The organism is Cupriavidus nantongensis (assembly GCF_041726985.1).
GTDB lineage: Bacteria > Pseudomonadota > Gammaproteobacteria > Burkholderiales > Burkholderiaceae > Cupriavidus > Cupriavidus nantongensis_A.
In genome coordinates this window covers 1,083,787-1,991,482 of record NZ_CP168302.1, presented here as the reverse complement: position 1 = coordinate 1,991,482, position 907,696 = coordinate 1,083,787, and the positions used below count along the sequence as shown (strand labels likewise).

The 907,696-nt window shown below is 67.4% G+C and carries 819 protein-coding genes, 2 tRNA genes, 3 rRNA genes, 13 pseudogenes and 1 riboswitch (2 of these 838 running past the window's edge); of the genes and pseudogenes, 387 read left to right on the top strand and 450 right to left on the bottom strand.

Features of this window, described 5'->3' with window-relative positions:
* From ACEI37_RS08735 to ACEI37_RS08725, 3 genes are all read right to left on the bottom strand, one after another.
* Positions 1-733, bottom strand: the 5' portion of a protein-coding gene (locus ACEI37_RS08735) for an SDR family oxidoreductase (RefSeq protein ID WP_373376341.1). The gene continues 59 nt to the left of window position 1, outside the view; only the first 733 of its 792 coding nucleotides appear in the window; the start codon lies at positions 731-733; the stop codon falls past the left edge of the window.
* A 402-nt stretch (positions 734-1,135) separates the two neighbouring features.
* Entirely contained in the window at positions 1,136-2,314 is a 1,179-nt protein-coding gene (locus tag ACEI37_RS08730; protein ID WP_373376340.1) for a sulfotransferase, read from the bottom strand.
* The gene (locus ACEI37_RS08725) at positions 2,311-3,420 is read right to left on the bottom strand and encodes a DUF1214 domain-containing protein (RefSeq protein ID WP_373376339.1); all 1,110 of its coding nucleotides are present in this window, start codon (positions 3,418-3,420) and stop codon (positions 2,311-2,313) included. The genes ACEI37_RS08730 and ACEI37_RS08725 overlap by 4 nt, the downstream gene beginning before the upstream one ends.
* A 212-nt stretch (positions 3,421-3,632) precedes the next feature.
* Here ACEI37_RS08725 and cysD point away from each other — a divergent pair, with 212 nt between their 5' ends.
* From cysD to ACEI37_RS08710, 3 genes are all read left to right on the top strand, one after another.
* On the top strand, positions 3,633-4,529 hold the full coding sequence (gene cysD, locus ACEI37_RS08720; protein WP_373376338.1) for a sulfate adenylyltransferase subunit CysD: 897 nt from the start codon (positions 3,633-3,635) through the stop codon (positions 4,527-4,529).
* A complete protein-coding gene (cysN, locus tag ACEI37_RS08715) occupies positions 4,529-6,451 on the top strand; it encodes a sulfate adenylyltransferase subunit CysN (RefSeq protein ID WP_373376337.1) in 1,923 nt (640 codons plus the stop codon). Before cysD ends, cysN begins: the two co-directional genes overlap by 1 nt.
* A 227-nt stretch (positions 6,452-6,678) precedes the next feature.
* The gene (locus ACEI37_RS08710) at positions 6,679-7,818 is read left to right on the top strand and encodes a helix-turn-helix transcriptional regulator (RefSeq protein ID WP_373376336.1); all 1,140 of its coding nucleotides are present in this window, start codon (positions 6,679-6,681) and stop codon (positions 7,816-7,818) included.
* A 75-nt stretch (positions 7,819-7,893) separates the two neighbouring features.
* On the opposite strand, the gene ACEI37_RS08705 is transcribed toward ACEI37_RS08710, so the two are convergent.
* Positions 7,894-8,796, bottom strand: a complete 903-nt coding sequence (locus ACEI37_RS08705) for a LysR substrate-binding domain-containing protein (protein ID WP_373376335.1) — start codon at positions 8,794-8,796, stop codon at positions 7,894-7,896.
* Positions 8,797-8,927: 131 nt separating this feature from the next.
* Here ACEI37_RS08705 and ACEI37_RS08700 point away from each other — a divergent pair, with 131 nt between their 5' ends.
* The 3 genes from ACEI37_RS08700 (at position 8,928) to ACEI37_RS08690 (ending at position 10,970) form a co-directional block, all read left to right on the top strand.
* Positions 8,928-9,752 (top strand): substrate-binding domain-containing protein, encoded by an 825-nt coding sequence (locus tag ACEI37_RS08700; RefSeq protein ID WP_373376334.1) that lies wholly within the window; start codon positions 8,928-8,930, stop codon positions 9,750-9,752.
* 330 nt (positions 9,753-10,082) lie between these two features.
* Positions 10,083-10,328, top strand: a complete 246-nt coding sequence (locus ACEI37_RS08695) for a hypothetical protein (RefSeq protein WP_373376333.1) — start codon at positions 10,083-10,085, stop codon at positions 10,326-10,328.
* A 78-nt stretch (positions 10,329-10,406) separates the two neighbouring features.
* Positions 10,407-10,970 carry a J domain-containing protein gene (locus tag ACEI37_RS08690; protein WP_373376332.1) on the top strand — a complete coding sequence of 188 codons (564 nt, stop codon included), beginning with the start codon at positions 10,407-10,409 and terminating at the stop codon, positions 10,968-10,970.
* A 62-nt stretch (positions 10,971-11,032) separates the two neighbouring features.
* On the opposite strand, the gene ACEI37_RS08685 is transcribed toward ACEI37_RS08690, so the two are convergent.
* From ACEI37_RS08685 to ACEI37_RS08665, 5 genes are all read right to left on the bottom strand, one after another.
* On the bottom strand, positions 11,033-11,455 hold the full coding sequence (locus tag ACEI37_RS08685) for a hypothetical protein (protein ID WP_373376331.1): 423 nt from the start codon (positions 11,453-11,455) through the stop codon (positions 11,033-11,035).
* 29 nt (positions 11,456-11,484) lie between these two features.
* A complete protein-coding gene (locus ACEI37_RS08680; RefSeq protein WP_373376330.1) occupies positions 11,485-12,072 on the bottom strand; it encodes a hypothetical protein in 588 nt (195 codons plus the stop codon).
* A 1,323-nt stretch (positions 12,073-13,395) separates the two neighbouring features.
* Complete coding sequence (locus ACEI37_RS08675; protein ID WP_373376329.1) at positions 13,396-14,244, bottom strand: SDR family oxidoreductase; 849 nt, start codon at positions 14,242-14,244, stop codon at positions 13,396-13,398.
* 53 nt (positions 14,245-14,297) lie between these two features.
* Positions 14,298-15,059 carry an SDR family NAD(P)-dependent oxidoreductase gene (locus ACEI37_RS08670; protein ID WP_373376328.1) on the bottom strand — a complete coding sequence of 254 codons (762 nt, stop codon included), beginning with the start codon at positions 15,057-15,059 and terminating at the stop codon, positions 14,298-14,300.
* Positions 15,060-15,101: 42 nt separating this feature from the next.
* Positions 15,102-15,842, bottom strand: coding sequence for an SDR family oxidoreductase (locus ACEI37_RS08665; RefSeq protein WP_373376327.1), 741 nt, complete (start codon positions 15,840-15,842; stop codon positions 15,102-15,104).
* 283 nt (positions 15,843-16,125) lie between these two features.
* Here ACEI37_RS08665 and ACEI37_RS08660 point away from each other — a divergent pair, with 283 nt between their 5' ends.
* Complete coding sequence (locus tag ACEI37_RS08660) at positions 16,126-17,019, top strand: AraC family transcriptional regulator N-terminal domain-containing protein (RefSeq protein ID WP_373377742.1); 894 nt, start codon at positions 16,126-16,128, stop codon at positions 17,017-17,019.
* A 7-nt stretch (positions 17,020-17,026) separates the two neighbouring features.
* Here the strand turns inward: ACEI37_RS08660 and ACEI37_RS08655 are convergent, their stop codons facing one another.
* The 3 genes from ACEI37_RS08655 to ACEI37_RS08645 are packed head-to-tail and all read right to left on the bottom strand — an operon-like array spanning position 17,027 to position 18,838.
* The gene (locus ACEI37_RS08655) at positions 17,027-17,953 is read right to left on the bottom strand and encodes an NADP-dependent oxidoreductase (protein WP_373376326.1); all 927 of its coding nucleotides are present in this window, start codon (positions 17,951-17,953) and stop codon (positions 17,027-17,029) included.
* The gene (locus tag ACEI37_RS08650) at positions 17,953-18,381 is read right to left on the bottom strand and encodes a nuclear transport factor 2 family protein (RefSeq protein WP_373376325.1); all 429 of its coding nucleotides are present in this window, start codon (positions 18,379-18,381) and stop codon (positions 17,953-17,955) included. The genes ACEI37_RS08655 and ACEI37_RS08650 overlap by 1 nt, the downstream gene beginning before the upstream one ends.
* A 25-nt stretch (positions 18,382-18,406) precedes the next feature.
* Positions 18,407-18,838 carry a DoxX family protein gene (locus ACEI37_RS08645; RefSeq protein WP_373376324.1) on the bottom strand — a complete coding sequence of 144 codons (432 nt, stop codon included), beginning with the start codon at positions 18,836-18,838 and terminating at the stop codon, positions 18,407-18,409.
* 102 nt (positions 18,839-18,940) lie between these two features.
* On the opposite strand from ACEI37_RS08645, the gene ACEI37_RS08640 reads away from it, so the two are divergent.
* From ACEI37_RS08640 to ACEI37_RS08625, 4 genes are all read left to right on the top strand, one after another.
* Positions 18,941-19,843 (top strand): LysR family transcriptional regulator, encoded by a 903-nt coding sequence (locus tag ACEI37_RS08640; protein ID WP_373376323.1) that lies wholly within the window; start codon positions 18,941-18,943, stop codon positions 19,841-19,843.
* 59 nt (positions 19,844-19,902) lie between these two features.
* The gene (locus ACEI37_RS08635) at positions 19,903-20,382 is read left to right on the top strand and encodes a GFA family protein (RefSeq protein ID WP_373376322.1); all 480 of its coding nucleotides are present in this window, start codon (positions 19,903-19,905) and stop codon (positions 20,380-20,382) included.
* Positions 20,383-20,575: 193 nt separating this feature from the next.
* Positions 20,576-21,112 (top strand): hypothetical protein, encoded by a 537-nt coding sequence (locus ACEI37_RS08630; protein WP_373376321.1) that lies wholly within the window; start codon positions 20,576-20,578, stop codon positions 21,110-21,112.
* Positions 21,113-21,232: 120 nt separating this feature from the next.
* Positions 21,233-21,685 (top strand): hypothetical protein, encoded by a 453-nt coding sequence (locus ACEI37_RS08625; RefSeq protein WP_373376320.1) that lies wholly within the window; start codon positions 21,233-21,235, stop codon positions 21,683-21,685.
* 65 nt (positions 21,686-21,750) lie between these two features.
* Here ACEI37_RS08625 and ACEI37_RS08620 read toward each other — a convergent pair whose 3' ends face one another.
* Positions 21,751-22,491 (bottom strand): FadR/GntR family transcriptional regulator, encoded by a 741-nt coding sequence (locus tag ACEI37_RS08620; protein ID WP_373376319.1) that lies wholly within the window; start codon positions 22,489-22,491, stop codon positions 21,751-21,753.
* 261 nt (positions 22,492-22,752) lie between these two features.
* On the opposite strand from ACEI37_RS08620, the gene uxuA reads away from it, so the two are divergent.
* Both uxuA and ACEI37_RS08610 read left to right on the top strand, forming a co-directional pair.
* The gene (gene uxuA, locus ACEI37_RS08615; protein WP_373376318.1) at positions 22,753-23,793 is read left to right on the top strand and encodes a mannonate dehydratase; all 1,041 of its coding nucleotides are present in this window, start codon (positions 22,753-22,755) and stop codon (positions 23,791-23,793) included.
* Positions 23,794-23,839: 46 nt separating this feature from the next.
* On the top strand, positions 23,840-24,859 hold the full coding sequence (locus tag ACEI37_RS08610; RefSeq protein ID WP_373376317.1) for a Bug family tripartite tricarboxylate transporter substrate binding protein: 1,020 nt from the start codon (positions 23,840-23,842) through the stop codon (positions 24,857-24,859).
* A 142-nt stretch (positions 24,860-25,001) separates the two neighbouring features.
* Here the strand turns inward: ACEI37_RS08610 and ACEI37_RS08605 are convergent, their stop codons facing one another.
* The 5 genes from ACEI37_RS08605 to ACEI37_RS08585 form a co-directional block, all read right to left on the bottom strand.
* A complete protein-coding gene (locus tag ACEI37_RS08605; RefSeq protein ID WP_373376316.1) occupies positions 25,002-26,558 on the bottom strand; it encodes an MFS transporter in 1,557 nt (518 codons plus the stop codon).
* A 580-nt stretch (positions 26,559-27,138) separates the two neighbouring features.
* Positions 27,139-28,014, bottom strand: coding sequence for an enoyl-CoA hydratase/isomerase family protein (locus ACEI37_RS08600; protein WP_373376315.1), 876 nt, complete (start codon positions 28,012-28,014; stop codon positions 27,139-27,141).
* A 2-nt stretch (positions 28,015-28,016) separates the two neighbouring features.
* Positions 28,017-28,898: a MaoC/PaaZ C-terminal domain-containing protein gene (locus ACEI37_RS08595; protein ID WP_373376314.1), complete on the bottom strand. Its 882-nt coding sequence runs from the start codon at positions 28,896-28,898 to the stop codon at positions 28,017-28,019.
* Positions 28,895-30,079: a CaiB/BaiF CoA transferase family protein gene (locus tag ACEI37_RS08590; RefSeq protein WP_373376313.1), complete on the bottom strand. Its 1,185-nt coding sequence runs from the start codon at positions 30,077-30,079 to the stop codon at positions 28,895-28,897. The genes ACEI37_RS08595 and ACEI37_RS08590 overlap by 4 nt, the downstream gene beginning before the upstream one ends.
* 29 nt (positions 30,080-30,108) lie before the next feature.
* Entirely contained in the window at positions 30,109-31,296 is a 1,188-nt protein-coding gene (locus ACEI37_RS08585; protein WP_373376312.1) for an acyl-CoA dehydrogenase family protein, read from the bottom strand.
* A gap of 174 nt (positions 31,297-31,470) precedes the next feature.
* Between ACEI37_RS08585 and ACEI37_RS08580 the strand changes: the two genes are divergently transcribed.
* From ACEI37_RS08580 to ACEI37_RS08555, 6 genes are all read left to right on the top strand, one after another.
* Positions 31,471-32,607, top strand: coding sequence for a CaiB/BaiF CoA transferase family protein (locus ACEI37_RS08580; RefSeq protein ID WP_373376311.1), 1,137 nt, complete (start codon positions 31,471-31,473; stop codon positions 32,605-32,607).
* A 30-nt stretch (positions 32,608-32,637) separates the two neighbouring features.
* Entirely contained in the window at positions 32,638-33,396 is a 759-nt protein-coding gene (locus ACEI37_RS08575; RefSeq protein WP_373376310.1) for a crotonase/enoyl-CoA hydratase family protein, read from the top strand.
* Positions 33,393-34,400 (top strand): NADPH:quinone oxidoreductase family protein, encoded by a 1,008-nt coding sequence (locus ACEI37_RS08570; RefSeq protein WP_373376309.1) that lies wholly within the window; start codon positions 33,393-33,395, stop codon positions 34,398-34,400. The genes ACEI37_RS08575 and ACEI37_RS08570 overlap by 4 nt, the downstream gene beginning before the upstream one ends.
* 27 nt (positions 34,401-34,427) lie before the next feature.
* Entirely contained in the window at positions 34,428-35,393 is a 966-nt protein-coding gene (locus ACEI37_RS08565) for a Bug family tripartite tricarboxylate transporter substrate binding protein (RefSeq protein ID WP_373376308.1), read from the top strand.
* 105 nt (positions 35,394-35,498) lie between these two features.
* A complete protein-coding gene (locus tag ACEI37_RS08560) occupies positions 35,499-36,131 on the top strand; it encodes a TetR family transcriptional regulator (protein ID WP_373376307.1) in 633 nt (210 codons plus the stop codon).
* A 233-nt stretch (positions 36,132-36,364) separates the two neighbouring features.
* The gene (locus ACEI37_RS08555; protein ID WP_373376306.1) at positions 36,365-36,829 is read left to right on the top strand and encodes a YaiI/YqxD family protein; all 465 of its coding nucleotides are present in this window, start codon (positions 36,365-36,367) and stop codon (positions 36,827-36,829) included.
* A 446-nt stretch (positions 36,830-37,275) separates the two neighbouring features.
* On the opposite strand, the gene ACEI37_RS08550 is transcribed toward ACEI37_RS08555, so the two are convergent.
* The 4 genes from ACEI37_RS08550 to ACEI37_RS08535 all read right to left on the bottom strand — a co-directional run bounded on the left by ACEI37_RS08550 (position 37,276) and on the right by ACEI37_RS08535 (position 42,019).
* Complete coding sequence (locus tag ACEI37_RS08550; protein WP_373377741.1) at positions 37,276-38,337, bottom strand: VWA domain-containing protein; 1,062 nt, start codon at positions 38,335-38,337, stop codon at positions 37,276-37,278.
* 430 nt (positions 38,338-38,767) lie between these two features.
* Complete coding sequence (locus ACEI37_RS08545; protein ID WP_373376305.1) at positions 38,768-39,967, bottom strand: porin; 1,200 nt, start codon at positions 39,965-39,967, stop codon at positions 38,768-38,770.
* Between the two features lie 102 nt (positions 39,968-40,069).
* On the bottom strand, positions 40,070-41,494 hold the full coding sequence (locus ACEI37_RS08540; RefSeq protein ID WP_373376304.1) for a DUF1254 domain-containing protein: 1,425 nt from the start codon (positions 41,492-41,494) through the stop codon (positions 40,070-40,072).
* Positions 41,495-41,542: 48 nt separating this feature from the next.
* The gene (locus ACEI37_RS08535; protein ID WP_252676360.1) at positions 41,543-42,019 is read right to left on the bottom strand and encodes a 2,4'-dihydroxyacetophenone dioxygenase family protein; all 477 of its coding nucleotides are present in this window, start codon (positions 42,017-42,019) and stop codon (positions 41,543-41,545) included.
* Between the two features lie 165 nt (positions 42,020-42,184).
* On the opposite strand from ACEI37_RS08535, the gene ACEI37_RS08530 reads away from it, so the two are divergent.
* The gene (locus ACEI37_RS08530) at positions 42,185-43,222 is read left to right on the top strand and encodes an AraC family transcriptional regulator ligand-binding domain-containing protein (RefSeq protein ID WP_373376303.1); all 1,038 of its coding nucleotides are present in this window, start codon (positions 42,185-42,187) and stop codon (positions 43,220-43,222) included.
* 254 nt (positions 43,223-43,476) lie between these two features.
* Here the strand turns inward: ACEI37_RS08530 and ACEI37_RS08525 are convergent, their stop codons facing one another.
* From ACEI37_RS08525 to ACEI37_RS08515, 3 genes are all read right to left on the bottom strand, one after another.
* Positions 43,477-44,349 (bottom strand): Bug family tripartite tricarboxylate transporter substrate binding protein, encoded by an 873-nt coding sequence (locus tag ACEI37_RS08525; RefSeq protein ID WP_373376302.1) that lies wholly within the window; start codon positions 44,347-44,349, stop codon positions 43,477-43,479.
* Between the two features lie 220 nt (positions 44,350-44,569).
* Positions 44,570-45,343, bottom strand: coding sequence for an SDR family oxidoreductase (locus ACEI37_RS08520; protein ID WP_373376301.1), 774 nt, complete (start codon positions 45,341-45,343; stop codon positions 44,570-44,572).
* 42 nt (positions 45,344-45,385) lie between these two features.
* Positions 45,386-46,459, bottom strand: a complete 1,074-nt coding sequence (locus ACEI37_RS08515) for a TauD/TfdA family dioxygenase (RefSeq protein WP_373376300.1) — start codon at positions 46,457-46,459, stop codon at positions 45,386-45,388.
* Between the two features lie 184 nt (positions 46,460-46,643).
* On the opposite strand from ACEI37_RS08515, the gene ACEI37_RS08510 reads away from it, so the two are divergent.
* Positions 46,644-47,570, top strand: a complete 927-nt coding sequence (locus ACEI37_RS08510) for a LysR substrate-binding domain-containing protein (RefSeq protein WP_373376299.1) — start codon at positions 46,644-46,646, stop codon at positions 47,568-47,570.
* A 31-nt stretch (positions 47,571-47,601) separates the two neighbouring features.
* On the opposite strand, the gene ACEI37_RS08505 is transcribed toward ACEI37_RS08510, so the two are convergent.
* Together ACEI37_RS08505 and ACEI37_RS08500 are read right to left on the bottom strand one after the other, a co-directional pair.
* On the bottom strand, positions 47,602-48,600 hold the full coding sequence (locus tag ACEI37_RS08505) for a Bug family tripartite tricarboxylate transporter substrate binding protein (protein ID WP_373376298.1): 999 nt from the start codon (positions 48,598-48,600) through the stop codon (positions 47,602-47,604).
* A gap of 183 nt (positions 48,601-48,783) precedes the next feature.
* Entirely contained in the window at positions 48,784-49,818 is a 1,035-nt protein-coding gene (locus tag ACEI37_RS08500; protein WP_373376297.1) for an AraC family transcriptional regulator ligand-binding domain-containing protein, read from the bottom strand.
* 130 nt (positions 49,819-49,948) lie between these two features.
* Between ACEI37_RS08500 and ACEI37_RS08495 the strand changes: the two genes are divergently transcribed.
* The 5 genes from ACEI37_RS08495 (at position 49,949) to ACEI37_RS08475 (ending at position 54,759) form a co-directional block, all read left to right on the top strand.
* Positions 49,949-51,004 carry a 3-keto-5-aminohexanoate cleavage protein gene (locus ACEI37_RS08495; protein WP_373376296.1) on the top strand — a complete coding sequence of 352 codons (1,056 nt, stop codon included), beginning with the start codon at positions 49,949-49,951 and terminating at the stop codon, positions 51,002-51,004.
* Between the two features lie 84 nt (positions 51,005-51,088).
* A complete protein-coding gene (locus ACEI37_RS08490; RefSeq protein ID WP_373376295.1) occupies positions 51,089-51,913 on the top strand; it encodes an SDR family NAD(P)-dependent oxidoreductase in 825 nt (274 codons plus the stop codon).
* A gap of 25 nt (positions 51,914-51,938) precedes the next feature.
* Positions 51,939-52,679 (top strand): carboxymuconolactone decarboxylase family protein, encoded by a 741-nt coding sequence (locus tag ACEI37_RS08485; protein WP_373376294.1) that lies wholly within the window; start codon positions 51,939-51,941, stop codon positions 52,677-52,679.
* A gap of 54 nt (positions 52,680-52,733) precedes the next feature.
* Positions 52,734-54,110: an MFS transporter gene (locus ACEI37_RS08480; protein ID WP_373376293.1), complete on the top strand. Its 1,377-nt coding sequence runs from the start codon at positions 52,734-52,736 to the stop codon at positions 54,108-54,110.
* A gap of 418 nt (positions 54,111-54,528) precedes the next feature.
* The gene (locus ACEI37_RS08475; protein WP_373376292.1) at positions 54,529-54,759 is read left to right on the top strand and encodes a hypothetical protein; all 231 of its coding nucleotides are present in this window, start codon (positions 54,529-54,531) and stop codon (positions 54,757-54,759) included.
* On the opposite strand, the gene ACEI37_RS08470 is transcribed toward ACEI37_RS08475, so the two are convergent.
* Positions 54,754-54,957: an ATP-binding protein gene (locus ACEI37_RS08470; protein ID WP_373377740.1), complete on the bottom strand. Its 204-nt coding sequence runs from the start codon at positions 54,955-54,957 to the stop codon at positions 54,754-54,756. The genes ACEI37_RS08475 and ACEI37_RS08470 overlap by 6 nt on opposite strands.
* Before the next feature lie 145 nt (positions 54,958-55,102).
* Here ACEI37_RS08470 and ACEI37_RS08465 point away from each other — a divergent pair, with 145 nt between their 5' ends.
* The 3 genes from ACEI37_RS08465 (at position 55,103) to ACEI37_RS08455 (ending at position 58,446) form a co-directional block, all read left to right on the top strand.
* Complete coding sequence (locus tag ACEI37_RS08465; protein WP_373376291.1) at positions 55,103-56,065, top strand: chromate resistance protein ChrB domain-containing protein; 963 nt, start codon at positions 55,103-55,105, stop codon at positions 56,063-56,065.
* Between the two features lie 12 nt (positions 56,066-56,077).
* Positions 56,078-57,256: a chromate transporter gene (locus ACEI37_RS08460; protein WP_373376290.1), complete on the top strand. Its 1,179-nt coding sequence runs from the start codon at positions 56,078-56,080 to the stop codon at positions 57,254-57,256.
* 257 nt (positions 57,257-57,513) lie between these two features.
* Positions 57,514-58,446 (top strand): MBL fold metallo-hydrolase, encoded by a 933-nt coding sequence (locus tag ACEI37_RS08455; RefSeq protein WP_373376289.1) that lies wholly within the window; start codon positions 57,514-57,516, stop codon positions 58,444-58,446.
* A 68-nt stretch (positions 58,447-58,514) separates the two neighbouring features.
* Here ACEI37_RS08455 and ACEI37_RS08450 read toward each other — a convergent pair whose 3' ends face one another.
* The 3 genes and pseudogenes from ACEI37_RS08450 to ACEI37_RS08440 all read right to left on the bottom strand — a co-directional run bounded on the left by ACEI37_RS08450 (position 58,515) and on the right by ACEI37_RS08440 (position 60,922).
* Positions 58,515-59,036 carry a cytochrome c gene (locus tag ACEI37_RS08450; protein WP_373376288.1) on the bottom strand — a complete coding sequence of 174 codons (522 nt, stop codon included), beginning with the start codon at positions 59,034-59,036 and terminating at the stop codon, positions 58,515-58,517.
* Positions 59,037-59,120: 84 nt separating this feature from the next.
* Positions 59,121-59,574, bottom strand: a pseudogene (locus ACEI37_RS08445) (copper-transporting ATPase); the annotation flags it as partial.
* A gap of 130 nt (positions 59,575-59,704) precedes the next feature.
* Entirely contained in the window at positions 59,705-60,922 is a 1,218-nt protein-coding gene (locus tag ACEI37_RS08440) for a zinc-dependent alcohol dehydrogenase (protein ID WP_373376287.1), read from the bottom strand.
* A 325-nt stretch (positions 60,923-61,247) separates the two neighbouring features.
* Between ACEI37_RS08440 and gstA the strand changes: the two genes are divergently transcribed.
* Positions 61,248-61,856, top strand: coding sequence for a glutathione transferase GstA (gstA, locus tag ACEI37_RS08435; RefSeq protein WP_373376286.1), 609 nt, complete (start codon positions 61,248-61,250; stop codon positions 61,854-61,856).
* 91 nt (positions 61,857-61,947) lie between these two features.
* Here the strand turns inward: gstA and ACEI37_RS08430 are convergent, their stop codons facing one another.
* The 4 genes from ACEI37_RS08430 to ACEI37_RS08415 form a co-directional block, all read right to left on the bottom strand.
* Positions 61,948-62,697, bottom strand: a complete 750-nt coding sequence (locus tag ACEI37_RS08430) for an SDR family NAD(P)-dependent oxidoreductase (protein ID WP_373376285.1) — start codon at positions 62,695-62,697, stop codon at positions 61,948-61,950.
* Between the two features lie 168 nt (positions 62,698-62,865).
* Complete coding sequence (locus ACEI37_RS08425; protein WP_373377739.1) at positions 62,866-63,366, bottom strand: Ohr family peroxiredoxin; 501 nt, start codon at positions 63,364-63,366, stop codon at positions 62,866-62,868.
* Between the two features lie 13 nt (positions 63,367-63,379).
* Complete coding sequence (locus tag ACEI37_RS08420) at positions 63,380-64,132, bottom strand: SDR family oxidoreductase (protein ID WP_373376284.1); 753 nt, start codon at positions 64,130-64,132, stop codon at positions 63,380-63,382.
* Positions 64,133-64,289: 157 nt separating this feature from the next.
* Entirely contained in the window at positions 64,290-65,306 is a 1,017-nt protein-coding gene (locus ACEI37_RS08415) for a GlxA family transcriptional regulator (RefSeq protein WP_373376283.1), read from the bottom strand.
* A gap of 411 nt (positions 65,307-65,717) precedes the next feature.
* On the opposite strand from ACEI37_RS08415, the gene ACEI37_RS08410 reads away from it, so the two are divergent.
* Positions 65,718-66,779 carry a LysR family transcriptional regulator gene (locus ACEI37_RS08410; RefSeq protein WP_373377738.1) on the top strand — a complete coding sequence of 354 codons (1,062 nt, stop codon included), beginning with the start codon at positions 65,718-65,720 and terminating at the stop codon, positions 66,777-66,779.
* Positions 66,780-66,908: 129 nt separating this feature from the next.
* Here the strand turns inward: ACEI37_RS08410 and ACEI37_RS08405 are convergent, their stop codons facing one another.
* From ACEI37_RS08405 to ACEI37_RS08395, 3 genes are all read right to left on the bottom strand, one after another.
* Positions 66,909-67,739: an alpha/beta fold hydrolase gene (locus ACEI37_RS08405; RefSeq protein WP_373376282.1), complete on the bottom strand. Its 831-nt coding sequence runs from the start codon at positions 67,737-67,739 to the stop codon at positions 66,909-66,911.
* A 349-nt stretch (positions 67,740-68,088) separates the two neighbouring features.
* The gene (locus tag ACEI37_RS08400; protein WP_373376281.1) at positions 68,089-68,553 is read right to left on the bottom strand and encodes a hypothetical protein; all 465 of its coding nucleotides are present in this window, start codon (positions 68,551-68,553) and stop codon (positions 68,089-68,091) included.
* Between the two features lie 13 nt (positions 68,554-68,566).
* Positions 68,567-69,061 carry a DUF6152 family protein gene (locus tag ACEI37_RS08395; RefSeq protein ID WP_373376280.1) on the bottom strand — a complete coding sequence of 165 codons (495 nt, stop codon included), beginning with the start codon at positions 69,059-69,061 and terminating at the stop codon, positions 68,567-68,569.
* A gap of 108 nt (positions 69,062-69,169) precedes the next feature.
* Here ACEI37_RS08395 and ACEI37_RS08390 point away from each other — a divergent pair, with 108 nt between their 5' ends.
* The 3 genes from ACEI37_RS08390 (at position 69,170) to ACEI37_RS08380 (ending at position 70,909) form a co-directional block, all read left to right on the top strand.
* Entirely contained in the window at positions 69,170-70,075 is a 906-nt protein-coding gene (locus ACEI37_RS08390) for a LysR family transcriptional regulator (RefSeq protein ID WP_373376279.1), read from the top strand.
* Between the two features lie 91 nt (positions 70,076-70,166).
* Positions 70,167-70,547 carry a helix-turn-helix domain-containing protein gene (locus tag ACEI37_RS08385; protein ID WP_373376278.1) on the top strand — a complete coding sequence of 127 codons (381 nt, stop codon included), beginning with the start codon at positions 70,167-70,169 and terminating at the stop codon, positions 70,545-70,547.
* Positions 70,548-70,549: 2 nt separating this feature from the next.
* Complete coding sequence (locus ACEI37_RS08380; RefSeq protein WP_373376277.1) at positions 70,550-70,909, top strand: hypothetical protein; 360 nt, start codon at positions 70,550-70,552, stop codon at positions 70,907-70,909.
* A gap of 132 nt (positions 70,910-71,041) precedes the next feature.
* On the opposite strand, the gene ACEI37_RS08375 is transcribed toward ACEI37_RS08380, so the two are convergent.
* Positions 71,042-71,758: a TetR/AcrR family transcriptional regulator C-terminal domain-containing protein gene (locus tag ACEI37_RS08375; protein WP_373376276.1), complete on the bottom strand. Its 717-nt coding sequence runs from the start codon at positions 71,756-71,758 to the stop codon at positions 71,042-71,044.
* A 147-nt stretch (positions 71,759-71,905) separates the two neighbouring features.
* Here ACEI37_RS08375 and ACEI37_RS08370 point away from each other — a divergent pair, with 147 nt between their 5' ends.
* The 4 genes from ACEI37_RS08370 (at position 71,906) to ACEI37_RS08355 (ending at position 76,225) form a co-directional block, all read left to right on the top strand.
* A complete protein-coding gene (locus tag ACEI37_RS08370; RefSeq protein WP_373376275.1) occupies positions 71,906-72,691 on the top strand; it encodes an aldolase in 786 nt (261 codons plus the stop codon).
* Positions 72,692-72,807: 116 nt separating this feature from the next.
* Entirely contained in the window at positions 72,808-74,346 is a 1,539-nt protein-coding gene (locus ACEI37_RS08365) for an FAD-dependent monooxygenase (protein ID WP_373376274.1), read from the top strand.
* Positions 74,346-75,821: an aldehyde dehydrogenase family protein gene (locus tag ACEI37_RS08360; protein ID WP_373376273.1), complete on the top strand. Its 1,476-nt coding sequence runs from the start codon at positions 74,346-74,348 to the stop codon at positions 75,819-75,821. The genes ACEI37_RS08365 and ACEI37_RS08360 overlap by 1 nt, the downstream gene beginning before the upstream one ends.
* Positions 75,821-76,225, top strand: a complete 405-nt coding sequence (locus ACEI37_RS08355; protein ID WP_373376272.1) for a RidA family protein — start codon at positions 75,821-75,823, stop codon at positions 76,223-76,225. Before ACEI37_RS08360 ends, ACEI37_RS08355 begins: the two co-directional genes overlap by 1 nt.
* Before the next feature lie 182 nt (positions 76,226-76,407).
* Here the strand turns inward: ACEI37_RS08355 and argC are convergent, their stop codons facing one another.
* Positions 76,408-77,334: an N-acetyl-gamma-glutamyl-phosphate reductase gene (gene argC / locus ACEI37_RS08350; RefSeq protein ID WP_373376271.1), complete on the bottom strand. Its 927-nt coding sequence runs from the start codon at positions 77,332-77,334 to the stop codon at positions 76,408-76,410.
* Positions 77,335-77,464: 130 nt separating this feature from the next.
* On the opposite strand from argC, the gene ACEI37_RS08345 reads away from it, so the two are divergent.
* Entirely contained in the window at positions 77,465-78,349 is an 885-nt protein-coding gene (locus ACEI37_RS08345; RefSeq protein ID WP_373376270.1) for a LysR family transcriptional regulator, read from the top strand.
* A 79-nt stretch (positions 78,350-78,428) separates the two neighbouring features.
* Here ACEI37_RS08345 and ACEI37_RS08340 read toward each other — a convergent pair whose 3' ends face one another.
* Positions 78,429-79,715, bottom strand: a complete 1,287-nt coding sequence (locus ACEI37_RS08340; protein ID WP_373376269.1) for a hypothetical protein — start codon at positions 79,713-79,715, stop codon at positions 78,429-78,431.
* 351 nt (positions 79,716-80,066) lie between these two features.
* On the opposite strand from ACEI37_RS08340, the gene ACEI37_RS08335 reads away from it, so the two are divergent.
* The 3 genes from ACEI37_RS08335 to ACEI37_RS08325 all read left to right on the top strand — a co-directional run bounded on the left by ACEI37_RS08335 (position 80,067) and on the right by ACEI37_RS08325 (position 83,217).
* A complete protein-coding gene (locus ACEI37_RS08335; RefSeq protein ID WP_373376268.1) occupies positions 80,067-81,176 on the top strand; it encodes an alkene reductase in 1,110 nt (369 codons plus the stop codon).
* A gap of 13 nt (positions 81,177-81,189) precedes the next feature.
* The gene (locus ACEI37_RS08330) at positions 81,190-82,350 is read left to right on the top strand and encodes an MFS transporter (protein ID WP_373377737.1); all 1,161 of its coding nucleotides are present in this window, start codon (positions 81,190-81,192) and stop codon (positions 82,348-82,350) included.
* A 387-nt stretch (positions 82,351-82,737) separates the two neighbouring features.
* A complete protein-coding gene (locus ACEI37_RS08325) occupies positions 82,738-83,217 on the top strand; it encodes an SRPBCC domain-containing protein (protein WP_373376267.1) in 480 nt (159 codons plus the stop codon).
* 51 nt (positions 83,218-83,268) lie between these two features.
* Here the strand turns inward: ACEI37_RS08325 and ACEI37_RS08320 are convergent, their stop codons facing one another.
* From ACEI37_RS08320 to ACEI37_RS08300, 5 genes are all read right to left on the bottom strand, one after another.
* Complete coding sequence (locus ACEI37_RS08320; protein ID WP_373376266.1) at positions 83,269-83,484, bottom strand: hypothetical protein; 216 nt, start codon at positions 83,482-83,484, stop codon at positions 83,269-83,271.
* A 105-nt stretch (positions 83,485-83,589) separates the two neighbouring features.
* Positions 83,590-84,207 carry a TetR family transcriptional regulator gene (locus ACEI37_RS08315; RefSeq protein WP_373376265.1) on the bottom strand — a complete coding sequence of 206 codons (618 nt, stop codon included), beginning with the start codon at positions 84,205-84,207 and terminating at the stop codon, positions 83,590-83,592.
* A 13-nt stretch (positions 84,208-84,220) separates the two neighbouring features.
* Positions 84,221-84,619 (bottom strand): nuclear transport factor 2 family protein, encoded by a 399-nt coding sequence (locus ACEI37_RS08310; RefSeq protein ID WP_373376264.1) that lies wholly within the window; start codon positions 84,617-84,619, stop codon positions 84,221-84,223.
* 24 nt (positions 84,620-84,643) lie between these two features.
* The gene (locus ACEI37_RS08305; protein WP_373376263.1) at positions 84,644-85,429 is read right to left on the bottom strand and encodes an SDR family NAD(P)-dependent oxidoreductase; all 786 of its coding nucleotides are present in this window, start codon (positions 85,427-85,429) and stop codon (positions 84,644-84,646) included.
* Between the two features lie 37 nt (positions 85,430-85,466).
* A complete protein-coding gene (locus ACEI37_RS08300) occupies positions 85,467-86,369 on the bottom strand; it encodes an alpha/beta fold hydrolase (RefSeq protein ID WP_373376262.1) in 903 nt (300 codons plus the stop codon).
* 127 nt (positions 86,370-86,496) lie between these two features.
* Here ACEI37_RS08300 and ACEI37_RS08295 point away from each other — a divergent pair, with 127 nt between their 5' ends.
* The 7 genes from ACEI37_RS08295 to ACEI37_RS08265 all read left to right on the top strand — a co-directional run bounded on the left by ACEI37_RS08295 (position 86,497) and on the right by ACEI37_RS08265 (position 93,663).
* Complete coding sequence (locus tag ACEI37_RS08295; RefSeq protein WP_373376261.1) at positions 86,497-87,285, top strand: SDR family oxidoreductase; 789 nt, start codon at positions 86,497-86,499, stop codon at positions 87,283-87,285.
* 170 nt (positions 87,286-87,455) lie between these two features.
* Positions 87,456-89,027: a DUF1302 domain-containing protein gene (locus ACEI37_RS08290; RefSeq protein WP_373376260.1), complete on the top strand. Its 1,572-nt coding sequence runs from the start codon at positions 87,456-87,458 to the stop codon at positions 89,025-89,027.
* Positions 89,028-89,095: 68 nt separating this feature from the next.
* Positions 89,096-89,878, top strand: coding sequence for a 2-oxopent-4-enoate hydratase (gene dmpE, locus ACEI37_RS08285; RefSeq protein WP_373376259.1), 783 nt, complete (start codon positions 89,096-89,098; stop codon positions 89,876-89,878).
* Between the two features lie 27 nt (positions 89,879-89,905).
* Positions 89,906-90,811 (top strand): acetaldehyde dehydrogenase (acetylating), encoded by a 906-nt coding sequence (locus ACEI37_RS08280; RefSeq protein WP_373376258.1) that lies wholly within the window; start codon positions 89,906-89,908, stop codon positions 90,809-90,811.
* A gap of 11 nt (positions 90,812-90,822) precedes the next feature.
* Positions 90,823-91,848 (top strand): 4-hydroxy-2-oxovalerate aldolase, encoded by a 1,026-nt coding sequence (gene dmpG, locus ACEI37_RS08275; protein WP_373376257.1) that lies wholly within the window; start codon positions 90,823-90,825, stop codon positions 91,846-91,848.
* 142 nt (positions 91,849-91,990) lie between these two features.
* Positions 91,991-92,977 (top strand): 5'/3'-nucleotidase SurE, encoded by a 987-nt coding sequence (gene surE, locus ACEI37_RS08270; protein WP_373376256.1) that lies wholly within the window; start codon positions 91,991-91,993, stop codon positions 92,975-92,977.
* Complete coding sequence (locus ACEI37_RS08265) at positions 92,974-93,663, top strand: hypothetical protein (protein ID WP_373376255.1); 690 nt, start codon at positions 92,974-92,976, stop codon at positions 93,661-93,663. Before surE ends, ACEI37_RS08265 begins: the two co-directional genes overlap by 4 nt.
* A 59-nt stretch (positions 93,664-93,722) precedes the next feature.
* Here the strand turns inward: ACEI37_RS08265 and ACEI37_RS08260 are convergent, their stop codons facing one another.
* Together ACEI37_RS08260 and ACEI37_RS08255 are read right to left on the bottom strand one after the other, a co-directional pair.
* Positions 93,723-98,909, bottom strand: a complete 5,187-nt coding sequence (locus ACEI37_RS08260; RefSeq protein ID WP_373376254.1) for an AAA family ATPase — start codon at positions 98,907-98,909, stop codon at positions 93,723-93,725.
* A gap of 39 nt (positions 98,910-98,948) precedes the next feature.
* Positions 98,949-99,608: a response regulator transcription factor gene (locus tag ACEI37_RS08255; protein WP_373376253.1), complete on the bottom strand. Its 660-nt coding sequence runs from the start codon at positions 99,606-99,608 to the stop codon at positions 98,949-98,951.
* 362 nt (positions 99,609-99,970) lie between these two features.
* Here ACEI37_RS08255 and ACEI37_RS08250 point away from each other — a divergent pair, with 362 nt between their 5' ends.
* The 9 genes from ACEI37_RS08250 to ACEI37_RS08210 all read left to right on the top strand — a co-directional run bounded on the left by ACEI37_RS08250 (position 99,971) and on the right by ACEI37_RS08210 (position 107,987).
* Positions 99,971-100,657 carry a hydrolase gene (locus tag ACEI37_RS08250; protein ID WP_373376252.1) on the top strand — a complete coding sequence of 229 codons (687 nt, stop codon included), beginning with the start codon at positions 99,971-99,973 and terminating at the stop codon, positions 100,655-100,657.
* 52 nt (positions 100,658-100,709) lie between these two features.
* Positions 100,710-101,531 carry an alpha/beta fold hydrolase gene (locus ACEI37_RS08245; RefSeq protein ID WP_373376251.1) on the top strand — a complete coding sequence of 274 codons (822 nt, stop codon included), beginning with the start codon at positions 100,710-100,712 and terminating at the stop codon, positions 101,529-101,531.
* 79 nt (positions 101,532-101,610) lie between these two features.
* Positions 101,611-103,473 (top strand): amidohydrolase, encoded by a 1,863-nt coding sequence (locus ACEI37_RS08240; RefSeq protein WP_373376250.1) that lies wholly within the window; start codon positions 101,611-101,613, stop codon positions 103,471-103,473.
* A 50-nt stretch (positions 103,474-103,523) separates the two neighbouring features.
* Positions 103,524-103,988 carry a DoxX family protein gene (locus ACEI37_RS08235; protein WP_373376249.1) on the top strand — a complete coding sequence of 155 codons (465 nt, stop codon included), beginning with the start codon at positions 103,524-103,526 and terminating at the stop codon, positions 103,986-103,988.
* Between the two features lie 5 nt (positions 103,989-103,993).
* Positions 103,994-105,625: an MFS transporter gene (locus tag ACEI37_RS08230; protein ID WP_373376248.1), complete on the top strand. Its 1,632-nt coding sequence runs from the start codon at positions 103,994-103,996 to the stop codon at positions 105,623-105,625.
* Between the two features lie 25 nt (positions 105,626-105,650).
* Positions 105,651-105,929, top strand: a complete 279-nt coding sequence (locus tag ACEI37_RS08225; RefSeq protein WP_373376247.1) for a XapX domain-containing protein — start codon at positions 105,651-105,653, stop codon at positions 105,927-105,929.
* Positions 105,916-107,022 carry a porin gene (locus ACEI37_RS08220; RefSeq protein WP_373376246.1) on the top strand — a complete coding sequence of 369 codons (1,107 nt, stop codon included), beginning with the start codon at positions 105,916-105,918 and terminating at the stop codon, positions 107,020-107,022. Before ACEI37_RS08225 ends, ACEI37_RS08220 begins: the two co-directional genes overlap by 14 nt.
* A gap of 67 nt (positions 107,023-107,089) precedes the next feature.
* Positions 107,090-107,473, top strand: a complete 384-nt coding sequence (locus ACEI37_RS08215; protein ID WP_373376245.1) for a response regulator transcription factor — start codon at positions 107,090-107,092, stop codon at positions 107,471-107,473.
* Positions 107,474-107,576: 103 nt separating this feature from the next.
* A complete protein-coding gene (locus ACEI37_RS08210; RefSeq protein ID WP_373376244.1) occupies positions 107,577-107,987 on the top strand; it encodes a hypothetical protein in 411 nt (136 codons plus the stop codon).
* A gap of 65 nt (positions 107,988-108,052) precedes the next feature.
* On the opposite strand, the gene ACEI37_RS08205 is transcribed toward ACEI37_RS08210, so the two are convergent.
* The 8 genes from ACEI37_RS08205 to ACEI37_RS08170 form a co-directional block, all read right to left on the bottom strand.
* The gene (locus tag ACEI37_RS08205; RefSeq protein WP_373377736.1) at positions 108,053-109,597 is read right to left on the bottom strand and encodes an acetolactate synthase large subunit; all 1,545 of its coding nucleotides are present in this window, start codon (positions 109,595-109,597) and stop codon (positions 108,053-108,055) included.
* Between the two features lie 71 nt (positions 109,598-109,668).
* Positions 109,669-110,454, bottom strand: coding sequence for a GntR family transcriptional regulator (locus ACEI37_RS08200; protein ID WP_373376243.1), 786 nt, complete (start codon positions 110,452-110,454; stop codon positions 109,669-109,671).
* A 221-nt stretch (positions 110,455-110,675) separates the two neighbouring features.
* Positions 110,676-110,879 carry a CsbD family protein gene (locus ACEI37_RS08195; protein WP_115665425.1) on the bottom strand — a complete coding sequence of 68 codons (204 nt, stop codon included), beginning with the start codon at positions 110,877-110,879 and terminating at the stop codon, positions 110,676-110,678.
* 99 nt (positions 110,880-110,978) lie between these two features.
* Positions 110,979-111,593 (bottom strand): hypothetical protein, encoded by a 615-nt coding sequence (locus ACEI37_RS08190; RefSeq protein WP_373376242.1) that lies wholly within the window; start codon positions 111,591-111,593, stop codon positions 110,979-110,981.
* 309 nt (positions 111,594-111,902) lie between these two features.
* Positions 111,903-115,025 (bottom strand): efflux RND transporter permease subunit, encoded by a 3,123-nt coding sequence (locus ACEI37_RS08185; protein ID WP_373376241.1) that lies wholly within the window; start codon positions 115,023-115,025, stop codon positions 111,903-111,905.
* A gap of 13 nt (positions 115,026-115,038) precedes the next feature.
* Complete coding sequence (locus ACEI37_RS08180) at positions 115,039-116,232, bottom strand: efflux RND transporter periplasmic adaptor subunit (RefSeq protein ID WP_373376240.1); 1,194 nt, start codon at positions 116,230-116,232, stop codon at positions 115,039-115,041.
* Between the two features lie 54 nt (positions 116,233-116,286).
* Entirely contained in the window at positions 116,287-117,690 is a 1,404-nt protein-coding gene (locus tag ACEI37_RS08175; RefSeq protein ID WP_373376239.1) for a TolC family protein, read from the bottom strand.
* 330 nt (positions 117,691-118,020) lie between these two features.
* Entirely contained in the window at positions 118,021-119,178 is a 1,158-nt protein-coding gene (locus ACEI37_RS08170) for an acyl-CoA dehydrogenase family protein (RefSeq protein ID WP_373376238.1), read from the bottom strand.
* Positions 119,179-119,406: 228 nt separating this feature from the next.
* On the opposite strand from ACEI37_RS08170, the gene ACEI37_RS08165 reads away from it, so the two are divergent.
* A complete protein-coding gene (locus ACEI37_RS08165) occupies positions 119,407-119,652 on the top strand; it encodes a hypothetical protein (RefSeq protein WP_373376237.1) in 246 nt (81 codons plus the stop codon).
* Positions 119,653-119,676: 24 nt separating this feature from the next.
* Here ACEI37_RS08165 and ACEI37_RS08160 read toward each other — a convergent pair whose 3' ends face one another.
* On the bottom strand, positions 119,677-120,537 hold the full coding sequence (locus tag ACEI37_RS08160; protein ID WP_373376236.1) for a LysR family transcriptional regulator: 861 nt from the start codon (positions 120,535-120,537) through the stop codon (positions 119,677-119,679).
* A gap of 126 nt (positions 120,538-120,663) precedes the next feature.
* On the opposite strand from ACEI37_RS08160, the gene ACEI37_RS08155 reads away from it, so the two are divergent.
* Both ACEI37_RS08155 and ACEI37_RS08150 read left to right on the top strand, forming a co-directional pair.
* On the top strand, positions 120,664-120,909 hold the full coding sequence (locus ACEI37_RS08155; protein ID WP_373376235.1) for an antitoxin: 246 nt from the start codon (positions 120,664-120,666) through the stop codon (positions 120,907-120,909).
* Positions 120,909-121,331, top strand: a complete 423-nt coding sequence (locus ACEI37_RS08150) for a type II toxin-antitoxin system VapC family toxin (protein WP_373376234.1) — start codon at positions 120,909-120,911, stop codon at positions 121,329-121,331. The genes ACEI37_RS08155 and ACEI37_RS08150 overlap by 1 nt, the downstream gene beginning before the upstream one ends.
* Before the next feature lie 61 nt (positions 121,332-121,392).
* Here the strand turns inward: ACEI37_RS08150 and ACEI37_RS08145 are convergent, their stop codons facing one another.
* The 6 genes from ACEI37_RS08145 to acnB all read right to left on the bottom strand — a co-directional run bounded on the left by ACEI37_RS08145 (position 121,393) and on the right by acnB (position 128,864).
* Positions 121,393-121,791: a hypothetical protein gene (locus ACEI37_RS08145; protein WP_373376233.1), complete on the bottom strand. Its 399-nt coding sequence runs from the start codon at positions 121,789-121,791 to the stop codon at positions 121,393-121,395.
* Positions 121,792-121,996: 205 nt separating this feature from the next.
* A complete protein-coding gene (locus ACEI37_RS08140; RefSeq protein ID WP_373376232.1) occupies positions 121,997-122,821 on the bottom strand; it encodes a class I SAM-dependent methyltransferase in 825 nt (274 codons plus the stop codon).
* A 172-nt stretch (positions 122,822-122,993) separates the two neighbouring features.
* Positions 122,994-123,842 carry an EamA family transporter gene (locus ACEI37_RS08135; protein WP_373376231.1) on the bottom strand — a complete coding sequence of 283 codons (849 nt, stop codon included), beginning with the start codon at positions 123,840-123,842 and terminating at the stop codon, positions 122,994-122,996.
* An 81-nt stretch (positions 123,843-123,923) separates the two neighbouring features.
* Complete coding sequence (locus ACEI37_RS08130) at positions 123,924-125,264, bottom strand: sorbosone dehydrogenase family protein (RefSeq protein WP_373376230.1); 1,341 nt, start codon at positions 125,262-125,264, stop codon at positions 123,924-123,926.
* Positions 125,265-125,407: 143 nt separating this feature from the next.
* The gene (locus ACEI37_RS08125) at positions 125,408-126,112 is read right to left on the bottom strand and encodes a glutathione S-transferase N-terminal domain-containing protein (protein ID WP_373376229.1); all 705 of its coding nucleotides are present in this window, start codon (positions 126,110-126,112) and stop codon (positions 125,408-125,410) included.
* A 160-nt stretch (positions 126,113-126,272) separates the two neighbouring features.
* Positions 126,273-128,864: a bifunctional aconitate hydratase 2/2-methylisocitrate dehydratase gene (gene acnB, locus ACEI37_RS08120; protein WP_373376228.1), complete on the bottom strand. Its 2,592-nt coding sequence runs from the start codon at positions 128,862-128,864 to the stop codon at positions 126,273-126,275.
* A gap of 478 nt (positions 128,865-129,342) precedes the next feature.
* On the opposite strand from acnB, the gene fliL reads away from it, so the two are divergent.
* The 8 genes from fliL (at position 129,343) to nadC (ending at position 134,796) form a co-directional block, all read left to right on the top strand.
* The gene (gene fliL / locus ACEI37_RS08115; RefSeq protein ID WP_252676214.1) at positions 129,343-129,834 is read left to right on the top strand and encodes a flagellar basal body-associated protein FliL; all 492 of its coding nucleotides are present in this window, start codon (positions 129,343-129,345) and stop codon (positions 129,832-129,834) included.
* Between the two features lie 57 nt (positions 129,835-129,891).
* Complete coding sequence (gene fliM, locus ACEI37_RS08110; RefSeq protein ID WP_012355214.1) at positions 129,892-130,911, top strand: flagellar motor switch protein FliM; 1,020 nt, start codon at positions 129,892-129,894, stop codon at positions 130,909-130,911.
* Positions 130,904-131,350: a flagellar motor switch protein FliN gene (fliN, locus tag ACEI37_RS08105; RefSeq protein ID WP_111520041.1), complete on the top strand. Its 447-nt coding sequence runs from the start codon at positions 130,904-130,906 to the stop codon at positions 131,348-131,350. Before fliM ends, fliN begins: the two co-directional genes overlap by 8 nt.
* On the top strand, positions 131,347-131,802 hold the full coding sequence (gene fliO, locus ACEI37_RS08100; protein WP_373376227.1) for a flagellar biosynthetic protein FliO: 456 nt from the start codon (positions 131,347-131,349) through the stop codon (positions 131,800-131,802). Before fliN ends, fliO begins: the two co-directional genes overlap by 4 nt.
* A 29-nt stretch (positions 131,803-131,831) precedes the next feature.
* Positions 131,832-132,647 (top strand): flagellar type III secretion system pore protein FliP, encoded by an 816-nt coding sequence (gene fliP / locus ACEI37_RS08095; RefSeq protein WP_373377735.1) that lies wholly within the window; start codon positions 131,832-131,834, stop codon positions 132,645-132,647.
* 38 nt (positions 132,648-132,685) lie between these two features.
* Positions 132,686-132,955 (top strand): flagellar biosynthesis protein FliQ, encoded by a 270-nt coding sequence (gene fliQ / locus ACEI37_RS08090; RefSeq protein WP_012355210.1) that lies wholly within the window; start codon positions 132,686-132,688, stop codon positions 132,953-132,955.
* Between the two features lie 77 nt (positions 132,956-133,032).
* On the top strand, positions 133,033-133,818 hold the full coding sequence (gene fliR / locus ACEI37_RS08085) for a flagellar biosynthetic protein FliR (protein WP_373376226.1): 786 nt from the start codon (positions 133,033-133,035) through the stop codon (positions 133,816-133,818).
* A 144-nt stretch (positions 133,819-133,962) separates the two neighbouring features.
* Positions 133,963-134,796, top strand: a complete 834-nt coding sequence (nadC, locus tag ACEI37_RS08080) for a carboxylating nicotinate-nucleotide diphosphorylase (RefSeq protein ID WP_373376225.1) — start codon at positions 133,963-133,965, stop codon at positions 134,794-134,796.
* A gap of 131 nt (positions 134,797-134,927) precedes the next feature.
* Here nadC and ACEI37_RS08075 read toward each other — a convergent pair whose 3' ends face one another.
* Positions 134,928-135,473 (bottom strand): MarR family winged helix-turn-helix transcriptional regulator, encoded by a 546-nt coding sequence (locus tag ACEI37_RS08075; protein ID WP_012355207.1) that lies wholly within the window; start codon positions 135,471-135,473, stop codon positions 134,928-134,930.
* Between the two features lie 353 nt (positions 135,474-135,826).
* Between ACEI37_RS08075 and phnN the strand changes: the two genes are divergently transcribed.
* Together phnN and ACEI37_RS08065 are read left to right on the top strand one after the other, a co-directional pair.
* Positions 135,827-137,632 carry a phosphonate metabolism protein/1,5-bisphosphokinase (PRPP-forming) PhnN gene (phnN, locus tag ACEI37_RS08070; RefSeq protein ID WP_373376224.1) on the top strand — a complete coding sequence of 602 codons (1,806 nt, stop codon included), beginning with the start codon at positions 135,827-135,829 and terminating at the stop codon, positions 137,630-137,632.
* Between the two features lie 44 nt (positions 137,633-137,676).
* The gene (locus tag ACEI37_RS08065; RefSeq protein WP_373376223.1) at positions 137,677-138,669 is read left to right on the top strand and encodes a tripartite tricarboxylate transporter substrate binding protein; all 993 of its coding nucleotides are present in this window, start codon (positions 137,677-137,679) and stop codon (positions 138,667-138,669) included.
* 27 nt (positions 138,670-138,696) lie between these two features.
* Here the strand turns inward: ACEI37_RS08065 and ACEI37_RS08060 are convergent, their stop codons facing one another.
* From ACEI37_RS08060 to ACEI37_RS08035, 6 genes are all read right to left on the bottom strand, one after another.
* On the bottom strand, positions 138,697-139,926 hold the full coding sequence (locus tag ACEI37_RS08060) for an RtcB family protein (protein WP_373376222.1): 1,230 nt from the start codon (positions 139,924-139,926) through the stop codon (positions 138,697-138,699).
* Positions 139,927-140,002: 76 nt separating this feature from the next.
* Positions 140,003-140,971 (bottom strand): threo-3-hydroxy-L-aspartate ammonia-lyase, encoded by a 969-nt coding sequence (locus tag ACEI37_RS08055; RefSeq protein WP_373376221.1) that lies wholly within the window; start codon positions 140,969-140,971, stop codon positions 140,003-140,005.
* A gap of 81 nt (positions 140,972-141,052) precedes the next feature.
* Complete coding sequence (locus ACEI37_RS08050) at positions 141,053-142,690, bottom strand: methyl-accepting chemotaxis protein (RefSeq protein WP_373376220.1); 1,638 nt, start codon at positions 142,688-142,690, stop codon at positions 141,053-141,055.
* A gap of 231 nt (positions 142,691-142,921) precedes the next feature.
* Positions 142,922-143,680, bottom strand: coding sequence for an enoyl-CoA hydratase/isomerase family protein (locus ACEI37_RS08045; RefSeq protein ID WP_373376219.1), 759 nt, complete (start codon positions 143,678-143,680; stop codon positions 142,922-142,924).
* A 33-nt stretch (positions 143,681-143,713) separates the two neighbouring features.
* A complete protein-coding gene (locus ACEI37_RS08040) occupies positions 143,714-144,469 on the bottom strand; it encodes a glutathione S-transferase family protein (protein WP_373376218.1) in 756 nt (251 codons plus the stop codon).
* Positions 144,470-144,485: 16 nt separating this feature from the next.
* The gene (locus tag ACEI37_RS08035; protein WP_373376217.1) at positions 144,486-145,466 is read right to left on the bottom strand and encodes a quinone oxidoreductase; all 981 of its coding nucleotides are present in this window, start codon (positions 145,464-145,466) and stop codon (positions 144,486-144,488) included.
* Between the two features lie 232 nt (positions 145,467-145,698).
* Here ACEI37_RS08035 and ACEI37_RS08030 point away from each other — a divergent pair, with 232 nt between their 5' ends.
* Together ACEI37_RS08030 and ACEI37_RS08025 are read left to right on the top strand one after the other, a co-directional pair.
* On the top strand, positions 145,699-146,934 hold the full coding sequence (locus ACEI37_RS08030; protein WP_373376216.1) for a CaiB/BaiF CoA transferase family protein: 1,236 nt from the start codon (positions 145,699-145,701) through the stop codon (positions 146,932-146,934).
* Positions 146,935-146,981: 47 nt separating this feature from the next.
* The gene (locus ACEI37_RS08025; RefSeq protein WP_373376215.1) at positions 146,982-147,959 is read left to right on the top strand and encodes a Bug family tripartite tricarboxylate transporter substrate binding protein; all 978 of its coding nucleotides are present in this window, start codon (positions 146,982-146,984) and stop codon (positions 147,957-147,959) included.
* 18 nt (positions 147,960-147,977) lie between these two features.
* Here ACEI37_RS08025 and ACEI37_RS08020 read toward each other — a convergent pair whose 3' ends face one another.
* Both ACEI37_RS08020 and ACEI37_RS08015 read right to left on the bottom strand, forming a co-directional pair.
* The gene (locus ACEI37_RS08020; protein ID WP_373376214.1) at positions 147,978-148,664 is read right to left on the bottom strand and encodes a GntR family transcriptional regulator; all 687 of its coding nucleotides are present in this window, start codon (positions 148,662-148,664) and stop codon (positions 147,978-147,980) included.
* A 115-nt stretch (positions 148,665-148,779) separates the two neighbouring features.
* Complete coding sequence (locus tag ACEI37_RS08015; protein ID WP_373376213.1) at positions 148,780-150,912, bottom strand: catalase; 2,133 nt, start codon at positions 150,910-150,912, stop codon at positions 148,780-148,782.
* A 318-nt stretch (positions 150,913-151,230) separates the two neighbouring features.
* Here ACEI37_RS08015 and ACEI37_RS08010 point away from each other — a divergent pair, with 318 nt between their 5' ends.
* Positions 151,231-151,437: a hypothetical protein gene (locus tag ACEI37_RS08010; RefSeq protein ID WP_373376212.1), complete on the top strand. Its 207-nt coding sequence runs from the start codon at positions 151,231-151,233 to the stop codon at positions 151,435-151,437.
* Between the two features lie 57 nt (positions 151,438-151,494).
* Positions 151,495-153,699 carry a phosphocholine-specific phospholipase C gene (locus ACEI37_RS08005; RefSeq protein ID WP_373376211.1) on the top strand — a complete coding sequence of 735 codons (2,205 nt, stop codon included), beginning with the start codon at positions 151,495-151,497 and terminating at the stop codon, positions 153,697-153,699.
* Between the two features lie 129 nt (positions 153,700-153,828).
* Here ACEI37_RS08005 and ACEI37_RS08000 read toward each other — a convergent pair whose 3' ends face one another.
* The 3 genes from ACEI37_RS08000 to ACEI37_RS07990 all read right to left on the bottom strand — a co-directional run bounded on the left by ACEI37_RS08000 (position 153,829) and on the right by ACEI37_RS07990 (position 157,092).
* Positions 153,829-155,331, bottom strand: a complete 1,503-nt coding sequence (locus tag ACEI37_RS08000; RefSeq protein ID WP_112774725.1) for a tripartite tricarboxylate transporter permease — start codon at positions 155,329-155,331, stop codon at positions 153,829-153,831.
* A gap of 10 nt (positions 155,332-155,341) precedes the next feature.
* Positions 155,342-155,803 (bottom strand): tripartite tricarboxylate transporter TctB family protein, encoded by a 462-nt coding sequence (locus ACEI37_RS07995; RefSeq protein ID WP_373376210.1) that lies wholly within the window; start codon positions 155,801-155,803, stop codon positions 155,342-155,344.
* A 320-nt stretch (positions 155,804-156,123) separates the two neighbouring features.
* Positions 156,124-157,092 carry an aliphatic sulfonate ABC transporter substrate-binding protein gene (locus tag ACEI37_RS07990; protein WP_373376209.1) on the bottom strand — a complete coding sequence of 323 codons (969 nt, stop codon included), beginning with the start codon at positions 157,090-157,092 and terminating at the stop codon, positions 156,124-156,126.
* A 131-nt stretch (positions 157,093-157,223) separates the two neighbouring features.
* Between ACEI37_RS07990 and ACEI37_RS07985 the strand changes: the two genes are divergently transcribed.
* Positions 157,224-157,349 (top strand): hypothetical protein, encoded by a 126-nt coding sequence (locus tag ACEI37_RS07985; RefSeq protein ID WP_373376208.1) that lies wholly within the window; start codon positions 157,224-157,226, stop codon positions 157,347-157,349.
* Here ACEI37_RS07985 and ACEI37_RS07980 read toward each other — a convergent pair.
* The 3 genes from ACEI37_RS07980 to ACEI37_RS07970 form a co-directional block, all read right to left on the bottom strand.
* The gene (locus ACEI37_RS07980; RefSeq protein WP_373376207.1) at positions 157,342-158,388 is read right to left on the bottom strand and encodes a DUF1254 domain-containing protein; all 1,047 of its coding nucleotides are present in this window, start codon (positions 158,386-158,388) and stop codon (positions 157,342-157,344) included. The two genes, ACEI37_RS07985 and ACEI37_RS07980, sit on opposite strands and share 8 nt — an antisense overlap.
* 77 nt (positions 158,389-158,465) lie before the next feature.
* The gene (locus ACEI37_RS07975; RefSeq protein WP_373376206.1) at positions 158,466-159,821 is read right to left on the bottom strand and encodes a DUF1214 domain-containing protein; all 1,356 of its coding nucleotides are present in this window, start codon (positions 159,819-159,821) and stop codon (positions 158,466-158,468) included.
* A gap of 114 nt (positions 159,822-159,935) precedes the next feature.
* Positions 159,936-160,358 (bottom strand): PaaI family thioesterase, encoded by a 423-nt coding sequence (locus ACEI37_RS07970; RefSeq protein WP_373376205.1) that lies wholly within the window; start codon positions 160,356-160,358, stop codon positions 159,936-159,938.
* Positions 160,359-160,514: 156 nt separating this feature from the next.
* Here ACEI37_RS07970 and ACEI37_RS07965 point away from each other — a divergent pair, with 156 nt between their 5' ends.
* The 4 genes from ACEI37_RS07965 to ACEI37_RS07950 are packed head-to-tail and all read left to right on the top strand — an operon-like array spanning position 160,515 to position 165,465.
* Positions 160,515-161,258: a DUF3348 domain-containing protein gene (locus tag ACEI37_RS07965; RefSeq protein WP_373376204.1), complete on the top strand. Its 744-nt coding sequence runs from the start codon at positions 160,515-160,517 to the stop codon at positions 161,256-161,258.
* Positions 161,259-161,268: 10 nt separating this feature from the next.
* Positions 161,269-164,157: a DUF802 domain-containing protein gene (locus ACEI37_RS07960; RefSeq protein ID WP_373376203.1), complete on the top strand. Its 2,889-nt coding sequence runs from the start codon at positions 161,269-161,271 to the stop codon at positions 164,155-164,157.
* On the top strand, positions 164,154-164,801 hold the full coding sequence (locus ACEI37_RS07955; protein WP_092312022.1) for an OmpA family protein: 648 nt from the start codon (positions 164,154-164,156) through the stop codon (positions 164,799-164,801). Before ACEI37_RS07960 ends, ACEI37_RS07955 begins: the two co-directional genes overlap by 4 nt.
* On the top strand, positions 164,794-165,465 hold the full coding sequence (locus ACEI37_RS07950; RefSeq protein ID WP_373376202.1) for a DUF2894 domain-containing protein: 672 nt from the start codon (positions 164,794-164,796) through the stop codon (positions 165,463-165,465). Before ACEI37_RS07955 ends, ACEI37_RS07950 begins: the two co-directional genes overlap by 8 nt.
* Positions 165,466-165,478: 13 nt before the next feature.
* Here the strand turns inward: ACEI37_RS07950 and ACEI37_RS07945 are convergent, their stop codons facing one another.
* A complete protein-coding gene (locus ACEI37_RS07945; protein ID WP_373376201.1) occupies positions 165,479-166,492 on the bottom strand; it encodes an NAD(P)-dependent alcohol dehydrogenase in 1,014 nt (337 codons plus the stop codon).
* Between the two features lie 93 nt (positions 166,493-166,585).
* Here ACEI37_RS07945 and ACEI37_RS07940 point away from each other — a divergent pair, with 93 nt between their 5' ends.
* Positions 166,586-167,506 carry a LysR substrate-binding domain-containing protein gene (locus tag ACEI37_RS07940; RefSeq protein WP_373376200.1) on the top strand — a complete coding sequence of 307 codons (921 nt, stop codon included), beginning with the start codon at positions 166,586-166,588 and terminating at the stop codon, positions 167,504-167,506.
* A gap of 28 nt (positions 167,507-167,534) precedes the next feature.
* Here ACEI37_RS07940 and ACEI37_RS07935 read toward each other — a convergent pair whose 3' ends face one another.
* Positions 167,535-168,380: an amidohydrolase gene (locus tag ACEI37_RS07935; protein ID WP_373376199.1), complete on the bottom strand. Its 846-nt coding sequence runs from the start codon at positions 168,378-168,380 to the stop codon at positions 167,535-167,537.
* Between the two features lie 108 nt (positions 168,381-168,488).
* On the opposite strand from ACEI37_RS07935, the gene ACEI37_RS07930 reads away from it, so the two are divergent.
* The 3 genes from ACEI37_RS07930 to ACEI37_RS07920 are packed head-to-tail and all read left to right on the top strand — an operon-like array spanning position 168,489 to position 171,301.
* Positions 168,489-169,238 (top strand): GntR family transcriptional regulator, encoded by a 750-nt coding sequence (locus tag ACEI37_RS07930; RefSeq protein ID WP_373376198.1) that lies wholly within the window; start codon positions 168,489-168,491, stop codon positions 169,236-169,238.
* 34 nt (positions 169,239-169,272) lie between these two features.
* Complete coding sequence (locus ACEI37_RS07925; protein ID WP_373376197.1) at positions 169,273-170,253, top strand: tripartite tricarboxylate transporter substrate binding protein; 981 nt, start codon at positions 169,273-169,275, stop codon at positions 170,251-170,253.
* A 58-nt stretch (positions 170,254-170,311) separates the two neighbouring features.
* Positions 170,312-171,301, top strand: coding sequence for a Bug family tripartite tricarboxylate transporter substrate binding protein (locus ACEI37_RS07920; RefSeq protein ID WP_373376196.1), 990 nt, complete (start codon positions 170,312-170,314; stop codon positions 171,299-171,301).
* A 23-nt stretch (positions 171,302-171,324) separates the two neighbouring features.
* Here ACEI37_RS07920 and ACEI37_RS07915 read toward each other — a convergent pair whose 3' ends face one another.
* Both ACEI37_RS07915 and ACEI37_RS07910 read right to left on the bottom strand, forming a co-directional pair.
* Entirely contained in the window at positions 171,325-172,359 is a 1,035-nt protein-coding gene (locus ACEI37_RS07915) for an MBL fold metallo-hydrolase (protein ID WP_373376195.1), read from the bottom strand.
* Between the two features lie 32 nt (positions 172,360-172,391).
* Positions 172,392-173,483 (bottom strand): porin, encoded by a 1,092-nt coding sequence (locus ACEI37_RS07910; RefSeq protein WP_373376194.1) that lies wholly within the window; start codon positions 173,481-173,483, stop codon positions 172,392-172,394.
* A 338-nt stretch (positions 173,484-173,821) separates the two neighbouring features.
* Here ACEI37_RS07910 and ACEI37_RS07905 point away from each other — a divergent pair, with 338 nt between their 5' ends.
* The gene (locus ACEI37_RS07905; RefSeq protein ID WP_373376193.1) at positions 173,822-174,307 is read left to right on the top strand and encodes a DUF3597 domain-containing protein; all 486 of its coding nucleotides are present in this window, start codon (positions 173,822-173,824) and stop codon (positions 174,305-174,307) included.
* A gap of 43 nt (positions 174,308-174,350) precedes the next feature.
* On the opposite strand, the gene ACEI37_RS07900 is transcribed toward ACEI37_RS07905, so the two are convergent.
* The 3 genes from ACEI37_RS07900 to ACEI37_RS07890 are packed head-to-tail and all read right to left on the bottom strand — an operon-like array spanning position 174,351 to position 178,385.
* A complete protein-coding gene (locus ACEI37_RS07900) occupies positions 174,351-174,860 on the bottom strand; it encodes a TlpA family protein disulfide reductase (protein ID WP_373376192.1) in 510 nt (169 codons plus the stop codon).
* Positions 174,857-176,104: a sialidase family protein gene (locus tag ACEI37_RS07895; RefSeq protein WP_373376191.1), complete on the bottom strand. Its 1,248-nt coding sequence runs from the start codon at positions 176,102-176,104 to the stop codon at positions 174,857-174,859. Before ACEI37_RS07895 ends, ACEI37_RS07900 begins: the two co-directional genes overlap by 4 nt.
* Positions 176,105-176,108: 4 nt before the next feature.
* The gene (locus ACEI37_RS07890; RefSeq protein WP_373376190.1) at positions 176,109-178,385 is read right to left on the bottom strand and encodes a TonB-dependent receptor; all 2,277 of its coding nucleotides are present in this window, start codon (positions 178,383-178,385) and stop codon (positions 176,109-176,111) included.
* Positions 178,386-178,609: 224 nt separating this feature from the next.
* A riboswitch (glycine riboswitch) is annotated at positions 178,610-178,708 on the top strand.
* A 171-nt stretch (positions 178,709-178,879) separates the two neighbouring features.
* On the opposite strand from ACEI37_RS07890, the gene ACEI37_RS07885 reads away from it, so the two are divergent.
* Positions 178,880-180,148, top strand: coding sequence for a D-amino acid dehydrogenase (locus tag ACEI37_RS07885; RefSeq protein ID WP_373376189.1), 1,269 nt, complete (start codon positions 178,880-178,882; stop codon positions 180,146-180,148).
* 23 nt (positions 180,149-180,171) lie between these two features.
* Here ACEI37_RS07885 and ACEI37_RS07880 read toward each other — a convergent pair whose 3' ends face one another.
* Entirely contained in the window at positions 180,172-180,603 is a 432-nt protein-coding gene (locus tag ACEI37_RS07880; protein ID WP_373376188.1) for an Rrf2 family transcriptional regulator, read from the bottom strand.
* A gap of 82 nt (positions 180,604-180,685) precedes the next feature.
* On the opposite strand from ACEI37_RS07880, the gene ACEI37_RS07875 reads away from it, so the two are divergent.
* Complete coding sequence (locus ACEI37_RS07875) at positions 180,686-181,660, top strand: alpha/beta fold hydrolase (RefSeq protein ID WP_373376187.1); 975 nt, start codon at positions 180,686-180,688, stop codon at positions 181,658-181,660.
* 10 nt (positions 181,661-181,670) lie between these two features.
* On the opposite strand, the gene ACEI37_RS07870 is transcribed toward ACEI37_RS07875, so the two are convergent.
* Positions 181,671-182,546, bottom strand: a complete 876-nt coding sequence (locus ACEI37_RS07870) for a LysR family transcriptional regulator (protein ID WP_373376186.1) — start codon at positions 182,544-182,546, stop codon at positions 181,671-181,673.
* A gap of 132 nt (positions 182,547-182,678) precedes the next feature.
* On the opposite strand from ACEI37_RS07870, the gene argH reads away from it, so the two are divergent.
* Together argH and ACEI37_RS07860 are read left to right on the top strand one after the other, a co-directional pair.
* Positions 182,679-184,184 (top strand): argininosuccinate lyase, encoded by a 1,506-nt coding sequence (argH, locus tag ACEI37_RS07865; protein ID WP_373376185.1) that lies wholly within the window; start codon positions 182,679-182,681, stop codon positions 184,182-184,184.
* 60 nt (positions 184,185-184,244) lie between these two features.
* The gene (locus tag ACEI37_RS07860) at positions 184,245-185,219 is read left to right on the top strand and encodes a Bug family tripartite tricarboxylate transporter substrate binding protein (RefSeq protein ID WP_373376184.1); all 975 of its coding nucleotides are present in this window, start codon (positions 184,245-184,247) and stop codon (positions 185,217-185,219) included.
* Positions 185,220-185,251: 32 nt separating this feature from the next.
* Here the strand turns inward: ACEI37_RS07860 and ACEI37_RS07855 are convergent, their stop codons facing one another.
* Positions 185,252-186,487 (bottom strand): CaiB/BaiF CoA transferase family protein, encoded by a 1,236-nt coding sequence (locus ACEI37_RS07855; RefSeq protein WP_373376183.1) that lies wholly within the window; start codon positions 186,485-186,487, stop codon positions 185,252-185,254.
* Between the two features lie 124 nt (positions 186,488-186,611).
* On the opposite strand from ACEI37_RS07855, the gene ACEI37_RS07850 reads away from it, so the two are divergent.
* From ACEI37_RS07850 to ACEI37_RS07830, 5 genes are all read left to right on the top strand, one after another.
* Positions 186,612-187,457: an IclR family transcriptional regulator gene (locus ACEI37_RS07850; protein ID WP_373376182.1), complete on the top strand. Its 846-nt coding sequence runs from the start codon at positions 186,612-186,614 to the stop codon at positions 187,455-187,457.
* Between the two features lie 140 nt (positions 187,458-187,597).
* Positions 187,598-188,593, top strand: coding sequence for a tripartite tricarboxylate transporter substrate binding protein (locus tag ACEI37_RS07845; RefSeq protein WP_373376181.1), 996 nt, complete (start codon positions 187,598-187,600; stop codon positions 188,591-188,593).
* A gap of 41 nt (positions 188,594-188,634) precedes the next feature.
* Positions 188,635-189,813 (top strand): acyl-CoA dehydrogenase family protein, encoded by a 1,179-nt coding sequence (locus ACEI37_RS07840; RefSeq protein ID WP_373376180.1) that lies wholly within the window; start codon positions 188,635-188,637, stop codon positions 189,811-189,813.
* Between the two features lie 474 nt (positions 189,814-190,287).
* Positions 190,288-191,538, top strand: coding sequence for an alpha-hydroxyketone-type quorum-sensing autoinducer synthase (gene cqsA, locus ACEI37_RS07835; RefSeq protein WP_373376179.1), 1,251 nt, complete (start codon positions 190,288-190,290; stop codon positions 191,536-191,538).
* Between the two features lie 51 nt (positions 191,539-191,589).
* Positions 191,590-192,927, top strand: a complete 1,338-nt coding sequence (locus ACEI37_RS07830; RefSeq protein ID WP_373376178.1) for a sensor histidine kinase — start codon at positions 191,590-191,592, stop codon at positions 192,925-192,927.
* Positions 192,928-192,966: 39 nt separating this feature from the next.
* Here the strand turns inward: ACEI37_RS07830 and ACEI37_RS07825 are convergent, their stop codons facing one another.
* Complete coding sequence (locus ACEI37_RS07825; RefSeq protein WP_373376177.1) at positions 192,967-194,181, bottom strand: CaiB/BaiF CoA transferase family protein; 1,215 nt, start codon at positions 194,179-194,181, stop codon at positions 192,967-192,969.
* Positions 194,182-194,587: 406 nt separating this feature from the next.
* Between ACEI37_RS07825 and ACEI37_RS07820 the strand changes: the two genes are divergently transcribed.
* The 5 genes and pseudogenes from ACEI37_RS07820 (at position 194,588) to ACEI37_RS07800 (ending at position 199,160) form a co-directional block, all read left to right on the top strand.
* Entirely contained in the window at positions 194,588-195,613 is a 1,026-nt protein-coding gene (locus ACEI37_RS07820) for an acetamidase/formamidase family protein (protein ID WP_373376176.1), read from the top strand.
* Between the two features lie 26 nt (positions 195,614-195,639).
* Positions 195,640-195,849 carry a XapX domain-containing protein gene (locus ACEI37_RS07815; protein WP_012355165.1) on the top strand — a complete coding sequence of 70 codons (210 nt, stop codon included), beginning with the start codon at positions 195,640-195,642 and terminating at the stop codon, positions 195,847-195,849.
* Between the two features lie 31 nt (positions 195,850-195,880).
* Entirely contained in the window at positions 195,881-196,072 is a 192-nt protein-coding gene (locus ACEI37_RS07810) for a DUF1427 family protein (RefSeq protein ID WP_012355164.1), read from the top strand.
* Positions 196,073-196,121: 49 nt separating this feature from the next.
* Positions 196,122-198,592 (top strand): annotated as a pseudogene (locus ACEI37_RS07805) (acetamidase/formamidase family protein).
* 70 nt (positions 198,593-198,662) lie between these two features.
* Entirely contained in the window at positions 198,663-199,160 is a 498-nt protein-coding gene (locus ACEI37_RS07800) for a hypothetical protein (protein WP_373376175.1), read from the top strand.
* Between the two features lie 9 nt (positions 199,161-199,169).
* Here ACEI37_RS07800 and ACEI37_RS07795 read toward each other — a convergent pair whose 3' ends face one another.
* Positions 199,170-199,601, bottom strand: coding sequence for a hypothetical protein (locus ACEI37_RS07795; RefSeq protein WP_373376174.1), 432 nt, complete (start codon positions 199,599-199,601; stop codon positions 199,170-199,172).
* Positions 199,602-199,734: 133 nt separating this feature from the next.
* On the opposite strand from ACEI37_RS07795, the gene ACEI37_RS07790 reads away from it, so the two are divergent.
* The 6 genes from ACEI37_RS07790 (at position 199,735) to ACEI37_RS07765 (ending at position 206,495) form a co-directional block, all read left to right on the top strand.
* On the top strand, positions 199,735-200,064 hold the full coding sequence (locus ACEI37_RS07790; RefSeq protein ID WP_373376173.1) for an ArsR/SmtB family transcription factor: 330 nt from the start codon (positions 199,735-199,737) through the stop codon (positions 200,062-200,064).
* A gap of 19 nt (positions 200,065-200,083) precedes the next feature.
* Positions 200,084-200,578, top strand: coding sequence for an arsenate reductase ArsC (locus ACEI37_RS07785; RefSeq protein WP_373376172.1), 495 nt, complete (start codon positions 200,084-200,086; stop codon positions 200,576-200,578).
* 3 nt (positions 200,579-200,581) lie between these two features.
* On the top strand, positions 200,582-201,655 hold the full coding sequence (arsB, locus tag ACEI37_RS07780; RefSeq protein WP_373376171.1) for an ACR3 family arsenite efflux transporter: 1,074 nt from the start codon (positions 200,582-200,584) through the stop codon (positions 201,653-201,655).
* Between the two features lie 197 nt (positions 201,656-201,852).
* Positions 201,853-204,948 (top strand): acetoacetate--CoA ligase, encoded by a 3,096-nt coding sequence (locus tag ACEI37_RS07775; protein ID WP_373376170.1) that lies wholly within the window; start codon positions 201,853-201,855, stop codon positions 204,946-204,948.
* 20 nt (positions 204,949-204,968) lie between these two features.
* Positions 204,969-205,748, top strand: a complete 780-nt coding sequence (locus ACEI37_RS07770) for a 4'-phosphopantetheinyl transferase superfamily protein (RefSeq protein ID WP_373376169.1) — start codon at positions 204,969-204,971, stop codon at positions 205,746-205,748.
* Between the two features lie 252 nt (positions 205,749-206,000).
* A complete protein-coding gene (locus tag ACEI37_RS07765; RefSeq protein ID WP_373376168.1) occupies positions 206,001-206,495 on the top strand; it encodes a DNA-binding response regulator in 495 nt (164 codons plus the stop codon).
* 17 nt (positions 206,496-206,512) lie between these two features.
* Here the strand turns inward: ACEI37_RS07765 and ACEI37_RS07760 are convergent, their stop codons facing one another.
* On the bottom strand, positions 206,513-207,580 hold the full coding sequence (locus tag ACEI37_RS07760) for a CBASS cGAMP-activated phospholipase (protein WP_373376167.1): 1,068 nt from the start codon (positions 207,578-207,580) through the stop codon (positions 206,513-206,515).
* A gap of 202 nt (positions 207,581-207,782) precedes the next feature.
* Positions 207,783-208,988, bottom strand: coding sequence for an MFS transporter (locus ACEI37_RS07755; RefSeq protein WP_373376166.1), 1,206 nt, complete (start codon positions 208,986-208,988; stop codon positions 207,783-207,785).
* Between the two features lie 200 nt (positions 208,989-209,188).
* Between ACEI37_RS07755 and ACEI37_RS07750 the strand changes: the two genes are divergently transcribed.
* The 5 genes from ACEI37_RS07750 to ACEI37_RS07730 all read left to right on the top strand — a co-directional run bounded on the left by ACEI37_RS07750 (position 209,189) and on the right by ACEI37_RS07730 (position 216,277).
* Positions 209,189-210,142: a GlxA family transcriptional regulator gene (locus ACEI37_RS07750; protein WP_373376165.1), complete on the top strand. Its 954-nt coding sequence runs from the start codon at positions 209,189-209,191 to the stop codon at positions 210,140-210,142.
* A 252-nt stretch (positions 210,143-210,394) separates the two neighbouring features.
* Positions 210,395-212,050: a mechanosensitive ion channel family protein gene (locus ACEI37_RS07745; protein ID WP_373376164.1), complete on the top strand. Its 1,656-nt coding sequence runs from the start codon at positions 210,395-210,397 to the stop codon at positions 212,048-212,050.
* A gap of 84 nt (positions 212,051-212,134) precedes the next feature.
* Positions 212,135-213,337 carry a hypothetical protein gene (locus ACEI37_RS07740; RefSeq protein WP_373376163.1) on the top strand — a complete coding sequence of 401 codons (1,203 nt, stop codon included), beginning with the start codon at positions 212,135-212,137 and terminating at the stop codon, positions 213,335-213,337.
* Between the two features lie 177 nt (positions 213,338-213,514).
* Positions 213,515-213,985: a (2Fe-2S)-binding protein gene (locus ACEI37_RS07735; protein WP_373376162.1), complete on the top strand. Its 471-nt coding sequence runs from the start codon at positions 213,515-213,517 to the stop codon at positions 213,983-213,985.
* Positions 213,986-216,277, top strand: a complete 2,292-nt coding sequence (locus ACEI37_RS07730) for a molybdopterin cofactor-binding domain-containing protein (RefSeq protein WP_373376161.1) — start codon at positions 213,986-213,988, stop codon at positions 216,275-216,277.
* Positions 216,278-216,324: 47 nt separating this feature from the next.
* Here the strand turns inward: ACEI37_RS07730 and ACEI37_RS07725 are convergent, their stop codons facing one another.
* A complete protein-coding gene (locus ACEI37_RS07725) occupies positions 216,325-217,548 on the bottom strand; it encodes an MFS transporter (RefSeq protein WP_373376160.1) in 1,224 nt (407 codons plus the stop codon).
* A 231-nt stretch (positions 217,549-217,779) separates the two neighbouring features.
* Between ACEI37_RS07725 and ACEI37_RS07720 the strand changes: the two genes are divergently transcribed.
* The gene (locus ACEI37_RS07720) at positions 217,780-218,667 is read left to right on the top strand and encodes a LysR family transcriptional regulator (protein WP_373377734.1); all 888 of its coding nucleotides are present in this window, start codon (positions 217,780-217,782) and stop codon (positions 218,665-218,667) included.
* A gap of 1,395 nt (positions 218,668-220,062) precedes the next feature.
* On the opposite strand, the pseudogene ACEI37_RS07715 reads toward ACEI37_RS07720, so the two are convergent.
* The 5 genes and pseudogenes from ACEI37_RS07715 to ilvD form a co-directional block, all read right to left on the bottom strand.
* A pseudogene (locus tag ACEI37_RS07715) lies at positions 220,063-220,758 on the bottom strand (DUF2235 domain-containing protein); the annotation flags it as partial.
* A gap of 534 nt (positions 220,759-221,292) precedes the next feature.
* Positions 221,293-221,853, bottom strand: coding sequence for a DUF3304 domain-containing protein (locus ACEI37_RS07710; RefSeq protein WP_373376159.1), 561 nt, complete (start codon positions 221,851-221,853; stop codon positions 221,293-221,295).
* Positions 221,854-221,947: 94 nt separating this feature from the next.
* Positions 221,948-222,829, bottom strand: a complete 882-nt coding sequence (locus ACEI37_RS07705) for a DUF4123 domain-containing protein (RefSeq protein WP_373376158.1) — start codon at positions 222,827-222,829, stop codon at positions 221,948-221,950.
* 11 nt (positions 222,830-222,840) lie between these two features.
* Complete coding sequence (locus tag ACEI37_RS07700) at positions 222,841-225,750, bottom strand: type VI secretion system Vgr family protein (protein WP_373376157.1); 2,910 nt, start codon at positions 225,748-225,750, stop codon at positions 222,841-222,843.
* A 220-nt stretch (positions 225,751-225,970) separates the two neighbouring features.
* A complete protein-coding gene (ilvD, locus tag ACEI37_RS07695; RefSeq protein ID WP_115682310.1) occupies positions 225,971-227,830 on the bottom strand; it encodes a dihydroxy-acid dehydratase in 1,860 nt (619 codons plus the stop codon).
* 283 nt (positions 227,831-228,113) lie between these two features.
* Here ilvD and ACEI37_RS07690 point away from each other — a divergent pair, with 283 nt between their 5' ends.
* Positions 228,114-229,136: a class I fructose-bisphosphate aldolase gene (locus ACEI37_RS07690; protein WP_373376156.1), complete on the top strand. Its 1,023-nt coding sequence runs from the start codon at positions 228,114-228,116 to the stop codon at positions 229,134-229,136.
* A 74-nt stretch (positions 229,137-229,210) separates the two neighbouring features.
* On the opposite strand, the gene ACEI37_RS07685 is transcribed toward ACEI37_RS07690, so the two are convergent.
* The 4 genes and pseudogenes from ACEI37_RS07685 to ACEI37_RS07670 all read right to left on the bottom strand — a co-directional run bounded on the left by ACEI37_RS07685 (position 229,211) and on the right by ACEI37_RS07670 (position 232,235).
* The gene (locus ACEI37_RS07685) at positions 229,211-229,444 is read right to left on the bottom strand and encodes a DUF2945 domain-containing protein (RefSeq protein ID WP_373377733.1); all 234 of its coding nucleotides are present in this window, start codon (positions 229,442-229,444) and stop codon (positions 229,211-229,213) included.
* A gap of 21 nt (positions 229,445-229,465) precedes the next feature.
* Positions 229,466-230,263, bottom strand: a pseudogene (aac(3), locus tag ACEI37_RS07680) (aminoglycoside 3-N-acetyltransferase); the annotation flags it as partial.
* A gap of 77 nt (positions 230,264-230,340) precedes the next feature.
* Positions 230,341-231,327 (bottom strand): PAS domain-containing protein, encoded by a 987-nt coding sequence (locus ACEI37_RS07675; RefSeq protein WP_373376155.1) that lies wholly within the window; start codon positions 231,325-231,327, stop codon positions 230,341-230,343.
* The gene (locus tag ACEI37_RS07670; protein WP_373376154.1) at positions 231,324-232,235 is read right to left on the bottom strand and encodes a LysR substrate-binding domain-containing protein; all 912 of its coding nucleotides are present in this window, start codon (positions 232,233-232,235) and stop codon (positions 231,324-231,326) included. The genes ACEI37_RS07675 and ACEI37_RS07670 overlap by 4 nt, the downstream gene beginning before the upstream one ends.
* Before the next feature lie 100 nt (positions 232,236-232,335).
* On the opposite strand from ACEI37_RS07670, the gene ACEI37_RS07665 reads away from it, so the two are divergent.
* From ACEI37_RS07665 to ACEI37_RS07635, 7 genes are all read left to right on the top strand, one after another.
* The gene (locus ACEI37_RS07665; protein WP_373376153.1) at positions 232,336-233,436 is read left to right on the top strand and encodes a tartrate dehydrogenase; all 1,101 of its coding nucleotides are present in this window, start codon (positions 232,336-232,338) and stop codon (positions 233,434-233,436) included.
* A 272-nt stretch (positions 233,437-233,708) separates the two neighbouring features.
* Positions 233,709-235,304: a BCCT family transporter gene (locus tag ACEI37_RS07660; protein WP_373376152.1), complete on the top strand. Its 1,596-nt coding sequence runs from the start codon at positions 233,709-233,711 to the stop codon at positions 235,302-235,304.
* Between the two features lie 130 nt (positions 235,305-235,434).
* Positions 235,435-236,571 carry an aromatic ring-hydroxylating dioxygenase subunit alpha gene (locus ACEI37_RS07655; RefSeq protein WP_373376151.1) on the top strand — a complete coding sequence of 379 codons (1,137 nt, stop codon included), beginning with the start codon at positions 235,435-235,437 and terminating at the stop codon, positions 236,569-236,571.
* A gap of 11 nt (positions 236,572-236,582) precedes the next feature.
* The gene (locus tag ACEI37_RS07650) at positions 236,583-238,052 is read left to right on the top strand and encodes an NAD-dependent succinate-semialdehyde dehydrogenase (protein WP_373377732.1); all 1,470 of its coding nucleotides are present in this window, start codon (positions 236,583-236,585) and stop codon (positions 238,050-238,052) included.
* A 30-nt stretch (positions 238,053-238,082) separates the two neighbouring features.
* A complete protein-coding gene (locus ACEI37_RS07645) occupies positions 238,083-239,060 on the top strand; it encodes a 2Fe-2S iron-sulfur cluster-binding protein (RefSeq protein WP_373376150.1) in 978 nt (325 codons plus the stop codon).
* Positions 239,061-239,113: 53 nt separating this feature from the next.
* Entirely contained in the window at positions 239,114-240,208 is a 1,095-nt protein-coding gene (locus tag ACEI37_RS07640) for a porin (protein ID WP_373376149.1), read from the top strand.
* A 362-nt stretch (positions 240,209-240,570) separates the two neighbouring features.
* Complete coding sequence (locus tag ACEI37_RS07635) at positions 240,571-241,836, top strand: MFS transporter (RefSeq protein WP_373376148.1); 1,266 nt, start codon at positions 240,571-240,573, stop codon at positions 241,834-241,836.
* 17 nt (positions 241,837-241,853) lie between these two features.
* On the opposite strand, the gene ACEI37_RS07630 is transcribed toward ACEI37_RS07635, so the two are convergent.
* Positions 241,854-242,858, bottom strand: coding sequence for a LysR family transcriptional regulator (locus ACEI37_RS07630; protein WP_373376147.1), 1,005 nt, complete (start codon positions 242,856-242,858; stop codon positions 241,854-241,856).
* Positions 242,859-243,022: 164 nt separating this feature from the next.
* Here ACEI37_RS07630 and ACEI37_RS07625 point away from each other — a divergent pair, with 164 nt between their 5' ends.
* The 5 genes from ACEI37_RS07625 to paaY all read left to right on the top strand — a co-directional run bounded on the left by ACEI37_RS07625 (position 243,023) and on the right by paaY (position 248,311).
* Positions 243,023-244,012 carry a Bug family tripartite tricarboxylate transporter substrate binding protein gene (locus ACEI37_RS07625; protein ID WP_373376146.1) on the top strand — a complete coding sequence of 330 codons (990 nt, stop codon included), beginning with the start codon at positions 243,023-243,025 and terminating at the stop codon, positions 244,010-244,012.
* Positions 244,013-244,018: 6 nt separating this feature from the next.
* Positions 244,019-245,452 carry an amidohydrolase gene (locus ACEI37_RS07620; protein ID WP_373376145.1) on the top strand — a complete coding sequence of 478 codons (1,434 nt, stop codon included), beginning with the start codon at positions 244,019-244,021 and terminating at the stop codon, positions 245,450-245,452.
* 188 nt (positions 245,453-245,640) lie between these two features.
* Positions 245,641-246,816, top strand: coding sequence for a helix-turn-helix transcriptional regulator (locus ACEI37_RS07615; RefSeq protein ID WP_373376144.1), 1,176 nt, complete (start codon positions 245,641-245,643; stop codon positions 246,814-246,816).
* 82 nt (positions 246,817-246,898) lie between these two features.
* Positions 246,899-247,708: an SDR family NAD(P)-dependent oxidoreductase gene (locus tag ACEI37_RS07610; protein WP_373376143.1), complete on the top strand. Its 810-nt coding sequence runs from the start codon at positions 246,899-246,901 to the stop codon at positions 247,706-247,708.
* A 6-nt stretch (positions 247,709-247,714) separates the two neighbouring features.
* Positions 247,715-248,311, top strand: a complete 597-nt coding sequence (gene paaY, locus ACEI37_RS07605; RefSeq protein ID WP_373376142.1) for a phenylacetic acid degradation protein PaaY — start codon at positions 247,715-247,717, stop codon at positions 248,309-248,311.
* A 23-nt stretch (positions 248,312-248,334) separates the two neighbouring features.
* On the opposite strand, the gene ACEI37_RS07600 is transcribed toward paaY, so the two are convergent.
* From ACEI37_RS07600 to ACEI37_RS07550, 11 genes are all read right to left on the bottom strand, one after another.
* Positions 248,335-249,195: a LysR family transcriptional regulator gene (locus ACEI37_RS07600; RefSeq protein WP_373376141.1), complete on the bottom strand. Its 861-nt coding sequence runs from the start codon at positions 249,193-249,195 to the stop codon at positions 248,335-248,337.
* Positions 249,196-249,305: 110 nt separating this feature from the next.
* The gene (gene fghA, locus ACEI37_RS07595) at positions 249,306-250,151 is read right to left on the bottom strand and encodes an S-formylglutathione hydrolase (RefSeq protein ID WP_373376140.1); all 846 of its coding nucleotides are present in this window, start codon (positions 250,149-250,151) and stop codon (positions 249,306-249,308) included.
* A gap of 55 nt (positions 250,152-250,206) precedes the next feature.
* Positions 250,207-251,313: an S-(hydroxymethyl)glutathione dehydrogenase/class III alcohol dehydrogenase gene (locus ACEI37_RS07590; protein ID WP_373376139.1), complete on the bottom strand. Its 1,107-nt coding sequence runs from the start codon at positions 251,311-251,313 to the stop codon at positions 250,207-250,209.
* Positions 251,314-251,361: 48 nt separating this feature from the next.
* Complete coding sequence (locus tag ACEI37_RS07585) at positions 251,362-252,447, bottom strand: porin (protein WP_373376138.1); 1,086 nt, start codon at positions 252,445-252,447, stop codon at positions 251,362-251,364.
* A gap of 108 nt (positions 252,448-252,555) precedes the next feature.
* On the bottom strand, positions 252,556-253,935 hold the full coding sequence (locus ACEI37_RS07580; RefSeq protein ID WP_373376137.1) for a nucleobase:cation symporter-2 family protein: 1,380 nt from the start codon (positions 253,933-253,935) through the stop codon (positions 252,556-252,558).
* Between the two features lie 60 nt (positions 253,936-253,995).
* A complete protein-coding gene (locus ACEI37_RS07575) occupies positions 253,996-254,619 on the bottom strand; it encodes a glutathione S-transferase family protein (protein ID WP_373376136.1) in 624 nt (207 codons plus the stop codon).
* Positions 254,620-254,630: 11 nt separating this feature from the next.
* Positions 254,631-256,304 carry a Rieske 2Fe-2S domain-containing protein gene (locus ACEI37_RS07570; protein WP_373376135.1) on the bottom strand — a complete coding sequence of 558 codons (1,674 nt, stop codon included), beginning with the start codon at positions 256,302-256,304 and terminating at the stop codon, positions 254,631-254,633.
* Positions 256,305-256,340: 36 nt separating this feature from the next.
* On the bottom strand, positions 256,341-257,195 hold the full coding sequence (locus tag ACEI37_RS07565; protein ID WP_373376134.1) for an aromatic ring-hydroxylating dioxygenase subunit alpha: 855 nt from the start codon (positions 257,193-257,195) through the stop codon (positions 256,341-256,343).
* Between the two features lie 168 nt (positions 257,196-257,363).
* A complete protein-coding gene (locus tag ACEI37_RS07560; protein WP_373376133.1) occupies positions 257,364-258,362 on the bottom strand; it encodes a xylose isomerase in 999 nt (332 codons plus the stop codon).
* Entirely contained in the window at positions 258,347-259,426 is a 1,080-nt protein-coding gene (locus tag ACEI37_RS07555; RefSeq protein ID WP_373376132.1) for a Rieske 2Fe-2S domain-containing protein, read from the bottom strand. The genes ACEI37_RS07560 and ACEI37_RS07555 overlap by 16 nt, the downstream gene beginning before the upstream one ends.
* Positions 259,427-259,434: 8 nt before the next feature.
* Positions 259,435-260,400, bottom strand: a complete 966-nt coding sequence (locus tag ACEI37_RS07550) for a 2Fe-2S iron-sulfur cluster-binding protein (protein ID WP_373376131.1) — start codon at positions 260,398-260,400, stop codon at positions 259,435-259,437.
* Between the two features lie 432 nt (positions 260,401-260,832).
* Between ACEI37_RS07550 and ACEI37_RS07545 the strand changes: the two genes are divergently transcribed.
* From ACEI37_RS07545 to ACEI37_RS07535, 3 genes are all read left to right on the top strand, one after another.
* Entirely contained in the window at positions 260,833-262,170 is a 1,338-nt protein-coding gene (locus tag ACEI37_RS07545; protein ID WP_373376130.1) for a nucleobase:cation symporter-2 family protein, read from the top strand.
* A gap of 82 nt (positions 262,171-262,252) precedes the next feature.
* The gene (locus ACEI37_RS07540; RefSeq protein ID WP_373376129.1) at positions 262,253-263,170 is read left to right on the top strand and encodes a LysR family transcriptional regulator; all 918 of its coding nucleotides are present in this window, start codon (positions 262,253-262,255) and stop codon (positions 263,168-263,170) included.
* A 16-nt stretch (positions 263,171-263,186) separates the two neighbouring features.
* Positions 263,187-264,209 (top strand): porin, encoded by a 1,023-nt coding sequence (locus tag ACEI37_RS07535; RefSeq protein WP_373376128.1) that lies wholly within the window; start codon positions 263,187-263,189, stop codon positions 264,207-264,209.
* A gap of 15 nt (positions 264,210-264,224) precedes the next feature.
* Here ACEI37_RS07535 and ACEI37_RS07530 read toward each other — a convergent pair whose 3' ends face one another.
* Positions 264,225-265,223 carry a LysR substrate-binding domain-containing protein gene (locus ACEI37_RS07530; protein ID WP_373376127.1) on the bottom strand — a complete coding sequence of 333 codons (999 nt, stop codon included), beginning with the start codon at positions 265,221-265,223 and terminating at the stop codon, positions 264,225-264,227.
* A gap of 92 nt (positions 265,224-265,315) precedes the next feature.
* On the opposite strand from ACEI37_RS07530, the gene pcaH reads away from it, so the two are divergent.
* The 4 genes from pcaH to pcaD all read left to right on the top strand — a co-directional run bounded on the left by pcaH (position 265,316) and on the right by pcaD (position 269,271).
* Positions 265,316-266,017 (top strand): protocatechuate 3,4-dioxygenase subunit beta, encoded by a 702-nt coding sequence (pcaH, locus tag ACEI37_RS07525; RefSeq protein ID WP_373376126.1) that lies wholly within the window; start codon positions 265,316-265,318, stop codon positions 266,015-266,017.
* A gap of 4 nt (positions 266,018-266,021) precedes the next feature.
* The gene (gene pcaG / locus ACEI37_RS07520; protein WP_373376125.1) at positions 266,022-266,591 is read left to right on the top strand and encodes a protocatechuate 3,4-dioxygenase subunit alpha; all 570 of its coding nucleotides are present in this window, start codon (positions 266,022-266,024) and stop codon (positions 266,589-266,591) included.
* Between the two features lie 123 nt (positions 266,592-266,714).
* Complete coding sequence (locus ACEI37_RS07515) at positions 266,715-268,073, top strand: 3-carboxy-cis,cis-muconate cycloisomerase (protein WP_373377731.1); 1,359 nt, start codon at positions 266,715-266,717, stop codon at positions 268,071-268,073.
* 25 nt (positions 268,074-268,098) lie between these two features.
* The gene (pcaD, locus tag ACEI37_RS07510) at positions 268,099-269,271 is read left to right on the top strand and encodes a 3-oxoadipate enol-lactonase (protein WP_373376124.1); all 1,173 of its coding nucleotides are present in this window, start codon (positions 268,099-268,101) and stop codon (positions 269,269-269,271) included.
* 1 nt (position 269,272) lies between these two features.
* Here pcaD and ACEI37_RS07505 read toward each other — a convergent pair whose 3' ends face one another.
* A complete protein-coding gene (locus ACEI37_RS07505) occupies positions 269,273-270,244 on the bottom strand; it encodes a helix-turn-helix domain-containing protein (protein WP_373376123.1) in 972 nt (323 codons plus the stop codon).
* A 65-nt stretch (positions 270,245-270,309) separates the two neighbouring features.
* On the opposite strand from ACEI37_RS07505, the gene pobA reads away from it, so the two are divergent.
* Entirely contained in the window at positions 270,310-271,536 is a 1,227-nt protein-coding gene (gene pobA, locus ACEI37_RS07500; RefSeq protein WP_373376122.1) for a 4-hydroxybenzoate 3-monooxygenase, read from the top strand.
* Between the two features lie 76 nt (positions 271,537-271,612).
* On the opposite strand, the gene ACEI37_RS07495 is transcribed toward pobA, so the two are convergent.
* The 5 genes from ACEI37_RS07495 to ACEI37_RS07475 form a co-directional block, all read right to left on the bottom strand.
* A complete protein-coding gene (locus tag ACEI37_RS07495) occupies positions 271,613-272,569 on the bottom strand; it encodes a 2Fe-2S iron-sulfur cluster-binding protein (RefSeq protein WP_373376121.1) in 957 nt (318 codons plus the stop codon).
* Entirely contained in the window at positions 272,566-273,639 is a 1,074-nt protein-coding gene (locus tag ACEI37_RS07490; RefSeq protein ID WP_373376120.1) for a Rieske 2Fe-2S domain-containing protein, read from the bottom strand. The genes ACEI37_RS07495 and ACEI37_RS07490 overlap by 4 nt, the downstream gene beginning before the upstream one ends.
* Positions 273,640-273,789: 150 nt before the next feature.
* Positions 273,790-274,365 carry a nucleoside deaminase gene (locus tag ACEI37_RS07485; RefSeq protein WP_373376119.1) on the bottom strand — a complete coding sequence of 192 codons (576 nt, stop codon included), beginning with the start codon at positions 274,363-274,365 and terminating at the stop codon, positions 273,790-273,792.
* Positions 274,366-274,655: 290 nt separating this feature from the next.
* Positions 274,656-275,894, bottom strand: coding sequence for an MFS transporter (locus ACEI37_RS07480; protein WP_373376118.1), 1,239 nt, complete (start codon positions 275,892-275,894; stop codon positions 274,656-274,658).
* Positions 275,895-275,946: 52 nt separating this feature from the next.
* Positions 275,947-276,678, bottom strand: a complete 732-nt coding sequence (locus ACEI37_RS07475; protein ID WP_373376117.1) for a cysteine hydrolase family protein — start codon at positions 276,676-276,678, stop codon at positions 275,947-275,949.
* 402 nt (positions 276,679-277,080) lie between these two features.
* Here ACEI37_RS07475 and ACEI37_RS07470 point away from each other — a divergent pair, with 402 nt between their 5' ends.
* Together ACEI37_RS07470 and ACEI37_RS07465 are read left to right on the top strand one after the other, a co-directional pair.
* On the top strand, positions 277,081-277,806 hold the full coding sequence (locus ACEI37_RS07470) for an isochorismatase family protein (protein ID WP_373376116.1): 726 nt from the start codon (positions 277,081-277,083) through the stop codon (positions 277,804-277,806).
* 24 nt (positions 277,807-277,830) lie between these two features.
* Positions 277,831-278,715, top strand: coding sequence for a polysaccharide deacetylase family protein (locus tag ACEI37_RS07465; RefSeq protein ID WP_373376115.1), 885 nt, complete (start codon positions 277,831-277,833; stop codon positions 278,713-278,715).
* A gap of 69 nt (positions 278,716-278,784) precedes the next feature.
* Here the strand turns inward: ACEI37_RS07465 and ACEI37_RS07460 are convergent, their stop codons facing one another.
* Positions 278,785-280,026, bottom strand: a complete 1,242-nt coding sequence (locus ACEI37_RS07460; protein ID WP_373376114.1) for a PucR family transcriptional regulator — start codon at positions 280,024-280,026, stop codon at positions 278,785-278,787.
* 191 nt (positions 280,027-280,217) lie between these two features.
* Here ACEI37_RS07460 and ACEI37_RS07455 point away from each other — a divergent pair, with 191 nt between their 5' ends.
* The gene (locus tag ACEI37_RS07455; RefSeq protein WP_373376113.1) at positions 280,218-281,114 is read left to right on the top strand and encodes a LysR family transcriptional regulator; all 897 of its coding nucleotides are present in this window, start codon (positions 280,218-280,220) and stop codon (positions 281,112-281,114) included.
* 11 nt (positions 281,115-281,125) lie between these two features.
* On the opposite strand, the gene ACEI37_RS07450 is transcribed toward ACEI37_RS07455, so the two are convergent.
* Genes ACEI37_RS07450 through ACEI37_RS07435 form a run of 4 tightly spaced genes read right to left on the bottom strand, consistent with a single transcriptional unit; the run spans position 281,126 to position 284,666 of the window.
* Positions 281,126-282,160, bottom strand: a complete 1,035-nt coding sequence (locus ACEI37_RS07450; protein WP_373376112.1) for a porin — start codon at positions 282,158-282,160, stop codon at positions 281,126-281,128.
* 43 nt (positions 282,161-282,203) lie between these two features.
* Complete coding sequence (locus ACEI37_RS07445) at positions 282,204-282,929, bottom strand: glutathione S-transferase family protein (protein WP_373376111.1); 726 nt, start codon at positions 282,927-282,929, stop codon at positions 282,204-282,206.
* Between the two features lie 4 nt (positions 282,930-282,933).
* Positions 282,934-283,695: a hypothetical protein gene (locus ACEI37_RS07440; protein WP_373376110.1), complete on the bottom strand. Its 762-nt coding sequence runs from the start codon at positions 283,693-283,695 to the stop codon at positions 282,934-282,936.
* 50 nt (positions 283,696-283,745) lie between these two features.
* Positions 283,746-284,666, bottom strand: a complete 921-nt coding sequence (locus tag ACEI37_RS07435) for a fumarylacetoacetate hydrolase family protein (RefSeq protein WP_373376109.1) — start codon at positions 284,664-284,666, stop codon at positions 283,746-283,748.
* A 168-nt stretch (positions 284,667-284,834) separates the two neighbouring features.
* Between ACEI37_RS07435 and ACEI37_RS07430 the strand changes: the two genes are divergently transcribed.
* The 5 genes from ACEI37_RS07430 (at position 284,835) to ACEI37_RS07410 (ending at position 294,244) form a co-directional block, all read left to right on the top strand.
* A complete protein-coding gene (locus ACEI37_RS07430; protein ID WP_373376108.1) occupies positions 284,835-285,371 on the top strand; it encodes a dihydrofolate reductase family protein in 537 nt (178 codons plus the stop codon).
* Between the two features lie 480 nt (positions 285,372-285,851).
* On the top strand, positions 285,852-286,436 hold the full coding sequence (locus tag ACEI37_RS07425; RefSeq protein ID WP_373376107.1) for a hypothetical protein: 585 nt from the start codon (positions 285,852-285,854) through the stop codon (positions 286,434-286,436).
* Between the two features lie 107 nt (positions 286,437-286,543).
* Complete coding sequence (locus ACEI37_RS07420) at positions 286,544-292,912, top strand: hypothetical protein (RefSeq protein WP_373376106.1); 6,369 nt, start codon at positions 286,544-286,546, stop codon at positions 292,910-292,912.
* An 88-nt stretch (positions 292,913-293,000) separates the two neighbouring features.
* Positions 293,001-293,432 (top strand): outer membrane protein assembly factor BamE, encoded by a 432-nt coding sequence (locus ACEI37_RS07415; protein WP_373376105.1) that lies wholly within the window; start codon positions 293,001-293,003, stop codon positions 293,430-293,432.
* Between the two features lie 347 nt (positions 293,433-293,779).
* Positions 293,780-294,244 carry an Lrp/AsnC family transcriptional regulator gene (locus tag ACEI37_RS07410; protein ID WP_373376104.1) on the top strand — a complete coding sequence of 155 codons (465 nt, stop codon included), beginning with the start codon at positions 293,780-293,782 and terminating at the stop codon, positions 294,242-294,244.
* A gap of 39 nt (positions 294,245-294,283) precedes the next feature.
* Here ACEI37_RS07410 and ACEI37_RS07405 read toward each other — a convergent pair whose 3' ends face one another.
* From ACEI37_RS07405 to ACEI37_RS07385, 5 genes are all read right to left on the bottom strand, one after another.
* Positions 294,284-295,507 carry a diaminopropionate ammonia-lyase gene (locus ACEI37_RS07405; RefSeq protein ID WP_373376103.1) on the bottom strand — a complete coding sequence of 408 codons (1,224 nt, stop codon included), beginning with the start codon at positions 295,505-295,507 and terminating at the stop codon, positions 294,284-294,286.
* Positions 295,508-295,536: 29 nt separating this feature from the next.
* The gene (locus ACEI37_RS07400; protein ID WP_373376102.1) at positions 295,537-296,808 is read right to left on the bottom strand and encodes a Zn-dependent hydrolase; all 1,272 of its coding nucleotides are present in this window, start codon (positions 296,806-296,808) and stop codon (positions 295,537-295,539) included.
* A 189-nt stretch (positions 296,809-296,997) separates the two neighbouring features.
* Complete coding sequence (locus tag ACEI37_RS07395) at positions 296,998-297,210, bottom strand: hypothetical protein (RefSeq protein WP_373376101.1); 213 nt, start codon at positions 297,208-297,210, stop codon at positions 296,998-297,000.
* A gap of 7 nt (positions 297,211-297,217) precedes the next feature.
* Positions 297,218-298,642, bottom strand: coding sequence for an amino acid permease (locus ACEI37_RS07390; protein ID WP_373376100.1), 1,425 nt, complete (start codon positions 298,640-298,642; stop codon positions 297,218-297,220).
* 138 nt (positions 298,643-298,780) lie between these two features.
* Positions 298,781-300,028 carry a MalY/PatB family protein gene (locus ACEI37_RS07385; RefSeq protein WP_373376099.1) on the bottom strand — a complete coding sequence of 416 codons (1,248 nt, stop codon included), beginning with the start codon at positions 300,026-300,028 and terminating at the stop codon, positions 298,781-298,783.
* A 127-nt stretch (positions 300,029-300,155) separates the two neighbouring features.
* Between ACEI37_RS07385 and ACEI37_RS07380 the strand changes: the two genes are divergently transcribed.
* A complete protein-coding gene (locus tag ACEI37_RS07380; protein ID WP_373376098.1) occupies positions 300,156-301,043 on the top strand; it encodes a LysR family transcriptional regulator in 888 nt (295 codons plus the stop codon).
* 93 nt (positions 301,044-301,136) lie between these two features.
* Here the strand turns inward: ACEI37_RS07380 and ACEI37_RS07375 are convergent, their stop codons facing one another.
* From ACEI37_RS07375 to ACEI37_RS07355, 5 genes and pseudogenes are all read right to left on the bottom strand, one after another.
* Positions 301,137-302,378 carry an MFS transporter gene (locus ACEI37_RS07375; RefSeq protein WP_373376097.1) on the bottom strand — a complete coding sequence of 414 codons (1,242 nt, stop codon included), beginning with the start codon at positions 302,376-302,378 and terminating at the stop codon, positions 301,137-301,139.
* A 38-nt stretch (positions 302,379-302,416) separates the two neighbouring features.
* Positions 302,417-303,445, bottom strand: coding sequence for an alcohol dehydrogenase (locus ACEI37_RS07370; protein ID WP_373376096.1), 1,029 nt, complete (start codon positions 303,443-303,445; stop codon positions 302,417-302,419).
* Positions 303,446-303,732: 287 nt separating this feature from the next.
* Positions 303,733-303,870 (bottom strand): annotated as a pseudogene (locus ACEI37_RS07365) (FAD-dependent oxidoreductase); the annotation flags it as partial.
* On the bottom strand, positions 303,864-304,544 hold the full coding sequence (locus ACEI37_RS07360) for a cupin domain-containing protein (RefSeq protein WP_373376095.1): 681 nt from the start codon (positions 304,542-304,544) through the stop codon (positions 303,864-303,866). The gene ACEI37_RS07360 and the pseudogene ACEI37_RS07365, both read right to left, overlap by 7 nt.
* Before the next feature lie 113 nt (positions 304,545-304,657).
* Positions 304,658-305,431 carry an SDR family NAD(P)-dependent oxidoreductase gene (locus ACEI37_RS07355; protein WP_373376094.1) on the bottom strand — a complete coding sequence of 258 codons (774 nt, stop codon included), beginning with the start codon at positions 305,429-305,431 and terminating at the stop codon, positions 304,658-304,660.
* A gap of 299 nt (positions 305,432-305,730) precedes the next feature.
* Between ACEI37_RS07355 and gcvA the strand changes: the two genes are divergently transcribed.
* Positions 305,731-306,642 (top strand): transcriptional regulator GcvA, encoded by a 912-nt coding sequence (gene gcvA / locus ACEI37_RS07350; RefSeq protein ID WP_373376093.1) that lies wholly within the window; start codon positions 305,731-305,733, stop codon positions 306,640-306,642.
* 102 nt (positions 306,643-306,744) lie between these two features.
* Here gcvA and ACEI37_RS07345 read toward each other — a convergent pair whose 3' ends face one another.
* The 9 genes from ACEI37_RS07345 to ACEI37_RS07305 form a co-directional block, all read right to left on the bottom strand.
* Positions 306,745-307,299, bottom strand: coding sequence for a cysteine dioxygenase (locus tag ACEI37_RS07345; RefSeq protein ID WP_373377730.1), 555 nt, complete (start codon positions 307,297-307,299; stop codon positions 306,745-306,747).
* Between the two features lie 52 nt (positions 307,300-307,351).
* Complete coding sequence (locus ACEI37_RS07340) at positions 307,352-308,332, bottom strand: Bug family tripartite tricarboxylate transporter substrate binding protein (protein ID WP_373376092.1); 981 nt, start codon at positions 308,330-308,332, stop codon at positions 307,352-307,354.
* Between the two features lie 33 nt (positions 308,333-308,365).
* Positions 308,366-309,553: a 3-sulfinopropanoyl-CoA desulfinase gene (gene acdA, locus ACEI37_RS07335; RefSeq protein WP_373376091.1), complete on the bottom strand. Its 1,188-nt coding sequence runs from the start codon at positions 309,551-309,553 to the stop codon at positions 308,366-308,368.
* A 19-nt stretch (positions 309,554-309,572) separates the two neighbouring features.
* A complete protein-coding gene (locus tag ACEI37_RS07330; protein WP_373376090.1) occupies positions 309,573-310,763 on the bottom strand; it encodes a CaiB/BaiF CoA transferase family protein in 1,191 nt (396 codons plus the stop codon).
* 191 nt (positions 310,764-310,954) lie between these two features.
* Positions 310,955-311,422, bottom strand: coding sequence for a PaaI family thioesterase (locus ACEI37_RS07325; RefSeq protein ID WP_373376089.1), 468 nt, complete (start codon positions 311,420-311,422; stop codon positions 310,955-310,957).
* A 136-nt stretch (positions 311,423-311,558) separates the two neighbouring features.
* The gene (locus ACEI37_RS07320) at positions 311,559-312,461 is read right to left on the bottom strand and encodes a LysR family transcriptional regulator (protein ID WP_373376088.1); all 903 of its coding nucleotides are present in this window, start codon (positions 312,459-312,461) and stop codon (positions 311,559-311,561) included.
* A 132-nt stretch (positions 312,462-312,593) separates the two neighbouring features.
* Complete coding sequence (locus ACEI37_RS07315; RefSeq protein WP_373376087.1) at positions 312,594-313,817, bottom strand: MalY/PatB family protein; 1,224 nt, start codon at positions 313,815-313,817, stop codon at positions 312,594-312,596.
* Positions 313,818-313,824: 7 nt separating this feature from the next.
* Complete coding sequence (locus ACEI37_RS07310; RefSeq protein WP_373376086.1) at positions 313,825-315,102, bottom strand: transporter; 1,278 nt, start codon at positions 315,100-315,102, stop codon at positions 313,825-313,827.
* A gap of 62 nt (positions 315,103-315,164) precedes the next feature.
* Positions 315,165-315,821, bottom strand: a complete 657-nt coding sequence (locus ACEI37_RS07305; RefSeq protein ID WP_373376085.1) for a carboxymuconolactone decarboxylase family protein — start codon at positions 315,819-315,821, stop codon at positions 315,165-315,167.
* Between the two features lie 363 nt (positions 315,822-316,184).
* Between ACEI37_RS07305 and ligD (ACEI37_RS07300) the strand changes: the two genes are divergently transcribed.
* The 3 genes from ligD (ACEI37_RS07300) to ACEI37_RS07290 are packed head-to-tail and all read left to right on the top strand — an operon-like array spanning position 316,185 to position 320,464.
* Positions 316,185-318,722: a DNA ligase D gene (ligD, locus tag ACEI37_RS07300; RefSeq protein ID WP_373377729.1), complete on the top strand. Its 2,538-nt coding sequence runs from the start codon at positions 316,185-316,187 to the stop codon at positions 318,720-318,722.
* A gap of 30 nt (positions 318,723-318,752) precedes the next feature.
* Complete coding sequence (locus ACEI37_RS07295; RefSeq protein WP_373376084.1) at positions 318,753-319,646, top strand: Ku protein; 894 nt, start codon at positions 318,753-318,755, stop codon at positions 319,644-319,646.
* Positions 319,643-320,464, top strand: a complete 822-nt coding sequence (locus ACEI37_RS07290; protein WP_373376083.1) for a tetratricopeptide repeat protein — start codon at positions 319,643-319,645, stop codon at positions 320,462-320,464. Before ACEI37_RS07295 ends, ACEI37_RS07290 begins: the two co-directional genes overlap by 4 nt.
* A 30-nt stretch (positions 320,465-320,494) precedes the next feature.
* Here the strand turns inward: ACEI37_RS07290 and flgL are convergent, their stop codons facing one another.
* From flgL to flgB, 11 genes are all read right to left on the bottom strand, one after another.
* Complete coding sequence (gene flgL / locus ACEI37_RS07285; protein ID WP_373376082.1) at positions 320,495-321,724, bottom strand: flagellar hook-associated protein FlgL; 1,230 nt, start codon at positions 321,722-321,724, stop codon at positions 320,495-320,497.
* A gap of 37 nt (positions 321,725-321,761) precedes the next feature.
* Positions 321,762-323,681 (bottom strand): flagellar hook-associated protein FlgK, encoded by a 1,920-nt coding sequence (gene flgK, locus ACEI37_RS07280; protein ID WP_373376081.1) that lies wholly within the window; start codon positions 323,679-323,681, stop codon positions 321,762-321,764.
* 313 nt (positions 323,682-323,994) lie between these two features.
* Positions 323,995-325,053, bottom strand: coding sequence for a flagellar assembly peptidoglycan hydrolase FlgJ (gene flgJ / locus ACEI37_RS07275; RefSeq protein ID WP_373376080.1), 1,059 nt, complete (start codon positions 325,051-325,053; stop codon positions 323,995-323,997).
* 2 nt (positions 325,054-325,055) lie between these two features.
* Positions 325,056-326,225: a flagellar basal body P-ring protein FlgI gene (locus ACEI37_RS07270; RefSeq protein WP_373376079.1), complete on the bottom strand. Its 1,170-nt coding sequence runs from the start codon at positions 326,223-326,225 to the stop codon at positions 325,056-325,058.
* Positions 326,209-326,907, bottom strand: coding sequence for a flagellar basal body L-ring protein FlgH (gene flgH, locus ACEI37_RS07265; protein ID WP_373376078.1), 699 nt, complete (start codon positions 326,905-326,907; stop codon positions 326,209-326,211). Before flgH ends, ACEI37_RS07270 begins: the two co-directional genes overlap by 17 nt.
* Positions 326,908-326,918: 11 nt before the next feature.
* Entirely contained in the window at positions 326,919-327,704 is a 786-nt protein-coding gene (flgG, locus tag ACEI37_RS07260) for a flagellar basal-body rod protein FlgG (protein WP_252678916.1), read from the bottom strand.
* A 61-nt stretch (positions 327,705-327,765) separates the two neighbouring features.
* The gene (locus tag ACEI37_RS07255) at positions 327,766-328,509 is read right to left on the bottom strand and encodes a flagellar basal body rod protein FlgF (protein ID WP_373376077.1); all 744 of its coding nucleotides are present in this window, start codon (positions 328,507-328,509) and stop codon (positions 327,766-327,768) included.
* A 26-nt stretch (positions 328,510-328,535) separates the two neighbouring features.
* Positions 328,536-329,762 carry a flagellar hook protein FlgE gene (gene flgE / locus ACEI37_RS07250; RefSeq protein ID WP_373376076.1) on the bottom strand — a complete coding sequence of 409 codons (1,227 nt, stop codon included), beginning with the start codon at positions 329,760-329,762 and terminating at the stop codon, positions 328,536-328,538.
* 83 nt (positions 329,763-329,845) lie between these two features.
* Positions 329,846-330,511: a flagellar hook assembly protein FlgD gene (gene flgD, locus ACEI37_RS07245; RefSeq protein WP_373376075.1), complete on the bottom strand. Its 666-nt coding sequence runs from the start codon at positions 330,509-330,511 to the stop codon at positions 329,846-329,848.
* Positions 330,512-330,569: 58 nt separating this feature from the next.
* Positions 330,570-330,977, bottom strand: coding sequence for a flagellar basal body rod protein FlgC (gene flgC / locus ACEI37_RS07240; protein WP_018006607.1), 408 nt, complete (start codon positions 330,975-330,977; stop codon positions 330,570-330,572).
* 12 nt (positions 330,978-330,989) lie between these two features.
* The gene (gene flgB / locus ACEI37_RS07235; RefSeq protein WP_092316051.1) at positions 330,990-331,397 is read right to left on the bottom strand and encodes a flagellar basal body rod protein FlgB; all 408 of its coding nucleotides are present in this window, start codon (positions 331,395-331,397) and stop codon (positions 330,990-330,992) included.
* Positions 331,398-331,631: 234 nt separating this feature from the next.
* Between flgB and flgA the strand changes: the two genes are divergently transcribed.
* From flgA to ACEI37_RS07220, 3 genes are all read left to right on the top strand, one after another.
* Positions 331,632-332,408: a flagellar basal body P-ring formation chaperone FlgA gene (gene flgA, locus ACEI37_RS07230; protein ID WP_373376074.1), complete on the top strand. Its 777-nt coding sequence runs from the start codon at positions 331,632-331,634 to the stop codon at positions 332,406-332,408.
* A gap of 163 nt (positions 332,409-332,571) precedes the next feature.
* Entirely contained in the window at positions 332,572-332,892 is a 321-nt protein-coding gene (flgM, locus tag ACEI37_RS07225) for a flagellar biosynthesis anti-sigma factor FlgM (protein WP_111519911.1), read from the top strand.
* A gap of 6 nt (positions 332,893-332,898) precedes the next feature.
* Positions 332,899-333,360, top strand: a complete 462-nt coding sequence (locus ACEI37_RS07220; protein ID WP_373376073.1) for a flagellar protein FlgN — start codon at positions 332,899-332,901, stop codon at positions 333,358-333,360.
* A gap of 295 nt (positions 333,361-333,655) precedes the next feature.
* Here ACEI37_RS07220 and ACEI37_RS07215 read toward each other — a convergent pair whose 3' ends face one another.
* The 6 genes from ACEI37_RS07215 to flhB form a co-directional block, all read right to left on the bottom strand.
* Complete coding sequence (locus tag ACEI37_RS07215) at positions 333,656-334,093, bottom strand: flagellar protein FlhE (RefSeq protein WP_373376072.1); 438 nt, start codon at positions 334,091-334,093, stop codon at positions 333,656-333,658.
* A complete protein-coding gene (locus ACEI37_RS07210; RefSeq protein ID WP_373376071.1) occupies positions 334,093-334,809 on the bottom strand; it encodes an RNA polymerase sigma factor FliA in 717 nt (238 codons plus the stop codon). Before ACEI37_RS07210 ends, ACEI37_RS07215 begins: the two co-directional genes overlap by 1 nt.
* Positions 334,810-334,910: 101 nt before the next feature.
* Positions 334,911-335,699 (bottom strand): MinD/ParA family protein, encoded by a 789-nt coding sequence (locus tag ACEI37_RS07205; RefSeq protein WP_373377728.1) that lies wholly within the window; start codon positions 335,697-335,699, stop codon positions 334,911-334,913.
* A gap of 11 nt (positions 335,700-335,710) precedes the next feature.
* Positions 335,711-338,059, bottom strand: a complete 2,349-nt coding sequence (gene flhF, locus ACEI37_RS07200; protein ID WP_373376070.1) for a flagellar biosynthesis protein FlhF — start codon at positions 338,057-338,059, stop codon at positions 335,711-335,713.
* Positions 338,060-338,069: 10 nt separating this feature from the next.
* Positions 338,070-340,151, bottom strand: a complete 2,082-nt coding sequence (gene flhA / locus ACEI37_RS07195) for a flagellar biosynthesis protein FlhA (RefSeq protein WP_373376069.1) — start codon at positions 340,149-340,151, stop codon at positions 338,070-338,072.
* Positions 340,148-341,290, bottom strand: coding sequence for a flagellar biosynthesis protein FlhB (flhB, locus tag ACEI37_RS07190; RefSeq protein ID WP_373376068.1), 1,143 nt, complete (start codon positions 341,288-341,290; stop codon positions 340,148-340,150). The genes flhA and flhB overlap by 4 nt, the downstream gene beginning before the upstream one ends.
* 471 nt (positions 341,291-341,761) lie before the next feature.
* Between flhB and ACEI37_RS07185 the strand changes: the two genes are divergently transcribed.
* Positions 341,762-343,342, top strand: coding sequence for an isocitrate lyase (locus tag ACEI37_RS07185; protein ID WP_373376067.1), 1,581 nt, complete (start codon positions 341,762-341,764; stop codon positions 343,340-343,342).
* A 102-nt stretch (positions 343,343-343,444) separates the two neighbouring features.
* The gene (locus ACEI37_RS07180; protein WP_373376066.1) at positions 343,445-343,645 is read left to right on the top strand and encodes a hypothetical protein; all 201 of its coding nucleotides are present in this window, start codon (positions 343,445-343,447) and stop codon (positions 343,643-343,645) included.
* A gap of 441 nt (positions 343,646-344,086) precedes the next feature.
* Here the strand turns inward: ACEI37_RS07180 and ACEI37_RS07175 are convergent, their stop codons facing one another.
* Both ACEI37_RS07175 and ACEI37_RS07170 read right to left on the bottom strand, forming a co-directional pair.
* Complete coding sequence (locus ACEI37_RS07175) at positions 344,087-345,787, bottom strand: AIPR family protein (protein WP_373376065.1); 1,701 nt, start codon at positions 345,785-345,787, stop codon at positions 344,087-344,089.
* 119 nt (positions 345,788-345,906) lie between these two features.
* Positions 345,907-346,275, bottom strand: a complete 369-nt coding sequence (locus ACEI37_RS07170; RefSeq protein ID WP_373376064.1) for a hypothetical protein — start codon at positions 346,273-346,275, stop codon at positions 345,907-345,909.
* A 435-nt stretch (positions 346,276-346,710) separates the two neighbouring features.
* On the opposite strand from ACEI37_RS07170, the gene ACEI37_RS07165 reads away from it, so the two are divergent.
* Positions 346,711-346,980, top strand: a complete 270-nt coding sequence (locus tag ACEI37_RS07165) for a hypothetical protein (protein WP_373376063.1) — start codon at positions 346,711-346,713, stop codon at positions 346,978-346,980.
* A gap of 418 nt (positions 346,981-347,398) precedes the next feature.
* Here ACEI37_RS07165 and ACEI37_RS07160 read toward each other — a convergent pair whose 3' ends face one another.
* The 20 genes from ACEI37_RS07160 to ACEI37_RS07065 all read right to left on the bottom strand — a co-directional run bounded on the left by ACEI37_RS07160 (position 347,399) and on the right by ACEI37_RS07065 (position 369,381).
* The gene (locus ACEI37_RS07160) at positions 347,399-348,895 is read right to left on the bottom strand and encodes a P-loop ATPase, Sll1717 family (RefSeq protein ID WP_373376062.1); all 1,497 of its coding nucleotides are present in this window, start codon (positions 348,893-348,895) and stop codon (positions 347,399-347,401) included.
* A gap of 193 nt (positions 348,896-349,088) precedes the next feature.
* Entirely contained in the window at positions 349,089-349,379 is a 291-nt protein-coding gene (locus ACEI37_RS07155; protein WP_373376061.1) for a hypothetical protein, read from the bottom strand.
* A 544-nt stretch (positions 349,380-349,923) separates the two neighbouring features.
* Positions 349,924-350,559, bottom strand: a complete 636-nt coding sequence (gene cheZ, locus ACEI37_RS07150) for a protein phosphatase CheZ (RefSeq protein WP_012355109.1) — start codon at positions 350,557-350,559, stop codon at positions 349,924-349,926.
* 18 nt (positions 350,560-350,577) lie between these two features.
* Entirely contained in the window at positions 350,578-350,964 is a 387-nt protein-coding gene (gene cheY, locus ACEI37_RS07145) for a chemotaxis response regulator CheY (protein ID WP_018004712.1), read from the bottom strand.
* Positions 350,965-351,033: 69 nt separating this feature from the next.
* Positions 351,034-352,116: a chemotaxis response regulator protein-glutamate methylesterase gene (locus ACEI37_RS07140; RefSeq protein ID WP_265922849.1), complete on the bottom strand. Its 1,083-nt coding sequence runs from the start codon at positions 352,114-352,116 to the stop codon at positions 351,034-351,036.
* A gap of 22 nt (positions 352,117-352,138) precedes the next feature.
* Positions 352,139-352,789, bottom strand: coding sequence for a chemoreceptor glutamine deamidase CheD (gene cheD, locus ACEI37_RS07135; RefSeq protein WP_373376060.1), 651 nt, complete (start codon positions 352,787-352,789; stop codon positions 352,139-352,141).
* Entirely contained in the window at positions 352,789-353,703 is a 915-nt protein-coding gene (locus ACEI37_RS07130) for a CheR family methyltransferase (RefSeq protein ID WP_373376059.1), read from the bottom strand. The genes cheD and ACEI37_RS07130 overlap by 1 nt, the downstream gene beginning before the upstream one ends.
* Positions 353,704-353,727: 24 nt before the next feature.
* Positions 353,728-354,222 carry a chemotaxis protein CheW gene (locus ACEI37_RS07125; RefSeq protein ID WP_252678884.1) on the bottom strand — a complete coding sequence of 165 codons (495 nt, stop codon included), beginning with the start codon at positions 354,220-354,222 and terminating at the stop codon, positions 353,728-353,730.
* 24 nt (positions 354,223-354,246) lie between these two features.
* Positions 354,247-356,250, bottom strand: coding sequence for a chemotaxis protein CheA (gene cheA, locus ACEI37_RS07120; RefSeq protein WP_373376058.1), 2,004 nt, complete (start codon positions 356,248-356,250; stop codon positions 354,247-354,249).
* Between the two features lie 199 nt (positions 356,251-356,449).
* On the bottom strand, positions 356,450-357,415 hold the full coding sequence (gene motB / locus ACEI37_RS07115) for a flagellar motor protein MotB (protein ID WP_373376057.1): 966 nt from the start codon (positions 357,413-357,415) through the stop codon (positions 356,450-356,452).
* Positions 357,416-357,448: 33 nt separating this feature from the next.
* Complete coding sequence (gene motA / locus ACEI37_RS07110) at positions 357,449-358,312, bottom strand: flagellar motor stator protein MotA (RefSeq protein WP_012355101.1); 864 nt, start codon at positions 358,310-358,312, stop codon at positions 357,449-357,451.
* Positions 358,313-358,431: 119 nt separating this feature from the next.
* Positions 358,432-359,037 carry a flagellar transcriptional regulator FlhC gene (gene flhC, locus ACEI37_RS07105; RefSeq protein WP_373376056.1) on the bottom strand — a complete coding sequence of 202 codons (606 nt, stop codon included), beginning with the start codon at positions 359,035-359,037 and terminating at the stop codon, positions 358,432-358,434.
* Positions 359,034-359,351: a flagellar transcriptional regulator FlhD gene (flhD, locus tag ACEI37_RS07100; protein WP_010812713.1), complete on the bottom strand. Its 318-nt coding sequence runs from the start codon at positions 359,349-359,351 to the stop codon at positions 359,034-359,036. Before flhD ends, flhC begins: the two co-directional genes overlap by 4 nt.
* Positions 359,352-359,833: 482 nt before the next feature.
* Complete coding sequence (locus ACEI37_RS07095) at positions 359,834-360,568, bottom strand: DUF4088 family protein (RefSeq protein ID WP_111521526.1); 735 nt, start codon at positions 360,566-360,568, stop codon at positions 359,834-359,836.
* A gap of 8 nt (positions 360,569-360,576) precedes the next feature.
* Positions 360,577-362,415 (bottom strand): methyl-accepting chemotaxis protein, encoded by a 1,839-nt coding sequence (locus tag ACEI37_RS07090; RefSeq protein WP_373376055.1) that lies wholly within the window; start codon positions 362,413-362,415, stop codon positions 360,577-360,579.
* A gap of 116 nt (positions 362,416-362,531) precedes the next feature.
* A complete protein-coding gene (locus tag ACEI37_RS07085; protein WP_373376054.1) occupies positions 362,532-364,175 on the bottom strand; it encodes a methyl-accepting chemotaxis protein in 1,644 nt (547 codons plus the stop codon).
* Between the two features lie 118 nt (positions 364,176-364,293).
* Positions 364,294-364,770, bottom strand: coding sequence for a chemotaxis protein CheW (locus ACEI37_RS07080; protein WP_373376053.1), 477 nt, complete (start codon positions 364,768-364,770; stop codon positions 364,294-364,296).
* 141 nt (positions 364,771-364,911) lie between these two features.
* Positions 364,912-365,304 (bottom strand): response regulator, encoded by a 393-nt coding sequence (locus tag ACEI37_RS07075; RefSeq protein ID WP_373376052.1) that lies wholly within the window; start codon positions 365,302-365,304, stop codon positions 364,912-364,914.
* A gap of 165 nt (positions 365,305-365,469) precedes the next feature.
* A complete protein-coding gene (locus tag ACEI37_RS07070; protein WP_373376051.1) occupies positions 365,470-367,443 on the bottom strand; it encodes a putative bifunctional diguanylate cyclase/phosphodiesterase in 1,974 nt (657 codons plus the stop codon).
* 114 nt (positions 367,444-367,557) lie between these two features.
* Entirely contained in the window at positions 367,558-369,381 is a 1,824-nt protein-coding gene (locus ACEI37_RS07065; protein WP_373376050.1) for a methyl-accepting chemotaxis protein, read from the bottom strand.
* 549 nt (positions 369,382-369,930) lie between these two features.
* Between ACEI37_RS07065 and ACEI37_RS07060 the strand changes: the two genes are divergently transcribed.
* On the top strand, positions 369,931-370,239 hold the full coding sequence (locus ACEI37_RS07060; protein WP_018004726.1) for an H-NS family nucleoid-associated regulatory protein: 309 nt from the start codon (positions 369,931-369,933) through the stop codon (positions 370,237-370,239).
* Positions 370,240-370,320: 81 nt separating this feature from the next.
* Here ACEI37_RS07060 and galE read toward each other — a convergent pair whose 3' ends face one another.
* Both galE and ACEI37_RS07050 read right to left on the bottom strand, forming a co-directional pair.
* Positions 370,321-371,340: a UDP-glucose 4-epimerase GalE gene (gene galE / locus ACEI37_RS07055; RefSeq protein WP_373376049.1), complete on the bottom strand. Its 1,020-nt coding sequence runs from the start codon at positions 371,338-371,340 to the stop codon at positions 370,321-370,323.
* Between the two features lie 159 nt (positions 371,341-371,499).
* Complete coding sequence (locus ACEI37_RS07050) at positions 371,500-372,519, bottom strand: tyrosine-type recombinase/integrase (protein WP_373376048.1); 1,020 nt, start codon at positions 372,517-372,519, stop codon at positions 371,500-371,502.
* Between the two features lie 213 nt (positions 372,520-372,732).
* On the opposite strand from ACEI37_RS07050, the gene ACEI37_RS07045 reads away from it, so the two are divergent.
* Together ACEI37_RS07045 and ACEI37_RS07040 are read left to right on the top strand one after the other, a co-directional pair.
* Entirely contained in the window at positions 372,733-373,164 is a 432-nt protein-coding gene (locus tag ACEI37_RS07045) for a nuclear transport factor 2 family protein (protein WP_373376047.1), read from the top strand.
* A gap of 69 nt (positions 373,165-373,233) precedes the next feature.
* Positions 373,234-374,229: an NAD(P)H-dependent flavin oxidoreductase gene (locus ACEI37_RS07040; RefSeq protein WP_373376046.1), complete on the top strand. Its 996-nt coding sequence runs from the start codon at positions 373,234-373,236 to the stop codon at positions 374,227-374,229.
* Between the two features lie 29 nt (positions 374,230-374,258).
* Here the strand turns inward: ACEI37_RS07040 and ACEI37_RS07035 are convergent, their stop codons facing one another.
* A complete protein-coding gene (locus tag ACEI37_RS07035; protein ID WP_373376045.1) occupies positions 374,259-374,804 on the bottom strand; it encodes a PadR family transcriptional regulator in 546 nt (181 codons plus the stop codon).
* A 313-nt stretch (positions 374,805-375,117) separates the two neighbouring features.
* Between ACEI37_RS07035 and ACEI37_RS07030 the strand changes: the two genes are divergently transcribed.
* Entirely contained in the window at positions 375,118-375,339 is a 222-nt protein-coding gene (locus ACEI37_RS07030) for a hypothetical protein (RefSeq protein ID WP_018004733.1), read from the top strand.
* Between the two features lie 119 nt (positions 375,340-375,458).
* Here ACEI37_RS07030 and ACEI37_RS07025 read toward each other — a convergent pair whose 3' ends face one another.
* Positions 375,459-376,601 (bottom strand): hypothetical protein, encoded by a 1,143-nt coding sequence (locus ACEI37_RS07025; protein ID WP_373376044.1) that lies wholly within the window; start codon positions 376,599-376,601, stop codon positions 375,459-375,461.
* Between the two features lie 84 nt (positions 376,602-376,685).
* A complete protein-coding gene (locus tag ACEI37_RS07020) occupies positions 376,686-377,231 on the bottom strand; it encodes an N-acetyltransferase family protein (RefSeq protein WP_373376043.1) in 546 nt (181 codons plus the stop codon).
* 206 nt (positions 377,232-377,437) lie between these two features.
* Here ACEI37_RS07020 and ACEI37_RS07015 point away from each other — a divergent pair, with 206 nt between their 5' ends.
* Positions 377,438-377,674: a hypothetical protein gene (locus ACEI37_RS07015; protein ID WP_018004736.1), complete on the top strand. Its 237-nt coding sequence runs from the start codon at positions 377,438-377,440 to the stop codon at positions 377,672-377,674.
* A gap of 29 nt (positions 377,675-377,703) precedes the next feature.
* Here the strand turns inward: ACEI37_RS07015 and ACEI37_RS07010 are convergent, their stop codons facing one another.
* Together ACEI37_RS07010 and ACEI37_RS07005 are read right to left on the bottom strand one after the other, a co-directional pair.
* Complete coding sequence (locus tag ACEI37_RS07010; protein ID WP_373376042.1) at positions 377,704-379,047, bottom strand: MFS transporter; 1,344 nt, start codon at positions 379,045-379,047, stop codon at positions 377,704-377,706.
* Positions 379,048-379,114: 67 nt separating this feature from the next.
* Complete coding sequence (locus ACEI37_RS07005) at positions 379,115-380,860, bottom strand: IlvD/Edd family dehydratase (RefSeq protein ID WP_373376041.1); 1,746 nt, start codon at positions 380,858-380,860, stop codon at positions 379,115-379,117.
* A 257-nt stretch (positions 380,861-381,117) separates the two neighbouring features.
* On the opposite strand from ACEI37_RS07005, the gene ACEI37_RS07000 reads away from it, so the two are divergent.
* Complete coding sequence (locus ACEI37_RS07000) at positions 381,118-382,059, top strand: LysR substrate-binding domain-containing protein (RefSeq protein ID WP_373376040.1); 942 nt, start codon at positions 381,118-381,120, stop codon at positions 382,057-382,059.
* A gap of 150 nt (positions 382,060-382,209) precedes the next feature.
* Here ACEI37_RS07000 and ACEI37_RS06995 read toward each other — a convergent pair whose 3' ends face one another.
* The 4 genes from ACEI37_RS06995 to ACEI37_RS06980 all read right to left on the bottom strand — a co-directional run bounded on the left by ACEI37_RS06995 (position 382,210) and on the right by ACEI37_RS06980 (position 386,556).
* On the bottom strand, positions 382,210-383,385 hold the full coding sequence (locus ACEI37_RS06995; RefSeq protein ID WP_373376039.1) for an L-rhamnonate dehydratase: 1,176 nt from the start codon (positions 383,383-383,385) through the stop codon (positions 382,210-382,212).
* Between the two features lie 91 nt (positions 383,386-383,476).
* A complete protein-coding gene (locus ACEI37_RS06990; protein WP_373376038.1) occupies positions 383,477-384,505 on the bottom strand; it encodes a 4-hydroxythreonine-4-phosphate dehydrogenase PdxA in 1,029 nt (342 codons plus the stop codon).
* Positions 384,506-384,520: 15 nt separating this feature from the next.
* Positions 384,521-385,489, bottom strand: a complete 969-nt coding sequence (locus ACEI37_RS06985) for a Bug family tripartite tricarboxylate transporter substrate binding protein (RefSeq protein WP_373376037.1) — start codon at positions 385,487-385,489, stop codon at positions 384,521-384,523.
* Between the two features lie 110 nt (positions 385,490-385,599).
* Positions 385,600-386,556: a LysR substrate-binding domain-containing protein gene (locus ACEI37_RS06980; RefSeq protein ID WP_373376036.1), complete on the bottom strand. Its 957-nt coding sequence runs from the start codon at positions 386,554-386,556 to the stop codon at positions 385,600-385,602.
* 113 nt (positions 386,557-386,669) lie between these two features.
* On the opposite strand from ACEI37_RS06980, the gene ACEI37_RS06975 reads away from it, so the two are divergent.
* On the top strand, positions 386,670-387,602 hold the full coding sequence (locus ACEI37_RS06975) for a dihydrodipicolinate synthase family protein (protein WP_373376035.1): 933 nt from the start codon (positions 386,670-386,672) through the stop codon (positions 387,600-387,602).
* A 255-nt stretch (positions 387,603-387,857) separates the two neighbouring features.
* Positions 387,858-389,441 (top strand): aldehyde dehydrogenase (NADP(+)), encoded by a 1,584-nt coding sequence (locus ACEI37_RS06970; RefSeq protein ID WP_373376034.1) that lies wholly within the window; start codon positions 387,858-387,860, stop codon positions 389,439-389,441.
* Here the strand turns inward: ACEI37_RS06970 and ACEI37_RS06965 are convergent.
* The gene (locus ACEI37_RS06965; protein ID WP_373376033.1) at positions 389,438-390,379 is read right to left on the bottom strand and encodes a LysR family transcriptional regulator; all 942 of its coding nucleotides are present in this window, start codon (positions 390,377-390,379) and stop codon (positions 389,438-389,440) included. The genes ACEI37_RS06970 and ACEI37_RS06965 overlap by 4 nt on opposite strands.
* Before the next feature lie 457 nt (positions 390,380-390,836).
* On the opposite strand from ACEI37_RS06965, the gene ACEI37_RS06960 reads away from it, so the two are divergent.
* Positions 390,837-391,883: a phytoene/squalene synthase family protein gene (locus tag ACEI37_RS06960; protein ID WP_373376032.1), complete on the top strand. Its 1,047-nt coding sequence runs from the start codon at positions 390,837-390,839 to the stop codon at positions 391,881-391,883.
* A gap of 4 nt (positions 391,884-391,887) precedes the next feature.
* Here ACEI37_RS06960 and ACEI37_RS06955 read toward each other — a convergent pair.
* The 6 genes and pseudogenes from ACEI37_RS06955 to ACEI37_RS06930 form a co-directional block, all read right to left on the bottom strand.
* Positions 391,888-392,065: pseudogene (locus ACEI37_RS06955) on the bottom strand (GNA1162 family protein); the annotation flags it as partial.
* A gap of 95 nt (positions 392,066-392,160) precedes the next feature.
* Entirely contained in the window at positions 392,161-393,168 is a 1,008-nt protein-coding gene (locus tag ACEI37_RS06950; protein WP_373376031.1) for a Bug family tripartite tricarboxylate transporter substrate binding protein, read from the bottom strand.
* Between the two features lie 198 nt (positions 393,169-393,366).
* Complete coding sequence (locus ACEI37_RS06945; RefSeq protein ID WP_373376030.1) at positions 393,367-394,098, bottom strand: SDR family NAD(P)-dependent oxidoreductase; 732 nt, start codon at positions 394,096-394,098, stop codon at positions 393,367-393,369.
* 191 nt (positions 394,099-394,289) lie between these two features.
* A complete protein-coding gene (gene pcaF / locus ACEI37_RS06940; protein ID WP_373376029.1) occupies positions 394,290-395,492 on the bottom strand; it encodes a 3-oxoadipyl-CoA thiolase in 1,203 nt (400 codons plus the stop codon).
* 42 nt (positions 395,493-395,534) lie between these two features.
* The gene (locus tag ACEI37_RS06935) at positions 395,535-396,173 is read right to left on the bottom strand and encodes a 3-oxoacid CoA-transferase subunit B (protein ID WP_373376028.1); all 639 of its coding nucleotides are present in this window, start codon (positions 396,171-396,173) and stop codon (positions 395,535-395,537) included.
* 22 nt (positions 396,174-396,195) lie between these two features.
* The gene (locus tag ACEI37_RS06930) at positions 396,196-396,858 is read right to left on the bottom strand and encodes a 3-oxoacid CoA-transferase subunit A (protein ID WP_092316195.1); all 663 of its coding nucleotides are present in this window, start codon (positions 396,856-396,858) and stop codon (positions 396,196-396,198) included.
* Between the two features lie 524 nt (positions 396,859-397,382).
* Here ACEI37_RS06930 and ACEI37_RS06925 point away from each other — a divergent pair.
* Positions 397,383-397,601, top strand: a complete 219-nt coding sequence (locus tag ACEI37_RS06925; protein WP_373376027.1) for a hypothetical protein — start codon at positions 397,383-397,385, stop codon at positions 397,599-397,601.
* Between the two features lie 16 nt (positions 397,602-397,617).
* Here the strand turns inward: ACEI37_RS06925 and ACEI37_RS06920 are convergent, their stop codons facing one another.
* The 16 genes from ACEI37_RS06920 to ACEI37_RS06845 form a co-directional block, all read right to left on the bottom strand.
* The gene (locus ACEI37_RS06920; RefSeq protein WP_373376026.1) at positions 397,618-400,680 is read right to left on the bottom strand and encodes an AAA family ATPase; all 3,063 of its coding nucleotides are present in this window, start codon (positions 400,678-400,680) and stop codon (positions 397,618-397,620) included.
* Positions 400,677-401,825, bottom strand: a complete 1,149-nt coding sequence (locus ACEI37_RS06915; protein ID WP_373376025.1) for an exonuclease SbcCD subunit D — start codon at positions 401,823-401,825, stop codon at positions 400,677-400,679. Before ACEI37_RS06915 ends, ACEI37_RS06920 begins: the two co-directional genes overlap by 4 nt.
* A gap of 271 nt (positions 401,826-402,096) precedes the next feature.
* Positions 402,097-403,461 (bottom strand): sigma 54-interacting transcriptional regulator, encoded by a 1,365-nt coding sequence (locus ACEI37_RS06910; protein WP_373376024.1) that lies wholly within the window; start codon positions 403,459-403,461, stop codon positions 402,097-402,099.
* Between the two features lie 38 nt (positions 403,462-403,499).
* Complete coding sequence (locus tag ACEI37_RS06905; protein ID WP_373376023.1) at positions 403,500-405,188, bottom strand: TadG family pilus assembly protein; 1,689 nt, start codon at positions 405,186-405,188, stop codon at positions 403,500-403,502.
* Entirely contained in the window at positions 405,185-405,544 is a 360-nt protein-coding gene (locus ACEI37_RS06900; protein ID WP_373376022.1) for a DUF3613 domain-containing protein, read from the bottom strand. Before ACEI37_RS06900 ends, ACEI37_RS06905 begins: the two co-directional genes overlap by 4 nt.
* Positions 405,541-406,374 (bottom strand): tetratricopeptide repeat protein, encoded by an 834-nt coding sequence (locus ACEI37_RS06895; protein WP_373376021.1) that lies wholly within the window; start codon positions 406,372-406,374, stop codon positions 405,541-405,543. The genes ACEI37_RS06900 and ACEI37_RS06895 overlap by 4 nt, the downstream gene beginning before the upstream one ends.
* Positions 406,375-406,382: 8 nt before the next feature.
* Positions 406,383-407,459, bottom strand: coding sequence for a type II secretion system F family protein (locus tag ACEI37_RS06890; RefSeq protein ID WP_373376020.1), 1,077 nt, complete (start codon positions 407,457-407,459; stop codon positions 406,383-406,385).
* Between the two features lie 22 nt (positions 407,460-407,481).
* Positions 407,482-408,408 carry a type II secretion system F family protein gene (locus ACEI37_RS06885; protein ID WP_373376019.1) on the bottom strand — a complete coding sequence of 309 codons (927 nt, stop codon included), beginning with the start codon at positions 408,406-408,408 and terminating at the stop codon, positions 407,482-407,484.
* Entirely contained in the window at positions 408,401-409,717 is a 1,317-nt protein-coding gene (locus ACEI37_RS06880) for a CpaF family protein (protein WP_373376018.1), read from the bottom strand. The genes ACEI37_RS06885 and ACEI37_RS06880 overlap by 8 nt, the downstream gene beginning before the upstream one ends.
* Position 409,718: 1 nt before the next feature.
* Positions 409,719-410,978 carry a CpaE family protein gene (locus ACEI37_RS06875; protein WP_373376017.1) on the bottom strand — a complete coding sequence of 420 codons (1,260 nt, stop codon included), beginning with the start codon at positions 410,976-410,978 and terminating at the stop codon, positions 409,719-409,721.
* 47 nt (positions 410,979-411,025) lie between these two features.
* A complete protein-coding gene (locus ACEI37_RS06870; protein WP_373376016.1) occupies positions 411,026-412,438 on the bottom strand; it encodes a type II and III secretion system protein family protein in 1,413 nt (470 codons plus the stop codon).
* Positions 412,439-412,457: 19 nt separating this feature from the next.
* Positions 412,458-413,408, bottom strand: coding sequence for a Flp pilus assembly protein CpaB (cpaB, locus tag ACEI37_RS06865; protein ID WP_373376015.1), 951 nt, complete (start codon positions 413,406-413,408; stop codon positions 412,458-412,460).
* 43 nt (positions 413,409-413,451) lie between these two features.
* Entirely contained in the window at positions 413,452-413,928 is a 477-nt protein-coding gene (locus ACEI37_RS06860) for a TadE/TadG family type IV pilus assembly protein (RefSeq protein WP_373376014.1), read from the bottom strand.
* A 72-nt stretch (positions 413,929-414,000) separates the two neighbouring features.
* Positions 414,001-414,474 carry a prepilin peptidase gene (locus tag ACEI37_RS06855; RefSeq protein WP_373376013.1) on the bottom strand — a complete coding sequence of 158 codons (474 nt, stop codon included), beginning with the start codon at positions 414,472-414,474 and terminating at the stop codon, positions 414,001-414,003.
* Positions 414,475-414,489: 15 nt separating this feature from the next.
* Positions 414,490-414,678 (bottom strand): Flp family type IVb pilin, encoded by a 189-nt coding sequence (locus tag ACEI37_RS06850; RefSeq protein ID WP_373376012.1) that lies wholly within the window; start codon positions 414,676-414,678, stop codon positions 414,490-414,492.
* A 374-nt stretch (positions 414,679-415,052) separates the two neighbouring features.
* The gene (locus tag ACEI37_RS06845; protein WP_373376011.1) at positions 415,053-416,240 is read right to left on the bottom strand and encodes a collagen-like triple helix repeat-containing protein; all 1,188 of its coding nucleotides are present in this window, start codon (positions 416,238-416,240) and stop codon (positions 415,053-415,055) included.
* Positions 416,241-416,929: 689 nt separating this feature from the next.
* Between ACEI37_RS06845 and ACEI37_RS06840 the strand changes: the two genes are divergently transcribed.
* From ACEI37_RS06840 to ACEI37_RS06825, 4 genes are all read left to right on the top strand, one after another.
* Positions 416,930-418,537: a collagen-like triple helix repeat-containing protein gene (locus tag ACEI37_RS06840; RefSeq protein ID WP_373376010.1), complete on the top strand. Its 1,608-nt coding sequence runs from the start codon at positions 416,930-416,932 to the stop codon at positions 418,535-418,537.
* Positions 418,538-418,727: 190 nt separating this feature from the next.
* Positions 418,728-420,395, top strand: coding sequence for a ShlB/FhaC/HecB family hemolysin secretion/activation protein (locus ACEI37_RS06835; protein WP_373376009.1), 1,668 nt, complete (start codon positions 418,728-418,730; stop codon positions 420,393-420,395).
* A gap of 284 nt (positions 420,396-420,679) precedes the next feature.
* Positions 420,680-422,887: a TonB-dependent receptor gene (locus ACEI37_RS06830; RefSeq protein WP_373376008.1), complete on the top strand. Its 2,208-nt coding sequence runs from the start codon at positions 420,680-420,682 to the stop codon at positions 422,885-422,887.
* Positions 422,888-422,972: 85 nt separating this feature from the next.
* Positions 422,973-423,758 carry a tetratricopeptide repeat protein gene (locus tag ACEI37_RS06825; RefSeq protein WP_373376007.1) on the top strand — a complete coding sequence of 262 codons (786 nt, stop codon included), beginning with the start codon at positions 422,973-422,975 and terminating at the stop codon, positions 423,756-423,758.
* A 13-nt stretch (positions 423,759-423,771) separates the two neighbouring features.
* On the opposite strand, the gene ACEI37_RS06820 is transcribed toward ACEI37_RS06825, so the two are convergent.
* Positions 423,772-423,978, bottom strand: coding sequence for a dodecin (locus ACEI37_RS06820; protein WP_018004776.1), 207 nt, complete (start codon positions 423,976-423,978; stop codon positions 423,772-423,774).
* A gap of 218 nt (positions 423,979-424,196) precedes the next feature.
* Here ACEI37_RS06820 and ACEI37_RS06815 point away from each other — a divergent pair, with 218 nt between their 5' ends.
* The 3 genes from ACEI37_RS06815 (at position 424,197) to ACEI37_RS06805 (ending at position 427,379) form a co-directional block, all read left to right on the top strand.
* Positions 424,197-424,913: a phospholipase D family protein gene (locus tag ACEI37_RS06815; RefSeq protein WP_373376006.1), complete on the top strand. Its 717-nt coding sequence runs from the start codon at positions 424,197-424,199 to the stop codon at positions 424,911-424,913.
* Positions 424,914-425,018: 105 nt separating this feature from the next.
* Positions 425,019-425,729, top strand: a complete 711-nt coding sequence (locus ACEI37_RS06810; RefSeq protein ID WP_373376005.1) for a dienelactone hydrolase family protein — start codon at positions 425,019-425,021, stop codon at positions 425,727-425,729.
* A 102-nt stretch (positions 425,730-425,831) separates the two neighbouring features.
* Positions 425,832-427,379, top strand: coding sequence for an acyl-CoA synthetase (locus ACEI37_RS06805; protein ID WP_373376004.1), 1,548 nt, complete (start codon positions 425,832-425,834; stop codon positions 427,377-427,379).
* Positions 427,380-427,384: 5 nt separating this feature from the next.
* Here the strand turns inward: ACEI37_RS06805 and ACEI37_RS06800 are convergent, their stop codons facing one another.
* Complete coding sequence (locus ACEI37_RS06800; protein WP_373376003.1) at positions 427,385-428,056, bottom strand: glycine zipper 2TM domain-containing protein; 672 nt, start codon at positions 428,054-428,056, stop codon at positions 427,385-427,387.
* Positions 428,057-428,197: 141 nt separating this feature from the next.
* Positions 428,198-428,656, bottom strand: a complete 459-nt coding sequence (locus tag ACEI37_RS06795) for a MarR family winged helix-turn-helix transcriptional regulator (RefSeq protein WP_373376002.1) — start codon at positions 428,654-428,656, stop codon at positions 428,198-428,200.
* Positions 428,657-428,844: 188 nt separating this feature from the next.
* Between ACEI37_RS06795 and ACEI37_RS06790 the strand changes: the two genes are divergently transcribed.
* Positions 428,845-429,405: a YggT family protein gene (locus ACEI37_RS06790; RefSeq protein WP_373376001.1), complete on the top strand. Its 561-nt coding sequence runs from the start codon at positions 428,845-428,847 to the stop codon at positions 429,403-429,405.
* Positions 429,406-429,450: 45 nt separating this feature from the next.
* Here ACEI37_RS06790 and ACEI37_RS06785 read toward each other — a convergent pair whose 3' ends face one another.
* Positions 429,451-430,437: a LysR family transcriptional regulator gene (locus ACEI37_RS06785; protein WP_373376000.1), complete on the bottom strand. Its 987-nt coding sequence runs from the start codon at positions 430,435-430,437 to the stop codon at positions 429,451-429,453.
* Positions 430,438-430,498: 61 nt separating this feature from the next.
* On the opposite strand from ACEI37_RS06785, the gene ACEI37_RS06780 reads away from it, so the two are divergent.
* Both ACEI37_RS06780 and ACEI37_RS06775 read left to right on the top strand, forming a co-directional pair.
* A complete protein-coding gene (locus tag ACEI37_RS06780) occupies positions 430,499-432,109 on the top strand; it encodes an MFS transporter (RefSeq protein ID WP_373375999.1) in 1,611 nt (536 codons plus the stop codon).
* Between the two features lie 113 nt (positions 432,110-432,222).
* On the top strand, positions 432,223-433,062 hold the full coding sequence (locus ACEI37_RS06775) for an IclR family transcriptional regulator (RefSeq protein ID WP_373375998.1): 840 nt from the start codon (positions 432,223-432,225) through the stop codon (positions 433,060-433,062).
* A gap of 16 nt (positions 433,063-433,078) precedes the next feature.
* Here ACEI37_RS06775 and ACEI37_RS06770 read toward each other — a convergent pair whose 3' ends face one another.
* Complete coding sequence (locus tag ACEI37_RS06770; protein WP_373375997.1) at positions 433,079-433,900, bottom strand: phytanoyl-CoA dioxygenase family protein; 822 nt, start codon at positions 433,898-433,900, stop codon at positions 433,079-433,081.
* A 264-nt stretch (positions 433,901-434,164) separates the two neighbouring features.
* Between ACEI37_RS06770 and ACEI37_RS06765 the strand changes: the two genes are divergently transcribed.
* Genes ACEI37_RS06765 through ACEI37_RS06755 form a run of 3 tightly spaced genes read left to right on the top strand, consistent with a single transcriptional unit; the run spans position 434,165 to position 438,095 of the window.
* Positions 434,165-435,091 (top strand): AAA family ATPase, encoded by a 927-nt coding sequence (locus tag ACEI37_RS06765; protein ID WP_373375996.1) that lies wholly within the window; start codon positions 434,165-434,167, stop codon positions 435,089-435,091.
* Positions 435,092-435,096: 5 nt separating this feature from the next.
* Complete coding sequence (locus tag ACEI37_RS06760; protein ID WP_373375995.1) at positions 435,097-436,128, top strand: DUF58 domain-containing protein; 1,032 nt, start codon at positions 435,097-435,099, stop codon at positions 436,126-436,128.
* A complete protein-coding gene (locus ACEI37_RS06755) occupies positions 436,125-438,095 on the top strand; it encodes a DUF3488 and DUF4129 domain-containing transglutaminase family protein (protein WP_373375994.1) in 1,971 nt (656 codons plus the stop codon). The genes ACEI37_RS06760 and ACEI37_RS06755 overlap by 4 nt, the downstream gene beginning before the upstream one ends.
* 230 nt (positions 438,096-438,325) lie before the next feature.
* Here the strand turns inward: ACEI37_RS06755 and ACEI37_RS06750 are convergent, their stop codons facing one another.
* Positions 438,326-438,658 carry a hypothetical protein gene (locus tag ACEI37_RS06750; protein ID WP_018004792.1) on the bottom strand — a complete coding sequence of 111 codons (333 nt, stop codon included), beginning with the start codon at positions 438,656-438,658 and terminating at the stop codon, positions 438,326-438,328.
* A 271-nt stretch (positions 438,659-438,929) separates the two neighbouring features.
* Complete coding sequence (locus tag ACEI37_RS06745; RefSeq protein ID WP_373375993.1) at positions 438,930-440,396, bottom strand: DegQ family serine endoprotease; 1,467 nt, start codon at positions 440,394-440,396, stop codon at positions 438,930-438,932.
* Between the two features lie 172 nt (positions 440,397-440,568).
* Here ACEI37_RS06745 and ACEI37_RS06740 point away from each other — a divergent pair, with 172 nt between their 5' ends.
* A complete protein-coding gene (locus ACEI37_RS06740; RefSeq protein ID WP_373375992.1) occupies positions 440,569-441,045 on the top strand; it encodes a MarR family winged helix-turn-helix transcriptional regulator in 477 nt (158 codons plus the stop codon).
* Positions 441,046-441,097: 52 nt separating this feature from the next.
* Positions 441,098-441,520 carry an organic hydroperoxide resistance protein gene (locus ACEI37_RS06735; RefSeq protein WP_012355022.1) on the top strand — a complete coding sequence of 141 codons (423 nt, stop codon included), beginning with the start codon at positions 441,098-441,100 and terminating at the stop codon, positions 441,518-441,520.
* Positions 441,521-441,585: 65 nt separating this feature from the next.
* Here ACEI37_RS06735 and ACEI37_RS06730 read toward each other — a convergent pair whose 3' ends face one another.
* The 6 genes from ACEI37_RS06730 to ACEI37_RS06705 all read right to left on the bottom strand — a co-directional run bounded on the left by ACEI37_RS06730 (position 441,586) and on the right by ACEI37_RS06705 (position 447,150).
* On the bottom strand, positions 441,586-441,873 hold the full coding sequence (locus tag ACEI37_RS06730) for a GIY-YIG nuclease family protein (RefSeq protein WP_373375991.1): 288 nt from the start codon (positions 441,871-441,873) through the stop codon (positions 441,586-441,588).
* A 126-nt stretch (positions 441,874-441,999) separates the two neighbouring features.
* A 5S ribosomal RNA gene (gene rrf / locus ACEI37_RS06725) occupies positions 442,000-442,112 on the bottom strand.
* A gap of 115 nt (positions 442,113-442,227) precedes the next feature.
* A 23S ribosomal RNA gene (locus tag ACEI37_RS06720) occupies positions 442,228-445,106 on the bottom strand.
* 286 nt (positions 445,107-445,392) lie between these two features.
* A tRNA-Ala gene (locus ACEI37_RS06715) sits at positions 445,393-445,468 on the bottom strand.
* A gap of 11 nt (positions 445,469-445,479) precedes the next feature.
* Positions 445,480-445,556 (bottom strand) — tRNA-Ile (locus tag ACEI37_RS06710).
* Positions 445,557-445,618: 62 nt separating this feature from the next.
* Positions 445,619-447,150 (bottom strand): 16S ribosomal RNA (locus tag ACEI37_RS06705).
* The 16S, 23S and 5S rRNA genes sit together here with 2 tRNA genes alongside, the layout of an rRNA operon.
* A gap of 562 nt (positions 447,151-447,712) precedes the next feature.
* On the opposite strand from ACEI37_RS06705, the gene ACEI37_RS06700 reads away from it, so the two are divergent.
* The 3 genes from ACEI37_RS06700 to ACEI37_RS06690 all read left to right on the top strand — a co-directional run bounded on the left by ACEI37_RS06700 (position 447,713) and on the right by ACEI37_RS06690 (position 450,270).
* Positions 447,713-448,102 carry an OsmC family protein gene (locus ACEI37_RS06700; RefSeq protein ID WP_092314663.1) on the top strand — a complete coding sequence of 130 codons (390 nt, stop codon included), beginning with the start codon at positions 447,713-447,715 and terminating at the stop codon, positions 448,100-448,102.
* Between the two features lie 366 nt (positions 448,103-448,468).
* Positions 448,469-449,290, top strand: a complete 822-nt coding sequence (locus ACEI37_RS06695) for a hypothetical protein (protein ID WP_373375990.1) — start codon at positions 448,469-448,471, stop codon at positions 449,288-449,290.
* Between the two features lie 230 nt (positions 449,291-449,520).
* Complete coding sequence (locus ACEI37_RS06690) at positions 449,521-450,270, top strand: DUF3047 domain-containing protein (protein WP_373375989.1); 750 nt, start codon at positions 449,521-449,523, stop codon at positions 450,268-450,270.
* Here ACEI37_RS06690 and ACEI37_RS06685 read toward each other — a convergent pair.
* The 8 genes from ACEI37_RS06685 to ACEI37_RS06650 form a co-directional block, all read right to left on the bottom strand.
* Positions 450,267-451,034: a lipoate--protein ligase family protein gene (locus tag ACEI37_RS06685; RefSeq protein WP_373375988.1), complete on the bottom strand. Its 768-nt coding sequence runs from the start codon at positions 451,032-451,034 to the stop codon at positions 450,267-450,269. The genes ACEI37_RS06690 and ACEI37_RS06685 overlap by 4 nt on opposite strands.
* A 47-nt stretch (positions 451,035-451,081) precedes the next feature.
* Positions 451,082-451,423 carry a carboxymuconolactone decarboxylase family protein gene (locus ACEI37_RS06680; RefSeq protein WP_373375987.1) on the bottom strand — a complete coding sequence of 114 codons (342 nt, stop codon included), beginning with the start codon at positions 451,421-451,423 and terminating at the stop codon, positions 451,082-451,084.
* Positions 451,424-451,503: 80 nt separating this feature from the next.
* Complete coding sequence (locus ACEI37_RS06675) at positions 451,504-452,619, bottom strand: acetoin dehydrogenase dihydrolipoyllysine-residue acetyltransferase subunit (protein WP_373375986.1); 1,116 nt, start codon at positions 452,617-452,619, stop codon at positions 451,504-451,506.
* Positions 452,619-453,635, bottom strand: a complete 1,017-nt coding sequence (locus tag ACEI37_RS06670; RefSeq protein WP_373375985.1) for an alpha-ketoacid dehydrogenase subunit beta — start codon at positions 453,633-453,635, stop codon at positions 452,619-452,621. Before ACEI37_RS06670 ends, ACEI37_RS06675 begins: the two co-directional genes overlap by 1 nt.
* Positions 453,636-453,670: 35 nt before the next feature.
* Complete coding sequence (locus ACEI37_RS06665; protein WP_373375984.1) at positions 453,671-454,672, bottom strand: thiamine pyrophosphate-dependent dehydrogenase E1 component subunit alpha; 1,002 nt, start codon at positions 454,670-454,672, stop codon at positions 453,671-453,673.
* A 56-nt stretch (positions 454,673-454,728) separates the two neighbouring features.
* Positions 454,729-455,796, bottom strand: a complete 1,068-nt coding sequence (locus ACEI37_RS06660; protein WP_116297255.1) for an ATP-NAD kinase family protein — start codon at positions 455,794-455,796, stop codon at positions 454,729-454,731.
* A gap of 363 nt (positions 455,797-456,159) precedes the next feature.
* On the bottom strand, positions 456,160-458,166 hold the full coding sequence (locus tag ACEI37_RS06655; RefSeq protein ID WP_373375983.1) for a sigma-54-dependent Fis family transcriptional regulator: 2,007 nt from the start codon (positions 458,164-458,166) through the stop codon (positions 456,160-456,162).
* Between the two features lie 234 nt (positions 458,167-458,400).
* A complete protein-coding gene (locus ACEI37_RS06650) occupies positions 458,401-459,441 on the bottom strand; it encodes an LLM class flavin-dependent oxidoreductase (RefSeq protein WP_373375982.1) in 1,041 nt (346 codons plus the stop codon).
* 219 nt (positions 459,442-459,660) lie between these two features.
* On the opposite strand from ACEI37_RS06650, the gene ACEI37_RS06645 reads away from it, so the two are divergent.
* The gene (locus ACEI37_RS06645; RefSeq protein WP_116297252.1) at positions 459,661-460,416 is read left to right on the top strand and encodes an IclR family transcriptional regulator; all 756 of its coding nucleotides are present in this window, start codon (positions 459,661-459,663) and stop codon (positions 460,414-460,416) included.
* An 18-nt stretch (positions 460,417-460,434) separates the two neighbouring features.
* Here the strand turns inward: ACEI37_RS06645 and ACEI37_RS06640 are convergent, their stop codons facing one another.
* Positions 460,435-463,218 (bottom strand): hypothetical protein, encoded by a 2,784-nt coding sequence (locus tag ACEI37_RS06640; RefSeq protein ID WP_373375981.1) that lies wholly within the window; start codon positions 463,216-463,218, stop codon positions 460,435-460,437.
* Between the two features lie 190 nt (positions 463,219-463,408).
* On the opposite strand from ACEI37_RS06640, the gene ACEI37_RS06635 reads away from it, so the two are divergent.
* The 6 genes from ACEI37_RS06635 to ACEI37_RS06610 all read left to right on the top strand — a co-directional run bounded on the left by ACEI37_RS06635 (position 463,409) and on the right by ACEI37_RS06610 (position 470,116).
* On the top strand, positions 463,409-464,122 hold the full coding sequence (locus ACEI37_RS06635) for an IclR family transcriptional regulator (protein WP_373375980.1): 714 nt from the start codon (positions 463,409-463,411) through the stop codon (positions 464,120-464,122).
* Positions 464,123-464,186: 64 nt separating this feature from the next.
* The gene (locus ACEI37_RS06630) at positions 464,187-465,791 is read left to right on the top strand and encodes an OPT/YSL family transporter (RefSeq protein ID WP_373375979.1); all 1,605 of its coding nucleotides are present in this window, start codon (positions 464,187-464,189) and stop codon (positions 465,789-465,791) included.
* Positions 465,792-465,845: 54 nt separating this feature from the next.
* Positions 465,846-467,030 carry an aminotransferase class V-fold PLP-dependent enzyme gene (locus ACEI37_RS06625; protein WP_373375978.1) on the top strand — a complete coding sequence of 395 codons (1,185 nt, stop codon included), beginning with the start codon at positions 465,846-465,848 and terminating at the stop codon, positions 467,028-467,030.
* 31 nt (positions 467,031-467,061) lie between these two features.
* A complete protein-coding gene (gene pepE / locus ACEI37_RS06620; RefSeq protein ID WP_373375977.1) occupies positions 467,062-467,817 on the top strand; it encodes a dipeptidase PepE in 756 nt (251 codons plus the stop codon).
* 123 nt (positions 467,818-467,940) lie between these two features.
* Positions 467,941-469,101, top strand: coding sequence for a porin (locus tag ACEI37_RS06615; protein ID WP_373375976.1), 1,161 nt, complete (start codon positions 467,941-467,943; stop codon positions 469,099-469,101).
* Between the two features lie 58 nt (positions 469,102-469,159).
* The gene (locus tag ACEI37_RS06610) at positions 469,160-470,116 is read left to right on the top strand and encodes a DUF1177 domain-containing protein (protein ID WP_373375975.1); all 957 of its coding nucleotides are present in this window, start codon (positions 469,160-469,162) and stop codon (positions 470,114-470,116) included.
* 10 nt (positions 470,117-470,126) lie between these two features.
* On the opposite strand, the gene ACEI37_RS06605 is transcribed toward ACEI37_RS06610, so the two are convergent.
* Complete coding sequence (locus tag ACEI37_RS06605; protein ID WP_373375974.1) at positions 470,127-471,107, bottom strand: DedA family protein/thiosulfate sulfurtransferase GlpE; 981 nt, start codon at positions 471,105-471,107, stop codon at positions 470,127-470,129.
* 400 nt (positions 471,108-471,507) lie between these two features.
* On the opposite strand from ACEI37_RS06605, the gene kdgD reads away from it, so the two are divergent.
* Both kdgD and ACEI37_RS06595 read left to right on the top strand, forming a co-directional pair.
* Positions 471,508-472,422, top strand: a complete 915-nt coding sequence (gene kdgD, locus ACEI37_RS06600) for a 5-dehydro-4-deoxyglucarate dehydratase (protein ID WP_373375973.1) — start codon at positions 471,508-471,510, stop codon at positions 472,420-472,422.
* Between the two features lie 110 nt (positions 472,423-472,532).
* The gene (locus tag ACEI37_RS06595) at positions 472,533-474,059 is read left to right on the top strand and encodes an aldehyde dehydrogenase (NADP(+)) (protein WP_373375972.1); all 1,527 of its coding nucleotides are present in this window, start codon (positions 472,533-472,535) and stop codon (positions 474,057-474,059) included.
* A 315-nt stretch (positions 474,060-474,374) separates the two neighbouring features.
* On the opposite strand, the gene ACEI37_RS06590 is transcribed toward ACEI37_RS06595, so the two are convergent.
* From ACEI37_RS06590 to gudD, 3 genes are all read right to left on the bottom strand, one after another.
* Positions 474,375-475,370 (bottom strand): Bug family tripartite tricarboxylate transporter substrate binding protein, encoded by a 996-nt coding sequence (locus ACEI37_RS06590; RefSeq protein ID WP_373375971.1) that lies wholly within the window; start codon positions 475,368-475,370, stop codon positions 474,375-474,377.
* 97 nt (positions 475,371-475,467) lie between these two features.
* On the bottom strand, positions 475,468-476,490 hold the full coding sequence (locus ACEI37_RS06585) for a Bug family tripartite tricarboxylate transporter substrate binding protein (protein ID WP_373375970.1): 1,023 nt from the start codon (positions 476,488-476,490) through the stop codon (positions 475,468-475,470).
* A gap of 85 nt (positions 476,491-476,575) precedes the next feature.
* Positions 476,576-477,931, bottom strand: a complete 1,356-nt coding sequence (gene gudD / locus ACEI37_RS06580) for a glucarate dehydratase (protein ID WP_373375969.1) — start codon at positions 477,929-477,931, stop codon at positions 476,576-476,578.
* 180 nt (positions 477,932-478,111) lie between these two features.
* Here gudD and ACEI37_RS06575 point away from each other — a divergent pair, with 180 nt between their 5' ends.
* The gene (locus tag ACEI37_RS06575; RefSeq protein WP_373375968.1) at positions 478,112-478,879 is read left to right on the top strand and encodes a FadR/GntR family transcriptional regulator; all 768 of its coding nucleotides are present in this window, start codon (positions 478,112-478,114) and stop codon (positions 478,877-478,879) included.
* Between the two features lie 76 nt (positions 478,880-478,955).
* Here the strand turns inward: ACEI37_RS06575 and ACEI37_RS06570 are convergent, their stop codons facing one another.
* Entirely contained in the window at positions 478,956-479,585 is a 630-nt protein-coding gene (locus tag ACEI37_RS06570; RefSeq protein ID WP_026164172.1) for a response regulator transcription factor, read from the bottom strand.
* Between the two features lie 293 nt (positions 479,586-479,878).
* Here ACEI37_RS06570 and fusA point away from each other — a divergent pair, with 293 nt between their 5' ends.
* Both fusA and ACEI37_RS06560 read left to right on the top strand, forming a co-directional pair.
* Positions 479,879-481,987 carry an elongation factor G gene (fusA, locus tag ACEI37_RS06565; protein WP_373375967.1) on the top strand — a complete coding sequence of 703 codons (2,109 nt, stop codon included), beginning with the start codon at positions 479,879-479,881 and terminating at the stop codon, positions 481,985-481,987.
* 252 nt (positions 481,988-482,239) lie between these two features.
* Positions 482,240-482,665 carry a PRC-barrel domain-containing protein gene (locus ACEI37_RS06560; protein ID WP_373375966.1) on the top strand — a complete coding sequence of 142 codons (426 nt, stop codon included), beginning with the start codon at positions 482,240-482,242 and terminating at the stop codon, positions 482,663-482,665.
* A gap of 127 nt (positions 482,666-482,792) precedes the next feature.
* On the opposite strand, the gene ACEI37_RS06555 is transcribed toward ACEI37_RS06560, so the two are convergent.
* Complete coding sequence (locus ACEI37_RS06555) at positions 482,793-483,743, bottom strand: AraC family transcriptional regulator N-terminal domain-containing protein (protein WP_373375965.1); 951 nt, start codon at positions 483,741-483,743, stop codon at positions 482,793-482,795.
* A gap of 168 nt (positions 483,744-483,911) precedes the next feature.
* Here ACEI37_RS06555 and ACEI37_RS06550 point away from each other — a divergent pair, with 168 nt between their 5' ends.
* Positions 483,912-484,667, top strand: a complete 756-nt coding sequence (locus ACEI37_RS06550) for an SDR family NAD(P)-dependent oxidoreductase (RefSeq protein WP_373375964.1) — start codon at positions 483,912-483,914, stop codon at positions 484,665-484,667.
* Positions 484,668-484,757: 90 nt separating this feature from the next.
* Here ACEI37_RS06550 and ACEI37_RS06545 read toward each other — a convergent pair whose 3' ends face one another.
* Genes ACEI37_RS06545 through ACEI37_RS06520 form a run of 6 tightly spaced genes read right to left on the bottom strand, consistent with a single transcriptional unit; the run spans position 484,758 to position 491,233 of the window.
* Positions 484,758-485,942, bottom strand: coding sequence for an NADH:flavin oxidoreductase/NADH oxidase (locus tag ACEI37_RS06545; RefSeq protein WP_373375963.1), 1,185 nt, complete (start codon positions 485,940-485,942; stop codon positions 484,758-484,760).
* 29 nt (positions 485,943-485,971) lie between these two features.
* Complete coding sequence (locus tag ACEI37_RS06540) at positions 485,972-486,385, bottom strand: cupin (protein WP_373375962.1); 414 nt, start codon at positions 486,383-486,385, stop codon at positions 485,972-485,974.
* A gap of 16 nt (positions 486,386-486,401) precedes the next feature.
* Positions 486,402-487,583 carry a CaiB/BaiF CoA transferase family protein gene (locus ACEI37_RS06535; RefSeq protein ID WP_373377727.1) on the bottom strand — a complete coding sequence of 394 codons (1,182 nt, stop codon included), beginning with the start codon at positions 487,581-487,583 and terminating at the stop codon, positions 486,402-486,404.
* Between the two features lie 17 nt (positions 487,584-487,600).
* Entirely contained in the window at positions 487,601-488,422 is an 822-nt protein-coding gene (locus ACEI37_RS06530; RefSeq protein ID WP_373375961.1) for an enoyl-CoA hydratase/isomerase family protein, read from the bottom strand.
* Between the two features lie 26 nt (positions 488,423-488,448).
* On the bottom strand, positions 488,449-489,234 hold the full coding sequence (locus ACEI37_RS06525; protein ID WP_373375960.1) for an SDR family oxidoreductase: 786 nt from the start codon (positions 489,232-489,234) through the stop codon (positions 488,449-488,451).
* A gap of 46 nt (positions 489,235-489,280) precedes the next feature.
* A complete protein-coding gene (locus ACEI37_RS06520) occupies positions 489,281-491,233 on the bottom strand; it encodes an AMP-binding protein (RefSeq protein ID WP_373375959.1) in 1,953 nt (650 codons plus the stop codon).
* Positions 491,234-491,618: 385 nt separating this feature from the next.
* On the opposite strand from ACEI37_RS06520, the gene ACEI37_RS06515 reads away from it, so the two are divergent.
* A complete protein-coding gene (locus ACEI37_RS06515; RefSeq protein WP_373375958.1) occupies positions 491,619-493,286 on the top strand; it encodes an MFS transporter in 1,668 nt (555 codons plus the stop codon).
* Here the strand turns inward: ACEI37_RS06515 and ACEI37_RS06510 are convergent.
* From ACEI37_RS06510 to ACEI37_RS06475, 8 genes are all read right to left on the bottom strand, one after another.
* Entirely contained in the window at positions 493,283-494,107 is an 825-nt protein-coding gene (locus ACEI37_RS06510) for an IclR family transcriptional regulator (protein ID WP_373375957.1), read from the bottom strand. The two genes, ACEI37_RS06515 and ACEI37_RS06510, sit on opposite strands and share 4 nt — an antisense overlap.
* A complete protein-coding gene (locus ACEI37_RS06505) occupies positions 494,104-494,967 on the bottom strand; it encodes an IclR family transcriptional regulator (RefSeq protein WP_373375956.1) in 864 nt (287 codons plus the stop codon). Before ACEI37_RS06505 ends, ACEI37_RS06510 begins: the two co-directional genes overlap by 4 nt.
* A gap of 347 nt (positions 494,968-495,314) precedes the next feature.
* Positions 495,315-497,504, bottom strand: coding sequence for a molybdopterin cofactor-binding domain-containing protein (locus ACEI37_RS06500; RefSeq protein ID WP_373375955.1), 2,190 nt, complete (start codon positions 497,502-497,504; stop codon positions 495,315-495,317).
* A gap of 1 nt (position 497,505) precedes the next feature.
* The gene (locus ACEI37_RS06495; RefSeq protein WP_373375954.1) at positions 497,506-497,964 is read right to left on the bottom strand and encodes a (2Fe-2S)-binding protein; all 459 of its coding nucleotides are present in this window, start codon (positions 497,962-497,964) and stop codon (positions 497,506-497,508) included.
* 138 nt (positions 497,965-498,102) lie between these two features.
* The gene (locus tag ACEI37_RS06490; protein ID WP_373375953.1) at positions 498,103-499,062 is read right to left on the bottom strand and encodes a LysR substrate-binding domain-containing protein; all 960 of its coding nucleotides are present in this window, start codon (positions 499,060-499,062) and stop codon (positions 498,103-498,105) included.
* A 96-nt stretch (positions 499,063-499,158) separates the two neighbouring features.
* Positions 499,159-499,509 carry a DUF3325 domain-containing protein gene (locus tag ACEI37_RS06485; protein WP_373375952.1) on the bottom strand — a complete coding sequence of 117 codons (351 nt, stop codon included), beginning with the start codon at positions 499,507-499,509 and terminating at the stop codon, positions 499,159-499,161.
* Entirely contained in the window at positions 499,506-501,146 is a 1,641-nt protein-coding gene (locus ACEI37_RS06480) for a PepSY-associated TM helix domain-containing protein (protein ID WP_373375951.1), read from the bottom strand. Before ACEI37_RS06480 ends, ACEI37_RS06485 begins: the two co-directional genes overlap by 4 nt.
* Positions 501,146-501,442: a DUF3649 domain-containing protein gene (locus tag ACEI37_RS06475; protein WP_373375950.1), complete on the bottom strand. Its 297-nt coding sequence runs from the start codon at positions 501,440-501,442 to the stop codon at positions 501,146-501,148. The genes ACEI37_RS06480 and ACEI37_RS06475 overlap by 1 nt, the downstream gene beginning before the upstream one ends.
* 349 nt (positions 501,443-501,791) lie before the next feature.
* Here ACEI37_RS06475 and ACEI37_RS06470 point away from each other — a divergent pair, with 349 nt between their 5' ends.
* Both ACEI37_RS06470 and ACEI37_RS06465 read left to right on the top strand, forming a co-directional pair.
* A complete protein-coding gene (locus ACEI37_RS06470) occupies positions 501,792-502,490 on the top strand; it encodes a hydrolase (protein WP_252669026.1) in 699 nt (232 codons plus the stop codon).
* A gap of 361 nt (positions 502,491-502,851) precedes the next feature.
* Positions 502,852-503,316 (top strand): RidA family protein, encoded by a 465-nt coding sequence (locus tag ACEI37_RS06465; RefSeq protein WP_373375949.1) that lies wholly within the window; start codon positions 502,852-502,854, stop codon positions 503,314-503,316.
* A gap of 9 nt (positions 503,317-503,325) precedes the next feature.
* Here the strand turns inward: ACEI37_RS06465 and ACEI37_RS06460 are convergent, their stop codons facing one another.
* Entirely contained in the window at positions 503,326-504,237 is a 912-nt protein-coding gene (locus ACEI37_RS06460; RefSeq protein WP_373375948.1) for a LysR substrate-binding domain-containing protein, read from the bottom strand.
* A 229-nt stretch (positions 504,238-504,466) separates the two neighbouring features.
* Between ACEI37_RS06460 and ACEI37_RS06455 the strand changes: the two genes are divergently transcribed.
* Positions 504,467-505,177, top strand: coding sequence for an SDR family NAD(P)-dependent oxidoreductase (locus tag ACEI37_RS06455; protein WP_373375947.1), 711 nt, complete (start codon positions 504,467-504,469; stop codon positions 505,175-505,177).
* Between the two features lie 88 nt (positions 505,178-505,265).
* Here ACEI37_RS06455 and ACEI37_RS06450 read toward each other — a convergent pair whose 3' ends face one another.
* From ACEI37_RS06450 to ACEI37_RS06440, 3 genes are all read right to left on the bottom strand, one after another.
* Positions 505,266-505,685, bottom strand: coding sequence for an organic hydroperoxide resistance protein (locus ACEI37_RS06450; RefSeq protein WP_373375946.1), 420 nt, complete (start codon positions 505,683-505,685; stop codon positions 505,266-505,268).
* A 63-nt stretch (positions 505,686-505,748) separates the two neighbouring features.
* On the bottom strand, positions 505,749-506,099 hold the full coding sequence (locus tag ACEI37_RS06445) for a hydroxyquinol 1,2-dioxygenase (RefSeq protein ID WP_373375945.1): 351 nt from the start codon (positions 506,097-506,099) through the stop codon (positions 505,749-505,751).
* Between the two features lie 202 nt (positions 506,100-506,301).
* A complete protein-coding gene (locus ACEI37_RS06440) occupies positions 506,302-507,267 on the bottom strand; it encodes a LysR family transcriptional regulator (protein ID WP_373375944.1) in 966 nt (321 codons plus the stop codon).
* Positions 507,268-507,388: 121 nt separating this feature from the next.
* Between ACEI37_RS06440 and ACEI37_RS06435 the strand changes: the two genes are divergently transcribed.
* The 4 genes from ACEI37_RS06435 to ACEI37_RS06420 all read left to right on the top strand — a co-directional run bounded on the left by ACEI37_RS06435 (position 507,389) and on the right by ACEI37_RS06420 (position 511,320).
* Positions 507,389-508,372, top strand: a complete 984-nt coding sequence (locus ACEI37_RS06435) for a Bug family tripartite tricarboxylate transporter substrate binding protein (protein WP_373375943.1) — start codon at positions 507,389-507,391, stop codon at positions 508,370-508,372.
* A 43-nt stretch (positions 508,373-508,415) separates the two neighbouring features.
* Complete coding sequence (ggt, locus tag ACEI37_RS06430) at positions 508,416-510,023, top strand: gamma-glutamyltransferase (protein ID WP_373377726.1); 1,608 nt, start codon at positions 508,416-508,418, stop codon at positions 510,021-510,023.
* A 506-nt stretch (positions 510,024-510,529) separates the two neighbouring features.
* Positions 510,530-511,018: a ferric iron uptake transcriptional regulator gene (gene fur / locus ACEI37_RS06425; RefSeq protein ID WP_373375942.1), complete on the top strand. Its 489-nt coding sequence runs from the start codon at positions 510,530-510,532 to the stop codon at positions 511,016-511,018.
* Positions 511,019-511,062: 44 nt separating this feature from the next.
* Positions 511,063-511,320 (top strand): hypothetical protein, encoded by a 258-nt coding sequence (locus tag ACEI37_RS06420; protein WP_062804044.1) that lies wholly within the window; start codon positions 511,063-511,065, stop codon positions 511,318-511,320.
* 14 nt (positions 511,321-511,334) lie between these two features.
* Here ACEI37_RS06420 and ACEI37_RS06415 read toward each other — a convergent pair whose 3' ends face one another.
* The 3 genes and pseudogenes from ACEI37_RS06415 to ACEI37_RS06405 all read right to left on the bottom strand — a co-directional run bounded on the left by ACEI37_RS06415 (position 511,335) and on the right by ACEI37_RS06405 (position 512,902).
* Positions 511,335-511,664: a helix-turn-helix domain-containing protein gene (locus tag ACEI37_RS06415; RefSeq protein ID WP_373375941.1), complete on the bottom strand. Its 330-nt coding sequence runs from the start codon at positions 511,662-511,664 to the stop codon at positions 511,335-511,337.
* Positions 511,648-511,900: pseudogene (locus tag ACEI37_RS06410) on the bottom strand (type II toxin-antitoxin system RelE/ParE family toxin). Before ACEI37_RS06410 ends, ACEI37_RS06415 begins: the two are co-directional and overlap by 17 nt.
* 72 nt (positions 511,901-511,972) lie before the next feature.
* On the bottom strand, positions 511,973-512,902 hold the full coding sequence (locus tag ACEI37_RS06405) for a DMT family transporter (RefSeq protein WP_373375940.1): 930 nt from the start codon (positions 512,900-512,902) through the stop codon (positions 511,973-511,975).
* A 507-nt stretch (positions 512,903-513,409) separates the two neighbouring features.
* Here ACEI37_RS06405 and ACEI37_RS06400 point away from each other — a divergent pair.
* The gene (locus tag ACEI37_RS06400; RefSeq protein WP_373375939.1) at positions 513,410-513,733 is read left to right on the top strand and encodes a PadR family transcriptional regulator; all 324 of its coding nucleotides are present in this window, start codon (positions 513,410-513,412) and stop codon (positions 513,731-513,733) included.
* A gap of 87 nt (positions 513,734-513,820) precedes the next feature.
* On the opposite strand, the gene ACEI37_RS06395 is transcribed toward ACEI37_RS06400, so the two are convergent.
* From ACEI37_RS06395 to ACEI37_RS06380, 4 genes are all read right to left on the bottom strand, one after another.
* Positions 513,821-514,855, bottom strand: coding sequence for a putative 2-aminoethylphosphonate ABC transporter substrate-binding protein (locus tag ACEI37_RS06395; protein WP_373375938.1), 1,035 nt, complete (start codon positions 514,853-514,855; stop codon positions 513,821-513,823).
* Positions 514,856-514,918: 63 nt separating this feature from the next.
* Positions 514,919-516,646 carry a putative 2-aminoethylphosphonate ABC transporter permease subunit gene (locus ACEI37_RS06390; protein ID WP_373375937.1) on the bottom strand — a complete coding sequence of 576 codons (1,728 nt, stop codon included), beginning with the start codon at positions 516,644-516,646 and terminating at the stop codon, positions 514,919-514,921.
* On the bottom strand, positions 516,643-517,746 hold the full coding sequence (locus tag ACEI37_RS06385) for a putative 2-aminoethylphosphonate ABC transporter ATP-binding protein (RefSeq protein ID WP_373377725.1): 1,104 nt from the start codon (positions 517,744-517,746) through the stop codon (positions 516,643-516,645). The genes ACEI37_RS06390 and ACEI37_RS06385 overlap by 4 nt, the downstream gene beginning before the upstream one ends.
* 132 nt (positions 517,747-517,878) lie before the next feature.
* On the bottom strand, positions 517,879-521,094 hold the full coding sequence (locus ACEI37_RS06380) for an EAL domain-containing protein (RefSeq protein ID WP_373375936.1): 3,216 nt from the start codon (positions 521,092-521,094) through the stop codon (positions 517,879-517,881).
* A gap of 271 nt (positions 521,095-521,365) precedes the next feature.
* Here ACEI37_RS06380 and ACEI37_RS06375 point away from each other — a divergent pair, with 271 nt between their 5' ends.
* Positions 521,366-523,381 carry a diguanylate cyclase domain-containing protein gene (locus ACEI37_RS06375; RefSeq protein WP_373375935.1) on the top strand — a complete coding sequence of 672 codons (2,016 nt, stop codon included), beginning with the start codon at positions 521,366-521,368 and terminating at the stop codon, positions 523,379-523,381.
* On the opposite strand, the gene ACEI37_RS06370 is transcribed toward ACEI37_RS06375, so the two are convergent.
* Positions 523,375-523,749: a hypothetical protein gene (locus ACEI37_RS06370; RefSeq protein ID WP_373375934.1), complete on the bottom strand. Its 375-nt coding sequence runs from the start codon at positions 523,747-523,749 to the stop codon at positions 523,375-523,377. The genes ACEI37_RS06375 and ACEI37_RS06370 overlap by 7 nt on opposite strands.
* A gap of 324 nt (positions 523,750-524,073) precedes the next feature.
* Between ACEI37_RS06370 and ACEI37_RS06365 the strand changes: the two genes are divergently transcribed.
* Positions 524,074-524,424 carry a four-helix bundle copper-binding protein gene (locus tag ACEI37_RS06365; RefSeq protein WP_373375933.1) on the top strand — a complete coding sequence of 117 codons (351 nt, stop codon included), beginning with the start codon at positions 524,074-524,076 and terminating at the stop codon, positions 524,422-524,424.
* A gap of 11 nt (positions 524,425-524,435) precedes the next feature.
* Here ACEI37_RS06365 and ACEI37_RS06360 read toward each other — a convergent pair whose 3' ends face one another.
* Entirely contained in the window at positions 524,436-525,347 is a 912-nt protein-coding gene (locus tag ACEI37_RS06360) for a LysR family transcriptional regulator (RefSeq protein ID WP_373375932.1), read from the bottom strand.
* Between the two features lie 139 nt (positions 525,348-525,486).
* Here ACEI37_RS06360 and fumC point away from each other — a divergent pair, with 139 nt between their 5' ends.
* Positions 525,487-526,890, top strand: a complete 1,404-nt coding sequence (gene fumC, locus ACEI37_RS06355; RefSeq protein ID WP_373375931.1) for a class II fumarate hydratase — start codon at positions 525,487-525,489, stop codon at positions 526,888-526,890.
* A gap of 68 nt (positions 526,891-526,958) precedes the next feature.
* On the opposite strand, the gene ACEI37_RS06350 is transcribed toward fumC, so the two are convergent.
* Entirely contained in the window at positions 526,959-527,729 is a 771-nt protein-coding gene (locus ACEI37_RS06350) for a ferredoxin--NADP reductase (RefSeq protein WP_373375930.1), read from the bottom strand.
* A gap of 259 nt (positions 527,730-527,988) precedes the next feature.
* Here ACEI37_RS06350 and ACEI37_RS06345 point away from each other — a divergent pair, with 259 nt between their 5' ends.
* Positions 527,989-528,738, top strand: coding sequence for an SDR family oxidoreductase (locus tag ACEI37_RS06345; protein WP_373375929.1), 750 nt, complete (start codon positions 527,989-527,991; stop codon positions 528,736-528,738).
* Positions 528,739-528,756: 18 nt separating this feature from the next.
* On the opposite strand, the gene ACEI37_RS06340 is transcribed toward ACEI37_RS06345, so the two are convergent.
* Complete coding sequence (locus tag ACEI37_RS06340; protein ID WP_373375928.1) at positions 528,757-529,098, bottom strand: hypothetical protein; 342 nt, start codon at positions 529,096-529,098, stop codon at positions 528,757-528,759.
* Between the two features lie 227 nt (positions 529,099-529,325).
* On the opposite strand from ACEI37_RS06340, the gene ACEI37_RS06335 reads away from it, so the two are divergent.
* Together ACEI37_RS06335 and ACEI37_RS06330 are read left to right on the top strand one after the other, a co-directional pair.
* A complete protein-coding gene (locus ACEI37_RS06335) occupies positions 529,326-530,249 on the top strand; it encodes a LysR family transcriptional regulator (protein WP_373375927.1) in 924 nt (307 codons plus the stop codon).
* Positions 530,250-530,332: 83 nt separating this feature from the next.
* Positions 530,333-530,806 carry an aminoacyl-tRNA deacylase gene (locus ACEI37_RS06330; protein WP_111520884.1) on the top strand — a complete coding sequence of 158 codons (474 nt, stop codon included), beginning with the start codon at positions 530,333-530,335 and terminating at the stop codon, positions 530,804-530,806.
* Positions 530,807-530,868: 62 nt separating this feature from the next.
* Here the strand turns inward: ACEI37_RS06330 and eutC are convergent, their stop codons facing one another.
* Positions 530,869-531,696, bottom strand: coding sequence for an ethanolamine ammonia-lyase subunit EutC (gene eutC / locus ACEI37_RS06325; protein WP_373375926.1), 828 nt, complete (start codon positions 531,694-531,696; stop codon positions 530,869-530,871).
* Positions 531,697-531,705: 9 nt separating this feature from the next.
* Entirely contained in the window at positions 531,706-533,088 is a 1,383-nt protein-coding gene (locus ACEI37_RS06320; protein WP_373375925.1) for an ethanolamine ammonia-lyase subunit EutB, read from the bottom strand.
* A gap of 235 nt (positions 533,089-533,323) precedes the next feature.
* Between ACEI37_RS06320 and ACEI37_RS06315 the strand changes: the two genes are divergently transcribed.
* Positions 533,324-534,361, top strand: coding sequence for an AI-2E family transporter (locus ACEI37_RS06315; RefSeq protein ID WP_373375924.1), 1,038 nt, complete (start codon positions 533,324-533,326; stop codon positions 534,359-534,361).
* 61 nt (positions 534,362-534,422) lie between these two features.
* On the opposite strand, the gene ACEI37_RS06310 is transcribed toward ACEI37_RS06315, so the two are convergent.
* Positions 534,423-535,142 (bottom strand): FadR/GntR family transcriptional regulator, encoded by a 720-nt coding sequence (locus tag ACEI37_RS06310; protein WP_373375923.1) that lies wholly within the window; start codon positions 535,140-535,142, stop codon positions 534,423-534,425.
* Between the two features lie 123 nt (positions 535,143-535,265).
* Between ACEI37_RS06310 and ACEI37_RS06305 the strand changes: the two genes are divergently transcribed.
* The 4 genes from ACEI37_RS06305 to ACEI37_RS06290 all read left to right on the top strand — a co-directional run bounded on the left by ACEI37_RS06305 (position 535,266) and on the right by ACEI37_RS06290 (position 540,189).
* Positions 535,266-536,048 (top strand): (Fe-S)-binding protein, encoded by a 783-nt coding sequence (locus ACEI37_RS06305; RefSeq protein WP_373375922.1) that lies wholly within the window; start codon positions 535,266-535,268, stop codon positions 536,046-536,048.
* Positions 536,045-536,743 carry a lactate utilization protein C gene (locus tag ACEI37_RS06300; protein ID WP_373375921.1) on the top strand — a complete coding sequence of 233 codons (699 nt, stop codon included), beginning with the start codon at positions 536,045-536,047 and terminating at the stop codon, positions 536,741-536,743. Before ACEI37_RS06305 ends, ACEI37_RS06300 begins: the two co-directional genes overlap by 4 nt.
* On the top strand, positions 536,743-538,188 hold the full coding sequence (locus tag ACEI37_RS06295) for a LutB/LldF family L-lactate oxidation iron-sulfur protein (RefSeq protein WP_373375920.1): 1,446 nt from the start codon (positions 536,743-536,745) through the stop codon (positions 538,186-538,188). Before ACEI37_RS06300 ends, ACEI37_RS06295 begins: the two co-directional genes overlap by 1 nt.
* Positions 538,189-538,455: 267 nt before the next feature.
* Positions 538,456-540,189, top strand: a complete 1,734-nt coding sequence (locus ACEI37_RS06290) for a lactate permease LctP family transporter (protein ID WP_373375919.1) — start codon at positions 538,456-538,458, stop codon at positions 540,187-540,189.
* A gap of 72 nt (positions 540,190-540,261) precedes the next feature.
* Here ACEI37_RS06290 and ACEI37_RS06285 read toward each other — a convergent pair whose 3' ends face one another.
* The 3 genes from ACEI37_RS06285 to ACEI37_RS06275 all read right to left on the bottom strand — a co-directional run bounded on the left by ACEI37_RS06285 (position 540,262) and on the right by ACEI37_RS06275 (position 544,333).
* The gene (locus ACEI37_RS06285) at positions 540,262-541,404 is read right to left on the bottom strand and encodes a CaiB/BaiF CoA transferase family protein (RefSeq protein WP_373375918.1); all 1,143 of its coding nucleotides are present in this window, start codon (positions 541,402-541,404) and stop codon (positions 540,262-540,264) included.
* Between the two features lie 22 nt (positions 541,405-541,426).
* Positions 541,427-542,401 carry a Bug family tripartite tricarboxylate transporter substrate binding protein gene (locus ACEI37_RS06280; RefSeq protein ID WP_373375917.1) on the bottom strand — a complete coding sequence of 325 codons (975 nt, stop codon included), beginning with the start codon at positions 542,399-542,401 and terminating at the stop codon, positions 541,427-541,429.
* Positions 542,402-542,530: 129 nt separating this feature from the next.
* Positions 542,531-544,333, bottom strand: coding sequence for an acyl-CoA dehydrogenase family protein (locus tag ACEI37_RS06275; protein ID WP_373375916.1), 1,803 nt, complete (start codon positions 544,331-544,333; stop codon positions 542,531-542,533).
* Positions 544,334-544,453: 120 nt separating this feature from the next.
* Here ACEI37_RS06275 and ACEI37_RS06270 point away from each other — a divergent pair, with 120 nt between their 5' ends.
* The 4 genes from ACEI37_RS06270 (at position 544,454) to ACEI37_RS06255 (ending at position 548,292) form a co-directional block, all read left to right on the top strand.
* A complete protein-coding gene (locus ACEI37_RS06270) occupies positions 544,454-545,401 on the top strand; it encodes a LysR substrate-binding domain-containing protein (protein WP_373375915.1) in 948 nt (315 codons plus the stop codon).
* Between the two features lie 382 nt (positions 545,402-545,783).
* Entirely contained in the window at positions 545,784-546,095 is a 312-nt protein-coding gene (locus ACEI37_RS06265) for a ferrous iron transport protein A (RefSeq protein WP_373377724.1), read from the top strand.
* Positions 546,096-546,109: 14 nt separating this feature from the next.
* On the top strand, positions 546,110-547,966 hold the full coding sequence (gene feoB, locus ACEI37_RS06260; protein ID WP_373375914.1) for a ferrous iron transport protein B: 1,857 nt from the start codon (positions 546,110-546,112) through the stop codon (positions 547,964-547,966).
* 14 nt (positions 547,967-547,980) lie between these two features.
* Positions 547,981-548,292 carry a DUF6587 family protein gene (locus tag ACEI37_RS06255; protein ID WP_373375913.1) on the top strand — a complete coding sequence of 104 codons (312 nt, stop codon included), beginning with the start codon at positions 547,981-547,983 and terminating at the stop codon, positions 548,290-548,292.
* Positions 548,293-548,751: 459 nt separating this feature from the next.
* Here ACEI37_RS06255 and ACEI37_RS06250 read toward each other — a convergent pair whose 3' ends face one another.
* Entirely contained in the window at positions 548,752-550,101 is a 1,350-nt protein-coding gene (locus tag ACEI37_RS06250; RefSeq protein ID WP_373375912.1) for a hypothetical protein, read from the bottom strand.
* A 614-nt stretch (positions 550,102-550,715) separates the two neighbouring features.
* On the opposite strand from ACEI37_RS06250, the gene leuA reads away from it, so the two are divergent.
* Positions 550,716-552,410, top strand: coding sequence for a 2-isopropylmalate synthase (gene leuA / locus ACEI37_RS06245; protein ID WP_373375911.1), 1,695 nt, complete (start codon positions 550,716-550,718; stop codon positions 552,408-552,410).
* Between the two features lie 345 nt (positions 552,411-552,755).
* Complete coding sequence (locus tag ACEI37_RS06240; protein ID WP_373375910.1) at positions 552,756-553,397, top strand: OmpW family protein; 642 nt, start codon at positions 552,756-552,758, stop codon at positions 553,395-553,397.
* Between the two features lie 76 nt (positions 553,398-553,473).
* Here the strand turns inward: ACEI37_RS06240 and ACEI37_RS06235 are convergent, their stop codons facing one another.
* Positions 553,474-554,973: an AMP nucleosidase gene (locus ACEI37_RS06235; RefSeq protein ID WP_373375909.1), complete on the bottom strand. Its 1,500-nt coding sequence runs from the start codon at positions 554,971-554,973 to the stop codon at positions 553,474-553,476.
* Between the two features lie 187 nt (positions 554,974-555,160).
* Here ACEI37_RS06235 and ACEI37_RS06230 point away from each other — a divergent pair, with 187 nt between their 5' ends.
* Positions 555,161-555,550, top strand: coding sequence for a GNAT family N-acetyltransferase (locus tag ACEI37_RS06230; protein WP_012354928.1), 390 nt, complete (start codon positions 555,161-555,163; stop codon positions 555,548-555,550).
* Positions 555,551-555,584: 34 nt separating this feature from the next.
* Here ACEI37_RS06230 and ACEI37_RS06225 read toward each other — a convergent pair whose 3' ends face one another.
* The 5 genes from ACEI37_RS06225 to ACEI37_RS06205 form a co-directional block, all read right to left on the bottom strand.
* Positions 555,585-556,334 (bottom strand): NADPH-dependent F420 reductase, encoded by a 750-nt coding sequence (locus ACEI37_RS06225; RefSeq protein WP_373375908.1) that lies wholly within the window; start codon positions 556,332-556,334, stop codon positions 555,585-555,587.
* An 85-nt stretch (positions 556,335-556,419) separates the two neighbouring features.
* Complete coding sequence (locus ACEI37_RS06220; protein ID WP_373375907.1) at positions 556,420-557,481, bottom strand: MBL fold metallo-hydrolase; 1,062 nt, start codon at positions 557,479-557,481, stop codon at positions 556,420-556,422.
* 197 nt (positions 557,482-557,678) lie between these two features.
* The gene (locus ACEI37_RS06215) at positions 557,679-558,644 is read right to left on the bottom strand and encodes a Bug family tripartite tricarboxylate transporter substrate binding protein (RefSeq protein WP_373375906.1); all 966 of its coding nucleotides are present in this window, start codon (positions 558,642-558,644) and stop codon (positions 557,679-557,681) included.
* A gap of 55 nt (positions 558,645-558,699) precedes the next feature.
* Positions 558,700-559,053: a hypothetical protein gene (locus tag ACEI37_RS06210; protein WP_373375905.1), complete on the bottom strand. Its 354-nt coding sequence runs from the start codon at positions 559,051-559,053 to the stop codon at positions 558,700-558,702.
* A gap of 10 nt (positions 559,054-559,063) precedes the next feature.
* Positions 559,064-560,425 (bottom strand): acyclic terpene utilization AtuA family protein, encoded by a 1,362-nt coding sequence (locus tag ACEI37_RS06205; RefSeq protein WP_373375904.1) that lies wholly within the window; start codon positions 560,423-560,425, stop codon positions 559,064-559,066.
* A gap of 112 nt (positions 560,426-560,537) precedes the next feature.
* Between ACEI37_RS06205 and ACEI37_RS06200 the strand changes: the two genes are divergently transcribed.
* On the top strand, positions 560,538-561,443 hold the full coding sequence (locus tag ACEI37_RS06200) for a LysR substrate-binding domain-containing protein (protein ID WP_373375903.1): 906 nt from the start codon (positions 560,538-560,540) through the stop codon (positions 561,441-561,443).
* A gap of 63 nt (positions 561,444-561,506) precedes the next feature.
* Here ACEI37_RS06200 and ACEI37_RS06195 read toward each other — a convergent pair whose 3' ends face one another.
* The 8 genes from ACEI37_RS06195 to ACEI37_RS06160 all read right to left on the bottom strand — a co-directional run bounded on the left by ACEI37_RS06195 (position 561,507) and on the right by ACEI37_RS06160 (position 569,754).
* Complete coding sequence (locus tag ACEI37_RS06195) at positions 561,507-562,298, bottom strand: SDR family oxidoreductase (RefSeq protein ID WP_373375902.1); 792 nt, start codon at positions 562,296-562,298, stop codon at positions 561,507-561,509.
* Positions 562,299-562,348: 50 nt separating this feature from the next.
* A complete protein-coding gene (locus ACEI37_RS06190; RefSeq protein ID WP_373375901.1) occupies positions 562,349-563,485 on the bottom strand; it encodes an ABC transporter substrate-binding protein in 1,137 nt (378 codons plus the stop codon).
* A gap of 269 nt (positions 563,486-563,754) precedes the next feature.
* Positions 563,755-564,267 carry a hypothetical protein gene (locus ACEI37_RS06185; protein WP_018006049.1) on the bottom strand — a complete coding sequence of 171 codons (513 nt, stop codon included), beginning with the start codon at positions 564,265-564,267 and terminating at the stop codon, positions 563,755-563,757.
* A gap of 203 nt (positions 564,268-564,470) precedes the next feature.
* Positions 564,471-565,901 carry an acetate kinase gene (locus ACEI37_RS06180; RefSeq protein WP_373375900.1) on the bottom strand — a complete coding sequence of 477 codons (1,431 nt, stop codon included), beginning with the start codon at positions 565,899-565,901 and terminating at the stop codon, positions 564,471-564,473.
* Positions 565,902-565,976: 75 nt separating this feature from the next.
* Positions 565,977-566,858: a flagellin gene (locus tag ACEI37_RS06175; RefSeq protein WP_373375899.1), complete on the bottom strand. Its 882-nt coding sequence runs from the start codon at positions 566,856-566,858 to the stop codon at positions 565,977-565,979.
* Positions 566,859-566,868: 10 nt separating this feature from the next.
* Positions 566,869-567,567 carry a C39 family peptidase gene (locus tag ACEI37_RS06170; RefSeq protein WP_373377723.1) on the bottom strand — a complete coding sequence of 233 codons (699 nt, stop codon included), beginning with the start codon at positions 567,565-567,567 and terminating at the stop codon, positions 566,869-566,871.
* The gene (locus tag ACEI37_RS06165; RefSeq protein WP_373375898.1) at positions 567,567-568,001 is read right to left on the bottom strand and encodes a hypothetical protein; all 435 of its coding nucleotides are present in this window, start codon (positions 567,999-568,001) and stop codon (positions 567,567-567,569) included. The genes ACEI37_RS06170 and ACEI37_RS06165 overlap by 1 nt, the downstream gene beginning before the upstream one ends.
* Before the next feature lie 181 nt (positions 568,002-568,182).
* Positions 568,183-569,754, bottom strand: a complete 1,572-nt coding sequence (locus ACEI37_RS06160) for a hypothetical protein (protein WP_373375897.1) — start codon at positions 569,752-569,754, stop codon at positions 568,183-568,185.
* A gap of 704 nt (positions 569,755-570,458) precedes the next feature.
* Between ACEI37_RS06160 and ACEI37_RS06155 the strand changes: the two genes are divergently transcribed.
* The 4 genes from ACEI37_RS06155 (at position 570,459) to ACEI37_RS06140 (ending at position 574,282) form a co-directional block, all read left to right on the top strand.
* Positions 570,459-571,244, top strand: a complete 786-nt coding sequence (locus tag ACEI37_RS06155; protein ID WP_373375896.1) for a GntR family transcriptional regulator — start codon at positions 570,459-570,461, stop codon at positions 571,242-571,244.
* Positions 571,245-571,367: 123 nt separating this feature from the next.
* Positions 571,368-572,417, top strand: a complete 1,050-nt coding sequence (locus tag ACEI37_RS06150) for a tripartite tricarboxylate transporter substrate binding protein (RefSeq protein WP_373375895.1) — start codon at positions 571,368-571,370, stop codon at positions 572,415-572,417.
* A complete protein-coding gene (locus tag ACEI37_RS06145; protein WP_373375894.1) occupies positions 572,414-573,700 on the top strand; it encodes a 3-isopropylmalate dehydratase large subunit in 1,287 nt (428 codons plus the stop codon). Before ACEI37_RS06150 ends, ACEI37_RS06145 begins: the two co-directional genes overlap by 4 nt.
* Before the next feature lie 48 nt (positions 573,701-573,748).
* Positions 573,749-574,282, top strand: a complete 534-nt coding sequence (locus ACEI37_RS06140; protein ID WP_373375893.1) for a 3-isopropylmalate dehydratase — start codon at positions 573,749-573,751, stop codon at positions 574,280-574,282.
* 15 nt (positions 574,283-574,297) lie between these two features.
* Here ACEI37_RS06140 and ACEI37_RS06135 read toward each other — a convergent pair whose 3' ends face one another.
* The gene (locus ACEI37_RS06135) at positions 574,298-574,984 is read right to left on the bottom strand and encodes a phosphoribosyltransferase (protein WP_373375892.1); all 687 of its coding nucleotides are present in this window, start codon (positions 574,982-574,984) and stop codon (positions 574,298-574,300) included.
* A gap of 275 nt (positions 574,985-575,259) precedes the next feature.
* On the opposite strand from ACEI37_RS06135, the gene ACEI37_RS06130 reads away from it, so the two are divergent.
* Positions 575,260-575,457 (top strand): hypothetical protein, encoded by a 198-nt coding sequence (locus ACEI37_RS06130; protein ID WP_373375891.1) that lies wholly within the window; start codon positions 575,260-575,262, stop codon positions 575,455-575,457.
* Here ACEI37_RS06130 and ACEI37_RS06125 read toward each other — a convergent pair.
* On the bottom strand, positions 575,436-576,335 hold the full coding sequence (locus tag ACEI37_RS06125) for a LysR family transcriptional regulator (protein WP_373375890.1): 900 nt from the start codon (positions 576,333-576,335) through the stop codon (positions 575,436-575,438). The genes ACEI37_RS06130 and ACEI37_RS06125 overlap by 22 nt on opposite strands.
* A gap of 177 nt (positions 576,336-576,512) precedes the next feature.
* Here ACEI37_RS06125 and ACEI37_RS06120 point away from each other — a divergent pair, with 177 nt between their 5' ends.
* The gene (locus ACEI37_RS06120) at positions 576,513-576,971 is read left to right on the top strand and encodes a nucleoside deaminase (RefSeq protein WP_373375889.1); all 459 of its coding nucleotides are present in this window, start codon (positions 576,513-576,515) and stop codon (positions 576,969-576,971) included.
* Positions 576,964-578,229 carry a cyanate transporter gene (locus ACEI37_RS06115; RefSeq protein ID WP_373375888.1) on the top strand — a complete coding sequence of 422 codons (1,266 nt, stop codon included), beginning with the start codon at positions 576,964-576,966 and terminating at the stop codon, positions 578,227-578,229. The genes ACEI37_RS06120 and ACEI37_RS06115 overlap by 8 nt, the downstream gene beginning before the upstream one ends.
* A gap of 37 nt (positions 578,230-578,266) precedes the next feature.
* Here the strand turns inward: ACEI37_RS06115 and ACEI37_RS06110 are convergent, their stop codons facing one another.
* Positions 578,267-578,404, bottom strand: coding sequence for a hypothetical protein (locus ACEI37_RS06110; RefSeq protein WP_167354408.1), 138 nt, complete (start codon positions 578,402-578,404; stop codon positions 578,267-578,269).
* A gap of 434 nt (positions 578,405-578,838) precedes the next feature.
* Here ACEI37_RS06110 and ACEI37_RS06105 point away from each other — a divergent pair, with 434 nt between their 5' ends.
* From ACEI37_RS06105 to ACEI37_RS06070, 8 genes are all read left to right on the top strand, one after another.
* Complete coding sequence (locus ACEI37_RS06105) at positions 578,839-578,961, top strand: hypothetical protein (RefSeq protein ID WP_255638404.1); 123 nt, start codon at positions 578,839-578,841, stop codon at positions 578,959-578,961.
* A 25-nt stretch (positions 578,962-578,986) separates the two neighbouring features.
* The gene (locus ACEI37_RS06100; protein ID WP_092314860.1) at positions 578,987-579,304 is read left to right on the top strand and encodes a YXWGXW repeat-containing protein; all 318 of its coding nucleotides are present in this window, start codon (positions 578,987-578,989) and stop codon (positions 579,302-579,304) included.
* Between the two features lie 721 nt (positions 579,305-580,025).
* Entirely contained in the window at positions 580,026-581,006 is a 981-nt protein-coding gene (locus ACEI37_RS06095) for a response regulator transcription factor (RefSeq protein ID WP_373375887.1), read from the top strand.
* A gap of 84 nt (positions 581,007-581,090) precedes the next feature.
* Positions 581,091-582,044, top strand: a complete 954-nt coding sequence (locus ACEI37_RS06090; RefSeq protein WP_373375886.1) for a glycosyltransferase family 2 protein — start codon at positions 581,091-581,093, stop codon at positions 582,042-582,044.
* Positions 582,045-582,151: 107 nt separating this feature from the next.
* Entirely contained in the window at positions 582,152-583,363 is a 1,212-nt protein-coding gene (gene gmd / locus ACEI37_RS06085) for a GDP-mannose 4,6-dehydratase (protein ID WP_373375885.1), read from the top strand.
* Between the two features lie 28 nt (positions 583,364-583,391).
* Positions 583,392-584,384, top strand: coding sequence for a GDP-L-fucose synthase family protein (locus ACEI37_RS06080; RefSeq protein WP_373375884.1), 993 nt, complete (start codon positions 583,392-583,394; stop codon positions 584,382-584,384).
* Positions 584,385-584,407: 23 nt separating this feature from the next.
* The gene (locus ACEI37_RS06075; protein ID WP_373375883.1) at positions 584,408-585,658 is read left to right on the top strand and encodes a glycosyltransferase WbuB; all 1,251 of its coding nucleotides are present in this window, start codon (positions 584,408-584,410) and stop codon (positions 585,656-585,658) included.
* A 40-nt stretch (positions 585,659-585,698) separates the two neighbouring features.
* On the top strand, positions 585,699-586,478 hold the full coding sequence (locus ACEI37_RS06070) for a class I SAM-dependent methyltransferase (RefSeq protein ID WP_373375882.1): 780 nt from the start codon (positions 585,699-585,701) through the stop codon (positions 586,476-586,478).
* Positions 586,479-586,545: 67 nt separating this feature from the next.
* On the opposite strand, the gene ACEI37_RS06065 is transcribed toward ACEI37_RS06070, so the two are convergent.
* The 5 genes from ACEI37_RS06065 to ACEI37_RS06045 all read right to left on the bottom strand — a co-directional run bounded on the left by ACEI37_RS06065 (position 586,546) and on the right by ACEI37_RS06045 (position 592,869).
* The gene (locus tag ACEI37_RS06065; protein ID WP_373375881.1) at positions 586,546-587,769 is read right to left on the bottom strand and encodes a glycosyltransferase; all 1,224 of its coding nucleotides are present in this window, start codon (positions 587,767-587,769) and stop codon (positions 586,546-586,548) included.
* 72 nt (positions 587,770-587,841) lie between these two features.
* Positions 587,842-589,218, bottom strand: a complete 1,377-nt coding sequence (locus ACEI37_RS06060) for a hypothetical protein (protein ID WP_373375880.1) — start codon at positions 589,216-589,218, stop codon at positions 587,842-587,844.
* Positions 589,212-590,402 carry a glycosyltransferase family 4 protein gene (locus ACEI37_RS06055; RefSeq protein WP_115682089.1) on the bottom strand — a complete coding sequence of 397 codons (1,191 nt, stop codon included), beginning with the start codon at positions 590,400-590,402 and terminating at the stop codon, positions 589,212-589,214. The genes ACEI37_RS06060 and ACEI37_RS06055 overlap by 7 nt, the downstream gene beginning before the upstream one ends.
* The gene (locus tag ACEI37_RS06050) at positions 590,399-591,664 is read right to left on the bottom strand and encodes a hypothetical protein (RefSeq protein ID WP_373375879.1); all 1,266 of its coding nucleotides are present in this window, start codon (positions 591,662-591,664) and stop codon (positions 590,399-590,401) included. Before ACEI37_RS06050 ends, ACEI37_RS06055 begins: the two co-directional genes overlap by 4 nt.
* Positions 591,661-592,869: a glycosyltransferase gene (locus ACEI37_RS06045; protein WP_373375878.1), complete on the bottom strand. Its 1,209-nt coding sequence runs from the start codon at positions 592,867-592,869 to the stop codon at positions 591,661-591,663. Before ACEI37_RS06045 ends, ACEI37_RS06050 begins: the two co-directional genes overlap by 4 nt.
* Before the next feature lie 271 nt (positions 592,870-593,140).
* Here ACEI37_RS06045 and ACEI37_RS06040 point away from each other — a divergent pair, with 271 nt between their 5' ends.
* Positions 593,141-593,866: a polysaccharide deacetylase family protein gene (locus ACEI37_RS06040; protein WP_373375877.1), complete on the top strand. Its 726-nt coding sequence runs from the start codon at positions 593,141-593,143 to the stop codon at positions 593,864-593,866.
* Here the strand turns inward: ACEI37_RS06040 and ACEI37_RS06035 are convergent.
* Positions 593,863-594,987, bottom strand: a complete 1,125-nt coding sequence (locus tag ACEI37_RS06035) for a glycosyltransferase family 4 protein (protein ID WP_373375876.1) — start codon at positions 594,985-594,987, stop codon at positions 593,863-593,865. The two genes, ACEI37_RS06040 and ACEI37_RS06035, sit on opposite strands and share 4 nt — an antisense overlap.
* Positions 594,988-595,223: 236 nt before the next feature.
* On the opposite strand from ACEI37_RS06035, the gene ACEI37_RS06030 reads away from it, so the two are divergent.
* The 4 genes from ACEI37_RS06030 to ACEI37_RS06015 all read left to right on the top strand — a co-directional run bounded on the left by ACEI37_RS06030 (position 595,224) and on the right by ACEI37_RS06015 (position 599,882).
* Positions 595,224-595,778, top strand: coding sequence for a putative colanic acid biosynthesis acetyltransferase (locus ACEI37_RS06030; protein ID WP_373375875.1), 555 nt, complete (start codon positions 595,224-595,226; stop codon positions 595,776-595,778).
* A gap of 307 nt (positions 595,779-596,085) precedes the next feature.
* Positions 596,086-597,129 carry a polysaccharide biosynthesis/export family protein gene (locus ACEI37_RS06025; RefSeq protein WP_373377722.1) on the top strand — a complete coding sequence of 348 codons (1,044 nt, stop codon included), beginning with the start codon at positions 596,086-596,088 and terminating at the stop codon, positions 597,127-597,129.
* 3 nt (positions 597,130-597,132) lie between these two features.
* Complete coding sequence (locus ACEI37_RS06020) at positions 597,133-597,636, top strand: low molecular weight protein-tyrosine-phosphatase (RefSeq protein WP_373375874.1); 504 nt, start codon at positions 597,133-597,135, stop codon at positions 597,634-597,636.
* Complete coding sequence (locus tag ACEI37_RS06015) at positions 597,633-599,882, top strand: polysaccharide biosynthesis tyrosine autokinase (protein WP_373375873.1); 2,250 nt, start codon at positions 597,633-597,635, stop codon at positions 599,880-599,882. The genes ACEI37_RS06020 and ACEI37_RS06015 overlap by 4 nt, the downstream gene beginning before the upstream one ends.
* A 912-nt stretch (positions 599,883-600,794) precedes the next feature.
* Here the strand turns inward: ACEI37_RS06015 and ACEI37_RS06010 are convergent.
* The 3 genes from ACEI37_RS06010 to ACEI37_RS06000 form a co-directional block, all read right to left on the bottom strand.
* Entirely contained in the window at positions 600,795-602,597 is a 1,803-nt protein-coding gene (locus ACEI37_RS06010) for an alpha/beta hydrolase (protein ID WP_373375872.1), read from the bottom strand.
* A gap of 119 nt (positions 602,598-602,716) precedes the next feature.
* A complete protein-coding gene (locus ACEI37_RS06005; RefSeq protein WP_373377721.1) occupies positions 602,717-605,059 on the bottom strand; it encodes a polysaccharide biosynthesis tyrosine autokinase in 2,343 nt (780 codons plus the stop codon).
* A gap of 112 nt (positions 605,060-605,171) precedes the next feature.
* Positions 605,172-606,746 carry a mannose-1-phosphate guanylyltransferase/mannose-6-phosphate isomerase gene (locus tag ACEI37_RS06000; protein WP_373375871.1) on the bottom strand — a complete coding sequence of 525 codons (1,575 nt, stop codon included), beginning with the start codon at positions 606,744-606,746 and terminating at the stop codon, positions 605,172-605,174.
* A 422-nt stretch (positions 606,747-607,168) separates the two neighbouring features.
* Between ACEI37_RS06000 and ACEI37_RS05995 the strand changes: the two genes are divergently transcribed.
* Entirely contained in the window at positions 607,169-608,221 is a 1,053-nt protein-coding gene (locus tag ACEI37_RS05995) for a DUF1839 family protein (RefSeq protein ID WP_373375870.1), read from the top strand.
* A gap of 67 nt (positions 608,222-608,288) precedes the next feature.
* Here ACEI37_RS05995 and ACEI37_RS05990 read toward each other — a convergent pair whose 3' ends face one another.
* The 11 genes from ACEI37_RS05990 to ACEI37_RS05940 form a co-directional block, all read right to left on the bottom strand.
* Positions 608,289-609,011, bottom strand: a complete 723-nt coding sequence (locus tag ACEI37_RS05990) for a Crp/Fnr family transcriptional regulator (RefSeq protein WP_012354880.1) — start codon at positions 609,009-609,011, stop codon at positions 608,289-608,291.
* A 434-nt stretch (positions 609,012-609,445) separates the two neighbouring features.
* A complete protein-coding gene (locus ACEI37_RS05985; protein WP_373375869.1) occupies positions 609,446-612,109 on the bottom strand; it encodes a glycoside hydrolase family 2 protein in 2,664 nt (887 codons plus the stop codon).
* Positions 612,106-613,086, bottom strand: a complete 981-nt coding sequence (locus ACEI37_RS05980) for a DUF1839 family protein (protein WP_111520823.1) — start codon at positions 613,084-613,086, stop codon at positions 612,106-612,108. The genes ACEI37_RS05985 and ACEI37_RS05980 overlap by 4 nt, the downstream gene beginning before the upstream one ends.
* Positions 613,087-614,088, bottom strand: coding sequence for an amino acid--[acyl-carrier-protein] ligase (locus ACEI37_RS05975; RefSeq protein ID WP_373375868.1), 1,002 nt, complete (start codon positions 614,086-614,088; stop codon positions 613,087-613,089). It abuts the gene before it with no gap.
* A 10-nt stretch (positions 614,089-614,098) separates the two neighbouring features.
* The gene (locus ACEI37_RS05970) at positions 614,099-615,304 is read right to left on the bottom strand and encodes an acyl-CoA dehydrogenase family protein (protein ID WP_373375867.1); all 1,206 of its coding nucleotides are present in this window, start codon (positions 615,302-615,304) and stop codon (positions 614,099-614,101) included.
* Entirely contained in the window at positions 615,301-615,552 is a 252-nt protein-coding gene (locus ACEI37_RS05965) for an acyl carrier protein (RefSeq protein ID WP_373375866.1), read from the bottom strand. The genes ACEI37_RS05970 and ACEI37_RS05965 overlap by 4 nt, the downstream gene beginning before the upstream one ends.
* A 110-nt stretch (positions 615,553-615,662) precedes the next feature.
* Positions 615,663-617,066: an undecaprenyl-phosphate glucose phosphotransferase gene (locus ACEI37_RS05960; RefSeq protein ID WP_373375865.1), complete on the bottom strand. Its 1,404-nt coding sequence runs from the start codon at positions 617,064-617,066 to the stop codon at positions 615,663-615,665.
* Positions 617,067-617,181: 115 nt separating this feature from the next.
* Positions 617,182-617,847: a phosphatase PAP2 family protein gene (locus ACEI37_RS05955; protein ID WP_373375864.1), complete on the bottom strand. Its 666-nt coding sequence runs from the start codon at positions 617,845-617,847 to the stop codon at positions 617,182-617,184.
* A gap of 480 nt (positions 617,848-618,327) precedes the next feature.
* On the bottom strand, positions 618,328-618,642 hold the full coding sequence (locus ACEI37_RS05950; RefSeq protein WP_373375863.1) for a hypothetical protein: 315 nt from the start codon (positions 618,640-618,642) through the stop codon (positions 618,328-618,330).
* Between the two features lie 95 nt (positions 618,643-618,737).
* Positions 618,738-619,283 (bottom strand): DNA-binding response regulator, encoded by a 546-nt coding sequence (locus ACEI37_RS05945; RefSeq protein WP_373375862.1) that lies wholly within the window; start codon positions 619,281-619,283, stop codon positions 618,738-618,740.
* A 248-nt stretch (positions 619,284-619,531) separates the two neighbouring features.
* Positions 619,532-620,371, bottom strand: coding sequence for a response regulator transcription factor (locus ACEI37_RS05940; protein ID WP_373375861.1), 840 nt, complete (start codon positions 620,369-620,371; stop codon positions 619,532-619,534).
* A 528-nt stretch (positions 620,372-620,899) separates the two neighbouring features.
* Between ACEI37_RS05940 and ACEI37_RS05935 the strand changes: the two genes are divergently transcribed.
* Positions 620,900-622,504 (top strand): phage integrase family protein, encoded by a 1,605-nt coding sequence (locus ACEI37_RS05935; protein ID WP_373375860.1) that lies wholly within the window; start codon positions 620,900-620,902, stop codon positions 622,502-622,504.
* 101 nt (positions 622,505-622,605) lie between these two features.
* Here ACEI37_RS05935 and ACEI37_RS05930 read toward each other — a convergent pair whose 3' ends face one another.
* On the bottom strand, positions 622,606-623,622 hold the full coding sequence (locus ACEI37_RS05930) for a ParB/RepB/Spo0J family partition protein (RefSeq protein WP_373375859.1): 1,017 nt from the start codon (positions 623,620-623,622) through the stop codon (positions 622,606-622,608).
* 2 nt (positions 623,623-623,624) lie between these two features.
* Positions 623,625-624,284 (bottom strand): AAA family ATPase, encoded by a 660-nt coding sequence (locus ACEI37_RS05925; RefSeq protein ID WP_012354867.1) that lies wholly within the window; start codon positions 624,282-624,284, stop codon positions 623,625-623,627.
* A 377-nt stretch (positions 624,285-624,661) separates the two neighbouring features.
* Between ACEI37_RS05925 and ACEI37_RS05920 the strand changes: the two genes are divergently transcribed.
* Positions 624,662-624,865, top strand: a complete 204-nt coding sequence (locus ACEI37_RS05920) for a cold-shock protein (RefSeq protein ID WP_006159056.1) — start codon at positions 624,662-624,664, stop codon at positions 624,863-624,865.
* 114 nt (positions 624,866-624,979) lie between these two features.
* Here the strand turns inward: ACEI37_RS05920 and ACEI37_RS05915 are convergent, their stop codons facing one another.
* Both ACEI37_RS05915 and ACEI37_RS05910 read right to left on the bottom strand, forming a co-directional pair.
* The gene (locus ACEI37_RS05915) at positions 624,980-626,074 is read right to left on the bottom strand and encodes a replication protein RepA (protein WP_012354866.1); all 1,095 of its coding nucleotides are present in this window, start codon (positions 626,072-626,074) and stop codon (positions 624,980-624,982) included.
* A 1,548-nt stretch (positions 626,075-627,622) separates the two neighbouring features.
* Positions 627,623-627,826, bottom strand: a complete 204-nt coding sequence (locus tag ACEI37_RS05910) for a cold-shock protein (RefSeq protein ID WP_115699322.1) — start codon at positions 627,824-627,826, stop codon at positions 627,623-627,625.
* Positions 627,827-628,255: 429 nt separating this feature from the next.
* On the opposite strand from ACEI37_RS05910, the gene ACEI37_RS05905 reads away from it, so the two are divergent.
* The 3 genes from ACEI37_RS05905 to ACEI37_RS05895 all read left to right on the top strand — a co-directional run bounded on the left by ACEI37_RS05905 (position 628,256) and on the right by ACEI37_RS05895 (position 632,264).
* Positions 628,256-629,620: an NCS2 family permease gene (locus tag ACEI37_RS05905; RefSeq protein ID WP_373375858.1), complete on the top strand. Its 1,365-nt coding sequence runs from the start codon at positions 628,256-628,258 to the stop codon at positions 629,618-629,620.
* Positions 629,621-630,300: 680 nt separating this feature from the next.
* Positions 630,301-630,771: a hypothetical protein gene (locus ACEI37_RS05900; protein ID WP_373375857.1), complete on the top strand. Its 471-nt coding sequence runs from the start codon at positions 630,301-630,303 to the stop codon at positions 630,769-630,771.
* 125 nt (positions 630,772-630,896) lie between these two features.
* On the top strand, positions 630,897-632,264 hold the full coding sequence (locus ACEI37_RS05895; protein WP_373375856.1) for a sigma 54-interacting transcriptional regulator: 1,368 nt from the start codon (positions 630,897-630,899) through the stop codon (positions 632,262-632,264).
* 135 nt (positions 632,265-632,399) lie between these two features.
* Here the strand turns inward: ACEI37_RS05895 and ACEI37_RS05890 are convergent, their stop codons facing one another.
* The 3 genes from ACEI37_RS05890 to ACEI37_RS05880 form a co-directional block, all read right to left on the bottom strand.
* Positions 632,400-632,810 (bottom strand): hypothetical protein, encoded by a 411-nt coding sequence (locus tag ACEI37_RS05890; RefSeq protein ID WP_373375855.1) that lies wholly within the window; start codon positions 632,808-632,810, stop codon positions 632,400-632,402.
* 99 nt (positions 632,811-632,909) lie between these two features.
* Positions 632,910-633,131 carry a hypothetical protein gene (locus tag ACEI37_RS05885; protein ID WP_373375854.1) on the bottom strand — a complete coding sequence of 74 codons (222 nt, stop codon included), beginning with the start codon at positions 633,129-633,131 and terminating at the stop codon, positions 632,910-632,912.
* Between the two features lie 427 nt (positions 633,132-633,558).
* On the bottom strand, positions 633,559-633,756 hold the full coding sequence (locus tag ACEI37_RS05880; protein WP_240988866.1) for a hypothetical protein: 198 nt from the start codon (positions 633,754-633,756) through the stop codon (positions 633,559-633,561).
* A gap of 204 nt (positions 633,757-633,960) precedes the next feature.
* Between ACEI37_RS05880 and ACEI37_RS05875 the strand changes: the two genes are divergently transcribed.
* Both ACEI37_RS05875 and ACEI37_RS05870 read left to right on the top strand, forming a co-directional pair.
* Complete coding sequence (locus ACEI37_RS05875) at positions 633,961-634,929, top strand: YihY/virulence factor BrkB family protein (protein ID WP_373375853.1); 969 nt, start codon at positions 633,961-633,963, stop codon at positions 634,927-634,929.
* A 207-nt stretch (positions 634,930-635,136) separates the two neighbouring features.
* The gene (locus tag ACEI37_RS05870; protein ID WP_373375852.1) at positions 635,137-636,738 is read left to right on the top strand and encodes a peptide chain release factor 3; all 1,602 of its coding nucleotides are present in this window, start codon (positions 635,137-635,139) and stop codon (positions 636,736-636,738) included.
* 85 nt (positions 636,739-636,823) lie between these two features.
* Here the strand turns inward: ACEI37_RS05870 and ACEI37_RS05865 are convergent, their stop codons facing one another.
* Positions 636,824-639,019: a TonB-dependent receptor family protein gene (locus ACEI37_RS05865; protein WP_373375851.1), complete on the bottom strand. Its 2,196-nt coding sequence runs from the start codon at positions 639,017-639,019 to the stop codon at positions 636,824-636,826.
* A 322-nt stretch (positions 639,020-639,341) separates the two neighbouring features.
* Between ACEI37_RS05865 and ACEI37_RS05860 the strand changes: the two genes are divergently transcribed.
* The 3 genes from ACEI37_RS05860 (at position 639,342) to ACEI37_RS05850 (ending at position 642,904) form a co-directional block, all read left to right on the top strand.
* On the top strand, positions 639,342-640,589 hold the full coding sequence (locus ACEI37_RS05860; protein WP_115682062.1) for an MFS transporter: 1,248 nt from the start codon (positions 639,342-639,344) through the stop codon (positions 640,587-640,589).
* Between the two features lie 169 nt (positions 640,590-640,758).
* Positions 640,759-641,637 carry a helix-turn-helix domain-containing protein gene (locus ACEI37_RS05855; protein ID WP_373375850.1) on the top strand — a complete coding sequence of 293 codons (879 nt, stop codon included), beginning with the start codon at positions 640,759-640,761 and terminating at the stop codon, positions 641,635-641,637.
* Between the two features lie 319 nt (positions 641,638-641,956).
* Complete coding sequence (locus ACEI37_RS05850) at positions 641,957-642,904, top strand: mechanosensitive ion channel family protein (protein ID WP_373375849.1); 948 nt, start codon at positions 641,957-641,959, stop codon at positions 642,902-642,904.
* On the opposite strand, the gene edd is transcribed toward ACEI37_RS05850, so the two are convergent.
* On the bottom strand, positions 642,901-644,748 hold the full coding sequence (gene edd / locus ACEI37_RS05845) for a phosphogluconate dehydratase (protein WP_373375848.1): 1,848 nt from the start codon (positions 644,746-644,748) through the stop codon (positions 642,901-642,903). The two genes, ACEI37_RS05850 and edd, sit on opposite strands and share 4 nt — an antisense overlap.
* A 218-nt stretch (positions 644,749-644,966) precedes the next feature.
* On the opposite strand from edd, the gene zwf reads away from it, so the two are divergent.
* The 6 genes from zwf (at position 644,967) to ACEI37_RS05815 (ending at position 651,053) form a co-directional block, all read left to right on the top strand.
* A complete protein-coding gene (zwf, locus tag ACEI37_RS05840; RefSeq protein WP_373375847.1) occupies positions 644,967-646,424 on the top strand; it encodes a glucose-6-phosphate dehydrogenase in 1,458 nt (485 codons plus the stop codon).
* Between the two features lie 34 nt (positions 646,425-646,458).
* Positions 646,459-647,139 carry a 6-phosphogluconolactonase gene (pgl, locus tag ACEI37_RS05835; RefSeq protein WP_373375846.1) on the top strand — a complete coding sequence of 227 codons (681 nt, stop codon included), beginning with the start codon at positions 646,459-646,461 and terminating at the stop codon, positions 647,137-647,139.
* 45 nt (positions 647,140-647,184) lie between these two features.
* The gene (glk, locus tag ACEI37_RS05830; RefSeq protein ID WP_373375845.1) at positions 647,185-648,198 is read left to right on the top strand and encodes a glucokinase; all 1,014 of its coding nucleotides are present in this window, start codon (positions 647,185-647,187) and stop codon (positions 648,196-648,198) included.
* Positions 648,199-648,200: 2 nt separating this feature from the next.
* Positions 648,201-648,914: a response regulator gene (locus ACEI37_RS05825; RefSeq protein WP_373375844.1), complete on the top strand. Its 714-nt coding sequence runs from the start codon at positions 648,201-648,203 to the stop codon at positions 648,912-648,914.
* The gene (locus tag ACEI37_RS05820; RefSeq protein WP_373375843.1) at positions 648,914-650,239 is read left to right on the top strand and encodes a sensor histidine kinase; all 1,326 of its coding nucleotides are present in this window, start codon (positions 648,914-648,916) and stop codon (positions 650,237-650,239) included. The genes ACEI37_RS05825 and ACEI37_RS05820 overlap by 1 nt, the downstream gene beginning before the upstream one ends.
* A 358-nt stretch (positions 650,240-650,597) precedes the next feature.
* Entirely contained in the window at positions 650,598-651,053 is a 456-nt protein-coding gene (locus ACEI37_RS05815; protein WP_373375842.1) for a YccF domain-containing protein, read from the top strand.
* 4 nt (positions 651,054-651,057) lie between these two features.
* Here the strand turns inward: ACEI37_RS05815 and ACEI37_RS05810 are convergent, their stop codons facing one another.
* The 3 genes from ACEI37_RS05810 to ACEI37_RS05800 are packed head-to-tail and all read right to left on the bottom strand — an operon-like array spanning position 651,058 to position 653,433.
* A complete protein-coding gene (locus ACEI37_RS05810) occupies positions 651,058-651,531 on the bottom strand; it encodes a MarR family winged helix-turn-helix transcriptional regulator (protein WP_373375841.1) in 474 nt (157 codons plus the stop codon).
* On the bottom strand, positions 651,528-651,755 hold the full coding sequence (locus tag ACEI37_RS05805; RefSeq protein ID WP_373375840.1) for a hypothetical protein: 228 nt from the start codon (positions 651,753-651,755) through the stop codon (positions 651,528-651,530). Before ACEI37_RS05805 ends, ACEI37_RS05810 begins: the two co-directional genes overlap by 4 nt.
* Positions 651,745-653,433, bottom strand: coding sequence for an FAD-dependent oxidoreductase (locus ACEI37_RS05800; protein WP_373375839.1), 1,689 nt, complete (start codon positions 653,431-653,433; stop codon positions 651,745-651,747). Before ACEI37_RS05800 ends, ACEI37_RS05805 begins: the two co-directional genes overlap by 11 nt.
* Positions 653,434-653,630: 197 nt before the next feature.
* On the opposite strand from ACEI37_RS05800, the gene ACEI37_RS05795 reads away from it, so the two are divergent.
* The 3 genes from ACEI37_RS05795 (at position 653,631) to ACEI37_RS05785 (ending at position 657,273) form a co-directional block, all read left to right on the top strand.
* Positions 653,631-655,412, top strand: a complete 1,782-nt coding sequence (locus tag ACEI37_RS05795) for an OPT/YSL family transporter (protein WP_373375838.1) — start codon at positions 653,631-653,633, stop codon at positions 655,410-655,412.
* A 128-nt stretch (positions 655,413-655,540) separates the two neighbouring features.
* On the top strand, positions 655,541-656,698 hold the full coding sequence (locus tag ACEI37_RS05790) for an acyl-CoA dehydrogenase family protein (RefSeq protein WP_373375837.1): 1,158 nt from the start codon (positions 655,541-655,543) through the stop codon (positions 656,696-656,698).
* 29 nt (positions 656,699-656,727) lie between these two features.
* On the top strand, positions 656,728-657,273 hold the full coding sequence (locus tag ACEI37_RS05785) for a hypothetical protein (RefSeq protein ID WP_373375836.1): 546 nt from the start codon (positions 656,728-656,730) through the stop codon (positions 657,271-657,273).
* A gap of 111 nt (positions 657,274-657,384) precedes the next feature.
* Here the strand turns inward: ACEI37_RS05785 and ACEI37_RS05780 are convergent, their stop codons facing one another.
* Both ACEI37_RS05780 and ACEI37_RS05775 read right to left on the bottom strand, forming a co-directional pair.
* Positions 657,385-657,759 (bottom strand): hypothetical protein, encoded by a 375-nt coding sequence (locus ACEI37_RS05780; protein WP_012357073.1) that lies wholly within the window; start codon positions 657,757-657,759, stop codon positions 657,385-657,387.
* 139 nt (positions 657,760-657,898) lie between these two features.
* Positions 657,899-660,736, bottom strand: coding sequence for a M16 family metallopeptidase (locus ACEI37_RS05775; protein ID WP_373375835.1), 2,838 nt, complete (start codon positions 660,734-660,736; stop codon positions 657,899-657,901).
* A 117-nt stretch (positions 660,737-660,853) separates the two neighbouring features.
* Between ACEI37_RS05775 and ACEI37_RS05770 the strand changes: the two genes are divergently transcribed.
* The 3 genes from ACEI37_RS05770 to thpR are packed head-to-tail and all read left to right on the top strand — an operon-like array spanning position 660,854 to position 663,430.
* Positions 660,854-662,335: an AlkA N-terminal domain-containing protein gene (locus tag ACEI37_RS05770; RefSeq protein WP_373375834.1), complete on the top strand. Its 1,482-nt coding sequence runs from the start codon at positions 660,854-660,856 to the stop codon at positions 662,333-662,335.
* The gene (locus tag ACEI37_RS05765; RefSeq protein ID WP_373375833.1) at positions 662,332-662,832 is read left to right on the top strand and encodes a methylated-DNA--[protein]-cysteine S-methyltransferase; all 501 of its coding nucleotides are present in this window, start codon (positions 662,332-662,334) and stop codon (positions 662,830-662,832) included. Before ACEI37_RS05770 ends, ACEI37_RS05765 begins: the two co-directional genes overlap by 4 nt.
* Before the next feature lie 16 nt (positions 662,833-662,848).
* On the top strand, positions 662,849-663,430 hold the full coding sequence (gene thpR / locus ACEI37_RS05760; RefSeq protein ID WP_373375832.1) for an RNA 2',3'-cyclic phosphodiesterase: 582 nt from the start codon (positions 662,849-662,851) through the stop codon (positions 663,428-663,430).
* Here the strand turns inward: thpR and ACEI37_RS05755 are convergent.
* Positions 663,414-664,037, bottom strand: coding sequence for a LysE family translocator (locus tag ACEI37_RS05755; protein WP_373375831.1), 624 nt, complete (start codon positions 664,035-664,037; stop codon positions 663,414-663,416). The genes thpR and ACEI37_RS05755 overlap by 17 nt on opposite strands.
* Before the next feature lie 132 nt (positions 664,038-664,169).
* On the opposite strand from ACEI37_RS05755, the gene ACEI37_RS05750 reads away from it, so the two are divergent.
* From ACEI37_RS05750 to ACEI37_RS05740, 3 genes are all read left to right on the top strand, one after another.
* Entirely contained in the window at positions 664,170-665,051 is an 882-nt protein-coding gene (locus tag ACEI37_RS05750; RefSeq protein WP_373375830.1) for a LysR family transcriptional regulator, read from the top strand.
* 208 nt (positions 665,052-665,259) lie between these two features.
* A complete protein-coding gene (locus tag ACEI37_RS05745) occupies positions 665,260-666,012 on the top strand; it encodes a flagellar brake protein (RefSeq protein ID WP_373375829.1) in 753 nt (250 codons plus the stop codon).
* Positions 666,013-666,105: 93 nt separating this feature from the next.
* Positions 666,106-667,281, top strand: coding sequence for an NAD(P)/FAD-dependent oxidoreductase (locus ACEI37_RS05740; protein ID WP_373375828.1), 1,176 nt, complete (start codon positions 666,106-666,108; stop codon positions 667,279-667,281).
* 24 nt (positions 667,282-667,305) lie between these two features.
* Here ACEI37_RS05740 and ACEI37_RS05735 read toward each other — a convergent pair whose 3' ends face one another.
* The 4 genes from ACEI37_RS05735 to ACEI37_RS05720 form a co-directional block, all read right to left on the bottom strand.
* A complete protein-coding gene (locus tag ACEI37_RS05735) occupies positions 667,306-668,154 on the bottom strand; it encodes an IclR family transcriptional regulator C-terminal domain-containing protein (RefSeq protein WP_062803923.1) in 849 nt (282 codons plus the stop codon).
* A 94-nt stretch (positions 668,155-668,248) separates the two neighbouring features.
* Positions 668,249-668,674: a DUF6691 family protein gene (locus ACEI37_RS05730; protein WP_373375827.1), complete on the bottom strand. Its 426-nt coding sequence runs from the start codon at positions 668,672-668,674 to the stop codon at positions 668,249-668,251.
* 3 nt (positions 668,675-668,677) lie between these two features.
* The gene (locus ACEI37_RS05725) at positions 668,678-669,112 is read right to left on the bottom strand and encodes a YeeE/YedE family protein (protein ID WP_373375826.1); all 435 of its coding nucleotides are present in this window, start codon (positions 669,110-669,112) and stop codon (positions 668,678-668,680) included.
* 238 nt (positions 669,113-669,350) lie between these two features.
* Positions 669,351-671,645: a patatin-like phospholipase family protein gene (locus tag ACEI37_RS05720; protein WP_373375825.1), complete on the bottom strand. Its 2,295-nt coding sequence runs from the start codon at positions 671,643-671,645 to the stop codon at positions 669,351-669,353.
* A 238-nt stretch (positions 671,646-671,883) separates the two neighbouring features.
* Here ACEI37_RS05720 and ACEI37_RS05715 point away from each other — a divergent pair, with 238 nt between their 5' ends.
* The 3 genes from ACEI37_RS05715 (at position 671,884) to ACEI37_RS05705 (ending at position 674,278) form a co-directional block, all read left to right on the top strand.
* Positions 671,884-672,108: an oxidoreductase-like domain-containing protein gene (locus tag ACEI37_RS05715; RefSeq protein WP_373375824.1), complete on the top strand. Its 225-nt coding sequence runs from the start codon at positions 671,884-671,886 to the stop codon at positions 672,106-672,108.
* Positions 672,109-672,131: 23 nt separating this feature from the next.
* Positions 672,132-672,989, top strand: coding sequence for an NAD-dependent protein deacetylase (locus tag ACEI37_RS05710; RefSeq protein WP_373377720.1), 858 nt, complete (start codon positions 672,132-672,134; stop codon positions 672,987-672,989).
* A 380-nt stretch (positions 672,990-673,369) separates the two neighbouring features.
* Positions 673,370-674,278 carry a DMT family transporter gene (locus ACEI37_RS05705; protein ID WP_373375823.1) on the top strand — a complete coding sequence of 303 codons (909 nt, stop codon included), beginning with the start codon at positions 673,370-673,372 and terminating at the stop codon, positions 674,276-674,278.
* A gap of 49 nt (positions 674,279-674,327) precedes the next feature.
* On the opposite strand, the gene ACEI37_RS05700 is transcribed toward ACEI37_RS05705, so the two are convergent.
* The 3 genes from ACEI37_RS05700 to ACEI37_RS05690 all read right to left on the bottom strand — a co-directional run bounded on the left by ACEI37_RS05700 (position 674,328) and on the right by ACEI37_RS05690 (position 675,704).
* The gene (locus tag ACEI37_RS05700; protein WP_373375822.1) at positions 674,328-674,882 is read right to left on the bottom strand and encodes a DUF1439 domain-containing protein; all 555 of its coding nucleotides are present in this window, start codon (positions 674,880-674,882) and stop codon (positions 674,328-674,330) included.
* A 101-nt stretch (positions 674,883-674,983) separates the two neighbouring features.
* Entirely contained in the window at positions 674,984-675,187 is a 204-nt protein-coding gene (locus tag ACEI37_RS05695) for a SlyX family protein (protein ID WP_373375821.1), read from the bottom strand.
* 91 nt (positions 675,188-675,278) lie between these two features.
* Positions 675,279-675,704 carry a VOC family protein gene (locus ACEI37_RS05690; RefSeq protein ID WP_111520773.1) on the bottom strand — a complete coding sequence of 142 codons (426 nt, stop codon included), beginning with the start codon at positions 675,702-675,704 and terminating at the stop codon, positions 675,279-675,281.
* Positions 675,705-675,939: 235 nt separating this feature from the next.
* Here ACEI37_RS05690 and ACEI37_RS05685 point away from each other — a divergent pair, with 235 nt between their 5' ends.
* Positions 675,940-676,887: a LysR family transcriptional regulator gene (locus tag ACEI37_RS05685; protein WP_373375820.1), complete on the top strand. Its 948-nt coding sequence runs from the start codon at positions 675,940-675,942 to the stop codon at positions 676,885-676,887.
* A gap of 15 nt (positions 676,888-676,902) precedes the next feature.
* Here the strand turns inward: ACEI37_RS05685 and ACEI37_RS05680 are convergent, their stop codons facing one another.
* From ACEI37_RS05680 to ACEI37_RS05670, 3 genes are read right to left on the bottom strand one after another with little or no spacing between them, the layout of a single operon-like run.
* Positions 676,903-677,679, bottom strand: coding sequence for an enoyl-CoA hydratase (locus ACEI37_RS05680; RefSeq protein WP_373375819.1), 777 nt, complete (start codon positions 677,677-677,679; stop codon positions 676,903-676,905).
* A gap of 15 nt (positions 677,680-677,694) precedes the next feature.
* A complete protein-coding gene (locus ACEI37_RS05675; RefSeq protein WP_373375818.1) occupies positions 677,695-678,654 on the bottom strand; it encodes a Bug family tripartite tricarboxylate transporter substrate binding protein in 960 nt (319 codons plus the stop codon).
* 43 nt (positions 678,655-678,697) lie between these two features.
* Entirely contained in the window at positions 678,698-679,861 is a 1,164-nt protein-coding gene (locus ACEI37_RS05670; protein ID WP_373375817.1) for a CaiB/BaiF CoA transferase family protein, read from the bottom strand.
* Positions 679,862-680,196: 335 nt separating this feature from the next.
* On the opposite strand from ACEI37_RS05670, the gene argG reads away from it, so the two are divergent.
* From argG to ACEI37_RS05650, 4 genes are all read left to right on the top strand, one after another.
* Positions 680,197-681,522, top strand: coding sequence for an argininosuccinate synthase (gene argG / locus ACEI37_RS05665; protein WP_012357049.1), 1,326 nt, complete (start codon positions 680,197-680,199; stop codon positions 681,520-681,522).
* Between the two features lie 231 nt (positions 681,523-681,753).
* The gene (locus ACEI37_RS05660; RefSeq protein ID WP_373375816.1) at positions 681,754-683,112 is read left to right on the top strand and encodes an MFS transporter; all 1,359 of its coding nucleotides are present in this window, start codon (positions 681,754-681,756) and stop codon (positions 683,110-683,112) included.
* An 18-nt stretch (positions 683,113-683,130) separates the two neighbouring features.
* Positions 683,131-683,724: an RBBP9/YdeN family alpha/beta hydrolase gene (locus ACEI37_RS05655; RefSeq protein ID WP_373375815.1), complete on the top strand. Its 594-nt coding sequence runs from the start codon at positions 683,131-683,133 to the stop codon at positions 683,722-683,724.
* A 68-nt stretch (positions 683,725-683,792) separates the two neighbouring features.
* On the top strand, positions 683,793-684,956 hold the full coding sequence (locus ACEI37_RS05650) for a porin (protein ID WP_373375814.1): 1,164 nt from the start codon (positions 683,793-683,795) through the stop codon (positions 684,954-684,956).
* A 67-nt stretch (positions 684,957-685,023) separates the two neighbouring features.
* On the opposite strand, the gene ACEI37_RS05645 is transcribed toward ACEI37_RS05650, so the two are convergent.
* Positions 685,024-686,028, bottom strand: a complete 1,005-nt coding sequence (locus ACEI37_RS05645; protein WP_373375813.1) for an AraC family transcriptional regulator — start codon at positions 686,026-686,028, stop codon at positions 685,024-685,026.
* Positions 686,029-686,146: 118 nt separating this feature from the next.
* Here ACEI37_RS05645 and ACEI37_RS05640 point away from each other — a divergent pair, with 118 nt between their 5' ends.
* Genes ACEI37_RS05640 through ACEI37_RS05630 form a run of 3 tightly spaced genes read left to right on the top strand, consistent with a single transcriptional unit; the run spans position 686,147 to position 688,439 of the window.
* Positions 686,147-687,205: a 3-keto-5-aminohexanoate cleavage protein gene (locus tag ACEI37_RS05640; protein ID WP_373375812.1), complete on the top strand. Its 1,059-nt coding sequence runs from the start codon at positions 686,147-686,149 to the stop codon at positions 687,203-687,205.
* A 57-nt stretch (positions 687,206-687,262) separates the two neighbouring features.
* On the top strand, positions 687,263-687,454 hold the full coding sequence (locus tag ACEI37_RS05635; RefSeq protein ID WP_373375811.1) for a DUF1289 domain-containing protein: 192 nt from the start codon (positions 687,263-687,265) through the stop codon (positions 687,452-687,454).
* A gap of 10 nt (positions 687,455-687,464) precedes the next feature.
* Positions 687,465-688,439 carry a tripartite tricarboxylate transporter substrate binding protein gene (locus ACEI37_RS05630; protein ID WP_373375810.1) on the top strand — a complete coding sequence of 325 codons (975 nt, stop codon included), beginning with the start codon at positions 687,465-687,467 and terminating at the stop codon, positions 688,437-688,439.
* A 70-nt stretch (positions 688,440-688,509) separates the two neighbouring features.
* Here the strand turns inward: ACEI37_RS05630 and ACEI37_RS05625 are convergent, their stop codons facing one another.
* Positions 688,510-689,358: a TauD/TfdA dioxygenase family protein gene (locus ACEI37_RS05625; RefSeq protein WP_373375809.1), complete on the bottom strand. Its 849-nt coding sequence runs from the start codon at positions 689,356-689,358 to the stop codon at positions 688,510-688,512.
* A gap of 25 nt (positions 689,359-689,383) precedes the next feature.
* Positions 689,384-690,364, bottom strand: coding sequence for a quinone oxidoreductase (locus ACEI37_RS05620; protein WP_373375808.1), 981 nt, complete (start codon positions 690,362-690,364; stop codon positions 689,384-689,386).
* A 201-nt stretch (positions 690,365-690,565) separates the two neighbouring features.
* On the opposite strand from ACEI37_RS05620, the gene ACEI37_RS05615 reads away from it, so the two are divergent.
* On the top strand, positions 690,566-691,564 hold the full coding sequence (locus tag ACEI37_RS05615; protein ID WP_373375807.1) for an AraC family transcriptional regulator: 999 nt from the start codon (positions 690,566-690,568) through the stop codon (positions 691,562-691,564).
* Positions 691,565-691,568: 4 nt separating this feature from the next.
* Here ACEI37_RS05615 and ACEI37_RS05610 read toward each other — a convergent pair whose 3' ends face one another.
* Entirely contained in the window at positions 691,569-692,699 is a 1,131-nt protein-coding gene (locus ACEI37_RS05610; protein WP_373375806.1) for an NADH:flavin oxidoreductase, read from the bottom strand.
* The gene (locus ACEI37_RS05605) at positions 692,696-693,094 is read right to left on the bottom strand and encodes a RidA family protein (RefSeq protein ID WP_116297100.1); all 399 of its coding nucleotides are present in this window, start codon (positions 693,092-693,094) and stop codon (positions 692,696-692,698) included. The genes ACEI37_RS05610 and ACEI37_RS05605 overlap by 4 nt, the downstream gene beginning before the upstream one ends.
* A gap of 154 nt (positions 693,095-693,248) precedes the next feature.
* Here ACEI37_RS05605 and ACEI37_RS05600 point away from each other — a divergent pair, with 154 nt between their 5' ends.
* The 4 genes from ACEI37_RS05600 (at position 693,249) to pip (ending at position 695,837) form a co-directional block, all read left to right on the top strand.
* Positions 693,249-694,136: a LysR substrate-binding domain-containing protein gene (locus ACEI37_RS05600; RefSeq protein ID WP_373375805.1), complete on the top strand. Its 888-nt coding sequence runs from the start codon at positions 693,249-693,251 to the stop codon at positions 694,134-694,136.
* Between the two features lie 108 nt (positions 694,137-694,244).
* Positions 694,245-694,427, top strand: coding sequence for a type II toxin-antitoxin system HicA family toxin (locus ACEI37_RS05595; RefSeq protein ID WP_373377719.1), 183 nt, complete (start codon positions 694,245-694,247; stop codon positions 694,425-694,427).
* A gap of 22 nt (positions 694,428-694,449) precedes the next feature.
* Complete coding sequence (locus ACEI37_RS05590) at positions 694,450-694,839, top strand: type II toxin-antitoxin system HicB family antitoxin (protein ID WP_373375804.1); 390 nt, start codon at positions 694,450-694,452, stop codon at positions 694,837-694,839.
* Between the two features lie 41 nt (positions 694,840-694,880).
* Positions 694,881-695,837: a prolyl aminopeptidase gene (pip, locus tag ACEI37_RS05585; RefSeq protein ID WP_373375803.1), complete on the top strand. Its 957-nt coding sequence runs from the start codon at positions 694,881-694,883 to the stop codon at positions 695,835-695,837.
* A gap of 18 nt (positions 695,838-695,855) precedes the next feature.
* Here pip and ACEI37_RS05580 read toward each other — a convergent pair whose 3' ends face one another.
* Entirely contained in the window at positions 695,856-697,163 is a 1,308-nt protein-coding gene (locus ACEI37_RS05580) for an SGNH/GDSL hydrolase family protein (RefSeq protein ID WP_373375802.1), read from the bottom strand.
* Positions 697,164-697,297: 134 nt separating this feature from the next.
* On the opposite strand from ACEI37_RS05580, the gene ACEI37_RS05575 reads away from it, so the two are divergent.
* Entirely contained in the window at positions 697,298-698,203 is a 906-nt protein-coding gene (locus ACEI37_RS05575) for a LysR substrate-binding domain-containing protein (protein WP_373375801.1), read from the top strand.
* A 25-nt stretch (positions 698,204-698,228) separates the two neighbouring features.
* On the opposite strand, the gene ACEI37_RS05570 is transcribed toward ACEI37_RS05575, so the two are convergent.
* From ACEI37_RS05570 to ACEI37_RS05470, 21 genes are all read right to left on the bottom strand, one after another.
* Entirely contained in the window at positions 698,229-699,446 is a 1,218-nt protein-coding gene (locus ACEI37_RS05570) for a cation:proton antiporter (protein ID WP_373375800.1), read from the bottom strand.
* A complete protein-coding gene (locus ACEI37_RS05565; protein ID WP_373375799.1) occupies positions 699,446-700,207 on the bottom strand; it encodes a 4'-phosphopantetheinyl transferase superfamily protein in 762 nt (253 codons plus the stop codon). Before ACEI37_RS05565 ends, ACEI37_RS05570 begins: the two co-directional genes overlap by 1 nt.
* Positions 700,207-700,656 (bottom strand): excinuclease ATPase subunit, encoded by a 450-nt coding sequence (locus tag ACEI37_RS05560; RefSeq protein ID WP_373375798.1) that lies wholly within the window; start codon positions 700,654-700,656, stop codon positions 700,207-700,209. The genes ACEI37_RS05565 and ACEI37_RS05560 overlap by 1 nt, the downstream gene beginning before the upstream one ends.
* A 62-nt stretch (positions 700,657-700,718) precedes the next feature.
* Positions 700,719-701,948 (bottom strand): beta-ketoacyl-ACP synthase, encoded by a 1,230-nt coding sequence (locus ACEI37_RS05555; protein WP_373375797.1) that lies wholly within the window; start codon positions 701,946-701,948, stop codon positions 700,719-700,721.
* The gene (fabG, locus tag ACEI37_RS05550) at positions 701,945-702,676 is read right to left on the bottom strand and encodes a 3-oxoacyl-ACP reductase FabG (protein WP_373375796.1); all 732 of its coding nucleotides are present in this window, start codon (positions 702,674-702,676) and stop codon (positions 701,945-701,947) included. The genes ACEI37_RS05555 and fabG overlap by 4 nt, the downstream gene beginning before the upstream one ends.
* Positions 702,673-703,137 carry a hypothetical protein gene (locus ACEI37_RS05545; RefSeq protein WP_373375795.1) on the bottom strand — a complete coding sequence of 155 codons (465 nt, stop codon included), beginning with the start codon at positions 703,135-703,137 and terminating at the stop codon, positions 702,673-702,675. The genes fabG and ACEI37_RS05545 overlap by 4 nt, the downstream gene beginning before the upstream one ends.
* A 2-nt stretch (positions 703,138-703,139) precedes the next feature.
* Positions 703,140-704,327: a beta-ketoacyl-ACP synthase gene (locus ACEI37_RS05540; protein ID WP_373375794.1), complete on the bottom strand. Its 1,188-nt coding sequence runs from the start codon at positions 704,325-704,327 to the stop codon at positions 703,140-703,142.
* Complete coding sequence (locus ACEI37_RS05535; protein ID WP_373375793.1) at positions 704,324-704,932, bottom strand: DUF3261 domain-containing protein; 609 nt, start codon at positions 704,930-704,932, stop codon at positions 704,324-704,326. Before ACEI37_RS05535 ends, ACEI37_RS05540 begins: the two co-directional genes overlap by 4 nt.
* Positions 704,932-706,161, bottom strand: coding sequence for an NAD(P)/FAD-dependent oxidoreductase (locus ACEI37_RS05530; RefSeq protein ID WP_373375792.1), 1,230 nt, complete (start codon positions 706,159-706,161; stop codon positions 704,932-704,934). The genes ACEI37_RS05535 and ACEI37_RS05530 overlap by 1 nt, the downstream gene beginning before the upstream one ends.
* Positions 706,162-706,218: 57 nt before the next feature.
* Positions 706,219-708,621 (bottom strand): MMPL family transporter, encoded by a 2,403-nt coding sequence (locus ACEI37_RS05525; protein WP_373375791.1) that lies wholly within the window; start codon positions 708,619-708,621, stop codon positions 706,219-706,221.
* On the bottom strand, positions 708,614-709,255 hold the full coding sequence (locus ACEI37_RS05520; protein ID WP_373375790.1) for an outer membrane lipoprotein carrier protein LolA: 642 nt from the start codon (positions 709,253-709,255) through the stop codon (positions 708,614-708,616). The genes ACEI37_RS05525 and ACEI37_RS05520 overlap by 8 nt, the downstream gene beginning before the upstream one ends.
* Complete coding sequence (locus tag ACEI37_RS05515) at positions 709,252-709,668, bottom strand: acyl-CoA thioesterase (protein ID WP_373377718.1); 417 nt, start codon at positions 709,666-709,668, stop codon at positions 709,252-709,254. The genes ACEI37_RS05520 and ACEI37_RS05515 overlap by 4 nt, the downstream gene beginning before the upstream one ends.
* Before the next feature lie 25 nt (positions 709,669-709,693).
* Complete coding sequence (locus ACEI37_RS05510) at positions 709,694-710,680, bottom strand: acyltransferase (RefSeq protein WP_373375789.1); 987 nt, start codon at positions 710,678-710,680, stop codon at positions 709,694-709,696.
* The gene (locus tag ACEI37_RS05505) at positions 710,677-711,426 is read right to left on the bottom strand and encodes a glycosyltransferase family 2 protein (RefSeq protein WP_373375788.1); all 750 of its coding nucleotides are present in this window, start codon (positions 711,424-711,426) and stop codon (positions 710,677-710,679) included. Before ACEI37_RS05505 ends, ACEI37_RS05510 begins: the two co-directional genes overlap by 4 nt.
* Positions 711,419-711,781 (bottom strand): 3-hydroxyacyl-ACP dehydratase FabZ family protein, encoded by a 363-nt coding sequence (locus ACEI37_RS05500; RefSeq protein ID WP_373375787.1) that lies wholly within the window; start codon positions 711,779-711,781, stop codon positions 711,419-711,421. The genes ACEI37_RS05505 and ACEI37_RS05500 overlap by 8 nt, the downstream gene beginning before the upstream one ends.
* Positions 711,778-712,323, bottom strand: coding sequence for a hypothetical protein (locus tag ACEI37_RS05495; protein ID WP_373375786.1), 546 nt, complete (start codon positions 712,321-712,323; stop codon positions 711,778-711,780). Before ACEI37_RS05495 ends, ACEI37_RS05500 begins: the two co-directional genes overlap by 4 nt.
* A complete protein-coding gene (locus ACEI37_RS05490; protein ID WP_373375785.1) occupies positions 712,323-712,586 on the bottom strand; it encodes an acyl carrier protein in 264 nt (87 codons plus the stop codon). The genes ACEI37_RS05495 and ACEI37_RS05490 overlap by 1 nt, the downstream gene beginning before the upstream one ends.
* 66 nt (positions 712,587-712,652) lie before the next feature.
* The gene (locus ACEI37_RS05485) at positions 712,653-712,925 is read right to left on the bottom strand and encodes a phosphopantetheine-binding protein (RefSeq protein WP_373375784.1); all 273 of its coding nucleotides are present in this window, start codon (positions 712,923-712,925) and stop codon (positions 712,653-712,655) included.
* Entirely contained in the window at positions 712,912-713,688 is a 777-nt protein-coding gene (locus ACEI37_RS05480; protein ID WP_373375783.1) for a lysophospholipid acyltransferase family protein, read from the bottom strand. Before ACEI37_RS05480 ends, ACEI37_RS05485 begins: the two co-directional genes overlap by 14 nt.
* On the bottom strand, positions 713,681-714,463 hold the full coding sequence (locus ACEI37_RS05475) for a beta-ketoacyl synthase chain length factor (protein ID WP_373375782.1): 783 nt from the start codon (positions 714,461-714,463) through the stop codon (positions 713,681-713,683). Before ACEI37_RS05475 ends, ACEI37_RS05480 begins: the two co-directional genes overlap by 8 nt.
* Before the next feature lie 338 nt (positions 714,464-714,801).
* Positions 714,802-716,118 carry an MFS transporter gene (locus ACEI37_RS05470; RefSeq protein ID WP_373375781.1) on the bottom strand — a complete coding sequence of 439 codons (1,317 nt, stop codon included), beginning with the start codon at positions 716,116-716,118 and terminating at the stop codon, positions 714,802-714,804.
* A gap of 175 nt (positions 716,119-716,293) precedes the next feature.
* On the opposite strand from ACEI37_RS05470, the gene cyoA reads away from it, so the two are divergent.
* The 7 genes from cyoA to ACEI37_RS05435 all read left to right on the top strand — a co-directional run bounded on the left by cyoA (position 716,294) and on the right by ACEI37_RS05435 (position 725,923).
* The gene (gene cyoA, locus ACEI37_RS05465) at positions 716,294-717,298 is read left to right on the top strand and encodes a ubiquinol oxidase subunit II (RefSeq protein WP_373375780.1); all 1,005 of its coding nucleotides are present in this window, start codon (positions 716,294-716,296) and stop codon (positions 717,296-717,298) included.
* Positions 717,299-717,393: 95 nt separating this feature from the next.
* A complete protein-coding gene (gene cyoB, locus ACEI37_RS05460) occupies positions 717,394-719,397 on the top strand; it encodes a cytochrome o ubiquinol oxidase subunit I (RefSeq protein WP_373375779.1) in 2,004 nt (667 codons plus the stop codon).
* Entirely contained in the window at positions 719,390-720,070 is a 681-nt protein-coding gene (cyoC, locus tag ACEI37_RS05455; protein WP_373375778.1) for a cytochrome o ubiquinol oxidase subunit III, read from the top strand. The genes cyoB and cyoC overlap by 8 nt, the downstream gene beginning before the upstream one ends.
* Positions 720,067-720,474, top strand: a complete 408-nt coding sequence (cyoD, locus tag ACEI37_RS05450) for a cytochrome o ubiquinol oxidase subunit IV (protein ID WP_373375777.1) — start codon at positions 720,067-720,069, stop codon at positions 720,472-720,474. The genes cyoC and cyoD overlap by 4 nt, the downstream gene beginning before the upstream one ends.
* Entirely contained in the window at positions 720,471-721,319 is an 849-nt protein-coding gene (locus ACEI37_RS05445) for an SURF1 family protein (RefSeq protein WP_373375776.1), read from the top strand. The genes cyoD and ACEI37_RS05445 overlap by 4 nt, the downstream gene beginning before the upstream one ends.
* A 64-nt stretch (positions 721,320-721,383) precedes the next feature.
* Complete coding sequence (locus tag ACEI37_RS05440) at positions 721,384-722,421, top strand: aldo/keto reductase (protein ID WP_373375775.1); 1,038 nt, start codon at positions 721,384-721,386, stop codon at positions 722,419-722,421.
* A gap of 226 nt (positions 722,422-722,647) precedes the next feature.
* On the top strand, positions 722,648-725,923 hold the full coding sequence (locus ACEI37_RS05435; protein ID WP_373375774.1) for a transglycosylase domain-containing protein: 3,276 nt from the start codon (positions 722,648-722,650) through the stop codon (positions 725,921-725,923).
* On the opposite strand, the gene ACEI37_RS05430 is transcribed toward ACEI37_RS05435, so the two are convergent.
* Together ACEI37_RS05430 and ACEI37_RS05425 are read right to left on the bottom strand one after the other, a co-directional pair.
* Positions 725,896-726,147 carry a GlsB/YeaQ/YmgE family stress response membrane protein gene (locus ACEI37_RS05430; RefSeq protein WP_092315066.1) on the bottom strand — a complete coding sequence of 84 codons (252 nt, stop codon included), beginning with the start codon at positions 726,145-726,147 and terminating at the stop codon, positions 725,896-725,898. The two genes, ACEI37_RS05435 and ACEI37_RS05430, sit on opposite strands and share 28 nt — an antisense overlap.
* A gap of 138 nt (positions 726,148-726,285) precedes the next feature.
* Positions 726,286-727,839, bottom strand: a complete 1,554-nt coding sequence (locus ACEI37_RS05425) for a methyl-accepting chemotaxis protein (protein ID WP_373375773.1) — start codon at positions 727,837-727,839, stop codon at positions 726,286-726,288.
* A 365-nt stretch (positions 727,840-728,204) separates the two neighbouring features.
* Between ACEI37_RS05425 and chrA the strand changes: the two genes are divergently transcribed.
* The 7 genes from chrA to ACEI37_RS05390 all read left to right on the top strand — a co-directional run bounded on the left by chrA (position 728,205) and on the right by ACEI37_RS05390 (position 736,940).
* A complete protein-coding gene (chrA, locus tag ACEI37_RS05420; RefSeq protein WP_373375772.1) occupies positions 728,205-729,428 on the top strand; it encodes a chromate efflux transporter in 1,224 nt (407 codons plus the stop codon).
* Between the two features lie 228 nt (positions 729,429-729,656).
* Entirely contained in the window at positions 729,657-730,313 is a 657-nt protein-coding gene (locus tag ACEI37_RS05415; protein WP_373375771.1) for a PepSY-associated TM helix domain-containing protein, read from the top strand.
* A gap of 56 nt (positions 730,314-730,369) precedes the next feature.
* On the top strand, positions 730,370-730,894 hold the full coding sequence (locus ACEI37_RS05410) for a DUF2271 domain-containing protein (RefSeq protein WP_115699249.1): 525 nt from the start codon (positions 730,370-730,372) through the stop codon (positions 730,892-730,894).
* 18 nt (positions 730,895-730,912) lie between these two features.
* Complete coding sequence (locus ACEI37_RS05405; protein WP_373375770.1) at positions 730,913-731,752, top strand: DUF4198 domain-containing protein; 840 nt, start codon at positions 730,913-730,915, stop codon at positions 731,750-731,752.
* Positions 731,753-731,766: 14 nt separating this feature from the next.
* Complete coding sequence (locus tag ACEI37_RS05400) at positions 731,767-732,774, top strand: FAD:protein FMN transferase (RefSeq protein ID WP_373375769.1); 1,008 nt, start codon at positions 731,767-731,769, stop codon at positions 732,772-732,774.
* Positions 732,771-734,381 carry a sulfite reductase subunit alpha gene (locus ACEI37_RS05395; RefSeq protein WP_373375768.1) on the top strand — a complete coding sequence of 537 codons (1,611 nt, stop codon included), beginning with the start codon at positions 732,771-732,773 and terminating at the stop codon, positions 734,379-734,381. The genes ACEI37_RS05400 and ACEI37_RS05395 overlap by 4 nt, the downstream gene beginning before the upstream one ends.
* Before the next feature lie 135 nt (positions 734,382-734,516).
* Positions 734,517-736,940 carry a penicillin acylase family protein gene (locus tag ACEI37_RS05390; protein ID WP_373377688.1) on the top strand — a complete coding sequence of 808 codons (2,424 nt, stop codon included), beginning with the start codon at positions 734,517-734,519 and terminating at the stop codon, positions 736,938-736,940.
* 195 nt (positions 736,941-737,135) lie between these two features.
* Here ACEI37_RS05390 and ACEI37_RS05385 read toward each other — a convergent pair whose 3' ends face one another.
* Complete coding sequence (locus ACEI37_RS05385; protein ID WP_373377687.1) at positions 737,136-737,813, bottom strand: type 1 glutamine amidotransferase domain-containing protein; 678 nt, start codon at positions 737,811-737,813, stop codon at positions 737,136-737,138.
* A gap of 98 nt (positions 737,814-737,911) precedes the next feature.
* On the opposite strand from ACEI37_RS05385, the gene ACEI37_RS05380 reads away from it, so the two are divergent.
* Positions 737,912-738,895, top strand: a complete 984-nt coding sequence (locus ACEI37_RS05380) for a LysR family transcriptional regulator (RefSeq protein WP_373377686.1) — start codon at positions 737,912-737,914, stop codon at positions 738,893-738,895.
* Here the strand turns inward: ACEI37_RS05380 and ACEI37_RS05375 are convergent.
* Together ACEI37_RS05375 and ACEI37_RS05370 are read right to left on the bottom strand one after the other, a co-directional pair.
* Positions 738,882-739,574 (bottom strand): SDR family NAD(P)-dependent oxidoreductase, encoded by a 693-nt coding sequence (locus ACEI37_RS05375; protein ID WP_373377685.1) that lies wholly within the window; start codon positions 739,572-739,574, stop codon positions 738,882-738,884. The two genes, ACEI37_RS05380 and ACEI37_RS05375, sit on opposite strands and share 14 nt — an antisense overlap.
* A gap of 182 nt (positions 739,575-739,756) precedes the next feature.
* Positions 739,757-740,707, bottom strand: a complete 951-nt coding sequence (locus tag ACEI37_RS05370; RefSeq protein WP_373377684.1) for a LysR family transcriptional regulator — start codon at positions 740,705-740,707, stop codon at positions 739,757-739,759.
* Positions 740,708-740,924: 217 nt separating this feature from the next.
* Here ACEI37_RS05370 and ACEI37_RS05365 point away from each other — a divergent pair, with 217 nt between their 5' ends.
* From ACEI37_RS05365 to ACEI37_RS05350, 4 genes are all read left to right on the top strand, one after another.
* On the top strand, positions 740,925-741,872 hold the full coding sequence (locus ACEI37_RS05365) for a hydroxymethylglutaryl-CoA lyase (protein ID WP_373377683.1): 948 nt from the start codon (positions 740,925-740,927) through the stop codon (positions 741,870-741,872).
* Between the two features lie 8 nt (positions 741,873-741,880).
* Positions 741,881-743,044, top strand: a complete 1,164-nt coding sequence (locus ACEI37_RS05360; RefSeq protein ID WP_373377682.1) for a CaiB/BaiF CoA transferase family protein — start codon at positions 741,881-741,883, stop codon at positions 743,042-743,044.
* Between the two features lie 54 nt (positions 743,045-743,098).
* Entirely contained in the window at positions 743,099-744,088 is a 990-nt protein-coding gene (locus ACEI37_RS05355; protein ID WP_373377681.1) for a Bug family tripartite tricarboxylate transporter substrate binding protein, read from the top strand.
* 76 nt (positions 744,089-744,164) lie between these two features.
* Entirely contained in the window at positions 744,165-744,545 is a 381-nt protein-coding gene (locus ACEI37_RS05350; protein ID WP_373377680.1) for a DUF427 domain-containing protein, read from the top strand.
* Here the strand turns inward: ACEI37_RS05350 and ACEI37_RS05345 are convergent.
* The 7 genes from ACEI37_RS05345 to ACEI37_RS05315 all read right to left on the bottom strand — a co-directional run bounded on the left by ACEI37_RS05345 (position 744,542) and on the right by ACEI37_RS05315 (position 752,138).
* Positions 744,542-744,919, bottom strand: coding sequence for a hypothetical protein (locus ACEI37_RS05345; RefSeq protein WP_373377679.1), 378 nt, complete (start codon positions 744,917-744,919; stop codon positions 744,542-744,544). The two genes, ACEI37_RS05350 and ACEI37_RS05345, sit on opposite strands and share 4 nt — an antisense overlap.
* 44 nt (positions 744,920-744,963) lie before the next feature.
* Positions 744,964-745,782 (bottom strand): GntR family transcriptional regulator, encoded by an 819-nt coding sequence (locus tag ACEI37_RS05340; protein ID WP_373377678.1) that lies wholly within the window; start codon positions 745,780-745,782, stop codon positions 744,964-744,966.
* 90 nt (positions 745,783-745,872) lie between these two features.
* On the bottom strand, positions 745,873-746,862 hold the full coding sequence (gene puuE, locus ACEI37_RS05335; protein WP_373377717.1) for an allantoinase PuuE: 990 nt from the start codon (positions 746,860-746,862) through the stop codon (positions 745,873-745,875).
* Between the two features lie 38 nt (positions 746,863-746,900).
* Positions 746,901-747,635 (bottom strand): aspartate/glutamate racemase family protein, encoded by a 735-nt coding sequence (locus ACEI37_RS05330; RefSeq protein ID WP_373377677.1) that lies wholly within the window; start codon positions 747,633-747,635, stop codon positions 746,901-746,903.
* Between the two features lie 57 nt (positions 747,636-747,692).
* Positions 747,693-749,216: an NCS1 family nucleobase:cation symporter-1 gene (locus ACEI37_RS05325; protein WP_373377676.1), complete on the bottom strand. Its 1,524-nt coding sequence runs from the start codon at positions 749,214-749,216 to the stop codon at positions 747,693-747,695.
* Between the two features lie 490 nt (positions 749,217-749,706).
* On the bottom strand, positions 749,707-749,979 hold the full coding sequence (locus ACEI37_RS05320) for a hypothetical protein (RefSeq protein ID WP_373377675.1): 273 nt from the start codon (positions 749,977-749,979) through the stop codon (positions 749,707-749,709).
* Positions 749,976-752,138: a TonB-dependent siderophore receptor gene (locus ACEI37_RS05315; protein ID WP_373377674.1), complete on the bottom strand. Its 2,163-nt coding sequence runs from the start codon at positions 752,136-752,138 to the stop codon at positions 749,976-749,978. Before ACEI37_RS05315 ends, ACEI37_RS05320 begins: the two co-directional genes overlap by 4 nt.
* 380 nt (positions 752,139-752,518) lie before the next feature.
* Between ACEI37_RS05315 and ACEI37_RS05310 the strand changes: the two genes are divergently transcribed.
* Together ACEI37_RS05310 and ACEI37_RS05305 are read left to right on the top strand one after the other, a co-directional pair.
* Positions 752,519-753,073, top strand: coding sequence for a cupin (locus ACEI37_RS05310; RefSeq protein WP_373377673.1), 555 nt, complete (start codon positions 752,519-752,521; stop codon positions 753,071-753,073).
* Between the two features lie 126 nt (positions 753,074-753,199).
* Positions 753,200-754,120, top strand: coding sequence for a dioxygenase (locus tag ACEI37_RS05305; protein ID WP_373377672.1), 921 nt, complete (start codon positions 753,200-753,202; stop codon positions 754,118-754,120).
* A gap of 124 nt (positions 754,121-754,244) precedes the next feature.
* Here the strand turns inward: ACEI37_RS05305 and ACEI37_RS05300 are convergent, their stop codons facing one another.
* Together ACEI37_RS05300 and ACEI37_RS05295 are read right to left on the bottom strand one after the other, a co-directional pair.
* Positions 754,245-754,922: a hydrolase gene (locus tag ACEI37_RS05300; RefSeq protein WP_265920024.1), complete on the bottom strand. Its 678-nt coding sequence runs from the start codon at positions 754,920-754,922 to the stop codon at positions 754,245-754,247.
* 329 nt (positions 754,923-755,251) lie between these two features.
* A complete protein-coding gene (locus tag ACEI37_RS05295) occupies positions 755,252-756,652 on the bottom strand; it encodes an alginate export family protein (RefSeq protein WP_373377671.1) in 1,401 nt (466 codons plus the stop codon).
* Between the two features lie 222 nt (positions 756,653-756,874).
* On the opposite strand from ACEI37_RS05295, the gene ACEI37_RS05290 reads away from it, so the two are divergent.
* Positions 756,875-757,702, top strand: a complete 828-nt coding sequence (locus ACEI37_RS05290) for an AraC family transcriptional regulator (protein ID WP_373377670.1) — start codon at positions 756,875-756,877, stop codon at positions 757,700-757,702.
* Between the two features lie 78 nt (positions 757,703-757,780).
* Positions 757,781-758,206, top strand: a complete 426-nt coding sequence (locus tag ACEI37_RS05285) for a cupin domain-containing protein (protein WP_373377669.1) — start codon at positions 757,781-757,783, stop codon at positions 758,204-758,206.
* A 122-nt stretch (positions 758,207-758,328) separates the two neighbouring features.
* On the opposite strand, the gene ACEI37_RS05280 is transcribed toward ACEI37_RS05285, so the two are convergent.
* The 11 genes from ACEI37_RS05280 to ACEI37_RS05230 all read right to left on the bottom strand — a co-directional run bounded on the left by ACEI37_RS05280 (position 758,329) and on the right by ACEI37_RS05230 (position 769,220).
* A complete protein-coding gene (locus tag ACEI37_RS05280; RefSeq protein ID WP_373377668.1) occupies positions 758,329-758,631 on the bottom strand; it encodes a hypothetical protein in 303 nt (100 codons plus the stop codon).
* Positions 758,632-758,826: 195 nt separating this feature from the next.
* On the bottom strand, positions 758,827-759,588 hold the full coding sequence (locus ACEI37_RS05275; protein WP_373377667.1) for a GntR family transcriptional regulator: 762 nt from the start codon (positions 759,586-759,588) through the stop codon (positions 758,827-758,829).
* A gap of 99 nt (positions 759,589-759,687) precedes the next feature.
* Positions 759,688-760,746, bottom strand: coding sequence for a branched-chain amino acid ABC transporter permease (locus tag ACEI37_RS05270; protein WP_373377666.1), 1,059 nt, complete (start codon positions 760,744-760,746; stop codon positions 759,688-759,690).
* Between the two features lie 4 nt (positions 760,747-760,750).
* Positions 760,751-761,617 (bottom strand): branched-chain amino acid ABC transporter permease, encoded by an 867-nt coding sequence (locus tag ACEI37_RS05265; protein WP_373377665.1) that lies wholly within the window; start codon positions 761,615-761,617, stop codon positions 760,751-760,753.
* 8 nt (positions 761,618-761,625) lie between these two features.
* Positions 761,626-762,327: an ABC transporter ATP-binding protein gene (locus ACEI37_RS05260; protein WP_373377664.1), complete on the bottom strand. Its 702-nt coding sequence runs from the start codon at positions 762,325-762,327 to the stop codon at positions 761,626-761,628.
* On the bottom strand, positions 762,324-763,052 hold the full coding sequence (locus tag ACEI37_RS05255; protein ID WP_373377663.1) for an ABC transporter ATP-binding protein: 729 nt from the start codon (positions 763,050-763,052) through the stop codon (positions 762,324-762,326). The genes ACEI37_RS05260 and ACEI37_RS05255 overlap by 4 nt, the downstream gene beginning before the upstream one ends.
* 7 nt (positions 763,053-763,059) lie before the next feature.
* A complete protein-coding gene (locus ACEI37_RS05250; protein WP_373377662.1) occupies positions 763,060-763,965 on the bottom strand; it encodes a transporter in 906 nt (301 codons plus the stop codon).
* Between the two features lie 52 nt (positions 763,966-764,017).
* On the bottom strand, positions 764,018-765,274 hold the full coding sequence (locus ACEI37_RS05245) for an ABC transporter substrate-binding protein (protein ID WP_373377661.1): 1,257 nt from the start codon (positions 765,272-765,274) through the stop codon (positions 764,018-764,020).
* A gap of 162 nt (positions 765,275-765,436) precedes the next feature.
* Positions 765,437-767,215 (bottom strand): FAD-dependent oxidoreductase, encoded by a 1,779-nt coding sequence (locus ACEI37_RS05240; protein WP_373377660.1) that lies wholly within the window; start codon positions 767,213-767,215, stop codon positions 765,437-765,439.
* 34 nt (positions 767,216-767,249) lie between these two features.
* A complete protein-coding gene (locus tag ACEI37_RS05235) occupies positions 767,250-768,104 on the bottom strand; it encodes a fumarylacetoacetate hydrolase family protein (RefSeq protein WP_373377659.1) in 855 nt (284 codons plus the stop codon).
* Between the two features lie 153 nt (positions 768,105-768,257).
* Complete coding sequence (locus tag ACEI37_RS05230) at positions 768,258-769,220, bottom strand: VOC family protein (protein WP_373377658.1); 963 nt, start codon at positions 769,218-769,220, stop codon at positions 768,258-768,260.
* Between the two features lie 622 nt (positions 769,221-769,842).
* On the opposite strand from ACEI37_RS05230, the gene ACEI37_RS05225 reads away from it, so the two are divergent.
* The 26 genes and pseudogenes from ACEI37_RS05225 to ACEI37_RS05100 all read left to right on the top strand — a co-directional run bounded on the left by ACEI37_RS05225 (position 769,843) and on the right by ACEI37_RS05100 (position 793,799).
* Entirely contained in the window at positions 769,843-770,808 is a 966-nt protein-coding gene (locus ACEI37_RS05225) for a WD40/YVTN/BNR-like repeat-containing protein (protein WP_373377657.1), read from the top strand.
* A 32-nt stretch (positions 770,809-770,840) separates the two neighbouring features.
* A complete protein-coding gene (locus tag ACEI37_RS05220; RefSeq protein WP_373377656.1) occupies positions 770,841-773,228 on the top strand; it encodes an RND family transporter in 2,388 nt (795 codons plus the stop codon).
* A gap of 149 nt (positions 773,229-773,377) precedes the next feature.
* Positions 773,378-774,943: a DUF1302 family protein gene (locus ACEI37_RS05215; RefSeq protein WP_373377655.1), complete on the top strand. Its 1,566-nt coding sequence runs from the start codon at positions 773,378-773,380 to the stop codon at positions 774,941-774,943.
* A gap of 200 nt (positions 774,944-775,143) precedes the next feature.
* A pseudogene (locus tag ACEI37_RS05210) lies at positions 775,144-775,431 on the top strand (DUF1329 domain-containing protein); the annotation flags it as partial.
* 37 nt (positions 775,432-775,468) lie between these two features.
* Positions 775,469-776,230: a DUF1329 domain-containing protein gene (locus ACEI37_RS05205; protein ID WP_373377654.1), complete on the top strand. Its 762-nt coding sequence runs from the start codon at positions 775,469-775,471 to the stop codon at positions 776,228-776,230.
* A gap of 85 nt (positions 776,231-776,315) precedes the next feature.
* A pseudogene (locus ACEI37_RS05200) lies at positions 776,316-776,588 on the top strand (FAD-dependent oxidoreductase); the annotation flags it as partial.
* A 13-nt stretch (positions 776,589-776,601) separates the two neighbouring features.
* Complete coding sequence (locus tag ACEI37_RS05195; RefSeq protein WP_373377653.1) at positions 776,602-778,089, top strand: FAD-binding protein; 1,488 nt, start codon at positions 776,602-776,604, stop codon at positions 778,087-778,089.
* A gap of 22 nt (positions 778,090-778,111) precedes the next feature.
* Complete coding sequence (locus ACEI37_RS05190; RefSeq protein WP_373377652.1) at positions 778,112-778,771, top strand: alpha/beta hydrolase; 660 nt, start codon at positions 778,112-778,114, stop codon at positions 778,769-778,771.
* A gap of 12 nt (positions 778,772-778,783) precedes the next feature.
* Positions 778,784-779,188, top strand: coding sequence for a hypothetical protein (locus ACEI37_RS05185; protein WP_373377651.1), 405 nt, complete (start codon positions 778,784-778,786; stop codon positions 779,186-779,188).
* 100 nt (positions 779,189-779,288) lie between these two features.
* Positions 779,289-779,732 carry a nuclear transport factor 2 family protein gene (locus ACEI37_RS05180; RefSeq protein WP_373377650.1) on the top strand — a complete coding sequence of 148 codons (444 nt, stop codon included), beginning with the start codon at positions 779,289-779,291 and terminating at the stop codon, positions 779,730-779,732.
* 167 nt (positions 779,733-779,899) lie between these two features.
* Positions 779,900-780,037 (top strand): annotated as a pseudogene (locus tag ACEI37_RS05175) (LysR family transcriptional regulator); the annotation flags it as partial.
* Positions 780,038-780,119: 82 nt separating this feature from the next.
* Positions 780,120-780,995, top strand: a complete 876-nt coding sequence (locus tag ACEI37_RS05170; RefSeq protein ID WP_373377649.1) for a LysR substrate-binding domain-containing protein — start codon at positions 780,120-780,122, stop codon at positions 780,993-780,995.
* Positions 780,992-781,921, top strand: a complete 930-nt coding sequence (locus tag ACEI37_RS05165; RefSeq protein ID WP_373377648.1) for a LysR substrate-binding domain-containing protein — start codon at positions 780,992-780,994, stop codon at positions 781,919-781,921. Before ACEI37_RS05170 ends, ACEI37_RS05165 begins: the two co-directional genes overlap by 4 nt.
* A 117-nt stretch (positions 781,922-782,038) precedes the next feature.
* Positions 782,039-782,524 carry a hydroxyquinol 1,2-dioxygenase gene (locus tag ACEI37_RS05160; protein WP_373377647.1) on the top strand — a complete coding sequence of 162 codons (486 nt, stop codon included), beginning with the start codon at positions 782,039-782,041 and terminating at the stop codon, positions 782,522-782,524.
* A gap of 45 nt (positions 782,525-782,569) precedes the next feature.
* On the top strand, positions 782,570-783,598 hold the full coding sequence (locus tag ACEI37_RS05155; protein ID WP_373377646.1) for a hydroxyquinol 1,2-dioxygenase: 1,029 nt from the start codon (positions 782,570-782,572) through the stop codon (positions 783,596-783,598).
* 46 nt (positions 783,599-783,644) lie between these two features.
* Positions 783,645-785,109, top strand: a pseudogene (locus ACEI37_RS05150) (aldehyde dehydrogenase family protein).
* Positions 785,110-785,117: 8 nt separating this feature from the next.
* Positions 785,118-786,185 (top strand): maleylacetate reductase, encoded by a 1,068-nt coding sequence (locus tag ACEI37_RS05145; RefSeq protein WP_373377645.1) that lies wholly within the window; start codon positions 785,118-785,120, stop codon positions 786,183-786,185.
* Between the two features lie 32 nt (positions 786,186-786,217).
* On the top strand, positions 786,218-787,090 hold the full coding sequence (locus ACEI37_RS05140) for an intradiol ring-cleavage dioxygenase (protein ID WP_373377644.1): 873 nt from the start codon (positions 786,218-786,220) through the stop codon (positions 787,088-787,090).
* 14 nt (positions 787,091-787,104) lie between these two features.
* Positions 787,105-787,416: a YciI family protein gene (locus ACEI37_RS05135; protein ID WP_373377643.1), complete on the top strand. Its 312-nt coding sequence runs from the start codon at positions 787,105-787,107 to the stop codon at positions 787,414-787,416.
* Between the two features lie 9 nt (positions 787,417-787,425).
* Positions 787,426-787,755, top strand: a complete 330-nt coding sequence (locus tag ACEI37_RS05130) for a Rieske (2Fe-2S) protein (RefSeq protein WP_373377642.1) — start codon at positions 787,426-787,428, stop codon at positions 787,753-787,755.
* A gap of 134 nt (positions 787,756-787,889) precedes the next feature.
* Positions 787,890-789,179, top strand: a complete 1,290-nt coding sequence (locus ACEI37_RS05125; RefSeq protein WP_373377641.1) for an ABC transporter substrate-binding protein — start codon at positions 787,890-787,892, stop codon at positions 789,177-789,179.
* 25 nt (positions 789,180-789,204) lie between these two features.
* Positions 789,205-789,927, top strand: coding sequence for an ABC transporter ATP-binding protein (locus tag ACEI37_RS05120; RefSeq protein ID WP_373377640.1), 723 nt, complete (start codon positions 789,205-789,207; stop codon positions 789,925-789,927).
* Between the two features lie 61 nt (positions 789,928-789,988).
* Positions 789,989-790,639, top strand: a complete 651-nt coding sequence (locus ACEI37_RS05115; protein WP_373377639.1) for an ABC transporter ATP-binding protein — start codon at positions 789,989-789,991, stop codon at positions 790,637-790,639.
* Positions 790,636-791,502: a branched-chain amino acid ABC transporter permease gene (locus ACEI37_RS05110; protein WP_373377638.1), complete on the top strand. Its 867-nt coding sequence runs from the start codon at positions 790,636-790,638 to the stop codon at positions 791,500-791,502. Before ACEI37_RS05115 ends, ACEI37_RS05110 begins: the two co-directional genes overlap by 4 nt.
* Positions 791,503-791,535: 33 nt before the next feature.
* On the top strand, positions 791,536-792,636 hold the full coding sequence (locus tag ACEI37_RS05105) for a branched-chain amino acid ABC transporter permease (protein WP_373377637.1): 1,101 nt from the start codon (positions 791,536-791,538) through the stop codon (positions 792,634-792,636).
* A gap of 53 nt (positions 792,637-792,689) precedes the next feature.
* Positions 792,690-793,799: a porin gene (locus tag ACEI37_RS05100; protein ID WP_373377636.1), complete on the top strand. Its 1,110-nt coding sequence runs from the start codon at positions 792,690-792,692 to the stop codon at positions 793,797-793,799.
* Between the two features lie 105 nt (positions 793,800-793,904).
* On the opposite strand, the pseudogene ACEI37_RS05095 reads toward ACEI37_RS05100, so the two are convergent.
* Positions 793,905-795,580: pseudogene (locus tag ACEI37_RS05095) on the bottom strand (amidohydrolase).
* 68 nt (positions 795,581-795,648) lie between these two features.
* Positions 795,649-797,181: an amino acid permease gene (locus tag ACEI37_RS05090; protein WP_373377635.1), complete on the bottom strand. Its 1,533-nt coding sequence runs from the start codon at positions 797,179-797,181 to the stop codon at positions 795,649-795,651.
* A 476-nt stretch (positions 797,182-797,657) separates the two neighbouring features.
* On the opposite strand from ACEI37_RS05090, the gene ACEI37_RS05085 reads away from it, so the two are divergent.
* Complete coding sequence (locus ACEI37_RS05085) at positions 797,658-799,334, top strand: phospholipase D family protein (protein WP_373377634.1); 1,677 nt, start codon at positions 797,658-797,660, stop codon at positions 799,332-799,334.
* Between the two features lie 89 nt (positions 799,335-799,423).
* A pseudogene (locus tag ACEI37_RS05080) lies at positions 799,424-800,510 on the top strand (Zn-dependent alcohol dehydrogenase).
* Positions 800,511-800,555: 45 nt separating this feature from the next.
* Here the strand turns inward: ACEI37_RS05080 and ACEI37_RS05075 are convergent.
* Both ACEI37_RS05075 and ACEI37_RS05070 read right to left on the bottom strand, forming a co-directional pair.
* Positions 800,556-801,062, bottom strand: coding sequence for a hypothetical protein (locus ACEI37_RS05075; protein WP_373377633.1), 507 nt, complete (start codon positions 801,060-801,062; stop codon positions 800,556-800,558).
* A 26-nt stretch (positions 801,063-801,088) separates the two neighbouring features.
* Complete coding sequence (locus tag ACEI37_RS05070; RefSeq protein WP_115681967.1) at positions 801,089-801,778, bottom strand: helix-turn-helix transcriptional regulator; 690 nt, start codon at positions 801,776-801,778, stop codon at positions 801,089-801,091.
* 84 nt (positions 801,779-801,862) lie between these two features.
* On the opposite strand from ACEI37_RS05070, the gene ACEI37_RS05065 reads away from it, so the two are divergent.
* From ACEI37_RS05065 to ACEI37_RS05035, 7 genes are all read left to right on the top strand, one after another.
* Positions 801,863-802,315, top strand: coding sequence for a hypothetical protein (locus tag ACEI37_RS05065; protein WP_373377632.1), 453 nt, complete (start codon positions 801,863-801,865; stop codon positions 802,313-802,315).
* An 873-nt stretch (positions 802,316-803,188) separates the two neighbouring features.
* Entirely contained in the window at positions 803,189-804,652 is a 1,464-nt protein-coding gene (locus ACEI37_RS05060) for a DUF3375 domain-containing protein (protein WP_373377631.1), read from the top strand.
* Complete coding sequence (locus ACEI37_RS05055) at positions 804,636-805,325, top strand: DUF4194 domain-containing protein (RefSeq protein ID WP_373377630.1); 690 nt, start codon at positions 804,636-804,638, stop codon at positions 805,323-805,325. Before ACEI37_RS05060 ends, ACEI37_RS05055 begins: the two co-directional genes overlap by 17 nt.
* 11 nt (positions 805,326-805,336) lie before the next feature.
* Positions 805,337-808,750: an ATP-binding protein gene (locus tag ACEI37_RS05050; RefSeq protein ID WP_373377629.1), complete on the top strand. Its 3,414-nt coding sequence runs from the start codon at positions 805,337-805,339 to the stop codon at positions 808,748-808,750.
* Between the two features lie 2 nt (positions 808,751-808,752).
* Positions 808,753-809,961 (top strand): Wadjet anti-phage system protein JetD domain-containing protein, encoded by a 1,209-nt coding sequence (locus tag ACEI37_RS05045; RefSeq protein ID WP_373377628.1) that lies wholly within the window; start codon positions 808,753-808,755, stop codon positions 809,959-809,961.
* Between the two features lie 144 nt (positions 809,962-810,105).
* Positions 810,106-810,420, top strand: a complete 315-nt coding sequence (locus tag ACEI37_RS05040) for an H-NS histone family protein (RefSeq protein WP_373377627.1) — start codon at positions 810,106-810,108, stop codon at positions 810,418-810,420.
* A 589-nt stretch (positions 810,421-811,009) separates the two neighbouring features.
* Positions 811,010-811,504, top strand: a complete 495-nt coding sequence (locus tag ACEI37_RS05035) for a hypothetical protein (protein WP_373377626.1) — start codon at positions 811,010-811,012, stop codon at positions 811,502-811,504.
* A gap of 89 nt (positions 811,505-811,593) precedes the next feature.
* Here ACEI37_RS05035 and ACEI37_RS05030 read toward each other — a convergent pair whose 3' ends face one another.
* Positions 811,594-811,932 carry a hypothetical protein gene (locus ACEI37_RS05030; protein WP_373377625.1) on the bottom strand — a complete coding sequence of 113 codons (339 nt, stop codon included), beginning with the start codon at positions 811,930-811,932 and terminating at the stop codon, positions 811,594-811,596.
* Positions 811,933-811,977: 45 nt separating this feature from the next.
* Positions 811,978-812,412: a hypothetical protein gene (locus tag ACEI37_RS05025; protein ID WP_373377624.1), complete on the bottom strand. Its 435-nt coding sequence runs from the start codon at positions 812,410-812,412 to the stop codon at positions 811,978-811,980.
* 215 nt (positions 812,413-812,627) lie between these two features.
* Between ACEI37_RS05025 and ACEI37_RS05020 the strand changes: the two genes are divergently transcribed.
* Positions 812,628-813,119 (top strand): hypothetical protein, encoded by a 492-nt coding sequence (locus ACEI37_RS05020; protein ID WP_373377623.1) that lies wholly within the window; start codon positions 812,628-812,630, stop codon positions 813,117-813,119.
* Between the two features lie 4 nt (positions 813,120-813,123).
* On the opposite strand, the gene ACEI37_RS05015 is transcribed toward ACEI37_RS05020, so the two are convergent.
* A complete protein-coding gene (locus ACEI37_RS05015) occupies positions 813,124-814,302 on the bottom strand; it encodes a glycosyltransferase family 9 protein (protein WP_373377622.1) in 1,179 nt (392 codons plus the stop codon).
* Between the two features lie 472 nt (positions 814,303-814,774).
* Here ACEI37_RS05015 and ACEI37_RS05010 point away from each other — a divergent pair, with 472 nt between their 5' ends.
* From ACEI37_RS05010 to ACEI37_RS04995, 4 genes are all read left to right on the top strand, one after another.
* A complete protein-coding gene (locus ACEI37_RS05010) occupies positions 814,775-815,452 on the top strand; it encodes an alpha/beta hydrolase (RefSeq protein WP_373377621.1) in 678 nt (225 codons plus the stop codon).
* 50 nt (positions 815,453-815,502) lie between these two features.
* Positions 815,503-817,125 carry an AAA family ATPase gene (locus tag ACEI37_RS05005; RefSeq protein ID WP_373377620.1) on the top strand — a complete coding sequence of 541 codons (1,623 nt, stop codon included), beginning with the start codon at positions 815,503-815,505 and terminating at the stop codon, positions 817,123-817,125.
* A 75-nt stretch (positions 817,126-817,200) separates the two neighbouring features.
* Positions 817,201-817,794 carry a sigma-70 family RNA polymerase sigma factor gene (locus ACEI37_RS05000; RefSeq protein ID WP_373377619.1) on the top strand — a complete coding sequence of 198 codons (594 nt, stop codon included), beginning with the start codon at positions 817,201-817,203 and terminating at the stop codon, positions 817,792-817,794.
* Between the two features lie 40 nt (positions 817,795-817,834).
* Positions 817,835-818,050 carry a zf-HC2 domain-containing protein gene (locus tag ACEI37_RS04995; protein WP_373377618.1) on the top strand — a complete coding sequence of 72 codons (216 nt, stop codon included), beginning with the start codon at positions 817,835-817,837 and terminating at the stop codon, positions 818,048-818,050.
* A 162-nt stretch (positions 818,051-818,212) separates the two neighbouring features.
* Here the strand turns inward: ACEI37_RS04995 and ACEI37_RS04990 are convergent, their stop codons facing one another.
* Positions 818,213-818,593, bottom strand: a complete 381-nt coding sequence (locus ACEI37_RS04990) for a hypothetical protein (protein WP_373377617.1) — start codon at positions 818,591-818,593, stop codon at positions 818,213-818,215.
* A 279-nt stretch (positions 818,594-818,872) separates the two neighbouring features.
* Between ACEI37_RS04990 and czcI the strand changes: the two genes are divergently transcribed.
* From czcI to ACEI37_RS04970, 4 genes are all read left to right on the top strand, one after another.
* Entirely contained in the window at positions 818,873-819,247 is a 375-nt protein-coding gene (gene czcI, locus ACEI37_RS04985; RefSeq protein WP_373377616.1) for a cation efflux protein, CzcI family, read from the top strand.
* A gap of 116 nt (positions 819,248-819,363) precedes the next feature.
* Positions 819,364-820,581: a TolC family protein gene (locus ACEI37_RS04980; protein WP_373377615.1), complete on the top strand. Its 1,218-nt coding sequence runs from the start codon at positions 819,364-819,366 to the stop codon at positions 820,579-820,581.
* Positions 820,582-820,597: 16 nt separating this feature from the next.
* Positions 820,598-821,881, top strand: coding sequence for an efflux RND transporter periplasmic adaptor subunit (locus tag ACEI37_RS04975; RefSeq protein ID WP_373377614.1), 1,284 nt, complete (start codon positions 820,598-820,600; stop codon positions 821,879-821,881).
* 13 nt (positions 821,882-821,894) lie between these two features.
* Positions 821,895-825,065 carry a CusA/CzcA family heavy metal efflux RND transporter gene (locus ACEI37_RS04970; RefSeq protein ID WP_373377613.1) on the top strand — a complete coding sequence of 1,057 codons (3,171 nt, stop codon included), beginning with the start codon at positions 821,895-821,897 and terminating at the stop codon, positions 825,063-825,065.
* A 17-nt stretch (positions 825,066-825,082) separates the two neighbouring features.
* Here the strand turns inward: ACEI37_RS04970 and ACEI37_RS04965 are convergent, their stop codons facing one another.
* A complete protein-coding gene (locus tag ACEI37_RS04965; protein WP_373377612.1) occupies positions 825,083-825,490 on the bottom strand; it encodes a hypothetical protein in 408 nt (135 codons plus the stop codon).
* Positions 825,491-825,694: 204 nt separating this feature from the next.
* Between ACEI37_RS04965 and ACEI37_RS04960 the strand changes: the two genes are divergently transcribed.
* Genes ACEI37_RS04960 through ACEI37_RS04950 form a run of 3 tightly spaced genes read left to right on the top strand, consistent with a single transcriptional unit; the run spans position 825,695 to position 827,988 of the window.
* A complete protein-coding gene (locus ACEI37_RS04960) occupies positions 825,695-826,849 on the top strand; it encodes a cytochrome P450 (RefSeq protein ID WP_373377611.1) in 1,155 nt (384 codons plus the stop codon).
* Between the two features lie 16 nt (positions 826,850-826,865).
* Positions 826,866-827,222: an antibiotic biosynthesis monooxygenase gene (locus ACEI37_RS04955; RefSeq protein ID WP_111516572.1), complete on the top strand. Its 357-nt coding sequence runs from the start codon at positions 826,866-826,868 to the stop codon at positions 827,220-827,222.
* Positions 827,223-827,232: 10 nt separating this feature from the next.
* Positions 827,233-827,988, top strand: a complete 756-nt coding sequence (locus tag ACEI37_RS04950; RefSeq protein ID WP_373377610.1) for a sulfite exporter TauE/SafE family protein — start codon at positions 827,233-827,235, stop codon at positions 827,986-827,988.
* A 115-nt stretch (positions 827,989-828,103) separates the two neighbouring features.
* On the opposite strand, the gene ACEI37_RS04945 is transcribed toward ACEI37_RS04950, so the two are convergent.
* Complete coding sequence (locus ACEI37_RS04945) at positions 828,104-828,853, bottom strand: carbonic anhydrase (RefSeq protein WP_373377609.1); 750 nt, start codon at positions 828,851-828,853, stop codon at positions 828,104-828,106.
* A 287-nt stretch (positions 828,854-829,140) separates the two neighbouring features.
* Between ACEI37_RS04945 and ACEI37_RS04940 the strand changes: the two genes are divergently transcribed.
* Entirely contained in the window at positions 829,141-831,660 is a 2,520-nt protein-coding gene (locus ACEI37_RS04940) for an esterase-like activity of phytase family protein (protein ID WP_373377608.1), read from the top strand.
* A 54-nt stretch (positions 831,661-831,714) separates the two neighbouring features.
* Here the strand turns inward: ACEI37_RS04940 and ACEI37_RS04935 are convergent, their stop codons facing one another.
* Positions 831,715-831,912 (bottom strand): DUF3606 domain-containing protein, encoded by a 198-nt coding sequence (locus ACEI37_RS04935; RefSeq protein ID WP_373377607.1) that lies wholly within the window; start codon positions 831,910-831,912, stop codon positions 831,715-831,717.
* 132 nt (positions 831,913-832,044) lie between these two features.
* Here ACEI37_RS04935 and ACEI37_RS04930 point away from each other — a divergent pair, with 132 nt between their 5' ends.
* The 3 genes from ACEI37_RS04930 to ACEI37_RS04920 all read left to right on the top strand — a co-directional run bounded on the left by ACEI37_RS04930 (position 832,045) and on the right by ACEI37_RS04920 (position 833,838).
* Positions 832,045-833,142: a PHB depolymerase family esterase gene (locus tag ACEI37_RS04930; protein ID WP_373377606.1), complete on the top strand. Its 1,098-nt coding sequence runs from the start codon at positions 832,045-832,047 to the stop codon at positions 833,140-833,142.
* Between the two features lie 67 nt (positions 833,143-833,209).
* Positions 833,210-833,455 (top strand): type II toxin-antitoxin system Phd/YefM family antitoxin, encoded by a 246-nt coding sequence (locus ACEI37_RS04925; protein WP_373377605.1) that lies wholly within the window; start codon positions 833,210-833,212, stop codon positions 833,453-833,455.
* Complete coding sequence (locus ACEI37_RS04920) at positions 833,452-833,838, top strand: type II toxin-antitoxin system VapC family toxin (protein WP_373377604.1); 387 nt, start codon at positions 833,452-833,454, stop codon at positions 833,836-833,838. The genes ACEI37_RS04925 and ACEI37_RS04920 overlap by 4 nt, the downstream gene beginning before the upstream one ends.
* 6 nt (positions 833,839-833,844) lie before the next feature.
* On the opposite strand, the gene ACEI37_RS04915 is transcribed toward ACEI37_RS04920, so the two are convergent.
* Together ACEI37_RS04915 and ACEI37_RS04910 are read right to left on the bottom strand one after the other, a co-directional pair.
* Positions 833,845-834,153 carry a 2Fe-2S iron-sulfur cluster-binding protein gene (locus tag ACEI37_RS04915; protein ID WP_373377603.1) on the bottom strand — a complete coding sequence of 103 codons (309 nt, stop codon included), beginning with the start codon at positions 834,151-834,153 and terminating at the stop codon, positions 833,845-833,847.
* Positions 834,146-834,763: a YigZ family protein gene (locus tag ACEI37_RS04910; protein ID WP_373377602.1), complete on the bottom strand. Its 618-nt coding sequence runs from the start codon at positions 834,761-834,763 to the stop codon at positions 834,146-834,148. The genes ACEI37_RS04915 and ACEI37_RS04910 overlap by 8 nt, the downstream gene beginning before the upstream one ends.
* 271 nt (positions 834,764-835,034) lie before the next feature.
* Here ACEI37_RS04910 and ACEI37_RS04905 point away from each other — a divergent pair, with 271 nt between their 5' ends.
* The 3 genes from ACEI37_RS04905 (at position 835,035) to ACEI37_RS04895 (ending at position 839,487) form a co-directional block, all read left to right on the top strand.
* Positions 835,035-837,029, top strand: a complete 1,995-nt coding sequence (locus tag ACEI37_RS04905; protein WP_373377601.1) for a PhoX family phosphatase — start codon at positions 835,035-835,037, stop codon at positions 837,027-837,029.
* A 283-nt stretch (positions 837,030-837,312) separates the two neighbouring features.
* On the top strand, positions 837,313-838,773 hold the full coding sequence (locus ACEI37_RS04900) for an alpha/beta hydrolase family protein (protein WP_373377600.1): 1,461 nt from the start codon (positions 837,313-837,315) through the stop codon (positions 838,771-838,773).
* Positions 838,774-838,869: 96 nt separating this feature from the next.
* Entirely contained in the window at positions 838,870-839,487 is a 618-nt protein-coding gene (locus ACEI37_RS04895; protein WP_115681941.1) for a DUF938 domain-containing protein, read from the top strand.
* Between the two features lie 35 nt (positions 839,488-839,522).
* Here the strand turns inward: ACEI37_RS04895 and ACEI37_RS04890 are convergent, their stop codons facing one another.
* Positions 839,523-840,287, bottom strand: a complete 765-nt coding sequence (locus tag ACEI37_RS04890; RefSeq protein ID WP_373377599.1) for a sulfite exporter TauE/SafE family protein — start codon at positions 840,285-840,287, stop codon at positions 839,523-839,525.
* 183 nt (positions 840,288-840,470) lie between these two features.
* Between ACEI37_RS04890 and cysK the strand changes: the two genes are divergently transcribed.
* Positions 840,471-841,388: a cysteine synthase A gene (gene cysK / locus ACEI37_RS04885; RefSeq protein WP_373377598.1), complete on the top strand. Its 918-nt coding sequence runs from the start codon at positions 840,471-840,473 to the stop codon at positions 841,386-841,388.
* A 61-nt stretch (positions 841,389-841,449) separates the two neighbouring features.
* On the opposite strand, the gene ACEI37_RS04880 is transcribed toward cysK, so the two are convergent.
* From ACEI37_RS04880 to fliF, 9 genes are all read right to left on the bottom strand, one after another.
* Entirely contained in the window at positions 841,450-841,938 is a 489-nt protein-coding gene (locus ACEI37_RS04880) for a GFA family protein (protein WP_062803763.1), read from the bottom strand.
* Between the two features lie 85 nt (positions 841,939-842,023).
* Entirely contained in the window at positions 842,024-842,686 is a 663-nt protein-coding gene (gene alkB, locus ACEI37_RS04875) for a DNA oxidative demethylase AlkB (RefSeq protein WP_373377597.1), read from the bottom strand.
* 31 nt (positions 842,687-842,717) lie between these two features.
* Positions 842,718-843,134 carry a type II toxin-antitoxin system HicB family antitoxin gene (locus tag ACEI37_RS04870; RefSeq protein ID WP_373377596.1) on the bottom strand — a complete coding sequence of 139 codons (417 nt, stop codon included), beginning with the start codon at positions 843,132-843,134 and terminating at the stop codon, positions 842,718-842,720.
* 245 nt (positions 843,135-843,379) lie between these two features.
* The gene (locus ACEI37_RS04865) at positions 843,380-844,855 is read right to left on the bottom strand and encodes a flagellar hook-length control protein FliK (RefSeq protein ID WP_373377595.1); all 1,476 of its coding nucleotides are present in this window, start codon (positions 844,853-844,855) and stop codon (positions 843,380-843,382) included.
* A gap of 50 nt (positions 844,856-844,905) precedes the next feature.
* Positions 844,906-845,364 carry a flagellar export protein FliJ gene (fliJ, locus tag ACEI37_RS04860; RefSeq protein ID WP_373377594.1) on the bottom strand — a complete coding sequence of 153 codons (459 nt, stop codon included), beginning with the start codon at positions 845,362-845,364 and terminating at the stop codon, positions 844,906-844,908.
* Complete coding sequence (gene fliI, locus ACEI37_RS04855; protein WP_373377593.1) at positions 845,330-846,826, bottom strand: flagellar protein export ATPase FliI; 1,497 nt, start codon at positions 846,824-846,826, stop codon at positions 845,330-845,332. The genes fliJ and fliI overlap by 35 nt, the downstream gene beginning before the upstream one ends.
* Positions 846,819-847,634 carry a flagellar assembly protein FliH gene (gene fliH, locus ACEI37_RS04850; protein ID WP_373377592.1) on the bottom strand — a complete coding sequence of 272 codons (816 nt, stop codon included), beginning with the start codon at positions 847,632-847,634 and terminating at the stop codon, positions 846,819-846,821. Before fliH ends, fliI begins: the two co-directional genes overlap by 8 nt.
* A complete protein-coding gene (gene fliG, locus ACEI37_RS04845) occupies positions 847,621-848,631 on the bottom strand; it encodes a flagellar motor switch protein FliG (protein WP_373377591.1) in 1,011 nt (336 codons plus the stop codon). The genes fliH and fliG overlap by 14 nt, the downstream gene beginning before the upstream one ends.
* Positions 848,618-850,330 carry a flagellar basal-body MS-ring/collar protein FliF gene (gene fliF / locus ACEI37_RS04840; protein ID WP_373377590.1) on the bottom strand — a complete coding sequence of 571 codons (1,713 nt, stop codon included), beginning with the start codon at positions 850,328-850,330 and terminating at the stop codon, positions 848,618-848,620. Before fliF ends, fliG begins: the two co-directional genes overlap by 14 nt.
* Before the next feature lie 425 nt (positions 850,331-850,755).
* On the opposite strand from fliF, the gene fliE reads away from it, so the two are divergent.
* Positions 850,756-851,079, top strand: a complete 324-nt coding sequence (gene fliE / locus ACEI37_RS04835) for a flagellar hook-basal body complex protein FliE (protein ID WP_265920074.1) — start codon at positions 850,756-850,758, stop codon at positions 851,077-851,079.
* A 76-nt stretch (positions 851,080-851,155) separates the two neighbouring features.
* Here fliE and ACEI37_RS04830 read toward each other — a convergent pair whose 3' ends face one another.
* From ACEI37_RS04830 to ACEI37_RS04790, 9 genes are all read right to left on the bottom strand, one after another.
* Entirely contained in the window at positions 851,156-851,449 is a 294-nt protein-coding gene (locus tag ACEI37_RS04830; protein WP_373377589.1) for an EscU/YscU/HrcU family type III secretion system export apparatus switch protein, read from the bottom strand.
* Positions 851,446-852,759 carry a flagellar hook-length control protein FliK gene (locus ACEI37_RS04825; protein WP_373377588.1) on the bottom strand — a complete coding sequence of 438 codons (1,314 nt, stop codon included), beginning with the start codon at positions 852,757-852,759 and terminating at the stop codon, positions 851,446-851,448. Before ACEI37_RS04825 ends, ACEI37_RS04830 begins: the two co-directional genes overlap by 4 nt.
* A gap of 71 nt (positions 852,760-852,830) precedes the next feature.
* A complete protein-coding gene (locus ACEI37_RS04820; RefSeq protein WP_373377587.1) occupies positions 852,831-853,184 on the bottom strand; it encodes a flagellar protein FliT in 354 nt (117 codons plus the stop codon).
* 1 nt (position 853,185) lies between these two features.
* Entirely contained in the window at positions 853,186-853,611 is a 426-nt protein-coding gene (gene fliS, locus ACEI37_RS04815) for a flagellar export chaperone FliS (protein ID WP_373377586.1), read from the bottom strand.
* 32 nt (positions 853,612-853,643) lie between these two features.
* On the bottom strand, positions 853,644-855,050 hold the full coding sequence (gene fliD, locus ACEI37_RS04810; RefSeq protein ID WP_373377585.1) for a flagellar filament capping protein FliD: 1,407 nt from the start codon (positions 855,048-855,050) through the stop codon (positions 853,644-853,646).
* Positions 855,051-855,084: 34 nt separating this feature from the next.
* The gene (locus ACEI37_RS04805; protein WP_373377584.1) at positions 855,085-855,441 is read right to left on the bottom strand and encodes a flagellar protein FlaG; all 357 of its coding nucleotides are present in this window, start codon (positions 855,439-855,441) and stop codon (positions 855,085-855,087) included.
* 147 nt (positions 855,442-855,588) lie between these two features.
* The gene (locus tag ACEI37_RS04800; protein WP_116297019.1) at positions 855,589-856,878 is read right to left on the bottom strand and encodes a FliC/FljB family flagellin; all 1,290 of its coding nucleotides are present in this window, start codon (positions 856,876-856,878) and stop codon (positions 855,589-855,591) included.
* A gap of 234 nt (positions 856,879-857,112) precedes the next feature.
* Positions 857,113-857,439 carry an RNA chaperone Hfq gene (locus ACEI37_RS04795; protein WP_373377583.1) on the bottom strand — a complete coding sequence of 109 codons (327 nt, stop codon included), beginning with the start codon at positions 857,437-857,439 and terminating at the stop codon, positions 857,113-857,115.
* 844 nt (positions 857,440-858,283) lie between these two features.
* Positions 858,284-859,240 (bottom strand): oxygenase MpaB family protein, encoded by a 957-nt coding sequence (locus ACEI37_RS04790; RefSeq protein ID WP_373377582.1) that lies wholly within the window; start codon positions 859,238-859,240, stop codon positions 858,284-858,286.
* A 240-nt stretch (positions 859,241-859,480) separates the two neighbouring features.
* On the opposite strand from ACEI37_RS04790, the gene ACEI37_RS04785 reads away from it, so the two are divergent.
* Positions 859,481-859,759 (top strand): hypothetical protein, encoded by a 279-nt coding sequence (locus tag ACEI37_RS04785; RefSeq protein WP_373377581.1) that lies wholly within the window; start codon positions 859,481-859,483, stop codon positions 859,757-859,759.
* Between the two features lie 279 nt (positions 859,760-860,038).
* The gene (locus tag ACEI37_RS04780; RefSeq protein ID WP_373377580.1) at positions 860,039-860,473 is read left to right on the top strand and encodes a BON domain-containing protein; all 435 of its coding nucleotides are present in this window, start codon (positions 860,039-860,041) and stop codon (positions 860,471-860,473) included.
* A 119-nt stretch (positions 860,474-860,592) separates the two neighbouring features.
* Here ACEI37_RS04780 and ACEI37_RS04775 read toward each other — a convergent pair whose 3' ends face one another.
* The 4 genes from ACEI37_RS04775 to ligD (ACEI37_RS04760) form a co-directional block, all read right to left on the bottom strand.
* Positions 860,593-861,654 (bottom strand): Ku protein, encoded by a 1,062-nt coding sequence (locus ACEI37_RS04775; RefSeq protein ID WP_373377579.1) that lies wholly within the window; start codon positions 861,652-861,654, stop codon positions 860,593-860,595.
* Positions 861,655-861,870: 216 nt separating this feature from the next.
* Positions 861,871-863,907, bottom strand: coding sequence for a response regulator (locus tag ACEI37_RS04770; protein WP_373377578.1), 2,037 nt, complete (start codon positions 863,905-863,907; stop codon positions 861,871-861,873).
* Between the two features lie 299 nt (positions 863,908-864,206).
* Positions 864,207-864,611: a hypothetical protein gene (locus ACEI37_RS04765; RefSeq protein WP_373377577.1), complete on the bottom strand. Its 405-nt coding sequence runs from the start codon at positions 864,609-864,611 to the stop codon at positions 864,207-864,209.
* A gap of 127 nt (positions 864,612-864,738) precedes the next feature.
* Positions 864,739-867,525, bottom strand: coding sequence for a DNA ligase D (gene ligD / locus ACEI37_RS04760; RefSeq protein ID WP_373377576.1), 2,787 nt, complete (start codon positions 867,523-867,525; stop codon positions 864,739-864,741).
* A gap of 267 nt (positions 867,526-867,792) precedes the next feature.
* On the opposite strand from ligD (ACEI37_RS04760), the gene ACEI37_RS04755 reads away from it, so the two are divergent.
* Both ACEI37_RS04755 and ACEI37_RS04750 read left to right on the top strand, forming a co-directional pair.
* Positions 867,793-868,797 (top strand): SDR family oxidoreductase, encoded by a 1,005-nt coding sequence (locus ACEI37_RS04755; RefSeq protein ID WP_373377575.1) that lies wholly within the window; start codon positions 867,793-867,795, stop codon positions 868,795-868,797.
* Positions 868,798-869,072: 275 nt separating this feature from the next.
* Positions 869,073-871,088, top strand: coding sequence for an ATP-binding protein (locus ACEI37_RS04750; RefSeq protein ID WP_373377574.1), 2,016 nt, complete (start codon positions 869,073-869,075; stop codon positions 871,086-871,088).
* On the opposite strand, the gene ACEI37_RS04745 is transcribed toward ACEI37_RS04750, so the two are convergent.
* Positions 871,073-872,122: a sigma-54 interaction domain-containing protein gene (locus ACEI37_RS04745; RefSeq protein WP_373377573.1), complete on the bottom strand. Its 1,050-nt coding sequence runs from the start codon at positions 872,120-872,122 to the stop codon at positions 871,073-871,075. The two genes, ACEI37_RS04750 and ACEI37_RS04745, sit on opposite strands and share 16 nt — an antisense overlap.
* Before the next feature lie 381 nt (positions 872,123-872,503).
* On the opposite strand from ACEI37_RS04745, the gene ACEI37_RS04740 reads away from it, so the two are divergent.
* The 5 genes from ACEI37_RS04740 to ACEI37_RS04720 all read left to right on the top strand — a co-directional run bounded on the left by ACEI37_RS04740 (position 872,504) and on the right by ACEI37_RS04720 (position 877,149).
* The gene (locus ACEI37_RS04740) at positions 872,504-873,904 is read left to right on the top strand and encodes a sigma-54 dependent transcriptional regulator (protein ID WP_092314495.1); all 1,401 of its coding nucleotides are present in this window, start codon (positions 872,504-872,506) and stop codon (positions 873,902-873,904) included.
* Between the two features lie 159 nt (positions 873,905-874,063).
* Positions 874,064-874,987 (top strand): sensor histidine kinase, encoded by a 924-nt coding sequence (locus ACEI37_RS04735; protein WP_373377572.1) that lies wholly within the window; start codon positions 874,064-874,066, stop codon positions 874,985-874,987.
* A 216-nt stretch (positions 874,988-875,203) separates the two neighbouring features.
* Positions 875,204-875,929, top strand: a complete 726-nt coding sequence (locus tag ACEI37_RS04730; RefSeq protein ID WP_373377571.1) for a hypothetical protein — start codon at positions 875,204-875,206, stop codon at positions 875,927-875,929.
* A 108-nt stretch (positions 875,930-876,037) separates the two neighbouring features.
* Complete coding sequence (locus ACEI37_RS04725; RefSeq protein WP_373377570.1) at positions 876,038-876,628, top strand: hypothetical protein; 591 nt, start codon at positions 876,038-876,040, stop codon at positions 876,626-876,628.
* Positions 876,629-876,687: 59 nt separating this feature from the next.
* Complete coding sequence (locus ACEI37_RS04720) at positions 876,688-877,149, top strand: PRC-barrel domain-containing protein (protein ID WP_018005539.1); 462 nt, start codon at positions 876,688-876,690, stop codon at positions 877,147-877,149.
* Between the two features lie 82 nt (positions 877,150-877,231).
* Here the strand turns inward: ACEI37_RS04720 and ACEI37_RS04715 are convergent, their stop codons facing one another.
* Together ACEI37_RS04715 and ACEI37_RS04710 are read right to left on the bottom strand one after the other, a co-directional pair.
* Positions 877,232-877,558, bottom strand: a complete 327-nt coding sequence (locus ACEI37_RS04715) for a BON domain-containing protein (RefSeq protein WP_062803728.1) — start codon at positions 877,556-877,558, stop codon at positions 877,232-877,234.
* A 23-nt stretch (positions 877,559-877,581) separates the two neighbouring features.
* Positions 877,582-878,049 (bottom strand): CBS domain-containing protein, encoded by a 468-nt coding sequence (locus tag ACEI37_RS04710; protein ID WP_373377569.1) that lies wholly within the window; start codon positions 878,047-878,049, stop codon positions 877,582-877,584.
* Between the two features lie 383 nt (positions 878,050-878,432).
* Here ACEI37_RS04710 and ACEI37_RS04705 point away from each other — a divergent pair, with 383 nt between their 5' ends.
* From ACEI37_RS04705 to ACEI37_RS04690, 4 genes are all read left to right on the top strand, one after another.
* A complete protein-coding gene (locus ACEI37_RS04705; RefSeq protein WP_373377568.1) occupies positions 878,433-879,002 on the top strand; it encodes a low affinity iron permease family protein in 570 nt (189 codons plus the stop codon).
* A gap of 62 nt (positions 879,003-879,064) precedes the next feature.
* A complete protein-coding gene (locus ACEI37_RS04700; protein WP_373377567.1) occupies positions 879,065-880,270 on the top strand; it encodes a DUF3182 family protein in 1,206 nt (401 codons plus the stop codon).
* The gene (locus ACEI37_RS04695; protein ID WP_373377566.1) at positions 880,257-881,114 is read left to right on the top strand and encodes an alpha/beta hydrolase family protein; all 858 of its coding nucleotides are present in this window, start codon (positions 880,257-880,259) and stop codon (positions 881,112-881,114) included. The genes ACEI37_RS04700 and ACEI37_RS04695 overlap by 14 nt, the downstream gene beginning before the upstream one ends.
* A 14-nt stretch (positions 881,115-881,128) precedes the next feature.
* Positions 881,129-882,214, top strand: a complete 1,086-nt coding sequence (locus tag ACEI37_RS04690) for a DNA topoisomerase IB (RefSeq protein WP_373377565.1) — start codon at positions 881,129-881,131, stop codon at positions 882,212-882,214.
* 18 nt (positions 882,215-882,232) lie between these two features.
* Here the strand turns inward: ACEI37_RS04690 and ACEI37_RS04685 are convergent, their stop codons facing one another.
* Both ACEI37_RS04685 and ACEI37_RS04680 read right to left on the bottom strand, forming a co-directional pair.
* Positions 882,233-882,826: a ParB-like protein gene (locus tag ACEI37_RS04685; RefSeq protein WP_373377716.1), complete on the bottom strand. Its 594-nt coding sequence runs from the start codon at positions 882,824-882,826 to the stop codon at positions 882,233-882,235.
* A gap of 84 nt (positions 882,827-882,910) precedes the next feature.
* Positions 882,911-884,152, bottom strand: coding sequence for a BON domain-containing protein (locus ACEI37_RS04680; RefSeq protein WP_373377564.1), 1,242 nt, complete (start codon positions 884,150-884,152; stop codon positions 882,911-882,913).
* Positions 884,153-884,502: 350 nt separating this feature from the next.
* On the opposite strand from ACEI37_RS04680, the gene ACEI37_RS04675 reads away from it, so the two are divergent.
* From ACEI37_RS04675 to ACEI37_RS04665, 3 genes are all read left to right on the top strand, one after another.
* Positions 884,503-885,360 (top strand): SDR family oxidoreductase, encoded by an 858-nt coding sequence (locus ACEI37_RS04675; protein WP_373377563.1) that lies wholly within the window; start codon positions 884,503-884,505, stop codon positions 885,358-885,360.
* Between the two features lie 164 nt (positions 885,361-885,524).
* The gene (locus ACEI37_RS04670; RefSeq protein WP_373377562.1) at positions 885,525-885,977 is read left to right on the top strand and encodes a hypothetical protein; all 453 of its coding nucleotides are present in this window, start codon (positions 885,525-885,527) and stop codon (positions 885,975-885,977) included.
* A complete protein-coding gene (locus ACEI37_RS04665) occupies positions 885,961-886,734 on the top strand; it encodes a ParB-like protein (protein WP_373377561.1) in 774 nt (257 codons plus the stop codon). Before ACEI37_RS04670 ends, ACEI37_RS04665 begins: the two co-directional genes overlap by 17 nt.
* Before the next feature lie 111 nt (positions 886,735-886,845).
* Here ACEI37_RS04665 and ACEI37_RS04660 read toward each other — a convergent pair whose 3' ends face one another.
* The 4 genes from ACEI37_RS04660 to ACEI37_RS04645 form a co-directional block, all read right to left on the bottom strand.
* A complete protein-coding gene (locus ACEI37_RS04660; RefSeq protein WP_012356890.1) occupies positions 886,846-887,034 on the bottom strand; it encodes a DUF3008 family protein in 189 nt (62 codons plus the stop codon).
* Between the two features lie 161 nt (positions 887,035-887,195).
* Positions 887,196-887,354, bottom strand: coding sequence for a DUF3309 family protein (locus tag ACEI37_RS04655; protein WP_012356889.1), 159 nt, complete (start codon positions 887,352-887,354; stop codon positions 887,196-887,198).
* Positions 887,355-887,550: 196 nt separating this feature from the next.
* Positions 887,551-888,204, bottom strand: a complete 654-nt coding sequence (locus tag ACEI37_RS04650; RefSeq protein ID WP_373377560.1) for a response regulator — start codon at positions 888,202-888,204, stop codon at positions 887,551-887,553.
* Positions 888,201-890,219: a type IV pili methyl-accepting chemotaxis transducer N-terminal domain-containing protein gene (locus tag ACEI37_RS04645; protein WP_373377559.1), complete on the bottom strand. Its 2,019-nt coding sequence runs from the start codon at positions 890,217-890,219 to the stop codon at positions 888,201-888,203. The genes ACEI37_RS04650 and ACEI37_RS04645 overlap by 4 nt, the downstream gene beginning before the upstream one ends.
* Positions 890,220-890,553: 334 nt before the next feature.
* Between ACEI37_RS04645 and ACEI37_RS04640 the strand changes: the two genes are divergently transcribed.
* Positions 890,554-891,921, top strand: a complete 1,368-nt coding sequence (locus ACEI37_RS04640; RefSeq protein ID WP_373377558.1) for a hypothetical protein — start codon at positions 890,554-890,556, stop codon at positions 891,919-891,921.
* Positions 891,922-892,006: 85 nt separating this feature from the next.
* On the opposite strand, the gene ACEI37_RS04635 is transcribed toward ACEI37_RS04640, so the two are convergent.
* Entirely contained in the window at positions 892,007-893,170 is a 1,164-nt protein-coding gene (locus ACEI37_RS04635) for an NAD(P)H-dependent flavin oxidoreductase (RefSeq protein WP_373377557.1), read from the bottom strand.
* Between the two features lie 272 nt (positions 893,171-893,442).
* On the opposite strand from ACEI37_RS04635, the gene ACEI37_RS04630 reads away from it, so the two are divergent.
* From ACEI37_RS04630 to ACEI37_RS04620, 3 genes are all read left to right on the top strand, one after another.
* On the top strand, positions 893,443-894,501 hold the full coding sequence (locus tag ACEI37_RS04630; RefSeq protein ID WP_373377556.1) for a peptidase U32 family protein: 1,059 nt from the start codon (positions 893,443-893,445) through the stop codon (positions 894,499-894,501).
* A gap of 64 nt (positions 894,502-894,565) precedes the next feature.
* A complete protein-coding gene (locus ACEI37_RS04625; protein WP_373377555.1) occupies positions 894,566-895,498 on the top strand; it encodes a U32 family peptidase in 933 nt (310 codons plus the stop codon).
* Positions 895,495-895,959 (top strand): SCP2 domain-containing protein, encoded by a 465-nt coding sequence (locus tag ACEI37_RS04620; protein ID WP_373377554.1) that lies wholly within the window; start codon positions 895,495-895,497, stop codon positions 895,957-895,959. Before ACEI37_RS04625 ends, ACEI37_RS04620 begins: the two co-directional genes overlap by 4 nt.
* 21 nt (positions 895,960-895,980) lie before the next feature.
* Here the strand turns inward: ACEI37_RS04620 and ACEI37_RS04615 are convergent, their stop codons facing one another.
* From ACEI37_RS04615 to norR, 3 genes are all read right to left on the bottom strand, one after another.
* A complete protein-coding gene (locus ACEI37_RS04615; RefSeq protein WP_373377553.1) occupies positions 895,981-897,567 on the bottom strand; it encodes a histidine kinase N-terminal 7TM domain-containing protein in 1,587 nt (528 codons plus the stop codon).
* 193 nt (positions 897,568-897,760) lie between these two features.
* Positions 897,761-898,186, bottom strand: a complete 426-nt coding sequence (locus tag ACEI37_RS04610) for a polyhydroxyalkanoate granule-associated phasin (RefSeq protein ID WP_373377552.1) — start codon at positions 898,184-898,186, stop codon at positions 897,761-897,763.
* 147 nt (positions 898,187-898,333) lie between these two features.
* Positions 898,334-899,896, bottom strand: coding sequence for a nitric oxide reductase transcriptional regulator NorR (norR, locus tag ACEI37_RS04605; protein ID WP_373377551.1), 1,563 nt, complete (start codon positions 899,894-899,896; stop codon positions 898,334-898,336).
* A gap of 152 nt (positions 899,897-900,048) precedes the next feature.
* Between norR and ytfE the strand changes: the two genes are divergently transcribed.
* Complete coding sequence (ytfE, locus tag ACEI37_RS04600) at positions 900,049-900,783, top strand: iron-sulfur cluster repair protein YtfE (protein ID WP_373377550.1); 735 nt, start codon at positions 900,049-900,051, stop codon at positions 900,781-900,783.
* Positions 900,784-900,817: 34 nt separating this feature from the next.
* Positions 900,818-903,106 (top strand): nitric-oxide reductase large subunit, encoded by a 2,289-nt coding sequence (locus tag ACEI37_RS04595; protein ID WP_373377549.1) that lies wholly within the window; start codon positions 900,818-900,820, stop codon positions 903,104-903,106.
* 77 nt (positions 903,107-903,183) lie between these two features.
* Here ACEI37_RS04595 and ACEI37_RS04590 read toward each other — a convergent pair whose 3' ends face one another.
* Both ACEI37_RS04590 and ACEI37_RS04585 read right to left on the bottom strand, forming a co-directional pair.
* A complete protein-coding gene (locus ACEI37_RS04590; protein ID WP_373377548.1) occupies positions 903,184-903,840 on the bottom strand; it encodes a DsbA family oxidoreductase in 657 nt (218 codons plus the stop codon).
* 144 nt (positions 903,841-903,984) lie between these two features.
* Positions 903,985-904,404, bottom strand: coding sequence for a hypothetical protein (locus tag ACEI37_RS04585; protein WP_373377547.1), 420 nt, complete (start codon positions 904,402-904,404; stop codon positions 903,985-903,987).
* A gap of 175 nt (positions 904,405-904,579) precedes the next feature.
* On the opposite strand from ACEI37_RS04585, the gene ACEI37_RS04580 reads away from it, so the two are divergent.
* Positions 904,580-904,954 carry a cytochrome c family protein gene (locus tag ACEI37_RS04580; protein WP_373377546.1) on the top strand — a complete coding sequence of 125 codons (375 nt, stop codon included), beginning with the start codon at positions 904,580-904,582 and terminating at the stop codon, positions 904,952-904,954.
* Between the two features lie 26 nt (positions 904,955-904,980).
* Here the strand turns inward: ACEI37_RS04580 and soxR are convergent, their stop codons facing one another.
* Entirely contained in the window at positions 904,981-905,463 is a 483-nt protein-coding gene (gene soxR / locus ACEI37_RS04575) for a redox-sensitive transcriptional activator SoxR (protein WP_373377545.1), read from the bottom strand.
* A gap of 178 nt (positions 905,464-905,641) precedes the next feature.
* Here soxR and ACEI37_RS04570 point away from each other — a divergent pair, with 178 nt between their 5' ends.
* The gene (locus ACEI37_RS04570; RefSeq protein WP_373377715.1) at positions 905,642-906,094 is read left to right on the top strand and encodes a RidA family protein; all 453 of its coding nucleotides are present in this window, start codon (positions 905,642-905,644) and stop codon (positions 906,092-906,094) included.
* Positions 906,095-906,124: 30 nt separating this feature from the next.
* On the opposite strand, the gene ACEI37_RS04565 is transcribed toward ACEI37_RS04570, so the two are convergent.
* Together ACEI37_RS04565 and ACEI37_RS04560 are read right to left on the bottom strand one after the other, a co-directional pair.
* A complete protein-coding gene (locus tag ACEI37_RS04565) occupies positions 906,125-906,511 on the bottom strand; it encodes a nuclear transport factor 2 family protein (RefSeq protein WP_012356871.1) in 387 nt (128 codons plus the stop codon).
* 111 nt (positions 906,512-906,622) lie between these two features.
* Entirely contained in the window at positions 906,623-907,528 is a 906-nt protein-coding gene (locus ACEI37_RS04560) for a LysR family transcriptional regulator (protein ID WP_373377544.1), read from the bottom strand.
* An 87-nt stretch (positions 907,529-907,615) separates the two neighbouring features.
* On the opposite strand from ACEI37_RS04560, the gene ACEI37_RS04555 reads away from it, so the two are divergent.
* Positions 907,616-907,696, top strand: the 5' end (the start) of a protein-coding gene (locus ACEI37_RS04555) for an NAD(P)H-dependent oxidoreductase (RefSeq protein ID WP_373377543.1). 708 nt of this gene lie beyond the right edge of the window; the window shows 81 of its 789 coding nt (coding positions 1-81); the start codon lies at positions 907,616-907,618; its stop codon lies beyond the right edge, outside the window.

The window sequence follows — 907,696 nt, the reverse complement described above, 5'->3', positions numbered from 1 at the left end:
AGTCTGACACGAGAAACAGCGCAGCGCGCGCGCAGTCGTCGTCGGTCGGCATCCGGCCCAGCGCGATCTGCGCGGTCACCGGCGCGATCACCGCGTCTTCGCTCACACCCTGTTCGGCGGCGGCGTGGCGCACATAGCCCTGCACCGGCGCGCCCCACATCCAGCCCATGAAGATGCTGTTGGCACGGATGCCATGCGGCCCCAGCTCGCGCGCCAGGTACTTGACCGCCACCGCCAGCGCCCCCTTGGACGCGGCGTAGCCGGATTCGCCCGGCATCGGCTTGCGCGTGGCCTGGGTGTTGATCATCACGATGGCGCCGCCGCCCTGCGGCTTCATCAGCGCCGCCACCTCCTGCGTCAGCGTCATGGTGCCGAAGACATTGGTGTCGAACACCTGACGCCACACGTCCAGGTCGGCCGCTTCCACCGGCTCGGGGAAATTGCCGTGCTGGAAGGCACTGTTGACCAGCGCATCGATGCGGCCGAAGCGGCGCAGGGTCTCGCCGGCGAGATGGCGCGACTGGGCGCGGTCGGTGATGTCGGTCACCACCTTCAGCACTTCGCAATCGGCGCCGAGGGCATCGATGCGGGCCTGCGCTTCGTCCAGTTTCGCTTCGGTGCGCGCGGCGATGGCCACGGCGCGGGCGCCTTCGCGCGCCGCTTCCACCGCCAGCTTGATGCCCAGTCCGGGGCCGATGCCGGATACGATGACGATCTTGTCTTTCAGCAGCATGTTGGTGTCTCCTGTTTTGGTGGTCTTGAGTGGCTGTCAGATAGGCCGCGTGTTTTCTCCCCTCTCCCGCTTGCGGGAGAGGGGCGGGGGTGAGGGCAGGCGCTGGCATACCGCAGGCGCGACTTCGTCTGACGCTCCCGCCCTCACCCCAACCCTCTCCCGCAAGCGGGAGAGGGAGTACACCATTGGGATTTGAAAAGTCCGCGGCATTTCGCTGTGCCACGTGTTTTCTCCCCTCTCCCGCTTGCGGGAGAGGGGCCGGGGGAGAGGGCAGGCGCGTGCAATAGCGACGGCCTGCACTTCGTTGACGCTCCCGCCCTCTCCCCAACCCTCTCCCGCAAGCGGGAGAGGGAGTACGCAAGCGGGAGTTGGAAGGCCCGAGGCGAGTGCTGGCGTTGCGGGTCATTCGTTTGCGTTGCGGCTCAGGATGTGCCGCGCACGGTAACTGGCGAAATCACGTTCCAGTTGCGCCTCGCTCAGCCCAAACCGTTCCGGCGTATACGCATGCGCCGCGCGCTGGTTGCGCGGGTTGCTTTCCATCCAGCCCCACATGCCGGCGCGCGCGGCCTCGGTCAGCGGCATGCCGGCGAAGCGGTAGACCGCCTGCGCCACGCCGAAGGGATCGCGCACCGTGTCTTCGAAGCGCACGTCGAGGAAGCGCTCGGCGGGCATGGCGTCGCGCACGGCCATGGCGTGGTCGGTGCCGCGCCGCATCTGTTCGCTCCACTGGCGGCCGGCCGTGACGGGATTCGGATCGTCGGCGTACAGCTTCCACAGCGTATGCGCCATGCTCGCCATAGACGGAATGGTCTGCAGCGGATCGCGGTGGGTGAGCACCACCTGCGCGCCCGGGAACACCCGGAACAGCACCTCCAGCGTATGCAGGTGCTGCGGGGTCTTCAGCACCCAGCGCTGTGCCGGCGCCTCGCCGCGCTGGCGCTTCTGCCACTGCAGGAACTGCAGCATGGTCTTCAGGCAGGCATAGACTTCCGTGTGGTCCTGCTGCGCCAGCCAGCCGGTGTAGGCGGGCACGTTGACGTAGGAATCCATCGCGCACAGGAACGAATGCTCCATCAGCATGAATTCCTCGTCCGCGGCCATCGCGTCGAGCGGGTGGATGGCAAGGATGTCCGGGATGAACCGGATCATCTTCCCGACTTCCTCGCGCGCCGCGGCGATGCGCCGGCTCGGATCGCGCACGTCCTCGCCCGGCAGCGGGGCCGGATAGCGGGTCTCCCACCACGCCGCCGAGCTGAAGCGCGCGTCGGTGGCCAGCATGCGCTGCAGCAGCGTGGTGCCGGTGCGCGGCAGGCCGACGATGACCAGCGGGTCTTCCACGCGCTCCTGCAGGATCTCCGGATGGCGCCGGCAGTAGTCCTGGATCACCAGCCGGTTGACCAGCTGGGCCTGCAGCTTGCCTTGCAGCATGTGCGTGCCTTGCGGCGACAGGTTGGCCTCGCGTGCCAGCGAATCCGACAGCACCCGCAGCGCCTCGCGATAGTTGCCCGGACCGAAGTCGTCCAGGCCGCCGGCCTGCTCGCTCGCCTGTGCCAGCAGGCGTTCCACGTTGATGGCGTTCATGCCTTGTTCTCCCTGAGCGATGCAAGCTTGACCACGCGCGTGCGCGGATGCGCTGGCTGCGCCGCGCCGACCCAGCGCCAGCACATGGTGCCGTGGTGATGGCCGGCGGTTTCCAGCCAGTTGGGCAGGCCGGGATCGCGCGCGCTGAGGATCACGGTGACGCCGCCATTGGCGTTGAGCCGGGCACCGTGTTTGTTGAGGCAGATGTCGTGGTAGCGGTAGTCGAGCGATTCCATCCAGTAGTTGTTGATCTGGAAGTTCCAGAACTCGCACTCGGGCACCCGCTCGACCTCGACCACCAGCGCCTCGTCATCGGCCAGTTGCCAGCACGAGTGGTAGTAAAAGATATTGGGATCGCCGCCCGCCGCCTGGCACACCGCCTGGTCCGCGGGCGGCAGCGCGTTGACATGGCCGCCATAACCCTCGGCCCAGTCGGCAAAGATGCGCGCGGTGCCCTCGACGAAACCCGCGGCGCGCAGCAGGCCAGCGTGCAAGCGCTCCGCGCTCAGCGCGGGCGGCTTGCCGTTGGCGTCGATGCGCTCGATCTGCAATTCGGCGGGCGTCTCCGCCTTGCGGTCGAGAAAGGTCTGGCGCACCACCAGCGCGTTGGTCGCTGGCTCCATGCGCACCCAGTTTCCCGGTTGCGGCTGGGCGCTGAGCACGATCTCGAAACTCCCGTCCGCCGCCACCGCCAGATTGTTGCTGTCGATAAAACCGGTCTGGACCATGCGTCCGTCGGTTTCGTAGCCGCCCTTCTGCGTGCCGAAGCTCAGATACGCCACCGTGCCGCGCCGGCCGCGGATGCGGTACGCCGCGCTGCCGTCCAGCCGCGCGTAGCGGTACAGGTTGTCCGGATTGTCGGCGCCGATCTTGGCGGTTTCGTGCGACGGCGAGAACAAGCCGGGGAACGCCGGATCGGCAAATTCCACATGCATTTCCAGCGCAATGCGCAGCAAGCGGCTCAGGTAGCGGAAGCCCTCGGCGCGCGTGAGCGCATCCGTCGGCGCTTCCGGGCGCAGGATCTGCTGCCCGCTGCGCTTGAGCACGTCGCAAAACTCGGCCCAGGTCTGGCCGCTCAGCAATTGGTCTTCGGCGTTGGTCGCCATCTGCCTGCTCCCGTGGTTCGTCGGCGCAGCAACGATACCCAGCGCAGCACGCCCCGTTCCTCGTCCGGGTGGACTAGGAAATGCGCGCCGCGCCCCGCAATTTCTTAGTCCGCCCGGACGAAGTGGCGCAGGCCCCCGGCTCGCTACCTTGTGGCCATGCCAGACGGCCGCGACAACCCTGCGCGGCGCCGGCAAATCAATAGGAGACCCCGATGTTGACCCACCTGGAGCAACTGGAGGCCGAGAGCATCCACATCATGCGGGAGGTGGTGGCGGAGTGCGAGAACCCCGTCATGCTCTATTCGATCGGCAAGGACAGCGCGGTGATGCTGCACCTGGCGATGAAGGCCTTCCATCCCGCACGGCCGCCGTTCCCGCTGCTGCATGTCGATACCACGTGGAAGTTCCGCGAGATGATCGCGTTCCGCGACCAGACCGCGGCCCGGCTAGGGCTGGACCTGCGCGTGCACATCAACCCCGAAGGGCTGGCGCGCAATATCAGCCCGCACGAGCACGGCTCGGCCGTCCACACCGACGTGTGGAAAACGCAGGGGCTGAAGCAGGCGCTGGACCACTACGGCTTCGACGCGGCATTCGGCGGCGCGCGCCGCGATGAAGAGAAATCCCGCGCCAAGGAGCGCGTGTTCTCGGTCCGCACCGAGCAGCACCGGTGGGACCCCAAGATGCAGCGTCCCGAACTCTGGCGCCAGTACAACACGCGCAAGCGCAAGGGCGAGAGCCTGCGCGTGTTTCCGCTGTCGAACTGGACCGAGCTCGACATCTGGCAATACATCTACCTGAACCAGATCCCGATCGTGCCGCTGTACTTCGCCAGGGAACGGCCGGTGGTCGAACGCGACGGCACGCTGATCATGGTCGACGACGAGCGCCTGCCGCTGCGCCCCGGTGAAACCCCGCAACTGCGCAAGGTGCGCTTCCGCACGCTGGGCTGCTACCCGCTCACCGGCGCGATCGAGAGCGACGCCGACACGCTCGGCGGCATCATCCAGGAAATGCTGCGGGCGACCACGTCGGAGCGCCAGGGACGGCTGATCGACAGCGATTCGGCCGGTTCGATGGAGAAGAAAAAGCAGGAGGGATACTTCTGATGGAAACCCTGATCGACAACGCGCCGGCGATGGCGCAACCCGCGGGCGCGCAGAGCGAGATTGCCCAATACCTGCGCGCCCAGCAACACAAGAGCCTGCTGCGCTTCATCACCTGCGGCAGCGTCGACGACGGCAAGAGCACGCTGATCGGCCGGCTGCTGTATGAATCGAAGATGCTGTTCGAAGACCAGCTGGCGCAGCTCGAAGCCGATTCGAAGAAGATGGGCACGCAGGGCGAGAACCTGGACTTCGCGCTGCTGGTGGACGGCCTGGCCGCTGAGCGCGAACAGGGCATCACCATCGACGTGGCCTACCGCTTCTTCGCCACCGACAAGCGCAAGTTCATCGTCGCAGACACCCCGGGTCATGAGCAGTACACCCGCAACATGGTCACCGGTGCCTCCACCGCCGACCTGGCCATCCTGCTGGTCGATGCGCGCCGCGGCGTGCAGACGCAGACGCGGCGCCACAGCTTCCTGGTCGCCACGCTCGGCATCCGGCGCGTGGTGCTGGCCGTCAACAAGCTGGACATGGTGGACTACTCGCGCGAGGTCCATACGCGCATCGAAAAGGAATACCGCGAGTTCGCGCGGCAGATCGGCCTGACCGATATCGCCTGCATCCCCATGTCCGCGCTGCGCGGCGACAACATCACCGCGCCCAGCGCCAATACGCCGTGGTACCAGGGCCCGACGCTGATGGACCACCTGGAGAGCGTGCCGATCGACCACGTTCCCCCGCAGGACGAGTCGTTCCGGCTGCCGGTGCAGTGGGTCAACCGCCCCAACCTGGACTTCCGCGGCTTTGCCGGCACCGTCAGCGCCGGCGTGATCCGGCGTGGCGACCGCGTGCGCGCACTGCCCTCCGGCCGCGAAAGCCGCGTGACCGGCATCGTCGGCGCCGGCGGCGAATGCGAGCAGGCCATGCGCGGGCAGGCGGTGACGCTGACCCTGGCCGACGAGATCGATGTCAGCCGCGGTGATGTGCTGGCGTGCGCCGAAGACCCGCCCGCGGTGGCCGACCAGTTCGAGGCCACGCTGGTGTGGATGAACGAAGACGCCATGCTGCCCGGGCGCCCCTACCTGCTCAAGCTCGGCACGCGCACCGTGGGCGTGACCGTGGCGCAGCCCAAGTACAAGGTCAACGTCAACACGCTCGAGCACCTGGCCGCGCGCACGCTGGAGCTGAACGAGATCGGCGTCTGCAACCTGCACCTGGACCAGCCGGTAGCGTTCGACCCCTACGCGCGCAACCGCGAGCTGGGCGGCTTTATCCTGATCGACCGCCTGACCAACAACACGGTCGGCGCCGGCATGCTGCACTTCGCGCTGCGCCGCGCGCAGAACGTCCACTGGCAGGCCATCGACGTCGACCGCCGCGCGCATGCCGCGCTGAAGCACCAGTCGCCACGCATCGTCTGGTTCACCGGGCTTTCCGGCGCGGGCAAGTCCACTATCGCCAACCTGGTGGAAAAGCGCCTGCACGCGCTGGGGCATCACACCTATCTGCTCGACGGCGACAACGTGCGCCACGGACTGAACAAGGACCTGGGCTTTGCCGAGGCGGACCGTGTCGAGAATATCCGGCGCGTGGCGGAAGTGGCCAGGCTGATGCTGGATGCGGGGCTGATCGTGCTGGTGTCGTTCATCTCGCCGTTCCGCTCGGAACGCGAAATGGCGCGCGCCCTGGCCGGCGACGGCGAGTTCATCGAAGTCTTCATCGACACGCCGCTGGCCGTCGCCGAGCAGCGCGACCCCAAGGGCCTGTACCGCAAGGCACGCCGCGGCGAACTGAAGAACTTCACCGGCATCGACTCGCCCTACGAGCCACCCCAACAGCCGGAGATCCGCATCGACACCACCGGCGACAGCGCCGAGCAGGCGGCGGAGCGGATCGTGGCGTGGCTAAGGGACAGGCCCTAGGCTGAACGGACGATGAGGCGGTGTTGGGGGTGGGTACGATGGGCAAAACCTGAACCGATGCGCTTGCAACGAACCGCCTGGGTGCTCCCTCTCCCGCTTGCGGGAGAGGGCTGGGGTGAGGGCGGGCGCCTCGACGAAGTGCAGGTCGTCGGCATTGCCAGCGCCTGCCCTCACCCCCTGCCCCTCTCCCGCAAGCGGGAGAGGGGAGCAAACCGCCTCTCTGCCACATGCCGCCAGCCCCGTTGCCCGCCGCCGAACTCAGCGCCCTCCTCGCCCAACTCTATCAAGGCCCCACCGAATCCGTCCCCTGGGCCGCCTTCCTCGAAAGCCTCCGCCAGCGACTGGCCGCCGCCTTCGTCACGCTGGTGCTGCGCCACCCCGCCACCGACCGTCCCGGCCTGATCGTCAACGCCTCCGACTACGGCCCCCACCTGCCCGGCGAGCCTTCATACAGCGAGCAATACTATGCGCTGTGCCCCTTCCTGGACCTGCACCCCGACCGCCTCTTCAGTGCCGACGAACTGTTCGGCGAAGCCGGCTGGCTGTCGCATCCGTTCCATGTGCAATACCTGCAGCCGCTCGGCCTGCGCTACATCCTGGCCGCCAACCTGGTCACGCCGGATGGCGTCGAATGCGCGCTGTTCATCAGCCGCACCCCGGCGGGACAAGACTTCACCGCCGCCGACAAGGCGCTGCTGCAAGACCTGCTGCCGCACCTGAAACGCGCCGTCGACCTGCATGCCGCGCTCGACGTGCTGGCCTCCGAACGGTCGCTCTACGCCGATGCGGTCGACCGCATGCAGGTGGGCACGGTCATCCTCGACGAGCACGGCCGCTGCATCCGCAGCAACGACGTCGCCGGCCGCCTGCTGCGCGCCCGCGACGGCCTCTACCTGGCAGACGGCGCGCTGCACGCGCACTGCCCGATGGAAAACCGCAGGTTCCGCAAGATCCTGGAGAGCGCCGCACAGGCCCACGCGCTGGCCACGCCCCGCAGCGAAGTCACCACGCTTAGCCGGCCCGCCGCGCCCACGCCGCTAAGTGTGCTGGTGCGACCCATCCCGCTCAGCTACCGCAGCGAGGACAAGGCCTGCCGCCCCGCGGTGGCCGTCTTCATCCGCGATCCCGCCGGTTCGCCGCGTAACACCCACGCCAGCCTGCGCAAGCTGTTCCACCTGACCCCTACCGAGATCGAACTGGCCCTGCTGATGGTCGACGGACTGACCCTCGATGAGGCCGCAGCGCGGCTGGGCGTGAAGAAGAACACCGCGCGGGCGCATTTGCGGGGGATCTTTGCGAAGACGGGGGCGACGCGGCAGGCGGTGTTGGTGAAGATGTTGTTGTCCAGTGTGGTGGGGATGGGGTGAGGCTGGTGCGGGCCTTGAGCGCGCGTCCACGGCACAGTGCCGCCGTCAGCGGGATCGCCTCCTGCCCTTGCGAGCTCACGTCGCCGGCGCCGCCCCCGCCATCAGGGTGCCATACAACGCCTGCGCGGCAGGCTGCAAGGGCCGGTCATGGCGCCGTATCAGGCCAAGGACTCGGTCTACGGAAGGATCCACCAGTGGCACGCCGCAAAGCCGGGGATGATCGTGCGTCAGCGCCATACCGGGCAGCACGGCCATGCCCAGGCCGGCCTCCACCAGGCCCAGCACCCCGACCACGTGGTTGGCTTCGTAGTGGATGGTCGGGCGTTGCCTGAGGTGGGCGATGGCATTCTCGATCAAGGCGCGGTTGCCGCTTTGCTTTGAGACGCTCACCATCCGCTGGCCGGCAAGCTCATCCCAGGCGATGGCATCCCGCCCCGACCAGGGATGGTCGCGCCGCATCACCAGCCGGTAGGGCTCTGCGCGGATTGCACGAAATTCGATGTTGGCCTCCTGCGCCCCCATGAAATTGAGCCCGAAATCGGACTCGCCGGACATCACGCTGGCCAGCACGTCGTTGGCGTTTTCGTCAATCACCCGCACGCGCACGCCGGGGTGCCGGCAGCCGAACTCATGAATCGCGTCGGGCAGGAAATGCAGCACCGCCGACGGTATCGCGGCCACGGTCACCAGGCCGCGCTGCAGCGTGACCTCGTCACCGAGCCGCAGCACCGCGCTGTCGAGAATCGCCAGCGCAGCGCGGGCCTCCTCCAGGAACTGCCGGCCAATGTTGGTCAGCTGCACGCGTCGCGTGGTCCGCTCGAGCAGGCGGGAGCCAAGCGTCCGTTCGAGTTTGTCGATGCGCCGGCTCAGCGCAGGCTGGGAAATGTGGAGGGCCTCCGCGGCCATGCGGAAGCTGCCTTGTTCCGCAGTGGCGACAAAGGCCTGTAGGTCTTCCAGCCCGAAATTAATGCGCGGCATGCATCAGCTCTTGAATAAGTTGCAATTCACAGATTAATACGCCGCGCATTAAGCTGGCAATGCGTCCACACGGCGCCATAACGTGCAGTGAAGCGCATAAATACAGGCCAGCATTCCCCAAGGGAGACAATATGAAGTCCGCCACTTCTGCCGCCCGGCATACCGTTCTGATCTTGCTGTTGGGGCTGATAAGTCCAGCCTGGGCCGATGACATCCGTGTCATTACCTCGGGCGGCTTCACGGCGGCCTACCAGAAACTCGTCCCGCTTTACGAGGCCGCCACGCAGGATCGCGTCATCACCGCCTACGGCGCATCGATGGGCAATGCACCGGATTCCATTCCCAGCCGGCTGGCGCGCGGCGAGACCTTCGACGTGGTCATCCTGGCGGACTCCGGACTGGAGAAACTGGCCGCCGAAGGCAAGGTCCTGGCGGGCAGCCGCGTCGACCTCGCGCGCTCGCTGATCGGCATGTCGGTGCGCAAGGGCACGCCCAAGCCGGATATCAGCAACACCGACGCCCTCAGGCAGACGCTGCTCAACGCGCGCTCGATCGCCTACTCCGCCAGCGCCAGCGGCACCTATTTGTCCAACGAACTGTTTCCCCGGCTCGGTGTCGCGGACCAGATCAAGGACAAGGCCCGCAAGATCTACAGCGAGCGCGTCGGCGCCGTGGTCGCACGCGGCGATGCGGAAATCGGCTTCCAGCAGGTCAGCGAACTGCTGCCATTCAAGGAACTGGATTACGTCGGCCCCTTGCCCGACGAGCTGCAGCAAAAGGTCTTCTTCTCGGCCGGAACGATCGCGGGCCGGCAGACGGTGGCCACCTCGCGCTTCGTTGGCTTCCTGGCCTCGCCGGCCGCGGCTGCAATCGTGAGCAGCACCGGACTGGAACCGGTGGCGACGCCGCTGCCGCCACCGGCACCGCCGAAGCTGGGGCAACCGGCGAAGCCTTGATGCCGGGCATTGATTACGACTTTGCAACGATCTTGATGGAGACTTGGATGACCGACCGGTCGGGCTAACAACCCATTGGGGGGATGGGGTTCTGCCAATTCGTCCGGGCACCGCATCAGAGGCCAAGGGACCAACGCAGAAAATATTCGAGACCATCGACAAGGACATTGAAGCCTCGGTGATGGCCACCTAAGATGGAGCTTCTGGCGCGAGCGGCAAGCCTGCCATCGCCAGAATGTGGTCTGCGATGACTGGACCCTCCGATCCAGGCGGACCTGCGGTGTAGTGTAGTCCCGTAGCAAGAATAGACCTATAGCTTGGGAGACAACTGTGCTGAGTCATCATGAAATCGCCACGCTGGTCCTGGTAAACGACCACTCCGACGCCACCGAGCTGGACGACGCAGACATGCAGGCGCTGCTTGAAAAGCAGTTCATTACGCTCGAACGCCTCGGGCCGACCCTTGCCCACCCGCAAGTCACGATTCAAGGCTACGCCTTTCTCAAAGCGGTCGGTCGTGTACGCGCAAGCGGCGGCAAGGCACGCCAGCAAACCGCCTGCAGGGCATTCCTTTAGCCCTTCGGGAGCTGTCGACTCCGGGGCCGGCGCCGCGTGCTAGCATGAACGCCTTCGTTCTCCTCCGCCCCGCTTCCCATGACCACGCTCTACGCGACGCTTGGCGTACAGGCCGATGCCACCCTGGACGAGATCAAGCTTGCCTATCGCCGCGCGGCAATGAAATGGCATCCGGACCGCAATCCCGGTCGCGAAGCCGAAAGCCATGCCGCCTTCCAGCAGATTCGCGATGCCTACGCGATTCTGTCCGATGCCGAGCAGCGCCAGGTCTACGACGACGTCTTCGAACGTGAAATGCGCCGGTGGGAAGCCGAGCACGCAGCACAAGAGGCCGAAGAACGCCAGGCACAGGAGCAGGCGAGGCGCGTCGCGCAGGAGCTTTACGAGAAGATGGTGGCCATCGCGATGCGCTATGCCGACGAAGGGCATTCGCGCGACGTCCTGTTCGGCATCCTGCTGGGCAAGGACTGCGAGACGGAGCTCGCCGGACAGATTGCCGATAGCGTTGATGCCCTGCATCAGTCGCGCAAGGCGTTCGCCGAGGACGAGGCCGTAGTGCCGGCGGATGCCGGCACGGCGCGTACCGAAATACCCATCAGCCCGTTCGAGGCATTCTGGCAAGGGCTGTTCAGGTTTCGCTAGCTGCCGATGGCGGATTCGGGCGTCACTGCTCACCACGCAACAGCATCCGACGCCAGGAATCCTCATGGGGGTATTGCGCTGCGCCTGCCGGTGTATCGCAGGGCCCTGAACCTGGATTCCATGGAGGCGCGCCGGGTGTCAGGTGATTGTGAATGCGCGGCTGGGCCGCGCATTTTTTTAGCTGGGCGGCAGGCCTGATCGTCCGGTATTTTTCCGTCGAACCTCGGAGAGGAGGCGAACACGCGCATATAGTCCAGGTCTTCGTGATGGCTCGTCATGCGGCCTGGCTGCAGTTCTCCGCACAGCGAGGTGGCTTCACGCAGCAATGCCGGGTCGGTGGCGGTCGCGAGCAGCACGTCGTTGGTCTGCAGGACCAGGTCATCGGCGGACGGGTGGTTGTGGTGGGCGCGACGGCAATCGCTACCCCGCCCGGCAGGACGCGCTACCGCCTCCCATGGCAGGTCCTTTCTGATGCCTGCAAGCATGGCTGGCGGACCTGGCCGGTTCTGGGGCGCTACCTGGCCGCAGCCGGCTGTACGGACACTGCAACGGCCTCGGTATAGACCGCTTCGACACGGTCGCCCTTCTGGATGCCGTTGAGGCGTGTCGGATCCCCTACCAGCAGGACCATGGTGCGTCCCTTTGGCCCCTTCAGGGTGACGGACCTGGCGCTGGTGTCGAAAGCGACGACCTCTGCCGTGACGGTCACTTCCCGGCCGACGGTGCCGCCCGGCTTTGCTCCCGGCGCAGCGCGCTCCGAGATCTGGCGCTCATGCATGGCAAGCGGACCACTGCTCTTCTTGAGGCTCATGGTCAGCGCTTCCCTGTACTCGACCGTGACAGTGTCGCCGACCTTGAGCTGCTCGAAGTTCCTGGCCTCCGGCCCCACCACGAGATCCCTGGTCTTGCCGTCGCTGGATTTCAGCCGGACCGTCCGCGTCGGCGCATCGATCTTGGTGATCGTGGCGGTGAGCTTGGCGGTGCCGGTCGCAGTCGCCCCTTCAGGGGACCGCGTGACGTCCACGCGGGTTTCGGGTTGCGCCCATGTTGCCGTGGTTGCCACCAGCATTGCCGCCGCGGTCAGTAGTGTCTTGCTTTTCATGCCATCCTCCGTTTGCTTGTCTCGGGTACCGTCGCTTCCGGCGCAAGCGCGGTAGCCAGGCCCCGATGTGCGTCTTGTCCCGAACTCTAACGTTAGCCCCGGACGCAACAGAACTGAATCTTTTCGGATGACGAGATAAGAAAAATTTCCCCCACGGAGCGCGGGAGCCGATTCAGAATTTTGACTAACGCGGCGGGCGCAATCGGACCATGATTTTCGTCCGGGGCCATCGGTGCGAAGCGCGTAGCAGCGCCGGCCAACGGATACGTCCGCCGTAACTAACCTGACGTCACGGTGGACATGTCTCCTGTGCGCGGCTTTTACTGAGGCAGTTCACTTGAAACGCAAAGTGAGTCCTTCAATTGCACGGCGTACCTGGGAGAGAGATTCCATCAATGGTTTTTCCACGACAGAAATCACTGGGAGTAGCGGCAATGCCCTCCAAGTCCAGCTCTCGGTCGAGGGGCAGTTTGCCGATTTTGGTGCAGCAAGAGCGAAACTCAGTCGAAAGTGCTGGAGTATTCGTCATAGCGGGAGAATCCACGGCGGGTTGCTGAGGTATCGGGCCACTTTTGGCCACCGAGGGCTGGGCGGGTGGTTCAGATGCCGGGCCAATCTTTCTCGCTGGAGCAGTCTTCGCTGGCTGTCCGGCTGCCGGGACATTCCCCGTCGCCGGACGAACCCTTGCAGGTGGCTCGGGTGTCGGGACGATTTTTGTCGCAGGAGATGGTGGGACAGGTCGTTCTGCGTTCGGGCCTGTCGACGCAGGAGAGACGCATTGGCCCAGTTGGCAAATGCGCTCGCCTTTGCACTGCATGTCATGTTCGCATCCAACTGCACCGGCGTGCGGCGCAGTCCCCATGGCGAGTGACAGGGCGAGGAGCAAGCCTGGCGTTTTCATCTTCAGCTTCGCCTCCTTCCTCTACGTTCGGTGATTGGCAGGCTGCTCGGCCCTGGCGCAAGCCAGACTTGACCTTTTCGTAGTCCTAGGGGGCCATGTAAGGTGATGGCGTCCTATATCGCAAGACGATGCGACCCACGAAGGCTCATTCCGACGGAGGGCGACACCCCTAGTATGGAATGTTCAAACAGTGAGCGCCACCCGCGCTGCTCGGCTCCATTTCCGGAACGAGAGCAAGCATGCCGCTGCGTGCAGTACGCCGGGCTTCCGGCCGGACCATGGTGGCGCCATACCGAGAAGTTCCTCGCGAGCGGGCGAGTCGCGGCAACGCTCGCCGTCAGACAGCCCGCGCCAGTGCAACGGCATCGGCACCCGCCGGGAAATGCAGCCGGTCAGAGGTGTCGTTGACGGCATCCCGTCAATCAGTCCGCGAAATCCGTGGCTTCAGACGAGCCCCTCCAGGCCTCGAGATCCCTTGAGACAGCGCTCGCCTTCGCGGCCGCCAGTTCATTGGCAATCTTGCCGGCGAACAGATGCAGCGGGGCCGATTCAACACTCGCGGCCTGGATGATCAGCAGCGCCAGCTTGTCAGGATCCCCCGCCTGATGGCCATGCAGGGTGTCGAGATGCAGGTCCAACGAAGCCTTGGCCTCCGCGTAGTCGTCGATCTGCCGCTTTGCCACCGCCAGCGCACCGTTCGACAGGAAGTCGGTGCGCACGGGGCCCGGGTACACCACCGTCGCACGAATCCCCAGCTCCGCGACTTCTGCCGCGAGCGATTCCGTCAGGCCCGACAGCGCGAACTTGCTCGCAACGTAGCTGCCCCATCCCGCATACCCGCCCTGAAAGCCGACGATGGACGAGATGTTGATGATGTGCCCGCTGCGCTGGCGGCGAAGCTGCGGCAGCGCATGGCGCACGACGGCCATCGGCGCGAAGAAGTTGACCTCGAAATTGCTGCGAACCTCGTCGTCCGACAATGCCTCGACGGTGCCTTGCTGGGCGTAGCCGGCATTGTTCACGACCACGTCGAGAACGCCGAACCATTGCACGGTCTTCTCGATGGCTTCTTGGACGCTGCGATCGTTGGTCAGGTCGACCTCCAGCGGCAGAAAGCGGTCGGACGCCGCACCGAATGCCTGCGTCAGCGATGCGGCCGTGCGGGAGGTTGCCGCCACCCGGTGGCCTTGCTCCAGCAGGCGGGTAGCGAGTTTTTGGCCGACGCCCTTCGATGCGCCGGTAATGAACCAGGTACGGGATGCTTGTTTCATGATCTGAATTCCTTGAGTAAGCAAAAAAATCTGGCTTCGGACTGGCTATGTCTTCAGGGCAGCGCCACGCTCATGCCCCCGTCCGCCATGACGACGGCACCGACCATGAAGCTGGCCTTTTCCGAGGCGAGGAAGGCGATCACCTCGGCAATTTCCTTCGGCTGGGCAGCGCGGCGGATGGGTGCCTTCTTGCCGTGCTCGGCAAGGAATGCTTGGCCGTCGGCATGGATGTGGTTGGTAATGTTGGTGATGACATCGCCAGAGCCGACCGCATTGACGCGAATGCCGTGTTCGATGGCTTCCAGCGAGAGCGCCCGCGTCAGCTGCGCAAGCGCGCCCTTGGACGCCGCATAGGCCGCGATCAGCGGAAACGCCTGATAACAGGCGTAGGACCCCACGTTGACGATGGCGCCAGTCTTTGCCGGCATCATCGCGCGCATGGCTTCCCGCGAGAACAGGAACGCGCCCGTGGCGTTGACGGCCTGGATGCCGTTCCAGTCCTCAAGCGACATATCCACCAGCGGTTTGTTGATGATGACCGCGGCGTTGTTGACCAGGATGTCGAGCTTGCCAAACCGGTCGATCGCTGTGGCCACGGCCTGAATGGCGCTTTCCTCGCGCGCCACATCGGCGACGACCGGAACGATGCCGGGACGAGCCAGCGCTTCCACGTTGCTGCTGCGCCCGACGGCAATCACATTCGCGCCCTCGGCGTGGAGCAGTTCCGTCGTGGCCAGGCCAATGCCACTGGCTGCACCGGTAACGATGGCGACCTTGCCTGCGAAGGCGCCGCTGGCTGTGTTGCGTGATGTCATGATGTTCTCCTTGATCGGGTTGCGTAGTACCTATCGGTTGGATCAGAACGGGCTGGCGGTGGGGCGTACGACGATCTCGCTGACGTCGACTTCGGCGGGCTGCTCTACCGCGTAAGCAATGGCGCGGGCGATGGCGTCTGGCGTCATGGCGATGCGGCGGAACGCCTGCATGGCCGTGCGCGCGGTGTCGTCGGAGATCGTGTCGGCCAGTTCGGATTCCACAACGCCCGGGCAGATCACCGTCACGCGGATCTTGTCGGTTTCCTGGCGCAGCCCATCCGAGATGGCGCGAACGGCAAACTTGGTGGCGCAGTAGACCGCGGCAGTCGGCGACACGGAAAGGCCGCCAATCGAAGAAATATTGATGATCTGGCCGTGACCTTGCGCTTCCATCGCCGGCAGCACCGCGGCAATGCCGTGCAGTACGCCGCGGATGTTCACATCGATCATCCGGTTCCACTCGCCTACCTTCAGGGCGTTGAGCGGCGAAAGCGGCATCACGCCCGCGTTGTTGACCAGCACGTCGATGCGGCCGAAAGCGTCGAGCGCGAAGCGGGCGAATGCCGCCACGTCATCGGCCGACGTCACGTCGAGTTCGCGATAGCGAACGATGCCGCCGGACGCTTCAATCGATTGCGTCAGCTCGGCGAGCCTGTCGGTGCGGCGCGCGCCAATCACGAGGCGGTGTCCTTGCGCGGCGAGCAAACGGGCCGCGCCCTCGCCAATGCCGCTGCTGGCGCCGGTGATCAGGATGACTTTCGATTCGGTGGAAGTGTTTGCCATCTTGCATACTCCTATTTTTGCTTCGGATCGGGGCGCCGGTATCCTCGCTTTTCCGCGAAACCATATCTGCCCGGTTACGGCCTTCAATAAAGCGAAATGGTTCGTCGGCCGGTGAGTGAATGATAGGGATGGCGGCTCTTCCGGCGAAGACACGGACCTATGCCGTTATTGCCTATTCCTATCACGTGCGCTGGCGGCTCCGGCTAGGCACGGCTAGAATGGCGCCTGTAGCGAACAACAGGAGACTGCGGTGTCGAAGGTCCGCTCCCCCGCTTCGGTCAGCATGGTCCGCCTGATCGAGAAGCTGGCGCCTAACGAGGGATACACCCAGTCGGGGCTGGAAAGTGTCCGGCTGATGCGTTCCGATCGGCCCCTTGGGCGCACGCCGGTGCTGTACGAGCCGAGCATCGTGATCGTTTGCCAGGGCCGCAAGCTGGGCTTTCTGGGCAATGAGGTCTATGTCTACGACGCACAGCACTATCTGGTGCTGTCCGTACCGCTGCCTTTTTCAACGGAAACCCAGGCCTCGCCAGAGGAACCCATGCTCGCGGTGTCCATCCGCCTCGACCTCATCGAGCTCAGCGAGCTGATCACGCAGATCGGTGCAGCGGGCCATCTTCCTGACGAGCCGCCGAATGGCATGGTGTCTACCCGGCTGGACGAGAACCTGGCCGGCGCAACAGTGCGGCTGCTGGAGGCCTTGACGGTGCCAATGGATGCGCAAATCCTTGGTCCCAGCCTGGTGCGGGAGATCTGCTACCGCGTCCTGACGGGAGCGCAGGGCGGCGCGATGCGTGCCGCGCTTGCCCACCACGGTCGCTTCGGTCGCGTCGCGAAGGCACTGAAGCGGATCCACACCGACTATGCGACGCCCCTCAATGTGACGTGCCTGGCCGAAGAAGCCGGCATGAGCGTGCCGGCATTTCACGCAAACTTCCGCACGGTGACGCAGACTTCGCCGATCCAGTACATCAAATCCACCCGCCTGCACCAGGCGCGGCTGATGATGATTCGCGACGGCGTCACCGCCGCGGCGGCAGCAGGCCGCGTCGGCTACGAAAGCACCTCGCAGTTCAGCCGCGAGTTCAAGCGCCTGTTCGGCAGGACGCCCATCGAGGAGGCGCGCGACATGCGCGAGTCGTTCACTCTTTCGCCGGCGGTTCGCTTCGGTGCCTAAGCAATTCCTACCGGGCCATGTCCACAACGACCTTGCCTCTCACGTGGCCGCCCATGCTGTGGCCAAGCGCCTGGCCAGCGGCTGAAAGAGAAAAGACTGAGTCGATGTGGGTGCGAAGATCGCCCGAGGCGTGGAGCGCTGCCAGCTTCTCAAGCAGCGGGCCATCGCTACGGGTCGCAAAATGCCTGCCGATCGCCTGCGCATCCCGGGCGCGTGCCGCATCAGGCCGGGCGACGGTCGAAACCAGCGTGCCGCCGGGTTTCAGTACTGACCATGACCTCTGCTGGGTTTCGCCACCGATCAGGTCTAGCACGAGGTCTACCCTCGGGACACGCCTGGTGAAATCCTCGGCACGGTAATCAATGAACGCGTCCGCGCCAAGGCTTCCCACATAGTCGCGATTGCCGGCCGAGCCGGTGCCGGTCACGCGCGCACCGGCCAGTTTGGCAAGCTGCACGGCTGCACTGCCCACGCCGCCCGCCGCACCGTGGATCAGCACGGATTGACCGGCTTGCAGGACTCCATGCTCGTGCAGCGCCTGCCATGCCGTCAGTGACGCCGCGGGAATCGCAGCGGCTTGGGCGAACGTCAAGCTCGCAGGCTTGCGCGCCAGACGGGCCGCTTCCACGACAGCGCGGGTGGCGAAGGCTCCGACGATGCCGATGAAGCCCATGACTTCATCCCCCGGCTTCAGTGAGGTGACGTTGCGCCCCACCGCGATGACAGTCCCTGCGGCATCCACACCCGGCGTAAATGGCAAGGGAAGCGGAATAAAGGCCTGCATGGCGCCGCTGACGATCTTCCAGTCGATGGGATTTACCGAGGCCGCCGCAACATCGATCAATACCTCATTGTCGTCGGGCACCGGGTCGTCCATCTCGACCAGGGGCAGGCGGTCGGGGCTGCCATAGGCAGTAACTCGAATAGCTTTCATCAAATGCTCCTGGAAGAGACGCCCACCACCGGGGCATCGAGGGCAAGGGCGGCCTGTACGGGGTCGAAATACTCGCGCAGATGCACGATGCGGCCGTCATGGGCGGTCAAAAACACGACGTACTCCTGGCGGTAGGTGCGGCCAGTCGCTGCAATCAAGCCCTCGCCACGCACCCGTGCGATCGCATGCTGGGGGTCATCCGTCGCCGTCACGATGGCATCGAAGAAGCGAAAGTCCCTGACAGCACCCGCGAACCAGCTTGCGTGCCGCACCACGGATTCGCGGCCTTCGAGCCTTAGCGGATGGCCCAGGCTGGGGGCGTAGGGCAAGTCCCATACGATGTTCTCGGCGATCAATTCCTGCCATTGCTGCGGCTCGTCCACCAGCCATTGGAGGTGTTGCTGAAGAAGCGTTGTTGCGATGGTCATGATGTTGTCTCCAGGTATGCAATGGTCAGGCGACCGCACGCCCGGCCGGCGCGCGACGGTTGTCAAGGCTGAAGGCCCCCGCGCCAAATGCGACCACCTGCAAGAGGCCACCAGCCATTGCCAGGTTCTTCAGGAAATGGAACATCTGGTTCTGGTCGGCGCGAGCATGGTGAAAAATCAGCGCGGTTGCGACAGCGTAGACAGCAAGCAGGAGAGCAACCAGGCGCGTCTTGTAGCCAACGACCAGCAGCGTGGCGCCCGCCAGTTCCAGCGTCAGTGCGCCAATCAGTCCGAGTGCTGGTGCGGGGAGCCCAAGCGATCCGATATAGGTCATCGTCGCGCCCGGGGCCAGGAGCTTGCCGATGCCGCTGATGAAGAAGATGGCTGCAATGAGCGTGCGGCCAGCGGCAGGAAGCGCCGAGTTTGCGTTCAGTGAAACATTGAGGTTCGGGTTCATGGTGATCATCCTTTCAAGAGAGTGGATGACCGAAGATTAGGGCCTTGACACGTATCAAGGAAGTCTATATTTCTAGATGCAATCCATCTATCCTATAGATACATGCTCGACGCCGTCTCACTGGATCAGCTTCGCACCTTCATCGCCGCCGCCGACGAAGGCAGCTTCTCCGCCGCTGGCCGCAAACTGCGGCGCGCGCAGTCCGTGGTCAGCCATACGCTGGCTAACCTAGAGAGCCAGATCGGCGTACAGCTCTTCGATCGGGCCGGGCGCTACCCCCGGCTGACGGACGAAGGCGCCGCCTTGCTCGCGCAGGCGCGCCTGGTGGTCAGCGGCATGGACGGTTTCAAGGCCAAGGCGCGCGTGATATCCGACGGACTCGAACCCGAACTGTCCGTCGTGGTGGACGTGATGTATCCGATGGCGTCGTTGACCGACGCCGTAGGCGCGTTCCGAAACGAATTTCCGCACACGCCATTGCGGCTTTACGTCGAGGCGCTTGGCGCCGTCATGCAGCCTGTACTTGCCCAGGCGTGCCGGCTCGGCATCAGCGGCTCGATGCCATCGGTGCCTGAGATTCTCGATGCCGAGAAATTGCTGGATGTGCCAATGATCACGGTCACCGCGCCGTCACACCCGCTGGCGTCAAAGCAGGGAATAATCCGGCTGGCGGATCTCAAGGGACATGTGCAACTGGTGCTGACCGACCGCACGGCACTGACGGAGGGCAAGACGTTCGGCGTCTTCTCTCCACAGATATGGCGACTTGCCGATCTGGGCGCCAAACATGCATTTCTACGCGCCGGATTCGGATGGGGCCATATGCCGGTTGCAATGGTTCAAGATGACCTCGACTCCGGAACCCTCGTGCCCTTGCGGCTTGAAGCCTTTCATCCGTACACGCCCCCTATCGCCATGTTCGCTGTGTATCGGAAAGACACGCCGCCGGGCCCCGCCGGGCGTTGGTTTCTTAAACGGCTTAAAGCCACGCGTGGTGGCGAATAGCGTTGGCTATCTGACAAGATGCGCGGACCCACTAATCATGTAAGTCTTCGACACTCCAAATGAATCAGCGCGCGTCGTCGTATAAAGGGGCCTGCCTTTGCGGGCAAGTGGCGTTTGAACTTGCTGGTGAGCCTCTAACCTTCTATGTATGCCACTGCACCGTCTGCCAGCGGCGAACCGGGGGTGCGGCACTCCCTGTCATGCTGGTCCGCAGGACTCATCTGCATGTTCTGTCGGGCGACGCTCCGCTAGTAGAGTTCCAAGTCAACGAAAAGCATCGACGGCGTAGCCGAATATGTCCGCGCTGTGACACGCGACTTTGGGCAGAACCCTTGGACAAGCCCAACATCTCGATACTCAGGCCGGGTAACCTGTACGATCAACGGAGCTTCGAACCGGTTGCTCACGTCTACACGCGTAGTAAGCAATCCTGGTTTCTCATTCCAGACTCCGTGGCTCAATTCGAGACTTATCCTGCGGATCCGGAAATGCTAATTTCGCTGTGGCGGCAAGCACGCGGGAGTGGCGCGGGTGATTAGAGGCTGCGCGTTACGCGGCCGGCACGGGTCCAACACCCTTGACTTTCCGCTCAATAAGAGAAGCCCGAGTCAAGTCCGACTGGCTGTCCGCAGCGTGCCGGTCCAATTCCGCCCGCACTGGCCCAATCGTTCTATCACTCAACCCCTAACATGGGGGCCGGTCGCTTGATTGTTACCCTTTGTTACAGGTAACATGCGCCCCGCCAACAACCACAACAGGGAAAAAAAGATGAGGAGGACGCTTGCAGCCGGCGTAGTAGCACTGGCACTGAGCGGTTGCGCCAGCATCATGAGCGGCGGCACGCAGCCCGTGACCATCAAGAGCGTACCGGAGGGGGCTTCAGTCACGGTCACCAACCGTGCTGGCGAAAAGGTTCATAATGGCACCACCCCGGTAACGCTGACACTCAACCGGGGCGCCGGTTACTTCAAGTCGGAAACGTATAAGGCCGAGGTCAAGAAGGAAGGTTACGAGCCGAGGCAATTGGACATCGTCAGCACAGTCAACGGCTGGTACATCGGGAACATTCTGTTTGGCGGCGTAATTGGCTTGCTGGCCGTTGACCCGGCTACAGGTGCTATGTATTCGTTCCCGGATTCCGTCAACGCGACGTTGAATGTTTCGGAGAAGACCGTCGCTGGTTCAGCACAAGCCTTGACCATCGTCTCGACGGAAAGCATGACGCGCGAAGCTATGAAGAATGCCCGCGAGGTCGTGGCGCCGAAGTAAATCGCTTCGCACTGTTGTCCGGAAATGCCGGCCCAGGTGGCCGGTTTTTTTTGGAAGTGAGGAGCATCACCGGCCGAGGCCCGCTGCACGGGGACATAAGTGCAGAAGCGCTCCGCCCGAATGCCAGTCAAATTGTTTTGCCACAAGGTGCCATCGTCGCTCCTTATCGTCGATGGCCAGGCCTTCGACGCGCCGACTGTCGGATGGATGGCGCCCGACCTGATGTTCCACATCGTTGCAGAGCGAGCAGCAAGCTGGCTGACCTTGGCGATTTCTGCACCGTTGGTGATGCGCTGGGTCCACACTCATGCCGACGAGTTCGACGCGACGCTGCTATCCAACAACCTGGTGTGCACCAGGTGCCGGGGCGTGATTGCACTACTGACGACGATATGGCGAATCATGCGTGTCGAGCGCGATGATCCCGCCCAATTGCGCTATCCGGGCGTCGAGCTCGCTGCGCGAACCGAACTGGTCGACCTGGTGTTTCGCGCCGTGCTTACGATCGATGAAGACGCGGCCAGTATCCGGCAAAAGCCGCGCCATCGGCAGATTCTCAGCCGCGCACGCTAAGGGCTCGCCGCGCATCGGCGAGAGCATGACTGCCGCAATAAATTCCCAATTGGCCCAACGGGCTATCAACGCCACGCCTGAGTGAACTCGCTGATCACCCTCTCCAGGTGGTTACGCATTGCCGCCCGCGCCGCTGGTGCGTCGCGCGCCATCACCGCCGCGAAGATCTGCTGATGGTCTTCCTGCGATGCCTCCCGCAGCCGCGTGGTATGGAAGTGTTCCTCGATCTTGCCCCATAGCGGATCGCTGCGCCCGCTGTCCCACAGTGCGGTGACCATATGCAGCAGGACCCTGTTGCCGGTCGATTCGGCCAGGTACAGATGGAACTGCCGGTCCGCCGCCTCGTTGGCCTGCTTGTCGTCCATGTGCTCGCGCATCAGGCTCAGGGCCGCGAACATTCGGTCAAGGTCGCTGTCCTTGCGCTCGATGGCGGCCAGGCCGGCGATTTCCGATTCGATCAGCGCCCGGGCGCGCAGCGATTCTATCGGCCCCGGCCGCCAGGGCATCTCGAACGGCTCGCGACCGGGCGCGGGCGCTTCTGCGCAGACGTAGATCCCGGAGCCGCCGCGCACTTCGACCAGCCCCTGCACCTCCAGCGCGATGATGGCCTCGCGCACCAGGGTACGGCTGACACTGAACCGCTCGGCCAGCGTGCGTTCGGACGGCAATCGCATGCCGGCGGAGAACTCTCCGGATGCGATCAATGCCTGCACCTGGCTGGCCAGGCTCAGGTACGAACGGTCGCTGGCCGCTGGTGGGTTCTCGAGTATCGGACGGGTTGCAAGATCGCTGGGGGAATGTGGCATCGCAGGTAAGGCGGCGGCTGCCTGATGTGATCACCGGTTGACCATTCGCCACAAGGAAGGCATGGCCGGGCAGCGCCTGATGTACACCATGGTAAACCATGACGGCAAAATTGGGCAACCTGTTCATAATTGGTGAACCAAACTGCCCGATCCGGTACACCAGTGCCGCGTGGCCTACCGGCCATGACGCGCGCCGGTTCAGGCCGGATTTCTTTTCCGTTCTCTTCTGCAGCATCAGAGTCGCCCCAAGGAAGCCCACCCATGAAGATGTCGTTCCGCTGGTTTGGCCCGACCGACCCCGTCCCTCTCGAATACATCCGGCAGATCCCGGGCATGACCCACATCGTCTCGGCCATCTACGACGAACCGGTTGGCGAGGTATGGCCGCTGGACAAGATCCTGGCGCTCAAGTCCACCATCGAGGGGGCGGGGCTGCAATTCAAGGTGGTGGAGTCGGTTCCGGTCCATGAGGACATCAAGCTCGGCAAGCCGACGCGCGAGCGGCTGATCGCGAACTACCAGCAGAACATCAGGAACCTGGCCGCCGCGGGCATCGAGGTCATCTGCTACAACTTCATGCCGGTGTTCGACTGGACCCGTACGGAACTGGCAAAAAAGCTCGATGACGGCTCGACCTGCCTTGCCTTCAGCACCCGCGAGGTCGAACAGGTCGACGTCAGCCAGGGTATCGCCCTGCCCGGCTGGGATTCGAGCTACGCGCCAGGAGAACTGCAGTCACTGCTGGCCGAATATCGTGGCATCGACGAAGGCACGCTATGGGAGCACCTGGAGCATTTCCTGCGCGCGATCATTCCGGTGGCCCAGGAGTGCGGCATCAAGATGGCCATTCATCCGGACGATCCGCCGCGCCCCATCTTCGGACTGCCGCGCATCGTCAAGAACCGCGACGACCTGGCACGCATCCTGGCGATCATCGACACGCCGGCAAACGGCCTGACGCTGTGCTCCGGCTCGCTTGGCGCCGGCCCGCAGAACAACGTCGAGGCGCTGGTGCGCGAGTTCGGCGCCATGGGACGCATCCACTTCGCCCATATCCGCAACGTCAAGATCACGCCGGAAGGCGATTTCGAGGAGACCGCCCACCTGTCGAGTTGCGGATCGCTGGATATTGCCGCGATCGTCAAGGCGTACCACGAGGTCGGCTTCCAGGGCTATTACCGCCCCGACCACGGCCGCATGATCTGGGGCGAGACCGGCAGGCCGGGATACGGCCTCTATGACCGGGCACTCGGCGCGGTCTATATCAACGGGATGTGGGAAGCGATGGAAAAGTCGGCCTGAAGCGCCATGGACTGCGGTCCATTCAAAACATAATCGGAGACCTGTCATGACAATCACCAAGAAATCGCCCGTGAACTCGCGCCGTTCCGCGTTGATACTGAGCGTCGCTGCGCTCGGACTTGGCGCGCTGACGACGAACGCCGCGTGGGCGCAGACCTCCTGGCCAACCAAGCCGGTGACACTGCTGGTCGGCTTTCCGCCCGGTGGCCAGACCGACTTCGCGGGACGTGCGCTGCTTAACGGCCTGCAGAGTTCGCTCGGCCAGTCGTTTGTCATCGACAACAAGGCCGGCGTGAACGGCAATATCGCCTCCATTGAGGTCATGCGCGCGGCGCCCGACGGGAACAAGCTGCTGATCGGCAACGGCTCGATGACGATCATGCCGCATGTCTACACCAAGCTTGGCATCGTCGATCCGCAGAAGCTGACGCCGATAGGCGTGATGCTGCAGTCGCCGCTGGTCCTGGTCGTGCCCGCCAGTTCGCCTATCAAGACTTACGCGCAGTTCGTCGAGGAGGTCAAGGCGCGTGACAAGTCGGGCAAGACCATCGACTATGGCTCTGGCGGTACCGGCGCATTGCCGCATGTCACCATGGAACTGCTGCGCGAGCGCATGGGCGGCCCCAGGATGAACCATGTGCCCTACAAGGGCAGCAGCCCGGCCATGGTCGACCTGATGGCCGGACGCCTGGATGCGATGTTCGATGCCACCTCGGTCGTCGCGCCTTTCATCAAGTCGGGCCAGTTGCGGCCGCTGATGGTCACGGGACCCAAGCGCGTGGCCATGATCCCGGACGTGCCAACGGCCACCGAGGGCGGCATCAAGGACTTCACCATCATCTCGTTCATCGGCCTGTACGGACCGCCGGGCCTGAGCCCTGATATCGTCAAGAAAGCCAACGCCGCATTGAATACGGCGCTGAAGGACCCGGCCGTCGTCAAGAGCATCGTCGACCGCGGCGACGAGCCCGGTGGCGGCACCTCGGAGCAACTCGCTACCCTAACCCGCACCCACTACAAGATGTGGGGCGAGGTGGTGAAGGCCAACAACATCACGGCTGATTAAGGCTGCGCAGGCCCGTGAATGCCCGGCCTGTCGCAACCTGATGCCCGGCAAAACGCGCGTATTCATCGGCCTCGTTGTGAAAGCTTTCCGCCGCGACGGGCTGGCAGAGCGGTTAGCGGATAGCCTTGGGATTTCAGGTTGACTAGCCACCGTTATCCACTGCAGGTGCCTGGCGATGTGCGCGCGTGCCAGCGTCGAACACTGCAACACTTAGCAGGGCGAAAGCCCACGCACCGATCGCCCCGTACATCATCACGAACCCGAAGCCGTGTACGAGAGCTGCATGAAGGGTCACGCCCTGCGGGTCGACAGCCGCAATTTCAGCGCCGCTCTGCGTGAGATGCCCGATATTGCCTCCGGCTACCTGTGCCGCGAGCAAACGAAGCGACGAGGTTTCTGGAAAGCTGGAAAATGCGCGCGTGAGATAAGCATGCACGCCCTCGAGAAGAATAAGGCCCATCAGCGCGATATTGACGGCCAGGCTGATCAGTCTCGCGCTCATATCGATACCCGACGCCATGCCTGCGCGATTTGGCGAGACCGAACCCATGGCTGTATTTGTGACCGGTGTATTGGTCAGGCCCAGCCCCGTTCCGCACAACAGGCAACCCGGCAGCATTGTGAGCCAACTAGCGTGCTCCGCGCCAGCGCCAAACATCATCAGCAGGAAGCCAAGGCCGATGGTGAACATGCCGAGCGGAATGACCCTGCGCGCCTCAAACCTGAGTGCCAGTCGTTCTGCAACCGGTGGCACGATCAGCGTCGGTACCGTATAGGCGAGCAGCGACAGCCCGGCGGTCACGCTCGTGTAGCCAAGAGCGCCCTGAAAATAGATCGGCAGGTAGATCATGAACGGCCAGTAGCTGAAGTTCATGCCGATTGATCCGAACAGCGCGCCCGAGAACGAGCGGATCCGGAACACCGAAAAGTCGAACATGGGTCGAGAGCTGCGCTTCTCGACAAAGATAAATGCAACGAAGCTCAATACCGTCGCGGCAATGAGACTCAATGCGGTGGGACTGGAATATCCGAGATCCGAGCCTTGCGTGATGAAGTAGACGAGCCCGAAACACGACGCGGAAAGAGTGAGGATGCCGGGAACGTCCAGACGTTGCGCATTTGGGTCCCGGGATTCCTGTACGCCGGCCAGCACCAGAGCCAGTGCGACGATAGCGACCGGCGAATGCACGAGGAAGACCCACTGCCAGTTGGCAACTGCGACGATCAGGCCTCCGATAATCGGCCCAAAACCAAGGCCGATGCCGAAGATGATTCCCCAGGCGCCGAATGCCTTGCTGCGTTGTTTCCCTTCCGGGAATTGATGCGAAAGCACTGCCACTTGGCAGATCAGCATGGCTCCTCCGGCGATTCCTTGAAGAAACCGACTGGCGATCAGAACCGGGGCGCTTTGCGCGAGCCCGCAGCCCAGGGACGTGAGCCCGAACAGCACGATGCTGGCCACATAGATGCGCTTGCGTCCGAAGCGGTCCGCCAGCGCCCCAGTCGCCATCAGCACCGTGGTGCAGGCAAGTGTATAGGCGTTCATGATCCATTGAATCTGGCTGAAATCGGCGTTCAGCACATTCTCAATGGTCGGGAGGACCGTCGGGACACTGGATATTTCGAGACCGAACATCAGCGAGGTCAGGCAGACCGCAGCTAGCGCAAGTACGTTTTTTGGAAGGCGGACGAAAGTCATGGAATGTGCGGGTGAAAGGAGCAGTCGCATGTTCACATCGGATGTAGACGATGCAGAGGTCTGCTAGGGACCGGCCGGACGCCTCCACTCCGCTTGTCTGATCCATCGGTTGGCAAGCTTACGAAACGTCGTCAGATTTGGCGCGCCGTTTCCGGTCATCTCCTTTCCAGACCGAGTGGCAAAAACGGGGCGATCTCAGTCGGTCGCAACCACATCAACGGCAACGACCAAGTTCACCTGCAGCCTTGACCGACCTGCCCGACGGTCGCGCAACCAATGAGGCCCGTCGCGCCGGCAACGGGCCATTTGTTCGTCGGACCTGTACCCGACCGGAACGAGCGTTACGGTCAGCGGGGGCAGAGGGGGATGGACAGAGATTACGAATGGTGTCGGAATCTGGACAAGATGCCGGCCCCGGCGGCGGCGCATTGCGCAGGCAGGATCGCAGCGTGGCTTCCTTGCAGCGGGTTTCCTGCTTGTTCACTATCCTAATCAAGACCATGCGTTTTGCCCAGAATGCTGGACATGTGTCAGCCTTTACCGATACTAGCGGCAAAGAACAGCGTAGGCGAAGGGCGCCTTACATTGATGCATTTCGCGCGCCATCAACCCGGCCTACAAAGAAGCGTTCGGCAAGGTTCTTGTGCTCTGCGGTTTCTACGCATCGCATGAACGCCTCGTGTTCGGCTTTGATGCCGTCAGCCAAAGGTAACTTGGTCGCCGCGGAAACCAGACTGAGAATGAACTCGTGAGCTGGACCGATTTCCCCCTCGTCGATGAGTTGCGCGCGCGCCGCGGCTACCAAGTCTTCCAGTCCCTCTCGCGCATCCGCCCTTAATCTCCCCGTCCGGCGAAGTTGGACATTGCTTCCTGCAAGCATTCTCGCCATGGTGAATGCCTCCGAAAGGAGTGCTTCGTCTTCAACCACTTTGTCTACGAGGCCCACTTCAAAGGCGTATCCGGAGGCGATTTCACGTCCCGACAGGATCATGTCCACCGCATTCTCCACCCCTATCAATCTCGGAAGCCTTTGGGTGCCTCCCCCGCCCGGGAGCAAACCAAGCTTGACCTCAGGGAGAGCGAATCTCGCTGATTTCGCAGCCACGCGAGCATGCGTCCCTAGCGCAAGCTCCAGTCCTCCTCCCAGCGCGTATCCCGACAGGGCGGCGACGGCCGGCTTTTTCCCCTCTTCGATCGAGCCCGCGACTTCGCTAGTGAATGGCGAGCGCCGCGTTCCATTGAACTCGCGTATATCGGCACCGGCCGAGAATCGGGCTCTACAACCATAGATCACCATCGCGTGGACAGCGTCATCCGACTGTGCGGTTGCGACGTGGTCAAAGAGAGCTTGTCTGACCCGATTGTTTAGCGCGTTCACCGGTGGATTGTCGATGCCAAGCATCAGGATGCCGTGCCGGATCTCCGCTTTCACTACGGCTGCTTCGACCGCCTCCATCCTCATGTCTCCTCCGTGGCATTTGTCGCGCGAAAGAACGTCGCCACGCCGTCGTCCAAGACCGTCCGCCGGGTCCGATCAGAGGTGCAGCGAAATACGGCTTCTCCGTTCTCGTGCCACACCTCCGTCTTCAACATATCGCCCGGATAGAACACATCGGTGTACCGCGCGCCGATACTACGCAGCAGCGGTAGTCCTCCCGGCCAATCCCGGGCCACAGCGATGGACGCAATCCCGAGATTGCACAGTCCGTGAAGAATTGGGCGCTCCAGGCCAGCTTCGACAGCCACTGCAGGATCGGCATGGAGCGGATTGAAGTCTCCGCACAGTCGATACAGCAGCGCCTGATCTGGCTGGGTCGTCCATTCGATCAGGTAGTCGGCGTGACGGCGTGGAAAGCCCGGATGGCTTCTACGCACCGGAGGTGCGCCGCCAAAACCACCATTGCCGCGCGCGAGGGCCTGCGCCGTAAGGGTTCCAAACTCTTTGCCGCTAGCCTCATCAATGACTGCGCGCCGCCAGTTGATGATCGCACCTCGCTCCGCGCCTCGGTCATGGACACTGTCCACTGTCGTTCTGCCCAGCACGCTTCCTGATGTGGGTAGGGGCGCAGACAGGCAGATGTCATGCGATAGCGCCACCAACTGTTCCCACCGGATACCGGTTTCAGGATCGCGCATCCAGTCTGAGGAGGAAGCAAGTACCGCCAGCAGCGTAGGGACGGCTTGAAGGTTCTCCTCATAGACGTATCGCAAGTCTGGACCCGATGCCTGACTACCCAGACCAAGTCCCAGCGCATAGAGGATGCAGTCTTTCGCGCCATAGACGTGTCGGATGTCTGCAATCTCACGGTCCACCAGTTTGCGAAGATCCGGCGTCGTCATGACGGGTCTCCGTGCATGCGACGGCCGTCTCGGTCAACTTCGTTCAGTACTTCCGCGGTGTGTTGACCGAGCCGCGGAGGACCGCAACGCAGCGACGACGGCGTAGACATCAGGTGCATGGCATTCCTCGGCATGAGCAGTTCGCCTTCGGACTCGTGCTGGAACACCTGAAAAAAATCGGTGTCTGCCAGATGCTCATCTGCGCGGATATCTGCAAGCTCGTTGGCCGGACCCGCCGGGATGTCCGCCGCAGCGAAGGCCGCAAGCCATTCCGTTCGGGTTCGACCCTGAAGTGCGCCTTCGACGAGGTCGTATAGCTGCACGACGTTGGCCATCCGCTGACCGATAGTCTTGAAGCGATCATCGTCGCGCAATTCCCCTTTCCCAATCAGCTCGAAAAGGCGGTGCCACTGCGCGTCGGTGTTGGCGATGAGGCAAATCGGCCCATCGCGCGTCATGAGGGGCCGGTGCACCTTGCTGAATACCCGACCGTAGCCAATGGGCGCAGCTTGTGTGTCAGGTTCTGGGACAAGGACATGGTCGGCCATGTGTTCAAGCAGGTTGAACCCGACCATGGTCTCGAACATGGGAAGTTGTACCTCCTGCCCCCTTCCCGTTCGTTCCCGGTGCAACAGGGCGGTCATGACGGCACCGTACAGGTACACGCCGCAGAGCTTGTCGGCCAGCAACATGGGGATGTAGCCGGTCTGACCCGTCATGCGCCGGTTCAGCCCCGGCACACCGCTCAGGCCCTGGATGACGTCATCATAGGCCGGACGGTCGAAATAGCGGCCGCCTTTGCCGAAACCCAGCGCCGTGGCATGCACCAGCCTCGGATGTGTAACCGACAGGCTCTCAAAGTCGATGCCAAGCCGTTTCGCCGCGCCGCTGCGCATGTTGTGAACGAGGACATCTGCTCCATCGATCAACGACCGGAGCGAGGCACGCCCCTCCTGATGCTTCAGGTCGAGCACCACGCTTCGCTTGTTCCTGTTCAGATTCAGAAAAAAGGAACCCATGCCGGGGGAGCGCATCTGTCCGATGCCCCGCGTCGGGTCGCCTTCCGGTGCTTCCACCTTGATCACGTCCGCCCCCATGTCCCCCAGCATTTGAGTTGCAACCGGTCCCAGCACGAAAGTACTGATATCGACCACGCGTATGCCTTCCAGAGCGCCTGCCATTGTTCGTCTCCTGTGTCGTGTCTTGTGGTTCAGGCCCGGCAGGCCTTGACGATGCCGCTGCCGATGATCAGGCGCTGCACCTCGCTGGCACCTTCATAGATGCGGAGCGCGCGCACGTCGCGATACAGCGCTTCCACTTCTTCTCCTACCCTCACGCCCGCGCCGCCCCATATCTGCACGGCAGAATCCACAACTCGCTGTGCGGATTCGGTCGACACCAACTTGGCCATCGCAGCCTCGCGAGCGGTCGTCCTCCCTTGATCCCTCATCCACGCCGCCCGGTAGACATGGAGTGCCGATGACTCGACGGCAGTGGCCATGTCGGCGAGCGTCGCCTGCGTCAACTGCATGTCCGCAAGGAACGTACCGAACATTTCGCGTGTCATTGAGCGCTGTATCCCCAGCTTGAGAGCTTTCCTGGCAAATCCCAACGCGGCGGCGCCAACCGATGTGCGGAAGATCTCAAGCGTACGCATGGCGAGCTTGAAACCTTCGCCCTCGCCTCCCACGCGCATGCGCTCATCCACATGGCAGTCCCTGAATCGCAGTCGTGCCAGGGGGTGGGGTGAAATGACGTCGATGCGTTCGGCGATTTCCAGGCCGGGGTTGTCTGCGTCGACAATGAAAGCCGAGATGCCCGCGGATCGCGTGGTATGCGGCTCGCGCGCGAATACGACGTAGAAGTCTGCGATGCCGCCGTTGGAGATCCACATCTTCTCGCCATTCAACACATAGCCACTCTGGGAGCGTACAGCTTCACAGCGCAGCCCTCCGACGTCAGATCCAGCCTCGGGCTCGGATAGCGCGAATGCGGCGATCTTTCTGCCGTGCGCCACCTCGCCCAGATAGGCTGCCTTTTGTTCGTCCGAGCCGGCCAGCGAAATCGCACCCGAGCCGAGACCCTGCATCGCAAAGCTGAAGTCGGCCAGCGGACTGATTTGTGCCAGCAGTTCGCGCGCCAGGCACAGTGACCGCGAGTCAATACTGGCATTGCCGAAACGACAAGTCCGAGGCACGCAGAGCGACAGAATGCCGGCCTTGCCCAGGCTGTCAACAAGCGACCGGCACTGTTGGTCGACCTCGTCCCTGGTTGGCTGGACGGAGAGCTGCACGTCGGCACTTTCCGCCCACGCTACGATTTGCTCGGCCGCATGCCGATGCGCACCGTCAAAAAAAGGAAGATCGAGGTGATCCAAGGCTTGCAATGAGAGCTTCATGACGAGACAGGTGACTAATCAGGCGGCGTACGAGCGCCTCCGTGCTGGAACCGAACACAACAGCGTGAATCGGGCTTGACCAAAAACATACTACTGCGTAGCATTATTTTCAAGTTTGCTGTGCACAGTGCGCCAACTCGCCGCGCGGCAAGGGAAACTCAACATGGAGATACCATGGCACTGCCTTTGGAAGGAATTCTGGTCGTGGCGGTTGAACAGGCTGCGGCCGCGCCGTATGCCTCGTCCCGGCTCGCCGACGCCGGCGCCCGTGTGATCAAGATCGAACGCGCCGAGGGGGACTTTGCCCGCGGATACGATTCGGCCGTCAACGGAGACAGCACCTATTTCGTCTGGCTCAATCGCGGCAAGGAGTCCGTAGTCCTCGACTTCTCCGTAGCCGAGGACGCTGCTTTGTTGCAGCGCATGATCGGGCAAGCGGATGTCCTCATCCAGAACCTTGGACCGGGTGCGGCGAAGCGTGCCGGATTCGGGTGGGAGGAAATGCGGGCGCGGCATCCCCGACTCATCACGTGCGATATCACGGGATACGGCGAGGAAGGGCCCTACGCAGGCATGCGTGCCTACGATCTACTCGTCCAGGCGGAAAGCGGCATCGCATCTGTCACCGGCACGCCCGAGGCACCTGGGCGTATCGGCGTCTCCGCTTGCGACGTTGCCACGGGCATGTACGCCCACGCGGCCATTCTGGAAGCATTGCTGCAGCGCGAACGAACCGGCGCCGGCATCGCCATTCACGTCTCTTTATTCGACGCGATGAGCGACTGGATGACTGTGCCGCTGTTGCACTACGAGTACGCCGGCATGGTCTGGCCTCGCGTGGGACTGTCCCATCCCACCATCGCGCCATATGGCGCCTTCCCGGTCGGCGGAGCCATCGGCGATCCGGAAACAGTCCTGGTCGGCGTACAGAATGACGGGGAATGGAAGCGGTTCGCCTCCGACGTCCTCCAGCAACCGGCGCTGCTCGACAGGCCCCAGTTCTCGACCAATCTTGCACGGGTCGAGCACCGGGCAGAGCTGGATCAGGCAATCGTTGAAATCCTCTCGACTAAGTCCAAGGCGGAAGTCATCGAGGCGCTGAAGGCCTCCAGGATCGCATTCGCGTCAGTGAACGACGTGACCCAACTCTCCACGCACCCCCAACTGCGGCGCGTCACGGTGCCTACGCCGCATGGTGAGGCCAACCTCGTGGCACCGCCTGCCGTATTCCGCAACGAGCCGCGCACGTTGCGCGATGTTCCCGGCATCGGCGAACACTCAAGCGCTATTCGCGACGAGTTCGCGCAGTGAGCTTCAACACAATCGACCGGTAGCACAGCCATGAACCCAAAGATACTGACCGAGAAAAGCGGTCCCGTCACCACCATCATCATCAACCGGCCTGAGGTCAGGAACGCACTGGATCGCGAGGCAACGGCGGCGCTCGGCGCTGCGATCCGGGCGTTCGAGGAAGATGACGAAGCCCGGGTTGCCGTACTGTTCGGCGCGGGCGGTGCCTTTTGTGCCGGAGCGGATTTGAAGGAATTGGCCGACGGTGCGGAATACGACGCCTGGGCCGGGTGCGACGGCCCGCTGTCGAGACCGGCGCGCAAGCCCATCATTGCTGCCGTCGCGGGCCACGCGTGCGCTGGCGGCCTGGGTCTGGCGCTCTGGTGCGACATCCGCATTGCCGAAGACTCTGCGTCTTTCGCAGTCCTGTCGCGCCGATGGGGGGTTCCCATGAGCGACGGCACGACGGTTCGGCTGCCACGACTGATCGGCACGAGCCTTGCACTAGACATGCTGCTGACAGCCCGCATGGTATCCGCCACAGAGGCCCTTCAGATGGGCTTGGCCTCCCGCGTCGTACCCGATGGTTCCGTGCGCGCCGCCGCCGAAGCATTGGCCGCCACCATGGCGGCGTTCCCCCAGATCGCGATGAATTCGGATCGCGAGTCCGTCTATCGGCAGGATGGCGCGTCCATGGGCGATGCGCTCGAAATCGAGGCAGAGCTGGCGGAGCGCGCCAAGCGCATCGAAGCCAAGGCCGGTGCCACCCGCTTTGCTTCGGGCATGGGCCGACACGGAGCCGTTGCATGAAAGCCGTCGTCTGCCGTCAGCTTGGCCTCCACAACACGGCGTTGGCCGATGTCGATCCCCAACCCCTCCGCTCCGACGGCGTCCGGATTCGCGTCCACGCCGCTGGCGTGAGTTTCGCCAACCTGCTCGTGCTGGAAGGCAAGCATCAGAATCGCTGGGAGCCGCCATTTACCCCGGGCACCGAGGTCGCGGGCGTCGTCGTCGAATGCGGGGACCAGGCCACCCTTTTCAAGGCAGGAGATCGCGTGGTCGCAGCCGTGCGTATCGGCGGCTTTGCCGAAGAGATCGTCGCCCCGGAATCCACGGTGTTCGCCCTGCCGGACCCCGTGAGCTTCGATGCGGCTGTGCAGTTCCCAACGATCTACGCGACCGCTTACGGTGCCCTGAAGTGGCGCGCCAACCTCGCCCAGGGTGAGACGCTCCTCGTTCATGGTGCAGCTGGCGGCAGCGGACTGGCAGCCATTGAGATCGGGAAAATCCTGGGCGCCCGCGTCATCGCAACGGCTGGCGACGCCACCAAACTCGAGGCCGCGCGGCGTCACGGTGCCGACCTCGCCATCAACTACCGCGCCGAGAACTTCCGCGACGTGGTGCTACGCGAGACCGGCGGGCGTGGAGCCGATGTCATCTTCGATCCAGTCGGCGGCGAGACCTTCAACGAATCGCTCCGGTGCATCGCCCCGGATGGAAGGATTATCCCGGTGGGATTCGCCGGCGGCACGATTCCGCAGATTCCGGCCAATCTGGTGCTCGTCAAGAACGTCTCGGTGATCGGCATCTACTGGGGCTACTACATGGGCTGGGGCAAGCAACTGCCGCCACCAGATATGAAGGATCGCGTACGCAATGCGTTCACCGAGATGCTTGGCTGGGCGGCAGCCGGAAAACTCAATCCGGAGACCTACGCAACCTTTCCCCTTGCAGCGTTCAGAGACGCCCTGAACGCGATTTCCGAACGCAAGGTCATCGGGCGAGTCGTTCTGCATCCATCAACGGCTTCCTGAAAAACACAACCCGAAGAGGAGACACACATGAAACAGTATCTGGCAATCATGGCCCTGGCCGTCATCCCGCTGCTTCCGCAGACTGCCCTCGCCCAAGGCGGCTATCCGGACCGGCCGATCAAGCTCGTTGTGCCCTATCCTCCTGGGTCCGGCACGGACACGATGGCTCGCTATGCCGCCAAGCGGATGGAGACTGCCTTGGGCAAACCCGTCGTCATCGAAAACAAGCCGGGAGGCAATGCGATCATCGCGGCGCAAACGGTGGTCAACGCACCCGCAGACGGCTATACCCTGCTCTGGGCGGCGAATGGTCCGGTGACAACCAATGTCGCCTTGTACGAAAAACTGCCGTACAACCCGCTCACGGATCTCGAACCCGTGGCGCGTCTGGCGTACTCCCCAATGGGGCTGTATGTCCCTGCCGAGTCGCCCTACAAGACCGCTGCCGATTTGTTCGCTGACGCGAAGAAGCGACCCGGCAAGCTCAACTATGGTAGCGGCAGTGCCACCTACAATATCGCCACCGAATGGCTGATGTCATTGGTAGGCGCAAAAGCGAACGCCATCTCCTACAAGGGAAGCAGCCCCACGCTGACGGATCTGGCGGGCAAGCAGGTCGATTTCGCCATCGCAGAATACAGTGCCGGACTGCCGCTCGTGAAAGGCGGAAAGATCCGCCTGTTGGCTATGACGTCGGACCGTCGCATGAAATCCGAGTCCGAAACCCCGACACTTCAGGAACTCGGCTACAAGGAGTATTTCCAGGTCGCGTGGTGGGGCGTTTTCGCCCCAAAGGGCACGCCCAAAACTGTCGTTACTCGACTGGAAACTACGCTTATTGCCGTCTTCAAGGATGCGGAAACGGCGCAGTATCTGGAGCAAAACAACTTCAGCGCGTTCACCGGAACGGCCGAGCAGCTTCGCGCGTTCCAGAAGGCCGAGATCGAAAGAGAATCCTCGCTGGTCAAGCGATTCAACATTCCAAAGCTGTAATTCCGTCAAAGGCGGCGCCGCGCCGAGAGGCGCCGCCAGTGCGAATCTGATATCTTTGCTCCCCTCGATACCAACCGAACCAGAAAGAATAAAGCAGACGGAAATATGGGGCGAAAACGTCAAATCGGAACGCCGGAAGGCGATGAAAAGCAACTGGCCATACTGGATGCAGCCGCTTCAGTCTTCATGAAGCTCGGCTTCGCTGCCACGTCACTCGATGACATCAGCGACAGCTATGGCGCGACCAAGGGCATCATCTACTACCACTTCCGCAGCAAGACGATTCTGTTCTTTGCCGTCCAACGTCGCGCGATGGAACTGACCCGGGCAGCCATCGAGCCAGCGGCAAATGCCGATGCGCCAGCTCGCGAACGCCTGGAGGCGATGGCCTTCGCTCACTCGCTACTAATGATGGAGCATCTGGACTATCTGAGAGTCGCCGCCCAGGGGCTGGAGCTGCAATTGGGCGGCCGCACGACGGAGGAAGAGCGTGCGGAGATCAAGCGAATCACGGCCCTGCGCGACAGCAACGAGCGACTCTACCTTCAAGTTCTGGAGGATGGCATGGCCAAGGGGGAATTCCGCGAAATGGACGTTCGCATCGTCGTCAAAGCCATGCTTGGCGCACTGAACTGGACTTCACGCTGGTATCAACCCCGAAAATCCGAAACGAAGAAGGATCGTGAGGCCATCGCGGCGGAGATTGCCCGCTATGCTGTGCAAGGCCTGACGCGATAGAAACCAGTGGTCAGCCCAATGATTGCCGTACGCGGTCAAGCAAGCAACCATGACGTCCGCTGTCCGCTGTCCGCTGTCCGCTGTCCGCTGTCCGCTTTGCTTGCGGTAGCGGACGTTTCTGCTTGGCGGGGCGACCGTCCGTAATTGGTCGACTACAGCCGGACTAAGCGGTTTCCGGAGACACAGTGCAGGCAGTAATATGAGCATTCCCTCCCCGAATTGGAAATACCGCGATGCAAGTATTGGTTGACGCAGACGCCTGCCCGGTTGTCGTCAAGGAAATGTTATATCGCGCCGCGCAGCGTGTCGAAGTGTGCGTCACGCTGGTGGCGAACCAGTATATGCGCACGCCGCCTTCCCGCTTCATCAAGGCACTGCAAGTGCCGGCGGGCTTCGACGCGGCGGATGAACGTATCGTCGAACTGGTCAACGGCGGTGACCTCGTGATTACGGCGGACATCCCCCTTGCTGCTGCTGCCCTCGATAAGGGCGCTCACGTGCTCGACCCACGAGGAATCTGGTTTAGTCGTGAGAATATTCAGGAGCGCCTAACCATGCGTGAGGTGATGGACCAGCTCCGCGGCTCGGGTGTCAATACTGGCGGTCCCGCACCGTATGCCCCACAGGATAGCAAAGCGTTCGCTGGCCAATTAGACCGATTCCTGGCACGCCATGCGCCTCCAGGTGCGGTCGCCTGAATCAGGGCTAGGCTACAGCAACGCGTAGTGGACCGGCTCTGACGCGCCAGCCCGTTCGCTAGCAACGCCTTCCATGGGCCTTCCATAGTTTCGTCATCATGAAATTACCGGATGGGCACCACCCAGACGGCTTGAGTCTGCCAGGCAAGGACAGATCATGGTGCCCGACTTACACCGGATACCGGCCATCCAGCGGCCCCACGGGCTGTTCGCCGTCTTCAGGAACCACAGAGCGCGAAATCGACATCTTCACTCCCGATGACTCCGCCCGATCGGCCCGGCGCCCGTTGATTGCTCCGGTATAGATGTGTGCCTGGCCACAGCATCCGGCGGTGGCGCGCCCCTTTGCCTCCTGAATTGAGTCGCGCCCAATACAGTGTTTACCGCCTCCCTTCGGCTCCCCTACCCGCTCCAAAAATACGCGCGACGACTGACTTTCGCTATGGTCACCGTCGGAACCACAGCAATGACAGACTACAAGCAGCGATCAGCAGCACAACTGAGGTCCCGGCCAGCAAAGAACTGATTTCGGTCTCCCTGCGTTCCAACGCGAAACGGGCGCTAAGCTGCCGATATACCCGTGTCAGATCCGCGGCCGAGCCGGCCAGGAAGTACTCGCCAGCAGTCAGCGTCGCGACCGCGCGCAAAGTCGGCTCATCCAGTTGTGTGAAGGAGGACTGGCTCGACTCTGCTTGGCCGTGCGGGGTACCGTAGCCTACGGTATAGACGCGAACCCCACGCTGTGCAGCCATGCGCGCGGCGTCTAGCGGATCTGGCCCAGTGGTCCGGCGACCATCGCTGAGCAGGATTACCACTCCGTGCCGATAAGAGCCGGGCATCGTCGGTGGCTGTTCCAGTTCGCGCTTGCGAACGGCGTCCGCCGCAGCAGCTTCAGACTGCGTTCTTCCACCAGGTCCCGGAGCTAAGGTCTCGCCGCGGAAAAGGATAGCTTCGAGGTCGATGCCATCATCGTCGGGAAACAATACCGCCAGGGCCTGGATCAGTCCGCTGCCTGTCGCCGTGCCGTGTTGGAGTTGGAAGCGATCGATCGCATCTAGCATATCCTGACGGTTGTCGGTTGGAGGCTGCACTACGGTGGCCGTGGCGGCAAACGAGACAATGCCCAGGCGCACGCTTGCCGGCAGTCCGATGATCAAATCTCGTGCGGCCTGCTGCGCGGCGCTGATCCGAGTGGGCGCCACGTCGGTTGAATTCATGCTGAGGGAGGTATCGACAGCCAGCACCACTGTGATGATGTCTGACGGCAGGGTGATGGTCGCGGCAGGACGAGCGCATGCCAGGAGGGCCGCGCCCAACGCCAAGAGAAAAAGCAGCGGCGGGATGTGACGCCGAAGGCGTAGGCTGTGCCCCAACGCGGCGCGCGGCAGAGCAAGACTGGCATACAACAGAGCAGCTTTCTTGCGTCGTGCTATCAGGTAGAGGTAAGCACCTGCTAGCAAAGGGAGAAAGCACAACAGCCAGAGCAATTGCGGCCAGAGAAACTGCATGCCGTACTCCATGGCGCGTTGATAAAGCGATGATACTGCAGGCTTGTGCGCCAGGTACATGAGCATGTTTGCCGATCGGCAACGGTAAAATGCGCACGAAAAGAAACTTACCGCACACGGAGTCCCGGCCTCTTCCCTACGGCCGTCATCACTCCTGCCGCCATCGGCCTAGCTGTACGCGCCAGGCAATTCGGGAGTAACGTCCTTGTGTATCCTCTGTGGAGCACGGCGCAGCCGCCGTCAAGCGCCCCCTGTAGCTGGTTGGCGCGCAGGAGGAGCAGGCGCAGGCGGTGGATCTCCCATAGCAACTCGCGCACCTCTGCAGACGGGTTGCGTTCGTAGATGGCACGTAACTAGACGCAGTCAGCCGGGGGGTACTGGTATTTCATAACCAGGCCCGGCGCCGCACGCCACCTGTGACAGGGTCCGCCTAAAACTTGTGCCGGAGCCCCACCGCGGCGCCAACCATCGCGCTTTGGCCATTGGCAAGGGCGTAGCTGTTCCCCAGTGAAAGGCTGCTTGCAAAGAAGAATCCGGCCGACTCCATCCCGACACCTGCGTGCCTGGCATAAGCCGTGGTCAGATAGAGATCCGTCCGTTTGGATAACGCATAGTTCGCGAGCAAGGAAATTTGCCAGGGATTGGCAGCGTTGGCATTGCCAAACTGGTTTCTGACGTTGTCGTAGTTGTACTCCAGCGTCAATGCGATGGACGGCGTCACCTGGTAGTTGCCGCCGATCCAGTAGAAGTCGTCGCGAAAGAACACGGCCCCGTTCTGGTTCTTGTTCTGTCCCCAGCGGTAGCCCGCCATGATTTTCGCCGGTCCCACCGTGTAGCTGGCGGCGACGGCAACCTTCCTGATGGTGCCGTTGCCGGCATTGCCAGGTGCCGCTGCGGGCGCGATGGTGGGATTGAACTGGTCATAGGCAATCGCCGAACTGAAACCGCCCCCGTTGTAGACCAAGCCGGCGCCATAGGCGGTGTCGCGCCGGAAGCTGCCGGGCACTTCACCATTGCCGCCGAGGATGATGGGCGCGCCGACGGTAGGCGGCAAGGCGACGCCCGTGCCGAACGACCAGTGCGCCAGCATGGCCACCGGCCCGAATGCCGCGCTGTACTTGACGGCGTTGTCCTCGCGAAAATTTGGCCCCGCCATCGCCACGACGGGCTCATATTGGGTCGAATAGGATGCCGGCACGAAATTGGCCATGGCCTCGAACAAGGCCGTATATTGGCGGCCAAGCGAAAGCTGCCCGTACTGGCTCTGTAGCCCGACATAGGCCTGCCGCCCGAAAAACCGGTTCTGCTGCGTGGTGCCGGTGTCGAGGTTGAAGCCGCTCTCCAGCACGAACATCGCCTTCATGCCGCCACCGATTGCCTCCGCGCCGCGCAGGCCCCAGCGCGATCCGGATACGCCGCCCGAATTCATGCGGTAAGCGTGCTTCGCCGGCCCCGGGTCGAACCCGTTGGCCGCCGTCGGCACTGCGCCAAGATGGTTGACGAATTCCACGTTCATGTCCGCGACCCCATACAGGGTGACGCCGGATTGCGCGTGGGAATTGCCGGATACCAAGGCGCCCGCAGTAGCCAGCACGAGCTGTCGCCCTTTGCGCCTGGCAAAGTCCTTCATGGATGTCTCCTCAATTTGTTTGGTAAGGGCCGGCCGTTCCGGCTCGCGCAAGCGGGTCTTGCGAATCGTTCCGGTGGCGGCCGTGTTGCGCGGATCCGGAACCTAATCAGCGACGCGCCGGATCACCGGCGGCTTCCATGTGCCATCCAGTGCCGCGGGGCCGGGCAGGTAAAGGCGCAGGTTCATGGAAAAATTGCCCGTTGCCGGCGTGGGCAACCAGTTGGTCTCGGCGCCCTTGGGCGGGTCGCGCTGGATCAGCAGGTCCAGCGAGCCATCGGCGTTGTACTTGAGCGGGTCTCGATCGCCGATGGCGAAGCGGTGGATCGGATTGGCGGCAAAGAACTGGCGATCGGTGTACATCGTCAGGGACCAGAAGCTGCGCGCGGGCGGCAGCTGCGCCTTGTCGAAGTGGATCACGTACCTTTCCGCACTGTCCAGGGGCTTGCCATCGGCGTCCGCCATCGCAAGCGGGTAAACGGCGTCTTCGACCGTGTTGGCCCCGAGGCCGGCAAAGGCAATCACCGCACGGCGCAGGTAGTCGGTACCGTAGGTGCCAATCGGATTGCCGATCATCCTCCAGCCGTTGCTGACGGAACCGGAGCGCGGCAGCGCCTGCGCCATTTGCTGGCGTGCCTGCGCCGGAGCGGCCTGAAGCGCCGCCTGCACGTCCAGGGCCAGGCGGTTCATATCGAAGTCCTGACCTGGCACCAATCCCAGCCTCGCCATGCGATCGAGAATGGGATAGTCGTTCGCATGCGGCGGGTTGCGCTTCATCAGTTCGGCGAACATGCCGAAGTAGCGCGCGGCGTCCATCCTCGCCACCTGTTCCACCGGTGCGCTCATGTCCTGCCGCGGGTTCGTCCCGCCCTTCGGTGGCTCGTAGCCGCGCCGGCCCCAGGCACTGAGCGGCCTGGCATGGAGGCCGGCCTGGAATTTGTGCACGGCGGCGTAGTCGGCGCTGCCATTGGTCTGCGTCCGGCCGATCATCCAGCCTACGGCCGTCGGCGAGATATAGGCCGGCATGCCCGCGGGCAGCTTGCCATGCCAGCGCGGGCCGACAATGGCAAACTGCCGCGGGCCGTTACCGGTGGTGCGTGATCCGGGAGAAGTAAAGACATCCGTCCACATGTCGAGGATCGGCAGCAGATAGTAGCGGCCACCGGAGTCCGGCACGGAAATGATGAGCGGCTCGCGAGAGACGTCATACCAGAGCGACGAGTAGAGCGTGTCCGCATTCGGGCGCACCACGGCGTCGAACTTGTCGTCCGGGAAGGCGGGCACATGCGCGAACTGGTTCATGGGCGCGCGGATGCCGCCCCGGGGATCCGGCGCCGCGACGTTGGTCGAGACCCGTCGCGTCACTTCCATCAGCACCATCGGATAAGCATAAAGATAGGCCTCGATGGCAATCTCCTGTGCCTCGGCCAGGTCGTGCGGTGCAGCGCCTGCGCTGCCCTGGAGCGCGGCCATGCCAAGCAGCGCGGCCAGGGCGCGTCGCAACCAGGCAATATGAGTCAGGGTCGGCATGTCTCCTCCTGTTTGAGCCGGGACGATGTGTTGTTGTCAGCGCGCGGATCAGCCCTCGAAGGTGGACAAGTCCCTGGGCTGGATGTCGTTGGCCTTGCAATAGCCGAGGTAGCGGTCCATCGATGTCTTCCAGTTCTCGACCGCGATAATGTTGTCCTTGTCGTCGAGGTACAGCAGCTCGCCCGAGACGATATTGAAGGTGATGATGTCCGGGCCCTCGGCATACGCCGCCTGAGGCGTGTGCCGCGTGGAGGCGGTCTCATAAACCACGCTGCCGGGGTGGGCGGTCCAGTCGTGCTCCTTGTAGCGCCAGCTTCCCTGAACGGTGTAGACAATGACCGTGCCGGTATGGTGGTGGCGCGGCATCTCCATGCCGGCAGGCGCCTTCAGCAGCGTAATGGTTTCCCCCCGTACCGGATCGATCTTGAAGTACTTGATCATCACGTCGTTGCTATACGGCGCAAACGGCATCCACGGCGTATCGTTGCCGTCCAGGCAACCGGTATTGATGGATTCGAACAGCATGGCCTGTCTCCTGTGGTTGCCGCATCCGGGACGGATCCGGCTGGTTCAGGCTCCCATTCTGGGGAGGCAGACCCGCTGCTGACTTGTCATTTCCAGACAGGGATCTATCATTTTCAGACACAGCATTGCGCCGATCTCAGATCGTTTCTCCTCTGCCTCTCGAAGATGAAAGCCGCTGCCCGCCCTCTGCTACCGGCACGCTATTTCTTGCTGCTGGGTGACTACTTCAAGTCCGCCGGCACCTCGCTGGACGAACTGGCACGCGCAGCGGATATTGACCCGGACCGCTTCCGCGACACGGACTTCGGCCTCAACTCGCAACAGATCGACCGCCTGCTGGCAGAAGCGGTACGCGCGACCGGACGTAGCGACCTCGGCTTTGAGTGGGGGTGCCGCCTGAAGCTGAACTCGCACGATATCCTCGGCTACGCCATGCTCTCGTGCACCACGCTGGACCAGGTGCTGCGGCTGTGCTCGCGCTACTACCAGCTCCTGACGCGGATGTTCAGGATGAGCTACGAGCGCAGCGGCGACCGCGCGGAAGTCGTCTTCCGGCCGGCCCTGCCAATGGGCCGGGACACGCTGAACCTGATCCAGGAGGCGATCGCCGTATCGGTGCACATGCAATGCAAGTCCTTGCTGCGCAACCCGTCCGCGGTCTACGACATCTACATGGCAATGGAAGCGCCACCGCATGCGGCACGCTATCGCGAACTGGCCCCGGCGCGGGTGCATTTTGGCGCGTCGCCGCTGCCCGGGATCCGCATGGTGGCCGATACCTGGAGCCTGGACGCACCGCTACCGATGGCCGACGCCCACGCGGTGCGCATGGCGGAGCAGCGCTGCCGCACGCTGCTGCAGCGGTATAGCGAGCAGGGCAACTGGACCGGATGGGTGGTCATGATGCTGACCGAAGCCGAGGACAGCCAGCCGACCCTGGAGGAACTTGCCGGCCTGCTCGGCATCTCGGCGCGCACGCTGGACCGCTACCTGAAGAAAGAGGACAGCAGCTTCCGCGACCTCGCCATCGACGTCCGTAACGGACGCGCACAAAAGCTGCTGCGCGAGGGGCAGTTGCCGATTTCACAGATTGCCTACCGCCTCGGATTCACCGACGTGGCTAACTTCAGCCGGGCCTTTCGGCGGGCCAATGGGGTCAGTCCGTCGGATTTTCGTGGCGGCGGCGGAGGCGGGCGGTCGTAGTGAGCGCGTCGACAGGCGGTGCCACCGCGGCGACGCAATCCGAGAGTGGTTCGAAAGTTTCGACGATGGCAGTTCGACATGGCGACTGTCGTCGAAGCGATAAGAAGCCGGCCCCGGGTGGCCAGCCCCGAGCTTCGGCGTGCCAGGGAGGACCGTTGCCGGCCAGTATCTGCCGTCCCGCTCGACACCGCCGGACGGCCGAACTTGACAGAAAAGCAGTCGTCCGTGGCTCTTGACGTGCGTTGGTATGTTGCTCAGTCAGCGCGGATCTGAGCGGCGGCAGCCACCGATCTCCACGCCCGGATGTCGTTTTGGATCACCCGCGCAAACTGCTCCGGCGAATTCTTCTCGACCCACAGCAGACCCTGCTGCGCGAAGCTAGCTTGTAGCGCCGGCGCCACCATCACCCTGGCAATCTCGTCGTTAAGCCGCAGCACGATCCCGGCAGGCGTATGCGCGGGCACGAACACGCCGTACCAGCCATCGAGATCCAGGTCGAATCCCTGCTGCTTCAGCGTCCGCACCTCCGGCAGCATCGGCGAACGCCGCGTGCCGGTCATGGCGACCGGCACCAGCTTGCCGGCCTGGATCAGCGACAGCGGCGAACGTGCGTCGACGAACGCGATGCTGACGACCCCGCCCTGCAGGTCGGTGAGCAATTGCCCCATGGTCTTGTAGGGGATATGTCGTATGGGCAGGCCGCGCGCGCGGGCGATGGCTTCCATCGCCAGGTGGCCGGTCGAGCCGACGCCCCAGGTGCCATAGGCAATATTGGGATGCGCGCGGACGTAGTCGACAAAGCTGGCGAGGTCGCGCACCTGAGTCTCGGCCGTTGCCACCAGCAGCACGCCCCCGGCGCTGACCTGGATCACCGGCGTGAGGTCCCTGAGGGTGTCGTAAGGCATGCCGTCACGCAGGGCCGCGTTGACCGCAATGGCGGAGGCGTTGCTGAACAGGATGGTATAGCCGTCGGGTGCCGCCTTGGCCGCCAGATTGTTGCCGACGATGCCATTGGCGCCGGGCCGGTTTTCCACCACCACCGGCTGCCGCAGCGCGCGCGAGAGCGGTTCCGCGAACACCCTGGCGATAAGGTCGGTACCCGAGCCCGCGCCGCCCGGCACGATCATTCGCAATTGGCGCGATGGCCACGCCGAGGGCGCAGGCGCTTGCGCGAGTACCCTTGGCGCGAGGCAAGCCGCCATGGCGGCGGGAATCAGGTGCTGCAGCCAGCTGCGTCGGTTCATGTTGTCTTCCTCCGGATTTGTGCTGCCATGCATTGACCGGGCGCGCCGCTGCCTGGTGCTGGATCGCCACCGCGGCAGCGGCCCTGTCGGTCGCCGGTGCTGCTCAGCCGCGTCTGGGCGGCGGCTGGAAGCCAACGAAGGCGCGATTCCACGTGGGGCTGATGACCAGCTCGTTCACCGTGGCGCGCGCCGGCAGCGACACCACGAACGCCACCGCCGCGGCCACGTCTTCGGGCTGCAGCATGCGGGCGAGGTCTTCCGCGGCGGGCGGCGTGGGCCGGTTGATCAGGATCGGCGTAGCAGTCTCGCCCGGATAGATGGCGCAGGCACGGATGCCGTTGGCGCACTCTTCCATGGCCACCGACGTCGTCATGGCCGCCATGGCGTGCTTGCTGGCGCCGTAGGCGGCACCGGTCAACGCCGAGGCGTAGCGCCCGGCCCACGACGAGATATTGACGATCGTGCCCTCACCCTGGTCGCGCATGCCCGGCAGCACCGCATGCATGCAGTAGAACGCGCCGTTGAGGTTGATGTCGATGACCTGGTCCCAGTCGGCCGGCGTCAGCCTGGACAGCTTGCGGTTGGCCACGTTGATGCCCGCGGCATTGACGAGGATATCGACGGCGCCGACGCGCTCGTGCAACTGCCGGCCGGCGGACGCCACGGCCTCGCGGTCGGAGACGTCCAGCGGCAGCGCGATCACACGCTCGTTGCGGCATTCGGCAACCAGGCTGGCGATCGCCGCTTCGCTGCGTGCGGAGATCACGACCGTCGCGCCCGCTTGCCACAGCGAAAGCGCGCAGGCGCGGCCAATGCCGCTGGAGCCGCCGGTGATCCAGGCGGTCTTGCCGTGAAGGGAGATGATGGGGGCGTTCATTGCGGAGGTTCCTTGTCTGGGATAGCGGAAAAGAGGGACGCTTCAATGCGTGGTCACGCCCATGATCTGGTTGACGTCATAGATCGGCGGACGCGGGTTCTTGGCCCAGGCGTCGGTCAGCAGGTAGCGCAGCCGGAAGCTCTCTGGCACGTCGGCCAGGCCCGGGGTGAACAGCCACAGCCGCAGCAGGTGGCGCTTGCGGTCGAGCTCGGGATAGTCCTCGTAGCTGGTGCGCGAGTGCAGCACGACGTAGTTGTTCAGGAACTGCATGTCGCCGGGCGCCAGCTCCATGTCGATGCGGAAGCGCGGGTCCTGCGTGTATGCGTCGAACCTGTCGAGCGCGGCAATATCCTCGGGCGCCAGCCGCGGCGCGTCGGGGAAGCGCTGCGCAGTATTGATGAAGCTGCGGATATAGCGGTTGAACAACCGGCCGTTGTGCCAGCTGAAGACATGGGTCATCGTGAACGGCGCCTGGCCTGGTGCCTCTTCGTGCCGGCGGTCGAACGCAAACGGCTGGTACAGCCGTGCCAGCAGTTCGGGGTGCTCGCGCAGCATGGCGTTGTGGATCGCCATCGAACTGGCGATGCTGCTCATGCCGCCGCGGCGCGCCGTGCGCAGGCACAGCAACCCGACCACGTCGGCGCCGTCAGTATGGAACGGCAGGCGATGCCGCGACTGGTAGCCGCGCGCCGTCATGTCTTCCTTGGGGTCCTTGCCGAGGTCCCAGACATGGCCCAGCACGTCGCCAAACGCGTTCTGAGCGACGGCGCGGCCCAGGTGCATGCCGATACCCCAGTAGATCGTGCCGGCATCCATCTTGGTATAGCGCTCCACCGGCAGTCCGCGCAGCAGCACCACGCCCAGTCCCCGCTCCAGCCGATGGCGCAGGTCTTCCAGCTTCGCGGCAAGGCTGCCGAGCGGGAACGTCTCCTTGCCGATGGCTGGCACGGCGAGGCCAAGCGCTTTCGTATGCGCCAGCGCTGTGTCGAGTTGCGCGATCTCGTCCGCGCTCAGCCTGACCACCCATTCGCCCTCCTTCGCGGCAATGTCGCTGGCCTCCCATGCCGCCGGGGTGTCCACTGCCTTCAGTGTCGCTGCCGCCTGTGCTGCTTCCATTGCTGTCTCCTTGTTGTCCGGGCCATTGCCGGGCCGGTACAGCCATTGTGCGAAGGCAGCGCGCGCATGACTAATGAAAGTTGATGCGTCTGACCAAACCAAAAGGTAATATCACGCGGCGAGGAGTGTGACCACTGCCGGCCGCGCCGCAATGAATCAAGCTTTGTTTCTAGGGGTTTTCACCATGAACGCGATCGGTTTCCTGCGCAGCGGACTAAAGCTGCGCCATCTCCGTCTGGTCATAGCACTGGAGGAGTACCGGCAGGTCGCGCGCGTCGCCAACGCCATGAACCTCACCCAGCCAGCGGTATCGAAGACCTTGGCCGAGGTCGAGGAAGGCCTGGGCTACCCGTTGTTTGTGCGCCGGCCACGCGGCATCGAGCCCACGCCGCACGGCATGATCTTTGTCCGCTATGCCCAATCGATCCTGGACGAGCTGGACCGCGCCGGCGACGAGCTGCTGGCGTTGGGGCAAGGCGCATGCGCATCGATCGCCGTCGGCGCCATGCCGGGTTCGACGCTCGCGCTCGCGCCGCGCATCATCGCGCTGGCCAAGGCGCGGATGCCGACGCTGAACATCGCGGTCTACGAGGCGCCGATGGACGTGCTGATGGGCCAGCTGCGCACGGGCCGGCTGGACATCGTGCTGGGAGCGCTGTCGGAGCGGGCCACGGCCGCGGATATCGAGCAGCGCCACCTGTATGAGGAAGTGCTGCGCGTGGCGGTCCACCCGGAGCATCCTCTGGCGGCACGCGCCAAGGTGGGCTGGCCCGACCTGGCGCCGTACCCGTGGGTCGTGCCGCCGCGCACCGCCAGGCTGCGCCAGAGCCTGGACGCGTCGTTGCGGCGCATGAAGGTGGAAGTGCCGGCCAATCACGTCGAATCCGTATCGGCCGGCCTGGTGCTGGGTCTGCTGGAGGCGATGCAGGCGGTGGCGACGATGACCGGGCGCCTGGCGCGCACCTATGAAGACCGCGGCCTGGCCCATGTGCTGCCGCTGGAGATACCCGGCGTGCTGCTGCCAGTGTCCACCTTCACGCTGGCTGGCAAGGCCCCCTCGCCGGCCGTCGAACTGTTCCAGCATTGCGCGGAACAGGCTGCGGCCGGCTGACTGGCCTGCGCTTCACCTGCAATGCGCCCCGCTATTCCGGCCTGATGCCGTTGACCTTCACCACGTTGGCCCATGTGGCATAGTCGTTGCGCACCGTGCGCGCGAATTCTTCCGGCGTGGTCAGCGGCGGATCGGCCATCATGTTTAGCTGCTGGAAGCGCGTGGTGAGCGCCGGCGAGCGCAGCGCCTTGTTGATCTCCCGGTTCAGCGTCACGACGATCTCGCGCGGCGTGCCTTTGGGCACGAACAGCCCATACCAGCCCTCGTTGGTCATCGGGAAGCCTTGCTCGGCCATGGTCGGCACATCGGGGAACGCGGGCGCGCGGTGCTTGCCGGTGATGCCCAGGGGGCGAATCTTGCCGCTCTTCACCAGCGGCATCGAGGTGGTGATGTCGACGAAGGCGATCTTCAGCACGCCGCCCTGCAGGTCGGTCAGGATCGGCGGCACGCCCTTGTAGGGGACATGGGTGAGCTCGATGCCCGCCAGCGTATGCAGCTGCGCCATGGCGAGATGTCCGCCCGAGCCGATCCCCCAGCTGCCGTAGTCATACTTGCCGGGCTGCGTCTTGACCGTTGCCACGAACGACTTCATGTCCTTTGCCGGAAAGTCCGGCGTGACCACCAGCAGCACCCCGCCCGAACCGATCTGCGCGACCGGCACCAGGTCATCGACGATGTTGAACGGCAGCTTCGGCTGGATCGCCTGGTTCATCACGGTGGCAGAAGCGCTCGCCAGCAGTACGGTATAGCCGTCCGGCTGCGCGCGCACGACGGCATCGACCGACAGTTGCCCGTTGGCGCCGGGCTTGTTGTCGACCACCACGGGCTGCTTCAGCGCCTTCGAGATCTGTTCGGCGAACACGCGCGCCAGCACATCGGGACCGCTGCCGCCGGGGCTCGGCACGACCATGCGGATGGGGCGCGAGGGCCACGTGTCCTGCGCGAGGACGGGGGCCGCAGCCAGCGCGGCGGCAGTCAGTACTGCGAGATGCCATGCGCGCGTGCGGCGCGAGGTCTGGCGTGATTTCATATTGTCTCCGTAAGCCCACGCCGTTTCTGTGGATGGCGATGCCCGAGGTCAATGGCGCCGAGGGCATCGGTGGCGTGTGTGCACCGGGATTTTGCGCACGATCCGGCCGTGAAAACCAATGAAATAAAACCGCAGAAGCATAAGCGATTGGTCATGCCAGCGCAGCGCAAACCCCGAAGCGGCTTAATCGCGGTGCAAGGTAAGCCGCGGCCGCCGCCGTTTGCCCGCGCGCATGGCGCCAGGCGCGACCCCCTGCCAGCGGTGGAAGGCCTTGTTGAATCCCGCCTGCGTCTTGAAGCCCAGCGCCCGCGCGACATCGCCAAGCGGCATATCGGTATGGCCCAGCAGCCTTCGCGCCAGCGCTTCGCGCTCTTCATCCAGCAGTTGCGCGAACGAGGTGCCGTGGTCTTGCAGGTGGCGATGCAGCGTAAAGCGATGCACCGCGAACAGCGAGGCCAGCCGTGGCGCGGTGCACTCGCCCAGCAGCATCAGGTCGCGCAGCGCCTGCCGGGCCTGGCCGAGGAAATCCGGCGCCACATGCGATTCCAGCTCGCTCAGGTAGCGCACCACCGAGGACTCCACTGCCTCGTCCGCCACGCCACAGCGCTGCTCCAGCGTGCCGGCCGGGAACGCGAACTCATCGCGCGGCTGGCCGAAGCGCACATCGGGGCCGAAGTGCGCGACGAACGGCGCCAACTCGGGAGGTGGCGGTCGCGACAGGGAGACCGCCGCGGGCAACCAATGCTTGCCCAGCATCAGCCGGAACATCTGCAGGTTGGCCGCGAGGTAGGCAGTCAGCAGTTCGTCGCGGCCCGCGAAGGCACCGTCGATCTCGATAGAGAACGCGGCATAGCCTTCGCGCACGGTCAGCGCCGTGTCTATGCCCTGGTACCAGATGCGCCCGTAGCGCAGCAGCCCCTCCACCGCGTCGCGCACATTGCGCGACGACAGCAGCAACAGGCGCAGCGGCCCGGCGTTCTCCATATTGGCGCGCGCGCCCACCTGCACCGCGAAATGGGGCCGGCCGGAGGCGTCGGCCGCATCGGCCAGGATGCGGCCGCAGAGTGTCAGCGCCAGCGGCGCCATGGGCTCTTCCAGCGAGGCCGGGCCGATGCCGTGGCGGCGCAGCAGCGGCCAGGGATCGGCGCCCTGCGCCCGTAGCACCTCGACCACCCGTGCAAGCGTGCCGACCGGGACCGAACGGCTCTCCGGCTTCATGGTTCGGGTTTTCACCAGCTGTGACAAAAGAATAGGAAATAGTGACAGCAGGATAAACGCAGCACACGGCCGGCGTCCAGAATACCTGCACCGCCCCCATGTCAGGGGCTTCACCATCAGGAGACTATCCATGCATTTTCTCGACGACAGCCTGCTTCCCGAAAACCAGGAAAAACTGGTGATCCAGGTCGCACCTTACGGGCCGCAGTGGCTGCCCACCGACTCGGACGACATCCCCGTCAGCATGGATGCCCAGATCCAGAAGGCCGTCGATTGCTACAACGCCGGCGCTACCGTGCTGCACGTGCATGTGCGCGAGTCGGACGGCAAGGGCTCCAAGCGCCTGTCGATGTTCAACGAAATGCTGGCGCGCCTGCGTGAAGCCGTGCCCGACATGGTGCTGCAGGTGGGCGGCTCGATTTCGTTCGCACCCGAAGGGGAAGGCAAGGCCGCCGAGTGGCTGGACTATGACACGCGCCACATGCTGGCCGAACTCGACCCGAAGCCTGACCAGGTCACGATCGCGATCAACACCAGCCAGATGAATATCTGCGAGATGCTGACCGCCGACGACGTGCAGGGCACCATCCTCGAAAAGCCTGAGTACCTGAAGGCGTACAGCGAGATGGTGGTCGACTCCAAGCCGTCATTCTTCATCGAGCATTTGGAGCGCCTGAGCAAGGCCGGCATCCAGCCGCACTTCATGCTGGGCCACGTGGCGCAGCTGGAGACGGTCGAGCGCCTGATCCGCAAGGGCCTGTACCGCGGTCCGCTGATCCTGAACTACGTCGCCATCGGCGGCGGCGCGGCGGGCCTGCACCCGGCCGACATGATTGAGTTCGCGCGCCGCACCCCGGACGGCGCGGTGCTGACCATCGAAAGCGCGATGCGCGCGGTGCTCCCGATGAATGCGATGGCGATCGCACTGGGCCTGCATGTGCGCGTGGGCATCGAGGACAACCTGTGGGGCCGCAAGGGCGAACGCATGACCTCGGTGCAGCAGATCGAGCAGACCGTGCGCCTGGCGCGCGAACTGGGCCGCGACGTCGCCAACGGCAAGGAAGCGCGCCGCATCTACAAGATCGACGAGTGGTACGACAGCGCCGACGAGACCATCCGCCAGCTCGGCATGGCGCCGAACCGCCAGCCTGGGCAGCGCGGCTTCACGGTGCCGGGAAGCGTCTGAACGCAGCCATCCGCCACGGCGCGCGATGCCTCGGCAGCGCGTGCCGTGGGCTCCTGAGCACAGCTTCCTCTGCAGCAACCGATCATGAAACTGACCAACAAGATCGCCCTCGTGACCGGCGTTGGCCCGGGCCTGGGCCAGGGCATCGCCGTGGCACTGGCACGCGCCGGTGCCGACCTGGTGATATGCGATATCAATCCGGCATCGCTGGCCGCGGCGCGCGAGGCGGTCCTCGCCGAAGGCCGACGCTGCCTGTCCGTCGTCTGCGACGTATCGTCCAGCCAGCAAGTGGCCGATATGTTCGCGCAGGCGCGCGAGACCTTCGGCACGGTGCATATCCTCGTCAACAACGCCGCGCTGACCCCGAACCGACCGGTGGACACCGAGCGCCGCAACCAATTGTATGCGTACCTGCAGACTCCGGTTCCGCGCGCGTCCCTCGGCTTCACCAGCGAGATCACCGATGAGGAATGGCTGCGCTACTGGGGCGTGAATGTGCATGGCACGTTCTACTGCACCCGCGAGGCGCTGCGGCTGATGCAGCCACAACGCTACGGCCGCATCGTCAATATCGCCTCGATCGCCGGGATCTCGTCGCGCAGCGCACACAGCCCGCACTACAGCGCAACCAAGGGCGCGGTGATTGCCTTCACCCGTTCCGTGGCAATGGAAGTGGCCGGCGCGAACATCTACGTCAACGCGATGGCACCTGGCGGCGTCGCGACGCCCGCCTTCAACGATTACCTGGAAAAAATCGGCGAAGACGGTCGCAACCGGCTCTGGCAAAGCTGCCCGGCGGGACGCTTCGGCACCGTCGAGGAATACGCCGCCACCGTGCTGCACCTCGCCAGCGACGAGCACTACCTCGTCGGACAGATCATCAGCCCCAATGGCGGCTCGGCTATCTGAGCCAGCCCCGGATTTTTCTACAGCCATGCAACACAACCTCTTTCCCAACTACAAGTCGCTGCGCGACACCGGCGTGCTTGGCAGCGAACTCGATCCGCTGACCGAATGGGATCCCAGGTGGATCGCCAGTTGGGTCGCGCTGGCGCGCGATGCGCATGCCGAAGGCGTGCTCGATCCCAAGCTCGTCGCACTGATCCGACTGAATATCGACGTCACTGCCACGCATCTGTACAAACCGGGCGTGTCGCGCCACGTGCGCGAGGCGATCCGGCTGGGCGCCACGCGCGCCGAGATCCTGGAAGTCTTCAAGCTGGCCAGCGTGGTCGGCATCCATGCCTGTGCGGTCGGCGTGCCGGCGCTGGCCGAGGAACTGGCGCGCGCCGGCATCCCGGATGAACCGGTGGCGCCGGGCGCGACGCCGGTGTGCGACGCGGTGCGTGCCAACGGCATGTTCAACCCGCTGTGGGAAACACTGTACCGCTGGGATCCGCAATACCTGGAGAAATTCCTGGCGATGGGCTTCGGCCTGTGGCAGGACCACATCCTGCCGCCGCTGTGGATCGAGTTCCTCTGCATCGCCGGCGATGCCGCGATCACGCACATGTACGGCCACGGCACCCAGCGGCACATCGAAGCCGCGCTGCGCCTGGGTGCCACGCGCGCGCAGATCCTGGCGGTGCTGAAGATCGTCAGCCTGCAAGGCATCGAGGCCTGCGAACTCGCGGTACCGATGCTGGACCGCGCCATGCGGGAAACCGCAGCCTGACCCCCGGGGGCCGGCTCTTGCCGGCCCCATCGCGCAAGTTCCCAGGAGTACGTAGTGCAACCACTCGCCCCCGCCTCAGCCGTCACCTCGGCGCCATCGCAGGATGCCAGCTCGCTTGCCGCGCTGTATCGCAAGATCACCTGGCGGCTGCTGCCGTTCCTGTTTGCGGCCTATGTGCTGAACACGATCGACCGCATCAACATCTCGTTCGCCAAGCTGCGCATGGCCAGCGACCTGGGCCTTTCGGATGCGGCCTACGGCATCGGCGCGGCGGCCTTCTTCGCCGGTTACATCCTGTTCGAGGTACCCAGCAACCTGTATATGCAGAAGACCGGCGCGCGCCGGACCATCACCCGCATCCTGCTGCTGTGGGGCCTGGCAACCGTCGCCACCAGCCAGGTCAATTCGCCCGAAGCGCTCTACGCCGCGCGCTTCCTGCTGGGCGTGGCCGAGGCCGGCTTCTTCCCGGGCGTCATCCTGTACCTGACCTACTGGTTCCCGGCGCAGCGCCGCGGTCAGATCACGTCGCTGTTCCTGATGTCGGGCACCTTCGCCGGGATGATCAGCGGCCCGCTGGCGGCAGCAATCATGCTGCACCTGGACGGGTGGCTGGGGCTGCGCGACTGGCAGGCCTTGTTCGTGGTCGAAGGTCTTCCCGCGATGCTGCTGGGCCTGGTGGCCTGGCGCTACCTTGATGACGGCCCCGCGCAGGCAACGTGGCTCACGCCGGCGGAGAAGGCCATGCTCGCAGGCGACCTCGGCAGGGAAGTCCACGCGCGCCAGCACGGCGGCATCGTGGCGCTGCTGAAGGACCCCCGCATCTATGTCATCGGACTGGCCTTCCTTTCTATCTATGCCTGCACCAACACCATCGCCTACTGGATGCCGACGCTGATCCAGGACTTCGGTGAAGCCCGGGTGGCGCGCATCGGCTGGATCTCTACCCTGCCCTATGTCCTTGGGCTCGCGACCATGTACCTGCTCGCGCGCAGCTCGGACCGCCGTCTGGAACGGCGCTGGCACGTGGCAGGATGCCTGCTGGTGGCGGCCGCCAGCTTCCTGCTGATGGGCATGCTGCGCGGCTATCTGGTGCCGGCAGTGGCGTGCATGACAGTCGGTGCTGCGGCGTGCCTGGCCGCGCTGCCGGTTTTCTGGACGATTCCGCCGGCGTACCTGGGCGGAACGCAGGCCCCCGCCGGGATCGCGCTGATCAGCAGCCTGGGCGGCGTGGCGGCCTTGCTCAGCCCGATCGCCGTGGGAGCGATCAAGACCCGTACCGGCGAGCTTTACCTCGCGTTCGACCTGCTTGCCGCGCTGCTGGCGGTGGGAGCGTTCGCGCTGTTGCTGGCGCTGCCGGCCCGGCTGCTTTGGCATGGTGGCCAATCTCTCGATGGGCCTCGCGACAAATCCAAAGCAGTCCACGCAGCATAGCCGATTGACGAAGAGGCATCAGGTGTCGCCCGGCGTGCCCCGATTGACCGAAATGGAGCAGGTTCGCCGTTCAGCCTGGCACTGCTAAACGACCGAGAAGGTCGATCTCAGCCAGTCGCCAGACACATGAATTGCGAATCATCTGATCGCCATCCCCCACCGAAAAAGCAAAACTATGCCCATCACCGAAACAACGGTGATCGGGCGTCGAAACCCGCTTCTCGTGGACGGATGGTCGCTCAGGCGACCATCTCCAAACGCACGCGCGCGTCGCTTCACCATGGCGGGCCGGGCGGGGCAGCCAATTAGGCTGGCCGGTTGTTCGTCTGCGAGCCGGTTTTTCGACCCCCGCTGCCAGGCCCGCCACCCTCTACTGTTTGCATCAGGCGGGTCTCCCAACCCTCTATAGGAGAACGCAATGCAAGAGAAACCCCATCCGCAGCACGAAACCATCTTCGTCGGCATTCCGGCGGAAACCCTGGAATCGCTCGACCGAATCCAGGCCGGTTTGGGTAGCGTCCTGTCGCTGCTGGAAGTGGAAAGCGAACGGTCCGAGGGATGCCACGGCGTCCATTGCCTGCTGGCGATGATCAAGATGCAGGTGGATCAGATGGCAGAGGCGTTGCAGCCTGAGGCTGAGTCGTTATGACCACCGGTCATCCGGCTCTGCCGCTGCCGCGGCCACGTCTTCGCGCAACCAGACGATAAACTCCGCGCCCTGCCCGACTGTGTTTTCCACGGCAATACGGCCGCCATAGCGCTCGACCAGCGCGTAGCTGATGGACAGGCCGAGCCCGGTCCCCCATCTGCTACTTGGTGGTGAAAACGGATTGAACGGACTGGGCAGGTCCTTCCCGCTTGGGAGCTGACCGCAATTTTCCGCACCAGTCGTGTGACAAGCACTTAGCCAATATCCGATGTGACCGGAAAGACTTTTTTGTAGAGACCTCTACAACATTGAAATACCCGTTATAGGCTTCTAACATGCGCCCATGACCGGAACCACACCACCCTGGGCGCTGCTGATCGTGACGCTTCCCACGTCCGGCGCCACCGCGCGCATGCGCATCTGGCGCGCGATCAAGAGTATGGGTTGCGCCGCCCTGCGTGACGGTGCCTATCTTTTGCCCGGGGGCGTGGAGCAGGTCGGCCAGTTGCGCCAGCTGGCTGACGAAACGCGGCAGGAAAACGGCCAGGCCTGGCTCCTGCAAGTCAATGCCGAAAATCCGGATGAAGAGGGCGCGTTCCGCGCCTTGTTCGACCGGGGCGCTGATTATGACGAGCTGCAGGCTGCGTTGACCGAAGCGCTTGAGGTGCTCTCCGATCAGAACGGCGCTGAACTGAATCGACTGCTGCGCCGCCACGAGCGCGCCTATGAAGCGATCCGCCGGATCGACTTCTTTCCGAATGAGGCATCGCGCCGCGCAGAAGCCGGATGGAATGATTTCAGCCGGGCCATCGAGGCAATTCAGTCGCCCGGCGAGCCCCGGCCGCTCACACGTGCGATCCCGCGCCGGGATGCCGCGCAATATCAGGGGCGGCGCTGGGCCACGCGCCGCCACCTGTGGGTGGACCGCGTGGCCAGCGCCTGGCTGATCCGGCGCTTCATCGATCCCCATGCCCAGTTCCTCTGGCTGGAAAGCCCCGCCGATTGCCCGGACGATGCATTGGGCTTCGACTTCGACGGAGCGACCTTCACGCATGTGGGCGAGCGCGTTTCGTTCGAAGTGCTGCTGGCGAGTTTTGGACTCGAGGCTGACCGGGGACTCAGCCGGCTTGCCAGAATGGTCCATGCACTGGACATCGGCGGTATCTCGGTGCCGGAGGCCAGCGGCTTCGAAGCCGTGCTGGCCGGCGCGCGAGCGCGGCTGCAGGATGACGACGCGTTGCTGGCGGAAATCATCTCGGTGCTGGATTCTCTCTACGCGCATTTTTCAGCCAACAAAAGACCCTGAACAGATTCCACCATGGCACCACAGCAACGCCCTGATCATCCCGCCTATACCCTCTGGCAGTTGGTGGTTTATTTCCTTCGCTTGGGTACCTTGGGCTTCGGCGGCCCGGTAGCACTGGCCGGCTATATGCACCGCGACCTGGTGGAGCGGCGCGGCTGGATCACCGATGGCGATTACAAGGAAGGCCTCGCGCTGGCGCAACTGGCACCAGGCCCGCTGGCCGCGCAATTGGCAATTTATCTCGGCTACGTGCATTACCGCATTCGCGGCGCCACGCTGGTTGGTCTGGCATTCGTGCTGCCGTCCTTTCTCATGGTGCTGGGATTGGGCTGGGCCTATGTCCGCTTTGGCGGACTGACCTGGATGCAGTCAGTGTTCTATGGCGTGGGCGCCGCCGTCATCGGCATCATTGCCATCAGCGCCTATAAGCTGACCACCAAGAGCGTGGGCCGCGACAAATTGTTGTGGGCGATCTACCTGACGCTGGCTGCCGTGACCGTCATCACGGAATCCGAGATCGCCTGGCTGTTCCTCGCCGCCGGCGTACTGGTCTGGTTCTGGCGCGCACCCCCGAAGTGGCTGCGCCAAAGCGGCGCCAATGCGCTGGCGGCCACGCAGATGCCAGCCGCAAGCGGCCTGTTCAGCGCACTCGACTGGCCGCTGCTGTCGCAGCTCGGGATGTTCTTTGCCAAGGCGGGCGCCTTTGTATTCGGCTCGGGTCTTGCGATCGTGCCGTTTCTCTACGGCGGCGTGGTAACGGAATACCACTGGCTCAACGAAAAGCAATTCGTCGATGCGGTAGCCGTCGCCATGATCACTCCCGGCCCGGTGGTCATCACGGTCGGATTCATCGGCTACCTGGTGGCCGGACTGCCCGGGGCCTGTGTGGCGGCATTGGCTACCTTCCTGCCGTGCTACCTGTTCACGGTACTGCCCGCGCCCTACTTCAAGAAATACGGGAAGCTTCCCGCCATCCTCGCCTTTGTCGACGGCGTCACGGCGGCGGCGATTGGCGCGATTACCGGCGCCGTCATCGTGCTGGCCAAACGCTCGATCATTGATGGCCCCACCCTTCTGCTGGCGCTGGTTACGGTCGCACTACTGCTGAAGTTCAAAAAGCTGCCTGAGCCGGTCATCATTACCGGTGCCGCATTGATCGGCCTGGCCGTTTATCCGATGCTGCACCACTGAGCCCCTGACAAGGCAACCTGGCTGTAAACCCTGTCACTCACGCCCCCGCTCGTCGCCCGTCCAGCGCCAATTGTTGCGGCCCGCTCAACATACTGAAGGCCTCCGCGACGCTACTGGCAATCGCTCCCGCTGCCTAGAATCGGTTGCAACGATGGTCGCACGGAACCCGCGACGGTCGAGAAGGATGTCCGCGCAACGCCGCGGAACACGCCTGCCGCCCAGTGCGGCTTTCCCACCCATTGACAGGACTCCCGATGATGAGCGAAACAACTCGCAATGTGCAGCCGGTTACCGCCAACCTTGGCAAGGATGGTGCCGGCGAACTCGTGCCCTCCCGCTACGCCGTGCGCGTGGGTGACGTCGATGTCGTGCTGATCAGCGATGGCATCCTGCCGTTGCCGACCTCGACCATGTCCACCAACGTAAGCCAGGCCGACCGCAACGCCTGGTTCGATGGCCGCTTCCTGCAACGCGACACCTTCGACTGGGCGCTGAACATCGCGCTCGTGCGCAGCGGCGAACGTCTGATCCTGATCGACTCGGGCGTGGGCGACGGCTTCGAGTACTTCACGCGCGCCGGTCGGTCGGTAATGCGCCTGGAATCGGCGGGCATCGACCTGGCCGCGATCACCGATATCGTGATCACGCATATGCATATGGACCACGTCGGCGGGCTGAACGTCGATGGCGTCAAGGCCAAGCTGCGGCCGGACGTGCGCATTCACGTAGCGGCCGCGGAAGTGGAGTTCTGGAAAAATCCGGACTTCAGCAAGACGGTAATGCCGGAAGCGGTGCCTCCCGCGCTCCGCAAGGCGGCGGCAATGTTTGCGCAGACCTACAGCGAGAACATCGTGCAGTTCGACCAGACCGTGGAGATCGCAGCGGGCGTGTCGGCGCGCGTGACGGGCGGGCACACGCCGGGGCATTGTGTCGTCGACGTGGCATCGAACGGCGAGAAACTGACATTCGTCGGCGACGCGATCTTCGAAGTCGGCTTCGAGCGGCCCGACTGGCAGAATGGCTTCGAGCATGATCCCGAAGTGGCCACGGACGTGCGTATCGCGCTGCTCAACGAAGCCGCTGCAACCGGCGCCCTGCTGGCCGCGGCGCATGTTGCGTTCCCGTCGATCGGGCATGTTGCGAAGCACGGCGAACAGTTCCGGTTCGTGCCGGTGCAATGGGACTATTGATTGAGGGTCCAATAACAACCATAGTCGTATTGCACTGGACGGCCCGTCGCCCTGCTGCCGACGGGCCGTCAACGATCTTGCGCTTCCGTCGCCTCCCGCTGCGCCGCAGCCATTTTCCGTGGCCAGGTACTTTTGATATACGCCAGCACGGCGACGATGTCGTCGTCGGACAGCGATTGCCCGAACGCCGGCATATCGCTGACATACCCCTCCGGAGCCGTCACGCCGGGTACGAGCCCGTTCTTGGTAATCGCGAACAACACGGCGTCGGGATGATGCCAGGTATGACCGGACGCATCATGCGGAGGCGCCGGCATCCGGCCGTTCGGTAGCCGCTCGCGCCAGTTGGGCTGGCCCTCCAGGTTGGCGCCATGGCATGCGGCGCATTGCTGCGCGTAGATCTTGCGACCCTGCGCGACGCTGGCCGCATCGGTGGCATCGATGCGCAACTGCCGCATATCGCGTGGCTTGCCGGCGTCGGAGGGCGTATCAAGGTAACGCCTGGTCTGCAGTGCAACGGCGGTGGCAATCGTCCCACCGAGCACAAGCAGCACCACGATTCGCCAGCGTGGTTTGCCTGATTTGTTCATGTCGCGCCTGCACCAATAAGCTTCATCACTACACCTGACTCCTGACAAATAAGTAGGATCACCCCGTATCCACCCGCATCCGCCTTACGAAGCAGCGTTCCTGAGACGCAGCGCATTGGCGATGACCGAGGCGGAACTCAGGCTCATCGCCAGCGCCGCGATCATCGGTGACAACAACAGGCCCGTCGCGGGATACAACACGCCGGCCGCCAGCGGCACGCCGAGGGCGTTGTAGATGAACGCAAAACCGAGATTCTGCTTCATGTTTCGAATGGTCGCGTGCGAGAGTTGCCGTGCACGGGCGATGCCGCGCAAATCGCCCTTGACCAGCGTGACCTGGGCGCTGTTCATCGCGACGTCGGTACCGGTTCCCATGGCGATACCCACATCCGCCTTCGCCGGCCATGGCAACCACCGCGCCGGCCTGCTGCAGGGAATTGACAAGTTCGAGCTTGTCGGCTGGCTTGACCTCGCCGTGGAATTCGTCCAATCCAATGGTATGAATCCAACTCGCACCAAAACCTTGCGCGAGCATGACATCCCGGTAAGCTGCGACGGAAGTTGTCGGTCAGGCCATCGACGGCATGCCGGATCAGGTGCGCTATCGCCCCTGGACGGCAAGTCAGTGAGCTCCGCCGCTCCCGCGGCGGAGCACCTGGCCCCCCAGGTTAGTGCACCGACCCAGGCTGCAGCTCTACCTTGATCCACCCAGGCTGCCGCTGGTCAAACGCCTGATAAGCCTCGATCGCCGAGGTCATCGGCTCGCGCCGCGTCAGGATGGCGGCCGGGTCGACCGCACCGGTGCGCACCAGCTCGACCAGCCGCGGGATATAGGCGCGGTGGTTGCAGTTGCCCATGCGCACCGTCAGGTTCTTGTTCATCGCCGCGCCGATCGGGAAACTGCGGTCGGTGGGCGGATACACGCCGATGATCGACAGCGTGCCGGCCTTGGCCAGCGCGCGGATGGCCCAATCCAGTGCCTGCGCCGGCGCGTCGCCGGGGACCCAGTTGCCCTGCTCCGTGGGGTGGGCGTGCGGCGCCAGGCGGGCGGCCTCCTGCTCGCTTTCGGGGATGGACGGATCCTGCGCCGCCGGACCGTGGTGCGCGTGCATGGCATCGACGCCGACGGCATCGATGGCCCGGTCCACGCCGATGCCGCCGGTCAGCTCCACGATGGTCTGCACCGGGTCTTCGGCATCAAAGTTCACCACCTCTGCGCCCTGCGCGCGCGCCATGTCGAGCCGGTCGGCCACCGTATCCACGGCAAAGATGCGGCCAGCGCCCATCAGCTTCGCCGACGCGATCACGAACTGCCCCACCGGGCCGCAGCCGAACACCGCCACCGTGTGGCCGGGATGTATGCTGGCGAGGTCGGCGCCGAAATAGCCGGTCGGGAAGATGTCGGAGAGCATGATCGCCTGCTCGTCGCTGATGTTGTCCGGCAGCTTGACCAGGTTGACATGGGCAAACGGCACGCGTGCCTTCTCTGCCTGCAGCCCCTGGAACGGTCCGGTCTGCTCGGGCCCGCCATAGAAGGCGGTGCCGGCCTGCTTGCCGTGCGGGTTGGCGTTGTCGCACTGGGCGTAGTAGCCGGCGCGACAGTACGAGCAATAGCCGCAGGCAATGGTGGACGGGATCACGACCCGGTCGCCCACGCTGAGGTTGCGCACGCCGTCGCCGAGGGCCTCGACCACGCCCACGCCTTCGTGGCCCAGCACCGTGCCCGGCGCCAGCCCTTCCATGGTGCCGCGCACGAAGTGCAGGTCGGTGCCGCAAATGGCACTGGCGGTCAGGCGCACGATCGCGTCGGTATCCTGCTCGATCACCGGCTCCGGCACGTCATCCAGCCGGATGTCACCGATGCCGTGAAATACAACCGCTTTCATGGTGTCCTCCACATGAAGCCGGAGCCACCTCCGGCGAGGTCAGTCGGAGTACCGCCGCTGCAAGGAACATTCCCAACGGCTTCCCCTGCGCCGGCGCAGGGAACCGAGGCCGGAAACGCCCGCCTGGCAATTTCTGCTACGCGCCTTGCAATCCATTCCGGCGCGACCAGGCGCTGGCTGCCGAGGCCACGCGACACACTGGGCCGCCGGGATTGCACGCTTCCGGCTTCGGCAACCGGGCGGAGAGAAGCGGCTTGGGCATGTCGATTGCTAAATTCCCCCTGACGTCCCCACGCTGGCGCACATTACCAAGGAGGCACCCATCATGAAGCTCTACTACGCTCCCGGCGCATGTTCCCTGGCGGCACATATCACCCTCATCGAGGCCGGCCTTCCCTTCTCCACCGAGCGCGTCGACCTGCGCGCCGAGCCGCACAAAACCGAGAGTGGCACCGACTACAAAGACATCAATGCCAAGGGCTATGTGCCGACGCTGGAACTCGAGCAGGGCGACCGGCTGACCGAGGCGGCCGTGGTAGTCCAGTACATCGCCGACCAGGCCCCGGATAAAGGACTTGCTCCGGCGTGCAACACGCTGGAGCGCTATCGGCTGCAGGAATGGCTGAACTTCATTTCGTCCGAACTGCACAAGGGCTTCGGGCCCTTCTGGAAACCCGGCACGCCGCAGGAGCAGAAAGAGGCGACGTGGTCACGCCTGTCACAGCGGTTCGACTGGCTGGCTCCGCAGCTGGCGGACAAGGATTACCTGATGGGTGATTTCAGTGTTGCGGACGCCTACTTGTTCACCATCCTGAGATGGCCGGATCATTTCAAGCTGTCGCTTGACCGGTGGCCTGCGCTGCAGGCGTATCGGGCCAGGGTTGGCGAGCGGCCGGCGGTGCAGCAGGCGTTGAAGGATGAAGGGATTGGTTGACCTGGGACGGCGCCACTGCCTCCAACTGAACCTCTACATAGATTGACAGATCCCGGCCAGCCAAAAGCCGGGGCAATGGCAGCCAGCAAGGTCAGGTGAGTGCAATCCCGCCATCGACGCGCAGGTTCACCCCGGTAATGAAGCTGCCTTCCCCGCTGGCAAGCATCAGTGCCGCAGATGCAATCTCCTCGGCGCGACCAAGGCGGCCCAGTGGAATGGCGCTTGCCATGGCCGCCTCGAAAGCTGGCCTGTCATCCTCGGCAACGCCGAGCTTGGACAGGATCGGCGTATCGACAGGACCTGGGCTGATGACGTTCACCCGAATGCCACGCGCCTTGAACTCGAGCGCCCAGTTCTGCGCAAACGCTTCAATGGCTGCTTTCGTCCCCGCATAGACGGCGTGTCCATCGAGTACCTTGGCGCTGGCAATCGAACTGACGAGGAGAATGGCGCCGCCGTCGCGTAATACCGGTACGATCTTCTGCACGCCAAAGAACACACCTCGGGTGTTGGTGTCGAACTGTGCGTCGTATTCATCGACGCTTACCTGGGAGGAAGGCGTGATCTGGTTCATGCCGGCGTTGGCCACATAGATGTCGGCCCCGCCAAACCGCTCGGTGACCGCCTTCGCCACACGCTCATGCGTGGCGAGGTCGGCGATATCGCCCGTCAGGCCAATCGCCCGCGGCCCCAGTTCGGCTACCGTCGCATCGACGGCGTCGGCACGCCGGCCAACGATGAGCACCTGCCCACCCTCGTTGACGAAGCGCCTCGCTATTTCCAATCCGATACCGCTGTTCCCGCCGGTAATGACTGCCACCTTTCCTTCGAGCTTGTTCATCGTGTACCTCGACATTCCTGTTGGAAGAGGTTCCCTCTCGCCACGGGGAACCGCTTGGAGGTCATCGTAGTGCGCAGTGCTGCGTGCCGGTAGTGTCGTCACGGCGCCCACACTGTTGCCGCGCCAACACCAATCGCTTACCGCCCGGCACGACGACCCTGAACGCGATCAGTCAATCACTCTCACAATGCTGTGAATGCCCACGCGGGCCATCTTGGCGTAGGGGCAAAGGCGCTCGGTGTCGCGCACCAGCTCTTCGGCCTGATGCCGGGCCACGCCGGGCATGCGCACGCGGACCTCGGCGTTCAGCCCGTATCCGCCGTCGACGGGATCGCGGCCGAAGGACACCTCGACCGCAACCGTCGCCTGCTCAATGTCCACCTGCGCACGCTGGGCAAGAAGACTCAGCGCCCCGTGAAAGCAGGCGGCGTAGCCGGCGGCGAAAAGCTGCTCTGGATTGGTGCCATTTCCCGGACCACCCATCGCCTCAGGCAACCGCAGGTCGAGGACGAGATTGCCATCGTCGGACCTGGCAGTTCCGGAAGCCCTGCCGTGCGCGGCCTCCCCTCCGGTCACCGTAACGGTTGTCGTATAAAGCGCGGTGAATCCCTGCCCCCGGTATCTGTCGAGCAGTGTCAATGGCGGAGGCTTCAAGCTCTCGCGATCCATCATCGTCTCCGGCTCATTTTTGTCTTTGTTGACCAATCCATTCCCCGAAGTGGATGTGTCCGAGGCGAGCCTCGCCTTCCGGGACCAGCGTGCCCTCCCGGAGCTCGGCGCCAAAGTAGCGCGCTGCCGGATCGGCCACGACGGTGCGCGTGTCGCCGATCGCCTGCAGATAACGCTGCACAAGGTCGCTCATGCGGAAGCGTTCGGGACCGGCAATTTCGACGATGCCGTTGACCGGGGCGGCCAGCGCTGCGTCGGCCACCGCCTGCCCCACGTCATCCGAGGCAATGGGCTGGATAAACGCCGGCGTCAGGCTGATCGTGTCGGCCTGCCCCGCCGATTGGGCAATGGCGCCAACGAATTCCATGAACTGCGTGGCGCGCACGATCGTATACGGAATGCCTGCACCGCGGATCAGCGCTTCCTGCGCCATCTTGGCGCGGAAGTAGCCGCTCTGCTCGAGTTTGTCGGTGCCCACCACGGACAGCGCGACGTGGTGGGCCACGCCAGCCGCATTTTCGGCAGCAGCGAGGTTGCGGCCCGAGGACTCGAAGAACTGCAGCACCGCCTGGTCTTCGAATGACGGCGAGTTCGCAACGTCCACCACCACCTGCGCGCCGGACATTGCCTGGGCCAGGCCTTCACCTGTGACGGCGTTGACCCCGGTGCCCGGCGAGGCAGCCAGTACGTCGTGACCCTGCGCGGCCAGCCGTGCCACTACCTTCTTGCCGATCAGGCCGGTGCCGCCAATGACAACAATCTTCATGATGTACCTCCCCTGGTAAGTGACGCTCGTTCACATTCAAGCATGCTAGGCGCGGCCGTGGCCTGGCACCAGACCGGTGCCAGGCCCACGGTGTTTCCTGTTTTGCATCAATCGGATTTGAGGGCGGGCCGGACCAACCCGGTGCGCCGGGGCGCCCCTAGCGGTTGACTTTCAGCCGGTATTCGCTGGGCGACAGTCCGAAGTGGCGCTGGAACGTCACGCGCATGCGCTCTTCGCTGCCGAAGCCGCACTCGCGCGCGATCACGTCGATGGGCCGGCCCGCGTCCTGCAACTGCCGCCGTGCCGCTTCGAGCCTGAAATGTTCCACGCCCTTGGCGGGCGTGCGACCGGTCTTTTCCTTGTACACGCGCGCGAAGTTGCGGGGGCTCATGCCGACATACCCGGCAAGCTGCTCGACGGACAGCTCCTGCATGGACAGGTTCTGCACGATCCACAAGTGCAGCGACTCGAACATGGGCATCTGCCGGCTCTGGGAAATCAGGATCTCGCTCAACTGCGGCTGGGCCCCGGGGCGCTTCATGTAGACCGCCAGCTCCTTGGCGGATTTAAGCGCCACTTCATGTCCATAGTCGGCTTCCACCATGGCCAGGGCCAGGTCGATGCCGGTGGTCACGCCGGCCGACGTCCAGAGATTCTGCTGCTGCACGAAGATCGCGTCGGGATCGAGATCTACAGTGGGGAACAGTTCGCGGAACCGGTCAACCATGGCCCAGTGCGTGGTGGCCCGCTTGCCGTCCAGCAAGCCGGCGAACGCCAACAGGAACGCGCCGCTGCACACTGAGGCCGTGCGGCGGAACTTGCCCGACGCGTTGCCCAGCCAGTCGATCAGCGCCGTCTCTTTCTTCGCCACTTCGAGGATCGTGGGCGATCCTGGCACGATCACCGTATCGACCACCCGCAGGTCGAACGACGCCAGGGACACCGAACTCAACGTGGTGCCTTCCACTGTTGCCACCATGCCGCCCGAAAGGCTGGTGGTGTGGCATCGGTAGCCCGCCATCCCGCGTGCCCGTGCGTAGTTCGAGGCCGCCCAGAACACGGTCTGAGGCCCGGCGAGATCGAGCAGGCTGACATTGGGATACGCCACGAACAGGATGTTGCGGGGCATGTCTTCAATGTCTTCCGAAGCAGCGGTGGGCTGGTGTTGAAGCATAAGAGAAATTGCGGGAACCGCGCGATGCTATGTCAACGGGGCGATCCCGCGCAAGTATGCGCTCCGGGCGTGGGCGGTACCGGCAGGAAGCGCTGCTGCACTGCGGAAAAACCCCGGGTGCATGCCTGTCGCTCTACCAGCTCACGCATTGTCAGTGCTGTCATCGCAAGACGGTCCGAACCGCGACACCGTTTCCGTGAATGCACCAATCCCGGACGCATTTCCGGTGAGGTGAGCCGGGAGGCTCGCAGGCTGGCAGAAAATATGGGCAGGTTGTCATTTACGGTCTATTAGGCCCTCGTTAACATCCAGTCGAGGTCGGCCATGGCGGTCGAGGACATGACAGGCGACCCATCGAACGCCGCAGCAATACCGACACAATGCAGCGGCATGCATTGGGGGAAAGAAAGCATGGAATCGACGCAACAGGCGGATGTCGCGGACCGCAATATCCGGATCAGCCTGCCGAATCGCCCTGACGCGCTGTCGACAAGCTTTGCAGCGAGCTACGCGGGGATCATGGCATTCCTGGCCGTGGCCAGCGAAGGCAGCTTTGCCAAAGCCGGTGAGCGCCTGGGCATCGGGCGATCAGCCGTGAGCCGCAACGTGCAAAAGCTGGAAGCACAGTTGAGCACCAGGCTCTTCTTGCGCACCACGCGTGTGACACAACTCACGCGCGAGGGTCAGCGCTTCTTCGAGAACTGCCACCCGGGCGTCACGCATATCGTGGAAGCGATGAACGACATGCTGGAGTTGCGCCAGGGCCCCCCGCGTGGTCTGCTGCGCATCAGTGCCACCGTGGGATTCGGCCGGAAGGTCGTGGCGCCGTTGCTCGAAAGCTTCGTCAAGGCCTATCCGGACATTGCCATCGACCTGCTGCTCGATGACCGGCCGACGGACTTCGCTTCGGAACAGATCGATGTCGCGTTTCGCAATGGACGCATCGAGGACTCCAGCATCATCGCCAAGCAACTGATGCCGATGCAGATGGCACTCTGCGCGGCGCCGTCGTATGTGGCCCGGCACGGACTGCCGGAAACACTGGACGACCTCGCGCACCACGAATGCATCAACTTCCGCTTATCCAGCGGGCGTATCTTCGAATGGGAGTTCAAGGTCGACGGTATCGTACGCAAATACCTTCCCAGGGCGCGTATGACATTCAACGATGCGGACCTGGTGCTGCACGCAGTACGGGAAGGATGGGGGATCGCACAAATGGCCGGCTACCAGATCCGGGATCATGTCGCAAACAATGAACTCCGAATCGCGCTGGCACGGCACGCGCCAGATGATCGCGGCCACTACATCTGCTACCTGAGTCGCCAGCACCTTCCCACGCGTATCCGCGTGTTTATCGACTTCATGACCGAACAGATCCGCGCACTCGGTATCGATTTCATGACGAATTTCAACCCGGAAAAGAGTGAGGCGCTCAAGCGCCATCACCCGCAACTCGTATGGCGGGAGTAGCGGCATAGGCATGATGGCTGGATGCGCGCGACCGGTGCGATCCAGCTGCATCGCGTGCGCGCCGGCCCAAGGGGCATGCTGCCGGTCCGCCAAGAAGCAGACCAGGCAGTTATCTCCGGCCTCGGTCGATCAGGCCTGGAGGAAATCCAGGAGATCAGCGTTGATAACCTCCGCCTGCGTCGTCGGCATTCCATGCGGGAAGCCCTTGTACGTCTTCAGAATGCCATGCTTCAAGAGCTTGGCCGACAAGGGTCCGGATTCCGAGTAGGGCACGATTTGATCGTCATCGCCGTGCATCACCAGCACGGGTAAATTGATCTTCTTCAGATCCTCGGTAAAGTCGGTTTGCGAGAACGCCACGATACCGTCGTAATGAGCCTTCGCGCTCCCCATCATTGCTTGCCGCCACCAGTTCTGGATCATGCCTTCCTGTGCCTTTGCGCCCGGCCGATTGAAACCATAGAACGGCCCCGCGGGAAGGTCCCGGAAAAACTGCGCCCGATTCGTGGCCGTCTGCAGCTGCAGGCCATCAAACACCTCCTTCGGCAGGCCCCCTGGATGGGATGAAGTCTTGACCATGAGAGGCGGAACCGCCGCAATCAGGCAGGCTTTCGAGGCTCGCTTCTCGCCGTGTCGCGCCAGGTAGCGTACAACTTCACCGCCGCCCGTGGAGTGGCCCACGTGGATGGCTTCCTTGAGGTCAAGATGCGTGACCACTGCCGCCAAGTCGTCGGCGTAGTGATCCATATCGTGTCCTTCCCAGACCTGCGACGAGCGGCCATGGCCTCGCCGATCATGGGCAATGACGCGATAGCCCTTGGCTAGAAAGAACATCATCTGCGCATCCCAATCGTCAGAGCTCAGCGGCCATCCGTGAGAGAAGACGATCGGCGTTGCACTGACAGGCCCCCAGTCCTTGTAGAAGATTTGGACACCGTCCTTGGTAGTGACATAGTTCATGGCGAAATTCCCTTGTAAGGTTGCCGCGCGGTCAGGTGCGGTTGACTTCCCGTTGGACAGCCGTAGCTGTGATGGGCAAGGATGCAGCTACTGAGGCACTCGTTCCAAGACTGGAGCACAGATGAACCAGTTTGGCGGGTACCAAAAAAATGGGCTGGCATCACACACATCGCCATCGCAAAGGAGCGATGTATCGATACTTGTGTTGCGTTGAATCCTAGCCATAGGTTTTGGTGGACACTAGGCTAGCGTGACGAAACAGCAAGTTGTTCGCCCGGCACCAATCCGCTCGCCTGATTGCGGAACTCGTCGAATGCAAATGATGGCTCGCCTCTTTGCAGCACGGCCTCTATCCGAATGCCAGCATTCGCCCCGCCAGCATCACCGTAGCCCACAGTCCAATGGACAGCAGCCCGGCGACTCGGGCATGGTGTCCATTCGACTGTCGGAACGACGCTAACTGCAAGACTATCGCATTAAGAGCGGCCACACCCATCAACGCCAACTTGGCCGCAAACCATGGATTCGACTGATACTCGCGCGCCGCTGGAGCAAACAGCAGCATGCCTGTGAGTGCGGCGAGCACGAAGCCGCCAAGCGATAGCGGCACCAGCGTCTCGCGCACTGTTGCCTCCTCGAGCCGCCGCAAGCCACCGGCCAGCCGCAGATCGACGACCGCGACGGTTCCGAACAGAAGGCCAATTCCGAGCAGATGCAGCCAGCTGACCAACGGATAGGCCCACGTCGATGCACGTAGCGCCACCACCGGTTGCCATGTCTCGATGGCTGCGAACAGAGCGTCCCACGTTTCCATTTCGTCTTTCCGCTCAGCCGCGCGGCGTACCGCTGCATCCCGCCGGCAGCGCGACCGATTGCTGGCGCACGCCAACGCCGTCCAGAACGATCAATGCTGGTCGCGCGATATGGCGGTCGTTGCAGGAAGGAAACCCGATGGCCTCGAGCCGGTCGCCGGGTCGCGGCTCGCGCGGCATGCCCCATCGTTCAAGCCGGTTGATCGGCGCCAGGTCGAGGGTCCAACGGCCGGGCGAAGCCGATGCGCGCACTGCCGCCAGCGTTCTGGCAAAGTCCAGTTCGGCAAGTTCTGGCGGAATGGGCAGCGCATTCCAGTCAGGCGGCAAGGTATTGGCTTCGACTTCGATTGTCACCTGCGGATGCGGGTTGCGCCATGTCACCGTCACCACGCGTCCCGAGAAATAGAGCGGCGTGGCAGTGTCGTAATAACCCCAACCGTGATGCGCCAGTGCAGGCCATCCGAGCGTCATCGCGACGCCCGCGACCGCTATTGCCACCCATCGTGTCATGGTTCGCCTCATTCGATACCTCCTCAACTCGTTGTGGTGACGATAGCCCTCGCCAATTCATGCATCAATAACCGAGAATGGCATCATTCGATACGATGCGAGGTATCAATGGAATTCCAGCAGCTGAAGCTTTTCCTGGCCGTTGCCGAAGCCCTGCATTTCGGCCGGGCTGCGCAGCAGGTCGGCATGGCACAACCGCATCTGAGCCGCGCGATTGTCAGGCTGGAAGAGGAAATCGGCGTGCGCCTGTTCGACCGAACCAGCCGCCGTGTCGCCCTGACGGCCGCCGGCGAGTGCTTGCGCGAGGAAGCCATCGCCCTGTTACAGGCGCAACGGCGTGCGCAAGAGACTGCCCGCACTGTGGGACAGCAACGGCGGTGCCTGCGTATTGCTTATGTGTCGGCCGCGCTGTATCAGGCGTTGCCTGCGGCGCTGCGGACGCTGTCAGGCGGGCAGGAACGGGTCGAGTTTGCGCTGCAGGAAGCGACTACCAATGAACAGTTGTCCCTGCTCGCGGCCGGCGAGATCGATCTGGGCATTGGGCACCCGCCCTTCGAGACGCATGCGCGCCTGGACAGTGTTCTGCTCTCGAATGACCACTTCGAGGCCGTGCTGCCCGCTGACCACCGCCTCGCCAACCAGGCCACCATCTCTTTTGCCGATCTGGCCAGCGAGCCTCTGGTCTTGTTTCCGGAGGCGCAGGGGCCGGCATTGTATGCAGCGATACGCGATCGTTGCCGTCTCGCGGGCCATGCGATGCGGGTGGCAGCGACCGCGCCTCGTTTGCACGGGCAGTTATCGCTGGTTGCCGCGGGCCTGGGCATTGGGCTCGCCCCAACACAGTCGCGCAGCCTGTCAGTGGCAGGCACGGTCCGCATGCCGATCAAGCCTTACCCCGCCGCGCTGGTGCTGACACTGACGGCGCTCTACGATCCGCGATCGCGTCATCCGGCATTGCCGCTCGCGCTGACGGCCTTGCGGCGCGGCGTTGCGGCAGGTAAGCGGTCTCGTTGATACGGTGCCGGGCCATTGTTGACTGCTCGTTCAAAAACCTTCACACTGGTGTTATTGAACAATCGTTCCATAACTGGCGAATGGGTGTCGCATGGCTAGGCCAAGGACGTTCGATGAAGACGTTGTAATCGCCCGCGCGGCGGAGGTTTTCGGTCGTATTGGCTACAACGCCTGCTCGGTCGACGACCTGGTGGAGGCGACGGCGTTGCATCGAGGCAGCCTGTACAAGGCATTCGGTTCCAAGCGCGGTCTATTCGAAAAGGTGCTGGAGCAAGTTCTTGTCGGCGAGTGGTACCGGGACCCGGCCGTGCTCGACCTGCTCATCACCGCCCTGCGCGAACTCGCGCCAACAGATCTGCCGATCGCTGCCCGTTGCCGCGACGCCTTGCAGGCTTATGGAGAAGACGCTGCCGAACTACTTGGCGCGCGTCTGCTCGATCATCTGCCCACTCACGATTCCAACAAGGAATAGCGATGCCTCGACTCGAATTAACCGACCGCGAACTCGTTGTCCACCTGACACCGTGGGAATCGATCTGGTCGCTGCGCCGCGGCTTTCGCGTGCCGCTTGCGCAGGTTCGCGGTGCTACCGAAGACAATGGCTTCGATGGCAAAGCGCTCGGCCTGCGCCTTCCAGGCACCTACTTTCCGGGCCTGATCGCCGCAGGCACCTTTATCAAAGGTGGCGACAAGCAGTTCGTCTACACCTCGCGCAAGCTGCAGACCATCGTGATCGAACTGGCCCGAAATGACTGGGCCCGCCTGGTGATCGGAGTGCCCGACGCGCGCGCCGAGGCAGCGCGCATCAATGCGGCCGTCGCTAGGCGCCGCTAGCATCAGCATCAAGTTCGTCTTCCGTGACGACCCGAACCGCAAAACCAAAGGCTCTGCTAAGCGTAGCCAGCAATGGTCGAAGCATGATCACGGAGCCGGGATTAGGTCGTCTGGTCCCCGGACAGGCTTCGATTATCCGCGTCGTTCAGATCGCTTTTTTGCCGAACCGGCGACCCCCTGTCTTGCCTTCAGGGACGGAGCGGCCTTACTCGCGCTCTCACTCGCCTGTTGCTTGACGCCAGCGATAATCAGTTCCAGCCCCGTACTGAACCGTGCGTCGAAATCGGTCGAAAAGATGGCCTCCCGAGCAGCCAAATTCCTCGGGTAGCTGCGCTTCGCCAGCTCCTCGAAGGCAGTCTTGCGTGACGTGACATCGAACTCGTTGTGGGGTCCGAGTGCCTGTTCTTCCATCACGAACCCCAGGATGTAGTAGAGAACGCTGAAGGAATACGTCGAAGCACGGGACACATCGACGCCAGCCAGCGCGAATGCTTCCAGCATCGACTCGTTAATGCGCAGCACGTTGTCCGAGACTACGTACGTGCCCGCAAAGACACGCGCACCATCGCGGCGCTGCAATAGCGCCTGCCGCAGCGCCGCGGCAATTTGCCTGAGCCGGCTGTCCCACGGCTGATCCGGGCTCTGGGGCAAGACAACATTCATGACGAGTGCGTCCGCCACAGCATCAATAAGTGCTTGTTTCCCGCTGAAATGCCAATAGAGCGACGGGGCCTGTATGTCGAGGGCCAGCGCCAGCTTGCGCAGCGTCAATCCATCAAGACCCTCCTGATCCAAAAGGTCTAACGCAGCTTGAATGACCTGATCACGTCGAATTTTTGGAGCCTTCATTCACATCTGTGTTTGCAATCTAACACCGTTAGTGTACCATCGATCGCGACTATCTAACATCGTTAGGTTTCGAACCGCGCTGAGCCACTTCGCACAGACCAGCGCCCGCTGAGCGAGAGTTGGCCGTAAAGCCAAAGGAGGCAATAGATGAAACATGAGGACCGGAAGAGCTTCACGGATAACCAGGTCAAACGGTTGGCCGGCGGCCTTCAGCTCGGCACCTGGACGGAGGAGGAGAAGATCGCGCTTGCATGTCGCATGCTGGCGCTCGAAGGACACTCGCGCACACTCGCGGGGCAAATCACGGTAAGAAGCGCCGAGGGCACTTTCCTGACAACTCCACTGGCGGTGGGTTTCGACGAGGTCGACACCGACCAGATCATTCGCATCGATGAATCTATCAACGTCATCGAAGGCCGGGGGGCGGCCAATCCGGCGATTCGGTTTCACCTTTGGATATACCGCGAGCGTCCGGACGTCAATTGCATCATCCATACACACCCGCCATCCGTATCGGCCCTGTCCATGACCGGGACGCGCTTGCGCGTGGCCCACATGGATGCAACACCGTTTGCCGATGACTGCGGCTTTCTCGCCGAGTGGCCCGGACTGCCGATCGCCGACAGCGAAGGAAAGACCATTTCCACAGCCCTCGGAAAAAACAGAAGCGTGCTGCTCGCCCATCACGGCTTTCTCTGCGCCACCGCGTCCATAGAGGAGTCGGCTTATCTGTCGATGCTGATTGAGAACGCTGCACAGCTACAACTGATGGCTGAGTCGACCGGTTCGATTGCCGAACTCAATCCTGACCTTGCAAGGGAGTCGCATGATTTTCTGCTGCGCCCGGAAATCGTCCAGGCGAGCTTTGCAATGTTTGCCCGACGGGCACTCCGCGCCGGTTTGCCAACGCCATGGGGCAGCGGTGCTTCCTGAATGTCCGTCGGGGACTGACCCCGGACCGATGTCCCTGGGGAAAACACGTCGGAAATCGCTACGGACAACGACCTCCAACCCAAGAACCAATATCTTCGAGCGTAAAAAGGATGCTTATGAAATATCAAGTCGTCATTTCCGGTGCTGGTCCAGTAGGGTGCTGGCTCGCGGGCGAATTGCAACTCGCCGGAGTCTCGACACTAGTGGTGGAACAAAGCGAATCGATTGATCCTCAGTCGCGCGCTTTGACAGTGCACCCACGCACTATCGAGACCTTTGCATCGCGAGGCGTAGAAGAGGCGTTTCTCGAAGAGGGTGTTGCAATCCCCGCCGGACATTTTGGGCTTCTGGACTATCGACTCAACTTCCGTCCGCTTGAGTCGCCCTATGCCTTTACGCTGGCCATTCTTCAAGCGCGGACAACCGAGCTGCTGCAACAGCGCGCACGCGATCTCGGGGCCGAGATCCGACGCGGGCACAAAGTGCAGTCATTTGCGGAAACCGACTCGACGGTGACCGTCGCAGTACAAGGTCCAGGCGAGCCCTACTACGTGGACACTGAGTACCTCGTAGGCTGCGATGGCGTGCGAAGCACGGTACGGAACTGCGCGGGGATTCCCTTCCCCGGTACCGATGCCACCGTCTACGGGTGGCTGGGTGACGTCATTCTGGAATCCCCACCCGACGACGTTGCCATCAACAAATGGACGTCCGCTGGAGCGATTGCGGTAGTCAAGCTCCCAGGAGAGCGTCATCGGCTTGTCGGCATTTCGCCTGACGACGTCCGAACGGATCGTCCAGGGGAGTTCACGCTGGAGGAACTGCGGGCAAAAACTGTCGCCATCATGGGGACTGATTATGGCATGCATAGTCCGTCGTGGCTGTCGCGTTATAGCAATGCAGCCCGGCAGGCGCAGGCTTACCGGAAGGGACGCATCCTGCTGGCCGGCGACGCTGCGCACCAGCATATGCCGGCCGGTGGCGTCGGCCTGAACGTCGGCATCCAGGACGCCATGAACCTTGGATGGAAGCTCGCAGCAACGATCAATGGCTGGGCGCCGGCAGGACTACTCGACAGCTACCACACCGAACGCCATCCGGTCGGTCAGAACCTTCTCGAGCACACTCAGGCGCAGACGCTTCTGATGAGTGTCTTCACCAATGAATGCCGGGATCTGCGTTCATTGCTCCAAAAGCTGATCTTGGAAAACCCGGCGCTCGAGATAAGTCTTGTCAAGCGGCTGACTGGGCTGTCGGTTTCCTACCCGTCCGCCGATCCAGCTCATGCTCTCGTTGGCGAGCGTGTTCCCAACCTGATGTTCCAACGTTCAAGCGAGGGCATGTTCCAGAAGCTTCACAACGGGCGGTATGTCCTGCTTGATCTGCGAGCCAATACGGCGTTGTCCACCCCACTCAGCGGCGATGACCTTGGTCCCCACGCTGGCTCCTGCGTGGATATGCATTTCACTGCGTTGGCACCCGATGCGCCCGCCCCCTGGGCCGGTCTCACCGCCATGCTGGTGCGTCCTGATGGATATCTTGCCTGGGCGAGCGAGGACCACGAAACCGCCGCACTAAAAGCCGAGCTAGGCAGGGTAGGCATCGCAACGTTTGCGCCAGCCTCAGCACCATCGATTGCCGCGGAGGTCCACTGATGACCTCGTACCCGGTGCAACAACTCAAGACTAACGAGGGCTCAACAGTCTTGCCCGACGGTATGCTGATTGACGGTGTCTTGGTTAAAGGCGCCGCCACAATGGAGGTAGTGAATCCGGCCACTGGCATGGCCCTCGGTGTCGCGCCGCGCGCATCAGCCAACCAGGTAGAACAGGCCATAGCAAGCGCAAAAGCAGCGCTGGAGAAGTGGTCGCGCAGCGATCTAACGCACCGACGCAGTTTGCTACGTGACATTGCCGACGTCGTCGATGCGAATGCCAGCCAGCTTGCATGCCTGCTCACGCAGGAACAAGGTAAACCCATTGCCGATGCGATGATGGAAGTCCAAGGCACAGCCACGTTCTTTCGGCATGTCGCCGACGCCGAACTAAGGCCGGTTTCCCTCGAACACAGTGGGGTCCGCCAGGTTGAACTGCATCGACGTCCGCTGGGTGTGGTCGCGGTGATCGTGCCTTGGAATTTCCCGTTGCTGCTGATGGCCTTCAAGGTTCCTGGCGCGCTCCTGACCGGTAACACTGTCGTGATCAAGCCCGCCGCGACGACCCCGCTGACGACACTGATGTTCGCCCGGCTGGTTGCTTCCATCGTTCCAGCCGGTGTTCTCAATGTGATAACCGACAGGAACGATCTGGGCAGCATTCTGACCTCGCATCCGGATGTATCAAAGGTGTCGTTTACCGGGTCGACGGCAACCGGATACTCGGTAATGGCTAATGCGGCGAAGACGCTGAAGCGTGTCACCCTCGAGCTAGGCGGAAACGACCCGGCCATCGTGCTTGATGACGCCGTTCCTGCAGACATCGCGCAGGGCATCTTTCGTGCCGCCTTCTTCAATGCAGGTCAGGCGTGCATTGCCATCAAGCGCCTATACATCCACTCATCCATCTATGACGAACTCTGCGATGAGCTGGTCAGTCTTGCCACAGGTGTCACCGTTGGCGACGGATTGGACAGCCGGACGACCATGGGACCACTTCAGAACCGTGCCCAGTTTGAAAAGGTCAAGGGCATTCTGGCGGACGCCGCTACCAGGGGACGGATTGTAACTGGCGGCCAAATTCACGATGGCGAAGGCTACTTCATCCGTCCGACCATTGTCGCTGACATCGAGGAGGGTGCCAGATTGGTCGACGAGGAGCAGTTTGGCCCGGTGCTCCCGCTAATTCGTTATACCGATCTCGACGACGCCATTCGGCGCGCAAACGCCAGCGAATACGGTCTCGGTGCTTCGGTGTGGTCCTCGGACGTCAGCCGGGCCCGGGATGTGGCGAAACGACTGGAATGCGGCAGCGTCTGGATCAACCAGCATCTGGATCTGGCACCGCATATTCCTCAGGCGGGCGCAAAGCAGTCTGGATTCGGCGTCGAGCTCGGCGGCGAAGGTCTTCTGGAGTTCACCCAAATTCAAGTCGTCAACATCAGGGGCGACAAGGTACAAGAGGAGCTGAGTTGATGCGAAACAGTTTACGCAGGATAAACCCCCCAGGACTTCCGCAACTTGAGAGCGTGATCTCTCATGCGATCATCGCGGAGCCGGCGGGCTTGGTCTATACCTCCGGCCAGCTTTCATGGGATGAGAGCGGTGCATTGGTCGAGGGAACAATGATCGAGCAGCTTCGCCGAGCCTATGCCAACATAGACCTCGTACTTCAGGCCGCAGGTTCTTCGCGGGAAAAGATCGTGAACGAGGTCATCTACCTGGTCGACTATTCACCTGATACCGCCGGTGAACTGGTTGCAGCGCTCGCATCGGAACGGCCCCCAGGGTCGGTTCCGCCCACGAGTACCGTCGTCGGGGTCCAAACGCTCTTCGCACCTGGCTTCCTTGTCGAGGTGCAAGTCGTTGCAACGACCTGACCAGGTCACGCGCCGGCGTCTCGCACGTGGACCGGGGCAGGCGTTGGCTAGCGTCGGCGGTACGCATGCCGAACGCCTTCCCAGGCAGCCACTTGAAACGTGGCAAACCAACGTCGCAGGAGGGTCGTTTTGAGGCGCCCCTTCGGGGCGGCCGAAATTTTGCGCGACTCACCCTGCCCCTATCACTGCCTGAGCATCAAATCCAGGTTCTGCACCGCAGCCCCGGAAGCCCCCTTTCCAAGGTTATCGAACACCGCGGCCAGCAGCACATGCCCGTTTTCGACGTTATGAAAGACGCCCAACTGCATATCGTTCGTACCGTTCAGCGCTTGCGGATCCAGGTGTGTCAGGGCGCCCGATTCGTGCAGCGGCAAGACTTTCACGTGAGTTGCCTCCGCATAGTGGCGCGCAAGGCAGTCGTGTAAGGTCGCGCCATCCACGCCGGGTGGCAGCTGCCGCAACGCCAGCGGCACCGTCAGCACGATGCCCTGGCGGAACGCCCCGTACGCCGGGATAAAAATGGGACGCTGCGCGAGGCAGGCGTGCAGCTGGATCTCGGGCGCGTGCTTGTGCGCGAGTTCCAGGCCATAGACCTGGTATGAAGGCGCATTCGCGGCGCCCGGCCCCTCATATTCCTCCACGCCGGCACGCCCGCGTCCGGAGTAGCCGGATACCGCATGGATGCTGATCGGGTAATCGGCCGGTATCAGCCCGGCCTGTGCCAGCGGACGCAGCAGGCCAACGGCACCGGTCGGGTAGCAACCGGGATTGGTGACCCGAGATGCGTTCGCAATGTGCTCCGCCTGCTCCGGCGCCATTTCCGGGAAACCGTAGGTCCAGCCCGGCTGTGTGCGGTGGGCGGAGCTGGCGTCGATCACCCGGACGGCGGGATTGACGACCGCACTCACTGCCTCGCGCGCGGCGGCGTCCGGCAAGCAGAGGATGGCGATGTCGCAGGCGTTGATGGCTTCCGCGCGGCGCAGCGGATCCTTGCGCTCCGCGGCGGGAAGTGTGAACAACCGGATGTCGGTGCGGTGGCGCAGCCGCTCGTGGATTTGCAGCCCGGTGGTGCCTTGGTCGCCGTCGATGAAAACTACGGGAGAGCTCATAGGTGGATAACTCCGCTGACTGTGGGGGTGAACAGGTGAAACGGAGTCGCTATGTTGCGCGGGCGACTAGAATAGGGAAAGTTGAATTTCATAACGAAAACATTCAGCTTTCCTGAATCCGGACTTCGCCATGCGAGAGATCAGCCTGGACCGCCTGCGCACCCTGGTCGCAGTTACCGACCGTGGTTCCTTTGCCGATGCGGCGCGCGCCTTGCACCTGGCGCCACCGACGGTCAGTCTTCACATCGCCGAACTCGAAGACCGCATCGGGGCGCCACTGCTGATTCGCAAGCGCGGCCAGGTGGGACCGACGCCTGTCGGCGCGGTGCTGGTGGAGCGCGCACGCCGGTTGCTGGCCGACGCGGAGCAGGCGCTGGACGATATCCAACGCCAGGTAGATGGGCTCGAAGGGCGTGCGCGGCTCGGCGCGTCCACGGGCGTGATCGCGCACCTGCTGCCGCAGGCGCTTGAGGTCCTGCGCGAGCACCATCCCGCCATCGACATCCAGATTGCCGTGCATACTTCGGAAGAAACCCTGTCCCGGCTGGTGGATGGAACGCTGGATATCGGCGTGGTCGCGCTGCCTCAGCCTCCGGTGGCCGGGCTGGTGATAAAGCCGTGGCGCCGCGACCCGGTGATGGCCTTTGTGCCGGCGCACTGGCGGTGCCCGACCCGCGTTACCCCGGAATGGCTGGCCGCTCAACCGCTCATCCTCAATGACGCGACCACGCGCCTGTCGCGCCTGACTACGGAGTGGTTCGCGACCGCTGGGCACCATCCCGCGCCGCGCATTCAGCTGAACTACAACGACGCGATCAAGAGCCTGGTGGCGGCAGGTTACGGCGCCGCGCTGTTGCCCCATGAGGCCACTACGCCATTGCCCGACAGCCGCATTGTCATGCGTCCGCTGCGCCCGGCGTTGTGGCGACGGCTCGGTATTGCCTGTCGTGCGGGTTACGTTGAGCGCTCCACGCAACACGTACTGGATGTGTTGTGGGAATTGCGATTGCCGTAGGCGTTGCACCGGCTTCGCGCCGCCCGCCGTCTGCGCAGGAGATGGCGGCGGGAGACCGTGCCCCCGCCGCCGGTCCCGCCTACTTGATGCAGGCGAGGTTCACGGCAAGGCCGCCCCAGTCGGTAGCCTGGTTGTTGTCGACCTGTACCTGGAGCTTGTCGCCATGGGTGACCGTCCCGGCCAACACCTCCTTGCTGCAGTTCTGCAGGCCATTGGTGATCTTGCAGCTCAGGTTGCTGACCTGTGCGAGCACGACCGAAGCCCCGGAACCAGTCACCTTGTGCACCGAGATGTCGAGCGTGCCCTGCACCTTGCCCAGCGTGCTCGCCGTAAGCGTGACGCGCGTGCAATCGTAGGGGATCACGACCCCGAAGTCGGACGGCAACGGCACCGCCCCGCCGGCGCCGGTCATGGCATAGCGGCCACGGCTGAGCGAATCCGGCACGTTGAAGTTGCCGTTGTAGACGGTGCCGTTGGCCATGGTCACACCCGTGGTCGGCCACTTGCCGTCCTGCTTGGGCCCGTACATGGTCCACGTGGTGGTGTCGAAATAGAAGTCACCGTTCACGCCGATGTCGTCGGTCGGCGCGCCGCTGCCGTACAGGACATGGCCGCCATTGCCGACCGTGGTGCCACCGGTACCGCCCGTGCCGCCGCTGCCGCCTGGCTGGGTGACCAGCGAGACCCCTGCCGGCCATACGCCGTCTGCCTTCGGCCCGTATAGCGTCCAGGTGCTGGTGTCGAGGTAGTAGTCGCCGTTGTTGCCGAGGCTATTCGCCGGCGCGCCGGTTCCTGACAACACCGTGCCGCCGCTGGGGGGCGGCGTGCCGGTGGCGCTGCCGAGCGGCACACCCGCCGGCCACGTGCCGTTGGCCTTGGGGCCGAACAGCGTCGAGGTCGCGGTGTTGATGTAGTAATCGCCGTCGTTGCCGACGCTGTCGGTCGGATCGACCGAGCCGGACAGGATGGTGCTGCCCGCCGCACCGGTATTGCCGCCGGGACCCGCCAGCGAGACCCCTGCTGGCCACACGCCATTGGCCTTGGGCCCGAACATCATCCACGTCACGGTGTTCAGGTAGTAGTCCCCGTCTTTGCCGATCTCGGGCCCGGGATCGGTGGTGCCGGACAGCATGGCACTGGTGGTCGCCGCGGCCGGAGCGGGCGTAGTCGGCGTGGTAGTTGTGCCTGGCGAGGTGCCTGTCGAAGTGCCAGGCGACGTGCCAGGCGAGGTGCCTGTCGAAGTGCCCGGGCTCGCGGCGGCGCTGGTAGACGGGGAGTCGCCCCCTCCGCCACCGCCGCAGCCGGCGAGCGTGATGACAAGGCAGGCGAATGGCACGGCGGCCATTCTGATGTGGGCGTTTTTCATGGGCTCCCCTTCCTCGGACTCTGCGGTCGTAAAGGTCGACGGCTGCGAAGGCGCCATCGATGAACCCAATCTAGTTGGCGGGAATGGAATGGAACATCGGCTCGATGGATGACCGAGGTATGTGTCCGCGATGAAACGCCGCTGGCGATGCGCGCGGGTGCCTCGATGCCGACGTGCCCTCCCCGGCTCCGCCTGACCGGGCTCTTACTCTTGAAACAAACTCAAAAGTATTTGACCGATACAAGGCTTACTCAACAAATATAAACCGCGCAAACTTCGGTCCATTGAAGCAAGCCTGCACCCCGCGGCCACGCAGCCGACGGCGGTGCTCTTCCTGATCGAGGCCCTCAAATGACTCTGCTGTTCAAGCCCTTCGCCCTGGGCGAGCGCCAGCTCGCCAACCGCATCGCCATGGCGCCGCTGACCCGTTCCCGCAATCCGGACGGGGTGCCCAACGATCTCAACGCGCTCTATTACAGCCAACGCGCCGACGCCGGACTGATCGTGACCGAAGGTACGGTGATCTCTCCCAGCGCACAGGGCTTCCTGTTCAACCCCGGCCTTTACACGCCGCAACAGGTGCAAGGCTGGCGCAAGGTCACGGACGCCGTCCATGCGAAGGGCGGCACTATCTTCACACAGCTCTGGCATGTCGGCCGCGTCAGCCATGTGTCGATCCAGCCCGGCGGCATCCAGCCGGTCAGTGCCACCAGCCAGGTCGCGAAGGACACCAAGGCCTGGGGCTATACCGCCGACGGCACGCCGGGTGCGGTCGATGCCTCCCCGCCCCGTGCACTGACGACCGGCGAGGTCTATGGGGTGATCGCCGATTTTGCTGAAGCGGCGGCCAATGCGGTCGAGGCCGGCTTCGACGGCGTCGAGTTGCATGGCGCCAATGGCTACCTGATCGAGCAGTTCCTGAACCCGACCGTGAACGACCGCACCGATGAATTCCGCGGCGACACGCTGGCAAGCCGCACCCGTTTCGCCCTGGCCGCCATCGATGCGGTGGCGGCGCGCATCGGTGCGCATCGCACGGCCATCCGGCTGTCTCCCTATGGCGGCCTCGGCGACATGGGCCACTACGCTGATCTCGAGGAGACCTACCTCCATCTCGCCGATGAGCTCTCGCGGCGCAAGATTGCGTACGTGCACCTGATGGACCAGAGCACGCGCGGCAGCTCGGCAATGCCGGATGATTTCCTCGCCAAATTCCGTAGCCGCTTCCAGGGCGTGCTGATCCTTGCGGGTGGCATGACGCGCGCGCGCGCCGAGAACTTGATCGCCGCTGGCCGCATCGACATGGCGGCATTCGGCGAGCCGTTCATTGCCAACCCCGACCTCGTCGCACGACTGCAGAACGACTGGCCCCTGGCCGCGTCGAACCGCGCGCTCCACTACGGCGGCGGCGCCGAGGGCTACACCGACTATCCCGCCTACGACGGCCGGGCCGCGGCCTGATCGGGTTGCCATGATGAAATCCAATACCGCACTGCTTGCGCTGGCCATCGGTGCTTTCGGCATCGGCACCACCGAGTTCGCGCCGATGGGCTTGCTGCCCGTGATCGCCGAAGGCGTCGACGTCAGCATTCCCACGGCGGGGATGCTGATTACCGCGTATGCGATTGGCGTGATGGTCGGCGCGCCGGTGATGACGTTGCTGTTCAGCCGCTTCGGCAAGCGCGCCGCACTGATGGCGTTGATGGCCATCTTCACCATCGGCAACCTGCTGTCGGCGCTTGCGCCGGGATACGCGACGCTGCTTGCCTCGCGCCTCGTCACCAGCCTGAACCACGGCGCCTTCTTCGGCCTCGGTGCCGTGGTGGCGGCAAGCGTGGTGCCGAAGGACAAGCAGGCCAGCGCCGTGGCCACCATGTTCATGGGCCTGACCATCGCCAATATCGGCGGCGTGCCGGCGGCAACCTGGATCGGCCAGCAGGTCGGCTGGCGCCTGGCGTTCGCCGGCACCGCCGTGCTGGGGCTGGTCGCCATCGTCGCGCTCTGGCTGGCGCTGCCGCAAGGCGAGCGTGGCACGCCGCCGGATGTGCGCCGGGAACTGGCCGTGCTCACCCGTCCCAATGTGTTGCTGGCGCTGGCGACGACGGTGCTGGGCGCGGGCGCGATGTTCACGCTCTACACCTATATCGCGCCGGTGCTGGCGGAGTTGACTGGCGCTTCCGGCAGCTTTGTCACCTTCGCGCTGGTGCTGATCGGGGTTGGCTTCACCATCGGCAACCATGTGGGCGGCCGGCTCGCGGACTGGTCGCTCGATGGCGCGAGCAGGATCGTGCTGTCGGCGCTGGCTGTCATCATGCTGGTGCTGCCGTTCGCCTTCGCCCACCACGTCACCGCGGCGCTTGGGCTGTTGCTGTGGGGCGCCGCGACCTTCGCCGTGGTGCCGCCGGTGCAGATGCGGGTGATGGAAGCCGCCGCGGAAGCGCCGGGGCTGGCCTCGTCGATCAACGTCGGCGCCTTCAATCTCGGCAATGCCCTCGGCGCCGCGCTGGGGGGCGGGGTCATCAGCCTGGGACTCGGCTATCGCGCCGTGCCGGTTGCCGGTGGCCTTCTGGCCGCGGCCGGATTGCTGCTGGTGTGGCGCGGCAGGGCAAGCCGGCGCGCGCTTGCTGCTTCGTAAAGGCCGCTGCTCGCAAACCCGCAGCGTCATCAACGGAGTCGGGCTTTCCAACTCCAGCTTGCGTACTCCCTCTCCCGCTTGCGGGAGAGGGCCGGGGTGAGGGCCGGAGCATCAACGAAGTCCCGAAAATACACAGCAAAGACAACGCGCAAAAAAAAATGCCGGCCATCCCCAGATGGCCGGCACCAAGCTCACAGCAGATGGAGAAATGCGGCCCCGCCGCGCAGCGCCGCCGCCGGACAGCGCGAGCGCGGGGCCGAGGCTCAATTTGCATCAGCGCGGTGGCGCCGCCTTCGTCCACCCGGACTCGTCCGTTCGGGGTATGCGGAGCGCTGGCGGGTGGCTCTAGTGTTTCCCTTCCCAATGACTTTGATGAAGGAGGAGACCATGGCCAAGGCCGAGAATCTGGTGACGTCGATCCAGGTAGAAATCGAGGCGCCGGCAGCGCTGGTGTGGGAGGTACTGACCGACTTTGCGCGCTACGGCGAATGGAACACGTTCTGTCCCGGGCTGGAGACCACCGGGCGGCTCGGCGACATGGTGCACATGCAGGTGCGAATTCCGGGCACTGACCAGCTGATCCCGGTCAACGAGTACCTGGTGGCGTGGGAACCGGAGCGGCTGCTGTCGTGGGAGCAGCGCCCGACCGACGACAACAAGGACGCCGCGCGGCGCGACCAGTACCTGGAAGCGATCGGCCCGGGACGCACCCGCTACTTCACCACCGATCTGTTCCTGGGCCTGAATGCCGAGACCATCATGCGCGAGCACGGCGCCTGGGTGAAGCAGGGCTTCGACCAGGTGGCACGCGACGTCAAGGCGCGCGCGGAAGCGCTGCAGGCACAGCGGCAGGCCAGCCGCAACTGAGCAAGCGGCGCGTGACCGGCCCGGAGCCCGGGCCGGCCGATCCTTACAGCGTTACTGCGGCGGGCGCTGGCTCAGCACCACCAGCGCCGCGGCGCCGCGGCTGCGCACGCAGGCGTCATCGCAGCGCTCCAGGACGGCTTCGGCGGAGTGCCTTGTCACCGTGGGCCGATCCTCCTGGCCGGCATCCATCGCCAGCCCCCAGGCCACGCCCATGGCGGCACCGGCCCCCACCAGGCCTGCCGCCCAACGAAATCCGAGCCGCTTCATCGCTGTCTCCTCCGCTTGCCCTGCATTTTTTCCGGGCTATGGAAAGCATCGTAGTCAGCGGCGGGCCGGAGCTCTTCGTCCGAGCAGACTAAGGGGTATCCCGCATCAGCGCGGGAAGGAAGTGGCGTCGGATCGACAAGACGCGCGCGCGGCGGGCAGCGCCGCATGGCCCTGGTACAGCCGCGCCAGCGCCGCGGCGCTGCCGGACAGGCCGGAAGGCGCCAGGTGCATGGCATGCGCGCCCAGCAGGCCCCACAGGTGCGCCACCAGCAGGCCGGCGAGGCCCGGGTTGGGCAGCAGCATCGCGAACGTGACGCGCAGCGATTCGATGCCGCGCAGCACGCGCTCGCGCAGCGGACACAGTTCGCAGGCGTCGCTGCACTTGTGCTGCAGCAGCGCTGCGATCAGGCTGACATGGCGCGCGAGTTCGTCGCCGTGCAGAAGGGCCTGCAACGCCTGCGCCAATGCGTCCGGACCGGCGCCACCCTGCGCCAGCGGCGCGAGCCGCGCGGCGAAGTCGGCTTCGGCGCAGGACAGCAGCGCGCCCAGCAGTTCGGCACGGGAACGGAAGTGCCCGTAGACGGCACCGCGCGTCATGCCGATGGCGCGCGCCACGTCGTCGACGGTAACGCAGTGCAGGCCGCGGTGGCGGATCAGCTGCTGCGCGCTGGCGAGGATGCGCGCGCGCGTGACGGCGGCATCCTCGCGGGTGTGGCGGGCCATCGGCGCGGCGCGCTTACACGAAATGGACGTCGTCCGGGCCCCAGTGGGCGCGCATGCTGCGGATGCGGCCGTCGTCGCCGAAGCTCATGATGTCGGTCACGTCGATGCGCGCCGGCCGCCCTTCCAGCCGCGCATGCACGGCGAAGGTCAGTGCGGCGGCGTTGCCGTGCGAGCCGCGCGGCGGCGCCACCACCTCCAGTCGCGCGCCCAGCGCGGTGGCGTGCTGGTAGAACGCGAGGATGGCGGGCTTGCCAGCGATGGGCTGCGCGCCGACCGGATCTTCCACGGTGGCGTCGTCCGCGTAGAGCGCGGCAACGCCCTGCGCGTCGCCGGCGTTGAAGCGCTCGACATAGGCGAGCAGTGCCGCCTTCATCGCGGCGCTGTCGGGATGGGGATTGGGGCCCTGGGACATGGGATGCTCCTGGTCGGGGGGGTTTCAGCGTGCGGTGTAGCCGCCGTCGATCACCAGTTCGGCGCCGGTGACGTAGCGTCCCGCGTCGGACACCAGGTACAGGATGCCTGCCGCAATGTCGCGCGGCTGTCCCACCTTGCCCGCGGGCGTAAGGCCGCCCAGGTAGTCGAACAGCCCCTCGCCCTGCCCCGAGGCCTGGGCCACGTGTTCCAGCATCGGCGTGCGGATAAAGCCCGGATGAATCGAATTGGCGCGGATGTTCTTGCCGGCGTACAGCAGCGCGTCGGTCTTGGCCATCATCCGCACCGCCGCCTTCGACGCGTGGTAAGGCGGCACGTCCGGCCCGCCGGCGATGCCGTACATCGACGACACATTGACGATGGCGCCGCCGCCGGCACGTTCCATATGCGCGATGGCGTGCTTGGTGCACAGGAAGGTGCCGGTTACGTTCACCGCCATCACCTGCTGCCATTGCTCCAGCGCCAGTTCATGGGTGGGCGCATTGGGCCCCTCGATACCAGCGTTGTTCACCAGGATGCCGAGGCCACCGAAGCGCTCGGCGATCTCGGTGAATACGCGCGCCACCTCGTCTTCGCGGGTGACGTCGAGCTTCCAGAAGGCGGCTTCGCCGCCGGCCGCGCAGATCGCTTCGGCCGTGGCCTTGCCGTCTGCTTCCAGCACGTCGAGCACGGCCACCCTGGCACCAGCGGCCGCGAGCACACGCGCGGTCTCGGCGCCGATGCCGCGCGCGGCCCCGGTGATGGCCGCTACCTTGCCTTGCAGGCCGAACAGGTCATACGGGTATTCCATGATGTCTCCTTGGTATTTGTCTTTTGGGTGGAGGACATTATGCCGTGCCGCCCGGTGCGGTATCGGCCAGGAAGCCCAGGCATTCGCGGTTGAAATACGCCGCGTGCTCGACCATCACCCAGTGGCCGCAGCGGTTGATCATGACAAAGCGCGCATCGGCGCAGCCGCTCAGGAACTTCGCCGCGCCCGAGGCGGGATTGAACTGGTCCTCGGTGCCCCAGAAGCCCAGCACCGGGCAGCGGATCTCGCCCAGGCGTTCGGTCAGGTTGGGCACCTTCATGGTGGCCAGCACCTCGCGCGGCTGCTCGCGGCATACCGCCATGCGCTCGTCGACCAGCGCGTCCGTGACCAGGCCGGCGTCGTGCACAAGCAATTGCAGCAGCTGGCGCATGGTGTCGGGGTTCATGTGGCCGCCGGTGAACAGCGACACCATGCGCTGGATCCCGGCCATCTGGAAATAAGTCTCGCGCTCTTCCACGCCGCCGGGCGCCATCATCACCAGGCGGCTGACATGCTCGGGATAATCGAGTGCGTACTGCAGCGCGATGGCGCCACCCAGCGAATTTCCCACCAGCACGCAGCGCGGCAGTTCCAGCGCCAACAGCTGCTCGCGCAACGCGGCGACGAAGAAGTCCAGCGTGTATTCGACATCGTCCGGCTTGGACGACAGCCCGTAGCCCGGCAGGTCCACCACCACGGTGCGGAAGCCCGCCGCGGCAAACGCCGGCACGTTGTGGCGGAAGTTGCTGTGCCCGCTCGCGCCCGGTCCGCTGCCGTGGATAAAGACCACCGGCTCGCCGGCGCCGGCATCCAGGCAGTGCAGGCGCAGGCCCGTGGCGGTGGTGATGAAGCGTCCCACCGGCAGGTTGGGGTGGAGCGAAGCTGGCTTGGTGGAGGTGGACGGAGGTGTCGAGGGCGTGTGCTGCGAGGTAGCGGACATGAGGGCGTCTCCCTTGGTTTGCCAGCATCTTGCGCAGCGCCACCGCCGTGGGCATCGTTCATTCGGACTACGAGCCCCCGCGCCACTTCTCCTACGATGGGCGCTCCATGCAAAACGGGGCAAGCCCATGACAGGATTCGAATACACCGGCCAGACCGTGCTGGTCACCGGCGGCATGCGCGGCATCGGCCGCGCCATCAGCGAGGCCTTCCTGCGCGCCGGCGCGCAGGTGTTCGTGTGCGGCCGCACCGCGCCCGCCGACGACAGCGAACTGCCGGCCGCGGACGGCCGCTGCGCCCGCTTCATTGCCGCGGACATCCGCGACCTGGAACAGGCCGACGCCATGCTGGCGCAGATCGCGCAGGCAAGCCCGACGCTGGACGTGGTGGTACACAACGCCGGCGGCGCGCCGTTCGCGCTGGTCGCCGATGCCTCGCCGCGGCTGCTCGAGTCGGTGATCCGGCTCAACCTGGTGGCGCCGCTGCAGCTGGCCCAGCGCTGCAATGCGCGCATGCAGCAACAGGCCGGCGGCGGCACCCAGCTGTTCGTCGGCAGCGTCAGTGCGCTGCGCCCGTCGCCCGGCACCGCGGCCTACGGCGCCGCCAAGGCGGGCATCCTCAACGCGGTGCGCACGCTCGCGGTGGAATGGGCGCCGCGCGTGCGCGTGGCCGCGGTGAGCCCGGGCATGGTGCTGACCGATACCTCGCAGCAGCAGCACTACGGCGATCCGGCGGCCTTGCGCAGCATGGCGGCGACGGTGCCGCTGGGCCGGCTGGCGCTGCCGGACGACATCGCCGCCGCCTGCCTGTTCCTGGCGTCGCCCCAGGCCTCGTACGTGAGCGGCGCCAATCTCGTCATCGATGGCGGCGGCGAACGGCCGGCCTTTCTCGACGCGGCCTCGATCAATCGCACCTGAGTCGCACCCGGGTCGCACCTGAGTCGCACCCGAGCCGCTGCCCGTAGGGTAAGCGCCTAGTCCGTTCTGCCGATTTGTGCATGGCTCCCCCTCTCTACGCTTCTCGTCCAGGCGAGGGCCGATCGAAGTGCCAGGCAATGAACCAACACCGATTTCACGGGGAGACCACCATGCACCAACCACCACGCGGGCCACAGCAGCGCCGCAACCGGCTGCGGCCCATCGCCGCGGCAGCGGCCCTGATGGCGCTGGCCGCGCTGCTTGCGCAGCCCGCGCAAGCCGGCGACACCATCGACTTCGGCAACGACACCACGCTCGACTACAGCGTCACCGCGTCCTACGGCGCGGCGCTGCGCACCGGCCGCCAGAGCGACGCGCTGCTGAGCCCGGCCAATATCAATGGCGACGACGGCGACCGCAACTTCAAGCGCGGCGACATGACCGCGAACCGCGTCTCGCTGCTGGGCGAAGCGCACCTGAAGCGCGGCGAATTCGGTGCGCTGCTGCGCGGCAGCGTGTTCTACGACTGGGCCTACAGCGGTACCAACTCCAACAACGCGCCGTTCACGGTCAACCACAGCGGGCCGTTCAACCAGTTCACCGAGTCGGCGAAGGACTACCACGAGCACCGCGCACAGCTGCTCGATGCCTATGTCTACGGCGCCACGCCGATCGGCGGCACGAAGCTGAGCTTCAAGCTGGGCAACCAGGTGGTGGCCTGGGGCGAGAGCCTGTTCTTCGCCAACATCGCCGGCGCGCAAGGGCCCGCCGATGCGACCAAGGCCTTCGTGCCCGGCGCCGAGGTCAAGGACATCCTGCTGCCAGTGCCACAGGCCTCGCTGCAGCTGCAGGTGACGCCGACATTCAGCCTGATGGGCTATTACCAGTTCACCTACAAGCCGAACCAGATGTTCGCGCCGGGCAGCTATTTCAGCACCACCGACGTGGTCGGGCCCGGCGCCGAGTTCATCATCGGGCCCGGCTTCAACATCCCGCGTGGCCCGGATATCCGCCCGTCCGACTGGGGCCAATGGGGTGTCGGCGCGCGCTTCCGCGTGTTCGAGGACACCGAGATCGGCATCTACCAGCTGCGCTACCACGACAAGAACCCGAGCGTGGTCACTTCGCTGTTCCCCACGCTGCAGTACCAGCAGAAGTTCTACGGCGGCATCAACCTGACCGGCGCCAGCTTCTCGACGCAGCTGCTCGGCGCCAACGTCGCCGGCGAAGTCAGCTACAAGGACGGCGTGCCGATGCTGGTGGACGTGGCGGGGTCGCCCACCGCCTCGCGCGGCAAGGCGCTGCAGGGCCAGCTGTCGGCGATCTATTCGGTGGGGCCGACCTTCCTCGCCGACTCGCAGTCGCTGCTGGGCGAAGTCTCGTACCTGCACGTGCTGGACGTGGACCCCGTGATGGGCTTCAGCAAGCTGGCGAACACGCGCAACTCGGCGGCGTTCCAGGTGGGCTGGTCGCTGACCTACAACAACGTGTTCGACGGCTGGGACATGACCGTGCCGCTGACCTATGCGCAGCAGTTCAGCGGCAAGTCGGCGGTGGCCGGCGCCTTCGGCACGCTGATGGGCTATGGCGACAAGCGCGCCAGCGTCGGGCTGACCTTCAAGTACCTGAACAACCTGGAGCTCAACCTGACCTACGCCGCGTTCATCGGCGGCGCCAATATCGTCAACCGCCCGCTGGCCGACCGCGACTACGTGGCCTTCAACGCCAAGTATTCGTTCTGACCCGCGCCCCGGTCCGCACCGCCTGCACGGCCGCGCGGACCGCCCTGCTTTCTGCCCTGCTCCCTGCCATGAACGCCGACCTGATCACCACGCTCAGCAACGAACTCCACCAGGCGCTGGTCACGCGCACGCCGGTGCCGCCGCTCAGCGGCCGCGGCCTGGCGCTGGATGTCGGCGCTGCCTACCGCATCCAGCAGGGCTTTGTCGCCCACCGGCTGGCGGCCGGCGACCGCGTCACCGGCAAGAAGATCGGCGTGACCAGCGCCGCCGTGCAGCAGATGCTGGACGTGCACCAGCCCGACTTCGGCATCCTGCTGCAGAGCATGCACTACGCCGCCGGCCAGCCCATTCCCACCGCGTCGCTGATCCAGCCGCGCGCCGAGGGCGAGATCGCCTTCTTCCTGCGGCGCGACCTGCGCGGCCCGGGCGTGACGCGCGACGACGTGCTCGACGCCACCGAGGCGGTGGCAGCCTGCTTCGAGATTGTCGATTCGCGCATCCGCGACTGGCGCATCCGCATCGAGGACACCGTTGCCGACAACGCCTCGTGCGGCGTCTATGTGCTCGGCGACGAGCGCGTGAGCCCGCTAGCGGTGGACCTGGCCGCCTGTGCGATGACGCTCGACAAGAACGGCGAATGCGTCGCCACCGGCCTGGGCAGCGCCGCACTGGGCCACCCCGCCGACGCGGTGGCGTGGCTGGCCAACACCCTGGGCAGCTACGGCATTCCCCTGCTCGCCGGCGAGACCATCCTGTCGGGCTCGCTGGCGGCGCTGATTCCCGTGCAGGCGGGCGACCGCCTGTCCATGCATATCACTGGCATCGGCGGCTGCGCCGCCGTGTTCTCCTGACTGTCTGACCTTGCGATCCCAAACACCATGAACAAGATCCGATGCGCCCTGATCGGTCCCGGCAATATCGGCACCGACCTGCTCTACAAGCTGCGCCGCAGCGACATCCTGGAACCGGTCTGGATGGTCGGCGTCGAGCCGGGCTCCGAAGGCCTGGCGCGTGCGCGCGAGGTGGGGCTGAAGACCACCAGCGACGGCATCGATGGCCTGCTGCCGCACCTGGAGGCCGACGATATCCGCATCGCCTTCGATGCCACCTCGGCCTATGTCCATGCCGAGCACTCGGCCAGGCTGACCGCGCGCGGCGTGCGCGTGATCGACCTGACGCCGGCGGCGATCGGGCCGTTCTGCGTGCCGCCGGTCAACCTCGAGGCCCATATCGGCAGCAACGAGATGAACGTCAACATGGTCACCTGCGGCGGGCAGGCCACCATCCCGATGGTCTATGCGGTATCGCGCGTGCAGCCGGTGGCGTATGGCGAGATCGTGGCGACGGTGTCGTCGCGCTCGGTCGGGCCCGGCACGCGCCGCAATATCGACGAGTTCACGCGCACCACCGCGGGCGCGATCGAGGCCGTGGGCGGCGCGCGCCAGGGCAAGGCGATCATCGTGATCAACCCGGCCGAGCCGCCGCTGATCATGCGCGACACCATCCACTGCCTGACCGAAGACGCGCCGGACGTTGCCGCCATCACCGCGTCCGTGCACGACATGATCGCCGAGGTGCGCAAGTACGTGCCCGGCTACACGCTGAAGAACGGCCCCGTGTTCGACGGCAAGCGCGTCTCGATCTTCCTTGAGGTGGAAGGACTGGGCGACTACCTGCCCAAGTACGCCGGCAACCTCGACATCATGACCGCCTCGGCCGCCAGGACCGCCGAATGCATCGCCGCCGCCATGCGCGCCGGCAACCCCGAAACCGCCACTGCCTGAGGAGCCCGGCCATGGCCCAACGCATCACCCTGCACGACATGACCCTGCGCGACGGCATGCATCCGAAGCGCCACCAGATCTCGCTGGAGCAGATGAAAGGCATCGCCCGCGGGCTCGATGCCGCCGGCGTGCCGCTGATCGAAGTCACCCACGGCGATGGCCTGGGCGGCGCCTCGGTCAACTACGGCTTCCCCGCGCACAGCGACGAGGAATACCTGCGCGCGGTGCTGGGCGAGCTGAAGCAGGCGCGCGTGTCGGCGCTGCTGCTGCCCGGCATCGGCACCGTCGACCACCTGCGCATGGCGCACGAGATCGGCGTGCAGACCATCCGCGTTGCCACGCACTGCACCGAGGCCGATGTCTCGGAACAGCATATCGGCATGGCGCGCAAGCTCGGCATGGACACCGTCGGCTTCCTGATGATGGCGCACATGGCACCGGTGCAGACGCTGGTGCAGCAGGCGCTGCTGATGGAAAGCTACGGCGCCAACTGCCTGTACATCACCGACTCCGCCGGCCACATGCTGCCGCACGATGTCACCGAGAAGCTCACCGCGGTGCGGCAGGCGCTGCGCCCGGAGACAGAGCTGGGCTTCCACGGCCACCACAACCTGGCCATGGGCGTGGCCAATTCGCTCGCCGCGATCGCATGCGGCGCGACCCGCATCGATGCCGCGGCGGCGGGCCTGGGCGCCGGCGCCGGCAACACGCCGATGGAAGTGCTGGTGGCCGTGTGCGAGCGCATGGGCATCGAGACCGGCGTCGACGTATTCCGCATCGCCGACGTGGCCGAGGAGCTGGTGGTGCCGATCATGGACCACCCCATCCGCATCGACCGCGATGCGCTCACGCTGGGCTATGCCGGGGTGTATTCGTCGTTCCTGCTGTTTGCCAAGCGCGCCGAGGCCAAGTACCGCATTCCCGCGCGCGAGATCCTGGTGGAGCTCGGCCGGCAGCGGCTGGTAGGCGGCCAGGAAGACATGATCGAGGACACGGCGATCACGCTGGCGCGCGCGCGTGGCCTGCCGGTCGCGTAAGGACCGCACCGCTTTCCCTCCCGCGCGGCCCACCGGTAATGCCGTTCCGTTAACCACAGTCGTTCCCGCGAAGGCGGGAACCCAGTGACTTTATCCCCGAAGGGGAATGACAGTCCCACAAAGAAAGAGGAGACAGGTACCCATGCTCAGACTTCGTGCCCGCCCGCGGCTTGCCGGCTTCGCCTTTGCTGCCATGGCACTGGCCGTCGCGTCCAGCCCGGCCCACGCCCTCAATGTCCTGCTGACCAATGACGACGGCTGCGCCGCGCCAGGCATCACCGCGGTGCGCAAGGCCCTGCAGGACGCCGGCCACCGCGTGATCACGGTCGGCCCCGCCACCAACCAGAGCGGCTCGGGCGCCGCCTATGCCCCGCCAGATGGCCGTACCCGGCTGGTGCTGGACCCGCTCGCCGGCAGCGCCGATACCTTCTGCGTGCACCGGGTCAAGCCCACCTTTGTCGCGGGCAGCGCGCTCAACAGCACCAATCCGGACTATATCGGCACCGGTTCGCCGGTCGACGCCACCGCCATGGGCCTGAAGATCGTCGCGCCGGAAAGCGGCTTCACGCCGGACCTGGTGGTATCGGGCGCCAACTTCGGCGAGAACCTGTCGGATTCCATCCCGCATTCGGGCACGGTGATGAACGTGCTGTTCGCCGCGCGCCGCGGCGTGCCCGCCATCGCGCTGAGCGTGGGCGTGGACTTTGCCGAGGCACGCTCGGGCTTCCCGGCTACCATCGCCGCGTTCCCGAAGGCCGGCGCCTTCCTGGCCCGCGTGGTCGCGACCCTGGAGGCCAGCCGCCCCGCCGGCCAGCCGCTGCTGCCCGTGGCCCACCCGCTCAGCATCAACTATCCGGTCGGCGGCACCCCCGCCGGCGTGCGCCTGACCGTGCCCGGCACCGTGGATTCCTTTACCACGGCCTACAAGCGCAATCCCGACAACACCGTCTCGATCGACGTGGGCGCGGCGGAGACCGAACTGGCCGCGCTGGCGAAGACCGCCGAGACGCCCGCCTTCCTGGCGAAGTACATCACCATCTCGCCGCTCGACGTCGACTTCCGCCCGACGCCGCTGGCGCGCGGCTTGTTCAACCGCTCGCGCCGCGAGCTGGCCAACCTGGCTCCGTGAGCACCGATACCATGGGCAAGCAACTTCGACACTGGCGCCACCTCGTGCTCGCATGCGGGGTCGCGGCCGTCGCGGCATGCGGGGATGAGCCCGCGCAGGAGGTGAGCGGCACCGCGGCTGTCGGTGCAGCGCTGGCCGGCGCCACCGTGCAGGTGCGCGACACGCAAGGGCAGGTGCGGCACACCACGGCCGATGCCAGCGGCGCGTTCCGCCTGTCCGGCGTGCCGAACGGCGCGCTGATGGTCCGCTGCGAGGGCGGGCTCGTAAGCGGGCTCACACAGGGCGAACCGAATCGGCAACGCCTGCACGGCCTGGTGCTGGGCGGGCGCACGGTGAATTGCACGCCGCTGACCGAGCTGGCGCTATGGAAGCTGACGGGCGGCCCGCCGGCCCAGGCCTTCGACGTCTTCGGCTCGGCAAGCACCAAGGGCCTGTCAGCCGAAGCGCTGGCCGAAGCGGAGAGCGCCGTGCTGGCGGCACTCGCCGCGGGGGCCGGGGTCGATGTCGATCCCGCCGCGATCCCGCGGCGCTGGCACGACACCCCGCTGCAGGCGGGCAATGCCGGCGATCCCCACGATGCCGCGCTGGACGCGCTGCGCGAAGCCATCGCCGACCAGGCCTCGATGGATTTCATGGGCGAGATGGTGGTGCACGGGCTGTGCGTGGCGGACGGGAACTGCGGGTGATGCAAGGAATGCGGGGCGCGAGAGAACCACCGCCCCGCAACGCCGCGGCGGTGGCTCTTTCAGGGTTCCGCCGCCGGCAACATCTCGCATACCGGCAGCCGGAACATGAATTCGCTGCCGCCACTGCGCCGGTTGCGCACTTCCAGCGTGCCGCCATGCGCCTCGATGATGGAGCGGCTGATGGCGAGGCCCATGCCCATGCCGTCTTCCTTGGTGGTGAAGAACGGATCGAACACCTGGCCCAGCACGTCATCGGGGATGCCCGCACCGTGGTCCTGCACGCTGACGACGACGGTGTCCTGCTCGCGGTACGAGGTCACGATCAGCTCGCGCTGCGCGGGCGGGGTCTGCGCCATGGCGTCGAGCGCGTTGGTGATCAGGTTCAGCACTACCTGCTGCAGCTGGACCCGATCGGCTTCGACCACGGCGGCTCCCGCCGCCAGCCGTGCGACGACCCGGACCTCACGCGCGTCGATGTCCAGTCGCGCCATCTCCAGTACTTCACGCAGGACATCGTCCGGATGCAGCGGCGCCAGAACCGCCGGCACTTGCCTGGCCAATGCGCGCAGCGCACGGATGATATCGGCGGCGCGCAGCGCGTACTGCTTGATGTCGGTAAAGCCGTCGAGCGCCTCGGCCACCTCCGGCCTGGGCCGGTTCAGCCAGCGCAGGCTGGCGTCGACGGTGGCGACGATGGCGGTCAGCGGCTGGTTCACTTCATGCGCGATCGATGCGGCCAGGCCGCCCATCACGGTCAGGTGCGAGGTGCGCGCCAGTGCCGAGCTGGCGCTGCGCAGCCGCATTTCGGCGGCGACGCGGCGGTTGCTTTCGTCGATCAGCTGCTGGTACAGGCGCGCGGTCTCGAGCGAGATCGCCACCTGCGGCGCCAGCACCTCGAGCTCCGCGATCCGGGTGGCGTCGAACACCGCCGGCGCCAGGCTGTTTTCCAGGTAGAACACGCCGACCAGGCTGCCGCCGCGCAGCAGCGGCAGGCACAGCACCGAGCGCGGGCCGCCGGCAATCGCGCCCCTGGTGCGGATCGACGGGGCATCGACCATGGCGTCGTCCAGCGCCAGCGTCTGCCGGGTGCGCAGCACGCTGTTGAGCACCGCCAGCGGCAGTGCCTGCTCGCTCGGCATCGCGCTGCCGAGCGTCACCGCCACCTTGCCATCGAGCACGCGTGCCGAGGCCTCGATCATCGGCTGCTCGCCGCGCATCCGCAGCAGCAAGCCGTATTGCGCGCCGGCATGGACCACCACATGGGTCATCAGCGTTTGGATCAGCCGGTCCATCACGATCTCGCTGGACAACGCCCTGGCCGTCTTCATGCCGAGCTCCCAGCGGCCCGCGCTGAGCTTGCCGTCGGCGCCGCCGTGGTCTTGCCCCGCCACATTGCGTTGCGGATGGCGCGCCTCCAGCAGCATCGCCTTGTGGTCGGCGCCCCAGCGGCGGTAGCCGGCATGGGCCAGGCGCCAGTGCTGCGCGGCCGCGGTCGGCAGGCCGCGCGCTTCGCACAGCATGCCGGCCAGCTCGTGCGCGAGCGCCGCCTCATGAACGAATCCGGCCGCGGCGGCATCCGCCGCTGCCTGCTCGTAGCCGGCCAGCGCCTGGAGCGAATCACCGCGCATGCGCGCCAGCTCTGCATCGACCAGCGCCAGCTTGCCGCGGAAGGTGAGCGGGTTCAGCGCGGCCCAGCGGGCAAAGCAATCGCGATGCGCGGTTACCTCGGTCATGACGTCGTCCGACGCCGCTCCGGTAGTCGCGTGCGACAGCGCAAGGGCCAGATACAGCCGGCAATCCGCGACGTTGATATGGGCCGGCGCCGACCAGATCAGCGTCTCGGCCTCGCGCAGGCTGCGCACCGCGTAGTCCCATTCCTGCCGGAACACCGCCGCCATGCCGTCGTAGAGCCAGATCCAGAACCGGGTCGGCAGCGAGTTGGCGCGCGCCAGCCGCTGCGCCGCGCTCATCTGCTGCACGGCCTCGCCTTGCGGCTGCGCTTCGTCGCCGCTGCGCAGCCGGCGCAGGAAATGGTGCTGCGAATACAGGATCAGCTCGATATCCCGGTACTGCACCAGCCGCGTCAGCGCCAGCCCGCGGCCGATCTCTTCCTCCACCAGCCGCAGGTGCTCGCCCATGGCGAGCAGGTCGGACGCGATATGGTTGCAGGCATAGCAGGCCATGCCGATATCGCCGGAAGCGCGGCCCAGCGTGACCGCGCGCTGCGCATGCGCCAGCGCGTAGGACAGCGGCCGGGTCCAGGCGCTGACCTGGTCGATCGCCACCAGCGTGGCGATGCGCTCGGCCTCGTAGCCATGGCGGTCGGCCAGGTCCATCGCCGCCAGCCCGTAGGCCAGGCCGTCCTCGTATTCCTCGTACAGGCTGGCGATAAAGACGCCGAACCACGACAACCCGTATGGCGACTCCGCGGTGGCGCCGTGCGCAAGCGTCAGCTCCACCATCTTGGCCACGTGCAGGAAGCTGATGCCGTCGCGCACGAACAGCGACGAGATCAGCGTCGACAGCAGCCCCATGATGGTCTGGATGCGGCTGTCTTCGGTGGCCGGCAGGCTCCCCAGGCTGTCGATCGCGCGCCCGCCCAGCGCCTGCTTCACCGCGTCATAGGCCTCGCGCATACGCGCGGGGCCGGGCCTGCGCTCCAGGTGGATATCGAGCAGCGCCAGCCCCGACAGCGCGGCGTTGATCGCGCCCTCGTAGTCGGATCGCACGGTCTGCAGGCTGGCCTTGAGCCGATGCACGGCAGCCTTGTCCACGGCCGGCAGGTCGCGCGCGAGCAGCGCGTCGATCTCCTGCGAGGCCGGCTCCAGCCGCGCCTGCGCCAGCAGGCATTCGCAGTGCAGCACGCTGGCGGCGTAGGCCAGCGCGCAGTGCGTGGTCCACCATGATGGCTGCATCAGCGCGAACGCCGCGTCGGTGTAGCGCGTCGCCTGCGCCATCGCCGCGCTGCGCCGGGCGCGCCTGGCCGCCACCAGCAGCACCTGCACGAAGGCCACGCGTTGCGGCTCCGGCAGCGGCTGGCCGGCGGCGCGCTCGATCTGGTTGCCGATCTCGAAGGCATGCGCGGCCAGCTCGCCCTGCCAGTGCCCGATCATGATGGCTGCGATGCGCGCGTGCGCGGCCGGGCGCGCGCGGGGTTCGATCATGGCGTACGCGGCTTCCAGCACGCGGTCGTGCTGGAACGCATAGCCGTCCTCGCTCCGTACCAGCAGGCCGGCATCGACGAAGGGGCGCAGCCGCTCGCCGAGCTGCGCCGCGCCGAGTTGCGCCACGCACGCGAGCAGGTCTTGCTCGCAGCGTATGCCCACGCAAGCCAGCTGCCGGAGCAGCTCCGTGCCTTCCTCCGGCAGCCGCGCGAAGCGGCGGGTCATCAGGTCGGTCACGCTGTCGGTGTAGCGATGCTGCGCGGCATCGGCCTCGTCCCAGTGCCAGCCGGCGCGGCTGTCGCGGTCATCGCGGTAGGCCAGCACGGCGTCGTCGACCAGCGCACGCAACAGCTGGTACGAGAAGAAGGGATTGCCGCCGGTCTTCGCATGCACCAACTGCGCCAGCGCTTGCACGCGCGGCGCCGGCTCGTTGAGGGCGGCCGCCACCAGTTCGGTCAGCTCCCACACGGCCAGGGGCCGCACGGCGATGCGCGTGACCGGCAGCGCGCCGGCACGGCTGGCGTGCAGCAGCCACGAGAAGCGCTGCTCGACCTCGTTGCCGTGGTCCCGATAGGCGGCGATCAGCAGCAGGTTGCCCGGGCGCTGCGTGGTGAAGGCCTCGAGCAGCGCAATGGTCGACGCATCGGCCCATTGCAGGTCATCGAAGCACAGCACCAGCGGCGCGCCCTGGTCGGCAAAGGTGGCGAAGGTGGCAAGGATGGCCTGCTGCGCGCGCGCCTGCGCCTGCCGGGCCGGCACGTCGGCCAGCGGTGCGGTGCGTCCCAGCACCTGCTCCGCCTCGGGCACCAGCACGGCAACGGCCCGGCCCTGGCCCGCGAGCGCGCCCAGCCAGCGCTCGCGCACCGGCGCCAGCGCGGCTTCCGGCTCGCCCAGCAGCGGCAGCGTCAGCGCGCGGATCATCTGCGCGACCGGCGCGTACGGAATGTCGAGCTGCAACTGGTCGCTCTTGCCGCTGGCAAAGCGCATGCCCTGCTGCCCCGCCTGGCACGACAGCCACGCCGCCAGCGCCGACTTGCCGGTGCCGGCGGCGCCGGCGATCAGCACCAGCTCGGACTGGCCGCTATGGCGCACGCGCGCCAGCGCATCGGCGAGCTGCGCGGTTTCGCGCGCGCGACCAAAGAGCTCGCCGGACACGTTCAGCGTCGAGGTTGCACCGGCGGCATCGAGCCTGAACGGCGCGATCTCGCCGCGTTCGCGCCAGTCCGCCTGGCAGCGCAGCAGGTCGGCGAGCAGCGACATGGCGCCGGCATAGCGGTCAGCCGGGTCCTTGGCCAGCAGCCTGAGCACGATCGCCCCCAGCAACGGCGCGATGCCGGGGGCGCACACGTGCGGCGGCACGGGTTCGACGGCGAGATGGGCGTGCTGCCACGCCGCGGGCGAATCGGCCGTGAACGGCAGCGTTCCGGTCAGCATCCGGTAGAAGGTGACGCCGAGCGAATACAGGTCAGAGCGGGCACTGGTGCGCGCCTGGTCGGCGCGAGCCACTTCGGGCGACTGGTATGGCCACGATGCGGGGCCGGGGCGCGGCACCACGGAAGGCATGGCGTCCAGCGCGGTGGCATGGTCGAAGCCGGTCAGGCGCACGCCGGCGCTGTCGTCGGCGCTGTCATCGGCGCTATCGTCGATGAGCAGGTTGTATGGCCGGATATCGCCATGCAGCAGGCCGTGCGCATGCGCGCCCGCCAGGGCGCGCGCGCTGCCGATGGCCAGTTCGAGGAAGCGGGCGACCGGGAGCCTGGCATCGCCAAGCGTCGCGGCGAGGGTCGATACGGGCGCGCCGCCATACACCACCACCATCTGTTCTGCGCTGCGCAGCGTGGCAACCGGCACCGCGGCCCAGTCCGCCTGCAAGCGCCCCGCCAGCCGGGCTTCTTCCTGCAGTGGCCCGCTGTCGGCCAGCGGCGCACGCCTGGCGAAATAGCGCAGCCCGGTGTCCGGGTCCGACAGTTGCAGGTAATCGATGCCGTCCGACACGTGCAGCACGGTCTGCGCGGCCCGCGCCAGCCAGGCGTCGTCAAAGACCGGTGCGGGGCTTCGATGCGCGGGTATGCCAGGCGTCATGGGGGCGGGAATGATGACAGGCTGGGCGCCACGGCGCGCTCAGCCGCCGACCTTGCACAGGCCCAGCTGCTGCGCCATCAGCACCAGCTCGGCAAAGGTGCGCGCCTTCATCTTGCGCATGGCCTGGCCGCGGTGGATCTTCACCGTCACCTCGCTGATGCCGATCTGCGCGGCGATCTGCTTGTTGAGCAGCCCCGCCACCGCCAGGCCCATGACCTCGCCTTCGCGCGGCGTCAGCGACTGGTAGCTGGCGCGCAACGCGTCGAGCTGGCGCACTCCAGCGCGCCGCAGCCGGTCTTTCTCCAGCGCGGCGGCGACCGCATCGAGCAGGTCCTGGTCGCGGAACGGCTTGGGCATGAAGTCTTCGGCGCCGGCCTTCATGGCGGCGACCGTCATGGCGATGTCGCCGTAGCCGGTCATGAAGATGATGGGGATATGGACGCCCAGCTGGCCCAGCCGCGCCTGCAGGTCAAGCCCGCTCTGCCCCCGCAGCCTGACATCGAGCAGCAGGCAGCATGGCGTATCGGGCAAGCGCGTTGCCAGCAGTTCGGCGGCCGAGGCGAACAATGCCACGTTCAGGCCGACCGAGCGGAACAGGTTGCCCAGCGCCCGGCGCAGCGCGGCATCGTCGTCGACCACCAGCACCGTCGCGTCATCGTTCGCACTGGTGTCGGCTGGCTCCAGGCTCGGTGATGTCACGGTCAGGTCTCCAGTGCGCTCGGAAAGGTGTTGCGGATTATAACCAGCGGGCATGTCATCGCAAGGACCGTCATCGGTTCACGGCAGTGATGCACCGGGCACCCATACCATGGTGTTAGTTGCGGGCGCGTGCGGCGACAGCGCGTACGCCGCGCACCGCGCACCATGCCTGGGCACGGGGCGCCGCCGCCGGGTAATACGAACATACGATTTGCGTTGGCGCCAGCACCGACTAGTCTTCCTTCCGGCAGCGCTGCGGCCACGCGACCACGCCGCCCTGCTCCGCCCCCCTCCCGCGTTACGGCCTTGCGTTGAAGCAAGGACCGCACCCGGGCTCAACCCTGTTCCCAAGGAACGACACCATGTCCAACCCGAAGCTCGAAGTCCTCACCCCGCAGAACAGCCAGCTGATCATCATCGACCATCAGCCGCAGATGGCCTTCGGCGTGCAGTCGATGGACCGGCAGGCCATGAAGAACAACGTGGTCGGCCTGGCCAAGGCCGCCAGGATCTTCAATATCCCGACGACCATCACCACCGTCGAGAGCGAGTCGTTCTCGGGCTTCACCTATCCGGAACTGCTGGACGTGTTCCCGGAGCAGAAGACGCTGGAGCGCACCTCGATGAACTCGTGGGACGACCAGAAGGTGCGCGACGCGCTCAAGGCCAACGGCCGCAACAAGGTGATCGTCGCCGGTCTGTGGACGGAGGTCTGCAATACCACCTTCGCGCTGTGCGCGATGCTGGAAGGCAACTACGAGATCTACATGGTGGCCGATGCCTCGGGCGGCACCAGCAAGGAAGCGCACGACTACGCCATGCAGCGCATGGTGCAGGCCGGCGCCGTGCCGGTGACCTGGCAGCAGGTGCTGCTGGAATGGCAGCGCGACTGGGCCCAGCGCGACACTTATGACGCCGTGATGAAACTGGTCAAGGAGCATTCCGGTGCCTACGGCATGGGCGTCGACTACGCTTACACCATGGTCCACAAGGCCCCGCAACGCACCGCCACGCCGCACGAGTCGATCGCGCCGGTGCCGGCCCGCTAAGCCTGGCGATCTCGCCGCCTCCTGTCGTCCTCCTCCATCGCAAAGGTGAACCATGAGCTTTATTACCAGCAAAGACGGTACCCGGATTTTCTACAAGGACTGGGGCTCGGGCCGCCCGGTCGTGCTCTCGCACGGCTGGCCGCTCAATGCCGATGCCTGGGATGCGCAGATGCTGTTCCTGGTGCAGCAGGGCTTCCGCGTGATCGCCCATGACCGCCGCGGCCACGGCCGCTCGGACCAGCCCGCGCAGGGCAACGACATGGACACCTATGCCGACGACCTGGCGGCGCTGCTGGACGCGCTGGACCTGAAGGATGCGACGCTGGTGGGCCACTCCACCGGCGGCGGCGAGGTCGCGCACTACATCGGCCGCCATGGCACCAGGCGCGTGGCCAGGACGGTGCTGATCGGCGCGGTGCCGCCGGTGATGCTGAAGACCACGGCCTACCCCAACGGCCTGCCGATGGCGGTATTCGACGGCATCCGCAAGGGCGTCGCCGACAACCGCTCGCAGTTCTACCGGGACCTGGCGGTGCCGTTCTTCGGCTTCAACCGCGACGGCGCCCAGGTCTCGCAGGGCACCATCGATGCGTTCTGGGCGCAGGGCATGGCCGGCGGCATCGTTGGCCAGTACGCCTGCATCCGGGAGTTCTCGGAGGTGGACTACACCGAGGACCTGAAGAAGATCGACGTGCCGACGCTGATCCTGCATGGCGACGACGACCAGATCGTGCCGATCGGCAATTCGGCGCGCCTGTCGGCCGAGATCGTGAAAGACGCCACGCTGAAGGTCTACCCGGGTGCTTCGCACGGCATGTGCGTGATCAACGCCGACCAGGTCAATGCCGACCTGCTGGCCTTCCTGAACGCCTGAGCTTATGTCAGTTACCCGCCGGCAATTCATCGCCTCCGCCGCCGCACTCGGCGCGAGCGCCTCTTCGGAGATCTTCGCCATGTCACCAGGCACCCCCGACCTCATCCTCGTCAACGGCAAGTTCGCCACGCTCGACAAGTCCAACCCGCAGGCCGATGCCGTGGCCGTGCGTGACGGCCGCTTTGTCGGCGTCGGCACGCGCCAGGACATCATGAAGCTGGCCGGGGCGCAGACGAAGGTCATCGACCTGAATGGCCGGCGGGCCATTCCCGGGCTGATCGACAGCCACATGCATATCATCCGCGGCGGCCTGAACTACAACATGGAGCTGCGCTGGGACGGCGTGCGCTCGCTGGCCGATGCGATGCGGATGCTGAAGGACCAGGTCGCGCGTACCCCTGCGCCGCAATGGGTGCGCGTGGTGGGCGGCTTTACCGAGCACCAGTTCGTCGAAAAGCGCCTGCCGACCATCGAGGAACTGAACGCCGTGGCGCCCGATACGCCGGTGTTCATCCTGCACCTGTACGACCGCGCCATCCTGAACGGCGCCGCGCTGCGCGCCGTGGGCTACACCAAGGACACGCCGAATCCGCCGGGCGGCGAGATCGTGCGCGATGCGCGCGGCAACCCGACCGGCCTGCTGCTGGCCAAGCCCAACGCCACCATCCTTTACGCGACGCTGGCCAAGGGCCCGAAGCTGCCGCCGGAGTACCAGAAGAACTCGACCCGCCATTTCATGCGCGAGGTGAACCGGCTGGGCGTCACCGGCGTGATCGATGCGGGCGGCGGCTACCAGAACTACCCCGAGGACTACAGCATCATCGAGGAACTGCACAAGGAAGGGCAGCTGACGGTGCGGCTCGCCTACAACCTGTTTACGCAGAAGCCCAAGGAAGAGCTCAACGACTTCAAGACCTGGACCTCGAAGGTCAGGCCCGGCCAGGGCGACGACCTCTACCGCCACAACGGCGCCGGCGAGATGCTGGTCTACACCGCGGCCGACTTCGAAGACTTCCGCGTCGAGCGCCCCGAGATGGCGCCGTCGATGGAAGCCGACCTGGAGCCGGTGATCCGCTTGCTGGCGGAAAAGCGCTGGCCGTGGCGGCTCCATGCCACCTATGACCAGACCATCTCGCGCGCGCTCGACGTCTACGAGAAGGTCGCCAAGGACATTCCGTTCGATGGCCTGAACTGGTTCTTCGACCATGCCGAGACCATCACCGACCGCAATATCGACCGCATTGCCGCGCTCGGCGGTGGCATCGCCGTACAGCACCGCATGGCGTACCAGGGCGAGTATTTCGTCGAGCGCTACGGCGCGCGCGCGGCCGAAGCGACGCCGCCGGTGAAGAAGATGCTGGAGAAAGGCGTCAAGGTCGGCGCCGGCACCGATGCCACGCGCGTGGCCTCGTACAACCCGTGGGTGTCGCTGTACTGGCTGACCACCGGCAAGACCGTGGGCGGCATGGCGATGTACCCGCAGGCCAACCTGCTCGACCGCGAGACCGCGCTGCGGCTGTGGACCGAGGCCAATACCTGGTTCTCGTCCGAGGTGGGCAAGAAAGGGCAGATCAAGGTGGGCCAGCTCGCCGACCTGGCGGTGCTGTCGGCGGATTACTTCAGCGTGCCGGGCGACGAGATCCAGGACATCGCCTCGGTGCTGACCGTGCTCGGCGGCAAGGTGGTCTATGGCGACGGCGACTTCAGCAAGCTGTCGCCGCAGATTCCGCCGCCGATGCCGGACTGGTCACCGGTGCGGCATGTGGGCGGCTATCAGCCGCGGCCGCAGGCACGCAAGCTGGCGATGAACACCGCGTGCGGCTGCGCCAGCAGCTGCGGCGTGCACGGCCACGCGCATGCCAGGGCCTGGACTTCCAGCGTGCCGACCTCGGACGAAAGCACCTTCTGGGGCGCGCTCGGCTGCTCGTGCTGGGCGTTCTGATCCCGGGCACCACACCCATACTCACCACGCCCCCAACCCGGAGACCGGCCATGCCTGAACCGACCACCACGCTGACGCCGCCCTCCGCCGGCGCGGCAACGCCCCTGCTGCCGCGCTGGCTGCACTGGCTGGCGCTGTTGCTGCTGTGCGCGGCCTACCTGCAGGGCGGCCTGGTCAAGCTGGCCGACTTCGGCGGCGCGGTCGCGGAGATGCAGCACTTCGGCCTGTCGCCGGCGGTGCCGATGGCGATCGCCACCATCGTGCTGGAGCTGGGCGCCTGCGCCATGATCCTGCTCGGCTGGCGCCGCTGGCTGGGCGCGCTGGCGCTGGCGGCGTTCACGCTGGCCGCGACCTTCGTCGCCAACCGCTTCTGGCAGGCACCGCCCGACGCGCGGTTCATGATGGCCAATGCCTTCTTCGAGCACCTGGGACTGGTGGGCGGCTTCCTGCTGGTGGCCTGGCATGACCTGCGCGAACGCGCGCTGCGCACGCAGCTTGCGCAAACGGACCGGTAACCAGCATGGCCGAACAAGCACTCCGTCCCGCGCCCTCGCCCGCCAACGGCGGCACCTTCGCGCCGCTGGCGCAGGCCACCTTCGCGGTGCTGTGGGCCGCAACCATCCTCGGCAATATCGGCAGCTTCATGCGCGACGTGGCCAGCGCCTGGCTGGCCACGGACCTGTCCACCTCTCCCGCCGCGGTCGCCACGATCCAGGCCGCGGCCACGCTGCCGGTGTTCCTGCTGGCAATCCCCGCCGGCGTGCTGTCCGACATCCTCGACCGCCGGCGCTTCCTGATCGCGGTGCAGGTGGGTCTGGCCATGGTCAGCGGCACGCTGATGGTGCTGGCCTGGCGCCAGGCGCTGACGATCGAGATCCTGATCGGCATGGCCTTTCTCGGCGGCATCGGCGCGGCGATGATGGGCCCGACCTGGCAATCGATCGTGCCCGAGCTGGTGCCGCAGCAAGAGCTCAAGCGCGCGGTCGCGCTCAATGCGCTGGGCGTCAATATCGCGCGCGCGATCGGTCCCGCCGCCGGCGGCCTGCTGCTGGCGGCGTTCGGCGCGGCCACGACCTATGGCGTGGACCTGGTCAGCTATATCTTCGTGATCGCCGCGCTGCTGTGGTGGAAGCGGCCGCAGCGCGCCGCCGACCCGCTGCGCGAGCATTTCCTGGGCGCGTTCCGCGCGGGGCTGCGCTTTACCCGCGCGCACAGCAAGCTGCATATCGTGCTGGCGCGCGCGGCCGTGCATTTCGCCTTCGGCAGCAGCATCTGGGCCTTGTTGCCGCTGGTGGCGAAGCAACTGCTAAAGGGCGGCGCCAGCCTCTATGGCGTGCTGCTGGGCGCGGTGGGCCTGGGCGCGATCCTCGGCGCGCTGGTGATGCCGCGGCTGCAGCGGCGCCTCGATGCCGACGGCATGGTGCTGCTGTCGGCCATCGTCACCGCTGTGGTGATGGCGGCGCTGTGCGTCGCGCCGCCGGTGTGGCTGGCGCTGCCGCTGCTGCTGTTCCTCGGCGCGGCGTGGATCACGGCGCTGACCACGCTGGGCGGCGTGGCGCAGGCGATCCTGCCCAACTGGGTGCGCGGACGCGCGCTGGCGGTCTACCAGATGGTGTTCAACGGCGCGATGGCGGCAGGCAGCCTGGTGTGGGGCTTCGTCGCGCAGGCGCTGGGCATCTCCGGCGGGCTGCTGGTGGCCGCCGGTGGCTTGCTGGTCGCGGCGCTGCTGCTGCACCGGCTGCGGCTGCCGCGCGGCGAAGAAGATCTCGCCCCCGCCCAGCACTGGCCCGAGCCGGAAGGCGCCGACGAGATCGCGCACGACCGCGGACCGGTGATGATCCTGATCGAATACTGCGTGCGCGCGGAGGACCGCGATGCCTTCCTCCGTGCGGTGCACAAGCTCTCGGAAGAGAGGCTGCGCGACGGCGCCTTCAACTGGGGCGTGATGGAAGACCCCGCCGATCCGGAACTGCTGACCGAATGGTTCCTGGTCGAGTCCTGGGCCGAGCACCTGCGCCAGCACCGCCGCGTGCCGCACGCCGATGCCGACCTGCAGCGCGAAATCACGCGCTTCCATGCGCGCGAGACGCCGCCGCGCGTGCGGCACCTGCTGGGCGTCGGGCTGCCGGCAGCGCCGACGGCGCCGCACTGACCTGCCAACCTCACCGGAAATCCCCATGAAGCTCTACCTTGTCTCCCTGGCCGCCGGCATCCTGGTCGGCATCATCTACGCGCTGATGCAGGTCCGCTCACCGGCGCCACCGGTGGTGGCGCTGATCGGCCTGCTCGGCATGCTGATCGGCGAACAGGTGGTGCCGCCAATCAAGCGCATGCTGGCCGGCGAACCGGTGACCGCCGCATGGTTCCATGCCGAGTGCATGCCCAAGATCACGGGTACCCCCGGCCCGACGCTGAACGCCTCCAGCAAGACCCCCGCCGACGATGCCACGCACTAGCCCGGCAGTCCGCGCGCTGCTGGGCACGTGCTGCGCACTGCTGTGCGCGCCTGCGCTGGCGGCGGGCAGCGTCACCGTCTACGGCCGCCTGAACACGTCGCTCGAGTTCAGCCACGCCAGCACCGCGACCGACGGCACCGGGCTGGGCAGTATCGTGCGCCTGAACAACAACCGCTCGGTATTCGGCCTGCGCGGCGAAGAAGACCTGGGCGGCGCGCTCAAAGCCGTGTGGCAGATCGAAAGCGCACTGTCGCTCGATTCCGGCCAGGGCCAGATCGCCAGCCGCAATTCGCGCATCGGCCTGCGGGGCAGTTATGGCCTGCTGTTCCTGGGCCACTGGCACACGCCCTATACCGAGGCGACCATGGGCTACGACCCGTACTACCCGACCACCGCCGGCTATATGGCGCTGATGGGCAACGGCTCCGCCTCGAGCACGGACAACGTCGAGAACACCAGCTCGTTCGACCGGCGCCAGAAGAACATCGTGCAGTACCGCACGCCGCGCTGGGCCGGCGTCAGCCTGTGGCTGGGCTGGGGCTTGCCCGAGGAGAAGACCACCGTCGCGCGCAATCCCGCGCTGTACTCGGTGGCGGCGGTCTATGAGCGCGGCCCGCTCAACGCGACGCTGGCCTGGGAGCGCCACCAGCACTACCAGGCCGCCGGCCGCAACGACGACGCGCTCAAGGCCGGCATGGCGTGGCAGCTGCTGCCCGGCACGCGCCTGGCCGCGGTGGTCGAACACCTGCACTACCGTACCGATACCGGCGACCTGCAGCGCAACGCCTACTATGCCTCGCTGGTGCAGCAGGTCGGGACCGGCAGCGTGCGCATTGGCGTGGCGTACGCGGCCAACGGCACCGGATCGTCGGCGGATACCATCGGCTTCTTCCGCAGCGGCGCGCAGACCCATGCCACGCAGTTCACGGTGGGCTACGACTATCCGCTGTCGCGCCGCACCGCGCTGTATGCCTACTACAGCCGCATCGACAATGCCGCCAACGCGATCTACGACTTCGCCATCAACGACCTTGGCATCCGCGCCGGCGCCGATCCGCAGACGTTTGCGCTGGGGCTGCGGCACACCTTCTAGTGCCGCCCACGCAGCAAGGGGGCGTGCGTGACCCCTGCCACCGCGCACGCCTGTTCGAGGAGTTCGCGTGAATGCCACGCCCGTGATTGCCATCGTCGACGACGACGCTGCCGTGCGGCACGCGATGGGGCGGCTGCTGCGCGCCTTCGACCTGGCCGTGGAGCTCTACCCCGGCGCGGGGCAGCTGCTCGCGTCGCCGTCGCTCGACGGCATTGCCTGCGTGATCGCGGACGTGCAGATGCCGGGCATGGACGGCTTTGCGCTCATCGATACGCTGCGCGCGCGCGGCCTGCGCATGCCGGTGATCTGCATGACGGCCTTCGACAAGCAGGGATATGAAGGGCGCGCGCAGGCGGCGGGGGCGGCGTGCTTTATCGGCAAGCCGTTCGAGGATACCGAAATCATCCGGTGCATCGAACGGGCGCTGGGGTTGGCGGGCGACACGCGGTAGGATGGCCCTCCCCTGGAGCAGTCGGACCGGCGCAGGCATGCGCTCACCGCTAGAATGCAGCAACGACGCCGCGTCGCGCGTCGGTTCGCCCCCCGGAGCCGGCATGGAACCCCTCTCTTTTGAATTCGTCACCGTCGAGGAAGCCAAGAAGATCCTGGACGGCGCGCCGCCGGTGCAGGCCGCGCCGGACTGGAGCGAACAGCGGCGTGCGCCGTCGCCGGAAGATGCGGCGCTGTCGGACGTTGCCATGCGCTGGCTGGTGTCGCTGCCGGCCGGGGCGCGCCCGCTGGTGCTGTGCCGGCGCTATCCGCGCATCGGCAACCAGCTGGCGGCGCTGGCCGCCAATCCCGCCGCGCTGCATGCCTTCCTGGTCGAGTTGCTGATCGACAAGCGCGGTGGGCGGCAGGGGTTTCCGGATGGCATCGCGCTGGAGCTGTCGCGCTTGCATGAATACGTGGTGCAGCAACTGCCCGGCGCCAACGAGGCGCCGGGGTGGCCCGACCTGACCGACTGAAACGCCGGCAGGTTGCGCGGCTTGCCGGGCGGCGCGACAGACGCGCTTGCCCGCCGCGCCCGCGCTCAGATCACCAGTTCGATCAGGAACGGTCCCTTGCGCGCGTTGGCCATGCGGAACAGGTCGGCAAAGCCTTCCATGTCGGTGGCCTGCGCCCCCTCCACGCCCATGCCGTTGGCCAGCTTGACCCAGTCCAGGTCCGGGTTGCCGATATCGAGCATGTCGAGCGCGGTCTTGCCGGGATTGGCGCCGACGCCGGCCAGTTCGCCCAGCAGGATGGCGTACTTGCGGTTGGCCAGCAGCACCACGGTGACGTCCAGCTGTTCGCGCGCCATGGTCCACAGCGATTGCAGCGTGTACATGGCCGAACCGTCGGCCTGCAGTGCCACCACGCGCCGGCCGGGCTCGGCCACGGCCGCGCCGAGCGCCAGCGGCAGGCCCGCGCCGATGGCGCCCCCGGTCAGCTGCAGCCAGTCGTGCGGCGCGGCGTGGACGGTGCCGGGATAGAAGGCGCGGCCGAAGCTGACGCTCTCTTCCACCACGATGGCCTGCTCGGGCAGCAGCGCGGTGAGCGTGCGCGCCACCGCCTCGGAGGTGACCGCGCCGCGTGCGGGTTCCACCGGCGCGGGGATGGCGGCGGCGGGCAGTTGCGCGTGGCGTGCGCCGAGTTCATCGGCCAGCCGGGCCAGCGCTTCGGCCAGGTCTTGTTCCGGGCGCGCCAGCACATGGACCGCGGCATCCTCCGGATACGGGCGCGGCGACTTGCCCGGGTAGGCAAAGAACGTTACCGGCGCCGGCGCGCCCACCAGGATCACGTTGCGGATGCCGGCCAGCTTGTCGCGCGCGGCATCGCCGGAATACGGCACGCGGTCCACCGCCAGGCGGCCGCGCCCACGCGCCACGCGCGCATTGGACATCGGCGAGATCAGCCGCGCGCCGGTGGCCGCGGCGATGCGGTGCGCGTCGGCCAGCGGCGCCTCGCGCAGCGCGCTGCCGGCCAGCACGATCAAGGTCGGCTGGCCCGAGCGCAGCACGCGCGCGGCCTGCTGAACGGCATCGGGCGACACCTTGGGCACCGGCAGCGCCGGCAGCGGCGCGGCCACCGCGCCGCCCGCATCCCAGCACACGTCAGACGGCAGGATCAGGCTGGCGACGCCGCCCGGCGCGGCGCAGGCGGCCTGCACCGCGGCCGACGCATCGGCCCCGACCGAAGCCGCCTGCGTGGCGGTGCGCGTCCACACCGAGACCGGCCGGGCCCAGCCTTCGGTGTCGGCCGTCAGCGGCGCGTCCAGCGGACGGTGGTAGGTGGCCTGGTCGCCGATGATATTGACCACGGGCGTCTGCGCACGGCGCGCGTTGTGCAGGTTGGCCAGGCCGTTGGCCAGCCCCGGGCCGCAATGCAGCAGCGTGGCGGCGGGCTTGCCGGCCATGCGCGCATAGCCGTCGGCAGCGCCGGTGACCACGCCCTCGAACAGTCCCAGCACGCAACGCATGCCGGGAATGCGGTCCAGCGCCGCGACGAAATGCATTTCGCTGGTGCCGGGGTTGGCAAAGCAGGTGTCCACGCCATTGGCCAGCAGGGTCTTGACCAGGCTCTCGGCGCCGTTCATCGGTTGTGCGTTGTCCATCTGGGGTCCGTTGGTTGGAAAGTTGGCTGGAGGGTTGGCTCGGGGCCGGTCAGTCATGCCGGATGCGGGCGCGCGGCCAGCAGGTCGAAATCGAGGCAGACGAACTCGGTTGGGAATTCGATGCGGGCGAAATAGACGATGCGCTCGGCGCCCGCCGCCGTGGCCGACGGCACGCAGGCAAAGCGGCGCAGCTCCGCCACCGGCGCGCCGACCGCCAGCGCCAGCGCGGCCGCCGATTCCGCGCCGGCCGCGACGATCGACAGCCGCTGCCGCGCGCTGCTGACCGACAGGCCGGGAAAGCGGTCGAGCACCGGCACCGACGCGCCCTGGCGGAAGCCGTCAGGATCGCGCGCGAACACATCGGCCTCGATATAGACCTCGCCCACGGCGAAGGGGCGCCCGTCGAGGCGGTGCAGCCGGCGCAGGAAGTGGTAGGCGGGCGCGCGCTCGCCGCTGCACGGCATGCCCAGGTCGTCCGGCAGCGGCACATTACCGGCCAATTCGACCATGGCTTCGGTATCGAGCTGCGCGCCGACGGCGACGGCCTCGTCCCAGTGGGTCGACAGCGATACCTGCCGCCGCGCCTGGCATGGCGCCTTGACGAAGGTGCCGCGGCCGCGGGAGCGCTCCAGCAGTCCTTCCTCGTCGAGCATCGACAGCGCATGGTGCATGGTCATGCGCGCCACGCCGTACTGGCGGCACAGCTGCTCCAGCGACGGGATGCGTGCGCCCTGCCGCCAGGCGCCGCTTTCGATCTGGCGGCGAAAGATGGTGGCCAGCTGGAGGTAGACCGGCTGGCGGCTGCGGGACAGCAGTTCGCTGGAAAGAGGATCCGGCATGGGTGGGTGCCCGGTGCCGGGCGAATTGAGGCGCCGGCGGATGCCGGCGGGTAGTGAGGGACAGTATAAAAAGTCTATATAAGTAGACTACTAGGGTTTACCTTGGTGGGGCCCGAAGTGACTCTGCGGCTACGCCAGTCGAGCACGACAAACCCGACCCCAGCGGACGCACAAAAAAAAAAGCGCCCCGGGGGCGCTTTGCAAGACCGTTGTGCAGCGTCTTACCACCGCACATCCCGTTCCCACTCCTTCATCTCTTCCTCGGCGCGTTCCTTGGTATAGCCATAGCGCTCCTGGATGCGGCCGGCGAGCTGGTCGCGCTTGCCGTTGATCTGCGCGATATCGTCATCGGTCAGCTTGCCCCACTTCTCCTTGACCTTGCCCTTGGCCTGTTCCCACTTGCCTTCGATCTGATCCCAGTTCATGTCGTGCTCCTTGCGGTCATGGCAAGGGGGCGCCGGCAGCGTCCCCTTGCGTGTGGTGCGATGGACGGCCCGCCCCGGCGGGGCAGGACCGGTCGCGTCTTACTTGCCGTACTTGGCCTTCACGTCGGCCTGGCACTTGTCCTTGGAATCACCGGACATCGCGTCGCAGCGTTCCTTGTCAGCCTTGTAGGCGGCGTCCATGGTGTCCTTCTTCGCATCGGCGCGGGCTTCCGCCACGTCGCTGCGCGAACCGGTCGCCGCGGCCTTGTCGACCTTGGCGGCGGTCAGGGCTTTTTCATGTGCAGCCTTGGCGTCCTTCTTGCAGACGTCCTTGTCGTTGCCGGTCTTGTCGTCGCACATTTCCTTGGCGACGTCATAGTCGCGGTCGGCCTTGGTCTTCTCGGCCTTGGCCATCGACTTTTGCGTGCCGTCGCGGCGCGCTTCGGCCTGGGCCTTGGCCACGTCGCGGTCGCGCTTGGCCTCGGCCTTGCAGACGTCCTTGGCGTTGTCCTTCATGCCATCGCACTTGGCAGAGGCAGCCTTGTAGTCCGCGTCGGCCTGCTTCACCGCGGCGTCATAGTCTGCCCTTGCGCCGGTTGCAGCGGTTCCGGCCGTCGTTGCCGGTGCCGGTGCCGTCGTCTGCGCCAGGGCCATGCCTGCCGGGGCGGCAACCATCATCGAACACACTGCTGCGGTCAGCCATTTCTTCATCATGTCGAGCTCCTTTCCGGGTGATTGCGTAAGGGTACGCATGAGAGGCCGGCGGCTATGCTGCTGGCCATGCCGTATGTACAGAGTAGGCCCGGGGGGATGGGGTCAGCAGGCGTCCGGCTCCGAAAGGAACGTCAGACTATTCCGACATAGATTCGCGCGCAGCACATGCCTGGCTGCATCGGGTTGCGCAAGGCTTGTGGATTGCGCCTGCGCATGGAAAACGCCCCCCACGATGGGGCGGCGCCAGGCATCGCCATGTCTGCGATGCCAGACAGCCCGCGCCGGGACTAGCCCCGCGCGGCGCTGTCATCAGCCTGAAATCGCAGGCGTGATCCGGTTTCCGTCAGGCGCGGCGCCCTCCTCGTCCGGCCAGTTGCGGCCCACCATCCATTCATAGAGCGTCGGCAGCACGATCAGCGTCAGCACGGTCGCGGTGATCAGCCCGCCGATGATGACGATGGCCAGTGGCCGCTGCGTCTCGGAACCGATGGCGCGCGAGATGGCCATCGGGAACAGCCCGAGCATGGCCAGCAGCGCGGTCATCAGCACCGTGCGCAGCCGGTCCATCGAGCCGGTCAGCACGGCCTGGCGCACCGGCATGCCCTCTTCGCGCAGCTGGTTGAAGTAGGTCACCATCACCACGCCGTTCAGCACCGCCTGGCCGAACAGCGCGATAAAGCCGATCGCCGCCGACACCGACAGCGGGATGCCGGTCAGCAGCAGCGCGAACACGCCGCCGATCAGCGCGAACGGGATGTTCGAGATGATCAGCGTGGCGCTCTTGAACGACTTGAACGCATTGAACAGCAGCAGGAAGATCACCAGCACAGACAGCGGCACCACGATCGACAGCCGCGCCATGGCGCGCTCCTGGTTCTCAAACTCGCCCGACCAGCTGATCTTGACGTCGTCGGCCCTGACGTTCTTCGCCACCAGCTTCTGCATGTCCTTGACCACGCTGCCCATGTCGCGGTCGCGGATGAAGATGCCGATCGAGGTGGTGCGCTGGCCGTTCTCGCGGCTGATGTTCATCGCGCCGGAGGCGGCGCGGAAGGTTACCAGCTGCGACAGCGGCACCTGCGCGCCGTCGGCGGTCTGCATGAAGATATTGGGCAGGTTGGGCAGCGCGCGTTCCGAGGGCTTCAGGCGCACGGCCACGCTGAAGTGCTTCTCGCCTTCCCACAGCTCGGTCGCGGCCTTGCCGGCCAGCGCGGTTTCCATCAGCTCCTGCACGTCGGCCACGTTGATACCGTAGCGCGCAGCCTGGGCGCGGTCGAATTCCAGCACGTATTGCGGCAGCTCGCCGTCGCGGTCGATAAAGGCGCGCATCACGCCCTTGACCGACTGCACGTTGGCGAGGATCTGGTCGGCCACCTTCTTGTTCTGCTCGAGGCTGTCGCTCTGCACCTTGATCACGATCTGGCCCTTGATCTGCGAGATGCTCTCGAGGATGTTGTCGCGCACCGGCTGCGAGAAATTCGGCTCGATGCCGGGCAACTGGCGCAGATGCTTGTCGATCTCGCCGATGATGGCGCGCTTGTCGAGGCCGGCGCGCCATTGCTGCTCGGGCTTGAGGTCGACCAGGATCTCGACGGTGTTGATCAGCTTGGGATCGGTGCCGTCATCCGGGCGGCCGACCTTGGAGATGGTGGTGTTGACCTCCGGCGTGCGGCGGATCACGCTGCGCAGCAGCCGCGCCTGCTCGCGCGCCTCGTCGATCGAGACCGATGCCGGCAGGTCGAAGCTGACCCACATCGAGCCTTCGTCCAGTTCGGGCAGGAACTCGCTGCCGAGGAACTTGCCCGCGCCCACGGTCGCCACCAGCAGGCCCACGGCCGTGCCCACCACCAACTTCTTGTGGTCGAGCGCCCAGGCCAGCATCGGTTCGTAGAGCCGCTTGCAGTGGCGCACCAGGAAGTTGTCGTCGTGCGCGATATTCTTCTTCAGCAGCAGGTGGCACAGCAACGGCACCAGCGTCAGCGACAGGATCAGCGAACCGATCAGCGCGCCCGTCACCGTGTATGCCATAGGCGCGAAGATCTTGCCCTCGTGCCGCTGCAGCGTAAAGATCGGGATGTGCGCCGCGATGATGATGACCATCGAGAACACGGTCGGGCGGCCCACCTCGGTGGTGGCCTGCAGGATCGCATGCAGGCGCGCCCGGCTGTCCTGGATCTGCTGCGCCTTGAGCTCGCCCAGCCGCTTGAAGATGTTCTCGACCACGATCACCGCGCCGTCGACGATGATGCCGAAGTCCATCGCGCCCAGCGACAGCAGGTTGGCCGGAATCCCGACCCAGGTCAGGCCGATGAAGGTGGACAGCAGCGCCAGCGGAATGATCAGCGCGACGATCGCCGCGGCGCGCACGTTGGCCAGGAACAGGTACAGTACCGCCATCACCAGCAACGCGCCCTCGACCAGGTTGCCGAACACCGTATGCAGGGTCTTGTCGATCAGCGTGGAGCGGTCGTAATACGGCACGATCTTCACGCCCTTGGGCAGGATCTGGTCGTCGAGCAGTTCGATCTTCTGCTTCAGCGCTTCCAGCACCAGCGACGGGTTCTCGCCCTTGCGCATCACCACGATGCCCGAGACGATATCCTCTTCGTCGTCCTGGCCCATCAGGCCCTGCGGCGGCGCACTGCCGACGCGCACGTCGGCGATGTCCTTGACCAGGATCGGGGTGCCGTTGTTCTCCGCCACTACCACGTTGGCGATATCGGCCGAGGTGCGGAAGCTGCCCAGCGAGCGCAGCAGGAACTGCTGGCGCCCGTGCGCCACCGCGCCGCCGCCGGCGTTGGCGTTGGCGCGCTGCAGCGCGGTGAACAGCTGCGACAGCGAGATCCGCGCGTCGCGCATGCGCGCCAGGTTGGGGTTGACCTCGTACTGCTTGATGGTGCCGCCGATGGTGACCAGGTCGGCCACGCCCGGCACCTGGCGCAGGTTCTTCTCGACCACCCAGTCCTGCAGCGTGCGCAGCTCCTGCGGCGTATAGCCCTTGCCGGTCAGGCGGAAGCGGTAGATCTCGCCGATCGCGGTGGACAGCGGCGCCAGGTCCGGATGCACGCCGTCGGGCAGGTCGACGCTGCGCAGCCGCTCCAGGATCTGCTGGCGCGCGGCGACGTCGGTGGCCTTGTCATTGAAGGTCACCATCATGAACGACAGGCCGAACTGCGTATGCGAGAACACCCGCACCGCGTTGGGCGTACCCGCCAGCGCGGTCTCGATCGGGATCGTTACCTGGCGCTCGACTTCTTCAGCGGCGCGCCCCGGGTACAGCGTGATGACGTTGACCTGGATGTCGGACACATCCGGGAAGGCTTCGATCGGCAGGTTCTTGAACGCGGCGATGCCGCCGCCGACGAAGAGGATCAGGCCCAGCCAGACAAAGAGCTTCTGGTGCAGGGCAAAGCTGACGATGCGCGAAATCATGGGGCGATCGTCCTCAACGTTTTTCCGCCGCGCGCGCCGCGTTCACCGCGGTGGCATCGCGCAGGATGTCCTGCAGGTAGAGGTTGCCTTCGCTGACCACGGTCTCGCCGTCCTTCACGCCTTCGAGCAGCTCGGTGGTGCCGGGCAGCGTCACGCCCACGCGAACCTGGCGGCGCTCGAACGTATTGGGCGCGGTGCGCACGAACACATAGTTGCGGTTGTCGGCCAGGAACACTGCCTTGGACGGCACCGCAATGCCCTTGAACGAGGCGGCCGGCAGCTTTGCGGTGACGAACATCTCCGCCTTCAGGCGGCGTTCGGGATTGGGCACGCTCAGCCGCACCTTGATGCTGCGCGCGGTCGGATCGACATAGTCGGCAATCTTGACCACGGTGCCGGCAAAGGTTTCGCCGGGCCAGGCGGCGGTGGTCAGCTGCACATCGACACCGGGCCTGAACAGCTTCAGGTCAGCCTCGCCCGCGTCGACCTGCGCCCAAAGCGTGGTCGGGTCGGTGACGAGGAACAGCGGCGCGGCGGGGGGCTGGTCGGGGCGCAGTTCCATGCCTAGGTTGATATTGCGCTCGACCACCAGGCCGTCGATCGGGCTGCGCAGCGCGAAGCGCTGGTTGACACCACCCGGCCCTGCCGGGGCCGCGCCGTACTGGCTCAGCGCCGCCCGGGTGCGCTGCAGGTCCGCCGCGGCGCGCGCGGCATCGGCCTGGGCCTGCTCCAGTTCCTTCTGCGCGATGATGCCGGCGCCATACAGCTCGCGCTGCCGCGCCAGCGCCTTGGCCGCCACCGCACTGTCGGCGGCTGCCTTGCGTGCATCGGCCTGGGCCACGCCGAAATCCGGTGAGGTCAGCATCGCCAGCGGCTGGCCGGCCTTGACGGTGGCACCGGGCTGCACCAGCACCTCGGTCACGCGCCCGGCAAACGGCGTCGCCACGCGCACGGTCTTGTCTTCGTTCCACACCAGCCGGCCGGGCAGGCTCAGCATGCGCTCGCCGCCCGTGGTGGCGGCCTCGCCGGCGATGCCGGGCAGCGTCTTCACGCTGGCCGGAAACTGGATGGTGTTGCCGCTGACCTTGGGATCGTCATCGGCCTTGGGGGCTTCGGACTTGCCGCACGCGGCCAGCGCGAGCGCGCACAACGACATCGCCAACAGGGCGGAAATGCGGGCCGGCACGGCGGCGCTGGGAGATGACATGCGGCGGGACATGCGTGACAGGAAAGACATGAGGGGGATCGCGGGAACGGCGGTTCAGGGACGCGCGGGCGTGGCGGCAGTGCGGGCCGGCGCCGCGGTGGTCGAGGTTTGCAGCGCGGCGCGGTACGCCGACAGCGCCTTGGCGTATTCGCCCTGCGCCGCCACCGCATCGAGCCGGGTCTGGCGCAGCGCGCGGCGTGCATCGAGCAAATCGAGCACACCGCTTGCGCCCTTGCTGTAGGCGAACTCGGCGTTGCCGGCGACGCTTTCGGCGGCAGGCAGCACCTCGTCGCGCATCTGCCGCAGCGACTGGCGCGCGGTCTCGAGCTGGCTGCGCAGCCGGTCGATCTCGTTGCCGGCCTCCAGCATCACGCGGTTGCGGTCGTCGAGCGCCGCGTAGTAATCGACCTCGGCGCGGCGCGCCTCGCCGCCGTTGCTGTGGCGCACCGGCAGCGGGATCGACAGGAACACGCCGAAGCTGTTGCCGGAGCCGGAGCTGTTGGATGGCGAGGTCGGATAGTGCTCGGCCTGCGCGCCGATGGTCACGTCGGGGACACGGCCGGCACGGGCCAGATCGCGCGATGCCGCGGCGGCGGCCAGGCGTGCTTCGGCGGCGGTCACGTCGGGGCGGCGCTGGAGCGTGTCAGGGTCCGGCGGCGGCACGGCGGCATCGAGCCCCGGCCAGTCGGCCACCAGCCGGTTACCGGCAAGCGTGCCGGGCACGCCCATCGCCTGCGCCAGCAGGGCCTTGTCGCGGTAGTGGTCGGTGATGGCCTGGCGCATATCGTTCTGCGCACGCAAGGCGTCGAGCTGCAGCTTGGTCACGTCGGCGCGCGCCACGTCGCCGGCCCGGAGGCGCGTCTCGCTGGCCTGGCGGGTGCGCTCGTACAGCGCCAGCGTCTCGCGCAGCACGGCCACGCGTTCCTGGCTGGCCAGGGCATCGAAGTAGGCCTGCTCCACCATGCCGGCCTGTTGCGCCACCACGGCCTGCACCACTTCGCCTGCGGCGGCGCTGGCCTTGCGCGCGGCGTCGACGCGCAGATTGCCCTTGTTGGCCGTCTCGAACAGCTGGTCCACGCGTACGGTGGAATCCACGGTCTTGCTGCGCAGGTTGCCCGCGCCGACGCCGGCATGCGGGTTGATGTTCTCCACGCCCAGGCTCAGCACGGGATTGGGCCGCTGCGACGCGATCTGGACATCGGCCTGGCTGGCTTCCACGCCCCGGCGCGCGGCGATGATGGTGCGGTTGCAACGCAATGCGTCAAGGCGCGCCTGGGCCAGCGTCAGCGCAGCGCCCGCGGGCGGCGGCGTGCACGGGCCATCGGCCTGTGCAGCTTGGGCGACTTGCACGGAATCCGCGGCAGGCAGCGGATCGGTGAGACGTTCGGCAGCCAGGCTGGCTGCGGCCGCCAATACCAGCAGGGAAGCTGCGGCAACACGGGTTAAGACAAAAGGCACGGTCAGTCAGGCTCGGTTCGAAAACGGTCTGCGGTTAAACGACCGTGCCCGCCAAACGGTTCACCGGCAGCGCAAAAGAATCATCCTGCGCCACCGTCCGCGATGCGGTTGCGCGGCGTGGCTGTCTTGGTGCGCCCTCGCCCGCTGTCCTGATGCTGTCTACGCCATCCGGACACGATCTCCCGCCCGCATTCAAACCGAACCGCTTTACAAACGGCTTTCATTCGCCTGACAAAAACCTTTAACCCCGCGAATTTACTGAACCGTCGGAAAAAACGACAAACGGCACGGCCGTTGCCAGCCGTGCCGTCGGCGCTTTCCTGACTGCGCTTATGCCTTCACCCGGTCATCCAGCCCCAGGCTGCGGCCGATGATCTCCTTCATGATCTCGCTGCTGCCGGCATAGATGCGCGAGATGCGCGCATCGGCATACATGCGGCAGATGCGGTACTCCTCCATATAGCCGGCGCCGCCGTGCAGCTGCACGCCCTCGTCGACCATGCGCCCCTGCAGCTCGGAGGTCAGCAGCTTGGCCGACGCCGCGGTCTCCACCGTCAGCGTGCCGGCATTGTGTTGCAGCACGCACTGGTCGACAAAGGTCTGCAGCGCATCCAGCTGCGCGCGCAGTTCGGCCAGCTTGAAGCGCGAGTTCTGGAACGTGCCGATGGTGCGCCCGAAGGCCTTGCGCTCGCGCACGTAGTCCAGCGTGATGTCGAAGGCCACCTGCGCCGATGCCATGTAGCCGCAGGCGCCGATCAGGCGCTCTTCGGCCAGATGGCGCGTCAGGTAGCGGAAGGCCTGGCCGGGCTCGCCCAGCACGTTGGCCTTGGGCACCTTGACGTTGTCGAAGAACAGCTCCGAGGTGTCCTGCGAATGCAGGCCGAGCTTGCGCAGCTTGCGCCCGCGCTCGAAGCCGGGCATGCCGCGTTCGACGATGAAGAGCGTCAGGCCATGGCTGCGCTCCGGGTCGGTGCGGGCCACCACGACCACCACGTCGGCCAGTTGGCCATTCGAGATATAGGTCTTGGCGCCGTTCAGCACCCAGTGGTCGCCATGGTCCTCGGCGCGGGTGCGAATGCCAGCCAGGTCTGAACCGGTCTGCGGCTCGGTCATGGCCACGGCGAAGATCGACTCGCCGCGCGCCGCCGGCGGCAGCAGGCGCTGGCGCTGCTCTTCATTGCCGATGCGGCCGATGTAGGGTGCCACCAGGCGCGAGTGCAGCGTGCCGAAGAAGCCAGAGTCGCCGTGGCGCGCATTTTCCTCGATCAGGATCTGCTCGTAGCGGAAGTCCTGCACGCCGGCGCCGCCGTATTGCTCGTCGGCCCACATCAGCAGGTAGCCCTGCTCGCCGGCCTTGCGGAACACCTCGCGGTCCACGCAGCCCTGCTCGCGCCAGCGCTCGCCGTGCGGGCCGACCTCGCGCTGGTAGAAGCGTCGGGCGGATTCGCGGAAGGCGTCGTGTTCGGCTTCGAAGATCAGGCGTTGCATCGGGGTCTCCAGGTGTTTTGATCGACCAGGCCAGTGTCGGCCGCGCGACGTCTATGAGATTCGTCGGAACAGATGATTTTTCTTACCCCGGGGAACAGCCTTCGGCCGCACTGGAAAGCCGGTTCAATGCAATTTTATTGATATGAAGCACAAATAACTTTCATTTACCCGCCGGCACGCTTTGTGCCAATACTGGAACCACAGATAACGATTCGATGGAGCGGGAACATGGAAGCCATCCTCTGGATTGGGCTTGCGCTGGCACTGGTGGCGTTGGGGGGCTGCGTCACCTGGCTGATCGGCACGCGGGTGCCGGAACCTATCTTTGCGCGCGCGCAGTTGCATGGGCGCTTTGCCGGCCTGGAACCACGCCCGCCGCGCCGCGGCGGCGGCGGCCGGGCGCGGCGCGTGCAGCAATGGCGCCTGGTGGCCGTGCCCGCGCCTTCGGCTCGACTGGTACCGGTGCGAATCTGACTGCCAGGCGGCAACGCCTGGTCACTATTGCGGGAAGTCCCAGCGCTGCGACCAGTCGGATTCTTCCCGCACGATCTCGCGCAGGATATCCACGGCTTCACGCGCCGGTCCCGCGGGCGCCTCGGCGCAAACCAGGAACACGGGATACGAAAACTCCGGCGCGCCGGTCACGCGCGCCAGGGTCCCGTTGTCCAGGTAACTCTGCGCCACGCGCGTGCGGAAATAGCCGCTGCCGCCGTACTGCAGGATGTACTGCAACGCCAGCGGCCCCAGGTTGAAGTACAGCGACGCGCGCGCATGCTCCGGCAACGCGCTGTCATGCTGGCGGCGGAACTCCGGTCCCCAGTCGACATAGACATAGCCGCCGTCGCGCTGCGTCGAGCGGATCAGCACCAGCTTCTCTTCCATCAGCGCTTCCACGTGCATGCCCGGCGCGTACTCCGGCTGGTACACCAGCGCGGCATCGAGCGCGCCCGACTGCAGCCTGCGCTGCAGCTCCGCGCCCTCACCCACTTCCGCGCGCACCGCCTGCGCCGGCATGCGCTGGCGCAGGCGTGTCGCCCATAGCAGCACCAGCGGATTGCCAAGGCTGATCTCGGTGCCATAGCGGAACAGGCTGGCCAGCCCCGCCGGCAACGGCAACTCGCGGCACGCCGCCTCCCAGGTCTGCACCAGCTGGCTGGCATAGCCGAGGAAACGCTGCCCGTCCGGCGTCAGGCGCGCCCCGGCCTTGTTGCGTTCGAACAGGCGGCAGTTCAACTGCGCCTCCAGGCTCTTGATGCGCGCGGTGACGGCGGTCTGGGTGACATGCAGCTTGTCGGCGGCGGCCAGCAGGCTGCCGTCGCGCACGACTTGCAGGAAGGTGCGGGCGAGTTCGATGTCCATGGTGGCAAAGGATCCGGGACGACGTGGCGCATTGTAGTCAACAGTAGCCGATCGAGAATCGACCCATACACACCCGGATGTACTTCTGCTGTCATGGTGCTATGCTTTGTACCTACAGGGATGTACATGGAACTCTCGATGCCTTTCACCCGTATCTTCCGCAACGGAAATTCCCAGGCGGTGCGCATTCCCGCGGAACTGGCCTATCCCGACACCGACATGCAGTTTGAAATCGAGCGCATCGGCGATGAGTTGCGCATCCGGCCCGCGCGACGCCGCCTGACCGGACTGCTCGATGTGTTCGCCGCCTTCCCGGACGACTTCATGGCGCCAGGCCGAGACCAGGCGCAGTCCGAGCGGGAGGGGTTCTGATGGCCAGGTATATGTTCGACACCAATATGTGCATCTACCTGATGAAGAACCAGCCGCCCCAGGTCGCCGAGCGTTTTAGCCGGTGCTTCGAGGGGGACGTGGTGCTGTCCGCCATCAGCCTGGCCGAACTGGAATTCGGCGTCACCGTGTCGCGCGATCCGCACGGAGCCCGGCGCGCCTTGCAGGCGCTGATCGGGCGCGTGCCGGTGCTGCCGCTGAATGCGGCAGCGGCGCGCGCTTACGGTCCGGTCCGTGCCGCCACGCGCGAACGCAAGGCCGATGCGCTGGACGAGCTGATCGCGGCGCATGCCATTGCCGAAGGGCTGATCGTGGTCACGCGCAACGTCCGCGACTTTGCCGCATATCCCGGCCTGCGCGTGGAAGACTGGACCGAGGGCGAGGTGGCAGTGCCGGGCAGATAATGTGTTGTCATTCCCGCGCAGGCGGGAATCCAGCGTCTTTCACACTCCTTCGGAAATAAAGTCACTGGGTTCCCGCCTTCGCGGGAACGACGGTGGTCAACTGAACGGCATTGCCGATTCTCCGCGCCAATTCCTGATCCTTCTCGGCTCGCGCCGACACGCTGCGCGCCTCGCGTGGCGGCCGCAACGGTGCGATGCCTTCCGGCTCCTGCCAGGCCAGGCCATTGTCATAGCCGGTGGCGGCCGCCTCGAGGTAGCCGGGCGCAAACTTGCGCTCCGGTGTCACCGCCTGCACGGCGGGCGCCGTGGCGGCCTGCGGCGCCTCGGACTGTGCGCAGGCGACGCTGTTGAGGCATAAGCCCAGCACACGCAGCAGCACCATGGCTTGGCGCGAACGGCGTCGGATAGCGGACGGGCGCGACGCGGCCTGCCCGTTCTGGCATGGGGATCGGGTATTCATCGGGATTCTCCGGGAAGCCATTGCTGGCAGGTGGCACAACGAGCGGCGCGCCGCGCTCGCTGTCCATTGCGCAATGACTGTGCCACCGGGCTAATGCCGGCTAATGCGGGCTAGGGCCGGGATTGCGGCACATTCCGAGCGTGGAGTGGTGGGACCGGGCCGACGCTGGCAATGCAGGTGTCGGCCGGCGTCCAACATGCTTGCCTCAGGGCTTGACCGCCGCCGCCAGCACCGCCGGCATTGGCACCTCGAAGCCACTGCCGCGCATATAGCCGGCAACGGTGCCGCGCAGCACGGCGCGGATTTCGTCGCGGGCCTTGGGGGTCTGCGCGCGCAGCGTGGCGGCGGCGCGCACGGTGCCCTGGGCCAGTGCGTCGAACAGCTGGTCGGGCGTGGAGAAGCGCCAGACCTGGGGCACGCTGCGGCAAGTGGGCATGACAAAGCCGGCCTGCTGCAAGGCGCTGCGGCAATGGCTGGGATCGCTGAACAGGAAGAAATTCGGCCCGACCGGGATATCGACGTCCATCGAGCCATAGGCGCGGATCGCGGCATAGACCGCGCCGAAGCCGACCGCACGCTCGGGCGTATCCCATACCGTAAAGGCGATCCGCCCACCCGGGCGCAACACGCGAAAGGACTCGGCCAGCGCCGCGTCCGGGTCGGACATATGGCACAGGCCAAAGCCGTTGACCACGGCGTCGAAGCTGGCATCGTCGAACGGCAATGCCTGCGCGTCGGCCTGCTGGTACTGGACCTCGGGATGCAGCTTGCGCGCCAGTTGCACCTGCGCCTGCGCGAAATCGATGCCGACCGACTCGGCCCCGCGCTGCACCGCCCCGGCCGCGACGTAGCCGGAGCCGGACGCGACGTCGAGCACGCGCTGCCCGCCGGCCACATGCGCGGCGTCCAGCAAGGCCTCGACCGATTGCCGGGTCACGTGCGACAGGTGCTCCTGGTACCGGCTGACGACTTCCGGGTCTTCCCAGCCAGCCAGCTCAAAGGCGCGAAACGAATCTGCGGTGTGGTCCATGCCTACTCCTCGGCGACGATGTCCAGACGGGCGGGCGTGTATTGGTGATGTTGGTGTGCGGACGCAGCGCAGATGCGTCCAGAGAACCCGGTCAAGCCAAGTATAGACAGCGCCGCGCACAATCAGCGGCCGGGCGCTCGGGCGAGCACCCCGGCCGCCGGGCTTCACCCGTTCAGGCGAAGCGCAGCGTCGCCACGCCGGCGGCGATCAGGCAGGCCGCGCCCAGCCGCGCGGCGCCGACCCGTTCCTTGAGCAGCAGCGCGGAGATCAGCGCGCCGAACAGGATCGACGATTCTCGCAAGGCGGCCACCGGTGCCACTGGCGCGCGTGTCATCGCCCACAGCGACAGCCCGTAGGACGCCAGCGTGCCGCCCCCGCCCACCAGCGCGAACAACAGGTTGCGCCGCACGTAACCGGCCAGTTGCGGCCGGCGCGTCGCCAGTGCCCACGCCGCCAGCGGCACCGCGGTCAGCACGAAAATCCAGAAGGCATAGGCTACCGGCGCGCCGGAGCGGCGCACGCCGGTGCCGTCGATCAGGGTATAGGTGGCGATCACCAGCGCGTTCAGCAGCGCCAGCCACACGCCCTCGCGGCTGCCCGGGAGGCCACGGTGGCCACGTGCGCCGCCGGCCATGGCCAGGATGCCGAGGCTGATCACGGCGATGCCGCCCCATGCCAGTGCCGACAGGTGCTCGCCCAGCCAGCCCACGCTGGCCAGCGCCACCAGCAACGGCGCGCAGCCGCGCATCAGCGGGTAGGTCAGGCTCATGTCGGCGCTGCGGTAGATGCGCGCCACCAGCGCAAAGTACACCACGTGCACGCCCACCGACGCGGCGATGAAGGGCCAGCTTGCGGCCGCCGGCTGCGGCAGCGCCGGCAGCGCCACCGCGGCCATCAGGCCAGCCGTGACCGCCACCATCACGGTGGACAGCAGCTTGTCGCCGCCGCCCTTGACCACGGCATTCCACGCGGCATGCAGGAAGGCGGCAAGCAGGACGACGGCGAAGACGGTGAGCGACATGGGCGGCAGCGAAGTCGGCGCCGGCAGGCAGCGCGGGATCGCGCCATTCTAGCCGCGCCGGCATGCCGCGCCGCGGCCCGGCTATCTGGCGCCGCTGACCCGCCAGACCGTATTGCCGACATCGTCGGCCACCAGCAGGCCGCCGCGCTGGTCGATCGCCACGCCCACCGGGCGCCCGCGCGCCTTGCCGTCGTCGTCGACAAACCCGGTCAGCACGTCGAACGGCGCACCCTGCGGCCGGCCCTGGCTGAACGGCACGAAGATCACCTTGTAGCCCGCCAGCGGGCGCCGGTTCCAGGAACCATGCAGGCCGACGAACATACCTTCGCTGAAGCGCGCCGGCAGGCTGTTGCCGCCAGCCGCGGCCAGGCCGAGCGCGGCGGTGTGCGCGCCCACGGCATAGTCGGGCACGATGGCCTTGGCCACCAGGTCCGGTGCCGGCGGCTTCACGCGCTGGTCCACGTGCTGGCCGTAGTAGCTGTAGGGCCAGCCGTAGAAGCCGCCGTCGCGTACGGAGGTGATGTAGTCCGGCACCAGGTCGCTGCCGATCTCGTCGCGCTCGTTGACGGCGGTCCACAGCATGCCGGTGACCGGCTCCCACGCCATGCCGTTGGGATTGCGCAGGCCGCTGGCAAAGATGCGGTGCGCACCGGTCCTGCGATCGACCTCCCAGATCGCGGCGCGGCCGACTTCCTTGTCCATGCCGTTCTCGCCCACGTTGCTGTTCGAGCCCACGGTCACGTACAGCTTGCTGCCATCGCGGCTGGCGATCAGGCTCTTGGTCCAGTGATGGTTCAGCGGGCCGCCGGGCAGGTCGACCACCTTTTGCGGCGCGGCGCTGATTTCGGTCTGGCCGGGCTGGTACGGGAAGCGCAGCAGCGCGTCGGTGGCGGCCACGTAGAAGTCATTGCCGACCAGCGCCATGCCGAAGGGTGAATTCACGTCTTTCAGGAACACCGAGCGCTGGTCGGCAACGCCGTCGCCGTTGCTGTCGCGCAGCAGCGTGATGCGGTTGGCGCTGGGCGTGCCGGCGCCGGCGCGCTTCATCACCATCTTCATGATCCAGCCCTTGATGCCCTTGCCGTCGTCGGGCTTGGGCGGGGCATTGCTCTCGGCTACCAGCACGTCGCCGTTGGGCAGCACATAGACCCAGCGCGGATGGTCAAGCTTGTCGGCGAAGGCCGTCACCGCCATGCCTTTGGCCGGCACCGGGCGCTGGCCCGCGGCCCAGCCGATGGCCGGCGCGATCTTGACGGTGGGGATGGCGGTCTCGTGGGGCGGCGGCAGCTGCGGCGTGGGTCCGAAGCCGGCTTCGGACGGCAGCTTGGCGGATTCGCCGCAACCGGCGAACGCTGCGACCAGGGGCACGGCTCCGGCTAGCATGGCGGTGCGCAACAGGCGCAAGGGGGTGGGCATCGGCATGGTCCAGGCTCCTCAGGCAGCGCAGGGCGGCGCACCTGTGTGCTTGGACTATAGGACGCGCGGCGCGCGGCGCTCTGTAGGCGTCGCGGAAGGCACCGGGTAGGACGATGCCGACGCCCGCGTCGCGCCCTGCCCCGGCGCGCTCAGCCCCGGTGCGGCGTATCCAGCCCCTTCACCACCGCCGGTCGCTGCACGAACGCATCCAGCACGCGCCGCACATTGGCGAAGTCCTTGAAGCCGACCAGGTCGCCCGCCTCGTAGAAGCCGACCAGGTTGCGCACCCAGGGCAAGGTCGCGATGTCGGCAATGGTGTACTCGTCGCCCATGATCCAGGCGCGGCCTTCCAGGCGCTGCTCCAGCACCTTGAGCAGGCGCCGGCTCTCCGCCACGTAGCGGTCGCGCGGGCGCTTGTCCTCGTAGTCCTTGCCGGCGAACTTGTGGAAGAAACCCAGCTGGCCGAACATCGGGCCGATGCCGCCCATCTGGAACATCACCCACTGGATGGTCTCGTAGCGGCGCGCCGGATCGGAAGGGATCAGCTTGCCGGACTTGTCGGCCAGGTACAGCAGGATCGCGCCCGATTCGAACAGCGCCAGCGGCTTGCCGCCCGGGCCGTTGGGGTCGAGGATCGCGGGAATCTTGTTGTTCGGGTTCAGCGACAGGAATTCCGGCGACAGCTGGTCGTCGGTATCGAAGCGCACCAGGTGCGGCTCGTACGGCAGGCCGGCCTCTTCCAGCATGATCGACACCTTGACGCCGTTGGGCGTGGGCAGCGAATAGAGCTGGATGCGGTCGGGATGCTGCGCCGGCCATTTGCGGGTGATGGGGAAAGCGGACAGATCGGGCACACGGGCTCCTTGGTTCGGGCGCTTCCTCATCGTGGGGAAGCTGCCGGACAACGAAAGAGCCCGATCATAAACCGGTGTTGGCGGGCTTGCAGGGCGGCGCCCTGCACAAACAGAAGGGGCCCCGCGGGGCCCCTTCCTCATGCCAATCGGCTACGGCAACTTACACCGTCACGCCGTCGGCCACTTCCTTGAAGTCCTCGATCTGGTCGAAGTTCATGTACTTGTAGATCTTGTCGCCATTCTGGTTGATGACGCCAATATCGGCCATGTACTCTTCCTTGGTCGGGATCCGGCCCAGGCGCGAGCAGATCGCGGCCAGTTCCGCCGAGCCCAGATACACGTTGGTGTTCTTGCCCAGGCGGTTCGGGAAGTTGCGGGTCGAGGTCGACATCACGGTCGCGCCTTCGCGCACCTGGGCCTGGTTGCCCATGCACAGCGAGCAGCCCGGCATTTCGGTGCGGGCACCGGCGGTGCCGAACACGCCGTAGTGGCCTTCCTCGGTCAGCTGCTTCTGGTCCATCTTGGTCGGCGGGGCGACCCACAGCTTGACCGGGATGTCGCGCTTGCCTTCCAGCAGCTTGGACGCCGCGCGGAAGTGGCCGATGTTGGTCATGCACGAACCGATGAAGACTTCGTCGATCTTGGCGCCGGCCACGTCCGACAGGGTCTTGACGTCGTCCGGGTCGTTCGGGCAGGCCACGATCGGCTCGTGCACGTCGGCCAGGTCGATCTCGATCACGGCGGCGTATTCGGCGTCGGCATCCGGCTCCAGCAGCTTCGGATCGGCCAGCCAGGCTTCCATGGCCTTGATGCGGCGCTGCAGGCTGCGCGGATCTTGATAACCCTGGGCGATCATCCACTTCAGCAGCGTGATGTTGCTGTTGATGTATTCGATGATCGGGTCCTTGTTCAGGCGCACCGTGCAACCGGCGGCCGAACGCTCTGCCGATGCATCCGACAGCTCGAACGCTTGCTCGACCTTCAGGTCGGGCAGGCCTTCGATTTCAAGGATGCGGCCGGAGAAGATGTTCTTCTTGCCTTGCTTGGCCACGGTCAGCAGGCCTTGCTTGATCGCGTACAGCGGGATCGCGTTGACCAGATCGCGCAGGGTCACGCCCGGCTGCATCTGGCCCTTGAAGCGCACCAGCACCGATTCCGGCATGTCCAGCGGCATCACGCCGGTGGCGGCGGCAAAGGCGACCAGGCCCGAACCTGCGGGGAAGCTGATGCCGATCGGGAAGCGGGTGTGCGAGTCGCCGCCGGTGCCGACGGTGTCAGGCAGAAGCATGCGGTTCAGCCACGAGTGGATCACGCCGTCGCCCGGGCGCAGCGAGATGCCGCCGCGGGTGCTGATGAACTCGGGCAGGGTGTGGTGGGTCTTGACGTCGACCGGCTTCGGATAGGCGGCGGTGTGGCAGAACGACTGCATCACCAGGTCGGCCGAGAAGCCCAGGCAGGCCAGGTCCTTCAGCTCGTCGCGGGTCATCGGGCCGGTGGTGTCCTGCGAGCCCACCGAGGTCAGCTTCGGTTCGCAGTAGGTGCCCGGGCGGATGCCCTTGCCTTCTTCCAGGCCGCAGGCGCGGCCAACCATCTTCTGCGCCAGCGTGAAGCCCTTGCCGGTATCGGCCGGGTTCTGCGGCAGGCGGAACAGCGTCGACGGGGCCAGGCCCAGGGCCTCGCGCGCCTTGGCGGTCAGGCCGCGGCCGACGATCAGCGGGATGCGGCCGCCGGCGCGGACTTCGTCGAACAGCACGTCGGACTTGACCTTGAACTCGGCGATCACTTCACCGTTCTTCAGGGCCTTGCCTTCGTACGGGCGCAGCTCGACCACGTCGCCCATTTCCATCTTCGACACGTCCAGCTCGATCGGCAGCGCGCCGGCGTCTTCCATGGTGTTGTAGAAGATCGGGGCGATCTTGTTGCCCAGGCACACGCCGCCGAAGCGCTTGTTCGGGATGAAGGGGATATCTTCACCGGTGAACCACAGCACCGAGTTGGTGGCGGACTTGCGCGAGGAACCGGTACCGACCACGTCGCCGACGTAGGCGACCAGGTGGCCCTTTTCCTTCAGCGATTCGATGAACTTAACCGGGCCGCGCTTGCCGTCTTCTTCGGGCTGGAAGGCCGCGCCTTCGCGCTTGTTCTTCAGCATCGCCAGCGCGTGCATCGGGATGTCCGGGCGGGTGGTGGCGTCCGGGGCCGGCGACAGGTCGTCGGTGTTGGTTTCGCCCGGCACCTTGAACACGGTGATGGTCAGGCTTTGCGGCACTTCCGGACGGCTGGTGAACCATTCGGCGTCGGCCCAGCTTTGCAGCACGGCCTTGGCGTTGGCATTGCCCTTGTCGGCCTTCTCCTTCACGTCATGGAAGGCGTCGAACATCAGCAGGGTCTTCTTCAGCGCGTCGGCGGCGACGGTGCCGACTTCGGCGTCGTCCAGCAGCTCGATCAGCGGCGAGATGTTGTAGCCGCCCAGCATGGTGCCCAGCAGCTCGGTGGCCTTCGCACGCGAGATCAGCGCGCACTGTTCCTTGCCCAGCGCCACGGCGGCCAGGTACGAGGCCTTGACCTTGGCGGCGTCGTCAACGCCGGCCGGTACGCGGTGGGAAATCAGCTCCACCAGGTTCTGTTCTTCGCCGGCGGGCGGGTTCTTCAGCAGTTCGATCAGCTCGGCCGTCTGCTTGGCGGTCAGGGGCAGAGGGGGGATGCCAAGCGCGGCGCGCTCGGCCACATGTGCGCGATAGTTTTCAAGCATGGGAACCTGCTGAGTAATTAGGTTTAGAAAGACTCGGTACGTCGCGATTGTAGTCGGAAGCGGCTCCTGGGTCAAATGTCTTATATCTTATATAAGAGTGTTTTGGTGAAATTCCATGTTAAACAACGACTTGGTGAATGGATGAGTTTCCGTTTTGCATGGATTGCTACCCGAGTAGCGTAGTAGGGAATGCGAAAAACTGGCTACCGCCCGGCCGCGACCGGGCCGACCATAACGTCCATCCCAGCCGGCCATGTCGAGCGTCATCCCGCCATCCCCTGCCCCGCCGCCCTCAAGTTCCCCGACCAAGCAGCGTTAACCAGCCTGCAGGCGCGCAACACAAAGGCGCCCGCTCGCGTAGCCGTGCCTGCTCCCTTTCCGCTCAAATGGCCAAGCTGAAAGGGTTTCCCCCTTTTTTTCGGCCCTTTGCTGGCCTGCGATTCCGGAAGAATGGCAGGCATTCCGATACAGGCTTCTCATGGCGAACACGGCTTCCCCTCCCCGGACTGGCAACACAGGCAAGCGCGGCCGGCTGCTGCTGATCGGCGCCGGCGTGCTGGTTGTGGCACTGGGTGCCGGAGGCTTCGTGCTGGGCAGCGTGCTGAGCAACCGCCAGCCGGCGGCGCCCGCAGTGCCCGCCGCTCCGGTTGTCCCGCCGCCGATCTTCGTGCCGCTGGACGCGTTCACCGTCAACCTGCGCAGCGAGGACGGCGACCGCTTCCTGCATACCGGGCTGTCGCTGAAGGTGGCTGACGCCGCCACCCAGGCGCGCCTGGCCCAGTACCTGCCCGAGGCGCGCAGCCGCATCCTGCTGTTGCTGTCCGCGCGGCAGCCGGCCGAGCTGGCCACCGTCGACGGCAAGCGCAAGCTGGCCGACGACATCCGCGACACCATCAGCAAGCCGTTTGCCAGCGGCCTGCCGGCGCAACACGTGCTGGACGTGCTGTTCACCTCGTTCGTGGTGCAGTAAGCGCAAGCCAGGGCAGCACGTTTCATCCATAACGCCGCACAAGGGGCAGGACACTAGATGGCCTACGACAAGTTCCTCTCGCAAGACGAGGTAGACGAGCTGCTCAAGGGCGTATCCGGCGAGGCCGATACGCCCAAGGCCAGCGAGACTGCGCCCGACGAGGGCGGGGTACGCCCCTACAACCTGGCGACGCAGGAACGCATCATCCGCGGCCGCCTGCATACGCTGGAAATCATCAACGAGCGCTTTGCGCGCTCGCTGCGCACGGCGCTGTTCAACTTTATCCGCCGCGGCGCGGATATCTCCGTGGGCAGTGTCAGGATCGAGAAGTTCGGCGATTTCGCGCGCAACCTGCCGATGCCGACCAACCTCAACCTGGTCCACCTGAAGCCGCTGCGCGGCACGGCGCTGTTCGTCTACGACCCCAACCTGGTCTTCCTGGTGGTCGATAACCTGTTCGGCGGCGACGGCCGCTTCCACACCCGCGTGGAAGGCCGCGACTTTACCCAGACCGAGCAACGCATCATCCAGCGCATGCTGGAGCTGACGCTGACCAGCTACGGCAATGCCTGGCGCACCGTGCATCCGATCGAGACCGAGTACATCCGCTCGGAGATGCACCCCAAGTTTGCCAACGTCGCCACGCACAACGAAGCCGTGGTGACCACCGCCTTCCACATCGAGCTGGGCGCCGTCGGCGGCCAGCTGCACGTATGCCTGCCGTACGCGATGATCGAGCCCCTCAAGGACCTGCTGATGAATCCGCTGCAGGACGAGAAGGAGGTCGACAAGGGCTGGGTCACGCAACTGTCGACGCAGCTGCGCGCGGCCGAGGTCGAGCTGGTGGCCGAGTTCGCGCACCTGCAGAGCACGGTGGCCGAGGTGCTGGCGATGCGCGCCGGCGACGTGCTGCCGATCGAACTGCCCGAGAAGGTGTTCGGCAAGGTGGACGGCGTGCCCGTGATGCAATGCGGCTTCGGCACCATGAACGGCCAGTACGCGCTGCGGGTAGAACGAATGATCAATCACCAGGACGGCGATTCCCACCTGGATACCGAGGACACCGATTATGACTGACGGCATCGAGGACAAGCCGGTCGACCCGATGGACGACTGGGCCAGCGCGCTGGCCGAGCAGACCAGCGCCACTTCCGCCGAAATCCCCGCCGCTGCCGCGCCGGCGTCGGCAGCCGCCACGCCCGCGGCCGCCACGGTCTTCCCGCCGCTGGCCAAGGAAGCGCCGAGTGGCTTCCGCAACGATATCGAGATGATCCTCGATATCCCGGTGCAACTGACGGTAGAACTGGGCCGCACCAAGGTGCCGATCAAGAACCTGCTGCAGCTGGCGCAGGGCTCGGTGGTGGAACTCGACGGCCTGGCCGGCGAGCCGATGGACGTGCTGGTCAACGGCTACCTGATCGCCCAGGGCGAAGTGGTGGTGGTCAACGACAAGTTCGGCATCCGCCTGACCGACATCATCACGCCGTCCGAACGCATCCGGAAGCTGAACAAATGACAGCCGCAACCCGCGCCCTGCTGGCTGCGCTTGCCGCGCTTCCCGGCGCCGCAATTGCCGCCGAAGGCACGCCGGCGCCCGCCATCAGCGGCGCGGCCAGCCTGGCGCAGGCCGGGCTGGGGCTGTTCGTCATCATCGCGCTGATCCTGGGCCTGGCCTGGATGGCACGGCGTGCCGGCCTGGTGCGCCACGCCACCGGCGGCACGATGAAGGTGGTCGGCAGCACCATGCTGGGCGCACGCCAGCGCCTGGTGCTGGTCGAGGTCGGCGATACCTGGCTGGTGCTGGGCGTCAGCCCCGGCGAGATCCGGCCGCTGCATACCATGGCGGCAGGCTCGCCGGCCGCCGGCCAGACCGGCGCGCACATCGCCGCCGGACCGTCGCAACCGCCTTCCGGCGGCAGCTTTGCCGAGAAGCTGCTGCGCTCGATGCAGGCCCAATTCAAATCATGACTTACCCCCTCGCCACGCCATGGCAACTGCTGCCGCGCGCAGGCCGCGCCGCGCGCCCGGCCTCGCAGCTTTCCGCGTTGCTGCCCTCGCCGCTGTTGTCCCGGTTGTCCGTGCTGGCGCTGTTGCTGGCCCTGGCCGCGCTGGCGCCCGCGCAAGCGTGGGCCCAGGCGGCGCTGCCCGGCGTGATCAGCAAGCCCGCCCCCGGCGGCGGCCAGATCTGGTCGCTGCCGGTGCAGACGCTGGTGCTGCTGACCTCGCTGTCGTTCCTGCCCGCGGCGATGCTGATGATGACCGGCTTCACCCGCGTCATCATCGTGCTGGGGCTGCTGCGCAACGCGCTGGGCACGGCCACCTCGCCCCCCAACCAGGTGCTGGTGGGCCTGTCGCTGTTCCTGACCTTCTTCGTGATGGCGCCGGTGTTCGACCGCGTCTACAACGACGCCTACAAGCCGCTGTCCGAGAACAAGCTCAGCCTCGAAGCCGCCGCAGCCAAGGCAGCCGAGCCGCTCAAGGCCTTCATGCTGCGCCAGACCCGCGAGAAGGACCTGGCCATGTTCGCGCAGATGGCCAAGGCGCCGGAGATGCAGGGTCCGGAGGAAGTGCCGCTCAGCATCCTGGTGCCGGCCTTCGTCACCAGCGAGCTGAAGACCGCGTTCCAGATCGGCTTCACCATCTTCATCCCGTTCCTGATCATCGACCTGGTGGTAGCCAGCGTGCTGATGGCGATGGGCATGATGATGGTGCCGCCGGCCACCATCTCGCTGCCGTTCAAGCTGATGCTGTTCGTGCTGGTCGACGGCTGGCAGCTGCTGCTGGGCTCGCTGGCGCAGAGCTTCATGAGCTGACGCCGGGCGCCCGCGCCAGCCATTTCTTCGCAAGAGCCATGACCCCAGAGACCGTAATGACCATCGCCACCCAGGCGATGAAGATGACCCTGCTGCTGGCCGCCCCGCTGCTGCTGGTGGCGCTGGCCGCCGGCCTGGTGGTCAGCCTGTTCCAGGCCGCGACCCAGATCAACGAGATGACGCTGAGCTTCATCCCCAAGCTGATCGCCCTGTTCGCCACCATGGTGCTGGCCGGCCCGTGGATGATCAACGCGATGGTCGACTACATGCGCGAGGTGTTCCAGAGCATCCCCGCGCTGGCGCACTGACGGCGGCCGACGCCGCCATCCGCCGCTGTCCGCCACCGTTGCCGTCCCTCCTCCTGCCTGCCCGCTGACCCGCCGCCGTGATCGAGTTCACCTCAGCCCAGCTCTACGGCTGGCTCGCGGCTTTCCTGTGGCCGTTTTTCCGCATCCTGGCGCTGATCGGCACCGCGCCGCTGTTCGGTGAATCGACCATCCCGCGGCGCGCCAAGATCGCGCTGTCGGCGATGATCGCGATGGTGGTCTCGCCCACCATCGCCCAGCTGCCGGTGGTGCCGGTGTACTCCTTCGACGGGCTGCTGATCATCCTCAATGAAGTCGGCATCGGCCTGGCCACGGGCTTCGTCATGCGTCTGGTCTTTGCCACGGTGCAGCAGGCCGGCGAGATCATCGGGCTGCAGATGGGCCTGTCGTTCGCGTCCTTCTTCGACCGCGCCGCCGGCGGCCAGACCATGGTGCTGTCGCGCTTCCTGAACCTGATCGCGGTGCTGCTGTTCCTGGCGCTGGACGGCCACTTGCTGATGCTGGGCGCGCTGGTCGACAGCTTCAACACCCTGCCCATCGGCGGCACCCCGCTGTCTGCAGGCGGCGCCCTGGCCGTGGCCCGCGCCGGCGGCATGGTGTTCGCCTCCGGGCTGCTGCTGGCGCTGCCGATGATCGCCGCCTTGCTGATCCTGAACCTGGCCATGGGCATCCTCAACCGCGCCTCGCCGCAACTGTCGATCTTCGCGGTGGGCTTTCCGGTGACGCTGTCGGGCGGGCTGCTGGTGCTGATGCTGGTGATGCCGCAGATGGGCAGCTATATGCAGCACATGATCGAGGCGGGGCTGGAGGCGGTGGGGACGGTGCTGGGGCAATTTGGGCGCTAGTGAGTCTGGCGTGGCGCTTCCGACGGGCATAAACTTAGACGTCGAATATTCCTTGACAGGGCCCCGCAAGGCGCTAGTATTACGCCATGTACTTCGATCTCTAAGATTATTGAGGTACGACACCCACCGTTCAGGAGCCCTCACATGTACGACCTCTATGCCACCGACAAGCTGATTGACCTCTGGCTGACCGAAGACATCGGTATCTGCGACCTGACCGTCCAGACCATGATCGAACCGGGTGAAACCGGCACCTTCTGCATGAACGCCCGCGAGTCGATGATCGTTGCCGGTATCGACGTCGCGGCACGCATCTTCGCCCGCTACGATCCAACGCTGTCCATCGACGTGCGCGTGGCCGACGGCGACAAGGTCGGCAAAGGCGCGGTGCTGCTGAACGTGAGCGGCAATGCACGCAGCGTGCTGACGGCGGAACGCACCGCACTGAACATCCTTCAGCGCCTGTGCGGCATCGCCAACCTGACCGCCACCTATGCGCAGGCCATTGCGCATACCAGGGCCCGCCTGATCGACAGCCGCAAGACCACCCCCGGTCTGCGCGCGCTGGAGAAGCACGCGGTCACCTGCGGCGGTGGCCTGAACCACCGGCTGAGCCTGGACAACGGCGTGATGATCAAGGACAACCACATTGCCGTTTGCGGCAGCATCGCCGCCGCGGTGGAACGCGTGCGCCGCAAGCTGCCGGTGCTGACCAAGCTGGAAGTGGAATGCGACCGGCTCGAACAAGTGCACGAGGCACTGGCCGCCGGCGTCGACGTGATCATGCTGGACAACATGTCGGTGCCCGACATGAAGGAGGCGGTGCAGATCATCAATGGCCGCACCAGGGTCGAGGCCTCGGGCGGCATCCGGCTGGAGACTATCCGGGCGGTGGCGGAAACCGGCGTCGACTACATCTCGACCAGCCGGATTACGCAGTCCGCTCCGGCCGTGGATATCGGACTGGACGAAGCCTGACCCCCTGAATCCGGGCCCCTGCGCGCGGCGGGGGCCGCACACCGGTTTCACGCCTTCTACCCGAGGCATTCACCCTCGCCGGCCGCGCCGGCGGGGGCCTTTTCATTGGCAGTGGCCGTCTCGGTCTCGGGCTACAGGTCCGACAGCAGCCGCCCGACTTCCTGCGTCGACGGCACGCGCCGCCCGTTTTCCGCCGAGGCGATCTCGTCGGCGACCAGGCGCTTGGCGATGGTGATCAGGACCCGGCGCGTGGTCGCAACGTCCTGTTCGCTCACTCCCTCCACACTCAGCGCATTGACCTCGGTTGCCAGCGGCTCGAGCTTGCGGCGCAACGCGCGCCCGGTCTTGCTGAGGAACACATGCACCTTCTTCTTGTTGCCGGGCAGGTGCGTGCGTTCAACGTAGCCAAGCGCCTCCAGCGCCTTGACCGCCGCAAAGGTGGTGGGCTCGGTCACGCCGGCGCGCTCGCTTAGTTCGCGCTGCGACAGGCCGTCATGGCGCCACAGGATGCGCAGGATGGTCCAGTGGCCGTACGACACCGAATGTTCCGCCAGGCGCAGTTGCAACGCCCGGATATAGGCGCGCGCGGCGTCTTTCACCAGGTGGGCAAGCCGCTCTTCATCGGCTTCTTCCGGGGGCGTGATCGTGACCGGGGCATCCGGCTTTCTTGTGGCCATAGTGGTAAGCGGAAAGTGAAACGCATCCATGCGGCACCGGATCCACGGTGCCCGCAACAGCGCACATGATAGCGCCTCCACCATGCGCGCGGCGGCGTCGGACTGCGTCGCCGCGCCCTCCAATGTAGCGTTCACTCCATCGGTGCGCGATGCGCGCAACCGAAGCACCAGGCACCGCGAACGCGCACGCCGCGCCCCCGTGTTTTCCCCTACAAACACTCGCATCCCGCGTAACCGCTGGATTTGCGGGCGCTGGTCCGTTGCTTGCATAACCTTAGACATCGAACTTTCCTTGACAGTCGCGAGGCCGGTGCTAGCATTGCCAAACAACTTCGACATCTAAGGTATTAGTCATGAACGCGAGCGGCACCTTCTTCTTTGTGGTGGGCCCCAGTGGCGCGGGCAAGGATGCGCTGATGGACGGGGCGAGGGTGGCGCTCGATGACAACTATGTATTCGCCCGGCGTGTCATCACGCGGCCGGAGGGTGCGGCCGGCGAGGCCCATGAAGCCGTGTCGGAAGCCGAGTTCGCACGGCGCCAGCGCGGCGGCGAATTCCTGGTGACCTGGGATGCGCACGACCTGCGCTATGGCTTGCCGCGATCGCTACTGTCGGAGCTGGAACGCGGGCGCAACGTCGTCGCCAACGGCTCGCGCACCGTGATCGCGGAACTTGCCGCGCGCCTGCCGCGCTTCGTGGTGGTCCTGGTGACGGCGCCGCAAGAGGTGCTGGCCCGGCGCATTGCCGCGCGCGGGCGTGAATCGGGTGAGCAGGTAGCCCGGCGTGTGGCACGGACCGGCGCCGCGCTGCCTGCGGAAGTCCGGTGCATCACCGTGTCGAACGACAGCACACTGGAGGTGGGCAGGGCCCGCTTCGTCGAGGCGCTGCGGCACGGCACGCGTGCATCCGGTGACGGAGCGCCTGCGAGCCGCACCAACCTGATGGCCAAGCTGCGCGGCGAGCCGCTCGACCAGGCCGCCTACGTCGCGATACTGCAGGACGCCATGTCGGGCCGCTACACCGAGGCCGAGCTGACCGAATTCCTGGTCGCCGCGACCCGCTCGCTGGGCGACCAGGAGGTGGTGGCACTGGCACGTGCACGTACGGCATTCACGCCCCGCATCGAATGGGACGAGCCGATCGTGGTCGACAAGCACTCCATCGGCGGCGTGCCCGGCAGCCGCATCACGCTGATCGTGGTGCCGATCGTCGCGGCGTATGGCCTGGCCATGCCCAAGACTTCGTCGCGCGCGATCACTTCCGCTGCCGGCACGGCCGACGCCATGGAAACCGTGGCGCGCGTCGACCTGGCGCACGACGACGTACGCCGCTGCGTGGCGCAGGCGCGCGCCTGCATTGCATGGAACGGCCGCCTGAACCACTCGGTGGTCGACGAAGTGATGAACGCGATCACGCGCCCGCTGCGGCTGGACTCGCGGCGCTGGTCGGTGGCGTCGATCCTGTCGAAGAAATACACAGCCGGGGCTACCCACGTCATCGTCGACCTTCCCTATGGGCCGCAGACCAAGCTGGCTACGCGCGCCGACGCCGAGGCGCTGGGCGCGATGTTCGAGCATGTCGGCAAGGGGCTCGGCCTGCATGTGCGTGCGCTGGTGACCGACGGTGGCCGGCCCATCGGGCGTGGCATCGGGCCCGCACTGGAAGTGCGCGATGTGCGCCAGGTGCTCGCCAACGATCCGCTTGCTCCCGCTGATCTGCGCGACAAGGCCTTGCGCTTTGCCGGCGAGATCATCGCCTTCGATGCGCGCGTGGGCTCGCAAGCGGAGGGCCTGCGCATTGCCACCGCGCTACTCAGCGAAGGCAAGGCCAAGGCCGCCTTTGACCGCATTGCCGCCGCGCAGGGCGCGCGAACCGAGCCCGTGGCGCCCGGTGCGCATACCTGCGTGGTAAGCGCGGCCATGCAGGGCCGCGTGGCCGCCATCGATGGACTGCGCATCTCTGGGGTCGCACGCGCCGCCGGGGCGCCGCGCGAGCTCGGCGCGGGAGTCGATCTGCTGTGCACGATCGGGGCAAAGGTTGCGTCAGGGCAACCCCTCTACCGCATCCATGCGGGTAGCGAGGCGGCACTTGCGGCGGCCGCGGCACTGGCACGCGCGGGCGGCGAGTGCAGCGAGGCGGTGCGTATAGATCCCGATTGACCGGCTTCCCCCTTCCCTTCACCCTAAACCGACGAGGCAAATCAATGAGACTCCTATCCGTCGTCCGCAGTCTGGCATCCCTGCTCCTTGTCGCAAGCAGCCTGGCAACCGTGCCGGGGCGCGCCGAGGCGAACCTGGCGAGTACCTTCCCGCAGAAGCCCATCCGTATGGTGGTGACGTTCCCGGCCGGAGGAGGAACCGATTCGCTGGCGCGCCTGATCGGGACCGACCTCAGCAAATCGCTCGGGCAGCCGGTGGTGGTCGATAACCGCCCTGGCGACAGTGGCAATATTGGCGCGGAGTTTGTCGCCAAGAGCCCGGGTGACGGCTACACCCTGCTGATCGTCAACAGCAGCTTCGCCATCAACCCGAGCGTCTTCAAGAAGCTGCAGTTCAATCCGAAGTCGGATTTCAGCGCGGTCATCACCTTCGCTTCGGTGCCCTCGGTGATCGCCGTGCCGGCGCACTCGAAGCTGCGCACGCTCAACGACCTGCTCACGGCCGGCAAGAGCGGCACGCCGCCCAGCTACGCGTCATGCGGCAACGGTACGCCGCAGCACCTGGCCGGCGAGTTGCTGAAACTCTCGGCGAAGATCGACATGTTGCACGTGCCGTACAAGGGCTGCGCTCCCGCCATCGCCGACGTGCTGGGCAACCAGGCCGACGTCAGCGTCAATACGCTGACCAACACCATTCCCTACCTGAAGAGCAACAAGCTGCGCGCGCTGGCCGTCACGTCGAAGACCCGCTCGCCGTTCCTGCCCGACGTCCCTACGGTGAGCGAGCTGGGCGTGGCCGGCTACGACGTCGACCAGTGGTTCGGCATCCTCGCCCCGGCCAATACGCCTCCCGAGATCGTACAGAAGCTGAACGCCGAGATCGCCAGGGCCATCGCCAAACCCGAGATCAAGGCATCGCTGACGCAGCTCGGCTTTGCCACGACGACCAGCACACCCGCTGAATTCCAGAAGCTGGTGAACGCCGACATCGACCGCTGGCAGAAATTCACCGCCAAAATGAGCCTGGTCGTCGATTGAACGACCCGGGCACCGACCACGGCGGCCTTATCCCTTCACGCACACCACCTGCCGCAGCGTATGCACCACCTCCACCAGGTCTGACTGCGCAGCCATCACCGCGTCGATGTCCTTGTACGCCATCGGGATCTCGTCGATCACGGCGGCGTCCTTACGGCACTCCACCCCTTCGGTGGCCTGCTTCTGGTCGGCCACGGTGAAGCGGCGCTTGGCTTCGCTGCGGCTCATGGTGCGGCCCGCGCCGTGGCTGCAGGAACAAAATGACTCCGGATTGCCCTTGCCGCGCACGATGAACGAGCGCGCGCCCATCGAGCCCGGGATGATGCCCAGCTCGCCGGCGCGCGCGCTGACCGCGCCCTTGCGCGTGACCAGCACGTCGGCGCCAAAGTGATGTTCCTTCTGCACGTAGTTGTGGTGGCAATTCACGGCCTCGAGTTGCGCCTGGAACGGCTTGCGCAGCACTCGCTGCGCCGCGGCCAGCACCGCCTCCATCATCAGCTCGCGATTGCGGCGGGCGTACGCCTGTGCCCATGACACCGCGTAGATGTAGTCCTCGTAGTGCGAGGAGCCTTCCACCAGGTAAGCCAGGTCGCGGTCCGGCAGGTTGGCCAGGTGCTGGCGCATGTCCTGCTGCGCCAGCGTGATGAAGGTGGTGCCGATCGCATTGCCGATGCCGCGCGAGCCGCTGTGCAGCATGAACCAGACCGACTGCGCCTCGTCCAGGCACACCTCGATGAAGTGGTTGCCGGTGCCCAGCGTACCCAGGTGATTGCGATGGTTGGCACGCGCCAGGTGCGGGTATTTGTCGGTGATGCGGCGAAATCCCGGCGCCATCTCGGCCCAGGCGGCGTCGACATGCGCCGGCGCATTGCCCCACGCACCCTGGTCGCGCCGCCCGCCCTGCGCACTGCGGCCATGCGGCACGGCATGCTCGATCGCGCTGCGCAGCTGGCCCAGGTTATCGGGCAGATCGGAGGCGGTCAGCGAAGTCTTCACCGCCATCATGCCGCAGCCGATATCGACGCCTACCGCGGCCGGAATGACGGCGCCGACGGTCGGGATCACCGAGCCGATGGTCGACCCCTTGCCCAGATGTACGTCCGGCATCACCGCCAGATGGCGGAAGATAAACGGCATCCGGGCGGTGTTCACCAGTTGCTCGCGCGCGGCGCCCTCCACCGGCACGCCGCGCGTCCACAGCTTGACCGGCTTGCCGGCGCCGGTGTCGAGTACGTCGTATTGGGTATCGCCTGACATGTTTGCCCAAACCCCTGTGGTATCGGTCTGGAGCTTAGAGAGCCCGCGCCGGCAAGGATTCCCGGCGGCGGGCCTGTCAGCTGGCTCCGACAAACCCCGCAAACGTCCGCAGGTCCACATTCCCGCCCGACACGATAATGCCCACGCGCTTGCCCTTCACATCGAGCTTGCCATGCAGCACCGCGGCTGCGGCCAGGCAGCCGGTGGGCTCGGCGACGATCTTCATGCGGCCGGCGAAGAACTTCATGGTCTCGACCAGTTCGGCGTCAGACACCGTGGCGATATCCGTCACCAGCTCGCGGATCACGGCGAAGGTGTGGTTGCCCAGGTACGGCGTCTGCGCCCCGTCGGCAATGGTGCGCGGGGTATCGATGCGGACGATCTCGCCGCTGCGCAGGCTGCGCTGGCCGTCGTTGCCGGCCTCCGGCTCGACACCGTACACGGCGCAGCCGGGCGACATTGCCTGCGCCGCAACCGCGCAGCCGGATAGCAGCCCGCCGCCGCCCAGGCACACCACCAGCATGTCCAGCGGGCCGGTTTCCTCGAACAGTTCCTTGGCCGCGGTGCCTTGCCCGGCCATCACGTGTGGGTGGTCGTAGGGCGGAATCAGCGTCATGCCGCGCTCGCCGGCGATGCGACGGCCCAGGGCCTCGCGGTCGTCGCGGTAGCGGTCGTACAGCACCACCTCGGCGCCATAGCCGCGCGTGGCCTCGATCTTGATCGCGGGGGCGTCCTGCGGCATCACGATCACCGCCTGCACGCCCAGCAGGCGCGCCGACAGCGCAATCGCCTGCGCGTGGTTGCCGGAAGAAAACGCCAGCACGCCGCCCGCCTTCTGCTGCGGCGTGAACTGGGCAATGGCGTTGTAGGCGCCGCGAAACTTGAAGGCGCCGATGCGCTGGAAGTTCTCGCACTTGAAGAACAGCTGCGCCCCGGTGGCCGCGTCTGCGGTAGCGGAGGTCAGCACCGGGGTGCGATGCGCGGCCACGCGGATGCGCTCGTGCGCGGCGGCAACGTCGTCGAAGGAGATCGGCAGGGCGGTCATGGCGGTGGCAAGGGAGGTGGGAGCGGCCCAGTTTACCCGCCCCGCCGCCGCCTTGCAGCCGCGCCGCCCTCCAGCCTGCCGCTAGGCAGCGGCCATCTGGTGCGCCACGCGCCGCGGCGCGGCCGGCGTACCGGCGCCCGCCGCCATGGTCCCCGCTTCACCCGGCAGGCGGAAGAACGCCACCACCTCGCTCAGTTCGCGGCCCTGCTCTTCCAGCGCGCGCGAGGCGTTGGCCGCCTCGCTCACCAGCGACGCGTTCTGCTGCGTGACCTGGTCGATCTGCACGATGGCCTGGTTGACCTGCTCGATGCCACGGGTCTGCTCGGCCGATGCCGTCGCGATCTCCTCGACGATGCCGGTCACGCGCGCCACCGCCTGGGTCACCTCGGCCATGGTCTGGCCGGCCTCGCTGGCCAGCGACGAGCCATCCTGCACCTGCCGTCCCGAGGCCTCGATCAGCTCCTTGATCTCCTTGGCCGCGCTCGACGAGCGCTGGGCCAGCCCACGTACCTCGCTCGCCACCACGGCAAAGCCGCGGCCCTGCTCGCCGGCGCGTGCCGCTTCCACTGCGGCATTCAACGCCAGGATATTGGTCTGGAACGCAATGCCCTCGATGATGCCGGTGATCTCCGCGATCTTGCTCGAGCTGGCGCTGATGTCCTGCATCGTGCCGACCACGCGCTCCACCGTGGTGCTGCCGCGTTGCGCCACATCGGCGGCGCTGCGCGCGAGTTCGCTGGCCTGGCGCGCGTTCTCGGTGTTCTGGCGCACGGTCTCGGTCAGCTCCTCCATGCTGGCCGCGGTCTGCTCCAGCGAGGCCGCCTGCTCCTCGGTGCGGCTGCTGAGGTCGGCATTGCCGCGGGCGATCGCGCTGGTGCTGATGGCGATATTGCCGCTGCTGGCGCGCACGCGGGTGACGGTGGCGGTCAGGCGTTCGTTCATGTCGCGCAATGCCGCCAGCAGCCGGCCGGTCTCGTCATGGCGGTCCACTTCGATGCGCGCGCCCAGGTCGCCGCCGGCAACGGTGCCGGCCACCTCCACGGCTCGCTGGATCGGGCGCGTGATGGCACGCGTGATCAGCACGCCGCCGGCCAGCGCAATGACCGCGGACACCAGCGAGATCAGCACCAGCAGGTTGCGCTGGCGCTCGTAGTCCGCCTCGAGCCTGCGCTCCATTTCCTTCTGGCGGGTCTTGGTGAATTCGGCGTAGGCATCGGTCGACTTGATCAGCGCCGCCAGCAACGGACGGCATTGCTTGTCGATCCGGCCGATGGCTTCCTCGATCTTGCGTTCGATCGCCAGCCCGACAATGCCGGTGGCAACCGGGCCATACTGCGCCTCGACCTTGGCGACCTCCTCGACCAACTTGCGGGCCTCGTCGCTGACGCCAGGCTGGCGCACCATCTCGTTGAGGCGCGCCAGCCGGGTCTGCACGTCTGCGTGCGCGCGCAGGGCGTCGGCCTTCTCGCGCTCCAGCTCCGCCGCATCCGTCACCAGCACCAGGTTGCGCGCCGCGATGGCACGCCGGTCCACCGCGCTGCGCACCTGCGCCGCCATTTCCGCCCGGGCGTTCAACCCGTTCAGGTAGTCATTGAAACCCGCCGTCGCGTCGCCAAGCGCATGCAGCGAATACGCCGACACCACCAGCACCACGCCCGCCAGCGTGCCGAACCCGGCCAGCAGCCGCGTACGGATAGACAGACTCCTGAAAACACTCATGATCACTCCCCTTACCGTCCAAGAAGACGTATGCGCTTCCGTTGTTATGGTTCTACCCGTGTTGCATGCCCGACTGCGGCATGCCACTGCGCGCCCGTTCCTGTGGTCGGCACGGTGTCTCTGTCCGCATGGCGCGTGTTGCCCCGCCGGCCCGGATCCGTGCTCTGGTTGCGGTGGCTAACGGCGGGGATAAGGAGAACTGGTCCCCACGGGAGTGGGGAGTCGGCTGTGTCAGGCGCCGGTAAACCGCGGCTTGCGTTTTTCCTGCCAGGCCAGCGCGCCTTCGCGGATGTCTTGCGACTGGTTGGCGGCGCCGATGTCGACGGCCAGGGCCGCGGCATCCAGCGTGCCGTGACTGATGGCGTTCAGGTGCCGCTTCATGCCTTGCACCGCCAGCGGCGCCAACCCCGCAACGGTATCGCTGAGTTGGTCCGCACGCTCGCGCAGGCGTTCAGCGGGCAGCAATTCGGTCAGGAAACCGCAGCGGAACATCTCGTCGGCATCGATGCGCTCGGCGGTCAGGAACAGGCGCTTGGCATGGTTCAACCCCAGCCGGCTGATATAGCGCTCCATGCCGCGCTGGTAGAAATGCAAACCCAGCCGCGCCGCGGGCATGAACATGTCGACCGCGGCGGTGCCGAGCCGGAAATCGCATGCCAGCGCCAGGTCGGTGCCGCCGCCATAGACGCCCCCGTGGATCTCGGCAATGGTCACCGCGCGGCAGTCTTCCACCGCGTTGACCAGGGTTTCGAAGCCGGCGCCGCGTTGTCCGGCCGCCAGGCGGCCGATATCGAAGCCGCTGCAGAAGTATTTGCCGGTGCTGCGCAGCCGCAGCACCCGCACATCGCTGGCATTTACGGCTTCGACATGGCGCTGCAATTCAGCCAGGTCATCCGGCCCGAGGCGGTTGGCCACTTCCGGGCGGCGCAAGGTGATGGTGGCGACATGACCGGCAATGTCGAGCGAAGGAAGAGAACCGTCAGTTTGCATGGGCAAATAACTCCAAGAGGGAACTTCAGGGAATCAATGGGCCTCGGCGGCTTGCACGCCGCGGCGTGCCAGCGCGATGTCGAAGCGTTCCAGCCGCGCCTGCGCAAACGCGGGCCGGGCTTGCACGCACTGCCACCAGGCCGCTACGGCCGGCGCTGACGACAACGCGCCGGGCGCCAGTTCGGCAATGCGGGCGATAAACGGCGCCGCCGCGATATCGGCCAACGTATAGCGGGCGCCGCAGAGCCAGTTGCCATCGGCCAGCATGGCTTCCATTTTCGGCACCAGCAACAGCAATGCGTCGAGCGCGCGGCGCTTCTCTTCATTCGTGTAGGGCTGGCGCGCGATGCGCAGCCAGGCCTCGCGGCGCTCCGCGGTCGGGATGCGCGCCAGCCGCTCGGCCAGCATGGCATCGCTCCATCGGGTCGCAACCGGCTGCAGCGCGAGGCTCCAGTTCAGCACCAGCAGGTTTGGCAGCGCTTTCTCGTCGGTCCAGCGCACGAAGTTGCGCATCACCGCGCGCTGGTACGGGTCGTCGGGCCGCAATGGCGGCAACGGCCAGGCCTCGTCAAGGTATTCGCAAATAGTGCCGCTTTCATGGAGAAAGCGGCCATCGTCCAGCACCAGCGCCGGCACCACGCCGTTGGGGTTCATCGCCAGGAAGGCGGCCGTATGCTGCTCTTGTGCCGCCAGGTCGACCGGCACGCTGTCATAGTCGATGCCTTTCTCGGCCAGGCACAACCGCACCCGCCGCGACGCACTCGACAACCAGCCATGGAATAGCTTCATGTTGCGCTCGCCGGGCTCAGGGGATCAGCACGGCCGAGCCCGTGGTGGCACGGCCCTCCAGGTCGCGGTGCGCCTCGCGCACGGCAGCCAGCGGGTATCTGTGATGGACTTCCAGCCGCAATTGCCCTTCCGCCACCGCGCCGAACAAGGTAGCCGCGGCGCCGGCCAGTGCCGGCGGGGTGGCGATGTAGGTGCGCAGCGTGGGCCGCGACACGATCAGCGAACGCGCGTGCAGCAGCTGCAGGTCGAAGGCTTCGACATCGCCCGACGCGGTGCCGTAGTTGATCGCCATGCCGCACGGTCGCAGGCATTGCAGCGACGGCACGAATACGTCCTTGCCGACGGCGTCGTAGACCACGGCAACGCCCTCGCCGCCGGTCAGCGCCAGCACCGCGTCGGGAAAATGGTCCTCACGGTAGTTGATGACGTGGTGGCAACCGTGTGCCAGCGCTACCGCCCGCTTGGCCTCGCTGCCCACGGTACCGATCACGGTTGCACCCAGCGCGCGCGCCCACTGCGACAGCAACACGCCCATGCCCCCGGCCGCGGCATGCACCAGCACCGCGTCGCCCGGCTGCACCGCATAGAGTCGGCGCAGCAGATACTCGGCGGTCAGGCCGCGCAACAGCGTGGCGCCCGCCACCTCTTCGGAAACGCCGTCCGGCAACGGCACCAGCCTTCCGGCCGGCACATTGCGGGTCACCTGATAGGCGCCCGGGTGCATGCAGGCAACCCGCTGGCCGATCTGGAACCCCGTCACGCCGGGCCCGATCGCGATGACCTCGCCGGCGCCGACCGAGCCCAGCGTGACAGGAAACGGCACCGCCGCGTGGGGACCATGCGCGCCCTTGCGCTGATAGACGTCTGCGAAGTTGAGGCCAATGGCCGACTGGCGCAGCCGGACTTCGCCTTGCGCCGGCGGTGGCACCGATACCTCGCATGCCTCCAGAACGTCGGGGCCGCCGGTTTTGTTTATACAGAAGGCTTCGGAAAGCATACAAATCCTGTAGCGTTGTTCAGAAGGAGACCAGTTCCGCTCAAATGCCCGGGGTGTAGCGCTTTTCAGTGGTGCCACCCGTTTCCAAGGGGCCCCGAGGGCGACTCGGAGGCGCGATCTGCGCACAGGCTACGCGCATTCCCCGGTCTTCAGCATCATGGAAAATCCGTATACGTATTTTTATGCATGTTATTTGTATACTCAATCCGATCTCCATTGCCAAGGATTTGCCATGACGTCCCTGCCTCCGGGTGCCGAAGCCGGCGGGTTTTCCGCCAAGTGCGGCGACCAGCCGCTGTCGGGCATCACCGTGCTTGACCTGTCCATCGCGCGCGCCGGCCCGGCCGCCGTACGCCTGCTGTCGGATTGGGGTGCCGACGTGATCCGCGTGGAACCGCCCCCGCCGCAGGACCGCGGCTCGGTGACCGGGCGGCGGCGTGGCTCGGACGAGCAGAACCTGCACCGCAACAAGCGCAGCCTGTGCCTGGACCTGAAGACGCCACAGGGCGCCGAGGTGCTGGCGCGCCTGGTGCGGCGCTCCGACGTGGTGGTGGAAAACTTCCGCTCGGTGGTCAAGGAGCGGCTGGGACTGACCTACGAGCGCCTGAGCGCGCTCAATCCGCGCGTGATCCTGGCCAGCATCTCGGGATTCGGGCAGGACGGGCCGTATTGCGAACGCCCGGGCCTTGACCAGATCGTGCAGGGGATGTCGGGACTGAGTTCAGTCACCGGCGAACCCGGGCAGGGGCCGCTGCGGGTCGGCATCGCCATTTCCGATACCACGGCCGGCATGTTCCTGGGGCAGGGCATCTTGCTGGCGCTGCTGCACCGCACACGTAGCGGCCGCGGGCAATGGGTGCATACCTCGCTGATCGAGGGCATGCTCAACAAGCTGGATTTCCAGGCCACCCGCTATACGGTCGACGGCGACGTGCCGACGCAGCAGGGCAATGCGCACCCGACGCTGGTGCCGATGGGCACGTACCGCTGTCGCGACGGCGTGGTCAATATCGCCGCCAGCACCGACCGCATGTGGGCCAACTTCTGCCGCACCGTCGAGGCCGGCTGGCTGCTGGACGATCCCGCCTTCCAGACCGCCGCGGGCCGCGCCGCCGAGCGCCATCGGCTGGACGCCGCCATCAACCAGTGCACCGCCGCATTCACCGCCGCCGAGCTGACCTCGCGCCTGAATGCGGCCGGCGTGCCGTGCGGTCCGGTACTGGATATCGGCCAGGCCTTCGAGGACGCCCAAGTGCGCCACCTGCGCATGACCCGCCCCGCCGAACACCCGGTACTGGGGCCACTTGCGCTGCTGCGCTCGCCGATCAACCTGTCGGCCGCGCCGCACCCCGAACGCTTTGCCCGCGCCGCGCCCGATCCGGGCGAGCACACCGATGAGATCCTGCGCGGGCTGGGCTACGACGACGCTGGCATCGCCGCCTTGCGCGAAGCCAGCGTGGCGTCCTGAACACCGCCCGACACCGCAGCGGCAGCGACTACAACAAGGAGACAACCATGAACCATGCTCTCGGGCGCATTGCCATCGGCGCGACCCTCGCCACCCTGGCGGCCTTGCCGGGCCTCGCCGGCGCGCAGGAATATCCGGCCCGGCCGATCCGGCTGCTGGTGGGCTACACGCCGGCCGGCGCGGCCGACTTCGTCGCCCGGGTGTTCGGCGAAGCGCTGTCCAGGGAACTGGGCCAGACCGTGGTGGTCGAGAACAAGCCCGGCGCCGGCAGCACGCTCGCCTCCGCGGCGCTGGCACAGGCCGCCCCGGACGGCTACACGCTGGGACTGGCCACGGCCACGCTGTATGGCATCGACCAGCAGCTGTACAAGGCCCGCTACAAGGCGACCGATTTCACCCCGGTGACGCGGCTGACGGTGTCGCCGCTGATCCTGGCCGTCAACAAGAACCTGAACGTCAGTGACGTCAAGACACTGGTAGCCAAGGCGCGCGCTCAGCAGGGCAAATTCAACTACTCGTCGTCCGGCATCGGCGGCTCGCCGCATATCGCCGCGCTGCAGTTTGAAAAGGCCACGGGGGCCAAGATGACGCATGTCCCCTATAAGGGCGGCGCCCCGGCGCTGCAGGCCGTGGCCGCTGGCGAGGTGGAATTGTCGTTCGGCACCGCGGCGTCGGTGCTGCCGCTGGGCACGCAAGGCGTGGTGAAGATGATCGGCGTGACCACGCCCAAGCCGTCGGCGGTGGCGCCGGGCCTGCCCGCGCTGGCGGAGATGGGCCTGCCGGGCTTTGACTTTACTTTTTGGTTCGGACTGTTCGGGCCGGCCGGACTGCCCGACGCCATCCGCGACAAGCTCTTCGCCGCCGCAACCAGGGTGATGGCCGACCCGCAATTGCGCGCCAAGCTCGCCGGCAACGGCAGCGAGGTGTCGACTTCGGCGTCGCCCGCGGAGTTCGGCAAATGGGCGGCAGCCGACGGCAAGTCGGCAGTCATGCGTATCGAGCAGGCAGGCGTCAAGCTGGACTAATCCGCCGGTCGGCCGGGACTAGCGGCGGCCGCGGCGGCCGCCGGCTTCGTCGTCGGGCATGGCCGCGATCATGTCCGCATAGACGTCGCCGCCGGTGGCGATATGGCGAACCATGGCGGCCGCGGCGTCTTCCTCGTTGCCCCGCACGATGGCGTCCTTTACGTTCTCATGCTCCGCCAGCGAGGCCAGGATACGCGCCGGCTTCTCGAAGCGCAGATCGCGCATGCCGCGCATGCGCGCGCGCATGGTGCGGATCTGCCGCGACAGGATGTCATTGCAGCACGCCGCGTAGATGACGTCATGGAAGGCATCGTTGGCTTCGCGGTAGCGATCGGAATCGGCTCGCTCCGCTGCCGCGCGGCATGCATCGAACGCCTGCTGCAGCGCCGTGCGCTGCGCCGCGGAAATACGCCGCGCCGCCAGCCGGGCCGCCAGCGCCTCCAGCTGGACCAGGATCTCGTTCATCGCCACGTACTCGCGCAGCGTGATCGACGACACGATCGCGCCCTGGCGCGGCACCAGGTCCACCAGGCCGGCCGACTCCAGCTGGATCAGCGCCTCGCGCACCGGCGTGCGCGACACGCCGAAACGCGCCAGCAACTGCTGCTCCTCCAGCTGGGTACCGCTGGGAAGTTTTCCGGAAAGAATCTCCTGCTCGATTGCGGCGCGGATGGTTTCGGACAGGCTCTTCTTTTCTTCGGACATGGACTGCGGCAAGCAGGAACAGGGATAAGGGATTCTAACCCGCCCTGCGTATTCACAGGCTTGCTTTGTGTGCACACGGCTGGCTGCCCGAGGCCGGGCAGCAGCCGCCTGAGCCCTACGCCAACACGCGCACCTGTGGCTCCCTATCCCAGTGCCGCGTCTTCGCCGCGGCGATAAAGCGGGCGGTGTCGTTGGCTGGCACGATGCCCTGGTCCGGCTGTACTCGGGCCTGGGCCAGCAACTGCTCGCCGCCCGCATCCGCGGCGATCGCCTTCAGATGGGCATAGGCAAAGCAGACAAAATCCAGCGCCGCGCTCTCCTGCGCCAGCATCGCGGCACCGTCGGCCGACAGCACCACGGCCACCGCATCGAACATCACCGAAGGCGTCCCGGCCAACTGTCCATCCGCTGGCAGCTTGGTGCCATCGGCCAGCACCGCGCCGCCGACCTTGGGCGCGACGATCTTCACCGTGGCGCCGGCGGCGCTGGCCGCCTGCCGGATCGCCTCGACGGTGGCACCGTCGGAGCCGTCGGCGACCAGGATGCCGATCTCGCGCCCCTGTAGCGTGTCTTTCATCTTGCCGATGATCTGCAGCGCCGGCGAAGGCGGCAGGTCCTGCACCGGCGCGGCGGTGGGCAGCGGTTCGGGCACCTGGTCCAGCGCCAGGCCGTCGGCAACGCGCCGGCCCAGGTCCGGGTCGATATTGAGCAGGTGGGCCACCATGCGCTCGCGCACATGCACGTGCTCGACCTTCGACAGCTCGAACACCAGCGCCGAGGCGATATGCGCCTGCTCGGCACGGGTCTGGCTGCGGTAGAAGAGGCGCGCCTGGCTGTAGTGGTCGGCAAAGGTCTCGGGGCGGATGCGGCCCTTGTCGCCCTGCTCGGGCACCAGCGCGTGGCGGAAGCCCAGGTCGGGCGCCTCGCGCGGGGAGTCGTCGGACAGCGAGTTGGGCTCGTAGGCGACGCGTCCCTTGGGCCGCTGCATCTGCATATGGCCGTCGCGCTGGTGGTTGGCGAACGGGCACTTGGGCGCGTTCACCGGAATCTGGTTGAAGTTGGGTCCGCCCAGGCGCAGCAGCTGCGTGTCGAGGTACGAGAACAGCCGGCCCAGCAGCAGGGGATCGTTGGAGAAATCGATGCCGCGCACGATATTGGCGGGGCAGAACGCCACCTGCTCGGTCTCGGCAAAGAAGTTGTCGGGCCAGCGGTCCAGCACCATGCGGCCGATGATCTTCAGCGGCACGGTCTCTTCCGGGATGATCTTGGTCGCATCGAGATGGTCGAACGGGAACTTCGCGGCATCGTCCTCCGTGAACAACTGCACGCCCAACTCCCATTCCGGGAAGTTGCCGGACTGGATCGCATTGAACATGTCGCGGCGATGGAAGTCCGGATCGGCGCCGGCGATCTTGACGGCTTCGTCCCACACGGTGGACTGCAGCCCCAGCTTCGGGCGCCAGTGGAACTTGACGAAGGTGGACCGGCCCTGCTCGTCGAGCAGGCGGAAGCTGTGCACGCCGAAGCCTTCGATCATGCGCAGCGAACGCGGGATGGTCCGGTCCGACATGATCCACATGACCATGTGCATCGACTCCGGCGTCAGCGAGATGAAGTCCCAGAACGTATCGTGCGCGGTGGCCGATTGCGGGAAGCCGCGGTCAGGCTCCATCTTGACCGCGTGGACCACGTCAGGGAACTTCATCGCGTCCTGGATGAAAAACACCGGGATGTTGTTGCCGACCAGGTCCCAGTTGCCTTCCTTCGTATAGAACTTGACCGCAAAGCCACGCACGTCGCGCGGCGTGTCGACCGAACCTGCGCCACCAGCCACGGTGGAAAAGCGCGCGAACACCGGCGTCTTGACGCCGACCTCGGTCAGGATGCGGGCGGTGGTGAATTGCGCCAGCGAATCGGTCAGCTCGAAATAGCCGTGCGCCGCGGTGCCGCGCGCATGGACGATCCGCTCGGGAATGCGCTCATGGTCGAAGTGTGTAATTTTTTCACGCAGGATGAAATCTTCGAGCAGGGTTGGGCCGCGCGGATTGGCCTTGAGCGAGTTCTGGTTGTCCGCGATGGGCGCGCCCTGGTTGGTGGTCAGCGGCGCATGGGTGCCGCCGGCAACCTGGTGCAACTCACCGCCAGTGCCGCGCTGGGCATCGCCATAACCGGCCGGAGCGCCCTGGGCAGTGGTGGCAGGTGTGGAGTTTGACGTGGGCTTGGCCTGGGCGTCGGACGTGTCGGGCATATCGGTCTCCTGTGTCGGGTTGACGGTTGAAGGGATTGCAATCCGGCAAGGCTTGCAATTGCCACGCCCGCTTTCGGACACTTTTGGTTACAAAGGCGAAATGCCGGAAGTGCGGTCTGTCAAACATCTGACATTTGATCCGTCAACAATCGCCCGCTGTCGCGGCAAGCCATGGCCATTTCACTGACCGGCCCGATCTGCGCTTGCCATCTGCCCTCGGGCGGAAGTCCATCGCGTGCAGCCCGCTGTCGGCGCATGGGCGCGGCCACCGTTATTCCCTTAACCAAAACGAAAGGCCCTGCACCAATGAGACCAATCTTGCTGTCGCATTCCGTCCGGCCATGGCTGGCCGCCGGCACGATCACCCTGGCATTGATGCTTGCCGCTTGCGGCGGCGACGATTCGCCGGGCGCGGGAGGCGGCACGCTGCAGCCCAGCGCCGCCAACGGCAACGCGCTTGACGCAGCCGGCAAGCCCGGACACACCGGCAAGCCCGGCAACTGCAGCACGCGTTGCGCCCCCTGACGTGCGCCTGAAGCGCGCCGCTTTCCGATCCAGCGACAGAACGACCTCACCTACGCCATGACCTTCAATCCGTCCAAGCGACAGTTCCTCAAGACCAGCCTCGGCACCGGCGCCGCCGCCGCGGTGCTGGCCAGCTTTCCGCCCAGCATCCGCCGCGCGCTGGCGATCGAGGCCAACAACGCCACCGGCACCATCCAGGACGTCAAGCACGTCGTGATGGTGATGCTGGAAAACCGCTCGTTCGACAATTACTTCGGCACCTTCAAGGGCGTGCGCGGCTACGGCGACCGCTTTGCGATCCCGCTGCCGAATGGCAAGAACGCGTTCTACCAGACCGATGCCAACGGCAATACGCTGACGCCTTACCACCTCGACGAAACCCAGGGCAATGCGCAGCGCGCCGGCGGCACGCCGCACACCTGGCCCGATGCGCAGGCCGCCTGGGACCACGGCCGCATGGACCGCTGGCCGGTGGCCAAGAAGGCGCTGTCGATGGGCTACTACGACAACGCCGAGATCCCGTTCCAGCGCGCGCTGGCAGACGCCTTCACGCTGTGCGACGCGTACCACTGCGCGATGCACACCGGCACCATCCCCAACCGCCTGTTCTACTGGACCGGCAGCAACGGTCCGACCGGCGACAACGTCGCGGTGATGATCAATGAGTTCAACGCCGGCGCCGACGTGGGCCCGTCCACCGAGGGCTGGACCTGGAAGACCTACGCCGACCGCCTGCAAGGTGCGGGCGTGAGCTGGAAGGTCTACCAGAACGTGCCGGACAACTACGGCTGCAACCAGATGATGAGCTTCCGGCACTGGCGCGCCGAGATGGAAAAGATGCCCGAGGGACGCAAGCTGTCCAACACTGCCGGCACGGGCGTCAATCCGCCCTACAACCCGGATATCGACGACCAGTACAGCGCGCTGGCCAAGGGCTTCTGCAACACCATGCCCGACGGCGGCTTCCTGCAGTCGCTGCGCGACGACGTGCTCAACGGCCGGCTGCCCGAGGTGTCATGGATCATCCCGCCGGCCGAGTTCAGCGAGCACCCCGGCCCGTCCAGCCCGGCCAAGGGTGGCTGGTACGTGCAGGCCATCCTCGATGCGCTGACGGCATCGCCGGAGGTCTGGAGCAAGACCGTGCTGCTGATCAACTTCGACGAGAACGACGGGTTCTTCGACCACAGCCCGCCGCCGACGGCGCCGTCGCGCAACCCGGACGGCACGCTGGCCGGCAAGTCGACGCTGGACGATGCGCAGATGGCCTACGAGTACTTCAACTACCCGCCCGCCACGCCCAGGCAGCCGCCGCAGGATGGCAAGCCGTTCGGGCCGGGGCCGCGCGTGCCATTGTGGGTGGTGTCGCCTTGGAGCCGCGGCGGCTGGGTCAACTCCGAGGTGTTCGACCATACCTCGGTGCTGCGCTTCCTGGAAGCGCGCTTCGGCGTGATGGAGCCGCAGATCAGCGCCTACCGCCGCGCCGTTTGCGGCGACCTGACCAGCGCCTTTAACTTCGCCACGCCCAACACCGAGACGCTGCCCGTGCTGGCGGGGCGCACCACGCGCGCCGACGCCATCAGCCTGACCGCCTGGCAGCAGACGCAGCCCGCCATCCCGGTGCCAGCCTCGCCGGCGCTGCCGGCGCAGGCCACCGGCTCGCGCCCGTCGCGCAAGCTGCCGTATGAACTGCATACCAGCGCGCGCGTCGATGCCGCGTCGCGCACCGTGCGCCTGCTGTTCGCCAACGGCAGCGCGCACGAGGCGGGCGCGGTGTTCCATGTCTACGACAAGCTGCACCTGGACCGCATCCCGCGCCGCTACGTGGTCGAGGCCGGCAAGGCGCTGGACGATGCGTGGGACGTCAATGCGGACGGCGGCAAGTACGACCTGTGGGTGCTCGGCCCCAACGGCTACCACCGCGCCTTCACCGGCGACCTCAACGAGACTGCGACTACCTCAACCGAAATCCAGGTCTGCTACAACCCCTGCAAGAAACCGACGATCCAGGTCAAGCTGCACAACGACAGCGATGCCGACGTGACCTTTACGGTCAAGGCACTGGCCTATCGCGACGACGGCCCGTGGACGCAGCGGGTCAAGCGGGGCAAGGTGGAAACGCTGGAATGGCCGGTGGCCGAAAGCGGCAACTGGTACGACTTCGTCGTTACCTGCGAGGCCAGCCCGGCATTCACGCGCCGCTTTGCCGGCCGCATGGAGACCGGCGAGGATACCGTCAGCGATCCGGCGATGGGCGTGATCTGACGCTCGAACGTACGGGGCGCCGGGCGCCGGAACGCACTACGGCGCAAGGCCAGGGCTGTTTCGTCCGCAAGGGACGAAACAGCCCGTCGTTCTCGTTGCTGCGAGACTGCCTTGCCCCCCGCCCCCTCGTTATTCCTCCTGGAACGCCTCTTCGCGCTTGGCCTTGATCGACGGCAGCGCCACCACCGCCACCAGTGCCGCCGCGGCCACCAGCAGCCCCAGCGACAGCGGACGCGTGGTGAACACCGAGAAGTCCCCGCGCGACAGCAGCAAGGTGCGGCGGAAGTTCTCTTCCATCATCGGCCCCAGCACGAACCCTAGCAGCAGCGGCGCCGGCTCGCAGCGCAGCTTGTGGAAGACATAGCCGATCAGGCCACAGCTGGCCGCGGCAAAGACGTCGAACACCGTGTTGTTGACCGAGTAGACGCCGATGCTGCAGAACACCAGGATGGCCGGGTACAGGAAGCGGTAAGGCACCGTCAGCAGCTTCACCCACACGCCGATCAGCGGCAGGTTCAGCACCACCAGCATCAGGTTGCCGATCCACATCGACGCGATCAGGCCCCAGAACAGCGCGGGATTGCTGCTCATGACCTGCGGGCCGGGCTGGATGTTGTGGATCGTCATCGCCCCCACCATCAGCGCCATCACCGCATTGGGCGGGATGCCCAGCGTCAGCAGCGGAATGAACGAGGTCTGCGCCGCGGCGTTGTTGGCCGATTCCGGACCGGCCACGCCTTCGATCGCGCCCTTGCCGAATTCTTCCGGGTATTTCGACGCCTTCTTCTCCAGCGAATAAGCCGCGAACGAAGCCAGCGAGGCGCCGCCGCCCGGCAGGATGCCCAGCGACGAACCCAGTGCGGTGCCGCGCAGCACCGCCGGGATCATGCGCCGGAAGTCTTCCCGGGTCGGGAACAGGTTGGTGACGCGGTCGGTGAAGGTCTCGCGATGTTCCTTCTGCTCCAGGTTGGCGATGATCTCGGCAAAGCCGAACAGGCCCATCGCCAGCGCGGTAATGCTGATGCCGTCGGTCAGCTCCGGCACGTCGAACGAGAAGCGCGCGGCGCCCGAGTTCACATCGGTGCCCACCAGCCCCAGCAACAGCCCCAGCACGATCATCGCCACCGCCTTGACCAGCGAGCCAGAGGCCAGCACCACCGCGCCGATCAGGCCCAGCACCATCAGCGAGAAATACTCGGCGGGGCCGAACTTGAACGCCAGCTCCGACAGCGGCGTGGCAAACGCGGCCAGGATCAGCGTGGCCACGCTGCCGGCGAAGAACGAGCCCAGTCCCGCGGTGGCCAGCGCCACCCCGGCGCGTCCGCGCCGTGCCATCTGGTAGCCGTCCAGCGTGGTCACCACCGCCGACGATTCACCGGGCAGGTTCACCAGGATGGCGGTGGTAGAGCCGCCGTACTGCGCGCCGTAGTAGATGCCCGCCAGCATGATCAGCGCGGCCACCGGCGGCAACGTGTAGGTGATCGGCAGCAGCATGGCGATGGTGGCCAGCGGCCCCAGGCCCGGCAACACGCCAATCAGCGTGCCCAGCACACAGCCCAGGAAGGCATAGGCCAGGTTCTGCAGCGACAGCGCCGTGGAAAACCCCAGCGCAAGATGACTCAGCAACTCCATCCGATATCCCCTAGTTGACGAAAGCGGCCGGCCACACCGGCATCTGCAGGTTGATGCCATAGACAAAGGCCACGGTGCTGATAAGCACCAGGATCGCGGCGTTGAGAATGGCGCCCTTCCAGGTGAACTCATGGCTGGCCATCGACGACACCAGCACCAGCGCCAGCACCGACAGCACCATGCCGAGCGGCTTGAGCACCAGCCCGAACAGCACCACCGATCCCAGGATCCACAGCAGCGTCTTGATGTCCCAGCGCGCCATGCGGTCTTCTTCGCTCTTGTGCGACAGGGATCCGGCGGCGACCACGGCGCCCAGCAGCGCCAGCACGATGCCAAGCCAAAACGGGAAATAGCCCGGTCCCATCCTGGCGGCAGTGCCCATTGAATAGCCGCGGGCAACGAAGGAAAAGCTGAGGCCAAGGATGATGAACATCAGGCCGGAACAAAAGTCGGTTTGCTTGCGTATGCGCATGCAGGCTCCTTGAAGCGGGGGGCGACGCGACAACACCATCGGGTGGTGCCGGCTTCGGGAGTCCCGAACAATACATCATGTTGTGATATATTTTTCGGTCCGCAAGGGTTATTCCCTATAAATCGGTCGCAGGTTCAGGGCGCGCGTTGGCCATGGCGGCTGGCTTGCCGCTGGCGCCAGCAATGGCGTGCAGGGTAGAGGCAGGGAGCGAAAGGCGGTGTGCGAGGTCGGCGCTGCGACCGGGCGATGGGATGCGGTTCAGGACCTACAGGGCGCTAGCTGCGCCCCGCTGGACAAGCGGATGACCGGCCTGCCTCGGTTTATGCCTTGCGCCAGACCGGCGATGCCGACACCGCCACCTTGCGCGGCAGGATGCCCTGCGCGGCAAAGGCATCGGCAATGCGCTGCTGCTCGGCCAGCGCGGCCGCGTCGACCGTGCGCACGGCATAACTGCGCCGCGCGTTAGCGGCTTCCACGGTGGCGGCATCCAGGCCGATCAGCGGCGCGTGCCAGCGCGCGGCCTCGGCGGGATTGCGCTTGACCCAGTCGCCGGCGTCGCGCAGCGAGTCGAACACCACCTCGAGCACCTCGGCATGCGTGCGCGCGAACGGCGTGGCCGCCAGGTAGAAGCGGCGATAGCTCGACAGCCCTTCGCCGTCGCGCAGCACGCGCGCATTGGACTGGCGCTGCACCGCCGCCAGGAACGGGTCCCAGATCACCCACGCCGCCACGCTGCCGCGCTCGAACGCCGCGCGCGCATCGGCGGGACTCAGGTAGGCCGGCTCGATGTCGCGGATCGACAGTCCCGCGCGCGCCAGCGCTTCGAGCACCAGGTAGTGCGCGCCGGCGCCCTTGGCAAACGCCACGCGCCGGCCCTTGAGCTGGGCCACCTCGCGGATCGGCGAATCGGCGCGCACCACGATCGCCTGAGCCTGTGGCGACGGAGTCTCGGTCGCGTAATACGTGAGCGACGCGCCCGCAGCCAGCGCGAACGGCGGCACCGCATCGGCCACGTCGGCACTGAGGTCGATGTTGCCGAGGTTCAGCGCCTCCAGCAGCGGCAGGCCGGAGGTGAACTCATACCACTGCACCGCCACGCCTTTTGGCGCCAGCGCCTGTTCCAGCGTCTGCCTCGATTTCAGCAGGATCATCAGCGTGGAGGACTTCTGGTAGCCGATGCGCAATGTTGTCGGGCCCTGGCCCAGGCTGATGCCGGGCAGCGCACTGGCCGCGGCCGCGCCCGCTGCGGCCAGAAGCCAGCGGCGACGGGAATTGTGGGTCGGGGTCATGGCGGTGCTCCGGGTAGGCAAATCGGAGCGCCAGCTTAGTCGCGGAACCGGGCCGAGCCAACGAAGATTGTCGCCGATGCTTATGCGGCGGCAATCATCAGGGTTCCCGCGCCACTCCCCCACCAAATTCCATGAACCTGTCCGCCGGCATTCCCATCCTCCGCATCGTCTCGGTCGACAAGGCCATGGAGTTCTACCTGGTAGGGCTGGGCTTCCCGTTGTGTCGGGAAGCCGGTGCCGGCACGCCGCTCAGTTGACCGGCTGCGGCTGCGGGAAATTCCAGGCGCCGCTCAGCACCTCGGCGCGGGGCCGATAGAGCCGCACTGTGTAGTTCCAGCCCTCGACCACCGGCAGGCAGTTGGGTACCTGGCCGTCGCAGCCGCCAAACTGGATGGCGATGGCGCCATCGCTGCCCTTCTTTGCGGTCAGGTTGTTGACCGTGTAGGCATTGGCGGGATTTTTCTGGAAGTAGCCGGCGGCGTTGTAGACGCTGACCGACCAGAACGCATCGACGGGCACGTCCTTCACATTGAGGCGATACACCGTCTTGCCGTCGTTCTTCGCGGGCGTGATGTTGAGGTAGACGGCATCCTTGTCAGGATTGCCGCCCCATGCCGCGGCAGTGCCGATCAGGCGCCGTACCGGGTCGACGGTATCCGGGGTGCCGAACGCCTTCCTGAAGTCCGGCATGGTCGAGGCCAGCACCAGCAGCGCATCGCGGACCTTCTTCTGGCTGGCGGCATCCCACGCGGGCGTCTCGAATTTCCCCGGCGTCTTCTGGCTTACCTTGATCGCATCCTGCAGCGCATGGACCTGCCGGATGTCGTCCGGACTGTTCGGGTCCACCAGCGTGCGGATTGCCGTGGCCACGTAGCGCGTGCCGACGTTCTCGCGCGTCAGCGTATGCGTGCCCTTGCCGTAGAACACATTGGGCACATAGTGGTCTTCGTTGATCACCTGCAAGGCCATGAAGCGCTTGCCCGGGTCCGGCATCGTAATGGTCACCGGTCCGGCATCGAGGTCGAACACGCCGGACGAATACAGCGTATCGCGGTTAAGGCGGATCACGGTCTGGTGGTCAATCGATGCCGGCTCGCGGCGATGCAGCAGCTTGCCGATGCCGCCCTGCTTGGCCAGCCCGCCCATAAACATGTCGGTCTCTGCCCGAATGAAGTTGTCGACGGTAACGGGAACGGGTGTGCCGGCCGGCGGCGTTGTTGCCGGTTGGGCGTGGACGGTGCCAAGCATGGCGAACGCAATGCCAGTCGTGCAGGCGGCGGTCAGTTTCATCTTCATGCTGAATTCCATGTGTTTGGATGGATTGGAAGCGGGCCCTGCCCCAAGGGCATGGCGCCGGGGCCAGGCTTGGCTGATCAGTTACGCCTGACCAGCGGCGCGGGGAACCACTGCCCCGACAGGATTTGCTGGTCCGGCCCATACAGGCGGAAGGTCAGATTGTAGTTCTGCCCCCTGGGCGTCGGCAGCCAGTTGCCATCGGGCACACCCTTAGGCCTGGCAGGCGCGAAGAACAGCGTCAGCGAACCGTCCTTGCCATAGCTCAGCCTGGACTGCTTGTTGATCAGGAACCGGTTGTTCGCATTGGGGATCACGCGGAAGTCCCTGGAATCCACTGCGATCACCGACCAGAAGTACTTGACGTGTCGGGCGGGCAGTTCCTCTTTGGGGAAGGTGATGGTGTAGACGTTGCCGCCGTCCAGCTTGGCGCCTGCGCCGTCCGTATCCGTCTTGAAATAGACCACCTCGTCAGTGCTGTTGGCCCAGATCCCGGCCAGGTTCACGAGGGTACGGGTCTGGTAGTCGCTGCCGTACTTGCCGATGGTCGCTGGCCGGTTCCAGCCGTTCTTGAACGTCCCAGCCGTGGAGAACGACCTGAAGAACGCGGGCAGGGCCTTCTCGCGGATGACCTTGTCCACCCGCGCGCGTTCGGCGGGCCCGCTGGCCACCGCGGCGCTGACGGCTCGCACCTTGGCCTGCAAGGCGTCCATGCCCGGATTGATGTCCGGCTCCGAACCGAGCGCAAGGGCCGCCGAATCAAAGGCTTCCGCGCCGGGCAGCTTGTCATTGCTGAAGGCGGGCGTGGCAGGCACCGGGGCGATCGTTGGCGTGCCGGTGGTCCGCATCGTAATCCGATGCTGCAGCGCGACCGCCTGCTTCTTGTCGGCGCCGATTTCCACGCGAGCCAGTACCCGTGCGGTCTTGCCCGGCAGATCGATGCGCCGCGCAGAAGGCGGGAGTGCCACGCTGGCCCCCTTCAGGCAGACCGCGAAGTCGCCGCCCGGATGGTCCGGATAGTTGCGCTCGTTGATATTGGCAACGGTTTCGCCCCAGCCGTTCAGGAACTGGATGGTGTAGTAGCGCCCCTTGATGGCCGGCACGCTGAAGATCGTGCAGCTCTTTTCATCGACGGCGACCCAGGCCTCACTATAGGCAACGTCCAGGTTCGGATTGGCCCAGGACACTCCGCCGACGTCGCGATGGATGATCTGGTTCCAGCGGAAGCCTTCCTTCTGGAAGTCGGCCTGCTCCTGGCGCAAGACCAACAGCCGGCCCAGCAGGTAGAGGTAGGCATCATGGATGTCCTGTTCCGACACCGCACCCGCCGGGGTGCCCGTGGCCGCAGCCTGCGGGTGGCTGCTGCATCCGGACAGGCCCGCCAGCATGGAAACGGCCAGCAGGGCCACACCAGCCGCTCGCTTTGGGAAGTACATGGGTTCCTCGTTCCAGTAGGGTGGCTGCAAAGACCAAACTGTCGCAGAGGGGTAGCGAAAAGTGAATTAAGTTTATTGCTCAGGTGATCTAAACCAAATCAGCCGGCCAGACCATCAGTCCTGCTGCGCGCCCACCACCAGAAACACCGCGGTGGTACTGGCCACCGGCTTGCCGCCGGCGCTGATCAGCGCCTTCGCGAACGCCAGCCGAGAGCCTGCCTTGATGACCTCGACCTGCGACTCGATCCAGTCGCCCAGCTTCGCCGTGCCGACGTAGTCGATGCTCAGGTTGGCCGTGGTCATGCGCAACGGCGGCTGCTGCGAGGTCGCGGTGACATAGCCGAGCGAGACATCGGCCAGCGTGGCAACCAGCCCGCCGTGCACGGTGCCCGAGGCATTGGTGTGCTTCTCTTCCACTCTGAGCGCCACCGTGAAGCCCTGTGCCAGCGGCTTGTAGAAATAAGGCCCGGTAGCGTCCAGGAACGGGCTGGTGCGGAACAGCGGTTGATAGCCTTCGGGCAGGCCTTCAGGTTGCATGGCGTGGCTCCGGGTCGGGTTGGGCAGGATCGGGGCGGTACCGGTCGCGACCGGTCGGGACCAGTCGAAAGCGGATTCCCGCCATCATCCACCAGCCCCGCCGGTCGCGCCACTGCCCGGGGCGTGTAAACTGCTGCCTTTTTCGAATCCAGCGGAATGTTACAAGTGCCCCGGCGCACAGGCCTGAGCGGACCCACGCTGGTCCGCCTGCTGGCCCGCCTGGCTGACGCCGACGCCCCCGCCCCTGCAAGCTCGCTTTCCAGCCAGCTGAGCCAATGGCTTGGCTGGGCGGATGCGATCGCGCTGTCATCTGCGCTGAAGGCCCATGCGCCCGCCATGCCAGCGACTGCAAGTGCCGGCGGCAGCACCGAAGCGCAGGAATGCGCGCGCGTGCGCGCCCGGCTGGCGGATGCGATTGCCGAAGACACGGCGCCGGCAGCCCGGCGGCGCGGGCCGGCGCGACCGTCGGCGCTGCCCGACCCGGTCGATGCGCAGGTCGACTACGCGGTCCATCGCCAGCGTTACCAGACGCTGCAGCAGACCATGGAAACCGCCATCGGCAGCGCGCGCGCGCGCCTGCGCGCCGCACTGTCGGCCCGCACGCCGGCGCTGGCCAAGCTGGCGATGGTCGACGCGGTGATGGAGCGCGTGCTCGGCACGCGCGAGCAAAGCCTGCTGGGCGCGGTGCCGAACCTGCTGGAGCCGCACTTCCAGCGCCTGCGCCAGGCCGAAGCCGCGGCACTGGAGGCGCAGGGGCAGGGGCAAGAACAACCCGCGGCGGTGCGGCCCGGCACATGGCTTGGGGCGTTCCGCAAGGATATGCAGAGCGTGCTGCTCGCCGAACTCGAAATCCGCTGGCAGCCCGTCGAAGGCCTTCTGGCGGCGCTGCAAGACAGCTAACCCGGACATCATGACCCGATACCTATCCCATATTGTTGCGTTCCTGGCGGGCCTGGCGGTCGTCTGCTGGATTGGCGCGGGCTATGCCGGCACCAATTTCCTCGCGCTCGTCGTCACCCTGCTGATCGGCGGTTTCTACATCGGCGGCGCGCTGGAACTGCTGCGCTACCGGCAGGCCACCGCCACGCTGGCGCAGGCACTGGCCGGCCTGGCCGAAGCACCGGCAAGCCTGGGCGGCTGGCTGGAACGCCTGCACCCCAGCCTGCGCGACAGCGTGCGGCTGCGCGTCGAAGGCGAACGCGTGGGCCTGCCCGGCCCCGCGCTGACGCCGTACCTGGTCGGGCTGCTGGTGCTGCTGGGCATGCTGGGCACGTTCCTCGGCATGGTGGCCACGTTGCGCGGCACCGGCATCGCGCTGGAAGGCGCGACCGACCTGCAGGCGATTCGCGCTTCGCTGGCGGCGCCGGTCAAGGGCCTCGGCTTTGCCTTCGGCACCTCGGTCGCCGGCGTGGCCACCTCTGCCATGCTGGGCCTGCTGTCCGCGCTGTGCCGGCGCGAACGCATCCAGGCAGCGCAGACGCTCGACGCCCGCATCGCCACCACGCTGCGCAGCTACTCGCGCGGCCATCAGCGCGACCACCAGCGCGACCAGGCCCTGCAGCTGCTGCAGCGCCAGGCCGACGTGATGCCGGCACTGGCCGAACAGATGCAGGCCATGATGCGCGCCATGGCGCAACAGCACGAGGCCCTGGCCGAGCGGCTGGTGGCAAGCCAGGACGCCTTCCACGGCAAGACCGAGGCGGTCTATGCGCGCCTGGCGTCATCGGTTGAGCAATCGCTGAAGGACAGCATCGCCGACAGCGCCCGCGCCGCGGGCGCCGCGATCCAGCCCGCGGTGGACGCGACCATGGCCGGCCTGGCGCGCGAGACCACGGCCCTGCGCGAAACCGTCACGCAAGCGGTGCAACAGCATCTGGACGGCGTTTCGAGCCGGTTCGAGCGCGCCACCGCCGGTGTCGCCGATACCTGGAACCAGGCGCTCGCCGGCCATCAGCGCACCAGCGAGGCGCTGGCGGTGGACCTGCGCACATCGCTCGATGGCTTCAGCCAGACCTTCGAACAACGCTCGGCCAGCCTGCTGGATGGCGTCGCCAGCCGCTTCGATGCGGTCGCGGCCAGCACCGCCGGGGCCTGGCGCGAGGCGCTGTCGCAACAGCAGCAAGCCGGCGAAAAACTGGCCGGCGACAACCAGCAGGCGCTGGCCGCCGCCGCGGCAACGTTCGGCGAGCACGCCGCGGCGCTGGTGCGCAGCGTCGACGCCTCGCATGCCGGCCTGCAGGCACAGCTGGCCGCGCAGGACGCGCAGCGCCTGTCGGCCTGGGCCGACACGCTCGACGGCATGACCGCGACCCTGCGCCAGCAACTGGAACAACTGAACGCCCACACCGTCAGCCGCCACGACGAAATCAGTGCCACGCTGGCGCAGAACGTGCGCGAGGTCTCGGCGCAGACGCAGGCGCATGCCAGCAGCACGCTCGCCGAGATCAACCGCCTGGTGCAAGCCGCTGCCGAAGCGCCAAAGGCCGCTGTCGCGCTGCAGGCCGAACTGGCGTCGCGCGATGAAGCGCGCTTTGCCGCATGGACCGATACGCTCGGCAGCATCACGGCAACGCTGCGCCAGGAATGGCAGCAGCTGAACGCGCACACGGTCGCGCGCCAGGACGAAATCAGCGCGACGCTGGCGCAGCACGTGCAAGAGATCTCCGCGCAGACGCAGGCGCATGCCAGCCGCACGCTCGCCGAAATCGACCGCCTGGTGCAGGCCGCCTCGGAAGCGCCGAAGGCCGCGGTCGCGCTGCAGGCGGAACTGGCCGAGCGCGATGCAGCGCGCTTCGCCGGCTGGACCGAAACCCTCGGCGGCATCGCCGCGACGCTGCGCCAGCAGTGGGAGCAGTCCAGCACGCATGCCGCCGCGCGCCAGCAGGAAGTCTGCGAGGCGCTGGCACAGACTGCGCGCGCGATTTCGACCGAAACGCAGGCGCACACCAGCACCACCCTGGCCGAGATCGATCGCCTGGTGCAGGCCGCGGCCGAGGCACCCAAGGCCGCCACCGCCCTGCAGGCCGAACTGGTGGCGCAGGACGCGCAACGCCTGGCCACGTGGACCGAAACGCTGGGCACCATGGCAGCTTCGCTGCGCGGCGAATGGGAGCAGGCCAGCACGCACGCCACCGCGCGCCAGCAAGAGATCTGCGAAACGCTGGCCGTCACCGCGCGCGACATGGCGGCGCAGGCCCAGGCCCAGGCCACCGATACCGTCGCCGAAGTCTCGCGCCTGCTGCAGGCCGCGAGCGAAGCGCCCCGCGCCGCCGCCGAGGTCATTGCGGAGCTGCGCGAGAAGCTGACCGAGGGCATGGCGCGCGACCACGCCATGCTGGAAGAACGCAGCCGCATGATGGAAACGCTGGGCACGCTGCTCGACGCCGTCAACCACGCCTCCACCGAGCAGCGCACCGCGGTCGATACGCTGGTCGCTACCACCGCCGACCTGCTCGAGCGCGTCGGCGGCCGCTTCACCGACAAGGTCGAGGCCGAGACCGGCAAGCTTGCCGACATCGCCGCGCAGGTCACCGGCAGCGCGGTCGAGGTGGCCAGCCTGGGCGAAGCCTTCGGCGTGGCGGTGCAGCTGTTCAGCGATTCGAATGGCAAGCTGATCGAACACCTGCAGCGCATCGAGGCCGCGCTGGACAAGTCGATGACGCGCAGCGACGAGCAACTGGCCTACTACGTGGCGCAGGCGCGCGAGGTGGTCGACCTGAGCATGCTGTCGCAGAAGCAGATCCTGGAAGACCTGCAGCAGCGCGCAGACCGGCAGGCGCCCAGCGCAGAGGCGGCATGAGAGAAGAACTCGACGCCGGCGTTGAGCCGACGGTGCCGGCCTGGGCGGTCTTTGGCGACCTGATGTCGGTGCTGCTGGGCGCGTTCGTGCTGGTGCTGCTGGGGGTCATCGGCGTGCAGATGGAGCTGTCGGCACGGCTCGAAGCCGAGGTGAAGCAGCGGCAAGAGGAAGCCCAGCGCCGCGAAACGCTGGAAAAGGCGCTGGCCGGGCCGCTCGCCGCCGGCCGGGTGACGCTGGTGAACGGGCGTATCGGCATCAGCGGCAGCGTGCTGTTTGCGCTGAATTCCGCCGAGCTGCAGCCCGAAGGCCGTGACCTGCTCAGGAGCCTGGCCCAACCGCTGTCGGCCTACTTGCGCAGCCGCGACGAGATCCTGATGGTCAGCGGCTTTACCGACGACCAGCAGGTACGCGAGGGCAACCGGCGCTTTGCCGACAACTGGGAACTGTCGGCGCAGCGCGCCCTGACCGTGACCCGCACGCTGATCGATGCGGGCATCCCACCGTCGTCGGTGTTCTCGGCCGCGTTCGGCTCGCAGCAGCCGGTCACGCCGAATGCCGATGCCGCCGGCCGCGCGAAAAACCGGCGCGTGGAAATCTCGCCGGTGCCGCGCGTGACCACCGGCACGGTGAAGGCGCATGGCTGAGCTCGACGCGGCGGCCGGTGCCCGCGCGCAACTCGACGCCTGGCAGGCCAGCGGCGCCGATCGCGCCGACCCCGTGCGCTTTCGGCTGATGCAGGCCCTGGCCGCCCGTGCGGCCGGACACGGCGGCGCGGCGCGGCACTTGCTGGAGGCGCGCCTGCAGGAACTGGTTGCCGCTTATGCCGCCATCGTGCCGGGCAACGCCGATAAGGCTGGCGACACCGCTTGCGAGCCGCCGCCGACGCCAGCCGTGAGCGCGCTGGGGGCACTGGTCCACGACCTCTCCGCGCGCGCCAGGCCTACCATCGCGGCGGCTTCGAACGATGCCCGTCCGCGGCCGCCGGCACCGGCGCAAGCGGTGGACACGCCGCTGGTCGACACCCTCGCCGACTACTTCCGCGAGACCTGGGCCAGGGTCAGCGTCGAGCAGCAGTTCCGCCAGTCGCTGGAGCGCGTGCCGGAGAACGCCGGGCCTCTCAATACTGACCATCTCGTGCATCGCGCGCTATCGCTGATGCGGGAGACCTCGCCGGAATACCTGCGGCATTTCCTGTCGTATGTCGAGGGCATGGCGTGGCTGGAACAGTCAAGCGCGGCCGCAGCGGCGCAAAAGGAAGCGGCCCGCGCCGCCGCCAGGAAAAATACGCGCGCCAAGGCCCGCAAGTAGCAGCCGGGCCGCCTCAGTCCAGCCGCACCACCACCTTGCCGAAGGCGCCCCGCTCGAGGTGATCGAGCGCCGCCGGCAATTCGCCGAAACCATACGCGCGCTCGACCACGGGGCGCAGCTCCAGCCAGTCGACAGCGCGCACCAGGTCCTGCAACGCGCGTCGGTGCGACACCCCGATGCCCTGCACGGTTACGCGGCCATGCAGCACCGGATAGACGTTGGCGCGCAGTTCGTCGCCCTGCAGGTTGCCGATCACCGAGATCCGGCCGCCCTGTGCCAGCGCAGCCAGCGAGCGGCCAAAGTTGTCGCCGCCAGCCAGTTCCAGCACATGATCGGCGCCATGGCCGCCGGTCAGCTCGCGCACCGCGGCGGGCCAGTCCGGCGTGCGGCCGCGATGGATGCCGTGCGCCGCGCCGAGCGCCTGCGCGCGCGCCAGCTTGTCGTCGCTGCCCGACACCACGATCACGCGCGCGCCCTGGGCACGGGCGATCTGCACCGCGAACAAGGCCACGCCGCCAGTGCCAATCACGACCACGGTATCCCCGGGCCGCGTCACCGTGGCCTCGGCCAGCGCCTGCCATGCCGTCAGGCCGGCGCAGGTCAGCGTGCTGGCGTGCGCGGCGTCGAGCGTGCGCGGCGCCGCCACCAGCGCGTCCTCGGCCAGCACCACGTATTCGGACAGCATGCCCGGGCCCGGCACGCCCAGCGGCTTGCTGCGGCGCGGCTGCACGCCATCGAGCCAGCCGGTGAAGAAGGTGCTGATCACCGCGTCGCCCACGGCAAAGTCGGCAACGCCATCGCCGACGGCCACGACTTCGCCGCGCATGTCCGACCCCGGCACCAGCGGCGGCTGCACCGGCATGCCCATGCCGTCGTGGATGATCATCAGGTCGCGGTAGTTCAGGGCCACCGCATGCACGCGCACCAGCACTTCGCCATGCCCCGGCGTGGGTATCGGCGCATCGACGCGATGCAGGTGGTTGCGGCCGAATGCCGAAAGTTGCCAGCGTTGCATGGAGGAAGTCATGGGTGCAGTCCTGTGTGTGGAAAACGGTGAACCCACTATACTGATTCCCCTTTAGATCCATTGGGCAATTGAAGTCCTTCCTGTGTATCCATCGTGGAACCAATCACCCATGACCGGCTGGCCGGCATCACGGCCTTCGTGGCCGCGGCGGAAGCCGGCAGCTTTGCCCAGGCGGCGGCGCGCCTGGGCCTGACGCGCTCCGCCATCGGCAAGGCCATTGCCCGGCTGGAGGCGCGCGTCGGGGCGCGCCTGTTCGTGCGCACCACGCGCAGCCTGGCGCTGACCGACGACGGCCAGGCGTTCTACGAGCGCTGCGCCCAGGCGCTGGAGGAACTGGATGCCGCGCAGCACATGCTGGAAGCCGGGCGCGGCGCCGTCGCGGGCCGCGTACGCGTGAGCGCGCCGGTAGTGTTCGGCCGCCATCATGTGGCGCCGCTGCTGCTGCAACTGGCGGAGCGTCATCCGCAACTGCGGCTGGAAGGGAATTTCACCGACCGGCTGGTGGACTTTGCCGACGACGGCATCGACCTGGCGATCCGCAGCGGCCGCCTGCCGGACAGCGACACGCTGGTGGCACGGCCGCTGGGCACACAGGCCATGGTGCTGTGCGCGGCGCCCGACTACCTGCGCCGTCACGGCACACCTGCCAGCGCTGCCGGACTCCTGTCGCACCAATGCCTGGTCTACCTGCGCGGCAGCCAGCCCGTACCCTGGTCGCTGGCCGACACCGACGGCGATCCGGTGCGGCCGGAGCTGTCGCACCGGCTCGCCTTCGACGACATCGACACCCTCGCCATGGCCGCGATCCACGGCGCCGGCGTGGCCAACCTGCCGCTGTGGCTGGTGCGCGCGCCGCTGCACCAGGGCACGCTGGTGCGCTTGCTGCCGCAGGCCTCGCTCAGCCGCACGCCGTTGCACCTGGTATGGCCACGCACGCGTTTCCTGCCGCACAAGCTGCGGGTGACCATCGATTTGCTGGTGGCCGCGCTGCCGGCGGTGCTGACGGTGGATTGAAGGCTCGCCGGGCGACGCCGCGATACCGCTACGCCGCCATAGCAAACCCGTAAAGCGCCGCGGCGTTGCGCCAGCGCAGCGCGGCGGACAACGCCGCGTCGTCACCATCCTGCCCCCGCCACGCGGCCAGCTCGCGGCACTCGTCCAGCCGCTGCGGCCCCTCGTGATTGGTCCACGGCCAGTCGCTGCCCCACAGCAGACGGTCATCGCCGACGGTGTCGCGCCAGCGCTGCGCCAGCAGCGGCCAGTCGTGCGGCGATGCCAGCCGGTAGGGCGCGCTGATTTTCACCCACACCTGGCGGCGCGCGCGCACTGCCCTGGCGGCATCGAAGAGCGCATCCGCGATCCCTGCCGTGCCGGGGCGGCCGAAGTGGTCAAGCACGACCGGCGCGCCGGCATCGCCAAGCGCCGCATCGAGCTGCGCCAGCACCATGGCGCCCTGCCCGTTGCCCGTATGCAGCTCGACGTGCCAGCCCAGCGCGGCAATCCTGTGGAACAGCGCACGCCATGGCGGGGTGCCGATGCGTTGCCATTCGGGATCGCCGTACAGGTTCAGGCGGATGCCGCGCACGCCGGCGGCCTGCAGCGCCGTCAGTTGCGCGTCCGTGATCGCCGGGTCGATCACCGCCACGCCGCGCAGGCGGCCGGGGAGCGCCTGCAGCGCGGCCAGCAGCGCCGTATTGTCGGTGCCGAGAAAGCTGGTCTGCACCACCACCCCATACAGGTCGCCCTGGCCGTCCAGGCTGCCGAGCGCTGCCTGCCAGTCGTGCAGCCCGGCGGCATAGGCCGGCCGGTAGCGTGCCGAAGCCGTGGCCACGCCGTTTTCGAACACGTGGAAATGGGTATCCACCAGCGGCGAAGCGCGCCTGCTCATCATAAGCCTCCGTGGGGCGGGTATATCCGGATATGGCATCCAGAACCGCGTCAGTATTCTAGTCCTCTAGAGGACATAAGCATTCAATCAATTTAGCACGGCTTCGGCATGCCAGACAACGCACCGCTCCAGACCCCCACCGCCACCGCGGGGCTGAGCCGATACGGCCAGATCGCGGCGGCACTACAGGACAGGATCGTTTCCGGCGCCTGGGCCCCGGGCGATGCCATCCCGGCCGAAGGTGCATTGGCCAGGGAGTTCGGCATCGCACTGGGCACCATCCGCCAGGCCATCGCCGTGCTGGTCCAGCAAGGCCTGCTCGAGCGCGTGCAGGGCAAGGGCACCTTCGTTCGCAAGGGACTGAGCGGCGCAAGCCTGATGCGTTTCTTCCGCTTCGGCGGCGCCGACGGCGCGCCCGCGGTGCCCCGCTCTGAAATCCTGTCGTGCCGCGCCGTCCGTCTGGACAAGGCCATGGCGGCGCGCTTCGGGCTGGACAGCGGCACGCGCGGGCTGGCGATCTCGCGCCGCCGCTGGCTGGAGCAGACGCCACGGCTGCTGGAGTCGATCTGGCTGCCGCTGCCGCGCTGCGAAGCCCTGCAGCAGTTGCCGCCGGCGCAGTGGGGCGACCTGCTCTACCCGTTGCTGGGCAGCGCCTGCGGCGTCACGGTCCATCGCGCCGTCGACGAGGTGACCTTCCGCACGCTGGCGGCGGACGAGGCCGCGTTGCTGGCGCTGCCCGATGCGCATCCCTGCGCGGTGGTCACGCGCCACGCCTATGACCTGGCTGGCCACTGCGTCGAGTACCGCCTGACGCGCGGCGACGCCTTTGCTTTTCGCTATACCGCGGACGTCCGCTGACCTCCGCTAGAGAACGCCCCAGGGAGACAGACTCATGCACGCACGCCATGCGATCACCGCCGCGGTCGCGGCCATGATCGCCACCACCACGCAGGCTCAGGCCGCGGACACCGCGGCAAGCTGGCCGGCACGCCCCATCACCATCGTAGTGACATACCCGCCGGGCGGCGGCGCCGACCTGATGGCACGGCTGATCGCGCCCGGCCTGGGGCGCGAGCTGGGGCAGACCGTGGTGGTCGAGAACCGGCCGGGTGCCGGCGGGCAGATCGGCGCGGCCTATGTCGCCAAGGCCGCGCCCGACGGCTACACGCTGATGGTCGATGCCTCGTCCTATGCGGTAAATCCCAGCCTCTATCCGCGCCTGCCCTACGATCCGGACAAGGCGTTCCGGCCGGTCGGCGTGCTGGCACGCTATCCCAATGTGCTGGTCGCCACCGCCAGCTTTGCGGCGGGCAAGGTCAGCGATGTCGTCGCCATGGCCAGGCAGAAGCCGGGCTCGGTGGCCTTTGCGTCTTCGGGCAACGGCTCGGCGCAGCATCTGGCCGGCGTGCTGTTCGAGCAGCGCGCCGGCGTCGACCTGCTGCACGTGCCCTACAAGGGCGGCGGCCCGGCCATGACCGATGTCATTGCCGGACAGGTGCCGCTGTTCTTTGCCAACGTGGCCTCAAGCCTGCAACACATCCGGGCCGGCAAGCTCAAGCCGCTGGCCGTGACCAGCCGGTCGCGCTCCCCGGCGCTGCCGGCGGTGCCGACCATGCAGGAAGCCGGCGTGGCCAGCTACGAGGTGTATGAATGGAACGCGGCCTTCATCCCCGCCGCAACGCCGGAGCCGATCGCCGCGAAGCTTGCCGACGCGCTGCAGAAGGTCATGACAAGCGCGGAGATCCGCCAACGCGTGGCCGAGCTCGGCGGCGAAGTGGTGGCGGCGCCCCCGGCCGAGGCGCGACAGTTCATCGACGGACAAGCGCGGCTCTGGGCCAAGGTCATCCGCGACGGCAACATCAAACCCGAATAACCACCCGTATCGCCCCGGCCATGCCATGGCCCGGCTACCGCAATCCCAGGAGACATGCATGACCGCAGCCAATCCCTTCCGCCGCCAACTACTCAAGGCCAGCGCCGCGCTGGGTGCGTGCGCGCTGGCACCCACGCTCGCCCGCGCCCAGGCCTGGCCAGCCAAGCCGGTCCGGCTGGTGGTGCCGTTCGCACCGGGCGGCAGCTCGGAGATCGTCGCGCGCTCGACTGCGGCGGAGCTGACCAAACTGCTCGGCGTGTCCGTGTTCGTCGAGAACAAGCCGGGCGCCGCCGGCAATATCGCGATGGGTGAAGTCGCGCGCGCCGATGACAACCACACGCTGATCCTGGGCCATATCGGCACGCTGGCGGTCAATCCCTTCATCTTTCCGAAGCTGCCGTATGACCCGGTCAAGGACTTCCGCGCGATCTCGCTGCTGTCCAAGGTGCCGAGCCTGTACGTGGTCCATCCCGACGTGCCCGCGAAGAACCTGAAGGAATTCGTGGCGCTCGCCAAGAGCAAGCCCGGCAAGCTCAACTATGGTTCGGCCGGCAACGGCAGCGCCGGCCACCTGGCCTTCGAATACCTGAAGGCCGCCTCCGGCACCTTCATCACCCACGTGCCATACCGCGGCAGCGGCCCGCAGATCACCGACCTGCTGTCCGGCCGCCTCGACGCCGCCGCGGTCGGCGCGCCCGCGATCCTCCAGTTCATCAAGGCCGGCAAGGTGCGCTGCATCGCCACCGGCACGACCCAGCGCATCGCACAGCTGCCCGACGTGCCCACGGTGGCCGAGCAAGGCTATCCCGGCTTCGAAATGACGCAGTGGTACGGCCTGCTGGCGCCGGCATCGCTGCCCCAGGCGGCCGCCGACAAGCTGGCCGACGCCACCATGAAAGCCGTCAAGAGCCAGAGCTCGGTCGAACGCCTGAGCGCGGACGCGGCCATCGTGGTGGGCGGCACGCCGGCGGATTTCTCGCGCTTCATCGCGCAGGAACAGCAGCGCTGGCGGCCGATCATCGCGCGCGCCGGCATCAAGCCGGACTGATATCGGCCAGCGGGGCCGGCGGCTTATTGCTTCTCCTGCCACACCGCAATGCCGCCCGGGGCCCCGGTGCGGCCATCCAGGCTGATGTCCACGCGGGTCAGGTCTTCGCCAACCAGCAGTTCACCGGCGTAGGTCTTGCGCACCCGCTCGACGATCTGCCCGACGGTGGCATCGCCGTTCAGGCCGATGTGGCTGAACACGGCCAGCTTCGGCGCCGCGGCCTGGAACACGCGCGCGGCATCTTCCGGCGAGGACAGATGGTCGTAGATGGCGCGGTACGCCGGGTTGGATGCCAGCAGCGCATCGGGGATCAGCGTGACGCAATGCACCAGCAGGTCCGCGTTCCTGGCCTGCGCCACCACGGCGGGACTGAAACGGGTATCGCCCGACAGCACCACCACCCGGCCGCGATAGTCGATGCGGTAGCCATACGACGGGCGGATGTGGTCGCCGTGATCGTTCTCGAAGGCGGTTACGCGCACGCCGTCTTTCTCATAGACCACGCCCGGCGCCACGTCATGCGCATCGATGGTGATGCCGGTAAGCGCGCTGCCCTCGTCCTTGTGCCGGGTCGCGATGTCCGCGGCAAAAGCCTGGCGCAGGCCGTCCGCCAGCGCGCGCGTGCCCGCCGGGCCGTACAGTGCCATGGGCTTGTCACGGCGGCCGTAGGGCGGCCGCAGCCAGCCGGTCAGCCACAGGTCGGGCAGGCCCACCAGGTGATCGGAATGGAAGTGCGTGAGGAAGTGCGCATCGACGCTGCCCAGCGGAATCCGCAGCTGCCACAGCCGCACCGATACGTTGCGGCCGAAATCGAACACCAGCTTCTGGCCACCGGCTTCCACCAGCGTGCTGTAGCCGGCGCGGGCGGGCGAAGGCACCGGCGTGCCGGTGCCAAGCAGCGTCACGCGGAAATGGTCGGTGCGGGCAGTGCCGGTTGCGGCGCCGGAGGTGGGCGCGGCAGCGGTGGCGGTGGCCGTGGCCGGTGCGGCGACGGAAAGCGCCGAGGCGCAGATCAGGACGATGCCGGTCAGCATCGACAGCAAGCGGGAAGGTTTCATCGTTCTACCTCTGGAAAGAATGCTGCAACGGCTCAGAAGATCTGCTTGAGGCCCAGCATGACGCCGGCCTGGTTGCCGCCGGGCGCGGGATTGCCGCCCGGGCTGCCGCCGCTGACCGACAGCGCCGACTGGCCGCGATTGTCGAGATAGCCCGCGGTGGCATAGACAGAGGTGCGCTTCGAGAACGCATAGGTGCCCCGGATGGCGCCCAGCCAGGCCCTGTTGGCGCTGTGCCGGTAACGCAGGTAATAGATTTCGCCGGCAAGGTTGAACGCGGGCGTGATGTCGTGCGAGGCGCCGGCAAACCACAGGTCGCTGCGCGGGGTGGCGCTCGCCTGGTTATTGCGCGACAGGAGGCCGAGGCCCAGCTTGGTCCGCACTAGCAGCAGGTAGCCGCCCAGCGAGAAGCGGTCGTCCTTCAGGCTGCTGCGGGTCAGGCCGCCAAACGCGCCCGGGCCGCCGCGCAGCGAATCGTAGGCCGCGCTCACGCCCCACCCGCCGGTCTCGTACATCAGCATGGCGGACCATTCGCGGCACGCGCGTGCATCCGCCGGGTTCTCGCCCGCGCAGTTTGTGCCGGCGGGTCCGGGCCCGGCATTCACCGCATCGCGGCCCAGGCTGTATGTCGCGCCGACGGTGACGCCACCGAACTTGCCCTTGTACGACACCGCGTTGTCGGCGCGCGTGTTGGGGATATAGCTGTCGATCGAGCCGACGCCATAGACGTTGGAGGTCAGGATGTCGGTATCCAGCCGGGCCCAGAACAGCATGGTGTACTGGCGGCCGAAGCCGACCTGTCCCCACGGCCCGCTCAGCCCGACGAAGGCCTGGCGCCCGAACAGGCGTGCGCCCTGGTTGGACACGCCGGAGTCAGGCGCAAACCCCGATTCCAGCACGAAGACGCTTTTCAGCCCGCTGCCGAGATCCTCCGAGCCGCGCAGCCCCCAGCGCGACGGCACGGTCGCCGCCAACGACGGCTGGCGCACCAGCGCATGCCCGCCCACGCCAACGTGGTTCAGGTATTCCACCCCCGTATCGACCACGCCGTAGAGCGTCACCGACTGCGCAGCCGCCACGAGCGGCATGGCCGCGGCGAGCCCGCACGCGAATATGCGCAATTTCATCATGCCTCCTCCGTGCCTGCCCACGACCCGCCCGAATCGCGAGTCGCCGTTGTGTGTTCATATTTGAACATCTGTTTCTTTAATGAACCATCGAGCTCGAATCATAATCTCTGCCGACGACACAGGAAGAGTGGGGAAACTACTGACCCAAGGAGTAATGAAGGGCATATCGGTGGCGAGATACGTCGCCTATGCCAGCGCTGCCGGCGGGAAGCCGATCCCGCTACATGCAGCATTTACAAAACGGTGCGGCCTGCGCGCGCCATGGCACCGCGTCCCCGCGGTGGCGCGGAACCTGCAAGGGTTTCCTGCCCCGATCCCTCATTCAGGAGCCCGCCATGAGCATCTTCAAGGACATCCTCAACAAGCTGCTGGGCAAGGAAAAGCCCGCGGCTACCACCACCGCGACCACCGGCACCCCGCCCGCCGCCGGAACGCCGACTTCAGCAGGCGCGCCGGCCGGCACCGCGCCCACCGCCGGCACCGGCGCGGCGCCCGCGGGCAACGTGCAGGGCACCACCGGTGCGCCGGCCGGGGCGCCGGCCGGGTCTCAGGCAACGCCGCTGTCGGGCGTCGATGTCGAGGCCATCATGGACCGGATGGCGCAGCAGAGCGGGCAGACGCTGAACTGGCGCACCTCCATCGTCGATACGATGAAGGCGCTCGGCATTGACAGCAGCCTGGAACACCGCAAGGAACTCGCGCGCGAGCTGCACTACAGCGGCGACATGAACGATTCCGCGGCGATGAATGTGTGGCTGCACAAGCGGCTGATGCAGGAGCTGGCCGCCAACGGCGGCAAGCTGCCAAAGGAACTGTCCTGAGTGAGGCCGTGAAAGGCGGCGCCGGGCCGGCGCCGCCGCGGCCTCAGCTCGCGATGCCGGCCCAGCGCAGGTGCCTGGCCCAGTCGCCTTCGCTGATGACGCCGGACACGCCCTGCCGCTGGCCGTCGGCGCGATAGAAGTAGGTGCGCGGCATTTCCCCCACCCAGTCCGGGTCGACCGCATAGCGCAGCCGCTCCTGCGGCTCGTGCCCGAATACCCACGCATTGCGCGTGAGCCGGACGCGTTCGAGCATCTTTTGCACCTGCGGCGAGGCCTCTGCACTGTCGGTCGCCAGCGTGACGACGCGCAAGTCCGGATGCCGCGCGCGCAGCTTGCCAAGCGCGTCGAAGTTGCGCTTGCAATAGACGCAATCCAGCGACCAAACCACCAGCACGAAAGGCTTGCCCTGCTGGCTGGCGGCGATGCGCGCGGCGCTGGCGGATTCGAACACGGCAAGGCGGTCGGCTGCATTGGCGGTGCCGAGCATCAGCGCGCATGTGGCAACGGCGGCGGTAATAACGGCGGCGAACAGTTGGCGGCGCGATCGCATCATGCGCCCTCCTGCCCGAGCGCGAACACCTGGAAACCCTCGGCCTCGGTGCGCCACAGCACGTAGGCGCGGCCGGCGTGCTGCAGCAGGTGTGGCTGGTCGGAGTCGCGTTCGGTGCCGGCCAGCTTGCGCGTCTGCCAGGTCTTGCCGCCATCGTGCGACAGCATGGCGGAGAGCCGCGTCTGCTGGCCGTCGAACGATTTCCACACCACCGCGATGTCGTTGTCGTTCAGCGCGACGATATCGGCATGCTGTGCACGCGCGTCATCGAGCGGGCGTTGCGCCTGCAGCTTGCCGTCGCGCCAGCGCCCCACTGACACCGTCGGCTTGCCGTCGCGCATGCTGAACCAGACCATGTGCAGCGTGCCGTCAGGTGCCATCGAAGCGCCGGGGCCATGGTGCGGGCACGCGTCGATGCGCCAGTCGTCGAAGGTGGCGCGCTGCATCGGCGTGGCCTTGCCGTCGGCGCCCAGCAGAGCCAGTGCGTGGTCGCGCGCGTTGGGCGGGAACACATGGCGCCACAGCGCCAGCATCCTGCCGTCGGGCGTGGGCGTCAGCGCGATGCGGCAGCATTCGCATGACTGGTCGGCGATCTTGTAGTCGCCCTGGAAGGTCTTGCCTTGGTCGGCCGAGACAGCGTAGTAGATCGCCGCACCGGCATACGGCTGCTTGCGCGCCTCGGCGGCGGCGACGTCGCGCTTGTCGATCCAGCTGACGAAGACGCGCCCGGCCGGGTCCACCGCGATGGCGTCGAAGCGGTGCGCGATCTGGTCGCGATTGGCATGCACCGTCAGCGGTTCGGCAAAGGTCTTGCCGCCGTCAGTGGAGCGCGCAAAGCGGATAAAGCCGGTCCATGGCTTGGGCAGCGGCTGGGTCCAGGTGATGTAGACCTGCCCGTCGGCGCCGGCAGCCACCTTGGGGCGGCTTTCATGATCGGCGGCGACGGGCTCCGGGGTGGCGTTGACGTGCCGCGCTTCGCTGAAGCTGCGACCGTAGTCCGTCGACGAACGCACCGCGACATGCTGGCCGTCCTTGTAGGCAATCCACAGCTTGCCGTCGCGGTCGAAGGCGGCGCCGGTGCCCAGCTCGCTCATTTTCGGCCTGGCCTGGCCGCCATGTCCGGCGTGGCTGCCGTGCGTCTGCGCGGTCGCGATGGCCGACGCCAGCGTGGCACAGGCCATCAGTCCGGCAGCGATCAGGCGGACAGCGCGGCGGGCGCCTGGCAGGGTTGGGGTCAGCGTGTTCACGTGCTCAGAAGGAAAGTTTCGCCTCGGCGTAGAACGTCCGGCCCGGGTACGGGTGGTAGACGTAATAGCGCTGGTCGGTGAGGTTGTCGATGCCAAGCCCGAGGCGAACGTTCTTTGCGGGCTTGTACGTCACCTTGACGTCGAAGGTCAGGAAGCTGCTGGTGCCGCCGAAGGTGTCGGGGTTGCTGTCCGAATTGTCGAGCGTATTGTACTGCCGGCCCGAATAGGTCATCGCCAGCGTGCCGGCCCACGCCGGCGTGAAGCGATAGGTGCCCACCAGGTTGGCGCGCCACTTCGGGATGCGGTAGAAATACTTGCCCACCGAGGCCGGGTTGCTGGCGTTCTCCAGCGTCTTCGAATGGTTGTAGGCGCCGCTGGCCGACAGGTCGAAGCCGCGCACCAGCACGTCGCGCCCGTCATAGGCCAGCTCGATGCCGCGCGTGCGCACCCGGTCAACGTTCTGGAAACTGGTGACGGTGGGGAATACCGTGGTGTTGGTCTGGCTGACCAGCGCATCGCGGATATCGTCCTCGTACAGCGAGAAGCGGAAGTTCGACGCCTCCACCGTGCGTTCGAAGGTCAGGTCCTTCGAGAACGAGCGCTCCGGCCGCAGGTTGGGATCGTTGTTGATCAGCGCGGTGCCGGTGATGCGGCCCTGGAACAGCTCGCTGACGGTGGGATAGCGATAGGCCTGGCCCAGCGACAGCCGGCCCAGCCAGTCCTGCCCGAACGCCTTCTCCAGCGCCAGCTTGGGCGACCAGTTGGATTCGCTGCGCACCGGATAGCCGATGTCCACGCCGGGCTGGCTGCGGCTGCCGTCATAGGCGCGCCAGTGCTCGTAGCGCACGCCGGGGATCAGCTTCCAGTCCTCGGCAAAGTACCAGGCGTCCTGCGCGTAGAGCGCCTGGGTCTCGGTCTTGCCGGTGAAGGCATTGTTGAACGCGGTGATGGTGGCCGCGCGCCAGTCCGAGGTGTTGTAGGTGGTGTTGCTCAGCCGGTAGTTGTCATAGTGGTAGCCGAAGGTGACCCAGTGCCCGCCCTGAAGGCGCTCGGGGCGGTAGTCGGCCTTCAGGTCGAGCGTGCGCCAGCCGGTGCCGTCGCCATAGGTGACCGTGCCCGGTCCGTTGCCGACGGAATTGGCGCTGCGGCTTACGTCCTTGCTGACATCGAACAGCGACGCCACGCCGGAAAAGTTCCACCCCGCCTGGTTGCGCGTGCGCAGCGACAGGCCGTAGAGCCAGCGCGCATCCTCGCCATTGCCGGGCGCAAAGGCGTTGGCCGGAATCACGTACTGGTAGCCGCCGATGTTCACCGGGCCGCCGGACACCACGTTGCCATTGGCATCGCGCAGGTAGCTGCCGGTGGTGTTGGAGCGGTCCTGCTGCCAGTAGGCGGCGGTGAACTGCGCCTGCAGCGTGCTGGTGATGTCGTAGCCGAGCTTGAGCTTGAGCTGGTCCTGCACGGTGTGCGTAACGCCCTCGCTGTTCACGCCCATCACCACGCGGTCGCGCCCGCTCTGGTCCTGGTCGAAATAGGCGCCCGATACCGGCGTGTCCGCCGCGCCCGCGGGCCGCGTCGAGCGCGACGCGGTATAGAAGCTCAGCGGCTGGCTCTTGCTGTCCTGCCGGTCCACGCTGACCAGCCACGAGAACGCGCCGACGCGATCACCCACATAGGCGTTGGCATGCACCCCGTTGAAGTTATCGTGGGTGCCATACAGGTTGAAGCGCTGGGTGAACAGCTGCACGCTGGCATCGCCCTCGAACTTCTCCGGCGTGCGCGTGGTGATCAGCACCGTCGCGCCCAGCGAATTGCCGGGATACAGCGCCGAATAAGGGCCGTACAGCACGTCCATGCGCTCGATCTCGGCGGCATTGACCAGCGACCAGCGCGGCGGGAAGCTGAAGTCCGAGCCCAGCAGGTTGGACAGCAGCAGGCCGTCCGCATAGACCAGCCCGCGCGCCGACTGGCGCGAACTGGTGCTACGCACCGAGATGATCGAATTCATATCGCCGATAAAGCGCTTGCGCACGGCGAGGTTGGGCGCGTATTTCAGCGCATCCTCGGTGTTGACCACGTTGAAGTCGGCCATGCGCGTGCTGCCGATGCCGTAGGCCGGCGCCGGCGTGTTGGGCGGGATAGCGGGCATCTCGCCGCGTTCGGGGCGGGCCGATACCACCACCTCCTGCAGCGGCGCGGGCGCCTCCACCGCTTGGGCGGCGGCCACGGCGGGGCCCATCAGCACTGCCGAAACGGCCAGTGCAATGCGATTCTTCTTCACTGAATACCTTGTTTTTGTCTTGTTCTGGCTCGCTGGCCTGCGCGGCAGCAGGCGCACCTCCCGCATCTCTCCGAGAGCGAGCGCTGACATTTTATGGGGTCTGGCGGCGCCGGCCGATGCGACATAGCGACGCGGCAAGCGGCGCCAATTCCGCCTGCATCCGTGTTAACCCGCATATCCAATGCACGGCCTTGTCACTACATTGCCCCGACTGGCGTCAAGCCAGCGTGATGCAGGGAGAGACTGTCGCGGCGCCCGCCGCGCACGGCGCCGAAGGAGCAACCGCCCCGGAAACTCTCAGGCAAAAGGACCGGCATCACCCGTCAGCACTCTGAAGAATGCCGGACGCCATCGTCCGCCCGGCATACCGAAGGAGCAAACGCGCCCGCCCCGCGGCAAGGCGTCGTGAATCTCTCAGGTCCAGAACAGAGGGGGCGTCCTCCACGCATGTTGCGTGCGGACTCCCCCCCCGACGTTCCCGGAACCTGCAGATCATGAAGACAATCGCTGTCATTGGCGGTGGCATCACCGGTGTCACCACGGCCTACGCGCTGGCCCGGCGCGGATTCTCCGTCACCCTGTTCGAACGGCACCGCTATGCCGCCATGGAGACCTCGTTCGCCAACGGCGGGCAGCTCTCCGCCTCCAACGCCGAGGTCTGGACCCACTGGTCCACCATCGTCAAGGGGATGAAGTGGATGCTGCGCAACGATGCGCCGCTGCTGGTCAATCCCCGGCCCAGCTGGCACAAGCTGTCGTGGTTCGCCGAGTTCATCGCGTCGATTCCCCACTACCGCCGCAATACCATCGAGACCGCGCGCCTGGCCATCGCCGCGCGCGAGCACCTGTTTGCGTGGGCGGCGCAGGAAGGCATCGACTTCGACCTGAAGCGCGCCGGCATCCTCCACATCTACCGCGACCGCGCCGGCTTCGAGCATGCTGGCCGGGTCTCCGCGCTGCTGGCCCAAGGCGGGCTCGAGCGGCGCGCGGTGACCCCGCAGGAGATGCGCGCGATCGAGCCGACACTGGCGGGCTCCTACTACGGTGGCTACTTCACTGAAAGCGATTCGACCGGCGACATTCACAAGTTCACCAGCGGCCTGGCCGCCGCCGCCGCGCGCCTGGGCGTGTGCTGCCTGTATGGTCAAGATGTGCGTGCAGTGAAGACCGACGGCCGGCGCGCCACCATCACCGTGCAGGACGGCAACGACAGCACCAGCGCCACCTTCGACGGCGCCGTGATCTGCGCCGGCACCGCCAGCCGCGCACTGGCCGCCGCGCTGGGCGACCGCGTCAACATCTATCCGGTCAAGGGCTATTCGATCACCGTCAACCTGACCGACGATGCCAGCCGCGCCTCGGCACCGACGGTCAGCCTGCTCGACGACGAAACCAAGCTGGTCACCAGCCGCCTCGGCGACGACCGCTTCCGCGTTGCAGGCACCGCCGAGTTCAACGGCACCAACCGCGATATCCGCGCCGACCGCATCCGCCCGCTGGTGGACTGGGTGCAGCAGTGCTTCCCCGGCATCAGCACGCGCAGCGTGGTGCCATGGGCCGGTCTGCGGCCGATGCTGCCCGACATGCTGCCGCGCGTGGGGCGAGGACGTGCGGCCTGCATCTTTTACAACACTGGCCACGGGCATTTGGGGTGGACCTTGTCGGCGGTGACGGCGGACATGGTGGCGGGGGTTGTGGGCCAGGCATTGGGAAGCGCTCCGGCGATGGTGCCTGGCGCTGCCCTGACGCCTGCTCAAGCCTGAGCCTGCACTCGCATTTTCGCGAGTCAGCGATTTCTGAATCCGTACGAGGTTGCCTCTTGGGCCATCTCCGAGAGTCGCTTTTCGCCGAACAATTGAAGCAACGTTCCTTCTGCTGAACCCAACGCTTCGGCGATGTGCCGATTTACCACTGCCTCCACCGGACAAGCGCGATTCTCGTCGGTCAGGCCAACCACAAACGGTGCGGTATGTCCAATGGCCTCGTAGACATCTCTCACCGTCAGATCGTTGAGATTGCAGGCGAGCGCCCATCCTCCACCAGGACCACCGGTCGACTTTACATACCCCGATTCGCGTAGCGCGGCCATCGTTCGGCGAACAACGACGGGATTGGTATGCAGCATCAGCGCAATCGTCTCAGAGGTGGTGGTGCCTCCGCGAAGATGCATGTGGATGAGGACGTGCAGAAGTCGAGCCAGACGGGTATCGCGTTGCATGTTCAGAAACTTGATAATGCGCAACTTTTGATGTTACGCTGCTTCCGGATTTTTGTGTGCAACCGTCTGTGCCAGAGCAATCATGACCGCAATCCGTCAGGCCTTTATTGAAGCAAACGGAATACGCCTCCACGTCGCTGAGCAGGGCGACGGTCCGTTGGTACTTCTTTGTCACGGCTTTCCCGAGACTTCTCACGCCTGGCGCCATCAACTGGCGGCACTTGCATGCGCTGGTTTTCGCGCAGTGGCGCCGGATCTGCGAGGCTACGGGTCAAGCGAATGTCCAACGGCAATCGGCCCGTACACAACGTTAGACGTTGTCGGAGACCTGGTGGCGCTGGTTGACGTTCTCGGAGAACGAGACGCAGTTGTTGTCGGAAACGATTGGGGTGCAACGATCGCCTGGCAAGCCGCTTTGCTTCGGCCGGACCGCTTTCGTGCTGTCGCTGCGCTCGGGGTGCCAATGATGGGCCGTGCACCGATGGCGCCGAGCAAGTTGTTTCCGCAGAACGCCCACACATGGTTTTATACGCACTACTTTTCCGAACCTGGGTTGGCCGAAGCCGAACTTGAGCGCGACGTTGCCACAACATTGCGCAAGATCTATTTTTCCGCATCGGGCGACGTCGGGGCCCGTGACGCTAGTACGCCCAATCCTTTCGGACTCGTGCCGCGGAATGGTGGACTCCTTGACTCCTTGATTGATCCCCCTGTATTGCCCGCCTGGCTCGCACCCGCCGACTTCGACAAGTTTGTGCGAGCCTTCAATGCGACTGGCTTTCGCGGGGGATTGAATTACTACCGCAACCTCGACCGCAATTGGGAATTGCAAGCTGCTTTGGAAGGCCTGCTCGTCGACGTTCCCGCCCTGTACCTTGTTGGCGAGCGAGACACAGGTCTGGCAATGCCAGGCATGCACGACATCATTGCCGGCATGCCACGGATCGTGCCGAGACTGTCAGCCTCCCGAGTCGTTCCGCGGGCAGGGCATTGGCTACAACAGGAGGCGCCGGACTTCGTCAACTCGGCATTGATCGAGTTTCTCCGCGATCTTTGATGTTTTCCACTTAGCCGGTCACCTTCCGCAGACACTCCAGAAACCACTGCGCCAGCGCCGGCACCGGCCGCTGCGGATTGAACAGGATGTGGCTCTCGAAAGCGATGACCGGCTCGAACGGAATCGCCTTGACGCCCGCCGGCTTCAGGCTGCGCACCACCAGCGGGTTGACCACGCTGACCCCCAACCCCATGCCCACCATCGTGCAGATGGTGGCCGCATAGGGCGTCTCCAGCGTCAGCACGCGCCGGTCATCCGGCATGAACGCGGCGTCGACCGTGGCGCGGGTGCCGTCGCCATGCGTGAGCGAGATAAAGCGCTCGCCATCGAGGTCGCTGGCGTGGAGGCGGCGCTTGCGTGCCAGCCGGTGCGTCGCCGGCACGATGCACACGCCGTCCTCGCGGCGCAGCAACTTGCTGCGGGTGCCGGTGGTATCGGCCAGGTACGACACCAGCCCGATATCGCAGAAGCGCGCCGCGGTCCATTTGGCGACCGTGGGCGAATCGTTCGTATGCACGGCGATCGGCACGTCCGGATAGCGCTCGCGGAAGGCCAGGATTGCCTGCGGCATCACGCTCATCGCGATCGACGGCACGGTGCCGATGCGCAGCGTGCCCACGCCCGATTCACGGATCGACCGGGCCGACTCGCGCAGGCTGTCGAGGCCGACGAAGGAGCGCTCCACATCGAAAAACAAGGCCTCGGCTTCGTCGGTCGGCGCGAGCCGGTTGCCGACGCGCTCGAACAGCCGGAAGCCCGCCTCGCGCTCCAGTTGCCCGATCACGCGGCTGATGTTGGGCTGCGAGGTATGGAGCTGCGCGGCGGCTTCGGTCATCGAGCGCGTCAGCATGACTGCGCGGAACGCTTCGATCTGCTTGTAGTTCATGGGTGGTGGCGGTTGGGGTCGGCGGGGTCCCCCGCAGCATATCAAATCCGCATAGCTCCGAGAGAAATGCTGATTTGACGATATATCCAGCGGATTTCCATACTTGCTCCATCGTTTCGGAGATCACACAGCATGGAATCCAAAGTCAGCCGACGCCTGACCCAGCCCACCGCCGCCGAGGTATGCGAGCACATCTACCTGCCGCGCCTGATGCGTGAATTCGGCAGCGGCTTTCGCTACCTGACCGATATCAATCAGGCCCACCTGCTGATGCTGCATGGCACCGGACTGGTCCCGGCGGACGTGGCCGCGGTGCTGGCGCAGTCACTGCTGCGCATCGAAGCCGAGGGTCCTGCCAACGTACCGCTGGATCCTGCGCGCGAGGACGCCTACTTCAACTACGAAGCGCACCTGATGCAGATGGCCGGCGCCGATGCCGGCGGCAGGTTGCATGTCGCGCGCAGCCGCAACGACATCCTGGCCACGCATGACCGGCTGCGTGCACGCGACCTGGCGCTCGATATCCTGGAAGCGATGCTGGCGGTGCGCACCGTGGCGCTGGAGCAGGCCGACGCCCATGCCGCAGTGGTGATGCCGGGCTATACGCACCTGCAGGCCGCTCAGCCGATCACTTATGGCTACTACCTCGCCGGCTTTGCCGAGTCGCTCGGCCGCGATATCGCGCGCATGGAGCAGGCGCTGGCGCGTCTGGATGCCTGCCCGCTCGGCGCCGGCGCGCTGGCCGGCACCGCCTTTGCGATCGACCGCGCGGCCACGGCACGCTGGCTGGGGTTTTCCACCCATGCGCCGAATTCGCTCGACGCGGTAGCCTCGCGCGACTTTGCCTGGGAGATGCTGGCGGCGATCACCATCGGCGCGGTGAGCTGGGGCCGCGTGGCGCAGGACCTGTACGTCTGGGCCACGCCCGAGTTCGGCCTGATCGACTTCCCGGACAGCGTGGCGGGCACTTCCAGCATCATGCCGCAGAAGAAGAACCCGGTCGTGCTGGAATACCTGAAGGGCAAGGGCGGCCACATGATCGGCCTGCTGACCGGCGCGCTGGCGGCGCTCAAGGGCAGCCATTTCACGCACTCGGGCGACGGCAACCGCGAGAGCATGCGCGGCTTCTGGGAGGCCGGCGACGAATGCCTGCGCTGCCTGTCGCTGCTGCGGCTGGTGATCGCCAACGCCACGCCGCTACGCGCCGGCATGCTGGCGCGCGCGCGCCGCGATTTCTCCACCGCGACCGACCTGGCCGATGCGCTGGTGCGCGAGGCCGACATGTCGTTTCGCCAGGCGCATCACATCGTCGGTGCCGTGGTGCGCGACGCGCTCGACCAGCACTTGCCCGCCGACGAGATCAGCGCCGACATGGTCGATGCCGCCGCGATGCGCGTCGCGGGCCGCGCGGCCGGGCTGGATGCCGCCGCGGTCGCCCGCTGCCTCGATCCCGAACAGGGCGTCGCCGCGCGCATGGCCGCCGGCGGACCCGCGCCGGTACTGGTGCGCGACAACGTCGCCGCGCAGCGCGCCGCCACCCGCCGCGCGCGCGAAGGCCTCGACGCCACCCGGGCCCGCCTCGACGCCGCGCGCGCGGCGCTGAAGCGCTCGGTCAACCACCTTGCATCACAAAGCTGAGCCGCGCGCGCATCGCAGCCGGCATTGCCCTTATCCTTGTCCCACGGAGACCCTGCCCCCATGAAAACCATTGCACATGCCCTGGCTGCCACCTGTCTGACGCTGGCGACGAGTCTCGCCATGGCCGGCCCCTACCCCGACAAGCCCATCCGCATGGTGGTGCCCTTTCCGCCCGGCGGCACCACCGACCTGCTTGGCCGCGTGCTGGCCACGCGCTTGTCCGAAACCCTCGGCCAGCAGGTGGTGGTGGACAACCGGCCGGGCGCCGGCGGCACCATCGGCTCCGACCTTGTGGCCAAGGCGCCGGCCGACGGCTACACGCTGATGTTCGGCACGGTGGGGACGCAAGCGATCAACGCCACCCTCTACAAGAAGCTGCCGTTCGATCCGCAGAAGGATTTCTCGGCGGTGGCCTTGTTCGCCGGCGTGCCCAACATCCTGGTGGTCAATCCGAATGTGCCGCCGAAAAACGTGCGCGAGTTGGTCAGCTATGCCAAGGCCAATCCCGGCAAGCTAAATATGGGCTCGGCCGGCAACGGCACCACCAACCACCTGTCCGGCGAGTTGTTCAAGTCGATGGCGGGCGTCGAGATCGTGCACGTGCCTTACAAGGGCAGCGGCCCGGCGATGGCCGACCTGCTTGCCAACCAGGTGCAACTGATGTTCGACAACCTGCCCGGCTCGCTGCCGCATGTGAAGGCTGGCAGGCTGCGCGCACTGGCCGTGACCAGCGCCACGCGCTCGCCGGCACTGCCCGACGTGCCGACCATGGCCGAGGCGGGCATTGCGGGCTATGAGGCCGATGTCTGGTTCGGCGTGGTGGGTCCGCGCGGATTGCCGCCCGAGGTATCCAGCCGCTTGTCGCAGGAAATCACGCGCATCGCGCAGGACAAGGCGATGCGGGACAAGCTGGTGCAGGCCGGGGCCGGGGCCGCGCCACTGACCGCGACGCCGGAGCAGTTCTCGGCGCTGATCCGCCGCGATACGGACAAGTGGGCGAAGCTGGTACGGGAATCGGGGGCGAGTATTGACTGAGGGGGTGTGGGGGGGCGAGTCGGCGCGATATCTCAAACCACCCCCTCCCCCCGCAACCGCTCCAACTCTTCCGCCCCAATCCCCACCTCCCCATACACCTCCGCATTGTGCTCCCCCACATCCGGCCCGGTCCGCGGTAACACCGGCGCATAACCCGAAAACCGCGGCACCACGCACGGCGCCGGCACCGTGCCAAGGTCCGCATCGGGCAGCCGCACGATGGCCTGGCGCGCCACCATCTGCGGATCCTCGACGATATCGGCGATGCTGAAGACCTTGCTGAACGGCACCTGGCATTGTTCCAGCCGCGCCGCCGCGGCGTCGTACGGCTGTGCTGCGAACCACTCGGCGATGCAGCCGTCGAGGGCGTCGATATGGCGCACGCGGCCGGCGTTGGTGGCGTACTCCGGGGCCTGGGCCAGTTGCGGCGCGTCCATGGCCTCGGCCAGGCGGCGGAAGGTGGCGTCGGACGAGGCCACCACGGTGACCCAGGTATCGTCAGCGGTGCGGTACATATTCGAAGGCGCGGCGTAGGTGGTGCGGTTGCCGGCGCGCTGGCGCACGTGGCCGAGCTGTTCGTATTCGATGGCTAGCGGGTCCAGCAGGCGGAACAGCGCCTCGGTGGCGGCCAGGTCGATCTCGCGGCCGGGCTGGGCCGGTCTGGCGCGCTGCTCGGCCACCGCGGTGGCGATGGCGAAGGCGCCGAACAGGCCGGCGATCATGTCGCCCACCGGGTAGTTCATATGCATCGGCCCGCTCTGCGCCGTGCCGGCCAGGTTGGTGAAGCCGCTCCTGGCTTCGAAGATGCGGGCAAACCCCGGGCGCGCCGCATCGGGCCCGGTCTGGCCGAAGCCGGTCAGCCGCAGCACGGTCAGCCTGGGGTTGGCCGCGTGCAGCGTTTCAAGATCGAGCCCCCAGCGCGCCAGCGTGCCGGTGCGGAAATTCTCCACCAGCACGTCGAAGCGCGGCAGCAGGCGCAGGAAGATCTCGCGCCCGCGCGGCGTTCGCACGTCCAGTGAAATGCCGCGCTTGCCGCGGTTGGTGACCTTCCAGTACAGGGCGTGCTCTTCGGTGACCGGTTCGAGTCCGCGCAGCGGATCGCTGCCATCGGGCAATTCCAGCTTGACCACCTCTGCACCCATGTCGGCGCACAACGTGGCGGAAAACGGTGCCGCCACCACGGTGGCCATGTCGAGGATGCGCAAGCCGGCGAGCGGTCCGGCGGCGGGTGCTTCGGGCGATACAGGCTGGGCGTGGGGGTCTGGCATGCGGGTCTCCGGCGGCAAGGTTGTCCGCTGCAAGGTGGCAGGCAGCCCGCCCGGGCGCAAGTACGGTTTCGCTGTGCGGAACGGTCGTGCTACAACATTGACGCCCTCTTTTCCGGATCCCAGCATGGAACCCAAGCAACCACCGCACAGCATGGACCGCAACCCGGAAGCCCTGCCCCTGCCCGGCCTAGCCAGCGAGGACGCCCTCGCCACGGACCGCCAGTTCGCCATCAACCTGTCGCGCGGGCTGGAGGTGTTACGCGCCTTTACGCCGTCCAGCCCAGTGCTGGGCAATCAGGACATCGTGGCGCGCACCGGGCTGCCCAAGGCGACGGTGTCGCGGCTGACGTACACGCTGGGGCTGCTGGGCTTCCTCAGCCGCGTGCCCGGCAACCAGAAGTACCGGCTCGGCGCCGGCGTGCTGGCGCTGGCTTATCCGATGCTGGCCGGGCTGGCGATCCGCCAGGTGGCCCGGCCCTATATGGAGGCCATCGCGCGCGAAACCGGCTGTACCGTGAACCTCGGCATGCGCGAGCGCCTGTCGGTGGTCTACGTGGACAGTTGCCGGCTGGACCCCGGCAACTTCTACCAGCCAGACATCGGCAGCACGCGCCCCTTGCTGGCCAGCGCGATCGGCCGCGCGGTGCTGCTGGCCTGCAGCGCGGACGAGCGCACCGCGCTGCTGAACCGGCTGCGGGTGGAGGACCCACAGCGCTTCAGCCAGGAGCGCCAGATGTGGACGGAGGACCAGAAGCATTACCGCGCGCACGGCTATTGCCTGAGCCGCGGCGAGTGGCGGCCCGAGATCCACGCGATCGCGGCGCCGTTGCGCCAGTCGCTGCACGAGGACCCGTTCGCGCTGAACTGCACCATCGCGGCATCGCGCAATCGCGACAACCTGCTCGAGCGCGAGGTGGCGCCCCGGTTGCGCGAAGCGGTGCGGCAGATCGAACTGAGCTGCGCGCGCTGACCCGCTACGGGACAGTGGCGTGCCAGCGCAGCCTGCCGGCAATGTCGCCGGCAGGGCCATGACAGCGGCCCGGCAGAGGCCTGCATGAGACCGACCTCGCGCCTGGCAACGTCCCGGGCGCAGGCAACCAAGGAGACAAGATGGATGCCTTTTACCCATGGCGCCGGCTCGCTGCCGGCCTGCTGGCCTGCGCCGCGCTGGCGCCTGCCGCTCTGGCCGCCGCCGACGACGCGGCGCGCTTCCCGGACCGCCCGGTGCGGATCATCGTACCGTTCTCGGCCGGCGGCGTGGTCGATTCGGTCACCCGCATCGCCGCCGAGAACATGGCCAAGGTGCTGCAGCAACCGGTGATCGTCGAGAACAAGACCGGCGCCGGCGGTGCCATTGGCGCCGACCTCGTCGCCAAGGCGCCCGCCGACGGCTATACGCTGCTGGCGGTCAGCCCCAGCTTCGTGGTCGGGCCGCTGCTCAATCCGTCGATCCAGGGCAAGGGCGGCAAGGACTTCCGCGCCGTGGCCGGCATCGGCGCCGTGCCCAACGTGATCGTGGTGCCGGCCTCGTCGCCGCTGCGTACTTTGCCGCAACTGCTCGATGCCGCGCGCAAGCAGCCGGGCACGCTGACCTACGCCAGCGCGGGTATCGGCACCTCGAACCACCTGTCGGCGGAATTGCTGGCGCAGATGACCCGCGTCAAGCTGACCCACGTCCCCTACAAGGGCCAGCCCGAGGCCCTGAGCGACCTGCTCGGCGCGCGCGTCTCGATGATGGCACTGACCTCCGCCATTGCGCGCCAGCAGGTGCAGAGCGGCAAGCTGCGCGCGCTGGCAGTGACCTCGGCCAAACGCACGGCGGTGCTGCCGGACGTGCCGACGGTGGCCGAGGCAGCGCAGCTGCCTGGCTATGCAGTGGGCGGCTGGTTCGGGCTGGTGGCGCCGCAGGGCACGCCGGACGCAGTGGTGCGCAAGCTGGCCGACGCCGCCGCGCGCGCCACCGCCGACCCGGCCACCGCACGCCGCCTGGCCGAACTCGGCATGGACCTGGCCCCGCAACCCGCGGCCGAGTTCGACCGCTTCCTCGATGCCGAAACCAAGAAATGGACCGGCGTGCTGAAGACCGCCGGCATCACGGCACAGTAGCCGCGTCCCTACCACCTTCAACCCACCACCGGAACCCCTTCATGATCCGCGACTCCGCCCGCCAGCAAGCGCTGCTTGCCGAACTCCGCCGCTTCGTGCTGGAAACCTGCATCCCGCTCGAGGTGCAGATCGACCGCACCGATGTCATCCCCGAGCCCGTGGTCGAGCAGATGCGCCGCCTCGGCCTGTTCGGTCACAGCATTCCGGAAGCCTACGGCGGCGCCGGCCTGACCACCGAAGAGCTGGCGCAGGTGAACATCGAGGTGTCGCAGGCGGCCACGGTGTTCCGCGCCCGCTTCGGCGGCAATACGGGCATCGCCTCCGAATCGCTGGTGGCCGACGGCACCGAGGCGCAGCGCCAGCGCTACCTGCCGCAGCTGGCCTCCGGCCAGATGACCGGCTGCTTCGCGCTGACCGAACCGGGGGCCGGCTCCGATGCCACCGCGCTGCAGACCACGGCCAGGCAGGACGGCGACCACTACGTCCTGAACGGCAGCAAGTGCTTTATCACCAATGCGCCGATCGCCGACCTGTTCACCGTGTTCGCCCGCACCGACCCCGGCACGCCGGGCGCGCACGGCATCAGCGCCTTCCTGGTCGAGCGCGGCACGCCGGGCCTGAGCACCAGCGAGCCGGAACGCAAGATGGGCCAGCACGGTTCTCCCGTAGGCGACGTCTACCTGAAGAATTGCCGCGTGCCGGCCAGCGCCATCGTCGGCGGCAAACCCAATGTCGGCTTCAAGACCGCGATGAAGGCGCTGAACAAGCAGCGCATCAACCTGGCCGGCCTGTGCGTGGGCCCGGCGATCCGGCTGGTCGACGAGATGGTCCGCTACGCAGCGCAGCGCCGCCAGTTCGGCAAGCCGATTGCCGACTATCAGCTGGTGCAGCAGATGATTGCCGACAGCAACACGGAACTGCACGCGGCGCGCGCGCTTGTGCTCGAAACCGCGCGCAAGCGCGATGCCGGCGAGGACGTGACCATGGAGGCGTCGATGTGCAAGCTGTTCGCCTCGGAAATGGCCGGCCGCGTGGCGGACCGCGCGGTCCAGGTGTTCGGCGGCAGCGGGTATATGGCCCGCACCGTCGCGGAACGCTTCTATCGCGATGTGCGGCTGTTCCGGCTGTATGAAGGCACCACGCAGATCCACCAGCTCAATATTGCGCGCCGCACCCTGGAAGCGCGCGGCGCGGCGCTGGAGGGCGCCGGCGCGGGCTGATTGCCGGATCGATGCACTACGGCGGGTCAGCGGTGCGTGTGCATAGCCGCCCCGCACCCGCTGCGCGGCCGCCAGTGCCGCACCGCGGCAAACCACCCAGACCTTCCATCGCAGCGCACCGGGCCATCCCGCGTCCGGTTCGCGCCCGCTCAGCACAAGTGCTCAATCGAGCATGTTTTGTGCAAAAAATCCCTCTGAATACCCGCAGCCTTGCGCTGCCGCGTGACCGATTTACCTGGCCAACCTAGTCTGCAAGCAGACATTGGGATTGGTGGAAGTCCCGTCACAATCCTTGGCTAACACTGGCACAGTGGTCGCTACATGAACCGGGCCCCTATGGCATGCCGGCACACGGCGCGCCATGGGAAGACGTTGCGCGCGGCACCCCCCACGCATGGGCGGCTGGCTTTGGCGCAGGCGCCATGCAAGCCTAGCCAATTCCCCTCCGATTTTCATCCTGTTGAAGGACTACCGATGTTCGCCGAAGCCCAGCCTGTGCAATCCCGCCACCATGCCTGCCGCAACAAAGCCCCGAACCTGCCGCCCTGGATCACCACGCGCATGGCGCAGCATTTCGAAGAGCGCATGGGCAAGCTCTGGGGCGGGGACCACCTGCTGCACGGGCTTGCGCCCGGCCCCGATGCGCTGCACCTGAGCAGCAACGACTACCTGTGCCTGCTGGGCGAGGCCTCGCTGGTGCAGGCGCAGATGCGGGCCTTTGTCGATGACGCGCCGGAGCTGCTGATGTCGTCCGTGTTCATGCACGGCGATACGCCGCAGCGCCGGGTCGAGCGCAAGATCGCCGACCTGATGCAGGCCGAGGACGGGCTGATCGCGCAGTCCGGCTGGGCCGCCAACGTGGGCCTGGTGCAGTGCATCGCCGGCCCCGGCATTCCGGTCTATATCGACATGAACGGACATGCCTCGCTGTGGGAAGGCATCATCGCCGCGGGCGCGCAGGCGGTGCCGGTGCGCCACAACGATTGCGATCATGTGCGCCGCCAGCTGCAGCGCTTCGGCCCGGGCGTGATCATGGTGGATTCGGTCTACAGCACCACCGGCAGCGTGGCGCCGCTGGTGGATTATGTCGAACTGGCCGAAGCGTCCGGCTGCGTGCTGGTGGTGGACGAGTCGCACTCGCTCGGTACGCACGGCCCGCGCGGCGGCGGCCTGGTGCCGGCCCTGGGGCTGTCGGAGCGCGTGCACTTCCGCACCGCGTCGCTGGCCAAGGCCTTTGCCGGGCGCGCCGGCTATGTGGCCTGCTCGACTGCCTTCAAGGACTTTTACGCGGTGGAATCGCGGCCGGCCATCTTCAGCTCCGGGCTGCTGCGCCACGAGATCGCGTGGTTCGACGCGGTCACGGACTTCATTGCCGCAGCGGACGAGCGCCGCGCACGGCTGCATGCGATCACCCGCGAGACCCGCGGCGCGATCGCCGCATTGGGCTACAACATCAGTGAGGGCTCGGAGCAGATCATCGGGCTGGAGGCGGGCTCCGAGCCGCAGGTAAAGGTGCTGCGCGATGCGCTGCAGCGGCGCGGCATCTTCGGCGCGGTATTCTGTGCGCCGGCGACGCCGAAGAACCGGGCATTGATGCGACTTACGCTGCATGCGAAACTTGGCGCCACCGAAATCGACCGCCTGGTCGGCGTGCTCGCCAGCATCCGCGATGAAGTCCGGCTGGAAGAGTGGTCCTCGACGCGCCGGGCCCGGCGCAAGTCCTGAAAATCCCACAAGCGGGCCGATCGCAGGCATCCGCGAGGAGTAGTCCTGGAGATGGATGCAAAGGTAGCGCAAGCGGAGGACGGCCGCACCACGCTTGCCGGGCTGGCGCGCAAGGCGTGGCAGGCCGTGTTCGAGACCGCCGCGCGGGCCACGCTGCTGGACGAGGAGAGCGTCATCCGCCTGCGCCGGATCCAGATGGTGGGCGCGCTGGGCGTGGTGGGCCACCCGCTGTACTACGTGATCTGGTCCTATGTGTTCCCGCAGCCCTATGAAAACCTGTGGCTGCGGCTGGCCTGCACCGCGTTGTTCGTGCCGCTGCTGTTCGCCTCGGCATTCTCGGGCCGGCGCTGGCTGCCGCCCTATGCGCTCTTTGCCATCACGGTAGGCCTGCCGTTCGCCTTCATCTTCTTCTACCTGGAGAACGGTGGCTCGATGGTGTGGGCCGAGTCGGTCATCATCGCGGTGGTGATCCTGTATCACTTCAACACCGCGTTCGCCACCATCGCCCTGTTCGCGGGCGGCGCGGCGGCGATTGCGCTGTTCGTGCTGGCGGGCAATTCCATGGGCGGCATCCCGTGGGAGCCTATCCTGCTGCAGTTGCCGGTGATCGGCTTCGTGATCGCGGTGCTGGTGGTGATCAAGATGGACCGCCAGCTGCTGGCCGAGCAGAAGCGGCGCGGCATGGCCGCCGCGCTGGCGACCGTCGCGCATGAACTGCGCACGCCGCTGACCAGCCTGGCCATGACCGCGCGCGGCCTGAAGGCCCGGCTGCCCGCGGCGCTGGACCAGGACACGCCGCAGCGCGACGGCCTGATGCAGGCCGTGGCCCGGATGGAATCAGACCTTGCCCATATCAGCAACAGCATCGAGCTGCTGGTGGCCAACTCCAAGAACCCGGAAAACGCCACCCAGGCACTGTTCGAAGTGGGCGAGGTGATCCGCGACGCCGTGGGCCGCTTTCCGTTCGAGCCGGGCGACATGGAGCGGGTTACGGTCGACCTGCCGGGCCGTGCCTACGTGATGGGCAACGCCCAGCTGTTCGGCCTGGTGACGACCAACCTGCTGAAGAACGCGCTGGAAGCGATCCGGCGCGCCGGCAAGGGCACCATCCATATCCGCTGCGAGGTCGAGTCCGACGCGGTCCACGTGGTGTTCCGCGACACCGCTACCGGCGTGCCGCCGCAGGTGCTGGCGCGGATGTTCCAGCCCTTCTTCTCCTACCCCGCGCACCGCGGCACCGGCATCGGGCTGGCGTTCTGCCAGAAGGTGCTGGGCAGCTGGGGCGCGGGCATCAGCTGCCGGTCCGAGGAACACGTGTTCACCGAGTTCGACATGCGCTTCCCGCGCAAGGGCAAGTGGCCGGAGCCGCAGCAGCCTGACGCGTCTTAGCCCGCGCCGGCCAGCCACCGGCCCGGCTTGCGCCGGCCCTTACACCACCCCCGCAGCCTTCAGCGTGGCCACCCGCCCGGCGTCCATGCCGAGCAGGTCGCCCAGCACGCGCTCCGTGTCCTGCGACAGCAGCGGCGGCGCGGCGCGCACCGGCACGCGCTCGCCATCGAGCCGGTACGGCGGCGCCAGCACCTCGACCCGGCCGGTTTCCGGATTGGGCAGCTCGGCCAGCAGGCCGGCTTCGGCCGAGCGCCGCGAGCGCAGCGCCTCGAGCAGCCCCAGCACCTCGCCGCACGGAATGCCGGCGGCGCTCAGCCGCGCCAGCAGCAGCTCGCGCGGTCGGCGCGCCAGTTCGGCACGCAGTTCCGGCAGCAGCGCCTGGCGGTTGGCCGAGCGGCCGGTGTTAGTGGCAAAGCGCTCGTCGGCGGCAAGGTCGGGACGCTCGATCACGTCGGTGCAGAAGCGCTGGAACTGCGCGTTGTTGCCGACCGTGATCACCAGCGGGCCATCGGCCGCGTCGAACACGCCGTAGGGAACGATCGACGGATGGGCGTTGCCGTACTTGGGCGGGTCCTCGCCCATCAGCAGCGCCTCCAGGCCGTAGTAGGCCGTGACCATCAGGCCGCAGTCGTACAGCGCCATTTCCACGTGGCGGCCCTGGCCGGTGCGCTGGCGGTCGTACAGCGCGGCCAGCACCGCCTGCGCCGAATACATGCCGGTGAACATGTCCACCACCGCGGTGCCGAACTTGAGCGGCCCCTGCCCTTCCTCGCCATTCAGCGCCATCAGGCCGGCCTCGCCCTGCACCACCAGGTCGTAGCCCGGGCGGGTCGCCTCGGGGCCGTTGCTGCGGTAGCCGGTGATGGAGCAATAGACCAGCCCCGGGTTGATCGCCTTCAGCGCCTCGTAGCCCAGCCCCATCTTGTCGATGCCGCCGAACTTGAAGTTTTGCACCAGCACGTCGCACTTGGCCGCCAGCTCGCGCACGATGCGCTGCCCTTCGGGCTGCTGCAGATCGATGCCGATGGACTGCTTGTTGCGGTTGGCGCTGTTGAAGTAAGCGGTGTTGCGCGTGCCCACGCGCAGGCCCCAGTCGCGCGTATCGTCGCCGCGGCCGGGGTGCTCGACCTTGATCACCTCCGCGCCCAGGTCGCCCAGCGCCTGCGTGCACATGGGTCCGGCCAGCACGCGGGACAGGTCCAGCACGCGCACGCCGGCCAGCGGCAGGCGCGGGGAATTGTTGGTATCAGCCATCAGGCGATCTCCTTTTTGTGTGTCGTTCGGGCGCGCGGTGCATCGGCCCGGGCTTCGCCCGGATTTTGCACTGTCAAGGCGGGGTCGACAATTCCATGGATCGTTGACACGGTGTCAATCAAAAATTAACACTCCGCCGATCCTGGACTGATGGCTGTCGGCGACAGCGGGTTTACCTTAGTGCGCGGCTACACAAGAGTTTGGGGGGAATCGCCCTACTGCCCGTGCACGCCCGCTCCCTAGTATTGACTCACCGCGGCGACGCCAGCTCGCCAGCGGAAGCAGGCCAAAACCCCTGCGACACATCGCCAGTTTCCAGACCGATTCGACCACGCCAGCCGATCACCCGCTGAACGGCTGTGGATGCGGTCGTGGATACGGCGGCAAAAAAACCAAGGAGACAACCATGCTGCACGACCTGCCCGCCCGCCCCGAGACCATCCACTGGGGCTACTTCGATGCCACCCAGGCGCCCGCGCTGACCGTGAAGAGCGGCGACCTGATCCGCGCCGAAGCCGTGACCCACCACGCCGGCGACGCCCCCGACCTGATGATGGACGACGCCATCCGCGAGATCTACCGCAAGATTCCGCACGACGACCGCCACCCCGGCGTGCACATCATGACCGGGCCGATCTATGTCGACGATGCGAAGCCGGGCGACGTGCTCGAGGTGCGCTACCTGCAGATGATTCCGCGCTTCCGCTTCGGCGCCAATGTCGCCGCCAACTGGGGCCAGCTGTACAAGGAGTTCGAGAAGGAACGCGTCACCATCTACGAGCTGGACCAGGCCTCCAACACCGCGCATGCGCTCTACGCCTATGACTATCCCGGCAAGCTGACCATCCCCGGCAAGGTGGTCGACGAGCGCGAATGCTGCCGCCAGCCGGCGCTGGCAGGCGTGCGCGTTCCGGTGCGCCCGCACCTTGGCACCGCCGGCGTCGCGCCCGACGCGCGCGGGCGCGTCACCACGGTCGAGCCGGGGCTGCACGGCGGCAATATCGACAACTGGCGCATCGGCGCGGGCGCCACCATGTACTACCCGGTGCAGGTCGACGGCGCGCTGTTCTCGATCGGCGACCCGCATATCTCGCAGGGCGACGGCGAAGTCAGCGGCACCGCGATCGAGGCCTCGCTCAACGTGCTGTTCCAGATCGTGCTGCGCAAGGACTTCCATTTCCCCTCGCCGCTGCTGGAAACGCCGGACTGCTGGGTGGTGCACGGCTTCCACGAAGACCTCGATGAAGCTGGCAGGAACGCGGCCCGCGACATGATCCACCTGCTGACCGAGCAACAAGGGCTGTCGCGCGACGATGCCTATTCGCTGATGAGCGTGTCGGCGGACTTCGGCGTGACCCAGGTGGTCGATGGCACCCAGGGCATCCACTGCACCATGCCGCGCACCATCTTCCCACCCAAGGCCAAGGGCTGAGCCCGCGGCTGCCACGGAGAACGCGCATGCAATACGTCTACATAGGCCGCAACGAACTGGTGGCGCTGGTGGTCGGGCTGGTCACCGGCACCCTGTATTCCTGGCTCAACCTGCCGATTCCCGCGCCGAATGTCACCGGCGGGATCTGCGCGATCCTGTTCACGTACATCGGCTACCTGATCGTCCACGCGTGGCGCCGGACCATCGCCTTCGGGCGACCGCCGGCCAGCCGCTGAATCATCGCAACTCATGCGTTGGGGGAATGACATGGTTGAAATTGCATTGGGCAGTACCGAACTGCAGGCCGCGGCCGTTGGCCTGGTGACGGGTCTTCTTTACACTGCGGTACGGGCGCCGATACCGGCCCCGAACGTGCTGGGCGGCATCTTCGCCATCTTCGGCACCTTCGCCGGCTTTGTCCTGGTAGCCGCGATGCGGGGGCAGCTGCTGATCGGCTAAGGCATCGCCGGGCCTTCGCCAGCAACGTTGCGCAGCGCGGCGGACCGCCATGTCCGCCGCGCCTGCGCTGTGGCAGCCAGACCCCAGGGAGGCACCATTGCATCTGCAGCGTTTTTCCACCGAAGCGTATCCGCGCAACCGGCGCGGCGCCGCATGGCGCGACGAGCTCAGGGCCGCGCGCCTGCAGTGCGAAAGCCTGTGCGCCGACCACACCCTGCACGGCACGATCCAGTCGCGCACCACCCCTGCCGGCATCGAACTGACCTGCGTCGGTGCCGCAGACGCTGGCGATCACCGCCGGCGACGGCCGCGGCCTGATGCTGCTGATGCTGACCGAGGGCGAAGCACACCTCGCCAGCCCGGACCTGCGCGAGCCGCTGCGTCCCGGCCAGGTGGTCTGTGTGCCCGAGCACGCGGCGCGCAAGGTGGCGCTGACCACCGGTTTCCGCCTGTTGATCGTGCATATCGGCCAGGCCTTGCTGCACGCGCGCATCACCGCGCCGTTGCCGCGCTCCGCGCTGGTGCTGGGCGGGGATGCGGCGGAACTGTTCGCGCGCCTGCTGCAATCGATGGCGGCCAGCATCGACACCCTGGTGTGCGCCGACGACCGTGCGGTGCAGCCCTTCGACAGCACCATCGTCGCCTGCCTGGGCGCGGCCCTGGCGGACAACCAGCCGAGCGCGCCGGCGGACATGACGCCGTCGCGAGCGGCGGTGTTCGCCCGGGTCTGCAGCCGCATCGACGCACGCCTGGCCGAGCCCGAGCTGAGCCTCGCCGCCATCGCCGCGGACGAACACATGTCGGCCCGCTACCTGCAGAAGCTGTTCGAGAAATCCGGCAGCAGCTTTTCCGCCTACCTGCGTACCAGCCGGCTGGAGCGATGCCGCGCCGACCTGGCCAATGCGCAGTACGACAAGCTGTCGGTCTCCGACATCTGCTATCGCTGGGGCTTCAACGATGCTTCGCACTTCAGCCATGCGTTTCGCGAGCAGTTCGGGATCTCGCCGCGCGCGTACCGCGAGCAGGCCGCGGGCACGCCCGCGCAGCGCCCGCCGCTGAACGTGTCGCGCGGGCTGCCGGCCGATGCCAAACGCGGTCCCGCGCAACAGCGCGCCCCGTCCCACGACGGTTGGCGCGCACGCGTGCAGCCCGCGCCGTCCGTGGTACCCATCACCCAGGCCCGCTCGCACGCGGCCCGTCCCGAAGGCCGCCACCACTGGCTGCAGGCCACCGACAAGACCGTGCACTGGGGCTACCTGAGCCACGAGCTGCCGCCCGTGCTGGAAGTGATGTCGGGCGACACCATCACCATCGAGACGCTGACCCAGCACGCCTCGGACGACCGCGAGCGCATGATCGACGGCGACCCCGGCGCCGAAAGCGTGTTCCACTGGACCGCCGAGCAGAAGAACGTCGACCGCCGCGGCGCCGGCCCGATCGACGCCTCGGTCTACGGGCGCGGTGCCGGCGAGGGTTTCGGCGTGCATATCTGCACCGGCCCGGTCGCCGTGCGCGGCGCCATGCCCGGCGACGTGCTGGAGGTGCGCATCCTCGACGTGCGCCTGCGCCCGTGCGCCAACCCGCGCTTTGCCGGCCGCGCCTTCGGCAGCAACGCCGCGACGTGGTGGGGCTTTCACTACCGCGACATGCTGACCGAGCCGCGCGAGCGCGAAGTGGTGACAGTGTTCGAGATCGACTGCGAACGCGCCGACGGCTGCGCCCGCGCGGTCTACAGCTTCCGCTGGACGCCGCAGCGCGATCCGTTCGGCGTGCTGCATCCCACCATCGACTATCCCGGCGTTCCGGTCGACCACGACACCATCGTCAAGAACCACGACGTGCTGCGCGATATCGAGATCCCGATCCGCCCGCACTTCGGCGTGATCGCGGTGGCGCCGGCGCAGGACGGGCTGATCGACTCGATCCCGCCCTCCAGCTTCGCCGGCAACCTCGACAATTGGCGCGTCACGCGCGGTGCCAGCGTCTACCTGAAGGTGGCGGTGCCGGGCGCGCTGCTGTCGATCGGCGACCCGCATGCGTCGCAGGGCGATTCCGAGCTGTGCGGCACCGCGATCGAATGCTCGCTGACCGGTGACTTCCAGCTGATCCTGCACAAGAGCACCATGATCGAACGCAACGCGCCATTCGCGGATCTGAGCTACCCGCTGGTGGAAACTGCCAACGAATGGATCCTGCATGGCTTCAGCTCGCCCAATCATCTGACCGAGCTGGGCCAGATGGCGCAGAGCCACATCTACCTGAAGTCCACGCTGGACGATGCCATGCGCGATGCCTTCCGCAAGACGCGGCGCTTCCTGATGACGGTCAAGGGGGGCGAGGACGAGCGGGCTGATCTCTGGCCCCCCCCCCCCCCCCCCCCCTGTGACGGTCAAGGGGCTGAGCGAGGACGAGGCGGTGACGCTGATCTCGGTGGCGGTGGATTTCGGCATCACGCAGGTGGTCAACGGCAACTGGGGCGTTCACGCCATCATCAGGAAGGCGTTGTTTACGCGGTCGTGAGGGTGGGCCGGGGCCTGCTGCCGGCCCCTATAGTATTCTCGCGGGTTCCCCGACCCGTACCACGAGATTGATGCCACACACTGAAGACGCGCTGCCCGAGCACGAAGCCTCAGCCATCCACGAACCGCGCCTGTGGCGCGACAAGGGCTGGACCGCCCGCGTGATCAAGAACGAGGATGGCGAAGGCTGGGCGGTGGAGATGATCCGCGACGGCAGCGCCGAGCCGGCGCTGGTCGGCCCCTGGACCATGGGGCGCAACAAGGTCGACCCCAAGCCGCTCGATGCCACCGCGCACCAGACCCTGGTCAAGACCGCGTCGGAAGTGATCCGGCGCCACGAGCAGCAGCTGCACGCGCAGCTGAACAAGCAGGTCAGCATCGAAGCCGAAGCAGGCAGCGTGACCGTGAAGCTGGCGATCACGCCGGATGAGTTCGAGCCCTTCGGCACGCTGACCGCCGAGGATGGCTTCGGCGAAGTGCTGGCCAGCATCAAGGTGCGGCCCGACTTCCGGCTGACGCGCGACAGCGCCGAGCGCTGGGCCGCCAGCGGCTTCGACAAGATCCGCTAGCCGGGACGGTTACTTGCGCAGCCGCAACAGCTCGGCGTAGGAGACCAGCTTGCTTTTCTCCCTGGCCAGCGTTTTGGTCTTGGCAGCCGGGCGCTTCGGCTGGCCACGCTCGAATTTGGCGGCGGCGCGTTCGTCTTCGCGCGCGTAAGTCCGTTCGGACCGGGCTTCCGCCTTCAGCCGTTCCGCTTCCAGCCGCGCGGCGCTGCGTTCCTCGCGCGCGATATCCTGCGCGGCCGACATGATCTCGGCCCTCAGCAGGTTGCGCCTCTGCCTGGCGGCGGCACGGGCCGCCTGCAATTCTTCCTTGCGCTGCCGCAGCCAGTCCCTGCGGTTGACCGGCGCGGGCCTGGCTTCCGCCGGCACGCTCAGGCGCAAGGCACGGCTGAGCGAGACCTGGTCGGTCCGCCGTGCACGCCGCCGCTCTTCCTTCCCTTTACTCACGCTGCATGACTCTCCTGACACCGCACGGGTGGCGCCTGCATCTCGTCCATGGATGTCGTTGAACCCTTCACCAACCTTACCACAGCAACAAAAGCTGCTTGCCCGGTTTCCATGTTTCGAATATATTCGAAACATGGAAACCGATGACGCCCTTACCGCGCTGGCAGCGCTCGCCCACTCGATCCGCCTGGCCGTGTTCAGGCTGCTGGTACAGGCAGGCCCGGGCGGCCTGCCCGCCGGCCGGATCGCCGAACTGATCGAGATCCCGGCATCCTCGCTGTCGTTCCACCTGAAGGAGCTGCACCGCGCCGGCTTGCTGACCAGCCGCCAGGACGGCCGCTCGATCATCTACATGGCGCATTTCGACACCATGAATGGCCTGCTGGCCTACCTGACGCAGAACTGCTGCGGTGGCAATCCTTGCTCGCCGGTGTCGCCCTGCTCGGTAGCCTCGTCGTCCTGAAATTTGTTGACCCGCTCCCGTGACCAACAACGTACTGATCCTTTGTACCCACAACTCGGCGCGCAGCGTGCTGGGCGAAGGGATGCTGAACCACCTGGCGCGGCGCGCCGGCCGCGATGTCCGCGCCTATAGCGCGGGCAGCGCGCCCAGCGGCCGGGTCAACCCGTTCGCCATCGAAGTTCTCGGCAACGCAGGCGTCGATGTAAGCGACTTGCGCAGCAAGAGTTGGGACGAATTCGCGGGCGAAAACGCCCCGCCCATGCGCATCGTGATCACGGTGTGCGACAGCGCGGCGGAAGAAGCCTGCCCGTACTGGCCAGGCAGCCCGGTGAAAGTGCATTGGGGCTATCCCGATCCGTCCCGCACGGAAGGCAGTGACGACAACAAGCGCCAGGCCTTCGAGCTGACCCGACAGGCCATCGCCTACCGCATGCAGCAACTGCTGCTGCTCCCGCTCGACGACATGAGCAACGCCGAACTCGAGAGGGCGCTGCAGCGCCTGGCGCGGAGCTGATCCATGACCAGCCAGCACGTCGTCACATCGACCCCGGCCGCCCCGCCTGCCATCGGCTTTTTCGAGCGCTACCTGACGATCTGGGTGGCGCTGTGCATCGTCGCCGGCATCGCGCTGGGGCAGATACTGCCCGGCGTATTCCAGGCCATCGGGCGGATGGAATATGCGCAGGTCAACCTGCCGGTGGGACTGCTGATCTGGGTGATGATCATCCCGATGCTCGTCAAGATCGATTTCGGCGCGCTGGCGCAGGTGAAATCGCACTGGCGCGGCATCGGCGTAACGTTGTTCATTAACTGGGCGGTCAAGCCGTTCTCGATGGCGCTGCTCGGCTGGGTCTTCGTGCGTCATCTGTTCGCGCCGCTATTGCCGGCCGACCAGATCGACAGCTATGTGGCCGGCCTGATCCTGCTCGCCGCCGCTCCATGCACGGCGATGGTGTTCGTCTGGAGCCAGCTGTGCAAGGGCGACCCGTACTTCACGCTGTCGCAGGTGGCGCTGAACGACGCCATCATGGTGGTCGCCTTCGCGCCGGTGGTGGCGCTGCTGCTGGGCCTGTCCGCGATCACGGTGCCGTGGGATACGCTGCTCACGTCAGTGGCACTGTACATCGTCGTGCCGGTGATCTTCTCGCAGGCGCTGCGCAAGCTGTTGCTGCGCCGCGGCGCTGGGCATTTCCAGCGCGTGGTCCGGCGCCTGGGGCCGTACTCGATCACCGCGCTGCTGCTGACGCTGGTGCTGCTGTTTGCGTTCCAGGGCAAGGCCATCCTCGAGCAGCCGCTGGTGATCGCGCTGCTGGCGGTGCCGATCCTGATCCAGGTGTTTTTCAACTCGGGGCTGGCTTACCTGCTGAATCGCAAGCTCGGCGTTGCGCATTGCGTCGCCGGTCCATCCAGCCTGATCGGCGCCAGCAACTTCTTCGAGCTGGCCGTGGCCACCGCCATCAGCCTGTTCGGCTTCCAGTCCGGCGCGGCGCTTGCCACCGTGGTGGGGGTGCTGATCGAGGTGCCGGTGATGCTGCTGGTGGTCGCCATCGTCAACCGGTCGCAGCGTTGGTATGAGGCCGGGGCACGCTAGGCAGCCGACCGCATAGTGGCGCGGCGTGCGGACATGGCCTGCGCCGGTTTCATCACGCCGCAGCGCACCCGTATCGACGACGGTCCACCGAACATGCGTGCGATGACGCACAGACCAGAATCTGCCAGCCATTAATCTCGATGCCATGAACACGCCATCACTTCGAATGGCGTGCGCCGGTCTCTCAGGAGCATCGGATGGATCGATTTTATTTGTTGGACGCCTCGTTCTGCCCGAGCGTCAACCAGGGTCGCACTCCCATTTACGTCAGCTCGCCGGAGCGCGCCGTGGCGTCGCAGATGACCGCGTTTACCGCGGCGCTGCAGGCGTACACCGGTCAGTCGTTCCACCGCTACGGCGCGTTGCACGATTTCTCGGTACGGGAATACCGGACCTTCTGGCGCTGCTTCCTGCAGTGGTCGCAAGGGCTGGCGTGGTCGGGCGACCCCGAGCCGGTCTGCGTCGGCGACGATTGCGAGCATGCCCGCTTCTTCCCGAACCTGCTGCTGAACTATGCGGACAACCTGCTTGGGCTGGAAATCGCTGGGCCCGATGCACCGGCGCTGACCGCCTGCCACGCCGATGGCCGGCGTGAACGCCTGACCCGGGGCGAACTGCGCGAGCGTGTCGCGCGCGCGGCACATGCGTTGTCACAGCTCGGCTTGCGCGAAGGGGACCGTGTGGTGGGCGTGATGCGCAACGACGCCGAGGCCATCATCGCCGCGCTGGCGGTGACCGCGCTCGGCGCCACGCTGTCCACCGCCGCGGCCGAGATGAGCGTCGAGACCCTGCTCGATCGCTTCGCGCCGCTGGCGCCGCGACTGCTGCTCGCGCACACCGCGCAGCGCGCCTTCGACACCGGCATCCCGCTGGCGGACAACGTCGCCGGCGTGGCTGCCGCGCTCCCTTCGCTACAGGGCATCGTCCAGCTCGACGACGGCACCTTGCCGGCCACGGTCAGACAGCCGGTCCATGCGCTGGCCGACCTGATCCACCGCGGCGACGCGGAACGCTTCGTGTTCCAGCGCTTCCCGTTCAACCATCCGCTCTTCATCATGTTTTCGTCGGGCACCACCGGCAAGCCCAAATGCATCGTGCACGGCGCCGGCGGCAGCCTGCTGGAGCACCTGAAGGAGCACCGGCTGCACTCCGACCTTCGCACCGGCGACCGCATGTACTTCCACACCACCTGCGCGTGGATGATGTGGAACTGGCAGCTGTCGGCGCTGGCGTCCGGGACCGAGATCGTCACCTATGACGGCCCGATCGCCACGGTCGACGCGTTGTGGCGCCTGGTCGCGGACGAGCGCGTCACGGTGTTCGGCACCAGTCCCGCCTACCTGAAGATGTGCGAGGACGCCGGCCTGGTGCCCGGCCAGCAGTTCGACCTGGGCGCGCTGCGCGCAGTGATGTCGACCGGTTCGGTGCTGTTCGATGCGCAGTTCGAATGGGTGCGCGATCACGTCAAGCCGCTGCCGCTGCAGTCTATTTCCGGCGGCACCGACATCCTGGGCTGCTTCGTGCTGGGCAATCCGAACCTGCCGGTCTATGCGGGCGAAGCGCAGTGCAAGAGCCTGGCGCTCGATGTGCAGGCGTGGGAACACGGCGCGCCCACCAGCGGCATCGGCGAGCTGGTGTGCGCCAACCCGTTCCCGTCGCGGCCGCTGGGCTTCTATGGCGACGTCGACGGCCAGGGCTTCCACAAGGCCTATTTTTCGGCCAACGCGGGGGTCTGGACCCACGGCGACCGGATCGAATTTCCGCCCGAAGGCACGGCGCGCCTGCATGGCCGTTCCGACGGCGTGCTCAATGTGCGCGGCATCAATGTCGGGCCGGGCGAGATCTATCGGGTGCTGCGCGATATCTCCGAGATCCGCGAGGCGATGGTGGTCGAGCAGCGCGCGCGCACGGCACCGCCGGACCGCACACATGCGGAGCGGTACGACCAACGCATGGTGCTGCTGCTGGTGTTGCAGGACGGCGTTGCGCTGACCGGCGCGCTGGCCGCGCGCGTGCGCCGCGACCTGGCGCGCCGCGCCTCGCCAACCCATGTGCCCGACCGCATCCTGGCCGTGCCGGCGCTGCCGGTCACGCACAACGGCAAGTTCTCCGAAGCGGCGGCGCGCAACGCGGTCAACGGCCTGCCGGTGGGCAACGCCGCGGCGTTGCGCAATCCGGACTGCCTCGACGCCATCCGCCATCATCCGGCCCTGAACCTCGCGGCGCGCGAACTGCCCGCCCCCGGCACGTCGCGCGAGCAACTCGAGCGTCATTTGCAGGCGCTGTGGGAGCGCTTGTTCGATTTCGCCCCGATCGGCCGCGACGACAATTTCTTCGACCTCGGCGGACATTCGCTGCTGGCCGCGCGGCTGCTGGCGGACGTGCACCAGTCGACCGGCCGCACGATTCCGCTGGCGACGCTGCTGTTCGCGCCCACCATCGCCGGCCTGGCTGCGGCGATCGACGAAGCCGCATCCCCGCGGCCCTCGCCCAACCTGGTGCCCGTGCGCAGCGGCACCGGCTCGCCGCTGTTCCTGGTGCACGGCGCGAGCGGCTCGGTGATGGAGTGCTGGGGCATGGTCAACGCGCTGCGCACTTCGCGCCCGGTCTACGGGCTGCAGGCACGCGGCCTTGACGGCGAACAGCCGACGCAGCGGCGCGTCGAAGACATGGCGGCCAGCTATATCGAGCAGATCCGCAGCCTGCAGCCGCGCGGTCCCTATGCGCTGGCCGGCTACTCGTTCGGCGGGCTGGTGGTGTTCGAGATGGCGCAACAACTGACCCGCGCCGGCGAGCAGGTCGAACTGCTGTGCCTGCTCGACACCTATGTCTGCGAGCATTTCCTGCCATGGCGCACCTGGATGCGCTACTGCTGGAACTATCCCGGCTGGCAGTTGCGCAAGCTGCGCGCGGTGCCGGCGGCACAGCGCGTGCGCTACCTGAAGTACGCGCTGCGCCGGGCCGCGGAAGGGGTCGGCATGCGCCGCGGCGGCATCACCTGCAAGCCCGACGCGTTGAGCGAATCGCTGCCGCCGGCACTGCGGCAGGTGCGCGAGACCATGGTGCGTGCCATGACCACGTATCGACCGCGGCCGTACCACGGCGGCCCGGTGCTCTATCTGCGCGCCGCAGTCAGGCAGCAGCAGCGCGGGGATCCGCTGTCGTTGTGGCGGCGCGTCGCGCTGGGCGGCCTGACCATCGCCGAGGTGCCCTGCAGCCACTTCGAGCTGGTCGTCGAACCCAACCTGCTGGCGGTGGCGGCGATCCTCGACGAAGGGCTGGCAGGCGCGTGACGCCGCGGACATGGCACAGCATGCAGCATGACGGCCTTGCCGCGCAGGGCGCGGCAGCTCCCGCGCCGCTCGCGCCGTTCCTGCTGCCGCAACCGGAGCGCCTCGCATTGCCGGACGGCGCGGTACAGGTATGGAGGCTGGATGACGCGCAGGTCGATCCGGCATGCACGCGGCTGGCCCATACGCTTGCGGCGGATGAGCGCGCACGTGCCCTGGCCTACCGGCACGCCAGGCACCGCAATGGCTATATCGCCCGGCGCGGGCTGCTGCGCTGGCTGGTCGGCGGCTATCTGCACTGCCGGCCCGAGGCGCTGCGCTTCATTGTGTCGGCCTACGGCAAGCCGGTGCTGCAATGGCCGCAGGCGCGGCTCGCTTTCAGCGTGTCCCACACCGACGGCCTGGCGCTGCTGGCCTTCGCCCGGGATTGCCGCCTCGGCGTGGACGTGGAGCGGCGTGCCGGTGGCGTGAAGGTAGCGGACGTCCCCGGATTTGGACGCGGCATATTTTCCGCGCAGGAAGCGCAGGTCCTCGCGCGCGCTCGGCTTTCGGCCGAGGCGCTGCTAAGCATCTGGACGCGCAAGGAAGCGCTGCTGAAAGCGCTCGGCACCGGCCTGTCGGCCGATCCCACCGCGTACACGACGGAAGACGACTGGCGGCGCGGCGCGGGCCATTGGCAGGCTTCGCGTGATGGCATACCCATGTCCGGCTGGACCTGCCTGGACCTGGATGCCGGTGCCGGGTTCCGGGCGGCGCTGGCCGTATCGCTGCCGGACGCAAGCGTCACGTGGCACCGCTGCTGACCGGTCCCGCGGCTCGGCAAGGGTCGGGCCACGTAACACGTTACGTTACACGTAACGCCTGCCGCCCTGACACCAGCCATGCACGCGGGCCGGTCCACATGGGCCGACCTGCCGCAAACCCGCGACCCGCCTGGGTCGTGGCGCTGACCGGGCGCGCAGGCCCGGGCCCTGCCGGAGTTGGCATCGCCTTTGCTGATTGCGGTGAAATGCGTTGGCCACCAAGCCAATGCCGGATACAAAGCGGAGCAAGGAATGAGCTGGACTAACCGTGGAGCGCCGGCCCCGGCGCAGGTGCTGGAATGCGGCGGCGAGGCCCATGCCGTGGTCATCGACGACATGCCGATGTACCGGCACGGCATTACGCGCCTGCTTGGCGAGATGCCAGGCATCGGCCGGGTAGAACCCGTGGAGACCGAGGCCCTGGCGGCGCGCAACCTGCGCTTGCCGGCGCCGGCGCTGCTGGTGTTCGGCATGCCGCCGGACCTGGCCGAAGGCTGGAACCAGCTGCGGCTGGCCAGCCTGGCGCTGCGGCCGCGGCGCCTGCTGCTGATCTCGGACAATATGTGGCTGCGCCTGCCGCCCGGCCTGGACGCCCGCTTTGCGCGCACCCTGTGCCGCTCGGCGTCGCTGGCAACGATCGAACGGGACGTGCGCGCGCTGCTGGACCTGCCGCTCGCCGCGCCGGCCCGGCCCGAGCCGGAGGCCATGCCGGCTGGCTTCCGGCGTCCCTTCCACGCGTTCGCGTAAGACGCGGCTATCCGGGCCTATCGCGCCGGCGAGATCCTGTGCACCTGCGCCGTGGCGCCGAAGCCGCGGCGCGCGAACGCGCCTGCGTTCTCGTTCTCGCCGTAAAAGAATGTCGGAGCGGGGGCGAGATGCCTCAGGAACGGCTGGACTTCCCGGCTGCCGATGCAGATCTTGGACCGCTCCGAGGCCGCGCCCAGCAGCACCTCCCTGGCCGCATGGTCGGCTCTGTCCATGCCGACAGCGCGTGCGCGCTGGTCGGTCAGGTCATCGTCAATCAGCACATAGCGCCCCGGCAGCAGGTGCGACAGCATGAAATCGCTCAACGCTTCCTGGACCGATATCGACAGTCCGAACAAGCGCCGGGGCATGTTCGCGGGATTGATACCGCCCCAGTCATAAGTGCCGCCCTCGCGATTGCGGCGCGGGTTCACGGTGAACTTCGACGACATCGTTCCGATCGCCATGACGTGCACCTCGGCGGGCGAGCGCAGCAGGGAATACTGCGCTTCATGCACGGCCAGCAGGCCGGGCGCATTGGCATAAAGACCGCCGTCGACGAACTGGTTGTGGTTGAACGTGTAGCGCGCGAAGTAGGCCGGCGCGGCACTGGTGGCCATCGCTATATCCGCGATGCGGAACTTGTAGTCGCGCTTGAAATTGACATGGTGCGGCGTCTTGAATATCTGCGGCCGCCCGGTGGAGTAATTGATCGCGGGTATGACGACCCGGTGCGCGCAGGCGCCGAGCAGGCGTTCGCCGAACAGATGCTCGGCGCAGAGCAGTTCCAGCAGCCGGCGCGATCCGAACGGCGCGCGCCAGATGCCGGCAAGCGACCAGCGCCGCTGGAAGATCTGCTCGCCGTGCCGCGTCAGCAGGTCGACGATGCGGCTTGCCGGCAGCTCCAGCGCCAGGGCAAGCGCAATGACCCCGCCGATCGAAGTCCCGGCGATCAGGTCGAACCGGGTCGCGATCGGGGCCCCGATTTCCTCCTCGAAATCGGCAAGCAGCCTGGCGGTGTACAGCCCGCGAAAGCCGCCGCCCGAGAGCGCAAGGATCTGAAACCGGTCCGGAGCCGACTCGTCCAAGGATTCCCCCTGCTGCCGTATGAACTGTCGTCGCACGGCTGCCAACCCATGTCGGGGTCGCATCGCAATGCAGTCCCCCGAGTGCCATGCGCATCCATACTAGGCGACGGCTGGGTGTTTTTACAGAAAACGCCGTGAGCGATGTAGCCCGATCATGCAGGCAATTAGATGGCATTTCATTCTGATTTGCACGACGGCACTGTCATGCGCCACAGGCCCCGCGACCGTCCGCTGCCAGCGCGGCCATTGACGCCTGGCCAGCAGCGGGTCGTTGCGTACGGCGATGCGCCGCCACGGTAAAGCCGAATGCCAGTGCAATGAGCAAGGCCGCGACCAAGCCAAGGTACTGCGCGTCGGTAGTCCGGAGCACGAGCCCGCCAAGCACGCCCGAGCACGCAAGGCCGAGATACGTGGCGGTATTGTTCAGCGCGAGCAGCAGCGGCGCCACCTGCGGCGACAGTTCCACCAGCCAGTGCTGTTGCGGCACGATGAGCCCCCATCCGCACAGCCCCCAGACCACCAGCGCGATGACGGCACTGAGCGGATGCGCCGAGGTCCATGGCAGCGCGCAGAAATTGACAATGGCCATCCACAGCATCGCGCTGACGATATGGCGACTGTCGAACCGGTCCACCAGGCGGCCGGCCAGAAGATTGCCCACGGTGGCGGCGACGCCCCACAGCAGCAACAGACCCGCGAGCATGCGGCCATCGCCGCGCGTCACCGGTTCCAGGACCACGCCCGCATACGTATAGACCATCAGGAAGCCGCCGAACGCGAACAGCGAGGTCATCAACGTCAGCGCGATGCGCCCGTCGCGTAACGGGGCAAGCCGCTCACGCAGCCGGATCGATGCCGGCGGTGCGATGGATGGCAGCAGCGCCCAGACCCCAATCATCGCCGCGGCTCCCAGCGCGGTGACGAACCATAGCGTCGTCCGCCAGCCGCCCAAGCCGCCGATCAGCGTGCCGATCGGCGAACCTAACGCGGTGGCACCCGTCAGGCCGGCGGTCACGGTCGCCAGCGCGCGCCCCCGCTTGTTCGGATCGGCAAGTACCGAGGCCACGCCCAACGCGGTCGGCGCGAACAGTGCTGCGCCGAATCCCGCCAGGGCGCGGCTCATCAGCACCCATTGCATGTCCGTGGCGAGGGCGCTAACGGCATTGCCGACCACGAAGACGCCAAGCGCCGCCACCAACAGCAGCTTGCGCGGCAAGCCGCCTGCGACGGCTGCCATCACGGGAGCGGCCAGCGCGTAGGTCAGCGCGTAGAACGTCACCATCAGGCCAGCCGCGCTGACCGAGGTATGCAGCGACGCCGCCACGCTCGGAAGAATGCCGGCGATGACGAAGTTGTCGGTGCCCAATGCGAACATGCCCAGCGCGAGGATCAAGAGTCGACGGTCCATACGAAAACCCGCTGCGAAATGCGGTGAAGGTCAGGGTCTGAGGCGGCGCACGCGCCGTGAGATTGTTGTGCGGTTTCCGCCACGGGCGGCCGGTGGAGAAGACTGCCAGTCGATCATAGCCAACGTTGACCGCGTCTCAAATGTCATATATACGGTCAATTCAGGACATGACTTTGCGGCGCATCTGCCAGGGGACTTCCATGCACACGATCGGCTTTGTCGTATCTCCAAACTTTTATGTGATGGGCCTGGCGGCGATCACCGCATTCGAGCTGGCCAACGGCGTACTGGAAGAACAGGCCTATGTGGTGACCGTCCTGTCCGAGAAGGGCGGACTGGTGACGTCCTCGGCAGGCATACGCGTCGAATCGGAGCCCTTCGGCGACCGCACCTTCGATACGGTGATGTTCGGCTCCGGCGTCGAAATCGACCTGGTTTCCGGCACGCTGACAGCGTTTGTCAGACGGGCAATCGAGACGTCGAGACGGGTTGCCGCCCCTTGCACTGGCGCCTTTGTCCTGGCGCACGCGGGCGTGCTGGATGGCCGGCGGGCAACGACCCATTGGCGCTTCGCGCACGACCTGCAGCGGCACTTTCCCGAGGTCACCGTCGAGGAAGACCAGATTTTCATCGTGGACGGCCCGATCTGGACTTCGGCCGGGATGACGGCGACCATCGACATGGCGCTGGCCATGATTGAAAAGGACCACGGCGCCGAAGTCTCGCGCGCGGTCGCGCGCAAGCTGGTGATCTACCACCGGCGCGCGGGCGGGCAATCGCAGTTCTCCACCTTGCTCGATCTCGATCCGAAATCCGACCGGATCCAGAAGGCCATCGATTACGCCAGCGCCAACTTGCGCAACGCATTGACCGTCGATGAACTCGCCGGCATCGCGGGGCTGAGCCCGCGCCAGTTCAGTCGGGCGTTCAGCGCCGAGACCGGGCAGTCGCCGGCCAAGGCCATCGAACTTCTACGCGTGGAGGCCGCCCGGCTGATGCTGGAGAAGGGACGGCTCTCGCTAGACGTGATCGCGCGAGAAGTAGGATTTGTCGACCGGGACAGGATGCGCCGCGCATTCCTGCGTACGACTGGTCAGCCACCTCAGGCGGTCCGCCGCATCGGCAGGGAAACGCGCGGGCGGGTACCTGGTTGAACGCAACAGCGCCCGTGCAGAATGGCTGCGCATAGAAGCGCTCGCGCCGTGCACGGACAGCTCGACCGCCAGACAGGTGATGCACGCGTCGCAGTGCAACACGCCGATTTTTCTAAGCTCGCCGCCCAAAAAGTTTCACTTCCGCTGCAAATCGCAAGCTGTAACCATGCACCCAACTCTGTCCCCGGCCCGCATGGATGGGGAACGCGCGCGGCGGTGGCACCGCCGTTTCCCAAATCACGCGAGCGACGGATGACCATGGTGTTCTTGCTGATGCGGCGGCTTTCCGTGCTGGCCATCCTGCTGTGGCCTGGCATCGCCACAGTCCAGGCCGCGCCGGACCCCGTCGCCGAAGCCAGGGCCGCGCCGGTCGAAGTCCGCCTGATGAACCGCCCGATCGTGGTGCTGCGTGCAACGCTGGCCGGCGTCACGCCCGAAGCGCGCGTCCGGCGCGCGCGCGACCGCTTCGAAGCGCTGACCCCGGCCGACCTGCGCCAGCCCGTGCGCACCAGCCCTGGCGAGCTTGCCGGCCAGCATGGCGAAGCCATCTATGTCGGCGACCGGCTGCTGCTGGCCGTGGTCGAAGGCGACCTCGATCCCGAGGACAAGGCCGCCTCGCTCGAGACGCTGGTCCGCCAGACCGTCGACAATGTCGGCCAGGCCGTTGCCGCGCGCCGACAGCAACAGCACTGGCCCACGCTGATTCGCGGCGCCCTGCGCACGGGCGGCGCGCTGGCGGTCGCGGTGTTGCTGGTGTGGGGGCTGACCCGGACCCGGCGCTTGCTGGGGCGCGTGGTGGACGCCTCGCTGCAGCGGCACCTGAAGGCACGCACCGCCAACGGCTTCGACTGGACCGCCGCGCTCTACCAGCTGACCGACCGTATCGTGCGCATCCTGGCGGTGGCGCTGTTCGCGCTGGTCGCCTTTGTCTGGCTGGAATTCTCGCTGCTGCAGTTTCCGCTGACGCACCCGCTCGGCGCGCGCATGGGTGCCTACCTGTGGCGGCTGCTGGAAGGCATCGGCGACGCCGTGGTCCGCGCCATCCCGGGCCTGCTGGTGGTCGCCATCATCCTGTTCATCACGCGTGGCGTGCAGGCCGTGGTCTCGAGCGTGTTCACCGCCACCGAGCGCGGCAACCTCACGGTGCCCGGCCTGCATCCGGAGACGGTGCCGGCGACGCGCCGCCTGGCCACGGTGCTGGTGTGGGCGCTGGGCTTCACCTTTGCCTATCCCTACATTCCCGGCTCGCAGAGCGATGTGTTCAAGGGCGTGTCGGTGCTGCTCGGCTTCATGCTGACGCTGGGCTCGGCCAATGTCGTCAACCAGCTGATGAGCGGCATGGTGCTGGTCTATGCGCGCGCGCTGCGCGTGGGCGACATGGTCAGCATCGGCGATACGGTGGGATGGGTTGAGAGCCTGGGTCCGCTGTCGGTCAGGCTGGTCAACCTGCGGCAGGAGCAGGTCACGCTGCCGAACGCGGTGGTGGTCGGCAGCGCCGTGCACAACTATTCGCGCTCCGGGGACATCAACCAGGGCAGCGCCGCGCTGCTGTCATCAGCGGTGACGATCGGCTATGACACACCCTGGCGCCAGGTCCATGCGATGCTGCTCAATGCCGCCCGCCAGGTGCCCGGGCTGGATACGGCCACGGCACCCTTCGTGCTGCAGCGCGGGCTGTCGGACTTCTACGTCGAATACGAACTGTTCTTCGCCATCGAAGACCCGCGCCGCCGCTTCTTCGCCCTGTCCACGCTGCATGCCGCGATCCAGGATGAGTTCAACCGCCACAACGTCCAGATCATGTCGCCGCATTTCGTGCTGCAGCCGAAGGAGCCGGTGATGGTGCCGACCGAACAATGGCATGCGCCCCCCGCCACGCCCCCCGCGCAACAGCGCAGCGACGGTTGAGTCGTCCGCACGGCGCGGCGATCACGCATCGGTGCACGCCATGCCGGCCTGCCCGGCCCCGCGGGTCTTCACCAAGGAGCGGACATGAACACGGCATACCGCAATGCAGAGCGTCCTGACTCCGGTCGCGAGATCCTCGCTGATACCTTCTCGCTGGTGCGGGACGACGTGCTGTACCGGCTGCAACGGCGCATCGGGCTGATCCCCGCCGAGGGCCTTGGCGTGGCCAGGCGCGCGCTGTTCTACAGCATGCTCGCGTGGCTGCCGCTGGTGGTTTGGGCCGTGATCCATGGCCGCGTGACCGGGCAGGATGGCGAATCGCTGTTCGGGCACTACGCCATTCATGTCCGTTGCCTCATCGGCATTCCGCTGCTGATCTGCGCCGAAGCCATCGCGCACAGCGTGATCCCGCTATGCCTGCAGCAGTTTGCGCGCAGCGGCCTGGTCGACGAGGGGCTGGCGCCGCGCTTCCGCGAGATCGTCGAAGGCGCCGCCCGCCTGCGCGACCGCACCTATCCGTGGGTCATCATCGGCGGGCTGGTGCTGGGCTGGACCATCGCGGTCTCGGTGGCGCCCAGCCGCGACGAGATCGGCTGGGGCGATCTTGATGGTGCCGCGGGCTTTGCGACGTGGTGGTTCCTGCTGGTGTCGCGGCCGGTCTTCAACGTGCTGCTGCTGGCCTGGCTGTGGCGGCTGCTGCTGACCACCATCGTGCTGATGCGCATTGCCCGGCTGCCGCTGCGGCTGGTGCCCAGCCATCCCGACCGGGTCGGCGGGCTGTCGTTCCTGAACCGGGTCCAGTTCATCTTCGCGCCGTTCTCGTTTGCGGTGTCCGCGGTGATGGCCGCGGCGTGGGCGCACGAAGTGATGTACCACGGCGTCGCCATTCCGTCGCTTTACCCGCAGATGGGCACGCTGGTGGTGGTGCTGACGCTGCTCACGCTGCTGCCCATGTTCGGCTTCGTGCCACTGCTGGCCAGCACGCGCAAATGGGCCCTGCTCGACTATGGCGCGCTGCTGGCCGACCATAACCGCAAGGTGGACCGACGCTGGATCCACGGCGAACCGGGGCAGGCCGACGATCCGCTGCTGGATGCGCCAGAGCTGGGGCCGGTCGCGGACACGCATGCCATCTACAACGCCGTGGCCGGCATGCGCAGCTCGCTGGTCGACAAGCGCGTGCTGCTGGCCACCGCCCTGCCCGCGGCGCTGCCGATGCTGATGCTGGCATCCACGCAGCTGCCGCTGAAGTCCACGCTGGCCAAGCTGCTCATGACGTTGCTGTAGACGGGGTGAGGATTTCTGCTGTCGCCTTGAGAATCACGCAGGCTTAAAGAGCTTATAAGCTGTACTAATCAATCCGGCACGGCAATCTTGACGACAATGATGGCCTTATGACACCAGCGCGTGCGTCCGCGCGCCTTGGCATGGCACCGTGCCATTGTCTTCACAAGGAGTTCCCCCATGACAAGATTCCAGGTCAATGGCCAGCCCAGGGACGTCGACGTTCCCGACGAGATGCCGCTGCTGTGGGCATTGCGCGATGAGCTCGGCATGACCGGCACCAAGTTCGGCTGCGGCATGGCGCTGTGCGGCGCCTGCACCGTGCACGTCGATGGCACCGCGATCCGCGCCTGCGTGACGCCGGTCTCTGCCGTCGCGGGCCGCTCCGTCGCCACCATCGAAGGCATGGAAGGCGACCGCGTGGGCCAGGCGGTGCAGCAGGCGTGGATCCAGCATAACGTGGCCCAGTGCGGCTACTGCCAGGCCGGGCAGATCATGACCGCTGTCAGCTTGCTCAAGACCACTCCGGCACCGACCGACCGGCAGATCGACGAGGCCATGAGCGGCAACATCTGCCGCTGCGGCACCTATCCGCGCATTCGTGCCGCGATCCGGCAGGCGGCCAGCCGCCTGGCGCAGGGAGGCAAGTAAATGGACAACATCGCTCGACTCTCCCGGCGCGGATTCCTGCGCGGCAGCCTGGGCCTGATGACGCTGGCCGTGACCAGCGGCGGCCTGGTGAGTGTGGCCCATGCTGCGGACGCCACGCCAAAGAAGTTCGGTGCCGACTCCATGCCCGGCGGCACCGTCGACGACCCACTGGCGTTCGTCTCGATCGCCGCCGACGGTACCGTCACCATCGTGGCCCATCGCGCCGAGATGGGCACCGGCGTGCGCACCAGCCTGCCGATGGTGGTGGCCGACGAGATGGAGGCCCGCTGGGAGCGCGTCAAGGTGGTCCAGGCCGAGGCCGACGAGACCCGCTACGGCAACCAGAACGTCGACGGCTCGCGCAGCGTGCGGCATTTCCTGATGCCGATGCGGCGCGTCGGCGCGGCCGCCCGTCAGATGCTGGAAGCTGCTGCCGCCGCCCGCTGGTCGGTGCCGGTGTCCGAGGTCCGGGCTGTCAATCACGAAGTGCTGCACCAGCCTACCGGGCGCCGCCTGGGCTTTGGCGAGCTGGCGACCGACGCGGCGCGCCAACCGGTGCCGAAGGGCGATGCACTCCGGCTCAAGCCCCGCACCAGGTTCCGCTATATCGGCAAGAACGCGGTGCGGCCAGTCGACCAGGAAGCCATCGGCTCGGGCCGCGCCGTCTATGGCATGGACCTGCGCCTGCCCGGCATGGTGTATGCCGTGGTGGCGCGCCCGCCCGTGGTGGGCGGCAAGCTGCGCCGCGTCGACAGCCGCAAGGCGCTGGCGGTGCCGGGCGTATTGAAGGTGGTGGAGATTCCCGCCTTCCAGGGCGCGCCGGCGTTCCAGCCGCTGGGCGGCGTGGCGGTGGTCGCCCGCAACACCTGGGCTGCGATGCAGGGCCGTGCTGCGCTGGAGATCGAATGGGACGACGGCCCGAACGGCAGCTATGAGTCCGACGCGTATCGCCGCACGCTCGAGGCGGCTTCGCGCGCGCCGGGCAAGGCGATGCGCAACCAGGGCAATGCGCAGCAGGCCTGGGAGCAAGCGCCGCCCGCCGAGCGCATTGCCGCCGACTACTACGTGCCGCACCTGGCCCATGCGTCGATGGAGCCGCCGGTGGCCACGGTGCGCATCCGCGGCGGCAGCGCCGAGGTCTGGACCTCGATCCAGAATCCGGTTGCCGCGCAGACTGCCGTAGCCAAGCGGCTCGAGCTCAAGCCCGGCAACGTCAGGGTCAACGTGCTGCTGCTGGGCGGCGGCTTTGGCCGCAAGTCCAAGCCGGATTTTGTCGACGAGGCCGCCATCGTCGCGCAGGCGATGCCCGAGGGCACGCCGGTCAAGCTGGTGTGGACGCGTGACGACGACATCCACCACGACTACCTGCACACCGTCTCGGCCGAGCGGCTGGAGGCCGTCATCGACAGGCAGGGGCAGGTAAAGTCCTGGCTGCACCGCAGCGCCGCGCCCACTATCGCCTCGCTCTTCACCGGGGGCGCCAAAGGCCAGCAGTTGTTCGAGTCGGCCATGTCGGCGATCAACATGCCCTACCGCATCGACAACGTGCGCGTGGAAACCGCCGAAGTGCCCGCGCATGCGCGCATCGGCTGGTTCCGCTCGGTGGCCAATATTCCGCATGCGTTCGCGGCGCAGTGCTTTATCGCCGAGCTGGCGCACCGCGCCGGCAAGGACCACCGGCAGTTTGCGCTAGACCTGATCGGACCCCCGCGCAAGATCGACCCCGGCACGCTGGCCGACACCTGGAATTACACCGAATCGCCCGAACGCTATCCGTATGACACGGGCCGCCTGCGCGGAGTGATCGAGGCCGCCACCCGCGGCGCGGGCTGGGGCCGCAAGCTGCCCAAGGGCCACGGTCTGGGCCTGGCGTTCTGCTACAGCTTCATGAGCTATACCGCCACCGTGGTCGAGGTGGCCGTCGATGCGAAGGGCGAGGTGCGTGTTGTGTCAGTGGACATGGCGATGGACTGCGGCCCGCAGATCCACCCCGACCGCATCCGCGCACAGATGGAAGGCGGCGCCATCATGGGCCTGAGCCTGGCGCTCGCCAGCGAGATCACCTTCGACAAGGGCCGCGTGATGCAGAGCAACTTCCACGACTACGAAGTGCTGCGCCACCATGCCTCGCCGCGCGTGATCCGCACCCACCTGGTCAACGACAACCATGACCTGCCGCCGGGCGGCGTGGGCGAGCCGCCGGTGCCGCCGGTCGCGCCCGCGCTGTGCAACGCGATCTTCGCCGCCACCGGCAAGCGCATGCGCAGCCTGCCGGTGCGCAAGGTGGCATAAGGGAAGACGCCGCGACCCTGGTCGCGGCGCCGTTCGAGCAAAGCGCTTCAGGCGACCCGCGCCGCTTCGGCGCGACCCGTCAGCCAGGTAAGCAGAGCCGCGATACCCAACAGCGCCGCGCTGGCTGCGAAGGTGCTTTCATAACCGCTGCGGTCAAACAGCAGGCCACCGACCGTGGAACCCAGCGCGATGGCAAGCTGGACCACCGCCACCATCAGGCCGCCGCCGGCCTCGGCATCGTTCGGGAAGGTCCTGGCGATCCAGGCCCACCAGCCGACTGGCGCCGCGGTGGCAACAAGGCCCCACACGCCCAGCAACGCGACCGTCGCGGCAGCCTGGCTGCCGAATGCCATCAGCCCCAGCGCAATCCCGGCCATCACCGCCGGTATGGCGATCATCGTCGCGTAGAAGCCGCGCCGGAGCGCCGCACCAATGGTCATGGTGCCGATAAGGCCCATGACACCGATCACCAGCAGGATCAGCGACAGCGACGACACATCCACCCGCGTCACCGTCTCGAGGAACGGCCGCACATAGGTGAACAGCGTGAACTGACCCATGAAGAAAACGCTGGCGCCGAGCATGCCCAGCACCACCAGCGGCTGGCGCAACAGCCGCAAGCCGTTGCGGGAACCGGTGCTGCGCGCTGCCACCGGCATCGCAGGCAAGGTCGCCCACTGCCACGCGAAAGCGATCAGCGCCACCGGCACCAGGCAGAAGAACGCGCCGCGCCAGCCGATCACCGCGCCCAGGTAGCTGCCCAGCGGCGCCGCCACCACCGTGGCCAGCGCGTTGCCGCCGTTGAAGATCGCCAGCGCGCGCGGCACGTGGCCGGGCGGAACCAGCCGCATCGCCGTTGCCGCCGACATCGACCAGAAACCGCCGACCACCACGCCGATCAACGCACGGCCCGCCATGTAGGCCAGGTAGTTGGGCGCCATTGCAATCACCGCGCCGGAGACCGCCATCAGCGCCGTCAGCCCCAGCAGCAGCGTCTTGCGGTTCATGCTGCCGGCCAGCGTGGCGATGAACAGGCTGGTCACCACGGCAAAGGCGCCGGAGATCGCAATGCCCTGGCCCGCCAGGCCTTCGGTGACATGCAGGTCGGCGGCCATCGGCGTCAGCAAGCTGACCGGCATGAATTCCGAGGCAATCAGCGCAAACACGCACAGCGTCATCGCAAACACGCCGCCCCAGTAGGCGGGCTGGCGTTCGGCATCGTGCGCAGGCAGGGTCGCGCCCACGGGGGCGTCACAGAGTTGGGTTGTCATGCAGTTCGGGAGATGTATTGCGCGCACGACGCCGCGTCGCTCCGTTAGGGTCGGGAGCGGCGGGGCTGCGCGCGCTGTGCGGAGAAAATGTGCCGGAAGCGGCAATGGCGAAGCCGGATCCCGGCCTCTTCGTCCCACTCATCTTCGCGCGTGGACGCTCCCATGACTAGCTAATGAATGCTTAAAGAGGTTATAAGCAACACTAATCAATATGACGATGGAGACCGACGCATGGTCCGACGCAATCTGAACGACCTGCTGGCATTCGTGACCGTGGCACGCGAAGGCAGCTTTACGCGGGCCGCCGCGTCGCTGGGCGTGACGCAGTCCGCGCTGAGCCAGGCCGTGCGCGGCCTCGAGGAACGGCTGCGGATCCGGCTGCTGACGCGCACCACGCGCAGCGTCTCGCCCACCGCGGCGGGCGAACGGCTGATGCAGGCCATCGGCCACCGCTTCGACGAAATCGAGGCCGAGCTCGACGCCCTGACCGCCTTGCGCGACAAGCCCGCCGGCACGGTCCGCATCACCTGCGGCGACAACGTGCTGCACACCATCCTGCTGCCCAGGCTCACGCCGCTGCTGCACGAATACCCGGACATCAAGCTGGAGTTCGACGTCAACTACGGCTTCCGCGACATCGTGGCCGACCGCTTCGACGCCGGCGTGCGCCTGGGCAGCACCATCGACAAGGACATGATCGCCGTGCCCATCGGCCCACCGCTGCGCATGGCGGTGGTGGCATCGCCCGCCTACTTCGCCGCCAATCCGCCGCCGAAGACACCGCAAGACCTGATGGCGCACCGCTGCATCAACCAGCGCATGCCCACGTCCGGCGGGCTCTACGTCTGGGACTTCGAGCGGCGCGGCCGCCAAGTGAACGTGCGCGTCGACGGGCCGCTGATCTTCAATACCACCCAACCCCAGGTGGTCGCCGCCCTGGCCGGGCTGGGCATCACGCTGCTGCCCGAGGATGAACTGATGCACCATATCGAAGCCGGCCGGCTGGTGCGCGTGCTGGAGGACTGGTGCCCGAAATTCAATGGCTACCATTTGTACTACCCCAGCAGGCGGCAGCCGTCGCCGGCGTTTGCGTTGGTGGTGCAGGTGTTGCGGGGGTAGGAGCGGGAGCGGAGACAATCGATCGCCGCGGCCAGGCCCGTGGCCTGCGCCTATTTCTCCTGCTCCTCCATGAACACAGTAATCGCCGCCATTTCCGCTTCCGTCGCGTTCATGACACGCCACAGCTCGACGTTCTCGAGATAGAGATCCTGCGGTATCGATCCGGTTGGCGTAATTGCTCAGCGCCTTTCCAACCGCCTCGGAACGGGCGCGGGTCTGCTTGAATTTTTGATCCAGTTCCTTCATCCGCTTTTTCAATGCGCTGGCGTCCAATCCGGCCAGTTGCGGGAAGCTGGCGCGATAGTCCATGTACTTGTCGTCGTAGACCGTCCGCCACCGCAGATAGCCCCACATCTGCCAGAACTCGCGCCCACTGGCCTGCTGCGGCAGTTGGTCGGTGTAGGAGGGATCCTTCAGGGCTTCGTCGACCGACTGGCCCTTGGCTTCGCGTTGTCGTTTGAGGCGGGCCTGTGTCTCCAGCATCGCCTTTTCCTGTGCGCTCAATGGCGGAGGCGGCAGGACGCCGACCTTGGCCGTCATGGGCGAGATCGTGGCCAGCGCTGCTTCGTTGCGGGCGGCGGCTTTTGCAGCAGCCGCATCGAGCTTGTCCTGCTGTTTGCGGTACCAGACATCGTCGTCGTCACCCATGGGCTTGAACCAGGCGCGGGAGTCGTGCACATGGCGCGAGAAGAAGACGTCGATAGCCGGCGGAACATCGGTGTTGTCCCAGGCCCGCTTGACCTCCTTCCACATGCCGAACTTGATGCCGATCGCCCTCTTGGCCTGATAGAACATGGTGGCGCCCTGCACGGCACCGACGGCCGGCATCCAGGCGATCGGCCCACCGGGTGCTTCGGGCACCGCGGCCTGCACGGCCGGGCGCACGGCTGATCCGGCGATTGCCGCGGTTGCCGCGCCGAGGTTGGTGACCTGGGTTTCGGCGACCCATTTCGCGCCTTCCATCAGCCAGCCGGTGTAATGGCCCCGGGCCCAACTCGGTACCAGGTTCTCGTAACTGTCCTGGTGCCTGATCCACTTCCATTCCTCGGCCAGTTCAGCATCGGCGTTGATCAGGTCCGTGCGGTCGTTCCTGGGCGCGCGTTGGACGCTGGGCATGGTTGCCACCTTGCCCAACCAGCGACGGCGCCAGCGCAGAAAGTAGCCGTAATGGTGTCGGATCAGGTTCGCGGTAGTGTCGGGCTGTGAGCCTGAGGTAGCTGTAGCGTCTCGGTAGGCGTTGAAGGCTGCGATGAGATCAGGATCGACCTTGAACTGATCTTGCAACTCGCTTGGCGCGCTCGACGGACTCCTCAGCGGCACACCTGCAATGACAGCCTCCCGGTACATGTGCGCCAGCGGAACCTGTGACAGCTTGGCGCTGTCGTCAGGTGTCCCGTCGGCGCGGCAGCCGCGGCCCTGTTCGCCGGGCTCATAGCCACCGCCGAGGTCGGAATGGACGCCCGGATAGACGAACTCCTCCACGTTGCCGCCTTGCGCACTGTCCAGCGGAAAGGAGCCGCGTACCTCATGGCTCGATACCAGATGCACGCAGCGCTTGACCAGGTCAGGGCCGGGGATTCGCAGCCACCGCTTCTGCGCCCACGCGCCATGCCCGGAAACCATAGTCTCCATCATGCTCTGCGCAATGCCAGCGGAGGCGACGGTATCGAACAGCCCAAGGAAATCGACCTGGACGGGTATTCCGCACAGGCTGAGCTTGTCCCCATTGGTATCGCACGCATCACGCAGCCAGTTGCAGAAGACGCGCGCTTGTGCTGCGCCGCGCGAGAAGCCAAATACATGCAGGCGAATGCGCTTGATGATCGGCTTGCGGTCACGCGGAAGGTTGCCCAGAACCCTCGCCAGTTCTGCCTTGCGTTCGTTGAGCACGCGCCGGCGGCCCTTGGTATTGACCTCACGCCAGTTGGTGCGGGCCACCGCAGTCAGGGAGGCGAGGGGCCCAACGCCTGAGCGCAACTTCCGATCGAGTTCCCCCTTGGCGCGGTACTTGCGCTTTAGTTCGCGCTCGATATCGCTGCTGTTCCCGAGGTTCGGGATCCGGATTTCGGGGGCGTTCAGGTCGGCGCTCATCTGCTTGACGAGGTCTCGGTCCTTGGATGCCCCTGTCATGGCGTGACTATGGTAGTGGGCGTGAAGATGATTGTGTAGCTGCAACAAGGCCCAGTTAATGCGCGCCTCGCCGCCCCAGCCCGCTGCGGCGCCGGCGACTGCCTGAATGCCAATGCCTACATCTCCCACTTCCCTGTAAAAGGGCGTACCGACGCCCGCCGCGTAGCTACGAAACCTGTATCGCTTCAACTCGGATTGCTTTGGTTCAATATCGAACAAGTCAAAGAGTCTCGCGACGTTGCTCTGAGCACTGCGCGGCCGGTCATTGTCCGCGTTGTTACGGGTGCCGTCGAAGAAGAAGCCGAAGTGAAGTTCCTCTTCGCATGGAAGCGGTCTTTTGAGACAGATATTGAGTCCGGTGTATTGGCGATACTTTTCTTGCGGCGAGAGTTCAAACGGCTTGACGGAGCATGGCGGCGCGAACTGAACGACAGTCATAGATTCTGCGGTCTAGCGGAATGGTCGGTACGAGAATCAAAGCAGCCAAGTGGCCACCTATCGGCTTGTCCCAGGGAGTTCAGGGGGATCTCGCTTTTCAGGGCTGTAGCACAGACGCCGGTCTTGCGGGGCGCGGCGCTTCAGGCACGCTTCCTTGGGGTCCTCAAGTTTCGCGGGATCGTCCTTGGCACCCGGCAGCCATTTGGTCAAGAACAGTTTGACCTGTTGGTTCGGAAAGACGGCCACATAAAAGTAGGCCGCATCCTCCGTCGAGTACTTTTCAATTGGAACCTCCTTGGTGTACAGCGCCTTCTTGTCCCTTGCGTACAACTCGTCGTCGCTCCACTTGATCGTGACCTTGAAGTTCGGATCCCAGTGTTTGGGTACGGAAATTCCGCCGGTCCAACTGGTGCCCCCAGCGTTCGCGACCATTCCTCCCGCCCATTGGCCATCGACGTACACAACGCCGATCGGCACGTCGGTGTAATTGAGCACGCCGATCTGGCCGCCGAGCGTATCGTCCTCTTCGACAGTGGCCTGCGGTGGCTCCGCCTTACCGCAACCGGCCATCCCGAACAAGGCCGCGGCCAGAATTAAAACAAGCGAACCTCGGATCATTCTTATTGCCATCATTGGTTATCCGTTATGCGCCTGGATGATGCCATGACGCCAGTCCAGCAAAAGGCCAATGCCGTCGTCGAGGCCTTCACTATCATGCCTCCGCGAGCAAATACTCGCGCAACGCTTCCGGGGAGTGGTGTGATTCACGCAAGCATTGCTGAAGCTCGGGCGCCTGCAGGCCGGGCTCGCCTGTTGCCAAAGCATACGAAGCCAGCAGGAGCATGTCCGGTATGGCCTCAATGCGATGCTGCCTGGCCAGCGCAAAGGCCCGAGCGACGAGCTGATGCGTTCGCACTCGTTCTGTTGTGGGCAGGATGCCGGGAGATTGCCGGTACAGCGAGTCCAGCAAAGCATCCGGCATCGCTGCGTCCACCATCCGATCGAGTTCTTCCTGGGAGAGCATCAGCGGGCCGGATGGCTGCGCTCCAGGTCCGGTCCGACGCTCGCTAAGCGGCACCGACTCGATTAGGCCTTCCCGGTTCACAAGGTGCCACTGCGCGACAGGGGCTGTGAGCTGCGCCCACGCGGCTGGTCCAAGGGCAAGAGGCAGAGCGGAAAGCACGCGTGTGTCGGCAAAGCGCAGCAGGAAACGCGTGTCATCGCCCTCGACTACCGGCTGCAGGCAGGGTTGCCATAGCTGCGCCAGACGCTCCGGGGATTCGCATGACGCCACAAAGCTCAGCATCGGCCTGCCCTGGCAGTGCTTGCAAAGCGCCAGGATCATGGCGCGCCGTTCATCGCCGGCCAGGCCGTCCAAGGGCAACAGGTAAGGGGAGACCGACAGCAGGTCGCGAAGCACGCCCGCCTCGCTGTACAAAGGGTAGCGCGGGACAGGTGACGCGAAGGGTCTCGCGCCGTGATCGAACGCAGCATCAACGAGGGCAGACCAGTGCAGGCCCTCGGTACTGTCAAGGCGTGGCAACAAGCCATCAAGCCATATTTCGGGATCGCACGACTCGACTGCGACGTACATAGGCGCCTCTTCTATACGGTAGCCAGCGGCATGCCGGCGGCGGCCGCATTGAGCAGGCAGTCGAGACACGCTGTCTGCGGAAACTGTGGCAGCGCATACGGTGTGCTCTCCGCCCCCTCGAACGTCCTCTTCGCGGCCTTGTAGGTGATTGGTCCCGGGCACTCGACGGTGATGTTGCCATCCTCCATCGTGATGGCGGCGCCGCCTGCGGTCGCGATGCGGATGCGCTTGGCCGCAGCAAAGTCCACGGTCATGTTGGCCGAGACGATCGTCAGGTCATCGCGCGCGGCGAGCTTCAGCAGATCATGCTGCGCCTGGAGATCGATGTCGTCCTGCCCCGCCGTCAGCTGCAGGCCGACGTTGCCTTCGCCGGCAACGGACAGGCCGGCCGCAATGCCGATGGCCTGGCCCGCCTGTACGCGCGCCTGTCCGGCCACCGCGATGTTGTTGTCCTGCCCGCTGGCCAGCACCACACTCTCGCCATTGGCAAGCTGCAGGTCCTGTCCCGCCACCATCGCCACCCCGGCCCTGCCGTTCAGGTGGACCATCGGCTCGCCTTGATGCGGGACCTTGCCGGACGTACCGGTATTACCGCTGGCCGCATCGCCTCTCGCAGCCGCGAGCGACAGCCCATCGACCATGCCCGCAGCGGCTTTGGCCTGTCTCGTCAGCGGCGCTTCGTCGTCCTTCCCGGTCGACAGACCCTGGCTCTGGTGCGTGGTCGCACCCTGGTCCAGCGTCCTGACCAGGTCCCCGGCCTGGCGTAGCAGCGCGATACCGGCCGCATTGTCGCCCGTGGGCAGCGCTCGGCCCGTCTTCGCATCGCGGTAGGTCGTCAGCAGTAGCCCGGCCCGGCCCCGCACGGCAACGTGGCCGTCGGTGCGCAGCTCGAACCCCTGGCCGCGGAAGCTGCCCCGGCGATTGTCCTGCTGGTGGATCACATGGCCAAGGTTGAGCTGGGTGGCTTTCTCCGTGGTAGCCAGCTGTGTGCGCAACTGCCCGTCGCTGTCGTCCAGCACTAGCTGGTTGTAGCCCTTGCCGCCATGTTCCTGGCTCTTGAACCCCGTCAGCGCGGCGGGGTTGCGATGGCCATCTGCAGCCGCGCCCATGCCGTGCCACGCTGGGCTGTTGCCACCGGTCAGGTTGCCCTGGGCGCTCGGCTGGCTGTCGGAGCCCATCGCATAGATGCCGCTCGGGTCATAGGGCTGGGCGAAGGTCGTGCTGTTCACGGACTTTCCGCCCGGCGCGGGCGCGATGCCGGCTTCACCCTGGCCGTTGTACAGCGCACCGATTACGAACGGCTGGTCGATGTCGTCATCCGCAAACTTGACCAGCACCTCCTGGCCGATACGGGGCAGCCATTGCCAGCCCATGCCGGCGCCGGCCTGTCGCTGTGCCACGCGCACCCAGCGACTGCTGCGGTCGTCGGCGCGCTCGCCGCGCTGCCAGGGAAAGCGCACGCGAATCTGCCCGCGCGGGCTGGTGTGATGTTCGGCATTGCCGTCCGGCTGCGTCTGCCCGTCGGGGCCGACCACGATCGCCGTATGAACGCCGAGCGGGGTAGCGCGGCTGTAAAGGCGCGGACAATCAGCGCCCAGGACACGCGCGCGCCATGGCCGCCGCGCGTCGTAGGCGCGGAACAGGCATGCGTAGCCCTGTTGTTGCGCTGCCGCTTTCAGCGCTGAGGTAGGGCTGAGCCGATCAGCCTCGCAAAACGGAAAGGGGGTCGGCAAGCCAAGCGTGAGTTCGGCAATATCGGGGGCCGGTAGCGGTGTGTCGAAGCACAGTGCCGCGTCCAGCGGCCCCAACCGGTCTGCCAGCGCCGCACGCGTGTCGGCGGCGAGGTTGTTGATGCCGCAGTGCTCGACGGCGTCGACCAGCAGCGGATAGCCGATGGCATCGTCATCCAGCGGCGGCAGGTACGGGCAGCCATTGACGGTCAGCCGGGTGCCGCTACGCAGCGAGCGCACCGAGGCGCGTCCGGTGAAGCGCAGCGACCGGACTTCGATCGCTTCCATGACTTGCTCGGCGACTCGCTGGGCGCTGGCCGCGTCCGGCGCGAGCGACAGACTCACCGACAGATAGGGATCCGGGCTCGCGGCGCGGTTCACATGGCCAGCGAAGCGGGCCGGTGCGTGAGCCCGGATCGTGCGCTTGGATTCTGCGTCCCACGCGGACACGGCGACGCCTCCCACGCCCAGCGAGGTTTCGCAAGCCAGGTGCTGGATCGCGTCCCGGGCTTCCTGGCTATGCGCACGGTGGAAACGGATGCCGCCGCCATCCGCCGACTCGGCGTCTTCGGGCAGTTGCGCGCTGTCGGCAAAGATCACCACCGCGTGCCCACCGGCGGCTTCGTCGTCTTCCACCACGGTGTAGCCCAAACCGGCCTCGGCCAGGAGGCGCGACAGGAACTGGTAGTCGGTCTCGCGGAACTGCGCGATGTGGGCGCGCGCGCCGATCGCCGTGATGCGGGCCTCGGCGCCGGCGGCATAGCGCCACTGCGCGTAGGGCGAATATGGCTGCAGGATCGCCTCGATGATGCTGTCGAGGCGACAGTTCTGAAAGACCTGGCTGTTGCGCTGCTGCGTGGTCAGCCACAGCCACGGCACTACGGTCAGCCGATAGCGCGCCAGGCTGCCATCCGCGCCGAGCTTCTCGGCTTGCCGGATCAGGCCGGTACGGCGCGACTGCCCGCCACCCGCCAGCGCGGTAAGCAGCGTGACTCGCTGTCCAAGCAAGCTGTCGAGCGGGATGTCGGCATTGGCGCTGAGCGCGATGATGCGTGATTCCGCAAGCATCGAAACACCTTCGCGGCCGATCCATGCTTCAACGGCAAGTTCCTGGAGCGGCGAGCTGCCGTCCAGCCTGTACAGGCGGTGGTGCGATGAAAAAAGGTGCTGATAGAGCGTGGCACGGTCCATTTTCCGAACAACCAGGGCAGCGCAATCGCCGGGAGGCGAACACCCGAATTTGCCCCGAAACCTTGCGGAAGTCCATCAGAAATGTATCAAATGATATTTATATCTATTTTTATCAGATTAAAGAAACCGTCATGCCTCTTTGCGGCTTCGCTAAACAAAAAAAGCCGCTCCAAAGAGCGGCTTCCCCTTGACGCAAAGCAGGCCCCAGCCCGCCCCCGCATCAATCATCCAACAGCGACAAATCCCGCACCGCGCCCTTGTCCGCCGACATCACCAGCTTGGCATATGCCTTCAGCGCTGCCGACACCTTGCGCGGGCGCGGCTTGGCCGGTTTCCAGCCCTTGGCGTTCTGCGCTTCGCGGCGGCGTGCCAGTTCCTCGTCGGACACCAGCACGTTGATGGTGCGGTTGGGGATGTCGATGCGGATCTTGTCGCCGTCCTGCACCAGACCGATGGCGCCGCCGGCTGCGGCCTCGGGCGAGCAGTGGCCGATGGACAGGCCCGAGGTGCCGCCGGAGAAGCGGCCGTCGGTCAGCAGTGCGCAAGCCTTGCCCAGCCCCTTGGACTTGATGTAGCTGGTCGGGTAGAGCATTTCCTGCATGCCGGGGCCGCCCTTGGGGCCTTCGTAGCGCACGATCACCACGTCGCCGGCCTTGACCTTGTCGTTGAGGATGTTCTCGACCGCTTCGTCCTGCGACTCGGTGACGTGGGCGGTGCCCTCGAACACCAGGATGCTCTCGTCGACGCCGGCGGTCTTCACCACACAGCCGTCGAGCGCGATGTTGCCCGTCAGCACCGCCAGGCCGCCTTCCTTGGAGAAGGCGTGCTCGTAGGAGCGGATGCAGCCTTCGGCGCGGTCCAGGTCCAGGCTGGGCCAGCGCGTGTTCTGGCTGAACGCGACCTGGGTCGGGATGCCGGCCGGGCCGGCCAGGTAGAACTGCCTGACGGCCTCGTCCTCGGTACGGGTGATGTCCCACTGCGCCAGGGCGTCCTTCAGCGTGGGCGCGTGCACGGTCGGCACGTCGGTGTGCAGCTTGCCGGCGCGCTCCAGCTCGCCAAGGATGGCCATGATGCCGCCGGCGCGGTGCACGTCCTCGATGTGGTACTTGTTGGTGTTGGGCGCGACCTTGCACAGCTGCGGCACGACGCGCGACAGGCGGTCGATGTCGGTCATGTCGAAGTCGATTTCCGCCTCGCGCGCGATCGCCAGCAGGTGCAGGATGGTGTTGGTCGAGCCGCCCATGGCGATGTCCAGCGTCATGGCGTTCTCGAACGCCTTGAAGCCGACCGCGCGCGGCAGCACGCGCGCGTCTTCCTGTTCGTAGTACTGGCGCGCCAGTTCGACGATGCGGCGGCCGGCGCGCTTGAACAGCTGCTCGCGGTCGGCGTGCGTGGCGACCACGGTGCCATTGCCGGGCAGCGACAGGCCCAGCGCCTCGGTCAGGCAGTTCATCGAGTTGGCGGTGAACATGCCCGAGCACGAGCCGCAGGTCGGGCAGGCGGAACGCTCCACCTCGGCCACGTCGGCGTCGGAATACGCGCTGTCGGCGGCGATCACCATGGCGTCGACCAGGTCCAGCTTCTTGAACTCCATGGCCTTGGTGACGGGGTTGGCCAGGCGCGTCTTGCCGGCTTCCATCGGCCCGCCCGAGACGAAGATCACCGGGATGTTCAGGCGCATCGCGGCCATCAACATGCCGGGGGTGATCTTGTCGCAGTTGGAGATGCACACCATGGCGTCGGCGCAGTGCGCGTTGACCATGTATTCGACCGAGTCGGCGATGATGTCGCGGCTGGGCAGCGAATAGAGCATGCCGTCATGGCCCATGGCGATGCCGTCATCGACCGCGATGGTGTTGAACTCCTTGGCCACGCCGCCCGCGGCCTCGATCTCGCGCGCGACCAGCTGGCCCAGGTCCTTCAGGTGCACGTGCCCCGGCACGAACTGCGTGAAGGAATTGACCACGGCAATGATGGGCTTGGAGAAGTCTTCGTCTTTCATGCCGGTGGCGCGCCACAGCGAGCGCGCCCCCGCCATGTTGCGGCCGGCGGTGGAGGTTTTGGAACGGTATGTGGGCATGGTCTTGCTTTAGAAGTATCGCGGTAGGAAGCGGGCCGCGGGAATAAGGGCCCTGGCATGCCCGTGCGATCAACCTCTTGAGCTGCGCCGTGGGCAAAGCCGCAATTATCCCACAGCCGGCGCGGCAGGCGCTTCCCCCGCCGCGCGGCGCGACGTCACCCGCCAGGTCGGCCGCAATGTTCGGGCGGCCACCATGGAAGCGCACCATCGGCCGCCGATACCCTTGCGCGATTGCCGATTCGGGGAAATGCTTGCGTTTATGTCACCTGCGCGGAGCAACGTCATGGACACTTCAAGCGAACTGCAAGCCACCGTGGACGCCCTGGCACAGCCGGGCAAGGGCCTGTTGGCCGCCGACGAAAGCGGCCCGACCATCGCCAAGCGCTTTGAGCGCATCGGCGTGGAATCGAGCGAAGAAAACCGGCGCGCGTGGCGTAACCTGCTCCTGGGCACGCCGGGGCTGGGCGACTACATCAGCGGCGTGATCCTCTACGAGGAAACGCTGGGCCAGAACGCCGACGATGGCACGCCGCTGCCGGAGCTGGCCGCGCGCCAGGGCATCGTGCCCGGCATCAAGGTCGACAAGGGCAAGCTCCCCCTCCCGCTCGCTCCTGGGGACGAGATCACCGAGGGGCTCGACGGGCTGGGCAAGCGGCTGGCCGGCTACCGGCAACAAGGCGCGCGTTTTGCGAAGTGGCGCGCGGTCTACAACGTGTCCGACACCCTGCCCGGCCTCGCCGCCGTGCAGGCCAACGCCGAAGCGCTGGCCCGCTACGCGGCGATCTGCCAGCAGGCCGGCGTGGTGCCGATCGTCGAGCCTGAAGTGCTGATGGATGGCGGTCACTCCATGGCCCGTTGCGCCCAGGTCACCGAGGCCGTGCTGCACGAAGTCTTCCACGCCCTGCATCGCTACGGGGTGGCGCTGGAACACATGCTGCTCAAGCCCAGCATGGTGCTGCCCGGCAAGGACGCCGGCCACGCGCCACCGTCGGAGGTGGCGATGCAGACCGTGCGGGTGCTCAAGCGCACCGTGCCCGCGGCGGTGCCGGGCATCTTCTTCCTGTCCGGCGGACAAACTCCCAGCGAAGCCACCGCCAACCTCGACGCCATGAACCGCCTGGCGCCGCTGCCGTGGCGGCTGTCCTTCTCCTATGGGCGCGCGCTGCAGGAACCGCCGCTGCTGGCCTGGCGCGGCGACCCCGCCAACGCCGCGCAGGCGCAACAGGCGCTGCTGCTGCGGTCCCGGCTGAATGGCATGGCCTGCCTGGGAAAATATGAGGCGGCACTGGAGGGCGCTGCGCGCTAAGCGTCCACGATGGGCCCCTGCGGGTGCAGGCGTGCGACGCAAACGCCGGCGTCGCACGCCTCGCCCTTGGCCGATCACATCGCGCCCTTGCCCTTTCCCTTCACCAGCTTGAGCACGGCACCCTTGTGCGCGGCGATGTGATCCGTCTTGTCGCTCTTGATCTCGTATTGCGGATCGTCTTCCGACGCCCGGTGCCTGTGCCCCTTGTAGTCGAAATCGGCCGTATGGACGGCGATAATGGTGCCCGCGACGCGGCCGGCCTCGGAATTCCAGGAGACGTGGTCTCCTATCTTGAAGTGTCTGGTCATCTCACTATCCTCCGGCAGGCGAAAGTTCTGCTCCAGGTAACTCACGCCGAATGAGACGATGTCCCTGGCATCGAACAGGTAGCAGTGGGCGGCGCCTACCTGGCCTTCCGTGTGCCGGCCCAAGGCGGCATAGGCGTTGGCGATGGTTTCAACGCCATCAGGCCGGCCTTCGATGGCAAAGCAATCCAGAATGCCGTTGGAGTCAAAATCCTCTACCGCCTGCCAGACCGTTTGGCCATCAGGGTCGAGCACGGGCATTTCGTAGGTGACACGGCGCTTCGCGGGGATGTCGGCGACGGCCTCGGCATAGTGCAGGACCGTGACTGCGTCGAGCCCAGCGCCAAGAAGCAGGACTTTGCCGCCACACTGGATAAAGCGGTCAAGGGGAGAGCCCGCGCCAAACGCCTGGCCAAGCCGATGTGGCTCGGTCAGATATCTTGCGAGCGGCCCGATTGCGACCATTGACGCGTCGGGGTGCGCACTGCGCAATGCACCGGGATACTCGACAAGGAACTGATTGAGCAGACCAAAGCCGCGATAGGCTTGTGCTGTTCCGGGATCGAAGGGCGGCCAATTTCGGCGGACTTCTTCATGCATCCGGGCGCCATTCAGGGTTTCCTCGTAGGGTGACCGATCCCATGAGGCATAACCCATCAGGGTTCCTTCGGGGCCAACGGCCGCGAGCAGCGCGGCAACCAGGGTGGAGGCCCCTCCCTCCACGGCGCCCGTTGCCTTTAGCGATGCGTGCACCATCACGAGGTCGCGGTCGCGGATGCCAAGGGCACGAAGTTCGTGTTGGATTGTTGCTTTGCTTTTCATGTGCAGCGGTGTTCACCGTTGGCCTGGCAACAAGATCCAATGCTAGCGCAGCTCCATGGAAATAGCAGTCAGGGCAGTCAGGCCGAGCGCATCGCCAGCGCATAGTACGAGCCGCCGTCCTCGCCGGGCTCCAGCACCGCGCGGACCGTCACCGCCAGCTCACTTCCGTCTTCCCGTAGCAGTTCAGCGGCGAACTTCGCTTTCGGCCGGGCGCGCGTCATCCTGCGCAAACGAGCCCCGGCGTCGGCGAAGCGTTTGGCGAGCCCGTCGCCCAGCAGCGCTTCCGCGTCGCAGCCGACCATCTCGACCAGCGCCGCGTTGACCGATTCGCAGCGCAGCTTGCCGTCCAGCAGCGCCATGCCTTCCGAGGTCAGATCGAACACCGCCCGGAAACGCGCCTGCTGCTCGCGCAGCGACTGCTCGGCAAGCTTGCGCGCGGTGTTGTCCATGCTGATGCCGACGATCTTGACGGTGCGACCGTCCAGTTCCCGCACCGGCGTGGCGCGCGAAGAGATCCAGCGGATGCTGCCGTCGGGCTGGACCAGGCGGAAGTCGAATTCATGGGCCTTGCCGGTGCGCACCGATTCCTCGTAGGCGGCGTTCATCATCGGAACGTCATCGGCGGGCACATGCTTCCAGAAGCTTTCGTTGCTGACGATGCGCCAGCCGTACACGGCTTCGACATTGGACGAGTAGGTCACGTCGTCGGTGATCAGGTTCCACTCCCACGTGACGATGCGCGCGCCCTCCTGCGCCAGCTTCATGCGCGCCTCGCTCTCCATGATCTCGGCGGTGTAGCGGCGGCGCATGTCGGTCATCGGGATTTCCACCGCGCTGGAGGTCTCCGCCTCCTGCCGGGCCTGCTCGCCGTAGCGCAGCCAGATCCAGTTCACATCGAGGAACGCCGCCAGCTTGCGCAGCTTCTCGTAGTCGATCTCGCCGCCCCGGGTCCACTTGTGGACCGCCGGACGCGACACGTCGAGCGCGTTGGCCACCGCCTGCAGCGTGAGCTTCTTGTGTTCGAGCAGTTCCTTGAGGCGGAAGGCAAAGCTGTTTTCTGTCATGTTGTGGATTCCCCGGTGGCACCGCCGAGATGGCGCATGAAAAACTCGACGCAGGCGCGCACGCGCGCGGAGCCGGACAGGCGCGAAGGATACACCGCCCAGATATCCGCGTCCTGGCGGTAGTCGGGCAGCACCTGCACCAGGCGTCCGGCCTCGAGATCTGCCGCGACATCCCACATCGAGCGCAGCATCACGCCATGCCCGGCCAGCGCCCAGCCTGTGACGATCTCCCCGTGATTGGACGACAGCCGCCCCCCAACCTTGACGCTGCGCTCGCCCTCCGGCCCCGTCATGCGCCAGATGCCGAAGGGATGGTCGCGCTCCTTGGTGACCAGGCAGTCATGCTCCGACAGCGCCTCGAGCGTCCGCGGCACGCCGCGCACCGCCAGGTACGAGGGCGCCGCGCACAGCACGCGCCAGTTGCGCGCCAGCCGGCGCGCGATCAGGTGCGGGGCGATGTCGTTGCCGATGCGGATGTCGAGGTCGATGCCTTCGGCCACCAGGTCGACCAGCTTGTCGAACACGTCGAAGCGGATTTCCAGGCCGGGAAACTGCTGGCACAGCGTCGAGATCAGCGGTGCCACATGGCGCCTGCCGAAACCCACGCTGCTGCCGATGCGCACCAGCCCCCGCGGCGCGCCACCGGCAGCGATTTCATCCCTGAGCTGGCCGATCTCGTCGAGCATGTCGCGCGCCCAGCGGCATACGCGCTCGCCGTTTTCCGTCAGCGACACGTGGCGCGTGCTCCGGTGCAGCAACTGTGCGCCCAGCACCTGTTCCAGCGCCTTGACGCGCTTGCTGACATAGGCGGGCGAACTGCCCAGCTCTTCCGCGGCGGCGACGAAGCTGGCGCGCTGCGCGACCAGGCAGAACACCCGCAGGTCTTCCAGTGGGGGCAGATTATTCACGATTCGTGTTTCCTGTATCCACGCTTGCGCGGATGATCCGCGCCGGCTTTCCCGGCATTCTCGATCGCACCTGACCACCAGACCCGCGCGAGACACCGCCATGACCACACCCACCTTGACCACACCATCTTCTGCTGCGTTCCGGATCGCCGCCATTGCCGGCGATGGCATCGGCAACGAAGTCCTGCCCGAGGGGCTGCGCGTCGTCGAAGCCGCCGCGCGCAAGTTCAACTTGCCGATCGAAGTGCGCCACTTCGAATGGGCCAACTGCGACTACTACCTGCGCCACGGCAAGATGATGCCGGACGACTGGAAGCAGCAGCTCGACGGCTTCGACGCGATCTACTTCGGCGCCGTCGGCTGGCCCGACAAGGTGCCCGACCACATCTCGCTGTGGGGCTCGCTGCTCAGGTTCCGCCGCGAGTTCGACCAGTACGTCAACCTGCGCCCGGTGCGCCTGCTGCCCGGCGTGCCGTGCCCGCTGGCCGGCAAGAAGGCCGGCGACATCGACTTCTACGTGGTCCGCGAAAACACCGAGGGCGAGTACAGCCCGGTCGGCGGCCGCATGTACGAGGGCACCGAGCGAGAGGTCGTGATGCAGCAGTCGGTCTTCAGCCGCCACGGCACCGACCGCATCCTCAAATATGCGTTCGAGCTGGCGCAATCGCGGCCGCGCAAGAAGCTGACCTCGGCCACCAAGTCGAACGGCATCGCCGTCAGTATGCCGTGGTGGGATGAGCGTACTGCCGCGATGGGCGCGCAGTACCCCGAGGTCCAATGGGACAGCCAGCATATCGACATCCTGTGCGCGCGCTTCGTGCTCCAGCCAGAACGCTTCGACGTGGTGGTCGCCTCCAACCTGTTCGGCGACCTGCTGTCGGACCTCGGCCCGGCCTGCACCGGCACCATCGGCCTGGCGGGCTCGGCCAACCTGAACCCGGAGCGTAAGTTCCCGTCGCTGTTCGAACCGGTGCACGGCTCGGCGCCGGACATCTACGGCAGGCAGATCGCCAATCCCATCGGCATGATCTGGTCGGGCGCGATGATGCTGGATTTCCTGGGCGGCGAAGCCGGACGCCGCGCGCATGACGCCATCCTCGCCGCCATCGAAACGGTGTTGCGCGAAGGGCCGCTGACGCCGGACGCCGGCGGCAAGGCCGGCACCAGCGAGGTGGGCAAGGCCATCGCCGCCGCGCTCTGAGCCTGCGCGGCGAGCGGAACGTGATGCCGGGTTCGCGCCCGGCATCGTGTTCCCACAACGCAGTGCGCATCGTTCGTCACACCCGCAAATTTTTTCCACGCGGAGCTTGTGCATGTCCGGAATTTTGCATAGAGTTTCCGTTAACTAGTAGTTACTGTAAACCATTAGTTAACAAAATACAAGCAAGCTGAACGCGGGCACCGCCCGCGCCGGGCAGACAAGTTCCATCACAAAACCAAGCCATGCGCCAAGACGCATCGGAGGAGACGCACTTGAAAACTCCCACGCCCCGCCTCGACGGCTTCCTGACCGCCTGCACGCTCACCGCCGTGCTGGTCACCGTCATCGCCATGGTCCGCTGGCCCGCTGAAGCGGCCGCCACCGCCACCCTGCTGTTCGAATGGTCCACGCGCTCGTTCGGCTCGCTGGTCCAGATCTTTGTCTTCGGCTGCGTCATCGCCTGCCTGGCGCTGGCCTTCAGCAAGTACGGCAACGTGCGGCTGGGCGAAGGCAAGCCCGAGTACTCCACGTTGTCATGGGTGTTCATGTTCATCTGCGCCGGCATGGGGTCGTCGACCATGTACTGGGGTGTGATGGAATGGGTCTACTACTACCAGTCGCCCGGCCTGAACGTGCCCACCGGCACGCGCGAAGCGCTGGAGCACTCCATCAGCTACTCGTTCTTCCACTGGGGCCTGAGCGCGTGGGCGGTGTATGCGCTGCCGTCGCTGGCGATGGCGTACCACTTCCATGTGCGCAAGAACAAGGGCCTGAACCTGGCGTCCATTGTCGAGGCCATCACGGGTTTTCGCGCCACCGGGCCGGTGGGCCGGCTGGTCGACCTGATCTTCCTGCTGACGATGTTCGGGGCGCTGACGGTGTCGATCGCGCTGACCGCGTCGACCTTCACGCGCGGACTGTCCGGGCTGTTCGGCGTGCCGGATACCTTCGTCACGCAGCTGGTCGTGATCGTCGGCGTGTCGGTTCTGTTCTCGGCGAGCGCCTATGTCGGCATCGACGGCGGCATGCAGCGCCTGAGCCATATGGTGTGCTGGGGCGCGCTGCTGCTGGCCGCGGTGGTGTTCGCGATCGGCCCGACACTGTTTGCCGGCAATAACATCGTCAACGGCCTGGGCCTCATGCTGCAGAACTACGTGCACATGAGCCTGTTCACCGATCCCACCGGTGACGGCGCCTTCAGCCGCGGCTGGACCGTGTTCTACTGGCTGTGGTGGGTGTCGTACTCGCCGGGCGTGGCGATGTTCGTGGCGCGCGTGTCCAAGGGCCGCAAGATCAAGGAAGTCATCTACGCCCTGCTGCTGGGCGGCAGCGTCGGCTGCTGGTTCTTCTTCGGCGCGCTGGAAAGCTACAGCATGCACCAGTTCATCACCGGCACCATCGACGTGCCGCGCATCCTGAAGGAACATGGCGGCGAGGCCGCAGTGGAAATGCTGCTGAGCGCGCTGCCCGCCGGCAAAGTGTTCCTGGCGGTCTACCTGGCGATCATGATCGTGTTCCTGGCCGCCCACGTCGATGCCGTGGCCTACGCCGTCGCCGCCACCACCACGCGCAACCTGAAGGAAGGGCAGGACCCGTCGCCGACCAGCCGCGTGTTCTGGTGCGTGATGCTGACGCTGGTGCCGCTGGCGATGCTGTTCGTCAAGGCCTCGCTGGAGACCATGAAGACCGCCGTGGTGCTGACCGCGATCCCGTTCCTGGTGATCCTGGGGATCAAGCTGTTCGGCCTGTTCCGCTGGCTGGTGCAGGACTACGCCGACACGCCGGCCCACCTGATCGAGACAGCCCGGCCTGAAGCCGACAGCGCGACCGTGACCACCGAGCGCGAAACCGCCATCGCAAAGGCCTGATCGCGCGACAGGGGACGCCTCGGCCGTCCCCTGTCACCGGAAAAACTGCCTGCCCCAAGGCGCTTTTTTTAGGTCTTGATGTTAAACCACATTTAACCTGTAACCACAAATTAACCGAGGAAACGGAATCATGGAGAAGACCCTGGACACCGCCGCCGTCAAGCTGCCTGCCGGCTTCTGCGCCGACGACGAAAACGCCTGGACCCTGCCCGCCTCCTTCTACACCCGGGACGCGGTGTTCGAGTACGAGAAGGAAAAGATCTTTGCCAACAGCTGGATCTGCGTGGCCCACCGCAGCGAACTGGCCGAGTCCAACGACTACGTCACGCGCGAGATCATCGGCGAGAGCATCGTCGTGCTGCGCGACCGCGAAGGCGTGCTGCGGGCCTTCTACAACGTCTGCCCGCACCGTGGCCACCAGCTGCTGCAAGGCAGCGGCCGCGCCAAAAACGTCATCACCTGCCCGTACCACGCCTGGACCTTCAAGCTCGACGGCGAACTGGCGCTGGCGCGCAACTGCGACAACGTGCCCAACTTCGACAAGAGCAAGTCCAGCCTGGTCCCGGTCAAGGTCGAGGAATATGCCGGCTTCGTCTTTATCAACATGAACCCGGACGCCGGCAGTGTCGAAGAACAGCTGCCCGGCCTGGAAGCGCGCATGCGCGCCGCCTGCCCGGTCATCGACGACCTTCACCTCGGCGCCCGCTTCGTCACCGAGACGCCGGCCAACTGGAAGTCCATCGTCGACAACTACATGGAGTGCTACCACTGCGGCCCGGCCCACCCCGGCTTCTCGGACTCGGTGCAGGTCGACCGCTACACCCATACGCTGCACGGCAACTGGACGCTGCAGTTCGGCCACGCCAAGTCGTCGGAGAAATCCTTCAAGCTGGACGAGTCGATCAAGGACCCGAGCTTCAGCGGCTTCTGGGCCTGGCCTTGCACGATGTTCAACGTGCCGCCGGGGGCCAATTTCATGACGGTGATCTACGAGTTCCCGGCCAGCGCTGAAGTCACGCTGCAGCACTACGAGATCTACTTCCTCAACAAGGAACTGACCGAGGAACAGCAGAAGCTGGTCGAGTGGTATCGCGACGTGTTCCGCCCGGAAGACCTGCGCCTGGTGGAAAGCGTGCAGAAGGGCTTGAAGTCGCGCGGCTATCGCGGCCAGGGCCGAATCATGGTCGACCGCCAGCGCAGCGGCATCAGCGAGCACGGCATCGTGCATTTCCACCGCAAGGTGGCGAAGGAATACGAGGGCGCCTGAGCCCGGCCCCAATCGAAACGGAGACCAGACCAATGCAACTGAAGGACAACACCCTGTTCCGCCAGCAGGCCCTGATCGGCGCCGAATGGACCGACGCCCCCGACGCCGCCACCGTGGCCGTGACCGACCCCGCCACCGGCGATCTGGTCGGCACCGTGCCGCTGATGCGCGAGGCCGGCGCCGTGGCCGCGATCGAGGCCGCCAATGCCGCCCTGCCCGGCTGGAAGGCCCGCACCGCCAAGGAGCGCGCCGCGCTGCTGCGCAAGTGGTTCGACCTGATCATCGCGCACGAGGACGATCTCGCTGCCATCATGACGCGCGAGCAGGGCAAGCCGCTGGCCGAAGCACGCGGCGAGGTGCGCTACGCCGCCTCGTTCATCGAGTGGTTCGGCGAGGAAGCCAAGCGTCTCTACGGCGACGTGATTCCCTCCCCGGCCGCCGACAAGCGCCTGGTGGTGGTGCGCGAGCCGATCGGCGTCTGCGCCGCGATCACGCCATGGAATTTCCCGGCGGCAATGATTGCGCGCAAGGCCGCGCCAGCGCTGGCCGCCGGCTGCACCATGGTGGTCAAGCCCGCCAACGAGACCCCGTTCAGCGCGCTGGCGCTGGCTGAGCTGGCGCTGCGCGCCGGCATCCCCGCGGGCGTGCTGAACGTCGTCACTGGCGACGCGGCGGCAATCGGCAGCCAGTTCACCGGCCACCCACTGGTGCGCAAGCTGTCGTTCACCGGCTCCACGCCGGTCGGCCGCCTGCTGATGCAGCAGTGCGCCGGCACGGTCAAGAAGGTGTCGCTGGAGCTGGGCGGCAATGCCCCCTTCATCGTGTTCGAGGACGCCGACATCGACGCGGCCGTTGAAGGCGCGATCCAGGCCAAGTACCGCAACGCCGGCCAGACCTGCGTCTGCGTCAACCGCCTTTATATCCACGACGCCGTCTACGACCAGTTCGTCGAGCGCTACGTGAAGAAGGTGGCCGGGCTGCGCGTCGGCAACGGCTTCACCGCGGGCAGCGAGATCGGCCCGCTGATCACCGACAAGGCCGTCGCCAAGGTCGGCGAGCTGGTGGCGGATGCCGTCAGCAAGGGCGCGCGCATCGCCATCGGCGGCGGCGTGCATGAGGCCGGTGCGCAGTTCTTCGCGCCGACGGTGCTGGCCGACGTCAAACCCGGCATGCGTGTACTCGATGAAGAAATCTTCGGGCCGGTCTCGCCCATCGTCCGCTTCACCTCCGAAGCCGACGTGGTGCGCATGGCCAACGACACCATCTACGGCCTCGCCGCCTACTTCTTCAGCCGCGACATCGGCCGGGTCTGGCGCGTGGCCGAGCAGCTCGAGTACGGCATCGTCGGCATCAACACCGGCCTGTTCTCGAATGAGGTGGCCCCGTTCGGCGGCGTGAAGCAGTCGGGCCTGGGCCGCGAGGGCTCCAAGTACGGCATCGAGGACTACCTCGAGATGAAATACCTCTGCATGGCGCTGTAACGCGCGGCAGCACACCCGGAAGACAGCAGCATGGGCAATTTCTACCAGACCCTCCAGGTGCGGGTCTCGCGCATCGAGCACGTGACCCCGCTGATCAAGCGCTTCACCATGGAAGCGATCGACGGCAGCGAGCTGCCGCCCTTTACCGGCGGCAGCCACGTCATCGTGCAGATGCGCGACGGCGAGCGCCAGTACAGCAACGCCTACTCGCTGATGAGTTCGCCCGACGCGCTCGGCAGCTACCAGATCGGCGTGCGTCGCGAAGAGAAGTCCAAAGGCGGCTCCGCGTTCCTGCACGACAAGGTGGCCGAGGGCGACGCGCTGACTATCACCACGCCGAACAACCTGTTCGCGCTGGACGATGGCGCGCATCACCACGTGCTGATCGCCGGCGGTATCGGCATCACGCCGTTCATGTCGCAGATGCACGAACTGCGCAAGCGCGGCGCGTCGCACGAGTTGCACTACGCGTTCCGCGCCGACGAGCACGGCGCGTTCCGCGATGAACTGGCGGCGCTTACGCAGCAGTCTTCCGGGGGCCGCGTCAGCTTCTATGTCGACAGCAAGGGGCAGAAGCTGGACCTGTCCGGCCTGCTGCGCGGCATGGATGCCGGCGCGCATGTCTATGTGTGCGGCCCGGCCCCGCTGATCGACGCCGTGCGCCAGGCCGCGCAGGACGTTGGCGTCGATCCGTCGCGGGTGCATTGGGAACAGTTCGCCGCGCCGGAACAGGCGGGCGAGGCCTTCACCGTGGTGCTGGCGAAATCCGGCAAGACGGTGGAGGTCGGCGCCGGCGAGTCGATCCTGAAGGCGATCGAGCGCGACGGCACCGTGCCGGTCGAATGCCTGTGCCGCGAAGGCGTGTGCGGCACCTGCGAGACCCGCATCCTGGAAGGTGAGGCGATCCACTTCGACCAGTACCTGAGCGACAAGGAGAAGTCGGCGCAGAAGACCATGATGATCTGCGTCTCGCGGGCCCGCGGCGGCAAGCTCGTGCTCGACCTGTAAGACAACAACAGGCCGGCGCATCGGACGCCGGCCAGCACCACCGAGGAGACCCCATGAGAAAATCAGCCAGCCTGTGGCTGCTGGCGGGCGCACTGCTGCCCGCCCTTTCGTCCGTTTCGTCCGTTTCGTATGCGCAGTCCAGCCTGACGCTCTACGGTGTGATCAGCACCGCCTTGCGCTACACCTCCAACATCGATGGCCGCCATCACGACCAGGGCGAACTGGTCTCCAGCGGCATCGGCGGCAGCCGCTGGGGCCTGAAGGGCGACGAAGACCTGGGCGGCGGCAACAAGGCAGTGTTCCTGCTCGAGAACGGTTTTGGCACCGACGACGGCAAGACCGCCTATAGCGCGCTGTTCGGCCGGCAGGCATACGTCGGCCTGTCCGGCGACTGGGGCACCCTGACCTTCGGCCGCCAGTACAACGCGCTGAACAACATCGCCTGGTCCTTCGATCCGCTCGACCAGGGCTGGGGCAACTTCTGGTCCGATCCGCTCTACACCGGCGGCGACATCTTCTTCCAGGGATACCGCGTCAACAACAGCGTCGTGTACAAGAAGAAGTTCGGGCCGGTCAGCGTGCAGCTCGACTACGGCTTCGGCGAGCGCCCCGGCAGCATGGCGCGCGGCGCCACCTTCGGCGGTGGCGTGATGGTCCAGGACGGGCCACTGGCGCTGGGCGTCGCCTATGACCAGCAGCGTCCCGGCAGCGGCGACAACACCCTGCACAACTACTCGGTCGGCGCTTCCTACGTGGTCGGCAAGGCCACCGGCTATGCTGGCTACATGGGCCGCCGCGAGACCAATCCGGAGGCGCGTTTCTGGATTGCCTTCGTCGGCCTCGGCTATCAGCTCACGCCGGCGCTGCACCTGTCGGGCGCCTATTACCGCTACCAGCAGAGCGGCACGGTGACCACCCAGTTCCAGGCCACGCCGCTTGTGCTGGGCAGCGGCAATGCCGATGCGATCTCGGCGGTTGCCGACTATGCCTTGTCGAAGCGCACCAGCCTGTTCCTCGAGGCCGACGCCACCTTCGCGCGCGGCGGTACGGTCGGCCGCGAGACCGAGTACTGGGCCGGCACGCCGGTGACCGATGTCCGCAGCACCACGCGCGTGGGCGTGATGGCCGGGATCCGGCACGTGTTCTGAGGGCGCTCTTCGCACGCCGCCGGCCGTTGCCTCCGCGCAGGCGGGAGCCTGGCAGCAAGACGCCCGGCGCACGGTGCGGTCAGCCGGCAGGTCGAAATCCTGGCGCAGTGGCTCACATTTTTGCGCAAGCCTTGTGGCGCAAGAGGGGCTTTATATAGAGATGTCTACAACATTGAAATGCCAGTGATGGGCTTCTAACATGCGCTCATGGCCGCAATCACAGATGCCCTGACCTTGCCGGCGGTCACGCCGCCAGGCTCTGGCGCGCGCGCTCCCCATGCCCGCTGCCTTTGGCAGGAAAGCCCGGCCAGTTGCCCCGATGAAGCGCCGGGCTTCGATGTCGACGGTGCGACCCCGATGTCATGAAACCATCCACCGGCTCGGATGCCAGGCATCCGGCGCGCGCCGGCAATGGCTGGCTCACCCGCATCGCGCTGCCCGCGGGCGTCCACCCCGATGCCTTGCCGCTGCTGGCCGGCCGCGCGCTGCGTGGCCTCTGTGATGGTTATGTCGCGGTACTGCTGCCCTCCTACCTGCTGGCACTTGGCTTTGAGCCGATCGCAGTCGGAGTCATCAGCAGCGCGACCCTGGTCGGCTCTGCCCTGGCCACGATCCTGGTCGGGATCGCCGGGCACCGCTACCCGCAACGCCGCTTGCTGATGCTGGCGGCCGCGCTGATGGTTGCGACGGGTCTTGGCTTTGCGGGCTTCACCTCGCTATGGCCGCTGCTGGTGATCGCTTTCGCTGGCACGCTGAACCCCGGCTCTGGCGATGTCAGCGTCTTCCTGCCGCTGGAGCACGCGCGGCTGGCGGAATCGGCAGCGCCCGACGCCCGCACCGCGCTGTTTGCCCGCTATGGCCTGATCGGCGCGTTTTCGTCGGCGCTGGGCGCACTGGCGGCGGCGATACCAGCATGGCTTGCCGCGCAGTCGCGGCTGTCCCCGCTCGATGCGATGCGCCTGATGTTCGTCTTCTACGGGATCATCGGGCTGCTGCTGTGGCGCCTGTATGCGCGCCTGCCGGCCACCCTGCCGCACGGCGCAGCGACCACGCCGCTGGGTCCGTCCCGTCCGATCGTATTGCGCCTGGCCATGCTGTTCAGCGTGGATGCATTCGCCGGTGGCCTGGTCGTCAATGCGCTGCTGTCGCTGTGGCTGATGCAGCGTTTCAGCCTGACTCCGGCCGTGACCGGCCAGTTCTTCTTCGTGGCGGGCCTGCTGACAACGTTCTCGCAGCTTGCCGCGGTGCCGCTGGCCCGCAGGATCGGCCTGCTCAACACCATGGTGTTCACGCATATCCCATCGAGCCTGTGCCTGATTGCGGCAGCCTTCGCCCCCACGCTGGCGCTGTGCCTGGCCTTGCTGCTGGCGCGCAGCGCACTGTCGCAAATGGATGTGCCGACCCGGACGGCGTATGTGATGGCCGTTGTCACCCCGCCTGAACGCGCCGCGGCGGCAAGCCTGACCGCCGTGCCGCGCAGCCTGGCCGCCGCAGTCAGTCCTGCGCTGGCCGCCGCGCTGATGGCTTACGGCTATGCCGCCACGCCGCTGGTCGCCTGCGGCTTGCTCAAGATCGCCTATGACCTCGCGATGCTGCGCGCGTTTGGTCGGGTCAAGCCATTGGACTGATCCAGCGGCGACCGGCTTCACTGGCCGGCGAGCCGCTCGCGCAGCAGCACCAGGAAGTCCTGCAGCAAGCCCGGCGCGTGCTGCGCGGCATGCGCCACGCCCAGCGGCGACAGCGGCACCGACAGCGCCACGTCGAGCCGGCACACACGCGCACCGGCGAGCATGCCGGCCGACACGCTGCGCGGAATCAGCGTGACCGCGCCCGGCTGCTGCAGCAGGCCTTCGAGCGCGGGCAGCGACAGCGTCGACACCGGGAACCACTTGGCTTCGGGCAGCGCGCCGAGCACCACGGTCTCGAAGACCTCGCGCAGCTGGATGCTGGCGGCGGGCAACACCCAGCGCGCGTCGGCCAGCGCCGCGAGCGGCAGGTCGCGCCGTCCGGCCAGTGCATGGCTGGGCGCGGCGAGGATCACCACATCGTCATCGAGCAACGGCTCGAACACCAGGCTGGCCGGCAGCCGCTGCGGGGTCCGGCAGAACACCGCATCGAGGTTGCCGCCGGCGAGCTGCGGCAGCAGGGCCGCGCCGCTGTCTTCCTGCAATTCGAGGTGGACCTCGGGATGCTTCTCGTAGAACGCGCCCAGCAAGGGCGCGATCAGGGCACCCGAGGCGGCGGGGATCGCGCCGATGCGCAAGGCGGTGCTGGCGCCCTGCCGGATCGCGGCGAGCGACTCCGCGGCCTGCTGCAGCCTGGCCATGACACCGCGCGCGGCGGCGATCAACGCCCGCCCTGCCGGCGTGGGCCGGATGCCGCGCGCATGGCGCTCGAACAGCTGCGTGCCGAAGATGCGCTCCAGTTCGGCCAGCGCCTGCGTCGCGGCCGACTGGCTCATATGCATTTCGCCGGCGGCACGCGCGATGCTGCCGCAATCGTCCACCGCCATCAGCAGTTGCAGTTGCCGCAGCCGGCCATGGCTGGCGAGCCGGGTGTAGAGCACCTTGGCCAGCGCGGCGGTGCTGGCGTCGGCGAGCTCAGGCCAGGCCGGCGGCAAGGATGGGGAATCGCTGGCAATGCGAGGCATCGGGCGGGCGCGGAGCTATTGATATTGCCGATAGCTGAGGGGGAAAAGCGGCTGGTGGCGGCCACCTGCCGTTCCTACATTAGCGAACGAGCATAGCACGGCCGCACCGGTCAAACGGCGGCAGCGCCGTATCCGCAACTTCTCCCATTCCAGTCGGAGTCCGCATGTCGTTCCCCCTTTCGCGCAAGCTTGCCGGTCTTTGGCCGGCGCTGGCCTTCTGTCTGTTGCCGTCGCCGGCTGCCGCCGAGCCGGCCTTCCCGGGCAAGCCGCTGCGGCTGATCGTGCCGTTTGCCGCCGGCGGCTCCAGCGACCTGGTCGCACGCGTGGTGGCGGAGCGCATGCGCAAGGAACTGGGACAGCCCGTGGTGGTGGAGAACCGCGCCGGCGCGGGCGGCATGATGGGCTCCGAGGCGGTGGCGCTGGCGGCACCGGACGGCTATACCCTGGGCCTGGCCACGGTCAGCACCATGGCGGTCAATCCGATCTTCTACGACAAGGCCGCCCGGACCAACCAGCAATTGCGCCCGCTGGCGATGCTGGTCAGCATGCCCGCGGTGATCACCGTGAATCCGGCCATGCCGGCGAAGGACTTTGCCGGCTTCGTCGCCGAACTCAAGCGCAAGCCTGGCGCCTACAGCAGCGCGGTGCCCGGCGTCGGCAGCCTCGGGCACCTGCTGGTCGAGGCCATGAACGACAAGCTGGGCGTGAAGATGGCGGTGGTGCCATACCGCGGCATCGGACCCGCACTCAACGATACCCTCGCCGGCGTGGTGCAGATCCTGCCCGACCAACTGCCGTCGGCACTGCCGCACGTGAAGGCGGGCAAGCTGGTTCCGCTGGCGGTCGCGGGCGACAAGCGCGTGCCCCAGCTGCCGCAAGTGCCCACGCTCAGGGAACTCGGCCATGGTGAGCTGAGCGACCTGGGCAACAGCTGGTTCGGGCTGGCGGTCCCGGCCAAGACCCCGGCGGCCGTTGCCGACAAGCTGCGCGCCGCCGCGCTGAAGGCGGTACAGGCGCCGGACGTGGTGGCACGGCTCGAGCAGATGGGCGCCAGCCCGACCGGTGGCGACGAGGCCCACTTCCAGGCGCTGATCGACACCCAGCTCAAGCGCAACCGTGCCATCGCGCAGCGCGCGGGCATCAAGGTGGAGTGAGCCCGCATGCATCCCATCGCACAGCTTCACGACTTCTTCGAACGCGAAGCGCCGCGCTTCGCCAAACTCAGCGACGAGATCTGGGCGCTGGCCGAACTGCGCTACGCCGAGCGCGTCTCCGCCGGCCTGCATGCCAACGCCCTGGCGCAGGCGGGCTTCCGCGTGCAGACCGACCTCGCCGGCATTCCGACTGCATTCCAGGCCGAGTTCGGCGAAGGCGGCCCGGTGATCGGCCTGCTCGGCGAGTACGACGCGCTGTCCGGGCTGAACCAGGAGAGCGGCGCGCTGCAGTGCATGCCGTCGAGCCAGAGCCCCGGCGCGAACGGCCACGGCTGCGGCCATCACCTGCTCGGCGCTGCGGCGCACCTGGCGGCGCTCGCGGTGCAGCAGTACCTGCGTGAACAGAACTTGCCGGGGCGCGTGCGCTTCTACGGCTGCCCGGCGGAGGAAGGCGGCTCGGGCAAGACCTTCATGGCGCGCGCCGGCGCCTTCGACGACCTGTCGGCCGCGCTGACCTGGCATCCGGCCAGCTACACCGGCGTGTTCAGCCAGGCCACGCTCGCCAATATCCAGGCCAGCTTCGTCTTCCACGGCCGTGCCGCGCACGCCGCCAACTCGCCCCACCTTGGCCGCAGCGCGCTGGACGCGGTGGAGCTGATGAATGTGGGCAGCAATTACCTGCGCGAGCACATGCCGCCCGATGCGCGCGTCCACTACGCCATCACCGACAGCGGCGGCCTGTCGCCCAACGTGGTGCAGGCCCGCGCCGAGGTGCTCTACCTGATCCGCGCCGCGCGCAACGACGATGCCGCGGCACTCTACGCGCGGGTGTGCGACATCGCCCGCGGCGCCGCGCTGATGACCGGGTGCGAGGTCGAGATCCGCTTCGACAAAGCCTGCTCCAACCTGATGCAGAACACGGCGCTCAACCGTGTGCTGTACGCCGAGATGCAGCAACTCGGCAACCTGCCGGTCGGCGCGCGCGAGCAAGAGGAAGCGGCGCGCCACCATGCCACCCTGCCCGACAGCGACGTGGCCGAAGCCGGCCGCTCGCTGGCCAGCGTGCTGCGCGGCAAGCCGCCCTCGCTATTCGATGGCCTGCGGCCGTTCGACCCCGACGACACCGAACTGCTCTACGGCTCCACCGACGTCGGCGATGTCAGCTGGATCACGCCGACCGCGCAGTGCTGGGTGGCGTGCTATGCCTTTGGCACGCCCTTCCATTCCTGGCAGATGGTGTCGCAAGGGACGTCATCGCTGGCGCATATCGGCATGGTCCATGCGGCAAAGTCGATGGCCGCGACGGCGATCCGACTGCTCGAGCAGCCCGAACTGCTGGCCGCGGCGCGCGAAGAACTGGTGGCGCGGCGCGGCGGCAAGCCCTACGTCTGTCCGATTCCTGACAACGTGGCCCTGCCGATCGCCAGAACCAGACCTTAGCGTGCAACCGGCTGGCGGGCGCTGTCGGCTGCCCGTACCGGTCATGGCTAGTCCGTTTGCACGATGGCGGCGGCCCGGCCACCGGATAGAATCCGCCCCGGCAGCGCGCGGTCTTGTTCTCGCCACGATGGACAGGCCGGCCGACCACGATGCGTTGTGCCGTCAACGCCTAACCGGAAGTACCAGGTATGCCCGCCAAGACACCCCTGCCAGCGGACCCGCCAGCGCTGTCGATGCTGGATTTCGACCAGTTCAGCAAGCTGCTGGCATTGCTGTACGAGGGGCCGATGGAGGACATTCCATGGAGCCGGGCGCTGGAAGCGATCCGCACCGGCCTGCGCGCCAACTATGTCACGCTGATCCTGCGTTCACCCGCCTCGGGCCGCAGCGGCCTGATGGTGCATGCTTCCGCGCAAGGCACCGTGCTGCCGGGGGAAGCCTCCTACAACAACTACTATTTCGCGCTGGACCCGTTCGTCAACCTGCCGACCGACCGCATCGTCACCGTCGACGAGCTGGTGGGAGACAGCCACTGGCGCAGCAGCGACATGTACAAGCAGTTCCACCAGCCGTTCGACGTCGGCTACATGATGGGCGCAGACCTGCGCACCGAGGATGGTGTCGAATGTCGCCTGCGCATCTGCCGCAGCCATCAGGGCACCAATTTTTCCGATGCCGACAAGGCGGCTTGCGGTGCGTTGCTGCCGCACCTGAAGCGCGCGGTGCGGCTGCACTCCCGCTTTGATATCGCCAATGCGGAGCGCAAGCTCTACGTCAACGCCTTCGACCGGATGCTGGTCGGCACGATCATGCTGGACGAATCCGGCGCGGTAATGCAGACCAATCCGCTCGCCGACGAGATCTTCGCGGAAAACGATGGCATGCGCCGGCGCGGCGCCACGCTCGAACTGAAGTACCAGACCGAAGACCGCAAGTTCCAGAAGCTGGTGCGGCAGGCACTGGCCGAGCGCGCGGCCAACGCGTCGTCGGTGGTGCACGCCGTCGCGGTCTCGCGGCCCTCGGGCAAGCCGAGACTGGGTGTGTTGATCCGCAATATCCCGCTCGGCGAAGGGCCTGAAGACACCTTGCGGCGACCGGCCTGCGCCATCTTTGTCCGCGATCCGGCGCGCAAGTCACTGGCGTCGCAGGAGCTGGTCGGCAAGCTGTTTGCCTTCACGCCCGCGGAATCCAGCCTGGCGCTGGCGCTGACCAATGGCCTGACGCTCGAGGAGGCCGGCGAAGAACTGGGCATCAGCAAGAACACCGCGCGGGCGCACCTGCGCGCCATCTATGCCAAGACCGGCGTGACCCGCCAGGCGACGCTGGTCGGTTCCATCCTGAACAGCGTGTTTTCCCTCGGCTGAGGGCGTGCCGACTAGTCCGAATTGACGTTGGCCAGCGGCCAGGGCCCCCGTATCCTCGTCTGCGCGCCGCTTGCCACCGCGCATGGCAGCAGCCGGCGCGCCATGCAGACTGAAACCCATGCGAGGAGGCCACCAGATGAAGTCATTCGAAGGTAAGGTTGCGTTTGTCACCGGCGCGGCGACCGGCATCGGCCGCCAGACGGCATTGAGCTTCGCCAGCGCCGGCGCCGACGTCGTCTTGCTCGATACCGCCACGGTTGCCGCCGAGGAAACCGCGCACGCCATCGAAAAGGCCGGGGCCAGGGCCATCTTCATTCGTGCCGACGTGTCGCGCGGCGCGGACGTCGCCGGCGCGATCGACCAGACCATCCGCTCGTTCGGCCGTCTCGACTTCGCGTTCAACAACGCCGGCATCGCGCCGCGCGGTGCGCCGATCTGTGAGTTCTCCGAGGAAGAGTGGGACAAGACCATCGCCGTCAACCTGAAGGGCATCTGGCTGTGCATGAAGTATCAATGCGCGCGGATGCTGGAACAGGGCGCAGGGGTCATCGTCAACACCTCCTCCATCATGGGCCTGGTCAGCGGGCCCGGGCTGTCGGCCTATTCCGCGTCAAAGGCCGGCGTGCTCGGGCTGACGCGTTCCGTGGCCGTTGACTACGCCAGCCGCGGCATCCGGGTCAATGCCATCTGCCCCGGTGGCATTGCCAATACCGCCATCACCGATCGGCCGGAAAACCAGGACAACATGGCGCGGCTAACGCTCGCCACGCCGATGCAACGGCTGGGCGAGCCGGCCGACATCGCCAGCGCCGTGATGTGGCTGTGCTCGCCCGGCGCAAGCTTCGTCACAGGCCAGGCCATCGCCGTCGATGGCGGCTTCACCGTCTGGTGAGCCAGGATGCCGTGCTACAGCCTCGACGGCCTGGTCCCGGTCGTCGACCCCAGCGCCTACGTGCACCCGACCGCGGTGCTGATCGGTGATGTCATCGTCGGCCCCGGCTGCTACGTCGGCCCGCTCGCGGCGCTGCGCGGCGACTTCGGCCGCATCACGCTGGAACAAGGCGTGAACCTGCAGGACACCTGCGTCATGCACGGCTTCCCCGGCAGCGACACGGTGGTCGAGCGCAACGGCCACATCGGCCACGGCGCGGTGCTGCACGGTTGCCGCATCGGCGCCGATACGCTGGTGGGCATGAACGCTGTGGTCATGGACCACGCGCATATCGGCGAGCGCTGCATCGTCGCCGCCACGGCCTTGGTCAAGACCGGCTTCACCTGCCCGCCGCAGAGCCTGGTGATGGGATCGCCGGCCCGGGTCACGCGCGCACTGAGCGAGCAAGAGATCGCCTGGAAACAGCGCGGCAGCGCCGAGTACCAGGCGCTGGCCCGGCGTTGCCTGGCAGGCTTGCGGGAATGCGCGCCGCTGCCGGCGATGGAGCCGGACCGTCAGCGGCTGCCCGACTCCGGCGTGCGGCCGAAGCGGCCTGGGGGCTGAGATGCAGCGCGGTGTGTGATTGCCTACGCGGCCTGCTCCGCCTGGATCGCATCTGCCACCGTAATCACCTCGCCCCGTATCCAGCGGTGCGCCGCATCGCTATTGCGGCGCTCGTGCCAGACCATCGACACGGTAAACCGGATCTGGTCGACCGGCGGCTCGAGAATCTGCAAGGGCAGTTCCCTGGCGATGCGCTTCGCCGTCAGCTCGGCGATGGTGCCGATCAGGTTCGACTCCGCCACCAGCTTGTAGGCCAGCAGGAAATGCGGCACCACCACCGCGGTCTTGCCGCGCGCCTTGTGCTTTTCCGAGGCTTCGTCCACCGCTTCCTTCACGGCACCGTGCTGGCTGCTGATGCGCAGGTGCCGCGCGGCGAGAAACTGCTCCAGCGACAGGCTGCCCTGTATGTCGGGATGGTCGATGCGCGCGATCGCCTTGAGGCGATCGGAAAAGAGCTTGCGCGAAAAGAAGTTCTGCGGTGCCGTCTTCTCGTTCCACAGCACCAGGTCCACCTCGTCACGCCGCAGCGCATCCATGTCATCGCTGGGCCGCAGCGGCCGGATCTGCAGCTCCAGTGCCGGGCTGGCTTCGCCCAGGCGCCGCACCAGGCCGGGCAGCAGGATAAAGCCGATGTAGTCGGTGGTGGCGATACGGAACACGCCTTCGAAGGCGGCCGGATCGAACGGGCGCGAGGTCTGCACCAGCGCGTCCATGGCATCGAGCGCCTGCCGCAGCGGCTCGCGCAGCTCCAGCGCGCGCGGGGTCGGCACGATGCCGCGCCCGGCGCTGACGAAGAGCGGGTCGCCGAACAGTTCCCGCAGCTTGGCCAGCGTATGGCTGATCGATGACTGGGTGGCTTCGAGCTGCTGGGCAACGCGCGTCACGTTGCCTTCCTTCAGCAGGGCAGCAAAGATAAGCAGCGACTTTCGATCGATGTTGTACACACAGCCCCCAGCCGCAGACGTCTCGCTGTAGCCACCGGGCAGGCACATGACTAGACGTCTCCAAGCACGGCCGCGTGATGGTGCAGGTGATCCGCGATGAACGTGGATATGAAGTAATAGCCGTGATCATAGCCAGTATGCCGACGCACTGTCACCCGCTGCCCTGCTTGCGCGCACGCGGTCTCCAGCAGGTCAGGACGAAGCTGCAAGTCCAGATACGGATCGTCGAGGCCCTGGTCCACGAGGATGGTGCCGGGATACGCGTTGCACCGGGACTGGATGAGCTCGCAGGCATCATGTCGCCGCCACGCCTCGCGGTCGTCTCCCAGATAGGCTGCAAACGCCTTCCAGCCCCATGGCACGCGTGAAGGCGCGCAGATAGGCGCTAGCGCCGACAAGGACCGGAATCGCCCCGGGTGCGTCAGCCCGAGCGTCAAGGCACCGTGTCCACCCATGGAGTGGCCGAACAACCCCAGCCTGTCCGTATCGATCGGGAAGGCCGAGGCCAGCAGCGCCGGCAGTTCCTCGGCAACATAGCTCGCCATCCGGTAGCGGCGCCGCCACGGATCCTGTGTCGCGTCCAGGTAGAAGCCGGCACCGGTGCCGAGGTCCCAGTCCGCATCCTCTCCCGCGACGCCCGCACCGCGCGGACTCGTGTCGGGAGCGACCAGCGCGAGCCCCAGCGCCGCGGCGGTCCGCTGCGCCCCGGCCTTGATCATGAAAGTCTCTTCCGTGCAGGTCAGTCCGGCCAGGTAGATTGCCGCCGGAACCGGCAACGATGCGGCCTGGGGCGGAAGATACACGGACAGTCGCATCGGCAGTCCGATCGCCTCGGACTGGTGCGTGTAGAAGCCCTGGCTTCCGCCATGGCAAAGGTGTTGGCTCAGAGTGTCCATAGTTGAATGGAAGCGGCTGGCAGCCCGCGCCGACGCAGGCCGCCAATCCCTGGTTTCAGTACACCACCACGGAACGGATCGACTCGCCCCGCTTCATCAGGTCGAAGCCGTCGTTGATCTGGTCGAGCGTGAGCCGGCGCGTCACCATGTCGTCGATGTTGATGCGGTTCTCCATGTACCAGTCGACGATCTTCGGCACGTCGGTGCGCCCCCGGGCACCGCCGAAGGCCGAGCCTTTCCACTCGCGCCCGGTCACGAGCTGGAACGGCCGCGTGCGCACTTCTTCGCCGGCGGCGGCCACGCCGATCACCACCGACTGGCCCCAGCCCTTGTGGCAGCACTCGAGCGCCTGGCGCATGGTGTGGACGTTGCCGATGCATTCGAACGAGTAATCCGCGCCGCCATCCGTCATCTGAATGATGGCGTCGACGACATTGTCGACCGTCTTGGGATTGATGAAATCCGTCATGCCGAAGCGGCGCGCCATGGCCTCGCGCTCGGGATTCAGGTCGACCCCGATGATCCGCCCCGCGCCCACCATGCGCGCGCCCTGGATCACGTTCAGGCCGATGCCGCCCAGGCCGAACACCACCACGTTCGCACCCGCCTCCACCTTGGCCGTGAAGATCACCGCGCCCAGGCCCGTGGTCACGCCGCAGCCGACATAGCAGACCGTGTCGAAGGGCGCGTCCTCGCGGATCTTCGCCAGCGCGATCTCGGGCAGCACGGTGTAGTTCGAAAACGTCGAGGTGCCCATGTAATGCAGGATCGACTGCCCGTCGAGCGAGAACCGGCTGGTGCCGTCCGGCATCAGCCCGCGGCCCTGCGTGGTGCGGATGGCCTGGCAGAGATTGGTCTTCTGCGACAGGCAGAACTTGCAGTTGCGGCATTCCGGGGTGTATAGCGGGATCACGTGGTCGCCCTTGCGCAATGACCTGACGCCCGGGCCGACGTCCACCACCACGCCCGCGCCTTCATGGCCCAGGATGGCCGGGAACAAGCCCTCCGGGTCGGCGCCGGACAGCGTGTACAGGTCGGTATGGCAGATGCCGGTTGCCTTCAGTTCGACCAGCACCTCGCCCTCGCGGGGGCCGGCCAGGTCGACCGTCTCGATCGTCAATGCTTCGCCGGCTTTCCAGGCCACGGCGGCTCTTGTCTTCATCTTGATATCTCTCCGGAGTACATGGATTGGCTGCCTGCGGCAGCCGCGTTAAAACCTGTGGCGCACGCCGGCGCCGAAGGTGTCGCCGTGGCTCAGGCCCTGGATCCTGTCGTAGAAATAGGCAACATAGACATCGGTACGCCTGGACAGGTTGTAGTCGTAGCCGATAGCGGCGCTGTTGCGGCGGAAACCACTCTGCGCGTTGTCGGTCTTGCCATGCGCATAGGAGACCAGCAACGATCCGGCACCCAGCGGCACCGACGCACCGACCTGCCCGTTCCTGTGCTTGATGTCGCCATTCGGGTTGTCGTTGACATCCGTCTTGATGTACTGAAGCTGGGCAAACAGCTTCGCCACGCCGAAGTCATAGCTGAGTCCGCCCTGGACCGCGGTCTGCTTGCCGAAGCCGGCCAGGAACGCATTGCCGGCGTTGGCGAGGTCGCCGGACGTGCTGTCGAACTTCACCTGCTGGAACGCCAGCGTCGCCGCAAACGCGCCGCTGAAATACATTACGTTGCCGCCCCACTTGTTCTGCGCTGCATCGCCGGCCTTTTCGCCCAGGCCGTAGATGAGGTTGAAGGTCAGCCCGCCAAAGCCCGGCGAGCTATACAGCAGCGAGTTGTCCCAGCCGGAATCGCCGATGATGCCCGGGTCCAGCACCCTGCCGTTGCCCGCGCCGAGATAGGTGTGAAACACGGTCGGCGAAAATACGAACGAATCGACCAGCGGGTTGAACAGGATGGTCGAGATGAAGTATGGCGCCGTGGTGCGGCCCAGCTTGAGCGAACCCGCCTTGTCGCTCTCCAGCCCCACGAAGGCATTGCGGCTGAACATGGCATCGCCGTCGAAGCGGCCGGTGCGGCCGCTGTCGGTCCGATAGAAGCCGTTCAGGTCGAACACCGCGCGCAGGCCACCGCCGAGATCCTCGGCACCCTTTATGCCCCAGTACGAGGTCTGCATGCCCCCGCTGTCAGCCACCAGCGCCCGCGAGGACGTGCCCGGCGCCTTGACGGCGCCGACGAGCATGTCGGCCTGGCCATATATCGTCACGCTCGACTGCGCCGCTGCGGTCCCCGCGCAGATCGTGGCGGCGAGCGCCACCAGAACGCGTAGCCGCGCCCATTGCCTGGTCATGATGAAGTCTCCCCGGTTTGTCTTCGGACTATCTGGTCCGGCGCCACGACGCTGCGCGCCATGGCTGCCCTGTTGTATGCCGTGTTGTATGCCGTGCACCGCCCAGCTTCATTGGGACGCGGCACCGGCTTTGTGCGCGCCATCCGCATGCTGGGGCGCGGTACCCTCCTCGCCGACGCCGTTGAGCAGCCAGTTCAGCAGCACCGCGCAGATGGCCGCCAGCACGATGCCGCTCTGCAGCAGCGGTGCCAGCTCGGTGGGGAACTTGTCGAAGAAGGTCTTGGAAAATGCCGGGGTCAGGCCAACGCCCACGCTGATCGCGACGATGAAGCCATTCATCGGCTGGTTGATGAAGTCGACGTGGCTGAGCATCTTGATACCGGTCACCGCGATCATGCCGAACATGATCATGCCGACGCCGCCGAGCACGAACACCGGTATTGCCGCCACCGCAGCCGAGAGCTTGGGCACCAGCGCCAGCAGGATCAGGAACACTCCGCCCATCGCGCATACCCAGCGGCTGCGCACGCCGGTCACCTCGAGCAGGCCGACATTCTCCGAATAGGAGGTATAGGGAAAGATATTGAAGATGGCGCCGGCCACCGAACCCAGGCCGTCGGCGCGGAAGCCGCGCACCATGTCGTCGCGCGACATGGTCCTGCCGGTCATGCGCCCTACCGCGACGAACACGCCCGCGGTCTCGATCACATTGACCAGCATCACGATGGTCATGCTGACGATGGACCAGAAATCGAACTTGAGCATGCCGAAATGCAAGGGCAGCACCAGCCCGAGCCAGGGCGCTTCGCTGACCGCCGAGAAGTCGACCTTGCCCATGGCCAGGCTGAGGGCCAGGCCAAAGGCAATGCCCAGCAGCACCGCCACGTTGCCGACAAATCCGCGCGCATGCCGGGTCACCAGCAGGATGAACAACAGCACCGCAACCGCGACCGCGACGTAGGCGGGATTGCCGAAGTCCGGGCTGCCATAGCCGCCGCCGGCCCAGGTCACGCTGACTTCCGTCAGCGACACGCCGATGGCGACCAGGATGGTCCCGACTACCACCTCCGGGAAGAAGCGCAGCATGCGCGCAATCAACGGCGCCAGCGCGATCACGATCAATCCGGCCACCAGCATGGCGCCGAAGATGCCGGGCAGCCCCAGTTCCGGCTTGGCGCCGATCGCGATCATGGTGCCGATGCCTGTGAAGGACACCCCCATCATGATCGGCAGGCGCACGCCGAACCAGCGCACGCCGACGGTCTGCACGATGGTCACCAGTCCGGACACGAACAGGTCGGCACTGATCAGGAAGGCGATCTGCTCCTTGGGCAGGCGCAGCGCGCCGCCGATGATCAGCGGCACCGCGATGGCCGCGGCATACATCACCAGCACATGCTGGAAGCCCAGTACCGCAAGGCGTCCGAACGGCAGTATTTCATCCGCCGGACTGCGCGAGCCGGCTGGCTTATAGGATCTGGTCTCCACCTTGGTCTCCTCGACGGGCTTTTGCAGCCCTGTTTTATATGGACGGCGCCGACCGCCGCCCTAGAAAATGCCCGACATGGCGACGAATCCGGGCAAGCGCTTGACCCGATCCGTCCAGCGCCGGATGGCCGGGTATTCCTGCAGGGAGATGCCGCCTTCGTCAGACAGCATCACGTAGGGAAAGCAGGCGATATCCGCAATGGTCGGGTGCTCGCCACGGCAGACCCAGCCGCCATGGTCCTGCTCGGAGAACCACAGCTGCTCGTCCAGCACGCGGAACAGTTCGTGCGCGCCGGCCCGTGCCTTGTCCACGTCGAACGGATAGCGAAACAGGTCGTGCAGCCGTGCGGCCGATGCGGTTGCGGTAATGCTGTCGGCGAAGGCCAGCCACATATTGACTTCGCCCAGCGCCTGAGGATCGTCCGTCGGATACCAGCGGCCGGTCTGGTCATAGCGCGCGGCCAGGTAGCTCAACGTGGCCTGGGCGTCGCGCATGACAAAGCCGTCGTCATCGAGCACAGGCAATTGCCCGAGCGGATTGAGCGCAAGAAAAGCATCCCGCTTGTGTTCCTTGCCGGGAAAGAACTCGATGCCCTGCTTGCGGTAAGCCACGCCTGTCAGGCTCATGAACAGGCGCAGCTTGTAGCAGTTACCGGATAACTCGTAGTCGTAGAGGATGATCATGCGCGGGTCTCTCAAAGGTCCAGCACCAGCAGTTCGGATTGGCTGCGCGACACGCACGGCAGCAGGCAGCGTCCGCTGGCCTTCTCCTCGTCGGTCAGGTAGACGTCGCGATGCTCGGGCGTTCCTTCGGCGACGGCGGTCAGGCACGATCCGCACACGCCCTGCTCGCACGAGGTGGCGAGCGCAATGCCTCGCGCACGGATGGCATCGCTCAGCGCCACGCCGGCCGGCACCACGAATTCGCCGCCGCTGCGCCCGAGCCGGACCCGGAACGGCCGGTCCGCGTCATGCGACACTTCATTGGCAAACAGCTCGCTGTGCACCCTGTCCGCGGCGATGCCCAGCATGCCGCTGCGCTCGCGGACCAGTTCGATCAGCGGGAGCGGCCCGCAGACATAGAGGTGATGGCTGGCCGGGACCTGACGCAGCACCTCGTCGAGCGCATCTCGCGCGCCATCGTTGGAAAGCCCGAGATGCAACCGGACGTTGCGCAGCCGCTCGAGCCGCTCACTGAACGCGACATGCTCGGCACCGCGCGCAAAGTAATGCAGCGCAAAGGACAGGCCCGCATGCTGCAGCCGGGCGGCCATCGCGAGGATCGGGGTGATGCCGATGCCGCCGGCAAACAGGGTCGCGCCGGTCTCCGGCACCAGCGCGAAATGATTGCGCGGCACCGACACGGTCAGTGTGTCGCCCACCTTGACCTGCTCATGCACGTCGCGGGAGCCGCCACGCGACTGCGGTTCGCGTTTGACGCCCAGCACGAAGCAGTCGCGCTCCTCGGGCGCATTGACCAGCGAGTACGGGCGCACAAACCCGTTGGGCGTATGCACGTCGACATGCGCGCCGGCAGGCATGTCCGGGCGCTCTCCTTCGGGCAGGGCGAGCCGCAGCGCGACGATGTCCGGCGCCGTCATCCAGCGCGACACCACCGTGGTGCGCAGCAAGCGCCGTGGCGTGGCCGTCCTGGCGGGCGGCAGGAACGAGATCACCTCGGCGCGCTGCGCTGGTTGCGCCGCAGCCTGGCGCTCCAGCCCGCGGCGCAGCGTCGACAGGCGCTGGTTGAACCAGCGGCGCGCCGCGGCAGCATTGCCGCCGCCCGGGTCCATCGCCGCATGCACGACGGTGAGGCCGGGGCTGGCGGGCTGCAACCAGAAGCGCATGGCGCAGCTTCCGTCCGGCGTCTGCCAGCGGGCATCGATCATGCTGCCCGCCCGGGAAGCGCGCGCCGGGCCGTCGTTGTAAGCCAGCAATGCGGCAGCCACCGTGTCGACGTCAGCGCGAACCGGCAGTGCGCGCAGCGCCAGCGGAAGCCCGGGAAAGTCAGGCACCTGGCCGGTTTGTGCGGGATCCAGGCTGACCCAGACGTAGCCGTTCGCCTCGGCCACGGCAAACCGGCGTGCACACAGGCTGGCCGGCGGCTCGGCATCGCTGGACGCGGGGATGAAGCTGCAGCGTCCATCGCCGCTCTGGTACTGCCAGCCGTGGTACTGGCAGCGTAGCGTCTGGCCGGTGTTCACCCCCAGCGTGAGACGCACGCTGCGGTGCGGGCAGCGGTTCTCCCAGGCATTCACGGCACCATCGTCGGCGCGCCACAGCGCCAGTTCGATGCCGTGCAGCTGGGCGTGGACGACATGGCGCGGCGGCAGGTCTGCCGGTTGCGCCACGGCATGCCAGGGGGTCATTTGCGGGTTCATTCCGTCGATCTCCATAACGCCGGCTCAGTGGACGCGGTACGTTCCATAGTCGATGTTCTTGTCGCGCAGCCAGCGGCGGTATGCCGCCGACATCGCGTCGGCTCGCGTCGGCACTTCGAAGTCCGTTGCCAGCGGCAGGGTCCTGGGCAGGTGGTTGGTCAGGATCATCAGGTCCTGGCCGACGATGGTCTGCTGGAACAGGCGCAGCTCGCTGTCGGTGTGTTCCTTGTCGACGCAGGCGATCAGGAAGTGGCCCACGCAAATGTCTTCGCTGACGGGCTGGACAAACAGGCAGATCACATCGCGCCTGGCCGCATCGGCGACACTGGTCTTGTAGAGGATCGACACGAACGGCCGGGCGACCCGGTAGACATAGTGGGCATCGATCCCTTCGGTTGCGGCCGCTCCCGCCATCGGCTGGTAGAACCTGCAGTCCTCGGCCAGGATCTCGTCGTGTTCCCGGTCGACCACCACGCGGTAGGGCCTCACGTCGGTATGCGGCACTTCCCCCAGGATCCCGCCATGCACATACGGAAAATGCGCCATGTCCAGGAAGTTCTCGACGACCCGCAGGCCGGAGGCATGGATCTGCACCGAGCCAAGGCCCAGGATGCGGCGATCCGCCTCGGCGAATTCGCCGATGGCGAAGAACCCGTCATCCGGGTTGCCAAGCGAAACCCAGCATGTATGAAAGCGCGTGATCGCGCGGCACGGCGTGCCGTGGTCCAGCCGGCGCGCCGAGAATGCGCCGCTGTCATCCCGGCTGAACTCGATGTCCACGTCCAGCAGGCGCGTCTGCTGGCGGGTATTGCGGGGAACGTCTTCCACGACCGCGACCGGGTACCACTCGTTCCACACGCTTGCTTCGATGCTGCTCATCCAGCCCCCTTTTTTGGTATGTCGTTGTCAGAGGCAAGATACGGATACCGCCGGCCCGCAACAACGGCGCAATGCGAATTTCTGGTATGAAGGAAATCGATGGGAGGCCCCTGGCGTCACGGTCGTGCGTACCGCGCCGCCAGCGCGCGGAGCCGGCGTGTACAGGGCTTACGGTTGCGTGGCGGATGCCGACTTCGCCTTGTCGACCTCGGCGCGCAGCCACTGCGCCAGCGCCACGCTATGCTCGAACAGCGAATACCTGGCGCCGTCGCCGTAATCGGGCAAGTCGATGATTTCGGTGGTGACGTAGCGCAGCCGGCTGTCGGCATTGCCGAAGTGCGCGGCCAGCACCTTGCGCACCACCTCCTTCGATGGTTCCAGCTTGTAGGCGAACCAGTCGCTGTGCCATTCGCCCGGCCGCGGTCTCAGGAAGGGGTACTGGCACGCCCGGCCCGGGCTGCCGTCCGGATGGCTGGCCCACTGGTTCAGCGGGCCATTCGGCGCCACCGGCCGCACCGAATGCCACAGCGTCATGTTCTCCGCGATCCAGGCATCGACGATATTGCCGGGCTCGAACGGATCGAGGATGAGCCGGCCCGCCTCCACGTCCGCGCGGATGCCGGACCGGTCCTGCTCCGCGGGAGACTCCAGCTTGAGCAGCACGTGGCTGTGGTCGAGCAGGAAATTGAACGGCAGGCCGCGTTCGCGCACCTTGCGCGCGACCGCCAGCACGCGACGGAAGTCTTCGGACCACATGTAGATGTGGACTTCGAACGTAATCTCGATACCCAGCCGCGCCGCTTCTTCGAACGCCAGGCAATAGAACGCCACGACCTCGTCGTCGCTGAGCGAATGGCCGTCGGCGTGCGCGTCGAACAGCATGATGTTGTGGCACAGGCTGCCGGCGCGGCTGGCAAGCCGCAGGTTCTGCCGCAGCAGGGCCTCGTCCTTGCCGGCGGTATAGGTCCACAGCCCGGTCAGGATGGGCAGGCCATGCTTTTCCGAGGCGCGCAGGTACGCGTCCTCCTGGCCCGGTTGCGGCAGGCGGTCGAAGAAATCGAACACGCCGGCGGCCTTGACCATGCGGAACTGTTCGTCGATCGAGGGCGCATTGCCCGGGGCGTGCTGTGCGCTGCGTCCGTTGCAGCCGATCAGGAGTTCGTGCATGCCTGCTCCACGACAGGAATGGCGATGGAAACGGGTTGGACGCCAGTGCCCTGTTCCTGCTCCAGCAGCCGGTCCAGGACGCGGCGCAGCCGGATCGAAGCGTTGTCGATGGCAAGCCGCAGCGGGTTGCCGAGCATGTCTCCGGTGTTCGCCTGGATCGCCCCCAGCAAGGCGCGGTCTTCATCGAAGGTGACGATGTATGCCTGCCGCATTTCATCGGTCACGGCGGCATCGCCCAGCGCAAAGGTGCGCAGCACAAACCAGAAATAGTGCGTGGTGTGGTCGCTCTCCGGCGTCAGCGCCGCGTAGGACAGCGTGCGGTACTGCCGGTTCATGCTGGCCTCGTCACGCGCGCCGCCGGCGTCGACGGCGCCCATGTCGACCAGCGACAGGTTCGGCGCGTACAGGTGGTAGAACTGCCAGCGGTCCACGCGGCCCCGGAAGCCGCCGTAGCGCTGCATCACCGGTACCGGCTCGGACTGTTCGATCCAGCGGCCGACAGTGATCCGGGTTTCGTGCTGCTCGACCACCAGCGGGACCTCGCTGGCATCGGCGCCGCCAATGGTGCCTTGGTGGACAAAGGTCGTGTGCGCGGGGTCGACCAGGTTGTCGAGGATATTGGCAATGCTGGCGGGGAACAGCGTGTGCGGGCCGTGGAAGGCCTCCCAGCCCGACGCGCCATAGTTCGGGATGTCGCACAGCAGGGCCGGGTCCGCCAGTTCGGGGTCGCCGGGCCAGAACCAGGCAATGCCGTAGCGCTCCAGGCAGGGATAGGCCTTCAGCCGTGCCGTCGGCGGAATATTGCCCTGGCTTGGAATATGAATGCACTTGCCGGTGCCATCAAACTGCAAGCCGTGATACGGGCAACTGACCACGCCGTCGCAGAGCTTGCCGCGCGACAGCGGTGCGCCCTTGTGCGGGCAACGGTCGCTGAGCATCGCCGGGCGGCCCGCGGCGTCGCGGAACAGGACGATGTTTTCGCCGAACAGCCGGCGCGAGATCATGGCGCTGCCGAGCTCCTGACTCAGTGCCGCGGCGTACCACCGGTTTTTAATCCATTTCATGCTGGCTCCTACAGGTCGAGTTTCAGCGTGGCCGTGCGGGCCCGCGACACGCACACGCACAGGCTTGCGTTGGCCGCCTTCTGCGCCTGGCTGAGGGCGTAATCGCGATGGTCCGGAATGCCGTCGAGGACCGGCACGGCACAGACGCCGCATTCACCGCGTCGGCAGTCGTGGAGCAGGTCCAGCCCATCACGCAGCAAGGCGTCCAGCAGGCTCTCATGCGGGGCCACATGGACGGTGCGCTGGCTTCGCGCCAGTTGCAGCTCGACCGGCTTGTCCTCGGCGCGCACGGCATTTCCGAACAGTTCGAAGTGCACGGCTGCCCGCGCCCATCCGTGCTGCGTGGCAAGCGCCAGGGTTGCATCGATCATCGCTTGCGGTCCGCAGACATAGAGATGCCGGCCCGCTGCGGGCGGGCCGATGATGTCGCGGATCGGCATGCCCCGCGCCGGCTCGCCGTGATCGAAATAGAGCCGGGCCCGCGCCCCGAGCTGCGCTGCGATGTAGTCGCGGTACGGCATGGCCTCCGGGCTACGCGCGACGTAATGCAGCTCGTAGGACTTTCCCGCCGCCTGCAACGCCTTCGCCATGGCCAGGATCGGGGTAATGCCGATGCCGCCCGCGATCAGCACATGCTGGCTGGCGTCCGGCGCAAGCGGGAAATCGTTGCGCGGTGCCGCGCATGCCAGCACGCTGCCCACCGCAACCTGCTCGCACATAAACGCCGAGCCGCCGCGGCTGTGCGGGGCACGGTGCACGGCAATGCGATAGAGGTTCGAACGATTGCATGCGTCCAGCAGGGAATAGCAGCGTTCATGGCGCACCCCGCCCGCGTCGAGCATGAAACGCAAGTGGGCGCCGGCGGCGTAGGGCGGCAGGGTTACGCCAACGGCATTGCGCAAGGTGAATTCCTTCACCTCTGGCGTGATGCTGCGGATGGCCGCCACGGCCAGGGATAAGTTGTCACCACTCATTGATCAGTCTCCGTTCCGGACCGCGGCGGCAAACCCCTGCGGTCCGTTTCATCGTCAATGCAACGATGAGGGAGAGTCTATGAAGCGGCGCGGCCTCAGGCATCCAGCCTGGCTCGATAATGAATAGCGAGAAATCCGATATCCGGCCGGCTGCCGGTGCGCCCACCGAGAACGCCGACTTAGGAAATCGATAAAGCCGATACTGGCAGGGTTTTCCGCATCCGCACATCGGCAATGCCCTGCTGGCGAGGCGCCTTTCGCCTTGCACGCGTGCGCGATGTCCGCCATCGGGCCTGGCATGTCATGCTGCGCTGCAGCGTGCGCGCCGGCGGCTTGCCTTGCACTGGCCGAATGCGGAATATGCAGGCACACCGATGCCCATCATCGACATGAGGAAGCACAAGACTTCCCATCCATTCCTGGAGTGAGACTATGAACGCCCCCCAAGCCTACCGGGTCCATCCGGTCGATGCCTGGCTGCCGCCCGGCAAGAACCTGATCCTGGCGCTACAGCATCTGCTGGTCATGTATGCCGCGGCGGTTTCCATCCCGATCGTGGTCGGTAACGCCATCGGCCTGTCCCACGATCAGCTGGTGATGCTGATCAACGCCGATCTGTTTGCCTGCGGGATCGCCACGCTGATCCAGTCGGTCGGCTTCTGGAAGTTCGGCATCCGCCTGCCCCTGATCCAGGGATGCAGCTTTGTCGCGGTGACACCGATGATCCTGATCGGCAAGGAGCATGGCATGCCGGCGGTCTACGGGGCCACCATCGCCGCCGGCATCTTCTGCATGCTGGTTGCGCCCTTCTTCGGCAGGGTCCGGCGCTTCTTCCCGCCGGTGGTGATGGGCACGACGATCCTGCTGATCGGCCTGTCGTTGCTGCCAGTGGCGGTGCGCTGGTCCGCCGGCGGCGTGCCCAAGGCCCCCGACTTCGGTTCGCCGCCCAACCTGATGCTGGCCGGCGTATCGCTGGGCACGGTGCTGCTGGTGTTCGGCTTCGGGCGCGGCCTGCTGCGCAATGCCGCGGTGCTGATCGGCCTGCTGACTGGAACGGGACTTGCCATGGCCATCGGCAAGGCGGATTTCTCCAGCCTCGGCAATGAGCCATGGCTGGGAGTGATCCGTCCGCTTGCTTTCGGCATGCCGGTGTTCGACCCGGTTTCGGTGGTGTTGATGTGTGTGGCGATGCTGGTGATCCTGACCGAAGTCACCGCGGACTTCTTCGCCGTGGGCGAAATGGTCGACAAGGAAATCGATGATCACGCGATCGCCCGCGGCTTGCGCGCGGATGGCCTGTCGACCGTGATCGGCGGGTTGCTGAACACCTTCCCCTATTGCGCCTACAACGCCAACGTCGGCCTGGTGGCGATGTCGGGCGTGCGCAGCCGCTGGGTGGTGGCGACCACCGGCGTGCTGCTGCTGGCCTTGGGACTGTTCCCCAAGCTGGCGGCGGTGTTCGCGTCGATGCCGCTGGCGGTGCTGGGCGGAGCCGGGCTGGTCATGTTCAGCATGATCGCGACCACGGGCCTGCGCATCCTGGCCAAGGTGGACCTGACCGACGGCAACAACACCATCGTGATTGCCGCCAGCCTGGGCATCGGCCTGATAACGGTGGCGGTGCCGAACTTCTACGAGCACGTCGACGGCACGCTGCGGATCTTCCTGCACAGCGGTATCACCACCGGCTGCCTGACCGCCATCGTGCTGAACGCCGTGTTCAATCGTAGGTCCAGGAAAGGCGCGGAGCAGGCCGCCCTGGTAGTCTGAGCGGCCAACATCTGGGTTGACACCGATGAAGCATCCGAGCGACCAACTCGATGGATTCCTGCTCCGCCTGCTGGTGGCTGTCATGGAAGAAAAGAGCGTATCCCGCGCTGCCGGGCGGCTCAATCTGCCGCAATCGACGGTCAGCGCCGGCCTGTCCAGGCTGCGCAACATCTTCGACGACCCGCTCTTTGTGCGAGGCCGCAACTGCATGGTGCCGACCGAGCGCATGGCCTCGCTCTATGAGCGCATGCAGGGTGCCCTGGAAGAGCTGGATGCCCTGTGCGTGCCGCCCCCGGTGTCAGGGCCCACACAGATCAACCGAACCTTTCACCTGGGCTCGCTCGACTATGTCAGCTCGCGCTTCATTCCCACGGTGATTGCAAGGATCCTGCGCAGCATGCCGGGCGCTTCGGTGGAAGTGCATTCGCTGACCATGGATTTCGACTACCTGGAAGCGCTCGAATCCGGTGCGCTGGACCTGGTGGTCGGCAACTGGGGCACGCCTCCGGAGCACCTGCACCTGCTGCCGCTGTTCGAGGACGAAATCGTTTGCCTGATGCGGCAGGGGCACCCGATCCTGAAACGGCCCGAGTTCACGCAGGCGGACTACCTGGCCTGCGACCACCTGGGCCTGCTGCCGTTCAACGTCAACCAGCTCGGCGTGATCGACGCCTACCTGGCACAACTGGGGCTGCGTCGCCACGTCAAGGTGGTGCTGCCCTACTTCAACAACGTGCCGGATCTGCTGACGCAGTCGGACCTGATCTTCACCACCAGCCGGCGCTTCGCGCAAGCGCATGCGGCAACGCTGCCGTTGGCGGTGGTTGCGCCACCATTGTCGTTCCCGCCCATGCGCTTCTACCTGCTGTGGCATGACCGGACGCACCGCTCGGCCGCATGCCGGCTGCTGCGGGAAGCCGTCGCAGACGCCATTGTCGGCTTTCAGCAAAGCCCACCAGGGTCTGCTCGTGCCGCACCCACGACGCCAACGACCACCTAACTAGACCGGAGACAACATGCGAAGGAATCGATATGCCGCCGCGGCGGCAGGGGTGCTTGCGTGCCAGGTTTTTGGCGCGCACGCGCAAAGCGCAGTGACATTGTATGGACTGACCGATGTATTCGCCGGCTCGCTCAAGCCCAGCGGCGCCCCGGCACACACCGCTGCGATCCAGAACGGAGGCATGACCACGTCCTACTTCGGCTTGCGCGGCCGCGAGGATCTGGGCAGTGGCCTGGGCGTCTTCTTCGCCCTGGAAAGCTACCTCCGGGTGGACCAGGGTGCTTCAGGCCGCTTCAACGGCGATCCGCTTTTTGCACGGGGCGCGTACGTGGGCATGGATGGCAAGCTCGGCAAGATCGCACTGGGGCGCAATGCCAACCCCTATTTCGTTTCGACCCTGAGCTTCAACGCATTCCGGGATTCGTTCACCTTTTCGCCGATGCTGCTGCATACCTTCATCGCTTCGGGCCTGGGCAGACCGTCGATCCAGGGCGACACGGCATGGAGCAACTCGTTGCTGGTCACCACCCCGTCGCTAGGAGGCCTCACCGGCAATGTCATCTACGCACTCGGTGAAGCGCCGGGCCACGCCGGACAAGCCAACTATGGCGCCAACCTGACATACGCGGGTGGCAAGTTCGGTGCCACGCTGGCGGCGCAGTACGTTGCCATCGCGCCCTTGTTCAACAATGGCGCGACGACCCAGAAGGCGGTCCAGGGCGGCATCTCCTATGACTTCACCGTGACGAGGTTGTTCGCGCAGTACCAGTACGCCAGCAGCAACAACGCCCTGCGCGACCATACCTTGGCCCTCAGCGCGTCGACACCGGTTGGTGCGGGCAATGTACTGGTCGCGTGGGCACACACGTCGCGCCGCCTTGGCGAGGCGCAGGTCCAGCGCAGGAACACGGCTGCCATCGGCTACGACTATTATCTGTCCCGGCGCACGGATGTCTACGTCAACTACATGTACGACAAAGTCAGCGGATTGGCCACCGGCAACAGCATCGGCTTGGGGATCCGTCACCGGTTCTGATGCGCCCCCCCTGCGCTACGCGGCCGGGTCGCCAGTCCGCCGTTGCAGTGGTAACGATGATGTGGTCGCATGGAGCGGTTTGGCCGCGGCGCGGATGCAATCGGCCAGCGCTTCGGCCATCGGGCTGAGCGTGCGGTCGCGGTGCCGCAACAGGCCGATCGGTTCCTCCGTACCCTGCGTATCGAGCGCCAGCAACACCAGCTCACCCTCGTCCACCGCGCGCTGCGCGGCGGACAGCGGCGCCGCCCACACGCTGTCGCTGTGGCTGGCGAGCAGCCGTCCGAGGTAGGCGTCCGACGTTTCCACGCATCCGCCCGGCAGGGGCAGGCCGTGGCGAGCGAGCAGGCTTTCGGTGTTGTGGCGGGGGATCGAGCCCACTGCAGGGATCACCAGCGGCCACGCCAGCACGTCGAGCAAGGTCGGCCGCGATACGGCGGCAAGCGCATGCGTGGGGCGCACCGCCAGCACCAGCGAGTCCGGGCCCAGCGATTCGAACCACAGGCTCTCCATGGCAACCGGGTCATCCATCCGGCCAATGACAAGATCCAGCACATCGGCCTTGAGCTGGTCGATCAGGCCGCGGTTCATGCCGGTCTGGACCGCAAGCCCGACCGCGGGGTGCGCGGCACGGAAGCGCAGCAAGGCATCGGTCAGCACGGCGGGCACGACGCTGGGCAGCGCGCCCAGCCGGATGCGCTCCTGTGGCTGCGCCTGCTCGCCGGCCATGCTGTCGGCCGCCGCATCGATATTCGCGAGGATGCGCAACGCGTGTCGAAGGAAGCGCGTGCCGGCCGTGGTCAGTTCGGTGCCCGCCCGCCGGCGCACCAGCAGGCCCGTGCCGGTCAGGGCCTCCAGTTCGCTCAGCGTCTTGGAGACGGCGGGCTGCGTCAGCCCGAGGCGGTCGGCGGCACGGCCAAGGTGCTGGGTCTGCGAAACCGCCACGAAGCAATAGAGATGCCGAAGTCGCAGGCGGTTGCGAAAGCTTTCAACGGATGAGGGGGCGCGCGTTTCCATAAAGGAAAGTTATCGTAATTCTAAAGAAAGTCAATTTACATGAATTTAGGTGTTGCCTAAAGTCGTGCCATTCCCACCACAAGACTGCGCAAATGACCCGCCTTGCCCAATACCGCCGTCCCTACTGGGACACGCAGCCCGAATACCGCTTCGATCCCTATGCTTCCACGCAGAAGCGCTCGCCCGGCCGGCCGCTGATTGCGCTGCCGCAGTCACTGTCCGAAATGACCGGTCCCGGCTTCGGCGCCGAGTTCGTGCGCGAGGGGGATAACGATCTCACAATCGGCAATGGCGGCGAGCCCATCGGCGAGCGCATTCTCGTGACCGGCCGCGTGCTGGACGAAAACGGCAGGCCGGTGCCGAACGCGCTGATCGAGGTGTGGCAGGCCAATGCAGCCGGCCGCTACGTGCACAAGCGCGACCAGCATGACGCGCCGCTGGATCCGCATTTCTCCGGCGCAGGCCGCACCGTCACCGACGCCAACGGGCACTACCGATTCAAGACCATCAAGCCCGGGGCCTATCCCTGGCGCAACCACCACAATGCCTGGCGACCGCAGCATATCCACTTCTCGCTGTTCGGCAATGCCTACGCCACGCGACTGGTGACGCAGATGTACTTCCCCGGCGATCCGCTGCTGCCGTTCGACCCGATCTTCAACTGCGTGCCGGACCAGAAGGCGCGCGGCCGGCTCATCGCCAGCCTGGACTGGGAGACCACCCAGCCCGAATACGCGCTCGGCTACCGTTTCGATATCGTGCTGCGTGGCCGCGATGCCACGCCGATGGAGTAAGACCATGCTTTATGCCACCGCATCCCAGACCGTCGGTCCTTACCTCCATATCGGCCTGAGCGGGCTCGACTGCGCCGACCTGACCACCGGCGCGCCGGCACTGTCGGGCCAGCGCATCGTGATCGAAGGCCGCGTCATCGACGGCGACGGCGAGCCCGTGCCGGACGGCATGGTCGAGATCTGGCAGGCCAACCCCGCCGGCCGCTACCGCCACGCCGAAGACACGCGTGAGTTGCCGCTGGTGTCCGGCTTTACCGGTTTCGGCCGCGTGCCGACCGAGGCCGACGGCTCGTTCCGCTTCGTCACCGTCAAGCCAGGCGCCGTGCCCGCTGTCGATGGCCGGCAGCAGGCGCCGCACATCATGGTGTCGGTATTCATGCGCGGGCTGGTCAGGCACCTGGCCACGCGCTTGTACTTTCCGGACGAGGCCGTGGCCAATGGCGCCGATCCGGTGCTGGCGCTGGTACCGCCGGAACGACGCGACACGCTCGTTGGCAACGACGCCGGCAACGGCACGCTGCGCTGGGATATCGTGCTGCAGGGCCCGGACGAGACCGCGTTCTTCGATATCTGACACGCCGTGCCGGCAGCCAGAGCATCCCGGCCACCCACGACAGACGAGTAGTCGGGTGGTCATTATCGCCACGAATCCCAACCGATCGCCTCCATGCCAACCGTGACGCGTCTCACCGCCCCCATGTTCGGCAGCCCAGCGGTGCTGGACATTTTTTCCGACGCCGGCACCGTGCAGCGCATGCTCGACGTCGAGGCAGCGCTTGCGCGCGCCGAAGCGCAATGCGGCGTGATCCCGGCCGCTGCCTCGACGGTTATCACCGAAGTCTGCCGCGACGTCGGCGCCATCGATCGCGATGCGCTGGCCCAGGCCGCGGTCGCTGCCGGCAATCTCGCCATTCCGTTCGTCAAACAGCTGACCGCCGCCGTGGCCGAGCGCGATGCCGAGGCCGCGCGCTTCGTACACTGGGGTGCCACCAGCCAGGACATCATCGACACCGCGCTGCTGCTCCAGCTCGGCGACGCGCTGCGCATACTCGATATCGATCTGGTACGCGTGGGCGAGTCCTGCGCCGCGCTGGCCACCACGCATCGCGCTACGCCGATGGTAGCGCGCACCTGGCTGCAGCATGCGCTGCCGACCACCTTTGGCTGCAAGGCGGCCGGCTGGCTCGACGCGCTGCGCCGTGACCTCGCCCGCCTCGATGCGGCGCGCGCGCGGGCCCGCGCACTGCAGTTCGGCGGCGCCGCGGGAACGCTTGCCAGCCTGGGCGACGCCGCGCCCTCGGTGGCTGCCGCGCTGGCCCGCGAACTGGGCCTGGCCAACCCCGTGCTGCCGTGGCATGCGCATCGTGACCGCATGGTTGAAGTTGCCACCACGCTCGGCATGCTGACGGGCACGCTTGGCAAGATGGCACGCGATATTTCGCTGCTAATGCAGACCGAGGTGGCGGAAGTGGCCGAACCCACTGGCCCTGGGCGCGGCGGTTCCAGCACCATGCCGCACAAACGCAATCCGGTCGGATGCGCGGCGGTACTGACTGTATCGGTGCGCGTGCCGCCGTTGGTGATGATCATGCTGGCTGGCATGGTGCAGGAACACGAGCGCGCACTTGGCGGCTGGCAGGCGGAATGGGACACGCTGCCGCAGATCGTCACGCTGGCCGCTGGCGCGCTGCGCCAGATGGGCGAGGTATTGGCGGGGCTGCACGTCGATGTGGCACGCATGCGTGCCAACCTCGATCTTACGCACGGGTTGATCCTGGGCGAGGCCGCGATGCTGGAACTAGGCGGGCGCATCGGACGGCTGCAGGCGCACCATCTGGTGGAGCGCGCCTCGCGCCGCGCCGTGGCCGACGGCACCAGTTTGCGCGATGCGCTGGCCCGCACGCTGCGGCAAGAACCCGCCCATGCGGGCTTGCTCGACGATGCCACGCTCGACCGTCTTGCCAACCCCGCCAACTACACGGGCCAGTCATCGGCTTTCGCGGATGCCGCGGTACAGGCCTGGCAAGCCACCCTTGCCGGACGCGCAGCACGCTGACTGGCCAACATTTCAGGAGACTGCATTGCCCTATCTCGATCACGCAGATGCCCGGATTTTCTACGCCGTCGATGGTCCCGAGGCAGCCCCCGCCATCATCTTCTCCAACTCGCTTGGCACCGACTACACCATGTGGGACCCGCAGGCCGCGGCGCTGGCCGGGCGCTTTCGCGTCGTGCGCTACGACACGCGCGGGCATGGCCGCTCGACCGCGTCCGGCGATGCCTTCACTGTGGCGCAACTCGGCCAGGATGTGATCGCTATCCTGGACGCGCTAGGCATCCGTGAATCCGTGTTTTGTGGCCTGTCGATGGGCGGACTGACCGGTATGTGGCTTGGCATCCATGCTCCCGAGCGCTTCTCGCGCATCGTGCTGGCCAATACCGCCGCCAGGATCGGCAACGCGCAGGGATGGAACGCTCGAATTGACACCGTCCTGCGGGAGGGCATGGGCGGGATGGTCGCGCCTTCGCTCGAGCGTTGGTTTACTCCCGGGTTTTCGGCCACGGCGGATCGCGCGCTCGACGGCCTGCGCGGCGTGCTGGCAGCACTCGATCCACGCGGATATGCGGCCAATTGCGCGGCGGTGCGTGACGCCGACTTCCGCGAGACGGTATCGGCGATCACGGTCCCGGTGCTGGTCATTGCCGGCAGCGAGGATCCGTCAACTACCGCGCAGGAGGGCCGTGCGCTGGCCGATGCCATTGCCGGTGCGCGCTTCATGGAATTGCCTGCCGCGCATCTCTCCAGCTTCGAGCAGCCGGGCCGTTTCACCGCCGCACTGGTCGATTTCGTGCAAGGCCGACTGCCCGTGGCAGACGAACACGCCCGCTATGACGCCGGCCTCTCGGTGCGGCGCGAGGTGCTCGGCGACGCGCATGTCGATCGTTCCCTGGCGCGGCTGTCGCCGCTCAATGAAGAATTCCAGAATCTCATCACGCGCTACGCCTGGGGCGAGATCTGGACGCGCGAGGGGCTGCCGCGCCATACCCGCAGCCTGCTGACCATCGCCATGATGGTGGCGCTGAACCGTACCGATGAACTGAAGCTGCATCTGCGCGCAGCTGCCAACAACGGCGTAACCCGCGACGAGATCAAGGAAGTCCTGTTGCAGACAGCGATCTATTGCGGTGTGCCGGCCGCGAACTCGGCGTTTCACCTGGCCGAAGTGGTGTTTGCCGAATCCGGTACTGACTGACTCAGCGCGGTGCGTTCGTACCCGGTCTGGTCACGAACGCAGGCAGACTGCCGCGGCCGGATTCCCGGAAAGCGGTCGGCGTCTGGCCAGTGATGCGCGCGAAGAAACGCGAGAAATAATTCGTATCCGTGAATCCCAGCGAGATGGCGATCTGCTTGACCGCCAGGTCGCTGAACAGAAGATCGCGCTGGGCTTCGGCGACAATACGCGCGTGGATGATCTGCAGCGCTGACCGTCCTGCCAGCCGGCGGCAGATGCGGTTGAGCTGGGTCTCGGTCACGCCTATCTTCGCGGCGTAGTGCCCAATATCCTTGTACTCGCGATAGCCTCCCTCCAACAACTGATGGAAAAGGTCGAAATGCCGTATAGGCCGGCCTCTGCCACGGGCGTCGCCTCCTCCCTCGCTTTGCGCGAGCCGGGCAATTTCGATCAGTAGCAGTGTCAGCAGCGCCGACAACGCGGCTCCTCGCCAGATAAGCGGCTGCTTCATCTGTTGGCGCAACAGGACAAGCGTCCCCGCTAATGCGTGCCGCCGGCTGATGCGGTCATGACGCGGTACATCCAGCCTGGCCACGGCGTCGGGCACCCCGCCTAGCAACGTGCGCAGGTAACCCCCCGTCATCGTGACGATGATGCCATCGGTGCCTCGGGAGAACTGAAACCCGTGGACATGCCCAGGCGGCATCGTGATCAGCGAGCCGCCGCAAAGGCGCTGCCGCCGCCCCTCGAGCAGCGCCTCGCCACCTCCCTTCTGGATGTACAGGATTTGAAGGAAGTGCTCGTGCTTGTGCGGCCGGATTTCCCAGTCGTAGAGACGGCTGCGCGCTGCGATCGACTCAAGATGGAGCTGATCGGCCAGCGGCTCGGCCGAGCTCACGCCATACAGCGAATAGGTCGGTACAGTGTTCAATGGGACGGGGCGCATATCTTCTTGAATGTTCCGATTTTGCTGTCGTTGGTTCGATCTGTCCATTCCAGGGCGCCCATCTGGAGCCTATCTTGCAATCGTCATTTCGATAGCGATCCAGGAGACAAAGCATGGCTATTGCCAATCCCGACCCCGCCCTTCCCACCTCAACCCGCGTTGCGATCATCGGCGCCGGGCCCGCTGGCCTGCTGCTGGGACAGTTGCTGACCGTCGCCGGCATCGACAACGTCATCATCGAGCAGCGCAGCCCGGAATACGTGCTTGGGCGGATTCGCGCCGGCATCCTAGAGAGCGTCACAGTCGACGCGTTGACCAGGGCAGGTGTCAGTGCGCGGCTGCGTGAGCGTGGCCTTGTGCATCACGGCATCGAGCTGTCGTACGGCGGCGCCCGGCGCCGGATCGACCTGCACGCGTTGACTGGCCGCAGTGTCACGGTCTACGGCCAAACCGATGTCACGCGCGACTTGATGCAGGCGCGCATGGATGCTGGCATGCCGACCGTCTACGAGGCGCAGGATGTCTCGCTTCACGATTTCGATGGCGACCGCCCCGCCGTCCGATACCGGCATGGCGGCGCCGACCACACCTTGCTGTGCGACTACATCGCGGGCTGTGACGGATTTCACGGGGTCAGCCGGGCCAGCGTGCCGGACTCGGCCAAGCGGATCTTTGAACGGGTCTATCCATTCGGCTGGCTGGGCGTGCTGGCAGACACGCCGCCCGTGTCCGACGAACTGATCTACGCATCCCACGCACGCGGCTTCGCGCTTTGCAGCATGCGATCGATGACGCGCAGCCGCTACTACGTGCAAGTGCCGTCCGACGAGAGCGCAGGCGAATGGTCCGATGCGCGGTTCTGGGACGAACTTCGCAGCCGGCTCGATCCCGAGGCGGCCGAGCGCCTGGTGACCGGCCCCAGCATCGAGAAGAGCATCGCGCCACTACGCAGCTTTGTCTGCGAGCCCATGCGCTTCGGTCGGCTGTTCCTGGCAGGGGATGCCGCGCATATCGTACCTCCCACGGGAGCAAAGGGACTCAATCTGGCGGTCAGTGACGTGCTCCATCTCGCGGATGGCCTGATCTGCCGCTACCACGAAGGCGATACGCGCGAACTCGATGCCTACTCTGAAAAATGCCTGCGCCGGGTATGGAGGGCTGAGCGCTTCTCGTGGTGGATGACCTCGCTGTTGCACCGGTTCCCGGACGCGGACGACTTTGGGCACCGCATCCAGCAAGCCGAGCTGGACTACCTGCTCGGATCCGAGGCCGCAAGCCGCTCGCTGGCTGAAAACTATACCGGGCTGCCCTACGAAGGACGCGCGCCGGTGGCAGCTTGAATCGGAGCCTGGTCGGTCTTCTCCGGCCAGATTTCCTGGAAACATGCCACCAAGGGAGAGCAAGCCGGGTCGTCTTCTAAAGGTCCAGAACCAGCAGTGGAGACTTGGACCGGGAACAGCAGGGCAAGAATTGGTCATTGGCCTGCTGTTCTTCGGCCGTCAGATAAGAATCCCGGTGATCGGGCGACCCTTCGAGGATTCTGGTGAGGCAGGTGCCGCAGACGCCTTGTTCGCAGGAGCTGAGAATCTCCACCCCGTGCGACGACAGCGCTTCCAGCACGGTACAGTTTGGGGCGACATCGATAAGGGCGCCGGTGCTGGCGATTTGTACCTGAAAACTGCCGTCGGTTTCCTGCTTCTCCACCTTTGCGCCGAAGAACTCGTAGTGCAGCCGGCTCTCAGGCCAGCCGAGTTCCCTGGCGTTGCCAAGTACCGCATCCATAAAGCCGCGCGGTCCGCATACATAGAGGTGGCTGCCTTGCGGCACGCTGGTGAGGGTTGAGCGGAGGTCGATGCGCTGGACATCGTCATGGTAAAACGTGACCGCCTTTGCGAACGCCGATGTCGAAATTCGATGCAGGAATGCGGTTCGCGCTCGCGAACGGCTGCAATAGTGCATCGAGAAACTCTGGCCGGTTCTAGCCAGACGCTCGGCCATGCAAAGGATCGGCGTAACGCCGATGCCGCCGGCCAGCAGAAGGTGATGCGGCGCTTCGTGTGCAAGCGCGAAATGGTTCCTGGGGAAATTGACCGTCATCAGGTCCCCTTCGTGCACCTGGTCGTGGATCGACTTCGAGCCGCCGCGACCGGCCTCGTCGCGGAGCACGGCAATCTGATACCGCTGGCTTTCTGCGGGATCATTGCACAGGGAGTACTGGCGAACCCGGCCTTCGGGAAGATGCACGTCGATATGAGAGCCGGCGCTGAATGCCGGTAGCGGCAATCCATCTGCGCGAACGAGTTCGAAGCTGCAGACATCGATGGCTTCCACCGTCTTGCGCGCGATGCGGACGGTGAGGGTTCCGTCTGTCATGCGCCCTCCTTCGCGCGCGGGCGTTCGGCTTGTGCCTGCGAACGACCGCCTTCCTGCTCCAGCAGCCGGTCAATGACGCGACGCGACAGTACCCCACCCGCATCGATATTCAGCTTCAGCAGCGCGCGTTCAGGCCAGGCCTGCAGGTTTGCCTGCTGGCGCTCAAGCATTTCGAGGTCTTCGCTGAAGATCTTTCCCTGGCCTTCACGGATCGTCTTCGTCAGCTCGGCATCATCGGGCTTGAAGTTCCGCGCCATGCCCCAGAAGTACCAGATGGAGGTCTCGGTCTCCGGGGTAATGAAATCCACCACGATCGAGGCAGCTTTTTTGTCGGCGGGCGCCTCGTAGCCACCGTTTCCTGCGTGCGCAACACCGACTTCGATCATGACGTGGCTAGGCGGCGTGAAGCGGCAAATCTGCCAGCGGTCTACCGGAACGTCATCCGCCAATCCATTTCCACGCAGGGCCAGGCGCCAGAACGGGGGAGCCGATATGTTGTCCATGAAGCGGCTGGTGATAACGGTATCCCCGCTGGCAGACGTCTTCGGCGCCGCTTCATCGATTTCCTTCTGGCCGATGCTGTCTGCGTGGACATAGGTCTCGTGCGTCAGATCCATCAGGTTATCGATCATCAGGCGATAGTCGCACTTGATGTGATACAACCCGCCGCCGTAGGCCCATCCTGGATCTTCTGCCCAGTCGAGCCTGTACAGCTTTGCGGGGTCGGCTTGCCCAGGGTCGCCGGGCCAGACCCAGATGAAGCCGTACCGCTCGATGACCGGAAAGCTGCGGATGGCAGGGAAGCCGTTCACGCGCTGGCATGGCATGGCGAGGGTCTTGCCTTCACACCCCATTTCCAGGCCGTGATAGCCGCAGACCAGCGTGTCACCACGAACGAACCCCAGCGACAGCGGCGCGCCGCGGTGCGGACAGAAGTCTTCCAGGGCCGCCACGCCCTTGCTTTCGGTGCGGTAGATCACCATTGCCTGGCCACAGATTTTCCGGCCGAGCGGCTTTCCGGAGAGTTCGTCGGGCATGCAGGCGACGTACCAGGCGTTCTTCAAAAACATCGTCTCACTCCTTGACTTGTGAGTTGTGGGGATATGACCTCGTCAAGTTGACGCAGCGCCGACCGCTAGCGCGGCAAGCTGCAGCAAAGAAATGACAGGTCCGGGACGTCGGCACAGAGCGGCGGGTTTCGACCGTCATCGTCTTCCGTTTCAGCCCTCGTCAACGCTTGCATCGCTGTGCTGCCCTGGCGGACCCGGCCGCTCGCCCGCCGGATCCCGACGCAGCGCAACGAATTCCCGGAGCGGCGCAAATGCCGCTTCCTGAACGGCTGGCACCGGGCCATGCACCTCGATTGCCTTGCAGCCGCGAGCGAACACGTCCCGGCACGGGAGATCGAAACCCAGGGTACGCACGCCACCTTCAAGCAGCTCGCAGACCTGCTGCTCCGACGCCGCGAAGACCACCCGGCCGATGTTGCTCCAGTAAATGGCGCCGGCGCACATCGCGCATGGCTCTGCCGACGCGTACAAGGTGCAGCCGCGCAGAAACTCCGGCTGGTAGAGGCGCGACGCCGCGGAAACCAGCCGCGTCTCAGCATGTCCCGTGCAATCGCACTGCGATAGTTGAGTGTTTTGCTGCCGCAGCAGCATGTGCCCGCTGGGGTCCACCAGGATGGCGCCAAACGGAAGATTGCCCGCCGCACACGCGGCATGCGCTTGCACAATCGCTTCGTGCAGCCACTTGAGGTCGGCGTTGCTCGGAAAAGTTGGATGATGAGGCTTCATGCGCGTCTATATATCTCTCTCTTTCTGTCCTTGCCGCGCTCGATGCTGCCCGGATCCGCTTCGCCAAGGGAACGCCGAGGCGTGGATCGCCTCGGCGCAGCGGATCGGACCGTATCTGGATCGAAGCAGGAAATACAAAGGCGCCGTTCTTCGTAGCGACAGTCGGCGCCCTGGTTCATGCCCGCCTCCCGCACGTGTCCAGATGATGGGAGGCCGGTGAGTTTGAAGGCCAGTGGCAAGCCGTGCGCTTCTCGGGCGCTATCCGCCACGAGCCGCCACACGCGCATTGGTCAGGCGACGAGCGATTGCTTGCGCTGCATGCGTGCCAGCTTGAGCGGCGCGGATTCGTGCAGGAAGAGCGCGGTGCAGGCACTGAGCAGCGCAGCGCCCGCGGCGATGAGTAGCGGTGCGGACGGCGCGAAAGCGTCGCCAGCAGCGCCCGCAACGAGCGGTGCCACGAAGCCGCCTACGATTTCGGCTGTGCCGACGGCGAAGGCAACCGCGGTCGCTAGCATGTGCGGTGGCACCGATTCGGACGGCACGGTCGCAGCAGCCTGCGGAAGGCATCCGCAAGCCAAGTAGCCGATGAACAGCGGCACCACCAGCGTTCCGAGCGAGGCATCGAGGAACACGACACCCAGCGGCCCGACCATGCCCAGCAGCGAAAACACAATCAGGGTCGGGCGTCGCCCGATCACATCCGACAACTTGGAGACAAACACGGCCGCTATCACTGACGAGATGGCCGCCAGGCTGAGCAGCATGCCCATGTGCTGCGCGCTCATGCCACGCACCTTCGTCAGGTAGATGGGCAGGAAAATCAGCTGCAGGATCAACCAGGTCACCATGGCGCAGGCGATCACCGTGCTCTGCACCATGTTGCGGTTAGCCAGCAGCTGGCGCAAACCCGGGGCCGGCGCCACGACTCCGGATGCCTGGACCGGCGCCTTCGGCTCACGCAGCGTCCTTGCACACAGCAGCGCCAGCAACAGGCCAGGCACACTGGCGATGAAGAACGCACTGCGCCAGCTGAAGGCTGTGGCCAGCCAGACCAGAACGACGGGCGCCAACAGGTTCCCCAGCACGCTGGACGACAGGTTCTGCAGAATGCCAAGATTGAATCCGCGCCGGTGCTCGGACGACTCCGCGGCCATGATGGTCTGGGCCAGCGGTAGCACCGGTCCCTCCGCCAGGCCCAGGCAGATGCGGGTGGCAAGCAGCGCGATGAAGGAAGTCGCGAGTCCCGACGAGATCGAGGCGAGCGAGAACAGCACCACCGACGCAATGAACCACTGCTTGCGACGCTGCTGGCGGTCGGCCACCCTGGCGACCACGTAGCCCGAGACGGCCCAGGCCAGTCCGAGCCCCGACGCCAGCAGGCCGATCTGCGTATTGTTGAGCCCAAGCTCCGGCGCAATGAATGGCAGCAGCATGTTGAGCGCGAGCCGGTCGAACATGACAAAGCCGAAGGTCAGGCTCATCAGTGCGAGGATCTTGTTCTCGTAAGTCAGTAGTGGGCGGTCGTTCACGGGCGTGTCTCCATGTATGAATTGTGGTGATCGATGGGCAAGGGATGGCGACCTAGGGGACAGTGGACTGGTCCAGCGCCCGGATGACTGTGCCGGTGCTGGCTACCCAGCCAAACAGGCCGCCCTGTTGCACGGTCATGGCGACGGCCGCGGCGTGGAGTTCCGGGTCGAAGCTCGCGCACGCGTCTTCGATCAACACGCAGTTGAAGCCGCGATCATTGGCTTCGCGGATGAAGGTGTGAACGCAGACGTCGGTGGTCACGCCCGTCACCAGCAGGTGGTCCACATCGGAGCGGTGGAGAATGGACTCGAGATCGGTGAGGCCGAAGGTCCCGATGCCGGGCTTATCGATGATGATCTCGCCTGGCGCAGGCGCCAGCTCGGGAATGATTTCATGTCCCGGCTCCCCCCTCACCAGGATCCTGCCGAGCGCACCCATTTGGCCGACGAGAGGTTGGCCATTTCGCTGGATGCGCTGCAGCATCGACGGCGGGCAATCCGACAGATCGGGAAGGAATCCCTCACGCGTGTGAATCACGGGCAGGCCGCGGTCGCGGAAAGCCGAAAGCAGTCGCTGGATGGGATCGATAACGCGGCGCGCGCAGCCGATGTCAGCGCCCGAGTCGTGGCTCAGTCCGCCCGGAGAGCAGAACTGATGCTGCATGTCGATCACGACTAACGCGCATCGGTGCAGAGGCAGCCGAAGAGGCTTGGGACGTGCTTCAACGTCAATGTGATGCGTCGGTCTTGCTTTGTGCTGGGCGCTCATGTGTGCGGCTTCCATCCATTTCTCCTGAGGACACTGCGAGGCTAGGTATGCGGCTCTCCCCGGTAAAGGATGTCTGTCGAAACCGTGCGCCAGCACGAAAGATGCGGATGAAGTATCGGCTCGGCAACCAAAGCATCCGGGGCCCTCGCCAGGATGATGGAGGGACCTGGCGGCACAAGCCAGCGACCGGGTCACGGCTTGATGCCCTTAGCCTGCATCTCAGGGTGAAGCACGCTCAGGCGGCGACGGCACCCAGCTTTGGCTCGCCGGCCAATGCCATGGCGGATGGCTTTATCCAGACGCCCAAAGTCGACCGCCTTCGCGCCTGAATGGATCGGTCGTCACTACTCTGGACGCCAGGCGGCAACGGATCGGCAAGATTCGCGGCCCCACCGTGTATCCACCCAAAGGACAACCATGAAGAACTGGGACACCTATCTCACTACGCGCGACAAAGCGGTCTTCGAACAAGCCGGATACGGCACCCGCGCCGGCTTCGGAGCGCGGCCGGCACTCGTCATCGTCGATGTCAACTATTCGTTCTGCGGCCATCGCAGCGAACCGGTTCTTGACTCCATCAAGGCGTGGCCGAACAGTTGCGGCGAGGAAGCGTGGGAGGCCATCGGCCATCTGCAACAAGTACTTGAAGTTGCACGGCGACAGCATATTCCGGTGTTCTACACGACGGCCAACCCGCGCCGGCCGGACGGATTCGATGCGGGCGGCTGGAAGCGCAAGAACAAGCGCGCCGGTGGCCCCATCGGCGTGCCGGGCTATCACATGGACCAGATCGTGGCCGAGGTTGCCCCGGTTGCCAGCGATGTCGTCATCGAGAAGCTGAAGCCATCTGCATTCTTCGGCACGCCGCTGATCGGTTACCTGACCGACCTTGGCGTCGACACCGTGCTGGTTTGCGGGTCGACCACCGGCGGGTGCGTACGTGCCACCGTCATCGACGCGTTCTCGTACAACTTCCGCGTCTCGGTGATCGAAGAATGTACGTTCGACCGCGGGCAAGCGTCGCATGCGATCAATCTGTTCGACATGAACGCGAAGTATGCGGACGTCGTGTCGGCGCGCGAAACGATGACGTACCTGGACGGGCTCGACGGCCATCTGTTCGATGAGAAGATCGGATTCTGATCCGGCCACTTACAGGAGATCAAGTTGGAACACACACGCTTTCCGTACTCGCCGATCAACGAACGACCACGGTTCGCCCTGCCCAATGGCGCGCGCGTTGCCGTATGGGTGATTCCCAATATCGAACACTTCCATTTCGACAAGCCTTCCACGTCGCTGACCAACTTCTCAACCCGATTCTCGCCCGACGTGCTGAACTACTCGTGGCGCGACTACGGTGCCAGGGTGGGAGCGTTCCGGCTGATGGATCTGATGGACAAGTATGCGATCAAAGGGACGGCCGCGCTTAACGCGGAAGCCTGCGACCGCAATCCCCAGATCATCGAAGCCGGGCGGCAGCTGCGTTGGGAGTGGATGGGGCATGGTGCCAACAACAGTACGCTGCTTGCCGGTCTCGACGAGGCCGACGAGCGCGCGATGATCGCAGACGTGCTGGCCCGGATCGAGCAGGCAACGGGGTCGCGGCCGCGTGGCTGGCTGAGTCCCGTGCTAACGGAAACGTTCAATACGCCCGACCTTCTTGCCGAGCAGGGCGTGGACTATGTCGCAGACTGGGTCAACGACGATCAGCCCTATCCGATGCGCGTTCGCAGCGGATCGCTGTACAGCATCCCCTACTCGATGGAGATCAACGATATTCCGGCCTTCATTGAACATCATATGACCGGCGAGGAATTTGCGCGGATGATCATGGACCAGTTCGACGTGCTGTATGAGGAGGGAGGGGAGACGGGCCGGGTCATGTCCATTGGCCTGCACACCTTCCTGGTCGGGCATCCGCACCGGAGCAAGTACCTCGAACAGGCTTTCCGCCACATCACCAGCCGGAGCGATGTCTGGCTTGCGACGGGCAGCGAGATCATCGACCACTACAAGCGCACTGTGCCTGCAGACAGTGTGATGCGCTGACCCGCCTGGCGCCGTCCTGACGTCGGCGAAGGCCGCCGCCGGGATGGCGCCGGATGTTTCCACGGCGGTCTATTTTGCGCGCGGCTCCTGCGTCAGTTCCGTCCGGTAAAGGATCTTGAGCAGGATGAAGGCCAGCTTTACCCGCAGCAGATCCGTGGTCTTGCTGAAATCAATGCCAAGTGTTTCGGCCAGTTTGTCGAGCCGATAGGCAAGCGTATTCTTGTGGACGCCGATCGCGCTCGCGGCTTCCAGCACACGGCCCTCGTGTTCGATATAGGCCTCAAGGCTTTCCATCAGCTTCCGGTCGCGCGGCTGCGAACTTGCGGGAAGCGACTTGAGCACGCTGCGCGTATAGCGCGCCATGTGTTCTCGTGTAGCGCCTTCGAACAACAATACGAATTCGAACTCGCCGAACATGAAGACGGCGCCTTTGTAACCCAGGCCCTTCGCCGCGCGGGCAACATCGAACGCTTCGTCGCAGGCGTCCGGCAAGTCCCTGAGTTCACTTTTCCGGCTGCTGACCGCAATTCTCCAGTTGTCCCTGTCGGGAATGCCCGTGCATCGATCCAGGGCATTGGTCAACGCGCAACGCATGGTCCCCGCGCTGATTCCCGTCGGCTGCGGGACGATGACCAGGGTGGCCGGGCCGATGCGGAACCGAACGATGCTGTCCGCGTCGATATGCAGAAACGCGGCAACGTGCTGGACCAACGGCTCCAGATCAATTTCCGAAAGCGCGGCGTCGCGCGTGCCGCGATGGGTCGCGAGCGCACAACAGAATGGCGAGGCCGGCATGGCAATGCCGAGATGCGCGGCATGCTCGAGCACGGACTCGAGCGAAAGCTCGCGCGTGCAATAGCGTTCCAGTGTGCGCGCGAAGCTGTCCGCGTCAGTGTCCGGCGTGCTGGGTTCGGGAGACACGGCAATTGCCATCGCCACGATGCCGGCGACGTGCGCCAGCAGTTCGGCTTCTGCCGCCGAGATCGTATGCCGTGTGTCCTTGAACAGGATATTTCCCACCCGCGTGTCGCCCCGGGCAAGCGTTTTGCGGAGGAACGGTACGCCCTCGATTCTCAGCCAGATTGGCCGTGTCTCCCAAGGCCAATGCTCGATCAACGCGGACGCACGCAGACCGGTGTTGTTGAAAATCACACGGCCGTGAAAATTGATCACTGCGAAGGGCGTATCCACGAGGACCGAAAGCTCAGCCAAAGCATCCCTGGTGCAGCGCTTGTGCAGCAGGAAATCGAGAAGACGGCTTTGCTTCGTCCGTACGGTCTCGAGGGCTTCCTCATCAATCAGGGATTCCATGGTGAGGGTCTCCGGGTTGCGGAACACGCGTGACGATCAAGACAGCCTCGCGTCCGCCTGACTCCAGGGGTCCGTCGGTTCCCTGGATGGGGACCGATTGTAGGAAGCTCCGGGCTGTATGTAAAATGCATAACGGAGCTTGCTAGCATTACCTATATGCATAGGACTGAAGCGCCGCAACCGAGGCACGCGTGAACCTTATCCAGCTCAGACACTTCATCGCCCTGGCAGAGACCGGATCGTTCAGCCAGGCAGCCACGCAATTGCAGATCACCCAGCCTGCGCTAAGCCGCAGCATCCAGGCGCTCGAGGCCGAGATCGGCCTGCCGCTGGTGGACCGTATCGGCAGGAAGAATGTGCTCACCCCGTACGGCAATGTCGTTCTGGCGAGCGCAAGGCGCGTGCAGGCCGAGGTCGTCGAGTTGACCGAGGCATCGCGGCGCCTGAAGGGCGGCGAGGCAGGTAGCGTGCGCGTCGGACTCGGGCCGGGCCCGGGCACCCTGCTGATGACGCCTTTCATGGCCCATATGGCGACGGACTTTCCGAAGGTGAAAGTGACGATTTCGCGTGGGGCGACGCATCTCCAGTTACAGTCCTTGCGCAGCGGGATGCTGGATGCTCTTGTGGTCGACCTGCGCACGCTGGTCGTGGCGCCGGATCTCGACGTGGAGCGGCTTCCAGACCTGCAGGCAGGATTCCTTTGTCGTCGGCGCCACCCGCTGCGGCGCCGCCGCCGCGTGTACTTCGACGATTTGCTGCAGTATCCGATCGCTGCGGCACCGCTGTCGGACGAGGTGGCCAGAATCCTCGTCGCGCATTTCGGGCCCGCGGCACATCCGGACTCCATGGTGACCTTACGCTGCGAAGATCTGTCCAGCCTTATCGATGTCGCCGTGCAGACTGACGCCGTGTTCCTTGGCATTCTCGCGGCAGGGCGCCATGCGGTTGCACGTGGCGATCTCGCCGAGCTACCGGTACATCCGCTTCTGGATAGCGCTGCACAGTTCGCCCTTGTCACCCTTCGCGACCGAACCGAACCGCCCGCGTTGGAGCTCCTTCGAGCCTTTATTGCGCGGGCGATGGGCTGATTCCCGGACGATCAGAATTTGTGCCGCAGGCCGACGCCGAACGAGTCCCCGTGCGATTGGCCGGAAAGGCGGTCATTGGTGTAAGCCACGAAGACGTCGGTCCGCTTGCTCAGGTTGTGGTCGTAGCCCAATGACCACGTGCTCCGGCTCGTATCGTTTGCGCCTCGGTTACGGGTGTACGCGTAGGAGGCCAGCCAGCTGCCCGACCCCATCGGCACGGCGGCGCCGAGTTGCCCGCCGTCGTTGCGCAAGTTGCCTGATGCCATGGTGTTGACGATATGCTGGTACTGGCCAAACAGCTTGACGAATCCGGCATCGAAGGACACGCCGAGCTGGACTGCGTCCTGCCGCCGCATATCGGGTGCTATGGCTGCCAGATCACCCGGGGTCGCGTTGAACCGGATCTGTTGGTAGGCGACCGTCGCGGCCAGCGCCCCCCCGAAATAGAGCAGGTGTCCGCCCCATTTGGCCTGGCCGTTTGCACCGGGCCTCTCACCGAACGAGTAGGCGGCGTTTGCCTGTAATCCGCCAAACTTTGGCGACTGGTACACCACGGCATTGGCCCAGCCGGTATCGCCAATCACCCCTTGGCCGCCCGCCCCGCGATAGGTATGCGCCATCATCGGCGAGAAGGTGAAGGAATCGACGAAGGGATTGAACAGGATGGTCGAAAGGAAATAGGGTGCGGTGATCCTGCCAGCCCTGGCCTGGCCGAGACTGCCCGACAGGCCAACATATGCATTTCGCGAGAAGAGCGCGTCGCCGCGGAACCTGCCCTGGCTGCCATCGTCTGTAGCGAAGAAGCCTTCAAGCCCGAAAAGCGCGCGACGGCCTCCGCCCAGGTCCTCCTCTCCCTTGATGCCCCAGTACGGCGCCTGCATGCCACCGCCATTGATGCCATAGGTGCGTTGCGATCCGGGTTGCTTTTGCGCGCCCGCCCATGCGCTGACCTGGCCATACAGCTCGAGCTTTGTCTGGGCTAGCGCCGGGCTGCATGACAGTCCTGCCCATAGGCCGCCAATGATTAGCCGGTGATGAAACTGCATTGATCTCTCCTCCTTTTGTAGTCGTTCTGATTTCAAGCCGGTCTCAGGTGAAGCGGGAACCGGCGTAGTACGCAAGCGCAAACGCCGGCAGGTGTTGCATCCGCAGGTACCAGTCGGCGAGTGCGGACATTGACTTCCAGCGGTCGGAGAGCCCAAGGTCCTCAAGTCGGACGATGGCTGGAAGCACGGCAATATCAGCCAGACTCATGGAAGATCCCGCCAACCACTGGCCGCGTTCGAGCGACGCATTCATGCGCCGGAGTACCTGATCGATTCGCTCTTGCTCAAGGGCCAGGCGGCTTTCTGTGAAGCCGTTGTCACCCATCTCCAGCCAGAAGCCCTTGCGCAGGGGGAGTGTGTCGGCAAAACGGCGCCGCGCTTGCGCCGAACGGCTCTGGATCTGGGCAAGATAGAAGTGCTGGAAAGACAGGTAGCGGACCGCGGGCATCATGACTTCGTCGAAGTAAGTCACCCAGGTCCGCATCGTTGCTCGCACGAGCGCGTCGCCGGGGCGCAGCGGCTGTTCCGGAAAAACGTCATCGAGGTACTCGTTGATGACGCTCGACTCCACCACCACGTTGCCGCCGTGAAGCAGCGTAGGGACGAGGCCATTGGGATTGAGCGCGAGATACTCCGGCGACAATTGTTCGTCGCGGTCAAGCCGCAGTGCGCGTTCCGTGAAGCGCAGGCCCTTCGCCGCGAGGGCGAGCCGCACGCGCAAGCTGCAAGTCGACCGTGCCGAGTCGTAAAGAATCAGATCGCCGTCCATTCGCTCACCCGATGCGTTCTTCGGCGCTGACTCGGCGGAAATCGAGTTCGACTTGCGACGGACCGATTGGCGGCAGTGCATGGGTCCATTGCATGCCGTTCCAGCTTGCCGGCTCCGTCCTGCTCCGCATCGGGCCGGTGATGACGGCATGCAAATCGGACGTGGAGTACAGGTGGATGTCGGTGACGCTGCTCCAGTCCAGCCCTGCGTCGTTGAGCCTTGCATCGGCCACATCGAGGATGTAGGTGACCTTGTTCAACCAGGCGGCGGGACTTGTTTCGCCCTCTGCCACGACCGTCTCGCCCTGCGGGGTAAAGCGGACTTCCGGAATTGCGGAAAAGATGAAGTCCTGAGGGCTCTCAGCGGAATCGGCGGGCTCGGCGGGAACCGTATAAGAAAACGCGTGCAATGCATCACCGTGGTTGCCGTTGTCGACGACCACGTTCGTCCGCGCGATCGGGACGGCGCCGTCAATCAGCAGTCCCTTGGCGGCAAGTCGGTCGATGTAGGCCTGGTTGAATACGCCGAATTCATCGCGCGTGAGTTGTCGCGACGAATACTGGCGAAACTCCATGCCGCACAGGGCAGCCAGGGGTCGCCCCTGTTCGTGCAGATGCGCTTCGATGACCTCCAGCGCTGCGGCAGCCGGTGGACCATCGCGGAATACGGCGCGGCGAATTCTGTAGCCGGGGCTTGCAAAGGTGGCGAAGCTGAGGAAAGAAATGCCGGGAACAAAACTGTAATTGCCTTGATGATTAATGCGCATGATTTGTTTGGTGCGTAAGGTACTGGGGAGCCTCGGGCGAACGAGGTGGGTCAGGGACGGGCTTCGGGTTCCACACGGTTGCGCAACGTGCCGATGCCTTCGATCTCGACTTCAACGAGATCGCCTGCACGCATATAGCGCTGCGGCTGGCGCGCCATGCCGACGCCGCCGGGCGTGCCAGTCAGCAGCACGTCACCGGGTTCGAGCGTCACTGCTTCGCTGATCTGGGAGATGAGGGTCGCGACGTTGAAGATCAGGTCTGCCGTGGAAGCTGACTGCATCATCTCCCCATTGAGGCGAGTCTCGATCTTCAGCCCTTGTTCCACAGGGCGAGGTAGCTCGTCGGGCGTAACGAGGACAGGACCGAACGCGCCGGTATCGTCAAAATTCTTGCCCCAAGTCCACTGGGACGAACGAAACTGGTAGTCGCGGAGCGTCGCGTCATTGAAGACCGAATATCCGGCAATGTGGGCGTGCGCATCGGATCGGCTGATATAGCGCCCGCCGCGTCCGATCACGACGGCGAGTTCGCCCTCGTAGTCGAGCGCGCCGGAGACCGACGGGAGACGGATCGGCTGGTCGCACGCTACAAGCGTCGTTGAAAATCGGACGAAGAAATCGGGGTATTCTGCTGGCTTCGAGATCGCCGCCTCGGCGCGGTGGTCGACGTAGTTGAGTCCGACGCAAAGGATCTTCGACGGGCGCGCAATGACAGGCAGGAGCGTGATCGTGCTCTCGTCAAGATGCGGTGCGGAGGCGATTCGCCTGGCTGCGGCCGCCAAATCTTCGGTTCGCAGCAAATCGGACAGTTCTCCGGGGCCGAGATCAACCGGGACGCCATCGCGGTACGCCCCTACGCGCGGGCTTCCCTCGCCGAGACGGTGTGAAAAAAAGCGCATTGTCTTCCTCGCGATCGCCCTTTCAGGCGCGGTGTTGTGGTCGTCGGAGTGTGAGATGACGCGCTGAGCCACTCAAACGATTCGCGAAGGATTAGTCGGAGATCCAATGAATTGCCGAGCTTCTTGTGCAGGCTGCACTAAGTGTTTGCGACCCCGGGCGGCCCTGACACGGCAGATCTCGCGCCGTCCGTGCACCCACATCCCACCGCTACGCCTGGGCGTATTTCAAAGGAATCAAAGATGATCACCGGACACGTCTTCATTGCTACCAGCCTTGATGGTTTTATCGCCCGCCCCGATGGCGACATCGGCTGGCTCCTCGAGCGGGATGACCCCGCCGAAGACCACGGCTACACCGACTTCATCGCCGACAAGGGCGCGATCGTGATGGGCCGGGGCAGTTATGAAAAAGTCGTCACGATGGGTGAATGGGCCTACGACCGGCCGGTGCTGGTGCTGTCCCGGCAACTGGCCGGCAAGCCGGTGCCCGACGCGTTGCAGGGAAAGGTGCGCTTCTCCGATGCGACGCCCCACGATGCAATGGCGCACCTGGAGGCCGAAGGCGTGCAACGCGTCTATGTCGACGGCGGCCAGGTGGTGCAGTCGTTCCTGCGCGAAGGATGGATCGCCGACATGGTGGTCACCACGGTGCCGGTGCTGATCGGCGCAGGCAGGCCATTGTTCGGCAAGCTGCCGCATGACGTGAGCCTGAAGCTCGAGTCGAGCCGTCACTTCCCTTCCGGACTGGTGCAGTCCTCTTATCGCGTGCTGCGCTGATCCCTGCTCAGGGGCGGGCGCCCTTTCTCACAGGCCCAAGCCGTTGCTGCGAATTTCGCAATAATCGCTCGGGCCAATGCATTAAAAAATTACTTAATACACCCTTAAGAGCGACATAGTTGCGCACGCAACGCGGCTCCTATATGCTCCCGGCTGCACCAAGGGCACCAGTTTGGTGCCATTCTTTTACGGGAAAAGGTGTGCGAGAAATACATGTTCAAAAATCATGCCTTTTGACACACTTACATTTGTTTACAGTTGATTTGTCTTTTTCCTAATTGTTGCGGCTATCATCGCCCCGCGAGTGATGTATTGGACATAAATGCATTAAGACATTTGTAACGATATGTAGGCCATGGCAGTGACAAGCGATGGACCGAACCGAACGATATCCGTGCAGTGCCTCCAGACAGGCCCGGGCAAGCGCCGCAGAGCGCAATGCGTCCGGTCTTGTCCTTGCATCGACAAGGAAGACAGACAATGCTTGCGCCCCTCCTCACCCCAGGCCACTCGTCCGACCGTAGCCTGGCCGCCCTCTTGCTCGCCATGATCACCGCGCTTGCCGGGGCAACTCCCGATGCGCGGGCACAGTCGAGCGCACCAGCCGGCCAGCCACGGCCCGGGGTCACTGTGTTCCAGGGCCAGGCCGCACAGCTCGGCGTGAAATCCTGCGCCGGCCTGATCGCGCAACTGGGCGACAGCCTGACGCAGGGCGCCCGCTTCACCGCCAACACCCAGGCCCAGAAAAACGCCCCCAACGACCACGCCGCACAGGCAGTGGCCGGCCTTGCCTATGACGCGCCGGGCTACAAGGGCAAGGCGGCGGGCATCGTGTTCACCGCGCCGACCCGCACCGGTTGCGAAGGCAACCTGGTACGCGTGGCGCCCTTCACGCAGTCATGCCAGGACGTCGTGCGCCTGCTGCCCAAAGGCAGCGCGCTGACCGCGGACCTTTCCGGCACGCCGCTTTACACGCTGGGCGGCAACCAGGGCCAGGCACTGCTGGTGCCGAGCGGGTCCGCCTGCGTCGTCGTCACGGTGGCGAGCGCCAGGACCAGCCAATAGCGTTGACCAGGTAGCCGCCACCGGCACACCGCACCGGCCGGTCCAGGCCGGGCGTCTTTACGTTTGAGTGGAATCGATCTCCGGCTTCGTGCCGGAGCGGGGGGCTTTTGTCCGCATTTTTTGCGCGGACCGGGGCCGATCGTCGTTGGCGAACACATCTAGGGAGAGTCGTCGCCATGCAGCAAACCAGAACAATGTCCCGGGCCGATGCCCGCCGGACGCATGACAACACCTTGCCCGCGGTCTCGGGCGTTGCGGGCATGCACGCCTCGCAGCGGCGGCGCATCTTTGCCGCACTGCGACGCGCGCACCGGGTGTTGGGGATGAAGCGGGATGGGCTCGGGCTGGGGGTCGGGCTGAATGGGTCAGCGGTGGGGTCGATGACCACGAACGGCGTCGCGGTGTCGCTGCAGTTGGCAGCCGCACGCATGGGCGGTGGATGGCTGTCCGGCGGCGGGCTCGCCGCGCTGGCATCGCCGCTGGCGCTTGCGATCGGACTTGCCGCCATGCCGCAGGCGGCGAGCGCCCAGAACTATCAGGCTGGCACGGGCGCCGTTGCAACCGGCGGCGGCGGCACAGCGGTCGGCACCAATGCCTCGGCAACCGCCACCGGTGGCGGCGCCCCGATCGCCATCGGCGCCAACTCCGATGCGAATTCGACCGGCGCGGGCTCACCGATCGCGATCGGCACGGGTGCCAATGCCAGCGGCACCGCCCCTGCGGGCAACAGCTTTGAAGCGATCGCTATCGGCACCGCCGCGCAGGCCACCGGAGCATGGTCCACGTCTGTCGGCAATGTCGCGACAGCCTCGGGGACCGGAGCCAGTGCCTTCGGCACCGCAGCCGCGGCGTCGGGGAACCAATCCACGGCGGTTGGCAACGGTGCAAACGCGTCGGCCGTTGGGACGATCGCCATGGGCTACGTCGCCACCGCGACGCAGGCGCAGGCCGTTGCGATCGGCTACCAGTCCAACGCGACCAGCCAGAACGCACTGGCGCTGGGCGCCTCCGCCAACGCAAGCGCCGACTCCTCGTCGGCGCTCGGCCGCGCCGCAACTGCTTCCGGCATCGCGTCGACGGCACTGGGGAACCTGGCCCAGGCCCAGGCGGATTACTCGCTTGCCATCGGCTCGGGCGCCGTCGGCGCTGGCCAGGCAGCCGTTGCCCTCGGACAGGGTGCGGGCGCCGGCTCGACAGTGGGCAATGCCAACTCCATCGCTGTCGGCATCGGCTCGGGCGCGCTGGTGAGCGGTGCGCAGAATACCGCCATCGGCGGCGGCATCGCCGGTGCCATGCGGGGTGCCGGTTCCGGTGTCTCGGGCGCCCGCAACGTTGCGATGGGCAGCGGCGACGGCAATGTCGCTTATGACGGCACCGTCGACGCGTCCGCAGGCAGCCTGGTGACGGGCAATGACAACGTCGCCATCGGCACCAATGCCGGCATCGGGGTCGCCGCGAATGCGACGACGTCGATCGGCTACAACGCCATGGCCACCGGCATGAATGCCACCGCGCTTGGCGCGGGTGCCGCCGCCAGCGGGCTGAACTCGGTCTATCTCGGCGCACGCACCATGCCGGGCACCGGTGCCATCGGGCAGGGCGCCATCGGCGTCGGTACCGACGTCACCGCATCCCAGACCGATGCCATTGCGATGGGGCGCCAAAGCCAGGCGAGCGGTGTCAGTGCGATCGCAATGGGCACCATGGCCGTCGCTGACACGGCGGATGCCGTGGCCATCGGCAATGGCTCGACCGCCACCGGCGGCAAGGCGGTGTCGATCGGCTCCGGCAATTTTGCGTCCGGCAATGGCGCAGTGGCCATCGGCGATCCGAACACGGCCACCGGCGACGGTGCCGTTGCGCAGGGCATGGACAACACCGCGACCGGAAATGGCTCGGTCGCGCTCGGCAACACCAATATGGTCGGCGGCGGCGGGCAGGCAGTCAGCACCGCCGGCACCGCCGCGCAAGGCGCGGTCGGCATCGGCTACCAGAACACCGTGGTCGGCCAGGGCAGCGTCGCGATCGGCAGCACCAGCCGGGCGCTTGCCGCCGGCGCGGTCGCGTTCGGCGATTCCGCTGTGGCAAACAACGCGCGGGATGTCGCGCTTGGCTCCGGGTCGGTGAGCGCTGCGCCCGTGCCGACGCCGAACACGGTGATCCGCGGCACGACGTACAACTTTGCCGGCGCCAGCCCCACCAGCGTGGTCTCGGTGGGCGCAGCAGGCGCGGAGCGCCAGATCCAGAACGTGGCCGCCGGCCGGATCAGTAACACGTCGACCGACGCCATCAACGGCTCGCAGCTCTATGCCGTGCAGCAGTCGCTGCAATCCGTGGTTGCAGGCGCCGCCCCGCATTACTACAGCGTCAACGACAACGGCACGATCGCCGCGAACTACAACAACGATGGTGCCACCGGGCGCTTCTCGGTAGCAGCTGGCGTAGGTGCCACGGCCGCCGGAATCCAGGGCACGGCTACCGGCTATCTTGCCAACGCCAGCGGCCTTGAAAGCACGGCCATCGGCTATGCGAGTACCGCAAGCGGGGTCAACTCCACTGCAATCGGTAACCAGGTGGTCGCTGCCGCGAGCGGCAGCATTGCGATCGGTACCAACAACACCGCACTGCCGCACGTGGACGCGGCGTCGACCAACGGCATTTCGATCGGCCTCTGGTCGACGGTCAACAACGCGCCATCCGGCATCGCCTTGGGCGATCGCGCGGCGGCTTCCGGCGCGAACACCACGGCTGTCGGCGCCACTGCGGCGGCAACCAATACCGGCGCGACGGCGTTCGGCTCGGGCGCGACGGCCAGCAATGTCCAGACGCTTGCTGTCGGCCAGAACGCGACGGCAACCGGGCCGGAGTCTTCGGCTTTCGGCTACAACGCCGCCGCGGTCGGATCGAACTCGGTCGCGCTCGGCACCGCCAGCCGCGCTGCCGACAACACCACCATGGCGATCGGCGCCAATGCCAACGCGTCCAACTACGCGACGATTGCGATGGGGCTGGACACCCTGTCGGACGGCAACAGCACGCTCGCCATCGGCCGTGGCGCGCAGTCGCATGACTTCCAGAGCGTCGCACTGGGCGCAGATAGCCAGGCCGCCGCCGGCGGCACTGCGGTGGGCGGCGTAAGCGTTGCCACCGGCGTCAATGCGACGGCGCTTGGCCGGTCGAGTACCGCGACGGGGAGCGGTGCCGTCGCCGTGGGCGTGGCCAACGCCTCGGCAGATGGTGCTGTTGCCATGGGCAGCAGTGCCGCGGCGAGCGCCCTCAACAGCATCGCGGTGGGTCGCGGTGCGGTCGCCAATGCCGAAGATGCAGTCGCCATGGGCACCAACGCCGTGGCAACGGGCGGCAAGGCAGTCTCGATCGGATCGAACAACGTCGCCTACGGCAATGGCGCGGTCGCCATTGGCGATCCGAGCTACGCCAGCGGCACCGGGGCGTTTGTCGGCGGTGCGAACAACATCGCCAACGCCGACGGCACCGCGAGCGCGACGGCCGGCAACGCGGCCAATGGCGCCGTGGCGATTGGTAACGCCAACACCGCGATCGGCCAGGGCTCCGTCGCCTTGGGCAACGGTTCGCGTGCCGCGGCAGCGGGTGCGCTCGCCTTCGGTGATACCGCAACGGCAAGCAATGCCGGCGATGTGGCGCTCGGCTCGGGCGCCATCACGTCGGCGGCAGTCGGCACGCCCGGCGCCACCATTGGCGGCAACGCCTACACCTTCGCGGGTGCCACGCCGGCCTCGACGGTCAGCGTCGGTGCGCCGGGCGCGGAGCGGACCATCACCAACGTCGCCGCGGGCCGCCTGAGCGGCACCTCGACCGATGCGGTGAACGGCTCGCAGCTGTATGCGACCAACACGCAGGTGGACCTGAACACCGCGAACATCGCCACCAACACCACCAATATCGCCAACCTGAGCACCACCATCGGCGATATCAACAACGGTGCCGGCATCAAGTACTTCCATGCCAACTCGGCATTGCCGGACAGCCAGGCACTGGGCACGGACTCGGTCGCGATCGGGCCAAACGCGGTCGCCAACAATGCCGGCGATATCGCGCTGGGCGCGGGTTCCGTCACGGCTGCGGCCGTCGGCACGCCCGGTGCAACGATCGGCGGCACGGCCTACACCTTTGCGGGCGCGACGCCGGCCAGCACGCTCAGCATCGGCGCGGTGGGCGCCGAGCGGACCATCACCAACGTCGCGGCGGGCCGCCTGAGCGCCGGCTCCACCGATGCGATCAACGGTTCGCAGCTGTATGCCACCAACCAGGCGATCGACCAGGTGGCGCAGCAGGCTGGCGCCACCAACGAACGCGCGCTGAAGTACGACTGGAACGACGCCAACGGCAATGGTCAGATCGACCCGGGCGAGGTCAACTACAACTCGGCCACGCTCGCCGGCGCCGGCGGCACGACCATCTCCAACCTGGCCGATGGCGCGGTCAGCGCAACCTCGACCGAAGCCATCAATGGTTCGCAGCTGTATGCCGTGAGCAGCAGCATCACTAACCACCTTGGCGGTGGCGCGGTCGTGAACCCGGATGGCACCATCACCGGTCCGGTCTACAACATCCAGGGCGGCAGCTACACCACCGTGTCGGATGCGTTCACCGCGGTCGACGGCAGCATCACCAATATCAACACGGCCATCGACAACATCAGCAACGGCGGCGGCATCAAGTACTTCCACGCCAACTCGACCCTGCCCGACAGCCAGGCGCTCGGCACCGACAGCATCGCAGTGGGGCCGGCGGCGTTGGCCAACAATGCCAACAGCATTGCGATGGGCACCAACGCCATCGCGGGCGTCGATGGCGGCGTGGCGCTGGGCGCTGGTTCGGTCTCGAACCGTGCGCTGGCACCGGCCAGCGGCAACATCGTCGCGGGCACCGGACTGGTGCCCTACAACACCAGCGACGTCACCCTGCTGGGCGCGGTGTCGGTGGGCAACGCGGCGACCAACAGCCTGCGCCAGATCACCAACGTGGCCGACGGCACCGAGGCCCACGATGCGGTGACGATCCGCCAGCTGCAGGGCGCGATCGGCTCGGTCTCGGCCACCGGCACGCGCTACTTCCACGCGAACTCGACCGCAGTCGATTCGCTGGCGGCGGGACAGGAGTCGATTGCCGTGGGTCCGACCACGGTCGTCAATGGCGACAACGGCATCGGCATCGGTAACGGCGCGCTGGTCGAGATGACCGCCCCTGGCGGCACCGCCATCGGCCAGAACGCGCTGGTATCGCAAGCCGATGGCGTCGCGCTGGGCACCAACGCTCAGTCGCAGGGGATCCAGTCGCTGGCGCTGGGCGCGGGCTCGCAGGCGCTGTTTGCCAACAGCGTCGCGCTGGGCGCGGGCTCGGTCACCACGGTGGGCGCTCGCACCGGCTATATCGCCTACGGTGTCGGCGGCGGGCAGAACTCGGTGGGTGAGGTCTCGGTCGGCACGGCCGCCGGCCAGCGGCAGATCACCAACGTCGCGGCCGGCTCGGCGCCGACCGATGCGGTCAACGTCAGCCAGCTGAACCAGGTCGCGCAGAACACCGCCACCTCGCTCGGCGGCGGGGCTGCGTACGATCCGAACACCGGCAGCTATACCGCCCCAACCTATGCGGTCGGCGGCGGCACCTACAACAATGTCGGCGACGCACTGGCCGCGCAGAACACCATCGTGACCAACCAGGGCAGCAGCCTGGCCAACCACCTTGGCGGCGGCACCACCTATGACCCGTCCACCGGCAACCTCGGCGGCGGCTTCACGGTCAACGGCAAGACCTACGCCAACGTCGCCGACGCCATCGGCGATACCGCCGGGCAGGTCGGCAACTCGATCCAGTATGACAACTCGGATCGTTCGCAGATCACCCTGGGCGGCACCAACGGCACCAAGGTCACCAACGTCGCGGCCGGCAACGTCAGCGAGAACTCGACCGACGCGGTCAACGGCTCGCAGCTGCACGCCACCAACACCACGGTGAACAACCTGGTCGAAGGCAAGGTCGGCATCGTCAAGCAGGAGAACAGCAGCGCGCCGATCACGGTGGGCGGCGACACCGGCGGCACCAGCATCAGCGTGGCCGGCAAGGACGGCGACCGCCAGATCACCGGCGTTGCCGAAGGCCGCGCACCGACCGATGCCGTCAACGTCAGCCAGCTGAACCGCGTCAGCGAGGGCATCGACCAGAAGCTCGCGAGCATGGACAGCCGCGTGCGCGCCACCGAGAACCGCTCCAACGCGGGCATCGCCTCGGCGATGGCCATGGCCAGCCTGCCGCAGGCATACCTGCCGAGCAAGAGCATGCTCGCCATCGGCACCGCCACGTTCAATGGCGAGACCGGCTACGCGCTGGGCCTGTCGCGGGTGTCGGAGAACGGCTCGTGGGTGATGAAGGCGTCCGGCGCGGCGACCTCGCGTGGTGATTACGGCGGCGCCGTGGGCATGGGCTATCAGTGGTAAGCCGCACGGACCCATCCGTGCAGCAGACGGCACCGGCAGCACCGCGGTGCCCGTCTGCCCGCTTCAGAACATCAAGGAACTCGACACCATGTATGCATCGATAAAACACCACGCGGCGCCCTGCGCTGCCCTGCTGCTGGCGCTGGCGCTGACCGGCTGCGGCAACCTCAGCAAGATCGACGACCGCGGCGCCAGCACGGCGCCGGTCTGGCCTGAGATGACCGATACCACCATGACGCTGCGCGAAGGGATCTATCCCGACCCGGCCAAACTGGCGCTGGTCAAGCCCGGCATGACCAAGGACCAGCTCTACCACCTGCTGGGCCGGCCGCATTTCCTGGAAGGCTTCTTCTTTGTACGGGAATGGGACTACCTGTTCCGCCTGCAGACGCCGTCCGGCGACAAGGCGTGCCAGTACAAGATCCTGTTCGACAAGGATGTGCTGGCGCAGCAGTTCCTGTGGCGCGAGAAGGAATGTGAGGAAGCTGCCCGGGCTGTGACTGGCAAGGGCAAGGCCTGATGTAGCTGTGCCTGCCGCGAAGATCGGAAGTCGCTGTGTCCCGGTCTTCGCGGTGAAAGAGTCGAAATCGCCGGGTCCTGAATCCTGCGCTTCCGCCCATCTCGCCAGGCGCGCGGGCGATGAAGTCAGCAGTACGCCATTCCCAACAGGCGGGCCAACGCAAGGATGTCCGTTTGCACGCGGTCTATCCGGGACATCGTTGCACGCGCGCCTCTTGCGCCGGTCAAACGTCGCGATTTGAAGGCGAAGACGCCGGGGATGCCGCCATCCCTGGTCCAGGATGCGAAAATGACCGTTCCATGCCATGCGCAGGGCAACGGCCCTCGCGCGCAGAAGGGACCACGGCAATGCAACTCGACGCGTACGACCGCAAGCTGCTGCGGCTGCTGCAGGACAACAACAAGCTCTCGCAGCGACAGCTGGCCGATGCTGTCAACCTGTCACCGTCCGCCGTCAACCGGCGCATCGCCGCACTGGAAGCTGAAGGCGTGATTGTCGCCAACACCGCCGTGGTCGATCCCGCACAGGTCGGCAAGATGATCACGGTACTGGTCGAGGTGACGCTGGAGAACGAGCGGCTGGACCTGCTGGACGAGGTCCGCAAGCGCTTCGTCGACTGCCCGCAGGTCCAGCAGGTGTACTACGTGACCGGCGACTTCGATTTTCTGCTGGTGCTGGCCGTGGCGGATATGACCGAGTACGAGCGCCTGACGCGCGAGCTGTTCTTTGTCTCGGGCAACGTCAAGAACTTCAAGACACACGTCGCCATGCAGCGGGCCAAGGTGTCGCTGGGCGTGTCGATCGAGCCCTGAATGGGCTCGATCATGCATCGCGTCTTCAGTACGCCGGGCTCAGCGTGCCAGCCAAGCTGCCTGGCGCGCCAGGACGGATTCCGCGGATTCGCCCACCAGTTGCTGGTAGACGGTCGGAGCGGTGGCGCCTTCGGTATTGATCACCAGCACGCGGGAACCGGCGTCGAGGCCGGCCGCCGCGGACAGCGCCGGCTGCGCGCGCAATACCGCCAGTCCCGCGACGCCGGCCGCCCCCGATTCACCGGCGACGATAGGCACGTCCCCGTCCTGGCCGCTGGCCAGCCGATGCATCGCAGTCACGGCGTCGTCGTCGGCAATCGTCATGAAGACGTCCACGCTGGGTTCCAGGAAGCGCCAGGCCAGCGGCGAGGTCTCGCCACAGGCGAGTCCCGCCATCACCGAGTCGACCGAGCCGGTTGCGCGCGCGGGTCGCCCCTGCAGCGCACTTTGGTACAGGCAATCTGCCTGCGCCGGTTCCACCACGACGAATGTCGGCCGGCCGGCACCGAAGCGCTCCCACAGATAGCTGGCCACGCCGGCGGCCAGGCCGCCGACGCCCCCTTGCAGGAACACATGGGTGTACGGGCATGGCTGGCCGGGCGCGACGCCGCGCTGCGCCAGCACTTCCGCGGCAATGGCGCCGTAGCCCTGCATCACGTCGCGCGGGATGTCCTGATAGCCCTCGTAAGAGGTGTCGGAGACCACGGTCCAGCCGTTGGCGGCGGCCAGCCGGGCGGCTTCCTCGACCGACTCGTCATAGTTGCCGACGATGCGCACGATGCGCGCGCCGCAGGCGGCAATCGCGTCTTCGCGCTCCTGGCTGACGTTCGCATGCAGCACGATCACGCAGCGGCAGCCGAAGCTGCGCGCCGCGGCAGCCAGCGCGCGGCCGTGATTGCCGTCGGTGGCGCTGATCACGGTGAAGTCGCGCAGCAGCGCGGCATGGCGGCCGGCGATCAGTTCGAGCGGATCGAGACCGCTCTCCGGCAACATGCGCAGCACCAGCCGCACCAGCGCGATCGGCGCGCCGAGCGCCTTGAAACTGCCGAGCGGCGAGCGGGCCGACTCGTCCTTGACGCTCAGCTGCGCGATGCCAAGGCTCGCGGCCAGGCCGGGCAGTTCGCGCAGCGGCGTGGGCCCGGCGTTGAGCTGGTCCCAGTGCGACAGCCACGCGTGGCTACGCCCGGCTTCGGCGATGCTCATCAGTTGCCTCAGCTCGGCCGGATAGTCGCACAGGTGGGCGCGGGAATTGATGGTCAGCATGGGGGTATCTGCGGTCATTGGGGAAGGGATCACTCAGTGGTATGCCCAATGCGGGCGAGGATGACATCGAGCAGCACTTGCGCGCCCATCAGCAGCTGGCCGTCGTCGCTGTGCTCGCGCGGGTTGTGGCTGATGCCACCGCGGCTGGGCACGAAAATCATCGCCGCAGGGGTGATGCGCGCGATCATCTGGGCGTCGTGCCCGGCGCCGGAAGTCATGCGTCGATGCGTGTAGCCAAAGCGCGCCGCCGAGGCTTCGATGGCGCCGACGATGCCGGCATCGAAGCTCACCGGCTCGAAGCGCGCGAGCGGCTCGGTGCGGATCGTGACGCCCTCGGCTTCGGCGACTTCTGCCAGGAAATCCGCCAGCCGCGCTTCGGCACGCTTCAGCCGGCTTTCATCGGGATCGCGCAGATCGACCGTGAACACCGCCTTGCGTGGGATCACGTTGATCACGCCGGGCTCGACGCGCAGGCACCCCACCGTTGCCAGCGTGGTGCCGTCCGACGCGTTGGCCAGGTCACGCAGGAACGCCACCGCCGCGGCCGCCGCCCAGCCGGCATCGTGCCGCAGCCGGGTGGGCGTGGTGCCGGCGTGGTTGGCGTTGCCCTGTACCGTGACCTGTTGCCACGAAATCCCCTGCAGGCTCTCGACCACGCCGATCTGCGTCCCCTCGGCCTCCAGCACCGGACCTTGTTCGATATGGAGTTCGATGTACTCGTGCGGCACCACGGCGCCGGGTTCCATGTCGCCGGCATAGCCGATGCGCGCCAGTTCGTCGCCAAGCCTCGTGCCGTCGGTGCCGACCGTGTCGAGCGCCCGCTGCACGGGCAGCCCGCCGGCATACACCAGCGAGCCCATCATGTCGGGCTGGTAGCGGATGCCCTCCTCATTGGTGAAGGCGCCGATCATGATGGAACGGTTCGGCGTGACGCCGGCCTGGCGGAAAGCGCGCGCCACCGCGAGCCCGGCGAGCACCCCGTAGCAGCCATCGAGCGCACCGGCATTGGTGACGGTATCGATATGGGAGCCGGTCATCAGCGGCGCCTGCCTGCCGTCATCGGTCGCCGAGCGAAGGATGCCGAAGACGTTGCCGATGCGGTCGATGCGAACCTCGAGATCCAGCTCGCGCATCCATTGGACAACCTGGTCGCGGCCGGCTTTCTCGGCGTCGGTCAGCGCGATGCGGGTCCGGCCGCCGCCTTCGGGGTCGGCGCCGATTTCGCCAAGCGCCTGGATCTGGTCCAGTAGCCGTGCGCCGTCCAGCGAAATCGGGTTTCTCCGGGTGGGGGTGTGTTCCATTCGCTCTCCATGTCGGTCGGCCCCTCCGGGACGCTGGTGCGGCGACCTGGCCGTCGCAACGGAGGGATCACGTCAATGGTAGAGGCGGCGGGATGAAACACGCGCCCTATCCCGGGCGCGCAAACGCAACAACGGTGCAATTTCCGCGGCGGATTCGGCGCGGCGCTGCGTAGCGCGATGCGCAGCACATTACCGTCTGCGCGAACGGCCGCGCCGCCCGGCGCGGCCAGCTTCCCCCAGCACCAGCGCCCGGCCGATGGTGTCGAGCGCGTCGCGCATCAGCAAGGCTTCCTCGACATCGCTGGCATACGCGCTTAAATCCGACCAGGTCACATGGCGGAGCAACCTGGACAGAGCGGCTGCGCGCCGCTCGTCGAGCGCCAGTTGGAAAGTTGATGCCATCGCCGTCCTATTGCATCCCCGTTCCCGCATTGGGCGCCTCGGCCAGGGCCGGCTGTTCTTCCCTGGTGTAGAACTTGTAGGCGACGAAGACGATGGCGACCCACGACGCGGAGACGATCAGCGACATCCGCATATCCGGCAGGATCGCAATGCAGACCAGCACCGCGGCGATGAACACCAGCGCAATGTAGTTGCCATACGGGAAGAACGGCATCTTGTAGGACAGGCTGTCCGCTTGCCCGGTCTGGATCTTGAGCTTGCGGAAGCGCAGGTGGCTGACCACGATCGAGGTCCAGGCACACACCAGCGCGAACACCGTGATCGACGAGAACAGCTCGAACGCCTTCTCCGGCATCAGGTAGTTCAGCAAGACACCCGCGAACATCGTGGCGAACACCAGCATGATGGCGCGCGATGGCACATTGCGGCGGTTGACCGTGCCCAGGAACGCCGGTGCGTTCTTCTGCAGCGCCAGGTTGTAGAAGGTGCGGCTGTTGGTGAACACGCTGGCGTTCACGGCCGACAGTACCGCGGTGATGACCACCAGGTTCATGACCCCGGCCGCCGCCGGCACGCCGATCCTGGCAAAGACGTCGACGAACGGGCTGCCCTTCGCGGTCAGCGAGGTCCACGGGAAGATCATCAGCAGCACCGCAATGGCACCGACGTAGAAGATCAGCAGGCGCCAGAACGTCGCGCTGACGGCCTTGGGCATGGTGGTCTTGACATCCTTCGCTTCGCCGGCAGCCAGGCCGAGATTTTCGATGCCGCCAAACGAGAACGCCACCATCACGATCGAAAGCACCATGCCGCCGATGCCCTTGGCGAAGAAGCCGCCATGGTCCACCAGGTTGTGATGGCCGATGGGCTCGCCATTGTTGCCCAGGCCGAAGAAGATCATGCCGACGCCGAACACGATCATGGCGACGATCGCGGTCACCTTGATCAACGCGAACCAGAACTCGGCCTCGCCGTAGAACTTCACGCCGATCATGTTGACGCAGAACATCACCGACACGGCTATCAGCGCGGTCACCCAGATCGGCATGGTCGGGAACCAGAAATGCACGTAGTTGCCCAGAGCATTCAGCTCGGCCGCGCTGGTTGCCAGCAGGAAGATAAATGCGTTCCAGCCGTTCAGGAAGCCGGCAAACCGGTGGATATAGCGGTTCGAATAGGAAATGTAGGACCCGGAGACCGGCTCCTCGACCGCCATCTCGCCCAGCGCCCGCATGACGAAGTAGATCGCCACGGCGGCGACCAGGTACGTCAGGATGATCGCCGGACCCGCGGTCTTGATGGCCCACGATGACCCATAGAAGAGGCCGGTGCCGATCGCTCCGCCAATGGCGATCATCTGGATATGGCGGCTTTTCAGATCTCGTTTCAGCTCTTCCTGTTCATAGGACTGAGCGTCGATGTTCCTGCGCATTGCACTGTCTCCTGTGGTACATCTCTTTGTGATGCTTGTCGTTGTGAGTGGCTGTGCGACGGACGAGCGCCGTCCGCAGCCGATGGCTCCTTTTCCATCGACTGCCGGCTGGCTTCGTCTTGCGTTCGCTGAGCCGGATCAGAGTCCGGCGATGGCGGCAGTCAATCTGCCGATGGCTTCCTCCACGGTCGCGCGCGGGCATCCCAGGTTGACGCGCATGTAGCCGTGGCCTTCGATGCCGAACTTCTGGCCCTTGTCGAGCCACAGGCGAGCCCGGGTCAGCATGAACTTGTCCAGCGACGGCGCGTCCATGTCGAGGCCGCGGCAGTCCATCCATGCCAGGTAAAGCGAGTCGGCCGGCAGCACCTGGACGCGTGACGTGGCCCGATGCACCGACTCGCGGAAATGGTCGTGATTGGCGCGCAGGTACGCCAGCATCTGTTCGAGCCATGGTTCGCCGTGAGCATAGGCCGCCTCTGCGGCAACCATGCCCAGCGTATTGACTAGCGGGAACATATTGCGGTCGTACTGGCGGCGCAGTTCGTCGCGCAGGCGCCGGTTCGGCACGAACACGTTCGCGCTTTGCAGCCCCGGCAGGTTGAAGGTCTTGCTGGGTGCGGTGCAGGTGATGCTGTGCTGCGTAAACTCTTCGCCGAGCGAGGCAAAGGGAATGTGCTTTTTCTCCGGGTTGATGATCAGGTCCTGGTGGATCTCGTCCGAAATGACCAGGATGCCCCGGCGCAGGCAGATCTCGCCCATGGTCCGCAGTTCGTCTTCCGACCAGACGTTGCCGGTAGGGTTGTGCGGATTGCTCAGGATGAAGAGCTTCGTATCGTCGCGGATCGCCGCTTCAAAGACGGCCGGGTCGAAGCGGTAGCCGGCATCGGTGCGCTCCAGCGGCGCAAAGGCGAGATGGCGGCCGTTCATCAGCACGTCGTTATGGAAGTGCGCATAGACTGGCGGCTGGATCAGCACCGAATCGCCCGGTGCGGAGAATGCCTGGATGGCGGTCTTCAGGGTGGTGATGATGCCGGAGGTCTGCACCACCCATTCCTTTGCCACCTCCCAGCCGAAGCGCTTGCCCTGCCACGCGACCACGGCATCGACATAGCTGTCGGTCGCGCCGCCGGGGTAGCCGAAGATGCCATGCGCCACCGCCTCCTGCAGCGCGTCGATGACGGCTTGCGGCGAGCGGAAATCCATGTCGGCGACCCACATCGGCAGCGGCTTCGCGGCCGCCTCGTCCCGAGCGAGGAGTTTTTCAGGGATGGCCCATTTCATCGAGTGCGAGTTCGCGCGATCGATGACTTCGTCGAAAACGCTGCCCGCGCGGCCGGCTGCCCCAGCCGACATCTCGCCTTGCACTGCCGTTGCATTGACCTTCATGACTTCCTTTTCTCGCTATGGAACGGCGCCGAAGGGCGCCAGATGGACTCGATGGAGGCCAGCATAGCAACGCCATTACATGAAAAAAAATGGTATCTTTTCATGAACCAATGAGCTGGAGTCATGCGTGCTGGATCGCCAACATCTTGCGGCACTGGTCGCGGTAAGCCGTACCGGAAGCGTTACCGCCGCCGCGGAAAAGCTGAATGTCACGCAATCCGCGCTCTCGCACATGGTGAAGAAGTTGGAAGACCACCATGGCGTGAAGATCTGGACCAAGAATGGTCGCGGCCTGCGCTTTACGCAGGCGGGGGAATACCTGCTCGCACTGGCGGAACGCCTGCTACCCCAACTGGATCACGCCGAGCGCATCCTTGCGGACTTTGCCGAAGGGCGGCGCGGTGCATTGCGTATCGGCATGGAATGCCATCCCTGCCAGAAATGGCTGGCGCGACTGACGCCGCATTATCTTGCCGCGTGGCCGGACGTCGACTTCGATGTCCGGACATCATTCCGGTTCGACGGCGTCGCCGCGCTGCTCGGGCACGAGATCGACCTGCTGATCACGCCCGATCCGATCAAGGTGCCCGAGTTGTCCTTCACGCCAGTGATCGACTATGAGCTGGTGCTGGTCGTTCACGAGACCCATCCGCTGGCGGCGCAGCCTTACATACGGCCACAGGACTTGGTCGATGAAACGTTGATCACGGTCCCGGTCAGCATCGAGCGTCTCGACATTTACACCCGCTTCCTGGTCCCGGCGCATTGCCAGCCGCGACGCCACCGCACCGCCGAAGTGACAGACCTGATGCTGCAGCTCGTTGCCGCCGGGCGGGGCGTGGCCGTGTTGCCCGACTGGCTGGTGGAGGAAGAAGGCGCCGGCATGCCATTGCGGGCGGTGCCGCTCGGCAAGCACGGTATTCGCAAGCACATCAATCTCGGCATCCGCCGCGGCGACGAAGGCACCGCCTACATTGCAGGCTTTGTCGAGATGGCGCGGCAATCAGGCCGCTAGGCGGTTAACGTTTCTGCGGGCCACACGCCAGCCAGGCTTGATGCAGGGCTTGTAAGCACTGACCGGGCAGCAGGCTACCCGGCCACTACAATCTCACGCCATGCTTTGGTGTTCAGCTACGGCCTTGTTCCTTCTCATCGCCACGGCGAGCGCCACCAAGGCCAGCGCCAGTGGAACGAACGAAACCCACAGCACTGTGTTCCAGCCATAGGCGGACAACAGGCCGCCGGACGAAAAAGAGCCGATCGCCATCAGGCCAAAGACGATGAAGTCGTTGAGGGACTGCACTCGCGTCTTTTCCTCGGGACGGTGGCACTCCAGCACCAGCGTCGATGCGCCGAGGAACCCGAAATTCCACCCAAGGCCGAGCAGGATCAGCGTGGCCCAGAAGTGTGCCACGTCGACGCCTCCGAGTCCGACAGCGGCAGACAGCCCGGTGAGCGCCAGGCCCACGATCGCCACGCGGCTTGCTCCGAATCGCGCAATCAGAGAACCCGTAAAGAAACTCGGCGCGTACATCGCGATGACATGCCATTGCATCCCCAGGTTGGCGGAGGCCTGCGGATGCCCGCAGATGTGCATCGCCAGCGGTGCGGCGGTCATCAGGAAGTTCATCAACATGTAGGACACCGCGCCACAGATCGCGGCGGCAATGAAACGCGGCTGCCGTGCGATCTCGGTGAGCGGCCGGCCGCCCGCCATTTCTGCAACGCTGGGCCGGGGAAGCTTTACCCCGAGCAGAACGAACGCCGACAGCACTGCCACGAGGGCCTGCACCAGGAAGGTCATGGCAAATGTATGCCGCGGCCACAGATCCATGGTCCAGGTCACCAATTGCGGCCCGACCACGCCCGCGGCCACGCCACCCGCCATGACCAGCGATAGTGCCCGTGCGCGCCGGGCTGGAGCAACACCATCGGCTGCCGCAAAACGAAAGGACAGCACGACGGCGGCGTAGCTGCCTCCAAAGAAGGTGGCCACGCAGAACAGCCAGAACCAGCCCAGGATGACAGCAAGCATGGCCAGCAGGCCGGTCAATACACCGGCCCCGGTGCCTGCCAGGAAGGCAGCGCGCCTGCCGTACCTGCGGGAGACCGCCCCGATGGGCAGAATGCAAGCGGCCATGCCCACCACAAAGATGGAAATGGGCAGCGTAGCCAGCATGGGTATCGGCGCAAGCATATCGCCGACGATGGCGCCCGTGGCATAGACCACCACCGAGTTGGCGCCGGCCAGTGCCTGGGCGATGGACAAGCGCCAGATGTTGCCGCTCTGGACCCGGTCGGGGAGAAGACCGGAGGCGTTGAGGGCTGATTGGGTGTTGTGCTGGGTCATATTAGTATTTGGCCGCCCTGCTGAGTGGTGTAGCGCTTTCAACGGGGATTATCCATCGTCAGCACCATGCGGTATTTCGCGCGACCGGATTTCATCTTTTCGTAGGCCTGAGCTGCTTTCTCCAGCGGCATGGTTTCTATCCGGGGCCGCACATTCGCGAGCATACTGAAGTTCAACGTTTTTTCGTTGTCGTAAGGCGTACCCGTGAGCGATCCGAGGATGCTGCGTTGTCCGCCGACAAGCAGAGCTAGGGGAATGTGTAACGGGCTGCTGGCGGGGTTGAGAACAACCAGCCGCCCCTGGGGTGCCAGGCCTGGCAGCAATGCCGTAATTGCCTCGGCACGATCGATCATGGTCACGATGGCCTGGGCGCCGCCCATGGCCTTGAGCCGCGCAGCGGCATCTTCCTGACGGTTATCGATATAGAGATGTGCGCCCAGCGCCAGCGCGTCGCCTGCAATATCGTCGCCTCGCCCGATCGCCACGACCCGGAAACCCATGTTTCTTGCATATTGCAGCGCCATGTGCCCCAGCCCGCCGATGCCAAGGATAGCCACCGTATCGCCAGCTTGCGCGCCGCACTTCTTCAAGGCGTTGAAGGTAGCAATACCTGCGCACAGGATAGGCGCGGCCTCTTCTGCGCCAAGCCCATCTGGAATGGCTACGAGACCGGTGCTGCGCGCCAGCATCATCTCGGCGTAGCCGCCGTCGACGGTGGCGCCGACCACAGGCTGGTTCAGGCAAAGCTGGAGCCGCCCCTGCCGGCATTGCACGCATTCGCCACAGTGGCCACCCAGCCGGCCCACGCCCACGCGCTGGCCTGTCGTCCAGATCGATGGCGTGCCTGGGCCCACCGCCAGGATTCGGCCAACCACCTCGTGACCGGGCACACGCGGCGGCTGCGCAGCAGGGCCTGTTCTTTCGATGTCGGCCGCATCCGCTCCGCAGATTCCGCAGGCTTCCACCCGGATCAGCACCTCTGCGACGCCAGGCTGGGGCGCAGCCCGCTCCACAAGCTCCAGAACGCCTGGCCTGCTGATCTGCATGGCTTTATAGGTAGGCTTCATCTCGACACTCCAAGGTCTCTTCTGGTCCCGCGCGGCGCGGAAAGGCAATCACTGCAAAAGGGAATGTGCAGTATTGCCAGCCGTCAACGCGGCCACGGCCCGCCGGGCAGCGTCCACTGCGCCTGCGACATAGCCGCCAAACTCCGGCGACCATTCGCTGGCAATTCCGGTGAGCCGGTTGCACCAAACGCCGGACACCGCGCAGGAAGGCAATGGCAACATTTGGTGCGCGCCCACCTTGTTGTCGGCCTCCAGCGCGGTGTAAGGGTCGCGCGCCGAGTCTTTCAGACAGAAGCGATCCGCCCGCCCGAGGCGTCGCGAGCTTCCAGCAACACGTAATCCCGGATGCCACGTTGCTCCAGCAAGTAGGCCGCGTACAGGCCACTCAGGCCGCCGCCGATGATGGCAATGCGTTCGGTCAGCATGACGCGCCCGCCAGGCTGACGGGGTTCGCGAAACGTCCGGTCTTGAGGTACACGCAGGCCCCGCATCTGCCTGCGACGAGATCCGGATACGTCCCCGGCGGCAGCCGCACCCAACTGCCCCGCTCGTATTCTTGCGCATGCTCCCGCAAGCTGCCCTCCACTACCAGCATTTCGGCACTCTCTACCGGACCGCCTAATACGGTGGCGCCCGCCGGTATGCGTTCGAGCGAGACATGTTCGATGCCGTCCGAGAACAGCGGGCAGCATTCACGACCATGCCTGACCGTCCAGCGCGACACATCACGCGTGTCGGCACGAACCGGGCGGGATTCTCCCCGCTGCATCTGGCCGAGTTTCACAAAGATGACCGCGCCCTCGGCGCTGGAGGGCTGGTGGCTGGAGCCCGGCGGGTTGCGCAAATACCAGCCGGCCGGATAGTGCGTGTCTCCTTCAGAGAACGTGCCCGAAAGCACGAGAATTTCCTCGCCTGCCGGATGTGGGTGGTGGGGAAACCAGGAATCGGGCGCGTAACGCACGATGCTGGTGGCGCGCCCTTTTTCGCCCCCCACTCGATTCAGCATCACGCGCTCGACGCCCGGCTGGGGCGAGGCGATCCACTGGTACTGATGTGGCGTGACGGCTGCGCGCAGCGAAAGATCCGGATTAACCAGCATGGGGACTCCTTTAATGACAAGCGGGTTCAGGACCGCGGCGGCCCGATGACCCCAGATCCCGCGACCTCGTAGACCCGCACGTCAGGCGCGGCGCGCAGGCTCGCCCCCCCGCATCAGTTGCGGCCAGCCATCACGCCACCATCCACGTCCCAGATTGCGCCCGTTACCCAACCCGCCTTGCCGGAGAGCAGGAAAACGACAGCTTCGGCAACGTCCCGCGGCGTACCAACGCGGCCGATGGGATGGAAGTTGTTGAAGCCTTGCAGTGCGCCATGCACTTCAGCCTTGGGAATGAAGCCCTCGTAGATCGGCGTTTCGACCACGGCAGGCGACACCGCGTTGACGCGGATGTTGCTGGAGGCCAGTTCCATCGCCAGATGCTGCGTCAGCGAATGCAGGCCGGCTTTCGCCATCGAATACGCCGAAGAAGGTGTGGCTGCAATGGCCTGCCTGGCCCACATCGAGCCGATGTTGACGATGGCGCCGGTTTTGCCTTGCGCGACCAGGTTGCTTGCGACCCGTTGGGTAATGAAGAAGAACGCCTTGTTGATCTTCATGTACTGGTCGTAGTCAGCTTCCGAATGCTCGAGGAAGGACTTTGGAAAGAACACGCCGGCGGCGTTCACCAGCAGGTCGATGTCGGCATGCTGCCCGTCGATAGTCTCGAGCAGTACGCGGACGCTCTCATCGCTGGCGAGGTTCACTGTCAGTGCCCAGACCGGCCCCAGTGCGGCCAACTCGCTGCGCGCCGCCTCGGTCTTTTCAGGGCGATTGCCCACGATCACCACACTTCCGCCTTCGGCGAGCACCATGCGGGCGGTCTCCAGCCCGATTCCGCTGGTGCCGCCGACGACCAGCAGCTTCTTGCCCTTGAACTGATTGCTCATATGAAATCCCTCTGCCTGTCTGATAGGCGAAATCGGGTTTAAAGAAAGGAGCCCGGCGAGGCAGCTCGTGCAAATTGATGTCCGAACCTGAGCGACAGACATGCATCGAAGAAGCGATGCCGCCATCATCCGGTCAATGCGACCTGAAAGGGAAACTATCCGCCAGAGTTGCGACAACGGCGCTCGGGACATGTGCCCCACCCGAGTAACTGTCTTGTATCACCGTCAATTCTTTGCCAAACCCACACTCTCGGCAAACGAGATAAAATTTCCGCGATTGAAAGAAAACCTTTACCACGATGAAGCTTCCGATCCATCTGAATGCGCTGCGCGCCTTTGAAGCCAGTGCCCGACACGAGAGCTTCTCTGCAGCAGCGGAGGAGCTCAACGTCACGCCCGCTGCCGTTGGCCAGTTGGTTCGGGGCCTGGAGGATTGGCTTGGCTTCCCGTTGTTCGTCCGGGGCAGCAGTGGTCGGGCACGTCTTTCTGCCACGGATGCCGCACTGCGCGCATTGCCGGACATCCGAGCCGGATTTGACAGGCTATCCCTGGGCCTGGAACGGCTGCAGGAGGGTTCCGTCCGTGGAGTACTGACCGTTACGGTCAGCCCCGCTTTCGCTGCCAAATGGCTGCTGCCACGCTTTGAGCGATTCCAGGCAATCTGCCCTGACACTGATATCCGCCTGGAGACCAACCTCAAACCTGTGGACTTCGTCGCGCAGCGGGTGGACATTGGCGTGCGCTACGGTACCGGCACATGGCCCGGACTGACTGCGGAAAAGCTCATGGAGGAGGAGGTGTACCCGGTTTGTTCGCCTGAGCTGCTGCGGCAGCATCGAACTCTGCGCCGCCCCGGGGATCTGGATGGCATCACCCTCATTCACGATCTCTCCATGGACGGCCATGCGGGCTTTCCCACATGGAACCAGTGGTTTCAGAAAATGGGCGTCTCCGGTGTAGCGACCGCGCGCGGTATGAAGATAAACAACTCCGCAGCGGTGTTGCAGGCAGCAAGCGAAGGACGCGGCGTGGCGCTGGCGCGCAGCGTCATGGCTCGCGACGATCTGGCGGCCGGGCGCGTGGTACGGCTTTTCTCAAAATTGAAATTCCCTTCCGAGTTGGCCTACTACGTCGTTTATCGGCCGGAGAGCGCTGCCTTGCCGAGGTTGCAGGCATTCCGTAACTGGTTGCTGAGTGAAGCAGCCTTATAGAACAAATAGAACCAGGCCTAACAGGACCAATGCCAGCGCGAGGCCGATCACATTCGACGCATAGACGGATATCGCCACTGTCGCGGCCGCGTTCACGGCCGGCTAGACGTTGGTGTAGCCGGAAATGAAGGTCTTCTGTTCCCCGGTTTGCTCGTCATAGACATGACGGGAAATCTTGCCGATGTTGCCGCCATACACATGAATGCTGATCGACACGCTGTCGTCGTAGGCATTCGCCACCCGGTGGATATCCCCGATCGACGGCGACACCCGATCGATATGGCCAGGCCTGAGCATATCCTTGCCAAGGGAACGCATCGGCTTCCCGGGCGCCACAACTTCGAATCGCTCCGAAGTCTCGGCACCACGCAGCATGCCGATGAGCGCCCACACAGTGTGGTCATGCACGGGCGTCTTCTGGCCCGGGCCCCAGACAAAGCTGACCACCGAGAACCGGTCGCTCGGATCGGCATGGAGCAGGTATTGGCCGTAGTACTGGGGATGCGGTTTCGCGTATGCCTCAGGCAGCCAGTTGTCCACAGCAACCAGTTCGCCAAGCAACTGCTCCCCGGCATCGAGGATGCGGCGCTCGTTGCCATTGGCGGTTTCTACGATCCGGGTCATTGCTGCGATAAAGTCGCTGAAAACCTTGGACATGGTCATGGGTTATCTCCTATGTGGGGTCAAAGCCCTGCTCTTCTACGCAGTGCTACTCGACCCGGATATTCGCGTCGCGCGCCACGGCGCTCCAGCGATCGACTTCGCTCAGCAGCAGCTTGCGCAGCACCTCCGGGTTGCCCCCGCCCGACTCGGCACCCTGGCGCCGCCATTGCTCGACGAAGGCCTCGTTGGCAAAGGCGCGGGCGGTGGCGCCGTTCAGCGCAGTGACGACCGGCGCCGGCGTGCCGCGCGGTGCGAACAGCCCGTACCAGCTGGCCGCGTCGTAGTTAGGCACGCCAGACTCGGCGATGGTCGGAAGATCCGGCAGGCTGCGCGAGCGCTGCCTGGAGGTCACCGCGAGCGCCCGCACGCTGCCGCTGCGGACGTATTGCAGCGCCGATGGCATGGTTTCGAAGTAGACCTGGATGGTCCCGGAAATCAGGTCGACCAGCGCGGGGCTGGAGCCCTTGTAGGGGACGTGCATCATCCGGGTTGCGGTCACGGCCTTGAACTGCTCCGCCATCAGATGGTGCAGCGTGCCGGTGCCGGGTGAGCCGTAGGCGAGCTTGTCGGGATTCGCCTTGAGGTAGGCGATCAGTTCGGCGACGGTCTTCACCGGCAGCTTGTTGGTCACCAGCAGCACATGGTCCACCCGCCCCAGGAAGCTGACCGGCACCATGTTGCGGATGTCGTAGGGCAGCGCGGGGTAGACGGTCTGCGCGATGGCGTGATGCGCTGCGCCGAACAGCAGGGCGTAGCCGTCCGGCCTGGCGCGCGCCACCACGTCCGCGCCGATGGTGCCGCCCGCGCCGGCGCGATTCTCGACGATCACCGATTGGGATAGCTCGCGCGCAAGCTGCGCCGAAACCAGTCTCGCCAAAATATCGACGGTCCCGCCTGGCGGAAACGGCGCGACCAGCCGCACCGGCGAAGCGGGATAGGCCCCGCTCGCTGCGCGCACACCCACGAGCGGCGCCATCGATCCCGCTCCGATACAGGACATGGCCTTGATGAAGTCTCTGCGCTTCATATCTTTGTCTCCTCCGTTTTTCTGCGACCGGCCTTACTTCGCCAGGTAGCCGTGTCGCGTTTGCGACAGCTTCATCTCGAGCACGCTCGCTGCCACCTGCGTTCTCAGGATCTGCGCGGTGCCGCCGGCGATGGTGAACATGCGGGCATCGCGGACGTGCCGCTCCATCGGGTTGTGGCGGCCATAGCCGGACGAGCCGTAGAGCTGCAGCGCATCGTTGGTGACCTTGTTGGCCGTCTCGGCGGCGAAGATCTTGGCGCGGGCGGCGCGGGCCATGTCGGGAAACTCTTTGCCGCTGCAGGCGGCCGAGTGCAACAGCAAGCGCGCGGCCTCGAGTTGCACCGACATATCGCTGATCATCCACTGCAGGCCCTGGAACTCGGCGATGGGGCGGCCGAACTGCTGGCGCGATTTCGCGTACCGCACGCCTTCCTCGAACGCAACCTGCGCGATGCCGAGCGCCACCGTGCCGGCGCCGACGCGCTGCGCGTTGTACGCGTTCATCAGCGCCGCGAAGCCGCGCTGCAGGCCGCCCGGCGGCACCACCAGCATGGACTTGTGGATCTTCAGGTCGCGAAACTCGATATGCGTCTCGGGGATGCCGCGCACGCCCATCGCGTAGAGACGGCGACCGATCACCAGGCCGTCGGGAGCGTTGCCGTCGCGCACGCAGATGAACGCGCCGATGCCCTGGTCGACGCCGTTATCGAACACGCGGGCGAAGATCAGGTGCAGGCGCGAGACACCGCCGCCGGTGATCCAGTACTTTTCGCCGTTCAGGATGTAGTCGTCGCCGACCCGGTCCGCGCGGGTGGTCATCTCGCTGGCGGCGCTGCCGGCGTTGGGCTCGGAGATGCAAATGGCGGGCTTGTCGCCGCTGAGCACGGCCGCGGCAGCGAGCTTGCGCTGCTCGTCAGTGCCATAGCGCAGGATGGCACCGATCGCACCCATGTTGGCTTCGACGGTAATCCGGCCCATGGTGGCACAGGCCTTTGCCATCTCCTCGATCACGATCACCGTATCGTGGTAGCTTCGCCCCTGCCCGCCCAGTTCCTTCGGGATCGTCATCCCCATGAAGCCTTCGGCCAGCAGCCGATCCACGTTCTGCCAGGGATAGGCCTCGGTCAGGTCGGTGTCGGCGGCAGTCGGTGCGAATGCGTTCTGCGCCAGGTCGCGCGCGGCCAGTTGCAGTTCTCTTTGTTCAGCGGTCAGTTCGAACATGCGTCTCTCCATTGGTTTATCAGTTGCCGAGCCAGTCTTTCAGGATCGCGTCGCGATGCTCGTCCAGCCGTGGCGGCGGTTTTCGATAGGTCGCGGGCGTCTCGGACAGCTTGAGCGGGTTGGCGAGCAGCCGCAGCTGGCCGTCCTTTGCCCATTCACAGGGCATGCGGATCTCAGCGCCACGCGCCTTGACATGCGGGTCGTTGAAAACGTCTTCGAGGTTGTTCACCGGGCCGCATGGCACCCCCGCGTCTTCCAGCGCGGCGAGCCATTCCGAACGGCCGCGTTGGCGTAGCGCCGCGGCGACCAGTTCGCAAAGCTCCTTGCGATTTGCCACGCGCGCCGGGTTGGTCCGGAACCGCGTGTCCGCAGCCAGGTGCATCAGGTCCGCGACCTCGCAGAACCGCTCGAACTGGCCATCGTTGCCGACTGCGAGGATCATCGGCGCGTCGGCGGTATCGAACACCTGGTAGGGCACGATATTGGGATGCCCGTTGCCCAGCCGCCGCGGCAGCACACCGTCGGCAAGGTAGTTGGTGGCGCCGTTGACCAGCCACGCAATCTGCGAATCGAGCAGCGACACATCGATATGCTGGCCGCGGCCATGCGCGGCGCGATACTGCAGCGCGGCGAGGATGCCCACCGTGGCATACATGCCGGTCATGACATCGGCGATGCCGACGCCGACCTTCATCGGCTGTCCGTCGGGCTCGCCGGTGAGGCTCATGATCCCGCCCATCCCCTGGATCAGGAAGTCATAGCCCGGGCGCTGCGCGTACGGGCCGGTCTGGCCGAATCCCGTGATCGAGCAGTAGATCAGCCTGGGGTACTGCGCCTTGAGCTGTTCGTACGACAGTCCGTAGCGCGTCAGCCCACCGACCTTGTAGTTCTCCACCAGCACGTCAGCGTGTTGCAGCAGGTCATGGATCAGTGCGCGCCCTGCCTCCGACGCCAGATCGATCGCGATCGAGCGCTTGTTGCGATTGGCGCTGAGGTAGTACGCGCTTTCCTGCGTCGGGTTGCCGGCAGCGTCCTCGATGTATGGGGGGCCCCATTTGCGGGTATCGTCGCCTTCCCCAGGGCGCTCGACCTTGACGACATCGGCGCCAAGGTCGCCAAGCAGTTGCGTGGCGCTCGGCCCGGCCAGAATCCGCGACAGGTCCAGGACCTTGATGCCGGCCAGCGCCAGGCGGTCAGGAGGCACGTTCATTGCGCACCTCGCAAGCATGGGGCCGCTGCGCCACCGCCTTCTATGGCAATACTGCGGTCCGGCGTTCTACTGCTTCGCATGACAAGATCTCCTTGCTGGTCATGCGATCGATTCTAAGAATCCGGGTCTGACAACCTCAATTGAATTGCGGCGCAAGGAGAGGAGAAACCCCTAGGCAGCCGCCAGTGTTGTCATTTGCGCAGGGCGATGGCAAGCATCTCGGCAGTGGCGCAGAGGGTCTCGCCCGCCGTGAGTGTCATCTCAACCCACACCTTGCGGCCGTCGATGGCTTTCAGCTTGCCCGACACCGTCAGGACCTGCCCCTGCGGCGTGGGTGCAAGGAAGTTGACGTGGAGTGAAGCGGTAACGAACCGGCCCAAGGGTTCCGAGGGGTCGTCCGACTGCTGCCTGTGAAAGGCGGCAGCGGACGCCGTGCCGTGGCAATCGAACAGCGATGCGATCATGCCGCCGTAGACGTTGCCGGGCACGCCACCGCTGTACATCGGGTCCGGTGTGAAGCGGGAAACCGTTTCGGCGCCGTTCAGGTAGGTCCTGAGTCCGTTGCCATGCGGGTTGGCGACGCCGCACCCATAGCAGTGGCTGTTCTCGGGGGAATATTCTTTCTGGATCCAGGCGTCGGCGGACTCGATATCACTCATGGTCAAGAGGCGGTGGTGGCCGGTCCCCGTTTCGCCGCGGCATGCGGCGGGCGGGTTCCGGCAAATGCCCCGAGGCTAAGAGCGGCCTCGCTCATGTGCAATTGAATCGGTTTTCAATGCGCGCCGGACCACGGCCTCAGTACCTGGCCACGCTGAACCGCTTCGCCTCCTGCCACAGCGCCTTGGCCGCGGGCGACAGCTTGTTCTCGCCCAGGCATGCCAGACCGATGCTGCGGCGGGTCTGCGGCAGCAGCGGAACATAGCGCACGCCAGGATACGTATCCGGAACTGCGAGCCGGGCCAGGATCGAGACGCCTTCGCCACGGGATACATACTCCAGGATCGACATAATCTGCAGCAGCTCGTGCGCGATCGTGGGCCGGCAACCATGGCGCGCGAACAGTCTCTGGATCAGTTTCTGCGAACCCGCGCGCGTCATGATGAACGGAAAGCGGGTGATATCGGCGAGCTGGACTTCGGGCTGCGCGGCCAGCTCATGGTCTGCCGGCAGCACCGCAACCAGTTCGTCGACCGCCAGGGTAATGGTCTCGAAATCGGGCTTGGGCAAGGTGACCGCGGCCAGCTCGATGCGGCGCTCGATCAGGTCCTGGCTGGTTTCCTCGTCCGGCCGTTCAGTGACGACCACGCTCACGCCCGGATACCTGGCCCGGAACTGCTGCAGCAGCGCAGGCAGCGCGTGCAGCGACGCACTGGCGCCGAACGAGCCGATGCGGATCAGCCCGGTCTTCAACTCCGCGCCGGCACGCGCAGTGGCGGTCACCAGCTGCAACGAGGCGAACACGTCCCGCACATGCGGCAGCACCTGTTCGCCAGCGTAGGTCAGCGACAGGCCGCTCTGGTTGCGCTCCACCAACTGGACCCCGAGTGCATCCTCCAGCGCCCGCAACGCGTGGCTGGTGGCGGACGGCGTCATGCCGAGCTTGGCGCCAGCGCCCGCTATGCCATCGGAAGAAACCAGTGCGAGGAGCAGCTCCAGTTGCCGCAGGGTGGGGTGCTGAGCTCTTTCAGACTTGCGCATGGACGATCCGGAGGCAAAACATCGAGTGTTGAGGCGGATCTCATCCACCCCGTGGATCGCTGAAAATAGAGTCATTGTGCCGGCGTGTCAATCGACGGGCGTACACGGGCCTTATAGCGGGCACGCCTTCGGCTACCTGCGTGGAAGCACCTCCGCCAGCTGCGCGATGGCGCGGTCCAGCGTGCTGCGCGGGCACGCCAGGTTGGCCCGCATGAAGCCATGGCCTTCCTTGCCGAACTTCGGTCCGCGATCGAACCAGACGCGTGCCCTGGTCAGCAGAAAGTCCTCCAGTTGTGCGGGCGGCAACTCAAGTCCCCGGCAGTCGAGCCACGCCAGATAGAGGGAATCCGTGTCGAGTACCCGGATCCCCTCGACACGTGTGTTCAACGCGGCGCGGAAGTACGCATGGTTCGACGCCACCTTTGCCACCAGGGCATCGACCCATTGGTCGCCGGACTTGTAAGCGGCCTCCGTCGCTATCGCGCCGATCATGTTGACGTGCGCGTTCATGTTCCGCTCGATCGTTCGGCGGATCTCGTCGCGCTTGCGCGGGTCCGAGACGACGATGTTCGCGCACTGCAGGCCGGCCAGGTTGAAAGTCTTGCTTGCCGAGATGCAGGTGACGCTGTTCTGCGCATACTCGTCGCCCAGCGAGGCGAACGGGGTGTGGCGCCTGCCGCCGAAGACGAAGTCGCCATGGATTTCATCGGAGACGACCAGCACCCCGTGGCGGCGGCAGATATCGCCCATGGTGCGCAACTCGTCCGGGGTCCATACGTTGCCGGTCGGATTGTGGGGATTGCACAGGATAAACAGCCGCGTATCCGGCCGGATCGCGCGCTCGAACGCCTCCGCGTCGAAGCGGTAGCGCTCGCCGTCGAACGCCAGCGGTGCCGTGGCGAGGTGGCGCCCGTTGATCAGCACATCGTGGTGGAAATGCACGTAGACCGGCGGCTGGATCAGGACCGAATCACCGGGCCGGGAGAAGGCATGGATCACGGTCTTGAGCGCGGCAATCACGCTTGCCACCGGCACGATCCATGCATTCTCGACATGCCAGCCGAAACGCCGTTGCTGCCAGCCTGCCACGGCGCTGAAGTAACTGTCCGGCACGGAGCTGTACCCGAATACACCGTTGGCCACCACCTGCTGGATGGCCGCGGTCACCGTAGGCGGAGAGCGGTAATCCATGTCCGCCAGCCACATCGGGATCGGCCTGGCCCGGACCTGCTCCGGCGTGAGAAAGCTGCCCGGAAAGCACCATTTCATCGAGCTGGACTCGCTGCGATCCACCACTTCGTCAAAATCAAACTCTGCACCGCTTGCCATCACATCCCTTCGTTTCCATTCGATCATCGCGACCTCAATATCCCAGCGCCTTCAGTACCGGCGTCATGCATACGACCACGCCGACGAAAAACACCAGGTACACCGATCTCGACTTGTAGGCGTGCAGAGCGGGAACCTTGTAGACCAGCAGGCAGGGAATCATGAACGAGGTCACGCCATAGATCGGAGCGGCAATCTGCTGCAACAGCAGGATCGAGAACTTCGACTGGACCCAGAACCAGAGCGCACCGACGATCAGCACCGAGGTCCCGACCGATACCGACTTCCGGTTGATGCGCTCGCGCGGAATGAAGCGCGACAGCACATTGATGGCGAGCCCTGAAACCGCCTCGTCGATGCCCAGGTACAGGCCAAAGAATGCGGTAACGATGGCAAACACATTCAGCGCGGTGGTCATCAGCAGCACGTCAGCTCCGGGGATCACGCTGCCGGCGAGGGCCAGAGCCGAAATGTTCTGCGCCTTGGCGGACAAGGCCTGCTCGTGCGACAGCGAGAACGTGAACGAGGTCGCAAAGAACAGCACCGACACCACCAGCACCGCATAGGCCACCCGGTGCGCGCGGATCGCGCGGTAGGTGGCGATCCGCGGATCGGATTCCTGCTTGCGGAAAGCAATGTTCATCGGGCTCAGGATCTGCACGAACAGGATCGAGAACACCGTGAAGGGCAAGGTCAGCACCGTGTCGATCGCCAGCTGCTTGAGGTCGGGCAACGCCGGCAGATTCGCCATGACGTTCCAGTGGGGGATCATGACCAAGCCGAGCAGCAGCACGATGGCGAGCTTCAGGATCACCAGCGGCCCGGACACCTTGAACAGCAGCTTTTCGCCCTGCGCGGCGATGGCCACCAGCCCCGCCAGCACTGCGAGGGAATACAGCGGCTTATCCGACAGCAGCTGGTCGGTGACACCGAAGGTCTGCAGATACTTGGCGCTGTCGAAGGTGACGGCCATGGAGTAGGTCAGCATCCCCTTCAGCAGCATCAGCAGATAGGCAATGCTCAGGAATAGCCCCCAGTTCTTGCCAAGATAGTGGGTGATGATGCTGGCGTAGCTGTCGCAATCCGCGCTCTCCGACAGGGTTCTCAGGTACAGGTTCTGCATCAGGTAGAGCGCCGGGTAGGCCAGGATCACCGATGCAATGAATACCCAGACTCCCATGATGCCGATCTGGACCGGCAGGAACACCACGCCGGCACCGATGGCCATGCCGATACACAGGATCACCCAGCCGAGGTCATAGCGGGTGAACGGCACGCGCATCTCGCCGGCCGAAATGGTTAGTTGTCTCAAGTCTCCTCCGTACTTCTTTTTGACGGATTGTCAGAACGCTGCGCAGGTCGCCAGCTTTGCTGCTACAGGATCTCTGCGGCCGCGAGGAACGACGCTTCGATCCGGGCCGAGACGGCCAGGTGAACGACCTGGGCAAACTGCGCCGGCAGGAGGCCCAGCGCCCGCGCCGCATCGACATGACGCTCCATGCAATAGAAGCATTGGGTAATGGTCGCGCAGCCGATCGCAAGCAATTCGTAGTCGGCCCGGGACAGCGGCAAGCCATCCTTGTGCATCTCGTCCAGCATCTTGGTCAGGCGCTCGAAATCGGTCGGCGATGATTTGCGGAATTGCGTCATCAGTTCGCGGTCCCGCTTGATTTCCGACACCGCCGAGGAGACTCCGGTCCCTTCCGCATCCCCGTTCAGATATTTGTAGGCCAGCCTGCCGTACGCCACCGCGGCACCGGCACGCAAGGCCGTGGCAACGCTGACGGCTTGTTCGATCTCGTCTCGCGCCAGCATGCCCTCGGCCTCGCTACTGCAGCTTTGCAGTATTTCCTTGCAGGGGATAGCGACGGCAACCGCGATCCGGACAAGCAAGCGCTGCCGGGCAGTCAGGACCTCTTGCGCGTCGTTCGGCGCATGCAGGGAAGTACGGTGAGCTTCGAATGCCTGCACATAGCTCGATGCCGGTCCCTTGATCCTGGATATCACTTCCGTCAGGCTTGCAGCGGCCATCGGTGTCTCCCTCGCTCTCATGGTTATGCATTCGCGCTAGGCTATCGCGCCAGGAAAACCATGCTCAATTGAAATGAAACTCAAGCGGGCGTGCAGGAAGGGTTGGCTGCGCCCACACGTGTCCCCCTTGCGTTGTAGCAGCGCTGTCGCAAGATGCACTTTCCCGCGCATCTTGTCAGACGGCCTCCGATACCCCGCGTCCGCCTCCGCGCGCAGACTGGCCGCATCACTCCTGGAGACCGCCATGGCCGGGAAGAACCTCCACCTCGTAGCCGCCGATGGGTCCTGGCACCTGGCGGCGTGCGTGTCCTGCGCGGCGCCCACCGAGGTCCGGTGATCCGGGCAACGACATCGGGCAACGCCATGGCAAGCCGCAAACCCCGGGCTACGTCCGCCAGCAGGCATGGCAGCACGGCGCCCGCGGGCGGTCTCGAGCGTTACAGCAAGAAGAGAAATTTCGGCTCCACGCCCGAACCCAGTGGGAAGGAAGCGCGGCCACGGCCGCGCCAGGATGGCGGGCCACTGCGGTTCGTCGTGCAGAAGCACTGGGCCAGCCGCCTGCACTATGATTTCCGGCTCGAGCTCGATGGCGTGCTGCTGAGCTGGGCGGTGCCCAAGGGACCGTGCTACGACCCGGCCGAGAAGCGCATCGCGATCCATGTCGAAGACCACCCGCTCGACTATGCCGGCTTCGAAGGAGAGATCCCGCCGAAGCAGTATGGCGCGGGGTCGGTGATCGTGTGGGATCGCGGTAGCTGGACGCCGGTTGGCGACCCGCATGACGGCATGGCCGCCGGCAAGCTCGTCTTCGAGCTGCACGGCGAGAAGCTGGCAGGCCGCTGGGAACTGGTGCGCATCGCCAAGCCGGGCGACAAGTCCGAGCAATGGATACTCTTCAAGAAGCGCGACGCCTGGGCGCGGCCGCTGGCGGAGTTCGATGTGCTGGCCGCGTTGCCGGACAGCGTCATCGCGAAGCCGCTGGGCGCATTGCGCGAGGCACCGGGCGTCGCCGACGATGATGATCCGACACAGGCCATCCAGCGCGCGCCGCGCGCGCCATTGCCGGCAAAGCTGCGGCCGCAGCTGGCCACGCTCTCGCCTACCCTGCCCGCCGGCACCGGCTGGATCATCGAAACCAAGTTCGACGGGTATCGGATCCTGGCAAGGATCGACGATGCCCGCGTGACGCTGTTCACACGCAACGGGCATGACTGGACGCGCAAGCTGAGTTCGCTCGCGGCGGAGATCGAGAAGCTCGATATCTCGCAGGGCTGGCTGGATGGCGAGATCGTAGTGCTGCGCGATGGCATGCCCGATTTCAACGCCCTGCAGAACGCCATCGACGGGCACCGCCACGAGGCGATCGTTTACTTCGCCTTTGATCTGCCGTACTGGGAAGGTCGCGACCTGCGTGAACTGCCGCTGGCGCAGCGCCGCGCCAAGCTGGCTGCGCTGGTCGCCGAGCGCTCGGAGCGGGTGCGCTGCAGCGAGGCCTTCGATGCGCCGCCGGCGCAGATGTTCCAGGCGGCATGCCGGCTGGGCCTCGAGGGTCTGATGTTCAAGCGCGCCGATTCCCCCTATGTTTCGGCACGGACGCAGAGCTGGCTGAAGGCGAAATGCAAGCTGCGCCAGGAGTTCGTGATTGGCGGCTTCTCCGACCGCGAAGGCGCCGCCGCTGAGGTGGGCAGGCTGTATCTGGGCGTCTACGCGGATGGGGCGCTGGTCTATGCCGGTGGCGTCGGCACCGGTTGGGACAGTGCCACCGCTACGGATTTGCGCAGACGCCTGGCGGCACTGGAAGTCAAGAACAGCCCGTTCTCCACGGAGGCCCGCGGCAGCGGACGCTGGGGCGGCCGACGGCCTGCCGTGGCGCGCTGGGTCAAGCCGAAGCTGGTCGCGGAAGTCGAGTTCACCGAATGGACACCGGAAGGACAGGTCCGCCAGGCTTCGTTCAAGGGCCTGCGCACGGACCATGCCGTCAGGTCGATCCGGCGCGAAGCGGTGCAAACCGTGGTCACGCCCCATGGCGTTGCCGGCATCAAGGTCACCAACCCGGAACGGGTCATCGACCAGTCCAGAGGCATCACCAAGCTGGAACTGGTGCGCTACTACGAAAGCGTCGCCACCGTGATGCTGCCGCACCTGCTGGACCGCCCGCTGTCGTTGGTGCGCGCGCCGGAGGGGATCGACGCGCCCACGTTCTTCCAGAAGCATGCGGAGACCGCGATGCCGGGCCTCACCGAGCAGCCGCCTTCGCTGTGGCCCGGCCACGCGGCATTGCTGACTGCCGACTCGCCGGAAGCCATTGTCGCGGCCGCGCAGATGAACGTGGTCGAGTTCCACACCTGGAATTCCACCGCGCGCGACATTGACCATCCAGACCGGGTCATCTTCGACCTGGACCCGGGCGATGGCGTGGCGTGGGAGACCATGCTGGAAGCCGCCATGCTGGTGCGCACGCTGCTGGATGAGCTGGGCCTGCAGTGCTGGCTCAAGACCAGCGGCGGCAAGGGCCTGCATGTCGTGGTGCCGCTGGCACCGCGGCGCAACTACGATGAAGTGAAGGCGTTTTCACATGCGGCCGTCAAGCACCTGGCCGCCGCGCTGCCGCAGCGCTTCACCGCCCGCTCCGGCGCCGCCAACCGCAAGGGGCGCATCTTTGTCGATTACCTGCGCAACGGCTTCTCGCAGACCACTGCCGCCGCGTTTTCGGCACGTGCGCGGCCTGGCATGGGCGTGTCCATGCCGGTGTCGTGGGAGCAACTTTCCAAACTGAAAAGCGGCGCGCAGTGGACCATCCGCGATGCGCGCGAGTATTTGAGCTTCCAGCTGGCCGATCCGTGGCAGTCGTATTGGGAAACACGCCAGACTTTGACGGAAGCCATCGAACGGTTAAGCTGAATCCAGGCGCACCCCAATGTGGAGTATCCAATGGCTGCCCGATCCCTCGCTTCGCTGTCGCTGTCGTTTGGCCTGGTGTCGATCCCGGTCAAGCTCTATACCGCCACCGAGAGCAGTTCCGCCTTGCGCTTCAACCTGTTGAGCAAGGAAGGCTCGCGCGTCAAGCAGCAGTACATCTCCGAACAGACCCAGCAGGTGGTCGAGCGCGCCGACATGATCAAGGGTTATGAGTTCGAGAAAGGGCGCTTCGTCACGTTCGCGCCCGACGAACTGAAGGCGCTGGAGGAAAGCGCCAGCCATATGGTCGATATCGTCGCGTTCATTCCCGAACAAAGCGTGGATCCGCTGTACTACGACAAGGCCTACTTCATCGCGCCCGACAAGCGTGGCGGCAAGCCCTACAGCCTGCTGCGCGAAGCCATGTCGCAGACCGGACGCTGCGCCATCGCCAAATGGGCGTCCAAGGGCAAATCCCATATCGTCCAGATCCGCCCGGTGGAAGGTGGGCTGGTGTTCCAGCAGCTGTTGTTTGCGGACGAGGTTCGCAATATCGCCGAACTGAATATCGAAGAGGTGGCGGTGTCCGATGCCGAGCTCAAGCTGGCAATCCAGCTGATCGAGCAGGCCTCCGAAGAAGAATACGATCCCACCCAGTACAAGGACGAGGAAAAGGCCAGGATCCTGGCCGCCATCGATGCAAAGATCGCCGGCAAGCATATCGTCGCGCCCGAGCCGGTGGAGGCCGGCGAGGGCGGACAGGTGATCGACCTGATGGACGCGTTGCGCGCCAGCCTGTCGAAGAAGGGCGCGCCGGCCGCCAAGGGCAAGGCTGCCGCAGCCGCCCCACCGGCCCGCAAGTCTGCGCGGCGGGGCGCCGCGGCCGAGCCCACGCCGATCCGACGGACCACCAAGAAATCAGCGTGAAGCGCAGCGGCGGGCTTGGCACGCGCGACCTCGAGGCGCGCCTGGGGGTGTCGAGGCGGCTGATCGGCAGCCTGGTCGCCGCCGGGCTGGTGCAACCCACGCGCGGCCCACGCGGCGAACACGTGTTTTCTTTCCAGGACGTGGTGCTGATCCGCACCGCCGATTCCCTGCACCGCGCGCATATCGGACCGGCGCAGATCCTGCGCGCGCTGCGCCATCTGGAACGGCTCAAGCCAGACCGGCACCTGTCCGCGGTACGTATTTCCGCGTGCAGCGGCAAGGTGTCTGCGAGGGACCATCACGGAGACTGGATCGTGGAAACGGGCCAGCGGCTGATGGACTTCGGCATCCGGGACGACGACGGTGTCCGGGTCATGGCGCTGACGCGGGAAGCGTCAGCGTACGCGGCCGCCGACGAAGCGCTTGCCGATGGCCTCAGGCTGGAACCGGTCGATGCCCGCGCCGCCGAAGCGGCTTACCGGCGCGCGGTCGCCCGTTATCCGGGGATGTTGAACGCGTATCTCAACCTTGGCTGCCTGCTGGCCGACCAGCAACGGCTGGACGAGGCCATCTCGCTCTATGAATCCGCGCTGGCCGAGCTGCCCGACGAGCCGGCACTGCATTTCAATCTCGGCGTGGCGCTGGAAGATACCGGGGCCACGCAGGCCGCGCTGGCCGCCTATGAGCGCAGCATCGAACTGGCGCCAGGCGATGCCGACGCGCACTACAATGCCGCGCGCCTGCATCAGGAACTCGGGCACATCCAGAAGGCGATTCGGCATTTCAACCAGTATCGGAAGCTGGATCGGTCTGAATGAAAGCCCAATCAGTTTCCAGCCCTTCCCCCTTTACAAATACTTGAACAGATTCATCCCCTGAATCTGCATGAACGACTGCTGCGCCCCCTGCAGCGCCACCTGCCGCTGGTAATACTCGGTAATCGCCTTGGCGTAGTCCAGGTCCTGCAGCCCCGACAACGTCTGCGAATACGTCAGGTCCCGGTTGGCACCCACGTCATCCAGCGCATCCAGCTCATTCATGCGCGAGCCCACCGAGGCGCGCACGGTCAGCACGTTGTCGAGCGAGTTGGAGAACTGGCGCACGGCGGTCGACAGCACGTTGCCCAGGTTGGCGCGGTCGTTCTCGGATGCGGCGGGCTGGCGCAGCGTGTCGATCACGGTCTGCAGGTTGGCGAACATGTCGGTGCCGGCCTCGCTGGCCGGCTGCATGGTCAGGGTGTCGCCGGCCTTGGGTGCGCCGGAGACGTTGAAGGTGAAGCCCGCGACTTCGATCTGTGCCGGCGAGGTGTAGGCCACCGGGCCGGTGACCACCGGGGCGGGGGTGGCGCCGGTCGAGGTGTCGGTGATGGTGTATTCGATCTGGCCGGTGGCGTTGGCCGTGAACGACATCTGCAGCGCGTGGCCGAACAGCGGGTGGCTCGGGTCGGTGGTGGACACCGTGCCGAAGGTGGCAGTGCCGGTATTGGCGGGGTTGCCCTTGACCACATAGCCCGCGCCGCCGGTCACGCTCATGAAGACTTCGCGGCCGGTGTTGCCGGCGGGCATCTGGCGCGCGACGTCGACCTGCAGCAGTTGCTGGCCGTTGTCGCCGATGTAGTTGCCGGCGCCGGCGCTCTGCGTGAAGGGGGCGCTGCCGGAGCGGGTACCGCCGAACAGGAACTGGCCGTTGCCGTCGTCGGAGTTGGCCAGGCTCAGCAGCTGGTTGTACAGGCCTTCCAGCGCGGTCGCGAGCGAGCCGCGGTCGGCATCGCTCATGGTGCCGTTGCCGGCCTGCACCAGCATGGTCTGGATGTTCTGCGTGATGGTGGTGACGGACTGCAGCGCGTTCTCTTCCGCCGCCAGCGCGATATTGGCCTGGTTGCGGGACGTCGCGTACTGGCCGTTGACGGCCTGCGCCTGGCTGACGCCCAGTGCGCGGGTGGCGCCGACGGGATCGTCCGACGGGGTCAGGATGGAGCGGCCGGTGCCGAGCTGCTGCTGGATATGCATCAGCGCGCCCTGCTGGAAGTTCATCGATGCCAGGCCTTGCTGGTACAGGGTGGAGCTTGCAACGCGCATATTGGGTTACCTCTTTTGACGCGGGTTGGTGCGGCGCTTAGCGGCCGATGCCGATAATGGTGTCGAACAGCGTGCCCGCGGTCTGGATCACGCGCGCATTGGCCTGGTACAGCTGCTGGAAACGCAGCATCGACACGGTTTCCTCGTCCATGTTGACGCCGGAGACCGACTGCTGCGCGGTCTTGATCTGCGTGGTGATGCTGTCCTGCGAGGCCGAGGCGATCTTGACCGACTTGGCGCGCGTGCCGACATCGTTGACCAGCTGCGCATAGGCTTCGCTGAAGCTGGACACGCCGCCGATGGTCTTGGCGTTCTGCAGCTTGGCCAGCGCCAGCATGTTGCCGTTGTCCTTGACTGCGCCGGCGTTGCTGCCCAGCGTGAAGCTGTCGCCGGCCGCAGGCGTGCCCCCGAAGCTGAAAGTCAGGCCGTTGAGGGTGAAATCGGTATTGCTGCCGTTGGGCACGCCCACCGGCTGCGGCGCCATGGCCACGCCACCGACCTTGAAGATGTAGCTGGTGCCGTCGAACTCGGCGGTGATCTTGCCGGCCGGCGGCATGAATCCGGGCGCGACCTTGCTCAGCGACGCGGTGGCGTTGCCCTTGTTGCCGGCGGTCGCCTCGATGTAGGCGGGCGATGCCGCCGCGATCTTCGCCGGATCGTTGATCGCCATGTCGAAGCCGGTGGCGGCGTTGCGGGTGGGCTGCACCGTGAACGAATCGTTGGTGCCCATCGGCGCGTTGATCTCGACGGTAAAGCCGTCGGCGCTGAATTGCAGCGGGTACGTGGCGCCGCCGGCGGGAACGGGCGTGACCACCTGCTGGTTGTCGGACAGGCGCGTCAGCGTGTAGTTGGTGCCGTCGAAGTGGAGCTTGTAGTCGCTGGTCGTCAGCGCCGACGCATTGTCGATGGTGGCGGTGGCGACCGTGGTCTTGACGGTGTTGTTGGCGTTGGGGAGGGTGGTGGCGCCGCCCAGCTTGAACATGTCGGTGCCGGCGGCACCGTTCAGGTCGATGCCGAGCTGGTGCTGCGCATTGAAGCTCGCGCCGATCGCCAGCGACAGGCGGCCGATCGCGCTTTGCGCCGGGTCCAGGGTTTCGGTGCGGAACTGCAGCAGGCCGCCCAGCGAGCCGCCGGTGAGCGCGCCCGGCTCGCTCTCGATCACCGCGCCGGAGGGCAGCGTGTAGGCCACCACGGTGCGGTTCGGGTCGGCCGCCGAGGCCACGGCCTTCAATTCATAGGCGTCGTTGCCCATCACCAGCGGCTGGCCGTTGCCGACGAAGACGTTGTAGGTGCCGCTGTCCTGGACCACCACCTTGGCGCCGACGAGCTTGGTCAGCTCGGCCACGGCCTGGTCGCGCTGGTCGAGCAGGTCGTTGGGCGGCTGGCCGCCGGAGGCCGCCTTCAGGCGCGTGATTTCCTGGTTCAGGTTGGCGATCTGCTTGGTGTACGCATTCACCTGCGTGACGGCGGTGCCGACCTGCTCGTTGACGCCGGACTGCAGTTGCTTGAAGTAGTTGCTGGCCGAGCGCACCTGGCCCACCAGCGCCTGGCCCGCCGACAGCATACCCTGGCGCGCGGCCGGATCGGCCGGGGTATCGGCCACGGCCTGGACCGCGGCGAAGAACTTCTGCATCAGCGGCGCCAGGCCACCCTTCTGGTCGGCCAGCAGGTTGTCGATCTGGCTGATCTGGTCCGAGTACATCTCCAGCGACGCGCTGGCCGAGGTGGCGCCGCGCAGCTGGCCGGTCAGGAACTCGTCATAGACGCGGATCACCGTGGTGGTGTTGGAGCCGAAGCCGTAGAAGCCCTGGCTGGTGTACTGGCCGCCGGCAGACGCGACGATGGTGTTCTGGCGCGAGTAGCCTTCGGTTGCCGAATTGGCAAAGTTGTGGCCGGTCGTCGTCAGCGCGTTCTGCGCGGTGTTCAGGCCGGAGAGGCCAATACTGAAGAGAGACATGGTGCTCTGGTCCGGGATTGGTGGGACTGCCGCGGTGAGGGGCGGCGGTGTGGTATGTGGGAGTTATCGGCTCGGTGAGGGCGGGACTTTAGTTATGGCGGTGATCTTCGCCAGGTCCCGCTGGTTTTCTCCCCTCTCCCGCTTGCGGGAGAGGGGCCGGGGGAGAGGGCCGGCGGTGGCAATAGCGATGGGCTTCACTTCGTTGATGCTCTTGCCCTCTCCCCCACCCCTCTCCCGCAAGCGGGCGAGGGGAGCCGGGTTCTTGCGGTGTCGGCTGCGGTTAGCCGCTGTATTGCAACTGAAGCCCCGCGCCTTACGCCGCCACCTTCTTCATGATCTTCACCAGCTTGTGCCCGTACGCTGGATCCGTGGCATAGCCTGCCTTCTGCAAACCGTGCGCCGCGTCTTCGGCGTTCGCCGCGCTCACCACGCCCGCATAACGCGGGTTGTTCGTCAGCAGGCGCGCGTAATCGGCGCAGGCTTCGTCGTACGAGCCGTAGGCGCGGAACTTTGCCCGCACCTTCTGCGGCTGGCCATCGATGTATTCCGTGGTGGTGATTTCCGCGACGCGGCCCTTCCAGCTGGGGCCGGCCTTGATGCCGAAGACGTTGAACGTGGTCGAGCCGTCGGCGTGCGTGATCTCGCGCTGCCCCCAGCCGGATTCCAGCGCGGCCTGGCCAACGATCAGGCGTGCCGGCACGCCGCTGGCGCGGGACGCGGCTTCGGCGGGGCCAGCCATGCGGGCGACGAAGGCGCTGACATGCGCGGGTGCATCGTCGGGCAGTCGGCCCAGCCGGTCTTCGCCCTGGCCGCGGTCCGCGTAGGACTGCGGCTGGTACTGGCGCAGGCCGGCGGTGGGATTCCATTGCTGGCCCGCGACGGTGGTGCCGATGGCCGGCAGGTCTGCCTGTTCGCCCGCGTCGGCGGGCATGGCGCCCGCGCCGCGGCTGTCGAGCAACCTGGCCATCTCGGCATCCGCGGCCTTGCCGGCCTCGGCCGGATTCAGCGCGTTCATGCCGGACGGCATCGCCGTGCCGGTGGCGCGCGCGAGCTGGCGCACCATCACGTCAGCCAGGCCGATGCCGCGCGACGACATCTGCTGCGCCAGCTGCTGGTCCATCATCGACAGATACAGCTTGCTCTGCTCGTTGTCGAACAGGCCGTCCTGCGGCGTCGCGTCGCGCATGCTCTTGAGCACCATCTGCGTGAACACCGCCTCGAACTGCTTTGCGACGGCGTGCAGCGTATTGGCGTCGGCGCCGCCGCGCGCGCTGTGCTTGAGCGCTTCGAAGCCCTGCGTGTCCAGCGCGAAGCGCTGGGTCAGGTCGGCGCCCGGCGCGTGCAGCGCGCCACCGTTGAGGCCGCTGTTCATGGTCAGATCACTTCCAGCTCGGCGCGCAGCGCGCCGGCCGCGCGCATCGCTTCCAGGATGGTTTGCAGGTCGGCCGGGGTCGCGCCCAGCGCGTTCAGGCCCTTGACCACCGCGGCCAGCGAGGCGCCCGCCTTGACGATCTGCAGCGAGCCGCCCTGCTGCTTCATGTCGATCTGCGACACCGGCGCCACCACGGTCTGGCCGCCGCTGAACGGCGCGGGCTGGCTGATCACCGGTTGCGTGTTGATCACCACCGACAGGTTGCCGTGCGCCACCGCGCAGTCATCGACGGTCACGGCCTGGTTCATCACGATGGAGCCGGTGCGGGCGTTCAGGATCACCTTGGCCGCGGCCTTCGCCGGCGTCACGTCGATATTCTCGATGCGGGCCAGGAAGCCCACGCGCGCGGCCGGCGATGCCGGCGCGCGCACCTGCACCACGCGCCCGTCCAGCGCCGCGGCCACGCCGCCGCCCATGTTGCGATTGATGGCTTCGACCACGCGCTCGGCGGTGCCGAAATCCGTATCCTTCAGCTCCAGGTTGAGCAAGCCGCCATCGGGCTGGAACGGCGCCACCGCGCGCTCGACGATGGCGCCGTTGGCGATGCGCCCCACCGCCAGCTGGTTGATCTGCACCTTGCTGCCGTTGGCCGACGCGCCCGCGCCGCCCACCAGCATGTTGCCCTGCGCGATCGCGTAGACTTGCCCGTCGGCGCCCTTGAGCGGCGTCATCAGCAGCGTGCCGCCGCGCAGGCTCTTGGCATTGCCCATCGACGACACCACCACGTCGAGCTGGCTGCCGGGCTGCGCGAACGCGGGCAGCGACGCGGTCACCATCACCGCGGCGACGTTCTTGAGCTGCATGTTCTTGCCGGCCGGCAGAGTGATCCCCAGCTGCGACAGCATGTTGGTCAGGCTCTGCGTGGTGAACGGCGTCTGCATGGTCTGGTCGCCGGTGTTGTCCAGCCCCACCACCAGCCCGTATCCCACCAGCGGGTTCTCGCGCACGCCCTGGAAGGTGGCCAGGTTCTTCAGGCGCTCGGCCTTGGCACCGGTGGCGAAAGCGCCGAAGGCCACGCCCGCCACCAGGCTGACCATGGTCAGCCGCAGCAGGCGGGACAGGAAACGAGCAAGCATCTGGGCAGACATGGCGCGGTCAGAACGGAGAGACATTGAGGAAGAAGCGCTGCAGCCAGCCCATGTTCTGCGCTTCATCGATCACGCCCTTGGCGGTGTATTCGATGCGCGCATCGGCGACCTGCGTCGACAGCACGGCGTTGTCGCCGGTGATAGTGCGGGGATTGACCACGCCCGAGAAGCGGATGAACTCGGCGCCCTGGTTGATCGCCATCTGCTTTTCGCCGGAGACCACCAGGTTGCCGTTGGCCAGCACCTCCAGCACGGTCACGGTGATGGTGCCGTTGAAGGTGTTGGCCGCGCTGGCGCCGCCGCTGGCCTTCATGGTGTTGGCGCCGTTGACGTTGGCGTTCTGGCTGGTGCCGAACAGCCCGCCCAGCGCACGCGGCACCGCGTCGAACGCCAGCGCGGCGTTGCCGGTGCGGCTGGTGTTGGTGCCGGAGTTCTTGCTGGCGTTGACGTTCTCGGTGATGAGGATGGTCAGGATGTCGCCCACGTTGCGCGGGCGCCGGTCCTCGAACAGCGGATTGCCGGCATACGACGACTGGTAGATCGAGCCCGACGCCGGGCCCATCGGGCGCGGCTCGGCGCGCGCCGTGGTCGGCATCTGCACCAGCGGCTCGCGCGGCATCAGCGCACAGCCGCTGGTGGCCAGCATTGCCACGCCGGCCAGGCAAACCAGCGCACGCGCGCCCAGGCGGGAAAGCAAGGTGGCCATGTTCACACCAATCAACCCAGTTGCGACAGGCGCTGCAGCATCTGGTCGGAGGCCTGCACCGCCTTGCTGTTGATCTCGTACGCGCGCTGCGTCTGGATCATGCTGACCAGTTCCTCGACCACGTTGACGTTGGACGCCTCGACGTAGTTCTGCTGCACCACGCCCGCGCCGTTCAGGCCCGGCACGGTGGTGTTGGGCGCGCCCGAGGCGTCGGTCTGCACGTAGAGGTTCTCGCCCATGCTTTCCAGGCCGGCCGGGTTCATGAAGGTGGCCAGCTGCAGTTGCCCCACCTGCACGTTGGCGCTGGAGCCGGGCTGCGTCACCGACACGGTGCCGTCGCGGCCGACGGTCATCGACAGCGTGTTGGCCGGGATGGTGATGGCGGGCTGGATCACGAAGCCGCTGGAGGTCACCAGCTGGCCGTTCTGGTCCACCTGGAACGAGCCGTCGCGGGTATAGGCGGTGGTGCCGTCCGGCAGCGCCACCTGGAAGAAGCCCTGGCCCAGGATGGCCACGTCCTTGGCATTGCCGGTCTGCTGCGGGTTGCCCTGGGTGTGGATGCGCTCGGTCGCCACCGGGCGCACGCCGGTGCCCAGCTGCATGCCCGACGGCAGCGTGGTCTGGTCCGACGACAACGCACCGGGCTGGCGGATGGTCTGGTACATCAGTTCCTCGAACACCGCGCGGCCGCGCTTGAAGCCGTTGGTCGAGACGTTGGCCAGGTTGTTCGAGATCACGTCCATCTGCGTCTGCTGCGCATCGAGGCCGGTCTTGGCAATCCAGAGAGAGCGGATCATGTGGGTCCTTGCTTGGGTGCGGGGGACCGGCACGGTACGCCGTGCCGGTCAGTCATTCGGTTCAGTTGGTCGAGAGCAGCTGGTTGGCGCGCTGCTCGTTGCCGTCGGCGCCCTGGATCATCTTCATCTGCATCTCGAAGCGGCGCGCGTTGGCGATCATCTCGACCATGGCTTCGGTCGGGTTGACGTTGCTGCCTTCGAGCGCGCCGGAAATCACGCGCACGGTGGGATCGGCCTCGAGCGGCTGCGCGCCGGGGCGCAGGCGGAACAGGCCGTCATCGCCGCGGGCGATGGCGTCGTTGGGCGGATTGACCACGCGCAGCCGGCCCACCTGCGCCAGGCCAGCCGAGGCTTCGCCCGGACCGCGCGCGGTGATGGTGCCGTCGGTGCCGATGGTCACCTGCGAGCCCGGCGGCACCGCCAGCGGACCGCCGTCGCCCATCACCGGCAACCCGGAAATGGTCTGCACCTGGCCGTCCTGCGCCACCTGCAGCGCGCCGGCGCGGGTGTAGGCCTCAGTGCCGTCGGGCGCCTGCACCACCAGCCAGCCATTGCCCTGCAGCGCCACATCCAGCGTGCGGCCGGTGTAGGTCAGCGGGCCGGCGCGCATGTCGGCCCCGGGCGTGGAGGCCAGCGTGAAGGCGCGCGTGCCCGCCTCTGGCCCCACCACCGGCACCGCGCGGTACAGGTTGACCTGTGCGCGGAACGCCGGCGTCGAGACGTTGGCGAGGTTGTTCGATACCGCCGCTTGCTGGTCGAGTATCTGCTTGGCGCCCGACAGGGCGGTGTAGATCATGCGGTCCATGGCGGCGGCTCAGTTCAGCGTGGCGGTCACAGGTTGACCAGGGTCTGCATGACCGTGTCCTGCGCCTTGATGGTTTGCGCGTTGGCCTGATAGTTGCGCTGGGCCACGATCAGGTTCACCAGCTGGCCGGACAGGTCCACGTTCGACGCTTCCACCGCGTTCGAGCGCAGCGTGCCCATGCTGCCCCCGGCCACGCCGACCAGCGGCTGGCCGGACGCGCCGGTGGCCGACCACACGTTGTCGCCTTCCGGCTTCAGCCCTTCGACGTTGCCGAATGCGGCCATCACGATCTGGCCCAGCGGCTTGGTCTGCTCGTTGGAATAGCTGCCGGTGATGGTGCCGTCGCCGTTGACCGAGAAGCCCAGCAGGCTGCCCGAGGTATAGCCGTTCTGGCTGAGCTGCTTGACGTCGTTGTCGGCGCCGAACTGGGTGGTGCCGGTCAGGTCCAGGCGCATGGCCATGGCCTGCGCGCCGTTGGCCGCCGGCTGGGTCAGCGTGACCGCGCCCGCGCCAGGTGCCTGCAGCGCGCCGGCGTTGTCGAACGACAGCGTGACCGGCGCGCCGCCGACCGCATTGCCGTTGACGTCGGTCACGTACATCTGCCAGTCGGTGCCGCCCGGCACGGTCGGCGCCGCGCCCGACTTGGCGAAGTACGCCATCAGCTGCTGCTTGTTGCCCAGCGAGTCATAGACGTTGATCGCCGTGCTGTAGTTGAACATGTTGCTGGTCGGCGGCACGCCGGGCGCGCTGGCAAACGCCTGCGTCGGCACGGTGGCGCGCGAATCGAGCTGGAACTTGGCGGTGATGCTGCTGGTGGCGCGCGGCTCCATCTGCGCGTTGCTGATCACCAGCGGCTGCGGCTGCACGCCCGCGCCGCCGGCCACGCCGGCCGGATAGCCCGTTACCTGCAGGCCCTGCATATTGGTGATGCGGCCGTCTTCCTGGCGCTGGAACTGGCCGTTGCGCGAGTAGTAGACCGCGCCTTCCGGGCTGGTCAGGCGGAAGAAGCCGTTGCCGTTGGTGATGGCCACGTCCAGCGAGCGGCCCGAGGCCTCGATATTGCCCTGGTTGAACGACTGCACCACCGAGTTCACGCGCACGCCCAGGCCGATCTTGGTGCCGGCGTAGACGTCGGCGAACTGCGCGGCCGATTGCTTGTAGCCCACCGTGTTGGCGTTGGCGATGTTGTTGCCGATCACGTCCAGGTTGGACGCGGCGGCGTTCAGGCCGCTTACCCCTTGACCGAAACCCATGATTGCTTCCTTTTGACTAGGCTATCGTTGAAGCCGGTTGGCGCCCCCGCGCTGCCGGCACCTGCTTTCTGCTTATCTACGTATTAGAGAATGCGGCGCACGTCGTCGACATTGGCGGTCTGGCCGTCGCCCAGGTCCACCAGCACGCCGCTGGCGTCGCCGCTGATGCTCTCGACCTTGCCGTACACCAGCGCCACCGGCTGCACCGAGGTGCCGTTGGCGGTGGCGGTCACCTTGAAGGTGTAGTCGCCATCGGCCACCGCCACGCCGGCGTTGTTCTTGCCGTCCCACGCGATGTTGTGCACGCCCGCGGTCTGGCCCTTCATGTCGATGGTGCGCACCACGTTGCCGTCCTTGTCGAGCACGTCGACGGTGACCGCATCCGCGGTCGACGGCAGGTCCAGGCCGATCTTGCCGGGCACGCCGCCTTCCACCGATACCTGCTTGCCCGGCACCATCACGGTACGGCCGATCAGCGCGGCCGAATCCATCGCGCGGCTGGCGCTGACCTGCCCCAGCAGCTGCGACAGTGTGGCGTTCATGGTCTGCATGCCGCTGACCGTGCTGATCTGCGCCAGCTGCGATGTCAGCTGCGCGTTGTCCATCGGGTTGAGCGGGTCCTGGTTGTTCATCTGCGTGACGAGCATGGTCAGGAAGTTATTCTGCAGCTCGGACGCGCTGGCGCTGCCGCTCTTCAGCGCGTCGTTGATGCCTTGCGTATTGCTGCCTACCGGTGGGGTGGTGGTCATGTCAGTTGCTTGTGTGCGAGGTGCGGATGGAGCCGTTTCCTTGACGGGCCGAGGCGCTTTATTGGCCGATCGTCAGCGTCTTGAGCATCATGTTCTTGGCGGTGTTGAGCACTTCCACGTTGGCCTGGTAGGAACGCGATGCCGAGATCATGTTGACCATCTCCTCCACCGGGTTGACGTTAGGCATCACCACATAGCCCTGCGCATTGGCCATCGGATGCGTGGGGTTGTGCACCATGCGCGGGGGCGACGGATCCTCGCTCACGCCCTGCACCTGCACGCCGCCGATATCGGTCTGGCCGGGCGTGGGCGCCATGCCGAACACCACCTGCTTGGCGCGGTAGGCCTGCCCGTCCGGGCTGACCACGCTATCGGCGTTGGCCAGGTTGGACGCGGTCACGTTCATGCGCTGCGACTGCGCGGCCATGGCCGAGCCCGCGACGTCGAAGATGTTCATTGCCGGCATGGTTCGTTCCCCTTACTGCTGGATCGCGGCCAGCATGGTCTTGATCTTGGAATTCATCACCGTCAGGCCGGACTCGAAGTGCACGGCGTTGTCGGCGAAGGCCACGCGTTCGGTGTCCATTTCCACGGTGTTGCCGTCGACGCTGGACTGCAGCGGGATGCGGTAGGCCAGGTCGAATTCCTCGCGCCCCGGCGCCTGCGCGGGCAGGTGGCGCACCGAGGTGGTCGACAGCGACACGCCCTCGTTGCGGTGGCCACGCTCCACGGTCTGCGCCAGCGTGCTGGAAAAATCAAAGTCGCGCGCCTTGTAGCCGGGCGTGTCCGCGTGCGCGATGTTGGAGGCAATCACCGACTGCCGCTGGTTGCGCAGGCTCAGCGCTTCCTGCTGGAAACGTAGCGCCGCATCAAGTCTGTCAATCATCTGGGATCTCCCCTGCTGGGCAGGCGCTCCCGCAATCGGAGCGCACGTGGCTTCTTCAGGGTTGGCATCTTAGGCGGGGAGCTGTCACGCCAATCGGATGAATAAGGACGGGAAATCCGCGCATTTCGGCCCGCGCGCGCGCGGGGCGCTGCCTACAATGGGCCCCGATGACAGATGTATACGGCGCGCCCAGCCAGTCACGGGGCCGCGCGCCGTCCTTGCCGGGAAGTCCAGATGAAACAGAATTGCCGCAACGTCCGCCGCCTGGCGCGCGCCCTGCTGATCGGCTGCGCGGCTGGTGCTGCCGGTGCCGGTGCCGGCGCCGCGCCGGCACAAGTCACGCCGGTCGCCATGCAGGCACCGGCGCAGGCTGTCCAGGCGGGCGCCGCCAGCCCGTTTGCCGAAGACCCCGCGCGCGTGGCGGTCGAGCGCTTCCTGCAGCAGCAGACCGCCGGCCTGCCCGGCAAGGTCAGCGTGCAGGTGGCACCACCGTCAGGCGGGCGCGCGCCCGAATGCATCACGCCCGACCCGTTCCTGCCCGCCGGCGCTTCGCCGTGGGGGCGCGTTTCGGTAGGCGTGCGCTGCGGCGGCGAGCGGCCCTGGGTGCGCTATATGCAGGCGCGCGTCTCGGTGCTGACCGACTATTACGTGGCCGCGCGCGCGCTGGGCGCGGGCGAGCCGGTCGGCCAGGCCGATGTCGAAATCCGCCAGGGCGACCTGGGCGCGCTGCCGCGCGCGGTGATCACCGATCCGGCGCAGCTTGCCGGCGCCATCACCGCCAACCGCATCGCCGCCGGCTCGCCGCTGCGCACCGACCTGCTGCGCAAGGCCATCGCCGTGCGCCAGGGCCAGACCGTCACCGTGGCGGTCGAGGGCGAGGCCTTCCAGATCACCAGCGAAGGCAGGGTGCTGGCCGACGCAGCCACCGGCAATACGGTGCAGGTACGCCTGCGCAGCGGCCAGGTGGTCAATGGCCTGGTCCGCAGCGGCGACACCGTGGTGCTGCAGTGACATTGCGCCAGGTGCTGTAAGCGTGGCTGGAATGACTGGAATTCCAAGGCAAGCGGCGTGCGAAAATGCCGCCGCAGCCCCCGCGCAGCGAATCCGGGCCAGGCGCCCTAAAGAATTCGCCGGCGCGGCCGTAATGCCATAGGAAACCAGCAAGGAACGCCCCGTGAAGATCAACCACTCCACCTCGTCCCGGCCCGCCGACGCCGCCGCTGGCGACGCCGCCCGGCCCCAGGCCGCCCCGGCCGCCGCCGCCGACGCCACTGATGCCGCGCCGTCCGCTGGCCTGAGCGTCAGCCCGCTGGCCGCCCAGGTGCGCGACATCAGCGCCCGCCTGGCCCAGCCGACTGACGACGATATCGATACCGCCAAGGTCGAAGAGATCCGCCAGGCCATCGCCGAAGGCCGGATCCGCATCGACCCGGGCAAGATTGCCGACGGCCTGCTCGCCACCCTGCGCGAGCTCGGCCAGGCCGACGCCAAATAGCCAACCATGAGCCAGAGCCTGATCCAGTCCCTGCAGCGCGAAACCGAAGGCATCCGGGCCTTCGGCCAACTCCTCGCCGAAGAGCGCGACGCCCTCAAGCGGGGCGACTTCCAGTCCCTGAGCGGACTGCTGACGCGCAAGGTAGAACTGGGCCAGGCCCTGTCACGCCAGCTCAAGGCCCGCGAAGCCCAGATGGGCGCGCTGGGGCTGCGCGCGGGCCCGGAAGGGCAACTGCTGGGACGCCAGGTCGAACCGGCGGTCGCCGATGCCTGGCGCGGGCTGATCTTTGCGGCTCGCAGTGCGCGTGATGCCAATGCGCTCAACGGGGCGGTCGTTGATGCCCACCTCGATTTCACCCGCGAAGCTATCCAGGCGCTGCGCCAGCATAGTGGCGGGGATGCGGGGTTGTATGGGAAGGATGGGAAGGCGGCGGCGGGGGTTGGGGGGGTGAGTCTGGCGGCTGGTTAGGGTTAGGCTTCGGCTGCTTCACGCCTCATGTTTGCTCCCCTCTCCCGCTCGCGGGAGAGGGGCCGGGGGAGAGGGCAGGCGGTGGCAATTGCGAGAGCCTTCACTTCGTTGATATTCCCGCCCTCACCCCATCCCTCTCCCGCAAGCGGGAGAGGGAGTACCCAAGCGACAATTGGAAAGCTCGAGGCCGTTGATGACGCTGCGGGTTTTCTCCCCTCTCCTGGCTAGTCGATCGCCTGATGTTCCGTTTTTTCGTCACTTGTTGATAAGTGACGAAAAAACGGAACATCCCTCCCTACCTGAACCCCACCACCACCTCATTACTCCGCCCCTGCAACACCGGCACCAGGCTCCCCTGCCCCGGCACGCGGAACGCAAACACAAACCCCTTGGTGGCATCGTCACCAAAGAACGCATCGGTCTTGCCCTCGGCCTGCGGCAGCAGCACGCAGCGTTGCGCATTGCACAGATAGGCCTGCAGTTCCACCGGCGGCGTCTTGGCGAAGCTATAGCGCCAGCGTACCGAGGTAATCACCCCTTCCGATTGCGGCAATACGCCGGTGGGCAGGATCGGCGGCGACACCGCGCGCTGGCCGCGGCCGTGCAGGGCCGGGCCGTTGACCGAGCCGGTCCAGGCGTGGCGGGTGCCGGCATCGAACGCCGCCCACGCGCATGCGGATACGGCGGCCAGCAGCCAGCACGCGCAGCGCGCGACGCGCGCCTTCACCTGCATCACAGCAAGCCGCGCAACTGGCTGCGCAGCCGGTTGATGGCCTGGCCGCGGATCTGGCATACGCGCGATTCGGTCACGTCGAGCACCGCGCCGATCTCGCGCAGGTTCAGTTCCTGGTCGTAGCACAGCGACAGCACCAGCTTCTCGCGCTCGGGCAGGCGTTCGATGGCGCGGACCAGCGCCTGGCGCATGCCGCTTTCCATCAGCACGGTCAGCGGATTGCCGTCATCGCTGCCGCCGAGGTGGCGGTCGAGGAAGTCTTCTTCGCCGGAGCGCTCGAAGTCTTCATAGTGCAGCAGCTGGCAGCCATAGACCTCGTTGAGCAGCAGCTGGTATTCGTCCAGCGGCATCTCCATGGCCTCGGCCACTTCGGAGTCGATCGGCGTGCGGCCGAGCTTCTGTTCCAGGTTGCGCTGGGTGCGTTCGATGCGCCGGGTGAACTGGCGCAGGCTGCGCGATTGCCAGTCGTTGGCGCGCACTTCGTCGAGCATGGCGCCGCGGATGCGCTGGCTGGCGTAGGTTTCGAAGCGTGCGCCGTGGGTGTCTTCATAGCGCTTGGCGGCGTCGAGCAGGCCGATCATGCCGGCCTGGATCAGGTCGTCGATCTGCACGCTGGCGGGCAGCCGTGCGGCGAGCTGCAGCGCGATGCGGCGCACCAGCTGGGTGTGCGCCTTGACCACATCGGCCTGTTCGAGCTTTCCCTGGATCGTGTACATGGTGCAATTCTCGTGACTGCTGGATGGCTGGACCGGCACGCTCTCGGCGGCCGGCTGGCTGGCTCAGGGTGTGGTGGTTTCGGGTGGCATGGCTGGCAGGCTCAGGCCATCGCGGGGGCAGCTACTGGCGCGGCGGCGTCGGCGCGCAGCGGCCAGGCGCCGATGCCGCCGGCGCTGCGGCGCAGTGCCGCGGTGGCCGGCGCTGCCGGGAAGGCATCGACCACACAGCGGCCCAGCTGCGCGGCGCGTGCCACCAGCGGGTCGGCCGGCAGCCAGCCCGCGCACAGCACTTCGACGCCGAGGTACTGGCTGGCGGTGCGCGACAGGTTGCGCAGGATGGCCTGCACCGTGGCCTCGCTGGCCGCCAGGTTGACGATCAGGTGGAACTGGCGCCACGCATACAGGTGATGCAGCCGCTTGATGCAGGCGTAGGCCGCGGTGATCGACGCCAGTTCCGGGCGCATCACCACCAGCACGTTATGCGCATCGCCCGCAAGCGGCGACAGTGCGCCGTCGGCGTCGAGGCCGGCATCGACCAGCACGCTGCGAAAATCGTTCGCCGCCGGCGGCAAGGCAGCGCCCGGCATCGGCCGGCCCGCGGGCAGCACCGACAGCACCCCTTGCGGACTCACACCCGCCGCAGCCTCCAGCGACAGCCGGCCCGCGTGGACGTCGGCCAGCGTGCCCGCCGGCCTGGCGCCGGACAAGCGCGTGGCACGGGCGTTGGCGTCCTCATCGACCAGCAGCACGCGCTCGCCCTGCATCGCCAGCGCATGCGACAAACCCAGCGCCACGGTCGTAGCACCGGCGCCGCGTTCGCTGGCGAGCACGGCGATGCGGCGCGTGGTGCGCGGCGCCAGCATCCGGCGCAGGCTTGCGGCCTGGTCCATGGCGAGGGTGCTCACTGCAGGGCCTCCATGGGAGAAGCCGAAGCAGCCGGAGCAGCTGTGCCACGGCCCGGATAGTTTTCCAGTACGTCGAGCAGGGCCAGCATGCGCCCCATGCCTTCATTGAGCACGGTGCCCGGCACCGGCGCGCCCGCACGCACCGTACGGCCCGCCAGGCGCGCAAGGAATGCGGGCGCAGCCGCGGTCGGCGCATGTTCCAGGCGCAGCACCGACAAGCCCAGCTGCAGCGCGGCCACGGCGGCGGCCTCGTGCGCATCCCCTGCGTCCTGCGCGAAATGGTCGATGGCGTGGCGCAGCGTGCGCAGGCCGGCCTCGGCCTCGTCGGTCCACAAGGCCCAGCGCGCCACTTGCGCGGCATCCTGCGCCAGCGCCGGATCGCACAGCAGATAGCGTGTATCGATCAGCTCGCCGGTGGCGCGGTCGGCCAGGCGAGCCACCACCAGGCAGGCGTCGATGCCGCCTTCGGGCGTGCCCTTGCCGCGCACCGGGCTGTCCGGCACGCGCACGTCGGCAGTCGCCAGCCAGCGCACGGCGTCACGCTCGCGCACGGTGTCCTCGCCGACGGCATGGAAAGTCAGCGTGTCGGCCAGTGCGTCGAGCTTCCACGCGGCACCGGCGCTGACCACGCGCGCGGTCTTGCGCGCGCTGGCCATCCAGCGCTCGCCGGCCTGCTGCCACCGCGCCAGCGTGGCGGCGGACGGCACTGCCTCGACCAGGTTGACGACCTTGCGCGCGGCGCTCATCGCGGCGCGCAGGTTGGCGGCATCGGCTTCGGCTTCGCCCAGCGGCTGGCCGGCACGGCCCGTCGGCGTGACGGCGGCCGCCAGCGGCATGCCGTTGCGGTCGGCCAGCCACAGGGTGTGCTGGATCGGCTGGGGCGAGCGGCGGCCGGGCACGGCCACCTGCAGCGTGGCGGCGACGGCCAGCACGTACTGCTCGCACTGGCGCGTCACGTCACGGCACACCGCTTCACGCACCTGCTGCGACATCGCGCGCAGTGCGGGCGCGCCGGCGCCGCGCTGCTGCCACAGCGAACGCGCCAGGTCGAAGCCCAGGCCCGCGCCGTTGAGTTCGGCCACGCACTGGCCGAGCGCGTCCGCGCTATCGGTCAGCGAGCGCAGCACGTCGGTGGCGCCACCGCGCGCGGTTGTCTCTTCACCCGCGCCAGCGGCGGCACGGCGCGCGGCATCGGCATCGGCAAACACCGAGCCGCGGCGCGGCGTCAGGAAGGCACGCTCGACCAGTGCGGTGCTGCTGGCCAGTTCCAGGTGCTCCGGCACGCGCTGCCCGGTGGAGGCATAGAACACCGGCAGCCGGTGGCGGATCACCACGTCCAGCACCGATCCCAGGTGCGTGGCTTCATCCAGCTTGCTGATGATGCAGCCATCGATGCCGCCGCCATCGGGCGCGGCATCGTGGCGGTAGGCGTGCACCACTTCATTGAGGGTATCGCCATGGCTGGCGCCGTTGAGCAGCAGCACGCGCTGCACCGGCGCGGGCACGCCGGCCAGCATCGCGATCTGCTCTGACAGGCTGCGGTCGCGCTGGCTCATGCCGACGGTGTCGATGATCACCAGGTGCTTGTCCTTCATTGCCGCCAGCGCGAAACGCAGGTCGGCGGCGTCCTTCACCGCATGCACCGGTACGCCGAGGATGTCGCCATAGATGCGCAGCTGCTCATGCGCGCCGATACGGAAGCTGTCGGTGGTCAGCAGCGCCAGCTTGTCGGCGCCGTGGCGCAGCACGTAGCGCGCCGCCAGCTTGGCCGTGGTCGTGGTCTTGCCGACGCCGGTGGGGCCGACCAGCGCCAGCACGCCGCCTTGCGCGAACAGGTGGTCTTCGTCGGCCAGCACCGGCAGCTTGCTGGCCAGCTCGCTGCGAATCCATCCCATTGCCGCAGGCCGGTCATAGCCCAGTGGCAGCCGCGCCAGCAGCGTGCGCGCCAGCTGCCCGGAGAAGCCCGCGCCCACCATCCATTCGAACAGCGATTCGCGCAGCGGGTCGCTCGCGGCCACGCCGTGCGCCGCCGCGCTGGGGGCTACGCCCGGCGCCGCGCCGATGCCGGCCAGCTGCCGCTCCAGCATCGCCCGCATTGATTGCAGCTCGCCGCGCAGGTCGCCGATGGCCGCGGGCTCGGGTGCCGATACCTGCGCCGGTGCCGGCGGCACATACACCTGCGCGGTGGCCTGCACGCTGCCCAGATCGGTATCGCGCATGGCGACGATCTCGACCCCGCCCTCGACGGTGCGGTTGGACAGCACCACGGCGTCAGGGCCCATGGCTTCGCGCACCTGGCGCATGGCTTCGCGGCCGTTGGCCGCGACAAACTTGGCTACGCTCATCGTTGACTCCTCACGCGCCGATCATGGCGGTGATGCGGATGTTTCGGTTATCCGGCACTTCGGCGTGCGACAGCACCCGCAGCTGCGGCATGGTCCGGCGCAGGAAGCGCGCCATCAGCGGGCGCAGCTGCGACGGCACCAGCAGCACCGGGTCCATGCCCAGCTGCTCCTGGCGCGTGACCGCGCCCTGGGTCTGCTGCAGCAGCGCGTCGGCCAGGCCCGGCTCGATGCCGCCGCCATTGGTCAGCGCCTGCGACAGCACGCGCTCCAGGCCGGCATCGAGGCCAATCACCTGCAGATCGGCATTGTTGGGGAACAGCTGCTGCGTGATGGCGCGGCCCAGTGCCACCCGGACCATCGCGGTCAGCTCGTTCGGGTCGCTGATCTTGGGCGCGTGCTCGGCCACCACATCGAGGATGGTGCGCATGTCGCGGATCGGCACGCCTTCGTCCAGCAGGTTCTGCAGGATCTTCTGCAACGCCGTCAGCGAGATCGTCTTCGGCACCAGGTCTTCGGTCAGCTTGGGCGATTCCTTGGCGATGCGGTCCAGCAGCGCCTGCACTTCCTGGCGGCCCAGCAGCTCGGCCGCGTGCATGTGGATCAGGTGGTTCAGGTGCGTGGCGACCACGGTGCTGGCATCGACCACGGTGTAGCCGTACGCCTGCGCCTGTTCCTTGATGCCGGCATCGATCCACACCGCCGGCAGGCCGAAGGCCGGATCGCGCGTGGCCGCGCCGGGCAGCGTGCCGCTGACCTGGCCGGGATTGATCGCCATCCACTGGCCCGGCATGGCTTCGCCACGGCCGATCTCCACGCCCTTGAGCGTGATGCGGTAGGCGTTGGGCTTCAGTTCCAGGTTGTCGCGGATATGCACCACGGGGACCAGGAAGCCGATCTCCTGCGCCACCTTCTTGCGGATGCTCTTTATGCGGCCCAGCAGCTCGCCGTCCTGCGCGCGGTCCACCAGCGTGATCAGGCGGTAGCCTACTTCCATGCCGAGCGGATCGACCAGCGTGACGTCGTCCCAGGTCGCTTCGGTCGATTCCTGCGCCACCGCGGGGGTGCGCTCTTCGCGCTGTTTGGTCTGCGCCTGCGTGGCCGCGCGGCGCGCGACATAGCGGCCCATCCACACCAGCACACCCGCCAGCAGCAGGAAAGCAAAATGCGGCATGCCCGGGATGATGCCCATCAGGCCGATGATGCCCGCGGTCAGGTACAGAACGCGCGGGTTGGCGAAGAGCTGGCCGGTCAGCTGCTCGCCCACGTCCTGCTCATTTGACACGCGCGACACGATCACGCCGGCCGCGGTGGAGATCACCAGCGCCGGAATCTGCGCCACCAGGCCATCGCCGATGGTCAGCAGCGTGTAGTTGTGCACGGCGGTGCCGAAGTCCAGGTCGTGCTGGACCATGCCCACCACCATGCCCGCGGCTACGTTGATAAACATGATCAGCAGGCCCGCCACCGCATCGCCGCGCACGAACTTGCTGGCACCGTCCATGGCGCCGTAGAAGTCAGATTCCTGCGCCACCTCGGCGCGGCGCTTCTTGGCGGCGGCTTCGTCGATCAGGCCGGCGTTCAGGTCGGCATCGATCGACATCTGCTTGCCCGGCATCGAGTCCAGCATGAAGCGCGCGCCGACCTCGGCAATGCGCCCCGCGCCCTTGGTGATCACCATGAAGTTGATCACCACCAGGATCGCGAACACCACGATCCCTACGGCAAAGTTGCCGCCCACCAGGAAGTGGCCGAAGGCCTCCACCACCTTGCCGGCCGCGTCCGGGCCGGTATGGCCTTCCAGCAGCACCACGCGCGTGGACGCCACGTTCAGCGACAGCCGCAGCAGCGTGGTGAACAGCAGCACCGCCGGGAACGCCGCAAAATCCAGCGGCTTCTGCGTGTACATGCTGACCAGCAGCACCATGATCGCCAGCGCGATATTGAAGGTGAACAGCAGGTCCAGCACAAAAGGCGGCAGCGGCAGGATCATCATCCCAAGGATCATGATGATCAGCAGCGGCCCCGTCATGGCCTTGAGCTGGCCGGCCGAACGCAGGCCAGGCAGGTTGAACAGGTTGCTCAGAGCGTTCATTCGCGCATTTCCGGTACGGCGAGTTCATCGGGCACCGGCAGGTCCGCGGGGGCCTGCGGCTGCGGGCCCTGCGAGTAGTGCCAGTGCTTCAGTTGATAGACCCAGGCCAGCACTTCGGCCACGGCGGTATAGAGGCCGGCCGGGATTTCCTGGCCCAGCTCCACATGGCGGTGCAGCGCGCGCGCCAGCGGCGGCGCCGACATCAGCGGCACGCGGTGCTCGGCCGCCAGCGCGCGGATGCGCGCGGCAATGTCGCCGGTGCCCTTTGCCACCACGCGCGGCGCGCCCATGCGCCCTTCCTCATAGCGCAGCGCCACGGCAAAGTGCGTGGGGTTGGTCACCACCACATCGGCCTTGGGCACCTCCGTCATCATGCGGCGGCGCGCCATGGCGCGCTGCTGCTGGCGGATGCGGTTCTTGATATGGGGATCGCCCTCGCTCTCCTTGAACTCCTGCTTGACTTCTTCCTTGGTCATGCGCAGCTTCTTGAAGAACTCCCAGTACTGCCACGGCACGTCGATGGCGGCCACCACCAGTAGCGACAGCGACACCACCAGGCAGCAGAACATCACCAGATCGACCATGTGCAGCAGCGCTTCCTGCACCGGCGCATTCATCAGCGCGATGGCCTCGGGCAATCGACGCCACAGCACCCAGGCGCCCACCGCGCCCACCAGCAGCGACTTGGCCACGGCTTTGAGCAGCTCCACCAGCGAATGCGCCGAGAACATCCGCCCCAGTCCCGCAATCGGCGACAGCCGCGACAGCTGCGGCGCGAACGACTTGCCCGAGAACACCCAGCCGCCCAGCAGGAGCGGCGCGGCCAGCGCGGCCACGCCGAACAGCAGCAGCAACGGCAGGAAGGCCAGCAGGCTGTCCCACACCATCAGCGCAACGCGCGACAGCATGCGCGCCGGATCGAACGCCGTGGCCGGCTCGAAGCGCAACGCCCCCTGCATCACCTGGTTCAGGCTGCGGCCCAGGTGGCCGCCCAGCGTCCACAGGCCGGTCACGCCGGCAATCAGCATCACGAACGTGGCGAGCTCGCGCGAACGCACCACCTGCCCCTCCTCGCGCGCCTTTTCCAGGCGCCGGGGTGAGGCGGGTTCGGTTTTCTCGAGATCGCTTTCTTCGGACATCCACGCTCCGTGCGAAGCGGCAGGCCGCTATTCGTCAGCGGGGATTATCGAAGCGGGGTGGGATTCCCATTCGCGCGAAAAGGCGGGGGAATTGGGTGCTGTTTGGGAAATGAGCAACCGTCAGCGTTAACGGCGGACGGTTCGGGAGTCTTTAGCGGAAAAGTGACGAAGCCGCCGGCAGGCGGTGCGCTGACGCCCCTTTGCCCGCTCACTGAAAGCGCGTTTCACATCGTGGGATTTTGATGTTGCGCTGCGCCGCGTCCGCTTTCGTTCTGCGAAAAAACGTTCCGTATCGTGAGAAAGCACACTCATCCCATTGAAAACAAAGGAAAAACAAAGTCTTATGTCTTATATAAGACATAGCCGCAACGGCGGCGGATCCCCCTACAATGAGTTCACGCTGTTTGCTTCGACCCACGGTCGGCACGCCAAACGATTTTTCTCAAACGCGCCTTATCTTAGGAAACTGACATGGCCCAGTATCAAGACGACATCAAGGCAGTGGCTGCTTTGAAAGAAACCCAGGGCAGCGCCTGGAATGCCATCAACCCCGAGTACGCTGCCCGCATGCGCGCGCAGAACAAGTTCAAGACGGGCCTGGACATCGCCAAGTACACCGCCAAGATCATGCGCGCCGACATGGCCGCCTATGACGCGGACCCGTCGAAGTACACCCAGTCGCTGGGCTGCTGGCACGGCTTTATCGGCCAGCAGAAGATGATTTCCATCAAGAAGCACTTCAACAGCACCGAACGCCGCTACCTGTACCTGTCCGGCTGGATGGTCGCCGCGCTGCGCTCCGAGTTCGGCCCGCTGCCCGACCAGTCGATGCACGAGAAGACCTCGGTCAGCGCGCTGATCCGCGAGCTGTACACCTTCCTGCGCCAGGCCGACGCCCGTGAACTGGGCGGCCTGTTCCGCCAGCTCGACGCCGCCACCGGCGCCGAAAAGGCCGCGATCCAGCAGAAGATCGACAACCACGTCACCCACGTGGTGCCCATCATCGCCGACATCGACGCCGGTTTCGGCAACGCCGAAGCGACCTACCTGCTGGCCAAGCAATTCATCGAAGCCGGCGCCTGCTGCATCCAGATCGAAAACCAGGTGTCCGACGAAAAGCAATGCGGCCACCAGGACGGCAAGGTCACCGTGCCGCATGAGGACTTCCTGGCCAAGATCCGCGCCATCCGCTACGCCTTCCTGGAACTGGGCGTGGACGACGGCATCATCGTCGCCCGCACCGACTCGCTGGGCGCCGGCCTGACCAAGCAGATCGCCGTGACCGCCAAGCCGGGCGACCTGGGCGACCAATACAACTCGTTCCTCGATTGCGAAGAACTGTCGGCCGACCAGCTGGGCAATGGCGACGTCATCATCAAGCGCGACGGCAAGCTGCTGCGCCCCAGGCGCCTGCCCAGCAACCTGTTCCAGTTCCGCGCCGGCACGGGCGAAGCACGCTGCGTGCTGGATTGCGTGACCGCGCTGCAGAACGGCGCCGACCTGCTGTGGATCGAAACCGAAAAGCCGCACATCGCGCAGATCGCCGGCATGGTCAACGAAATCCGCAAGGTCATCCCGAACGCCAAGCTGGTGTACAACAACAGCCCGTCGTTCAACTGGACCCTGAATTTCCGCCAGCAAGCGTATGACGCGATGAAGGCCGAGGGCAAGGACGTGTCGGCCTACGACCGCGCACAGCTGATGAGTGTGGAGTACGACGATAGCGAACTGGCGAAGCTGGCGGACGAGAAGATTCGTACGTTCCAGGCGGATGCGTCGCGTGAAGCTGGCATCTTCCATCATCTGATTACGCTGCCGACGTATCACACGGCTGCGCTGTCGACGGATAACCTGGCCAAGGAATACTTTGGTGACCAGGGGATGCTGGGTTATGTGGCTGGGGTGCAGCGGAAGGAAATTCGTCAGGGGATCGCCTGCGTCAAGCACCAGAATATGTCGGGGTCGGACATTGGGGATGATCACAAGGAGTACTTCAGCGGGGAGGCGGCGCTGAAGGCGGCGGGGAAGGACAATACTATGAATCAGTTTTGATTGCTGGTAGTACCTAAAGCAGAACGCCAGCCCGTATGGGCTGGCGTTTTTTTATGAAGCGGGTTACTTGCACGTTTTTTCTTTTGAGGGTTAAAGACGCGCATGCCTGCTACCGTGCTGGGATGGGGCCAGAACGCGCTGCATCACTCTCACTTGATTGTGTTTAATACGAAAAAACGATTGAAAGAAATTGCCGGTAGCACAAATAGCTTCGATGCCATGAAAAATACCATGCCACCCAGTCTCACACGCCAAGCGCAGCTTAAATCGACACCAGCCATCCAGCACGAAGCATGGGGCTAAATCCCGCCCTTTGTCTGTCGCGTTGTTCAAGCATGCGTTGACCTGTTCAAATGCAGGCCCGGGCTCCACGTCGTAGGTCGCTTGCCACTAGTCGTCTTCGCCAGGCAGTTCCTACAGTTGAGCGGTAGGCTTGAACGTCTGCCCGTCTGCCCGCCAGCAACCGCTAAGAAAAATATCGTGCCGAGGGATTCTTCCAAACACATGCTTTGCCTCATTTGCTAGATTCGATGAATGCGTCGAGTTCGTGCGAACGGAACATGGAAAGGCCGGGCCTCCGTGTTAGCTCAAGATTTAACACCTTGAATACGCCGGCCGGGCGGCGGCCGGTATGACCTAGGTGGTGCAGAACTCCTTGATTCAGTATTCGGACTTAACGGCGGCGTCGTTTTTCAGACTGCCTTCCGCTCTCCCCGCGTACCATCCATGTGCGTTCCATATGCTTTACCCGAGCAGCTTGTCGACGTTAGAAAGCACCGATCCAGTGAGAGGCGGCGACTTGAGGAGGTCACGTGAAATAGCAGGATCGGGTAGCGCTGTATTAATCAATTGATTGAGCCGATCAAACCAAGTCCCGTCATTTGCGGAAAAGAGGCTATACAAAGCCTCATTCTTTGACCTACAACCGAACTCCTTATACTTCGCACCGCAATATTTCGATGCAGCAGTCATCACATGCCAACGCAACTTTGAGTACTTTCCGTCGAATCGCTTGTTCGACGTGAGCATCCGCAACCGATAGTGGGCGAAGCAGGCCGTATAGTAGTCTTCCTCTTGTGCGCCTTTAGAAAACACATCATTGAGGAGTTCTCCGGTTAGTCTATTGGGATACCTGCTGGAAATGTCCGGTCGCATCATGAACATTGCTGCGTAGCACCGCGCAGTCTCGCGAACATCAAAGATCCGCACTGGAGCCACATTCTCAGGACGGTATTGCCCTTTGCGCCGTTCGAAATATATTCGGTTAACTTCCCCAGCACCTCGCGCATTGAAATACTGCTCCAATTCCCGTAATGCGGCCAGCGTTGAAATGAATTGAGCATCTTCAACCTTTGACTGCCTATTTGTTGCGCGCACAATATCGTCGATCACTGATGGCTCATCAGCTTCAATCAGCTTGACCATGAGGCAGACGGTATTGTCGACCTGCGCATCCAAGGAAACCAAAATGTTCGATGTCTGGCATCCATTGACGATTTGGAAATCTCTAATGTAAATTGCTTGTCCGGCTGGGCGCACGCTAGATGCAACAATGGTCACACCATTATTCATCAGGCCAAACCTTGGTTTCTTATTCTCATCAGTCAAGGTTTCTGCAATTTCAGAATTCACTTCGACGTCAATCCCGAGGAAGTCGCGTACATTTTCCTCAAAAAGCTTCTTCCGTGGCAAACCATTTTGGTCCTTAAGAATGGCGTCGATAAAGCTCCGAGCGGTCACCGTGGCAACGTAAGCGTTATTGATATTTGGCACTGCCGGGAATGGGGCATAGCCAACCGTCGCCAGCTGGGCTTCCATTGGACCATCTGCTGCCAACCACATCTCATGAATGACATCACGGTGCGCTTTGATGAAGCGCGTCTCGTTTGAGTAGCCCATTTTCTTGAGGGCAACCTCTCCCACCTGGAATGCGGCGTTTATCTCAACTGCGTCCGTATCCGGTGCAGCGGTAAAGAAGTATGCAAAGATGTTCGGCAATCCACCTTTGATACGGCCGATATTCGCGAAAATCGTGCCGAACATCTTCCTGAAATCTGCCAAATATTGACTGTGCGGTTGAGCGGGATTTTCAGAAAGATAGTCAACAATTGCAGAGACAAAAGAGTCTACTTCTTGTTTCGACCAATTCGTGGACCGCTTTGCCTGAGTCAGGACAATAGATACCTGATATTCCCGCTTGGTAGTTTGGAAGATATCTTCGAGCTCCTCCAACGAAAAAACGGCACGATCATCAAGGAACAAGAGCGCGCCATCAATCCCTGGATCAGCGCCTTCATAAACCAAGTCACTTACCTCGACGCTATCCCCGGAAAAATTTGAAAGCGCACAGTAATTGATGAACGCTTCGAAATTTTTCGCCTCGTCATATGGCGCTCCGAAGTCTTTACAAAAGGTATCAAAGTAAGATTTTGTAACGAGATGCATGTTTCCTCAATGGCGCAAGTTAACGACTGAAACTTCAAGCTTCTGATAGCTGCGATCCTATAATACGTGCACACGACTACCCTGTTTTATAATTCGATCTACCCTAGCCGAGACAGCCTTCATTCGAGCTGATTCAGTCGCCATAAAACACGGAGGCGACGCGTACGCAATGCCATTATGCAATGATCAGGCTCTGTGCAGCCATCGACCCTATTGCTCACCACTTCTACGTAGATGAACTGAGCTTCTGTGTCATGCATAGCAGCGTCCTGCAGATCGAAATTCTGGCCATCTTTCGACACTAAAGCATAGCCGATTCTTTCATACCGACGATTGCCAGAAGCTGAAAAATTGACGGAAACTTTAACAGCTCCGTTGAACACATTTCGGGTCGTGCAATTTTGCGGTCTAACAGCAAGAAAGTTGGGCATGGGTTGAAAGAAGACCGCGACTGCTTGCAAACAGCCCACGTCGGCCGTATCTCTCACGGCTCGGCTCCTTGATGAGTAGTGGACTCGACCAGAGGCACAACCATGAATAGCCGTGCCGCCCCATGACTACTTCCAACCCCTGATCGGTCATCGCAAACCGGGTCTCCGGCAGGTCGGTAAGAGCCATTGGGGGATCGGAAGTCCGCATATCGACTCGCGCATTGAAATCGAGCGAACTAGCGCCTCTTCTAATTTCGCGCCCTAAAAAATGTACTCATGCGCGATCGCCTTCGTCCACCATGCAGAGATATGGCAGCACTTCAGGCCCAGCCGTGCGCACTAGGCAGAACGGCTGACACCGCGCCGCTGTTTCGCCCGTTTGGAGGTATGACGCCTTCTGGCGCATGGTCTACGCTGTCAGGAATGAATTCGCTCACGGGCCCGGGGGAAGCTATGAGAAAGCTTTTGGTGACTATAGCGACGTCTATCTCCATGGAGGCCCACGCCGGCCTCTTTAACGCGGAGTCATTTGAAAACTGCATCTTGGCCAACATGCCCGGCACGGCGGAATGGGCCATAGGCGTAGTTGTGTTGAAGTGTGGGAATAAGCCGGCCGCCAGACCGGGCGCGGGCAGGGGGTTATTTGCCAAGTATCCGAATGGTATGGATTGCTTTCTCGACAAAGGCACGAAGGTCGAAAGCCAGACGGGTAAGGGGCTGGTTTTCATGTCGTGCTCAAATCTCTACGACAAACCAAAATGAGACCAGCGGGCTCGGCCGGATCCCCAATCGACATGGCTTGCTCATCGCCTGCCTGTTAGGCGGCCCCAGAACAGGGTCATATCGCCCCGATGCAAGACGATGTGGTCGACCCACAATAGATGGAAGAACGCGGCCCAGCGCTTTGCCCACGTTGCACTCGCACAGCTGCAGATAGGCCGCACCAGGCGTTGCGCCGTGCGGCGGTATAGCCGCGCACGGCATCCTGTCGCGCAGCGCGTTCACCCGCCGGTGCTCGTCCAGGGTTTGGGGAGTGTTCATCGCCGGTTTCCGGGACGGCCGTCGATCCGTAGGGTGAGGTCGGCGACAAGCGGCCGATGGCATCAAAGGAAAGCTCTCACCGGCCTGTCGCGGCTTACCGTGGCAGCGCCGGTGGAACGATCGGGTGGGGCCATTGGCCTCACGCACGATGTGACTTTAGGCCATTAAAAAATGCACTGCGCACAGCCCATCGCACGGCGTCGTCTGTTCTGACGCTCTTCCAATGATCAGGATGGCGCATCACGTCACGAACTTCGTATCGGTCATCCTCTGGATAACGCACTTCGAGGAAGCCGATTCGGTATAGAAATCGCGCAAGTGCAATATCAGGTTCCCCGTAGGAGACACCGTTTTGAAGCTTGACTTGGCCATTCCCAATTAGACCTCGAAGATGCTTATACAGATCCGAAGCAATCCATTCCAGAGGTTTGCCGGTGAAGGACTGAAGGCAAATATCAAGGCCAGTACAAAGCCCGCCAAACTCAGTCTTCAAGAACTCAAGCTGGTCAGTCGAGTAGCTCCACTCGGCATCCTGAATGACGACTTCGGAAACAGGTAGCCGATCTGCTCCATCAAGTGCAAACTTGATCATGGCCCGCAAGCTCCGTGGCGTATACATAGATCTTCGAACAAAGTAGCTGAAAGAATCACTTTTGGACCTGTTCTTTAACGTTACTTCCGGAGTAAAGAACACGTGCCACATATCATCAAACGGCAGACGAATCGCCCTTGGATCAACCTTCAGAGCGATTGCAATGGCAAGCCGGAGTCTCTGAGCAGTCCAATTCCTTAAATCCCCGACGTCCCAATTAAGTTGCACGACGCCGCTTACCTTGTCTGAATAATGCCAGCCTGGATTAATGTTGAGCCACAAGTCTTGCCGCATGAATAGATGGACTTCAGCGTTCTTGTTGTGATGTGTGATCCTATCTGCTGCCTCGACGGCGTCACGAATTAACCGGACATTGGTCGCCCCGCCCTTCTCTTGCAGATTATCGAAGTCATCGACATACAGCGCGAAGCTTGTGGCTCGCGCAACGCGAGCAATCCTTTCGGCACTATCCTTCTGCTGATCTGCATTCTCAGCCAAGATCGCCTTGGCCCAAGGTACGAGTGTCTTCAGAACATCGACTATGCGTTCACCGAAATCTCGTTCCGTAATTCCTTTGGTCTTAGCCCAAGCGCGTATGGCGACCTCGTCGTCGTTGGTAAGTAGCCGTCCACTCATCTCATGGGCGAGCCTTCGACAGATCAGATCTGCATAAATTTGCATCCAATCGGCGACCGCTCCGTATCCCCGCTCTGCCGCTTTGGCCAAGCGTTCCGCGTGTAGTGAGGCGAGTTCGTCCGCTGAAGCCTCCACAATTAGCGTTTTGGAGTCTGCCTTGCGACGCTCAATGCTTGTTAGCCGAACCGCTGATTTGCCGGAACCCTTGCGAGCCACAGCGACCGTTACGGCAGTGGATATCGCACTCGAGAACCAACTTGGCTGTACGAGCAGATTGTCGAACCAACGGTCTTGGACTGTGTCACGCTCCGCATCTGGGAAGCCGATAAAGGACGAGTCACCTAGCCAGCGCGTATGGATGTCATGTACTTGTGCAGGCGTCAGTGACTTAATTTGCTCAGACTTCATTTGCCTCCCCATGAATTGCATAGTGATTCGAATTTTCGCCCAACTTAGGTGTAGACCCGCCGCACGCAGGCGTCACCCACCAACTCACGCCCGATGACCGATATGGGTCGTTCTGCAACCCCAGTCTCAAGATCAACTCAACTGTACTGGAAAGGTGGGGCGGCACCCGCACTGGCTTCCGACCCACCCAGCATCACTCAACCTCCAACCTCTGCCCCTCCACCGCAGCCAACTCACTCAACACTTGCGTCTCATGCGCCAACCACGCCGCAAGGGAAAGCAAACTCTCCCAAATCCCCTGCTCCAGATCCACCGCCTCCAAACTTGCAGCCCCATGCTCACTAGCCATAAGCAATAGCCCATGAAGCTGCGCCGCCCGTTGCAGTGCGAGACTCAACGGGTTCTCCCCCGCGCTATGAGCAGTCACGAGGGTGTCGACACCATTGTGTTCCGCCGTAATACCGTGATGACTATGGCTATACATGGCGCACCTCCACATACGCGGTTCGCGTGCGCTGCCGCATTGTGCACGTACTGGAGATTGCCGATCGCCCAAAATAGGTAATTAAGAACTGAAGCATGGGAATGCCCCTTATGCATACAGGTTCAGTCCCGTCCTCCGGTGCTGATTGGGGTGGACGGGCGCAAGGCAGGGTTAGCAGACCGGGGATTAGGAGCCGGCGAGCCCGGAGGCTCCCCTGCCAGGGCCCGCCCAATGAAGGAGCATGCTCAGGCACGGCGAACGTAAGGATACCGCCTGACAGCGGTCGTTCGGCCCTAATCCATTCGGGCTGCTAAACCCGGTCGCCACGACGCAGCGACGAACCCAGTATGAAGAGGGGCAGCAAGCGCGAGTATGGGCAAACTCTTAAAAAGCGTTCATCGCCGGATTGCCGGGATGAAGCGGTGCGCAGGTGTTGATGCGGTTGACTTCGTGGATGCGCCGGCCCTCTCCCCCGCCCCTCTCCCGCAAGCGGGAGAGGGGAGAAAACACGCGGCACCGCGAAATGCCGCAGACTATTCAACCCTCAAAACCCCAAACTAGCCAACAAATCATCCACCTGCGCCTGGTCCGACACCACATCCGGTTTCCCTTCCGGATTCACCTGCGGACCATTCATCAGCGTCGACGGCGCCTGCACTTCCACGCGGCGTTCTGATGGCACGTTGTCGATCAGCACCTGCAGCAGTTCCTGCTCCAGCGCGCGGATCATGTCCATCATCTTCTTGATGACCTGGCCGGTCAGGTCCTGGAAGTCCTGCGCCATCATGATGTCGAGCAGGTGGCTGTTGGTGGCGCGTGCTTGGCCGGGCACCTCGGACAGGAAGGCACGGGTGTCCAGTACCAGCGAGCGGGCGTCGGCCAGTTCCACCGGCTTTTCAAACCAGGCAGCCCAGCGCTTGTCGAGCGTTTCGGCCTGCTGTTCGATGTCGGACTGGATCGGCTGCGCCAGTTCAACCGCGTTGAGCGTGCGCTCGGCGGCCTGCTCGGTCATCGCGGCGATGTAGTTGAGGCGGTCGCGCGCGTCGGGGATGGCTTGCGCGGCGCGCTCGATTTCCTTGTCGAGGCCGAGTTCGCGCATGTTGTCGCGCAGCATGCGCGTCAGGTTGCCGATGCGCAGGATCAGTTGTTCGGCGGAATCGTTGCTCAGGGTGGGGGTCATGACAAACGCGCCTCCGCCTCAGCCGCCGAGTTTCTCGAAGATCTTGGTGATCTTCTCGTCCAGCGTGGCGGCCGTGAAGGGCTTGACCACGTAGCCGTTGGCGCCGGCCTGGGCCGCGGCGATGATGTTTTCCTTCTTGGCCTCGGCGGTGACCATCAGCACCGGGATCTTGCCGATGTTGGCGTCGGCGCGGATGGCCTGCAGCATCGACAGGCCGTCCATGTTGGGCATGTTCCAGTCGGAGATCACGAACTGGAAGCTGCCGTCCTTGGCCTTTTCCAGGCCGGCGGCGCCGTCTTCGGCTTCCTCGACGTTGACGAAACCCAGCTCCTTGAGCAGGTTGCGGATGATCCGGCGCATGGTCGGGAAATCGTCCACGACCAGGATCTTGATGTTCTTGTCCACTTTAAAGACTCCAGTAAATGCAGTGATGGCTGGTGGGTCCGGCTTTGTTGTTTCGGCTTGCCGGCTCGCTTAGACCCGTTGCGCGCGCGTGCCGTAGGTGGCCAGGCGCGCCATGACGCGCTGGGTCATCGCCGGCAAGGGCACGACTTCATGCACGCCGCCGGCGGCGATCGCCTCCTTGGGCATGCCGAATACGATGCAACTCTGTTCGTCCTGCGCCAGGTTGTAGGCGCCGGCCTCGCGCATGCGCAGCATGCCGCGCGCGCCGTCCTTGCCCATGCCGGTCAGGATCACGCCGATCACGTTCTTGCCGCCGTGCTGCGCGGCGGAATCGAACAGCACGTCCACCGACGGGCGATGGCGGTTGACCGGCGCCTCCTGCGACAGGTGCGCGACGTAGTTAGCGCCGCTGCGTGCCAGCAGCAAATGCGAGTCGCCCGGCGCGATATACGCATGGCCGGGCAGCACGCGCTCGCCGTGCTCGGCTTCCTTGACGGTGATGCGGCACAGGCCGTCCAACCGCTGCGCGAATGATCGCGTGAAGCCGGCCGGCATATGCTGCACGATCATCACCGCGGGGCTGTCGGGCGGCAGCGGCATCAGGAATTCCTTGATGGCCTCGGTGCCGCCGGTGGAAGCGCCCAGGATGATCAGCTTCTCGGTCGACAGCAGCGGGCTGCGCAGCATCGGCACCGGCGCGGGTCCGCTGGCGGAGGGCGCGGCCGGTTGCGCGGCGGCACGTACACGCGCACGCGACGCGGCGCGCAGCTTGTCGGCGATGGTGTCGGTGTATTCGAGCAGCCCGTCGCGGATGCCCAGCTTGGGCTTGGTGACGAAGTCCACCGCGCCCAGTTCCAGCGCGCGCATGGTGATTTCTGATCCGCGCTCGGTCAGCGACGACACCATCAGCACCGGCATCGGCCGCAGCCGCATCAGCCGCTCCAGGAAGTCGAGGCCGTCCATGCGCGGCATTTCGACGTCGAGCGTCAGCACGTCGGGGTTCAGGCGCTTGATCAGGTCGCGCGCGACCAGCGGGTCGGGCGCGGTGCCGACCACTTCCATGTCGGGCTGGCTGTTGATGATCTCCGTCATCAGGCTGCGGATCAGCGCGGAGTCGTCCACGCACAGCACCTTGATCTTGGCGGCAGTCATGATTGGTCGTGCTTGTAGGGTTTCAGGGAAGCTGGCGCGATTGCACCTGCCGCGCAAACAGTTCCGGCGAGCGCGATGGTTCGCGCGCCGAAGTGGCAATGGCCCGTGCCAGCGCGCGTTCCTCGCGCGCCACCGAAACCTGGTCGTCCTGCCGCGTCAGGCGGCGCACCAGCGCCAGCCCACCGATCGGGAAATAGCTGACGCGGCGCGCATGCGGGCCGCGCAGGTCCTGCGCCGCCACGCGTACCTCTTCCGCTTTCAGGTAGCGCAGCACGAAGTCGGCGTTGCGGTCGCCGATGTTCAGCGTGGTCATGTTGGCCAGCACCGCGCCGCCACCGAAGACCTTGGCCTCGAGCCGCTCGCGGCGCGCGCCCATCTTCAGCAGCTCGTTGATCAGCACTTCCAGCGCATAGCTGCCGTAGCGCATCGATGCGGACAGCATGCGGTCGGCGCTGCCGTCGTCGTCCGGCAGCATGAAGTGGTTCATGCCGCCGACGCCGGCCACTTCGTCCCGAATGCACGCGGCCACGCAAGAGCCCAGCACGGTGGTCAGCACTACGTCGTCGCGCGTTACGTAGTACTCGTTGGGCAGCAGCTTGATGGCCTGCTTGCCGAACTCACGGTCGAAGTAGGTGCGCGTGGCCAGCGCTTCGGGCAGGTGGGGCGTGCGCATTACGATTTGCCCCGACCAGCCGCGGACAGCGCGCCCGGTGCCAGTTCATAGACAGTCTGCCCGCGCAGCTGGAACGCGCGCGTGACGTAGGAGAAGTTCTCCGAATGGCCGGCGAACAGCAGCCCGTGCGGCTTCAGCAGCGGCACGAAGCGCTCCAGGATGCGGCCCTGGGTCGGCTTGTCGAAGTAGATCATTACGTTGCGGCAGAAGATGGCGTCGAACTGCTCGCGGATGCCCCAGTCGGGCGCGAGCAGGTTCAGCGGCTCGAACGCGATGGTGGCGGCCAGCTCCGGCTTGACCTTGACCGATCCGGTGCGCGGGCCGGTGCCCTTCAGGAAGAAGCGCTTGAGCCGTTCCGGCGACAGCCGCGCCACCTGCTCGGCCGAATAGACGCCGCCGCGGGCCTTGGCCAGTACCTGCGTGTCGATGTCGGTGGCCAGCACGGTGCCGGCGCGGTCGCCCAGCGCCTCGGCCAGGGTGATCGCGATCGAGTACGGTTCTTCGCCGGTCGATGCGGCCGAGCACCAGACACTGTAGGGCCGGCCAATCTGCTTGGCATGCTCCGCCAGCAGCGGGAAGTGGTGCGCCTCGCGGAAGAACGAGGTCAGATTCGTCGTCAGCGCGTTGGTGAAGAACTCCCACTCCGGCGAGCGGTCGTCCGCTTCCAGCAGCGCCAGGTACGAGGCAAAGTCGGTCAGCTGCAGCGTGCGCAGCCGGCGCGCAAGCCGGCTGTAGACCATCTCGCGCTTGTGGCTGCCCAGCGAGATGCCGGCGCGCCGGTGGATCAGCGTGCGGATCTGCTCGAAGTCGCGCTCGGTCAGCAAAAAGTCGCGCGCGTCGTCGCGCCGCAGGAGGGCGGCCGGCGCGGTGACCGGGCCGGTGTGCGCGGGGGCGGCGTTGCGGAACGGCGTCATGGGCTGTGCTTCGGTAATGCTGGGTCAGGCGTAATCGGCTTCGACCAGTGCCATCTCGGGGCTGGTCATCAGCTTCTCGATGTCGATCAGCACCAGCATGCGGCCGTCGATGGTGCCCAGGCCGGTCAGGTGCTCGGTCGAGATCGATACGCCGAACTCGGGCGCGGGCTTGATCGCATCACCGGTCAGCGTCAGCACGTCCGACACGCCATCCACCACGATGCCGACCACTCGGCCGGCCACGTTGAGGATGATGACCACGGTCTGGTGGTCGTAGCGCACGTTGCCGAGGCGGAACTTCAGGCGCAGGTCGACGATGGGCACGATCACGCCGCGCAGGTTGGTCACGCCCTTGATAAAGTCGGGCGCGCTGGAGATGCGCGTGACGGTCTCGTAGCTGCGGATCTCCTGCACCTTGAGGATGTCGATGCCGTATTCCTCCGACCCCAGCGTGAAGACCAGGAACTCCTGGCCCGAAGCGTCGCTTCCGGGGGTATCGATGTGTCCGATGCCGGCCATGATGTCTTGTTCTCCTGTGATCGATTACTGCTGCAGCGCCGGTTCCTGCCGGCGCACGCCGGTGCGCTGCAGCGCGCCGACATCGACGATCAGCGCCACGCTGCCGTCGCCAAGGATGGTGGCCGCGGAAATGCACGGCACCTTGCGATAGTTGGTTTCCAGGTTCTTCAGCACTACCTGGTGCTGGCCGATCAGCTGGTCCACCAGCAGCGCGAAGCGCTTGCCCTCGGCCTGCAGGATCACGGCGATGCCTTGCGTCGGTTCCTGCAGCGCGTTGGCGACGTTGAACACGCGGTGCATTTCCAGCAGCGGCAGGTATTCGCCGCGCACGTGCATGACGCGGTCGGAATTGGCGGCGGTATGGACGTCTTCGGCCTTGGGCTGCAGCGACTCCATCACGCAGTTCAGCGGCAGGATGAAGGTCTCTTCACCCACCTTGACCGACATGCCGTCCAGGATCGCCAGCGTCAGCGGCAGCACGATGCGGATGGTGGTGCCCAGGCCCGGGCGCGAGCTGATCTCGACATGGCCGCCCATTTCCTGGATGTTGCGCTTGACCACGTCCATGCCCACGCCGCGGCCGGACACGTCGGTGATGACCTCGGCGGTGGAGAAGCCCGGCGCGAAGATCAGCTGCCAGACCTCTTCGTCGGTGATGTTCTCGGACACCGGCAGGCCGTTCTGGATGGCCTTGGCCAGGATGCGCTCGCGGTTCAGGCCGCCGCCGTCGTCGCTGACTTCGATGACGATATTGCCGCCATGGTGCTGCGCGGACAGGATCAGCTGGCCAGTCGCGTCCTTGCCGGCGGCGACGCGCTTGTCGGGGGTTTCGATGCCGTGGTCCAGGCTGTTGCGCACCAGGTGCGTGAGCGGATCGATGATGCGTTCGATCAGGCTCTTGTCCAGCTCGGTGGCCTTGCCGAAGGTGACCAGGTCGATCTGCTTGCCGAGCTTGCTGGCCAGGTCGCGCACCAGCCGCGGGAAGCGCGAGAACACATAGTCCATCGGCATCATGCGGATCGACATCACCGCTTCCTGCAGGTCGCGCGCATTGCGCTCGAGCTGGCCCATCCCGGAGAACAGGCGGTCGAACAGCACCGGGTCCAGCGACGACGCGGTCTGCGCCAGCATCGACTGCGTGATCACCAGTTCGCCCACCAGGTTGATGATCTGGTCGACCTTCTCGGTGGGCACGCGGATCGAGCCTTCGCCGTGCGCGGGCGGGGGGGCCGGCGCGGCCTTGGCTTTCTCGCGCGCGGCAGGGGCCGGGGCCGGCGCGGGTGCAGCAGCCACCGGTGCCGGCGCGGGCGCGGCAACCTCGGCCGGCGCCGCCACCGGCGCATCGGCCGCCTCGATCACGATCTGCTCCATGTCGATCACGAAGCAGCACACCGCGATGATGTCGTCGGCGCTGCATTGGGTGTTGAGCCACACCACCAGTTCGCCGTTGGCTTCCTGCTGCCCGGTGATCTCGCCGAGGTTGGCCAGTTCTTCGCGCAGCAGCGCCTGGTCGGAGGCCGAGACCTTGATCAGGCGGATCTTCAGGCCGCCGCCGGCGGGCGCGGCTGCGGGCGCTGCGGCCGCGACAGGTGCGGGCGCGGGCGCCGGAGCAGGTGCCGCGTCATGGCCGGCGGCTTCCTGCGCCAGCTGCTGCAGCACGGCGCAGATGCGCGCCAGCGTTTCCGGATCGGGTTCGGTGCCGTTGCGGTAGGCGTTGAGCTGGTCTTGCAACACGTCCTTGGTTTCCAGAAAGGTGTCGATGATGGTCCTGGTCAACGCCAGTTCCTGCCGGCGCGTGCGGTCCAGCAGGTTCTCGAAGATATGGGTGGTCTCGGTCAGCGCGGCGAAGCCGAAGGTGGCGGCGCCGCCCTTGATCGAATGCGCCGCGCGGAAGATCGCGTTCAGGTGCTCGGCATCGGGCGCCTCGATGTCCAGGCCGAGCAGCAGCTGCTCCATTTCAACGAGCAGCTCTTCCGCTTCCTCGAAGAAGGTCTGGTAAAACTGAGTGATATCGATATCGACAGACATGGCGTCCTGACTTACCTGCGGTTATTCACTATTTCGCGACAGCGCAACAACTACCACTGTCATTCCCGCGCCGGCGGGACAATGCACCTTTGTGCATTGGACGTCCGCAGGACGGCCCGCAGGGTGAGCGTAGCGAGTAATCCAGCATCTTTAGAAGTCACTGGGTTCCCGCCTTCGCGGGAACGACAAGCATCGTTCTTCATGGTGACGTACCTTTTGAAGGCGCTGCCGGCGCCGACGCCGCCGCCAGCCCGGCCTGCATCTCCTGCGCGGCCTTGCCGGCCTGCGCCGCCACCGTGACCTCGGCCGCGCTGGCGTTCTCGGCCTCGAAGCGCGCCTGCGCCTTCTGGTTCAGCACCACGATACTGATGCGGCGATTCACCGGCGCGAGCAGGTCTTCTTTGTCCAGCGGCATGGTCGCGGCCAGGCCCAGCACGCGCAGAACCTTGCCCTCCTGCATGCCGCCCGCGATCAGCTCGCGGCGCGAGGCGTTGGCGCGGTCGCCGGACAGCTCCCAGTTGCTGTAGGTGCGCTCGCCATTGGAGTAGTTGGCCGCATCGGTATGGCCGGACAGGCTGACCTTGTTGGGCAGCTCGTTCAGCACCGGGCCGATCTCGCGCAGGATGGTGCGCATATAGCTTTCGACCATGGCGCTGCCGGTGCGGAACATGGGGCGGTTCTGCGTATCCAGGATCTGGATGCGCAGCCCTTCGCTGGTGATGTCCAGCAGCAGCTGCGGGCGGAACTGGCGCAGCACCGGATTGTTTTCGATGATCTGTTCCAGGCGCTGCTTGAGCGCGCGCAGGCGCTGCGCTTCCTGCTGCTCGTTGCGGCGCTGTTCGTCGCTGGGGTCGTTGTCGTGCGCGCGCATGATCTCGCCGTCCTTGCGCATCACGTCCATGCCGCCGCCCGGAATCACGCTGGGCGACTGGCTGCTCTTCTCGCCGCCGACGATGGCCACCTTGAGCGGCATGCGGAAGTATTCGGCAATGCCTTCCAGCGTTTTCTTGTTGGCGCTGGACAGCAGCCACAGCACCAGGAACAGCGCCATCATCGCCGTCATGAAGTCGGCGTAGGCAATCTTCCAGCTGTGGTTGCCGTGCGGCCTGGCGTGCGATTTCGCCCGGCGGACGATGATCGGACGCATATCGTGTGCGCTGCTCATGTGGTGCCCCTTGCTGCGTGCGTTGCCGGCTGCTTAGTTCAGGCTCTTCACTTCACGCACGTGGTCGTCGAGCTCGAGGAACGACGGACGCACCGTGGAGTACAGCACCTTGCGGCCGAATTCCACCGCCACCAGCGGCGCGTAGCCGTTCAGGGAGGCCAGTAGCACCACCTTGATGCACTCGTAGACCTTGACGTTCTCGGACACCTGCAACTCGATGCGCGCGGCCAGCGGCGAGATAAAGCCATAGGCCAGCAGGATGCCGAGGAAGGTGCCGACCATGGCGTGCGCGATCAGCGCGCCCAGCTCCGCGGGCGGCAGGTCGGCCGAACCCAGCGCGTGGACCACGCCCATCACCGCGGCGACGATGCCGAACGCGGGCAGGCCATCGCCGACGCGCGACAGCGCATGGGCGGGGATCTCGGCTTCATGGCGGAAGGTCTCGATCTCGTGGTCCATCAGGGCCTCGATCTCGAACGCATTCATGTTGCCGTTGACCATCATGCGCAGGTAGTCGGTGAGGAATTCCATCACCACCGGATCCGACAGGATGCGCGGGTACTGGCTGAACACGCTGCTGGCGGCGGGGTCGGCGATTTCCTTTTCCAGGAACAGGATGCCCTCGCGCCGTGCCTTGGACAGCAGCACGTACAGCAGCGACATGACGTCCAGGTACAGTTCTTTCTTGTACTTGGAACTCTTGAACAGGCCCGGCAGCGCGCGCGCGGTGGCCTTGATGGCCTTGCCGGTATTGGTGGCGATAAAGGCGCCGATGGCGGCGCCCGCGATGATCACCACTTCGGCAGGTTGATATAGCGCGCCCATATGGCCGCCGGTCATGGCGTAACCGCCAAGCACCGCCGCTACCACGACGACATAGCCAAGAACTACTAGCACGATCGGATCCCCGTCTAAAAACGCGCGTCAGCCACGCTCATTGGCCCGATGCACGGGCGCACGGAGAGAATCCGTCCGCCAGCGCAGCAAGCTTGCCAGCCGGCGGACCTTGACCAGGATCAGGCGTTGGTCTGCACGGCGGCGGCGTCTTTCGAGAGCTTCTTCACTTTCCCTGCGCGCGACGGCGGACGGCACAGGCTGCACACGAAGTTCGCGTGCGGCTCATACGCGTGCGTGACAAACTGTCCGCCGCAACACGTGCACCGGGACAGCTGCAGCATGTTGCTCTCGAAGAACCGTACTAACGTCCAGGCCCGCGTGAAACTTAAGACAATTTCACCGCCGAGCAGCGAAACGTGCTCGAGGTAGAGGCGGTAGGCGGCCACCACCGCGCGGATGCCCACGGTCTCGCCTTCCTGCACCATGAACTGGTAGGCAGAGAAGAACAAAGACGAGTGGATATTCGGCAGCCAGGTGGTGAACCAGTCGGTCGAGAACGGCAGCATGCCCTTGGGGGGCGAGACGCCGCGCAGCTCCTTGTACAGGCGTATCAGCCGGTCACGCGACAGCGTGGTCTCGGCTTCAAGCACCTGCAGGCGCGCACCCAGGCCGATCAGCTCGATCGCGAGCTGGGTCTGGTTGGCATCCTGGAGCACGCTCTTGCGGCTGGGAACGGAGGTGGCCGTATAACTCCGGCTTGGCTCGGCCTGCAGGAGCGCGGTCAATTGAGCGACTCCACAGGCTGACGTGCAAGCAGGATCGCGGCGTGGATCTGCTGCATGTCATGGCTCTTGGCCGTGTGGGTCAGAGTAGAGAGAAGCGCATGGTCGTCGAAGCGGAACCTGCACAGCACCATGTTGGATGCCGCCAGCTTGACGAGTTGCGCTGAGGTCAGCTTGGCAAGGATATCCGCAATTTCCTTGCTGACCCCGAGCCTGAACATGGCTTCGACCTGGTTTTCGCGCACAAGGCGTTGCGCGAGCAGCAGATAGGCGAGGTTAACCTCCCTGATCTCCTGGAGAACTTCACTGCTTTCCAATTTATCCCCGCTACCAAAAACCCACCGTGGCCGCTTGTCCGGCGCTTACCGTTGCCCTGGCGGGCCCGGCGACCAGATCGTTTGTTTGCGGCTGGGCGGGTACAACGTACGACTAAGGAACTACGCCCAAGTCCAACTGTAATCAACTCCGTTACAAGTGTTACAGAGTGTAAGCAAGACCGTTACGTTTATATCGGCAATCGCCCCGCAATGCCAATCCCTACTTACGCGGGGGGGAACCAAATGTCGTAGGAAAAAGACATTGGCGCCGCACATTTTGTAACAAGTCACACGTTTGACTTTTGCTTTGGCTCAAGACGGCACGAGCAAAAGCCCTCTGCATCAAACGCGCGGGCACGCCGTTGGTAGCCTGCTGGATTCCTCTATTGACGACGGCCGCGCGGAGTGTATCGCCGCGCACGGTGTTCGTAATACTGTCCAAAATCTCCGGCGCGAATCGGCGTGACGCAGCAGTGCCAGCGTCAATGTCCGAACAATCGGCGCAGCCAGTTCGCGAGCCGCGCGAACACGTCGTCGGGCGCTTCGCGGAACAATGCCGGGCGCACGCGCTCCACCTGCTCCAGCACCCGCGACGCCTCGTCGGGCTGGATCGAGCCATACTCCAGCGCCAGCCCCAGCATGCCGCGCAGCTCGCCCACGCGCGCGCGGCCGGCGGCTTCGTTGTCTTCGGTCTGCAGCGCGTACATCAAGTCATAGGCGCGCTGGCGCAGGCTTTCGGCCAGGCGCCACGCGGGCGTGCGCATGCGCTCTTCCAGCGCGCGCAGGTCTTCGGCCGACGCCGCCACCTGGGTCGCCAGCGCTTCGGTATAGGCGCTATCGGCGCCGCATTCGGCCAGCACCTGCGCCGCCCATTCGCGCGCATGCGCCAGGCGCTGCTCGCCGCTCCAGCCCGGCTGCACCGCCAGGCCGAAGCCGAAGCGCTGGGCGTCGCGCATCAGCGCCGCGAGCGCATTGGGCAGCTGCTTGTCGAACACGCGGCGGGCCCAGCCGTATTCACCCCCGGACAGCAGCCGCGAGACCGCGCGCTCGGTCAGCGGACCGTCATGCTGCAGCAGCCGCGCGCGCAGGAAGTCATGGAACTCGGGCGGCAGGAACTCGCGGTCCAGCCCGGTCGAAACCCCGATGAACTGGTCGAATTCCTTGCGCAGCCTGGCCGCGTCTTCTTGCGGCAGGGCCAGGGTGATATCGGTCGTCATGGCAACACTCAGAACGCGCTCCAGTCGCCGTTGTCGGCCGCGGCGAGCGCGGGACGCGGCGTCATCGCCGCTGCGCGCGGCGCGGCCTTGGCTGGCGCCAGCTCGGCCGCGTCGTGCGGGGCGTCATCGGCGCTGGCGGATTCCGCCTTGGCCATGGGCAGCTTGGCCGCGCGCTTGCTTGCGGCGATGGCACGCACGGCGCCTGCGCGTTGAGTCCTGGCGGGCACCGCGGCGGCGGCCGGCAATACCTCGAAGCGCTCCGCGCGCTCGTCCTCCGCGGCCAGGCGGAAGGTCGACACCGCGGATTGCAGGCGGCTGGCCTGCTCTTCAAGCGCACCGGCAGCGGCAGCGGCTTCCTCGACCAGTGCCGCGTTCTGCTGCGTCACCTCGTCCATCTGCGCCACCGCCTGGTTCACCTGCTCGATGCCCGAGCTCTGCTCGGCCGAGGCCGCGCTGATCTCGCCCATGATGTCGGTCACGCGCTTGACCGCCTGCACGATCTCATCCATGGTCTTGCCGGCCTGGCCGACCAGCGCCGAGCCGTTGTCGACGCGCTCGACCGTGTCGCCGATCAGGCCCTTGATCTCCTTGGCGGCGTTGGCGCTGCGCTGGGCCAGGCTGCGCACCTCGCCTGCGACCACCGCGAAGCCGCGGCCCTGCTCGCCGGCGCGCGCCGCTTCCACCGCGGCGTTCAGCGCCAGGATGTTGGTCTGGAAGGCGATGCCTTCGATCACGCCGATGATGTCGACGATCTTCTTCGACGCATCGTTGATCTCGTCCATGGTCTGCACCACCCGGCCCACCACCTCGCCGCCGCGCAGCGCCGTGTCCGAAGCATTCGCCGCCAGCCCGCTGGCCTGGCGCGCGTTGTCCGCGTTCTGGCGCACCGTGCTGGTCAGCTCTTCCATGCTCGATGCGGTCTGCTCCAGCGATGCCGCCTGCTGCTCGGTGCGCTGCGACAGGTCATTGTTGCCTGCGGCAATCTCGCGCGACGCGCTGCCGATCGATTCGGCCGAGGCCTTGAAATCCCGCACCATGCGCGACAGCTGCTGCTGCATCTGCTGCATCGCGAACACCAGGCTGCTCTTGTCACCGGCGCGCGTGGTCACCGGCTGCGAGAAATCGCCCTCGGCAATGCGTGCGGCAATGGCCGCGGCATACGCCGGCTCGCCGCCCAACTGGCGCGATAGCGCGCGTGCCAGCAGCACGCCCAGCAGCACCGACAGCGCCACCCCGCCGAGCACCAGGCCCAGCATCCACAGGCGCGTTTCGTCGTAGACGCTGCGCGCTTCTTCCATGTTGTTGCGGGCGCGGTCGTCGCGGCGCTTGACCATCTGCAGCATCACCGCTTCCAGCGCGTGGCTGTCCTTGAGCAGGTCGGCGCTTTCGGAGAACACCTGGCTTTCGAACTGCGAGGTATCCAGCGGCTGCTTGCTGACCCGCTCGACATACTTTTCCATGCGCGCGCGGAACGCCGGCGACAGGTCGTGGTACTGCTTGACCAGCGCCTTGCCCTCGGGCTTCTCGAAGGCGCCGGCCACCTGGCGGATGCGCTCGTCCATCGCGGCCAGCGATTTGCCGATCTGCTCCTTCTCGACCGAGCGCTCGCCCATGGTCGATGCCGACAGCAGCGCGATCTGCGAGCGGCTGGCGTAGACCAGGTTGATGTTGGCGTCCTGCACCGCCTTCAGCGCGCGCAGGTCGTCGTGGTAAATCTTGCCGGTCCAGTCGGCCATGCGGCCCATGTTGACGACGCCCAGCAGCCCCATCACGGCGCCGATCACGGCGACCACCAGGAATCCGGCAACCAGCCTGGTCGTGACGCGCAATTGATTGAACCAATGCATAGCAACTCCCCCTTGTAACTGAAGCCTCGGGCACGGCCTGCCGCACCCTGTGTACGCTGGCGGCGCGGTACGCCGCGCCTGCCTTCACTTCGATCTCAACCGCGCCAGTCCCGGGCCTAGGCCCGTGCCAGCACCGCATCGCCGCGGGCCTGCGCAGGCTGGCGCTGCGGCCGCACCTCCGCCTGCATGCTGACGCGGAACGTCGCCACGGCATCGCGCAGCCGCAGCGCCTGTTCTTCCAGCGCGCCCGCCGCGGCGGCCGCTTCTTCGACCAGTGCCGCGTTCTGCTGCGTGCCCTCGTCCATCTGCGCCACCGCCTGGTTGACCTGCTCGATGCCCGAGCTCTGCTCGGCCGACGCCGCGCTGATCTCGGCCATGATGTCGGTGACCGACTTCACCGCCTGCACGATCTCATCCATGGTCTGGCCGGCCTGGCCGACCAGCGCCGAGCCGTTGTCGACACGCTCGACCGTATCGCCGATCAGCCCCTTGATCTCCTTGGCCGCGTTGGCGCTGCGCTGCGCCAGGCTGCGCACCTCGCCCGCCACCACCGCGAAACCGCGGCCCTGCTCGCCCGCGCGTGCGGCTTCCACCGCGGCGTTCAGCGCCAGGATGTTGGTCTGGAACGCAATGCCTTCGATCACACCGATGATGTCGACGATCTTCTTCGACGCATCGTTGATCTCGTCCATGGTCTGCACCACGCGGCCCACCACTTCGCCGCCGCGCAGCGCGGTGTCCGAAGCATTCGCCGCCAGCCCGCTGGCCTGGCGCGCGTTGTCCGCGTTCTGGCGCACCGTGCTGGTCAGCTCTTCCATGCTTGACGCGGTCTGCTCCAGCGACGCCGCCTGCTGCTCGGTGCGCTGCGACAGGTCGTTGTTGCCCGCGGCCACCTGGCGCGTCGCGGTCGAGATGCTGGCCATGCCTTCCTGGATCTCATGCACCACCGACAGCAGGCTGCGCTGCATGGTCTGCATCGCCTGCGCCAGCGCGCCGATCTCGTCGGCGCTGCGGTGCTCGAAGCGCGTGGTCAGGTCGCCCGCGCCCATGCGCAGCGCGAAGTCCAGCATGTCGCGCACCGGCCGGTTCACGCGCGCCAGCAGCATGGTGCCGGCGGCGAAGGACGACGCCAGCGCCAGCGCAAAGCCGCCCCACAGCCACGGGCGCAAGCTGGCCACGGCGGTGCCGCCCAGCGCTTCCACCGCGACCAGCGCGGCCAGGAACCACACCAGCCCGCCGGCCTGGGCCCACAGGATGCGGCGCTTCAGGTTCAGCCGCAGCAACCCCTGCACCAGGCCGCGCAGGCCGGTGCGCACCACCGCGCCGTGGCGGATCGCCAGCCCGTCGGCACGCCCCGCGCGAAAGCGCGCATAGGCGGCGCCCGCGGCCTGCACTTGCTCGCGCGTCGCCATCGAGCGCACCGAGGTGTAGCCCACCACGCGGCCGTCGACGCGCGTCGGCGTCACGGTCGCATTGACCCAGTAGAAGTCGCCGTTCTTGCGGCGGTTCTTGACCACGCCCATCCATGTGCGCCCGGCCTGCAGGTCCTGCCACAGGTCGGCGAACGCCTCGGGCGGCATGTCGGGGTGGCGCACCAGGTTATGCGGCGCGCCCAGCAGTTCTTCCGCCGTAAAGCCGCTGGCCTCGATAAAGGTGCGGTTGGCAAAGGTGATACGGCCCTTGAGGTCGGTGCGCGAGATCAGGTAGTCGGACGGAGACAGCGGATACTCGCGCTGCGTAACGGGTTGGTTGTTTCGCATCTAAGTCTGTACTGCTTGCCTGTGGCGCGCCGCATGGGTCCATGCGGTGCGCACCGCGGGCGGGTTCGGTCCGGCGCGCGGATGGCGCGTGCCGGACGGCGGGGGCGCTACTGCAGGATCAGGACACCGCTTCCAGCGCGGCCAGTTCTTCGGTATTGAGCAGCTTCTCGATATCGACCAGGATCAGCATGCGCTGCTCGACCGAACCCAGGCCGCGGATATAGTCGGTCGCCAGTTCGCCGGAGAAGTGCGGCGTGGGCTTGATCTGCCCGGCGCTCAGCGTCAGCACGTCGGAGACGCCGTCCACCACGATGCCGGTGGTGCGTTCGTTGAGGTCGACGATGATCACGACCGTGTACTGGTCGTAGCTGACATTGGGCTGGCGGAACTTGATGCGCAGGTCGATGATCGGCACGATGATGCCGCGCAGGTTGATCACGCCCTTGATGTAGTCTGGCGCATTCGCGATCTGGGTGACCGACTCGTAGCCGCGGATCTCCTGCACCTTCAGGATATCGACGCCGTATTCCTCGCGGCCCAGGGTAAAGGCCAGGAACTCCTCGCCCGCGCCGTCTGCCTTGTCGATGTGCTGCATCGTCTAGCCCCCCAAATTTGGCTCATGCTGGTGTCTGGCGCCGCAACGGCCAAGGGCCGCTCGCTGCGCCGGGGCGTGACTTCGCCCACCAGTGTTTACGGCAGGATCCGGGGTGACTGAAGGGCGACGCCGCCGCTTTCCTTACCCTTCCGAGGTAGGGGATGCCGCGTCCAGCAGCGCGGCCACGGCCTGCATCAGCCCGTCGGGGTCGAACGGCTTGGGCAGGAAGCCCGACGCGCCCGCGGCGCGGGCCTGTTCGCGGATGCTGCCGTCCTGCTCGGTGGTCAGCATCAGGATCGGCATGCGCGCGTAGCGGGGCGTGGCGCGCAGGTTGCGGATCAGCGTGAGGCCGTCCATGCCCGGCATGACCTGGTCGGTGACCAGCATGCCGAAGTTGCCCGCGACGGCCAGCGCATGTGCCTGGTCGCCGTCAGCGGCCTCGGTCACGTCAAACCCTCCGGCGCGCAGGCAGGCGCCGATCATGCGGCGGAGCGAGGGAGAATCGTCGACGACGAGGATGCTGGGCAGTGACATGGGCGCCTCCGGAGGTGCAGGAACGGGTGGGTCCGCCAGGAACATCGATGGCACGGGCAACGCGGCGGCGACGGACGGGCCGGCGCAGGGCTGGCGCCGACGCGGGCCAGCCTGCCAGAACGGTTATCGGCGGCGTGGCGGCCAGGCTTTAGGCATCAGGCAACATCAGGCCGCGGATTGCGCGGTCAGGGCCTCGGTAAACCCCGCGGCGTCCAGCGGCAGCGACAGCAGGTAACCCTGCACCTCGTCGCAACCCATCTGGTTGAGGATCTCCAGCTGCGAGGCCGACTCCACGCCTTCGGCCACCACCTTCATGCGCAGCTCGTGCGCCAGCGCCACCATCGAGCCGACGATGGCGCGGCCCTGCGCATCGGTATCGAGCCCGCCGATCAGCGTGCGGTCGATCTTGAGCGTGCCCACGCGCAGCCGCTTGAGATAGCCCAGGCTGGAATAGCCGCTGCCGAAATCGTCCAGCGCCACCTGGATGCCGAGCGACTGCAGCTCGGCCAGCGTTTCCAGCGACTTGCCGATGTCCTTCATCGCCGCGGTCTCGGTGATCTCCAGCGTGATCGCCGACGGCGGGATGTCGTGCTGGTGGATCTGTTCCAGCAGGTATTGCGGGAAATTGCGGCTGGCAAAGCGCAGCCCCGAGACATTGATCGCCACCGGCACGGTCGGCACGCCGGCGTCGCGCCACTGGCGCACCTGGCGGCACACGCTGGTCAGGACCCAGTCGTCGAGCTTGTCGATCTGGCCGGACTGCTCGGCCACCGCGATGAACTCGGCCGGGCTGACTTGGCCCAGCGCGGGATGGCGCCAGCGGCACAGCGCCTCGGCGCCGACCACGGTGCGGCGGCGCGCGTCGTACTTGGGCTGGAACTGCAGCGACAGCGCATCGTCCTGGATCGCCACCCACAGGTCGCGCCGGATCACGCGGGTGCGGCGCGCGCGCTCGCCCGCGGCGCTGTTGAACAGCCGTACCTGGTTCGAACCGCTCTGGCGGGCTTCGGCCAGGCTGACGCGGGCCGCCTGCATCAGGGCTTCGGAGGTCTGCGCGTCGCGCGGATAGATGGCGATGCCGATATTGACGCCGATCTGCATTTGCAGCCCGCGCGCGGCGATGAACTCGGCCAGCGAGCCCAGCATGCGCGAGCCCAGTTCCTGCGCGCGCCCATGGTGGACCAGTTCGGGCACGCCTACGGCAAATTCGTCGCGCGCCAGCCGCGCCAGGAAGTCGTGCGGCTCCAGCACGGCCTGCGCCAGCGCGCCGGCGTCCTGGGCCAGGATATCGTCGGCGCGCACTTCGAACACTTCGTCGACTTCGCGGTAGTCGGCGATATGGATCAGCAGCACGGCGCAGCCGGTCTCGGCCAGGCGGGCCTGGCTGATGGCCTGGTCCAGCCAGCGGCCAAAGGCCACGCGGTCCGGCATCACCGTCGCCACGCTGTATTCGCCTACCGTCTCCTGGCCACGCGCGCCGGCACGCACGGTCAGCCGGCCCGGGCGCCCGGGGATGCGCGCGCCGCGCCGCGCCAGGCGCGGCTCGGCGCCGCGATGCAGCTCCGGCAGGTCATCGACAAGTTCGTCGGCCAGCGTGGCTTCGGCGCGCGCCGGTGCCGGCAGCCAGCCGCGCGACTGGGCCCGGTGGACGACGAACAGCAGCGCGCACAGCGCGGTCAGCCCCCCCGCCAGCCAGGCCGGGTGCGGCAGGCCGGCGGCGTCGATGCAGTCGCGCGCGGTCACGGTGCCGGCGCCGCACGAGCGGCCCAGGTGCGTGCCGGCGGCCGCGACCAGCCCGGCCCCGGCCACCACCGCCATCAACGCCGCGCCGCGCCACAGGCGCGCGCCCTGGCGCAGCCACTGCACCAGCAGCTTGACCGCCGTTGTGGCCGCCGCCGCGGCGGCAAAGCTGGCCGCCAGCTGCGCGGTGTCGTTGACGGCCGGCACGCTGCCCGAAAGACCCACTACCAGCACCGGCATGCCGATGCTCAATTGCGACAGCAGCGCCGCCGACCACGTCAGCACGCGCAGCGACCGGCTGCCGGCCGGCTGGTCCGCGCGCCCGGCGCGAACGCCGAGGGCGGCGGCTACGCCCAGCAGGGCAGCCAGCAGCAACAGGACGGAACTCAGGGCAATCATTGGGCTGCGCGATGATGATGAAGATGCGCGAAGACGGTCAGGACGCGGGGCAAACCCCGCATCATGTCATCTTGCAGTCGCCGTGTGAACAAGGCAATGACTCGAACGCAGGGGTCAGAATGCGCTCCAGTCGTCATCGCCGCCGGCCGCGGCGACGGCAGGACGCGCTGCGGGCCGGTTTGCGGCGCTGTTTGCCGCGCTGTTTGCAGCACTGTTTGCCGGCTTGCCTGCGGGCGCACCGGCAGGACGGGCCGGCAGGCTACGCGCCGCCGTGGTGCGCATACCACGGCTCGCACCGGCGCCGGCGGGCGTAGCCGACACGGGCGATGCCAGCGCTTTCGCCGGGGCCTTGGCCCCGGTGCTGGCTGCCACCGCCGGCGCCGCTGCGGCGCCGACCGTGAACACCGAGACCACGTTCTTCAGCTTCTGCGCCTGCTCTTCCAGCGCACCCGCCGCCGCGGCAGCCTCTTCGACCAGCGCGGCGTTCTGCTGCGTCACCTGGTCCATCTGGGTCACGGCCTGGCTGACCTGCTCGATGCCGCTGGTCTGCTCCTGCGACGCGGCGCCGATCTCGTTCATGATGTCCGTGACCCGGCGCACCGCCTGCACGATCTCGCCCATGGTCTGGCCGGCTTCGGCCACCAGCCGGGTGCCGCTCTCCACGCGCTGCCCCGACTCGCTGATCAGCGACTCGATTTCCTTGGCGGCCGAGGCCGAGCGCTGCGCCAGGCTGCGCACCTCGCCCGCCACCACGGCAAAGCCGCGGCCCTGCTCGCCGGCGCGGGCGGCTTCGACCGCGGCATTGAGCGCCAGGATATTGGTCTGGAAGGCAATGCCCTCGATCACGCTGATGATTTCCACCACCTTGCGCGAGGCGCCGTTGATCTCGTTCATGGTGTCGACCACGCGGCCCACCACCTCGCCGCCCTTGAGCGCGATCTGCGAGGCCTCGCCTGCCAGCACGCCGGCCTGGCGCGCATTGTCGGCATTCTGGCGCACCACCGTGGTCAGCTCTTCCATGCTCGCGGCGGTCTCCTCCAGCGACGAGGCCTGTTCCTCGGTGCGCTGCGACAGGTCCAGGTTGCCGGTGGAAATCTGCTGGGTGGCCGATGCCATCGAATCGGCGCCGGTGCGCACTTCGGCGACGATGCCCGACAGGCTCGACTGCATTGCCGCCAGCGCCTGCATCATGCGCCCGATCTCGTTCTTCGAGACGCTGGTGATGCGCGTGGTCAGGTCGCCGCGGGCGATGCGCTCGAACACCGCCAGCGCCTCTTGCACCGGCGCGACGATGGCGCGGTTCAGCGCGACCGTGCACAGCGCGGCAATCGCCAGGCCCAGCGCGATCATTACGATCGACAGCATGCGGATGCGCGCAAAGCCGGCCTGCGCCGCCGCGAAATTGGCCTCGCCCGCCGCCATCTGGAACTTCTGCAGTTTTTCATGCGCGCTCGACATGCTGCGCTGCAGGTCGGGCAGCACCTTCTTCGCCAGTCGCACCGCCTCTTCCTGGTTGCCCGCCAGCGACGCCGCCTGCAGCGGCAGCACGCCCTGCTCCATGAAAGCCTGGCGCTGCTTGCCCAGTTCTTCCGCCAGGGATTTTTCCTCGGGATTCTGCGGCAGGCTCATGTAGCGTTTCCAGGCCGCGTCCGACGCCTCCACGAACACGCGGGAGCGATCCACGTTGACCTTGGGATCGTCCTGCTCGCCCTGCATCACGTTGCGGTCCAGCGCCAGGCGCATGCGCGTGGTGGCCAGCATCGCATCGCTGAGCGCGACGGTCGAGCCAAGCTGGTTGGCATAGGTTTCCTTGAGCGCGTCATTGCTCTGCGCAATGCCGTACAGGCCGGCGCCGCCGACCAGCAACAGCAGCATCGACAGCATTCCCATGGCGCCCCGTAGCAGGGTCTTGATCTGAATATTGTTGTGGAAGGACATGATGAAATAAGACTTAGGCAATCCGCGGGACACACCCCTTGCCCCGGTCCGGCAGGATCGTTACCGTATTGATCCGCCCTGCCCGGATAACGGCGTGCCCCCCTCATCCTTGAGTCGCCGTCCGGCGCGCACGGTTATGGTGAATCGGCGATAAACGCCATGTCGGATATCAGCCACGTAGAGGGGTTGGGCTGGCGGGTATGGCCTGAAACGGGGGTTGCGGCCTGTCCGTAAATGCCGGCGCGATTAATGTCATGGCCGGTATCCGCACAAAACGACGACAGACCGGTTCGGTCGGGAATACCGCCGGGATTCCCGGCACTGCTGCCCCACCACGCAGTAGCCTTGGCGCACGGCAAAATCTGCGGCGACTCGCCCTGACACTGAAAGTTCACACAATTATCAGCAGCAAGAATTTTCGCAAAAACCGTCCGGGATTACGCGAGCAGGATTTGCAGCCGGCAGCGGGCCCGTTATAATTGTTTTCAGCATTTTCCCCCGCCCACCAGCGCACCCAGCGCAATTCAATCACCGGAAACCGAGGACGCAATGGCGACGTATCAGGAAATCGTTCAGAAAATCAGCGAACTGCAGAAGCAAGCCGAGGAAATCAAGGCGCGCGAACAATCCGCCGTGATCGCGGATATTCGCGAGAAAATCGAGCAATATGGCCTGACCGCGGAAGACCTGGGTTTTGGCGCGAAAGTCCCGGCCGGCAAGAAGGCGGCCAACCGCAAGGTGCCGGTGCGTTATCGCGACAACGCCGGCAATACCTGGACCGGCCGCGGCAAGCGCCCGGGCTGGCTGACCCAGGCCCTGGCCCAGGGCAAATCGGTCGAGGACTTCCTGATCCGCTGAAGCGCGCGATCCGGCAGACGGCAAAACGCCACGGAGATCTCCGTGGCGTTTTTGTTTTGGCTGGCGGACACCAGGCCGGGCTCAGGCGTCGAAGCCGTGCGGGTTCATCGACTGCCAGCGCCACGAGTCCTGGCACATGCGGTCCAGGTCGTGCTGCGCGCGCCAGCCCAGCAGCTCATGGGCCAGCGCGGGATCGGCGTAACAGGCGGCGATATCGCCGGGGCGCCGGTCCACGATCTGGTACGGCACCGGCTTGCCGCTGGCACGCTGGTAGGCCTGCACTACCTCCAGCACGCTGTAGCCGCGCCCGGTGCCCAGGTTCACGGTCATGCCGCGGCCCTGCCGGCCCAGATAATTGAGCGCCGCCATGTGGCCGTCGGCCAGGTCGCAGACGTGGATATAGTCACGCACCCCGGTGCCGTCGACGGTCGGGTAATCACCACCGAATACCATCAACTGGTCGCGGCGCCCGCCCGCCACCTGCGCGACATAAGGCATCAGGTTGTTGGGAATGCCGCGCGGGTCTTCGCCGATCAGGCCGCTTTCATGCGCGCCGACCGGATTGAAATAACGCAGGTAGGCAATGCGCCAGGCCGGATCGGATTTTTCCAGGTCGCGCAGGATTTGCTCGCCCATCAGCTTGGTCTGGCCATAGGGGTTGGTCGCCGACAGCGGGAAATCTTCCAGGATCGGCACGGTGTGCGGATTGCCATAAACCGTGGCCGAGGAACTGAACACCAGCTGTTTCACCCCGGCCGCGCCCATGGCGGCACAGACCGTCAGCAGGCCATCGAGGTTGTTGCTGTAATAGGCCAGCGGCTGGCTGACAGATTCGCCCACCGCCTTGAGCGCGGCAAAATGAATCACCGCGCTAATGCGGTGTTCGGCAAAGAGCCGGTCCAGCAGCGCGCGGTCGCGCACGTCGCCCTGCACGAAATGCGGAGCCTGACCGGTAATGGTGGCAAGCCGGTCAATCACGGCCGGGCTGCTGTTGCACAGATTATCCAGGCCGATCACGTGGTAGCCGGCATTGAGCAGCGCGACCCAGGTATGCGAGGCGATATAGCCGGTGGCACCGGTCAGCAGCAGGGTTTCAGGCATGGGTATTGGCGTCGATCGATTCGGTTCAGCGTTTTGCGGAGGGCAGCCGGTGCGTCGTGTGCGCGATAAACAACTTGACCGCCATGCCCGGCACGGGAAGGTGCCTATTATCCACGAAGTGCCATGGCGCCCTGACAGCCGCGCCGGTTACGGCTTTAGTCAGGAATCCGCAGAAGCCGGCGCCACCAGCCCGGCCCGCGCCTGCCAGGCTTCATACGCCGCGCGCAGCCGCCAGCCCGATTCCAGGTCGCGCATGCCCAGGCTCTGCGCCACCTCGGCGGGCGCCGTGCCTGCCTCGAAATGCATGGCCGCGCAGGTATTGCGCAAGGTCTGCGGCGACGCGCGCTCGCTGCGCCCGGCCAGCACGCCGGCTTCCTCCAGCAGGATTTCCACGCGCCGGTAGACCGACGCCGCATGCATCGGCCGCCCCGTCGGCATAGCCGGAAACACCAGGCTGCCGAGCGTGCCGGAGGCCTCGCGCAGTGCCAGCCAGGCGCGCAGCGGCGCATGCGCCAGCGGGAACAGCGGCACCGTGTAGGCCCGGCCGTTGTCCGCGCGCACCATGCGCAGCGCCATCCGCCCGGGTGCACCGTCGGCGATCACGTCGACCCGCAGCGCCCGCGCTTCCGCCACCTTGAGGCCGCCGCCGAGCAGCACGGCCAGCAGCGCCGCGTCGCGCGCGCGCTTCCATTGCGTAGGCGATGCCGCGGCGCCGGTGTCCCCAGCCGGCGCGCCGGCCGGGCCCAGGATGCGCGCCACCAGCAGGTCGCGTTCGCCCGGCAGCAGGAAAGCGGTGGGGTCGTTCTCGCCCTCGGCCAGATGGGCGCGCACCGCCTGGCTGCCGGGGTTGTGCATGCCCTCGCGCAAGCGCGACAGGTGGTGGAACACCCGTTCGATCAGCCGCGCATAGCGGTAGCGGTGCGATTTGTGCAGCTGCTGCGCGTCCAGGAATTCGCCGATCTGCTCGGCGGACCAGCTCAGCGGCGGCAGGCCGCGTTCGGCCGACCAGCGCAGCAGCTTGCCCCACATCGCGCGGTAGACCACGCTGGTGCCGTGGCGAAAACCGTGCTGCGCCAGCCAGCCGTCGAACGCGCGCTCGGGGTGGTCGCGCCAGGCGGCCAGGTCGGCATCGAACAAGGCCGCTTGCTCGAGCTGGGCGGCGCTGGGCTTGGTGGTCACGGACTCTCCTGCTCTGCCGCCTCAGGCCGGCGGCCGGCGGACGATTCCGACTATTGTAGACAACGCGTCACTGCGCACCGCCAGACGCGTGCCGATCTTGCAGCGGGCCGCGCGGCGTGCTACCTTTCGATCCACTATGCAACTGGTTGCATATAGTTGGCATAGAACCGGAACGAGATCGCAGCAACCTACCGTGCCCCGCCAGGAGACCCCGTGACCACTGCCCTGCTCCCCGCCGCCCAGGCTTCGCTCGACGCCTGGCGCCAGATGATCGCCACCCATTCCATGGCCGGGCTCGATGCCATCGTTGCCGATGACGTGGTGTTCCGCTCGCCGGTCGCGCACACGCCGTATCCCGGCCGCGCCGCCATCGCCCTGGTGCTGACCACGGTGAACCAGGTGTTCCAGGACTTTCGCTACCACCGCAGCTTTGTCAGCGACGACGGCCACAGCGTGGTGCTGGAGTTCAGCGCCAGCGTGGACGGCCAGGCGCTCAAGGGCATCGACATGATCCGCTTCGACGACGCCGGCCGCATTGCCGAGTTCGAGGTCATGGTGCGCCCGCGCTCCGGCCTGGAGGCGCTGGCCGCCGCCATGGCCGCGCGCCTGGCCAGCCAGAAAAATGTGCTGACCGGCGCCGCCTGACGCGCGCCAGCCGACAGCGCCACCGCCTCGCTTCACCGAATCCACCGGAATTACCCAGGAGACTTCCCCATGGCCCTTCCCATCCAGTTGCAGAACCGGCTTTCGCTGCCGGTGGTCTGCTCGCCGCTGTTCATCATCTCCAACCCCGACCTGGTCATCGCCCAGTGCAAGGCCGGTGTGGTCGGATCGTTCCCCGCGCTGAACGCGCGCCCCGCACCGAAGCTTGAGGAATGGCTGGACCGCATCACCACCGAACTGGCGGAACACGACGCCAAGCACCCCGAGCGCCCGTCGGCGCCGTTCGCGGTCAACCAGATCGTGCACAAGTCCAACGACCGGCTTGAGCATGACCTGGAGCTGTGCGTGCGCTACAAGGTGCCAATCGTGATCACCTCGCTGGGCGCGCGCAAGGAAGTCAACGACGCGGTCCACTCGTACGGCGGCATCGTGCTGCATGACGTGATCAACAATACCTTCGCGCGCAAGGCGATCGAAAAAGGCGCGGACGGGCTGGTGGCGGTGGCCGCCGGTGCCGGCGGCCATGCCGGCACGCTCTCGCCGTTCGCGCTGCTGCACGAGATCCGCGAATGGTTCGACGGCCCGCTGCTGCTGTCCGGCGCGATCTCCAGCGGCGACGCCATCCTGGCCGCGCAGGCCGCTGGCGCCGACCTGGCCTATATCGGCTCCGCCTTCATCGCCACGCAAGAGGCCAACGCGCAGGACGGCTACAAGCAGATGATCGTCGACAGCTCTGCCAACGACATCGTCTATTCCAACCTGTTCACCGGCGTGCACGGCAACTACCTGCGCGGCAGCATCGAGCGCGCCGGGCTGGACCCGAACGCGCTGCCGGAATCGGACCCGTCGAAGATGAATTTCGGCTCGACCAGCGTGAAGGCGTGGAAGGACATCTGGGGCGCCGGCCAGGGCGTCGGCGCGATCAAGCGCGTGGTGCCGGCCGCCGAACTGGTGCGCCGTTTTGCCGAGGAGTACGCGCTGGCGCGCCGCCGCCTGGGACTGGGCGAAGCCAGCCCGGCCGGCGCGCGCGCCGTCGACCTGGCCTGAGCGCGCGGGGGGCAGCGGCCCCGCTGCCGCTACAGCAGCGGCAGCAGGGCCTCGCCCCAGGCCACCCAGTCGGTCTCGAAGCGGATCCCGCGCTGCAGCAGCGCATAGCGCAGTTGCTGCGCGCGGTCCATGTCCGGCGCCGAGAAATCGCGCCGCTCGATCGCCAGGTAGGTCTCGAGGCGGGCGCGGTGCAGCGCGATCAGCCGCCGCATTTCGTCGCCCAGGCCAAGCGGGCCGATCACCGCGTCGGCGCGCAGCTTGACCAGGATCTCCTCGCGCTGGTCCAGCCCCGCCCCTGGCGCCAGCACCCAGCGCGCCAGTTCCTCACGGCCCGCGGCCAACACCCGGTAGACCTTCTTGCGGTTGCGCCTGTCGGCGTTGCCCTCGCCTTCGGCCGCGTCGCTTTCATCGGCGGCAATCCAGCCGCTGTCCGCCATGCGGCCCAGTTCGCGATAGATCTGCTGGTGCGTGGCATGCCAGAAATAGCCGATGGAGCGGTCGAAGCGCCGCGCCAGGTCGTAGCCGGACGAAGGCTTTTCGATCAGGGAGATCAACAAGGCGTGCTGGGTCGACATGCGTCTGCTGGGGCGCGGGGTTATCGGAGTGGGGTCAGGCAGCACAGCGTGCCGGCAGGCGCGCCGGTCACCGCACTTTCAAAAACTGGCGCTATGGTAGCGCATGCCGGGCCCGTTCCCGACGGACGCCGCGCGATATGGCGGGAAACGATATATTCGTCGATTTTGTCAGTTAAGAAATTTCCCACCAGACAGAATTAAAAAATGCTGAATGGCATTTCCGGCCGCTGTGCCATACATTCCATACATTGACGCTGTGCGAGCAATAACCACCCGCCCCCGGCCGCACTATGCAGAACTTTGGAGTGTGTCCATGACCGGAAGAATCCTGCTTGCCGAAGACCGCGACGTGCCCTGGGAGGCCGACGCGCGTCCGCTCGGGCTGCTGGCGCCAGTGCACGACAAGGCGCCAGTTTATTACCGGCTGCCCGATACGCCTGACGGGCACCATATCAAGGAATATCCCAGCGGCCTGCGCCAGCTGGTACGTTTTGTCGGCGTCGAGGAACAGGTCGTCAAATACAACCTGAGCTGATCCCGCGCCACCGTTTTCCCTGTGGTTGTCTCCTCCAAGCCCGATCCTGCGGGCAGGGACTTGAACCCGCGAGCTTCGCGGGTTTTTTCTTGCCGTGACGGTATCGGCGCGTGCCTGCCTCAGAGCTGCGGCACACGGCAGGCGGCACCGCCCGCATTGGCCGCCTCGGGCATGCCAAACACCGCCCGTGCCCCGCACTGCGACCCGAACATGCGCGCCTGGTCGTGCCCCACGCCCACCACTTCAAAGGCCTGGTGGCGCATGACGAGGTCCGGACCGGCAAGGTAGCGCTCATAGCGCAGATAGCCGCGCGCCCGCTGCAGCCGCGTGGGGCCCTCGGCCTCGGCGCCGCACGATTTGTCGAGCACGCGATGGTTGGGATCGTTGTCCTCGGTGCCGGCCAGATAGGTCACCTCGCGACCGGCATAGCGCCGGTAGAGCGCCATGCCATCGGCGCCTTTGGCATACGGCACCATGTCCTGCATGCCGTAGCGGTACTTGTCGTAGTCCGGGCAACGGGCCACGTCATACGGTGCGAACGACTTGCCATCGGCGCCAGCCGGCCGCATCGGCGTGAAATACAGGTACGAAGACGGGTTGGCCACGACATAGCGCAGCTCGATGCCGCGCGCGCGGATGCGTTCGTCGACATGGTTGAGCACCGCGTAGCGGTGCACGATCTGCGCGCCGCCGGAGTGGCCGGCCACCGTCACCTTGCGCACCAGCGGCAGCCGCGTCTTGTCGGTAAAGCGCGCGAGCAGGTCGTCCAGCACCTGCAATGAGCTGACGCGGGCCGGACCCTCCAGAGCGCCCTCGCCGCTGAGCCAGCCTTGCACCGACCAGTGCGGCATGCCGGTAAAGCCCTTGTTGCGGTCAGGCGTGCCGGGAAAATTCGGCGCCACCAGCAGCACCTCGTCCGGGTTGCGGCCGCTGGCCTGCAGCAGTGCCGCGCCGGCGGCAAAGTAGTCATCGCCGTTGCGCTGCAGGCCATGCTGGACCAGCACGACTTCGCGAATGCGCGACAGGTCGCCGTCGAGCCGGTGGTTGGCATAGACCGGGAAGTCATAGCCCGCGCCGGAGCCGAGATGCACGCGCTGCCACTGCGGCGCGGCGGCCATGGGACCGGCGGCCTTGTCTGCGGCGGGCGGCACTGCCTGCGTACCGGCACAACCGGCCAGCACCGCGACGGTGGCGGCGGCGGCAAGGGCGCGCGTCACACGCGAACGGGCGGGCTGCGGCAGGCGAGCGATCGATGGCGTCATGGCAGGTGGTCTCCGGTTGGCATGCCGGGGATGGTAGGGCAGTGGCGCGGGGCATGGCAATGCCTGCCTCACCACCATGCAGCCCTATGCCAGCCGCCTGGCCAGCGCCGCAACGTCGGACCACGTCACGCGCCGCACCATCACGCGCAGGTCGGGCCCATGGAAATCGTCCTCGAACGGCTCGGAGGCCTCGCCGCCCAGCCGCTGGTAGAACTCACGCGCCTGCGTATTGGCCTCCAGCACATAGAGGAACAGCGGCTGCCCTGGCCAACCCTGCATGACACGTTGCGCGCAATGCGCCAGCAGCCGCTTGCCCAGCCCATGGCCATGGAAAGCGGGCAGGACATGCAGGTTGTCCAGGTAGACGCCGAAGCGCGGGTCGGCCTGCGGCAACAGGCAGGCAAAGCCGGCGGCCTCACCGTCCACCATTGCCAGCGTGACCTCGACCGGGCCATCGGCGCCGTCGTGCATGCGCGCACGCCAGGCGACCAGCCGTTCGGGGTAGGCCTGGTCGCGCAGGTACGCGTCCGGCAGCATGCCGGGATAGGTGTGCTGCCAGCTGGCGGCGTGCATGGCGGCCAGCCGGTCGGCATCGGCGGCGGTGGCGGGTATCAACGCAAGTTCGGGCATGGGACGAGACGGGAAAGGCACAGCGATGCAGGCGCATGCGACAAGCGCCCATTGTGCCCGTGCCATGCCAAAGCTTGCAAAAGGCGGAGGAAGGGTTTGCAATCGTGGTCCCCGGCACAGCCGGCCTACCCTTGCACGCCGCCGCGGCAGCGGGAACGAAGGTTGCAGCAACCTGGCACACCCCCGCGCAAGCAAAAGGAAGCCTTATGTACATGGTCTACTGGTCCGAAGCCCTCGGCACAGGACTGACGCCGCACGCGCAGTCGTTCCCCAGCGACGCGATGCGCGAGGCGCTGCGCTTTACCGAAGCGCTGCGCCAGCGCCAGCACGCGGGCGAGGCGGTCAGCTTTGTCACGCTGTGCTCGGAAAACCCCGACTCGGTCGGCCGTGCCGGCGCGGCCGATCCGCCGCCCGACTACGAGTGGAAAAAGCGGCGGCCCTGATCCGGTTCGATCCGGTTCGATGGGCGCGCTCAGGCGCGCGCTGCCGCCGGCCGCAGCGCCGCGCGCACGACGAAGGCCATCAGCACCGCAAACAGCAGCATCGCCGCCAGGAAGTACAGCCCGGCGGCAAGGCTGCCGGTGGCGTCCTTGATCACGCCAATGCCATACGGACCGAAATAGCCGCCCAGGTTGGCCAGCGAGTTGATGGTGGCGATGCCCACCGCGGCGCTGGCCCCCGTAAGGAACTCGCCGGGCAGCGCCCACACCACCGCCTGGATCGAATAGATCGAGAACGCGGTCAGGCAGATAAACAGGAACTGCAACACCGGCGACTGCACCCATGCGCTCAGCGCCATGGTGATGGCCGCCATGCCGGACACCACCACGATATGGCCATAGCGCTCGCGCTTGCGGTCCGAGTGGCGCGGCACCAGCCAGAGCCCGACTACCGCAAACAGGTAGGGCACGGCCGACAGCAGGCCGGTCATCGCATCGGTGACACCGAACTGCTTGATGATGGTCGGCAGCCACAGCGACAGCCCGTAGATGCTGAGCGGAAACGGCAGGAACAGCAGCGACAGCAGCAGCACGCGCTTGTCCTTGAGCGCCTGCAGCGGATTGCCGTGCGATTTCAGCGCATAGGCGGCCTGGTCGGCGGCCAGCTCGCGCTCGATCCAGCCGCGGTCCGCCGGCGCCAGCCACGCGGCGCTGGCCGGCGACTCGGGCAGCAGCCTCAGCGTCGGCAGGCACAGCAGCACCGCGGGCAGGCCGCTGAGCACGAACAGCGTCTGCCAGTTGCTCATGCCAAACAGGCCGTGGGTCGACAGCACCAGCCCAGCAAGCGGTCCGGTGATGATCAGCGCGATCGGCTGCGCCAGCACCAGCAGGCCGATGATGCGGGCGCGATGCCGCATCGGGAACCACTTGGTCAGGAAATACAGGATGCCCGGGTACAGCCCCGCCTCGGCCGCGCCCAGCAGGAAGCGCAGCACGTAGAAGCTGTGCGCGCCCTGCGTGAACGCCATCGCCATGGTGATCACGCCCCAGGTGAACAGGATGCGCGCAAACCAGCGGCGCGCGCCAAAGCGTTCCAGTGCCAGGTTGCTCGGCACTTCGCACAGGAAGTAGCCGACGAAGAACAGGCCGGCGCCCAGCCCGTAGGCTGCATCGCTGATGCCGATGGCCGCGTTCATGTGCAGCTTGGCGAAGCCGACCACCGAGCGGTCGATGTACGCCACCACGTAGATCAGCGCCAGGAACGGGATCAGGCGCCGCACCAGCATGCCGATGATGCGCTGTTCCTCTGCGGCTTGTGAAGTTTCACCCCGGGTCGGGGCGGCGCGCTCCAGCGGCGCGGTCTGGGTGCCTTGCATGGCGGGTCTCCTTGTTTTGTCTTGTTGTGGCCGGCGCGTCTGGCGGCCGGCACTTGGGGGCAGTGGCTCAGTGCGAGTGGCGCGGCACCTCGCGGCCGCGGCAGCCCACCAGGAAGTCGAGGTCGCAGCCCTCGTCGGCCTGTAGCACGTGGTTGACGTACAGCTTGCGATAGCCGCCGTCGGCGGGCGCCTGCAGCGGCTGCACGTCGGCCATGCGGCGCGCGAACTCGGCTTCGTCGATGTCCAGGTGCAGGCGCCCGGCCTCGCAGTCGAGCTCGATCCAGTCGCCGTCGCGCACGATGGCCAGCGGCCCGCCCGCGGCGGCTTCCGGCGCCACGTGCAGCACCACGGTGCCGTAGGCGGTGCCGCTCATGCGCGCGTCGGAAATCCGCACCATGTCCTTGACGCCCTGGCGCAGCAGCTTGGGCGGCAGCCCCATGTTGCCGACTTCGGCCATGCCCGGGTAGCCGCGCGGCCCGCAGCGCTTGAGCACCAGCACCGAGTTCTCGTCGACCTCCAGCGACTCGTCGACGATGCGTTCCTTGTAGTGCTCCAGGTTCTCGAACACCACCGCGCGGCCGCGGTGGCGCAGCAGCTTCGGCGTCGCCGCCGACGGCTTGAGCACCGCGCCGCGCGGCGACAGGTTGCCGCGCAGGATGCGGATGCTGCCGTCGCGGATCAGTGGCTGGTGCAGCGGGCGGATGACTTCATCGTTGGTGATCGGCGCGTCCTTGACGTTGTCCCAGATCGCCTTGCCGTTGACGGTGAGCGCGCCGGGATGCGGCAGCACCCCGGCCTCGCCCAGGCGGCGCAGCACCGCGGGCAAGCCGCCGGCATAGTAGAACTCTTCCATCAGGAAGCGGCCCGATGGCATCAGGTCGACGATGGTCGGCGTGTCGCGCCCCACCGTGCTCCAGTCTTCCAGTTCCAGCGGCACACCAATGCGACCGGCGATCGCCTTCAGGTGGATCACGGCGTTAGTCGAGCCGCCGATTGCCGCATTGACCCGGATCGCGTTTTCGAACGCCTGGCGCGTCAGGATCTTCGACAGCGTCAGGTCCTCGCGCGCCATCTCGACGATGCGGATGCCGGACATGTGCGCCAGCACGTAGCGGCGCGCGTCCACCGCCGGGATCGCGGCATTGTGCGGGAGCGAGGTGCCGAGCGCCTCGGCCATGCATGCCATGGTCGAGGCCGTGCCCATGGTGTTGCAGGTGCCGGCCGAGCGCGACATGCCGGCCTCGGCCGACAGGAACTGGTGCAGGTTGATCTCGCCCGCCTTCAGCGACTCATGCAGCTGCCACACCGCGGTGCCCGAGCCAATGTCCTTGCCGTCGAGCTTGCCGTTGAGCATCGGCCCGCCGGTGACGACGATGGCCGGCACGTCGCAGCTGGCCGCGCCCATCAGCAGCGCGGGCGTGGTCTTGTCGCATCCGGTCAGGAGCACCACGGCGTCGATCGGGTTGCCGCGGATCGCTTCCTCGACATCCATCGCGGCCAGGTTGCGCGTCAGCATCGCGGTCGGGCGCAGGTTGGATTCGCCGTTGGAGAACACCGGGAACTCGACCGGGAAGCCGCCGGCTTCATACACGCCGCGCTTGACGTGCTCGGCCAGCTTGCGGAAGTGCGCGTTGCACGGGGTCAGTTCCGACCATGTGTTGCAGATGCCGATCACCGGGCGCCCGTCAAAGGCGTGGTCGGGGATGCCCTGGTTCTTCATCCAGCTGCGGTACATGAAGCCGTTCTTGTCGGCGGTGCCGAACCACGCGGTCGAGCGCAGCGGCTTGCGTTGCTTGTCGTTGGAATCCGACATGTTGTTCCTGGTGCGGAGGCCGCCATGGCCGGCGGCGGGAATGGCAGGGACGACGGATCCAGCGCCTGGCAGTGCGGGAGCGGCACCACGCTGTCTCCGGTCGTATTGTTTTGTGGGAGGCAGTGTATGCAGCTTGCCGATATGCTACTAATGAAGAGTTCGGCCTCTGCCATATCGATTTCGGCATCAGTATTAACCCTAAAATGCCAGCTACCCCCACTTCCTCCGCGACTTCCCCGGCCCCCGAGGCCTTGCCCATGTGGCACAACCACACCCGCCTCAAGACCCGCCAGCTATTGCTGCTGCTGGCCGTGGCGGACGAAGGCAGCATCCACCGCGCCGCCGAACGGCTGGCGATGACGCAGCCGGCCGCGTCCAAGCTGCTGCGCGAGCTGGAGGAACTGCTGTCGGTGCCGCTGTTCGAGCGCCTGCCGCGCGGCATGGCCCCGACCGACTACGGCCACGCAATGATCCGGCATGCGCGCACGGTGGTAGGCAGCCTGAACCAGGCGCGGGAAGAGGTATTGGCGCTGAAGGCCGGGCGGCTCGGCCATGTGGCGATCGGAGCGATCACCTCGCCGGGGGTGCGGCTGCTGCCTGCGGCGATCGCGCGCATCAAGGCGCGCTATCCGGGGCTGCGGGTGTCGGTCGAAATCGACAACAGCAACGTGCTGCTCGACCGCCTGGGACAAGAAAAGCTCGACATGGTGGTGGCGCGTCTGTTCCCGGAGCACGACAAGGGGCGCCTGCGCTACGAGCCGATGGCGGAAGAGCCGGTATGCGCGGTGGTGCGGCCGGGCCATCCAATGCTGGCGGCGCGCGGCCTGTCACTGGCCGATGCCGCCGATGCCGCCTGGCTGATCCCGCCGGCCGGCACCGTGCTGCGCCACCGCTTCGAGCTGATGTTCCAGCGCGCCAGCCTGGCGCCGCCGGTCAATGTGGTCGAGACCGCCGCACTGCTGTTCCTGACGCGCATGGTGACGCAGTCGGACATGATCGCGGTGCTGACCGCCGACGTGGCGCAGTACTACGCCGCGTTCGGCATGGTGGAGATCTTGCCGATGGCGATGCCCTGCCATATGGACGACTTCGGCCTGATCACGCCGACCGACCGGCTGATGTCGCCGGGCGCGCTGCTGGTCGCCGAGGCGCTGCGCGAGGCCGCGCAGGCGATCTATGGCGGGCACGCGCCGGGGTGAGTCGTCATGCCGTTCAGTTAGCGACCGTCGTTCCCGCGAAGGCGGGAACCCAGTGACTTTATCCGGAAGGGGACGAGAAAGACGCTGGATTCCCGCCTGCGCGGGAATGACAGTAGTGATTGATCTCTTAACTGAACCGGCATTTTGGCGTCAGCCGATGATGTCGAACTGGTCGAAATACGCCGGGTTCAGCTCCAGCCCCAGCCCCGGCAGGTTGTCGTCGAGCTGCAGGTAGCCGTTGTCCGGCGCCGGGTCGCCCTTGAAGATGTAGTAGAACAGCTCGTTGCCGACCTCGACGTCGTGCACCGGGAAGTATTCGGCCATCGGCGACGCGGTCGATGCCATGGTCAGGTGGTAGTTGTGCATCTGGCCGGCATGCGGGATCACCGGCACCGACCAGGCCTCGGCCATGGCGTTGATCTTCTGCGCCGCGGTGATGCCGCCGACGCGGTTGGTGTCGTACTGGATCACGTCGACCGCGCGGCGTTCCAGCAGGTCCTTGAAGCCGTACGAGGTGAACTCGTGCTCGCCGCCGGAGATCGGGAACGGGCTGGCTTTCTTCAGCTCGACATAGCCTTCGATGTCGTCGGCAATCACCGGCTCTTCCAGCCAGCGCGGATTGAACTCGGCCAGGCGCGGCAGCATGCGGCGCGCGTATTCCAGGGTCCAGCCCATGTAGCACTCCAGCATGATGTCGACGCCGTCGCCGACCAGCTCGCGCAGCAGCCGCACCTGCTCGATATTCTTCTGCATGCCGGCGGGGCCGTCCTTGGGGCCGTAGCCGAAGCGCATCTTCATCGCCGTGAAGCCCTGGTCGAGATAGCCTTGGGCTTCCGCGAGGAAGGCGTCGCGGTCGTCGTTGTTGTAGAGCTTGGAGGCATAGCACCAGATCTTCTCCTTGGTGCGCCCGCCCAGCAGCTTGAACACCGGCTTGCCGACCGCCTTGCCCATCAGGTCCCACAGCGCGATATCGACCGCCGAGATCGCCGCCATGCCGATGCCCTTGCGGCCCCACGCATGGGTGCGGCGGAACATCTTCTGCCACAGGTATTCGTTGTCGAACGGATCCTGGCCGAGCACCACCGGCGCCAGGTACTGGTCGACGATCTGCTTGGCCACGCGCGGCGCCAGCGCGCAGTTGCCGATGCCGACCAGGCCGGTATCGGTCTCGATCTCGACCACCATCCAGCCGTGGAAGCGGAACGAGCCCATGGCGTCGCCGCGCTCGTACAGGATGTCGGTGGCGTTGGTGCAGAAATGCGCCTGCGGCGGCACGGTCTTGCCCTTCCATTCGAAGACGCGGGCGCGGACGTTGGTGATCTTCATGTTGAACTCCTGATGGCAATGCGTTGGCGCGAACGCGCCCCGGCCGCGCCGGGGGCGGTCATGCTGGATTCGGGTATGGATTGACGGGTGGCTAAGCTTGCGCGGCAGCGCGCCGTTGCGCACCCATGCGGCAGGCAAGCTGGAACGCCTGCTGCGTGGCGCCCGGATCGGCGCGGCCCTGCTGCGTGATGTCGAACGCGGTGCCGTGCGCGGGCGTGGTGATCGGCACCGGCAGCCCGCCCTGCACCGTCACCCCGCGCGAGAAGCCCATCAGCTTGATGCCGATCTGGCCCTGGTCGTGGTACATGGTGACGATGGCATCGAACTGCCGCTGCGACGGGCCGCCCTGCACCTTCAGGAAGATGGTGTCGGCCGGGAACGGGCCGTCCGCGTTGACGCCCCGTTCACGCGCCGAGGCCACGGCGGGCGCGATCACGTCGATCTCTTCGCGGCCAAAGGCGCCGTTGTCGCCGTTGTGGGGGTTCAGGCCGCACACTGCGATGCGCGGGCGGGCCATGCCGGCACGCCGCAGCGCCTGGTCGATCAGGTCGATGGCACCACCCACGCTGTCGGGCGTGATCATCGCCGGCACGTCCTTGAGCGCGACGTGCGAGGTCACTCGAGAGGTCCATAGCCCGTCCAGCACATTGAACTCGCAGAAATTGCCGTGATAGCCAAGCTGCTCTGCGAACCAGTGCAGCTCGTCGCTGTGGGCCATGCCGGCGGCATGCAGCGAGCTCTTGTTCAGCGGCCCGAACAGGATCGCATCGGCCTGCCCGGCCTGCGCCAGGTCCAGTGCCAGCTTCAGCGTGCCCAGGCTGTAGCGCCCGCCTTCGGCGCTGGCCACGCCGCGCACATAGGCCGGGCTCTCGGGCAGTTGCCAGTGGTACAGGCGCGGCTGGCCGTCTGCGGCGAAGGCGGGCACATCGGTCTCGGCCAGCGCCAGCTCGACCCCGGCGACCTGCATGCCGTGGCGCCATTCGGCGCGGTCGGCGATCAGCAGGATCTCGGCCTCGGCCTGCGCGGCCGTGCCGGCATCGGCCAGCAGCCGGGCGATCAGTTCAGGGCCGATGCCGGCGGGGTCGCCCAGCACCATGGCGATTCTTGGACGGGAATTCATGGGACTTCCGAAAGATTATTGGTCGAGCTTGACGCCCAGCTCTGCGATCAGCTTGCCGTAGCGCACATACTCGGCTCGCGAGAATGCGTCGAACTGCGCCGCGGTCAGCGTGCCGGGCACGGCGCCCACGTCCCCGAGCCGGCGCACCGTGTCGGGGTCCTTGATCACCGTGGCCAGCGCGCTGCCAAGCTTCTGCAGCGTTGCAGGCGGCGTGCCGGCCGGGGCATAGACACCGTACCACGCGCTCATCTGGATGCCGGGCACGCCGGCTTCGGCCAGCGTCGGCACGTTGGGCAGCAGCGCCGAGCGCTGGTCCGCGGTCACCGCCAGGGCGCGCAGCTTGCCGGCCTTGATATGGCTGATGACGGACGGCATGGTCTCGAAGCTAAGGTCTACCTGGCCGCCCATCAGGTCCACCAATGCGCTGCTGCTGCTCTTGTACGGCACATGCAGCAGCTTGCCCTTGATCTGGCGCGCAAAGGCCGCGCCGGCCAGGTGCTGAGTGCTGCCGACCCCCGACGAGCTGTAGCGGAACTTGTCCGGATTCGCCTGGATCTGCGCCACCAGCGCCTTGACGTCGCGCGCCGGCACCTGGTTGTTGACCACCAGCACATTGGGCACGGTCGATACCAGCGCCACCGGCACCAGGTCCTTGAGCGGATCGAACTGCAGCTTGAGCAGGTGCGGCGCAATCGCCTGCGAGGTGACCACGCCCATCAGCAGCGTATTGCCGTCCGCCGGCGCCTTGGCGGTCAGGTCCGCGGCAATGGTGTTGGACGCGCCGGGGCGGTTGTCCACCACCACCGGCTGCTTCAGCTGCGCGGCAAGCTTGTCGGAGACGATACGCGCCATCACGTCGGTGCCGCCGCCCGGCGCGGCGCCTACCATCAGCCGCACCGGCCGCGTGTCCTGGGCCATGGCCGTGCCCGTTGCGGCGGCCATCGCGGCGAGGCCGGCGAGTGCGCCGGCGATCCATGTCTTCATTGCTGTCTCCGTCGTTTTGCTGTCCGGGCTCTACGGCGCGGATGGCCAGACTATAGGAGCATCAGCGATTCGCTACTACTGATGTTTTTTGAACTGGCGATCACCTGGGGTTATACCTTGGCACCGGACCCCGAGGACGCAGCCGGACCCGCTTTAAGGATAGCGACCAGCTGCCGCGCCGCGGCCGACAGGCCGCCCCCGCGCCGCGTGACGATGCCGAAGGTCTGCTGGCGCGACTGCAGCCGCACCGGCAGGACGCGCAGCATCTTCTGGCGCGCGAACATGGCGGCGACGCCCGCGGGCAGCAGCGATACCAGGCCGGGATCGCCCTGCAGCATCGCCACCGTGACGAACGCGGACGAGGTCGACACCGCATTGGCCGGGAAACTCATGCCGGCGAGGTCCAGTTCGCGCTGCAGCAGCGCATGCATCGGCATATGGCCGGCATAGGTGATCCAGCGATATCCCGCCAGGTCGGCGAATCCCATCGAGGCTGCACGCGGCGCGGGATGCGAGCGCCCGACCACCACCGCCACCTGCTCGTCGCCAAGCGGGTGGTAGTGGTAGCGGGCCGGCTCGTCGCTCACCAGCGAGCGGCCAATCACCAGGTCCAGGTGGCCGTCATCGAGCAGTTCCAGCAGGCGCCGGCTGGTGTCCTCGATGACTTCGAGCGCCAGCTCCGGGTGCGCCTGGCGCAACTGCGCCAGCGCCGGCACCAGCACGTCGGGCACCGCGCCCATGATGGTGCCGACGGCCACGCGGCCGCCACTGCCGGCGCGGATGCCGGCCACTTCTTCGCACATCGCGCCCAGGTCCGCCACCAGCTGGCGTGCATGCCGGATCACGCAGTGGCCAAAGGCATTGGGCCGCATGCCGCGCCGCGAGCGCTCGAACAGCGGCGCCTCCAGCATGCTCTCCAGCTCCTGCAGGGACTTGCTCGCCGCGGACTGGGTCATCGCCATGGCCGCGGCCGCCTGGTGCAGCGAGGCGTGTTCGTCCAGCGCGATCAGCAGTTGCAGCTGCCTGACACGCAGGCGGCCCATGACGGTCTCCAGCGTCGATTTCATGACATGACGGTGAGTCGCAAAAGCGATCACGAGATGGAAAGGTTTCAATATACAGCGCGCCGGGCGGCTCGTATATTGGCCCAACCCTTTGATCGACAGCCGGAGAGAGACCGATGACCCGCAGCCCAACCCCCACCGTCTACCGCGGCGTATTCCCGGTGGCGCCCACCATCTTCGACGCGCACGGCGGGCTCGACCTGGACGGACAGCGCCGCTGCATCGACTTCATGATCGATGCCGGCTCGCACGGCCTGTGCATCCTGGCCAATTTCTCCGAGCAGTTCGTGCTGAGCGACGACGAGCGCAACGTGCTGATGCAGACCGTGCTGGAGCACGTGGACGGCCGCGTGCCGGTGATCGTCACCACCACGCATTTCAGCTCGCGCCTGTGCGCCGAGCGCAGCCGCGCGGCGCAGGACGCGGGCGCGGCCATGGTGATGGTGATGCCGCCCTACCACGGCGCCACCATCCGCATGCCCGAGCGCAGCATCTATGAGTTCTTCGCCACGGTCTCGGACGCGATCGACATCCCCATCATGATCCAGGACGCGCCGGTCAGCGGCACCGCGCTGAGCGCACCGTTCCTCGCGCGCATGGCGCGCGAGATCGGCAATGTGTCGTACTTCAAGATCGAGGTGCCGCAGGCCGCGGCCAAGCTGCGCGAGCTGATCGAACTGGGCGGCGACGCCATCGTCGGCCCGTGGGACGGCGAAGAGGCGATCACGCTGATGGCCGACCTGGAAGCGGGCGCGACCGGCGCCATGACCGGCGCGGGCTTTCCTGACGGCATCCGCCAGATCCTCGATGCCTGGCAGGCCGGCGACGCGGAGCTGGCCGCGCAGCGCTACCAGCAATGGCTGCCGCTGATCAACTACGAAAACCGCCAGGGCTGGCTGGCCACCAGCAAGGTGCTGATGCAGGAAGGCGGCGTGATCGCGTCGGACGCGGTACGCCACCCGCTTCAGCCGATGCACCCGGCCACGCGCGAAGGGCTGATGCGGATCGCGCGGCGGCTGGATCCGATGGTGTTGCGGTGGGGGCGGTGAGGATTCAGGTCATGCCGGCGCCTCGCATCGAGAGGCGCTGGCCCTCTCCCCCGCCCCTCTCCCGCAAGCGGGAGAGGGGAGCAAACCACCGGCGAGTGAAACCACCACTGTCCCTAAAACGCCCGATTGCGTGCTCCCTCTCCCGCTTGCGGGAGAGGGTTGGGGAGAGGGCCGGAGCCGCCACGAAGTCACGGCGCACGCCAGCCCCCTTCCCGTTCTGAACGCACGCCCGCCAACGCCTTCCCAAATTCCACCATGACTCTCACCGGCAACCTCCTGATCGGCCTCCAATCCCCCCGCGGCACCCACGGCACCCTCCACGCCATCGACGCCGCCACCGGCGCCCAACTGGAACCCGCCTTCGGCGGCGCCACGCCACAGCAGCTCGACCACGCCTGCGCCCTCGCCTGGCAGGCATTCGACACCTACCGCGAGACCGCGCCCGAGCGCCGCGCCGATTTCCTCGAAGCCATCGCCGCCAACATCCTGGCATTGGGCGATACGCTGATCGACCGCTGCGTCGCCGAATCCGGCCTGCCGCGCGCCCGCATCGAAGGCGAGCGCGGCCGCACCGTGGGCCAACTGCGGCTGTTCGCGAACATGCTGCGCCAGGGCGATTTCCTTGAGCTGCGCGTGGATCCGGCCCAGCCCGGGCGCAAGCCGCTGCCGCGCCCGGACCTGCGCCTGCGTCATATCCCGTTGGGCCCGGTGGCGGTATTCGGCGCCAGCAATTTCCCGCTGGCCTTTTCGGTCGCCGGCGGCGATACCGCATCGGCGCTGGCCGCCGGCTGCTCCGTCATCGTCAAGGCGCATCCGGCGCATCCCGGCACCTCCGAGCTGGTCGGCCGCGCCATCCAGCAGGCCGTGGCCGGCATGGACCTGCCCGAAGGCACGTTCTCGCTGCTGTTCGACGCCGGCCTGGAAATCGGCCAGGGACTGGTGCGTGATCCGCGCATCAAGGCGGTGGGCTTTACCGGCTCGCGCACGGGCGGCATGGCGCTGATGGCGCTGGCCGCGGCGCGCGCCGAGCCGATTCCGGTCTATGCCGAGATGAGCAGTATCAACCCGGTGCTGCTGTTCCCGCATGCGTTGGCCAGTCGCGCCGAATCCATTGGCACCGCCTTTGCCGATTCGCTGACGCTGGGCGCCGGGCAGTTCTGCACCAACCCCGGCCTGGTGCTGGCGGTTGCAGGGGACGACCTCGAGCGCTTCCTGCAGGCCGCCTCGGCGCGACTGGCCAAGCTGCCCGCGGCGACGATGCTGACCCCCGGCATCCATCGCGCCTATTGCGCTGGCGTCGAGTCGCTCGCCGGGCACGCCCGGGTACAGACCGTCGCGCGCGGCCCTGCAGGATCGGCCACGCAGGGACAGGCCGCGCTGTTCGCCACCGACGCCGCGGCGTTCCTCGCCGATCCGGCGCTGCGCCACGAAGTCTTCGGCGCCGCCGCGCTGGTGGTGCGCTGCCGCGACCTCGCCGAGATGCGCAGCGTCATCGATGCACTGGAGGGCCAGCTGACCGCCGCGCTGCACCTGGACGACGCCGACCACGACGCCGCCCGGCCTTTCCTGCCCGCGCTGGAACGGCTGGCGGGGCGCATCCTGGTCAACGGCTTCGGCACCGGCGTGGAAGTCGGCCATGCGATGGTGCATGGCGGCCCGTGGCCGGCCACCTCGGATGGCCGCAGCACCTCGGTCGGCAGCCTGGCCATCGCGCGCTTCCTGCGCCCGGTCAGCTACCAGGACATGCCGGCGGGCCTGCTGCCCGCGTCGCTGCGCCCGGACAGCCCGCAACGGCACAGCTGGCGCGTGGACGGCAAGCTGCCTGGCACTGCGGACTAAGTGCGGGCGCGCTGGCGCGACAGCGCCCGCAACGCATCGATCAGCAGGCTCATCGATGCGGTCGGCGGGCGGCCGCGCCGCGTGACGATGCCATACGGCCCCAGCTTGCGCGGCAGCGGCAACGGCAACACCGCCAGCGCGCCCAGCCGGCCATAGTAGGCCGCGACCGACTCCGGCAACACCGCGATCAGCTCGCTGTCCGCCAGCAGCGAGGTGGTCATCAGCACCGCCGCGGTCTCGATGGTCGACGGCGGCGCCGCCACACCGGCATCCTCGAACGAGCGGTCGATCAGCGCGCGCATCGGGCTGGGACGCGGCTGCATGATCCACGGATAGCGCGTCAGCTCCGCGAACGACAGCTTGCGGCGCCGCGCCAGCGGATGCTGCGGCCCGACCACGATCGCCAGCCCCTCGTCGCCCAGCTGCTCGAACTCCAGCCCGCTGCTGTCCCAGCCATCCGGCACCCGCCCGAGCACCAGGTCGAGCTGGTCGCGCTCGAGCTGCGGCATCAGCACATCGCTGGTCTCGACGTGGACCGCCACCTCAAGCTGCGGATGATCGCGGTTCAGTTGCCGGATCACGTCGGCAAGCAGCCCCGGCGTCGGCGCCATCACCGCGCCGACACGCACGCGCCCGATCTTGCCCGATTCCAGCGCCACCAGTTCGTCGCGCAAGCCGCCCATATCGGCAAACACCAGCCGCGCATAGCGCGTCGCCGCCAGCCCGAAGCGCGTCGGCCGCAGCCCGCGCGCATGGCGCTCGAACAGCGGCACGCCGAGCAGGTCTTCCATGTCCTGCAGCATCTTGCTGACCGCGGGCTGCGTCAGCGTGAGCGCTTCCGCGGCCTGGCGCAGCGAGCCGCGCTCTTCCACGGCCAGCAGCAGGCGCAGGTGCTGCATCTTGAGGCGGCCGTGGAGGGTGCTGACGGGAGGGATCATGGGAGGGGACAGGGAACGACATGAGCGCAAGAGGTGCGCCGCGATGACGAATTCTTCTCGCTTGAGGCGGGTTGGTCAAGCTGACTGTTCCGGGGCTTGCCGGCCTGGCATTCGCGCACCTGAAGCCGCGTCAATAGTGCAGCAGCCCGCTGCACAAATCCGTCCCCACAGGGTAATGCCGTTCAGTTAACCACTGTCGTTCCCGCGCAGGCGGGAACCCAGTGACTTTCAAAGACGCTGGATTCCCGCCTGCGCGGGAATGACAGTAGTGATGAACGGCATTAGTCCCCACGGGGTTCAATTTTCCTCGTACCCCAGCGCCCTGGCGCTACTGGCGACCAGCAATATCGCGCCCGATTTGAACTGCCCGACAAAGGTACAATGCCGCGTATCCCGCACCACGGCCCGCCAAGCCGCCGTCATTCAGCAAACCGCTTCTACGAACAGGACACCAGCCATGGGCAACCCCAGCCGGGCTTACCTTCTCGGTCCGCTGCTCAAAGGCGTCTCGCGTTCGTTCTACCTGACGCTGCGCGTGCTGCCCGCCGGCATGCGCGATCCGGTCGGGCTGGCTTACCTGCTGGCGCGTGCCGCCGATACGATTGCCGATACCTCGCTGATCCCGCCGCCAAGGCGGCTGGAGTTGCTGCTGTCCTTGCGCGACCGTGTCAACGGTGCGTTGGCGGACGAAGCACTGGCCGACAGCATTGCCATGGAGGTGGCGACCCGGCAGGAACAATCGGATGAGCGCGTGCTGCTGGAATCGCTGGGGCCCGCGCTGACGGTGCTGTCGCAGCTGGATACGGCCGACCAGCAGGCCGTAAGGCAGATCGTCTCGACGCTGACCGAAGGCATGGAGTTCGACCTGCGCACCTTCCCCGACGAACACGCCGGCCGCATTGGCGCGCTGCGCGATGCGCAGGCGCTCGATCATTACACCTACCTGGTCGCAGGCTGCGTGGGGGAATTCTGGACCCGCATGGCGGCCGCCCACATGCCCGGCGCGATCGGCGATGTCAACGACATGCTGCGCCGCGGTGTCCGCTTCGGCAAGGCGCTGCAGATGACCAACGTGCTGCGAGATTGCGGCAAGGATTTGCGCATCGGGCGCTGCTATCTGCCCGAGACGATGCTGGAGAACAATGGTTTGCGTCCGCAGGACCTGCTGCGCCCGGACGCCTCCACGCTCGCGCGCCCGCTGATGTTCGAGCTGGTGCGCTTGGCGCTGGAGCACTTCGAACAGGCGCTGGCCTATACGCTGGCCATCCCGGCACGCTTCGTCAGGCTGCGGCTGGCCTGCCTGTGGCCGGTGCTGATCGGCATGGAGACGCTGAAGCGCCTGGTGCGCAATGACGACTGGCTCGATCCCGCCAGGGCGTCGCGGCTGCCCCGCGGCGGGGTCTACCGGATCCTGGCGGGCTCGCTGCCGGCGGTGCTGTCGAACCGGCTGTTGCGCCTCTGGTTTGCGCGCCAGCGGCGCGGCATCACCGCTATCCTCCGCTGACGCGCGAGTGCCGGAAGGTTTCGTCGACCACGGCCACGGGCAGCACGTAGTAGCCCGATTCCGCCAGCGGAAAGGTGGGCTTGCGACAGCATGGCGTAGGTGGCCTTGATGTCCGGCGACGTATTCTGCGGCGGCAAGACCACGATCGAACGGGGCCGGCTGGACTTGAAGGCGGCGTAATCGAAACTGGCAGATCCTTAGCCGCGCCTGGCGAAAATAAAAAAACCGGCCCAACGGGCCGGTTCGATACTGCAGGCAGCACAGGCGTGGCGGAGGCTCAATCCACCGTCGCCCCCGAAGCCTTCACCACCTTCGCCCACTTGGCCGTTTCCGACTTCATGAACGCGGCCAGCTGGGCCGGCTTTTCCGGGTTGGGCTCGGCGCCCTGGTCGGCCATCTGCTTCTTCACGTCCGGCATGGCCAGGATCTTGACCACTTCGGCGTTGAGGCGGTCGACGATGGCCTGCGGCGTGCCGCCGGTGGCGTACAGCGCGAACCACGAGGTGGCTTCATAGCCCGGCACGCCCGATTCGGCCACGGTCGGCACGTTGGGCAGCGCCGGCGAGCGCTTGGCAGAGGTCACCGCCAGCGCGCGCAGCTTGCCGGCCTTCACGTGCGGGTACGACGACGGCATGTTGTCGAACATCAGGCCGATCTGGTTGCCCAGCAGGTCGTTGACGGCCGGGGCGCTGCCCTTGTACGGGATGTGCTGGATATGCAGGCCGGTCATCGAGTTGAACAGTTCGCCCGACAGGTGCATCGACGAGCCGCTGCCCGACGAGCCGTACGACAGCTTGTCCGGGTTGGCCTTGACGTAGGCGATCAGCTCCTTGATGTTATTGACCGGCACCTTCGGGTTGGCCACCACCAGGTTCGGCACCATCGCCACGCGCGTGATCGGCGCGAAGTCCTTGACCGGGTCGTACGGCAGCTTGGAGTACAGCGACTGGTTGATGGCGTGCGTGCCGATGGTGCCCATGAACAGCGTGTAGCCGTCGCCCGAGGCCTTGGCGGCCAGCGAGGCACCGATGTTGCCGCCCGCGCCCGGACGGTTGTCGATCACCACCGGCTGGCCGAGCGCCTTGCCCAGTTGCAGGCCCACGATGCGGGCCAGGATGTCGGTGGTGCCGCCGGCCGAGAACGGCACGATCAGCGTGATCGGCTTGGTCGGATAGCCGCCCTGCGCGTGGGCCGCGCCGGCGAAGCCGGCGAGGGTGGTGGCCAGTGCCACGCCGGTGGCAAGCAGGCGGCGGCGCGTGGTGGAGGTCTGGGAATCTTGTCTCATCGGTAATGCTCCGGTGCTATGTCGTTCCGGCGGTGATCGGGTACCGCGGGAGGTTGTGCTGAATGGCGTGATTGCCGTTCCCGAACGGAGCGCGCACACGCGCGCTTCCGGTGGGCGGCCCGCTTACGGGCCGCCATGCGTGACGCTTGGTTAACGTCTCTTCTTGTTGAATGCTTGAATCGCCCAGCCTGCCGGTGCCTACACCGGCGCCACGCCCAGCGTGGTGCCGCCGCACACGTACAGCACCTGGCCGGTGACGAAGCCGTTGTCGGGCGACAGGAAGAACATCGCCGCGCGCGCGACATCTTCGGGCGTGCCCATGCGCTTGACGGTGATGCTGGCGAGGATGCGTTTGGTCTGTTCGGCGCCTTCCGGATTGCTCTTGCGGAACAGCTCGGTGGCGATCGGGCCCGGTGCCACGGCGTTGACGGTCACGCCGTCGCCGCCAAGTTCCATCGCCAGCGTGCGCGTCATGCCGATCAGGCCGGCCTTGGTGGCGGAATACACCACACGCTCGGCCTTGCCCAGCGCCGCGCGCGACGCCATGTTGACGATGCGGCCGAAGCCCGCGGCGCGCATCGCCGGCAGGCATGCCTGGGTCAGCAGCAGCGTGGCCTGCAGGTGCAGCCCGGTGACGTAGTCGAGGTCGGCGACGGTGGCGGTGTCGGCGGTGCCGGGGCGCGTGGCGCCGGCGTTGTTGACCAGGCGCGTGACGGCAAAGCGCGACGTCACCTGCGCGGCCACGGCGCGAGTGGCCTCGGCATCGGTCAGGTCGGCCTGGAAGAAGCTCAGATTGGGGTGCGACCACGCCGGCTCGGCATAGTCGACATTGACCACCTGGGTCACGCCATCGGCCAGCAGCATTTCACAGATGGCGCGGCCGATGCCGGAACTGCCGCCGGTGACGAGGGTGGCTACGGGGAGGGACATCTTTGACTCACTCAATAAAAACTACCGCTGTCCTGCTCCCTCTCCCGCTTGCGGGAGAGGGTTGGGGAGAGGGCGGGAGCCCCCACGCAGTGCAGGCTTGTCGTGCTTGACATGGGCCTGCCCTCTCCCCCGGCCCCTCTCCCGCAAGCGGGAGAGGGGAGACAACACTCAGCAATTCACAACCGCCGCGCTTACACGCGCTCGATCACCATCGCAATGCCCTGTCCCACGCCGATGCACATGGTGCACAGCGCGAAGCGGCCGCCGGTGCGATGCAGCTGGTACATCGCGGTGGTGACCAGGCGCGCGCCGCTCATGCCGAGCGGGTGGCCCAGCGCGATCGCGCCGCCGTTCGGGTTGACACGCTGGTCGTCGTCGGCCACGCCGAGTTCGCGCAGCACGGCCAGGCCTTGCGCGGCGAAGGCTTCGTTCAGCTCGATCACGTCGATCTGGTCGATGGTCATGCCCAGTTGCTTCAGCAGCTTCTGCGTGGCAGGCGCCGGGCCGATGCCCATCACGCGCGGCGCGACGCCGGCGGTGGCCATGCCGACGATGCGCGCGCGCGGGGTCAGGCCGTGTTGCTTGATGCCGGCTTCGCTCGCCAGCAGCAGCGCGCAGGCGCCGTCGTTCACGCCCGAGGCATTGCCGGCGGTGACGGTGCCGTCAGGACGGACCACGCCGCGCAGCCTGGCCAGCGCTTCCATGCTGGTGGCGCGCGGATGTTCGTCGCGCTCGACCACGATGGCATCGCCCTTCTTCTGCGGAATCGTGACCGCGGTGATTTCCTGTGCCAGCGTGCCGTCGGCCTGCGCGCGCGAGGCCTTTTCCTGGCTGCGCAGCGCCATCAGGTCCTGGTCTTCGCGGCTGATCTTGTAGTCAGTGGCGACGTTCTCGGCGGTCTCGGGCATCGAGTCCACGCCGTAGGCGGCGCGCATGGCCGGATTGATGAAGCGCCAGCCGATGGTGGTGTCGAAGATCTGCGCATCGCGCGAGAACGCGCTGGTGGCCTTGCCCATCACGAACGGCGCGCGGCTCATGCTTTCCACGCCGCCGGCGATCATCAGGTGGGCCTCGCCGGCCTTGATCGCGCGCGCGGCGGTGCCGGTGGCGTCCATGCCCGAGCCGCACAGGCGGTTGATGGTGGCGCCCGGCACGTCCTGCGGCAGGCCCGCCAGCAGCGACGACATGCGCGCGACGTTGCGGTTGTCTTCGCCGGCCTGGTTGGCGTTGCCGTAGATCACGTCGTCGATGGCCTTCCAGTCGACGTTGGCATTGCGGGCCATCAGCGCCTTCAGCGGCACCGCGCCGAGGTCGTCCGCGCGCACCGCGGACAGGCTGCCGCCGTAGCGGCCGATGGGGGTGCGGATGGCGTCGCAGATAAAGGCTTCGGTCATGGTGCGTCTCTCTCTCTTTGTGATGGATGTCGATGCCGGCGCTCAGGCCTGCTTCAGGGGCACGCCGGTCAGGCGCTGCAGTTCGTCAAAACTCAGGCCTTCGACCAGGTCGCGCGCGACCAGGCCGTCGGCGGTCACGTCGAGCGTGGCCAGGTCAGTGTAGATGCGCGTCACGCAGCCGATGCCGGTCAGCGGATAGGTGCACTGCGGCACGATCTTGCTTTCGCCCTGCTTGGTCAGGTGCTCCATCATCACGAATACCTGCTTGGCGCCGATCGCCAGGTCCATCGCGCCGCCCACGGCGGGGATGGCGCCCGGTGCGCCCGTGTGCCAGTTGGCCAGGTCGCCCTGCTGCGACACCTGGAACGCGCCCAGCACGCAGAAGTCGAGATGGCCGCCGCGCATCATCGCGAACGAATCGGCATGGTGGAAATACGAGCCGCCCGGCTTGATCGTCACCGGCTGCTTGCCGGCGTTGATCAGGTCGCCGTCCTCTTCACCGGCGGCGGGCGCGGGGCCCATGCCGAGCAGGCCGTTCTCGCTGTGCAGCAGGATTTCCTTGTCGGCCGGCAGGTGGTTGCCGACCAGGGTGGGCAGGCCGATGCCGAGGTTGACCACGGCACCGTCGGGAATGTCTTTGGCCACGCGGGCGGCCATCTGATCGCGGGTCAGGCGTTGCATGCTGTTTCTCCTGTATTCGCGCTCAGGCGACCTTGACGACACGCTTGACGAACAGGCCCGGCGTGACGATGTGCTCGGGGTCCATCTCGCCCAGCTCGACCACGCGGCTGACCTGCACAATCGCGCATTTGGCGGCCATCGCCATGATCGGGCCGAAGTTGCGCGCAGTCTTGCGGTAGGTCAGGTTGCCCCAGCGGTCGGCGGTGTCGGCCTTGATCAGTGCAAAGTCGGCGTGGATCGGGGTTTCGAACACATAGCCCTGGCCGTCGATGATGCGCGTTTCCTTGCCCTCGGCCAGCGGCGTGCCATAGGCGGTGCGGGTGAAGAAGCCGCCGATGCCGGCGCCGGCGGCGCGGATGCGCTCGGCCAGGTTGCCCTGCGGCACCAGCTCCAGCTCGATCTCGCCGGCGTGGTAGAGCGAATCGAACACGTAGGAATCCGCCTGGCGCGGGAACGAGCAGATGATCTTGCGCACGCGCTTGGTCTTGAGCAGCGCGGCCAGCCCGGTGTCGCCGTTGCCGGCGTTGTTGTTGACGATGGTGAGGTCGCGCGCGCCCTGCGCGATCAGCGCGTCGATCAGTTCCGCGGGCATGCCTGCCAGGCCGAAGCCGCCGGTCAGTATGGTGGCGCCGTCGTGGATGCCGGCAACCGCCGCTTCCACCGAGTCGTATAGCTTGTTGATCACTTGCGTTCCAGGTCGGAAGATCCGCCAGGCTTACCGGAGCGGGCCGCAAGCCGCGGCGCATGAAAGACGGTCTCCGGTAGTCCTGCCGGAAGGATGTTCGTTGCGGCGGGCGGCGTGGCCTGCCCGGTGAACGAGTCCAGCAGTCTGCGCGTGCTCTGCATTGGTCGAAGTGGACCAGGCACTCGTCGATCGAACCTTCGGATAGCCCGGAATAGACCGATCCAACCGAAATGTTCTATATACGAACTTGAATTCGCAGAATGAACAGGTTACACCTGGCCGTCCGCGACGGTCAAGCCGACCGGGCGGTCGGCAAACCAGATTGTGCGATCAGCGCGCAAGGTGATGCAGACACCCTCTGTGTAGGACAGAGCCGACATCACAATCGGCTCGCGCGGGATAGGGTGCGACGCCGGCCGGGCCTATCGTTGAAGCAGAACAAGGCAGCGCCGCACAGCAGCCTCCGGACCACCCGGCTGAGCCGGCCTCGCCTGGCAACACACAAGAACGAGGAGCCCGTCACCATGGCCACCGCCAACGTCCCGTTTTCTTCCACGCCCCATGCAGCAGCGCTCGCGCGCATCCTGCATGTCACCCGCAGTGCCTGGGCATTGGATCGTCACCCCGCCACATTCACTGCCACGCCGCCTCTATCGCGCCGCGCGCGCCTGGCCCGTTCGGCCGCCCGCGCCTTCGAGGCGCAGGTGATGGCGATTCGCTGCCGCCAGGCCGTCGTCGCCTGACCCTGCCCTTCCCCGTCTAGGCCGCCACCGGCACACCCGTCAGCAGCACGCGGCTGCCGCCCGTGCCCGGCTTAACTTCCAGCCGCACGTCGATGCGCTCGCGCAACTCCGTCACGTGCGAGATGATCCCGACCAGTCGCCCGGCCTGCTGCAGGTCCAGCAGCGTGCGCAGCGCGAAGTCCAGGCTTTCGGGATCGAGCGTGCCGAAGCCTTCGTCGACGAACAGCGTATCGAGCTGGATGCCGCCCGCGCGCGACTGCACCACGTCGGCAAGCCCCAGCGCCAGCGACAACGACGCCAGGAAACCTTCGCCGCCTGACAGCGTGTTGGCCGGGCGCGCCGCGCCGGTATCGTGGTCGAACACTTCGATATCGAGACCGCCGGCGCTGCGCTGGTCGGCCTGCTCGCGCACGCGCTGCAGCACATAGCGGCCGCGGCTCATCGCCAGCAGGCGCGCGGAGGCGGCTTCCAGCACCTCGTCGAGCAGCGTGGCCAGCACGAAGCGCTGGAACGTCATGCGGCGCGGGTTGTTGCCATTAGCCACTTCGGCCAGCCGGCCCAGCACGGCAAAGCGGGCTTCGATGTCGCGGCCTGCCTGGTCCAGTTGCTGCAGCCGCTGCTGGCATTGCAGCAGCGCGTCGCGGGAACGGCCGCGCTCGGCCTGCTGCCGCACCAGGTCCTCCACGGTCGCGGCAGAAGCCGCCAGCGCCGCGCGCAGCGCGTCTACGTCCGGCGCATCGAGCGCTTGCGCGGCGGCTTCCGCGCGTTCGCGCCGGTCGGCGGCGGCCGCCAGCTGGCTATCGAACGTGCGCAGCGTGGCGTCCAGCGCTTGCATCGCGTCATCGTCCAGGCAGGCGTCGGCGTGCGCCCGCGCATCGTCAAAGCCCTGCTGCGCGAGCGCCTGCGCCAAGGCCGCGTCGGCGCTGGCCAGGCGTTCGGCGCTCTGCGCCTGCGACTGCCGTGCCGACACCAGCGCGGCCTGCGCACCGGCATCCTCCGCCGCGGCCTGGCGCTCTGCCGCCTGCGCCGCGGCCAGCGCCTGCTCCAGCCCTGCCAGCGCAGCCTGCGCCTGGCGCAGTGCGTCGCCCAGCGCCACCGGATCGCGCGAGTCCTCGGGGACCTGAGCGCTCTCGGCCTGCCATTCGCCGCGGCAATGTGCCAGTGCCTGCGTGGCGGCATCGGCGGCGGCAACGGCATCGCGGTGCGCGGCCTCGGCGCTGTCGCGCGCCGCGCGCGAGGTCGCGATCGCGGCTTCGCGCTGCACCAGGCTTGCCGACGCCTGCCGCTGCTGCGCCAGCGCCGCTTGCCGCGATTCGATGTCAGCGTTGACGCTGGCGGCCGCAGCCTCGCTGGCATCGCCCAGTGCCGCGGCCAGTTCTTCCAGCCGCTCGCGTGCCTGTGCGATCGCCAGTTGCGCGGCCTGGCGCTGGCCGGCGCAGCGCACCGCATCGGCCTCCGCTTCCAGCAGGGCCTGGCGCGCGGCCTCCAGCGCCAGGTCGGACAGCGGCTGTGCTACGTGCCGTGCCGGCTCGGGATGCGCGGTACTGCCGCACACCGGGCAGGCATCGCCTGACGCCAGCGTCTGCGCCAGGCGCGCGGCCTGCCCGGCGCGCCACGCGGCTTCGGCGTCAGCCAGCACGGTGCGGCAGCGGTCGCGCTGATGCAGCGCCTGCTGTTCGGCCTGCGCATGCCCGGCGGCCTGCGTGTTCGCGGCGTCCAGTAAACGTGCCGCCTGCCGGTACCGTTCGAATTGCCGCGCGCGCTCCTGCAGCGCGGCCAGCTGCAAGGCGGTCGCCTGTGCCTGCGCCGCGGCGAGCTGCGCCTGCGCCAGTGCCGATTCGGCGGCCACGGCGGCAGCGCGGCATGTCTCAACCTGCGCCAGGGCGCGCTCGCGTGCGGTGGCGGTGGTGGCTTGCCTGGCTTCGGCCTCGTGCAAGGCGCGCTGCAACGCCCCCAGCCGCTGCGCGCGCGGCAGCATCGCTTCCAGTTGCGTCACACGGCGCTGTGCGGCCTGGCGTACGTCGGCCTGCTGCGCCTGCGCCTGCAAGGCCGCGGCGGCCTGCGTGGCCCGTTGGCCAGCGCGCGCGGCGTGTTCGGTCGCTTGCGCCAATGCCGCGGCGCCGGCGGCGTGATCGCGCTGCGCCGCCTGTGCGGCCTGCACCGCCGGCATCACGCGCGCGGCTCGCTGGGCCGCCTGCGAGCGGCCACGCTGTTCATCGATGGCCGGCTGCCGCGCCAGCAGCGCCGCGTGGGCGGCCTGCGCCTGCTGGCGCTCCTGCAAGCGCGCGGCCACTTGCTCGCCGGCCGCGAGCGCGGCCTGCGCGGCGGCTTGCGCGGTGCGTGCGCCTTGCTCCTGCCCTTGCAGCGCCTGCAGCTCGGCCTGCATGGCCGCGATGCCGTCTGCCAACGCTTGTGCCGATTCCACGCCGGCCTGCCGCAACGCTTCGTCGCGCTGGATCGTGATGCGCTCGGCATCGCGCCGGATGCCGGCGGCCTCGGACTTCAGCAACTCTTCCACGCGGCGGTACAGTTCGGTGCGGAACAGCCGTTCCAGGATGGCCTGCCGCGCCTGCGAGCTGGCGGTCAGCAGTTCGCGAAAGCGCCCCTGCGGCAGCACGATGACCTGCCGGAACTGTGCGCTGTCGAAGCCCAGCAGGTCGCGCACGGCATCGGTGACCTTGCCCGGCTGGCTGGCCTTGCTGACCCAGCCGTTGCCGTCGTGCAGGTCCAGTTGCGCCCGGGCCGGTTCCGTCACCCAGCCCTCGCCGCGCTGCTTGGGCCGCTCTTGCACGGGCGAGCGCACCACGCGCCAGCGCTGCGCGCCCAGGCTGAAGGTCAGCGTTACCTCGGTGCGCAAGCCCGCTGCCGCGTTGGCGCTGCGCATCGCCTGCGCGCTGCGCTCGCCGCCGGAGGTGTCGCCGTACAGCGCAAAGCAGATGGCATCGAGCAGCGTGGTCTTGCCCGCGCCGGTGGGGCCATGGATCAGCACGAAGGCCTGCTCGCCCAGCCGCGTGAAATCGATCTCCTCGGTCGCGGCAAAGGGGCCGAACGCCTGCAGCGTCAGATGCAGCGGTCTCATGCCGACTCCCGCTCCGCCGCGGCAATGCCGGCCAGCACCTGGTCGAGCGCGGCACGCTGGTCCGGGTCCAGGTCGGCATCGGCCACTTCGCGGAAGAAACTGGCGAACAGCTCGCCGGTGCCCAGCTGGCGCAGCTTGCGCCCCGCCTCCGACGCCATGCCGCTACGCGCCAGCACCGTGCGCTCGATCGCAAGCGCGTTGGGATAGACCTGGCGCAGCCGCGCCATCGGGTCCAGCAGCGCGCCGGTATCGGTCAGGCGCGCGTGGATGTAGTCGTCGCGCTGTGGATCGTCGGCACCGGCGGCCAGCAACTGTGCCAGCTCGCCCTCGAGCACGCGCACGTCGCGCAGCGGCTGCAGCGTCAGCGGCGTGATGGCGACGGCGCCGTCCGCGCCCAGCTCGATGCGCGATACCGACTTCTGGTGCGCGCATTCCGACAGCGAGTATTTCAGCAACGAACCGGCATAGTGGATGCGTCCGCCGCCCAGCGTCTGCGGCCGGTGAAGGTGGCCCAGCGCGACCAGGTCGAAGCCGGCAAACAGCTCCGCGGCCACGGCGCCGCTGCCACCCACGGACAGCGGCCGCTCCGATTCGCTGGCAGCGCCGCCGATCACGAAGGCATGGCCTACCACCACCGCGCGCACGCCCGGCGGATGCACCGCGCGGATGGCATCGAGTTGCGCGCGCAACGCGGCTTCGTGCGACGGCATGTCCGTGCCGATCGCATCGCGCACGACGGCAGGCTCGGCATACGGCAGCGCATAGACGCGGACTTCGCCATGCGCATCATGCAGATGCACGCAACTGACTTCGGCCAGCGTGCGGCCGGCCACGTGCAAGCCCTGCGCGCGCATCAGGCGTGCGCCGAATTCCAGCCGCTGCGCGCTGTCGTGGTTGCCCGCGATCATCACCACCGGCACGCCGGCATCGATCACAATGCGGGCCAGCACATCGTCAAGCAAGGCCACCGCCTCGGGCGGCGGCACGGCGCGGTCATAGACGTCGCCGGCAATCAGCACCGCATCCGGGCGCTCGGCGCGGACCAGTTCGACAAACTGGTCGAGAAGGTGGGCCTGGTCTTCCAGCAGGCTGCGCGCATGGAAGAGGCGGCCGAGATGCCAGTCGGCGGTGTGAAGGAAACGCAATCCGGGGTCCGTTGAAGTCGCGGCGAAACCCGCATCATAATGCGTCGCGGCAGGCCAGCCATGGCGCGGCGCGCGCAAAAAGCCGCGGATGCGCAGTTATGCCGTTCAGATAAGGGATCAACAACTACTGTCATTCCCGCGAAGGCGGGAATCCAGCGTCTTTCTCGTCCCCTTCGGGATAAAGTCACTGGGTTCCCGCCTTCGCGGGAACGACGATAGTTAACGGAACGGCATTAGCAGATGCGCAGACCACCGTGGCGCTGACAGGCGTTCAGACCGGCTCGGCCTCGCTGTCGGCGATCTGGTACTTGCGCATTTTCTCCCACAGCACCTTGCGGCTGATGCCCAGGCTGGCCGCGGTGTCCTGCCGCCGCCAGGCGTTGGCGTCGAGCGCGGCCAGGATGCGGCGGCGTTCTTCCATGTCGCCGCGCAGGTCGGCGCGCTCGCCGCCGTCGAACGCGCCCGGATGCAGCGCGCGGAACAGCGGCCGGATGCGCTCCTCGTCCCAATGCCCGGTCTGCTGCACGGTGATGCCGACGCGCTCGGCCAGGTTACGCAGCTCGCGCACGTTGCCGGTGAAGTAAGCGGTGCCAACCGCGCCCTTGAGCCAGTCCGGCATCGGCGGCAAGGCCTCGTAGCCGGAGGCGCCCAGCATATGGCGCAGGAACGACTGCAGCAGCGCTACCTTGTCGGCCGGGCCGCGCTCTTCCAGGCTGGGGATGCGCATCTCGATGACCGCCAGGCGGAAGAACAGGTCGGCGCGGAAGCGTCCCTGCCGCACCGCATCGCGCAGGTCCTTGTTGGTCGCGGCGACCAGCCGGAAATCCAGCTTGACCGCAAGCGTCGAGCCCAGCCGGGTGATCACGTTCTCTTCCAGCACGCGCAGCAGCTTGACCTGCTGGAACAGCGGCAGGTCGCCGATCTCGTCGAGAAACAGCGTGCCGCCGTTGGCCTGCTCGAAGTAGCCGCGATGCGCGAACGAGGCCCCGGTAAACGCGCCCTTGGCATGGCCGAAGAACTGCGACTCGAACAGCCCGTCGGGAATCGCGCCGCAGTTGACCGCGACGAACGGGCCCTTGCCATAGGTGCTGTTGCGCTCGTGGAACAGGCGCGCAATGCGCTCCTTGCCCGCGCCGGTCTCGCCGTACAGCATCACGTTGCTGCCGAAGTCGGCAAAGGTTTCCACATGCTGCAGCAGCTGGCGCATCGCCGCGGAGCCGGCCACCAGGTCGGCCTCGCGCTCGCCGGTCGCCTCGGTGGCGAGCAACTGCGGCAGCAGCTTGCCGATCTGGCCGCGCAGGTCGGCGCCGGTAAAGTCGTCGGCCAGGATATGCGCGTACTCCGGCGGAAAGCGCCCGGGATCGGTCTCGCGCCCCGGCCCCGCCACCCAGATCACCGGCATGCCGTGCGCGGCCTCCCAGTCGAGCGAGAAGCGCGCGGCGCCGATCACCGACACGCTGATCACCGCGATGCACGGCTTCAGGCGCGGCTCGGCTGGCAAGGCCTCGAGCGCGCCGGCGCGGATCACGTCCACGCCCAGCGGCGCCAGGAAACGCGTGACGCGGTCGGCAATCTCGTACTTGCCTTCCCACACGTAGACTTCAAGGTTTTCGTAGGCCCAGCGGTCTGTCTTCATTCTGTTTCTGCCATCAGGCGGTTTGGCGCGATCATGGCTCAGTACACCAGTTCAGCGTTGTTGCAATCGATGCTGTGGACCCAGAGGTCGGCGGTGCCGAGCTGGATGCCCAGATTGTTGAGCAGCGGCGGGACCAGTGCGTCGAGCGTCGCTCCCAGGGGTGCCAGCACTGGGCCGAGATCAAGGGGCACACCGATGAATCCCAGCAATTTGGTCCGCACCTTCAGCGACAGCACCTGCGAGAACAAACCGCCAAAGGGATCGGCCATACCCGCTTGCGCATGCTCGCCGGGCGCCAGGGTAATTTCCTGGCCGGCCGTGTTGCCGTAGCGCGGTACGTCGGCGGCGACTACGTCCGCGATGCCGACGCCAAGTACCTCGGCCTTCCCGAGCAACACGTCGCCGCCCGTGCAGCCCTCCGTCAAGCACGCCGTGGCCAGGCCGCTCTTCACCTGCATCGTGGCCCGACGGTGCGCGGGATTGGCGGCGCATTGCAGCCGGGTGAGGTCGGCCGTGGCGCCGGCGACATCGAGATAGAGCGGCACGTTCAAATTGGCGTCCAGAACCGGCTTCAGGATGTCGGCCTTGATCTGGAGTGTCAGCGTCACCCTGACCTGCGAGGAGGTGGCGCTGGTCTGCCACGTGTCGGGCTTGCCGGAAAGCTGCCGCGCCGGACCGGCCGCCGTGACCGGTGGCTCGATCACGCGCAGGTTGGCGCTGATGCCGCCCAGGCCGAACGGCAGGCTGGGGATGTTCAGCGGCAGGGCGACCGCGGTGTCGCCGCGTGCGACTTGCGCGCCAGCGAGCAGCAACTGCGCGACATTCAGACCCACTTCCACCGCCGACGACGCCGCGGGTGCCATCAGGCCGAGGTCGAGCAGCCTTGCCAGCGATACCGTCGCGGCCGCCCCGCTCGCTGCCAGCGTGGTCGGCGGGCTGCCCAGCATGGTGTTGAGCAGCGTGTCGCGCCCGGCCGCGCCGAGCACCAGCGCATAGAAATCGCGCAGGTTCAGCGACGCATTCAGCAGTTGTTCCACGGTGCCGACGTCCGCCTCGAGCCGCAGCTGGTCCAGCGTCACCGTGGAATTGACCAGTCCCTGCCAGTCTGCCACCGACAGGTTCACCGCATTGCCGAGCAGCACGCTCAGCATGCCGTTGGCGGTCGAGACGTCCAGCAATCCCGTGCCCAGCGAAAACGCCGCGACTGGCGGGCTGCCGCTCGCAATCGATTCGGCAAACAACTGCCGACCGCTTCCGCCGTTGAACATGAACAGGATCGGCACGGTCTGCGTGGCCTGCACGCGCACGGCATTGGGCGAGACCGTGGCCGCGTTGTACACGGCACTGAAATGCCGGGGTCCGGCGGTCGCCGGGTCCCACACGCCGACGCAGGCCGTCATGGCATCTGCGCCGCCGCCGGCGGCCGCCGCACAGCCCATGGCGATGCCTGACGAGTAGCCGTTCTTCGCGCCGATATTGCTGACTGTTCCCAGCACCGCGGCGTTGAGATTGGCTGGGCTATCCGCCCGCTTGAGCTGCTGCGCCGCCGACATCGCCGCCAGGTCCACCATGTTTTGCAACTGCCGCTGGCGCATAAACACATGGCCGACGTCGATCGACACCAGCGCGGCGATTGCGACGGTGGCGATCAGCAGCGCCGCCATCACGCTGACGGCGCCGCGTGCGGAGCGACGGGTGCGGGGCACCGGCGGCTGGCGCAGGCTCATTTTCCGCCCAGCATCTGCCCCGCCGAGCCGGCGCGCGTGGTGCTGGCGTTGGCCTGGCCGGTGTAGAACTCGGGCAGCGCGAAGCGGAAGCTGTTCAGGTAGCGCTCATAGCCCAGCGCGGCCTGTTCGCCGTGCATCGGCAGCAGCGGCCCGGCCTGCGTGCCCTCGCGCTGGATCGCCAGGATCGTGCGCGTGTCGGCGCCGATCTCGCGCTGCGCGGGTCGCGCCGTCGGCATGCCGGCGGCTTCGGCCGGCGCGGCGTCGCCCTGCGCGTGTGCAAGGGGGGTCAGCGCCCACAGGCAGAGTGCGATGCACGCGGCGTGCTTTCTGATCGCAACAAGATATTTGGCTGTCATGGTGTAGCGCCGGCTTGCGCGGCGATGGCGATTGGCTTGGCCACGACCGCCACGGCGGCGGGCGTGGAAATCGGTTTGGGCTGGCCCTGGCGCGCCGCGGCGCGATCGCGCGCGGCGGCGGCGCGGGCGATGCGGTCGGCTTCCTTGCGGATCGCGCTGCGCGTGGGCTCGGGCAATGCGGCCTTCTGCATCATGGCGTTGGCCTGGGCGCGCTTGCCATCGGCCATCAGCCACACCACGGCATTGCTGATCACGCGCGGATTGCGCGCGTCCAGCTCGAGCGCCTGCATCACCGGCACGCGCGCCTCCTGCAGCGCGCCGGCGCGCATCAGCGCATAGCCCAGATCGCTGGCGATGCGCGCGTTGACCGGGTCCAGCTCCGCTGCGGCGCGCAACTCGGTGACCGCGCGTGCAAAGTCATCCTGGCGCCCGGCCAGCAGGCCCAGGCCGTGGTGCGCATGGGCGGCCTCCGCGCCCTTGGCGGTCGCGGCAAGCTGCTGGTACGCCTCGGTGGCGGCCTGGTCCTGTCCGGTTTCGCGCAGCGCATCGGCGCGCATCACCTGGATCTCGGGGCCGGTGCCAAAGCGCTGCACATAGACTTCGATATGCGCGAGCGAGGCAAAGTAAAGGCCGTCCTGCTGCATCTTGCGAATCAGGCCCAGGTAGACCGCCTGTTCGCTGTATTCCGCGCGCGCGGTCTTGTCGCGCAACTTGGCCAGTTCGACCTGGGCTTCGGCCTGATCGTGCATGGCCGAGGCGCCGTTGTTGCCGGCGGCGCAGCCGGACAGCGCGGCCACCATCACGCACGCCACTGCGATCGAGCGCGCCATGAAACCCATCATCGCGTTCCTCCCATGTTTGCCAGCATGCGGATCACCCCGAGAAAGCCGGGGCCCGCGGTCAGGATCAGCAGCACCGGCAACAGGCTGACCACCATCACCGCGGTCATCTTGACCGTGAGGCGGCCGATCTCGTCCTTCAGGCGCGACTTGCGCGCCTCCTGCATGCGCAGGCCGAATTGGCGCAGCGGCTCCTGCACCGCGCCGCCATGCTTGTCGACCTGCGTCAGCAGCGTGATCAGGCTCTTCAGGTCTTCGCTGTCGAACAGCCGGCCGATGCGCAGCAGGGTCTGCTCGCGCGAGCGGCCCGACGCGAACTGCTGGTTGGCGCGCGCCAGCTCCGGCCCCAGCACGCGCAGCATGCTGCCGAACTCGGCCACGATCACCTGCAGGCTCTGGTCGATCGACAAACCCACGCCCTGCAGCAGCCGCAGCATATCGATCAGCACCGGCAGCTCGTCGTCGACCAGGCGCAGGCGCGCGGCGGCGCGCCGGCGCAGGTACCATTTGGGCGCCAGATAGGCCACGGCGAAGGTGCCGAAGCCCCATGCCATCACCATGAACGCACTGGCGCCGAGATGCCCCAGCATCGCCAGCACCGACAAGGCCAGCGGCAGGCCCAGCCGCAGCACGCCGAACACCACGCGAGCCTGCAGGCCATACCAGCCGCATTGCTCGAGCAACTGCTGGTCTTCCGGCGTCACCACCGCACGACCGAGGCGCGATTCCAGCCAGTGGGCATCGAAGCGCTCGCCCACGCGCGCACCCAGCTGGGCGCCCAGCGCGGTGGCGACGTCGGACGTTGCCGCAGGGGTCGCGGCATGAGTCGCGGGGCGCGCGCCCGCGGTACGCGGCATGCCGGGCACGCCCTGCGCACGCGGTGCGGCAGCAGTCGCGGCCTGGGCGGCCTGGCCATTCTGTGCGGCTTCCATTGCGCGCTGGCGCGCCAGCGCGGCGTCGATGGTGCGGGCCGACAGCCGGCGCTGGCGCCAGTCACGCAGCAGCGGTAAGGCCAGCACGCCGACGCCGCAGGCGGCGGCGAGCAGGCTCAGCGAGATCAGCGTCAGGCGGTCCATGGGGGCGATGTCATCGTTGCCGTCAGATCGACTTGGCCAGCCGGTACAGCATCAGCGCGCCGGCGACTTCCAGCGCCGCGGCCGACAGCAGCATGGCCTTGCCGGTGGGGTCCTTCCACATCATCAGGATGTAGCCGGCGTTCAGCGTGAACAGGCCGCCGGCCACCACCAGCGGCAGCAGGCCCAGCACCCAGGCCGACAGCCGGGTCTCGGCCGACAGCGCCATCAGCTCGCGCTGTGCCTGCTCGCGATCGCGCATGAAGGTGGCGGTGCGCTCCATCACCACGTCGGCGCGGCCGCCGTAGCGCACCGACAGGCGCAGCACCGAAGCCACCAGCACCAGTTCCTCGACCTTGTAGGCACGCCCGACCTGCAGCACCGCCTGGTCCAGTTCCTTGCCGGCGCGCTGCAGGTGCACGGCCTGCACCAGGCACTGGCGCAGCGGCGCCTCGGTATTGGCGATGGAATTCTGGAACGCCGCCGGCACGCTGCTGCCGATGGTCATCAGCCGCACCACGCCATCCAGGAAGCCGGGCAGCTGCGCCAGCAGCTTCTTGTGCAGCCGGCGCACGCGGTGCCAGGCCGCGCACGCCGTCACCGCCAGCGCCACGACCAGCGCCGACACCGCGCCCAGCCATTGGCCCGCCACCGCGCCGGCGAGCGTGCACAGCACCAGCGGAGACAGCCACAGCAGCGCGGTGCGGCGCGTCGGCGCCAGGTCGGCACGGCGCAGGAAGTCGTCCCAGCGCCGGCGCAGGTCGCGTGCGGGCAGCTGCAGCGACGGATCGGGCGCCTGCGTGTAGCGCATCCGCACCTGCTCGGTCTGCGCCTGCAGGAAGGCCTGCTGCTGCTCGCGGCGCGCGCGTGCCTGCGCACTGGCGAGCAGCAGCAGCCCGAGGCCGGTGATGACCAGGGCGAGCGCGGCGAGCAGCAGCGCGGCGCTAGACATCGAAGCGGTCGTCCAGCATGAAGCCCGGGCCGCGCATGCGCGCCAGCTTGGGCGAGTGGGGCAGCAGGCCCAGCGACAGCCAGCGGTCGGTCTCGGTGCCGTCGGCGTTCATGAACGGCTCATGCCGGTACAGTTCCTGGGTCGAGATGATGTTGTCGCCCAGGCCGGTGACCTCGGTGATCGAGACGATGCGGCGCTTGCCGTTGGACAGCCGCGCGATCTGCACGATGAAGTCGATCGCATTGGCGATCTGGCGACGCAGGCTCATCTCGCTGCCCTGGAAGCCCGCGAAGCCGGCCAGCATCTCGAGCCGGTACAGGCATTCGCGCGGGCTGCTGGCGTGGATGGTGCCCATCGAGCCGTCGTGACCGGTGCTCATGGCCTGCAGCATTTCCAGCACCTCGCCGCCGCGCACTTCGCCGACGATGATGCGGTCCGGGCGCATGCGCAGGCTGTTGCGCAGCAAGTCGCGGATCGACACCACGCCGGTGCCCTCGAAGCCGCCGGGCCGGCTTTCCAGCCGCACCACGTGCGGATGGTTCAGCGCCAGCTCGGCGGTATCCTCGATGGTGATGACGCGCTCGGTGGGCGGCACGAAGGTGGCCAGCGCATTGAGCAGCGAGGTCTTGCCGGAACTGGTGCCGCCGCTCACCAGGATATTGCAGCGCGCCTGCACCGCGGCCTGCAGCAGGTCGCAGATCTCCGGGCTCATGGTGCCGAGCGCCTGCAGGTCGGCGGGCGTCATCGGGTCCTTGCGGAACTTGCGGATCGACACCACCGGACCTTCCAGCGCCAGCGGCGGGATCACCACGTTGATGCGGCCGCCGTCGGGCAGGCGCGCGTCGACCATCGGGTTGGACTCATCCAGGCGCCGGCCGATCGGCGCCAGGATGCGGCGCACGATGCGCAGCAGGTGGCCGCTGTCGGCAAAACGCACCGGGATGCGCTCGAGCACGCCATGGCGCGACACGTACACGTCCAGGTGGCCGTTGACCAGGATGTCTTCCACCGCGGGATCGTTGAGCAGGTCCTCGATCGGGCCGAAGCCGGCCAGCTCCTTGGTCAGCGCCTCGGCGATCTGGCGCAGCTCGGCCTCGTTGATGGGGATGCGCCGCAGCCGCGTAAAGCTCTCCAGTTCCAGGTCGACAAAGCGCTGGATTGCGGTGCGCGACCAGCGGCCGAACTCGGCGCCCAGCTCTTCGATGCGCGTCAGCAGGTGCTCGTGCGCGGCTTCCTTGATGTTGTGGAACTCCTGCGACACCGGGAACGGTGCGGGGGCGTTGTCGGAGAATTCGATCGCTTGGGTCATGTCAGCTTCCAGTGCGAGCCGTGCGCGCGCCGCGCGCTACCAGCGCTGCGCGCAGCGCCCCGGGCAGTTTGTCCTTGATACGCGCCAGCAGCGTGGTGTCCCTGGCCGCGGCGGTGCGGTAGCCCAGCCGCGCCAGCAGCTCGGCCAGCGCGCGCACATAGGGGCAGTGCGGATCGTCGTCGGCCAGCACCGCGCCGCGGTTCGTCGCCAGCACCAGCGCCTCGCGGCTGTCCGGCAGCGTCGCCACCGAGTCCACGCCCACGCGCCGCGCGATCTGCGCGGCATCGACGCCCAGCCGCGCGTCGAAGCGCGACACCAGCAGGTGCAGATCGTCGCGCTCCACTTCGCGCGCGCGCAGTTCATGCACCAGCTCCGCCGCCGACACGATCGCGCCCACGCTCTGGTCCGCCACCAGCACCACGCTGTCGGCGGCCTTGACGATCTGCGCGGTGAACTCGGCATTGCCGAAGCCGCCCAGGTCGACAATCTGCAGGTCGAAGAACGCGCGCAGGCGCTCGAGCAGGCCGATCGCATCGGCGTACGAGATGTCGCGCAGCTCGCTCAGCGCGGCCGGCAGCGGCAGCACGCACACGCCGTTGCCGTGACGCGTCAGCGCGGTCTGCACGAAGACCTGGTCGAAGCGGCGCAGGTTGCGCACCGCCTCGACGAAATGGAAGCCGGGGCTCAGGTTCAGGTAGAGCGCGCCGTCGCGCGCCGGCAGGCCCAGGTCGGTCAGCAGGACTTCGGCGCGGGCATCAGTCTTGGCATGGCGCGGCAGGTGGCGGCGCGCCGCCGCAGCCAGGTTGACCGCCAGGCTGGTCACGCCCACGCCCGCGCGCGCGCCCAGCAGCGCGATGATCTTGCCCTGGCGTGCGGCCTCGGCCGGGCGCACCTGCTCGCTCGGCACGGCCAGGCGCTTGACCACGGCCTCGGCTTCGGCCGGCGCGTCGCGCAGGTCGATGAAGTCCTTTACGCCCGCGCGCAGCGCGGCCAGCATCACGCCGGGCTCGCCGGCATGGCCCACGGCCACCAGCGGCAGGCCGGGGAACAGCCGCTGCAGCTGCTCGGCCAGCCGCGCCGACGGCGCCGCGAGTTCCGCCGAGAAATGCAGGAACACCAGGCCCGGGCGCAGCTCGGAGACGCGCTCGATAAAGCCTTCCTGGGCGCCGCCATCGGCCACCAGCGTGCCGTGCGCGCCGATGACCTTGCCCAGCCAGTCCCTGACTTCGCCCTGCGTTGCGTGCAACAAAAAATAGTCCATCTCTCCGCCTCAAAGCTGTTGGCCATGCCAGCCGGCATGGCCGGCGGCTATTTCGAGAAACCCGGCAAAGTCGGGTCCGCGTACTCACCCATCACGTACCAGCCCCACACGTTGGGGCTGGCACTGGTGCGGCCGTCGGCGCCGAGGGCCTGCGCCGCCGGCGCGTTCTTCGCCATCGGCTTCACCAGGCGCGGCGTGACGACGATCATCAGCTCGCGGTCTTCCTGGTGGAAGTTCAGGTTCTTGAAGAACACGCCGATCACCGGCAGGTCGCCCAGCACCGGCACCTTGTTGACGTTGCTGACGGTGTTGCGGCTGACCAGCCCGCCAATCACGAAGCTTTCGCCATCGCCCAGCTCGACCGTGGTGTCGGCGCGGCGCGTGACGATGGCCGGCACCACCGCGCCGTTGATCGAGATGCCGCGCGACGGATCCAGGTCGCTGGCCTCGGGCGCGACCTTCAGCGCAATGCGGTCGGCCGACAGCACCGTGGGCGACACCGTCAGCCCGATGCCGAACGGCTTGAACTGGATCGTGGTGGTGCCCAGCGCCTGCGGCACCGGGATCGGGATCTCGCCGCCGGCCAGGAAGCTGGCGCTCTGCCCCGACAGCGCCACCAGGCTGGGCTCGGCCAGCACGCGCGCCAGGCCGTTGGCTTCCAGCAGGCTGATGTTGGCGAAGATGCCGTGCGTGAGCGACGCCGCCACCAGGTTGAAGGCATTGCTCATCGGCGACGCGATATCGGCGCTGAAGCTGCCGGGCGCGCCGCCGCTGCCCGGCGTGAAGGTGAACTTGTTCAGCGTCGACGGCGAGAACGTGCCGAAGGCAAAGCCCGAGTTGTTGCGGAAGAAGTTGATGCCGACTTCCTTGAGCACGGTCTTGCTGATCTCCACCACCTTGACGTCGACCTGCACGGTGCCGCTCAGCGGCACGGTGGAGCGGTCCACCACCAGGCCGGGCTTGCCGTCGGTCTTGCCCGCGGTGGCCGCACGCGCCGCGGCTTGCGCGCGCGCGGCGCCATAGGCATCGGGCGACTGGCCGGTGATGGTGGCGCCGGCTGCCGAGTAGCCCAGCTGCGCGCCATTGGCATCGGGCGCGATGGCATCGACCTGCACGCTGTAGCTCTGCGGCTCGGCGCTGCCGCGCGTCCACACCATCACGTCGGTCACGCCAGGCTGCTTGGCCACCAGCAGCACGCTGGGCGCGCCGCGGGTGCGCAGGATCAGCGCATCGGCGACCGCGGGGTTGCCCACGGCGACGCGCTCGACCGGCTGCGCGCTGCGCAGTTCCTTCTGCGCGCCGGCCATCAGGCGCAACTGCCGCGCGGTGGCGGCGTCCTGCGCCTGCGCGCGCGGCGCCAGTGCGCACCATGCGGTGGTGGCGATCATGGCGGCAAGCGTGAGCTGCATCAGCCGGCGACGCAGCGTTACGGCATGGGCGGGTGTGTTCTGGATTGGCATGCGAGGGGCGCCCACGTTCTTATTCAATGTCGCGCTTGCCGGCGCGGATCACTTCCACGCCAGCGCGTTCTCTGGCTTGTGCCGGTGCCAGCGGCGCTGCCACCTGCAGCGGCCGCGGTGCCGGCGCTGCCGCCGGTGCGCGCGCGGCCGGCGCGCCGTTGGTGGCGGCCAGCCCGGACAGCAGCACGCCGGCAGTCGCCTTGTCTGCGGCGGCACGCGCTGCGTCGGCGGGGACGCCGGCGCGCGCGGCCAGTGCTGGCGGGGGCTCGGCAAACATGCCATCGCTGGGCATGGCTTGGTCCTGCGGATTGCGCAGCGCCAGCATCAGGCGCCCGGATTGCTGCGCCATCGCCAGCCGGCTGACCTGTTCCAGCGGCACCGACAGCACCGCGGTCTTGGCGCCTTCCTGGCGCGCCATCATCTGTTCCGGCTTGGCCGCCTGCGGCCGGTTGACCGAGGCCACGCCGTAGGCCAGCACGCGCAGGCGCGACAGCAGCATGCGCGCCTGGCTGTCCGGGATTTCCTGCTGGTCGCGCCGCAGCACCAGGAATACATCGACATAGTCGCCCGGCTGCACCTGGTTGCCGACGCCGATGACTTCATCGACCGACACCGCCACCGCACGCTCGCCTTCCGGCACCTGCGCGGCGAGGCCGGACAGCAGCTGGCCTTCCAGCACCGGCACGTTGGCGCCCAGCTCCACCAGCGGCACCTGGCCGGTCACGCGCGCCACGTCGCGGTAGGCGCCGGCAGGATCGATCGGCAGCATCTCCACCTTGAGCGCCTCGGCATCGAGCGGCTTGCCGGCTTCCGCCGGCCGCGTGGTGACCACCACCGGGTGCAGCGGCCTGGCGCCGGTGGAAGCCGCCGGCTGGGCCGGCTGGCGTCCCACCTGCCACGCCAGCAGCGCCAGCAGCAAGGCCAGGCCGAGCAGCACGACGGCCAGTAATCGGATCTGCTTGCTGGTCATGCGGAAATCCTTGGTTCGGGCATGGGGCAGTTCGTCATGCGCATCAGATATCGGGAGAGAGCTGGACCATGGCCGAGCCAGACAGCGCGGCCGGCAGCGGCACCATCGGCACCGCGGGCATGATGTTGGTGGTGGTCAGGCTCAGCGTGACCTGTACGCAGACGTCGGCCGAGCCAACCGCGCACGGCACGGCCGCGGCGACGCCGGCGGGCGGAATCAGGTCACGGATGGATGCGGGTAAGGTGCCGCGCGCCATCGCGGCCGCGGCATCGACACGTGCCTGCTGCGTGGCTGCAAGGCTGGTGCCGGAGACCCCTGCGGGATAGCGCAGCGCGGCGCGCGCGCCTTCCTCGGCGGCCAGCGTCAGCACCTGCTGCAGCGCCAGCATCACGCCGTAATAGACGATGCCGATCACGATGGTGACCAGCACCGGCGCCACGATGGCAAATTCGATCGCGGCGCTGCCGGCACTCTGGCGGCGCCGGCTGATCTTCCTGTTGACCCTTGCGTGCAACAACATCTGAAACCCCGGTCTCTTGGTGTTCCGCCGCGCCGACCGGCGGCGCGACCTGCTGGCCTCAAGCCATTCCGGCTATTGGCCCGCAGCCATCCAGAACAGCACCCCCACGGCCAGGTACGCCGCATACGGGATGCCGCGCGCCAGCGAAAACTGCGCCGTTGGAAGGGACTGGTCCTGGGAATGCAAAGCGTGATCCGCGGCCGGCGTGCGGCGCGCCAGTGCCAGCGCCAGCAGCGCGTGCACCAGCCCGAGCAGGCTGCCGACGACCCATGCCACCACCAGCCCTTGCGGACCGGTGAACAACCCCGCCACCGTCAGGAACTTGACATCGCCCGCGGCCATGCGCCCGAGGGCGTAGACCGGCAAGGTGACGGCAAGACCCAGCCCTGCGCCGATCAGGCGCGCGGCCAGCGGCGGTTCCGCAGCCTGTCCGGCGAGCAGCGCCAGCCCGAGGACCAGCACGGCGATCGCCAGCAGCAGGTTCGGAACCCGCCGGTAAGCGAAATCTGTGTAGAGGGTCGCCGCGCAGAACAGCGCAACGAACACAATGAAGGCTACTGATTAACTGGCAGCCTTTGGCAGAAGCTCAGCCACTTTGTCGGCAAGAGCCTTGAAGCTGAGGTTCAGATTTGTGCCAAGTGTCCCAGCCGAGACTGCAATGGCGAGAGCGATAAGTCCCGCGATCAGCCCATATTCAATAGCGGTCGCCCCGCGCTCATCCTTAATAAAGCGTGCAATGAGTCGTTTCATGATTTGTTGACACTCCCGAAGTGATCTGATGCCGCGATCACGCTTCCCCCGTTCGATTATCACGGTGCTCTGTGGCCCGCTCTTTTATCGACTATTTCACGCTTGCTGCGCTTTTTTTATAAGTCATGGTATGTCTCAACCATACCCCTCCCTCGGGTGATAGTAATGACCCGAAGGGGTTAAAGCATTCGTTTGAAACGACCCGGCACGCGCTGGATCGCAACTTGTTAAAGAGCAGCGGGCCGGCGCAAACCGGCCCGCAGCCTGACCATGCCGGCAATTCAGCGGCGTGGCCAGGTGGAATAAAAAGATGCGCTGCGACGGGGTGATGAGCGACAGCGCACCGTGAAAACACCTATGCGGGTTGAGACATTTCAGTGGTGGAGCAGGCCGCCCAGGATCGGCAGTTGCGGCTTGCCGTCGCTACCGCCCGAGCCGCCGCCGACACCGCTCTTGATGCCGCCGACCAGACCGGTGACCGGCGCCAGCAGCGCACCGACCGGGCCCAGCGCACCGCCGCCACCGGCACCGCCATCGCCGCTACCGGGCTTGACCAGTGGCAGGCTGCCGAGCAGGCCGCCGAGCGCATTGCCGCCGTGGCTGCCATCGCCGCCCTGGCCGTTGCCGGCACCAGCCAGCGGCAGGTTGTTCAACAGGCCGCCCAGCGGGTTGCCGCCGGTCTGCCCGTTGCCGTTGACCAGCACGCCGACCGCGGCAACGGTCTTGCCGGCCTCCGTCACCACGCCGCCGAGCGGTGCGACCACCGGGGCCTGCGTGTTGCTGAGCATGCTGCCGCCGGTGGCCACCGTATTGCCGACCTTGTAAAGCAGGCCGTCGACCGGTCCCCCCAGGCGCGTGGCCGCGCCCAGTGTTTGCGTGCCGTCGGTGACCTTGCTGGTCAGCGGCACGATGACCTTGCTGAGCGAGTTGGTGGCCTGCGCGACGGCGCCGTCGGACAGCACCGTCTGCAGCTTGTCGCCGCCGCCCTGCACCACCGTGCCGACCTTCTTGACCAGGCCGCCCACCGGCGTGGTCAGCGGTGCCAGCGGCGCCAGCTTCTCGGTGCCCAGGCCCTTCACCAGGTCGCCGCCGCTGACCACGGCATCGCCCACTTCGCGCACCACGTTGCCGGTGCTGGACACGGTCACGCCGACCGGGTTGTCGACCGAGCCCATCTGCCCGAGCCCGTCGCGCACGCCGGCGCCGAGCGCGCCGACCGCTTCACCTGCATTGACCACCACGCCGCCCGCGCCCTTGCGTGCGTCGGTGGGCAGCAGCGGCAACGGTGCGTCCTGGATCGACTTGCCGATCTCGCTGACGGCATTGCCCGCCGACACCACGGTGTTGCCCGCGCCTTCGGTGACCTTGCCGGTCGGCGTGGTCTGGGCAGCGGCCGGCGGCGGCGGCGTGACCGGCGTATCGGCGCCACCGCCGCTGGGCTGCGGATTGGCGCCGCTGCCGCCGCCGCTCGACGAGCAGCCCGACATCAGCAAGGCAAGGGCGGCCATGCCGGCCGCAGCCAGCGAGGTCATGGAAAGCGGTGCGGGATGCTTGGTCTTCATTGTCCTTCTCCTGTCTGGTTGGCCACGGCGCTGCCGGGCCGTCTTTTCTTGTGAACCGCATGGAATGCCGACGAGCCCCCCCGGTGTCCCGCTTTGTGCCACCTGCCTGCCATCCCCATCTGTCATGGCAACACGGTGGCACGCGAAATCGTCGGCGCGTCGGGAGAGCAAATGGCAAGGCGCGTGCCAGCGCGGCAAGGTGGGCCGGCGCACAGACCGGCGGGCCGCTTGCAGGCCTTGCGCAGCGCGGCTTGCAGGGCGAATCAAGGTGGCGGCGAAGCACGCGCGCGCAGCATCGCTGCAGGGTGCGGACGTGTTACGTGCTACGTAACGTGTTCCGGACAAGCGGGAACACGCAACGGCAGCGCGGAGGGCACGCGACAGCCGGTTGCGCGCGGCCTTGCCCGCGCTGTCTTGTTCCCCGCGCACGACACACGTTACGTAACGCGTAACGCGCCACGCCTTCCCCGCCCACGTGCCGCCAGGTCTCGCGGCGCTTGCCGCTAACACCACGCAGGCCGCATGCCGCAAGGCCTGGCGGGCACCACACCCGACTTCAGCGGGGGTCTGTGCGGTAGCACGCCAAAGGGCTGGCATACCGATTGCGCCATCACCGTCACCGCCGCACGCAGCAGACGAACGCGTTGCGCGGCCGAGCGATTGAAACGACGGGAATGAAGGAACAGATCATGCGCAAACAACAACTCGCCGTAACGGCACTCCTTGCAACCCTGCTGGCCCTGGGCGGCTGCGCCAGCGGCAGCGGATCGACGTCGATGGGCACCAGCGATACCGCGGGCACCAATGGCGGCACTAATGGCGGCACCAATGGCGGAAACAGCGGAGGCACCGGCGGCACGGGTGGGGGCACCGGCGGGACCGGTGGCGGCACCGACCTGGCCGGTGGCGGTACCGGGGGCACGGGTGGCACCGGTGGCACCGGTGGCGGCAGCGGCGGCACGGGGGGTGGCAATGGTGGCAACACCGGCGGCAACAACGGTGGCAATACCGGCGGTGGCGAGACCCCCACCGCGCTAACCCCGACCGCGACGGTGATCAACAACGCCGGCACGGTGCTGGGCAATACGGGCAGCACCGTCAGCGACCTCGGCAACCAGCTTGGCAACGCCAACCTGCCGCTGGTGCCGGGCCAGACCCAAAGCGGGCTGGGCGGCGTGGTGGCCGCGACCGGCGATGCCGTCGGCGCGCTGGCCACTGGCCTGCAATCCGGGCTGGGCAGCATGCCCAATTCGACCAACCCGGTCGGCACCACCGTCGCCAGCACCGGCAACGTGGTGACCGAACTGGGCAAGGCGGTGACCAGCGCCGGCACTGCGGTGAGCGGTCTGGGCACCGGTCAGCTGGCACCGCTGGCGCCGCTGGCTTCGCCGCTGGGCGCGGTGGTCGGCACGCTCGGCAATACCGTGAGCAACACCGGCGGGACGCTGACCTCGGTGTTGTCGAGCGGCGCGGTCGAGCAGGTGACCATCACCACCAGCAAGCTGATCGTGCCGATCACCTCGCAACTGACCGGCACCACGCAGGCACTGGGCGCGGCCACCGGCCTGGGCGCCCCGACCAGCAGCTTGCTGGCGACCGTGGGCGGCGCGCTGGCCACCGCCGGCACCAAGCTGCAACAGACCAACACGCCGGTGGTCGCGGGCGTCGGCGGCGTGGTCAACACCACCGGCACCACGGTGGCCTCGCTCGGCGGCGCGGTCAACGGCCCCGCCAGCGGCGGTGGCCTTGGCGCGCTGGGATCGGTACTGGCACCGGTTACCACGCTGGCCGGGGGGCTGGCAGGCGGGGCAGGCGCCGGCGGCACGGGTTCGCCGCTGGCGCCTGTCACCGGCCTGGTCGGCGGCGTCACCGGAGGGCTGACCGCCGCCACCGCCAACACCCCGCTGGCGCCGGTCACGTCGCTGGTCAGTGGCGCGGTGGGCGGCCTGGGCAGCGCCACTGGCGGTACCGGCGGTTCGCCGCTGGCGCCCGTCACCAGCCTGGTCAGCACCGTCACCGGCGGCCTGGCCTCCGCCACGGCCAGCACGCCGCTGGCTCCGGTCACCGGCGTGGTGAATGGCGTCGTCGGTGGCGTGGTCGGCAGCGTTGGCGGCGCAACCAGCGGCACTGGCACCACCAGCCCGCTGGCACCGGTCACCAATGTCGTCTCCGCCGTGACCGGCGGCGCCACCACCACCGCGGGCACCACCACCACCAAGGGCTCGACCACCGGGCCCATCGGTGGCCTGGTCGGCGGTCTGCTCGGCGGCCTGACCGGCGCGCTCGGCCAGAAGTAATCCTGCCTTGGCCGCTGCCCCGGCGATCGCGTGATTGCGCGATCGCGGGCAGCGGTGCTCACCTGATTCAACGTAGCGGCCACGCGCTGGACCGGCAGTATCGGCCAGCAGGCGCCCGGGGGTAGCGGCAATCCCCACGCCGGTGGCACGCGACGTCAATAGCCGCAGTGTTTCTTACAGGGGTTTTGCCATGCGTGCACGTCATCGCGTTGCCGCGCTGCTGGTCGGCGTCGGCGCGTTCCATCACGGCCTGGTGCAGGCCGATCCGCGCAGCCCGGTCCAGGGCGATCCGACCCAGACGCTTCCCAAGATTGCGCCGGCCCGGCCCGACAGCCGCGTGACCGTGCAGGTCGAGCGGCCGCAGCCTGCCATGCAGGACCTGCTCAACGCACGCCTGACGCCGCGGCGCTTTCGCATCGAGGGCGCGAAGACGCTGCCGTTCGAGGAGGTGGCCGCGCAGTTCCAGCCGCTGGCCAACCGCGAGATCACGGTGGCGCAGCTGCTGGAAGCCGCCAACGCGGTGACGCAGATGTACAAGGAGCGCGGCTACCCGCTGTCGTTCGCGTTCGTGCCGGCGCAGGACTTTGCCAACGGCGACGTGCTGGTCACGGTGGTGGAAGGCTACGTCGCCAAGGTGACCGTGACCGGCAAGGCGGGGCCGGCCGAGCGCCGCCTGCGCGCCATCGCCGAGAAGCTGCAGCAGGACCGCCCGCTGCGCCAGGACCGCTTCGAGCATTACGTGAACGCGCTGGCGCTGCAGCCCGGCCTGCAGGTGGCGGCCACGGTGCAGCCGCCCACCACCACCGACGGCGCCTGCGAGATGGTGCTCGAGGTCAAGCGCAAGCCCTTTACCTTCGGCACCGGCATCGAATACATGTCGCCGGGCCTGCGCGCCATCGCCACGGCCACCACCAACAGCCTGACGCCGCTGGGCGAGCAGATCTCGGTGTCGGCGCTGTTCCCCAAGGGCCGCGACAGCGAGGAATACTACGCCGCCAGCTATGCGCAGCCGATCGGCACCGAAGGCATGGTGGCGCGGCTCAATGCCTCGCACTACCGCGGCGTGCCACAGAACGCGACGCTGGCGCCGATCGGCTTCAACCCGCGCTATGTCAACGACACCAAGCGCATCGGCGGCACCCTGAGCTATCCGCTGCTGCTGTCCAACGCGCATACGCTGACGCTGACCGGCGGCGTCTACGGCGCCGACCAGTTCGAGCGCTATACGCATACCGCCACCGGCACGCGCGTCACGCTCGGCACCAACGTGCGCGTGGCCACGGCGGAGCTGACTTACCTGCAACGCGGCGAAGGCGTCAGCCGCAACGCCACGCTGGGCCTGTACAAGGGCTTCGATGCGCTGGGCGCAAGCCGCCAGAACAACAGCAACGACCTGAGCTTCTTCCGCACGCGGCTGCTGCTGTCGCAATCGAAGGACCTGCCAGCGGGCTTTGGCCTGACCGTGGCCGCCGCCGGCCAGTACAGCGGCGACCGACTGGCCTCGGGCGAGCAGATCAGCTTTGGGGGACGCTTCTTCGGCCTGGGCTACCCCGCCGGCGAAGTCGCGGGCGACAAGGGCTGGGGCGCGTCGGCGGAAATCAGCCGGCTGTTCCTGCCGGACCTGACCTACCTGCGCACGATCCAGCCCTATGTGTCCGCCGACGTGGCGCGCGTGTATTCGAACAGCGTGTCGCTGTCGCACCGCAGCCTGTCGTCGGTGGCGCTGGGGGCGCGCATCTCGGACCGTCGCTACTACACGCTGGACCTGTCGCTGGCGCAGCCGGTCGGCGACAAGCCGACCAACGCCAGCCGCCGTTCGCCGCGCATCAACATGATCTATTCGTACCAGTTCGACTGAGGCCTGGCCCTAAGTCCTGGTTTTCCAAGGTTCCCTGCACGGCCGGCGGCAGTTCAGCGCCGGCCGATTTTTTTGGCAGCGCAACGCAGCGAGTTACGTGCCGCAACTCCGCAACATTTTTGTCATGTCCGCAATTGTCAATCTTGACCAGTCAATCGTAACCAAATGATAATTCTTCTCATTATTGTTTCGTTTTGCGATACGAGAGGTCAAAAGTGCAGTATTCGGCAGTCATAACAAGAAAGAGCCACGGCAAGCTGGGTGCCATTCCACGATTGACCGGCATGGTCGGCGCAGCGGTTGCCGCGGCACCGGTCGCCGCGCAAGAGGCGCCCAAGCCGGTCAACCTGCCGCAGGTGACGGTCACCGGCGACAGCGGTTTCAAGGCGGAAAGCTCGTCGTCGATCAAGAATCCCGAGCCGCTTCGCGATACGCCGCGCTCGATCACGGTGATTCCGCAGGAAGTCATCCAGAGCACCGGCTCGACCACGCTGACCGACGTGCTGCGCACGGTGCCGGGGATTGCGTTCGGCGCGGGCGAGGGCGGCAACCCGGTCGGCGACCGGCCGTTTATCCGCGGCTATGACGCGCAGGCCAGCACCTTCCTTGACGGTTTCCGCGATATCGGCGCGCAGTCGCGCGAGCTGTTCAACGTCGAGAACGTCGAAGTGACCAAGGGCCCGGCCGGCGCCTACGACGGGCGCGGCTCGGCTGGCGGCAGCATCAATATCACCAGCAAGGCGCCCCGGCTGGGCAATTTTGCCGAAGGCAATATCGGCGTCGGCAACGCGCAGTACGTGCGCGGCACCGCCGACGGCAACTGGCAGTTCGCCGACCACGCGGCGTTCCGCCTCAATGCGATGTTCCACGACCAGGACGTCGCCGGCCGCGATGCCGTGCACCAGAAGCGCTGGGGCGTGGCGCCGTCGGTGGCGTTCGGCCTGGGCACCGACACGCGCCTGACGCTGTCGTACTACCACATGCAGACCGACGACATCCCCGACGTCGGCATCCCGTACAACAACCCGGCCTTCACCGCGCGCCGCGACGGCCGGCCGCGCACGCGCCAGGCTGGCGACGGCTCGCCGGTCAACGTGCCGCGCAGCACTTACTACGGCCTGCTCGACCGCGACTTCCGCAAGGACCAGGCCGACATGGGCACGATCCGCTTCGAGCACGATTTTTCGCCGGCGCTGAAGTTCCGCAACCAGACCCGCTTCTCGCGCACCAACCAGGACTACATCTACACGCAGCCTGACGACAGCAAGGGCAACATCTACTACGACCTGCTCTGGCGCCGCGTGAACACGCGCTATTCCACCGCGCGCACGGTGGCCAACCAGACCGACCTGTCGGGCGAGTTCCTGACCGGCGCGATCAAGCACAAGTACGTCTTCGGCGTCGAGTTCTCGCAGGAAAAGAGCGAGAACGACAGCTACAACGTCGACACCGGCAACAGCAGCTGCCCCAACGGCGCGGGCGCAGCCGGCGGCTACAACTGCACCACGCTGCTCAACCCCAACCCCAACGACCCGTGGCGCGGCAGCATCGCGCGCGCCAACAACCCCACCAACGCCAAGACCAACACGGCGTCGGTGTACCTGTTCGACTCGGTCGAGCTGAACAAGCAGTGGATCGTCAATGGCGGCGTGCGCTTCGACAGCTACCGCACGAGCTTCACCGCGGCACGCGCCGCCAACGGCTCGCGTGCCGAATATTCGCGCGACGACAACCTGTTCAACTACCAGCTGGGCGTGGTGTACAAGCCGGTGGAAAACGCCAGCTTCTACGTGTCGTACGGCACTTCGTCGACTCCCGCCGGCGCGTTCCTGGCGCAGGGCTCGGACCCCAACGGCCTTGCCCCGGACCGCAGCGGCAACCGCGGCGACCAGCTCGCGCCGGAAAAGAACCGCTCGTTCGAACTGGGTACCAAGTGGGACGTGCTGAAGAGCCGCCTGGCCCTGACCGCGGCGATCTTCCGCATCGAGACCACCAACGCCCGCATCGTGCAGCAGGACGGCACCGCGGCCATGGCCGGCAACAAGCGCGTGGACGGCTTCGAGCTGGGCTTCTCCGGCAACCTGACCGAGAAGTGGGCCATGTTCGGCGGCTACACCCACCTGAAGAGCGAGCTGCGCAACAACGGCGGCGCCGGCGCGGCCTTCGGCCTGACCGATGGCCAGGCGTTCCCGAATACGCCGGAAGACAGCTTCAGCCTGTGGACCACGTACCAGCTGCTGCCCAACCTGACCATCGGCGGCGGCGCGTACTACGTATCGAAGATCTGGGGCAACGAGGGCACCAACAAGTGGGTGCCGCCGTACTGGCGCTTCGATGCGATGGCCGCATATCGCATCAACAAGAACGTGGCGCTGCAGCTGAACGTGCAGAACCTGACCGACAAGACCTACTACAGCCAGGCCTATACCTCGCACTATGCGACGGTAGCCCCGGGCCGCACCGCGGTGCTCAACCTGAACCTGCGCTACTGAGCGCGGCGGCCGCACAGGCTGCACCACGCGGCACGCGGCCGGCTCCGGTCGTGTGCCGTTTTGCCTTTCAACCGAAGCCCTGTGTATGGATACCCTGCCCTTTCGCGTCGCCACGCCGGTCGAACTGGAACAGCTCGGCCCCGCCGGACTGCGCGACAAGCTGGCCGGCCCGCCGCAGCTGGCGCTCCCCTGGCTGGGCGGCGCCGCGGTGGCAGGCCAACTCGACGCGCAGATGGTGCTGGGCCAGTGGTTCCTGGCCGGCCATGGCGTCGCGCGCGACCCGGTGCAAGCGTTCGCGTGGTTCAAGCACGCGGCGCACGCCGGCCACGCGGGTGCGGCCAACCTGGCCGGCCGCTGCTACGAGAACGGCTGGGGCACCGCGCCGGACGAACGCGCCGCCGCGCACTGGTACACGCTGGCGGCGGAGCGCGGCTCGGACTGGGGCATGTACAACCTGGCCACGGCGCTGGTGCTGGGCCGCGGCATCGCCACGGACCGGCGCGCCGCGCTCGGCTGGTACCAGCGCGCGGCGGCGCTGGGCCATGCCAAGTCGCTCAATATCCTCGGCGGCTTCCATGAAGATGGCTGGGAGGTGGCGCAGGACTTGGCGCGCGCGACCGCGTTCTACCGCCAGGCGGCCGAAGGCGGCGACTTCCGCGGCCAGTTCAACTACGCGCGCATGCTGGCGCTGGCGGGCAGCGAGGCCGAAGCACAGCAGTGGATCCGGCTGGTGCCGCAGACCGCCACCGGGCCCTTTATCGACAAGATGCTCGCGTTCCTGCGCGACGCGCCGCAGCCGGCGCTGCAGCGCCTGTACGCGCATGCCAGCCAGGCCGCGCAGTCGGAGCCGCAAGCCGCTGCCGCCGCCTGAACGCTGCGTGGGATCAGGTCACGCGGAAACCCACCTTCAACGTGACCTGGTAGTGCGCGATCTTGCCGTTCTGGATATGGCCGCGCGTTTCCACCACTTCGAACCAGTCAATGTTCTTGATGGTCTCGCCGGCCTTGGCGATGGCGCTCTGGATGGCCTGGTCGCAGCCGTCGGGCGAAGAGCCGACGATCTCGACCAGCTTGTAGGTGTGGTTGGTCATTGCCTCTCCTTGGCGGCCGCGGCCGCATGGGTTGCATCCATCATAGGCGCCGGTCGCGGATAGTCCCAAGGCTGCGGCGCGACCCCGTGCGCCCCACAGATCCTGTTACACAATCCCGCTTTGCCAGTGGCGTATGCGGCTGCTACGCTGCGTCCCGCCCCGGACAGGTGCGGCGCGCGGCGCGCGCACGCTGTCCTTCACCGACGCCAAGATCCGCCGTGACTTATCGCTTGATTCGCCGGGCCGTGCTGGGCCTGGGCCTGGCCGCCGCCTTGTCGGCCTTCACTTCGTTCAGTCCCTTCGCGCTGCTGGCGCACGCCCGTTCGACCTCGACCTTCGACGAGGTCTCCGAGACCATCGCCAACAGCATCAGCCAGACCTTCAACGAGGCCGTCGCCAATCACTTTCCGTCGCGCGCCGGCAAGCCCGCGCAACCGGCCCAGCCGCCCGACGCAAGGCCGCTGCCCGCCAAGCCCTTTGCCGATGGCAGCGGCTACACACTGTGCTTCGTGCCGGATGGCGCGAGTTGCCAGGCGCTGCTGATCAATGCCATCCGCAGCACGCGCCAGCGCCTGCTGATCCAGGCCTATTCGTTCACCAGCGCGCCGATTGCCGAGGCTGTGGCGCAGGCACACCGGCGCGGCGTCGACGTGCGGGTGATCCTGGACAAGAGCCAGCAGAGCGAGCGCTATACCAGCGCCACCTTCCTCAAGCACGCCGGCGTGCCGGTGGTGATCGACAACAAGCCCGCGATCGCCCATAACAAGGTGATGGTGTTCGACGACCAGGCGGTGTTCACCGGCTCCTTTAACTTCACCAAGTCGGCGCAGGAGCGCAACGCCGAGAACGGCATGCTGATCCGCGGCGACGCGGCGGTGGTCAAGGCCTATACCGACAACTGGCACAAGCGCTACCGGCAATCACGCGCCTACTGAAGGCAGCATCGACGCGGCCGCCTGCACGATGCGGCGCGCGATGGCACACTGGCGGGCTGACATTACGGCAATCCTTGCCAAGCCCTTTCCGGAGAACCCTTCGCCATGACAGCCATTCCCGACAGCCAGTGGATCCGCGTCGACACCGCCGCGGGCAGCTTCGATGCCTACCTGAGCCTGCCGCCGGCGGGCGTGCAGCCCGGCGCGCCGGGCATCGTGCTGCTGCAGGAGATCTTCGGCGTGAACGAGCATATCCGCGCGGTGGCCGACCAGTACGCCGCCGACGGCTATGCCGTGCTCGCGCCGGACGTGTTCTGGCGCCAGGCCCCGCGCGTGCAGCTGGGCTACGAGGGCGACGACATGGCGCGCGCCATGGCCTTGCGCAAGGCCGTGGACGTGTCCGCCGCGCTCGACGACATCGCGGCCACGGTGCAGGTGCTGCGCCAGCATACCGGCGCCGGCAAGGTGGCCGCGGTGGGTTACTGCTTCGGCGGCCTGCTGTCGTACCTGAGCGCGGCGCGCGGCCTGGTCGATGCCGCCGTGCCCTACTACGGCGGCGGCATCCAGAACCAGCTGCAGGAAGCCGACAACATCCGCGTGCCGGTGCAGTTCCACTACGGCGCGCTCGACGCGCATATCCCGACCGACGCCGTGCAGGCCGTGCGCGACGCGATGGCCGGCAAACCCGCCACCGAGATCCACGTCTACCCGCAGGCCGACCACGGCTTCAACTGCTGGGCACGCGGCTCCTACCACCAGCCCAGCGCCGCGCTGGCGCACGGACGCGCGCTGGTGTTCCTGTCGGCATCGCTGTAGTCTGCCCAAGGCGTGCGGCTTGCCATGGCAAGCCGGCACGCCTTATCCTCGGCGCTTGGCTTCAAGACTTGCTGGACCCCAACCATAACAGTGGAGACCACCATGCAGTCAGAGCAGCAGCGCGCCCTGCGCAACACCATCCCCGACGCCATTGCCCGCGCGGTGCGGCGCAGTCCGGACAAGACCGCGATCCGTTTCGGCGAGCGGTGCTGGAGCTACCGCCAGCTCGATGACGCCACGGCGCGCGTGGCCGGCGCGCTGGCGCAATGGGGCCTGCGTCCCGGCGACCGCGTCGCCGCCTTCGGCAAGAACTCCGACGCCTATGTGCTGCTGTGGCTGGCCTGCCTGCGCAGCGGCCTGATCCATGTGCCGGTGAATTTCTCGATGACGCGGGCCGAGGCCGAGTACATCGTCACGCAAGCAGGCGCCAGCGCGATCTTTTCCGACCCGGCGCTGGCCGAGCGCGTCGACGGCCTGCCGTGCAAGGTCCACGGCACGCTGCACAGCGGCGATCGTCGCACCGATATTCTCGCCGCGGCCGCCGACGGCCCCGCCGTGCCGGTGTCCGACGCCCTCGCCGAGTCCGCGCCCGCGCAGATCCTGTACACCTCAGGCACCACCTCCGCGCCCAAGGGTGCCGTGCTGACGCATCGCGCGCTGCTGGCCGAATACTTCAGCACCATCGCCGCCTGCGATATCCGCGCGTCGGACTATTCGCTGGCGGCACTGCCGCTATACCACTCGGCGCAGATGCATGTGTTCCTGATGCCGCTGCTGCTGTGCGGCGGCACCACGCTGATCGCCGACAGCCCGGAAGCCGGCTATTGCCTTCGCACCATTCACGCCGAACGCATCACCAGCTTCTTTGCGCCGCCGACGGTATGGATCGCGCTGCTGCGCCACGCGGAGTTCGACCCGGCCCGGCTGGGTACGCTGACCAAGGCCTATTACGGCGCCTCGATCATGCCGGTGCCGGTGCTGCTGGAGCTGCAGCAGAAACTGCCGGCGCTGCGCTTCTACAACTGCTACGGGCAAAGCGAGATCGGGCCCCTGGCCACGGTGCTGGGACCCGACGAGCACGCCGCGCGTCCGGCCTCGGCGGGGCGGCCGGTCTTGAATGTCGAGACCCGTATCGTCGATGAAACCCTGCGGGACGTGCCGCCGGGCGAGCTGGGCGAGATCGTGCATCGCTCGCCGCAGTTGCTGACGCACTACTGGGACAAGCCGGAGCAGACCGCCGAAGCCTTCGCCGGCGGCTGGTTCCATTCCGGCGACCTCGGCTACATGGATGCCGAGGGCTACCTGTATGTGGTGGACCGGATCAAGGACGTGATCAACTCGGGCGGCGTGCTGGTGTCGAGCCGCGAAGTGGAAGAGTGCCTGTACACGCATGGCGCGGTGGCCGAAGCGGCGGTCTTTGCGCTGCCGCACCCGAAGTGGGTCGAGGCGGTAACGGCGTGCGTGGTGCGCAAGCGCGGCCACGAGGACGCCACCGAGAAGGATCTGATCGCACATGCACGCGAGGCGCTGGCACCGTTCAAGGTGCCCAAGCGCATCGTGTTCGTCGCCGACCTGCCGCGCAATACCGCGGGCAAGCTGCTCAAGCGCCAGCTGCGCGAGGATTACGCGCAGCTGTTCGGCACGGACTGACGCGCTCAGTACGGCACGGCCACGCCGTTCTCGATCCTGACGCGGTCGCCGATGCGCATCTGGTAGGCGTTGGACTGGGTCAGCGTCAGGTAGGCGTTGTCGCTGGTGCGCACGCGCACACGGTAGGCCGGGGCATTGGTGCCGGTGCGCTTCTCGACTTCGTTGCCGGCCACCGCGCCCGCCACGGCGCCGCCGATCGTCGCCACGGTATTGCCGCGGCCGCCGCCTACCTGGTGGCCCAGCAGCCCGCCGACGATGCCGCCCACCACGGCGCCCGCGCCGCTGGTCGACGGCGGCTGGCCCGGCACCACCTCGATGCCCTCGACCCACCCGTAGCGCACGCCATAGGCCGGGTTGCCGTAGCCGTTGCCATAGCTGCCGTCCTGGTACGAGGGCTGGGGATACGGCTGCTGCGGATACGAAGACTGCGGATAGTCCTGCTGCGGATACCCCTGCTGCGGATACCCCTGCTGCGGATAGCCCTGCTGCGGGTAACCGCTGATGGTGGTGCCGCTGCCGTAGCCCGTGCTGCCATAGACACTGTTGCCATAGCCTCCGCCGTAGCCCCCGCCATACCCGGCGCCATAGCCGTTGTCGTAGCCATACGGCGTGGCACACCCGGCCAGCGCACCGGCGCCAAGCACCGCAAGCACAACCGAACGAAAGGGGATGGACATGTCAGGACTCCTGCGCGCTGCGCGTGTTGGGGAATGCGCGCGAGTCTAGGGCCGCCGCCGGCCAGCGGGTGTCACCGGAGCTTGTGATTGGTAACCGCCTGTAACGGCCTGCGGTGCTGGCGTGACCGCGCCCGGCGGCATTCAGCCGCGCTCCGCGCCGTCGTCGTTGAACTGCGTGATGCGGGCCACGCGGAACGCGCCGCGCAGCGATTCCAGCTCGGTCCGGTGCAGCATCGCCAGCCGGTTCAGGTAGCGCTCGCCCTTGGCGGTCAGGTGCACCTGCACCACGCGGCGGTCTTCGGGATTGAGGCGCCGCTTGACCAGCCCGGCCGCCTCGCAGCGATTGACCAGTGCCACCACGCCATGCTGCTTGGCCTGCAGGCGCTCGGCCAGTTCGCCGATCGAGGCCCAGTCCTTGTCGGCGCAGCCGCGGATATGCAGCAGCAGCAGGTACTGCTGCACCGTCAGCCCTTCCGCGCGCGCCGCGTCTTCGGAAAACCGCAGGAAGCGGCGCAGCTGGTAGCGGAAGTCGGACAGTGCCTCGAAGTCGGCCTTGCTGAGCGGGGCGGGTTGCGGCGACGAGGCGGACTTGCTGGGCATGGGCGGCAAAAAAACGCGAAAAGAGAATGAAGGCGCGGCAGTCCGCGCACGCCCGCGGCGGGCGCTCGCAATTATAGGGGCCGCGCGGCACAGCGGCAGCCGATCCCGGTTTGCGCCGTGCGCGTGCCCGGCTATGGCAGAATCTGTGCGGTTGCAGACACCTTCACCCGTCACCGGAAAACGCACCGATGTTCTCGGAAATCGCTCTCTTCCTGCTGGATACCGTCTTTACCCTGTTCGGCATGGCGCTGCTGCTGCGCGTCTGGATGCAGCTGACGCGGCTGCCAACGCGCAACCCGGTCTCGCAGGGCGTGTTCCAGATCACCGACTGGCTGGTGCGGCCGCTGCGCCGGATCATCCCGGGCGTGGGCGGCATCGACTGGGCCACGATCCTGGCGGCGTGGCTGACCGCGGTGGTATTTCTGGCTTTGGTCGCGCTGATCAGCGGCATCGACCTGCTGGGCTTCCTGCCCGCCATGCTGCTGACCGCCGTGCTCTATGTGCTGAAGTGGGCCATCAGCCTGGTGATGTGGGTGACGCTGCTGATGGCGATCCTGTCGTGGGTCAACCCGCATTCGCCGATCACCCCGGCCATCGACCACCTGACCGCGCCGGTGCTGCGCCCGATCCAGCGCGTGGTGCCGCGCCTGGGCGGCTTCGATATCTCGCCGCTGGTGCTGTTCGTGATTGCGCAGATCCTGTTGATGGTCCTGGCCCGGCTGGGCGCTGGCATCATCGGCATGCACTGACGGATCCGGGCGCAGGACCGGCCAACGCCTTCACCGACTGCGCCCTCAGCCCGCCGTGCGCGCCTCTCCCGGGGCCAGCCCGTCTGCGGCGGCATCCAGCCCCGCGTCCCGCGCCGTCTCGGCATCGCCTTCCGGCGGCAGCTCCGACACCATCATCGATTCGATCGCTTCCATGAAGGCCCGCACCTTGCGTGGCTGCAGGCGGCGGTCCGGCAGCAGCGCGAACACGCGCAGCGGCGGCAGCGGATAGTCAGGCAGCACGCGCACCAGCCGCCCCTGTGCGACCTCGGCCTCGCAATAGATCACCGACAGCCGCGCGATGCCCAGCCCCGCCAGCGCGCCCTGCAGGCGCAGTTCGGCATTGTGGGTCTGCATGCGCGGCCGGATCGGCACCGATACGGTCTGGTCGTCGCGCGTGAATTCCCACACCGTGTCGCCGGGCGTGGTCAGCGTCGGCATATTGGCCAGGTCTTCCGGGCGCAGCTGCGCCGGCAGGCTGGCCGCCAGCGCCGGCGCGGCGAACAGGCCGCGTTCGACATGGTAGATCCGGCGCGCCACCGTGCCCGAATCAGGCAAGTCGGCGTCGACAATGACAAAGGCGATGTCAAAGCCGTCCCGGATCGGATCGACCATGCCCTGCGTGATTTCCACCGCCACATCCAGCGCGGGGTGTGCCGCGAGCGTGCGGCAGATCACGCCGCCGAGCTGCTGCGCGCCGAATTCATAGGGCGTGGCGATGCGCAGCACGCCCTGCACGCGCTCTTCCCGCGCCAGCGTTTCCTGGCGGATTTCGCGCAGCCGCGCGAACAGCGGGGCGACGTCGCGATAGACCGCCTTGCCGGCGTCGGTGAGGCGCATGCGGCGCGTGGTGCGCTCCAGCAGCTTGGCGCCGATGGCGGTTTCCAGCCGTGCGACCGCGGCCGACACGCGTGACTTGGGACAGTCGAGCTGCTCCGCCGCGGCCGTGAACGTGCCCTGCTCGACCACGCAGCAGAACGCCTCCCAGTCATTCCATTGGATTGTTTCGTTCACCGGACAATGTTTCCCTGACAACCTGTAGTTCTCGACGGTGGGCCTACATTATGCTTGAGCGATGCAACAAACGCCTGTCCAGGCTGGATCGGACGCGCTAGCCCCCGCCATTCCAGCCATCCCCGCCCCCGCCGCCCCCGGCACCGGCAGCTTCCAGCGCCCGCCTATGCAAATCGCCAGTCACCCAGAGATGGGTCACTGGCGTCTTTCATTGTTCGGCCTGACGCTGGGTCTGGTGACCGGCATCGACTTCTCGTCCACGCTGATGATGGGCGTGGCCAGCCAGCATATCCAGGGCGGCGTCGGTGCCGCGCCGGAAGACTACCTGTACGCGATCTCGGCCTACGCCGCCACCGCGGTGCTGATGAACATGGTGCTGGACCAGCTCGCGCGCCGCATCACGTACAAGCGCTTCACCATGGTGTCGCTGCTAGTGTTCATCGCCGGCTCGCTGATCTGCGCGGAGTTCGCCAGCCCGGCCGGGCTGATCACCGGCAAGGCGGTGCAGGGGCTGGGCGCGGGCGGCCTGTTCGCGGCCTCGCGCATCCTGGTGCAACTGGTGTCGACGCCGGCCGAGCGCGCGCCGCTGATGCTGCGCTTCGGCGGCGGCGCGTTCTCGATGCTGGCGATCACGCCCTGGCTGACCAGCATCTTCCTGGACGATATCGGCTGGCGCGCGGTGTTCCTGTTCCAGGCCGGCATTGCGGTGCCGGTGCTGCTGTCGGTCGCGCTGACCTACCCTACCCGTGCGCCACGCGATCCGCATCCGCCGGTGTCGACGCTGGACTGGCCCGCCGCCATCGCCGCCGCGCTGGGCGCGCTGGTGTTCCTGCATACGCTGCAGGAAATGCGCTACACGCGCTTCTTCAGCTCGCTGGAGATGCCGCTGGCCGCGCTGTGCGGCGTGGCGCTGTTTGCCTTCAGCGCCTGGCGGCTGTATCGCCATCCGGACCCATGGATCGACTTCTCGCGCCTGGCCGGGCGCCAGTACCTGTACGGGCTGGGCTTCTACACGCTGTACTACCTGCTGTCGTCGGCATGGTCGTTCCTGCTGCCGACGCTGACGCAGACCGGGCTCGGGCTGACCTTCCGCACCACCTGCATGCTGCTGTCGACCAGCGGCACGGTCTCCGCCATCGGCGCCATCGTGATCACGCTGGGCATGGCGCTGGTGTTCCGCAAGCGGCGCGTGATCGCGATCGGCTTTGTCGTGTACGCCTGCGCGGCGATGCTGCTGTCGACCCAGCTGATGCCGGGCGCGCCGGACTACGCGCTGGTGCCGGTGGTGCTGCTCGAGGGACTGACGCCGGTGCTGCTGATGGTGCAGGTGGCGTCGATGACCTACCTGGAAGTGCCGGTCGAGGATTTCTCGCACGCCTACCAGTTCAAGAACGTGTGCAAGCAGATCGCCTCGGCCATGGGCACCGGACTGGCGAGCGTGTTCATGCAGGACGGCCTGGCGCAGCACCGCACCCACCTGGTCGAGCACATCACCCGCTTCAACCCGGCGCTGCAGATGCCCGACGCGCTCTCCGCCGCGGGACTGGCCAAACTGTCGCAGGAAGTCGACCGGCAGGCCACGCTGCTCGCCGGCATGGACCTGCTGCATGGCTTTGCCGCGCTGTGCGTGGCGGGGGCGGTGTTCGTGCTGGTGCAGCGCAGCTTCCGCTGAGACCAGCCTGGCCGCCGCGGGCCGTCCGGGCCCGGCACTGGCGCAATGTCGGCATTTCCTCTACCCTTTCGGCCTTTCCGTGCCAATCCGGCGAACCGCGCCGGGCTACGCAGATGGCCAGTCCCACCGATTCCCGCCAGACCCCGCCGCCAGCATCGCCGACCGCCGACAGCGCCGCCGCGCCCGAAAAGCCGAGCGACAGCTATGTGCAATCCTTTGCACGCGGGCTGTCGGTGATCCGCGCCTTCAACGCGCAGCACCCGGCCCAGACCCTGACCGAAATCGCCCAGGCCAGCGGCCTGACACGCGCCGGCGCGCGCCGCATCCTGCTGACGCTGGTGGGGCTGGGCTATGTGCGGGCCGAAGGGCGCCTGTTCCGGCTCACGCCCAAGATCCTCGACCTGGGCTTCGCCTACCTGACCTCGATGCCGTTCTGGAACCTGGCCGAGCCGATCATGGAGGCGCTGTCGCAGCAGGTCCATGAAAGCTGCTCGATCTCGGTGCTGGACGGCACCGAGATTGTCTACGTGCTGCGCGTGCCGGCGCGCAAGATCATGACCATCAACCTGTCGATCGGCAGCCGCCTGCCGGCGTATTGCTCGTCGATGGGACGGGTGCTGCTGGCCGGGCTGAGCGAGCCCGAGCTCGACAGCGTGCTGCGCGCCACCGAGCTGCGCGCGCGCACCGGGCGCACCGTGACCGACGTGGACGCGCTCAAGGCCATCGTCGCCGATATCCGCCAGCGCGGCTGGGCCCTGAACGACCAGGAGCTGGAGGAAGGGCTGGTATCGCTGGCTGCGCCGATCCGCAACCGCGCCGGCCACACCATCGCCGCCATCAACATCAGCGGCCAGGCCAACCGCACCAGCGCGCAGGAGATGCTGGAGCGCTTCCTGCCGCCGCTGCTGGAAGCTTCCGAGAAGATCTCCGGACTGGTCGGGCTGCGCACCTGAGCGCAGCCGCGCCGGATCAGACCACCGCGGGCAGTTCCACGCTGCCGAATTCGGCCGAGCGCGTGCCGTCCAGCGGCCGGTTGCTCGCGCCGAAATAGGCGAACGCCACCGACAGCTTGACCGCGTTGGACGCATTGCGGCCGGCCGCATGGAACAGCCGGCTGTCGAAGCACAGCACGTCGCCGCGGTGCAGCGCCAGCGGCTGCGCGGCATCCAGCAGCGGCTGGCTGGCCGGGTGCGCTTCGATCAGGAATTCGGCCGGGTCCAGCTGGCCGGGCTCGAGCCTGGCCAGGTGCGAACCCGGGATGACGCGCAGCACGCCATTGCGCTCGTCCTCGTCGCCCAGCGCCAGCCACACCGTCACCAGTTCCGGCCGCGCAAACGACCAGTAGCGGGTATCGCGGTGCCAGCCGGTCTGGCTGCCGTAGTGCGGATGCTTGGTCATCACGCAGTTGTGATGCGCCAGCGTGATGCGGGCGGGCTCGCCCAGCAGGGCCTGCACCACCGCCACCAGCTTGGGATCGCTGGCCCAGCGGCGGAATACCGCATCGCGCCCGTAGGCCTGGCGCAGGCGCCTGACCGTGCCGCCGCCGGTGGCATCGCGCGTGGCCGGGGCGCCCGGATAGCCGAGGTCGGCCTCGAACTCCACCGGCGGCACCGTCGCGGCAAGATGCTGGCGCGTCACCGCCTCCAGTGCCGCGCACGCCGGCTCGTCGGCAAAACCGCGCAGGATCACGAAACCGTTGGCATGGAATGCCTGCACCAGGCGCGGCAGCGCGCCGGCATCGGCGGACAGGGTGGAAGCGGGCAGGTCGGCGCAGGGATCCAGCGAGGTCATTGCAGCAGGCGCGGCGCACGGCCGCACAAAGAGGCGAAAACAGAAACAGGGGCCGCGGTGGCCCGACAGGCTCATGATGCCAGAAGCGGCGCCATCTGGCGCAGGCGCCGCATCCGCAGCCTGCGTGCCGCGCCGGGCCAGCCGCTGCCTGCGTACGGCAGCAGACGGTCGCGCCTGCGGTGCGCGCCGCTACAATGCGCTGGTCTTTGCCCGATAATTCCTGCATCCACCGCGATTTTTTCAGGCTCCGCGCCGAGGTCCCACGTGACTGCACGCCCCCGCATCGTCGCTTCGCTGGCCGAGGCCCAGGCCCAGCTGGGCCGCATTGTCCTTGGCAAGCCACAACAGGTGCGGCTGGCGCTGGCCTGCATGCTGGCACGCGGCCACCTGTTGCTGGAAGACGTGCCGGGTGTGGGCAAGACCACGCTGGCGCATGCGCTGGCGCGCACGCTGGGGCTGCACTACCAGCGCGTGCAGTTCACCAGCGACCTGTTGCCGGCCGACCTGATCGGGGTGTCGGTCTTTGTCCGCGATGCCGGCGAATTCCGCTTTCACCGCGGCCCGGTGTTCGCGCAGGTGGTGCTGGCCGACGAGATCAACCGCGCGCCGCCCAAGACCCAGAGCGCGCTGCTCGAGGCGATGGCCGAGGGGCAGGTGACCCATGACGGCGCCACGCACGCGCTGCCGTCGCCGTTTTTCGTCATCGCCACGCAGAATCCGCTGGAGCAGATCGGCACCCATGCGCTGCCCGAGTCCCAGCTGGACCGCTTCACCATGCGGCTGTCGCTGGGCTACCCCGACCCCGCCTTCGAGCGCGTGCTGTACCTGGGTGGGGCCAGCGCGGCGGAGTTGCCGCCGGTGATGGATGGCAGCCAGGTGCTGGCGCTGCAGGAAGCGGCCGCGCAGGTGTACGCCAGCCCGGCGCTGGTCGATTACGTGCTGGCGCTGGTGCAGGCCACGCGCAGCCACGGCGGCTTTGCCGCGGGGCTGTCGCCGCGCGCCGGGCTGGCGCTGCTGGCATGCGCGCGCGCCTGGGCCCTGCTGGCACAGCGCGACCTGGTGCTGCCCGAAGACGTGCAGGCGGTGTTCATGGCCGTGGCCGCGCACCGCCTGTTGCCGGCCGGCGCCGGCGGCCACGCTGCCGTCGACGGCCTGCTGGCCGCGCTGCTGGCCGGCGTGGCGATCCCCTGAACGCCATGGCGGCGCGCAAGGGCGTGCTCGGCGGCACGCCACGCCTCGCCCGGCGCCGCACCGCAAGCCGGCGCCCTGCTGGTGGTGCGGGCGGCGTGGTGCTGCTGGACCGCCGCCATCTCTATATCCTGCCCACGCGCGGCGGCGTCGGCTTTGCGGTGGTGCTGGCCGCGATGCTGATGACCTCGCTGAACTACAACATCAGCCTCGGTTTTGCGCTGACCTTCATGCTCGCCGGCATCGGCATGTCATGCATGTGGCTGGCCTACCGCAACCTGCTCGACCTCGCCGTGGCCGCGGGGCCGGTGGCGGCGGTCCATGCCGGGCAGGACGCCGTGTTCCACCTGCGCGTCGACAGCCGTGGCGGCGATGCGCGCATCGGCATCGAGGCGCGCTTGTCCGCCATGCCGGAAGTCGCCGCCGCAACGCTGACGCTGGATGCCAATGCCAGCGGCATGCTGGTGCTGCACGTGCCGGCGCCACAGCGCGGCCGCCTGGTGCTGCCGCGGGTCACGATTGCCAGCCGCTTTCCGTTCGGCCTGTTCCATGTCTGGAGCCATGCGGACCTGGAATTGTCGACGCTGGTCTACCCCGCGCCGGAAGCCGACGCCCCGCCGCCGCCGCCCGCGCACCGCCCCGACCATGGCGACGACACGCATGCGGCCGCCAGCACAACGCACAGCGAAGACGGCATCGACCAGTTGCGCCGCTACCGCAGCGGCGACCCGCTGCACCGCATCGCCTGGAAGCACAGCGCGCGCACCGGCCGCTGGTTCAGCCGCGCCGGCGATCCGCCGCGGCAGCCGGCGCGCTGGCTGGACTGGCACGCGCTGCCCGCCGGCATGGAGTCCGAGGCGCGGCTGTCGCGGCTGTGCGCGTGGCTCCTCGCCGCCGGCGACGAGGCCGAGATCGGCCTGCGCCTGCCCGGCATCGAACTGCAGCCGGCGCGCGGTGCGAGCCACCGGCGCGCGTGCCTCGAGGCGCTGGCCTTGTGGCCGCAGCGTCCTGGCACAGCGCGCGCCGCGGAACACGCATGAAACCCGCGCCCCGGCCGCTGCGGCATGAAGACCACGGCCTGCTGCTAGGACAGCTGGCGCTGGTGCTGGCGCCGCAGGCGCGCACGCTGCCGGTGGCGGTCAGCCTGCTGCTAGTGCTGTTGCTGGCGTGGCGCTGGCTGCTGTGGCGGCGGCGCGCGCCGCTGCCGTCGCGCTGGATGCTCGGCACCACTGCGATGCTGGTGCTGCTGGTGGCCTGTGCGCTGGTGTGGCAGGACGGTGGCGGCATCGGGCGCGAGCTGGCGGTGGCGCTGCTGGGCGCCTTCGTCATCCTCAAGCTGCTGGAATGCCGCGCGCTGTCAGACGCGACCCTGGTCACGCAGCTGTCCTTCTACCTGCTGCTGACGCTGTACCTGTCCGACCAGCCGTTCTGGCTGGCACTGTACAGCCTGGCGATCGGCGCCTGGGTGCTGCGCAACTGGCTGTTGCTGCATCACCCCGAAGCGCGCAGCCGGCTGGCGATCTGGCCGCTGCTGGGCCGCATGACGCTGCTGGGCCTGCCGTGGGCGCTGGCGCTGTTCGTGCTGTTCCCGCGCCTGGAGCACCCGTTGTGGCAGCTGCCGCAATCGGCGCAGAGCGGCACCACCGGCATCAGCGACACCATGCGCCCGGGCAGCGTGGGGCAACTGATCCGTTCGCCCGAAATCGCCCTGCGTGCGGAAATTGCCGGCCCGCCATTGCCTGCATCCGCGCTCTACTGGCGCGCGCTAGTGCTGTGGGAATACGACGGCACCACCTGGCACCCGTCGCGGCTGCGGCGGCAGCAACTGGCCCCTGCGGCCGGCGCCGGCGGCACGGCGGGTATCGACATCAGCATTACGCTGGAACCCAGCCGGCAACGCTGGCTGTTCGTGCTCGACCGGGGCCAGGCACTGTCCGCCGGCGCGGATGCCGCCATCACGCCCGATGGCGAATTCATGGCGCGCCGGGCGGTGGAGCAACGCATCCGCTATCGCACGCATTCCACGCTGTCGCCGCCGGCAGAAGCGCTGCCGCCCGCCACGCTGCGGCTGGCACTGAGCCTGCCGCCGGGCAACCCGCGCGCCCGCGCACTGGCCGCGCAATGGGCGCAGCACCATGCCGATCCCGCGGCGCGCGTGCAGGCCGCGCTGCGGCTGTTCGCGGCGGCGCCTTTCGCCTATACGCTGACCCCGCCACCGCTGGGAGCCGAACAGATTGACAGCTTTGTGTTCGACACCCGGCGCGGCTTCTGCGAGCACTACGCCAGCAGCTTCGTATTCCTGATGCGCGCTGCCGGCGTGCCGGCGCGCGTGGTCACGGGCTACCAGGGCGGCGAGTACAACCCCATGGCCAATCACTACGTGGTGCGCCAGTCCGATGCGCATGCATGGGCCGAAGTCTGGCTCGACGGCCGCGGCTGGATCCGCGTGGACCCGACCAGCGCGGTCGCGCCCAGCCGCATCGAGCAGGGGCTGGATGCGGTCGTCGGCAACGAAGCCGCCGACTGGCGTCCGTCGCGGCAGCCGGCATGGCTAAAGGACCTGCGCTGGGCCTATGAGGGCATGGTCTACACCTGGCAGCGCTGGGTGCTGCAGTACGACCATGCGCGGCAGCAGCGGCTGCTGCAGGCGCTCGGCACCAGCGCCGGTGCCGGACCGTTGCTGGCGGCCGTGCTTGGCATGCTGTGCCTGCTGGCGCTGGTGCCGCTGTGGCGGCGGCGGGTGCCGGCGGATCCGGTCGGCGCGGCCTATGCGCGCTTCTGCGCCGTGCTCGCCCGCCACGGCTGCATGCGCGCGCCGGCCGAAGGACCGCAGGACTTTGCAGAGCGGGCCAGCAAGCAGTTGCCGCGCGCCGGCGAGGCGATCGCCGCCGTCAGCGCCGCCTATGTCAGCCTGCGCTACGGCAACCTGCCGGCCGAAACACGGGCGCAGGTTCTGACGTCGATGCGGGCGGGCATCCGCGGCATCTCGGCGGCATTGCGTCGATAACGGGCGGCTGCATGTTGGGCGCGCCAATCACGCAGCAGGCGACACGGATCGCTTTCGAGACATCTATCGGCTGATTGCCGGACTGGCCAGAACTGCGCCGGCTGAAGACTACGCCAGGGGAGATTACAGAAACAACTGGGAAGATCAGGGAGAAGCGAAGGCGCCGCGCGCGAAGGGTGGGCGCGGACGGGTCGCAGTGCCGGCGAACGCGGCACCGGCGAAGATCCTGCTCAGAACAGCGACAGCTGGCGCATGCCGAAACCAATGGTCTCTTCCACGCGCGCACGGGCGTGGGCCAGCGAGCCTTCCGCGCCGGAGTAGTTGCCGGCGGCCCAGTGGTAGACCACCGGAAGCTCGCCGCGTTCGGACAGGCGCACTTCGCCAAGCTTGTCGCCGCGCTCGTTGCGGTAGAAATGCGAACGGTAGCCGCGCTCCCAGTGCGGGGCGACCTCTTTCTTGCGCCGCCGGGGCTTCGGCGCGGAGCCGGTGGCTGACGTCGTGGACGTCAGTCGCCGTGCTCTATCGGTACCCGGCATCGGGGCACGGGTGAAATCCAACTGCATAGACTTCCTCTTTGTCGATTCAGCAGAACCAGGGCCGGCGGGGGCTGCCGCCGCATGCTTCGTGCATCGCAGTCGAGATGATACCTGCTGGCGCGCTTTCTGTAAGCAGTTCGTTGCGCTGAATCCCGCCTCTGGTAAGGCTTAGCGGGCCGTATACCTGCACGTATACCCACTCGTAAACGCGTCGGTATACGTGCGGGTATACGGCCCGCGAGGACGTCAAAGCCTTGCTGGTTAACGGCTTGCGGGCACGCAGCGGTGCCCGCGAGCATCAACCCAGATCGAGTGGAATGAAGATGCGCGCATCATCGCGCTGCACCAGCAGCGCCACCTGCTTGCCTGATTTGCCCACCAGCGTCCGCAGCTGATCGACCGATGCGATCGGCGTACCGTTGAGCGACAGGATCACGTCGCCGGGCTGGATGCCCACGCGCGCGGCGGGACCGGTCACGTCCTCGACCACCAGGCCGCCTTCGATACCGCTTTCGCGCTTCTCCGCCGGCGACAGCGGGCGCACCGCCAGACCGAGCCGGCCGTTGGCCTCCTTGCCGCCCGCTTTTTGCGCCACCGCCTGGTCACGCGCGGTGCCGACGGTCACCGACAACGTCATCGGTTGCCCCTTGCGGATGATCTTCAGCGAGCTCTGCGTGCCCGGCTTGATATCGGCCACGTGCTCCGGCAGGTCGCCCGAATGGTCGATCACGTCGTTGTCCAGCTGCACGATGACGTCGCCCGGCTTCAGTCCCGCGCGCGCGGCTGGGCTGTCAGGCTCGACCGAGTTCACCAGCGCGCCGGTCGGCTTGGGCAATCCGAACGACTGCGCCAGCGCCTGGTTGACCTCCTGCACGCTGATGCCGAGGCGCCCGCGCGTGACCTTGCCATGCGCAACCAACTGCTGCTGCACCTTGGTCGCCACGTCGATCGGGATCGCGAACGACAAGCCCTGGTAGCCGCCGGTCTGGCTGTAGATCTGCGAGTTGATGCCCACCACCTCGCCGCGCTGGTTGAACAGCGGACCGCCCGAGTTGCCGGGATTGACCGCCACGTCGGTCTGGATGAACGGCACATAGGTGTCGTCAGGCAGCGAGCGCGACTTCGCGCTGACGATGCCCGCGGTCACGGTGTTCTCGAAGCCGTAAGGCGAGCCGATCGCCAGCACCGGCTCGCCGACGCGCACCTGCGACGGATCGCCCAGGCGCACGGTCGGCAGGTCCTTGGCATCGATGCGGATCACTGCCACGTCGGTCTGCGGATCGGTACCGAGCACCTTGGCCTTGAACTCGCGGCGGTCGGTCAGCTTGACGGTCACTTCCTGCGCGCCATCGACGACGTGCGCATTGGTCAGGATCAGGCCGTCGGGGCTGACGATAAAGCCCGAGCCCTGGCCGCGCACCAGTTGCTGCGGGCCACCCTGCGGCCCCTGGAACTGCGGCCCGAAGCGCTTGAAGAACTGGAACAGCGGATCGTCCGGATCGATGCTGGGCGGCATCTGCACCGCCGTGCGCTGTGCGCGCGCGGTCACGCTGATATTGACCACCGCGGGTCCGTACTGCGCGACGATGCCGGAAAAGTCCATGGGCCTGGCGACGGCAGCCGCTGGCTGGGCCGCTGCCACCACGGGCGTGGGAGCCGCGTAGCCCGGGGTGATGACTTCTCGTTGCAGATAGGCATAGCCGCCGCCGAGCGCGGCCAGGGCCGCGATCCCTACGGCGGTGCGAGCAATGGTCTGGCGCATCATAGGTGTTCCTTTCCTTTTGGCATCTGGCGTCGGCACGATGCGACGCAACACCGTCATGCTAGCGACCAAGACTTAAAACAAACTTAAGGGTCCGTGATCCCCCCTGCCACTTGAATCGCACATGAATGAAAATTTATCTTGCGCACAATCTAATTGCGTCTAATATATGGGCATGGAACGCGACAACGACTCCGCCACTGACTGGCTTTTGCTGGACCACCAACTATGCTTTGCGCTGTATTCGAGCTCGTTGGCGATGACCAAGCTGTACAAGCCACTGCTAAGTGGGCTTGGGCTTACTTATCCGCAGTATCTGGTGATGTTGGTCTTGTGGGAGACGGAAACGTTGTCGGTCTCGGAACTCGGTAACCGCCTGGCGCTGGATTCGGGCACGCTGACACCGTTGCTGAAGCGGCTCGCCGGGTCGGGTCTGGTGACCCGCACGCGGGACGCGGCTGACGAGCGCAGGGTCCTGGTCAGCCTGACTGACGCTGGCCGTGCGCTGCGTCGACGCGCTGAGGGGATTCCTGAACAGATGTTATGTGCCACGCAATGCCCGGTCGAAGAGATCCAGGCGCTGACGCGGCGCTTGCATGCACTGCGGTCGACGCTCGAACAAGCGCGGACCGATTCCAGCTTGCCGGACTAACGGCGGGCATTAACGATGGCGCCCCTGCGGGCAACCAAAACCGGAGCCTTAGATGAAACTCGAGAAAGTCGTATATACCGCCCATGCCACCGCCACTGGCGGCCGCGATGGCCGTGCCACCACCTCCGACGGCCAGCTCGACGCCAAGCTGGCGGTGCCCAAGGAAATGGGTGGTGCCGGCAACGGCCTGAATCCGGAGCAGCTGTTTGCTGCCGGCTATTCGGCCTGCTTCCTGGGTGCGATGCGCTATGTCGCCAGCCAGCAGAAGATCAACGTGCCCGCCGATGCATCGATCCAGGGCGCGGTCGGAATCGGCCCGATCCCGCAGGGCTTCGGCATCCAGGTCGAACTGAAGATTTCCTTGCCCGGCTTCGAGCGTGAAGCCGCCGAGAAGCTGATCGAGCAGGCGCATCAGGTGTGCCCGTACTCGAATGCGACCCGCGGCAATATCGACGTTACGCTGACCCTGGTCTGAAGCGGCAAGCCAAAAAAGAAAAGGCCCCGCATCGCAAGCGCGATGCGGGCCTTTTTTTCCTGATATCAAGCCGTCTGCTGCTCCGGGGTTAGGGGCGGCAGCTGGGCGCAAAATGATCGCTTCTGCGCCGAACTCATGCGTTTGATTTCGATTTCCGCCTTCAACGCTTCGGACTTGGTGGCGAAGCGCAACTGGCCGAGCACGCGAATCGGTTTGCGCGAGCGGGTATATTTGGCGCCTTTGCCGGACTGGTGTTCGGCAAAACGGCGCGCCACGTCCGTGGTGATTCCGGTGTAAATGGAATCGCCGGTGCATTCGAGCAGGTAGAGATACCAGGCGCAGTCAGCAGACATGGGCGGAAACGGTGAACTGCGGGAATGGTATTACGGCGTTACGGCAATAGCGAGCGCAGCGTTTTGGCCGCGCCAAAGCAAAAACCCCTCGCAGCACACGCTGTCGAGGGGTTTTGCACAATAAGAGCCTGGCGATGACCTACTTTCACACGGGAATCCGCACTATCATCGGCGCGGAGCTGTTTCACGGTCCTGTTCGGGATGGGAAGGGGTGGTTCCAGCTCGCTATGGTCACCAGGCATGAGGGGTTGTGGCGCTGTCGGGTGGGACAGCGTCACGAATCGGGATGTAGTTGGGGTTGTGCGTATCTGGCACAGACACGATCACACACACCAGGTGAAACACACTGGTTATAGGATCAAGCCTTACGGGCAATTAGTACTGGTTAGCTTAACGCATTACTGCGCTTCCACACCCAGCCTATCAACGTCCTGGTCTCGAACGACCCTTCAAGGAGGTCAAGCCTCCAGGGAATCCTCATCTTCAGGCGAGTTTCCCGCTTAGATGCTTTCAGCGGTTATCTCTTCCGTACATAGCTACCCTGCGATGCCTCTGGCGAGACAACAGGTACACCAGCGGTACGTCCACTCCGGTCCTCTCGTACTAGGAGCAGCCCCCGTCAAGATTCCAACGCCCACGGCAGATAGGGACCAAACTGTCTCACGACGTTTTAAACCCAGCTCACGTACCTCTTTAAATGGCGAACAGCCATACCCTTGGGACCGGCTACAGCCCCAGGATGAGATGAGCCGACATCGAGGTGCCAAACACCGCCGTCGATATGAACTCTTGGGCGGTATCAGCCTGTTATCCCCAGAGTACCTTTTATCCGTTGAGCGATGGCCCTTCCATTCAGAACCACCGGATCACTATGTCCTGCTTTCGCACCTGCTCGACTTGTCGGTCTCGCAGTTAAGCACGCTTTTGCCATTGCACTTTAGGTACGATGTCCGACCGTACCAAGCGTACCTTCGAACTCCTCCGTTACACTTTGGGAGGAGACCGCCCCAGTCAAACTGCCTACCATGCACTGTCCCCGACCCGGATTCACGGGCCAAGGTTAGAACCTCAAACAAACCAGGGTGGTATTTCAAGGACGGCTCCACGTGAACTGGCGTCCACGCTTCAAAGCCTCCCACCTATCCTACACAGATCGGTTCAAAGTCCAATGCAAAGCTACAGTAAAGGTTCATGGGGTCTTTCCGTCTAGCCGCGGGGAGATTGCATCATCACAAACACTTCAACTTCGCTGAGTCTCGGGAGGAGACAGTGTGGCCATCGTTACGCCATTCGTGCAGGTCGGAACTTACCCGACAAGGAATTTCGCTACCTTAGGACCGTTATAGTTACGGCCGCCGTTTACCGGGACTTCAATCAAGAGCTTGCACCCCATCATTTAATCTTCCGGCACCGGGCAGGCGTCACACCCTATACGTCCACTTTCGTGTTTGCAGAGTGCTGTGTTTTTATTAAACAGTCGCAGCCACCATTTTATTGCAACCCCTTCACCCTTCTGGCGCAGGCCAGTCAAGCTACCAGGGCGTACCTTATCCCGAAGTTACGGTACCAATTTGCCGAGTTCCTTCTCCCGAGTTCTCTCAAGCGCCTTAGAATACTCATCTCGCCCACCTGTGTCGGTTTGCGGTACGGTCTCGTATGACTGAAGCTTAGAGGCTTTTCTTGGAACCACTTCCAATTGCTTCGCAGCACTAGGCCGCTCGCCCCATAGCCTTGAATTACGCGCCCGGATTTGCCTAAGCGCCTTCTCCACTACAGGGACCGGGACTTCCAACACCCGGACAACCTTCCGCGATCCGTCCCCCCATCGCATCATACGACGGTGCAGGAATATTAACCTGCTTCCCATCAGCTACGCATCTCTGCCTCGCCTTAGGGGCCGACTCACCCTACGCCGATGAACGTTGCGTAGGAAACCTTGGGCTTACGGCGAGGGGGCCTTTCACCCCCTTTATCGCTACTCATGTCAGCATTCGCACTTCTGATACCTCCAGCATCCTTTACAAGACACCTTCACAGGCTTACAGAACGCTCTCCTACCACGCACTTGCGTGCGTCCGCAGCTTCGGTATATAGCTTAGCCCCGTTACATCTTCCGCGCAGGACGACTCGATCAGTGAGCTATTACGCTTTCTTTAAAGGGTGGCTGCTTCTAAGCCAACCTCCTGACTGTTTTAGCCTTCCCACTTCGTTTCCCACTTAGCTATATTTGGGGACCTTAGCTGGCGGTCTGGGTTGTTTCCCTCTTGACACCGGACGTTAGCACCCGATGTCTGTCTCCCGTGATTGCACTCTTCGGTATTCGGAGTTTGCTATGGCGGGGTAATCAGCAATAGACCCCCCAACCATGACAGTGCTCTACCCCCGAAGGTGAGACACGAGGCACTACCTAAATAGTTTTCGGAGAGAACCAGCTATTTCCAGATTTGTTTAGCCTTTCACCCCTATCCACAGCTCATCCCCTAACTTTTCAACGTTAGTGGGTTCGGTCCTCCAGTACGTGTTACCGCACCTTCAACCTGGCCATGGATAGATCATCTGGTTTCGGGTCTACACCCAGCGACTCAACGCCCTGTTCGGACTCGCTTTCGCTACGCCTTCCCTAACCGGTTAAGCTTGCCACTGAATGTAAGTCGCTGACCCATTATACAAAAGGTACGCCGTCACCCCCGAAAGGGCTCCGACTGTTTGTATGCATGCGGTTTCAGGATCTATTTCACTCCCCTCCCGGGGTTCTTTTCGCCTTTCCCTCACGGTACTGGTTCACTATCGGTCGATCACGAGTATTTAGCCTTGGAGGATGGTCCCCCCATCTTCAGACAGGATTTCACGTGTCCCGCCCTACTTGTCGTACACCTAGTTCCACAATCGTGTTTTCGCATACAGGGCTATCACCTGCTATGGCCGGGCTTTCCATCCCGTTCTGCTAACACCACTGCTAAAGAGTACAAGGCTCTTCCCATTTCGTTCGCCACTACTTTGGGAATCTCGGTTGATTTCTGTTCCTGCAGCTACTTAGATGTTTCAGTTCGCCGCGTTCGCTTCCCACACCTATGAATTCAGTGTGGGATGACCCATTCGGGCCGGGTTTCCCCATTCGGACATCTCCGGATCAAAGCTCGTTTGCCAGCTCCCCGAAGCTTTTCGCAGGCTACCGCGTCCTTCATCGCCTGTGATCGCCAAGGCATCCACCACATGCACTTGTTCGCTTGACCCTATAACGAGTGTGTCTCGATCGCTCGAAACAGTCGCTACAGGTTGAGTTCTCGCATTTGTGCCGTATTCCAAGTCATCTTTCGATCACTTTAAAATACATTTGGTTGATACAATCACAACCCGGTATCGCGTTTGTACTGCAGCGTCTCATCAACGCTCGCGACACCTTTACTACATCCCATATTGTTAAAGAACAGCCGATCTTGCGATCGCTTGGCAATGCCAAATGCAAACGCTCAAGTCTTAAGCGCTTGCATTTGGCGGCCAACCAAAGTTACCAGGTAGTGGTGGAGGATGACGGGATCGAACCGACGACCCCCTGCTTGCAAAGCAGGTGCTCTCCCAGCTGAGCTAATCCCCCCTCGGATAACTTGGTGGGTCTGGTAGGACTTGAACCTACGACCCCCGCCTTATCAAGACGGTGCTCTAACCACCTGAGCTACAGACCCTTGGCTGTAACAGCAAACAAACCGATAAGTGTGAACGCTAGGCTTGAGACACAAGCCTCTGGAAAGGAGGTGATCCAGCCGCACCTTCCGATACGGCTACCTTGTTACGACTTCACCCCAGTCATGAACCCTGCCGTGGTAATCGCCCTCCTTGCGGTTAGGCTAACTACTTCTGGCAAAACCCACTCCCATGGTGTGACGGGCGGTGTGTACAAGACCCGGGAACGTATTCACCGCGGCATGCTGATCCGCGATTACTAGCGATTCCAGCTTCACGTAGTCGAGTTGCAGACTACGATCCGGACTACGATGCGTTTTCTGGGATTAGCTCCCCCTCGCGGGTTGGCAACCCTCTGTACGCACCATTGTATGACGTGTGAAGCCCTACCCATAAGGGCCATGAGGACTTGACGTCATCCCCACCTTCCTCCGGTTTGTCACCGGCAGTCTCTCTAGAGTGCCCTTTCGTAGCAACTAGAGACAAGGGTTGCGCTCGTTGCGGGACTTAACCCAACATCTCACGACACGAGCTGACGACAGCCATGCAGCACCTGTGTCCACTTTCCCTTTCGGGCACCTAATGCATCTCTGCTTCGTTAGTGGCATGTCAAGGGTAGGTAAGGTTTTTCGCGTTGCATCGAATTAATCCACATCATCCACCGCTTGTGCGGGTCCCCGTCAATTCCTTTGAGTTTTAATCTTGCGACCGTACTCCCCAGGCGGTCAACTTCACGCGTTAGCTACGTTACTGAAGAAATGAATCCCCAACAACTAGTTGACATCGTTTAGGGCGTGGACTACCAGGGTATCTAATCCTGTTTGCTCCCCACGCTTTCGTGCATGAGCGTCAGTGACGTCCCAGGGGGCTGCCTTCGCCATCGGTATTCCTCCACATCTCTACGCATTTCACTGCTACACGTGGAATTCTACCCCCCTCTGACATACTCTAGCCTGACAGTCACAAGCGCCATTCCCAAGTTGAGCTCGGGGATTTCACGCCTGTCTTATCAAACCGCCTGCGCACGCTTTACGCCCAGTAATTCCGATTAACGCTCGCACCCTACGTATTACCGCGGCTGCTGGCACGTAGTTAGCCGGTGCTTATTCTTCCGGTACCGTCATCGACCCAGGGTATTAGCCCAGGCCATTTCTTTCCGGACAAAAGTGCTTTACAACCCGAAGGCCTTCTTCACACACGCGGCATTGCTGGATCAGGGTTGCCCCCATTGTCCAAAATTCCCCACTGCTGCCTCCCGTAGGAGTCTGGGCCGTGTCTCAGTCCCAGTGTGGCTGATCGTCCTCTCAGACCAGCTACTGATCGTCGCCTTGGTAGGCCTTTACCCCACCAACTAGCTAATCAGACATCGGCCGCTCCTATCGCGCGAGGCCTTGCGGTCCCCCGCTTTCACCCTCAGGTCGTATGCGGTATTAGCTAATCTTTCGACTAGTTATCCCCCACGACAGGGCACGTTCCGATGTATTACTCACCCGTTCGCCACTCGCCGCCAGGCCGAAGCCCGCGCTGCCGTTCGACTTGCATGTGTAAGGCATGCCGCCAGCGTTCAATCTGAGCCAGGATCAAACTCTTCAGTTCAATCTCTGTATGGGTCCGAAGACCCTCGCTCTTTCGAGCGGTCGCTCACTCTCAGAAAACTGACTGACCAGATCCGAAGATCCAGTCACGTTTTGCTGTGCGAGCACTGTATAACTTGAAGCAGCACTGTCCGGAGACAGCGGCGTCCGCTACCCAGCGCCCACACTTATCGGTTGTTTGTTTGTTAAAGAACTTCGCCGCCCGGCTTTGCCGTTCAGCGCGCTGCGTTGTCTGCAGCAGAGAAACGAGATTATGCAGAGCTTTCTTCGTTTCGTCAACCGTTTGCAGCAATCTTTTTTGCTGCCGTCAGCGCTGCAAACCTTGCTGCGCCAACCTTCCGGCCAACCCCGCAACCCTTGCTGCGCCTGCCTTGCAGGGGCCGCGTTGTGTTGCGAGGGGGCGAATAGTAAGCGAGCGCGGCGGGGTTGGCAAGGGGTTTCTTGGAAATGCCTGACCTCGGCACCAATGGGCCTCTTTCGACGCCCCGATCTGACGCGCCAGCTACTTATAGAATGACCGTTCCGGCCCGCGGGGCCGCTCTTTGATGAGATGGGGACGTTCGATGACTATCCAAGCGACATGGAAGCCAAGCCAGGGCAACAGCATCTGCCAGCTGACCAACGGCACCGCCGAGTGGCAAGCCGATCTCGACGCTTCCGCCGGCGGCGACACCCGCTACCCGAACCCGCATGACCTGCTGGACTCGGCGCTGGCTGCCTGCACCACCCTGACCTTGCAGTTGTATGCGAAACGCAAGGGCTACGCGGTCACTGACGTCCATGTTTCGGTCGGTCATGAGGAAGCCAACGGCACCTATACGATGCAGCGCGAGGTCAAGGTCAGCGGCGACTTGTCGCCCCAGATCCTGGAAGACCTGCTGCGGGTCGCCAATCGTTGCCCGGTGCACAAGACCTTGTCCGGGCAGTTCTCGATCCAGACCTCCATGGCATGACGTGGCACACCCCGTTCACCGGATGGGGTTGCCACAGCAAATGAGAATCGTTAGCATTTGATTCCTCGGGTTTTGACACCACCTGAGTCAGCAAATGGGTTAGCCGGGCGCGTGAATCGTGCCCGGCTTTTTTCTTTTGGGTGGGCGGGGCTGTCACGGTCCTGACAGCCAGCCGCCCTACGCTACGCTGCGATCCGTCCCGCTCGACGCAACACCCATGTGCTGTGTTGGCTGGCCCACCAAATTGCGTCCGGGAAGGCGTCAAAACGGCGGTGCCGACACACTCTGCGCCGCACCGCCGGCTTACCATGGCGAAAAGCAAAAACAATAAAAACGCTTAAATAACGAAGCGAGCGGGGGGATGCCTTGACCAATTTCATTGAAGCCTATTGCGCGCAGATACGGCTGGCGGGCGCCGGCAGCGTGATCGCAAAGCCCGTCGTGGTGGCGCGGGACAGCACCTACGCCATGCATTACGTGCCGTGCGAATACCTGAATCCGCAGGCGGCGCTGGTGCTGGTCAGCACCACGCCGGGCCATGCGCACGTGCGGCTGGCTGCCGCGGTGACCGAGGAACTGCTCCACAACCGTGCGCCCGGCCGAGTGGTCCAGCGCGAGAACAAGCGGCGCGTCGAACTGGGTGGCAAGCTGGTGCGGCCCAACCTGATCCGCATGCTCGACCACTTCCGCGTGCCCGAACTAGTCGGGCTGCCGCATGCCGCCGCCTTGTGGAACGATGGCTTCGAGCGCCTGCAGCCGCTCGCCCTGTTGCCGCATGCGACCACACGGCGCGGACTGGCATTCGACGGCCCGCTGGAAGAACTGCTCGACGCGCCGATGCTGCGCGACGTCTTCGAGACGCAGTTCCTCGGCGCCGTACGGCAGATGCGCACGGACGCGCTATACATCGCATTGGGCCGCACCGCCTGGGCCGCGCTCCAGCACGCGGTCACGCGCCGGTTGCTGGCGCGGCGCCAGCTGCTGGGGATGATGCCGGTGCCGGCGCGCGCGGGCAGCATGGTGCGTTACTTCCTGCGCGAGATCGCCGCCAGCGCGCTGTCGGCCAAGGACCCAGTGCGGCATCGCGTGGACTGGCTCGATGCGGCCCACGCGGAACTGGAAACGAACGTCCGCAGACTGCGCGCCTCCGTCCGGCCGGATCCGCCTCCCACCTACCTGATCGCGTAAGCGGTCGCTCGCATTCATATTTGCGATCCATAGACCCCACGGAAGTGGGGTCTTGAGGCGCCGGTTTGCGTCGATAACGTCTCCTGAGGAATTTGACACTCCTCGCATTCCCGATTTGCGGCCCCTCCGTGGGCCGCGATTTTTTTTGCTTGGCCAGATCGGCCAGCGCGCGCAGCGCTCGGGCACACGGTTTGCATTCGGTCCCACGTCTCGTATTCCGCTGCTCCGCCATGACGACCCCCCATGCGTTGCCCCTTGCCTTGTGTGCCACCCTGCTGCTTGCCCCCCTTGCAGCGCCGGCGCAAAGCAGCAAGCCCGGGCTCGTCCTTTCCGACCGCAAGCCGGGCGGCGCGCTGCCGAATGACTGGAAAAATTTACCGGTCGCCGAAGGCAAGGCCCGGACCGAGTACCAGCTGGTGACCGAGGGCGGCACCACGGTCCTGCGGGCGCAAGCCAATGACTCGGCGTCCGCGCTGATGCATGCGGGCAACGTGGACCTGTCGCGGACGCCCGTGGTGGCCTGGCGCTGGAAGGCAGACGGCGCGATACCCGGCGCCGACAACCGACACGGTGCGCGTGAAGACGCGCCGGCGCGGCTGGTGTTCTTCTTCGACGGCGACACCAGCAAGCTCTCGCTGGGCGACCGCGCCGCGATGCAGCTGGCGAAAACCGTGGCGGGCGAGGAATTGCCCTATGCCACGCTGATGTATGTCTGGTCGACCAGCGCCGCGCCCGGCAGCGTCATCCCCAATCCGCATACCGGCCGCGTGCAGATGATCGTGGTATCCGGCGCCGACGATGCCGGCAAATGGCAGAACCTGCGGCGCAATCTGGCGCGGGACTATGAGCGCGTGTTCTACGAGCCGCCCGGACCGCTCAAGGCCTACGGCATCATGACGGACACGGACAATACCCACGCCGCCAGCCGCGCCTGGTATGGCGATATCCGCTTCCTGCCGGGCACCGCGGCGAAGGACTAGACCGGGACGGGATGCTGTCCGAGGCTCCATCGCAGCGCAGCCGCGACCTCGGCCATCAGTGCGACATCGTCCTTCACGGCGGGTCCGGCGGACAGCAACGCCTCGCGCACGCTGACCACCTTGTTCGCGTCATACCGTCGTTCGCTGCCGATGGCCGCCTCGAAGGCATTGGCGCGGGCATTGATCTGCTCAGGGTCAGCGCTGACCAGCAGCACCGCGTGGGCGAGCACCAGGTGGCGCTGGCCGTCGGCCGCCTGCATGGCCGCTGGCGCGCGCCGCCAGTACTGGGCCGTGCCGGCGATCTTGCGGGCGGCGTCGGGCGGGCCCCAGGTGAGGTTGTAGCGGCCGTCGCAAAAAGAGCCAGCCACAGCCTGCCAGTGGGTCTCGATGCCGAGCGTTCGCAGCGCGCCGCCGATCACCGCGCACAGGTGCAGGTAGACCGCGTCGCTGAGCGCGCCCGGCGGCTGCTCGACAGGGTAAGCCAGGCTCAGGTTGAGGATGCCGGGCCCCTGCGGAACCAGGCCGCCGCCGGACATGCGCAGGAACACGGGGCAACCCTGCTGCGCGAAATCGGCGCGCGCAGCTTCCAGTGCCGCGTGGCGCAGGTAGGTGCGCGGCACCACCAGCGACTGCGGCGCCTCCCACAACTGCGCCACGTGCCGGCCCTGCGCCGCGAGTTCGAGCAGCGCCAGTTCTTCCTGCAGCGGGTCGCTGCCCGCGTGGGCCGGGGCGACGGGATCGAGAAGTTCAAACTCAGACGGCATCGGTTTGGGAACTGCCCGGGAATGGCAATGCGCCGAGTCTAGCAACCCTAGGCATTGAGCGCATCGAAGTACGCCAGCGCCTTGGCCGCGTACATCGCGCCGGGGCCGCCTCCCATTTCGATATTGACGGCCAGCACTTCGGCCAGTTGCTCGCGGCTCGCGCGATGGCGCAGGGCCTGGCTGGTGTGGAACAGCACGCAGTCGTCGCAGCCTTTCTGCACGGCCAGCGCAACCGCCACCAGTTCCTTGATTTCGGCAGGCAGGCTGCCCTGTTGCGTGGCGGCCTTCATCACGCCCTGGAAGGCACTCATGGTGCCGGGCTGGGCCTGTCCGAGCGCGCCGAATTGCTTGTTGATCTGCGCCAGGCGGGTCTTCAGGTCTGTGGTCATGGGTAAGTTTCCGTTAGGGGATCGGCCAGGCTGGTATCAGGCGCGCGGACGGCCCAAGCTGGCGCCGTCCGCGGGCGGCATCAACCGGCCAGGTGGACCTTCAGCAGCGCATTGAAGTCGTTGGCCTTCTCCATCTGGCTCATGTGGCCAGCGTCGGGGAAAACCTTGACGCTGGCCCCCGGCGGCGCGGCTTCGGCATGTTCGGCGGGGATGATGCGGTCCTGTCCGCCCCACACCACCAGCACGCGCTTGCCACTGTTGGCCAGGCGCTGGCCCGGCTGCTCGCGTTGGCGGCCGCCGCCGAACAGGCCCTGACCCAGCGCGGTCAGCGCCTCGTCGACGCCATCGAGCCGCTTGTAGCGCAACAGGTCGTCCAGCATCTGTCGGCTGACCAGCCCCGGATCGGCAAACAGCAGTTCGACTACGGGCTTGAGCTCGCGCCGCGACTGCGCCTTGACGAAGCCATCGGTATAGTCGCTGTTGACGGCATCGCCGAAGCCCACCGGCGACACCAGCGCCACCGACAGCACCCGCTGCGGCGCATCCACCGCCAGTTGCGCGGCCACGCCGCCGCCCATCGAATGCCCGACCAGATGCGCCGCCTCGATCCCGGCCTCGTCCATGAAGCGCGCTACAAAGCCGGCCATCTGCGCCAGCGTCGTGCCCGCGAGCCGCGGCGACGACTGTCCGTGGCCGGGCAGGTCGAGCGCCACAACGGTGTACGCATCGGCCAGGGGATCGAGGTTGAACAGCCAGTTGTCCAGGTCGCCGCCAAATCCATGGATGAAGAGCACGGTCTGGGTGCCGTCGCCCTTGCGGGCATAGCGGACCCGGATGCCGTCGACCTCGGCGAACTGGTACGCGGCGGCAGCGTCCTCGTCGCCGCCGTCGTCCGCCGGCGTTTCATAAGCCGCCACGTATTCATCGATCTGCGCATCGCTCACCTCCGCAGGGGCCAGCACGCCAAGCAGCGCCTTGACCGGCAGCACGTCGCCGGCCTGCGCCACCTTGCGGCGCAGCGTGCCGGCGTCGGGCGCCTCCACCGCGTTGGCGATCTTGTCGGTTTCCACATCGAGGATCGGCATGCCCACCGTGATCTCGGTGCCTTCGTCGACCAGCCAGGCATTGACGGTGCCCTCCTTCATCGACAGGCCCCATTTGGGCATCACGATCGGGGTAATTGCAGGCGTGGCCATCAGTGCTTGCCTCCCTTCACGGTCTTGCGCGCGGCATTGGCGATCTGTGCCGCACTGGGGATATACAGGTCTTCCAGCGTGGGCGAGAACGGCACCGGCGTATGCGGCGGGCATACCATCTCTATGCCGGCCTTGAGCGCGCCGAAGGCCTGCTGCGCGACCTGCGCGGAGATATCGGTAGCGATATTGCAGCGCGGGCTGGCCTCGTCAACCACCACCAGGCGGCCGGTGTTCTCGACCGACTCCAGCACCGTGTCCATGTCCAGCGGCGACAGCGTGCGCAGGTCGACGATCTCGGCCTCGATCCCTTCCTTGGCCAGCGTCGCCGCCGCTTCCAGCGCGCGATGCACCATCAGCCCGTAGGTGACGATCGACACGTCCTTGCCATCGCGCACGATATTGGCCTCGCCGAACGGGATCGCATAGGCGCCTTCCGGGACATCGCCTTCCAGGCCATAGAGGTTCTTGTGCTCGCAGAAGATCACCGGGTCGTTGTCGCGGATCGCCTGGATCAGCAGGCCCTTGGTGTCGTACGGCGTGGACGGGCACACCACCTTCAGGCCGGGGATATGCGTGAACAGTGGCGTCAGCATCTGGCTGTGCTGCGCGGCGGCGCGGAAGCCCGCGCCGATCATGGCGCGGATCACCACCGGGGTCTCGGCCTTGCCGCCAAACATGTAGCGGAACTTGGCGGCCTGGTTGAAGATCTGGTCGAAGCAAACGCCCATGAAGTCGATGAACATCAGTTCCGCGATCGGGCGCATGCCGCACGCCGCGGCGCCGATGGCGGCGCCCACGTAGGCGGATTCGGACAGCGGCGTATCCAGCAGCCGGTCGCCGTGCTTGGCATACAGGCCCTTGGTCACGCCCAGCACGCCGCCCCACGCGTCCTTCTCCCCATCCGCGCCGGCGCCGCCGACGATGTCCTCGCCCAGCATGATGACGCTGGGGTCCCGGGTCATTTCCTGGTCGATCGCCTCGTTGATCGCCAGCTTGATGCTCAGTTTGCGAGCCATGCCTGTCTCCTGATAATTGGTTTGCGCGTGGCGGATCAGTAGCTGACGTAGACGTCGGTCAGCAGGTCTTCCGGGCCCGGCTGCGGCGCCGCCTTGGCTTCCTGCACGGCGTGGTCGATCAGCGCGGCGACTTCGCGGTCGATCACGTCGAGCTCTTCGCGCGCGACCACGCCGGCCTGCGTCACGGTGCGGCCGAACAGCTTCAGGCAATCCTTGTTGGCGCGGATGTCGTCGAGTTCGCCGGCGGCGCGGTAGGTCTGCGCATCGCCTTCGAAGTGGCCGTAGAAGCGGACCATCTTGCATTCGAGCAGCGACGGGCCGCCGCCCTCGCGCGCGCGGCGGATGACTTCGCCAGCGGCTTCGTGGACCGCGAAGAAATCGGTGCCGTCGACAGTCACGCCCGGGATGCCGAAGCCGGCGGCCCGATCGACGTAGCTGTCCACCGCGGTGCCGTAGTCGCGCGAGGTCGATTCGGCGTAGCCGTTGTTCTCGATCACGAAGATCACCGGCAGGTTCCATACCGCGGCCAGGTTCAGGCTTTCGAGGAAGGTGCCCTGGTTGGAGGCGCCGTCGCCGCAGAACGTAATGCCGACCTCGCCCTTGCCGCGGAACTTGGCCGCCAGTGCGGCGCCGCAGATCAGCGGCGCGCCAGCGCCGAGGATGCCGTTGGCGCCCATCATGCCCTTGGACAGGTCGGCGATATGCATCGAGCCGCCCTTGCCGTTGCACGAGCCGCCTTTCTTGCCGTAGATCTCCTTCATCATCGCCACCGGGTCGACGCCCTTGGCAATGCAGTGGCCATGGCCGCGGTGCGTGCTGGCGATGCGGTCGCCGTCGTGCAGGTGATGCAGGATGCCGACGCCCGCGGCTTCCTCGCCCGCATACAGGTGGACGAAGCCAGGGATGTCGCCGCGCGCGAAGTCCACGTGCAGGCGTTCCTCGAAATCGCGGATAGTGCGCATCTTGCGGTACACCGTAAGCAGCGTCTCTTTGTCGAGCGGCAGCGCGGCATGTTCTTGTGAAGCTCTGGCTGTCATGTCTGTCTCCTTCGTTTTCAGGTGTTGCACTTCAAGAAAATCGGGGCCGGGCGTGCTCAGGCCAGGGCGTGCTGCGGCACGCTGCGCATCAGGTGGTGGCGCGCCGCGTGGCGCATGCAGGCAGCGACGTCGATGCTGCGAAAGGCGTGGTCGTGCAGCGTGACGGTGACTTCGTCGTCCGGGCCGAAGGTCAGCTCGCGCTCGCCGTCCAGCGCGACCACGCCGCTGCGTTGGCGCACGCGATGGGGGCGGCCGTGCGCCAGCCGCTGCCAGCCGGCAATTGGCACGGTGCACATCAGGCCTGGCGCAATCGGCGCGCTCAGTTCGAATTCGCCCGCGCCCGGCGCGGCCAGTTCGATGGCAAGGCCGCCAGCTTCACGCCGACCCACAGGCTCGAGCAAGCCGGCGATCGATGACAGCCCGATCGCTTCGGGATCGGCAAACGACACGTAGACCGCGGCCAGCGTGTCGGTCTTCCACAGCGCGCGCGCGCCGATGAAGTGTTCGTGCGAAATCACCGCATCGACCAGCGCGATGTCGCGGCGGAAGTTGCCATTGCCGTCGCGGATGACGATGTCCAGGCGCTTGTTCGATGCCAGCGCCTGGCTGGCGGGAATACGGCCGGTGGCATAAAGGCCGGTGGCGAGCCCGGTGACGGTGGGTTCGCGCATCTCGGGGTAGGCGTTGTTGGTCCCGGTCGACAGGCCCGCGATCGGCACCGCGCCGCACTCGCGCACCACGGCGCGGTGGGTGCCGTCGCCGCCCAGCACGATGATGGCGGCGACGCCCGCATCCGCCATGCAGCGCGCGGCGTGCAGCGTGTCGTCGACGCGCGAGGCCACCGGCATGTCGAGATACGCGACCTCGGGCAGGCTCGAGTCCGGGCCCTGGCGATGCGCCAGGTGCCGCGCCAGCATGACGCGCAGCCCCTCGCGGTCGGGCATCATCAGCACGCGCCGCACGCCGCACGATGACAGTGCGGCCAGCAGTCGCAGCACGATATTGACGCGGTCAGCCAGCTGCAGGCTGTTGGCGTTGGCGATCACGCGGCGGATGTCGCGCGCCGAAACCGGATTGGCGATGATGCCGACCAGCGGCGCATCGGCGAACCTTGGCTGCCCCATTGCCTGTCTCCTGTGTTGTCGTTGTCGTGACAGGCGACTTTGCAATGGCTGTGCCAGTGGCCGAATGGCGTCGGGGCGGCGCAAAGCGGGTGTTTGCGGTGCCCTGGCTTCAGGGATAACCCGCAAAAATCGGTGCCGCTTCGGCCAGGCGAGCGGCAGCGGCGGACGTCAGGGCGAGACAGGTGTCACAGTACAGGTGTACGGACTGGACACGCGTAACGTCTCATCATCGGCGTCGCCGCACGCCTGGCGAAAGCCGACGTCAAGAGAAATCGGGAAGACGAAAGGCCGCGAACGGCTTCGCAGAAACGGGTACGCTCGGCAGCCGCGCCAGCGCTGCCGGCTTCTTTCCACGGCGTAGTGCTACGACTGCTCCCCGCCGTCGCGCCGGTTAGGCGACTGGATGCCGTAGCGCTCCATGCGCCGGTACAGCGTCATGCGGCTGATGCCGATCTGGCGCGCGACCGCGCTCAGGTTCCAGCCCGAGGCGCGCAGGTACTGCATCAGCAGCATGCCCTCGGGGGGCAGCTGGTGCGGGTCGAACGGGGCGGCGGTGTCGTGGTCGGGGGCGCTATCGACCGGTGCCGGCTGGGCCGCAACGGCAGCTGGTTCGGCGGTGCGGGCGACGGCATCGGGCAGGTCGTGCACATCGATATAGCCGCCGCTGCAGACCGCGCGCGCGTACTCCAGCACGTTGCGCAGTTCGCGCAGGTTGCCCGGCCAGCGGTGGCGGCGCAGCCGCTCGCTCGCCGCCGGTGACAGCGTCACCGGTTCGCCCGCGCCTTCCTGCAGCAGCTTGCGCACCAGCCAGTCCAGGTCGGTGCGGGCGCGCAGCGGCGGCAGTTCGAAGCGAGCGCCGTTGAGGCGGTAGTAAAGGTCCTCGCGGAAGCGGCCTTCGGCCACCAGCTGTTCCAGGCGATGGTGCGTGGCCGAAATCACGCGCAGGCGTACCGGCACCGGGCGCGCGGCGCCCACCGGCAGCACCTCGCCCTCGGCCAGCACGCGCAGCAGCCGCGACTGCAGCTCGCGCGGCATGTCGCCGATCTCGTCCAGGAACAGCGTGCCGCCGTCGGCCTCCTGGATCAGCCCGCGCTTGCCGCGCGAGCCGGCGCCGGAGAAGCTGTTGGGCAGGTGGCCGAACAGCTCGCTCTCGATCAGGGTCTCCGGAATCGCCGCGCAGTTGACCGCGACAAAGGGCCCGGCGCGGCGCGCGCTGGCCTGGTGCAGCGCCTTGGCGAAGAACTCCTTGCCGCTGCCGGTTTCGCCCTGGATCAGCAGGTGGATCGGCGAATCAACCAGGCGCGCGGCGCGCTCCAACTGCTGCGCCAGCGCGGCATCGCCGCCGCTGAGCGCGGCCAGCGGCGCCGGCATCGCCACCTGCGCCGGTGCCGCGGGCGCCTGCCAGCCCAGCGCGGGCGGCATCACGCTCAGGTACAGCAAGCCGCCGCTGCGGTTGAGCGCGACCAGGCGCTGCTCGCTGGGGCGCGAGTAGACATAGCGGCCCAGGTCTTCGAGCCGGGCGTCGAACAAGGCCTCGAACGGTTGCCCCAGCACGGTCGCGCCCAGCATGCCGGCCAGTTCGGTCTCCAGCATCAGGCGGGCACGATGGTTGTGGCCTACGATGCGGCCGGCATCGTCGAGCGCGAGCAGGTATTCCGGGTTGACGTCGACGAACTCCGGCGCGACGTTCAGCTTCAGGATCCAGTCGCGCCGGTGCGCGCGCAGGAAGTTGGCGTTCTCGATATGCGCGGCATAGATGCGCACCATCTGGAGCGCCAGGCCCTGGCTGTCCTTGGCCTGCGGCGAGACCAGCGCCGAGATGTCGAGGATGGCGTGCAGCTTGCCATGCGTGTCGAACAGCGGCGCCGCGGTGCAGGTCAGCGGAATATGGGTGGCGTCGAAATGGTCGGCCTGGTGCACGGTCAGCGCCTGCCCGGTGACCAGCGCGGTGCCGACCGCGCACGTGCCGGCGCCGCTCTCGCTCCATTCCGCGCCAAGGTAGAGACCGGCGTGGCGCAGCGCGGCATCGGCGTGAGTATCGCCGATATAGTCGACCGTAACGCCCTGCGCATCGGTCAGCAGCACCACGTAGCCCAGCGCAGCCACCTGCGCGTGCAGGCTCTGCAGGCCGTGGCGGGCGATGCGGGCGAAGTCGTCGATGCGTTCCTGGTGTTCGCGCAGGCGCGTCTGCGGCAGGATGCGCGCCTCCTGCATGCGCGACGGGTCTAGCCCGTACTGGTGCACGCAGCGCCGCCATGAATTCTGGATGATCGCGTCATGCGCGATGCGGTCCGCGAGCAGGGCTGGCGGGGATAGGTAGGCGGTGGCCTGGACCACCGTCTCGATGTGCTCGCGTTGCCGCAGGTCCATCGCTGTCTCCTGTCGTCGCTGCCCTCGGCCCCGGGATTTTGCTTGGGGGCGGCGGATCGGGCGGACTATGCGGGCGCGTGCCTGGGTGGGCCACGCCTCTGTCTGGTGTCGGCCTTCTAATGTATCCGAGCGCCTCGGCACTGTGCAAACCAGAACCGGCAGGAAATGAGAGACAGCGGAAAGACAGCGGCCGGCGCACGCCGCAAGTGCGGCGTGCGTCATACCGGAAACGGCTCAGGGCGCGGCGTTGGCCTTGAGGTCGCGCGCGGCAGCCGCGGCAATCTCGAACGATCGCAGCCGCGCCTGGTGGTCGAAGATCTGCCCGGTAATCATCAGCTCATCCGGGCGCAGGTCATCGACAAAGCGCTGCATGCCGGTGCGCACGGCCTCCGGATCGCCCACCACCGAGCAGGCCAGCGAGCGCCGGATATGGTCGGCCTCGCTCTCGTTCCACAGCGCTTCGATATCGTCGACCGGCGGGCGCAGCTGCCCCGGCGTGCCGCGCACCAGCGCCAGGAACTGCTGCTGCAGCGAGCTGAACAGCCGGCGCGCCTGGTCTCCGGTATCGGCCGCGAACACATTGAGGCCCAGCATCACGTAGGGCCGGTCCAGCGTTTCCGACGGGCGGAAGGTGCGCCGGTACAGGTCCAGCGCCTGGCGCATGAAGCCCGGCGCAAAGTGCGAGGCAAAGGCGAACGGCAGCCCCATCGCCGCGGCCAGCTGCGCGCTAAACAGGCTCGAGCCCAGCAGCCAGATCGGCACCTTCAGGCCCGCGCCGGGCACCGCGCGCAGCCGCTGGCCGGGGCGCACGTCGTCGAAATACGCCTGCAGCTCTTCCACGTCCTGCGGGAAAGTGTCGGCGCTGTCGCTGGCCAGATGGCGCCGCAGCGCGCGCGCGGTGGCCTGGTCGGTGCCGGGCGCCCGGCCCAGGCCCAGGTCGATGCGGCCCGGATAGAGCGAGGCCAGCGTGCCGAACTGCTCGGCAATCACCAGCGGCGAATGGTTGGGCAGCATCACGCCGCCGGAGCCTACGCGAATGCTTTGGGTGCCGTTGGCCACATAGCCGATCAGCACCGCGGTGGCGGCGCTGGCGATGCCCGGCATGTTGTGGTGCTCGGCCAGCCAGTAGCGGTGGTAGCCCAGCTGCTCGGCATGGCGCGCCAGGTCCAGCGAGTTGCGCATGGCCTGGCCGGGATCGCTGCCTTGCGGGATGGGAGCGAGGTCGAGGACCGAATAGGCGATGCCGTTGCCGGCGGGGAGAGAGTCGCGGTTCATGTCGTGGTCGGGCGGGCGGCGCACGCCACACGAGCGCCGCCCGCTGCAATGCGGATGGTTCGCTATGGTAGTGAGCCTGCGCCGATCGTGCTGGCGGCGGCTTTGCGGCCCTGCGGGCGGCGTGGGTATCGCCGGGCGCGGTGGGGCCACAGCGGGGAGCAAGGATTGAGCCGGGCGCCGCTTGCCCTTACCATTCAGCCCGATGCGAAGGAACGATCGATGACTCTCAAGACACTGGACGGCGCGCTGGCCCTGCTGACCCACTTCACCGTGCGCCAGCCCACCTGGGGTGTGCGCGAGCTGGCCAAGCACAGCGGCGTGCATTACGCGGTGGTGCACCGCGTGCTGGCCACGTTCGCCGCCAACGGCTTCCTGGTGCAGGACGCGGCCACCGGCAAGTATTCGCTGGGGCTGCGGCTGTTCGAACTGGGACAGGTGGTGCGCAAGAGCTTCTCGCCGGACGAGATCGTGCGACCGGTGCTGGAGAAGCTGGCCGCGCAGAGCGGCGAGACCGTATTCCTGTCGTGGCTCGACGGCCATGAAGGCCTGTGCGTGGGGCTGGTGCACAGCCAGCACCAGCTGCGCTTTTCGATCGAGCTGGGCGAGCGCTTCCCACTGTATGCCGGCGCGCATGCCAAGGCCATGCTGGCGTTCCAGGATGAGGCCTTCCGTGACGAGGTCTACCGCCAGGGCGTGGCACGCATGGGTCCGCATACCACGCTGGAACGCGAACGCATCGAGCAGCAGCTGGCCGAAGTGCGCGAGCGCGGCTGGGCGCATACGCGCGAGGAAGCCGCGGCCAGCGTCGCCGGCCTGGCCCTGCCGCTGTGGTCGCGCGACCGCAGTGCGGTGGTGGGATCAGTCGCCATCGCCGGGCCGCAGCAGCGGCTGGACGATGCCGCCGTGCCGCGGCTGCTGGAAGCGCTGCGCGACGCCAGCGGCCGGCTGGAAGACGTGATCGGCTTCGTGCGCTAAGACCAGCGCAGCGCGCGCTCACACCAGCAGCGCCCTGCCCACTTCACCGCCCAGCACGCGCTTGCCAAGCGCGTGTCCCAGGGCCCGATAGCTTTCCCATTGCGCCTCGTCGAAGAACTGGTCGCCGGTGCCCTCCTGCGGGAAGTCCGGGTGCGTGGCGCCATAGTGCCGCACGTCGGCCGGCGCCCATGACACCAGCCGCGGCTTGATCAGCACGATGCGGCAGACGCGCGCGCGCGGCGCCGCGCAGGCCGGGTCGGTGCGAAACACGTCGAGCAGCACCGCGCATTTTTCGGCGGAGGCGGCGCTGGCCGGCTGACCCGGCACGAAATCGTCCGGCACGCCGAAGACGCGGCTCAGCACCGGATGCGTGGTGGCGGCCTCGGTATCGACGACGATCTCCAGGCCATGATCGATGCGCGCCAGGCGGATCAGGTTGGCCAGGTCGCCGAAGCGATAGTCGGGATCGGCCCCGCAGTCGCACAGCACGATCAGCGCGACGTTCCGGCCCGGACGCAGCAGCTCGTAGACACCGGTGTTGTCGAAATGGCCGCCGTCCGACAGGTACTGCCAGCCGCGCCGCGTGCCATGGAAGCGCGCGCTCAGCTCGCATCCGAGGTAATACTGCGTGCGGAAGATGCCGGCGGCCAGCCATGGGTGCGTGGCGCGTTCGGGATGGCGCCAGCGCTCGCCCTCGCGCCCGCCGCGGCGCGCGTAGCGGGCCGGGAACGACGGCCACCACGTGCCCAGCCGCAGGTTGGCCAGGCCAAGCAGCAGCGATGTGCCGAGCGTGGTGGCGCGGCCCAGCCCGGTGGACACCGCCGCGCCCGAGATCGCAATCCAGTCACCCACCGTCAGCGCTTGCGCCAGCTTGCCTGACGACGGCCATGACACATCGGGGCAGCACTGCCAGCCATCGACGGTGAAGCGCGCATAGGCGTCCGGCGCGATTGCGCCTGCCGCGCCCGGCTGCGGCAGTCCCGCACCGGGTGCCAGGCACAGTGGCTTGCCCTTGCGGTCGCGCTGGACCAGCTGCTCGGCCGGATCGACGGTCAGGTTCAGCGTCACGTTGATCAGGTGCAGCGGCGCCAGCACGTGCGGATCGTAGTAGGCGTTGAGGCTGAGCTGGTCGCCGGGCACTGGCTCGGCCACGCTGAAGCGCGCGCGCCGGCGCCGGTCCGCCGCCGGATCGGGTTCGGGCGCGGCAAAGCGCTCGCCATTGGACGCGCCCAGGTAGGCGCGCGTGAGGCGTGCCGCGTAGAAGGGTTGCAGCGTGGACAGGTTCAGGAAGCCGGTAAAGCGGCCGGCGACCAGCGCCAGCACCAGCGCCACGGCCGTCAGCGTGGCCAGCGCCGGGCCGGTGTAGGCCGTGCCATACACCAGCCAGTCGACCGGCTCGCGGCCATTCCAGCGCACCCACAGCACCAGCCACGACCACAGCACGTACAGCAGCAGCGCAAGCACCGCCGCGGCCGCCCCGGCCAGCAGCGAGACCGGCAGGCGTGCCCACAGTGCGCGCCAGGCAGTCCCGGCACTGCCCTTGCGGCCTTCGTCGAGCCGGCGCGCGCCGTAGCGCACCAGCCAGACCAGCACGCCCAGCGCGCTCGCGGGCAGCGCCACGCCCCACGGATGGCCGGCGGCCTGCGCATACAGGTAGGTGGTGCGCGCGACGGTATCGGCCACGCCCAGTGCCACCAGCCACAGCGTCAGCGTGACCGCCGTGCGCAGCGCACGCGTGGCGCGCACGCGATAGCCGGACACCGTGCGCGGCTCGCCCTGCAGCATCACCAGGCAGGCCAGCACGCCCAGCCAGGTCAGCACGCCCAGCGCGGCAAAGAGCTGCGCTGGCAGCGGCTGCGCACCGATCCGTTCCGACCAGTACGCGGCAGCGAGCAACAGCAGTCCCAGCAGCGTGGCCACCATCGGCGCGGGGCTGAAGAAGCGCCCCGGCGCCTGCGGCTCGCTGGCGCGCGGATAGACCAGCCAGTACGCCAGCCCGGGCGGCACCGCGCCTAGCACCACCGTGACCAGCGGCAGCCACAGCAACGGGCTCCACCAGATCGCGCATTCGCCCTGGTTGAAGGCCTGCCGCGCATCGTGGAGCAGGTCCATCTCATAGCGTCCAAAGCCGTACCACGCGCCCGCCGCGCCGTGCAGCAGCAGCGCCAGCAGCGACAGCAACACCAGCAGCGCGCTGCCGATCACGTAGTGCATCGCCAGCCAGTTGCGCGCTACCAGCGCGGCGGCATAGAGGTTGTCGCCCGCGCCCGTGGGCGACAGGTAGCGGCCGTTCTCGCGCAGCCACGCGACCGCGCCTCGGCCGGGATCGGCGGCATAGGAGACCGAGGTGTGGATGCGGCCGGGCGGCTCGCATTGCAGCGTGTGGTAGGCGTCTGCCGCGGCCTGGACCGGGCCGGTGCCGCGGCGCAGGCGACCGGGCACGAACAGGCTGACGAAGAAGGCGCCGAGGTAGCCGCCGCCGCTGACGGTCGACAGGTAATCGAACTGGGCCAGCAGCGAGGCCAGCCCGGGAACGGTCTGCGCCGAGGCGGCGGTGCTCGCCGCGGGCGTCTGGGGCGCGCCGCTGTCCGGTGTCGCCGCGGTCGTGTCTGCCGGCATGTCGGTGCCGGCCATCGCCTGCATCACACCCAGGCAGAACGTGGCGCTGCGAATGCCGCCGCCGGACAGCGCCAGCGCCCAGTGGCGCTGCCCCTCATGCGTGCGCGGCGCGATGCCGAGCAGGCGGCGGCGGTGCGCGATGCGGGCCGCTTCGTCGCCGTAACCGTGGTCTTCCGCAGCCATGGGCGCCTCCCGTAGCAGTCGGCCTGCGCCAAGTATAGGCAACGGCGCATGGACGATATTCGCCCGGATCGCGGAGACGACTGCGCGTTAACCCTGATTGTTGCGGGTGAGAGCGAGGCCTAGCATTTCCCTGTATCAGAGACGTTGTCTCTTAAATAGAGACATATGCAATTCGAGGTTCAGCTCGGCAATGCTCAAGACCCTGGACGGCGCGCTGGCGCTGTTGACCCACTTCACCGTGCGCCAGCCCAGTTGGGGGGTGCGCGACCTGGCGCGCCATAGCGGCGTGCACCACGCCGTGGTGCATCGCGTGCTGGCCACCTTTGCCGCCAACGGCTTCCTGGTGCAGGACGCGCAGGGACGCTACGCGCTCGGGCTGCGCTGGTTCGAGCTGGGACAGGTCACGCGCAAGACCTTTTCACCGGCCGAGGTGGTGCAGCCCGCGCTCGAGGCACTGGCGCGGGAATGTGGTGAAACCGTGTTCCTGTCGTGGCTGGACGGTGACCACGGCCTGTGCACGGACATCGCGCACAGCCAGCACCAGTTGCGCTTTTCGATCGAGGTGGGCCAACGCTTCGCCCTCGACGCGGGCGCGCATGCCAAGGCCATGCTGGCGTTCCAGCCGGAACCGTTCCGACGCCGGCTTGGCGGCGACGCGCCCGGGCTGGAAGCGCGGCTGGCGCAGGTCCGCGCCGACGGCTGGGCCTACACCTGCGAGGAATCCGCCGCCACGGTGGCCGGGCTGGCGCTGCCGCTATACCACCGCGACAGCCAGGCGGTGATCGGATCGCTGGCCATCGCCGGTCCGCTGCAGCGGCTGACGCCCGACGCGGCGCCGCGCTGGCTGCAGGCGCTGCGCACGGCGCGCAGCACCATCGGCCCGGTGGCCGGTTTCATGCGCTGAGCGGGCGCCAGGCATCACACACAACAGACAAAACCAGACAACACTACGGGGAGCGGTGGAAGACATGACCATGCCAACACAACTGAACGCGCCGATGGCGGCGCAGCCTGCGACACGGACGCGTTTCATGGAGCCCTTGCTGCTGCTGGTCTCCGTGGGGCTGTCCGTGTTCGGCGCCATGATTGGCATGCAGCTGATCGTGTCGCTGGGGATCTCGGCCAATACCTCGATCATCGGCGCGCTGATCGCGATCGTGTTCTCGCGCATCCCGCTCGAGGTCACGCGGCGCTTCCGCGTGCTGGAGCGGCAGAACCTGGTGCAGACAGCAATCTCGTCGGCCACCTTCGGCGCCGCCAACTCGCTGATGATCCCGATCGGCGTGCCGTACGCGATGGGCATGCCCGAGCTGGCCACGCCGATGCTGATCGGCGCGGTGATCGCCATGTTCGTCGACGGCGCGATGCTGTACTTCCTGTTCGGCAGCAAGATCTTCCCGGCCACCGGCACCTGGCCGGCCGGCATCGCCACCGCCGAGGCCATCTGGGCCGGCGACCGCGGCGGGCGCAAGGCGGCCTTCCTGGGCCTGGGCATTGCCGTCGGCGTCGGCGGTGCGTGGCTGGGCGTGCCGATGTCCGCGTTCGGCGCGGCGTTCCTGGGCAACCTGGCGGCGCTGACCATGTTCGGCATCGGCCTGCTGGTGCGCGGCTATTCGGTGGCGCTGACCGGCATCGATATCGCCAGGGCGTATATCCCGCACGGACTGATGATCGGCGCGGGCATCGTCGCGCTGTTCCAGGTGGCGCACGAGATCCGCCGCGCGCGCCATGTCCCGGTCGCCGCGGGCACCATCGAAGTCCCGGCCGCGCGCGCCAGCCGCATCCTGTCGGGCGGCTTCCTGGTCTACCTGGCGATCGCGCTGCTGATCTCGGTGCTGGCCGGCCATATCTCGGACATGTCGCTGGGCATGCTGGTGCTGTTCGTGCTGTACGCCGCCTTTGCCGCCTATGTGCACGAGCTGATCGTCGGCATCGCGGCGATGCATTCAGGCTGGTTCCCGGCCTTCGCGGTGGCGTTGATCACGCTGACCATCGGCATCCTGATCGGCTTCCCGCCGACGGCGCTGGCGGTGCTGGTAGGGTTTTCGGCCGCAACTGGGCCGGCGTTCGCCGACATGGGCTACGACCTCAAGACCGGCTACCTGCTGCGCGGCGAAGGCCGCGACATGGAGGCCGAGCTGGCCGGGCGCAAGCAGCAGTTCCTGGCCGCGATGATCGGCTTTGCGGTGGCGGCGGTGGTGGTGCTGGTGTTTCACGGCAGCTTCTTCGCGCAGGGCCTGATCCCGCCGGTGGACCGCGTCTACGCGGCCTCGATCAAGGCGGGCTCGTCGGCGGAGATCGCCCGCAACCTGATGATCTGGGCCGTTCCCGGCGCGCTGCTGCAGTGGCTCGGCGGCTCCAAGCGCCAGCTCGGCATCCTGCTTTCCACCGGCATGCTGATTGCCTCGCCGCTGGCCGGCTGGGCGGTGCTGGCGGGCCTGGCGATCCGCTTCGTGCTGCAGCGCCTGCGCGGCGACAGGCACGTGGCCGAGATGAGCGCCTTCGCCGGCGGCGTGATCGCGGGCGACGCCCTGTTCAGCTTCTTCGGTTCGGTCACCAAGCTGAAGAAGTAAGTCATCCCTGCGGGCGCAGGCGCTGCGCCCCTCTGTCATTTCCCGAGACGTTCCATGGATATCCAGGCAATCCGCGCCGACACCCCGCTGACGGCGTCCACCATCTATCTCGACACCGCCGCGGCCTCGATCCCGCCCGACGCCGTGCTCGACACCGTGCGCAGCTACCTGCTCGACACCGGCCATGTCGGCATCTACCTGCCGGCATTCCGCAAAGAGACCTATGCGCGCGTCGAAGCCGTGCGCGCCACGCTGGCCGCATGGCTGAACTGCGCGGCCGACGAGCTGGCCTTCACCAAGAACGCCACCGAGAGCATCTCGATCGTTGCGCGCGGCATCGCCTGGCAAGCCGGGGATGAAGTGCTGGTGGCCGACACGGAGATGCTGAGCAACCTGCTGCCGTGGCGCCGGCTGGAGCAATCGCACGGCATCGTGGTGAAGATGGTGGCGGCCAATGCCGAAGGGCTGCTGTCGCCCGAGGCCTTCGCCGCTGCGATCACTCCGCGCACGCGCCTGCTGACCTTCTCGCACCTGCCCAATTCAACTGGCGCGGTGCAGCCTGCCGCGCAGATCTGCGCGGTGGCGCGCCAGCACGGCGTGCTGTCGCTGGTCAACGGTGCGCAGAGCGTGGGCATGCTGCGCTCGGACGTCGCCGAACTCGGCTGCGATTTCCTCGCGGGCTGCGGCCGCAAGGCGCTGCGCGCGACGGAAGGCTCCGGCTTCCTGTATGTGCGCCGCGAACGGATCGCGCAGGTCGAGCCGATGCTGGTGGGCTGGTGGAACGGTGCCTATGACCGCGCCACCGGCGCGTTGTCGCTGGTAGCGGGCGCAAAGCGCTTCGAAGCGGGCTGCCCGATCGTGCCGGCCATCCTGGGCCTGGGCACCGCCATCGACTACGCTGCCGCGATCGGCATCGGCGCCATCGAAGCGCGCGTGCGCGACCTGACCGAGTATGCGGTGGCAAAGCTGTCGTCGATTCCCGGCTTCGAGCTGTATGGTCCGGCCGACGTGGCGCACCGCATCGGCATCGTGCCGTTCAACGTGCGCGGCGTCGACCCGGCCCGCATCGTCGCGGCGCTGGAGGCGCAGCAATGCATCATCGAAGCCGGCAACTTCATGGCCGACGCCATCCTGGCGCTCTACGGCGTGTCGACCATGGCGCGCGTGTCGCTGCACTACTTCAACACGCACGACGAGATCGACCGCGTCGCCGCGCTGGTGCGCGCGGCGATCGCCTGACCTGATACCTGAACCGACGGAAACGCAAGACATGACCCAACGCATCCTCCTGATGAGCAGCTCGCGCAAGGACAACCTCGGCTACCTCGAGCACGCCGGCGAGCAGATCCACACGCTGCTGAAGCACGAGCCGCGCAAGGTGCTGTTCGTGCCGTTCGCCGGCGTGACCTTCAGCTTCGATACCTACGAGGGCATGGTCAGGCCGGTGTTCGAAAAGCTGGGCTACGCGCTGGAATCGATCCATCACAGCGCCGATCCGCTGCGCGCCGTGCAGCAGGCCGAGGCCATCGCGGTCGGCGGCGGCAACACCTTCGCGCTGCTCAAGCGCCTGTACGACGCCGGCATCGTCGACGCGATCCGCGTGAAGGTGCGTGCGGGCACGCCATACGTGGGCTGGAGCGCCGGCAGCAACGTCGCCTGCCCGACCATCCGCACCACCAACGACATGCCGATCGTGCAGCCGCCGTCGCTGCGCGCGCTGGGCCTGGTGCCGTTCCAGATCAACCCCCACTTCATCAGCGGCAAGCCCGCCGGGCACAACGGCGAAAGCCGCGAAGAGCGGCTGGCGGAGTTCCTGCACATCAACGCGCCGGAGCAAGTGTTTGCGCTGCCGGAAGGCTCGGCGCTGTATTCCGATGGCACCACCGGCACCGTGCTGGGCGAACGCCATGCGCTGTGGTTCCCGGCGGAAGGGCAGGTCGAGACGATTCGCGAGGGCGAGGCGTTCGCACTGTCGAAGATCACCGGGCCGGCGGGCATGCAGGACTGGCCGGGCTTTGCCGTCTGATTTGCCTGAACCGCTGATGCACTGACGCCGGGCCCCGACCCGGCCACAACAATCAAGAATCCCCGTGGGCCGCGTTGCGCCGCCCGCGCGGCCCCCTTTTGCCTTCCGGAGGAGAACACAAAAATGAGCCCAACCCTTTGCCGTGCCATGCGCCTGGCATGTCCAGCGCTGCTGGCCCTGCCCGCCACCACCATGGCCCAATCCGGCGTCACGCTGTATGGCGTCATCGATACCGCGCTGACATACCAGACCCATTCCAACCCCGCCGGCGACGCGCAGGTTGGCCTGCAGCAGGGCGGCGAAGGCTTCCTGTCCGGCAGCCGCTTCGGCCTGAAGGGGGTCGAGGACCTGGGCGGCGGCGTAAAGGCCGGCTTCGTGCTGGAGAACGGTCTGCTGGCCGATACCGGCCGGCTCGACCAGCAAGGCCAGCTGTTCGGCCGCCAGGCGTACGTGAAGATCGGCAACCGCTGGGGCGAGCTGGCGCTGGGCCGGCAGTACACCACCGCCAACACCATGCTGTACTACGTCGATCCGCTCGGCGTGGGCGCGGCGCCGTCGAATGCGTGGATGGTCTACCTGACCGGCCAGCGCTACGACAACGCCGTCAGCTATACCGGCAATTTCGGCCCGGTGTCGGTGATCGCCGAATACGCGCTGGGCGAGACCGCGGGCAACACCCGTGCGATGTCATCGATGTCGTTCGGCGTCAAGTACGCGGCCGGTCCGATCACCGCCGTCGGCGACTTCCAGCAGACCCGCGACAGCCAGAGCCGCAACGCCAACCTCTACCTGGCGGGCCTGAAGGCCGCGGTCGGCCGCGCCAGCCTGTTCGCCAACTATATCCACAGCGACCGCGACCCGGGCTTCGACGCGTCCAGGGGCGGCACCGATACGGCCACCATCACCAGCATGTCTACCGCGGCCACGCCGGCCAACCGCGCGGCGATCAGCTCGGTGTTCGGCGGCAGCCGCCACGACGACTTTTTCACGCTGGGCGCGAGCTACGCCGTGACCGGCAACGTCACCCTGACCGGCAGCGTGATGCACAACCGCACCCGCGCCGACAACTTCAGCGGCAACCGCACCACCGCGTATGCCGTGGCCGGCTACGCCTTCAGCAAGCGCACCGACGCCTACCTGGCGCTGGCCTATGACCGCGTCCACGGCGACTGGTCGGGTCTGTTCGGCAACAACACCACCAGCTGGACCGGCGGCAGCGGCACGCCGCTGGACGGGCGCGACACGCAGACCACGGTGATGGTCGGCCTGCGCCATCAGTTCTGATCGATTTGTAGAACGCCCCGCCCGCGCCGCGCGGCCGGGGCAAACTTTGGAGAAAGCCATGGCCCTGCAGCAGACGCTGGTCATTCACGAAGCCCTGGACAGCCCGCACGCCAACGGCGCGCTCGTCAGCGAACTGTTCGCGCCGTACGCCGACGCTGGCGTATCGGTGCAAGTCACCACGGTCAACAACGCGCCGCCCGAGAACACGGCCAACACCACCGACTTCATTACCATCGTGATCCCGGGCAGCGCCGGCAAGCGCGGCGGCGGCAAGGCGCCGACGCTGGGCGTGATCGGCCGCAACGGCGCCATCGGCGCTCGCCCGGAACTGGTAGGGCTGGTGTCGGATGCCGATGGCCCGATCGGCTGCCTGGCGGTGGCGCTCAAGCTGGCGCAGATGAAGGCGCGCGGCGACCACGTGGCGGGCGACGTGATCGTGACCACGCACCTGTCGACCAATGTCTCGATGGTGCCGCACGACCCGGTGCCGTTCATGGGCATGCCGGTATCGTCCGACACCATGAACGACTACCAGGTGCTGCCGGAAATGGATGCGATCCTGTCGATCGATGCGTCCAAGGGCAACAGCATCGTCAAGCACCGCGGCTTTGCGATCTCGCCGACGGCGATGCAGGGCTATATCCTGCGCGTGGCGCCGGACCTGGTGGCAACCATGGAATCGACCACCGGCTGCCCGGCGGTGACCTTCCCGATCTCGCTGCAGGACATCACGCCGTACCACAACGGCCTGTACCACTTCAACAGCATCATGCAGCCGCACGTGGCCACCCAGGCGCCCGTGGTGGGCGTGGCGGTGACGGCGCAGTCGGTGGTGTCGGGCAGCGCGACCTCGGCCAACCACGAGATCGACATCGCCGAGGCGGTGCGCTTCTGCGTCGAAGTGTCCAAGCGCTTCGGTGCCGGCAAGTGCCAGTTCTTCAATGCCGCCGAGTGGCAGAAGATCCGCGCGATCTACCCCGACCTGTCGGTGTTCCAGACCGCCGGCAAGCGCTGAGGCCCGCGGCTTAGCGTGCCGTCGCCTGGCCCGGTCCGGGATGGGTGACGGCGGGCGGCACGGTGGCGCCGTGCCGCCGCTTCCATTCGTCGAAGCCGCCGGCCAGCGCCCAGGTCCTGGGATAGCCGGCCACCCGCAGGCGTTCGGCCAGCAGCGCCGCCGACATCTCGTTCGGGCAGGCGCAATAGACCACGATGTCGGCTTCGGCGGGCGCCACGCCGAGCGCATCGAGGCTGTCGAGCGCGCCCTGCATGCCGAGCACCATCGAGCCGGGAATGCGCTCCATCGGCACGTCGCCATGGGCGCGCACGTCGATCACCACCGGCAGCGCGCCGGCCAGCCGGCGCGATTCCAGCTCATCCACGCTCATGCGCGGCACGCGCCTGGTGATGCGCAGCAGCCGCAGGCGGCGCCACGAGCGCCATGCCAGGAATACCAGGAAGGCCCCCACCACCGCCACCAGCGCCATATGGCCGTAGGTGCTGAAGCCCTCGAGAATGGCATCGATGAAGTCGCTGAACACCACGCCGATCAGTAGCCCGCTGCCCGCCCACACCAGCGCGCCGAGCGCATCGTAGAACAGGAACACCGGCAGCGGCGTGCCGGTCATGCCGGCCATCGCGGTCGACAGCGCGCCGGCCCCCGGCAGGAGCTTGGCGACCACCAGCGAGCGCGGCCCCACGCGCAGGTACAGCGACTGGGTCTGGCGGATGCAGGAATCGGGCGAGATCGACACCTTGCAGATGGTGCGCAACATCGGCTGGCCCAGCCGGCGCCCGGCGAAGTACCAGCCGGTATCGGCAATCAGGCAGGCAACGATGACCGCGGCCAGCACTGCGCCGATCGACGGCCCGGTCTCCTGCACGCCCAGCGCGCCGGCGACGAACAGCATCGGATAGGCCGGCACCGGCAGGCCGGCCTGCTCGACCAGCACGTTCAGGAACACCAGCATCAGCCCGTGGTTTTCCAGCAAGGCCTGTAACTCTCCCACCGCTCTCTCCCCCTTTGGTTCAGGACGCCAGTGTGCCAGCCGGCGGTTCGTCGTGGCGTGGAAGCTTTGCATGGTCGCTTCAAATTGACTGAGTGAATCACTCGGCATGTGACTTACGTTGTCCTACAACATACGCCCCTTCACGACTGTCATTCCCGCGCAGGCGGGAACCCAGTGGCTTCAAAGACGCTGGATTCCCGCCTGCGCGGGAATGACATTAGTGTTTGAGCTGACGCCCGTGGAGGCCCTTGTACCGCTCCCGGTTAACCCGGGGTACGCCGCTGCCCTATTGCCTTCGTCATTCCGTTGTCGTACGATGACTGATAACTCGACTGACCTGCCACGCCGCAGTCAGCCGCCTCTGCCACCCCGGGCCACCGGCCCGCCCTGGACTGCCGCAATGCTCGCACCCAACGAACTCAAGCAAATCGTCTCCGAAGGCCTGCTGTCCTTCCCCATCACCGACTTCGACGCCCAGGGCGACTTCGCGCCGAAGCCCTACGCCGCCCGCCTGGAATGGCTGGCCCCCTACGGCGCCACCGCGCTGTTCGCGGCCGGCGGCACGGGCGAGTTCTTCTCGCTGACGCCGCAGGACTACTCCGCCGTGGTCGACACCGCCGTGCGCACCTGCGCCGGCAAGGTGCCGATCCTGGCCGGCGCCGGCGGCCCCACCCGCACCGCCATCGCCTATGCGCAGGAAGCGCAGCGCCTGGGCGCCGCCGGCGTGCTGCTGCTGCCGCACTACCTGACCGAAGCCAGCCAGGACGGCATTGCCGCCCACGTGGAAGAAGTCTGCAAGGCGGTCGATATCGGCGTGATCGTCTACAACCGCGCCAATTCGAAGCTCAATGCCGACCAGCTGGCCCGCCTGGCCGGGCGCTGCCCCAACCTGATCGGCTTCAAGGACGGCGTGGGCGACATCGAAGCCATGGTCAGCATCCGCCGCAAGCTGGGCGACCGCTTCTCCTACCTGGGCGGCCTGCCCACCGCCGAGGTCTATGCCGCGGCCTACAAGGCGCTGGGCGTGCCGGTGTATTCGTCGGCGGTGTTCAACTTCATCCCGAAGACGGCGATGGACTTCTACCGCGCCATCGCCGCGGACGACCATGACACCGTGGGCCGGCTGATCGACGACTTCTTCCTGCCCTACCTGGCCATCCGCAACCGCAAGGCCGGCTATGCGGTCAGCATCGTCAAGGCGGGCGCGCGCCTGGTGGGCCGCGACGGCGGTCCCGTGCGCGCGCCGCTGACCGACCTGACCGGCGAGGAGATGGAAATGCTGGGCGCGCTGATCAACAAGCTCGGCCCGCAGTAACGCAGCACGCGGGCGGCGAGCCGTTCCGCATTGCATTCCGGACCGCCGGCCGCGGGGCACATGCCCTCCGGCCGGTTTCCCCGTTCCAAACGCTGACAAGGAATCCTTCCATGCAAATCACCGGCGACATGCTGATCGGCGCGCAAGCCGTGCGCGGCACCGAAGCGACGCTGCAGGCGATCAACCCCGCCACCGGCGCGGCGATCGGCCCTGACTTCCACGGCGGCGGCGAGGCCGAAGTCGAGCGCGCCTGCGCGCTGGCCGAAGCGGCCTTCGATACGTACCGCAACACCACGCCCGAACAGCGCGCGGCCTTCCTCGAGGCCATCGCCGCGGGCATCGAGGCACTCGGCGACACGCTGATCGAGCGCGCCCACCTGGAAAGCGCGCTGCCGATAGCGCGCCTGCAGGGCGAGCGCGGCCGCACCGCCGGCCAGCTGCGCCTGTTCGCCACGGTGCTGCGCGAGGGCCGCTGGCAGCAAGCCACCTTTGACGCCGCGCTGCCGGAACGCAATCCGCCGCGCCCGGACCTGCGCATGCAGCGCATCGCCATCGGCCCGGTTGCGGTGTTCGGCGCGAGCAACTTCCCGCTGGCCTTCTCCGTGGCCGGGGGCGACACCGCCGCGGCGCTGGCGGCGGGCTGCCCGGTGGTGGTCAAGGCCCACCCGGCGCACCTGGGCACGTCCGAGCTGGTCGGGCGCGTGATCCAGCAAGCGGTGCGCGACGCCGGCCTGCCCGAGGGCGTGTTTTCGCTGCTGGTGGGCGCGGGCAATGCCATCGGCACCGCGCTGGTGTCGCATCCGGCGATCCAGGCGGTGGGCTTCACCGGCTCGCGCGCCGGCGGCATGGCGCTGATGCGCGCTGCCAACGCGCGCCCGCAGCCGATCCCGGTGTACGCCGAGATGAGCAGCATCAACCCGGTGTTCCTGCTGCCCGCCGCGCTCGACGCGCGCGGTGAAGAGATCGGCCGCCAACTGGTCGATTCGCTGGTGCTCGGGGTCGGCCAGTTCTGCACCAACCCCGGACTGGTGATCGGCATCGAAGGCCCCGCCCTCGACAAGTTCCGCGCGGCGGCGCTGGGCGCGCTGCAAGGCAAGCCGGCGGCCACGATGCTGACCCCCGGCATCCATGCCGCGTATCAGCAGGGCGTGGCCCAGCTGGCATCGCTCGACGGCTTGCAGCGCATCGGCAACGGCGTGGACGCCAGCGGCACCAACCAGGCCCGGCCAGAAATGTTCGAAACCACCGCCGCGCAGTTCCTGGCGGACCACCGCATGCAGGCGGAGGTATTCGGCCCGTCGACGGTGCTGGTAGTGTGCCGCGATATGGACGAGATGCTGACCGTGGCGCGCCAGCTCGAAGGCCAGCTTACCGCCACGATGCAACTCGACGACGCCGACCACGCGGCGGCGCAACGCCTGCTGCCGGTGCTGGAACGCAAGGCCGGGCGCGTGCTGTGCAACGGCTATCCCACCGGCGTCGAGGTCGCATACGCGATGGTCCATGGCGGGCCGTTCCCGGCGACGTCGGATGTGCGGACGACTTCGGTGGGTGCTACGGCGATCGACCGGTTCCTGCGGCCGGTTTGCTATCAGAATCTGCCGCAAGCATTGCTGCCGGCGGCGCTGCGGAAATAACGAGAGCTGTTGAGATATGCCCCGCCTGGTGCGGGGCTTTTTGTTTTTTGCAAGGGGCGCAAACCTACGCTCCCAGCGAAATGCCGCAGGCCTTCCCAATCCCGATGGGGTACTCCCTCTCCCGCTTGCGGGAGAGGGTTGGGGAGAGGGCGGGAACTTCAACGAAGTGCGAACGCCTCATGCTTGCCACACGCCCGCCCTCTCCCCCGCCCCTCTCCCGCAAGCGGGAGAGGGGAGCAAACCCACGCCACCTCAAGCCCCCAAGAAAAAACGGCCCGCATTCCCATGCGAGCCGTCCTTTGCCAGCGACCCCCATCAAGCCTCCAGCTTGATCCCCGCCTGCTTCACCACCCCCGCCCAGCGCGATTGCTCGGCGACGAAGAACTTGCCGGTTTCCCCCGGCGTCATCGTCACTACTTCGGCGCCTTGCGCCACCAGCTGGGCGCGCAGGTCCGGCGCGCGGATGATGCGGATCAGCTCGGCGCTGATGCGTGCCACCATCGCATCGGGCATGCTGGCCGGCGCCATCACGCCCTGCCAGGTGCCCGATTCAAAGTTGGCCACGCCCTGCTCGGCAATGGTCGGCACGTTCTGCAGCAGCGGCATGCGCGTGCGCTTGGATTGCGCGATCAGCTTGAGCTTGCCCGACTGCACATGCGGCAGCGTGGCGAGCATTCCGTTCATCAGCACCTGCGCGCTGCCGCCGACGGTATCGGCGATGGCCTGCGAGCCGCCCTTGTACGGCACGTATTGCCACTTGGCGCCGGTGGCCTGTTCCACCGCCACGCCGGCCAGGTGAGGCGCGCTGCCGATGGCGGTCACGGCGAAGTTGAGCTGGCTGCGCTGCGACAGCGCCACCAGTTCCTTCACGCTGGTCACCTGCACCGACGGATGCACCACCAGCAGGTGCGGCGAATAAGCCAGCATCGACACCGGCTTCAGGTCCCTGGCGATATTGAAGGTCAGCTTGGTGTAGACCGACGGGCTGATCGCCAGCGCACCGATATCGCACAGCAGCAGCGTGTGGTTGTCGGTTGCCTGCGCGACCAGCGCCGCGCCGACGTTGCCGTTGGCGCCGGGGCGGTTGTCGACCACCACCGACTGGCCCAGCGCCTCGCCCAGCTGCTTGCTGATCAGGCGCGCGATGATGTCCGACGAGCCGCCGGCGGTGTATGGCACCACCAGGCGGATCGGGCGGTTGGGCCAGTCCGCGGCGTGTGCGGCCGGGGACAGGCCGGCGAGGGGCCCCGCGGCCAGGCCGGCGGCCAGCGCGGAGGATTGCTTGAGGAAGTTGCGGCGTCCGTAAGTCATGCTGTGGTCTCCAGTCGAGGGCGCGCGCCGGCGCGGCACGATGCACGTGCAGGCCGGCGCGGTCGGTGCTTTGGTATCGGGTTTTATGCGGCGGTAATCAGTCCAGCGCGATCTTGCCCTTCTCGATCACGGTCTTCCAGCGCTGCAGCTCCTGCGCCTCGAACTGGTTGAACTGCTCGGGGGTGTTGGCCACCACCTCGAAGCCGCTCTCGGACAGCTTCTGGCGCATCTTCGGGTCGTTCAGCGACGACACCAGCGCGCCGTGCAGGCGGCTCTTGATCTCCGGCGGCAGGCCGCGCGGCGCGGCTACGCCCTGCCACGAGTAGACCTCGACATCCTTGATGCCGGCCTCGGCCATGGTGGGCACATTGGGCAGCACCGGCGAACGCTTGTCGGAAGTCACCGCCATCGCCTTGAGCTTGCCGGCACGGATATGCTGCAGCACCGCGTTGACGTTCTGGAACGACACGTCCACCTGTCCGGCCAGCAGGTCAGAGATGGCCGGGCCACCGCCCTTGTACGGCACATGCAGGCCGTCGGTGGCGCTCTTCTGCCAGAACAGCGCAGCGGTCAGGTGGTCGGACGAGCCGGCGCCTGACGAGGCAAAGCTGACCTTGCCCGGGTTCTTCTTCATGTAGGCCACCAGTTCCGCTAGCGTGTTGGCCGGGAACTGCGGGTTGGCCACCAGCACGTTGGGCGCGCGCACCGCAACGGTCAGCAGGTCGAAGTCCTTGGCCGGGTCATAGGCCAGGTTCTTCTGCAGGAACGGATTGACCGCATAGACGCCGATCGACGCCACCATCATGGTGTAGCCGTCGGCCGGCGCGCGCTTGACGTAGGTGGCGCCGATGGCGCCGGTCGCGCCGGGGCGGTTGTCGATCACGAACGGCTGGCCCAGCTTTTCATTGAGCGGCACCGTCAGCATGCGTGCGATGGCGTCGCTGGAGCCGCCCGGCGGGAACGGCACCACCACCGATACCGGACGTTGCGGCCAGTCCTGCGCCGCGGCGCGGGCCGGGCTGATGAAGGTCAGCGCGGCGACCGCGGCGACCGAGCCGAGCGCGAAGGCGCGCAACCAGTGAGGCAGGCGCGGCGCGCCCTGGCGTTGGAAGGTGGTCATGGTTGTCTCCTGCAGTGTTTTTGATGAGAAAGGCCGGCCGCCCCGAGGGTCGGCAACGGCCGTTGGCGTCGTCGCCGGTGGCGCTTCAGCGCACCATGCACGGCGCCTTGTTGTTGAACTTCCAGCCGGGGATCAGGAACTGCATCGCCGCGGCATCGTCGCGCGCGCCCAGGCCCTTGCGCTGGTACAGCTCGTGCGCGCGCGCCAGCGCATCCAGGTCGAGCTCGACGCCCAGTCCCGGGGTCTTGGGCACCTGCACCAGCCCGCCTTCGATCTTCAGCGGGTTGCGGGTCAGGTGTTCGCCGTCCTGCCAGATCCAGTGGGTGTCGATCGCGGTGACGCGTCCCGGCGCGGCCGCCGCCACGTGCGTGAACATCGCCAGCGAGATATCGAAGTGGTTGTTCGAATGCGAACCCCAGGTCAGGCCCCATTCGGCACACATCTGGGCCACCCGCACCGAGCCCTGCAGGGTCCAGAAATGCGGGTCGGCCAGCGGGATGTCGACCGACTGCAGCCGCACCGCATGCCCCATCTGGCGCCAGTCGGTGGCGATCATGTTGGTGGCAGTGGGCAGGCCGGTGGCGGAGCGGAACTCGGCCATGATCTCGCGGCCCGAGTAGCCGTCTTCGGCGCCGCACGGGTCTTCGGCATAGGCCAGCACGCCGCGCTTGTCGCGGCACAGGCGCACGGCTTCCGCCAGCGACCAGGCGCCATTGGGATCCAGCGTGATGCGCGCCTTGGGGAAGCGCTCGGCCAGCGCCAGGATGGCTTCCATTTCTTCGTCGCCGCGCAGCACGCCGCCCTTGAGCTTGAAGTCATTGAAGCCGTAGCGCTCATACGCCGCTTCGGCCAGGCGCACCACGGCCTCGGGTGTCATTGCCGCTTCATTGCGCAGGCGGAACCACGCGTTGTCCGCGTCCGGCTCGGTGCGGTAGTCCAGCGTGGTGCGCTGGCGCTCGCCGATATAGAACAGGTAGCCCAGCATCTCCACGGCGTCGCGCTGCTGGCCTTCGCCCAGTAGCGCCGCCACCGGCACCTCCAGGTGCTGGCCGAGCAGGTCGAGCAGCGCCGCCTCCAGCGCCGTGACGGCGTGGATGGTGATGCGCAGGTCGAAGGTCTGCAGGCCCCGGCCGCCGGCGTCGCGGCCGGCAAAGGCCGCGCGCACGCGGTTCAGCATGGCCTGGTACTGGCCGATGGGCTGGCCCACTAGCAACGGACGCGCGTCTTCCAGGGTCTGGCGGATGCCTTCGCCGCCCGGCACTTCGCCGACGCCGGTATGGCCGGCGCTGTCGCGCACGATCACGATATTGCGCGTGAAGTACGGGCCATGGGCGCCGGACAGGTTCATCAGCATGCTGTCATGCCCGGCGACGGGCACCACGGTCAGTTCGGTCACGACCGGCGTATGGGCGGGCGCCATGGGGGCGGCGGTAGGGGTCATCTCGGGACTGTCTCCGGCGTGGCCGCGGGCGTACGATCCTTCACCCCGGCCTTTGTGTTGCGTATGTTATCTGTCATCGTATGACTGATAACCCAGTATAATGAGGCTGTCTCGGGCCGGTCAAGTCCGGGAAAGCCCGCCCGTATCCCCGAGGTATCCCCGTATTCGTACGTAGCAGCCATGCCGAACGCCCAGCCCCTCGCGCCGCCCCCGAGTTCCGCCCCCACCCCATTGCGCCGCCGTGGCCGCACACTTGCCGAGGAAGTCGTACAAGCCCTTGGCGAAGAGATCCGCCAGGGCCAGCTCAAGCCCGGCGACAAGCTGCCCACGGAATCCGAGATCATGGCCACCATGGGCGTGAGCCGCACCGTGGTGCGCGAAGCGCTGTCGCGGTTGCAGGCCAGCGGCCTGGTGGAGACACGCCACGGCATCGGCACGTTCGTTCTGGAACGCCCGGCCGAGGCGCCGTCGCCGTTCCGAATCGGGCCGGATGCGCTGGGGACGGCCATGGATGTGATGGCGATGCTGGAATTCCGCGTCAGCGTGGAAGCGGAAGCGGCCGGCCTGGCGGCCGCGCGCCGCACCGAGGCGCAACTGGCGGCAATGCGCCAGGCGCTGGACGAGCTCAAGCATGGCGCCGGCGAGGGCAATGACGCGGTGGAAAGCGACTTCGCCTTCCACCTGGCCATCGCACGCGCCACCGGCAACCGCTATTTCACCGACATCATGGGCCACCTGGGCACCATGGTGATCCCCCGCAGCCGGCTCCAGGTCAACACCCCCGAGCGCGTGCAGTACCTGGAGCGGGTCAGCATCGAGCACGAGAACATCTACGACGCGATCGAGCGCCGCGACCCCGACGCCGCCAAGGCCGCCATGCGCATGCACCTGACCAACAGCCGCGAGCGGTTGCGCAAGGCGTCCGGTTCGGCCGGCCAGCAAGGCTGAAGCGGGACGCGCATGCGGCGGGCATGCGCCGGCAAGTCATACGATGTCTAATGAATAGTGACGCCGGCGCCCGCCGCTAAGGCGTCAGCCGGCAGCGGCGCGCAAAGTCGACCAGTTCGACCAGCGACGACACCTGCAGCTTGTTCATGATGCGGGCCTTGTAGCTGCTGACGGTCTTGTTGCTGATAAAGAGGCTTTCGCTGATGGCCTTGTACGACATGCCGCGCGCCAGCATCTGCAGCACCACCAGTTCCTTGTCGGACAGCCGCCGCAGCATCTCGTCGTCGGCCGACATCGACTGGCGCGGCGCGCCGCCGCGGCCCAGCACCGGGAACACGGTATAGCCGGCCAGCACCGCCTCGACCGCGCGCAGGATCTCCTTGATGTCCTGGGTCTTGCTGACGAAGCCCTGCGCGCCCGCCTGCCACGAACGGCTGACGAACACGGCCGGGTCCAGCGCCGTCACCACCAGGATGCGCACCTGCGGATGGATCGCACGCAGGCGCGGCGCCACGTCGAGCCCGCTCGAGCGCGGGATGTCGAGGTCCAGCAGCACCAGGTCCGGCATGCGTGCCCGCACCATTTCGATGGCGCATTGCCCGTTGTCCGCCTCGATCACCTCGTCGACGCCAAGCAGTTGCGACAGATGGTGCCGAAGCACCAGCCGCATCGCCGGATGGTCGTCAACGATCAGGATGGTTGTCATGCGCGAGGTCCAGGTTCTAGGCAGGCATCGGCTAGGGCAACATCCCGATGCTGGAACGGGCTGGCAGGAACGGCGCACGCCGGTGCGCGATGCCACGCCAGTATAGGGAGCCGCAGGCGCGCACAGGATGGGAGGAATCCGCTTCGGTTGCAGCGAAAATCCTAGGCCGGCCTCAGACGCGCGGGACCGTCCGCGGGCCGCCCCGAAGCGCGTGTCCCTGCCCGCGGCAGGGGCAACGGGGAGCGGCCAGTGGTGCTACTCTATTCGGGCGTGTTTCATCCATGGAGAACACTGTGCCCCGCAAGACCCCCATCGAGCGCTACCGCAATATCGGCATCAGCGCGCATATCGACGCCGGCAAGACCACGACGACCGAGCGCATCCTGTTCTACACGGGCGTCAACCACAAGCTGGGCGAAGTGCACGATGGCGCGGCCACCATGGACTGGATGGAGCAGGAGCAGGAGCGCGGCATCACCATCACCTCGGCCGCCACCACCGCCTTCTGGAAAGGCATGGCCGGCAACTATCCCGAGCACCGCATCAACATCATCGATACGCCGGGGCACGTCGACTTCACCATCGAAGTCGAGCGCTCCATGCGCGTGCTGGACGGCGCCTGCATGGTCTACGACGCCGTCGGCGGCGTGCAGCCGCAATCCGAAACCGTCTGGCGCCAGGCCAACAAGTACGCGGTGCCGCGCATCGCGTTCGTCAACAAGATGGACCGCATCGGCGCTGACTTCTTCCGCGTGCAGGCGCAGATCGCCGAGCGCCTGCGCGGCCGCGCCGTGCCGATCCAGATTCCGCTGGGCGCCGAGGACCACTTCCAGGGCGTGATCGACCTGGTCAAGATGAAGGCCATCGTCTGGGACGAGGCCAGCCAGGGCGTGCGCTTCGAGTTCCAGGAGATTCCGGCCGAGCTGCTCGCCACAGCGCAGGAATGGCGCGACAAGATGGTCGAGGCCGCCGCCGAGGCCGACGAGGCGCTGCTGAACCAGTACCTGTCGGGCGAGCCGCTGAGCGAGGCGCAGATCAAGCAGGGCCTGCGCAAGCGCACCATCGCCAACGAGATCGTGCCGATGCTGTGCGGCAGCGCCTTCAAGAACAAGGGCGTGCAGAGCATGCTGGACGCGGTGATCGACTACCTGCCGTCGCCCGCCGACGTGCCGGCCATCCTCGGCCACACCGAGGACGACCGCGAGGCCGAGCGCCACCCCAGCGACGACGAGCCGTTCGCCGCGCTGGCGTTCAAGATCATGACCGACCCCTTTGTCGGCCAGCTGATCTTCTTCCGCGTCTACTCCGGCGTGGTCAGCTCCGGCGACAGCGTCTACAACCCGCTCAAGGGCAAGCGCGAGCGCCTGGGCCGCATCCTGCAAATGCACGCCAACGTGCGCCACGAGATCAAGGAAGTGCGCGCTGGCGACATCGCCGCGGCGGTGGGCCTGAAGGAGGCCACCACCGGCGACACGCTGTGCGACCCCGACAAGGTCATCATCCTGGAGCGCATGAGCTTCCCCGAGCCGGTGATCTCGCAGGCGGTGGAGCCGAAAACCAAGGCCGACCAGGAGAAGATGGGCATCGCGCTGAACCGGCTGGCGCAGGAAGACCCGTCGTTCCGCGTGACCACGGACGAAGAGTCGGGTCAGACCATCATCTCCGGCATGGGCGAGCTGCACCTGGAAATCCTGGTCGACCGCATGCGGCGCGAGTTCGGCGTCGAGGCCTCGGTCGGCAAGCCGCAGGTGGCGTACCGCGAGACCATCCGCCTGCCGGCGCGCGACGTCGAGGGCAAGTTCATCAAGCAGTCGGGAGGGCGCGGCCAGTACGGCCACGTGGTGCTGAACCTGGAGCCGATGCCGCATGGCGGCGGCTACGAGTTCGTCGACGCGATCAAGGGCGGGGTGGTGCCGCGCGAGTTCATCCCCGCGGTCGACAAGGGCATCCGCGAGACCATGCAGTCGGGCGTGCTGGCCGGCTATCCGGTGGTCGATATCAAGGCCACGCTGGTGTTCGGCTCGTACCACGACGTGGACTCGAACGAAAACGCGTTCCGCATGGCCGGCTCGATCGCGTTCAAGGAAGGCATGCGCCGCGCCCGGCCGACGCTGCTCGAGCCGATGATGGCGGTCGAGGTGGAAACGCCTGAAGAGTTCACCGGCAACGTGATGGGCGACCTGTCGTCGCGCCGCGGCATGGTGCACGGCATGGAAGACATCGCCGGCGGCGGCGGCAAGATCGTGCGCGCCGAAGTGCCGCTGGCGACCATGTTCGGCTACTCCACTACGCTCCGCTCGCTGACGCAGGGGCGCGCGACCTTCACCATGGAGTTCAAGCACTACGCCGAAGCGCCGGCCAATGTGGCGGAAGCGGTGATCTCGGCGAAGCGGGTGGGCTGACGAACGTTTCGCCGGCGGACTTCGTCGACGCGCTCCCTGCCTGACGCACCACTTCCGAAGCGGCGGCCGAATGCCGGCGTGGGCGCCCATGCGGATGCGTTGTTTTTGCAAGCCTCGCGAAAGAATTACCTTCGCCGGGGGCGCCAGCGGGCGCCGCCGCGCGGCGATCCACGTGGAAACCACGCCAAAGCGGCGCAGGCATGGTCATTGCGCGCGCCAAGCATTCCACCGTCTCGCGACAAGGAGCACAGCATGCAAACCCAACCTCCCAGCAGTCAAGGCGCAGCCATCGTCGGTTCCGGCGTGGGCGAAGGCCCGGGCCCGGAAGTGATGGCGGCTTCCAGCCTGGATGGCACCAAGGCCTATTCGTCCGACGGCGAACATGTCGGCAAGATCTCCGAGATCATGCTGGACGTGCCGCACGGGCGCATTGCCTACGCGGTGCTGACCACCGGCGGCTTTCTCGGCATGGGCGACACGCTGCACGCCATCCCGTGGAATGCGCTGGTGATGGATACCGACGAAAAGTGCTTCCGGATCGCCGTGACGGCGGACCGGATCAAGTCCGCGCCGGGCTTCAACAAGGACAGCTGGCCGAGCATGGCCGACCCGCAGTGGGGCAAGTCGCTGCACGAATACTACGGGCGTGACCCGTACTGGGTCGCTCCGCCGCTGTAAGCGCATTGCAGCAGGCCACCGGATAGGCGGCGAGCGCGCCCCTGCCAGGCGCCTCGCCGCCTGCGCTTCGTGCCAGCCTCGCGCCAGCCGGTCCCGCTCGGCTGGCGGGTTGCGCTGCTGCGGGAAACTACAGGCGAAAATCCGGCATTGCGCCGAAGCTCGAGCTCCCTCCGGCCTGCTCGTCGGGCAGGCCAACGCGGGCCCCTTGCATTGCCGCATCCGTGTCTCTTCCTGGCGGCAGGCCAAACATCCGGCGGTACTCTCGCGTAAATTGCTGGACGCTTTCATAGCCTACCGAAAAAGCCGCGTTGCTGGCCGATATGCCTTCCGACGTCATTAGCCTGCGTGCCTCGATAAGGCGCAATTGCTTCTGGAACTGTAGCGGCGACAGCGAGGTCGCCGCGCGGAAGTGGTGGTAAAACGAAGACGCGCTCATGCCGGCCGCAGATGCCAGGCGCTCGATCGGAAGCGGCTGGGCGAACTCGGCGCGCAACAAAGCGACGGCGCGGGCTACACGCTGAACGTGACTTTGCGACCGGCCGATCTGCCGAATCACGGCACCGTGCTTTCCCACTAGCAGCCAGTAGTACATTTCGCGCACTAGCTGAGCCTGCAGCACTGGCCTTGCCGCCGGACGTTCAAGCAGCCGCATCAGCCGCAGCGCGGCGTCCGCAACCTCCGCATCTGACGGCTCGACCTGTACCGGCGACTCGTGAGCGACCGGCCCCAGCTTCATTTCCGCCGCCAGTTCTGCGATGGCGGCCACATCGAGATCGAGCACCAGGGAGTAGTACGGCGCGGCGGCGCTGGCGCGCGTGATCTGGCTGACCGTCGGCACGTCAGACGTAATCAACAGCGAGTCGCCAGCGCTGAAGTCGAAGGTCTGCTTGCCGATCGCCACCCGCTTGCCGCCTTGCAGCACAAGGCAGGCGAGCGGCCTGGAGATCGCGTAGTCGATGCCGCTGGGCGCCGTCGCCCGGATGGCGGTCAAGCCCGGAATCGGGGTTCCGGCCACGCCGGTTGGGCCGGCATGCGCCTCGGCATAGCGGCGCACAGCGTCGAGCAACAAGTCACTCATTTCCGGGGAACGTTGTCATTGATTACCCGCCATCGTAGCCGGTCCGGATGACCTAAGACACCACGTTCGGAGAAACAGGCCAAGAACCAAGAGATTCAGGCAAGGAAGTCTGGCGTGTCCGACAACAGAATGGTCACCGGCTTCCACCCCACTCCCAAGGACTCGCCCATGACCACGATCTCTCTCGTTACAGGTTCCAGCCGCGGCCTCGGCCGCAGTACCGCCCTGTCGATCGCCCGCAAGGGCGGCGACGTCATCGTCACCTATCAGAGTCGCAAAGCGGAGGCGAATGCGGTCGTCGCGGAGATGGAGACGCTGGGCCGCAAGGCTGTTGCCTTGCAACTCGACGCCGGCAATACCTCCGCCTTCCCGGCCTTCGCAGAAGGACTGAAAGCCGTACTGCGCCGCATCTGGCAGCGCGACAGCTTCGATCACCTCGTCAACAACGCTGGCCACGGCGAGGTTGCGCCGATCGCCGAGATGGGCGAGGCGGCGTTCGACAAGCTTGTCAATGTGCATTTCAAGGGCGTGTTCTTTCTCACGCAGACGTTGCTGCCGCTGCTTGCGGATGGCGGGCGCATCGTTAACCTCTCGACGGGGCTGACGCGCGTATCCGCTGAAGGATGGGCGGCCTACGCTGCCGTCAAGGGCGCGGTGGAAGTGCTCACCGTCTACATGGCGAAGGAATTGGGTTCGCGCAGAATCACGGTCAATGCGGTGGCGCCCGGTGCTATCGAAACGGACTTCTTCGGCGGCGCGGTGCGCGACATGCCAGCGTTCAACCAGTACTTCGCCGGGATGACCGCACTGGGTCGCGTCGGCGTGGCCGACGACGTGGGCCCGATGATCGCCAGCCTGCTGTCGGAGGACAGCCGCTGGGTCAACGCCCAGCGGATCGAAGTGTCTGGCGGACAGGGCATCTGAGCGGAAGGCGATACGGCGTCTTGCGCCGGTCGGGGCGGCCTGCCACTGGTGCGTTGACCTCCTTCAGCGCGGCCAATGCACCAACGGCGTTCAGCCCAGAGCAACATGGCGGGCCGCCTCCACGCGTGCCAGCCCGGCGCGGGTGACCCGGGGGGCGGCAATGGGATCGAAGCCGAATTCACCAAGATGGGCCCAGGCCGCGTTGTACTGCACCGGCATACGCGCGGCTTCCGACTGGCCGAGCGCCAGCGCGGCACGCATCGGCCAATACGGATCTCGCAGCAGCGCGCGAGCGAGCATGACCAGGTCGGCCTTTCCCTCTGCCAGGACCGCCTCGGCTTGCGCCGCGTCGTCAATCCATCCAACCGCCGACACTGCCATGCCCGCGCCGGCACGAATCGCCGCGGCGCCGGGCACCTGATAGCCCGGTCCCACGGGGATGCGGGGGCGGGGCACGCCACCACCCGAGCTGACGTCGATCAGGTCCACCCCATCCTGTTTCAGCCACTTTGCGAGCGTGACGGACTCGTCCAAGGTCCAACCGCCCTCGCTCCAGTCGGTATATGACAGCCTGAACGCCAGCACGTGTTCCGACGGCAAGACCGCCCGAACGGCTCGTGCGATGGCGCGCGTCAGACGACAACGCCCTTCCAGGCTGCCGCCATAGTCGTCATCGCGCAGGTTCGACGCGGAAGACTGGAACGAATGCAGCAGGTATCCATGTGCCGCATGCACCTCAACCCAGCGGTATCCCGCCCTGGCGGAGCGCTCAGCGGCCAGGGCGAAAGCGTCGATCATGTCGGCGATGGCACTGGCCTGCAGCGCTTGCGGCACGGTGAATCCGGCATCGAACGGCACCGCACTCGCACTTGCGGGGATCCACCCACCTTCTTCCACGCCCAGCGGCCGGCCTTGCGTCTGGCCAGGATCGGTTTCCCAAGGCGGGACCCGGGACGCCTTCCGCCCCGCGTGCGCCAGTTGAATACCTGCCACCGCTCCTTGCGATTCGATGAACGAGACCAGTTCCCGGTGCCCGGCGACGTGCGCGTCGGACCAAATCCCGAGATCCGAGGGTGTGATGCGGCCCTCGGGCACGACAGCGGTAGCCTCCGTCATGACGAGCCCGGCTCCCCCCACGGCGCGGGAGCCAAGGTGGACGAGATGCCACGGATTGACGAATCCGTCGACCGCGCTGTATTGGCACATTGGCGAGACGCCGATGCGGTTGGGAAGCGTGACGCCCCGGATGGCGAGGGAATCAAAGAGACTTGCCATAGCAGATCCAGCAAGAAGATTGATAGCGGTTAGTCGGCCAGGTAATACTGGACTTCGAAAAGCAGGCATCCGCGCGGCGAGAAGAAGGGCCCGTGAGGCGTACCGGGCGGCCGCAGCGAGTAGCGAAGAACTTCGCCTGGCATGGGGTCCGCGCCAAGATGCTCTCCGACCGGCGCGGATTCGCCCGCCGCCTCCGGCGTCTCAAGGCTGCCGGACACCAGGAGGGTCTCCTCCCAGTACGCGTGCACCAGTCGCTCATGGGTTCTCGCGCCAGGGCGGAATCGCACCAGCCGCGTTCTGGCGCCTGTCCTTCTGCCCTCGTCCAGGGTGTCGCCCAGAAGCATGACATCGAGCCCGGGGTATCCCTCCAACCCGGACCATGTAGTGCCGCTGGCGAGGTCGATCATTTCGCGCGGGATGCGCGGATGACGTTCTGCATTCATGGCTGTCTTCTTTCGTTCAGATAATGTTCTGGTCCCGCAGGCATGCGATCTCGCCCTCGGTATAGCCGACTTCGCGCAGGACTTCCTCGGTGTGTTCGCCGGGCCTTGGGGGCCGGCCGCGAATGGCCGACGGCGTCCGGGAGAGCTGAGCCGGTGCCGTCACCAGCGGCGCCGGACGCGGCAGACCAGGATAGTCGGTCCATACCAATGCCCCGGAGGCGCGGATGGTCGCGTCCATGAGCGCTTCGCCCGGCGAATAGACCGGCCCTGCCGGTAACCTGGCCTCTTCCAGCAGCGACAGGACTTCGATCCGGGTGCGCGTGGCGCACCATTGCGCCATGATCCGGCTGAGTTCCCTGCCATGCTCGCCGCGCCGCCTGTCGTCCGAGAACCGCTGGTCGTGCAGCAGGTCGGGACGCGAGACGAGTTCGGTCCAGCGCTCGAACATTGCCGGCCCAATCACTTGCACGATGACCCAACCGTCCCGGGTCCGGAAAATGTCCGAGGGCCCAGCCACCGGGCTCCTGTTCCCCGAAGGCTCCCGGTCCGCTCCCAACGACCCGGCCTCGATCAACGCGCCACTGGCGAGGTTCAAAGCGGTATGCAGAAGCGAGCCTTCCACCAGTTGGCCGCGCCCGCTCTGTTTCCGTTCGTAAAGCGCAAGCACCGTTCCGAGGGCACAGGAAAGCGCAGTCGAAAAATCGATCACTGGCACCATCGCCTTGGCGGGCTGATCCGGTTGTCCACCCAAGTACACGGCCCCGCTCATGGCCTGCGCCACCCCGTCGAAGCCGACGCGATGCGCCGCATCCTGATGCGAGCCGAAGGCGCTCGACGCCGTCACGATGATGTCTGGCTTGACCGCCGACAGTGAAGCGTAGTCCAGACCCAGCGCGGCCAGCGTGCGCGGTGGCATGTTGGCAACGACGACATCGGCATGCTTTACCAGCGAACGAACCACGCCGCGTCCTGCTTCAGAGTCGATATCGAGCGTCATCGAACGCTTGTTCCGGTTGGCCTGGAGGAAGAATGCACCCTCCCCCTCCTCCGACACCGGCATGACGAATCTGTCCTCGCTGCCGCCCCGACGGTCGACGCGGATCACGTCGGCGCCGAAGTCCGCCAACAATGCCGCGCAATACGGGCCGGCAATGTACCGACCGAAATCCAGCACGCGGATGCCGTGTAGAACGCCCAAGCCTGCCATCGCGCGCCTCACCGATGCTTTCCGACGAAATCAGGGCTGCGCCGCTCCCTGAATGACGCCAGGCCTTCGCGTACATCGTCGCCGCCGAAGCCGAGCATCTCCAGTGCCAGCGAGGTATCGAACAGCGGCCCCGCCTGACGAAGCCAGCCGTTCAACGCATACTTCGTCCAACGGATCGCGGTGGGGGAACCGCTCGCGAGCCGCCGTGCCAGAGAAAGCGCAGTGTCTTGCAAGGCGTCATCGTCGACCGCGACCGCGACGAGCCCGTTACGTTCGGCGTCCGCGCCGGACATCGGCTCACACAGCAGCAGGTGATACTTGGCCTTGGCCATGCCGCACAGCAGTGGCCAAATCATGGCGGCATGGTCCCCCGCAGCCACGCCCAGCCGCGTGTGGCCATCGACAATGCGCGCAGAGCGGGAGGCCACCGCGACATCGGCCAGCAGCGCGGCGACAAGGCCGGCCCCAACCGCTGCACCCTGAATGGCCGACACAATCGGCTTGGAGCAATGGATGATGTTGTAAACAAGGTCCTTGGCTTCCCGCCATACGCGTACCCTGGCTTCCTGTGAGGTGCTCATTTCCTCGACCAGGCCGAAGTCTCCGCCCGCGGAAAAGCACTTTCCTTCGGCGCACAGCAGAATGGCGCGCACCGAGTCGTCGGCATCGGCATCCCGCCAGATACGCGCAATCTCGTCGTGCCCCCGCGCATCCAGCGTATTCATCCGGTCCGGCCGGTTTAACGTGATGCGAAGAATGCCCGCATCGGGCCGATCGATCGCAAAGGCTTCATAGTGGTCGTATGCCTGGTTTGCTGCGGCTTGGGTCATTCCGGTCTCTCGTGACTGGGTGCTACTCATGCGATGGATCGGCGGGCGCTGATCCCGCCGTCGATGGTGACAATGGTTCCCGAGGTGTAAGCGGACCGGTCCGAAGCGAGGTAGACGAAGGCGTCCGCCACCTCCCCCACCGAAGCTGGCCGCCCCAGGGGATAACCTGCCATCAATTCTGTGTAGCGTGCCGGGTCGCCAAGCGCGCTGGCCGCACGCTTCTTCAGCACATTGGTAATGCGCGTCGTCTCCACGGGACCGGGATTGACTCCGAGCACGCGGACGCCGTGGTCGGTCAAGCTGCGCCCGCCCAGCGTGCGGGTGAAGGCCATCAGCGCAGCGTTGCCGGTCGAGCCGGCGATGTAGTGGAAGTCGTAGTTTTCACCACCGTTCCCGATGTTGTTGAGGATGACGCCACTGCCACGAGCCCGCATCCTGGGATAGATCTGGCGGGTCAGATTGATATAGCCAAACACCTTCAGTTCCCAGCCGGCGCGCCAACTGGCTTCATCGACGTCCCACAGGTCGCCGCCGGGAATGCTGCCAGCGTTATTGACCAGAATGTCGGCGCTGCCACCAAACTCGGCGGCGCGGTGGATGGCGCCAGGCTGCGTCAGATCCACGGGGAGCGTCTCCACCCCCACCCCGCAGGTCTCGCGCAGTGTTTGAGCCAGCGTCTCCAGCCGTTCTCCGGAGCGGGCCATCAACTTCAATTCGCATCCTTCCCTGGCGAAGCTCCAGGCGAGGCCTTCTCCGATGCCTTGCGATGCGCCGGTGATCAGGACGGATCGCCCTCTGAGTCCAAGCTCCATGGCGGTCTCCATATTTTGCAGGTGGGCTTTGCGGCCGCCCGCGGGTTCACTGCTCCGCTGCCAGCCCTTCGATTTCTGCCAGTGCGGCGGAGTTATCGAGCGCCGACAGGTCACCGGTCGGCTGGCCGGTGTACGCGCTGCGGATCGCCCGCCGCATGATCTTCGAGCTTCGTGTCTTCGGTAACTGACTGACGATGTGGACATGCGCCGGCCGGAATGGTCGGCCGAGTCTGGTGTCGACGTGTGCCCCCACCCTCGCGGCGAGTGCGCTTCGATCGATCGCGGCCCCCGGCACGAGTACGAGGAACGCGACCAGTTTCTGGCCCTTCACCGGGTCATCAACACCGATAGCTGCCGCCTCGGCCACCTCCGGAAGTTCCAGCAGCACGTCTTCCACTTCCGCAGGGCCAAGCCGCTTGCCGGCGAGCTTGATCGTGTCGTCGGACCGGCCAAGCAAGAAGAAGGTGCCGTCGTCGCGGCGCAACGCCAGGTCGCCATGCACCCACAGGTTTGGGATCGTGCTCCAGTAGGACTCCAGGTACCTCGACGAATCGTTCCAGAACCCTTTGGTCATGCCGATAAAGGGTGCGCGAATGGCCAGTTCGCCGATGACGCCGGTGACGCTGTTTCCCAGTACATCGACGACATCAGCGCGCACACCCGGAGAGACGGTATTGAAACCCGCGGGAGCGATCGGCCGGACGATCACACTGGACAACAGCGCCCCGGATACCTCGGTGCCTCCCGTGTAGTTCACAACCGGCGTATCGCCCTGGCCGAAAGCGCGGCCGAACCACACAAAGTGCTCGGGATCGATGCCTTCTCCCGCGGTGATGAGAAGCCGGACAGACGATGTATCGGCGCGCGTCGCTGTCGCTGCATTTGCCGCGAGTCCGCGGATCAATGTCGGCGCGGACCCGAAGTGCGTGACGCGATGCCGTTCGATCACGCGCGACATCCGGGACCAGTCCGGAAAGTCCGGCGCGCCGTCGTAGCAGACCAACGTCGCACCGCGCAGCAAAGCCGAAGACATGACGAGTGAACCGGCGATCCATCCCATGTCGGCGGGCCAGCAAAGCACATCGCGCTCGCCCAGATCAAAATGGAGAGCCGCATCGTGCGCGATCTTCAAGGGGAAGCCGCCGTGGGTGTGTACGGCACCCTTGGGCTTCCCGGTGGTGCCCGAGGTGTAGATCACCATGAACGGATCGTCGGCGCCCATGGATGCCGCTTCCAGCATGGGCGCGGCAGCGGCGACCTCGCTCCAGTCCACGCTGCGGACGGCCGAGCCAGGCAAGACCGGCAAACCCGCTCCGCATTTCCACACCATTGCTTCGATCGAAGGCAAGGATTCCAGCGCCCCGGCAATGGTCTGCCACGTATCTATGCGCTTGCCGCGTCTCTGCAACGCGTCGGACGCGACCAGCCATCTGGCTTCGCAAGCGGACAATCGCGATGCGATGGCATCCACCCCGAAGCCGCTGAAGAGCGGCACGATGATCGCGCCGCACCACGCCACCGCGAGCGCAGTGACCGTGGCCTCGATTCCGCTCTCCATCAGCATGCCGACGCGATCCCCCCGCCGCACGCCCTGGGCCACCAGCCCGCCCGCAAACTGCTGTACCCGCTCGGCCAGCGCCTCGTACGTGATGCGGTCAACCTTCCCGTCTTCCCGCTCGGCCACCACGGCCCAGCGGGCAGCGCTGGCTGGCGTCTGGGCCCAGCGGGTGACGGATTTCACCCAGTTCAGCCGCCCGCCTTCGAACCATCGCGGGAACGGCAGCCCCTCCCTGGTATCGATGAAGGACGCATACGGCTTGTCCCAGACGATGCCGCAATACTGCATCACCTCACGCCAATAGCGCTCGGGCGCTTCGGTGGAAATGGCAAGGAGCGCGTCGTAGTCGGCGGCACCCAGACGGCGCCCGAGCGCGGTGACGTTTGCCGACTCGACCACCTGTGGCGTCGGTACCCAGCTACTTCGTAGCGATTCATTCATCGTGGTTCCAAAGGATCGTGTCTCGAGTTTCGGCAGCCCCGCAGGTCGGGGCTGCGCTGCGTGGGCTCTTTAGCTGTCTCGCGTTGCGTGGCGCAGCTGGCCGGGCCTCTGTAGTCGATCGTGGTCTCACGCATGGGCTGCGTCAACGACGGCACACCGAATGTTCCGTACTTCGGAAATTCGCGTTGCTCATGCACGGTAAGCCAGGCCGGCTGCCGGGCCAGCCCCATGGCGTCTTTCCAAAGTACGGAATCTTGCTCGGCCGCGCATTGACGGGTCATGGCACGCCAACGCATCGTCAATGAAGTTTCGGCGCATTGCGCGACTCGCGATGAGCGGGCGGCCAGAGCAGCCGCATTTCATGCTTTCGACAGGAGACAGACAAATGAATCACCCCGTTGGGATCGACACACCGATCGATGGCGCCGCGGCGTCCACGCCACCCATGGGCCGGGCCATCTGGGCCGCCTCCATTGGCACGGCATTCGAGTGGTACGAGTTCGCCTTGTATGGCTCGCTGGCATCGGTTCTGGCCACGCAATTCTTTTCCGCTGTCGACAGCACGACCGCCTTCGTCTTTGCGCTGCTCACCTTCGCGATCGGCTTCATGACGCGCCCACTGGGCGCATTGATGTTCGGACGCATCGGCGACATGATCGGCCGCAAGCGCACCTTCCTTGTCACGATCTGCCTGATGGGCATCTCGACGGTAGCCGTGGGGTGTCTGCCGACCTACGCATCGGTCGGCATCTCCGCCCCCATCGCCCTGATCCTGCTGCGCATCTGCCAGGGCCTTGCCGCGGGCGGCGAGTACACCGGCGCCCTGACTTACGTCGCCGAATACTCGCCTGCCAGAAACAGAGGGTTCAATATGTCCTGGACCACGGCAGCGACCACGGCGGGCCTGCTGATGTCGTTCCTGGTGATCTACCTCGCGCGGCAGGTGTCCGGCGACGGCTTCGATACCTGGGGCTGGCGGCTGCCCTTCCTCGGGTCGGCCATCCTGCTCGCCATTTCGCTTGCCCTGCGCCTGAAGATGGAAGAATCTCCCGCCTTTCAGCGGCTGCGCCGCCAGAAAGCGCTGTCAAGCTCCCCGATCCGCGATGCCTTCCTGAACCGGAAGAACTTCGGCCGAATTGCCACCGCCTTTGCGCTCTGTGCTGGCATGACCTCGATGTACTACATGGCCGCCCTGTATCCGACGTACTTCATGACGCAGACACTCAAGGTCGACGGCGGCACCGTTAATACGCTCGTCCTCCTTGCCACCGCCGCTTCCCTGCCTTTCTTTCCGATTTCGGGATGGCTGTGCGACCGCATCGGCCGAAAGCCGTCCCTCTGCATCGGCTATATCGCCACAGCATTGCTGGTGCTGCCCATTTTTCACGGCCTCGAACGCTACGCGAATCCGGCGCTCGCCGCTGCACGCGTCGATGCGCCTGTGGTGCTGCAAACAGACCTGGCGCATTGCTCGCTGATGTTCAACCCATTGGGCAACCGCCGCTTCACGTCCCCTTGCGACACGGCAAAACAAGCGCTGGCGGGTCTCGGCGTCAGTTACCAACTGGTGGATAGTCGCAACACAACGGTGATCCGTGTCGGCGACGCGTCACTGAACGGCTACGACGCCGCCGGCCTTGACGACACAGCGCGGAAGCAGCGGGCGGAGCAGTTCTCGGCAGCACTGGTCAACGTGCTGACTGCCAATGGGTATCCCGTTGCAACCGGGAGCCATGACATTAACAAGCCGATGATCTTCGCGCTGTTGGTGATCTTCCTCGCCTGTTCCGTCCTGACCGTCATGTGCATCGGGCCAGCCCTGGTGGAGATGTTCCCCACGCGCATCCGGTACACCTCCATGTCGGTCCCCTACAACCTCGCTACCGGCTGGGTGGGCGGCCTATTGCCTACGGTGGTATTCGCGATCTCGTCGCAGACCGGCAACATTTTCTCGGGCCTCTGGTACCCCATCGGCTGGTGCGTGCTGTCGGTGGTTGTGTTGCTCGTCTGCTTCGAAGAAACCCGGGATGTGGACATTCACGCCGAGATCTAGATCCCGTCGGGTCTGGCGACCAGCGCCGATGCTGGGACCGGACCCGTATCCAGCTTTGCCACTGCCATCTCCAGCTCGTGCCGTAGCGCCAGGAGTTCGGGTACGATCCGCGGCTTCGCCACGCCAAGGCGCGAAGCCAGTCCGACAGCGCCGCAACTCAGTGCCATCGGCGTACCGTGCACGCCGATGGCAGCGGGCGTTGCAATACCGACGGCATCCCTCTGGAATTCGCCGATACAGGTGCATGTCTGCGAGGCTTCCAGGTCTTCAAACGCCGCCCGCGCGCCAGACGCGATGGCGTCGGCATGTCGTGGATCGGCTTGCCCTAGCCTGGCGAGCATCGCTCGCCTGGAATCGGGTGCGAGCGAATAGAGGTAGGCCCTGCCCACCGCGGTCAATCCCATGGGCAGGAACGAGCCGACTCCCAGCCTGAGCGTGGCAATGCGTTTCCCCGGCGCGTATGCCACATAGAGCATATGGATGTTCTCAGCCATCGCAAGGGCCACGGAAACATTCAGCCGATCCGCAACGCGCTGCATCAGCGGCATGGCGGTGACGTGCAATGGGCTCCCCTGCAAGAATGCGTGCCCGAGTCCCAAACCACGTGTGCCCAGCTCGAAGCCAACCCCAAGCGCGGCGCGACGCAGGAAGCCAAGTTGCACCAGAGTCGTTGTCAGGCGGGAAACAGTGGCCTTGGACAGTCCGGTGCGTCGCACCAGTTCACCGTTGGTCAGCGGCTTGCGATCCCCTCTGAACGCTGTGAGCACGTCGAGCCCGCGTTGCAACGTCTGTGTGCCTTCGTGATCCCGTGCGCTTTTCATTCCGTTGCGTCCGGTGCGTTGTTGGCCACGTGAATCTCCTGCAGCCTCATGGCCATGCCCGCCATGCGCGGACCGATTTCGCGGTTGACCCGGGCCTTCGACATTCGCCGGGCACGACTGATGCATGCAAGCGCAAGGGGCGCGCTGCCGGCGAGGAGGACGGGCGCAGCAACGATGTGCAGTTCGGGCTCCCACTCGCACGGCGCGCTGCAGAATCCCTGGTCGGCGATCTGCGCGATCGCCTCGCCCATACGCCGGCGCAGTCGCGCCCATTCCCTGGGATGCTTGCGCTGGATGTTGTCAAGCAGGTAAAAGCGCTCTCCTTCAGGCAGCGCTCCCAGCATCGCCCAGCCTGATACGGATGACGAAAAGGAGTAGCGCTGCCCGGCTGCAAATACCACGTCCATATCGAATTCGCGGCTGCGGCATGCCTCCAGGACAAAGAGATCCAGCCTGTCGCGCACTCCGAGCGTCAGACACCCGCCCACGTCATCAGCCAATGCCTGCATCGGTTCGCGGGCGGCGCCGCGCACATCGGACTGGGCGATGGCGGCATAGCCGAGGGCAAGCACCCGCGGTGCCAGGACGTACCTGCGCGATGCCGGATCATGCTGCAGGTATCCGCACGCAGTCAGGGACCGAAGTATCCGGGACACGCTGGCAGGGGGAATGCCCGTCAACCTTGCGATATCGCCATTGCCAAGCCAGAGATAGCCACTGCCGAAGGCCTCCAGTACGGCAAGCCCGCGCGCAACCGGGGACACCACACCGCGATCCGGCCAGGAGCTTTGCCGCGCGCCACGCGGCGCAGGCCTAGACGCCGACGCCGGCGCGGTTTCGTGAGAATGAGGTGCACCCATGTCTTCTCCTGTTTCCGCGAGGAACGACTCGCCACCCTTAGGTTTGCCACCTTAAAGGACGCCCGAAACAGGTCTCTATTTCTTTGCCCTTGGTTCCGTACTTTGGTACGAAATCGCCTGGTATGCACGAGCAACCCGCTGCGCACATCCGGACAGAAGCGGGAGCCCATCACGCGGCGGAGAACCTGAAGTGCTCTTGCAGCCGCGCGACACGCTTGGCGTGCTTCCGCCCGGCCCCGTCGTCCCGGTGCCAGCGCGCCGAGTTCGGACACCGCGGCCAGCGCAACGACTACGGCGAATGCCGATAACGGCGGCCATAAATGAGAGCGCGAGGGTGCATCACAGCGTCAAAGATTCTGGAGGATTGGAAGCTTGCGGAGCGGCTTTTTGTTCAACGCGAACAGGGCGTTGGCCACCGCGGGTCCGGCGCCCGGCACACCGGGCTCCCCCGCGCCTGAAGGCGGCGCGTCGGATTCGACGATATGGACTTCAACACGGGGCATTTCATTCAAGCGCAGCACGTCGTAGTCGCCGTAGTTGCCCTGCACGACGGCCCCCTTGTCCAGGGTGATCTGCGACTTCAGCGCCGCGCCCATGCCGAAGCCGATGCCGCCTTCCATCTGGGCGCGCACCTGGTCGGGACTCACGACAAGACCGCAGTCGACAACGCAGACCACCCGGTGAACCCTGACGTTGCCACTCTCGTTCGACACCTCGGCGATCTGCACAACCACCGTGCCGAAGGTCTCGGTCACGGACAGGCCGCGCGCACGTCCCGGCGGCAGAGGTTGGCCCCAGCCCGCTTTTCCGGCCGCCAGGCGCAGCGCGCCCGCGTGACGGGGATGGGCGCTCAGCAGATCCAGCCGGAACTGCAGCGGATCCTTGCCCGCCAGTGCGGCGACTTCATCCATGAAGCACTCGACCGCATAGCCGGAGTGATTCATCCCGACCGAGCGCCAGAAGGTCACTGGCACCCCTACCTCGGTGGACGTGACATCTACGCGCCGGGCGGGCACTGCGTAGGGCATCGTGGCGGCTCCTTCCACCGTGGTCGGGTCCACCCCGTCCTTGATCCAACCCTCGAACGGTGTCCCCTTGCACAGTGACTGTCCTACGATGGTGTCGCGCCAGCCAACAAGCTTGCCGCTGGCGTCAATCGCTGCCTTTAGCTTATGCAGATACATCGGCCTGTACTGACCGGCGCGCATATCGTTCCCGCGGGTCCACTGGACTTTCACCGGCGCGCGGTAGTCTATTGCCTTGGCGATGCTGACCGCCTCGAAGATGACATCGGCATCGAATACTGCACGGCGGCCGAAGCTGCCGCCCGTGCGCATGACGCGGAGAATGACTTTGTCGGCAGGCAGGCCAACGAGGTCGGCAATCAGCGCCAGATAGGCATCCTGGTACTGGTGTCCACCCCAGACTTCAATCGTGCCGTCCGGATTCTTCCTGACGGCCGCATTCAGCGGTTCCAGCGGCGCGTGTGCAAGGAACGGAAATTCGTAAGTCGCCTCGATGACCTGCGCGGCCGACGCGAAGGCGCCATCGATATCGCCTTGGTTCACCGCCACGGCTTCACCGCCCTTCTGCGCGAGCGTGTGGTACTTCATCGTCAGCTCCGCCGAACCGAGGCTCTCGGCACGCGACTCGTCCCAGACGACCTTGACGAGGTCCCGGGCCTTCAGAGCCGTCCACATGTGATCGGCGACGACGGCCACGCCGCGGGAAATCGTGACGGTCTGTACGAAGCCCTTGATCCGGCGTGCTTCGCTGTCGTCTACGGACTTGACCGTTGCCCCGAAGCGTGGCGGGTGGAGCATGATGGCCGTCAGCATCCCCGGCACTTTGATGTCGATGACGAACTGGTGCTTGCCCACGACCTTCGGCGGTGTGTCATACCGGCGCAGGGATTCGTTACCGATATAGACCCAGTCCTTGGGTGACTTCAAGGCGACGTGTGCGGGCGGCGAAAGCGTAGCTGCCAACGCGGCAACGCTGCCATAGGTCGCAGACCGCCCGGAAGCGTGCGTCAGGACGCCCTTGGCTGTGCGAATCTCGGACGCCGGCACGCGCCACATCTGCGCCGCCGCGGCGATCAGCATCTGGCGCGCCGCCGCACCAGCCTGGCGATACCGGTCAAACGAGATCGCCGTGCCCGTGGAGCCGCCTGTCGCCTGCATGCCAAGCACCTTGTTCGAATAAAGGCGCGGATTCCCGTAGCCGCCCACTACATCGATGTCGTTCCAGTCGGCATCGAGCTCCTCCTGGACCAGCGTCGCGATGCCGTGCCAGATGCCCTGCCCGCTTTCGAACTGCGATGCGATCACGGTCACCTTGTTGTCGGCGCCGATCTGCACGTAGCCCGTGAAAGGATTGACATCGGCCAGCGCGGGATCTGCCGCCAGGGGTGAATTGGATGCCAGGCGGTGGAAGCCGACCATCAGCCCGGCGCCAACGGACATGGCGCCAATCATGAAGCGCCGGCGGCCTGCGTTCTGCGGACCACGCAGCGCGAAGATCTTCGGGACATGCATGTCAGCCTCCCAGCGCGCGCGCAGCCTCGTGCACCGCCGAGCGAATCCGGTGATAGGTGGCGCAGCGACATAGATTGCCGGACAGGGCGGCCTCAATCTCGTCGTCGGTCGGGGCGGGCTTTTCCGTCAGCAGCGCGGTGGCCGCGAGGACCTGGCCAGACTGGCAATAGCCGCACTGCGGAACATCCAGCCGGACCCATGCCTGCTGGACCGCCTCGGCAACCTTGCCCGCCACGCCTTCGATGGTGGTGACCTTTCGGCCGGCCACATCTTTCACCTTGGTCTGGCATGAGCGGATCGGCGCTCCGTCAAGCAAGACCGTACATGCGCCACACAGCGCCATGCCACAGCCGAATTTTGTACCGGTCATCTCCAGCGTGTCGCGCAGCGCCCAAAGCAATGGCATATCCGGATCGACGTCCAGCGATATGGCATTACCGTTGAGTGTGAGGCGGGTCATGGCTTCGACTCGAAGTTCTCGATAGCCGTATGTTGCCGACCGAGGGCGCCTCGATTAAGCCACTACCTGCGCTTTGAGAATTCGGCCTCGCCGAATAATCGGGCGAGATCATCGGCCGGCGACGCCGGTGCGGAAGGGTCAAGCCTCGGCGCTTTTGATGTCCGCTCGGACCCTGCGGGGTGTTGGCGGCTTCTTGAATCGCGGATCGGCGGCAAAAATGGCCTGGACCCAGTCGATGAATGCCCGCAGCGCGGGTGGCTGATGGCGGTTGCGCAGATAGAGGAGAGAGACCGCCACCGGGCCAGACACATATTCGGGGAGCACTTGCCGCAACCGTCCGCTGTCGAGGTGGGGCTTCAGCATAAAACTGCCCGCACGGATAATTCCCAATCCCTCGATGCCGCAAGCGATGTAGCCTTCCGTATCGTTGACCATCAGGTTGCCGGCGGGATGGAACGCCTTGAGTTCGCCATCGACCTCGAATTGCCAGACCATCGGCCGCCCTGTGCGGCTTAGCAGATAACCGATGGTTTCGTGGCTGCGCAGCGACGCAAGATCCGAGGGCCGACCGGCTCTGCCGAGATATTCCGGCGAAGCGCATGTCAGCCAGGTGAAACTGCCGATCTGCCGCCCCACCAGGACTGAAGAATCCGCAATGGCGCCAGTGCGAATCGCACAGTCAATACCTTCCTGGACGATATCGACGGTGCGATCGGTCAGCGTAAGCGTCAGCGCGATGTCCGGGTATCGCTGCCGGAAGTCCTTCAGGGCTGGAATGAGCACCGCTTTACCCAGCGACGTTGGCGCATCCACACGCAGTCTTCCGCGAGGATTTCCCTGCAAGCCGGGGAAGCTGCCTTCCACGTTTTCCACGTCCTCGAGAATGCGCTTGCAGTGCTCGTAATACCGCTCGCCGTCCTCGGTGAGCTTGAGGCGGCGGGTGGTCCGATGCAACAGCCTGACCCCAAGATGGGCTTCAAGACTCTTGATGGTCTGCGTTACGGACGATGCGGGCAGGCCAAGGGTTTCGGCCGCTTTGTTGAAGCCATTCACTTCAACGATGCGCTGGAAGACCTGCATGGCCTGAAATCGATCCATCGTCGGCGGCCTCATTGCGAGTGGGAACGGGAGCAAAGCGGCAAGTATGGCACCTGGACGCGGTCGCGGTGCAGCGCAAGCCGGCTAGCCGGGGCCTCAGCCGGGCAGCAGCCAGCCGGCGCCCGCGCCAGCCAGCCCGATGAGCGCCATGCCGGGCAGCAGTCGCTGCACCGCGCGCGGCGCGTAGGACAGGCCCAGCGCCACGGCAATGGCACTGGCGGTCAGCGTGCCCACCCACGACACCGTGCCCATCGGCCCGCCCTGCGCGGCGATATGCAGTCCCCACGCCAGTGCCAGCGCCACCGCGCCCGCCAGGCGCAAGCGCGCCACCGTGCCGCGCGACGGCACGCTGCCGCGGCCATGGATATCGGCATGATGGCGCTCCAGCGACAGCGCCAGCGCGGCAAACCCGGCCAGCGACAGCGCGAACGAAGCCAGCGCGTTCATGCGGCCTCCTGCGTAGCGGCGGCGACGTTGCGCGGGCGCGATGCCACGCGTGAGCCCACGGCTTGCCGGCGACCCGTGATCCAGGCCGCGGCGCCAAGCGCCAGGCCGAGCGCCAGCGACACCAGGTCGAAGCCGGCCACGGCGGCCGGACCACGCCCCTGCAGCAGCGTCACGCCGAGATGCGAGCCGGTGGTCAGCGCATTGAGCAGCGGGATGGCGCCGAACAACGCCGCGCCCGCCCACAGCTGCGCGCACCACATGGCGCGCGTGGGCCGGCACAGCGCCAGGACCGCGCACGCGGCCCAGGCGATGAAGAACCAGCGGATCTCGGCCTCGGGCCGCTGCGCCATTGCCACCGGCAACAGCCGGTTGGCCCAGAAGTAGCTGGCAAAGGCCACCGGCAGGCCGGCGATCGCGCCGATATTGAGCGCCTCGACCAGGCGCAGCCCGAAACCCGGCCGTCCCCGCGCCGCAATCGCCCTGGCCTGTTGCTGGCGCGTGCGCACCGCCCACAGGATGGCGCCGGTGGCGACCATGGCGGAACCGGCCAGCCCGCACAGGAAGAACAGCGCGCGCAGGCCGGGGGGCGCAAAGCTGGCGATATGCAAGCCGGTCATGACGCTGCGCGTCAGTTCGGCGGCGGACTTGTCTTCGGCATACGCGCCCAGCAGGGCGCCGCTGGCACCCGCGAATTCCAGCGCGAGCGGATCGTGCGACAGCGTATCGGGCTCGGCGCGCGAGAGAGTCACGGTAGCGTTGGCATCGCCCGGAAGGTTCACCACGATGCGGCGCACCTGCCCGCCCTGCCACGCGCGCCCGGCCTGCGCCATCATGTCCGGCACGCTTGCCAGCGGCGCGGCCGTGCCGGCGGCCTTGGGCGGCAGCGGGCGCAGCCTGGTCTGCGCCTGGAACGCGCGCAGGTCGCCGCCGTATGCCGCCTCGACGCCCCACGGCATGTACATGAACAGCAGCGTGACAAGCCCGGTGTAGGTGATCATCAGGTGGAACGGCAGCGGCAGCACCGCCAGTGCGTTATGAGCATCGAGCCAGGAACGCTGGCCCTTGCCGCGCCGGAACGTAAAGAAGTCGGCAAAGATGCGGCGATGGGTGATCACGCCGCTGACGATCGCCACCAGCATGAACATGGCGCAGAATCCGGCGATCCAGCGCGCCCACTTGGCCGGCATGTAATGCAGGTCGAAGTGCAGCCGGTAGAGGAATTCGCCGCCGCGGGTCTCGCGCGCAGCCTGCAGCGGCGCACCGGTGGCCGGATCGAGCAGGCGCGTGTCGAAGCGGCGCGGCTTGCCGTCGGCATCGCGCGGCGCCTGCCCCGGCTTGTAGGTCCACAGCACATTGACCGCGTCGCGCCGCGCATCCGGCAGCGTGATGATCCAGCGCGCGGTATCGGGCGCTTCGCGCTCCAGATAGCGCAGAGCGTTCTGTGCCATCTGCGCGGCCGGAATCTGCGCGGCATCGGCGGGCGCGGTGCGATGCAGCTCCGGCCGCATCCACAGCGAAATCTCCTCCTTGTAGTAACTGGCGGTGCCGCCGCAGAACATCAGGAACAACACCCAGCACACCAGCAGGCCGCTCCAGGTGTGGAGCCATGCCATCGACTGCCTGAATCCCGCGCGCATCACGCCCCCTGCCCGAACGCCAGCATGGCGGACAGCAGCGCGGCCGGCAGCGCCAGGCCCGCCCACGCACGCCAGGCGCTACGCACCGCAAACACCCAGACCGCCGCGCCGGCATAGATGGCGAACGACAGCAGCGTCGCCGTGGTCACGGCATCGTGCCGCGCCATCGGCAGATAGCGCGCCAGCGTCGCGGTGGCCAGCGCGGCCAGCGCATAGCCCCCGGCAATAGCCGCCAGTGCACGCGCACCCACGCCCGCGCGATAGCGCCACCCGCCCGCCTGCAACGACTTGCTCACGCCGGCACCCGCAGCGCCGCGCGCGCGGCGGCATTACCCGCGCTATTGGCGTGACTGAGACAACAAGGATGGCAAGCGGGAGCGGGAGCGGGAGCGGGGGCGGCGGGCATGGCGCGATGCGGGCAGGGAATGACCCAAAATGATAACAATTCGCATTTCCAACCTCAAGGCAATCGTGGCCGGCCACGCACGAGCGCGCGATCCTTTTATCAATTTTTTTGAATAACCATGACAATCCATGCCAAGAAAAAGCATCACGGCGTTGGATATAGTTCTGCACATGGGAGCGATACAGACGAAACCGCGCCGCCACAGACAATCAACAATTTTGAATCGTTTAGGAGACATCATGTCGAACGCCAAGCTCGAAGTCCTGACCCCGCGCAACAGCCAGCTGATCATCATCGACCACCAGCCGCAGATGGCCTTCGGGGTCCAGTCGATGGACCGCCAGACCATGAAGAACAACGTGATCGGGCTGGCCAAGGCGGCCCGCGTGTTCGACGTGCCGACCACCATCACCACCGTCGAGAGCGATTCGTTCTCGGGCTACACCTACCCCGAGCTGCTGGATGTGTTTCCCGGCAAGCAGACCCTCGAGCGCACCTCGATGAATTCGTGGGATGACCAGAAGGTGCGCGACGCACTGCAGGCCGCCGGCCGCAAGAAGGTGGTGGTGGCCGGGCTGTGGACCGAAGTCTGCAACACCACCTTCGCGCTGAGCGCGATGCTGGAAGGCGACTACGAGATCTACATGGTCGCCGACGCCTCGGGCGGCACCAGCAAGGAAGCGCACGACTACGCCATGCAGCGCATGATCCAGGCCGGCGTGGTGCCGGTGACGTGGCAGCAGGTCCTGCTGGAGTGGCAGCGTGACTGGAAGAACCGCGACACCTATGACGCCGTCACCGGCATCGCCAAGGAACACTCGGGCGCCTACGGCATGGGCATCGACTACGCCTACACCATGGTGCACAAGGTGGCGCAACGCACCGCCACGCCGCACGCATCGATCGCCCCGGTGCACGCCCCGGTGATCGAGCGCTGACCCACGCAGCCAGCATCTGACAGGAGACCACACCATGAACCCAAGCCGAAGCCTCGCCCACGGTGCCCTGCTGCTCGGATGCTGGCTCGCCATAGGTACCTCGAGCCTGGCCGCCGCGGCCATGGTCGCGCAGACGCTGGCCTGAGCAGCGCTACGCTGCCGCCAAGACGCCGCGGCCGGACTGGTTACGTCATGTATCAAGTCCTGTTCCTGCCGATGGCTTTATCGCGTGCCGGCGAGCCCATAGAGTCTGCCGTGTGAGCCACGACAGCGGAACGCGAGATGCGCCTGCTGCCGTCTCCGATGCCGCGGCCGGCCCTCGCCGTGCCGTTTGCGACACCACCTTTGGATGGGAGCCACCATGTCTGTCCAGCAACGACTCGCGGCGCGCGGCCTGGCGCTGCCGCAACCGCCCCAGCCTTTGGGCAGCTATACCGCGGTCAGCCAGGCCGGCGACCTGCTGTTCATTTCCGGGCAATTGCCGCTGCAGGACGGCAAGGTCGTCTGGCAGGGCCAGGTCGGCAAGGACCTGAGCGTCGACGAAGGCAGGCGTGCCGCCGAACTGGCCGCGCTCAACGTGCTGGCGCAGATCGACGCGCATCTGGGCGGCTTTGCGCGGCTCGATCACATCGTGCGGGTCGACGGCCACATTGCCAGCGCGCCCGGCTGGTTCGCGCAACCGGCGGTGCTCGACGCGGCGTCGGACCTGTTCCGCGACGTGCTGGGCGACAGGGCCGGCCACGCGCGCACGATCTCTTCGCACTTCCAGCAGCCGGGCAACGCGGCCGTGATCCTGGTGGTCATCGCCCAGGTCCGGCCGGCATGAGCCGAACGGCTACGCCGAGAATTTTTCGAGCAGGAAGTCTACGAAGACCCGGACCCGGCGCGTGACATGGCGCGCGGACGGGTATAGCAGCACGAAGGGGCGCGCGCTGCCGCCGTATTCGCGCAGCACCTCCACCAGCGTGCCGTCGCGCAGGTCCTGCTCCACCACGAAGCGATAGGTCTGGAACAGGCCGGCGCCGGCGCGCACCAGCGTGGCGCCGCCAAGGATGTCCTCCGACGCCGTGTACGAGCCGGTCGTCACGATATCGGTTTCCGTGCCGTCGATCCGGAGGGTCCAGGGAATCCTGCGCCCGCTGCTGGGGCGCTCGAACTGTATGCACTCATGCCGCAGCAGATCCTCCGGCGTTTGCGGCGTGCCGGCTTGCCGCAGGTACGCGGGCGCCGCCACCACCACCAGCTCGGCGTCCTCGAGCTTGCGCGCGATCAGGTTCGAGTCGTCCGGCGCACGTCCGCGCACGCACAGGTCATAGGTGTCATCGGCGAAATCCACATTGCGGTTGCTGATGTGCACGTCGATCTGGACTTCCGGGTACCGGGCCCGGAATGCCGGCAGCACCGGCAATACGCGATAGTGGGCATACGGCGTCGGCAGGCTGATGCGCAGCCGCCCGGCCGGCGTCGCGTGCTGGCCGCCGATCTGCCGTTCGGCATCGACCAGCTGCGCCAGCGCGGCGCGGCTCTGCTCGAAGTACAGGCGCCCTTCGTCCGTCAGGCGGATCTGCCGCGTGGTGCGCACGAACAGCCGCACGCCCAATCTCTCCTCCAGCCGCTGCACGGTACGGCTGACCGCGGGCGGCGTCACGCCAGCGGCGACCGCGGCCGCGGTAAAGCTGCCCAGTTCCGCGGCCAGGCAAAACAGTTCGATGCTGCCGAGCTGGAGGTCATCGAATTGGCGTTTCATGGCTTCCCCTGCTGGTAACGGACCTCGCCCGGTATCCAGGGCAGTCGCCATCATAGGTTCGCGCCCCGCCGAAGTCGACTGACGCGCCCGTGCATTAGTACGCGCCACGCATAACTGTTTGTCCGGCCAGTGCCTTCGAAAGGCCGGCCCGAGCCCCTAGATTGGAACCCATCGGCGCCGCGGGCCCGATCGGCACGCTAGCCGGACCAACCTACATCGAGGTGAAAACATGAGTGCAGCACAGAAAGTCGTCGTCATCACAGGCGCATCGCAGGGCATAGGCGCGGAACTGGTCAAGGCCTTCCGCGAACGCGGCGATCGCGTCGTCGCCACGGCGCGCAGCATCCGCCCGTCCGACGACCAGGACCTCCTGGCCGTCGCCGGAGACCTGGCCGACCCGGCCACCGCGCGCCGCGTCATCGCCGAGGGCGTGGCCAGGTTCGGTCGTATCGATACGCTCGTCAACAACGCCGGCATCTTCGTTGCCAAGCCGTTCACCAGCTATACCGGCGCGGACTACACAGCGGTCACCGGCATCAACCTGGCCGGCTTTTTCCATATCACGCAGATGGCCGTCGCCGAGATGGAGAAACAGCGCAGCGGCCACGTGGTCAGCATCACCACCAGCCTGGTCGACCATGCCCTCAGCGGCGTGCCTTCGGTGCTGGCCTCGCTGACCAAGGGCGGCCTGAATGCGGCCACCCGCTCGCTGGCGATCGAATACGCCCGCACCGGCATCCGCGCCAACGCCGTCTCGCCCGGCATCATCAAGTCGCCGATGCACGCGCCCGAGACCCACGCGGCCCTGGGCGCGCTGCACCCGATGGGCCATATGGGGGAGATGCGCGATATCGTCGACGCCGTGCTGTACCTGGATTCGGCGCCATTTGTGACCGGCGAGATCCTGCACGTCGATGGCGGGCAGAGCGCCGGCCATTGACCAGCGGCAAGCGACCGCGGCAGCCCAGGGCTGCCGCGGTCATGAGATGCAGGATGGGGGCTGCCTCGCGATCAGGCAGCCCCTTGCTTCAGACCAGCCGGGTCTCGACGTGGACGTTGCCGCGCAGCGCCTTGGAGTACGGACAGGTCTGGTGCGCGGTATCGACCAGCCCCTGCGCCAGCTCGCGCTCGATGCCGGGAATGCTGACATTGAGCCGGGCCTGCAGCAGGTAGGCGTCGCCCGCCATGCCCAGGTCGATCTCGGCATCGACCGACAGGTCCGACGGCAGCTTGATTTGCCGCTTGCCGGCGGCCAGCCCGATCGCGCCGATAAAGCATGCCGACCAGCCCGCCGCCAGCAATTGCTCCGGGTTGGTGCCGGCGCCGCGCGAGCCTGGCGAGGACAGCTGCAGGTTGAGGCGGCCATCGTTGCTGCGCGCCTCGCCGTCGCGGCCGCCCGCGGTGATATGGACCTTGCCGGTGTACAGCACTTTCTCGATACGGGTCATGTCTGGTTCCTGTTGCGTGGTGTTGGTGGAGATGAACCGGGCCGGCGTGCCGGCCGGCACGGCTCAGGCGTAGGCGCCGTCGAGATACGGATCGATGCTGCGCGCCGGGTCCGCCGACACGCCGCTGCGGTCAAGCCCGGCGACCGAACGGGCGCCGTCGGTGTAGGGATCGACGTTGCGCGCACCGTCGCTGAACGGGTCGACGCTGCGGGCGCCATCGCTGTACGGGCTGCGCGGCTCCTGGACCGAGCGCGCGCCCTCGCTGTACGGGTCGCGGGCATCCACCGCGCTGCGGGCACCGTCGGTGAACGGGTCGCGTGCGCCGGCGGCGGAGAAGCTGGCGGCCTGTGCGCCGGCAGCGGCGGCAGCGAGGGCGAGGGCGAGGACAAAGCGGCGGGCGATTTGGGTAGTCATGATCGGTTTCCTTAAGTTCACGTTGAGGGTTGAGCGGGCCGGCTTTCGCTTTCGGGGTATCCGACGCCGCGGCCACGGAACGTATTTAAGGTGACCGGTGTATCGGCCATGTAGCCGATGCGGGCCGCCTTTGTCAGCCGCCGTGTCGGGGCCAGAGGCCGGATACAAAGCGGTACAAAGTGGCGGCGCCCACCCGTGTCGACTAACCGGCCGTTGCGTCCGGCTCTTCACCCAGCCCCAGGCGCCCCGCTTCCTCACGCAAGCTGCGCACAAACGCGTGCACAACCTCGCCTGCCCCACCCTGGCGCCATACCGCGCCCACCGGGCCGAACGATTCGGCGTCGGCCACGGGCAGCACGCGCAGCAGGCCCAGCGCTTCCAGGTGGCGCGCCATCGCGCCGGAACAGACGCCGATGTAGTCAGTGCCGCGCAGCACCGCTTCCAGCGTCAGCACGGAACCGGTTTCCACGCGCGGCTGCAGCCCGGCCGCGCCGCGCTCCAGCAGCACGGTGTCGAGCCGGGTCCGCATCAGGGTCTCGCGCGGCGGCATCACCCACGGGAAGGCGAACAGGTCGCGCCAGGCGATGCGCTGGCGCCCCGCGAGCGGATGATGCCGTGCCACCACCACGCCGATGCCATCCTCGAACAGCACCTCGTGCGCCAGGTGCGGGCCATAGGCGCGCGCGTCGATGGAGCCGACGATGACGTCGTAGTCGCGTCGCTCGAGCCGCTCCAGCAAGGTATTGAAGACGCCTTCCGTGACCTCGATCTGCACGTTGGGCTGCGCCCGCTGGAAGCTGACGATAGCGCTCGGCACCAGATGCGCCACGCCGGCAAAGACGCTGCCGACATGCAGCCGCGCCACCGCGCCCTTGGCGATCGAACCCAGTTCTTCATGCGCGCGCGACACCTCGCCCAGCACTCGCAGCGCCAGCTTGCGCACCGCATCGCCGGCGGGCGTGAGCTGAAGCCGGCGCCCGCGCACCAGCAGCCGTGCGCCCGCGAGCGCTTCCATCTCGCCCAGCCAGTGCGACATCGCCGATTGCGTCATGTGCAGGCGCTGCGCCGCCGCGGACAGCGTCCCGGCGTCGAGCAGGATCAGGAAGGATTCGAGATGCCGCATGCGCAGCCGGCGCGCCCAGGCGACGCTATCTGCAGGATCAGTCATGAGTGTTTACTAATACATCTATCGGAACAATTCACTGGCGCTCATGGTAAGCCAATTCAATAATGCGCAGGCGTTCCCGGGCGTTCTCAGCTTCCTCACATTGTTCTCAGGCTTTCTACCTATGAAGAAACTCTCAGTTATTTCGTACCTGGCCGTCGCGGCGGTTGGCCTGGGCCTGGCCGTGCCCGCCTGGAGCTGCGGCGAGGCAGGCTCGAACCGGCCCATCCGCCTGGTGGTATCCCAGCAAGCCGGCGGCAGCACCGACACCATCGCGCGCATGTGGGCCGAGCATGCCGGCAAGGAACTCGGCACCACGGTGGTGGTGGAGAACAAGCCCGGCGCCGGCGGCGTGATCGCCGCCAAGTCGGTGCTGGCGCAGCCCGCGGACGGCTGCACGCTGTTCCTGGCGGGCGTGTCGCAGATGGTGCTGAACAAGTTCGCCTACGCGCCGCTGGCCTATTCCCCCGAGAAGGATTTCACGCCGGTCGCAACCCTGACCAACGTGCCGTTCGTGCTGGTGGCCAATCCGCAGACCGGCCTGCGCACGCTGGACAACCTTGCTGAAGCGGCGCGCGCCAAACCCGGCGCGATCAATTTCGCCTCGTCGGGACTCGGCAATTCGACCCACCTGGTGGTCGAGATGCTGCTCAAGCAGCGCGGCCTGCGCATGACCCATGTTCCTTACAAGGGCGAGCCTGATGGCGTGATCGCCACGGTCTCGGGCGAAACGCAGGTGATGGCGCCGGTGCTCAGCACCGCACTGCCGCAGATCCGCGCCGGCAAGCTGGTGCCGCTGGTGGTGTTCGCCGCGAAACGCGTGCCGGACCTGCCGGACGTGCCGGCGGCGCCGGAAATCGGCCTGAAGGGCTTCGAGGACATCGGCTGGTCGGGCATCGCCGCCAAGGCCGGCACGCCCGCGGAGCCGATCCGGCGCATGCATGCGGCCACGCAGAAATTCCTGTCGGATCCCGCGGTGGTCGACAAGCTGCGCGCGATGCAGGTCACGCCGATGCCCGGGCCGGTCGGCAAGCTGGCCGAGCTGACCGCGCGCGACACGGTCAAGTGGAAGGACGCCATCGGCGACCTGAACCTGCGCGCCAACTGAAGCCCACCCGACACCAGATCCCGAGGTCACAATGAAAAAAGGCATGGTCGTCTGCCCGCAGCCCGAAGCGGCGGAAGCAGGCATCGAAATCCTGCGGGCCGGCGGCAATGCGGCGGACGCCGCCGTCGCCTGCGCGTTTGCCCAGACCGTGGTCGATCCGCTGATGTGCGGCATCGCCGGGTTCGGTACCGCCGCGGTGTATATGCCGTCGCACCAGGCGCACGAGTACATCGATTTCCACGCCACCGCACCGGCGCGCGCCACGCCGGACATGTGGGCCGACAAGCTGGAAGGCGAGGCCCGCGACGGCTTCGGCTTCTTCGTCAAGGACCGGCTCAACGACATCGGCTACCAGTCGATCGCCACGCCGGGCACGCTGCGCGGGCTGGAGGCGATTCACCGCAGCTACGGCAGGCTGCCCTGGCAGGAAGTCATCGCGCCGGCGATCCGCTGGGCGCGCGACGGCTATTTCGTGCGGCCGGGCATGTATGCGTTCTGGATCGACGAAGGCACGCTGGGCCGCGCCAGCAACCGGGAACGCCTGGCGTACAGCGCCGATGGCCGGCGCCTCTATTGCCGCGAAGACGGATCGCCCAAGACCATCGGCACGCCGCTGCGCAATCCCGGCTTCGCCGACACCCTCGAACAAATCGCGCGCGAAGGCGCGGACGCGTTCTATCTGCATGATATCGCCGGGCGCATCGTCGCCGACATGGAAGCCAACGGCGGGCTGCTGTCGCGCGCGGACCTGGCGGAATACCAAGTGGAGCGCACCGCGCCGCTGACCGGCACCTATCGCGACCGCACCATCACCACCAACCAGCCGCCGGGCGGCGGCGTGATGCTGATCGAGATGCTGAACATCCTCGAGCGCTTCGACCTGGCGCGGATCGGCCACAACACGCCGGAATACCTGCGAATTGTCTGTGAGGCGATGAAGGCGGCCACCCGCGACAAGGACCTGCACGTCGGCGATCCGGCCTTTGTCGACGTGCCGCTGGCGCGCCTGCTCGACAAAGGCTATGCCAGCGAGCTGGCAGCACGCATCGTCGCCGGCGACAAGGTCGACATTGCCCGCGTCAATCCCGGTCATGTGGTGCCGCGCGATACCACGCACCTGTCGGTGGTCGATGGCGAGGGCAACTGCATTGCGCTGACGCATTCGCTGGCGATGCCGTCGGGCGTGATGACGCCGGGGCTGGGCTTTTTGCACAACGGCTGCATGGGCGTGTTCGATCCGCGCCCGGGCCGCGCCGGCAGCATCGCGCCGGGCAAGCGGCGCTTCACTTCGTCCTGCCCTTCGATCGTGTTCCGCGACGGCAAGCCCGAGATCGTGCTCGGCGCGCCGGGCGGCACCCAGATCGCCATGGGGGTGCTGCAGGCCATCCTGAACGTGGTGGATTTCGGCATGGCGATGCAGCCGGCCGTGTCGGCGCCGCGCTTCTCGTCGACCAGCAATGCCATCGACGTGTGCAACCGGATTCCGCGCTATTTGACCGCGGAACTGGAAGCGCAAGGCTATGAGGTGATTCGCAATCCGTACAACTACACCATTGCCTGGGTGCATGCGATCCGGCTGGCGAACGGGCAGCTGGATGGCGGGGCGGACCCCGGCCGGGACGGGGTGGCGCTGGAGACGGAGATCGCCTGAGAGACATCGCGGGCCAAAAATCCCTCACCCCGAAAATTTTCCTTGTAATGAGATCGATTCCCATTTACTATCCAATCACTGCCTGACGCACGGTGTACCGAAGCAAGCACCGGACGGCGCGGGCAGACCGGCCAGGCTGGCACCGCGCGGCACGCGACGGCAGTCAGCGCTGGCAGGCATGACAGATTTCCGGATGCCGCCCCCGCGGCCTTCGATACCGACTTTTGTGGGGACCGCTCCGTCACGCGGAGCGTTTGGTAGTAGCCAGTCGCCGGAAGATCGGGAAAGCAACCAGACCCCGCTTTCCCGATCGCGTCTTCCGGCGGCAAGCCAGGCCACCTTTTTATTCCGCGCGCCGTGCAGGCACGTCGCGCCGCCAGGGACGGGAGCGCCAGCGCCCGGCCGGCCCTGGCGCTTCCCGCCTGAAATCCCGCCAAGCCACTGACGCCGTGCCCCGTGCGGCGCCAGGCCGGGCGCCGCCCTGACTGCGGGGCGCCAGCCGCAGCATGCCTATGCCATCCGCCATGTCATCCGAGAGCACCAACCCGATCCATCTCAAGCGCGCTGGCCTGAAGGCGACGTCGCCGCGGATGCGCATCCTTGAAGTGTTCCGCACCAGCGCCAGGCGCCACCTGAGCGCGGAAGATGTCTATCGCATCCTGCTGACGCAGGACGAGGATGCCGGGCTGTCGACGGTGTACCGCGTGCTCAACCAGCTGGTGCAGGCCGATATCCTGCTGCGGCACAGCTTCGAGTCGGACCACGCCGTATTTGAACTGAACGAAGGCGGTCACCACGACCACCTGATCTGCGTGGCGTGCGGCCGCGTGGAGGAATTCCGCGACGAGAGCATCGAGCAGCGCCAGCGCCAGGTCGCCGCCGACAACGCCTTTGTGCTGCGCGAGCATATGCTGGTGCTGTACGGCGTATGCCCGCAATGCCGTGCCGACGCCGTCGACGCAGAGCGCATGCCGGACCTGCCGGCCAGCGCCTGATCCCGCCCCCGCCGCCGCATGTCGCGCGCCTGACGGAGTCATCCATGGAGCGCCTGACCAAACCCCTGTCTGAACTGAAGCACCTGATCAACCTGTGCCTGCGCCAGGAGCCTGGCTGCCAGGACTGCCAGCTGCGCGCGGTGTGCGTGCACCGTCCCGACCACACCGGCTGCAACTGGAGCGCCGAGGTCGATTTCCCCGAACGCAGCGAAGCCGACGCCGTGCGTCACTGGCGCCAGGCCCGTCGCGTGGTGATGATGGTGCGCGAGCAGTACAACGTGGGCACAGCGGCGCAGGCCTGATCCGGCTACTCAGATCAGATATCGAGTTGTGCCGCCGTGATGCCTAGCGCTGCGGCAATCCGCTCGCGCGATGTCTTGCGCAGTCGGGTACTGTTTTCCTGCTGCGCGTAGGCAGACTGCGAGATGCCAAGCCGCGCGGCGACTTCCGCCTGCGTCAGGCCAAGATGTTCGCGCCAGGCACGCAGCGGCGGTACGTCATCGATTAGCACGCGCCGGACCACGGCATGCGGGATCAGGTCCGCGGCATGGGCAAATCGCGTGAGGTAATCTCCGTACGGGATCACGACAAAAGCCGGCTTGCCGTCCGCCCCAACGATCGTCTGAAGGTTAGTAGGTTCGTTCATCCCGTTTCTTCACTTCCTGAATTTCCACGATTCGTATGGCACCGTCCCAGTCGAACAGCACGCGGTAATTGCCAACCCTCAGCCGAGCGCCATAGACATGACCGGCCAGCGCTTTGACGTGCTGGCAGTTCGGCATGTATGCCAAGGCTTCCACCGCATCCACGATAGTGACGCGCATCGGCTTGTCGAGCCGAGGACCTGCTTCGAGGCTCTTGCGTCCAAAATATCGAGTTCATCACTCGAATATAAGGAGATTATAAGCCCCGAAGCATGTTTCGGCTGAATTATAAGTCTCTCACGTTTTCAATTCATCGTTCGGCGGCAGCGCCGGTGGCCTGCCGGGTTCCGGTCTGTGCTGCCGTCCCCGGCCGCAATACCAGCCACACCGCCATGCCGATCAGCGCGCCGCCGGCGGCATGCGCCCATGACAGCGCCTCGCCCAGGAACAGCGCGCCCCAGACGATGCCGAACGGCGGGATCAGGAAGGTGACGGACAGCGACCGCACCGGACCGAGGTCGGCGATCAGCCGGTAATACAGGATGTAGGCCAGCGCCGTGCACAGCGTGCCCAGCCCCAGCATGGCCGCCCAGACACCGGCAGCGGCGTCGGGCAGCGTATTGTGGCGCCACAGCGCGGCGATGCAGAAAGGCAGCAGGAAGGCGCCCGCGCCGACCAGGCTGCCGGCCGCGACCAGCCGGCTGTCCAGCCCGCCGCGCTGCGTGATCCAGCGCCGGGCAAGGAAGCCCGACAGGCCGTAGCACGCGGTGGCGAACAGGCAGGCCAGCGCGCCCAGCAACACTTCCGACGAAAAAGCCACCGGCCCGGTGCGGGTCAGCACCGCGACGCCCGCCACCCCGAGCACCACGCCCAGCGCTTTGGCCCGCGTCAGCGGTTCCGAAAAGGCGATGGCGCCGATCAGCACGCCCATCAGCGGAGTCATGGCGTTGAACACGGCCGAGTAACCGGCCGGCAGCCACAGCGCCGCCACCGCATACATCGTGAACGGAATACCGGAGTTGACCACCCCCAGCGCCAGCACCGCGGGCCACTTGCCCTGCATGTCCCAGCGCAGGCCCAGCAGCGGCAGGCACGCCGCCAGCGTCAGCGCACCGATCAACACGCGGAGGAAGGCCGTCGGCATCGGCCCCAGCACCGGCGCACCGATGCGGATAAACAGGAAGCTGGCGCCCCACAGGGCGGCCAGGGCCAGCAAGCGAAACAGGTCGATCGGTTTCATCGGTCAGGCGAGGCGGGGCCCGCCGGCAAGGTCGGCGATGCCGCATTGGACGCCGCCGCCGCGTTCGCCGCAAGCCGGATTCGGACCTGTGCCCCCAGCCCGGCGCTTGCGCGTGCCCTCACTACTTGGTCGACTATGCGCTACGTTGACGAATCTACACGGCTCTTAGGCGCCGTTTTCTGCACAATGTCACACAAAAACATCACTTTCTTACCGCCAGCTCTCACCATCACCCCCTCGCAGGAGGGGACGCGTCACCGACGCGTGACAATCCGTATTCGATTAAATTAAAATCTGGTCTGCGCCAGAGTTAATTGACCCCTCCGACGCATTCCCGACAAGCCGCCAGGCCTCCTGGCGGCTTCTTTTTTTGATCCGGTAAAATGCGCGCTGCCCGGTGCACCGGCAGGCGACATCCCCGTTGGCCCCCGTCGCGCGGCGCTGCCGGCATCACATTGCCCGCATCCTGCGTCAACCGGCGCGGCGCCGGCCGCGTTGCCAATCCACATGAAACGACAGTTCCTGGGCCTGCTGGCCCGCGTCTACGTCCTGCAATTCGCGCTGGAAGTCCCCGCCACCGTGGCCATGCTGGCCGACATGCTGCTGGAGTACGGCTTCCAGGTCGATATCGGATCGGTGCGGCCCCTGCTGCGCGCGCTGCAAATGGAAGGCTACCTGGAAAGCGTGCTGCGCGACGGCATCGGCCGGGTCTACCTGCTGACCGAACGCGGCCGCGAAGAACTGCAGGCCAGCCGCCAGCGCATCGACGAACTCTACCGCCGCCTGCACGCCGGCCTGCCCGTGTCCGACGACCCCCAACGCTCCACCTGAATTGGGCCGGAATCGGCGGCCGCGGCGCCGCCGGCGTACCCGTTTCTGCGGGCCGCTGTGGGTGCCGCGGCGCCCGGCCCAACGGCCTTACTTCTTCTCCGCCTTCCCTTCGTAGCGCTTGCTCCATTCGGCCAGGATGCGGTCGCGGTTATCGCTGGCCCAGCGGAAGTCGTTCTTGATCAGGCGCTTCTCGTAGTCCGCCGGCAGCAGCGCATCGGGCCTGGCGATGCCGGGCACGGCCAGCACCGCGAAGTTCTTTTCATACAGCGCCATCGCCTCGCGCGACGCCGAGAAGTCGGCCAGCTTGCGCGCCGCATCGAGATGCTTCGTGCCCTTGACGATGGCGGTGGCCTCGATGTCCCAGCCCAGGCCTTCGCTGGGTAGCACGATATCGATCGGCGCGCCTTCCTTCTTCGACTTCATGGCACGGTACTCGAACGCGATGCCGATCGGGAACTCGCCCTGCGCGGCCATCTTGCACGGCTTGGAACCCGAGTGCGTGTACAGGCCGATGTTCTTGTGCAGGGCATCCATGTACTGCCAGCCCTTCTGCTCGCCCATCATCTGCAGCCATGCGCTGACATCGAGGAAGCCCGTGCCCGACGAGGCCGGATGCGGCATCACCACCTTGCCGGCATAGATGGGCTTGGTCAGGTCGGCCCACGAGGCGGGCTTGGGCAGGCCCTGCTTCTGCGCCTCGACCGTGTTGAAGCAGATCGCCGCGCCCCACACGTCCATGCCGACCCATGCCGGCGGGTTAGCCGGGCTGCGGTACCGGGCGTCGATCGCGGCCAGGTTCTTCGGCGCGTACGGGTCGAGCATGCCCTCCTTGTCCAGGATGGCCAGGCTGGAACCGGCCAGGCCCCACACCGCGTCGGCGCGCGGCGCGGCCTTTTCCGCCAGCAGCTTGGCGGTGACGATGCCGGTGGAGTCGCGCACCCACTTGATCTCGATATCGGGATGCACCTTCTCGAACGCGGCCTTGTAGGCGGCGATCTGGTCGGCTTCGAGCGCGGTGTAGACCGTCAGCACGGTGGCGGCGGCGGCGTGGCCGGCCAGCAGCGGCAGCGTGGCGGCGGCCACGGTTGCAATGGCCGCGGAAAGGCGGGTGATGCGGGACATGGTTTCCTCCTTTGGAATCGGTCAGTGTGTTGCGCAGTGCAGCGGGATGACAAAACGGAAGGCTCAGCCGGCGCGCCAGCGCTGCGCGCGGCGCAGCCAGCCGGCCGAGAGCGCATGCAGCAACAGCGCGGCCAGCACGGCGGTCAGCAGGATCAGCGTCGACATCGCCGCGGCGGGCGCGGTATCGCCGGCATCGTCCATGTTCAGCACCGAGATCGCGGCCAGCACGGTGTCGGGGCTGTACAGGAAGATCACCGCCGAGACCGTCGTCATCGACGACACGAACAGGTAGCGGAAAATGTCGAGCAACGCCGGCAGGCACACCGGCACGGTCACGCGCCAGCACGTCAGCAGCGGCGCCACGCCCAGCGACAGCGCGGCGGCCTCGAACTCCTGGTCGAGCTGGCGCAGGGCGGCGGCCGCGGTCAGGTGGCCGGTGGTGTAGCAGTGCGCGACATTGCACAGCACCAGCAGCGCCATGGTGCCGTACAGCGCGTGCAGTGGATTGCCGGGCGCGTTGAAGAAAAACACATAGCCCAGCCCCAGCACCAGGCCCGGCACCGCCATCGGCAGCAGGAAGCCGGCGCGCAGCACGCCATGCAGCCAGGCCGGTCCGCGCGTGCGCAGCGTCAGCCAGGCGCCGAGGAAGATCGCCACGGTGCCGGCCAGCGCGGTCAGTACGGACAGCTTCAGGCTGTTGCGGTAGGCCAGCCAGCCGCCGCCGTCCACGTTGTCGAAGTCGTAGTGCGCCAGCGTCAGGCTCAGGTTGTACGGCCACAGCTTGACCAGCGACGCGCCCACCGCAGTGACGACCACCGTCAGCAGCGCGGCGCTGACGACCAGCACCAGCAGCAGGCAGGCGCTGTCGCGGCCGCGCTCGGGCGCCGGCACGTACACCTGCGCGCGGCTGCCCAGCTGCGTGCGCTGGTGCCGCTGCAGCGCCATGTCGACGGCAAAGGTCAGCAACGCCGGCGCCAGCAGCAGCATGCCGATCAGCGCGCCGCGGTCGAACTGCTGCTGCCCCACCACGGCCTTGTACGCCTCGAGCGCCAGCACCGGGTAGCCACCGCCCACCACCTTGGGCACGCCGAAGTCCGTGATCACCAGCGTCAGCACCAGGCAGGCCGCGGCGAACAGGCCCTGGCGCGCGGCCGGCAGCGTCACGGTGCGGAAGGTCCGCCACGGGCCGGCGCCCATCGCGCGCGCCGCTTCGTAGAGGCGCGCATCGGCCAGTGACAGCGTCGCCACCAGCACCATCAGCGCATGCGGGAAGGTGTAGAAGGCCTCGCCCAGCACGATGCCCCAGAAGCCGTAGATGCCACCCGGGCCGAAGGCGTCGCGGAAGATGCCCTGGTTGCCGAACAGGTAGACCAGTGCGATCGCCGGCAATAGCGACGGCGCGAACAGCGGCAGCAGCGCCATGCAGCGCCACAGCGGCCGCAGTGCGATGCAGGAGCGCTGCAGCGCATAGGCGAAGCCGAACGCCAGCGGCACCACCAGCGCCACCACCGTCAGCGACACCGCCACGCTGCGCCCGAGCATCGGCAGGAAGTTGGGGCCGGATACCAGCGCGGCCATGCGCGCGCCCAGCACCCACTGGCCCGCGCCATCGAACCAGGCCTGGCGGAACAGCGCCAGCAAAGGCAGCAGCAGGCCCACGCCAAGCCCGGCCAGCCACAGCCACTTCATCGCGGCGGGAGCCCCGTGCGCCAGCCGCGCGGCCAGGCCGGTGCCGCGCTGCCGGGACGCCGGTGCTTGCGCCGGCAGCAAGGCGGTGGCGGCGCGCATCATGCGAACACCCGCAGCGCCGTTGCCGGCAAGGCGATCCAGAACTTGTGGCCGCCCGCCTCGGGCAGCCGGTGCCGCGCCTCGCGCGCCACGTCGGCAAACAGCGTCAGGCCGGGCAGGCGGTCGGCTTCCAGCGCCAGCCGGTAGCGGTTGCCCAGGTAGGTCTGGTCGACCACGCGCGCCAGCAGCCGGTTGGGCTCGGCGGGGTCCGGGTCCAGCCGCACGGCCTCCGGGCGGCAGCACAGCCGGCCGGCGCCCGCCAGCGGCTGCGGCGCGTCGACCTGCAACTCGACCGCCTGACTGCCTTCGCCGATCGTGAAGCGCCCGGCCGGCGCGCTGTGCCCGGGCAGCCAGTTGGCCTGCCCGACAAAGCCGGCGACAAAGGCCGACGCCGGCTGCTCGTAGATCTCGGCGGGCGTGCCCGCCTGCACGATGCGCCCGCCATCCATCACGGCGATGCGGTCGGCCATGGTCATGGCCTCTTCCTGGTCGTGCGTGACCATCACGGTGGTGATGTTCAGGCGGCGCTGCAGCTGACGCAGTTCCACGCGCAGGTGCTCGCGCACGCGCGCGTCGAGCGCCGACATCGGCTCATCCAGCAACAGCAGCGACGGCGCCGGCGCCAGCGCGCGGGCCATCGCCACTCGCTGCTGCTGGCCGCCGGAAAGCTGCCCCGGGAACTTGCGTTCGCTGCCGGCCAGGCCGACCAGGTCGAGCATCTCGGACACGCGCGCGTCGCGGTGCGCGCGCCCCATGCCGCGCCCGTGCAGGCCGTAGGCAACGTTCTGCGCCACGGTCAGGTTGGGGAACAGCGCGTAGGACTGGAACAGGATGCCGTAGTCGCGCGCCTGCGGCGGCAGGCCGGTCAGCTCGCGCGCGCCGGCGTGGATGCGGCCGGCGTCCTCGCGCTCCAGGCCGGCGATGATGCGTAGCAGCGTGGTCTTGCCGCAGCCGGACGGGCCCAGCAGGCACAGCAGCTCGCCCTGCCCCACCGACAGCGACACGCCGTCCAGCGCGAGGAAGCCGCCGGAGCCGCCAAAGCGCTTGCTGACCTGCTCCACGGCCAGGAACGCCCTGCCCTGCGTTGGCTTGCCTGCCTGCATCACCGAATCTCCCTGCATCTCGATCGAACTGGCCGCCAGCATAGGCAGCGCAGATGCCAGCCATATGGCAGATCGGCAAAGGTTTCCGATGGAGGTATCGGGGGATTTGGGATGCGGCGCGCGGTGCGCGAGTCAGGCCTGCAGCGGTGTGGAGGCCATGGACATGTCAGTGTCGGGCACCGGCAGCGGCTTGCTCAGCACATCGCGCAGCGCCTGCCGCGGCACGCCCTGGCTGAACAGGAAGCCCTGCAGCCCATCGCATCCCTGCGCGCGCAGGAAGGCAAACTGCGCTGCGGTTTCCACGCCTTCGGCGATCACCTTGAGATGCAGCTGGTGACCCAGCGCGATGATGGCCGCCGCCACGGCCTGGTCGTGGCCCGGCGTGGCCACGCCGTCGACGAAGGACTTGTCGATCTTGAGCCGGCTGATCGGCAACCGGGTCAGGTAGTTGAGCCCGGAATAGCCGGTGCCGAAGTCGTCGATCGACAGCCCCACGCCCAGCTCGCGCAGGCGGCGGAAGGTCTCGATGGTGGTCTCGCCGCCATCGACCAGGATGCCCTCTGTGACTTCGATCACCAGCCCCTGCGGCGGCAGGCCGGCCTGCCGCAGGCAGCGCGCCACGGTATCCGGGAAGTCGGCCTGGCGCAGCTGCAGCGGCGAGATATTGACCGCCACCTCGAGCTCGCGTCCCAGCTCCATGCGCAAGGCCTGGATCTCGCGGCAGGCGGTGGCCAGGGCCCATTCGCCGAGCGGCACCACCAGGCCGCTCTGCTCGGCAATGGGGATGAACTCGGCCGGCTGCATCACGCCGCGCTCCGCGGTCTCCCAGCTGATCAGCGCCTCGACCGCGGGGATGGTCAGCGTGGCGGTATCGACGATCGGCTGGTAGCGCAGCCGGAATTCGTTGCCGGCCAGCGCCCGCCGCAGCAGGCCTTCGATGGTGAAGCGCGTCAGCGAGGCCTCGGCCATGGCGCTGGCAAAGCGGCACAGGCGCGCGCGCCCGCCCTGCTTGGCGGCGTAGACGGCGGAGTCGGCGGACTTGAGCAGTTCGGTCAGCGTGTCGCCGTCGTCGGGGAACACCGCCATGCCGATCGACGGCGTCACGCGCAGCCGCTGGCCGCCGGCGACCAGTTCCTCATTGACGCGCGCCTGGATCTTGGCGGCGATCAGTTCGGCTTCGCTGTCGTGGCGCAGGCCGCTCAGCACCACGCCGAACTCGTCGCCGCCCATGCGCGCCACCAGGTCACCCTGGCGCACCGTGCCCTTGATGCGGTCGGCCATGGTGCGCAGCACGTCGTCGCCCACCGGGTGGCCGAGCGAATCGTTGATGCGCTTGAAGTGGTCCAGGTCGAGCAGCAGCAGCGCGACGCGCTCGCCGCGGGTGCGCGCGTGCAGCAGCAGGGCCTGGGCGCGCTCGCTCAGCTCGGCGCGGTTGGGCAGGCCGGTCAGCGGATCGTGCAGTGCCAGGTGGCGGATGTACTCATCCACGCGCAGGCGCTCGGTCAGGTCGTAGCCGAGCGCCTGGTAGCCGGGCGACGGCACGGCGCTCGCTTTCACTGGCGATGCGGGCGCGGGCAACGCCGACACCGCCAGCCGTACCGGCATGCGCGAGCCGCCCTTGCGCACCCAGGTCCATTCGCGTTCATCGGTCAGCCCCAGCCGCGGCCTGGCCAGCAGCGCGGGCAGTCCCGGCGGCACCGGCGCGCCCAGCTCGGCGCTCAGCGCGCGCGCGTGGTCGGCCAGTTCCGTGGCGACATGCAGTCCGGTCATGGGCATGTGGCCGACCAGTTCGGCGCTGCTGTACCACAGCATGCGCTCGCCGGCCGCGTTGATGCCGGTGATCAGGCCATGCTCGTCGAAGGTGATGACGCAGAAGGCGGCGTGGTCGAGCAATCCGGCATAGCGCGCCGCCTGCACCGCGGCGGCGTCCTGCGCGCGCCGCTCGGGCGCCAGGTCGGTGACCGCCCACAGCCAGTGCGGCGCGGCGCCGTCGCCGGCGGACAGCCGCGCGACGCTGACGCGCAGCGCAAAGCTGTCGCCATCGGCACGCACGCCGGCCAGTTCGCGGTGGATCGCGGAACCGGCGGCGGCGTCGGCGGGCACCACGCCGGCGGCGCCGGGAATCAGCGCGTCCAGGCTGCGTCCGGCCACGCGCGTGGCATCGGCGCCCAGCAATTGCCCGGCGCGCTCGCTGGCGCGCACCACCACGCCGTGCGCATCGGTCACGACGAAGCCGTCGGCGGACTGCGCCAGGCAGGCCTGCAGCAGGGCGCTGTCATCTTCCCAGGCGTGTACGGCCCGTGCCCCGCGCAAGCGCGCGGCGCGGCCCTGGCGCGCCAGCGCAAAAGTCAGCAAGGCCAGCAGCAGCGTCGCCAGCGCACCCGCGGCCGGGACCAGCAAGGCGGGCCGCGGCCCATGCGCGGCTTCGAAGGCGGGACGGGTCGCGGCGCGCAGCGTCCAGCTGCGGCCACCGTAGTGGAACTGGCGCTCGCCCCGCAGCTGCGGGGCGCTGCCGTCCTCGCGCAGTTCGCCTTCGGTGGGGCCGCCCGACAGCAGCGCGCCGGCGGCGGCGGGGCCGCCCTCGTGCAGCGACAGCTCGAGTTCGTTCGACGCCGAGGCCCCGATCGCGCGCATCAGGTCGCCCAGCCGCAGCGACAGGTAGACGTAGCCCAGCACGGCCTCGCGCCGCTGCGCCACCGTGCTGAGCGGAGCGCCGCCGCCATAGACCGGCAGGAACACCAGCGCGCCGCGCTGGGGCACCACGGCCCCGGCGGCTTCGACTTCGCCGATCGGATCCAGGCCGGCGCTCAGGCGCGGCTCGCCGCTGTCGCGCGCGGCTTCGAGCGCGGCCTCGCGGGTGGGCTCGGACAGCATGTCGAAACCGGCGACGCGCATGCTGCGCCCGTCCAGTGGATCGATGTAGAGGATGGGCGCGTACAGCTCGCGCGAGCCGGCGGGATGGACGCTGTAATCGGCAAGGCCGTCGGCGCGGGCGGCCTGCACCAGTTGCGGCACCTGCCGCGGCGTGGCGAGCGGCGCGTAGCCGATGGCCTGGGTGCCGGCCGGCAGGTCGTCGCGCTGCGCGGTATAGAGGTAGTTGCGCCATTGCGCGCGCGAGGTGGCGGGATTGGCCGTCATCACCGCGGCCACGCCGCGCAGCAGCCGTTCGTTCTCCAGCATGCGCTCGCGCAATGCGCTGCCGGCTTGCGCCAGCAGCGCGTCGAAGTGCTGCTGGGCAGCGCGGCGCTCGAGCCGGTCGGCCTGCAGCCATGCTCCCGCCGTCAGCAGCGCGCCGCCGGCCGCGACCAGCAATGACAACAGGGCGGGAGAAAGCGAAGTCAGTCTCATGGTCGGTAGGTTCCGGCATGCGGCAGGGGCACCTTCCCCTGCGCAGGCATGCCGCCACGCGGCCGGCCTTCGCCTTAGCGGGGGACTATACCGTGGGGCCGGCAGCGCGCACAGCCCCGCTGCGGCATGGAGACGGATGCGAAGGGTGCGGGGAAATGCCCGATGCCCCACCAGGGCGGGGCTATGGTAGGGTTGCACCCGAGACTCGACCTGCAGTTTGCGACAAGCCTGCGCTCCTCCCCGCTGCCCTTGCGCCCCCACTGCACCCGACATGCCCGTTTACACGCCCACGCTGAAAGCGCGCATTGCGATCATCACCACGGTGCTGGCCGCGGTGTTCGGCACCGGCATCATCCTGATCGCCCTGTATGACGCGCACCGCGATCTGCACGATGCGCTCGAGGGCCAGCAGGATTCCGTGGTCAAGCTGACCGCCAACCAGCTCGATACGGCCATGAACGACCGTATCCAGCTGCTGTCGCACCAGGCCGACCAGCTCGGCGGCCTGCTGGCGCAGGCGCACGGCGCGCAGGCGGCCGCGGCGCGGCAGCGCGCGCTGCAGGCGCTGTCCGCCGCGATCCCGGTGCCGGCGGCGTTCAACGCGTTGCTGGTGGCAGACCAGCACGGCAATGTCCTCAGCGACCAGGGCGGCGGCGCCGAAGTGAGAGACCGCGTCTACTTCCGCGAGGCAGCGCGCACGCTGGCGCCGGTAGTATCGCCGCCGATCCGCTCGCGCAGCAGCGGCCAGATGGGCGTGCTGGTGGCGGTGCCGGTGCTGTCGCCGCAGCGCAGCTTCGTGGGCCTGGTGGGCGGATGGCTGGACCTGTCCAGCGCCAACTTCCTGGTCGACATCCTGCACAACCGGCTGGGCACCACCGGCTACTACTGCCTGGTCTCGGCCGGGCGCGAGCCGGTCTACGTGCGCCATCCCGATCCCGCGCAGGCCCGCCAGCCGGCACGGCCGGTGGCCGACACCTGCGGCGAGGACGACAGCCCCGCGCCGCTGGAATTCCTGACGCCGGCGCGCCCGGTGATCGCGCGCTACCTGATGTCGACCACCGGCTGGGAACTGGTGGCATTGCTGCCGGCGCGCGAGGCCTACGCGCCGCTGCGGCAGATGCAGCAGCGCTTCCTCGGCATGGCGGGCGTGGCGATGGCCGGGGTGGCGCTGCTGATCTGGCTGGCGGTGCGGCGCCAGCTGACGCCGCTGTCGCGGCTGCACCGGGTGGTGGTGGCCAGCGCCAACGACCTGTCCGCATTCGAGCGGCTGCCCACACGCCAGCAGCGCGACGAGATCGGCGACCTGACGCGTGCCTTCATCAAGCTGATGCGCGACGTGCGCGAGCGTCGCCAGGCGCTGGACCGCAGCGAGCGGCGGCTGCGCGCGGTGACTGACACGCTGCCGTCGCTGCTGGCCTTTGTCGATACCGAAGCGCGCTATGTGTTCAACAACCTGGCCTACGAGCGCGTGTTCGGCCTGAAGCCGGAAGAGCTGCGCGGCAGGCCGATGCGCGAGGTGCTGGGCGAGGCCCGCTTCGCGCGCGTGCAGCCGTTCCTGGAGCGCGCGCTGGCCGGCAGCGCGGTGACCTTCGAGACCGAGGACGAGGGCCCCGACTACCACTGCATGGAAACCAGCCTGCGCCCGGAATGGAGCGCCGACGGCAGCGAAGTGGTGGGCGTGCATGTTCACGTGCAGGACATCACCCAGCGCAAGCTCGAGACCCAGCGCTTGGCGCGCATGTCGCGCACCGACCACCTGACGCAACTGCTCAACCGCAGCGCCTTCGAGAGCCAGCTGCACGCGGCCATGGCGCGCAGCCGCGAGCACGGCACGCTGATGGCGCTGCTGTATCTGGACATGGACCGCTTCAAGGCGGTCAACGATATCCACGGCCACGCCGCCGGCGACCTGCTGCTGCAGGACTTCGCCCAGCGCGTGCGCCGCTGCGTGCGCGACAGCGATACCGTGGCCCGGCTGGGCGGCGACGAGTTCGCCGTGGTGCTCGAAGACCTGGCGCACCCCGCCGCCGCGCGCCGGGTCGCGCAAGCGGTCCTGCAGGCGATGGACGTTCCCTTCAGCTTCGAGGGCGTGCGCGCCGACGTCGATGTCAGCATCGGCGTGGCGCTGTACCGCGGCGGTCCGGCGCAGGACCAGGAGCTGATGCGGCTCGCCGACGTGCTTCTATACCGCGCCAAGGGCGCGGGTCGTGGCCGCTACGAGATCGGGCCGCCCGAGCTGGCGGATGAACCCAGCCCGCAGCAGGCGGGGCCTTCCGCGGCTCAGTGAAGCGTGCCCGCCGGCTTGTCCGGCACCGCGCCGGCCGCGCCCTCGGGCTCGAACGGCACGTGGCGGCCGTCGCTCGACTGGTAGCCGAGCTGTGCGTCGGCGCCCAGCATCTTTTCCCAGGCGATCATGGCCTGGGCGACGGCTTCGGGCGCACCCTTGAACACCACCACGTCGTTGCCGCAGTTGGGGCATTCGCCGCCGAACACCGCGTCGATGCCGGGCAGGCCCGGCACGTCGAGCGCGTCGAACTGCGAAAACGCGGTCTTGCAGTGCCCGCACACCAGCTGGGCTGGGCGCAAGGCCTCGATCTTCGCGCGTGCCTGTGCCGCACGCTCCTCGGGGGTTCCCCGCCGTTTTGCCTCGCCCATGATGTCCTTCCTTCCCCGTGCTGCCGGTGTGTGTGTTTGCAGCGGCCGGCCGCTCGGGCCGGTGCCGTGCCTGTTAGATGCGCAATGCGGGCCGGTGGTGCCCCGGACCGTGGCGCAGGTGACGGCCGCGATGCCTGCAGGCCGGCGCCTGCCTGCCGCCCCTACCCGGCATTGTAACCAGCGCGGCGCTGCAAATACCGGGCCGACAGGAAGCGGTAGCGCCTGCTATTGTGGATAACGATGCCCCGTGCGGGCGCGGATGCGCCGCTTGCCGCACCGCGGGCATGCCGGTTCCATCCACCTACCCCCGAAGGAGGACGTTCCATGATCCGACCCACCGTGCAGGAAAACGCCGCCCGCTACGCCGACTGCATTGCCGCCTGCAATGCCGCGGCGGCGGCCGCCCTCAAGTGCGCGGCCGCGTGCCTGGACGAACAGGACGTGCGCAAGATGGCGCGCTGCATTGCGCTGGACATGGATTGCGCCGGCATCGCCCAGCTGGCCGCGTCCTACATGCTGCGCAACAGCGAGTTCGCGCCGCTGGTGTGCGAGGACTGCGCCGAGGTCTGCAAGTGGTGCAAGGAGGAATGCGAGCGCCATGATGCCGAGCACTGCCAGGAATGCGCGCGCGCCTGCGCCGTCTGCATGGAGCAGTGCCTGAAGATGACAGCGTAGCGCCAGCGGACTCAGTCGGCCGCGCCGCTCGCGTGCTCCGGCGGCGAATCCCCCGGCGACTCCCGCGGCGAATCCGCCAGCGCGACGAAGGCATCGATCAGCCGCGCGCCGCGCCGCTCGCGCAGGCAATACAGGTATTCGTGCAGGCACGGCGCGGCATCGGTAAAGCCCAGCACGCGCAGGTCAGGATGGCTCGGCACCTCGTGCCGGGCGATCACCGATACGCCCAGGTTGCGGATCACTGCTTCGCGGATCGATTCCCGGCTGCCGATTTCCATCTGCGCCGCGGGGCTGACGCGCGCCTGCGCCAGCATCTCCTCGGTGGCGATGCGAGTGGTCGAGCCCAATTCGCGCATCAGCAGCCGGCAACCTCCCAGCGCGCTTACGGGCACTTCGGTATGGCCGGCCAGCGCATGGGTGCGGTGCACCACCAGCATCAGCGGATCCACCCCCAGCAGCATGCGCGACAGGCGCGCATCGTCAACGCGCTGCGACGAGGTGGCGAGGTCGACGCGGTATTCCTGCAGCGCCTCCAGCACCTCCTGCGAGTTGCCGGTGACCACGCTGACGTCGATCGCCGGGAAGCGCTCGCCGAAGCGGCGGATCAGTTCCAGCACGTAGTAAGGCGCGGTGGCGCCCACGCGCAGGCTGCCGGTGCGCAGGTCGCCCGAATGGCGCAGGAAGAAGTCGATCTCGGTTTCCTGCTGCACCAGCGCCTCGACCCGCGGCAACAGTGCCAGTCCGGCGTCGGACAGTGCCAGCCGGCGCCCGCCGCGATGGAACAGTTCGACCCCGTAGGCTTCTTCCAGCGCGCGGATCTGCGCGGTGATGGTGGGCTGCGACAGGCCAAGGCGCTTGGCTGCCTGGGTAACGCTGCCGATGCGGGCCACCATGAAGAAGGATTTGAGCTGGGCGATGAGCATGCGGCGGGAAGAGGTCGCGAGAGCCGGCAACGCGGCAAGACGGCGGGGCTCGGGCACCCGCCATGGCGAAGCGGTATTCTAATGGACCGCACCACGCCCTCCGGCCCAGCCGTCCGCCGCCTTGCCAAGGAGCCAGTCCATGCCAGATCCGTCCACCGCCACCCGCATCGAAAAAGACAGCCTGGGCGACGTGCCCGTGCCCGCCGAACACCTGTGGGGGGCGCAGACCGAACGCTCGCGCCAGAACTTCCGCATCGGCACCGAGAAGATGCCGCCCGCGCTGATCGAGGCCTTCGCCATCCTGAAGCTGTGCGCGGCGCGCGCCAACGGCGAACTGGGCGTGCTGCGGCCCGAACTGGCGCAAGCCATCGAGCAGGCCGCCGCCGAGGTCATCGAAGGCCGCTGGCCCGACGAGTTCCCGCTGTCGGTGTGGCAGACCGGCTCGGGCACGCAGACCAACATGAACCTGAACGAGGTCATCGCCAACCGCGCCATCCAGTTGCTGGGCGGCGAGGTCGGGAGCAAGACCCCGGTGCACCCGAACGACCACGTCAACGCCAGCCAGTCGTCCAACGACAGCTTTCCCACCGCGATGCACATCGCCGCCACGCGCGCGATCCAGCAGGAGCTGCTGCCGGCGCTGGAGCAGTTGCAGCAGACCTTCGCGCGCAAGGTCGAAGCCTTTGCCGATATCGTCAAGGTGGGTCGCACCCACCTGCAGGACGCGGTGCCGCTGACGCTGGGGCAGGAGTTCTCCGGCTACATGGCGCAGGTGGCCGATGCGCAATCGCGCCTGCAGCAGGCCATGCTGCGCGCGATGCCGGTGGCGCAGGGCGGCACCGCGGTCGGCACCGGCCTGAACGCGCCGCACGGCTTTGCCGCCGCCTTTGCGCGCGCGCTGGCCGACTACACCGGCCTGCCGTTCGAGCCCGCGCCCAACCGCTATGCGCTGCAGGCCGCGCATGACGCGCTGGCCGACCTGTCGGGCGCGCTCAACACCACCGCTTCGTCATTCCTGAAGATCGCGCGCGACTTCATGCTGCTGGGGTCGGGCCCGCGCGCCGGCTTTGCCGAGCTGGTGCTGCCGGCCAACGAGCCAGGCTCTTCGATCATGCCGGGCAAGGTCAACCCGACCCAGGCTGAAGCGCTGGCGATGGTGTGCTGCCGCGTGATCGGCAACCACACCACGGTGACGCTCGCGAACGGGCTGGGCACGCTGGAGCTGAACGCTTACAAGCCGGTGATCATCTACAGCCTGTTGCAATCGGTGAGCCTGCTGGCGGGCGCGGCTTCGAGCTTTGCCGAGCATATGGTCGAGGGGGTCGAGGCCGACCGCGCGCGCATCGCCGAACTGCTGGAGCGCTCGCTGATGCCCGTGACCGCGCTCAATCCGCATATCGGCTACGACCGCGCGGCGGAAATTGCCAAGCTGGCGGTCAAGCGCAACTTGTCGCTGCGCGAGGCGGCGATCGCCTCGGGGCATGTCACCGAGGCGCAGTTTGCCGAGTGGATCGATTTGAAGGGGATGACGCGCGAGGTGTAGCGCGCGCGGTGATAAAACAGAAGCGCCCGGCGCGTGAGTGCGCCGGGGCGCGCCGGGGCGCGCCGGCCTCAGCCGACGAAAGCCTTTTCCAGCACGAAATGGCCGGGGTGGCTCATATTGCCTTCGGCAAAGCCGCGCGCTTCCAGAATGGCGCGCACGTCCTTCAGCATATCGGGGCTGCCGCACAGCATGATGCGGTCGTTCTCGGTCGAGAACGGCGCCACGCCGAGGCGATCGAACAGCTCGCCCGAGGCGATCAGGTCGGTGATGCGGCCGCGGTTGTCGAACTCTTCGCGGGTCACGGTCGGGAAGTACACCAGCTTCTCGCGCACCAGCTCGCCCAGGTGCTCGTGCTGCGGCAGGTGTTCCTGGATCAGTTCGCGGTAGGCCAGCTCTTCGACGAAGCGGCAAGTGTGGGTCAGCACGACTTTGTCGTAGCGCTCGTAGACCTCCGGGTCGCGGATGATCGACAGGAACGGCGCCAGGCCGGTGCCGGTGGCCAGCAGCCACAAGGTCTTGCCGGGCAGCAGGTTATCCACCAGCAGCGTGCCGGTCGGCTTCTTGCCGACGTAGATCTGGTCGCCTTCGCGCAGGTGCTGCAGGCGCGAAGTCAGCGGGCCGTCGGGCACCTTGATGCTGAAGAATTCCAGCGTCTCTTCGTAGTTGGCGCTGGCGATGCTGTAGGCGCGCAGCAGCGGGCGGCCATTCACTTCCAGGCCGACCATGGCGAACTGGCCGTTTTCAAAGCGGAAACCGGGGTCGCGCGTGCAGGTGAAGCTGAAAAGGGTGTCGGTCCAGTGATGGACGGAAAGGATGGATTGCTGGTTCAGATTGCTCATGGCAAGACGCGGAATGCAGCGCAACGGCGCGCCAGAAAACGGCTGGGAAGGAAGCGATCTTAACGCATGCCTCGGGTCGGCGCAGGCGGAGCCTGCAACGCCAGCAAGGGATTAGCGCCAATCCGGCGCGGGGTGCGGCAAAGCCATCACGTTTTGGATTGTTGATCGGTTTTGGCTAATCCTTTTGCCGTCCGGCCATTTATCCAGAGATCGCCAACATCCATCATGCAGCCATTCCCACCCAACCAGGAAAACTGCCATGACCACCCTTCCCGCTACCTCCCGCCGTGCTGCGCTCGTCACAGGCGCCTCCCGCGGCATTGGCCGCGCCATCGCCTTGCGGCTGGCCGCCGACGGCTTTGACGTAGCCATCGGCTATGCCGGCAACGCCGCCCGCGCCGAAGAAACCGCGGCTGCGGCACGCGAAGCCGGCGCCAACGCCATCGCCGTCCAGGGCGACGTGGCGCAGGCGCCCGACGTGGCCCGGCTGTTCGATGCCGCGCAACAGGCCTTCGGCCGGCTCGACGTGGTGGTCAACAGTGCCGGCATCATGACACTGGCGCCGGTGGCGCCGGCCAGCATCGAGGCCTTTGACCAGACCATCGCCACCAACCTGCGCGGCGCCTTCCTGGTGCTAGGCGAGGCCGCGGCGCGGCTGGGCCAGGGCGGACGCATCATAGCGCTGTCGACCAGCGTGATTGCGCGCGCCTTCCCCGGCTACGGGCCATACATCGCGGCCAAGGCCGGCGTCGAAGGGCTGGTGCGGGTGCTGGCCAACGAGCTGCGCGGCCGCGGCATCACGGTCAACGCGGTGGCGCCGGGCCCGGTCGCGACCGACCTGTTCTTCGACGGCAAGTCAGAGGAGCAGGTGGCGCAGCTGGCGAAACTGGCGCCGCTGGAGCGGCTCGGCACGCCCGACGACATCGCCGGGGCAGTGGCCTTCCTGGCGGGGCCCGACGGCGCGTGGGTCAATGCGCAGGTACTGCGCGCCAATGGCGGCTATGCCTGAAGCGTCGACGTCCCGGCCTCACCCGCCGGGCGTGGGCGCACCGGACAGTTCGCAGCGCTGGCGCGCCAGCGCGTCGCGCGAATAGCCGTGGCGCACGCGCAGCTGATGCTCGACGGCGTCGGCCTGGTCCAGGCACGCGAACACCAGGTCGTCCTTGACGCGTTGCGACACGCCCTTCAGGCGCGGCGCCTCGTACGCGACCTGGCGCGCGCGGCAGCGCAGGAACAGCAGGGTTTCCTGGGAGGCGATGATCAGCTGGTCATGCTCGATCCGCTTGCATTCGACCAGATCCTGGGCGGAGGCGCTGGCGCCGGCAAAGAGCAAAGGCAGGCACAGCCATCGGCGCAACGAGCGGTGCATGGCAAACGGGGGCGCAGAAGGCCAGTTGGGGGTCCGGCTCGAATCATTGCCCAGACCCGCGCTCAGTGCAAGCCGCAGTGCGCGCAATACGCCATTGCGGCGGGGTGCCGGACGGTGCGGGTCCGGATTCCGTGTCCACTCGGCGACCTTCGTCATCCCCGGCGCCATGCCGCCGGCATGGCAATATAGGGGGCTGTCACCGCCCCCTGTCTTTCCCTGATCACCCCATGGACCTGAACGCCCTGCGCCTGTTCGTCGACATCGTCGACGCCGGTAACCTGAGCGCGGCCGCGCGCAAGCTCAAGATGACGCGCGCCAATGTCAGCTACCGGCTCAAGGCGCTGGAAGAAGAGCTGGGCGTGCAGCTGCTGCGCCGGACCACGCGCCATGTCGAGCCAACGCCGGTCGGCGCCGGGCTGTACGAGCACGGCCGCAATATCCTGGGCGAGGTCGCGGCGGCCAATGCGCTGATCAGCAACATGGGCAAGAGCCTGCAGGGCCATGTGCGGCTGTCGGTGCCCACCGGGCTCGGCCATTCGCTGCTGTCGCCGCTGCTGGTGCGGTTCAAGCAGCGCTATCCGGACATCACGCTGGATGTCGTGTTCGACAACCGCGTGCACAACCTGGTGTCCGAGGACGTGGAGGTGGCGCTGCGCATCATCTCGACGCCGCCGGATTCGGTGGTCGCCACCGAGATCGGCGCGGTCGACTGGATCGTCTGCGCCGCGCCCGCGTACCTTGCCGGCCACCCGGCGCCGCAGGCACTGGCCGGGCTGCAGTCGCATGCCATCGTATGCGCGTCGCCGGTGGGGCAAAAGCTCAAGGCATCGGGCTCGCGCGCAGGCGGCAACGATGGCGAGATGCGCGAACAAGTGGTGCTCGAGCCCACGCTCAGTTCGGAGAATTTCGCCTTCCTGAAAGAGGCGGTGCTGGCCGGCCTGGGCGTCGGCATCTTCCCGATCTATGCGATCGGCGCCGAACTGGACAGCGGCGCGCTGGTGCCGCTGCTGTCCGACTACCGCATCAGCGTGTTCGGCAGCAAGCTCTACATGCTGACCATGCCCAACCGCTACCAGACCCTGGCCACGCGCTACCTGCTGAATTTCCTGAAGACCGAACTGCAGGCGGTGTGGCCGCGGCTGCACCGCTAGCAACAGGCCATCGCCATGGCGCCGGCGCACTATATTAGGAGCACAAGGATAACCGTCGGCGCATCCGGAACCTAGGAGCAACCATGGCCCTGGCTAGTACGCTCGCTAACTGCCTGAGCAGCAAGAACACCCGCTACGACATCATCCGCCACCCCTACACCCTGAGCAGCATGGCCACGGCAGAGGCTGCGCACGTGCCCGGGGACCGGCTGGCCAAGACGCTGTTGCTGGAGGATGAACGCGGCTACGTTGCCGCTGTGATCCCTTCGAGCCATCACCTGCAGATGGCCGCCATCTGCGAACAGACCGGGCGCGACCTGGTGCTGGCGCACGAGGACGAGATCCGCGAGATATTCAAGGATTGCGACCTCGGCGCGATTCCGCCGGTGGCGATGGCATACGGCATGCAGACCTATGTGGACGACAGCCTGATGCAGCAGCCCGAAGTGTATTTCGAGGGCGGCGACCACCAGGACCTGGTGCACATGAGCGGCGACCAGTTCAAGCAACTGATGTCGGATGCGGGGCATGGGCAGTTCTCGCGCCGCATGATGTAAGCGGTGCGACGGCAACGGCCACCACGCGGGTTGCGGCCCGCGTGGTGGCCGTTTTGCTGTTTTCAGCCGATCTGCGGCGTTGGTCCGGCGCCGCCCGCGGGCAACGCCGGCGCACTGTCGTCCTTCAGGTCCACGCCGGAGCGCCCGAGCGCCGCCGCGCCGCAAAGCAGAAACACCAGCCGCCCGGCGGCCTGCGCGTAGGACAGCCCTTCGGGGCGCACATTGGAGATGCAGTTGCGCTCGGCATCGGTGCGGCCGACGCGCGGCGCATGGGTCAGGTAGATGCCGAGGCTGTCGGGCGAACTCAGCCCGGGCCGCTCGCCGATCAGCATCACCACCTGGCGCGCGCCCAGGCGCTCGCCGATCTCGTCGCCCAGCGCCACGCGTGACTGCTCGGCCACCACCACGGGACCGATCTGCCAGTCCGGCGGCAGGCGCTGGCGCGCCGCCTGAAGCAGGGGCAGCGCATGGCGCTGCGTGGCCAGCGCGGACAGGCCATCCGCAATCACGAACACCACATCCGGCGCCTGCTGCGGCCGTGCCGCGTCCAGCCGCGCGCGGCTGGCTTCGTCGAGACGACGGCCCAGGTCGGGGCGGCGCAGGTAATGCTCGCGGTCCGGCGCCGCGCTGTGCACGGCCGCGTGCGCCAGCCCAGCCGCATCCAGCGCCGCAGTCACCGCGCCCACGTCCAGCGCCAGGTGTACCGCATCGCGTGCCTGCGCGTGGGCCAGGCCGAACGCCAGCACGGCGTCGGTGGGCTGGCTGTGGCCGGTGCGGCCCAGCGCGATGCGCGCGCGCGTGAAGCGGCGCAGCCGTTGCCACGGGTCGGCTTCTGCCACGGCGGCGTGGTCGGGGTCGGGCATCGCGGGAGCCTGTCGTTTGGCGGTCATCGCGGCTCCTTACAAGCTGTGGGCCATCTGCAGCAGCGGCTGGCGCGCGGCGGGCTCCAGCAGCCGGCCGGCGCCATCGGCAATGCCCATGCGCTGCAGCCACGCCTCGAATTCCGGCGCCGGGCGCAGCCCCAGCACTTCGCGCAGGTACAGCGCATCGTGGAACGAGGTGCTCTGGTAGTTCAGCATGATGTCGTCGGCGCCGGGCACGCCCATGATGAAGTTGATGCCGGCCACGCCGAACAGCGTCAGCAGTGTGTCCATGTCGTCCTGGTCGGCCTCGGCATGGTTGGTGTAGCAGACGTCGCAGCCCATCGGCACGCCCATCAGCTTGCCGCAGAAGTGGTCTTCCAGCCCGGCGCGGATGATCTGCTTGCCGTCGTACAGGTACTCCGGCCCGATAAAGCCGACCACGGTATTGACCAGCAGCGGCGAGAACGCGCGCGCCACCGCATAGGCGCGCGCCTCCATGGTCTGCTGGTCGACGCCGTGGTGCGCGTCGGCCGACAGCGCACTGCCCTGCCCGGTCTCGAAATACATCAGGTTGTCGCCCACGGTGCCGCGCGCCAGCGCCTGCGCCGCGTCGTGCGCCTCGGCCAGCAGCGACAGGCTGATGCCGAAGGCCGCATTGGCGCGCTCGCTGCCGGCCACCGACTGGAACACCAGGTCCACCGGCGCGCCCTGGCCGATCGCACGCAGCGTGTTGGTGACATGGGTCAGCACGCAGGACTGCGTGGGGATGTCGAAGCGGCTGCGCAGCTCGTCGATCATGCGCAGCAGCGAGACGATCGCGCCGAGGTTGTCCGAGGCCGGATTGACGCCGATGGTGGCATCGCCGCAGCCGTAGAGCAGCCCGTCGATGATCGAGGCGGCGATGCCCTTGGGGTCATCGGTCGGGTGGTTGGGCTGCAGCCGCACCGCCAGCCGGCCCGGCAGCCCCACGGTGCTGCGAAAGCGCGTGACCACCTGGCACTTGCGCGCCACCGCCACCAGGTCCTGGTTGCGCATCAGCTTGCTAACCGCCGCCGCCATTTCCGGCGTGATGCCCGGGGCGACCCGCGCCAGCATGGCGCTGTCGGTCTCATGCCGCAGCAGCCAGTTGCGCAGGTCGCCCACGGTGGTGGCATCGATCGCGGCAAAGGCGGCGGCGTCGTGGCGGTCGTGGATCAGGCGCGTGATCTCGTCGTCTTCATAAGGCACCAGCGCCTCGTTGAGGAAGCGCGTCAGCGGCACCTCGGCCAGCGCCAGCCGTGCCGCCATCCGCTCCTGTTCGCTTTGCGCGGCGAGGCCCGCCAGCGCGTCGCCGGAGCGTGCCGGGCTGGCCCGGGCCAGCAGCGTGCGCAGGTCGGCAAAGACGTGGCGGTGGCTGCCGATGGTATGGGTGTAGGCCATGCGTTGCGTTCCTGTACCTGGCGACAATCGAAGACAGCGCGGCGACCGGCTGGCCGTGCACGATTCCCCCTAATATAGACACCCTTTGCGTGTGCCGATATGCCAACATCGGCGCCAGGTCGCGGCGCGAGCTCGCGGCGGCCGGGCGACCGAAGCCGCGACTGACGCAGCCATTACATCTGGATCGGCGAGAATCCAGGAATTCTTTTCAGCAAACTGCATGCCGGAGACACCAATGAAAGACCCCGAACCGACCGTCACCCCGCGCCTGCCGCCGGCCGCGTGGTACAGCGTCGGCACCGTCGCCTACCTGCTGACCGCGCTGGCGCTCTGGACCGTGCTGCATGCCAACCTGGTGGCGGCACTGCTGTCCGGGCTGCTGCTGTATTCGCTGGTGGACGTGCTGGCGCCGCGCCTGAAGCGCCTGCACCAGCGCCACGACGCGCTCGCGGTGGCGATCCTGTCGGCACTGATCCTGCTCGGGCTGACGCTGGCGGGCTGGCTGCTGGTGCGCTTTGTCAGCGGCGAGGGCAACACCCTGGACGGCCTGCTCAACCACGTCGCCGACATCATCGACCGCTCGCGCGGGCAGCTGCCGCCGTGGGTCAGCGACGCCCTGCCCAATGGCGTCGACGAACTCGCCAACACGCTGATCGATACCCTGCGCGAGCACGCCGCGATGGCGCAGAAGCTGGGCGCCGAGGTGCTGCGCACGCTGGTGCATATCCTGATCGGGCTGGTGATCGGCGCGATGGTGGCGCTGTACCGCGCGGTGGCGCGCCCCAACCGGCGCCCGCTGGCGGCCGCGCTGGTGGCGCGCGCGCGCACGCTGCAGCAGGCGTTCTCGCAGTTCATCTTCGCGCAGATCCAGATCTCCACCATCAACACCGTGCTGACCGCGGTCTACCTGCTGCTGGTGCTGCCGCTGTTCGGCGTGCATCTGCCTTTGAGCAAGACCCTGGTGGTGATCACCTTCGTCGCGGGCCTGCTGCCGGTGCTGGGCAACCTGATCTCGAACACGGCCATCGTGGTGGCCTCGCTGTCGGTATCGCTGCCGATCGCGGTGGGCTCGCTCGTGTTCCTGGTGGTGATCCACAAGCTCGAGTATTTCCTGAACGCGCGCATCATCGGCGCGCGCATCCAGGCGGCGGCGTGGGAGCTGCTGATGGTGATGCTGCTGATGGAAACGCTGTTCGGCATCCCGGGCGTGATCGCCGGGCCGATCTTCTACGCGTACCTGAAGCGCGAACTGGCCGGCGCCGGGCTGATCTGAATGCAGTGGCCGGCACGCCCGGCCGGTGGTCCGACCAATAGCGGGCCTGTGCTGCTTGTATTCAGGCCCCGTCTTGCTCCACGCGGCTGCGCACGAAGTCGATATGGGTCTGCATCGCCGTGCGCGCCTCTTCGGGACGGCGCGCGCAAATCGCCTCGCACAGCGTGCGGTGCTGCAGCAACAGCAGGTCCGAGGCGCCGTCGTCCTGTTCGCGCAGGCCGGTGCCGTTGATGGTGATGTGCTCGCGCAGCATGCCGATCACGCTGGTATGCAGGTGCAGGAACATAGTGTTGTGCGAGGCCTGTGCGATGGCGTCATGCAGCTGCGCGTCGGCATCGGCCTCGGCCTGCTTGTCGTCGGCGGCGCGCGCGCGTTCCAGTGCGGCCATCAGCGCGCGGATGCGCCTGACGTCGGCGGCATCCGCGCGCAGCGCCGCGAAGTAGGCGGTGGCGCCTTCCAGCACGCGGCGGAACTCGAGGATGTCATCGCGCAGCGCGGGATGGTCCGCCACCAGCTGGCCCCACGGCGAGGCAATGCCGGCGCGCAGCTGGTCGGTGGCATAGACGCCCGCGCCGCGCCGGCTCTGCAGCAGGCCGCGCGCGGCCAGGCGCTGGATCGCCTCGCGCACGGTGTTGCGCGCCACCGCGTACTGCTCGGCCAGCACGCGCTCGGCCGGCAGCCGCGTGCCGGGCGGCCAGGTGCCGTCGAGCAGCGCGGTCTCCATGCGCCGCATCACAGACTCCACGCGTCCGCGGGTGTGCCCGTGCCTGGCTGCCGTCATGCCATTTCCTCGCTCCTGAATTTGCGCGAACCGTCCTGGGAATTGGTCCAACCAATTTGAAGCGCCGCGCGGAAGCGGGAATTATGCGCCCAAACGTGCGACCCAGCACGTGTGGAGCGAGACATGAAGGATCGTCAGTACCCCAGCGGCGCTGCCCCCACGCAGGCCTACCTGTTTGCCACCTGCCTGGTCGACATGTTCGTGCCGCAGGCCGGCCTCGATGCCGTGCGGCTGCTCGAGCGCGAAGGCCTGACCGTGCATTTCCCGCGCGGCCAGAGCTGCTGCGGCCAGCCCGCCTACAGCAGCGGCAACCCCGACGCGGCCCGTGCGGTGGCACGCGCCCAACTGGACCTGTTCGGCCAGCCATGGCCGGTGATCGTGCCGTCCGGCTCGTGCGCCGGCATGATGCGCCACCACTGGCCGCAGCTCTTTGCCGACGATCCGGTGGCTGGCCCGAAGGCCCGCGAACTGGCCGGGCGCGTCTATGAGCTGGGCGAGTTCCTGCTGCACGTGCTGAAGGTGGATTTCGCCATTGCTGCGCCATCGGCCCAGGCGCCGGAGCGCATCGTGCTGCATACCTCGTGCGGCGCGCGCCGCGAAATGGGCACGCGCCAGCACGGCGTGGCGCTGGTCGATGCGCTGCCGGGCGTGACCCGCGTCGAGCATGCGCGCGAGTCGGAATGCTGCGGGTTCGGCGGCACCTTCGCGCTCAAGCATCCCGATATCTCGGGGGCCATGGTGCGCGACAAGGTGGCCTCGGCCTGCGCCACCGGCTGCGACCGCCTGGTCTCGGCCGACTGCGGCTGCCTGCTCAATATCGGCCACACCGCCGCGCATGACCGCGCGCCGCTGCAGGTGGAACACCTCGCCAGCTTCCTGTGGCGCCGTACCGGAGGTGCCGCATGAGCACGCCCGGCGCCCGCGAACGCATGCTCGGCCGGCTGCGCGCCGCCGCGCCCGTGCCCTCCCCGCAGACCACCGAACTGGACCGCCGCATCGACAGCCATTTCGAAGCGCGCCGGCATGGCACGCCAACGACTGGCGCACGCGTCGCCGCGATGCAGGCCGCGCTGCAAGGCTTGCATGCCGAAGTCTGGTGCGCCGACGCCAGCACGTGGCCAGCGATGCTCGCTGCCGAACTGGCCAGGGCGGGCGTGAAACGCCTGCTGCTCGATCCGGCCACCGCGGCCGGCGCGGCGATGGCAGCCGCGCTGCCGGCCGGCATCGAAGCCATCGGCTACGACCGCCCGATCGAGGCGTGGAAGGCCGAGCTGTTCGGCACCGTCGACGCCGGTTTCACCGTGGCGCGCTCCGGCATTGCCGCCACTGGCACGCTGGTGCTGGCGCCCGACGCGGGCGCGCCGCGCACGGTGTCGCTGGTGCCGCCGCTGCATGTCGCGCTGGTGCGCGCCTCGACCCTGCATGACGACCTGCATATGGCCGCGCGTGCCGAGCACTGGGCCGACGGCATGCCGACCAACCTGGTGCTGGTCTCAGGCCCGTCCAAGACCTCGGACATCCAGCAAACCCTGGCCTACGGCGCGCATGGTCCGCGCCGGCTGTGGGTCGTGATCGAAACGGACACTGCGGAGGCCGCGTGATGAGCCAGCAGACTTTGCAATTCGTTGCGCCGCAGGACTTCAAGGCCCGCGCCCGCGAGGCGCTGGACGATCCCAAGCTGCGCCAGAGCTTCCGCGGCGCGATGGACTTCCTGCAAGGCAAGCGCCTGGCGCAGTTTCCGGATGCCGACGAGCTCGAACGCCTGCGCGACCTGGGCGAGGCGGTGCGCCAGCACGCGCTGGCCAACCTGCCTGACCTGCTGGTGCAGCTGGAACAGAAGCTGACCGCCGCCGGCGTGCAGGTGCACTGGGCCGAGACCGCCGACGAGGCCAACGCCATCATCCACGGCATCGCCAGTGCCAGGCAGGCCACGCGCGTGATCAAGGGCAAGTCGATGGCCAGCGAAGAGATCGAGCTGAACCATTACCTGGCTGGGCGCGGCGTCGATTGCATCGAGTCGGACATGGGCGAATACATCGTCCAGCTGGCCGGCGAGAAGCCCTCGCATATCGTGATGCCGGCGATCCACAAGACCAAGGGCGATATCGCGCAGCTGTTCACCGAGCATATCCCCGACACGCCCTATACCGAGGACGTCGACGCGCTGATCCAGACCGGCCGCCGCGCGCTGCGCCAGGCCTTTGTCGAGGCCGACATCGGCCTGTCCGGCGTGAATTTCGCCGCCGCCGACACCGGCACGCTGTGGCTGGTGGAAAACGAAGGCAACGGCCGGCTGTCCACCACCGTGCCCGACGTGCATATCGCCATCATGGGCATGGAGAAGGTGGTGGCCCGGCTCGAGCACATCGTGCCGCTGTCGACGCTGCTGACGCGCTCGGCCACGGGCCAGGCCATCACCACGTATTTCAACCTGATCTCAAGCCCGCGCCGCGCGGTCGAGCGCGACGGCCCGCGCGAAGTGCACCTGGTGCTGCTCGACAACGGCCGCACCCAGGCCTATGCCGACGCGCAATTGCGCGCGACGCTGCAATGCATCCGCTGCGGCGCGTGCATGAACCACTGCCCGGTCTACACCCGCATCGGCGGGCACGCCTATGGCACCACCTACCCGGGCCCCATCGGCAAGATCATCTCGCCGCACCTGCTGGGGCTGGACGCAACCGCCGACCTGGCCACCGCCTCGAGTCTGTGCGGCGCCTGCGGCGAAGTCTGCCCGGTGCGCATCCCGATCCCGCAGCTGCTGGTGCGCCTGCGCACCGAGGCCAACCGCGACCCCGCAGAACCGGTAGCCAACCCGCTGCGCGGCCAGGGCGCCAAGTACAGCCGCGGCGAGCACCTGGTGTGGCGCTTCTGGAGCGGCGCCTATTCGCACCCGGCGGCCTACCGGCTGTTCCGCTGGGCCGCGACGCGCCTGCGCGCGCTGACACCTGCGCGGCAGATGGGCTGGACGCAGCACCGCACGCCGCTGAAGCCGGCGGCGAAGAGCCTGGCGGATTTGCTGAAGGAAAAGGGGCAGCCGGAGTAAGCGGCAGCGCCACGCGCGGCGCAGTACAGCGCTGACGCTTTCCCCACCACCCGATTGTTTGCTCCCCTCTCCCGCTTGCGGGAGAGGGGCAGGGGGTGAGGGCAGGCGGTGGCATACCGACGACCTGTACTTCGTCGACACATCGGCCCTCACCCCAACCCTCTCCCGCAAGCGGGAGAGGGAGCACACAAGCGCGCGGACTGATGCCACCGCGCTTTTCAGAACAACAAAGCTTTCCCGAACCACCACCAAATCAGGAGACCACCCTTGCAACCCTGGACCCAACTCTACACACCACTAGGCAGCCTGTGGCTGTCCTCGCTGGCGGCAGCGATCCCCATCGTGTTCTTCTTCATCGCGCTCGCGGTCTGGCGCATGAAGGGCCATGTCGCCGCGGCGGTAACGCTGCTGCTGGCGCTGGCCGTGGCGATCTTCGCCTACGGCATGCCCGCGCAGCAGGCGCTGGCCTCAGCCGGTTTCGGCTTCGCCTACGGCCTGTGGCCGATTGCGTGGATCATCGTGACCGCGGTGTTCCTCTACAAGATCGTGGTCAAGACCGGCCAGTTCGACGTGATCCGCGCCTCGGTGCTGTCGATCACCGACGACCAGCGCCTGCAGATGCTGCTGATCGGCTTTGCCTTCGGCGCCTTCCTGGAGGGTGCGGCGGGCTTCGGCGCGCCGGTGGCGATCACCGCGGCGCTGCTGGTGGGGCTGGGCTTCAACCCGCTGTACGCCGCGGGTCTGTGCCTGATCGCCAATACCGCGCCGGTCGCGTTCGGCGCGATGGGCATTCCCATCATCGTGGCCGGGCAGGTGACGGGCCTGGACCCGTTCCATATCGGCGCCATGGCCGGTCGCCAGCTGCCGCTGCTGTCGCTGCTGGTGCCGTTCTGGCTGGTGTTCATGATGGACGGCGCCAAAGGCGTGCGCGAGACCTGGCCGGCGGCGCTGGTGTGCGGCGGCAGCTTCGCCGTGACGCAGTACTTCACCTCCAACCATATCGGGCCGGAACTGCCGGACATCACCTCGGCGCTGGTGAGCCTGGTGTCGCTGGCGGCGTTCCTGAAGGTGTGGCAGCCGCGCAGCGCGTCGCAGCGCGCCGGTGGCAGCGCCGGCAACGTCAGTGGCGGCACGGTCGCGCTGGCGGGCTTTGGCGGCGGTATCGGTGGCGGTATCGGTGGCGGCATCGGCGGCGCAATGCAGAGCCGCAAGGCGTCGCCCTACACGCTGGCGCAGACGCTGCGCGCGTGGGCGCCGTTCGGCATCCTGACCGCCATCGTCACGGTGTGGAGCCTGCAGCCGTTCAAGGCGCTGTTCGCCGCCAACGGCCCGCTGGCGGGCACGGTGCTGAAGTTCAAAGTCCCGGGCCTGGACCAGCTGGTGATCAAGGCCGCGCCGATCGTGGCCACGCCCAAGGCCTATGACGCGGTGCTGAAGATCGACCTGCTCTCCGCCGTCGGCACCGCGATCCTGCTGACCGCGCTGATCTCCGCGGTGCTGCTGCGCATGAAGCCACGCGCCCTGCTGGCCACGTTCGGCGAAACGCTGGTGGAACTGGCGCGCCCGGTGCTGTCGATCGGGCTGGTGCTGGCGTTCGCCTTTGTCGCCAACTACTCCGGCATGTCGTCGACGCTGGCGCTGCTGCTGGCCGGCACGGGTGCGGCGTTCCCGTTCTTCTCGCCGTTCCTGGGCTGGCTGGGCGTGTTCCTGACCGGGTCCGACACCTCGTCGAATGCGCTGTTCTGCGCGCTGCAGAACACCACCGCTCACCAGATCGGCGTGTCCGACACGCTGATGGTCGCGGCCAACACCACCGGCGGCGTCACCGCCAAGATGATCTCGCCGCAGTCGATCGCGGTGGCCTGCGCAGCGACCGGGCTGGTGGGCAAGGAGTCGGAGCTGTTCCGCTTCACCGTGAAGCACAGCCTGCTGTTCGCGGTGATCATCGGCGTGATGACGATGGTGCAGGCGTATTGGCTGCCGGGGATGATTCCGGGGTAACGGGCAAGTCGTCGATGCCGCCGGTGTGCTCCCCTCTCCCATAAATGGGAGAGGGGAGATAACAAGCGTGGATCAGGCGTTGTCGGCAAACTCGGCGTCCAGAAACGCCTCGCCCTCTGTCAACGGCGCATACCGGTACGTCGCCGGCGTCCGGCTCAGCTTCACCGGCGCGCCCAGCCCCTGGTACCCCCCTTCCATCTCCACCACCATCTCGCGGTGCCGCGTATGCGGATGCTGCAAGGCATCGGCCACCGACAGCACCGGCGCGCACGGCACGCCGGCGGCCACCAGCGTATCCGCCAGCGCCTTGCCGTCGAGCGTGCGCATGCGTGCTTCCAGTTCGGCCTTCAGCGCCACGCGATTGACCGAACGCGCGCCGGCGGTGGCGTAGCGCTCGTCGTCGGCCAGCGCCGGCACCTGCAGGTGCTCGCACAGGATGCGGAACTGCCGGTCGTTGCCCACTGCCAGGAAGACCGGGTCGGTGGCAGTGGCGACGGTGTCGTACGGATAGATGTTGGGATGCGCATTGCCGGTGCGCTGCGGCGTCTTGCCGCTCATGAACCAGTTGGCCGCATGCGGATGCAGCAGCGACAGCCCCGAGTCATAGAGCGCGGCCTCGACGAACTGACCGCGCCCGCTGCGGGCGCGCTCCTGCAGCGCCAGCAGCACGCCGATCACGGCGTTGAGGCCGGTCACCATGTCGACCACCGGCAGGCCCACGCGCAGCGGATCGCCATCGGCCTCGCCGTTGATGCTCAGGATGCCGGACATGGCCTGGATCGCGGCATCGTAGCCGGGCAGGCCGCCCAGCGGGCCGTCGGCGCCGAAACCGGACACGCGGCAATGCACCAGCCGCGGGAAGCGCGCCGAGAGCACGTCATAGCCCAGCCCCCACTTCTCCAGCGTGCCGGTCTTGAAGTTCTCGACCAGCACGTCGGCCTCGGCCAGCAGCGCCAGCAGCACCTCGCGGTCGGGTTCCGCGGTCAAGTCCAGCCGCATCACGCGCTTGTTGCGGTTGAGGCCGAAGTAGTAGGAGGCCACGCCGTCCCTGAACGGCGGGCCCCAGGTACGGGTGTCGTCGCCCTGCGGCGGTTCGATCTTGAGCACGTCGGCGCCGTGGTCGCCCAGGATCTGGCCGCAGTACGGGCCGCCCAGGATGCGCGACAGGTCGACCACGCGGATGCCGGCAAGCGCGCCGGGATTGGCTTGGGTCATGGCTGCGATTCCCCTGGCGTCGTCAATCGAGCTGGGCGCCGGACTTCTGCACTACGGCACGCCACTTGCCCACCTCGGCCTTGACGAAGCTGCCGAGCTGCTCCGGCGTGGTCGACGGCGCGAACTCCAGGCCTTGCGCCTGCAGCGTCTTGCGCACGTCGGGCTGCTTCAGCGCCTCGGCAAAGGCGCGGTTGAGCTTGCCGACCACCTCCGCCGGCGTGCCGGCGGGCGCGACCACGCCGAAGAACACCGACACGTCAAACCCGGGCACGCCCTGCTCGGCCACCGTCGGCACGTCGGGCAGCGCCTGCGAGCGCGCCCTGGTGGTCACGCCCAGCGCGCGCACCTTGCCGCTCTTGATGAAGGGCATCGCGGTCAGCACGTCGGTAAAGGTCATGCTGACCTGCCCGCCCAGCAGGTCGTTCAGCGCCGGGCCGGTGCCCTTGTACGGGATGTGCTGGAAATCGGTGCCGGTAACGTTGTTGAACAGCACGCCCGCCAGGTGCGACGAAGCGCCATTGCCGGACGAGGCATAGGTCAGCTTGCCCGGGTGCGCCTTGCCATAGGCGATCAACTCATTGACGTTCTTCGCCGGCACCGACGGATTGACCACCAGCACGTTGGGCAGTTGGCCGATCTGGATCACCGGGGTGAAGCTCTTGACCGGGTCGTAATTGATCTTGCGGTACAGGCTGACGTTGATCGCCAGCGGCGCCGAGGTGCCGAACATCAGCGTGTAGCCGTCGGGCTCGGCGCGCGCCACCGCCTCGGCGCCGATATTGCCGCCGGCGCCGGCACGGTTCTCGACCACCACCGGCTGGCCCAGGCTGGTCTTGAGCGCGGCGGCAAGCGTGCGCGCCATGGCGTCGGTGGGGCCGCCCGGCGGATAGGTGACGATCATCATGATCGGCTTGGACGGGAAGTCCTTCTGCGCGAAGGCGGGGGCGATAAACAGCGAACACGCGGCGATGGCCGCGACGCGGTGCCAGAGTTTCATGGCGTTGTCTCCTGGTGTAGGACGTCTCCCGCGGGGGCGGGATGGGTTGAGGCGTCTTCTCGTGGTGGGGGTGCTCCCTCTCCCGCAGGCGGGAGAGGGGAGCAAACCGTGGGCTTCGGGGTGGCGGTGTCAGAACACGTTGACGTCTGCGACCGCTCCTGCTGCGCGCACCACGCCGTCAGCAGGGGGCGCCACCGTTTCGGCCAGCCATGCCGGCTCGGCGCTTGCCGCGAGCGGGTCCTGCGGCAGCACGCGGTGGCGCAGCACCAGCTGGGCCAGCCGCATGCGGCGCACCGAGCCGATGCGCCCGGCTTCCCAGGCCATCGCCACCGCGCTGGTCACGTGGTACAGCGCCGAGGCCGCCTGGCGCGCCAGCAGCTCGCCGTCGGCACCGGCCGCGGCGGCGTGCCCGGCCAGCTGCGCGGCGGCGGCGATGGCGCCTTCGAACACCGCGCGGGCGTCGGCCTGCATCGGGGTATCTGCCAGCAGCCCGGCCAGGTGCACCTGCAACACCGGCAATGCGCCCTCGCGCCGCACCGCGCGCAGCACGTCGAGCGCGACGATATTGCTGGTGCCTTCCCAGATCGAGCCCAGGTGGGCGTCGCGCACCAGGCGCGGGTCGCTCCATTCCTCGATATAGCCGCAGCCGCCGCGAATCTCCATGGCGTCGCCGGTGACCTTGCGCGCGTCGCGGCAGGCGCGGAATTTGATCAGCGGGGTCAGGATGCGCATCAGCGCGTAGGCGTCGGGCTCGCCGGCGTCGGCGCGGCGCAGCGCCTCGGCGGTCTGGAACACCATGGTGCGCGCCTGCTCGGTGGGCAGCGTCAGCTTGAGCAGCTGGCGGCGCATCAGCGGCATGTCCTGCAGGCGCTTGCCGAAGGCCTGGCGCTCGCGCGCGATGAACAGGCCCTCGGTCAGCGCGCGGCGCATCAGCCCGGCGGCGCGCACGCCGTTGGACAGGCGCGAGTTGTTGATCATGTCGGCCATCTGCACGAAGCCGCGGCCGGGCTCGCCGACCAGGTACGCGTGCGCGCCTTCCAGACGGATCTCGCCGCTGGCCATCGAGCGCGTGCCCAGCTTGTCCTTGAGCCGGATGATGCGGTAGTGGTTGGCGCTGCCGTCTTCCAGCTTGCGCGGCAGCAGGAACAGCGACACGCCCTTGTGGCCGGGCACGGCGTTGCCGGCCTCGTCTTCCACGCGCGCCAGCACCATCGCCAGCGCGGCATCGGGGTTGGAGCAGAACCACTTGTCGCCATGCAGGCGCCAGCCGCCTTCGGCCGAGGCATCGCGCACCGCGCGGGTGGCGGTGGCGGCCACGTCGGAGCCGGCGCCCTGCTCGGTCATGAACATCGCGCCCTGGTACAGGTCGTCAAAGACCTGGGTGGTCAGGTTGGGCAGGAAGCGCTCGACCAGCGCCGGGTCGCCGAACTTGCGCAGCGTGCGCGTCAGCGAATCGGTCATCGACAGCGGGCAGCACAGGCCGAACTCCGCCTGCACGAACAGGTACGTGAGCGCATACTTGGCCGCCGGCGGCATGGGCTTGTCCCAGCCCAGCACGCCGCCGCGGTGCGACGCCGCGGCCAGACCGAATTCAGCAAAGGCCACGCGCTCCATCTCGACATAGGCGGGGTGCTTGTCGATGCGCTGCGCGTCGACGCCGGCGCGGGTGCGGTAAGTCAGCTCGGGCGGGTTGCGGTCGGCCACGCCGGCCAGCTCGTCGAGCACGCCGCCGGCCAGCGCGCCCATCCGTTCGAGGTGCGGGAACAGGTGGTTGAACAGGTCGGGCGGCAGGTACAGCGGCAGCAGCGCGCGCAGGTCCGGGTCGGCGGCGAGCAGGCTGCCGCCCTGGCGGTCCGGCACCGGGTGTACCGCAACCGCAGCGGGCGCGGCCTGGTGTTGCTGAGGGATGTCGCGCACGGCGCTGGATGGCATGGCTGGTCTCCTGGTATGGGCGGGTGCCGGCTAGCGGCCCCTTTGGCCTCCATTATTCAAACCCCAAGGATTTGCGTCTAATTCTAAAATTGGCTTGATCCATATAAATTCTGTATCGCCATGGAATTCCGCCACCTGCGTTACTTCCTCGTATTGGCCGAGGAACTGCACTACGGCCGCGCCGCGCGCCGGCTGGCCATTTCCCAGCCGCCGCTGTCGCTCAATATCCAGCAGCTCGAGGCCTCGGTCGGGGCGCGGCTGTTCGACCGCGACAGCCGCGGCGTGCGGCTGACCGCGGCCGGGCGGGCCTTCCGCGAGTCGGCCACGGCGCTGCTGGCGCAGGCCGAGGCGGCGCGGGTGCTGGCACGCGAGATCGAGGCCGGGGCGGTCGGGCGCCTGCGCGTGGGCTTTGTCGGCTCGATGCTGTACCGCGGGCTGCCGCAGACGCTGCGCGAGTTCGAGGCGGCCTATCCCGGCATCCACGTGGCGCTGACCGAGCTGAATTCGCAGGAACAGATCGACGCGCTGCTGCATGACGAGCTCGACGCCGCCTTCATCCACACCGGCCGGGTGCCGGACACGCTGCAGGCCACGCTGGTGCACTCCGAACCATTCGTCTGCTGCCTGCCCGCCGACCATGCGCTGGCCGCGCTGGCGGAGTTGCCGCTGACATCGCTGCGCGGCGAGCCGTTCGTGCTGTTCTCGCGCAAGGCCTCGCCGGACTATTACAGCCGGATCTTCGACATGTGCGCCGCGCAAGGATTCTTCCCGCAGATCCGGCACGAGGTGCGGCACTGGCTGTCGGTGGTGTCACTGGTGTCGCAGGGCATGGGCGTGGCCGTGGTGCCGGCGGCGCTGGCGCGCTCCGGCATGGCCGGCGCGGCGTTCCGGCCGCTGGGGGAGGCGGCGGTGCGCTCGGAGGTCTATTGCGCCTGGAAGACGGCACCGGACCATCCGGCGCGCGACCATTTCGTCGCCATGGTGGCGGGCAAGGCGGCGCAGCCCCAGCCCGGCCATAAAGGCGGGCATAAAGAAAAAGCCACCGGTCCAGGGACCGATGGCTTGTGAAGTACGCGTGGAACGGGGTGTTCAGCGTGCTGTGAGCTTAACGCCGCTGGCTTACGGCAGCCATAACGCAAATGCAGTAATTGCGCGCGATGACAGGAATCGCGCGGATTCGTGTCTCATTGCCGAACCGCGGTTCTTGCATCGCTTGAATAACGGGCACGTCGGGCCGTATTGCCACCGCCTGCGCGCTCAGCCATTCATCCCCTTAGCGGTTATCATTCGCCTCCTGCCGTGCCCGCCGCGGCAAGGCTGGCGTGCCCGCCCTTTGAGGGGGCAACGTAAAGCCTCATTTGCGATACAATGAAAACGATTTTCATTTACACACCCCGGCGCGGTCGCACCGACCGCTTGGCGGCAGGCCGCGCCACGGACTGGAAGCATGATGCGGTTGTCTGAACTTCCACGGCGCACGCCCGCCGTAGTGCAATCGGTGGACGACGCCACCCCAGGGGATCCGGTTGCGCGACGCCTGCGCGAACTGGGCTTCGTCGCCGGCGAAGCCGTGCAGGTCATCGCCTACGGGCCGTTCGGCATGGACCCGCTGGTGGCGCAGGTAGGTTTCACGCGCTTTGCGCTGCGACGCTCGGAGGCGGCGCGCATCGGCGTGGAAATCGCCAGCGCCTCCGTCACCCGCATCGCCCCCGCCGCGCAGGGCGACGAGACTGCCCAACCGTCCGCCAAGCGGACCGCCTGAGCCCTCCCCGGATTATGTCTGCAGCTGCTTCCCCTTCTGCCCTGCGCATTGCGCTGGTCGGCAATCCCAATTGCGGCAAGACCGCACTGTTCAACCGCCTGACCGGCAGCCGCCAGAAGGTGGCCAACTACGCCGGCGTCACCGTCGAGCGCAAGGAAGGCTACTTCGTGTCGCCGGCCGGCCGCCAGGTGCGCATCCTGGACCTGCCCGGCGCCTACAGCCTGCATGCGGCCAGCCTCGATGAAGCCATCACGCGCGATGTCTGCCTGGGCCAGCGCGCCGGCGAAGCGCGCCCGGACCTGCTGGTGTCGGTGGTCGACGCCACCAACCTGCGCCTGCACCTGCGCTTCGTGCTGGAGCTGCGCCAGCTGGGGCTGCCGATGGTGGTGGTGCTCAATATGAGCGACGCGGCCGCGCGCCGCGGCATCCAGATCGACCGCGACAAGCTGTCGGCCGCGCTCGGCGTGCCGGTGGTCAGCACCGTGGCGGTCCGGCGCGACGGCGCCGCGGCGCTGGTGAGCCTGCTCGATGCCACGCTGCCGCCCGCCCCGCAGCCCGGAGCGGAATCCGGCACCGACTTCGACGTGCATGCCGAAGTCAACCGCCTGCTGGCCGCCGCGGTGAGCATGCCGGCGCGCACCGCCGCGCTGGACGACCGCCTCGACCGCATCGTGCTGCATCCGGTGTTCGGCCTGCTGCTGCTGGCGGTGCTGCTGTTCCTGATGTTCCAGGCGGTGTTCTCGTGGGCCGAGCCGCTGATGGACGGCATCGAGGGCGGCGTGCACTGGGCCGGCGAGATGCTGGGCGCCTGGCTGCCCGACGGCATGCTCAAGAGCCTGCTGGTCGACGGCCTGGTCGCCGGGCTGGGCAGCGTGGTGGTGTTCCTGCCGCAGATCCTGATCCTGTTTCTGTTCATCCTGACGCTGGAGGAATCCGGCTACCTGCCACGCGCGGCGTTCCTGCTTGACCGCCTGATGATGGGTGCAGGGTTGTCGGGGCGCTCGTTCATCCCGCTGCTGTCGAGCTTTGCCTGCGCCATCCCCGGCATCATGGCGACGCGCACCATCCAGGACCCGCGCGACCGGCTCACCACCATCCTGGTGGCGCCGCTGATGACCTGTTCGGCACGGCTGCCGGTCTATGCGCTGCTGATCGGCGCCTTTATCCCCGAGCGCACCGTGATGGGCCTGTTCAACCTGCAGGGGCTGGTGCTGTTCGCGCTGTACGTGGCCGGCATCGTCAGCGCGCTGGTGGTGGCCTATGCGCTCAAGTTCCTGCGCCGCGACCGCACCGACCATCCGCTGCTGATGGAGCTGCCGTCGTACCGTATCCCGAACCCGCGCGACATCGCCATCGGCCTGTGGGAGCGTGCCCGCATCTTCCTGTCGCGCGTGGGCAAGGTGATCCTGGCGCTGACGGTGCTGCTGTGGTTCCTGTCGACCTTCCCGTCCGCGCCCGAGGGCGCGACCGCGCCGGCGATCGACTACAGCTTTGCCGGCATGATCGGCCACGCGCTGCAGAAGGTGTTCGCGCCGGTGGGCTTCAACTGGCAGATCTGCATTGCGCTGGTGCCGGGCCTGGCCGCGCGCGAAGTCGCGGTGGGCGCGCTGGCCACCGTCTACGCGCTGTCGGGCAGCGAAGAGACCGTGGCCACGCAGCTGGCACCGATGATCGCCGCTCAATGGTCGCTGGCCACCGCGCTGTCGCTGCTGGCGTGGTTCGTGTTCGCGCCGCAGTGCATCTCCACGCTGGCGGTGATCCGGCGCGAGACCGACTCATGGAAAGTGATGGCGCTGTCGGCCGCCTACCTGACCGGGCTGGCCTACCTGGCCGCGTTCGTGACCTATCGCGTCGCGCTGATGTTCAGCTGAGGCCAGCCGCCGCCATGAGCCTCTACCACGTCATCGAAACCCTGCTGGTCCCGCTGATCGTGCTGGCGTGCGCGGTGTCGGTGGTCGCGCGCTATGCGCCGCGCACGCGCGAGCGCGTCAAGGCGGCGCTGGCGGCGCGCCTGGGCGGCCCCGCCGCCGCCGGCTGGTGCGGCCGCCTGGCACGCTGGCTGGCCCCGCAGGCCGCCGCCGGCTGCGCCAGCGGCTGCGACGACGGCGGCTGCAATACCTGCGGCTCCAATAGCAGCACTCCCAACAGCCAGGACAAGCCTGCCGAGCAGGTGGTGCGCTTCGTCCGCAAGCGCTGAAGCGCGCTTTTTCCTCCCTTATCCTCCACGCAGAAACGGGTACGCCCGCTGCTGCCGCATGGTCGCGGCAAGCGGCGGAGGGGATGCGGGCGGGCGTCTTTGCAGCCGGCTGCGCGGGCTTTACCGTGGTCAATCCGGCCCTTCGCAAGGCTTGCGCTCATGCACGCAGAATTGGGTACGCTTTGCGTGCTCGTCTGCCGGGCAGCCACGCAGAAACGGGTACGCTCCACCAGTTATCCCTGCCGCTTGTGTACTCCCTCTCCCGCTTGCGGGAGAGGGTTGGGGTGAGGGCCCGGCGTCGCAACGAAGTCAACGCGTTGGCATAACGAAGTCCCGCCCTCACCCCCGCCCCTCTCCCGCAAGCGGGAGAGGGGAGCAAACCGGCAGCCTTTCTGTTGCCCTCAATAGCAAAAACGCCCTCCACCGGAGGGCGTCTCGCCAGTTGCGGGATACCGGCGCTTACCTGACCGTCCCGTAGAAGACCAGCTTCAGCGGCGTATTGTCGGCGACCGCGGTGCAGGTCGCGGTGATGGTGAAGTCGCCGGGTCCGGTGCCGCTGGCGCGCACCTGGTTGGGCAGCATCACCATGCTCGGGCTCAGCGACACCGGTCCGGTGCTGGACCATGCCCAGTCCTTGCACGCGGTGAACTGCGCATCTTCACCGAGATGCTTCATGCGCGCGGTCACCTCGATCGGCATCGGCGCGAGCAGCAGCAGCGTGATCGGATCCTGATTGTCGCCCACCAGTGCCCATAGGGGGTTCTCGGTCACAGTCAGGGTGGCGCTGCGGCGCTCGCCCAGCTTGCTGCTGACCGCGGTCACCGTCAGGCTGCCCTGCACCGGACCGGTGTCGCCGGCCAGGCTGGTGCGCACCGTGGCGTCATGCGTACCCGCGGCTTCCGTTGCCGACAGCGTCGCCGAGCTTGCCGTATAGCTCCAGCTGCCGTCGAAATCCGCGGTCACGTCCTGGCCGTCGTGGCGCAGCACGCGCGCGCTGAAGGTGTCGGGACGATTGCTGAACACCTGCAGCGCGTTGACCTCGCGCCCGCCCTTGGTGGTCACCACGCGATAGGCCGCGGCGCCGTTCTTCTGCACCGTCACCGCGATGACGCCGGCGAGGGCATGACCGTCAGGCGCGGTCACCGACACCGCGACACTGGCCGTGGCCGCGGTCGTGGGCGAGCCGTTGCTGGCCTTCAGCGTGGCACTGTTCTGGCTGGCCGTGACCTGGACCGCGGTGCCGCTGCTGGACCAGGCCCAGTTGGCGACGCTGGCCGACACATCGCTGCCGTTGCTGTCGAGCAGCGTCACCTTGACCGGCAGCTCCTGGCCGTCGCTCATCGACAGGCTGGTGGCGGGCATCGACAGGGTGTAGCTCAGCGCCGATGCCGGCACCACGGTGATGGTGGCCGATTGCGGGGGCAGTTGCACGGTGGTGTTATCGGTGCCCCGGACCGTGGCCACCACCTGCACGGTGGTGGTGCCCGGCGCAACGCCCCTGACCACGGCGTTGCCCGGCGTGCCGGCGCCCGGCGTCACGGTGGCGACGGCGCTGTCGGTGCTGGTCCAGTCAAAGGTGGTGTTGCCCGATACGTCGACGCCGTTGCTGTCCACGGCCAGCGCGCTGATGGTCAGCGTGCGGCCGACACCGACTTCGCCCGAGGTCACGCTCATCTTCGCGGTATAGGTCAGCGGCGTGGTGGTGCCGCCCGATGCCGGCGCGGCGGGCGCGCTGCTGCCACCACCGCCGCCGCCGCATGCCGCCAGCAACAGGGCCGCGGCCGAACCCGCCAGCCAGGATGTCCACATTCTCAGTCTCATGATGTTCCCCCCAGTCGTGTTTTTCCCGCGCTATCAGCCTAGGCACAAAGTGGCCCCCGCAATACCAGCCAGAGGACTGAGGTGCAGCGCACAGAACATCGCCGCGAGTCATCCATTCAGCGCAGTACATCGCCATTCGGCCGAGGAAAACCGCGGCCGAATGGCGCGCACTGCGGCGGCCTCCCAACCGTTTGGCGCAACCCATTCCGGCCGTCGACGAATCGCGTCACCACGGATTGGCGCGCACGATGGCACGCGCGCCATGCTTGACCAGGTCGGGACTTGTCGACTAACCTTGCCCGTTCCTATGGACCTGCGCTGCATGCGCACCCACGCGGAGCGGCCCGCGGCCCCTCCCACTCCAGCCACGATGATCCATAACACCAGCACTCCCTGCCAGGTTGCCGATGCGTCCCGCATCGCTGCCCGCGCGCGCGTGCTGGCTGCCCTGGCATCGGGCCGCGCCCTGCGCGCTTCCTCGCTACTGCTAAGCCTACCGATCGGTTGCCGGGCCTAGGGCCCCGTGGCAGTTCGGCAGCCTTGCGCCACCCTTTTCCCGTTTTTCGATTTTTCATCTTCCCTTGCGAGGAAGGAGACCCCGTATGCTCGTCAATCCCGCCACCAAGTACCGCCCCGCCGCCACCGTCGACCTTGCTGACCGCACCTGGCCCGGCCGCACCATCACGCGCGCGCCGCGCTGGATGAGCACCGACCTGCGCGACGGCAACCAGGCCCTGATCGAGCCGATGAACCCGGCGCGCAAGCTGCGCTTGTTCGAACAGCTGGTGAAGATCGGCCTGAAGGAAATCGAAGTGGCGTTCCCCGCCGCATCGCAGACCGACTTCGATTTCGTACGCATGCTGATCGAGGAGCAGCGCATCCCTGACGACGTCACCATCGTCGTGCTGACGCAGTCGCGCGAAGACCTGATCCGCCGCACCGTCGAATCCGTGCGTGGCGCGGCACGCGCCATCGTGCACCTGTACAACCCGATCGCACCGGCCTGGCGGCGCATCGTCTTCAATGCCTCGCGCGACGAGATCAAGGAAGTCGCGGTATCGGGCACGCGCCTGATCAAGGCGCTGACCGATGCCATGCCCGAGACCGCGTGGACCTACGAGTATTCGCCCGAGACCTTCAGCCTGGCCGAGCTCGATTTCTCGCTGGAAGTCAGCGACGCGGTGTCGGCCGCGTGGCAGGCCGGCCCGGGCCGCCCGATGATCCTGAACCTGCCGACCACGGTGGAATGCAGCACGCCCAACGTGTTCGCCGACCAGATCGAATGGATGCACCGCCGCCTCGCGCGGCGCGAGCATATTGCGCTGTCCGTGCACCCGCACAACGACCGCGGCACCGCGGTGGCGGCGGCGGAGCTGGCTTTGATGGCGGGCGCTGACCGCGTCGAGGGCTGCCTGTTCGGCAACGGCGAGCGCACCGGCAACGTCGACCTGGTGACGCTGGCGCTGAACCTCTACACGCAGGGCATGGCCCCGCAGCTCGACTTCTCCGACATCGATGCGGTGCGCCAGTGCGTCGAGCACTGCAACCAGCTGCCGGTCCATCCGCGCCATCCGTACGTAGGCGACCTGGTGTTCACCGCGTTCTCCGGCTCGCACCAGGATGCGATCCGCAAGGGCTTTGCGCAGCAGCAGCCGGACGCGATCTGGGAAGTGCCTTACCTGCCGATCGATCCGGCCGACCTGGGCCGCAGCTACGACGCGGTGATCCGCGTCAACAGCCAGTCGGGCAAGGGCGGCATGGCCTACCTGCTGGAACAGGTGCATGGCCTCTACCTGCCGCGCCGCCTGCAGATCGAGTTCAGCCGCGCGGTGCAGGCCATGACCGACGGCACCGGGCTGGAGGCAAGCGCGGACGACCTTTATCGCCTGTTCCAGCGCGAGTACCTGGCGCGCGAGGCGCCGCTGCGCTATGTCTCGCACCAGCTGGCAAGCGACAGTACCGGCGCCACCGTGATCACGGTGCAGCTGGAGCGCGACGGCCAGCCCTGCAGCGTGCGCGGCAGCGGCAACGGCCCCATCGACGCCTTCATCGATGCGCTGGACTTGCCGGTACGCGTGATGGACTACCACGAGCATGCGATGACCGCCGGCGCCGATGCGCGCGCAGCGTGCTACGTCGAAGTCCGCGTGGGCGATTCGCCGACCGGGTTCGGCGCTGGCCTCGACGCCAACCTCGTCACGGCTTCGTTGCGTGCGGTGCTGTCGGGCGTGAACCGGCAGCTGCAGGCGGGCTTTGCTGCCGGCGCTTACTCCACGGCCAGCGCCGCCGCAGCCTGATGCGCGACGTGTAGCGTTTCGCAAGAAAACCGGTGTGCCCCGCCCCCACGGGGCACACCCGGAAAGACGCCCTTGCGGACGCCCACGACATGCCTGGTGCGGATCCGGACACGCGTTGCGCGCGCTCGGATCTTTCGCACAGCGTAAGCGGCAGCATCGGGCCGCGCTACGAATCATTTCGCATGTGGTTAGAAGCGAAGTCCGAGGCCGCGTCGGGCGTGGCGGCGCTGTAGCGCGATCGCGACGCCGCGCGCGCCATTTGGTTCCGCTTGTTTTGTGTCAAGGCCCCCGTCGGCACGCTCGGCCACACTGGGCGCGGCTTCGATAACAAACCAAGCAGACCTCATGAAAACACTGTCTCTTCGCACCGCCACCTGTTCGGCCATCGCCGCCTGCGCCATGCTCGGCGCCTTCGCCACGCCCGCGGCCGCCGCGGACGACGCCCAGGGCAACTGGATGGTGCGGCTGCGCGGCACCTACCTCGACATGGCCCACAGCTCCGATCCCGTTGGCGGCGTCGGCCGTTCAGACCGCATCACGGTCAACAACAAGTGGATTCCCGAACTCGACGTCACCTACTTCTTCACGCCGAACTTTGCAGCCGAACTGGTGCTGACGGTGCCGCAGAAGCAGAACGTCTACCTCGACGGCAACAAGATCGGCACCTTCAAGCACCTGCCGCCGACGCTGCTGATGCAGTACCACCTCATTCCCAACGGCACCTTCCGCCCGTATATCGGCGCGGGCCTGAACTTCACCCGCATCTGGGACGAGAACCTCGCCAACAATTCGTTGCAGCTGGATAGCTGGAGCGTGGGCCCGGCGCTGCAGATCGGCATGGACTACAAGCTGACCCGGAACTGGTTCCTGAACGCGGACATCAAGAAGATCTGGCTGAAGAGCGACGTGAAGGCGGGGGACGCCAAGGTCTCCAAGGTTAGCCTGGATCCGTGGCTGTTCAGCGTTGGGGTGGGGTATCGGTTCTGATCCTGCCGTACGAAAAAAAGGCCGGCGCCCCTGTGGCGCCGGCCTTTTGCATTCCGCGAGAAGGCGCAGGGGACCGTTACCTGAACGCGGGCTCGTCGAAGCTGCGCAGCTTGCGCGAATGCAGCTGTTCGACGCCGTTCTCGCGCAGGATGCGGATCGCTTCCAGGCCGATGGTCATGTGCTGGCTGACGCGCTGGCGATAGAACGCGTTGGCCATGCCGCGCAGCTTGAGTTCGCCATGCAGCGGCTTGTCCGATACGCACAGCAGGGTGCCATACGGCACGCGCAACCGGAAGCCATTGGCGGCCACCGCCGCGCTTTCCATGTCGATGGCGATCGCGCGCGACTGGTTGAAGCGTGCGTACAGCGACTTGGACTTCAGTTCCCAGTTGCGGTCGTCGGTCGATACCACCGTGCCGGTGCGCATGCGCGTCTTCATCTCGTTACCGGACAGGCCGGTCACGCGCGCCACGGCTTCCTGCAGCGCCACCTGGATCTCGGCGATCGGCGGCACCGGCACCCACGGTGGCAGGTCGTGGTCGAGCACGTGGTCGTCGCGCACATAGGCGTGCGCCAGCACGTAATCGCCGAGCTGCTGCGAGCGGCGCAGGCCGCCGCAGTGTCCCACCATCAGCCAGCAGTGCGGGCGCAGCACGGCGAGGTGGTCGGTCATGGTCTTGGCGTTGGACGGCCCCACGCCGATATTGACCAGCGTGACGCCCAGCTTGTCGCCGCGCACCAGGTGGTAGGCCGGCATCTGCGGCAGCACGCGCGGGCGCGTGGCGTCGTCGGGTTCGGCCGCGCCCAGGTCCTGCACCACGTCGCCGGGCTCGACGAAGCGCGTGTAGCCGCCGCCGTCGCCATCGCCGTTGCCATTCCCCATCAGCGCGCGCCCCAGCGCGACGAATTCATCGACATAGCGCTGGTAGTTGGTGAACAGCACGAAGCGCTGGAAGTGCTGCGGCGCCGTGCCGGTGTAGTGGTACAGCCGCTGCAGCGCCAGGTCCACGCGCTCGGCGGGGAACAGCGACAGCGGCCAGGCTTCGCCGGGTACCGGCTCATAGGTGCCGTTGGCAATGCCGTCGTCGATGCGGTTCAGCTCCGGCAGCACGAACGACGCTTCCAGCTCGCGCGCCTGGGTATAGCTGATGTCGGTGGTCGAGGCCTCGATCACGAACGGCAGCGGGATCGGGCGCCGGCTCAGGCCCACCACCACCGGCACGCGGTGATAGCGCATCAGCCGCTCGATCTGGTCGCGGTAGTAGTCGGCCAGCAGGTCGGGGCGCGTCACCGTGGTGCCGTATACGCCGGGGTAGGCCACCGTGCCCCAGGAGGGGCGGCTGTCGGTGACCATGGTCTCGATGTTGACCGAGATGCCCAGGTACGGATAGCAGGCATGCGCGGCCGAGGGCAACGGCTTGCCGTCGGCAAAGGCATCGAAGCGCGCGCGCACGGCGCCGACCGATGCATCGTAGATCTCGCGGATGCGGGCGACCGCCGCATCCGCGTCGGTGAACTCGGCAAGCTGGTCGGCCGGATGCGCGGAGGAAAAGACGGGGGCGTTCATGGAGGGCATGATACCGCGCCGGCGCGCTGGCGTGAGCAGCGCCCCACCCCGCCAGAAGCCAAATTGACGCGCCCGCGCACGCTCGCTACACTCCGCCAATTGCGCAGCACGGCTTGCCGTGCCGTTCTCGACTCGCGGCGCCCCTGGTGGCAAGGGGCGGCGAGGGGCCGTACACGTTTTGCTGGGAGAGCCGCCAATGGAAATCCGTAACCTGTTGCCCGACGACCTCGAGGCAGCCAGACAACTACTGATCGCCAATGGCTGGGCTCACCGGGTGGGCGGCCCCGAAAAATTCGCGCGCCTGGTGGCCAACTCGCAGCGCGTGGCCGTGGCGGTCGAGAAAGGCGAGGTAGTCGGCTTTGCCCGCGCGCTGTGCGACGACGTCTGCGACGGCTTCCTGTCGATGGTGGTGGTGGCGCCCGGCCACCGCCGGCACGGCATCGGCCGCGCCCTGGTGCGGCATATCGTCGGCAGCGATCCCGATATCAGCTGGATGCTGCGCGCGGCACGCTCGTCCGAAGCCGCCTTTTTCGGCCAACTCGGCTTTACGCCGTCGATGGTCGCGATGGAGCGGCGCCGGCCCTGAGCCGATCCGCTCCCGCACCGACTCGGACGCAACGTCAGCGTCCGCCCATCTTGCGCCGGAACTCCTCGGCCGTCCCCACCTGCCGGAACAGCGGCCCGCCCGGTGCAAAGCGGTCGGCACTGGCCAGCGGCCCCACCACCACCGGTTCGAATCCCGCATCGCGCACCAACTGCGCGGCCACCTGCAGCGCGGTCGGGTCGTCGCCCGCGATCGGCACCGCCACCAGCGCGCCGGGCCGGTGATGCTCGCTGGCAAACTGCGCCGCGCCCATGAAGTTGAAGGCCCGCACCACGCGTGCGCCACGCAGGTAGCGCGCGGTGGTGAGGCCGATGCCGTCGCGCCGGGCCTCGTCGGCGATCGGGCCGTCGCGGTGTGCGTAGGCGTTGGTGGCATCGAGCACGATCTTGCCTTGCCAGGCGCCGGCATGGTCACGAGCGAGTTGAGGCAGCGCGCCATAAGGCGTGGCCAGGAACAGCACGTCCGAGAACGCAATGGCCTCGGCCACGGTGCCGGCGCGCGCGAGCGTACCCAATTCTTCGACCAGCGGCTTGAGCGCCTCGGGGTGCCGCGACGAGAACAGCACCGGATGCCCGGCCTTGACCCACAAGCCGCCGACGGTGCCGCCGATGCGGCCCGAGCCGATCACGCCGATGCGCTGCGCCGCTGCCTCGCGGGCCGGCGCCGGGCCGGGCTGGGCGCGCACGGCGCGCGGCAGTGGCGCGACCAGCAGCAGCGCCGCGGCGCCGGCGCGCAGCCAGCGGCGGCGGGTCACATTGGCAGGCATGGCAAGTCCTCCGGCAGGCGGGGCCACCGCCCGGTACGCGTGGTGGCCCCTGGGATGACTCTAGGCGAAAAGCCGCCGCGCGTGGCTAGCGGTCGTTGCGGATCGGGCCATATTCGGCCGGCACCCACGTATAGCCGGCGGTATCGCGGCGCACATGACCCAGGCCCGGGAACGGCATGTGTGCGCCCCCTACCCACAATCTTCCCTTGGCGGCCTGCTCCAGGATGCGCTTGCGCGTAATCACGGCCTGGTTGCTGTCGACGTCGAACTCGATCGCCACCTGCGGCCGGCGCAGCTGCAGCGCGTGGTTGTGCACGATGTCGCCCCACAGCAGCAGGCTGTCGTTGCCCGAGGTGAACAGGTAGCCGCTGTGGCCCGGGGTATGCCCGTTGGCAGGCAACACGCGCACCCCGGGAACAAGCTCGGGAATGGACCCACTACTGGCGCCGCCATTGAAGGTGCGCAGGCGCTGCGCCGCCTGGTATGGCGCCACCGCGGCCCGCGCCATGGCGAACAGGCCCTGCGCCTCCTTCGGCGCGGCGGCGGCGTTGGCATCGCTCAGCCAGTAGTCGAGGTCGGCCTTGTCGACATAGACCGTGGCATTCGGGAATGCGGCCTTGCCGTCGGTGGCCAGGCCGCAGGCATGGTCGCCATGCAGGTGCGTCAGCAGCACGGTATCGACCTGCTCGGGCGCGTAACCCGCGGCGCGCAGGTTCTCGCCGATGCGTCCCAGCGTCGGCCCGAAGCAGCCGGCCGCGCCGGTGTCGACCAGCACCAGGCGGCTGCCGGTATGGATCAGGTAGGCGTTGACGGCGGTCTGCATGCCTGGAGTCGAGGCCACGAACATGCGCGCCAGCAGGCTCTGCACTTCGCGCGCGCTGGTGTACTTGAAGATGCTGGGGTCCAGGTCGATGTAGCCGTCATAGAGCGCGGTGACTTCCAGCTGGCCGACCATCATGCGGTAGTAGCCCGGCACCTGGGTCTTCTGCTGCGCCGGCGGCGTGGCGGTCTGCGCGCTGGCCACGCCAGCGGACAGCACGGCGCTGCCCATGGCGATGGCGATGACGGCGCTCGATACGGCCCGGCGCAATGCCGGCCGCGGGCCCCGGTCGAAGGTGGCATAGCGCACCTTGGGCTGCAGCTTCATATCCTGATCCTGTTCTGGTTGGCGTTATCGAGGAACAGGCCGGCGCATTGGAGCGCGCGGCCAGCGCATATCTTAGCCGCGCCTTGCCCCATAAGGCCGCAAGGGTCAAAGCGTACCTACTTCTGCGTAAGAAACGGAGCCGTGTGGCACCTCACAGGCCCCGTTTTCCATGCATGGGAGCTTGCGCCCCCCGGTTTTTACTCTGGCTGGATATTCGCCGCCTTGATGATGCGGCCCCACTTGCCGGACTCCTGCGACTGGAACTTCGCCAGTTCCGCGGGCGTGCTGGTGAAGACCTCGGTACCGGTCGACTTGTAGAAGCCGGCGGCGCTGTCGCTGCGCGCGGCCTTCACCATCATCGCGTTGAGCTTGGCCACCACCGGCTGCGGCGTTCCCGCGGGCGCGTAGGCGGCGAACCAGTAGCTCATCTCGTAGCCCTTGACGCCGGCTTCATCGATGGTGGGCACGTCCGGCGCCAGCGGCGAGCGCGCCTTGCCCGACACGCCCAGCGCGCGCAGCTTGCCGCTCTTGACCTGCGGCAGGCCGGTGGCGGTGTCGGTGATCATCATCTGGATCTGGTTGCCGAGCAGGTCGGTGATGGCGAGCGGGTTGCTCTTGTACGGCACGTGCAGCAGCTGCACCTGCGCCATCTGCTGGAACAGCTCGCCGGCGATGCGCGACGACGAGCTGCCGCTGCCGAAGCTGAGCTTGCCCGGCTGCTGCCGTGCCAGCGCGATGAACTCGCCCACGGTCTTGGCCGGCACCTGCGGATTGACCACCATGATCTGGCCGCCGCGTCCCAGCGCCGTGATCGGTGTGTAGTCCTTGACCGGGTCGTACGGCAGCTTCTTGAACAGGTGCTCGTTGGCCGCATGCGTGGTGTTGGTGCTGATCAGCACGGTGTAGCCGTCCGGCGCCGCCTTGGCCACGTCGGACGCGGCGATAAAGCCGTTGGCGCCGGGCTTGTTGTCGACCACCACGGTGACCTTGCTGTCCACCGTGATGGCCTGGCCAATGGCGCGCGCGAGCTGGTCGGTGGCGCTGCCCGCGGCAAACGGCACCACGAAGCGGATCGGCTTGTCGGGAAACTCGGCCCAGGCCTGGCCCGCGGGCAGGTTCAGTGCGAGCGCGGCAACGGCCAGTGGCTTGAAGAACGGATGCATGGAGGTCTCCTGTTGAAATCGTTATCGCTGAGTCGTTATCGTTGAGGGCAAAAGCTCAAGGGTGCTCCGAAGCCCCCGGCGCGAGCCGCGGCGGCAGCGGGATCTCGAGCTGCAGCAGGCGGAACGACAGCGCCTTGCCGTGGGTGTCGAGATTGAGCGCATCGTTGACGCCGCCATCGAGCACGCCGTCGAGCACGAAGTTCATCGCGTGCAGCGACGGCACCACGTAGCGCGTGACCGCCGCGGGCCGGCGCTCGCGAAACAGCGCGCGCACCGCGTCTTCGGTCACGTGCGCGACCAGGTGGTCGAAGTCGCGCGGGTCATAGGCGATCACGCTGATGTTGGAACGGTCTCCCTTGTCGCCGGTGCGGCCATGGGCGAACTGGTAGAGCGCGGCGGTGGCAGTCATGGCGGGCTCCTCAGTCGATGAAGGTGTAGGTGGACGTGACCGCTGCACGCGGCACCAGGCATGACACGGCGTTCAGCCGTGCGCGCTGCGCCGTGCGCACGCCGCCGCCGCCGGCGGGGCCGCAGGTATAGAGCGCGTTGACCTCGCGCTGCAGCGCCTGCGCCACCGCCAGGTCGTCATGCGCCAGCGCGGCACGCAGGCGCACGTCCTGCGCCTGCGCCTCGTGCGGCTGGGGCTGCGCCAGCATGGCGCCGGCATCGTCGGCCAGCACGCTGAGCACGCCGATCAGGTCGAAGCGGATCGGCGCGTCGTGGCCCAGCATGCGCATGCGCCGGCGCAGGATGTCGGCGGCCAGCCGCGCGCGCGCCGCGGCGTTGGGGCCGGCGTAGGAGATCTCGCCCTCGGCCAGCCAGCCGCCGTGGCTGAACACATTGGCCTTGAGCTGCGCCGGACGCGGGTGTCCGCGCACATTGCGCACGGACACGCGGTCCGGGCCCAGCTGCGCCACGGTGACGGCGCCGATGTCGGCCACTACGTCCGGCGTCAGGTAGGCGCACGGATCGTGCACCTCGTACAGCAGCTGCTCCTTGACCGTGCGCAGGTCGACGCAGCCGCCGGTGTCGGCTGCCTTGAAGATCTCGATGCCGCCGCCGGCATCGAGCTGCGCGATCGGAAATCCCAGCGCGTGCACGTCCGGCACCTCCTTGCGGCCCGGGTCGGCAAAGTAGCCGCCGGTGACCTGCGCCCCGCATTCCAGCAGGTGCCCGGCCATGGTGGCGGCGGCAAGCCGGTCCCAGTCGTCCCAGGCCCAGCCGAAGTGCGCCATCGCCGGCCCCAGCGCCAGCGCCGGGTCGGCTACGCGCCCGCACACCACCACGTCGGCGCCGGCGGCAAGGGCGTCGGCAATGCCTTGCGCGCCGATATAGGCGTTGGCGCAGACAAAGCGTTCGGCGTCGAAGGCGTCGCCGAGGATGCCGTGCAGGCGCACGCGCCCGGCCGCGTCGGACAGGTCGTCGCCCTCCACCACCGCGACGCGCGGCGCGGCCAGGCCCAGTTCGCTGGCCAGTTGCAGCACGCGCCGCGCCGCGGCGCGCGGATTGGCGGCGCCGAAATTGCCGACGATGGCAATGCGGTGCTGCAGGCACAGGGCCAGCACCGGCGCCAGCAGCGCGTCGAGCAGCGGCTCGTAGCCCTGCGCGGGATCGTTGCGCCGCGCCAGTTGCGCGAGCGCCAGCGTGCGCTCGGCCAGGGTCTCGAAGATCAGCGCGGCCGGCTGCGCCGCGGCGATCAGCGTGCGCACCACCGGCAGCGCGGCATCGGTACGGTCGCCGGAGAAGCCGGCGCCGGAGCCGATCAGCAAGGGAGCAGTCATGGTCGGGGAGGCAGGGGTGGGAGGTCGATCCCATTCTAGGGTGCGCAGGCCCAGCCAAAAAACGGATTATTTGGATTAATCTATCGACTTCCTGGATAGATCCACTGGCGCCATGAACCTGTCGGTCAAGCACCTGCGCGCCTTCGTGGCGCTGGCCACCTACCGCAATTTCACGCGCGCGGCGCGTGCCTGCCACCTGTCGCAGTCGGCCTTCAGCGCGCTGGTGCAGACGCTGGAAGAGCAGGCCGGCAGCCGGCTGTTCGAACGCACCACGCGGCATGTGGAGTTGAGCACTGACGGCGTGCGCTTCGAGCAGACCGCGCGCCGGCTGCTGGCCGACTTCGAGGCCGCCTTCGAAGATTTGCGCGCGCACGCGGAGCGGCGCAAGGGGCGGGTGTCGATCGCGGCGCTGCCCTCGCTTGCCGGTGGCGACCTGCCGCCGCTGCTGGCGCAGTTCCGCGCGCGCTATCCGGGCATCGTGCTGGAACTGTTCGACCAGCTTGCCGATGGCTGCATCGAGCTGGTACGGCAGGGCCGCGCCGACTTCGCGCTGGCGCCCGCGCCGGCGCAGGACGACGACCTGCGCGTCGAGTCGCTGGTGCGCGACACCTTCCACCTGGTGTGCCCGGCCGACCATGCGCTGGCGCGCAAGCGGCGCATCACGCCGGAGATGCTGGCGGGGCTGCCGTTCATCCAGCTGTCGCGCACCACCAGCGTGCGCCAGCACCTGGACGCCGCCTTGCATCCGTTGCGGCTGGCCAGCGTGATGGAGGTGGAACACCTGGCGACCGTGGCGGCGCTGGTACAGGCGGGCCTGGGCATCAGCGCGGTGCCGTCGTTGGCGCTGTTCCAGTTCCGGCGCGAAGGGCTGGCGATCCGGCCGCTGCAGCTGCCGTTGCTGGTGCGCGATATCTGCCTGGTGCGGCTCAAGGATCGCGGCGATTCGGCCGCCGCCGCCGCGATGATCGAGGCCCTGCAGGCGTTCTACCGCGGCGGCAAGGCGCCCGCGCGGCGCTGAATCGCGCGCGCGAGCGGTACGCAGAATTGGGTACGCTTTGGGAAGAATGCAGCGTGCGGCGCGTCAGAAGTGCCCGAGATAACCGCCGTCGACCGCCAGCACCTGCCCGGTGACATACGACGCCGCCGGCGATGCCAGGAACACCACCGCGCCCGCAACCTCCTGCGGCTGGCCCCAGCGGCCCAGCGAGGTGCGCTGGCGCAGCCACTCGGCCACGCTCTCGTCCTCGACCATGGGCTGGTTCGGTTCGGTGGCGAAGTAGCCGGGGGCGATCGCATTGACGGTGACGCCGTGGCGGCCCAGGTCAGCGGCCATGGCGCGCGTGAGCGCGTCCAGGCCGCCCTTGGTGGCGGGATAGAGCACGTCGCCGGCGCGCGCCACCTGGCCCGCGATCGAGCTGACATTGACGATGCGCCCGTAGCCGCCCTCTCGCATGCGCTGCGCGGCCAGGCGGCACAGCGCATAGGGCGCCACCAGGTTGGTCTCGAGCATGGCGCGCAGGTCGCCGGCATCGAGCTGCGCCATATTGCTGCGGTTGCGCGTGCCGGCGTTGTTCACCAGGATGTCGAGCCTGCCGTGGTCGGCATCGATGCGGTCGAAGGCCGCCGCCACGGCGGCCTCGTCGGTGATGTCGAGCACCAGCGCCTCGGCGCTGCCGCCGCGCGCCGCCAGCGTGGCGACGGCCTCGTGCACGCGCGGCGCATTGCGGGCCACCACCAGCACATGGGCACCGGCATCGGCCAGCCCAGCGGCGATCGCCAGGCCCAGGCCCTGCGCGCCGCCGGTCACCAGCGCCACGCGGCCATGCAGCGCGAACGGGATACGGGAATCGGGGGAGGGGGTAGGAGTAGCCATGCGGGCGACTATACCGCAGCGACAGGCTCCGAGCGCCCGCCGTCGCCGCGCTAGCGGATCAGCTTGCCGGTGGACGACACGATCGACATTTCCACGAACGACGAGCCGGTGTGGCGCGCGGCGCTGTAGCTGATCAGGATGCCGCCGAGGTCATAGTCGCGCATGCCCTCCAGCGCCGTGACCAGCCGCTCGCGGGTCAGGTCGGCGCCCGCGCGGCGCAGGCCTTCGACCAGCACCTTGGCCGACATGAAGCCCTCCATGCCGGCGTTGGACGGCTCCACGCCCTGCTGCTTCGCCAGGCTGCGGTATTCGCTGGCCAGTGTCATCTGGCTGGAGTTGGTGCCCGGCACCACCTGCGTGATGATCAGGCCGCGCGCGTCGTCGCCGAGTTCGCGGATAAAGGCATCGGCGGCATTGTTGGACAGCGTGACGAACTGCGCCTCGCTGCCGGCGCGGCGCAACTCGCGGATGATGCGCGCCGCCTCCGAGCCCGAGCCGATCACCAGCACCGCCTGCGGGTTGGCCTTGTGCATGGCCGCCACGCCCTGGCTGATGTCGCCCATGGGCCGGGCGAAGTTGACCGTCGCCGCTGGCTGCACGCCGCGCGCCTGCAGCGCGGTGCTGTAGCCTTCCAGCACGTCCTGGCCGAAGCCGTCGTTGGCGTAGAAGATGCCGATGCGGCTCATCCCGGACGTGGCCAGGTGGTTAATCGCGCGCGCCACTTCGTCCTGGTACTTGGCGCGCACGTTGAAGACGTAGCGGTTCACCGGCCGGTGCAGCGTGATGGCGCCGGTCAGCGGCGCGATCAGCGGCACCTTCTGCGCGGCGATGATGGGCAGGATGCTTTCGTTCTGCGGCGTGCCGCGCACCATGAACAGCGCGAACACCTTGTCCTCGTCGAGCAGCTTGCGCACGTTGTCGGGGGTGCGCTTGGCATCGAAGCCGTCATCGTAGGTAACCAGTTCGATGCGCCGGCCGGCGACGCCGCCGCTGGCGTTGACCGTGCGCAGGTACACCTGCGCGCCGGCGATCTGCTCCTTGACCGAGCCCGCCACCGGCCCGGTGACGCCGGCCGACTGGCCGATGCGGATGGTGTTGCGGGTCACGCCCGGCTCCGCCTGGGCCGTGTGCGCGGCCCACCCCAGCGTGGCGGCCAGCACGCCGCACGCGATCCATTTCGCCTTCATTGTCTCGACCCCTCCGCCTGGACGGCTGCTTTCGTTATTTTGTGGCGACGCCGCGGGCAGAGCCCGCGCGCCGTCACGCAAGGTACCGCATGCGTCCGACGTGGGCAAACCGGGAAAACAGGGGGTGTTGCAGCGGCATCACACCGGAACCGGGGACGGTTCCGGTGCGGGCCGGGGCGCGCGGCAGGTAGCGCGCCGAAGCGCGCCGCGCGGGCGCGCGCAGAGAGACATGCGGCGCCCCGTGGCGCCGGGGGGCGGCAGGCGCCCGATCAGGGAAACGCCGGAATGGCCGGATCGACGCCGGCGAAGCTGGCTTCCGGATGCGCGTTGCGCAGCAGGGTTTCGACTTCCTCGACGCGGCTGCGCGGTACGTCGACCATCAGCAGGATCTTGCCCGCCTCGATGTCTTTCTCGAACGCGCGCAGCCGGCTGTTGGGCGCCGAACTGCCGATCATGCTTGCGGCCCAGGCCCCGAACACCGCGCCCAGCACCGCCAGCACGCCGACCAGCCCCCACTGCGGGGTGTCGCTGACGATCGGGAACATGGCCACCACCACGCCGGCCACCACGCCCACGCCGCCGCCGACCATCAGGCCCATTTCGGCCGCGTGGACGATATCGGAAGTCTGGAACAGGTTGGCTTCATGCAGGCCGGTCATGTCGGCACCGTCGCGCGCCACGAAGTGGATGTGGCGGTTCTCGACGCGGGCCAGCAGCAGGTCATCCATGGTGCGTCGGGCACTCGCCAGGTCGGGCAACAACCAGAAGATGCGTTTGCGCATGTCTCTCTCCTTGTTCAGGCCGCACCACCGGTGAGGTTGAGGCTGATCGGAAAGTACCGCTGGCGGCGCGGGGTTATTTCTTTGTACGCCGTTCATGGGGCCAGCGCAAGGCGCGTTTCGGCGCTGGCGCACGGTGCCGGCGCATGTGATGCGCACGCGTGTCCCGCCCGGGCGGGGCACGCGTCACGTCTGCATCATGGCCTTCAGAAAGTGATCGGCAGCCGCACATTGACCTGCAGGTCGGGCGTGTCGCGCGTCAGCCCCGCGCCTACCGACAGGTTGAGCGTATAGCGGTTGTTGAAGCGGTACGAATACCCCACCAGCAAGGTGCCCTGCGTCACGCGCACCGAGCCGGGCACGGTCATGCCGTTCTGCTTGGTCGGCCAGATGATGGCCTGGTCGTAGCCGATACTGAATGACGCCTTCTCGTTGAGCGACAGCCCCATGCCGAAGCTGAACTCGAAGATGTCGCCCGGCGCGATCTTGCCCAGGTTCTCCTTCTCGCCGTTCAGCACGGTGCGGCTCACGTTGTTGCGCGCAAAGTTGTGCAGGTAGCTGAAGGTGCCGAAGAACACCGCCGGATCGGTCGGCAGCAGCCAGGTGATGCCGGGCTGGATCGCCTGGAAGCCGGTGCCGGTGGGCAGCCCCAGCGGCAGGCCGGTGCCGGTGGTATTGCCCACGCAGCGCGTCACGCAATCGGTCACCACCTCGAACGGGTCCTTGCCGGTGGCGGACTTGTAGCGCAGCCAGCCGACAAAGTACGGGATGCGCTCATTGCCGTAGTTGAGCTGGTAGCGCACCGTCGCCTCGACATCGCCCAGGCCCTTGCCGCTGGAATTGAACACGTTGTCGACCGCGGTGCCGGTGAACACTTCGCGGCTGATGGTCGAGCCCGAGGTCTGCACGTACGGCACCTTGGCCTCGATCTCGAGCCGCTTGGTGACGCCGTAGCGCAGCGCGATCGATTCGATATACGTCGAGGTCTTGACCTCGCGCACGTCGATCAGCCCGATCAGGATGGCCGGGATGATCGAATAGCCGACCAGCGCGACACGGTTGTTCGACGAATAACCGTACTGGAAGCCCGGCTCCACCACGAACTTGCCTTCGCCGGTGAGCACCCCGGGCTGGTCGATCAGCGGCGCCACCTCGGGCGGGCGCTGGTCGCTCTCGGGCGGACGGCCCACGGGCTCGTCCATGGCCACGGTCTGCGGGCTGGCGGACTCGCCCTGCTGCGCCCCGGGCTGCGGGCCCTGGGCGATGACTTGCTGTGGACTGTTGGCCAGACCCGGCGCACTCTGGGTGGCACTGGCGGCCGCTGCCGCGGTGGCGGCATTGGTGGCGTTATCGGCCGGCATCACGCCGGGCCCGGAGCGCTGCCCGCCGCGCTTGGTGGCCAGCACCTCGGTGCCGATCACGCTGCGCAGTTCGCGGATCACTGCCTCCTGCTCGGCCAGCGCCCGCTTCATGGCATCGAGCTGGCTGGCCTGGTCGGCGAGTTCCCTCTGCAGTGATTCCAGTCCGGCCGCGGGTGGCCCCGCCTCCGGCGGCGTCTGGGCCTGCGCCAGTCCGCCGAGCAACAGCAACGTCGAGCATCCCGCATTGCGGATGCCCTGCATCGACCGCTTCTTCATCACGTCTTCCTCCCCCGGACTGCAGGCTGTTATGCAGGAGCCTGCGACCTGTACTGCCTGCTACCTCGCTAACGGCTATCTCATGCTCGCGGCCCGCAGCAGCGCATTGTTCAGCGCCGTGTTGGCCAGTTGCGACCGGAAGGCCTGCAGCGTATTGACGCTTGCGTCGATTGTCATCAGGCTCCGGATGCTCTGGTTGTTCAGCGTGTTCTGGATCACGGTCACCGGCGTACCCGCCAGTGCCCCCACTGATGCGGCATTGCCCGGGCCGTTCTGGATCACGTTCAGCAGCCCGTTGGTCACGACCTGGCCGGTGGCGGTACTGACTGCTGTCGCCGGCGGGCCCGCCGCACCTGCGGCACCCGCGGCAGAGGCACCAGCATTGGCCGCTGCCGCCGTACCGCCCGCCTCCGCACCAGCCGCAGCCGATGCCGCCGTGCCGGTGCCATTGGCATGCGTCGCCGCGGCGGCGTCGGCCGTGACCGGATTGCCCGCCAGCGCGTTGGCCACCGCGGCATTGGTGCTGGCCACAATGGCAGGCCCCAGCGTCGCGGCGAGCCGCGCGGCCTGGTCGGCAGTGATGCGGCTGACGTCTGGGATGTTAATGCTGGTAGCGACCACCAGGTCGCCGTTGATGTACACCGCGCGTTCGATACCGAACGAAACCTGCAGCCCGGGCATCTCGAAGCCGCCGCGCATGTCGTCGAGCTTTTCATGGGCCACCGGTTTCCAGCCGGCCATGCTGCCGCGCGCGGCAGCCACGGGGTAGTCGCCGCGTTCGCGCGCGGCCATGGCTGCCTGCGCCGGCGGCGCCGCGGCATCGGTTGCGCCGGGCTGCGGCGGCATGCCGGCCTGTGCCGCGCCGGCGTACGCCAGGCCGGCGCCCAGCACCATCGCCGCGGCCGCCGAGGCGGCGCTGCGTGGCACGGCCGGGGGCGGCAAGGAAGTCTGCAACATGATGCGTTCCTCAAAAATCTCCGGCGCCATGGCGGGGCATGACCGTGAAGAACAGGTTGTCCCGGTTGACGCCCATCCAGTAAGGACCGCTGGGCGCGACGCGCCAGTCCGCGGCGACATTGAAGCGCGCGCGGTCGGTGCGGTTGTGGATCACGAACAGCAGCTGGCTGTCCCAGATGCGCTCGAACTGTTCGCGCGACATGGCGCGCGTGCCGCGCGCCGGATCGCCGACCAGCACGCGGTTGCCCTTCACGCCCTTGACCACCACGAAATGGTGGTAGCCGTTCTCGACGATCAGCACGATCGCCGGCACCTGCGTTTCTTCCAGCTTCGACAGCGGCAGCTCGAAGCCATCCGCCTCATAGCCCAGCGCCGCCAGGAAGCGCTTCATGTCCAGCAGCGAGAACCCCTCGGCGCGGATCTTCTGCTGGTCGCCGTTGAGGTACATGTTCTTGAACACGGTGGCCTCGTTGATCGGATGGCCGTACTGGTACGTCAGCAGCGTGGCCACCGCGGCCGAGCCGCAGCTGAAGTCGAACTGCTGGCGGATGGTGGACTTGAAGCGCGCCTCGCGGATGCTGGTGACCCTGACGCTGTAGGGTTCGCCGACCGGGCCGTACATCGCGACGTCGGCGGCGTGCGCGCCGGGCACGTGCGCCGAGGCCAGCAGCCACGGCACGCACGCCAGCAGGATTCGCAGCGGCTTCATCATTTGAACTGGACGTTGACGATGGTGGCGTTCTGGATCAGCACGTTCGATCCCGAGTTCTGGATCGCGGTGGGAATCCCCGCCGCATTCGAGAACGCGCCTTCCGTGATGTGGTTGGTGCCTGACAAGGTATTGACCGCGGCGTTGTCGGCCACGGTGCCGTGCAGGCGCATATCGTTGACGGTGACTTCCGCACCGCCGCGGACATCCTCCAGCCGCGACACGGGCACGGCCTTGGTCGCGCCGGCAAACAGCGCGGCCGGCGTTGGTGCCGGTGCGGTATCGGCTGCGGCTACCGCGGTGGCGGCGGCAGCGTCCGCGCGCGCCGCGGCCATGGCGGCCTCCAGCCCTGGCGGCTCAGCGTGGGCCGGCAATGCTGGCCAGGCGAGTAATGCCGCGGCACAGGCGCCGACGGCGAAGCGGACCGGTTGCATGGTGTTCCCCCCTTGCCGGTGCGCCGACTCTCTCCAGTCGGCTGCATGGCAACTTGGCTTGCGTGGGCATGACAGGGCCCGGGCGCCCGCACACAGGATGCGGGCGCCGGTCCTGCCGGCATGACTGCGAAACCGCCGGCCGGCCCCGGGGCAAACCCGGGCTCCGGCCGCGTTGCGCGTCTTACCTGCCGCCCACGTTGAGGTTGGCCTGCACGTTCACGCTTTGCTGCACCAGCGAGGCGACGCCGCTGTTCTGGCTGGCCATCATGATGCCCGCCGCCGTCTGACCAACGCTGGTCATGGTGTTGGACATGTTGAAGGTGCCTGCGTCGACCAGGTTGTAGCCGCCGTTGCCGCCGGTACCGCCGGCGCCGCCGTTGCCCACGCCACCCATGCCACCGGTACCGCCAGTGGCCGCGCCGCCGCTGCCGCCGTTGCCGCCATTGCCGCCGTCGCCGCCGTCACCGGCGGTGGCGCTGCCGTTCGAGGCCATGGTCGTGGCCGCGCCCGAGGTCGCTGCCGCGCCTGCGCCGCCGGCACCGCCGGTGCTGCTCTGCGCGCCGCCGGCACCGCCGGTGGCCGTGCCGTTGCCTGCCGTCGCGGTCGAGCCCGCGCCGCTCGAGCCGCCCGCGCCGCCAGTGCCGCTGCCGGCGCCGCCGGTCGCGACCGCGCCGGAGCTGCCCGCACCGCCCGCACCGCCGGTGGCACCCGCGCCGCCGCCCGTGCCAGTGCCCGCGCCCGCCGTGTTGGTACCGGCCGCGCCGGACCCGCCACCAGCGCCGCCGGCACCGCCTGCGTCCGCGCCGCGGCCATTGGCATCGCCGCCGCTGCCGCCCGCGCCGCCGGCCGAACCGGCCAGCCCGCCGAGCGCACCGCTGGCACCAAGGCCGCCGCCGCCGATCGCGCCAGCGCCGCCGCCACGGCCGCCTGCGCCAAGCGAGGCGCTCAGAGCGCCGCCGCCCTTGCCGTAGGCATCACCGCCGCTGCCACCCTGGCTGCCCGCGGCGCTGAGCGCGCTGCCGCCCTTGCCATAGGCACTGCCGCCATCGCCGCCCCAGCCGATCGCGGCGCCACCATCGCCACCGTCACCGCCCACGGCCCTGCCCGTGGTGGCATCGCCGGCGCGCGCACCGCCGTTGTAGGCAAAGGCCTTGGCGCCCACCGCACCGACCGCGCCGGCAGCACCGTTGCCGCCCACGCCGCCGGCGCCGGTACCGCCGTTGCCGCCGGTGCCGCCCTTGCCGCCGAAGCCGGTGCCGCCATTGGCATTACCGAAGTTCTTGGCCACGTTGCCGATGTTGGCGACCGTATTGCCGGTGACCTGCCCGTTGAGCTTGCTGACCGCGATCGCCTTGCTGGTGTTGAAGGAATTGGCGATGCTCGACGAGGCATTGCCCGCGTTGGCGGCGGCATTGCCCAGCCCGCCCTGGTCCAGCGTCAGGCGGGTGCGGTTGTCGGAGTTGGTCTTGCTCTTGTTGTTGGAGTTGGTGCGGTTGTTGGAGTCATTGGTCGACTTGTCGACCGCAACGTCGACCGTGGTGTTGCGGGTGCTGGTGCGGGTGCTGGTGCTGTGATCGGAGTTGTCCTGGTTGGACGTCGAGTTCTCATTGGCCAGGGACCCGGCGCCGCTTTGGGTTGAATTGGCGGTGGCGGTCTGATGGTTCCAGCCATCCGTGTTGGTATTGGTCGGGTTACCCCACGCCGAACCAGCAAAGGCGAGGGCAATCGCCGACGCCAGAATTGTCTTGTTCATACGATGCTCCCAGGAGGATTTCACAGTCACAGCGGCTCAGCTCCTGGCCGGCACTCATCGACGAGCGCGGCCGGAGGTTCCGGTCAGGCTTGCTGCCAAACCAGCCTGCCCTGCGCATAATCGGTGCCAGCTTCGTCACCCCGGGCGGCAAGTCCTTGTATTACAAGGGCCACCTGACGTCGCGGCAGGGGTGTTGGCCGATGTTTTGCCGGATCAACATCAGCCCGCGCCGATGTGCGGCCGGGGACATGTCACATTGCTGTGACAGAGGGGTCCCATCGGGTTTTTCGGGCCCTTTGGGGTTCGTCAGGAAAGCCTTTGTTTTCAAGGGCTTGCAGCGGTCGCTCGGGATTTGCCCTGATGCTTCGGGCGCGTATCGGCGGTGAAACATGGGGCCGGGGGTGCCGCCGCCGCCGCCCATGTGGGCCGCCCCACATTGCCGGCTTGACGCGACGCTGGCGTCATAGGCAAGCGGACACGCGAGCCACGCCGGCGGCATCGCCCGCAGGCCGGCGCGCCGGCGTCGCAACGGGGCGAATCCGGCACAATGCGTCACCGGGCCTTGATGCAGCGCGGCGCACCGTCGCACCCGCGCCAGGCCCTTGTCGCGAAAACCCCTCAGCGGTTATCCTCGCTAGGCCCTATGTCTGATTTAAAGTACATTAGAGGCATTACAGACTTGTCATCTCTCCACAAGGGAAACCATGAGTGAAGCCGTCGTTCCCCTGTATCACCAGATTTACGTGGTGCTGCGCCAGCAGATCGTCGAAGGCCGCTTCGGCCAGGGTCCCTTGCCCGGGGAGATTGACCTCGCCAAGCAGTTCCACGCGTCGCGCGTGACCATGCGGCGCGTGTTCGACCGGCTGGTGCAGGAGGGGCTGGTGCGCCGCCACCGCGGGCTCGGCACCTTCGTCAACCCGCATCCGGTGCGCCCGGCCGGGGCCGCCGGCGAAGAGCGCGGCACCAGCCTGCTCGACAACATCATCGACATGGGCCAGAAGACCTCGGTCAAGGTGATCTCGATCGATGAGGTGCATGCCACGCCCGATGTCGCCGACTCGCTGAAGATCGAGCCGGGCGACCCGGTGGTCAAGATCGTGCGCGTGCGCCACTACCGCAACCGCCCGCTGTCGCACATCACGGTCTACCTGCCCGCGGCGCTGGGCCGGCCGATCACGCGCGAGGCGCTGGAAGAGACCCCGGTGCTGCGCCTGCTGGAAGCGGGCGGCGTCAAGCTTGGCCGTGCCAGCCAGGTGCTGTCGGCACGGCTGGCCGACGTGGTGGTGGCGCCGCTGCTGGACGTGCCGGTCGGCGGCGCGCTGCTGGCGGTGCGCCGCGTGGTCAAGGACCAGTCCGGCCGCCCGGTGCAGCTGCTGCTGGGCCAGTACCGCCCGGACCGCTACGAATACCGGATGGAACTGTCGCCGGCCGGCGTCGACAGCGCCAACGTCTGGGTCGAAAGCGAAACCCGGCCGGGCTTGCGCGATTGATTCACGACTGACGCGCGACTGACGCCACGGGAGTTGCCCCGCACTTGCGTTGCCGGGGTGCGCCGGACCCCGTTCCGCGCCATACTGCGCATCCCTGATCACATCAAGCGAGGAGCCGCCGCCATGCCTGAGTTCCGTTCGTCCAGCCTGACCCGTCAGTCTTCGATTACGCGCCGCGCCACCATGCGGCGCCTTGCCACGCTCGGCACGCTGGCCGCCTGCGCACTGGCCCTGCCGCTGTCGGCGGCCGCGCAGGCACAAGGCCAGCAGCAGGCGCAGCTTGCCGGCGGCAAGCCGATCCGGATCCTGGTGGGCGCACCGGCCGGCGGCACGACCGACACGCTGGCGCGCACCATCGCCCAGGAAATGTCGCAGGAGCTGGGCCAGCCGGTGGTGGTCGAGAACCGCCCTGGCGCCGGCGGCAATATCGCCGCGGACCTGGTCGCCAAGAGCGCGCCCGACGGCAGCACGCTGCTGATGAGCTTCACCAGCCATACCATCAACGCCACGCTGTACAAGAAGCTGCCGTTCGACCCGGTGCAGGACTTCACGCCGATCACGCTGGTCGCCACCGTGCCCAGCGTGCTGGTGGCCACGCCCCGGCTGGCGGCCAACAACGTGCCCGAACTGATCCGCCTGGCACGTTCGGAGCCGGGCAAGCTGAACTTCGCCATCGGCTCGGTCGGCTCGTCGCTGCACATGGCCGGCGACATGTTCAAGATGATGACCGGCACCTACATCGTCAACATTCCGTACAAGGGCACCTCGCCGGCGCTGACCGACGTGCTGGCGGGCCAGTGCGACCTGATGTTCGCCAGCACCATCAACGTGCTGCCGCACGTGCGCGCGGGCAAGCTCAAGGTGCTGGGCGTGACCAGCCCGGCGCCGCTGCCGCAGTTCCCGGGCGCGGCGCCGATCGGCAATACCGTCAAGGGCTTCGAGTCGAGCGCATGGTTCGGGCTGTTCGGCCCGGCCGGCATGCCAAACGAGACCACCCAGGCGCTGTATCAGGCCGCGCGCAAGGGGCTGGAATCTCCCGCCGTGCGCAAGCGCCTGGAGAACGACGGCGCGCAGCCGATGGGCACGCCGCCCGAGGCCTTCGCCGCGTTCGTGAAGCAGGACGTCAAACGCTGGGCCGGCGTGGTCAAGTACTCGGGAGCGTCGCCGGAATGAGCACCGTCCCCGCCACGCTCGCGCAGAAGCTGGTGGCGCGCGCCGCCGGGCTGGCCCATGCCGAGCCCGGCACCGTGGTGATCTGCCAGGTCGACCTGGCGATGTCGCACGACTCCAGCGGCCCGCGCCGCGTGGCGCCGCTGCTGCAGGAGCTTGGCACCGGCGTCTGGGACCCGTCGCGCTATGTGGTGGTGACCGACCATTTCGTGCCCGGCGGTGACGCCGAGGCCGAATCGATCCTCCGCTTCACGCGCGACTGGACGCGCCAGGCCGGCGCCCACTTCATCGACGCCGAAGGCATCTGCCACGTGGTGCTGCCCGAGCGCGGCCATGTGCTGCCGGGCCGCCTGATCGTCGGCGGCGACAGCCACAGCCCCACGGGGGGCGCCTTCGGCGCGTACATGTTCGGCGTGGGCGCGACCGAGATGGCCGGCGTGCTCGCCACCGGCGAGATCTGGCTGCGGGTGCCGGACACCATCCGGCTGCAATGGGACGGGCGGCTCGCGCCCGGAGTGTGCGCCAAGGACATGATGCTGTTCCTGTGCGCCACGCTGGGCATGGGCGGCGGGCGCTACCAGGCGCTCGAATACACCGGCAGCGCCGTTGCCGCGCTGCCGATGCAGGAGCGCATGACCCTCACCAACATGAGCACCGAGCTCGGCGCGCAGACCGGGCTGGTGGCACCCGACGCGGTCACGCTGGACTGGCTGGCGCAGGCCGGCGTGCCGGCACAGACGCTGGCCGCCATCGAGCTGGACCATTGGCGCAGCGATGCCGGCGCGCCGGTACTGGCCACCCACCGCTTCGACGCCGCCGCGCTGGCGCCGCAGGTGGCCGCCCCGCACTCGCCCGCCAACAGCGCGCCGGTCGACCAGGCTGCCGGCGAGCCGGTGCAGATCGCCTACCTGGGCGCCTGCACCGGCGCCAAGCTGGAAGACCTGCGCATGGCCGCGCGCGTGCTGCGCGGGCGCCGCGTCGCCGCCGGCGTGACGCTGCAGGTAGCGCCGGCCTCGCGCCGCGACCAGCTGCAGGCCGAGCAGGAAGGCACGCTCGGCATCCTCGCCGAGGCCGGCGCGATGCTGCTGCCCAATGCCTGCGGCGCGTGCGCGGGCTATGGCGCGGCGCGCTTCCCGGCCGGCAGCCGCGCGATTGCCTCGACCGCGCGCAATTTCTCGGGCCGCATGGGCGACGCCGGCAGCGCGGTGTGGCTCGGCTCGCCGATGACCGTAGCCGCCAGCGCCGTCACCGGCCGCATCACCGATCCGCGCACGCTGCTGGAGTAACGCGCGGCCCCCACCTCGTGCCCGCCGCCGGCGGGACAGACTTACCGCATGACTTCTGCCTCCGCCCCCGCCCCTGCTCCTGCCCCTGCCGGCCGCCTCTGGCGCTTCGGCGACAACATCGACACCGATGCCATGGCCCCCGCCGTGCTGATGAAAGCGCCGCTGCCGGTGCTGGCCCGGCATTGCCTGGCCTCGGTTCGCCCCGAGTTTCCCGGCAGCGTGCGTCCCGGCGACGTGCTGGTGGCGGGCGCGAACTTCGGCATCGGCTCCTCGCGCGAGCAGGCGCCGCAGGCGCTGCGCGAGCTCGGCGTGGGCGCGGTGGTGGCGCAATCGTTCGGCGGGCTGTTCTATCGCAACGCCATCAACCTGGGCCTGCCGGTGCTGGTCTGCGCCGACACCAGCCGGCTGGTCGACGGCGCGCACGCCGTGCTGGACCTGGATACCGCGCAGTTGCGGATGGACGACGGCAGCGTGGCGGCGTGCGAGCCGATTCCGGCGTTCCTGCGCGCGATCCTGGCCGCGGGCGGGCTGGTGCCGCACCTGAAGGCGCGCCTGGCGCGCGAACGCGCCCGCCAGGACTGAAGCCAGCGCAGCCGCTCAGGCCGCGGGCGGGGTGCGCAGCAGCGCCAGCGCCTCTTCGTCGCTGGTCTGGCTGAAATCGAGGTAGAACGCGCCCACTGCGCCGAAGCTGGGCGGCGTGTTCAGGCAGATCACCTCGTCGGCGGCCGCGGCCAGGCTCGCCAGCCCGTCCTGCGAGCCCACCGGGACGGCCGCGATCACGCGCGCCGCGCCGGCCATGCGCACGCCTTCGAGCGCGGCGCGCATGGTGGCGCCGGTGGCCACGCCATCATCGACCACGATCACCACGCGCCCGGCACGGGCCGGCACCGGCTTGCCGCCGCGATAGCGCTGTTGCCGCCGGGCGATCTCGTCGAGCTGGCGCCCGCGCTCCGCATCGAAGCTGCCGCTGCCGACGGCGCGCCGTGCCCAGGGGTCGTCATTGACCACCGTATGTGGTCCGCCGCCGCCGGCATCGCCCTCCACCACCGCGCCCAACGCCAGTTCCGGGTAGCCCAGCGCGCCGATCTTGCGCACCAGCAGCACGTCCAGCTGCCCGTCCAGCGCGCGCGCCACCTCGAACGCCACCGGCACGCCGCCGCGCGGCAACGCCAGCACCAGCGGCGGCTGGCCCAGCTGCGCGGCGCCAAAGCCCAGCCCGGCCAGGTGGCGGCCGAGGTATTGGCCCGCCTCGCGGCGGTCGGCAAAGCACGGGGGCAGGGACATGGCGGTTTCCATGGGAGGGGGACAGCCAGCGCAGCGGTCCCTTCGCCAAATATAGACCCTGGCGCTGGCCGCGACGGCCGCTCGGGCGGCACATGCGCAGGCAAGCCCGCGCGCCCAGCCGCCATTAGGCTCGCTGGTGCAACAGTGTGTTGAGGCCGGGGTGGCTGACTTCGCCGCAGTGCAGCATTACGATGGCCGCTGGCGCTGACAACGCCGGACCGACATTGCCGGGCAGGCCATCGTGCCCGCCCGGCCCGATCGCAATGAGCCCTGACATGACCACGCCCTCCCCCGCCCGCGCCGCGACGGCGCAGACTCAAAACAACGCCACCACCACCACGGCAGACGTCTCCCTGCTCACCGCCCCCGATATTCCGTTCGGTTCGCTCGAAGCCGCCGCGATGGCCGAGCTGCCCTACACCTTCCGCCCGGCCGGCACCTGCAGCCGCTACTACAACGAGTTCTTCGGCTGAAGCCGGAGCGGCGCGCCCGCCGCCATCACCGTCTCGCACAGCGCGGCCAGCCGCGCCGCCATGTCGCGCGCCGCGGCCGGCAGGTCCGGCTGCGCGTGCAGGCTCAGTTCGACATCCGGCACCGCGGCGGGCCAGCCGTGCTCCAGCACGGTGTGATGCGCCGTGGCAAGCCGCCGCGGCAGCAGCGTCACGCCCAGGCCGTCGGCCACCGCCGCCAGGATGCTGGCCAGGCTGGCGCTGACAAAGGCCACGCGCCAGCGCCGGCCGCCGGCGTCGAGCGCGTGCGTCATCTCTCCGCGGTACAGGCCGCCCACCGGGAACGCCACCAGCGGCACCGGGTCGCGTGCCACCGCCGGACGGCTGCGGCTGTCGATCCAGCACAGCGGCTCGGGCCAGCTGGCGAGACCCTGCGCCTGGCCGGTGCGCTGCTTGACCAGCACCAGGTCCAGCTCGCGGTCCTGGAAGCGCTGCCATAGCTCGTGGCTCATGCCGCTGGTCACCTCCAGCCGCATGCCCGGCCAGTCATCGGCAAACCCGGCCAGCACCGGCGTCAGCGGCCGCGCGGCAAAGTCCTCGGGCACGCCCAGCCGGATCTCGCCCTGGCCGGCGCTCTGGCGCAGTTGCCCGACCGCCTCCGCCATCAATTGCTGCAGCCGGCGCGCATAGCCCAGCAGGCGCTCGCCTTCCGGCGTGGTGGTGACATAGCGCCCGCCGCGGTCCAGCAGCACGCAGCCCAGCTGCTCCTCCAGCCGCCGCACCTGCTGGCTGACGGTGGACTGGGTCAGGTGCACGCGCTGCGCGGCACGGGTAAAGCTGCCGCTCTCGGCGACGGCGACAAAGCTCTGCAGCAGCACGGGGTCGAGGCGGGGGTCCTGCATGGCGGTGTATCCATTGGTTTTTCCACTGCCGGCGATTTCATCATTTAATTTCCCAATTACCAAGCGCCCGCGTAGAGTTTCGCCACGATGCCCCGGCCTCCGTCCGGGCGCCATCGGCCCCACTCTAGTCACCATGCCGCGTTGCACGCGAGCATGTACCCACTTTTTCTGCCAACCATGACCACTCACCAGGAATTCATGCGCGAGGCGGTGCGACTCGCGGTGGCCAACCGTGACCGCGGCGCCCGCCCGTTCGGCGCCGTGCTGGTGCTCGACGGCGAAACCGTCGCCACCGGCGTCAATGACATTGTCCACAGCCGCGATCCCACCACCCATGCCGAGATGGAGGCAGTGCGCGCCGCCGCGCGCAAGCTTGGCCGGCCCGACCTGCGCGGCAGCGTGGTCTATGCCAGCGGCCATCCGTGCCCGATGTGCCTGGCGGCGATGACCATGGCCGGGGTGCAGGCGGTCTACTACGCCTTCGACAACCAGGATGCCGCGCCCTACGGCATGTCGAGCGAGGCCGCCTACCAGGCGCTGCGCCTGCCGCTCGACCCGCCGCCGCTGCCCCTGACGCGGGTGCCGGTCGACCTCTCCGCCGCGCAGCTCTACGGCATGCGCCCGCGCCGTGGCTGAAGGCACGCGTCCGGTGCGGCCCCGGCCGCCGCGCTGGCTGGTGCTGGCGGCGGTGGCCGGCATCGGCCTGAACCTGCGGCCGTTCCTGACCGCGGTCGGGCCGCTGGCGCCAGCCATCCGCGGCGGCACCGGCCTGAGCTACCAGGGCATGGCGTGGCTGACGCTGCTGCCGATGCTGCTGATGGGAGTGGGGGCCTTCTTCGGCCCGGCCATCCGCGCACGGCTGGGTGCGCGCACCGCGGTGCTGGGCGCGCTGGCCTTGCTGGGCGCCGGCTGCGCGCTGCGGCTGGGCGTGGCCGGCGGGACCTGGCTGATCGCCTCGGCGGCGCTGTGCGGGCTGGGCGTGGCGGTGGTGCAGGCGGCGTGTCCGGGACTGGTCAAGCAGGAGTTCCCGTCGCGCGTGGCGCCGGTAATGGGCTTGTATTCGGCGGCACTGATGGGCGGCGGCGCGCTGGGCGCGCAGCTGTCGCCCTATGTGACCGAGCTGGCCGGCAGCTGGCGCGGGGCGCTGGCGCTATGGGCCGTGCCCGCGCTGGCGGCGCTGGCACTGGCGTGGGTGGCGCTGCCGCGCGGCCCCGCCCGCCAGCCGGCATCGGCCCCGGCGGCGCCGTCTGGCCGCCCGGCCAGCGCCGGCAAGACCCGCACGCTGCTGCGGCGCCCGCGCACCTGGCTGCTGATGATCAGCTTCGGCGTGATGAACGGCGGCTATGCCTCGCTGGTGGCGTGGCTGGCGCCGTTCTACCAGAGCCACGGCTGGAGCGCGCCGGCCAGCGGCTCGCTGGTGGCGCTGATGGCGGTGGCGCAGGCCGCCGCGGCGCTGCTGCTGCCGACACTGGCGGCGCGCAGCCTGGACCGGCGCGCCTGGATGGCACTGGCGCTGGCGCTGCAGGTCGCCGGCTTCGCCGGGCTGGCGTTGTGGCCGGACGTCGCGCCGCACGCCTGGGCCGTGATCGGCGGTGCCGGCCTGGGCGGCTGCTTTGCGCTGTACCTGGTGGTGGCGCTGGACCACCTGCCCGACGCCGACAGTGCCGGCGCGCTGAGCGCGGTGATGCAGGGCGGCGGCTTCCTGCTGGCGTCGCTGGCGCCGTGGATCACCGCCATGCTGCAGGCGCGCACCGGCAGCTTCGCCGCGGGCTGGTGGTACCACCTGGCGTGCGCGGCGGTGGTCGGCGTGCTAACCATGCGGCTCGACCCTTCGCGCTACGGCGCGTCCTTTGCGTTGCCTGCGCCCGCCGGCTGCGCGCGGCAGGCGGGGTGAAGCCGACCCGGCCGCGCTGACGGCGCCAGCTCCCGCGTCAGCGGGCCGGCGCGGCCTCCACCATGGCCGTGGCATCCGCCGGCGCCGGGGCTTGCGGCAGCGCGAACAATGCCGCGGCGGGCGGCGACAGCCCCTGCAGCCATTGCAGGGCAAGCACGATAAGCATGACCGGCATGGCGCCTCCTTCCCGCATACGTGGTCACTTCTCATTGGTATAGCCCATCGCGCCCCGGTAGCGTCCCATGCCGACGCCCGGCCCGCCCCTGCGTACCTGTCCCTGCGTACCTGTCCCTGCGTACCCGTTTCTGCGTGCCTGCCGGACGGGACAGGCCACGCTAGCGGCGGCACCAAGCCCGCCCGTCTTGCGAGATTTATTTCCCATGTAACGTCACATTACCTTCCCGGTTCCGGTCGCATGGCGTCCGCGCGGGCCGCCGCGATGCCCGCGAAGCCTTATCGGGCAAGGGTTTCCGGCGGGGCATGCAGGTGCGACAGGCGCGCCCCCGTGCCGCCGCTGCATGTGAGACAGGCTTACAAGTGCAAGCGCGCAGCGCGCCAGCCGGCCGCTACATTCAAGCCGTGTCCAACGCGATCCCGCCAGGAGCCAAGATGAAGCGAGCCCTCTCGCTGGTGGTGCTGCTGTCTACCACCGCCGCACTGCTTTCCGCCTGCATCGTGGTGCCCCCGCGCGGCGGCCCGCCGCCGCGCCACCACCACCATCACCACTACTGATTCCGCCACCCCAAAGGAGCCCCCCATGAAACGTCAACTCCTGCTTGCTGCAGCCGTCCTTGCCACGGGCGGCGCCTTCGGACTGACCGCCCCTGCCGAAGCCCACCAGGCGCCGGTCGCCCGCGGCTACGGCCACCCGCCCCCGCCGCCGCGCTACGAGCCGCACCCGGCAGCGCGCCGCGGCCAGGTCTGGGTGCCGGGCCACTGGGAAGCGCGCGGCGGACGCTACGCCTGGCGCGGCGGCTACTGGCAGCCGCAGCGCGTCGGCTACCGCTATGTGCCGGAGCGCTGGGTGCGCGGCCCGCATGGCTGGGTCATGCGTCCGGGCCGCTGGGTACGCTGAGCCGGCCGGCGCCATCATCCCCGCCTTGAGGCCTTGCTCCCCACCGATGGGTGGTGGCAAGGCCGGCGCGGCCGGTGGCGGCGGCGCCGCAGCGCTCATCCATGGTGGTAACCGCGCCTCATCCAGAAGCACTAGACCATGTGCGCGAGCTGCCAGCAAATCTGCCGGATTGATTTCACAACAAACATTTCCGCGGCGCGTTTCATAATTGGAGCAGCGCCATTGATGGTGTATTCCGGACATCCCTCAATAGGGTTATAAAGGCGTCATATCGGCCCAAAGATAATAGAATCTGTTTCAGAATTGCAACCAATTAAACTCTGAATGTCACATCGGTGAAACCACCGGGAATGGCGTCAGCGCGGCGTTTCCGGAACCTGCGAGGTATAAATACGATATATTTGGAAGGATTATGAGGGTCCTTTCATTCCCTCCTTCATTCCACCCCGGTCCCACTTGCTTGCAATCCCCTCACCCAGCCCATAAGATGAATTCCAACTGATTTAGGAGCAACAAGCACCCGGTTCGGTTTCGGGGTCATCCTTCCAGCCATGGGCAAGTTCCAGCCACAACAACGGAGCCGCCCGGCATGGAAGCATGGGGGTCAGCCACAGAGCCAGCTACCAGTCACCAGCCATCGCGGTGACGGCGGTCCTGTCACGTCTTCCATACGCAAAGTGCCCCGCAGTCCGACCCCGGGTAAAAACGGGGAGTGAAGTCCATGAATGCGTTGCTGATCGAGGAGCATCCGCTGCTCCGGCTCGGGCTTTTGCAGATGCTCGAGAACATCCAGGAATCCGCCCAGGTGGCAGCCATTGCGCCCGCGGATATCGCCAGGCTCGACGCCCGGCACCAGAACGCGGACCTGCTCGTGTTCGGCATGCCGGCCGACCCCGCGCCCGGCTGGGGGCTGCTGGAACAGGCCCGCCAGATGTTCGCGCCGCAACGCATCCTGATCCTTGCCGACACCCTGCCGCTGCATGTGCCCACCGCGGACAGCGCGCGCGGCGTCTGCGGCTGTCTGCCCAAGTCCGCCTCGCTGGCGGTGATCGAGGCCGCCATCCGCATGGCCGTGTCGGGCGTACAGGGGCTGCTCTTCACTGCCGAGACCGGCACCCTGCCCTCGGCATCGCGCTCGGCGATGCCCGCCACGCAGTCACTCGCCTCGGCTGCGCCGCTGCCGCTCAGCGCCGCGCATCCGGCCCAACCGCCGGGGGAGCAGCTGGCGCTGGCGTCCTGCGCCAGCACCCCGCGCGCCGCCATGCGCACCACCGTGGCGCTGCGCGACCTGACCGAGCTGCGGCCCGGCCAGCCGCTGTCCGCGGCGGCCCCGGCAGCGGTCTCGCCCACAACCGCAGCCATGCCGCTGACCGAGGAAGAACCCGGCTACGACGAGGCTGAGATGCTGAAGATCACGCCGCGCCAGTACGAGGTGCTGGTGCTGCTGGCGCGCGGCTATCCGATCAAGACCGTCAGCCGCATGCTCAACATCTCGGTGGCGACGGTGAAGAGCCACGCCTGCACGCTGTACCAGCGGCTCAAGGTGCGCAACAAGGGCGAGGCGGTCTACGCCGCCCTGCAGCGCGGCGCCACGCTCGAATGGGTCAGCGGCGACGAACGCATCACGCGCGAAACCAATGGCGCCGGGGCGGCGCCAAGGCGCAACGAACTGCCGAGCCAGGCGGTCCGGCCGGCGGTCTGATGCCGGCCTGAAGCTTTGCCGCGCGCCGCGCCCGCACAGACGGGCCGGCGCCAACCCGGCGCTTGCCGGACGGGAGGGGTCATCATGCAAGCCAGCACGTTCTTGCCCAGCTTTTCCGTGTGCGTCAGCACGCGCGACCATCCGGACGGCCTGCGCCGGACCCTGCAGTCGATCGCGGCCTCTACCATGCCGCCGCACCAGCTGATCGTCTGTGACGACAGCAGCCACGACGCCACGCGCGCGCTGATGCGCGACGCCTTTCCCGACATCCCCTGCCTGGACGGTCCCCGGCGCGGCGCCGCCGCCAGCCGCAACCGCCTGCTGCGCGCGGCCACCGGCACGCATGTGCTGTTTCTCGACGACCACGCCACGCTGGGGCCGACTTTTTTGCAGCAGATGAGTGAGCGCCTCGCCGACGACTTCATCTACCGGGTCGCCGCGGGCGGCAACGCCGACGCGCTGGTGCTGACCGGCTCGGCGATGTGCGCGGGCCAATGCCTGCGTCCGCAGCGCGAGGATTTCCTCGGGCAGCCGTTGCGCCGGCCGCCGCGCCGTGCCGCGCGGGCGCGGCCGCTGTGCGCGGTGGTGTTGTCCAGCACGGTGTTTCCGCGCGCGCTGCTGGAGCGGCTGCCGTTCGACGAATGCCTCGATGCCGACTACGACATCGCCGACCTGACCGGACGCGCGGTGTATGGCTGCGGCTGCCGCATCGAGCTGATTCCCAGCGCGGTCAATCAGCTCGATGTCCGGCGGCCGACGCCATGTGCGGGAAGCCCGGCCGCCGATGCCGCGCGCATGGTCGCGATGCTGCACCGGTACGGGCGCAGCCAGCACCGCCACGACAAGGCCGCGCTGTTCCTGATGCTGGCGCTACCGCACAACCTGGTCCAGCACCTGCACCGCAGCGGCTGGCGCGGCGTGGCGCCGTTCTGGGCCACCACGCGCCTGCTGTGGCAGCACTTGCGGTTTGCGCCCGGCCATGACGGCACTGCAGAGCGCGCCGGCGCCGAGGCCACGACGCCGATGCCGCGCACCTGATCCGTTGCGGAGCGCCCACACGGCCGGCCGCCGTTGTGTGGGGTAGCAGACGGTGCGGCGCCGCAGCGCGGCGCTACAGTCGCCCCACTTGCTAACGGATCAGAGCCATGGGTGCAAACGAGCTGGACACACTCGGTCATATCACCGCCACCGGACCGGAGCGGGCCGCGCCACGCGGGCGCAACGGCATCCGGCGCGCGCTGATCACCGGCATCACCGGGCAGGACGGTTCCTACCTGTGCGAACTGCTGCTGAGCAAGGGCTATGAAGTCCACGGCATCAAGCGGCGCAGCTCGCTGTTCAACACCGAGCGCATCGACCACCTGTACCAGGATCCGCAGGCGCAGGAGCGCCGGCTGATCCTGCACCACGGCGACATGACCGACACCGCCAGCCTGGTGCGCGTGGTACAGCAGTCGCAGCCGGACGAGATCTACAACCTCGCCGCGCAGAGCCACGTGCAGGTCTCGTTCGAAGAGCCCGAGTACACCGCCAACACCGACGCCATCGGCACGCTGCGCCTGCTTGAGGCGATCCGCATCCTGGGCATGGAAAAGCTCACGCGCTTCTACCAGGCCTCCACCTCCGAACTCTACGGGCTGGTGCAGGAGATCCCGCAGAAGGAAACCACGCCGTTCTATCCGCGCAGCCCGTATGCCGCGGCCAAGCTCTACGCCTACTGGATCACGGTGAACTACCGCGAGGCCTATGGCATGTACGCCTGCAACGGCATCCTGTTCAACCATGAAAGTCCGGTGCGCGGCGAGACCTTCGTCACCCGCAAGATCACGCGCGCGATCGCACGCATCGCGCTGGGACTGCAGGAAACGCTGTACCTGGGCAACTTGTCGGCGCTGCGCGACTGGGGCCATGCGCGCGACTACGTCGAGATGCAGTGGCTGATGCTGCAGCAGCCCGCGGCCGAGGACTTCGTCATCGCCAGCGGCGAACAGCACAGCGTGCGCGAATTCGTGCAGCGTGCGGCGCGCGAGCTCGGCATCACCATCACCTTCCATGGCAGCGGCGTCGACGAAGTCGGCATCGTCGAGCATGTCGATCCGCCCGCGCGCGGCGGTGCCATCGCGCCGGCGTGCAAGCCGGGCGAGATCGTGGTGCGGGTCGATCCGCGCTACTTCCGCCCGACCGAGGTGGAAACGCTGCTGGGCGATGCCAGCCGCGCGCGCGAGCGCCTGGGCTGGAGCCCGCGCATCGGCTTTGCCGAACTGGTCCGGGAAATGATCGAGGCCGACTACGCCGCGGCGCGCCGCGATGCGCTGGTCAGGCTGGCGGGCTTCCAGGCCTTCAACCATCTTGAGTAGCCGCTGGCTCGGCGACCGCGAGGATCCCATGAACCAGGCCCTGGCAGCGCACCCGCGCATCTTTGTCGCCGGCCATCGCGGCATGGTCGGCTCGGCCATCGAGCGTGCATTGCGCGCGCAGGGCGGCGCCGACATCGCCACCCGCACCCACGCCGAGCTGGACCTGTGCGACCAGACGCAAGTGCAGCGGTTCTTCGCCAGCCAGCGCATCGACGCGGTCTACCTGGCCGCGGCGCGGGTCGGCGGCATCCACGCCAACAACACGTACCCGGCCGAATTCATCCACCAGAATCTCGCCATCGCCACCAACGTGATCCATGCCGCCTGGCAGGCCGGCGTGCGGCGGCTGCTGTTTCTGGGATCGAGCTGCATCTACCCGCGGCTGGCACCGCAGCCGATCCGCGAAGCCGCGCTGCTGACCGGCGCGCTGGAGCCGACCAACGCGCCCTACGCCATCGCCAAGATCGCCGGCATCATGCTGTGCGACAGCTACAACCGCCAGTACGGCACCGATTACCGCTGCGTGATGCCGACCAACCTCTATGGGCCCGGCGACAACTACCACCCCGACAACAGCCATGTGATCCCGGGACTGGTGCGCCGCTTCCACGACGCCCGCCTGGCCGGCAGCGCGCGCGTGTCGGTGTGGGGCACCGGCAAGCCCTTGCGCGAATTCCTGCACGCGGACGACCTGGCGCGTGCCTGCCTGCATGTGATGGCGCTGTCCGCGCCGGCCTACCGCGAAGCTGCGCCCGCAGGCTTTCTCAACGTCGGCAGCGACGACGAGGTCTCGATCGGCGCGCTGGCGGCACTGGTGGCGGAGGTTACCGGTTATCGCGGCACCATCGGCTTCGAAGCCGACAAGCCCGACGGCACGCCGCGCAAGCGGCTCGACAGCAGCGCCATCATGCGCACCGGCTGGCGCCCGCGCATTGCGCTGCGCGACGGCCTGCGCGGCGTCTACGAAGAGGCCTGCCGCACCGGCACCCTGCCCGGCGGCATCGCAGCCGCGTTCGCCTGACCCCGGACACGCGCGGAGCGGCCATGAAGATCCTGATCTACTGCCAGAACTACGCGCCCGAACTGACCGGCATCGGCAAGTACACCGGCGAGCAGGCGCAATGGCTGGCCGCGCGCGGGCATGAGGTGCGCGTGGTCTGCGCCCCGCCGTACTATCCCGCATGGCGCGTCAGCGACGGCTACAGCGCCTGGCGCTATGCGAGCGAGCGGCACGGCGGCGTGACGGTCTACCGCGCACCGGTGTGGGTGCCGCGCAGGCCGTCCGGACTGCTGCGCATCCTGCACCTGATGAGCTTTGCGCTGAGCAGCGTGCCGTGCATGGCGGCGCAGCTGCGCTGGCGTCCCGACGTGATCTTCGCGGTCGAGCCCACGCTGATGTGCAGCCCGGCGGCGCTGCTGCTGGGCAGCTGCACGCGCGCGCGCACCTGGCTGCATGTGCAGGACCTGGAAGTCGATGCCGCGTTCGCGCTGGGCGTGCTGCGCCATCCGCTGCTGCGCCGCCTGGCCACGCGCATGGAACGCGCGCTGACCACGCGCTACCAGCGCGTCTCGACCATCTCGCAGGCGATGGCGGACGCGCTGCGCGCCAAGGGCGTCAGCCCCGCGCGCCTGCAGCTGCTGCCTAACTGGGCCGACCTGCAAGAGGCCCCGGCCGACGCGGCGCTGGCGTTCCGGCACGGCCTGGGCATTCCCGCCGATGCGGTGATCGCGCTGTACGCCGGCAACATGGGCAACAAGCAAGGTCTGGAAGTGCTGGCCGATGCCGCGCAGGCGCTGCAGGGCCACCCGCGCATCCACATGGTGCTGTGCGGCGACGGCAGCGGCCGCGCCGCGCTGCAGGCACGCTGCGCCGGCCTGGCACGCGTGCATTTCCTGCCGCTGCAGCCGCAGGCGCAGTTCCACGCCATGATGGCGGCCGCGGACATGCACCTGCTGCCGCAGCGCGCCGATGCCGCCGACCTGGTGATGCCGTCCAAGCTCACCGGCATGCTGGCGAGCCGGCGCGCGGTCATTGCCACCGCCCAGCCCGATACCGAGCTGGGCCGCCTGGTGGCGCGCGTGGGCGTGCTGGTGCCGCCCGGCGACGCCAGCGCGCTGGCGCACGCCATTGCCACCCTCGCCTGCCAGCCGCAGCGGCGCGCCATGCATGCCGCCGCCGGCCGCGCCTGGGCCGAAGCCCATCTCGGCCGCGACGCGGTGCTGGCGCAACTGGAATCCGCACTGCAGGCACTGGTATCGCCGCCTGCCGCGCAAGACGCCTCCGCGGTGGCCTGAGCGCCGCCGCGGTCAACGCAACGCCCAAGGGGAACCTGCCATGAGTCCTGAGACCGCGACCACGCACCCCGCGCTGGTGCAACGCCTGATGCGAACCATCAAACCCCTGGTGCCCGCCTGGCTGCGCACCTACTACCACGTGCGCCGCGAGCAGCAGCATGACGCACGCTACGGCGCCAAGCCGCCGGGCGAAGTGTTTTCCGACGTCTACCACAGCAGCCTGTGGGGCGAGGCCGACGAGCCGGGTTTCTTCAGCGGCACCGGCTCGCACGATCCGCGCATCGTCGAGCCCTATGCCGAGGCGGTCATCGCGCTGCTGCGCGAGCTGCCGCGCAAGCCCGACGTGGTCGACCTGGGCTGCGGCGACTTCCATATCGGCAGCCGCATCCGCCCGGCCTGCGGGCGCTATGTGGCCTGCGACGTGGTGGCGCCGCTGATCGCGGCCAACCGCGCGCGCTACGCCCATCTGGACGTGGATTTCCGCTGCCTCGACATTGCCGGCGACGAGCTGCCCGCCGGCGACGTGGTATTCCTGCGCCAGGTGCTGCAGCACCTGGACAACGACAGGATCGCGCGCGTGCTGGCCAAGCTGCACCGCTACCAGTTGCTGGTGCTGACCGAACACCTGCCGCTGGCGCCGGACTTTCCGCCCAACGCCAAGAAGCAGCTGGGGGCCTCGACGCGGCTGGCGCGCATGGTGCCGAGCGGCGTGGTGCTGACCGCGCCGCCGTTCAACCTGAAGCCGGTGCACAGCCGCGTGCTGTGCGAGGTGCGCGAAGGCGCGGGCGTGATCCAGACCGTCGCCTACACCCTGCATTGAGCCGGCGCCCAGCGTTGTGCGGGCCTGCTCCCGGCCCCCGCCGGTCTCTCGCTGATCTCGATTGATCTCAGCTGGCCTCGGCCTCCGCCGTCGCGGAGGCCGAGGCCGGGGCCAGCGCGGCCAGGTAGATGGCCTCGTACTGGTCCAGCGCGCGATCCGCCGAGAAATGCCGCACCCACGCCAGCGAGTCGGCCGAGAGCTGGTCGAGCCGCGCCTGCGGCCACGACAGCAACTCCAGCAGCACGCCCACGTTGCGCCGGGCCCAGGCCTGCGCCTGGTCCGGTTCCATCGGCTCCATCAGCAGCGCCAGCCCGCCGCCGATCTCCTGCATCGGCGCGCGCGCCGTGGTCAGCACCGGGATGCCGCACGCCATGGCTTCGATCACGGGCCAGCCGAAGCCCTCTTCCAGACTCGGGAACAGCAGCACCGCCGCAAGCGCATAGGCGGCGTGCACGGCCGCGGTGGACATGCCCTCCAGGAAGCGCACCTTGCCGCCCAGCCGCTCCGCGCCGGCGGCCAGCTCGCGCATGGCGGGGGTCGGCTCGGGGCCGATCATCCACAGCGGGCGCGGCGCCGCGGCGGCGCCGGTGCCGCTGCCCGCATGGCCGGCCTCGCAATAGGCCTGGTATAGCGCCAGCACGCCTTCGCGGTTCTTGTACCACTGGTTGCCGCCGATATGGACCAGCATGCCAGGCTCGATCTCGTCGACGCCGGCCACGCGCAGCATGCGCGTGGCGACATCGGGTGCGAGCGGGCGGAACGGGTAGTTGAGCCCGTTGTGCACCACCCGCACGCGCGGCGTCGGGCCCGGATGCAGGCGCAGCAGGTCATGCGCGGTCTTCTCCGACACCGCGACAAAGTTCCGCCCCAGCCCGATGCCGCGCAGGATCAGCGCCTGGTAGAGCCGCCCGCTGGCCGACAGCTGGCGCCCGGGAAATTCGCCGGCGGCAGTGCGCTGCGCGATGAAGTCATGGCAGTGGATCACGTGCGGGCGCCGGTGCAGCAGCCACATCCACATGCCCAGCGAATGGTCGGTCAGCACTACCAGCGCGCCGGCGCCCTCGCGCCGCAGCCGCCACCACGCCCATGCGGGGAACAGCATGTACTGGTCGACATAGCCGAGCCACTTGCGCAGGCCCGGGCGCGTCGACAGCCGCACCAGCACGGCGGGCGGGGTCCACAGCTGGGCCTCGTGGCCGCGCTCGCGCATGCCCTCGACGATCATGGCCGCGAAGCGGTCCATGCTGTGGCTGCCGAAAAAGACGGGGTGACCGAACAGGATGAGCCTCATATTGCTTTTCTTCGCGGATCGATGTGGATGCCCGGTGTGGATGCCAGATGGTGCGTGGCCCGCCGCCCGCCGCTAGCGCGCGTGTCGTCGCCGCGGGCGCGCCGGCTTGTTCGCGCCCGTCAACCGCCCCTGCCGCTCCAGCCGCGTGACCGCCATGGTGAAGCCGACAAAGAGAAAGCCCAGCACGTTGGCGGTCAGCTGGCCGATCAGCGACCACGTCAGCAGGCACAGCGTGCTCACCAGCCACAGCAGGATGGCAAAGCAGTTGCCGCTGCGGCGCGCCGCGCCGATCGCAAGCCACATGCCGGCCACGCACACGGCGAACTTCAGCGCCACGTACAGGTAGCCGAGCAGGCCGGCCTCCTCGATGGTGCGCCCGGTTTCGGTCTCGGACAGCATGAAGGTGATTTCGCCGCGCTCGAGGTAGCTGGCCAGGTTGCTGCCGCGCCCGAGCCCCGCGCCCAGCAGGGTCGGCCTGGCATAGGCCTCGCTCTCGCCCAGGAACATGGTGCCGACACGGTCGCCGAAGTCTTCGTCTTCCGCGGCGTCGTGGAAGCGCTGCACCGTGCTTTCGACGGACGCGCTGAACACGGCCATGCCCACCGCCCCGATCAGCAACGCCACGCCGACCCAGACCAGCACGCGGCGCTTGGCCACGCCGCGCCCGAACATCAGGGTGCACAGCGCTGCCACCGCGAACAGGCCCGGCAGCAGCAGCACGGTGGCGCGCGAACCGCTCACCAGCACGCTGACCAGCAGGCTGCCCAGCACCACCAGGGCATACAGCCAGTGCCGCTTGCCGTCACCGCCGAGCACGTATTGCAATGCGATCGGCATGGTAATCGCCAGGAAGGTGGTGTAGCCCAGCGTGAACGAGAAGGTGCCGGTGGTGCGCACGATGTCGCCGACCATCATGAAGACCCGGTCTTCGTCGCCGTCGACCTGCCGGTTCAGGAAGCTGCCGGGCGGCAGGAAGTGCTGCATCACCACCAGCGGCGCCATCAGCACCATCAGCACCAGCGTGGTCTTGCAAATCGCGGCAACGTCCTCGGGCTCGAGCAGCAGCGCCGCGGCCACGCCGAACCACACATAGAGCAGCCAGAAGCGCAGCCCGACCAGCATGATGGCGAGGGTGCCGTCGCCGGCGATGGTCTGCACCAGCCCCCACGCCAGCACCAGCGCGCTCCACAGCAGCAGTAGCCGCATCGCCGGCCGCGCCGGCGTGAAGCCGCCATAGCGCATCGCGTAGTAGATGCCATAGACCGCCAGCAGGTCGCGCAGCAGCACCAGCGGCAGGCTCAGGGAACCCGCTATCCACTTGCGCGCCGCGCCTTCCAGGACGGCCACCAGGAACACCAGCAGGAACACCGTGCCGAAGGTGGTGCGGGCCTGCCGGCGGATGCGCGCGCGCGCCGGCGGCGCCAGGGGTGCGGCGGAGTGGCTCAGCATAGCGTCGCGATGGTTGCGACCGCGGCGCGGCGATACCTGGCCCAGGTGTACTTCTCCCCGGCCAGGCTCGCGTACGGGCGCGCCTCGTCCAGGCTGGCGCGCACCGTGGCAAGCTCCAGCATGCGGTCATACAAGGATTGCGCGCTGACCTGGACGACCCAGCCCGCGCGCGGGAATTCCTGCAGGATCTCCTTGGCCCCGACCCGCTCCGACACCAGCGCCGGCGTGCCGCAGGCGAGCGCCTCGGCCACCACCATGCCGAACGAATCGAAGCGCGACGGCAGCACCAGGCAATCGGCGTCGGCCAGTTCCTGGTACAGCGCCGGCTGCGGCAGCGCGCCGAGCAGCGTGACTCCGGGCGTCGACGCCAGGGCCGCGGCCAGCGCGGGCTCGGCACCGCCGCCGGCCACCGCGAGCTCGGCCTCGGGCACGCGCGCGCGCACCATGGCAAAGGCCTGTTGCAGCAGGTCGACCGCCTTGAGCGTGGTCAGGCCGCCGGCGTACAGGAAGCGCGTGCCGGCGCGCGTGCGCCGGCGCTGCACGTTGCCGGGCAGGCTGGCGCCGAGCAGGATCGGCCTGAGCTTGGCGTCCGGCACGCCGGCCTGCGCATAGGTCTGCGCGGCGAATTCGGAGCAGGTGATGACCAGATCCGCCAGCTCCACCTCGCGGTCCTTGCGCGCGTCGATGCAGGCCAGGTACGGGTCGGGCTGCAGTCCCAGCAGGGCCGCCGCCGTGGCGCGATGCACCGCCGGCGCGTCGAGCACGCAGCGCGCGCCGATCCGGCGCGCCGCCTCGAAGGTCTGCATCGCCGAGTTCTCGTAGGCCACCACCACGTCGGGGCGCAGCGCCTCGACACGCCGCGCCGCCCATGCATCGAACAGGTGGAACACGCGGTGCGCATAGGCCGACTGCGACATGCGCAGATAGCGGTGGAGGCCGACGCGGCGATGCAGCCCCACCTTGAGCATGGCCGGAAAGCACAGCGGATGGCGGCGCAAGGCCCGCGGGATGCCTACCTCGCGCACCTTGGCGCCGAGCGCGGGCGGCAGCCACCACGGCACCGGCTCGCCCGGCCCGCGCACCGGCACGCCCGACCAGTACTGGCACAGCAGCCCCTGTTCGTGGAGCGCCTGCGCCATCTGGTGCGAATGCTGCAGGCCGGGATGGGTGACCAGGACCTTCATGGGCGGCCCCCGTCGACGCTCAGCACCGGGGGCGGCAGCAGCCGCCCGGCGCGGATCGCGCCCGCCAGCTCGCACAGCACCGCGGCGCCAAGCCCGGAAGCCAGGCCGGCCTCGAACCACAGCACGCCGCGCAGCGTGGACAGGTCGAGCAGGTGGGGCGCGACCAGGCACCAGGCGACCACCACCGGCACCTGCATGTAGTTGAAGTGGTTCAGGCCGCGGTTGGCCAGCAGTTCCCAGGCCACGCCGGCAATGCTGTAGGCGCCGGCGCCGAGGCAGGCGATCAGCAGCTCGGAGGTCAGGCCGGCGTAGTTGGCCCCCACCAGGCGCAGCAGCAGCTCGGGCCACAACCAGGCCAGCAGCACCAGCGTGCCGGCCGGCAGCGAACCCAGCAACAGCCAGCCCAGGTACTGGCGCAGCACGTGTTCGCGCGCCTGCGCGAAGCGCGGCACGACATACGCGCCCACCACGATGCTGACCGGCACCAGCAGCTGGCCGATGCGCGACAGCGCGCCGATTGCCGCGGTCTGGCTGACCGCGCCGTAGAACGCGACGATGGCGAAGGCGAACTGCGACTGCAGGCAGTAGAACGCGTCCATGGGAATCTGGCGGCGCGTGATGGCGCGGATCGAACGCTGGTCCTCGGCCACCGGCTCGACCGCCTGCGCCGGCAGCTCGCGCCGCAGCCAGCGGCGCACGAACGGCACGCGCAGGCCGGCGAAGAGCGTATTGACCAGGCTGGCAGCCAGCGCGCTCTGCAGCCCCAGCACGTAGACGCCCCATGACAGCAGCAGCCGCGCGCCCGACAGGCCGGCATCGAGCGCCTGCAGCGCCGGCGCGCGGTTGGCGAACAGCAGCACCTGGTCCACCACGCGCGATTGCATGTCGAAATACCACATCGTCAGCAGCGTCAGCAGCAACGCCGCGATCAACGCCAGCGATGCGTGGTTGCGGTACATCAGCACCCCGGCGACGATCAGCAGCGGCGGCAGCAGGAAGGCCGAGATGCGCTTGCGCTGCGCCAGCGCGGCGCGCGTGGCCTGCGCCGCGCGCTCGCGGTCGGGCCAGGTGCGCCCCAGGATGGCATTCAGGCCGAAATGGATGCCGCCCTTGGTGACGATCGACATGGCGCCGACGATGGCGCCGGTGACGGTATAGATCGCGTAGTCGCCGACGCTGAGCCAGTGCGCCAGCAGCAGGCCGGTGATGGCGCCGAGCCCCTGCGACAGCACCGCGAAGACGAAGATGCGCAGCGCTTTCATGGGGTGCCGCCCCGCGTGGCGCTGTGGGCAGCTGCATCCGCGGCAGGCGCCAGCACCGGCCGCTCGCCCAGGATGTCCAGCAGCCGCTGCGCGCTCTGGCGCACCTCGAAGCGTCGCTGGAAGCAGGCTTGCGCCTGCACCCGCATGCGCGCCTGCGCGCCGGGATCGGACTGCAGCCACTGGCGCAGGCACGCGCGCGTGCCTTCGACGGTATCGGCGCCCGCCAGTCCGGCGCCATCGGCAACGATCTCGCGCCAGATATTGACCTTGTCCGAAATCAGCACCGGCACGCCGCAGCCCAGCGCCTCGGCCACGGCCACGCCAAAGTTCTCCTGGTGCGACGGCAGGGTAAAGACTTCGGCCGCGTGATAGGCGCCCCACTTCAGGTCACCCGACAGCATGCCGGTCCAGCCGAGCCGCTGCGCCAGCCCCTGGCTTTCGGCCTGGCGCGCCAGCCGCTCGCGCAGCGCCGCCTCCACCGGCCCCGCCAGCACCAGCTGCAGCCGCGGATCGGCGGCGGCCACGCCGGCAAAGGCTTCGACCAGCAGGTCGCAGCCCTTCTTTTCATGGATCCGGCCGAGGAACAGCACGATGCGCTTGCCGCGCAATGCCGGAAACGCAGTGAAAAACGCCTCGCGCAACGGCACGGCCGCGGTGGGCGGCTGCGCGGTGCCGTACCCGGCCACCAGCTCGCGGCAGCGATAGGGCCAGAACGCGTTGCGCGAACGCCGCTGCTCTTCCTCGCAGGTGAACAGCACCGCGCGCGCGCCGCGCAGCACCCAGTACTCACCCAGCAGCCAGTACAGGCTCTTCTTGACGTGCTTGAGCGGATAGCGCTCGCGGAACCACGGATCCAGCATGCCGTGGGTATAGACAAAGTACGGCACCTCGCTGCCGCGCAGCGCGAGGCAGGTGGCGAGCGAATGGAACTGCCACAGGCCTTCGACCAGCACCGCGTCGTAGTCGGCCGCATGGGCGCGCAGCCACGCCAGCATCCTGGGGTTGAAGCCGTATTTGGTCGAGGTCGGACCCAGCGCGACCACGTTCATCTCGCTGGCGAGCACGAACGGTGCATCGGGTGCATCGCCGCAGCAGACGTCGATCTCGGCGCCGCGTTCGCGCAGCGGCTGGCGCAATTGGCGGATGCCTTCGATGGGCCCGCCCCCGGCGGGGTCGATGGAGGGTATGACGTGCAGCAATCTCATGGTGCAGGGCGATCTCCGGAATCCGCGCGTCGTGCCCGCTGTGTGCCTGGCACTGGTCCCCCGGCTGGCGCCATTGGCAAGCGGGGCCATACGTCCTCGTGCCCGCAGCATGAGCCAGCGCGCCCGCGGCCTCTGTTCGCTGCCACACACCCGCGCGGGTCAGTGCCGGCGCCGCCAGGCCAATGTGGACCAGCGCACCGAGCCAGCCCCCGCAGCGCACCAGAATGGCCTGCACCGGCGCCATTTGCATGGCGCGCACCTGGTCCCTGCCATGCCGATTCCGATCCTGATGTACCACCAGATCGACGCGCCGCCGCCACGCCGCTCGCCCGGGCGCGGGCTGTGGGTGCCGCCCGCGCGCTTTCGCCGCCAGATGCGGCTGATGCACTGGCTTGGCTATCGCGGCCTGAGCATGCGCGACCTGATGCCGTACCTGCACGGCGAGCGCAGCGGCAAGGTGTTCGGCATCACCTTCGACGACGGGTTCCGCAATGTGTTCGAGCACGCCATGCCCGCGCTGGATGCGCTCGGCTTCACCGCCACGAATTACTTTGTGTCGCGCCAGCTTTCGGGCAGCAACGTCTGGGACCGCGACCTGGGCATCCGCCCCGCGGCGCTGATGAGCGTGGCGCAGATGCGCGCATGGCACCAGCGCGGGCATGAAGTCGGCTCGCATACGCTGGACCATGTCGACCTGCGCCGCATGGCGCCGCACGAGGCGCGCCGGCAGATCGCCGCGTCCAAGGATGAGCTGGAACAGTGGCTCGGCGTGCCGGTGACGGCCTTCTGCTATCCCTACGGCAGCCAGGATGCCGCGCACCGGGAAATGGTGCGCGAAGCCGGCTACGCCAACGCCACCATTACCGCACGCGGCCTGGCGCGCGCCAGCGACGACCCGTTCGGCCTGCCCCGCGTCAGCGTCTATTGCGCCACCGGCATGCTGGGCTTCCTGCGCAAATGCCTGACCGCGCACGAGGACCGCTGGCGCGAAGCTTAGCGGCCTGCTTCGGAACCCTGCTGCTCGGTGTTGAACGGTACGGGCTCGTGCGGCTCGCTCGGATGCTGCGTGAAGCGCGCGATGGCCTCGGCATAGCGCTGCGCCACCGCCTTGCGTTCGTGCTCGTGCAGGAACTGGCGCGTGCCGGCTTCGTCCCGGCGTGACGCGCCGGCCAGCACCGCGGCCATGGCCGCATGCAGCGGCTCGAGCGCCGGCTCGACCACCCAGCCGAAGTCGCCAACCGCTTCGGGCAGGCCGCCGCGCTGGCTGACGATCACTTCGCAGCCGGCTGCCAGGCCTTCCAGCGCGACGATGCCAAACGACTCGAAGCCCAGCGACGGCGCCACCAGGCATCGATGCCGGCCCAGCAGCGCCGCCACGCCGGGGGCGCACTGGCAGCCGGCAAAGTGCACCGCGCCCGCGCAGCCTAGCTCGTCGGCGAGCCGCGCCAGGGCTGCGCGCTCGGGCCCGTCGCCAACGATGGTGAGGCGCGCATGCGGGTGGCGCGCGTGCAGGCGCGCGAAGCTGCGCACCAGCAGGTCCACGCCCTTCTCCGACACCAGCCGGCCGACGAAGATGAAGCTTCCCGGCGGCCGCGCGTCAGCGGGGGGCACCCCTGCGAATAGTTCGTCGCGATAGCCGTTGTGGATCACCAGCGGCTGGCCCGGCAGCCAGCCGGCCAGGTAGTGGCTGACGCAGATGCCGTCGTAGAAGCGCGACAGCCAGCGCTTGATCGCACCGGTCCAGGTGCCGCGCGTGTGGCCGTGGACCACGTAGGGGCCATGGTGCGTCAGCACGATGCGGCGGCGCAGCGCGCTGGCCAGCATCACGTCGTAGAAGGTGAGGCCGACGAACAGCACGCGCCGGTGGCGCAGCATGGCGCGCGCCAGCTGCAGCTTGCCGCGGACCCGCGTCACGGCGAACGGGAAAGTCGTGGCGTCGCCCGGCGCGGCCGGCGTGCGCGTGGCCACTTCGACCGGATAGCCCAGTTCCGCCAGCCCCCTCGCCAGCTCCTCGGCGAAGCGCTCCATGCCGCCGATCAACGGATGGAAGGGGGCGCTGTAGATCAGGATGCTGGGCAGCGGCGCAGGGGTCTCGCGCAGCTGCAAGGGATGCATCATCGCGTCATGGCTCCGGTCGCACCGCGTGCAGGCAGGTCTGTGCAGGCGGTGTCCTGCCTGCAGCATGCGCCAGCACCGGGTGCCGTTCCGTGCGCTGACGCACCTGTGTGGAGCGTGATGGCGGCCGCGGCAAGTCCGCAAGCTTCCCGCCCGGCTTCTGTGGCGCGGCGCACCGATGCGCGGGGCGGCTTCGCGCGAGCATCGCGGCAATGTCCGTCGTCCCGGAGACGCTCCGTATGATCATTCAGCACACCCACCGCACCTCCGGCCCGTCGTTTTCGCTGTCCAACCGTGTGCGCCGGCAGCTATGGAACTGGGTATGGCTGTGGCTGTTCCGCCCCAGCCTGCGCCCGATGCATGCCTGGCGCGCCGCGTTGCTGCGGCTGTTCGGCGCGCGCCTTGGCCACGATGCTCGAGTCTACCCCGCGGCACGGATCTGGGCACCGTGGAACCTGGTGATGGGCGAGCACACCGCCGTCGCCGACGGCGTGACCCTCTACAACATCAGTCCGATCACGCTCGGCGACTACGCCATCGTGTCACAAGGCTCGCACCTGTGCACGGGCTCGCACGATTACAACAGTGAAACCTTCCAGCTGATCGCGTCGCCGATCACGCTGGAGCGCCATGTGTGGGTGTGCGCCGAAGCGTTCATCTCGCCGGGCGTGACCTTGCCCGAAGGCGCGGTGATTGCGCCGCGCACGGTGGTCACCAAACCGCTGCGCGATGCATGGACGGTGTATGGCGGCACGCCCGCCCGGCCCATCGGCCAGCGCCGTCCGCAGCCATGAGTCAGCACCGGACTGCATGCCCGCGGCGCATTCGACCAGTGCGCGGCAGGCCACCCAAGGCGCCCGCGGCAGTGTGCGAGAGCGCACCGATTCACCCTACCCACCGCCCTAGGCTGGGAGCATCAGGGGCCTGCCGTCCCAGCGCGGGCCCAGCCTAATGTGCAGGAGCAATGTCGTGGAAACCATTCAATGCCGCACCGCTTGCCCTACCGATCGCACCCGCCGTTCGCGCCGTCGCTCGCTGCCAGGCCTGTGCGCCGTGCTCGGCGCCGCCCTGCTGCTGGGCGGCTGCGCCGCATCGCCGGGGATGCATTTCAGCCCTAGCGCGAACGTCGATGCCGTCGGCCCGGACGCGAAGCCGGACATCACGCCGATCACCATGGACCTGGTGCGCGAGCTGCGCGCCAAGAGCAAGCCCACCAATGACCGCGTCGAAGAACTGTTCGCTACGCCCAAGCCCTATGTGATCGGCCCCGGCGACATCATCTCGGTGGTGGTATGGGACCACCCCGAACTGGTGTTCCCGACGCAGACCTACAGCATCGGCGCCGGCTTCGAGGTGCCGGCCTCCACCGGCGGTTCCAACATGCCGGGCTATGTGGTCAGCCCCAATGGGGACATCCAGTTCCCGTATGCCGGCGTGATGAAGGTCTCGGGCAAGACCGCTAACCAGGTTCGCGATGAAATGGCGCGCGTGCTCTCGCGCGTGGTGCGCAATCCGCAGATGACGGTGCGCGTGCTGGGCTTCCGCAGCCAGCGCGTCTATGTCGACGGCGAGGTGCGCACGCCCGGCATGCTCGCCATCGACGACGCGCCGATGACGCTGGTCGAGGCGCTCAACCGCGCCGGTGGCGTGCTCAACAACACCGGCGACAACAGCCGCGTGCGCGTGACCCGGGGCGAACGCAGCTGGTACGTGAATATCCCGGCGATGCTGGCCAAGGGCGTCGACCCGTCGCGCATCCTGCTGCGCTCGGGCGACATCGTGCGCGTCGAGCAGCGCGAGGACAGCAAGGTCTTCGTCACCGGCGAAGTGGTCCGCCCGACCTCGCTGCTGATGCGCAACGGGCGCATGACGCTGAACGAGGCGCTGGGCGATGCCGGCGGCGTGAACCCCAACTCCGCCAACGCCGAGCAGATCTACGTGATCCGCAAGACCGCCAACGATGCCCCCAAGGTGTTCCACCTCGACGGTACCTCGCCGGTGGCGCTGGCGATCGCCGAAGGCTTCGAGCTGGAGCCCAAGGACGTGGTCTACGTGGACGCGCGCGAAGTGGTGCGGTGGAGCCGTGTCATGAGCCTGCTGGTCAGCCCGCTGGTGGGCGTCAACAGCCTCACTACGCGGCCGTGAGCCATGGTGCAGGCGCCGCTACTGATCTCCGATGAAGCCGCGATGATCCGCTCGATCCTGGTGGTGTGCCTGGGCAACCGCTGCCGCAGCCCGATGGCCGCCGACCTGCTGCGCCAGGCCTTGCCCGACTGTCGCATCAGCTCCGCCGGGCTGGCACCGCCGGTCGGCGCCGGTGCCGATCCGCGCGTGATCCGGCTGCTGGCCAAGGACGGGCTGGACCTGGCCGCGCATCGCGCGCGCGAACTCGACGACGACATGGTCGACGGCGCCGACCTGGTGCTGGTGATGGACAGCGAGCAGCGCGAATGGCTGGAGCAGCGCTTCCCGCGCGCGCGCGGCAAGACCTTCCGCCTGTGCGAGGCGGCGCAGGCGGATATTCCCGATCCCTACGGCGGCTCGCAGGCGATGTTCCTGATCGTGCTGGGGCTGATCCGCGAAGGCGTGCAGGCATGGACGGCACAGATTCAATCCGAAGCACAGGCAACCCGCTACGGGGAGGCAACATGAGCAACATCAAGAACCTGCGTGACTACGAGGCCCAGGCCCCGGAGGGCGATGAGACGTCGTCGGACCTGACCTCGTATGTCGACGTGCTGATCCGTTACCGCTGGACCTTCCTCGCGGTCGCCGCGGCGGTGATGGCGGTCGGGCTGCTGTTCGCGTTGCTGTCCAAGCCGGTCTACCGCGCCGATATCCTGGTGCAGGTGGAAGACCTGAACAGCGGCAGCGTCAACAACACCAACAAGCCCACCGCCACGGTGTCGCCGGTCTACGACGCCAGGCCCGCCCCTTCGACCGAGATCGAGCTGCTGCGCTCGCGCATGGTAGTCGGCAAGGCCGTCGACGCGCTGCAGCTGGACATATCCGCGTCGCCGTACTACTTGCCGGTGGTGGGCGCGGCCGTGGCCGGCTTCAACCGCGAGCTGTCGCAGCCGGGCCTGTTCGGCCGGGGCGGCTATGCGTGGGGCAGCGAAGCGATCGCGGTCTCGCGCCTGGAAGTGCCGCCGGCAATGGAGCGCCGGCTGATCACGGTGACCGCGCTTGGCAACGACAAGTACCGGGTGGGCTTCGCCAGCGACAATGCCGTCGCCGAAGGCCGCGTCGGCGTGCCGCTGACGGTGGCGACCAACAGCGGCAAGGTCACCATCGAGGTGAGCCAGCTCGAAGGCCGCCCCGGCGCGGTGTTCCATGTCTCGCGCGTGCCGCGCGCAGTGGCCATTGCCGACCTGCAGAGCAAGCTGATGATCACCGAGCGCGGCAAGCAGAGCGGCGTGATCGGCGTCGCGCTGGAGGGCACTTCGGCCGAGAAGACTGCCGCCATCCTGAACGAGATCGGCAACGAGTATGTCGAGCAGAACCTGCGCCGCAAGGCTGCCGAGGCCGAGAAGTCGCTGGCCTTCCTGGAAGCGCAGCTGCCGCAGCTCAAGCAGCAGCTGGAAAGCGCCGAGTCGCGCTACAACGCCATGCGCAACCAGCGCGGCACCATCGACCTGAACGAGGAATCGCGGCTGGTGCTGGCGCAGTCCGTGGCTGCCCAGACCAAGCTGGCCGACCTGCGCCAGCGGCGCCAGGAACTGATCGCGCGCTTCACGCCCAACCATCCGGCGATCGAGATCATGGACAAGCAGATCGCCGACGTGAACGCCGAGATCGGCACCGTCGGCGGCAAGATCCAGCGCCTGCCGGATATCGAGCAGAACGTGCTGCGGCTGATGCGCGACGTCCGGGTCAGCACCGAGATGTACCAGTCGCTGCTGAACGACGTGCAGCAGCTCAGGCTGGTCAAGGCCAGCAAGATCGGCACGGCGCGCCTGGTGGACCCGGCCGAGGTTCCGATCCGCCCGGTCAAGCCCAACCGCAAGCTGATTGCCGCGGCCTCGGTGCTGCTGGGCCTGCTGGCCGGCACTGCGGTGGTGGTGCTGCGCCGGCTGTTCGACGGCGGCGTCGCCGATGCGGACGAGATCGAGCGCGAGACCGGCATGACGGTGTATGCGACGGTGCCCTACAGCGCGGCGCAGTCGCGCCTGCGCGGCGGGCCCGATATCGACAAGCTGCTCGCCAGGCGCATGCCGGACGATCCGGCGGTGGAAAGCCTGCGCAGCTTCCGCACCTCGCTGCAGTTTGCACTGCTTAACAGCGACAGCAACAACGTGGTGGTGATCACCGGGCCGGCGCCCGAAGTGGGCAAGTCGTTCATCTCGGCCAACTTTGCCACGGTGCTGGCCACCGCCGGGCGCCGCGTGGTGCTGGTCGACGCCGACCTGCGGCGCGGCGGGCTCAACCACCATTTCGGCAAGCCGCGCGTGCCGGGGCTTACCGAGCTGCTCACCGGCACGCCGCTGGAGCAGGTGCTGCAGCGCGACGTGGTGCCGGGACTGGACTTCATCGCCACCGGCTCGGAACCGCCGCTGGCCGCCGACCTGCTGCAGACGCGCGGCATGGATACGCTGCTGGCCACGCTCAGGAACCGCTACGACGTGGTGCTGCTCGATACCCCGCCGGTGCTGGCCACCTCCGACGCCGGCGTACTGGCGACCAAGGCCGGCGCCGTGTTCCTGGTGGCGCGGGCCGATGCCAGTACGGCATCAGAACTCAAGGCCACGCGGCGCGCGATCGTGCAGGCGGGGAGTGATATCAAGGGGGTGATTTTCAATGGCCTGAAGGTGGAGGGGCGGTGGTATCGGGCGCATTATCACTTTGGGAAGTATCGGTATATGAATCAGTATGGGGGGGCTAGTTCTAAGAGGGCATGAGGTGTGGTCGTTTTGCCGCTCCCTTTTGAGTTGGGCGCTGTTGGTGACATGCTGTCGGCGTTTGAACCGCGTGGTTCCGCCCTGCTGGGCGGGTCACTTTTTGGCCGAGCGCCAAAAAGTAACCAAAAAACGCGTCGCCTAAGCGGCTGGCTAAGGCGGCGTTGGGGGTTCGAACGGTGGTGACTTCCGGCAAAGCGGTTGGTGGTTCGACCCTGCTGACGCTACCTGGATGTGCCTGGCGTTGGGGGTCGGATGGACGAACCCGACTTTAGGTCGGTGGCCGCCTGCTAAGCGCGTTATTGGTGGGACGCCTTCGGCTGCGCTGCGCGCGCTCCCGATCTCAGGTCTGCTGCTCTCGCACGGAGTGCGTCGCTGCGCTCGCACGCGTTGTCGTGGGCGAGCCCAAAGGATTTTCGCCTTCCGCTGGTTTGCTCCCCTCTCCCGCTTGCGGGAGAGGGGCGGGGGAGAGGGCGGGAGCCTCAACGAAGTCGTGCCCATGCAGAGCGGTGACCCAGGCAATCTGCCGATACCCCATCAACGCCTTTGCCTGAGCTACGCGAAAACGCCCAAACACCGTCAGCGCATATTGAGCCTGCGCAGCAGCCGCAGGCGTCCCCGAGATATCGCCCGCAGCAGGCTGCCTACACCCTGTTGGGATCGTTCAATAGTGGGTGATCGCAGGCACCGTCCCTGACTCACATAGCGTTAGCAGGATCGAACGGCCACCCACGCCAAAGGGAAATCACCACCGCCCGAACCACCAACGCCGCGGAATTGATTGCCAGCCGCACAGGCGACGCGCTTTTTGGTTACTTTTTGGCGCTCGGCCAAAAAGTGACCCGCCCAGGAGGGCGGAACCACGCGGTTCAAAAGCCGACAGCATGTCACCAACACCGCCCAACCGAAAACCCTTCAACACACCTTAGCCCCCCGCAACACCCCCTCCCCCGCCGCGTCCATCGCCTCCAATCTCGCCACCACATGCTTGACCACCTGGTCGCAAAACACCTGCCTCCCCCCCGCCAGAAACAACGCATGATCCATACACCCATGCCGATGCACGGTGATATGCGTGAACGCCGCGAGGGCTTCCAGATCTCTGCCAAAGCGCAGCTGAGCCTCTTCGAGCCCCATGTCCTCCGACCCATACAGCATCTCAGTCCGCACCCCGCGCTCATTCAGGCTGCGCATCGCGGCCCGCGCGTAAGCCGTGGCTGACGCCAGATCTTCGCCACCGCGCAGCCGCGTCAAGCGGAACGCCACGCGCTCGGTAGCGTGCCGGTAGGCATGGCGCGCCATGGCCGCGGCGAGCGGGCCGACCCTCACCTCGCCCTGCAACATCCGTTGCCAGTTGCCGCCACGGCGCGCGGCCGACAGCCAGCCCTGCCACGAGCGCGCGCCCTTGCCCCCGCTGCGGTCATCGGCGCGGTCCCAGCGGAATTTCACCAGGTTGGCCAGCACCAGGCCGTTCACGCCGGGATTGGCCAGGGCGGCGTGCAGGCTCAGGAAGGCGCCGGAGCACACGCCGGCCAGCACGATGCAGCGGTAACCGCGCGCGCGCATCCAGTCGACCGCGGCGCTCACGTCGGCGCGCGGCCCGGGCGAGTAGATCGCGGAGATGCTCATGCTGCGTGGCGCGCGCGGGCTGTCGCCGAGCGCCGACACGTCCAGCCGCAGCGAGACCACGCCCATCTTTGCCAGCCGGCGTGACAGCGTGACGAACATGCGGCCATCGCCGACATGGTGGTTGCCGCCGGTATTCGGGAAGATCACCGCGACTGGCGCGGGCGCCGCGTCGCCCGGCATGCAAAGGATGCCGAACTGGCGGCGCGCGCCGAGCCAGACCGATTCTTCGACCACGCCATCGACGGCTACGCGCTGGGACGCCGCCCGCACCATGCCGGACATGTGCCGACGTGCCGCCGGCAGCGCGGCAGGTATCGGCGCCAGCCACTGCACCAGCTGCCGCCACGTCTGCGCCGGCACCCCGGCAAACTCGGCCGATTGCATCATGTCGGCGTAGTCGGGAAACGCGGCCGCATCGACCTTCGCGCCGCCTTCGGTGTAGTACTGCGCCAGCGCACCGGCCGCGGACGCTGAGCCCGGCCAGGGGTCGAGCACCAGCACGCGCGGCGCGGGGCAGTTGGTGCCACGGTCGAGCCGCAGCGCGTCGAGGTCGCGCACCGTGTCGGCGCTGAAGCGGAAGGCCAGCACGTCGAGCGCGCCGGCCGGCGGCGGTGGCGGGGTTTCGGACGGCCCGACGCTGTTGAGCCAGTTCAGATGCAGCGCGCGCAGCTCGCGCAGGTAGGCACGGCCATTGACCACGGGCGCGAGCAGCACCAGCGCGGCAACGCCGCCCTGCCATGCCGGGTGCGAACGCATCGCCTCGGCGGCCTGCACCGCAAGGCTGGCGCCGGCGCGCAGCCCGCACAGCACGATGCGCTCCACGCCGGCCAGCGCGCGCAGCTGCGCGGCCGCGGCGACGATGCTCGAGGCGGCGCGGCCGAGGAAATGCGGCGCGTCGCAGGCGCCGGCGGAATCGCCGGTGCAGGGATAGTCGAAACGCAGCACCGGCATGCCGGCCGCGGCGAGATCGTCGGCAAGATGCCGCCATGCCCGGTGCGACCACATGGCCTCGTGGCCCAGGGGGGCGCACAGTACCACCCCGGTCTTTCCTTGTGCCTCGTGCAGCCAGCCGGCACAGCCTTCAAACATAAGCCGCCTCATGTCGCCTCCTGGCGAGCGGATGGCCAGCCGCCGAGCCGGTGGAGCCAGACCCGCATTTGCACGCAGAAACGGGTACGCGCAGCTGCGCTACCCGCTTCCGCGCCCCCTTATTCTTTTTTCTCTTCGCGGTGCAGCGCCTGCCCGATCCGGCGCGAGATCGGCGCGGTCGCCGGCATGCCAAGGTATGGATTGACGCTGTTGAACTCGGCCCGGTTGCTGCGCTTGGCGATCACACAGTTGAGGACGCCGCCCAGCAGGCGCGCATCGGCCCGTTGCAGGCGTTTGAGCGTTTCATCGACCTGGCCAGGCAGCGTCGCGTCGGCACGCAGCACCACCAGGGTCGAACCGGCCAGGTTCGCGACCAGGCTGGCATCGGCCACCGCCAGCACCGGCGGCGTGTCGATCAGCACCAGGTCGAAGCGGGCGGCGCACTGGCGCAGCGCTTCGGCCATGCCCGGGCGCATCAGCAGTTCGGAGGGATTCGGCGGCGGCAAACCCGCCGGCAGGATCGACAGGCCGTTGACCACCGTGGGCCGCACCGCGGCGGACAGCGGCACGTGCCCCGTCAGCAGTTCGGCCAGGCCGGATTCGGCGGGCTGGTCGAACCAGCTCGCCACGCGGCCGCGGCGCAGGTCGGCGTCGATCAGCAGCACGCGCTGGCCGGCTTCGGCGAACAGCACGGCCAGGTTCACCGACGCAAAGGTCTTGCCCGCGCCGGGGGCCGGACTGGTAACGGCGATGACATGGTCGGGCGCGCTGCGCAGCGCGAAATGCACCGCGGCGCGGATATTGCGCAGCCCTTCCACCGCCAGAGAGTGCGGCGCGTTGCGCGCCAGCAGGAACTGGTCGTGCAGGCCCAGCCGCAGCATCCGCTCGGCGCTGTCATCATCTTCCAGCGCGGACACGTCGATCACCGCGCTCGACGGCCGCGGCCGCTCCAGGCGCGCCGACGGCGGCGCGGCATAGCCCGCGGCCAGGCCAAGCAGGGCCTTGGCCGAGACCATGCGCTCGAGCGCGGCCTGTTCGCGGCTGAAGGCAATGTCGCCCAGCATGGTGATGCCGAGCTTGTCCTCGGCGTCGTTGGCGGTGGCCACGGTGGGCCGCACGCGCTGGCGCAGCGTCAGCGCCCCGGCGGCCAGCAACATGCCCAGCACGCCGCCACCCGCAGCCGGCGTCCACGGCCCCATGCCGACCGGCACGGTGGGCGTAAGCGCGTTATCGACGATGCGCACCTGCCCGGTGCGGTCGAGCTGCGCCAGCGACAGCTGCTCGACCTTGTTGCGCAGCGTCATGTACATGTCCTCGGCCACCTTGACGTCGCGCGTCAGCGCCACGGATTCACGCTCCGACGCCGACAGGTTCTGCATGCGCGCGTCCATCTCCTGGCGCTCGCGCGTGAGCTGCTGGATCTGGCTGTCGACGGTGCGGACCTCGTTGGCTTCGGTGGTGAAGCGCTGCAGCAGCTTGGTGCGCTCCAGCCGCAGCAGCGCGATCTGGCGCTGGTACTCCATGCTGCCGTTCAGGTAGGACTGCACATCCTGGCTCGGCGCCAGCGAGCCCGAGCGCGAGCGGTAGCGCGTCAGCGCGCTCTCGGCGCGCTCCAGTTCGGCTTTCACGCGCGGCAGTTCGCCCGACAGGAAGGCCAGCGTCGCGGCGGTGTCGTCCTGGCGCTGCTCGGCCTGGCCCTTGATATAGGAATCGGCAATGCCGTTGACCAGCGCCGCCGCGGTGGCCGGGTCGCGGCTCTGCCAGCTGATGCGCAGCGTGGTGGCGTCGCTCGATTCGCTGTCGACGCGCAGCTCGCGCGTGACGGCATCGACGGTCAGCGTCAGGTCGCGCCGCGTGACCAGGAAGCGCGTGCCCGGGCGCGCCTCGATCCGCCCCACCAGCATCGAGATGCCACCGGCCTCGGCCACCTGGCCGGCGCGGCCCTCGACCTGCGCCTCCGGCCCGCTCAGCCGGAAGCCGTTGTCGGGCAGGATCTCCAGCGTCAGCGGCACGTTGAGCAGGCGCGCCGGCACGTTCAGGCGCTCCACCGCCACGCGCTCGCCGCCCCACGCATAGCCCAGCTCCGCCGGCCACGGCCCGCGCAGCTTGCCGGGCTCGGCGAAGTGGTTGACCAGGCTGCCCAGCAGCGGCGCGCGCAGCGGCTGGATCTCGATATCCAGGTGCAGGCGCTCGACCACCGGGCCGACCACGGCGCGGCTCTTCAGCATGCCCAGGTCGAGCTGCGGCGTGGCCGTGCGGCCGGCGGCGTCGCGGGTCTGCAGCTGCACCAGCGACTTGGCGCGATACAGGTCAGGGGTGGACAGCCACGCCAGCCAGGCAAGGGCCGCCCCGGTCAGCCCGGCGGCAAGGATCCAGCCTGCGTGGTCCAGCAGCACGCGCGCGTTCGCGCCGCTGCGCGGCGACACCTGGTCGGGTACCGGAACGGCTCCGGCAAATGACATTCTGCTCACGACATCTCTCCCGCCAAACGCTGCCTCACGCCAATCACGCAGCCGCCGGTGCGTGCCCGCGCGCCTGCCGGCACCCGGGCGCATGCACTGGCCGCCGACCCCTTTACTTGCGCCCGTAGTTGTCTTCGAACCTCACGATGTCGTCCTCGCCCAGGTAGGCGCCCGACTGCACCTCGATGATCTCCAGCGGCGTCTTGCCCGGGTTCTCGAGCCGGTGCAGCGTGCCGATGGGGATATAGGTCGACTGGTTTTCCGAAAGAATGCTGATGTTGTCGCCGCAGGTCACGCGCGCGGTGCCACGCACCACCACCCAGTGCTCGGCGCGGTGGTAGTGCATCTGCAGCGACAGACTGGCGCCGGGCTCGACCACGATGCGCTTGACCTGGAAGCGGTCGCCGCGGTCGATCGAGTCATAGCAGCCCCAGGGCCGGCGCACCTTGCGATGGTTCACCACTTCATTGCCATGCTCGGAGCGGATACGCTGGACGATGTTCTTCACGTCCTGCACGTGGGCCTTGTCCACCACCAGCACCGCATCGGCGGTTTCCACCACCACCACGTCCTGCACCCCGACGCACGCGATCAGGCGGCCTTCGGAATGCGCCAGGCACGAGCTGGCGCCGTCGAACAGCACGCGCCCGCGCCCGGCATTGCCGCTGGCGTCCTTGGGCGCGATATCCCAGATCGCCGCCCACGAGCCCACGTCGGACCAGCCTGCGTCCAGCGGCACCAGCATGCCGGCGATATCCGGCAGGGTCTCGAGCTTCTCCATCACGGCGTAGTCGATCGAGTCCGACGGGCACGCGTGGAAGGCTTCCTTGCCCAGGCACAGCACTTCGCCTGCGCACGCGGCGTGTTCGCTCGCCGCATAGGCGGCGCGGCATTGACGCGCCATCTCGGGCTGCAGCTCGGCCACCGCGCGCAGCCACACCGAGGCGCGCACCACGAAGATGCCGCTGTTCCACCAGAATTCGCCCGACTCGACATAGTGCTTGGCCAGCTCCAGGTGCGGCTTCTCGACGAAGCGGTCCAGCATGAAGGCGCCCTGGTCGGCGCCGCCGGCCGCGCGGATGTAGCCGAAGCCGGTCTCGGGCGCCACCGGCTTCACGCCCAGCGTGACGATGGCACCGTGGTCCGCATGCTGGATCGCGGTGGCGATGGCCTCGCGGAACGACGCGACGTCGGCCACGCTGTGGTCGGCCGGCGTTACCACCAGCACCGCATCGCCGCCCTCGCCCGCGGCCGCGAGCGCATGCAGCGCGGCCACGGTCAGCGCCGGCGCGGTATTGCGCCCGCACGGCTCGGACAGCACGCGCGCCGGCTTGCCGGCGCGCTTCATCATGTCAGTGATCATGAAGCGGTGCTCTTCACCGCAGACCACGATCTGCGCCGCTTCCATGCCGTCGGGGCGGCCCGCCAGCGCCGCCACGCCGGCGAGGCGGTTGGCGGTGGCTTCCAGCAGCGTGTCTTCGGCAATCAGGTTCAGCAGCTGCTTGGGGAACTGCTCGCGCGACAGCGGCCACAAGCGCGTACCGGCGCCGCCGGCGAGGATCACGGGCTGCACCACCGGCAACGCGGCGCCATGCGCCGCCCTGTCGCCCAGCCCTTGCAGCGCTGCATGGATTTCGCCGTTGACCGGCGGCGGCGTCTGGTTCTCTTCCCGGGTCCGAATTCGCATCATGCCTCCTGGCGTGTCGGCTGTTCCAAGCGTCCCGCGCTTCCCGCGCGTGAGGCCCGGTCCTGCGCAACCACGGCGACGGTCTCGCAGAAACGGGTACGCCCGGCAGCGGTCCCTGACCGCCATGACGGGGATGCCAGCCAGTCTAGGCAGGCCTCCTGGCGCAATCTGTTCGATTCCGCACACGCTACTTGCGCCGCCGCGGCAGACCGCGCGCACGCGTGCCGCAGTGGCCTGCGATCGCACGCGCTCTGTTGGAGAACGCACCGATAGCCACGGCCGTCGGCGTTGCAATACAGTGGGCCGTGCAGGCGCAGCGCCTGCGATCGCGGCCCGGCGGCATGCGCGCACTGCGAAGGAACGACATGGAGCGGGCGGTGGCAACGACGGCAACCACGGCAACCACGGCGACGATCGCGCCAATGGCAGCGACCACGGCAACCACGGCCACCGACCGCGGCGGCTACCACTACACGCGCCAGCTGCCGTGCCACGTGGCCAGGCCGGTGCAGCGCTGGCTGCACGATGAAGCCTCGGTCTGGCAGGAGACCAATTGCTACATGGACCTGTGGATCGAGCTGCTGTATGGCTGGGGGCTCGACCCGCGCGCGGCGCTGGCGTTCACCGTGGCGCAGGACTACGAAGGGGACCATTTCACCTTCTTCAAGTACCCGCCGGCGGACATCGAGCTGATGTACGGCACGGTGGTGCAGGAGATGGCGCTCTACGACACGCTGCAGGCCCACCTGGTCGAACAGATCGGGCGCGGCCATACCGTGCTGGTCGAGATGGACAGCTTCTACCTGCCCGACACGCGCGCCACCGCTTACCGCGAGGCGCATGTGAAAACCACCATCGCCATCGACGTGATCGACCCCGCGGCGCAGCGGCTGTGCTACTACCACAGCCTCGGCTACCACACCGCCGCGGATGACGACTACCGCGGCCTGCTGCGCCTGGCGCCCGAGCTGCGCGACGGCAACATCCTGTTCCCGTACGCCGAATGCGCCAAGCGCATGCGCGCGCCGCTGCGGGGCGCGCACGCGGCCGATGCCGCCGCGGCGCTGATGCGCCATCACCTGGGCCGCCGCCCCGCGCTGAACCCGGTCACGCGCTGGCGCGCCGACTTCGACCAGCACGTCGCGGTGATCCTGGCGCGCGGCGAGGCCTACTTCCACCACTACGGCTTCAACCTGCCGCGCCAGTTGGGGGCGAACTTCGAGATGCTGCATCACTGCCTCGCTTGGTTCGGCGAGCATGGTTACGATGTGCCCGCGCACGTCGCACGGGCGGCCAACAGCATCGCTGCGGAAAGCAAGGTGCTGCAGTTCCGCCTGGCCCGGGCCATGGCACGTGGCCGTCCGGACCGCTGCAGCGAGTGCCTGGACACCATGGAGTCCGCTTATGAAACGGTCATCGCCGGCCTGCTGTCGTCATTCGGCGCCGCCGATCCCGCACAGCCGGCCTGCGCCTGACGCCAACGGCAAGCGCCGCTGGCAAAGCGGGCGCACGGCCGCTGCCGTGCCGCGCGCCCGTGGCGCTTCAGGCGTGGGCCAGCGCGGGCAGCAGGCGGTCGTACTCGCGCTTGACCAGCTTGTAGCATTCGCAGGAATGCTTCTCGAGCCCGCAATGATCGAGGATGGTGATATGGCCGCGGCTGTGGTGGATCAGCCCCAGGTTTTCCAGCTTGCCGGCGGCTTCGGTAACGCCTTCGCGGCGCACGCCCAGCATGTTGGCGATGACCTGCTGGGTGATGACCAGCTCGTTGGAGTTCATGCGGTCGCGCGCCAGCAGCAGCCAGCGGCACAGTTGCTTGTTCAGCGAGTGGTGGCGGTTGCATGCCGCGGTCTGCGCGATCTGCGTCAGCACCGCCTGCACGTACAGCAACGTGACCCGCTGCAGGGTCGGCAGATAGGACAGCTCGGCGCGCAGCGCGCGCGCGGGAATGCGGTAGGCGAAGCCCGGGCTGCGCACTTCGACGCGGCTGGGCATGGTATCGCCGCCCGTCACCACCGGAATGCCGACCAGGCCTTCATTGCCGACCGCGGCAAACTCGACCGTGGCGCCGTCCTCGAGCAGCGACAGCAGCGACACCACCGACGTGGTCGGGAAATACACATGGACGATGCGCTGGCTGGTGTCAGTCAGCAGTTCGCCGGCACGCAGCCGGACCAGTTCAAAGTGGCGCGACAGCGTTTCCCATTCCTGCCGCGGCAGGGCATTGAGCAGATGATTGACATGCAGGTCCGACCGTTGCGTGATCATGCTGATTCTCCCCGTTGACCCGGGACCGGCACTGGGCCGCCGCTCGCGCACTGGCTGCGTGGTGCAAAGCCCGGCTGTACCGCTCCACCCGTGACTGATGCTTACCGACTTGTTGACACCGCGTATGACTGACTGATGACGGCCGCGATCCGCTTCCCGTCCCGACGCGCAAGCCCTGCGGTGCGCTGTGTGCCTGCTGCGTCGTTTGACTGTATTAAGTGCTATGGCGCACTGAAGCGACAGTAGGCAGACGGTTGGTACTCGTTCATCCTTTGGTTGGTTGGTAGCAGGCCAACGTGGCGCCAGCGGCTGGCGGCGAATGCAAGTACCGGGGCGCCGGCATGTCGGCATCGGCCGTGCGACGACACACTGCCAGCCTAGTCTTGTCAACGGAGGAACCGCCCGGCGGGGGCGGCTGGCGGGGCCTGTATGCCCTATGCGGCCGGTGCGTCGTAGCTGGCGGGCCGGTCGGCGTTGATGGCGTAGATCTCGCCCGAAGGGATGGCGCCGGCCGGCGCGGCCGGGCCGCTCTCATGCATCAGGCGGATGCGCCGCGTTTCACCGGGGCCCAGGTGGAACCAGTCTTGCTCAGGCAGGAAGGCGTGATCCTCGATATGCACCCAGCGCGCAAAGCGGCGGGTGCCGACCTGCAGCCACCACTGGCCCTGCACGCATTCGACGCTGCCATGCAGCTCGGGCGCCGCCAGCGCGGCGGCGCTGCGGTCAGGCAAATAGACCGCTTGGCTCAGCGGCGTGCCGGCGCTGTCGTCATCGGCCAGCGTGGCCAGCACCACGTCGTGGGCAGGCGGCCCGAAGCGATAGGCGTAGGTGAAATCGAAGAACCGGTCGAGCATCGCCGCGGCGGCAATCCGGCACGACTCGCGCGGCCGCAGCGTCAGCACCTGTTGCGCCTGCGCCGCCACCGCCTCGCCGTCGCGCAGGCAGCGCAGCGTCAGGCGCACCGTGCGCGGCTGCGCGGTTTCATTGATGACATGCACGTGCAGGCCGTTCAGGCCCTCGTCGGTCAGCAGCACCTGCAGCGGCTGCCACACCGTGCGCAAGGCATGCCAGGGCGACTTGGGGCGCCCGCACGCGTCGACGATGCCCCAGCCGGCGCCGGGCAGCAGGTCCTGCAACTGCCACACCAGCCCGCCGGCGCAGGTCGAACCCACGCGGCGCCACTCGCTGAAAACCTCGGCCATGAGCTCGGCCACCACCGCGCGCGACAGCGCCAGGTAGCGCGCCGGGCGTTCATAGCGCAGGCGCGGCGGATCGACCTGGTACAGCGCGCGCAGGTAGAAGTCGCGGATATCCTCGAAATCCCATGCCGCGCCGGCATCGCGCGGCACCCGTGCCTTCCAGCGCGGATCGTGCAGCGGCTGGGTCAGGCCGTGTTCGCGCAGCGTGCGCGCGCACGGCACGTTGGCAAAGGCCAGGCATTCGGCAGCAAAGCGCACGTTGGCCAGGCGCGCATCCGCCAGCGAGCGCTGGTAGGCGCCCACGCCGTAGTAATGGGTGACGCCGGTGTCGGGCTGGAACGGCCACGCGCCTGCGCTGGGCGAGTTGCGCACATAGACCACGTCGGCACGGTGCCGCGCCACCAGGCCGGGAATCAGCTCGTCGAACAGCGGCTGGCGCCAGTCGCCGCGCGGCGTGCCCAGCATGGCCGCCTGCTGCTCGGCTTCGCTGCCGCCGCACAGCACCGCGATGGCCGGATGCGCGCGCGTCGATTGCAGCCACTGGCCGACTTCGCGCGCGGCATCGTCCATCAGGCCGCGCGATGCCTGCAGGTCCGCGCCGTAGTCGAAATTGGCGAACATGAAGTCCTGCCACACCAGCAGGCCCAGCGCGTCGCAGGCGCGATAGAAGGCCTCGCCGGGGTAGCAGGTGACGCCGCTGACCCGCACCATGTTCATGCCCGCGTCGCGCGCCAGTCTCAGCCAGCGGCCCACGGCCTCGTCGCTGTCGGCCAGTCCGGGCAGGTCATGGCTGGACACGCAGGCGCCGCGGCAGAAGATGCGCTCGCCGTTGACGCGCAGCGCAAAGGCGCCGGGCTCGCCGTCGCAGTCTTCCTCGACGGTGCGAAAGCCCACTAGCGCGCATTGCAGCACGCGCGTGCCGAGGCGGGCCTCGACCCGGTACAGCGCGGGCTCGCCATGCGTATGCGGCCACCACAGGCGCGCGTGCGGCACGCGCAGCGTGCCGGCCAGAACATGCTCCGACGTCCGCGCCAGGCTGCCCCACGTTTCATTGTCGCCATGCGCTGCCAGCCAGCGCGCCTGCGCCGGCGCGGGCCCCGGGAAATGCAGCGTCAGCGCGATGATGCCGTCGGTGCCGTCCAGTTGCGTGCTGGCCTCGGCGCGCACGCCGTGCAGCGGATCGGCGCTGGCCGGATCGAGCAGCTCGATGCTGCGCCACGGCCCGACCGCGTGGACCGGCGGACACCAGCCCGGCATATGGCCCAGCAGCGTGGTGCGGACCGCTCGCAGCGTCGGCGGCACGATCATGCGCGGCTTCCAGCGGACCTGGCCGCGCTGCGTGCGCAGCCACGGATGCAAGGCGCGGAAGCACAGGTGCAGCGTGTTGTCGCCGGCCAGCTGCACCGACACCTGGTGGGCGGCAAACATATGGCGCGTGGTCAGCACCAGCACCCCGTTGAGCCACACCTCGGCCAGCGTCGCCAGGCCATTGCAGCGCAGCGTGCGCGCGCCGCTGCCGGCAAAGCGCACGCGGTACCAGTAGTCATGCCGGTGCAGCGGCGGCGGCGCGCTGTCGTCCCATCGGCCCGCCGCGCGCAGGGCCGCGGCCACGGTGCCGGGCACGGGCGCGGGCAGCCATGGCGCATCGGGTGACAGGCCGGCCGGCGCCTGTGCCGCGCCCGCGAGCGTTTCCAGCCAGCACCATTCGCCGGCGAGGGCGCACGGGCCCACGGCCACGCCGGGGGCAAGCGCCAGGTCGGTGGAGGCGTTGGAGGCGTTGGAGGCGTTGGAGGCGTTGGAGGCGGTCGGGGCGGTTGCAGCGGATGTGGCGGCGGTGGTGGCGCTGGTCGTTCCCGCGGACTGGCCTGGCACCAGTGCCGCCGGGTCGCGCGCGCTCATGCCACGCTCGCGCCGAAGTGCGAGGCCAGCGCCGGCACCGTGCCCTGGTAGGCCTGTTCGAGCTGGTCCAGGCAGTCCTGGCAGGGATCGGACTTGCGGCTGATCACCGCGCGCATCAGCCGGAACTGCATCACCATGGCTTCGGAGGCCATGGTGTAGCAGGCCTCGCCGATGCAATCGGGCAGCGAGTGCCCGTGCAGCACCAGCCAGCGCAGGTAGCGGCCGAGCAGCTCGAAATTGACGCCGAGCTGGCGCAGCACGCTGGCCGCATAGACCTGGAAGTTGGGCTCGCCGCGCGCCATCAGGTGTTCGAGATGGCCCGGGAATGCCATGCGGAACACGCTGATCGGGTTGTGCTGCGGCCGGCGCGACAGGTGATGGCGCAGCAGTTCCAGCGAGGTCCGCATCAGCGCGGCATCGGTCAGCGCGGCAAAGCGCCGCCGCGCCACCGATGCATGCGGAAACGCCGCCACCTCGCCGTAGCCCACGGTCGCCGGGCGGAAGATGGCGGCATAGTCCTCGCCGCTCGCGGTGTGGTAGCCGTCGCCATGGAAATAACCGACGGCGGCGGCCTCGGGCACCAGCACATCGATGCCGATGCACGAGCGCATATGCTGGCGGCGATAGGTGCCGGCCGGCTGCGGCAGCTGGTAGCTGTCGACTTCGAGCAGCACCACGTTGCCGCGCGCGGTCTGGGTGGCCACATGCGCCTCGAGCCGGTCGTACATCGACAGCTCGTGCGTGACGATGCCGTACAGGCGTTCAAGGTCATTGGCGGGGAAAGCCGAGAGCGTGAACTGGTCGCCCTCGAAGTCCTGCGCCACGGTGAACGGCAGCGCGGCAATGGGTTCGAGGTCCCAGCCCTGCAGCAGCTCGACCCACAGGTCGATCTGCTGGTTCGCATGGGACCAGACCGGATTGCCGCCATGCCAGGTGGAGCGGCCTGCGCGAACCCTGGCCCTGCCGTCGCCGTACATTTACCCCCCCCACAGCGTGTCGCGGACGGTTTGGGGCCAGCGTGCCGGATCCAGCCCGTGGTGACGCAGCAGCGCCAGCGCCATGCGCTCGACGCCGATGCCGACACAGCCCGTGTGCGCAGTGGCGCCGTCCGCGCTGCGCAGGTTCCACATGTGGCCGAAGTGGTCCATGTGGTAGTTGAAGCTCATGCACGCCGAGGGCGGCGCGCCGTCGTTGATGGGGATCAGCAGCTCGAACTTGAGCCTGAGCTCGCGCTGACTTTCGGCAACGAGCTTGCCGCCGCGCCCGAAGAACGGATCGTTGGCGACATCGATCTCCACCGGCAGCTGCAGCGCCGTGGCCAGCTCGGGCACGCGCTCGAGCCACTGCTCGCGGAACGCGGCAATGCGCTGCGGGGTTCCCAGGCAGACATACTCGCGCTGACGGAACAGCTGCATGCGGGTCGGCTCGAGCGAGGACTCATGGCGGAAGCAGTACGACATCACATCTACCACCTTGCCGTCCTCGGGCAGCGGGCCGCGCCGCGCGATCACCGGGTAGACCGGATAGCACGCCGCCGGGGTCAGCACCACGCCGGTCGGCTGCTGCTGGTCGGTCCAGTCGTCCTTGTCCTCCAGCCGCGCCAGCAGGCGGCGGTGGCCCTTGTCGTCGCCGCAGAAGCTGTGGACGGTACCCGCCAGCTGCGGAAAGCTCTTCATGTAGCCGCTGGTCTCGAAATCGGCCTGGCCCATGGCCGGCGGGAAGTGCAGCGTTTCCGCGCCAAGGCCCTGGCCCAGGTGCGTCATGACGTTGTTCATGCCTTCGCAGATCGATTCGAAGGTGGTGTTGCGACCATACAGGCCAGGCACGCCGGTCGGGATCATCAGGCCCTCGGCCACCAGCTGCTCGAGGAACGTGGGGCCGGATACGTGCGGCGCCGGCTTGCCGCCCCGCGTGGCGGCGCCGGGCTCGGCCGCGGCGCCACCCTGGGCGGTGCCGTCGGTCAGGGTATGGAGGTCCATGCGATCTCCCTCAGGAACGATCGGCCAGCAACAGATTGGCCGTGTTGGTCAGGATGCGATCGTTGTTGATCATCAGCGGCGCCGACCACAGATCGCGCAAATGGCGGCCCAGGCTGAACGGCGTGCCGTGCTTGTAGCCCGCCATGCCGCACACCAGCATGGCCTGCTGCACCGCCTCCAGCGCCAGCGCGGACACCGCGGTCTTGAGCCCGTTCATGCCCGCGGCCAGTGCGAACGCGCTTGCCACCGGCGGCTCGGCATGGCGCCGGCGCTGTTGTTCCAGCGCCAGTTCCAGCCGCCCCTCGATCAGCTGCAGCAAACTGACCGCTTCGGCTACACGCGCCGCCGACGGCGGCAGCGCGCCGGACCGCGCGCGCGCCTGCCCCTGGAAGTAGGTCTTGGCGCGCGCCACCGCATCGCTGCAGATGCCGAGCCACAGCGCACTCCACAGGATGTGCGACACCGGCGTCATGGTAGCGTCGGCGATCTCCCCGAAGGGCACCGGCAGCACCTGCGCCAGCGCGCCCGTGGCCTCGAGCCGGAAGCCGTTGCTGCAGGTGCCGCGCATGCCCAGCGTGTCCCACGCGTTCAGGCTTTGCAGCGTGTAGTCCGGCTTCAGCGCACACACCAGCACCTGGTCCGATGGCCCGGCGTCGGCATGGCGGCGCGACGTGATCAGGATGCCGTCGGCATGCGCGCCATACGAAATCGTCGGCGCCATCTTGAGCAGGTGGAAGCGCTCGCCGTCGACGTTGAGCGCGCAGCCGCTGCTGCGCAGCGCGCCGCCGATGGCCTCCTCGGACGTGGCCGAAGCCAGCAGCAGCTGCTCGGCGGCAATGCGCGCGAGCAGGCCCTGGTGCCAGGGGCTGGCGGTGCCGTGTTCGAGCACGCAGGCCACCTGGATCTGGTGCATGGCGTAGATCATCCCGGTCGACGCGCACGCCGCGCCGAGCACGCGGCAGATCGCCGCCACCGTCGCCAGCGAAGCGCCGGCACCGCCCTGAGCGGCCGGCACCATGGCGCCGATCAGGCCGTGCTCGCGCAGGCTGTCGAAGGCTTCCTGCGGAAAGCGCGCGTCGCGGTCGACGGCGTCGGCGTGGGCCTGCGCGACCGCGGCAGCGGCCTGGGCGGCGGCTAACAGCGCCTCGGCGCGGGCGCGCACGGCGCCCGTGCCCACGCTGGAATGCGCCAGTGCCACCGTGGCCACGGGGGTCATGCCGCCTCCTGCTGCTGCCGGATCTGCTCGACCGCGGCGGCCAGGGAATCGATGCTGCGGAACAGCTGGCGCGTCAGCATCTGGTCCGGGATTTCGATGTCGAAAGCGTTCTCGAGCGCGAGCATCACGTGCACGGTGGCCAGCGACGACAGGCCGGCGGCATACAGGTCATCGCTGTCGGCCAGGTCGGCGAGCGGCACCTCGAGCCGGGCAACTTCGCCCAGGATGCTGCGGATGGTTGCTTTCATGGAACACCTCCGGTTTTTATGAGTGCGGCCTATTGCACGCTTAACCGGCTGCGGCTTCGGTACGTTTGCGCACCAATCCGTGCGCCCCCGGGTACCGCCGCAGCTGCGCCTCAATACGCACTGGCGCCGGTCCAGCCGTGCAGCGCGGTGCGCAGGATGATCTGCAGGTCGAGCTGGAACGACCAGTGCTGGATGTAGTAGATGTCGAACTCGATCCGCCGGCGCATCTTCTCGACGGTATCGGTCTGGCCGCGCAGGCCGTTGATCTGGGCCCAGCCGGTGATGCCTGGCTTGACCCGGTGCCGCAGCATGTAGCGGTCGATCAGCTCCTTGTAGAGCTCGTTGTGCTCCATCGCATGGGGGCGCGGGCCCACTACCGACATCTCGCCGCGCAGCACGTTGAAGAACTGCGGCAGCTCATCGAGGCTGGTGCGGCGCAGGAAGGCGCCGACCCGCGTCACGCGCGCATCGCCGCGTACCGCCTGCGTCACGCCCACGTCGGCGTGCTGGCGCATGGTGCGGAACTTGAAGACGTCGAACGGGCGCCCGTCCATGCCCAGCCGCCGCTGCCGGAACAGTACCGGCCCGGGCGACGACAGCTTCACCAGCACGGCCACCACCAGCAGCAGCGGCGCCAGCCCGACCAGCGCGGCCAGCGCGAAGGCACGGTCGAAGCTGGCCTTGAGCAGGCCGGTGATGCCCGATACCGGCGGGCTGTTCAGGTCGATCACGGGCAGGCCGAGGAACTCGCTGAAGCGGTGGCCGAGCAGCTCCACCGACATCACGTCGGGGATCCAGCGGATGTCGATCAGCTCGTTGCGGAACTGCCGCACCACGTCGTACAGGTCGCGGCACGCCACCATCGGCAGCGTCAGCCAGATCTCCCTGACGGCCTGGCTGCGCACGAACAGGTTGACCTCTTCCATGGTGCGCAGCGAGACCACGCCGTCGGGCACCGCGATCGGCTCCTCATGGTAGATGCCGACCACGCGGTAGCCCGCGGCGCGGATCTGGTCCACGCGCAGGTACATCTCGCGCCCCAGCGGCCCGTAGCCGAAAATCACCACGCGCTTGGCATTGATGCCCTGCTCCCGCACATTGCCCAGCATGCGGAACATGACGGCACGCACCCCCGCCAGCGCCAGCAGGCTGGAGCCGAACCAGCCCAGCGACCAGACCCGCGACACCGCGGCGATCTGGTGCATCAGGAACGCCGTCATCAGCCCGACGATGAATACCGTGGCCCATGCGGCGAGCAGGCGCAGCACCAGCGCCGCACGGCTGCGGCCGCGCCATGATTCATAGATGCCGAAGGCGGGAAACACCGCCAGCACCCCGATCGAACACAGCGCGGCAAGAAAGCCGTGCACCGGCGCGGCACCGCGGATGCCCTCGGGAAAGTACAGCGCACCGATCATCACCGCGCAGGCGCCCACCAGCACCGCGTCGGCCAGCCGGTACAACAAGTGCAGCGCCGTGTGGCGCTCTGCCGTAAAGGTCGAACTGGATGCCATGGCTGCCCACCGCGAATGCAATGCTCGATGGGGCGATGGTTGCCGAGCCGCCCGCCAGTGTCTGTTGGCGGGCGCACACAGGCCGTGGCGGGGAAATCGGCGCTGGCGGCCGCGCTCAGCAGGGTTCGGTGCGCCCCGCGGCGTGGATCTTGGCGTACCCGGGCGCGCGCCAGTTCAGGGCCCATTCGCCGCGCTGGAAAGGGCGGTCGCGGCCGGACAGCAGCATGGCAAGCTGCTGGATCAACGCGTGCGAGGCGCCCACGGTGCGGGTCATCGGCATCACCAGCGCGGTGGCCAGCACCACGCTCGCCAGCACCATCGCCAGCGGACCGTGCGGCGTGGTGCGCCGCACGATGAACGGCAGGCTCACGCACAGGCCCACGCCCAGGCCGCCCGCCACCTCCGACACCGAGTGCGCATGCAGCGCCAGCCGCGACACCCCCACCAGCAATGCCAGCGCCACGCCCGCGGCCGCCGCCAGCCAGCCCAAACGCCGCCACGCGGCCGGCACCGCCAGGTAGAGCAGCACCGGCAGCACCGACGCCGCCATCATCGCGTGGCCGGAGAAACCGGTGAAGTTCAGTGCCGCACTGCCAATGCCCCAGCCCATGAACGCGAGCTTGGACGCCAGCACCAGCAGCGCGGCCGCGGCAAACGCCAGCACCCAGTGGCGCGCGCTGCCGGGCGCGCCACGCCAGTACAGCCACAACGCCAGGAACACGGCGCAAGGCAGCAGGTACGCGGATTCGCCGAACAGGGAAACGAGATGCCAGTGGCTCATGGGCAGGCGCAAGCGGTAAGTGTCAGGGTCTGGTGGCGCAGCGTATCACCGCGTCGCGCGTGGCGGCATCGGCCGCTTGGTCCAGCGCCGCACGCGCGCGCAGCGCGGCCGCGGCCGGCGCGGGTCAGGGTGCAGACAGGTTGAGAGTGCATGACTGCATTGGCCGTCTGGTGGATAGAGAGTCTTTGCGCAATTCGATATGTTCAATCGGGATCGCTGCCCTTGCATCACCGGGGCAGCGTTTTCAAAGCCCGCATGGTCCCCCGGTCGGCGGGCTTCTTTTTTTGCCGGCCGGGAAGGCATGGTCGAGATGGCGGCAGCAACGGCGAGATCATGCGGCCCACACAATGCGGCCTATCAGTGCGGCCCTTCAGTGCAGCCCACCGATGCGGCCAACCCGATGCGGCCCGCACAAATGCACAGCGGCACCGGGCGCTCGCGCCGGGTGCCGCTGCACAACAGCTGCGCGTGCCTGCAGGTTCAGCTCACCACTGACGGCGGCACGCGGTGCCGATGCTGCGCGATGATCAGCGCCTTGAGGCTTTCCACGCGCAGCAAGGCTTCGCGCTCGCCGGCCGCGCGCGCGGCATCGGCGGCGGCCAGCTCGCAATCGAACTGGCGCCCGTGCAGTTCTCCCCGGTACAGCAGCGGCTCATCGCTGCCGGCAGCGCCATCCGCGCCACCGCCTTCGTCATGACGGGCGGCGAGCCTGATCTCGAAGCAGCACGCCCACTTTCCCCGGCCCTCGCGCACCGCAAAGCCGCGCACGACGAGGAACTCCAGTCCGGCCTCCATACGACCCCCTTCTTCCCGGGACGGCCAGCCTGCAAATGAGGGCCAGCTTCTGCCTCCGGGCGAATCAAGCATAGGCCATCAGCAATATTGCGCCCTCATCCGGTGGTTGTAGGAGGGGTCGCACAAAGGAGGGAGGGCGCAGTCGCACGCGCCCCGCCCAGCGACAGCGCCATGCGCGGGAAACACTGGCCGCCTGCCCACACCAGCGCGGTAGCCGCGCACACCAGCTCCATCGCCGCGGGCAACGCGAGGCAGCCGCTGGCACCGAGCAGCGCGGCATGCAGGATCAGTGCGGGATCGAGGCGATCCGACAACACCAGCCAGCGCCGCGGCGCCAGGCGCGCGTGCAGCTGGTCCAGCCACGCGCGGGGATCGCCTTCGAGGCCGCTGCAATCGATCACGGCAATATCCGCGGGATCCGGCGGCAGCTGCGCGGCGGCCTGCGCGGGCGTGTGGCCCGGGACGGCCTGAAGGTCGTGCGTTGCGGTCTGCGCCGGCGCAGCCGATGACGGGGCATGCGCCGCGGCTTGCAGCCATTGCGGCGTGCGGCAGTTGATCGGCCTGGGCAGGTCGAGCGCGTGCAGGCGTCGTGCCAACACCCGGCACATCATTTCATTGCTGGCGATCAGGTAGGTCGGCATTGACTCTGTCCGGCGGCAACCCGTGCGGCCATGACAGCGGCCGCGCGGTCGGAGCCGGGCTGCGGGCGGCCCGGCGGGGAAGGCATCGCACCAGCGCCAACCGCCGGCGTCGGTCTGTGCGGATGTCTTCCCTCAGAAGGTAGCAAGCCGCCGCCACCCCTGCCTCATGCTTTTGGCGGAGCATCTCGCAGCAGAAGGATGAGGCGAACGGAAGCGCGCGGCCAGCATCGCCGGCACGCGCCACCGGCTCAGGCCGCCTGGCCTACCGGCGGCATGCGCGCCGGCGCGGCAGCCGGGTCCGGTCCCGCCCAGTTGAGCGTGGCACCTCTTTGCAGCGCCACGTAAACCGCTTCGCCCTTGTTGCGCACATGGAGGCGCTGATACAGGGTGCAGGCATGCGTCTTGGCGGTGGCGATCGAGATGTTCAGCATGCGGCTGACGGTCTTGATCGGATAGCCGCGCGCCAGCAACGCCAGCACTTCGTACTGGCGCTCGGTGATGTTGAGCAAGTGCGCGCCGGCCGATGGCGTTTCGTACGCGGTGGCTTGCGCGGCAAACTGGCGTTGCGCCACCGGCGCCGCGCTATCGTGGCCGGCATCGTCGACGCCGGGGCGCAGCGTCACCACCCGGGCATCGCCGGGAGCCGCCGGCGCGACGCGCGCCGCAGCGTCCGTGCCGGCGTGCCGCCCCGGCAACGGCTGGCTCGACGCCGGGAAGCATTCGCCGCCGGCCAGCACCAGCCGCACCGCCGCATCCAGCGCGTCGGCGCTGCAATGCTTGGGCACGCAGCCGCGCACCGGCTCCGGCAGCCCGGCCTCGGGCAGCGCCGGCATCGCTTGCTCGCTGAGGACCAGCACCCGCTGCGGCCGCAGCCGCTGGCACAGCTGCTCCAGCATGGACCAGCCGCTGGCCTGGTCGGCCGGCAGTCCGTAGACCATCAGGTCGGCGTCGTTGAGCCACAGGTCGGAATCGATGGGCGCCAGCGGATCGATGTCCAGCAGGTCGCCGTCGAGGTGTGCTTGGGCCAGCAGGTGGCGCAGACCCAGGCGCAGGAGGGGGTGAGGCTCGATCAAGAGGATGGTGGCCATGGCCGCTCTCTTATTATTGCGGCAAGCGCGGACCCCGCGAAAATCCGTGCTTGCTTGTCGGACGTGCCCCGCTATCCTGCGGTTGCACCTCCCTACGATCCGCCTTTGCTCCGGGGACGCCGCACAGCCTTCCCGTCTGGCTGCAGGTCGTCGTTTCCCTGGAGATACCGGATCGCCCCGGTGTGCGTGTGAAACGCTTCTGTTGCAAGAGCCTTAGATTCGGCTGAAGTCTGATCTAAGTATTTATAACTCCTGAGCTGCAGCATATGAAACGCGCCCAATGAATGCAAGGTGATGGTGCGCTGCAGCGGGTAATCCCCAACCGGCGCTTTGCGCCACGCCCGCCGGTCTGACGCCGGCTGATTGCAGCATATGGACGAAAACTGGGTGGCGGGCCTGTGCATACTACGCCATCGCGCATAAAATTATCGGCATTGTGTTTTGCTATGCATTTTGGGTCGGACGATTTCTGCCTCGCTCTGGGTGCGTTATAAATCAATAAGTTAGCGATACTGCGCAAGCTGCCGAATGATTCCTGCCGCGCCCTCTGTCAGCCTGACCCGCAGCGAATTCGCCGCCGTGCGTGCCTATGTCCAGGGCATGCCGGCCGCGATGGTGGTCCCCCGCTATCTCTCCGACGACACGGATGACGATGACGCCGCCGCCGAGTCGGCGCTGCGCATGCTGCTGGCCTTGCGCGACCGCATGGTCCAGCTCGCGCACCTGCACGGGCGCGCGGACCTGGCCGAGCTGCTGCTGGCCGGCCCCGGGCGCTCGAACCGCGGCATGGATCGTCGGGTGGATGCGCTCGGCGAACTGGAGAGACTGGGCACGGCGGCTCCGCAGGCCCAGCACAGCGTGGAACTGTGGTTCGCTCCGGCACTGGCACGGCGCCTTCGCAATGCCGGTATTGTGACGCTTAAAGCTCTTTTGGACCTGTCCAATCAGCGCGGTACTGCCTGGTGGCGAGCCGTGCCACGCATTGGGGCGCTTGCCGGCACCGCCATCAACCGCTGGCTCGGCGAGCATCGCACGGTCTTCAAGGGTGCCGATGGCGCGCCGCTGCTGCACGCGCACGTTGGGAACCGGGCGCCGCTGCAAGCGGCGGCGCTGGGTCCGGCGCTGCGGCAGCCGTTGCCGCTCGAGTTGCTGAGCGAGGCGCCGGCGGCGGCTATCGGCGCCGGCGACGCCTGTCCGTACAGCCACGGCGTAACGGTGGTCAAGGCGTGGCTGCGTGATACCACCGACGGCCACGGCAGCACCTTTGCCGCGTATCGCAAGGAGGCGGAGCGGCTGTTGCTGTGGGCGGCGCTGGAGCGCGGCAAGGGGCTGTCGCAACTGGACCTGGACGACCGCCAGGCCTACCTGGGCTTCCTGGCCAGCCCCGAACCCGCCAACCGCTGGTGCGGGCCGCGCGCGCCGCGGCACCAGGCCGCATGGCGGCCGCTGACGGGCCCGCTGCGCCCGGCCAGCCAGCGCCACAGCCTGCGCGTGCTGGCCGCGTTGTTCCGGTGGATGCATGATAACGGCTACCCTTGCGCGGCGCGCTGGCCGGCGCAGATCGGGGCCGAAATGACGACGGTGCCGGACGCGGAGGCGGCTGCGCCGTCCGCCCGCGCTCCGCTGCCGGAAGACAGCGTCGCTGCCTTCCTGTCATGGCTGACATCGCAGGCCGAGGCCAGCGACGGCCAGCGCTACCGCGCCGCGCACGCCGCCATCCTGCTGTTGCGCGAGCGTGAGCTCAGCCTGGATCAGTTGTCATCGGCGACGCTGCGATCGCTGTCCTCAGGCGGGCCCGCAGATGGCATGGCCATCGCATCAACAACCCTGGGCAATCACGTGGACGCGCTCTTTGCGGGGAGCGGCCTTGCGCCCGCGACCCGGACGGCGCTGGCGCGCCACTGGGAGGACCGGAATCTGCAATGGGATGGTCCAGGCATGGAGGACGCATGCCTGATCGGCCCGGCGACGGCGCCGCCCACCGGGCGTGCCCGCCGCAAGCGCGCGGCACAACCGCTGGGGGGCTATTCGGTGCGCGGCCTGCATGCCTTGCTGGCGGCCATGCTGGAGCGCTATCGCAAGCGCTGTGACCCGGCATTCGCGGCACGTTCGCCGCGCGATCTGCTGGCCTGAAAAACGATGGGGCAGTGTCGCCGCTGCCCCCTGCATATCGCCCGCCTGGCATGTCGGCACCCGCGTCACCGCGGCGCCGAACCGCCGACCGTTTCAAAGCTTCAAAGCAACGTCTTGTCGAGTCCGAAGCGAGACTTCAGGGCTTCAACCAGGGCCTCGCGCGCGCTGCGATCGGTCAGTTGCACGTCCAGCATCACACGTCCGGAATCCCATTCCTTGATGGTGCCGAGCAACTGGCCGCTGTCGGTGCGGATCTTGTACTGGCGGCTGATCTCCTTTACCTTGCGCGCCTTGCCTTCCTGCGCCTGCTTGCGGATCGCCTCGACCTCACGGCTCGACAGGCCATCGTGGATGATGCGCCCCGCCAGCTCGCGGGTCCGTTCTTCGCCCGCCAGCTTGAAGTACAGCGTCAGCTCGTAGCCGGCGGCAATGCCGATCGCGCTCGGGCATTCGCGCATCACACTCAGCACCGACTCCGGCAGGCGCAGCAACGCGAGGGTCTTGTTCACCGTGCCCGCGGAAATGCCGGTCAGCTCACAGATCTCCTCTTCCTTCTGGACCTTGCCTTCATCGAGCAGCTGGCGCCAGGCAATGGCATTGTCGAGCGCGGACTGGTCGGAGCGCTGCTCGTTCAGCATGAACGACAGCCGGTAGAAATCCAGGTCGCTCAGGTCGTTCTCGACAAAACATTCCATTTCGAGCTTGCCGGCGGATGCCAGGGCTCGCTTGCGGTAATGGCCGTCGATCAGGATGTAGTGGCCGGGGCGCGCCGGATCCGGCGCCGCCAGGCCCGGGGTCTTCTGGCCGTGCGTGGCGATCGATGCGGCACGCTCCTGCACCACGGCAGGATCGTAGATGCGTCGCGCATTCAGCGGGTTGTCATGCAGCTGCGCCAGCGGAATCCGGATCAGCTGCCGGCCCGCGGCGACGTCGTCGAGACTTTCAGCGCTGAAACCGGGAGACGTTTCGGCCGCCCCCCTGCCCTGCAGCAGTCCGTTGGGATGCTGGGAAATAGCCGCTTCCGCCCGTGCGAAGCGGTCCATCGTATCGTTCCGGCTCTTCTCGGCCGCCATGCCGGCGAGCATGCCTGCCTTCAGGCTCTTTAGTTTGGTAGCCATGCCTATTGCTCAATCAAAGACAACACTTCATCGACCATCATGTCGACCTCTTGCACCGCCTCGCGCGCGCCAGCCACGCCGTGGACGGTGCAGCCGATCGCCTGGCATTCGCGGAACGCCGAACGTGAGCCGATCATCGAATTCAACAGTGGGACGTCGCCATCGTCCCCAAGAATTTCAATCGCCTGGCGGGCAATCGACACGCGGCGCTGGACCATATTGGCCATGACCCGTATCAGCAGCGATTCGTTCTGTACCTGCGCGTGCTGGGCCAGCGTCTTGGCAGCCACTGCCGCCCACAGGTCAGGCGGGGACGGCACGACGGGAATGATGGCGAGATCGGAGATCAGCAGCGCGCTGGATGGCGCCGCCGAATGGACCGCTGGCGGGCAATCCACAACGATGTAGTCATAGTCCTGGACGAATTTGCGAACTTCGCGGTGCATGGCGCCGCCGGAGGGCGCCAGCCCGATGACCGAGGCCGGGAACGGCCGCTCGTCGCTGGCCTGCGCCGCCCATCGGGTGGCGGTGCCTTGCTCGTCCATGTCGACCAGCATCGAACGCGCGCCGCGCAATCCCAGTGTGCCGGCAAGGTGCATGCTGACCGTCGTCTTGCCGCAACCGCCTTTCTGGTTGAAGACCGTAATGATTTTGGCTGGCACTGCGACCTCTCTTTCAGCGCTGAAAGCGCGGTTGATTCTTAAGGCGCAACTGTAGCCAAAACCAGGTGACGTATCAACCGTTTTCCAATTTAACAAAAAAAGTGTTTCATCCCCACGGACGCAGAACTGTCCCTAAGACGGGGGAAATCACGCAAGTCGGTAAAATTGCTTGAAAATCGGACCGGAATGTGCCTAAAGTATCTGTAGTGCGCATTACGCCGCACATGACACCGTAATCCAAAGTGGTTATGATGCGCGCTACAGTCGAGTCAAGTCGTGTCACCTCGTCGGCTTCCGTTCGGTATCTACGAGAACTCAACGTGCTTGAACGGTTGTTTGCGTTGTGTACAAGAACTTGCTTCGAAAAGGAAATTCCTATGGCAACCGGTACGGTCAAGTGGTTCAACGAGACCAAGGGCTTTGGCTTCATTACCCCGGACGACGGTGGTGCAGACCTGTTCGCGCACTTCTCGGAAATCCAGGGCTCGGGCTTCAAGACCCTGAAGGACGGGCAGCGCGTGACGTTTGAAGTCAAGCAAGGCCCGAAGGGCCTGCAGGCTTCGGCGATCAAGCCGGCCTGATCCAGCCTCGGCTGAGCTCTCACCCGCCGCGACGCGTTCGCAGCGGGCAACAAAAAAGGCAAGCGTTTCGCGCTTGCCTTTTTTGCGTCCGGGCCGGTTTGCCCGTCGCCGGTGTCAGCCCAGCTTGCGCACGCTGGTACGCGACGGCTGCAGGATCAGCGCCTTGGACGAATCCGCGTCGACCTTGGCACCGGGGTAGACCACCAGCACGTCTTTCAGGGCCTTGCGGAACAGCGCGCGGAACTTGCGTTCGCTTTCGGTTTCCGTGCCGAACTGCATCTGCAGCGCCTCCCAGGGGATCTCGGTGCGGCGCTGGATCGTAAAGAACCGGTAGGTCAGCCACGAATAGACGTCGAGCGCAAACGGCGACTGTTTGAGCGCCTTCAGCGCGCGCATATCCACCGGCACCGGCCGGTTGACCAGCTCGTTGAAGAACGGCTCGGACAGCACCACGAAGCTCTCGAACATCGAGCCCTGGCCGGGCTGCATCGGATCCCACCAGGTCGACAGCTGGTCGGCCAGCAGGTAGCCCACGCGATCGATCGACAGCGGCTCGTGGTTGGGGTTCTGGTTCTGGCTCGGCGTCGACTTGTTCTGCACGATGGCGATGGTCGCCGAAAACAGGCGGATCATCTGCTGGCGTACCAGCGTCATGGTGCCGCGCTTGCCCCCGGTGGCCATCGGGATGCCGAGGTTGTACATGAACTCCGACAGCGAATTGCCAAGCGAGATACGCCGGTCTTCCACCGTGCCGGTGAATTCGCCGCGCTTTTTCTTCGCCATGATCTCCTTGCCGATCCAGGCCAGCATCAGGCGCGGATAGGAGCCATACGGGTATCCCAGCGACACCGTCTCCGACACCAGCTTCTGGCGGCCGTTGGCGGCGCGCTCGGAGCGTTGCTGGGTGAAATAGCCCGGCTGGATCATCAGCGAGATATTGCCGCTGGTGCGGGTCCAGACCGGCGGCGCGCCTTTCGGCGCGCGATATGGCAGCGTGACCTGGACGCTGGCGCGGCTAAGGAAGCCGACCTCGCCGCTTTGCCAGGCGTCTTCGCGCTCCATGGCCTGCGCTTCGTCGAACAGGCGCTGGAATTTCTCGGACGGAACCAGGTTGTTCTCGTTGCCGGGAACAATGATGCGGGAGGGTTCGGCGTCCAGGTCGAGGACGCTTCGATCCCCCGTGGCGGCCGGGGAGCGTTTGATGGGCATAGTGGCTTGCTTCGGATTACCCGCCTTTGTACTCGAAGCCGCAAAGCTTGTCACGCAGAAACAGGTACACAAGCGACCGCATTGCCAGCGGGGTTCCTGCCAGCCGGGAGGATCTAATGGCTGGTCGCATGGTGGCGGACGGTGGGCAACCCGGCAGGGTTGTCCACGGTTCGCCAGCCATTACCTACCAGTAAACGATACCGATACGGGTTAACTACTTGTAAACCGTATACGTGAAGCCAAGCCCATTGATTCGTAAGGGGAAATCACCGCCCCGCGAACCCGATTCTGCGGCGATCCGTACCCGATTCAGCGAAGGGCCGAACCCGTATCTGCGACCACCCGAACCCGTATCTGCGGCCGGAGCGAACCGGATTCTGCGGGGATAACCGCCGTCGCCCACAGGCTTCTCCACAGGCAAGACCCCGCAAAGCGTACCCGATTCTGCGAGATCCCCGGCCGCAAGGCGCGCCGGAGCGCCGGTTCCCGCCCGAAATCGGTGGATAACTGCGCCGCCAGGCGGTTATCCCCGCAGAAACAAGTTCGCGCGCCGATGCACAACCGGCACCGCGACCCCCGCATGCGTACCCATTTCTGCGAAAGTCCCTGCCAAACCGTACCCGTTTCTGCGCCGGCCTCAGATCGCCTGCCCCTGGATCCTGTTGCGTACCTGTTTCTGCGGCGTACCCGTTTCTGCGCCCGGGCCCCGCGCTCGGCTGCGCTCTTCAGCGTACCTGTTTCTGCGTGTTCGGATGAGGTAGCGACCTAGCAGGGCGTACCCGATTCTGCGTCAACTGCACCCTGAACGCGAACGGAGCTTTCACCAAGTTTCCATTATACGCATGGCTTAAACAAAAAGCTAGTACTCACACCCGACGTATACGTGATGCGGAGAGGCGTCGCCTTGGCGTACCCATTTCTGCGGCGCTGTTGAAGGGCGTCCTGGCCTCCGCGAATGGCCCCCTGACAATGCGGCGTCGGTGCGTACCCAATTCTGCGAAAGCGCCTGCAGGCTAATCGGCGTAACTCCGTACCCGTTTCTGCGAACCGACGGCATGGGGAGGCATCAATGGCCGCGTTCTGCGCCGCAACACGGCGCGTACCCGTTTCTGCGGCGGCTGGCCGGAGCCTGGGATGTGGATAGATCAAGGTGTGGACGGCGCCGGGAAGCGCAGACTGGTTCGCAAAAAATTTTCGCTGCGTACCCAATTCTGCGTACCCAATGGGCGCAATCCGCGGGGCAGCCGGCTAGTGCGTACCCGTTTCTGCGTGATTATTCGGCGGGTGGGGTGAGGCCCAGGGGGATAGCCCGTACCCGTTTCTGCGAGCACTGCGCTGCAACATTGCGTACCCGTTTCTGCGAAGCTGGGCGACGCGGTGACAAGCTGCGTCCGATCAGGGCAAGCGCGGGAAAAGAGGAGAAAGAGGCGGGAGAAAGAGGAGGCGAAGCCGAGGCCGCACCGTGATGCGACAGAAAACAAAAAACCCCGCCATGGGCGGGGTTCTTACGCTGTGTGGCGCACACCAGGTGCGCCGTGGCGTCAACGCTTACAGCGGGGTGATGTTCGCGGCCTGCAGGCCCTTCGGGCCATTCTTGACTTCGAACTGCACGCGCTGGTTTTCCTGCAGCGACTTGAAGCCTTCGGAACGGATTTCCGAGAAGTGAGCGAAGAGGTCGTCACCACCCGCGTCCGGCTTGATGAAGCCGAAGCCCTTGGCGTCGTTGAACCACTTGACGATACCGGTTTGCATGATCTGCTTTCCAGAAAAAGGACAAAAATAGATCGCATGACGAACACGTCATCCGACACGGGGAACTCAAGGAAAGGACACCATGGACAACCGAAGTACCAGACGGTGGCTAACGAATGAACTGTTGCCTCGTCGCTTGAATCTAGGCGCGTTTATACGGGGGATTGTCCCCACCGTCAAGATGGGGGTGGCCCCATGCCATGCCCGCTGCGCCGGTATCGGGGCTGGCCCGCCGCGTGCGCGTCGTGGGATCATCACGCCTTTTTCATGTTGCTTATTCGTGCCCGCCGTGACGGGGCCGGGCCGCGCGGTACAAAGTACGCTTGCCGATCGGGGCATGCGCGGCGGGCAGGCCCAGCCCGACCGGCACCGGTACTGACCCACGGGTTGCAGTTGCCGCGGACACGATAAGACACCAGGAGACCATTCATGTCGATGCCGGATCCCGCTTCCAAGCCGGGCACATCCACCCCCGCAGCGCCCCACGCCGCGCCGTCGCTGCTCGAGCGGGTATTCAGGCTGCGCGAGCACCATACCGATGTCCGCACCGAGATCCTGGCCGGCATCACTACGTTCCTGACGATGGCGTACATCATCTTCGTCAATCCCTCCATCCTCGGCGATGCGGGCATGCCAAAGGACGCGGTGTTCGTCGCCACCTGCGTGGCCGCGGCGATCGGCACGCTGATCATGGGCTTCTACGCCAACTATCCGATCGCGATGGCGCCCGGCATGGGCCTGAACGCCTATTTTGCGTACACGGTGGTCAAGGGCATGGGCTTCCCGTGGGAAGCGGCGCTGGGCGCGGTCTTTATCTCCGGCTGCCTGTTCCTGCTGGTGACGCTGTTCCGCGTGCGCGAGATGATCGTCAATGGCATTCCGCATTCGATCCGGGTGGCGATCACCGCAGGCATCGGCTTGTTCCTGGCCATCGTTGCGCTGAAAAACGCCGGCATCGTCACCGCGAGCCCGGCCACGCTGGTGACCATCGGTGACCTGCACCAGCCTTCGGCGGTGCTCGCGATCGTCGGCTTCTTCGTGATCGTGGCGCTCGACCATCTGCGCGTGAAGGGTGCCATCCTGATCGGCATTCTGCTCACCACGCTGCTGAGTTTCGCCTTTGCCGGCAACACCTTTCACGGTGTCTTTTCCGCGCCGCCGTCGCTAAGCCCGACGCTGCTAAAGCTCGATATCACCGCGGCACTGTCGATCGGCATCATCAACGTGGTGCTGGTGTTCTTCCTGGTGGAGCTGTTCGATGCGACCGGCACGCTGATGGGCGTGGCCAACCGCGCGGGCCTGCTCAAGGCGGGCAAGATGGACCGAATCAACAAGGCGCTGATGGCCGACAGCACCGCCATCATGGCGGGCTCGTTCCTGGGCACGTCGTCCACCACTGCGTATATCGAAAGCGCCTCGGGCGTGCAGGCCGGCGGACGTACCGGCCTGACCGCGGTGACGGTGGCCGTGCTGTTTCTCGCGGCACTGTTTATCGCGCCGCTGGCGGGAACGGTGCCCGCCTATGCCACCGCGCCGGCGCTGCTGTATGTGTCGTGCCTGATGTTGCGCGAACTGCTGGAGATCGACTGGAACGACGTCACCGAGGTGGTGCCCGCGGTGATGACGGCGCTCGGGATGCCCTTCACCTATTCCGTCGCCAACGGCGTGGCGTTCGGCTTTATCAGCTATGCGGCGCTCAAGCTGCTGACCGGGCGCGCGCGCAGCGTGCCGGTGATGGTGTGGATCATTGCCGCCGTGTTCATCTTCAAGTTCTACTACCTTCCGGGACACTGACCGGCACGCGAACGGATCACCACGAGTTTCGCTGTCAGGGCGGCCTCGGGGCCGCCTTTTTTATCGCCGTGACGGCGCGCAGCGTAGCGCGTGCGATGTTGCTGCGTACCCGTTTCTGCGCGCTGCCGATGCGGCACGGCCGGTGAAGCGTACCCGATTCTGCGTGCCGTCCGAGGCCGCAGCTACATGGCTGTTTCCTTGCGGCAGCGTGCGCATGTCCCTGCCGCGGTGGGGTGTTGGAGCGTGCCCGTTTCTGCGTAGTATGGTCGCGCCGTATGCACGCGGGGGCGTGCCGCGGCGTGCCGATGCCAGCGCGCTCGCGTGTGTGCGCGAGGGCTCATACCAATGGATGAGATTGGCTGTAAGTCACCCACACGGGGCTGGACAAACCGCCGCAAATGCACTGAACTATAGGCGTGGCAAAGAGGGGCGCGGCAAGCGCCCCTTCTTGACTCCGGTGTATGCGGCAAGGTGCCGGAGCCACGCCGGAAGCGCGTCGGCGCAATGCGCCAGGACGGCAGCGCTTTCGCGACAGAGACCGTCAATATCAATGACGGCGCCGTCCACGATCCGGGAGCGTGCGGACAACATGCGCGCCACGCAGACAAGAAAATTCCAAGACTGAAAAGTGGTAAACGTAGACGTGCAGTGCCGGGGGATGTTGTTCAACGGGGATAATCATGACCGCAGGAGAGATCCGGCGACCCGTCATCGGGCCTGTCAGGGAGTCCAGTAACCGATCCATCCGATCTATGCATCCAGCCTGGGCTGCCGTGGGGGAAGCCGCAGGCGAAGTGCCCGCCAAACGGGCCGTGAGCGACGCGGCCACCGCCGATGTTGCCGCGCTGCTTGCCGAAGACAGCGAACTCAGCGACAGCGCCCGCGCGGCGGTGTCCAACCTGCTGCGTCGCCATCGGCTGCTCGAAGGGGAACTGGCGCGCCAGCGCACGCTGCTGCAGGAATGGATCCTGAGCCAGCTGACCTACAAGACACTCTACTACCAATACTCCGGCCAGTCGCCGCAGGCGCCTCGCGTGGAGTTGATGCGCGAGAAGGAGGCCATGCGGCGGCGCATCCGCGAGCAGCTCCAGCCGGGCGCGGATTACCTTGCCGCGCCTGATGAATCCACCCGCAGTCTGTCCAGCTCGTGACACCGACGTCGACCGCGGGCGCATGCCCGCAGCCAGTTCAGCCCCACCGTCCGCCACGGACGCGCGCCGCTGCGGCGGCCACGGGTGCCGGCACCAAGAACAAGCCTAACGTCCGGGAGATCGTGATGGACCGACTGTGCAAGGCGTCACGCACTGCACAGCTCGTGGTCGTGTCGCGTCATGAAGATTTTGGTTTCGACCCGTCCGTGATCGGCACGGAATGGGAAATCCGCCGCGTCGCGCAGGTTCGCGATGCCGAGCGCACGGTGCGCGCCTGCCCGCCTACGGCCGGCGTGATCGACCTGCAGTCCGATTACAGCGAGGCCGAGTTCGCGCAGCTGGAACAGGCGCTGCAGTACCTGCATGTTACCTGGGTGGCGATCACCTCCGATGCGATGCTGGCCAACGAGCGTGTACGGCGGATGATCCGTGACTATTGCGTCGACTACGTGCGCCTGCCGTTCTCGATGCCGGAGTTGCTGTACACGCTGCGGCATGCGCGCGGCATGGCGTCGCTGCACGGCACGCGCCCGCAAGAAAGCGCGTCGCGCGGCACCATGATCGGCGAATGCGCGGCGATGCGGGCGATGTTCCGCTCGCTTGCCAAGGTGGCGCACAACGAAGCGCCGGTGTTCATCTCGGGCGAGTCCGGCACCGGCAAGGAGCTGGCCGCGCAGGCCATCCACGATGCCTCGAGCCGGCGCAAGGGCCCGTTCATCGCCATCAACTGCGGCGCGATTCCCTCGCACCTGGTGCAGTCTGAGTTGTTCGGCTACGAGAAGGGCGCGTTCACCGGCGCCAACCAGCGCAAGATCGGCTGGATCGAACAGGCCCAGGGCGGCACGCTGTTTCTCGACGAAATCGGCGACCTGCCGCTGGAAAGCCAGGTGGCGCTGCTGCGCTTCCTGCAGCAGGGCACGATTACGCGGCTGGGCGGCCACCAGTCGATCCCGCTGAACCTGCGCATCATCTCGGCCACGCACGTGGACCTGGTCGCGGCGCAGAGCGACGGCCGCTTCCGTTCAGACCTGTTCCACCGGCTGTGCGTGCTGACGCTGTCGATCCCGGCGCTGCGCGAGCGCGGCGAGGACATCCTGCTGCTGGCCAATGCGGTGCTGGCCGAGCACGGCCACGAGGCGCACCGGCGCATCCGCGGGTTCTCCGCGTGCGCGACGCAGGCGATGATGCAGTACGCCTGGCCGGGCAACGTGCGCGAACTGATCAACCGCGTGCGCCGCGCCATCGTGATGACCGACAACCGCAAGATCACCGCCGAAGACCTGCAGCTGCACAACGGCGCCGACTTGCCGCGCAAGACCCTCGATGCGATCCGCGAAGAGGCCGAGCGCGAAGCGATACGCACCGTGATGGCCAGCCACGGCTTTCACGTGGTGCCGGCCGCGCGCGAACTCAACGTGTCGCGCGTGACCCTGTACCGGCTCATGCACAAGCACAACATCCGTGTGGAGAGCCACGCCTCGGCGGGGGAATAGCGGCAGTCAGCAGCACCGGTCACGTGTCCCGGTTGTTCGCACGGCCGGTGCCACGGCCATGACAGGCGCCAGCGGGAAAGGGGAACCGGCGACGTCCGCTCGCCGGTTCCGCCTTTCCCCGTGCCGGCCGGCACGTCAGCGCACTACCCGCGGGGGCTTCGTGGTCCACTTCCCGTCCGCGAATCCGTCCCTGAACCCGCCGCCGGCTGCCTGCGCCGGTGCGGTGGCGAGGTTCATGCTGATCTTGCCGCGCGCCCGCCGCGGCGGCTCGCAGGCGTCCTGCGCAGGCCCCGGCACGACGTCGCGGCGGTGCTGGCCGTCGCGTGCGTGCCGCGCGCGCGGCGCGAGCGTTTCGCCGCCGGTCGTGTCCGGGTCCAGCCTCAGCTCTCCCCAGGCCCAGCCGAAGCCGCGCACATAGACGTCATGACTGACCGCGGCGTGGCTGTTCGCGTCATCCGCGTCAGGGCGGTCGAACCACGCGTAGCTGGCCGCCGCCGCGCTGCCCGAGCCGATCGCCAGCGCCGTGGCGAGCATTGCAGCTTTCATGGTCGGCTTCTCCCTGTGGAAAAAAAGTGCCCGCCGGGGGACGGAACACTAATCCGCGCGGTCACGCTGGCTCGCGTGCCCGCTTGTCGTGTCGGCCTGTCATGCGCGCCGCTTGCCCGCGTGCCGGCGGCATGCCGCACTGGCCTGCGCCGGTCTGCGGATCGCCACGCAAGCCACGCCGTGCGCGCTGCGCGCGACTTGCCCGCGCGCGCGCGGATAGGGCAGCAGCGGCGCCGACACCAGGTCCATCTCTGACGGCGGCGGGCCGGCCAGGCGGTATGCGCGCCGGCGCGCCGTCATGCGGGAAGGCGGGTGACGCATGTGGTGATCTCCAGCGCGAGGACGGGTTTGACGGAACTGGCGCAGGCATGCACTGTGCGCCCTGGCCAAGCCAGAGCGACAAGTGTGCCAAGGGCCGCAAACGCTTGTGGCACGCGGCTTTGCGAGACGGTCCGCAGTACCTTGTCGCCACTGCACGGCGGCGCTGGATCAATCGGTTTCGCCACTGCAACGCGTTGCGCTGGTGCCATGGCGGCGCAGGCATGGCGCTGGCGGCCGCTGGCGCGCACCGGCCGGCGCTTTGCCGTGCGCGCGGCGCGTGGCGCTACGGCCGCGCAGCCCGTTGCACGGTTGAAACTGGCCTTACATCAGTCATGCACGCGAGTAACCGCGGTGCATCGCGCCAACAAGACGGAACGCTGCATGGCTACGCAGAAACGGGTACGCGCGGGGCACGGCGCGCGTGCCGTCAGCGGGGCTGGCCCGAGGTGCCAGGGGGATTCGCGGGGCTGGACGGTGTCGCAGCGGGCGCTGCCGAGGGCACGGCGCCCGACGCGGTGCCGGAGATGGGCTTGGGTCCGGGCTGGCTGCGCTCGCAGCCGGCGCAGCCGAGCACGGCGATGATTGCCAGCACGGCCGCCGGGCGTGCGCGGAGGTTGCAGGTCACGGGTGCCTCCTTGCGCCGGCGCGCGGGCAACGGATGCGCCGGCAGGTATGCCTGGTCTTACTGTAGCAGGTCGCCCGCCGCGCGCCGCGCCAGGCCCGCCTTGGGCAAGCGGCGCAATGCGCAGTATGATGAACGCAGCGCCCGCCGCGCGGGCAGGCGCAATCCATCCGCGGTCCCCGCGCCGGATCGCGCCAGCACCAGGCCGTGACTGACAAGACCGAACCTTCCTCTTCGCCCGCCGCCGACGGCGTGCCGCCGCCGCGCCGGCACCGTCCGCACTGGCTGCCCGACCGCCACACCGGTGCGCGCACGCTGCGCGTCGTGGGCGCCGCGATCACCTCGTGGTTCGCGCACCGCGCCGCCAGCAAGGGTGCGGCGCTGTCCTTCTACATGCTGTTCTCGCTGGCGCCGATCCTGGTGCTGGTGATCTCGATCGCCGGCCTGTTCTTCGGCGCCGAGGCGGCGCGTGGCGAGATCTTCGCGCAGCTCGAAGGGCTGGTGGGCGATCAGGGCGCCGCCGCCATCGAGGGCATCCTGGCCGCGACGCACCGCGCCGGCGGCAGCGGCATGGCGGCGCTGATCGCGACCGGCATCCTCTTCGTCGGCGCCACCAGCGCCTTTGCCGAACTCAAAAGCAGCCTGGACGACATCTGGCACGTGCCGGTGCCCGACACCGCCGGCTGGCGCCAGTTGCTGCGCACGCGCCTGCTGTCGTTCAGCCTGGTGCTGGTGCTGGCCTTCATGCTGCTGGTGTCGCTGATCGTCAATGCGGCGCTGGCGGTGGTCGAGCGCATCTGGGGCCAGCTGTGGACGCAATCGTGGTTTGCGCCGGTGGCCGAAGTCATCTCCTCGCTGTTTTCGTTCGCGGTGGTGACCGTGCTGTTCGCGGTGATCTTCAAGATGCTGCCCAATGCGCGCATTGCCTGGCGCGACGTCACCATGGGCGCGGTCATCACCGCGCTGCTGTTCTCGATCGGCAAGCGGCTGATCGGGCTGTACCTGGGCAACAGCGCCGTGGCCTCGTCCTATGGTGCCGCCGGTTCGGTGGTGGCGCTGATGCTGTGGGTGTACTACTCGGCACAGATCTTCTTCTTCGGCGCCGAGCTGACGCGCCAGTACGCACTGCAGTTCGGCAGCCTGCGTGGCAAGCCGGCGGACAAGCTGGCCGAGTAGCAGAGGCGCGCGGAGCGGCCACGGAGCGCGGTGCGGGCCCGCCAGGCGACAACGCAAATCCCGTAGCGGCGGCCAAACCGGTAAAATAACGCCCCATTCCCTTCGCGTGCCCGCAGGGCCCGGCCCTGCGGCCGCCCGCGGCGCTGCCGGTCCTGGTTCCGGCCACCGCCGGGCCATCCCAATATTTCCCAGTCTGATTCCGCTGCCGTGAGCTCGCTCGTTCCTGAAATTGCGCGTCGTCGCACCTTCGCCATCATCTCCCACCCCGACGCGGGCAAGACCACCCTGACCGAAAAGCTGCTGTGGTTCGGCGGCGCGATCCAGGTCGCGGGCGAAGTGCGGGCGCGCAAGGCCGACCGCCATGCCACCTCGGACTGGATGGAGCTGGAAAAGCAGCGCGGCATTTCGGTGACGTCGTCGGTGATGCAGTTCCCGTACCGCCGCGACAGTGCGGACGGCAAGGCACAGGAGAACATCGTCAACCTGCTCGACACCCCGGGCCACGAGGACTTCTCCGAAGACACCTACCGCACGCTGACGGCGGTGGACTCGGCGGTGATGGTGATCGACTCGGTCAACGGCGTGGAAGCGCAGACGATCAAGCTGCTGAACGTCTGCCGCTTGCGCGACACCCCCATCCTGACCTTCATCAACAAGCTCGACCGCGAAGGCCGCTCGCCGATCGAACTGCTCGATGAAATCGAGGACGTGCTGCAGATCCAGTGCGCGCCGATGACCTGGCCGATCGGCATGGGCAAGGCCTTCCGCGGCGTGTACCACCTGATCGACGACAAGGTGCAGCTGTTCGACCCCCACGGCGACAAGGGCACGGCCGCGATCCTGGACGGCCTGGACAATCCCGAGCTGGACCGCATCCTCGGCAGCCAGGCCGAAGAGCTGCGCATCGAAATCGAGCTGGTGCGCGGAGCCTCGCACACCTTCGACAAGGAGGCCTTCCTCAACGGCAAGCAGACGCCCGTGTACTTCGGCTCGGCCATCAACAACTTCGGCGTGCAGTCGCTGCTGGATGCGCTGTGCGAGCTGTCGCCGCCGCCGCTGGCGCGCAATACGGATTCGCGCGTGGTCGAGCCGCAGGAGCCCAAGTTCACCGGCTTCGTGTTCAAGATCCAGGCCAATATGGATCCGCGCCACCGCGACCGCATTGCTTTCGTGCGGGTGTGCTCGGGCCGCTTCGAGCGCGGCATGAAGCTGCTGCACGTGTCGGCGGGCAAGACCGTGGCGATCAACAACGCCATTACCTTCATGGCGCAGGACCGCAACACCACCGAAGAGGCCTACGCCGGCGACATCATCGGCGTGCCCAACCACGGCACCATCCGCCTGGGCGATGTCTTCACCGAGGGCGAGCCGCTCAAGTTCACCGGCATCCCATCGTTCGCACCGGAATTCTTCCGCCGCGCGCGCCTGAACAACCCGCTCAAGGTCAAGCAGCTGCAGAAGGGCCTGCAGCAGCTGGCGGAAGAGGGCGCGACGCAGATGTTCCGCCCGCTCGCCTCCAACGACCTGGTGCTCGGTGCCGTCGGCATCCTGCAGTTCGACGTGGTGGCGCACCGGCTGGAGCATGAGTACGGCGTCGATGCCATCTTCGAATCGCACGAATGCGCCACCGCGCGTTGGCTCAAGGGAGCGCCGGCCGAGATCGAGAAGCTGATCGCCAAGGCCGGGCATAACGTGGCGCTGGACGGCGCCGGCGACCATGTCTACCTGGCGCCGAGCATGGTCAACCTGCGGCTCACGCAGGAGCGGTTCCCGGAGCTGCAGTTCCTGGAGACGCGCGAGATCGTCTGATCATCGCGCTCGTGCAAAGCAAAACGGCTCGCCATGGCGAGCCGTTTTGCTGTTCTGAGAGTTTGCCTGGCGCTTTTACAGCCAATCAATACGCCAGCGACGCCTGGATATAGAACGTCCGCGGCATGCCCACATACTTCCCGGCATTGTTGTCGGTCGAGCGCGTGAAATATCGCTTGTCGAACACGTTCTTCACGCCCACCGCCAGCTTCAGGTTCTGCGCCGCCTTGCCGAAGTCATAGCCCACGCGCAGGTTCATCAGCGCATAGCCCGGGATATCGCCCAGCGCGCCGTTGGCACTTTCCGCGGTCTGGTAGGTGGTCGAATTGCTCGGGTCCCCCGGCGAATGCTGCTTGGACTGCGCAAAGCCATCGACATTGAACGACCAGCGGTTGCGGGCGTAGCGCATGCCCACCGTGGCCACATGGCGCGAATAGAACGGCAGGTCGCGCCCGGCGAAGTTGCCCTGGTTGTAGGTAGCTTCGGTGTAGGTGTAGGTGGCATACGCCGACAGGCCCATCAGCGACTTGTCGAGCGCGCCGAAGTCATAGCGCAGCGACGATTCCACGCCGCGGTGGGTGGTGGCGCCCAGGTTGGTCCACGCCTCGGGCGAGCCGCCGGTGCTGCCGCGCAGCTGCAGTTCGTCGTCGAAGTCGATGTTGAACAGCGTCAGCTCGCCGCCCCAGCCATTGGCGTTGAAGTGGGTGCCGATCTCGTAGGTCTTGGCCTTCTCCGGCGTCAGCCCATTGGTGGTCTGCGCGATCTGGAAATACTGCAGCGGGCCGAACGACACGCCGGCGTTGGCGAACAGCTTCCACTGGTCGCTGACGTGGTACATCACCGCCAGCGACGGCAGCGGCTCGTTGGACGAGACGTCGCGGCGCACGCCGTTGAAGCGGTCGGTCACGTACGAGCGGATGAACTCGTAGCGCAGCCCGGGCGTGATGGTCCAGTTGCCGACGTTGATGGTGTCGTCGATATAGACGGCATTGGCCGTGGTGCCGCCGGTGCGCCACTGGTAGACGGGCGAAGGCAAAGTCGTGGGGTCGATCGAGCCAGCCGGGTAGAAGACGGTGCGCGAGGCTTGCTCGTCGCTGGCTTCGCGCAGGAAGCGGTAGCCGACGCTGACCTCATGGCTGATGCTAGTGCCACGAAACAGTTGCGAGTATCGCGGCTCGATTGCGAAGGTGTGATAGTTGCGTGGAGCCGCTGTCAGGCGTAAGGGACGTGGGTTCGCGTTGCTCCGGACGTCCTCTTGCTCGATATTGCTGCCGCGGAAGCTGTCGGTGTAGTACGTCAGCACCTCGAACTTGCGGTCGGCGTCGTTGTGGCTGTATTTCAGGCTGAAATCGTGGCGCCGCCCGCTGAAGTTGTCGTAGGGGCGCACCGACTGGAACGGGTCTGCGGCGTACTGCCCCGGCGTCAGGCCGCCCGGCATGCCGGCCGTGCCTTCGTAGTAGTGGAAGGCGGCGCTGAGCGAGTCGGTCTTCGAGATCCGGTACGCGCCCTTGAGCAGCAGGTCGTCGATATTGACGTGGTCGTTGCTGGCGCGATAGCCGTTGCCGTGGATGCCCGAGTACAGCAGCGCGCCGCCCAGTCCCTGCTCGTTGGTGCCGCCGATGAATGCGGTCGGGTTGGTCTTGACGTTGCTGCCGTGGCTGTAGATGTCGGTCGAGACCGAGGCATCGGCGGCGAAGGTCGTCGGGATCGGGCGCGTCACGAAGTTGATGATGCCGCCCACGTTCTGCGGGCCGTAGCGCACCGAGCCCGCGCCGCGCACCACGTCGATGGTCTCGAGGTTGCCCAGCGACAGCGGCGCCATCGACAGCTGCGGCTGGCCGTAGGGCGCCACCGCCAGCGGGATGCCGTCCATCAGGATGGTCGAGCGCGGCGACAGCCGCGAGGCCAGCCCGCGCACGCCCACGTTGAGCGAGACATCGCTGCCGCCGGTGCCGTTGTTCTCCTGCACCTGCACGCCCGGAATGCGGCGCAGCACCTCCCGCACATTGTTGGCGCCGGCTTCGGCGAAGGTCTCGCGGTCGACGATGGTACGCGCGCCCGGATGCTCCAGCACCTTGGCCTCGTTGGCGTTTTCCAGCCAGTTGCCGACCACGGTGACCGTGTTCAGCGTGGCTTCGGCATTGGCTGCAGCGTTTGCTGCGGCAGGGGTGACGGGCGTTGCGGAAGCCGGTTCGGCGGCGTGGGCCGGCGTGGCGGCAAGCTGGGCAAACAGCAGGGCGGCGCCGATGGCCCCCCCGGTCAGGCGGAAAGCGGGCTGCAAGGTGAGGTTCCTGGGGAGAGCGGCGCGTCCCGCTGCGCCGGAAGCGGTGGTCCGGACGGTCGCGCCAATGGGCGGCGATTATAAATGCGAGTGATTCTCAAAGGCGAGAAGCCTGCTGCTGCGCAGTCGGCGCGTGTCGCGTCTCTGCATCATTGTGCTGACAACGAGGCAAGATTAGCGCTTCATTCGGCACATTGCGAAAGTGCCGTGTGCAGGCGTGGGCATTTGCATGCAGCAATTAAGCGCACGCTTTAGAATCTGCCCTTTGCGCGCCGCGAATCCGCTTCCCGTGCGCACGCTCCGCTCCCTTCCTGCCCCATCCATGTCTTCCCCTGCCACCGTTCCGGCCGCCGAGCCGGACAGCGTTTTCCGTGATTCCGTCTTTCGCCGTTACTGGTTCGCGCGGCTATGCACCACCATCGGCTACCAGATCTTCACCGTGGCGGTGGGCTGGCAGATGTACGACCTGACGCGGGACCCGCTGATGCTGGGCATGGTCGGGCTGGTGCAGTTCCTGCCGTCGGTTGCGCTGATCCTGATGTCGGGCCACGTGGCGGACCGCTTCGACCGGCGCCGCATCGTGCGCACCTGCCAGTCGCTCGAGGCGCTGCTGGCCGCCGGCATGGCTGCCGCCAGCCTGGGCGGCTGGATCGACAGCCATCACATCTTTGTCTTCGTCGCGCTGATCGGCGCAACGCGCGCGTTCGAGAACCCGACGCTGCAGGCCTTGCTGCCCAGCGTGGTCACGCCGCGCCAGCTGCCGCGCGCGGTGGCGCTGGCAAGCTCGGCGGGGCAGGCCGCCATCATCATCGGCCCGGCCATCGGCGGCTTCGCCTATGTGGCCGGACCGGGGGTGGTGTACACGCTGAGCGCGACGCTGTTTGCCATCGCCGCGCTGCTGGTGGGCGGCATCACGCTGCGCCAGGCGGCGCAGCGGCTGACCGCGCCGGTCAGCGTGCGCACCGTCTTTGCCGGTTTCGCCTATATCCGCAGCCGCCCGGTGCTGCTGGGCGCGATCTCGCTGGACATGGTCGCGGTGCTGCTGGGCGGCGCCGCGGCACTGCTGCCGATCTACGCGCGCGACATCCTGCATACCGGGCCGTGGGGGCTGGGACTGCTGCGCTCGTCCCCGGCCATCGGCGCGCTGGCGATGGCGCTGTGGCTGGCGCGCCATCCGCTGAACCGGCGCGCCGGACGCGTGATGTTCGCCGCGGTGGCGGTGTTCGGCGTCGCCACGGTGGTGTTCGGGGTCTCGACCTGGCTGCCGCTGTCGATGGCGGCGCTGGTGGTGCTGGGCGCTTCCGACATGATCAGCGTGGTGGTGCGCTCCACGCTGGTCCAGCTCGATACCCCCGACGATATGCGCGGCCGTGTCGGCGCCGTCAATTCGGTGTTTATCGGCGCTTCCAACCAGCTGGGCGAGTTCGAGTCAGGCGTCACCGCCGCGCTGTTCGGCCCGGTGGGCGCAGTGGTCCTGGGCGGTGTCGGCACGCTGCTGGTGGTGGCGGTGTGGATGCGCTTGTTCCCGGCGCTGGCGGCGCGCGACAAGCTCCATGAACATCCCGCGTAAATCGGCCGCATCGCGCGTGCAGGCCAGCATGGCAATGGCCGGAGCGTACCCGTTTCTGCGTGCGGGCGGTGGCGCTGGCGGCGGTATAGTGACGCCTCTCGCGCCAACTTTCGTCGCTGAAAGTTCGTGCCGATCATCGCCGCCCGCCTCCCACCATGCCTTGCGTCCCATGACCTTGCCGACCGATCCGCTCCAGCGCCACGCGGTGTTTGCCGCGCTCAGCGGCTCGCGCGCTTCGCTGGAGCGTGCCGCCCCGCTGGGCGACGGCCTGGGCGTAGCGCTGTGGCGCAATCGGGACGACAGCACCGGCTATGCGCGGCCCGGCCACCACACCATGTCGGTCTACCTGCAGGGCGGCCACGCCACGTACCGGCGCGACCAGCCCGGCAACAGGGGCGCCCCGGGCAGGCTGTGCCTGTTGCCGGCCGATCATGAGTCGCGCTGGCATGTCGGCGGCCCGCAGCGCTTTCTGCATCTGTATTTCCGGCCGGAAACCCTGGCCTGGCACTGCGTGCGCGTGCTCGACCGCGAACCGCGCTCGGTGGCCTTGCGCGACCTGACCTTTGCCGACGATCCTCGCCTGCATGCCCTGAGCCAGCAGCTTGCCGCGCTCGACTGGCGCTTGCCCGAGGCCCGCATGGCCGGCAATGCGCTGGCCCACGAGGCGCTCAGCCACCTGGTGCTGACCCACGCCGGCCGCGCCGCCCCGGCCGACTGGCGCGGTGGCTTGTCGGCGCAGGCGCGGCGAACCGTGCGCGACTGGATCGAAAGCCATCCCGACAGCAACCCGACACTGGGCGAACTGGCGGCCATGGTGGGGCTGTCGGAATTCCACTTCGCGCGCATGTTCCGTATCTCGTTCGGCATGCCGCCCCATGCCTGGGTGCTGCAGACCCGCCTGGAGCGGGCGCAACGGCTGCTGGCCGACCCGCGCCGCCCGCTGCATGAAGTCGCTGCCCGCGCCGGGTTTGCCTCCGCCAGCCACCTGAGCCGCCGTTTCCAGGCTGCATTCGGCGTGACGCCCGGCGCCTGGCGCGCGGGCGCTTAACCCCTACGCGCTTGCGGCCGGCCGGCGCCAGCCGTTGCGGCGCAAGGCCTGGCACCCACACCCCACGAATCCGGCCCCAAGTCCTGGGAACCCGCTTCCACTTCGCTTGTCCCCTTCTATGTGTCGTGTTTCCGGCTTTGTCGGTGATCGTCTGACATCGTGCATTCAATGCGCATCAATTTGTCAAACATGAATCTCCGACCAGCGTTCCGGCAAGTCTGCCCGAGCATCGCCACGGCACGCAGAAACGGGTACGCATCGCCGCCCCAGGCCAGCACCGTCGACAACCCTGACAACAACCGCACACGGAGCCGCTCCCATGGATCTCAACTTTATCGATGCCGACCAGCTTGAGGCGGGCTGGTCCTACCTGGTCCGCTTCGCCATCAACCAGGGCATGAACTGCCTGGCGGCCATCCTGATCCTGATGATCGGCTGGTGGCTGTCGGGCCGAGTCGGCACCGCGGCGCGCGCTGCGCTGGGCCGCACCCATGTCGATGCCACCATGCGCCCGCTGCTGGCCAATGCGCTGCAGTGGATGGTGCGCGTGCTGACCATCGTGCTGGTGCTGTCGCAGTTCGGCGTGCAGACCGCCAGCATCATCGCCATGCTGGGCGCCGCCGGCCTGGCGATCGGGCTGGCGCTGCAGGGCACGCTGCAGAACATTGCCGCCGGCATCATGCTGGTGCTGCTGCGCCCGTTCCGCGTGGGCCAGTACATCGACGCGCAGGGCGTGGCCGGCACCGTGCGCGAGACCGGGCTCTTCATGACCGAGCTGACCACCTTCGACGGCGTCTGCCTGCGCGTGCCCAACGGCAAGCTGTGGGGCAGCGCCATCACCAACTACAGCGAGAACGCGACGCGGCGCGCCGACATCGAGGCCACGGTGACCTTCGACAGCGACGTGCAGCGCAGCCTGGAAGCGCTGCGCGCGATGCTGGCGCGCGAGCCGCGGCTACTGGCCGAGCCCGCCCCCGAAACCATGGTGGTCAACTACACGCAGCAGGGCATTACGCTGAACGTGCGTTACTGGACCTCGAACGACGATTACTGGAACGTGCGCTTCGCCTTCTACGAGCGCATCAAGCAGGTACTCGAGCAGGCCGGCAGCAAGCTGGCGGTGCCGATCCAGGAGCTGCACGTGCCGGGCGCGTCGTCGGTGCCGGGCGTGGTGAAGGTAGCCGACAGCGCGCCGTCGGCTGCGCCGCGGCCGGCCGCGCCGTCGACGCACCAGCCGCCGCGCCAGCCGGCGCGGCAACCGGGCTAGCCGCGCGCGTCCTGCGCCTCGCCCTCGTCCGAGAACAGCGTGCAGGCCCCGCTTTCGGCCGTGCTGACCTGGCAGCGGAAGGTCGCGAACAGGTCGCGGCCGACGCCATGGCGATTGGCGCTCAGGTCCGGGCGCGCCGGCGTGCGCGCGTGCCATGCGTCGTCGGGCACCAGCACGTCGAGCGTGCCGGTGGTCGCGTCGACGCGCATCATGTCGCCGCTGCGCACGCGCGCGATCGCTCCGCCGCGCAGCGCTTCCGGGCAGACGTGGATGGCGGCCGGAACCTTGCCCGATGCGCCCGACATGCGTCCGTCGGTCACCAGCGCCACATGGAAGCCGCGCTCCTGCAGCACCGTCAGCGCGGGCGTGAGCTTGTGCAGCTCCGGCATGCCGCATGAGGCCGGGCCCTGCCATGGCAGCACCGCAACGAAGTCGCGCTCCAGCTCGCCGCGCTTGAAGGCGTGCAGCACATCGTCCTGATGCTCGAACACGATCGCCGGCGCCTGCACCACCTGGTGCTCGGGCTTGACCGCCGAGGTCTTGATCACCGCGCGGCCGAGCTTGCCGTCGAGCAGCTTGATGCCGCCGTCCGGGGCAAAGGGCGCATCGGCGGCGCGCACGATGCTGTCGTCGAGCGGCGCGGCCGGACCATCGATCCACGTCAACTGGCCATCGCGCAATACGGGCTCGCGCGTGTAGTCCTGCAACCCGCGGCCGACGATGGTGGTGACGTCGTCGTGCAGCAGACCGAGCGCGAGCAGGCCGCGGATCACCACCGGCAGCCCGCCGGCGGCCTGGAACTGGTTCACGTCGGCCTTGCCGTTCGGGTACACGCGCGCGAGCAGCGGCACCACCGCCGACAGTTCGTCGAAATCGTCCCAACTCAGCACGATGCCGGCCACGCGCGCCATCGCGATCAGGTGCAGCGTATGGTTGGTCGAGCCGCCGGTGGCCAGCAGCCCGACGATGCCATTGACGAAGGCGCGCTCGTCCAGCACCTCGGCCACCGGCGTATAGCGCTCGCCGCCATGCACCAGCTTCAACGCCTGGCGCGCGGCCTCGCGCGTCAGCGCTTCGCGCAGCGGTGTGTTGGGATTGACGAAGGCCGTGCCCGGCAGATGCAGGCCCATCATTTCCATCAGCATCTGGTTCGAATTGGCGGTGCCGTAGAAGGTGCAGGTGCCCGGCCCGTGGTAGGAGCGGGTTTCGGCCTCGAGCAGCTCCTTGCGGCCGATCTTGCCTTCGGCATAGAGCTGCCGCGTATGCGCCTTCTCGTCGTTGCTGATGCCGGTGGTCATCGGACCGCCGGGCACGAACACCGCGGGCAGGTGGCCGAAGGACAGCGCGCCCATCACCAGGCCGGGAACGATCTTGTCGCACACGCCGAGGTACAGCGCGCCATCGAACATCTGGTGCGACAGCGCCACCGCCGTGGCCAGCGCGATCACGTCGCGCGAGAACAGCGACAGGTCCATGCCGTCCTGGCCCTGCGTGACGCCGTCGCACATCGCCGGCGTGCCGCCGGCAAATTGCGCGGTGCCGCCGGCTTCGAGCGCGGCTTCCTTGAGCCATTGCGGGAACGCGGCCAGGGGCTGGTGCGCGGACAGCATGTCGTTGTAGGCCGAGACGATGGCCAGGTTGGGCCGCTCGTCGGCCTTCAGCCGGATCTTGGCGGCGTCCGGCATGGCGGCCACCGCGTGGGCGAGGTTGGTACAGGAAAGCTGCGCGCGTTCGACCTTCTGCCCGGCCATGGCGCGGGTGCGGTCAAGATACGCCTGGCGCGAGGCGGTGCTGCGGGAGACGATGCGGGCGGTGACCCGCTCGAGCACTGGATGACATGGCATGGGGTTCTCCTGCGGGGGAGCTTTCAGCCTAGCGCACTTTGCCGGGCCCTGCACGGCAGAGGGGCTGCCGGTCGACAGCCGGTGGCCAACGCGAACCACGCAGAAATGGGTACGCTTGCCTCGCCAAGCCGTAGCGACTCACGTAAACTGGCCGCTACCCGGCCGGCCATCGCGCGCTGGCCGCGACAACTCGAATCCTCAAGGAGCGCAGGGTGAGCATGCCTGATTTCGACATGGTGCTGTTTGGCGGCACTGGCGACCTGGCGCGGCGCAAGCTGCTGCCGTCCCTGTTCGATGCGCACCACGCGGGGCTGCTGCATCCGGCCGCACGCATCCTCGCCACCGGCAGCCAGCCGATGTCGAGCGCGGACTACATCGCCTCGCTGGAACAGACCGTGCGGCCCGCGCTGGCCCATGCGCCGCCTGAGTCATGGGACAGGTTCTGCGCACGCATCGTCTACGTGCAGGCCGATGCACGCGTGCCGGCGCATTTCGATGCGCTGGCCGAGCAGCTGCTGTCGCGCAAGCCCGAAGTGGTGGTGTGCTATCTGGCCACCGCGCCGCACCTGTTCGTGTCGATCTGCGAGCAGCTCGCGCGCACCGGCCTGAACACGCGCCACGCGCCCAATGTGCGCATCGTGCTGGAAAAGCCGCTGGGCCATGACCTGGAATCGAACGAGGCCATCAACTCGGCGGTGGCGAAATTCTTTGCCGAAGAGCAGATCTACCGCATCGACCATTACCTCGGCAAGGAGTCGGTGCAGAACCTGATGGCGATCCGCTTCGGCAACGCGCTGTTCGAGCCGCTGTGGCGCCGCGAGTGGGTGCAGGACGTGCAGATCACCATCGCCGAAGAACTGGGCGTGGAAACGCGCGGCGATTTCTACGACCGCACCGGCGCGCTGCGCGACATGGTGCAGAACCACCTGCTGCAGCTGCTGTGCATGGTGGCGATGGAGCCCCCCGCCAGCCTCAGCGAAGACGCCATTCGCGACGAGAAGATCAAGATCCTGAAGGCGCTCAGGCCGATCACGCCGCAGGACGTGGCCGAGAAGACCGTGCGCGGCCAGTACCGCTCCGGCGCGATCGGCGGCAAGCCGGTGCCGGGCTACCTCGAGGAAGAGGGCATCGCGCCGGACAGCCGTACCGAGACCTTTGTCGCGATCAAGGCCGAGATCGCCAACTGGCGCTGGGAAGGGGTGCCGTTCTACCTGCGCACCGGCAAGCGCATGCAGTCGCGCGTGGCCGAGATCGTGATCCACTTCCGCGACGTGCCGCACGCGATCTTCCCGCGGCCGCTGACGCAGTCGCCGCAGAACCGGCTGGTGATCCAGCTGCAGCCCGAGGAAAGCATCCGCCTGTACTGCCTGGTCAAGCAGCCCGGCGATACGCTGGAACTGACGCCCACCTCGCTCGACCTGGATTTCGCCAACTCGTTCAAGGTGCGCCGCGCCGGCGCCTATGAACGGCTGCTGCTGGACGTGATCCGCGGCCGGCTGGGTCTGTTCGTGCGCCGCGACGAGCAGGTGCAGGCGTGGCGCTGGGTCGAGCCCATCATCGACACCTGGGAAGCCAGCACCGTTCCGCCCAAGCCCTATACCGCCGGCACCTGGGGGCCCGCGGCATCGTCGGCGCTGATGTCGCGCGACGGCGGCCTGTGGCACGAGGAAGCCTGAGCCATCGGCTCGCACCACTGCAAAGGAAGCCGCCATGCGCCTGTTTGAACATCCCACGCCGATGGACCAGGCCGAGGCCCTGGCGATCTCGATCGGCAATGCGCTGGAGCTCGCCGTGCGCGTCAAGGGCTGGGCGGTGCTGGCCGTCTCCGGCGGGCGCTCGCCGGTGGCAATGTTCGAGCGGCTGCGCCACCGGCACGTGCGCTGGGACGCGGTGACCATCACGCTGGTCGACGAACGCGTGGTGCCGCCCGACCACGCCGACAGCAACGCCGCACTGGTGCGCGCCCACCTGCTGCGCGAGGCCGCGGCCAGTGCCGCCTTCGTGCCGCTGATTGCCGATGCACAGGACGCCGCCGCGCCGGCGCAGGCGGTGGCGCGCGCCAACGCCGCGTTCCGCCAGCCGGACGTGGTGGTGCTGGGCATGGGCGAGGACGGCCATACCGCCTCGCTGTTCCCGGATGCGCCCGAGTTGCAGAGCGCGCTGAGCGAGCCGCAGCCGGGCTACGCCATCACCCATCCGTCGGTGGCGCCGCATGCGCGCATCACCCTGAACCTGGCCGCGCTGCTGGCCGCCGAGCGCGTGTTCCTGGCCGTCTCCGGCGCGGCCAAGGCCGCGGTGCTGGAGCGCGCGCTGCAGGGCCCCACGCCGTCATTGCCGGTGAGCCTGGTGCTGTCGCGGCACCGGCACGGGTTTGACGTGTTCAAGACCTGACCGCCCACTTGCCCCACCCTTGCGCGAGGAACGAGATCCGCTGCCATGGCCACTACCGCATCCTTCTCCGCTGACTTCCCGCGCCTGCTCGGCGATGTAGGCGGCACCAACGTGCGCTTTGCGCTGGAGACCGCGCCCATGCGGATCGGGCCGGTGACGGCGCTGAAGGTGGCGGACTTCCCGTCGCTGGAGGCGGCGCTGCGCCAGTACCTCGACGGCCTCGCCGGGTCCGGCCAGCCCACGCCGCGCCACGCCGCGATCGGCCTGGCCAATCCGGTGACCGGCGACCAGGTCCGGCTGACCAACCACAACTGGACCTTCTCGATCGACGGCATGCGGCGCGCGCTGGGGCTGCAGACGCTGGTGGCGATCAATGACTTCACCGCGCTGGCGCTGGCCCTGCCGCACCTGCCCGCCGACGGCCTGGCGCAGGTGCGCGCCGGCACCGCGGTGCGCACCGCGCCGCTGGCGCTGGTCGGGCCCGGCACCGGCCTGGGCGTTTCCGGACTGGTGCCGGCGCCGGGCGGGCAGGCCGTGGCGCTGGCCGGCGAAGGCGGCCATATCGAGCTGATGCCCGACACCGACGATGAATGGATCGCCTGGCGCGCGGCGCATCGCAACGTCGGCCGGGTCTCGGCCGAGCGGCTGCTGAGCGGCAGCGGCCTGTCGCATATCCATGCCGCGCTGGCCGCAGAAACGGGTACGCTTTTGCTCGCGCCGCTGCAGCCGTCGCAGGTCACCGCGGGCGCGTTCGAGCGCAACGACCCGCTGTGCCAGCGCGCCATGGCGGTGTTCTTCGGGCTGTTGGGGTCGGTCGCGGCCGATATCGCGCTGGTGATCGGTGCGCGCGGTGGGGTTTATCTGGGCGGCGGCATCCTGCCGCGCTTCGTGCCGGCGCTGCGGGACTCGGTGTTCGCCGAGCGCTTTGTCGCCAAGGGCCGCATGCGCGGCTGGCTCGAGGCGGTGCCGGTCCATGTCATCACCGCCAGCCATCCGGCGTTGGCGGGGCTGGCGCAGGCGCTGGCCGAACGCCTCGGTGGCGCGGACGGGAACGGTTAGCCATGCGCGTGCTGCTGGTCGAAGACGACGCCATGATCGGCGAGAGCGTCAAGCTGGCGCTGCGCCAGGAAGGCTTTGCCGTCGATTGGGTGCGCGACGGCGACGCGGGCCTGGCCGCGGCCACCACCGTGCAGGACAACCAGGCCTGCTATGACCTGATCCTGCTCGACCTGGGACTGCCGCGCCGCCCCGGCCTGGAGGTGCTGCGCGCGCTGCGGGCGCGTGGCGTGCCTACGCCGGTGCTGATCCTGACCGCGCGCGACGCCGTCGCTGACCGTGTTGCAGGGCTCAATGCCGGCGCCGATGATTACCTGGTCAAGCCCTTCGACCTACAGGAACTGGCCGCGCGCATGCATGCGCTGGCACGCCGCGCCGCCGGGCGCGCCGAACCGCTGGTCAGCTACGGCGACATCGTGCTCAACCCCGCCACGCGCGAAGCCACCTGCCGCGGCGAACCGGTGCGGCTGTCGGCGCGCGAGTTCGCGCTGTTGTCCGCGCTGATGGCGCGCCCCGGCAAGGTGTGGTCGGTGCCGCAGCTGCAGGAGCGGCTCTATGGCTGGGACGACGAGGTCGGCAGCAATACCGTCGAGGTCTACATCCACGCGCTGCGCAAGAAGTTCGGCGCGGCGCTGATCCGCAATATTCGCGGCGTGGGCTACGTGGTGCCGCGCCTCGACAGCGAAGCGGCGGGCGATGGCGAGGAGGAGGGCAGCTGATGCGCTCGATCCAGCGAACGCTGCTGGCCTGGCTGGCGGCCGGCTTGATAGTCGGGATCGCCATCGCCACCGCGCTGATCTACGGGCAGGCGCGGCAGGAGGCCAACGCGCTGTTCGACTACCAGATGAAGCAGATGGCCGCGGCGCTGCCGAGCCAGTTCCCCAACCCGGTGGCACCGCCCTTTGTCGGCGCGCCCGGCGACCTCGCGCATGCCGACGAGGACGTGGTGATCCATATCTGGGATGGCTCCGGGCGCAGCCTTTACCTGTCGCACTCGCATCCGGCACTGCCCGCGCGCGCCGAGCTGGGGTTCTCCAACGTGACCACGCAGCAGGGCGAATGGCGTCTGTACAGCATGCAGCTGGGGCCGGCCGTGGTGCAGATCGCGCAGCCGATGAGCGCGCGGCGCACACTGGCCGCGCGCATGGCGCTGCGCACCGTGGCGCCGCTGCTGCTGTTGCTGCCGCTGCTGGGCTGGCTGGTGTGGATGGCGGTGGGCCGCGGCCTGCGGCCGCTGCGCGAGATTGCCACCGAGGTGCGTGCGCGCGACGCCAACACGCTCGCGCCGCTGGCGGTGCGCCCGATGCCCGACGAGATCGCGCCGCTGAGCGCGGCGCTGAACCAGCTGCTGGCGCGGCTCTCGCATGCCATCGACACCCAGCGCGCCTTCGTCGCCGATGCCGCGCACGCGCTGCGCACGCCGCTGACCGCGCTGCAGCTGCAGGCTCAACTGGTCGAACGGGCCGACGACGGCGCCGCGCGCGACGAAGCCATCGCCAAGCTGCGCCAGGGGCTGGAGCGGCTGACCCACCTGGTCACGCAACTGCTGACGCTGGCGCGGCAGGAACCGGGCGCGGCCGTGCCCCCGCACGAACCGGTGGAACTGCATCAACTGGCCGCCGCCGTGGTCGCCGAAATGGCCCAGGCCGCGCTCGATCGCGACATCGACCTGGGCCTGGACGGCAGCACCGACGCCAACCCCGCCGTGGTGCGCGGCGACGCCGATGCGTTGCGCATCCTGCTGACCAACCTGCTGGACAACGCGCTCGCCTACATCCCCGCTGGCGGCCGCATCGACGTGGCGGTGCGGCGCACCGCCGACGGCCGCAGCGTCGAACTGGTGGTCAGCGACAACGGACCCGGCATCCCCGCCGAAGAACGCGCGCGGGTGTTCGACCGCTTCTATCGCGTCGCCGATGCGCCGACCGGCGGCAGCGGGCTGGGGCTCGCCATCGTCGCCGAGATCGCGCAGTCGCATGGCGCGCGGGTGGTGCTGGAGGATGCCCGGCCGGGGTTGCGGGTCAGGGTGGTGTTTCCGGCTTAGCCTGCGTCGGCAAACATTGCGGCCTGCCCGTTGCGAAACTGGCTGAAGCGGGAGCGCAAATCCAGTTTGTCTTCTGCCTTGCGCAGGGCTTGCCAAAAGCGACACCCCATCGATCGCTACGCAGAAACGGGTACGCTTTGCGCCCGCAGGCCGGGAATGCGACGCGGTTGCGTGCGCTGGCTACGCAGTCAAATCAAGCGTTATCGCCTGCCCGAAGGCGCCGCGGCATGGCGTTGACTGGCCCCACCGCAGCACGCAGAAACGGGTACGCTTTTGCCGCGCAAACCCTCTGGCGCCATGCCGGCGCGACGCCATTGCGTATCATGCGTGTTCCTCTCCTCACTGGTGCAACGACAGCATGCGCGCGATCGGCAACTTCCTCTGGTTCATCCTTGGCGGCGTGGTGATGGGCCTGGCCTGGTGGCTGGCAGGGCTGCTGGCCTTTATCTCGATCATCGGCATTCCCTGGGGCAAGGCCTGCTTCGTGATCGGCAGCTTCACCTTCGTTCCGTTCGGCAAGCAGGCCATCAGCCGGCGCGAGCTGACCGGGCGCGACGATGTCGGCACCGGCGCGCTGGGGCTGGTGGGCAATGTGTTGTGGTTTGTCTTTGCCGGCGTGTGGCTGGCCATCGGGCACGTGATGGCGGCGGTGGCCAACTTCGTCACCATCATCGGCATCCCGTTCGCGATCCAGCACCTGAAGCTGGCCGGTATTGCGCTGGCGCCGATCGGACAGACCGTGGTCAGCAACGAGATGGCGGAGGCCGCGCGCCGCGACGGCGCCCGCGCGCAGGTGGACAACCTGCGCCGCTGAGCGCTCAGGCGTCCGCGTCGTCGTCGGGGCCTTCCGCGTCCTGCTGGCCGGCGTGCGCCACCAGCCGGTCGAGCAGGCTGCCCAGCAGTGCCTGCTCGTCTTCGCTCAGGCAACCGAAGATCTCCTCATTGCGCCGGGCGATCATGGCGATCGCCTGCCGGTACAGCGGCTTGCCCTGCGGGGTCAGCGACAGCACCACGCCGCGCCCGTCGGCCGCGCTGGCTTCCTTGCTGACCAGCCCGCGTGCCACCAGCGCCTGTGCCGAGCGGCTGGCCTGGCCCTTGGTCAGGTTGGCGCGCTGCGCCAGGGCGTTGACCGACAGCGGCGCGAAGGCGCCGATCGCCGCCAGGCAACGCCCCTCGCTGAGCAGCAGCCCGCATTGCTCCAGGTAGGCGGCGGCGCTGTCCTTGTCGCTGAGCTTGTTGACCTGGTGCAGGCGGTAGGTCAGGAACTGTTCGAGGCGTGGCAGTGGCTTCATGGTGTTTCCGATTCGGGCGTCGGCATTGTAGAGCCCCCGGGCCCCTCTTGCCGGCTTCGGGCCTCGGCCTCGTCGATCAGCGCCAGCACCGGCGCCAGCGCTTGCTGGCGGCTCATCAGGCCGAGGCACACCATCGCCAGCAGCAGCGGCGCACGCGCTTCGCCGGTGCGGCCCATGGCTTCGCACAGTCGGGTATAGGCCTGGTCGAGGTCTTCAGCTTGCATGGCGGGCTCCGGTTTGCAGCAGGGGGGCGAGGGTGGCGCGCACGGCGTCCCATGACGGTTCGCGCCAGCGTGCCAGCACATAGCCATCGGGACGAATGAGATACAGCGTGCCTGGGTTGGCACCATAGCGGGGGTGGGCCTGGCCATCGACGTCGGCCAGCGCGGTGGCGCCGGCCGGGGCGCCGGTGACCACCTGGTGCGCTTGCACGGCTTGCGGATGTTCCTGCGCGAGCGCGGCCAGCGGCTCCGGCAGCGCCGATCGATCGGCGGCATGCCCGAACCAGAGCAGCGTGAAGCGCTGCCCGAAGCATTGCGTCAGATGCCGGATGCCGTCCGGGCCGTCCACGCGGAGTTCCGGCGCGGGCACGCCCGGTGCCGCGCCCGGGCAGTCGTCGCCGAAGTCGCTGGGGCCGTTCAGCGCCGAATCGACATAGGCAACCGGTGCCGACTGCCGCGGATTGATCAGCGAACGCACCGCCGGCTCGGATGGCGCCAGCCGCAGCGTGGCTTCGCGCATCAGCTTGAAGGCGAAGTCGGGCGGCGCCATGAACTCAGTGCTCTTGGCGCCGTAGGCAAGGTTCTGGCGCGTGGCGTGCAGGCGTTCGGCGGAGTAGGTATCGAGCAGGCTGTCGCCGGCCTGGCCACGCAGCACCCAGGCCAGCTTCCACGCCAGGTTGCCGGCATCGTCCAGCCCCGAATTGAGCCCGCGCACGCCAAAAATCGGGACCAGGTGCGCGGCATCGCCGGCGAACAGGACACGGCCGTGGCGGTAATCCTGCAGCGTCAGGCACTTGGCGTTGTACATCGAGATCCACAGCGGCCGCCACGGCTCTGTCTCGCCGATCATGTCGAGGTGGCTCTGCACGCGCGGCAGCACGTTCTCCGGCCTGACCGCCTCGTCCGGGTCTTCGTCGTCGCGGATCTGGTAGTCGATGCGCCAGACGTCGTCGGGCTGCCGGTGCATCAGCAGGGTCGAGCCCGGGTTGGAGGGCGGGTCGAACCAGGCCAGCCGCTCGACCGCGCGCCGCGTCTTCTGCACGATATCGACGATCACGTAGCGGCCCTCGTACTGTGTCCCTTCCATGCGCAGGCCCAGTTGCTCGCGTACCGTGCTGCGTCCGCCGTCGCAAGCCACCAGCCATTGCGCATCGACCTGTACCGCGCCAGCGCCGGTCTCGATCTCGGCGACCACGCCGCCGGCGTGCTGGCGCAGCGTCCGCAGGCGCGCGGCGAAGCGCACCTCGGCAGGCGACGCGCCGCGCAGCGCGGCATCGTGCGCGAAGGCCTCCAAGTAGTACTGCTGGATATTGACCATCGGCGCAAAGCGCTCGCCCGGCTCGCTCGGCATCTGGAAGTGCAGCACTTGCGTGTCGCGGTAGTAGCTGCGCCCGCCGACCCAGGGCAGGCCGGTTTCGACCGTGGCCCGGTCGGCGCCCGCCCAGCCCAGGATTTCCAGCGAGCGCCGTGCCATGCAGATCGCGCGGCTGCCGGCGCAGTAGCCGTCGTCGGCTTCCACCACCAGCGTGGCAATGCCCTGGCGCGCCAGCAGTGCGGCCAGCGTCAGGCCGACCGGGCCGCCGCCGGCGATCAGGACCGGGATGCGCTGCGGCCAGGGACGGGACGAATCGGGCGGCGGTGCGGGCGGCACCGGCAGGTGAGGAGCATGGAGGTCTGGCATGACGGGCGAGGGTCTGTGCGGGATGGTTGTGGGCGCAACTATATCTGCAATATAGTTGCGTGCGAAACTAGTGTAAACCCCTCCGGCAAACGCCGGCACTGCGGTAGCGCAAACTAGCAGCATCCGCCGCGCACCTCCCCCTGTGCTTCGCCTATGCTTCGCAACAGGCACACTGTTCCGCTGAAGGGGCCCGCGCCATGCCCGTCCTGCCCTCCGACGCCGCGCCCCGCGTGGCCTGGCTGCCCTCGCCGGGCAGCTGGCAATACCACCTGATGCTGGGCGCGGCCGGCATGCTGGTGCTGGGGCCGCTGGGTGGCGTCGCCGCGGCGTACATGAATTTCTCGCTGGGGTTCTTTGTTGGCGGACAGGTGCTGGCGGGCATCCTGGGCTCGGTGGTGACGGCCGGCTATGGCGCGTCCGGCCGCCATGGCGCCAACTACATCCAGACCGCGGCGGCGTCGGTGGCGGGCATGGGCGGCATGGCGGTGGTGCTGCAGGCGATGGCGTGGCTGGGCATGGCGCAGCCGCCGCTGTGGCAGCTGGTGCTGTACCTGCTGTGCATCGGCATGTTCGGGGTAGGCGTGGGCATGCTGTACACGCCGCTGCTGGTGGACCGCATGCAGCTGACCTTTCCGTCGGGGCTGGCGGTGGCCAACATCCTGCGCGCGCTGACCGATCCGGCACTGTTGCGGCGCTCGGTGGCGCGCCTCGGCGGCGGCATGGCGCTGGGCCTGGCCAGCGGGGTGGGGGCCGGGCGCGTGCCGTGGCTGGCCGCGCTGGACCTGTCGGCGGCCACCTTCGGCGCCGGCATGATCGTCGGCGCGCGCGTGGGCGTTGCCGCGCTGGTGGGCGGGCTGGCCGGCTGGGCCATGACCCCGTGGTTTATCGACGCCGGCTGGCTGGCGCCGGGCGAGCCGTACCGCAAGGCCACGTTCCTGGTGGCGCTGGGCATGATCATGGGCGCGGCCGTGGTCGACCTGGCGCAGCTGCTGGTGCAGGCGTGCCGGCGCTGGCGGGCACGGCACCATCGGCAACCGGACGCGCGGCGGCGCGGGCCGGGCATGGGCTGGGTGGCGGCCTGGGCGCTGCTGTGGGGTGTGGCCACGGTGGCGGCGGGTGTGACGTGGTTCGGGCAGCCGCTGGCCTTCCAGCTGATCGCCGTGCTGCTGGCGCTGGTGTTCGCGCTGGTCAACGGCATCTCGGTCGGCATGGTCGACCAGAACCCGATTTCATCGGCGTTCGTGCTGTCGGTGATCCTGATGGCAGCCACCGGCCTGCGCGCGCCGCAGGTCGGCCTGATCGCCGCCACGGTGCTGCTGGTGGCCACCGCCGAAGCCAGCGACATGCAGCAGGACCGCTCCACCGGCTGGCGCCTGGGCAGCGACCGCATGGTGCAGTTCGGCTACCAGGTGGCGGGCATCGTGGTCGGCGCCCTGGTCGCGGTGGCGATGGCGCGGCTGTTCCTGCAGGCCTATCCGGTGCTGGCGCTGGACCAGACCAGCCTGCCGGCCGACCAGCAGCCGGCGCGCTGGACCTCGGCCATGACCTACAAGATCGTGGGCGTGCTCCATGGCCTGTCGCAGGACCGTGCCGGCCAGTACCTGGCGGTCGGGGCGGGCTTGGGGATCGGGCTGGCCACGGCGCTGTTGCGCCGCGCCATCCTCGGCCATCCTGCGTGGCAGCGCTTTGCGCGTTCCGGGCGAGGCGGGCAGGCGGCGGATTTCGTGCTGGATGCGGTGATCCTGCCTTCGCCCTATGCGTCGTCGTTCGGCGGCTTCGTCAACCTGGCGGCGGCGGCATGGATGGCCGCGGGCGGCGTGCTGGCCAGCGTGGGAGCCGCGCTCGGTACCGCCGGGGCGCGCCGGCAAGGCTTGCCGCGCGACATGAACACCGCGTCGCTGCTGGGCGGGGGGCTGATTGCGGGCGATGCGCTGGCGGCACTGGGCATCGGCATGGCCGGCCTGCTGTCTGTCACCTGAGGGTCCGGGGCGGCCGATTGTCAAATTTCGCTGACGCTTCTGTCCAAGATCCAATGGATTGTCAAATCGCGCCACCGGCGTACCATAGGCGGCCACACTGACGTACTGGCTTGACCCGGAGAATCACCATGGCCCTAGACCAAGAATCCTTTGCCCTGCTGCGCGCCTCGGTGCAGCGCTTCATCGACGAACGCCTGAAGCCCGCCGAAGACACGCTGGAGGAAACCGACGACGTGCCCGCCGAGATCGTCGCCGACATGAAGGAGATGGGGCTGTTCGGCATCTCAATCCCCGAGAACTACGGCGGCATCGGCCTGTCGATGTCGCAGGAATGCGATGTGGTCTATGACCTCGGCCATACCGCGTTCGCGTTCCGCTCGGTCTTCGGCACCAACGTCGGCATCGGTTCGCAGGGCATCCTGATGGATGGCACCGAGGAACAGAAGCAGCAGTACCTGCCGCGCATCGCCAGCGGCGAGATGATCATCTCGTTCGCGCTGACCGAGCCCAACGCCGGCTCCGATGCGGCCTCGCTGCAGACCAAAGCGGAGCTGGACGGGGACCACTACGTCATCAACGGCACCAAGCGCTTCATCACCAACGCGCCGCGCGCGGGCGCGTTCACGCTGATGGCGCGCACCGGCGGCCCGGGCGCCGCGGGCATCTCGTCCTTCATCGTGCCGGCCGACACCCCGGGCATCTCGCTGGGCAAGCCCGACAAGAAGATGGGCCAGCGCGGCACCAAGACCTGCGACGTGGTGCTCGAGAACGTGCGCGTGCCGGCCGCCAACATCATCGGCGGCGTGCCGGGGGTGGGCTTCAAGACCGCCATGAAGGTGCTGGACCGCGGCCGTCTGCACCTGTCGGCGCTGGCCTGCGGCATGGCGCACCGGCTGATCACCGACGCTGTGGCGTATGCCAAGGAGCGCAAGCAGTTCGGCCGCCCGATCGGCGACTTCCAGCTCATCCAGGCGATGCTGGCCGACAGCCAGGCCGAGCTCTACGCGGGCCTGTCGATGGTGCGCGACTGCGCCCAGCGCTACGACGCCAAGCCTGCCGGCAAGAGCGATCCGGAAGTCAGCATGCTGGCTTCGTGCACCAAGATGTTCTGTACCGAGATGGTGGGCCGCGTCGCCGACCGCGCGGTGCAGATCCACGGCGGTGCCGGCTATATCGCCGAATACAAGGCCGAACGCTTCTATCGCGATGTGCGCCTGCTGCGCCTGTACGAGGGCACCACGCAGATCCAGCAGATGATCATCGCCAAGCACCTGCTGCGCGACTGACCCCAACGGCCCCCGTGGCAGGAGTCGACATGGACACGATGCAATACCGCGGGCGCGACGGCGCGCCGCACCGGCTGCGCGCGGTGGTGGCGACCTATCGCCCCACGCTGCAGGCGTACACGCTGGCGGTGTCGCCGGCCGAGCTGATGGCGCTCTGCGCGCTGCCGGCACAGATGGCGGCCAGCGTCGGCGCCGCCCCGGACCCGCGCGTGCAGGCGCACCTGGCGCGGTTGCGTACCAAGGTGCAGGGCAGCGGCATTGCCTTGCCCGGCGCCATCGTGGTGGCGGTCAGCGGCGGCCGCATGCAGTGCGAGTGTGACCACCTGTTCACGCTTACGCTGCAGCCGCGCCATGGCGACCGCCTGATCGTGATCGACGGCTACGAGCGCCTGCTGGCGCTGGCGCATGGCGAGCGCCGCCAGTGCAAGACACTGGTGTCGGCGGTGCTGTGGCGCACCGCGCTGGAGGCTGCCGCGGCGGCACCGGCCGACGATGCCGCCAACGACATCATCGACGCGCCGGTGGCGCAGTCATGCGCGGCGCGCTGGGCCAACGCGACACGGGTCTGGCATTGATCCGCGTGCCTGGCGTAGCCGGCGTGACCGGCGCAACGTAACGGAAGCCGCCTGCAGGGCGGCTTCTTTATTTTCTGGTGAACGCAGGCGCGCTCAGGTTGCTCGGGCCGCTTATTGCGGCCACACGCCATCGACCTCGCGCAGCAGGTGGCCGGCGAGAATATAGTCCCCGAGCCGCGTGGCCTTGGCTTCGAGGTCGAGCAGTTCATGGTCCGCCAGCGTGCCGAGATCGAACTGGCAATAGAGATTGCGTTGACGGAATGTGGCCTTGGGTTTGGCCAGCCCTTCGATCAGGGCTTCGCGGGAACGGACGGCGATGCTTTCTTGTCCGCGATATTGCACCTTGATACCGCGCTTTTCTCCGAGCCTGCCGAGTTCGACGGCGTCCTGCCATCCGGTCTCGTAGTCCAGCTCAAGCGCCAGCACGCCTTCCGAGGCCAGAAGCCTGAGCGCTTCTGCCTTGCTGCCAGCTCGCACGATTGACATCCACACCTCTTGTATCGACTTATACTGTACGAATATACAGTCAACCCGGGGTCGGGGCAAGGGCCTGGCGCCTCGTTGCACGCGCCGCGGATGACCCCACGCCGGGCGAGTATGGTTGCCGATGTATGTCAGGGCCATGTCAGAGGCTTGCGGGCGGCGTATCGCCGGCGGGCGAGCCGCTTGCAGTGTCGGCGGGCGTGCCGGCTGCCTGGCCAGTTGCAGCGCCCTGCGCCGCCGCGCCCGCGAAGTCGCCGGCATAGGCGCGTGACAGCGTGCCCGGCTGCATATAGCGGCGGATGGCGGCGTTGACCGCTTCAGGCGTGGCGTCGCGCAGTCGTTGCTCGAGTTGCGCCGTGAAGGCCATGGTGCGTCCCAGGTAGAGCTGGCTGGCCAGCGCGCCGGCCAGTGCGGCGTCGTTGCTGCGACTGACCATGCCCTGCTGCAGCAGGCCGCTGACGGCCTCGGCCAGTTCCTGCGTGGTAATGCCGTCGCGCACCAGCCGCTCGAGTTCCTCGCTGACTGCGCGCTGCACCCGCGCCAGGCTCTGCGGCGCATATTGCGCGCGCACGCCGAAGCGGCCGGCGCGGTCGAGCGCGCCCACCTGCACCCAGCTGCTGGCGCCATAGCTCATGCCTTCACGCTGGCGCAGCCGGTCCGCCAGCCGGCTGCGCAGGCTGGCGCCGCCCAGCACGCGGTTGGCAATCATCATCAGCGCATAGTCGGGCGCATCGTTGGTCAGGTCGACTGGGGCGGTGGCCAGGTACACGGCGTTGGCCTTGCCGGGAGTGGCCAGCGTGAACTCGGCCGGCGGGATCGGCACGAACGGACGATCGACGCGCGCATACGGCTGCGGCGCGGTCCAGTCGCCAAACAACGTGGCCGCCTGCGCCGCGGCAGCCGTGCCATCGAAATCGCCGACCAGGCTCAGCTGCGCGTGCCCCGTGCCATAGAAGCGGGCATGGAAGTCGCGCACTTGCGCCAGCGTGGCCGCGCGCAAGTCGGCAATATTCTCGGCGATGGTGCGCGCATGGCGCGGGTCGCCGGCGGGGTAGGGGTCGCCGTGCCGGCTCAGCGCATTGGCGGCCAGCACGCCGGGTTCGCGCTGCACGCTTTCAAGCTCGGCGATGCTGGTCTGGCGCAGGGTCTCGAATTCGGCCTCGGGAAAGGTCGGCGCGCGCAGCAGGTCGCGCAACAGCGACAGAAGCTCCGGCAGGTGCGCACGGCGCGTCTCGAAACTGACCGTCACCTGTTCGGAGCCGCCCGCGATGCCGACGCGCGCGCGCAGGGCCTCGATACGGTCGGCGATCTGCTGGCGGTCCATGCCGGCGCTGCCGCGGCGAAGCATCGCGGCGGTGAGCGCGCCTACCGTGGTCAGCCCCTGCAGGCTCTGCGCGTCGCCCATGCGCAGCACCAGCACGCCGTGCACCACTTCCCCGCGCGCGGGCTTGGGCAGCAGCGCCATCTGCATGCCGTTGGCGAGCGTGTGGCGCGTGGTATGGGCCTCGATGTTGGCGGGACTGGGATCGAATGCCGCCACCGCGGCCAGCGCCGGCCGGCCCTGGTAGCCCTTGACCATGGCCGCGATGTCGGGCACCGCCGGCACTTGCGCGCGCTGCGGCTGCTCGGCCGGAAGGAACACGCCCAGCGTGCGGTTCGAGGCCTGGAAGTAGTTCAGCGCCACGCGCTGCACGTCGGCCAGCGTGGTGGTCTCGATGCGGTCGCGCGCCAGGAAGAACAGGCGCCAGTCGCCCTTGGCGATGGCTTCGGAAAGAGCAATCCCGAGCGCGCCGGGGTCGTTCATGTACTGCTCGTAGGCGTTGCGCATGCGCACGCGCGCGCGCTCCAGCTCGGCCTCGGTCACGGGCGCTTCGGCAAAGCCCTCGATCTGCGTGATCAGGCCGGCGCGCACGGCCGCGAGCGGCTGGTCTTTCGAAGCCTGCGCCATGAACAGCAGGGCGCCGGGGTCCTTCATCGCATAGAACGCGCTGCCGATCGACGCGGCCTGGCCGCGCTCTACCAGCGCCTTGTACAGCCGGCCGCCGGGAGTGTCGCCCAGGATGATGGTCAGCAGCGACAGCGCGGTGGTGTCGGGGTGCGCGCCGGGGCTGACATGGTATTGCGCAGCCACCAGGCGGGTGTCGCCGGGGCGCATCACTACCAGTTCGCGCGCGCCTTCCTGTGCGGGCTCGACGGTGGGCTCCGGCGGCAGCACGCGCTGCGGGCGCGGAATCGGCCCGAAATAGCGCTCGATGCGGGCCAGCGTGGCGGCGGGATCGAACTTGCCCGCCACCACCAGCACCGCGTTGTCGGGCTGGTAATAGCGGCGGTAGAACGCGCGCAGGTTGTCGAGGCTGACGTTTTCCACGTCGCTGCGCGCGCCGATCGGGGCCTTGCCGTAGTTGTGCCAGCGATAGGCGGCGGCCATGGTCTGCTGCATCAGCATGCGCCCGGGGCTGTTTTCGCCCATCTCCATCTCGTTGCGGACCACCGTCATCTCGCTGTCGAGGTCGGCGCGCGCGATCACGCTGTTCACCATGCGGTCGGCCTCCATGCGCAGGGCCCAGTCGAGGTTGTCATCGCTGGCGGTGAAGGTCTCGAAGTAGTTGGTACGGTCCTGTGCGGTGGTGCCGTTGACGCTCATGCCGCGCCGCGCGAACTCGCCCGGGATGGTCTTGCCCGGCAGCGACGGCGTGCCCTTGAACAGCAGGTGCTCGAGCAGGTGGGCCATGCCGGTCTCGCCGTAGTTTTCGTGGCGGCTGCCGACCAGGTAGGTGATGTTGACGGTGGTGGTGGGCTTGGCGGCATCGGGTGCCAGCACGATGCGCAGGCCATTGGGCAGGCGGTGTTCGGTAATGCCTTCGACCGACGCCACCTGCACCGCCTGCACTGCCTGTACCGGCGCTGCCGAAGGCTGCGCCAGCGCCGGCGGGCAGGCCAGCGTGGCAAGCAGTGACAGGTGCAGGGCGGTGCGGCGCATGGGGTCTCCGATGAAAGATAAGGGCAGGGCAACTGTGCCCCAACCGATCCCCGCGCGCCAGAGGGAAATGTCCGAAACCAGCGGATGTGCGCCGGCATCTGGCGGTAGCATGCCGTCATGAACCTCGATCCCGATACCTGCTACAAGGCCGTGGCCTCGCACGACCGCCGCTTCGACGGACGCTTCTTCGTGGGCGTCTCGTCGACCGGCGTGTATTGCCGCCCCGTGTGCGCGGTACGCACCCCCAAGCGCGAGAACTGCTCGTTCTATGAAAGCGCCGCCGCGGCCGAGAAGCATGGCTTCCGCCCGTGCCTGCGCTGCCGTCCGGAGCTGGCGCCGGGGCACGGCCTGGCTGATATTTCCGGCCGGCTGGCGCAGGCTGCCGCGACGCTGATCGACGAAGGCTTCATGGCCGACGGCAGCGTCGCCGCGCTGGCGGCGCGCATCGGCGTGACCGAGCGCCACCTGCGGCGGCTGTTCGACGCGCAGTTCGGCGTGTCGGTGCTGGAGTACGCGCAGACCCAGCGGCTGCTGCTGGCCAAGCGGCTGCTGGCCGATACCGCGCTGCCGGTCACGGACGTGGCGCTGGCGGCGGGCTTCGGCAGCGTGCGCCGCTTCAACGATGTGCTGAAGACCCGCTACGGCCTGACGCCGCTGGCGCTGCGCCGGCGTGCCGCCGAGGGTGTGGCCGACCGGCTGGTGTTCGAGCTCGGCTACCGGCCGCCCTTTGCCTGGGACGCATGGCTGCGCTTCCTGGCCACGCGCGCGGTCGACGGCATCGAAGCCATCCGCGATGGTGCCTATCTTCGCACCTTGCGCGTCGAAGCCGGTGGCAGTGCGCACCTCGGCTGGGTCCGCATCGAACATGTGCCGCGCCGGTTGGTGCTGCGCGTGACGCTGTCGGCCTCGCTGGCGCGCGTGATTCCGCAAGCGCTGGGCAAGGTGCGGCGGCTGTGCGACCTGGGCTGCCGCCCCGACGTGGTGGATCGGCACCTGGGCGAACTGGCCCAGGCGATGCCGGGCGTGCGCCTGCCCGGCTGTGTCGACGGCTTCGAGATCGCGGTGCGCGCCGTGGTCGGGCAGGTGATTTCGGTGGTGCAGGCGCGGCGCACCCTGGCCGCGCTGGCGCAGCGCGCCGGGCAGGCGCTGGACGGCGCGCCGCCGGACGGTCTGCGCTATACCTTCCCGACCGCGGCCGTGCTGGCGGCATTGCCCGAGGCTGCGCTGCGCGAGGCGGGGGTGTCGCCGGGCAAGGCCCGCACGCTGCAGGCGCTGTCCTGCCGTGTGGCGGACGGCACGCTGGTGCTCGACCCGCATGCGGCGCCGGAGCAGGCGGTGGCGGCGCTGCGCGAGATCGACGGCATCGGCGACTGGACCGCGCAGTATGTCGCCATGCGCGCGCTGGGCTGGCCCGATGCCTTCCCCGGCACCGACTATGCGCTGCGCAAGGTGCTGGGCGTCAGCACCGTGCGCGCGATGCATGAACGCACTGCGCAATGGGCGCCGTGGCGGGCCTACGCCGCGATCCACCTTTGGCACCGCTATGAAACGATGAAGGACACGCCGCCGGCCGCGGCGCAACCGGAGACCCTCCCATGACCAGCTATCGCCATATCGACAGCCCGCTGGGCACCGTGCTGCTGCGTGCGCGTGATGGGCACCTGACCGGCCTCTTCTTCGCGGGGCAGAAGTACCATCCCGCCGGCATTGCCGACAGCCGCGACGTGCCTGCGGCCGATGCCGCGGTGCTGGACCGCGCCGCCGTCGAGCTGGCTGAGTATTTCGCCGGCCGCCGCGACACCTTTACCGTTCCGGTGCGCTTTGCCGGCAGCCCGTTCCAGCAGCGCGTGTGGCAGGCGCTGCTGGAGATCCCGTGCGGCGCCACCGCTTCCTACGGCGAACTGGCGCGCACGCTCGGGCTGCCGCCCACGCATGCGCGTGCGGTAGGTGGCGCGGTCGGCCGCAACCCGCTGTCGGTGATCGTGCCCTGCCATCGCGTGCTGGGCAGCGCCGGCGCGCTGACCGGCTATGCCGGCGGCATCGAGCGCAAGCGCGCCCTGCTGCGGCGCGAGGGCATCGCCGCCACCACGGGCTGAGGCCCGCCGCGCAGCGATGGCACGCCTGTTCATCGCGGTGGAAGTGCCGCCCGCACAGGCGGTGGGGCTGTTGTCGACGCTGCCTGCCGCACCCGGCGTGCGCGCCGCGACACCCGCGCAAGTCCACCTGACCCTGCACTTCCTCGGCGAAGACCTGGGCGAGGCAGCACAGGCCGCCGAAAAGCTCGGTGCCGCGCTCGCGGCGCTGCGCACCCCCGCGTTCACGCTGCAGGCGTATGGCACCGGGCGCTTCCGCAGCGGCCCGGGGTCGGTGCTGTGGGCCGGTCTCGCGCCCGGTCCCGGGCTGGACGCGCTGCGCGCCTTGCACGCCGAGGTGGGGCAGGCACTGGCGGACGCCGCCGGCTTCCCGCCGGAGCGGCGGCGCTTCCATCCTCACGTGACCCTGGCTCGCTGCAAGCCAACTGTGCCCGAAAGCGCGCTGCGCGCGTGGCTCGATGCGCACCGCACGCTGGCCAGCGTGCCGTGGCGCGTCGCGCGGCTGGTGCTGTTCGAAAGCCGGCTCGGACCGCAGGGGCCGCAACACCTGCTGCGCCAAACCTGGCCGCTGGCGGCGCCGGACCCTACGCCAGGTTGCTGAAGCCCAGCGCCACGCCTAGTCCGCACAGGGCCGAGCCGATGGCGCGGTCGAGCAATCGCTGGCGCCGCAGCATGGCCGCGCGCAGCGCCGGCGCGGTGAACACCCACGCCACCACGCTGAACCACGCCAGGTGCGCCACCGACATGAACCCGCCATAGGCCCACTGCACCGGAACCGGGGTGTGGGCATCCACCACCTGGGTGTAAGTGCTGACGACGAACAGCGTGGTCTTGGGGTTCAACGCATTGGTCAGGAAGCCCATGCGCAACGCCGCCAGCGGGGCCAGCGCGCGGTCGCCGTGCAGGTCGACCGCCAGCGCGTCTCGCTTGCGCAGCGTCTGCAGGCCAATCCAGATCAGATAGACGGCGCCCAGCGCCTTTACCACCGTCAGCACGCCATGCGCGTGCGCCATCAGCAGCGAAACCCCGAACATCGTATAGAGCACATGCACCTGCACGCCCAGGCCGATGCCGAGTGCACTGAGCAAGCCGGCGCGGCGGCCGTACAGGTAGCTGTTGCGGGTGACCATGGCGAAGTCCGGGCCGGGACTGATCACGGCCAGCACGGTCACCGTGGCGACCGCCAGGGATTCGGCGAGAGGGGGCATGTTGCGTCAGGATATGTTGTGGTTTCGGGCCGATCCCGAGTCGCGGGGACCAAAGCGTACCCAATTCTGCGTGCCGGGATGCGCACCCACAACCGATATATACTCGCGCGATTCCGTGAGAAAAACTGACCGATGCACTGGCTGGGATGGATCCGATTCTTCGAGGCCGCGGCGCGCCACGAGAGCTTTGCCCGCGCGGCGGAGGAGCTGCACCTGACGCATGGCGCGGTCAGCCGGCAGATCCGCCAGCTCGAGGACACGCTTGGCGTGGCGCTGTTCGAGCGGCGCAACCGCGGCGTTTTCCTGACCGAGGCGGGGCGCTCGCTGTTTGCGGCGGCGACGCAATCGATGGAGGGGCTGGCCGCCGCCGCCGCGCGCATCCGCACGCAACCGACGGGGCGGGCCCTGGTGCTGTCGTGCGAGCCGACCATCGCCATGCGCTGGCTGATCCCGCGGCTGCCGCGCTTTGCCGCGCGCCATCCCGACATTCCGCTGCACCTGATGGCGGCGGGCGGGCCGATCGACTTTACGCGCATCGGCGCCGACCTGGCGCTGCGGCGCAACGACTTTGCCTTCGATGCGCGCTGGCATGCGCGCGAGGTGGTGCAGGAACGCGTGGGTCCGGTGTGCCGGCCTCAGGCCGCCGAAGGTGCCGCGGTGGCGCCGGTGCGGTTGCACACGCGCACGCGGCCCGAGGCCTGGCAGCGCTGGCAGGCGGCGTGTCCCGATGACGCGGGCCGCCTGCGCCTGGACGGTGACGCCTGGTACGAGCACTTCTATCTGAGCCTGCAGGCCGCGGCGGCGGGCCTGGGCTGGGCCATGGCTTCGCAGCTGATGGCTGCCGACGAGATCGCCGACGGCCGGCTGGCCGCGCCGTTCGGCTTTGCTGCCGACGGCTCGGCCTACCACCTGCTGTCGCCCGCGCCGTTCGAGCACGACGCGCGCCGGCTGGCCCTGCTGGCATGGCTGCGCGAAGCGGCGCAGGCCACGGTGGCGCCGCCGCCGCACGCCTGAAAGCCGCGCCAAGGCTACCCCCCGGAAGTCTGTCCTTAAGTTCTGCCACAGATTTGCCGAAGTGAGATCATCGGTCTTGCCGGCCAATGGTGCAGGCGCTTAACATGCGGCGCGCGGCCGGCAGGCCGGTGCCGCCGACGGGCTCCCGGCTGGTCCGCGGCTGTGCCATAGCCGTCGCTCCCAGCCCCTCCAGATGTTGCGTGAACCTATGAACCAGCACGACGCCCCCGGGCCCGCCGATCCCGACGCCGAAGCCGACCCGGCGGACGACCGCTATCGCCTGACCCACAACTCGCAGATCGGCACGGTGCTGCGCGACCTGGCGTGGCAGAAGTGCATGCTGAGCGTGCGCACCCGCACCGCGCACCAGTTCGTCACGTCGATCCTGCATGTCGATCCGGTCAACCGCACCTTCGTGTTCGACTGGTGCAATGCCGAGCCCGAACGGATGTCGCTGATGACCTCCGAAGAGAACGCGTTCTCCGGGCTGCTGCGCGGCGTGCCGGTCAACTTCGTGGTGGGCCAGCCGGCGGCCACGCGCTATGAAGACGGCCCCGCCTTCGTCGTCGGATTTCCGGAAAAGCTCTATCACTTCCAGCGCCGCCGCCATTTCCGCGCGCGCACGCTGGTGACCAAGGGCTACCGCTGCGAGATGCCGATGCCGGACAAGACCGTGCTGGGCCTCGATATCGCCGACCTGTCGCTGTCCGGCGTGGGGCTGCGCTCCAAGACCGTCACCGCCGATCACCTGCCGGTTGGGACCACGGTGGCGAAGTGCCGGCTGGACTTCCGCGAGCTGGGCAAGCTGGAGGTGGACATGCAGGTGGTCGGCCACTGGCTGGTGGGCCACGACGACAGCGCCATCCACCACTTCGGCTGCGCCTTCGTCAATCCGGACGGGCGCATGGAGAACTTCCTGCAGCGGCTGGTGTTCGCGCTCGAACTGGCGCACCGCGGCTGACGCCGCCTCGGACCCGGCGCGCTCCCCCTCCGCGCCCGGGCCGGTTTACGCTACATTGCCCGCCAGTTCGCATGACACGAGAGGCGCACGGCAATGGTCCACAGCGATCCGGCTCCGGCCGGCGGCAAGCAGTTTTCGGCTGACTACCTGGTCATCGGCGCCGGCATTGCCGGGGCCTCGGTGGCGTACTGGCTGGCGCGCGCGGGCAGCGTGATCGTGCTCGAGCGCGAGGCGCAGCCGGGCTACCACGCCACCGGCCGTTCGGCCGCGCTCTACCTGGAAAGCTACGGCACGCCGCAGGTGCGCGGCCTGACTATGGCAAGCCGCGCCTTCCTCGATGCCCCGCCCGCGGGGTTTGCCGACCATCCCGTGCTGTCGCCGCGCGGCGCCATGATGCTGGCGCGCCCGGGCGAACAGGACCAGCTCGATGCGCACTGGCAGGTGCTGGCCGGCATGGGCGCACGGGCACAGCGGCTGGACCAGGCCGGCGCGTGCGCGCTGGTGCCGGTGCTGCGGCCGGAACTGGTGCTGGGCGCGGTGCTGGAACCCGATGCCGCCGACATGGATGTGCATGCCTTGCACCAGGGCTACCTGCGCGGCGTGCGCCATCACGGCGGCGTGATTGCCTGCGGCGCCGAGGCCGGGGCGATCGAGCGGCGCGACGGCCTGTGGCACGTCCATGCCGGCGCCGACATCTACCGCGCGCCGGTGCTGGTCAACGCGGCGGGCGCGTGGTGCGACGTGGTGGCGGCGCGCGCGGGCGTGGCGCCGGTGGGCCTGCAGCCGTGCCGGCGTTCGGCCTTCGTCTTTGCCCCGCCCGACGGGATCGATGTTTCGCGCTGGCCGATGTTCTACGGCTTCGACGAGACCTGGTACATCAAGCCCGATGCCGGCATGCTGCTCGGCTCCCCGGCCAATGCCGACCCGGTGCCGCCGCACGACGTGCAGCCCGAGGAACTGGATATCGCCATGGGCATCCACCAGATCGAGGCCGCGACCACGCTGACGATCCGCCGCCCCGCACGCACCTGGGCCGGCTTGCGCTCGTTCGTCGCCGACGGCGACCTGGTGGGCGGGTTCGATCCCGACGCGGAAGGTTTCTTCTGGGTGGCCGCGCAAGGCGGCTATGGCATCCAGACCTCGGCAGCGATGGGCGAGGCCTGCGCCGCGCTGGCGCAGGGCCGGCCGCTGCCGGCGCATATCGCCGACCATGGCGTGACTGCGGCCATGCTCAGTCCCGCGCGGCTGCGCGCACACGCGGGCCGGTAACCCGGCTGCCGGCCAGCGGCAGGATCAGGAGCCGATCATCCGGCCGATCGCCGCGGCGGCCTCCCGCATCGGCGCCAGCAGCCGCGTGATCATGTCCGCTTCGGAGACGCGCGCGGCGCGCACGCTTACGCTCAGCCCCGCCAGCACGATGCCGGAGGCCGAGCGCACCGGCACGGCCATGGCGCGCAGGCCCGGCTCCAGCTCTTCATCGACGATCACATAGTCCACTTCGCGGGCGCGCTCGAAGCAGGCTTCCAGTTCCTGCCGCGAGACCTTGGTCTGCAGCGTGCGCGGGCGCAGCTCGGCATGCTCGAAGAAGCCGTCCAGCACCGTGGCGGGCTGGTGCGCCAGCAGCAGCCGGCCGTTCGAGGTGCAGTAGGCCGGCAGGCGGCTGCCCATGCCGAGCGAATAGTTCAGCACGCGCTGCACTTCGGAGCGCACCAGGTACAGGATGTCGGTGCCGTCCAGGATCGCCAGCGTGCAGGTCTCGTGGATGCGCGCGCTCAGGTTGTCCAGGATCGGCTGCGCCAGCGACACCAGCGAAGTCGACGAGAAATACGCGTGCCCCAAGTGCAGCACGCGCGGGCGCAGCGCGAACTGTCCGTCCTGTTGGCTGACATAGCCGAGCTGCTCCAGCGTATACAGGCAGCGCCGCACCGACGCGCGCGAGAGCTGAGTCCGCTGTGCCACCTGGGAGATCGTGAGCGGGCGCTTGCGCTCGGAAAACGCTTCCAGCACGGTCAGGCCGCGCGCCAGCGACAGCATGAAATTGGGATCGCCGGCAAAGCTGGCGAGCAGGTCGGCCTGGGGCCGGGCAACGCGGACGGTGTCGGCCTGGGCATGGCCAAGACCGATGGGGCGGAGGACATCCATGGGAGGCTGGGAGTGGTCTACGGTCGTTCGATAATCGCGCAATGTTAAACCGCTCCGGCGCTGCGGGCCAGTACTGGTTTCATGCTGCGATGCGTCATTGGCGGCGCCGGGTCAGCGCTTCTGCCACCTCGAACAGCGCCATGCCCGCGAGCATCGCCGCGACAAAACCCCACGCCTTGGCATAGCCCGCACCCAGGGCAACCAGCGCGGGGCCCGGGCAGAAGCCGGCCAGCCCCCAGCCGATCCCGAAGGCGGCACTGCCCAGCAGCAGGCGCGGCGTGACCGCAGCCAGCGCCGGCCACTGCATTGGCAACCCCAGCAAAGAGCGCTGGCGCCGGCGCGCCAGCGCAAAAGCCACCACGCCGACCCCGATCGCGCCGGCCATGACGAAGGCAAGCGATGGGTCCCACGCTCCCGCGAGGTCGAGAAAGCCCAGCACCTTGGCCGGGTTGGCCATGCCGGAGACGATCAGGCCGATGCCGAACACCAGTCCGGCGAGCAACGCCAACAACGTGCTCATGATTCAGCCTCCCTGCACGTGGCGCTGCACCAGCACCGTCAGGAAGCCGGCCGCCATAAAGGTCACGGTGGCCGCCAGCGAACGCACCGAACCGCGCGAGAGGCCGCACACGCCGTGGCCGCTGGTGCAGCCGCCGGCGTAGCGAGTGCCCACGCCGACCAGCAGCCCGGCCACCAGCACCTCGGTCCAGCCCGCATCGATGTGTGCCACGGACATGGCATCGAACGCGGTGGCCAGCCACGGCGACAGCAGTAGCCCTATGACAAAGGCCGCGCGCCATGCGGTGTCGCCTTGCGGCAGCCGCAGCAGGCCGCCGACGATGCCGCTGATGCCGGCGATGCGGCCCAGGCCAAGGATCATCAGCGCCGCCGCAAGGCCGATGACAAGCCCGCCGGCGAGCGAAAGCCACGGCGTGAAATGCTGGAAGTCGATCTGCATGAAGGGTGCGCGCGGAATCTGGCGCGGAGGCGGCCGCAAGTGCAGCCCAGGGCAGGGATTATAGGCGCGCCATCGTCGGCCACGCGCCCAGAAAAAAGTCGCCGCTGGGGAAGCGGCGACCGGGGAAGGTTGTCATTCAAGAGGGGGTCTTGGTGACAGGGAAAAGTATAGACATTTGAATTAAGACATTACATACAACTTTGGAGGGGTACGGCAGACCGCACATTGCCGCGCCGCGTCAGAACGGTTTGCCCAGGTACAGGTAGAAGCTGAACACGCCGGCCGCCGCGCGGCCATAGGCCAGGTACAGCGGCCCGAGCGGGCTGTCGAGCGCCAGGAACAGCGAGCCGGACTTGAGCAGCCCGGTCGGGCTGCCCGGCACCAGCGGGTCGCCCACGCGGCCCGCCTCCAGCGAGAAACCGGCGTAGACACCTTGCAGCAGGGTTTGCCGCGCCAGCTTGTTGTAGTACACCAGCCGCGCAAACTGCAGGTTGCCGCCCATCAGCTGCCCGGTCGCATAGCCGGACTGCTGCAGGAAGCCGCCCCACTGGAACAGGTCGTAGTTGGGCAGCGGCTTGCCGCCGGGATTGCCGCCGACCTTGAAGCCGAACGACAGCGTATGGTCGCCGAACGAATGGGCATAGATGCCGTCGGCCTGTGCCTTGATATAAGACCGGTCGGCCCCGAGCCCCGGTTGCGAGGCATAGATCCGCACTCCGCCCGCATAGCCGAAGCGCGGGAAGTCCACGCTGTCGAGCTGGTCGAAGAAGAGCCGGCCGGTGATGGCTCCGCGCCGGATACTGCCGGGGCCCGGTGACAGCGCCGCCGGGCCGGTGCTGAGCGTGGCATGCTCGGAGCCCGACTGCACCCCGACGCGCAGCTCGCCGTACTTGGTGAACTGGCTGCCGAGGTCGAGCGCCAGGTCGAAGCGGCGCACGTCGTAGGTGGCAATGCGCGTGCTGCCCTGGAACACATTGACCGGGCGCCGCTCCAGCTCGATGCGCGGCGCGATGAAGAAGAACTGGCGCGTATCCAGCGGCTGGTAGAACTCGCTGCTCAGCGCCGAGGTCTGGCCCACCTGCATGTCGGTGCGCCATTCCGCCCCCAGCGCATTGAGCCAGGTGCGCCGGTAGCTGCCGACCAGGTTGAAGTACGCGTCGCCGCGGAAATCCGAACTCAGGCCCAGCCCGAAACGCAGGTAGTCGGGGCCCCACGATTTTTCCACGGCATTGACTGTCAGCACGCGCCGGCCCGGCTCTTCCAGGATGCCGTAGTTGACGTGCTCGAAGTCGCCGGTGCCGAACAGGCGGCGCATATCCTGGTCCAGCGCGGCCTGGTCGATCGGCTCGCCCGCCCGGGTCTGCATCACCGCGGTGGCATAGTCCGGATTGACGCGATGCAGCGGCGCCAGCAGGATCTCGTCGACGGGGCGGGTGTCGGGCGGCTGCACCGCCTGCTGGGCCGCGCGCAGCTCGGCATACTGCGCCGGCGGCAGCGCCAGCGGCGCGAGCCGGTCGGCGACCTTGCGCGCGGCGGCCTCGCCGATCGGGATGGTGGTCGGCAGGTGGTCGAAGTCGGTCGCGGAGAAGTCGCCCAGCGCGGGCTCGATCAGCACGTCGGTGGGCCGCAGCGAGGCCAGCGACGCGCGTACGTTCTGCTCGGTCAGGATGTTCAGCATCTGGCCGGTCACGCCGATCACCGAGGTCAGCGCCTCGCGCTTCATCAGCGGCGTACCCAGGTTCACGGCGATGACGATATCGGCGCCCATGTTGCGCGCCACGCCGACCGGCAGGTTGTCGGTCAGCCCGCCGTCGACCAGCAGCCGGCCCTCGTATTCCGCCGGGGCTACCGCGCCCGGCACCGACATGCTGGCACGCATCACGTTGGCCAGTTCGCCCTGGCTGAACACCACCGGCGTGCCCGCCACCAGGTCCGTCGCCACTGCGCGGTATGGGATCGGCAAGCGGTCGAAATCGCGGAACCCTGGGGTCCTGGCCAGCTGGCGCAGCACTGTCTCGAGCTGCACGCCAGAGACCGCGCCCTTGGGCAGCAGCACGCCGCTCGCTTGCAAGCCGATCTCCGGGGATAACAGGTTGGTGAAGTCATCCTGCTTGCGCCGCACGGTCAGGTCCTGGCGCGGCGGCCGTTCCTTGAACAGCTTGTCGGTGCTCAGCCCGCTGACCAGCCGCTCCATCTCCGCGGGCCCCATGCCGGTGGCATAGGCGCCGCCGACCAGCGACCCCATGCTGGTGCCGGCGATGCAGTCGACCGGAATGCGCATTGCCTCCAGCACCTTGAGCACGCCGATATGCGCGGCGCCGCGCGCGCCGCCGCCCGACAGCACCAGGCAGATGCGCGGGCGCCCCGCCGCGGCAGGCCGGGCGTGGGCGGGGACTGCGGGAGTCGCGGCGGCGGCATCCTGACCGGGCGCCGGGCGCTCCGCGGCCGTCGCGGCGCCGGCAGCCAGCGCGATGGCGGCGAGCAAGCGCTTAGTGCCGGCGTGGCGCAGGCGTTGGTGTGGGGCTGCCTTCATGGCTCGATCGGGGTCGCAGTCCGCTGCGTGGCCGGTTGCCGGGGCGGGAAGTCCGGCTATCTTCCGGCAAAACGTGGCGCGCAGGCCCTGTGCCGCGCTGTCCGCCAAAACAATTCAACACGCGGCTCGGAAGCGTTCAGATCGGCTGGCGGCACTTCCAGGGGCCGCCGGGCATGGGCAGGCGCACCGGAATATACTGGGGGCTGGTCTGCCATGGCGCCGCGCGCGCGATTTGCAAGTGTCTCAAGTGTCCCCCGTAGTCCCCGCCGCTGGTTCCACGCTTACTCCTGACGATCCCCGCCCGGAGCCGCCGGAGCGGCCCGCCGACGGCGAGTGCTGCGGCTCCGGCTGCGATCCCTGCATCTTCGATTACTACTACCAGGAGATGGACCGCTACCGCGAGGCGCTGCGGGCATGGGAAGCGCGCCAGGCCGCGCGCCATGTCGAGGATCCGGCCGCTTGAGTACACACCTGAGCGTCCCGGCCATGCAGCCATCGCAGCCCTCCCCGGCAGCCGGGGCGGCGCTGTTCGATTTCGTGCAGCGCCACCCGCGCCTGTTCGTGCTGACCGGCGCCGGCATCAGCACCGATTCCGGCATTCCCGGCTACCGCGACGCGCGTGGCCAGTGGCAGCGCTCGCCGCCGATCACGCTGCAGGCCTTTCTCGGCTCGCACGCCGGGCGGCAGCGCTACTGGGCGCGCAGCATGCTCGGCTGGCCGCTGGCGTGGCAGGCGCGGCCCAACGATGCCCACCACGCGCTGGCGCGGCTCGGTGCGCAGGGCCGGATGACGGCGCTGGTCACGCAGAATGTCGACGGCCTGCACCAGCGCGCCGGCAGCCAGGGCGTGATCGAACTGCACGGCAGCCTGGCCAGCGCCATCTGCCTGGACTGCGGCGCCAGCCACGACCGCGCCGGGCTGCAGGACTGGCTGATGTCACGGAATGCCGCGCTGCGTGACGTGATTGCACCGCCCGCCCCCGATGGCGACGTGCATTTCGAATCGCCGCTGTTCGCGCAGTTCCAGGTACCCGAGTGCGGCCATTGCGGCGGCATCCTCAAGCCAGACGTGGTGTTCTTCGGCGAGTCCGTGCCGCGTGCGCGCGTCGACGCGGCACGTGCGGCGCTGGCAGCCGCGGATGCGATGCTGGTGGTGGGATCGTCGCTGATGGTTTATTCGGGCTACCGCTTCTGCGTCTGGGCCGGCCAGATGGGCAAGCCGGTGGCCGCGCTCAACCTGGGCACCACGCGTGCCGACGCCATGCTGGCGCTGAAGGTCGAGGCCAGCTGCGCGCCGGCGCTGCAGGCACTGGTGTCGCGGTTGGAGCAGGCCGCAGCTGGTTGACGCCAGCGCCGCGCGGGCATAGGATCGCCGAACCGCCTGCTTGAAGCGGTTCGATATTTCTTCGGGATTCCCATTTCCACCATGACCGCAGACCGCCAACGCCCCGTCATCGCCGCGCCTCCGGGCCGCGCGTTGCCGTGCCCGCGTCGCGCGCCTGCGTTCACATCTGTCGCGCCGCCGCCGCCGTTCTACGGCGGTGCACACCCGCCGCCGCCGCGCGGCTGACGGGCACGCGCCCCAGCCCTTCTCGTCTCCGGTAATCCCGCCTTCGTGCGCCCGCGCGCACGGCCGCCGCACGCCTGTGCGCGCTGCCGCCGTGCCGTGGCCGCATGTCGACGCGCGTCGCCGGAGTCCGCCAAGCTGACGACAGATGACAAGCCATGACCAACCAAGAAGATTGCGCGGCGCGCTTCGACGCCGCGCGCAACACGCCCACCACGCGCACCACTTCCTCCGCCCTCTGGGCCACACCACTGTTCGTGCTGCTATGGAGCAGCGGCGCCATCGCCGCCCGGCTGGCGCTCGACCATGCCACCCCGTTCGCCCTGCTGACGCTGCGCTTCGCGCTGGTCTGCGCGGTGCTGGGCGCCATCGGCCTGGCGCGCAGGCGCCTGCTGCCGCCGCGCGGCGAGCGGCTGCAAACGGCCGGCACGGGCCTGCTGCTGATCGGCGGCTATGCCGTCTTTTACTTCCTGGCGCTGGACCACGGCATGACGCCCGGCGTGCTGGCCACGGTGCTGGGCGCGCAGCCGATGCTGACGCTGCTGCTGACCGAGCGCCGCGCCAGCGTCGCGCGGCTGGGCGGCCTGGCGCTGGCATTCGCCGGGCTGGCGATGGTCGTCGCCGACAGCCTGCTGCTGGCCCGGCTGTCGCCGGCGGGCGTACTGTGCGCGCTGGCCTCGCTGGCCAGCATGACGGTCGGCGCCATCCTGCAGAAGCGCAGCCCGCGCGCGCCCGCCGAAGTGCTGCCGCTGCAGTACGGCGCAAGCCTGGCGGCCTGCCTGCTGTGCCTGCCGTTCCAGCCCTTCGCCTTCGAAGCCTCGCTGGCGTTCGCCGCACCCCTGTTGTGGCTGGCGCTGGTGATTTCGATCGGCGCGACGCTGCTGTTCTACCGCCTGATCCACGCCGGCAACCTGGTCAACGTAACCAGCCTCTTCTACCTGGTGCCGGCGGGCACCGCGGCGCTGGATTACCTGCTGCTGGGCAACCGCATGGCGCCGCTCGCGCTGGCGGGGACGGGGGCGGTGCTGGCGGGGTTGGGGTTGGTGTTCAAGCGACCCAAGGGCTGATGCCGAGGTAGGGTGGGATGGGAGGGAGTAGGCAGCCCGAAAGCCGAGCCTACCGCTGCTTCACCTCCACCCGCACCTCATCCTTCCCCACCGTAATCGCCCCCGGTTCCACCTCCTTGCCGCCTACGCGCAGCTCTTCCGGCTTGAACGTATAGATCGGGTAATCCTTCAGCAGCTGCTGCGCGACCACGGCGCCGATGGCGTTGAGCTGTTCGCGATAGGGTCCCATGCCGGCGACTTCGACCTGCTGCACGGTGGGGTTGTCGAGCAGCACCGCGCGCCTGCTCGCGTCATAGCGGATGCCGCTGTTCAGCGCAAGCTTGCCGTCGACGGGAGGGGAGGGCAGCAGCGCGTTGGTCAGGCGTGCGTCGACGTGGGTGGTGATGCGGTTGCTGGCTTCATCCAGCACCAGCCGCGGGTGGCTGAGCTGGACGCTGACGACTTCGGCGTAGCGCAGCGTCGCGGGAAAGCGCTTGTCGAGTTCGGTCTGCAGTTCCTGGCGGGTCAGGGAATACTCGCCGGTCCAGATGTTGTAGCCGGCCAGGGCGGGAGCAGAGCCGGCGATGCAGGCGGCGGCAAGCAACAGGAAAGGTTTCAGGCGCATGTGCAGGATGGGGCGCGCCGTGGGACGCCGCCTTGATGGAATCAGCCTGTCAGACCGCGTGGCAGGGGGCAGCGTTCCGTCACATCGGCCAAGGGGCCGGCTCAGTAGTGCGGCGGGATTTCCTGCAGGGGGTCGGCGTCGGCCGCGGTGGTGGCGGCGCTGCGCACCTGCTGGTACAGCGCGCGGAACTGCTCCTGCAGCAGGTCGATCTGCCGCTGCTGGCGCGCCACGGTGCTGTTCAGGGTATCGAGCAGGTCTTCCTGGAAGGCGAGCTTGATTTCGAGTTCGTTGATGCGATCGTCCATGGCTAGTTTCTCCGGCGGGCGGCGCGCATTGTAAACCCATCGCCGGGCTGTGGCCCGAAGCGCGCCGCTGGCCGGGAACCTGCTCCCTGGCTTACTTGGGCGCCGTCAGCAGCATCCACATGATGCCGAAACGGTCGGCCACCATGCCGAACTGTTCGGCAAAGAAGGTCTTGTCGAGCGGCATCAGCACCTGGCCGCCTTCCTTCAGGCCGTTGAAGGCCTTCTCGACCCCGGCCTTGTCGGGAAAGGTAATCGCCAGGCCGAAACCCTGGAATGCGACCTGGTTCGAGCACTGCCCGTCGGAAGCCAGGATGATGCTGTCGCCGACCTGGAATTCCAGGTGCATGACCTTGTCCTGTGCGCCCGCGCCGGGCTGGCAGCCTTCGCCGCCCTTGCCGGCGTCGGGATTGTCGGCAAAGGTCATGCGGGCGTTCACCTTGGCGCCGAGGGTCTGCTTGTAGAACTCGACCGCTTCATCGCAACGGCCTTCGAAAAACAGATAGGGCTGGACTTGCATGACAACTCCTTTGAAGGCGCGGCCTGTGGGGCTGTAGGGGGCCGCGGGGATCTCGGCAAAATGGCGACACGCTTTGTGTACGCCGTCCACAATACCTTAGCAAAGAAACTGGACGGCGTCCACATCGAATGCGCGATGGGCGCGGGAGTGCGGGTGGCGCGGTGCACTAGAATGGCCCGCTAGACCGCCGCCCATCGCCAACCGTTTCGACCGCCGCGGCCCAAATGGAGTTGCCTTGCGTTACGAACTGACCGACCTGCGCCTGTTCCAGGCCATTGCCGATGCGCAAAGCCTGTCGGGCGGCGCGTCGGCCACCCACATCACCGCGTCGGCGGCGAGCTACCGGCTGAAGAACCTCGAGCACGCCATGGGCACGCCGTTGTTCGTGCGCAGCGCGCGCGGCATGGAGCTGACGCCTGCCGGCGAAACCCTGCTGGTCCATGTACGCGAACTGCTGCTGGGGGTTGAGCGCATGCATGGCGAGGTCGGACGCTTCTCTGCCGGGCTGAAGGGCAATATCCGGCTGCTAGCCAACAGCAGCTCGCTCAACGGCTTCATCATTCCCAGCGTGAGCCGCTTCCTGCTGGCCAACCCGGACGTGAACATCGACCTGGAGGAGCGCGCCAGCCAGGCGATCCTGGCCGCGGTGGCGGCGCACGAAGCCGATGTCGGCATCCTGGCGGGAGATTTCCATACCGGCGACGATGCCGCCGGCGTGCGCTCGGTGCACTACGCGCGCGACGAATTGATCCTGGTGATGGCGGCGGACCACCCGCTCGCGCGCGAGCCCGAGGTGCGCTTCGGCGCGGCGCTGGCGTTCGACTTTGTCTGCATGAGCCGCACCAGCAGCAACTTCCTGTTTCTGCGCGAGATGGCGCAGCGTGCCGGCAAGGGTCCAAACGTGCGCCTGCATGCGCACAGCTTCGATGCGGTGCTGTCGCTGGCCGAGGCCGGCGTCGGCGTGGCGCTGGTGCCGCGCAGCGTGGCGGCGCAGGCGCTGCGCGAGGCGCGCGTGGCCGGTGTGCGGCTGGCCGAGCCGTGGGCCTTGCGCGAACTGAACCTGATCGTGCGCGCCGACGGCAAGCTGCCCGGGTTTGCCGAGGCCTTTGCGCAGTTTTTGCTCAACGATCCGCGCGTGGTGGCCACGCGCGAAGGCGGCGCCGTGGCCGCCACGGCGCCGTAGCTTCCTCTCCGCGCTTCAGCGCTTGCGGTTCAGGAAGGTGGCCATGTGCTGCTGCGGCTCGCCGGTGTCGAAGGCGCTGCCGAACTCGGTCACGCTGTTGTTGATCGAGACCTCCAGCGGCGCATCTTCCCACTCGCGCAGCAGGCGTTTCTGCTGGCGCACCGCGACCGGACCAAAGCCCGCCAGCAGCGCGGCCACGCGCTCGACTTCCAGGTCGAGCTCGGCCAGCGGCACCACGCGGCTGACCAGCCCCCACTGCAGCGCTTCGGCGGCGTCGGCGATCTCGCCGGTCAGCAGCATCCACGCGGTGCGCGCATTGCCGATCAGGCGCGGCATCAGCGCGGCATGGATCACCGACGGGATGCCGACCTTCACCTCGGGCATGCCCAGCTGCGCGGTGTCGGCGGCGATGCGCAGGTCGCACGCCAGCGCCAGTTCCAGCCCGCCGCCCAGGCACCAGCCCGGCATGCGCGCGATCACCGGCACCGGCAGGTGGCGCACGGCATCGCACAGGCGGCGCAGGCCGCTGATAAAGGCCTCGGCGCTGGCGCGGTCGAGCGCCGCCATCTCCTTGATGTCGGCGCCGCCGATAAAGCCCTTGTCGCCGGTGCCGCGCAGCACCAGCACGCGCAGCGCGTCCTGGGCGGCCAGCGCTTCGATCGCGCGCGTGAGCGAGGCGATCACGGGTGTGCTCAGGATATTGAGCGAGCCGGCCTCGCGGATGGTGATGGTGGCAATGCCGCGTGCGTCGATCTCGACGCCGGCGTGCGGTTCCTGCTGAAGTGCGCTCATGTCGGTCCTCGTGGCTTACTGGAGCTTGGTGAAGTGGATGGCCTCGACCACCTGCTTCCAGTGCGCGTTCTGCCCACGGACCAGGTCGCCAAAGGCCTTGCGCGAGGTCGGTGCCGGGATCGCGCCCTGTTTCTCGATGGCGGCGACCACCTCCGGCTCGGCCAGCACCTGGCGCACCGCGTCGTTGAGCTGGTCGAGGATGGCGGCGGGCGTGCCGGCCGGCGCGCCCAGGCCGAACCACGACGGGTTGTTCATCGCCGGCAGGCCGGCCTCGGCATAGGTGGGCACATTCGGCAGCACCTTCAGGCGCTGCTTTGCTGCCACCGCCAGCGGCTTGAGGCGGCCGCCCTGGATCAGCCCGGACGACGACGGGATATTGTCGAACACCACCTGGATCTGCCCGGCGACCGCATCGTTGAGCGCCGGGCCCAGGCCCTTGTACGGCACGTGCAGCATGCGCGTGCCGGTGGCGTTCATGAACAGTTCGCCGTTCATGTGGCTGAGGCCGCCGTTGCCGGACGAGCCGAACGAGTACTTGCCGGGATTGGCCTTGAGCTGCTTGATGAACGACGCCAGGTCCGTGGCCGGGAAGGCCGGATTGACCACCAGCACGTTGGGCACGTCGGCCAGGTTGCTGATCGGCGCGAAGTCCTTGACCGGGTCGTAGGCGGTCTTCAGGTAGACGTTGGGGTTGACCGCGTGCGAGCTTTCCACCTCCATCACCAGCGTGTAGCCGTCGGCCGGCTGCTTGGCCGCGTAGGCGCTGCCGACCGCGCCGCCGGCGCCGGGGCGGTTCTCGATCACCACCGGCTGGCCCAGCACCGGGCCCAGGCGGGTGCCGACGATGCGGGCAATGATGTCGGTGGTGCCGCCGGCGGCGTAGGGCACAATCAGCTTGATCGGCCGCTCGGGGTAGGCGGCGTGCGCGCTGCTGGCGATGCCGAGCAAGGCCATGGCAAAAAGGGCGGGTTTCATCGGGTGTCTCCGGGTCAGGGTTATAGATCTCGTGGCAGGGCGGTCAGCGCTGCGGGCTGTGTTCGCCCAGCAAGGGCGGTGGCGGCGGCGGGCCGTCGTGCCCGGCCAGCATCGGGTTGCGCACCATCGGCACGCGGCCCATCACGGGGTGCTCGGCCACCTGCATCAGCCGGCGGTGCCTGACCTGCGGATGGGCGAAGACTTCGTCCATGGTGTGGATCGGGCCCCACGGCACGCCGGCGGCGTCGAAGGCCTCGGTCCAGGCGGCACGGGTGCGGGTGGGGAAGAGTTCGGTCAATTGCGCGCGCAAGGCGTCCAGGTGTTCGATGCGCGCGGAATTGGTGGCGTAGCGCGAATCCTGCGCCAGCGCCGGGCTGCCGGCCACGGCGCAGAAGCGTGCGAACTGGCTGTCGTTGCCGATCGCCAGGATCAGGTGGCCGTCGGCGCAACGGAACACTTCATACGGGGCGCAGTTGGGATGGGCGTTGCCGCTGCGCTGCGGGTTCTGCCCCGACACCAGGTAGTTGGCGGCCTGGTTGGCATTCATCGCCACGGCTACGTCGAGCAGGGCGATGTCCAGGTGCGCGCCCACGCCGGTCGCCTGGCGCTGGTACAGCGCGGCCAGTACCGCGGAGGTGGCATACATGCCGGTGCTGAGGTCGACCACCGCGACGCCGGTGCGCAGCGGGCCGGCGCCGGGCGTGCCGTCGGGCTGGCCGGTGTAGCTCATCAGCCCGCCCATGCCCTGGAACACGTAGTCGTAGCCAGGCTTGTCCGCCATCGGCCCGCTCTGGCCGAAGCCGGTGATCGACAGGTAGACCAGGCGCGGGTTGATCGCCTTGAGCGTGTCGTAGTCCAGCCCGTAGCGGCGCAGCGTGCCGACCTTGTAGTTCTCGACCAGCACGTCGGCTTCGCGCGCCAGCTCGCGCACCTGCGCCGCGCCTTCGGGCGTGCCGTAGTCGATTGCGATCGAACGCTTGCCGCGGTTGCAGCAGATGAAGTAGCCGGACAGGCGCGCATCGCCCTCGGTGCCGGCCGGTGCGTCGAGGTAGGGCGGCCCCCAACCGCGGGTATCGTCGCCGCGTTCGGGGTGTTCGACCTTGGTCACTTCGGCGCCCAGGTCGGCCAGGTTCTGGGTACACCAGGGACCGGCCAGGATGCGCGACAAATCCAGGACCCGGACGCCTTCCAGGGCGCGATGCAGCATGACGACTCCGCTTTCCGATGACAGTGCGGCGCAGTATAGGGAGGGGTATCGGAGCGAGCCAGTCGATAGTTTTGAAAGGCGCGTTCGCCGGATTTGAACGGTACGGCGGCGCTGCGGCATCGAGGCGTCCGGCGCGCGTGCGGGTGGCGCCGGCGCCCCGGCCCGACCCCGCGTTTGGCGCGTGGGCGCTGCCGTGTCACAATTCGCGTTTGGCACTGACTCGGCACGTGACTCGGCCGGCCGCGTCGCCGTGCTTCCCGCCGCCCCCCGGCCGCTTTCGGCCGACGCAGTGGAAGCCCGTCCAAGAGCCGACAAATTCACATTGATCTCTGGCGATGACTACCATCCTGCAGCACATTCCTACCGGCCAGCGCGTCGGTATCGCCTTCTCCGGCGGCCTTGACACCAGCGCGGCACTCCTCTGGATGCGCCAGAAGGGCGCCGTCCCCTACGCCTACACCGCCAACCTGGGCCAGCCCGACGAGCCCGACTACGACGACATCCCGCGCCGCGCCAAGGCATACGGCGCCGAGGAAGCCCGCCTGGTCGACTGCCGCGCGCAGCTGGTGGCCGAGGGCATCGCCGCGCTGCAGTGCGGTGCCTTCCATATCTCCACTGCCGGCATCACCTACTTCAACACCACCCCGATCGGCCGCGCCGTCACCGGCACCATGCTGGTCGCCGCGATGAAGGAAGACGGCGTCAACATCTGGGGCGACGGCAGCACCTTCAAGGGCAACGACATCGAGCGCTTCTACCGCTACGGCCTGCTGACCAACCCGGGCCTGCAGATCTACAAGCCGTGGCTGGACCAGCAGTTCATCGACGAACTGGGCGGCCGCGCCGAGATGTCCGAGTTCATGCGCCAGAACGGCTTCGACTACAAGATGTCGGCCGAGAAGGCGTACTCGACCGACTCCAACATGCTGGGGGCGACCCACGAGGCCAAGGACCTGGAGCACCTGGATTCGGGCATCCGCATCGTGCAGCCGATCATGGGCGTGCAGTTCTGGCGCGACGACGTCGAAGTCAAGCGCGAGGAAGTCACGGTGCGCTTCGAGGAAGGCCAGCCGGTGGCGCTGAACGGCCAGACCTTCGCCAATGCTGTCGACCTGTTCATGGAAGCCAACCGCATCGGCGGCCGCCATGGCCTGGGCATGAGCGACCAGATCGAGAACCGCATCATCGAGGCCAAGAGCCGCGGCATCTATGAAGCCCCGGGCCTGGCGCTGCTGTTCATCGCCTACGAGCGCCTGATCACCGGTATCCACAACGAAGACACCATCGAGCAGTACCGCGACAACGGCCGCCGCCTGGGCCGTCTGCTGTACCAGGGCCGCTGGTTCGACCCGCAGGCCATCATGCTGCGCGAAACCGCCCAGCGCTGGGTCGCCGGCGCCATCACCGGCGAGGTCACCATCGAGCTGCGCCGCGGCAACGACTACTCGATCCTGAACACCACTTCGCCCAACCTGACCTACAAGCCCGAACGGCTGACCATGGAGAAGGGCGAGTCGATGTTCACGCCGCTGGACCGCATCGGCCAGCTGACCATGCGCACGCTGGATATCGTCGATACGCGCGAGAAGCTGCAGACGTATGCCAAGACCGGCCTGCTGTCGACGCAGGTCAGCGCTTCGCTGCCGAAGCTGGAAGACTGAGCGTCGCGATTCTCCGCCTGACGGCGGGGCCGCCAGAAACCGGCACCTCAGGGTGCCGGTTTTTTTGTCTCCGCGTTTTCCCGACCTGTCCCATAATGTCAAGCGAACGTCCCGGAATATCAAACCGCGTGGTGCCGATCGCCTGATACTGGCTGCGCTCGTCCGCCACTTAGCGCGGGCACTGAACGCACGGCGGCGCCAAGCCCGCCGGCCGGTTTCCGGAGACGCCCGATGCCCAGATCCCGCCTTGCCCTTGCCGCCGCCGCATCCGCCGCGTCGACTCCCGCTGCGCCCGCGGCTGCCGGATCGCGCTATGCGTGGCTGGTGTTTGCGCTGACCTTTGCGCTGCTGCTGTCGGACTACATGTCGCGCCAGGTGCTCAATGCCGTGTTCCCGCTGCTGAAGGCCGAATGGCAGCTCGGGGATACCGAGTTGGGAGCGCTCGGCGGGGTGGTGGCGCTGATGGTGGGCGTGCTGGCGGTTCCGCTGTCGCTGCTGGCCGACCGCTGGGGCCGGGTGCGCAGCCTGGTGCTGATGGCGGCGCTGTGGAGCCTGGCCACGCTGGGCTGCGCGCTGGCGGGCAGTTTCGGCCAGATGTTCCTGGCGCGGCTGTGCGTCGGCATCGGCGAGGCCGCGTACGGCAGCGTGGGGATCGCGGTGGTTGTGTCGGTGTTCCCGCGCCATCTGCGCGCCAGCCTGAGCGCCGCGTTTATCGCCGGCGGCGCGTTCGGCTCGGTGCTGGGCATGGGGCTGGGCGGCATCCTGTCCGCGCATTTCGGCTGGCGCATGGCCTTTGCCGGCATGGCCGCGTTCGGGCTGGCGATGGTGGCCTGCTACGCGCTGACAATCAGCGAGCGGCGCTTGCGCGGGCTGCAGCAGCGCGTTGGCGCCGCCAACGACGACGGTGGCAGCGACGCGGCCACGGCGCGCGAGCTGGCGCCGCGCCGGATCGTGCGCGAGCTGCTGACGCTGCCTTCGATGCTGTGCGCCTGCGCCGGCAGCGCCTTGCAATTGCTGGTGATGGCCGCGCTGCTGGCGTGGCTGCCGAGCTTCCTGGCGCGTGAGTACGGCATGGCCACCGGCCGTGCCGGCGTGGTGGCGGCGCTGCTGGTGCTGGTGGCCGGCGCCGGCATGGTGGTCTGCGGCGCGCTGACCGACCGCGTGGCGCGGCGCGCGCCCGGGCGCAAATGGCAGATGGCCATCGCCTACAGCCTGGCCTGCTGCGTGTTGCTGATGACGGCGTTCCGACTGCCCGCCGGCACGGTCCAACTGGTGCTGATCGGGGCGGGCATGCTGGTGGTGGGCGGCTGCGCCGGCCCGGCCAGCGCGATGGTGGCCAACCTGACGCGGCCCGCCATTCACGCCACCGCGTTTGCCACGCTGACGCTGATCAACAACCTGCTGGGCCTGGCGCCGGGTCCGTTCCTGACCGGCGTGCTGGCCGACCGCATCGGCCTGACCGGCGCGCTGCAATGGATTCCGCTGGCCGGCGCCGCCGCCACGCTGCTGTTCTGCATCGGCCGTCGGCACTATGCCGCGGACCTGCGGCGCCTGGATGGCCAACCCGTGCCCCACGCAGTTCCTGCCTGACCCTTTCCCGATCCCACCATGACTGCTACCCCCTCACCCACCATCCTGATGGTGCCGGGCCTGCGCGACCACGTCGCCGAGCACTGGCAGACCCTGCTGCAAGCCGAACTTCTGGCCCAGGGGCATGACGCCCGCTGCGTGCCACCGCTGGAGCACGACAAGCTCAGCCGCGCCGCCCGTGTCGCCGCGCTCGAGGCGGCGCTGGCGGACATCGACGGGCCGGTGGTGCTGGTCGCGCACAGCGCCGGCGTGATGATCACCGTGCATTGGGCGGCGCTGCACCGCCGCCCCATCCGCGGCGCGCTGCTGGTGACGCCGCCGGATTTTACGCAGCCGCTGCCGCCCGGCTATCCGGCGCAGCAAGCGCTGGCGCAAGCCGGCTGGCTGCCGACGCCGCTGGCGCCGTTGCCGTTCCCCAGCCTTGTGGCGGCCAGCCGCAACGATCCGCTGGCCAGCCATGCGCGCGTCACTGAAATGGCCGCCGCGTGGGGCAGCCGGCTGGTGGACCTGGGCAACGTCGGCCACCTCAACCCGGCCGCCGGCTACGGCCCCTGGCCGCGCGCCCATGCATTGCTGGCGGAGCTGGAGACGCTGGTCGCGCGGCAGGCGTGAGCGCGCCGCAGCGCGCGCCATAACAAGAGCATCCGGCCGCCAGGGCCGGGCCAACAAGGAGGAGACCAATGAAAAACCGAAACGCCGTCATGGCGCTGATGCTGGGGTGCCCGCTGGCGGCCGCCGCGCAATCGTCGGTCACGCTGTATGGCGTGGCCGACATCAACGTCGAATACGTGAACCGCGTTGGTGCTGTGCCGGTCGCGGCGAACGGCTTCAACCCGGGGGCGGGCGACAAGGTGTTCCGCATGGCCTCGGGGGGCCTGTCCGGCTCGCGCTGGGGCCTGCGCGGCATGGAGGACCTGGGCGCCGGATGGCAGGCATCGTTCGTGCTGGAAAGCGGTTTCGGCGTGGACAACGGCGCGCTGCAGCAAGGCGGGCGCCTGTTCGGTCGCCAGGCCTTTGTTGCCGTGCGGCACGCCGGCATCGGCCAGCTCAGCCTGGGCCGCCAGTACACGTCGATCTTCGAAGCCCTGGCAAATTTCTCGCCCACGGCCTACGCCACGCAATACGAGCCGGTGGTACTGCAGGCCGGCGCCAATTTCCGCGAGGACAACACCGTCAAGTATACCGGCCAGTTCGGCCCGCTGACCGCGCGCGCGCACTGGTCGTTCGGCGTCGGGCTGGCGCTGCCGCAGACGGTCGGCATCGCCACGCCGATCGGGGGCAGTGGCGAAGTGCCCGGACAGTTCCGCCGCGACACCGCCTATGGCGCCTCGCTCGCGTATGCCGCCGGACCCTTCGGCGCCACCGTGGGCTATGACCAGTGGAACCCGACCATCGGCACCGGCAGTGGCACCGCGCGCAAGGCCGTGGTGGCAGCGAGCTACACCTTCGGCCCGGCCAAGGTCATGGGCGGCTATCGCTGGGGCCAGAACAAGAACGCCGCCGACGTGGTGATCCAGCGCGATGACTACTACTGGATCGGCGCCAACTACCAGGTCAGCCCGGCGGTGGGGCTGACGCTGGAATACAACTACGACAACGTCAGGAGCCTGTTCGGCGATACGCACGTGGCCAATCCGTGGCAGATCGCCTTTGTCGCCAATTATGCGTTTTCGCGGCGCACCGACGTGTACCTGTCCACCGCCTACGCGCGCAATGCCGGGCTGATGCTGGAATCGCTGGCCACGGTCTATGCCAACAGCCTGTCGCTGGGCAACAGCTATGCCGCGGCCAACGGGCAACGCAGCATGGTTGGCGTGGCGCTGGGGATCCGGCACAAGTTTTGATCGGGGCCTTGCTGCCAGCCAGGGCTCGTTATGGCCGCCGCGCCGTAGATGCGCGTGCGGCGTCTTTTTACTGATCCTGCCGCCCGCGCCATGCCGACACGCTGCGCCCGAAACGCCCGCTGAACCAGCGCGAGAACGCGCTCAGCGACGAAAACCCCAGCAGCGCGGCCACTTCCGACAGCGGCCGCTCGCGGTTTTCCAGGTAGCGGATCACCAGGTCGGCGCGGGCCTCGGCGAGGATGTCGGAGTAGGTGGTATGCGCCTGTTCCAGGCGCCGGTGCACGGTGCGGCGGTCGACGCTGAGATGCTGGGCCACGCGCTCTACCGAGCACAGCCCGGTCGGCAGCAGCGCGTACACCAGCTTGCGCACCATGTCCGGCATGGTGGCCGCGGTCGACTGCGCCAGCAGCGTGCCGAGATATTGCTTCACCTGCTGCGCCATCACCGGGTCGTACGACGGCAACGGCGCTTCCAGGTCCGCGGCCTGGCAGACGATGCCGTCGAAATCCTGGTTGAAGGAGCCGGCCATGCCGAATACGCGCGCGTAAGTCGCCGTGCTGGCCGGCGCCGGATGCGTGAAGCAGATGCTGCGCGGGCGCCACGATGGCCCCAGGAACAGCTTCAGCATGCGGAACATCACGCCTACCGCCAGGTCGGTGGCCTGGCGCAAGGTGCCCGGCGCTTCGCTGAGCACCTGCAGCCGGATCATCACCAGGTCATCGCTGTCTTCGACCCGCATCGACAGCGATTCGTTCTGCAGGCCCATGTAGCGCACCATCGATTCCAGCGCACGGCGCAGCGTCGGCTCCTCGCGCACCACGAAGGCCAGCGGGCCCAGGTTGGAGAACTCGCGCAGCTCGGCCATGCGCAGGCCGAAATCCTCGGCCCCGGCGGCGCGCGCCGACGCGTCCAGCAGGCGCCCCACCGCCGCCGCCGGAATGCGGATATCGGGGTCGAGCAGCACTGAGCGGTTGATCTTCGCGGCCCTGAGCTGCTGGTACGGATCCAGCCCCAGCGCACGCGCGACTTCGACGTAGTTGGTCAGGCTGGCACTGCGCAGGTAGTAGGACATGACAGCGGCTTTCCGGGCTTTCCCTGAGTGTCCCGAAATGTAAATCGGTTGTCCCGGATCGTCAAATCGCGACGGTTCGTTGATCGATACTCCAGTCACCAACCAACCGGAGCGATCTATGCAATTCCTCGACGATTCCCTGCACCCCGAGAACATGGACAAGGTGGTGATCACCGTGGCGCCGTATGGCCCCGAGTGGATGCCGCAGGACTTCCCCGAGGACATCCCGGTGACCATGGAGGAACAGGTGCAGAAGGCGGTCGATTGCTACAACGCCGGCGCCACCGTGCTGCACCTGCACGTGCGCGAACTCGACGGCAAGGGCTCCAAGCGCCTGTCCAAGTTCAACGAGCTGATCGCCGGCGTGCGCGCCGCGGTGCCGGACATGATCATCCAGGTCGGCGGCTCGATTTCGTTCGCGCCGGAAGACGACGGCCAGGAGGCCAAGTGGCTGTCCGACGACACCCGCCACATGCTGGCGGAGCTGCAGCCAAAGCCGGACCAGGTCACCGTGGCCATCAACACCACGCAGATGAACATCATGGAGCTGCTCTATCCCGAGTACCTGAAGGGGACCTCGCTGGAGCACCCGGCCTACCAGGCCGCCTATCGCGAGATGACCGTGCCGGCCGGCCCGGGCTGGGTCGAAGAGCACCTGCGCCGGCTGCAGGCTTCTGGCATCCAGCCGCACTTCCAGCTGACCGGCATGCATGCGCTGGAAACGCTGGAGCGGCTGGTGCGCGCGGGCGTCTACACCGGTCCGCTGAACCTGACCTGGATCGGCATCGGCGGCGGCTTTGACGGTCCCAACCCGTTCAACTTCTTCAACTTCGTGCACCGCGCCCCCGACGGCTGCACGTTGACCGCCGAGTCGCTGCTGAAGAATGTGCTGCCGTTCAACATGATGGCGATGGCGATGGGCCTGCATCCGCGCTGCGGCATCGAGGACACCATCATCGACCAGCACGGCAACCGCATGACCTCGGTGCAGCAGATCGAGCAATGCGTGCGCGTGGCGCGCGAGCTGGGCCGCGAGATCGCCTCGGGCAAGGAGGCGCGCGAGATCTACCGCATCGGCACCTGGTACGACAGTGCCGAGGCCACGCTGCAGGCCAACGGCATGGCCCCCAACCGCAAGTCGGGCCAGAAGAATCTGCCGCTGCGCGCCGCGGCCTGACGGCAGTGGTCGGGGCCGGTGCACCGCCGGCCCCGCAAGGCATGACAGGAGTCCGCCATGCATCACCCCGACGCGCTTGCCAATCCCTGCATCAACATCTGCCGGATGGATCTTGCCAACCGCTATTGCCAGGGTTGTGGCCGGACCCGGCTTGAAATCGGCCGCTGGCTGCACCTGAGCGAGGCTGAACGCGCGCAGGTCCTGGCCGAGGTGCCGGCACGCCGGGCCGGCAGCCGCCATACTAGATAACGGAGACAACATGACCACCCGCCCCGCCTTGCTGCTGCGCATCGCCGCCGCCGCGGCCAGCCTCGCGCTGGCCGCCCCTTCTGCCATGGCCTGGACCAGCAAGCCGGTCCGGATGCTGGTGCCGGCGCCGGCCGGCGGCACCATGGACGTACTCGCGCGGCTGCTGGCCGACCAGCTATCGGCGGACCTCGGCCACCCCGTGGTGGTCGACAACAAGCCCGGCGCGGGCGGCGGCATCGCCATCACCACCTTGCTGGCGGCGCCCGCCGATGGCCAGACCATCATGGTCACCGCCAGCAATGTGCTGACCGAGGTGCCGCACGTGCTCAAGCCCGCGTTCGACCCGCTCAAGGATGTCCGGCCCATTGCCGCGGTGGCGCGTTCGCGCATGGTGATGATCGGCGCGCCCGGCCTGCCGGCCAGGGACCTGAAGGGCCTGGTCAGCTACGCGCGCGCCAATCCGGGCAAGCTCAGCTTTGCCTCGTACAGCGCCGGCACCGCCTCGCACTACGCCGGCATGATCATGAACCAGAAGGCCGGGCTGGACCTGCAGCATGTGCCCTTCGCCGGCTCGGCGCCGGCGCTGGCGCAGGTGATGGGCAACCAGATCGCGGTGATGTACGACGGCATGGTGACCTCGCTGCCGATGATCCGCGCCGGCAAGGTGCAGGTCTATGCCGTGGCGGCGAAGAGCCGCTCGGCGCTGCTGCCGCAGGTGCCGACCTTCGCGGAAATGGGCTACCCGGAGATGGAGTTCAGCAACTGGGTCGGCGTGATCGCCTCGGCGCGGCTGTCGCCCGAACTGGCCGACAAGATCCACGCGGCGGCGTACAAGGCCGCGGCTTCGGCCAGGGTGCGCGAGCGCATGGAGGCGCTCGGCTATGAGCCGCTGCCGGGGCAACCTCTGACGCAATTGAGCGAGTCGGTGCGGGCCGAGTTCGAGCGCAATGCCGGCATCGTCAAGGCCTTCAATATCCAGCCCTGAAGCCGCAGCCGGCAATACGCAAAAGGGCAGCTCCGCCAGGCTGCCCTTTTTTGTTTCTCGCCTGCCGTAGTCAGAACGGCACGTCGCCGATGATGCCGGCACGTTCCATCTTGCGCACCGTGGGCGCATAGTCCTGCACCGCGTAGTGCTGCGTGCAGCGGTTGTCCCAGATCGCCACGCTGTGCTTCTTCCAGCGCCAGCGCACCTGGTATTCCGGGATCTCTGCCTGCGCGCACAGGTAGTGCAGCAGGTCGCCCGCGCCCGGCATGAAGTCCTTGCCGAAGCGGATCACGTCGCCGCGGTGGTAGTTGGCGAAGTGGGAGGTGAAGGCGTTGACGAACAGGACCTTCTCGCCCGTTTCCGGATGGGTGCGCACCACCGGGTGCTCCACCATCGGGAATTGCGCCGCCAGCGCGGCGCGCTTCTCCGGCGGCATGTTGGCGCCGAAGGTGTGTTCGATGCTGTGCTTCGCGCGCAGCCCTTCGATGCGTGCCTTGATGTCCTGCGGCAGGCGCCGGTAGGCTTCGCCCATGTTGACCCAGATGGTGTCGCCGCCGACCGCCGGCGTTTCCACGCAGCGCAGCACGCAGCCCATCGGCGGCGCCTGGCGCCAGGTGGCATCGCAATGGAATGCATTCTCGTAGTGCTCGACCTTGCTGTCGGGCGACTTGTAGATCTGCACCAGACCCGGATGCTCCGGGTCGCTGCCCACTACGGGATGGTCTTCCAGTTCACCGAACTGGCGGGCAAAGGCAACGTGTTCGGCGCGGGTGATGTGCTGGTCGCGCAGGAACAAGACCTTGTACTGCAGCAGCAGCGCCTTGATTTCAGCGAACAGGCCGGCGTCGCGCGAGGCATCGGCCAGGCTGACGCCGGTCAGTTCGGCGCCGATGGTGCAGGTCAGCGGTTCCGCATGCATGGGTGGTCTCCTCTTTCTTTGTTTTTCAGATGACGAAGATCGATGATCCGGTGGTGCGGCGCGCTTCCAGGTCCTGGTGCGCCTGGACCGCATCTTCCAGCGCATAGCGCTGGTTGATGCCGATGTGGATGCGGCCCGCGGCGACGTGGCCGAAGATCTCGTCGGCCAGCGCCTGCTTTTCCGCGGGATCGGCGATGTAGTCGGCCAGCGCGGGCCGCGTCAGGAACAGCGAGCCCTTCATCGCCAGCAGCGCCGGATCGAACGGCGGCACCGGGCCCGAGGCGGTGCCCACGCAGACCATGGTGCCGCGCCGCCGCAGCGAATCCAGCGAGCCCATGAAGGTGGTCTTGCCGACGCTGTCGAACACCACCGCCGCGCCCACGCCATCGGTCAGTTCGCGCACGCGTTTGGCCACGTCTTCGCGCGTGTAGTAGATGATGTGGTCGCAGCCGTGCGCGCGCGCCACCTCGGCCTTGGCCTCGGTCGACACCGTGCCGATTACGGTCAGGCCCAGCAGCCTGGCCCATTGCGACACGATCAGCCCGACCCCGCCTGCTGCCGCGTGCAGCAGGATGGTGTCGCCGGCCTGGAACGGATGGATGCGGCGCATCAGGTAGGCCGAGGTCAGCCCGCGCATGGTCATCGCCGCCGCGGTTTCGAAGGCGATGCTGTCGGGCAGGCGGATCAGCGGCGCGGCGGGCACCAGGCGCTCGGTACTGTACGCGCCCAGCGTGTTGACGAAGCCGGTGTAGGTGACGCGATCGCCCGGCGCCACGTTGGTCACGCCCGCGCCCACCGACACCACCACGCCGGCGGCTTCCACGCCCATGCCGCTGGGCAGCGGCACGGGATAGGTGCCGTTGCGGAAGTAGGTGTCGGCGTAGTTCAGGCCCACCGCGACGTGGCGGATGCGGACCTGTCCCGGCCCGGGCTCGCCGACTTCCATGTGTTCGTAGCGCAGCACTTCGGGGCCGCCGGTCTCGTACATGCGGACGACATTTGCCATGGTTCTGGTCTCCTGGAATTGGCGTTGGTGCAGATGCGCTGCACATGCCTGCCACTGTAGGGAGAGCGATCCGCGCCGGCTTTGCATTGGCTACCGCCGACTTTGCATTTCATGCCAGGAGGCCTATGATCCTGCTGCGGCGGGCCGGCAGGCCGCCGCCACGGCGCAGGAAATCGGAACCCATCGCAAGGCAAGAACGGTTTGGAAACGCTCATACGTGCCGCCGCACTGACCAACTTCCTGGAGGTAGCGCGCGACCTCGGCCTGGACCCGCAGCCGCTGCTGCGCCAGGCCCGGTTGCGCCGCGCCTGGCTGGACGATCCTGACCAGCGGGTGCCGCTCGGCGCCTGCGTGGCGCTGCTGGAAGCCGCTGCGCAGGCCTCGGGCTGCATCACGTTCGGGCTGCGCATGGCGGAGTCGCGCCAGCTGTCGGACTTTGGCGTGATGAGCCTGCTGATCAGCCAGCAGCCCACGCTGCGCGCCGCGCTGGCCACCACCATTCGCTATCGGCACCTGGTCAACGATTCGGTGGCGCTGTTGCTGGAGGATGCCGGCAGCGCCGTGGTGATCCGGCAGGAGGTGCTGAGCGACGCGCCCTCGCGGCAGGCCACCGAGCTGGCCATCGGCGTCGTGTTCCGCATGTGCGCGCTGCTGCTGGGGCCGCGCTGGCAGCCGATCGGGGTGAGCTTCACGCATGCGGCGCCTGCCGACCTGCGCGTGCATCGCCGGCTGTTCGGCTGCCCGCTGGAATTCGATGCGGACTGCAATGGCATTGTCTGCCGCGCCGCCGACCTCGACGCGCCCAACCCGGGTGCTGATCCCGTCATGGCGCGTTATGCGCAGCAGTTCATCGACACCCTGCCGCGCGCCAACCCCCAGTCGATCGGCCACGAAGTGCGCGCCGCCATCTACCTGATGCTGCCGATGGGCCGCGCCACCTGCGAGGCCGTGGCCGAGGGACTGGGCCTGAGCCTGCGCACCATGCAGCGCCAGCTCGACGACGCGGGCGAGACCTTCACGGGCATCCTCAACGACGTGCGGCGCGAGCTGGCGCGACGCTATGTCGAGAACCCGCGCTATTCGCTGCTGCGCGTGTCGCAGCTGCTGGGCTATGGCTCGGCCAGCGCCTTCACGCGCTGGTTCTCGGCGCAGTTCGGCACGGCGCCGGCCAACTGGCGCAGGGACCGTGCCGGGCGGTAGGACGTCAGCCCACCAACGCTGCCGGGGATTCGCGCAACGCCAGTTCCGCGTCCTTGATGCCGGCCAGCGGCGCCAGCACCGCGGCATCGAACGGCCGTAGCGGTTGTCCCGCGCGCACCCGCACCGGCCAGTCCGGATTCGCCAGCGCCCCGCGTCCGAGCGCGACCAGCGTCGCGCCTTGTTCGAGCATGCCGGCCGCGCGCACCGGCTCCGTCAGGCCACCGTTGGCGACGATGGCCAGCCCCGGCGCCGCGCGCCGGGCATGCTGCACCAGCGACGCATCGCCGTCGGCGAAGGCGGGCTGCCAAGCTTCATGCTCGGTCACATGGAGATAGTCGACGCCGCTTGCCGCAATGCCGGCAAACACCGCGGCAGCGCCCTCCGCGCCTTCGGGCCACTGGTAGGTGAAGTCATTGACCTTGGCCTGCGAGATGCGCACGCCGACGATGGCATCACTCCCCACCGCGGCGCGCACCGCGCGGATCGTCTCCAGCATCAGGCGCATGCGCTGCGCGATGCCGCCGCCCCAATCATCCTGGCGCAAGTTGGTATGACCGTTGAGGAACTGGTCGAGCAGGTAGCCGTTGGCGCCGTGGATTTCCACGCCGTCGAAGCCGGTCTCGCGCGCCAGCCGCGCTGCTTGTGCAAAGCCATCGATGGCCTGCAGGATCTCGGCCTCGTCCATTGCGCGCGGCATCCGGTACGCGCCGGTGCCGCCATACGCTGTCATCTGCAGGCCCCTGGGCTGCACGGCCGAAGGCCCGGCCGTATCGTCGCGGAAGCGGTTGGCTTGAGACAGCGCCCCCGCATGCATCAATTGCGCGACCATGCGCCCGCCGGCATGGTGGACCGCGTCGACGATCCCGCGCCAGCCCCGCGCCTGCTGCGCGTCGGTCAGTCCCGGCTGGCCGGCATAACCCTGCGCATAGGCACGGTCCGTATAGATGCCCTCGCTGACGATCAGGCCAAAGCCGCCGCGGGCAAAGCCCTCGTAATAGCGGCGCATGGCCTTGGTGGGGACGCCGGTGTCGGTGGCGCTGATGCGCGTCATCGGTGCCACCACCAGGCGGTTGCGCAGCGGCACGCCGTTCAGCGCCGGCGTATCGAACAGCGAAGGCGCGGCGGGGGTGGTCATTGCGCGCCCTCCGTGGTCAGCGCGATGGCTTCGATCTCGATCATCGCGTCCGGCGAATACAGTGCCGAGACTTCGACGATGGTATCGGCCGGATAGGGCGCGGAAAACCACTTGCGGCGCAGCGCGACGATCTTCGGGAAGTATTCCATCGACGTCAGGAAGATCGTCACCTTGGCTACGCGGTCCAGCCCCGAGCCGCCCGCCTGCAGCGCGCGCCTGAGGTTGCGGAAGGCCTGCTCGGCCTGCGCGTCGAAGTCGCCGCGGCCGACGATGGCGCCATCGTCGCCGACGCCGGCCTGGCCGGAAACGAACAGCAGACCGCCGGCCCGGATGGCCTGCGATAGCAGGTAGGGGGCATAGGGATCGGGCTGAGTGTGGACTTGTTCCAGGTGCATCGCTGACTCCGGTAATGATTTAGTAAAATTCATCTTGCAGTTGGCTGTTCGTCTTGCAGGCCAGCCGACGTGCAAAGTATCGGAGCCGATGTCGACCGCGACAAATGGTCGATTTTCAGTCGATACATGAGGCAAACTCATCCATGGAGACACCTTGCGCAAACTGCCGCCCCTCGGCGCCCTGCGCGCCTTCGAAGCCGCCGCCCGCCGCGCCAGCTTCAAGCACGCCGCCGATGAACTGCACGTCACGCCGACGGCCATCAGCCACCAGATCCGCGCGCTGGAAGAGAGCCTGGGCGTGAGGCTGTTCGAGCGCCAGACCCGCAAGGTGCGGCTGACGGCGGCCGGGCATCAGCTGTTTCCGGCGGTGCGGGACGGCCTCGACGGCATGGAGCGCGCGGTGCAGGCGGTGCAGCGCAGCGGCCGCCCGCACGTCGCCACGCTGACATCAACGGTGGCATTCATGGCCAGGCGGCTCGCACCGCTTGCCGGCCAGTTCCGCGCCGCGCATCCCGACTGGACCCTGCGCCTCGATGCGTCGGACCAGATCGTCGACCTGGACCACGATGCCGACGCGGCGATCCGCTACGGCAGCGGCAGCTATCCGGGGCTGGTGACCGAGCCGTTGTTCCGCGACCGCTTTGCGCCGGTCTGCAGCCCCGCCCTGGAACTGGCATCCATGCAGGACCTGAAGCACGCCACGCTGGTTCACTTCGAATGGGGCGCCGCCGCGCGCGATGACGCGCGCGCGCCGGTCTGGCGCCACTGGCTGGCGCAGGCCGGCGTCGAGGTAGCCGATCCGCAGGCTGGCCTGCGCTTCACCGACGAGATCCACGCGGTGCAGGCCACCATCGCCGGACAGGGCGTGGGCCTGCTCAGCCTGACGCTGGTGGCGGAAGAACTGGCGTCGGGCGCGTTGGTGCAGCCCTTTGAACTGGCGCTGGAGAGCTTCCGCTATGACCTGGTGTACAGCGAGCGGGCGGCGGAGCGGCCGGCTACGCGGTTGCTGCGGGATTGGGTGATGGGGGTGTTTGCGGGTTAGTGCGGTCCAAATGCCTTGAACGGCAACGTCGCCTTACCGGCGGATTTCACGTCGCGCCTTGAACCCGCATGCTGGACGCGAGGCATATTATTGTGTAGATTTGCGCAAATGAAGAGCGCGGATCTGATCAGGAAACTGGCATCCGACGGCTGGTACTTGACGCATGTCGTGGGATCCCACCACCAGTTCAAGCATCCAACCAAGCCCGGCAAAGTCACGGTGCCGCATCCGAAAAAAGACCTGCCCCTGGGCACAGTGCGCAGCATCCTTAAACAGGCCCGCATCCGCTAATAAATCCTTATCGATTCGCCCCATGCTATATCCCGTTCACATCGAGCCGGGCGACGCCACCCACGCGCACGGCATCTCGTTTCCAGACTTCCCGGGTTGTTTTTCTGCGGCTGACGACTGGGCTGACATCCCAGCCAATGCGCAGGAAGCCGTTGAGGCGCACTTTGCCGATGGCGAAGTCATTCCCGAGCCCTCAGGCCTCGACCAATGGTTGAACGATCCCGCCTATCAAGGCGGTGTTTGGATGCTGATCGATATCGATCTCTCCCGTGTCAACACGAAGGCAGTGCGCGTTAACATCAGCCTGCCGGAGCGACTGGTGCATGCGATCGACGACGCGGCAAAGAGCAGACATATGACGCGGTCCGCATTTCTTGCTCTGGCGGCTCAGCATGAGATGGAATGCCGCTAACAGGAAGTCAAGACGGGGACCCCCTTCTCCGGAGATCACCCATGCCCGCCCTACGCACCCTCTACCCCGAAATCGAGCCCTACGAAACCGGCACGCTGGATGTCGGCGACGGGCACGTCGTCTACTACGAGCGCGTGGGCACGCCCGGGGCCAAGCCCGCGGTGTTCCTGCATGGCGGGCCGGGCGGCGGCATTGCTCCGGACCACCGGCGGCTGTTCGATCCGGCGCGCTATGACGTGCTGCTGTTCGACCAGCGCGGCTGCGGGCGCTCGACCCCGCATGCGGGGCTGGAGGCCAACACCACCTGGCACCTGGTCGACGATATCGAGCGGCTGCGCGTGCTGGCGGGGGTGGAGCGCTGGCTGGTGTTTGGCGGCTCGTGGGGCTCGACGCTGGCGCTGGCCTATGCGCAGAAGCACCCGCAGCGCGTGAGCGAGCTGGTGCTGCGCGGCATCTACACGGTGTCGCAGGCGGAGCTGGACTGGTACTACCAGTACGGCGTGTCCGAGATGTTCCCCGACAAGTGGGCGCGTTTCCAGGCGCCGGTGCCGGAAGCGGAGCGCGGCAACATGATGGCGGCCTACCGCAAGCTGCTGACCGGCCCCGACCCCGACAAGCAGGTGGAAGCGGCACGCGCCTGGAGCGTGTGGGAAGGCGAGACCATCACGCTGCTGCCAGATGCGGGGAACAGCGCCAAACATGACGACGGGCACTTCGCCCTGGCCTTCGCCCGGCTGGAAAACCATTACTTCACGCACCGCTGCTGGCTGGAAGAGGGCCAGCTGCTGCGCGACGCGCACAAGCTGGCCGATATCCCCGGCGTGATCGTGCACGGCCGCTATGACATGCCGTGCCCGGTGCGCTATGCCTACGCGCTGCACCAGGCGTGGCCGCAGGCGGAGTTCCACCTGATCGAAGGCGCCGGCCATGCGTGGACCGAGCCGGGCATCATGGACCAGTTGATTGCCGCGACCGATCGGTTTGCGGCGCAGCGCTAGTTGCGCGCCAAACGCGGTCTATTGCCCGCTGTTCCCGGCGGGCGCGCCGGAGCCGAACAGACCGGCATCGCCCGGCCACACCGTTTCGAACTGCGCCGCCATGGCGCGATAACCGGCATCGCCGGGATGCAGGTGGTCGCCGCTGTCGAAGGCCAGCAGCAGTGACTGCGGCCGCGCCGGATCACGCACCGCCGCGTCGAAATCGACCACCGCATCGAACGCGCCGCCATGGCGGATCCAGTCGTTGACCGCCAGCCGCACGGCTTCCTTTCCCGGACTGTCATAGCCGCGGATCGGCGTATCGCGCAATGCGCCGGCAAACGGCGTGATGGTGGCGCCGATCACGCGCACGCCGCGTGCATGTGCCCGGGCGATCAGGCGCCGGTAGCCCTCGATCAGTTCTTCAGCTTTGGGCACGGCGTCGTGCGGCGCGAAGGTCGAGCCCGGCCAGGCAATGTCGTTGATGCCGATGGCGGCGATCACGGTGCGGACATGCGGCTGGCTCAGCACGTCGCGATCCAGCCGCGCCAGCGCGGACACCCCCATGCCGTCGCGCAGAAGCCGGCCGCCGGAGATCCCGGCGTTGAGTACGGCCACGCTGTCGCTGGCCAGCCGCTGCGCCAGCAGGTCCGGCCAGCGCCGGTTGGCGTCGGGGGTAGAGCCGTTGCCTTCGGTGATCGAATCGCCGATCGCGACCACCGCACCCGCGCCGGCCGGGGCTTCGACCTGCACCTCGCTCAGCAAGACCCGCGCGCTGAACACTTGTGGCGCAGCCAGCATGGCTCGCGCGGTCGCGTTGCCCGCAGCCAGCCATGCGGTCTGGCGGCCATCCCAATGGAACGATTCGATCGCGGTGCGCTGCGGCAGGTAGAGGCTGAGCGCAAGTTCACCCAGGGCCGGCGTATCGAGCGCGATCGCATCGCTTGCCACCGACTGGCCCGCCGGGATGGTCACCGTCGCGCTGCCGCCGAAGGTCACGGCGCGGTTGTCGGCGAGGTCGATGCGGCCGCCGCCGGCGTGGGGTGCCAACTGCGCTGCGCCGATCACAAGCGGTTGCCGGCCATAGGGGTTCGACAGCACCACGCGCAGCCGCCGCCCGCCCACGCTCAGCCGCACCACCTGGCGCACCGTCTGGTCCGTCAGCACCGAGGGCACACCGGCAGGCAGCGGCAGGGCATCCGGTTGCCACACCGGCTGGTGGCTGGCCATCCAGCTGGTCAGCCAGCCCTGGTCTTGCAACGGGCTGGCAAGCGCTGCGCCGCTGGCGACGGCGGCGGCAAGGGTTGTTGCCGCGAGGCGGCGCAGGAAACGTAGATTGGAAATCATGGGTTGGTCCTGTCAGGTGGACCGGCAACGTTGCCGGCATGGGGCCAAAGTTAGGCCATTCCACTCATGCCAGGTAGCAGGCAAAATGGCATATTGCTCATTCCAATCCGGAATGACGTAAGACAAGGAGCGGCATGGACACCATCCGGGCAATGCAGGTCTTCGTGCGCGCGGTGGAGCTGGGCAGCCTGTCGGCGGTGGCGCGCGAGCAGCAGTCGACGCAGCCGACCATCAGCAAGACCGTGGCCGCGCTGGAGCGCGACCTGGGCGTGCGGCTGCTGGCGCGCAGCACCACCAGCCTGTTGCCGACCGAGGCCGGGCGGCGCTTCTACGAGCGCGCTCGGCGCGTGCTGGACGAATACGGCGAGGCCGTCAGCGACGCGCGCGGCGTGACGGGACAGCCCGCCGGCCGCGTGCGCGTGAGTGCGCCAGCCAGCTTCGGCGTGCTGCGGCTCAACGCGCTGGTGCTGGCGTTCCAGCAGCGCTATCCGCAAGTCGAGGTGGAATTGCTGTTCGACGACCGCTTCGTCGACCTGGTCGAAGCCGGGGTCGACGTGGCGGTGCGCCTCGGCGCCACGCTGCCGCCGCATGTGGTGGCGCGCCGGATCGCGGTGTCGCAGCGCGTGCTGGTGGCGGCGCCGGATTATTTGGCGCGGCACCCGAGGATCCGGCAGCCGGCGGACCTGGCGCGCCATCAGATCTTGCGCTTTACATGGCTCGCCAGCGGCGACGACATCGTGCTCGACGGTCCGGGCGGGCAGGCGCTGGTGAGCGCGCCGTGCCGCTACCGTGTCAACAACTCGCTGGCGATGCGCGAGAGCTTTCTTGCGGGCGCCGGCTTCGGCATGACGCCGGCGTGGCTGGTGCAGGACCTGCTCGACAGCGGCGCGCTGCGACGGGTGCTGCCGCGCTGGCAGGGCCCGGCGCAGGAAGCCTTCCTGGTCTGCCCGACGCGGCGCTACCAGCCGGCGCCGGTGCGGGTGCTGCTGGAGTTCCTGGCGCAATCCATTGCAGGGCTGCCTGGATTTTCGTCGCCATGAGCAGCCGCGGGCGGCGCTGCGTGACTCAGGGCAGGCGCTCCCGTGCCACCAATATCGTCAACGGTCGCGCCAGCAAGGTGCTCAGCAGCGCCATCAGCAGCAGTCCGGAAAATGCGGCGGTACTGATGATGCGTGCGTCCAGCAGTACGGTCAGGACCACCACCTCGACCAGGCCTTTGGTCTGCAGCAGCGTGCCCAGTGCCAGCGCATCGCGCCACCCCATGCCGGCGTGTCGCGCCGGCAGCGCGACGCCGGCCATCTTGCCGGCGATGGCGACGGCCAGCGACAGCGCGGCTATCCATAGCGTCATGGGGTGGTTCAACGAGATCTCGGTACGCAGCCCGGCGGCGAGAAAGAAAAAGGGCAGCAGAACAACCACCGTGACAGGTTCAAGTTGTCGGCGCACACGCTTCGCTTCGCGCGTCGGCCATACTAGCCCGGCGACAAAGCCGCCCATCACATGGTGCAGTCCTGCCAGTTCACCCAGGAATGCCGACGCCAGCACCAGGCACAGCGCCATCGCCAGAAGCAACTCGGTCTCCGGCTCCCTCCGGTGCAGCAGCCACGCGAGGGTCGGGCGCACCGCCAGGAACATCAGCCCCAGGTAGGCAGCCGCGCCGGCCGCAACGGTGAAAGCGCCTGCGCCACCGTGGCCGCCATGCTGCAGCAGCACCAGGGTCAGGAACAGCCAGACCCAGGCATCGTTCACGGCCGCGCAGCGCAGCGCCAGTTGGCCCAGGTGCGTGCCGGTAAGGCGCATCTCGCGCAACAGCGCACCCAGTACCGGCAGCGCCGTGACGGCGGTGCAGATGCCCATGGCGGCGGCGAACCATTCAGGACTGGCCAGCGCGCCGACGACCGGCCAGCCCGCCGTGGCCATCCACCAGCCCGCCGCAGCACCGAGTCCGAACGGCGCCGCAATGCTGCCCAGCGAGATCTTTACGGTATCGCGCCACTGCGCGGGCACGCTGCCTTCGCGCAGGTGCAGGCCGGTCAGGAAGCAGAACAGCGTTACGGCCAGCCATTGAATGCCGGACAGCATCGGCAGGCGCTCGGGCCCGAACAGCGCAGTCCAGCCCCGCGGCGCGAGCGCGCCGAATACCGATGGTCCCAGTACGATGCCGGCGAGTACCTGCACGCCAACCAGAGGAAAAACCGAGCGCAGTCCTGCACCGCGCCACAGCAGATAAGGTAGCGCGACCACCAGCATTGCCTGCAGGAAGAAAATACTGACACCGTTCATCAGGGCTTGTGGTTAGCGCCAGCACAAGACGGCGCAATGAGTTCAGGCATAGGGCTCGGATTCCGGTCTGCGGCATCGGCCAGATGGGATGTGCCGGCCGGAACCACGCGCCAGTAGCGCCGGGCTGCTGATATCTCGGAGATGTTCAGGGTAGTGATGTCGGCGGCGCAGAGCGCCACAACATGCCCGTCATGCAGCCAGGTACAGGCATTGGCCTCTTGGGCGCACGAGGGCTCTAGCAATAGTGCATGGCCAAGCATGGTGGCGAACAGGCCACCGCCGTTACGCTTGATGCAGGCCTCTTTCAGCGTCCATGCATGCGCGAAGCGATGCATGGTGTCTGCCGGTGCCACGTGGCTGATGAGCGCGGCGCGTTCTGCGCAGGTCGTGATCGCGGCATAGAGATCGTCCAGGCCCTTGCGCGGCCGCATTGGTTCGATATCCAGGCCGAGGGCGCCGAGCCCCACCGCGCAGCCGACCAATTCCGCGCTATGCGAGATCGACAGGCTAGCCGGCACCGGGCCGCAAGCCTGCGGTGGCGCATCCTCGCTATCGGTCAGCAACCAGTCGTTCCAGTTGCCGCCGAATGCTTGTGCCAGAACATTGCGGGCCAGCCAACGGCCCGCGACGAACTGCGCGCGTCGGCGCGTTGCCGGCATACCGGCCAGGCGCGCGCGTTCGCTGGCAGACATCCATGACTGCCCCCCAGGGGCTTGCGCAGCAAGCGCGCTCACGCTGCCAAGGTGCAGCCAGACCGTCATTACTTCCCGATCCTGGCGTAGGTGCCCTTCAGCGCCACGCCTACCACGACGGCACCCGCGTGACATTCATAGTCGGTCGGGCTCGCGACTTCGTTCTTCTTGTAGTAGCTGACGATGTCGACGACCGCGTTGGCGCCCTTGGTCTTGGCCGTGTCCTGCAGCGCGATCAGCGCCGACAGCGCAGCCCAGCGGCAGCCATCCTCATCGCTCTTGCCGACGCCGTTGGTCTTGCGGTTGGACACTCCCGAGTCCAGGCGCTCGATCACCTTCGGCGTCTTTTGACCGGACAAGTAGAAGCGGAAGGAATCGTCGAGCTTTTCCTTGGCTTCCGGCATGTCGAGCACTTCCTGCAGCGGCAGCATGTACTTGGTATCGCGCGCCATCGCGGGGCTGGCGAACATGGCGCTGACGCTGAGCGTCAGGGCGACGGCGGAGAGAACGTGCTTCATAGATTTTCCTTCTTTTGGTTGGTATGTGGCTGGCAATCTAAAAAGGACTTCGGAACAGGACTTCAGTCTTCCCAACGGCGGAACACCAGCGATGTGTTGATGCCGCCAAAAGCGAAGTTGTTGCTCATCACATAGTCCACCGCCAACTCGCGCGGGGTCTGCATGATGTAGTCGAGGGGCGCGCAGCGCGGGTCCGGGCTGCTCAGGTTCAGCGTGGGCGCAAACCAGGCGTCGCGCATCATCTCGATGGTCATCCAGGCTTCGAGCGCGCCGCAGGCGCCCAGCGTATGGCCCATGTAGCTCTTGAGCGAGCTGACCGGCATGGTGGGGCCGAACACGGCATGGGTGGCGTGCGACTCGGCCACGTCGCCGTGGTCGGTGGCGGTGCCATGCGCGTTGACGTAGCCGATGCGAGCGGCATCGAGACCCGCGTCGTCCAGCGCCAGGCGCATCGCCACGGCCATGGTTTCGGCCTTGGGCTGGGTCACGTGCGCGCCGTCGCTGTTGGTGCCGAAGCCGACGATCTCGGCCAGGATGCGCGCGCCGCGCGCCCGGGCATGCTCCAGCTCTTCCAGCACCAGCGTGCCCGCGCCTTCGCCCAGCACCAGGCCGTCGCGGCCGCCGTCGAACGGACGCGGCGTGGTTTGCGGGGTATCGTTGCAGGTACTGGTGGCAAAGAGCGTGTCGAACACGGCTGCCTCGGTCGCGTCGAGCTCTTCCGCGCCGCCGGCCAGCATCGCCACCTGGCGGCCGCTGCGGATCGCTTCATACGCGTAGCCGATGCCCTGGCTGCCCGAGGTGCAGGCGCTGGAGGTGGTGACGATGCGGCCGGTGATGCCGAAGAACACGCCGATATTGACGGCAGTGGTGTGGGGCATCATGCGGATGTAAGTGGTCGCGCTGATGTCCTCGGTGGTGCGCTCGCTGCGCATCCGGCCAAAGTCGGCGACCGCCTCGGGCGTGCCGGTGGATGAGCCGTAGGCGACGCCAACCCTGCCGCTGGTCAGCAGCGGGTCGCCGAGCAGGCCCGCGTCCTGCAATGCGGCTTCGCTGGCCAACACCGACATCAGCGCCACCCTGCCCATCGAGCGGGTCCGCTTGCGCGTGTAGTGCGCAGGCAGGGTCAGCGGCGGCACGGGGGCGCCCAGCAGCGTATTCAGGCCCTTGATGCCTTCCCAGTCGGACATGCGCACCACGGCGCTGCGACCCGCCGCCATGAAGCCGCGCACGGCCGCCCAGTCATTGCCCAGCGCGCTGATGGCGCCAGCTCCGGTAATGACGACGCGTTTCACCCGAACATCCCCCCGTTGACCGAGATCACCTGCCGCGTGATATAGCCCGCATCCGGCGACAGCAGGAAGGCCACGGTGGCGGCCACTTCCTCGGGCGTGCCCATGCGCCGCGCCGGGATCATGCGCAGCGCTTCGTCACGCACGTGGGCCTCGACCATGTCGGTGTCGATCAGGCCCGGCGCGACGCAGTTGACGGTGATCGCGCGCTTGGCCAGTTCGATCGCCAGCGCCTTGGTGGCGCCGATGATGCCGGCCTTGGCCGCGCTGTAGTTGGCCTGGCCGCGGTTGCCCACCAGCCCCGACACCGACGACAGCGTGACGATGCGGCCCGGCTGGCGGCGCTGCACCATCGGCATCACCACCGGGTTGAGCACGTTGTAGAAGGCATCGAGGTTGGTGTGCACCACCTCGTCCCATTCGGCGCCGGTCATGGCCGGGAAGGCGGCATCGCGCGCCAGGCCGGCGTTGCACACCACGCCGTAATAGCAGCCATGCGCGGCGATATCGGTCAGCAACGCGCTGGCGGCGTCTTCGCGGCGGGCCACATCGAAGCACAGCACGCGCGACTTGCGTCCGCACGCGCGCACCGCGTCGGCGACGGAATCTGCCTCGTCGCGACGCGAGCGGCAGTGCACGACGACGTCGTAGCCATCGCGGGCCAGCCGCAAGGCAATGGCGCGGCCGATGCCGCGCGACGAACCCGTGACCAGTACGGTCGGATTACTCATGGCTGTTGTCCTTGCAGAAAGGCCTGCGCATCCGCAGGCTGGAACACGGAGACATTGGCGCGCGCGACCTCGCGGCCATCGAGTGCGATCCGGCAGGCGAACTGGCCGAGGCCGTTGTCCCCCGTCAGTTCTGCTTGCGCGGTGATGGTCAGCTCGCTACCGATGGGGAAGGCCGGCACGTCGCAGGCGTAGCGGCGCGAGCCCAGCAGGAAGCCGATGGCAGGCGGGCGACCGGCACGCCGGGCGCGCATGCCGGCCCAGGCGGCGATGGCCTGGGCCATGTATTCGATGCCGACCCAGCCGGGCATGCCCGTCGCATCGGTGAAAAGCTGTGCGGATCGCACCATGGCGCGCACCGTACAGCTTTCTTCGTCGGCATGCAGCAACGCGTCGAGCAGCAACATGGCGCCGCTGTGCGGCACCACTTCGGCAACGGGAGGAAGAGTGTCCATGTCTTGCATGCCTATCCCTGCCCGAGCACCAGCACGCCGTTGCTGCCGCCAAAGGCGAATGAAAGGCTCATCACGTGGCGCGGCGCTCGCCCGAGGGTGCTTCCGGGCGTGGCCACGTGCAGCGGCGGGAGCGCGGCGTCAGCCACGCCGTCCCACCAGTGCGGCGGCAGCTGGCCGCGCGGATTGCCGGACAGCGTGAGCCACATCAGAGCGGCTTCGATAGCGCCGGCCGCCCCCAGCGTATGCCCCGTCAACGGCTTGGTAGAGCTGACTGGCACCTCGTTGCCCAACACGGCAGCCACGGCATGGGCTTCCATCACATCGTTGGCGGGCGTGGCGGTGCCATGCAGGTTGACATAGTCGATAGCCTGCGCCTCAATGCCGGCGCGGCTCAGCGCGTGCCGCATGGCCAGTTGGGCACCCTTGCCCTGTGGATCGGGCGCCGACATATGGTAGGCATCGGATGACTCGCCCCAGCCGGCCAGGCGTACCGGCCCGGCTTCGCGCGACATCAGAAACAGCGCCGCGCCTTCGCCGATATTGATGCCATTGCGGTTGGCGGACAGCGGGTTGCAGCGCACCGGGCTGATCGATTCCAGTGAGGAAAAGCCGGCTACGGTAAATGCGCACAGTGTGTCGACGCCGCCGGCCACGACCACGTCCGCCAGCCCGTGGCGCAGCAGCCTGGCCCCAGCCGCCAGCGCCTTTGCGCTGGATGAGCACGCGGTGGAGATCGTGTACGCGGGTCCCGTAGTGCCCAGCACGCCAGCCAGGAAGCCCGCCGGCGAGCCGAGCTCCTGCTGACCGTAGTGGTAACCCGGCGGCAGCACGCCCGCGTTCGTCAGTGCCTGCACGGCCTGTTCCGCTTCTCGCATGCCCGAAGTACTGGTGCCAAGCACCACCGCAACGCGACGCGGGCCGACGCGGGCAATGGCTTCGTCCACCGCTGGGCGCAGCTGGGCCAGGGCATCGAGCAGCAAGGCATTGTTGCGGCTGCGATCCCGCGGATTGGCGTGCGCGGGCACGGCATCATCGTCCAGCTCGCTGACGGTTCCCAGCAGCAGCGGACGGCCTGGGCTGTAGCGGTCGGTGACTTCGCCGGTCGTCGGTGCGCCAGCTTGCCACATGGCTGCGCGCACCGCCTCCTGCCCGTCTCCGAGCGCGCAGCGGATGCCGATGGCGTTCAGATATACCGTCATGCCGGACCACCCGGATTCGCGCCGGTCGCGCCTGTTGCGGCCGGCAAGTTGCGGATCGTGAGGCGGTAGCCGTCGCGGCGTTGCAAGAACAACGTGGTTGCTGGATCGGGGAAGCGGATCTCTGCCACGGCTTCACTGCCGTGGCGCAACTGGCGCAGCGCGGGAGAGGCGTCCAGGCTCCAGTCCGGCGGCAGCGCCGCACGGATCGCCGCGGCAGGCCACAGCGCCAGCTGCAGGTCGCTCAGGATGCGTTCGGGCTGCAGCTCCGCCGGTGCCCAGGGCGAACGCGATACCTGCAGTGTCGTGCCGTCCCAGTCCAGCCGCGCCAGCACCTGCCCGCCGCTGACGGCGGCCAGGCGCGTGCGTGCGGCATCGGCCTCCAACAGCGTCAGCAGTTCGCGGTGCTCGGTGCGGCCCTGCACGGTGAACTCGACGGTGATGTGCTGCTGCAGCTTCAACTCGCGCTGCAGCGACGCCGGCGACAGGCGCAGCAATGCAGTGCCGCTGGCAGCTAGTGTCGTGCGTTCCGGGGCGGCGCCGGGTGACGCGCAGCCCGCTATCAGGGCAGCGCTCAGCGCCAGCGCAGAGAAGATAAGGCAGTTCATCAGACCTTGCAGAATTCTTCCAGCACCGCCAGCCGACGGCGCGGCTCGGTAACGAAGGGGTTGTCGCGGTCCCACGCGTAGCCGGCCAGGATCGCTGCGATCATGTCGCGGATTTCCGAGGTGGCATTGGGATGGAAGATCAGCTTCTGGAAACGCCCTTCATACCAGGCCTCGACGAACACGCGGAAGCAATCGACGCCGGCCTTGAGCGGCCGCGCGAAATCCTGCTCCCAGTCCACGGTCTCGCCGCGCAGCTGGCGCACCAGGCACTGCGCCGCCAGGCTGGCCGATTTGAAGGCGATGGTCACGCCGGACGAGAACACCGGGTCGAGGAACTCGCCGGCATTGCCAAGCAGCGCGTAGCCGTTGCCCCACAGCGATTTCACATTGGCCGAGTAGCCGGCGATCTGGCGCGCCGGGGTATCCCATTGCGCATCGGCCAGCAGCGCGGCCAGGCCCGGCTCTTCGGCGATTAGTGCCTGCAGCCGTTCGGTCTCGGTGCCGGTGTAGCGGTCCAGGAACGCCTTTTCGGCTACCACGCCCTGCGAGCAGCGCCCGTCGGAGAACGGGATGGTCCAGTACCAGACGTCCTGGTGCTGCGGATGCACGCTGATCAGGATCTTGTTGCGGTCGAAAGTGCCGGTCGGGATGCGGTCTTCCACATGCGTGAAGATCGCGCTGCGCACCGGAAAGCCCGACGGCGTTTCCAGCTGCAGCAGGCGCGGCAGGATGCGGCCGAAGCCGGAGGCATCGAGCAGGAACTTCGCACGCACGGTGTACTGGCTGCCGTCGGGCGCGCGCACGGTGACTTCCGGCTGCGCGCCGCTGACATCGACGTTCTCCACCACATGCGAGAAACGCACCTCGGCACCCTGGCGCTCGGCCTCGCGGATCAGCACGTGGTCGAACTGCGCGCGCTGCACCTGGTACGTCGTGCCCCAGCCGGGCGAATACTTCTGGCGGAAGTCGAAGGCGGTACGCTGCGTGCCGCGTGCGAAGGCGGCGCCGTTCTTGTACTGGAAGCCGGCTTCCACCACCGCGCGCAGCATGCCCGCTTCTTCGATGTAGGCCATGCTTTGCGGCAGCAGGCTTTCGCCGATGGAGAAGCGCGGGAAAATTTCTTTCTCGATCACCAGCACCGGAATGCCGTGCTTGCGCAGCAAGCCGGCAGCGACCGAGCCGGCAGGCCCTGCGCCGATGATGACGACGTCGGTAGTTTCCGTTTTCATAAGCTTCGAATTCCGATTCGTGAGATTGCAGGTTAGGGGCGCGAAAGGGGGCCGCGTTCAGTGCCCGTCCGGCGCATCGCCTGGCGGCGCCAGCGGCCGGAACCATGGCGACAGCACCCAGACCGCGCCGACCCCGGCCAGCATGGTGAGGCCAAATGCATGAAGCGCGGGGGTGGACGACAGCGCCAGCAGGCCGAATGCCAGCAGGGTGCTGGCCGCGCCCAGCACGATGGCGGTCCACGATACGCCATCGCCGGGATGCTCCAGCAGGAAGATGCCATAGTCGACGCCAACACCGAGCAGCAGCGCCAGCGCCAGGACCGAAAACAGCTGCAACGGCACCTGCATCCAGCCCAGCATCGCCACGCTGAACAGCGCCGCGAGCAGCGTCGGCGCCAGCGCGCGCCACGCGCAGCGGCCGTAGCGCCAGGCCAGCAGCGCGCTGACGGCAACCGTGCCGGCCAGCAGCAGCCAGGTCATCAGTACGCGGTAATGGTGCAGCAGGCCGGACAGGTCCGCCACGCGGTCGACCCATTCCACCCCCGCCACACTGGCGACCGCTGCCTGTACCGCTGGCATGGTCTTGGGGTCGTCCAGGCCGCGCAGCAGCATCACGCTGGCGTAGCCGCCATCGTTGCCCCCGGTTCCCTCGCGGCCCAGCCACAGATGGCGCAGCGCCGCCGAGACGGGATCGGCGAGCCATGCCTGCAGGGTCAATACGTCGTGGGTGCCCGCCATGCCGGGTGCCGCGGGCGGGCCCGACGCTCCCGCCATCCGCGCAACGCGCTCGCGCACCTGCGCTTCCAGCGGCGCGGCCAGCGCTGCATCGGCGCGCTGGCGCGCCGCGGAAGGCACCCAGTCGGACAGCGCCACGAAGCCGCCCAGCCGGCCCTGCGCCACGATGCCCGCCAGCGCCGCCTTGGCGGCTTCCTCGCGCTGCAGGACCTGGTCGGCGGAGTCGCCGCGCACCAGCAGGAACTGCGCGGGGCTGGGGCTGCCGAGCAGGCGCCCGGCGGTGCGCTGGGCCTCGACCAGCGCGGGCGGCGAGCTCTGCAGCTGGCGCACGTCGTCGGCCACGTTCACTTGCCACAGGCCGGGCACGATGAACGCCGCCAGCACCGCCGACAGCCCCAGCGTGCGGCGATCGGCGCGCACGCGCGGCCAGCGTGCCAGGCTGTCGGCCAGCCATGTCGACAACCGGGTGGGCCGCAGGCTGCCGCGGTCGAGCAGCGGCAACCACAGCACCACGGTCAGGAACGCGGCCACCAGGCCCGTGGCGGAAAACAGCGCCATCTGCCGCAGCCCCGGGAATGGCGCGATCCCCAGCGCCAGGTAGGCGACCACGCTGGTGGCCAGCGCCAGCGTCATGCCGGGCAGCAGCCGGCGCATCGTGCTCGCCGGCGCGCGCCGGCCATCGGCCTGGCGGGTCACGAAGTAGTGGATGCCGTAGTCTTCGGCCACGCCGACCAGGCTGGCGCCGAACACCAGCGTGATCAGGTGCACGCGCTCGAACACCGCTGCGGTCACCGACACCGCCGCGGCGGTGCCGATCAGCAGCGACAGCGCCACCAGCGCGATCGGGCCCAGCGAGCGGAATGCCAGCCATACCAGCAGCAGCACCGCGGCCAGCGAACCCAGGCCGATCACGTTCATCTCGAAGCTGGCTTGCGCCGCCGCGGCTTCGGCATGCAGCGGGATGCCTGCCTTCACCACGTGCACGGCGTCGTGCCCGGCGCGCGCGCTGGCCTCGGCGCGTGCCAGCAGGTCGCCATAGTCGGTAGCGCCGCTGACCGAGAACGCGGGCTTGCTGATGCGGTAGGTCAGCAGCACCCAATGCATGCCTTCGGCGGTAAACGCCGGCCAGCCGTCGCGCTCGCGCACGCGGGTCAGGTCCGCGCGCGACAGCCACCAGTCCTGCCACAGCCCGAGCGGATCGGCGGACCAGCCCGACAGGCTGGCGCCGGCCGAGAGCTGGTACAGGCGCGCCAGCGCCTGCTGCGCCAGCGTGTCCGCTTCGGCCTGGCCGAGCATCGCGCGCTGGCGGTCGGTCAGCAGGTGGCTGCGCCACGGACGGTAGAACGCCAGCGCGGCATCGAAGTCGAAGGCGGCGATCTGGTCGACCGGACGCAGCAGTCCGGGATGCGCGCCGGTGCTCTGGCCGAAGCGTTGCGCGGCGTCCCTGGCCTGCGCCCAGTCCGGGGCACCCACCAGCACGACGATCTCGCGCGAGACGCCGTCGGCCAGCTGGCGCAGCACGCGATCGGCGGTGGCGGTGCGTTCGCTGCCGGGCAGCAGCGCCATCACGTCGGAATCGATGCGGGCGCTGCGCCAGAAGCTGGCCTGGTGCAGCGCGACGCCGATGACGACGACGAGCCAGGCCAGCGCCAGCAAGCGCGCCAGCGGCGTCATGCCCGCGGCTGCGTGCGCCCCGGTATTGGCGCGGTGGGCCGAATTACTCAAAGCGCTGGGCCTCCGCAGCGGACAGGCGCGGCGCAGCCACGGGCTCGATCAGCCGGATTCGGGTGACATCGCCACCGGCCTCTTCCAGCCGGATGCTGCGTACGAAGCGGTCGCCGGCCAGCTCGATGCGCGCGAAGGCGCGGCGGATGCCGCTGTCGGTGGGGGTCAGCGTCAGCGCCCAGCCGTCCTTGCCGGACAGCCGGGCGTCGATGGCAAAACGTGCCGACAATGCCGACAGGTCACCGCGCAGCACGGCAATCATCGATTCGCCGACCACGCGCATGGCGGGCTGCGCGTCTGCCGCCAGCCGCTGCTGCACCTGCCCGTCGGCCCCGCGCACCACCAGCTGCGCAGGCGTGACCAGCAGGCTCGACACGATCGGCTCGCGCGTGGTCCAGGCCAGGCCCCGGTCGCGCGCGAGGATGAAGTCGCCGCGCGACACCAGCGGATGGGTGAAACCGGCCAGCTGGCGCTGCTGCTCGAAGCGGCCGTGGATCACCGGCGCATCGGCCAGCCGCGCGGCGACCGCGTCCAGCGTGCGCGCGGGCGTGGCCAGGGGCGCCTGCGCCGCCAGCGCGGGCAAGGCAGCTGCAAGGGCAAGGGCGGCAACGGCGCACAGGGTGCGGCGCTTCATCGCGGGATCCCCAGCCGCTGCCACAGTACCGGCGGACACTCGAAGCACATTTCGCCATTGCGCATGTCCACCGCCACCTGCACCGAATATCCCTTGGTCAGGCGTTCGCCGGTGCCCGCATCGCGCAGCAGGTAATCGATCTTGAGCCGGTTCTCCCACTCGACGATGGTGGCGCGCACCTTCACGGCCTGGCCATAGACCAGCGGCCGCACATAGCGCAGGCGCAGGTCAACCACCGGCCAGGCATAGCCGGAATCGCGCATGGCGGGATAGTCGTAGCCAAAGCGCGCCAGCAGGGCGCAGCGCGCCTGCTCCAGGTAACGCACGTAGTTGCCGTGCCACACCACGTCCATCGGGTCGAGGTCATGGAAGGCGGGGCTCAGGGTGATCTCGTGGCTGAGGTCTGGCGTCATGGCACGGTAGGGGTCGGTCAACGGCTCAGCGCGCGCGCCCGGCGCTGGCGTCGGGGTCTGCCCAGAAATCGTAGAAGTTGAACCAGTCATAGGGCGACAGCACCAGCAGGGCGGCCAGCCAGTCGGCATAGGCGCGCGCGTAGCCGGCCAGCGCCTCGGCACGCCCGGCGCGCGGCAGGCGCACGGTGCGCGCCAGTTCGGTAAAGCGCAGCAGGTGGCCGTTGCCGTGGCGGATGCAGCCCATCGCGAACAGCGGGCAATCCAGCAGCGCGGCCAGCACGTAAGGCCCGACCGGAAAGCGCGCCGGCGCGCCCAGGAACGGCACGCTGACGGCTCGCCCGCCATGGGCCGGGGCGCGGTCTCCGGCAATGGCGACAAACTCGCCGGCACGCACCTTGGCGGCCAGTTCTTCCGCGGTGGCCGGCGAAATTTCGTCGACCTGGTACAGCTGCAGCGTGGCGCCAGGATCGATGCGGGAAAGGATGCGGTTGAAGCGCTGCGCATGGGCGGTATGCACCAGCACCGTCAGGCGCAGCCCGCGGCGATGGCGCGCCAGCACGCGGCACAGCTCCAGGCAGCCCATATGGGCGGTGACGATGATGCCGCCCTGGCCGCTTTCGATCTGGCGCAGCATCACCTCGGCGCCTTCGCGCGTGACGTTGCCGAAGGCATAGCGCCCCCCGATCGCCAGCAGCTTGTCGAGCAGCGTGTCGGCGAAAGCGTACAAGTGGCGCAGCGTGTGGCGGGCGCCGGGCCCGGGGCCCGCGGCGCCGGTCACGCGGTGTACGCGGCGCAGATAGTCCAGCGAGGCGCGGCGCGCGGCGCCGTGCGCGAGCCAGTAATACGTGACCACGGGATACAGCACCGCGCGGAAGGCCACGCGCCCGAAACAGCGGTGGATGGCGTACAGGCACCATACGCCCCACACGCAGGTGGCTTCCCCGATGCGGCTCCAGTGTCGTGCGGCGTGGTTGCGCGCGGCAGTTGCGGCGCCGGGTGCGGTGGTGCTCATGCCAGCTTGCGCCCCACCAGCACCGGCAGGCGCCGCAGCATGCCAAAAAACAGTCGCGTGTGCATCCAGGAAATACGCAGGTTGTCGCGCCAGACCCGGAAGTGCGAAACGCCGTCGCTGGGATAGGTCACGGGCGTGGGGATATTGACGATGCGCACGCCGCGCCAGACCAGCCGCACCAGCACTTCGATATCGAATTCCATGCGCGGGCCGATACGTGCTGCGCGCGTCAGCGGCACCACGTCGGCCAACGGGTAGACGCGCAGTCCGCACATCGAATCGCGCACGGCGAAGGACAGCGTATGGATCCAGACCCAGACGTGGGTCAGGTAGCGGCCCACCAGGCGTCCGCGCGGCACTGAGGCATCGTATATCGGGGTGCCGCACACCATCGCACGGGGGTGGCGGCGCGCCATGTCGAGGAAAGCCGGGATGCAGCCGGCGTCGTGCTGGCCGTCGGCGTCGATCTGCAGCGCATGCGTGCAGCCGGCGCGCCAGGCGGCCTCGAAGCCGGCGGTCACGGCCGCGCCCTTGCCCTGGTTGCGCTCCAGCCTGACCAGCGTGACGCGGCCAGGATCGCGCACCGCCAGTCCGCGCAATACCGCCGCGCATTCGGCGTCGCTGCCGTCGTCGACCAGCAGGCACGTCACCGGGTGGGCCAGGATCGCGTCGACCATGGCGCCGATGGCGCGCGCGTGGTTGTAGACCGGCACCAGCACGATTGGCCGGAAGTCGGCATCAGCCATGCTCGCTCCTGAAGACGATGCGGCCGCTGGCATGCGGGCCCGATGCCGAGCTCAGGCGGAATGCCAGCGCCAGTTTTTCCGGCTGCCATTCGAGGTCCAGGCGCACCTGGGCGCCGGGCCGGATGATGCCCTGGAACTTGAGCACGTCCAGGCGCGCAAAGCGCTCCCGCGGCGGCACCGGCAAGCGCTGCGGCGCCAGCGCCATGGCCCAGTCGATTTGCGCCACGCCAGGCACGATCGGCGTACCGGGGAAATGCCCGTCAAAGATCGGCAGGTGCGCGCCGACATCGAGCACGGCCGCGGCGGCGTATTCGCTGCATTCGATCCAAACCGCGTGCGGCAGGATTTCCGTCATGCCCGCGTTCCCCTCAAGACTTGCCGACGTACCAGCCATTCGGCGGCGAACATGGCGCCGATCAGCACATAGGCAATGGCGCCGTTGTAGAGCGCCCAGACCCGATTGCTGGCAAACAGCGCGGTGGCGGCGGCGACGCTGCCGTTGATGAAGAAGAACAGGCACCACGCGGCGGTGACCTTGCGCGTATAGGCCACGCCCGAGGACGACAGCGCTGGCTCGCGCAGGCGCGCGATGCGCTCCACCACGCTGGGCCCGCGCCACAGGCTCCAGCCGAACACCGCCAGCAGCACGGCATTGACCAGGGCTGGATACAGCTTGAGCGGCATCGCCGCACCGGACGCGAACACCACCAGCGCGAGCGCTGCCGCCGCCAGCGCCTGCGGGCGCCAGCCGGCGTGCCGCACGGCAGCCAGCCGCAACGCCAGCAGCGCCAACAGCAGCAGTGCCACCGTGCGCGGCGGCCAGTACTGCAGGCCGACGTAGACCGCGATCGGATAGCACAGCGTCAGCACGCCTAATGCCAAGGTCCGCCAGGACATCAGGCCGTCGCGGCGGAATCGGTGTCGATCAGCAGTGCCAGTGCCTGCACCACGTCCTGAACGGTGCGCACGGACTTGAACTGCTCGGGCTTGAGGGGCTTGTCCAGCATCGGCTTGAGCTTTACCAGCAGGTCCACCGCGTCGATGCTGTCGATGTCCAGGTCCTCGTAGAGCCGGGCTTCCGGCCGGATGCGCTGCGCTTCGATTTCGAAGGAGTCCTGCAGGACTGCGGAAATGCGCGCAAAAATTTCGTCGTGGGTCATGGCCATGCCTTCCAGCTTGAAGGAGTCAGGGTACGTCGGGTCAGTCAGAGGCCGTGGTAGCGAGCCTCAGGCCGGAGTCTGTTCAGCGCGCTGCGCGGCCACGAAGGCGGCCAGTGCCGCAACGCTGGCAAAGCGGCTTCGTACTACGTCTTTGTCGCCGCTCATGGAGACACCGAAGCGCTTCTGCAGCGCCAAACCAAGCTCCAGCGCATCGATAGAGTCCAGTCCCAAGCCCTCAACGAACAACGGCGCGGCGGTGTCGATGTCGTCTGGCGCCACGCCTTCAAGCGACAGCGAAGAGACGATCAGTTCTTTGATTTCTTGCTCAAGCGCCTTCACGGTGAATCTCCCTGGAAAAAAAATCAGTCAGTGCCTGCGTAACGGCGCGAACCGCCATGGCGTCGTCGGCGCCGGTCGGGGCCAACCGTGCGGTGTCGATATCCTCGCGCACATCGATGACATAGCGCGGCCGGCGCATTGGCACGCGGTACCATTTGTCGCCCTTGCGCAGCGTGGGCGGCTCGCACCGAATGATGACCGGCGTCAGAGCAAAGCCGCCGCGCACCGCGATATTGGCGGCGCCGCGCTGCAGCCGCAAGCTGCCGTCGGGCGGCGTGCGCGTTCCCTCGGGAAAGATCACGAGGTTGTTGCCGGCACGCAGCGAGGCGATGCAGTCCTGCACCATCGCGGCACCCGAATCGTTGGTGACATAGCCGGTGGCCAGCACTGGACCGCGCGTGAACGGGTTGCGCGCCAGGCCGGCCTTGACCACGCAATCGGCGCGACGCGTCAGTGCGATCAGGAAGATCACGTCGATCAGGGACGGATGGTTGGCGACGATCAGCAGGCCCTGGCGGTGCAGGCGCTGCGCGTTGCGCACTTCGTAGCCGATGACACCGACCGCGCGCATCAGCCACAGGAACAGCCGGAACGCATGGCGGATCACATCCTTGCACACGCGCTGGCGCTGCAGCGGGCGCCACGGCACCAGCGCCAGTATTGGGAACACCAGCACGCGCAGCACCAGGCTGCCCAGCCCGAACCACGAAAAACACAGTCCGGTGGCGCACACGCGCCAGGCGCGATCGAGCCGCTCAACCATGGCGCTGCCAGTGCCAGCTGGCGCGCTCGCCCCGATGGTGCAGCCGGGCGTCTCCGGACAGCATGAAGCGCAGCACGTCGAGCCCATGCGGAAGCGGGGACGCCGGCGTCCCGGCGGGTTCGTTGGACAGGGTCAGGGCGTACCAAGGCTCGCCCTCACGCGGAGTAGCTATGCGCCAGCACCAGCTGTACAGGCAGCCGGGCTCGTCCGCGAACGGGGCATAGGGGCCTGCTATCGGCGCATCATAGTTGACCAGCATGACCTCCGGCGCACCGTCGGCCAGCAGGCTGCAGGCTTCGAGCACGGCGGTTTCCACGGTGTCGCGTCCGGCCGACAGCGCCTGCAGGTTGTTCATGTCAGCGAGGTCGATCGAGCGCACCGCGCCGATCGCGTTGTGCACCGCCAGCCCGAACGCAGTCGGCGACAGCGGCTCGGCGGCCGCCAGGTCGGTCAGCATGGTCACCAGCCTGGCGGTATCGCCGTGACGCGAAGCAAAGACGGTGGGCATGCCGGCCGGCCGTGGGTCATCTGGTGCGCACGCATAGACTGACGCCAGCGCCACGCGACCTAATAGCGGCAGACGCCTGCGCAGCATGGCTGCCATTTCCGGCAAGGCCGGCGCCTGCGCTGTGGCAGGGGGCAGGTGCGGGTTGGCGCTCCATGCCTGCCAGTCATGCTGAGACTGCAAGTCGCCAGTCCAGGCTGACCACGCGCGAATGCCAAATGCCACGCCGCCGTCACTTGCTCTGATACTGTGCGCGTTTCCCGAAGTCATGCCGCCCCGTCCCTGCCGCACGCCGTGCGCGCGTCCGCCGGCAAGGCGTGCTTGCCATGCAGGCGAAGGCCAGCAAACGGGCAGGGTTGGAGATCCGGGATCAGGTTGGGAAAAATCACGGGGGAAACGGAGGGCTTTTTGCGGGCGTCATTTTACTCAGATCGCACTCCGGCGCATGGCAAAAATATTGCCACTGTGGCGAAAATGCTTACTCCGGAAAATTTGCTCTGCGCGCTGGTGAAATGTCTTTGCCAAAATATTATGTCGGCGCTTTTCACCATTTCTTTAGGCCGTTTGCCGCCGCAAAATTCGTCGCCATACTTTCTGGTCGCTGGCCGTCAGACATGCGTCCCCAGCGCCCGGTTGATCCGCAGCGCCAGCAGCGTGCAGGCCGCCCCGGACAGCAGGTAGCCGCTGACCGCGACCAGCCCGAATTCCGCCGACAGCCCCAGCGCCACCAGCGGCGCGAAGCCGGCGCCGAACAGCCACGCCATGTCGGTGGTAAGGGCCGCGCCCGTGTAGCGGAAGCGCCGCTCGAAGTTGGAGGTCACGGCACCTGCCGCCTGGCCGTAGGACAAGCCCAGCAGGCCGAAGCCGAGCAGGATGAACAGGTCCTGCGCCAGCGGGCCGCCGCCCATCAGCCAGGGCGCGAACAGGCTGAAGAGGCCGATCAGTATGGCCATCAGCGCCAGCGTGGTGCGCCGCCCGATGCGGTCCGCGATCACGCCCGAGGCGATGGTGCCGAGGATGCCGATGAAGGCGCCGGCAATCTGCACCGCCAGCACGTCGGTGACCGGCTGCGAGCCGTTGAGCGCGACCCACGACAGCGGAAACACCGTCACCAGGTGGAACAGCGCAAAGCTGGCCAGCGCGGCGAATGCGCCCAGCAGCAGGTTGTAGCCCTGCTTCCGGACGATTTCGGTGGTGCTGATGGGCTCGAGCTCGTCCTCGTCCAGCAGCTGCGTGTACTCGTGCGTCACCACCAGCCGCAGGCGCGCGAACAGCGCCACCACGTTGATCGCGAACGCGACATAGAACGGATAGCGCCAGCCCCATGCCAGGAACTCGTGCGGCTCGAGGCTGAGGTTGAGGAACAGGAACAGCGAACCGGCCACGATAAAGCCGGTGGGGGCGCCGAGCTGCCCCAGCATCGCGTACCAGCCGCGCCGCTGCGCGGGCGCGTTCAGCGCCAGCAGCGAGGGCAGCCCGTCCCACGAGCCGCCGAAGGCCACGCCCTGCAACGTGCGGAACACCGCCAGCAGCACGATGGCGGCCGGGCCCAGCGCGGCATAGCCGGGCAGGAAGGCGATGCCGACGGTGGCGGTGCCCAGCAGGAACAGCGACGCGGTCAGCTTGACGCCCCGGCCCCAGCGGCGCTGGATGCCCATGAACAGCGCCGTGCCGAAGGGCCGGCCGATAAAGGCCAGCGCGAAGATGGCGAAGGCGTAGAGCAGCGCGTCGAGCCGGTCGGCGAACGGAAAGTAGACCGCCGGGAACACCAGCACCGAGGCGATGCCGTAGACGAAGAAATCGAAGTACTCCGAGGCGCGGCCGATCACAACGCCGGTGGCGATTTCCGCGGGCGCGACATGCGCAGCGCCGGGCGCTGGAGGTGCTGTAGGAGACGCCCGGTGCTGGTGGGTCGCGGTGGTCATCGGCATACCTCCCGTGTCGGTGAGCAAGGTGGTGAGCGAGGGCGCTGCAAATTGCACCATGAAGAATGGCACTTGAGCGCCTACACTGCCATAGTTGCTCAGACCAGTCTAAGTCACTTGCGCCGCGGCGTACAAATGGCGCGGCCCGAAAGCTATGCGATCTTCCGGTCAGACAATGTCCATGCACCGCCCGATCTGCTGGTTATTGCTGCCAGTCCTGCTGTCGCTGGCCGGCTGCAACGCCGTGCTGCTGTCACCGGCCGGCGATCTTGCGGTCCGGCAACGTGACCTGATCATCATTTCCACCGGGCTGATGCTGCTGATCATCGTGCCGGTGATCGTGCTGACGCTGGTGTTCGCGTGGCGCTACCGCGCCGCCAACGCCGATGCGCACTACAACCCCGACTGGGACCATTCCACGGTGCTGGAGCTGCTGATCTGGTCGGCGCCGCTGCTGATCATCATCGCGCTCGGGGCCATCACCTGGGTCAGCACCCACAAGCTCGATCCCTACCAGCCGCTGACCCGGCTCGATGAAAGCCGCCCGCTGCCGCCTGGCACGCAGCCGCTGACGGTGGAGGTGGTGGCGATGGACTGGAAGTGGTTGTTCGTCTACCCAGAGCAGGGCATCGCCACCGTCAACGAGCTGGCCGCCCCGGTCGACCGGCCGATCCGCTTCAAGATCACGTCCACCACCATGATGAATTCGTTCTTCATCCCCGCGCTGGCCGGCCAGGTCTACGCCATGCCGGGCATGGAAACGCGCCTGCATGCGGTGGTCAACCGGCCGGGCGTCTACGAGGGCTTCTCCGCCAACTACAGCGGCGCGGGCTTTTCGCACATGCGCTTCCGCTTCCATGGCCTGAGCGACGATGAATTCGGCCGCTGGGTGCAGACCGTGCGAGCCGCCGGCGCGCCGCTGAGCCGGACCACCTACACGCAGCTGGCGCAGCCCAGCGAACGCGAGCCGGTGCGGCGCTACGGCAGCGTCGACGCGAACCTGTTCGATGCCATCGTGAACCGTTGCGTGCAGGCCGGGCAGGTCTGCCAGAAGGACCTGATGGCGCGCGACGCGCAGCGCGCCGCGGGGCTCGGCGCCGCCGTCTGCACCGCCAGCAACACGCTGGCCGAACCGCTGTTCGGGACCGGCGCGGCCGGTGCCGGCGAGCTGCTGCGCTAGCGCGCCCGCGTCGGTGGCCGGCGCTGCGCCGGGCCGTGCGCAAGACCGTGCGAATGACCGTGACCTGGAACGCCGTTGTTGTCCTGGAGAACCACATGCCGGAGCGATCCGAACTCGCCACGCAACTCTTCGGCCGCCTGAGCTGGGAGGCCATCCCGCTGCATGAGCCGATCCTGATTGCCACCTTCGCGGTGGTGGCGCTGGGCGGGCTGGCGCTGGCCGGCGGGGTCACGTACTACGGCAAGTGGGGCTACCTGTGGCGGGAGTGGTTCACCAGCATCGACCACAAGCGCATCGGCATCATGTACATGATCCTCGGCATCGTGATGCTGCTGCGCGGCTTTGCCGATGCCATCATGATGCGCATCCAGCAGGCCATTGCCTTCGGCGACAACCTGGGCTACCTGCCGCCGCACCACTATGACCAGATCTTCACCGCGCACGGCGTGATCATGATCTTCTTCGTCGCCATGCCGCTGGTGACCGGCCTGATGAACTTTGTCGTGCCGCTGCAGATCGGCGCGCGCGACGTGGCCTTTCCGTTCCTGAACAACTTCAGCTTCTGGATGACGGTGGGCGGCGCGGTGCTGGTGATGATGTCGCTGTTCGTCGGCGAATTCGCGCGCACCGGCTGGCTCGCCTATCCGCCGCTGTCCGGCATCCTGCAGAGCCCGGACGTGGGCGTGGATTACTACCTGTGGTCGTTGCAGGTGGCGGGGGTGGGCACGCTGTTGTCCGGCATCAACCTGCTGGTCACCATCGTCAAGATGCGCGCGCCCGGCATGACGCTGATGCGCATGCCGATCTTCACCTGGACCGCGCTGTGCACCAACGTGCTGATCATCGCCGCGTTCCCGGTGCTGACCGCGGCGCTGGCGATGCTGGCGGTCGACCGCTACCTGGGCATGAACTTCTTCACCAGCGACCTTGGCGGCAGCGCCATGATGTACGTGAACCTGATCTGGATCTGGGGCCACCCGGAGGTCTATATCCTGATCCTGCCGGTGTTCGGCGTGTTCTCCGAGGTGGTCGCCACCTTCTGCCGCAAGCGCCTGTTCGGCTATGCCTCGATGGTCTATGCCACGGTGGTGATCACGGTGCTGTCATACCTGGTGTGGCTGCATCACTTCTTCACGATGGGCTCGGGCGCCAGCGTGAACTCGTTCTTCGGCATCACCACCATGATCATCTCGATCCCCACCGGGGCCAAGCTGTTCAACTGGCTCTTCACCATGTACCACGGCCGCATCCGCTTCGAGGTGCCGATGCTGTGGACCGTGGGCTTCATGGTGACGTTCGTGATCGGCGGCATGACCGGCGTGCTGCTGGCGGTGCCGCCGGCGGATTTCTCGCTGCACAACAGCCTGTTCCTGGTCGCGCATTTCCATAACGTGATCATCGGCGGCGTGCTGTTCGGGCTGATGGCCGGCATCACCTACTGGTTCCCCAAGGCCTTCGGCTACCAGCTGGATCCGTTCTGGGGCAAGTGCTCGTTCTGGTTCTGGCTGGTCGGGTTCTACGTGGCGTTCATGCCGCTCTATGTGCTGGGGCTGATGGGCGTGACCCGGCGCGTCAGCCATTTCGAGGACCACTCGCTGCAGATCTGGTTCCAGCTGGCCGGCGTGGGCGCGCTGCTGATCGCGCTGGGCATCGGCTGCTTCCTGGTGCAGCTGGTGGTGAGCTTCCTGCGCCGCGAGTCGCTGCGCGATGTCACCGGCGATCCCTGGGACGGCCGCACGCTGGAGTGGTCGACCTCGTCGCCGCCGCCGCCGTACAACTTTGCCTTCACGCCGCTGGTGCATGACACCGATGCCTGGTGGCAGATGAAGGCGCACGGCTACCAGCACCCGGCGCACGGCTTTATCCCGATCCATATGCCGAAGAATACTGGCGCGGGCATCATCCTGGCCGGCCTGAGCACGCTGTGCGCCTTCGCGCTGATCTGGCATATCTGGTGGCTGGTGGTGCTGGCCTTCGCCGCCACGCTGGTCACGGCGATCGGCCATACCTTCAACTACCGGCGCGATTTCTACATCCCGGCCGACACGGTCCACCGCACCGAGGCAGAGCGCAGCGCGCTGCTGGCCAGCCATGGCTGATACCTTCGCTCCCTTTACCGCCGAAGGCACGCGCCCGCACGAGCTCCCGCCGCAACGCGCGCCCGCGCCCGCTCAGCCGGCCGAGCTGCGCTTCTACATGACCGAGGAGTACCACGTGCCCAACGGCACGCTGCTCGGCTTCTGGCTCTACCTGATGAGCGACTGCCTGATCTTTGCGTGCCTGTTCGCCGCCTACGGCGTGCTGGGCCGCAACTACGCGGGCGGTCCGTCCGGCGCCGAGCTGTTCGACCTGCCGCTGGTGGCGCTGAACACCTCGTTCCTGCTGCTGTCGTCGATCACCTACGGCTTTGCCATGCTGGAGACGCAGCGCGGCCGGCTGGGGCCGACCCAGGGCTGGCTCGCCGTCACCGGGCTGCTGGGCGCCGCCTTCCTCGCGGTCGAGATCTACGAGTTCGCGCACCTGGTCGGCGAAGGCGCCGGGCCGCAGCGCAGCGGCTTCCTGACCTCGTTCTTCGCGCTGGTCGGCACCCACGGCCTGCATGTGACCTTCGGCATCGTGTGGCTGGTCACGCTGGTGGTGCAGCTGGGGCGCCACGGGCTGATTCCCGAGAACAAGCGCCGCCTGATGTGCCTGTCGATGTTCTGGCACTTCCTCGACGTGGTCTGGATCGGCGTCTTTACCTTTGTCTATCTGATGGGAGTGCTGCCATGAGCGCGCACGACGACACGCTGCCGGCCCACGGTCACGGGCACGCGAGCGGGCATGGCCACGGCCACGGTGATGGCGAGATCCATATCTCGCTCGGCGGTTACGTGACCGGCTTCGTGCTGTCGGTGATCCTGACCGCGATCCCGTTCTGGCTGGTGATGGGCAAGGTGTTCGAGCAGTCCTCCACCACCGCGATGGTTCTGCTGGCCCTGGGCGCGGTGCAGATCGTGGTCCACATGATCTATTTCCTGCACCTGAACGCCAGGTCCGAGGGCGGCTGGAACATGCTGGCGCTGATCTTCACGCTGGTGCTGGTGGTGATCACGCTGACCGGCACGCTATGGGTGATGTTCCACCTGAATTCCAATATGATGCCGGGCATGCATACCACCAAGACCCTGCCTTGACCGGTTCCACCGACGACCGCGCGCCGGTCGGAAATCCGCGCGCCGCCCACGCCAGCCAAGGCGCCCCCGAATCCCCGCGCCCGCTGTCGACAGTCTGGCTGACCGCACTGGCCCTGTTCGCCGCCGCGGCCATCGCCGGCCTGGTGGCGCTGGGCAACTGGCAGGTCGAGCGCCGCGCGTGGAAGCTCGGCCTGATCGCCCAGGTGGCCGAGCGCGTCCATGCGCCGCCGGTGGCGGCGCCCGCGCCGGCGCAATGGGCGGGGCTGACCAAGGCCAATGCCGAATACCGGCGCGTGCGTGCCAGCGGCACCTTCCTCGACGAGCGCCAGACCCTGGTGCAGGCCGTGACCGAGCAGGGCGGCGGCTACTGGGTAATGACGCCGCTGCGGCTGGCCGACGGCAGCACCGTGCTGGTCAACCGCGGTTTCGTCGCCGAGCCGTTCCGCGCCCGCGTGGCGCCCGCCGGCAGCGGCCCCAGCGAAGTCGTCGGCCTGCTGCGCATGAGCGAGCCTGGCACCGGCCTGCTGCGCCAAAATGACGCGGCGCGCGACCAGTGGTTCTCGCGCGACGTGGCGGCGATTGCCGCGCACCGCGGCCTGGGCGAGGTGGCGCCGTATTTCATCGACGCCGCGGCGGTGCCGCCGCCGGCCGGGGCGGACCCCAAGGCCTGGCCGGTGGGCGGGCTGACGGTGACAGCCTTTACCAACAACCACCTCGGCTACGCACTCACCTGGTACGGGCTGGCGCTGATGGTGGCGGCCGCCGCGGCCTACGTGGGGCGCGAGGAATACCGCAAGCGCCGCGGCGCAAACACTGCCGCCCCCAGGTCCGATCCACGCGCCTGAGGGCGCGCCGGCAAGCCTGGCCGGCTGGCGGCACAATGTGGGCTGTCCCAACCAAGGAGCCGCCATGCCAGACCTCTCCATGCCGTACCGCCGCCTCGGCGCCAGCAACCTGCGCGTCTCGGCGCTGTGCCTGGGCACCATGATGTTCGCCGACCAGACCGACGAGGCCGAGGCCGGCCGGATCGTCGCCAGCGCGCGTGACCACGGCGTGAACTTCATCGATACCGCCGACGTGTACAGCAAGGGCGCGTCCGAACAGATGGTGGGGCGCCTGCTGACCGGCGACCGCCACGACTGGGTGCTGGCCACCAAGCTCGGCAACGCCATGCAGGCCGCGCCCAACCACGGCCACTACTCGCGCGCGTGGATCATGCGCGCGGTCGAGGACAGCCTGCACCGGCTGGCGACCGACTATATCGACATCGTCTACCTGCACCGCGACTACCCCGGCGCCAACCTGGAGGAGCCGGTGCGCGCCATGGGCGACCTGGTGCGCAGCGGCAAGATCCGCTGCTGGGCGGTGTCGAACTTCCGCGGCTGGCGCATCGCCGAGATCGCGCGGCTGTGCGGCGAGCTGGACGTGCCGCGCCCGGTGGCGTGCCAGCCGTATTACAACCTGCTGAACCGGCTGCCGGAGGTGGAGATCCTGCCCGCGTGCGAGCACTACGGCCTGGGCGTGGTGCCCTACAGCCCGGTGGCGCGCGGCGTGCTGACCGGCAAGTACGCGCCTGGCCAGGCCCCGGCCGAGGGCACGCGCGCAGGCCGCGCCGACCGCCGCATGATGGAGACCGAATTCCGCGAGGAATCGCTGGTCATCGCCCAGCAGCTCAAGACCCATGCCGAGGCGCGCGGGCTGACGCCGGGCCAGTTCGCCACGGCCTGGGTGCTGGCCAACCCGATCGTGTCGTCGGTGATCGCGGGCCCGCGCACGCTGGCCCAGTTCGAGGATTACTTCGGCGCGCTCGGTGCCGCGATCACGCCCGAGGAAGAGGCGATGATCGATGCGCTGGTGTCGCCGGGCCATGCCTCGACGCCGGGCTACAACGATCCGGGCTATCCGCTGATCGGACGTCCGGTCGGGCGCGCGGCGGCTGGCCGATAATCCGCGGCGCCTTCCGGACGCGCCGGAAGTGGCGCAGGCGCTGCCTGAGATGACGCCCGCCTGCAACGGCACGCGACCCGTGCGCGTGCTTGATGCACCCGGGCGCGACTCCTACTAATATCAAGACAGGCGGGCGCGCGTGAGGCGCGCACCGCGAGAACATCGCGCTTCGAGCCGGCGCAAGGAGAGTTTGCGCGCTGCGCCGGCCCAACGAGGAAGCCCAAACGTGTCGCGTCGTGGCTGGATTTTCGCTGGCTTGGCGGTCGCCCTCACGGGCGGCGCCTATGTCGTGTATAGCGTTGTCGCAAGCGAGGTGCGCAACTCGCACTGGCAGGCGCGGCTGATCGGCAGCCTGGGCCAGCGGCTCACGTTCGAGGTCCAGCCGGGTGCCAGCGACAGCATCCGTTTCCCGCATTCCGGACCCTATGACGCCCGCATGGGCTACGGCAGGCTGCCGCAGTTCGCGCAGCGGCTGGAGCAGCGCGGCTATGTGCCCGCCGAACAGGCGCGCATGTCGCCCGACATGGTGCGGCTGATCGACGAGGGCCTGTTTACGCCCTATCGCGAAAAGAACCAGGCGGGCCTGCTGCTGCGCGACTGCAACGGCCTGACGCTGGCGTTCGAGCGTTACCCGCAGCGCCAGTACGCCGATTTCGGCGCGGTGCCGCCGGTGCTGGTGAGCGCGTTGCTGTACGTCGAGAACCAGGGCCTGCTCAATCCGGAATATCCCAACATGAACCCGGCGCTGGACTGGCGCCGGCTGTCGCGCGCGGTGCTGGACCAGATGATCCGGCTGGCCGACAAGTCGCACGACGCGCCCGGCGGCAGCACGCTGGCGACGCAGATCGAAAAATACCGGCATTCGCCCGAAGGCCGTACCACCTCGATCCCGGAAAAATTCCGGCAGATGGCGTCGGCATCGCTGCGCGCCTACCTGGACGGCCCCGACACCCAGCGCGCGCGCGAGCGCATCGTGGTCGACTACCTGAACACGGTGCCGCTGTCGGCGCGCGCCGGCTTCGGCGAGATCAACGGCATCGGCGATGCGCTGTGGGTCTGGTACGGCGAGGATTTCGGCGAGATCAACCGACTGCTCAAGGAGATGGACCAGCGCGCGCCGGACCCGCGCCAGGCGCAGGCGTTCAAGCGGGCGCTGTCGCTGATCATCTCGCAGCGCCGCCCGTCGTACCACCTGCGCCGCGACGACACCAACCTGGACGCGCTGACCGGCAGCTACCTGCGCCTGATGGCGGCCAACAACATCATCACCGCCGAGTTGCGCGACGCCGCGCTGGCGCAGCCGCTGGACAAGGCGTCGGCGCCGCAGCGCCCGCCGCAGGAGCCCTTTGTCACGCGCAAGGCCGTCAACCGCGTACGCGCCGACATCAGCCGGCTGACCGGGGTCGAGAGCCGCTACGACATGGACCGGCTCGACCTGACCGTGGACAGCACCATCAACCGCGAGGCGCAGCGCATCGTCGTCGACACGCTGCAGCGCGTGAACAACAAGGCCGACGCGCGTGCCATGGGACTGTATGGCCACAACCTGCTGCGCGACCACGATGATCCGTCGAAGCTGATGGCGAGCTTCACGCTGTACGAGCGTGTGGGCAATGCCAGCGTGGTGCGGATCCAGGCCGACAATATCGACCAGCCCTTCGACATCAACAGCGGCGCGCGCCTGAACCTGGGCTCGACCGCCAAGCTGCGCACGCTGGTGACCTACCTGGAGATCATCAGCGAGCTGCACGCGCGCTATGCCGGCATGACCAGCACCGAACTGGCCGCGGTGCCGCTGGCGCGCCAGGACGCGCTCAGCCGCTGGGCGGTCGACTACCTGGCCAAGGCGCGCAAGCCGGCCGAGCGCGAACTGATGGCGATGCTCGAGGCGGCGATGGAGCGCAAGTATGCCGGCGGTGCCGGCGAAGCCTTCTACACCGGCGGCGGCCTGCAGAGCTTCACCAACTTCGAGCGCGAGTCGGGCCTGCGCAACCTGACCGTGCGCACCGCGTTCCAGCATTCGGTCAACCTGGTGTTCATCCGCATGATGCGCGACATCGTGCGCTACGAGACCTTCCACGCCAGCCCGGATATCGGCGACCTGTTCGAAGACCGCGACGCGCCGGGCCGGCGCGCCTACCTGGAGCGCTTTGCCGACCAGGAGGGCAGCGCCTACATGACCAACTTCTACCAGCGCTACCGCGGCAAGACTTCCGAGCAACGCCTGGCCACGCTGCTGGGGCGGGTGCGCATGACCACGCCGCACCTGAACGCGGTGCGCATGTCGGTGACGCTGCTGAGCGCGCGGCCCGCGCTGGACGAAGACAGCTATATCCGCATCATGCGCGCGCGCCTGGGCGACAAGCAGCTGGCCAAGGAAGACCTGCCGGCGCTGTACCGCAAGTACGGCAAGGACAAGTTCAACCTGAACGACCGCGGCTACCTGTCGCGGGTGCATCCACTGGAACTGTGGATGGTGGAATACCTGGACCAGCACCCCGACGCGACGCTGGCGGAGATCCTGCGCGCCAGCACCGCCGAGCGCCAGGAGGTGTACAAGTGGCTGTTCAAGACGCGCAGCAAGGCCGGCCAGGACAACCGCATCCGCACCCTGCTTGAGCAGGACGCCTTCGTGCGCATCGCGCGGCGCTGGCAGCGGCTGGGCTATCCGTTCGACTCGCTGACGCCGTCGTATGCCAGCGCCATCGGGGCCGCCGGCGACCGCCCCGCGGCGCTGGCCGAGCTGGCTGGCATCCTGCTGTCAGGCGGCGTGGTCACGCAGAACGCGGCGGTGCGCAGCCTGGCGTTTGCCGACGGCACGCCGTACGCCACCCGCTACGTGCTGCAGCCCGGCCCGGGCAAGCGCGTGCTGCCGGCCGAAGTCGCCGAACTGGCGCGCCGTTCGATGCTGGATGTGGTGGAGCGCGGCACCGCCAAGTCGATCCGCGGTGCGTTCACGGTGCCGGGGCGCGATGGCGCCACCCTGACCGTGGCCGGCAAGACCGGCACGGGCGACCAGCGCTTCCAGGTCTACGGGCCGGGCGGGCGGCTGATCTCGTCGCGCTCGGTGAACCGTTCGGCGACCTTCGTCTTCACGCTGGGCGAGCGCTTCTACGGCACCGTGGTGGTCAATGTGCGCGAACCCTACGCGGCGCGCTACAGCTTCACCAGCGCGCTGGCGGTGCGGGTGTTGCGCGCGATCGCCCCGCAGGTGTCGGCGATGGCGCCGGGCGGCGACCGCGCGCTGCTGCGCTGCCGCGACGCGGCCCCGGGCTTGCGCGCGCCGCGCGCGCCGACCATGGCGACGCCGGGAGACGGCATGCCCGGCCCGGTCCTGGCCGACGGGCTGGAAGCAGGACTGGGAGCCGCGCTGCAGGCACCGGCGCGGCAAGAGGTGGCCGCGATGCCGCCGCCTCCGCCGCCCCAGGCGCCGGGCCTGGCCGACAACGACGCGGCCGGCGTGCGCCGCGCCAGTCAGGCCTTGCGGCGCACCATGCCGTAGATCACCAGCAGCACGATCGCGCCGAGCACCGAGGCGACCCAGCCCGCGGGCTCACCCGGCTGGTACCAGCCCAGCGCGCGGCCGACATAGCCCGCGACCACCGAGCCCAGGATGCCCAGGATGATGGTCATGATCCAACCCAGCTTGTCGTCGCCGGGCTTTACCGCCCTGGCGATCAGGCCGACGATAAGGCCAACGAACACGGTGCCAATGAATGCCATCATGGTGCGCTCCTGTCAGTGGTCTGCGGTAACGGTCTGATGCACGGGGCCGGCCGCCTGTGCGGCCGGCTTCGCTTCATCATACACGCAGGGCGCGGCCGACGGATGGCACACGCGGGGCTTTCGCCCTGGCTGCGCCGCTCAGGCCGCCAGGCGGAACTGGCCCACGGCGCGGTGCAGCGCTTCGGCCTGGTCTTCCAGCGACGCGGCGGCGGCCGCGGCCTGTTCCACCAGCGCGGCGTTCTGCTGCGCCATCTGGTCCATTTGCGACACCGCCTGGTTGACCTGCTCGATGCCGCCGGTCTGCTCTTCGGTGGCGGCGCGCATTTCGCCCATCAGGTCGGTCACGCGCTTGACCGCGTCGACGATCTCGTCCATCGCCTTGCCGGCGTTCTCGACCAGCACCGCGCCGTCTTCCACGCGCTGGGCCGAATTGCCGATCAGCGCCTTGATTTCCTTGGCGGCAGTAGCGCTGCGCTGGGCCAGCGTGCGCACCTCGCCGGCCACCACCGCGAAGCCGCGCCCCTGGTCGCCGGCGCGGGCCGCCTCGACCGCCGCGTTGAGCGCCAGGATATTGGTCTGGAAGGCGATGCCCTCGATCACGCCGATGATGTCGACCACCTTGCCCGAGGCGCTCTTGATCTCGCCCATGGTGCCGACCACCTGGCTGACGATGGCGCCACCGCGCACCGCGATGTCCGACGCGCCCTCGGCCAGGTGACTGGCCTGGCGCGCGTTCTCGGCGCTCTGGCGCACGGTGCTGGTGAGCTGCTCCATGCTGGCGGCGGTTTCCTGCAGCGACGCGGCCTGCTCCTCGCTGCGGCGCGACAGGTCGGCGTTGCCCGCGGCGATCTGCTTGGCCGCACCGGCAATCGAATCGGCCGAGCCGCGGATGCTGCCGATCGCGCCGGTCAGGCGCGCCTGCATGCGGTGCATGGCATGGAGCACGCTGTGCTCGTCGCCGGCGCGCAGTTCGACCTGGCTGGCCAGGTCGCCTTCGGCAATGCGCCCGGCGATCTGCGCGGTGGTGGCCGGCTCGCCGCCCAGCTGGCGCTGCAGGCTGGCCGCGACCCGCACCATCACCAGCGACATCAGCGCACCGACCGCCAGCAGCAGGCCCAGCGCCTTCCACAGCTCCTGGCGGAACGCCGCCTCGATGTCGTCCAGGTAGAGCCCGGCGATGAAGTTCCAGTCCCAGGGGCGGAAGTTGGCCACGTAGCTCAGCTTGGGCTGCGGTGCCTGGGCGCCCGGCTTGGGCCAAAGGTATTCGACGAAACCCTTGCCCGGTCCCTTGCCGATCGCGGCGATGTCGCGGAACAGGTAGACCCCGTTCGGGTCCTTCATGCCCTCCATCGCCTTGCCGTTCATCTCCGGCTTGAACGGGTGCATCAGCACCACGGTGTCGGAGCGCATCAGCGTGAAATAGCCGTCGGCGCCGAAGCGCATCGCGCGCACGCGCTCGACCGCCTGCTGCTTCGCTTCCTCGGCCGGCAACTTGCCGGCCTTGGCCAGCGCCTCGTACTCGGCCACCACCGAGACCGCGGTGTCGGTGACGTGGGCCAGGTCGAGCCGGCGCTCCTCCATGCGCAGCGTGCGGATGTGCCACGCGTTCCACAGCGTGATGCCGAGCAGGCAGACCCAGCTCAGCACCAGCGGCAACAGCAGTTTTTTCTTCAGGCTCAGGTTGTGCAGCATCGCTTCCACTCCTCCATCTTCTTCGCGCTTTACGCTTCTCGTCGGTGATGCGCATCGCCGTGCCACGCCGGTGGGCGCGCGTGACCGCCTGCTGGGGGACAAGGGCCGACGGCGCATGCGTCTGCGGCATAACGGCGCAAAACGGACGTAACTTGATTGAGGTAGCTACGCCACACTGACGGTGTGGTTGATTGGTTTCAAAAGCCGGGCGCGACCTTGTGCGCTATGCAACGCTTCGCACGTGCCGCTCGGCGCGAGCGCGTGCTTCCGCCTCCGCTTTGTCACCCCGCGCCTGCAAAATCGGTCAGAATCTGCGCTGTCCTCCGCACGCCTCCACACGCTTCCGTTTGCCCGCAAACCGCTCCATGGCTTCCTTGCCCAGTCCTTCCGACGACACCCGCCGCCACGACGGGCCGCTTGCCGTGTTCCTGATCTTCCTGCGGCTCGGCCTGACCTCGTTCGGCGGTCCGGTGGCCCACCTGGCGTATTTCCGCGAGGAACTGGTGCGCCGGCGCGGCTGGCTCAGCGAGCCTGCCTATGCCGACGTGGTGGCGCTGTGCCAGTGCCTGCCCGGACCAGCCAGCAGCCAGACCGGCATCGCGCTGGGGCTGGCGCGCGCGGGCTATGGCGGCGCGCTGGCGGCATGGGTGGGCTTTACGCTGCCGTCGGCGCTGGCCATGATCGTGTTCGCGCTGGGGGTGACCCATTACGGCATAGCCGCGGCGCCGGGCGTGCTGCACGGGCTGAAGCTGGTGGCGGTGGCGGTGGTGGCGCAGGCGGTGTGGGGCATGGCGCGGACACTGTGCGTCGGCCCCGTGCGCATCGCCATCATGCTGGCGGCCGCCGGCACCGTGCTGGCGTGGCCGGGGCCGTGGGCGCAGGTGGCGCTGATGGCCGCCGCCGCGGTGGCCGGCATGGCCCTGTTGCGGCCGGCGCTGGGCGGCGCGCATGAACCGCTGCGCCTGCCGGTGACGCATCGCGGCGGCGTGCTGGCGCTGGCGCTGTTTGCCGCGCTGCTGGCCGGCCTGCCGCTGCTGGCGCAGTGGGCCGCAGATCCGGCCGTGCGCGTGTTCGATGCCTTTTACCGCGCCGGCGCGCTGGTGTTCGGCGGCGGGCACGTGGTGCTGCCGCTGCTGGACGCGGCCGTGGTCGCGCCCGGCTGGGTCGGCAAAGAAGCCTTCCTGGCGGGCTACGGCGCCGCGCAAGCCATGCCCGGGCCGCTGTTTTCCTTCGCCGCGTTCCTCGGCGCTGCCATGCAAAACCCGCCCACCGACCTGGCCGGCGGGCTGCTATGCACGCTGGCCATCTTCCTGCCCGGCGCGCTGCTGGTGCTGGGCGCGCTCCCGTTCTGGGAAAGCCTGCGTCGCAACCAGCGCGCCCAGGCGGCGCTGGCCGGCATCAACGCCGGCGTGGTCGGGCTGCTGCTGGCGGCGCTGTGGCATCCGGTGTGGACCAGCGCGGTGCAGGGCCCGCTGGACATCGTGCTGGTGGCGCTGGCACTGGTGGCGCTGATGCGCTGGAAGCTGCCGCCGTGGCTGGTGGTGGTGGCCAGTGGCGTGGCGGGCTGGGCGGTTACGGCGGTCGTTTGAGGGCGGTCCTGGCCCACGGCTTGACGTTGTAATGCGCTGTAATCCGCCACGCCGGCCGACCGTTTGCACTTTCAAATGCGAACGATTATCCTTCTCTCTTCCGCACCTCCTTGTGCCGTCCATGGCACATCCTGACGCCTTGTGAGCGTTCCAGGGGGCGCTCCAGCTACCCGTATCAAGGCAAGACCGGGCGTGCTCAGACCAGATCGCGCCTGCCGACTCACCGCAATGACCGACACCCAGCCGGCCGCCGGCCAGCAGCGCCGTGCCTTCTGGCTCAAGCATCTCCATCAGTGGCACTGGATCAGTTCCGCGATCTGCCTGATCGGGATGCTGCTGTTCGCGGTCACCGGCTTCACCCTGAACCACGCCGGCCAGATCGAGGCCAGGCCTGCCGTGCAGACCCGGCATGCCACGCTGCCCACGCGCGTGCTCGACCAGGTCCGCGCCGCGGCCCCGGCCGAGGCCGCCCAGGCTAGCGAGACCAGGGCGCCGGTGCCCGCGGTGCTGGCCGACTGGCTGGCGCAGGCGCTGGATATCGACGCCCGTGGGCGCGAGGCCGAATGGTCCGCCGACGAGATCTACGTGGCGCTGCCGCGCCCGGGCGGCGACGCCTGGGTCAGCATCGCGCTCGACAGCGGCGAGGCGCAGTACGAGAACACCTCGCGCGGGGCCGTCTCGTACCTGAACGACCTGCACAAGGGCCGCCACACCGGCGCGGCGTGGAGCCTGTTCCTGGACGCGTTCGCGCTGGCGTGCCTGGTGTTCTGCGTGACCGGCCTGTTCCTGCTCAAGCTGCATGCGGGCGGGCGCGTGGCGACCTGGCCGCTGGTGGGGCTGGGGCTGGTGGTGCCGGTGCTCCTGGCGCTGCTGTTTATCCACTGATCGGTCGTGCTGGCGCCGATCTTCTTCCTGCATCTCACTGACGAGGTTTCTCCGATATGCGCCGACTGCTCTCCGTCTCCCTGACCGGCATGGCCGCCGTGCCGCTGGCCGGCCCCGCGCTGGCCGCGGACCTGAACGTCAAGGTCGACATCCCGCGCCTGACCGTGGCCGAGTACCACCGGCCCTATGTGGCGATGTGGGTGGAGCGCGCCGACCAGAGCCCGGTGCAGACCCTGGCGGTCTGGTACGACGGCAAGCTCAAGGACGGCGAGGGCACCAAGTGGCTCAAGGACATGCGCCAGTGGTGGCGCAAGGCCGGCCGCGACCTGCATATGCCGGCCGACGGCATCTCCGGCGCCACGCGCGCGCCGGGCGAGCACAGCGTCAGCTTCAGCGACGGCAAGGCGCCGCTGGGCAAGCTGCCCGCCGGCAACTACCAGCTGGTGGTGGAGGCCGCGCGTGAAGTGGGCGGGCGCGAGTTGCTGCGCGTGCCGTTCACGTGGCCGCCGCAATCGGCGCAGAGCGCCCGCGCCAAGGGCGAACACGAACTCGGCGGCGTCACCGTCGACCTGAAGCCTTAACCTTCCCGGAGCCCGACCATGAAACCTTCCCTGATGTCCGCCGCATCTTCCCGCCTGGCGCTGCGCGCCGCCGTGCTGGCCCTGGCCGCGCTCGCGCCGCTGGCCGCGCACGCGCACCGCCAGTGGCTGCTGCCGTCGGCCACCGTGCTGTCCGGCAGCGATCCGTGGGTGACCGTCGACGCCGCGGTCTCCAACGACCTGTTCTACTTCGAGCACGTGCCGATGCGGCTCGACAACCTGCAGGTCACCGCCCCCGACGGCAGCGCGGTCAAGGCCCAGAACGCGGCCACCGGCAAGTACCGCAGCACCTTCGACCTGCACCTGACCCAGCCCGGCACGTATCGCGTGGCGGTGGTCAACAACGGCCTGTTCGCCAGCTACAAGCTCGACGGCCAGAGCAAGCGCTGGCGCGGCAGCGCCGAGAACTTCGCCAGGGAAGTCCCGGCCAACGCGCAGGACCTGCAGGTCACGCAGGCCGAGGGCCGCATCGAATCCTTCGTCACCGCCGGCAAGCCCAGCGACAAGGGCCTGCGCACCGTCGGCCGCGGCCTGGAGCTGGCGCCGATCACGCACCCGAACGACCTGGTCGCCGGCGACACCGCCAGCTTCCGCCTGCTGCTCGACGGCAAGCCCGCCAGCAACCTGAAGGTGGCGGTGGTGCCGGGCGGCATCCGCTACCGCGACCAGCTGCAGGAATTCAGCGCCACCACCGACGCCGACGGCAAGTTCAGCGTCAAGTGGCCTGCCGCGGGCATGTACTGGATGGAAGCCGAGGTCAAGGACGACAAGACCACCTTCAAGCAGGCCAAGTCGCGCCGCGCCGTCTATGCGGTGACGGTGGAAGTGCTGCCGCAATAAGCCGGTTGCACGGCGTGAACCGCGTCCTGGTACCCGTTGCGCTGAGCGCGCCGCCCGAGCCGCCGCTCGCCAATGCGCGCCTGCAGTGCTGGGGCGGGCCCACCATGGGCACGAGCTGGTCGGTGGCGGCGCTGCTGCCGCCGGAAACGGATGCCGGCGCCATCGCCGCCGGCATCCAGGCCGTGCTCGAGCGCGTGATCGCGCAGATGAGCAACTGGGAAGCGGATTCGGACCTGAGCCGGTTCAACCGCGCGCCGCCGGGCAGCTGGCACGCCTTGCCGGCAGACTGCTTCACGGTGCTGCAGACCGCGTTGCAGGTGGCACGCGACAGCGGCGGGGCCTACGACCCGAGCGCGGGTCCGCTGGTCGACCTGTGGGGCTTCGGCCCGGCCCCGGCACGCCATGCGCCGCCGTCGCCAGACGACGTGCAGGCCGCGCGCGGCCGTTGCTGCTGGGCCCGCATCGAAATCGATGCCGCGGGCGGGCGCGCCCGCCAGCCGGGCGGCGTGGCGCTGGACTTTTGCGCCATCGCCAAGGGCTTCGCCGTCGACGCGGTGGCGCGCTACCTGTGCGAACAGGGGCTGGACCATCACCTCACCGAGATCGGCGGCGAACTGCGCGGCCATGGCGTCAAGCCCGACGGCATGCCGTGGTGGGTCGCGCTGGAAGCGCCGCCGGGGCCGGGCAGCGATGCCGCGCAGCAAACGCTGGTCGCGCTGCACGGGCTGTCGGTGGCCACCTCCGGCGACTACCGGCGCTACTTCGACAGCGATGGCCGCCGCTTCGCCCATACCATCGATCCGCGCACCGGCTATCCGGCCAGCCACGCGCTGGCCTCGGTCACGGTGATCCACCCGCAATGCATGCTGGCCGATGCGCTGTCCACCGCGCTGACCGCGCTGGGGCCCGAGGCCGGCATGGCACATGCGCGCCGCCACGGCATCGCCGCGCGCTTCCTGGTGCGCACCGCGGACGGTTTTCTCGAACATCTTTCGCCGGCCTTTGCCGCGATGCTGGCATGAGCGGCAACACGGTGTCGTCAGCCATCGCCGGCGCCGGCTGGCTGGCCGTGGCCGGCGGCGTGGCGCTGTCCGTGCTCGGGCCGTCGCGCATGGCCATGGCCGCCGGCGTGGTTGCCGCGTACGCGGGATTCTGCGGCGCGGTGGTGGCCCATCACCGCCAGCGGCGCGCGCGGGTGGCGGCGCTGGCCGGCACGGGCGACGGTGCGACGCTGGTGGTCTATGCCAGCCAGACCGGGTTTGCCGAACAGCTGGCGCTGCAGACCGCCACCGCGCTGCAGGGCGCGGGCCTGCCGGTGCAGCTGCTGTCGCTGGCCGAGGTCGATGGGCGGCGCCTGCGCGCATGCCGCCAGGCATTGTTCGTGGTCAGCACCACCGGCGAGGGCGACGCCCCGGACAGCGCCTCGGGCTTTGCCCGCCGCCTGCTGGCGGGCGCCGATGGCCTGCACCGGCTGCGCTACGGCATCCTCGCACTGGGCGACAGCAGCTACGCGCGCTTCTGCGCCTTCGGCCATGCGCTGGAGGGCTGGCTGCAGCGCCAGCGCGCGCAGCCGCTGTTCGACCTGATCGAAGTCGACAACGGCGACGCCGGCGCGCTGCGCCACTGGCAGAACCACCTGTCGGCGCTGAGCGGCGGCGCCGAGATCGCCGACTGGGAACGACCGCGCTATGAACACTGGCGGCTGGCGCAGCGCCATCACCTGAACCCCGGCAGCCAGGGTGCGCCGGCCTTCCATCTGGTGCTTGCGCCGCCGGACGGCGCGGCGCCGGACTGGCAGGCCGGCGACATTGCCGAGATCGGCCCGTGCCACGCGCCGACCGAAGTCGACCGGCTGCTGGCGCTGCTTGGCCTGGATGGCGACACCCCGGTGCGCTGCGATGGTGCCGACACCACCCTGGCCGCGGCGCTGGCCACGCGCATGCCGCTGCCCGCACCGCACCTTGCCGCGATGCAGGGCGTCGCGCCGCAGCAGCTGGTAGATGCGCTGGCGCCGCTCCCGCACCGCGAATATTCGATCGCCTCGCTGCCGCGTGATGGCCAGCTCGAACTGCTGGTGCGCCAGACCCGCCACGACGATGGCAAAGGCGGTGGCCGGCTCGGCCTGGCCTCGGGCTGGCTGACCGAGCACGCCGCGGTGGGCAGCCGCATCGCGCTGCGCATCCGCACCAATCACAGCTTCCATCCGCCGGCGGACGCGCGGCCGCTGATCCTGGTCGGCAACGGCACCGGGCTGGCCGGGCTGCGGGCCCAGCTCAAGGCCCGCGCCGCGGCCGGGCGGCGGCGCAACTGGCTGCTGTTCGGCGAGCGCTCGGCGCAACATGACGCCTTCTTTGCCGGGGAACTGGCCGGCTGGCTGGCGGACGGCACGCTGGCGCGTGCAGACCACGCCTGGTCGCGCGACGGCGGCGCGCCGCGCTACGTGCAGGACGCGCTGCGCCTGCACGCGGATGGCGTGCGGCAATGGGTGGCCGACGGCGCGGCGATCTATGTCTGCGGCAGCCTGCAGGGCATGGCCGGCGGCGTCCATGACGCGCTGGCCGACATCCTGGGCGAGCATGCGCTGCACCGCCTGGCCGACGACGGCCGCTACCGGCGCGACGTCTACTAGGCATCCTGGCCGCCGGTGCCGGCACGCCACGCCGCGTGCGGAGATCGGCCGCCGCGCTCGCGCCGCGGCCGGCCATGCACTATCTTCGGTGTGAACTGCAAGACATCTGCAGCCATCACAACACGAGGAGACCCGATGTTACGCACCCCCCGCCGCCTGGCCGCTGCGCTGGCCCTGCTCGCCGCCATCCCGGTCGCCATGGCCGAAGCGCCTGCCCGGCCCAACACCTTTGCCGTACCCGGACTCGAGAAACCCGCCAGCGTGCTGGTCGACCGCTGGGGCGTGCCGCATATCTATGCCGGCACGCTCTACGACGCCTTTTATGCGCAGGGCTTCATGGCCGCGCGCGATCGCCTGTGGCAGATCGACCTGTGGCGCAAGCGCGGGCTCGGCGAGATGGCCAAAGACTTCGGCCCGGCCTATGCCGATGGCGACCGCATGGCGCGCGCGGTGCTGTTCCGCGGCGACATGTACCGCGAATGGCTGGCCTACGGCAGCGACGCCAAGCGCGTGGCCGAGGCCTTTGTCGCGGGGGTGAACGCCTACGTGGCGCTGACCGAGCAGAAGCCCGAGCTGCTGCCGCCCGAGTTCCGCAAGCTCGACTACAAGCCGGCGCGCTGGCAGGCGGAAGACATCGTGCGCATCCGCCACCACGGCCTGACGCTGAACTTCACCGGCGAGATCGATCGCGCCCGCCTCTACTGCGAGGCCAAGACCCATGCCGCGCGCGCCGACTGGCTGCGCCGCGAGCTCGACCCGCAGATCGAACCCAAGCTCAACCCCGGCATCGACCCCTGCACCGTGCCCGCGGCCGAACTGCGCCGCGCCTACGAACTGGCCACCGCCGCCGCGCGCTTCCCAAAGGAAGCCTGGGGCGACGCGCGCGCCGCCGGCATCCCGCTCGACCAGCTCTACGCTGTGGTCGATGCCAACAGCGATACCGGCCGCAGCCTGGGCTCGAACAACTGGGTCATCGGCGGCAAGCGCACTACTACCGGCCGGCCGATTTTGGCCAACGACCCGCACCGCTCGCACGGCGCGCCCAGCCTGCGCTACATCAGCCACCTGAATGCGCCGGGAATGTCGGTGATCGGCGCGGGCGAGCCGTTCCTGCCGGGCATCTCGATCGGCCACAACGGCACCATTGCCTTTGGCCTGACGCGCTTCTACATGGACCAGGAGGACCTGTACGGCTACGAGCTGAACCCGGCCAACCCGCGCGAATACAAGTACAAGGGCCGCTGGGAGCCGATGGAGACCATCACCGAGGAGATCGCGGTCAAGGGCGAGCCCGCGCCGCGCAAGGTCACGCTCGACTTCACCCGCCACGGCCCGGTGCTGGTGTCCGGGTCCGGGCACGCCTGGGCGCTGCGCGCGGCGTGGCTGGACTACGGCATGGCGCCGTACTTCGGTTCGATGGACTACATGCGCGCGCGCAACTGGGACCAGTTCCGCGCCGCCATGAACCGCTGGGGCGCGCCCGGCGAGAACCAGGTCTATGCCGACACCGGCGGCAATATCGGCTGGATCCCGGGCGGGCTGACCGTCAAGCGTCCCAACTGGGACGGCCTGACGCCGGTGGCCGGCGACGGCAGCTATGAATGGGCCGGCTACCGCAACATGGACGAGCTGCCGTGGGCCTACAACCCCGCGCCCGGCTATATCGTCACCGCCAATGAAAACAACATCCCGCCCGAGCATCCGGCGGCGAAGCTGGGTGTGGGCTACGAATGGAGCGACAGCTCGCGCGCGCGCCGGCTCAAGGCCGTGGTGGGCGCGAATCCGCGCAGCTCGGTGCAGGATTCGATGGCGTGGCAGAACGACACCGTGTCGCTGCCAGCCCAGCGCGTGGTCGCGCTGCTGCAGGACGTGCGCAGCGACGACCCGCAACTGGCCCGCGGCCTGGAGCTGCTGCGGGGCTGGAACGGCAACGAGCGCGCCGACAGCGCCGCCGCGGCGCTGTTCGAAGTCTGGTTCAGCAAGCACCTGCGCCAGGCCGTGGTGCGCGCCGCGCTGCCGCCCGAAGCCGCACGCCTGGTCGGCGCCGGCGATGCCGCGCGCGTGGTGGCGGTGCTGGAGCAGCCCGGGCCGTGGATGCCGCCGGAGCGTCGCAACGCGGTGATGCTGGAATCGCTGAAGGCCGCCATGGCCGAGGTCGAGTCCAAACTGGGGCCGGACCCGCGCGCCTGGCAATGGGGCAAGCTCCACACCGCCGTGTTCACGCATCCGATGGACCCGATCCTGAGCGATGCCGAACGCCAGCAGTTCAACGTCAACGCGGGCCCGATCGGCGGCTCGGCCTTCACGCCGATGAACACCAGCTACCGCAATACGGATTTCCGGCTGACCGCGGGGGCGTCGTTCCGCATGGTGCTGGACGTCGGCAACTGGGACGCCTCGCGCGTGATCAACACGCCGGGGCAGTCGGGCAATCCTGCCAGCCCGCATTACCGCGACCTCGCGCCGCTGTGGGCCAAGGGGGAGTATTTCCCGCTGGTGTATACGCGCAAGGCGGTGGAGAAGGCTAGCCGGGAGAGGGTGGAGTTGGTGCCGCAGTGATTCTCCCAGCTTCGTAACTCCCGCTTGTGTACTCCCTCTCCCGCGTGCGGGAGAGGGTCGGGGTGAGGGCGGGAGCCACCACGAAGTCGAAGCTCAGCGTGCTTGCCGAGCGCTTGCCCTCACCCCCGCCCTCTCCCGCAAGCGGGAGAGGGAGCAAACCGGCAGCGGACCCGAACGCCGCAGCTCGCCGTAGCCTTACTTCAACAACCCCAACACCGCCTCCGCCCCCGCCTCCGACGACGCGGGGTTCTGCCCCGTCACCAGTCGCCCGGCCACCGCCACGTGGCTGGCCCAGTCATCCCCGCGGGTAAACCGCCCGCCGCTGGCCTTGAGCACATCCTCCACCAGGAACGGCACCACCTCGGTCAACTGCACCGCCGCTTCCTCGCTGTTGGTAAAGCCCGTGACTTCCTTGCCTTTCACCAGCGGCTGGCCATCCACGCCCTTCACGTGCCGCAGCACCCCCGGCGCATGGCACACCGCACCCACCGGCTTGCCCAGCCGGTCGAACTGCTCGATCAGCGCGATCGAACGCTTGTCTTCCGCCAGGTCCCACAGCGGGCCATGGCCGCCGGGATAGAACACGGCGTCGAAGTCCTCGGCCTTGACCTGGTCCAGCGTCAGCGTGCGCGCCAGCGCCTGCTGCGCGGCGGCATCGGCGCGGAAGCGGCGCGTGGCATCGGTCTGCGCATCCGGATCGTCACTCTTGGGATCGATCGGCGGCTGGCCGCCCTTGGGCGAGGCCAGCGTGATGTCGGCGCCGGCGTCCCGGAAGACGTAGTAGGGCGCGGCGAATTCTTCCAGCCAGAAGCCGGTCTTCTTGCCGGTATTGCCGAGCTGGTCATGCGAGGTCAGCACCATCAGGATTTTCATGTTCATGCTCCGGTTTGCGTCCATCGGTCGGCCGGGGCAGCCCCGGCATTGGCAACATCCTACGCAGCTGGCTATGATTCGAAAACTTCGAATCTTCGATGCCTGCCATCCAAAAAATGAATATCGCCGGCAAGGACCTGAACCTGCTCTACGTCTTCCACGTGCTCTATCAGGAAGGCAACGCCTCCCGCGCGGCGGCGCGCATGGCGTTGAGCCAGCCGGCGCTAAGCCACAAGCTCAACCGGCTGCGCGACGAACTGGGCGACCCGCTGTTCGTGCGCGCACCGCGCGGCCTGACGCCGACGCCGCGCGCGCATGCGCTGGCGCCGCAGGTGCAGCGGCTGGTGGCGGACCTGGATGCGTTCTACGACGCCTGCGACGGCCGCGATTTCCTCGCCCGCAGCGAGGCCGTCCACATCTACACCACCGATTACATGGAGCAGTTGCTGCTGCCGGCGCTGTTGCCGCGGCTGCGACGTGACGCGCCAGGGGTGGTGCTGGTCACGCACAACACGCGCGGCGAGCTGCCGCGCGAGGAACTGGAGAAGGGCACCTGCGACCTGGCGATCGCCGGCTTCTACGAGAACCTGCCCGACACCTTCCACCAGCAGCGGCTGGGCAGCGAGGATTTCGTGGTGCTGGCCTCGCGCGCCAATCCACACATCGTGCACGGCCTGGACCTGGACGCGTTCCTGGCGTGCGAGCACCTGCTGACCACGCTGACCGGCGACCTCAACGGCGTGGTGGATCGCGCGCTGGCGCGGCTGGGACACCGGCGCACGGTGGTGGCGGGTTTGTCGAGCTTCCTGGCGCCGAGCCGGCTGGTGCGCGGCTCGGCGCTGTTGCTGACCTGCCTGCGCTCGGTCGCGCAGGAAGCGGTGGCGCGCGACCCGGACCTGGTGATGCTGCCGGTGCCGTTCGCGCTGCCGCGGGTCGACCTGATGCAGATCTGGCACGCGCGCACCGATGCCGACCGGCTGCGGCGCTGGCTGCGCCAGCAGATCCAGGAAGCGGCCGGCGTGCTTGGCGCCACCCCCGCCGCCACCCCCGCGGCGCGCCGGCCGCGCGTCAGGCGCGGTTGACCACAGGCAGCAACGCGCCGTGCACGGCGCGTGCCGCGTCCGACGCCAGGAACAGGATCACGTCGGCGAGCGCGTCGAGGCCGACCCAGCGCGTGGTGTCGGCATCCGGCATGGCCTGGCGGTTCTCGGGCGTGTCGAGGATGCTGGGCAGCACCGCGTTGACGCGGATGCCCTGGTCGCGCAGCTCGGCCGACATCGATTCGGTGACGCGCGCCAGCGCATCCTTCGAGGCGCAGTAGGCGCCCATCTGCGCCAGCCCGCGCGCCGCCGAGTTGGCGCCCACGTTGACGATGGCGCCGCCGCGCGCTGCCAGCATGTGCGGCACCACTGCTCGCGCCATGTTAAGCACCGTGCCCACGTTCATGTCGAACAGTCGGTTCCAGTCGGCCGCACTGGTTTCGTGGATGCCCGTGCCCATGGCAAAGCCGCCGGCGAGGTTGCACACCACGTCGATGCGTCCGCACGCCTGCACGGCCTGGTCGATGGCCTTGCCGAGACTGTCCGCATCGAGCAGGTCGGCCTGCAGTGCCAGGTGCCCGCTGCCGGTCTCGGGCAACGGTGCGTCATGGCGGTCCAGCAGCACCACGCGCGCCCCTGCCTGCGCAAAGGCGTGCGCGACCGCCCGCCCGAGGTTGCCGCGTGCGCCGGTGACCAGTACGTTCTTGCCGTGGAAGTTCATTTGCGTGCTCCTGCGCCGTGGCGGCGCGCATTGTCGTGATTCAGGCTTCGCCCGGCCTTTCCTGTCCAACCATCGTGGCCGGCGGCGAAAAACGCAAGCCAGTCTACGCAACGGCACGCAACATAAGCTTGCGAAAACGCCTCGGGGTAACCCTCGAAACGCACAGGAAGTTGCGCGGCGACTTACCGCCTGCGCCGTGCCCGGGCCGGCGCAGGCACCGCGCCCGCGGACTCCTTCGCCGCCGCGTCCTCCAGGAACTGCACCAGCAACTGCGCCGCGGGCGACAGCAGCGCAAAGTTGCGGCAGCAGATCGCAAAGCGCCGGCGCGCCCAGTCGTCACGCAGCGGGATCACGCGCAGGCCGAAGGCCGTGGCGACGAGCGTGGCGATCTCGGCCGGGATGATGACGATGCCGAGTTCCGCGCGCACGCAGCGCAGCGCCGCGTCGAAGGTCGACACCACGGCCCTATGCGCCATGCGGCGGCCCACAATCGCGGCATAGCGCGTCAACATGATCTGCACCGCGGTCTGCGCCGGCATGGCGATCTGGTCGTAGTCCAGCGTGTCTTCGAACCGGCAGCTGTCCGCGCGCGCCAGCGGGTGCCCGGGATAGACCACGGCGGCCAGGTGGTCGGCGCGGTAGGGGCGGGTCTGGAAACCCTCCAGGTCCGCGGCGTCCCAGCAGACGCCCAGCGGCGCGGTGCCGTCGCGCAGCGCGCGCACCACCTCGCTGCTCAGGCTCTCCTCGATGGTCACGCGCACGTCGCGGTGCGCCGGCAACTGCATGAAGGCGGCGATGTCGTCCGGCAGCGATTCGGCCATGGTCGACACCGTCGCCAGCAGCCGCACCTGCCCCCGCACGCCCGAGCCGTAGTCGGCCATGTCGCGCGTGACGCGGTCGGCCGCGGCCAGCATGGCGCGCGCGTGGGCCAGCACGATCTCCCCCGCCGGCGTGGGGATGACGCCGCGGCGGCGGCGTTCCAGCAGCGTGGCGCCGACGGTCTCCTCGAGTTGCGCCAGGCGCTTGCTGATGGCGGAAGCGACGATGTGTTCCTGCTCGCCGGCGCGCGCCATGTTGCGGGTTTCGCAGACGGCGACGAACAGGCGCAGCGTGGTGAGGTCGAGGTCTCGCATAGTGGGGGCGGCAGTGTTTCCGGATTGGAATGCTACGCCGCTTGGCGGCGCGGTGACGTCGCTTACGGGAAATCCCGAAGCCCGACCCAAGTCACCTCGGTGGCTTTCCGTTTCGGCATGTTTGGCTTCGCCAATCATCGTTTCAGCTTCGGCGCAGAAACTCTTAGAGTTGTCCCATCGCTCCCACAGAGGGACGCCACACCTGTCCCGGAGATCCATGACCCGCCCATTCCCCAGCCACGCCGTGATCCGCGAAGTCGGTCTGCGCGACGGCCTGCAGAGCATCCGCACCATCCTGCCCACCGCCAGCAAGCTCGCCTGGATCCGCGGCGCCTACGCCGCAGGGCTGCGCGAACTGGAAGTCGGCTCGTTCGTCCCCGCGCGCCTGCTGCCGCAACTGGCCGACACCGCCGAGCTGGTGGCTTTCGCGCGCACGCTGCCGGGCCTGTTCACCTCGGTGCTGGTGCCCAACCTCCGCGGCGCGCAGGACGCGCTCGACAGCGGCGCCGACCTGATGATCGTGCCGCTGTCGGCCAGCCATGCGCACAGCCTGGCCAACCTGCGCAAGACGCCCGATGAAGTTGTTGCCGAAGTGGCGCGCATTCGCGCCGCGCGCGATGCCGGCGGCGCGAAGACGCTGATCGAAGGCGGCGTCGGCACGGCGTTCGGCTGCACGCTGCAGGGCCATGTCGATGCGGAAGAAGTGCTGCGGCTGATGCAGGCGCTGCTCGATGCCGGCGCCGACCGCGTCAGCCTGGCCGACACCGTCGGCTATGCCGATCCGCGCATGGTGCGCGAGCTGTTCGCGCGTGCCGTCGACATCGCGGGTGACCGCTTCTGGTGTGGCCATTTCCACGACACGCGCGGGCTCGGGCTGGCCAATGTCTGTGCGGCGCTCGATGCCGGCGTGACCCGCTTCGATGCCTGCCTGGCCGGCATCGGCGGCTGCCCCCATGCACCCGGCGCCAGCGGCAACGTGGCCACCGAAGACCTGGCCTACCTGCTCGGCAGCATGGGCATCGAGACCGGCATCGACGTCGGGCGATTGCTGGCGCTGCGCGAAGACGTGGCCGGCTGGCTGCGCGACGAGACCCTGCACGGCACGCTGTGGCGCGCCGGCCTGCCCAAGACCTACGCGGGCCGCCCCGCGGCCATCGCTGCATGAGACAGGACATGACCCAAGACAACAGCAACTCCCTGCCGCTCGCCGGCGTGCGCGTGGTCGAATTCACGCACATGGTGATGGGCCCCACCTGCGGCATGATCCTGGCCGACCTCGGCGCCGAGGTGATCAAGATCGAACCGCCCGGCGGCGACAAGACCCGCAACCTGCCGGGCCTGGGCATCGGCTTCTTCCGCGCCTTCAACCGCAACAAGAAGAGCGTGGTGCTCGACATCACCACCGACACAGGCCGCGCCGCCGCGGCGGAACTGGCGGGCCAGAGCGACATCCTGCTGGAGAACTTCCGCCCCGGCCTGATGCAGAAGCTGGGACTGGACTACGCCACGCTGTCGCGCGACTACCCGCACCTGATCTACGTCTCGCACAAGGGCTTCCTGCCCGGTCCGTACGAGCACCGGCTGGCGCTCGATGAAGTGGTGCAGATGATGGGCGGCCTGTCCTACATGACCGGCCCGAGCGGCCGGCCGTTGCGCGCCGGCACTTCGGTCAACGACATCATGGGCGGCATGTTCGGCGCCATCGGCGTGCTGGCCGCGCTGCGCGAGCGCGACCGCACGGGCAAGGGGCAGGAGATCCAGAGCGCGCTGTTCGAGAACTGCGTGTTCCTGGCCTCGCAGCACATGCAGCAATACGCGATGACCGGCGAGCCGCCGCCGCCGATGCCGTCGCGCGTGTCGGCGTGGAGCGTGTATGACGTGTTCACGCTGGCGCAGGACGAGCAGCTCTTTATCGGCGCGGTCAGCGACAAGCAATTCGTCACGCTGTGCCAGCTGCTGGAGCATCCGGAACTGATCGACAAGCCGGAGTACGCGAGCAACACCTCACGCGTTGCCGTGCGCCCGCAACTGCTGGCAGAACTGGGTGCGATCCTGCGCCACCATCGCTCCGCGGACCTGGCGCCGAAGCTCGAAGCCGCCGGCATTCCCTATGCGCCGATCGTGCGGCCGGACCAGCTGCTCGACGACCCGCACCTGCTCGCCAGCGGCGGGCTGGTGCCGATGCAGGCCGACGATGGCACGACCACGCCCACGGTGCTGCTGCCGCTGCTGATGGGCGGCCGCCGTCCCGGCGTGCGCGGCCCGCTGCCCCGTGCCGGCCAGCACAACGAAGAGATCCTGGCGCGGCTCGGCAAGGACCGGCGCGCAAGCACCTGAGGGCAAGCCGCACCACAGCGGCAAGGACCTACGATAACGATACGGAGACAACCCATGCAACGTCGCACCCTGCTCAAGTCCGCGCTGGCAATTTCCGCCACGCTCGCGGCCACCCTTGCCGTCCCCGGCGTCGAAGCGCTGGCCCAGGGCGGATCTGGCAAGCCCGTGCGCCTGATCCTGCCGATCAGCGCGGGCTCCGGCGTCGACAACATCGCGCGCGCGGCCGGTCCGGCGCTGGGCAAGGCCCTTGGCCAGCCGGTGGTGATCGAGAACCTGCCCGGCGCCGGCGGCATCACCGGTGCTGCCGCGGTGGTCAAGGCGCAGCCCGACGGCAGCACGCTGGGGCTGGTATCGAACAACCACGTGATCAATCCCAGCGTGTTCCGCACCATGCCATTCGACGCGATCAGGGACGTGACCCCGATCAGCGTGATCGGCACCACGCCGCTGGTGCTGGTGGTCAATTCCAAGGTGCCGGCGAAGAACGTGAAGGAGCTGGTGGCGCTGCTCAAGGCCAAGCCCGATGGCTACAACTACGCCTCGTCGGGCAACGGCACCATCATCCACCTGGCGGGCGAGATGTTCCTGGATGAGGCCGGCGTCACGGCACGTCACGTGCCGTACAAGGGCACAGGCCCGATGGTCAACGACCTGCTGGCCGGACAGGTGGAAATGGGTGTGGTCGCGCTCAACGCGGTGGCGCCGCACCTGAAGGCGGGCACGCTGCGCGCCATCGGCCTGTGCGGCGACAAGCGCACCGCCGCCGCGCCGGACATCGCCACCATCGCCGAACAGGGCCTGCCGGGCTACAACGTCGCCGGCTGGTTCGCAGTCATCGGGCCGGCCGGCATGCAGGCGGCGGAAGTCAAGCGCACGCACGATGCCTTTGCCAAGGCCTTCACGTCGCCCGAAGTGCTGGAAGCGATGAAGAAGCAGGGCACGGTGATCGAACCCGGCACGCCCGAGGCCGCTGCCGCATTTTTCCGCAGCGAAGCCGCGCGCTACGCCGCGCTGGTGAAGAAGGCCAACGTCAAGGCGGAATAACGGTCCTGCAGGCTGCGCGCCAGGCGCCTAGAATGGCCTGCAGCCACCGTGGCGATGCCCACCAGGAGCGATGACCATGACCGACAAGCCCGTCAGGATCCCCGGCCCCGACCATCCCATCACCATCACGCCGACCGCCGGCAGGGTGGTGGTCAAGGTGGCCGGCATCACGATCGCCGACAGCGATGCGGCGCTGACCCTGCAGGAGGCAAACTATGCGCCGGTGCAGTACATCCCGCGCGCGCATGTCGATATGGCGCGGCTGGAGCGCAGCGCGCATGCCACCTACTGTCCGTACAAGGGCGATTGCAGCTATTTCTCCATTCCGGCCGGCGGCGAGCGCGGGCGCAATGCGGTGTGGAGCTATGAGGCGCCGTATGCCGCCGTTGCCGCCATCGGCGCGTACCTGGCGTTCTATCCGGACCGTGTCGACAGCATCGAAATCATCGGGCCCTAGGTTTCGAGCGCCGCATCGATCATCGCCGCGGCCAGGCCGATCACCAGTGCAATGGCCGAGGCGATAAAGCAGCGCACCGTCTTGCGGTACTCCGGCACCGCATCGTCCTCGACGCGCAGCGCGCGGAACAGCGCCACGATCTGCAGCACCACCGCGGCCAGCAGCGCCACCGCCGCCAGCAGCGAGCGCCAGTCCCATTCGCCCGGGCTTTCGAAGCCCCAGAAGCGCCAGAACCCCAGCGAGAAGCCCAGCAGCACGGTGATGGCGGTGATGATGCCCTGGCGATAGCCGGTGGGCACCACTTGCGGTGTTGGCGGCGCCGCGGGTACCACGGCGGAAGGGACAGGCGGGGCGGCAGTCTTGCCAGCATCCATGGCACGTCTCCGGTGGCGATGGCCTGGATGCAGTCTAGTCCCGATCAGCCCTTGCTGAAGATGCTGTAGAAATCCGGCGCGCCGCTGTCCGGCATGCTCAGGTCGAGCGAGCCTTCGATGTGTTCCAGGTGTTCCGCCATCAGCGCGCTGGCGCGCGCGGCATCGCGCTGCTCAATGGCGTCGATCAGCTGCCGGTGCTCATGCTCGGCGCAGGCGGGAGCGCCGGGGCGGTCGTACAGCGTGATGATCAGGCAGGTCAGCGACACCATCTCGCGGATCAGCTTTTCCAGGATGGCGTTGCCGGCCATCTCGGCCAGCAGGATATGGAACTCGCCCGACAGGCGGATCATCGCCGCGCGGTCGCCACGGGCGCGCGCGTTGTCTTCTTCCATGGCATGGCGGCGCAAGCTGCGCACCTTGGCCGGCGTGGCGCGTTGTGCCAGTTCGGCGGCCAGCGCGGGCTCGACCACGCGGCGCGCCTGGAACACTTCGCGCGCTTCGTCCACGCTCGGGCTGGAGACAAAGGCGCCGCGGTTGGGCACCAGCGTTACCAGTTTCTCGTGCGCCAGGCGCGCAAACACCTGGCGGATGCGCGCCCGGCTGGCGCCGGTGACTTCGCACAGCCGTTCCTCGACCAGCTTGGTGCCCGCCAGCAGGCGGTGCTCCATGATGGCGTAGAGCAGGCTCAGGTAGATCGCCTCGGTGGCAGAAGCCTCGCTGGCGGCGCCTTCCGGGCCGGTCTCGTCGTCCGGGGCGGCATTGGCTGCGGCTTTGGGCACGGTTTTGGGGGCGGCCTTGGTGGCCGCCCGACGCGGGGTTTTGGCGGCGGCGCCGGGCACCGCCTTTTTCGATGTGGTTGCCATATCAGGGTACGGACATTCAGCCTGTCGCCCGAACTGGCGACGAAACACGGCTATATCGTACACAACTATGGCGACAGCGACGGCGCGGGGTCAGGCCGGGGCGGTTTCCTTGCAGGCAGCGCGCGCTTCGGCAGCAGCGTCGCCCGCCTGGAACGGATGCACCTGCGCCCAGTGCCGGGCGATATCGACACGGCGGCAGATCCACACCTTGTCGTGCCCCTGCACGTAGTCGAGGAAGCGCTGCAGCGCGCGGAAGCGGCCCGGGCGGCCGAGCAGGCGGCAGTGCATGCCGATCGACAGCATCTTGGGGCTGTCCTGGCCGCCGGGGTCGCCTTCGTCATACAAGACGTCGAACGCGTCCTTCAGGTACTGGAAGAACTGTTCGCCGGTGTTGAAGCCCTGCGGCGTGGCGAAGCGCATGTCGTTCGAATCCAGCGTGTACGGCACCACCAGGTGCGGCTTCTTCTCGCCGCCGGTGACTTCCACTTCGGTCCAGAACGGCAGGTCGTCCCCGTAGTAGTCCGAGTCATACAGGAAGCCGCCGTGCTCGACTACCAGGCGGCGCGTGTTGGGGCTGTCGCGGCCGGTGTACCAGCCCAGCGGCAGCTCGCCGGTCAGGTCCTTGATGATCTGCATGCCGATGCGCATGTGCTCGCGCTCGGTGGCTTCGTCGATGTTCTGGTAGTGGATCCAGCGCCAGCCGTGGCAGGCGATCTCGTGGCCCAGCTCGACGAAGGCGCGGGTCAGTTCCGGATGGCGCTGCAGCGCCATCGACACGCCGAAGATGGTTAGTGGCAGGCCGCGCTTCTCGAACTCGCGCAGGATGCGCCAGACGCCGGCGCGCGAGCCGTACTCGTAGATGCCCTCCATGCTCATGTGGCGGTCGGGGTAGGCCGCGGCGCCGACGATCTCGGACAGGAACTGCTCGGAGGCGGCGTCGCCGTGCAGCACGCAGTTTTCGCCGCCTTCTTCGTAGTTGAGCACGAACTGCAGCGCGACGCGCGCGCCGCCCGGCCAACGTGCGTGCGGGGGCTGGGCGCCGTAACCGATCAGGTCGCGGGGATAGCGGGACTGGAGCATGGTGGTGGAAGCGGACAAAGTGCGGGAAGACATAGGGTTCAGTTCAAGGCATAAGGCGCCAGCATGCCGGCATAGGCCTTGGGCAGCGGTCGCGCCCAGTCGCCGCGCTTGCTGGTGCCCAGGCGCACCGAGACCAGCGCCTCGGCCAGCTTGACCGCGCACGACACGCCGTCGATCACCGGCGCGCCGATGGCGTCGGCGATCTCGTCGCACAGGTCGGTCATGCCGGCGCAGCCCAGTACGATGCATTCGCTGCGATCTTCGGCCAAAGCCACGCGGCAGGCCTCGGTGATGATGCGGCGCGCATCGGACCCGGGGCGCTCCAGCTCCAGCACCGGCAGGTCGCAGGCGCGCACGTTGCTGCAGAAGCGCTTCATGCCGTAGCGCTCGGCCAGGTGCCAGGCGATATTGCAGGTGCGCGCCAGCGTGGTGACCACGCTGAAGCTGCTGCCGACCACGCTGGCCATGTGCATGGCGGCCTCGGCGATGCCGATCACCGGCCCGCGCGCCACTTCGCGCGCGGCGTACAGGCCCGGGTCGCCGAAGCAGGCGATGACGTAGCCATCCACGCCTTCCTGCTCGCCGGCCAGGATCTCGTCGAGGATGCCCGGCACCGACAGGGCTTCGTCATAGTGGCTTTCGATCGAAGCCGGGCCCATGCGCGGACTGACCGCGCTGATGCGCGTGCCGGGCGCCGCCACGGCGGCGGCGCACTGCCCGATCTTGTCGGTCATGCTCTGGGTGGTATTGGGATTGATGATCTTCAGCTTCATGGACACGGCTCGGTTCGGTGCGGTCGGAATCGTGGGTCGTTTCAAGGATGGCCGGCATCACGCCTGGGTGGCGGCGCGACTGCCCAGGTGCCCGGGCATCATGCGCGGGGCCAGCTGCCGGTACAGCACCAGCGCAATGCCCATGCCGATAAACCAGCTGTAGTTGGCCGCCGCCTGCCAGGCCGGCACCACCACGCACAGGATCGGGATGATGGCCGCGGGAATCATGGTGGCCACCGCCGCCGGGTTGAAGCCGTTGCGGTACCAGTAGCGGCCGCGCGGGTTCAGCGTGTACAGGTCATCCACCTCGACATGCTGGCGCCGCACCAGGTAGTAGTCGGCGATCAGGATGCCGAACAGCGGGCCGATGAAGGCGCCCAGCACGTCCAACGTGTAGTGAATCACTTGCGGGTTGTTGTACAGGTTCCAGGGCGTGATGAAGATCGAAGCCACCGCGGCGATCATGCCGCCGGTGCGCCAGCTGATGTGCTTGGGCGAGACGTTGGAGAAATCGAACGCCGGCGAGACGAAGTTGGCGACGATATTGATGCCGATGGTCGCGGTCATGAAGGTGAAGGCGCCCAGCAGCATGGCGAAGGTGCTGTCGATATGGCTGACGGTCTCCACCGGGTCGGTGATCAGCTTGCCGAATACCGGCAGCGTGGCCGAGGTGGTGATCACGGTCAGCAGCGAGAAGCCGAGGAAGTTGACCGGCAGGCCCCAGAAGTTGCCGCGCTTGACCGCCTTGAAATCCTTGGCATAGCGCGAGAAGTCGCCGAAGTTCAGCATCGGGCCGGAGAAGTACGACACCACCAGCGCAATCGCACTCAGCATCACCGGCACCGCTTCCCAGCCGGTGTACTTGACGAAGCTCAGCGTGAAGTTGACGTTTTCCCAGCCGGCCTTGTTCACCAGCCAGATCGCCAGCGCGATCATCACCACGTACACCGCCGGGCCGGCCCAGTCGATGAACTTGCGGATGGTCTCCATGCCGGTCCAGAACACCAGCGCCTGCAGCACCCACAGCACCATGAACGCGGCCCAGCCCAGTGCCGACAAGCCGGCGAAGCCATGCAGTTTGACGTCGGCATATGGCGCCAGCGCCGGGAAGAAGTGCAGCGCCAGCACCAGGAAGGCGCTCGACGCGAGATAGGTCTGGATGCCGTACCACGCCACCGCGATCAGCCCGCGGATGATGGCCGGGATATTGGCGCCGAGCACGCCGAACGACGCCCGGCAGATCACCGGATAAGGCGTGCCGGTCACCTGGCTGGGCTTGGCCACCAGGTTGCAGAAATACTGCACGATCACGATCCCCACCAGCAGCGACACCAGCACCTGCCAGCTGGTCAGCCCCAGCGCGAACAGGCTGCCGGCGGTGATATAGCCGCCGACGCTGTGCACGTCGGACATCCAGAAGGCAAAGATGTTGTAGGTGCCCCAGGTCTGCTTGCGCAACGGGGCCAGGTCCTCATTGGTCAGGCGTTCGTCATAGCTGGGCTTGATCAGGGCATTGCCGTGTGCGGCATGCCCGCCCTGCGCCTGCGCTGCGTCGGCGGGTGTGGCGGTGGTTTGCATCATCTGAGTCTCCTGGCAGATGTGTGTCTTGACGATAGGCGACGCGCGGCCCTTCGGGGCTCTGTGCGGTGCGCCAGGGGAGAGTGATTATGTGTCTACTAAATTGTCTACAAAATCGATTGAGTGTGTAGACGATGTTGTAGATCACGGATTTGTGATTGTCAACATTCGTTTTCCCTGAAGGTGGGGGTGGGGGATGTGAGTGGGGAGTGATGCGGTGGACTTCGTGGATGCGCCTGCCCTCTCCCCCGCCCCTCTCCCGCAAGCGGGCGAGGGGAGCAAACCAGCGGGCATGAGCAACAGAGGGGTGGCCCGCGATAGCGCGTGCGAGCGCAGCGACGCACTCCGTGCCCGAGCCCAAGACCTGAGATAGGGAGCGCGCGCAGCGCAGCCGAAGGCGTCCCACCGATAGCGCCAGCAGCAGGCTGCCTACACCCTGTTGGGATCGTTCAAAAGTGGGTGATCGCAGGCACCGCCCCTGACTCACATAGCGTTAGCAGGCTCGAACGGGCACCCACGCCGAACGGAAATCACCACCGCCCGAACCACCAACGCCGTGGAATTGATTGCCAGCCGCATAGGCGACGCGTTTCTTGCCTACTTCTTGTCGCTCGGACAAGAAGTAGGTCGCCGGCTGCGCCGGCGAAACAGCCACGCCCGCCAAGCACGACAAACCAACCAACTGCCGCACCCCAAGCAAAGCATGAACCAACAAAAAACCCGCTCGGAAGAGCGGGTCCTGTTGCAGGCGTGCGGCAAACTTCAATACGCGATCTTCGCCGTCAAGCTGATACTCCGCGGATCCGCCGGCTGGATGTAGTTCTCATACTGGAACCCCCAGTAACGCTTGTTGGTCACGTTGTTCAGCGCAGCTCGCAGCGTCAGGTCCTTGCCCGCAACCCGCGTGCTGTAGCTGGCGCCGAGGTTGAACACCGTGTAGCCGCCGGCGTCGAGCGTATTGCCGGCATTGAGCTTGGTGCTGCCGGTGTATTTGCCGTCGACGCCAAGGCGCAGGCCCGGCACGAATGGCACGCGGTAGCTGACGCGGCCGGCCATGATGAAGCCGGGCGCGCCGGCGACGCGGTTGCCGCTGTTGGCCACGCCCTTGTCGTAGTACGAATCCAGATACATCGCGCTGGCGCCGAACTCCCACTGCGAGCCCAGGCGGTACACGCCCGCCAGTTCCAGGCCCTGGTAGATCGAGGTGCCATCCTGCTGGCGCGTCGGCACGCCGCCGCTGATGCTGTCGTACTCGGCGCCGCGCTCGATGCGGAAGGCGGCCGCGGTCGCGCTCCACGCGGCCTGGTCGGCCTTGACGCCGATTTCATACTGCTTGCTGCGGATCGGGCTGAGCAGCTGGCGCGCGTTGGTGTAGCCGTCCGGCACGATCGAGCCCGGCTCCAGCGCCTCGACATAACTGGCATAGACCGTGGCGGTTGGCACTGGCTTGAACATCAGCGCCAGCGTCGGCGTGACCACGCCGTTCTTGCTGTAGCTGGAGGTGACCGGCACATAGCCGTTCTGCTCGAAGTTGGTCACGCGCAGGCCGGCCAGCACCGACCAGCGCTCGCTCAGCTGCACGGTATCGCTGGCGAACACCGACTTCTGCGTGATATCGCTGTTGCGCACCTTGTTGAAGGCGGTCGAGCTGTAGTACGTATTGGTGTTGGGCGCGAAGATATTGCCGGTGCCGATGACCGCGCCGAAGCCGTTGTTGTCGTAGCGGTCGATCTGCTTCTGCCACGACAGGCCCGCCACCAATTGATGCCCGAACGGGCCGGTGCGGAACTTGCCCTCCAGCATTGCCTGCCATTGCCCCACCTGCTGGTTCTGCGCGGTGTCGTAGCGCTGGTCGATGTAGTCGCCGGCCTGGTTCAGCAGGTTGTAGGTGCTTTCATTGCGGCTGCGGTTGACCTTGGTGAAGCTGTAGCTGGTGCTGACCGCCCAGTCCGGGTTGATCTGGTAGCGCAGGCCGGTGCTGTACAGCTGCAGGTTGGTGTTCAGGTGCTGGTCGGCGCCGGCGAAGTTGCGGATGCGCCCGGACACCGCGCCCGGCAGCGCCGTATCGCCATAGCTCCACAGGCTGAACGATGGCATCTGGCCGGTGGCGCGGCGGTCCTGGTAGATCGAATCGAAAGTCCAGGTCAGGTCTTTGGTCAGGCGCGCGTCCAGGCCCAGCGACACGCTGTCGCGCCGGATGTTGCGTGCGTTGTAGGGCGTGCCTTCCTCGTGCGTCGCGTTCAGGCGGTAGCCGAACATATTGTCCGGCCCGGCGCGGCCGCCCAGGTCGACGTGTTCGCTCCAGACATTGGCGGCGCGGTAGCCCAGCTCGAACGACGCCGTGAAGGTGTCGGTCGGCTTCTTGGTGACGTAGTTGACGATGCCGCCCGGCGTGGCGAAGCCGTACATGAAGCCCGGCAGGCCCTTGAGCAGTTCCACCTGCTCCATGTGCTCGTACGGCAGCGTGATGCCGTAGGCCACGAACGGCAGGCCGTTGATCTTGAAGCCGTTCTGCCAGTCGATCTGCAGGCCGCGCACGCTCAGGTAGCTGGACCAGCTGTTGTAGCCGTTGCCGTTGTCGCTGACCGACGCATCCATGGTGAACACGTCGCCGAGCTTGGCCACCTGGCGCTCGGCCAGGTCTTCGCCGGTGACGATGGTGGTGGAGTAGGGCGTGTCCAGCTGCGTGCGCGAACCCAGCGCGCCGGTGTTGGCCTTTTTCTCAAGCTGCAGGCCGGAATCGTCCACCGCCGATGCGCTTACCGTCACCGCCGGCAGCGACGCCGCATCGGCCGGCGCCGCCGCTTGCTGCGCCAGCGCGGCCGTCGCCGGAAAGCCGGCGAGCACGGCAAGTTGCGCCAGCACGGCGAGATGGCGGGGTTGGGGTGCGCGCGCACGCGCGGCGCGAAGGACTTGGCGGCTCATAGGGAACAGCAGAAGACAGGCAGGCCTGTATGTAAATGTCAATACAAATGCGAATAATTCGCATTTAGGAAAAGACCGAATGATGCCTATCCCGCGGCTGCGGCGTCAAGGCGCAAGGTTGGGCTTTGTGGTGAAAGCAACGGCACACGGTGCGGGCTGCTGGCGCAAACATCGCCCGTTGCTGCGCGCGTACCGTCCGTTGGACGACCTGAATTCCGTCCCGGCGCAGGCGGTCGCGGGCGGGGCGAAATCCGATACCGGATTGTTATGGCGCCCGGCGAAAAATGATGTTGGACTTGCCTGTTGGCGGTTCATAAAGTTGCACGAACAGAGGCGAACGCCCTCTCGTTTTCCCAACTTCATGACACCGAGGAAGCAATATGGATCCGACCCCACAGGAAATGGAAGCCACCCGCATCGCGCGCTGGGGCAAGGTCAAGCCTTACGGCGAGACCTTCATCGAAAGCCGCCTGCCCGGGATGAAGAAGAACATCTACAAGATCATGAATCGCGGCGTGCTCGAGAACAAAGGCGTCGAGCCCGCGATCCCCGGCAACCACCGCTTCGGCGTGACCTTCATTGAAATCCCGGTCGGCCAGGGCGCCAGCCTGCACGCGCACAAGACCGAGGAAGTGTTCTGCCCGCTGAACGGCCAGATGGAAGTCATTTGGGGCGAGAAAGGCCAGTACTCGCTGATGCTGAACCAGTGGGACGTGATCTCCTGCCCGATCGGCGTGATGCGCGGCTTCCGCAACCCCAACGACCACGCGCTGGTGGTCTACTCCGTGGTGGGTGGCACCGACGAAGAATGCGGCCGCATCGCCTGGCACCCGGACGTGGTCAAGGCGGCCGAGTCCACCGGCCTGGTCTACGGCGCCGACGGCTACATCAAGGAAAGCGGAGCGGACACGGCGCAGCCGCGCACCGAAGGCTGACGACGTCCGCGGCGACCCGGACGCGTGGTCAACGAGCAGGCGCTTGCGGCATCCAGCGGGGCGTCACATCGACGCCCCGCGCCGCGCCAGATCGCACCCCCACTTCCCACAGGAGCTGACCACACTATGACTTCTGCTTCCGTAGCCTGCGCAGGCGCCGCTTCCGCGGCGGCCCCGCAGTCGATTCCCGCCACCCCTGAGGCACTGCTGGAAGCCGTGCTCAAGGCCAATGCCGGCACCGCCGACGCGCGCACGCGCACCATTCTCGATGCCCTGATCCGGCATGCGCATGCGTTTGCCTCGGAGGTGCAGCTGACCTATGAAGAACTCCACGCCGGCCTGGACTTCATGGTCCGCATCGGCCAGGCCACCGGACCGAAGAAGCACGAGGGCATCCTGCTGGCGGATATCCTCGGGCTTGCCACGCTGGTGCTGCTGATGGATGCCAAGGCCGTGCTGGCCGCCGGCGGCACCGAGCCCGCGCTGATCGGCCCGTTCTGGCGCGCCAACCAGCCGGTGCGCCCCAACGGCGCGCATATCGCCACCCCCGACACCACCGGCGACCCGTTGACGGTGCGCGGCCGCGTGGTGTCGATCGACGGCACGCCGATCCCCGGCGCGCGCATCGAGACCTGGCAGGCGGCGCCGAGCGGCCTGTACGAGAACCAGGACGAACACCAGGAAGACATGAACCTGCGCGCCGTGTTCGAGACCGACGCCGACGGACGCTTCTGGTTCGACAGCGTGCGGCCGTCGGGCTATGGCGTGCCGATCGACGGCCCCTGCGGCGAACTGCTGAAGCTGCAGAACCGCGACCACATGCGTCCGGCGCACCTGCACTTCATCGCCATCGCACCGGGGCACAAGGTACTGACCACGCAGATCTTCGATGCGCTCGATCCTTATGCCTTCAGCGACGCGGCGTTCGGTGCGGTCGGCTCGCTGCTGCGCGATTTCGAGCCGGATGGAAACGGCGGCTTCCGCCTCGATGTCGAGCTGAAGCTGGAACCGGGAGAGACGCGCCTGCCCACGCCGCCGTTGCCGTGACGCTTTCGGACTCGCGCTCCACGTTGATCCATCCGGGGCGGCTCGCACCGCCGGTTTTTTTGCGCTACGCGGACGAGGCAACATGCTGTAGCGCGGACATCCGGCCGCGCTATGCTTGCCTGCCTCAGCGTGCCGAGTCCAGGACTTCGCCGTCCTTCTGCACCGCCTGCGCCTTCATGTAGCTTTCGATCAGCAGCTGGTACGCCGGGAAGATCTTGGTGTAGATCTCGGCCCATTGCTGGGCGTCGTCGCGATGCCAGGTGCGCTGCAGCTCGGAGGCGACGGCGGCCGTATCCATCGGCACCACGCCGGCCTGGACCACGCGCGCCAGCGTGATTTCCTGCGCCATCTTCGAGTACGTGCCCGAGGCATCGACCACGGCGAAGACCCGGTAGCCGTCGGCCACCGCGCTGATCGACGGGAAGGCCATGCAAACACTGGTGATGGTCCCGGCGATGATCAGGCTCTTCTTGCCGGTGGCTTCCACGGCGGCGACGAACTCCGGGTTGTCCCACGCGTTGATCTCGCCCTTGCGCGCCACATACTTGGCGTGCGGCGCGTTCTCATGGATTTCCGGGATCAGCGGACCATTCGGACCCTGCGGCACCGACGCCGTGGTGATGACGGGCAGCTTGGACAATGTGGCCATCTTGGCCAGCGCCGCGGCGCGCAGGCGCAGTTCCGGCATGGGCATGTCGCCCACGGTCTGGAACAGGCCGCTCTGGTGGTCGATCAGCAGCATGGCGGTATCGTCGGGGTCGATGGCCGGGCGCTTGCCGTTGAAGTTGGCGGGGCTGCTCATGGTGGGTCTCCTTTTTGACGAATGCTGCGTGGACATCGGCTGTGGGGATGGCTGCCGCTGGGTGGCGCCCGGCACTCGCTACCTGGCGTGTGCGTACGGGTTAGATGAATCTAGGAGGTCGGCGTGCGATCCGCAACCATTTCCGCCTTGCCGCTGGCAACAACGTACCGCCCGGCATAGTGCCGGCGGCCGATACCAAATGCTGATGGCACCTGGAGAAAAAAGTGATTGGATCTGGTCAACGGCTCCGCATAACGTCGAGGATTCGGAACGCCATTTTCGGCTGCGAAAGCCTCGATCCGCTCCGGATGAAAGCGGCACGCGGGCGCTCAGAACGTATAGGCCGCCGACAGGTACGTGAAATTGGTATTGCGCCCGCCCACGGCGCTCAGCACCGGCGCCACTTCGACGTGCACCAGCCCCGCATTCACCGCGACATGGCGGCTCACTTGCCAGAACACGTCGAAAGCGAGCTGGCTGCCGGTGTAGCGCCCTGGGCGTCCGGCCGTGCCGACGATGGGGACTGCGGTTGCCGTATAGACCGCGTCGCCGGTGGTTTGGCGCCAGATGAAGTCCCACGACACCGTCAGGCGCAATGATGAGGTTGGCTTGAGCGTCAACGACGGCTGCAGGTCCACCACATTGGAGGCGCCGACCAATCCGGCCTGGTTGAAGTAGGCCAGCTTGGGGAAGAGCCCGCCGTAGGTGCCCAGCCTGCCGTCGGCCGGGTCCTTGTCGCCGCTGCCGGCGGTGGCCTTGATACCGGCGCGCGCTTTCCATCCGCCCATGGCGAAGGCATAGCCCGTGTCGGTCGAGAAGCCCCAGGCGCGCAGGTCTTGCCTGCCGAAGCTGCCGAACTGCGCCAGCGCCTCCCAGTCCCAGTCCCAACGGCCATGGCTGCCGAAGATGCGCCCGCCCACGGAATGGCGGCGCTCCACGCCCGCGCCGATGCTGTACAGCGCACGGCTGTTCTCGAAGCCCAGATAGTAGAGGTCCACGCCGGATGCCGGCACGACACTGCGCGGGAACGTCGTGTACACGCCCCAGAAGCCCTGCGCATGATTGGGGTGGTCATCGAAGTTGCCGGCCTTGAGCAGCACGGGCCGGGTAGCGAAGGCATCGATGCGGACGTCGCTGGCTTGTCCGCCGAGGCGAACGCCGTCGAAGGCGCGGCGCACGTTCGGCGCGTCGCGCACGGACACCAGCCGTTGCGCGCCGAACGCCATTTCCTGCCGGCCCACACGCAGGTTGGGATCGGCCGCCGCGTTGCCGGACAGCGGCAGGCGCGCATCGACAAAGGCCTGCTGCAGGTCCAGCCGGTCCTCATAAGGAGGCACGGCCACATCCTTGCCGGCGGCGAGATGATTGCCCAACTGGACGAAGCCGCGCAAGCGTTCGCCCGCATGCAGGTCGGCGTGCAACAGGATGCGATGCAGCAGATAGCCGTCGGCCTCGCGGCCCGGTGTGCCGAAGTTCGGGGCCGAATAATGTTCGAAGCGTTCGCGGATCTCGCCGCCCAGGCTCAGGTAGGTATCGGGTGCGCCAAGGGGGATGTACTTGATGGGATCCCAGAAATCGCGGGGCGCGGCGTCGGCGCTGTCGCCTTGCAGGTAGCGGTAGTCTTCGTCGTAGCGCAGGAATTTGTAGGCAGGCGCGCTGCTCGGTACCTGCGCGAGCGCGGTACCGTAGAGGGCGATCAGGGCGAGGGCAAGCGCGTGGTGGTTGGCCAAGAGAAGCTGCTGCGCATCGCGCGCCGTGGATTGCTTTAAGCCAACATAGCATCTTGCGATGAGAGCGCAAGCTGCCCGGCACACTAGCATCCATTTCAAGCCAGGCTTTCCGCGTCGCTCGCCGCACGTACCGTGCGACAATCCCGCAGGCGCCTGTGCACCGCTTCACACCCAATGGTCCGTGCGGCAGCGCGGCCCCGCGGACTATTCCCGCCCTACACCATGAACCGACCAGCCTCCCTCTCACGTTCCGACTGGGTGCGGCACGCCAGGCCGACAGAAGGCGTCGAGCGTATCGAAGCTTGGTTTCACGGCAAGGCGTATGCCATGCACCGCCACGACACTTACGCGATCGGCCGCACGCTTGCTGGCGTTCAGCGGTTCAGCTATCGGCGCAGCCAGCGAGACAGCCTGCCCGGCAACACCATCGTGCTGCATCCCGATGAACCTCACGATGGCCAGGCAGGCACCGACGAAGGCTTCCGCTACCGGATGATCTATGTCGAGCCGGTGCTGTTCCAGAACGTCCTGGGCGGGCGCGCGCTGCCGTTCCTCGAAGGCGGCGTCACGACCGACCCGCGCCTCGCGGCAGCCACCGAGACACTGCTGCAGCATGTCGGCTGCACGCTCGAGCCGCTCGAACAGAGCGATGCACTGGCCGACCTGGCGCATGCGCTGGCCGCCGTCGCCGGCACACCCGCGCGGCGTTCCCGGGGCGACTATCTGGCCGCGTGCCGTGCACGCGAGTATCTGCATGCCAACTGCACACGCGTGGTCACGCTCGACGAACTCGAAGCCGCGACGGGGCGCGACCGCTGGAGCCTGTCGCACGACTTCCGCACGTTCTACGGCACCAGCCCGTATCGCTATCTGACCATGCGCCGCCTCGATGCGGTGCGCCAACTACTGCTCGCGGGCAGGTCGCTGGCTGACGCGGCCGCGGCCGCGGGTTTCGCCGACCAGAGCCACATGACGCGGCATTTCGCCAAGACCTTCGGGCTGACCCCGGGGCGCTGGCTGCAAGTCGCGGGGAGCATCCGGGGCGGCTGAGAAATTCCCACGATCGTTCAATACGTCCGCCCGGCGCATGCGTATCCTTAGCCCGTCAACTTGTGAACGGAGAGAACCATGTCCCAATCCTCTATCCATTCCCGCGCACCGGCCTGCCGCGGTCAATGCCAGAGCATCGACCTGGTCGGCAAGATCGCGCAGATCGACGGACACTGGCAACCGCGCGTCGTCGCGGAAATGAACGACTACCAGTTCAAGGTGGTGAAGGTCGAAGGCGAATTCGAGTGGCACCGGCATGCCGACACCGACGAAACCTTCATCGTCCTCGAAGGCGAGTTGCGCATCGATTTCCGGCAGGGGCCCGCGGGCGACGGCTCGATCGTGCTGCGGGCTGGCCAGATGGCGGTGGTGCCGAAGGGTGTCGAGCACAAGCCCCGTGCCAACGCGGAAGTCAAGCTGTTGCTGATCGAGCCGCGCGGCGTGGTCAACACGGGCGACGGTCCGGCGGGAGAGCGTACGGTGGAGAACGACGAGTGGATCTGAGGCTTGCCCCGACACGGGCACGATTGCCATCGATCCGAACGAGTCAGTTCAACGTCGGATGTCTGCAAACGAAAAAGCCCGTTGCTGTCCGCAACGGGCTGGCTCGCTGATTCGGCCCGATTTCAGGGGCGAATCACAACTTGCGGGCTCACGACAATGGCTGGCTCAGGGTAGTAGACCGCTCCGGGCGGATGGTAGGCAGCGGGGCGGTCCTTGCACTTGCGCTCCTCCTTGTACTCGCCATTCTTTTCCCATTTCCGTTCGACCTTGCACCGGCCGTCCCAGTACTCTTCCTTATAGTCGCCGCGCTTGTGCTTGCGTCCATAGCCGTGGCCCGACTCATCCTTCCACGGGTCGGCATGCGTGGCAACTGATGTGGCGCTCAAGCCTGCCACGAGGAGCAGGCTGACGAAATGGCGAACCATAGAGACCCCAACGTTAATTATTTGCGATAAACCGAGGGTAGCAGCTTAAGCGCCCAGCCACTGTATCCAAGCCGTAGCGCCGGTAACTCCGCCCCGCTTCCTGCGCGAAGAGATGTACGCGGAGTCCGGGGGGTGACGCTAGCCACTCTACGGCGCTTTCGCTCCACGGCAATGGCGGAAACCGTCCCAGCGCCTTCAGAGCGCTGCTTCCGTCGCGGCGCCCCGCCTTGATTTCCCGGAGGCCCCGGCTTTGCGCTGTTGCAGGTACTTTAGGACAAGATCTGTGGTGTGCTGGAAATGGTCAGATAGCAGCTTGCACGCCTTGGTCGCATCCCGCGCCAGGATGGCATTGACCATGGCCTCATGCTCTGCCGCCACGTCGCGGCTGCGCTCGGCCTTTGGTGCAGCCAGGGACAAAAAGCGATAGCGCGCGGTCTGGTCCCTCAGCACGCGCGAGAATCGGCGCATCCAGGGCGAGCGGCAACCGGCGATCAGCACTTCGTGAAACGCAGCGTGGGCGGTTTCCCATTCGGGATTCATGACGCCCCCCTGACCACGCAGCACCATCGGAATGCGCGTGAGGCGATGGTGAGCGGCAATCACTTCGGATTCCCAAGCGATATCGGCCGATTCAATGGCATCGCGCAAGGCCGCAGTCTCGATCTGCTGCCTGACCCGCGTGACATCCAGCAATTCGTCCGTCGACAGTTCCGCAACACGGAAACCCTTCTGGTCGATGGCCAGCACGAAGCCCGTCGTGCACAGGCGCGAAAGCGCCTCGCGCAGCGGAATGACGCCGGCCTGATAGCGGTCGGCCAGTTCCTTCAGGCGCAGCTTGCTGCCGGCGGGCAGCTTGCCATTGATGATGTCTTCGCGCACGGCCTGCTCAAGGACCGATGCCCAGGTCCGCCCGCCCAGGTCGGGCGGGACGGCGGCGGTATCGTCGTTGACTGCCATGTTTGCTGACTTGGCTGGCACGGTTGCGTCTCGCAGAATGATAGATAGTGGCATTCATTATATATATTCCTGTCGACTTACCGATATCGCAGCCGTGCGTCAGGAGCCACCCCGCGCAGACGGCAAGAGCAGTTTCGACGAGACTGGCAAGGCCTCCAGCCCGAAGCGCTGCCGCACCCATCCCCACAGTCCCTGCGGAAAGAGCAGGGTGACCAGGATGGCGGTGGCGCCCAGGCCAATCAGGTAGCCGGTACCGTACTGGCCGAACCATCGATCCAGCGCCCAGAACAGGCAGGCGCCCACCAGCGGGCCTTCGATCGTGCCGATGCCGCCTACCACCACCATGAAGATGGCAAAGGCGGTCCAGTCCACCGCGAAGGCGGCGTCGGGGGAGATCCGCAGGTTGCCGATAAAGTAGAGCGCACCGGCGAGTCCCGCGCCGCCGGCGCAAACGACATAGATGACGTAGCGCGACTGGCGTACGTTGATGCCGTGCGAGGCGCTGGCCAGCGGTGCGTCCTTGATGGCGCGCAGGGCCAGCCCATGCCGCGTCGACAGCAACAGGTGGACGCCGAACAGGCCGCAGGCGGCCGCGGCCAGCGTCATCCAGTACACCAGTGCTTCGCGGGTTGCGCTGTCGAACTCGGCAAGCCCGAGCAGGCTGGTTCCGGTGCCGCCACCGAGCCATGGCATGTTGGCGATCGTCAGCCGCGCCAGTTCGGCAAGCGCCCACGTGCCGATCGCGAAATACCCGCCATGGAGGCGGAAGGCAATCGGTGCGACCAGGGCTGCCGCAGCGGCGGCCGCCAGCGCCGACAGCGGTACCGACCAGAACGGGTCGAGGCCGGCATTGTTCGACAGGGCCACGATGGCGTATCCGCCCAGCCCGAAGAAGGCCTGTTGTCCCACGGACACCATGCCGGCGAATCCGGCCAGCAGGTTCCACATGGCAGCAAAGACAAAGTAGCAGCCGATGCGCGTCAGTTCGCGCATCCATGCGGGGTCGCCCCAGGCCGGCAGCGTGGCTGCCGTCAGCAACAATGCCAGCAGCAAGCCATAGCTGGCATAGCCGGCGCGGGTCATCCGAAGCACCCGCCATGCCGGTTCGGCCTGCAGTAGCCCGGAAGGGGGGATGGCGGTCGTATCGATGTGTTCCATGTTTTCAGTCCCTGGTTTGGGGAAGAAGTCCCTGCGGCCGCACCAGCAATGTCAGCAGGAAGACGAGATGGCCGAACCACGTGCCCCAGCCCGGATCGAAGTACATGCCGACGGACTGCGCCACGCCAATCAGCGCCGCGCCCAGCCAGGCGCCCCAGAACGAGCCCATGCCGCCGACGATGACCGCCTCGAAGGAGAACAGCAGCAGGCTGGGTCCGTCGGCCGGCGACACCGTGGTGCGCATGCCTTGCAGCACGCCCGCGGCGGCGATCAGCATGAAGGCGATGGCGGTCGCCAGGCCATACACGTGGCGGGCATCCAGGCCGGTCAGCTGCGCGGCTTCCGGGTCATCGGAGACCGCGCGGAAGGCGCGGCCGATCGCCGTGCGCGTCATCATGGCCTGCAGGCCCGCGGTGGCCAGCAATGAGAAGGCGAAGACGAACAGTGGCAAGGCGCCAATGGACAGGTCTTGCGTCACCTGCAGGGCCACGAGGTTGAGTCCGCCTGCGTCGATGGAGCGCGGGTCCGACGTGAACACGGCAAGCAGGACGTTCTGGATCACGATGGAGAGCCCGAAGGTGACGACCAGCGCGGGCAGCGGGTCGCGCGACAGCACCCGGTTGAGCAGCGCACGCTGCAGCACGTAGCCGAGCGGGAAGAACAGGCCCACCACCAGCACGGCAGCGGCAAGCGCGGACCAGCCGCTGGCAAGCATCGCGGCGATGGCCGCGAACGCCGCCAGCACGAGGCAGTCGCCGTGGGCGATATTGGTCAGCCGCATGACGCCATACATCAGCGCCAGTCCGAGCGCAAACAGGGCGTACACGCTGCCGAGCAGCAGTCCCTGGATCAGTACATCTGTCAGTAGCATGGCTTACCTCAGCAGCCGAAATAGGCTTGTGTGATTTCCGCGGCAGACAGCGCGTCGGCACGCCCGGAAAGCGTGACCCGGCCCCGCTGCAGGCAATAGAGTCGCTCGCTGACCCTGCATGCCGTGGACAAGTCCTGTTCCACCACCACGACGGTGGTCCCGTCCTGGCCGACTGCCGCGAGCGCCGCATAGACTTCGCGTACCACGGCCGGCGCGAGACCGAGCGAGATTTCGTCGCACAGCAGCAGCCGTGGATTGCCCATCAGCGCGCGACCGATGGCCACCATCTGCTGCTGGCCGCCCGACAACGAGGTGGCCGGCACCGTGCGCTTGTCCTTCAGCGCTGGGAACAAGGCGTACACGCGTTGGAGATCCCACGGCCCGGTCCGGCCGGTGTGCTTTCCCATCAGCAGGTTTTCCTGCACCGACAAGCTGGGGAACAGCCTGCGGCCTTCCGGGACCAGGCTGATTCCCGCTCGCGCCGTTGCGGCGGCACCGATCCCGCCGATGGCGGCATCCCCGAATCGCACCGCGTCCGCCTGGACCGGCAGCAGCCCGACGATCGATTTCAGCAAGGTGGACTTGCCGGCGCCATTGGTCCCGATGACCGAGACGATTTCGCCGGGGTAGACGTCCATGTCGACCCCGTGCAGGGCCTGTAAGTCGCCGTAGCGGCTCGACAATGCCCTGACTTGCAGGATGGCGTTCATGTGCCGTGCTCCTCGGTTCCCAGGTAGATCTGCCGGACCTTCGGATCGGCCATCACGGCATCGGGCTTGCCGTCGCAGACGATTTCGCCGAAGTTCAGCACCACCAGACGGTCCGCCACCTTCATCAGGGCATGCAATACATGCTCGATCCATACGATGGTGATGCCCGACTGCTTCAGCATCTGCAGTTCGGAAACCAGCAGCGCGGCCTCCGCCTCGGTCAGGCCGCCGGCGATTTCGTCGAGCAGCAGCAGCGTGGGCGAGGTGGACAGCGCGCGAGCCAGTTCCAGGCGTTTGCGATTGAGCAGCGTCAGCGTGCCGGCAGGCTGGTTCGCCAGCTCCAGCATGCCGCTCATGCGCAGCGCGTCGACCGCGCGCGCCTGCGCGGCGCGCGCCCCCAGCCCCGCGCCGAAGCGTGCCGCGGTGAGGCAGTTCTCGAATACCGTCATCGATCCGAACGGGCGGGGAATCTGGTACGACCTGCCGATGCCCAGCCGCGCCCGCTCATGCGCGGGCCGGCTGGTCACGTCGGCACCATCGAAGACAACGGTGCCACTGTCCGCGGCAACATCGCCGCTGATCAGGTTGAACAGCGTCGTCTTGCCGGCCCCGTTGGGACCGAGGATGCCGACCGTCTCGCCACGCCGGACCGACAGCGAGACGCCCCGGGTGACATGGATGGCGCCGTAGTGCTTGCTGACGCGCCGCAGTTCCAGTGCTGACATGAGTGCCTCACTTCAGCGGGAACGCCGCCTTGAGCCAGAACGCATCGCCGGCCGCGCGATTTTCGACGCCGAGCTCCTTTTGCCACTTCAGCGTGAGGAACCAGCCCTTGCCGCTGTCATACTTGACCGACGGGCCGATGGCGAAGGCCTGGCCGCGTCGGCCCGGCAGCGTTTGTCCCTCCTGCTTGTCGTCCGTAATCTGCTTGTAGAGATATCCGCCTACGCCGGCGACCCAGTGCGGTGACACGCCCCAGCCAACGGCATAGTCGGCATGGAGTTCCTGCCCGGAACGGTATCCGGTATCGCGATTGCGGGTGTTGATGGCCCACATCGCCTTGAAGTCGAGGTTCAGTCCGTCCGGCTTGACGCGGGAGATGGCGATGACAGGTTCGACCGCCCAGTAGTTGCGCCCGATGTTGGCGAGATCGTTCCGGTCGTAACGGCCGGTCGGCGCATAGATGTCGAGCGCATAGACGACATGCCACTCGGGCGAATAGTGATAGCCGATGCCAGTGCCAAACGTGATGTCGCCAAGGCCCGACCTGGACTGCGCGGTGCCATTCACGCCGACCTTGAGATCGACCAGCGGCGCGATCGCATGCAGCACGATATCGCCGCCAAGGAATTTCTGTCCGGGTACCCAGACGATGCGCGGGGCAATGGCGCTTGCGCGCACCGAGAAGTCCACCGGCACGCGGTTGCCATCGCCATCCATCAGGCGATCCGCGCGGTAGTGGCTGGCAAATACCTGGCCATAGAGGCCGGGCGGCGGCAAGGCGCCGGTCATGTAGTTCTCGGCGCCATGCGGGTAGATCGAGCCACCGTTCTCGGTGGCCATGCACGCGGCACTGGCGGCGACGAGCGTCGCCGCAGTCCAGGCTTTCATCCTGACTGACATGCAGTCTTCCTCCAATTGTGTGTTCTTCGGGCGAGGGGCGGCCGGCGGGCAAGCCCCGGCTTTGGCATCAGAGCGGGATCAGCTTTCCGCCAAGCGGTACTTGCGGCGAGCTTTCGTTGCTGACGACGGTCAGTTCGAACCTGCGCTTGGCACCGCGCTTCCATTGGCCGCCGACCAGCCCGGTCTTGGCGACATTGCTGACCGGGCCACCCTGCCAGCGGATCGGGCCGACCACGGTGTCGAGGTTGGTCTGGGCGAGCGCATCCCGGATCGAGGCGCGGTTGCCCGGATCGCGGGCGCGCCGGATGACGTCGACCGCCACCTCGAGCAAGGCATGCACGAAGCCGATCGGCTGGGTCCATTGCCGCCCGGTGGACTGCTCGTATTGGCCCGCCAGGTCAGCGGCGCTCTGGGCGGTCAGTGACGACCGGTACGGATGCCACGGCGTCCACCAGACCTCCGTGGTGATGCCCTCGGCCAGGTCGCCCAGCGCTTCGACGGTGGTGGGATACAGCATGGCCTTTGCTACGGAGATCACCCTGGGGCGGAAGTTCTGCTGGCGTGCCTGGGTCAGGAAGGTCTTCATGTCAGGCGGGATGACGACTCCGGTGACGATGTCCACCGACTCGCGCCGGAACGCCGACAGGTGCGACGCGAACGATTGCGTCATGTTCTGGTAGCGGCCGGGATCGACCAGTGCAAAGCCCTTGCGCGCGAGCGCCGGCGGCAAGCCAAGCTTGCGATCGCCCCAGGCGTTGCCATCGCTGTCGTTGGGAAAGAGGCCGCCGACCTTTTTATTGGTCGCGGCCATGGCCCACATATTGGTGAAGACGTCGATGACGTCTTCCAGGCCCCAGAAGAAGTGATAGGTCCACTTGAAGCCGCGCTCCGCCGTGCCGCCGCGGCCGAAATACCAGGGTTGCCACGGTGCCATCGTCGAGATGCAGGGAACGCCGTTCAGCTCGCAGGCGTCCGAGACCGGATTGGTGGTCTCGGGTGTCGACGACACCACCATCAGGTCGACCTTGTCCTTCAGGATCAGCGCGTTGGCGACTTCGCCGGCGCGGTTCGGGTTGGACTGGCTGTCGCGCAGCAGGATCTCGACCCGCGCTGCGCCACGCTTTTCCAGTGTCGGCATGACCTGCTGGATGCTCCACCGGTCGGCCTCGCCGAATGCGGCGAGCGGGCCGGTCTGCGGCGAGACCAGGCCAATGCGGATGGTGCGGGACGGCTGCGCCATCAAGGGCGAACCGACCGTGGCGGCGGCCAGCGTTGCCGCCGACGCCCGCAGCAGTTTCCGACGCGATGCGTTGATGTGATTCATGTCTTCCTCCATGTTCGCGCCTGGTCTTGTGTGTCTTTTTTCAGGCGCATGCTCCCCTGGCGCCGGGGCAGGCCCGGGACCATTGGCTGACGCTGTGGAAAAAGGGCGCGGCTGGCGGATGCCGCCGCGGGCCCTTACGCGGTAAGCCTGTGTGGGACGCCGTCAGGCGGCGCGCCGGCAGCCGGTGGCATCCGGTGCGCGGCCCAGGATGCCGTGCATGGCATCGGACAGCGACTGTTCCGCTTGCGCGCCCAGCTCCTGCCGGCGCCAGCCGACGAAGCGGTCCGGCCGCACCAGGATCGCGCCCGAGTCCGAGATGCCGCGCAGCCGGCTCCAGGTGCCATAGACGTCGTGGGCATCGCAGTTGGGGCCGCCGATGCTGACAACGTCGATCCCGACACCGAGGCGGTCCGACAGCCGGGCCGCGATGTCCTTCCAGGCCTGTCCGCCGATGCCGGTTAGCAGCGTGAAGCGGCCGTGGCCGACCAGGTCCAGGGTCGACACACGGGCCTTGCGATGCTCCAGCCACGCATGGGGCACCACGCCGCCCGGCGAGGTGCTCGGGTGGTAATAGAGTTCGGGATCGCGGGCGGCGGGCTCGCGGGGCAGGCCATCGGGCACCACGGCCGACGATTGGTAGACCTGCCCGAGTTCGACGCCATGGCAATTGAACTGGTAGTTCTGCAGCTCGACCGCCTCCTGCAGCGCGGTTCTCCGCGCGCGGCCGGTCTCGGTATCGCTGAACAGCTCATTGACGTTGGCCCAGCCCTCGGCCTCGCTCTGGCCCGGGCCGAAGCCGAGTGCCCTGGCGATCGGCAGCATGTCCTGTACCGATTTCATGGCGCGGTCGACGACCTGGCGGGCCACCGGCTGGCGCTCGGCCGAGTAGGTGTCGAGCAGGGAGTCATCCGCATTGCCGCGGATCACGTACGCCAGCTTCCACGCCAGGTTGAACGCATCCTGGATCGAGGTGTTGGTGCCGAGGCCGTTGGCCGGAGGATGGCGATGCGCAGCGTCGCCGGCGATGAAGACCCTGCCCTTGCGCATGGTCCGCGCCGCCACATGGTTGATCTGCCATTTGCTGACCGCCTTGACCTTGATGGGCAGGGAGTCGTCGCCAATGGTGGCGCGGGCGCGGCGGATCACGGCCTCCTCGCTGAGATCGGGCTCGCCCTGCGCCGGGTCGTACATGAACAGCAGTACCCATTCGTTCCAGGGGCGCACGCAGATGTAGGTGCCGCTGCCGACCCAGTAGTCGTTGCCGGGCTGCGTCATCCAGTACAGCACGCCGGGACGGTGTTCGCAGTATTTGGCGAGATCGACTTCGAGCCAGCAGTTGACCGCCGCGCCGAGGCCCATCTTTCCTTCCATCTCGAAACCGCACTGCGGCACCACGGTGCTCGCCCCACCGTCGGCGCCGATCACGTAGCGTGCCTTGACCCGGATGGTTTCGTCGGTCACGCGATCCTTCAGGATGGCCGTCACTTCGTCATTGTCCTGGCTGATTTGCGTCAGTTCCGTGTTGAACAGGAACTCCGCGCCGCGCTCGCGCGCGCACGCCAGGATTTCGGGTTCCAGCAGGTGCTGCGGCGCATTGCACATCTCGGAGGGACTCGCCAGCGCATAGTCGGCCTTGCGCTGTTCCGAACTGCCCCAGGTCTGCAGCCGCGCGATCTCGGTGCCGGCAAAGCTGGTGGCCCAGATGTTGTTGCTCATCAGCGCATTGGGCGTGGCAAGCTGGCGCACGCGCTCCTCGATGCCCAGGTCGCGCAGTACTTCCATCGTGCGCTGGTTGGTGATGTGCGCGCGCGGGGAATTTGCCGTGCCCGCGTATTTCGTGATGGTGAGCGTGCGAATGCCATAGGTCGCAAGCAGGGCCGTGGCGGTCAGTCCAGACGGTCCTGCGCCGACAACCAGGACGGGTACTTCAATGGTTTTCAACTTCGTCTCCTCTCGATTTGTATTGGTGGATGCCTCAGCGGGTCGATTCGTCGACGATCGGGTTTGACAGCGTGCCAATCCCTTCGATGCTGACTTCGCAGAGGTCGCCATCGCGCATCAGCAGCCGCGGGCTGCGCGCCCAGCCGATACCGGATGGCGTGCCCGCCACGATGACGTCTCCCGGTTCCAGCGTGATCGCCTCGCTGATGATCGAGATCAGCGACGGCACGTCATGCAGCATGTCGGAAGTGTTGGCGGACTGGACCACCTGCCCGTTGAGCCGGGTCTCCAGGCTCAGGCCGACGGCACCCGCCGGCAGCTCGTCGGCGGTCACGAGGATCGGGCCAAAGCCACCGGTGGCATCGAAGTTCTTGCCCACCGTCCATTGCGGCGACTTGAACTGATACTCGCGCACCGAGCCGTCGTTGAAGATGGAGTACCCGAACACGTGGGAGAGGGCGTTCTCGCGTGCGATATGCTTGCCGCCCTTGCCGATGATGACCGCGAGTTCGCCTTCGAAGTCCAGCGAGTCGCTCGCCTGCGGTCTGACGATGGCGCCGCCATGCCCCACCAGGCTGGTTGGCACGCGCAGGAACAGCGTCGGGTAGTCCGGCTGCTCGTAAGGCGACTCCTTGGTGTGGTCGGCATAGTTGAGGCCGACGCAAAGAATCTTGCGCGGATTGATGACCGGCGGCAGGTAGCTGATCTGCGCGGAGGCCGGCACGGGCGTCGCCTCGGACGCCAGGTTGCGCCATTGCTCGGGACTCAGGCCCGCGGCAATCAGCGCGCCGGCATCGATGCCGGCCGACAGGGGCAGGACGGCGATTCCCTGGTCGGACACGATGCCCACGCATTGCTGGCCATCGAGCCGTAACGTTGCCAATTTCATATCGAACTCCTGTGTGGATCAATGCCGTTGTCTGGAACGGCTTAAAGATATAAATAAAGAAAAATGTATATATTCAGGCGCGAGACGAGCGAACCGCAAACTCGCATCCTGCTGTTGCAGGCGCCGAGCTAGTGGCGTTGCTTGCCCGGCGTTTCAGGCTTCGGTGTTGTGCACGAAATCCGCAGGAACATCGGGACCCCACTGGTACAAGGAGTCCTCCGGGGGGAAATCGCCGGCTGGCCAGGTTTGCCCGGCGGCGATGTAGTCGATGTCGGCCGAATACTCGAAGAACGAGCCCCAGGGATCGCGCACATAGAAGAAGTAGTTGGACCCCAGCACATGGCGGCCAGTCCCCCAGCCAGCGGGATAGCCGGCGGCGGCCATCTGGCTGGCGCCCTGGCCGACTTCGTTGACGTTGGCGACGTCCCACGCGGAGTGGTGCCAGCCTTTGGCCGAACTCTTGACCAGCGCCAGCAGATGGTGGTCGCTGCCGTGGGGTGCATGGGTGAAGGCGATCAGGTCACCGGAGCGGTCGGAAAGGCGCAGACCGATGGCATCGCGATAGAAGTCCAGCGCCCTGCCCACGTCGGGCGAGAACATCAGCACGTGAGAAAGGCGTCGCGGCCGGATCTGGAGTACCTGGCTGCGCGGCGCCGAGCCGCGCACGCCGGCAGGCGTACTCTCGATGCGCATCACTGACTTGCCGCTCGGGGAGGTCTTGGGGCCCGCCTTGACCTGGACCAGGTTGCCGTCCGGGTCGAAGAACCACACGCCTTCGCGGCTGCCAAAGCCCGCGTCGTCAACGAACTCCACGCCACGCGCCGCGAGCTGTTGCCGGATGCCCGCGAGTTCTCCCTCGAAGCAATTGAAGCTGAGGTACGCGAGCCGCTTGCGTTCCCCCTGGTACACCCGCGCCCAGCGATGCTGGTCGGCGGCAAATACGTCGAGGCAGTCACCGTTGCGCAGCACGGTCAGTCCGAACGACAGCAGGAAGTGTTCGGCGACGGCCAGGTCAGGCACTTCCAGCGCGAAGTGGTCGATGGAATGTACCGCATGACGGGCTGGTGTCCGCGGTTCGTCAGGAAGTGGCCGGTCGTTGGCCTGGCTGCTTTCCATCCTTTGTCTCCAAGTTGTTCTGGTGTTGATCAGGCTTCATGCCGAGCCCTGTGCGCGTCGTCTGGGATAGGACGATGCAGATGCTCTGCCGCGCATAAAACCTATACTAAAGCAAAAAATATATAAAAACAACGTTTGACTATGATGTTGTCGGATCAACCGGCGCGCTCGTCACTCTGTTGCGAAGGTGAGCCAGGACATCCCCGGGATGTCGGTTGACCGGTGCGGCGTATCGACGGGCGAAGGCCATCGCGCCGCGTCGGTGCCATCGGCACCGCTGTCATGCCTGGCCGCTGAACACGGGCAAATGCGTCGCTGCTTCCTGCGCCGCATGCGTATTGTTGTGCGACTTCACGCTATTCGGCCGACGGTCCCACGCCTTCATTGTTTGAATATATATATTCGTAGGGTTAACGATGCTTTAAATGAATAGATATGAAGAAGTGTTTTATATATATTTCTCGGCGGGCGTCCCAGCATGGCAACAGGCAATCGAAGTACGCCGTGTCATGCATGGCAATGGTCAGGAAGAGCGGCGCGAGCGCGCTCGTCGCCTGCGCCGACGTCGTTGTACGGCCGCGTTCTGGCCGGTTGATCCATTGCGCAGCACAGAGAGTCACGCATGAAGCAAATCTTCAAGACATTGATTTCCGGCCTGCCATTGATGGTGATCGGCGGCCTGCTTTACGCCGGCCTGTTCATCAAGCCCAAGCCCTCCGGGGTCAACCTTCCGCCTCCGCTGTTCCAGCGTGATGACATGTTCTTCGGCATTACCCGCGGTCCGGCGAACACGGCGTGGCTGGTCGGCGCGCATGGCCGGGTGCTTCACAGCCGGGATGCGGCAAAGACCTGGCAGCCGCAGGTTTCCAACGTAAGCGCCACTCTCCAGGACGTCGCCGCATGGGATGCACTGCATGTGGTGGCGGTGGGCGACGACGGCGTCGTGGCCATTACGCAGGACGGGGGCGACAGCTGGCGCCAGGTGGAGGCACCGCGGTCGCGCATCGCGAACAAGCTGGTGCGGGTCAAGGCGATGCCGAACGGACAGGCGTGGGCCGTCGGCGAGGGCGGTGCCACGTTGCGCACGCTCGACCACGGCGCGAGCTGGACGCGCGTCGGCGCGCAGGAAGACGTCGCGTGGAACGACATTGCCGTGCTTGGACGGCACGCGTGGCGCGTCGGCGAATTCGGCCGGATCGAATATTCGACGGACGACGGCGCGAACTGGCAGGCGCAGCAGACCCCTGCCAAGGCAAGCCTGACCGCGGTGGCCTTTCGCGATGCGCAGCATGGCGTCACCGTCGGCCTTGGCGGCACGGTCCTGACCACCAGCGACGGCGGCCAGCACTGGCGCGTCGAGACCCGTGCAACGGAAGAGCACCTGTTCGACGTCATCTGGGACGGCGGCCGCTGGCTCGCCACCGGCGACAAGGGCGTGGTCCTGCTGGGCGATGCCGCGGGACGGCCCTGGCGCGCCACGCGCGCGGCGCCCGGTGACCGCACCTGGCACACCAGGGTGGCCGCGGACGACACCCATTACTACTTCAGCGGCACGCAGCCGCTGGTGACAAACAAGCAGGCGCTGTAGCGCACGCGGTGCCAACAGCCAAGGAGGAGGCGGTGAACAAATTGTTTTCCAATCAGCTTGAACGCTTTGTCGATCTGTGCCTGCGACGGCGCGCGTACGTGGTGGCGATCTTCGTGCTGCTGACGGCGGTGATGGCAGCATTCGCCGCGCGCGTCAGCATCCGCACGGTGTTCGACGACCTGCTGCCGCAAGGCCACGCCTACATCAAGGTGCACAACGAGTTCCGGCAGGCATTCGGCAGTTCCAACATGGTCAGCATCATGCTTGAGGCCGAGCGGGGCGACATCTTCGATCCCGCGCTGCTGGGCAAGGTCAGGGCGATCACCACCGCGCTGCAGCAGGTCGACGGTGTCAACCAGTTCCAGATCGTTTCGCTGGCTTCGAAGAAGCTCAAGGAGATCCGCGGCTCGACCGATGCCATCGAGATGCGGCCGCTGATGTGGCCCGACGTGCCGGACACGCCGGCTGGCCTGGCGGCGTTGCGCGAAGCGGTGCTGAACAATCCGCTGGTCTATGGCGCCTACGTATCGAAAGACCTGAAGTCGACGCTGATCACGGTGGACTTCTACGAGGGCGCGGCCGACTACCGCAAGATCTTCCCGCAGGTGATGAAGATCGCCGACGCGCAGCGCGGCGACGGCGTGGTGGTGCGCGTGGTCGGCGAGCCCATCCTGTACGGCTGGGTGAACCACTACCTGCCGGAGACGCTGAATATCTTCCTGGTCACGGTGGCCTGCCTGGTCGCGTTGCTGTTCATCGCGGCGCGCACCTGGCGCGGGACCCTGCTGCCGCTCCTGGCCGGACTGACCAGTGCCGTGTGGGCGCTGGGATCGGCCAGCCTGATCGGCTACAACCTGGACCCGCTGGTGATCGTGATTGCCTTCCTGATTACCGCGCGGGCGATCTCGCATTCGGTGCAACTGGTATCGCGCTTCGATGACGAACTCGCTGCCGGCGCTCCCACCACCGTGGCGGCGGCGCGGGCGGCGATGCTGCAGCTGTTCAAGCCCGGCATGCTCGGCGTGCTGGCCGATGCGGGCTGCATGATCGTGGTCGTTCTCACGCCGATCCCGCTGATGCACAAGGTCTCCATCATCGGCTCGGTATGGGTGATGACGATTGCGGTGACGGCCTGCGTGATGACGCCGGTACTGCTGTCGTGGATCCGCCGTCCCCAGGGCCATGCGCATCCGATCGACGTGTCGCCGGTCCTGCGCGGCATCCTGTCGTGCGCCGTGCGCGTCGTGACATCGAAAGCCCGCTACGCCGTGCTCGCCGGCGCCGCGCTGCTGTTCGTCGCATCCGGCCTCTATGCATTCAACCTGACCGTGGGCGACGCCGAGCCGGGCTCGCCCATTCTCTGGCCGGACGCGGTCTACAACCGCGACGCGGCCGCGGTCAACCGGCAGTTCCAGGGTGCCGATCGCATGTATGCCGTGGTGTCGGGCGCCACGCCCGGTGCCATCAAGGATCCCGAGGTCTTGCGGACCATGAGCGAGATGCAGCGCTATATGGCGGCGCAGCCGGAAATCGGCGGCAGCGTCTCGGTGGCCGACGTCATTCCCGCGGTCAAGCGAGTGCTGCGCGAAGGCAATCCGCGCTACCAGGACCTGGGCGGCACCGCGCAGGAGAACGGCGAACTGCTCTATATGCTTGCCTCGGGTTCGGACCCGGGCGACATGACCCGGCTGCTGGACGCGCAAGCCCGCAATGCCTCGGTCACCTTCTTCTTCCGCGACCACCGCGGCGAAAGCGTCCGCACCGCGATCGAGCGCCTGAAGACCTTCATCGCCGAACATCCGCTGGAGAAGGTGCAGTATCAGCTCGCCGGCGGGCTCGTCGGCGTGCTCGCCGCCGTCAACGAAGTGATCCTGGCCGGCCAGATCGAGAGCATCGCGCTGGCATTGCTGGTGCTGATTATCTGCTGTGCGGTGGCCTATCGCTCCACCATGGCCGGACTGTTCTTCATGGTGCCGGTGGTGCTCTCCAACACCGTCACGTTCAGCTACATGGCATGGAAGGGCATCGGCATGAACCTCAGCACGCTGCCGGTGGCCGCGCTTGGCATCGGGCTCGGCGTGGACTACGCGTTCTATATCGTCGATGGCATCCGCGAAGAGCTGGAGCACGATGACGACCTGGTGCGCGCCATCGTCAATTCCCTGGCCACCGCGGGCAAGGGCGTGCTGGTCACGGCCCTGACGCTGACCGTCAGTGTGGTGCTGTGGTGCACCTCTTCCCTCCGGTTCCAGGCGGACATGGGCATCCTCATGGCGCTCTGGCTCTGCATCTCCGCCGTCAGCGCGCTGTTCCTGATGCCGGCGATGGTCTACGTATTCCGGCCACGCTTCATCGTGGGCCCAGCGTCGCCCGTCCGGGCCGCGCCTGTTGCCGATGTGCCATTGAAGCGGGCCGCCTGACGCTGTCAGCGGACATGCCGGGGGCATGTCCCGCGCAATAAAAATCAACAGTGGAGGAGACACCATGATGCAAGGAGGAAGGCTGCCCGTGCGGCGGCCGGGACACGCCGCGCCGGCGCTGAAACGCATTCCCGCCCTATTGCTTGGCCTTGGCATTGGCCTTGCCCCGGCCGCAGCCATGGCGGCGAACACAGAAACGCCAGAACCGACGCGCGTCGCCAGCACCGTCGCCCAGGCGTCCACGGCGGCAGCCGAGCCGGCCACGCCCGTGGACGAACGAGCGCGGCTTCTTTCACGGCTTCCACTTCGGCGGTTATGCCCGCACCTGGGCGTCCTGGAACCTGGAGGATCATCCGGAGATCCCGCAACGCAGCGCGGGTTCCCTGCAGATGCTGCGCGGGTCGCTGTCACTGAATGCCGAGGCAACGACCGGGCCGCTGAAGTGGAAGGCCATAGGACGCGCCGACAAGGAGGTCAATACCTTGTACCAGCGCGATCTGGAGGAGGCCAATCGCAGGAACTCTCCGGGAGGCCCGGGCAGCAACCTGATGAGGCAGTACGACAAGGCTGAGCTGCGTGAGCTCTATGTCGACATGGATCCGACGGAGCGCTTGCACCTGCGACTGGGCAAGCAGCAAGTGGTGTGGGGCGAGACCGATTTCTTCCACCCGACCGACCTGATCCATGGCTTTGATTACCGCTGGCGTTCGTTTCTGGAAAGCGACAACGACGAACTCAGAAAACCGCTCTGGCTGATCAACGCCAAGATCGATGTGCCGGAGGCCGACGGCTCGCTGCAACTGGTGCTGCGCCCCGGCATCGATCGCGAGCGCGATATCGGCAACAGCTATGACCTCTACGGCGGCCGCTGGGCCGCGCAGCCGTACAAGGGCGTCGACTTCCTCGCGCCGGGATTCCTGAACTACGACCGCCGCCATCCGGCGGGGGATACCCATAATCCGACCGGAGGCCTGCGCTGGACCGGCCTGGCGGGACCGGTCAACTATGCCATCTCTTACCTGAAGACCTATAAGCCGGACCCGGTGGTGAATTCGGTCTTTGCGCCGTACCAGAAAGCACCAACTGGCGGACTTGGCGATTTCATCTTTCCCAAGATGGATGTGTACGACGTCAGCGTCAGCGGCCAGATCCCCGGCCTGGATGCGGTCGTGACCGGCGAGGTCGCTTACCAGCGCAACGTTGCCTACAACGTCGGCAGCAACTTCATGAATGGGGCGCTGCCGGGCTTTGGCGGGATCATCCGCAAGGATGCCGTGTTGACTACGCTGCGTTTCGACAAGCAACTTCGGCTGATGGAGTGGCTCGGCACAAACCAGGCTTCGTTCTTCTCGGTGCAGATATTCGACACCTGGCTGCCAGGCTACAAGCGCTCCGACGACATCGTCGAGCAGGTTGGCTTTGGGGCCCGGCTGCGCGAGCATACCACGCTGGTCACCTCGTTCATCCAGCTGAATTACCTGAACAGCCGGCTCAATCCCGGCCTGGCCGTCGGCATGGATGTCAGCAACGGCGACGCGTTCGTGATTCCCAGCGTGTCGTTCCAGATCGGCAATCACTGGCGCTTGCTGGCCGAGGCCAATCTCTTCTTCCCCAAGCACACCAGGAAGCCGGGCCAGGTCGAGAGCTCGACGCACACCCTCGGAGACTTCGCACGCAACAGCCAGTTCATGCTGCGGGCGACCTATCAGTTCTGAACCACGACAAGCAAAGGAGACAGGTGATGAGAAATCGCATGAAGGGGCTACAGGCGGCGGTCCTGGCCATGGTGGCCATGGCATGTGGTGTCCGCTCGCGGCAGAACTGCCCGAAGGCACCGTGATCGAGAAAGCCAATCTCGACAAGGTCAGGAACGACACGTTCCAGGGCCACACCATTGCCAGCCTGCTGACCGATAATGGTGGAGTGGCAGATCCGGAACTGGAACCTCAAGCTTCCGCTTTCCCACGCCAAGCCGGTGGCGCTGGACCCGCGCTATCTCGAGGCGACGAAGAAGTATGCCGGGCAGGTGAAATACGATGCCAAGACCAGGGAGGTCTCGGACTGCGGGGTCGCCGGCATTCCATTTCCGGAGGTCACGGCGAATGACCCGGACGCTGGCGAGAAGCTGATCTGGAACTTCTACTACGCATCGCCGGAAGGAGACATCGCCAACAACAAGGCCACCTATCTGCTGATCAGCGGCGACAAGGGGCTGGAACAGACGCAGGACTGGCTGTTTCATGCGGTATTACCTGAAGGGCCGCCTGGGTGGCGAGAACCCCGTGTCCGGCGATGGCAGCACCCTGACCAAGACGCTGTTCGTCGCGACCGCGCCGGAGGATATCCGGGGCCTGGGCACCTTCACCATCCGCTACGACAACGCAAAGCTCGAAGACAGCTGGGCGTATATCCGCTCGGCCCGGCGTACGCGGCGCCTCTCCGGTGGCGCCTGGATGGATCCGATCGGAGGTCTCGACCAGCTCAACGACGACATCTATATCTGGAACGCCCGCCCGTCCTGGTACCGGCAAATCAAGCTGGTCGGCCGCCGCTGGATCCTGGCCAGTTCCGATGCCAGACTGGGCTACAACGCTGCCAAGAAGGGCTCGCCTGATGAGTGGCCCACGGTCGATTTGAAGGAAGCGCCTTACTGGAATCCCGTCCAGAAATGGCAGCCACGCGAGGTCTGGGTGATCGAGGCGACGCCGCCGGCCGAGCATCCGTACAGCAAGAAGATCGTCTATATGGATGTCAAATATCCCCGCCTGTATATGGGCGAGGCCTATGACAAGAAGGGCGAGTTCTGGAAGTTCTTCAACTTCCATATGCGCCCGACGGTGGCGCAGGACGGCATCCGCTACGTCTCGTCGGTGCAGGGCGACACCATCGATTTCAAGGCCAGGCATGCATCGATCTTCCTGTTCCGCGATTACAAGCTGAATGAGAAGTCCATCAAGGAAGGCGATGTCTCGCTGAGCGCGCTCGAAACCATCGCGCGCTAGTCCTGTCTCTGCCGCGCCACCACCTTTGCGACGATACGCGAGGCGGCGCGGCAGTTCTTTTCTGAACGAAGGACCTGAGAACACCATGCCTCAACTGGACGACTCGACATCGCGCATCTCGCGGCGGGACTTTCTTCGCGCCGGCGGTGCAGGCGCGACCGCTACCGCACTGGGTGTGTTGGCGCACGATGCCGTGGCAGGCACGGCCAAGCGGCCCTGGCGCCATCATGCGGACGTCGTCGTGGCAGGCAGCGGCGCTTCCGCAGCCGTAGCCGCGCTGACCGCGCACAGCCAGGGTGCGAGCGTGATGATGCTGGAGAAATCGCCCGTGATCGGCGGTACCTCTGCCAAATCCGCGGGCATGTTCTGGATTGCCAACAACTTCCGGATGCGGGCAAAAGGCATTCAGGACGCCAGACCGGATTTTCTGGCCTACTGCATCCGGTATTCCTACCCGCATCTCTACAACCCCGCCTCGGCGGACGCTCGGTGTCTCGCAATCGATTTACGACCTGATCGGCGCCTACTACGACCACGGCGCGGCCATGGTCGACCTGATGCGGTCGAGCGGCGCGTTGCGTGTCGGCAGGTTCCATATCCTGCCGGAAACGGAAGCGGACGACCTGCCTGACTACTTCGAGCATGGCGCCGAGAACAAGGCCCCGCGCGGCAGGGGGCTGGGCGCGCTGAAGGCCGATGGCACCCTCGGCTTCGGCGGCGAACTGATGGGGCAGCTCAAGGCAAGGATTGACCAGCTCGGCATTCCGGTGCTGACCAGCCATCGCGTGACCAGCCTGGTGACCAATGCGAGCGGCGAAGTGGTCGGCGTCATGGCCGAGAGCGACGAGGGGCCGGTGGCCGTGCGTGCCCATCGCGGCGTCATCTTTGCGACCGGCGGGTACTCGTACAACCGGGAACTGCTGAACCTCTACCAGACCGGCCCTGTCTTCGGTGGCTGTGGCGTGCCTACCTGCACCGGCGATTTCATCGCCATTGCCGCCGGCGTGGGCGCCAAGCTCGGCAACATGGGCGGGGCCTGGCGGGCCGAGATCGTGCTGGAAGAAGCGCTGCAGTACCTCAGCGTGCCCAACGACGTCTGGCAGCCGCCGGGCGACAGCATGATCGTCGTCAACAAGTACGGCCGGCGCGTCTTCAATGAGAAGCGCAACTACCACGACCGCGCCCGTGCCCACCATGACTATGATGCGAACAAGGCCGAGTACCCGAACCTGCTGACCTTCATGGTCTATGACCAGCGCGCCGCGGAGCTGTACGGCGGCAACCATCCGCTGCCCACCCAACCGACCGGTGCGCCCTATGTGCTCACCGGCAATACGCCGGCCGGCCTTGCCGCCGCCATCGACGCACGGCTGGCCGTGTTGTCCGCCCATACCGGCGGCATCCAGCTTGCGCCCACGTTCGCGCGGGAGCTAGAGCAGACCATCGCACGCTTCAATGCCTTCGCCCATGCCGGTCGCGACGCGGATTTCCAGCGGGGGGAATTTGCCTACGACCGGGATTACCGCCCGATCTTCGGCATGCCGCGCCAGGGCACGCGCTGGGGCGACGCGGCGGGGAAGAACCCGCTGCTGTATCCGCTGCAGGAAAAGGGCCCGTACTACTGCATCATCCTGGCCCCCGGCACGCTGGACACCAACGGCGGTCCGGTAATCAATGCGCGGGCGCAAGTGCTGCGCAGCGACGATCGGCCCATCCCCGGGCTTTACGGCGCGGGCAACTGTATCGCCAGCCCCGCGCATAACACGTACTGGGCCGGCGGCTGCACCCTGGGCAGTGGCATGACGTTCGGCTACCTCGCCGGCCTGCACGCGAGCCAGGCATCGCCGCACGCAGTGTGAAGCGAGTCCGGCGGAGACGAAAATGCGCCGCTCCACACTGGAGTACCACTTTGCACCCGGCACGGATGCCAGGCCGCCGCGGGTGCTGGCCCTGCATGGCGCCGGCGCCGACCAGCGCCAGCTGTTGCCGCTGCTGGCGCGCACCGCGCCGCACGCGGCCATCGTCGCGCCGAAGGCCGGACGCTGGTCTGCCTGGACGCCGGACGGACAGCGCTATGCCTGGTACCAGGACTTGTCGTTCCCCGCTGTCGAGCCGATCGGCTTTGGCGACGCACTGTGGCAGCTGGAGCGCTTCTGCGCGGAGCGCGCGGGCGGGAGCACCGGCGGAAGAACCCGGCCGCCCGATCGGATGGATATCGTTGGATTCGGTCAGGGCGCGGTGCTCGGACTGGTGCTGGCCGCGGTATGGCCGGAACGCTTCAGGCACGTCATCGCGCTGGGCGGATACTGGCCATGCATCAAGGGGTGGCAGCCCGCGCGGCGTGCCATGGCCCAGGTACAGGTGACCCTGTTGCTGGATCCGTCGGGCCCGGTGGGTTACGCGCTGGCGCAAGCCACCGGCGCCGAGCTTGTGCAACGCGGGGCTCGTGTCGAGGTGGCGTGGTGCGCTGGTGCCGGCGATCTGCGGTCGGCAAGCCTGGACACGCAATTGGCGGTGTGGCTGTCGCGTCCGCACTCATGACAGGAGGAAGGCATGAAGGCATTCGTTACCCCTTGCCTGGCGCTGGCCGCCGGTGTGCTGTCGGCAACGCTGAGCGGCACATGCCGCGGTGAAGGTGTCAGCTTCGCCAGGAATATCAGGCCCATGCTGGTGCAGAACTGCGCCGCGTGTCACCAGGGCGCGAATGCCCCCGCGGGCCTCGATCTGCTGCCCAAGGTGGTTCACTCCAATCTGGTCGGGGTCAGGTCGACGCAGAGCTCGATGCTGCGGGTCGCCCCGTCGGCGCCGGAGCAAAGCTACCTGATGCGCAAGCTCCAGGGCGCCCACCTGGAAGCCGGAGGGCAGGGCGTAGCCATGCCTCCCGGCGCACCGCCGCTAGACCCCGCCCAGATCGGCGCGATCCGGCAGTGGATCGCGGGCGGAGCCCTGAATGACTGAGCAACGGTGCCAGGGATCGCGCCTGCGCTGCTAAACGTTTATCCCATCATCCGGCGCCACACACATACTGGGCATGCCGGAAACAACATCAGGAGACACCATGGAAATCCGTGCCATGACCGATGAGCAGCGCAAGGCGATCGCGCTGGAGTACCTGAAACGGCTCGACCGGGCGCAGGATGTACTCGACCTGTTCGACGTGCACGCGGAAGTGTACTTTCCCAAATGGGGCGTCGCCGCCGGCAAGGACAAGATCGGCGAGCTGTTCACCGACCTGGTTGCACTGTTCGACTACATCAGCCACGACTACACCTATGCCAACGTGATTCAACAGGGAGACAAGGTCGTGGTGGAATCCACCACGCATGGACGTACGCGTGCCGGCGTCGAGTGGCGCGCCGGCGTGACCCACGCGGGGCGGTGGTGCGATGTCTTCGAGATCCGCGATTTCAAGATCCAGCGGCTGTATATCTACCTGGATCCGGATTACGAAGGGGCCGACACGGAACGGTACCCGTGGCTGCGCAAGCCCCAGCGCGCCTGACGGAAGACAGAGCCGAGCAAACCGGGGCGGGGCCAGCCGCCCTTGCCCCGGTTGCCGCCAAGGCGCGTCCGCAGTAACCTCTGTCCTGTCGAGTCGGCCCCTCAGCCGGCCATCCCACAGAGGAGCCCCATCATGCCGGCAGCGCCGGGCACCAAGGCTGGCACGCCATGAGCATGCCACGGACCACGCTCGAGCAATGGCGCGTGGTGCAGGCCATTGTCGAGCACGGCAGCTATGCCCAGGCCGCCGAGGCGTTGCACCGCAGCCAGTCGTCGGTCAGCTACATGGTCGCGCGCCTGCAGGAGCAGCTGGGCGTGGAGCTGTTCTCCATGGAAGGGCGCAAGGCGCGGCTGACCGAGAACGGCGCGGCGCTGCTGGCGCGCGCCAATGAACTGCTGGGCGATGCCTACCGCATCGAGCAGCTTGCCGAGAATCTGCGGAGAGGCTGGGAAGCCGAAGTACGCCTGGCGGTGGACGCCGCGCTGCCGGCCGAATTGCTGCTGTCGGGCGCTGAAGGCCTTCGCACGCCTTGCGCCGCAGACGCGCGTGCATGTCACCGAGGTGGTGCTGTCCGGCGCCGACCAGGCCTTGCTGCAGCGGCAGGCCGGGCTGGCGGTCGGCACTCGCATACCGACCGGACACTTCGGCGAGCGCCTGCTGGACATTCCCTTCGTCGCCGTTGCGCACCCGGCGCATCCGCTGCACCAGCTTGGCCGCGAGCTGACCGCCGAGGACCTGAGCCGCGAAATGCAGGTGGTGCTGCGCGACTCCGGCCAGGCCAACCCGCGCGACGACGGCTGGCTGGGCGCCACGCTGCGCTGGACCGTCAGCCATATGGAAGCCATGCGCATGCTGGTGGCGGGCGGCCTTGGCTTTGCCTGGCTGCCGCAGCACCTGGTCACCGAGCCGCGCGCGCGCGGGTACGCTGCTGCCCTTGCCGCTGCGCGAAGGCCGCATCCGGCACGTGCCGCTGTTCCTGACCCACAGCCAGCCCGACATCTCGGGCCCCGCGCTGCGCCACCTTGCCGACGTCCTGGCCAAGGCCGCCGGCGCCTACCTCGCCCATCACACTGTCTCCACCGCCGCGCCCAACATCGGCTAATCCGATCGGATCGCCCGGATTTTCGGATCAATTGGCGCACAAGCGCGCCCTACCATTCGGGAATCACGAATAAGGAACGCGTTCCGCGCCGGTTCGCCATTGCCTCCGTACGGAATGCGTCCAGACAAGGTGGCCGCACGCCGCCAACGGAGACAACATGAACCACTTCCTTGCCATCGAGGCCTTCGTGCGCGTGGCGGAAGCCTGCAGCTTCGCCGAGGCGGCGCGCCAGCTTGGCGTGGCCGGATCGATCGTGACCAGCCGGGTCCAGCAGCTTGAAAAATTCATCGGCGCGCCGCTGTTCCACCGCAGCACCCGGCATGTGCGGCTGTCCGAGATCGGCGAGGCCTACTACAAGGAGTGCGCCGAGGCGGTGTCGCAGCTCAACAGCCTGACCGACCAGATGCGCGACCTCAACGGCACGCCAACGGGCCGGCTGCGCATCCAGATGCTGCCCGGCTATGCCATCGGGCATTTCGGCGCGCTGCTGCATGACTTCACCCAGCGCTATCCCGGCATCCAGCTCGACATCATCGTCAATGACCGCGTGGTCGATCCGGTGGAAGAGGGTTTCGACGTGGCCTTCCAGATATTCCCGCCGATCTCCGGCGCGCTGATCGAGAAGCGCCTGTTCCCGGTCCGGCGCCTGTTCTGCGCCACGCCGGCTTACCTGCAGCGGCGCGGCACGCCGATGGTACCGGCCGACCTGCTGACCCATACCACGGCGCTCTACGCGGGCTATCCATCGCGCAATCGCTGGGTCTTCACGCGCGGCGAGGAATCCGTGACGCTGGAGTTGCCAGGCCAGGTGCGTTCCAACTCGGTGCACCTGCTGCGCGACTATGCGGTCTCTGGCGCCTGCATTGTCTGCCTGCCCACGCTGGTCGCCAGCGAACACCTTCAGAGCGGTCAGCTGGTGCCGGTGCTGACGGACTACACGCTGGCGCCGTTCTCCTTTGCCGCGGTCTTTCCCGCCACGCAGCGCCAGGCCGTCAAGGTCCGCATGCTGGTCGATTTCCTGCTGGAGCGCCTGGCGGGAGATCCCGCCTGGGACGTGCCGCTGCTCGCGCGCGGCTGGGTCAGCTGACGCGGATTATTCGAAAACACCGAAGGGCGCATTCGCCGTCCCGGCCATTGTTGTGGCGGTGCGATAGCCACTATCGTAGTCGCAACGAATGAACAACGACCGCAGGAGACCAAGCCGATGAATCCCACCTTGAAGACCCACTTCGGATCCCTTGCCGACTACCGCAAGGGCAACATCGAAGTCACCCAGGGCGATGCCCGCCACTACGTGTTTTCCAATGTGTTCGAGGTGGCTGCGAAGTCCGCGCCGTACGAGCGCGTGGTGGTCGGCAAGAACCTCGAATACGTGATCGAGACCCTGCGCGCCGAAGGCCAGTCGCCATGGTTTGCCTGCGCGCATGACGAGTTCGTGATCGCCATGGATGGCGAGGTGCGGGTCGATTTCGTCGCGCTGGACCAGACGCTGGCGCAGGTCGACGGCGCAGTGCTGGCGGAGCCTGCCGGCCGCGCGATGGGTTACGTGGTGCTGCGCCAGGGCCATCAGAGCCTGCTGCCCGCGGGCTGCGCCTACCGCTTCAGCGCCGCCGGGGCTTGCACGCTGATCCTGCAGGGCAAGCTCGGCGCGCTTTCGGTCCAGAAGTGGGCGGAAATCTGCCTGCACTGATCCGCTTACCGCTCACGCACCCGCCATCATTCCAGGAGCCACATCATGGCCATGCTCGACCTCGCAGACAAGCCCGCAACCGCCAGGGGCTATGCCGCCGACCAGGTACAAGCCGGCGCAGCCGACCCCGTCACCGGCTATCGCACTTTCACGCTCGGTGCCTTCCGGTTCTCGCGCGACGCTTATTTCGCCACCATCCAGTGGCCGTCGCACGGCCAGACCCGCACCCATGCCATGCCTGCCGATGCCTTCCTGCGCGCCATGATGCGCGACGTGGCGTGGGGCTTTTTCTACGGCTGGGTGAACTTCGATCATGTGTTCGGCACGCGCAACCATTACGGCAAGGTCGATGTGTATGCCGGCGCGTTCAACGGCGTGATGAAGGAGGCGGGCGTCGACTACACCGAGACCTTCGAGACGCCGCTGATCATGGCGACCTTCAAGGCCATCCTGCACGACTGGACCAACGCCGGCTTCGATCCCTTCGCCGCGCCGGAAGAGACGGGCTCCGCCTTTGGCCCCAAGCACGGCGAGAACGCCGGGGCGATCGAGCGCACGCGCATTGCCACGCGCCGCATGCCGGGCCTGCCCGATGACTCGCCGCTGCGCGACGACCTGCCCGTCAACCGGGCCTTCCTCGACGTGCCGCAGGACGAGCCCACGGTGCACTGCGAGCCGGGCTTCGAGGGCCAGCTGCATGCGTTCAACCTGTTCAAGTACCTGTCGCGTTCGGACGTGACCTGGAACCCGTCGGTGACTTCGGTTTGCGGGCAGAGCCTGTTCTGCCCCACCACCGAGGAATACATCCTGCCGGTGTTCCACGGCAACGACCGCGTCGAATGGTTCCTGCAATTGTCGGACGAGATCATCTGGGACATCGGCGACAAGAACACCGGCGCGCCGCGTGCCCGCATCACCATGCGTGCCGGCGACATCTGCGCAATGCCGGCCGATATCCGCCACCAGGGCTATTCGACCAAGCGCTCGATGCTGCTGGTGTGGGAGAACGCCACGCCTAACCTGCCCCGGCGCTATGAAAGCGGCGAGCTGAAGCCTTACCCGGTGGACTTCTGAGGTCCGACCCGCGCCTGGCCAACGACACCAAGAATCCCATCGAATCATGCAGAACAAACTCTTCATCAACGGCCGCTTTGTCGACGCGCTCGCCGGCGGCACCATCGACGTGCTGAATCCGCACGACGGCAGCCGCATCACCGCCATTGCCGCGGCCGAGGCGGCCGACGTCGATGCCGCGGGTGGAGGCCGCGCGCCGCGCCTTCCCGGCGTGGTCGCGCATGGCCGCCGCCGAGCGCGGCCGCCTGCTGCTGAAGCTGGCCGATGCCATCGAAGCCCACACCGAGGAACTGGCGCAGCTGGAATCGCTGGACACCGGCCATCCCATCCGCGATTCACGCGCGCTCGACGTGCCGCGCACCGCCGCCTGCTTCCGCTACTTCGGCGGCATGGCAGACAAGCTGGAGGGATCGGTGATCCCTGTCGAGGCGGGCTTCCTCAACTACGTGCAACGCGCGCCCATCGGCGTGGTCGGTCAGATCGTGCCGTGGAACTTCCCGCTGATGTTCACCAGCTGGAAGATGGGGCCTGCGCTGGCGGCCGGCAATACCGTGGTGATCAAGCCGTCGGAACTGACGCCGCTGTCCTCGCTGCGCATTGCCGAGTTGATGGCCGAAGTCGGCTTTCCGGCCGGCGTGGTCAACATGGTGCCGGGTTACGGGCATAGCGCCGGGCAGCGCCTCGCCGAGCACCCTGGCGTGGGCAAGATCGCCTTCACCGGGTCCACCGCGACCGGACGGCGCATCGTCGCGGCGTCCCAGGGCAACCTCAAGCGCGTGCAGCTAGAGCTCGGCGGAAAGGGCGCCAACATCGTGTTCGACGATGCCGACCTGGACGCGGCCGTCAACGGCGCCGCGTGGGCCATCTTCCATAACCAGGGCCAGGCGTGCATCGCCGGTTCGCGCCTGGTGCTGCAAGAGCGCATCGCCGATGCCTTCCTCGAGCGCTTTGGCGCGCTGGCAGCGTCGATCCGCCTGGGCAACCCGCTCGACCCCGAAACCGAAATGGGTCCGCTGACCTCGGCCCAGCATCGCGACAAGGTGCTGTCCTACGCCGGCGTGGCGCGCGAGCAGGGCGGGCGGGTGCTGACCGGCGGCAAGGCGCCTGCGCTGGCGGGGCTGGAGAAGGGCTATTACGTCGAGCCGACCATCGTCGAAGCCAGGCCGCACGACCGCGTCGCGCAGGAAGAGGTATTCGGTCCCTTCGTCACCGTGCTGCGCTTCGGCAGCGACGACGAGGCGCTGGCCATCGCCAACGCCACCGAGTACGGGCTCGGCAGCGGCCTGTGGACGCGCGACCTGAGCCGTGCCCACAAGCTGGCCCACAGCATCGATGCCGGCATGTGCTGGATCAACTGCTACAAGCGTGTCAATCCGGGCAGCCCGTTCGGCGGCGTCGGCCAGTCCGGCTATGGCCGCGAAATGGGCTTCGAGGCCATGCACGACTACACCGAGGCACGTTCGGTGTGGGTCAATGTCGACGCGACCGTGCCGCCGCACTTCAAGCGCTGAGGAACATCATGCAGGGTTTCGTCTACCAGTCGGCGCCGTCGCGCGTCGTGTTCGGCGCGGGCGCGCTGGCGCAGCTGCCGGACGAGTTGGAGCGGCTGGGCGCCCGCCGCGCGCTGGTGCTGACCACGCCCGAACAGCGTGGCCTGGGCGAGCGCGTGGCCGCGCTGCTGGGCGACCGCGCCGCCGGCGTCCACGCCGAGGCGGTGATGCATGTGCCGGTCGAGGTCGCCCGCGCCGCCCGCGCAGCGGCGGCGCGGCTGGGCGCGGATTGCTACGTAGCGGTCGGCGGCGGTTCCACCATCGGGCTGGGCAAGGCCATCGCGCTGGAATCCGCGCAGCCCATCATCGCCGTTCCCACCACGTATGCGGGGTCGGAGGTCACACCCATCTACGGCCTCACGGAAGGGCGGCGCAAGACCACCGGGCGCGATGCGCGCGTGCTGCCGCGCACGGTGCTGTACGACGCGGAACTCACGCTGACGCTGCCCGCCGAGATATCGGCCGCCTCCGGCATGAATGCCATGGCGCATGCGGTCGAAGCCCTGTACGCGCGGGATGCGAACCCGATCATCAGCCTGATGGCCGTGGAATCCATCCGCGCGCTGGCGCAGGCACTGCCGGCGGTGGTGCGCCGTGCGGACGACATCATGGCGCGCGGGCAGGCGCTGTACGGCGCCTGGCTCGCTGGCGTCTGCCTGGGCAACGTCGGCATGGCGCTGCACCACAAGCTCTGCCATACGCTGGGCGGCACCTTCAACCTGCCGCATGCGCAAACGCATGCCGCGATGCTGCCGCACACCGCGCACTACAACCATCGCGCCGCACCGCAGGCACTGCAGCGCGTGGCCCGGGCGCTGGGCGGCGAACAGGCCCATGATGCCGGGCCCTTGCTGTACCGCCTCAACCAGGCGCTGGGCATCCCGGCAGCCCTGGCGGCGCTGGGCATGCCGGAAGCCGGGCTGGACGATGCCGCCGCGCTGGCCTGCGCCAATCCCTACGACAACCCGGCGCCGGTGGAACATGCGCCGATCCTTGCCCTGCTTGGCCGCGCCTGGCGTGGCGCGCCGCCGGCCTGAGCCGGCACTGCAAAGAACACAGGAAGACCGCCATGAAGACCAGGCATACCGAGGCCGAGGCCGCCATCACCGAGCAAGTGGTGGCGCGCCTCGCCAACACCCCCGACGCGCGCCTGAAGACGCTGATGCAGGCCCTGGTGCGTCACCTGCACGCGTATGTGCGCGAGGTCGAGCCGACCGAGGAGGAATGGTTCGCGGCGATCCGGTTCCTGACCGAGACCGGCAAGATGTGCGACGGCCTGGTGCGGCAGGAATTCATCCTGCTCTCCGACACACTGGGCGTGTCGATGCTGGTCGATGCGATCAATCACCGCCAGGCCACTGGCGCGACCGAGACCACGGTGTTCGGGCCGTTCTACATCCCCGGCATGCCCGAGCGTGGATGCGGCGAGAACATGGCCGAAACCCCCGGCACGCCCGCGCTGGTGCACGGCTACGTCCGCGCCACCGACGGCACACCGGTGGCCGGCGCTGTGCTCGACATCTGGCAGACCGCCGAAAACGGCATGTACTCCGGGCAGGACCCCGCGCAGCCCGCCGACAACCTGCGTGGCCGGTATCGCACCGATGCCGAAGGCTACTACGCCATCCGCACCATCGTGCCGGTCAGCTACCCGGTCCCGGCCGACGGCCCGGTCGGACGCATGCTGCAAGCCACCGGCCGCCATCCCTGGCGGCCCGCGCACCTGCATTTCATGGTCGATGCGCCCGGACACCGCAAGCTGGTCACGCACCTGTTCAACCAGGGCGACCCGTACCTGCAGTCGGATGTGGTGTTCGGCGTCAAGCCATCGCTGCAGGTCGCCTACGAAGAGCGCCCGGCCACTGACGCGCTGGCCAGCCGGTTCGGCATCGACGGACCGTTCCGCGAAGCGCGCTACGACTTCGTGCTGGCATCACGATAACCGCGGGGAGCGCCATGTCACGCTATTACGCCATCTTCGCCACCGACAAGCCCGGCATGAGCGCGGTGCGCGAGCGGGTGCGCCCGGCGCACCGGGCCTACCTGCGCAGCGCCGACCGCCACCGCGTATTGGTGCGGCTGGGCGGCCCGACCCTGGATGTGGCGGACGATGCCATGAACGGCACGCTGCTCGTCATCGAGGCCGACCATATCGAGGACGTCGAGCGCTTTCTGCACGGCGACCCCTATATGCACGCCGGATTGTTCGAACGCATCGAGGTGCGCCCATGGGACTGGAGCCTGGGTAATCCGGAGCGCAGGGTCTAGGAGGGCGCCATGGAAACCGTTTTGCTCTGCCGGCTCGATTCGGTGCCGGATGGCGGTGCCTGCGTGGCAAGCACCGGCCGCTCCGGCGATGTGGTGGTGGTGCGCCGCGGCGAGCGCGCGTGGGCCTACCTCAACCGCTGTCCGCATTTCTCGGTATGCCTGGACTATGAGCCCGGTGACGTGCTGACCTACGACGGACAGGTGCTGATGTGCGCGCACCACAGCGCCCTGTTCCGTTTCGAAGACGGCCATTGCATCGAAGGACCGTGCGCCGGCGCCGCGCTGACCCCCGTCGCGGTACAGGTGGTCGACGGCGAAGTCCGATGCTGGTGCTCCTGACGGCCTAGCCGCCCCGGCCCCACACGCCATTCATCGACAAGCAGCAAGAGGCGCAATGCCTCGCAGGACGGCACCGGTTGCACCGGTGCCGAGGGGAGCGTTTTTTTCACAACAACGACAGGAGACAGGACACCATGGCCGAGCACTCATTCCATCGCAGGCGCCGCACCCTGGTTCAACTCGCGGCGGGCGGCGCGCTGGCCGCCACCACGCCATGGCTTTCGCCGCTGGCACGCGCGGCCGGCGGCCGCGCCCTGAAGATCGGCCTGGTCTCGCCGCAGACCGGGCCGCTGGCACCGTTCGGCGAGGCCGACCGCTACATCGTCCAGCAGATGCAGGCCGCGCTGAAGGAGGGGATCGAGATCCGGGGCAAGCGCTTCCCCGTCAGCATCGTGGTCAAGGACAGCCAGTCCAACCCCAACCGCGCGGGTGAAGTGGCAAGCGACCTGATCCTGAAGGACAAGGTGGACATCATGCTGGTGTCCGGAACGCCGGAGACCGCCAATCCCGTGTGCGATGCCTGCGAACTGAACGAGACGCCATGCGTGTCCACCGTGGTGCCATGGCAACCCTGGTTCTTCGGGCGCAAGGGCGACCCGAAGAAGGGCTTCAACTTTACCTATCACTTCTTCTGGGGCCTGGAGGATGTGATCGGGGTCTATACCGCGATGTGGCAATCGGTGCAGACCAACAAGTCGGTCGGCGCACTGTTCCCGAACGACGGCGATGGCAATGCCTGGGGCGATAACAAGGTCGGCTTTCCTCCGGTGCTGTCCCAGAAGGGCTTCGCGCTCAGGGATCCGGGCCGCTTCCAGAGCATGACGCAGGATTTCTCCGCGCAGATCGCGGCCTTCCGCCAGGCCGGCGCGCAGATCGTCACGGGCGTGGTGATTCCGCCGGATGCCAGGAACTTCCTGGTGCAGGCGCGCCAGCAGGGATTCCGTCCCAAGGTCATCTCGATCGGCAAGGCGCTGTTGTTCCCCGGGGCGATCGAGGCGCTGGGCGATCTGGGCGAGGGCCTTTCCACGGAGGTATGGTGGTCGCCCTCGCATCCGTTCAAGTCCTCGGTGACGGGGCAGTCGGCACAACAGCTCGCCGGCGCCTACGAGAAGGCCACGAACAAGCAATGGACGCAACCGCTCGGCTTCGCCCATGCGCTGTTCGAGATTGCGGTGGACGTACTCAGGCGCACCAGGGACATCGATTCCAATCTCGCCGTGCGCGACGCGCTGGCCGCGACCCGGCTCGACACTATCGTCGGCAACGTGGCATGGGGCACGGGACCGGTGAAGAACGTGGCCAAGACCCCGCTGGCCGGCGGCCAGTGGGTAAAGGGCCAGAAGCACAAGTTCGACCTGGTGATCGTCAACAACCAGTTCGCACCTGCCGTGCCGGTCGGTGCCCCGCTGCGGCTCATTGGCTGATGCGGCCCGGCATGGAGAGCGCATCATGAGCTTCGTTCTGGAACTGGCGCGGGTATCCAAGCGCTTTGGCGCGCTGACGGTCACCGACGACATCAGCTTTGCCGTCAGGCCGGGCGAGACCTACGGCATCCTCGGCCCCAACGGCGCCGGCAAGACCACGCTGTTCAACCTGATCAGCGGCGACATCCGCCCGGACTCGGGCAAGGTCTCGTTTGACGGCGCCGATATCGCCCACTTGCCGCCGCACCGCCGTTGCGTCGCCGGCATCGGCCGCTCCTACCAGGTGCCGCGGCCCTTTGGCGGCATGACGGTCTTCGAAAACCTGCTGGTGGGCGCAACCTTCGGCGGCGCCCGCCGGGAACAGGAAGCCTGCGACCTGTGCGTGCAGGTGCTGGCGCGCACCGGCCTCGGCAAGAAGGCCAACCAGCTGGCCGGCGGCCTCACGCTGCTGGACCGCAAGCGGCTGGAGCTGGCGCGCGCGCTGGCCACGCAGCCGCGGCTGCTGTTGCTGGACGAGATCGCGGGCGGCCTGACCGAGGCCGAGACCCATGCGTTGATCGATGAAATCCGGCAGGTCAAGGACAGCGGCATCACCATCGTCTGGATCGAGCATGTCATGCATGCCCTGCTGGCCGTGGCCGACCGCCTGCTGGTGATCAACTTCGGCCGCAAGATCGCCGAGGGCGCCCCGGCCACGGTGCTGGAGGACGCCGAAGTCCGCCGCGTCTATCTCGGACTGGAGGCATGACCATGCAGCCACTGTTTGACAGACCACGCGCCTGGCCGCCGGCTATGGCGACTTCCAGGCGTTGTTCGGCATCGATGTCGAGTTGGGCGCCGGCGAGGTCGTCGCGCTGATCGGGGCCAACGGCGCCGGCAAATCCACCTTCTTGAAGACGATCGCCGGGTTGCTGCGGCCGACCGCGGGCCAGGTCCTGTACCAGGGCATACCGATGGCCGGGATGCCCGCCGCGCAGATCGTCGGCAAGGGCATCGCGCTCGTGCCCGAGGGGCGGCGGCTGTTCAGCAGCCTGAGCGTCGAGGAGAACCTGCTGATCGGCGCCTGGAGCGGCCGGCCCGGACGCTGGAACCTGGACACGGTGCTCGACCTGTTCCCCGCGCTGCGCCAGCGCCGGCATCACGCCGCCACGGCGCTGTCGGGCGGGCAGCAGCAGATGGTCGCGATCGGCCGCGCGCTGATGAGCAACCCCGAGCTGCTGATGTGCGACGAGCTCTCGCTGGGGCTGGCGCCGGTGATCGTGCGCGAGATCTACGCGGCGCTGCCCGCCATCGTTGCCGGCGGCATGAGCGCCATCATCGTCGAGCAGGACGTGCGGCTGGCGCGGCAGGTGTCATCGCGCTTCTACTGCTTCCAGGAGGGGCGGGTCTCGCTCGCGGGCGCCTCCGCGGAGGTGTCGGACGCGGCGATCGCCCAGGCGTACTTTGGAGTCGAGGCATGAACACGCTACTCAATATTCTGATCCAGGGCGTGCTGCTCGGCGCGCTCTATGCACTGTTCGCCATGGGCCAGTCGCTGGTGTTCGGCGTGATGCGGCTGACCAACATCGCCCACGGCGATTTCATCGTGCTGCTGGCCTTCCTGCTGTTCGCGCTGACCGCCATCGCCAAGCTGCCGCTGGCGGTGGCCGTGGTGCTGCTGGTGCTGATCGCGTTCGTTGCCGGCTATCTGTTGCAGTACACGGTGCTGAACCGTGTCAGCAGCCGCGATCCGCTGCCATCGCTGATGGTGACCTTCGGGTTGTCGATCGTGATCCAGAACGTGCTGCAGGAGCTGTTCTCGGCTGACCCGCGCTCGGTCGGCACCGGCGGCTTCGAGTCGCGGAGTCTGCCGCTGCCCGGCGGCATCAGCGTGGGCTACCTGCCGCTGCTGACGCTCGCGGCCACCGTCGCGATTACGCTGGGATTGCAGTGGCTGTTCGGCCGCACCGCGCTCGGTCGCGCGTTCCGCGCCACCTCGGACGATCGCGAGACCGTGCAGCTGATGGGCGTCTCGCACCGCCGCACCTATGCGCTGGCGATGGCCATCGCCTTCGTGCTGGTGGCGGTGGCGGCGGCGCTCTACGCGATGCGCACATCGGTGTCGCCCGCGGACGGGCCCGGGCTGCTGCTCTACGCCTTCGAGGCCGTGATCATCGGCGGCATGGGCTCGTTCTGGGGCACCTTCCTCGGCGGCATGGCGCTCGGCGTGGCCCAGCAGGCCGGCTTTTACTTCGACCCTGGCTGGGGCATCTGGCTGGGACACGTGATGTTCCTCGCGGTGCTGGTCGCCAGGCCCCAGGGCTTCATGCCCAGGACCGCATAGGGGACCGACATGGAAAATCCTGTGACGACTGCAATGACGGACCAACCCGCGTTCACGGTGCAACGCGGCACGCGCGCCAGCAGGGTGGCGCTGCTGTTGCTGCTGGTGGCGGCGCTTGCCGTGGCCAGCGCGCCCTACTGGGCCGGCCGCGATACCATGCGCGACTTCACCCAGATGGCGTCGTACCTGCTCTTTGCGCTGATGTGGAACCTGCTGGCGGGCTACGGCGGCATGGTCTCGATCGGCCAGCAGGCGTTCTTCGGCATCGGCGGCTATGCCATGCTGGTGCTGGCCAATGTGTGCGGCGTGTCGCCGTTCCTGGCGGTACCGCTCGGCGCGGCCGTGGCGGTGCTGGTGGCGCTGCCGGTGTCGCGCATCGCGTTCCGGCTGGAGGGCGGGTATTTTGCGGTGGGCACCTGGGTCATCGCCGAAGTGTTCCGGCTGGGCATGGCCAATGTGTCGGCACTGGGCGGCGGCTCCGGCACCAGCCTGACGGCGCTGCAGGGCATTCCGCGCGCAACGCGCGAGTCATTGACGCTGTGGCTGGCGCTGGCCGCGGTGGTGGGTGGCATTGCCTTGCTCTATGCGTTCCTGCGCGCCAGGCCCGGCCTCGCCCTTACCGCCATGCGCGACAACGCCGTCGCGGCCGCCAGCCAGGGCGTGGATGTGCGACGGGCGCGGCTCACTGTGTACCTGGTCGCCGCCGGCGGCACGGCATTCGCCGGCGCGCTCTACTTTCTGGGCAACCTGCGGATCTCGCCCGATGCCGCCTTCTCGGTCAACTGGACCGCGTTCGGCATCTTTATCGTGCTGATCGGCGGCATCGGCACGCTCGAGGGTCCCATCATCGGCGCGCTGATCTTCTTCGTGCTGAACAAGTTCCTGTCGGACTACGGCACCTGGTACCTGATCGGGCTGGGCATCGTGGCCATCGCCGTTGCGCTGTACTTCCCCCAGGGCATCTGGGGCTATGTATCGAAGCGCTTTGGCCTGCAGTTGTTTCCGGTAGGAAGGCGGGTGGTGTTCACGGACCCGGGTCCGGCGCATCCCACCTCGCCGCAAGCCAGCGTGCCCGGCACGGTAGTGATCCATGGCACGCCGCAGCCGCCGTCCGCGCGCGAGGTCGCCTCGTAGCGCGGCACGGCACCAGCCAGCATCAGAACCAAAAAATAGTATCCGGAGGAAACATGAAAACATCGACGGCACTGCCAGCGTGCCTGGTCGCCGCCATGCTGCCTGCGCTGGCGAGCGCGCAGAGCAGCGTCACCCTGTCGGGCGTGATCGACGGGGGCATCACCTACGTCAACAACCAGCACGGCGGCGCTGCCACGCTGCTCGACAGCGGCGTACTCGCGCCCAACCTGCTGACCTTCAAGGGCACCGAAGACCTGGGCGGCGGCACCAAGGCCCTGTTCGAGCTGACTTCGCAGTTCGAGCTGAGCGACGGCAGCACCATCCCCGGCGCGGGGCAGATCTTCAACCGTACCGCGCTGGTCGGCTTGTCCAGCGAGAAGTTCGGCACGCTGACCGTGGGCAACCAGTATGACTTCATGTTCGAGTCGCTGACAGTCCGCCGCTTTGACGGCGCCTTCCTGTTCGGCGGGCTCTACGATTTCCGGCAAGGTCCCTTCACGGCGCTGGGCGTGCCGAACAACCCGACCGGCTCGTTCGACTTCGACCGCATGGCGGGTGCCACGCGCGTAGCCAACTCGGTCAAGTACCGCTCGCCCGAGATCAGCCACTTCAGCTTCGGCGCGCTGTACGGGTTCGGCGAGACGCCGGGATCGGTGGCGTCGAACGCCACCATGAGCTTCGGCGCCAATTACGAGAACGGCCCGCTCGGGGTGGGCGCGGCCTACGTGGACGTCAAATACCCTCAGCTCGGCAATGGCCACGACAGCATCCGCAACGTGGGCGTGGGGGCGCACTACCAGTTCCCCTCGGTGCTGGCGATGCTGCTCTACACCAACACCAGGAACACGGCCACGGGCGCCAGGATCAACGTGTACAAGGCCGGCGCGCTGTGGAACATCTCCGGGCCCTGGGCGGCCGGACTCGACTATGCCTACATGCAGGGCAATGAAGCGCTGCAGAACAACAAGGCCCACCAGGTCGCCGCGGCGCTGCAATACCATTTTTCCAGGCGCACCACCGCATATGTCGAAGGCATCTACCAGCGGGCCAGTGGCGATGGACCGGTCACGCGTGCGTGGATCAATGGCCTGTTGCAGCCGGATGGGGCGGCCAGCAACCGGTCGCAGACCCTGGCGCGGGTCGGCCTGCTGATGAAGTTCTAGCGCGTCGATCCCAGGACCCAAAAAAAAACGCGGCACCTGACCGGTGCCGCGCTTGTCACCACGCCGCCTGCCCGCACGGGCAGGACCCCGGCGCTGTGCTGCTGCTTACCGCTTGCTGTCCTTCGCGTACACGCGCTCCCCGGCCACCCAGGTCTGCAGCACCTGCGTCTTCCAGATATCGGCCGGCTTGACCTTGAACAGGTCCTGGTCGACCAGGATAAAGTCAGCCCACTTGCCCGGCTCGAGCGAGCCCAGCGTCTTCTCCTGGTGCTGGGCGTAGGCCGCGTCCAGCGTGAAGGCGCGGAAGGCTTGCGGCAGGGTCATGGCTTCTTCCGCATGCCAGCCCTTGATCGGGCGGCCTTCATGGTCGGTGCGGGTGACGGCCGCGTGCAGGCCGTAGAACGGATTGGCCGATTCCACCGGGAAGTCCGACCCGCCCGCGATCACGGTGCCTTGCCTGAGCAGCGTCTGCCAGGCGTAGGCGCCCTTGATGCGGTCCTTGCCGACGCGGTCTTCGGCCATGTTCATGTCGCTGGTCGCGTGCGTGGGCTGCATCGATGCGATCAGGTCCAGGGTCTTGAAGCGCGGGATGTCCGGCAGCGCGATCACCTGGGCGTGCTCGACGCGGTTGCGCAGCTCGCGCCCGCCCACGTCCTTGTACGCCGCTTCCATGGCGTCCAGCACCTGGTGGTTGGTGGCGTCGCCGATGGCGTGGATGTTGACCTGGTAGCCAGCCTTGATGGCGGTCTTGACCGCGGCCTGCATGGCGGCATCGCTCATGAACAGCAGGCCGCTGTGCACGTGGTCGTCCGAGTACGGCGCCATCAGCGCCGCGCCGCGGCTGCCGAGGGCGCCATCGCCGTACAGCTTGACCGCGCGCAGGTAGTAGCGGTCGTTGCCGTAGCCCGACAGCGGGCCCTTGGCCGACAGCGCCTTGAAGTCGTCGCCGGTGTCCCGGATCATGCCGTAGATGCGGGTGGTCAGCTTGCCCTGGTCGGCGAACTCGCGGTAGATGCGGTCTTCGGCGACGGTCACGCCGGCGTCGCCGGCGGCGGTCAGGCCCAGCGCGTTCATATGCGCCAGCGCGGCGGCCAGCGCGGCGCGGCGGTCGTCGTCGCTGTACGGCGGGATCACGTTGTTGACCAGCGCCATGGCCTTGTCGACCAGCACGCCGGTGGGGTTGCCGCTGGCATCGCGTTCGATGCGCCCGCCGGCCGGATCCTTGGTGTCGCGCGTGATGCCGGCGGCCTGCAGCGCCTTCGTATTCAGCCACGCGGCGTGGCCATCGACGCGCACCAGCCGCACCGGGCGGTCTGACACCGCGGCGTCGAGCTCGGCCGCGGTCGGGAAGCGGCCCAGCTTCCAGTTCACCTGGTTCCAGCCGTAGCCCAGCAGCCATTTGCGCTGCGGGTTCTTGTCGCCATAGGTGCGGATCATGCCCTGCGCCTCGGCCAGCGTGCGCGTGCCCGACAGCGAGATCTCGGTGGTCTTGAAGCCCAGGCGGAACACGTGGCCGTGGGCATCGATCAGGCCCGGCAGCAGGGTCTTGCCCTGGCCGTCGATGCGCTGCGCGCCCGGATACTGCGCGCGCAGGGCGGCGGCGTCGCCGGTGGCCAGCACCTTGCCCTGGTCGAATACAGCCCGGTGAAGCGGGTGACCTTGTCCTGCTGCAGGGTATAGCCCTGCACCGATTCCACCAGCGTGGGCGCGGCGTGCGCGGGCAGGCCCAGGGCCATGCCGGCGCCAAGCGCCAGCAGGCTGATGCGGATTGCTTTCTTCAAAGCGATGCTCCTTGTTGTTGTGCTTTTTTGCTTGTTACTGCGGATTGCCAGGCGCCCGGGAACGGCGCCTATTCACCGGCCGCCGGCACGGCGGTGCGCGTGACCGCGGCATCGCGGGCCGGCAGCGCGGGGAATTCCATTGCGGCATAGGGCACGAAGCGCGTCTTGCGCGCGATGCGGTAGCCCAGCCAGATCAGCAGGAAGATCGGAATGCCGATATAGGTGGCGGCCACGCTGACCCAGTCGATCTTGCCGCTGGTAAAGGCCTGGTAGTTCTGGCCCAGCGTCACGACCAGGCACAGCCCGAAGGCAAAGATCGGCCCGTAGGGAAAGAACGGCGAGCGATAGGGCAGGCGGTCCAGGTCAAGCCCCTGGGCGACAAAGCCCTTGCGGAAGCGGTAATGGCTGACGGCGATGCCGAGCCAGGCGATGAACCCCGTCATGCCCGACAGGTTCAGCAGCCACAGGTACACCGACTTGCTTTCGAACAGCGAAGTCAAAAAGCACAGCGCGCCGACCGCGGTGGTGGCCAGCAGCGCCACCAGCGGCACGCCGTTGCGCGTCAGCCGGGCAAATACGCGCGGCGCGCGGCCCTCGGTGGCGAGGTTGTACAGCATGCGGGTCGATGCATACATGCCGGAGTTGCCCGCCGACAGCACCGCGGTCAGGATCACCGCGTTCATCACGCCGGCGGCAAAGGCCAGGCCCGCATGGCGGAACACCAGCGTGAACGGGCTCACGCCCACCGTCTGCACGTCGCTCTTGAGCAGGCTGGGGTCGGTGTAGGGAATCAGGATGCCGATGATCAGGATCGCCAGCACATAGAACAGCAGGATGCGCCAGAACACCTGGCGCACGGCGCGCGGGATGTTCTTGGCCGGATCGGCCGATTCGCCGGCGGCGACGCCGATCAGTTCGGTGCCCTGGAACGAGAAGCCGGCAATCATGGCCACGCCGATCAGCGCGGGCAGCCCGCCGACGAAAGGCGCATCGCCGGTGGTCAGGTTGGCCAGGCCGTGGCTGGCCGCCATGTCGCCGCGCAGGATGCCGAAGATCATCAGCGTGCCGATGCCGATAAAGGCCACCACCGTCACCACCTTGACCAGCGCGCACCAGTATTCGGCCTCGCCGAAGCCGCGCACCGAGATCGCATTGAGCGCGAACATCAGGCCCAGGAACAGCGCGCTCCACAGCACGCCGGGCGTGTCCGGGAACCAGTACTGCATCACCAGCTGGGCCGCGGCCAGTTCCACCGCGATGGTCACGGCCCAGTTGTACCAGTAGTTCCAGCCCAGTGCGAAGCCGAAGCCCTCGTCGACATAGCGCGCGCCATAGGTGGCGAACGAGCCCGACACCGGCATATAGGCCGCCAGCTCGCCCAGGCTGGTCATCAGGAAATAGACCATCGCGCCGATCAGGATGTAGGCGGCCAGCGCGCCGCCGGGCCCGGCCTGCGCGATGGTGGCGCCCGAGGCCACGAACAGTCCGGTGCCGATCGAGCCGCCGATGGCGATCATGGTGAGATGGCGGGCGCGCAGGGTGCGGCGCAGCGTGGGCGCGGGTGCGCCGGCGGAGGAAGGCTGGGAGGGTTGTGTCGACATCGGAATCCGGTCTGGGCGCGCCGTGCGGTACAAGCCACGAAGGGACGCAAAGGGGCGCGAAGGCGCGCAACTATGCCGGCATCGCCGGGCGGCCGCAAGCTGCGCCAGGCCGCCAGCCGCGCGGGCGGCGACACATGCCGCAGGGCCTCCTCCCGGTGCTACCGGCCGGTATATTGGGCGGCATCATAAGAGAAATCGCTGTGCAGGGAAAGCCGCTGCGCCTGCCCGGCACCGGTGCCGTGCGTCAAGTGCCGCACTCGCCGCTCGCCGCCGCACGCCGGCCCGCCCGCGCATGCTGCGGTGCAGGCATTGCGGTGTAGGACAAACTCCCGGCGCGGACAGGAATGGCACCGCTGCCGGGGCCGGCGCGCGGGGTATATCTTGCGAGGTAGCAGGCGCTGCACGCCGGCCGGTGCGAGGACCCGGCCACCGGCCCATCCCCGTTCCTTCATTCACTGGCGCAGGGAGACTGACGGATGTTCCAGACGCACAGCCATGTTCCGCTCGACGCCCGCAGGCCGGTGACCGCGGCACGTGCCGGCGCGGGTTGGTTCACGCGCGTTGGCCGGCTGGCCGCGCTCGCGCTGGCGGGCCTGCTCGGCACCGCGGTGCTGGGCGGCTGCGCCAGCCTGCCGGCGCAGGCGGAGCGCACCCCGTCGACCGCCCCGGCCAACACCAGCGACACGCCGCTCGGCAAGGTGCTGGCGCCGCGCCTGGCCAAGCGCCCGGGCGAGTCGCTGTTCTACCCGCTGCAGTCCGGACCCGACGCGCTCGCCGCGCGGCTGGCGATGGCGCGCGCGGCGCAGCGCAGCCTGGACCTGCAGACCTATATCTTCGAGCCCACCGGCACCGGCGCCGCCGTGCTGGGCGACATCCTGGACGCGGCCGACCGCGGCGTGCGCGTGCGCATGCTGCTCGACGACCTGCATACCGGCGGCCTCGACAAGGTCCTGTCGGCGATCGATTCGCATCCCAATATCGAAGTGCGGCTGTTCAACCCGTTTGCCAACCGCAGCGTGCGCTGGCTGGAAATGCTGGTGGGCTTCAACCGCCTGGACCGGCGCATGCACAACAAGTCGATGACGGTGGACAACCAGATCACGCTGCTGGGCGGGCGCAATGTCGGCGACGCGTATTTCTCGGCGCGCAACGACATGGACTTCAGCGACCTCGACGTGCTGGTGGCCGGGCCGGCGGTGCCGCAGGTGTCCGCAGTGTTCGACGAATACTGGAACGACGCATCCTCCTATCCCGTGGTGGCGCTGATCCCCGCCGGCAAGGAGGCACCGGTGGAAATGCGCAGCCGGCGCAAGCGGCTGGAGGCGCGTGGCGACCAGGCCGTGGCCAGTCCCTACGTGCAGGAGCTGCTGGACTCGGGGCTGGCCAAAGGCATCGAGAGCGGCCACATGCCCGGCTACTACGGCAAGGCCGTGGTGGTCTCCGACAAGGCGGCCAAGATCACCCACCAGACCCACGACGATCCGGGCCACGCCACCGCCCGGCTGGAGAAGATGATCAGCAGCGCGCAGAAGGAGGTGCTGCTGATCTCGCCCTACTTCGTGCCCGACGACGACGGCGAAGCCTGGCTGATCGCGCTGGCGCGGCGCGGCATCCGCGTGCGCATCCTGACCAACTCGTTCGCCGCCACCGACGTCAGCCCGGTGCACGCGGGCTACGCGCCGCATCGCAAGGCGCTGGTGGCCGCCGGCGTGGAGCTGTACGAGCTCAAGCCCAGCGCCTACGCCGAGCTGGCCAACCGCGGCAAGGCCGCGCGCGGCTCGCGCTCGCGCGCCTGGCTGTCGTCCAGCCGCGCCAGCCTGCACGCCAAGAACTACATCGTCGACCGGCGCCTGGTCTTTATCGGCTCGCTCAACATGGACCCGCGCTCGGCCAAGCTGAATACCGAGATGGGCGTGGTGCTCGACAGCCCGGCGCTGGCCGAGCGCATGACCCGGTCCACCGAAGACGGGCTGCTCGACATGGCCTACCGCGTCGGACTGCAGACCGATGGCGACGGCAGCAATCCGCGCCTGACGTGGACCACGCGCGAGAAGGGGCAACTGGTGGTCTACGACCGCGAGCCCGGCATGGGCCCGCTGCAACATCTGGGGATCGGCGTGCTGCGCGTGCTCCCGATCAAGGAAGAGCTGTAAAGCGGGTCCGCCGGGTGGGCCGCGGCTTCCCTGAACCTCTGATTGGGAGTATTTTTTCCGGCACCGTAGCTCCCCTCCGGAGGAATTCCATGAAAGCTGCAGTGCTGCATCAACCCAGGACGCCGCTGGTGATCGAAGACGTGGCCATCGGCAAGCCCGGACCGCGCGAAGTGCTGGTGCGCACCGCCGCCGTCGGCGTCTGCCACTCGGACCTGCACTTCGTGGACGGCGCCTACCCGCACCCCGTTCCCACCATCCCGGGCCACGAGGCGCGCGGGCGTGGTCGAGCAGGTCGGCGCGGAAGTCCGCACGGTCAAGCCGGGGGACCACGTGATCACCTGCCTGTCCGCCTATTGCGGCCATTGCGAGCATTGCCTGACCGGCCACCTGTCGCTGTGCACCGAGCCCGATACCCGCCGCCGCGAAGATGAGGCGCCGCGGTTGCAGGCCGCCCATGGCAACGCCATGCATCAGTTCCTGAACCTGTCGGCCTTTGCCGAGCAGATGCTGATCCATGAGCACGCGCTGGTGGCGATCCGGCGCGACATGCCGCTGGACCGTGCCGCGCTGATCGGCTGCGCAGTGACCACCGGCATGGGCGCCGTGATCCATACCGCCAGGGTACAGCCGGGCGAGACCGTCGCCGTGATCGGCTGCGGCGGCATCGGCCTGGCCACGGTCAACAGCGCCGCCATCGCCGGGGCGGGCCGCATCATCGCCATCGACCGGGTGCCCGGCAAGCTCGAGCTCGCCCGCAAGTTCGGCGCGACCGACGTGATCGACGCGAGCGAGGGCAACGTGCTGGACGCGGTGCGCGCCCTTACCGGCGGCGGCGTGCACCATGCCTTCGAGGCCATCGGCCTGAAGGAGACCACCGAGCAGGCCTTTGCCATGCTGCGCCGCGGCGGCACCGCCACGGTCATCGGCATGATCGCGCCCGGCGTCAAGATCGAGCTGAAGGGCAGCGATTTCCTGGGCGAAAAGCGCATCCAGGGCTCGCTGATGGGCTCCAACCGCTTCCCGGTGGACATGCCGCGCATGGTCGACTTCTACATGGCGGGCCGCCTGCACCTGGACGAGCTGATCGCGCAGCGACTGCCGCTGGACCGCATCAACGACGCCTTCGACGAACTGCGCCGCGGCGAACTGGCGCGCTCGGTGATCCTGTTCGACTAGGGGCAGCCAGGCCGGTGCGGGGTCGGAAACCCCGCCGGCCGGCGTTCAATAAGGCTGGTCCGCCGGCCGCACCTCGAAGCGCAGGATCTCGGCCAGGTCCAGCATCTCTTCGTCATCCTCGCTGCGCGTGATCCAGCCGGCGTAGGCATCTCCGCCGGTATCCCAGTTCCACAGCGTATAGCCGGCCACGCGCAACTGGTTATGCGCCAGCTCCATCAGTTCCGGCACGCTGGTGCCCTCCAGGAAGGCCTCGTCCTCGGGGTCGTCGGTGCCCCAGTCGAGCTCCAGGTCCATGCGCTCGCACAGCTGGGTCAGGCAGCCGATAAAGGACTGCGCGTCCTTCCAGTCGACAAAGAACCCGGACTGCCAGTCGATGACCTCGCGGATCACCCACAGCAGTTCCGGCCCGTCGGTGTCGTCGTCCTCGGCATCGAGCAGGGCATCCTCGAACATCGCCATCTGGGCCGAGGCCTGGGCGCTGTCGCCAAGGTTGATCAGGGCGAAGAAACGCGCGATCGCGTCCTGCGACTCGTCGTCCAGCGGTGTGGCCATCTTTTTTCTCCAGTTGCCGCGGCGCGCTAGGCCGCGATGCGGATGATCTCGCGTTGGCCCGCGGGTGTCACGCGCAGCGCGCGCGAAGTGCGCGTGGGCTCGACCCAGCCGCGCGCCAGCAGGCTGCCCAGCAGCGCCGCCCCCAGCGCGCCGCCCAGGTGCGGCTTGCGCTCACTCCAGTCCGGGCAGGTGCAGGCAAACTGCCGCCGCTTGCGGCGCGCCGCATCCACGTCCACGCCCAGCCGCGCCAGCGCCTGCGCGCCGTCGCCGCTGAGCTCGACGCGCGGCCCGTCCAGCATCAGCCAGCGCGACTGCGTCATGCGCTCGAACAGCCCCACCGCCAGCTCGCCCGCCAGGTGGTCATAGCAGGTGCGCGCCTGGCGCAGCGCCGGCGGCGCCGTGCGCGACACCGGCACCGCCCGCAGCCGCGGCGGCTGGCTCGCCAGCGACGCCGACGCCAGCGCCTCGATCGCCACGCCGATCTCCGGCGCCGCCAGCCGGTAATAGCGGTTGCGCCCGCGCGTCTCCGCCACCAGCAGGCCGCCTTCGGACAGGCGCGCCAGGTGCCCGCTGGTCGAAGAAGCCGACAGGCCGGCGATCAACGCCAGCTCGCCGGCGGGCCGTGCGCTGCCGTCCATCAGCGCCCACAGCATGGCGGCACGGCCGGGATCGGCGAGCAGGCTGGCGAGGTGGCTGATGCCGGGGGTGTAATCCATGGTTTGGGTTTGGGTGAAGGGTGTGATGCGGAGTATAGGACGGGGCGGGGGCGAGTGAGTGGGCGGTTTAGTTATGAAGACGATGTGGACTCGATTCAGACCTTCTATGGATTGTTGACCGCTGACCCTGCGGGCTATGCGCGGGAACAACTGTCTGGGAACGAGCAACTGGTGAATGTGCATCGACGCTACACCACCTACATAGTTGAGCGGAGCCGCGATGCCAGTGTCGACTGGAAGCGTCTGCCTAAGCACGAGTGGCATGACCGATATCGCGATGATACCAAAGATGTCCGTGCCGTCCTTTCTAAGAGGCTGACGCATGCGAATTCGCGCGATACCGGTGCGCGCTTGCTTACCACTGCCATTCCATTTTGGGTTGAATTCTCGTTGATGGAGGAGTGCCGTCAATTAATCTCCCTGGCGCTCGCAATTGAAGTAGACTTCGCGACCCACCAAAGAATGGCGCTGTACGCCGCGCTGGGTACCTCACTGACCGGGGCTCGCGGACCCGTTGACAAAAACTTCCGTGCCTGAGAACGGGTGTATTTGCTATTGCCGCGCGCAATGCATGAAGTAGACAAAAGAGTTATGTTCGGACCATAAACCTCGTTGCAAAAATATATTGAGCTGGCGAATATGGGTTGCGAGATATTAAATACATCGCAGGGAAAATCATAATCAATGTTATGTTTGGAGTGCTCGCGTCTGAAAAAACTGCCATATATCTGGAGTGGATATTCGTGGAGATCGCGCCCCTTGTTGTCTACGAGGTCACGCACTAAAGGTCCGTGACGGTGGGCGGCGCGAGCTTGTCGAACCGATGCGGGGCAGGTGCCATACGTCCACGGAATCCGCCTTCAGCTATCGGAAGGGTTGCTGCCCTGCCTGCCTGCGGGTCGCGGAGCGCAATCATTGCCCGTCTTGCCATGCCTGGTTAGTGCCAATATGAGATGTTTTTGAGCGAGATCGCGGAAACCTCAGTTTCTCGATATACCCCCTATTTGGGGCGAGCAATTGGCTCGGAAAAGCGATATTCTCTACACGTTTGATTTCCAGGGTCTGCGCTTGGAACAAGCTGATAACGTTGTCGACTACCCCGACGGTTAGTGCAGGCGTGCATCCGCCTTGCCTGGTCAGGGTATCCGCCTTCGCGACGCTCTTCGCCTGCTCCTTGTTCTTGCCGGAGGCAGTCAAGAATTGGAGAAGCCGACGGAGGACGAAGCTACCTACCTCGTGGTGGCGGACAACCCCATCTGCGGGAGCAGATCTCGATGAAACAACAGACGCGTTCCGGTGAGAAAACCGCCTATGACATCGTCGTTATGCATGTGCAGGGCAGAGACAGACGCCGTCCGATCTTCACTAAGTTTGCTTTTCGACCGCTAACTTCGACTCGACGAGGCACCGATGAGCTCTGTCAAGACCATCGCCCAGCTCAGGCAACTGCGAGAGCAAGCGCTTTGGAAATTGCTGGCGTCGCACAATGCTCCAGTTGTCCTTGCCGTGCTACAGGAGTTGCTCCTGGGCGAGCAAAAAATGATTCCGGCGTCGGCCCTCCATGAAAGACTGACGCAAGAGCTTCAGCGCCTTAAGCAGGCCGGTGAAGATATGGCGCAGACTCCGCAAGCGTATATCGCAGCTTGGCTATCGGAGGGCTGGCTCAGCCGAAGACTGCCGGTTGGCGCCCCGGAGGAGCAGTACGAACTGACGACGGATGCGATCACGGCGATTCGTTTTCTGCAAGGCGTTATCCGACCGCGGGCAGTCGCGACAGAAAGCCGACTGGCAACGGTTATGCAGCAGTTGACGAGGCTTGCCGACGACACCAACCCAGACCCTGGCAGCCGCCGTGAAGCACTGCTTGCCGAGCGCGCCCGAATTGACAGGCAATTGGAGGACCTCGGGCGAGGCATTGTCGACACGCTGTCAACGGAGCGCGCACTTGAGCGTACCCGTGAAGTCATTGCCCTGGCAGACGACCTTACCGCGGACTTTCGTCGAGTAAGAGACGATTTTGATTCGCTCAATCGTCAACTCCGTGCAGATGTACTCAACAATGAGGGAAGCCGCGGGCAGGTTTTGGAACAGCTTTTTGCCGGTATGGACCTCATCGGTGAATCGCCGGCAGGAAAAACCTTCTACGCCTTCTGGCGACTGCTTACCGATATTGAGCAGTCGACCATCTTTTCCGAAGCGCTGACTGAAGTTGTGAGTCGGGATTTCGCGAAAGAACTGAGTTCCACCGAGAAGCGATTCCTACGGAATCTCACAAATCGCCTTGTAGATGAGGGCGGATTGGTACACGAGGTGCTGCAGACGTTTTCTCGTAGCCTGCGCACGTTTGTTCAAAGCCGCGAGTATCTTGAGCAGCGGCGGTTTGCAAAGGTGTTGCGCAATTCGCAACGCGATGCCTTGGCGATTAAGGACGATGTTCGTACCAACCAGGATATCGGTTTCGAGCTTTGGATGACAAGCGCGCGGCTCCGGTCGGCATCGCAGTGGAATCTGTACGACCCCGCGGAGCGTATGCAGGATGCAAGCATGCGTGATGCCCCGGAGTCCTCGATGAGCCTGCAACACATCGCCGACATGGTGAGGAACTCCGAGATTGACTTTGCCTTGTTGAGGCGAAACATCTATGAATTCCTTCGCGAAGCAAACGTCGTCGGCATCGATGAACTCGTACGAGCCTACCCTCCAACTCAGGGTCTGGGGTCAGTGGTGGGCTATATCTATCTAGCCATACGACATGGTCAGGTAACTCCAAGTCAGGTGAAGGTCAGTTGGTGCGGGATGGACGGAACGCATCGCGCGGCGAATGTGCCGTTGGTCTATTTCCTAAAGGAAAAGCAATATGAATTTTCCCGGTGAGAACGATGTCGATGACGGTGACCTTGAGGAAGTCGACGCTGACGATGATGCGATCGAGAGTGAAGTTCGTTTTGGAGGCGACACCGGTACTCTGCCTGTTCCTGCGCGGCGTGTACTCGTACGTTTGCTACAGGGCCCATCGTTAGATGCCCGCCGACACGAAAATCTCTGGAACGGAATGAAGCGGTACGAGAGCGCACTTCGCTCCCGGCTTCATGATCTATTTCTCGATTTGGTTGTGGACAACCAAGCGTGTGTGGCTTTCACGAGGCAAGTCACTTCGGAGGAGGTGAATATCCCGATTCTCCTGCGTCGACAGAGTCTCAACTTCATCGAGTCGGTGCTGCTTCTGTTCCTGCGCCAGCGATTGACATACTCCGACGCTCAGTCTGAGCGGGCGGTTCTCGACCGGATGGAGATGCAGGAGTACCTCAAGGCGTTCGAGCGGAATGACAACGTGGACATTTCGCGTTTCGGCCGTCAGATTGAGGGCGCTATCGAAAAGGCGAAGAAGATAGGGGTGCTAATCAAGCTCCCTGGCTCGGACGAGCGTTATGAAGTATCGGCCTCCTTACGGCTGCTGTTTCCGGTTGAGGGGATTGAGGCACTTTCTGCAGCATATCGGCGCTACGCGCCTGTGGATCCTGCTGGCACGAAATCGGAGGATATGTAATGGACGCGAGTATGCCTACCCTCGCCGCGGCGCGCCAAGGAGACCTCGGCCTCTTGCCAGGTCGAGAGTTCCAATTTCAGCTTCGACGTATCCAAACCTATCGATGGGGCACCTTTGAAGACCTATACGACATTGACGTAGCAAGTCAGGGTCATTTGGTGCTTGGACCATCGGGCTCCGGGAAGAGCACGTTGCTGGACGGCCATACGTCGCTACTGACTCCTCCGCGCTGGTTGGATTTCAACGTTGCCGCTCGGACTGCCGAAAAGGGTGGGGCCGCGGATCGCAGTCTTGCAACATACGTTCGCGGAGCGTGGGCGACGCAGACGGGCGATGAAGGGGAGAAGGTCAAGCGCTTCTTGCGAATGGGCACCACTTGGTCCGCTATCGCTGAGACGTACCGAGATAGCACCGGGCGGGTAGTCGTTCTCGGTCGCATTCTCTGGATTAAGGGGAATGGCTCGGCGAATGGCGACGTCCACCCTCTGTTCTTCATGACCGAGCGCGAGTTTTCCTTGAAGGAACTCGAGTTTTTCCCCCAGGCAGGTGCCGGCTTTGATGTTCGTAAGCTCAAAGCCACGCTGTCGGATGTGTTCTTCACCGATGAGTTCAGTGGCTACCAGAGCAAGTTCACGCGTTTGTTCGGAATCGCCAGCGACAGGGCCCTCCGCCTGCTGCATAAGACTCAGTCAGCCAAGGACTTGGGCGACCTGAACAAGTTCTTGCGGGATTTCATGCTGGATCCTCCGGAGACGTTTGCGGTGGCGGAGACTCTGGTCAATGAGTTCCAGGTCCTCAACTCGGCCCACGAGGCCGTCCTCACCGCTCGCAATCAGATTGAAGCATTGCAGCCAGCGAGGAGCGCCTTGGCAGAATATGAGCAGGCAAGTGCGGTCTTGTCTGTTCTCGCGGAAGAGCGTTTAGGCATTGACTATTTCCGAGAGCAAAGGAGGAAATCGCTCCTGGATCTGCTCCTCGACGAATTCACAACCAAGCAGCGTGGTGTCATCGACAGCATCGAGTCGCTGAAGACGAAGGAAGGGCAAGAGGAGAGCGCTTATAACGAGCTGCTGGCCAAACGCGCTGGAGAGGGCGGAGACATACTGGCTGGCCTCAATGAGCGGTTGGACAAGGCCGAGCGGGTACGACTGCCACAAGTCAGCAAGAATCATGAGCGCATGCGCAATGCCTGTTCTGAGCTTGAATGGGCAACGCCGACGAACCCGCAAGCATTCGCCGAGGCACAGGTGGAAGGGCAGCGGATCGTCGACCAGCGTGATTCGATGAGTCAACGCCACGAAGAGGAGCTCGACAAGCTTAAAGAGGAAAAGCGGAATGCAGATGAAAAGTTTGCCAAACTGCTGACTGAAATCCAGGCAATGGAAGCTCGGACGTCGAACATGCCGTCTCATCTGCTGCAGATTAGAGAGCAGATGAGCCGGGCGTTGCGGATTCCAGAGGAATCACTCCCATTTGCAGGCGAGTTGCTGCAAGTGAAGGCTTCGGAAGGGAGGTGGACCGGTGCTTTGGAACGCGTACTGGGCGGCTTCGCGACGTCGATGCTGGTTGACGAGGACCACTATCCTGATGTCGCGCGTTATGTCGACGAGGTGCACTTGGGACACCGGCTTGTCTACCTGCGCATGATTCCGCGTACAGCGCAGCCGATAACAGAGCTTTCGCCCCACTCACTGGTGCGGAAAATGGATATCGCGCCGAACTTCAAGGCATGGTTGCAGGAAGAATTGCGTAGCCGATTTGACTATGCGTGCGTGGAATCGTCTGAGGACCTTCGGGGCGTGGAGCGTGGCGTAACCGCGGCGGGCCAGATAAAGCACAGTCGCACGCGCCATGAGAAGGACGACAGACGGCGACTCGATGATAGAAAGAGCTGGGTGATGGGCTTCTCCAACAAGGAGAAGCTGGACGCGTTCAAGGCGGAGGCGGCGGAATTGGCGCCAATTGTCGAGGAGACGCGGAAGGCCATTGAAAAGGCCCGTAATCAGGCGAATCGTCAGCGCGACCAGGTAATGCATTGCCAGAGCATTGTCAACTTGACATGGGACAACGTGAACGTCGCAGCAGCTTTGGACGAGGTGAGAAACCTCAGGGAGCGAATCGCCCAGGAGCTTCAGGATCGTCCTGAACTGAGCATCCTCGATGAGCTCATCTCGGAACAGAAAAAAGTGTGGAACGTCGCGGCCGCAGCACGGCAGGCCGCTGAAGGGGAAGCCGCCGAAATCGAAAGAGAGTTGACCCGGGCGAGGCGTCAGCTCTCGGACATCCCGGAGGATCTGCTTTCCGTCAATTTGACCCCGACTCAGGAAGAGGGACTGGAGCGGAGATTCGCGGCAACTGGCCGCAAGCTCACGCCGGATAACGCAGATCAGATTGCGAGTGCCGTACTCAAGGCGATCTCGGCGGAAGAGCTTGAGACCACATTGAAGTCAACGGACATCAAGGCACGCATCGAGCGACTCCTGAATGCGTTCTGTACCAAATGGCCTGCAGAAGCTCAGGGGTTGGATCCTAGCCTGGAGGCGGCTCCAGATTTTATGGCCAAGCTTCACCGTTTGGAAACGGACGGCTTGCACGTATTCGTCGCCCGTTTCAAGAATCTTCTCCGGGAACAGAGTGACCAGAACCTGGCAGTCCTGCATACACGCCTCGACCAGGAGCGTAGGACTATCCAGGAGCGGCTTGACCAGGTCAACGCGAGTCTGCGTCGGTGCGCATTCAATGAGAACACCTACCTCGAGATTGACTACAAGGATAGACCGCCGCTCGAGGTTACGGAGTTCCGCAAGCAACTACGGTCAGCGCTCAGTCATAGCTTCAAGGACGATGACGACGAGGAGATGGAGCGCCGGTTTGCCGTACTCAATGCGGTTGTGCAACGGCTAGGCAGCCAGCAGCCGCTAGATGTCAAATGGCGCAATGTCGTATTGGACGTGCGTCTACACGTTGAGTTCTCCGCCACCGAGTTCGATGAGGATAGGAACGAGGTGGAATCGTATGACAGCGGGGCAGGGAAATCAGGCGGTCAGCGCCAGAAACTCACCACCACATGTTTGGCGGCGGCACTTCGTTATCAATTGGCAGGGGAAGATGGTTTATGGCCAACTTACTCGACGGTGGTCATGGACGAGGCATTCGACCGCGCCGACAACGAGTTCACCGCCATGGTGATGAACATCTTCAAGAATTTCGGGTTTCAGGTGGTCGCGGCAACGCCTGTGAAGAACGTGATGGCATTGGAGCCATTCATCGGTGGGGGCTCCTTCGTAAGCATCCGGGATAGGAAGTACTCCGAAGTGCTCGCGATTACCTACGTGGGCGAAACCGGCCGGCTAGACCTTCCGGCGGAAGCGCGCGATGTTCTGGCTGAGGAACTCGCTGAAGAAGCGGATGAGGAGGGGGCTTGAGTATGTCGAAGCGACTCTCTCCGACGCAAGTGCGTGCAGTCGTAACAAAGAAGTGGGATGCCCATCACGCAAACTGGCTGGTCGATCCAGATAATGCGCTGGGATGGCCGCAGACGTTCAATCTCAATAGCCTATCCGAGAAGGACGTCCTCGCGGACCTCGCCGGAACGCGCGAATGGGTTTCGAGTTGGCGGAAGTGGAGTGGGACAGGCGGGACAGTCGAGTGGAATTCGCGTCGATGGACTTCGGGCGACCAAGAGTTGCCGGCCAGGCTCGTGCTCGCCAGCCCGTTGGAGATGGCTCAGTTCCTGGGGCGGGATGCCAGTTGGGTGAGAAGTGCTGCCCGGTATGCCGCATGGTGTTCGCAGTTTCCAGGCCTAGCTGGCTCAAAGGCGGTTGCCCGCATCTGCGACGACGTACTTATCCACTACGACGACGCCGACTTCGCGCGGTTGACGAAGCTGCTCCAATGGCTGGTGGCCAATCGCTCCTCAGGGTTATATCTGCGCCAGTTGCCTGTCGCGGATGTTGACACCAAGTGGGTCTGGCCGCGCCGAGGGATCGTGCAAAGCTTGATCCGTCATATTTTGAGTGATAATTCTGATTCTGGCTTCCATGCCCTTTGCGGCCTCCGTCCGGATCCGGTTCGCATGCGGATGCGAGTCTTATGCCCGCGGTTACGTATGGCAGTCGGGGGGCTGTGTGATATCGAGGCTCCGATAAGCGAGTTGGCGAGATTAGAACTCGAGCCACGCGTTGTGATGGTCGTCGAGAATCTCAACACGGGCGTTGCATTGCCAGATGTCGACGGCGCTGTTGTCTTCATGGGCCTGGGAATGGCTGTTGACCAGCTCGAAAGCATTACCTGGCTTCGCGATGCTGAGCAGATGCTGTACTGGGGCGATCTAGATACCCACGGCTTTGCCATCCTTGCTCGCGCCAGGAAACGATTCCCAAATATCGTCTCGCTGCTTATGGACGAGGAAACGTTGTTCTCCCATAGGATCCTCTGGGTTCGTGAGCCGTCGCAGAGCAAGATTGAAAGCCCCGAAGGTTTGACCGAGTCGGAACTAGATACCTACGCAGGACTGCGCACTGACCGGTGGGGCGACAAAGTGCGCTTGGAACAGGAGCGTATTGGTTGGCCAGCAGCGTTGTCTACCATACGAGAGGCCTTGAGCTGTCCTCGTCAAGCCATTCACGCCGCCTGAGAATCGGAGAAGTAATGTTCTCGCAGTGACCGCCATTGTGAATTTCTTTGATGTATTTTTTTGCGACGTGCATTGTATCCGTACGTCTGGATAACGCATGATAATGTGCTTTCAGATACCTGTTTTTGTAAAGCGAGGCGTTGAATGGCAACATACGAGCAATTGATGACTCAGAAGGAAGCGCTTGAGGCGCAGTTGGTTGAAGCGCGCGCGACTGAAGTTAGCTGGTGTTATCGAAGAATTCAGATGCTGATGACTGAGTATGGTCTGACGGTTGATGACATCGCCACGAAGCGTCGCCGTGGACATCCGGCGGGAAGCGGGGCAGCCAAGGCTGCGCGTGCCCCGCTGCCAGCCAAGTATCGCGACCCGAAGACGGGTAAGATCTGGTCCCGTCGTGGTCGGGCGCCGGCGTGGTTAGGCAAGAACCAGAATCGGTCCTTGATCGCAGAAGAGTGAATGCCTAGCGAACATAGTGGCGCATGCCCAAGGCATCCAATGGAAGCGAGGCTAGCTGGAATCGCTATCGCCGGGTACCTCTAGTGGTCTTCCGTGGTAACTCCTCCCCCATCAATGGCTCGCCAGGCGGCCGAAGCTGGCAGAGTCAATTTCGCGGCCAAGCGGATTCTCACGCGGGACTTGAGCTCTTCTATTGTGCGGAATACCTCGACTTCGTTGCGTTCCTTTGGTTACGAATAGCGACGTCCCCTTATCGAGTCAATGCTGTAGGCACCGCAAGGCGATCGCGAAGGTCGTCGAGAGTCGGGTCAGGTCAACCTCCTCCATCCCCTCCATCGCATCGAACAATTCGGGACATTTCTTCGGTATCGCACGCGCTAGCCGTTCTATCTGACTTTGAAGCGGCTGGTTGCCAATTCCGCTGTGTAGCAGGGCCTCCTGCTAGGACGATGTCGTGCCCCCAGCGCTGGAATTCTTGCACGCTGGGGGGGTCTATGTGTCCGGCCCACATAGAGCGCTGTCTCAAACTTGAACTTTCTACTGCTTAACTTAGGCTGCGACGATCGTGTAAAGCAGATGGGAGATCGTGATGAGCAATCATGATTCAAGAGTACGCATAAGCCCGGGAGCGATCCTGTTAATGCCACTCGCGCTGATAACTGCAGGTTGCGCAGGGATTAAATTTCATCCCGAGCGGCGAGATGATGGACTGACCTATTTCGAGACGAAGCCGTATATATTCGTCGCCGTCGACAAGGCCTGCGTCTCAACGGCCACCGTAGTAGCGTTGCCAAACAAGGAGCGATCCCTTACGTTCGCATCGGGATATGGCTCCGCAGACCTGTCCGTCAATTTGTCGTCGGGGATGATTACGTCTGTCGGTCAGAAAACTGATACGAAAGTACCGGAGACAATGACCGCCATCGGCGGCTTGGCGACAGCTGGCATCTTGAGTAACGGCAAGCAAGTAGTCTGTGAGCCATCTGCTACGCTTTATCCCATCACCGATGGCCTTCCTCAGACGACGAAGCCAGTTCCGTTTCCTAAGCCGAAGCTAGTCGAGGTAGGGGGCGTGACGAAGTAGGGAGATGTGCGAAGCCGGCCATGCCGGCGCCCGCTCATAAAGTTGTTCGCGATTTCTCTGTGTGACGATGGTCGCCAACACGTGAGAGCTCACTTCAAAGTTGTGTGTCGGCGGGATCTGAGCAAGTGCAATGTCTGCGAATCCGGCATACCAGCGTAGGTTTTTGAGATGCCGAAGTCTTGTTCTAGCTGCGAGAACCACGCAGCTCGGAGCTTTCCCAAGAACTCATTGATTGCTGGCGCCACTTCACAGGGAGTGATGGGAATCCAAATGTCGACTCGTGCAAGCGAGCCGGGGACAACTGCGGAAAGATTGCCTGCGAACACGATGGCGATATTAATGCTCGGATAATCACGCTTGGCCAGTATCTCTTGTAGCAGCGCACCCAGGTGGCCTGGGTCTAGGGCAGAGTTGTTATCGTTGGCCATCAACAGAAGGCCTACAGGGTCTGCGATGTTAAGCGCCTGTGTCGTTTATGCGATCTGATTTGCTGCCCTTCTCACGGCGCGTTCGAGAGGTATCCGGTAAAGCTCGGCGATCCTTCGTGCGTCATCTGAGAAGCCGGCGGTGTTCATCCGAACGTCGCCGAAAACGATGGTTGGAGCTTTTCCGGCTGCTAGTTCGTGGGCATACAGCTGGGAGGCCTTTTTGATGACCTTCTTGTCGTTGATTTGATCCTTCTCCAAGCATTTCAATTCGGCCACAACCGAGTCGGCCACGAACGCGAAGTCGGCGTTTAAGTGGCCGGGTAGCCTACCCAAGAGATCGGTCACGCGGACGCCTCCAAGCGGTTTGACCAGAACGCGACTGGTGGCTGCCTGAGAAAGCCAGCTCGGACCAACCTGGGACCTGAGGCGCGCCAGCTCCGTCGGCGTCGCGAGGCGACCGAATTGGGAATAGATGCTCATGTGGGCGAGTTCCGTTAACTCGTCGTGGCAATGACTTAGCGGTGGTAAGTGCAAGAAAATTTAATGTCCGAGGTTAACGAGGGCCACGCACATCAGGCGCTTGCCGGGCATCAGCCTGCGCAAGATGTCGTCATTTCACCGCATGGGAAGTAGCACCATCAATTCCGTACAGTGGAATTGATGGGCTGTGCATCGGCCTCAAGGCGGCCACGCCGATGATGGTCGAGGTCGCGATGCAGCACCGGATCAACGTCGGGCTGGCGGTGGCCGAGGCCGACGAGATGGTCTACCTCGAGTCGTTCCGCTACAACCGCCGCCAGTCGCTGCGCACGGTGGTGAGCGGACAGCGCATCCCGATGGCGCTGACCTCGCTCGGCCGCGCCTACCTCGCGACGCTGTCGCCGGAAGCTTTCAGCGCCATGATGCGCGCCATGGCCGACAAGCACCGCGGCCGGGGCTGGGGCGAGCTGCGGCGGGAGATCGAGGCGGCGGTGGCCTGCGTGCATGACAAAGGCTACTGCGTCGCGTCATGGCAGCCCCAGGTCGTGGCCATGGCGACACCGATGCGCGTCGATGGCTATGCCGTCCACGTGCTGAACGTGAGCCTGTCCACGCCCCTGGCGGCCGACGTGGTCGAGGCGACCCTGGCGGCGCCGCTGATGAACCTGGCCGCGGCGATACAGGCGCAGCTGGCGCGGGAAGCGTAGGGCGCTAGGAGGCGGCCAGCAAGGCCATCTCTGGTCGGGGCGACTGCTGGAGCTGGCCCGCCTCCGCTTGCGATGATCGCCGGGGCCTGGGCTCGGCGCCGCGCATCGAGGCCACTACCGCGCGCAGTACCTCGTCGACCTTGATCAGAGCCATCGGCTGCAGGCGTTCGGCGGCGGCTAGATCCGGGTCTATTGCCGCGTGCAGCACCCGGTGCAAGTCCTTGTCCTGATACGGGCCGGTTTTCTTCGGACTCGCGGTGGCAAAAAGGCTGACGGTTCTTACCTTGAGCGCAATCGCCAGATGGAGCGGGCCGGTATCGCCGGTGACCAGCACCTTCATGCCCTGGATCACGGTAACCAGCGTTGGCAGCGTGGTTTGGCCGACGTGGCTGATGACGCGTTGCCGGTGCTGAGGCGTCAGCCCCGCCATGAACCGGGCGGCGAGGGGGCTTTCCTTGTCGGACCCGATCAGCGCGATCATGGTGTCTTCCGCTTCGGCGAGCAGCGCTTGGGCCAGGCTGACAAAGTGTTCGACTGGCCAGCAGCGGATCGGCTGTGACGCGCCCAGCTGGAAGCCAATCACAGTTTTCGCCGGCGGACTGCCGATGGCAGCACGGACCGGCACGAACATCTCGGTGTTGGTCGTGTCGCAGCCCAGATGCCCCACCAGGTCCAGCTTGCTCTGGATAAGGTGGCCTTCGTCGCGGGTCCGGGTAGCGGCTGCGAGCCATCGTTCCTGCCCGGGCAGTTCATCATCGTAGATGTTCTTGAACAGGTAGGAACAACCGGCGAAGACCGCGGCGATCAGGTCGTACGGTGCTTTCGAGTGCAGGATCACCGCCACCTGTGGCTTGCGCTGGCGCAGCCGCCAGACGGTGACCGCGAGGGTTCTGGCCTTATGGTCCCAGAAGACGATATCGTTGACGTCCCGGCAGGCGCTGACCAGGTCGCGGTTTCTGGGATTCGCCACCAGCGTGATCCTTGCGTCCGGGTATCGGTTGCGCAGGGCCCGGATTGCCGGGGTATTCAACATGAAGTCACCCAGGGCTGTGGTCGAGAATACGACGATGCGGCTGAACTTCTGCTCGTGGACGGGCGAGCGCGCGGCTTTGGCGCCAATACTAAGGAGTCGGTAGGCCCCAATGCAAAGATTGGCCAGCGACACCTTCCACTGCTTTGACATGTTTGTTGTCTCTACGGATTGGCCGCCTGCTATGGCGGGCAGCTCAATGCGGCAATGCCGGTTTCCAAAAATAAAAATCACCCGATGCCCCAAGCGCGCTGATATTGGCGATGGCGGCAAAGGGTTGCGTTTTGCGGGGGATACGTCAGACCTTCGCAGTCATCAAAGCCATGAGCCGATGCGAAAGCCGTACTGGAGCAGGATCGGGATCCACGCGGTGACGGCCGCCGGCTGCAAGAGGTGGACATCCTGACCACGCCGGCGAGCGAAAAATACGGAACCGGCCGCAAGTTTACCGGAGATATCGGCAGATTTTGACCCTGCCTTTAGGGGTACACCCGAATAGCGCGCGCACGGCGCCGCAGTGGAGGCCGCTTTACGGGCTAGCCGGGTACGGCGAGGGCTCCAATTCGAGTGGCGGAAACGCTCTTTCGTATGTAATATACAAAATATCAAGTGCCCCTGACGTGCCATGCTCGATCCTTCGCTGTTCGGTCGGCTGTCCTTTGTGCCGGCGGATCCGGTCCATCCCCCGTTGCCGCCCGGACGCCATCCCATGACATTGGTGGACGGGCGCCACGCCCAGTTGTTCGTTCCCGAGGGTCTCGATGCCGGGGTTCCGGTGCCGCTGATGGTCATGTTCCACGGCGCCGGCGGCTTCCCCGAAAAAGTCCTGCCCCATCTCGAACCGCATGCGCGGCAGCGCAAGTTCCTGGTGCTGGCGCCGCATTCGCTCTACCCCACCTGGGATATCGTCATTGGCGGCAACGGGCCGGACCTGCAGCGGCTGCACCAGGCGCTGGCGGCGGTGACGTCGCACTACCGCATCGATGCGCAGCGGCTTGCCTTTGCCGGATTCTCGGATGGCGCCAGCTATGCGTTGTCGCTGGGCATTACCAACGGCGATATTGCCAGCCATGTGATCGCGTTCTCCGGCGGCTTCATGTCGGTGTTCATGCAGACTGGCGTCCCCAAGGTATTCGTCGCGCACGGGTTGGCCGACGAGCAGTTGCCAATTGCCACCAGCGGGCGCGCGCATGCGGCCAAGCTGAGGGCCGCTGGCTATGACGTGCAATACGTCGAGTTCGACGGGCCGCATGTCATCCATGCGCCCGTGGTCGAGCGCGCGGTCGATTTCTTCCTGCAGTGAAATTTGGCCGCTGGCCGGCGCGGCCACGCCATTGAACGGGAGTGCGGTACATGGATTTCGAGATTCCGGAGGCGCTGATCCATCCCCTGCTGGCGATGATCGAGACCGGTTCGCCGCTGGCCCGGCAGCTGCAGCAGCATGGCGTGTGCCACGGCAATATGCTGGTGTCGAGCAAGCTGTTCGATGCGCACGCGCTCAGTTCGCTCTATACGCTCAGCAAGACCCGGAACGAGCGCGCGCTGATGTTCCAGATGCTGGCGCTGGACAACATCTACAACGCGCCCCAGGCACGCGTGATTCCGGGGCTGGACCAGCTGGTGGCGGGGCTGGCCGCCTACCTGTCGCGCGATGCCATCGACGGCTGGCTGTACCAGCGCAACCGCGACGGCGTGCTGTTGCCCTGGCTGGTGCGCCGCATGCGTTATGTCTTGCCCGAGCAGGGCATGGCCTACGTGGTGGTGGACCTGCTTGCCAACACCATGCAGTCGGCCAACTCCGCGCTGACCGACCATCACCTGCGCCGCTCGGGCATGACCACGTCGATGGTGATCACGCGTGACGATATCGCCAACCGCACCATCCCGGAGCTGTTGGCCGAATTCGGCTTCTACAAGGAGTGCGCGGAATTCCGCCAGGAGTATGAACAGCATGCGCAGCGCTTCGTGCGCTTCCAGCGCGGCTTCGGCGCGCAGTTCGTCGCGACGCGCGCGGCGTTCGCGGTCGATGCCAAGGGCGCGGCGGAGCTGATCCCGATTGCCGATGCCGCGGGCGCGCGCTGCGTGAACGACGAAGAGCGGCTGGAGCGCCGTTTCGAGATGACCTGCGATCCGTCGTTCTGGCGCGAGGCGGGCATCATGGAGGGCTTCGAGCGCGTGCCGGTGCACGGCTACGTGCACCTGTTCCACCTGGAGTGGCACCGCAATATCTGGGTCCACGTGCAGCACCTGGCCGAGTACCGCTACCAGCCCGCGCTGCGCGACAAGCTGGTGCTGCCGGCGCACCACCGCGACCTGATCGACATCCTGACCTCGCACATGAACATGCTGGCGCCGGACTTCGTGCCGGGCAAGTCCGGCGGCACCACCATCCTGTGCCAGGGCGCGCCAGGACTTGGCAAGACGCTGACCGCCGAGGTCTATGCCGAGGTGGTGGGCAAGCCGCTGTACCGCGTGCACTCGGGGCAGCTGGGCACCACCGCGGCGTCGGTGGGCGCCACGCTGATGACCATCCTGCGCCGGGCGATGCGCTGGAATGCGATCCTGCTGCTGGACGAGGCCGACGTCTATATCCGCCGCCGCGACAACGACCTCGAGCACAATGCCATCGTCGCCGAGTTCCTGCGCACGCTGGAGTACTTCAGCGGCCTGCTGTTCATGACCACCAACCGCATCGGCGACGTCGACGATGCCATCCTGTCGCGCTGCATCGCCACCATCCACTACACCACGCCGTACCGGGAGGACGCCGTGCGGCTGTGGCGGCTGCAGGCCGAACAGTTCGGCGCCGAGCTGGACGATGGCCTGATCGACGCGCTGACCGACGCCTACCCCGCCGCGAGCGGACGCGACATCAAGGAGCTGCTGAAGCTGGCGACGCGCTACGGCAAGGCCAAGGGGATTGCGCTGTCGATGGATGTGTTCCGGTTGTGCGGGCAGTTCCGCGGGATCGGCTGACCACCGCGGCATACCGGCAAAGGGAAGGGCGCGGGTATGATGGCGCATCTGTCCAGGCAACCGCCCCCGATCCCGATGAGCCTCGACCCCGCCGAACTGCAGGCGCTACGCCCCTACCTGTTGCGCTTTGCGCGCCTGCAGCTGCGCGACGAGGCAGTGGCCGAAGATGCCGTCTCGGAAACGCTGCTGGCGGCGCTCGAACACCCGGAGCGCTTTGCCGGCCAGTCGGCGCTGCGCACCTACGTGGTCGGCATCCTCAAGCACAAGATCATCGACGCGCTGCGCAGCGGCAGGCGCGAGGTCAGGCTGGCGCTGGCCACCGACGGCGATGGCCAGCCGCAGTCCGACGACGATGCCTTCGACGCCCTGTTTACGCGCAACGGCCACTACCAGGATCCGCCCTCTGACTGGGGCGACCCCGAGCGCGCGTTCGAGCGCCGCGAGTTCTTCGAGATCCTGCAGCTATGCGTGGACCGCCTGCCGGCGCGCACCGGCCGCATCTTCATGATGCGGGAATGGCTGGAGCTGGACACCGAAGAAATCTGTCAGCATTTGCAGATCAGCGCGACCAATGCCTGGGCGATGCTCTACCGGGCCCGCATGCGCCTGCGCGAATGCCTGGAACTGCACTGGTTTGGCCAGCGTGGCGGGCCCGGCAGGGCCGGCTGAGCCCGCCCATCCCCACGCCAGCGAACCGTCACGGACAAAGATGCCGGAAACCCCACCCTCCCGCTCCCCGCGTCGGCTGCTGCCGGACTGCGAAGAGGTCCATAACTTGACCATGAAGAGCCTGGACCTGCCGCTGTCGTGGACGGAGCGGCTGCGCATGCGTTCGCACCTGGCGATTTGCGATGCCTGCACCCGCTTCAGCGCGCAGATGCGCACGCTGCGCGAAGCCATGCACAGGCTGGGGCGCGACGAATGACAAAGGCCAGCGCTGGCGCAAATGGGTTCAGTTAAGGGACCAATCACTACCGTCATTCCCGCGAAGGCGGGAATCCAGCGTCTTTCACGTCCCCTTCGGGGATAAAGTCACTGGGTTCCCGCCTTCGCGGGAACGACGGTCGCTGACGCGGGCGTTGGCCGCTCAGGCGCGGGCGCCTTCGCCGTAGGGGTCGAACTTGCCGGTGCGGCTGCCTTCGGTGAAGGTGTCGAAGCCGCGGGCAGGCGATGCCGACACGCCGCTGCGGTCCAGGCCGGCCACGGTGCGGGCACCGTCGGTGAAGGGATCAGCCTTGCCGGTGCGGGCACCGTCGGTAAAGGGATCGGCCTTGCCGGCGCGGGCGCCGTCGGTGAAGGCGTCGTGGCTGCGGAATTCATAACCATACTTGTCGCCCGGCACGGTGCTGCGGAAGCTGTAGCCGTACTGGTCACCAGGCAGCTGGCTGGCGGCGGTGGCAGCTTGCGCGGCGCCGAGGGCGGCCAACGACAGGAACAGGGCGGAAGCGAGGCGGGCGGTCTTGGTCATGGTGGTTCTCCGTTAGCTTGTTGAATTTGTCAGAAGGCGTTGCTTTGTGTGCGTGCCGTTCATGTACGGAACTATAGGAGTCCAACCGCCAGCAAAGCGGGTGCTTTGCCGGATGAGTTATTCAAAAATATTGAATAAACGATCGGGGGTTTGCACCCGCCAATGCCATGACGCAAATGTAATGACCCCGTTGCCCGAATGCCCGCTGCGCCTCGGTTAAACTTGCGACTCGCTGCCGACGCCCCGGTTGTCATGCCTGCAGCGCCGCTCCCACGATTCATGCAACGGCTCCTCCTCGTCCTCCTTGCGCTCGTCTTGCCGCTCCAGTTCGCCTGGGCGGGAGCTGCCGCGTATTGTGGGCACGAGGTCGCGCTGTCGGCCAAGGCGCATTTCGGCCACCACGAGCACCGGCACCAGGCTGGCGGCGGCGGGCAGGACCAGCAAGCCGATCCTGCGCAGGACAAGGCCAGGCTGAACCTGGCCGATCCCGACTGCGGCGTCTGCCATATCGCCTCGCTGCCCTTCGCGCCGGCCGATGCGCAGGACGTGCCTGCGCTGCGCCGGGTGGAACTGGCGCCGCCGGTGCCGCAGCCCAGCTTCTCCTCACACAGCGCGCGGGCGCCCGACCGCCCGCAGTGGCCGCGTCTCGCTTAGCCGGCGAGACGACGCTTCCCCGCTATCCCGATCCCTTGCGATCGCCTCCTGGCGTCATGACCGCATGACGCCGGGCGTCTCGCCGAATTTCCCCGGTTTTCTTCTGGTGCAATTCGATGCGAAGACTTTTGCTGCCGCTCGGGCTGGCGGCCGTGCTATCCAGCCCTTTCCCTGGCGTCGCGCAGACGCCGCCCCAAACCCTGACCCTGGATGCCGCGCTGGCGCTGGCGGAGGCTGGCAGCTTTACGCTGTCCGCCGCCGGCAAGGAACTCGATGCCACCGAAGGCGACCTGATCCAGTCGCGCGTGATTCCAAATCCGGAACTGGCAGTGTCGATAGAAGACACGCGCAAGGCCTCGCGCTCGACCACCGGCCAGGTCAACCTGCCGATCGAACTCGGCGGCAAGCGCGCCGCCCGCATCGGCCTGGCCGAGCGCGGGCGCGAGCTGGCGCAGGCCGAGCTGGGCAGCACCCGCGCCGAGCTGCGCGCCGCGGTGATCGCGCGCTTCTTCGGCGTGCTGGTGGCGCAGGAGCGCGTCCGCCTGGCCGAGGGTTCGGTCGGCATCGCCAGCCAGGCCGCCGATGCCGCCGGCCGGCGCGTCGCCGCCGGCAAGGTCGCGCCGCTGGAGGCCACGCGCGCCAGGGTGGAGCAGGCCAACGCCGAGCTGGAACTGGCCGAGGCCACCGGCGCGCTGCAGTCCGCGCGGCAGTCGCTGGCGGGGCTATGGGGCGACAGCGTGCCGCGTTTCGCGCAGGCGCAGGGCGATCTCGATGCATTGCCGTCGCGGCCCGCACCGGCCGCGTTGCAGGCGGCGCTGGAAGACTCGCCGCTGCTGGCGGCAAGCCGCCTGGCGGCGGAGCGCAGCCGTGCCGAAGTGGCGGTGCAGCGCAGCCGCCAGTATCCCGACGTGACCGTAAGCCTGGGCGCCAAGCGCGATAACGAGGCCAACCGCAACATGGCGGTGCTGGGCGTGGCGATTCCGCTGCCGCTGTTCGACCGCAACCAGGGCAACCTGTACGCGGCGCTGCGCCGTGCCGACGGCGCGCAGGACGCGCACGCTGCCACGCGCGTGCGCCTGCAGGGCGAACTGCAGCAGGCTTCGACGCAGCTGTCGGTGTCGCGCGCCGCGGCGCAGACGCTGCAGGCCTCGGTGCTGCCGGCGGCCGAGCAGGCCTACGCCGCCGCCTCGCGCGGGTTCGAGGCCGGCAAGTTCAATTTCCTCGACGTGCTGGATGCCCAGCGCACGCTGTTCCAGGCGCGCATCCGCTACCTGGACGTGCTGGCCCGCACCTATGACGCGGCCGCCAGCATCGACCGCATCCTCGGACACTGATACGGAAGCTGCAGACATGGCAATGAGCAAGCAACAACGGGCCGCGGTGGTGGCCATCCTGGTCGCCGGGCTTTTGGGCGGCGCGGCGATCCTGTTCACCGGCAAGGGCGGCAGCCCCAGCAGCGAGGCCGCGCACGGGCATGCCGAACACGGCGACGAGCATGGGCACGAGCATGGCAAGGAGGGGGAGAGGGCAGGAGACAAGGCCGATAAGCATGCCGACGCTGGCGCGCCCCCGGCGCAGCCGCAAGCCGAAGACAAGCCGCACGTGATCGCGCTGACGCCCGCGCAGATCGAACAGGCCGGTATCGGCATGGCCACCGCCGCCGCGGCGGCGCTGCGCAGCAGCGTCGATTTCCCCGGCGAGATCCGCTTCAACGACGACCGCACCGCGCACGTGGTGCCGCGCGTCGCGGGCGTCGCGCAGGCGGTGCCGGCCAACCTGGGCCAGTCGGTGCGCAAGGGCGAGGTGCTGGCGCTGATTGCCAGCACCTCGGTGGCGGAGCAGCGCAGCGAACTGCTGGCCGCGCAGAAGCGCGAGGCGCTGGCGCGGGCCACCTACGCGCGCGAGAAGACGCTGTGGCAGGAGCAGATCTCCGCCGAGCAGGACTACCAGCAGGCGCGCACGGCGCTGGAAGAGGCGCAGATCGCGGTGCAGAACGCGCGCCAGAAGCTGACCGCGATCGGCGCCGCCGAGCGCGGCGGCGCCGGCGGCGCGCTGAACCAGTTCGCGCTGCGCGCGCCGTTCGACGGCATCGTGGTCGAGAAGCACCTGTCGCTGGGCGAAGCGGTCAAGGAAGACGCCAGCGTCTTCACGGTCTCGGACCTGAGTTCGGTATGGGCCGAGTTCTTGGTGTCCGCGCGCGACCTGGACCGCGTGCGCGTGGGCGAGGCGGTCACGGTGCGCTCCAGCGCCTCTGCCACGCAGGCCGAAGGCAAGGTGTCCTACGTCGGCGCCTTGCTGGGCGAGCAGACCCGCACCGCCAAGGCGCGCGTGACGCTGGCCAATCCGGGCACGGCGTGGCGCCCCGGGCTGTTCGTCACGGTCAGCGTGCTGGGCGCGCCGGTGCAGGTGCCGGTGACGGTGGCGGCCGACGCGGTGCAGCAGGTCGATGGCCAGAGCGTGGTGTTCGTCGCGGTGCCGGCCGGGTTTGCGGTGCAGCCGGTCCAGACCGGGCGCACCGACGGCAAGCTGGTGGAGGTGACCAAGGGCCTGCAGGCCGGCGCGCGTTACGCCGCGGCCAACAGTTTCATCCTCAAGTCCGAGCTGGGCAAAGCCAGCGCCGGGCATGAGCACTGAGCGGGAGGCGCGCATGTTCGAACGCCTGATCCGCTTTGCCATTGCGCAACGCTGGCTGGTGCTGCTGGCGGTGCTGGGCATGGCCGCGCTGGGCCTGTACAGCTACACCCGGCTGCCGATCGACGCGGTGCCCGACATCACCAACGTGCAGGTGCAGATCAACACCGCCGCGCCGGGCTATTCACCGCTGGAGACCGAGCAGCGCATCACCTATCCCGTCGAGACCGTGATGGCGGGCCTGCCCGGTCTGGAGCAGACCCGCTCGCTGTCGCGCTACGGGCTGTCGCAGGTGACGGTGATCTTCCGCGACGGCACCGACATCCACTTTGCGCGCCAGCTGGTCAACCAGCGCATCCAGGAGGCGCGCGACCAGCTGCCGCCGGGCATCGCGCCCGCGATGGGGCCGATCTCGACCGGACTGGGCGAGATCTACCTGTGGACGGTCGAGGCCCACCCCGGCGCGCGCAAGCCCGATGGCAGCGCCTACACGCTGTCGGACCTGCGCGAGATCCAGGACTGGGTGATCCGGCCGCAGCTGCGCAACGTGCCGGGCGTGACCGAGGTCAACGCCATCGGCGGCCATGCGCGCGCCTACGTGGTGGCGCCCGACCTGGCACGCATGGCATCGTACGGGCTGACGCTGGCCGATGTGGTGGGCGCGCTGGAGAAGAACAACGACAACGTCGGCGCCGGCTATATCGAGCGCCGCGGCGAGCAGTACCTGGTGCGCGTGCCCGGCCAGGTGCGCTCGCTCGACGAAATCGGTGACGTGATCGTCGGCACCGCGCAGGGCCAGCCGATCCGCGTGCGCGACGTGGCCACGGTGCAGACCGGCGGCGAGCTGCGCACCGGCGCGGCCACCGAGAACGGCCGCGAGGTGGTGCTGGGCACGGTGTTCATGCTGCTCGGCGAGAACAGCCGCGCGGTGTCGCAGGCGGTGGACCGCAAGATGGCCGAGATCAACCGCACGCTGCCGGCGGGGATACAGGCCGTTACCGTGTACGACCGCACCACGCTGGTCGACAAGGCCATCGCCACGGTCAAGAAGAACCTGGTGGAAGGCGCGGTGCTGGTGATCGCCATCCTGTTCCTGTTCCTGGGCAACCTGCGCGCGGCGCTGATCACCGCGCTGGTGATCCCGCTGTCGATGCTGTTCACCTTCACCGGCATGGTCCACTACCGCATTAGCGCCAACCTGATGAGCCTGGGTGCGCTGGACTTCGGCATCATCGTCGACGGCGCGGTGGTGATCGTCGAGAACTGCGTGCGCCGGCTGGCGCATGCGCAGGCCCGCCAGGGCCGCGCGCTGACGCGGGAGGAACGGCTGCAGGAGGTCTTTGCCGCCGCGCGCGAGGCGCGCCGGCCGCTGCTGTATGGCCAGCTGATCATCATGGTGGTGTACCTGCCGATCTTTGCGCTCACCGGGGTCGAAGGCAAGATGTTCCATCCGATGGCCTTTACCGTGGTGCTGGCGCTGCTGGGGGCGATGGTGCTGTCGGTGACCTTCGTTCCCGCGGCGGTGGCACTGTTTATCGGCAACCGCGTGGCCGAGCGCGACAACCGGCTGATGGGCTGGGCGCGCCGCCGCTACGCGGTGCTGCTGGAGCGCGTGCTGGCGTCCACGCCGGTAGTGCTGGCCGGCGCCGGCGTGGCCGTGGTGTTGTGCCTGGCGATTGCCACGCGCCTGGGCAGCGAATTCGTGCCCAGCCTTAACGAAGGCGACCTCGCGGTGCAGGCGCTGCGCATACCCGGCACCAGCCTGACGCAATCGGTGGCGATGCAGCAGCAGGTGGAAACCGCGCTCAAGGCCAAATTCCCGGAGATCGAACGCATCTTTGCCCGCACCGGCACCGCGGAGATTGCCTCGGACCCGATGCCGCCGAATATCTCCGACGGCTACATCATGCTCAAGCCCGAATCGCAATGGCCCGAGCCGCGCCGCACGCGCGACGCGCTGATCGCGGCGATCCGCGCCGAAGTGGGAAAGCTGCCGGGCAACAACTACGAGTTCTCGCAACCGATCCAGTTGCGCTTCAACGAGCTGATCTCGGGCGTGCGCTCGGACGTGGCGGTCAAGGTGTTCGGCGACGACAACACTGTGCTGGAGCAGACCGCCAACCGCATCGCCGCGGTGCTGCGGGATATCCCCGGCGCGGCCGAGGTCAAGGTCGAGCAGACCACCGGACTGCCGATGCTGACGGTGCAGATCGACCGCAACCAGGCCGCCCGCTACGGGTTGAACCTGAGCGATATCCAGGACGCGGTATCGATCGGCATCGGCGGCAAGGTCTCCGGCACCTTCTTCAGCGGCGACCGGCGCTTCGATATCGTGGTGCGACTGCCCGAGGCCGTGCGCGCCGACGTCGACGCGCTGCGGCGCCTGCCGGTGGCGCTTCCCAAAGACGCCGGTGCGCGTACCAGCTACATCCCGCTGAGCGAAGTCGCCAGCGTGGAGATGGCGCCGGGCCCTAACCAGGTCTCGCGCGAGAACGGCAAGCGCCGCATCGTGGTCAGCGCCAATGTGCGCGGGCGCGATATCGGCAGCTTCGTGCCCGAGGCCGAGGCCGCCATCCGAGCGCGCGTGGCGATTCCCGCCGGCTACTGGACCAGCTGGGGCGGCACCTTCGAGCAATTGCAGTCCGCCACCGCGCGGCTGCGCGTGGTGGTGCCGCTGGCGCTGGGGCTGGTGTTCGTGCTGCTGTTCGCCATGTTCGGCAATGTCAAGGACGGGCTGCTGGTCTTCACCGGCATTCCGTTCGCACTGACCGGCGGCATCCTGGCGCTGTGGCTGCGCGGCATCCCGTTGTCGATCTCGGCGGCGGTGGGCTTTATCGCGCTATGCGGAGTCGCGGTGCTCAACGGGCTGGTGATGCTGTCGTTTATCCGCTCGCTGCGCGAGGCCGGGCATGGGCTGGACCATGCCATCCGCGAGGGCGCGCTGACGCGGCTGCGCCCGGTGCTGATGACGGCGCTGGTGGCCTCGCTCGGCTTCGTGCCGATGGCGCTGGCCACCGGCACCGGCGCCGAGGTGCAGCGGCCGCTCGCGACGGTGGTGATCGGCGGCATTTTGTCGTCGACGGCGCTGACGCTGCTGGTGCTGCCGGTGCTGTACCGGCTCGCGCATCGCAACGATGCGCTGGCGGCGGCGCGCGCCGATGGGCAGGTGGCGACGATGGAGACGTGACAAGCGCGCCCGGCGGCCTATTGCGGCGTGGCGGGCGGCGTGCCGGGCAGCGCGCCGGGCGTCAGCACGCTCATTCCCGAGACGCCGCTCGAGGTGGTGCGGCGCTGGCTCAGCAGGACACCGTTCTGGTCGAATTCGAACAGCACCGTCGAGGCGCGGATCGCGCCGCCGGCAAACAGCGGCCCGATGAAGGGGATGAAACTCTCGGGGTGGGGCTGGGAGGTGGCGAACGAGTAGACCAGGATGGTCGAGCCGTCGCGCAGCGTGGCGCGCGAGGACGGCGGGCCCAACTGCGTGGTGACCTCGTCGAGTGTGGAGAAGCCAGGCAGGAAGTTCGACAAGTGCTCGGGCTTCACGTCGACGCCGGTGGAAACGCATGCCGCCAACATGAGGCCGGCCACAACCAGTGCGTGAACACGCTTCATGTCGTCACCGCCGTACTTGGTATAGCGTTGCCGCGCGAGGCGCCCGGCACGCCGTGCTCAAAGCATACAACCAATCGCCGGGCCGCAGCGCCCTGCATTCCACGCTTCACGACACCATGAAGCTTCCGGCCCGGCCGCGGCGGCATGATGCCGATGTGCGCCCGACATTGCGGCGCAGCCAGCCCACATGCGATTCGCGCCGCCATGCCAGAGACCATCACCGCCAGCTTCGCCGGGATCGACCCGCTCAGCGCCGTCACGCATCCCGATCCGTATCCCTACTACCGTGAACTGTCCGCCACCCGGCCTTTCTTCCGCGAGCAAGGACTGGGGCTGTGGGTGGCCGCCGGGCCGCGTGAAGTGGCAGCCGTGCTGGCCCATCCCGACTGCCGCGTGCGTCCGGCCACGCAGCCGGTGCCGCCCGCGCTCGCCGGCACCGCAGCCGGTGACCTGTTCGGCCGGCTTGTCCGCATGAACGATGGCGCCGCGCATGCGCCGCTGAAGGCGCTGCTGATGCCGATGCTGGCGGCGGTGGATCCGGGCGTCGCGGCGCAACAGGCCGCTGCGATGGCGCAGGTGCTGGATGCAGGCGAGGCATCGCACCCTGCCATGCCGGCCGCGTCGGTCAACCGCTGGCTCTTTGCCTTGCCGGTTGTCACGGTGGCATCGGTGCTGGGCTTGCCGGTCGCGCGCGACCCCGGCATGGCGGTCGAGGTCGCGCAGCAGGTTGCCGCGTTCGCCGCCGCCCAGTCGCCGCTGGCGGACGCGGACACCGTGCGCGCCGGCGCCGAGGCGGCGCAGTGGCTGGGCACGTGGCTGGCCTCGTCGCTCGCCAGCCTGCCAGCGGCTGACGGCCCGCTGCCGGCGCTGCAACGCGCGGCACAGGCCGCCGGCATCGAGGCGCAGGCGGTCGCCGCCAATATCATCGGCCTGCTGGTCCAGGCCTGCGAAGCGACTGCCGGCCTCGCTGGCAATACGCTGCTGTGGCTGGACCGCAATCCATCGGCCGGCGGTATGCCGTTGCAAGGCGTGGTGGCGCGCGTCGCGCAGGACGACCCGCCGGTGCAGAACACGCGCCGATTTCTTGCTGCGGACACCCAGCTATGCGGCCACGCCGTCAAGGCCGGCGACACGGTGCTGGTGCTGCTGGCCGCGGCATCGACCAGTGGCCTTGCCGACGATGCGCGCGCATGGACCTTCGGCCAAGGCCGCCATGCTTGCCCCGGTGACCGGCTGGCGCAGGCCCTGGCCACTGCGACGGTGACGGCGCTGTGCGCGCGTGGCGCCGATCCGGCTGCGCTGGCGCGCGCATTCCGTTATCGTCCGTCGCTGAACGCGCGCATTCCGCATTTCCTTTGATCTCACGGAGACAACCATGATCGCCGTCATCTTTGAAGTCGAGCCCGCGCCGGGCCGGCAGGACACCTACCTCGACATTGCCGCTCACCTGCGTCCTCAGCTCGAGGCCATCGACGGCTTTATCTCGGTGGAGCGCTTCCAGAGCCTGACCAACCCCGGCAAGCTGCTGTCGCTGTCGTTCTTCCGCGACGAGGCCGCGGTGATCGCCTGGCGCAATACGCTGGCGCATCGCCAGGCGCAGGCCGCCGGACGCGGCGGCGTGTTCGCCGGCTACCGGCTGCGCGTGGCGCAGGTGCTGCGCGACTACGGGCTCGACGCGCGCGAGCAGGCGCCGGCGGACAGCCGCGCGGTGCACGACCGCGACGCTGGCTGAGGGCGCGGCGATGACGATGGAATCGATTGGCACGCAGGCCGCGTTTATCGGGCTGACCTTCCTGCTGGCGGGTTTCGTCAAGGGCGTGGTCGGGCTGGGTCTGCCCACGGTCGCAGTGGGCATGCTGGGGCTGGTGATGCCGCCGGCGCAGGCCGCGGCACTGCTGGTGGCGCCGTCGATGGTGACCAACGTGGTGCAGCTGTTCAGCGGCCCGCGCTTCGGCCTGCTGGTGCGGCGCCTGTGGCCGATGCTGGCGGCGATCTGCGCCGGCACCTGGCTGTGCGCGGCACTGGTGCCCGCCGGCATGATGACGCACGCGACCTCCGCGCTGGGCGTGGCGCTGGTGCTGTACGCGGTGGTGGGGCTGGCGGCGGTAAAGCTGACGGTGCCGGCCGGCGCGGAACGCTGGCTTGGGCCGTTGATCGGGCTGGTCACCGGCGGCATCACCGCGGTCACGGGCGTGTTCGTGATTCCGGCCGTGCCCTACCTGCAGGGGCTGGGGCTGGACAAGGAGAGCCTGGTGCAGGCGCTGGGCCTGTCGTTCACGGTGTCGACCATCGCGCTGGCGGTCAGCCTGGCGCTGGGCGGGGCGCTGCTGCATATGCCGGTGCTTGGGGCGTCGGCGCTGGCGCTGGTGCCTGCGCTGGGCGGGATGTTTGTGGGGCAGTGGCTGCGCCACCGGATCAGTGCGGAGCGTTTTCGCAAGTTGTTTTTTTGCGGGTTGCTGGTGTTGGGCGGGGAGCTGGCGATGCGGGGGTTGGGGTGAGGGGTCGCTGCCAGGTGTTCGCAAGCTGAGGTTTGCTCCCCTCTCCCGCAAGCGGGAGAGGGAGTACGCCAACAGGTGTTGGAAACACGTTGGTGTTGCGTTAGACCGTAGTCCCTCAGCGGCTTGCCTGCACCGTCCTGCCATTCAGCGGCTGCACCGGCCGCGCGTTCATCGGATAGAGCTTCCGGAACGCCGCCAATTGTGCCGGCGACACTTCCACCGCCGTCTTCAGCACCTGCCAGCGTACGTCCTCGCTGCATGGCGGCGTCGTCAGCGAGCCGGTGAAGGACCAATAGGCCTGCTGCGCCGGCAGCAGCGCCGCAACGTCCAGCGGCGCAGCCAGTTCACGCGATTCGCCGGCGTTGGCCGGCAGGCTGGCGAAGACCGGCTTGAGCGCTGCATTCTCGCGGCCGGACTTGAACAGCACGGCCACTACCGCCAGCTTGCCTTCGGCATTCTGGTGCACCAGGTGCGCAACCAGCGGATAGGTCTTGCCGTTGACCTTCTCTTCGCTGGGCGTATGGAAGTGGAACTGCAACAGCTTGTAGGGCACGCCGTCCAGTTCGATCTGCCCCGCCGCCGGCAGGTTGACCTGCACGGTATGGCCGTTATTGACCACGGTGCCCGGCGCCGCGGCGTAGCCGAAGCCGATCGGCTTCAGGTTCGCCGGCCGCGCCTTGCCGGTGCGGATGTCGATGGGCGACTGGTGCTTGCCCAGCGCGCAGGTCTGGTAGGCCTGGTCCAGCTCGGCCCAGTGGCTGGTGCCGGTGGGGCCGGTGTAGCTCCAGTGCGGTTCGTTGCCGGCCCATGCGGCCGGTGCGAGCAAGGCGGCGCAGAGGGTGAAAAGCGGCAGCTTGGTGTTCATGTGTCGATGCGTCCTCGTGTTGATAAACCCCTTGTTTTCCGACGTGGTGTTATCGCTCTGTCCCAGTCTTGAGTGCCGGGTCCGGGCCCGGGCCGGAAATCATGCAGCAAAACTGCCGCCCGGCGAATAAGGCATTGCTGAATTCCGGTCTGCACTGCGCTTAACGCGAGTAAGGGCTGCATGCCGCTGCGCGATTGATGCGTGTCGCTCATGCTGTCACGCAAGCGACATCAAGCCGACATATCGACCTACCACCATGGCGCATTGCCCAACTCTTGGAACCTGCAATGCGCCTGAGCGTCTTCCCTTCGCGCCGGACCCGCGCGGCACTGGCCAGCGCCGCGGTGGCGGCATCGCTGCTGGCGGCATGCGGCGGCGACGATAACGACAACGACAGCGACCACGGCACGCCCACGGTCAGCGCGCCCACGCTGGTGGGCCGCGCGGTGCTGCCCGCCGCCACCTTTGCCAGCGGGCCGCAGTCGGGGCGCTATGTCACCGGCGACCTCAACGGCCAGACCGCGCCGTTCGCGTCGCAGCCGGTGCAGGGTTTCTCGGCGGTGCTGCGCAACCCGGACGGCAGCTTCATGGTGATGGCTGACAACGGCTACGGTTCGCTGGAGAACTCGGCCGATTTCAACCTGCGCGTCTACACGGTGGCGCCGACGTTCAAGACCGCGGCCGGCGGTGCGGGCAGCGTGGCGGTGCGCAGCTTTATCGAGCTGAAGGATCCGAACCGGCATGTCAAGTTCGCCATCGCGAACCAGTTCACCAGCGAGCGCGTGCTGACCGGCGCCGACTTCGATATCGAGAGCATGCAGCGCGGCCCCGACGGCACGCTGTGGTTCGGCGATGAGTTCGGCCCGTTCCTGCTGCATACCGACGCCAACGGCGTGCTGCTGGAAGCGCCGATCCCGCTGCCGGATTTCGAGAACCCCGGCAAGGAGATCCGCTCGCCGCAGAACCCGTTCAACGAAGAGGCCTCGCCGGTGCGCATCATGAACGCCGTGCGCGCGCATGCCTTCGCGCATGGCGGCACCCGCGCGCCGGTGTTTGCGCCGTATTACGTGCAGCTCAAGTACGACGTCAACGGCGTCAAGTCGAGCCCCGACGCGCACTATGCGCGCGGCGGCAACCCGCAGCCGGGGCTGGTGCCGGCGGTGTCCGACACGCTCGACGTGGCCTCGGTCAAGGCCGCCGGCTACAACGTGGTGACCTGGACCGTCAACGACAGTGCCAAGATGACCGAGCTGCTGAAGGCCGGCGTCAACGGCATCATCTCGGACCGGCCCGACCTGCTCTACGCGGCCGTTGCCGCCTACGATGCCAATGGCGACGGCAAGGCCGGCGACTACCTGACCGCCGACGGCCTGATCGATGCCGCCAGGTTCGACGCTCAGGGCCACCGCGGCGCGCGCGACCTGCGCCCGGAGAACACCCTGCCGGCGATGGAGGCCGCGCTGGATAACCTGATGACCACGCTGGAGACCGATGTCGGCATCACCGCCGACGGTGTCGCGGTGCTCAAGCACGATCCCTATATCGAATCGGTCAAGTGCCGCCGCGCCGACGGCGCGCCCTACGGCACCGCCGACGAAGTGCTGATCAAAAACCTGACCGCGGCGCAGATCCAGTCCACCTATATCTGCGACAAGCTGTTCCGCGGCCCGAGCCAGCGCAACGATCTGGTACTGTCGCCGGTGTCGGCGGCGGTGGCGGCCGCCAAGGGCTACGCCAGCCCCTACGTGGTGCCGCGCGCGCAGGATGTGTTCGACCTGGTCAGCGCCTATGTGGCCTACTACAGCACCGGCGCCGGCCAGGGCCATCCGCAGGCGGCGCAGCGCGTGAAGAATGCGCAGGCGGTGCGTTTCAATCTGGAGACCAAGCTCAACCCGCGCAGCGACAAGGACGGCAAGGGCAACGTCTACAAGGACCGCACCGTCGGCGCCGAGCAGATGGCCGACACGCTGGCCGGCGTGATCAGCACCGCCGGCATGGCCCAGCGCGCCGATATCCAGAGCTTCGATTTCCGCACGCTGCTGCGCGTGCAGGAGAAGTTCCCGGCGATTCGCACGGTGTACCTGTTCGGCGATTTCCCGATCTATGGCGACGCGGCCAACAGCGACGACGGCACCAATATGCAGGACGAAGCCGGCGCCAACACGCCGTGGATGGCGGGCCTGTACTGGCCGTACCGCGCCACCGCGACGTCGAACCCTATGCGCGCGAAGCGCTCGGGCGGCTTCGAGGGCATGGCGATCAGCCCGGACGGCAAGACGCTCTACCCGCTGCTGGAACTGCCGCTGGCCGGGCATGACGGCAAGACGCTGCTGATCTCGGAGTTCGACATCGCCACGCGCCGGTACACCGGGGTGCAATACAAGTACCGGCTCGACGACAAGGGCACCAATATCGGCGATTTCATCCTGTTCAACGCCAGCGAGGGCATTGTCATCGAGCGCGACGGCTCGCAGGGCGACCCGAACGGCTTCAAGAAGCTGTTCCAGGTGAAGCTGGGCAAGCCGGGCGACTACGTCGCCAAGTCCGAACTGGCCAACCTGATGGCGCTGCGCGACCCCGCCGGCATCAGCGCCGGCGGCGCCCCGGGCGACGTGGCGCTGGGCGATCCGTTCGGCATGCCGTTCAACACCATCGAGGACGTGCTGGTGCTGGACCCGACCACGCTGCTGGTGATCGACGACAACAACTTCCCGTTCAGCGTGGGGCGGCATGTCGGCAGCAAGATGCCGGATGACAGCGAGTTCATCCAGATCCGGCTGCCCAAGGCGCTCAACCTGGGCGGCTAGGACGCCAGGCTGCGCAAGACGCTGCGTGCTGGCATCCCCGCCAGGGTGGGGATGTCAGCCGGAGCGGGCGCCCGCGTGCCGCTGTTCCAGCTGCGCGCGCACCGCCGAGATATGATCGCCGGCCTGGTCGACGGCGTTTTCCAGGTCGCTGGTGCTGCAGCCGAGCTCCCTGCACCAGTACTGCACTTCGAGCGGATCCATCAGGTTGATGCGGCCCGGATCCAGGGGCCTGAACTCGCTCACATCGCTCATGCTTGCCTCCGGTTCGTGTCTGGGCGCGACACGGTCCTTGCATTGTAGGCAGACATCAGCCGCGCGTTGCATGCAAGTTGCGCCGGCCACAGCGCATATCATGTGGCGGTGATCCCTTGCACAGGAAGCCGCATGCCCCGCTCACCCGGCGCGAAACTCTGGTCCACGCTGAACAAGACCGCGTCCCGCCATGCGCGCCAGATGCAGCGTGCCGTCAACAAGAATTTCACCAAGCCGATGACCGAGGCCATGGTGCGCAACGCGGTGAAGCAATCCGCTGCAGTCACGGCCGCGACGCAGCGCGCCTTGTCTGGGGTGGTGTCGCCGGTGGCGGCGCCGCAGAGCCGTGGCAGCGGGCGCTGGGAAGAGGGCGCGTGGGGCGCGCCGCTGGCGCCGCGCCGCTACCGCATCTTCGTGCCGGCCGGCGCCACCGCGTCGCGCCGCGCACCGATGCTGGTGCTGCTGCACGGATGCGGCCAGGACGCCGCCAGCTTTGCCGCGGTCACGCGCGCCGCCGCGGTGGCGCGCGAATCCGGCTGGGTGGTGTTGCTGCCCGAGCAGAGTTCGCAGGCCAACGCGCAGCGTTGCTGGAACTGGTTCCGGCCCGCGGCGCAGGGCGCCGTGGAAGCCGGGCTGCTGATGACGCTGATCGACCAGGCCTGCCGCCGCCATCCGGTGGCAGCGGACCGCATCAGCGTGCTGGGCCTATCCGCGGGCGGTGCGATGGCGCTGATGCTGGGGCTGCGCTATCCGTCGCGCTTCGCCGCGGTGGGCTCGCACTCGGGCGCCGTGCCCTGGAGCGCAAGCAATGCCGCGCAGGCCACGCGCGCCATGCGCGGACAGCGCGGGCCCGACGCCAAGACCATGCAGGCGCTGCGCTTCGGCCTGGCGGGACGCCGCCCGCCACCGTTGCTGCTGCTGCATGGCGATGCCGACCACATGGTCGACTTCAGCAACGCCACCGCTGCCGCCGGCATGTGGATGCATCTGCAGCCCGAAGGCACTCCGCCGCTGGCCGGCGTGCCGGCCCGGCGCATCCAGCGCGGCATGCGCCACGCCATCGATGTGTTCGACTGGTACGAGGGCCGGTCGCCTTACCTGCGGCTGGTGCGCGTGGAAGGCCTGGGCCACGCCTGGAGCGGCGGTGCCGGCGGGCAGGCGTTCTCGGACCCTGCGGGGCCGGATGGGTTGAAGCTGGCGTTGCGGTTTTTTCTGGCGGTGGGGGTTTAGAGGAACGGCGATTGCCGCAGCCGTCTGGATGGACTAGACTAACTAAACTTAGTTTAGTGAGGGCGTCATGCAAACCATCAATATCCACGAGGCCAAGACCCATCTCTCGCGGCTGGTCGACCAGGCGGCCAACGGCGAGCCTTTTGTGATTGCCAAGGCAGGCAAGCCCCTTGTGAAAGTCGTGGCGCTGCATGTGCCGGAGAAAGGGCAGATCAAGCGGTTGGGATTCATGGCCGGACAGGGGCAGGTGCCCGAGGATTTCGATCGCATGGGCCAGCGCGAGATTGAAGCCATGTTTGGCGGCGAGTCATGAAACTCCTGCTGGATACGCACCTGCTGCTGAGGATGGCACTGACACCTGAGCGCATCTCGCCAGACGCGCAGGCGCTATTGAACGCCGACGACACGGTGCTGGTTTTCAGCCCCGCCAGCCTGTGGGAGATCGCGATCAAGCAAGGGCTTGGCCGTGCGGACTTCCAGATCAACGCCCGGGTTTTTCGCAGAGGCTTGCTTGATAACGGCTACAGTGAGCTGCCGATCCGCAGTGATCATGCGGTGGCGATTGATTGCCTTCCGGCGATTCACAAAGACCCGTTTGACCGGCTTCTCGTCGCCCAGGCAACCGTGGAGGGCCTGACGCTGCTGACCTCGGACCCGCTTGTTGGCCAATACCCCGGGCCCATTCGGCTGGTCTGATCGCAGCTAGCCGAGACTGACCGGCTCAAACACCACATCACTCTCCGGACAAGCCACGCAGGGCAATATCAGCCCCTCGTCCTTCTCGTCCGGACTCAGCCCCGGCCATTCGATCCGATAGCGGATCGTCCCTGCGTGCAGCCGGCTGGCGCAGGCGCGGCAGGTGCCGTTGCGGCACGAATTGGGCAGCGCCACGCCTTCCAGCAAGGCTGCCTCCAGCAGGCTCAGCCCCGCCGGCGCGGGGAAGCGGGCAAGGCCCGGCAGCACCTGTGCGGTGAATTCGGCGCTTTCGTCCGAAGGCTCCACGTCAGCCATGGCTGTCGTCCTCCGCCTGCGGAAACTGCGCGCGGCCGTGGGTGGCGTCCCGCACTGCGTCGCGCGCGGCGTCGAGCTGGGTCGCGGGCATGCGCAGCACCAGCGTGGCGAGTGCGCCGTAGCCGGTCTCGGCCAGCGTGCAGCCGGCGGGCGCCTCGTAGTCCAGCCAGCGGCGCACGCGCGGCTCGTCGGCATAGTCGACCGCGACAGCCAGCGTGCCGTACGCGATGCGCTCGACCCGTTCGGCGGATTTCAGGGCCGCGGCGATGGCATCGGTGTAAGCGCGCACCAACCCGCCGGCTCCCAGCTTGACGCCACCGTAATAGCGCACCACCGCTGCCAGCACGCCGTCGAGGTCGTGGTGGCGCAGCACTTCCAGGATCGGCCGGCCGGCGGTGCCGGAAGGCTCGCCATCGTCGGACATGCCCGAGGCGCCACCGGCAAGCAGCGCCCAGCACACGTGGGTGGCCGCGGGATGCTCGGCACGGAGCGCCTGCAGCGCGGCCATGGCGGCGTCGCGGTCGGCAACCGGCAGCGCCAGCGCCAGGAAGCGGCTCTTGCGGATCTCGATCTCGGCGTGGACGGGGGTGGCTAGCGTGTAGGTGGGCACGGGCAAGCGGCGCGGAACTGGTACGGAAATCCGCGCCGGCCGGGCCGCGGAAGCAAGGCGGCAGTGTACCGCAGCGGACCGGGCTGGCCCGACGCCGCCAACGCATTGTGTTGCATCGTCAACTTGGTGTCACAAACGGCGCCTACGATCCGCCCCGGACGTGCGCGATGACGCCCGCCGCCCGCCTGTGCAACAGGTGCCTGGTCCCGCCCCCCGGGACTGGCGCAAACACGTAGTGAAACCATCCCTTTCCTTTCCCCGGATCGAAAACATGCTTGAACAACCCAATGCTGGCCGCCGCAAGGCCCTGAAGCTATTGGCCGGCGCGCCCATGTTGCCGCTCGGCTTCGCCTCCACCAGCCTGCTGGCAGGCTGCGGCGGCGGCGATGACGCCGCGCTCGTGCCGGCCCCCGCACCCGCTCCCGGCCCGGCCGCCACCTTCACCACCGCCGAGTTCGTGCCGATGAGCGCGCCGACGCTGGCCACGCCCGAGGCCATGGCGACCACCACGGTCGGCTCCAGCCTCAAGGTGTCCTTCAGCGACGGCAGCAGCCAGACCTACAAGCTGGCCTACCAGCCCTTCTTCGTCACCGGCGACACGCTGCCCGACGGCAAGGGCGGCACCGTCGTGGCGGGCGGCTACTACGACATCAACAACCAGCCGATCATCGATACCTCGGTGCCCGGCAAGGAGCGCCAGTTCTTCTCCGATGCACCGGACGGCAGCTCGCTGCTGACACTGGCCAACCCGAACGTGCCGGGCGTCAAGGGCAACACCGTGTTCGCGGTGGTGCAGTTCGAATACACCACGCGCAACCAGGGCAATGCCAGCATGTACGGGCTGCTGCCGTCGCCGATCGCGGTGCTGACGCTGGACCAGGACCCGGCCACCGGCAAGCTGACCCCGGTCAGGTACCACAACGTCGACACCTCGGGCGTCAACGGCCTGTGGATCACCTGCGGCGCCAGCCTGTCGCCGTGGAACACGCACCTGTCGAGCGAGGAATACGAGACCGACCTGATGGATGCCAACGCGGTCACGCAGCTGCAGGGCTACAGCCGCAACCTGTACGGCGACCCGGCCCGCGCTAACGCCTACAACTACGGCCACCTGCCGGAAGTCACGGTGCACCCGGACGGTACCGGCACCATCAAGAAACACTACTGCCTGGGCCGCATTTCTCACGAGCTGGTGCAGGTCATGCCGGACGAGCGCACCGTGCTGATGGGCGACGATGCCACCAATGGCGGCCTGTTCCTGTTTATCGCCGACCAGGCGCGCGACCTGTCCGCCGGCACGCTGTACGTGGCCAAATGGCACCAGACCTCGGGCACCGGCCCGGGCAGCGCCACGCTGTCGTGGATCCGGCTGGGCCACGCCACCAGCGCCGAGATCCGCGCGCTGGTCGACGGCGGCATCCGGCTGGCCGACATCATGGACGTCAAGACCGCCGACCCGGCCGATGCCAGCTACACCCGCATCATTTACAACGGCAAGCCCAACTGGGTGAAGCTGGTGCCCGGCATGGAAAAGGCCGCGGCCTTCCTGGAGACGCACCGCTATGCCGCGCTGGTCGGCGGCAGCCTGGGCTTTACCAAGATGGAAGGCACCACCGTCAACATCCAGGACAAGAAGGCCTATTCGGCGATGTCGCGCATCGAGTCGAGCATGCTGGCGGGCAACGCCGCCAATGCCGGCGATATCCAGGTGGAAGGCCCGTACTCCGGCGCGGTCTATGAACTGAACCTGAAGGGCGGGCAGGCCGACAAGAGCGGCACGGCGATGGCGAGCGAATGGGTGCCGGTCGACATGGCCGCGGTGCCGGCGCTGGTCAGCGAAGACCTGGGCGGCGGCAAGATGAAGCAGCAGGATGCGCTGGGCAACTTCGCCAACCCCGACAAGGTGGCCACGCCGGACAACCTGAAGTTTTCGGAAAAGCTGCGCACGCTGTTCGTTGGCGAGGACAGCAACACCCACGTCAACAACTTCCTGTGGGCGTACCACGTCGACACCAAGGTGCTCAGCCGCGTGCTGTCATGCCCGGCCGGCGCCGAGTCCACCGGCCTGCATGCGGTGGACGAGATCAACGGCTGGACCTACGTGATGAGCAACTTCCAGCATGTCGGCGACTGGGAGTCCCCGCTGCACGACAAGGTCAAGGCGCAGCTCGATCCGCTGGTGCGCGCCAACTACAAGGACCGTTTCGGCGCGGCGGTCGGCTACCTGACCGGCGACCCGACCGGCGTCAGGCTGGCGAAGGCCTGACGCGCGGCGACGTGCGGCCATGACAACGGCGGGCTTCGGCCCGCCGTTTGCATTTGGGGCGCGGCCGGCGCTCATCCGCCCGCGTGGTCCGCTAACACGCGGCACCGGTTCAGGCGAGCCGGGGCTAACCCGCATCCGTTGCAACGGCCCCAGCGAGTCGAGGATCGCCTCCATGCGGCTTGCGCCACCGTGTCCTACAGTGGTTGGGGCGCCCGCCACGGCACCTCGCCGCCGGCGCGCCATCCGCCAGGACAACAAGAACCGCATAACAAGGAGACCAGGCATGAAACGAGCTGTCGGGAAAGCCGCGATGCTGTGCCTCGCCGCCACGCTGCTGTACGGCTGCGGCGGCGATGACGACGAGCCGGCGCAGACTCCGCCGCCACAGGCCGAGGAAAAGCGCCCGCAGGACGACCGCACCTTCACCATGGATGCCGCTACGCTGCCGTTCGTGGCGCTGGCCGGCGCGCCCGACGCGGACCGCTGGTGGGGCGTGCAGGATGGCGCGGGCTACCGCATCGAAGTGCCGAAGAACTGGAACGGCCGGCTGGTGATGTACGCGCACGGCTATGCGGGCACCGGCGCGGCCCTGTCGGTGACGATCCCCAGCATCCGCCGGCACCTGCTGGCCAACGGCTATGCCTGGGCCGCATCGAGCTACGCGAAGAACTACTATGACGTGCGCGCCGGCCTGGAAGACACCAATGCGCTGGCGCTGGCCTTTACGCGCATTGCCGCGCAGAACGGGCGCACGCTGGCGGCACCGGCGCGCCTCTACATCGTCGGCCATTCGATGGGCGGCCATATCTCGGCCGCGGCGGTCGATGAAGAGAACATCCAGGCCGCCAACCACAAGGTGCGCTACCACGGTGCGGTGCCGATGTGCGGCGTGCTGGGCGATACCGAGCTGTTCAACTACTTCGGCGCCTACCAGACCGCCGCGCAGCAGCTGGCCGGCTATCCGGTGACGGCGTGGCCGGCGGCCAACTGGGCGCAGATCGCGCCGGCGGTGCGCGCGGCGCTGTTCACCACCTACCCCGGCCAGACCACGGCGCAGGGCGACACTCTCAAGGCGATCGTGCGCAACCTGACCGGCGGGCAGCGGCCGCTGTTCGACTGGGGCTTCGGCGGCCCGGGCGCGCAGGGGCTGCAGGACGCGGTGTGGAGCACTTTCGGCCAGGACGGCTCGGTCAACGGCATCCTGACGCAGAACGTGGTCAACACCACCGGCATCACCTTCCAGTTCGACAACGACCCGGCGCAGTCGGTGGCGGAGCAGTCGTTCAACGCGGGCATCTTCCGCGTGACCGGGAGCGCCGAGGCCAACCGCGCGCGCAGCGATGGCCTGCGCTGGATCCCCAAGACCAATGCGCGCATCGGCGTGCCGGTGGTGACGCTGCATACGCTGGGCGACATGTACGTGCCGTTCAGCATGGAGCAGATCTACAAGCGCCGCGCCGATGCCAACGGCACAGCGCAATGGCTGGTGCAGCGCGCCATCCGCGGCGTCAGCCATTGCGACTTCACCGTGGCCGAACAGGCCCGGGCCTTTGACGACATGGTCAACTGGGAGCAGAACGGCGTGAAGCCGGCCGGCGACGAGGTGCTGGACGCCGCCACCGTAGCCAGCCCGGCCTACGGCTGCAAGTTCACCGACAACACGCTGGCGAGCGGCGAGGAAAACCAGACCACGGCGGCGCTGCGGCCGTCGGTGGCGCAGGCGTTCCCGTGCGCGCCGGGCTGAGCGGCGGGTTGGCAGCGTAGCGTAGTGGCGCCGCGGCGGGTCCGCGCGCCAATTCTGCTACGCTAGGCCTGTCCCCCACCGCCAGCACATGCCACTATGACCGGCCCGACCCACGATCCCGACGCGCGCCGCATGGCGCCTGCCACCGAGCGCAACCGCGAGCCCATCCTCGCCGTGCTGCGCCAGGTACTGCCTGCCAGCGGCACGGTGCTGGAAATCGCCAGCGGCACCGGCCAGCACGCCGTGCACTTTGCCGCGGCGCTGCCCGGCATCACCTGGCAGCCCAGCGATCCGGACGCCGCCGCGCGCGCGTCGATCGCGGCCTGGACCGCGCACGCGGGCCTGGCCAATGTGCGTGCGCCGCTGGCGCTGGATGTCTGCCAGCAGCCGTGGGGCATCGACGCCGCGGCTGCGGTGGTCTGCATCAACATGATCCATATCGCCCCGTGGGCCGCGGCCGAGGCGCTGTTCGCGGGCGCCGGCAAGCTGCTGGGGCCCGGTGGCGTGTTGTTCCTGTATGGCCCCTATCGCCGTGGCGGCGCGCATACCGCGCCCAGCAACGCGGCCTTCGATGCGCAGCTGCGCGCGACCGACCCCGACTGGGGCGTGCGCGACATGGAGGCCGTGATCGCGCTGGGCGCGGCGCAGGGCCTGCGCTGCGACGAGCCGGTGCCGATGCCGGCGAACAACTTCTGCCTGGTGCTGCGCAAGTAAAAGCGGCGCGCGCGGGTTTGCAGGATTCGCTGGATTCAGCCGCGCACCAGCATCACCACCGCGGTGGCGATCAGGCACACCGCAAACAATGCCCGCAGGCGGCGCTCGGGCATGCGGTGCGCCAGCGCCACGCCCCACGAGATGGTCAGCATGCCGCCCAGCGACAGCGGAATGCCGCTGGTCCAGTCGACCTGGCCGGCATGGGCATAGGTAGCCAGCGCCACCACCGCGCCGGGCGTCACCAGCGCCAGCGCCAGGCCTTGCGCGGCGGCCTGGCGCAGCCCGAACAGGCCGACCAGCGCCGGCGCGGCGACCACGCCGCCGCCCACGCTGAAGAAGCCGGAGAACAGGCCGCCGACCACGCCCACCAGCGGAATCCAGCGCGCTGAGACGCGCGCCCGTGGCGCCGTCACCGCGCGACCCGGCAGCAGCCGCCACAGGAAGTACAGCGCCATGCCGATCATGAACAGCGCAAAGACTCGCCGCAGCAGCTGCGCGTCCATCGCGGTGGCCGCGCGCGCCGCGAGCCAGGTCGCCAGCACCGCGGACAGCCCGAGCACGACCGCCGTGCGCAGCGCAATGTCGGCCCGCTTGCGGTATTGCCAGAAGCCGATCAGCACGTTGGGCGCGATCATCACCAGCGCGGTGCCCTGCGCCAGCTGCTGGTCCATGCCGAACAGCAGCCCCAGCGCCGGAATCGCGATCAGCCCGCCGCCGATGCCGAACAGCCCGCCCACCGCGCCGAGCAAACCACCAAGTCCGAAGATCAGCAGGGAGGACAGCAGCAGGTGGTCAGGCATCGGTGCAAGGGGGCAATGCGGGGATTTGAGGCCGGATTCGGAAGAAAGCGGGGGCAAGGCGCGGCGGCCTCAATCATACGCGAGCGGCTGCGCCGGCGCTTTGCACTAAAATCGGCGGGTCATTCGATCCTGCATTGCGCGGCCCGCCATGGCCGCCGCATCGCAACCGCCACGGAGAACACGATGAAGGTCCAGAACATCCTGCAGACGATCGGCAATACCCCGCATATCCGCATCAACCGGCTGTTCGGCAATAGCCACGAGGTCTGGATCAAGTCCGAACGCAGCAACCCCGGGGCTTCGATCAAGGACCGCATCGCGCTGGCGATGGTGGAAGACGCCGAACGCCGCGGCGTGCTCAAGCCCGGCGGCACCATCATCGAGCCCACCTCGGGCAACACCGGCATCGGCCTGGCCATGGTGGCCGCGGTCAAGGGCTACAAGCTGGTGCTGGTGATGCCCGACAGCATGTCGGTCGAGCGCCGCCGCCTGATGCTGGCCTATGGCGCCACCTTCGACCTGACCCCGCGCGAGAAGGGCATGAAGGGCGCGATCGCGCGCGCCGAGGAACTGGTCGCCGCCACCCCGGGCGCGTGGATGCCGCAGCAGTTCGAGAACCCGGCCAACGCCGAGGTGCATGCGCGCACCACCGCGCAGGAAATCCTGAACGATTTCCCCGAGGGGCTCGACGCGCTGATCACCGGCGTCGGCACCGGCGGGCACCTGACAGGTTGCGCTCGGGTGCTGAAGGAAAAATGGCCGCAGCTGAAGGTGTTCGGGGTCGAGCCGGTGGCCTCGCCGGTGATCTCCGGCGGCGCGCCGGCGCCGCATCCGATCCAGGGCATCGGCGCAGGCTTTATCCCGAAGAACCTCGACACCGCGCTGCTCGACGGCGTGATCCAGGTCGACGCCGAGCCCGCGCGCGAGATGGCGCGCCGCTGCGCGCGCGAGGAAGGCATCCTGGTCGGGATCTCGTCGGGCGCCACGCTGGCGGCGATCGCGCAGAAGCTGCCGGAACTGCCGGCCAACGCGCGCGTGCTGGGCTTCAACTACGACACCGGCGAGCGCTACCTGACCGTGGAAGGCTTCCTGCCCGCCTGAGCGACGTCGGCGGCGTGCGCGCGGCTGGAACGAAACCGTTCCTGTCGCGCCTGCCCGCCATTCAGCGCGACAGCAGGCCGTGCCGCTTGTGCCAGTCGGCCAGAGATTCCTCCGGCCATGTGTCGCAGCGCACATGGCCCTTGCCGCGCGGCACGTCGACCCACGGCGCGACGGAGTCCAGCGAGGCCTCCACCACCTCCGGCGGGCGCGGCAGCGGCGTGTCGATGGCCGAGGCATGGGGATACAGCATCTCGGGCCAGCGCGGGTCCCACAGCCACAGCGCACTGCCGCACTTCACGCAGAAGTGCCGCTGCGCCGGCGAGCGCCGCGCGCGCTTGCCGGGCTCGCGCAGCACGGCATGGTAGACGCCCAGGTGCTTGCGCCCGCGCACGCGCAGCGTGGCGGCATCGCCGCCGATGTTGATGGCATAGCCGCCACCGCCCGCCGTCTTGCGGCAGATCGAGCAATGGCAATGCATGTAAGGGCAGGGCGAATCGGACTCGAGCGAGAAGTGAACCGCGCCGCAATGGCAGGAGCCGTCGAGATGCATGGGAAGGACCTTTGCACGGTGGCGTTCGGGACAGTCCATTGACTGTAGAAAACCCCCGCCAAAGTGCCAAGGCCCAGGCAGGCGCCTATCGCGCCTTGCGGAACGTCAGGTTGATCCGCAGCGGCCCCAGCAGCGGATGATCGCCATCGGCCAGCGGCGCCACGCCGTGGAACGCCAGCCGCGACGGCCCGCCCCACACCACCACGTCGCCATGCGCCAGCCGTACGCGCTGCGGCTTGTCGGTACGGCGCATGCCGCCGAACAGGAACACCGCCGGCAGCCCCAGCGACACCGAGACGATGGGCGCGGTGAAATCGCGCTCGTCGCGGTCCTGGTGCAGCGACAGGCGGGTGCCCGGCACATAGCGGTTGATCAGGCAGGCATCCGGCGCAAAGCCGGCAAAACCCGCCTGCGCCGCCGCGCCGGCGGCCAGCTCGCGGAAACTCGCCGGCATGTCGGGCCACGCTTGTCCGCTCAGTGGATCGACCGGGTCATAGCGATAGCCGCGCGCGTCGGAAACCCAGCCGCATGCGCCGCAGTTGGTCATCGCCACCGACATCTTCAGCCCGCCCGGGGTGACCATGTGCCGCCAGGGGGCCAGGGCCAGGATGGTTTGCACATCGGCGAGCAGGGCTTCGGCACTGGCCCGCGCCGCGCCGCGCAGCACGACGGCGCCGTCGGCGAGGGGTTCGATGATGGGGGTGGCGGCGCTGTCTTCTGGCAGGTCGTCGAACAGGTCGAACGTCATGGTGGGAGGGTGCTGCTGTGGCCCGTCGGGTTCAGGCGACCTTCAGTTCCAGCCGCTTTCCAAGCGCCCGGAACGCGGCCTCGATCGTGTCGATCTTGGTCGCATGATCGAGGTCGACGATGCGCTGGACTTCCTGCTTGCGGGTATGCAGGCGGCGTGCCAACTCCGCCTGCGTGACCCCCTGCGCGATCATCTCGTTGAGCAGCAGCACCTTTGCCGACATGCTTGCCGGCAGCTCGACCAGATGCTGGCCGCGTGCCGCCTTCGACGGCAGCGGCACCGGACGGCCATCTTCGAAATAGAACTCCATGGCCGTGGCAAGCGCATCGGCGGCCATCTCGTGGGCCTGCTCGATCGTGGCGCCGCTGGTCAGGGCTTCCGGGATATCGGGAAACGAGACCGCAAAGCCATCGCCGTCGGGGACGATGTTGGCGGGAAAACGCAGCATATTGGAATTCCTCCCACGTCAACGGAGGCTTGTATGGTAATCAATAATGCTTACCTATTCCAGCAGCGAAGCTCAATATTTCGAGAGGCGTGCCCGCGGTCGTGCACCGCGTCGGTGTACTCCCTCTCCCGCTTGCGGGAGAGGGTCGGGGAGAGGGCCGGAGCATCAACGAATTGCCAGCGCCGGCCCTCTCCCCCGGCCCCTCTCCCGCAAGCGGGCGAGGGGAGCAAACCGGCAGCGCGCCCTTACGCGAACGTATCAATCTCCCCTTGTGCCAGCACACGCGCAGGCCGGCCCATTGCGCTGCCCGCCGGCCCCGGCTCTGCCGTCGCTACCGCAGTGCCCCCAAAGCCAGCCTGTCCGCGCCCATGCCCCGGCGCCTGCTGTTGCTGCCCGTTGCCGTTGCCATTGCCGGCCTGGTTGGCAAAGCCATCGGCGCCCACCGAGGTGTGGCCCAGCTGGATGCCGTTTTCCGACAGCGCGGTGCGCAGGTGCGGCAGCGCGGCTTCGACGGCGGCGCGCACGGCCTGGTGGGGCGAGACGAATTGCGCCTGGGCCTGGTCGTTGACCACGTTGAGCACCACCTTCAGCGGCCCCAGGTCAGGCGGGTTCAGCTGCAGTTCGGCGCTTTGCTGGCCTTGCGTGCCCAGGCGGATCATTTGCTGGCCCAGGGCCTGCGGCCACTGGCTGTCGTACAGCGGCGGGGCGACCACGGGCCGGCTGGCGGCAGCGGCGGCAGCGGCCGGAGTGGGTTGTCCGGCCAGTGTGGCGGCCACGGCAGGAGTGCTGTCGGGAGTGATCGCGGCGGTCTCGCCGGCGCGCGCGGCAGCTTGCGCGGCCGCGAACTGGCCGGCGGCGGGGCGGCCATCCGGCGCGGCAGGATTGGCCGCGAGCGGATCGGCGCGATGCTGGCCCAGGCCGCTGTCGGGCCGATGCCCCGATCCGCCCGCGGAGCCACCAGTGTCCTGGCCTGGCAGGCCCGCTTGACGGAGCGCCAATGCGTCGCTCGCAACGGCCGGTGTGGTGCCGGCTTTCGCATCGGCGCTGGCGCCGGGCTGCATTGCTGCGCGCTGCGAGGCGATGGTGGCCAGCGTGTCGGCGACCGAAGGCTGCGCCGGCCGCGATTCGGCGGTGACCGTTTGCAACGGGTCGGGCAATGCGGTGCCCTCAGCAGGACCTGCCGTGGTGCCGGGATCGACCTGGGTTTGCGCGGTGGCGTTCGGCACGGTGTTGCCGAGCGCGGCCTGCAAGGCCGCGGCACTGCCGGTGTCGGCCATGCCGGCGACCGCGGCGCCCGCGGCGCCGGCGGGCACGGTCGCGGGGTTTGCTGGCGCGGCGGCGGGAAGCATCAGCGCCAATGCGGCTGCCGCGGCGGCTGCATCGGTCGGCGTTGCTGCCGCGGTGTCTTCCTGGTCCTGATCCTTCTCGCCGGCAGCGGCCTTCTTGCCGGTGGCGGCGGTGTATTGCGGCTTGCCGGCGTCGGCCTGTGCTGCAGCCGGCCGCGCCGCGGGCTGGTCGCGCGCGGCCGTCTCCCTGGCGGCGGGCGCCGGCGCAGCGGCCTTGTGGCTGTCGCGGGCCTGCGAGAGCGCGTCGCGGAAGCCGCTGGTGGCGGCGTCGGCGCTGGCGCGCCGGGCGCCTTCCACCGCGTTGGCGGCGCTGGCGCGCCGGGCGCCTTCCACCGCGTTGGCGGCGCTGCTGACAATCTGGCTGATATCGATCATGGGGATTCGCTACGGTGTGGCCCGGTGGATTGTTGCCGCCCGGGCATCGTTCAGGCTTCGCTCAGGCGGCTGGCCGCGGTGCGGACCAGGCGGGCGGCGTATTCGTCGTTGGCGCGCTGCTCGCGGCGCGCGGCTAACTGTTCCTGCTTCGCCTCCGCGCGTGCGATCAGCGTGTCGAATGAGTTCAGGCGGCGCTTCTGGTGCTGCCACCGGTTGCGGCCGGCCAGCAGGTCGGCCTCGGCCTTGGCCAGGGCCGCGCCCTGCTGGCGGATGGCCTGGTCCAGCGAATCGAGGAAGCGCGAGAAATCCTGCCAGCGGCTGGAGGTCATGCCCTGCGCCGCCACCACCTGCATGCGCTCGCGGTACTCCTGACGGTATTGCGTGAGCTGGTTGAGCTGCAGCTCCGCCTGCGTGCGCAGGCCCTGCAGCCGGCCGAGCTCGCGCGCGGCGGCGTCGGTATCGGTCTGGGCCAGGTCAGCCAGCGTGTTGAGCGGTGAATGCTTGAGCATGTTCACTCCTGTCGAAGAGGCTGTGCAGCGCGGCGATGGCGTCGGCGTAGCCGGCGCGCTCGTGGATGTCCTGCTGCAGGAAGGCTTCCATGCGCGGATGCAGCTGGATCGCCAGGTCCAGTTCCGGGTCGTTGCCCGGCACGTAGGCGCCCACGCTGATCAGGTCGCGGTTGCGCTGGTAGCGCGACATCAGCTGCTTGAAGCGGCGCACCGAGCCGAACTGCTCGTGCGGGACCAGCGCGGTCATGGCGCGGCTGATCGAGGCCTCGACGTCGATGGCCGGATAGTGGCCGGCTTCGGCCAGGCTGCGCGACAGCACGATATGGCCGTCGAGGATGGCGCGCGCGGAATCGGCGATCGGGTCCTGCTGGTCGTCGCCTTCGGTTAGCACGGTGTAGAACGCGGTGATCGAGCCGCCGCCCTCGGGGCCGTTGCCGGTGCGCTCGACCAGCGTCGGCAGCTTGGCGAAGACCGACGGCGGATAGCCCTTGGTGGCGGGCGGCTCGCCGATCGCCAGCGCAATCTCGCGCTGGGCCATGGCGTAGCGCGTCAGCGAATCCATGATCAGCAGCACGTGCTGGCCCTGGTCGCGGAAATACTCGGCCAGCCGCGTGGCATAGGCGGCGCCCTGCATGCGCAGCAGCGGCGAGCAGTCGGCCGGCGCGGCCACCACCACCGAGCGGCGGCGACCCTCCGGCCCCAGGATGTTCTCGATGAATTCCTTCACCTCGCGGCCGCGTTCGCCGATCAGGCCGACCACGATCACGTCGGCGCTGGTGTAGCGCGCCATCATGCCCAGCAGCACGCTCTTGCCCACGCCGGAGCCTGCGAACAGGCCCATGCGCTGGCCGCGGCCGACGGTCAGCATGCCGTTGATGGCACGCACGCCGGTGTCGAGCACGGTTTCGATTGGAGCCCGCATCAGCGGATTGATCTGTTCGCCGGCCAGCGGCACTTCCATCGCCGCCGCGATCGGGCCGAGCCCGTCCAGCGGGCGGCCCGCCGCATCCAGCACGCGGCCCAGCAGTCCCGCGCCGACCGGCAGGCGCTTCGAGCCGGGCTCGCGCGGCGCGGTGGTGCCGGCCGGCAGCGGCGACGGCTCCAGCGGGTAGACACGCGCGCCCGGCAGCAGCCCGACCACGTCGGACTGCGGCATCAGGTACAGGCGGTCGGCGCCAAAGCCGACCACTTCGGCTTCGGCGGTGCGCGGGGCGTTGCTGTCGGTGGTGAACTGCCCGGCGGGCAGCTCGATCAGGCAATCGCTGCCCACCGGCAGGCGCAGGCCCACGGCTTCCAGCACCAGCCCGGCGGCGCGCGTCAGGCGGCCGCAGCTGCGCTTGCTGTCGAGGCCGGCGATGCCGGCCGCGGCGCCGTTGAGCGCGCCGATCCAGCGTTGCGTGTGGGCTTGCGCGGCGTCCGGCACGGGCGCGGCGGCGTGGGTGTCCGGCGTGGTATCAGGCATGCGGCGGCTCCCACGGGTCGTCGCGACCCAGCGCCCGCACCACGCGGGTCCAGCGCGTGGGCAGCGTGGCGTCGCGCTCGCCGCTGGCGGCGCTGGCGACGCAGCCGCCGCGCGCCACCGACGGATCGGCGCGCACGGTCCAGCCGGCGGCGGCGAGTTCGCCGTGCAGGTGGGTCTCGACCAGCGCCACGTCATCGGGGTGCAGCAGCAGGCTGGGCGATCCGGACAGCGCCGGTTCGCTGGTCAGCAGCTCGCGCACCGCGGGCAGCAGCGCCGCGGGGTCCTGCGCCAGGGTCGTGCGCACCAGCTGGCGCGCCACGTCCAGCGCCAGCGATACCAGCGCGTGCGCGACCGCGTCGTCGACGCTGCTCAGCGCGCCGCGGAAATTGCCGGCCAGCGCCTGCAGCTGCGCGGCCTCGTTGCGGGCGGCTTCTAGGCCGCGTGCATAGCCTTCGCGATGGCCGTCGCCGTAGCCCTGGGTCTGGCCCTGGGTGTAGCCCTGGGCGTAGCCTTCCTTGCGCGCGCCTTCGCGCATCGCGTCAAGTGCGGCGAAGTCGATCGGCGGCGGTGCCGGTTCGGCCGGCATGGCGGCCAGCGTCTCCAGCGGCTCGGCATGCCGGGGATCGAGCGAGCCCATCTGCCAGCGCTGCCAGCCGGCGCCGCCGCCACGCGCGCGGCGCGGCGGCTCGAACGGCGCAAAGCCGCCGGAACCGGCGGCCGCGCCGTGGCCGGCCAGGGACGAGAACGAATCCGCGCCCAACCCGCGGCGCGCGCCTCCGCGCTCGGGGTCTGCTTCAGACATAGGCATCGTCGCCTCCGCCGATCTGCACTTCGCCCGCATCCGCCAGGCGTCTTACCACCTGGAGGATGGCCTTCTGCTCGGCCTCGACCTGCGACACGCGCACCGGGCCCAGCGCGTCCAGGTCCTCGCGCAGCATCTCGCCGGCGCGGGTGGACATGTTGCGGATGAACTTGTCGCGCAGCTCCTGCGGCGCGCCCTTGAGCGCGACGATCAGCGATTCGGTGGCGATTTCCTTGAGCACGCGCTGGATGCCGCGGTCGTCGACCTCGAGCAGGTTCTCGAACAGGAACATCTCGTCGATGATCTTCTGCGCCAGGTCGCCGTCGTGCAGGCGCACGCCGTCGATCACGGCCTCTTCGTGCGCGGTGCTCATCAGGTTGATGATCTCGGCCGCGGTGCGCACGCCGCCCATGCGGCTGCGCTTCAGGCTCTGGCCCGCCAGCAGCTTGGTCAGCACGTCGGTCAGCTCTTGCAGCGCGCCCGGCTGCACGCCGCCGAAGGTGGCGATGCGCAGGATCACGTCGTTGCGCAGGCGGTCGGTGAACAGCCCCAGCACCTCGGACGACTTCTGGCGGTCCAGGTGGATCAGGATGGTGGCGATGATCTGCGGGTGCTCGTCGCGGATCAGCTCGGCGATGGCGGTGGCGTCCATCCAGTTCAGCGAGTCGATCCCGCCGCCCGGATCGCGCGACTCCAGGATGTCCTCGATCACCGACTGCGCGCGCTCCTCGCCCAGCGCCTTGTTCAGCACGCTGCGGATAAACGCGCCGGAGTCGACGTTCAGCGCCAGGTACTGCTCGGTCTCGGCGCGGAACTCGCCCAGCACCTCGGCCATTTCCTCGCGGGTGACCGAGCTGAGCGTGGCCATGGCCGAGCCCAGCTCCTGCACCTCGCGCTGCGACAGGTGCTTGAACACCTCGGCCGCGGCATCCTCGCCGATCGCCATCATCAGCACCGCGCTCTTCTGCAGGCCGGTTTCAGAGATGCCCTTAGCGGTTGTCATTGCTAATCCAGTTCTTGATCACGCTGGCGACCAGGCGGGGGTCGCGCTGGGCGGCGTCGCGCACCAGCGCGAGATCGCTTTCATACTTGGCGGCGAGCCGCAGGATTTCCGGATTGGCCGGCTCTTCCGGCGGCAGCAGCACCGCCTCGGTCTCGTCCCTGGGCTCGGGCGCCGGCAACGGCGGCGTGGTGTAGCGGCGCAGGATCGGCCGCGCCACCTTGAACCACACGAACAGCGCCAGCAGTGCCAGCAGCAGGTAGCCGGCCAGGGTCTTGCCCAGTGCAATCATGTCGGGCTGCTTCCACAGCGGCAGTTCGGGCTCGGCCTTCTCGCGCTCGGCGGTGAAGGGGCTGTTGACCACGTTGATCGAGTCGCCGCGATCGGCCGAGAACCCCATCGCTTCCTTGGTCAGGTTCTGGATCTGCGCCAGCAGCGCCGGCGGCAGCGGTTCGGCGACGAGCTTGCCCTTGGCATCGGCCTGCTGGCGGTAGTTGACCACCACCGCCACCGACAGCCGGCGCACGCCGCCCGGGGCCTGCTGCACGTGGCGCACCGAGCGGTCCAGCTCATAGTTGACGGTGGAGTCGCGGCGGTTGCTGCTCGGGCCGCTGGATGCGGTAGTGGTGGCGCCCTGCGCCGCCTGGCCGGGCTGGCCAGGTTGCGCGGCAGCCGGTGCACCCGCCTGGCCCGGGGCCTGGCCCGCGCGCGGCGTCTGCGGCGTGGTCACCGGCGCGGCGGCGGCAGCGGGCGGCTGGTTCGACAGCGCCCCGGGCACGCCGCCCGGCGGCGTTGCGCCCTGCTGGGTCGATTCGCTGGTCTGCTGGCTGCGGATCGCCGAGCGGGTCGGGTCCTGGTTCGGCTTGTAGCTCTCGTCGGTGTGCTCGACGATGGAGAAATCGACGTCGGCGGTGACCTGCGCGCGCACGTTGTCCTTGCCGACGATCGGCGTCAGGATCGCCTCGATGCGCTTCAGGTAGTTCTGCTCCAGTGCCTGCACGTACTTGAGCTGGGTGGCGTCGAGCATGCGCTCGTTGCCGGTGTTCGACAGCAGGTTGCCGTGCTGGTCGACGATCGAGATCGACTTGGGCGTCAGCTCCGGCACGCTCGACGACACCAGGTGGCTGATCGCCGCGACCTGGCCTTCGTCGATGGCACGGCCCGGATACAACTGCAGCACGATCGAGGCGGTCGGCTTCTGGCGCTCGCGCACGAACAGCGTCGGCTTGGGGATGGCCAGGTGCACGCGCGCGGACTGCACCGCGGCGATCGATTCGATCGAGCGCGCCAGCTCGCCCTCCAGCCCGCGCTGGTAGTTGACCTGCTCGGCAAACTGGCTGATGCCGAACTTCTGGTTGTCCATCAGCTCCATGCCGGCGGTGCCGCTCTTGGGCAGCCCCTGCGAGGCCAGCCGCAGCCGCGTCTCGTGCACCTTCTCGGCCGGCACCATCACGGCGCCGCCGCCTTCGGCGAACTTGTACGGCACGTTCATCTGCTGCAGTGACTGCAGCACCGCGCCGCCGTCGCGCTCCGACAGGTTGCTGTACAGGACCTTGTAGTCCGGGCCGCGCGACCACAGCACGCCCACCGCGATCGCGGCGGCCAGGGCCGCGCCGCCCAGCATCAGCGGCAGCTTCGGGTTGGCCTTCAGGCGCTCCAGCATTTCGGCCGGACGCCCGGGCAGTGCCACTGCCGCGGTCATGCGCGTGCTCCGGATCCGGCGCCGCGACGCTCGCGACGGCACGGGCGATGCTTACCGCCCTGGTCGTCGGCTCGGCTCACGGCACGGCTCACCGCATTGCTCACATTGCGCTGCAGAGAAAACACGCGTACTCCCGAATGGATGGTTGTCTGGTGATTGCCGGCACCCGCACGGGACCACGGCCCGCGCTCTTCCGGCACGGTGGCAATGATCGGCCAGACTTGAGCGCGACAATCCGGTGAATAGACCGGGTTTTCCGGCCGATTTCGGTCCATCGGGCGAGGGTGGCGGCAGGTACGCTGCGAGGGCTGAAACTGGCTGCGGATCCGCCCGGCGCGGGCCTGTGGCAGGCCGGGAACCGGCCAACCGGCGCCCACGGCGCGCCCCAAGACCAACCGGGCCGGACCTCCGGCCGATTACGACCCATGACCACTATCTCTTCCATCGAGGGCATGCTGCAGCAGCTGCGCGGGATGTCCCAGGTTGCCTCCGGCAACTCCGCCGGGCAGGCCGCGGCGCCGGTCGGCGGCGGCTTCGCCGGCGAGCTGCAGCGCTCGCTCGGCCGCATCAACGCCGCGCAGGAGCGCGCCTACGGCCAGGCCGAGGCGTTCGAGCTGGGCAAGCCCGGCGTGGCGCTCAACGACGTGATGATCGACCTGCAGAAGGCCAACGTGTCGTTCCAGACCGGGGTGCAGGTGCGCAACCGGCTGGTGGCGGCTTATCAGGAGATGATGAATATGGCGGTGTAAGGCCAGCGCCTTGCCCGCAGCGGAAAGCCCCCGGCGCGCGCAAGCGGCCGGGGGCTTTTGCCGTCGGGGCGGGCGCTCAGGCCGGGCCCGGCGCGCCGGGATCCAGGCCCGATTCCAGCTGGTAGATCCATGCCAGCAGTTCGGCCACCGCCACATAGAGCTGCGGCGGCACGTGGCTGTCCAGGTCGACCTGCATCAGCAGGTTCACCAGCGTCGGCGAGTCGTGGACGTAGACGCCGGCCTCGCGCGCGCGGGCGATGATGGCTTCGGCGACCACGCCATAGCCCTTGGCGACCACGCGCGGCGCCTTGTCGCTGTGCTGGTACGACAGCGCGATCGCTGCGCCGCGCTCGTGTGCTGCGTCGCTCATTGCGTCCCGCCTTGCGCCAGGCTGTCCTGCGTCTGCACGCTCAGGCGCTGCACCGCGATGCCATGCGCCTCGAGCTGGCTGCGCAGCTGCGGCCGCGCCGCGATGAAACGCGCGGCGACGTCGGTTTCGGGCGTGGCCACGCGGGCGTCGAGACCGCCAGGGCCGAGGGTCAGCACCGCTTCGACCACGCCCAGATTCGGCAGCTGCAGCCGCAGGCGGCTCGACCACGGCCGCGCGGCTTCGCCATGGGTGGCCGTGGCGTCAGCCTCCGCGCGCAGCAGCTCCCATTCCATCGGCACGCCGGGCCAGGCTTCGCCGGCAAAGCGGAACTGTTGCGTGGCGAGCAACTCCAGTTGCTGGCGGACCACGCCTTCGGTTGCGGGATGGATGGCCGGGCCGGCGGCCGTCGACTGCCGGCTGGTATCTGTCGAAGCCTGCGCGCCGCTATCGGACAAGCGCGGCGCCTGGCTGGCGAGGTCGTCCAGCGCAGCGAAGCGCGCGCCCGCCTGCGCCGTGGATTGATAGGCCTGTGTGGCCAGCGTCGCGGCAGAAGGGCGCTGCGCGGCGGGGCCGGCGTCGCGGCTGTATAACGCCGTGGTCGCGGTGCCTTGCCGCAGCGCCTGTTCGGCCGCCGCATGGCTGTGCGCCACGCGCGGATTGCCCGCTGAAGCCAGCGCTTCGGCCAGCACCTGCGAGGCCGGCAGCAGCGGCGGCATGGATGGCCGCGCCGGCTCCGCCCCTGCGCCGCTGCCGGCATAGGCCAGCTGCAGCGACGGCGGCGCGGCAGCGGCACCCTGGCTTGCACCGGCTGGGGCAGCTGGGCGGCCCGGCACCGGAACCTGCGCCTGCGGCTCCTGGCGCAGGCTGGCCAGCCCGCGCGCGCCGGACACCCACTGGGCCAGGTGCGATTCATAGAACAGGCCGCTCTGGCCGACCGCATTCGCCAGCGCCGCGGCGGTGGCCTGCGCCGACGCTGCCGTGGGTGCCGCCGGCAGCAGCGACGCATTGCCGCGCACCGGCTGGGCTTCGGCACCGTCCATCACGGCCAGGATGGCGCGCGCCGCCGCGCTCAGGGATTCCTGCGTCGACGCGCCAGGCAGCAGGGCGCCCTGGCCAGCCATGGCATTGGGGCCGCTTGCGAGCGCGCTGTGGCGGACGGCCTGTCCGGTGGCGTTCTGGACGTTCGACTCGGTCGCCTCGGCCACCGGCTGCAACGCCGCGACCTGGTCGAGGGCGATGGCAGTGCGCAGGGTCTGGGGGTCCGGGGCCTGACCGGGTGCCAGGCCTGGCGGCAGGTGGATGCCGGTCATACGGGTCGCATGGATCAGGGGACGGCAGGCGGTGCGGCCTGCCGGAAAGAGGGAGCGGCGCTCAGGCCGCCTCAGGTGGTGGCGCCGGTCGTAACGCCATACGCGGCGCTCAGTTCGAATTGCCGGCGCGAGCTGGTCAGCATGTCGCCGAGCCGCTTGAGCTGCGGCAGCGCCAGGTCACGGATGCGGGCGTCGTAGGTCAGGATCCGGTCCAGCAGCTGGTAGCGCCGCATGCGCTCGGCATCGGAGAACGGGGCGTCGTGGTCGAGCTGGCGCAGGCGCTCTACCTGGGCCAGGTAGGCTTGCTGCAGCGTGGTGACCGTGTCCCAGTCGGCGCCCTGCGCGGCTTCATGCATGCGCGCGGACAGCGCGAGGATGTCCTCGTAGCAGGCCACGATCGGCGAAAACACTGGAGGGATGGCCATGTCAGTTGTCCTGTAAGGCGGGTTGCCGCTCGGCCCCGGCGGCGGTGTCATCGATCTGCGCCCAGGCCGAGGCCAGGGTCTCCAGCAGCGCGTCGACCTCGCTCAGCAGCGCTGCGTCGCTGCGCAGGTTGGCCAGCATCAGCCGGCGCACCATGTATTCGTACAGCGCTTCGAGGTTGGCCGAGATCTCGCCGCCGGCGTCGTGGTCGAGCACCGCGCGCAGGCCGTTGTCGATGATGTCGATGGCCTTGGAGATGGCATTGCCGCGCTCGGCGATGTTGCCGCCTTCCAGGTGGAACCTGGCCCGCGCGATCGCGGCGCGCGCGCCGTCATACAGCATGGCGATCAGCTTGTGCGGGCTGGCGCTCATGGCACCGGTCTGGACGCCGACCTGGGCGTAGGCATTGGCGGATGCGCGGGCGAACATGGCTGGTTCCTCGTGGCGGTGGGATGCGGCGGTTACTTCTTGATGCTGTTGTTGAGCGCGTTGAACTGCTGCGTCAGGTAGCTGCTGGTGCGGTTCATCTGCGACACGACCAGGTCCAACTGCGTGAACTGGGCCTTGTAGCGGTCGATGGTGGCGGTGACGCGGTCCTGGACCCGGTCATAGTCGTCCTCCAGGTCCTTCAGCGTCTTGGTGATGCCGTCCTGCGCCACCTTGAGCGCGCCGTCGGTCTTGCTCAGGCCTTCGATATAGGTGGAGGCGCGCTTGCCGATGCCGCCGTCGCCGGTGGTGCTCGAGAACAGCGAGGTGACCCGGCCCAGGTTGTCGTTCATCGCCTTGCTCAGCTTGGCGTCGTCCAGCTTCATGGTGCCGTCTTTCTGGAACGTGATGCCGACGTCGATCAGCGTGATGGTGCCGCCGTTGCCGTCGTCCATGGCGCCGCCCAGCATCGAGCGCAGGCTCGACTGGATCGAACGCAGCGTGCCGTCGCCGGTCAGCGCCGCCGACGTGCCGGCCTTGGCATCGAATGCCGTCAGCGACTTGGCGGTGCTCTGGATGTTGTTGTACGCGGTGACGAAGGCCTGGATCGAGGCCTTGATCGCGTCGTTGTCGCGCGTCACCACCAGCGAAGTGGTGCCGGTCTTGGACAGGTTCATGGTCACGCCCTGCGCGGCGTCCACCACCGCATTGCTCTGGCTGACCACGTCGATGCCGTTGATCTTCAGCGTCGCGTTGGCCGGCGGTACCTTCTGCTCCATCTTGTTGGCGGCGGGCGCGGCGGCCGGGTCGAAGGCGACCACGTTGTTCAGCGCCGCATCCGTCGACGACACGCGCATGGTGGCCTGCGTGCCGGTCTTGTCCGAGGTCAGCACCAGGCGATACGGGCTGGCGCTGCCGTCATTGACGATGCTGGCGGTCACGCCGATACCGGCCTTGTTGATGGCATCCCGCATGCCTTCGAGCGACGAGCCCGCCGCGATGGTGACCTTCTTGGTGCTGGTGGGGGCGCCGCCGGTGGCCAGCGCCTCGCCGAAGTCGAACACCAGCTCGCCGCCGCCGATCGCGGCCTTCTGGTCGGCCACGTTGCCGCTGACCAGAGACTGCGCGGTCGCCAGCGTGTTGACGGTGATGGTGTAGTTGCCCGGCACGGCATTGGCCGCGGTGGTCACCGACATCACGTCCGGCGTGCCGACCGAGGCCTTGACCGCGCCGAAGGTGGCGGCGTTCGACAGCTTCGTGGCGGCGGCCTTGTAGGCGTCCAGCACGCTCTGTACCTGGCTGTAGGCGGACAGCCTGGTCTGGTAGCTCTTGGCCTGCGTGTTGATGGCGTCAAGCGGTGCCTGCTCGGCCTTCTGCAGCTGGTCCAGCAGGGTGCTCAGGTCCAGGTTGGAGCCGATGCCGATGGAGGAGATCGTTGCCATTTTTATTGTCTCGTCTTCAACTGGTGATCAGGTCTCAGGCCGCCTGGCTGACGAACAGCCCCTGCAGCTTGTCGATGGCGCGGGCGATGCGCAGCACCTCATCGGTGGGCATCTGCCGGATCAGGTCGCCGGTTTCCTTGTCGATCACCTTGGTGACGACACGGTGCGTGGCCTCGTCGATCTCGAAGCGCAGGCCGATCGAGGTGGTCTTGAACGCTTCCACCAGCTCCCCGATCGCGGCGGATGCGGCGACGGCTTGCGCCGGGGCGCGCGCAGTGTCTTTCTCCGGCGCGTGCAAGCCGGCGCGTGCGGGGGGCGCCATCGCGCCGGGGGCCGGCACCTCGGACGGCAGGCGCACTGCGGTCGGTTTCACGGTAGGGGGAAGCGCCATGCTCGGCTCCGTTGGCGTGTGGCGGGTTCAGGTTGAAACGCTTGGCAGGCAGCGGTCTGCCTGCGAAACGCTCCAGCGCGTTCCGGCTGCCCTGGCAAAAAGGCCGGGCCTTGCGGCCCAGCCTCGTATGCCAGTCTGCGGATGCGATTAACGCAGCAGCGACAGCACGCTCTGCGTGGTCTGGTTGGCTTGCGACAGGACCGAGGTGCCAGCCTGTTGCAGGATCTGCGCGCGGGTCATGTTCGACACTTCCGTGGCGTAGTCTGCGTCCTGGATGCGCGAGCGCGACGAGGACAGGTTGGTCACGGTCGTGCCCAGGTTGGCGATGGTCGAGTCGAAGCGGTTCTGCACGGCACCCAGCGAGCTGCGCAGGTCGTCAACGATCTTCAGCGCGGCGTCCAGCTTCTTCAGCGGGTCGACGCTCGACGCGCCGGCGAATTCAGCCGAGGCGCCAGCGCCGCTCAGGACGATGTCGGTGCCGGTGTTGTCGAAGTCGGTCGGCGTGGCGCCGCCGTTGGCCAGCGCACCAGCGCCGACGGCGAAGTTGCGGCCTTGCACCGTGGCGAACGCGGTCACGGTACCGGCGCTGTCGACGCCTACCTTGACCAGTTGGTTGGCCAGCGCAGTAGCGGTCGTCACGCCGTTGCTCGGGTCGGTGAACTCGAGGTCGGCCACGTTCAGCACGACATCACCCGTGGCATCGTCGACCGAAGCCGCGTAGAAGTCGTCGCCCGACTTGACCACGTAGTTGGCGGTGGCGGCACCGGTGGCGTCCTTCACGTTGTGCAGGCTCAGGCTGCTGGCCGCAACGCCCAGCGAGGTGGCGGCCGACGACAGGTCCACGGCGGTCGGGGTGGCGGCAACGTTGGTCTGCGTGATGGCTTCGCTGACGTTCAGGGCGTTGCTGCTCAGGCTGAAGCCCTTCAGGCCCAGCGTGGTCGAATCGATCTGCTTCAGGTCGATGGTGATGGTCTCGCCGTCGTTGGCGCCGACCTGGATGGTCAGCGGCTTGGCGTTGGCGGACAGCACCTTCACGCCGTTGAAGTCGGTCTGCTGCGAGGTGCGGTCGATTTCCGACAGGCGTTGCGAGATTTCGTCCTGGATCGACTTCAGGTCCGAAGCCGAGTTCGAGCCGTTGGCGGCCTGCACGCTCAGTTCACGGATACGCTGCAGGTTGTTGTTGACTTCGGTCAGCGCGCCTTCGGTGGTCTGCGCCAGCGAGATGCCGTCGTTGGCGTTGCGCTGGGCTTGCGTCAGGCCGCGGATGTTGGCGGTGAAGCGGTTCGCAATCGCCTGGCCGGCGGCGTCGTCCTTGGCGCTGTTGATGCGCAGGCCCGACGACAGGCGCTGGATCGCCGTGTTCAGCGACGATTGCGAAGCGTTCATGTTGTTCTGAGTCATCAGAGACAACGAATTGGTGTTAATGACTTGCGCCATGGTACGACTCCTATATGCAAAGTTTTGGGCATTCCGGCTAGTGCCGTAACGTTGGCGGCCTGCTTTGCAGGGCGTAGAGTGCCTCCGTTGCTTGGGTTATCGACCGGGCAAGGCAAAGGTTTAGAGTGATCTCCGCGATAGTTTCGCGGGGTGCCGGCTGGGCGGGGAAAGCGCAATCCGGCGCCGTATGGCGACGGGGGGCAAATGCGGGAAGGGGGCAGTCCGTGCGCCGGCCTAGCGGCGCTTGCGCGTGCGCGGAATATAGAGCGGCACGAAATCCGGCGCAGCCACCGTTTCCGGCGCAACCCCTATTACCTCCGGCGCGTCGGCCGGCGTGACCAGGCAGATGGCGCGCTTGTAGACCACGGTGGGCTGGATGTCGTCCGGTTGCCGGCCGAGCAGCAGCACGAAATCGTCGGCGGCCAGCACCAGCCCGTGCAGCCGGGCGCCGTTGGACAAGTGCACGATCACCGGGGACTGGGTGATGCGGTACGCGGCGAATTGCTGGGACTGCAGTTGCCGTCGGCTGGGTTGCTTGGGCCGGATTTCCTTCTTCTTCACAACGACTCCGGAAGAGCCCGCAAGGGTTCTGGCGGCTGATAACGGTCCGTTGGCCGGCGGCTTGGGGTGCGGCACGGCCTGGGCGGCAGGGGAAACATCCGCTCTCGGTAACGGCGACCGGACTGGCCGCCTGGATTGCGCCGAGACCCGACCCTGCGTGCGGGCCCCGGAATGTCGTGCAATGGCCGGCGGTTGGCGCTGCCAGAAGAGAAGGGGAATACTTCAGGGGTGAGAGTAACAAAGTTTTACAAACGTTGACGGACGGCACGGCACGCATGATCTAGAGTCAACGCTCTACTAATGTTGTTGCCTTTCTCTATGTATTGAGGTAGCGGATCTCGCCATGGACGAGCGTGCCGAGGCGCCCGCCTGGCCGGCAAGGCCAGGCGGGCATTGGGCTGGCGGGGATTTGCCAGCCTCTGCAAGAAGTAGCCTGAAAATGATTTCAGGGGCAAAAATGCCAGAAGTACGCAACGGCGTGCGTTTCGCGCTAGGGGAATCCCCTGATAGAAGCGGGATTTACACCTCATGTAAGCGCGTTTATATTCGTAACAAGAGCTGTTTGGCTCGAGCAGTCCTGGAAAGCCTACGAGCACCCCGCGCGTGGGCTTCTTTTTTGCCCGCGTCGTTTGAATCGCGCTCTGCGGCGCTGTGGCCGGGCGGTCGAATAACCCGACCGGCCGTTCGGAATGCCGAGCCACATTTAACGCCACTTCCCCGGCGTCCGATTCCCTGAAATGCGGGGGATTCCGGCGCTAATTCCGCTTTGCAACCAAGAAGCGTTCGCTGATCGGCCCGTGTCGGGTATGCGCACGCCGTTCGCGGCCCGTCCGGGCTTAATCCCTCAGCCGGTCTGAGCGTCCATGCCGCGCGCCACGCGTCGCCGGGCCCGCGCGGCCAGGCCCGCGCCCAGGGCCCACCGCAGTGCCGGCGCCAGCACGTGCATGCCGGCCAGCGCCGCGGAGCGGCGGATCGAGGGCCCGTCCAGGTCGAGCTGGCGGCGCGCCCATGGCGGCAGCAGCGCGATGCCCGCGTCGGCCATGATGCTGACCGCCGGCTGCAGCAACGGATTGGCCACCGGCATCTTCCTGACCAGGCGCACCACTTCGCGGGTACGCTCGCTGGCCAGCAGCGCGGGCCGCATGGACTCGAGGTAGGCGTCCACTTCGGCGCGTGAGCGCGGCACCTCGGCCGCGCCGAGCAACTGCGCGATGCGGGCCACCTCGGCGTAATAGCGGTCCTGCGCGGCAGCGCCGAGCGGCCCGACATAGCGCAGGTATCCCGCCAGGAAGCTCGAGACCTCGGCCACGTGCACCCAGGTCAGCAGCGCGGGGTCCGATGCCGCGTAGGGCCGTCCGTCCGGCGCGATGCCGGACACGCCGGTATGGATGCGCCGCACGCGTTCGATCAGCGCCATGGCGTCGGCGCGGCTGCCATAGGTGGTGCCGGCGATGAACTGCGCGGTGCGGCCCAGGCGGCCCTGCATGTCGGTGCGAAAACTGGAGTGGTCCCATACTCCCGCCAGCGCCAGCGGATGCAAGGTCTGCAGCAGCAGCGCGCTGACGCCGCCGGCCAGCATCGCCGGGAAATCCGCATGCACGCGCCAGCAGACCGCTTCGGGGCCGAACAGGCCGGGGTCGCCGGGCGGGTTGTCATAGTCCAGGCGCAGTCCCGAATTGCTGCGGGTCAGCGCGCGCACGTGCGCACCGGCCTGCTCCCGCAGTCTTGCGGAGAGCTGATGCAGCGGGCCGCGGCGCTGTGGCGTGGCGCTGCCCGGGGCGGGGTCAGTGACGCTGGACAAGGCTGGAACTGCCTGGAAGGAAAAGGGATTGGGCCAGGGCCAGCATACACGGGATGGCGGCGACCTGCGCGCGCTACGCGCCGCCGCGCCCCACCCGTAAAAAGGGCCGGAGCCCCGTTCAGGGTTCCGGCCTGCCAATCTCCGGCGTATGCCCCTGCGTCAGCACCGCATGTTGCTCACGCACATACCCGGATAGCTGCCTGGTTGTAGCGGCTGGGGTTATTGCTGGCGTTGTCCGCCTTGTCCGCCTTGCCCGCCCTGCTGGCCACCCTGCCCACCCTGGCCGCTTTGCTGGCCGCTGCGTTGGCCGCCTTGCTGGCCGGGCTGCGAGCTGCCGCGGTCCTGCTGCTGTTGTTGGTCCTGCATGCGGTCCTTGTCACCCATCTGCCCGCCGCCTTGTTGTCCCGGTTGCTGCTGGCTGCCGCGTTGGCCAGTTTGCGATTGTTCCTGCTGCTTCTGGCCAGATTGCGATTGGCCCGACTGCGATTGACCCGGCTGTTGCTGCTGTCCCATTGCTAGCTCCTTGACGCGGCGAACTGCCGCAGACCTTGCTTCGCAATCGCCATGCCAAGCGCGACAGCGCCGCCACGCCGCCTGGGCCGGCGCGATGCGCGCGATGCGCCACGCGCGCGCCGCGGCGCTTTTACAACGCGTGGCCCGTTTTACACAGCATCCGGCCCGCTGCCGCGGGCACCGCCCGGTCCGCTATGGTGGGTATGGAGCTTGCTGAAAAATGCCTTGCCAGTGGCGCCGTGTGCCAGCCCGGCCGCGGGGCGCTGGACCGTCAAGGAGGAAGCCATGCGATTTTCCCGAACCACCGCGCGCCCCGTGCGCATGGCCTGCGCCGTGGCGCTGGCTGCGGCTGCCGGTAGCGCGCTGGCGCTCGACAAGAGCGGGCTGATCTTCGTTGCGACCGACGATGCGCCGGTGGCACCGGTCAACTCGGCGCCTGGCATGCCCGGGCGGCCCGATCCGGACAGCAGCGCGGTGACGGGCGTCAATCAGGCCAAGCAGAGCATCGAGGACAGCGCCATCACCACGAAGATCAAGACCCGGCTGCTCGGCACCAAGGACCTCAAGTCCACCGGCATTCGTGTGACGACGCAGCAGGGCGCGGTGGAGGTCAGCGGCACGGTGCCGACCCAGCAGCAGCATGACCTTGCGTTGAAGACGATTCGCAGCGTCGAGGGGGTGACGTCGGTGAATGACAATTTGAAGGTGTCGACGCGGTGAGGGGGGCGGTGGAAACTCGACGGGTGGAACTTTGTTGAGACGCTGGCCCTCACCCCGGCCCTCTCCCGCGAGCGGGAGAGGGAGTACCCAAGCGGCACGTTTGAGTCCGTAGAAACGGATCAGGCCGCGCGCTTCCTGCTGGTCGTGCCGGCGCTCTTGCGCGCGGCTGGCGCGTGCGATTCGCTCTTGGCGGCGCGCTTGGCGCTGGCGGTTTTTGAGCTGGTGCTGCGGGTGCGCTTGGCCGGTGTGGCGCTGGTCCGTTTGGCGGCGGTCTGCTTGCGTGCGGCGGCGTGCCGCGCGGTAGCCTTGCGGCGTGCGGGCTCGGCTTCGGTTTCGGTCTCTGTCTCGGCCTCGCTCTCGTCTTCCTGCTTGCCCTTGCCGCGCTTGCCCAGGCTCTGGCGCAGCAGCGCCACCATGTCGATGACCTTGGCACCCTGGCGCGGCGCTTCTTCCTCTTCCGCAGGCGGGGTTAGCTGGTGGGTCTTGCCGGACTCGATCTTTTCCTCGATGCGCGTCATCAGGTCGTCGCGATAGGTGTCGCGGTATTGCTCCGGGGCCCAGTCCTCGCTCATGTCTTCGACCAACTTGCTCGCCATCTCGATTTCTTTGGCACGCGCGCCGGTGGCCTTGCCGGTGGCGGCCTTCGGCAGGCTCAGTTCGGAGATCGGCAGTACCTCGTCGGCGAAGCGCATGGTGTTCAACACCAGCGCGTCGTCGTGCACCAGCATTGCCGCCAGGTGCTGGCGCGCGCGCAGCACCACCAGCGCCAGCGCGGCCTTGCCGGTGCGGCGCATGGTTTCGTGCAGCAGCGCATAGCCGCGCTCGCCGCGCTTGTCGGGCTCGAGGTAGTACGGGGTGTCGAAGTAGTACGGCGGAATGCTCTCGGCATCGACAAAGCTGACGATGTCCACGGTCTGCGTGGCCTCGACATTGGCCCGGCGGAAATCTTCCTCGTTGAGCAGCACGTACTCGTCCTTGGCGTACTGGTAGCCCTTGACGATATGCTCCTTGTCGACCGGCTTGCCGGTGCTCTTGTTGATGCGCTGGTAGCCCACCGGGGCCATGTCGCGCACGTCCAGCAGGTCCAGGTCTAGCGACTGGCTGCGCGACGCGGGGCGAAGGACGACAGGGATGTTGACGAGGCCGAAGGCAATGGCGCCTTTCCAGATGATGCGGGACACTTGATCGCTCCTTTGCCACGATTGCCGGCACGTTGCGGCGGCGGTGGCGGCATGTCGCCCGGAGGCGGGTCTTCCACGGGTTGGGGCGGACCGGGCGGCGGCTCCGGCGGCGGGACTTCGGGCTCGCGGGGCGGGATGTCGGGATCGGGCGTGGTATGCACGGATAGCTCCTTGTTCAAGGCACGGTTCCAGGCTTCGGCTGGCGCAAGCCTGGCGCTAGGCGCGCTCCGCGTCCAGTTCGTCCAGCAGCCGCGTCAGCGCGTCCAGGTCGGCGGGCTTGACCAGGTGCTGGTCGAACCCCGCCTCCAGGGCGCGGCGGCGGTCCTCGGGCTGGCCGAAGCCGGTCAGCGCGACCAGTTTGGCGCCGCGCAGTTCGGGCAGCGCGCGCAGCCGTCGCACGGTTTCAAAGCCGTCCATGGCCGGCATGCCCAGGTCCAGCAGCACCAGGTCCGGGCGCGCGTCGCTTGCGCGCGCCAGCGCGCTGGGGCCGTCGGGCGCGGTCACCACGGTATGCCCCATCGCCTGCAGCGCCATCGTCATGGCCTCGAGCGCGTCGACGTTGTCGTCCACCACCAGGATGCGGCGCGGCACGCTGCGCCGCGGACCGGCCTTGCCGGAGCCGGGATGCCAGTTCTGCCACGGCTCGACCGGCAGCGTCACGGTGAAGGTGCTGCCCTGGCCGGGGCCGGCGCTGAAGGCACGAATGGTGCCGCCGTGCAGCTGCACCAGCTTTTGCACCAGCGTCAGGCCGATGCCCGGCCCGTCATGCGGGAAGGCGCTGTGATGCGTCTCCGTCGGAGCATCGTTCTCCCTGGCCGGGTCGGACGGGGCCAGCGGATCGAACAGTTGCCGCTGCAGCGCCGCGGACAGGCCGGTGCCGTTGTCGCGCACGCGAACCATGACCTGCCCGCCCGAGACCGCATCCGGCACGGTCTCCGGCGCGCTGTCGTCGAAGCCGGCTTCGACCGAGATCACGCCGCCGGCCGGGGTGTACGCGGCCGCGTTCTGCAGCAGGTTGCTGAAGATCTGCGTCAGGCGCACCAGGTCGCCGCGCACCGGCAGCGGCTGCTCGGGCAACGACAGCCGCAGCGTGTGCCGGTAGGCGTCGAGCACCGGGCGCACCGCTTCCACCGCGGTATTGAGCGCGGTGCGCAGCTCCACCAGGTCTTGCCGCAGCGTGATGCGGCCCTGGTTGAAGCGCGAGATATCGAGCAGCTCGTCGACCAGCCGGGTCAGATGATGCACCTGCCGGCCAATGATGTCGCGCGCGCGGAACATGTCTTCGCGGGTGGGCGCCATCTGCTGCAGCAGGTCGGCGGCGCTGCGCAGCGGCGCCAGCGGGTTGCGCAGCTCATGCGCCAGCATCGCCAGGAACTGGTCCTTGCGCCGTTCCTCGTCGCGCAATGTGCGCCCGGCGCGGTTCTGCAGCGTCACGTCCTGGCAGATCCCGGCAATGCGCGGCGGCGGACTGCCCGCAGCAGCGTGCGTGCCTTCGGTGTCGTCCGCGCCGCCATGGCTGCGCATGGGAAAGGCGCGCGCGCGGACTTCGCGCGGCTCGCCGCCGGGCAGGACCAGGCCGAATTCGATATCCATGCTGCCGTCGCGCAGCATGCGCTCTACGGCGGTTTCTACGCGCGCGCGGTCGGCCGGCGCCACGCGTTCCAGGCACAGGCGCGGGTCGTCCATCAGCTGCTCGGCCGAGTAGCCGCACACTGCCGCCAGCGATGAACTGGCAAACAGCAGCCGCCGCGTCGACGGATCGAGGATCCACACCACGTCGGCCAGCGATTCGGCGAGCTGGCGGAACATGTCCTCATGCTCGTGCAGCGCGCGCGAGGTGCGGTGGTAGGCGTCCTCGGCACCGCGCAGCCGCAGCAATGCCTGGATGCTGGACAGCAGTTCCTCGGGTTCGGCGGGCTCCACCAGATAGCCGTCGGCGCCGCAGTTCAGCGCTTCCACGCGCTGGCGCGACTGGGCCAGCCCGGGGGACGTCAGCAGCACCAGCGTGCGCGCGGTCTGCGGGTCTTCTTTCAGCAGACGGCACACTTCCAGGCCGCTGATATCGGGCAGCCTTGCCGACAGCAGCACCAGTGAGGGCCCGTGCTGGCGCACCAGCGACAGCGCCGAATGGCCGGTGACGGCCTCGATCACGGAAAAGCCGCCGCGATGGAGGATGCGGCTCTTGACGTAGCGCGGCCCTTCACGATCCTCTACGTTCAGGATCAGCGGGGCGCGGTCGACTTGCGGCTTCATGGCTTCACACTGAGCGGCGCAGCGGCGCACGCCCGCAATGGCCGGCAGCACGGCGTGGCACCGCCGTGTAAAAGCGCGCCGTTCCCCGCTGGTCGTGTGTAAGGCTTACCACGGTGGCGCGTACTGCCTTTGAAAATTTTGCAAGCTCCCATCCCCCAGATCATCGCCGTCCCCTTGATCGTCAACATAGCCGCAGAGTTTTTGCGCGGGCCGTTCCGCTTCGCAGTGGCAAGACGCGTGCCGGCTTGGCAACGTCGCGGTTAGGGAAAAGCGCGGGGTGGCGGGGGTAGCGTCCGGGGCTAGCGGCGCGCCGCCTCGCCGCTGTGGGCCTCGGCGCTGGGCGAGGTGCCGCCTTGCGGGCCGGTGGAGCGCGGCGCTTCGGCGGCCTTCTGCGGGATCTTGCCCGGTTCGGTCCAGCCCTTGTAATCGGTGCCGCCCTTGCCAAAGCGCGCGGCAATGCGGTCCTGCACCACGGCCAGCGCATCGGCTTGCTGCTTGGCGGTTTCGGCTTCCTTGGCCTTCTTGGCTTCGGCTGCCTGCTGCTGCTCGGGCGTTGGCGCGGGCAGCTTGGCCTGCACCGGTGCGGCCGCGCAGGACAGCATGGCGCAGGACACCAGCAGGCGGCGCAGGCCGCGGCGGTTGCGCGGGGCCGCGCCGGTGGTGCCGGCGGCGCGCAGGTTCGCGAGAATCTTGAGTGGGGCCATGGTCTGTCTCCGTGGGGTTTTGCCGTCCTGGCGTGATGCGCAACATGGATATCGCCGGGACACACTCGTGACCAAGGGGCAAGAAATGTGCCGCCGGCCGCGGGCCACGACAGCCCCGGTGCAGGCGCTATCCGGCGCGCGCCAGGCGTGCCGCGGCGTGCGTGATGGCCTGCCGGGTGCCGGCGTAGTCCGCCCACGGGTCGGCCGCTTCGAGCGCGTCCAGCCGTGCTTCGACGTTGGCGACGGTCCATTGCGCGGCGCTGGTCAGCGTGTCAAGTTCCTCCCACGCCACCGGAATCGACACGCCCAGCCCGGGCCGCGCGCGCGCCGAGAATGCCGCCACCGTGGTGGCGCCCATGCCGTTGCGCAGGTAATCGATGAAAATCTTGCCGACCCGATTGCGCGCGCCGCTCTTGGCGACGAAGCGCTGCGGCAGCGTCGCGGCCACGTGCAGCACCACGTCGCGCGCGAAGTCCTTCAGCTCGTCCCAGCCCGCGCGCGGCGTCACCGGCACCACCACGTGCAGGCCCTTGCCGCCGCTGGTCTTGAGGAAACTGGCCAGCCCCAGCTCGTCCAGCAACGCCTTCATCAGCGCGGCCGCCTCCTGCACCTGGTCCCAGGGCACGCCCTCGCCGGGGTCGAGGTCGAAGATGATGCGGTTGGGCCGGTCGATGCTGCGCTTGCTTGCGTTCCAGGTATGGAACTCCACCACGTTGAGCTGCGCGGCCGCGACCAGCGCCTCGGCCGAGGCAATCTCCAGCAGTGCGGGATGTCCCGGCCACAGTCCGGGGTCCAGCACGTTGAGGCCGTCCACGCGCAGCGTGTCACTGTGGCGCTGGAAGAACTGCTCGCCGCCCACGCCTGACGGCGCGCGCACCATCGCGATCGGCCGCCCGCGCAGGTGCGGCAGCATCAGCGGCGCGGCGCGCTCGTAGTAGCGCACCAGTTCGCCCTTGGTCAGGCCCGACTCGGCATCGATCACACGCCCGGCGTTGCTGATCGAGACCTTGCCGTCCACCGCGGTCTGGCGCCTGGCCGCGCCGGCCTTGGATTTGGGCGCAGGCTTGCTTGCCGGCTTGTCCTGCGTCGTGGCTGCCGCCTTGCCTTTGCCCGCGGGCGCCGCCGGCTGCTCCACCGAGACCGCGCCGGCGGGCTTGTCGGTGCGCAGGCCATGGAACACCGCATGGCGCACCCGGCCTTCGCGGGTCCAGCTGCCGAACGAGACCTCGGCCACCAGCCTGGGCTTGACCCAATGCCCGCGCACGCCGGCCGGCACTGTGTGAAACGGCGAGGCATCGGCACGCAGCGCATCCAGTTGCGCACGCAGCTCGTCCAGCGTGCGGGTGTCAAAGCCGGTGCCGACATTGCCCGCATAGCGCAGGCGCCCGCCGCTGTCGTGCACGCCCAGCAGCAGCGAGCCAATGCCATTGCGGCTGCCCTTGGGATCGGTAAAGCCCGCCACCACGAATTCCTGGCGCAAGGTGCATTTGAGCTTGATCCACGTATTGCTGCGCGCGCTGACGTAGCCGGAGTCGACACGCTTGCCGATCACGCCTTCCAGCTTCATGCGGCACGCCGCGTCCAGCATGTCGCCGGCACTGGCTTCGAACTCCTCGCTGAACTGCAGGCGCGGCGAGGCGTTGTGTTCGAAGAGCCGGCGCAGCAGCGCGCGGCGCTCCACCAGCGGAACCTTGCGCAGGTCATGGCCGGCGAAGTAGGGCAGGTCGAAGACAAAGTACTGGATGGCTTCGACGCGCGAGGTATCGAAGGCATTCTGCAAAGCCTGGAAATCGGTCTCGCCGCGCTTGCCGAGCACGACGATCTCGCCGTCGAGCCAGCCGTCGGGCAGGCCCAGCGCGCCGACATCGCGCGCCAGCGCGCGCAGCTTGCCGGTCCAGTCATGGCCCTGGCGCGTGAACAGCCGCACGTCCTTGCCGTCGACGCGCGCCAGCAGCCGGTAGCCGTCGAACTTGATCTCGTAGCGCCAGGCCGCGGCGTCGGGCGGCGGTTTCTCGACCAGCGTCGCCAGTTGCGGCGCCAGCGCCAGCGGCAGCGCCGCACGCGTTGCGCCGGGCGGCGGCTTCAGCGTGCGGATGGCATCATGCGCTGCCGGCGCAGCGGCTTCGGCCGCCGGGCCTGCCTCGGACGCCTTGGCGGCGCCGGCGCGTTTGGCCGCGGGCTTGCGCTGCGTGCCGCCCAGCACGCTGTCTGGCAGGGCTTCGACCACGTCGAACTCCGATGCCGGCACCGCGGCGTCGTCGCGTTCCTTGATCAGCAGCCACGCGTCCTGCTCCTTCTGCCGACTGCCGTGCATGCGCACCAGGGTCCAGTGCCCGTGCAGCTTTTCGCCGCGCAGTTCGAACTTGAGCTTGCCGCTGCGGTAGCCGGCCTCGGGGTCGCCCACCGGAACCCAGGTGCCGCGGTCCCAGACGATCACCGTGCCGGCGCCATAGTGCCCGGCGGGGATCACGCCCTCGAAGCCGGCGTAGTCCATCGGATGGTCTTCCACATGGACCGCCATGCGCTTGTCGGCGGGATCCAGGCTAGGCCCCTTGGGCACGGCCCAGCTCTTCAGCGTGCCGCCCAGTTCCAGCCTGAAATCGTAGTGCAGCCGCCGCGCCGCATGCTTCTGGATCACGAACGACAACGCCGCGGCGCGCTTGCGCGGCGCGGCGCGGGCGGCAGCACCGCTGGGCTCGGGCGTGGCGCCGAAGTCGCGCATGCCGCGGTATTTTTCGAGCGCCGCCGGCGTGCCTGTAGCCCGTGCCTCTGGGCGAACGCTTGCGGCCCGCCTGGTGGCGGGCTTCGCCGAGGTCGTCTTGGCGGGCTTGCTGCCCGTCCCCGCGGCAGGCTTCGTCGCGCGCTTGCCAGCGGCGCGCGGCGCGCGCGAGTCCTGCGAAGTGGTCTTGGCCATGGCGGTCGCCGGTTGCGTGGATGCATCCAGCTTAGGCAGCACATGGCCGCGCTGAAATCGGCGCCCGTCCTACATACCGGGTCGCGCGCATAGCCAGGAGGGATGCGCCCCCGGCGCCATGTGGTTCTTACCAGGGGTTGTAAATCTGCCGTGGACGTCATGCCCCGCCGCCGCGCTCATGGCGGATCCGCAACGGGAACGCTCCTTGCGACTTTGCACCGATACGCCCGGCGTCGGGCCGGGCCTCCCCACTGGAGGAAGCGGCAGATGAAACCCACCTTGAAGAGAATCAGCTCGCAGGTCATTGTGCTGACCGGCGCCAGCAGCGGCGTTGGGCTGGTCACCGCGCGCAAGGCGGCGCAGCAGGGCGCACGCCTGGTGCTGGTGGCGCGCAGCGAGGGGTCGCTGCACCAGCTGGCGGAAGAACTGCGCGAGCAGGGCACCGAAGTGATCACCGTGGTCGCGGATGTCGGCCGGCACGATGAAGTCGGCAAGGTGGCGCATGCCGCGATCGAGCGCTTCGGCGGCTTCGACACCTGGATCAACAACGCCGGCGTGACCATCTTCGGGCGCCATTGCGACGTGCCGCTGGAAGACCAGCGGCGGCTGTTCGACACCAACTACTGGGGCACCGTGCATGGCTCGCTGGCGGCCGCGGCGCACCTGCGCGAGCATGGCGGCGCCATTATCAACATGGGCAGCGAGGCCGCCGACGGCCCGATGCCGCTGCAGAGCGCCTATTCGGCCTCGCAGCATGCGATCAAGGGCTTCACCGATTCGCTGCGGCTGGAGCTGGAACAGGAGCAGGCGCCGGTCAGCGTGACGCTGATCAAGCCCGCCGGCCTGGAAACGCCGCTGGCGATGCACGCCAAGAACTTCCTCGATGTCGAGCCGCGCCTGCCGCCGCCGCTGTACGACCCGGCCCTGGCCGCCGACGCGATCCTGTTCGCCGCGGAAAATCCGCGCCGCGAGCTGTTCGTCGGCGCCGCGGCCAAGGCCTTCTCGGCCGCCGCGTACCATGCGCCGCACACCTTCGACCGCTTCATGCGCCGCTTCATGGGCCGCGCGCAGCAGACCCGCCATCCGGCCGGCCCGCTCGAGGACAACGCGCTCTACGGCAGCGGCAGCGGCCTGCAGGAGCGCACCGGCGCTCACGCCGCGCTGCATTCCTGCCCGTACACCACCACCGCGCGCTACCCCATGCTGACCACCGCGCTGGTGGTCGGGGCCTCGGCCGCCGTCGCGGCGATGGTCCAGCTGCGGCGTCGCTAGCGTCCACCTGCGCCCACGCCGCGCGCTGCCCGGGAGGGCATGCGTGCGGCGGGCCGCCAATTCCCTGCCTCCACAACGCGTACTGCGCACGCTGCGCCGCCATATCGGGTGGCGCATGGGCCGCGAGCGCCTATCATTGACTGGAATGCCCGCACTCGCGGGCATTTGGGCCTGTGTCGCGGCACCCGGGCCGGTGGCTGCGTGCCGCGCCGGCCGGGCCGGCCTCGACCCAAGCTCCCAACCTCCTGACTTCCGAACCTCTACCCACGATCCTCATGTCCGGGCTGCAAGCGGCAACCGAAGTTCGCGCGATCCCCCTGGAAACCTCCGGCAGCCTGTCGCCGGACGATGAAGCTGCGCAACTGGCGCAGCGCTATCGCCGCCTGCTCGACGCGGTGCAGGACTGCGCGGTGTTCGAGCTCGACGCGCACGGCGTGATCGTGGCGTGGCCCGAACCGGCGCGCCGGCTGTTCGGCTACAGCGCCGCGGAGATTGCCGGCAGCCACCTGTCGCGGCTGCACCGTCCCGAGGACGTTGCCGCCGGCCTGCCGCAGCAATGGCTCGCTGCGGCCGCGCACGCCGGCCAGGCGCGCGACGAAGGCTGGCGCGTGCGCCGCGACGGCAGCCTGCTGCATGCCAGCTGCGAGCTGCGGCGCATCGACGCCGCCGACGCGCCCGCCGCTGCGCCAGCCGGAGCAGGCGTGCTTGCCGAGGGCGCATCGGGCGCCGGCTTTATCGTGTCGTGCCGCGACACCACGGTGCAGCAGGCCGCCGCCGACCACGCGCGCCTGGCCGCCGACAAGCTGCGCCTGCTGGCCGAGAACCTGCCCTGCACCGCGGTCTGCGAACTCTCGCTCGACGGCACCATCCGCAGCTGGAACGCCGGCGCGCGCGCGCTTGCCGGCCACACCGCCGAGGAGGCGGCGGGCCAGCCCCTGGCCTGGCTCTATACCCGCCAGGATGCCGCCGCGGGCCGGCCGCAGGCAGCGCTGGAAGCGGCGCGGGCCTGCGGGCAGTGGGCCGGCGAAGAACGGCTGGCGCGCAAGGACGGCTCGGTGGTGCGCTGCGCTACGCGCATGGTGCTGGTGCGCGACGCGGCCGGTTGCCCGGAAAGCCTGCTGTGGACCGCGCGCGACCTCAGCGATGCGCTGCGGCTGGAAATGCTCGATGCCGGCAACCGCCGGCTGCAGTCCTTCCTCGCCATCCTCGCCCACGAACTGCGCAACCCGCTGGCGCCGGTGCGCAATGCCGTCGAAGTGATCGTGCTGACCCCCGACACCGGCCCGCGCGTGCGCCGCTGCGCCGAGATCATCGACCGCCAGCTGCGCCAGGTCGAGCGGCTGGTCAACGACCTGCTCGACGTGGGCCGCGTCACCGCCGGCAAGATGAAGATGGAACTGACGCCGACCTCCTACAACGACGTGGTCACCACCAGCCTGGAAGCGATCCGTCCCACGCTGGAAGCGTCGGGCCAGCAACTGGTGGTGGCGCTGCCGCAGGTTTCGCCCTTTGTGCGGGCCGATGCCGCGCGGCTCGGGCAGGTGCTGCTGAACCTGCTCAGCAACGCCGCCAAGTACACGCCGCGCGGGGGGACCATCAGCGTGCATGTCAGCGTGGAGGCGGAGCGCGTGATCACTGCGGTGTCAGATACCGGCCGGGGGCTGGAGCGCGCGGCGCTGGACCGGATCTTCAACCTGTTCGCGCAGGAGAGCGACGCCGGCAGCCGCAGCGGGCTGGGCATCGGCCTGGCGCTGGCCAAGGCCATCCTCGAAGCGCATGGCGGCGCGATCCAGGCCGACAGCGCTGGGGCGGGCAAGGGCAGCACCTTCACCGTGATCCTGCCGCGCGCCAGCGCGCGTCCGGCCGAGCCCGCCTCGCTGCCGCGGGGCAAGGCGCCGCGCCGGCGCGTGCTGGTGGTCGATGACAATACCGATTCCGCCGACAGCATGGCCGAACTGCTGACCCTGCTTGGCCACGAGGCCAAGGCGGTGCACAGCGGCCAGCAGGCAGTCGGCGTGGCCGCGGCGTTCCGGCCCGACTGCGTGCTGCTCGATTTGCAGATGCCCGACATGTCGGGCTATGAAGTCCTGGAAGCGCTGCGCGAGGATCTGCGCGGCCGCGCGGTGCAGTTCCTGGCGCTGTCGGGGCGCGGCACCGCCGAAGAACAGCGGCGCAGCCGGCAGGCCGGCTTCCATGCGCACCTGACCAAGCCGCTGTCGATCGAGACCCTGTCGCGTGCCCTGGCCGAGCCGGTGCCGGCCAGCCCCGCGGCGCCTCACAAGGAGCGGTAGGCGTCGAGCCGGTTGTAGAGCGTCTTGAGGCTGATGCCGAGGGCGCGCGCGGCCTGGCGCTTGTCGCCGTCGAAGCGCGCCAGCGTCGCCATGATGATCTCGCGCTGGGTGTCGGCCAGCGTGGTGCCGACGCGCACGTTGACCACGCCGTCGACGGTGGTCGGGCGCGGCGCCTGCGTGGCGAGGTTGGGGTTGCCGATCTCCACCACCTTGTCGGCGAGGATAAAGGCTCGGTAGACCGCGTTCTTCAGCTCGCGCACATTGCCGGGCCAGTCGTAGCGCACCAGGCGGTCTAGCGAACCCGCCGAGAAGCTCTTGTCGGTCCGCTCCATCGCGTTGTACTCGGCCAGGAAGTGGCGTGCCAGCGGCACGATATCATCGGGCCGCTCGCGCAGCGGCGGGATATGCAAGGGGAACACCGCCAGCCGGTACAGCAGGTCCTCGCGCAGCTGGCCGCCGCGCACGGCTTCCACCGGGTCGCGGTTGGTGGCCGCGAGGATGCGCACGTCGGTGGCGATCAGCGTATCGCCGCCGACGCGGTGGAAGGTGCGGCCCTCCAGCACGCGCAGCAGCTTGATCTGCATCTCCAGCGGCATCTCGGTGACTTCGTCGAGAAACAGCGTGCCGCCCTGGGCCTGCTCGAAGTAGCCCGCCTTCTGCTCGATGGCGCCGGTAAAGCCACCCTTTTCATGGCCGAACAGTTCGGATTCGATCAGCGTGGGCTGGATCGCGCCGCAGTTGACGGCAATGAAGGGGCCGTTGCGGCGGGCGCTGCGTTCGTGCACCGCGCGCGCCACCACTTCCTTGCCCGAGCCGCTTTCGCCCACGGCCAGCATGGTGACATCGGTGGGCGCGACGCGCTCGATCTGCGCCAGCAGGCGCTGCATCGCGGGCGCGGTGCTTTCCCACAGCAGCGACACCTGCGACGGCACGGCGCGGCGCGGCGCGGGTTCGCTTGCCGGCGCGGCGCCGGCGGCGTGGCTGGAGGCGGGGGCGGCGTTGCTGCGCCGCGAAGTGCTGGCGGTCACTGGCACGGGTTGCTGGCCCGAAATCGGCCGATCGAGGGTTGCAGGTGGCGGGTTGCCGGGAGAAGTTCCTATGCTAGCCTTTGGCGTGGGGGCTTGCCATAGCGGCGCGGGCCTGCGCGGAAACTTCCGACAGCTGTGTCAGACGGACACCGGCAACGACCGTGCCTGCCCGAGCTTAGACTGGCATTACGCAGTGTGGACCCGCCCCCGCGGACCAGAATCCGCAGTCAGGGTCGAGCCCCCTGTGCCTGCCATGGCCGTCGTATGCGCCACGCATGAGGCGCGCCGGCGGATTTCCGCTGACCCGTGACGGTCGGCGTTGCGGTTGCGGAAGGCAGCGCCCGGGGGTTTGCCTTGAGTTCCCATTAGGTCTCACTGACGGATCGTATGCCCCACATCCTGATTGTCGACGACGACGAAAACGCATGCGCCGCCCTGGCCGAGATCGTAGCCATGGAAGGCTTCACCTCCGCCACCGCCGGCACGCTGCGTGAAGCGCGGCTGCAGATCGGCTGGCGCATGCCGGAAGCCATCGTGGCCGACCTGCGCCTGCCCGACGGCAACGGCATGGAGCTGTTCGAGGAGGTCGGCGCGTCCGGCGTCGAGGTGATCCTGACCACCGGCTACGCCAGCGTGGAGAGCGCGGTGGAAGCGCTGCGCGCCGGCGCCACCGATTACCTGGTCAAGCCCATCAACGTCGCGCGGCTGCAGACCGTGCTCAAGCGCCTCGCCACCACCGGCGAACTGCGCGCCGAGATCCATTCGCTGCGGGGCGAATTGCGCCGCTATGGCCGCTTCGGGCGCCTGATGGGCAGCTCCGAGGTGATGCAGGCGGTCTACGACCAGCTCGCGCGCGTGGCGCCCACCGAGGCCACCGTGCTGCTGATCGGCGAAAGCGGCACCGGCAAGGAGCTCGCCGCGCAGACCGTGCACGAACTGTCGGCGCGCCGGCGCCAGCCGTTCCTGGCGGTCAACTGCGGCGCGATCTCGCCCACGCTGATCGAAAGCGAGATGTTCGGCCACGAGCGCGGCAGCTTTACCGGCGCCGACCGCCAGCACAAGGGCTATTTCGAGCGCGCCGACGGCGGCACGCTGTTCCTGGACGAGATCACCGAGATGCCCGCCGAGCTGCAGGTCAAGCTGCTGCGGGTGCTCGAGACCGGCACCTTCATGCGGGTGGGCACCAACCGCGAATGCCATGCCGACGTGCGCGTGCTGGCCGCCACCAACCGCAACCCCGAGGAAGCGGTCGCCGACGGCAAGCTGCGCGCCGACCTGTTCCACCGGCTCAATGTCTTCCCCGTGGAGCTGCCGCCGCTGCGCGCGCGCGGCGACGACGTCATCCAGATCGCCAACATGATGCTGGACCAGCTCAACGCCGAGCAGGGCTTGCAGCGCCGCTTCGCGCCCAATGTGCTCGACAGCCTGCGCCTGCACGCATGGCCCGGCAATGTGCGCGAGCTGCGCAACTTCGTGCAGCGCGCCTTCATCATGGCCGACGACGACCTCATCACCGAAGCGCAGGTGCCGCTGCAGGTCGCGGCCACGCAGGCGCCGGGCGCGGCGGTGGTGTCGGTGCCGGTGGGGATGTCGCTGGCCGACGCCGACCGCCAGCTGATCTTCGCCACGCTTGAGCAGTGCGCGGGGGTCAAGAAGCACGCGGCGGAAATCCTCGGCATCAGCCTGAAGACTTTGTACAACCGGCTGGAAGATTATGCCGCCCGTGGCGAATTGCCAGAGTGGCTGCGCGCCTCGCGCAACGACTCGGGCCCGTCCGCAACGGGATGACGGCGTGCGCCAGTGCTTGGGACCACGGGGATGGCGGGCATGCGCAGCGTGCGCGGTGCCGGGCGGGGCGCGCGCAGCACGTTTCTTGCTTCCGAGCAGGGCAACGTCCCCGGCCGATCCGGCCTGCCCTGTCGCCTGGCCCCTGCGGCCGCCTTGCACATGACGCAGCTACTCCCGCCGTCCGGCTTGCCGGGCACCCCCGAGCCAGATTCCGCGCGGTCGCGCGCTTCGCAGGCGTCGAACGCGGAGCTGGCCGGCAGCGGCAGCCCCCAGCCGGTGCGCAGCGTGCAGGAAGTCGGCACGCTGATCGAGCAATCCGCGCATGACCTGCGCTCGTCGCTGAACGCCATCCAGAGCTGGGCCTATGTGCTGGACCGCGCCTTTGATACCACGCCGGCGCCGGCGCAGCGCGCGCTCGACGGCATCCGCTCGGGCATGCAGCAGCAGCTGGCGCTGATCGAGGAAATGGAAGAGGGGGTGCGGCTGCTTGCCGACGAGACCCCGCCCCGCTGGCAGCAGCTGGACCTGCGCACGCTGGCGCTGCAGGCCATCGCCGACCGGCGCCATGCGGCCGAGGCGCGCGGCGTGCTGCTGTCGCCGCTGAGCGCGGACGGCTCCGCGTCATGGTCGGAGGCAGCGACCCCATCGACCCCATCGACCGCTCCGGACGCTGCCCCGGACGCGGCGGATGCCGCCGCCTACCGCATCGACGGCGATGCCATGCGGCTGGCGCCGTTGCTGCGGCATCTGCTGGTGCACTGCATCTGGCGCGCACCCACCGGCGGCGCGGTCAGTGTGCACCTGTTCAGCGAGCCCGATTACGTCAAGCTGCGCATTACCGAAAGCCCGCCGCTGGATTCGCAGCGCAGCGCCAGCCGGCTGGCGGCGCTGACCGACTTCTTCGGCCGCCGCCCGCCGCAGGGCGGCGAGCCGCCGTCCCGGCAGAGCAGCGCACTGCTGCTGACGCGGCGCATGGTGGAAATGCACGGCGCCGTGCTGAGCGCGGAGAGCGACGGCTGTGACAGCGACAAGGTCAGCGTCTGCATCGCGGTCCGGTTCCCGCGGCATATGCGCCTGGCCTGAAGGCGCGTCTGTCGGCGATCTCGATGTAGTTTTTACCAGGCCGGCGCCACGCTACGCGTACCACTTGCCCGCGGCGCCATCGCGCGGTGGCCGCGCGCCACGGTATGGCAGTGTTCACACGCGCGCTGCAGCGCCTGCCTGCGTGCAAGGCCGCTGACAAATTTCTGGCCCGCCCCTTGCATGGATCAAGCACCCTAAACCAAGGAGGGAACAACCATGCCCAACGCCAGCCGCAAGTCCGCCCAGGCCGAGCAGGTTGCACAGAAGCCGTCCCGGGCGAAGTCCGCGACCGCCACGCGGTCCGCGCAGTCCACCAGGGCCACGCCATCGGCGCGTGCCGGCAGCAGCGGCCCGTCCGCGGGCAAGGGCGCAGCCGGCAAGCCGGCCGCGGGCACCAGGCCGCGCGGCAAGGAAGCCAAGACCTACCAGGCCGCCGTCGACGATTCGCTCGAGATGACCTTCCCGGCCAGCGATCCGATCTCGCCCAGCGCTGCCATGCACGCCGAGAAGAAGACGCAGACCGCGCGCGACGACGTCGACTGGAAGCTCAGGGAAGGCAGCCAGGAGCAGCCCGCAGGCGCGAAGCCGGCCGGCCAGCGCAAGGGCGCTGCCGCGGAGTCGGGGCGCTCGGCCAAGCCCGCTGCAAAGATGGGCGCGAAGGCCAGCGCGAAGGCGGGTTCGAAGGCGGGCGACATGCCGGCCGCGAAGTCGCCGGCCCGGACTGCTGCCAAATCCACGACCAGGTCCGCAACGACGGGGTCCGCCACGACCCGGTCGGCTACGGCCAAGCCTGCCGCCAAGTCCGCTACCAAGTCCGCTACCAAGCCCGCTACCAAGCGCGCAGCCAAGCCTGCCGCGAAGACCGGAGCAGCGGCCGGCGGCAAGGCCGGGGCCAGGACTGCGGCCAAGTCCGCCAAGCCGGGCAAGTCGGCCAAGCGCTGAGGAGTGTGCCTGCCCCCTTTAGTCCACCTTGAGTCCAAGCGCCGCGGCGCGGCTGCCACCAGCCCCGCCGCGGTTCCGAAACACATCGATGAACGAAAAGGAGCCACCATGTCCGCCATCATCGCTGGCCGCTTCGACAGCTTCGCCACCGCCGAGACCACCGCAAGCCGGCTGCGTGCGCAGGGATTTGCCGACCAGGACCTGAACCTGTTCTACGTGAACCCGCCCGGGCAGCACGCCGCCTATGCCATCGGCGGCGACCACGCCGCCGACGCCGGCGCGCGCAGATCGGGCGTGGGCGCCATTAGCGGGGTGCTGATCGGCGCTGCCGTGGGCGCCGCGATCGGCGCGGCGCTGGTGGCCGCGCTCGGTGCGACGCCACCGCTGTCGATCCTGGTGCTGGTGTTCGCGGTCGGACTCGGTGCCTACCTGGGCTCGCTCGCAGGCGCGCTGGCATTGGCGCGCCATGCCGGGCGCAACCCCCGCACCGGCCAGCCGCCGGTGCGCAATGCAGGGGTCGTGCTGGCGGCGCACCTGACCAGCCCCGACACCGCCACGGCGGACACGGTCGCGACCGTGTTGCGTCAGGGCGGCGCCAAGGATGTCGAGCGCGCCGACGGCGAGTGGGTCGATGGCCGCTGGGCCGACTTCGATCCGCTGGTACCGCCGGTGCCGGCCGACTCGCGCGCACGCCGCTAGCGCATCGCGCTACGACTTTCGCCCCAACCCGCTACCCGAGCAGCCAAACGGAGGTATCCATGAATCCAGTCCAACCTGAAACGCCCGGCGCCGAACATCCGCATGGCGCCTCGATCGTCGGCGGCATCGACCGCAATTCCCCGGGACCCGGCCCGTTCGTGATGGCTGCCGACACGCTCGAGGGCAACAAGGTGGTTGACCCGGCCGGCGACGATATCGGCACCATCGACCACATCATGATCGACGTGCTCGGCGGCCGCGTCGCCTACGCCGTGCTCGCGATGGGCGGGTTCCTCGGCATCGGCGAAAAGCTGTTCGCGCTGCCATGGTCCGCGCTGACGCTGGATACGCGGCGCAAGTGCTTCGTGCTCGGTGTCGAAAAGGACCGGCTCAAGGCCGCGCCGGGCTTCGACAAGGACCACTGGCCGACCATGGCCGACTCGCAATGGGCCACCAGCATCCACCAGTACTACGGCATCTCGCCGTACTGGGAAGCCGACCGCTATGACCCGTGGGGCTGAGCGCGGACGGTCCGACCATTAGCCCCTCGTAAACGCCAGGCGCCGGAGACAAGCTCCGGCGCCTTGTCGTTCAGCGTGCGGTTCAGACCTTGTGGTTCACCTGCCCGGCGGGCTTGTCGGCCGGGTCGGCATGCCTGCCGCTGCCGGCGGGCTGGCCCTGCGGCTCGGGCGCGGGCGGCTGCCGCGTCGACAGCGCGTTATGCACACCGAGCACGCCGGGACTGACCGCGGCGGCCTTCTCCACGCGCTGCGCGGTGTCGACGTCTTCGACGCAGCCGCGCACGGTCACGCGCCGGTCGGCCACCTCGAGCGTCACGCCGTCGGGAAAGCGGCCATCGAAGGCCGCGGCAATTTCGGCGCGCACGGCCACGCGCAGGGCTTCGTCATCGGCGGAAGGGGTTGCGCTCATCGCGGCTCCTGGTCGATGCGGCTTCAGCGCGCGGGCGCCGAAGGCGTGGAGATCGACGCCAGCGTCTCGCCGGAATCGCGCGTATCGGCACCCTTGCTGGCGAGGTCGCCCAGCGACACGATGCCCACCAGGGTGTGGTCGTGGTCGAGCACCGGCAGGCGCCGCACCTGCGCGGCTTCCATCTTGTGCTGCGCGTCTTCGAGCGATTCGTCCTCGAGGCACCATTGCACTTGCGGCGACATCGCATCGGCCACGCGCGTGGCCTGCGGCGGCTGGCCGCTGGCGGTGGCGCGCACGGTGATGTCGCGGTCGGTCAGCATGCCGACCAGACGCCGGCCGTCGCAGACCGGCAGCGAGCCGACGTGCAGGTCCGCCATCAGCTGCGCGGCATGCTGGATGGTTTCATCGGGAGTGATATAGGCCGGCTGGCGCGTCATGATGTCGACGACGCGGCGCGGCGGGCCGGGTTGCGTGGCAGGGGACTGGAACATGGCTGGCTCCGTTTGCTGTGGGACCGATACCGGATGCGGATCGCGCCCTGGTCAACAGGGCGGCGTACTTGCGACCGGTGGCGACCGGTGGCGACCGGCAGCCACCGGCGCACCGGGAGTCGCCGCTTCGTCATGGAATGCGGCGCAAGAAGCGTTCCCGTCGCCCGCGCGCGCCCGGCGCGCATGAACGCGGCCACGCCGCCGGCAAGATTTATCACCCGATGTAGAAACGAAAGGTGCCGGGCGTGGCAAGTGCTGCGCCCGTTGTAGGACTGCGCCCGCTGCACATCGGCCATGCGCTCCATACAATGAAATCAGCATGCCGCCCAAGCCATCACCAGTCCCGGCGGCCAATCCGGCGACTTATCCGTGGGAGTGCAACGATGCCCAAATCCAGCCCCATCCTGCCCGGCGTTGGCCATCGGCCCGGCGCCGGCAAACGTGCCACCGTGCTGCACCTGTTCGACCGCTTTGCCGGCGGCGCCACGCGCCATGCCGGGTCGCCGACCGCCTTCGTGCTGGCCGTCGGCGTGGTGGTGGCGTGGGCCCTCACCGGCCCGATGTTCGGGTACTCCGAGACCTGGCAACTGGTCATCAATACCGGCACCACCATCGTCACCTTCCTGATGGTGTTCCTGATCCAGCAGAGCCAGAACAAGGATGCCGTCGCGGTCCACCTGAAGCTCAACGAGCTGCTGGCCTCCCACCGCGAGGCCAGCAACATGCTGGTGTCGATCGAGGACCTCGATGAAGAAGAGCTGCGCCAGCTGGTCAGCTTCTACCGCCAGCTGGCCGAGCTGGCCGACCAGGAGGACGGCATCAAGACCAGCCATTCGCTCGACGAGGCGCGCGAAAACCACGCCGCCAAGCGCCACGCGCGGGCCTCGCGCGGGCATCGGACCGAAGCGCCCGCCGGCGGCGCTCCCGCGACACCCGCCTCGGCGGCCTCGTAGCTCGCCGGCCAGCGGCCCCCCTTGCGCAGGATCCATGCGAACAACCGAAACAGGAACCGGCCGTGACCGCATCCAGCAACGCAAGCAAGCGAAAACCGGTGCTGCCGGCTGCAGGCCCGGCAGCCGCGCAGCATGGCAGCCGCCCGGTGATGGCCTATGGCTGCGAGACCCTGGGCGAGGCCGACAGCCACCATGGCATGACCCTTGCCAATATTGCCCGCAAGGTGGCCGGCATTGCCGGCCTGCCGTTCGCCGGCGGCTACGCCGAGCCGGCAGCGGGACGGCCCGCGCCGTATCTGGTGCCGGCGCAGACCCTGGTCGGCCACGAACTGGCGGCAAGCCTGGGCGTGCAGGGCGAGGACGATCTCTTCGGCGGCGTGGTGCCATACGCGTTCGTCGCCACCAAGGCGATCACGCACGGCCTGGTCGAGCCCGGTGCCGCGGCGCCGCGGGGCTGGTCCGAGGCCTTCGTGCGGCGCGTGGTGGGCGCCACGCTGCCGGGCTTTACCGCGTTCAGCATTGGCGATGCGCGCACCGCGGCGCTGCGGCTGCTGACGCTGGGGCCGGTGCGGCTGAAGGATACCGGCGGCGTCGGCGGGCTGGGCCAGCGCGTTGTCGACGGCGAAGCTGCGCTGGAGGAAGCGCTGGCCGCGCTCGCCCCGGAGGAGGTCGAACGTGACGGCCTGGTGGTGGAGCGGGACCTGCGCGCGCCGCAGACCTTCAGCGTCGGCAAGGTCGTGCTGGCGGGACTGGAGGCGAGTTATTGCGGCACGCAGGGGCTGACCGAGAACAACCGCGGCCAGAAAGTCTACGGCGGCTCGACCCTGACCGTGGTGCGCGGCGGCTTTGACGCGTTGCTGCAGCACCCGTTCGACGCCCGCGTCCTCGCCGCGGTGCGCGCGGCGATGGTGTACCACGAGGCCGCGCTGGCCTGCTATGGCGAGGGCGGTGGCATGGTGCTGTCGCGCTGCAATTACGACGTGGCGTTCGGCGCGCCGGCAGGCAATGCCGATTGCGGGCAGATGCTCGGCGGCGTGCTGGAGCAGTCCTGGCGCGTGGGCGGCGCCACGGGTGCGGAACTGGTGGCGCTGGCGGCGCTGCGAGACGATCCCGCGCGCACGCGCGTGGTGGCGTCGACGCGCGAGGTCTACGGCAACGACGTGCGCGTGCCGGAAGACGCCGAGGTCTACTACCAGGGCGAAGACCGCCATGTCGGTCCCCTGACCAAGTACGCACGACTGGAGCCAGAATCCGATGGCAACGCATGAAGAACTGCTGCAGATCGAAAGCGAAGGCGGCACCATCGCCGGTACCCTGATCAGCCCGGAAACCAAGTTGCCGGGCGTGTTGTTCGTGCATGGCTGGGGCGGCAGCCAGCAGCAATACCTGGCGCGCGCGCGCAAGGTGGCGGGGCTGGGCTGCGTCTGCCTGACCTTCGACCTGACCGGCCATGCCGGCACGCGCGCGCAGTACGAGACCGTCAGCCGCACGCGCAACCTTGCCGATGTGGTGGCGGCCTATGATGTGCTGGTGCGCCAGCCCGAGGTGGACCGCAACGCGATCGCGGTGGTGGGCAGCAGCTATGGCGGCTACCTGGCCGCGCTGCTCAGCAGCCTGCGCCAGGTGCGCTGGCTGGCGTTCCGGGCCCCGGCGCTGTACATGGACACGGGCTGGGACCTGCCCAAGCGCCAGCTGCACCGCGAGCAGGACCTGGTGACCTATCGCCGCAGCATGGTGCCGCCCGCGAGCAATCGCGCGCTGCGTGCGTGCACGGCGTTTACCGGCGACGTGCTGGTGATCGAATCCGAGCACGACCAGATCGTGCCCCATGCCGCGGTGATGAGCTATGTCGATTCCTGCATCCATGCCAACTCGCTGACCTACCGCGTGATCAAGGGCGCCGACCATGGCCTGAGCGACGAGGAGTTCCAGCGCACCTACAGCAGCATGCTGGTCAACTGGCTGCGTGAAATGGTCACCGTGGCCCGCGCCGGCCCGGTCACCGCGGAGCGCGCGGTGCCGCCCGCGACGCCGAAGCCCGCGCCGCCCGCGCCCGACGCCGGGCTCGAAACCCCGCAGCCGGAATCGGCCGGCGCATCGGGCGCTGCCTGAGCTTGCGCGCGCCCATGGACAGCACGCTGCCCGCCCCCGACGCCCCCGCCGCGCTCGACACGGTGCTGCGCGACGCGGGGCTGCGCTATGTCGACGACGGAAGTCCGGGCATCACGCGCCGGCGCCATGGCAGCGGCTTCAGCTATACCGGCCCGGACGGCAAGCGCGTGAACGATGCCGCCACGCTGGCGCGCATCGCTTCGCTTGCAATCCCGCCGGCCTACGAGTCGGTGTGGATCTGCCCCGATCCGCGCGGGCACCTGCAGGCCACCGGGCGCGATGCGCGCGGGCGCAAGCAGTACGTCTACCATCCGCAATGGGCCACGCTGCGCGACACCGACAAGTACGCGCGGCTGGCGGCTTTCGGCGCCGCGCTGCCGCGCCTGCGCGCGCGCGTGGCGCGCGACCTGCGCCGCAACGGCATGCCGCGCGAGAAGGTCGTGGGCGCCGTGGTGCTGCTGCTCGACGCCACGCTGGTGCGCGTCGGCTCGCCGCGCTACGCGCGCCAGAACCGCACCTACGGCCTGACCACGCTGCGGGGGCGCCACGTGACCGTGCGCGGCAGCCGGCTGCGCTTCCAGTTCACCGGCAAGAGCGGCATCACGCACGACGTCTCGGTCAACGACCCGCGCCTTGCGCGCATCGTGCGCAACTGCGCCGACCTGCCTGGCCAGTGCCTGTTCAAGTACCGCGACGGCGACGGCGAGATCCGCGAGATCGGCTCGGCCGATGTCAACGCTTACCTGCAGGAAGTGACCGGCGGGGACTTTACCGCCAAGGACTTCCGCACCTGGGCCGGCAGCGTGCATGCGCTGGCGATCCTGCGCAAGCTGCCGGAAGCGTCCAGCGAGACTGCGCGCCGCAAGGCCGTGACCGATGCCATCCGCGAGGTCGCGAACCAGCTGCGCAACACCGTCGCGGTGTGCCGCAAATGCTATGTGCATCCCGACGTCATCGATGCCTACCTGGCCGGCGTGCTGCAGGCGCGCGGCCGCGCGCCCGCCATGACGCGGCTGCGCGCGGACGAGGCGCGGCTGCTGCAGTTGCTGGCGGCAAGCCGGGGACAGCCGGCAAACGGCAAGAAGACCAATAACGGGTGATCGTTACCGGTCGTAGGCTCAGCACCCCAGCGCGCCGATATAGCCAGGCAGGTCCCTGGCCTCGCGCGAGTGCGCCAGCCTGAACGCGCTCGCCACCGCGAAGGCAAAGTGATGCGGCGTGTCGAACGGCCCGGGCACGTGGCGCCGGAAGAAGTCCGCCCAGCGGAAATCGGGGTAGGCGGTCTTGACCTTGCGATAGCCGCCCGCCAGCTGCACGAAGGCCTCCAGGCTGCGGTACGGGTCGTCGCGCATGTCGTGGATGGCCTCGGGCAGTTCGGTCAGGGGCCGCCGGCGGCCATGCTCGTCGTAGGGGTGCACCATGTGATTGGCGACCATATGGCGCCAGAATGCGGGCCAGTCCATGTCGCTCAGGTCGGCGCGCACGATGCCGGGCACATGGGTCAGTCCCAGGTCATGCCAGGCACGCACCCAGTGGTGGTGGTCGACCACATAGAGCACCTGCTCCGGCCCGATCACCAGGTGCACGCGGTGCTTGTCCAGGAACGCGGCGCGCGCTTCCGGCGCCACCCGCCGCGTGACATGGACTTTCTGCGCCACGTGGTAGCCGCCCACCGTGATCTGGGTCGGACGCAGCGCGTCCAGCGGCACCATCAGCTTGCTGTCGGGCGCCAGCTTGCGCGGCGCCCGCCGTGAGAAGGGCGCCGCGGGCGCGGGTGGCTGGCGCGAGGGCAAGGCTCAGCTCTTGTTGAGCGTGCGGTCCGGCGAAGTGCCGCCCGCCGACGCAGTGTCGGTACTGCCGCTCGAAGTGTCGCCGCCCACCTCGGAGCCTGCCGCCCACGAGCTGCCTTGCTGGCGCTGCACGCGCAGGCGGTTGTCGACCTCGGTGACGCCGAACACCGCGTCGGCGATCTCCTCGACCACGTATTTCTCGCGGCGCTCGCTGACGGTGCCTTCCAGCGTCACGACCCCGTTCGCTACCTCGACGCTGACCTCGCCGACGTCGATATACGGGTTCATCGCCAGGCGTTCGCACACATCCTCGCGCACGCGCTCGTCGGAGCGCCGGTAGCCCTTGGGACCGGTGGCGCGACGGCCGGCATGCTGCCCGCCCTGCGTGCCGGACGCGCTGGCTTGCCCGGCGAACGGCGTGCGGCGGCGGTAGCCGGGGTCGTCCGGGTAGACGCGCTGTCCGCCGCTGAACGACTGGCCGCCACGGCCCGGATCGCCGAAGTAGCCGCCTCCGTAGCTGGGCTGTCCGCCGCGCTGGGCGCGGTCGCGTTCGCTGCCCTCCTGCCAGTGCATGGCACGGCCGCCTTCGCTGCGGCCGCGCTCGGAGCCCCAGCCACCCTGGCCGCGCTGATTGCGTTCGCTGCCGCGTTCACTGCGCTCGTCGCGTTCATAGCGTTCCCCGCGGCCGCTGGATTCGCTGCGGCGCCCGCGCGGACCGAAGCGGTCTTCGTCGCGATAGCCGTAGCCCGATTCGCGTTCCTCGCTGCGGTAGCCGCTGTCCTGCTGCGATGGCCGGTAGCCGCCATAGGCGCTGCTGTACGGATGGCCGCTGCCGCCGACATCGGCGGCGCCATAGCCGCTCTCGCCCCAGCTGCCGCGGCGCTGGCCGGCGGGCGTGTCCTGCTGGTACCACGGGCCGCCGTGGCGCGAGGATTCGCGCTCGCTGCCCATGCTGCGGCCCTGGCCGCGGCCTTCATTGCGCTGTTCGTTGCGCTGTTCGTTGCGCTGCTCGTTGCGATCCTCGTCGCGGCGGCTTCCTTCCCAGCGCTGGCGGCTTTCATAGCCATGGCCGCCATACTCGCCCCGACCCTGGCTGCTCTCGCCGCGCCAGTCTTCGCCCCATTCCTGCCCCCAGTCCTCCGAGCCGCGGCCCTCGCTCTCATCGCGCATTCTCTGCTCGGGGCCGCGGTCGCGGCGTTGCGCTTCGGGGCGGCCGCGGCTGCCGCGGTCATTGCGGAAGTTGAACATATCTGCCTCCTGGCGGTGAGGCCCCCGCGCGCCGGCACTGCCCGCAGGCATGTGCGGCAGGCGACGGAAGCCGTTGACGTTTCGGATATGGAGAAGGCCGCAAAATCCGTGCCCCGGCGCGCAGACGAACCGGCGCAGTGCCGCATACGCGCGCGCTGTAAGGTTTGCCGTGCGATGTAAGGGTTACGGGCAGCACCGCCGGGCCGGTGCCGCCGCGCGTGCCGGCATGCGGGGCCCGCGCCTTGCGCTTTGCGGCATGGAACTTGCGCGCCACCCTGGCATCTTGCATGGCCGCGGCGCGCCGCCACGCTGGCGTCGCATGGCGCGGCCACCCCCGACAGGAGACTGCCATGTCCACACCCAAGAGCGTCCCGCCCCAGCACCAGTCGCGCCAGCCCGGTCTGGAAGCCCCGATGCGCCCGCAGCCGGACAGCGGCGCGGATGATTACGTCGGCAGCGGCCGGCTCAACGGCCGCGTCGCGCTGGTCACCGGCGGCGACAGCGGCATCGGCCGCGCCATTGCGGTGGCGTTTGCGCGCGAAGGCGCCGATGTCGCCATCGCCTACCTGAACGAACATGCCGACGCGCGCGAGACCGTCGACCTGGTCGAGCAGGCCGGCCGCAAATGCCTGGCCATCGCCGGCGACCTCGCCGACTGCGACCACGCCGAGGCGGTCGCGCGCCAGACGCTGCAGCAGTACGGCAAGCTCGACATCCTGGTCAACAATGCCGCCGAGCAGCATCCCAAGGAATCGCTGGAGGAAGTCGAGGCCAGCCAGGTCGAGGCCACCTTCCGCACCAACGTGTTTGCGATGTTCCACCTGACGCGCGCGGTGTTGCCGCACCTGAAGGCCGGCGCGTCGATCCTGAACACCACCTCGGTCACCGCCTATCGCGGCAGCAAGCACCTGCTGGACTATTCCGCGACCAAGGGCGCGATCGTGTCGTTCACGCGCTCGCTCGCGCTGCAGGTGGTGGAGCGCGGCATCCGCGTCAACGGCGTGGCGCCGGGCCCGATCTGGACGCCGCTGATTCCGTCCACCTTCAGCCCCGAGGAAGTGGCGCAGTTCGGCAAGAAGACGCCCATGGGCCGCCCGGGGCAACCGTTCGAGGTCGCCGGGGGCTATGTGTTTCTCGCCTCGGATGCGGCCAGCTACATCACCGGGCAGATCCTGCACATCAATGGCGGCGAGGTCGTGAACGGCTGATCGGGCGGGCTGGCGCCGAGCGCGCATGTAGTTCGGCGTCGCGTTTGCAAATATTGCATGCAGCGATCCCGCCGCCTGCCGTGCCGTGCAGATCCTGCGCGGGCGTGGCTCTTGCAATACGGGTGAGATCAGCCGACCGCCATCGCCAATCTCTGGGAGGCATCATGTCATCAATCATCGCGGGACGTTTCGATTCTCTCGCCAGCGCCGAGGACGCCGCGCGCACGCTGTTCGCGCGCGGCTTCTCTGTGTGGGATGTATCCATCGTGTCAGTGCAGGACCCTGCCAGGGACCAGCAGGACGACGGCGCCGCGCAGCAGCCGGCCGACAACATCATGCTGGCCGCGTGCGTCAACAACGGGCTGGGTTCGGTGGTCATCGACGTGCTGCGCGAAACCGGCGCCAGCCAGCTCGAGCGCGCGCAGGGCACCTGGGAGTGCGGGCAGTGGACCGATTTCGATCCGGCCCGGCATGGCGAGCCGGTGCGCGAAGGCGAGGGCGAGTACTGGCCGCGGCCGCTGGCCAGCGACGCCACTGCCGAGGAGAGCACCGGCAACGAAGACCCCGGCAGCGAGCTCGAGCATTTCGTCAACCAGAAACGTGTCGAACACGACTGACCGCCCCGCCGAGCCGGCCGACCTGGTTCCCGGCGCCGAACCCGTGGTCGCGCCGGTGGTGGCGCCGCGCTGCCCCCGCGGCAAGGCCGTCGCCGAACTGGCACGGCTGCGCCCGACGCAGCTGACGCTCGGCTACATCCACGTGCACCACAAGATGGAAGTCACGCAGCGCCACGCCGATCCGGAAGACCGCGAGGTGCTCCAGCGCTTCATGCGCCGGCATCGCATCAAGACCGTGGCCGGGCCGGGCGGGGAGCTTTATATCGTCGACCATCACCACTGGGCGCGCGCGTGGCTGGATCTGGGCTACCAGCTGGCGCCGGTGCGGGTGCTGGCAGACTTCAGCGATCTGGACGGCGCCGCGTTCTGGAAGCGCATGCGCGAGCTGGGCCATGTCCATCCCTATGATGAACACGGCAAGCGGCAGGGGCCCAGGGCCTTGCCGTCGACCGTGCGCAGCATGCGCGACGACCCGTACCGCAGCCTGGCCGCGTTTGCCCGCGAAGCGGGCGCGTACCGCAAGCCGGGCAGCGCCTACGGCGACTTTTGCTGGGCCGGCTTCCTGCGCAAGCGGGTGGAGCAGGACCTGGACAGCATTGCGGGATTCGGGCTGGCACTGGCGGAATCGATCAAGCTGGCCCGCAGTTCGCGGGCCAGACGCCTGCCGGGCTATTGCGGCGGACCGCTGGAAGGCAAGACCGGCAAACCGGCGAAGCCGTTGAAGACGGGCAAGGGCAAAAACGGCAGGGCCGGATAGCAACAGGGCAGGCGCGCGCCTGCCCTGTGCTGTATGCCGCCGCGCCGACAGCGCGGCCGGCCTCACGCGGAGGCCGGCGCCTATCGGGTCAGCATCGGGATCAGCATCCGGTCAACGTTCCGACTTGTGCTTCGGCATGCCCTTGGTCTTGGTCGAAGCCATCTTGTCGAGTTCCTTCTCGCTCATCGACTTGTACATCGAGCGGGAAGGCCCCTTCAGCGAACCTGCCTTCTTTTCGCCGCGCTTTGCGGAGAGCGCCGCTCCGGCGGCCTGCTGTTGCGCCTTGGATTTTGCTGGCATCTGAGTCTCCTTGCAAAAGGTGAAAAGGGTTGAAAGGACCGGGCGCACGCAGACGCGCGTGCCCGCGCTTCGTTATAGGTGCCAGGCGCGGCCGCGACAAGCGCGGCCGGCACGCAAAACTGCCTGCGTGCTTGGTGCCGCGGTTCGCTGCCTGCCGGACGCTAGATCCGGCCCAGCACCACCAGCAGCACCACGATCAGGACGATCAGTCCCAGGCCGCCGCTCGGCCAGTAGCCCCAGCCAGAACTGTACGGCCAGGCCGGCAGGGCGCCGATCAGCAGCAGGACGAGGATGATCAGAAGGATGGTGCCGATGCCCATGGCGTGCTCCTTGTTCGTGGATCGGGGAAACCGCGCGGCTTCCGACTCCGAGGCGGCTCCGCAGAGCCATCCGCTTACCGTTCAGCGTAGAACAAGGGGTGCGGGCATCCCTCCGGGCAGGGACTGATATCGATGTAGGAATCGGACGACGTGCAAGTGCGGGCAAGGCGACCCGCGCGACCCGCGCCGGCGGTGATCAGGCCATGTTCAGGCCGTGTTCCACCGCATAGACCGCCACCTGCACGCGGCTGGCCAGGTTCAGCTTCTTCAGGATGTTCTGCACGTGGATCTTCACCGTGCTTTCGGCCACGCCCAGGTCGCGCGCGATCTCCTTGTTGCTTTCGCCGCGCGCCAGGCCCTGCACGATCTCGCGCTCGCGCGCGGTCAGCCGCGGCGCGTCTTCGTGGCGCGGCGCGGCCGCCGGCGCCGGCGCGCGGAACTGCGCCACCAGCTTGGCGGTCATGCTGTCGGAGATCACCGGCTCGCCGGCGGCGGCGCGGCGGATGCCGGCGATCAGCGCCTCGGTCTCGATGTTCTTGATCAGGTAGCCGCGCGCACCGCCCCGCAGCGCGGCGGCCAGCTCCTCGGCCTCTTCGGACACCGTCAGCACGATCACCGCGGTCTGCGGCAGGTCTTCGACCAGCAGCTGCAGCGCCTCGAGCCCGGACAGGCCCGGCATGTTCAGGTCCAGCAGGATCACGTCGGGGCGGTGCTGCTTGGCGCGCTTGATGCCTTCCACCCCGTCGGCGGCTTCGTCGACGATCTCGAAGTCGGCCTGGCGCTGCAGCAGTGCGCGGATGCCGGAGCGGAACAGGGTGTGGTCGTCGATCAGCAGGATGCGGATGGTCATGGCTGGGTCTCGCTCGGGAGGATCAGGCTGCTAAGGCTGGTGATGGGGCTGGCGCTGCGGTCGCGCCGGGCGGCGCCCTGGCTGCCGGCGGGCAGCACCAGTTCGATGCGCACGCCGCTGCCGGGGCTGGCCTGTACATGCAACTGTGCCCCCAGGCGCGCGGCGCGCTCGCGCATGATGCTCAGGCCGATATGGGCGTCGGCCCGGGTGGCCAGTTCGTCGGGATCGAAGCCTTCGCCGTCGTCCTGCACCACCAGGCGGAAGTCGCGGCCATGGCTGAGCGCCACCGCCACGTGCGCCGCCATGGCGTGCTTGCGCACGTTGGAAAGCGCCTCCTGCAGGATGAACAGCACCTGCAGCTGCTGCTCGGGCGACAGCGGCCAGGCGCCGCCACGTTCGTCGATGGCCAGCGTGGCCTCGGTGCGGCATTGCCGGCGAAAGCGCCCGACGGTCTCGTCCACCGCGGGGCGCAGCTCGCCGGTGCCCAGCCGCGAGCGGAAGTTGTTGAGCAGCTCGCGCACGTCCTGGTAGCTCTCTTCCACGCCGTGGCGCAGCATCGGCACCAGTTCGCGGGTCTCGGCCAGGTCGTCGCGCGCGACCGCGTCGTCCAGCAGCTGCACCTGCAGGTTCAGGTAGTTCAGCCCCTGGGCGATGCTGTCGTGCAGGCCCTGCGCGACCAGGTTGCGCTCTTCGACCACCGCCAGCTGGCGCGCGGTGGCGGACAGGCGCAGGTGTTCCAGTGCGGTGCCCAGGTGCTGCGCCAGCGTCTGCAGCAGTTGCCGGTCCGACGGCGGCAGCCGGCGCGGTGCGCGGAAGTGCAGCGCGAACATGCCGGTGGCACCGCGCTGGCTTTCGATGCGGAACGCCGCCAGCGACTGGAAGCCGTCGCGGCCGCACGGAGTTTCGTCGGCCACGCCGGCACGCGCCGCGCCGCGCAGGTCGACGATGGCGATCACGGCCTCGCGCGTGGCATCGCCGCAATGGCAGCCGTTGGCCGACGCGCAGGAATCGGCCTCGGCCAGCGCCGCCGGCAGGCCCGCGGCGGCCAGCAGGTGCATGCGGCCGTGGCGGCTGTCGAGCACGCGCACGCTGCCGCCATCGGCATCGAATTGGCGCATCACCCGCGCCAGGAAGCCCTGCGCCATGGCCTCGGCGTCGGCGGCCTGGTTCAGGAAGGCGGCCATCTCGTACAGCGTTTCCAGGTCGCGGTTGTGGCGCTCCAGCTCGGCGGTCTTCTGCGCCACGCGCGCTTCGAGGTCGTGGTACAGACTCTGCAGCTCGCCCGCCATGCGGTTGAAGCCCTCGCTGAGGGTGCCGAACTCGTCGCGGCTTTCCACCGGCAGGCGCAGCGAGAATTCGCGCGCGGCCATGCGCCGCAAGCCGTCCTGCAGCCGCAGCACCGGCAGGATGATCCACAGGTAGAGCAGGTAGATCACCGCGACCGTGCCGATGCAGGCCATCAGCGCCAGCGCGGTTTGCGACAGGCGCAGCAGGTCGGTCTTGCGCGCGCTGTCGTGTTCGATCATGCCGACCAGGCGGTCGGCCTGGGCGACAAAACCGGGCAGCGCGGCAATGTATGCGGCAGGCACTGCGCCGGCCACGGCCAGCGGTCGCAGCCGCTGTTGCCAGTCATGGGTAACGCGGGTCATCTGCGTATGGATGGCGGGCTCGTCCGGCAGGAACAGCGGCCGCGCCGCGTCGCCCTTCTTCAGCAGCGCCAGCGTGGCGTCCAGCGCCTGCATCTGCGCGCCCAGGTCATTGGCGCGGCCCGCGTGCGCCAGCGCCAGCTCGATGGCCACGCGGTTGGCGCGCATGCGCAGGCTGCCGGCATCGTTGATGGCGGCGCCGGCGCCTTCCAGCTTCCACGACAGCCACAGCGTGCCGGAGATCATGCCCAGCACCACCAGCAGCACGGCGAGCGACAGCGAAATGATGCGCGTGGAAAGGCGGTGCCGCATCGCGGGCAACGCGGATGCCGCCGTGGCGGGGGCGGCAGGAGGATCGGTATCTGACATGGCGGTATCGGGGGCTACCAGGGGGCACGCAAGGAGTCGGAAGCGATTTTCCTCGCGCGACTGGCTGGACTACCTGCGCCAGATCAAGGAAACCCGGCTTTGGCGCGAGTATGTGCGGGCAGCGGCGCATCGCGGGCAAGGTGTGTGGCGCCAAGGCCTTTTCCATCACGCCGTGATATTTAAAGCTGGCGCCGGACTTGGCCCCGGTCAAATCCCTGCGCGGCGTGGCGGCCTAGCATCGGGCCTTTTGTCAGGACTGGTGAGAAGAAGCGATGGCCGTATCCACTTCAATCGGCGCACGCATGCGTCAGCGCCGTCACGCCACGGGGCGCGCATGAAAGGCGCGGATCTCGACTACGCGCGCGCGCCGCGGCCTGCGCTGGTGTTCGGTTGCCTGATGCCGGCGCCGTGGCTGGGCGCGGCCGCGGGGCTGCTGTTGGCAGCGGGGCCTGCGGCAGGCCTGCCAGACCGCTTCGCGCCGCTGGCGCTGGCGGCGGTGCACGCGCTGGCGCTGGGCATGCTGCTGCCGGTGATGGTCGGGGCGCTGTTCCAGATGATGCCGGTGGTGGCGCGCGTGAACGTCCCCGGTGCCGGGCGCCTGGCGCCGTTCATGGCCGCGACCGGCGCGGCGGTGGCGGCCGCGCTCGGCTTCGGCTTGCTGGGCGGCGAGCCGGCGGCGATGCGGGTTGCCGTCGTCCTGGGCGCGGTGCTGCTGCTGGTAGGCACAGTGCTGCTCGCCGCGGGCCGGCGCGTGGCCTCGGTGGACGCCACCACGCGCACGCTGGCCGGCATCGGCGCGCCGCTGATGGTGGCGGTGCTGGCCGGCATCGCGCTGGCGGGCACCTTCGGCGGACTGTGGCGCGTGCCGGTGGCGCAGGCGCTTGGCCTGCATATGGTGTGGGCGCTGGGCGGCTGGCTGGCGGCGCTGGTCAGCGGGGTCGCGGCCACGGTGCTGCCGATGTTCTGGCAAACGCCGCGCTTGCCGGCGGCGCTGGCGCGCTGGCTGCCGCTGGGGCATTGGGGTCCGCTGGCGGTGTTCAGCGCCGCGCTGGTGCTGTGGCCAGGGGAGCCAGTGCTGGCACGGGCCGCGCTGGTGGTGTGGCTGTCGTTCGTGGCAGTGCTGGGAGCATGCGGACTGGCCGGCACGCTGCGCGCGCGGCGGCGCCACGATCCGCTGTGGCCGTTGTGGCCGGGGGCATGCGCCAGCATGCTCGGCGCGGCGGTAATGGGGGCGGCTGCTGTGGTCCTTCCTGGGGTGGCGCTGCCGCTGGCATGGTGGGCCGGCACGATGGCGCTGGTCGGCGTGGGCCTGCTGCCGGTGACGGCGATGCTGGGCAAGATCGTGCCGTTCCTGGTCTGGCTGCACCTGCGCCGGCGGTTGCCGCCCAGGGCGCGCGTGCCGGCGATGCAGGCGATCATCGCGCCGGGCCGGCAGCGCGGACAGGCGTGGCTGCTGCTGGCGGCCTACGCGGTGCTGCTGGCGCTGCCGCTGGCGCCGGCGCTGCTGGCCCGAGTCGGCGGGCTGCTGCTGGCGGGTGCCAATGCGTGGCTGGGATGGCAATTGATGGCGGCGCTGCGATGCATGCGGCAGATGCGCAAGTGTGGAGGGTTGCCTCCGCGTGTTTGCTCCCCTCTCCCGCCTGCGGGAGAGGGGCCGGGGGTGAGGGCGGGCGCTGGCATACCGCCGCGGCCGACTTCGTAGAGGCTCTGGCCCTCACCCCGACCCTCTCCCGCAAGCGGGAGAGGGAGTACACAAGCGGGAGTTGAAAAGCTCGAGTCAATGATGGTCAGCTGGTCGCCGGCGTCAGACCAACTGGCTTTTCCCCCGTCATCAGATAGTGCATCAGCTCCGCCACCGGCCGGATCGCTTCGCCGAACGGCAGCGCGCCGCGGCCGCGGAAGAACAGGCCGCGTTCCACGTCGCCGCGCACGGCCTGCGCCAGCTTCAGGTCGATGCAGAACTGGCCGATGCGCGCGATTCCGTCGCGCAGACCGCAGGCCTGCAGGCAATCGAATCCTTCCAGGCATTCGCGCACGCGTGCGCGGCGCTGCAGGCGCGCTTCGCTCGACAAATAGCGTTGCAGCCATGGTGTCAGCACCGCGCGCGCGGGCAGGCCGGCCACGCTGGTGAATTCGCGCAGGGTTTCCGGCCGCGCGGTGGCCAGCACTTGCTTGAAGGCCGGATGCGCATCGCATTCCTCGGTCACGGCGAAGGCCGTGCCCAGCTGCACCGCGGCGGCGCCTTCGCCGAGCCAGTGGCGCACCTTGGCGTGGCTGTCGATGCCGCCCGCCAGGATCAGCGGGATGCTGTCCCAGGCCAGTCCCAGCTGCGCGAACAGTTCGCGGCATTCGCCCAGCACGCGCGAGAACGAGAAGCGCGGCTCGGAAAGGTCCTGGATGGTTGCCGCACCCAGGTGGCCGCCGGCGTGCGCCGGGTGTTCGACCACGATGGCGTCGGGCAGCCGGCCCTTCTTCATCCAGCGGCGCAGCACCAGGCCGATGCCGCGCGCCTCGGACAGGATCGGGATCAGCGCCACCTTGGGATGGCCGGCGGTCAGTTCGGGCAGGTCCAGCGGCAGGCCGGCGCCCATGACGATGGCATCGGCGCCGCTTTCGCAGGCTTGCCGCACCAGCGCCGCGTGCGAGCCGACGGCCTTCATCACGTTGACGGCGATCAGGCCGCGGCCCTCGGAGGCGGCGCGCGCGGCGCGGATCTCGCGGTCCAGCGCCTCGAGGTTGGCGGCTTCGATGGCCGGCTTGTCGCGGTTGCCGCGGGTGCGCGCCATCAGGTCGGGGTGGTGGTGGCGCAGGTCGATGCTGGCGATGGTGCCGACGCCGTTCTCGCGCGCGACGGCGCCGGCCAGCCGGTGGGCCGAGATGCCGATGCCCATGCCGCCCTGCACGATCGGCAGCAGGCGGCGGCCGCCCAGCTTGAGCCAGGGGTGATTCATAAACGGGTCTCCGGAAGAGGATGGACGCCGGGCCGCACGGCGGCCCCGGCGCAGGGATGACGCGCAAGGGTGGCACAGCGGCACGGGCGCGCGTTTGCCGCAGGTCAACCCTGGCCGGCTGGCCTGCCATCGGCCTACGCCGACCGGCGTAGCCCGTCGCGGCCGGGGTGCCGTTGCCGTGGGTTTGCGCGCGGTCAAGCCCCTGGCGCGGGCGCTTGGCTAGCATCTGCCGCTGTCTTCCTTCCCCCGCGCCGCCGCCGGCGCCATCTCCGATGACCTGTTCCACACCCGCCCGATCCGACGCTGCATCGGCCGCCGCTTGCGCGCCGCACCGACCGCAGCTGGTTGCGCCCGCCGGCTCGCTGGCGGCGCTGCGCGTGGCCTTGCAGCACGGCGCCGACGCGGTCTACCTGGGCCTGCGCGATGCCACCAACGCGCGCAACTTCGGCGGCCTGAACTTTACCGAGGCCGATATCCGCACCGGCGTGGCCGAAGCCCATGCGCGCGGCGCCGAGGTGCTGTTCGCCATCAACACCTTTGCGCAGATGGGCGCGGTGGCGCAGTGGCACCGCGCCGTCGATGCGGCCGCTGACCTGGGCGCCGATGCCGTGATCATGGCCGACGCGGGCCTGATGGGCTATGCCTGCGCGCGCCATCCGGACCTGCGGCTGCACCTGTCGGTGCAGGGCTCGGCCACGCATGCCGATGCCATCGAACTGATGCGCGAGCGCTTCAATATCCGCCGCGTGGTGCTGCCGCGCGTGCTGTCGCTGGCGCAGATCGGCAAGCTGGCGCGCCAGACCAGCGTCGAGCTGGAGGTGTTCGGCTTCGGCAGCCTGTGCGTGATGGCCGAGGGGCGCTGCCTGCTGTCGTCGTATGCCACCGGCGATTCGCCCAACAACAAGGGGGTGTGCTCGCCCGCGCATGCAGTGCGCTGGACCGAGCAGGACGGCACCATGCAGGCGCGGCTGTCGGGCATCCTGATCGACAGCTACGCGCCTGGCGAGCCGGCCGGCTATCCGACGCTGTGCAAGGGCCGCTTCGAGGTCGAGGGTGAACGTGGCTACGTGCTGGAGGAGCCGACCAGCCTGAATGCGCTGTCGCTGCTGCCGGCGCTGATCGACATGGGCATTGCCGCGATCAAGATCGAAGGGCGCCAGCGCAGCCCGCGCTATGTCGGCGACGTGGTCGGCGTGCTGCGCGCGGCGATCGACGCCGCCTGCGCCGATCCCGCCCGCTTCGCGCCGCGCCAGGAGTGGCAGGGCACGCTGGGGCGCCATGCCGAAGGCGACCAGGTCACGCAGGGCGCCTACGATCGCCCCTGGCGCTGACACCATGACATCCACCTGCCTGGATCCGGACATGCGGGACATGCCGGCCACGATGGAGCTCTTTATGCCACACACCGCCGCGGCCGCGATGCCGCACGCCGCCGCGATGCCCGGCTTCGGCATCGCGCTGGGCCCGCTGCTGTACTACTGGCCGCGCGAGGCCGTGCTGCAGTTCTATGCGTCGGTCGCCGAGGCGCCGGTCGACCGCGTCTACCTGGGCGAAACCGTCTGCACGCGCCGCCATGAGATCCGCCATGCGCAATGGCTGGAGATTGCGCAGATGCTGCGCGACGCCGGCAAGGAGGTGGTGCTGTCCACGCCGGTGCTGGTCGAGTCCGATACCGATATCGCCTGGATGCGGCGCGTGTGCGCGCAGCACGACTACCTGGTCGAGGCCAATGATCCCGGCGCGGTGCGCTGCATGGGCGGGCGGCCCTTCGTCGGCGGCCCGCATCTGAACGCTTACCATGCCGATACGCTGGCGTGGCTTGCCGGCCTGGGCGCGGCGGGCTGCGTCGCGCCGGTGGAGATGGACGGCACCACGCTGGCCGCGCTGGCGGCGGCGCGCCCCGCCGGCATGCAGCTGGAAGCCTTCATCTGGGGCCGCCTGCCGCTGGCGTTCTCGGCGCGCTGCTTTACCGCGCGCCACCATCGCCTGCGCAAGGACAGCTGCGAATTCCGCTGCATGGACTATCCCGATGGCCTGGTCGCAGCGACCGGCGAAGGGCAGGCGTTCTTCACGCTGAACGGGGTGCAGACTCAGAGTGCCACTTGCCTGGACCTGTGTGCCGAGACTCTGGCGATGGCGCGAATGGGCGTGGGGATGCTGCGCGTCAGCCCGCATTCGTCCGGCACGCTCGCGGTGGTGCAGCAGCTGGCGGCGATCCGCGCCGGGCAGCGCGCGCCCGCCGCCAGCGGCATCACGCCCGCCGGTGCCCAGCCATGCAATGGCTACTGGCACGGCCGCGCCGGCATCGCCTGGGAGGCCCCGGCATGAGCGCGCTGCACAAGCTGATGGCCGGCGTGCACCGGCGCCTGCCGGCACGCGCGCGGGCGCTGCCGCTGGTCGCCGCGCTGGAGCTGGCGCGCCGCGCCGGCTGGCTGGAGCCGCCCGCGGCGCTGGACGGCCATGCCTTCCTGTTGACGGTGCAGGACCTGGAGCTGGCCGTGCCGTTCCGCTGCGAGGGCGGGCGCTTCCGCGCCGGCAGCGCCGACGCCGAGCCCGCGCTGACACTGCGTGCGTGCGCGGTGGACTACCTGCGTCTGCTGGGCGGCGAGGCCGACACCGACACGCTGTTCTTCCAGCGCCGGCTGGTCATCAGCGGCGACACCGCGCTGGGGCTGGAGGTCAAATACTGGCTCGATGCCGCGCCGCGGCCCGCGTGGGTCAGCCAGGCCGCGGCACGGCTGGTGGCGCTGCATGGCGCCACCGCGGGACGGGCCGGCGCCGCTTCCTGAGCGCGGCACCCCGAGCGCGGCTCAGGCGTCGCCGTCCAGCATGAAGCGGTTGCGGCCGGCGCGCTTGGCCCGGTACATCGCGCTGTCGGCGCGGTGCAGCAGCGGCTCCAGCCGCGGCGCTTCGGGCACGGCCCAGACCGCGCCCACGCTGATGGTCACCACCGGCTGCACCGGCGTGCCCTGGTGCGCGATGCCCAGCTCGCGCACCGCGGCCACCATGCGGCGCCCGAGCTCGCGGGTCTCGTCACGGCTCGCGCCGGGCAGCACCGCGGCGAACTCCTCGCCGCCCAGGCGCGCGCAGAACTGCTCGCCGTGCAGCACGCCGCTGAGGGCGCCGGCGATCTGCCGCAGGCAATCGTCGCCGGCCATGTGGCCATGCAGGTCGTTGTATTGCTTGAACTGGTCCACGTCCAGGATCAGCAGCCCCAGCGGCTGGCCGCGCTCGCACGCGCGCATCACGGCGGCGATCGACTCGCGCTGGAAGTAGCGGCGGTTGCGGATGCCGGTCAGGGCGTCGATGTCCAGGTCCGCCTGAACCTGCCACAGCTGCTCTTCGGTCTGGCCCAGCCGCGCGCTCAGCGCCAGCTCGCGCGACTGGAAGCGGCTGATGTCGCGCAGGAACAGCAGGCTGCCCATCTGCCTGCCATCCAGGCGCGCGACGCGTTCGCCGGTCAGCTCGAACGGCGCGCCCGGCGGGACGAAGGGCATTGCAACGCTGTCCGCGGCGTGGGCCTCAGCGTTTGCAGGAGAAGGCCGCAGTGCGGTGTCCCAGCCGGCGGGCAGCGGATCGCCGCGGCGCAGCGCCGGCCACAGCTGCGCCGCGGCGGGGTTGAATTCGACGATGGTGCCGTGGCCGTCAACGATGACGCAGCCCTCGCTGAGCGCATCGAACACGCGCAGCCGCGCGTAGTGGCCGATATCGTCCAGGTGCGTGCGCAGCCCGCAGAACCACACCAGCGCCGCCATCAGCGAAAACGTTGCCGGGGTCAGGTCGCCCCCCAGCGGCCCGGTCCAGCGGTTGAGATAGGCGACATTGGCTACCAGCGGCAGGGCCAGGCCCGCGCCCAGGATGGCGCGCCCGCGGCGCGACAAGGCGCCGTTGGGCACCTCCGCCGTGACCAGGAAATACAGGCTCAGCGCCAGCAGCAGGTACGACCACGCCGCCACCACGGCATAGCCGATGCCATGGTCGAACACCGCGCCGGGCAGCACGCCCGGCGGCATCAGCGTGATGCGTGGCCACACCAGGCCGTGGCGCTCGTTGGTAAAGACCATCACCACCGTGACCACCGCCGCCAGCACCGGCAGCCACAGCCGCGACCAGGGCACCACGTAGCGCGGGCGGCTCAGGTGCACCATCGCCACCAGCCAGCCGATCGGCACCGCGACGATGCCGAGGTACTGGATCTTGGCCCACAGGATGCGCCCCTCGAGGTCGGTCGAGCTGATCTCGAGCAGGCGGCCGCCGCTCCAGGTGGCCGCGCCGGCGGCCAGCACCAGGAAGGCCTGCACGGTCGGATCGTCGCGCCGCGGCCAGGTGGCGATGGCCATGCCGATGCAGGCAACCACGGCGACGGTGAGCAGGAGAACCAGCGAATAGGAGGGCATTGAAGGCGGCGCGCGTCTTCGAGACCCGGGCATTGGTGCCGCCGCCCGGCCAGGCGCACGCCGGTTGCGTGCGCTCCGCGATCTCGTCAGCCTGCATGATACCGGGCGGCATCGCCGGCCTGGCGGCGGGTGCGCCGATGCAACAGCGGCCGCGCGGCCGCCGCCGGGTCGCCGCAACCGTAGCGAGAGCCTGTCAGCCCCGTCCCGGGGTTTCCCGCACCAGCCAGAACGGGATGTCGACAACATCCTGCTGCAGGCCCGGCCACTCGAACCCGATGCCGCGCGTCAGCAGGTGGCCCCAGCCGTCGATCCACTTCTGCTGGGCACGGGCATACAGCTCCAGCATGGCCGAGGCGTAATGCAGCGAACCGCCGAGCAGCGGCAGCTCGCTGGCGATCTCGCGCGCGTAGCGGGATTCGGGGTCGGGCTCCATCATCGTGCCCATGGCGTCGAACTGGAGGTTTTCGAACAGGGTACGGGTGAAGTCCAGGTTGAGTTCGGCCATGCGGTGCCAGATCCCGGCCAGGTCGGCCTGCATGGCATCCAGCTGCGGCGCGCCGGCGTAGACGGTGGGCAAGGGCCAGAACACCGGCGGCCAGAAGATTTGCGTTGCGGTCATCATCACGGGGATTCTCCAGTGGCGGGCCGTGCGCGCAATGGGCGCAGTGGGCGGCAGTTGCTGCACACGACGATGGCGCCCTGCTTGGGCATCCGGATCAGCTTATGCGGTAATGGCGCGACTTGCCATGCCGCGGCACCTGGCACTTCACTTGCATCCCAGCCGCCTGGCCAGCTTGTGCAGATTGCTGGCGTCGATGCCGAGCTGGCGCGCCGCCTGCGCCCAGTTGCCGCCGTGGTCGCGCAGGGCCTGCGCGATGCAGGCGCGCTGGGTTTGCTCGACGGCGTCGCGCAGCGTGATGCCCGCGGCCGGCGCAGGCGTGGTGGGCGGGCTGGCCGCGCCGATGCCGGCCGGCGTGGCCTGCGGCAGCTCCAGGCCGTCGAGATCGAGCAGTTCCGGCGCCAGCGTTACGATGTCATTGCGGCCCGCGCCGCGGCTGACCGCGCGCAGCGCGGCGCGGCTGATCACGTGTTCCAGCTCGCGCACGTTACCGGGCCAGCGGTAGTGGCGCAGCGCGTCCTGCGCGCCGCCCGACAGCCGCAGGCTGCGCAGGCCCAGGCGGGCGCGGTTCAGCTCGAGGAAGCGCCCGGCCAGCAGCAGCACGTCGTTGCCGCGCTCGCGCAGCGGCGGGATCGGGATCGGGTAGACCGACAGCCGGTGGTACAGGTCGGCGCGGAACGAGCCGTCGCGCACATGCTCGCGCAGGTTGCGGTTGGTGGCGGCGATCACGCGCACGTTGACGCGGCGCGGGCGGTCCGAGCCCAGCCGCTGGATCTCGCCGTTCTGCAGCGTGCGCAGCAGCTTGGCCTGGATCGCCAGCGGCAGCTCGCCCACCTCGTCGAGAAACAGGGTGCCGCCGTCGGCGGCCTCGAAGCGCCCCGGGCGCTCGCCGGTGGCGCCGGAGAAGGCGCCGCGCGCGTGGCCGAACAGCTCGCTCTCAGCCAGCGACTCGGGCAGCGCGGCGCAGTTGACATGCACCAGCGGCTGCGCGCGCCGGCGCGACTGGCGGTGCAGCCGGTGCGCGAACAGCTCCTTGCCTACGCCGGTCTCGCCCAGCAGCAGCACCGGCAGGTCGGTGTCGGCCACCACTTCGAGTTCATGCAGCAGGTTGGCGATGGCCTCGCTCTGGCCGATGATCTCCGCGCCGATGTCGTGCGGGGCCGCGCCTTCCTCGGCCTCGGGGGTGCCCCGCGCCATCTGCAGCGCACGGATCTCGCCCTCCAGCCGGGTGGTGCGGACGGCGGCCTCGACGATCACCGTCAGCCGCTGCAATTCGGCCTGGGCCGCGCCGTCGAAGGTGCCGACCGTCAGCGCATCCAGCGTCAGCACGCCCCACGGCTGACCGTCCACTTCCAGCCGGGTGCCCATGCAGTCATGCACCGGTAGCGGCTCGCCCACATGCTCGTCGATCAGGCCATCGTACGGGTCGGGCAGCATGCTGTCGTGATGGAAGCAGGTCACGCCGCGGCGCGCCAGGATCGCGGCCAGGCGCGGATGCAGGCCCACCGCGAAGCGCCGGCCCAGCGCGTCGCGCACCAGGCCATCGACCGCCACCGGGCGCAGGTGGTCTTCCTCCAGCCGCAGCAGCGCCACCGCGCCGCAACGGAAATGCGTGCGCAACGCGCTGACCAGCCGCTGCAGGCGCACCGCGTGCGGCAGATCGATGACGAGGTCGGCCAGCAAGTCGGGATACATGGCGCTTGGTAGCATGGTGAAAAAAACCGTTAAGGGTAATTAGTACCCCGACAAGTATAGGGTAGTTGGTACCCCACTTTTTCCAAGCCCTTGATTCAAAGCGGTTTTTGACTGGCACGCTGCTCGCGTAAGTCATGCGGTCATCACTTCCACACGGAGAAACCGCCATGACGTTGCAAGACCATTCGCTGGGCCAGCTGGCCCGCCAGATTCCCGGTGCCACCCGCATCTTCCACGACCACGGCCTGGACTTCTGCTGCGGCGGCAAGCAGAGCCTGCGCGACGCCGCACAGCAGAAGGGGCTTGATGCCGCGGCCGTGGCCGCCATCGCCGCACAGCTGCGCGCGCTGCAGGACGAGGCCGATCCGTCGGCCCAGGACTGGAATACGGCCGCGCCCGCGGCGCTGATCGACCATATCCTCACGCGCTTCCACGCCCGCCATCGCGAGCAGTTGCCCGAGCTGATCCGCCTGGCGCGGCGCGTCGAACAGGTCCACGGCGAGCGGCCGGAGTGCCCGCTGGGCCTGGCCGACCACCTGAGCCAGATGCTGGGCGAGCTGGAATCGCACATGCAGAAGGAAGAGCAGGTGCTGTTCCCTATGCTGCTGCGCGGCCTGCATGCCGCTGCGAGCCGGCCGATCGCGGTGATGCGCGCCGAGCATGACGACCACGGCGTGGCCCTGCAGCGGCTGGTCGAGCTGACCGACGACATCACGCTGCCGCGCGCGGCCTGCAATACCTGGCGCGCGCTCTACCTGGGCCTGCGCGCGCTGCGCGAAGACCTGATGGAACACATCCACCTGGAAAACAACGTGCTGTTCGAAGGCGCGTCGGCCACCGCCGCCGCGACCGCGCCGGCGCCGGCGCCGGCCAACGGCTGCGGCTGCTCGGCACACGCCTGAGCCCGCCCGACACTACCCTCAACGACTTCGCATCATGGGTCCCTACCGCAAACTCTGGTTCCTGCTGATCGCCGTGCTGGCGGTCACGTTCTCCCTGCTCGGCTACTACGGCGTCGAGGTGTACCGGCAGGCCCCGCCCATCCCGGCCAAGGTGGTCACGGCCGAGGGCCGCACGCTGTTCAGCGGCGACGACATCCTCGACGGCCAGACCGCATGGCAGTCCGTCGGCGGCATGCAGCTCGGCTCGATCTGGGGCCATGGCGCCTACCAGGCGCCGGACTGGACCGCCGACTGGCTGCACCGCGAACTGACCGCGTGGCTGGAGCTGGCCGCGCAAGATGGCCACGGCCGCGCCTTCGCGCAGCTCGACGCGCCGGCGCAGGCCGCGCTGCGCGAGCAATTGCGCACCGAGTACCGCGGCAATGCCGCCGATCCGGCCAGCAACGTGCTGACCGTGTCGAAGCGCCGCGCGCAGGCCATCGCCGACACCGCCGCCTATTACGACCAGCTCTTCTCCGACGCGCCGGCGCTGCACACCACGCGCGAGCACTACGCGATGAAGGAGAACACGCTGCCGAGCGCCGAGCGCCGGCAGCAACTGACGCACTTCTTCTTCTGGACCGCGTGGGCCGCATCTACCGCGCGGCCGGGCCATGAGGCCACCTACACCAACAACTGGCCGCACGAGCCGCTGATCGGCAACCAGCCCACCAGCGAAAACGTGGTGTGGTCGGTGATCAGCGTGGTGGTGCTGCTGGCCGGCGTCGGCTTCCTGGTGTGGGCGTGGGCCTTCCTGCGCGGCAAGGAAGAAGCGCCGCCGCAGGCGCCGGCGCGCGACCCGCTGCTGTCGGTGGCGCTGACGCCGTCGCAACGCGCGCTGGGCAAATACCTGTTCCTGGTGGTGGCGCTGTTCGTGTTCCAGGTGTTCCTGGGCGGCTTCACCGCGCACTACACCGTCGAAGGCCAGAAGTTCTACGGCATCGACGTGTCGCAGTGGTTCCCGTACGCGCTGGTGCGCACCTGGCATATCCAGAGCGCGCTGTTCTGGATCGCCACCGGCTTCCTGGCCGCGGGGCTGTTCCTGGCGCCACTGATCAACGGCGGCAAGGATCCGAAGTTCCAGCGCCTGGGTGTCGATGTCCTGTTCTGGGCGCTGGTGGTCGTGGTGGTGGGCTCGTTCGCCGGCAACTACCTGGCGATCGCGCAGAAGCTGCCGCCGCACCTGAACTTCTGGCTGGGCCACCAGGGCTACGAGTATGTCGACCTGGGCCGGCTGTGGCAGATCGGCAAGTTCGCCGGCATCGTGATCTGGCTGGTGCTGATGATGCGCGGCATCCTGCCGGCGCTGCGCGCGCGCGGCACCGACCGCAACCTGCTGGCGCTGCTGACGTCGTCGGTGGTGGCGATCGGCCTGTTCTACGGCGCCGGCCTGGCCTACGGCGAGCGCACCAGCCTGACGGTGATGGAGTACTGGCGCTGGTGGGTGGTGCACCTGTGGGTGGAGGGCTTCTTCGAGGTCTTCGCCACCACGGCACTGGCCTTCATCTTCTCCACGCTCGGCCTGGTGTCGCGTCCGATGGCCACGGCGGCCAGCCTGGCATCGGCGTCGCTGTTCATGCTGGGCGGGATTCCCGGCACCTTCCACCACCTGTACTTTGCCGGCACCACCACGCCGGTGATGGCGGTGGGCGCCGCCTTCAGCGCACTGGAAGTGGTGCCGCTGATCGTGCTGGGCCATGAAGCCTGGGAGAACTGGAGCCTGAAGCGGCGCGCGCCGTGGATGGCCGACCTGAAGTGGCCGCTGATGTGTTTTGTCGCGGTGGCGTTCTGGAACATGCTGGGCGCGGGCGTGTTCGGTTTCATGATCAACCCGCCGATCGCGCTGTACTACATCCAGGGCCAGAACACCACGCCGGTCCACGCCCATGCCGCACTGTTCGGCGTGTATGGCTTCCTGGCGCTGGGCTTCACGCTGCTGGTGCTGCGCTACGTGCGGCCGGCCTATCGGCTCAGCCCGGCGCTGATGAAGACCGCGTTCTGGGGGCTTAACTTCGGCCTGGTGCTGATGATCGGCACCAGCCTGCTGCCGATCGGCATCATCCAGTTCCTGGCCAGCGTCGAGCATGGCACCTGGTACGCGCGCAGCGAGGACTTCATGCAGCAGCCCATGCTGCAGACGCTGCGCTGGGTGCGCACCTTCGGCGACGTGGTGTTTATCGCCGGCGCGGTGTCGTTCGCGTGGCAGGTGGTGCTGGGCCTGGCCACGCGCGCGCCGCGCGCGGCCGATGCCGTCACCGTCGGGATGAAGCCGGCGGCGCGCTGAACGATTAGTGCGCCGAAAGCACAGTGGTCCGCCGGGTTACCGGGCGGGCCACTTGCATTGGCGGGCAAGGCAGGAGGCTAGCCTTGTGCCTGCTGTGCTTCTGCAGCGATCTCGCGGATGGCCTGCTCGAAGGCCTCCACCGGCTGGCCGCCGGTGACGAGATAGCGGTCGTTGAAGATGATCGACGGCACCGACTGGATGCCCATGCGCTGGTATTCGCCGATTTCCGCGCGTACCGCGTCGGCATAGTCGTCGCCCGCCAGCACCTTGCGTGCCGCGGCGGCGTCGAGGCCGACGGACTGGGCCGCGTCGACCAGCACATCATGGTTGCTGGGGTCCTTGCCGTCGGCATGGTAGGCGCGCAGCAGCGCCTGCTTCAGCGGCAGCTGCCTGCCTTCCAGCCCGCCCCAGTGCAGCAGGCGGTGGGCATCGAAGGTGTTGTAGACATGGGTGCGCGGGCCAAAGGCAAAGCCCACGGCGGCGCCGCGTTCGCGGATCATCGCCTGGGTTTCGGCGATCTGCGCCGGGGTGCGGCCGTACTTGCGGCCGAGATAGTCGACGATGGCCTCGCCTTCCGGGCGCATGCCGGGGTTCAGCTCGAACGGACGCACCACGATCTCGGCGTCCACCGCATCGCCCACGCGCTGCAGCGCCAGCTGCAGCGAAGCCAGGCCGATGGCGCACCAGGGGCAGGCGATGTCGGAGACAAAGTCGATCTTCAGGGGTTGTGGCATGGCTGCTCCTGGGCATGGACCGGGCGAGGCCAAGGCCCCGGGCCCGGATTGGAAATTGCCGACAGGGTAGCGTGACTGGCGAATCCTTGCAGGCGGACGCTTCGGCCGGTGGCCGGGCGTCCGCCCGCCGCGCCATGGCGGGGCTCAGTCCCAGCGGCGGCCGTGGCCGCGGCCCTGGTCGTCGTGGTCGCCATGGCGGTGCGCCCACTCGCGCCCGCGCCATTCGCGGCGGTGGTCGTGGTAGCCGTCGCGGTAGCCTTCGCGGTAATACCCGCGATCGTAGGCGCGGCGATAGCCGCGGTCATTGTCGTAGCGCACCGGCACCGGTGCCACCACCACGGGCCGCGGCGCTACCACGACCGGGCGCGGTGCGTAGGCCACGGGAGCGGGTGCATACACCGGCGCCGGCGCATAGACCGGGGCCGGATGGTAGACCGGCGCCGGCTGCGCCACCACCACGCCAGGCACGCCGATGCCGATATCGATATTCACACCGGCGTAAGCACCAGCGCTGGCCACCAGCATTGCACCGCCTGCTACCGCCATCGCGATGATTCGTTTCATGGCTGCCTCCCAAGGGGCGTTGGACATGGGCTCACTGTAGGGGGGCGGGCTGTAATATGGGGCGCGCGAAGTGTTGCAAGTGTGACGCGGTGTAACCCTCGGTCCGGCCACCGCGTGCCGGCGCGGGATGTATCATGCCAACCCTGCTCAAGGTATTTCCCCATCTAAGCTGCACATGCGCCGTACCGCTGCCACGCTGCTGGCACTGATTGTTTCCACCGCCATTCCCACCGCCGCCGCCGCCGATCTCCAGGCCGGCAAGGCCTTGTTCGCGACGCGCTGCGCTTCGTGCCACCACGTCGGGCGCAACGCGCGCGCGGGCTTTGGTCCTCAGCTCAACGGAATCTTCGGCCGCACCGCGGGCAGCACGACGGATTTCCAGTATTCGGACGCGATGCGCGCGTCGAAGGTGGTGTGGTCGCACGACACGCTGCGCGCCTTCGTCCGCTCGCCCGGCAAGGTGGTGCCGGGCACGAAGATGCGGTTCTGGGGACTGGGCGACGACCAGCAGATCACAGACCTGCTGGCGTACCTGGAGACCTTCAAGTAAGGGGCAACGTTTCCGACCGCGCGGCCTCACTCCGCAAAATGCGGCCCCGGCCCTTCGCCCGCCAGCGCGTCATGCGGATTGCGTAACGGACACGCCTTCAGCGACAGGCAGCCGCAACCGATGCACCCGTCGAGCTGGTCGCGCAATTGCGTCAGCGTGCGGATCCGTTCGTCGAGGTCGTCGCGCCAGCTGGCGGACAGCTTGCGCCAGTCCGCCACGGTGGGCGCGCGGCCATCGGGCAGCTTGCGCATGGCATCGGCGATCACCGCCAGCGGCAGCCCCATGCGCTGCGCCACGCGGATCACCGCCAGGCGCCGCAGCACGGCGCGCGCATAGCGGCGCTGGTTGCCGCCGCTGCGGGTGCTGGCGATCAGGCCGCGGGCTTCATAGAAATGCAGGGCGGACACCGCAATGCCGGTGCGCGCCGCGACGTCACCGACGGAGAGCAGCTCTTCCGCGGGCGCGGGGCGGCGACGGCGCGGCGTGGCTGGCGGTTGCTTGGAAGCCATGGCGAAGGGCAGGCAGTGCTGCAACGTTGGAACGCAGGAATCCCCATGCTATCACCATGGCCGGGCTTGACCTTAACCTAACTTGAGGTTTGATACTGGCGGCTCCTCTGTCCGAGATGCCCTCCACAAGCCGATGACCATGTTTCCGTTCTCGCCCTCGTCCCTGCGCTCGCCCGCCATGCCCGCATTGCCGGTCACGCCGGCCGTACCCTTCGCCCGTCCCAATGACGCGCTGAGCCTGCTCAATCCCGACGGCCTGTATGACCCGCGGCCCAACGGCTATTCACACGTGGCCCTGGTCGAAGGCCCGGTCCGCATCGTCTATGTCTCGGGGCAGGGCGGCGAGGATGCGGCGGGATGCCTGCCGCTCGATTTTCCGCGCCAGGTGGCGCGCGCCATGCACAACCTGCGCATTGCGCTGCAGGCGGCCGGTGCCGACGTCGGCGACGTGGCCAAGCTCACGGTGCTGGTGGTGGACCATTCGCACGACCGGCTGCGCACCTTCGGCGCGGCGCTGCGCGAGATGTGGGGCGACCGGCCGACGCCGGCGTGCACGCTGATCCCGGTGCCGCGGCTGGCGCTGGACAACATGCTGTTCGAGATCGAAGCGACAGCGGTGTTGCCGGCCTGAGCCGCGGCACGCCCGGGATGAAGTCCGATCTCAGCGCGCCGCGGCGCTGAAGGTCTTGTTGACGATCTTCCAGACGCCGTCGATCTCGAGCAGCGTCATGTAGTCGGTAAAGGTCACGCCCGGGTATTCCAGCACCACCTTGGCCACGCCGGCATTGCCGACCACGTCGAACTGCGTGATGAAGCGCTTGCGCTGCGCTTCGTCCGCGGCCGGATGGCCGGGGCAGCGCGCCGTGGCGAATTCCTCGACCGTCAGCGAGTGCAGCTTGCCGTCGCGGAACGAGACGATGCGCGCGTCGGCGGCGAAGGCCTTGTACATGAATTCGGCCTTGCCGGTGATATGGCCCTGCAGGTAGTCTTCGATCGGCGCGAGCGCGGCCACGTGGCGGGACGTCAGGCCGGTTTCCGAAAACGTCATGATCTCCTCCAAAACTGGGACGGCAAGGGGCCAGGGGGCCTGGCCATGCCGCAACGTTGAAAGCGGTGATTGTATTCCAGTTTTGTATGCAAAGAGAGATAGCGGCGACGCTTACACCGATGTGGCTATGTGTTCACGCAGCCAGCGATGCGCCGGATCGCGGTGCACGCGCTCGGGCCACAGCATGGACATCTCGTAGCCCGGCACTTCGACCGGCGGCGCCACCGCGCGCAATGCCGGCGCGCTGCCCACCAGCCGCTCGGGCAGCATTGCAACCAGGTCGGTGCTGGCCAGCGCCGCCGTGACAAACAGGAAATGCGGCACCGACAGCACCACGCGCCGCTGCATCCCGGCCCGGGCCAGGGCCTCGTCGGTGACGCCGTGGAAGCCGCCGCCGTCCGGAGACACCATCACGTGTTCGAGCGCGCAGAACTGCGCCAGCGTGGGCCGCCGCTTCAGCCGCGGATGGCCGGCGCGGCCCGCCAGCACATAGCGCTCGGTGAAAAGGGGGCGCCGGTGCAGCGCCGGCGGCGAGCCGTCGGTGGTGTGGAAGGCCAGGTCCAGCTCGGCGCGCTCGGCCTGCCGGGCGATGCGCGTCGGCACCATTTCGACCACCGCCAGGCGCGCGCCGGGCGCGGCCTTGCGCAGCCCTTGCAGCGCGGGCAGCACGATGGTCGATTCGCCATAGTCGGTCGCCGCCACGCGCCAGGTATGGGTCGACGTGGCGGGATCGAACGGTGTGTCGGCGGAAACCGCCTGCGCCAGTGCCGCCAGCGCTTCGCGCAACGGCTCGCGCAGCGCTTCCGCCCTGGCGGTGGGGCGCATGCCGCGCGGCTCGGGAAGCAGCAGCGGATCGCCGAAGTGGTCGCGCAGCCGGGCCAGGTGGACGCTGACCGAAGGCTGCGACAGATGCAGCCGCTCGGCCGCGCGGGTCACGTTGTGCTCGGACAGCAGCACGTCGAGCGTCACCAGCAGGTTCAGGTCGAGCCGCCTCAGGCTGGTCGCGGAATCAGTCATGACAATACCTGGAATATTGGATATTCATTTCTAATATACCGGACCACGGCCTATGCTGGCTTCACCAACACTTGTGAAGCCACCGCCATGAAAGTACTGCTGGTCTACGCCCACCCCGAACCGCGCTCGCTCAACGGCGCCATCCGCGATTTTGCCGTGCAGCGTTTG

Bases quoted from the DNA above. Each gene is read 5' to 3' on its own strand.
- ACEI37_RS08730 (WP_373376340.1), bottom strand. From the start codon at position 2,314: ATGAACGCCATCAACGTGGAACGCCTGCTGGCACAGGCGAGCGAGCAG.
- ACEI37_RS08725 (WP_373376339.1), bottom strand. From the start codon at position 3,420: ATGGCGACCAACGCCGAAGACCAATTGCTGAGCGGCCAGACCTGGGCC.
- cysD (WP_373376338.1), top strand. From the start codon at position 3,633: ATGTTGACCCACCTGGAGCAACTGGAGGCCGAGAGCATCCACATCATG.
- cysN (WP_373376337.1), top strand. From the start codon at position 4,529: ATGGAAACCCTGATCGACAACGCGCCGGCGATGGCGCAACCCGCGGGC.
- ACEI37_RS08710 (WP_373376336.1), top strand. From the start codon at position 6,679: ATGCCGCCAGCCCCGTTGCCCGCCGCCGAACTCAGCGCCCTCCTCGCC.
- ACEI37_RS08705 (WP_373376335.1), bottom strand. From the start codon at position 8,796: ATGCCGCGCATTAATTTCGGGCTGGAAGACCTACAGGCCTTTGTCGCC.
- ACEI37_RS08700 (WP_373376334.1), top strand. From the start codon at position 8,928: ATGAAGTCCGCCACTTCTGCCGCCCGGCATACCGTTCTGATCTTGCTG.
- ACEI37_RS08690 (WP_373376332.1), top strand. From the start codon at position 10,407: ATGACCACGCTCTACGCGACGCTTGGCGTACAGGCCGATGCCACCCTG.
- ACEI37_RS08685 (WP_373376331.1), bottom strand. From the start codon at position 11,455: ATGCTTGCAGGCATCAGAAAGGACCTGCCATGGGAGGCGGTAGCGCGT.
- ACEI37_RS08680 (WP_373376330.1), bottom strand. From the start codon at position 12,072: ATGAAAAGCAAGACACTACTGACCGCGGCGGCAATGCTGGTGGCAACC.
- ACEI37_RS08675 (WP_373376329.1), bottom strand. From the start codon at position 14,244: ATGAAACAAGCATCCCGTACCTGGTTCATTACCGGCGCATCGAAGGGC.
- ACEI37_RS08670 (WP_373376328.1), bottom strand. From the start codon at position 15,059: ATGACATCACGCAACACAGCCAGCGGCGCCTTCGCAGGCAAGGTCGCC.
- ACEI37_RS08665 (WP_373376327.1), bottom strand. From the start codon at position 15,842: ATGGCAAACACTTCCACCGAATCGAAAGTCATCCTGATCACCGGCGCC.
- ACEI37_RS08660 (WP_373377742.1), top strand. From the start codon at position 16,126: ATGGTCCGCCTGATCGAGAAGCTGGCGCCTAACGAGGGATACACCCAG.
- ACEI37_RS08655 (WP_373376326.1), bottom strand. From the start codon at position 17,953: ATGAAAGCTATTCGAGTTACTGCCTATGGCAGCCCCGACCGCCTGCCC.
- ACEI37_RS08650 (WP_373376325.1), bottom strand. From the start codon at position 18,381: ATGACCATCGCAACAACGCTTCTTCAGCAACACCTCCAATGGCTGGTG.
- ACEI37_RS08645 (WP_373376324.1), bottom strand. From the start codon at position 18,838: ATGAACCCGAACCTCAATGTTTCACTGAACGCAAACTCGGCGCTTCCT.
- ACEI37_RS08640 (WP_373376323.1), top strand. From the start codon at position 18,941: ATGCTCGACGCCGTCTCACTGGATCAGCTTCGCACCTTCATCGCCGCC.
- ACEI37_RS08635 (WP_373376322.1), top strand. From the start codon at position 19,903: ATGAATCAGCGCGCGTCGTCGTATAAAGGGGCCTGCCTTTGCGGGCAA.
- ACEI37_RS08630 (WP_373376321.1), top strand. From the start codon at position 20,576: ATGCGCCCCGCCAACAACCACAACAGGGAAAAAAAGATGAGGAGGACG.
- ACEI37_RS08625 (WP_373376320.1), top strand. From the start codon at position 21,233: ATGCCAGTCAAATTGTTTTGCCACAAGGTGCCATCGTCGCTCCTTATC.
- ACEI37_RS08620 (WP_373376319.1), bottom strand. From the start codon at position 22,491: ATGCCACATTCCCCCAGCGATCTTGCAACCCGTCCGATACTCGAGAAC.
- uxuA (WP_373376318.1), top strand. From the start codon at position 22,753: ATGAAGATGTCGTTCCGCTGGTTTGGCCCGACCGACCCCGTCCCTCTC.
- ACEI37_RS08610 (WP_373376317.1), top strand. From the start codon at position 23,840: ATGACAATCACCAAGAAATCGCCCGTGAACTCGCGCCGTTCCGCGTTG.
- ACEI37_RS08605 (WP_373376316.1), bottom strand. From the start codon at position 26,558: ATGACTTTCGTCCGCCTTCCAAAAAACGTACTTGCGCTAGCTGCGGTC.
- ACEI37_RS08600 (WP_373376315.1), bottom strand. From the start codon at position 28,014: ATGGAGGCGGTCGAAGCAGCCGTAGTGAAAGCGGAGATCCGGCACGGC.
- ACEI37_RS08595 (WP_373376314.1), bottom strand. From the start codon at position 28,898: ATGACGACGCCGGATCTTCGCAAACTGGTGGACCGTGAGATTGCAGAC.
- ACEI37_RS08590 (WP_373376313.1), bottom strand. From the start codon at position 30,079: ATGGCAGGCGCTCTGGAAGGCATACGCGTGGTCGATATCAGTACTTTC.
- ACEI37_RS08585 (WP_373376312.1), bottom strand. From the start codon at position 31,296: ATGAAGCTCTCATTGCAAGCCTTGGATCACCTCGATCTTCCTTTTTTT.
- ACEI37_RS08580 (WP_373376311.1), top strand. From the start codon at position 31,471: ATGGCACTGCCTTTGGAAGGAATTCTGGTCGTGGCGGTTGAACAGGCT.
- ACEI37_RS08575 (WP_373376310.1), top strand. From the start codon at position 32,638: ATGAACCCAAAGATACTGACCGAGAAAAGCGGTCCCGTCACCACCATC.
- ACEI37_RS08570 (WP_373376309.1), top strand. From the start codon at position 33,393: ATGAAAGCCGTCGTCTGCCGTCAGCTTGGCCTCCACAACACGGCGTTG.
- ACEI37_RS08565 (WP_373376308.1), top strand. From the start codon at position 34,428: ATGAAACAGTATCTGGCAATCATGGCCCTGGCCGTCATCCCGCTGCTT.
- ACEI37_RS08560 (WP_373376307.1), top strand. From the start codon at position 35,499: ATGGGGCGAAAACGTCAAATCGGAACGCCGGAAGGCGATGAAAAGCAA.
- ACEI37_RS08555 (WP_373376306.1), top strand. From the start codon at position 36,365: ATGCAAGTATTGGTTGACGCAGACGCCTGCCCGGTTGTCGTCAAGGAA.
- ACEI37_RS08550 (WP_373377741.1), bottom strand. From the start codon at position 38,337: ATGCAGTTTCTCTGGCCGCAATTGCTCTGGCTGTTGTGCTTTCTCCCT.
- ACEI37_RS08545 (WP_373376305.1), bottom strand. From the start codon at position 39,967: ATGAAGGACTTTGCCAGGCGCAAAGGGCGACAGCTCGTGCTGGCTACT.
- ACEI37_RS08540 (WP_373376304.1), bottom strand. From the start codon at position 41,494: ATGCCGACCCTGACTCATATTGCCTGGTTGCGACGCGCCCTGGCCGCG.
- ACEI37_RS08535 (WP_252676360.1), bottom strand. From the start codon at position 42,019: ATGCTGTTCGAATCCATCAATACCGGTTGCCTGGACGGCAACGATACG.
- ACEI37_RS08530 (WP_373376303.1), top strand. From the start codon at position 42,185: ATGAAAGCCGCTGCCCGCCCTCTGCTACCGGCACGCTATTTCTTGCTG.
- ACEI37_RS08525 (WP_373376302.1), bottom strand. From the start codon at position 44,349: ATGATCGTGCCGGGCGGCGCGGGCTCGGGTACCGACCTTATCGCCAGG.
- ACEI37_RS08520 (WP_373376301.1), bottom strand. From the start codon at position 45,343: ATGAACGCCCCCATCATCTCCCTTCACGGCAAGACCGCCTGGATCACC.
- ACEI37_RS08515 (WP_373376300.1), bottom strand. From the start codon at position 46,459: ATGGAAGCAGCACAGGCGGCAGCGACACTGAAGGCAGTGGACACCCCG.
- ACEI37_RS08510 (WP_373376299.1), top strand. From the start codon at position 46,644: ATGAACGCGATCGGTTTCCTGCGCAGCGGACTAAAGCTGCGCCATCTC.
- ACEI37_RS08505 (WP_373376298.1), bottom strand. From the start codon at position 48,600: ATGAAATCACGCCAGACCTCGCGCCGCACGCGCGCATGGCATCTCGCA.
- ACEI37_RS08500 (WP_373376297.1), bottom strand. From the start codon at position 49,818: ATGAAGCCGGAGAGCCGTTCGGTCCCGGTCGGCACGCTTGCACGGGTG.
- ACEI37_RS08495 (WP_373376296.1), top strand. From the start codon at position 49,949: ATGCATTTTCTCGACGACAGCCTGCTTCCCGAAAACCAGGAAAAACTG.
- ACEI37_RS08490 (WP_373376295.1), top strand. From the start codon at position 51,089: ATGAAACTGACCAACAAGATCGCCCTCGTGACCGGCGTTGGCCCGGGC.
- ACEI37_RS08485 (WP_373376294.1), top strand. From the start codon at position 51,939: ATGCAACACAACCTCTTTCCCAACTACAAGTCGCTGCGCGACACCGGC.
- ACEI37_RS08475 (WP_373376292.1), top strand. From the start codon at position 54,529: ATGCAAGAGAAACCCCATCCGCAGCACGAAACCATCTTCGTCGGCATT.
- ACEI37_RS08465 (WP_373376291.1), top strand. From the start codon at position 55,103: ATGACCGGAACCACACCACCCTGGGCGCTGCTGATCGTGACGCTTCCC.
- ACEI37_RS08460 (WP_373376290.1), top strand. From the start codon at position 56,078: ATGGCACCACAGCAACGCCCTGATCATCCCGCCTATACCCTCTGGCAG.
- ACEI37_RS08455 (WP_373376289.1), top strand. From the start codon at position 57,514: ATGAGCGAAACAACTCGCAATGTGCAGCCGGTTACCGCCAACCTTGGC.
- ACEI37_RS08450 (WP_373376288.1), bottom strand. From the start codon at position 59,036: ATGAACAAATCAGGCAAACCACGCTGGCGAATCGTGGTGCTGCTTGTG.
- ACEI37_RS08440 (WP_373376287.1), bottom strand. From the start codon at position 60,922: ATGAAAGCGGTTGTATTTCACGGCATCGGTGACATCCGGCTGGATGAC.
- gstA (WP_373376286.1), top strand. From the start codon at position 61,248: ATGAAGCTCTACTACGCTCCCGGCGCATGTTCCCTGGCGGCACATATC.
- ACEI37_RS08430 (WP_373376285.1), bottom strand. From the start codon at position 62,697: ATGAACAAGCTCGAAGGAAAGGTGGCAGTCATTACCGGCGGGAACAGC.
- ACEI37_RS08425 (WP_373377739.1), bottom strand. From the start codon at position 63,366: ATGGATCGCGAGAGCTTGAAGCCTCCGCCATTGACACTGCTCGACAGA.
- ACEI37_RS08420 (WP_373376284.1), bottom strand. From the start codon at position 64,132: ATGAAGATTGTTGTCATTGGCGGCACCGGCCTGATCGGCAAGAAGGTA.
- ACEI37_RS08415 (WP_373376283.1), bottom strand. From the start codon at position 65,306: ATGCTTCAACACCAGCCCACCGCTGCTTCGGAAGACATTGAAGACATG.
- ACEI37_RS08410 (WP_373377738.1), top strand. From the start codon at position 65,718: ATGGAATCGACGCAACAGGCGGATGTCGCGGACCGCAATATCCGGATC.
- ACEI37_RS08405 (WP_373376282.1), bottom strand. From the start codon at position 67,739: ATGAACTATGTCACTACCAAGGACGGTGTCCAAATCTTCTACAAGGAC.
- ACEI37_RS08400 (WP_373376281.1), bottom strand. From the start codon at position 68,553: ATGGAAACGTGGGACGCTCTGTTCGCAGCCATCGAGACATGGCAACCG.
- ACEI37_RS08395 (WP_373376280.1), bottom strand. From the start codon at position 69,061: ATGACACGATGGGTGGCAATAGCGGTCGCGGGCGTCGCGATGACGCTC.
- ACEI37_RS08390 (WP_373376279.1), top strand. From the start codon at position 69,170: ATGGAATTCCAGCAGCTGAAGCTTTTCCTGGCCGTTGCCGAAGCCCTG.
- ACEI37_RS08385 (WP_373376278.1), top strand. From the start codon at position 70,167: ATGGCTAGGCCAAGGACGTTCGATGAAGACGTTGTAATCGCCCGCGCG.
- ACEI37_RS08380 (WP_373376277.1), top strand. From the start codon at position 70,550: ATGCCTCGACTCGAATTAACCGACCGCGAACTCGTTGTCCACCTGACA.
- ACEI37_RS08375 (WP_373376276.1), bottom strand. From the start codon at position 71,758: ATGAAGGCTCCAAAAATTCGACGTGATCAGGTCATTCAAGCTGCGTTA.
- ACEI37_RS08370 (WP_373376275.1), top strand. From the start codon at position 71,906: ATGAAACATGAGGACCGGAAGAGCTTCACGGATAACCAGGTCAAACGG.
- ACEI37_RS08365 (WP_373376274.1), top strand. From the start codon at position 72,808: ATGAAATATCAAGTCGTCATTTCCGGTGCTGGTCCAGTAGGGTGCTGG.
- ACEI37_RS08360 (WP_373376273.1), top strand. From the start codon at position 74,346: ATGACCTCGTACCCGGTGCAACAACTCAAGACTAACGAGGGCTCAACA.
- ACEI37_RS08355 (WP_373376272.1), top strand. From the start codon at position 75,821: ATGCGAAACAGTTTACGCAGGATAAACCCCCCAGGACTTCCGCAACTT.
- argC (WP_373376271.1), bottom strand. From the start codon at position 77,334: ATGAGCTCTCCCGTAGTTTTCATCGACGGCGACCAAGGCACCACCGGG.
- ACEI37_RS08345 (WP_373376270.1), top strand. From the start codon at position 77,465: ATGCGAGAGATCAGCCTGGACCGCCTGCGCACCCTGGTCGCAGTTACC.
- ACEI37_RS08340 (WP_373376269.1), bottom strand. From the start codon at position 79,715: ATGAAAAACGCCCACATCAGAATGGCCGCCGTGCCATTCGCCTGCCTT.
- ACEI37_RS08335 (WP_373376268.1), top strand. From the start codon at position 80,067: ATGACTCTGCTGTTCAAGCCCTTCGCCCTGGGCGAGCGCCAGCTCGCC.
- ACEI37_RS08330 (WP_373377737.1), top strand. From the start codon at position 81,190: ATGAAATCCAATACCGCACTGCTTGCGCTGGCCATCGGTGCTTTCGGC.
- ACEI37_RS08325 (WP_373376267.1), top strand. From the start codon at position 82,738: ATGGCCAAGGCCGAGAATCTGGTGACGTCGATCCAGGTAGAAATCGAG.
- ACEI37_RS08320 (WP_373376266.1), bottom strand. From the start codon at position 83,484: ATGAAGCGGCTCGGATTTCGTTGGGCGGCAGGCCTGGTGGGGGCCGGT.
- ACEI37_RS08315 (WP_373376265.1), bottom strand. From the start codon at position 84,207: ATGGCCCGCCACACCCGCGAGGATGCCGCCGTCACGCGCGCGCGCATC.
- ACEI37_RS08310 (WP_373376264.1), bottom strand. From the start codon at position 84,619: ATGTCCCAGGGCCCCAATCCCCATCCCGACAGCGCCGCGATGAAGGCG.
- ACEI37_RS08305 (WP_373376263.1), bottom strand. From the start codon at position 85,429: ATGGAATACCCGTATGACCTGTTCGGCCTGCAAGGCAAGGTAGCGGCC.
- ACEI37_RS08300 (WP_373376262.1), bottom strand. From the start codon at position 86,369: ATGTCCGCTACCTCGCAGCACACGCCCTCGACACCTCCGTCCACCTCC.
- ACEI37_RS08295 (WP_373376261.1), top strand. From the start codon at position 86,497: ATGACAGGATTCGAATACACCGGCCAGACCGTGCTGGTCACCGGCGGC.
- ACEI37_RS08290 (WP_373376260.1), top strand. From the start codon at position 87,456: ATGCACCAACCACCACGCGGGCCACAGCAGCGCCGCAACCGGCTGCGG.
- dmpE (WP_373376259.1), top strand. From the start codon at position 89,096: ATGAACGCCGACCTGATCACCACGCTCAGCAACGAACTCCACCAGGCG.
- ACEI37_RS08280 (WP_373376258.1), top strand. From the start codon at position 89,906: ATGAACAAGATCCGATGCGCCCTGATCGGTCCCGGCAATATCGGCACC.
- dmpG (WP_373376257.1), top strand. From the start codon at position 90,823: ATGGCCCAACGCATCACCCTGCACGACATGACCCTGCGCGACGGCATG.
- surE (WP_373376256.1), top strand. From the start codon at position 91,991: ATGCTCAGACTTCGTGCCCGCCCGCGGCTTGCCGGCTTCGCCTTTGCT.
- ACEI37_RS08260 (WP_373376254.1), bottom strand. From the start codon at position 98,909: ATGACGCCTGGCATACCCGCGCATCGAAGCCCCGCACCGGTCTTTGAC.
- ACEI37_RS08250 (WP_373376252.1), top strand. From the start codon at position 99,971: ATGTCCAACCCGAAGCTCGAAGTCCTCACCCCGCAGAACAGCCAGCTG.
- ACEI37_RS08245 (WP_373376251.1), top strand. From the start codon at position 100,710: ATGAGCTTTATTACCAGCAAAGACGGTACCCGGATTTTCTACAAGGAC.
- ACEI37_RS08240 (WP_373376250.1), top strand. From the start codon at position 101,611: ATGTCACCAGGCACCCCCGACCTCATCCTCGTCAACGGCAAGTTCGCC.
- ACEI37_RS08235 (WP_373376249.1), top strand. From the start codon at position 103,524: ATGCCTGAACCGACCACCACGCTGACGCCGCCCTCCGCCGGCGCGGCA.
- ACEI37_RS08230 (WP_373376248.1), top strand. From the start codon at position 103,994: ATGGCCGAACAAGCACTCCGTCCCGCGCCCTCGCCCGCCAACGGCGGC.
- ACEI37_RS08225 (WP_373376247.1), top strand. From the start codon at position 105,651: ATGAAGCTCTACCTTGTCTCCCTGGCCGCCGGCATCCTGGTCGGCATC.
- ACEI37_RS08220 (WP_373376246.1), top strand. From the start codon at position 105,916: ATGCCACGCACTAGCCCGGCAGTCCGCGCGCTGCTGGGCACGTGCTGC.
- ACEI37_RS08210 (WP_373376244.1), top strand. From the start codon at position 107,577: ATGGAACCCCTCTCTTTTGAATTCGTCACCGTCGAGGAAGCCAAGAAG.
- ACEI37_RS08205 (WP_373377736.1), bottom strand. From the start codon at position 109,597: ATGAACGGCGCCGAGAGCCTGGTCAAGACCCTGCTGGCCAATGGCGTG.
- ACEI37_RS08200 (WP_373376243.1), bottom strand. From the start codon at position 110,454: ATGCCGGATCCTCTTTCCAGCGAACTGCTGTCCCGCAGCCGCCAGCCG.
- ACEI37_RS08195 (WP_115665425.1), bottom strand. From the start codon at position 110,879: ATGAACTGGGATCAGATCGAAGGCAAGTGGGAACAGGCCAAGGGCAAG.
- ACEI37_RS08190 (WP_373376242.1), bottom strand. From the start codon at position 111,593: ATGATGAAGAAATGGCTGACCGCAGCAGTGTGTTCGATGATGGTTGCC.
- ACEI37_RS08185 (WP_373376241.1), bottom strand. From the start codon at position 115,025: ATGATTTCGCGCATCGTCAGCTTTGCCCTGCACCAGAAGCTCTTTGTC.
- ACEI37_RS08180 (WP_373376240.1), bottom strand. From the start codon at position 116,232: ATGTCATCTCCCAGCGCCGCCGTGCCGGCCCGCATTTCCGCCCTGTTG.
- ACEI37_RS08170 (WP_373376238.1), bottom strand. From the start codon at position 119,178: ATGCAACGCCTGATCTTCGAAGCCGAACACGACGCCTTCCGCGAATCC.
- ACEI37_RS08165 (WP_373376237.1), top strand. From the start codon at position 119,407: ATGGAAGCCATCCTCTGGATTGGGCTTGCGCTGGCACTGGTGGCGTTG.
- ACEI37_RS08160 (WP_373376236.1), bottom strand. From the start codon at position 120,537: ATGGACATCGAACTCGCCCGCACCTTCCTGCAAGTCGTGCGCGACGGC.
- ACEI37_RS08155 (WP_373376235.1), top strand. From the start codon at position 120,664: ATGGAACTCTCGATGCCTTTCACCCGTATCTTCCGCAACGGAAATTCC.
- ACEI37_RS08150 (WP_373376234.1), top strand. From the start codon at position 120,909: ATGGCCAGGTATATGTTCGACACCAATATGTGCATCTACCTGATGAAG.
- ACEI37_RS08145 (WP_373376233.1), bottom strand. From the start codon at position 121,791: ATGAATACCCGATCCCCATGCCAGAACGGGCAGGCCGCGTCGCGCCCG.
- ACEI37_RS08140 (WP_373376232.1), bottom strand. From the start codon at position 122,821: ATGGACCACACCGCAGATTCGTTTCGCGCCTTTGAGCTGGCTGGCTGG.
- ACEI37_RS08135 (WP_373376231.1), bottom strand. From the start codon at position 123,842: ATGTCGCTCACCGTCTTCGCCGTCGTCCTGCTTGCCGCCTTCCTGCAT.
- ACEI37_RS08130 (WP_373376230.1), bottom strand. From the start codon at position 125,264: ATGCCGATGCCCACCCCCTTGCGCCTGTTGCGCACCGCCATGCTAGCC.
- acnB (WP_373376228.1), bottom strand. From the start codon at position 128,864: ATGCTTGAAAACTATCGCGCACATGTGGCCGAGCGCGCCGCGCTTGGC.
- fliL (WP_252676214.1), top strand. From the start codon at position 129,343: ATGGCGAACACGGCTTCCCCTCCCCGGACTGGCAACACAGGCAAGCGC.
- fliM (WP_012355214.1), top strand. From the start codon at position 129,892: ATGGCCTACGACAAGTTCCTCTCGCAAGACGAGGTAGACGAGCTGCTC.
- fliN (WP_111520041.1), top strand. From the start codon at position 130,904: ATGACTGACGGCATCGAGGACAAGCCGGTCGACCCGATGGACGACTGG.
- fliO (WP_373376227.1), top strand. From the start codon at position 131,347: ATGACAGCCGCAACCCGCGCCCTGCTGGCTGCGCTTGCCGCGCTTCCC.
- fliQ (WP_012355210.1), top strand. From the start codon at position 132,686: ATGACCCCAGAGACCGTAATGACCATCGCCACCCAGGCGATGAAGATG.
- nadC (WP_373376225.1), top strand. From the start codon at position 133,963: ATGTACGACCTCTATGCCACCGACAAGCTGATTGACCTCTGGCTGACC.
- ACEI37_RS08075 (WP_012355207.1), bottom strand. From the start codon at position 135,473: ATGGCCACAAGAAAGCCGGATGCCCCGGTCACGATCACGCCCCCGGAA.
- phnN (WP_373376224.1), top strand. From the start codon at position 135,827: ATGAACGCGAGCGGCACCTTCTTCTTTGTGGTGGGCCCCAGTGGCGCG.
- ACEI37_RS08065 (WP_373376223.1), top strand. From the start codon at position 137,677: ATGAGACTCCTATCCGTCGTCCGCAGTCTGGCATCCCTGCTCCTTGTC.
- ACEI37_RS08060 (WP_373376222.1), bottom strand. From the start codon at position 139,926: ATGTCAGGCGATACCCAATACGACGTACTCGACACCGGCGCCGGCAAG.
- ACEI37_RS08055 (WP_373376221.1), bottom strand. From the start codon at position 140,971: ATGACCGCCCTGCCGATCTCCTTCGACGACGTTGCCGCCGCGCACGAG.
- ACEI37_RS08050 (WP_373376220.1), bottom strand. From the start codon at position 142,690: ATGAGTGTTTTCAGGAGTCTGTCTATCCGTACGCGGCTGCTGGCCGGG.
- ACEI37_RS08045 (WP_373376219.1), bottom strand. From the start codon at position 143,680: ATGCAAACTGACGGTTCTCTTCCTTCGCTCGACATTGCCGGTCATGTC.
- ACEI37_RS08040 (WP_373376218.1), bottom strand. From the start codon at position 144,469: ATGAAGCTATTCCATGGCTGGTTGTCGAGTGCGTCGCGGCGGGTGCGG.
- ACEI37_RS08035 (WP_373376217.1), bottom strand. From the start codon at position 145,466: ATGCTTTCCGAAGCCTTCTGTATAAACAAAACCGGCGGCCCCGACGTT.
- ACEI37_RS08030 (WP_373376216.1), top strand. From the start codon at position 145,699: ATGACGTCCCTGCCTCCGGGTGCCGAAGCCGGCGGGTTTTCCGCCAAG.
- ACEI37_RS08025 (WP_373376215.1), top strand. From the start codon at position 146,982: ATGAACCATGCTCTCGGGCGCATTGCCATCGGCGCGACCCTCGCCACC.
- ACEI37_RS08020 (WP_373376214.1), bottom strand. From the start codon at position 148,664: ATGTCCGAAGAAAAGAAGAGCCTGTCCGAAACCATCCGCGCCGCAATC.
- ACEI37_RS08015 (WP_373376213.1), bottom strand. From the start codon at position 150,912: ATGCCCGACACGTCCGACGCCCAGGCCAAGCCCACGTCAAACTCCACA.
- ACEI37_RS08005 (WP_373376211.1), top strand. From the start codon at position 151,495: ATGACCTTCAATCCGTCCAAGCGACAGTTCCTCAAGACCAGCCTCGGC.
- ACEI37_RS08000 (WP_112774725.1), bottom strand. From the start codon at position 155,331: ATGGAGTTGCTGAGTCATCTTGCGCTGGGGTTTTCCACGGCGCTGTCG.
- ACEI37_RS07995 (WP_373376210.1), bottom strand. From the start codon at position 155,803: ATGCGCATACGCAAGCAAACCGACTTTTGTTCCGGCCTGATGTTCATC.
- ACEI37_RS07990 (WP_373376209.1), bottom strand. From the start codon at position 157,092: ATGACCCCGACCCACAATTCCCGTCGCCGCTGGCTTCTGGCCGCAGCG.
- ACEI37_RS07985 (WP_373376208.1), top strand. From the start codon at position 157,224: ATGAACCTGTCCGCCGGCATTCCCATCCTCCGCATCGTCTCGGTCGAC.
- ACEI37_RS07980 (WP_373376207.1), bottom strand. From the start codon at position 158,388: ATGAAGATGAAACTGACCGCCGCCTGCACGACTGGCATTGCGTTCGCC.
- ACEI37_RS07975 (WP_373376206.1), bottom strand. From the start codon at position 159,821: ATGTACTTCCCAAAGCGAGCGGCTGGTGTGGCCCTGCTGGCCGTTTCC.
- ACEI37_RS07970 (WP_373376205.1), bottom strand. From the start codon at position 160,358: ATGCAACCTGAAGGCCTGCCCGAAGGCTATCAACCGCTGTTCCGCACC.
- ACEI37_RS07965 (WP_373376204.1), top strand. From the start codon at position 160,515: ATGTTACAAGTGCCCCGGCGCACAGGCCTGAGCGGACCCACGCTGGTC.
- ACEI37_RS07960 (WP_373376203.1), top strand. From the start codon at position 161,269: ATGACCCGATACCTATCCCATATTGTTGCGTTCCTGGCGGGCCTGGCG.
- ACEI37_RS07955 (WP_092312022.1), top strand. From the start codon at position 164,154: ATGAGAGAAGAACTCGACGCCGGCGTTGAGCCGACGGTGCCGGCCTGG.
- ACEI37_RS07950 (WP_373376202.1), top strand. From the start codon at position 164,794: ATGGCTGAGCTCGACGCGGCGGCCGGTGCCCGCGCGCAACTCGACGCC.
- ACEI37_RS07945 (WP_373376201.1), bottom strand. From the start codon at position 166,492: ATGACTTCCTCCATGCAACGCTGGCAACTTTCGGCATTCGGCCGCAAC.
- ACEI37_RS07935 (WP_373376199.1), bottom strand. From the start codon at position 168,380: ATGAGCAGGCGCGCTTCGCCGCTGGTGGATACCCATTTCCACGTGTTC.
- ACEI37_RS07930 (WP_373376198.1), top strand. From the start codon at position 168,489: ATGCCAGACAACGCACCGCTCCAGACCCCCACCGCCACCGCGGGGCTG.
- ACEI37_RS07925 (WP_373376197.1), top strand. From the start codon at position 169,273: ATGCACGCACGCCATGCGATCACCGCCGCGGTCGCGGCCATGATCGCC.
- ACEI37_RS07920 (WP_373376196.1), top strand. From the start codon at position 170,312: ATGACCGCAGCCAATCCCTTCCGCCGCCAACTACTCAAGGCCAGCGCC.
- ACEI37_RS07915 (WP_373376195.1), bottom strand. From the start codon at position 172,359: ATGAAACCTTCCCGCTTGCTGTCGATGCTGACCGGCATCGTCCTGATC.
- ACEI37_RS07910 (WP_373376194.1), bottom strand. From the start codon at position 173,483: ATGAAATTGCGCATATTCGCGTGCGGGCTCGCCGCGGCCATGCCGCTC.
- ACEI37_RS07905 (WP_373376193.1), top strand. From the start codon at position 173,822: ATGAGCATCTTCAAGGACATCCTCAACAAGCTGCTGGGCAAGGAAAAG.
- ACEI37_RS07900 (WP_373376192.1), bottom strand. From the start codon at position 174,860: ATGATGCGATCGCGCCGCCAACTGTTCGCCGCCGTTATTACCGCCGCC.
- ACEI37_RS07885 (WP_373376189.1), top strand. From the start codon at position 178,880: ATGAAGACAATCGCTGTCATTGGCGGTGGCATCACCGGTGTCACCACG.
- ACEI37_RS07880 (WP_373376188.1), bottom strand. From the start codon at position 180,603: ATGCAACGCGATACCCGTCTGGCTCGACTTCTGCACGTCCTCATCCAC.
- ACEI37_RS07875 (WP_373376187.1), top strand. From the start codon at position 180,686: ATGACCGCAATCCGTCAGGCCTTTATTGAAGCAAACGGAATACGCCTC.
- ACEI37_RS07870 (WP_373376186.1), bottom strand. From the start codon at position 182,546: ATGAACTACAAGCAGATCGAAGCGTTCCGCGCAGTCATGCTGACGCGC.
- argH (WP_373376185.1), top strand. From the start codon at position 182,679: ATGGAATCCAAAGTCAGCCGACGCCTGACCCAGCCCACCGCCGCCGAG.
- ACEI37_RS07860 (WP_373376184.1), top strand. From the start codon at position 184,245: ATGAAAACCATTGCACATGCCCTGGCTGCCACCTGTCTGACGCTGGCG.
- ACEI37_RS07855 (WP_373376183.1), bottom strand. From the start codon at position 186,487: ATGCCAGACCCCCACGCCCAGCCTGTATCGCCCGAAGCACCCGCCGCC.
- ACEI37_RS07850 (WP_373376182.1), top strand. From the start codon at position 186,612: ATGGAACCCAAGCAACCACCGCACAGCATGGACCGCAACCCGGAAGCC.
- ACEI37_RS07845 (WP_373376181.1), top strand. From the start codon at position 187,598: ATGGATGCCTTTTACCCATGGCGCCGGCTCGCTGCCGGCCTGCTGGCC.
- ACEI37_RS07840 (WP_373376180.1), top strand. From the start codon at position 188,635: ATGATCCGCGACTCCGCCCGCCAGCAAGCGCTGCTTGCCGAACTCCGC.
- cqsA (WP_373376179.1), top strand. From the start codon at position 190,288: ATGTTCGCCGAAGCCCAGCCTGTGCAATCCCGCCACCATGCCTGCCGC.
- ACEI37_RS07830 (WP_373376178.1), top strand. From the start codon at position 191,590: ATGGATGCAAAGGTAGCGCAAGCGGAGGACGGCCGCACCACGCTTGCC.
- ACEI37_RS07825 (WP_373376177.1), bottom strand. From the start codon at position 194,181: ATGGCTGATACCAACAATTCCCCGCGCCTGCCGCTGGCCGGCGTGCGC.
- ACEI37_RS07820 (WP_373376176.1), top strand. From the start codon at position 194,588: ATGCTGCACGACCTGCCCGCCCGCCCCGAGACCATCCACTGGGGCTAC.
- ACEI37_RS07815 (WP_012355165.1), top strand. From the start codon at position 195,640: ATGCAATACGTCTACATAGGCCGCAACGAACTGGTGGCGCTGGTGGTC.
- ACEI37_RS07810 (WP_012355164.1), top strand. From the start codon at position 195,881: ATGGTTGAAATTGCATTGGGCAGTACCGAACTGCAGGCCGCGGCCGTT.
- ACEI37_RS07800 (WP_373376175.1), top strand. From the start codon at position 198,663: ATGCCACACACTGAAGACGCGCTGCCCGAGCACGAAGCCTCAGCCATC.
- ACEI37_RS07790 (WP_373376173.1), top strand. From the start codon at position 199,735: ATGGAAACCGATGACGCCCTTACCGCGCTGGCAGCGCTCGCCCACTCG.
- arsB (WP_373376171.1), top strand. From the start codon at position 200,582: ATGACCAGCCAGCACGTCGTCACATCGACCCCGGCCGCCCCGCCTGCC.
- ACEI37_RS07775 (WP_373376170.1), top strand. From the start codon at position 201,853: ATGGATCGATTTTATTTGTTGGACGCCTCGTTCTGCCCGAGCGTCAAC.
- ACEI37_RS07770 (WP_373376169.1), top strand. From the start codon at position 204,969: ATGCAGCATGACGGCCTTGCCGCGCAGGGCGCGGCAGCTCCCGCGCCG.
- ACEI37_RS07765 (WP_373376168.1), top strand. From the start codon at position 206,001: ATGAGCTGGACTAACCGTGGAGCGCCGGCCCCGGCGCAGGTGCTGGAA.
- ACEI37_RS07755 (WP_373376166.1), bottom strand. From the start codon at position 208,988: ATGGACCGTCGACTCTTGATCCTCGCGCTGGGCATGTTCGCATTGGGC.
- ACEI37_RS07750 (WP_373376165.1), top strand. From the start codon at position 209,189: ATGCACACGATCGGCTTTGTCGTATCTCCAAACTTTTATGTGATGGGC.
- ACEI37_RS07745 (WP_373376164.1), top strand. From the start codon at position 210,395: ATGACCATGGTGTTCTTGCTGATGCGGCGGCTTTCCGTGCTGGCCATC.
- ACEI37_RS07740 (WP_373376163.1), top strand. From the start codon at position 212,135: ATGAACACGGCATACCGCAATGCAGAGCGTCCTGACTCCGGTCGCGAG.
- ACEI37_RS07735 (WP_373376162.1), top strand. From the start codon at position 213,515: ATGACAAGATTCCAGGTCAATGGCCAGCCCAGGGACGTCGACGTTCCC.
- ACEI37_RS07730 (WP_373376161.1), top strand. From the start codon at position 213,986: ATGGACAACATCGCTCGACTCTCCCGGCGCGGATTCCTGCGCGGCAGC.
- ACEI37_RS07725 (WP_373376160.1), bottom strand. From the start codon at position 217,548: ATGACAACCCAACTCTGTGACGCCCCCGTGGGCGCGACCCTGCCTGCG.
- ACEI37_RS07720 (WP_373377734.1), top strand. From the start codon at position 217,780: ATGGTCCGACGCAATCTGAACGACCTGCTGGCATTCGTGACCGTGGCA.
- ACEI37_RS07710 (WP_373376159.1), bottom strand. From the start codon at position 221,853: ATGATCCGAGGTTCGCTTGTTTTAATTCTGGCCGCGGCCTTGTTCGGG.
- ACEI37_RS07705 (WP_373376158.1), bottom strand. From the start codon at position 222,829: ATGTACGTCGCAGTCGAGTCGTGCGATCCCGAAATATGGCTTGATGGC.
- ACEI37_RS07700 (WP_373376157.1), bottom strand. From the start codon at position 225,750: ATGGACCGTGCCACGCTCTATCAGCACCTTTTTTCATCGCACCACCGC.
- ilvD (WP_115682310.1), bottom strand. From the start codon at position 227,830: ATGCCCACATACCGTTCCAAAACCTCCACCGCCGGCCGCAACATGGCG.
- ACEI37_RS07690 (WP_373376156.1), top strand. From the start codon at position 228,114: ATGGACACTTCAAGCGAACTGCAAGCCACCGTGGACGCCCTGGCACAG.
- ACEI37_RS07685 (WP_373377733.1), bottom strand. From the start codon at position 229,444: ATGACCAGACACTTCAAGATAGGAGACCACGTCTCCTGGAATTCCGAG.
- ACEI37_RS07675 (WP_373376155.1), bottom strand. From the start codon at position 231,327: ATGACAGAAAACAGCTTTGCCTTCCGCCTCAAGGAACTGCTCGAACAC.
- ACEI37_RS07665 (WP_373376153.1), top strand. From the start codon at position 232,336: ATGACCACACCCACCTTGACCACACCATCTTCTGCTGCGTTCCGGATC.
- ACEI37_RS07655 (WP_373376151.1), top strand. From the start codon at position 235,435: ATGGAGAAGACCCTGGACACCGCCGCCGTCAAGCTGCCTGCCGGCTTC.
- ACEI37_RS07645 (WP_373376150.1), top strand. From the start codon at position 238,083: ATGGGCAATTTCTACCAGACCCTCCAGGTGCGGGTCTCGCGCATCGAG.
- ACEI37_RS07640 (WP_373376149.1), top strand. From the start codon at position 239,114: ATGAGAAAATCAGCCAGCCTGTGGCTGCTGGCGGGCGCACTGCTGCCC.
- ACEI37_RS07635 (WP_373376148.1), top strand. From the start codon at position 240,571: ATGAAACCATCCACCGGCTCGGATGCCAGGCATCCGGCGCGCGCCGGC.
- ACEI37_RS07630 (WP_373376147.1), bottom strand. From the start codon at position 242,858: ATGCCTCGCATTGCCAGCGATTCCCCATCCTTGCCGCCGGCCTGGCCT.
- ACEI37_RS07625 (WP_373376146.1), top strand. From the start codon at position 243,023: ATGTCGTTCCCCCTTTCGCGCAAGCTTGCCGGTCTTTGGCCGGCGCTG.
- ACEI37_RS07620 (WP_373376145.1), top strand. From the start codon at position 244,019: ATGCATCCCATCGCACAGCTTCACGACTTCTTCGAACGCGAAGCGCCG.
- ACEI37_RS07615 (WP_373376144.1), top strand. From the start codon at position 245,641: ATGCCCGCCAAGACACCCCTGCCAGCGGACCCGCCAGCGCTGTCGATG.
- ACEI37_RS07610 (WP_373376143.1), top strand. From the start codon at position 246,899: ATGGCAGCAGCCGGCGCGCCATGCAGACTGAAACCCATGCGAGGAGGC.
- paaY (WP_373376142.1), top strand. From the start codon at position 247,715: ATGCCGTGCTACAGCCTCGACGGCCTGGTCCCGGTCGTCGACCCCAGC.
- fghA (WP_373376140.1), bottom strand. From the start codon at position 250,151: ATGGACACTCTGAGCCAACACCTTTGCCATGGCGGAAGCCAGGGCTTC.
- ACEI37_RS07590 (WP_373376139.1), bottom strand. From the start codon at position 251,313: ATGAAGACAAGAGCCGCCGTGGCCTGGAAAGCCGGCGAAGCATTGACG.
- ACEI37_RS07585 (WP_373376138.1), bottom strand. From the start codon at position 252,447: ATGACCAGGCAATGGGCGCGGCTACGCGTTCTGGTGGCGCTCGCCGCC.
- ACEI37_RS07575 (WP_373376136.1), bottom strand. From the start codon at position 254,619: ATGATCATCCTCTACGACTACGAGTTATCCGGTAACTGCTACAAGCTG.
- ACEI37_RS07570 (WP_373376135.1), bottom strand. From the start codon at position 256,304: ATGACCCCCTGGCATGCCGTGGCGCAACCGGCAGACCTGCCGCCGCGC.
- ACEI37_RS07565 (WP_373376134.1), bottom strand. From the start codon at position 257,195: ATGAGCAGCATCGAAGCAAGCGTGTGGAACGAGTGGTACCCGGTCGCG.
- ACEI37_RS07560 (WP_373376133.1), bottom strand. From the start codon at position 258,362: ATGCACGAACTCCTGATCGGCTGCAACGGACGCAGCGCACAGCACGCC.
- ACEI37_RS07555 (WP_373376132.1), bottom strand. From the start codon at position 259,426: ATGAAATGGATTAAAAACCGGTGGTACGCCGCGGCACTGAGTCAGGAG.
- ACEI37_RS07550 (WP_373376131.1), bottom strand. From the start codon at position 260,400: ATGAGTGGTGACAACTTATCCCTGGCCGTGGCGGCCATCCGCAGCATC.
- ACEI37_RS07545 (WP_373376130.1), top strand. From the start codon at position 260,833: ATGAACGCCCCCCAAGCCTACCGGGTCCATCCGGTCGATGCCTGGCTG.
- ACEI37_RS07540 (WP_373376129.1), top strand. From the start codon at position 262,253: ATGGAAGAAAAGAGCGTATCCCGCGCTGCCGGGCGGCTCAATCTGCCG.
- ACEI37_RS07535 (WP_373376128.1), top strand. From the start codon at position 263,187: ATGCGAAGGAATCGATATGCCGCCGCGGCGGCAGGGGTGCTTGCGTGC.
- ACEI37_RS07530 (WP_373376127.1), bottom strand. From the start codon at position 265,223: ATGGAAACGCGCGCCCCCTCATCCGTTGAAAGCTTTCGCAACCGCCTG.
- pcaH (WP_373376126.1), top strand. From the start codon at position 265,316: ATGACCCGCCTTGCCCAATACCGCCGTCCCTACTGGGACACGCAGCCC.
- pcaG (WP_373376125.1), top strand. From the start codon at position 266,022: ATGCTTTATGCCACCGCATCCCAGACCGTCGGTCCTTACCTCCATATC.
- ACEI37_RS07515 (WP_373377731.1), top strand. From the start codon at position 266,715: ATGTTCGGCAGCCCAGCGGTGCTGGACATTTTTTCCGACGCCGGCACC.
- ACEI37_RS07505 (WP_373376123.1), bottom strand. From the start codon at position 270,244: ATGGACAGATCGAACCAACGACAGCAAAATCGGAACATTCAAGAAGAT.
- pobA (WP_373376122.1), top strand. From the start codon at position 270,310: ATGGCTATTGCCAATCCCGACCCCGCCCTTCCCACCTCAACCCGCGTT.
- ACEI37_RS07495 (WP_373376121.1), bottom strand. From the start codon at position 272,569: ATGACAGACGGAACCCTCACCGTCCGCATCGCGCGCAAGACGGTGGAA.
- ACEI37_RS07490 (WP_373376120.1), bottom strand. From the start codon at position 273,639: ATGTTTTTGAAGAACGCCTGGTACGTCGCCTGCATGCCCGACGAACTC.
- ACEI37_RS07485 (WP_373376119.1), bottom strand. From the start codon at position 274,365: ATGAAGCCTCATCATCCAACTTTTCCGAGCAACGCCGACCTCAAGTGG.
- ACEI37_RS07475 (WP_373376117.1), bottom strand. From the start codon at position 276,678: ATGGAAGCCGCACACATGAGCGCCCAGCACAAAGCAAGACCGACGCAT.
- ACEI37_RS07470 (WP_373376116.1), top strand. From the start codon at position 277,081: ATGAAGAACTGGGACACCTATCTCACTACGCGCGACAAAGCGGTCTTC.
- ACEI37_RS07460 (WP_373376114.1), bottom strand. From the start codon at position 280,026: ATGGAATCCCTGATTGATGAGGAAGCCCTCGAGACCGTACGGACGAAG.
- ACEI37_RS07450 (WP_373376112.1), bottom strand. From the start codon at position 282,160: ATGCAGTTTCATCACCGGCTAATCATTGGCGGCCTATGGGCAGGACTG.
- ACEI37_RS07445 (WP_373376111.1), bottom strand. From the start codon at position 282,929: ATGGACGGCGATCTGATTCTTTACGACTCGGCACGGTCGACTTGCAGC.
- ACEI37_RS07440 (WP_373376110.1), bottom strand. From the start codon at position 283,695: ATGCGCATTAATCATCAAGGCAATTACAGTTTTGTTCCCGGCATTTCT.
- ACEI37_RS07430 (WP_373376108.1), top strand. From the start codon at position 284,835: ATGATCACCGGACACGTCTTCATTGCTACCAGCCTTGATGGTTTTATC.
- ACEI37_RS07425 (WP_373376107.1), top strand. From the start codon at position 285,852: ATGCTTGCGCCCCTCCTCACCCCAGGCCACTCGTCCGACCGTAGCCTG.
- ACEI37_RS07415 (WP_373376105.1), top strand. From the start codon at position 293,001: ATGTATGCATCGATAAAACACCACGCGGCGCCCTGCGCTGCCCTGCTG.
- ACEI37_RS07410 (WP_373376104.1), top strand. From the start codon at position 293,780: ATGCAACTCGACGCGTACGACCGCAAGCTGCTGCGGCTGCTGCAGGAC.
- ACEI37_RS07405 (WP_373376103.1), bottom strand. From the start codon at position 295,507: ATGCTGACCATCAATTCCCGCGCCCACCTGTGCGACTATCCGGCCGAG.
- ACEI37_RS07400 (WP_373376102.1), bottom strand. From the start codon at position 296,808: ATGGAACACACCCCCACCCGGAGAAACCCGATTTCGCTGGACGGCGCA.
- ACEI37_RS07395 (WP_373376101.1), bottom strand. From the start codon at position 297,210: ATGGCATCAACTTTCCAACTGGCGCTCGACGAGCGGCGCGCAGCCGCT.
- ACEI37_RS07390 (WP_373376100.1), bottom strand. From the start codon at position 298,642: ATGCGCAGGAACATCGACGCTCAGTCCTATGAACAGGAAGAGCTGAAA.
- ACEI37_RS07385 (WP_373376099.1), bottom strand. From the start codon at position 300,028: ATGAAGGTCAATGCAACGGCAGTGCAAGGCGAGATGTCGGCTGGGGCA.
- ACEI37_RS07375 (WP_373376097.1), bottom strand. From the start codon at position 302,378: ATGACCCAGCACAACACCCAATCAGCCCTCAACGCCTCCGGTCTTCTC.
- ACEI37_RS07370 (WP_373376096.1), bottom strand. From the start codon at position 303,445: ATGAAGCCTACCTATAAAGCCATGCAGATCAGCAGGCCAGGCGTTCTG.
- ACEI37_RS07360 (WP_373376095.1), bottom strand. From the start codon at position 304,544: ATGCTGGTTAATCCGGATCTTTCGCTGCGCGCAGCCGTCACGCCACAT.
- ACEI37_RS07355 (WP_373376094.1), bottom strand. From the start codon at position 305,431: ATGAGCAATCAGTTCAAGGGCAAGAAGCTGCTGGTCGTCGGCGGCACC.
- gcvA (WP_373376093.1), top strand. From the start codon at position 305,731: ATGAAGCTTCCGATCCATCTGAATGCGCTGCGCGCCTTTGAAGCCAGT.
- ACEI37_RS07345 (WP_373377730.1), bottom strand. From the start codon at position 307,299: ATGTCCAAGGTTTTCAGCGACTTTATCGCAGCAATGACCCGGATCGTA.
- ACEI37_RS07340 (WP_373376092.1), bottom strand. From the start codon at position 308,332: ATGAAGCGCAGAGACTTCATCAAGGCCATGTCCTGTATCGGAGCGGGA.
- acdA (WP_373376091.1), bottom strand. From the start codon at position 309,553: ATGTTCGAACTGACCGCTGAACAAAGAGAACTGCAACTGGCCGCGCGC.
- ACEI37_RS07330 (WP_373376090.1), bottom strand. From the start codon at position 310,763: ATGAACGTGCCTCCTGACCGCCTGGCGCTGGCCGGCATCAAGGTCCTG.
- ACEI37_RS07325 (WP_373376089.1), bottom strand. From the start codon at position 311,422: ATGAGTGATATCGAGTCCGCCGACGCCTGGATCCAGAAAGAATATTCC.
- ACEI37_RS07320 (WP_373376088.1), bottom strand. From the start codon at position 312,461: ATGCGCAAGTCTGAAAGAGCTCAGCACCCCACCCTGCGGCAACTGGAG.
- ACEI37_RS07315 (WP_373376087.1), bottom strand. From the start codon at position 313,817: ATGATCGAATGGAAACGAAGGGATGTGATGGCAAGCGGTGCAGAGTTT.
- ACEI37_RS07305 (WP_373376085.1), bottom strand. From the start codon at position 315,821: ATGGCCGCTGCAAGCCTGACGGAAGTGATATCCAGGATCAAGGGACCG.
- ligD (WP_373377729.1), top strand. From the start codon at position 316,185: ATGGCAAGCCGCAAACCCCGGGCTACGTCCGCCAGCAGGCATGGCAGC.
- ACEI37_RS07295 (WP_373376084.1), top strand. From the start codon at position 318,753: ATGGCTGCCCGATCCCTCGCTTCGCTGTCGCTGTCGTTTGGCCTGGTG.
- flgL (WP_373376082.1), bottom strand. From the start codon at position 321,724: ATGCGCGTTGCAAGCTCCACCCTGTACCAGCAAGGCCTGGCATCGATG.
- flgK (WP_373376081.1), bottom strand. From the start codon at position 323,681: ATGTCTCTCTTCAGTATTGGCCTCTCCGGCCTGAACACCGCGCAGAAC.
- flgJ (WP_373376080.1), bottom strand. From the start codon at position 325,053: ATGAACAGCGGCCTCAACGGTGGCGCGCTGCACGCGCCGGGCGCCGAC.
- ACEI37_RS07270 (WP_373376079.1), bottom strand. From the start codon at position 326,225: ATGTCTCTCCGTTCTGACCGCGCCATGTCTGCCCAGATGCTTGCTCGT.
- flgH (WP_373376078.1), bottom strand. From the start codon at position 326,907: ATGGCCACCTTGCTTTCCCGCCTGGGCGCGCGTGCGCTGGTTTGCCTG.
- flgG (WP_252678916.1), bottom strand. From the start codon at position 327,704: ATGATCCGCTCTCTCTGGATTGCCAAGACCGGCCTCGATGCGCAGCAG.
- ACEI37_RS07255 (WP_373376077.1), bottom strand. From the start codon at position 328,509: ATGGACCGCATGATCTACACCGCCCTGTCGGGCGCCAAGCAGATACTC.
- flgE (WP_373376076.1), bottom strand. From the start codon at position 329,762: ATGGGTTTCGGTCAAGGGGTAAGCGGCCTGAACGCCGCCGCGTCCAAC.
- flgD (WP_373376075.1), bottom strand. From the start codon at position 330,511: ATGACCACCACCCCACCGGTAGGCAGCAATACGCAAGGCATCAACGAC.
- flgC (WP_018006607.1), bottom strand. From the start codon at position 330,977: ATGCCGGCAATGAACATCTTCGACGTCGCGGGCTCGGCCATGGCCGCG.
- flgB (WP_092316051.1), bottom strand. From the start codon at position 331,397: ATGATTGACAGACTTGATGCGGCGCTACGTTTCCAGCAGGAAGCGCTG.
- flgA (WP_373376074.1), top strand. From the start codon at position 331,632: ATGAAACAGAATTGCCGCAACGTCCGCCGCCTGGCGCGCGCCCTGCTG.
- ACEI37_RS07220 (WP_373376073.1), top strand. From the start codon at position 332,899: ATGAGCCAGAGCCTGATCCAGTCCCTGCAGCGCGAAACCGAAGGCATC.
- ACEI37_RS07215 (WP_373376072.1), bottom strand. From the start codon at position 334,093: ATGCAGGTGAAGGCGCGCGTCGCGCGCTGCGCGTGCTGGCTGCTGGCC.
- ACEI37_RS07210 (WP_373376071.1), bottom strand. From the start codon at position 334,809: ATGTACACGATCCAGGGAAAGCTCGAACAGGCCGATGTGGTCAAGGCG.
- ACEI37_RS07205 (WP_373377728.1), bottom strand. From the start codon at position 335,699: ATGGACCAGGCCGCAAGCCTGCGCCGGATGCTGGCGCCGCGCACCACG.
- flhF (WP_373376070.1), bottom strand. From the start codon at position 338,059: ATGAGCGTAGCCAAGTTTGTCGCGGCCAACGGCCGCGAAGCCATGCGC.
- flhA (WP_373376069.1), bottom strand. From the start codon at position 340,151: ATGAACGCTCTGAGCAACCTGTTCAACCTGCCTGGCCTGCGTTCGGCC.
- flhB (WP_373376068.1), bottom strand. From the start codon at position 341,290: ATGTCCGAAGAAAGCGATCTCGAGAAAACCGAACCCGCCTCACCCCGG.
- ACEI37_RS07185 (WP_373376067.1), top strand. From the start codon at position 341,762: ATGGCCCAGTATCAAGACGACATCAAGGCAGTGGCTGCTTTGAAAGAA.
- ACEI37_RS07180 (WP_373376066.1), top strand. From the start codon at position 343,445: ATGCCTGCTACCGTGCTGGGATGGGGCCAGAACGCGCTGCATCACTCT.
- ACEI37_RS07175 (WP_373376065.1), bottom strand. From the start codon at position 345,787: ATGCATCTCGTTACAAAATCTTACTTTGATACCTTTTGTAAAGACTTC.
- ACEI37_RS07165 (WP_373376063.1), top strand. From the start codon at position 346,711: ATGGAGGCCCACGCCGGCCTCTTTAACGCGGAGTCATTTGAAAACTGC.
- ACEI37_RS07160 (WP_373376062.1), bottom strand. From the start codon at position 348,895: ATGAAGTCTGAGCAAATTAAGTCACTGACGCCTGCACAAGTACATGAC.
- ACEI37_RS07155 (WP_373376061.1), bottom strand. From the start codon at position 349,379: ATGTATAGCCATAGTCATCACGGTATTACGGCGGAACACAATGGTGTC.
- cheZ (WP_012355109.1), bottom strand. From the start codon at position 350,559: ATGACCCCCACCCTGAGCAACGATTCCGCCGAACAACTGATCCTGCGC.
- ACEI37_RS07140 (WP_265922849.1), bottom strand. From the start codon at position 352,116: ATGACTGCCGCCAAGATCAAGGTGCTGTGCGTGGACGACTCCGCGCTG.
- cheD (WP_373376060.1), bottom strand. From the start codon at position 352,789: ATGCGCACGCCCCACCTGCCCGAAGCGCTGGCCACGCGCACCTACTTC.
- ACEI37_RS07130 (WP_373376059.1), bottom strand. From the start codon at position 353,703: ATGACGCCGTTCCGCAACGCCGCCCCCGCGCACACCGGCCCGGTCACC.
- ACEI37_RS07125 (WP_252678884.1), bottom strand. From the start codon at position 354,222: ATGGCCGGCATCGGACACATCGATACCCCCGGAAGCGACGCTTCGGGC.
- cheA (WP_373376058.1), bottom strand. From the start codon at position 356,250: ATGTCTGTCGATATCGATATCACTCAGTTTTACCAGACCTTCTTCGAG.
- motB (WP_373376057.1), bottom strand. From the start codon at position 357,415: ATGAGCAGCGCACACGATATGCGTCCGATCATCGTCCGCCGGGCGAAA.
- ACEI37_RS07095 (WP_111521526.1), bottom strand. From the start codon at position 360,568: ATGACGACCGATATCACCCTGGCCCTGCCGCAAGAAGACGCGGCCAGG.
- ACEI37_RS07090 (WP_373376055.1), bottom strand. From the start codon at position 362,415: ATGCATTGGTTCAATCAATTGCGCGTCACGACCAGGCTGGTTGCCGGA.
- ACEI37_RS07085 (WP_373376054.1), bottom strand. From the start codon at position 364,175: ATGCGAAACAACCAACCCGTTACGCAGCGCGAGTATCCGCTGTCTCCG.
- ACEI37_RS07080 (WP_373376053.1), bottom strand. From the start codon at position 364,770: ATGCAGCACATCGACAAGGCAGACGGCGCGGGCGAGGAGTTCCTGGCC.
- ACEI37_RS07075 (WP_373376052.1), bottom strand. From the start codon at position 365,304: ATGTCACTGCCCAGCATCCTCGTCGTCGACGATTCTCCCTCGCTCCGC.
- ACEI37_RS07070 (WP_373376051.1), bottom strand. From the start codon at position 367,443: ATGATTGCCCTGAGTTCCGTCCTGTTGCTGCTGGCTGCCCTGCTGGGC.
- ACEI37_RS07065 (WP_373376050.1), bottom strand. From the start codon at position 369,381: ATGTCCTTCCACAACAATATTCAGATCAAGACCCTGCTACGGGGCGCC.
- ACEI37_RS07060 (WP_018004726.1), top strand. From the start codon at position 369,931: ATGGCGACGTATCAGGAAATCGTTCAGAAAATCAGCGAACTGCAGAAG.
- galE (WP_373376049.1), bottom strand. From the start codon at position 371,340: ATGCCTGAAACCCTGCTGCTGACCGGTGCCACCGGCTATATCGCCTCG.
- ACEI37_RS07040 (WP_373376046.1), top strand. From the start codon at position 373,234: ATGGCCCTTCCCATCCAGTTGCAGAACCGGCTTTCGCTGCCGGTGGTC.
- ACEI37_RS07035 (WP_373376045.1), bottom strand. From the start codon at position 374,804: ATGTCGACCCAGCACGCCTTGTTGATCTCCCTGATCGAAAAGCCTTCG.
- ACEI37_RS07030 (WP_018004733.1), top strand. From the start codon at position 375,118: ATGACCGGAAGAATCCTGCTTGCCGAAGACCGCGACGTGCCCTGGGAG.
- ACEI37_RS07025 (WP_373376044.1), bottom strand. From the start codon at position 376,601: ATGACGCCATCGATCGCTCGCCTGCCGCAGCCCGCCCGTTCGCGTGTG.
- ACEI37_RS07020 (WP_373376043.1), bottom strand. From the start codon at position 377,231: ATGCCCGAACTTGCGTTGATACCCGCCACCGCCGCCGATGCCGACCGG.
- ACEI37_RS07015 (WP_018004736.1), top strand. From the start codon at position 377,438: ATGTACATGGTCTACTGGTCCGAAGCCCTCGGCACAGGACTGACGCCG.
- ACEI37_RS07010 (WP_373376042.1), bottom strand. From the start codon at position 379,047: ATGCAAGGCACCCAGACCGCGCCGCTGGAGCGCGCCGCCCCGACCCGG.
- ACEI37_RS07005 (WP_373376041.1), bottom strand. From the start codon at position 380,860: ATGTCGGATTCCAACGACAAGCAACGCAAGCCGCTGCGCTCGACCGCG.
- ACEI37_RS07000 (WP_373376040.1), top strand. From the start codon at position 381,118: ATGTGGCACAACCACACCCGCCTCAAGACCCGCCAGCTATTGCTGCTG.
- ACEI37_RS06995 (WP_373376039.1), bottom strand. From the start codon at position 383,385: ATGAAGATCACCAACGTCCGCGCCCGCGTCTTCGAATGGAAGGGCAAG.
- ACEI37_RS06990 (WP_373376038.1), bottom strand. From the start codon at position 384,505: ATGAATTCCCGTCCAAGAATCGCCATGGTGCTGGGCGACCCCGCCGGC.
- ACEI37_RS06985 (WP_373376037.1), bottom strand. From the start codon at position 385,489: ATGAAGACATGGATCGCCGGCGCACTCGCCGGCCTCGCCGCGATGGCC.
- ACEI37_RS06980 (WP_373376036.1), bottom strand. From the start codon at position 386,556: ATGAAATCGACGCTGGAGACCGTCATGGGCCGCCTGCGTGTCAGGCAG.
- ACEI37_RS06975 (WP_373376035.1), top strand. From the start codon at position 386,670: ATGACCCGCAGCCCAACCCCCACCGTCTACCGCGGCGTATTCCCGGTG.
- ACEI37_RS06970 (WP_373376034.1), top strand. From the start codon at position 387,858: ATGACTCTCACCGGCAACCTCCTGATCGGCCTCCAATCCCCCCGCGGC.
- ACEI37_RS06965 (WP_373376033.1), bottom strand. From the start codon at position 390,379: ATGATCCCTCCCGTCAGCACCCTCCACGGCCGCCTCAAGATGCAGCAC.
- ACEI37_RS06960 (WP_373376032.1), top strand. From the start codon at position 390,837: ATGGGCAACCCCAGCCGGGCTTACCTTCTCGGTCCGCTGCTCAAAGGC.
- ACEI37_RS06950 (WP_373376031.1), bottom strand. From the start codon at position 393,168: ATGAGACAAGATTCCCAGACCTCCACCACGCGCCGCCGCCTGCTTGCC.
- ACEI37_RS06945 (WP_373376030.1), bottom strand. From the start codon at position 394,098: ATGTCCCTCCCCGTAGCCACCCTCGTCACCGGCGGCAGTTCCGGCATC.
- pcaF (WP_373376029.1), bottom strand. From the start codon at position 395,492: ATGACCGAAGCCTTTATCTGCGACGCCATCCGCACCCCCATCGGCCGC.
- ACEI37_RS06935 (WP_373376028.1), bottom strand. From the start codon at position 396,173: ATGCAACGCCTGACCCGCGATCAGATGGCCGCCCGCGTGGCCAAAGAC.
- ACEI37_RS06925 (WP_373376027.1), top strand. From the start codon at position 397,383: ATGGCCACCGCCAACGTCCCGTTTTCTTCCACGCCCCATGCAGCAGCG.
- ACEI37_RS06920 (WP_373376026.1), bottom strand. From the start codon at position 400,680: ATGAGACCGCTGCATCTGACGCTGCAGGCGTTCGGCCCCTTTGCCGCG.
- ACEI37_RS06910 (WP_373376024.1), bottom strand. From the start codon at position 403,461: ATGAAGACAGACCGCTGGGCCTACGAAAACCTTGAAGTCTACGTGTGG.
- ACEI37_RS06905 (WP_373376023.1), bottom strand. From the start codon at position 405,188: ATGAGCCTGCGCCAGCCGCCGGTGCCCCGCACCCGTCGCTCCGCACGC.
- ACEI37_RS06900 (WP_373376022.1), bottom strand. From the start codon at position 405,544: ATGACAGCCAAATATCTTGTTGCGATCAGAAAGCACGCCGCGTGCATC.
- ACEI37_RS06895 (WP_373376021.1), bottom strand. From the start codon at position 406,374: ATGGCGCGCTCGATCGCAGTGGCGTGCGTGATGGTGGCCGCGCTGTCC.
- ACEI37_RS06890 (WP_373376020.1), bottom strand. From the start codon at position 407,459: ATGGACCGCCTGACGCTGATCTCGCTGAGCCTGCTCGCCGCCGCCTGC.
- ACEI37_RS06885 (WP_373376019.1), bottom strand. From the start codon at position 408,408: ATGTCTAGCGCCGCGCTGCTGCTCGCCGCGCTCGCCCTGGTCATCACC.
- ACEI37_RS06880 (WP_373376018.1), bottom strand. From the start codon at position 409,717: ATGACCCAAGCGATCGAATTCTCCGACAACGCCCCCGCACCGTTCCCG.
- ACEI37_RS06875 (WP_373376017.1), bottom strand. From the start codon at position 410,978: ATGGACTATTTTTTGTTGCACGCAACGCAGGGCGAAGTCAGGGACTGG.
- ACEI37_RS06870 (WP_373376016.1), bottom strand. From the start codon at position 412,438: ATGCCAATCCAGAACACACCCGCCCATGCCGTAACGCTGCGTCGCCGG.
- cpaB (WP_373376015.1), bottom strand. From the start codon at position 413,408: ATGACCAGCAAGCAGATCCGATTACTGGCCGTCGTGCTGCTCGGCCTG.
- ACEI37_RS06860 (WP_373376014.1), bottom strand. From the start codon at position 413,928: ATGTTGTTGCACGCAAGGGTCAACAGGAAGATCAGCCGGCGCCGCCAG.
- ACEI37_RS06850 (WP_373376012.1), bottom strand. From the start codon at position 414,678: ATGAAACGACTCATTGCACGCTTTATTAAGGATGAGCGCGGGGCGACC.
- ACEI37_RS06845 (WP_373376011.1), bottom strand. From the start codon at position 416,240: ATGAAGACCAAGCATCCCGCACCGCTTTCCATGACCTCGCTGGCTGCG.
- ACEI37_RS06840 (WP_373376010.1), top strand. From the start codon at position 416,930: ATGCGCAAACAACAACTCGCCGTAACGGCACTCCTTGCAACCCTGCTG.
- ACEI37_RS06835 (WP_373376009.1), top strand. From the start codon at position 418,728: ATGCGTGCACGTCATCGCGTTGCCGCGCTGCTGGTCGGCGTCGGCGCG.
- ACEI37_RS06830 (WP_373376008.1), top strand. From the start codon at position 420,680: ATGGTCGGCGCAGCGGTTGCCGCGGCACCGGTCGCCGCGCAAGAGGCG.
- ACEI37_RS06825 (WP_373376007.1), top strand. From the start codon at position 422,973: ATGGATACCCTGCCCTTTCGCGTCGCCACGCCGGTCGAACTGGAACAG.
- ACEI37_RS06820 (WP_018004776.1), bottom strand. From the start codon at position 423,978: ATGACCAACCACACCTACAAGCTGGTCGAGATCGTCGGCTCTTCGCCC.
- ACEI37_RS06810 (WP_373376005.1), top strand. From the start codon at position 425,019: ATGACAGCCATTCCCGACAGCCAGTGGATCCGCGTCGACACCGCCGCG.
- ACEI37_RS06805 (WP_373376004.1), top strand. From the start codon at position 425,832: ATGCAGTCAGAGCAGCAGCGCGCCCTGCGCAACACCATCCCCGACGCC.
- ACEI37_RS06800 (WP_373376003.1), bottom strand. From the start codon at position 428,056: ATGTCCATCCCCTTTCGTTCGGTTGTGCTTGCGGTGCTTGGCGCCGGT.
- ACEI37_RS06795 (WP_373376002.1), bottom strand. From the start codon at position 428,656: ATGCCCAGCAAGTCCGCCTCGTCGCCGCAACCCGCCCCGCTCAGCAAG.
- ACEI37_RS06790 (WP_373376001.1), top strand. From the start codon at position 428,845: ATGTTCTCGGAAATCGCTCTCTTCCTGCTGGATACCGTCTTTACCCTG.
- ACEI37_RS06780 (WP_373375999.1), top strand. From the start codon at position 430,499: ATGCAACAAACGCCTGTCCAGGCTGGATCGGACGCGCTAGCCCCCGCC.
- ACEI37_RS06775 (WP_373375998.1), top strand. From the start codon at position 432,223: ATGGCCAGTCCCACCGATTCCCGCCAGACCCCGCCGCCAGCATCGCCG.
- ACEI37_RS06770 (WP_373375997.1), bottom strand. From the start codon at position 433,900: ATGACCTCGCTGGATCCCTGCGCCGACCTGCCCGCTTCCACCCTGTCC.
- ACEI37_RS06760 (WP_373375995.1), top strand. From the start codon at position 435,097: ATGGCGGCGCGCAAGGGCGTGCTCGGCGGCACGCCACGCCTCGCCCGG.
- ACEI37_RS06755 (WP_373375994.1), top strand. From the start codon at position 436,125: ATGAAACCCGCGCCCCGGCCGCTGCGGCATGAAGACCACGGCCTGCTG.
- ACEI37_RS06750 (WP_018004792.1), bottom strand. From the start codon at position 438,658: ATGCAGTTGGATTTCACCCGTGCCCCGATGCCGGGTACCGATAGAGCA.
- ACEI37_RS06745 (WP_373375993.1), bottom strand. From the start codon at position 440,396: ATGATGCGCCAGACCATTGCTCGCACCGCCGTAGGGATCGCGGCCCTG.
- ACEI37_RS06740 (WP_373375992.1), top strand. From the start codon at position 440,569: ATGGAACGCGACAACGACTCCGCCACTGACTGGCTTTTGCTGGACCAC.
- ACEI37_RS06735 (WP_012355022.1), top strand. From the start codon at position 441,098: ATGAAACTCGAGAAAGTCGTATATACCGCCCATGCCACCGCCACTGGC.
- ACEI37_RS06730 (WP_373375991.1), bottom strand. From the start codon at position 441,873: ATGTCTGCTGACTGCGCCTGGTATCTCTACCTGCTCGAATGCACCGGC.
- ACEI37_RS06700 (WP_092314663.1), top strand. From the start codon at position 447,713: ATGACTATCCAAGCGACATGGAAGCCAAGCCAGGGCAACAGCATCTGC.
- ACEI37_RS06690 (WP_373375989.1), top strand. From the start codon at position 449,521: ATGACGACCCCCCATGCGTTGCCCCTTGCCTTGTGTGCCACCCTGCTG.
- ACEI37_RS06685 (WP_373375988.1), bottom strand. From the start codon at position 451,034: ATGCCGTCTGAGTTTGAACTTCTCGATCCCGTCGCCCCGGCCCACGCG.
- ACEI37_RS06680 (WP_373375987.1), bottom strand. From the start codon at position 451,423: ATGACCACAGACCTGAAGACCCGCCTGGCGCAGATCAACAAGCAATTC.
- ACEI37_RS06675 (WP_373375986.1), bottom strand. From the start codon at position 452,619: ATGGCCACGCCTGCAATTACCCCGATCGTGATGCCCAAATGGGGCCTG.
- ACEI37_RS06670 (WP_373375985.1), bottom strand. From the start codon at position 453,635: ATGGCTCGCAAACTGAGCATCAAGCTGGCGATCAACGAGGCGATCGAC.
- ACEI37_RS06665 (WP_373375984.1), bottom strand. From the start codon at position 454,672: ATGACAGCCAGAGCTTCACAAGAACATGCCGCGCTGCCGCTCGACAAA.
- ACEI37_RS06660 (WP_116297255.1), bottom strand. From the start codon at position 455,796: ATGGGGCAGCCAAGGTTCGCCGATGCGCCGCTGGTCGGCATCATCGCC.
- ACEI37_RS06655 (WP_373375983.1), bottom strand. From the start codon at position 458,166: ATGGACCTGCGGCAACGCGAGCACATCGAGACGGTGGTCCAGGCCACC.
- ACEI37_RS06650 (WP_373375982.1), bottom strand. From the start codon at position 459,441: ATGAACCGCGACTCTCTCCCCGCCGGCAACGGCATCGCCTATTCGGTC.
- ACEI37_RS06645 (WP_116297252.1), top strand. From the start codon at position 459,661: ATGACTCTCAAGACACTGGACGGCGCGCTGGCCCTGCTGACCCACTTC.
- ACEI37_RS06640 (WP_373375981.1), bottom strand. From the start codon at position 463,218: ATGGCTGCGGAAGACCACGGTTACGGCGACGAAGCGGCCCGCATCGCG.
- ACEI37_RS06635 (WP_373375980.1), top strand. From the start codon at position 463,409: ATGCTCAAGACCCTGGACGGCGCGCTGGCGCTGTTGACCCACTTCACC.
- ACEI37_RS06630 (WP_373375979.1), top strand. From the start codon at position 464,187: ATGACCATGCCAACACAACTGAACGCGCCGATGGCGGCGCAGCCTGCG.
- ACEI37_RS06625 (WP_373375978.1), top strand. From the start codon at position 465,846: ATGGATATCCAGGCAATCCGCGCCGACACCCCGCTGACGGCGTCCACC.
- pepE (WP_373375977.1), top strand. From the start codon at position 467,062: ATGACCCAACGCATCCTCCTGATGAGCAGCTCGCGCAAGGACAACCTC.
- ACEI37_RS06615 (WP_373375976.1), top strand. From the start codon at position 467,941: ATGAGCCCAACCCTTTGCCGTGCCATGCGCCTGGCATGTCCAGCGCTG.
- ACEI37_RS06610 (WP_373375975.1), top strand. From the start codon at position 469,160: ATGGCCCTGCAGCAGACGCTGGTCATTCACGAAGCCCTGGACAGCCCG.
- kdgD (WP_373375973.1), top strand. From the start codon at position 471,508: ATGCTCGCACCCAACGAACTCAAGCAAATCGTCTCCGAAGGCCTGCTG.
- ACEI37_RS06595 (WP_373375972.1), top strand. From the start codon at position 472,533: ATGCAAATCACCGGCGACATGCTGATCGGCGCGCAAGCCGTGCGCGGC.
- ACEI37_RS06590 (WP_373375971.1), bottom strand. From the start codon at position 475,370: ATGACTTACGGACGCCGCAACTTCCTCAAGCAATCCTCCGCGCTGGCC.
- ACEI37_RS06585 (WP_373375970.1), bottom strand. From the start codon at position 476,490: ATGACCACCTTCCAACGCCAGGGCGCGCCGCGCCTGCCTCACTGGTTG.
- gudD (WP_373375969.1), bottom strand. From the start codon at position 477,931: ATGACCCCTACCGCCGCCCCCATGGCGCCCGCCCATACGCCGGTCGTG.
- ACEI37_RS06575 (WP_373375968.1), top strand. From the start codon at position 478,112: ATGCCGAACGCCCAGCCCCTCGCGCCGCCCCCGAGTTCCGCCCCCACC.
- ACEI37_RS06570 (WP_026164172.1), bottom strand. From the start codon at position 479,585: ATGACAACCATCCTGATCGTTGACGACCATCCGGCGATGCGGCTGGTG.
- ACEI37_RS06560 (WP_373375966.1), top strand. From the start codon at position 482,240: ATGCAAACCCAACCTCCCAGCAGTCAAGGCGCAGCCATCGTCGGTTCC.
- ACEI37_RS06555 (WP_373375965.1), bottom strand. From the start codon at position 483,743: ATGAGTGACTTGTTGCTCGACGCTGTGCGCCGCTATGCCGAGGCGCAT.
- ACEI37_RS06550 (WP_373375964.1), top strand. From the start codon at position 483,912: ATGACCACGATCTCTCTCGTTACAGGTTCCAGCCGCGGCCTCGGCCGC.
- ACEI37_RS06545 (WP_373375963.1), bottom strand. From the start codon at position 485,942: ATGGCAAGTCTCTTTGATTCCCTCGCCATCCGGGGCGTCACGCTTCCC.
- ACEI37_RS06540 (WP_373375962.1), bottom strand. From the start codon at position 486,385: ATGAATGCAGAACGTCATCCGCGCATCCCGCGCGAAATGATCGACCTC.
- ACEI37_RS06530 (WP_373375961.1), bottom strand. From the start codon at position 488,422: ATGACCCAAGCCGCAGCAAACCAGGCATACGACCACTATGAAGCCTTT.
- ACEI37_RS06525 (WP_373375960.1), bottom strand. From the start codon at position 489,234: ATGGAGCTTGGACTCAGAGGGCGATCCGTCCTGATCACCGGCGCATCG.
- ACEI37_RS06520 (WP_373375959.1), bottom strand. From the start codon at position 491,233: ATGAATGAATCGCTACGAAGTAGCTGGGTACCGACGCCACAGGTGGTC.
- ACEI37_RS06515 (WP_373375958.1), top strand. From the start codon at position 491,619: ATGAATCACCCCGTTGGGATCGACACACCGATCGATGGCGCCGCGGCG.
- ACEI37_RS06510 (WP_373375957.1), bottom strand. From the start codon at position 494,107: ATGAAAAGCGCACGGGATCACGAAGGCACACAGACGTTGCAACGCGGG.
- ACEI37_RS06505 (WP_373375956.1), bottom strand. From the start codon at position 494,967: ATGGGTGCACCTCATTCTCACGAAACCGCGCCGGCGTCGGCGTCTAGG.
- ACEI37_RS06500 (WP_373375955.1), bottom strand. From the start codon at position 497,504: ATGCATGTCCCGAAGATCTTCGCGCTGCGTGGTCCGCAGAACGCAGGC.
- ACEI37_RS06495 (WP_373375954.1), bottom strand. From the start codon at position 497,964: ATGACCCGCCTCACACTCAACGGTAATGCCATATCGCTGGACGTCGAT.
- ACEI37_RS06490 (WP_373375953.1), bottom strand. From the start codon at position 499,062: ATGGATCGATTTCAGGCCATGCAGGTCTTCCAGCGCATCGTTGAAGTG.
- ACEI37_RS06485 (WP_373375952.1), bottom strand. From the start codon at position 499,509: ATGAACGCGCTGGCTTCGTTCGCGCTGTCGCTGGCCGGGTTTGCCGCG.
- ACEI37_RS06480 (WP_373375951.1), bottom strand. From the start codon at position 501,146: ATGCGCGCGGGATTCAGGCAGTCGATGGCATGGCTCCACACCTGGAGC.
- ACEI37_RS06470 (WP_252669026.1), top strand. From the start codon at position 501,792: ATGTCGAACGCCAAGCTCGAAGTCCTGACCCCGCGCAACAGCCAGCTG.
- ACEI37_RS06465 (WP_373375949.1), top strand. From the start codon at position 502,852: ATGTCTGTCCAGCAACGACTCGCGGCGCGCGGCCTGGCGCTGCCGCAA.
- ACEI37_RS06460 (WP_373375948.1), bottom strand. From the start codon at position 504,237: ATGAAACGCCAATTCGATGACCTCCAGCTCGGCAGCATCGAACTGTTT.
- ACEI37_RS06455 (WP_373375947.1), top strand. From the start codon at position 504,467: ATGAGTGCAGCACAGAAAGTCGTCGTCATCACAGGCGCATCGCAGGGC.
- ACEI37_RS06450 (WP_373375946.1), bottom strand. From the start codon at position 505,685: ATGACCCGTATCGAGAAAGTGCTGTACACCGGCAAGGTCCATATCACC.
- ACEI37_RS06445 (WP_373375945.1), bottom strand. From the start codon at position 506,099: ATGACTACCCAAATCGCCCGCCGCTTTGTCCTCGCCCTCGCCCTCGCT.
- ACEI37_RS06440 (WP_373375944.1), bottom strand. From the start codon at position 507,267: ATGACTGATCCTGCAGATAGCGTCGCCTGGGCGCGCCGGCTGCGCATG.
- ACEI37_RS06435 (WP_373375943.1), top strand. From the start codon at position 507,389: ATGAAGAAACTCTCAGTTATTTCGTACCTGGCCGTCGCGGCGGTTGGC.
- ggt (WP_373377726.1), top strand. From the start codon at position 508,416: ATGGTCGTCTGCCCGCAGCCCGAAGCGGCGGAAGCAGGCATCGAAATC.
- fur (WP_373375942.1), top strand. From the start codon at position 510,530: ATGCCTATGCCATCCGCCATGTCATCCGAGAGCACCAACCCGATCCAT.
- ACEI37_RS06420 (WP_062804044.1), top strand. From the start codon at position 511,063: ATGGAGCGCCTGACCAAACCCCTGTCTGAACTGAAGCACCTGATCAAC.
- ACEI37_RS06415 (WP_373375941.1), bottom strand. From the start codon at position 511,664: ATGAACGAACCTACTAACCTTCAGACGATCGTTGGGGCGGACGGCAAG.
- ACEI37_RS06405 (WP_373375940.1), bottom strand. From the start codon at position 512,902: ATGAAACCGATCGACCTGTTTCGCTTGCTGGCCCTGGCCGCCCTGTGG.
- ACEI37_RS06400 (WP_373375939.1), top strand. From the start codon at position 513,410: ATGAAACGACAGTTCCTGGGCCTGCTGGCCCGCGTCTACGTCCTGCAA.
- ACEI37_RS06395 (WP_373375938.1), bottom strand. From the start codon at position 514,855: ATGTCCCGCATCACCCGCCTTTCCGCGGCCATTGCAACCGTGGCCGCC.
- ACEI37_RS06390 (WP_373375937.1), bottom strand. From the start codon at position 516,646: ATGATGCGCGCCGCCACCGCCTTGCTGCCGGCGCAAGCACCGGCGTCC.
- ACEI37_RS06385 (WP_373377725.1), bottom strand. From the start codon at position 517,746: ATGCAGGCAGGCAAGCCAACGCAGGGCAGGGCGTTCCTGGCCGTGGAG.
- ACEI37_RS06380 (WP_373375936.1), bottom strand. From the start codon at position 521,094: ATGAGACTGACTTCGCTTTCTCCCGCCCTGTTGTCATTGCTGGTCGCG.
- ACEI37_RS06375 (WP_373375935.1), top strand. From the start codon at position 521,366: ATGCCCGTTTACACGCCCACGCTGAAAGCGCGCATTGCGATCATCACC.
- ACEI37_RS06370 (WP_373375934.1), bottom strand. From the start codon at position 523,749: ATGGGCGAGGCAAAACGGCGGGGAACCCCCGAGGAGCGTGCGGCACAG.
- ACEI37_RS06365 (WP_373375933.1), top strand. From the start codon at position 524,074: ATGATCCGACCCACCGTGCAGGAAAACGCCGCCCGCTACGCCGACTGC.
- ACEI37_RS06360 (WP_373375932.1), bottom strand. From the start codon at position 525,347: ATGCTCATCGCCCAGCTCAAATCCTTCTTCATGGTGGCCCGCATCGGC.
- fumC (WP_373375931.1), top strand. From the start codon at position 525,487: ATGCCAGATCCGTCCACCGCCACCCGCATCGAAAAAGACAGCCTGGGC.
- ACEI37_RS06350 (WP_373375930.1), bottom strand. From the start codon at position 527,729: ATGAGCAATCTGAACCAGCAATCCATCCTTTCCGTCCATCACTGGACC.
- ACEI37_RS06345 (WP_373375929.1), top strand. From the start codon at position 527,989: ATGACCACCCTTCCCGCTACCTCCCGCCGTGCTGCGCTCGTCACAGGC.
- ACEI37_RS06340 (WP_373375928.1), bottom strand. From the start codon at position 529,098: ATGCACCGCTCGTTGCGCCGATGGCTGTGCCTGCCTTTGCTCTTTGCC.
- ACEI37_RS06335 (WP_373375927.1), top strand. From the start codon at position 529,326: ATGGACCTGAACGCCCTGCGCCTGTTCGTCGACATCGTCGACGCCGGT.
- ACEI37_RS06330 (WP_111520884.1), top strand. From the start codon at position 530,333: ATGGCCCTGGCTAGTACGCTCGCTAACTGCCTGAGCAGCAAGAACACC.
- eutC (WP_373375926.1), bottom strand. From the start codon at position 531,696: ATGACCGCCAAACGACAGGCTCCCGCGATGCCCGACCCCGACCACGCC.
- ACEI37_RS06320 (WP_373375925.1), bottom strand. From the start codon at position 533,088: ATGGCCTACACCCATACCATCGGCAGCCACCGCCACGTCTTTGCCGAC.
- ACEI37_RS06315 (WP_373375924.1), top strand. From the start codon at position 533,324: ATGAAAGACCCCGAACCGACCGTCACCCCGCGCCTGCCGCCGGCCGCG.
- ACEI37_RS06310 (WP_373375923.1), bottom strand. From the start codon at position 535,142: ATGACGGCAGCCAGGCACGGGCACACCCGCGGACGCGTGGAGTCTGTG.
- ACEI37_RS06305 (WP_373375922.1), top strand. From the start codon at position 535,266: ATGAAGGATCGTCAGTACCCCAGCGGCGCTGCCCCCACGCAGGCCTAC.
- ACEI37_RS06300 (WP_373375921.1), top strand. From the start codon at position 536,045: ATGAGCACGCCCGGCGCCCGCGAACGCATGCTCGGCCGGCTGCGCGCC.
- ACEI37_RS06295 (WP_373375920.1), top strand. From the start codon at position 536,743: ATGAGCCAGCAGACTTTGCAATTCGTTGCGCCGCAGGACTTCAAGGCC.
- ACEI37_RS06285 (WP_373375918.1), bottom strand. From the start codon at position 541,404: ATGACCCAAGCCAATCCCGGCGCGCTTGCCGGCATCCGCGTGGTCGAC.
- ACEI37_RS06280 (WP_373375917.1), bottom strand. From the start codon at position 542,401: ATGAAACTCTGGCACCGCGTCGCGGCCATCGCCGCGTGTTCGCTGTTT.
- ACEI37_RS06275 (WP_373375916.1), bottom strand. From the start codon at position 544,333: ATGCCATCCAGCGCCGTGCGCGACATCCCTCAGCAACACCAGGCCGCG.
- ACEI37_RS06270 (WP_373375915.1), top strand. From the start codon at position 544,454: ATGGAATTCCGCCACCTGCGTTACTTCCTCGTATTGGCCGAGGAACTG.
- ACEI37_RS06265 (WP_373377724.1), top strand. From the start codon at position 545,784: ATGCGGTTGTCTGAACTTCCACGGCGCACGCCCGCCGTAGTGCAATCG.
- feoB (WP_373375914.1), top strand. From the start codon at position 546,110: ATGTCTGCAGCTGCTTCCCCTTCTGCCCTGCGCATTGCGCTGGTCGGC.
- ACEI37_RS06255 (WP_373375913.1), top strand. From the start codon at position 547,981: ATGAGCCTCTACCACGTCATCGAAACCCTGCTGGTCCCGCTGATCGTG.
- ACEI37_RS06250 (WP_373375912.1), bottom strand. From the start codon at position 550,101: ATGTGGACATCCTGGCTGGCGGGTTCGGCCGCGGCCCTGTTGCTGGCG.
- leuA (WP_373375911.1), top strand. From the start codon at position 550,716: ATGCTCGTCAATCCCGCCACCAAGTACCGCCCCGCCGCCACCGTCGAC.
- ACEI37_RS06240 (WP_373375910.1), top strand. From the start codon at position 552,756: ATGAAAACACTGTCTCTTCGCACCGCCACCTGTTCGGCCATCGCCGCC.
- ACEI37_RS06235 (WP_373375909.1), bottom strand. From the start codon at position 554,973: ATGCCCTCCATGAACGCCCCCGTCTTTTCCTCCGCGCATCCGGCCGAC.
- ACEI37_RS06230 (WP_012354928.1), top strand. From the start codon at position 555,161: ATGGAAATCCGTAACCTGTTGCCCGACGACCTCGAGGCAGCCAGACAA.
- ACEI37_RS06225 (WP_373375908.1), bottom strand. From the start codon at position 556,334: ATGCCTGCCAATGTGACCCGCCGCCGCTGGCTGCGCGCCGGCGCCGCG.
- ACEI37_RS06220 (WP_373375907.1), bottom strand. From the start codon at position 557,481: ATGAAGCTGCAGCCCAAGGTGCGCTATGCCACCTTCGACCGGGGCCCG.
- ACEI37_RS06215 (WP_373375906.1), bottom strand. From the start codon at position 558,644: ATGCATCCGTTCTTCAAGCCACTGGCCGTTGCCGCGCTCGCACTGAAC.
- ACEI37_RS06210 (WP_373375905.1), bottom strand. From the start codon at position 559,053: ATGACTGCCACCGCCGCGCTCTACCAGTTCGCCCATGGCCGCACCGGC.
- ACEI37_RS06205 (WP_373375904.1), bottom strand. From the start codon at position 560,425: ATGACTGCTCCCTTGCTGATCGGCTCCGGCGCCGGCTTCTCCGGCGAC.
- ACEI37_RS06200 (WP_373375903.1), top strand. From the start codon at position 560,538: ATGAACCTGTCGGTCAAGCACCTGCGCGCCTTCGTGGCGCTGGCCACC.
- ACEI37_RS06195 (WP_373375902.1), bottom strand. From the start codon at position 562,298: ATGGCTACTCCTACCCCCTCCCCCGATTCCCGTATCCCGTTCGCGCTG.
- ACEI37_RS06190 (WP_373375901.1), bottom strand. From the start codon at position 563,485: ATGAAGGCGAAATGGATCGCGTGCGGCGTGCTGGCCGCCACGCTGGGG.
- ACEI37_RS06185 (WP_018006049.1), bottom strand. From the start codon at position 564,267: ATGCGCAAACGCATCTTCTGGTTGTTGCCCGACCTGGCGAGTGCCCGA.
- ACEI37_RS06180 (WP_373375900.1), bottom strand. From the start codon at position 565,901: ATGAAGAAGCGGTCGATGCAGGGCATCCGCAATGCGGGATGCTCGACG.
- ACEI37_RS06175 (WP_373375899.1), bottom strand. From the start codon at position 566,858: ATGTTGCAGACTTCCTTGCCGCCCCCGGCCGTGCCACGCAGCGCCGCC.
- ACEI37_RS06170 (WP_373377723.1), bottom strand. From the start codon at position 567,567: ATGAAGCCGCTGCGAATCCTGCTGGCGTGCGTGCCGTGGCTGCTGGCC.
- ACEI37_RS06165 (WP_373375898.1), bottom strand. From the start codon at position 568,001: ATGCAACCGGTCCGCTTCGCCGTCGGCGCCTGTGCCGCGGCATTACTC.
- ACEI37_RS06160 (WP_373375897.1), bottom strand. From the start codon at position 569,754: ATGAACAAGACAATTCTGGCGTCGGCGATTGCCCTCGCCTTTGCTGGT.
- ACEI37_RS06155 (WP_373375896.1), top strand. From the start codon at position 570,459: ATGAGTGAAGCCGTCGTTCCCCTGTATCACCAGATTTACGTGGTGCTG.
- ACEI37_RS06150 (WP_373375895.1), top strand. From the start codon at position 571,368: ATGCCTGAGTTCCGTTCGTCCAGCCTGACCCGTCAGTCTTCGATTACG.
- ACEI37_RS06145 (WP_373375894.1), top strand. From the start codon at position 572,414: ATGAGCACCGTCCCCGCCACGCTCGCGCAGAAGCTGGTGGCGCGCGCC.
- ACEI37_RS06140 (WP_373375893.1), top strand. From the start codon at position 573,749: ATGACTTCTGCCTCCGCCCCCGCCCCTGCTCCTGCCCCTGCCGGCCGC.
- ACEI37_RS06135 (WP_373375892.1), bottom strand. From the start codon at position 574,984: ATGTCCCTGCCCCCGTGCTTTGCCGACCGCCGCGAGGCGGGCCAATAC.
- ACEI37_RS06130 (WP_373375891.1), top strand. From the start codon at position 575,260: ATGACCACGCCCTCCCCCGCCCGCGCCGCGACGGCGCAGACTCAAAAC.
- ACEI37_RS06125 (WP_373375890.1), bottom strand. From the start codon at position 576,335: ATGCAGGACCCCCGCCTCGACCCCGTGCTGCTGCAGAGCTTTGTCGCC.
- ACEI37_RS06120 (WP_373375889.1), top strand. From the start codon at position 576,513: ATGACCACTCACCAGGAATTCATGCGCGAGGCGGTGCGACTCGCGGTG.
- ACEI37_RS06110 (WP_167354408.1), bottom strand. From the start codon at position 578,404: ATGCCGGTCATGCTTATCGTGCTTGCCCTGCAATGGCTGCAGGGGCTG.
- ACEI37_RS06105 (WP_255638404.1), top strand. From the start codon at position 578,839: ATGAAGCGAGCCCTCTCGCTGGTGGTGCTGCTGTCTACCACCGCCGCA.
- ACEI37_RS06100 (WP_092314860.1), top strand. From the start codon at position 578,987: ATGAAACGTCAACTCCTGCTTGCTGCAGCCGTCCTTGCCACGGGCGGC.
- ACEI37_RS06095 (WP_373375887.1), top strand. From the start codon at position 580,026: ATGAATGCGTTGCTGATCGAGGAGCATCCGCTGCTCCGGCTCGGGCTT.
- ACEI37_RS06090 (WP_373375886.1), top strand. From the start codon at position 581,091: ATGCAAGCCAGCACGTTCTTGCCCAGCTTTTCCGTGTGCGTCAGCACG.
- gmd (WP_373375885.1), top strand. From the start codon at position 582,152: ATGGGTGCAAACGAGCTGGACACACTCGGTCATATCACCGCCACCGGA.
- ACEI37_RS06080 (WP_373375884.1), top strand. From the start codon at position 583,392: ATGAACCAGGCCCTGGCAGCGCACCCGCGCATCTTTGTCGCCGGCCAT.
- ACEI37_RS06075 (WP_373375883.1), top strand. From the start codon at position 584,408: ATGAAGATCCTGATCTACTGCCAGAACTACGCGCCCGAACTGACCGGC.
- ACEI37_RS06070 (WP_373375882.1), top strand. From the start codon at position 585,699: ATGAGTCCTGAGACCGCGACCACGCACCCCGCGCTGGTGCAACGCCTG.
- ACEI37_RS06065 (WP_373375881.1), bottom strand. From the start codon at position 587,769: ATGAGGCTCATCCTGTTCGGTCACCCCGTCTTTTTCGGCAGCCACAGC.
- ACEI37_RS06060 (WP_373375880.1), bottom strand. From the start codon at position 589,218: ATGCTGAGCCACTCCGCCGCACCCCTGGCGCCGCCGGCGCGCGCGCGC.
- ACEI37_RS06055 (WP_115682089.1), bottom strand. From the start codon at position 590,402: ATGAAGGTCCTGGTCACCCATCCCGGCCTGCAGCATTCGCACCAGATG.
- ACEI37_RS06050 (WP_373375879.1), bottom strand. From the start codon at position 591,664: ATGAAAGCGCTGCGCATCTTCGTCTTCGCGGTGCTGTCGCAGGGGCTC.
- ACEI37_RS06045 (WP_373375878.1), bottom strand. From the start codon at position 592,869: ATGAGATTGCTGCACGTCATACCCTCCATCGACCCCGCCGGGGGCGGG.
- ACEI37_RS06040 (WP_373375877.1), top strand. From the start codon at position 593,141: ATGCCGATTCCGATCCTGATGTACCACCAGATCGACGCGCCGCCGCCA.
- ACEI37_RS06035 (WP_373375876.1), bottom strand. From the start codon at position 594,987: ATGATGCATCCCTTGCAGCTGCGCGAGACCCCTGCGCCGCTGCCCAGC.
- ACEI37_RS06030 (WP_373375875.1), top strand. From the start codon at position 595,224: ATGATCATTCAGCACACCCACCGCACCTCCGGCCCGTCGTTTTCGCTG.
- ACEI37_RS06025 (WP_373377722.1), top strand. From the start codon at position 596,086: ATGCATTTCAGCCCTAGCGCGAACGTCGATGCCGTCGGCCCGGACGCG.
- ACEI37_RS06020 (WP_373375874.1), top strand. From the start codon at position 597,133: ATGGTGCAGGCGCCGCTACTGATCTCCGATGAAGCCGCGATGATCCGC.
- ACEI37_RS06015 (WP_373375873.1), top strand. From the start codon at position 597,633: ATGAGCAACATCAAGAACCTGCGTGACTACGAGGCCCAGGCCCCGGAG.
- ACEI37_RS06010 (WP_373375872.1), bottom strand. From the start codon at position 602,597: ATGTTTGAAGGCTGTGCCGGCTGGCTGCACGAGGCACAAGGAAAGACC.
- ACEI37_RS06005 (WP_373377721.1), bottom strand. From the start codon at position 605,059: ATGTCATTTGCCGGAGCCGTTCCGGTACCCGACCAGGTGTCGCCGCGC.
- ACEI37_RS06000 (WP_373375871.1), bottom strand. From the start codon at position 606,746: ATGCGAATTCGGACCCGGGAAGAGAACCAGACGCCGCCGCCGGTCAAC.
- ACEI37_RS05995 (WP_373375870.1), top strand. From the start codon at position 607,169: ATGGCAGCGACCACGGCAACCACGGCCACCGACCGCGGCGGCTACCAC.
- ACEI37_RS05990 (WP_012354880.1), bottom strand. From the start codon at position 609,011: ATGATCACGCAACGGTCGGACCTGCATGTCAATCATCTGCTCAATGCC.
- ACEI37_RS05985 (WP_373375869.1), bottom strand. From the start codon at position 612,109: ATGAGCGCGCGCGACCCGGCGGCACTGGTGCCAGGCCAGTCCGCGGGA.
- ACEI37_RS05980 (WP_111520823.1), bottom strand. From the start codon at position 613,086: ATGTACGGCGACGGCAGGGCCAGGGTTCGCGCAGGCCGCTCCACCTGG.
- ACEI37_RS05975 (WP_373375868.1), bottom strand. From the start codon at position 614,088: ATGGACCTCCATACCCTGACCGACGGCACCGCCCAGGGTGGCGCCGCG.
- ACEI37_RS05970 (WP_373375867.1), bottom strand. From the start codon at position 615,304: ATGACCCCCGTGGCCACGGTGGCACTGGCGCATTCCAGCGTGGGCACG.
- ACEI37_RS05965 (WP_373375866.1), bottom strand. From the start codon at position 615,552: ATGAAAGCAACCATCCGCAGCATCCTGGGCGAAGTTGCCCGGCTCGAG.
- ACEI37_RS05960 (WP_373375865.1), bottom strand. From the start codon at position 617,066: ATGGCATCCAGTTCGACCTTTACGGCAGAGCGCCACACGGCGCTGCAC.
- ACEI37_RS05955 (WP_373375864.1), bottom strand. From the start codon at position 617,847: ATGAGCCACTGGCATCTCGTTTCCCTGTTCGGCGAATCCGCGTACCTG.
- ACEI37_RS05950 (WP_373375863.1), bottom strand. From the start codon at position 618,642: ATGGAGGCCGGACTGGAGTTCCTCGTCGTGCGCGGCTTTGCGGTGCGC.
- ACEI37_RS05945 (WP_373375862.1), bottom strand. From the start codon at position 619,283: ATGCCGACCTACCTGATCGCCAGCAATGAAATGATGTGCCGGGTGTTG.
- ACEI37_RS05940 (WP_373375861.1), bottom strand. From the start codon at position 620,371: ATGGCCACCATCCTCTTGATCGAGCCTCACCCCCTCCTGCGCCTGGGT.
- ACEI37_RS05935 (WP_373375860.1), top strand. From the start codon at position 620,900: ATGATTCCTGCCGCGCCCTCTGTCAGCCTGACCCGCAGCGAATTCGCC.
- ACEI37_RS05930 (WP_373375859.1), bottom strand. From the start codon at position 623,622: ATGGCTACCAAACTAAAGAGCCTGAAGGCAGGCATGCTCGCCGGCATG.
- ACEI37_RS05920 (WP_006159056.1), top strand. From the start codon at position 624,662: ATGGCAACCGGTACGGTCAAGTGGTTCAACGAGACCAAGGGCTTTGGC.
- ACEI37_RS05915 (WP_012354866.1), bottom strand. From the start codon at position 626,074: ATGCCCATCAAACGCTCCCCGGCCGCCACGGGGGATCGAAGCGTCCTC.
- ACEI37_RS05910 (WP_115699322.1), bottom strand. From the start codon at position 627,826: ATGCAAACCGGTATCGTCAAGTGGTTCAACGACGCCAAGGGCTTCGGC.
- ACEI37_RS05905 (WP_373375858.1), top strand. From the start codon at position 628,256: ATGTCGATGCCGGATCCCGCTTCCAAGCCGGGCACATCCACCCCCGCA.
- ACEI37_RS05900 (WP_373375857.1), top strand. From the start codon at position 630,301: ATGACCGCAGGAGAGATCCGGCGACCCGTCATCGGGCCTGTCAGGGAG.
- ACEI37_RS05895 (WP_373375856.1), top strand. From the start codon at position 630,897: ATGGACCGACTGTGCAAGGCGTCACGCACTGCACAGCTCGTGGTCGTG.
- ACEI37_RS05890 (WP_373375855.1), bottom strand. From the start codon at position 632,810: ATGAAAGCTGCAATGCTCGCCACGGCGCTGGCGATCGGCTCGGGCAGC.
- ACEI37_RS05885 (WP_373375854.1), bottom strand. From the start codon at position 633,131: ATGCGTCACCCGCCTTCCCGCATGACGGCGCGCCGGCGCGCATACCGC.
- ACEI37_RS05860 (WP_115682062.1), top strand. From the start codon at position 639,342: ATGTCTTCCCCTGCCACCGTTCCGGCCGCCGAGCCGGACAGCGTTTTC.
- ACEI37_RS05855 (WP_373375850.1), top strand. From the start codon at position 640,759: ATGACCTTGCCGACCGATCCGCTCCAGCGCCACGCGGTGTTTGCCGCG.
- ACEI37_RS05850 (WP_373375849.1), top strand. From the start codon at position 641,957: ATGGATCTCAACTTTATCGATGCCGACCAGCTTGAGGCGGGCTGGTCC.
- edd (WP_373375848.1), bottom strand. From the start codon at position 644,748: ATGCCATGTCATCCAGTGCTCGAGCGGGTCACCGCCCGCATCGTCTCC.
- zwf (WP_373375847.1), top strand. From the start codon at position 644,967: ATGCCTGATTTCGACATGGTGCTGTTTGGCGGCACTGGCGACCTGGCG.
- pgl (WP_373375846.1), top strand. From the start codon at position 646,459: ATGCGCCTGTTTGAACATCCCACGCCGATGGACCAGGCCGAGGCCCTG.
- glk (WP_373375845.1), top strand. From the start codon at position 647,185: ATGGCCACTACCGCATCCTTCTCCGCTGACTTCCCGCGCCTGCTCGGC.
- ACEI37_RS05825 (WP_373375844.1), top strand. From the start codon at position 648,201: ATGCGCGTGCTGCTGGTCGAAGACGACGCCATGATCGGCGAGAGCGTC.
- ACEI37_RS05820 (WP_373375843.1), top strand. From the start codon at position 648,914: ATGCGCTCGATCCAGCGAACGCTGCTGGCCTGGCTGGCGGCCGGCTTG.
- ACEI37_RS05815 (WP_373375842.1), top strand. From the start codon at position 650,598: ATGCGCGCGATCGGCAACTTCCTCTGGTTCATCCTTGGCGGCGTGGTG.
- ACEI37_RS05810 (WP_373375841.1), bottom strand. From the start codon at position 651,531: ATGAAGCCACTGCCACGCCTCGAACAGTTCCTGACCTACCGCCTGCAC.
- ACEI37_RS05805 (WP_373375840.1), bottom strand. From the start codon at position 651,755: ATGCAAGCTGAAGACCTCGACCAGGCCTATACCCGACTGTGCGAAGCC.
- ACEI37_RS05800 (WP_373375839.1), bottom strand. From the start codon at position 653,433: ATGCCAGACCTCCATGCTCCTCACCTGCCGGTGCCGCCCGCACCGCCG.
- ACEI37_RS05795 (WP_373375838.1), top strand. From the start codon at position 653,631: ATGCCCGTCCTGCCCTCCGACGCCGCGCCCCGCGTGGCCTGGCTGCCC.
- ACEI37_RS05790 (WP_373375837.1), top strand. From the start codon at position 655,541: ATGGCCCTAGACCAAGAATCCTTTGCCCTGCTGCGCGCCTCGGTGCAG.
- ACEI37_RS05785 (WP_373375836.1), top strand. From the start codon at position 656,728: ATGGACACGATGCAATACCGCGGGCGCGACGGCGCGCCGCACCGGCTG.
- ACEI37_RS05780 (WP_012357073.1), bottom strand. From the start codon at position 657,759: ATGTCAATCGTGCGAGCTGGCAGCAAGGCAGAAGCGCTCAGGCTTCTG.
- ACEI37_RS05775 (WP_373375835.1), bottom strand. From the start codon at position 660,736: ATGCGCCGCACCGCCCTGCACCTGTCACTGCTTGCCACGCTGGCCTGC.
- ACEI37_RS05770 (WP_373375834.1), top strand. From the start codon at position 660,854: ATGAACCTCGATCCCGATACCTGCTACAAGGCCGTGGCCTCGCACGAC.
- ACEI37_RS05765 (WP_373375833.1), top strand. From the start codon at position 662,332: ATGACCAGCTATCGCCATATCGACAGCCCGCTGGGCACCGTGCTGCTG.
- thpR (WP_373375832.1), top strand. From the start codon at position 662,849: ATGGCACGCCTGTTCATCGCGGTGGAAGTGCCGCCCGCACAGGCGGTG.
- ACEI37_RS05755 (WP_373375831.1), bottom strand. From the start codon at position 664,037: ATGCCCCCTCTCGCCGAATCCCTGGCGGTCGCCACGGTGACCGTGCTG.
- ACEI37_RS05750 (WP_373375830.1), top strand. From the start codon at position 664,170: ATGCACTGGCTGGGATGGATCCGATTCTTCGAGGCCGCGGCGCGCCAC.
- ACEI37_RS05745 (WP_373375829.1), top strand. From the start codon at position 665,260: ATGAACCAGCACGACGCCCCCGGGCCCGCCGATCCCGACGCCGAAGCC.
- ACEI37_RS05740 (WP_373375828.1), top strand. From the start codon at position 666,106: ATGGTCCACAGCGATCCGGCTCCGGCCGGCGGCAAGCAGTTTTCGGCT.
- ACEI37_RS05735 (WP_062803923.1), bottom strand. From the start codon at position 668,154: ATGGATGTCCTCCGCCCCATCGGTCTTGGCCATGCCCAGGCCGACACC.
- ACEI37_RS05730 (WP_373375827.1), bottom strand. From the start codon at position 668,674: ATGAGCACGTTGTTGGCGTTGCTCGCCGGACTGGTGTTCGGCATCGGC.
- ACEI37_RS05725 (WP_373375826.1), bottom strand. From the start codon at position 669,112: ATGCAGATCGACTTCCAGCATTTCACGCCGTGGCTTTCGCTCGCCGGC.
- ACEI37_RS05720 (WP_373375825.1), bottom strand. From the start codon at position 671,645: ATGAAGGCAGCCCCACACCAACGCCTGCGCCACGCCGGCACTAAGCGC.
- ACEI37_RS05710 (WP_373377720.1), top strand. From the start codon at position 672,132: ATGCAGCCATCGCAGCCCTCCCCGGCAGCCGGGGCGGCGCTGTTCGAT.
- ACEI37_RS05705 (WP_373375823.1), top strand. From the start codon at position 673,370: ATGACCAACCAAGAAGATTGCGCGGCGCGCTTCGACGCCGCGCGCAAC.
- ACEI37_RS05700 (WP_373375822.1), bottom strand. From the start codon at position 674,882: ATGCGCCTGAAACCTTTCCTGTTGCTTGCCGCCGCCTGCATCGCCGGC.
- ACEI37_RS05695 (WP_373375821.1), bottom strand. From the start codon at position 675,187: ATGGACGATCGCATCAACGAACTCGAAATCAAGCTCGCCTTCCAGGAA.
- ACEI37_RS05690 (WP_111520773.1), bottom strand. From the start codon at position 675,704: ATGCAAGTCCAGCCCTATCTGTTTTTCGAAGGCCGTTGCGATGAAGCG.
- ACEI37_RS05680 (WP_373375819.1), bottom strand. From the start codon at position 677,679: ATGAGCGCACTTCAGCAGGAACCGCACGCCGGCGTCGAGATCGACGCA.
- ACEI37_RS05675 (WP_373375818.1), bottom strand. From the start codon at position 678,654: ATGAAACCCGCCCTTTTTGCCATGGCCTTGCTCGGCATCGCCAGCAGC.
- ACEI37_RS05670 (WP_373375817.1), bottom strand. From the start codon at position 679,861: ATGCTGCATCGCGCCCTGGAAGGCGTCCGGGTCCTGGATTTGTCGCGC.
- argG (WP_012357049.1), top strand. From the start codon at position 680,197: ATGACTACCATCCTGCAGCACATTCCTACCGGCCAGCGCGTCGGTATC.
- ACEI37_RS05660 (WP_373375816.1), top strand. From the start codon at position 681,754: ATGCCCAGATCCCGCCTTGCCCTTGCCGCCGCCGCATCCGCCGCGTCG.
- ACEI37_RS05655 (WP_373375815.1), top strand. From the start codon at position 683,131: ATGACTGCTACCCCCTCACCCACCATCCTGATGGTGCCGGGCCTGCGC.
- ACEI37_RS05650 (WP_373375814.1), top strand. From the start codon at position 683,793: ATGAAAAACCGAAACGCCGTCATGGCGCTGATGCTGGGGTGCCCGCTG.
- ACEI37_RS05645 (WP_373375813.1), bottom strand. From the start codon at position 686,028: ATGTCCTACTACCTGCGCAGTGCCAGCCTGACCAACTACGTCGAAGTC.
- ACEI37_RS05640 (WP_373375812.1), top strand. From the start codon at position 686,147: ATGCAATTCCTCGACGATTCCCTGCACCCCGAGAACATGGACAAGGTG.
- ACEI37_RS05635 (WP_373375811.1), top strand. From the start codon at position 687,263: ATGCATCACCCCGACGCGCTTGCCAATCCCTGCATCAACATCTGCCGG.
- ACEI37_RS05630 (WP_373375810.1), top strand. From the start codon at position 687,465: ATGACCACCCGCCCCGCCTTGCTGCTGCGCATCGCCGCCGCCGCGGCC.
- ACEI37_RS05625 (WP_373375809.1), bottom strand. From the start codon at position 689,358: ATGCATGCGGAACCGCTGACCTGCACCATCGGCGCCGAACTGACCGGC.
- ACEI37_RS05620 (WP_373375808.1), bottom strand. From the start codon at position 690,364: ATGGCAAATGTCGTCCGCATGTACGAGACCGGCGGCCCCGAAGTGCTG.
- ACEI37_RS05610 (WP_373375806.1), bottom strand. From the start codon at position 692,699: ATGACCACCCCCGCCGCGCCTTCGCTGTTCGATACGCCGGCGCTGAAC.
- ACEI37_RS05605 (WP_116297100.1), bottom strand. From the start codon at position 693,094: ATGCACCTGGAACAAGTCCACACTCAGCCCGATCCCTATGCCCCCTAC.
- ACEI37_RS05595 (WP_373377719.1), top strand. From the start codon at position 694,245: ATGAAGAGCGCGGATCTGATCAGGAAACTGGCATCCGACGGCTGGTAC.
- ACEI37_RS05590 (WP_373375804.1), top strand. From the start codon at position 694,450: ATGCTATATCCCGTTCACATCGAGCCGGGCGACGCCACCCACGCGCAC.
- pip (WP_373375803.1), top strand. From the start codon at position 694,881: ATGCCCGCCCTACGCACCCTCTACCCCGAAATCGAGCCCTACGAAACC.
- ACEI37_RS05580 (WP_373375802.1), bottom strand. From the start codon at position 697,163: ATGATTTCCAATCTACGTTTCCTGCGCCGCCTCGCGGCAACAACCCTT.
- ACEI37_RS05575 (WP_373375801.1), top strand. From the start codon at position 697,298: ATGGACACCATCCGGGCAATGCAGGTCTTCGTGCGCGCGGTGGAGCTG.
- ACEI37_RS05570 (WP_373375800.1), bottom strand. From the start codon at position 699,446: ATGAACGGTGTCAGTATTTTCTTCCTGCAGGCAATGCTGGTGGTCGCG.
- ACEI37_RS05565 (WP_373375799.1), bottom strand. From the start codon at position 700,207: ATGACGGTCTGGCTGCACCTTGGCAGCGTGAGCGCGCTTGCTGCGCAA.
- ACEI37_RS05560 (WP_373375798.1), bottom strand. From the start codon at position 700,656: ATGAAGCACGTTCTCTCCGCCGTCGCCCTGACGCTCAGCGTCAGCGCC.
- fabG (WP_373375796.1), bottom strand. From the start codon at position 702,676: ATGAGTAATCCGACCGTACTGGTCACGGGTTCGTCGCGCGGCATCGGC.
- ACEI37_RS05545 (WP_373375795.1), bottom strand. From the start codon at position 703,137: ATGCAAGACATGGACACTCTTCCTCCCGTTGCCGAAGTGGTGCCGCAC.
- ACEI37_RS05540 (WP_373375794.1), bottom strand. From the start codon at position 704,327: ATGACGGTATATCTGAACGCCATCGGCATCCGCTGCGCGCTCGGAGAC.
- ACEI37_RS05535 (WP_373375793.1), bottom strand. From the start codon at position 704,932: ATGAACTGCCTTATCTTCTCTGCGCTGGCGCTGAGCGCTGCCCTGATA.
- ACEI37_RS05530 (WP_373375792.1), bottom strand. From the start codon at position 706,161: ATGAAAACGGAAACTACCGACGTCGTCATCATCGGCGCAGGGCCTGCC.
- ACEI37_RS05520 (WP_373375790.1), bottom strand. From the start codon at position 709,255: ATGAAGCGCCGCACCCTGTGCGCCGTTGCCGCCCTTGCCCTTGCAGCT.
- ACEI37_RS05515 (WP_373377718.1), bottom strand. From the start codon at position 709,668: ATGACGCCAGACCTCAGCCACGAGATCACCCTGAGCCCCGCCTTCCAT.
- ACEI37_RS05510 (WP_373375789.1), bottom strand. From the start codon at position 710,680: ATGAGCACCACCGCACCCGGCGCCGCAACTGCCGCGCGCAACCACGCC.
- ACEI37_RS05505 (WP_373375788.1), bottom strand. From the start codon at position 711,426: ATGGCTGATGCCGACTTCCGGCCAATCGTGCTGGTGCCGGTCTACAAC.
- ACEI37_RS05500 (WP_373375787.1), bottom strand. From the start codon at position 711,781: ATGACGGAAATCCTGCCGCACGCGGTTTGGATCGAATGCAGCGAATAC.
- ACEI37_RS05495 (WP_373375786.1), bottom strand. From the start codon at position 712,323: ATGTCCTGGCGGACCTTGGCATTAGGCGTGCTGACGCTGTGCTATCCG.
- ACEI37_RS05490 (WP_373375785.1), bottom strand. From the start codon at position 712,586: ATGACCCACGACGAAATTTTTGCGCGCATTTCCGCAGTCCTGCAGGAC.
- ACEI37_RS05480 (WP_373375783.1), bottom strand. From the start codon at position 713,688: ATGGTTGAGCGGCTCGATCGCGCCTGGCGCGTGTGCGCCACCGGACTG.
- ACEI37_RS05475 (WP_373375782.1), bottom strand. From the start codon at position 714,463: ATGACTTCGGGAAACGCGCACAGTATCAGAGCAAGTGACGGCGGCGTG.
- ACEI37_RS05470 (WP_373375781.1), bottom strand. From the start codon at position 716,118: ATGACCACCGCGACCCACCAGCACCGGGCGTCTCCTACAGCACCTCCA.
- cyoA (WP_373375780.1), top strand. From the start codon at position 716,294: ATGTCCATGCACCGCCCGATCTGCTGGTTATTGCTGCCAGTCCTGCTG.
- cyoB (WP_373375779.1), top strand. From the start codon at position 717,394: ATGCCGGAGCGATCCGAACTCGCCACGCAACTCTTCGGCCGCCTGAGC.
- cyoC (WP_373375778.1), top strand. From the start codon at position 719,390: ATGGCTGATACCTTCGCTCCCTTTACCGCCGAAGGCACGCGCCCGCAC.
- cyoD (WP_373375777.1), top strand. From the start codon at position 720,067: ATGAGCGCGCACGACGACACGCTGCCGGCCCACGGTCACGGGCACGCG.
- ACEI37_RS05440 (WP_373375775.1), top strand. From the start codon at position 721,384: ATGCCAGACCTCTCCATGCCGTACCGCCGCCTCGGCGCCAGCAACCTG.
- ACEI37_RS05430 (WP_092315066.1), bottom strand. From the start codon at position 726,147: ATGATGGCATTCATTGGCACCGTGTTCGTTGGCCTTATCGTCGGCCTG.
- ACEI37_RS05425 (WP_373375773.1), bottom strand. From the start codon at position 727,839: ATGCTGCACAACCTGAGCCTGAAGAAAAAACTGCTGTTGCCGCTGGTG.
- chrA (WP_373375772.1), top strand. From the start codon at position 728,205: ATGGCTTCCTTGCCCAGTCCTTCCGACGACACCCGCCGCCACGACGGG.
- ACEI37_RS05415 (WP_373375771.1), top strand. From the start codon at position 729,657: ATGACCGACACCCAGCCGGCCGCCGGCCAGCAGCGCCGTGCCTTCTGG.
- ACEI37_RS05410 (WP_115699249.1), top strand. From the start codon at position 730,370: ATGCGCCGACTGCTCTCCGTCTCCCTGACCGGCATGGCCGCCGTGCCG.
- ACEI37_RS05405 (WP_373375770.1), top strand. From the start codon at position 730,913: ATGAAACCTTCCCTGATGTCCGCCGCATCTTCCCGCCTGGCGCTGCGC.
- ACEI37_RS05395 (WP_373375768.1), top strand. From the start codon at position 732,771: ATGAGCGGCAACACGGTGTCGTCAGCCATCGCCGGCGCCGGCTGGCTG.
- ACEI37_RS05390 (WP_373377688.1), top strand. From the start codon at position 734,517: ATGTTACGCACCCCCCGCCGCCTGGCCGCTGCGCTGGCCCTGCTCGCC.
- ACEI37_RS05385 (WP_373377687.1), bottom strand. From the start codon at position 737,813: ATGAAAATCCTGATGGTGCTGACCTCGCATGACCAGCTCGGCAATACC.
- ACEI37_RS05380 (WP_373377686.1), top strand. From the start codon at position 737,912: ATGCCTGCCATCCAAAAAATGAATATCGCCGGCAAGGACCTGAACCTG.
- ACEI37_RS05375 (WP_373377685.1), bottom strand. From the start codon at position 739,574: ATGAACTTCCACGGCAAGAACGTACTGGTCACCGGCGCACGCGGCAAC.
- ACEI37_RS05370 (WP_373377684.1), bottom strand. From the start codon at position 740,707: ATGCGAGACCTCGACCTCACCACGCTGCGCCTGTTCGTCGCCGTCTGC.
- ACEI37_RS05365 (WP_373377683.1), top strand. From the start codon at position 740,925: ATGACCCGCCCATTCCCCAGCCACGCCGTGATCCGCGAAGTCGGTCTG.
- ACEI37_RS05360 (WP_373377682.1), top strand. From the start codon at position 741,881: ATGACCCAAGACAACAGCAACTCCCTGCCGCTCGCCGGCGTGCGCGTG.
- ACEI37_RS05355 (WP_373377681.1), top strand. From the start codon at position 743,099: ATGCAACGTCGCACCCTGCTCAAGTCCGCGCTGGCAATTTCCGCCACG.
- ACEI37_RS05350 (WP_373377680.1), top strand. From the start codon at position 744,165: ATGACCGACAAGCCCGTCAGGATCCCCGGCCCCGACCATCCCATCACC.
- ACEI37_RS05345 (WP_373377679.1), bottom strand. From the start codon at position 744,919: ATGGATGCTGGCAAGACTGCCGCCCCGCCTGTCCCTTCCGCCGTGGTA.
- ACEI37_RS05340 (WP_373377678.1), bottom strand. From the start codon at position 745,782: ATGGCAACCACATCGAAAAAGGCGGTGCCCGGCGCCGCCGCCAAAACC.
- puuE (WP_373377717.1), bottom strand. From the start codon at position 746,862: ATGCTCCAGTCCCGCTATCCCCGCGACCTGATCGGTTACGGCGCCCAG.
- ACEI37_RS05330 (WP_373377677.1), bottom strand. From the start codon at position 747,635: ATGAAGCTGAAGATCATCAATCCCAATACCACCCAGAGCATGACCGAC.
- ACEI37_RS05325 (WP_373377676.1), bottom strand. From the start codon at position 749,216: ATGATGCAAACCACCGCCACACCCGCCGACGCAGCGCAGGCGCAGGGC.
- ACEI37_RS05315 (WP_373377674.1), bottom strand. From the start codon at position 752,138: ATGAGCCGCCAAGTCCTTCGCGCCGCGCGTGCGCGCGCACCCCAACCC.
- ACEI37_RS05310 (WP_373377673.1), top strand. From the start codon at position 752,519: ATGGATCCGACCCCACAGGAAATGGAAGCCACCCGCATCGCGCGCTGG.
- ACEI37_RS05305 (WP_373377672.1), top strand. From the start codon at position 753,200: ATGACTTCTGCTTCCGTAGCCTGCGCAGGCGCCGCTTCCGCGGCGGCC.
- ACEI37_RS05300 (WP_265920024.1), bottom strand. From the start codon at position 754,922: ATGAGCAGCCCCGCCAACTTCAACGGCAAGCGCCCGGCCATCGACCCC.
- ACEI37_RS05290 (WP_373377670.1), top strand. From the start codon at position 756,875: ATGAACCGACCAGCCTCCCTCTCACGTTCCGACTGGGTGCGGCACGCC.
- ACEI37_RS05285 (WP_373377669.1), top strand. From the start codon at position 757,781: ATGTCCCAATCCTCTATCCATTCCCGCGCACCGGCCTGCCGCGGTCAA.
- ACEI37_RS05280 (WP_373377668.1), bottom strand. From the start codon at position 758,631: ATGGTTCGCCATTTCGTCAGCCTGCTCCTCGTGGCAGGCTTGAGCGCC.
- ACEI37_RS05275 (WP_373377667.1), bottom strand. From the start codon at position 759,588: ATGGCAGTCAACGACGATACCGCCGCCGTCCCGCCCGACCTGGGCGGG.
- ACEI37_RS05270 (WP_373377666.1), bottom strand. From the start codon at position 760,746: ATGGAACACATCGATACGACCGCCATCCCCCCTTCCGGGCTACTGCAG.
- ACEI37_RS05265 (WP_373377665.1), bottom strand. From the start codon at position 761,617: ATGCTACTGACAGATGTACTGATCCAGGGACTGCTGCTCGGCAGCGTG.
- ACEI37_RS05260 (WP_373377664.1), bottom strand. From the start codon at position 762,327: ATGAACGCCATCCTGCAAGTCAGGGCATTGTCGAGCCGCTACGGCGAC.
- ACEI37_RS05255 (WP_373377663.1), bottom strand. From the start codon at position 763,052: ATGTCAGCACTGGAACTGCGGCGCGTCAGCAAGCACTACGGCGCCATC.
- ACEI37_RS05245 (WP_373377661.1), bottom strand. From the start codon at position 765,274: ATGAATCACATCAACGCATCGCGTCGGAAACTGCTGCGGGCGTCGGCG.
- ACEI37_RS05235 (WP_373377659.1), bottom strand. From the start codon at position 768,104: ATGAAATTGGCAACGTTACGGCTCGATGGCCAGCAATGCGTGGGCATC.
- ACEI37_RS05230 (WP_373377658.1), bottom strand. From the start codon at position 769,220: ATGGAAAGCAGCCAGGCCAACGACCGGCCACTTCCTGACGAACCGCGG.
- ACEI37_RS05225 (WP_373377657.1), top strand. From the start codon at position 769,843: ATGAAGCAAATCTTCAAGACATTGATTTCCGGCCTGCCATTGATGGTG.
- ACEI37_RS05205 (WP_373377654.1), top strand. From the start codon at position 775,469: ATGCGGTATTACCTGAAGGGCCGCCTGGGTGGCGAGAACCCCGTGTCC.
- ACEI37_RS05190 (WP_373377652.1), top strand. From the start codon at position 778,112: ATGCGCCGCTCCACACTGGAGTACCACTTTGCACCCGGCACGGATGCC.
- ACEI37_RS05185 (WP_373377651.1), top strand. From the start codon at position 778,784: ATGAAGGCATTCGTTACCCCTTGCCTGGCGCTGGCCGCCGGTGTGCTG.
- ACEI37_RS05180 (WP_373377650.1), top strand. From the start codon at position 779,289: ATGGAAATCCGTGCCATGACCGATGAGCAGCGCAAGGCGATCGCGCTG.
- ACEI37_RS05170 (WP_373377649.1), top strand. From the start codon at position 780,120: ATGAACTGCTGGGCGATGCCTACCGCATCGAGCAGCTTGCCGAGAATC.
- ACEI37_RS05165 (WP_373377648.1), top strand. From the start codon at position 780,992: ATGAACCACTTCCTTGCCATCGAGGCCTTCGTGCGCGTGGCGGAAGCC.
- ACEI37_RS05160 (WP_373377647.1), top strand. From the start codon at position 782,039: ATGAATCCCACCTTGAAGACCCACTTCGGATCCCTTGCCGACTACCGC.
- ACEI37_RS05155 (WP_373377646.1), top strand. From the start codon at position 782,570: ATGGCCATGCTCGACCTCGCAGACAAGCCCGCAACCGCCAGGGGCTAT.
- ACEI37_RS05145 (WP_373377645.1), top strand. From the start codon at position 785,118: ATGCAGGGTTTCGTCTACCAGTCGGCGCCGTCGCGCGTCGTGTTCGGC.
- ACEI37_RS05140 (WP_373377644.1), top strand. From the start codon at position 786,218: ATGAAGACCAGGCATACCGAGGCCGAGGCCGCCATCACCGAGCAAGTG.
- ACEI37_RS05135 (WP_373377643.1), top strand. From the start codon at position 787,105: ATGTCACGCTATTACGCCATCTTCGCCACCGACAAGCCCGGCATGAGC.
- ACEI37_RS05130 (WP_373377642.1), top strand. From the start codon at position 787,426: ATGGAAACCGTTTTGCTCTGCCGGCTCGATTCGGTGCCGGATGGCGGT.
- ACEI37_RS05125 (WP_373377641.1), top strand. From the start codon at position 787,890: ATGGCCGAGCACTCATTCCATCGCAGGCGCCGCACCCTGGTTCAACTC.
- ACEI37_RS05120 (WP_373377640.1), top strand. From the start codon at position 789,205: ATGAGCTTCGTTCTGGAACTGGCGCGGGTATCCAAGCGCTTTGGCGCG.
- ACEI37_RS05110 (WP_373377638.1), top strand. From the start codon at position 790,636: ATGAACACGCTACTCAATATTCTGATCCAGGGCGTGCTGCTCGGCGCG.
- ACEI37_RS05105 (WP_373377637.1), top strand. From the start codon at position 791,536: ATGACGGACCAACCCGCGTTCACGGTGCAACGCGGCACGCGCGCCAGC.
- ACEI37_RS05100 (WP_373377636.1), top strand. From the start codon at position 792,690: ATGAAAACATCGACGGCACTGCCAGCGTGCCTGGTCGCCGCCATGCTG.
- ACEI37_RS05090 (WP_373377635.1), bottom strand. From the start codon at position 797,181: ATGTCGACACAACCCTCCCAGCCTTCCTCCGCCGGCGCACCCGCGCCC.
- ACEI37_RS05085 (WP_373377634.1), top strand. From the start codon at position 797,658: ATGTTCCAGACGCACAGCCATGTTCCGCTCGACGCCCGCAGGCCGGTG.
- ACEI37_RS05075 (WP_373377633.1), bottom strand. From the start codon at position 801,062: ATGGCCACACCGCTGGACGACGAGTCGCAGGACGCGATCGCGCGTTTC.
- ACEI37_RS05070 (WP_115681967.1), bottom strand. From the start codon at position 801,778: ATGGATTACACCCCCGGCATCAGCCACCTCGCCAGCCTGCTCGCCGAT.
- ACEI37_RS05060 (WP_373377631.1), top strand. From the start codon at position 803,189: ATGAGCTCTGTCAAGACCATCGCCCAGCTCAGGCAACTGCGAGAGCAA.
- ACEI37_RS05055 (WP_373377630.1), top strand. From the start codon at position 804,636: ATGAATTTTCCCGGTGAGAACGATGTCGATGACGGTGACCTTGAGGAA.
- ACEI37_RS05050 (WP_373377629.1), top strand. From the start codon at position 805,337: ATGCCTACCCTCGCCGCGGCGCGCCAAGGAGACCTCGGCCTCTTGCCA.
- ACEI37_RS05045 (WP_373377628.1), top strand. From the start codon at position 808,753: ATGTCGAAGCGACTCTCTCCGACGCAAGTGCGTGCAGTCGTAACAAAG.
- ACEI37_RS05040 (WP_373377627.1), top strand. From the start codon at position 810,106: ATGGCAACATACGAGCAATTGATGACTCAGAAGGAAGCGCTTGAGGCG.
- ACEI37_RS05035 (WP_373377626.1), top strand. From the start codon at position 811,010: ATGAGCAATCATGATTCAAGAGTACGCATAAGCCCGGGAGCGATCCTG.
- ACEI37_RS05030 (WP_373377625.1), bottom strand. From the start codon at position 811,932: ATGGCCAACGATAACAACTCTGCCCTAGACCCAGGCCACCTGGGTGCG.
- ACEI37_RS05025 (WP_373377624.1), bottom strand. From the start codon at position 812,412: ATGAGCATCTATTCCCAATTCGGTCGCCTCGCGACGCCGACGGAGCTG.
- ACEI37_RS05020 (WP_373377623.1), top strand. From the start codon at position 812,628: ATGATGGTCGAGGTCGCGATGCAGCACCGGATCAACGTCGGGCTGGCG.
- ACEI37_RS05015 (WP_373377622.1), bottom strand. From the start codon at position 814,302: ATGTCAAAGCAGTGGAAGGTGTCGCTGGCCAATCTTTGCATTGGGGCC.
- ACEI37_RS05010 (WP_373377621.1), top strand. From the start codon at position 814,775: ATGCTCGATCCTTCGCTGTTCGGTCGGCTGTCCTTTGTGCCGGCGGAT.
- ACEI37_RS05005 (WP_373377620.1), top strand. From the start codon at position 815,503: ATGGATTTCGAGATTCCGGAGGCGCTGATCCATCCCCTGCTGGCGATG.
- ACEI37_RS05000 (WP_373377619.1), top strand. From the start codon at position 817,201: ATGAGCCTCGACCCCGCCGAACTGCAGGCGCTACGCCCCTACCTGTTG.
- ACEI37_RS04995 (WP_373377618.1), top strand. From the start codon at position 817,835: ATGCCGGAAACCCCACCCTCCCGCTCCCCGCGTCGGCTGCTGCCGGAC.
- ACEI37_RS04990 (WP_373377617.1), bottom strand. From the start codon at position 818,593: ATGACCAAGACCGCCCGCCTCGCTTCCGCCCTGTTCCTGTCGTTGGCC.
- czcI (WP_373377616.1), top strand. From the start codon at position 818,873: ATGCAACGGCTCCTCCTCGTCCTCCTTGCGCTCGTCTTGCCGCTCCAG.
- ACEI37_RS04980 (WP_373377615.1), top strand. From the start codon at position 819,364: ATGCGAAGACTTTTGCTGCCGCTCGGGCTGGCGGCCGTGCTATCCAGC.
- ACEI37_RS04975 (WP_373377614.1), top strand. From the start codon at position 820,598: ATGGCAATGAGCAAGCAACAACGGGCCGCGGTGGTGGCCATCCTGGTC.
- ACEI37_RS04970 (WP_373377613.1), top strand. From the start codon at position 821,895: ATGTTCGAACGCCTGATCCGCTTTGCCATTGCGCAACGCTGGCTGGTG.
- ACEI37_RS04965 (WP_373377612.1), bottom strand. From the start codon at position 825,490: ATGAAGCGTGTTCACGCACTGGTTGTGGCCGGCCTCATGTTGGCGGCA.
- ACEI37_RS04960 (WP_373377611.1), top strand. From the start codon at position 825,695: ATGCCAGAGACCATCACCGCCAGCTTCGCCGGGATCGACCCGCTCAGC.
- ACEI37_RS04955 (WP_111516572.1), top strand. From the start codon at position 826,866: ATGATCGCCGTCATCTTTGAAGTCGAGCCCGCGCCGGGCCGGCAGGAC.
- ACEI37_RS04950 (WP_373377610.1), top strand. From the start codon at position 827,233: ATGACGATGGAATCGATTGGCACGCAGGCCGCGTTTATCGGGCTGACC.
- ACEI37_RS04945 (WP_373377609.1), bottom strand. From the start codon at position 828,853: ATGAACACCAAGCTGCCGCTTTTCACCCTCTGCGCCGCCTTGCTCGCA.
- ACEI37_RS04940 (WP_373377608.1), top strand. From the start codon at position 829,141: ATGCGCCTGAGCGTCTTCCCTTCGCGCCGGACCCGCGCGGCACTGGCC.
- ACEI37_RS04935 (WP_373377607.1), bottom strand. From the start codon at position 831,912: ATGAGCGATGTGAGCGAGTTCAGGCCCCTGGATCCGGGCCGCATCAAC.
- ACEI37_RS04930 (WP_373377606.1), top strand. From the start codon at position 832,045: ATGCCCCGCTCACCCGGCGCGAAACTCTGGTCCACGCTGAACAAGACC.
- ACEI37_RS04925 (WP_373377605.1), top strand. From the start codon at position 833,210: ATGCAAACCATCAATATCCACGAGGCCAAGACCCATCTCTCGCGGCTG.
- ACEI37_RS04920 (WP_373377604.1), top strand. From the start codon at position 833,452: ATGAAACTCCTGCTGGATACGCACCTGCTGCTGAGGATGGCACTGACA.
- ACEI37_RS04915 (WP_373377603.1), bottom strand. From the start codon at position 834,153: ATGGCTGACGTGGAGCCTTCGGACGAAAGCGCCGAATTCACCGCACAG.
- ACEI37_RS04905 (WP_373377601.1), top strand. From the start codon at position 835,035: ATGCTTGAACAACCCAATGCTGGCCGCCGCAAGGCCCTGAAGCTATTG.
- ACEI37_RS04900 (WP_373377600.1), top strand. From the start codon at position 837,313: ATGAAACGAGCTGTCGGGAAAGCCGCGATGCTGTGCCTCGCCGCCACG.
- ACEI37_RS04895 (WP_115681941.1), top strand. From the start codon at position 838,870: ATGACCGGCCCGACCCACGATCCCGACGCGCGCCGCATGGCGCCTGCC.
- ACEI37_RS04890 (WP_373377599.1), bottom strand. From the start codon at position 840,287: ATGCCTGACCACCTGCTGCTGTCCTCCCTGCTGATCTTCGGACTTGGT.
- cysK (WP_373377598.1), top strand. From the start codon at position 840,471: ATGAAGGTCCAGAACATCCTGCAGACGATCGGCAATACCCCGCATATC.
- ACEI37_RS04880 (WP_062803763.1), bottom strand. From the start codon at position 841,938: ATGCATCTCGACGGCTCCTGCCATTGCGGCGCGGTTCACTTCTCGCTC.
- alkB (WP_373377597.1), bottom strand. From the start codon at position 842,686: ATGACGTTCGACCTGTTCGACGACCTGCCAGAAGACAGCGCCGCCACC.
- ACEI37_RS04870 (WP_373377596.1), bottom strand. From the start codon at position 843,134: ATGCTGCGTTTTCCCGCCAACATCGTCCCCGACGGCGATGGCTTTGCG.
- ACEI37_RS04865 (WP_373377595.1), bottom strand. From the start codon at position 844,855: ATGATCGATATCAGCCAGATTGTCAGCAGCGCCGCCAACGCGGTGGAA.
- fliJ (WP_373377594.1), bottom strand. From the start codon at position 845,364: ATGCTCAAGCATTCACCGCTCAACACGCTGGCTGACCTGGCCCAGACC.
- fliI (WP_373377593.1), bottom strand. From the start codon at position 846,826: ATGCCTGATACCACGCCGGACACCCACGCCGCCGCGCCCGTGCCGGAC.
- fliH (WP_373377592.1), bottom strand. From the start codon at position 847,634: ATGCCTATGTCTGAAGCAGACCCCGAGCGCGGAGGCGCGCGCCGCGGG.
- fliG (WP_373377591.1), bottom strand. From the start codon at position 848,631: ATGACAACCGCTAAGGGCATCTCTGAAACCGGCCTGCAGAAGAGCGCG.
- fliF (WP_373377590.1), bottom strand. From the start codon at position 850,330: ATGACCGCGGCAGTGGCACTGCCCGGGCGTCCGGCCGAAATGCTGGAG.
- fliE (WP_265920074.1), top strand. From the start codon at position 850,756: ATGACCACTATCTCTTCCATCGAGGGCATGCTGCAGCAGCTGCGCGGG.
- ACEI37_RS04830 (WP_373377589.1), bottom strand. From the start codon at position 851,449: ATGAGCGACGCAGCACACGAGCGCGGCGCAGCGATCGCGCTGTCGTAC.
- ACEI37_RS04825 (WP_373377588.1), bottom strand. From the start codon at position 852,759: ATGACCGGCATCCACCTGCCGCCAGGCCTGGCACCCGGTCAGGCCCCG.
- ACEI37_RS04820 (WP_373377587.1), bottom strand. From the start codon at position 853,184: ATGGCCATCCCTCCAGTGTTTTCGCCGATCGTGGCCTGCTACGAGGAC.
- fliS (WP_373377586.1), bottom strand. From the start codon at position 853,611: ATGTTCGCCCGCGCATCCGCCAATGCCTACGCCCAGGTCGGCGTCCAG.
- fliD (WP_373377585.1), bottom strand. From the start codon at position 855,050: ATGGCAACGATCTCCTCCATCGGCATCGGCTCCAACCTGGACCTGAGC.
- ACEI37_RS04805 (WP_373377584.1), bottom strand. From the start codon at position 855,441: ATGGCGCTTCCCCCTACCGTGAAACCGACCGCAGTGCGCCTGCCGTCC.
- ACEI37_RS04800 (WP_116297019.1), bottom strand. From the start codon at position 856,878: ATGGCGCAAGTCATTAACACCAATTCGTTGTCTCTGATGACTCAGAAC.
- ACEI37_RS04780 (WP_373377580.1), top strand. From the start codon at position 860,039: ATGCGATTTTCCCGAACCACCGCGCGCCCCGTGCGCATGGCCTGCGCC.
- ACEI37_RS04770 (WP_373377578.1), bottom strand. From the start codon at position 863,907: ATGAAGCCGCAAGTCGACCGCGCCCCGCTGATCCTGAACGTAGAGGAT.
- ACEI37_RS04765 (WP_373377577.1), bottom strand. From the start codon at position 864,611: ATGGCCCCACTCAAGATTCTCGCGAACCTGCGCGCCGCCGGCACCACC.
- ligD (WP_373377576.1), bottom strand. From the start codon at position 867,525: ATGGCCAAGACCACTTCGCAGGACTCGCGCGCGCCGCGCGCCGCTGGC.
- ACEI37_RS04755 (WP_373377575.1), top strand. From the start codon at position 867,793: ATGAAACCCACCTTGAAGAGAATCAGCTCGCAGGTCATTGTGCTGACC.
- ACEI37_RS04750 (WP_373377574.1), top strand. From the start codon at position 869,073: ATGTCCGGGCTGCAAGCGGCAACCGAAGTTCGCGCGATCCCCCTGGAA.
- ACEI37_RS04740 (WP_092314495.1), top strand. From the start codon at position 872,504: ATGCCCCACATCCTGATTGTCGACGACGACGAAAACGCATGCGCCGCC.
- ACEI37_RS04735 (WP_373377572.1), top strand. From the start codon at position 874,064: ATGACGCAGCTACTCCCGCCGTCCGGCTTGCCGGGCACCCCCGAGCCA.
- ACEI37_RS04730 (WP_373377571.1), top strand. From the start codon at position 875,204: ATGCCCAACGCCAGCCGCAAGTCCGCCCAGGCCGAGCAGGTTGCACAG.
- ACEI37_RS04725 (WP_373377570.1), top strand. From the start codon at position 876,038: ATGTCCGCCATCATCGCTGGCCGCTTCGACAGCTTCGCCACCGCCGAG.
- ACEI37_RS04720 (WP_018005539.1), top strand. From the start codon at position 876,688: ATGAATCCAGTCCAACCTGAAACGCCCGGCGCCGAACATCCGCATGGC.
- ACEI37_RS04715 (WP_062803728.1), bottom strand. From the start codon at position 877,558: ATGAGCGCAACCCCTTCCGCCGATGACGAAGCCCTGCGCGTGGCCGTG.
- ACEI37_RS04710 (WP_373377569.1), bottom strand. From the start codon at position 878,049: ATGTTCCAGTCCCCTGCCACGCAACCCGGCCCGCCGCGCCGCGTCGTC.
- ACEI37_RS04705 (WP_373377568.1), top strand. From the start codon at position 878,433: ATGCCCAAATCCAGCCCCATCCTGCCCGGCGTTGGCCATCGGCCCGGC.
- ACEI37_RS04695 (WP_373377566.1), top strand. From the start codon at position 880,257: ATGGCAACGCATGAAGAACTGCTGCAGATCGAAAGCGAAGGCGGCACC.
- ACEI37_RS04690 (WP_373377565.1), top strand. From the start codon at position 881,129: ATGGACAGCACGCTGCCCGCCCCCGACGCCCCCGCCGCGCTCGACACG.
- ACEI37_RS04685 (WP_373377716.1), bottom strand. From the start codon at position 882,826: ATGGTGCCGCTGGACGCGCTGCGTCCGACCCAGATCACGGTGGGCGGC.
- ACEI37_RS04680 (WP_373377564.1), bottom strand. From the start codon at position 884,152: ATGTTCAACTTCCGCAATGACCGCGGCAGCCGCGGCCGCCCCGAAGCG.
- ACEI37_RS04675 (WP_373377563.1), top strand. From the start codon at position 884,503: ATGTCCACACCCAAGAGCGTCCCGCCCCAGCACCAGTCGCGCCAGCCC.
- ACEI37_RS04670 (WP_373377562.1), top strand. From the start codon at position 885,525: ATGTCATCAATCATCGCGGGACGTTTCGATTCTCTCGCCAGCGCCGAG.
- ACEI37_RS04660 (WP_012356890.1), bottom strand. From the start codon at position 887,034: ATGCCAGCAAAATCCAAGGCGCAACAGCAGGCCGCCGGAGCGGCGCTC.
- ACEI37_RS04655 (WP_012356889.1), bottom strand. From the start codon at position 887,354: ATGGGCATCGGCACCATCCTTCTGATCATCCTCGTCCTGCTGCTGATC.
- ACEI37_RS04650 (WP_373377560.1), bottom strand. From the start codon at position 888,204: ATGACCATCCGCATCCTGCTGATCGACGACCACACCCTGTTCCGCTCC.
- ACEI37_RS04645 (WP_373377559.1), bottom strand. From the start codon at position 890,219: ATGTCAGATACCGATCCTCCTGCCGCCCCCGCCACGGCGGCATCCGCG.
- ACEI37_RS04640 (WP_373377558.1), top strand. From the start codon at position 890,554: ATGAAAGGCGCGGATCTCGACTACGCGCGCGCGCCGCGGCCTGCGCTG.
- ACEI37_RS04635 (WP_373377557.1), bottom strand. From the start codon at position 893,170: ATGAATCACCCCTGGCTCAAGCTGGGCGGCCGCCGCCTGCTGCCGATC.
- ACEI37_RS04630 (WP_373377556.1), top strand. From the start codon at position 893,443: ATGACCTGTTCCACACCCGCCCGATCCGACGCTGCATCGGCCGCCGCT.
- ACEI37_RS04625 (WP_373377555.1), top strand. From the start codon at position 894,566: ATGCCACACACCGCCGCGGCCGCGATGCCGCACGCCGCCGCGATGCCC.
- ACEI37_RS04620 (WP_373377554.1), top strand. From the start codon at position 895,495: ATGAGCGCGCTGCACAAGCTGATGGCCGGCGTGCACCGGCGCCTGCCG.
- ACEI37_RS04615 (WP_373377553.1), bottom strand. From the start codon at position 897,567: ATGCCCTCCTATTCGCTGGTTCTCCTGCTCACCGTCGCCGTGGTTGCC.
- ACEI37_RS04610 (WP_373377552.1), bottom strand. From the start codon at position 898,186: ATGACCGCAACGCAAATCTTCTGGCCGCCGGTGTTCTGGCCCTTGCCC.
- norR (WP_373377551.1), bottom strand. From the start codon at position 899,896: ATGCTACCAAGCGCCATGTATCCCGACTTGCTGGCCGACCTCGTCATC.
- ytfE (WP_373377550.1), top strand. From the start codon at position 900,049: ATGACGTTGCAAGACCATTCGCTGGGCCAGCTGGCCCGCCAGATTCCC.
- ACEI37_RS04595 (WP_373377549.1), top strand. From the start codon at position 900,818: ATGGGTCCCTACCGCAAACTCTGGTTCCTGCTGATCGCCGTGCTGGCG.
- ACEI37_RS04590 (WP_373377548.1), bottom strand. From the start codon at position 903,840: ATGCCACAACCCCTGAAGATCGACTTTGTCTCCGACATCGCCTGCCCC.
- ACEI37_RS04585 (WP_373377547.1), bottom strand. From the start codon at position 904,404: ATGAAACGAATCATCGCGATGGCGGTAGCAGGCGGTGCAATGCTGGTG.
- ACEI37_RS04580 (WP_373377546.1), top strand. From the start codon at position 904,580: ATGCGCCGTACCGCTGCCACGCTGCTGGCACTGATTGTTTCCACCGCC.
- soxR (WP_373377545.1), bottom strand. From the start codon at position 905,463: ATGGCTTCCAAGCAACCGCCAGCCACGCCGCGCCGTCGCCGCCCCGCG.
- ACEI37_RS04570 (WP_373377715.1), top strand. From the start codon at position 905,642: ATGCCCGCATTGCCGGTCACGCCGGCCGTACCCTTCGCCCGTCCCAAT.
- ACEI37_RS04565 (WP_012356871.1), bottom strand. From the start codon at position 906,511: ATGACGTTTTCGGAAACCGGCCTGACGTCCCGCCACGTGGCCGCGCTC.
- ACEI37_RS04560 (WP_373377544.1), bottom strand. From the start codon at position 907,528: ATGACTGATTCCGCGACCAGCCTGAGGCGGCTCGACCTGAACCTGCTG.